The organism is Cytobacillus sp. FSL K6-0129, assembly GCF_038007625.1.
In the GTDB taxonomy this organism is placed as follows: domain Bacteria; phylum Bacillota; class Bacilli; order Bacillales; family Cytobacillaceae; genus Cytobacillus; species Cytobacillus kochii.
In genome coordinates, this window is the sequence record NZ_JBBOXM010000001.1 from 2,133,839 (window position 1) to 3,056,584 (window position 922,746).

The 922,746-nt window shown below is 37.8% G+C and carries 873 protein-coding genes, 32 tRNA genes, 9 rRNA genes, 2 other RNA genes, 11 pseudogenes, 6 riboswitches and 1 other annotated feature (2 of these 934 only partly in view); of the genes and pseudogenes, 245 read left to right on the forward strand and 682 right to left on the reverse strand.

Annotation, left to right across the window (positions count from 1 at the left end):
* A protein-coding gene (locus MHI57_RS10565) for an alanine/glycine:cation symporter family protein (protein ID WP_328197467.1) crosses the window boundary here: on the forward strand, positions 1-159 show its end. It extends 1,227 nt beyond the left edge of the window; the window shows 159 of its 1,386 coding nt (coding positions 1,228-1,386); the start codon falls outside the window, past its left edge; its stop codon occupies positions 157-159.
* 76 nt (positions 160-235) lie between these two features.
* Here the strand turns inward: MHI57_RS10565 and MHI57_RS10570 are convergent, their stop codons facing one another.
* The gene (locus tag MHI57_RS10570; protein ID WP_095372053.1) at positions 236-469 is read right to left on the reverse strand and encodes a hypothetical protein; all 234 of its coding nucleotides are present in this window, start codon (positions 467-469) and stop codon (positions 236-238) included.
* Positions 470-648: 179 nt separating this feature from the next.
* Between MHI57_RS10570 and MHI57_RS10575 the strand changes: the two genes are divergently transcribed.
* The gene (locus tag MHI57_RS10575) at positions 649-1,164 is read left to right on the forward strand and encodes a MerR family transcriptional regulator (protein WP_340976269.1); all 516 of its coding nucleotides are present in this window, start codon (positions 649-651) and stop codon (positions 1,162-1,164) included.
* A 430-nt stretch (positions 1,165-1,594) separates the two neighbouring features.
* On the opposite strand, the gene MHI57_RS10580 is transcribed toward MHI57_RS10575, so the two are convergent.
* The gene (locus tag MHI57_RS10580; protein WP_340976271.1) at positions 1,595-2,911 is read right to left on the reverse strand and encodes a Na+/H+ antiporter family protein; all 1,317 of its coding nucleotides are present in this window, start codon (positions 2,909-2,911) and stop codon (positions 1,595-1,597) included.
* A 239-nt stretch (positions 2,912-3,150) separates the two neighbouring features.
* Positions 3,151-4,653, reverse strand: coding sequence for a leucyl aminopeptidase (locus MHI57_RS10585; RefSeq protein WP_095372050.1), 1,503 nt, complete (start codon positions 4,651-4,653; stop codon positions 3,151-3,153).
* A 206-nt stretch (positions 4,654-4,859) separates the two neighbouring features.
* On the opposite strand from MHI57_RS10585, the gene MHI57_RS10590 reads away from it, so the two are divergent.
* Both MHI57_RS10590 and MHI57_RS10595 read left to right on the forward strand, forming a co-directional pair.
* Positions 4,860-5,336 carry a divergent PAP2 family protein gene (locus MHI57_RS10590; RefSeq protein WP_095372049.1) on the forward strand — a complete coding sequence of 159 codons (477 nt, stop codon included), beginning with the start codon at positions 4,860-4,862 and terminating at the stop codon, positions 5,334-5,336.
* A 19-nt stretch (positions 5,337-5,355) separates the two neighbouring features.
* Positions 5,356-6,150 (forward strand): cobalamin-binding protein, encoded by a 795-nt coding sequence (locus MHI57_RS10595; protein WP_307318173.1) that lies wholly within the window; start codon positions 5,356-5,358, stop codon positions 6,148-6,150.
* 34 nt (positions 6,151-6,184) lie between these two features.
* Here MHI57_RS10595 and MHI57_RS10600 read toward each other — a convergent pair whose 3' ends face one another.
* The 13 genes from MHI57_RS10600 to MHI57_RS10660 all read right to left on the reverse strand — a co-directional run bounded on the left by MHI57_RS10600 (position 6,185) and on the right by MHI57_RS10660 (position 18,744).
* On the reverse strand, positions 6,185-6,883 hold the full coding sequence (locus tag MHI57_RS10600) for a 3D domain-containing protein (protein ID WP_224938001.1): 699 nt from the start codon (positions 6,881-6,883) through the stop codon (positions 6,185-6,187).
* 424 nt (positions 6,884-7,307) lie between these two features.
* The gene (locus tag MHI57_RS10605; protein WP_340976273.1) at positions 7,308-8,213 is read right to left on the reverse strand and encodes a nuclease-related domain-containing protein; all 906 of its coding nucleotides are present in this window, start codon (positions 8,211-8,213) and stop codon (positions 7,308-7,310) included.
* A gap of 116 nt (positions 8,214-8,329) precedes the next feature.
* A complete protein-coding gene (locus MHI57_RS10610) occupies positions 8,330-8,653 on the reverse strand; it encodes a YuiB family protein (protein ID WP_224938003.1) in 324 nt (107 codons plus the stop codon).
* A gap of 200 nt (positions 8,654-8,853) precedes the next feature.
* Complete coding sequence (locus MHI57_RS10615) at positions 8,854-10,278, reverse strand: dihydrolipoyl dehydrogenase family protein (RefSeq protein WP_322910418.1); 1,425 nt, start codon at positions 10,276-10,278, stop codon at positions 8,854-8,856.
* Positions 10,279-11,487 carry a dihydrolipoamide acetyltransferase family protein gene (locus MHI57_RS10620; protein ID WP_340976275.1) on the reverse strand — a complete coding sequence of 403 codons (1,209 nt, stop codon included), beginning with the start codon at positions 11,485-11,487 and terminating at the stop codon, positions 10,279-10,281.
* Between the two features lie 18 nt (positions 11,488-11,505).
* A complete protein-coding gene (locus tag MHI57_RS10625; RefSeq protein WP_233435203.1) occupies positions 11,506-12,522 on the reverse strand; it encodes an alpha-ketoacid dehydrogenase subunit beta in 1,017 nt (338 codons plus the stop codon).
* Between the two features lie 2 nt (positions 12,523-12,524).
* Positions 12,525-13,586: a pyruvate dehydrogenase (acetyl-transferring) E1 component subunit alpha gene (pdhA, locus tag MHI57_RS10630; RefSeq protein WP_095372041.1), complete on the reverse strand. Its 1,062-nt coding sequence runs from the start codon at positions 13,584-13,586 to the stop codon at positions 12,525-12,527.
* A gap of 14 nt (positions 13,587-13,600) precedes the next feature.
* Positions 13,601-14,737 (reverse strand): Leu/Phe/Val dehydrogenase, encoded by a 1,137-nt coding sequence (locus MHI57_RS10635; RefSeq protein WP_322910420.1) that lies wholly within the window; start codon positions 14,735-14,737, stop codon positions 13,601-13,603.
* 12 nt (positions 14,738-14,749) lie between these two features.
* On the reverse strand, positions 14,750-15,145 hold the full coding sequence (locus tag MHI57_RS10640; protein WP_340976277.1) for a thioesterase family protein: 396 nt from the start codon (positions 15,143-15,145) through the stop codon (positions 14,750-14,752).
* 703 nt (positions 15,146-15,848) lie between these two features.
* Positions 15,849-16,505, reverse strand: coding sequence for a GntR family transcriptional regulator (locus tag MHI57_RS10645; RefSeq protein ID WP_095372037.1), 657 nt, complete (start codon positions 16,503-16,505; stop codon positions 15,849-15,851).
* Positions 16,506-16,679: 174 nt separating this feature from the next.
* Entirely contained in the window at positions 16,680-16,802 is a 123-nt protein-coding gene (locus MHI57_RS10650; RefSeq protein ID WP_233435202.1) for a YuiA family protein, read from the reverse strand.
* Between the two features lie 164 nt (positions 16,803-16,966).
* Positions 16,967-17,455 carry an NUDIX hydrolase gene (locus MHI57_RS10655; protein WP_340976280.1) on the reverse strand — a complete coding sequence of 163 codons (489 nt, stop codon included), beginning with the start codon at positions 17,453-17,455 and terminating at the stop codon, positions 16,967-16,969.
* A gap of 74 nt (positions 17,456-17,529) precedes the next feature.
* Positions 17,530-18,744, reverse strand: coding sequence for an NAD(P)/FAD-dependent oxidoreductase (locus MHI57_RS10660; RefSeq protein WP_095372035.1), 1,215 nt, complete (start codon positions 18,742-18,744; stop codon positions 17,530-17,532).
* 431 nt (positions 18,745-19,175) lie between these two features.
* Between MHI57_RS10660 and MHI57_RS10665 the strand changes: the two genes are divergently transcribed.
* Positions 19,176-20,165 carry an NAD(P)/FAD-dependent oxidoreductase gene (locus MHI57_RS10665; RefSeq protein WP_340976282.1) on the forward strand — a complete coding sequence of 330 codons (990 nt, stop codon included), beginning with the start codon at positions 19,176-19,178 and terminating at the stop codon, positions 20,163-20,165.
* Positions 20,166-20,350: 185 nt separating this feature from the next.
* On the opposite strand, the pseudogene MHI57_RS10670 reads toward MHI57_RS10665, so the two are convergent.
* The 22 genes and pseudogenes from MHI57_RS10670 to MHI57_RS10775 form a co-directional block, all read right to left on the reverse strand.
* Positions 20,351-20,443, reverse strand: a pseudogene (locus MHI57_RS10670) (iron-sulfur cluster assembly accessory protein); the annotation flags it as partial.
* A gap of 182 nt (positions 20,444-20,625) precedes the next feature.
* Complete coding sequence (locus MHI57_RS10675) at positions 20,626-21,159, reverse strand: hypothetical protein (protein ID WP_340976284.1); 534 nt, start codon at positions 21,157-21,159, stop codon at positions 20,626-20,628.
* A 384-nt stretch (positions 21,160-21,543) separates the two neighbouring features.
* A complete protein-coding gene (locus MHI57_RS10680) occupies positions 21,544-21,978 on the reverse strand; it encodes a phBC6A51 family helix-turn-helix protein (RefSeq protein WP_340976286.1) in 435 nt (144 codons plus the stop codon).
* Positions 21,979-22,527 carry a hypothetical protein gene (locus MHI57_RS10685; RefSeq protein ID WP_340976288.1) on the reverse strand — a complete coding sequence of 183 codons (549 nt, stop codon included), beginning with the start codon at positions 22,525-22,527 and terminating at the stop codon, positions 21,979-21,981.
* Between the two features lie 61 nt (positions 22,528-22,588).
* Positions 22,589-22,840, reverse strand: a complete 252-nt coding sequence (locus MHI57_RS10690) for a hypothetical protein (protein ID WP_340976290.1) — start codon at positions 22,838-22,840, stop codon at positions 22,589-22,591.
* A 33-nt stretch (positions 22,841-22,873) separates the two neighbouring features.
* Positions 22,874-23,317, reverse strand: a complete 444-nt coding sequence (locus MHI57_RS10695) for a hypothetical protein (protein WP_340976292.1) — start codon at positions 23,315-23,317, stop codon at positions 22,874-22,876.
* Positions 23,318-23,366: 49 nt separating this feature from the next.
* Positions 23,367-23,927 carry a hypothetical protein gene (locus MHI57_RS10700; protein WP_340976293.1) on the reverse strand — a complete coding sequence of 187 codons (561 nt, stop codon included), beginning with the start codon at positions 23,925-23,927 and terminating at the stop codon, positions 23,367-23,369.
* Positions 23,927-24,679 carry a hypothetical protein gene (locus MHI57_RS10705; protein WP_340976295.1) on the reverse strand — a complete coding sequence of 251 codons (753 nt, stop codon included), beginning with the start codon at positions 24,677-24,679 and terminating at the stop codon, positions 23,927-23,929. The genes MHI57_RS10700 and MHI57_RS10705 overlap by 1 nt, the downstream gene beginning before the upstream one ends.
* 48 nt (positions 24,680-24,727) lie before the next feature.
* Complete coding sequence (locus tag MHI57_RS10710) at positions 24,728-27,079, reverse strand: phage tail tape measure protein (protein ID WP_340976296.1); 2,352 nt, start codon at positions 27,077-27,079, stop codon at positions 24,728-24,730.
* Positions 27,076-27,369 (reverse strand): hypothetical protein, encoded by a 294-nt coding sequence (locus MHI57_RS10715; RefSeq protein ID WP_340976298.1) that lies wholly within the window; start codon positions 27,367-27,369, stop codon positions 27,076-27,078. The genes MHI57_RS10710 and MHI57_RS10715 overlap by 4 nt, the downstream gene beginning before the upstream one ends.
* A gap of 38 nt (positions 27,370-27,407) precedes the next feature.
* Entirely contained in the window at positions 27,408-28,160 is a 753-nt protein-coding gene (locus tag MHI57_RS10720; protein ID WP_340976299.1) for a hypothetical protein, read from the reverse strand.
* A gap of 60 nt (positions 28,161-28,220) precedes the next feature.
* Positions 28,221-28,406, reverse strand: a complete 186-nt coding sequence (locus MHI57_RS10725) for a hypothetical protein (RefSeq protein WP_340976301.1) — start codon at positions 28,404-28,406, stop codon at positions 28,221-28,223.
* A gap of 112 nt (positions 28,407-28,518) precedes the next feature.
* Positions 28,519-28,641 (reverse strand): hypothetical protein, encoded by a 123-nt coding sequence (locus tag MHI57_RS10730; protein WP_340976303.1) that lies wholly within the window; start codon positions 28,639-28,641, stop codon positions 28,519-28,521.
* A 122-nt stretch (positions 28,642-28,763) separates the two neighbouring features.
* On the reverse strand, positions 28,764-29,621 hold the full coding sequence (locus tag MHI57_RS10735) for a hypothetical protein (RefSeq protein WP_340976305.1): 858 nt from the start codon (positions 29,619-29,621) through the stop codon (positions 28,764-28,766).
* A gap of 345 nt (positions 29,622-29,966) precedes the next feature.
* The gene (locus MHI57_RS10740; RefSeq protein ID WP_340976307.1) at positions 29,967-30,194 is read right to left on the reverse strand and encodes a helix-turn-helix domain-containing protein; all 228 of its coding nucleotides are present in this window, start codon (positions 30,192-30,194) and stop codon (positions 29,967-29,969) included.
* A gap of 60 nt (positions 30,195-30,254) precedes the next feature.
* Entirely contained in the window at positions 30,255-30,983 is a 729-nt protein-coding gene (locus MHI57_RS10745) for a hypothetical protein (RefSeq protein ID WP_340976309.1), read from the reverse strand.
* Positions 30,984-30,995: 12 nt separating this feature from the next.
* Positions 30,996-31,160, reverse strand: coding sequence for a DUF5659 domain-containing protein (locus MHI57_RS10750; protein ID WP_340976310.1), 165 nt, complete (start codon positions 31,158-31,160; stop codon positions 30,996-30,998).
* Positions 31,161-31,382: 222 nt separating this feature from the next.
* Positions 31,383-31,601, reverse strand: coding sequence for a hypothetical protein (locus MHI57_RS10755; RefSeq protein ID WP_340976312.1), 219 nt, complete (start codon positions 31,599-31,601; stop codon positions 31,383-31,385).
* Positions 31,602-31,992: 391 nt separating this feature from the next.
* A complete protein-coding gene (locus tag MHI57_RS10760) occupies positions 31,993-32,226 on the reverse strand; it encodes a hypothetical protein (protein ID WP_340976315.1) in 234 nt (77 codons plus the stop codon).
* Positions 32,227-32,228: 2 nt separating this feature from the next.
* Positions 32,229-32,468, reverse strand: coding sequence for a hypothetical protein (locus MHI57_RS10765; RefSeq protein WP_340976316.1), 240 nt, complete (start codon positions 32,466-32,468; stop codon positions 32,229-32,231).
* Positions 32,465-32,755, reverse strand: a complete 291-nt coding sequence (locus tag MHI57_RS10770) for a hypothetical protein (RefSeq protein WP_340976317.1) — start codon at positions 32,753-32,755, stop codon at positions 32,465-32,467. Before MHI57_RS10770 ends, MHI57_RS10765 begins: the two co-directional genes overlap by 4 nt.
* The gene (locus tag MHI57_RS10775; protein WP_340976318.1) at positions 32,752-33,252 is read right to left on the reverse strand and encodes a hypothetical protein; all 501 of its coding nucleotides are present in this window, start codon (positions 33,250-33,252) and stop codon (positions 32,752-32,754) included. The genes MHI57_RS10770 and MHI57_RS10775 overlap by 4 nt, the downstream gene beginning before the upstream one ends.
* 210 nt (positions 33,253-33,462) lie before the next feature.
* Between MHI57_RS10775 and MHI57_RS10780 the strand changes: the two genes are divergently transcribed.
* Complete coding sequence (locus tag MHI57_RS10780; RefSeq protein WP_340976319.1) at positions 33,463-33,741, forward strand: helix-turn-helix domain-containing protein; 279 nt, start codon at positions 33,463-33,465, stop codon at positions 33,739-33,741.
* Positions 33,742-33,816: 75 nt separating this feature from the next.
* Here the strand turns inward: MHI57_RS10780 and MHI57_RS10785 are convergent, their stop codons facing one another.
* Together MHI57_RS10785 and MHI57_RS10790 are read right to left on the reverse strand one after the other, a co-directional pair.
* Positions 33,817-34,863, reverse strand: a complete 1,047-nt coding sequence (locus tag MHI57_RS10785) for a tyrosine-type recombinase/integrase (RefSeq protein WP_340976321.1) — start codon at positions 34,861-34,863, stop codon at positions 33,817-33,819.
* 187 nt (positions 34,864-35,050) lie between these two features.
* Positions 35,051-35,383: a YolD-like family protein gene (locus MHI57_RS10790; RefSeq protein ID WP_340976323.1), complete on the reverse strand. Its 333-nt coding sequence runs from the start codon at positions 35,381-35,383 to the stop codon at positions 35,051-35,053.
* Positions 35,384-35,565: 182 nt separating this feature from the next.
* Here MHI57_RS10790 and MHI57_RS10795 point away from each other — a divergent pair, with 182 nt between their 5' ends.
* The gene (locus MHI57_RS10795) at positions 35,566-35,868 is read left to right on the forward strand and encodes a hypothetical protein (RefSeq protein WP_340976324.1); all 303 of its coding nucleotides are present in this window, start codon (positions 35,566-35,568) and stop codon (positions 35,866-35,868) included.
* 7 nt (positions 35,869-35,875) lie between these two features.
* On the opposite strand, the gene MHI57_RS10800 is transcribed toward MHI57_RS10795, so the two are convergent.
* The 4 genes from MHI57_RS10800 to MHI57_RS10815 all read right to left on the reverse strand — a co-directional run bounded on the left by MHI57_RS10800 (position 35,876) and on the right by MHI57_RS10815 (position 38,159).
* A complete protein-coding gene (locus MHI57_RS10800; protein WP_340976325.1) occupies positions 35,876-36,505 on the reverse strand; it encodes a hypothetical protein in 630 nt (209 codons plus the stop codon).
* Positions 36,483-37,622 carry an FtsK/SpoIIIE domain-containing protein gene (locus MHI57_RS10805; protein ID WP_340976327.1) on the reverse strand — a complete coding sequence of 380 codons (1,140 nt, stop codon included), beginning with the start codon at positions 37,620-37,622 and terminating at the stop codon, positions 36,483-36,485. Before MHI57_RS10805 ends, MHI57_RS10800 begins: the two co-directional genes overlap by 23 nt.
* A complete protein-coding gene (locus tag MHI57_RS10810; RefSeq protein ID WP_340976329.1) occupies positions 37,619-37,807 on the reverse strand; it encodes a hypothetical protein in 189 nt (62 codons plus the stop codon). Before MHI57_RS10810 ends, MHI57_RS10805 begins: the two co-directional genes overlap by 4 nt.
* A gap of 136 nt (positions 37,808-37,943) precedes the next feature.
* Positions 37,944-38,159 (reverse strand): helix-turn-helix transcriptional regulator, encoded by a 216-nt coding sequence (locus tag MHI57_RS10815; protein ID WP_340976330.1) that lies wholly within the window; start codon positions 38,157-38,159, stop codon positions 37,944-37,946.
* 63 nt (positions 38,160-38,222) lie between these two features.
* On the opposite strand from MHI57_RS10815, the gene MHI57_RS10820 reads away from it, so the two are divergent.
* Positions 38,223-38,639: an endonuclease domain-containing protein gene (locus MHI57_RS10820; protein ID WP_340976331.1), complete on the forward strand. Its 417-nt coding sequence runs from the start codon at positions 38,223-38,225 to the stop codon at positions 38,637-38,639.
* Positions 38,640-38,648: 9 nt separating this feature from the next.
* Here MHI57_RS10820 and MHI57_RS10825 read toward each other — a convergent pair whose 3' ends face one another.
* From MHI57_RS10825 to MHI57_RS10850, 6 genes and pseudogenes are all read right to left on the reverse strand, one after another.
* The gene (locus MHI57_RS10825) at positions 38,649-39,191 is read right to left on the reverse strand and encodes a site-specific integrase (RefSeq protein WP_340976333.1); all 543 of its coding nucleotides are present in this window, start codon (positions 39,189-39,191) and stop codon (positions 38,649-38,651) included.
* Between the two features lie 498 nt (positions 39,192-39,689).
* Positions 39,690-40,040 (reverse strand): hypothetical protein, encoded by a 351-nt coding sequence (locus tag MHI57_RS10830; protein WP_340978700.1) that lies wholly within the window; start codon positions 40,038-40,040, stop codon positions 39,690-39,692.
* Positions 40,041-40,178: 138 nt separating this feature from the next.
* Positions 40,179-40,454, reverse strand: a pseudogene (locus MHI57_RS10835) (helix-turn-helix domain-containing protein); the annotation flags it as partial.
* Positions 40,455-40,559: 105 nt separating this feature from the next.
* Complete coding sequence (locus MHI57_RS10840; protein WP_340976334.1) at positions 40,560-41,585, reverse strand: tyrosine-type recombinase/integrase; 1,026 nt, start codon at positions 41,583-41,585, stop codon at positions 40,560-40,562.
* A 217-nt stretch (positions 41,586-41,802) separates the two neighbouring features.
* Complete coding sequence (locus MHI57_RS10845) at positions 41,803-42,165, reverse strand: HesB/IscA family protein (protein ID WP_191817221.1); 363 nt, start codon at positions 42,163-42,165, stop codon at positions 41,803-41,805.
* Between the two features lie 122 nt (positions 42,166-42,287).
* On the reverse strand, positions 42,288-42,518 hold the full coding sequence (locus MHI57_RS10850; RefSeq protein WP_095372032.1) for a DUF1450 domain-containing protein: 231 nt from the start codon (positions 42,516-42,518) through the stop codon (positions 42,288-42,290).
* A gap of 262 nt (positions 42,519-42,780) precedes the next feature.
* On the opposite strand from MHI57_RS10850, the gene MHI57_RS10855 reads away from it, so the two are divergent.
* The 3 genes from MHI57_RS10855 to MHI57_RS10865 all read left to right on the forward strand — a co-directional run bounded on the left by MHI57_RS10855 (position 42,781) and on the right by MHI57_RS10865 (position 46,563).
* The gene (locus tag MHI57_RS10855; protein WP_095372031.1) at positions 42,781-43,848 is read left to right on the forward strand and encodes an NAD(P)/FAD-dependent oxidoreductase; all 1,068 of its coding nucleotides are present in this window, start codon (positions 42,781-42,783) and stop codon (positions 43,846-43,848) included.
* Positions 43,849-44,376: 528 nt separating this feature from the next.
* Positions 44,377-45,120: a GNAT family N-acetyltransferase gene (locus MHI57_RS10860; RefSeq protein ID WP_307318353.1), complete on the forward strand. Its 744-nt coding sequence runs from the start codon at positions 44,377-44,379 to the stop codon at positions 45,118-45,120.
* 270 nt (positions 45,121-45,390) lie between these two features.
* On the forward strand, positions 45,391-46,563 hold the full coding sequence (locus MHI57_RS10865; protein WP_340976338.1) for a hypothetical protein: 1,173 nt from the start codon (positions 45,391-45,393) through the stop codon (positions 46,561-46,563).
* Between the two features lie 860 nt (positions 46,564-47,423).
* On the opposite strand, the gene MHI57_RS10870 is transcribed toward MHI57_RS10865, so the two are convergent.
* Complete coding sequence (locus MHI57_RS10870) at positions 47,424-48,032, reverse strand: hypothetical protein (protein WP_340976339.1); 609 nt, start codon at positions 48,030-48,032, stop codon at positions 47,424-47,426.
* 356 nt (positions 48,033-48,388) lie between these two features.
* On the opposite strand from MHI57_RS10870, the gene MHI57_RS10875 reads away from it, so the two are divergent.
* Entirely contained in the window at positions 48,389-49,915 is a 1,527-nt protein-coding gene (locus tag MHI57_RS10875) for an AbgT family transporter (protein ID WP_340976340.1), read from the forward strand.
* A gap of 70 nt (positions 49,916-49,985) precedes the next feature.
* Here the strand turns inward: MHI57_RS10875 and MHI57_RS10880 are convergent, their stop codons facing one another.
* A complete protein-coding gene (locus MHI57_RS10880; protein WP_095372025.1) occupies positions 49,986-50,309 on the reverse strand; it encodes a YuzD family protein in 324 nt (107 codons plus the stop codon).
* A gap of 154 nt (positions 50,310-50,463) precedes the next feature.
* Here MHI57_RS10880 and MHI57_RS10885 point away from each other — a divergent pair, with 154 nt between their 5' ends.
* The gene (locus tag MHI57_RS10885) at positions 50,464-50,703 is read left to right on the forward strand and encodes a NifU family protein (protein ID WP_095372024.1); all 240 of its coding nucleotides are present in this window, start codon (positions 50,464-50,466) and stop codon (positions 50,701-50,703) included.
* Between the two features lie 25 nt (positions 50,704-50,728).
* On the opposite strand, the gene thrB is transcribed toward MHI57_RS10885, so the two are convergent.
* From thrB to yutH, 7 genes are all read right to left on the reverse strand, one after another.
* Positions 50,729-51,661 carry a homoserine kinase gene (thrB, locus tag MHI57_RS10890; protein WP_095372023.1) on the reverse strand — a complete coding sequence of 311 codons (933 nt, stop codon included), beginning with the start codon at positions 51,659-51,661 and terminating at the stop codon, positions 50,729-50,731.
* A complete protein-coding gene (gene thrC, locus MHI57_RS10895) occupies positions 51,658-52,722 on the reverse strand; it encodes a threonine synthase (RefSeq protein ID WP_095372022.1) in 1,065 nt (354 codons plus the stop codon). The genes thrB and thrC overlap by 4 nt, the downstream gene beginning before the upstream one ends.
* Positions 52,719-54,017 carry a homoserine dehydrogenase gene (locus tag MHI57_RS10900; protein ID WP_340976342.1) on the reverse strand — a complete coding sequence of 433 codons (1,299 nt, stop codon included), beginning with the start codon at positions 54,015-54,017 and terminating at the stop codon, positions 52,719-52,721. The genes thrC and MHI57_RS10900 overlap by 4 nt, the downstream gene beginning before the upstream one ends.
* Positions 54,018-54,224: 207 nt before the next feature.
* Positions 54,225-55,556 (reverse strand): PepSY-associated TM helix domain-containing protein, encoded by a 1,332-nt coding sequence (locus tag MHI57_RS10905; RefSeq protein WP_340976345.1) that lies wholly within the window; start codon positions 55,554-55,556, stop codon positions 54,225-54,227.
* A gap of 30 nt (positions 55,557-55,586) precedes the next feature.
* Positions 55,587-56,156, reverse strand: coding sequence for a DeoR family transcriptional regulator (locus MHI57_RS10910; RefSeq protein ID WP_095372019.1), 570 nt, complete (start codon positions 56,154-56,156; stop codon positions 55,587-55,589).
* 294 nt (positions 56,157-56,450) lie between these two features.
* A complete protein-coding gene (locus MHI57_RS10915; protein ID WP_095373611.1) occupies positions 56,451-57,413 on the reverse strand; it encodes a 2-hydroxyacid dehydrogenase in 963 nt (320 codons plus the stop codon).
* A 228-nt stretch (positions 57,414-57,641) separates the two neighbouring features.
* Positions 57,642-58,661 carry a spore coat putative kinase YutH gene (gene yutH, locus MHI57_RS10920; protein ID WP_307318367.1) on the reverse strand — a complete coding sequence of 340 codons (1,020 nt, stop codon included), beginning with the start codon at positions 58,659-58,661 and terminating at the stop codon, positions 57,642-57,644.
* Positions 58,662-58,847: 186 nt separating this feature from the next.
* Here yutH and MHI57_RS10925 point away from each other — a divergent pair, with 186 nt between their 5' ends.
* The gene (locus tag MHI57_RS10925; protein WP_095373610.1) at positions 58,848-59,348 is read left to right on the forward strand and encodes a phosphatidylglycerophosphatase A family protein; all 501 of its coding nucleotides are present in this window, start codon (positions 58,848-58,850) and stop codon (positions 59,346-59,348) included.
* 214 nt (positions 59,349-59,562) lie between these two features.
* Here MHI57_RS10925 and MHI57_RS10930 read toward each other — a convergent pair whose 3' ends face one another.
* The gene (locus MHI57_RS10930; protein WP_340976348.1) at positions 59,563-60,330 is read right to left on the reverse strand and encodes a TIGR01457 family HAD-type hydrolase; all 768 of its coding nucleotides are present in this window, start codon (positions 60,328-60,330) and stop codon (positions 59,563-59,565) included.
* A gap of 11 nt (positions 60,331-60,341) precedes the next feature.
* Positions 60,342-60,779, reverse strand: coding sequence for a DUF86 domain-containing protein (locus MHI57_RS10935; RefSeq protein ID WP_095373609.1), 438 nt, complete (start codon positions 60,777-60,779; stop codon positions 60,342-60,344).
* 160 nt (positions 60,780-60,939) lie between these two features.
* Here MHI57_RS10935 and MHI57_RS10940 point away from each other — a divergent pair, with 160 nt between their 5' ends.
* The gene (locus MHI57_RS10940) at positions 60,940-61,206 is read left to right on the forward strand and encodes a DUF3055 domain-containing protein (RefSeq protein WP_095372016.1); all 267 of its coding nucleotides are present in this window, start codon (positions 60,940-60,942) and stop codon (positions 61,204-61,206) included.
* A gap of 92 nt (positions 61,207-61,298) precedes the next feature.
* Positions 61,299-61,556, forward strand: coding sequence for a hypothetical protein (locus tag MHI57_RS10945; protein WP_251163570.1), 258 nt, complete (start codon positions 61,299-61,301; stop codon positions 61,554-61,556).
* Positions 61,557-61,600: 44 nt separating this feature from the next.
* Here MHI57_RS10945 and MHI57_RS10950 read toward each other — a convergent pair whose 3' ends face one another.
* Entirely contained in the window at positions 61,601-61,876 is a 276-nt protein-coding gene (locus MHI57_RS10950; RefSeq protein ID WP_095372014.1) for a YutD family protein, read from the reverse strand.
* Between the two features lie 158 nt (positions 61,877-62,034).
* Here MHI57_RS10950 and MHI57_RS10955 point away from each other — a divergent pair, with 158 nt between their 5' ends.
* Positions 62,035-62,619, forward strand: a complete 585-nt coding sequence (locus tag MHI57_RS10955) for a YhcN/YlaJ family sporulation lipoprotein (protein ID WP_095372013.1) — start codon at positions 62,035-62,037, stop codon at positions 62,617-62,619.
* 55 nt (positions 62,620-62,674) lie between these two features.
* Here the strand turns inward: MHI57_RS10955 and lipA are convergent, their stop codons facing one another.
* A complete protein-coding gene (gene lipA / locus MHI57_RS10960) occupies positions 62,675-63,595 on the reverse strand; it encodes a lipoyl synthase (RefSeq protein WP_095372012.1) in 921 nt (306 codons plus the stop codon).
* Between the two features lie 251 nt (positions 63,596-63,846).
* On the opposite strand from lipA, the gene MHI57_RS10965 reads away from it, so the two are divergent.
* Positions 63,847-64,779 (forward strand): M23 family metallopeptidase, encoded by a 933-nt coding sequence (locus tag MHI57_RS10965; protein WP_095373608.1) that lies wholly within the window; start codon positions 63,847-63,849, stop codon positions 64,777-64,779.
* A gap of 107 nt (positions 64,780-64,886) precedes the next feature.
* Here the strand turns inward: MHI57_RS10965 and MHI57_RS10970 are convergent, their stop codons facing one another.
* The 11 genes from MHI57_RS10970 to MHI57_RS11020 form a co-directional block, all read right to left on the reverse strand.
* On the reverse strand, positions 64,887-65,591 hold the full coding sequence (locus MHI57_RS10970) for an ABC transporter ATP-binding protein (protein ID WP_095372011.1): 705 nt from the start codon (positions 65,589-65,591) through the stop codon (positions 64,887-64,889).
* Positions 65,578-66,369, reverse strand: coding sequence for an ABC transporter ATP-binding protein (locus MHI57_RS10975; protein ID WP_095372010.1), 792 nt, complete (start codon positions 66,367-66,369; stop codon positions 65,578-65,580). The genes MHI57_RS10970 and MHI57_RS10975 overlap by 14 nt, the downstream gene beginning before the upstream one ends.
* A gap of 1 nt (position 66,370) precedes the next feature.
* Entirely contained in the window at positions 66,371-67,312 is a 942-nt protein-coding gene (locus tag MHI57_RS10980) for a branched-chain amino acid ABC transporter permease (RefSeq protein ID WP_340976354.1), read from the reverse strand.
* 5 nt (positions 67,313-67,317) lie between these two features.
* The gene (locus MHI57_RS10985; RefSeq protein WP_095372008.1) at positions 67,318-68,193 is read right to left on the reverse strand and encodes a branched-chain amino acid ABC transporter permease; all 876 of its coding nucleotides are present in this window, start codon (positions 68,191-68,193) and stop codon (positions 67,318-67,320) included.
* 241 nt (positions 68,194-68,434) lie between these two features.
* On the reverse strand, positions 68,435-69,622 hold the full coding sequence (locus MHI57_RS10990) for an ABC transporter substrate-binding protein (RefSeq protein ID WP_340976356.1): 1,188 nt from the start codon (positions 69,620-69,622) through the stop codon (positions 68,435-68,437).
* A 479-nt stretch (positions 69,623-70,101) separates the two neighbouring features.
* Positions 70,102-71,673: a Na+/H+ antiporter NhaC family protein gene (locus MHI57_RS10995; RefSeq protein WP_095372007.1), complete on the reverse strand. Its 1,572-nt coding sequence runs from the start codon at positions 71,671-71,673 to the stop codon at positions 70,102-70,104.
* Positions 71,674-71,845: 172 nt separating this feature from the next.
* Positions 71,846-72,030: riboswitch (Lysine riboswitch) on the reverse strand.
* A gap of 124 nt (positions 72,031-72,154) precedes the next feature.
* A complete protein-coding gene (locus MHI57_RS11000; RefSeq protein ID WP_340976357.1) occupies positions 72,155-72,457 on the reverse strand; it encodes a YunC family protein in 303 nt (100 codons plus the stop codon).
* Positions 72,458-72,518: 61 nt separating this feature from the next.
* Positions 72,519-73,364 (reverse strand): DUF72 domain-containing protein, encoded by an 846-nt coding sequence (locus MHI57_RS11005; protein ID WP_095372005.1) that lies wholly within the window; start codon positions 73,362-73,364, stop codon positions 72,519-72,521.
* Positions 73,365-73,687: 323 nt separating this feature from the next.
* The gene (locus tag MHI57_RS11010) at positions 73,688-75,673 is read right to left on the reverse strand and encodes an iron ABC transporter permease (protein ID WP_340976360.1); all 1,986 of its coding nucleotides are present in this window, start codon (positions 75,671-75,673) and stop codon (positions 73,688-73,690) included.
* Between the two features lie 4 nt (positions 75,674-75,677).
* Positions 75,678-76,646, reverse strand: a complete 969-nt coding sequence (locus MHI57_RS11015) for an ABC transporter substrate-binding protein (RefSeq protein WP_095372003.1) — start codon at positions 76,644-76,646, stop codon at positions 75,678-75,680.
* Between the two features lie 355 nt (positions 76,647-77,001).
* Positions 77,002-77,148, reverse strand: a complete 147-nt coding sequence (locus MHI57_RS11020) for a lmo0937 family membrane protein (RefSeq protein WP_157733904.1) — start codon at positions 77,146-77,148, stop codon at positions 77,002-77,004.
* 159 nt (positions 77,149-77,307) lie between these two features.
* Here MHI57_RS11020 and MHI57_RS11025 point away from each other — a divergent pair.
* A pseudogene (locus tag MHI57_RS11025) lies at positions 77,308-78,612 on the forward strand (lysine N(6)-hydroxylase/L-ornithine N(5)-oxygenase family protein).
* Between the two features lie 64 nt (positions 78,613-78,676).
* On the opposite strand, the gene MHI57_RS11030 reads toward MHI57_RS11025, so the two are convergent.
* A complete protein-coding gene (locus MHI57_RS11030) occupies positions 78,677-79,474 on the reverse strand; it encodes an SDR family oxidoreductase (protein WP_095372001.1) in 798 nt (265 codons plus the stop codon).
* Between the two features lie 117 nt (positions 79,475-79,591).
* Here MHI57_RS11030 and MHI57_RS11035 point away from each other — a divergent pair, with 117 nt between their 5' ends.
* A complete protein-coding gene (locus MHI57_RS11035; protein ID WP_095372000.1) occupies positions 79,592-80,137 on the forward strand; it encodes a TetR/AcrR family transcriptional regulator in 546 nt (181 codons plus the stop codon).
* 134 nt (positions 80,138-80,271) lie between these two features.
* Here the strand turns inward: MHI57_RS11035 and MHI57_RS11040 are convergent, their stop codons facing one another.
* The 19 genes from MHI57_RS11040 to MHI57_RS11130 form a co-directional block, all read right to left on the reverse strand.
* On the reverse strand, positions 80,272-81,360 hold the full coding sequence (locus MHI57_RS11040) for an N-acetylmuramoyl-L-alanine amidase (protein ID WP_095371999.1): 1,089 nt from the start codon (positions 81,358-81,360) through the stop codon (positions 80,272-80,274).
* Between the two features lie 510 nt (positions 81,361-81,870).
* Positions 81,871-83,268, reverse strand: coding sequence for a Fe-S cluster assembly protein SufB (gene sufB, locus MHI57_RS11045; protein ID WP_095371998.1), 1,398 nt, complete (start codon positions 83,266-83,268; stop codon positions 81,871-81,873).
* Positions 83,269-83,339: 71 nt separating this feature from the next.
* Entirely contained in the window at positions 83,340-83,783 is a 444-nt protein-coding gene (gene sufU / locus MHI57_RS11050) for a Fe-S cluster assembly sulfur transfer protein SufU (RefSeq protein ID WP_095371997.1), read from the reverse strand.
* Positions 83,773-85,002 carry a cysteine desulfurase gene (locus MHI57_RS11055; RefSeq protein ID WP_095371996.1) on the reverse strand — a complete coding sequence of 410 codons (1,230 nt, stop codon included), beginning with the start codon at positions 85,000-85,002 and terminating at the stop codon, positions 83,773-83,775. The genes sufU and MHI57_RS11055 overlap by 11 nt, the downstream gene beginning before the upstream one ends.
* Positions 85,002-86,312 (reverse strand): Fe-S cluster assembly protein SufD, encoded by a 1,311-nt coding sequence (gene sufD / locus MHI57_RS11060; RefSeq protein WP_095371995.1) that lies wholly within the window; start codon positions 86,310-86,312, stop codon positions 85,002-85,004. Before sufD ends, MHI57_RS11055 begins: the two co-directional genes overlap by 1 nt.
* A 17-nt stretch (positions 86,313-86,329) precedes the next feature.
* On the reverse strand, positions 86,330-87,112 hold the full coding sequence (sufC, locus tag MHI57_RS11065) for a Fe-S cluster assembly ATPase SufC (protein WP_095371994.1): 783 nt from the start codon (positions 87,110-87,112) through the stop codon (positions 86,330-86,332).
* A gap of 434 nt (positions 87,113-87,546) precedes the next feature.
* Entirely contained in the window at positions 87,547-87,699 is a 153-nt protein-coding gene (locus MHI57_RS11070) for a hypothetical protein (RefSeq protein ID WP_157733903.1), read from the reverse strand.
* 720 nt (positions 87,700-88,419) lie between these two features.
* The gene (locus MHI57_RS11075; protein WP_328199008.1) at positions 88,420-89,253 is read right to left on the reverse strand and encodes a MetQ/NlpA family ABC transporter substrate-binding protein; all 834 of its coding nucleotides are present in this window, start codon (positions 89,251-89,253) and stop codon (positions 88,420-88,422) included.
* A 12-nt stretch (positions 89,254-89,265) separates the two neighbouring features.
* Positions 89,266-89,934, reverse strand: a complete 669-nt coding sequence (locus MHI57_RS11080) for a methionine ABC transporter permease (RefSeq protein WP_095371992.1) — start codon at positions 89,932-89,934, stop codon at positions 89,266-89,268.
* On the reverse strand, positions 89,927-90,952 hold the full coding sequence (locus MHI57_RS11085; RefSeq protein WP_095371991.1) for a methionine ABC transporter ATP-binding protein: 1,026 nt from the start codon (positions 90,950-90,952) through the stop codon (positions 89,927-89,929). The genes MHI57_RS11080 and MHI57_RS11085 overlap by 8 nt, the downstream gene beginning before the upstream one ends.
* 113 nt (positions 90,953-91,065) lie before the next feature.
* Positions 91,066-91,170: riboswitch (SAM riboswitch) on the reverse strand.
* A gap of 87 nt (positions 91,171-91,257) precedes the next feature.
* Positions 91,258-92,574 (reverse strand): O-acetylhomoserine aminocarboxypropyltransferase/cysteine synthase family protein, encoded by a 1,317-nt coding sequence (locus tag MHI57_RS11090; protein ID WP_095371990.1) that lies wholly within the window; start codon positions 92,572-92,574, stop codon positions 91,258-91,260.
* 80 nt (positions 92,575-92,654) lie between these two features.
* Positions 92,655-92,760, reverse strand: a riboswitch (SAM riboswitch).
* Between the two features lie 88 nt (positions 92,761-92,848).
* Positions 92,849-93,184: a hypothetical protein gene (locus MHI57_RS11095; RefSeq protein WP_340976369.1), complete on the reverse strand. Its 336-nt coding sequence runs from the start codon at positions 93,182-93,184 to the stop codon at positions 92,849-92,851.
* 271 nt (positions 93,185-93,455) lie between these two features.
* Positions 93,456-93,779, reverse strand: coding sequence for a thioredoxin family protein (locus MHI57_RS11100; protein ID WP_095371988.1), 324 nt, complete (start codon positions 93,777-93,779; stop codon positions 93,456-93,458).
* 4 nt (positions 93,780-93,783) lie between these two features.
* A complete protein-coding gene (locus tag MHI57_RS11105; protein ID WP_411675025.1) occupies positions 93,784-94,146 on the reverse strand; it encodes a toprim domain-containing protein in 363 nt (120 codons plus the stop codon).
* 145 nt (positions 94,147-94,291) lie between these two features.
* On the reverse strand, positions 94,292-94,675 hold the full coding sequence (gene gcvH / locus MHI57_RS11110) for a glycine cleavage system protein GcvH (protein WP_095371986.1): 384 nt from the start codon (positions 94,673-94,675) through the stop codon (positions 94,292-94,294).
* A gap of 86 nt (positions 94,676-94,761) precedes the next feature.
* Positions 94,762-95,118 carry an arsenate reductase family protein gene (locus MHI57_RS11115; protein ID WP_095371985.1) on the reverse strand — a complete coding sequence of 119 codons (357 nt, stop codon included), beginning with the start codon at positions 95,116-95,118 and terminating at the stop codon, positions 94,762-94,764.
* 216 nt (positions 95,119-95,334) lie between these two features.
* The gene (locus tag MHI57_RS11120) at positions 95,335-97,119 is read right to left on the reverse strand and encodes an acyl-CoA dehydrogenase family protein (protein WP_095371984.1); all 1,785 of its coding nucleotides are present in this window, start codon (positions 97,117-97,119) and stop codon (positions 95,335-95,337) included.
* Positions 97,120-97,332: 213 nt separating this feature from the next.
* Positions 97,333-98,508 (reverse strand): acetyl-CoA C-acetyltransferase, encoded by a 1,176-nt coding sequence (locus MHI57_RS11125; protein ID WP_095371983.1) that lies wholly within the window; start codon positions 98,506-98,508, stop codon positions 97,333-97,335.
* Between the two features lie 57 nt (positions 98,509-98,565).
* Positions 98,566-100,950: a 3-hydroxyacyl-CoA dehydrogenase/enoyl-CoA hydratase family protein gene (locus MHI57_RS11130; protein WP_095371982.1), complete on the reverse strand. Its 2,385-nt coding sequence runs from the start codon at positions 100,948-100,950 to the stop codon at positions 98,566-98,568.
* Positions 100,951-101,171: 221 nt separating this feature from the next.
* On the opposite strand from MHI57_RS11130, the gene MHI57_RS11135 reads away from it, so the two are divergent.
* Complete coding sequence (locus MHI57_RS11135) at positions 101,172-101,438, forward strand: hypothetical protein (protein WP_095371981.1); 267 nt, start codon at positions 101,172-101,174, stop codon at positions 101,436-101,438.
* A 70-nt stretch (positions 101,439-101,508) separates the two neighbouring features.
* A complete protein-coding gene (locus MHI57_RS11140; protein ID WP_095373606.1) occupies positions 101,509-101,793 on the forward strand; it encodes a spore coat protein in 285 nt (94 codons plus the stop codon).
* Between the two features lie 64 nt (positions 101,794-101,857).
* On the opposite strand, the gene MHI57_RS11145 is transcribed toward MHI57_RS11140, so the two are convergent.
* Positions 101,858-102,124, reverse strand: a complete 267-nt coding sequence (locus MHI57_RS11145) for a DUF2573 family protein (protein ID WP_095371980.1) — start codon at positions 102,122-102,124, stop codon at positions 101,858-101,860.
* A gap of 106 nt (positions 102,125-102,230) precedes the next feature.
* Here MHI57_RS11145 and MHI57_RS11150 point away from each other — a divergent pair, with 106 nt between their 5' ends.
* The 3 genes from MHI57_RS11150 to MHI57_RS11160 are packed head-to-tail and all read left to right on the forward strand — an operon-like array spanning position 102,231 to position 105,897.
* Positions 102,231-103,712, forward strand: coding sequence for a spore germination protein (locus MHI57_RS11150; protein WP_095371979.1), 1,482 nt, complete (start codon positions 102,231-102,233; stop codon positions 103,710-103,712).
* A 26-nt stretch (positions 103,713-103,738) separates the two neighbouring features.
* A complete protein-coding gene (locus MHI57_RS11155) occupies positions 103,739-104,830 on the forward strand; it encodes a GerAB/ArcD/ProY family transporter (protein ID WP_340976372.1) in 1,092 nt (363 codons plus the stop codon).
* Complete coding sequence (locus tag MHI57_RS11160; RefSeq protein ID WP_095371978.1) at positions 104,827-105,897, forward strand: Ger(x)C family spore germination protein; 1,071 nt, start codon at positions 104,827-104,829, stop codon at positions 105,895-105,897. The genes MHI57_RS11155 and MHI57_RS11160 overlap by 4 nt, the downstream gene beginning before the upstream one ends.
* A gap of 42 nt (positions 105,898-105,939) precedes the next feature.
* On the opposite strand, the gene rodA is transcribed toward MHI57_RS11160, so the two are convergent.
* The 34 genes from rodA to MHI57_RS11330 all read right to left on the reverse strand — a co-directional run bounded on the left by rodA (position 105,940) and on the right by MHI57_RS11330 (position 121,277).
* Entirely contained in the window at positions 105,940-107,112 is a 1,173-nt protein-coding gene (rodA, locus tag MHI57_RS11165; RefSeq protein WP_095371977.1) for a rod shape-determining protein RodA, read from the reverse strand.
* Positions 107,113-107,244: 132 nt separating this feature from the next.
* Positions 107,245-108,009, reverse strand: coding sequence for a DUF4931 domain-containing protein (locus tag MHI57_RS11170; protein ID WP_340976374.1), 765 nt, complete (start codon positions 108,007-108,009; stop codon positions 107,245-107,247).
* Between the two features lie 196 nt (positions 108,010-108,205).
* Positions 108,206-108,961: a FixH family protein gene (locus MHI57_RS11175; protein ID WP_322910436.1), complete on the reverse strand. Its 756-nt coding sequence runs from the start codon at positions 108,959-108,961 to the stop codon at positions 108,206-108,208.
* Between the two features lie 303 nt (positions 108,962-109,264).
* A tRNA-Arg gene (locus tag MHI57_RS11180) sits at positions 109,265-109,338 on the reverse strand.
* A gap of 15 nt (positions 109,339-109,353) precedes the next feature.
* Positions 109,354-109,428, reverse strand: a tRNA-Asn gene (locus MHI57_RS11185).
* A 10-nt stretch (positions 109,429-109,438) separates the two neighbouring features.
* Positions 109,439-109,515: transfer RNA gene (locus tag MHI57_RS11190), tRNA-Ile, on the reverse strand.
* 7 nt (positions 109,516-109,522) lie between these two features.
* A tRNA-Gly gene (locus MHI57_RS11195) sits at positions 109,523-109,593 on the reverse strand.
* Between the two features lie 17 nt (positions 109,594-109,610).
* Positions 109,611-109,692 (reverse strand) — tRNA-Leu (locus MHI57_RS11200).
* A gap of 4 nt (positions 109,693-109,696) precedes the next feature.
* Positions 109,697-109,767 (reverse strand) — tRNA-Cys (locus tag MHI57_RS11205).
* 4 nt (positions 109,768-109,771) lie between these two features.
* Positions 109,772-109,843: transfer RNA gene (locus MHI57_RS11210), tRNA-Gln, on the reverse strand.
* A gap of 16 nt (positions 109,844-109,859) precedes the next feature.
* A tRNA-His gene (locus MHI57_RS11215) sits at positions 109,860-109,935 on the reverse strand.
* A gap of 6 nt (positions 109,936-109,941) precedes the next feature.
* Positions 109,942-110,015 (reverse strand) — tRNA-Trp (locus MHI57_RS11220).
* A 3-nt stretch (positions 110,016-110,018) separates the two neighbouring features.
* Positions 110,019-110,102: transfer RNA gene (locus MHI57_RS11225), tRNA-Tyr, on the reverse strand.
* Between the two features lie 13 nt (positions 110,103-110,115).
* Positions 110,116-110,191 (reverse strand) — tRNA-Phe (locus MHI57_RS11230).
* A 19-nt stretch (positions 110,192-110,210) separates the two neighbouring features.
* Positions 110,211-110,287: transfer RNA gene (locus MHI57_RS11235), tRNA-Asp, on the reverse strand.
* Between the two features lie 3 nt (positions 110,288-110,290).
* Positions 110,291-110,364, reverse strand: a tRNA-Met gene (locus tag MHI57_RS11240).
* A gap of 14 nt (positions 110,365-110,378) precedes the next feature.
* Positions 110,379-110,471 (reverse strand) — tRNA-Ser (locus MHI57_RS11245).
* A gap of 16 nt (positions 110,472-110,487) precedes the next feature.
* A tRNA-Met gene (locus MHI57_RS11250) sits at positions 110,488-110,561 on the reverse strand.
* Between the two features lie 25 nt (positions 110,562-110,586).
* Positions 110,587-110,662, reverse strand: a tRNA-Ala gene (locus MHI57_RS11255).
* Between the two features lie 23 nt (positions 110,663-110,685).
* Positions 110,686-110,762 (reverse strand) — tRNA-Pro (locus tag MHI57_RS11260).
* Between the two features lie 8 nt (positions 110,763-110,770).
* A tRNA-Arg gene (locus MHI57_RS11265) sits at positions 110,771-110,844 on the reverse strand.
* A 3-nt stretch (positions 110,845-110,847) separates the two neighbouring features.
* Positions 110,848-110,922: transfer RNA gene (locus MHI57_RS11270), tRNA-Gly, on the reverse strand.
* A 23-nt stretch (positions 110,923-110,945) separates the two neighbouring features.
* Positions 110,946-111,027 (reverse strand) — tRNA-Leu (locus tag MHI57_RS11275).
* 9 nt (positions 111,028-111,036) lie between these two features.
* Positions 111,037-111,112 (reverse strand) — tRNA-Lys (locus MHI57_RS11280).
* Positions 111,113-111,126: 14 nt separating this feature from the next.
* A tRNA-Thr gene (locus tag MHI57_RS11285) sits at positions 111,127-111,202 on the reverse strand.
* A gap of 15 nt (positions 111,203-111,217) precedes the next feature.
* Positions 111,218-111,293 (reverse strand) — tRNA-Val (locus MHI57_RS11290).
* 4 nt (positions 111,294-111,297) lie between these two features.
* Positions 111,298-111,372 (reverse strand) — tRNA-Glu (locus MHI57_RS11295).
* A gap of 30 nt (positions 111,373-111,402) precedes the next feature.
* Positions 111,403-111,519: ribosomal RNA gene (gene rrf, locus MHI57_RS11300) — 5S ribosomal RNA — on the reverse strand.
* A 270-nt stretch (positions 111,520-111,789) separates the two neighbouring features.
* Positions 111,790-114,723 (reverse strand): 23S ribosomal RNA (locus MHI57_RS11305).
* A 326-nt stretch (positions 114,724-115,049) separates the two neighbouring features.
* Positions 115,050-116,598, reverse strand: a 16S ribosomal RNA gene (locus tag MHI57_RS11310).
* A gap of 323 nt (positions 116,599-116,921) precedes the next feature.
* Positions 116,922-117,701: an amino acid ABC transporter ATP-binding protein gene (locus tag MHI57_RS11315; protein WP_095371974.1), complete on the reverse strand. Its 780-nt coding sequence runs from the start codon at positions 117,699-117,701 to the stop codon at positions 116,922-116,924.
* 12 nt (positions 117,702-117,713) lie between these two features.
* Complete coding sequence (locus tag MHI57_RS11320; protein ID WP_095371973.1) at positions 117,714-118,919, reverse strand: amino acid ABC transporter permease; 1,206 nt, start codon at positions 118,917-118,919, stop codon at positions 117,714-117,716.
* An 8-nt stretch (positions 118,920-118,927) separates the two neighbouring features.
* A complete protein-coding gene (locus MHI57_RS11325) occupies positions 118,928-120,103 on the reverse strand; it encodes an amino acid ABC transporter permease (protein WP_416337114.1) in 1,176 nt (391 codons plus the stop codon).
* A gap of 100 nt (positions 120,104-120,203) precedes the next feature.
* Positions 120,204-121,277, reverse strand: coding sequence for an amino acid ABC transporter substrate-binding protein (locus tag MHI57_RS11330; RefSeq protein WP_095371971.1), 1,074 nt, complete (start codon positions 121,275-121,277; stop codon positions 120,204-120,206).
* Positions 121,278-121,791: 514 nt separating this feature from the next.
* On the opposite strand from MHI57_RS11330, the gene MHI57_RS11335 reads away from it, so the two are divergent.
* Both MHI57_RS11335 and MHI57_RS11340 read left to right on the forward strand, forming a co-directional pair.
* Entirely contained in the window at positions 121,792-122,358 is a 567-nt protein-coding gene (locus tag MHI57_RS11335; protein WP_340976383.1) for a TetR/AcrR family transcriptional regulator, read from the forward strand.
* 95 nt (positions 122,359-122,453) lie between these two features.
* The gene (locus MHI57_RS11340; RefSeq protein WP_095371969.1) at positions 122,454-124,586 is read left to right on the forward strand and encodes an MMPL family transporter; all 2,133 of its coding nucleotides are present in this window, start codon (positions 122,454-122,456) and stop codon (positions 124,584-124,586) included.
* A gap of 259 nt (positions 124,587-124,845) precedes the next feature.
* Here the strand turns inward: MHI57_RS11340 and MHI57_RS11345 are convergent, their stop codons facing one another.
* Positions 124,846-125,448 (reverse strand): pyroglutamyl-peptidase I, encoded by a 603-nt coding sequence (locus MHI57_RS11345; RefSeq protein ID WP_095371968.1) that lies wholly within the window; start codon positions 125,446-125,448, stop codon positions 124,846-124,848.
* A gap of 86 nt (positions 125,449-125,534) precedes the next feature.
* Positions 125,535-126,653 carry a mechanosensitive ion channel family protein gene (locus MHI57_RS11350; protein ID WP_328200268.1) on the reverse strand — a complete coding sequence of 373 codons (1,119 nt, stop codon included), beginning with the start codon at positions 126,651-126,653 and terminating at the stop codon, positions 125,535-125,537.
* 290 nt (positions 126,654-126,943) lie between these two features.
* On the opposite strand from MHI57_RS11350, the gene MHI57_RS11355 reads away from it, so the two are divergent.
* Both MHI57_RS11355 and MHI57_RS11360 read left to right on the forward strand, forming a co-directional pair.
* The gene (locus MHI57_RS11355; protein ID WP_095371966.1) at positions 126,944-127,291 is read left to right on the forward strand and encodes a PadR family transcriptional regulator; all 348 of its coding nucleotides are present in this window, start codon (positions 126,944-126,946) and stop codon (positions 127,289-127,291) included.
* Positions 127,278-128,300 carry an HAAS signaling domain-containing protein gene (locus tag MHI57_RS11360; RefSeq protein WP_307317709.1) on the forward strand — a complete coding sequence of 341 codons (1,023 nt, stop codon included), beginning with the start codon at positions 127,278-127,280 and terminating at the stop codon, positions 128,298-128,300. The genes MHI57_RS11355 and MHI57_RS11360 overlap by 14 nt, the downstream gene beginning before the upstream one ends.
* 40 nt (positions 128,301-128,340) lie before the next feature.
* Here MHI57_RS11360 and MHI57_RS11365 read toward each other — a convergent pair whose 3' ends face one another.
* The 4 genes and pseudogenes from MHI57_RS11365 to MHI57_RS11375 form a co-directional block, all read right to left on the reverse strand.
* Positions 128,341-129,858, reverse strand: coding sequence for a glycine betaine uptake BCCT transporter (locus MHI57_RS11365; RefSeq protein WP_095373605.1), 1,518 nt, complete (start codon positions 129,856-129,858; stop codon positions 128,341-128,343).
* Between the two features lie 259 nt (positions 129,859-130,117).
* Positions 130,118-131,533, reverse strand: coding sequence for a hypothetical protein (locus MHI57_RS11370; protein WP_340976389.1), 1,416 nt, complete (start codon positions 131,531-131,533; stop codon positions 130,118-130,120).
* 118 nt (positions 131,534-131,651) lie between these two features.
* Positions 131,652-132,023: pseudogene (locus tag MHI57_RS25050) on the reverse strand (GNAT family N-acetyltransferase); the annotation flags it as partial.
* Positions 132,024-132,038: 15 nt separating this feature from the next.
* Positions 132,039-132,191 carry a hypothetical protein gene (locus MHI57_RS11375; RefSeq protein ID WP_328200272.1) on the reverse strand — a complete coding sequence of 51 codons (153 nt, stop codon included), beginning with the start codon at positions 132,189-132,191 and terminating at the stop codon, positions 132,039-132,041.
* 215 nt (positions 132,192-132,406) lie between these two features.
* Between MHI57_RS11375 and MHI57_RS11380 the strand changes: the two genes are divergently transcribed.
* The 5 genes from MHI57_RS11380 to MHI57_RS11400 all read left to right on the forward strand — a co-directional run bounded on the left by MHI57_RS11380 (position 132,407) and on the right by MHI57_RS11400 (position 136,920).
* Positions 132,407-132,976, forward strand: a complete 570-nt coding sequence (locus MHI57_RS11380) for a hypothetical protein (RefSeq protein ID WP_340976390.1) — start codon at positions 132,407-132,409, stop codon at positions 132,974-132,976.
* Between the two features lie 79 nt (positions 132,977-133,055).
* A riboswitch (SAM riboswitch) is annotated at positions 133,056-133,171 on the forward strand.
* Between the two features lie 92 nt (positions 133,172-133,263).
* A complete protein-coding gene (locus MHI57_RS11385) occupies positions 133,264-134,379 on the forward strand; it encodes an iron-containing alcohol dehydrogenase family protein (RefSeq protein WP_307317716.1) in 1,116 nt (371 codons plus the stop codon).
* A complete protein-coding gene (locus MHI57_RS11390; protein WP_340976391.1) occupies positions 134,376-135,197 on the forward strand; it encodes a MetQ/NlpA family ABC transporter substrate-binding protein in 822 nt (273 codons plus the stop codon). The genes MHI57_RS11385 and MHI57_RS11390 overlap by 4 nt, the downstream gene beginning before the upstream one ends.
* Before the next feature lie 39 nt (positions 135,198-135,236).
* Positions 135,237-136,274 (forward strand): methionine ABC transporter ATP-binding protein, encoded by a 1,038-nt coding sequence (locus tag MHI57_RS11395; RefSeq protein ID WP_251162039.1) that lies wholly within the window; start codon positions 135,237-135,239, stop codon positions 136,272-136,274.
* Positions 136,249-136,920, forward strand: a complete 672-nt coding sequence (locus MHI57_RS11400; RefSeq protein ID WP_095371958.1) for a methionine ABC transporter permease — start codon at positions 136,249-136,251, stop codon at positions 136,918-136,920. The genes MHI57_RS11395 and MHI57_RS11400 overlap by 26 nt, the downstream gene beginning before the upstream one ends.
* A gap of 91 nt (positions 136,921-137,011) precedes the next feature.
* Here MHI57_RS11400 and MHI57_RS11405 read toward each other — a convergent pair whose 3' ends face one another.
* From MHI57_RS11405 to MHI57_RS11440, 8 genes are all read right to left on the reverse strand, one after another.
* Complete coding sequence (locus tag MHI57_RS11405) at positions 137,012-140,116, reverse strand: MMPL family transporter (RefSeq protein ID WP_340976395.1); 3,105 nt, start codon at positions 140,114-140,116, stop codon at positions 137,012-137,014.
* A gap of 89 nt (positions 140,117-140,205) precedes the next feature.
* Entirely contained in the window at positions 140,206-140,781 is a 576-nt protein-coding gene (locus MHI57_RS11410; RefSeq protein WP_095371956.1) for a TetR/AcrR family transcriptional regulator, read from the reverse strand.
* A gap of 207 nt (positions 140,782-140,988) precedes the next feature.
* On the reverse strand, positions 140,989-141,381 hold the full coding sequence (locus MHI57_RS11415) for a hypothetical protein (RefSeq protein WP_340976398.1): 393 nt from the start codon (positions 141,379-141,381) through the stop codon (positions 140,989-140,991).
* Between the two features lie 362 nt (positions 141,382-141,743).
* The gene (locus MHI57_RS11420; protein ID WP_095371955.1) at positions 141,744-142,385 is read right to left on the reverse strand and encodes a 3-oxoacid CoA-transferase subunit B; all 642 of its coding nucleotides are present in this window, start codon (positions 142,383-142,385) and stop codon (positions 141,744-141,746) included.
* Between the two features lie 15 nt (positions 142,386-142,400).
* Positions 142,401-143,099 (reverse strand): CoA transferase subunit A, encoded by a 699-nt coding sequence (locus MHI57_RS11425; RefSeq protein WP_224937040.1) that lies wholly within the window; start codon positions 143,097-143,099, stop codon positions 142,401-142,403.
* A 39-nt stretch (positions 143,100-143,138) separates the two neighbouring features.
* Positions 143,139-144,524 carry a GntP family permease gene (locus MHI57_RS11430; RefSeq protein ID WP_095371953.1) on the reverse strand — a complete coding sequence of 462 codons (1,386 nt, stop codon included), beginning with the start codon at positions 144,522-144,524 and terminating at the stop codon, positions 143,139-143,141.
* Between the two features lie 696 nt (positions 144,525-145,220).
* On the reverse strand, positions 145,221-146,906 hold the full coding sequence (locus MHI57_RS11435; RefSeq protein ID WP_322910473.1) for a sigma-54 interaction domain-containing protein: 1,686 nt from the start codon (positions 146,904-146,906) through the stop codon (positions 145,221-145,223).
* A 127-nt stretch (positions 146,907-147,033) separates the two neighbouring features.
* On the reverse strand, positions 147,034-147,963 hold the full coding sequence (locus MHI57_RS11440; RefSeq protein ID WP_322910472.1) for a 3-hydroxyacyl-CoA dehydrogenase family protein: 930 nt from the start codon (positions 147,961-147,963) through the stop codon (positions 147,034-147,036).
* 185 nt (positions 147,964-148,148) lie between these two features.
* Between MHI57_RS11440 and MHI57_RS11445 the strand changes: the two genes are divergently transcribed.
* Positions 148,149-148,925, forward strand: a complete 777-nt coding sequence (locus MHI57_RS11445) for a 3-hydroxybutyrate dehydrogenase (protein ID WP_095371951.1) — start codon at positions 148,149-148,151, stop codon at positions 148,923-148,925.
* A 381-nt stretch (positions 148,926-149,306) separates the two neighbouring features.
* Here MHI57_RS11445 and MHI57_RS11450 read toward each other — a convergent pair whose 3' ends face one another.
* The 4 genes from MHI57_RS11450 to MHI57_RS11465 all read right to left on the reverse strand — a co-directional run bounded on the left by MHI57_RS11450 (position 149,307) and on the right by MHI57_RS11465 (position 151,619).
* Positions 149,307-149,957 carry an alpha/beta fold hydrolase gene (locus tag MHI57_RS11450; protein ID WP_307317734.1) on the reverse strand — a complete coding sequence of 217 codons (651 nt, stop codon included), beginning with the start codon at positions 149,955-149,957 and terminating at the stop codon, positions 149,307-149,309.
* 94 nt (positions 149,958-150,051) lie between these two features.
* Entirely contained in the window at positions 150,052-150,345 is a 294-nt protein-coding gene (locus tag MHI57_RS11455) for a GNAT family N-acetyltransferase (RefSeq protein ID WP_322910486.1), read from the reverse strand.
* 20 nt (positions 150,346-150,365) lie between these two features.
* Complete coding sequence (locus tag MHI57_RS11460; RefSeq protein WP_322910471.1) at positions 150,366-150,560, reverse strand: hypothetical protein; 195 nt, start codon at positions 150,558-150,560, stop codon at positions 150,366-150,368.
* Positions 150,561-150,695: 135 nt separating this feature from the next.
* The gene (locus MHI57_RS11465) at positions 150,696-151,619 is read right to left on the reverse strand and encodes a helix-turn-helix transcriptional regulator (RefSeq protein WP_095371948.1); all 924 of its coding nucleotides are present in this window, start codon (positions 151,617-151,619) and stop codon (positions 150,696-150,698) included.
* Positions 151,620-151,719: 100 nt separating this feature from the next.
* Between MHI57_RS11465 and MHI57_RS11470 the strand changes: the two genes are divergently transcribed.
* From MHI57_RS11470 to MHI57_RS11485, 4 genes are all read left to right on the forward strand, one after another.
* Entirely contained in the window at positions 151,720-152,778 is a 1,059-nt protein-coding gene (locus MHI57_RS11470) for an ABC transporter ATP-binding protein (RefSeq protein ID WP_095371947.1), read from the forward strand.
* A gap of 86 nt (positions 152,779-152,864) precedes the next feature.
* Positions 152,865-153,671, forward strand: a complete 807-nt coding sequence (gene modA / locus MHI57_RS11475) for a molybdate ABC transporter substrate-binding protein (RefSeq protein WP_095371946.1) — start codon at positions 152,865-152,867, stop codon at positions 153,669-153,671.
* On the forward strand, positions 153,652-154,329 hold the full coding sequence (gene modB / locus MHI57_RS11480; RefSeq protein ID WP_095371945.1) for a molybdate ABC transporter permease subunit: 678 nt from the start codon (positions 153,652-153,654) through the stop codon (positions 154,327-154,329). Before modA ends, modB begins: the two co-directional genes overlap by 20 nt.
* Before the next feature lie 163 nt (positions 154,330-154,492).
* Positions 154,493-155,542 (forward strand): NAD(P)/FAD-dependent oxidoreductase, encoded by a 1,050-nt coding sequence (locus MHI57_RS11485; RefSeq protein WP_340976409.1) that lies wholly within the window; start codon positions 154,493-154,495, stop codon positions 155,540-155,542.
* A gap of 143 nt (positions 155,543-155,685) precedes the next feature.
* Here MHI57_RS11485 and MHI57_RS11490 read toward each other — a convergent pair whose 3' ends face one another.
* A complete protein-coding gene (locus MHI57_RS11490; protein WP_095371943.1) occupies positions 155,686-156,126 on the reverse strand; it encodes an NUDIX domain-containing protein in 441 nt (146 codons plus the stop codon).
* Positions 156,127-156,244: 118 nt separating this feature from the next.
* On the opposite strand from MHI57_RS11490, the gene MHI57_RS11495 reads away from it, so the two are divergent.
* Positions 156,245-156,439, forward strand: coding sequence for a helix-turn-helix transcriptional regulator (locus MHI57_RS11495; RefSeq protein ID WP_095371942.1), 195 nt, complete (start codon positions 156,245-156,247; stop codon positions 156,437-156,439).
* A 41-nt stretch (positions 156,440-156,480) separates the two neighbouring features.
* Here the strand turns inward: MHI57_RS11495 and MHI57_RS11500 are convergent, their stop codons facing one another.
* Positions 156,481-158,814 carry a heavy metal translocating P-type ATPase gene (locus MHI57_RS11500; RefSeq protein ID WP_340976411.1) on the reverse strand — a complete coding sequence of 778 codons (2,334 nt, stop codon included), beginning with the start codon at positions 158,812-158,814 and terminating at the stop codon, positions 156,481-156,483.
* Entirely contained in the window at positions 158,811-159,188 is a 378-nt protein-coding gene (locus MHI57_RS11505) for an ArsR/SmtB family transcription factor (protein ID WP_445293198.1), read from the reverse strand. The genes MHI57_RS11500 and MHI57_RS11505 overlap by 4 nt, the downstream gene beginning before the upstream one ends.
* A 236-nt stretch (positions 159,189-159,424) precedes the next feature.
* Between MHI57_RS11505 and MHI57_RS11510 the strand changes: the two genes are divergently transcribed.
* Positions 159,425-159,661 carry an indolepyruvate ferredoxin oxidoreductase subunit alpha gene (locus MHI57_RS11510; RefSeq protein WP_095371940.1) on the forward strand — a complete coding sequence of 79 codons (237 nt, stop codon included), beginning with the start codon at positions 159,425-159,427 and terminating at the stop codon, positions 159,659-159,661.
* Between the two features lie 336 nt (positions 159,662-159,997).
* Here the strand turns inward: MHI57_RS11510 and MHI57_RS11515 are convergent, their stop codons facing one another.
* The 3 genes from MHI57_RS11515 to MHI57_RS11525 all read right to left on the reverse strand — a co-directional run bounded on the left by MHI57_RS11515 (position 159,998) and on the right by MHI57_RS11525 (position 162,272).
* Complete coding sequence (locus MHI57_RS11515) at positions 159,998-160,744, reverse strand: amino acid ABC transporter ATP-binding protein (protein ID WP_340976412.1); 747 nt, start codon at positions 160,742-160,744, stop codon at positions 159,998-160,000.
* 15 nt (positions 160,745-160,759) lie between these two features.
* A complete protein-coding gene (locus tag MHI57_RS11520) occupies positions 160,760-161,419 on the reverse strand; it encodes an amino acid ABC transporter permease (protein WP_095371938.1) in 660 nt (219 codons plus the stop codon).
* Positions 161,420-161,480: 61 nt separating this feature from the next.
* Positions 161,481-162,272 (reverse strand): amino acid ABC transporter substrate-binding protein, encoded by a 792-nt coding sequence (locus tag MHI57_RS11525; RefSeq protein ID WP_095371937.1) that lies wholly within the window; start codon positions 162,270-162,272, stop codon positions 161,481-161,483.
* Between the two features lie 238 nt (positions 162,273-162,510).
* On the opposite strand from MHI57_RS11525, the gene MHI57_RS11530 reads away from it, so the two are divergent.
* Positions 162,511-163,023 carry a type 1 glutamine amidotransferase domain-containing protein gene (locus MHI57_RS11530; protein ID WP_095371936.1) on the forward strand — a complete coding sequence of 171 codons (513 nt, stop codon included), beginning with the start codon at positions 162,511-162,513 and terminating at the stop codon, positions 163,021-163,023.
* A 40-nt stretch (positions 163,024-163,063) separates the two neighbouring features.
* On the opposite strand, the gene MHI57_RS11535 is transcribed toward MHI57_RS11530, so the two are convergent.
* Positions 163,064-163,459 carry a winged helix-turn-helix transcriptional regulator gene (locus MHI57_RS11535; protein WP_340976417.1) on the reverse strand — a complete coding sequence of 132 codons (396 nt, stop codon included), beginning with the start codon at positions 163,457-163,459 and terminating at the stop codon, positions 163,064-163,066.
* A gap of 229 nt (positions 163,460-163,688) precedes the next feature.
* Between MHI57_RS11535 and MHI57_RS11540 the strand changes: the two genes are divergently transcribed.
* The 3 genes from MHI57_RS11540 to MHI57_RS11550 all read left to right on the forward strand — a co-directional run bounded on the left by MHI57_RS11540 (position 163,689) and on the right by MHI57_RS11550 (position 166,275).
* Complete coding sequence (locus MHI57_RS11540; RefSeq protein WP_307317755.1) at positions 163,689-164,270, forward strand: TetR/AcrR family transcriptional regulator; 582 nt, start codon at positions 163,689-163,691, stop codon at positions 164,268-164,270.
* Positions 164,271-164,290: 20 nt separating this feature from the next.
* On the forward strand, positions 164,291-165,496 hold the full coding sequence (locus MHI57_RS11545; RefSeq protein ID WP_307317756.1) for an MFS transporter: 1,206 nt from the start codon (positions 164,291-164,293) through the stop codon (positions 165,494-165,496).
* A gap of 143 nt (positions 165,497-165,639) precedes the next feature.
* Positions 165,640-166,275: a DedA family protein gene (locus MHI57_RS11550; RefSeq protein WP_340976422.1), complete on the forward strand. Its 636-nt coding sequence runs from the start codon at positions 165,640-165,642 to the stop codon at positions 166,273-166,275.
* A 143-nt stretch (positions 166,276-166,418) separates the two neighbouring features.
* Here MHI57_RS11550 and MHI57_RS11555 read toward each other — a convergent pair whose 3' ends face one another.
* From MHI57_RS11555 to MHI57_RS11615, 13 genes are all read right to left on the reverse strand, one after another.
* The gene (locus MHI57_RS11555; protein WP_340976424.1) at positions 166,419-167,819 is read right to left on the reverse strand and encodes an MFS transporter; all 1,401 of its coding nucleotides are present in this window, start codon (positions 167,817-167,819) and stop codon (positions 166,419-166,421) included.
* A 16-nt stretch (positions 167,820-167,835) separates the two neighbouring features.
* On the reverse strand, positions 167,836-169,308 hold the full coding sequence (locus MHI57_RS11560; RefSeq protein ID WP_095371930.1) for an aldehyde dehydrogenase family protein: 1,473 nt from the start codon (positions 169,306-169,308) through the stop codon (positions 167,836-167,838).
* Positions 169,309-169,331: 23 nt separating this feature from the next.
* A complete protein-coding gene (locus MHI57_RS11565; protein WP_095371929.1) occupies positions 169,332-170,465 on the reverse strand; it encodes an acyl-CoA dehydrogenase family protein in 1,134 nt (377 codons plus the stop codon).
* A 21-nt stretch (positions 170,466-170,486) separates the two neighbouring features.
* The gene (locus MHI57_RS11570; protein WP_095371928.1) at positions 170,487-171,683 is read right to left on the reverse strand and encodes an acyl-CoA dehydrogenase family protein; all 1,197 of its coding nucleotides are present in this window, start codon (positions 171,681-171,683) and stop codon (positions 170,487-170,489) included.
* Between the two features lie 18 nt (positions 171,684-171,701).
* Positions 171,702-172,112, reverse strand: a complete 411-nt coding sequence (locus MHI57_RS11575) for a Zn-ribbon domain-containing OB-fold protein (RefSeq protein WP_095371927.1) — start codon at positions 172,110-172,112, stop codon at positions 171,702-171,704.
* Positions 172,113-172,123: 11 nt separating this feature from the next.
* Positions 172,124-173,287 carry a thiolase C-terminal domain-containing protein gene (locus MHI57_RS11580; protein ID WP_095371926.1) on the reverse strand — a complete coding sequence of 388 codons (1,164 nt, stop codon included), beginning with the start codon at positions 173,285-173,287 and terminating at the stop codon, positions 172,124-172,126.
* A gap of 13 nt (positions 173,288-173,300) precedes the next feature.
* Positions 173,301-173,720 carry a MaoC/PaaZ C-terminal domain-containing protein gene (locus MHI57_RS11585; protein ID WP_307317766.1) on the reverse strand — a complete coding sequence of 140 codons (420 nt, stop codon included), beginning with the start codon at positions 173,718-173,720 and terminating at the stop codon, positions 173,301-173,303.
* Positions 173,721-173,740: 20 nt separating this feature from the next.
* Complete coding sequence (locus MHI57_RS11590) at positions 173,741-174,190, reverse strand: MaoC family dehydratase N-terminal domain-containing protein (protein ID WP_095371924.1); 450 nt, start codon at positions 174,188-174,190, stop codon at positions 173,741-173,743.
* Positions 174,191-174,198: 8 nt separating this feature from the next.
* Positions 174,199-176,370 carry an acetate--CoA ligase family protein gene (locus tag MHI57_RS11595; RefSeq protein ID WP_095371923.1) on the reverse strand — a complete coding sequence of 724 codons (2,172 nt, stop codon included), beginning with the start codon at positions 176,368-176,370 and terminating at the stop codon, positions 174,199-174,201.
* A gap of 268 nt (positions 176,371-176,638) precedes the next feature.
* On the reverse strand, positions 176,639-178,540 hold the full coding sequence (locus tag MHI57_RS11600) for a helix-turn-helix domain-containing protein (RefSeq protein ID WP_340976430.1): 1,902 nt from the start codon (positions 178,538-178,540) through the stop codon (positions 176,639-176,641).
* 161 nt (positions 178,541-178,701) lie between these two features.
* Complete coding sequence (arsC, locus tag MHI57_RS11605) at positions 178,702-179,124, reverse strand: arsenate reductase (thioredoxin) (protein WP_307317771.1); 423 nt, start codon at positions 179,122-179,124, stop codon at positions 178,702-178,704.
* A 12-nt stretch (positions 179,125-179,136) separates the two neighbouring features.
* Positions 179,137-180,438, reverse strand: a complete 1,302-nt coding sequence (locus MHI57_RS11610) for an arsenic transporter (RefSeq protein WP_322910458.1) — start codon at positions 180,436-180,438, stop codon at positions 179,137-179,139.
* Between the two features lie 12 nt (positions 180,439-180,450).
* Positions 180,451-180,786 (reverse strand): ArsR/SmtB family transcription factor, encoded by a 336-nt coding sequence (locus tag MHI57_RS11615; protein ID WP_322910457.1) that lies wholly within the window; start codon positions 180,784-180,786, stop codon positions 180,451-180,453.
* 186 nt (positions 180,787-180,972) lie between these two features.
* Here MHI57_RS11615 and MHI57_RS11620 point away from each other — a divergent pair, with 186 nt between their 5' ends.
* The 3 genes from MHI57_RS11620 (at position 180,973) to MHI57_RS11630 (ending at position 182,368) form a co-directional block, all read left to right on the forward strand.
* The gene (locus MHI57_RS11620; protein ID WP_095371917.1) at positions 180,973-181,275 is read left to right on the forward strand and encodes an ArsR/SmtB family transcription factor; all 303 of its coding nucleotides are present in this window, start codon (positions 180,973-180,975) and stop codon (positions 181,273-181,275) included.
* A 15-nt stretch (positions 181,276-181,290) separates the two neighbouring features.
* Complete coding sequence (locus MHI57_RS11625) at positions 181,291-181,692, forward strand: ArsI/CadI family heavy metal resistance metalloenzyme (RefSeq protein ID WP_340976437.1); 402 nt, start codon at positions 181,291-181,293, stop codon at positions 181,690-181,692.
* Positions 181,693-181,951: 259 nt separating this feature from the next.
* The gene (locus tag MHI57_RS11630; RefSeq protein ID WP_340976438.1) at positions 181,952-182,368 is read left to right on the forward strand and encodes a hypothetical protein; all 417 of its coding nucleotides are present in this window, start codon (positions 181,952-181,954) and stop codon (positions 182,366-182,368) included.
* Positions 182,369-182,436: 68 nt separating this feature from the next.
* Here MHI57_RS11630 and ssrA read toward each other — a convergent pair.
* From ssrA to MHI57_RS11720, 18 genes are all read right to left on the reverse strand, one after another.
* Positions 182,437-182,796, reverse strand: a transfer-messenger RNA (tmRNA) gene (gene ssrA, locus MHI57_RS11635).
* A gap of 173 nt (positions 182,797-182,969) precedes the next feature.
* Positions 182,970-183,437 (reverse strand): SsrA-binding protein SmpB, encoded by a 468-nt coding sequence (gene smpB, locus MHI57_RS11640; RefSeq protein WP_095371914.1) that lies wholly within the window; start codon positions 183,435-183,437, stop codon positions 182,970-182,972.
* Between the two features lie 103 nt (positions 183,438-183,540).
* Positions 183,541-185,820, reverse strand: coding sequence for a ribonuclease R (rnr, locus tag MHI57_RS11645; RefSeq protein ID WP_412728606.1), 2,280 nt, complete (start codon positions 185,818-185,820; stop codon positions 183,541-183,543).
* Between the two features lie 77 nt (positions 185,821-185,897).
* Entirely contained in the window at positions 185,898-186,644 is a 747-nt protein-coding gene (locus MHI57_RS11650) for an alpha/beta hydrolase (protein ID WP_095371912.1), read from the reverse strand.
* A gap of 115 nt (positions 186,645-186,759) precedes the next feature.
* On the reverse strand, positions 186,760-186,993 hold the full coding sequence (gene secG / locus MHI57_RS11655; protein ID WP_095371911.1) for a preprotein translocase subunit SecG: 234 nt from the start codon (positions 186,991-186,993) through the stop codon (positions 186,760-186,762).
* 745 nt (positions 186,994-187,738) lie between these two features.
* Positions 187,739-189,034, reverse strand: coding sequence for a phosphopyruvate hydratase (eno, locus tag MHI57_RS11660; RefSeq protein WP_095371910.1), 1,296 nt, complete (start codon positions 189,032-189,034; stop codon positions 187,739-187,741).
* Positions 189,035-189,124: 90 nt separating this feature from the next.
* Entirely contained in the window at positions 189,125-190,657 is a 1,533-nt protein-coding gene (gene gpmI, locus MHI57_RS11665; protein WP_322910454.1) for a 2,3-bisphosphoglycerate-independent phosphoglycerate mutase, read from the reverse strand.
* On the reverse strand, positions 190,650-191,411 hold the full coding sequence (tpiA, locus tag MHI57_RS11670) for a triose-phosphate isomerase (RefSeq protein WP_307317797.1): 762 nt from the start codon (positions 191,409-191,411) through the stop codon (positions 190,650-190,652). The genes gpmI and tpiA overlap by 8 nt, the downstream gene beginning before the upstream one ends.
* 27 nt (positions 191,412-191,438) lie before the next feature.
* Complete coding sequence (locus tag MHI57_RS11675; RefSeq protein ID WP_307317798.1) at positions 191,439-192,623, reverse strand: phosphoglycerate kinase; 1,185 nt, start codon at positions 192,621-192,623, stop codon at positions 191,439-191,441.
* A gap of 284 nt (positions 192,624-192,907) precedes the next feature.
* On the reverse strand, positions 192,908-193,915 hold the full coding sequence (gap, locus tag MHI57_RS11680; protein WP_224937085.1) for a type I glyceraldehyde-3-phosphate dehydrogenase: 1,008 nt from the start codon (positions 193,913-193,915) through the stop codon (positions 192,908-192,910).
* Positions 193,916-193,930: 15 nt separating this feature from the next.
* Positions 193,931-194,959, reverse strand: coding sequence for a sugar-binding transcriptional regulator (locus MHI57_RS11685; RefSeq protein WP_340976443.1), 1,029 nt, complete (start codon positions 194,957-194,959; stop codon positions 193,931-193,933).
* Between the two features lie 194 nt (positions 194,960-195,153).
* Complete coding sequence (locus MHI57_RS11690) at positions 195,154-195,402, reverse strand: glutaredoxin family protein (RefSeq protein ID WP_322910452.1); 249 nt, start codon at positions 195,400-195,402, stop codon at positions 195,154-195,156.
* A gap of 20 nt (positions 195,403-195,422) precedes the next feature.
* Entirely contained in the window at positions 195,423-196,757 is a 1,335-nt protein-coding gene (gene rpoN, locus MHI57_RS11695; protein ID WP_307317805.1) for an RNA polymerase factor sigma-54, read from the reverse strand.
* A gap of 226 nt (positions 196,758-196,983) precedes the next feature.
* Positions 196,984-197,069: riboswitch (cyclic di-GMP riboswitch) on the forward strand.
* A 367-nt stretch (positions 197,070-197,436) separates the two neighbouring features.
* On the reverse strand, positions 197,437-197,904 hold the full coding sequence (locus MHI57_RS11700) for a hypothetical protein (RefSeq protein ID WP_095371903.1): 468 nt from the start codon (positions 197,902-197,904) through the stop codon (positions 197,437-197,439).
* Positions 197,905-197,913: 9 nt separating this feature from the next.
* Positions 197,914-198,927 carry a DUF3231 family protein gene (locus MHI57_RS11705; protein ID WP_340976447.1) on the reverse strand — a complete coding sequence of 338 codons (1,014 nt, stop codon included), beginning with the start codon at positions 198,925-198,927 and terminating at the stop codon, positions 197,914-197,916.
* Positions 198,928-199,010: 83 nt separating this feature from the next.
* On the reverse strand, positions 199,011-200,243 hold the full coding sequence (locus MHI57_RS11710; protein ID WP_322910450.1) for a helix-turn-helix domain-containing protein: 1,233 nt from the start codon (positions 200,241-200,243) through the stop codon (positions 199,011-199,013).
* 353 nt (positions 200,244-200,596) lie between these two features.
* Positions 200,597-204,793: a S8 family serine peptidase gene (locus tag MHI57_RS11715; protein WP_307317811.1), complete on the reverse strand. Its 4,197-nt coding sequence runs from the start codon at positions 204,791-204,793 to the stop codon at positions 200,597-200,599.
* Positions 204,794-205,186: 393 nt separating this feature from the next.
* On the reverse strand, positions 205,187-205,411 hold the full coding sequence (locus MHI57_RS11720) for a hypothetical protein (RefSeq protein ID WP_340976450.1): 225 nt from the start codon (positions 205,409-205,411) through the stop codon (positions 205,187-205,189).
* Between the two features lie 241 nt (positions 205,412-205,652).
* On the opposite strand from MHI57_RS11720, the gene MHI57_RS11725 reads away from it, so the two are divergent.
* The 4 genes from MHI57_RS11725 (at position 205,653) to MHI57_RS11740 (ending at position 208,632) form a co-directional block, all read left to right on the forward strand.
* The gene (locus MHI57_RS11725) at positions 205,653-206,105 is read left to right on the forward strand and encodes a hypothetical protein (RefSeq protein WP_095371898.1); all 453 of its coding nucleotides are present in this window, start codon (positions 205,653-205,655) and stop codon (positions 206,103-206,105) included.
* Positions 206,106-206,306: 201 nt separating this feature from the next.
* On the forward strand, positions 206,307-206,561 hold the full coding sequence (locus tag MHI57_RS11730; RefSeq protein WP_095371897.1) for a YueH family protein: 255 nt from the start codon (positions 206,307-206,309) through the stop codon (positions 206,559-206,561).
* 643 nt (positions 206,562-207,204) lie between these two features.
* Entirely contained in the window at positions 207,205-208,062 is an 858-nt protein-coding gene (locus tag MHI57_RS11735) for a manganese catalase family protein (RefSeq protein WP_307317816.1), read from the forward strand.
* A 108-nt stretch (positions 208,063-208,170) separates the two neighbouring features.
* Positions 208,171-208,632 carry a hypothetical protein gene (locus tag MHI57_RS11740; protein WP_340976453.1) on the forward strand — a complete coding sequence of 154 codons (462 nt, stop codon included), beginning with the start codon at positions 208,171-208,173 and terminating at the stop codon, positions 208,630-208,632.
* A gap of 441 nt (positions 208,633-209,073) precedes the next feature.
* Here the strand turns inward: MHI57_RS11740 and MHI57_RS11745 are convergent.
* Positions 209,074-209,145, reverse strand: a tRNA-Arg gene (locus MHI57_RS11745).
* A gap of 288 nt (positions 209,146-209,433) precedes the next feature.
* Between MHI57_RS11745 and clpP the strand changes: the two genes are divergently transcribed.
* Complete coding sequence (gene clpP / locus MHI57_RS11750) at positions 209,434-210,033, forward strand: ATP-dependent Clp endopeptidase proteolytic subunit ClpP (RefSeq protein WP_095371895.1); 600 nt, start codon at positions 209,434-209,436, stop codon at positions 210,031-210,033.
* A 398-nt stretch (positions 210,034-210,431) separates the two neighbouring features.
* Here the strand turns inward: clpP and MHI57_RS11755 are convergent, their stop codons facing one another.
* The 22 genes from MHI57_RS11755 to hprK all read right to left on the reverse strand — a co-directional run bounded on the left by MHI57_RS11755 (position 210,432) and on the right by hprK (position 229,647).
* Positions 210,432-210,695, reverse strand: a complete 264-nt coding sequence (locus tag MHI57_RS11755) for an HPr family phosphocarrier protein (RefSeq protein ID WP_095371893.1) — start codon at positions 210,693-210,695, stop codon at positions 210,432-210,434.
* A gap of 20 nt (positions 210,696-210,715) precedes the next feature.
* Positions 210,716-211,663, reverse strand: coding sequence for a DNA-binding protein WhiA (gene whiA / locus MHI57_RS11760; RefSeq protein ID WP_095371892.1), 948 nt, complete (start codon positions 211,661-211,663; stop codon positions 210,716-210,718).
* Between the two features lie 27 nt (positions 211,664-211,690).
* The gene (locus MHI57_RS11765; RefSeq protein ID WP_095371891.1) at positions 211,691-212,659 is read right to left on the reverse strand and encodes a gluconeogenesis factor YvcK family protein; all 969 of its coding nucleotides are present in this window, start codon (positions 212,657-212,659) and stop codon (positions 211,691-211,693) included.
* Complete coding sequence (gene rapZ, locus MHI57_RS11770) at positions 212,656-213,546, reverse strand: RNase adapter RapZ (RefSeq protein WP_095371890.1); 891 nt, start codon at positions 213,544-213,546, stop codon at positions 212,656-212,658. The genes MHI57_RS11765 and rapZ overlap by 4 nt, the downstream gene beginning before the upstream one ends.
* A 25-nt stretch (positions 213,547-213,571) precedes the next feature.
* Positions 213,572-214,030 carry an NUDIX hydrolase gene (locus tag MHI57_RS11775; RefSeq protein ID WP_095371889.1) on the reverse strand — a complete coding sequence of 153 codons (459 nt, stop codon included), beginning with the start codon at positions 214,028-214,030 and terminating at the stop codon, positions 213,572-213,574.
* 252 nt (positions 214,031-214,282) lie between these two features.
* Positions 214,283-214,657, reverse strand: a complete 375-nt coding sequence (locus tag MHI57_RS11780) for a hypothetical protein (protein WP_340976457.1) — start codon at positions 214,655-214,657, stop codon at positions 214,283-214,285.
* The gene (locus tag MHI57_RS11785; protein WP_340976459.1) at positions 214,654-215,523 is read right to left on the reverse strand and encodes a hypothetical protein; all 870 of its coding nucleotides are present in this window, start codon (positions 215,521-215,523) and stop codon (positions 214,654-214,656) included. Before MHI57_RS11785 ends, MHI57_RS11780 begins: the two co-directional genes overlap by 4 nt.
* 207 nt (positions 215,524-215,730) lie before the next feature.
* Positions 215,731-216,684, reverse strand: a complete 954-nt coding sequence (gene trxB / locus MHI57_RS11790; RefSeq protein WP_095371887.1) for a thioredoxin-disulfide reductase — start codon at positions 216,682-216,684, stop codon at positions 215,731-215,733.
* Positions 216,685-216,777: 93 nt separating this feature from the next.
* The gene (locus tag MHI57_RS11795) at positions 216,778-218,274 is read right to left on the reverse strand and encodes a tetratricopeptide repeat protein (protein WP_095371886.1); all 1,497 of its coding nucleotides are present in this window, start codon (positions 218,272-218,274) and stop codon (positions 216,778-216,780) included.
* A 429-nt stretch (positions 218,275-218,703) separates the two neighbouring features.
* Positions 218,704-219,342, reverse strand: a complete 639-nt coding sequence (gene hisIE, locus MHI57_RS11800) for a bifunctional phosphoribosyl-AMP cyclohydrolase/phosphoribosyl-ATP diphosphatase HisIE (protein WP_095371885.1) — start codon at positions 219,340-219,342, stop codon at positions 218,704-218,706.
* Positions 219,339-220,097 carry an imidazole glycerol phosphate synthase subunit HisF gene (gene hisF / locus MHI57_RS11805; protein ID WP_095371884.1) on the reverse strand — a complete coding sequence of 253 codons (759 nt, stop codon included), beginning with the start codon at positions 220,095-220,097 and terminating at the stop codon, positions 219,339-219,341. The genes hisIE and hisF overlap by 4 nt, the downstream gene beginning before the upstream one ends.
* Complete coding sequence (gene hisA / locus MHI57_RS11810) at positions 220,087-220,818, reverse strand: 1-(5-phosphoribosyl)-5-[(5-phosphoribosylamino)methylideneamino]imidazole-4-carboxamide isomerase (RefSeq protein ID WP_307318843.1); 732 nt, start codon at positions 220,816-220,818, stop codon at positions 220,087-220,089. The genes hisF and hisA overlap by 11 nt, the downstream gene beginning before the upstream one ends.
* Positions 220,815-221,453 (reverse strand): imidazole glycerol phosphate synthase subunit HisH, encoded by a 639-nt coding sequence (gene hisH, locus MHI57_RS11815; protein WP_095371882.1) that lies wholly within the window; start codon positions 221,451-221,453, stop codon positions 220,815-220,817. Before hisH ends, hisA begins: the two co-directional genes overlap by 4 nt.
* Positions 221,454-222,041, reverse strand: coding sequence for an imidazoleglycerol-phosphate dehydratase HisB (gene hisB / locus MHI57_RS11820; RefSeq protein ID WP_095371881.1), 588 nt, complete (start codon positions 222,039-222,041; stop codon positions 221,454-221,456).
* Positions 222,038-223,327 carry a histidinol dehydrogenase gene (hisD, locus tag MHI57_RS11825; protein ID WP_340976468.1) on the reverse strand — a complete coding sequence of 430 codons (1,290 nt, stop codon included), beginning with the start codon at positions 223,325-223,327 and terminating at the stop codon, positions 222,038-222,040. The genes hisB and hisD overlap by 4 nt, the downstream gene beginning before the upstream one ends.
* Positions 223,328-223,329: 2 nt before the next feature.
* On the reverse strand, positions 223,330-223,974 hold the full coding sequence (hisG, locus tag MHI57_RS11830) for an ATP phosphoribosyltransferase (protein WP_095371879.1): 645 nt from the start codon (positions 223,972-223,974) through the stop codon (positions 223,330-223,332).
* On the reverse strand, positions 223,971-225,152 hold the full coding sequence (locus tag MHI57_RS11835) for an ATP phosphoribosyltransferase regulatory subunit (protein WP_095371878.1): 1,182 nt from the start codon (positions 225,150-225,152) through the stop codon (positions 223,971-223,973). Before MHI57_RS11835 ends, hisG begins: the two co-directional genes overlap by 4 nt.
* Before the next feature lie 579 nt (positions 225,153-225,731).
* Complete coding sequence (locus MHI57_RS11840) at positions 225,732-226,235, reverse strand: acyltransferase (RefSeq protein ID WP_095371877.1); 504 nt, start codon at positions 226,233-226,235, stop codon at positions 225,732-225,734.
* Entirely contained in the window at positions 226,232-226,882 is a 651-nt protein-coding gene (ppaX, locus tag MHI57_RS11845) for a pyrophosphatase PpaX (protein WP_445293199.1), read from the reverse strand. The genes MHI57_RS11840 and ppaX overlap by 4 nt, the downstream gene beginning before the upstream one ends.
* Entirely contained in the window at positions 226,875-227,813 is a 939-nt protein-coding gene (locus MHI57_RS11850) for a nucleoside recognition domain-containing protein (RefSeq protein ID WP_095373601.1), read from the reverse strand. The genes ppaX and MHI57_RS11850 overlap by 8 nt, the downstream gene beginning before the upstream one ends.
* A gap of 27 nt (positions 227,814-227,840) precedes the next feature.
* The gene (gene lgt, locus MHI57_RS11855; RefSeq protein WP_095371875.1) at positions 227,841-228,677 is read right to left on the reverse strand and encodes a prolipoprotein diacylglyceryl transferase; all 837 of its coding nucleotides are present in this window, start codon (positions 228,675-228,677) and stop codon (positions 227,841-227,843) included.
* Between the two features lie 34 nt (positions 228,678-228,711).
* The gene (gene hprK / locus MHI57_RS11860; RefSeq protein ID WP_095371874.1) at positions 228,712-229,647 is read right to left on the reverse strand and encodes an HPr(Ser) kinase/phosphatase; all 936 of its coding nucleotides are present in this window, start codon (positions 229,645-229,647) and stop codon (positions 228,712-228,714) included.
* Positions 229,648-229,885: 238 nt separating this feature from the next.
* On the opposite strand from hprK, the gene nagA reads away from it, so the two are divergent.
* Positions 229,886-231,043: an N-acetylglucosamine-6-phosphate deacetylase gene (gene nagA / locus MHI57_RS11865; RefSeq protein ID WP_340976472.1), complete on the forward strand. Its 1,158-nt coding sequence runs from the start codon at positions 229,886-229,888 to the stop codon at positions 231,041-231,043.
* Positions 231,044-231,205: 162 nt separating this feature from the next.
* Here nagA and MHI57_RS11870 read toward each other — a convergent pair whose 3' ends face one another.
* Positions 231,206-231,988, reverse strand: coding sequence for an SDR family oxidoreductase (locus MHI57_RS11870; RefSeq protein ID WP_095371872.1), 783 nt, complete (start codon positions 231,986-231,988; stop codon positions 231,206-231,208).
* Between the two features lie 157 nt (positions 231,989-232,145).
* Here MHI57_RS11870 and MHI57_RS11875 point away from each other — a divergent pair, with 157 nt between their 5' ends.
* Positions 232,146-232,769, forward strand: a complete 624-nt coding sequence (locus MHI57_RS11875) for a TetR/AcrR family transcriptional regulator (RefSeq protein WP_095371871.1) — start codon at positions 232,146-232,148, stop codon at positions 232,767-232,769.
* A 20-nt stretch (positions 232,770-232,789) separates the two neighbouring features.
* Here the strand turns inward: MHI57_RS11875 and MHI57_RS11880 are convergent, their stop codons facing one another.
* From MHI57_RS11880 to uvrB, 5 genes are all read right to left on the reverse strand, one after another.
* Positions 232,790-233,134, reverse strand: coding sequence for a phage holin family protein (locus tag MHI57_RS11880; protein ID WP_095371870.1), 345 nt, complete (start codon positions 233,132-233,134; stop codon positions 232,790-232,792).
* 18 nt (positions 233,135-233,152) lie between these two features.
* A complete protein-coding gene (locus MHI57_RS11885) occupies positions 233,153-234,265 on the reverse strand; it encodes a DUF4097 family beta strand repeat-containing protein (protein ID WP_307318869.1) in 1,113 nt (370 codons plus the stop codon).
* Between the two features lie 423 nt (positions 234,266-234,688).
* Positions 234,689-235,033 (reverse strand): hypothetical protein, encoded by a 345-nt coding sequence (locus tag MHI57_RS11890; RefSeq protein WP_095371868.1) that lies wholly within the window; start codon positions 235,031-235,033, stop codon positions 234,689-234,691.
* A 147-nt stretch (positions 235,034-235,180) separates the two neighbouring features.
* Positions 235,181-238,060: an excinuclease ABC subunit UvrA gene (uvrA, locus tag MHI57_RS11895; protein WP_340976476.1), complete on the reverse strand. Its 2,880-nt coding sequence runs from the start codon at positions 238,058-238,060 to the stop codon at positions 235,181-235,183.
* Between the two features lie 9 nt (positions 238,061-238,069).
* Entirely contained in the window at positions 238,070-240,049 is a 1,980-nt protein-coding gene (gene uvrB, locus MHI57_RS11900) for an excinuclease ABC subunit UvrB (RefSeq protein ID WP_095371866.1), read from the reverse strand.
* Between the two features lie 267 nt (positions 240,050-240,316).
* Here uvrB and MHI57_RS11905 point away from each other — a divergent pair, with 267 nt between their 5' ends.
* Entirely contained in the window at positions 240,317-240,721 is a 405-nt protein-coding gene (locus tag MHI57_RS11905; protein ID WP_340976477.1) for a hypothetical protein, read from the forward strand.
* Between the two features lie 294 nt (positions 240,722-241,015).
* On the opposite strand, the gene MHI57_RS11910 is transcribed toward MHI57_RS11905, so the two are convergent.
* The 22 genes and pseudogenes from MHI57_RS11910 to MHI57_RS12015 form a co-directional block, all read right to left on the reverse strand.
* Complete coding sequence (locus tag MHI57_RS11910; RefSeq protein WP_095373600.1) at positions 241,016-242,140, reverse strand: AI-2E family transporter; 1,125 nt, start codon at positions 242,138-242,140, stop codon at positions 241,016-241,018.
* A gap of 349 nt (positions 242,141-242,489) precedes the next feature.
* Complete coding sequence (wrbA, locus tag MHI57_RS11915; RefSeq protein ID WP_095371864.1) at positions 242,490-243,098, reverse strand: NAD(P)H:quinone oxidoreductase; 609 nt, start codon at positions 243,096-243,098, stop codon at positions 242,490-242,492.
* Positions 243,099-243,171: 73 nt separating this feature from the next.
* Positions 243,172-243,774, reverse strand: coding sequence for an NADPH-dependent FMN reductase (locus MHI57_RS11920; protein WP_095371863.1), 603 nt, complete (start codon positions 243,772-243,774; stop codon positions 243,172-243,174).
* An 18-nt stretch (positions 243,775-243,792) separates the two neighbouring features.
* Complete coding sequence (locus MHI57_RS11925) at positions 243,793-244,398, reverse strand: alpha/beta hydrolase (RefSeq protein ID WP_322909689.1); 606 nt, start codon at positions 244,396-244,398, stop codon at positions 243,793-243,795.
* A 14-nt stretch (positions 244,399-244,412) separates the two neighbouring features.
* Entirely contained in the window at positions 244,413-245,009 is a 597-nt protein-coding gene (locus tag MHI57_RS11930; RefSeq protein WP_340976482.1) for a flavin reductase family protein, read from the reverse strand.
* Positions 245,010-245,031: 22 nt separating this feature from the next.
* A complete protein-coding gene (locus MHI57_RS11935) occupies positions 245,032-245,973 on the reverse strand; it encodes a ring-cleaving dioxygenase (protein ID WP_340976483.1) in 942 nt (313 codons plus the stop codon).
* Positions 245,974-246,015: 42 nt separating this feature from the next.
* Positions 246,016-246,450 carry a MarR family winged helix-turn-helix transcriptional regulator gene (locus MHI57_RS11940; protein WP_322909691.1) on the reverse strand — a complete coding sequence of 145 codons (435 nt, stop codon included), beginning with the start codon at positions 246,448-246,450 and terminating at the stop codon, positions 246,016-246,018.
* A gap of 483 nt (positions 246,451-246,933) precedes the next feature.
* A complete protein-coding gene (locus MHI57_RS11945) occupies positions 246,934-247,938 on the reverse strand; it encodes an ATP-binding cassette domain-containing protein (RefSeq protein WP_445293218.1) in 1,005 nt (334 codons plus the stop codon).
* Between the two features lie 36 nt (positions 247,939-247,974).
* Positions 247,975-248,379 (reverse strand): annotated as a pseudogene (locus tag MHI57_RS25055) (ATP-binding cassette domain-containing protein); the annotation flags it as partial.
* 195 nt (positions 248,380-248,574) lie between these two features.
* The gene (locus tag MHI57_RS11955; RefSeq protein WP_445293200.1) at positions 248,575-249,777 is read right to left on the reverse strand and encodes a PDZ domain-containing protein; all 1,203 of its coding nucleotides are present in this window, start codon (positions 249,775-249,777) and stop codon (positions 248,575-248,577) included.
* 482 nt (positions 249,778-250,259) lie between these two features.
* Complete coding sequence (locus tag MHI57_RS11960) at positions 250,260-251,696, reverse strand: S41 family peptidase (RefSeq protein WP_340976489.1); 1,437 nt, start codon at positions 251,694-251,696, stop codon at positions 250,260-250,262.
* A gap of 290 nt (positions 251,697-251,986) precedes the next feature.
* A complete protein-coding gene (locus MHI57_RS11965) occupies positions 251,987-253,369 on the reverse strand; it encodes a murein hydrolase activator EnvC family protein (protein WP_307318912.1) in 1,383 nt (460 codons plus the stop codon).
* Positions 253,370-253,460: 91 nt separating this feature from the next.
* On the reverse strand, positions 253,461-254,354 hold the full coding sequence (gene ftsX, locus MHI57_RS11970) for a permease-like cell division protein FtsX (RefSeq protein ID WP_095371855.1): 894 nt from the start codon (positions 254,352-254,354) through the stop codon (positions 253,461-253,463).
* Entirely contained in the window at positions 254,344-255,030 is a 687-nt protein-coding gene (gene ftsE, locus MHI57_RS11975; RefSeq protein WP_095371854.1) for a cell division ATP-binding protein FtsE, read from the reverse strand. The genes ftsX and ftsE overlap by 11 nt, the downstream gene beginning before the upstream one ends.
* Positions 255,031-255,556: 526 nt before the next feature.
* Positions 255,557-255,910 carry a cytochrome c551 gene (cccB, locus tag MHI57_RS11980; RefSeq protein ID WP_095371853.1) on the reverse strand — a complete coding sequence of 118 codons (354 nt, stop codon included), beginning with the start codon at positions 255,908-255,910 and terminating at the stop codon, positions 255,557-255,559.
* 56 nt (positions 255,911-255,966) lie between these two features.
* The gene (locus MHI57_RS11985; protein WP_095371852.1) at positions 255,967-256,842 is read right to left on the reverse strand and encodes a YitT family protein; all 876 of its coding nucleotides are present in this window, start codon (positions 256,840-256,842) and stop codon (positions 255,967-255,969) included.
* A gap of 521 nt (positions 256,843-257,363) precedes the next feature.
* Complete coding sequence (locus MHI57_RS11990) at positions 257,364-258,068, reverse strand: hypothetical protein (RefSeq protein ID WP_340976492.1); 705 nt, start codon at positions 258,066-258,068, stop codon at positions 257,364-257,366.
* Positions 258,069-258,155: 87 nt separating this feature from the next.
* On the reverse strand, positions 258,156-258,323 hold the full coding sequence (locus MHI57_RS11995; protein WP_340976493.1) for a hypothetical protein: 168 nt from the start codon (positions 258,321-258,323) through the stop codon (positions 258,156-258,158).
* Positions 258,304-258,606 carry a hypothetical protein gene (locus MHI57_RS12000; RefSeq protein WP_340976495.1) on the reverse strand — a complete coding sequence of 101 codons (303 nt, stop codon included), beginning with the start codon at positions 258,604-258,606 and terminating at the stop codon, positions 258,304-258,306. The genes MHI57_RS11995 and MHI57_RS12000 overlap by 20 nt, the downstream gene beginning before the upstream one ends.
* A gap of 184 nt (positions 258,607-258,790) precedes the next feature.
* A protein-coding gene (gene prfB / locus MHI57_RS12005; protein ID WP_157733891.1) for a peptide chain release factor 2 occupies positions 258,791-259,901 on the reverse strand; the annotation gives its coding sequence in 2 pieces (ribosomal slippage) (positions 258,791-259,828 and positions 259,830-259,901; 1,110 coding nt in all).
* A gap of 130 nt (positions 259,902-260,031) precedes the next feature.
* Positions 260,032-262,557, reverse strand: coding sequence for a preprotein translocase subunit SecA (secA, locus tag MHI57_RS12010; protein WP_307319552.1), 2,526 nt, complete (start codon positions 262,555-262,557; stop codon positions 260,032-260,034).
* Positions 262,558-262,747: 190 nt separating this feature from the next.
* Positions 262,748-263,815, reverse strand: coding sequence for a YecA family protein (locus MHI57_RS12015; RefSeq protein ID WP_340976497.1), 1,068 nt, complete (start codon positions 263,813-263,815; stop codon positions 262,748-262,750).
* Positions 263,816-264,165: 350 nt separating this feature from the next.
* Between MHI57_RS12015 and MHI57_RS12020 the strand changes: the two genes are divergently transcribed.
* Positions 264,166-264,471: a YkvA family protein gene (locus tag MHI57_RS12020; protein ID WP_095371847.1), complete on the forward strand. Its 306-nt coding sequence runs from the start codon at positions 264,166-264,168 to the stop codon at positions 264,469-264,471.
* A gap of 420 nt (positions 264,472-264,891) precedes the next feature.
* Positions 264,892-265,317: a VOC family protein gene (locus MHI57_RS12025; protein WP_307319557.1), complete on the forward strand. Its 426-nt coding sequence runs from the start codon at positions 264,892-264,894 to the stop codon at positions 265,315-265,317.
* 244 nt (positions 265,318-265,561) lie between these two features.
* Here MHI57_RS12025 and MHI57_RS12030 read toward each other — a convergent pair whose 3' ends face one another.
* From MHI57_RS12030 to MHI57_RS12060, 7 genes are read right to left on the reverse strand one after another with little or no spacing between them, the layout of a single operon-like run.
* Complete coding sequence (locus MHI57_RS12030) at positions 265,562-266,629, reverse strand: ABC transporter ATP-binding protein (RefSeq protein WP_340976501.1); 1,068 nt, start codon at positions 266,627-266,629, stop codon at positions 265,562-265,564.
* A 20-nt stretch (positions 266,630-266,649) separates the two neighbouring features.
* Positions 266,650-267,465, reverse strand: coding sequence for a carbohydrate ABC transporter permease (locus tag MHI57_RS12035; protein ID WP_328198144.1), 816 nt, complete (start codon positions 267,463-267,465; stop codon positions 266,650-266,652).
* Between the two features lie 13 nt (positions 267,466-267,478).
* Positions 267,479-268,441 carry a carbohydrate ABC transporter permease gene (locus tag MHI57_RS12040; RefSeq protein ID WP_095373598.1) on the reverse strand — a complete coding sequence of 321 codons (963 nt, stop codon included), beginning with the start codon at positions 268,439-268,441 and terminating at the stop codon, positions 267,479-267,481.
* A 24-nt stretch (positions 268,442-268,465) separates the two neighbouring features.
* Positions 268,466-269,791, reverse strand: a complete 1,326-nt coding sequence (locus tag MHI57_RS12045) for an ABC transporter substrate-binding protein (protein WP_340976503.1) — start codon at positions 269,789-269,791, stop codon at positions 268,466-268,468.
* Between the two features lie 18 nt (positions 269,792-269,809).
* Positions 269,810-270,634: a metallophosphoesterase family protein gene (locus MHI57_RS12050; protein WP_307319379.1), complete on the reverse strand. Its 825-nt coding sequence runs from the start codon at positions 270,632-270,634 to the stop codon at positions 269,810-269,812.
* A gap of 22 nt (positions 270,635-270,656) precedes the next feature.
* Positions 270,657-271,442: a tyrosine-protein phosphatase gene (locus MHI57_RS12055; protein WP_095371841.1), complete on the reverse strand. Its 786-nt coding sequence runs from the start codon at positions 271,440-271,442 to the stop codon at positions 270,657-270,659.
* On the reverse strand, positions 271,439-272,413 hold the full coding sequence (locus MHI57_RS12060) for a metallophosphoesterase family protein (RefSeq protein WP_328198148.1): 975 nt from the start codon (positions 272,411-272,413) through the stop codon (positions 271,439-271,441). Before MHI57_RS12060 ends, MHI57_RS12055 begins: the two co-directional genes overlap by 4 nt.
* Before the next feature lie 214 nt (positions 272,414-272,627).
* Between MHI57_RS12060 and MHI57_RS12065 the strand changes: the two genes are divergently transcribed.
* Complete coding sequence (locus MHI57_RS12065; protein WP_095371839.1) at positions 272,628-273,275, forward strand: GntR family transcriptional regulator; 648 nt, start codon at positions 272,628-272,630, stop codon at positions 273,273-273,275.
* 128 nt (positions 273,276-273,403) lie between these two features.
* On the opposite strand, the gene hpf is transcribed toward MHI57_RS12065, so the two are convergent.
* From hpf to MHI57_RS12165, 20 genes are all read right to left on the reverse strand, one after another.
* Complete coding sequence (gene hpf, locus MHI57_RS12070) at positions 273,404-273,952, reverse strand: ribosome hibernation-promoting factor, HPF/YfiA family (protein ID WP_095371838.1); 549 nt, start codon at positions 273,950-273,952, stop codon at positions 273,404-273,406.
* 151 nt (positions 273,953-274,103) lie between these two features.
* Positions 274,104-274,439, reverse strand: coding sequence for a hypothetical protein (locus MHI57_RS12075; protein ID WP_095371837.1), 336 nt, complete (start codon positions 274,437-274,439; stop codon positions 274,104-274,106).
* Between the two features lie 51 nt (positions 274,440-274,490).
* Positions 274,491-274,841 carry a hypothetical protein gene (locus MHI57_RS12080; RefSeq protein WP_251162128.1) on the reverse strand — a complete coding sequence of 117 codons (351 nt, stop codon included), beginning with the start codon at positions 274,839-274,841 and terminating at the stop codon, positions 274,491-274,493.
* On the reverse strand, positions 274,838-275,236 hold the full coding sequence (fliS, locus tag MHI57_RS12085) for a flagellar export chaperone FliS (protein WP_340976507.1): 399 nt from the start codon (positions 275,234-275,236) through the stop codon (positions 274,838-274,840). Before fliS ends, MHI57_RS12080 begins: the two co-directional genes overlap by 4 nt.
* 11 nt (positions 275,237-275,247) lie before the next feature.
* Positions 275,248-277,347 carry a flagellar filament capping protein FliD gene (fliD, locus tag MHI57_RS12090; protein WP_340976508.1) on the reverse strand — a complete coding sequence of 700 codons (2,100 nt, stop codon included), beginning with the start codon at positions 277,345-277,347 and terminating at the stop codon, positions 275,248-275,250.
* Positions 277,348-277,472: 125 nt separating this feature from the next.
* On the reverse strand, positions 277,473-277,823 hold the full coding sequence (locus MHI57_RS12095) for a flagellar protein FlaG (RefSeq protein ID WP_307319398.1): 351 nt from the start codon (positions 277,821-277,823) through the stop codon (positions 277,473-277,475).
* Positions 277,824-278,028: 205 nt separating this feature from the next.
* Positions 278,029-279,252 carry a flagellin N-terminal helical domain-containing protein gene (locus tag MHI57_RS12100; RefSeq protein ID WP_340976509.1) on the reverse strand — a complete coding sequence of 408 codons (1,224 nt, stop codon included), beginning with the start codon at positions 279,250-279,252 and terminating at the stop codon, positions 278,029-278,031.
* Positions 279,253-279,488: 236 nt separating this feature from the next.
* Entirely contained in the window at positions 279,489-279,716 is a 228-nt protein-coding gene (gene csrA, locus MHI57_RS12105) for a carbon storage regulator CsrA (RefSeq protein ID WP_095371831.1), read from the reverse strand.
* The gene (gene fliW, locus MHI57_RS12110) at positions 279,704-280,156 is read right to left on the reverse strand and encodes a flagellar assembly protein FliW (RefSeq protein WP_322909704.1); all 453 of its coding nucleotides are present in this window, start codon (positions 280,154-280,156) and stop codon (positions 279,704-279,706) included. The genes csrA and fliW overlap by 13 nt, the downstream gene beginning before the upstream one ends.
* Before the next feature lie 12 nt (positions 280,157-280,168).
* Positions 280,169-280,747 carry a DUF6470 family protein gene (locus tag MHI57_RS12115; RefSeq protein ID WP_340976512.1) on the reverse strand — a complete coding sequence of 193 codons (579 nt, stop codon included), beginning with the start codon at positions 280,745-280,747 and terminating at the stop codon, positions 280,169-280,171.
* Between the two features lie 63 nt (positions 280,748-280,810).
* Positions 280,811-281,863, reverse strand: a complete 1,053-nt coding sequence (flgL, locus tag MHI57_RS12120; protein ID WP_322909706.1) for a flagellar hook-associated protein FlgL — start codon at positions 281,861-281,863, stop codon at positions 280,811-280,813.
* A gap of 14 nt (positions 281,864-281,877) precedes the next feature.
* Positions 281,878-283,737, reverse strand: a complete 1,860-nt coding sequence (gene flgK, locus MHI57_RS12125) for a flagellar hook-associated protein FlgK (RefSeq protein WP_322909707.1) — start codon at positions 283,735-283,737, stop codon at positions 281,878-281,880.
* A 24-nt stretch (positions 283,738-283,761) separates the two neighbouring features.
* A complete protein-coding gene (locus tag MHI57_RS12130) occupies positions 283,762-284,244 on the reverse strand; it encodes a flagellar protein FlgN (protein ID WP_095371826.1) in 483 nt (160 codons plus the stop codon).
* Between the two features lie 12 nt (positions 284,245-284,256).
* Positions 284,257-284,532: a flagellar biosynthesis anti-sigma factor FlgM gene (gene flgM, locus MHI57_RS12135; RefSeq protein ID WP_095371825.1), complete on the reverse strand. Its 276-nt coding sequence runs from the start codon at positions 284,530-284,532 to the stop codon at positions 284,257-284,259.
* Positions 284,533-284,678: 146 nt separating this feature from the next.
* A complete protein-coding gene (locus MHI57_RS12140; protein WP_095371824.1) occupies positions 284,679-285,086 on the reverse strand; it encodes a TIGR03826 family flagellar region protein in 408 nt (135 codons plus the stop codon).
* 58 nt (positions 285,087-285,144) lie between these two features.
* Positions 285,145-285,828: a ComF family protein gene (locus MHI57_RS12145; RefSeq protein ID WP_340976514.1), complete on the reverse strand. Its 684-nt coding sequence runs from the start codon at positions 285,826-285,828 to the stop codon at positions 285,145-285,147.
* Positions 285,821-287,308 carry a DEAD/DEAH box helicase gene (locus tag MHI57_RS12150; protein ID WP_340976515.1) on the reverse strand — a complete coding sequence of 496 codons (1,488 nt, stop codon included), beginning with the start codon at positions 287,306-287,308 and terminating at the stop codon, positions 285,821-285,823. The genes MHI57_RS12145 and MHI57_RS12150 overlap by 8 nt, the downstream gene beginning before the upstream one ends.
* Positions 287,309-287,391: 83 nt before the next feature.
* The gene (locus tag MHI57_RS12155; protein WP_095371821.1) at positions 287,392-288,231 is read right to left on the reverse strand and encodes a DegV family protein; all 840 of its coding nucleotides are present in this window, start codon (positions 288,229-288,231) and stop codon (positions 287,392-287,394) included.
* 1,482 nt (positions 288,232-289,713) lie between these two features.
* A complete protein-coding gene (locus tag MHI57_RS12160) occupies positions 289,714-290,397 on the reverse strand; it encodes a response regulator (protein WP_224937162.1) in 684 nt (227 codons plus the stop codon).
* Positions 290,398-290,470: 73 nt separating this feature from the next.
* A complete protein-coding gene (locus MHI57_RS12165; protein ID WP_095371820.1) occupies positions 290,471-291,613 on the reverse strand; it encodes a sensor histidine kinase in 1,143 nt (380 codons plus the stop codon).
* 337 nt (positions 291,614-291,950) lie between these two features.
* Between MHI57_RS12165 and MHI57_RS12170 the strand changes: the two genes are divergently transcribed.
* Both MHI57_RS12170 and MHI57_RS12175 read left to right on the forward strand, forming a co-directional pair.
* The gene (locus MHI57_RS12170) at positions 291,951-292,589 is read left to right on the forward strand and encodes a YigZ family protein (RefSeq protein ID WP_340976517.1); all 639 of its coding nucleotides are present in this window, start codon (positions 291,951-291,953) and stop codon (positions 292,587-292,589) included.
* Between the two features lie 88 nt (positions 292,590-292,677).
* Complete coding sequence (locus MHI57_RS12175; protein ID WP_251162144.1) at positions 292,678-293,784, forward strand: LCP family protein; 1,107 nt, start codon at positions 292,678-292,680, stop codon at positions 293,782-293,784.
* Positions 293,785-294,051: 267 nt separating this feature from the next.
* Here MHI57_RS12175 and MHI57_RS12180 read toward each other — a convergent pair whose 3' ends face one another.
* From MHI57_RS12180 to MHI57_RS12195, 4 genes are all read right to left on the reverse strand, one after another.
* Positions 294,052-295,356, reverse strand: a complete 1,305-nt coding sequence (locus MHI57_RS12180) for a hypothetical protein (protein ID WP_340976521.1) — start codon at positions 295,354-295,356, stop codon at positions 294,052-294,054.
* 116 nt (positions 295,357-295,472) lie between these two features.
* Positions 295,473-296,522 carry an MraY family glycosyltransferase gene (locus MHI57_RS12185; RefSeq protein ID WP_224937166.1) on the reverse strand — a complete coding sequence of 350 codons (1,050 nt, stop codon included), beginning with the start codon at positions 296,520-296,522 and terminating at the stop codon, positions 295,473-295,475.
* Between the two features lie 144 nt (positions 296,523-296,666).
* On the reverse strand, positions 296,667-297,773 hold the full coding sequence (locus tag MHI57_RS12190) for a glycosyltransferase (RefSeq protein ID WP_340976523.1): 1,107 nt from the start codon (positions 297,771-297,773) through the stop codon (positions 296,667-296,669).
* A 77-nt stretch (positions 297,774-297,850) separates the two neighbouring features.
* Positions 297,851-298,582: a WecB/TagA/CpsF family glycosyltransferase gene (locus MHI57_RS12195; RefSeq protein ID WP_340976525.1), complete on the reverse strand. Its 732-nt coding sequence runs from the start codon at positions 298,580-298,582 to the stop codon at positions 297,851-297,853.
* A gap of 99 nt (positions 298,583-298,681) precedes the next feature.
* On the opposite strand from MHI57_RS12195, the gene murJ reads away from it, so the two are divergent.
* Positions 298,682-300,217, forward strand: a complete 1,536-nt coding sequence (gene murJ / locus MHI57_RS12200) for a murein biosynthesis integral membrane protein MurJ (protein ID WP_340976526.1) — start codon at positions 298,682-298,684, stop codon at positions 300,215-300,217.
* Positions 300,218-300,278: 61 nt separating this feature from the next.
* Here murJ and MHI57_RS12205 read toward each other — a convergent pair whose 3' ends face one another.
* From MHI57_RS12205 to MHI57_RS12220, 4 genes and pseudogenes are all read right to left on the reverse strand, one after another.
* The gene (locus MHI57_RS12205) at positions 300,279-301,577 is read right to left on the reverse strand and encodes an O-antigen ligase family protein (RefSeq protein ID WP_340976528.1); all 1,299 of its coding nucleotides are present in this window, start codon (positions 301,575-301,577) and stop codon (positions 300,279-300,281) included.
* Positions 301,578-301,743: 166 nt separating this feature from the next.
* Entirely contained in the window at positions 301,744-304,521 is a 2,778-nt protein-coding gene (locus MHI57_RS12210) for a glucosaminidase domain-containing protein (protein WP_340976530.1), read from the reverse strand.
* Positions 304,522-304,869: 348 nt separating this feature from the next.
* Positions 304,870-306,066: pseudogene (locus tag MHI57_RS12215) on the reverse strand (CDP-glycerol glycerophosphotransferase family protein); the annotation flags it as partial.
* 101 nt (positions 306,067-306,167) lie between these two features.
* Positions 306,168-309,053: a CDP-glycerol glycerophosphotransferase family protein gene (locus MHI57_RS12220; protein WP_340976532.1), complete on the reverse strand. Its 2,886-nt coding sequence runs from the start codon at positions 309,051-309,053 to the stop codon at positions 306,168-306,170.
* Positions 309,054-309,302: 249 nt separating this feature from the next.
* On the opposite strand from MHI57_RS12220, the gene tagD reads away from it, so the two are divergent.
* Together tagD and MHI57_RS12230 are read left to right on the forward strand one after the other, a co-directional pair.
* The gene (tagD, locus tag MHI57_RS12225) at positions 309,303-309,695 is read left to right on the forward strand and encodes a glycerol-3-phosphate cytidylyltransferase (protein ID WP_340976534.1); all 393 of its coding nucleotides are present in this window, start codon (positions 309,303-309,305) and stop codon (positions 309,693-309,695) included.
* Positions 309,695-310,879 carry a CDP-glycerol glycerophosphotransferase family protein gene (locus tag MHI57_RS12230; RefSeq protein WP_340976536.1) on the forward strand — a complete coding sequence of 395 codons (1,185 nt, stop codon included), beginning with the start codon at positions 309,695-309,697 and terminating at the stop codon, positions 310,877-310,879. Before tagD ends, MHI57_RS12230 begins: the two co-directional genes overlap by 1 nt.
* 1,021 nt (positions 310,880-311,900) lie before the next feature.
* Here the strand turns inward: MHI57_RS12230 and MHI57_RS12235 are convergent.
* Positions 311,901-314,318: an N-acetylmuramoyl-L-alanine amidase gene (locus MHI57_RS12235; protein ID WP_340976538.1), complete on the reverse strand. Its 2,418-nt coding sequence runs from the start codon at positions 314,316-314,318 to the stop codon at positions 311,901-311,903.
* Positions 314,319-314,571: 253 nt separating this feature from the next.
* Between MHI57_RS12235 and tagU the strand changes: the two genes are divergently transcribed.
* The gene (gene tagU, locus MHI57_RS12240; RefSeq protein WP_251162155.1) at positions 314,572-315,495 is read left to right on the forward strand and encodes a polyisoprenyl-teichoic acid--peptidoglycan teichoic acid transferase TagU; all 924 of its coding nucleotides are present in this window, start codon (positions 314,572-314,574) and stop codon (positions 315,493-315,495) included.
* Positions 315,496-315,546: 51 nt separating this feature from the next.
* On the opposite strand, the gene tagH (MHI57_RS12245) is transcribed toward tagU, so the two are convergent.
* From tagH (MHI57_RS12245) to rfbA, 12 genes and pseudogenes are all read right to left on the reverse strand, one after another.
* On the reverse strand, positions 315,547-317,142 hold the full coding sequence (tagH, locus tag MHI57_RS12245) for a teichoic acids export ABC transporter ATP-binding subunit TagH (protein WP_251162156.1): 1,596 nt from the start codon (positions 317,140-317,142) through the stop codon (positions 315,547-315,549).
* 121 nt (positions 317,143-317,263) lie between these two features.
* Positions 317,264-318,049 (reverse strand): annotated as a pseudogene (tagH, locus tag MHI57_RS12250) (teichoic acids export ABC transporter ATP-binding subunit TagH); the annotation flags it as partial.
* Positions 318,050-318,063: 14 nt separating this feature from the next.
* The gene (locus MHI57_RS12255; RefSeq protein ID WP_289434674.1) at positions 318,064-318,897 is read right to left on the reverse strand and encodes an ABC transporter permease; all 834 of its coding nucleotides are present in this window, start codon (positions 318,895-318,897) and stop codon (positions 318,064-318,066) included.
* Between the two features lie 165 nt (positions 318,898-319,062).
* Positions 319,063-321,588 (reverse strand): glycosyltransferase, encoded by a 2,526-nt coding sequence (locus MHI57_RS12260; protein WP_340976544.1) that lies wholly within the window; start codon positions 321,586-321,588, stop codon positions 319,063-319,065.
* Positions 321,589-321,629: 41 nt separating this feature from the next.
* Entirely contained in the window at positions 321,630-322,523 is an 894-nt protein-coding gene (gene galU, locus MHI57_RS12265) for a UTP--glucose-1-phosphate uridylyltransferase GalU (RefSeq protein ID WP_340976546.1), read from the reverse strand.
* A 417-nt stretch (positions 322,524-322,940) separates the two neighbouring features.
* A pseudogene (locus MHI57_RS12270) lies at positions 322,941-323,279 on the reverse strand (transposase).
* 813 nt (positions 323,280-324,092) lie between these two features.
* The gene (locus MHI57_RS12275) at positions 324,093-325,946 is read right to left on the reverse strand and encodes a glycosyltransferase family 2 protein (RefSeq protein ID WP_340976548.1); all 1,854 of its coding nucleotides are present in this window, start codon (positions 325,944-325,946) and stop codon (positions 324,093-324,095) included.
* A complete protein-coding gene (locus MHI57_RS12280; protein ID WP_340976549.1) occupies positions 325,933-327,057 on the reverse strand; it encodes a DegT/DnrJ/EryC1/StrS family aminotransferase in 1,125 nt (374 codons plus the stop codon). The genes MHI57_RS12275 and MHI57_RS12280 overlap by 14 nt, the downstream gene beginning before the upstream one ends.
* Position 327,058: 1 nt before the next feature.
* Positions 327,059-328,345, reverse strand: a complete 1,287-nt coding sequence (locus MHI57_RS12285; RefSeq protein ID WP_340976550.1) for an ATP-grasp domain-containing protein — start codon at positions 328,343-328,345, stop codon at positions 327,059-327,061.
* A gap of 32 nt (positions 328,346-328,377) precedes the next feature.
* Positions 328,378-330,375: a CDP-glycerol glycerophosphotransferase family protein gene (locus MHI57_RS12290; protein WP_340976552.1), complete on the reverse strand. Its 1,998-nt coding sequence runs from the start codon at positions 330,373-330,375 to the stop codon at positions 328,378-328,380.
* Entirely contained in the window at positions 330,375-331,433 is a 1,059-nt protein-coding gene (gene rfbB, locus MHI57_RS12295; RefSeq protein ID WP_340976554.1) for a dTDP-glucose 4,6-dehydratase, read from the reverse strand. Before rfbB ends, MHI57_RS12290 begins: the two co-directional genes overlap by 1 nt.
* Before the next feature lie 36 nt (positions 331,434-331,469).
* Complete coding sequence (gene rfbA / locus MHI57_RS12300) at positions 331,470-332,357, reverse strand: glucose-1-phosphate thymidylyltransferase RfbA (protein WP_340976556.1); 888 nt, start codon at positions 332,355-332,357, stop codon at positions 331,470-331,472.
* Between the two features lie 372 nt (positions 332,358-332,729).
* Here rfbA and MHI57_RS12305 point away from each other — a divergent pair, with 372 nt between their 5' ends.
* Positions 332,730-333,236, forward strand: a complete 507-nt coding sequence (locus MHI57_RS12305) for a sigma-70 family RNA polymerase sigma factor (protein ID WP_340976558.1) — start codon at positions 332,730-332,732, stop codon at positions 333,234-333,236.
* Here MHI57_RS12305 and MHI57_RS12310 read toward each other — a convergent pair.
* The 16 genes from MHI57_RS12310 to pgsB all read right to left on the reverse strand — a co-directional run bounded on the left by MHI57_RS12310 (position 333,233) and on the right by pgsB (position 349,952).
* Positions 333,233-334,345: a capsular polysaccharide export protein, LipB/KpsS family gene (locus tag MHI57_RS12310; protein WP_340976559.1), complete on the reverse strand. Its 1,113-nt coding sequence runs from the start codon at positions 334,343-334,345 to the stop codon at positions 333,233-333,235. The two genes, MHI57_RS12305 and MHI57_RS12310, sit on opposite strands and share 4 nt — an antisense overlap.
* A complete protein-coding gene (locus tag MHI57_RS12315) occupies positions 334,342-336,546 on the reverse strand; it encodes a capsular polysaccharide export protein, LipB/KpsS family (RefSeq protein WP_340976560.1) in 2,205 nt (734 codons plus the stop codon). Before MHI57_RS12315 ends, MHI57_RS12310 begins: the two co-directional genes overlap by 4 nt.
* 20 nt (positions 336,547-336,566) lie before the next feature.
* Positions 336,567-336,986, reverse strand: a complete 420-nt coding sequence (locus tag MHI57_RS12320; RefSeq protein WP_340976561.1) for an HIT family protein — start codon at positions 336,984-336,986, stop codon at positions 336,567-336,569.
* A 12-nt stretch (positions 336,987-336,998) separates the two neighbouring features.
* Complete coding sequence (locus tag MHI57_RS12325; RefSeq protein ID WP_307315913.1) at positions 336,999-337,520, reverse strand: KdsC family phosphatase; 522 nt, start codon at positions 337,518-337,520, stop codon at positions 336,999-337,001.
* 11 nt (positions 337,521-337,531) lie between these two features.
* Positions 337,532-338,515, reverse strand: coding sequence for a KpsF/GutQ family sugar-phosphate isomerase (locus MHI57_RS12330; protein ID WP_340976563.1), 984 nt, complete (start codon positions 338,513-338,515; stop codon positions 337,532-337,534).
* Positions 338,478-339,359, reverse strand: coding sequence for a 3-deoxy-8-phosphooctulonate synthase (kdsA, locus tag MHI57_RS12335; RefSeq protein WP_340976564.1), 882 nt, complete (start codon positions 339,357-339,359; stop codon positions 338,478-338,480). The genes MHI57_RS12330 and kdsA overlap by 38 nt, the downstream gene beginning before the upstream one ends.
* On the reverse strand, positions 339,352-340,083 hold the full coding sequence (gene kdsB / locus MHI57_RS12340) for a 3-deoxy-manno-octulosonate cytidylyltransferase (RefSeq protein ID WP_340976566.1): 732 nt from the start codon (positions 340,081-340,083) through the stop codon (positions 339,352-339,354). The genes kdsA and kdsB overlap by 8 nt, the downstream gene beginning before the upstream one ends.
* Positions 340,040-341,410 carry a capsular polysaccharide export protein, LipB/KpsS family gene (locus MHI57_RS12345; RefSeq protein ID WP_340976567.1) on the reverse strand — a complete coding sequence of 457 codons (1,371 nt, stop codon included), beginning with the start codon at positions 341,408-341,410 and terminating at the stop codon, positions 340,040-340,042. Before MHI57_RS12345 ends, kdsB begins: the two co-directional genes overlap by 44 nt.
* A 361-nt stretch (positions 341,411-341,771) precedes the next feature.
* Positions 341,772-343,394 carry an amidohydrolase gene (locus MHI57_RS12350; RefSeq protein WP_340976569.1) on the reverse strand — a complete coding sequence of 541 codons (1,623 nt, stop codon included), beginning with the start codon at positions 343,392-343,394 and terminating at the stop codon, positions 341,772-341,774.
* A 16-nt stretch (positions 343,395-343,410) separates the two neighbouring features.
* Positions 343,411-344,877 carry a sodium:solute symporter family protein gene (locus tag MHI57_RS12355; protein ID WP_224937194.1) on the reverse strand — a complete coding sequence of 489 codons (1,467 nt, stop codon included), beginning with the start codon at positions 344,875-344,877 and terminating at the stop codon, positions 343,411-343,413.
* The gene (locus MHI57_RS12360; RefSeq protein WP_340976571.1) at positions 344,877-345,098 is read right to left on the reverse strand and encodes a DUF3311 domain-containing protein; all 222 of its coding nucleotides are present in this window, start codon (positions 345,096-345,098) and stop codon (positions 344,877-344,879) included. The genes MHI57_RS12355 and MHI57_RS12360 overlap by 1 nt, the downstream gene beginning before the upstream one ends.
* A gap of 249 nt (positions 345,099-345,347) precedes the next feature.
* Positions 345,348-346,967, reverse strand: coding sequence for a gamma-glutamyltransferase family protein (locus MHI57_RS12365; RefSeq protein ID WP_340976572.1), 1,620 nt, complete (start codon positions 346,965-346,967; stop codon positions 345,348-345,350).
* Between the two features lie 13 nt (positions 346,968-346,980).
* On the reverse strand, positions 346,981-347,139 hold the full coding sequence (locus MHI57_RS12370; protein ID WP_157733881.1) for a hypothetical protein: 159 nt from the start codon (positions 347,137-347,139) through the stop codon (positions 346,981-346,983).
* Positions 347,136-348,290, reverse strand: a complete 1,155-nt coding sequence (locus MHI57_RS12375; RefSeq protein ID WP_340976573.1) for a CapA family protein — start codon at positions 348,288-348,290, stop codon at positions 347,136-347,138. Before MHI57_RS12375 ends, MHI57_RS12370 begins: the two co-directional genes overlap by 4 nt.
* A gap of 18 nt (positions 348,291-348,308) precedes the next feature.
* Positions 348,309-348,758 carry a poly-gamma-glutamate biosynthesis protein PgsC gene (gene pgsC, locus MHI57_RS12380; protein ID WP_095371783.1) on the reverse strand — a complete coding sequence of 150 codons (450 nt, stop codon included), beginning with the start codon at positions 348,756-348,758 and terminating at the stop codon, positions 348,309-348,311.
* Positions 348,759-348,770: 12 nt separating this feature from the next.
* Positions 348,771-349,952, reverse strand: a complete 1,182-nt coding sequence (gene pgsB / locus MHI57_RS12385; protein ID WP_095371782.1) for a poly-gamma-glutamate synthase PgsB — start codon at positions 349,950-349,952, stop codon at positions 348,771-348,773.
* Positions 349,953-350,307: 355 nt separating this feature from the next.
* Between pgsB and MHI57_RS12390 the strand changes: the two genes are divergently transcribed.
* Entirely contained in the window at positions 350,308-351,102 is a 795-nt protein-coding gene (locus tag MHI57_RS12390; protein ID WP_340976576.1) for a GNAT family N-acetyltransferase, read from the forward strand.
* Between the two features lie 49 nt (positions 351,103-351,151).
* Here MHI57_RS12390 and MHI57_RS12395 read toward each other — a convergent pair whose 3' ends face one another.
* Positions 351,152-351,922 (reverse strand): SDR family NAD(P)-dependent oxidoreductase, encoded by a 771-nt coding sequence (locus tag MHI57_RS12395; protein WP_095371780.1) that lies wholly within the window; start codon positions 351,920-351,922, stop codon positions 351,152-351,154.
* Between the two features lie 170 nt (positions 351,923-352,092).
* Between MHI57_RS12395 and MHI57_RS12400 the strand changes: the two genes are divergently transcribed.
* Positions 352,093-352,704, forward strand: a complete 612-nt coding sequence (locus tag MHI57_RS12400; protein WP_340976577.1) for a TetR/AcrR family transcriptional regulator — start codon at positions 352,093-352,095, stop codon at positions 352,702-352,704.
* Complete coding sequence (locus tag MHI57_RS12405) at positions 352,697-353,158, forward strand: low molecular weight protein-tyrosine-phosphatase (RefSeq protein ID WP_307315938.1); 462 nt, start codon at positions 352,697-352,699, stop codon at positions 353,156-353,158. The genes MHI57_RS12400 and MHI57_RS12405 overlap by 8 nt, the downstream gene beginning before the upstream one ends.
* A gap of 4 nt (positions 353,159-353,162) precedes the next feature.
* Here MHI57_RS12405 and MHI57_RS12410 read toward each other — a convergent pair whose 3' ends face one another.
* Both MHI57_RS12410 and MHI57_RS12415 read right to left on the reverse strand, forming a co-directional pair.
* The gene (locus MHI57_RS12410; RefSeq protein ID WP_340976579.1) at positions 353,163-353,612 is read right to left on the reverse strand and encodes a DUF1569 domain-containing protein; all 450 of its coding nucleotides are present in this window, start codon (positions 353,610-353,612) and stop codon (positions 353,163-353,165) included.
* A gap of 155 nt (positions 353,613-353,767) precedes the next feature.
* Complete coding sequence (locus tag MHI57_RS12415) at positions 353,768-354,103, reverse strand: winged helix-turn-helix transcriptional regulator (RefSeq protein ID WP_095371776.1); 336 nt, start codon at positions 354,101-354,103, stop codon at positions 353,768-353,770.
* Positions 354,104-354,231: 128 nt separating this feature from the next.
* Between MHI57_RS12415 and MHI57_RS12420 the strand changes: the two genes are divergently transcribed.
* On the forward strand, positions 354,232-354,846 hold the full coding sequence (locus MHI57_RS12420) for a nitroreductase family protein (protein WP_095371775.1): 615 nt from the start codon (positions 354,232-354,234) through the stop codon (positions 354,844-354,846).
* 454 nt (positions 354,847-355,300) lie between these two features.
* Here the strand turns inward: MHI57_RS12420 and MHI57_RS12425 are convergent, their stop codons facing one another.
* The 4 genes from MHI57_RS12425 to MHI57_RS12440 all read right to left on the reverse strand — a co-directional run bounded on the left by MHI57_RS12425 (position 355,301) and on the right by MHI57_RS12440 (position 357,968).
* Positions 355,301-355,726: a hypothetical protein gene (locus tag MHI57_RS12425; protein ID WP_340976582.1), complete on the reverse strand. Its 426-nt coding sequence runs from the start codon at positions 355,724-355,726 to the stop codon at positions 355,301-355,303.
* 57 nt (positions 355,727-355,783) lie between these two features.
* Positions 355,784-356,548, reverse strand: coding sequence for a hypothetical protein (locus tag MHI57_RS12430; protein WP_095371773.1), 765 nt, complete (start codon positions 356,546-356,548; stop codon positions 355,784-355,786).
* 23 nt (positions 356,549-356,571) lie between these two features.
* Complete coding sequence (locus MHI57_RS12435) at positions 356,572-356,997, reverse strand: hypothetical protein (RefSeq protein ID WP_340976584.1); 426 nt, start codon at positions 356,995-356,997, stop codon at positions 356,572-356,574.
* A gap of 551 nt (positions 356,998-357,548) precedes the next feature.
* Entirely contained in the window at positions 357,549-357,968 is a 420-nt protein-coding gene (locus MHI57_RS12440) for a DUF4825 domain-containing protein (RefSeq protein ID WP_095371771.1), read from the reverse strand.
* Positions 357,969-358,113: 145 nt separating this feature from the next.
* On the opposite strand from MHI57_RS12440, the gene MHI57_RS12445 reads away from it, so the two are divergent.
* Positions 358,114-359,643 carry an amidase gene (locus tag MHI57_RS12445; protein WP_322909732.1) on the forward strand — a complete coding sequence of 510 codons (1,530 nt, stop codon included), beginning with the start codon at positions 358,114-358,116 and terminating at the stop codon, positions 359,641-359,643.
* Between the two features lie 28 nt (positions 359,644-359,671).
* On the opposite strand, the gene MHI57_RS12450 is transcribed toward MHI57_RS12445, so the two are convergent.
* Together MHI57_RS12450 and MHI57_RS12455 are read right to left on the reverse strand one after the other, a co-directional pair.
* Positions 359,672-359,857, reverse strand: a complete 186-nt coding sequence (locus MHI57_RS12450; protein WP_095371769.1) for a hypothetical protein — start codon at positions 359,855-359,857, stop codon at positions 359,672-359,674.
* Between the two features lie 225 nt (positions 359,858-360,082).
* Positions 360,083-360,313: a hypothetical protein gene (locus MHI57_RS12455; protein WP_340976590.1), complete on the reverse strand. Its 231-nt coding sequence runs from the start codon at positions 360,311-360,313 to the stop codon at positions 360,083-360,085.
* Between the two features lie 69 nt (positions 360,314-360,382).
* Between MHI57_RS12455 and MHI57_RS12460 the strand changes: the two genes are divergently transcribed.
* The gene (locus MHI57_RS12460) at positions 360,383-360,706 is read left to right on the forward strand and encodes a YnfA family protein (protein WP_340976591.1); all 324 of its coding nucleotides are present in this window, start codon (positions 360,383-360,385) and stop codon (positions 360,704-360,706) included.
* A 201-nt stretch (positions 360,707-360,907) separates the two neighbouring features.
* Here MHI57_RS12460 and MHI57_RS12465 read toward each other — a convergent pair whose 3' ends face one another.
* The 6 genes from MHI57_RS12465 to MHI57_RS12490 form a co-directional block, all read right to left on the reverse strand.
* Positions 360,908-361,354, reverse strand: coding sequence for a VanZ family protein (locus MHI57_RS12465; protein ID WP_224937213.1), 447 nt, complete (start codon positions 361,352-361,354; stop codon positions 360,908-360,910).
* 367 nt (positions 361,355-361,721) lie between these two features.
* Positions 361,722-362,381 (reverse strand): carboxymuconolactone decarboxylase family protein, encoded by a 660-nt coding sequence (locus MHI57_RS12470; RefSeq protein WP_445293201.1) that lies wholly within the window; start codon positions 362,379-362,381, stop codon positions 361,722-361,724.
* Positions 362,382-362,470: 89 nt separating this feature from the next.
* Positions 362,471-363,934 carry a CoA-acylating methylmalonate-semialdehyde dehydrogenase gene (locus MHI57_RS12475; protein WP_251162181.1) on the reverse strand — a complete coding sequence of 488 codons (1,464 nt, stop codon included), beginning with the start codon at positions 363,932-363,934 and terminating at the stop codon, positions 362,471-362,473.
* 21 nt (positions 363,935-363,955) lie between these two features.
* Positions 363,956-365,293: a GntP family permease gene (locus MHI57_RS12480; protein ID WP_340976596.1), complete on the reverse strand. Its 1,338-nt coding sequence runs from the start codon at positions 365,291-365,293 to the stop codon at positions 363,956-363,958.
* 22 nt (positions 365,294-365,315) lie between these two features.
* On the reverse strand, positions 365,316-366,509 hold the full coding sequence (locus MHI57_RS12485; protein WP_340976598.1) for an iron-containing alcohol dehydrogenase: 1,194 nt from the start codon (positions 366,507-366,509) through the stop codon (positions 365,316-365,318).
* A 141-nt stretch (positions 366,510-366,650) separates the two neighbouring features.
* Complete coding sequence (locus MHI57_RS12490; RefSeq protein WP_340976600.1) at positions 366,651-368,450, reverse strand: sigma 54-interacting transcriptional regulator; 1,800 nt, start codon at positions 368,448-368,450, stop codon at positions 366,651-366,653.
* A gap of 141 nt (positions 368,451-368,591) precedes the next feature.
* On the opposite strand from MHI57_RS12490, the gene MHI57_RS12495 reads away from it, so the two are divergent.
* Positions 368,592-369,800 carry a M20 family metallopeptidase gene (locus MHI57_RS12495; RefSeq protein WP_095371761.1) on the forward strand — a complete coding sequence of 403 codons (1,209 nt, stop codon included), beginning with the start codon at positions 368,592-368,594 and terminating at the stop codon, positions 369,798-369,800.
* A 254-nt stretch (positions 369,801-370,054) separates the two neighbouring features.
* On the opposite strand, the gene MHI57_RS12500 is transcribed toward MHI57_RS12495, so the two are convergent.
* The 8 genes from MHI57_RS12500 to MHI57_RS12535 form a co-directional block, all read right to left on the reverse strand.
* Positions 370,055-371,014 (reverse strand): hypothetical protein, encoded by a 960-nt coding sequence (locus MHI57_RS12500; protein ID WP_340976603.1) that lies wholly within the window; start codon positions 371,012-371,014, stop codon positions 370,055-370,057.
* 210 nt (positions 371,015-371,224) lie between these two features.
* Positions 371,225-372,022: a DUF4097 family beta strand repeat-containing protein gene (locus tag MHI57_RS12505; RefSeq protein ID WP_340976605.1), complete on the reverse strand. Its 798-nt coding sequence runs from the start codon at positions 372,020-372,022 to the stop codon at positions 371,225-371,227.
* On the reverse strand, positions 372,015-372,572 hold the full coding sequence (locus tag MHI57_RS12510; RefSeq protein WP_322909738.1) for an HAAS signaling domain-containing protein: 558 nt from the start codon (positions 372,570-372,572) through the stop codon (positions 372,015-372,017). The genes MHI57_RS12505 and MHI57_RS12510 overlap by 8 nt, the downstream gene beginning before the upstream one ends.
* On the reverse strand, positions 372,565-372,888 hold the full coding sequence (locus MHI57_RS12515; protein WP_095371757.1) for a PadR family transcriptional regulator: 324 nt from the start codon (positions 372,886-372,888) through the stop codon (positions 372,565-372,567). The genes MHI57_RS12510 and MHI57_RS12515 overlap by 8 nt, the downstream gene beginning before the upstream one ends.
* A 153-nt stretch (positions 372,889-373,041) precedes the next feature.
* Entirely contained in the window at positions 373,042-373,794 is a 753-nt protein-coding gene (locus MHI57_RS12520; protein WP_095371756.1) for an amino acid ABC transporter permease, read from the reverse strand.
* 18 nt (positions 373,795-373,812) lie between these two features.
* Positions 373,813-374,511 (reverse strand): amino acid ABC transporter permease, encoded by a 699-nt coding sequence (locus MHI57_RS12525; RefSeq protein ID WP_340976609.1) that lies wholly within the window; start codon positions 374,509-374,511, stop codon positions 373,813-373,815.
* 51 nt (positions 374,512-374,562) lie between these two features.
* Positions 374,563-375,408, reverse strand: a complete 846-nt coding sequence (locus tag MHI57_RS12530) for a transporter substrate-binding domain-containing protein (RefSeq protein ID WP_095371754.1) — start codon at positions 375,406-375,408, stop codon at positions 374,563-374,565.
* 17 nt (positions 375,409-375,425) lie between these two features.
* Entirely contained in the window at positions 375,426-376,178 is a 753-nt protein-coding gene (locus tag MHI57_RS12535; RefSeq protein WP_095371753.1) for an amino acid ABC transporter ATP-binding protein, read from the reverse strand.
* Between the two features lie 214 nt (positions 376,179-376,392).
* On the opposite strand from MHI57_RS12535, the gene MHI57_RS12540 reads away from it, so the two are divergent.
* Positions 376,393-377,547, forward strand: a complete 1,155-nt coding sequence (locus MHI57_RS12540) for an acyl-CoA dehydrogenase family protein (RefSeq protein ID WP_340976613.1) — start codon at positions 376,393-376,395, stop codon at positions 377,545-377,547.
* A 215-nt stretch (positions 377,548-377,762) separates the two neighbouring features.
* Here the strand turns inward: MHI57_RS12540 and MHI57_RS12545 are convergent, their stop codons facing one another.
* The 9 genes and pseudogenes from MHI57_RS12545 to MHI57_RS12580 all read right to left on the reverse strand — a co-directional run bounded on the left by MHI57_RS12545 (position 377,763) and on the right by MHI57_RS12580 (position 383,998).
* Positions 377,763-377,957, reverse strand: a complete 195-nt coding sequence (locus MHI57_RS12545; RefSeq protein WP_340976615.1) for a hypothetical protein — start codon at positions 377,955-377,957, stop codon at positions 377,763-377,765.
* A 494-nt stretch (positions 377,958-378,451) separates the two neighbouring features.
* On the reverse strand, positions 378,452-379,669 hold the full coding sequence (locus MHI57_RS12550) for an MFS transporter (RefSeq protein ID WP_340976617.1): 1,218 nt from the start codon (positions 379,667-379,669) through the stop codon (positions 378,452-378,454).
* 21 nt (positions 379,670-379,690) lie between these two features.
* Entirely contained in the window at positions 379,691-379,993 is a 303-nt protein-coding gene (locus tag MHI57_RS12555; protein WP_340976618.1) for a hypothetical protein, read from the reverse strand.
* Between the two features lie 16 nt (positions 379,994-380,009).
* Positions 380,010-381,041: a DUF2804 domain-containing protein gene (locus tag MHI57_RS12560; protein ID WP_340976620.1), complete on the reverse strand. Its 1,032-nt coding sequence runs from the start codon at positions 381,039-381,041 to the stop codon at positions 380,010-380,012.
* A 12-nt stretch (positions 381,042-381,053) separates the two neighbouring features.
* Positions 381,054-381,680, reverse strand: a complete 627-nt coding sequence (locus MHI57_RS12565) for a histidine phosphatase family protein (protein ID WP_322909744.1) — start codon at positions 381,678-381,680, stop codon at positions 381,054-381,056.
* Positions 381,681-381,706: 26 nt separating this feature from the next.
* Complete coding sequence (locus MHI57_RS12570; protein ID WP_322909745.1) at positions 381,707-382,507, reverse strand: MBL fold metallo-hydrolase; 801 nt, start codon at positions 382,505-382,507, stop codon at positions 381,707-381,709.
* A 623-nt stretch (positions 382,508-383,130) separates the two neighbouring features.
* A complete protein-coding gene (locus MHI57_RS12575) occupies positions 383,131-383,316 on the reverse strand; it encodes a hypothetical protein (protein WP_328198205.1) in 186 nt (61 codons plus the stop codon).
* Positions 383,228-383,499, reverse strand: a pseudogene (locus MHI57_RS25060) (RHS repeat-associated core domain-containing protein); the annotation flags it as partial. The pseudogene MHI57_RS25060 and the gene MHI57_RS12575, both read right to left, overlap by 89 nt.
* A gap of 79 nt (positions 383,500-383,578) precedes the next feature.
* A complete protein-coding gene (locus tag MHI57_RS12580) occupies positions 383,579-383,998 on the reverse strand; it encodes a MarR family winged helix-turn-helix transcriptional regulator (RefSeq protein WP_157733877.1) in 420 nt (139 codons plus the stop codon).
* 276 nt (positions 383,999-384,274) lie between these two features.
* On the opposite strand from MHI57_RS12580, the gene MHI57_RS12585 reads away from it, so the two are divergent.
* The gene (locus MHI57_RS12585; RefSeq protein ID WP_412728600.1) at positions 384,275-384,712 is read left to right on the forward strand and encodes a DMT family transporter; all 438 of its coding nucleotides are present in this window, start codon (positions 384,275-384,277) and stop codon (positions 384,710-384,712) included.
* A gap of 11 nt (positions 384,713-384,723) precedes the next feature.
* Complete coding sequence (locus tag MHI57_RS12590) at positions 384,724-385,188, forward strand: DMT family transporter (protein WP_095371744.1); 465 nt, start codon at positions 384,724-384,726, stop codon at positions 385,186-385,188.
* A gap of 284 nt (positions 385,189-385,472) precedes the next feature.
* Here MHI57_RS12590 and MHI57_RS12595 read toward each other — a convergent pair whose 3' ends face one another.
* Positions 385,473-386,096, reverse strand: a complete 624-nt coding sequence (locus MHI57_RS12595) for an acyltransferase (protein ID WP_095371743.1) — start codon at positions 386,094-386,096, stop codon at positions 385,473-385,475.
* A gap of 172 nt (positions 386,097-386,268) precedes the next feature.
* Here MHI57_RS12595 and MHI57_RS12600 point away from each other — a divergent pair, with 172 nt between their 5' ends.
* From MHI57_RS12600 to MHI57_RS12615, 4 genes are all read left to right on the forward strand, one after another.
* Positions 386,269-386,727 (forward strand): MarR family winged helix-turn-helix transcriptional regulator, encoded by a 459-nt coding sequence (locus MHI57_RS12600; protein WP_157733876.1) that lies wholly within the window; start codon positions 386,269-386,271, stop codon positions 386,725-386,727.
* A complete protein-coding gene (locus tag MHI57_RS12605) occupies positions 386,724-387,200 on the forward strand; it encodes a glutathione peroxidase (RefSeq protein ID WP_307316008.1) in 477 nt (158 codons plus the stop codon). Before MHI57_RS12600 ends, MHI57_RS12605 begins: the two co-directional genes overlap by 4 nt.
* A gap of 109 nt (positions 387,201-387,309) precedes the next feature.
* Complete coding sequence (locus MHI57_RS12610) at positions 387,310-388,023, forward strand: tryptophan-rich sensory protein (RefSeq protein WP_095371740.1); 714 nt, start codon at positions 387,310-387,312, stop codon at positions 388,021-388,023.
* Positions 388,024-388,044: 21 nt separating this feature from the next.
* Positions 388,045-388,773 carry an alpha/beta family hydrolase gene (locus MHI57_RS12615; protein ID WP_322909747.1) on the forward strand — a complete coding sequence of 243 codons (729 nt, stop codon included), beginning with the start codon at positions 388,045-388,047 and terminating at the stop codon, positions 388,771-388,773.
* Between the two features lie 35 nt (positions 388,774-388,808).
* Here the strand turns inward: MHI57_RS12615 and MHI57_RS12620 are convergent, their stop codons facing one another.
* The 3 genes from MHI57_RS12620 to MHI57_RS12630 all read right to left on the reverse strand — a co-directional run bounded on the left by MHI57_RS12620 (position 388,809) and on the right by MHI57_RS12630 (position 390,916).
* Complete coding sequence (locus tag MHI57_RS12620) at positions 388,809-389,462, reverse strand: spr1630 family ClpXP-sensitive toxin (RefSeq protein ID WP_445293219.1); 654 nt, start codon at positions 389,460-389,462, stop codon at positions 388,809-388,811.
* Between the two features lie 251 nt (positions 389,463-389,713).
* On the reverse strand, positions 389,714-390,130 hold the full coding sequence (locus MHI57_RS12625; RefSeq protein WP_307316017.1) for a hypothetical protein: 417 nt from the start codon (positions 390,128-390,130) through the stop codon (positions 389,714-389,716).
* A gap of 27 nt (positions 390,131-390,157) precedes the next feature.
* On the reverse strand, positions 390,158-390,916 hold the full coding sequence (locus MHI57_RS12630) for an SGNH/GDSL hydrolase family protein (protein ID WP_340976625.1): 759 nt from the start codon (positions 390,914-390,916) through the stop codon (positions 390,158-390,160).
* Positions 390,917-391,048: 132 nt separating this feature from the next.
* On the opposite strand from MHI57_RS12630, the gene MHI57_RS12635 reads away from it, so the two are divergent.
* From MHI57_RS12635 to MHI57_RS12650, 4 genes are all read left to right on the forward strand, one after another.
* Complete coding sequence (locus tag MHI57_RS12635; RefSeq protein WP_307316020.1) at positions 391,049-392,038, forward strand: LacI family DNA-binding transcriptional regulator; 990 nt, start codon at positions 391,049-391,051, stop codon at positions 392,036-392,038.
* Between the two features lie 173 nt (positions 392,039-392,211).
* Positions 392,212-393,609, forward strand: a complete 1,398-nt coding sequence (locus MHI57_RS12640; protein ID WP_307316023.1) for a hypothetical protein — start codon at positions 392,212-392,214, stop codon at positions 393,607-393,609.
* Between the two features lies 1 nt (position 393,610).
* Positions 393,611-395,032, forward strand: a complete 1,422-nt coding sequence (locus tag MHI57_RS12645; RefSeq protein WP_340976627.1) for an aldehyde dehydrogenase family protein — start codon at positions 393,611-393,613, stop codon at positions 395,030-395,032.
* A 17-nt stretch (positions 395,033-395,049) separates the two neighbouring features.
* Positions 395,050-396,240: an iron-containing alcohol dehydrogenase gene (locus tag MHI57_RS12650; protein ID WP_251162207.1), complete on the forward strand. Its 1,191-nt coding sequence runs from the start codon at positions 395,050-395,052 to the stop codon at positions 396,238-396,240.
* 113 nt (positions 396,241-396,353) lie between these two features.
* Here the strand turns inward: MHI57_RS12650 and MHI57_RS12655 are convergent, their stop codons facing one another.
* Positions 396,354-396,914, reverse strand: coding sequence for a hypothetical protein (locus MHI57_RS12655; RefSeq protein WP_340976630.1), 561 nt, complete (start codon positions 396,912-396,914; stop codon positions 396,354-396,356).
* 644 nt (positions 396,915-397,558) lie between these two features.
* Between MHI57_RS12655 and MHI57_RS12660 the strand changes: the two genes are divergently transcribed.
* The 8 genes from MHI57_RS12660 (at position 397,559) to MHI57_RS12695 (ending at position 404,076) form a co-directional block, all read left to right on the forward strand.
* Positions 397,559-398,623 carry an ABC transporter substrate-binding protein gene (locus tag MHI57_RS12660; protein ID WP_095371730.1) on the forward strand — a complete coding sequence of 355 codons (1,065 nt, stop codon included), beginning with the start codon at positions 397,559-397,561 and terminating at the stop codon, positions 398,621-398,623.
* A complete protein-coding gene (locus MHI57_RS12665) occupies positions 398,616-399,650 on the forward strand; it encodes a FecCD family ABC transporter permease (protein ID WP_095371729.1) in 1,035 nt (344 codons plus the stop codon). The genes MHI57_RS12660 and MHI57_RS12665 overlap by 8 nt, the downstream gene beginning before the upstream one ends.
* Positions 399,647-400,678: a FecCD family ABC transporter permease gene (locus tag MHI57_RS12670; protein WP_251162210.1), complete on the forward strand. Its 1,032-nt coding sequence runs from the start codon at positions 399,647-399,649 to the stop codon at positions 400,676-400,678. The genes MHI57_RS12665 and MHI57_RS12670 overlap by 4 nt, the downstream gene beginning before the upstream one ends.
* The gene (locus MHI57_RS12675) at positions 400,678-401,493 is read left to right on the forward strand and encodes an ABC transporter ATP-binding protein (protein WP_340976633.1); all 816 of its coding nucleotides are present in this window, start codon (positions 400,678-400,680) and stop codon (positions 401,491-401,493) included. The genes MHI57_RS12670 and MHI57_RS12675 overlap by 1 nt, the downstream gene beginning before the upstream one ends.
* Before the next feature lie 231 nt (positions 401,494-401,724).
* A complete protein-coding gene (locus MHI57_RS12680; RefSeq protein WP_095371726.1) occupies positions 401,725-401,925 on the forward strand; it encodes a cold-shock protein in 201 nt (66 codons plus the stop codon).
* An 89-nt stretch (positions 401,926-402,014) separates the two neighbouring features.
* Entirely contained in the window at positions 402,015-402,191 is a 177-nt protein-coding gene (locus MHI57_RS12685) for a hypothetical protein (RefSeq protein ID WP_180316921.1), read from the forward strand.
* A gap of 75 nt (positions 402,192-402,266) precedes the next feature.
* Positions 402,267-403,130: a GAF domain-containing protein gene (locus tag MHI57_RS12690; RefSeq protein ID WP_095371725.1), complete on the forward strand. Its 864-nt coding sequence runs from the start codon at positions 402,267-402,269 to the stop codon at positions 403,128-403,130.
* 259 nt (positions 403,131-403,389) lie between these two features.
* Positions 403,390-404,076 carry an N-acetylmuramoyl-L-alanine amidase gene (locus MHI57_RS12695; RefSeq protein ID WP_340976636.1) on the forward strand — a complete coding sequence of 229 codons (687 nt, stop codon included), beginning with the start codon at positions 403,390-403,392 and terminating at the stop codon, positions 404,074-404,076.
* A gap of 84 nt (positions 404,077-404,160) precedes the next feature.
* Here the strand turns inward: MHI57_RS12695 and MHI57_RS12700 are convergent, their stop codons facing one another.
* From MHI57_RS12700 to MHI57_RS12725, 6 genes are all read right to left on the reverse strand, one after another.
* Complete coding sequence (locus tag MHI57_RS12700) at positions 404,161-405,165, reverse strand: 2-hydroxyacid dehydrogenase (RefSeq protein ID WP_340976637.1); 1,005 nt, start codon at positions 405,163-405,165, stop codon at positions 404,161-404,163.
* A 14-nt stretch (positions 405,166-405,179) separates the two neighbouring features.
* Positions 405,180-405,941, reverse strand: a complete 762-nt coding sequence (locus MHI57_RS12705; protein WP_095371722.1) for an SDR family NAD(P)-dependent oxidoreductase — start codon at positions 405,939-405,941, stop codon at positions 405,180-405,182.
* 2 nt (positions 405,942-405,943) lie between these two features.
* Entirely contained in the window at positions 405,944-407,461 is a 1,518-nt protein-coding gene (locus tag MHI57_RS12710; protein WP_340976638.1) for an FGGY-family carbohydrate kinase, read from the reverse strand.
* Positions 407,462-407,472: 11 nt separating this feature from the next.
* A complete protein-coding gene (locus MHI57_RS12715) occupies positions 407,473-408,735 on the reverse strand; it encodes a PTS galactitol transporter subunit IIC (protein ID WP_340976639.1) in 1,263 nt (420 codons plus the stop codon).
* A gap of 120 nt (positions 408,736-408,855) precedes the next feature.
* A complete protein-coding gene (locus tag MHI57_RS12720) occupies positions 408,856-409,407 on the reverse strand; it encodes a glycerol-3-phosphate responsive antiterminator (protein WP_095371719.1) in 552 nt (183 codons plus the stop codon).
* 82 nt (positions 409,408-409,489) lie between these two features.
* A complete protein-coding gene (locus tag MHI57_RS12725) occupies positions 409,490-410,293 on the reverse strand; it encodes a class I fructose-bisphosphate aldolase (RefSeq protein ID WP_340976640.1) in 804 nt (267 codons plus the stop codon).
* A gap of 260 nt (positions 410,294-410,553) precedes the next feature.
* Between MHI57_RS12725 and MHI57_RS12730 the strand changes: the two genes are divergently transcribed.
* Positions 410,554-410,865: a PadR family transcriptional regulator gene (locus tag MHI57_RS12730; RefSeq protein WP_180316920.1), complete on the forward strand. Its 312-nt coding sequence runs from the start codon at positions 410,554-410,556 to the stop codon at positions 410,863-410,865.
* An 11-nt stretch (positions 410,866-410,876) separates the two neighbouring features.
* Positions 410,877-412,052 (forward strand): chromate efflux transporter, encoded by a 1,176-nt coding sequence (chrA, locus tag MHI57_RS12735; protein WP_340976641.1) that lies wholly within the window; start codon positions 410,877-410,879, stop codon positions 412,050-412,052.
* Positions 412,053-412,089: 37 nt separating this feature from the next.
* Here chrA and MHI57_RS12740 read toward each other — a convergent pair whose 3' ends face one another.
* From MHI57_RS12740 to MHI57_RS12770, 7 genes are all read right to left on the reverse strand, one after another.
* A complete protein-coding gene (locus MHI57_RS12740; RefSeq protein WP_095371716.1) occupies positions 412,090-412,323 on the reverse strand; it encodes a hypothetical protein in 234 nt (77 codons plus the stop codon).
* A gap of 171 nt (positions 412,324-412,494) precedes the next feature.
* Positions 412,495-412,827, reverse strand: a complete 333-nt coding sequence (locus MHI57_RS12745; protein ID WP_340976643.1) for a YxiJ family protein — start codon at positions 412,825-412,827, stop codon at positions 412,495-412,497.
* Positions 412,828-412,934: 107 nt separating this feature from the next.
* Positions 412,935-413,111, reverse strand: a complete 177-nt coding sequence (locus MHI57_RS12750; protein WP_307316069.1) for a DUF6366 family protein — start codon at positions 413,109-413,111, stop codon at positions 412,935-412,937.
* 79 nt (positions 413,112-413,190) lie between these two features.
* Complete coding sequence (gene yiaA / locus MHI57_RS12755) at positions 413,191-413,640, reverse strand: inner membrane protein YiaA (RefSeq protein ID WP_412728603.1); 450 nt, start codon at positions 413,638-413,640, stop codon at positions 413,191-413,193.
* A 38-nt stretch (positions 413,641-413,678) separates the two neighbouring features.
* Positions 413,679-413,966, reverse strand: coding sequence for a hypothetical protein (locus tag MHI57_RS12760; RefSeq protein WP_307316074.1), 288 nt, complete (start codon positions 413,964-413,966; stop codon positions 413,679-413,681).
* Between the two features lie 138 nt (positions 413,967-414,104).
* Positions 414,105-414,881 (reverse strand): VanZ family protein, encoded by a 777-nt coding sequence (locus MHI57_RS12765; RefSeq protein WP_322909758.1) that lies wholly within the window; start codon positions 414,879-414,881, stop codon positions 414,105-414,107.
* A complete protein-coding gene (locus MHI57_RS12770) occupies positions 414,842-415,204 on the reverse strand; it encodes a PadR family transcriptional regulator (RefSeq protein ID WP_307316080.1) in 363 nt (120 codons plus the stop codon). Before MHI57_RS12770 ends, MHI57_RS12765 begins: the two co-directional genes overlap by 40 nt.
* Positions 415,205-415,425: 221 nt before the next feature.
* On the opposite strand from MHI57_RS12770, the gene MHI57_RS12775 reads away from it, so the two are divergent.
* The 4 genes from MHI57_RS12775 to MHI57_RS12790 all read left to right on the forward strand — a co-directional run bounded on the left by MHI57_RS12775 (position 415,426) and on the right by MHI57_RS12790 (position 417,737).
* Positions 415,426-415,674 (forward strand): hypothetical protein, encoded by a 249-nt coding sequence (locus MHI57_RS12775; RefSeq protein ID WP_289434757.1) that lies wholly within the window; start codon positions 415,426-415,428, stop codon positions 415,672-415,674.
* On the forward strand, positions 415,665-415,820 hold the full coding sequence (locus MHI57_RS12780) for a hypothetical protein (RefSeq protein ID WP_180316918.1): 156 nt from the start codon (positions 415,665-415,667) through the stop codon (positions 415,818-415,820). Before MHI57_RS12775 ends, MHI57_RS12780 begins: the two co-directional genes overlap by 10 nt.
* Positions 415,821-415,847: 27 nt before the next feature.
* Positions 415,848-416,378 carry a ClbS/DfsB family four-helix bundle protein gene (locus tag MHI57_RS12785; RefSeq protein WP_340976652.1) on the forward strand — a complete coding sequence of 177 codons (531 nt, stop codon included), beginning with the start codon at positions 415,848-415,850 and terminating at the stop codon, positions 416,376-416,378.
* 693 nt (positions 416,379-417,071) lie between these two features.
* On the forward strand, positions 417,072-417,737 hold the full coding sequence (locus MHI57_RS12790) for a DNA alkylation repair protein (RefSeq protein WP_340976654.1): 666 nt from the start codon (positions 417,072-417,074) through the stop codon (positions 417,735-417,737).
* 252 nt (positions 417,738-417,989) lie between these two features.
* Here the strand turns inward: MHI57_RS12790 and MHI57_RS12795 are convergent, their stop codons facing one another.
* The 3 genes from MHI57_RS12795 to MHI57_RS12805 are packed head-to-tail and all read right to left on the reverse strand — an operon-like array spanning position 417,990 to position 422,793.
* On the reverse strand, positions 417,990-419,789 hold the full coding sequence (locus MHI57_RS12795) for an ABC transporter substrate-binding protein (RefSeq protein ID WP_340976655.1): 1,800 nt from the start codon (positions 419,787-419,789) through the stop codon (positions 417,990-417,992).
* Between the two features lie 30 nt (positions 419,790-419,819).
* Entirely contained in the window at positions 419,820-421,319 is a 1,500-nt protein-coding gene (locus MHI57_RS12800) for an ABC transporter permease (protein WP_095371708.1), read from the reverse strand.
* Between the two features lie 13 nt (positions 421,320-421,332).
* Complete coding sequence (locus MHI57_RS12805; RefSeq protein ID WP_340976659.1) at positions 421,333-422,793, reverse strand: ABC transporter permease subunit; 1,461 nt, start codon at positions 422,791-422,793, stop codon at positions 421,333-421,335.
* 120 nt (positions 422,794-422,913) lie between these two features.
* Here MHI57_RS12805 and MHI57_RS12810 point away from each other — a divergent pair, with 120 nt between their 5' ends.
* Positions 422,914-424,671: an ABC transporter ATP-binding protein gene (locus MHI57_RS12810; RefSeq protein ID WP_340976661.1), complete on the forward strand. Its 1,758-nt coding sequence runs from the start codon at positions 422,914-422,916 to the stop codon at positions 424,669-424,671.
* A 46-nt stretch (positions 424,672-424,717) separates the two neighbouring features.
* On the opposite strand, the gene MHI57_RS12815 is transcribed toward MHI57_RS12810, so the two are convergent.
* Positions 424,718-426,028 carry a short-chain fatty acid transporter gene (locus MHI57_RS12815; RefSeq protein WP_445293202.1) on the reverse strand — a complete coding sequence of 437 codons (1,311 nt, stop codon included), beginning with the start codon at positions 426,026-426,028 and terminating at the stop codon, positions 424,718-424,720.
* Between the two features lie 240 nt (positions 426,029-426,268).
* Here MHI57_RS12815 and MHI57_RS12820 point away from each other — a divergent pair, with 240 nt between their 5' ends.
* Positions 426,269-427,186, forward strand: coding sequence for a nuclease-related domain-containing protein (locus MHI57_RS12820; protein ID WP_340978608.1), 918 nt, complete (start codon positions 426,269-426,271; stop codon positions 427,184-427,186).
* A gap of 277 nt (positions 427,187-427,463) precedes the next feature.
* On the opposite strand, the gene MHI57_RS12825 is transcribed toward MHI57_RS12820, so the two are convergent.
* From MHI57_RS12825 to hpaI, 5 genes are all read right to left on the reverse strand, one after another.
* A complete protein-coding gene (locus tag MHI57_RS12825; protein ID WP_340976662.1) occupies positions 427,464-428,189 on the reverse strand; it encodes a hypothetical protein in 726 nt (241 codons plus the stop codon).
* Positions 428,190-428,316: 127 nt separating this feature from the next.
* Complete coding sequence (hpaD, locus tag MHI57_RS12830) at positions 428,317-429,306, reverse strand: 3,4-dihydroxyphenylacetate 2,3-dioxygenase (RefSeq protein WP_340976664.1); 990 nt, start codon at positions 429,304-429,306, stop codon at positions 428,317-428,319.
* A gap of 13 nt (positions 429,307-429,319) precedes the next feature.
* Positions 429,320-430,792 carry a 4-hydroxyphenylacetate 3-monooxygenase, oxygenase component gene (gene hpaB / locus MHI57_RS12835; protein WP_340976666.1) on the reverse strand — a complete coding sequence of 491 codons (1,473 nt, stop codon included), beginning with the start codon at positions 430,790-430,792 and terminating at the stop codon, positions 429,320-429,322.
* Positions 430,793-430,804: 12 nt separating this feature from the next.
* Positions 430,805-432,325, reverse strand: a complete 1,521-nt coding sequence (gene hpaE / locus MHI57_RS12840) for a 5-carboxymethyl-2-hydroxymuconate semialdehyde dehydrogenase (protein ID WP_340976668.1) — start codon at positions 432,323-432,325, stop codon at positions 430,805-430,807.
* Between the two features lie 27 nt (positions 432,326-432,352).
* Positions 432,353-433,282 carry a 2,4-dihydroxyhept-2-ene-1,7-dioic acid aldolase gene (gene hpaI / locus MHI57_RS12845; RefSeq protein WP_307316121.1) on the reverse strand — a complete coding sequence of 310 codons (930 nt, stop codon included), beginning with the start codon at positions 433,280-433,282 and terminating at the stop codon, positions 432,353-432,355.
* A gap of 156 nt (positions 433,283-433,438) precedes the next feature.
* Between hpaI and MHI57_RS12850 the strand changes: the two genes are divergently transcribed.
* The 4 genes from MHI57_RS12850 to MHI57_RS12865 all read left to right on the forward strand — a co-directional run bounded on the left by MHI57_RS12850 (position 433,439) and on the right by MHI57_RS12865 (position 436,520).
* Positions 433,439-434,326, forward strand: coding sequence for a LysR family transcriptional regulator (locus MHI57_RS12850; RefSeq protein ID WP_340976671.1), 888 nt, complete (start codon positions 433,439-433,441; stop codon positions 434,324-434,326).
* 244 nt (positions 434,327-434,570) lie between these two features.
* Positions 434,571-435,362, forward strand: a complete 792-nt coding sequence (locus MHI57_RS12855) for a fumarylacetoacetate hydrolase family protein (protein WP_370873344.1) — start codon at positions 434,571-434,573, stop codon at positions 435,360-435,362.
* A complete protein-coding gene (locus MHI57_RS12860; RefSeq protein ID WP_307316127.1) occupies positions 435,359-436,111 on the forward strand; it encodes a fumarylacetoacetate hydrolase family protein in 753 nt (250 codons plus the stop codon). The genes MHI57_RS12855 and MHI57_RS12860 overlap by 4 nt, the downstream gene beginning before the upstream one ends.
* A 13-nt stretch (positions 436,112-436,124) precedes the next feature.
* On the forward strand, positions 436,125-436,520 hold the full coding sequence (locus MHI57_RS12865; protein ID WP_322909769.1) for a 5-carboxymethyl-2-hydroxymuconate Delta-isomerase: 396 nt from the start codon (positions 436,125-436,127) through the stop codon (positions 436,518-436,520).
* A 142-nt stretch (positions 436,521-436,662) separates the two neighbouring features.
* Here the strand turns inward: MHI57_RS12865 and MHI57_RS12870 are convergent, their stop codons facing one another.
* Positions 436,663-437,112, reverse strand: coding sequence for a GNAT family N-acetyltransferase (locus MHI57_RS12870; protein ID WP_340976674.1), 450 nt, complete (start codon positions 437,110-437,112; stop codon positions 436,663-436,665).
* Between the two features lie 289 nt (positions 437,113-437,401).
* Between MHI57_RS12870 and MHI57_RS12875 the strand changes: the two genes are divergently transcribed.
* From MHI57_RS12875 to MHI57_RS12890, 4 genes are all read left to right on the forward strand, one after another.
* A complete protein-coding gene (locus tag MHI57_RS12875) occupies positions 437,402-438,757 on the forward strand; it encodes a sigma-54 interaction domain-containing protein (protein WP_328198238.1) in 1,356 nt (451 codons plus the stop codon).
* Positions 438,758-438,977: 220 nt separating this feature from the next.
* Positions 438,978-440,270: a CitMHS family transporter gene (locus tag MHI57_RS12880; RefSeq protein WP_095371693.1), complete on the forward strand. Its 1,293-nt coding sequence runs from the start codon at positions 438,978-438,980 to the stop codon at positions 440,268-440,270.
* 16 nt (positions 440,271-440,286) lie between these two features.
* A complete protein-coding gene (locus MHI57_RS12885; RefSeq protein WP_445293203.1) occupies positions 440,287-441,603 on the forward strand; it encodes an acyclic terpene utilization AtuA family protein in 1,317 nt (438 codons plus the stop codon).
* Between the two features lie 4 nt (positions 441,604-441,607).
* Positions 441,608-441,922: an AtuA-related protein gene (locus MHI57_RS12890; protein WP_095371691.1), complete on the forward strand. Its 315-nt coding sequence runs from the start codon at positions 441,608-441,610 to the stop codon at positions 441,920-441,922.
* A 48-nt stretch (positions 441,923-441,970) separates the two neighbouring features.
* Here MHI57_RS12890 and MHI57_RS12895 read toward each other — a convergent pair whose 3' ends face one another.
* The 4 genes from MHI57_RS12895 to MHI57_RS12910 form a co-directional block, all read right to left on the reverse strand.
* Positions 441,971-442,159, reverse strand: a complete 189-nt coding sequence (locus tag MHI57_RS12895) for a DUF6440 family protein (RefSeq protein ID WP_095371690.1) — start codon at positions 442,157-442,159, stop codon at positions 441,971-441,973.
* Between the two features lie 110 nt (positions 442,160-442,269).
* Positions 442,270-442,758: a small multi-drug export protein gene (locus MHI57_RS12900; RefSeq protein WP_233435191.1), complete on the reverse strand. Its 489-nt coding sequence runs from the start codon at positions 442,756-442,758 to the stop codon at positions 442,270-442,272.
* A 106-nt stretch (positions 442,759-442,864) separates the two neighbouring features.
* Positions 442,865-443,590: a hypothetical protein gene (locus MHI57_RS12905; RefSeq protein WP_340976681.1), complete on the reverse strand. Its 726-nt coding sequence runs from the start codon at positions 443,588-443,590 to the stop codon at positions 442,865-442,867.
* A gap of 14 nt (positions 443,591-443,604) precedes the next feature.
* On the reverse strand, positions 443,605-444,621 hold the full coding sequence (locus MHI57_RS12910) for a LytTR family transcriptional regulator DNA-binding domain-containing protein (RefSeq protein ID WP_340976683.1): 1,017 nt from the start codon (positions 444,619-444,621) through the stop codon (positions 443,605-443,607).
* A gap of 560 nt (positions 444,622-445,181) precedes the next feature.
* Between MHI57_RS12910 and MHI57_RS12915 the strand changes: the two genes are divergently transcribed.
* Positions 445,182-445,628 (forward strand): hypothetical protein, encoded by a 447-nt coding sequence (locus tag MHI57_RS12915; protein WP_095371685.1) that lies wholly within the window; start codon positions 445,182-445,184, stop codon positions 445,626-445,628.
* A 106-nt stretch (positions 445,629-445,734) separates the two neighbouring features.
* Here MHI57_RS12915 and menC read toward each other — a convergent pair whose 3' ends face one another.
* The 6 genes from menC to MHI57_RS12945 all read right to left on the reverse strand — a co-directional run bounded on the left by menC (position 445,735) and on the right by MHI57_RS12945 (position 452,420).
* Positions 445,735-446,859: an o-succinylbenzoate synthase gene (menC, locus tag MHI57_RS12920; protein WP_095371684.1), complete on the reverse strand. Its 1,125-nt coding sequence runs from the start codon at positions 446,857-446,859 to the stop codon at positions 445,735-445,737.
* A gap of 22 nt (positions 446,860-446,881) precedes the next feature.
* Positions 446,882-447,883: an ABC transporter ATP-binding protein gene (locus MHI57_RS12925; RefSeq protein ID WP_095371683.1), complete on the reverse strand. Its 1,002-nt coding sequence runs from the start codon at positions 447,881-447,883 to the stop codon at positions 446,882-446,884.
* The gene (locus MHI57_RS12930) at positions 447,861-448,874 is read right to left on the reverse strand and encodes an ABC transporter ATP-binding protein (protein WP_095371682.1); all 1,014 of its coding nucleotides are present in this window, start codon (positions 448,872-448,874) and stop codon (positions 447,861-447,863) included. Before MHI57_RS12930 ends, MHI57_RS12925 begins: the two co-directional genes overlap by 23 nt.
* Positions 448,875-448,935: 61 nt before the next feature.
* Entirely contained in the window at positions 448,936-449,844 is a 909-nt protein-coding gene (locus MHI57_RS12935) for an ABC transporter permease (protein WP_095371681.1), read from the reverse strand.
* 14 nt (positions 449,845-449,858) lie between these two features.
* Entirely contained in the window at positions 449,859-450,809 is a 951-nt protein-coding gene (locus MHI57_RS12940) for an ABC transporter permease (protein ID WP_095373590.1), read from the reverse strand.
* Between the two features lie 51 nt (positions 450,810-450,860).
* The gene (locus MHI57_RS12945; protein ID WP_095371680.1) at positions 450,861-452,420 is read right to left on the reverse strand and encodes an ABC transporter substrate-binding protein; all 1,560 of its coding nucleotides are present in this window, start codon (positions 452,418-452,420) and stop codon (positions 450,861-450,863) included.
* Positions 452,421-452,544: 124 nt separating this feature from the next.
* Here MHI57_RS12945 and MHI57_RS12950 point away from each other — a divergent pair, with 124 nt between their 5' ends.
* Positions 452,545-453,375 carry a MurR/RpiR family transcriptional regulator gene (locus tag MHI57_RS12950; protein WP_340976691.1) on the forward strand — a complete coding sequence of 277 codons (831 nt, stop codon included), beginning with the start codon at positions 452,545-452,547 and terminating at the stop codon, positions 453,373-453,375.
* A 13-nt stretch (positions 453,376-453,388) separates the two neighbouring features.
* The gene (locus tag MHI57_RS12955) at positions 453,389-454,516 is read left to right on the forward strand and encodes a M20 peptidase aminoacylase family protein (protein WP_095373588.1); all 1,128 of its coding nucleotides are present in this window, start codon (positions 453,389-453,391) and stop codon (positions 454,514-454,516) included.
* Between the two features lie 124 nt (positions 454,517-454,640).
* Here the strand turns inward: MHI57_RS12955 and MHI57_RS12960 are convergent, their stop codons facing one another.
* The 7 genes from MHI57_RS12960 to MHI57_RS12990 form a co-directional block, all read right to left on the reverse strand.
* Positions 454,641-455,804, reverse strand: coding sequence for an acyl-CoA dehydrogenase family protein (locus MHI57_RS12960; RefSeq protein WP_340976693.1), 1,164 nt, complete (start codon positions 455,802-455,804; stop codon positions 454,641-454,643).
* Entirely contained in the window at positions 455,805-456,797 is a 993-nt protein-coding gene (locus tag MHI57_RS12965) for an aldo/keto reductase (RefSeq protein ID WP_340976694.1), read from the reverse strand.
* Positions 456,798-456,809: 12 nt separating this feature from the next.
* The gene (locus MHI57_RS12970; protein ID WP_340976696.1) at positions 456,810-458,195 is read right to left on the reverse strand and encodes an LLM class flavin-dependent oxidoreductase; all 1,386 of its coding nucleotides are present in this window, start codon (positions 458,193-458,195) and stop codon (positions 456,810-456,812) included.
* 14 nt (positions 458,196-458,209) lie between these two features.
* Positions 458,210-459,088: a MetQ/NlpA family ABC transporter substrate-binding protein gene (locus MHI57_RS12975; protein WP_340978612.1), complete on the reverse strand. Its 879-nt coding sequence runs from the start codon at positions 459,086-459,088 to the stop codon at positions 458,210-458,212.
* Between the two features lie 14 nt (positions 459,089-459,102).
* A complete protein-coding gene (locus MHI57_RS12980; RefSeq protein WP_340976697.1) occupies positions 459,103-459,765 on the reverse strand; it encodes a methionine ABC transporter permease in 663 nt (220 codons plus the stop codon).
* Positions 459,755-460,777 carry a methionine ABC transporter ATP-binding protein gene (locus MHI57_RS12985; protein WP_340976698.1) on the reverse strand — a complete coding sequence of 341 codons (1,023 nt, stop codon included), beginning with the start codon at positions 460,775-460,777 and terminating at the stop codon, positions 459,755-459,757. The genes MHI57_RS12980 and MHI57_RS12985 overlap by 11 nt, the downstream gene beginning before the upstream one ends.
* Positions 460,778-460,883: 106 nt before the next feature.
* Positions 460,884-462,086, reverse strand: a complete 1,203-nt coding sequence (locus MHI57_RS12990) for an acyl-CoA dehydrogenase family protein (RefSeq protein WP_340976699.1) — start codon at positions 462,084-462,086, stop codon at positions 460,884-460,886.
* A 387-nt stretch (positions 462,087-462,473) separates the two neighbouring features.
* Here MHI57_RS12990 and MHI57_RS12995 point away from each other — a divergent pair, with 387 nt between their 5' ends.
* Positions 462,474-463,298: a hypothetical protein gene (locus tag MHI57_RS12995; RefSeq protein ID WP_340976700.1), complete on the forward strand. Its 825-nt coding sequence runs from the start codon at positions 462,474-462,476 to the stop codon at positions 463,296-463,298.
* A gap of 44 nt (positions 463,299-463,342) precedes the next feature.
* On the opposite strand, the gene MHI57_RS13000 is transcribed toward MHI57_RS12995, so the two are convergent.
* Entirely contained in the window at positions 463,343-464,248 is a 906-nt protein-coding gene (locus MHI57_RS13000) for a DMT family transporter (protein WP_322909786.1), read from the reverse strand.
* Positions 464,249-464,366: 118 nt separating this feature from the next.
* On the opposite strand from MHI57_RS13000, the gene MHI57_RS13005 reads away from it, so the two are divergent.
* The 3 genes and pseudogenes from MHI57_RS13005 to MHI57_RS25065 all read left to right on the forward strand — a co-directional run bounded on the left by MHI57_RS13005 (position 464,367) and on the right by MHI57_RS25065 (position 466,691).
* Positions 464,367-465,074, forward strand: coding sequence for an ArsR/SmtB family transcription factor (locus MHI57_RS13005; protein ID WP_340976701.1), 708 nt, complete (start codon positions 464,367-464,369; stop codon positions 465,072-465,074).
* Between the two features lie 468 nt (positions 465,075-465,542).
* The gene (locus MHI57_RS13010) at positions 465,543-466,103 is read left to right on the forward strand and encodes an acyltransferase (RefSeq protein WP_340976703.1); all 561 of its coding nucleotides are present in this window, start codon (positions 465,543-465,545) and stop codon (positions 466,101-466,103) included.
* Positions 466,104-466,277: 174 nt separating this feature from the next.
* Positions 466,278-466,691: pseudogene (locus MHI57_RS25065) on the forward strand (T7SS effector LXG polymorphic toxin).
* Positions 466,692-467,854: 1,163 nt separating this feature from the next.
* On the opposite strand, the gene galE reads toward MHI57_RS25065, so the two are convergent.
* From galE to MHI57_RS13100, 17 genes are all read right to left on the reverse strand, one after another.
* Positions 467,855-468,844, reverse strand: a complete 990-nt coding sequence (galE, locus tag MHI57_RS13020; protein WP_340976706.1) for a UDP-glucose 4-epimerase GalE — start codon at positions 468,842-468,844, stop codon at positions 467,855-467,857.
* A 140-nt stretch (positions 468,845-468,984) separates the two neighbouring features.
* Entirely contained in the window at positions 468,985-470,286 is a 1,302-nt protein-coding gene (locus MHI57_RS13025; RefSeq protein ID WP_340976708.1) for an oligosaccharide flippase family protein, read from the reverse strand.
* A 133-nt stretch (positions 470,287-470,419) separates the two neighbouring features.
* Entirely contained in the window at positions 470,420-471,685 is a 1,266-nt protein-coding gene (locus MHI57_RS13030) for an O-antigen ligase family protein (protein WP_340976710.1), read from the reverse strand.
* Positions 471,686-471,714: 29 nt separating this feature from the next.
* Positions 471,715-472,887 carry a glycosyltransferase gene (locus MHI57_RS13035; protein ID WP_340976711.1) on the reverse strand — a complete coding sequence of 391 codons (1,173 nt, stop codon included), beginning with the start codon at positions 472,885-472,887 and terminating at the stop codon, positions 471,715-471,717.
* A gap of 118 nt (positions 472,888-473,005) precedes the next feature.
* Complete coding sequence (locus MHI57_RS13040; protein ID WP_340976712.1) at positions 473,006-473,959, reverse strand: ATP-grasp fold amidoligase family protein; 954 nt, start codon at positions 473,957-473,959, stop codon at positions 473,006-473,008.
* 112 nt (positions 473,960-474,071) lie between these two features.
* Positions 474,072-475,052, reverse strand: coding sequence for an SDR family oxidoreductase (locus MHI57_RS13045; protein ID WP_340976714.1), 981 nt, complete (start codon positions 475,050-475,052; stop codon positions 474,072-474,074).
* Between the two features lie 2 nt (positions 475,053-475,054).
* Positions 475,055-476,437 (reverse strand): nucleotide sugar dehydrogenase, encoded by a 1,383-nt coding sequence (locus MHI57_RS13050; protein WP_340976716.1) that lies wholly within the window; start codon positions 476,435-476,437, stop codon positions 475,055-475,057.
* A 23-nt stretch (positions 476,438-476,460) separates the two neighbouring features.
* Positions 476,461-477,534, reverse strand: coding sequence for a glycosyltransferase family 4 protein (locus MHI57_RS13055; RefSeq protein WP_340976717.1), 1,074 nt, complete (start codon positions 477,532-477,534; stop codon positions 476,461-476,463).
* A gap of 20 nt (positions 477,535-477,554) precedes the next feature.
* Positions 477,555-478,658: a glycosyltransferase family 4 protein gene (locus MHI57_RS13060; RefSeq protein ID WP_340976719.1), complete on the reverse strand. Its 1,104-nt coding sequence runs from the start codon at positions 478,656-478,658 to the stop codon at positions 477,555-477,557.
* A gap of 32 nt (positions 478,659-478,690) precedes the next feature.
* Positions 478,691-479,416, reverse strand: coding sequence for a GNAT family N-acetyltransferase (locus MHI57_RS13065; RefSeq protein WP_340976721.1), 726 nt, complete (start codon positions 479,414-479,416; stop codon positions 478,691-478,693).
* 8 nt (positions 479,417-479,424) lie between these two features.
* Positions 479,425-480,054, reverse strand: coding sequence for a sugar transferase (locus tag MHI57_RS13070; protein WP_340976723.1), 630 nt, complete (start codon positions 480,052-480,054; stop codon positions 479,425-479,427).
* Positions 480,055-480,067: 13 nt separating this feature from the next.
* Positions 480,068-481,285 carry a DegT/DnrJ/EryC1/StrS family aminotransferase gene (locus MHI57_RS13075; protein WP_340976725.1) on the reverse strand — a complete coding sequence of 406 codons (1,218 nt, stop codon included), beginning with the start codon at positions 481,283-481,285 and terminating at the stop codon, positions 480,068-480,070.
* A 475-nt stretch (positions 481,286-481,760) separates the two neighbouring features.
* A complete protein-coding gene (gene galU / locus MHI57_RS13080; RefSeq protein ID WP_289434812.1) occupies positions 481,761-482,645 on the reverse strand; it encodes a UTP--glucose-1-phosphate uridylyltransferase GalU in 885 nt (294 codons plus the stop codon).
* Between the two features lie 16 nt (positions 482,646-482,661).
* Entirely contained in the window at positions 482,662-484,482 is a 1,821-nt protein-coding gene (locus MHI57_RS13085) for a polysaccharide biosynthesis protein (protein ID WP_340976727.1), read from the reverse strand.
* 196 nt (positions 484,483-484,678) lie between these two features.
* On the reverse strand, positions 484,679-485,440 hold the full coding sequence (locus MHI57_RS13090; protein WP_340976729.1) for a tyrosine-protein phosphatase: 762 nt from the start codon (positions 485,438-485,440) through the stop codon (positions 484,679-484,681).
* A 98-nt stretch (positions 485,441-485,538) separates the two neighbouring features.
* Positions 485,539-486,234 (reverse strand): CpsD/CapB family tyrosine-protein kinase, encoded by a 696-nt coding sequence (locus tag MHI57_RS13095; protein WP_340976731.1) that lies wholly within the window; start codon positions 486,232-486,234, stop codon positions 485,539-485,541.
* Complete coding sequence (locus MHI57_RS13100) at positions 486,209-486,961, reverse strand: YveK family protein (protein ID WP_340976733.1); 753 nt, start codon at positions 486,959-486,961, stop codon at positions 486,209-486,211. Before MHI57_RS13100 ends, MHI57_RS13095 begins: the two co-directional genes overlap by 26 nt.
* A gap of 222 nt (positions 486,962-487,183) precedes the next feature.
* Between MHI57_RS13100 and MHI57_RS13105 the strand changes: the two genes are divergently transcribed.
* The gene (locus tag MHI57_RS13105; protein ID WP_340976735.1) at positions 487,184-487,951 is read left to right on the forward strand and encodes an SGNH/GDSL hydrolase family protein; all 768 of its coding nucleotides are present in this window, start codon (positions 487,184-487,186) and stop codon (positions 487,949-487,951) included.
* 89 nt (positions 487,952-488,040) lie between these two features.
* Here MHI57_RS13105 and MHI57_RS13110 read toward each other — a convergent pair whose 3' ends face one another.
* The 6 genes from MHI57_RS13110 to MHI57_RS13135 form a co-directional block, all read right to left on the reverse strand.
* Positions 488,041-489,483, reverse strand: a complete 1,443-nt coding sequence (locus MHI57_RS13110; protein ID WP_340976736.1) for an SLC13 family permease — start codon at positions 489,481-489,483, stop codon at positions 488,041-488,043.
* Positions 489,480-490,658, reverse strand: coding sequence for a glycerate kinase family protein (locus tag MHI57_RS13115; RefSeq protein ID WP_340976737.1), 1,179 nt, complete (start codon positions 490,656-490,658; stop codon positions 489,480-489,482). The genes MHI57_RS13110 and MHI57_RS13115 overlap by 4 nt, the downstream gene beginning before the upstream one ends.
* A 232-nt stretch (positions 490,659-490,890) precedes the next feature.
* Positions 490,891-491,430, reverse strand: a complete 540-nt coding sequence (locus tag MHI57_RS13120; protein ID WP_322909805.1) for a PepSY domain-containing protein — start codon at positions 491,428-491,430, stop codon at positions 490,891-490,893.
* Positions 491,431-491,527: 97 nt separating this feature from the next.
* Complete coding sequence (locus MHI57_RS13125; RefSeq protein WP_224936699.1) at positions 491,528-492,268, reverse strand: PepSY domain-containing protein; 741 nt, start codon at positions 492,266-492,268, stop codon at positions 491,528-491,530.
* Between the two features lie 77 nt (positions 492,269-492,345).
* Positions 492,346-493,728: a sensor histidine kinase gene (locus MHI57_RS13130; RefSeq protein WP_224936700.1), complete on the reverse strand. Its 1,383-nt coding sequence runs from the start codon at positions 493,726-493,728 to the stop codon at positions 492,346-492,348.
* On the reverse strand, positions 493,725-494,420 hold the full coding sequence (locus MHI57_RS13135) for a response regulator transcription factor (protein ID WP_307316269.1): 696 nt from the start codon (positions 494,418-494,420) through the stop codon (positions 493,725-493,727). The genes MHI57_RS13130 and MHI57_RS13135 overlap by 4 nt, the downstream gene beginning before the upstream one ends.
* Positions 494,421-494,735: 315 nt before the next feature.
* Here MHI57_RS13135 and MHI57_RS13140 point away from each other — a divergent pair, with 315 nt between their 5' ends.
* Entirely contained in the window at positions 494,736-495,161 is a 426-nt protein-coding gene (locus tag MHI57_RS13140) for a hypothetical protein (RefSeq protein ID WP_307316272.1), read from the forward strand.
* Positions 495,162-495,525: 364 nt separating this feature from the next.
* On the opposite strand, the gene MHI57_RS13145 is transcribed toward MHI57_RS13140, so the two are convergent.
* The 6 genes from MHI57_RS13145 to MHI57_RS13170 all read right to left on the reverse strand — a co-directional run bounded on the left by MHI57_RS13145 (position 495,526) and on the right by MHI57_RS13170 (position 505,585).
* Entirely contained in the window at positions 495,526-498,720 is a 3,195-nt protein-coding gene (locus MHI57_RS13145; protein ID WP_340976743.1) for a fibronectin type III domain-containing protein, read from the reverse strand.
* A gap of 405 nt (positions 498,721-499,125) precedes the next feature.
* Positions 499,126-499,392, reverse strand: a complete 267-nt coding sequence (locus MHI57_RS13150; protein ID WP_340976744.1) for a hypothetical protein — start codon at positions 499,390-499,392, stop codon at positions 499,126-499,128.
* On the reverse strand, positions 499,386-499,799 hold the full coding sequence (locus tag MHI57_RS13155) for a hypothetical protein (RefSeq protein WP_340976746.1): 414 nt from the start codon (positions 499,797-499,799) through the stop codon (positions 499,386-499,388). Before MHI57_RS13155 ends, MHI57_RS13150 begins: the two co-directional genes overlap by 7 nt.
* 262 nt (positions 499,800-500,061) lie before the next feature.
* Positions 500,062-502,074 carry a penicillin-binding transpeptidase domain-containing protein gene (locus tag MHI57_RS13160; RefSeq protein WP_340976747.1) on the reverse strand — a complete coding sequence of 671 codons (2,013 nt, stop codon included), beginning with the start codon at positions 502,072-502,074 and terminating at the stop codon, positions 500,062-500,064.
* Positions 502,075-502,177: 103 nt separating this feature from the next.
* Complete coding sequence (locus tag MHI57_RS13165) at positions 502,178-503,554, reverse strand: MATE family efflux transporter (protein ID WP_340976748.1); 1,377 nt, start codon at positions 503,552-503,554, stop codon at positions 502,178-502,180.
* Positions 503,555-503,584: 30 nt separating this feature from the next.
* Positions 503,585-505,585 (reverse strand): hypothetical protein, encoded by a 2,001-nt coding sequence (locus MHI57_RS13170; RefSeq protein WP_340976749.1) that lies wholly within the window; start codon positions 505,583-505,585, stop codon positions 503,585-503,587.
* 58 nt (positions 505,586-505,643) lie between these two features.
* Here MHI57_RS13170 and MHI57_RS13175 point away from each other — a divergent pair, with 58 nt between their 5' ends.
* Complete coding sequence (locus MHI57_RS13175) at positions 505,644-506,627, forward strand: NERD domain-containing protein (protein ID WP_340976751.1); 984 nt, start codon at positions 505,644-505,646, stop codon at positions 506,625-506,627.
* Between the two features lie 48 nt (positions 506,628-506,675).
* Here the strand turns inward: MHI57_RS13175 and MHI57_RS13180 are convergent, their stop codons facing one another.
* Together MHI57_RS13180 and trhO are read right to left on the reverse strand one after the other, a co-directional pair.
* The gene (locus MHI57_RS13180) at positions 506,676-507,368 is read right to left on the reverse strand and encodes a hypothetical protein (protein ID WP_340976752.1); all 693 of its coding nucleotides are present in this window, start codon (positions 507,366-507,368) and stop codon (positions 506,676-506,678) included.
* 148 nt (positions 507,369-507,516) lie between these two features.
* Positions 507,517-508,467: an oxygen-dependent tRNA uridine(34) hydroxylase TrhO gene (gene trhO, locus MHI57_RS13185; protein ID WP_224936709.1), complete on the reverse strand. Its 951-nt coding sequence runs from the start codon at positions 508,465-508,467 to the stop codon at positions 507,517-507,519.
* 286 nt (positions 508,468-508,753) lie between these two features.
* Here trhO and MHI57_RS13190 point away from each other — a divergent pair, with 286 nt between their 5' ends.
* Positions 508,754-509,641 carry a helix-turn-helix domain-containing protein gene (locus MHI57_RS13190; RefSeq protein WP_095371653.1) on the forward strand — a complete coding sequence of 296 codons (888 nt, stop codon included), beginning with the start codon at positions 508,754-508,756 and terminating at the stop codon, positions 509,639-509,641.
* Positions 509,642-509,685: 44 nt separating this feature from the next.
* Positions 509,686-509,910 carry a hypothetical protein gene (locus MHI57_RS13195; protein ID WP_095371652.1) on the forward strand — a complete coding sequence of 75 codons (225 nt, stop codon included), beginning with the start codon at positions 509,686-509,688 and terminating at the stop codon, positions 509,908-509,910.
* Between the two features lie 47 nt (positions 509,911-509,957).
* Here MHI57_RS13195 and MHI57_RS13200 read toward each other — a convergent pair whose 3' ends face one another.
* A complete protein-coding gene (locus MHI57_RS13200; RefSeq protein ID WP_281203165.1) occupies positions 509,958-510,107 on the reverse strand; it encodes a hypothetical protein in 150 nt (49 codons plus the stop codon).
* Between the two features lie 382 nt (positions 510,108-510,489).
* On the opposite strand from MHI57_RS13200, the gene MHI57_RS13205 reads away from it, so the two are divergent.
* Together MHI57_RS13205 and MHI57_RS13210 are read left to right on the forward strand one after the other, a co-directional pair.
* The gene (locus MHI57_RS13205) at positions 510,490-511,536 is read left to right on the forward strand and encodes a C40 family peptidase (protein ID WP_095371651.1); all 1,047 of its coding nucleotides are present in this window, start codon (positions 510,490-510,492) and stop codon (positions 511,534-511,536) included.
* Positions 511,537-511,627: 91 nt separating this feature from the next.
* On the forward strand, positions 511,628-511,939 hold the full coding sequence (locus MHI57_RS13210; protein WP_095371650.1) for a hypothetical protein: 312 nt from the start codon (positions 511,628-511,630) through the stop codon (positions 511,937-511,939).
* Here the strand turns inward: MHI57_RS13210 and MHI57_RS13215 are convergent.
* The gene (locus MHI57_RS13215) at positions 511,936-512,766 is read right to left on the reverse strand and encodes an alpha/beta fold hydrolase (RefSeq protein WP_340976757.1); all 831 of its coding nucleotides are present in this window, start codon (positions 512,764-512,766) and stop codon (positions 511,936-511,938) included. The two genes, MHI57_RS13210 and MHI57_RS13215, sit on opposite strands and share 4 nt — an antisense overlap.
* A 20-nt stretch (positions 512,767-512,786) precedes the next feature.
* A complete protein-coding gene (locus tag MHI57_RS13220) occupies positions 512,787-512,993 on the reverse strand; it encodes a hypothetical protein (RefSeq protein WP_307318260.1) in 207 nt (68 codons plus the stop codon).
* Positions 512,994-513,076: 83 nt separating this feature from the next.
* Between MHI57_RS13220 and MHI57_RS13225 the strand changes: the two genes are divergently transcribed.
* Positions 513,077-513,421: a hypothetical protein gene (locus MHI57_RS13225; RefSeq protein WP_095371647.1), complete on the forward strand. Its 345-nt coding sequence runs from the start codon at positions 513,077-513,079 to the stop codon at positions 513,419-513,421.
* A gap of 10 nt (positions 513,422-513,431) precedes the next feature.
* Here MHI57_RS13225 and dnaN (MHI57_RS13230) read toward each other — a convergent pair whose 3' ends face one another.
* Both dnaN (MHI57_RS13230) and MHI57_RS13235 read right to left on the reverse strand, forming a co-directional pair.
* Positions 513,432-514,538 carry a DNA polymerase III subunit beta gene (gene dnaN, locus MHI57_RS13230; RefSeq protein ID WP_340976759.1) on the reverse strand — a complete coding sequence of 369 codons (1,107 nt, stop codon included), beginning with the start codon at positions 514,536-514,538 and terminating at the stop codon, positions 513,432-513,434.
* A 456-nt stretch (positions 514,539-514,994) separates the two neighbouring features.
* On the reverse strand, positions 514,995-515,627 hold the full coding sequence (locus MHI57_RS13235; RefSeq protein WP_340976760.1) for an NAD(P)-dependent oxidoreductase: 633 nt from the start codon (positions 515,625-515,627) through the stop codon (positions 514,995-514,997).
* A 154-nt stretch (positions 515,628-515,781) separates the two neighbouring features.
* Here MHI57_RS13235 and MHI57_RS13240 point away from each other — a divergent pair, with 154 nt between their 5' ends.
* The 4 genes from MHI57_RS13240 to MHI57_RS13255 all read left to right on the forward strand — a co-directional run bounded on the left by MHI57_RS13240 (position 515,782) and on the right by MHI57_RS13255 (position 520,074).
* Positions 515,782-516,201, forward strand: a complete 420-nt coding sequence (locus tag MHI57_RS13240) for an Rrf2 family transcriptional regulator (RefSeq protein WP_095371644.1) — start codon at positions 515,782-515,784, stop codon at positions 516,199-516,201.
* Between the two features lie 110 nt (positions 516,202-516,311).
* Positions 516,312-517,892 carry an ATP-binding protein gene (locus tag MHI57_RS13245; protein WP_095371643.1) on the forward strand — a complete coding sequence of 527 codons (1,581 nt, stop codon included), beginning with the start codon at positions 516,312-516,314 and terminating at the stop codon, positions 517,890-517,892.
* 2 nt (positions 517,893-517,894) lie between these two features.
* Positions 517,895-518,593: a response regulator gene (locus MHI57_RS13250; protein ID WP_322909824.1), complete on the forward strand. Its 699-nt coding sequence runs from the start codon at positions 517,895-517,897 to the stop codon at positions 518,591-518,593.
* Positions 518,594-518,748: 155 nt separating this feature from the next.
* Positions 518,749-520,074: a CitMHS family transporter gene (locus MHI57_RS13255; RefSeq protein WP_340976765.1), complete on the forward strand. Its 1,326-nt coding sequence runs from the start codon at positions 518,749-518,751 to the stop codon at positions 520,072-520,074.
* 193 nt (positions 520,075-520,267) lie between these two features.
* Here MHI57_RS13255 and MHI57_RS13260 read toward each other — a convergent pair whose 3' ends face one another.
* Complete coding sequence (locus tag MHI57_RS13260; RefSeq protein WP_340976766.1) at positions 520,268-520,498, reverse strand: hypothetical protein; 231 nt, start codon at positions 520,496-520,498, stop codon at positions 520,268-520,270.
* Positions 520,499-521,060: 562 nt separating this feature from the next.
* Here MHI57_RS13260 and MHI57_RS13265 point away from each other — a divergent pair.
* Entirely contained in the window at positions 521,061-521,474 is a 414-nt protein-coding gene (locus MHI57_RS13265) for a VOC family protein (protein WP_095371638.1), read from the forward strand.
* A 15-nt stretch (positions 521,475-521,489) separates the two neighbouring features.
* On the forward strand, positions 521,490-521,855 hold the full coding sequence (locus MHI57_RS13270) for a hypothetical protein (RefSeq protein WP_340976767.1): 366 nt from the start codon (positions 521,490-521,492) through the stop codon (positions 521,853-521,855).
* 11 nt (positions 521,856-521,866) lie between these two features.
* Here MHI57_RS13270 and MHI57_RS13275 read toward each other — a convergent pair whose 3' ends face one another.
* A complete protein-coding gene (locus MHI57_RS13275) occupies positions 521,867-522,217 on the reverse strand; it encodes a potassium channel family protein (RefSeq protein WP_095371636.1) in 351 nt (116 codons plus the stop codon).
* A gap of 93 nt (positions 522,218-522,310) precedes the next feature.
* Here MHI57_RS13275 and MHI57_RS13280 point away from each other — a divergent pair, with 93 nt between their 5' ends.
* A complete protein-coding gene (locus MHI57_RS13280; protein WP_095371635.1) occupies positions 522,311-522,511 on the forward strand; it encodes a hypothetical protein in 201 nt (66 codons plus the stop codon).
* A 2-nt stretch (positions 522,512-522,513) separates the two neighbouring features.
* On the opposite strand, the gene MHI57_RS13285 is transcribed toward MHI57_RS13280, so the two are convergent.
* The 3 genes from MHI57_RS13285 to MHI57_RS13295 form a co-directional block, all read right to left on the reverse strand.
* Entirely contained in the window at positions 522,514-523,449 is a 936-nt protein-coding gene (locus tag MHI57_RS13285; protein WP_095371634.1) for a hypothetical protein, read from the reverse strand.
* Positions 523,450-523,507: 58 nt separating this feature from the next.
* Complete coding sequence (locus MHI57_RS13290; protein WP_328198291.1) at positions 523,508-523,825, reverse strand: DUF3784 domain-containing protein; 318 nt, start codon at positions 523,823-523,825, stop codon at positions 523,508-523,510.
* 214 nt (positions 523,826-524,039) lie between these two features.
* Positions 524,040-524,834 (reverse strand): IclR family transcriptional regulator, encoded by a 795-nt coding sequence (locus MHI57_RS13295; protein ID WP_340976770.1) that lies wholly within the window; start codon positions 524,832-524,834, stop codon positions 524,040-524,042.
* Between the two features lie 177 nt (positions 524,835-525,011).
* On the opposite strand from MHI57_RS13295, the gene MHI57_RS13300 reads away from it, so the two are divergent.
* From MHI57_RS13300 to MHI57_RS13315, 4 genes are read left to right on the forward strand one after another with little or no spacing between them, the layout of a single operon-like run.
* Complete coding sequence (locus MHI57_RS13300) at positions 525,012-526,466, forward strand: aldehyde dehydrogenase (RefSeq protein ID WP_340976771.1); 1,455 nt, start codon at positions 525,012-525,014, stop codon at positions 526,464-526,466.
* Positions 526,467-526,477: 11 nt separating this feature from the next.
* Positions 526,478-527,272, forward strand: a complete 795-nt coding sequence (locus tag MHI57_RS13305) for a 2-keto-4-pentenoate hydratase (protein ID WP_340976773.1) — start codon at positions 526,478-526,480, stop codon at positions 527,270-527,272.
* A gap of 17 nt (positions 527,273-527,289) precedes the next feature.
* Complete coding sequence (locus MHI57_RS13310) at positions 527,290-528,078, forward strand: 2-keto-4-pentenoate hydratase (protein WP_340976775.1); 789 nt, start codon at positions 527,290-527,292, stop codon at positions 528,076-528,078.
* A gap of 17 nt (positions 528,079-528,095) precedes the next feature.
* A complete protein-coding gene (locus MHI57_RS13315) occupies positions 528,096-528,287 on the forward strand; it encodes a 4-oxalocrotonate tautomerase (protein WP_328198296.1) in 192 nt (63 codons plus the stop codon).
* A gap of 158 nt (positions 528,288-528,445) precedes the next feature.
* Here the strand turns inward: MHI57_RS13315 and MHI57_RS13320 are convergent, their stop codons facing one another.
* Entirely contained in the window at positions 528,446-529,327 is an 882-nt protein-coding gene (locus MHI57_RS13320; RefSeq protein WP_340976778.1) for a LysR family transcriptional regulator, read from the reverse strand.
* A gap of 253 nt (positions 529,328-529,580) precedes the next feature.
* Here MHI57_RS13320 and MHI57_RS13325 point away from each other — a divergent pair, with 253 nt between their 5' ends.
* From MHI57_RS13325 to MHI57_RS13345, 5 genes are read left to right on the forward strand one after another with little or no spacing between them, the layout of a single operon-like run.
* The gene (locus tag MHI57_RS13325; RefSeq protein WP_340976779.1) at positions 529,581-530,360 is read left to right on the forward strand and encodes an SDR family NAD(P)-dependent oxidoreductase; all 780 of its coding nucleotides are present in this window, start codon (positions 529,581-529,583) and stop codon (positions 530,358-530,360) included.
* 24 nt (positions 530,361-530,384) lie between these two features.
* Complete coding sequence (locus tag MHI57_RS13330; protein ID WP_328198299.1) at positions 530,385-531,662, forward strand: aromatic ring-hydroxylating oxygenase subunit alpha; 1,278 nt, start codon at positions 530,385-530,387, stop codon at positions 531,660-531,662.
* On the forward strand, positions 531,662-532,150 hold the full coding sequence (locus tag MHI57_RS13335; protein WP_340976784.1) for an aromatic-ring-hydroxylating dioxygenase subunit beta: 489 nt from the start codon (positions 531,662-531,664) through the stop codon (positions 532,148-532,150). The genes MHI57_RS13330 and MHI57_RS13335 overlap by 1 nt, the downstream gene beginning before the upstream one ends.
* 28 nt (positions 532,151-532,178) lie before the next feature.
* Complete coding sequence (locus MHI57_RS13340) at positions 532,179-533,189, forward strand: VOC family protein (protein WP_340976786.1); 1,011 nt, start codon at positions 532,179-532,181, stop codon at positions 533,187-533,189.
* Positions 533,190-533,225: 36 nt separating this feature from the next.
* Positions 533,226-534,269 carry an amidohydrolase family protein gene (locus MHI57_RS13345; RefSeq protein WP_340976788.1) on the forward strand — a complete coding sequence of 348 codons (1,044 nt, stop codon included), beginning with the start codon at positions 533,226-533,228 and terminating at the stop codon, positions 534,267-534,269.
* A 66-nt stretch (positions 534,270-534,335) separates the two neighbouring features.
* Here the strand turns inward: MHI57_RS13345 and MHI57_RS13350 are convergent, their stop codons facing one another.
* The gene (locus MHI57_RS13350; protein WP_340976790.1) at positions 534,336-534,728 is read right to left on the reverse strand and encodes a hypothetical protein; all 393 of its coding nucleotides are present in this window, start codon (positions 534,726-534,728) and stop codon (positions 534,336-534,338) included.
* A gap of 769 nt (positions 534,729-535,497) precedes the next feature.
* Here MHI57_RS13350 and MHI57_RS13355 point away from each other — a divergent pair.
* Entirely contained in the window at positions 535,498-536,325 is an 828-nt protein-coding gene (locus MHI57_RS13355) for a DUF817 domain-containing protein (protein ID WP_322909826.1), read from the forward strand.
* A 343-nt stretch (positions 536,326-536,668) separates the two neighbouring features.
* Here MHI57_RS13355 and MHI57_RS13360 read toward each other — a convergent pair whose 3' ends face one another.
* Positions 536,669-537,943, reverse strand: a complete 1,275-nt coding sequence (locus MHI57_RS13360) for an efflux RND transporter periplasmic adaptor subunit (protein WP_095371629.1) — start codon at positions 537,941-537,943, stop codon at positions 536,669-536,671.
* Positions 537,944-537,957: 14 nt separating this feature from the next.
* Positions 537,958-538,620: a hypothetical protein gene (locus MHI57_RS13365; RefSeq protein WP_095371628.1), complete on the reverse strand. Its 663-nt coding sequence runs from the start codon at positions 538,618-538,620 to the stop codon at positions 537,958-537,960.
* Positions 538,621-538,935: 315 nt separating this feature from the next.
* Between MHI57_RS13365 and MHI57_RS13370 the strand changes: the two genes are divergently transcribed.
* Positions 538,936-540,567 (forward strand): SWIM zinc finger family protein, encoded by a 1,632-nt coding sequence (locus tag MHI57_RS13370; protein ID WP_322909827.1) that lies wholly within the window; start codon positions 538,936-538,938, stop codon positions 540,565-540,567.
* Positions 540,560-543,388, forward strand: coding sequence for a DEAD/DEAH box helicase (locus tag MHI57_RS13375; protein WP_340976796.1), 2,829 nt, complete (start codon positions 540,560-540,562; stop codon positions 543,386-543,388). The genes MHI57_RS13370 and MHI57_RS13375 overlap by 8 nt, the downstream gene beginning before the upstream one ends.
* Positions 543,389-543,428: 40 nt before the next feature.
* On the opposite strand, the gene MHI57_RS13380 is transcribed toward MHI57_RS13375, so the two are convergent.
* The 5 genes from MHI57_RS13380 to MHI57_RS13400 all read right to left on the reverse strand — a co-directional run bounded on the left by MHI57_RS13380 (position 543,429) and on the right by MHI57_RS13400 (position 550,143).
* Positions 543,429-543,674, reverse strand: a complete 246-nt coding sequence (locus MHI57_RS13380; RefSeq protein ID WP_340976798.1) for a hypothetical protein — start codon at positions 543,672-543,674, stop codon at positions 543,429-543,431.
* A 148-nt stretch (positions 543,675-543,822) separates the two neighbouring features.
* A complete protein-coding gene (locus MHI57_RS13385) occupies positions 543,823-543,963 on the reverse strand; it encodes a hypothetical protein (protein WP_340976799.1) in 141 nt (46 codons plus the stop codon).
* 523 nt (positions 543,964-544,486) lie between these two features.
* Positions 544,487-548,416: a S8 family serine peptidase gene (locus MHI57_RS13390; protein WP_340976801.1), complete on the reverse strand. Its 3,930-nt coding sequence runs from the start codon at positions 548,414-548,416 to the stop codon at positions 544,487-544,489.
* 661 nt (positions 548,417-549,077) lie between these two features.
* Positions 549,078-549,488 carry a single-stranded DNA-binding protein gene (locus tag MHI57_RS13395; RefSeq protein WP_307318234.1) on the reverse strand — a complete coding sequence of 137 codons (411 nt, stop codon included), beginning with the start codon at positions 549,486-549,488 and terminating at the stop codon, positions 549,078-549,080.
* Positions 549,489-549,672: 184 nt separating this feature from the next.
* Positions 549,673-550,143, reverse strand: a complete 471-nt coding sequence (locus MHI57_RS13400; protein ID WP_340976804.1) for a DUF7878 domain-containing protein — start codon at positions 550,141-550,143, stop codon at positions 549,673-549,675.
* A gap of 180 nt (positions 550,144-550,323) precedes the next feature.
* Here MHI57_RS13400 and MHI57_RS13405 point away from each other — a divergent pair, with 180 nt between their 5' ends.
* Positions 550,324-550,755 carry a YwpF-like family protein gene (locus tag MHI57_RS13405; protein ID WP_095371620.1) on the forward strand — a complete coding sequence of 144 codons (432 nt, stop codon included), beginning with the start codon at positions 550,324-550,326 and terminating at the stop codon, positions 550,753-550,755.
* A 131-nt stretch (positions 550,756-550,886) separates the two neighbouring features.
* On the opposite strand, the gene MHI57_RS13410 is transcribed toward MHI57_RS13405, so the two are convergent.
* From MHI57_RS13410 to spoIIID, 7 genes are all read right to left on the reverse strand, one after another.
* Positions 550,887-551,159, reverse strand: a complete 273-nt coding sequence (locus MHI57_RS13410) for a hypothetical protein (RefSeq protein WP_095371619.1) — start codon at positions 551,157-551,159, stop codon at positions 550,887-550,889.
* Between the two features lie 187 nt (positions 551,160-551,346).
* On the reverse strand, positions 551,347-551,769 hold the full coding sequence (fabZ, locus tag MHI57_RS13415; RefSeq protein WP_095371618.1) for a 3-hydroxyacyl-ACP dehydratase FabZ: 423 nt from the start codon (positions 551,767-551,769) through the stop codon (positions 551,347-551,349).
* A 147-nt stretch (positions 551,770-551,916) separates the two neighbouring features.
* On the reverse strand, positions 551,917-552,198 hold the full coding sequence (locus MHI57_RS13420; RefSeq protein WP_095371617.1) for a DNA-directed RNA polymerase subunit beta: 282 nt from the start codon (positions 552,196-552,198) through the stop codon (positions 551,917-551,919).
* Positions 552,199-552,212: 14 nt separating this feature from the next.
* Positions 552,213-553,049, reverse strand: a complete 837-nt coding sequence (locus MHI57_RS13425; RefSeq protein WP_307318227.1) for a flagellar hook-basal body protein — start codon at positions 553,047-553,049, stop codon at positions 552,213-552,215.
* A gap of 29 nt (positions 553,050-553,078) precedes the next feature.
* Entirely contained in the window at positions 553,079-553,894 is an 816-nt protein-coding gene (locus tag MHI57_RS13430; protein ID WP_095371615.1) for a flagellar hook-basal body protein, read from the reverse strand.
* 147 nt (positions 553,895-554,041) lie between these two features.
* Positions 554,042-555,043 (reverse strand): rod shape-determining protein, encoded by a 1,002-nt coding sequence (locus tag MHI57_RS13435; RefSeq protein WP_095371614.1) that lies wholly within the window; start codon positions 555,041-555,043, stop codon positions 554,042-554,044.
* A 440-nt stretch (positions 555,044-555,483) separates the two neighbouring features.
* On the reverse strand, positions 555,484-555,756 hold the full coding sequence (gene spoIIID / locus MHI57_RS13440) for a sporulation transcriptional regulator SpoIIID (RefSeq protein WP_095371613.1): 273 nt from the start codon (positions 555,754-555,756) through the stop codon (positions 555,484-555,486).
* 652 nt (positions 555,757-556,408) lie between these two features.
* Between spoIIID and MHI57_RS13445 the strand changes: the two genes are divergently transcribed.
* Positions 556,409-557,065, forward strand: coding sequence for a LysM peptidoglycan-binding domain-containing protein (locus tag MHI57_RS13445; RefSeq protein ID WP_412728608.1), 657 nt, complete (start codon positions 556,409-556,411; stop codon positions 557,063-557,065).
* A gap of 78 nt (positions 557,066-557,143) precedes the next feature.
* Here MHI57_RS13445 and MHI57_RS13450 read toward each other — a convergent pair whose 3' ends face one another.
* From MHI57_RS13450 to prfA, 41 genes are all read right to left on the reverse strand, one after another.
* Positions 557,144-558,010 (reverse strand): M23 family metallopeptidase, encoded by an 867-nt coding sequence (locus MHI57_RS13450; RefSeq protein WP_095371611.1) that lies wholly within the window; start codon positions 558,008-558,010, stop codon positions 557,144-557,146.
* A gap of 201 nt (positions 558,011-558,211) precedes the next feature.
* Positions 558,212-559,243 carry a stage II sporulation protein D gene (gene spoIID / locus MHI57_RS13455; protein ID WP_095371610.1) on the reverse strand — a complete coding sequence of 344 codons (1,032 nt, stop codon included), beginning with the start codon at positions 559,241-559,243 and terminating at the stop codon, positions 558,212-558,214.
* A gap of 477 nt (positions 559,244-559,720) precedes the next feature.
* Positions 559,721-561,037: a UDP-N-acetylglucosamine 1-carboxyvinyltransferase gene (gene murA, locus MHI57_RS13460; protein ID WP_095371609.1), complete on the reverse strand. Its 1,317-nt coding sequence runs from the start codon at positions 561,035-561,037 to the stop codon at positions 559,721-559,723.
* A gap of 33 nt (positions 561,038-561,070) precedes the next feature.
* Positions 561,071-561,820 (reverse strand): YwmB family TATA-box binding protein, encoded by a 750-nt coding sequence (locus MHI57_RS13465; protein WP_095371608.1) that lies wholly within the window; start codon positions 561,818-561,820, stop codon positions 561,071-561,073.
* 219 nt (positions 561,821-562,039) lie between these two features.
* The gene (locus MHI57_RS13470) at positions 562,040-562,276 is read right to left on the reverse strand and encodes a DUF1146 family protein (protein WP_095371607.1); all 237 of its coding nucleotides are present in this window, start codon (positions 562,274-562,276) and stop codon (positions 562,040-562,042) included.
* 209 nt (positions 562,277-562,485) lie between these two features.
* Positions 562,486-563,985 carry an NADH-quinone oxidoreductase subunit NuoN gene (nuoN, locus tag MHI57_RS13475; RefSeq protein ID WP_340976815.1) on the reverse strand — a complete coding sequence of 500 codons (1,500 nt, stop codon included), beginning with the start codon at positions 563,983-563,985 and terminating at the stop codon, positions 562,486-562,488.
* 7 nt (positions 563,986-563,992) lie between these two features.
* Positions 563,993-565,486, reverse strand: a complete 1,494-nt coding sequence (locus tag MHI57_RS13480) for a complex I subunit 4 family protein (protein WP_307318218.1) — start codon at positions 565,484-565,486, stop codon at positions 563,993-563,995.
* Positions 565,486-567,351 carry an NADH-quinone oxidoreductase subunit L gene (gene nuoL, locus MHI57_RS13485; protein ID WP_340976817.1) on the reverse strand — a complete coding sequence of 622 codons (1,866 nt, stop codon included), beginning with the start codon at positions 567,349-567,351 and terminating at the stop codon, positions 565,486-565,488. The genes MHI57_RS13480 and nuoL overlap by 1 nt, the downstream gene beginning before the upstream one ends.
* 48 nt (positions 567,352-567,399) lie before the next feature.
* Positions 567,400-567,714 carry an NADH-quinone oxidoreductase subunit NuoK gene (nuoK, locus tag MHI57_RS13490; protein WP_095371603.1) on the reverse strand — a complete coding sequence of 105 codons (315 nt, stop codon included), beginning with the start codon at positions 567,712-567,714 and terminating at the stop codon, positions 567,400-567,402.
* The gene (locus MHI57_RS13495; protein ID WP_095371602.1) at positions 567,707-568,222 is read right to left on the reverse strand and encodes an NADH-quinone oxidoreductase subunit J; all 516 of its coding nucleotides are present in this window, start codon (positions 568,220-568,222) and stop codon (positions 567,707-567,709) included. Before MHI57_RS13495 ends, nuoK begins: the two co-directional genes overlap by 8 nt.
* A complete protein-coding gene (gene nuoI, locus MHI57_RS13500; protein WP_095371601.1) occupies positions 568,219-568,638 on the reverse strand; it encodes an NADH-quinone oxidoreductase subunit NuoI in 420 nt (139 codons plus the stop codon). Before nuoI ends, MHI57_RS13495 begins: the two co-directional genes overlap by 4 nt.
* A 16-nt stretch (positions 568,639-568,654) precedes the next feature.
* Positions 568,655-569,662 carry an NADH-quinone oxidoreductase subunit NuoH gene (gene nuoH / locus MHI57_RS13505; protein WP_095371600.1) on the reverse strand — a complete coding sequence of 336 codons (1,008 nt, stop codon included), beginning with the start codon at positions 569,660-569,662 and terminating at the stop codon, positions 568,655-568,657.
* Entirely contained in the window at positions 569,662-570,762 is a 1,101-nt protein-coding gene (locus tag MHI57_RS13510; protein ID WP_340976822.1) for an NADH-quinone oxidoreductase subunit D, read from the reverse strand. The genes nuoH and MHI57_RS13510 overlap by 1 nt, the downstream gene beginning before the upstream one ends.
* Positions 570,763-570,768: 6 nt before the next feature.
* Positions 570,769-571,947: an NADH-quinone oxidoreductase subunit C gene (locus MHI57_RS13515; protein ID WP_340976824.1), complete on the reverse strand. Its 1,179-nt coding sequence runs from the start codon at positions 571,945-571,947 to the stop codon at positions 570,769-570,771.
* A 1-nt stretch (position 571,948) separates the two neighbouring features.
* Positions 571,949-572,461: a NuoB/complex I 20 kDa subunit family protein gene (locus MHI57_RS13520; protein ID WP_157733862.1), complete on the reverse strand. Its 513-nt coding sequence runs from the start codon at positions 572,459-572,461 to the stop codon at positions 571,949-571,951.
* Positions 572,452-572,826, reverse strand: coding sequence for an NADH-quinone oxidoreductase subunit A (locus MHI57_RS13525; protein ID WP_095371596.1), 375 nt, complete (start codon positions 572,824-572,826; stop codon positions 572,452-572,454). The genes MHI57_RS13520 and MHI57_RS13525 overlap by 10 nt, the downstream gene beginning before the upstream one ends.
* A 786-nt stretch (positions 572,827-573,612) precedes the next feature.
* On the reverse strand, positions 573,613-574,020 hold the full coding sequence (locus MHI57_RS13530) for a F0F1 ATP synthase subunit epsilon (protein ID WP_095371595.1): 408 nt from the start codon (positions 574,018-574,020) through the stop codon (positions 573,613-573,615).
* 22 nt (positions 574,021-574,042) lie between these two features.
* Positions 574,043-575,464: a F0F1 ATP synthase subunit beta gene (atpD, locus tag MHI57_RS13535; RefSeq protein WP_095371594.1), complete on the reverse strand. Its 1,422-nt coding sequence runs from the start codon at positions 575,462-575,464 to the stop codon at positions 574,043-574,045.
* Positions 575,465-575,496: 32 nt separating this feature from the next.
* Positions 575,497-576,357, reverse strand: a complete 861-nt coding sequence (locus MHI57_RS13540; protein ID WP_095371593.1) for a F0F1 ATP synthase subunit gamma — start codon at positions 576,355-576,357, stop codon at positions 575,497-575,499.
* Positions 576,358-576,503: 146 nt separating this feature from the next.
* A complete protein-coding gene (atpA, locus tag MHI57_RS13545) occupies positions 576,504-578,012 on the reverse strand; it encodes a F0F1 ATP synthase subunit alpha (RefSeq protein ID WP_095371592.1) in 1,509 nt (502 codons plus the stop codon).
* A 24-nt stretch (positions 578,013-578,036) separates the two neighbouring features.
* On the reverse strand, positions 578,037-578,573 hold the full coding sequence (locus MHI57_RS13550; protein WP_095371591.1) for a F0F1 ATP synthase subunit delta: 537 nt from the start codon (positions 578,571-578,573) through the stop codon (positions 578,037-578,039).
* Positions 578,570-579,088, reverse strand: a complete 519-nt coding sequence (locus MHI57_RS13555) for a F0F1 ATP synthase subunit B (protein ID WP_224936757.1) — start codon at positions 579,086-579,088, stop codon at positions 578,570-578,572. Before MHI57_RS13555 ends, MHI57_RS13550 begins: the two co-directional genes overlap by 4 nt.
* Before the next feature lie 130 nt (positions 579,089-579,218).
* On the reverse strand, positions 579,219-579,431 hold the full coding sequence (atpE, locus tag MHI57_RS13560) for a F0F1 ATP synthase subunit C (protein WP_095371589.1): 213 nt from the start codon (positions 579,429-579,431) through the stop codon (positions 579,219-579,221).
* A gap of 79 nt (positions 579,432-579,510) precedes the next feature.
* Positions 579,511-580,221, reverse strand: coding sequence for a F0F1 ATP synthase subunit A (gene atpB / locus MHI57_RS13565; protein WP_224936758.1), 711 nt, complete (start codon positions 580,219-580,221; stop codon positions 579,511-579,513).
* Positions 580,222-580,228: 7 nt separating this feature from the next.
* Complete coding sequence (locus MHI57_RS13570; RefSeq protein ID WP_095371587.1) at positions 580,229-580,618, reverse strand: ATP synthase subunit I; 390 nt, start codon at positions 580,616-580,618, stop codon at positions 580,229-580,231.
* 6 nt (positions 580,619-580,624) lie between these two features.
* Positions 580,625-580,846, reverse strand: coding sequence for an AtpZ/AtpI family protein (locus MHI57_RS13575; RefSeq protein WP_095371586.1), 222 nt, complete (start codon positions 580,844-580,846; stop codon positions 580,625-580,627).
* 313 nt (positions 580,847-581,159) lie between these two features.
* Complete coding sequence (locus MHI57_RS13580; protein WP_340976831.1) at positions 581,160-583,406, reverse strand: S8 family serine peptidase; 2,247 nt, start codon at positions 583,404-583,406, stop codon at positions 581,160-581,162.
* A 298-nt stretch (positions 583,407-583,704) separates the two neighbouring features.
* Complete coding sequence (gene wecB, locus MHI57_RS13585) at positions 583,705-584,856, reverse strand: non-hydrolyzing UDP-N-acetylglucosamine 2-epimerase (protein ID WP_307318204.1); 1,152 nt, start codon at positions 584,854-584,856, stop codon at positions 583,705-583,707.
* Positions 584,857-585,014: 158 nt separating this feature from the next.
* The gene (upp, locus tag MHI57_RS13590; protein WP_095371583.1) at positions 585,015-585,644 is read right to left on the reverse strand and encodes a uracil phosphoribosyltransferase; all 630 of its coding nucleotides are present in this window, start codon (positions 585,642-585,644) and stop codon (positions 585,015-585,017) included.
* Between the two features lie 210 nt (positions 585,645-585,854).
* Entirely contained in the window at positions 585,855-587,096 is a 1,242-nt protein-coding gene (gene glyA / locus MHI57_RS13595) for a serine hydroxymethyltransferase (protein ID WP_340976834.1), read from the reverse strand.
* Between the two features lie 279 nt (positions 587,097-587,375).
* Positions 587,376-587,918 carry a TIGR01440 family protein gene (locus MHI57_RS13600; protein WP_095371581.1) on the reverse strand — a complete coding sequence of 181 codons (543 nt, stop codon included), beginning with the start codon at positions 587,916-587,918 and terminating at the stop codon, positions 587,376-587,378.
* Between the two features lie 78 nt (positions 587,919-587,996).
* Positions 587,997-588,443, reverse strand: a complete 447-nt coding sequence (gene rpiB / locus MHI57_RS13605; protein ID WP_095371580.1) for a ribose 5-phosphate isomerase B — start codon at positions 588,441-588,443, stop codon at positions 587,997-587,999.
* A 99-nt stretch (positions 588,444-588,542) separates the two neighbouring features.
* On the reverse strand, positions 588,543-589,832 hold the full coding sequence (locus MHI57_RS13610; protein ID WP_095371579.1) for a methyl-accepting chemotaxis protein: 1,290 nt from the start codon (positions 589,830-589,832) through the stop codon (positions 588,543-588,545).
* Between the two features lie 23 nt (positions 589,833-589,855).
* Positions 589,856-590,317, reverse strand: a complete 462-nt coding sequence (locus tag MHI57_RS13615; protein ID WP_095371578.1) for a low molecular weight protein arginine phosphatase — start codon at positions 590,315-590,317, stop codon at positions 589,856-589,858.
* Positions 590,318-590,480: 163 nt separating this feature from the next.
* A complete protein-coding gene (locus tag MHI57_RS13620; protein WP_095371577.1) occupies positions 590,481-591,032 on the reverse strand; it encodes a manganese efflux pump MntP in 552 nt (183 codons plus the stop codon).
* A 457-nt stretch (positions 591,033-591,489) separates the two neighbouring features.
* The gene (locus tag MHI57_RS13625; protein WP_340976841.1) at positions 591,490-591,924 is read right to left on the reverse strand and encodes a hypothetical protein; all 435 of its coding nucleotides are present in this window, start codon (positions 591,922-591,924) and stop codon (positions 591,490-591,492) included.
* Positions 591,925-592,148: 224 nt separating this feature from the next.
* Positions 592,149-593,192, reverse strand: a complete 1,044-nt coding sequence (locus MHI57_RS13630) for an L-threonylcarbamoyladenylate synthase (protein ID WP_340976843.1) — start codon at positions 593,190-593,192, stop codon at positions 592,149-592,151.
* Positions 593,193-593,357: 165 nt separating this feature from the next.
* A complete protein-coding gene (locus tag MHI57_RS13635; protein ID WP_095371574.1) occupies positions 593,358-593,810 on the reverse strand; it encodes a GNAT family N-acetyltransferase in 453 nt (150 codons plus the stop codon).
* An 86-nt stretch (positions 593,811-593,896) separates the two neighbouring features.
* Positions 593,897-594,580: a stage II sporulation protein R gene (gene spoIIR, locus MHI57_RS13640; RefSeq protein WP_322909839.1), complete on the reverse strand. Its 684-nt coding sequence runs from the start codon at positions 594,578-594,580 to the stop codon at positions 593,897-593,899.
* A gap of 406 nt (positions 594,581-594,986) precedes the next feature.
* The gene (prmC, locus tag MHI57_RS13645) at positions 594,987-595,853 is read right to left on the reverse strand and encodes a peptide chain release factor N(5)-glutamine methyltransferase (RefSeq protein WP_340976846.1); all 867 of its coding nucleotides are present in this window, start codon (positions 595,851-595,853) and stop codon (positions 594,987-594,989) included.
* Positions 595,846-596,919: a peptide chain release factor 1 gene (prfA, locus tag MHI57_RS13650; RefSeq protein ID WP_322909841.1), complete on the reverse strand. Its 1,074-nt coding sequence runs from the start codon at positions 596,917-596,919 to the stop codon at positions 595,846-595,848. The genes prmC and prfA overlap by 8 nt, the downstream gene beginning before the upstream one ends.
* A 216-nt stretch (positions 596,920-597,135) precedes the next feature.
* Here prfA and MHI57_RS13655 point away from each other — a divergent pair, with 216 nt between their 5' ends.
* Positions 597,136-598,110: a DMT family transporter gene (locus MHI57_RS13655; protein WP_095371570.1), complete on the forward strand. Its 975-nt coding sequence runs from the start codon at positions 597,136-597,138 to the stop codon at positions 598,108-598,110.
* Between the two features lie 12 nt (positions 598,111-598,122).
* Here the strand turns inward: MHI57_RS13655 and MHI57_RS13660 are convergent, their stop codons facing one another.
* From MHI57_RS13660 to MHI57_RS13695, 8 genes are all read right to left on the reverse strand, one after another.
* Positions 598,123-598,569 (reverse strand): hypothetical protein, encoded by a 447-nt coding sequence (locus MHI57_RS13660; protein ID WP_095371569.1) that lies wholly within the window; start codon positions 598,567-598,569, stop codon positions 598,123-598,125.
* A 145-nt stretch (positions 598,570-598,714) separates the two neighbouring features.
* Positions 598,715-599,329 carry a thymidine kinase gene (locus MHI57_RS13665; protein ID WP_095371568.1) on the reverse strand — a complete coding sequence of 205 codons (615 nt, stop codon included), beginning with the start codon at positions 599,327-599,329 and terminating at the stop codon, positions 598,715-598,717.
* Positions 599,330-599,521: 192 nt separating this feature from the next.
* Positions 599,522-599,728, reverse strand: a complete 207-nt coding sequence (gene rpmE / locus MHI57_RS13670) for a 50S ribosomal protein L31 (RefSeq protein ID WP_095371567.1) — start codon at positions 599,726-599,728, stop codon at positions 599,522-599,524.
* A gap of 155 nt (positions 599,729-599,883) precedes the next feature.
* Positions 599,884-601,152 carry a transcription termination factor Rho gene (rho, locus tag MHI57_RS13675; protein WP_095371566.1) on the reverse strand — a complete coding sequence of 423 codons (1,269 nt, stop codon included), beginning with the start codon at positions 601,150-601,152 and terminating at the stop codon, positions 599,884-599,886.
* A gap of 308 nt (positions 601,153-601,460) precedes the next feature.
* Complete coding sequence (gene glpX, locus MHI57_RS13680; RefSeq protein ID WP_095371565.1) at positions 601,461-602,423, reverse strand: class II fructose-bisphosphatase; 963 nt, start codon at positions 602,421-602,423, stop codon at positions 601,461-601,463.
* Between the two features lie 92 nt (positions 602,424-602,515).
* Entirely contained in the window at positions 602,516-603,802 is a 1,287-nt protein-coding gene (locus tag MHI57_RS13685; protein WP_095371564.1) for a UDP-N-acetylglucosamine 1-carboxyvinyltransferase, read from the reverse strand.
* A 458-nt stretch (positions 603,803-604,260) separates the two neighbouring features.
* Complete coding sequence (locus MHI57_RS13690; protein ID WP_095371563.1) at positions 604,261-605,118, reverse strand: class II fructose-bisphosphate aldolase; 858 nt, start codon at positions 605,116-605,118, stop codon at positions 604,261-604,263.
* A 228-nt stretch (positions 605,119-605,346) separates the two neighbouring features.
* On the reverse strand, positions 605,347-605,715 hold the full coding sequence (locus MHI57_RS13695; protein WP_095371562.1) for a response regulator: 369 nt from the start codon (positions 605,713-605,715) through the stop codon (positions 605,347-605,349).
* A 267-nt stretch (positions 605,716-605,982) separates the two neighbouring features.
* Here MHI57_RS13695 and MHI57_RS13700 point away from each other — a divergent pair, with 267 nt between their 5' ends.
* Positions 605,983-606,510 (forward strand): DUF2529 domain-containing protein, encoded by a 528-nt coding sequence (locus tag MHI57_RS13700; RefSeq protein ID WP_340976852.1) that lies wholly within the window; start codon positions 605,983-605,985, stop codon positions 606,508-606,510.
* 247 nt (positions 606,511-606,757) lie between these two features.
* Here MHI57_RS13700 and MHI57_RS13705 read toward each other — a convergent pair whose 3' ends face one another.
* The 10 genes from MHI57_RS13705 to MHI57_RS13750 all read right to left on the reverse strand — a co-directional run bounded on the left by MHI57_RS13705 (position 606,758) and on the right by MHI57_RS13750 (position 621,510).
* Positions 606,758-607,339 carry a hypothetical protein gene (locus tag MHI57_RS13705; RefSeq protein ID WP_340976853.1) on the reverse strand — a complete coding sequence of 194 codons (582 nt, stop codon included), beginning with the start codon at positions 607,337-607,339 and terminating at the stop codon, positions 606,758-606,760.
* A 160-nt stretch (positions 607,340-607,499) separates the two neighbouring features.
* Positions 607,500-609,101 carry a CTP synthase gene (locus MHI57_RS13710; protein WP_095371561.1) on the reverse strand — a complete coding sequence of 534 codons (1,602 nt, stop codon included), beginning with the start codon at positions 609,099-609,101 and terminating at the stop codon, positions 607,500-607,502.
* Positions 609,102-609,383: 282 nt separating this feature from the next.
* Positions 609,384-609,923 (reverse strand): DNA-directed RNA polymerase subunit delta, encoded by a 540-nt coding sequence (gene rpoE / locus MHI57_RS13715; protein WP_095371560.1) that lies wholly within the window; start codon positions 609,921-609,923, stop codon positions 609,384-609,386.
* A 631-nt stretch (positions 609,924-610,554) separates the two neighbouring features.
* Positions 610,555-613,818, reverse strand: a complete 3,264-nt coding sequence (gene icmF, locus MHI57_RS13720; protein ID WP_340976857.1) for a fused isobutyryl-CoA mutase/GTPase IcmF — start codon at positions 613,816-613,818, stop codon at positions 610,555-610,557.
* A gap of 110 nt (positions 613,819-613,928) precedes the next feature.
* Positions 613,929-614,558, reverse strand: a complete 630-nt coding sequence (locus MHI57_RS13725; protein WP_095371558.1) for a TetR/AcrR family transcriptional regulator — start codon at positions 614,556-614,558, stop codon at positions 613,929-613,931.
* Positions 614,559-614,708: 150 nt separating this feature from the next.
* A complete protein-coding gene (locus MHI57_RS13730; protein ID WP_095371557.1) occupies positions 614,709-615,848 on the reverse strand; it encodes an acyl-CoA dehydrogenase in 1,140 nt (379 codons plus the stop codon).
* Between the two features lie 23 nt (positions 615,849-615,871).
* Complete coding sequence (locus MHI57_RS13735; protein ID WP_095371556.1) at positions 615,872-617,002, reverse strand: acyl-CoA dehydrogenase; 1,131 nt, start codon at positions 617,000-617,002, stop codon at positions 615,872-615,874.
* 95 nt (positions 617,003-617,097) lie between these two features.
* Positions 617,098-617,949: a 3-hydroxybutyryl-CoA dehydrogenase gene (locus MHI57_RS13740; RefSeq protein ID WP_095371555.1), complete on the reverse strand. Its 852-nt coding sequence runs from the start codon at positions 617,947-617,949 to the stop codon at positions 617,098-617,100.
* Between the two features lie 21 nt (positions 617,950-617,970).
* On the reverse strand, positions 617,971-619,158 hold the full coding sequence (locus tag MHI57_RS13745; RefSeq protein WP_307316581.1) for an acetyl-CoA C-acetyltransferase: 1,188 nt from the start codon (positions 619,156-619,158) through the stop codon (positions 617,971-617,973).
* 243 nt (positions 619,159-619,401) lie between these two features.
* Positions 619,402-621,510 carry a heterodisulfide reductase-related iron-sulfur binding cluster gene (locus tag MHI57_RS13750; protein WP_307316578.1) on the reverse strand — a complete coding sequence of 703 codons (2,109 nt, stop codon included), beginning with the start codon at positions 621,508-621,510 and terminating at the stop codon, positions 619,402-619,404.
* Between the two features lie 241 nt (positions 621,511-621,751).
* Between MHI57_RS13750 and cls the strand changes: the two genes are divergently transcribed.
* A complete protein-coding gene (cls, locus tag MHI57_RS13755) occupies positions 621,752-622,969 on the forward strand; it encodes a cardiolipin synthase (protein ID WP_307316575.1) in 1,218 nt (405 codons plus the stop codon).
* Between the two features lie 17 nt (positions 622,970-622,986).
* The gene (uvsE, locus tag MHI57_RS13760; protein ID WP_095373585.1) at positions 622,987-623,943 is read left to right on the forward strand and encodes a UV DNA damage repair endonuclease UvsE; all 957 of its coding nucleotides are present in this window, start codon (positions 622,987-622,989) and stop codon (positions 623,941-623,943) included.
* A 217-nt stretch (positions 623,944-624,160) separates the two neighbouring features.
* On the opposite strand, the gene MHI57_RS13765 is transcribed toward uvsE, so the two are convergent.
* The 6 genes from MHI57_RS13765 to speE form a co-directional block, all read right to left on the reverse strand.
* Positions 624,161-624,586, reverse strand: coding sequence for a hypothetical protein (locus MHI57_RS13765; protein ID WP_340976862.1), 426 nt, complete (start codon positions 624,584-624,586; stop codon positions 624,161-624,163).
* Positions 624,570-624,740: a hypothetical protein gene (locus MHI57_RS13770; protein WP_340976865.1), complete on the reverse strand. Its 171-nt coding sequence runs from the start codon at positions 624,738-624,740 to the stop codon at positions 624,570-624,572. Before MHI57_RS13770 ends, MHI57_RS13765 begins: the two co-directional genes overlap by 17 nt.
* 356 nt (positions 624,741-625,096) lie before the next feature.
* Positions 625,097-626,767: an arginine--tRNA ligase gene (argS, locus tag MHI57_RS13775; protein ID WP_340976867.1), complete on the reverse strand. Its 1,671-nt coding sequence runs from the start codon at positions 626,765-626,767 to the stop codon at positions 625,097-625,099.
* Positions 626,768-627,208: a DUF1934 domain-containing protein gene (locus MHI57_RS13780; RefSeq protein WP_233435184.1), complete on the reverse strand. Its 441-nt coding sequence runs from the start codon at positions 627,206-627,208 to the stop codon at positions 626,768-626,770. It lies immediately after the preceding gene.
* 272 nt (positions 627,209-627,480) lie between these two features.
* Positions 627,481-628,353: an agmatinase gene (gene speB, locus MHI57_RS13785; protein WP_095371548.1), complete on the reverse strand. Its 873-nt coding sequence runs from the start codon at positions 628,351-628,353 to the stop codon at positions 627,481-627,483.
* A gap of 12 nt (positions 628,354-628,365) precedes the next feature.
* Positions 628,366-629,193: a spermidine synthase gene (speE, locus tag MHI57_RS13790; RefSeq protein WP_322909847.1), complete on the reverse strand. Its 828-nt coding sequence runs from the start codon at positions 629,191-629,193 to the stop codon at positions 628,366-628,368.
* Between the two features lie 397 nt (positions 629,194-629,590).
* Here speE and MHI57_RS13795 point away from each other — a divergent pair, with 397 nt between their 5' ends.
* On the forward strand, positions 629,591-631,669 hold the full coding sequence (locus MHI57_RS13795) for a transglycosylase domain-containing protein (RefSeq protein ID WP_340976870.1): 2,079 nt from the start codon (positions 629,591-629,593) through the stop codon (positions 631,667-631,669).
* A 195-nt stretch (positions 631,670-631,864) separates the two neighbouring features.
* Here the strand turns inward: MHI57_RS13795 and MHI57_RS13800 are convergent, their stop codons facing one another.
* The gene (locus MHI57_RS13800) at positions 631,865-632,371 is read right to left on the reverse strand and encodes a YwhD family protein (RefSeq protein WP_095371545.1); all 507 of its coding nucleotides are present in this window, start codon (positions 632,369-632,371) and stop codon (positions 631,865-631,867) included.
* 18 nt (positions 632,372-632,389) lie between these two features.
* Positions 632,390-633,046 (reverse strand): site-2 protease family protein, encoded by a 657-nt coding sequence (locus tag MHI57_RS13805; RefSeq protein WP_224936793.1) that lies wholly within the window; start codon positions 633,044-633,046, stop codon positions 632,390-632,392.
* Positions 633,047-633,268: 222 nt separating this feature from the next.
* On the opposite strand from MHI57_RS13805, the gene MHI57_RS13810 reads away from it, so the two are divergent.
* Positions 633,269-633,454, forward strand: coding sequence for a 2-hydroxymuconate tautomerase (locus MHI57_RS13810; protein ID WP_095371543.1), 186 nt, complete (start codon positions 633,269-633,271; stop codon positions 633,452-633,454).
* Positions 633,455-633,858: 404 nt separating this feature from the next.
* On the opposite strand, the gene MHI57_RS13815 is transcribed toward MHI57_RS13810, so the two are convergent.
* The 3 genes from MHI57_RS13815 to MHI57_RS13825 form a co-directional block, all read right to left on the reverse strand.
* Complete coding sequence (locus tag MHI57_RS13815) at positions 633,859-634,608, reverse strand: hypothetical protein (RefSeq protein ID WP_340976875.1); 750 nt, start codon at positions 634,606-634,608, stop codon at positions 633,859-633,861.
* A gap of 127 nt (positions 634,609-634,735) precedes the next feature.
* The gene (locus MHI57_RS13820) at positions 634,736-635,248 is read right to left on the reverse strand and encodes a YwgA family protein (RefSeq protein ID WP_095371540.1); all 513 of its coding nucleotides are present in this window, start codon (positions 635,246-635,248) and stop codon (positions 634,736-634,738) included.
* A 45-nt stretch (positions 635,249-635,293) separates the two neighbouring features.
* Positions 635,294-636,595 (reverse strand): HD domain-containing protein, encoded by a 1,302-nt coding sequence (locus MHI57_RS13825; RefSeq protein ID WP_095371539.1) that lies wholly within the window; start codon positions 636,593-636,595, stop codon positions 635,294-635,296.
* A gap of 356 nt (positions 636,596-636,951) precedes the next feature.
* On the opposite strand from MHI57_RS13825, the gene MHI57_RS13830 reads away from it, so the two are divergent.
* Positions 636,952-637,683: an RsfA family transcriptional regulator gene (locus MHI57_RS13830; RefSeq protein ID WP_095371537.1), complete on the forward strand. Its 732-nt coding sequence runs from the start codon at positions 636,952-636,954 to the stop codon at positions 637,681-637,683.
* A 212-nt stretch (positions 637,684-637,895) separates the two neighbouring features.
* Here MHI57_RS13830 and MHI57_RS13835 read toward each other — a convergent pair whose 3' ends face one another.
* Both MHI57_RS13835 and pta read right to left on the reverse strand, forming a co-directional pair.
* Positions 637,896-638,738, reverse strand: coding sequence for a lipoate--protein ligase family protein (locus tag MHI57_RS13835; RefSeq protein WP_307316546.1), 843 nt, complete (start codon positions 638,736-638,738; stop codon positions 637,896-637,898).
* Positions 638,739-638,765: 27 nt separating this feature from the next.
* Positions 638,766-639,743, reverse strand: coding sequence for a phosphate acetyltransferase (pta, locus tag MHI57_RS13840; RefSeq protein ID WP_095371535.1), 978 nt, complete (start codon positions 639,741-639,743; stop codon positions 638,766-638,768).
* Between the two features lie 289 nt (positions 639,744-640,032).
* Here pta and hemQ point away from each other — a divergent pair, with 289 nt between their 5' ends.
* The 3 genes from hemQ to gerQ all read left to right on the forward strand — a co-directional run bounded on the left by hemQ (position 640,033) and on the right by gerQ (position 641,804).
* Entirely contained in the window at positions 640,033-640,785 is a 753-nt protein-coding gene (gene hemQ, locus MHI57_RS13845; RefSeq protein WP_095371534.1) for a hydrogen peroxide-dependent heme synthase, read from the forward strand.
* 135 nt (positions 640,786-640,920) lie between these two features.
* Entirely contained in the window at positions 640,921-641,343 is a 423-nt protein-coding gene (locus tag MHI57_RS13850) for a cell wall hydrolase (protein WP_095371533.1), read from the forward strand.
* A gap of 20 nt (positions 641,344-641,363) precedes the next feature.
* On the forward strand, positions 641,364-641,804 hold the full coding sequence (gerQ, locus tag MHI57_RS13855; protein WP_322909852.1) for a spore coat protein GerQ: 441 nt from the start codon (positions 641,364-641,366) through the stop codon (positions 641,802-641,804).
* Between the two features lie 327 nt (positions 641,805-642,131).
* On the opposite strand, the gene MHI57_RS13860 is transcribed toward gerQ, so the two are convergent.
* The 3 genes from MHI57_RS13860 to MHI57_RS13870 all read right to left on the reverse strand — a co-directional run bounded on the left by MHI57_RS13860 (position 642,132) and on the right by MHI57_RS13870 (position 643,776).
* On the reverse strand, positions 642,132-642,503 hold the full coding sequence (locus MHI57_RS13860) for a DUF423 domain-containing protein (RefSeq protein WP_095371531.1): 372 nt from the start codon (positions 642,501-642,503) through the stop codon (positions 642,132-642,134).
* A gap of 62 nt (positions 642,504-642,565) precedes the next feature.
* Positions 642,566-642,850 carry a YwdI family protein gene (locus tag MHI57_RS13865; protein WP_157733858.1) on the reverse strand — a complete coding sequence of 95 codons (285 nt, stop codon included), beginning with the start codon at positions 642,848-642,850 and terminating at the stop codon, positions 642,566-642,568.
* A gap of 260 nt (positions 642,851-643,110) precedes the next feature.
* Complete coding sequence (locus MHI57_RS13870; RefSeq protein WP_340976884.1) at positions 643,111-643,776, reverse strand: uracil-DNA glycosylase; 666 nt, start codon at positions 643,774-643,776, stop codon at positions 643,111-643,113.
* A 122-nt stretch (positions 643,777-643,898) separates the two neighbouring features.
* On the opposite strand from MHI57_RS13870, the gene MHI57_RS13875 reads away from it, so the two are divergent.
* On the forward strand, positions 643,899-644,534 hold the full coding sequence (locus MHI57_RS13875; RefSeq protein ID WP_095371527.1) for an aspartate/glutamate racemase family protein: 636 nt from the start codon (positions 643,899-643,901) through the stop codon (positions 644,532-644,534).
* 168 nt (positions 644,535-644,702) lie between these two features.
* Here MHI57_RS13875 and MHI57_RS13880 read toward each other — a convergent pair whose 3' ends face one another.
* From MHI57_RS13880 to MHI57_RS13945, 14 genes are all read right to left on the reverse strand, one after another.
* Complete coding sequence (locus MHI57_RS13880; RefSeq protein WP_095371526.1) at positions 644,703-645,929, reverse strand: MFS transporter; 1,227 nt, start codon at positions 645,927-645,929, stop codon at positions 644,703-644,705.
* Positions 645,930-646,041: 112 nt separating this feature from the next.
* The gene (locus MHI57_RS13885; protein WP_340976889.1) at positions 646,042-649,122 is read right to left on the reverse strand and encodes an efflux RND transporter permease subunit; all 3,081 of its coding nucleotides are present in this window, start codon (positions 649,120-649,122) and stop codon (positions 646,042-646,044) included.
* A 146-nt stretch (positions 649,123-649,268) separates the two neighbouring features.
* Entirely contained in the window at positions 649,269-649,664 is a 396-nt protein-coding gene (locus MHI57_RS13890) for a 3-hydroxyacyl-ACP dehydratase FabZ family protein (protein WP_095371524.1), read from the reverse strand.
* A gap of 4 nt (positions 649,665-649,668) precedes the next feature.
* Complete coding sequence (locus tag MHI57_RS13895) at positions 649,669-649,923, reverse strand: acyl carrier protein (protein WP_095371523.1); 255 nt, start codon at positions 649,921-649,923, stop codon at positions 649,669-649,671.
* 4 nt (positions 649,924-649,927) lie between these two features.
* Positions 649,928-650,968, reverse strand: coding sequence for a 3-oxoacyl-ACP synthase III family protein (locus MHI57_RS13900; RefSeq protein ID WP_340976892.1), 1,041 nt, complete (start codon positions 650,966-650,968; stop codon positions 649,928-649,930).
* Positions 650,969-650,977: 9 nt separating this feature from the next.
* Positions 650,978-652,654 (reverse strand): thiamine pyrophosphate-binding protein, encoded by a 1,677-nt coding sequence (locus MHI57_RS13905; protein ID WP_340976894.1) that lies wholly within the window; start codon positions 652,652-652,654, stop codon positions 650,978-650,980.
* Positions 652,647-653,873, reverse strand: coding sequence for an aldehyde dehydrogenase family protein (locus tag MHI57_RS13910; protein WP_095373583.1), 1,227 nt, complete (start codon positions 653,871-653,873; stop codon positions 652,647-652,649). The genes MHI57_RS13905 and MHI57_RS13910 overlap by 8 nt, the downstream gene beginning before the upstream one ends.
* Positions 653,855-655,291 carry a class I adenylate-forming enzyme family protein gene (locus MHI57_RS13915; protein WP_322909856.1) on the reverse strand — a complete coding sequence of 479 codons (1,437 nt, stop codon included), beginning with the start codon at positions 655,289-655,291 and terminating at the stop codon, positions 653,855-653,857. Before MHI57_RS13915 ends, MHI57_RS13910 begins: the two co-directional genes overlap by 19 nt.
* A gap of 13 nt (positions 655,292-655,304) precedes the next feature.
* On the reverse strand, positions 655,305-656,213 hold the full coding sequence (locus tag MHI57_RS13920) for a hypothetical protein (protein WP_307316523.1): 909 nt from the start codon (positions 656,211-656,213) through the stop codon (positions 655,305-655,307).
* A 3-nt stretch (positions 656,214-656,216) separates the two neighbouring features.
* Positions 656,217-657,167 carry an ACP S-malonyltransferase gene (locus tag MHI57_RS13925; RefSeq protein WP_307316521.1) on the reverse strand — a complete coding sequence of 317 codons (951 nt, stop codon included), beginning with the start codon at positions 657,165-657,167 and terminating at the stop codon, positions 656,217-656,219.
* A 19-nt stretch (positions 657,168-657,186) separates the two neighbouring features.
* A complete protein-coding gene (locus tag MHI57_RS13930) occupies positions 657,187-657,936 on the reverse strand; it encodes an SDR family NAD(P)-dependent oxidoreductase (RefSeq protein WP_095371517.1) in 750 nt (249 codons plus the stop codon).
* A complete protein-coding gene (locus MHI57_RS13935) occupies positions 657,926-658,576 on the reverse strand; it encodes a GNAT family N-acetyltransferase (protein ID WP_095371516.1) in 651 nt (216 codons plus the stop codon). The genes MHI57_RS13930 and MHI57_RS13935 overlap by 11 nt, the downstream gene beginning before the upstream one ends.
* 230 nt (positions 658,577-658,806) lie before the next feature.
* Positions 658,807-659,478 (reverse strand): response regulator transcription factor, encoded by a 672-nt coding sequence (locus MHI57_RS13940; RefSeq protein WP_095371515.1) that lies wholly within the window; start codon positions 659,476-659,478, stop codon positions 658,807-658,809.
* 11 nt (positions 659,479-659,489) lie between these two features.
* Complete coding sequence (locus tag MHI57_RS13945; protein ID WP_157733857.1) at positions 659,490-659,639, reverse strand: hypothetical protein; 150 nt, start codon at positions 659,637-659,639, stop codon at positions 659,490-659,492.
* 112 nt (positions 659,640-659,751) lie between these two features.
* On the opposite strand from MHI57_RS13945, the gene MHI57_RS13950 reads away from it, so the two are divergent.
* On the forward strand, positions 659,752-660,762 hold the full coding sequence (locus MHI57_RS13950; protein WP_157733856.1) for a helix-turn-helix domain-containing protein: 1,011 nt from the start codon (positions 659,752-659,754) through the stop codon (positions 660,760-660,762).
* On the opposite strand, the gene MHI57_RS13955 is transcribed toward MHI57_RS13950, so the two are convergent.
* The 10 genes from MHI57_RS13955 to MHI57_RS14000 all read right to left on the reverse strand — a co-directional run bounded on the left by MHI57_RS13955 (position 660,749) and on the right by MHI57_RS14000 (position 682,722).
* Positions 660,749-661,804, reverse strand: coding sequence for a GntG family PLP-dependent aldolase (locus MHI57_RS13955; protein WP_322909858.1), 1,056 nt, complete (start codon positions 661,802-661,804; stop codon positions 660,749-660,751). The two genes, MHI57_RS13950 and MHI57_RS13955, sit on opposite strands and share 14 nt — an antisense overlap.
* Entirely contained in the window at positions 661,785-663,023 is a 1,239-nt protein-coding gene (locus tag MHI57_RS13960) for an ATP-grasp domain-containing protein (protein ID WP_095371512.1), read from the reverse strand. Before MHI57_RS13960 ends, MHI57_RS13955 begins: the two co-directional genes overlap by 20 nt.
* On the reverse strand, positions 663,001-664,056 hold the full coding sequence (locus tag MHI57_RS13965) for a PLP-dependent cysteine synthase family protein (RefSeq protein ID WP_340976903.1): 1,056 nt from the start codon (positions 664,054-664,056) through the stop codon (positions 663,001-663,003). The genes MHI57_RS13960 and MHI57_RS13965 overlap by 23 nt, the downstream gene beginning before the upstream one ends.
* Positions 664,050-664,973: a GHMP family kinase ATP-binding protein gene (locus tag MHI57_RS13970; protein WP_095371510.1), complete on the reverse strand. Its 924-nt coding sequence runs from the start codon at positions 664,971-664,973 to the stop codon at positions 664,050-664,052. Before MHI57_RS13970 ends, MHI57_RS13965 begins: the two co-directional genes overlap by 7 nt.
* Positions 664,966-666,459 carry an argininosuccinate lyase gene (locus MHI57_RS13975; protein WP_307316603.1) on the reverse strand — a complete coding sequence of 498 codons (1,494 nt, stop codon included), beginning with the start codon at positions 666,457-666,459 and terminating at the stop codon, positions 664,966-664,968. The genes MHI57_RS13970 and MHI57_RS13975 overlap by 8 nt, the downstream gene beginning before the upstream one ends.
* Entirely contained in the window at positions 666,428-670,411 is a 3,984-nt protein-coding gene (locus MHI57_RS13980; RefSeq protein WP_095371509.1) for a non-ribosomal peptide synthetase, read from the reverse strand. The genes MHI57_RS13975 and MHI57_RS13980 overlap by 32 nt, the downstream gene beginning before the upstream one ends.
* Before the next feature lie 4 nt (positions 670,412-670,415).
* Entirely contained in the window at positions 670,416-678,560 is an 8,145-nt protein-coding gene (locus MHI57_RS13985; protein WP_340976908.1) for a non-ribosomal peptide synthetase, read from the reverse strand.
* Between the two features lie 14 nt (positions 678,561-678,574).
* Positions 678,575-679,816: a beta-ketoacyl-ACP synthase II gene (fabF, locus tag MHI57_RS13990; protein ID WP_340976909.1), complete on the reverse strand. Its 1,242-nt coding sequence runs from the start codon at positions 679,814-679,816 to the stop codon at positions 678,575-678,577.
* 61 nt (positions 679,817-679,877) lie between these two features.
* Positions 679,878-681,440, reverse strand: a complete 1,563-nt coding sequence (locus MHI57_RS13995) for an NAD(P)-binding domain-containing protein (RefSeq protein ID WP_233435183.1) — start codon at positions 681,438-681,440, stop codon at positions 679,878-679,880.
* A gap of 16 nt (positions 681,441-681,456) precedes the next feature.
* The gene (locus MHI57_RS14000; RefSeq protein ID WP_095371506.1) at positions 681,457-682,722 is read right to left on the reverse strand and encodes a cation:proton antiporter; all 1,266 of its coding nucleotides are present in this window, start codon (positions 682,720-682,722) and stop codon (positions 681,457-681,459) included.
* A gap of 165 nt (positions 682,723-682,887) precedes the next feature.
* On the opposite strand from MHI57_RS14000, the gene MHI57_RS14005 reads away from it, so the two are divergent.
* From MHI57_RS14005 to MHI57_RS14025, 5 genes are all read left to right on the forward strand, one after another.
* Positions 682,888-683,586, forward strand: a complete 699-nt coding sequence (locus tag MHI57_RS14005) for a 4'-phosphopantetheinyl transferase family protein (protein ID WP_095371505.1) — start codon at positions 682,888-682,890, stop codon at positions 683,584-683,586.
* Between the two features lie 132 nt (positions 683,587-683,718).
* Positions 683,719-684,450: an ABC transporter ATP-binding protein gene (locus tag MHI57_RS14010; RefSeq protein ID WP_095371504.1), complete on the forward strand. Its 732-nt coding sequence runs from the start codon at positions 683,719-683,721 to the stop codon at positions 684,448-684,450.
* Positions 684,413-686,881, forward strand: a complete 2,469-nt coding sequence (locus tag MHI57_RS14015) for an ABC transporter permease (RefSeq protein ID WP_095371503.1) — start codon at positions 684,413-684,415, stop codon at positions 686,879-686,881. Before MHI57_RS14010 ends, MHI57_RS14015 begins: the two co-directional genes overlap by 38 nt.
* Positions 686,882-686,941: 60 nt before the next feature.
* On the forward strand, positions 686,942-687,442 hold the full coding sequence (locus MHI57_RS14020) for a PadR family transcriptional regulator (protein ID WP_095371502.1): 501 nt from the start codon (positions 686,942-686,944) through the stop codon (positions 687,440-687,442).
* Between the two features lie 13 nt (positions 687,443-687,455).
* Positions 687,456-688,106 carry a hypothetical protein gene (locus MHI57_RS14025; RefSeq protein WP_095371501.1) on the forward strand — a complete coding sequence of 217 codons (651 nt, stop codon included), beginning with the start codon at positions 687,456-687,458 and terminating at the stop codon, positions 688,104-688,106.
* 169 nt (positions 688,107-688,275) lie between these two features.
* Here MHI57_RS14025 and MHI57_RS14030 read toward each other — a convergent pair whose 3' ends face one another.
* Positions 688,276-688,773, reverse strand: coding sequence for a MerR family transcriptional regulator (locus MHI57_RS14030; RefSeq protein WP_233435182.1), 498 nt, complete (start codon positions 688,771-688,773; stop codon positions 688,276-688,278).
* 407 nt (positions 688,774-689,180) lie between these two features.
* On the opposite strand from MHI57_RS14030, the gene MHI57_RS14035 reads away from it, so the two are divergent.
* The gene (locus MHI57_RS14035; protein WP_340978619.1) at positions 689,181-689,621 is read left to right on the forward strand and encodes a DUF2798 domain-containing protein; all 441 of its coding nucleotides are present in this window, start codon (positions 689,181-689,183) and stop codon (positions 689,619-689,621) included.
* Between the two features lie 1,026 nt (positions 689,622-690,647).
* Here MHI57_RS14035 and MHI57_RS14040 read toward each other — a convergent pair.
* The 8 genes from MHI57_RS14040 to MHI57_RS14075 form a co-directional block, all read right to left on the reverse strand.
* On the reverse strand, positions 690,648-690,977 hold the full coding sequence (locus tag MHI57_RS14040) for a hypothetical protein (protein ID WP_095371499.1): 330 nt from the start codon (positions 690,975-690,977) through the stop codon (positions 690,648-690,650).
* A gap of 129 nt (positions 690,978-691,106) precedes the next feature.
* Positions 691,107-691,904 (reverse strand): ABC transporter permease, encoded by a 798-nt coding sequence (locus MHI57_RS14045; RefSeq protein ID WP_095371498.1) that lies wholly within the window; start codon positions 691,902-691,904, stop codon positions 691,107-691,109.
* Positions 691,904-692,845: an ABC transporter permease gene (locus MHI57_RS14050; RefSeq protein ID WP_095371497.1), complete on the reverse strand. Its 942-nt coding sequence runs from the start codon at positions 692,843-692,845 to the stop codon at positions 691,904-691,906. The genes MHI57_RS14045 and MHI57_RS14050 overlap by 1 nt, the downstream gene beginning before the upstream one ends.
* A complete protein-coding gene (locus MHI57_RS14055) occupies positions 692,806-693,906 on the reverse strand; it encodes an ABC transporter ATP-binding protein (protein WP_095371496.1) in 1,101 nt (366 codons plus the stop codon). The genes MHI57_RS14050 and MHI57_RS14055 overlap by 40 nt, the downstream gene beginning before the upstream one ends.
* A 21-nt stretch (positions 693,907-693,927) precedes the next feature.
* On the reverse strand, positions 693,928-695,028 hold the full coding sequence (locus MHI57_RS14060; RefSeq protein WP_095371495.1) for an ABC transporter substrate-binding protein: 1,101 nt from the start codon (positions 695,026-695,028) through the stop codon (positions 693,928-693,930).
* Position 695,029: 1 nt separating this feature from the next.
* Positions 695,030-695,998 (reverse strand): TAXI family TRAP transporter solute-binding subunit, encoded by a 969-nt coding sequence (locus tag MHI57_RS14065; RefSeq protein ID WP_157733854.1) that lies wholly within the window; start codon positions 695,996-695,998, stop codon positions 695,030-695,032.
* A gap of 142 nt (positions 695,999-696,140) precedes the next feature.
* Positions 696,141-697,484 (reverse strand): sigma-54-dependent transcriptional regulator, encoded by a 1,344-nt coding sequence (locus tag MHI57_RS14070; protein WP_095371493.1) that lies wholly within the window; start codon positions 697,482-697,484, stop codon positions 696,141-696,143.
* Positions 697,459-699,426: a transporter substrate-binding domain-containing protein gene (locus MHI57_RS14075; RefSeq protein ID WP_340976919.1), complete on the reverse strand. Its 1,968-nt coding sequence runs from the start codon at positions 699,424-699,426 to the stop codon at positions 697,459-697,461. Before MHI57_RS14075 ends, MHI57_RS14070 begins: the two co-directional genes overlap by 26 nt.
* 218 nt (positions 699,427-699,644) lie before the next feature.
* On the opposite strand from MHI57_RS14075, the gene MHI57_RS14080 reads away from it, so the two are divergent.
* Positions 699,645-699,971 (forward strand): general stress protein, encoded by a 327-nt coding sequence (locus MHI57_RS14080; protein WP_095371491.1) that lies wholly within the window; start codon positions 699,645-699,647, stop codon positions 699,969-699,971.
* Positions 699,972-700,248: 277 nt separating this feature from the next.
* On the opposite strand, the gene MHI57_RS14085 is transcribed toward MHI57_RS14080, so the two are convergent.
* The 13 genes from MHI57_RS14085 to mobA all read right to left on the reverse strand — a co-directional run bounded on the left by MHI57_RS14085 (position 700,249) and on the right by mobA (position 712,504).
* Positions 700,249-700,788 carry a chromate transporter gene (locus tag MHI57_RS14085; protein ID WP_095371490.1) on the reverse strand — a complete coding sequence of 180 codons (540 nt, stop codon included), beginning with the start codon at positions 700,786-700,788 and terminating at the stop codon, positions 700,249-700,251.
* Positions 700,785-701,315 (reverse strand): chromate transporter, encoded by a 531-nt coding sequence (locus MHI57_RS14090; protein WP_095373579.1) that lies wholly within the window; start codon positions 701,313-701,315, stop codon positions 700,785-700,787. Before MHI57_RS14090 ends, MHI57_RS14085 begins: the two co-directional genes overlap by 4 nt.
* Positions 701,316-701,389: 74 nt before the next feature.
* Positions 701,390-702,994 (reverse strand): gamma-glutamyltransferase family protein, encoded by a 1,605-nt coding sequence (locus MHI57_RS14095; RefSeq protein WP_307316474.1) that lies wholly within the window; start codon positions 702,992-702,994, stop codon positions 701,390-701,392.
* Positions 702,995-703,227: 233 nt separating this feature from the next.
* Complete coding sequence (locus MHI57_RS14100; RefSeq protein WP_095371488.1) at positions 703,228-704,244, reverse strand: ABC transporter ATP-binding protein; 1,017 nt, start codon at positions 704,242-704,244, stop codon at positions 703,228-703,230.
* The gene (locus MHI57_RS14105) at positions 704,241-705,224 is read right to left on the reverse strand and encodes an ABC transporter ATP-binding protein (protein WP_328198408.1); all 984 of its coding nucleotides are present in this window, start codon (positions 705,222-705,224) and stop codon (positions 704,241-704,243) included. The genes MHI57_RS14100 and MHI57_RS14105 overlap by 4 nt, the downstream gene beginning before the upstream one ends.
* An 8-nt stretch (positions 705,225-705,232) precedes the next feature.
* Entirely contained in the window at positions 705,233-706,771 is a 1,539-nt protein-coding gene (locus MHI57_RS14110) for an ABC transporter substrate-binding protein (protein WP_095373577.1), read from the reverse strand.
* Between the two features lie 19 nt (positions 706,772-706,790).
* Positions 706,791-707,684 carry an ABC transporter permease gene (locus tag MHI57_RS14115; protein ID WP_095371487.1) on the reverse strand — a complete coding sequence of 298 codons (894 nt, stop codon included), beginning with the start codon at positions 707,682-707,684 and terminating at the stop codon, positions 706,791-706,793.
* A 21-nt stretch (positions 707,685-707,705) separates the two neighbouring features.
* On the reverse strand, positions 707,706-708,647 hold the full coding sequence (gene nikB, locus MHI57_RS14120) for a nickel ABC transporter permease (RefSeq protein WP_095371486.1): 942 nt from the start codon (positions 708,645-708,647) through the stop codon (positions 707,706-707,708).
* Positions 708,648-709,208: 561 nt separating this feature from the next.
* Positions 709,209-709,652, reverse strand: coding sequence for an Lrp/AsnC family transcriptional regulator (locus MHI57_RS14125; protein ID WP_224936847.1), 444 nt, complete (start codon positions 709,650-709,652; stop codon positions 709,209-709,211).
* 471 nt (positions 709,653-710,123) lie between these two features.
* Positions 710,124-711,143, reverse strand: coding sequence for a thiazole biosynthesis adenylyltransferase ThiF (locus tag MHI57_RS14130; protein ID WP_095371485.1), 1,020 nt, complete (start codon positions 711,141-711,143; stop codon positions 710,124-710,126).
* 4 nt (positions 711,144-711,147) lie between these two features.
* Positions 711,148-711,381 (reverse strand): molybdopterin converting factor subunit 1, encoded by a 234-nt coding sequence (gene moaD / locus MHI57_RS14135; RefSeq protein WP_095371484.1) that lies wholly within the window; start codon positions 711,379-711,381, stop codon positions 711,148-711,150.
* Positions 711,374-711,838, reverse strand: a complete 465-nt coding sequence (locus tag MHI57_RS14140; RefSeq protein ID WP_095371483.1) for a molybdenum cofactor biosynthesis protein MoaE — start codon at positions 711,836-711,838, stop codon at positions 711,374-711,376. Before MHI57_RS14140 ends, moaD begins: the two co-directional genes overlap by 8 nt.
* A gap of 30 nt (positions 711,839-711,868) precedes the next feature.
* Positions 711,869-712,504, reverse strand: coding sequence for a molybdenum cofactor guanylyltransferase (gene mobA, locus MHI57_RS14145; RefSeq protein ID WP_095371482.1), 636 nt, complete (start codon positions 712,502-712,504; stop codon positions 711,869-711,871).
* A 116-nt stretch (positions 712,505-712,620) separates the two neighbouring features.
* Here mobA and MHI57_RS14150 point away from each other — a divergent pair, with 116 nt between their 5' ends.
* The 5 genes from MHI57_RS14150 (at position 712,621) to bshB2 (ending at position 715,534) form a co-directional block, all read left to right on the forward strand.
* Positions 712,621-712,821: a helix-turn-helix transcriptional regulator gene (locus MHI57_RS14150; RefSeq protein WP_095371481.1), complete on the forward strand. Its 201-nt coding sequence runs from the start codon at positions 712,621-712,623 to the stop codon at positions 712,819-712,821.
* The gene (gene def / locus MHI57_RS14155) at positions 712,805-713,362 is read left to right on the forward strand and encodes a peptide deformylase (protein WP_307316458.1); all 558 of its coding nucleotides are present in this window, start codon (positions 712,805-712,807) and stop codon (positions 713,360-713,362) included. The genes MHI57_RS14150 and def overlap by 17 nt, the downstream gene beginning before the upstream one ends.
* Positions 713,363-713,467: 105 nt before the next feature.
* Complete coding sequence (gene pdxK / locus MHI57_RS14160; RefSeq protein ID WP_095371479.1) at positions 713,468-714,295, forward strand: pyridoxine/pyridoxal/pyridoxamine kinase; 828 nt, start codon at positions 713,468-713,470, stop codon at positions 714,293-714,295.
* Between the two features lie 192 nt (positions 714,296-714,487).
* Positions 714,488-714,841 (forward strand): YojF family protein, encoded by a 354-nt coding sequence (locus MHI57_RS14165; protein ID WP_370873353.1) that lies wholly within the window; start codon positions 714,488-714,490, stop codon positions 714,839-714,841.
* Positions 714,842-714,862: 21 nt separating this feature from the next.
* Positions 714,863-715,534, forward strand: a complete 672-nt coding sequence (gene bshB2, locus MHI57_RS14170) for a bacillithiol biosynthesis deacetylase BshB2 (protein ID WP_095371477.1) — start codon at positions 714,863-714,865, stop codon at positions 715,532-715,534.
* Positions 715,535-715,595: 61 nt separating this feature from the next.
* Here the strand turns inward: bshB2 and MHI57_RS14175 are convergent, their stop codons facing one another.
* The gene (locus MHI57_RS14175; protein WP_095371476.1) at positions 715,596-716,108 is read right to left on the reverse strand and encodes an SRPBCC family protein; all 513 of its coding nucleotides are present in this window, start codon (positions 716,106-716,108) and stop codon (positions 715,596-715,598) included.
* Between the two features lie 117 nt (positions 716,109-716,225).
* Positions 716,226-717,290, reverse strand: a complete 1,065-nt coding sequence (locus MHI57_RS14180; protein ID WP_340976930.1) for a PQQ-dependent sugar dehydrogenase — start codon at positions 717,288-717,290, stop codon at positions 716,226-716,228.
* Positions 717,291-717,386: 96 nt separating this feature from the next.
* Here MHI57_RS14180 and MHI57_RS14185 point away from each other — a divergent pair, with 96 nt between their 5' ends.
* The 3 genes from MHI57_RS14185 (at position 717,387) to MHI57_RS14195 (ending at position 721,647) form a co-directional block, all read left to right on the forward strand.
* Positions 717,387-718,706, forward strand: a complete 1,320-nt coding sequence (locus tag MHI57_RS14185) for a short-chain fatty acid transporter (RefSeq protein ID WP_095371475.1) — start codon at positions 717,387-717,389, stop codon at positions 718,704-718,706.
* A gap of 438 nt (positions 718,707-719,144) precedes the next feature.
* Positions 719,145-719,939, forward strand: a complete 795-nt coding sequence (locus tag MHI57_RS14190; RefSeq protein WP_095371474.1) for a MerR family transcriptional regulator — start codon at positions 719,145-719,147, stop codon at positions 719,937-719,939.
* Positions 719,914-721,647: an ABC transporter ATP-binding protein gene (locus MHI57_RS14195; protein WP_095371473.1), complete on the forward strand. Its 1,734-nt coding sequence runs from the start codon at positions 719,914-719,916 to the stop codon at positions 721,645-721,647. Before MHI57_RS14190 ends, MHI57_RS14195 begins: the two co-directional genes overlap by 26 nt.
* Positions 721,648-721,683: 36 nt before the next feature.
* On the opposite strand, the gene MHI57_RS14200 is transcribed toward MHI57_RS14195, so the two are convergent.
* From MHI57_RS14200 to MHI57_RS14210, 3 genes are read right to left on the reverse strand one after another with little or no spacing between them, the layout of a single operon-like run.
* Positions 721,684-722,703 (reverse strand): ABC transporter ATP-binding protein, encoded by a 1,020-nt coding sequence (locus MHI57_RS14200; protein ID WP_340976931.1) that lies wholly within the window; start codon positions 722,701-722,703, stop codon positions 721,684-721,686.
* Between the two features lie 45 nt (positions 722,704-722,748).
* Positions 722,749-723,546, reverse strand: a complete 798-nt coding sequence (locus MHI57_RS14205) for an ABC transporter permease (protein ID WP_095371471.1) — start codon at positions 723,544-723,546, stop codon at positions 722,749-722,751.
* An 8-nt stretch (positions 723,547-723,554) separates the two neighbouring features.
* On the reverse strand, positions 723,555-724,358 hold the full coding sequence (locus MHI57_RS14210; RefSeq protein ID WP_095371470.1) for an ABC transporter permease: 804 nt from the start codon (positions 724,356-724,358) through the stop codon (positions 723,555-723,557).
* 206 nt (positions 724,359-724,564) lie between these two features.
* Here MHI57_RS14210 and MHI57_RS14215 point away from each other — a divergent pair, with 206 nt between their 5' ends.
* The gene (locus tag MHI57_RS14215; protein ID WP_095371469.1) at positions 724,565-725,905 is read left to right on the forward strand and encodes a YjiH family protein; all 1,341 of its coding nucleotides are present in this window, start codon (positions 724,565-724,567) and stop codon (positions 725,903-725,905) included.
* A 64-nt stretch (positions 725,906-725,969) separates the two neighbouring features.
* Here the strand turns inward: MHI57_RS14215 and MHI57_RS14220 are convergent, their stop codons facing one another.
* The 7 genes from MHI57_RS14220 to MHI57_RS14250 all read right to left on the reverse strand — a co-directional run bounded on the left by MHI57_RS14220 (position 725,970) and on the right by MHI57_RS14250 (position 732,191).
* On the reverse strand, positions 725,970-726,302 hold the full coding sequence (locus MHI57_RS14220; protein WP_095371468.1) for a hypothetical protein: 333 nt from the start codon (positions 726,300-726,302) through the stop codon (positions 725,970-725,972).
* Between the two features lie 130 nt (positions 726,303-726,432).
* The gene (gene ybaK / locus MHI57_RS14225; protein WP_095371467.1) at positions 726,433-726,909 is read right to left on the reverse strand and encodes a Cys-tRNA(Pro) deacylase; all 477 of its coding nucleotides are present in this window, start codon (positions 726,907-726,909) and stop codon (positions 726,433-726,435) included.
* 48 nt (positions 726,910-726,957) lie between these two features.
* Positions 726,958-728,619: a glycoside hydrolase family 13 protein gene (locus tag MHI57_RS14230; RefSeq protein WP_340976938.1), complete on the reverse strand. Its 1,662-nt coding sequence runs from the start codon at positions 728,617-728,619 to the stop codon at positions 726,958-726,960.
* Positions 728,620-728,639: 20 nt separating this feature from the next.
* Positions 728,640-729,536 carry an NAD(P)/FAD-dependent oxidoreductase gene (locus MHI57_RS14235; RefSeq protein ID WP_307316435.1) on the reverse strand — a complete coding sequence of 299 codons (897 nt, stop codon included), beginning with the start codon at positions 729,534-729,536 and terminating at the stop codon, positions 728,640-728,642.
* A 311-nt stretch (positions 729,537-729,847) separates the two neighbouring features.
* Entirely contained in the window at positions 729,848-730,240 is a 393-nt protein-coding gene (locus tag MHI57_RS14240) for a hypothetical protein (RefSeq protein ID WP_340976942.1), read from the reverse strand.
* A gap of 183 nt (positions 730,241-730,423) precedes the next feature.
* Positions 730,424-731,005 carry a hypothetical protein gene (locus MHI57_RS14245; protein ID WP_340976944.1) on the reverse strand — a complete coding sequence of 194 codons (582 nt, stop codon included), beginning with the start codon at positions 731,003-731,005 and terminating at the stop codon, positions 730,424-730,426.
* A gap of 10 nt (positions 731,006-731,015) precedes the next feature.
* Complete coding sequence (locus MHI57_RS14250) at positions 731,016-732,191, reverse strand: ParM/StbA family protein (RefSeq protein ID WP_095371462.1); 1,176 nt, start codon at positions 732,189-732,191, stop codon at positions 731,016-731,018.
* Between the two features lie 724 nt (positions 732,192-732,915).
* Between MHI57_RS14250 and MHI57_RS14255 the strand changes: the two genes are divergently transcribed.
* Positions 732,916-734,403 (forward strand): peptide MFS transporter, encoded by a 1,488-nt coding sequence (locus MHI57_RS14255; protein WP_095371461.1) that lies wholly within the window; start codon positions 732,916-732,918, stop codon positions 734,401-734,403.
* 49 nt (positions 734,404-734,452) lie between these two features.
* Here the strand turns inward: MHI57_RS14255 and MHI57_RS14260 are convergent, their stop codons facing one another.
* Positions 734,453-735,442, reverse strand: a complete 990-nt coding sequence (locus tag MHI57_RS14260) for an ornithine cyclodeaminase family protein (RefSeq protein WP_340976950.1) — start codon at positions 735,440-735,442, stop codon at positions 734,453-734,455.
* An 83-nt stretch (positions 735,443-735,525) separates the two neighbouring features.
* The gene (locus tag MHI57_RS14265; protein WP_095371459.1) at positions 735,526-736,815 is read right to left on the reverse strand and encodes an MFS transporter; all 1,290 of its coding nucleotides are present in this window, start codon (positions 736,813-736,815) and stop codon (positions 735,526-735,528) included.
* A 346-nt stretch (positions 736,816-737,161) separates the two neighbouring features.
* Between MHI57_RS14265 and MHI57_RS14270 the strand changes: the two genes are divergently transcribed.
* Entirely contained in the window at positions 737,162-738,331 is a 1,170-nt protein-coding gene (locus MHI57_RS14270) for an MFS transporter (RefSeq protein ID WP_095373575.1), read from the forward strand.
* A 27-nt stretch (positions 738,332-738,358) separates the two neighbouring features.
* On the opposite strand, the gene MHI57_RS14275 is transcribed toward MHI57_RS14270, so the two are convergent.
* The 12 genes from MHI57_RS14275 to phnG all read right to left on the reverse strand — a co-directional run bounded on the left by MHI57_RS14275 (position 738,359) and on the right by phnG (position 748,503).
* Positions 738,359-739,198 (reverse strand): ABC transporter permease subunit, encoded by an 840-nt coding sequence (locus MHI57_RS14275; protein ID WP_340976953.1) that lies wholly within the window; start codon positions 739,196-739,198, stop codon positions 738,359-738,361.
* On the reverse strand, positions 739,198-739,986 hold the full coding sequence (gene phnE, locus MHI57_RS14280; protein WP_340976954.1) for a phosphonate ABC transporter, permease protein PhnE: 789 nt from the start codon (positions 739,984-739,986) through the stop codon (positions 739,198-739,200). Before phnE ends, MHI57_RS14275 begins: the two co-directional genes overlap by 1 nt.
* Before the next feature lie 11 nt (positions 739,987-739,997).
* Entirely contained in the window at positions 739,998-740,759 is a 762-nt protein-coding gene (gene phnC / locus MHI57_RS14285; RefSeq protein WP_095371456.1) for a phosphonate ABC transporter ATP-binding protein, read from the reverse strand.
* A 21-nt stretch (positions 740,760-740,780) separates the two neighbouring features.
* Complete coding sequence (locus tag MHI57_RS14290; protein ID WP_095371455.1) at positions 740,781-741,806, reverse strand: PhnD/SsuA/transferrin family substrate-binding protein; 1,026 nt, start codon at positions 741,804-741,806, stop codon at positions 740,781-740,783.
* Between the two features lie 117 nt (positions 741,807-741,923).
* The gene (locus MHI57_RS14295; RefSeq protein ID WP_340976956.1) at positions 741,924-742,754 is read right to left on the reverse strand and encodes a PHP domain-containing protein; all 831 of its coding nucleotides are present in this window, start codon (positions 742,752-742,754) and stop codon (positions 741,924-741,926) included.
* Positions 742,754-743,464 carry a phosphonate C-P lyase system protein PhnL gene (locus MHI57_RS14300; RefSeq protein ID WP_095371454.1) on the reverse strand — a complete coding sequence of 237 codons (711 nt, stop codon included), beginning with the start codon at positions 743,462-743,464 and terminating at the stop codon, positions 742,754-742,756. The genes MHI57_RS14295 and MHI57_RS14300 overlap by 1 nt, the downstream gene beginning before the upstream one ends.
* Positions 743,461-744,666 (reverse strand): phosphonate metabolism protein PhnM, encoded by a 1,206-nt coding sequence (gene phnM, locus MHI57_RS14305; protein WP_340976960.1) that lies wholly within the window; start codon positions 744,664-744,666, stop codon positions 743,461-743,463. The genes MHI57_RS14300 and phnM overlap by 4 nt, the downstream gene beginning before the upstream one ends.
* A 15-nt stretch (positions 744,667-744,681) precedes the next feature.
* Complete coding sequence (locus tag MHI57_RS14310; protein WP_340976963.1) at positions 744,682-745,521, reverse strand: ATP-binding cassette domain-containing protein; 840 nt, start codon at positions 745,519-745,521, stop codon at positions 744,682-744,684.
* Positions 745,514-746,380, reverse strand: coding sequence for an alpha-D-ribose 1-methylphosphonate 5-phosphate C-P-lyase PhnJ (locus MHI57_RS14315; protein WP_307316401.1), 867 nt, complete (start codon positions 746,378-746,380; stop codon positions 745,514-745,516). The genes MHI57_RS14310 and MHI57_RS14315 overlap by 8 nt, the downstream gene beginning before the upstream one ends.
* A 5-nt stretch (positions 746,381-746,385) precedes the next feature.
* Entirely contained in the window at positions 746,386-747,477 is a 1,092-nt protein-coding gene (locus tag MHI57_RS14320; protein ID WP_340976965.1) for a carbon-phosphorus lyase complex subunit PhnI, read from the reverse strand.
* The gene (gene phnH / locus MHI57_RS14325; RefSeq protein WP_340976967.1) at positions 747,477-748,067 is read right to left on the reverse strand and encodes a phosphonate C-P lyase system protein PhnH; all 591 of its coding nucleotides are present in this window, start codon (positions 748,065-748,067) and stop codon (positions 747,477-747,479) included. Before phnH ends, MHI57_RS14320 begins: the two co-directional genes overlap by 1 nt.
* Positions 748,068-748,080: 13 nt before the next feature.
* Positions 748,081-748,503 (reverse strand): phosphonate C-P lyase system protein PhnG, encoded by a 423-nt coding sequence (gene phnG, locus MHI57_RS14330; protein WP_340976968.1) that lies wholly within the window; start codon positions 748,501-748,503, stop codon positions 748,081-748,083.
* Between the two features lie 422 nt (positions 748,504-748,925).
* Between phnG and MHI57_RS14335 the strand changes: the two genes are divergently transcribed.
* The gene (locus tag MHI57_RS14335; RefSeq protein WP_340976969.1) at positions 748,926-749,873 is read left to right on the forward strand and encodes a hypothetical protein; all 948 of its coding nucleotides are present in this window, start codon (positions 748,926-748,928) and stop codon (positions 749,871-749,873) included.
* 101 nt (positions 749,874-749,974) lie between these two features.
* Here the strand turns inward: MHI57_RS14335 and MHI57_RS14340 are convergent, their stop codons facing one another.
* A complete protein-coding gene (locus MHI57_RS14340) occupies positions 749,975-750,649 on the reverse strand; it encodes a GntR family transcriptional regulator (RefSeq protein WP_340976971.1) in 675 nt (224 codons plus the stop codon).
* 105 nt (positions 750,650-750,754) lie between these two features.
* On the opposite strand from MHI57_RS14340, the gene MHI57_RS14345 reads away from it, so the two are divergent.
* The 5 genes from MHI57_RS14345 to MHI57_RS14365 all read left to right on the forward strand — a co-directional run bounded on the left by MHI57_RS14345 (position 750,755) and on the right by MHI57_RS14365 (position 755,700).
* Positions 750,755-751,090 carry a heme oxygenase gene (locus MHI57_RS14345; RefSeq protein ID WP_095371445.1) on the forward strand — a complete coding sequence of 112 codons (336 nt, stop codon included), beginning with the start codon at positions 750,755-750,757 and terminating at the stop codon, positions 751,088-751,090.
* A 101-nt stretch (positions 751,091-751,191) separates the two neighbouring features.
* Positions 751,192-751,878: a response regulator transcription factor gene (locus MHI57_RS14350; RefSeq protein ID WP_095371444.1), complete on the forward strand. Its 687-nt coding sequence runs from the start codon at positions 751,192-751,194 to the stop codon at positions 751,876-751,878.
* A gap of 1 nt (position 751,879) precedes the next feature.
* Positions 751,880-752,890, forward strand: a complete 1,011-nt coding sequence (locus MHI57_RS14355; RefSeq protein WP_095371443.1) for a sensor histidine kinase — start codon at positions 751,880-751,882, stop codon at positions 752,888-752,890.
* Between the two features lie 100 nt (positions 752,891-752,990).
* Positions 752,991-753,752: an ABC transporter ATP-binding protein gene (locus MHI57_RS14360; RefSeq protein WP_307316384.1), complete on the forward strand. Its 762-nt coding sequence runs from the start codon at positions 752,991-752,993 to the stop codon at positions 753,750-753,752.
* Positions 753,742-755,700, forward strand: a complete 1,959-nt coding sequence (locus MHI57_RS14365; RefSeq protein WP_340976973.1) for an ABC transporter permease — start codon at positions 753,742-753,744, stop codon at positions 755,698-755,700. The genes MHI57_RS14360 and MHI57_RS14365 overlap by 11 nt, the downstream gene beginning before the upstream one ends.
* A gap of 51 nt (positions 755,701-755,751) precedes the next feature.
* Here MHI57_RS14365 and MHI57_RS14370 read toward each other — a convergent pair whose 3' ends face one another.
* The 4 genes from MHI57_RS14370 to MHI57_RS14385 all read right to left on the reverse strand — a co-directional run bounded on the left by MHI57_RS14370 (position 755,752) and on the right by MHI57_RS14385 (position 758,595).
* Positions 755,752-756,081 carry a thioredoxin family protein gene (locus MHI57_RS14370; RefSeq protein ID WP_322909876.1) on the reverse strand — a complete coding sequence of 110 codons (330 nt, stop codon included), beginning with the start codon at positions 756,079-756,081 and terminating at the stop codon, positions 755,752-755,754.
* A gap of 28 nt (positions 756,082-756,109) precedes the next feature.
* On the reverse strand, positions 756,110-757,333 hold the full coding sequence (locus tag MHI57_RS14375; RefSeq protein WP_307316378.1) for a hemolysin family protein: 1,224 nt from the start codon (positions 757,331-757,333) through the stop codon (positions 756,110-756,112).
* A gap of 181 nt (positions 757,334-757,514) precedes the next feature.
* Complete coding sequence (locus tag MHI57_RS14380) at positions 757,515-758,075, reverse strand: nitroreductase family protein (protein ID WP_281202835.1); 561 nt, start codon at positions 758,073-758,075, stop codon at positions 757,515-757,517.
* 43 nt (positions 758,076-758,118) lie between these two features.
* Positions 758,119-758,595 carry a methylated-DNA--[protein]-cysteine S-methyltransferase gene (locus tag MHI57_RS14385; RefSeq protein ID WP_095371437.1) on the reverse strand — a complete coding sequence of 159 codons (477 nt, stop codon included), beginning with the start codon at positions 758,593-758,595 and terminating at the stop codon, positions 758,119-758,121.
* A 134-nt stretch (positions 758,596-758,729) separates the two neighbouring features.
* Between MHI57_RS14385 and MHI57_RS14390 the strand changes: the two genes are divergently transcribed.
* Positions 758,730-759,938, forward strand: coding sequence for an iron-containing alcohol dehydrogenase family protein (locus MHI57_RS14390; protein WP_307316372.1), 1,209 nt, complete (start codon positions 758,730-758,732; stop codon positions 759,936-759,938).
* A gap of 239 nt (positions 759,939-760,177) precedes the next feature.
* On the opposite strand, the gene MHI57_RS14395 is transcribed toward MHI57_RS14390, so the two are convergent.
* From MHI57_RS14395 to MHI57_RS14410, 4 genes are all read right to left on the reverse strand, one after another.
* Positions 760,178-760,912 (reverse strand): amino acid ABC transporter ATP-binding protein, encoded by a 735-nt coding sequence (locus MHI57_RS14395; RefSeq protein ID WP_095373573.1) that lies wholly within the window; start codon positions 760,910-760,912, stop codon positions 760,178-760,180.
* A 24-nt stretch (positions 760,913-760,936) separates the two neighbouring features.
* Entirely contained in the window at positions 760,937-761,695 is a 759-nt protein-coding gene (locus MHI57_RS14400; protein WP_095371435.1) for an amino acid ABC transporter permease, read from the reverse strand.
* 182 nt (positions 761,696-761,877) lie between these two features.
* On the reverse strand, positions 761,878-762,723 hold the full coding sequence (locus MHI57_RS14405) for a transporter substrate-binding domain-containing protein (RefSeq protein WP_307316368.1): 846 nt from the start codon (positions 762,721-762,723) through the stop codon (positions 761,878-761,880).
* A gap of 129 nt (positions 762,724-762,852) precedes the next feature.
* A riboswitch (Lysine riboswitch) is annotated at positions 762,853-763,037 on the reverse strand.
* Positions 763,038-763,167: 130 nt separating this feature from the next.
* Positions 763,168-764,655 (reverse strand): methyl-accepting chemotaxis protein, encoded by a 1,488-nt coding sequence (locus tag MHI57_RS14410; RefSeq protein WP_233435338.1) that lies wholly within the window; start codon positions 764,653-764,655, stop codon positions 763,168-763,170.
* A 143-nt stretch (positions 764,656-764,798) separates the two neighbouring features.
* Here MHI57_RS14410 and MHI57_RS14415 point away from each other — a divergent pair, with 143 nt between their 5' ends.
* Positions 764,799-765,845 carry a ketopantoate reductase family protein gene (locus tag MHI57_RS14415; protein WP_340976981.1) on the forward strand — a complete coding sequence of 349 codons (1,047 nt, stop codon included), beginning with the start codon at positions 764,799-764,801 and terminating at the stop codon, positions 765,843-765,845.
* An 84-nt stretch (positions 765,846-765,929) separates the two neighbouring features.
* Here the strand turns inward: MHI57_RS14415 and MHI57_RS14420 are convergent, their stop codons facing one another.
* The 4 genes from MHI57_RS14420 to MHI57_RS14435 form a co-directional block, all read right to left on the reverse strand.
* Positions 765,930-766,646 carry a sulfite exporter TauE/SafE family protein gene (locus tag MHI57_RS14420; RefSeq protein WP_307316362.1) on the reverse strand — a complete coding sequence of 239 codons (717 nt, stop codon included), beginning with the start codon at positions 766,644-766,646 and terminating at the stop codon, positions 765,930-765,932.
* A 284-nt stretch (positions 766,647-766,930) separates the two neighbouring features.
* Positions 766,931-767,488, reverse strand: coding sequence for a class I SAM-dependent methyltransferase (locus tag MHI57_RS14425; protein WP_340976983.1), 558 nt, complete (start codon positions 767,486-767,488; stop codon positions 766,931-766,933).
* Positions 767,489-767,617: 129 nt separating this feature from the next.
* Positions 767,618-768,250, reverse strand: a complete 633-nt coding sequence (locus MHI57_RS14430) for a LysE family translocator (protein ID WP_224936897.1) — start codon at positions 768,248-768,250, stop codon at positions 767,618-767,620.
* A gap of 87 nt (positions 768,251-768,337) precedes the next feature.
* The gene (locus tag MHI57_RS14435; protein ID WP_095371430.1) at positions 768,338-769,162 is read right to left on the reverse strand and encodes a class I SAM-dependent methyltransferase; all 825 of its coding nucleotides are present in this window, start codon (positions 769,160-769,162) and stop codon (positions 768,338-768,340) included.
* Positions 769,163-769,299: 137 nt separating this feature from the next.
* Here MHI57_RS14435 and MHI57_RS14440 point away from each other — a divergent pair, with 137 nt between their 5' ends.
* The 3 genes from MHI57_RS14440 to MHI57_RS14450 all read left to right on the forward strand — a co-directional run bounded on the left by MHI57_RS14440 (position 769,300) and on the right by MHI57_RS14450 (position 772,071).
* The gene (locus tag MHI57_RS14440) at positions 769,300-769,989 is read left to right on the forward strand and encodes a response regulator transcription factor (protein ID WP_328198353.1); all 690 of its coding nucleotides are present in this window, start codon (positions 769,300-769,302) and stop codon (positions 769,987-769,989) included.
* On the forward strand, positions 769,982-771,091 hold the full coding sequence (locus MHI57_RS14445; protein WP_340978626.1) for a HAMP domain-containing sensor histidine kinase: 1,110 nt from the start codon (positions 769,982-769,984) through the stop codon (positions 771,089-771,091). Before MHI57_RS14440 ends, MHI57_RS14445 begins: the two co-directional genes overlap by 8 nt.
* 95 nt (positions 771,092-771,186) lie before the next feature.
* Entirely contained in the window at positions 771,187-772,071 is an 885-nt protein-coding gene (locus MHI57_RS14450; RefSeq protein ID WP_340976987.1) for a M15 family metallopeptidase, read from the forward strand.
* A gap of 119 nt (positions 772,072-772,190) precedes the next feature.
* Here MHI57_RS14450 and MHI57_RS14455 read toward each other — a convergent pair whose 3' ends face one another.
* From MHI57_RS14455 to MHI57_RS14485, 7 genes are all read right to left on the reverse strand, one after another.
* A complete protein-coding gene (locus MHI57_RS14455; protein WP_095371427.1) occupies positions 772,191-772,871 on the reverse strand; it encodes a DUF3885 domain-containing protein in 681 nt (226 codons plus the stop codon).
* A gap of 12 nt (positions 772,872-772,883) precedes the next feature.
* A complete protein-coding gene (locus MHI57_RS14460) occupies positions 772,884-773,672 on the reverse strand; it encodes a putative hydro-lyase (RefSeq protein ID WP_340976989.1) in 789 nt (262 codons plus the stop codon).
* Positions 773,673-773,695: 23 nt separating this feature from the next.
* The gene (locus MHI57_RS14465) at positions 773,696-774,886 is read right to left on the reverse strand and encodes an NRAMP family divalent metal transporter (protein WP_095371425.1); all 1,191 of its coding nucleotides are present in this window, start codon (positions 774,884-774,886) and stop codon (positions 773,696-773,698) included.
* Positions 774,886-775,650, reverse strand: a complete 765-nt coding sequence (locus MHI57_RS14470; protein ID WP_095371424.1) for a LamB/YcsF family protein — start codon at positions 775,648-775,650, stop codon at positions 774,886-774,888. The genes MHI57_RS14465 and MHI57_RS14470 overlap by 1 nt, the downstream gene beginning before the upstream one ends.
* A 10-nt stretch (positions 775,651-775,660) precedes the next feature.
* Positions 775,661-776,650: a 5-oxoprolinase subunit C family protein gene (locus tag MHI57_RS14475; RefSeq protein WP_095371423.1), complete on the reverse strand. Its 990-nt coding sequence runs from the start codon at positions 776,648-776,650 to the stop codon at positions 775,661-775,663.
* Positions 776,647-777,360, reverse strand: a complete 714-nt coding sequence (gene pxpB, locus MHI57_RS14480) for a 5-oxoprolinase subunit PxpB (protein ID WP_095371422.1) — start codon at positions 777,358-777,360, stop codon at positions 776,647-776,649. The genes MHI57_RS14475 and pxpB overlap by 4 nt, the downstream gene beginning before the upstream one ends.
* Before the next feature lie 188 nt (positions 777,361-777,548).
* Positions 777,549-778,094 carry a TetR/AcrR family transcriptional regulator gene (locus MHI57_RS14485; RefSeq protein ID WP_095371421.1) on the reverse strand — a complete coding sequence of 182 codons (546 nt, stop codon included), beginning with the start codon at positions 778,092-778,094 and terminating at the stop codon, positions 777,549-777,551.
* A 227-nt stretch (positions 778,095-778,321) separates the two neighbouring features.
* Between MHI57_RS14485 and MHI57_RS14490 the strand changes: the two genes are divergently transcribed.
* Positions 778,322-779,230, forward strand: coding sequence for a LysR family transcriptional regulator (locus MHI57_RS14490; RefSeq protein ID WP_095371420.1), 909 nt, complete (start codon positions 778,322-778,324; stop codon positions 779,228-779,230).
* 130 nt (positions 779,231-779,360) lie between these two features.
* Here MHI57_RS14490 and MHI57_RS14495 read toward each other — a convergent pair whose 3' ends face one another.
* Positions 779,361-780,707, reverse strand: a complete 1,347-nt coding sequence (locus MHI57_RS14495; protein ID WP_095371419.1) for a GntP family permease — start codon at positions 780,705-780,707, stop codon at positions 779,361-779,363.
* 23 nt (positions 780,708-780,730) lie between these two features.
* Positions 780,731-781,867, reverse strand: a complete 1,137-nt coding sequence (locus MHI57_RS14500) for a glycerate kinase (RefSeq protein ID WP_095371418.1) — start codon at positions 781,865-781,867, stop codon at positions 780,731-780,733.
* Positions 781,868-782,052: 185 nt separating this feature from the next.
* On the opposite strand from MHI57_RS14500, the gene MHI57_RS14505 reads away from it, so the two are divergent.
* From MHI57_RS14505 to MHI57_RS14510, 3 genes are all read left to right on the forward strand, one after another.
* Complete coding sequence (locus MHI57_RS14505) at positions 782,053-783,141, forward strand: CdaR family transcriptional regulator (protein ID WP_095371417.1); 1,089 nt, start codon at positions 782,053-782,055, stop codon at positions 783,139-783,141.
* 170 nt (positions 783,142-783,311) lie between these two features.
* Entirely contained in the window at positions 783,312-783,641 is a 330-nt protein-coding gene (locus MHI57_RS25070; protein WP_251161713.1) for a transposase, read from the forward strand.
* Positions 783,638-784,489: an IS3 family transposase gene (locus tag MHI57_RS14510; RefSeq protein ID WP_328200406.1), complete on the forward strand. Its 852-nt coding sequence runs from the start codon at positions 783,638-783,640 to the stop codon at positions 784,487-784,489. The genes MHI57_RS25070 and MHI57_RS14510 overlap by 4 nt, the downstream gene beginning before the upstream one ends.
* A gap of 112 nt (positions 784,490-784,601) precedes the next feature.
* On the opposite strand, the gene MHI57_RS14515 is transcribed toward MHI57_RS14510, so the two are convergent.
* Positions 784,602-785,426 (reverse strand): methyl-accepting chemotaxis protein, encoded by an 825-nt coding sequence (locus MHI57_RS14515; protein ID WP_340976997.1) that lies wholly within the window; start codon positions 785,424-785,426, stop codon positions 784,602-784,604.
* A gap of 183 nt (positions 785,427-785,609) precedes the next feature.
* Between MHI57_RS14515 and MHI57_RS14520 the strand changes: the two genes are divergently transcribed.
* On the forward strand, positions 785,610-786,371 hold the full coding sequence (locus MHI57_RS14520; RefSeq protein ID WP_340976998.1) for an STAS domain-containing protein: 762 nt from the start codon (positions 785,610-785,612) through the stop codon (positions 786,369-786,371).
* A 92-nt stretch (positions 786,372-786,463) separates the two neighbouring features.
* Here MHI57_RS14520 and MHI57_RS14525 read toward each other — a convergent pair whose 3' ends face one another.
* The 3 genes from MHI57_RS14525 to MHI57_RS14535 all read right to left on the reverse strand — a co-directional run bounded on the left by MHI57_RS14525 (position 786,464) and on the right by MHI57_RS14535 (position 789,305).
* Complete coding sequence (locus tag MHI57_RS14525) at positions 786,464-787,834, reverse strand: alanine/glycine:cation symporter family protein (RefSeq protein WP_095371414.1); 1,371 nt, start codon at positions 787,832-787,834, stop codon at positions 786,464-786,466.
* 533 nt (positions 787,835-788,367) lie between these two features.
* Positions 788,368-788,640, reverse strand: a complete 273-nt coding sequence (locus MHI57_RS14530) for a GNAT family N-acetyltransferase (RefSeq protein ID WP_095371413.1) — start codon at positions 788,638-788,640, stop codon at positions 788,368-788,370.
* 251 nt (positions 788,641-788,891) lie between these two features.
* Complete coding sequence (locus MHI57_RS14535; protein WP_340977001.1) at positions 788,892-789,305, reverse strand: cupin domain-containing protein; 414 nt, start codon at positions 789,303-789,305, stop codon at positions 788,892-788,894.
* 257 nt (positions 789,306-789,562) lie between these two features.
* Here MHI57_RS14535 and MHI57_RS14540 point away from each other — a divergent pair, with 257 nt between their 5' ends.
* The 3 genes from MHI57_RS14540 to MHI57_RS14550 are packed head-to-tail and all read left to right on the forward strand — an operon-like array spanning position 789,563 to position 793,194.
* Positions 789,563-790,288, forward strand: coding sequence for a GntR family transcriptional regulator (locus MHI57_RS14540; RefSeq protein ID WP_307316326.1), 726 nt, complete (start codon positions 789,563-789,565; stop codon positions 790,286-790,288).
* Positions 790,285-791,832, forward strand: a complete 1,548-nt coding sequence (gene gntK / locus MHI57_RS14545) for a gluconokinase (protein ID WP_340977003.1) — start codon at positions 790,285-790,287, stop codon at positions 791,830-791,832. Before MHI57_RS14540 ends, gntK begins: the two co-directional genes overlap by 4 nt.
* A 15-nt stretch (positions 791,833-791,847) precedes the next feature.
* Positions 791,848-793,194, forward strand: a complete 1,347-nt coding sequence (locus tag MHI57_RS14550) for a GntP family permease (protein ID WP_095371409.1) — start codon at positions 791,848-791,850, stop codon at positions 793,192-793,194.
* A gap of 355 nt (positions 793,195-793,549) precedes the next feature.
* Here MHI57_RS14550 and MHI57_RS14555 read toward each other — a convergent pair whose 3' ends face one another.
* Complete coding sequence (locus MHI57_RS14555) at positions 793,550-793,690, reverse strand: hypothetical protein (RefSeq protein ID WP_340977004.1); 141 nt, start codon at positions 793,688-793,690, stop codon at positions 793,550-793,552.
* Positions 793,691-793,731: 41 nt separating this feature from the next.
* Here MHI57_RS14555 and MHI57_RS14560 point away from each other — a divergent pair, with 41 nt between their 5' ends.
* Positions 793,732-794,268: a hypothetical protein gene (locus MHI57_RS14560; protein WP_340977006.1), complete on the forward strand. Its 537-nt coding sequence runs from the start codon at positions 793,732-793,734 to the stop codon at positions 794,266-794,268.
* A 230-nt stretch (positions 794,269-794,498) separates the two neighbouring features.
* Here the strand turns inward: MHI57_RS14560 and MHI57_RS14565 are convergent, their stop codons facing one another.
* The 8 genes from MHI57_RS14565 to MHI57_RS14600 all read right to left on the reverse strand — a co-directional run bounded on the left by MHI57_RS14565 (position 794,499) and on the right by MHI57_RS14600 (position 803,105).
* Positions 794,499-795,335, reverse strand: coding sequence for a MetQ/NlpA family ABC transporter substrate-binding protein (locus tag MHI57_RS14565; RefSeq protein WP_340977008.1), 837 nt, complete (start codon positions 795,333-795,335; stop codon positions 794,499-794,501).
* A gap of 22 nt (positions 795,336-795,357) precedes the next feature.
* Positions 795,358-796,020, reverse strand: coding sequence for a methionine ABC transporter permease (locus MHI57_RS14570; RefSeq protein WP_095371406.1), 663 nt, complete (start codon positions 796,018-796,020; stop codon positions 795,358-795,360).
* A complete protein-coding gene (locus tag MHI57_RS14575) occupies positions 796,013-796,759 on the reverse strand; it encodes a methionine ABC transporter ATP-binding protein (protein ID WP_095371405.1) in 747 nt (248 codons plus the stop codon). Before MHI57_RS14575 ends, MHI57_RS14570 begins: the two co-directional genes overlap by 8 nt.
* Positions 796,760-796,938: 179 nt before the next feature.
* Entirely contained in the window at positions 796,939-797,688 is a 750-nt protein-coding gene (locus MHI57_RS14580) for an SDR family NAD(P)-dependent oxidoreductase (RefSeq protein ID WP_340977010.1), read from the reverse strand.
* A gap of 474 nt (positions 797,689-798,162) precedes the next feature.
* Positions 798,163-799,662, reverse strand: a complete 1,500-nt coding sequence (locus tag MHI57_RS14585; protein ID WP_224936923.1) for a malate:quinone oxidoreductase — start codon at positions 799,660-799,662, stop codon at positions 798,163-798,165.
* Positions 799,663-800,134: 472 nt separating this feature from the next.
* Positions 800,135-800,497, reverse strand: a complete 363-nt coding sequence (locus MHI57_RS14590) for a YxeA family protein (protein WP_340977012.1) — start codon at positions 800,495-800,497, stop codon at positions 800,135-800,137.
* A complete protein-coding gene (locus tag MHI57_RS14595; protein ID WP_340977013.1) occupies positions 800,498-802,351 on the reverse strand; it encodes an ABC transporter permease in 1,854 nt (617 codons plus the stop codon).
* Entirely contained in the window at positions 802,338-803,105 is a 768-nt protein-coding gene (locus MHI57_RS14600) for an ABC transporter ATP-binding protein (RefSeq protein WP_322909885.1), read from the reverse strand. Before MHI57_RS14600 ends, MHI57_RS14595 begins: the two co-directional genes overlap by 14 nt.
* A 150-nt stretch (positions 803,106-803,255) precedes the next feature.
* Between MHI57_RS14600 and MHI57_RS14605 the strand changes: the two genes are divergently transcribed.
* The 4 genes from MHI57_RS14605 to MHI57_RS14620 all read left to right on the forward strand — a co-directional run bounded on the left by MHI57_RS14605 (position 803,256) and on the right by MHI57_RS14620 (position 806,352).
* Positions 803,256-803,969 (forward strand): response regulator transcription factor, encoded by a 714-nt coding sequence (locus tag MHI57_RS14605; protein ID WP_340977015.1) that lies wholly within the window; start codon positions 803,256-803,258, stop codon positions 803,967-803,969.
* Between the two features lie 10 nt (positions 803,970-803,979).
* Positions 803,980-805,362, forward strand: a complete 1,383-nt coding sequence (locus tag MHI57_RS14610) for a sensor histidine kinase (RefSeq protein ID WP_340977017.1) — start codon at positions 803,980-803,982, stop codon at positions 805,360-805,362.
* Between the two features lie 187 nt (positions 805,363-805,549).
* Entirely contained in the window at positions 805,550-805,960 is a 411-nt protein-coding gene (locus MHI57_RS14615) for a VOC family protein (RefSeq protein WP_307316299.1), read from the forward strand.
* 14 nt (positions 805,961-805,974) lie between these two features.
* Positions 805,975-806,352 (forward strand): VOC family protein, encoded by a 378-nt coding sequence (locus MHI57_RS14620; protein WP_289435015.1) that lies wholly within the window; start codon positions 805,975-805,977, stop codon positions 806,350-806,352.
* Positions 806,353-806,512: 160 nt separating this feature from the next.
* Here the strand turns inward: MHI57_RS14620 and MHI57_RS14625 are convergent, their stop codons facing one another.
* The 4 genes from MHI57_RS14625 to MHI57_RS14640 all read right to left on the reverse strand — a co-directional run bounded on the left by MHI57_RS14625 (position 806,513) and on the right by MHI57_RS14640 (position 809,571).
* Complete coding sequence (locus MHI57_RS14625; RefSeq protein ID WP_340977020.1) at positions 806,513-806,827, reverse strand: hypothetical protein; 315 nt, start codon at positions 806,825-806,827, stop codon at positions 806,513-806,515.
* Positions 806,828-807,097: 270 nt separating this feature from the next.
* The gene (locus tag MHI57_RS14630) at positions 807,098-807,286 is read right to left on the reverse strand and encodes a hypothetical protein (protein WP_340977022.1); all 189 of its coding nucleotides are present in this window, start codon (positions 807,284-807,286) and stop codon (positions 807,098-807,100) included.
* A gap of 265 nt (positions 807,287-807,551) precedes the next feature.
* Positions 807,552-808,997 carry a protein adenylyltransferase SelO gene (locus MHI57_RS14635; protein ID WP_322909890.1) on the reverse strand — a complete coding sequence of 482 codons (1,446 nt, stop codon included), beginning with the start codon at positions 808,995-808,997 and terminating at the stop codon, positions 807,552-807,554.
* Positions 808,998-809,091: 94 nt separating this feature from the next.
* Positions 809,092-809,571: a GNAT family N-acetyltransferase gene (locus tag MHI57_RS14640; protein ID WP_307319541.1), complete on the reverse strand. Its 480-nt coding sequence runs from the start codon at positions 809,569-809,571 to the stop codon at positions 809,092-809,094.
* Between the two features lie 127 nt (positions 809,572-809,698).
* Between MHI57_RS14640 and MHI57_RS14645 the strand changes: the two genes are divergently transcribed.
* The gene (locus MHI57_RS14645) at positions 809,699-810,235 is read left to right on the forward strand and encodes a hypothetical protein (RefSeq protein ID WP_340977024.1); all 537 of its coding nucleotides are present in this window, start codon (positions 809,699-809,701) and stop codon (positions 810,233-810,235) included.
* Between the two features lie 578 nt (positions 810,236-810,813).
* Positions 810,814-811,014: a YjzC family protein gene (locus tag MHI57_RS14650; RefSeq protein ID WP_095371392.1), complete on the forward strand. Its 201-nt coding sequence runs from the start codon at positions 810,814-810,816 to the stop codon at positions 811,012-811,014.
* Positions 811,015-811,051: 37 nt separating this feature from the next.
* On the opposite strand, the gene MHI57_RS14655 is transcribed toward MHI57_RS14650, so the two are convergent.
* Positions 811,052-812,017 (reverse strand): helix-turn-helix transcriptional regulator, encoded by a 966-nt coding sequence (locus MHI57_RS14655; RefSeq protein WP_340977026.1) that lies wholly within the window; start codon positions 812,015-812,017, stop codon positions 811,052-811,054.
* A 110-nt stretch (positions 812,018-812,127) separates the two neighbouring features.
* Between MHI57_RS14655 and MHI57_RS14660 the strand changes: the two genes are divergently transcribed.
* Complete coding sequence (locus MHI57_RS14660; protein ID WP_289435023.1) at positions 812,128-812,607, forward strand: GyrI-like domain-containing protein; 480 nt, start codon at positions 812,128-812,130, stop codon at positions 812,605-812,607.
* 41 nt (positions 812,608-812,648) lie between these two features.
* On the opposite strand, the gene pdxR is transcribed toward MHI57_RS14660, so the two are convergent.
* Complete coding sequence (pdxR, locus tag MHI57_RS14665) at positions 812,649-814,040, reverse strand: MocR-like pyridoxine biosynthesis transcription factor PdxR (RefSeq protein WP_340977029.1); 1,392 nt, start codon at positions 814,038-814,040, stop codon at positions 812,649-812,651.
* Positions 814,041-814,150: 110 nt separating this feature from the next.
* Here pdxR and MHI57_RS14670 point away from each other — a divergent pair, with 110 nt between their 5' ends.
* On the forward strand, positions 814,151-814,687 hold the full coding sequence (locus MHI57_RS14670; protein WP_281202976.1) for a pyridoxamine 5'-phosphate oxidase family protein: 537 nt from the start codon (positions 814,151-814,153) through the stop codon (positions 814,685-814,687).
* On the opposite strand, the gene MHI57_RS14675 is transcribed toward MHI57_RS14670, so the two are convergent.
* From MHI57_RS14675 to MHI57_RS14690, 4 genes are all read right to left on the reverse strand, one after another.
* A complete protein-coding gene (locus MHI57_RS14675; RefSeq protein ID WP_340977030.1) occupies positions 814,583-815,368 on the reverse strand; it encodes a hypothetical protein in 786 nt (261 codons plus the stop codon). The two genes, MHI57_RS14670 and MHI57_RS14675, sit on opposite strands and share 105 nt — an antisense overlap.
* Before the next feature lie 131 nt (positions 815,369-815,499).
* A complete protein-coding gene (locus tag MHI57_RS14680; protein WP_340977032.1) occupies positions 815,500-816,945 on the reverse strand; it encodes a DEAD/DEAH box helicase in 1,446 nt (481 codons plus the stop codon).
* 121 nt (positions 816,946-817,066) lie between these two features.
* Positions 817,067-818,317 (reverse strand): vWA domain-containing protein, encoded by a 1,251-nt coding sequence (locus MHI57_RS14685; protein ID WP_340977035.1) that lies wholly within the window; start codon positions 818,315-818,317, stop codon positions 817,067-817,069.
* An 83-nt stretch (positions 818,318-818,400) separates the two neighbouring features.
* Entirely contained in the window at positions 818,401-818,628 is a 228-nt protein-coding gene (locus tag MHI57_RS14690) for a DUF3953 domain-containing protein (RefSeq protein WP_340977037.1), read from the reverse strand.
* Positions 818,629-818,869: 241 nt separating this feature from the next.
* On the opposite strand from MHI57_RS14690, the gene rluF reads away from it, so the two are divergent.
* The gene (rluF, locus tag MHI57_RS14695; protein WP_095371384.1) at positions 818,870-819,577 is read left to right on the forward strand and encodes a 23S rRNA pseudouridine(2604) synthase RluF; all 708 of its coding nucleotides are present in this window, start codon (positions 818,870-818,872) and stop codon (positions 819,575-819,577) included.
* 33 nt (positions 819,578-819,610) lie between these two features.
* Here rluF and MHI57_RS14700 read toward each other — a convergent pair whose 3' ends face one another.
* Both MHI57_RS14700 and MHI57_RS14705 read right to left on the reverse strand, forming a co-directional pair.
* Complete coding sequence (locus MHI57_RS14700) at positions 819,611-820,489, reverse strand: radical SAM/SPASM domain-containing protein (protein WP_095371383.1); 879 nt, start codon at positions 820,487-820,489, stop codon at positions 819,611-819,613.
* 100 nt (positions 820,490-820,589) lie between these two features.
* Entirely contained in the window at positions 820,590-821,111 is a 522-nt protein-coding gene (locus MHI57_RS14705; protein WP_095371382.1) for a lysozyme inhibitor LprI family protein, read from the reverse strand.
* Positions 821,112-821,295: 184 nt separating this feature from the next.
* Between MHI57_RS14705 and MHI57_RS14710 the strand changes: the two genes are divergently transcribed.
* Together MHI57_RS14710 and MHI57_RS14715 are read left to right on the forward strand one after the other, a co-directional pair.
* Positions 821,296-822,156, forward strand: a complete 861-nt coding sequence (locus tag MHI57_RS14710) for a DUF1672 family protein (protein WP_322909898.1) — start codon at positions 821,296-821,298, stop codon at positions 822,154-822,156.
* 15 nt (positions 822,157-822,171) lie between these two features.
* Positions 822,172-822,990 carry an alpha/beta hydrolase gene (locus tag MHI57_RS14715; protein WP_322909899.1) on the forward strand — a complete coding sequence of 273 codons (819 nt, stop codon included), beginning with the start codon at positions 822,172-822,174 and terminating at the stop codon, positions 822,988-822,990.
* 82 nt (positions 822,991-823,072) lie between these two features.
* On the opposite strand, the gene MHI57_RS14720 is transcribed toward MHI57_RS14715, so the two are convergent.
* Both MHI57_RS14720 and MHI57_RS14725 read right to left on the reverse strand, forming a co-directional pair.
* Positions 823,073-823,960 carry an AbaSI family restriction endonuclease gene (locus MHI57_RS14720; protein WP_322909900.1) on the reverse strand — a complete coding sequence of 296 codons (888 nt, stop codon included), beginning with the start codon at positions 823,958-823,960 and terminating at the stop codon, positions 823,073-823,075.
* Positions 823,961-824,385: 425 nt separating this feature from the next.
* Complete coding sequence (locus MHI57_RS14725) at positions 824,386-827,493, reverse strand: DEAD/DEAH box helicase (protein ID WP_340977043.1); 3,108 nt, start codon at positions 827,491-827,493, stop codon at positions 824,386-824,388.
* A 261-nt stretch (positions 827,494-827,754) separates the two neighbouring features.
* Between MHI57_RS14725 and MHI57_RS14730 the strand changes: the two genes are divergently transcribed.
* Positions 827,755-829,395: a DUF2075 domain-containing protein gene (locus MHI57_RS14730; protein WP_322909902.1), complete on the forward strand. Its 1,641-nt coding sequence runs from the start codon at positions 827,755-827,757 to the stop codon at positions 829,393-829,395.
* A 3-nt stretch (positions 829,396-829,398) separates the two neighbouring features.
* Positions 829,399-829,704, forward strand: coding sequence for a nucleotide pyrophosphohydrolase (locus MHI57_RS14735; protein ID WP_322909903.1), 306 nt, complete (start codon positions 829,399-829,401; stop codon positions 829,702-829,704).
* A gap of 347 nt (positions 829,705-830,051) precedes the next feature.
* Here MHI57_RS14735 and MHI57_RS14740 read toward each other — a convergent pair whose 3' ends face one another.
* Complete coding sequence (locus tag MHI57_RS14740; RefSeq protein WP_095371373.1) at positions 830,052-830,411, reverse strand: MerR family transcriptional regulator; 360 nt, start codon at positions 830,409-830,411, stop codon at positions 830,052-830,054.
* A gap of 117 nt (positions 830,412-830,528) precedes the next feature.
* Here MHI57_RS14740 and MHI57_RS14745 point away from each other — a divergent pair, with 117 nt between their 5' ends.
* The gene (locus MHI57_RS14745; protein ID WP_307318977.1) at positions 830,529-831,167 is read left to right on the forward strand and encodes a nitroreductase family protein; all 639 of its coding nucleotides are present in this window, start codon (positions 830,529-830,531) and stop codon (positions 831,165-831,167) included.
* Positions 831,168-831,280: 113 nt separating this feature from the next.
* Here the strand turns inward: MHI57_RS14745 and MHI57_RS14750 are convergent, their stop codons facing one another.
* The 7 genes and pseudogenes from MHI57_RS14750 to rlmH form a co-directional block, all read right to left on the reverse strand.
* Positions 831,281-833,767, reverse strand: a complete 2,487-nt coding sequence (locus MHI57_RS14750) for a restriction endonuclease-like protein (protein ID WP_340977045.1) — start codon at positions 833,765-833,767, stop codon at positions 831,281-831,283.
* Positions 833,739-836,315, reverse strand: a pseudogene (locus MHI57_RS14755) (MrcB family domain-containing protein). Before MHI57_RS14755 ends, MHI57_RS14750 begins: the two are co-directional and overlap by 29 nt.
* Before the next feature lie 216 nt (positions 836,316-836,531).
* Positions 836,532-837,128 carry an ankyrin repeat domain-containing protein gene (locus MHI57_RS14760; RefSeq protein WP_340977046.1) on the reverse strand — a complete coding sequence of 199 codons (597 nt, stop codon included), beginning with the start codon at positions 837,126-837,128 and terminating at the stop codon, positions 836,532-836,534.
* Positions 837,129-837,204: 76 nt separating this feature from the next.
* Positions 837,205-837,930, reverse strand: coding sequence for a response regulator transcription factor (locus MHI57_RS14765; protein WP_340977047.1), 726 nt, complete (start codon positions 837,928-837,930; stop codon positions 837,205-837,207).
* A gap of 15 nt (positions 837,931-837,945) precedes the next feature.
* Positions 837,946-839,397 (reverse strand): sensor histidine kinase, encoded by a 1,452-nt coding sequence (locus tag MHI57_RS14770; protein ID WP_340977049.1) that lies wholly within the window; start codon positions 839,395-839,397, stop codon positions 837,946-837,948.
* A 57-nt stretch (positions 839,398-839,454) separates the two neighbouring features.
* Positions 839,455-840,423, reverse strand: coding sequence for a DUF4822 domain-containing protein (locus MHI57_RS14775; RefSeq protein WP_340977050.1), 969 nt, complete (start codon positions 840,421-840,423; stop codon positions 839,455-839,457).
* A 519-nt stretch (positions 840,424-840,942) separates the two neighbouring features.
* A complete protein-coding gene (gene rlmH / locus MHI57_RS14780; protein WP_340977052.1) occupies positions 840,943-841,422 on the reverse strand; it encodes a 23S rRNA (pseudouridine(1915)-N(3))-methyltransferase RlmH in 480 nt (159 codons plus the stop codon).
* Between the two features lie 174 nt (positions 841,423-841,596).
* Here rlmH and MHI57_RS14785 point away from each other — a divergent pair, with 174 nt between their 5' ends.
* Genes MHI57_RS14785 through MHI57_RS14795 form a run of 3 tightly spaced genes read left to right on the forward strand, consistent with a single transcriptional unit; the run spans position 841,597 to position 844,077 of the window.
* On the forward strand, positions 841,597-842,142 hold the full coding sequence (locus MHI57_RS14785) for an RNA polymerase sigma factor (protein WP_340977053.1): 546 nt from the start codon (positions 841,597-841,599) through the stop codon (positions 842,140-842,142).
* Positions 842,139-842,441, forward strand: coding sequence for a hypothetical protein (locus tag MHI57_RS14790; RefSeq protein ID WP_340977055.1), 303 nt, complete (start codon positions 842,139-842,141; stop codon positions 842,439-842,441). Before MHI57_RS14785 ends, MHI57_RS14790 begins: the two co-directional genes overlap by 4 nt.
* Positions 842,410-844,077: a carboxypeptidase-like regulatory domain-containing protein gene (locus tag MHI57_RS14795; RefSeq protein ID WP_340977057.1), complete on the forward strand. Its 1,668-nt coding sequence runs from the start codon at positions 842,410-842,412 to the stop codon at positions 844,075-844,077. Before MHI57_RS14790 ends, MHI57_RS14795 begins: the two co-directional genes overlap by 32 nt.
* 438 nt (positions 844,078-844,515) lie before the next feature.
* On the opposite strand, the gene MHI57_RS14800 is transcribed toward MHI57_RS14795, so the two are convergent.
* The 26 genes from MHI57_RS14800 to MHI57_RS14925 all read right to left on the reverse strand — a co-directional run bounded on the left by MHI57_RS14800 (position 844,516) and on the right by MHI57_RS14925 (position 870,016).
* The gene (locus tag MHI57_RS14800) at positions 844,516-844,677 is read right to left on the reverse strand and encodes a CxxH/CxxC protein (RefSeq protein WP_224936993.1); all 162 of its coding nucleotides are present in this window, start codon (positions 844,675-844,677) and stop codon (positions 844,516-844,518) included.
* Between the two features lie 103 nt (positions 844,678-844,780).
* Complete coding sequence (locus MHI57_RS14805; RefSeq protein ID WP_224936994.1) at positions 844,781-845,998, reverse strand: S1C family serine protease; 1,218 nt, start codon at positions 845,996-845,998, stop codon at positions 844,781-844,783.
* 330 nt (positions 845,999-846,328) lie between these two features.
* A complete protein-coding gene (locus MHI57_RS14810) occupies positions 846,329-847,123 on the reverse strand; it encodes an MBL fold metallo-hydrolase (RefSeq protein ID WP_095371360.1) in 795 nt (264 codons plus the stop codon).
* A gap of 9 nt (positions 847,124-847,132) precedes the next feature.
* Positions 847,133-847,939 carry a two-component system regulatory protein YycI gene (locus MHI57_RS14815; RefSeq protein ID WP_095371359.1) on the reverse strand — a complete coding sequence of 269 codons (807 nt, stop codon included), beginning with the start codon at positions 847,937-847,939 and terminating at the stop codon, positions 847,133-847,135.
* Positions 847,940-847,957: 18 nt separating this feature from the next.
* On the reverse strand, positions 847,958-849,289 hold the full coding sequence (locus MHI57_RS14820; RefSeq protein ID WP_095371358.1) for a YycH family regulatory protein: 1,332 nt from the start codon (positions 849,287-849,289) through the stop codon (positions 847,958-847,960).
* Positions 849,286-851,112, reverse strand: a complete 1,827-nt coding sequence (walK, locus tag MHI57_RS14825) for a cell wall metabolism sensor histidine kinase WalK (protein ID WP_095371357.1) — start codon at positions 851,110-851,112, stop codon at positions 849,286-849,288. The genes MHI57_RS14820 and walK overlap by 4 nt, the downstream gene beginning before the upstream one ends.
* A gap of 7 nt (positions 851,113-851,119) precedes the next feature.
* Positions 851,120-851,830 (reverse strand): response regulator YycF, encoded by a 711-nt coding sequence (yycF, locus tag MHI57_RS14830; RefSeq protein ID WP_095371356.1) that lies wholly within the window; start codon positions 851,828-851,830, stop codon positions 851,120-851,122.
* A 345-nt stretch (positions 851,831-852,175) separates the two neighbouring features.
* On the reverse strand, positions 852,176-853,645 hold the full coding sequence (locus MHI57_RS14835; protein WP_340977063.1) for a M23 family metallopeptidase: 1,470 nt from the start codon (positions 853,643-853,645) through the stop codon (positions 852,176-852,178).
* A gap of 270 nt (positions 853,646-853,915) precedes the next feature.
* Positions 853,916-853,988, reverse strand: a tRNA-Phe gene (locus tag MHI57_RS14840).
* A gap of 47 nt (positions 853,989-854,035) precedes the next feature.
* Positions 854,036-854,112 (reverse strand) — tRNA-Asp (locus MHI57_RS14845).
* 72 nt (positions 854,113-854,184) lie between these two features.
* Positions 854,185-854,256: transfer RNA gene (locus tag MHI57_RS14850), tRNA-Glu, on the reverse strand.
* A gap of 14 nt (positions 854,257-854,270) precedes the next feature.
* Positions 854,271-854,346, reverse strand: a tRNA-Lys gene (locus MHI57_RS14855).
* 166 nt (positions 854,347-854,512) lie between these two features.
* Positions 854,513-854,896, reverse strand: a complete 384-nt coding sequence (locus MHI57_RS14860) for a DoxX family protein (RefSeq protein WP_328199662.1) — start codon at positions 854,894-854,896, stop codon at positions 854,513-854,515.
* A 135-nt stretch (positions 854,897-855,031) separates the two neighbouring features.
* The gene (locus MHI57_RS14865) at positions 855,032-857,437 is read right to left on the reverse strand and encodes a peptidase G2 autoproteolytic cleavage domain-containing protein (RefSeq protein ID WP_340977064.1); all 2,406 of its coding nucleotides are present in this window, start codon (positions 857,435-857,437) and stop codon (positions 855,032-855,034) included.
* A gap of 154 nt (positions 857,438-857,591) precedes the next feature.
* A complete protein-coding gene (locus MHI57_RS14870; RefSeq protein ID WP_340977065.1) occupies positions 857,592-858,884 on the reverse strand; it encodes an adenylosuccinate synthase in 1,293 nt (430 codons plus the stop codon).
* 500 nt (positions 858,885-859,384) lie between these two features.
* Positions 859,385-860,749, reverse strand: coding sequence for a replicative DNA helicase (dnaB, locus tag MHI57_RS14875; RefSeq protein WP_224937000.1), 1,365 nt, complete (start codon positions 860,747-860,749; stop codon positions 859,385-859,387).
* A gap of 131 nt (positions 860,750-860,880) precedes the next feature.
* The gene (gene rplI / locus MHI57_RS14880; protein ID WP_095371350.1) at positions 860,881-861,330 is read right to left on the reverse strand and encodes a 50S ribosomal protein L9; all 450 of its coding nucleotides are present in this window, start codon (positions 861,328-861,330) and stop codon (positions 860,881-860,883) included.
* Positions 861,327-863,300 (reverse strand): DHH family phosphoesterase, encoded by a 1,974-nt coding sequence (locus MHI57_RS14885; RefSeq protein ID WP_095371349.1) that lies wholly within the window; start codon positions 863,298-863,300, stop codon positions 861,327-861,329. Before MHI57_RS14885 ends, rplI begins: the two co-directional genes overlap by 4 nt.
* 24 nt (positions 863,301-863,324) lie before the next feature.
* On the reverse strand, positions 863,325-864,269 hold the full coding sequence (locus tag MHI57_RS14890) for a YybS family protein (protein ID WP_340977066.1): 945 nt from the start codon (positions 864,267-864,269) through the stop codon (positions 863,325-863,327).
* A 213-nt stretch (positions 864,270-864,482) separates the two neighbouring features.
* Positions 864,483-865,754 (reverse strand): MFS transporter, encoded by a 1,272-nt coding sequence (locus MHI57_RS14895; RefSeq protein WP_340977067.1) that lies wholly within the window; start codon positions 865,752-865,754, stop codon positions 864,483-864,485.
* The gene (locus MHI57_RS14900; RefSeq protein WP_340977068.1) at positions 865,755-866,243 is read right to left on the reverse strand and encodes an ArsR/SmtB family transcription factor; all 489 of its coding nucleotides are present in this window, start codon (positions 866,241-866,243) and stop codon (positions 865,755-865,757) included.
* Positions 866,244-867,033: 790 nt separating this feature from the next.
* Positions 867,034-867,273, reverse strand: coding sequence for a 30S ribosomal protein S18 (rpsR, locus tag MHI57_RS14905; RefSeq protein ID WP_095371345.1), 240 nt, complete (start codon positions 867,271-867,273; stop codon positions 867,034-867,036).
* 45 nt (positions 867,274-867,318) lie between these two features.
* Positions 867,319-867,831: a single-stranded DNA-binding protein gene (gene ssb, locus MHI57_RS14910; RefSeq protein ID WP_095371344.1), complete on the reverse strand. Its 513-nt coding sequence runs from the start codon at positions 867,829-867,831 to the stop codon at positions 867,319-867,321.
* A 37-nt stretch (positions 867,832-867,868) separates the two neighbouring features.
* Positions 867,869-868,156, reverse strand: a complete 288-nt coding sequence (rpsF, locus tag MHI57_RS14915; protein ID WP_095371343.1) for a 30S ribosomal protein S6 — start codon at positions 868,154-868,156, stop codon at positions 867,869-867,871.
* A gap of 260 nt (positions 868,157-868,416) precedes the next feature.
* Complete coding sequence (gene ychF / locus MHI57_RS14920) at positions 868,417-869,517, reverse strand: redox-regulated ATPase YchF (protein WP_340977069.1); 1,101 nt, start codon at positions 869,515-869,517, stop codon at positions 868,417-868,419.
* A gap of 307 nt (positions 869,518-869,824) precedes the next feature.
* Positions 869,825-870,016: a DUF951 domain-containing protein gene (locus MHI57_RS14925; protein ID WP_180317033.1), complete on the reverse strand. Its 192-nt coding sequence runs from the start codon at positions 870,014-870,016 to the stop codon at positions 869,825-869,827.
* A gap of 206 nt (positions 870,017-870,222) precedes the next feature.
* Between MHI57_RS14925 and yyaC the strand changes: the two genes are divergently transcribed.
* On the forward strand, positions 870,223-870,840 hold the full coding sequence (gene yyaC, locus MHI57_RS14930) for a spore protease YyaC (protein WP_095371340.1): 618 nt from the start codon (positions 870,223-870,225) through the stop codon (positions 870,838-870,840).
* A 299-nt stretch (positions 870,841-871,139) separates the two neighbouring features.
* On the opposite strand, the gene MHI57_RS14935 is transcribed toward yyaC, so the two are convergent.
* The 11 genes from MHI57_RS14935 to rpmH form a co-directional block, all read right to left on the reverse strand.
* Complete coding sequence (locus tag MHI57_RS14935; RefSeq protein WP_340977070.1) at positions 871,140-871,841, reverse strand: DUF554 domain-containing protein; 702 nt, start codon at positions 871,839-871,841, stop codon at positions 871,140-871,142.
* Positions 871,842-871,903: 62 nt separating this feature from the next.
* The gene (locus MHI57_RS14940; RefSeq protein WP_095371338.1) at positions 871,904-872,758 is read right to left on the reverse strand and encodes a ParB/RepB/Spo0J family partition protein; all 855 of its coding nucleotides are present in this window, start codon (positions 872,756-872,758) and stop codon (positions 871,904-871,906) included.
* Positions 872,751-873,512, reverse strand: a complete 762-nt coding sequence (locus MHI57_RS14945) for a ParA family protein (protein ID WP_095371337.1) — start codon at positions 873,510-873,512, stop codon at positions 872,751-872,753. The genes MHI57_RS14940 and MHI57_RS14945 overlap by 8 nt, the downstream gene beginning before the upstream one ends.
* A gap of 244 nt (positions 873,513-873,756) precedes the next feature.
* A complete protein-coding gene (gene noc / locus MHI57_RS14950) occupies positions 873,757-874,656 on the reverse strand; it encodes a nucleoid occlusion protein (RefSeq protein WP_307319118.1) in 900 nt (299 codons plus the stop codon).
* A 111-nt stretch (positions 874,657-874,767) separates the two neighbouring features.
* Positions 874,768-875,487, reverse strand: coding sequence for a 16S rRNA (guanine(527)-N(7))-methyltransferase RsmG (gene rsmG, locus MHI57_RS14955; protein WP_307319120.1), 720 nt, complete (start codon positions 875,485-875,487; stop codon positions 874,768-874,770).
* Between the two features lie 15 nt (positions 875,488-875,502).
* Entirely contained in the window at positions 875,503-877,392 is a 1,890-nt protein-coding gene (gene mnmG / locus MHI57_RS14960) for a tRNA uridine-5-carboxymethylaminomethyl(34) synthesis enzyme MnmG (protein ID WP_095371334.1), read from the reverse strand.
* Positions 877,393-877,444: 52 nt separating this feature from the next.
* Positions 877,445-878,830 carry a tRNA uridine-5-carboxymethylaminomethyl(34) synthesis GTPase MnmE gene (gene mnmE, locus MHI57_RS14965; RefSeq protein WP_095371333.1) on the reverse strand — a complete coding sequence of 462 codons (1,386 nt, stop codon included), beginning with the start codon at positions 878,828-878,830 and terminating at the stop codon, positions 877,445-877,447.
* A gap of 412 nt (positions 878,831-879,242) precedes the next feature.
* On the reverse strand, positions 879,243-879,866 hold the full coding sequence (jag, locus tag MHI57_RS14970; RefSeq protein WP_095371332.1) for an RNA-binding cell elongation regulator Jag/EloR: 624 nt from the start codon (positions 879,864-879,866) through the stop codon (positions 879,243-879,245).
* Entirely contained in the window at positions 879,863-880,657 is a 795-nt protein-coding gene (gene spoIIIJ, locus MHI57_RS14975; protein WP_095371331.1) for a YidC family membrane integrase SpoIIIJ, read from the reverse strand. Before spoIIIJ ends, jag begins: the two co-directional genes overlap by 4 nt.
* Positions 880,658-880,841: 184 nt before the next feature.
* Positions 880,842-881,207: a ribonuclease P protein component gene (gene rnpA / locus MHI57_RS14980; protein ID WP_095371330.1), complete on the reverse strand. Its 366-nt coding sequence runs from the start codon at positions 881,205-881,207 to the stop codon at positions 880,842-880,844.
* A gap of 148 nt (positions 881,208-881,355) precedes the next feature.
* A complete protein-coding gene (gene rpmH, locus MHI57_RS14985; protein ID WP_016201470.1) occupies positions 881,356-881,490 on the reverse strand; it encodes a 50S ribosomal protein L34 in 135 nt (44 codons plus the stop codon).
* A 1,050-nt stretch (positions 881,491-882,540) separates the two neighbouring features.
* Here rpmH and dnaA point away from each other — a divergent pair.
* From dnaA to rrf (MHI57_RS15045), 12 genes are all read left to right on the forward strand, one after another.
* The gene (dnaA, locus tag MHI57_RS14990; protein ID WP_095371329.1) at positions 882,541-883,887 is read left to right on the forward strand and encodes a chromosomal replication initiator protein DnaA; all 1,347 of its coding nucleotides are present in this window, start codon (positions 882,541-882,543) and stop codon (positions 883,885-883,887) included.
* A 156-nt stretch (positions 883,888-884,043) separates the two neighbouring features.
* A complete protein-coding gene (dnaN, locus tag MHI57_RS14995) occupies positions 884,044-885,180 on the forward strand; it encodes a DNA polymerase III subunit beta (RefSeq protein ID WP_340977082.1) in 1,137 nt (378 codons plus the stop codon).
* A 224-nt stretch (positions 885,181-885,404) separates the two neighbouring features.
* Positions 885,405-885,623 (forward strand): S4 domain-containing protein YaaA, encoded by a 219-nt coding sequence (yaaA, locus tag MHI57_RS15000; RefSeq protein ID WP_095371327.1) that lies wholly within the window; start codon positions 885,405-885,407, stop codon positions 885,621-885,623.
* A 14-nt stretch (positions 885,624-885,637) separates the two neighbouring features.
* Complete coding sequence (gene recF, locus MHI57_RS15005) at positions 885,638-886,756, forward strand: DNA replication/repair protein RecF (RefSeq protein WP_095371326.1); 1,119 nt, start codon at positions 885,638-885,640, stop codon at positions 886,754-886,756.
* A gap of 9 nt (positions 886,757-886,765) precedes the next feature.
* Entirely contained in the window at positions 886,766-887,005 is a 240-nt protein-coding gene (gene remB, locus MHI57_RS15010; RefSeq protein ID WP_095371325.1) for an extracellular matrix regulator RemB, read from the forward strand.
* Positions 887,006-887,071: 66 nt separating this feature from the next.
* The gene (gene gyrB / locus MHI57_RS15015; protein ID WP_340978628.1) at positions 887,072-888,994 is read left to right on the forward strand and encodes a DNA topoisomerase (ATP-hydrolyzing) subunit B; all 1,923 of its coding nucleotides are present in this window, start codon (positions 887,072-887,074) and stop codon (positions 888,992-888,994) included.
* A gap of 102 nt (positions 888,995-889,096) precedes the next feature.
* Complete coding sequence (gene gyrA, locus MHI57_RS15020; RefSeq protein WP_095371323.1) at positions 889,097-891,622, forward strand: DNA gyrase subunit A; 2,526 nt, start codon at positions 889,097-889,099, stop codon at positions 891,620-891,622.
* Between the two features lie 481 nt (positions 891,623-892,103).
* A 16S ribosomal RNA gene (locus tag MHI57_RS15025) occupies positions 892,104-893,652 on the forward strand.
* Between the two features lie 99 nt (positions 893,653-893,751).
* Positions 893,752-893,828 (forward strand) — tRNA-Ile (locus tag MHI57_RS15030).
* Between the two features lie 15 nt (positions 893,829-893,843).
* Positions 893,844-893,919: transfer RNA gene (locus MHI57_RS15035), tRNA-Ala, on the forward strand.
* 259 nt (positions 893,920-894,178) lie between these two features.
* A 23S ribosomal RNA gene (locus tag MHI57_RS15040) occupies positions 894,179-897,111 on the forward strand.
* A 230-nt stretch (positions 897,112-897,341) separates the two neighbouring features.
* A 5S ribosomal RNA gene (gene rrf, locus MHI57_RS15045) occupies positions 897,342-897,458 on the forward strand.
* Positions 897,459-897,527: 69 nt separating this feature from the next.
* On the opposite strand, the gene MHI57_RS15050 is transcribed toward rrf (MHI57_RS15045), so the two are convergent.
* Complete coding sequence (locus MHI57_RS15050; RefSeq protein WP_340977085.1) at positions 897,528-898,502, reverse strand: YaaC family protein; 975 nt, start codon at positions 898,500-898,502, stop codon at positions 897,528-897,530.
* A gap of 113 nt (positions 898,503-898,615) precedes the next feature.
* On the opposite strand from MHI57_RS15050, the gene guaB reads away from it, so the two are divergent.
* From guaB to MHI57_RS15070, 4 genes are all read left to right on the forward strand, one after another.
* Positions 898,616-900,079, forward strand: coding sequence for an IMP dehydrogenase (guaB, locus tag MHI57_RS15055; RefSeq protein WP_095371321.1), 1,464 nt, complete (start codon positions 898,616-898,618; stop codon positions 900,077-900,079).
* A 289-nt stretch (positions 900,080-900,368) separates the two neighbouring features.
* A complete protein-coding gene (locus tag MHI57_RS15060; protein WP_307319499.1) occupies positions 900,369-901,670 on the forward strand; it encodes a D-alanyl-D-alanine carboxypeptidase family protein in 1,302 nt (433 codons plus the stop codon).
* A 62-nt stretch (positions 901,671-901,732) separates the two neighbouring features.
* Positions 901,733-901,958 (forward strand) — a binding site (T-box leader).
* A 51-nt stretch (positions 901,959-902,009) separates the two neighbouring features.
* Positions 902,010-903,296 (forward strand): serine--tRNA ligase, encoded by a 1,287-nt coding sequence (serS, locus tag MHI57_RS15065; RefSeq protein WP_307319491.1) that lies wholly within the window; start codon positions 902,010-902,012, stop codon positions 903,294-903,296.
* A 129-nt stretch (positions 903,297-903,425) separates the two neighbouring features.
* Positions 903,426-903,518: transfer RNA gene (locus tag MHI57_RS15070), tRNA-Ser, on the forward strand.
* A gap of 118 nt (positions 903,519-903,636) precedes the next feature.
* Here the strand turns inward: MHI57_RS15070 and MHI57_RS15075 are convergent.
* The 4 genes from MHI57_RS15075 to MHI57_RS15090 form a co-directional block, all read right to left on the reverse strand.
* On the reverse strand, positions 903,637-904,290 hold the full coding sequence (locus MHI57_RS15075) for a deoxynucleoside kinase (protein ID WP_095371318.1): 654 nt from the start codon (positions 904,288-904,290) through the stop codon (positions 903,637-903,639).
* Positions 904,287-904,928, reverse strand: a complete 642-nt coding sequence (locus MHI57_RS15080) for a deoxynucleoside kinase (RefSeq protein ID WP_307319487.1) — start codon at positions 904,926-904,928, stop codon at positions 904,287-904,289. Before MHI57_RS15080 ends, MHI57_RS15075 begins: the two co-directional genes overlap by 4 nt.
* A gap of 94 nt (positions 904,929-905,022) precedes the next feature.
* Positions 905,023-906,306, reverse strand: coding sequence for a glycoside hydrolase family 18 protein (locus tag MHI57_RS15085; RefSeq protein WP_307319485.1), 1,284 nt, complete (start codon positions 906,304-906,306; stop codon positions 905,023-905,025).
* A gap of 111 nt (positions 906,307-906,417) precedes the next feature.
* A complete protein-coding gene (locus tag MHI57_RS15090) occupies positions 906,418-906,948 on the reverse strand; it encodes an isochorismatase family cysteine hydrolase (RefSeq protein WP_095373566.1) in 531 nt (176 codons plus the stop codon).
* 161 nt (positions 906,949-907,109) lie between these two features.
* On the opposite strand from MHI57_RS15090, the gene tadA reads away from it, so the two are divergent.
* The 10 genes from tadA to rrf (MHI57_RS15140) all read left to right on the forward strand — a co-directional run bounded on the left by tadA (position 907,110) and on the right by rrf (MHI57_RS15140) (position 916,966).
* Entirely contained in the window at positions 907,110-907,616 is a 507-nt protein-coding gene (tadA, locus tag MHI57_RS15095; RefSeq protein WP_307319482.1) for a tRNA adenosine(34) deaminase TadA, read from the forward strand.
* 78 nt (positions 907,617-907,694) lie between these two features.
* An RNA gene (ffs, locus tag MHI57_RS15100) (signal recognition particle sRNA large type) lies at positions 907,695-907,960 on the forward strand.
* Between the two features lie 131 nt (positions 907,961-908,091).
* Positions 908,092-909,789, forward strand: a complete 1,698-nt coding sequence (gene dnaX, locus MHI57_RS15105) for a DNA polymerase III subunit gamma/tau (protein ID WP_307319479.1) — start codon at positions 908,092-908,094, stop codon at positions 909,787-909,789.
* Positions 909,790-909,813: 24 nt separating this feature from the next.
* A complete protein-coding gene (locus MHI57_RS15110; protein WP_095371313.1) occupies positions 909,814-910,134 on the forward strand; it encodes a YbaB/EbfC family nucleoid-associated protein in 321 nt (106 codons plus the stop codon).
* Between the two features lie 165 nt (positions 910,135-910,299).
* Complete coding sequence (gene recR / locus MHI57_RS15115; RefSeq protein ID WP_224939297.1) at positions 910,300-910,896, forward strand: recombination mediator RecR; 597 nt, start codon at positions 910,300-910,302, stop codon at positions 910,894-910,896.
* Positions 910,897-910,911: 15 nt separating this feature from the next.
* Positions 910,912-911,130, forward strand: coding sequence for a YaaL family protein (locus tag MHI57_RS15120; protein ID WP_095371311.1), 219 nt, complete (start codon positions 910,912-910,914; stop codon positions 911,128-911,130).
* An 85-nt stretch (positions 911,131-911,215) separates the two neighbouring features.
* Positions 911,216-911,479, forward strand: a complete 264-nt coding sequence (locus MHI57_RS15125; RefSeq protein ID WP_095371310.1) for a pro-sigmaK processing inhibitor BofA family protein — start codon at positions 911,216-911,218, stop codon at positions 911,477-911,479.
* A gap of 329 nt (positions 911,480-911,808) precedes the next feature.
* A 16S ribosomal RNA gene (locus MHI57_RS15130) occupies positions 911,809-913,357 on the forward strand.
* Positions 913,358-913,683: 326 nt separating this feature from the next.
* Positions 913,684-916,616, forward strand: a 23S ribosomal RNA gene (locus MHI57_RS15135).
* 233 nt (positions 916,617-916,849) lie between these two features.
* Positions 916,850-916,966 (forward strand): 5S ribosomal RNA (rrf, locus tag MHI57_RS15140).
* A gap of 611 nt (positions 916,967-917,577) precedes the next feature.
* On the opposite strand, the gene MHI57_RS15145 is transcribed toward rrf (MHI57_RS15140), so the two are convergent.
* Entirely contained in the window at positions 917,578-917,766 is a 189-nt protein-coding gene (locus MHI57_RS15145; protein ID WP_233435334.1) for a sigma factor G inhibitor Gin, read from the reverse strand.
* Between the two features lie 156 nt (positions 917,767-917,922).
* Between MHI57_RS15145 and MHI57_RS15150 the strand changes: the two genes are divergently transcribed.
* The 7 genes from MHI57_RS15150 to yabA all read left to right on the forward strand — a co-directional run.
* On the forward strand, positions 917,923-919,356 hold the full coding sequence (locus MHI57_RS15150; RefSeq protein ID WP_340977097.1) for an aminotransferase class I/II-fold pyridoxal phosphate-dependent enzyme: 1,434 nt from the start codon (positions 917,923-917,925) through the stop codon (positions 919,354-919,356).
* Positions 919,349-919,987, forward strand: a complete 639-nt coding sequence (tmk, locus tag MHI57_RS15155) for a dTMP kinase (RefSeq protein WP_340977099.1) — start codon at positions 919,349-919,351, stop codon at positions 919,985-919,987. Before MHI57_RS15150 ends, tmk begins: the two co-directional genes overlap by 8 nt.
* A 93-nt stretch (positions 919,988-920,080) precedes the next feature.
* On the forward strand, positions 920,081-920,410 hold the full coding sequence (locus tag MHI57_RS15160) for a cyclic-di-AMP receptor (RefSeq protein WP_095371306.1): 330 nt from the start codon (positions 920,081-920,083) through the stop codon (positions 920,408-920,410).
* A gap of 18 nt (positions 920,411-920,428) precedes the next feature.
* Positions 920,429-920,869 carry a YaaR family protein gene (locus MHI57_RS15165; protein WP_095371305.1) on the forward strand — a complete coding sequence of 147 codons (441 nt, stop codon included), beginning with the start codon at positions 920,429-920,431 and terminating at the stop codon, positions 920,867-920,869.
* 13 nt (positions 920,870-920,882) lie between these two features.
* Positions 920,883-921,890: a DNA polymerase III subunit delta' gene (gene holB, locus MHI57_RS15170; protein WP_095371304.1), complete on the forward strand. Its 1,008-nt coding sequence runs from the start codon at positions 920,883-920,885 to the stop codon at positions 921,888-921,890.
* Positions 921,883-922,707 carry a PSP1 domain-containing protein gene (locus MHI57_RS15175; protein WP_095371303.1) on the forward strand — a complete coding sequence of 275 codons (825 nt, stop codon included), beginning with the start codon at positions 921,883-921,885 and terminating at the stop codon, positions 922,705-922,707. Before holB ends, MHI57_RS15175 begins: the two co-directional genes overlap by 8 nt.
* Positions 922,708-922,720: 13 nt before the next feature.
* Positions 922,721-922,746, forward strand: the 5' end (the start) of a protein-coding gene (gene yabA, locus MHI57_RS15180; protein ID WP_095371302.1) for a DNA replication initiation control protein YabA. Its footprint extends 331 nt past the window's final position; 26 of the gene's 357 nt are visible here — the first part of the coding sequence; the start codon lies at positions 922,721-922,723; its stop codon lies beyond the right edge, outside the window.

Genomic DNA, 922,746 nt, shown 5'->3' on the forward strand with positions numbered 1-922,746 from the left:
GCAGCTGGTGCAATGGTTAACTTAGCTACCGTTTGGGCATTTGCTGATATGGCTAACGCATTAATGATGATTCCGAACTTAGTTGGTCTACTCCTGTTGAGGAAAGTTGTTGTACAAGAAACAGACGAATTCTTCACACAACATTATAAAATAAAATAATTGCCTTCATTACTCAAGAAATAAGAGCCTCACAAATTGAATGATTTGGGGGCTTTTTTATTATTTACTTGTTCATTTAATAAAAGGCATTCTTCTTCTTTATGTTTTTAAAGATCTTATAATGAAATAAGAATTCCTTACAATATAATTCTTCGTTGTGGTCAAAATCATAAATATTTAGAAACTCGGATAATATATTTCGATCTGCCTCTAGCCATTGATAAGCAATCCATAATTTATACTTTAATTGTTCATATAAGTGGTAATGCCCTGACTCATGGAAGATGTCTTCTAATTCGTATTCTGTCATTTTACCTGTCCTCCCATCTGTTTTCTTCATTGTCCCCACTAAGAACGATTATTACTCAAAAGGTTGTAAAATATTCACTATCTTTGACGAAGCAACACTTGTTTTGTCAAACGTAAAGGAAAATATATTTCTTTAAGCGAATGCTTCTTAATAAAGTAATGATAAGGAGGAGATTACTTTTGAATACAGGCGCTGTAGCGAAACTACTCGGTGTATCCCAAAGTACTATTCAGCGATGGATAAAACAGCTAAATTTAAATATGACAAAAAATGAGCATGGCCATTATGCTTACTCAGAAGAAGATATTCAATTATTAAAAAGAGTTCATGATCAATTAAATACAGGTGTCCTTCTTCAAGACGTAAAAGTAACTAGCAAAAAAATTCGGCACGCCACTATATCTAGTCCAAAGATATCCAATGATGAACTAAGCGCAAGAATGGATATGTTAGAACAACGCTTAAATGCAAAAGCAGATGATGTGACTACTTATCAGTTGCTACATCATCGGCAGGAGTTAGAAGAATTACACGCAGAAATTGAACGTTTACATGAACGTATACACATACTTGAAAAGAAGAATTTCATGCAAGTGTCTCCTATTCCCTCTGACAGCCCTACTGCTAGTATCTTACCAATAAAAAGAATAAAAAAGCGTAATATCCTTACAATGCTTTTCGGCATTAAATTTTAAACAAAATTGGTTCCTCCTCAGATTTGGTTGGAACCATCTTGTTATCCTTTATGCGGTTATGCTTAAAACGAATATCTGGTTCTAAAGATCGCGCTGGAAAACTAAAAGAAGATTGACTGAGGGTACTGATATTATGTCAATATCCTTTAATAGTTACTATTCATATCTTTTTGTTAAATCCTAGCTTCCTTTAGGTGTATATAGTGACATATGCAATGTTCGACTACATTTAGCTTTATGTGGCTTAGACTTTATTACTTTTTTATTTTTTACTTGATTCTGCTTTGACGGTCAGATTTACAAACATTCTTAGTGTTCATTCATGAATCAGAAAACTTGACCTATATCCATTGCCATTGCCTCAGGTCGAGTTCACAAAAATAAACCCAATCAAATATGATCGGGTTTAAATAATACTCGTTTATTCTTTTTATAATACCATTGCAGCAATCCAGCCAAATATAATGACAGGGATATTATAATGGATAAATGTTGGTACACATGTATCCCAAATATGATTATGATTACCATCCACATTCAAGCCCGATGTCGGTCCAAGTGTACTATCTGAAGCAGGAGAACCAGCATCACCTAAAGCAGCAGATGCACCAATTAACGCAATCGTAGCCATTGGACTAAATCCTAGCTCTAAACACAATGGCACAAAAATGGTCGTAATAATTGGGATGGTTGAAAAGGATGAACCAATACCAATCGTAACCAACAAGCCGACTAAAAGCATTAGTAATGCACCAAGAGCTTGATTATTACCTATCATCTCAGCTACATTCGACACAAGGACTTCAACATCCCCTGTTTCTTTCAGTACATCACCGAAACCAAATGCCGCGAGCATAACAAATCCGATAAATGCCATCATTTTCATTCCATCTGTTAATAAGCTATCTGCTTCAGCGCCCTTTATGGTCCCACTTAAATAGACAGTTATAATACCGGCCACTGCTCCCATAATCATTGAATCTAGTTGTATTTGTACAACTAACGCAATAATGATTGATAATACAGCAAATAAGACACCGCGCCTACTATAAGATACCGTTTCAGTTTCTATGATTTCTGATGATTGATGATAGTCTCGCGGTTTTCGATAAGATATAAATACGACTATTATTAATCCAACAACCATACCTAAAGCTGGCAGTAGCATAGCTAGTGGTATTTGTTGCATATCAACATTCAAACCACTACTTGTCATATTGTCTGCTAAGATTTGGTGAAATATTTGGCCAAACCCTGCAGGGATAAGCATATAAGGAGTAACTAAACCAAATGTAAGAACGGAAGCAATCAGTCTTCTGTCTATCTTCAATTCATTCATCACTTTTAATAATGGTGGGACTAAGATAGGGATAAATGCAATATGAATAGGAATTAGATTTTGTGAGAAACACGCCATAATTAACAATGATAAAATGACTAATGTTTTAGATAATCCTTTCTTCCTTGTCTCTCCTTCTTTCCCTACCTTTTGAATAATTTTATCAACAAGGAGATTAGGTAGACCTGTACGAGAAATAGCAATAGCAAAGCCTCCTAATAAAGCATAACTAAGCGCTACTTCTGCACTGCCACCTAAACCATTTGTAAAGACTTCAATTGTGTTTGTTATACCAAGTCCACCTGTTAATCCTCCCACCAATGCACCTATAATAAGGGATAACACGACATTTACACGTAATAGACTTAGTATTAACATGACTAATACAGCAAGTAAAACAGCATTCATGATTAAAACCTTTCTTTCTATTTATTATTTGCTTTATTTTAGTAAAGTGTTAGAGTAATAAATTAACATACTCATTCAAGTTCGTCAAATAATGGATTTTTAAGAAAAGTGTCATAATTCCCATTCTTATTCATCATGTTATCGAAGGTTTCACCTTTGCAAATGTGAGTTCTAAGGAGGAACAAAAAAGCATCTTAAGGAGCTTCTCATCCTTTAAGATGCTTTTAATGAATGGTTGATTACTTTACTTCAAATCTTTCTACAAGTAGAGCTAGTGTACGTGTCATTACACCTGTGGCACCAGCAGGACCTAATTCGTAAGGTTTATTTGTTGTAGATGTACCAGCTATATCCAAATGCACCCATGGTGTATCTTCCGCAAATTCTCCAATAAAGCCGCCTGCCATGATCGCATGGCCTTCTCTTCCTGGTGAATTGTTTAAATCTGCCACTGGGCTATTGCGAATTCTTTGTTTATCTTTTTCAAATAATGGGAGTCTCCACATCGCTTCACCTGCTTCGAATGAGGCTTCTAATACTTGTTCAAAGAAGGTTTCATGATTAGTAATCGCACCTGTTGTGTCTTCTCCTAAGGCAACAATAACACCTCCCGTTAAAGTAGCAACATCGACTAAATAATTGGCACCATGCTGTTTTGCGTACGTAATGGCATCAGCTAAAACGAGACGCCCTTCTGCATCTGTATTTAAGATCTCTATTGTTTTTCCACTTAATGAAGTAATAACATCATCTGGTTTAAAGGCAGATCCACTTATCATATTATCTGTTGATGGAATAACGGCTAATACATTCTGTTCTGGTCTTAACTCCCCGATGATTTCCATCGCACCCAGAACGGCTGCTGCTCCGCCCATATCTGTTTTCATTCCAACAATCCCTGTTTTCGGTTTTATCGAGTAACCACCAGTATCGAAGGTAATTCCTTTTCCAACTAAACTAATGACATCTTCCCACTGATCTTTCCCTTGATATTTTAGAACAATCATTTTCGGTGGCTCTGTCGAACCTTGATTGACAGCTAACAGCGCACCCATCCCAAGCTCTAACATTTCTTTCTTATCTAGTATTTCTATTTCAAAATCATATTTATTAGCTAACTCAATCGCATACTCTGCCATTGTTGTTGCTGTTAACATATTCCCAGGCATATTCACTAAAGTTCTTGCAGAGTTTGTTCCCTTACCATAGGCATAACCAACTGTTAAAGCAGATAAAACATCTTCTCTATTTTCAGTCGTATAGGCTGTGATTTTATCAATTGTCTTTTCAGGTTCATTTGACTTTTGTTTATATCCCTCAAAACGATAGGTAGCAAGGGTATATGCTTCACTAACTGCATGACCAACATCGAGGGCATCAAGCTGATCGGCAACCGTAAATGTGTCTAAAAAAACAGCTACTTCCGAAAGTTTACTTTTTTGAATTTCTTTAAAGGCTAATCCTATCGCTTCTTTTAATTGATTGAATTGTAATGTCTTTTTCTTACCTAGCCCCACAAATAATAATCTCTTTGCACCAATTTTATTGAAGGTATGTACTTTACTTACTGATTTTAACTTCCCTGATATATCACCTTGCTTAAGAAAATCATTCATTTGTCCTTCAAATTTTTCGTCCAGAGAAGATAATGCATCTTTTATTATATTCGGTTCATCGAACAAACCGATGATTAAAACTTCATGAGCTGAGTCATAAAGATTTTCTTTTTTAACTGTAAACATGTTAACACCTCCATAAGATATATAATCATTATATCTAATCTTTCACATTATTTCGACTAGCTAACTTTATCGTCTAAGAAGATCTGATTTTCAAATCAAAATGTTTTGTGCTAATCTGTTACTAATAGAAAATCCTTCCTTATAGTAATAATTAATTAAAATTAAACACGAACAAAGAATACAAACATCGATAAGGTGGTTAAATAATGGAATTATTTTTGAACTTTCCTCTTTGGTCAGCATTAGCTGCCATTCTCTTTGCACAATTTGTAAAAGTCCCTATTACCTTTTTTGCTACAAGAAAGCTAGATTGGTCACTGTTAACAAGTACAGGAGGGATGCCAAGCTCTCACTCTGCTGCCGTTACAGCTTTATCGACAGGGGTGGCCATCGAGGCAGGATTAGATTCAGTTCCCTTCGCAATATCAGCCATGTTTGCTATCATTACTATGTTTGATGCAACCGGAGTTCGAAGGCAAGCGGGTGAACAAGCCATTGTGCTTAATCAGCTTGTCAATGACTTTAACCGTTTTGTCGATGAAGCGAAATCATGGCCCAAAAAGCCAGACCAAGTAAAACGTAAAGAACTGAAAGAATTATTAGGCCATAAACCAGTAGAAGTGTTTTTTGGAGGATTAACAGGTATTTTATTAACATTACTCTTATATGCATTGATATTTTAAGATATTGGAGGTTTCAATCATGCGAGTCGCCTCTCTTTGCCCTAGTAATACAGAAATTCTCGCCTACTTAGGGTTAACCGATCAACTTGTTGCTGTTGATGATTACTCTGATTGGCCAGCAGCAGTAAATACTCTACCAAAGCTGGGGCCAGACCTCTCTATAGATATGAACGCTGTAGAAAAGGCTAAACCAGACCTTGTGCTGGCATCCTTAAGTGTACCGGGAATGGAAAAAAATATTCTAGCATTGGATGAACGAGGCATTCCCTACATAACATTAAATCCACAAAGCTTAACAGATATAGAAAATGACTTAATCACTGTAGCCACAGCCCTAGGTGAAAAAGAAGTCGGCATGCAGGCCGCAGCAAGCTTTCATGAAGAAGTAATGAACTTAAAAAAGTTAGCTAAACAGGTGAAAAACCCTCTCTCTATTTATTGGGAATGGTGGCCAAAGCCAGTTTTTACACCTGGAGGTACAAACTGGCTAACTGAAATTAGTGAACTTGTGGGCGGCAAAAACCTTTTCGCATTTAAAGAACAAGCAAATATCCAGACAGACTGGGACACCATCCGTTCGCAAAATCCTGATGTCATTTGTTTAGCCTGGGTAGGTGTAAGACAGGAAAAAGTGAATCCAGTCATTTTACAGAAACGTCCAGGTTGGTCAAATATGGATGCAATGAAAAACAATAACGTTTATGTCCTAGAGGAAGAATTGTTTTGCCGTCCTTCACCAAGATTAATCGAAGGGGCAATCAAATTGGGGCAGTTATTACATCCGAAAATATATTCTTCTCCACTAAAAAAGTAATGGGTACTCATCCCCCATTACTTTTTTAGTTTAGTTATTCTTTTGTATATTGCTGTCTAAATACTTGTAGTGATTCCGTTTCATTTAACTCTTGTAAATCTTCTTCAGTTAACGTACCATCACCGATTGATATTACATAAACATCCAAAGTTTTCTTCCCCCAAGAATTATATACATCATCTACTGTTTCATAATATAAGTCCAATTTATTTCCCTTAATGGCGCCACCTTTGTCAGCAACTACGCCAAACCCATAATCAGGAATCCACAGTATCGTACCAATGGGGAAAACAGTTAAATCTGCAGCAATCGTAGAATATAAATCCCTTTTCACCTTTACACCAGAATATGTAATACCAAATTCAGGATGACCAGGATTTTTACCTGTCGACTCATAATAGGCCGTATATCCGGTTGCGATAACTTCCTTAGTGTCGTATTGTGACCAATCCCAATCATTCAAAGAAGGTGGTTCCTCAGCAACTGTGCTTGCTGATAATTTCAAGTGATCTGCTTCCAAAGTCTTATTTAAATCTTTAAAGGCCAGTCCAATCGATTTTAAAGCATGTTTGAAAGATAGGGTAGATCCCTCTCCTTCATTAGCTTGTTCACTCATATAATCAATCACTTGCTTTGCTTCTACACCTGAAATCGTTTGGAATGTGGATAATAAAGCGAAAGAAAACGCTACAGCTATCACCATTCTTTTCGCCCATTTTTTTATATCATACATCAGTTAATCACTCCTCCCAACAATAGTCATTTCCCTTAATTCAAGGTAATATTCATTTTTTTTAGAAAGAAGCTAAACATACGGTCCTACAATCAAATAAAACCCTTATGAAAATTCAATATTCTTCATCATTTGATAGCTAACTAATAACCGCTTGGACTTTCATATCAAAAAAACCAAGAGATTCACTCTCTTGGTCCAATAGCTTTCTGCTCGAACCCTTCTACTTTTTCTTTGATCATTGGGGTTTTTGACGTGTTTATGCATGAATCCTACCACTTTTTTCTTCGATTACGGATTTCTGACGCGTTTTCGCCTGAATCCTACCATTTTTTTCTTCGGTCACAGATTTTTGACGCGTTTTCGCCTGAATCCTACCAAATTACTCATCAACCACGCATGTTGAAGCAATCCTTGCATTGTTCTATTTTCTTTCATAATAAATACCTCGGCCACTTCCTTTTAAGGAATAATTGTTTAGGAGGACTCTTCGAATAGTTGATTTGCTTATGATCCCATTACACCAATTAAATATGACTTGGTTCGTTACTTTCAAAGCAGGAAAAAGAATGGAAAAATCATGAATCAGATCTAACAATGCATTTTCTAAGGAACACTGACTTTTACACGTAGGGCAGATGACCCGATTAGCTTTCCTTTCCATCTTATTCCTACATTTGTTACAAAATAGCCCTTTGGCTAATTCCTGATATGTATACTTCGGGATGACGAACAATGAAGACTCGGTTTGATGGGTTAATAAAGTTTGAATAATCTTTGTATGATGGGTTGTGGGGGTGTGACGCATTTGGCTTAAATTTCTTATTAGATTTGGGATTTGTGGGGGAAGAATGAGATTCTTTCTTGGCTTAGAATCATACAGCATAAATTCAGGGTTTACAAAAACCAACAAATAATCAAAGGTTAGTTGTAAATGATGTTGATCTACAAATTGTCGAATCAGTGTTTGATTCCGTTCTATTTGAATCAATGGATTTTTTATTTCTTTATTTGAATGATACCAATGCCCATCTTTTATCGTAAAGTTACCGCTAAAATTTTTAGTCTCAAAAAAAGTAATATGATGCTGGTGAACCATGAGTGCATCTACCTGAAAAATCGTATGATTACTTTTTAGCGTGAGGTCAAATAGAATAGGAATCTCAGAAGGAAAGCCGTTTAAATATTCTCGCCACCTTTTTTCTCCTTCGTAACCTTTAAGCAATAAGTGAAAGTATTGTTTTTCATCGAGTGAAAATTCCTTTCGCACACTCAGTGCACGTAAAAATTGGAGCTGATGTGAGGGATTCAGGGGGTTAATAATGGCCATGATGTACCGCCTTTCTTTTTACATTATAAAAGATTCCATCACAATAAACGACATTATTTTAAAATACAAAAAACTCTACTTTAATATATAGTAGAGTTTCTTTCCCTATGTATAGATTAAAACATACGATATCCTCTTTTGCGGAGCATGTTAATGACTATGCCAGCAACAATGGCACCAACAAAGCCACTGCTCAAGATGAGAATATCAGCTAATTGGAGGCTCGTGATTTCCGTCCAAAGACTAGAAAAGGCAGCACGAGTGTCATTAAAGTATTCAATGAGTCGAACCTTATCAATAATCCTAATAACGACAATTGGATAAACAATTGCCATGATCCATGACATTCTTAAAAGCATATTTAATATAAAACCAATTCCGAAAAACAAAACAAAAAAGAGTAACATAGAAATCGGCAATACGAAAATGGTCATTTGCATTCAGCTTGTCCTCCCTTGCACATCAATATTAAGTTTACTGAAACTTCTCTCTATGCGTCAACATGTTCTTACAATAGAAATGACAAAAAATAAAGATTTTTCTACTTTAAAGTTAAATTTACCTTTAAATAGCATTGAAAATGTAAAAAAGCTAGAAGTGCCCATCAAGTACGCACGCCTAGCTTCATTATGATTACTGTTCACACCTTAACGGATTTTTTCTCATTCGGTTTCATATGAATCGCACGGTTATTCAAGCCCTCAATAGCTTCTAAAATGGTTTCGTTAAAACTCGGGTGAGGGTACAGTGGGAAATTTAAGTCTTCGTCACGACCAACGAGTTCCATGGCTGTGACTGCTGTACTAATTAATTCAATAGCTGAAGAACCAATGGCATGAAAGCCGAGTAGCACATCATTATCTGCATCTTTAATAATTTTCATGATGCCACTTTTTTCACTAGTCACCATCGCATAGCCATTGCCGCTATAATTGAATTGACTAACAGCAATGTTTAACCCTTTTTCTTTTGCTTCTTGTTCTGTCATCCCCACTGTTGCAAGAGGTGGTATTGTATGGGCAACTGATGGCATTAAGCTTAAATCCACTTCACTATTCAAGCCAGCTATCCTCTCAGCGACCACTTTTCCTTCTTTAATTGACTTAACAGCCGATTGCCCGCCACCCGTGACATCACCAATAGCGTATATTGTCGGTATATTTGTTTGTAATTGCTGGTTTACTTTAATAAAACCATCAGTTGTACATTCCACACCTATTCTTTGTAAATCGAGGGTCTTGATATTCCCATGATGCGTTCCTTCCATAAATACATGACTACCTTCACATGTGATCTCCTGGTCTGATTTAGATAACTTCAGCTGCAAGAGAGTATGACTTTCTTTTATATCTATTAATTGATAATCACGGTATACTTTGATTTTTTGCTTCTTTAATAATCGCTGTAACTCCCTATTAATACTTTCATCAAATGAGAAATTTTCTTTATTTAAAATGAGGGTCACATCTGCACCAAGTTGACGATAAGTAAAGGCCGCTTCTAATGCAATATAACTATGACCATAAATGATAAGATGAGGAGGAATCTCCGTTAACCGATAAAGTTCAGCTTCTGTTAGGATTTTGGCAGAGCGATACTCTGTTGGTATTTCAGCAGTGCTTCCGGTCGCTATAATGACTTTCTCAAAATCATATAAATCAAAATGATGAGACATTTCAATACCTAAACGCTTTTGATTTATAAATTGAGCCTTGCCACGAATTAACTCAATTTGGTTTGCTTTACAAAGTTCTTCTACCCCTTTACGCAACCGTTCAATTGTCATATTCTTATAATCATTTAACGATTCAATAGCAAAAGTAGGTTCATCAATAGCAATACCAAAAGAAGCATAATGCCCTAGCGCTTCTAACTTCTTTGCAGCTTGCGCGTAAACCTTTGAGGGTATACAACCTGAGTTCAGGCAAACACCGCCCAATTCATTCTGTTCAACTAAAGTTACCTTCAACCCTAATTGAGCTGCTCGAATCGCCGCGTTGTATCCTCCAGGACCGCCTCCAATAATGATTAAATCCCGCTTTTCAGCGAATTCGCCTACAACCATTTAAATCAGCTCCACTAATAGTTTTGTTGGTTGTTCAATTAGTTCAATGAAACGGTTAGTAAAAGCAATTGATTGCGCACCATCTATGACGCGATGATCAAAAGAGATAGAAATATTCATGATAGAACGAATAACGATTTCATTTTTAGCATTTACTACCGGTTTTTTCTTCACTGCATGGAAGGTAATAATACTTGTTTCAGGATGATTGATAATTGGCGTTGCCCCTGTCCCGCGGCCAAGGGGGCCAACATTATTAACTGTAAAAGTTCCACCCTTCATATCACCAGGAGTTAGCTTACCTTCTTGTGCTTTTTTCGTTAACGATTTCATCTCCTCATGGATCGCCCGGACTGACTTTTGATTAGCTTGGTGAATGACCGGTACCATTAAACCTTCTTTTCCTTGTGTCGCCACACCTATATGATAATCCTTTAACAACCGAATGACACCTGCTTCTTCATCTAATCTTGCATTAAATAATGGGTGTTCTTTTAAGCAGATAACAACTGCTTTCAAGAAAAATGCGGCTGGAGAGAGGCGATCACCTAAATCCTTTAATTCATTTCTTGCTTCTAATAATTGGGTGACATCGACCTCATCATAATGCGTAACATGAGGAATTGTTTGTAGAGAATGACTCATTCGTTGAGCGATGACTTTTCTAATTCCTGTAAAAGGAATAGTCTCCTCTAATTTTGTTGTTTCTACTTGTGGCTCTGTTCTCTCTTTTTTCGTTTCTTTCGCACGATATCCTTCCACAAATTGATACACATCATCATCCATTACTCTTCCCGCTGGTCCTGTACCAACAATTCTTTCTATATCTATATTTAGATCTCTTGCAATTTTTCTTGTATAAGGTGCTGCAAGTATACGTTGATAGCGATTCCCATTCGCTTCAGCAATAACTTCTTTTTCCTTACGCGGTGGAACGGTTTCAATCACTACTTCTTCTCTCTTTGCAAGGCTCTGTCCATTATCGATTGTCATAATCACCGTTCCAACCGTAACGACTTCTCCTGTTTGAAAAGGAATGGAGGTGATGACACCAGCTGAGGGAGCAGGGATTTCAGCCACCATTTTATCTGTTTGTAGTTCAACCAATGGCTGATCTATCTCTACTGTATCTCCTTCTTTGACAAAGTAATGGATAATCTCTCCTTCTGTCATTCCTTCACCTATATCGCTAAATTTCACATCAGTCATATCATCTCACCCTCCCCTCTAAAATGTGTAAGCTTTACGAATTGCTGTCTCTACTCGTTCTGTTGATGGTAAATAATCATTCTCCAAAGAAAATAATGGCACAGGTACATCGAAGCCAGTCACTTTCTCCACTGGTGCTTTCAAATATAGAAAAGAAGTATCATTTATTATAGAAATAATTTCGCTACCTAACCCGCCTGTCTCATGCCCTTCATGAACAATGACAACTCTCCCTGTTTTTTGCACAGAATCAGCAATCAAGTCACGGTCTAGTGGGTAAAGGCTTCTTAGATCAATCACATCACAGGAAATACCGTCTTTTTTCATTTTTTCACTAACTTTCATGACTAATGGAATCATTGCACCCCAAGCAAAAATGGTGACATCATTGCCTTCTTGCACACGAGTGCCTTTGCCTATTTCAATTCGATAATCACCCGTAGGTACTTCTTCTCTACTTCCACGGTATAGACGCATCGGTTCTAAAAAAAGGACGGGATCTGGGTCATCTACTGCTGCTAACAATAAACCTTTTGCATCATAAGCGTTAGATGGGCACACGACTTTTATTCCTGGTAAATGTGTAAATAATGCTTCGACACTTTCCGAATGGATTTCTGGTGAGCGGACTCCTGCACCGTATGGAGCGCGAATCACCATGGGAATATGATATTGACCGAGTGTACGCATACGCATTCTTGTCACATGAGTCGCAATTTGTTCAAATGCTGGATAGATAAAACCGAGAAATTGAATTTCGACGACTGGTTTTAGTCCCGCTAACGCCATCCCTACAGCTGTTCCGACGAACCCTGCTTCACTTAGTGGTGTATCGATGACTCTTTTTTCGCCAAAAGTCTCCTGTAAACCATCAGTTGCTCTAAACACACCCCCATTGCGTCCAACATCTTCACCCATAATAATCGTGTTTTGATCACTGTCTAGCATCGTCTTTAATCCATCCGTGATTGCTTGGATCATCGTCAACGACTGACTTGTTGCTTTCGTTTTTATTATTTCATTTGACATGACCATGATTATCGATTCCCCCCAATCAAGCCTAATTGTTCTTTTTGCCTTGATATCGTCCAAGTAGGTTCTCTAAAGACATGATCAAACATGTCGTCTGTGTTAGCAGCAGGTGCATTTTCCATTTTCTCTACAGCTGCCTCTATCTCCTTACGTATATCAGATTGAATACTCTCTACCCACTCTTCACTCCAAAATCCGCGAAATTGCAAATGCTTTTCCAGCCGAAGAAGAGGATCCTTCGCCTCTTTTTGACGATTGATTTCTTCCTGATCACGATATTTCGAAGGGTCATCTGCTGTTGTATGTGCCCCAAAACGAATAACAACTGCTTCAATAAGCGTTGGTCCCTCCCCTTTTCGCGCCCGTTCTAAAGCTTCTTTCACTGCATAATGTACAGCAAAAACATCCATACCATCTACCCGCACACCCGGTATCCCATAAGCAACAGCTTTCTGTGCAATCGTTTCTGAATTCATCTGTTTTTCAATAGGTAACGAAATAGCGTAACCATTATTTTGATTAAAGAAAACGACTGGTGCCTTAAATACACTTGCTATATTTAAACCCTCGTGAAAATCACCTTCAGAGGTAGCACCATCTCCAAAATAAGCAATGGCAGCGTTGTCAGTTCCTTTATACACCTCCGCTATTGCAGCGCCTGTAGCATGTGGTAAATGGGTAGCTATTGGTATGGAAGCTGGCATAATTCGCTTTTCTTTTGATGGTAAACAACCTTCAATTCTACCATTCCAATGAAGGAGCATCCGATCTAAATCTGCACCAAATGTGAGAGAGGCACCGTGATCACGATAAGTAGGAAACATCCAATCATTTTCTGATAGTGCCAGTGCGCTTCCTACTTGTGCTCCTTCGTGACCTGGAAAAGGCACATACGTACCAATCCTCCCTTGACGCTGCAATGCAACCCCCTTCTGGTCATAGGTGCGTATACGCAACATGTGATAATAAAATTCCTTTACTTTTTCCTCATTGAATTCTTCTTCATGTGACTTGTTAACCCATTCCCCGTTCTCATCGATCATTTGATATAGTGGATAACTTTCCATAGTAATGCCTCCCATCATTTAAAATCCCATTTAGGTCTTACATTCCGAGAGAAAAAGTTGCTTCTATGTTGCTGTTCTTTCATCTGTCTTTGTAGACGATCTTGGGCGGCTTCTACTGTGTTCTTTCCAGTTGTAGCAGATTCTCGATATAATTGTAGTAAGGTATGATAAATCGTTCTTGTTTTTTGCAATACTCGCTCTTTACTTGGTCCATATAATTCATCTGCTACTTGAATGAGCCCCCCAGCATTCACAATATAATCAGGAGCGTATAGGATACCCTTATCATGTAAAAGAGCGGCGTCAGAAGAATGTGCCAGTTGGTTATTAGCAGATCCGACAATGGCATGGACTCTTAATTCGCTGATGGTTCTTTCGTTTAACACTCCACCCATTGCACATGGAATGAAAATATCGGCCGATACGCGGTAAATCTCTAGATGATCAACTACTTGCACATTACCTCTTAACGTTTCTGCCTTTTCTACAAGTTCTGCTATTGCCTCTTGATTAATATCTGTAACAAACACATCACCACCAGCTTCAAGCAGTGATTCTGCAATCTTCATCCCAACTTTGCCTAATCCTTGAATACTGTATGTGCGCCCTTCCAAAAGGTCTGTACCATGTAAATAATGATTAGTTGCCTGTATAGCATAAACAACCCCTTGAGCAGTAGGGATGGACGAATCTCCTCCACCTCCATATGCTTCAGGTATCCCATTAATGAATCGCGTTTCTTTTGAAGCATGGACAAAGTCCTCCATCGTTGTTCCCATATCCGTTCCTGTATAAAATCTACCATTCAATGAATCTACAAATTGACCAAAAGCACGAAATAAGGCAGGTGATTTATCCTTTTTCGGATCACCAATAATGACTGCCTTACCTCCTCCAAAATCAACATCTGCTGCTGCACATTTTGCTGTCATGCCTTCAGCTAAACGTAAAGCGTCTTCTAAGGCGGCATCCATATTTTCATAAGGGTACATCCGCGTTCCACCAAGAGCTGGACCTAATGTGGTATTATGAATGGCTATAATTGCTCGTAAACCTGTACTCGGGTCATTACAAAAGACTACTTGTTCATGATTAGCCATCTTCTTAAAAATATCGTTTCCTACTTCTTGAGACTGATTAAGCTTCTCCATCCTTGCTCCCCCTTAATTGTTGGTAGCTAAAACTTTCTTCGCAATTACTTCTTTCGGAAGAACCGCTTGTTTGACTTCTCCTCTACCAATTAGTCCAAGTTCATTCATCACAATAACCTCCGTTACTAAAGAACGTTCCGTAATTGTCGTAACGGTCGCTGTTAAAGTCACTTTAGAATTTTCCCCAGATGGAGCAACATGTTGCATGTGGACAGCTGCCCCCATTCCCTCTTCATGATCCTCAAGAAACGGAAGAAGGATTTTTCTAGAAACCCACTCCATGTGATACACCATGGATGCAGTTGAATAGACGGGATGAACAACTTCTCCGTCGAACTGCGCAAACATATTCTTTGTGATTTTTATTGTCATTACTTCTGATAGACCAATATGTAATCCATCCTTCATTGCTACACACCACCCTTTTTGTATGCGCCTTCATTGTAGTAACAAAAGAAAATTACCCATGTTAAAATATTTACACCACACCACACTTCTGAATTTTCTTTATATTTCGGATATTACAACATTTTCTATTTTTAGTCAACGGAAAACAGTTAACCAACATACCTCTTAATTTAATATTCGCCTTGTTTGACTTGAAAGAGCGATATGAAATGAAGCTGTAATTGCTCTACCTCATACATAGTTTATGTAAAAAAAGAGTGAAAAAGACATACTCACTTTGTGCTTTTAAACAAGTAAGGATAACGCAACAACAGGAAGAAGAAGTAGTAGAAAACTTCATCACTTTCAGTTACAGAGGAGGTATATATGCGTTTGTTGCTAGAACAAATATTAGCCAGCTCGAATGCGGGATGAATTTAGCTATAGGCGGGATCATGTGTACACTATTTTTATGAATGAATAACCTAACTAAGTTAGTAAAAGGAATGGGAAATTACCATTGAATTCTCTATAATGACCTTCTCTCAAAAGAAATATATGGTCGTCACTACAAAGAAGAGCACACCATACGGGAGACTTTACAGATAAAATAAACAAGCTGACTTGTCTCACCAGTGTTACAATCAAACCTTTAAACTTAGAATCTGCCTTAATAATCAAACAAAGCTACTCTATGTAGGGCTCTACTTAGAGTAGCTGATCTTTATTTAGACACACTTTTATCAATATGCATAAGGACACCATCAAGCCCTTTTCTGATATGCTGTCTGATATATTCTTGTGCTCCTTTTTCATCACCGCTAAATAATAAGTCTATAATTCTTTCATGTTCTTCTACTAATGTAGGATAGAAGTTTTCCTTTACCATATTACTTCGCATATAATGAATCTTTGCCCGAATCATTTCTAATAACTCTGTTAACTGTTTATTCTTTGAGGCATAAATGATAATATCATGAAAGGCTTGGTCGAGCTTACCGAGTTCGATTATATCTTTCTTTTCATTTGCCTGATAACTAGCTATTAAATTCTCCTGTAACTTTTCTTTCTCATTCTCTGAAATATTATGAATAGCTAAGCTGATCGCAAGAGCTTCTAAACTTTCTCTACATTGGAAAAGATCTATTACATCTTGAACCGTCGGTGTATAAACCTTTACATAGCCATCATTATATACAAGGAGACCATCTTGAATGAGCATTCGAATCGCTTCTCTAACGGGTCCTCTACTTATGCCTAATTTACTTGCCGCTTTTGCTTCTACAATTCTCTCAGAAGGTTGATATACCCCTTCAAGAATTTCGCTCTTAATTATATGATATGCCTGTTGATGCAGAGACTCAGGTTTAACGATACGCATAAATTGCAACCTCCATTACAAACTTCGCCAATTACTAAACTTTATTATAGCAGAATTTTATTTAAAAATTTTGATATTTGATAGCATGATGAGATAATTCTACTGCATTTTAACAAAATTAAAAGCGCTCTAGAACTTAGAGCGCTATCATTACACCTTATTCAGTTGCTATATTTATTTTTCATGTTTACCAGAACCACCGCAACAAGCACATGTTTCCGATCCTCCAAGGATCAGTTGGAAATACCCTTGACCTGCACAATAGATACAAACTTTAGATTCATTTTTTACTGTCATGTTGTTCATCTCCCTTGGAATAATTGAATTTTCTGATAATAACTAAATAATACAGAAAAATATCAAAAATGGAAAGGTTCAAAAAACAGTAAAAACCCTTTATGTAAACGCATACAAGCATTATTATCTTTCTTATGCTTTAAATTATGCAATATATCACGAGGTTACAAAAATAATTTATAAGAAGTGTAACCAAATTGATCTCCAGGATTAATGCCATCAATTAATGTTTTGTTGTTATGATTGAGGCTCTCCCATATATACTGAATCATGACTGAAGTTGGTTGATGATGAATAAGTTCCAGTGGATCCATAAATTGGACATCATCTAATTCTTTGTCTTCTATTACAATTGCCTGATTTGTATCAGCTTCCAAAAGAAAAATGATCATATTATCGCTAATTTCACTTTTGATTACACCCGTACGAAGACCTATCATCTCTTTCACACGACAAGATAGCCCAGTTTCTTCCTTCACTTCTCTAATTATTGCCTCATCTGCTGTTTCATCTTGCTCTACAAAACCGGCAGGTAATGACCATTTCCCTTTTAAACCACCGTATTTCTTGTTTACAACTAACCATTCATTCTTTTCATTGATTAAAAGACCACTAACTCCAAGCCATACTTTACCTCTATCGACTTTTCCCATTTTATCCCTCCTTAGATGAATTAATCTATAAAAAAAAGAGCAAACATATCGTTTGCCCTCTTATATTTAACGCATTAAAGAACGTTGAATTTACCTTTTTTTGCAACTAATGAAGCGCCACCGATCATTAATAATGCACGGTTATCAACCATTTTCTTCATAAATGAAGCTTTTTTACCAACCACTTTTTTACCAAATACAACACCAATCGCATCATCTTCACCTAAAGAACATACTGTACCTTTGTTATCAAAAGTAAATGACCCTAGTTCTTTATTTTGAATAAGTGCAGCAATATTTTTTGCAACTAATTCACCTTGTTGCATAGCAATTTGTGCAGTTGGCGGATAAGGACGATTAATTTCTTCATTAATTACTAATGAACTATCACCAATAACAAAGATATTGTCATGTCCAGGTGCTCTTAAATTCTCATCCACTTTTATGCGTCCACGCATAGCTTCGAATCCTGATTTTTCAATAATGGCATTCCCACGAATACCGGCAGCCCAGATTACAGTACCAGCTTTAATTTCTTCTACATCATCTTCGCCTTTTGCTACGATAATACCATCTGGCGTACCTTCTTTAATCGCTGTGCCAATACGGAATTGAACACCTTTCTTCTCAAGATGAGCAACAGCATATTCAACTAATTCAGGATCAAATCCTGGTAATACCATTGGAGCTGCCTCAACACATACAATCTTCACCTTTTCAAAAGGTACATCATATTCTTTGCATAATTCAGGAATACGGTTACCTAATTCACCAAGGAACTCGATACCTGTGAAACCAGCACCACCAACAACGATTGATAGGCGCGTATCATCTTTTACTTCTTCTGTATTATAAGTAGCAAATTGATACTCGATATGCTCACGAATTTGGCGCGCAGAATTGATATTAGAGATAGAGAAAGCGTATTCTTTCAATCCTTTAATACCGAATGTTTCAGATTCTCCACCTAGTGCAACTACTAGATAGTCATATTCAAGCTCACCTTTTTCAAGTAGAACTTTCTTCTCATCTGTTTTAATTTCAACAGCAGTACCTTTTACAAATTCAACTTTACCGTTGTCAATTACTTTACTTATATCATAACGTACTCGGTCGTGATGTAATGTACCAGCAGATGCTTCATGTAACCAAGTTGTTTCATAATGGTAATCATTTTTATTCACAAGAATAATTTCAGCATCATTTGCTCCGATTTGTTTCTGCAAACGAGTTGCAGTCATTAATCCACCGTAACCTGCACCTAAAATAACGATTTTTGGCTTTTTCAAGTGTATCACTTCCACCTTTAATATATTTTATAGTACTTCTTATCTCCTATTTTTCATAAAATAAAAGATTGTGATATTCTTCACTAATACGGACAAAAAAATGTTCGAAAAATGTCACAAAAAATTAATAAATATATCTTCTATTACATAGTATTCCTTTTCTATCTTATTTTCAAGCTAAATTGACACTTTAAGAATTTTAAGATTTTTTAATTTGATAATGATTATCAATACTATAAAATCAACATTGGTACCGCTTTCACATTTTACCTTTCTAAAGGAAATTTAACCGTATTTTTCTAGTCAACGCTTATTCTTAAAAGATCATTTGATGGTACATCTTTTCCTCATGCAACACCTAATGATACAGAATAGTCTAATATTATGGTAAACTAATTAAAACACCATAAATATACTTAGGGGGAATCACTTTGACTGAACAGAAGATTTACGACATCACGATTATCGGCGGGGGTCCAACTGGGCTATTCACCGCTTTTTACGGTGGGATGAGACAAGCATCTGTTAACATTATTGAAAGCTTACCTCAACTAGGTGGACAGCTTTCTGCCCTTTATCCAGAGAAATATATCTACGATGTTGCTGGATTTCCGAAAATCCGCGCACAAGAGTTAATAGATAATCTTGTTGAACAGATGGACAAATTTGATCCGACTATATCTTTAGAACAATCTGTACAAACATTGGAAAAACTAGCAGATGGAACATTCAAAATTACGACAGATAAAGATGTCCACTTTTCAAAATCTGTCATTATTACTGCTGGTAACGGCGCATTCCAACCCCGTCGTTTAGAATTGGAAAGTGCGAAAGAATACGAAGGAAAAAACCTTCATTATTTTATTAACGACCTCAATCATTTTGCTGGAAAAAGAGTCGTTATATTTGGTGGAGGCGATTCAGCAGTGGACTGGGCTTTAATGCTTGAACCTATCGCAGAAAAAGTTACAATCGTTCACCGCAGAGATAAATTCCGTGCACATGAACATAGTGTAGAAAACCTTGAAAATTCTAAAGTTGATATCAAAACACCATATATTCCAGCTGAATTAGTTGGTGATGAAAGCGGTGTAAGCCAAGTAATCCTTGAAAAAGTAGGCGAAGAAGAAAAAGAAGTTATCGACGTCGATGCCGTTATTGTTAACTATGGTTTTGTCTCTTCATTAGGTCCAATTAAAGAATGGGGCTTTGACATTCAGAAGAACTCTATCGTTGTAAATCAAAAGATGGAATCTAACATTGAAGGTGTTTATGCTGCTGGAGATATTTGTACTTACGATGGAAAAGTAAAATTAATTGCATGTGGATTTGGTGAAGCACCAGTCGCAGTTAGTCACGCTAAAACATATATTGACCCTAAAGCAAGAGTACAGCCTAAACATAGTACTTCAATGTTTTAAAAGAAAGGCCCGGATGTGATTCCGGGTTTTTTTACACCCTTAAACTGGAGGAAGTTTTGACCATTTTCACATAATACCTACCAACCACACTTCTGGTGGATTAAACATTGACTTTCTGACTTCAAATTATTATGCAAAGTAAAAAAAGACCTTCCCTTTATAAAGGAAAGATCTCTTCACTAAGATTAGCACTCTTCTGGCGTACCAACCTTAGTTGCGGTTCTAAAAGAAGATCCACAGCCGCAATTGGCAATCGCATTTGGGTTGTCGATTGTGAATTAGTCGGTCAGTTAGACGGTAGATTAAACGCGATAATATCAACGTTTGTTTCGGTTATTGACGATTGTTATTGTTCGTTCGGATTAATAACACCGCTCAATCATAGCGATGGATTACGTTACCTCAATATTACCCAAAGTTTTCCGATAACACAAGACAAATAATCTTGCTAGAGTACAAGCTAAATTTTAACATAACTGATAAAATAGCCATTCTCATTCTTTTGTAGTAACTTAAAATCATTTTCTTCATAAAATTCAAATAGTTTAGGTTGATCTTCAAATTCGACCGACACAACTTTAGTAGCTACAAGAAGGTTGATTTTTTTACAATTTTCTAAAGCAAGATTAAGAATTATCTTACCAGCAACCTCTCCTTTATACTTATCTGACCGCCCTAGCTGACCTATAAGTATTGTTGAAAAGGAACTTGCGCTTTTATTGCCTGTAAGCTTTTTTCTAGTACTTCCAGAAGCATTTGTGAAGTCGAAATTTTTGTTAAGTAATGTAAAATATCCAATAATATCATAATTATTTCCCTCATCAACCACCAAACTCGTTCTAGCTAATGATCGATTTTCATGTTCTATTGCTTTATTATGTAAAAATGACTCCACATCAGTATTTTTACCACAAGTAAAAGAGGAGAGGTATTCACGTACTACACTCTCCTCTTCACTAGACTCTAATAATGAATTTAAACTAATTACTTCCATCTATTTCCTTGAATTTAGAATATTAGCTGCATGCTTTATTCTATCTGCTCTTGATAAATTTATGTCGTTGAAAACGTTAGTCTCAGTTATTGATTTTAGTGGAGTCTCAAGGATCTGGATGGCTTCTTGCTCATTTAAAGTATACTGTGTTTCTAACACTTGAGTAGCCAATTCGTCTTCCTCCTTATCGTCACACAACTTTTTCACCTCTTCCAAGGGATTAGCAAGTGACAAATATAGTAATTTACTCAAGTATACTATATTATAGTCACCCTAACAATAATAATAATAATTAAATTGTTTCTATTTTTCTTTATAAATATACGTTTAACGTTATAAATTAATTACCACCAATTTATTTAATTTAAACAAATAGATATTTTATTAATTAAGCAACTTATCTAAGTTCGCAAGGTCTTTGCTGATATCTTCGCGCGTCACACGCAACCTTGAGGTATTCTCTTCGGACTTTACGATTTCCTTCTTATCAACTAACCGCCCTGCCAGCTTAAAGTATAGTTCTAGTGCCTTCATCGACGGAATGCCGTTGCTGGATCGACCTTCTATGGATTCTTTTAGTTTTGCGATAGCCGTCGGCATGAAATCGTCTAGCGAATGGTCCGCTAGGTAAGACTGATAGAGCGTAAAGTATCTATCTTGGCGCCAATTATACAAGGTTCGCGTTGAGATTCCGAGCGAATCAGCCAAGTCCTCGTAGCTAAGTTTCTTTTTACCTAAAAACTCGTTCTCAACGATGCCCTGCGCAACTTTCATCTGTTCCGGCGTTAAATGTGCCTTAATTTCGTTCAGTGTAATCATTTATTCATCCTCCTTAATTTTCGCATAATGTTCGCGCCACTTGGCTACTTCCGCTAAATACAGCGCTTCATCATCGCGATACCTCTGACATTCCTTCTCGATTGTCGCGTCACTAGTTGGCGGTTTTCCTATCTTGGCAAGGCGAATGAGTTTATAAAGGGATTGTAGCGCCAACTCCGGCGATAACTCCTCTTGTCCCTCGTTAAACTTTGCGATTTCACTTAATGCCCCACGTATGCTCCTCGCCCATATAGACGTTTTGCTTGAATCAGCGCAATCCGTGTAGGCTAATAAATCAAAGTCGCCGTAATGACGCTCAAACTTCGCACAATCGACCCCCGTCGGTATTACGTTGGTTTCGTCGATGATTTGAGCATATTTCACTATAAAAGCAAAGTAGTCCGGCATTCTTTCGGCTGTCACAACCGCTAACGGAAGTGGAAAGAACGGCTTTGGCGGATTAGCTGGTTTGCCTGCAGCTACGCGCTCATGGCGCATCTGTTCGATTCTTGCTTTCAATTCTGCTATTGTTGCTTGATGATTACTCATGTTAATCCTCCTTTTTATTTGTCCAACAAAAAAAGACGCCTTATTTGGCGTCATGTTTTATTTATTTATTTGATTTTTCTTGCACTAATTCTTCGTCAGTCATAAAATGATATGTTGCTCCATTAATTGAATACGACTCACCTTCCCAAATACCACGGTTAATAGCTGACCAATTTTTCTTTTTCGCATTAGTCTCTTCCTTAAAGAAATGCGCAGCTTCTTGGATACTATTGCATTCTCGGATAAGCGCTTCTCCTTTGTAAATATTAACTGGAATTGCAACGTTATTTGTCTTTTTCGGTCTAATTCGCATTGTACACACTCCCTCAAAAGTTAAAGTAGCGCATTAATTAAAATCTCTCATAGCTTCTGCATTTTCCATTTTGCGGTTTGCTTCGTCAAACATACCGTTTTCAATATTTGTGCTTGCTTTAAGAATTAAATCAAAGTATTCCTTGTAATCAGGATTTTCGGGCTGTAATTTAGCCCCATATACATGCAGATATTTTCCCCAATCTTCCGTTAGCTCACCGGATTCGTATAGGTGAAAAAATTCATTTTCTATAGCTTCCGCATGTTCCAATTTAAATACTTGCTCGCCCTCTTTAACTAAATCGTAAATTTCCTGCGTATCGTACTTCTCCCACGGCAATTCCTCGTCCTCAACTTCTGCAGCTGATACGTTTGTTTCCGACACTTTAGTTACCTTCTGCGACTCTTCCTCTTTTACCTCGCTACTCGAACATGCAGATAATAATATAACTAACGCTAACGCAATATATTTTCGCATAAATTCTGCACCCTTTTTAGTAAAATTATACCACATTAGCGCTTAGATGTTAGCTATTTTTGTTAATTATTCCGACAATTGACGCGTTTTTACTTACGCGTATATCATCTTCCGATACCTTTGCAATTACTCCCCTTAACATCTGCGCCACTTCTTGTGGGCCGCATTCTGTTAGCTTCGCAAACTCTTCTTCTATCATAGCGTTAGGGTTCACGTAAGCATAGCTCGATAGCCAACGCACTTCGCCCTCGGGAATGTCCATTATATGCTGCGCGAAATTATCTCTATGCCCCATTTCTACGATCCTCATATTTCCGTTCTTATCAACACCGCTTAATATCATCGTTAGATATGCATCACTTGGCGTTAACTCTTTCAGTTTATCTGCAACTAACTCAATTGTAGCGTCCTGATCGACGTCGATAAAACTCTTAAACAACTCCTCCGTTACACTCAAATCGCCAGTAAAGCCCGCAACTACCTGATTATTTACGTTGAACACTTTAATTACTGTATCGTGGTAAATATTATCATCGGAAATGTGCGTGCAGCGATGGTCGCCAATCATTAATGCGAAATCCTGTGTCGCGATAGCTATAACAAGGCTCATTAAAAATTTCCTCCTCCGCGTGATTGAATAAAGAACTGAGTTGTTATTTGCGCGTTAATTCGACAGAGATCATTCGGCTTGATTTCTATTTCGTGCCAGCCTCGCGTAACCTTACCGCTTGAATCCGTTCCAAGATACGGAACAATGTCAATTCCGGTGCCGCTAGTTGCTGTGTATGGCACTATACTCCCATCAACTTTTATTTCTACACTAGTAGGAAGTCTATCCAATTTATATATACCGTGTTCTATATCATGATTATGATCTGGCAATTCAATCTCGTGAGAATGGTTCGGTATTGAAACATTATGCGTATGGTTAGGAATACTGACGTCATGGCTGTGATTAGGAACATTAAAATTGTGTGAATGTGTCGGAATTGAAACGGTATGAGTATGCGAAGGTACTGATACATCATGTGAATGATTAAACCTTTCTCCAGGTATCTGCACCTCATGTTTATGATAACCGTAATTAGGTCCTCCAATATCATTCTCAGGTGAGCCACTTACTAAGTTCAGTTGAACAAACGTTCGCGTACTAGTTGATGTCTGCGTTCCTCCGCCGGCGCTCGATGTTTGACTACTTCCTCCCCCATTAGCAGTCGACGTACTTACACCTCCACCACTTGAACTTGTCGCGGTGGTTCCTCCCCCTGCCGAACTTGTTGCCGTTGTTCCTCCGCCACTTTTAGTCGTTTTTACAAGTGCGCCTCCGCCTTTCGTTGCGCGACTATACATAAAATAAATCATTTAATCCCTCCTGAAAATTAGAAGAAGCGCCCGAAGGACGCCCCCTTATTATCTTCTTTGACCTTTTCTTCTTACTAAATCTGCATTTTCACGTGATATCTCACGGTTCACAGTCGGAGCCACTAAAGTACCAACCTTTTCGCCATCCATTACGACTTGCATGCCGTTCATCATTTGTAAAGCTTGCTCCATCATTCCCACTGCGCGATCCATTGTTCCAGTAGAATGAGACGATCTTCCATCAAAAGAAGCCACGATGCCCACGCCACTGACATTCGGTGTATTATGCGACATTTGAATAGATGGAACCGCTGCAACTGCAAGCTCTTTCGCAGACTTTTTGACATCTCTCACCATAGAGTCGATACCTATCGCCAAACCTTCACCTGTGTATTCGCCAAGTCTCATTAGAACTCGCGACGGTGATTTAATATTTAAGAAAGATTTGATACCGTCCGGAATCATTGAGGCTATTTCCTTTACCTTCGTGCCGACATCCTTCGCCATTGAACCAATACCACTAATCAACCCGCTGATGATGTCTTTTCCGATTTGCACTAGGTCTATATCTTCAAAATACCCTTCGATATTTTTCCAAATGGTTTTGCCAGTCTCTTTAATCTTTTCCCATGCACCCTCCCAATCGCCTTGCATTAATTTCATGGTTCCATTTATTATGCCAAGTACTGCCGTAATGGACGTTCCAATTACAGACTGAATGAGCGCCCAAGCTATTTGAACAATTCCGCTGATAATAGGCCAAACAGTTTGGAACAGAGTTTTAATTACTCCCATAACCGTTGTGATAATTAACTCGATTGTCTTGAAAGTTAATTCTGCGCGCTTCATTATTGCATCGCCGTTTTCTTCCCAAAACGCTTTAATCTCCGCTAACTTCTCACCAATAAACCCGGAAACTTCGCTCATAACGATTTGAACGATTTCTTTAATAAACTCTAACGCTGTACTAAACGCAATTTTAATGCCTTCCCACGCCTCATTGACACTCTCTTTAAACCAATCTACCTTGTTATATGCAAGAACTATTGCGGCGATAATTCCTGCGATAGCTGCGACAATCAACGCCATTGGGCCCGTCGCTAATGCAGTAAAAGCCGCTGCGATCGGAGAAATGATTGGCAGTAACGCTTGAAATCCCATTATCAGTGAAGGTAAGAATCCGATTGCGAGCAATAAACCGCCACCGAAAAGCGTGAATGCTGCGCTTAAAACACCAACGATAGCAACTATGGACTTTGTTTTGTCGCTGAACGAATTAAATATATCAACAACCTGTTGCACGCCTGACGTAATGAATTTGAGCGCGGGCAACAATGCCTCACCGATCGATATTGCCGCGGCCTCTAGCCCCGATTTCAATATAGTTAACTGTCCGTTTAAGTTTTCCAACTGTTTATTCGCTACTTCTTCCGCAGTTCCGCCGGACTTTTCCAAACTTGCCGTCATCTTTTCTAGATCGTCTGATCCCCGATTTATTAAGATTTGCCAATGCTTAAAAGCTTCTGCGCCAAATAATGTCGTCAATGCAGCCGACCGTTGTTGTGCTGTCATGCCTGCTAGGCTATCTTCTAATACGCCAACAACTTCCGGTAAAGACTTCATGTTGCCCTCTGTGTCAAAGAAATCGATGTTTAACTTTTCCATCAACTTTTGCATTTTTGCCGTTGGCTGAGCTAATCTACCAAGCGAGGTAGCGAATGCTTGACCCGCCATGGACCCTTTTACACCGGAATCAGCTAACGCCATTATTGCCGCAGACGATTCGTGAATATCCCAGCCTAACGCGCTCGCATTAGCTCCAAGATACTTAAGCGCTTCGCCGAGCTGTTGTACATCAGTATTTGCACTAGTTGAAGCTTTCGCGAACACATCTGCAACATGGCCAGCTTTATCAGCTTCGATTCCAAACATCGACATCATATCCGAAGTAATATCAGCTGCCGTCGCCAAGTCAAGAGCGCCAGCACTCGCAAGATTCAGCATTCCCGGCAATCCGGCAATCATTTCGTTAGTGTCCCACCCTGCAAGAGCAAGATATTGTAAAGCCTCGGCCGATTGGCTTGCACTCCATGCTGTTGTTTCTCCGGCTTCTTTAGCTGCTGCCGTTAACTTTTCCAACTCAGCACTACTAGCACCGGATAATGCACCAACACGGCTCATTGATGATTCAAAATCTGCCGCCGTTTTTACTGCTGCGCCGAAGCCTGCCACAGCTATCACGCCAAGCCCCGTTACAGCAGCGCCCATCGCACCTATAGACTGTAGTGCTTGTTGATTCTGTCTAGCAAATTGCGTAACATGGCTAGATGCTGCCCGTAAGCCACTTGTTAAAGATGAAATATCTGCGCCAATCTGAACAACTAGACTATGCGCACTCATGCCCTATTCACCTGTTCTGCAAGCTTGCTTATTTCTTTTGATAACTTCGTTGCTTTTTCGTATTGGCCACGCATTCCGAATTTGCAACATTTAGCAGCCTTCTTAAACAACTCGTGATAAATATCTGCATTATGTCCCTGGTATTTCTTTAACTTCTTTTCAGCTTTTTTAGCGCTTTTAAAACCGCGACTAAAGTATTCGCGTGGACTGAGTGCTCTTTCTTCTGGGGCGCGTTGCATCATTTTCCCTACTTCTAAAAATTCATTAATTGCTTTGTGTAAATCCTCCATTCTCCCACTCCCTTATAAAAATAAAAAAGACGCCCATTTTAGGACGTCTTTCTTAGTAACCTTTCCGCTACTTTATTAAATTGATTTGTTATATTACCTTGATATTTCTCCTTGGCTTCCAATTTTTGATAATCTAAATCGCTGCCTACTTGTTGCTCATCTTTAGAGAATTCCAGTATCTTTCTATAAATCTCATTGATTGACTGTCTTTTAATTTCAGGTTTTAGGTTGCTACCTACCTTTTCTAGTTCTGCTCTTATGTCATAGAATTGAGAAAGCAATGTTCTTATAACTGGTTTTTCCAACAATGGTAATTTATCGTTGATAATTGATATTACAGATATTAAATTAGGTTGCATCACAATCTGAGTTCGAATAATGCCCGCATCCTGTTTTATTTTATTCCAATCTACTTTTTCTTCTTCCTCATATGAAATAGCCCTCTTTTCCGCATCCTGCTTAAGTCTTTTTAATGTAGCTATATAATCACTTTGAACCTTATCCGCCTTGATTTTTGCTTCATTCACCAAGCTTAAAATATCAGACTTTCTAGCATCAATTGTCAACCGATTATTCTGTAAAACTTTCTCTACCGCTATAGTAAGATCGTCAGTTAACACGGCTACTGAATCTTCATATCGTTTAAGCTCATTAAACTCTACTCTAGAGGCCTTTCCCTCACTTATTAGCTGATTTGCTATGTGTTCCTCAACAGAATAAATAAAGCCCTGAGTACGCACGGCGCCACCCCTACTATCGCTGTGTACCATATATACATCTATATTTTTCATTTTGTACTCCCCTTTTCGTTTTGTTGTATATTTAAAACGTCTTTACTTTTCTGTAAAACTTTAAACCGCTTTTCTACGACTTGCCTTAGCGTCCATAACTAGGCGAGGCAACATTTCGGAAATCTTACTCTCGCTCAAATAATGGCCGAATAAATAGTCAACGCTGCAGCCGTCGTCAAAGGTTACTCTTGCAAGCTGCGGTTTTCGCGTATCTTCGCCGCGAATAATCTCATAAGTAAATGCCATCCAAACCCTCCTCGGAACTACGTGTAATTGACAGATTTTCAAGCCAAACAGCCGTTTTAAGACGCAATAAAACCGTTTGAATAGTACGCCTAGGGTAATTGCCTTAGACGCCTCAAACGGCTTGATTATCTTCATTATAAGTCACGTTAAACATGCGTTCTGCCGGGCGCCTTTGCTCAATTGGAATGCGAAATTGAACCGCTTCTAGTCGACCAGCGCGAAAGTAATCTGCCATGATCGTCCAATCCTTCTTGTGTCGCTTGATTCTTCGGATTAGGTCGCGGTCGGTGGTCCAACCCGCGAGCCAACCCGATTCTAACTTCCACAATTCGTTATTCATCTTTTATTCATCCTCTTTTATTTATTCGGTTTAGCGCTAAACATTGCAACAAGTGAGCTATCCGGTTCTCCCTGTTTGCGGTAGAAGATGTTATGATTTAATGTGATGTATTTGACTCGACCGTCTTGAACGTATTTCGTCGTTTCCGCAACAGCTCCGGCTTTTTTTAATTCTCGCAAAGTAGCGATTGCATTCTTTTCATTAAGTTGTAAAACCTCTGCAATCTGTTTCGTTGTTAGAAAACGAATATTAGCGGGCACTTCTTCGAAGGGATTGGCGCAAACCATGTTCGTATCATAGTGAACATACGGTAACAACTTGTATAGGGCACCCATTTCTGCATGTTTCAAGTTCAAGTCTTTCAAGGTTGTGAAGAACGTTTTGATTAGCATATCCTTGCCCTCCCTTACCTTTTTGCGAAAATGGTACCTTTCATTAATCTTGTAATACCCTTCTTGAGTTACCTCTATAATGTTCTGCAATTCTAGTTCTTGTAGGACAACTTTCGCGGTACGTGGCGTAACCTTTAGGGCGCTCGCTATTCCTTTTTGATTCAACGGAAACTCTTCTCTACCTGGCTTGATTAGCACGTTAGATTTATATTGGATGTACGGCTGTAGCATTAATACATATCCGCATGTCTTATTCGGCAGATTGTCAGTTATCTCTCGAATGTGGCGCATGTGTGTGAATGAGAATTGACGCTGATCTGACTTTTTGATAACAGCGAGCCTTCGTTGCTCTCGTTGCTCTAACGATTCCACTATGAACGTTCTGCCAGCTTCATCTTTTGCGTAGCCGTTATTGCCGATTAGTTTGACGTTTCCTATCGGTTTAGATGAAGATAGCGCCCTTACTTGCTCTTTTAAACTCATCTTTTTCCCCTCCTCGTCAAAAATAGGTAGTCTTTTTTTCCACTTTTCCGCTAGATAGGTAGTCTTTTTTTCCACTTTAAAAACGTCCAAAATCAGCCGAAAACCCTTCCATATCAACGTTTTACTCTTGTTTTCAGGCTTATGCGATTAAAATTCATTCTTATCTTCTCTATAGAACTTAACCCCTGCGCCTTCATTCGGGTAAAAGACAACCCTCATTCGGCGCCAATACTCTTTTAATTAATTACCTTTCGCGACCATATAATATAATTGCATGAGGGGGACGGTTTTCCCCCGATTGCCGGGCGATAGCCCGTTGACAAACCGATAGTTTTTGCGATATACTTACAATGGATAAATTTGCGAAACTCTTTCTAGAGACTCTAAAAAATATAAGAAATCTTCATCAACTCCGCCCTGCTCTGCTAAACTGACTCGAATATGATCGGATATTTGACGTCTCCCGTTCTCGATAGCAGCAACTGTAGACTCTGAAACTCCGAGCAGTTCAGCAAATTGTCTCTGTGTCATTTTCTTTTTTAATCGCAATAACTTAAATCTATGCGCACTCATTCATATCCCTCCTTTTCCGTACTCATTGCGCTAAAAAATACCAGGCTTTCGCCCTTCCCCTTATACTTTTTTGTCGCCACTTAAAACCGCTCTAAATCGCTCCATGCGTAATTGTTCTTCTGTGTACGTACTAGAAAAGTAGTTTTCTATTTCTCCCTTGCTCATATACGTAGTTACAACCTCGCCGGGCTTGGTTTTATCCTTAATCTTAGCATGTAGAATGGATATTTTAGGCTGTTCCGCTTCATCGCCATTATATGGAACAACCGCTTTAGGTTTTCGCTTGCCTCCGATTATTTCATCTCGCTGTTTAGCTGCGGAAATTTGACTTATTTTTGACGGAGAATGCGGAACTTCATTTTTCCACGTATTCTTAAGCATTTCATACTCGTTGAGCCAAAAAGGGTATTCCAGCCACCACACGTAATTATTTTCACGCCTTGTTTTCTTCTTTGGTTTTGGATTCAATAACTCTAAATCCGCTCTTTGTTGCCTGCGTTGCATTGTCTTAATATTTTTCTTACATTCCTTACTACAAGTCTGCTTCCTATTCCGAGAACTTTCATCACGCCACCAATAACCACAATAATCACAGCGTTTAACGCGCTTATCTGTCCCGTCCAGCAAATTGCCTTCGTTCAAATCCTTTATAGCTATTAGCGCAAATTCACGGTGCAAACCTTCGATAAACTGACGCGCAAATTCGATAGCACCATCGCCAACAGGTTCACGGTATACAATTTTCATAGTTTCAGCTGCTTGTTTTTTAGATGTTTTAGTCGTTATCATTCTATCCCTCCGTTATTTGTGTAGTTTAGATAATTCTTCTATTAGTGCCGGCGTTTCCTCGAAAATAAATACTACTTGCCCGTTAAACTTTCGCGACGGCTCTATATCAACTATCCTAAAGCCGTTCAACAGTAAATACTTAGCCACCCGAATGCTTAAAATACATTTATGCTTCATTCACTCACCCCCTCAAAATAATTTTTTGCTGAATCCGCTTGACATGTTTTAAACTAAGTAATATACTAATATCAAGAAATAAAATAGTATACCTATGTTTATTTATAGGTACACTCCTTTCTTTATTATCGGTTATTTCTATTAAACTTTCAATAGTTTTTTGATATTTTTTATTTTTTTTTTGGCGGCAGATCGTGCGGTCTTTTTTTATGCACACAACATCTATATATAGTTGAAAATCAACAGAAAAATACTACATGTTGACACAACGTGCTGATTCTCCGCCTCTTTCAACGCCTTCTTAACCTCGCGCAGCTCGCGGACGGTCATTTCATCTACCGTTTTTGTTTCGCCTGTTGACGGGACTGCGTGTGGTTGCTCAACGAATTGCTGACGGTCAATTTCTTTTGGTAGTTGTATCAACTCGAAAATAGCCGACATTTGTAACGACGTCGTACCGTTTGGAAATTGTTCATATGCTTGAATCATACGATTCGCTGTCTGCCGCTTTATTCCAAAGGATTCAACGCACCACTTCGACCACTCACCGTGCGCCAAGTCATTTTCTTAAACGTGCTTGAGCCGTTTACCAATTTCGAATATTGCTTCGCCAGCTACACGTTGGTAGGCGTAAGTTGTACTTTATATAACGTTTTACTGCTGCAAACTGGCCGTTCCAAACGAAAATAGGCATAGGGCGCTGATTCATTGCACAACGGTAGAGTTGCCGCTCTAAAATCCGCTCCACATTGAGCCAATGCCCTAAATTATGTCGTCAGCTCGGGCGCCCTTGCCATCGACGTCCGAACTAAACGATCACCTTTTCGCAAATTTAAACCGCCGACAATAAATTGATCAACATGTCAGGCTGTTTATGCAGATGTTGCACCGCGTTATTATCCAAGTCAATAATGACTACGCCTTCATCTTCCGTCAGTGTTACATCGTATAAGCCAATTTCCCCACCGCCAGTTACAAGGACCTTATTACCTAGTAAGATTCCAACCTCACTATCGCGTTCGTCAATTTTTCCGCCATAGATATATTTAACCGTTACCTTTTTCATTTTCATTTTCCTCCTAAAATTAGATTTATAAGTAAGTCTCGACCATAATCTATCGCTTTGCTTTCCTCAACAACTGCCAGATTGTCGCTTTTCATATACGCCAACTCATAGACTGATAACCCGCCAATGTCATCAATCGATATTACCTTGCCTGAATCAAACAGTACGCCCTTTTCGCGATAAGCTGCGTCAGAAGGCGCCCATTTATCAGAAATGATTTCGACATCAATTCGTTTTCTCATTTTGCAAACCTCCTTACTACATCAACGAATTTTGCTTCGCTCATAAAGTCCAGCTCTTCGTCGGTGAAATCGCGCTCGACATCGATGCGGAAGATTTTACAACGCGCTAAATCTAGTACGTTATCCTTCTCCGCAATTGGCTCGGGCATGACCCGGAAAGTGAGCGCGTCATACCCCTTAAACTGAGCGACGATCTCATCTGCAAAAATAACCGTTTCTTCTACGATAGGTTCGCCGAAGCCCTCATCGTGCGTGGCAAAAAACTTTATATTTTCTCTTCTAATCATTCGGAATCTCCTCCTATTGGTAATGCGTAGCGCTGAACAACATCCATAAAACTAGCTGTAGATAACCATTGCAGCTCATTATCGGTTAGTTCCTTGCCGATATAACAATCGAATAATCTTGAGCGAGCCATATCATTTACTTGCGTTATAGGTTCCGGCATGACCGTAAAGCTAACTGTTCCGCAGCCTTGATTCTCGGCAATAGCCCTCTTGCTTACTATCGCCTTACTTTTAACTTTTATTTCGCCGAAGCCTTCATCGTTTGTGTTGATAAGCGTCAAGTCTGTGCGATTGAACCGTATCGTTTTAACTAGTTCTCGCGCCCAATATACCTCGAGCAAAATCCACTTATGATCCTCTAAGTAATAACGACAGACCATTTCGCGATTATTTCGTTGTTCATCCGACATGAGTTCGTGTAGCTCGTGGTTTAATATGACGCGATCAACTGCGTCCAACATTTCTACTGCTACTGATTTAGATATTGGCGTAATCATTCGCTGACCACCCAAGCAACAAAGGCTGAAGCGACTAGACCAGCCCACGCAAACCACAAACAAGCGAATAAAACTCCCATTTGAAATCCCCCTTTATAACTCATTGAGTATTACTTGTTGAGTTAATAATATAACTCTTTGAGTCATACGTCAAGAGGTTTACTAATAAAATTTTATAAAGTATAATTATTCTTAAGAGGTGATGTTATCGTGGCTGGAAAATCTATGCTAGAAAATGACTTTGTATCATTGTTAGGTGATACCTTAGAAGAATTAAAGATTACTAAAAATGCACTTTCTGTTGAATCAAAAGTTCGTCCTGCTACAATAAACGATTTAGTAGTTGGTAATGCCAAACAAGTTAACTTCGAAACTCTTAAAGCAATTATAGAAGCTACTAATAAGATTGCTATCGAAAAAGGGAACTCGAAAGTATACGGTGTTGAAGATGTATTTGCATATAAACCAACGGTAAAAGCCCCCGAATAATCGGAGGCTATTTTTATAGGAGTTTACGCAAATCATTTGCTACTTCCTTTATCTAAATGTAATAATTCGTTGTAATTAAAATAGCTTTTTTCTAATATTTTTATTTACATTACTAGTTCTGAATATATTTTCAACCGGTGACGCTCTTTTGTGAATTTCATTTATTTCATTATCAGCGTATCTTACGTATCTATTAGTCATCGTCATGTCGGAGTGCCCAAGTATTCGCATTAAACTAAACGCATCGCCACCCGATCGCAAATATTTCACTGCAAAGTAATGCCGGAAAGTATGCGGACTACATCTTGCAACGGTAATACCTGCTTTCTTACCGTATTCTCTTAGTGTTTTCGCAAAGCTATCGGCATGGAACTGTTCTCCGTATTGATTAAGGAATAAGTAATCTTCTTCACTAATATTCATATAATCTAACAGGTTTTCTAACTCATTTTGCGTTTTCTTACCTATCGGCAATACTCTGAGAGATTGATTTTTTGTTATCCTCCCCGGTAAAACAATCTGGCTAAGCTTAAAATCCACGTCTTGAACCTTAATATTTACCAATTCGCTGATGCGGACACCTGTGTCAATCAGAACCAGCATCATCACATAGTTCCTAAAACCAGTAAACACGCGAGTATTCGGCTCTTTAAGTAACCTTTCTATATCGCTATCAGTGAAAACCTCAAATGTGTCATTTTCCTCTTTAAGATTCTTTACATTAGACATTGGATTGGAGCTTATTAATCTATTATTGTAAGCCCAGTTAAAAAACACCCTCATATTTCGAATAATATTATTAATAGTCCTGATTGATAACCCTTTCCCAATTCCCGTAGATGCTAAGTGTTCATGATCATCCCACTTTTCCTTTTTACTCTTCATAAAAATAAGATACTCCTTAATCACAGCCTCATCTACTCGCTGACTACCGTGTTCTTCAAACCACAGATAAAAGTGATGTAATGTTTGTTTATATGTTTTGATTGTCTTAATTGATCGATTTTCGAATTCTTTTGCTTCTATAAATTTAATTATTAATTCTTCCAGATTTACTTTTTCACTCACTCTCCTTTTCCTAAAATTCATTCTTCGATTATTAGCAAATTGACCTCTCGCCATAGTCAACACCCTTTTTCATTTTCCATAATCATAACACTTTGTTTCAATGAGTAAAAAGGTCATCAGCCCTACAGCCGCAAGGTGTTAAGCGTTTCTTTTTTTCGTCTTTAAATTGCGTTTTTATCGTTAATCTCACAAAAATATTCGTTTCCTAAATCGTCTCTGTTTACGTACTTGAACAACAAAATTAATCCATAATCTCAACGCCAACCACGTCCGATAAATTTACGCGTACAAAATCGTGCATCAGTGTTTCTATGCGCAATTGTTGCTTAACTACATCACAATAATGTACACGCCCAATCGTGTCTTTGAGATGACCGCCGATCCACAATGTAAGGCGGACCGGCATATTAAACTCCATCGCATAAGCTATTCTTTCGTCAAACTCTACCCGTTGATATTCGTCGATTAGTGGTTTTTCACATTTGTTCATTTCATCAGGAATTTTATTTAGTTCTGTTACATGCTCCGGCATAAAGAATCCGTGCCATTTTTGCAGGCCTCTATCGCGTATCATAAAGTTAGTCGCCTCCACTTAATTCACTTTAGGGTTTATTATACACGAACAAGTGTTCCTGTATAACTTTTTATTTTCCTCCAAATTATTCTAAATTTCGATAAATTATAAAAGGAATTTACGTAGAATGCCTCGAAATAGGTAAAACGAAATCACGATTTAGTAAAAGGGAGGAACTTCTATTGTTCAGTAGTAAAGAAAGCGAAAATAAAATTTTTAACCACGCTTTTCAAATACTTGATAGATTTGGAATTATACTTGACGAGAATACACTTTTTGGGAAACATACACTTGCGAAATACTCCGATGAGATTATACAAAAATTTTATAGTATGGGATACGAAGGGGAACTTGAGCTATTTGGTTATTATTTTAATTATCCTGGAGAAATAATAGCAATTTATGACACTGAATACTTTAAAAACTTTGATGAAGTAAAACATTATATGACAGATTATATTAAAGAAGAGTATAAAAATGAGTAATAACTGGTTAATTAATCTTTATTTTAATTCCATCAATTTCTTTCGGTAAATTCACCTCTTTAATAGGCTTAAGGGACTCTATAAAACCAGTAAAACTCTTCGCCTGGAACACACGGAAGGGAAACTCAGTAGTTAATTCGTATTTTACTTCAGAAATAATAAGTAAATGTGGGAATGGCTTCATTCGATGTAAATCGGCGTACCGTTGCAACTTGGCGGCCAAGACCTTCACAGAATATTGGGTACGTTGAACTTCAATATAAAAAGGCGTCTTTCGGAAGATTGCGTAAATATCTGGCTCTGCCGTCCCCTTTAATCCTAGCTTCGGTTCAACTGTAAATGATTGGATAGCATTATGCCTCCGCATTTGCTTATAGACATCAAGAATCGCTAACCAATGACCTATCTTAGCGCTGTTCTTTTTGACACGGTTATCTGCGCAAAAGTAGACGTAAGGACTAAATGAAGTGGAACGTTGAATATGACCATCGCGAAGCAATCGAAGCAAGACGGCATTAGCTGCTGTAATCGGCTTCTTTAAGCCAGAAAAATGGATTTCCGCTATACTGTTTCTGTCCATTACGCGGAATCGATTAAGGTCCGCTATAATCTCCTTATCTCTCTTCGTTAATGGCATCGTTAAACACATCCTCTTCCGTTAATTGTTCAATCGACCGGACATTTGAACTTTTATCCGTAAACCGATCGACCCACTCATCCGTTTTATACTTCGTTAATATCTTCTCCGCAGATTCTTCCGATAAATACGGCGCTTGCAGCTCTGTTAGGTCGTCGCGTTTGCATAAGAATCTTCCAGGCGTTACTTTGCTTATCTTCTCGCTGCCCGGTGTTCCAATAATTCGAGAATTAGATAAATCCGTTGTTCTAAAGCCCATCCTTACGGTCAGTAATCCGCGTATCTTTGTATCAAGGACGTCATGTGACGGGCGCTGTAACGATAAAATGACGTAGATACCTAGGGCACGACCTAACGCAACCAATTGAACAATTTGCTTGCTCATTTGTTTATCGTCCATTATCATCAAGAGTTCATCTATCGCGACAAGTATATACGGCGGTCGCTTTGGTAGCTTGTTAATATGCGTAACGCCTGCATCGTTAAGTAGTTCGCCACGACGTTTCATTTCTTTATGCAGATACGCCAGCATGCGCGCTAAATGTTCAGGGTAGACGCAGACTGACTTTACGTTTTCAACGCCTTTGAACAGAAAAAATTCGCTCATTTTTAGATCGCCTAGATAGATATGCAGTTCGTCGGGAGTTTTCGTTTGAATAAGAGTAGTTAAGATAGAACGTAACTGCGTTGACTTGCCCGCACCGGGTTCGCCAGCAATTAAACAGTTCGGCTCATTGACGGCATCATATGCCAACATACGTCCTGACTCATCCTGACCACAAAGTATGGGCACATCATATCGCGATAAATCCGGAAGGATATAATCAAGTTTCGATGGCAACTTGCGATGACTAATAGTTACAGTAAAACGCTTGTATTCACCGTCTAGCTTAACGTGTTCACCGAAATATTGATTAAAAACGTAGGAATGTTTTGTAAGCAATTTAGGATCAAGTCCGTTAGGAATCGTAAAAGTTGCGATAGTGGAATCAGTAGTAAGTTTAATGTCGTGGATTTTAGGAAGAATTGGACGATTGATTTCTCCGAGAAAGAAGCCGCCTGCCTTGAATGTTTTAACAAGCTTGTGGCGAACAGACAACTTTGCGCGCCAGCTCATCGCAACCATCCGATTAAAGCATTATGCTCGATAAAATAGACACCTGTAATCAAGCCAGCCACAGGTAATGCAATCCGCAAAAAGGTGCCAAGCCATCCATAGCCATATGACTCGAGCGCGCTGTCAGCTATCGCAACTAATAACGTCGTGCCGGCAGCTAGTAATAACCCTCCACTAAATAACATTGTTATCCTCTCCTTTTAACAAGTTGTTAATTTCGCATTAGATGAACAATTGAAAGGAATAAACTGAAGTAGCTTTGCTATGTTGAATCTTATGCAATAACTGCGGTAATATTGCGTGTCCCTACATAATTTATGACTAAGTAGCAGACGGCTTGTCTACAATTAGAAATATATCGTTCACAGCACAACCTAACTTTTTGCTTATTTTTAAGGCTACTTCTAACGAAGGTTGCGTACTGTTTCGTTCGTAACGATTATACTGACCGTGACTAATTTCGAGATACGCTGCAAATTCTGTTTGATTCATTCGATGATCGTGGCGTAATTCTTTTAATCTATTGTGTATCGGCATAGGACTCACCTCGCCTAATACATTCGCCAATACTTATTATGATACCTTTTTGGAGGACCTATAATGATTGAATACATTGTATTTTTCGGACTGCTTGCAATAGGATTATTAGCGTTTATCTTTTTTAAACCGCCAGCTCCGGTGTTAAATGAGATACAACAAGAAAGAATCAAATGCGAAAGCCACATAGAGGGTCGGCTATTTGAGGCACTAATTGATCACGGATTTATTGTAAATACTCAAGTGAAATGCGGAAGGTATAGAATCGATTTAACTCTACCTAATTATAAAATCGCAATTGAATGTGACGGAAAAGCGTACCATTCATCACCCGCACAAAAAGCACATGACCGTAAAAAGGACAAATTCTTACGTAATAATGGCTGGGTTGTATTGCGTTTCAGCGGGCGTCAAATTAATAGGGAATTATCTAAAGTTATAAAAAGAATTGATGAGGTAACAAGTAGAGAAATTTATTAAAACAGGCGTTCAAAGATTAATCGACTCAAACACGTCATTAACTTGCTCCTGCGTAATCCCTATATAACGCAACGTCTCGCGCTGGCTACTATGGCTCAACACATTCATTAACAATGCGATATCTACGCCTGCCTTATACGCGTGATAAGCCATCGTTTTGCGTAGCGTATGCGTACCAATCTCTACATCAACGCCAGCTCGCTCGGCTGCCCCGTTCAATATGCGCCAAGCTTGAACGCGACTAATCGCTTTCGTACCTCTCCGCGAGGGAAATAACGGCGCATTGTCGTCAGCTTCTGCCGGCACTAGCTCACGTATAGCCTTCTGTATCGCTGGATTTAACTTGAATCGCTTAGACTTGCGCGTTTTAGTTTCTTTAATTGCGAGCGTATCCCTGCCGCGCACATCGCCTACCGTTAGCGCAAGAATGTCCGATATACGTAACGCTGAATTAATGCCGAAGATAAAAAGTAGCTTGTCGCGTGGATTGCCTAGCGCTTTTTTCATGCGTTCAATGTCCGATTTCTTGCGGATTGGTTCGACCGTGTTCATATGTAACATACCTCCGATTATTCTCGTTTTGTTACGTAAATTATATTACGGAAGTATGCATAAATCAACCTTCGAAATTCAAAAATTTTCTAGCGTATTTTTTACCCCCGAGGTTAAAATTTGATGCGCGTAAGGTTAGTATGACTGGTGGGAGCGCTGATTCACGGAGTACCCCCCGCCTATTGATACGATGTATATATTATGCATTAAAACGAATATATTATGTAACACAAACGCATTTTGTTACGTTCATTCATTCGATTAAACGTCTTTATATCAACGTTTATAGACGTATCTCTTACGTATAATATTCGCGTTCGTTTATGCAGTCGTATAAACCGCGTTATAATAGTTTTTGTCAATTATATCCATCTCTATCACCTTGCATAGAAAGCTGCATAAACGATCAGCCTTGCACAGCTCAACCCCGATGATTTCGGGCCCCTCGTGCGCCAGCGCCTTTCGCCTGATAAATAGCACTATGCCCTACGGATATTCTTATTCTTCGGCAATGCTCGGCAAAACTGCGTACATCAGACCGTCTAGAACGCGGTCAAGCACACCATGATAATAGCCGGCAATGTTACGTATAGCCTTGCGTTTAGTCGCCTTAAAGGTAGTCATGACGGCTTCAATTCCGCAGTTTAATAGATCGATAGATTCGTGACAGTTCTTTATGTACGACGTTTGCGCAATATAGATGCCGTATAGCTTATTTGTTAGCTTCGCGTCTTTAACATAGTATTCAACGGATTGCTTGAACGCCCTATACGTATTATTTATAACAGTATTTTGTTTAAAAGAATTAAATGGTTCGTTTTCGATTTCGGTCGGCTGAACGCTTGGCACTACTGGCTCGACGCTATCCTCACGCTTGGACACTTCCGCCTGGTCATCGCGAATCACAAACGGCAACACTTGAATTATGTTCGCACCTTGGCCGCCTGTTATTTTGCGCGTCGTAACTAGCTTCCGAATGATTCGTAGGTCTTGCAGACGGTTGATTGCGCGTCGGACAGTCTTTTCGCTCTTTGCTATAGTATTCGCGATTGTCGCTACTTTAAGATGCGCAGCGCCTGCAAATTTGACCGCATAGCAAGCGATAGTGTTTAGGACAGCGCGATCCGTTTCGGACAACTCGTAATAGTGTTCCGAAAGGTGCTCGGCTATAGCTTCGTTTAATTGCTGCTTCGATTGGAACGTTTGGTAGTCGGATAGATAGTGCATCGGGTTTCCTTTCCGCGCCAACCCTGTTTTAAGCATAGTTAAATAAGCGTTGCAAAACGCTATTTTTTTCGATATACTTAATTTATCGTTTAATTCTCAGGGCGTTAGGTTGTTGGTAGCAACCTTGCGCTATTTTTTTGTTTAAAGACTTCTTCTCATGCGATTAATCGGCGAATAATCATCGTGACTACGACGCATTTCTTCTGTATCCATCTGTATATAACGTCGCATTGTACGTATATCAGCCCAGCCTCCAATTTTCTGTAAAGTAAACGCATCACATCCGTTCAGTATCATATTTTTCGCCCATGTATGGCGATAGACGTGTGCCGTTACCTTCTTATCAGTAATGCCTGCCTTCTCTGCGTAATATTTCAGCCTTTTATTAAATTGGTTCTGACCTAATGGCTCGCCGTAGCATGATAAGAATACGCGATCAGTCTTGAAATGGGCTACGTTCTCATTGATTAATTGCAATAGCATCTTTACGACATGCGTTGATATCGGTACTAAGCGAGGCTTACGGTTCTTATTTCTATCGCCTGCTAACGTAATGAATCGCGTTTTAAAGTCGATATCGCCAGCTCTTAGGCCTATCAATTCATTTGCGCGTAAACCCGAATCTAATAGCAAGTTTATCGCTACGGCGTCTCTATAACCCACATAGTCGCGCATATTAGGTTGACGCAATATTTCTTTCACTTCTTCATTCGTTAAACAGTTCGTCAAGTCAATGTCCTGTCGAATCAGCTTAATTCTTTCAATCGGATTTATTTCGATTAACTCCTCGCGTTGAAGATAGTTAAATATCGCCCGTAATGTACGCAAATTGATATTAATAGTCGTATCAGATAAGCCGATTTCTTGTTTATTTGCGTCAATGTACTTATGGCCGTCGTACTTCCGTTTATCGTATTTCATGAAGTTTATGTAGTTGCGGAATACCTCGGCATTTAGCTCATCGACATTTTTGACCTCATAATTGTCATTCAGCCAGTCGGTAAAATACCCCCACATTTTCGTATAATCTCGTACTGTCCTATCGCGCACACCTTCCGCACGCTTGCCAGAAACAACTATATCGATTGCTTGCTCGAAAGTTAATTGCGGAAAATTCTTCGTATCTTGCGAAAGTTTATTGATGCGATTTCGTTTCTTTAACGCCAAAACAAAAACGACCTCCCCTAACGATTTTTTTTCATCGCTAAGAAAGGTCGTTATTATTAATCCTAAATCGCCCAAACAAGGGTTGTTTCCACGTCGTCAACTAATGCATATGGCGCCGATTTACTAATGCAATCGGCAACCCTGCGCATCAGTTATCGTTTAGATTATCGAGATAATATCCCGGCATCAAAATCGACTCAAAACGTTGATATACCGCCTAGCACTCTTCTGGCGTACCAACCTTAGTTGCGGTTCTAAAAGAAGATCCACAGCCGCAATTGGCAATCGCATTTGGGTTGTCGATTGTGAAACCGCCACCCATCATGGATTCTTTATAGTCTATTTTTGTCCCTTGTAGAATCGGTGCATCTTCTTTACTTACAACGATTTCAAGGCCATGTAATTCAAAAGGAATGTCGTCTTCTTCTACTTCTTGAGCAAAGCCCATTCCGTAAGATAATCCGCTACAGCCACCGCCCTTTACTGCTACACGTAGCTTGGCGTTCTCTTCTTCATTTTGTTTCATCATTTCTTTAATGTGAAGGGCTGCCGCTTCTGTAATCTCAACAACTTGATTCATCATAATCCCTCCAAGTTTATATTATAGGCTTAGTATATACTTCTTTACAGTGTTTCACAAACTTACTGCCTTCATTAACGTACCTATACCTTATTATATGGCAACAAAAGAGTAAAGGAACATTATTCTTCATCTAAATGTTGATAAATGTTATAAACTAATTCCTCCGCATTTTCCCCATGAATGATGTCATTGTCAACTAAAGCGAATAATAAATGCCGGCACTTCCCACAATATCCTAAACAGCCATATTCAATGACATCTAAATCATAATCATTTTTTAACTTTGCAAAGGCATGGTGAGAACCATTGGCCATATTTGTTATACAAAATTCTACAACAATCTTCCTCATAATATTAACTCCTTATTCGCTTCCTTTTCCTTCTTTTCAAGAAACTATAAATATCAGAATATTTTTACTCCGTCCTTTCTACATAAGTTTCCTTTTGTTTTCTGTTGTGATTTAGAGATAATTTCGTTATACTTTTTATGGGATTATGCAATATGGATGGTTATATTTATTTTTTTAAGATAATTTGGACACTTGTGTTTTTTCCATTGTATCAGATTATCTTCTTGTATGAGAACGGACAAAATAAAGGGGATATCAGCAAATGAAAAATCTTGTTATTCTAGGGGGAGGATACGGAGGAATGCGAGTGCTTGCTCGCCTTTTACCGAATCAACTGCCGGATGATGTTTCGATTACTCTCGTCGACCGGGTACCTTATCATTGTTTAAAAACAGAATACTATGCACTTGCCGCTGGAACGATTTCCGATCAACATGTACGTGTTGCTTTTCCAGAACACCCTCGCTTGAACATTCAATATGGAGATATTACAAAAATTGACACAAAAGAAAAGATGGTTCATTTAAACGATCAACAACCAATTTCATATGACGATCTAATTGTTGGACTTGGTTGTGAAGATAAATACCATAATGTTCCTGGGGCAGATGTATATACTCACAGTATTCAATCTATTGCCAAGTCACGAAAAACATATGAAACGCTGAATAATTTGCCAGCCGGTGCCATTGTTTCGATTGTTGGTGCTGGTCTCAGTGGTATCGAGTTAGCATCTGAACTAAATGAAAGCAGACCTGATTTAACGGTCAAGTTGTTTGATCGGGGGAATCGCATCTTATCTGCCTTCCCAGAGAGACTAAGTAAATATGTACAAAACTGGTTTAACTCTCGAAGCGTACAAGTCATTAACAACTCTAATATCACTAAAGTCGAAGAAGGCGCTCTATACAACCATGATGAGCGGATTGAAAGTGATGTCGTTGTATGGACTGCAGGTATTCAGCCGACACATGTTGTACGTGCGATGGATGTTGAAAAAGACAAACAGGGTAGAGTCGTATTAACCAAGTATCACAATATCCCTGATGACGAGCATGTATATGTAGTAGGTGACTGCGCAAGCCTTCCTCACGCACCAAGTGCGCAACTAGCTGAAGGACAAGCAGAACAAATTGTACAAGTCCTTTTAAAACGTTGGAAAAATGAAGAACTACCCGAAACCCTTCCAGTAATAAAACTAAAAGGAATCATGGGTTCTTTAGGTAAAAAACACGGCTTTGGTTTAGTTGCCGAACGTCCAATTACAGGACGAGTAGCACGCCTTATTAAATCAGGCATTCTTTGGATGTACAAATATCATAACGGTTAATCATTCACTAGATTATCTGCAATTTTATCATTCATTGATTTAAAAGGGTTTTTCAATCCTTTTAAATACAGGAAGTACAATTTCTTTTAGAGATTGTACTTTTTTTGTTGGGTTTTTATATTGCTCTTTCAATTGCCTTCAAAACTTTCAACAACATTGGCATAATTTGATAATCCATATCCAAGTGCTCCATACTGAATTCCAGTTCATGCTCTATCACTTTTCTCTAACATGAAAAAACATGAACCAACAACAACAACAACGGATGAAAGAGGAAAACTCGCAACTATCAAATCAACTAACGGGTTTAATGCCTAGGCCAATACCTTAGGTGATTCATCTCCAAGATACTCAGTGGCTCCCAACTGGGATTGCTTCTGGTGAAACAGCAAGCATAATCCGTAATGCATTGTTGTACCTATTCTTCTAATTCCTCTTTTGTTGCTCTTCCCAAAAAGGATTGTTTTTAATCATTGAATGTTAATTCAAAATAATTTATTATTATTCAAAAGTTATCTGGAGGGAAAAATGAATTATAAAATTATTGAAGAACTATCTTTAAACAATTGGCAGCCATTATCTACGTTACTTTACGATGGGTGGGTACTACGATTTTCAAATGGTTATACGAAACGTGCTAATTCAATTAATCCTATCCATTATTCAACTTATGATTTAAATCAAAAAATTAGAGAATGCGAGAAAAACTACTCTAATAATGAACTAAGTACTACATTTAAAATTACGCCTTTTGTTAAACCAGAAAATTTAGATGAGATTTTGGAGGAAAAAGCTTATTCTTTAATTGATTGTACAAGTGTTCAAACCATGGCGCTAAATGGCATCATAGAACCAACCTACCATTCTGTAAAACTAGATAGAAATATTAATATTGAGTGGCTAGATAATTTTTGTAGACTGAATAATGTTGAAGAAAAAAACAAAGATACGATGGTACAAATGTTGTCCAATATTACAACTCAAAAGTGCTTTATATCACTATATTATAAAGCAGATGTGATTGCCTGTGGTCTTGGGGTTATAGAAAGGGACTACATAGGACTTTATGATATTGTCACTGACATTAAATTTAGGAATCAAGGGTTTGGCGAACAGTTGATATTGAATTTACTAAAATGGGGGAAAGAAAATGGAGCTAAATACAGTTACCTAGCTGTTCTTTTGAATAATAAACCTGCATTAAGGCTTTATTCTAAAATTGGTTATTCGGAAATTTACAAGTATTGGTACAGAGTTAAAAAAAATGTTTGACCCAATCCTAATTCAACTATATCAGATAATTATAGATCCTCAACTACTCCATTATAGAGCGCTTTTGTTGAGCGAAATTTAGTCGTGGCAATTGTATAAACCATTTAATTAGATTGCCTTGATAAGATGAGAAAACGGAATATGAGAAGAATCAGATTGGACATGATTAGTCGAGTTTCTCTATATGTTTAGTAAGTAATAGGTATAAATACAATCTCTTTCCTCTTAATTTTAATAATATATGTAAAAGCAAAAAAAGGGGGGAAGATAATGCTGTTAGGATTTAACTATCATTCACATGAAAATTGTAATGAATGCAATATATATAAGTGTAAACCTTATTATATTAGAGGAGATACTGGGCCCACCGGTGTAACTGGTCCCATTGGTTTGACGGGAGATACTGGGCCCACCGGTGTGGCCGGACCCATTGGTTTAACTGGAGTTACTGGGCCCACCGGTATAACTGGACCCATTGGTTTAACAGGAGTTACTGGGCCCACCGGTGTGACTGGACCTATTGGTTTGACAGGAGTTACCGGACCCACCGGTATAACTGGACCTATTGGTTTGACAGGAGTTACTGGGCCCACCGGTATAACTGGACCTATTGGTTTGACAGGAGTTACTGGGCCCACCGGTATAACTGGACCTATTGGTTTGACAGGGGTTACCGGTCCCACCGGTATAACTGGACCTATTGGTTTGACAGGAGCTACTGGCCCCACCGGTGTAACTGGACCCATTGGTTTGACAGGGGTTACCGGTCCCACCGGTATAACTGGACCCATTGGTTTGACAGGGGTTACCGGTCCCACCGGTATAACTGGACCTATTGGTTTGACAGGAGCTACTGGCCCCACCGGTGTAACTGGACCCATTGGTTTGACAGGGGTTACCGGACTCACCGGTGTGACTGGGCCTATTGGTTTAACGGGGGTTACTGGGTTAACTGGAATAACGGGAGTAACAGGTCCAACTGGTGAAGCCTTTGTACCGCAGTACTTTAATGCTGCAGGAATTGGAGGAAACCAAGTAGTTGCTACAAATGAAGATGTGATTTTCGATCTATCTAGTCCAGCGTCAACTTCTGGTTTCACATTCACACCAGTATCATCAAATATAGTAGTAAATGTATCTGGTGTTTATCGTATTGACTATGCCTTATCATTACGTTCTGAAACAGGGGGAGGCACAATTAATTCTGCGTTTGCAGTAACCATTAACGGTGCTGCCCAACCCCTTTCCTTCTTTGGTGAAGAATATGTCACTTTTCCAGATACTGATAGAAGTCAATTTAACGGTTTTACAATCGTTTCTATCCCTGCTGGAGGAATAGTAACCATTAGAAACTTTAGTGCAACTATCAATTTGCTAGCTGGAACAGGGGTAGACAATCAAGCCATAAATCGTTCAGCAATTATTATACAAAGGGTTGGATAGGGTTTCCACAGGAGTAAGTCAACAACGAACATTCCCACTTACTCGCCTTTTATAGAATCATTGATTTGGATTACAAATGAAAGTTTTCTGCTCCGATAAGGAGGGAAATAGTTAAACAGGGGTTCGGAATACATTTTTTTCACCCCCCTTGCCACTAGCTTTAAAGGTTAAGCATTAAAGCGACTCGTTTATTTTATAATACACAGTAGTTGTGATACACATCTTAATATTAAAAATATAGTAGTTAATTTTATTTATGAAAACACAAGAAGGTTAGGTGAAGAGGTTCGGCATAGAAGAAGTTTAATTTTCGTGAACTTTATTATGACTGGAGAAAGGTGAAACAATCAATTTGAAGCAAAATAAATAGGTATGAATAAATGCTTATTTGTTATGCTCGAAATTGATATTTTGCTCTCCGGATGGATTCTTCTTTTTAGGCCGTAGAGTAAAATCTCTACGGTTTTTTGTGTTTAAAATTAGAGAAGGAATTAATATATGATCGTAATGAAAATTACTTAAATATAACTGACGAAAATCAATATGACTTTGCGACACTTATATATACTGTGATTATGGCACTCTTGCACCTATTGACTGAAAAAAATTATTACAACATATTTTTAGAAAAAAAGGCGGAAGTTTCTTTTTAGATGTCTTTACTGAGCATAAATACAATGTTTTTACAGAAAGTAATAATTGGTACTTCAGAAATAATGGAGGTTTTTGGTCTCCAGAAGGATATATAGAATTGAACCAAAATTTAAACTACGATGGTTATACTTCGCTTGAACAAACGACTATCATAACTCTAAAACACCCTCGGGTATTACCTTATTTCACTTATGAAACAAACGTACTTAATTCAATTTTTCTATACAGGTAACCAATGCTTTTGGTGGATATGATTCAAGCATGCGACTATATCCGATAGCTACTTGATCACCACTAACAATCCCCTCTAAAAGAAGCGGTGACTCTATATGTAATAATACAATTTGGTATTTTGCTTGTAATTCATCCATATCTAAATGGATGTCTTTGGCATGGAAATTTCCATCTTCTATTAAGATTTTTTCTTCTATATAAATATGTCCTACCAGTACACTCTTTTTTTCACAAGATGATGTATACAGTTCCATAGCTTTTACAGCGATTTGAGGAATTTGTGTTTGAGATATCTTACTATAGCTTACTTTCACTTTATCGCCGTTCTTTATACCCTCTGGAAGCTGAGGTGCTTTATATGATAGATAGTAGATAGTGTCGTACTTTTCTTTTAAACGATTTACATCAAGATGAAGGTCTGCCTGTTGAAAATCTTCATCACCAATTAACATATGCTTATCTAATAGAAGAAACCCTATTTTTGATCTTTCTCGAGATTCAAAAGAAGGGGAGGATAAATGCATATAAACGAAATAATTCAATCCCATAAGCAACAAAAAAATGACAATAAAACCTTTCATTCCGTTTCTCCTTTTTTACTTTTTTTCTATCACTTTTAAAAATTAGACTCATTTAGCTTTCAAAAGTTTCAACTAATAAAGGGCATTTCATAAAATATCCTTTTATCAATACGTATTCTCTTCAGGACAAAATTAAGTATCACCACAGTATTCTCTTGCTATAATGGTTGTTTTTTTACATAAAAACCAAATTCCTTTATAATGATATGAATTTTTACAAAAATAACAGTTTTCTTACTTTCTCTCTTTCTATTTTCTTATAGAGACTTGCCCTTTATAATGGCAAAGAAGCGCTTACAAAATAGTTAGGTTATATTCAAAATATTTCCTAAATAGAAAGAAGGGAGAAAATATAAATGAAGAAAAAGAGAAAAGGTTACTTGCAGCGTTCATTAGATAGTGTTGAAACAATTGGTAACAAATTGCCTCATCCCGTCACTTTATTCGCAATATTGTCATTAATTGTTTTGCTATTATCTGCTGGTCTATCACAACTAGGAATTAGGGTAGAGCACCCGGGCGAAGAAGGCAAAATGGTTGAAATTACTAACCTTTTAAGTGCAGAAGGTATCCAATATATATTTTCTAGTATGACAGATAACTTTATTGGGTTTGCCCCTCTAGGTGTCGTTTTAGTGACGATGTTAGGGATAGGTATTGCTGAGCGCTCAGGACTTATTAGTGCCTTATTACGTGGGTTTGTCTTATCAGTACCTAAGCGATTTATTACACTAGGATTAGTGTTCGCAGGAATCATGTCTAGTGTCGCTTCCGATGCAGGATATGTTGTATTACCGCCACTTGGTGCACTTCTTTTTGCAGCAGTAGGTAGACATCCATTGGCAGGATTAGCTGCAGCCTTTGCCGGGGTATCAGGAGGATTTAGTGCAAACCTTTTACTTTCAGGTACAGATGCATTATTAGGGGAGCTAACCATTGCAGGTGCTGCAATTATAGATCCTGTTTATGCAGAAGGTATGAGCATTGCCATGAATTATTGGTTCATTATTGTTTCTGTGTTTTTATTGACAGTTATAGGAGCGTGGGTAACAGAAAAAATTGTTGAACCACGACTTGGGGAATATAAAGGCGACTACAGGGAAAAAGTTGAAAAGTTAACAGCTATCGAAAAGAAGGGGTTAATCTGGTCAAGTGTTTCAATTGTAGTAGGAGTTATTTTAGCAGCATTACTCGTTTTACCGGAAGGTGCTCCAATGCGTGGTACTGGTGATCAACCAATTATCTCCTCTCCATTCATGAGTTCTTTAGTACCAATTATTGCGATTCTTTTCTTTATTCCAGGTTTAGTCTATGGCATGGTTACTAGAGAGATTAAAAATGATAAAGATGTGGCAAATCAACTCTCTGATACAATGGCGTCAATGGGAATGTTTATTGTACTAGCTTTTACAGCGGGACAATTTGTCGCTTACTTTAATGAATCTAATATTGGATTAGTTCTAGGGGTTTATGGTGCTGAATTCTTACAAAACATTAACCTCACAGGCATTCCATTAATTATCGTCTTTATTCTTATTGCTGCATTTATTAACATATTTATCGGCAGTGCTTCTGCAAAGTGGGCAATGATGGCTCCGGTATTTGTTCCAATTATGATGCAATTAGGTTATTCACCTGAACTTACTCAGATGGCCTATCGAATTGCAGATTCATCAACAAATATCATTTCTCCGTTGATGACGTATTTTGCCATTATTATTGCTTTTGCACAGAAATATGATAAAAAGATGGGAATTGGTACGCTTGTATCAACAATGATTCCTTATTCAATGTTCTTCTTAGTCGGATGGACACTTATGTTGATTGTGTGGATGTTACTTGGTATAGAGCTTGGACCAGGTGCACCGATTATGTATGAATAAATGCTTTTTTAACAAAAAATGCAGCCTCTATCTCATTCATCTGAGGTCAGAGGTTGCATCTTTTTTTCATTCACACCGCTGTAAATCCGTATTTCTCCATCTCCGCATAAATCACTTTCAACCTAGGATTACCTTCTCCAACAATTTGATCTTTGATTTTAACTACGGGATAAAACATATCTTCTTCAATTACACGAGAGGCAAAAGCTTTTTTTTCTTCATCTAATGGTGGGTTGAATATATCGACATATGATACTTTAAATTTTTGGTTTTCAAACTTTCTTGCCAGTGCCGCTTCAAGCCATTCGTATGTCTCTTTAGATGACGGTAAATTCACACAGCTTGCACATAGAACATCTGCTCCATATACAATAATCTCTAATTGGTCAGCCATGAAATGCTTCCCCCTTTTTCAATAAAAAAAATAATTTCACTCTTCATTCTATTTTACAATATAGTATAATAACAGACATAAGTAAATGTTTCCTTATCATAGATTTTTATGGTTATCTTGATTATAATATAGATATGAAAGGAGTCGATTTTAAATGGCAGAACAAGCAGAAATGACAGGTCAAGTCCAAGAAGTACTAGATAAATTAAGACCGTTCCTTCTTCGTGATGGAGGAGATTGTGAATTAGTAGATGTAGAAGACGGGATTGTAAAATTACGTCTTTTAGGCGCATGTGGTAGTTGCCCAAGTTCTACAATTACTCTTAAAGCAGGTATTGAACGTGCTCTTTTAGAAGAAGTTCCTGGTGTTGTGGAAGTAGAACAAGTTTTCTAATGCCTACTTAATTAAAAAAGCGATGTCACATGACATCGCTTTTTATTTTTGAACTATTTTCTTTATAAATACGACTACCGATTAAATCCATTTGCAATGGAACTACTTTCATTCCATGTAAACCTGCACTCAAGAGCGTTGCCAGTTTTTGTCCTTCCCCATCACGAGCTAAGCATAATATAGTCGGTCCTGCGCCACTTAGTGCTACACCAAGTGCACCATTCGCCATTGCAACTTTTTCTACTCCTTCAAGCTCTGGTACAATTTCTTTACGATAAGGTTGATGATAAAGATCTTTCATCATCATTTTACCCGCTTGTTCATAATCCCCACTAATAAGTGAAGCAATAAATACATTGCCAATTGCCCCTGCGTGAACAGCCTGTTTATAAGAAAGTTCCGTTGGCAATACTTGGCGCGATTTCTTCGTTAATAATTCAGATGTTGGGATACAAACGACAAAATCAACTTGAAGGTGGTATAGTGATAAAGCGTCTACACCATCATCTGTTTGACTACCGATTAGCAATCCTCCAAGCAGGGAAGCACCGACATTATCGGGATGTCCTTCTATTTCAGTTGCCCATTCGAGCTTTTGTTGTTTTGTTAATCGTAAATCACATAATGTATCAGCAAGTTCGATTCCAGCAACAATCGCTGCCGCACTTGAACCTAACCCTCTAGCAATGGGGATATCACTGCTCACCGTTAATCGACAAGGTGGGCATTCCTGATTGTATTTCTTTGCTGTTTGCATAGCCACTTGAATAATGTAATTCCGCTCATCTGTTGGAAACGTCATCAATCCTTCCGAAAGAGGAATGACTTCCCATTGATCATGGGTTGTTACCTCAAGTCGCAAATACAAATTGAGAGCCAAACCAATGGAATCAAAGCCTGGCCCTAAATTTGCTGTACTAGCAGGTACTTCAATGACTAGCATTTCACCTGCCATCATACGTGGACAACTCCCTTTATATGCGCTGCCACAGCTTGCTCATCATTTGGCAATTTCACAGGTTGAACGGGACTCGCATCAATCGCCGTATTCGGATCTTTCAATCCATTTCCAGTTAAAACTGCTACTACTTTTGTTTGATGCTTAATTTCTCCATTACGTAATTGCTTATATACTCCTGCAAGAGAGGCACATGATGCCGGTTCAGCGAAAATCCCCTCTGATGAAGCTAATTTTCTATACATACAAAGAATCTCTTCGTCACTGACTTCATCAATTTTCCCTTGCGATTCTTTCGCTGCATTCACAGCTAAATCCCAGCTTGCTGGATTACCGATACGGATAGCTGTAGCAACTGTTTCAGGGTTTTCAAAAACACGATTATGAACAATAGCTGCTGCACCCTCTGCTTCAAATCCATGCATTTTTGGTAGGCCTGTTTGTTTAGCTTGATGATATTCTTTAAACCCTTTCCAGTAAGCGCTAATATTGCCCGCGTTTCCAACTGGTAAGGAGAGAATATCTGGCGCCTTCCCACCTAACTGATCACAAATTTCAAATGCTGCTGTTTTTTGCCCCTCAAGACGATAAGGGTTTACAGAGTTTACCAATGTAACAGCTTCTGTTTCACTAATTTTTCTAACCATTGATAAAGCTTGATCAAAATTCCCTTCAATTGAAACCACTTCTGCCCCGTACATGACTGCCTGTGCTAATTTTCCCATAGCGATTTTTCCTTCAGGAATCACGACAATACATCTTAGACCAGATCTCGCTGCATAGGCTGCTGCCGCTGCTGAAGTATTACCTGTAGATGCACAAATAATTGCTTCACTTCCAGCTTCTTTCGCTTTAGCTACAGCCATAACCATACCGCGGTCTTTAAATGAACCTGTTGGGTTTGCTCCTTCTGTTTTCACATATAAATCAATGCCCCAATCTCTTGAAAGGTTATCTAACCGAATTAAAGGAGTGTTGCCTTCATTTAGTGTTAGCATCGGAGTATTTTCAGTTATTGGTAAAAAATCTTTATATGATTGTAATAAGCCTTCCCATCTCATCGTTTGGCTCCTCCTTCTACACGATACGAACTTTTAATCTCTTTTACTGCCTCTAAGTCTCTTAAATGAAGCATAATATTTTCATAGTCTTCTAACGATGCTTGGTGTGTAACCACTACAATTTCAGCTAGTTCTTTCTCTTTGACAGGTACTTGTAGAATCTTCTCGAAACTCACACCTCTTTGCGAGAAGATATTTGTGATATTAGCGAAAACACCGACTTCATCACTTACATGTAAGCGCAGGAAGTATTTGGCGAGAATTTCATTATCGTCTTTTAATTTCTTCTCAAACTGTGGAACTGCCGCACTTCTTCCATTAACTCCTAATCTCATATTCTTCATGACTGCAACCAAGTCTGAAACAACAGCTGTTGCTGTAGGTAAGCTTCCCGCTCCTGGACCATAAAACATTGTTTCACCCACTGCCTCACCATACACATATACGGCGTTATATTCATCCTGTACACCCGCAAGTGGATGGGTTTCTGCTAACATCGTCGGTTGTACACTCACTTCTACTTTTTCGCCTTCTCGGTGAGCGATCCCAATTAATTTCATTGAATAGCCGAGTTGCTTCGCATATTGTAAATCTTCTTCCGTGATTTCCGTAATCCCGTTAACCTTCACATCATCTAAATCAATATTCATAGAGAAGCCTAATGTTGATAGAATGGCCATTTTTCTAGCTGCATCTAACCCTTCTACATCAGCAGTAGGGTCACTTTCTGCATAACCAAGTGCTTGTGCCTCTTTTAGAACCTCTTCGTAAGCACTGCCCTCTTTACTCATTTTTGTCAAAATAAAGTTTGTCGTGCCGTTAACAATGCCCATCATTTTCGTAATGCGGTCAGATGCTAAACCATCTACTAGCCCTCTTAAAATAGGAATACCACCAGCTACACTTGCTTCATAAAATAAGTCACATTGATTTTCCGAAGCAGATTGTAATAATTCCGGCCCATAAACCGCCATTAAATCCTTATTAGCTGTCACAATATGCTTATGGTGATTGATTGCTTCTTGGAGATAATCCTTCGTTTTCTCCAGTCCACCCATCACTTCGATGACTACATCTATATTATCGTTCTTTAAGATATCATCAGGGTTCGCTGTAAGTAGCTCTGGGTTTATTTCTACCTCTCGCTCTTTATCTAACTCTCTCACCAGAATTTTACTCACCTTTACCGGGCATCCAATTTGATGCATAAGCTTATCCTGGTTTCTTTCAATGATTTTTACTACACCTGAACCTACTGTGCCCAAACCTAATAAACCGATCGAGATTGCTTCCATTTCCGTTCCCCCTTAGATTGTTCTTATAGAAAGTACATTTGTATTTGTATAGTAGACATTATAGACCTGTTTCTTGTCTTTGACAATAGGAGAACGTAGTTTTTTCTATTTTTCTATTAACGCTTTATCTTATAAAAATTTATAGAATCCGACTCTTGAAAATAAAAAAAGACATTTTCATAAAAACTGAAAATGTCTTCATCCTGCTTATTCTTTATTTTTTTTCACAAAAATAACTATACATTCAATAAGTGCCACGATAATGAGGGATATACCAAATAAAGGCATCAGTATACCTAAAAGGACCATTAACACTATAAAACCAATGGATAGTCCTTTAAAATTTTTCGGTGGTGCAGAAAACTTGTCTTTTTTCTTCCGCGAAAGCCATGTTTTAAAACCCCAAAAAATAACAAAAAGAAAAGCAAGACAAACTACTAAGTTTAAAACCTTATTTGGCCAGCCAAATAAATGACCTTCATGTAATGGAATCCCCCATGTAAACCATTTTTGCAAAAGATTATAATCCTCATAATTAACAGCGGCGATGTATTCACCGGAATATTGGTCAAAGTAAGTAGTCATTTCTTCTGACGGACTCACATCCAAACCCGTCACACCGGAATTGCTTCCTTTAGAAACGATATAAACACCGTCATCAGCAGAAGGATAAACAATAGAATAAGGTTTACTAATATTTTCACTTTCCACTTCATCTATTAATTGCCCTACTGAAATCATAAACTCATTATGTTCACTCTGAGAGGATCCTCCGTGATGATGGGCATGAGGATCATCAGATGCTGGGGTTTCCTCTTGCCTTGTCGCCCACGGGATCTCATTAATATCAGATGTTGGTGGATTTAATTCCAGTTCAGGTGCATTATTACTGGCAGTTGTATAGATTATATTCCCCATAACCGCAGACCACGGTAAGCCCGTGAAAATAATAACTACCATTGGAATGGTAATGATTACACCTATAAGTGCATGTAATTTTTTATTACGAAAGTTCTTAGAACCATTTGCTTTTCTCGTTAAGATCTTCCCTTTAAAAGTCATATACAACCCACTGATTAGTAGAAAGATGGCCCAACAGGCCGCTAGTTCAACTAAATAATTGACCGGTGTTCCTCCTACAAATAGGGAGCTATGTATGCTACGCATCACATTTGAGTATGTATTGGCTGCATTCTGACTCCCAACAATTTGGTTTTGTTCATCAAGGAAAACATACTTTTGCTCCCCAGCCTCATCTGTTAAAGTTAAACGAGTATTATATGGCTCCTCAATGATACTAATCTTTGTAACAGCAAACCCATGAAAGTCTTTTTCAACTTTCTCAATTCCTTCTTCTATCGTTAATTGTTCATTGCTTTCACTATCTCCAAAGAATAAATCATCATATAATTGATTTTCGACTTCTGGAAAAAACAAATAACCAATTCCTGAAAGAGTTAATGTAATAAGTAAGGGAGCAATAAAAATCCCCGCAAAAAAATGCCATCTCCAAAAACGATTATAAAATCCCTTTTTCATCTTGTATGCTCCTACTCTATAATCATAAAATTAGTTCGAATGACAACAGCCACCAGACATTTGCTTCACAATTTCTTTTATCGCTTCTTCAAACGGTAAGATTTCTCCGCCAAACCCTTGTTGGAATTGTTTGGCATGTTTATAAGAATTGAAACAAATCACTTGAGGGTGGCAGCAATTTAAATCAAGGTCAGCATTAATTAAATACAATGCTGCTTTTGCGCTCATCGTCGTATCTTTTAAGAAGTCTCTACAAATAATTTGTGTCACATCTTCCTTAATATCTTCATAACGTAATAATCCACAATGAGGACAACATGTTTGCTCAATCACATCATTCTCTCTGATGATTTGCACTGATAATCTTGCTTGCAATGGTTTCAAACAATAAGTACATTGGTTCTCTTTCGTTATATTTCTTGGAATGAGTGCAATCCCGTTAGATGTTTTAATGATTTTATCCTGTTTCAATAATGGTTTTATATCTCGATAAACTGTCATTTCTGATACGCCTAGTCTCTTACTAATTGTCGAAACTTTTAATGATCCTTCTTTCTCTAGCCAATCTATCATTTTTTCTCTTCTTTCAATTGGCAACATGAAATCCCTCCTCAAAAATATTTATGTTAGTAAAAGTGAATTCATAACGAATAATAACATAAAATCACATATTTTCATTAGTTACTCTAAACAATTACTAAAAGGTTTGCTATCTATACACACTCTCTTCATATATATTGGTTTTTTTTCACATTTCAAAAAACACCATGATGAAAAAGAAATGTACTTGTGGATTATTTTTTAGGAGCATAAAGATAAATGAAATGTCAAAAACCCGTGTGCTATAACGCCCACGGGTTTTAACCTACTCGTTTAATTTACAAAGATGGTTTATTATTTTACTGGTGTAAGTGGAGTCCCATCTGAAAATACTCGGTCAATGTTCTGTACGCATAATTCCATCATTTTATATCTTGTTTCAGTTGTTGCACTTCCAATATGAGGTAATGCGACTACTTGTTTTAATTGCAATAGAGGATGCTCTCCTGAGATTGGTTCTTCTGAGAACACATCTAATCCAGCTCCGGCAATTTCACCCTCTACTAAGGCAGAGTAGAGATCATCTTCATTGACTACTGGTCCACGTGAGGCATTCACAAAAATAGCTGAAGGTTTCATTTGCTGAAAGACTTCTTTTGTAAAAAGATTTTTTGTTTCAGTTGTTAAAGGCGTTAAACAGACGATAAAATCAGATTGACTGACAAGTTCTTCAAATGAAACATACTGAGCATGAAGTTCTTCTTCCGCTCTCTTTTTCCTCGAACGATTATAATAAAGGATATGCATATCAAATCCTTTTGCACGTTTAGCAACAACCTCACCAATACTCCCCATTCCAACAATTCCAATGGTTTTTCTATGGACGTCATGTCCAGCTAATAGCAGTGGACTCCAGCTTTTCCACTGATTATTTTTCACATATTCTGCCGCTTCAATCATTCTCCTTGCCGTAGCTAATAATAATGAAAAGGTCAGATCAGCCGTTGATTCTGTCAGGACATCAGGTGTATTAGTGATTATTACATTCGCGCGCTCTGCCGCTTGTATATCTATGTTGTCATAACCAACTGCCATATTGGCCACAACCTTTAATTTCGGGGCATGTTGAAATAATTCCTCATCTACTTTTTCTGATAACATTGTCATTAAGCCTTCTGCATCTTTCACCTTTTCGAGCAACACATGACGAGGGATTACTACATCCTCCTTGTCCCACATCTCAACATCGTATTTTGCTTGTAATGGCTCAATGACCTCATTTGGAAGTTTCCTTGTAATAAACAATTTCTTACCCATTCTCTCACCACTTCCCATTTTCTTTTCATTATAGGCAAATTTTTCATTTGGTGGAAGTAATTTCGCTTGGTAAGAAAGCACGATCCAGCTTGAATTAGGCTCGTGCTTATAGAATGATTGCTCTTTAGCTTAAGGTGAAGACTCATCTTAATTGGGAATGATGTGCTTATTTCAGATTTCTCCACACTTTCCAACTTTGTTGACTGATGAAGTGGAAATAAATATATTTTATTTCGATACCAACCATTCAGGCATAGGAATATACCATTGTTTAGATACTTCCTGATGGTTTACGATTTCAAAAAAACGCGATATGAATTGTTCATATTCTGGCGATTGGTGCAAATACTTTTCTAATTTTTCCTTCAGAATATTTCGTTCTTGTTCTGTTTGTGCACCGTAATAGCTTTCGACGCATTCAAAATAATGAAGTGGGAACATCATTCTCGCATAATATAAACGCCATGAAAAACTTGACAATGGACTGATCGATTCATATTCTTCAACAAACTTTCTTACATCTGGTTGATAGGTTTTTATATTCTTGAAGTACTTCTCTCTCGTCCATTCGGCTAAATCTCTTGTGGCATGGTCAAATACCCAATCAAAAGGGTTTTTCACATAATATTGTTCTCCCCATGTACGATTAGAAAATCTCTCATGGCAGACAGTGCCAGTATCAGTCATCATCGGTTCATCATCAAATTCCGTATCAACAATATATTGAATCGCATTTTCAGCCATTCCCATGTAATAAGGAAATGATTCTAAAAATAGGCGGTCAAATTCACTTTCTCCATCAAATTGAAATACCATATCATTCCATACCTTTTCCATTTGATCGAGTCTTGTTTCCCACAGTGTTTTCCATTGACCGATTCGACTTGTTTGTTCCACTGCAAAATTAACCGTTCTCCCTCGAAAGTGGAATTTTGCCAACTTCCTGCCGAAATGTCCTTCTTTTCTTGGCTGTAAACGTTGATTACTTAAAACTGCATATCTCGCTTCCTCCCACTCAGTATAAGGCTTTCCTTCTGTTGTTTTTTTAAATCCAGCAATATTCTTATCCCCACTCATTCTTAAATGCTCTGCAATTTGATCCAGTTCAGTTAGCGCCTCTTCTTTTAAATGATTCGCAGGGACTAATATATACACTTCATTTTGTGATTTACAAGCATTATAATGATCAAATCGAAACTCTTCTTCCGCCTGAATATTATATTTTTCCTTGAGTAAACGTCTTAACATTCGTCATAACCCCCTTTTAATCAAGCTAAATAGATGCATTTTATTCAAATATATGAAAAAATAGCTAAAACTTGTTGATTTATTTTTAGGGGATATGATGGTTTGAAAGTTCGCAAGCTATCATTACTATCATATATTAGTAAAGAGCAGCATAAAGCGAATAAAATTATAGAAAAAGGTGAACTCATGAGTGAAGAAAAAGCAATTACTTTAACAGAGAAAACAGCAAGAAAATGGCTCAAAGAACGAGGAGTAGAGATTGTTGATATTGCTGAGTTAGTGTATTTTCTTCAAGAGAAATATCATCAAAACTTGAAAATAGAAACATGTATCGACAATGTAGAAAGAGTATTATCCAAACGTGAAGTGCAAAACGCCATTCTCACCGGTATCCAATTAGATATGCTTGCAGAAGAAAAGAAATTAATGGAACCACTGCAATCCATTATTGAAACAGATGAAGGATTATATGGTGTTGACGAAGTTTTAGCGCTATCAATTGTAAATGTGTATGGTTCAATCGGAATGACCAATTTTGGTTATGTAGATAAATTAAAACCCGGTATCTTAGGTCCATTAAATGATAAAAACTCTGAAAGATGCCATACTTTTTTAGATGATATTGTTGGTGCCATTGCTGCTGCGGCTTCTAGTCGCCTTGCCCACCGTGCGCATCATGTGGAATAGATAGAAGAAAAATAGTAGGACATCACTTTATAGTGAGCCTGCTATTTTTATTTTACTCGCCTTTATATTACTGCAGAGTTTTAGATAAATTTGTTGTTATAAAAAGCGTTCATGTTCACTCGCATGACTGTCTATAATCGTCTTCGCAGTCAACATCTATTCCAACAATATAAAAAACAGCAAGTACATCTTTCGTAATGCTGTTCTTCATTTCTTATAAGTATTCCCACTGATTTAGTGTATCCACAACAAAGGTTGGTTGCTTGTCGTAGCCTTTTAAAAGTTCCTTCGTTGTTACGCCTGTATGAACCAATAATGTGTCTAAACCAGCATTCATTCCTGCCTTGATATCTGTATCATAGTTATCTCCAACCATCAATGTATGAGCTTTATCTGTGCCTAATACTTTTAACGCTTGCTCCATAATAATCGCTTCTGGCTTGCCAATAAAAGTTGGAATAGTTTGCGTCGATACACTAATGACTGAGGTTAATGACCCATTTCCAGGTAAAAGTCCTCTTTCAGTTGGAATGGCTATATCACCGTTTGTAGAGATAAAGGTAGCTCCATTTCTTACAGCCAAACAAGCCGTTGCAAGTTTCTCGTAGTTGATGTCACGATCGATTCCTGAAACAACATAATCGGCGTGCTCACCTGCAAAGTGAAAGCCCTTTTCTTCTAATGCCTGTCTAATCCCTTCTTCTCCGATCACAAATATAGACGTTTCGGGACTTCTTTGAAAAATATAATTCGCCGTTGCCATACTAGTTGTAAATACTTTATCTTCAGTAGCCTCAATGCCAAAATTTTGAAGTTTTTCAGCAACTTGTTTCGGTGTTCTAGATGAATTGTTTGTGACAAAAAGGTAGGGAATGCCTCTTTCTTTTAACCCTTGAATAAAGGAAACGGCTTCATGAATTAATTGTTTTCCTTTGTACATCGTCCCATCTAAATCAATTAAATAACCTTTATATTTTGTCATTTACTTTCCCCCTAATTTCTAAAAGCTGATACAGGACCAAGTTCTTTCATTAAATAGTCTCTAACAGCTGTAGGGAATTTTTTTAATTGAGCTAATTCTAATTGGAAGCTCTTGTTTAATTCATCATGTTGAATGCCTGTATAACTTTGCACTAATGGCTTACGGTAAGCAATAACCTTTTTATAGCTGATAGCCATTTCATGGTCAATGACTTTTTCATCTTCCAGAATATCAATAATATCTTCATAACTACCTGGGTCTCTCATAATAAAGCCATCAATCATTGCATTACCTACATCTAAGACCGCCTCAATAACCATATGGCTCAGTCTTTCAAGCGCAAGTTTCTCTATATCCGAATGAAGTGCTGTATGTTTCCCTAATAGTGATAGTTGTTTTTCCAAATAAACGAGGATTTCCTCAATTTTTTCTCGATCAACAAAATACATGTCCCTCACCTTTCTCATCCCATACTTCCTATCTATTGTATCTCATTCATAACAATGAAGAAAGTTCTCCCTTATGTGAGTATAAAATCAATTTCCTGTCTGCTAAGATTTTGTTATGATAAATGTAGCATGGATAGTTAGAAAGGGGTCTATACGTTAAATGACCGAAAGATTCTTTTTATATGATGATTTAGAAGATACAAAAACACGCTTTGTTAGTTTTATGGGTGAAAATCAACGCTTTGATTTAGCGCTTGTTCGTTCAGATCGGTATTATGGAAAACAACTTGTTCTTGATATTCAAGGAAGTCGTTTTGCTATTATTGGTACCGATGACCTTGAAGAAGAGGGTTATTTAGAACATGCTTTTCAATTGGAGAGCGAAGATGCAGAAGAGTTAAGAGCCTTTTTATATGAGGTCATTTAACCGATTGGATAATATTGATTGCTCCTGCAAATAGTATAAATGGGAGCGTAGCAAGGCTCTCATTTTTTCTCATATTATTAGGAGTGATATCAATGGATCAAAAAAAGAATTACTCGGATTTTGACAATGTTGAATCACAAAAGGAAAACCTCGCAGTGGAAGATTTACCTGAGGGCCCGTATGGTGCACCAAGAGGGAAGCATACACCTGTTGAGAATAAAAGTTCAGAGTGGGAAGAAGGTCAACACCAATCTAGTGCATTTGTTTATGAAAATCGGGAACTTCATGCTGACATTCCTAGAGAAATGCCTGGAGCACACGATCCCCATTCAGAAGCTTCAGATGAGTAATTTTAACAGAAAAAAAGCTGGACGAATAATTCGTTCAGCTTTTTCTATTGCTTCACTCTTTTTACAACGAAATAAGGACAACCAAAATTACAATATTCGTATAAATACTCTGTCAAAGTGCTAATTTTCGTATCATACGTCGCTTTTTGATTCTGATCGTCAAAAAAACCTCTTAGTCTTAGTTGGCCGTATCCCCAGTCACCTACAATATAATCATAACGATTTAATATTTCACTATATCGACCCCGAAAAGCTTCTTCATTAAATCCGTCTCTAATATCTTCAATTACTTCATAACAAGCGTTTTGTATACAAACCAATTGATCTCACCTCTTTTTCATTGGCTCACTAATTAAATTATAAAGAAAGTTAACGTTTATGTACAATAGTCCTATTTTAAATTATAACTGATTCACCATCAATTACTAAGGAAAAAAACGAAAGAATCGGAAAAGATATTGTTAAGGGGGTGTTTCTGATGAAAAAAATGATAATGTTCATCGGGATATCCAGTATGGTTGCTCTCACTGGATGTCAAGCAGCCGATCATTCCGCTAAAGGAGATATTTATCCCGAAAGTGGCAATACGGTTAATGTGAATGATCAGCGAACAGATATTTACAATACTAGTCAGCAAAATAGTGAAGATTTCGGATACGTTCGTCATCAAAAAAGTCCTATTTATGGAGAAAAGGTATCCAATGAACATTATGCTGCCATTAATCGTGAAAAAGTGGCTGATATTATCGGAAAATATTGTACTGAACTTCCTAATGTGGATGATGTATCTACATTAGTGACTGACAATGAAGTGTTAATTGTTTACAATACGGATTCAGATAATCGTGAATCAACTGCTACACAAGTACAAAAAATGGCAGAATCAGTTGTTCCCGGATGGTTTGATATTTATACCACTGACAATACCAATCTCCGCAAAGAAATAGAAAGTTATTCTACGATGGATGCAGATAGTGAGCACACACATTATGGTATTGATCAATTAACGAGTCAAATGAAAAAAGCCGATATTAACAAGTCTGAAAAGATGTCAAATAAGTAACGCTGTGAAATATCAAAAGAGGATTAGCTCCTTTAGCTAATCCCCTTTCTTGTGTTTACGCTTCTTTCGCGTCTACTTCACCCATTTGTTGTCTTTGCTTAGCTGCTGCATTTACTTGTTCATCTGCATGATAGGAAGAACGAACCATTGGACCTGCTTCACAATGGCTAAACCCTTTGGACATTGCAATTTCCCTTAATTCATTAAACTCATCTGGGTGATAATATTTTACAACTTTTATATGTTTTTTAGATGGTTGTAGATATTGACCAATCGTCATAATATCTACGTCATGTGCTCGCAAATCATCCATCGTTTGAATGATTTCTTCTTTTGTTTCCCCTAACCCAACCATTAAACTTGATTTGGTTGGAATTTCAGGTTGCATTTCTTTAGAACGTTGTAAAAATTCAAGTGATCGTTTATATGTAGCACGCGCTCTTACTCTTGGCGTCAGTCTTTCTACTGTTTCAATATTATGGTTTAAGATATCTGGTTTTGCATCCATTACTGTTTTAAGATTATCATATACCCCGCCCATATCAGAAGGTAAAACCTCTACAGTTGTAAATGGACTTTTTCTTCTAATGGCACGAATCGTTTCCGCTAAAATAGCTGATCCACCATCTTTTAAATCATCTCGCGCAACCACTGTAATAACTGCATGTTTTAAATTCATTAAAGCAACTGAATCAGCTACGCGTTCCGGTTCTTCCCAATCTAGCTCAGTTGGTAGCCCTGTTTTGACCGCACAAAAACGACAGGCTCTTGTACAAACAGAACCTAAGATCATAAATGTTGCTGTCCTTCTTACCGCCCAACATTCATGAATATTTGGGCATTTTGCCTCTTCGCATACAGTATGAAGATTCTTTTCTCTCATCATTTTCTTTAATCCGGTGTAGTTTTTATTAGTGTTTAACTTTATTTTTAACCAATCCGGCTTACGTAAATGTTCATCTTTCTTAGTCGTCATTCTTCTTCACTCCATCCCAGAATTTCAAAAAGACGCTTTTTTTATCATCATTTTTATCTAGAGAGTCTTACAGAAGCAACTTTAACACATGGAAGTAGATAGAACAACCTCGTTCATCAAAAACCTTCCAATATTTTATATTTATCGTTTTTCTATTTTATCACAAACTATAACAGTAATTAGAAGAGAAGGGAGGTTTATTGGTGCGAGTTTTCACATTACTTATCACCTTAACAACGGTCTTATCCTTAATGCAACCAGAAACGGCAGTAGCCTCCGAAATAGATGATATTTACGCAAAAAGAATGGCGCTTTATGAAAGAATTGAAACAGTCACGACCATTCCTTGGTATTATCTTGCTGCCATCGATCAATATGAAAGAAATGTAAGACAATCAAGAAGAGACTTACCTAAAGCTGAAGGGATTACTGGCATTTACTTTAAACCGGAGGAATGGGTTGGTTTCACAAACCCAAACATAAATGACGAAGACCCAAAGACGATAGAGTTTTTTAATGGTATTGGCTTTGATGGTGATGGTGACGGAAAAGCAAGTTTAGATAGTGATGACGATGTATTGTACGCATTTGCTAACTTTCTACTTCGTTATGGTACGGATTATGAGAACATTAAAATTGGTATTTGGAACTATTATAAACGTGATAAATCGGTCAGAATTATTATGGGAAAAGCAAAGCTTTATCAAAACTATGGGAGACTTAATTTAGATGAACATGTTTTTCCTGTCCCAATTGGTACTCATTATAGCTATCGAAGTACATGGGGAAGTGCAAGAGGTTGGGGTGGTAGAAGAATACATGAAGGAACAGATATTTTTGCTGATTACGGCTTACCAGTTAGAGCTACCAGTTATGGTATTGTCGAAATGAAAGGCTGGAATAAATATGGTGGTTGGCGAATTGGTATTCGCGATATCAACAATAACTATCACTATTACGCTCACCTAAGTGGATTTTCTGATGATTTAAAAGTTGGTCAAATTGTTGAACCTGGAAAAGTCATTGGTGGTGTCGGTAGTTCTGGCTATGGACCAAAAGGGACTTCGGGAAAATTCCCTCCCCACCTCCATTATGGTATGTATAAGGATAATGGCTATACTGAATGGTCGTACGACCCATATCCTCATTTAAACCTTTGGGAAAGACAAGAAAGAGCAAAGTAAACGAGGAAGAGATGGCGCCTTCTTGTTAGAAGCGGCATCTAACTCCTCGTTTTTTGAATTTCGCTTGAGCAATGATCCATTACCCAATATTTTGTTAACGGTTCTTTTTATCCGCCCAAATAAGCCATACGGATTTCATCACTTTCTTGTAAATCTTTTGCTGATCCGGTGAGCACCACTTTTCCAGTTTCAAGGACATACCCTCTTTTCGCAATAGAGAGGGCCATATGCGCATTTTGTTCAACAAGTAAAATCGTTGTTCCATTTGTTTCATTAATTTCTTCTATAATACTGAAGATGGTCTTAACCATAATAGGGGCAAGGCCCATGGATGGTTCATCTAACAAAAGCAACTTAGGTCTAGCCATAATGGCTCTGCCCATCGCTAACATTTGTTGTTCTCCGCCTGATAAAGTTCCGGAAAGCTGTCCTTTTCTTTCGAATAATCGCGGGAAAAGTTCATAGACTTTCTGGATATCTTTTTGTACTTCTTTATCTTTTCTCACAAAAGCGCCTAGTTCTAAATTTTCTTCTACAGTCATATTCGAGAACACGCGTCTTCCCTCTGGTACATGCGATATCCCAGCCTTTACAATCGTTTGTGCTTGTTTACCAACAATCGATTGATTCTCATATTGAATCACGCCTTGCTTCGGCTTTAATAATCCTGATAACGTTTTTAATAGCGTGCTTTTCCCTGCTCCGTTTGCACCAATTAAAGTGACAATCTCTCCTTCTAATACCTCTAACGAGACGCCCTTTAATGCATGAATATTCCCATAGTAAACATCTATTCCATCAACCTTGAGCATCCGAAGAAACCTCCTCTCCGAGATAAGCCTCGATTACTTTTGGGTTACTTCTAATTTCTTCTGGCAACCCTTCAGCAATTAATTGCCCATGGTCAAGCACATAAATTCTTTCACATATCCCCATAACTAAATTCATATCGTGTTCAATTAAGAGTATCGTTAAATCAAACTTCTCTCTAATAAAGCGAATGAGCTCCATAAGGTCATGTGTTTCTTGTGGGTTCATACCGGCAGCCGGCTCATCTAACAGCAAAAGCTTTGGTCCAGCCGCTAATGCTCTTGCGATTTCTAATCGCCTTTGTTGTCCATATGGCAAGTTTTTAGCTAATTCATCCTTCACATGTTCGAGCTGAAAAATACGTAATAGTTCTATTGATTTGTCTTCCATTTCTTTTTCTCCGTTAAAATGAGAAGGCAACCGGAGAATCGAGCTTAACATCGAATGTTTCGCACGCGAATGATTCGCTACTTTTACATTATCTAACACAGAAAGATCATTGAATAAACGAATATTTTGAAACGTCCTACTGATTCCTTTCCTTGTCACCTGATAGGGAGGGAGTCCGTTTAAACGTACACCTTCTAAGAAAATATCTCCTTCAGTCGGCACGTAGACACCAGTTAATAGGTTGAAGCTGGTCGTTTTCCCTGCTCCGTTTGGACCAATCAAACCGATCAGTTCCCCTTGGTGAATTTCCAAATCGAATCCTGAAACAGCTTTTAAACCGCCAAAAGAAATACCAGCTTGATTGACTTTTAATAATGGTTGATTCTCCATTTTAGCTTCCTCCTTTCACGCTTTTACGTTTAAAGAGGTCCGTAATTTCCTTTGTCCCCAATAAACCTTGCGGACGGTAAAGCATAACTAGAATGAGCACGGCACTATAGATTATCATTCGTGTTTCAGGATAACTTTGTAAAAATGTGGAGATAATCGTTAACAAAATAGCCGAGATAACCGCCCCAGATAGACTGCCTAATCCCCCTAATACGACGAAAATGAGGATATCAAATGATTTCAAAAAACCAAATTGAACGGGTTGAATAATATAAAAATTATGAGCATATAACCCCCCTGCGATTCCTGCGAAAAAAGACCCAATGGCAAATGCCGCTACTTTATAATAGGTCGTATTAATACCCATCGCATCGGCAGCGATTTCATTTTCTCTAATCGATATACATGCGCGACCATGCCTTGAATTTGTAAAATTCACAATCACTAATACGGTAATAAATAAGCAGATGAAGGCTGAAGTCCAAGTTGTCATCTTTGTGATCTGCATACCTGCTGCTCCACCTACTGCATCAATATTTAAGAAAATGATGCGGATAATCTCTGCAAATCCTAATGTTGCAATCGCTAAATAATCACCACGTAACCTTAAAGAAGGTATCCCAACAATTAAGCCAGTTAAAGCGGCAACAATCCCACCAATAATAAGTGCAATAGGAAATGGGAGTGAAAGTTTCATCGTTACAATTGCTGAAATGTAAGCCCCAACAGCTAAAAAACCAGCATGTCCGATTGAAAATTGTCCTGTAATGCCAATAACTAAATGTAAACTGACGGCCAATATAATATTAATACAAATATAAACAAGTGTATTCACATGATAATTATTAATCATTCCAGTATTTGCAGCCATCTGAACTGCAAAATAAACAATAATGGAGAGAATAACAAACAACCAGAAACCTTTGATCTTCTTCGTATTCATCCTTTTTACACCTTCTCTCTTGCATTTTTACCAAAGATACCTGATGGCTTGAATAAAAGGATTAAAATGAGAATGACAAATGCTGCCGCGTCTCTCCATAAAGAGTAACCAAGGCCACTAACAACCGTTTCAACTACGCCTAACACAAGGCCACCAACCATCGCTCCAGGAATAATACCGATGCCACCTAGTACAGCTGCAACAAAAGCCTTTAATCCTGGAATCACGCCCATTAACGGTTCTATTTTTGTATAATACACACCAAAGAAAACACCTGCTGCCCCGGCCAAGGAAGAGCCAATAGCAAATGTGGCGGAAATGGTTGTGTTTACATTAATCCCCATCAACCTTGCAGCATCCATATCATGTGACACAGCCCGCATTGCTTTACCGATTTTGGTTTTATGAACAATAAATTGTAGAACAATCATTAGCACAATCGAAGTGCCTAAAATCATAAGTGATTGACTACTGATTTGTGCACCCAAAATATTAAAGGTTTGATTGCTAATGACTTCAGGATAAGCTTCTGGTTGTGCACCTCTAAAGTAAATAAATAAGTACTGTATAAATAAAGAAATCCCTATCGCTGTAATGAGGGCAGCAATTCGCGTAGAACCTCTCAACCTTCGATATGCTACTCGCTCAATTAACATACCCATCCCTGCACAGACAGCCATTGCAATAATTAAGGCAGGAAAGAATCCTAACCCCCAACCAGCAATCGCGTAAAAACCAACAAACGCCCCAATCATAAATACTTCACCATGGGCAAAGTTGATCAATTTGATAATTCCATAAACCATTGTATAGCCTAAAGCAATCAGTGCATAAATACTTCCTAACGATATCCCATTTACTAACTGTTGAATCCAATCCATGAATCCCCACTCCTCTTCAAATAACCCGAATAGCTTCAGATAGAGAGTGACAGCTAGCGAAAACGCTATGCTGAATATCTCCTCATAAGGTAATTTTTGACACGCTAATTTCAAAAAACTATTGCCCCTGAGCAATCTTGGACTATGAGATTATTAGCTATCACAACAGGAATTACCCTTTCATATCTGATAAAAAAAATGGAAGGCCCAATCGCTCCTCCCATTTTAATACAGCCTCATTTTAAGGATTTACTTTCGTTTTGAAGACTTGCTCCCCATCCTTATATTCCAATACAGTAGCTGATTTAATTGGGTTATGATCTTCATCAACTGAAATGATACCCGTTACAAGAGTTAAATCTTTCGTCTCAGATAAGGCATCTTTGATTTTCTTCGCATCACTTGTACTTTCAGCACGCTCCATGGCATCTTTCAACATATATACAGAGTCATAACCTAATGCATTAAAAGCATCCGGGGATGAGCCATTATATTTTTCACCAAACTTTGTTACAAAGGATTGAATTGTCTCGTCTGGATCACCCGAAGAATAATGGTTTGTTATAAATGTGTTATTTAAGGAATCCCCTCCGGCTAATTCAACTAGCTTTGGTGAATCCCAACCGTCAGCACCCATTAGCGGTACGTCAATACCCATTTCACGTCCTTGTTTGACAATAAGTCCTACTTCTTCATAATAACCAGGGATAAAAATAAATTCGGGTTTAGCTGATTTAATTCTTGTAAGTGTGGACCTGAAATCAGTATCCTTCGCCACATAAGATTCTTCGGCAACTATTTTCCCACCTGCTGCTTCGAAAGTTTCTTTAAAGGAAGCTGCTAAACCTTTTGCGTAATCACTTGCATTATCAGCATAGATAGCTACATTTTTAACTCCTAATTCATTGGCAGCAAAATTAGCTGCCACTGTTCCTTGGAAAGGATCAATAAACGATGTACGGAATACAAAATCATTTAAGCTTCCATCATCATTCACTGTTACATTCGGACTCGTACCTGAAGGAGAAAGCAATACCGTCTCTGAATTATTAGCCACTTGTGCTTGAGCAACTGTATTTCCACTTGTAGCAGACCCAATAATAGCTACGACATCATCATTTTCCGTTAATTTAATAGCTGCATTGGTTGCTTCTGCTGCATCCGATTTATTATCTACTTTTACAATTTCTATCTCTTTACCGTCGATTCCACCATCTTTATTAATTTCATCCACAGCCAATTCGATTCCTTCAGCAATTCCTTCACCATATGAGGCAACTGCACCAGAAAGTTCTAGGTTGGCACCTATCTTGACAGTATCACCAGACTCACCACCACCTGCACTATCACTACCACAGCCAGCAAGGAAACCTGCAGCTCCTATGGTAGAAGCTAAAAGAACAGCGGTCATTCTCTTTTTAAATAACATAATGATCCCCCTTTTTTTGATTATTCCAACAACTAAGAGCATGGTTCAAATCCCCCATATAAACCCCACAAGAAAAGATACCACACAAAAAAAGTAGACTAAAATAACCAAAATGTAATATTTTTCTGATAATTGCTATAAATCTAAAAATAGTATAGTATCATTTTATTCATCTGTCAAAACAATCTTTGTGAATAATATTAATATTTAGAAATCTATTAATAGTTTAGAGCGTTAAAGGGTTTCTCTTTACTATGTTTTGTTTGTAAAACTCTATCATTATATTCATAAAATAATTAATAGTAGATAGGTATAATGTAGTTCAGTTAATTGTTAATAATTAGCAATTAAAAATAACTAGCTACTTTTATATAAAGTAAAATAACTTTGCTTATGTAGTGATTTTAGACTTGTAGGATAGAAAAAGAGGAATGAACCGACGAGTTCATTCCTCCTTCCTATATTGTTCAAAAGAATTATTATATCATCTTCTCGGTTTTTGTACCGAACATTTTAACAACAAGGAAAATCCCCGCCATCATAACAATCAAAGCAGCTAATGCAATGATTACACTTCCACTTACACCCAAAATGATATAAGAGATGGCCGCAGCAACAGCTGCTGTAAAGGCATAAGGAAACTGTGTAATGACATGGTCAATCAAATTACTCCCTGCACCTGTGGCGGATAAAATAGAAGTATCAGAAATCGGTGAAGCATGATCTCCGAATACTGCACCTCCAAGTACAGCTGCCATTGCAGGAATCAGCAAGGATATATCTGTAGCTACAGCAATATCACCAGCTATTGGAAGAAGAATGCCAAATGATCCCCAAGATGTACCTGTACTAAATGCCATAAGTGCCGCAATAATAAATAGGATAACAGGGATAAAATCATGACTCAGATTCGATTGATTAATAACGCTAGCCAAGTACTCCCCTGTACCTAGTTGACTAATCAAATCTCCGAGTAACCAGGCAAAAATTAAGATCAATACTGATCCAAACATAGATTTCATCCCAACCCATGTAGCTTTCAAATAAAAATTACTCGTTAGTTTATCATCTTTCTTTAATACTTGAGCAAATTGTACGTAAGCAACAGCTAAACTCAATAATCCTCCGACAATTAATGATAAGGCCACATCTGTGTTTTCTAATAAGGATACTAACGACACATTCCCCTCTGCACCATTAATGCCTGTCCAAGCCATCATACTCACTGTTCCAATAAATAAAACAATGATTGGCCAAACAAGATGACCAACAGTCCCTTTCGTACTAATAGGTAATTCTTCTTGAACTTCGTCTTTCAACTGTTTCTTCTTATCAAATAGAATTCCTTGTTCAATAGCTTGTTTCTCATGTTTCTTCATCGGACCAAAGTCAATTTGCCCAACAACAATGATAAACACCATTATGATTGCCGCCCACACATAAAAATTTAACGGAATGATTTGCATGAAAGCAGAGAAAGCACTATAATCAGTTATTTTATGAGACACTAAAATCGAGCCAATTAAGGCGATAATTGATGCTCCCCAACTTGATATAGGCGAAATAACACATAAAGGTGCGGATGTTGAATCAATTAAATAAGCAAGCTTTACACGTGATACTTTTTGTCGATCGGTAACAGGTCGAGATACCTGTCCAACTGTTAGCGCATTAAAATAATCATCTATAAACAAAATCATACCTAAAACTACGGTTAATAACTGTGCACCCACTCTCGTTTTCACACGCTTCATTGCCCATTCACCAAAGGCACGACTACCACCCGATAGTGAAATAAATGCAGTAATGCTACCAAGAATAAGTAAGAATAATAGAATGAATATATTCCAAGTATTTAACCCTTCATCTGTTATAAAAAGTGCTATAAACGACGAGAAAAATATTTGTAGCGTATCTAGCGGTTGATATCCTCCAATTATGATAGCTGCTGTTAACGCCCCTAAACCAAGGGAGAGAATCACCCTTTTTGTTAGTATAACCAAAAGCATCGCTACCAAAGGTGGCAGCACAGAAATAAATGTACCTGTCATAAAAAGACCTCCTATTAGTATAGGAGCTATAGACATGAACGAATGCGTCTCATATCAATTAACGATCAGAGAAAGGTATCCTCCACTTTTCTTTGATCCTTAATTGATAATAAAAAAAGAGTAACGATAGAGATTCTATCATTACCCTTCAAGAAGTAACGTTATTCTCCATCACGACTGTAGCTCCCCATTATGGTTAATATACCTCCATAATGACAGTGTTACTCCTATTAAGAGCAACCCCAACAAATAAATATTGACGTACCTATTTGCTTCGGCAAATCTCCCTTTTATCAAAGTTCACTGTTGTCATCCTCACATTGATTACTAATGATGATTTGCGCCTCTACCCCATCGGATTGATAAGGCATTATTCAATTGTTATACATTATATCAAAATATAATTATTTATGCAAAACTCTATCAAAACCTAAAATATTCATAAATTTATTATTTTTAAGATATAGTAGGATACTATAACCTATACCATTCTTAATAGCGCTTCTCTACCGATCATCCCATTTTTAATGCCTAATTCCTCTGCAGCAAAAGTGACTGATTCAAGTGGTGCATCTATTAGCTGTTGAATCGTTTTTACCCCTACTGCTCTACCAGCAATGACATGGCGATCTTTTAATTTTTCATTTAATAACGCAACGTCTAATGCACCACACATGATATATCCTTTATCATTTGATACGACTAACAAATTAGTTTTTGGCAGCTCAACGGATACAGTCATAAACGTATGACCATCCAAAATAACAGGCTTTAATTCAACCATGACCGTCCCCCCTTCCCTTTAACAATTTATGTTATAGGTAGAGATTCGGTGTACTCATTAGTTAAAATAAACCGAGTTGTTTTGGAGCTAATCCCTCATATTCAATTCCTAATATTTCTAGAATTTCCTTCGCATTATCCGCTGCGTCACCACCAGAATTATTATTAAATAGTACATAGACCTCCTTCGCCTCTTTTTGTAATTGCTTTAATCGCTCTGCCCACTCCAATAATTCCTGGTGATTATAACGGTATAGATAGCGAACTTCACGCCAATTTGGTTGTTTTTTATTTTGCCATCCATGAACATTACGACCGTGCAAGCGGACTAGTACAATTGGATTACCGCAAGTATGCATCACAATTGGAACAGACCCCTCCCCTGCTTGTGGTTCATCACAAACGGTATGTATCCATTTCTCTTCCTTGATAAAATTTAAAGTACCTTCTATAAACGCATCTTGATACCAAGACTGATGACGAAATTCAACAGCACATGGTATTTCTCCCATTTGCTGTTTACACCAGCGTAAATATTGCACGTTTTCCTTTTTACAATTAAACCACGGTGGAAATTGAAATAGGACCATCGCTAACTTATTTTCTCTTATATAAGGGGCAAGCGACGCTTTAAAAGCAGCAAACATTTCTTCCTTTGTCTCAAAAGGAATCTCCCCCCTTTGATGCCCCGTCATCCCCTGATAAGCTTTCACAACAAATTTAAATGAAGCAGGCGTTTCCCTCACCCACTTTTCCCCGTTCCTTTCTGGCTGTACGGCATAAAAGGAAGCGTCTACCTCAACTGTTGGAAAATGAGCGCCATATTCTAATAGTTTATCTCGGTTAGATATACGCTCCGTATATAGGCTGTCATGATCTCCCCATCCAGTTAAACCAATCCTAATCATTCCATCACCTCATCTACCAATAATCTTCATACTGATTATTTTACCTAAAGGATATAACCATAAACAAGAAGGGCAATGAAATAAGTGAAAAAGAATCAGTCAAAACAGAAAAGAAGATTCTTAGAACATTTCATTGGCCCATTTTCTTATTTTGTGATTGTTCATCGGTATCGAAAAAGGAACCCTTACACAGTAATAAGGAAAAGCATATAGAAAAAGTAACTTATGGAAATGGTATAAATCAAATATTCGTTTTTTACTATGAGTTAAAAAGAAAAAAAAATAACCCGAACCATTGTTCAGATTATTTTTTATTAAACAGGTTAACTCGCTTTGATTTTGTTCGTTTTTTTCAATAAATAAAGTAAGTATGGTGCACCAATTAAAGAAACAATTATTCCAGCAGGTATTTCTTTCGGAGCTAAAACGACTCTTCCAAGAAAATCAGCTGAAATAAGTAAAATCCCGCCAATTACTATGGTTAATGGCAGTAATTGTAGTAGCTTCGGACCGACCAGTTGTCTAGCAATATGTGGAGCTAGTAAACCGATAAACCCAATTGCCCCAACCACTGATACACTGATGCTTGACAACATAACAGCTAGTATAATCATAAACATACGCATTTTACTTGTTTTCACACCTAAACCAATGGATAGTTCATCACTCAATGATAAGATCTCGAATGTATTGGCCATATAGAGAATAACCGGAAATAGTAGTAACGATGTTATCATCACAATTACTAGATCACTCCAGCTTGTCCCATAGGTGCTACCAGCAAGCCATGTTAAAGCTTGTGATGCATGAAGGTTCGCACGTACTAATAAAACCTGTATAATAGCAGAACCTACCGCGGATACAGCAACACCCATTAATAATAGAATCATCGGTTGATAACCGCTCCGCGCACTAATAAACAATACAATTCCCATTGTGATAAGTGCACCAATTAATGCACCAATTGGAATAAGGACAAAGGGGGCTTGTGGAAAAACAATGAGAACCAACATCGCCACTACACTTGCACCTGAAGTCACACCTAAAACAGAAGCGTCAGCAAGTGGGTTTCGTAAAACAGTCTGCATCATTAAACCGCTAGCCGCCATCATCATACCAATTCCGAAGCTGACAACCACTCGAGGCAAGCGAAAATCCCAAACGAAGGTATTATACATCAATTCTCTTGGCAATTCTAAAAGACTAGTGAAACTTGTTCCCCCAAACGAAAGGCTAAACCCTACTAATCCAAGAACGGCGAGAGATATGAGGACATAAAATCTTTTAACATGCTTAATTCGCACTTTCCCCTCTAATGCTCCTCCAGCAGTTCTCGTTTTCCTACTTATCTTTAAGGCTAAATAGACTAACCAAGGTGCTCCTATAATGGCCGTCATTGCTCCTACAGGTAACTCAGACATACTAGATATCATACGAACAAAGATGTCAGCACATATGAGTAAGCCTGCACCGACCACTATATTTCCTATTAGCATGGATCGATGCTTTCTAAATCCCATTAAACGAACAATATGTGGAGCCATAATACCAACAAAGCCAATTGGGCCTACTACTGTAACAGAGACAGCAGCTAATATAATTGCAATGCCCCAACCTATTAATTTACTTATCATCACATTTTGTCCTAATCCTACAGCTACATCTTCCCCCAACAGTAAAGCGTCAAAACGATGACCTATTATAAAGGCAAAAAGAAGAGTGAAGAGAACCCATGGCAAAGCAAATTGAACGCCACTCCAATCAAGCTGTAACAATGTTCCCGCTCCCCATAAAAATAACCCGGACACTTCATTTTCATATAAAAGCTGCAGGGCACTAGTAAATGAAGAAAACAACATTGTTACTATCAATCCAGTTAATGCGATTCTAATAGGATCCAATGCTCTACCTACTAAAAAACTAACAATTAAAGCTGCTATGATTCCTCCAAGCATCGTCACCAAAAATGGAAAGGCACCCTTTATAGAAGGAAAGAAAATGGAAAAAAGAACAACAAAGAAAAATGCTCCTGCATGAATACCTAGTGTACTTGCACTTGCGAGTGGGTTTCTTGTCATTGTTTGTAATAACATCCCTGCTACGGCAAGTGCAGCTCCAACTAAACAACCAATTAAAAACCTCGGCATTCTACTATAAAGGAGAAAATTCAGTTCCTGCTCATTATCCCATACTTCCATCCAAAAGCTGAGTAAGCCTGTTGAAGCTTGTCCTTGGCTCAAGTGGATGAGACCAAGAATAATAAACAAGAGCACACATACCGCAAATAATAGAAAGGGTTTAACTCTCATAACATTACTTCACTAATGTCTCTTCAACATGATCAACTAAAGTTTCCATAGAAAGAACACTACCAAACGTCCACACACCTGCGCCTACATCGTACATCAAATCATTTTCTACAAAGTATAAAGAATTCCAAGCTTTGTTTCCTTCTAAATTATTAAATAACGGATCATCTTTTTGTACAGTATGAAGAAATATAGCTTCTTCGTACTTAGATACACCCTCTACATTTGTTGTAATAAAACCACTCGGCTGAGGATCTTGGTCCTGTATTTTATTCGTCAATCCTATACCTTCAAGTGTATGGCTCACCGTTGAGTTTTCTGTAAATAATCGAAAGGTCGGGGCTTGATTCGCAGAATAAGCTTGTGTAAAAACAAATTCATTTGTCTTTAATTGAGCTGCAGATATATTCTCTTTCGCTTCTGCCATTTTTTCCTCTAAATGAGCAACTGCCTCGTCAGCCTCTTGTTCTTTACCTACTAGCTTACCTGTCTGCTTTAATGTATGTAACATGTAAGCATATAAGTCTTTTTGAGCTTCCTCTGTAGAACTATCAAAAATCACTACAGGAGCTATTTTTTCAAGGTCCGCTTTAAACTGTTCTTGATATTCCATACCAATAATCACATCGGGCTCTAACTTTGCTATTTCTTCAATATTTGGTTCTGTTCTTAAACCAATATCCACAACACTATCATCTAATTTAGCGTCAATTGTTACCCACTTATTAAACCCCTCTACATCAGCTACTGCAGCTGGTTGTACACCAACAGCTAATAACTCTTCAGCCACGCTCCATTCAAGAGCAACTACTTTCTCCTGAACTCCTTCAAAGCTGCGTTCACCTGACGCATCTTCAATGACAATCGTTTGATTGCTATTATTCTCTTCTCCACTATTACTCTCTTCTTCCTTTTGCATACAACCAGCTAAAATGAGTACAAATAAAAGCATAATAAAATATAATTTCTTCATTAATCAAAGCTCCATTTCCAAAAAAATTAATTATCATAGCAATCTCATTCAAAGTGAAGAAAATTCCGAAATATTAAAAGCTAATCATTTGAGAATTTAATTTGATTTTAACCTTTCAACAATGATAATCATTCTCATTTTAATGTAAAAAATAGCGTTTGGCAATACACTATTTTTATTGCTCACACTACTATTCATTCTTTAATCATTTTAAATGCTCTTATCTTTAATAAAATCGTATATAATCGATATCATATCTTGAATGAACATTTCTTCAATCAAACGACACAATGAAAACGCCCACCTTCATTAAGGTGGGCGTTCGTTCTTATATTATTTACCCTCAGATGTCCCGTTAAGGTCTACGTCTTCCAGTAATTAATTGGAATAATAAAACGACGAGTGCAATAACTAATAATAGGTGGACAAGTCCTCCTGCGACATCAAAGCTAAATCCCAAAATCCATAAAATAATTAAAATACCGATAATCGTCCAGAGCATTTTACATTGTCCTTTCTGTTGTGTATTTGTTCGATACTCTTACATACCCCAGAAAAAAAACACTTAAACCTACAGAACATTTCTCTATGTTTAGAATATATGAGAGGAAGGGAAAATACAGAATAGATATTTCACCTATTAACGGAAGAAGGGATACTATTGGGCACACCTGTCGTTTATGACTTTATTGGCATTGGCTTAGGGCCTTTTAATTTAAGTCTTGCAGCTTTAACTGATCAAGTCAAAGAGATAGATGGATTATTTTTTGAACAAGAAGAGGAGTTTGTATGGCATCCAGGTATGCTTATAGAGGGCACAGATTTACAGACACCCTTTTTAGCTGATTTAGTAACATTTGCCGACCCAACTAGTCCATATACATTTATCAATTATTTACATACTCATGAGCGCTTATATGCGTTCTACTTTTTCAACCAATTCAACATTCCGCGCAAAGAATATAGTGACTATTGTAGTTGGGTAGCCCATCAATTATCACATTGTTATTTCAGCCATCGTGTAACAAATGTGATAGAAACAAAAGATCATCTTTATCAAGTAACTGTAGAGAATCTACTAAAAAAAGAAGTATCCAACTATTTAACAAAGAATCTCATTATCGGAACTGGCAGTATACCAATGGTTCCAAAGGGATTAGATGGAGATTGGCCAAACAATGATATTAGTCACTCAAGTGAGTATTTGTTTCATGAGAAGCAATTGAAAAGTGCGCATTCAGTCACTGTAATCGGTTCTGGTCAAAGTGCATCTGAGATTTTTTACGACTTATTGTTAGATCAGAAAAACCACGATTATGAACTAACATGGTTTACAAGATCTTCAGGCCTTTTTCAAAAAGAAGATGCCAAATTAGGGAAAGAATTTTTCTCGCCTGAATATATTCATTATTTCCATCAACTTGATTTTGACCATCGTCTAGAAGCATTAGATTCTTTAAATCAACTACGGAATGGCATTGACCCCGAAACTTTAAAGAAAATTTATAATCTGCTTTACCATCGTTCTATTAGTGGAGAAAAACTCAATGTAACTATCCAACCCTTAACAGAAGCGAAGAAAATAGAGAAAATAGAGAAGACGTACCATCTACATTGTCAACAATGGCAGCAGGAGAAAAAATTTACTCATCAAACGGAAAAGGTCGTCTTAGCAACTGGTTATAAACCCGCCCTACCGAATTGGTTATCACAATTTGCCGATGAAATTATTTGAGAAGACAATAAACGATTCAAAGTAACGGAAAATTATCAAATTGACTTTAAGAAAAAGAAAACAAATCATATCTATACCTTAACCAATATCGAGCATTCTCACGGGGCTAGTGCAACAAATCTAGGCCTATCTGTTCTAAGAAATCAAAAAATCATCAATTCAATTGTTGGAAAAGAAATATACCCTGAACCAACAAAAACGGTTTTTCAGCAATTTTCACCGAAACACTAGTCAATGTTGAGACAGTCAATAAAGAAACCCTGCAGATGAAAGTCTATTCAGCAGGGTTTCTTTTTTATTTTAGGTTAGCGACAGTGCCACCATCGACTCTTAAATCAGTTCCAGTAATATAACTTGCAGCATCACTCACTAGAAACGCAACGGCTGAAGCAATTTCAGTTGATTCTCCTTCACGCTGCAAAGGTGTTTTTTCTAGTAACATCTTCATTTGCTCAGATTGACTAGCTTCCTGTCTACCCATTGGTGTATTTATCGTACCTGGAGAAACAGAAACAATTCGCGCCCCTTTCTGTCCCCACTTCCATGCTTGGTCTTCTACAATTAATAAAACACCTAATTTCGAAAAGCTATAGGCAGCACCAGAATTCGTTTGATAGAAAGGCTCCATCTTCTTGTGTAAATCTTCAGCTAACGGCGCCTTTAGTATTTCGCTATACGGCCCTTCCTTTGGCACCATATGTCCACTCATTGAGGAAATACAGACGGCAACTGTCCCTTTTTGTGCGATTTCATAGAAGGCATTTAAAATGATACTTGTTCCTTTTAAATTAACATCAACAATTCTTTTCGCATCAGCCATCGTCGGTGATAATCCAGCTGTATTGATGATGGACTTTAACTCACCTAATGAATCAGCCTTTTGCACCAATGCTCGAACATTTTCTTGATCTGTTATATCTACTGTTTGATAATGTACTTGAGCGATTCCTTTGTCATTTAACTCTTGTTGGGTCTGTTTTAATCTCTCTTCATTCACATCGGCGAGCAAATAGATATCTTCCTTGTTTAACGCTTCTGCAATCGCTTTTCCCATGCCACCTGTACCACCAGTTATTACATGAACATTTGTCACTTATGTTCCCCTCCGTTATACTTCAATTTACTATCACTTATAATTGTAAAAAAACAAGCCAATACAAACAAACGACATTTTCACACTAAATGTCCAATTTAAGGAGATGAGGAAGCAATGCTACAAAATACATCTGCAAAAGCTTATATCATCACAGCACTACTAGAGCTATTACATCAAAAGACATTCTCTTCTATAACAGTAAAAGAGATTGTAAAAAGAGCAGGCATTAGTCGCTCTACCTTCTATGTCTATTACTATGATAAATATGATTTGCTTGAGCAACTCTCAAAGGACATTATCAACGAATTTTTAGCCTTTTATCCTCAAGCTAAAAAAATGCACCATCCCCATTTAAAGGTTGAAGAAACAACCAAGGATATATGTAATCATGTCTTTTCTTATCAATCTTTTTATAAAGAACAGTTAAAAAACCCACAATTCATTCACCAATTATCACGAGAACTATCTGCAGCATTAATGCATGTCTATAACCATAAAAGTTACGCCTCCTTTTCTAGCTATGGCACAGTTGGCTTTCTGGCTGAATGGGTATATGACTCTTTTCAAATGACACCTGAGGAAGCTGCTATTGAATTAAGAAAGATAGGGACTACAGATTGGTCAAGCTTCACATACAAACATGAAAACGGCGAACTCTAAGGAAAAATGATTATTCCATTAAGGATCTTTATTCTTTGGATATACAAGTCAATTGAATTTCTCTATGCAATAATATAAAAAAAGCAAGGTGAATACTTCCATTAAAGTAACCTTGCTTTTTATTTTATCTTCATTTATTTAACAAAAGTTCCTGCATTTAGTCGTCGTTGCATTTCTTTTACAACGAGGGATGGACGACTTAGTACACCATCAACAACCGTCCCCAAATATATTTGTAACGCTCTTACTGTATGAGGACCCATAAAACCATCAGGATTTGCACCAATCATTCGTTGTAATGCTTTTACCATCGGACTTCCTTGTTTTCCACTAGCAAAGTGAATCGTTCCATCATAGAAGGCATTCGTTACACTATTTTTCGGCTGATTACTGATGATACCATCAACAGGAGTACCAAGTGCTTTTTGTAGTGCTCTCGTTGTTGATTTTCCCCATTTTCCGTCCACATTCAGATTCGCTTTCGGGGCTATTTGTGGCTTCTTCGGCACTCCTTTTTTGATTTTTTCTAATAAAGCAATGTTTTGCGCCGCCGTACCTTGATAATTATTCATCCCATATTGCTTTGCTAATATTGCTCGATTCTTGAAAGATGAGTCGATCCCTTGTGCGTTAAGATAGTCGACAATACTATTTCCATTCTCAACCGGTTTTGGTTTTGGTTTCGGCTGATTAGGACCGGGGGAAGGGGATCCGAAATTTTCCTCTTCCTGCACCCCATCTACTTTATTCAAAAAATCCTCCCATGTAATGCCCTTATAACCCGCGCGCAATTGTGCTGGGCAGTTTTTCCCTGACCAATCGTGATGTTGTTTAATTCTACTCCGATCCAACCCATACTTGTCCATCAACATTTTGACTAATGCTGCTCCATTATTGATTGTCTGTTCATAATCTCCATCGGCATTGATGCACATTTCAATATGAATCGACGCCGTATTCCCCGGACCTCGCCCATCTCCTGCTGCCCAGCACATCACATCATCTTCAAATGACTGAATTACCATGCGATCATCCACTTGGTAGTGCCAACTAGCTTGTCTTGAATTTAAGTTCGACTGTAAATTAGCGTGCATCTGTGCATTTGCTCCGATTCCCATATTTCCTGTTTGATGTGGTGTTATATATTGAATTTTGTTCCCTTTACCATAAGAGCGTTGATTAACCACTTCCTGAGATACCAGCTGCTTTATCACATTAACCATATAAAAACACTCTCCTTTCTATAATATATAAGTAAAAAGGACTGCCCGTGTGGACAGCCCTTCATAAAAATACATATAGAAAGCCTATTTTTTCTATAGAATGGAGGAGTAAAAATATAATGAGCAAATTACTGGTCTAGGTATATAAGACGCATTTGCTACTCTATTGTTTCAACCGTGTTGTTAATGCAAATGCATTTGGCTTCCCAAAATAGCGTAGTAACCTAAAAACATAATCGACATTCAAAAATTATGACAATAAACGAACGACTTGCTGTTTTTGGGTGGGGAAATTCCTTGCATGCATCTCACTCTGTAGACAATTATGAAAAAGTAGCATGACTGATTAAACTAAATAACCTCTGACTTAAACTCAAAAAAAGAAGACGAACTAAAAAAGTTCGCCTCATATACTAAAAATAAACGAGAAAATAATCTGAATCGGCACGAACGTATTTTCCCTCTATCACTCCAAACAAAAAACCCTTAAATAATAAGGGTTTTAAGCATTTATCCAATTGAACCTTCCATCTCGAACTTGATAAGACGGTTCATTTCAACAGCATATTCCATTGGAAGTTCTTTTGTAAATGGTTCGATGAAGCCCATAACAATCATTTCTGTTGCCTCTTCTTCAGAAATACCTCTGCTCATTAGATAAAATAGTTGTTCTTCAGATACTTTAGATACCTTTGCTTCGTGCTCTAATGAAATATTGTCATTCATGATTTCATTATAAGGAATCGTATCAGAAGTTGACTGATTATCCATAATTAATGTATCACATTCAATATTTGAACGTGCGCCAGTTGCTTTACGTCCAAATTGAACAATTCCACGGTAAGTTACTTTACCACCTTGTTTAGCAATTGATTTAGAGACAATTGTCGAAGATGTATTAGGTGCTAAGTGTAGCATTTTCGCACCTGCATCTTGGTGTTGTCCTTTACCTGCTAATGCGATGGACAATGTCATACCACGAGCGCCTTCACCTTTAAGAATAACGGCTGGATATTTCATCGTTAGTTTGGATCCGATGTTACCATCAATCCATTCCATTGTTGCATTTTCTTCACAAACTGCACGTTTTGTAACGAGGTTAAACACGTTATTTGCCCAGTTTTGAATTGTTGTATAACGGCAATACGCGCCTTTTTTGATGATAATTTCAACTACGGCACTATGCAGTGAATTTGTTGTATAAACAGGTGCTGTACAACCTTCAACATAGTGTACATGTGCGCCTTCATCTACAATGATTAACGTACGCTCGAACTGACCCATATTCTCAGAGTTAATACGGAAGTAAGCTTGTAATGGTGTGTCTACTTTAATTCCTTTAGGAACGTAGATGAATGAACCACCAGACCATACGGCTGAGTTTAATGCAGCGAATTTATTATCTGTCGGTGGGATTACCTTTGCCCAGTGCTCACGGAAAATATCTTCGTTTTCACGTAGGGCAGAATCTGTATCTTTAAAGACAATTCCTTTTGACTCAAGATCCTCTTGCATATTATGGTAAACAACCTCAGATTCGTATTGAGCTGAAACCCCAGCAAGATATTTTTGCTCCGCTTCTGGAATACCTAACTTATCAAAAGTTTGTTTGATTTCTTCAGGTACCTCATCCCAAGAACGCTCTGTTTTCTCAGATGGTTTTACATAATACGTAATCTCATCAAAGTTTAGTGCTGATAGATCGCCACCCCATTGAGGCATTGGCATATTGTAGAAGTGCTCTAAAGATTTTAATCGGAAGTCAAGCATCCATTGAGGCTCTTCCTTCATTTTAGAAATCTCTTGCACGATTTCTTTAGTTAAACCGCGTTTTGACCGGAAAATGGAAATGTCCTTATCGGCAAATCCATACTTGTAATCGCCGATTTCAGGTGCTTTTTTTGCCATTTCGTATTCCTCCATTCTTATGGTTAGAAAAATCCTTCACCATGATTTATTTTAACGTCACAACTCTATGACTACTTAGCTGTATCTTCCTCGTTCATTCCCTTTTCCATCGCCTTCCACGCTAGTGTCGCACACTTAATACGTGCCGGAAATTGGGAAACACCTTGAAGTGCTTCAATATCACCCAAATCGATATCGTCGTCATAATCTTTCCCAAGCATCATATCAGAAAAAATATGAGATAGCTTTACTGCTTCTTCCTTTGTTTTTCCCTTAATCGCCTGTGTCATCATAGATGCCGATGACATTGAGATAGAACAGCCTTCACCTTCAAATTTGGCATCAGCGACTTTCCCATCTTCGAGCTTTAAGGTTAACTGAATTCTATCTCCACAAGTCGGATTATTCATATTAACTGTTAAGCTATCATCTTCAAGCACGCCTTTGTTTCGAGGGTTCTTGTAGTGATCCATAATCACTTGGCGATAGAGGGTATCTAAGTTATTAAAAGACATCGCTGAAATACTCCTTCGTTTTAATAAGCCCTGCTGTAAGCTTATCAATATCTTCTTCTGTGTTATATAAATAGAAGCTTGCTCTAGCTGTTGCTGATTGCTTCAACCATTTCATTAACGGCTGTGCACAATGATGTCCCGCTCTAATAGCGATTCCTTCAGCGTCTAATACCGTTGCCACATCATGCGGGTGAACATCATCTAAATTAAATGTAACAATTCCTGCACGATTTGCTGCTGTTTTTGGACCGAAAATTTTCATGCCTTCTACTTCAGAAAGTCTCTCTAAAGCATAAGCAGCAAGCTTATGTTCATGAGCCTCAATTTGGTCTAAACCAATTTCTTCCAAGAAATCAATCGCTGCACCTAGTCCAATCGCTCCAGCAATGATTGGTGTGCCACCTTCAAACTTCCACGGAAGTTCTTTCCATGTAGACTCATATAAGCCGACAAAATCAATCATTTCGCCACCAAATTCAACTGGCTCCATATTTTCTAAAAGTTGTTTCTTTCCATAAAGAACACCAATACCAGTAGGTCCACACATTTTATGTCCTGAAAAAGCAAGAAAATCACAATCTAGATCTTGCACATCAATTTTTAAATGCGGTGCCCCTTGTGCAGCATCAACAACCATTACAGCTCCATGCTGATGAGCAATTTTGGCAATATCTTTAATAGGATTGATTACACCCAATACGTTAGATACAAGTGTAACAGAAACAATTTTCGTTTGGTCTGTAATTGTAGCGGAAACATCACTCAGAGCAATTGTTCCATCTTCTTGTAATGGTAAATATTTTAATGTTGCACCAGTTTCCTTAGCCACTTGTTGCCAAGGAATAATATTACTATGGTGCTCCATATAGGAGATAACAATCTCATCCCCTTCTGAAAGATTCGCTCTCGCATAGCTTGCAGCCACTTTATTTATACTAGTCGTTGTTCCTCTAGTAAAGATAATTTCTTCAGTGGATTTTGCCCTGATAAACTTGCGGACTTTTTCTCTGGCGCCTTCATAGCCGTCAGTAGCCCTTGTACCTAAAGTGTGTACACCTCTATGAACATTTGAATTATCGTTATGATAATATTTTTGTACCGCTTCAATCACTTGAATTGGTTTTTGTGATGTAGCACCGCTATCTAAATACACTAATGGATGGCCATTGACTTCTTGATTTAGTATTGGAAATAGCTCGCGAATCTCTTTTGCATTCATTATTGAACTTTCCCTTCGATCACAGCTGTTAATTGCTTTTTAACCCCTTCGATAGGAAGAGCATTAACTACTGGAGCAAGGAAGCCATGAATAACAAGGCGTTCTGCTTCTTTTTGTGAAATACCACGACTCATCAAATAATATAATTGTAACGGGTCGACACGACCAACAGAAGCTGCGTGACCAGCTGTTACATCATCTTCATCAATCAATAGAATTGGATTCGCATCTCCACGTGCTTTTTCGCTTAACATTAATACACGAGATTCTTGTTCTGCATTTGCCTTTGTCGCTCCGTGCTCAATTTTACCAATTCCATTAAAGATGGAAGTAGCTGCATCCTTCATTACACCATGTTTTAAGATGTAACCTTCAGATGCTTTACCAAAGTGTACGATGTTTGTTGTAAAGTTTTGCGTTTGTTTCCCGCGACCTACAACGACTGTTTTCATATCTCCATATGAACCATCGCCGATTAAATTCGTTTTATTATCAGATACTGTATCGCCATCATTCATTAAGCCTAATGCCCATTCAATACGTGCATCTCGGCCAGCAACTCCGCGACGATTCACATATACAGTAGTTCCAGCAGATAAAGTGTCTACCGCTCCATAAGTTACTTTTGCATTTGTATTAGCAACAACTTCGGAAATGATGTTAAAAATGCCTTTGCTTTCTTCCATTGTTGAAATGTAGTTTTCTACATAAGTAACAGAACTATTATCTTCAGCAACCAATAATACATGATTGAATAGGTTTGCTTCTTGATCGTCGTGAATAAATACAGAGTGTAGTGGCTCTTTGATTTCTACATTTTTAGGAATATAGACAAATACGCCACCATTCATCAGTGCAGCATGTAAAGCTGTTAACTTATGTTCGTCAACCTTTACCCCATCTGTCATATAATATTTTTGTAACAGATCTCCGTGCTCTCTAGCAGCAGTAAAGATGTCGGTGAAAATAACACCTTGATCTAGAACTGTCTTTGATAAAGAGATATATGCCGGACGATTATTACGCTGAATATATAAATTTTGGTCAGCTGATTCTAAATTGATTAAGCTTCTTACTTCTTCTGGCAAGTCAGTTAATGAAGAGTAATCTTCACTTCCCACGATATGCTTATCAAATTGAGTGAAATTCCATTTTGAAATATTTGTTTTATCAGGCTTAGGCATTGGAAGATCTTCAGCTTTCTCCAGTGCGTTTACACGGAGATCTGTCATCCATGCAGGCTCGCCCATATCTTTTGAAAAAGAATGTACGTATTCTTTATCAAATGGTAACTTTATTTCTGTTGACATAGTGATCCTCCTAACTCTTACGCTTCTTGCTCAACTGATTCGTCTTCAATACCTAATTCTTTTTTAATCCAGTCATAACCTTCAGCTTCTAGTCTTTGTGCTAATTCTGGTCCACCAGACTTAACGACACGACCTTGCATCATTACATGCACGTGATCAGGCGTGATGTAGTTTAATAGACGTTGATAGTGAGTAATAATTAAGCAACCAAATTCCTCACCGCGCATTTCATTAATCCCTTTAGAAACGACTTTCAATGCATCGATATCTAATCCAGAATCAATTTCATCAAGAATCGCAATTTTAGGCTCAATCATCATCATCTGTAGGATTTCATTACGTTTTTTCTCCCCACCAGAGAAGCCTTCGTTTAAGTAACGTTGGGCCATATCTGTATCCATTTCAAGATACTCCATGTTTTTATCCATTTTACGAATGAATTTCATTAGAGAAATCTCTTCGCCTTCTTCTCGACGGCTATTAATTGCGGAACGTAAAAAATCTGCATTTGTTACGCCACTGATTTCACTTGGGTACTGCATTGCTAGGAATAGACCTGCGCGCGCGCGCTCATCTACTTCCATTTCAAGTACATCTTCACCATCTAAAATAATACTTCCTTTTGTTACTTCATATTTCGGATGTCCCATAATTGCGGAAGATAATGTTGATTTACCTGTTCCGTTAGGACCCATAATTGCGTGGATTTCTCCACCCTTTATCTCAAGGTTAACACCTTTTAAAATCTCTTTTCCTTCAATTTCAACATGAAGGTCTTTAATTGTTAATGTAGATGCCATGTTTATACCTCCGTAATAAAAAAGATTTGCACTGTTAAGTCAAATCTCATTTCTAGTTTAATTCTCACTTTATTCTCATTACAATCTTATAACAAATTAAATGTGATATCAACTCTTTGCACATATTAGACGATATTTCCACTATGTATATGTTGTAAACCTATCACCATCCATTATTCTACACTAAATTTAGCGAAAATAACTCATTTTTCTTCTATTTATATATGACTTATTGTTAAGTTCTTTTCTACTTGCATTTATGTCCAAATTAAAATCGGCATAATCATCTTGTTCATAAGCAATTATATAAACAAAAGAAACCAGATTTTTACACAATATATGGTTTCACGCCAACTTAACATTGACGTAATTAAATCTCATTTTCATTTATTATATACAAAAAGAGCCGTCTAACTGACAGCTCTCCTCTTTATTTAAGCATGTGCTTTACGTTCGATATCGGCAACAATTCTTTGACTCTTTAAGTAATCTTTTTCACGCTGTTTTTCTACGCGCATCCTTACATCCTGTCTTTGGCAATACGTTTCATAACCTACTCCATATGCTCCGTGCATGGCCTTTTCCATTTCGCTTGTGTAATTCAGCTGTAGCTGACTAATAATGAATCAATCCTTTCAAATTTTCGCCGTTTAAAGCGTTATAATGATTACAATAAAAATACTACACTATAAACTTACCCGACTCAAACACGATAAAACACGAAAATACGCTTTTTTACTGAATTTATCGTGATTGGTTTTATCCACCTCTTTTATTCATAAATTCATGGGTCAATACTTACAAATATTCACCTTTACTCATACAAAAGTTAGGAATGACTATTTTGTCTGTGCAAAACACCTCTAATCAACAGTTAAGGTCACCTTTGTAAGATTAAGCAATATACAGAGAATTATTATTTGTTTTTTATTAAGATTTTTATTTTCAACTTCTGATATACGATCTAATCGGTTTTTGTTCTGCTATCTTTGCAATTTTCTCTCTCGTTCGCAAGCCGCTTTTATTAGCAATTTTTCGTATCCTTAACCTTGATGTACGCTGAAAACCGATCATGGGGAAAAGCTTGTAAATTATATTTATCATTTTCTTTCTTAATAATACAAATTTTCCTCACTTCTTGTTTCTATCAAATCAAATTCAGGGATTCTTCAAAAGCAATCTACCTTATCTCCATCAATTGTCCTAGTTAGTCCCAAAAGGTGATTGACTCAGTGGAATATATCTTTTACATCGCCTTACCAAAAAAAGAAGCCTACAACTAAGTAGACTTCTTTAATAAATTTCTATTATTCAGTAACAGGTACAACTGCACCTTCATATTGTTCTTCAATGAAATTTTGGATTTCTTCAGAGTGTAATACTTCTAGTAGTGCTTTTATTTCTTCTTTGTCTTCATCCCCAGCTCTAACTGCGATTACATTCACATATGGAGAATCACTTTCTTCAAGTGCAATTGCATCTTCCACTGGATTTAAGCCAGCATCAATTGCATAGTTAGAGTTAATTAGAACTGCGTCACCTTCTCCATTATTATATATTTGTGGAAGAAGTGCTGCTTCATACTCCGTATCAAACTTTAGATTTTTCGTATTTTCCTCAATATCATCAATTGTCGCTGTCGTTTTATCGACATCAGCTTTTAGTGTAATCAAACCTTCCTTTTCTAACATTGTCAAAATACGACCATGGTCAGGTACAGAGCTACTCATAATAACTGTTGCTCCTTCTGGAAGATCATCTAAGCTATCATATTCTTGTGAATAAACACCAATTGGCTCGATATGAACACCACCAGCATTAACAAAATCATAATCATTTTCAGCCATTTGAGATTCTAAATAAGGGATATGTTGGAAATAGTTCGCATCAATATCGCCACCCTCTAACGCTTGGTTCGGTACAATATAATCTTGGAACGTTGTGATATCCAGCTCAATTCCTTTTTCTTCTAATAAAGGTTTTGCTTCATTAAGGATTTCAGCATGCGGTACGTTAGATGCCCCAATTTTTAATGTTTTTGTTCCTTCATCAGATCCTTCGCTACCTTCATCTGAAGATCCACAGGCAGCAATAAATAATGCAACAGCTGCAATCATTAAAACAGATAACCATTTTTTCATTTTTTAGCTCTCCTATCGTTTGTCTAGTTTGGAAGTAATCAAATCACCAATCATTTGGATGATAAACACGATAATTAAGATAATAATCGTTGCAATCCATACAACGTCATATCTACTTCTTTGGAAACCTTCTAAGTAGGCAAGGTTACCTAATCCTCCTGCACCTATGACACCTGCCATTGCCGTATATCCGACTAGCGCAATCGCTGTAACGGTAATACCCGAAACAAGCGCTGGCATAGATTCAGGGATGAGTACTTTCCATATAATTGTACTTGTTTTTGCACCCATCGATTTAGAGGCTTCAATGACACCTTTATCAATTTCACGTAAGCCAATTTCCACCATTCTTGCATAGAAAGGTGCTGCACCAATAATGAGTGCTGGTAATGCTGCATTTTCACCAATCATTGTCCCTAAAATCATTTTTGTGAAAGGGATTAATAACACAATCAAGATTAAAAACGGAATGGATCGAAAGACATTGACGAATGCCGCAATGATCTTATTAACTAGCTGATTTTGCCATATATTACCTTTAGAGGTTAAGAACAAAAGTAATCCAAGAATAATTCCTAAAATAAACGTGGCTATAACAGAAATACTTGTCATATATAAAGTTTCTTTTGTTGCTTCCCACATTCTTTCCCAATCCACATTTGGTAGCCATTCATTAAGCATGGGAAATCACCTCCACGCCAACCTTCTGCGAATGAATATATTCAATCGCGCGGGTAACCTCATCCGACTCTCCATCTATATGAATAAATAAGGTACCGTAAGAGCCACTTTGTGTTTGGGATATCTTTCCTTGTAATACATTCACTGTTACATTGTAGTGGCGAATTAAGTTTGTGATTAATGGTTGTTCCGCTGAACCACCTACAAATCCAAGTTGAACAATTTGGCCATTTGGATAAGCACTCAGTAAATGTGTAATCGTTTCCTTCGTTTCTTCCGGTTCGGTCACTTGTTGAACAAATCGCTTCGTAATAGGTTCTTTTGGCTTTTGGAACACATCTAGCACTTCGCCAATTTCAACAATTCTTCCACCTTCCATGACAGCCACACGGTGGCAAATCTTGCGAATGACATGCATTTCATGCGTAATTAACACAATAGTTAACCCTAAACGTTCATTAATATCAACAAGTAAGTCGAGAATACTATCAGTTGTTTGCGGATCTAGAGCACTTGTCGCTTCATCACATAACAGTACTTTAGGATTATTGGCAAGTGCTCTAGCAATACCTACTCGCTGTTTTTGTCCACCGCTTAATTGCGAGGGATAGGCATCCTCTCGACCATCTAGTCCAACCAATTTAATTAATTCATTAACTCTCTCTAGTCGCGCTTTCTTAGGTACACCAGCAATTTCTAATGGAAACGCAATGTTTTCTCGTACTGTTCGAGACCACAATAAATTAAAATGTTGGAAAATCATGCTTATTTCTTGTCTAGCCTTTCTTAAGCTAGCACCTTTTATGCGAGAAACTTCATTCCCAGCTACAGATACAACGCCTTCCGTCGGGATTTCAAGTCCATTTAACATACGAATCAATGTACTTTTACCCGCACCACTGTATCCGATTACACCGAATATTTCACCCTCGTTAATTTCGAGGTTAACATTGTCTACTGCATTTACTTTCCCGTTTTTCGTTGAGAAAATCTTTTTTACATCTTTTATTGAAATCATTTTATACTTCACCTCTTCAATCCAGAAAAACCAACACATTTATAGCATATCCATTGTTTATAAAAAAAGCCTTCCTGCTTATGAGCAGAAAGGCTTGTTATGAAAATTCCTTTCTCTCATCTTTCAAAGCTAATGCTTTGAGTGAATTGGCACCATTTCAATTAAATGACGGTTGCCGGGCTTCAAAGGGCACTTCCCTCCACCTCTCTAAATAAGAGCAAACTATGAATATATTGAATTTTTTTGTGTACCTGTGTAATAGTATCATGTCATTGAAGTAGGTGTCAAATCTGAAATAATAGTTGTTAGACCCTTATATTTAATGAAGCAATACCGGTTGCCGCTTCAATAGCAGATTCAAGATCATCGATCAAATCTTCTACATTTTCAATTCCAATTGATAATCGGATTAAGTCTTCAGGTACACCTGCTTGTTTTAACCCATCTTGATTAAGTTGTTGATGCGTTGTGCTTGCTGGATGTATAATAAGACTTTTTGCATCACCTACATTCGCTACATGTGCGAACAGCTCAACCGAATTAATAACCTTCGCACCTGCTTCACGCCCACCAGATATGCCAAAAACGACAACTGCCCCTGCACCTTTAGATAAATATTTGTCTGCTAATTCTTTATTAGGATGGTTGTCATCGCCCGGATAAAGTACCCAATTAACAGCAGGATGATTATTTAAATATTGCACAATTTTTTTCGTATTAGCAATATGTTCTTTCATTCGAACCGTTAACGTTTCTAAACCTAACGTAAATTGGAAGGCGCTTTGTGCACTTAGTGCTGGACCTAAATCTCTTAGAAGCTGCACTCTCGCTTTAGTAATATATGCTACAGGGCCCAGTGCCTCACTATATACTATATCGTTATAGCTTGTATCCGGCTGACTTAATCCTGGATACTTCTCTGAGTTCCAATCAAATTTACCACCGTCAACAATGATCCCCCCCATTGTCGTCCCATTCCCAAGTAACCATTTCGTTGCAGAGTGAACAACAATGTCTGCGCCATGCTCAATTGGCCGACATAGATAAGGAGTTGCAAATGTGTTATCAACCACTAACGGCACACCATGTTCATGTGCGATATTTGAAACTGTTTCAATATCTAGTACTTGTAAACTCGGGTTACCAATGGTTTCGGCAAATACAGCTCGTGTCTTCTCATTGATTGCTGCTCGTAGTTCCTCTTCATTATTAATATCGATAAGCCTAACGTTGATGCCGTACTTTGGTAAAGTGACTGTAAATAAATTATATGTACCTCCATATAAATTAGAGGCAGCTACAATTTCATCACCCGCTTGAACAATATTAAGAAGAGCTAAGTAAATGGCTGCTTGCCCGCTTGCTAATGCTAATGCGCCTGTTCCCCCTTCTAACAATGCAACTCTTTCCTCAAACACAGTAACCGTTGGATTATGAATACGAGAATAAATATATCCTGTTTCTTTTAAGCCAAATAAGTCTTGCGCATGCTCTGTATTCTGGAATTGATAAGCATTATTTTGATAGATTGGGACCGCTCTTGCCCCTGTTACTGGATCAGGTTTTAGCCCACCATGAACACCAATTGTTTCAAATCGAAGTTGCTTTTCTTTTTCTGCCATTTTACATCTCTCCTCTTTTTTAAATTGGAAAGAAAAGACGACCAAAAACCCTCTTCACAAAGAAGAGGGTTTATCATCTCTTCTTATCTACCAGAGCTTTTATGCTCTGCTGGAATTAGCACCGTGTATCAAACAACCGGTTGCCGGGTTTCATAGGGCCAGTCCCTCCACCACTCTCGATAAGAATATTTAATTTTCTAATTATTCTAAGGATAGAATAACAACCTTTTTTTGGGAAGTCAATCTTTTTTTAGGACATTTGATGTATTTATGATTATTTTTGATTTAATACGAAAATGGCATCTAATTTTAATAATTGTCTAAAAGTCGACTTAAGGATGATATGCTTTTCATCCACTTGTTTCTTTAGACTCGTACGCCCTTGAAGCAAAGAATGAAAGTGGTCAGCAGTAGTTTGAATGTTTATATGATAATTTTTCAATGGGCGAGTATGTTTAATTAGCAGCCTTTTACGGTCTAATGTCAAATACATTAGATTTTGTTCTAATTCTACTCGAATCCTTATAGGTTCCTTTAACATCATTAAAATATGATCATTTACTCTTAAAGATTGATTGAAATGATAAATGAATTCCTCTATTGAAACCACCCCCAGCCCGCGTCTTATATTCTATAATTCTGTTCCAAGAAATGATTTCCTTCTCCTAACTATCGACTTTAACTGACAGAACATTTATTTCCAACAATGTTCACAACCTATTTCCCGAGAAATATGTCAAAAGCTAGACTTATCGACAGAAAAAAGAAATATCCCATCGATTCATCTGCCTAGAATGAGTGAGCGGTGTAATTAAACATTTACGCAACCCCCCTTGATTAAAAGCATAAGAAAACCACTTATTCCTAAACAATAAGTGGTTTTAAAATTGAGACTGTAATTCATATGATTGAATTTGTTCAAGTAAATAAGGTACTGAATGGAAAGCATAAAGCTTATCAACTAACTCTCCTTTTTTAAACACAAGTAAACACGGTACACTTTCAATTTCATACTTTTCTGCCACTGCTGGCAAAAAATTCAGGTCGGCTTTACCTATAGGAAGGTTCTGCAACAGTTGCTCAGTAATTGTTAGCATTTTCCCGGCGACTTGACATGTCCCACACATAGGAGTGAATAAATAAAATAAGCCGGATTGCTTCCTTGCGATCAAATCATTTAAGTCATTGTTTGACCAGTCAATCATGTTATCATCCTTTATCTAAATACTCGGTATATATATCTATATTTGCACTTATTAAGGCTGTAGCTAAATGATGCGCAGGTGCCGCCTCGACTTCACGATACATTTTATCAATATAGATATGCTCTGCCTCTGGTAACTCTCTCTTAAATTGTTTACGAAGTTTTTCTCCTGATGCGTCAGCATCGACTAATATATAGACTTCCTTCCCAATTAAATAATCAATTAATTCATCCAACTTCGAAGTGCCAATCGTTCCATTTGTACATAAGATCTCTACAGGTTCTCTGATTAGTCCTTTCACTTTTCGTTTGTCAGATTTACCTTCAACAATAATCACTTTATTGCCATGTTCTATATGCATGCTCATCACCTAATATATATCATTTATATATTTTATAATAGTAAGCCTTTTTACATTTGAAAACTTTTCAGCACTCATCTGGTATGTCTATATAGAAATTTAGAAAAAGGTCAAACCATTTAATGATTTGACCTTCTTTATTTAACTACAATTAATCTTCTTTTGTCATTTCTTCATATTGTTCAGCTGTCATTAGCTTGTCAATTTCACTTGCATCGGATGGCTCAACAACAATCATCCATGCTTTCTCGTAAGGAGATTCATTCACAAATTCTGGACTATCGCTAAGTTCTTCGTTAATCTCAACGATTTTACCACTAATTGGTGCATATAACTCAGAAACTGTTTTAACAGATTCTACGCTACCAAACGGTTCATCAGCAGTTACTTCATCTCCTACTTCTGGAAGCTCAACAAATACGATATCTCCAAGTTCTGATTGAGCAAAGTATGTAATACCAATACGAACTTTATCTCCTTCTGTTTTTACCCACTCGTGTTCTTCTGAATAACGTAATTCTTTAGGTGTGCTCATGTTTCATACCTCCATTAATTTAGGAAATTGTTTATTTTAATGACCGAATAAACGATCGTTTAAAACGTATAAAGCGCATCCACCATTTACAGCCAATTTTGTTCAAATTCTAGCTCTTTAAATCCGACTGTTACTTTCGTACCATCCGTTGTTAATGGACGTTTAATTAACATTCCATCCGATGCTAATAAATCTAACAGTTCCGACTCTGAGGCCGTTTTCACTCGGTCTTTTAATCCTAACTCACGATACTTTTGACCGCTTGTGTTGAAAAATTTTTTTAGCTCTAACCCACTCTTTTTGTAAAGATCTTCTAATTCCTTGCGGGATGGAGGATTTTCCACTATATGTATTGCATCATAGGCTATTTCATGTTCATCTAGCCATTTTTTCGCTTTTCGGCAAGTACCACATTTAGGATACCAATAGAAAGTAAGTGCCATGTTTTCACCACCTATTTTATCATACCTATATTCATGAATACTATCGTTTCATTAGCATAACATATTTCTTTTTATTTTCATAACGAAGAATTGTAATTATTATCATATTAAAAACAAAACAAAGAGGCCCAAATTTGTTCTTGAGCCTCAAGTCATAAACTTCGCAAATGGAGGAAGTAAATAGGTTACTTTCCTTCACTTTATTCAAGATAAATATTATACTACAAACCTTTCAGCTTCAATAATTTTCTCAGCCGCTTGACGTTTTTTCGCAATTACATTTGTTGGAGTATGTCTCGTAAACTTCTTAAGCGCTGAAAGCATCATTCGTAATGTATCGCCTTCTTCCACACCTACTAAAGTTTCTTTCGCAATCAACTCAATTTGATTAAATGCTTCTTGGCAGAAAATTTGTGTGTATAATAGCTTTTGCTCAGCTTTTGCTACTCCGTCTTTTACAATGGCTTTTTCAGTACGAAGAACAGTAGATTCCATAGAATAGGCGTAAGAAACCAGATCAGCAATATTCACAAGAACTTCTTGCTCTTTATCCAAAGCTTTTCCGTATTTTTGTGCACATAAACCTGCTGCAAGTAATGCGATTTTCTTAGCGTTCTTTACAAGATATTTCTCTTGCTCTAATGCTTCAGAACCTGGCTCTTCTGGCATCATCATCATCAATTCCTCTTGAAGTGCCATTGCTTTTTCGAATAAAGGCAGTTCACCTTTCATTGCTTTTCTAACATACGTTCCTGGTACTAAAAGACGGTTGATTTCGTTTGTTCCTTCAAAGATTCGATTGATTCTAGAATCACGGTAAGCTCTTTCTACTTCATATTCTGCCATAAAGCCATAACCACCATGTAATTGAACTGCCTCATCAACTACATAATCTAAAACTTCGGTAGAGAAGAACTTATTAAGTGAGCATTCTATTGCATATTCAGCAATAGACTTCGCTACTTCTTTACCGTCTTTGACTTCTTCATCACTCAGTTGACTCATTCTGTCATCAAATAGACCCACTGTACGGTAAACGGAGCTTTCAGCTGCATAAATTTTACTTGCCATTGTTCCGAATTTTTCCTTCGTTAAATTAAAAGAAGAAATAGGCGTACTGAATTGTTGACGTTGGTTAGCGTAAGTTACCCCTAATTTAAAGGCATGCTTAGAACCACCCACTGCACCTACACCAAGTTTGTAACGACCAATATTCAAAATGTTAAAGGCAATGACATGACCACGACCAATTTCACCTAGTACATTTTCAACTGGTACTTGTGCATCTTCTAAAATAAGTGTTCTTGTAGACGAGCTCTTAATACCCATTTTCTTTTCTTCAGCACCTGTTGATACACCCGGATATTCTCTTTCAACAATAAAAGCTGTGAATTGGTCACCGTTTATTTTGGCATAAACAACGAACACATCGGCAAACCCAGCATTCGTAATCCATTGTTTTTCCCCATTTAATAAATAATGTGTGCCTTCTGCGTTTAATTTAGCAGTTGTTTTTGCTCCTAATGCATCAGATCCTGAACTTGGTTCTGTTAGTGCATAGGCAGCTAATTTTTCGCCTGTCGCAAGCACCGGTAAGTATTTTTGCTTTTGCTCTTCATTCCCGAACAATACAATTGGAAGAGAACCAATACCTACATGGGCACCGTGTGAGATAGAGAAACCACCGACACGTGACATTTTTTCAGCGATAAGTGCTGAACTTACCTTATCTAAACCGAGTCCACCGTATTCCTCTGGCACATCTGTACCAAGTAAGCCCAAGTCACCAGCTTTTTTCAATAGTTTTACAGAGCGATCGAATTCATGCTGTTCTAAATAATCCACTTGAGGGACCACTTCATTTGTCACATAATCTTCTGTTGTTTTCGCAATCATGATTTGTTCTTCGCTAAAATCCTCTGGTGTGTACATATTTTCATAAGAAATATCTTCAATTAAAAAGCTTCCACCTTTAATAAATTTTTCAGTTTGATTTGACACGTTCATCATCCTCCATCTTCATTCTTTATGCTTTTTGCAGTTTTTGTTAACATTGTTTTTTCAAAGGTAGTTAAATAGAACTTTCACTTCGGTTCATTGCGCATCAGACACTCACTTTTTTCAGGGCTCAGATTTCTTTGATCTATTAACCGCAGGAGTCGAGTGTCTTCCACTCTATAACACTATTGGTTTAAAAAACGAACTTAGTCGTTTTTAAAGAAGTTCAAACACACCTGCGGCACCCATTCCGCCACCAATGCACATCGTTACAACACCAAATTGCTCGTTTCTACGCTTCATTTCATGAATTAATGATAGTGTTAGCTTAGCCCCAGTACACCCAAGTGGATGCCCTAAAGCAATAGCTCCCCCGTTAACATTCACTTTTTCTTCATCCAACCCTAATTCTCTAATGACTTGAATGGATTGAGAAGCAAAAGCTTCATTTAGTTCGAATAATCCGACATCTGATAGCTCTAACCCCGCTAGTTTTAAAGCTTTAGGAATTGCTACAATTGGCCCAATCCCCATAACCTCTGGCGGCACGCCTCCGACAGCAAAAGAACGAAACTTCACTAAAGGCTGCAGTCCTTGTGCATCTGCTTTCTCTCTGTCCATAATCATTACAGCTGCTGCACCATCACTTGTTTGTGATGAATTCCCCGCTGTGACTGAGCCTTTCACATTAAAAGCTGGTCTCAGTTTCCCTAAAGTTGCAACTGTTGAATCGCTCCGTACACCTTCATCTTGTAAAAACTGGAAGGTGCGTTCTTTCACTTTATTATCCGATCCAATTTGACGGAGTGTTACATCAACCGGAGTAATTTCATCAGCAAATTTACCTTCACTTATTGCTTTCGCTGCTTTTTGATGACTACGCACAGCGAATGCATCTTGTTCTTCTCTTGAAATGCCGTATTTCCCAGCAACTTGCTCTGCTGTATGCCCCATACTCATATAATATTCAGGAGCTGTCTCGGCTAAAGTTAAATTAGGACGGACAACATGACCCATCATAGGTACAAGACTCATGGATTCAGCTCCACCGGCGATCACTGTATCTGCGTGACCAAGCATGATTTTTTCGGCACCATAAGCGATTGATTGCAACCCTGATGAGCAATAGCGATTGACTGTGATTGCTGGTACCGAGTCTGGAAGCCCAGCTAATGCACCGATATTTCTGGCCATATTCAAACCTTGCTCTGCTTCTGGCATGGCACAACCAATAATTAAATCATCTATACTACCTTCATAATTTCCAGCTCGTTTCAACGTTTCTTTTACAACAAGTGCACCTAAATCATCTGGCCGTACAGTGGCAAGTGAGCCTTTTTTTGCTTTACCGACAGGTGTTCTAGCACCTGCAACAATTACAGCTTCTTTCATTGCTTTTTCCCTCTCCTTCTACTCTCGGTATCTTTTATTCTCTCTAGCAATCTATAATTAGTTACGGAGTGGTTTACCCTTTAAGAGCATGTGTTGCATTCGTTGTTGAGATTTTGGCTCTGCAATAAGTTTTAAAAATGCTTCTCTTTCAAGGTCTAACATATATTGCTCATCCACTTCTGTACCAAAAGGCACTTTGCCCCCAGCAATGACATATGCCAGTGCTTTGGCGATTTTCAAATCATGTTCTGAAATATAACCAGATAAATGCATAGAATTAGCACCTAAAAGTAATGCGGCATACCCTGTTTCACCAACTACTGGGAATTTCACTTTTGCTGGTGGAAGGTAACCTGCATTTGCCAATGCTAATACCGCTTGTTTAGCATCATAAATGAGGTGATCTCCATTCACACTAATTGCATCCGAAGCATTCAAAAAGTTATTTTCTCTCGCCTCTTCTCCTGATGTAGATACCTTTGCCATCGCAATTGTTTCAAAGACTTTATTGGCCACGTTCTGTAGATCAAACTGAACTCCTTTAGGCATGCTTGCTAAATGTTTCAAATATAGTGACTTGTTCCCTGCACCACCTGGAATTAATCCAACTCCTGCTTCCACCAAGCCCATATAAGTTTCACTTGATGCTTGAACATGTGCCGCACTTAAAGCTACTTCCGCTCCTCCGCCAAGTGTCATACCGAATGGGGCCACTACGACTGGTTTTGCACTATACTTGATTTTCGTCATCGCATTTTGGAATTGTTTGATAACCATATCTAATTCGAAGTAATTATCATCTTGAGCTTCCATTAACATCATTCCGATATTTGCACCGACACAGAAGTTCTTTCCTTGATTGGAGATAACAAGACCTTTATAATTTTTCTCTACTTCATCAATAGCGAAATTAATCATTTGAACAATGTCTAAACCAATCGCATTACTCTTTGAATGGAACTCTAAGATAGCGACGCCATCGCCTAAGTCGATTAAGCTTGCTCCAGTATTTTTCTTAATCACACCTTGTTTTTGTTTTAATTGCTTTAAGTTTATTACTTTTGCATTTAACTTAATCGGCTGATACTCACCATTTTCATACACATAAGTTGTCGCGTTCTCTTCCTTATAGAACTGTGTATGCCCATCAGCGATCATTTTCTCAACCCATTCTGGAATGTCTAATCCTTCCGCTTTCATTTTGTTAACTGATTGTTCCAAACCAATGGCATCCCATGTTTCAAATGGGCCCATATTCCAACCAAATCCCCATTTCATTGCATCATCAATGGATTGAATATCATCGGCAATTTCCCCTAGGAGTTGCGCAGAATAAACTAATGCTGGTGATAACACCTTCCATAATAATTCTCCAGCGCGATCATCTGCGTATACAAGCGCTTTCATTTTGTTTGCTGTCCCTTTTTGTTGTTTAGCTATTTCTACCGCTGCCGTTTTCAACTTTTTACGAGGACCGTATTCCAAGGTTTTAGGATTTAACTCTAAAATTTCTTTCCCCTGTTTTAAGAAAAAACCTTGTCCTGTCTTACTGCCTAACCAGCCTTTGTCTAACATCTTATTAATAAAATCTGGTACATCGAATACTTGTTTTTCTTCACCTTCTACTTGGTCATAAACATTTTTAGCTACATGGGCAAACGTATCTAAACCGACAACGTCCAATGTACGGAAAGTCGCACTTTTCGGTCTACCAATAAGTGGTCCCGTAATTGAATCTACTTCACCAACAGTAAATCCACCCTTTAACATTTCTTGTACTGTTACAAGGAGACCATATGTGCCGATTCTATTGGCAATAAAATTCGGCGTATCTTTTGCGATAACAACACCTTTTCCTAAAACATCCTCACCAAAAGTTTGCATAAAAGAAAGTACTTCAGGAGATGTTTCCTTAGTTGGAATCACTTCCAATAGTTTTAAGTAACGTGGTGGATTGAAGAAATGAGTGCCTAGGAAATGCTTCTTAAAGTCTTCAGAACGTCCTTCAGCCATTGCTTCGATGGAAATACCAGATGTATTAGAACTGACAATTGTTCCAGGACGACGATATTTGTCTACTTGGGCAAACACGTCTTTTTTCACACTGAGATTTTCTACCACCACCTCAATAATCCAATCCACTTCTTTCAAGCGCTCCATATCATCATCGAAGTTACCGGCCTCAATAAGATGAATATTTTTCTTCGCTGTTAACGGTGCAGGTTTTTGCTTTAATAGTTTTTGCTTACCACTTTCGGCAATTTTATTTTTGAACTGTTTATCCTTAAGGGTAATCCCCTTTACCTCTTCTTCTTTACTTAATTCGCGAGGAACAATATCTAATAAAAGTGTTGGTATACCAATATTCGCTAAATGTGCGGCTATTCCAGAGCCCATAACACCTGAGCCTAAAACAGCAGCCTTTCTAATCTGTTTGGTCAACTGTTCTTCCTCCTTCGATTTTGAATGAATGCTCATTCATTTTTTCTATAAAAAATTTTGGAAATTCCTTTGATACTTATAATAATAAAATATTTGCAAAATTTAATCAATCATTTTCCTTATAGATTTTTTATTTCTTTTTCACTTTTTTCTTTCTGCATAAATTTTTCAGCAATTGACAAACTATTTTAGAAGAAAATCATCAAAATGGAGGTATTGGGATGCAACAACAAAATACAAACTTCTCGAATCAACAAGGAATTATGCAACAACCCCCAGTTATGGTATCAACAAAAGATGCACTTTACTTTAATGACATTCTTTCTTGGAATTTATTAGCAATGAAAAAAGCTCATTTCTATGCGGAACATTGTCAAGACCCTGCTTTAAAAACTGTTTTTGAACAATGTGGACAAATGCATCAACGCCATTATGAGCAGGTTTTGAAACATCTTAATACGACACAACCGTTTAATAATATGCAATAAGGAGGAAACTCAGTTGACTAATTCAAAAAAAGTACAAAATCCTGAAAAACAGATAGCCAAAACACCACAAATGAATGATCGTGATTTTACAAACGACCTACTCGCAATGGAAAAGTACATGAGTGATTCTTATAGCATTTATTTAAATGAAGTTAGTAATCAAACACTTTATGAAGATTTTATGCGTATTTTTACTGAAACAAAGAATGAACAACGTCATCTTTATAACCTCATGTTTGAAAGAGGTTGGTACAGTCTTGATGCAGCAGATCAACAAAATCTGCAACAATCTTACCAACAATTCCAAGGTTACTCTACACAATTTCCCTATGGAACAAACGGTAACATCCAATAGCTAAGTTAAAAGGAATAAAACAGGAACAGATGTTGACCAACAATCATCATCTGTTCTTATTTTTTTATTTTTTTTTATTATCATCAGGCTTTTGTTGCCGCTGTTTTTCATTTAAATCTTTAATCTTTGTAATTAGCTCCATCATTTCTTGCTTCCCTTCAGGGTACAATTGATTCCAATGTTTTACTAAAGGTGGCATCTGTTTAGCAATGAATGAATAGATAATCCATGATTTTACTTCTCCTTTTAATGTTTCGTCACTTTCTCCTAATAACAATTCCGTGTATTTTTCTACCATTGCTTCTATCTTCTGATCCAAATCATGAGCCAACTTTTATCGCTCCTTTACCATTTTTTAATCCTCATTCATAACACAACCAAATTTGGTAACAATATTAATTAGATGCATTTAATACTTCTGATTGACGGTGATACCTTTGAGCATATGGGATAAGTTTAAAAAAATCAAAGATGATGGTTGGAAATCTTTATTAAAGCAGTCAACTGATTTTCAGTCTACCTATTATTTTAATGAAAAAACGAATGAACGGTTTGGTTTTCATTTTTATGCGACTTTAGTAGATGAACAAATTATTCAGGAAAGTGCTTTACCAGCGCTTTTAACAAAAAAATTTGAATCACTGGAAGATTTGCATAGAATAGTTCCCATAGCAGATATTCATATTTTAAAAAATCCAAGCGATATAGAACAAAAGTTATTAAATGGATATGTACTTGTCACACTAGATTCTGATAAAAATCGTTTTGGATTTATTGCCGCTCAGAAAGAAATTGTCCGTTCTCTCACTCAACCTGAAATTGAGTTTTCTGTAATTGGACCTAAGGAAGCGTTTGTTGAGGCTATTGGTCAAAACTTAAACTTGATTAGAAAAAGATTACCTATTAAAGAATTAATTTCACAAGAATATACTGTTGGAAAACTTTCGAAAACAAAAGTAGCTGTCTTACATATAGAAGGAATTACTAATAAAGACAATGTTGATACTGTGAAACAACGTATAAAAAATATTGAGATTGACACGATTTCTGATAGTTCAAATATTGTTGAATTATTAAGTGATAATTCCAATTCCCTATTTCCACAATTGCTGGACACTGAGAGGCCTGATCGAGTAGCAGCTATTCTTGCTGAAGGAAAAATCGCCATAATCGTTGATGGTTCACCACATGTGTTAATAGCGCCCACGACGTTAATTGAATTTTTTAGCGCTTTCGAAGACTATTTTCTCAATTGGATTGTCGCTACATTTTTTCGCTTAGTGCGATTTTTTGCTGTTGTCTTTTCAGTATTGGTTACACCGATTTACGTTGCAGCTATGACATATCAATACGAGCTCATACCACCAGACTTATTAGGGTTATTAGTAACATCAAGAAGAACCATTCCGCTCCCCCCGATTCTCGAAGCATTATTCCTTGAGCTAACGATTGAATTATTGCGTGAGGCGGGGGCACGGCTCCCTACTAAAGTCGGTCAAACTATTGGTATCGTAGGGGGTATTGTTATTGGTACAGCATCAGTTGAAGCCGGTCTTACTAGTAACGTACTGTTAATCTTTGTCGCATTAGGTGCATTAGGTTCCTTTACAACACCTGTTTATAAAATGGGTAATACCATTAGGGTTTTACGATTTCCCTTTCTTCTGTTTGCACAATTTTGGGGTGTATTAGGAATTCTTTTTTGTTTCTGTATTCTCATTGCCCACTTATTACGCCTGACCTCACTAGGAAGACCTTTTTTGGCGCCAATATACCCGCTTAGATTAGCAGATATGAAGGATACACTTATTCGCGCACCATTACAAAAAATGTACAGGCGTCCACATGTTTTAAGAACGCAAAAACCAAAACGATTCAATAAGAAGAAAGCTGAAAACCCAAAAGACATTGATGAATAACCCTAGCCTTAATAGAGGTGATGAATATGCAAAGCCAAACGATTCCCAATAACTTAAAAATATCTCCCTATCTCGTTTTTTATGTGATGATCGCTATGCAAATTGGCATTGGCATTCTAGGATATCAAAGAATTATTGCCGACTATGCTGGATATGATGCATGGATTTCCATTCTCATTTTAGGTGTTTATATTCATATTGTATTATGGATGATGTACAAATTATGTGAAATGGTTAATGGAGATATTATTACCGTTCATGAATTTCTTTTTGGGCGATTCATTAGTAAAGTGGCAAGCTTCGCCTTTGTTTTATTTTATATCACTTACCTTCTTTCCTTTATATTGAATTTTATCGAAGTTATTCAAATATGGATGTTTCCAGATATAAATAATTTTGCGTTTTCGGTATTGTTCTTACTTCTATCAATATATATTGTATACGGTGGACTTAGGACAGTTGTGGGTGTTTGTTTTTTTGGAACCATTTTACCAGCCTATTTAGTATTCACATTCACCTTTACGCTAAAGTACGCTGACTTCACCCACTTATTACCGATTTGGCAACATAAAATCACCGAATTATTACAAGCTTCCTATCATATGTCACTAACTTCTGTTGGATTTGAAGCAATTTTATTTATCTATCCTTTTATTAACCAACCGCAGAAGTCGAAAAAATGGGCACATATCGGAGTCGCCACCACGACAATTTTTTATACGATATTAGCGATAATTGCTTTTGCTTATTTCTCAAAAAAGCAATTAGAAAATACGATTTGGGCTACACTTTCTATGTGGCAAATGGTGCAATTTCCATTTGTTGAACGCTTTGAGTATATTGGGGTCGCCAATTGGTGTTTAATACTACTACCGAATATATGTCTCTCCCTTTGGATTGCTTCAAGGTTACTTAAAAGAGCCACTAAATTAAAACAAAGGAAAGGAGCCATACTGATTTCAACCATCTCTGTTATTATCGTTACTTTTTTTGAGAAGGGCTTAGATATTGAAAGGTTTAATCAAGTGGTTGAACTGGTGTCTGTTGCTTTTGTATTTGTTTATATTCCCTTTTTGTACTGTTTATCCCTCATTATAAAGAAGGTGAAGAAAACATGAAAAAATGGATATGTATCATTTGCTGCCTGTTTATACTTACTGGATGTGTACAAAAAAGAATAATAGATGAACTCAATATCGCAGTCGCAACTGGCTTTGACCCTGATACGAGTGATGAGCATTTGTTAAAGACAACCTTTCTTATGGAAGTATTCAACAAAGAAATGAGTGTAGAGAACAAAACTGTTACAACAACCGGTGATCTCAGGAGAGAGACACTGTATAAAGCAAACCGGCAATCACCCAATCCAATTGTAGTCGGAGGTTTAAGGCTTACATTATATAATATTGCCATTGCCGAACGTGGATTAACTGTATATGTAGACGCCTATCAACGAGATGCTTCAATTGGAAAACGAATCTACTTTGCAACCACTGATAGTAGTACGGAGGAAATTTTAACAGGTGAATATGGCCCTCAAGGGAATGGAACTTTTATTTCTGACTTAATTGAACACAATGTTGACTATGGAGATTTACCTAAAACGAACTTAACTTTATTTATGAGAGATTTTTATCAAGAAGGGAAGGATATCTTCTTACCACATATCAAAAAAATCAATGAGCAAGAAATAGAACTAGCCGGCATATCATTATTCAAAGATCATGCTGCATATAAAATTCTCCCTAGTGATAAATTATTTTATTTTAAATTACTCGTTGATCGTTATAGTAGAGGTGATTTCTCTATCGACTTGCCGGATGGTCAAAAAGTGGCTATTAAAAGTATACATTCCAACCATAAATATAAATTAGATAAAAAGGATCCAACAAACATCACCATTAAAATTAAGGTCCAAGGTAATATAAAAGAATATTCAGGAAATAATTTGGATGATAAAAAAATAAAAGAGATAACGAATTTCATCAATAAGAAAATAAAAAATGAATGTTCAGCGCTTATTCAGTCATTTCAAGAAGATAATGCCGATCCAATCGGAATAGGTAAGGTTTATAGCACAAAAATACGCAATTTTGATTATAAAGAATGGAAAAAGGGATATCCTGACTTAAACATTAAAGTTGATGCGAAGGTAATTATACTGGATACTGGTGCATCTATCTAACAGCATTAACCCGAGAATTTAAAATTCTCGGGTTTCTTTTTCCTACGAAGATCTGGAAAACATGTACCGTTTACTATGAAATCCAATTGAAAAAATTAGCCCCATAGCGAGCATATTGCCCATTAGTGAGCTTCCTCCATAACTAATGAACGGTAGTGGGATTCCTGTAATCGGTAAAACACCAATTGTCATTCCGATATTTTGAAAGACATGGAAAGTTATTAAACTAATTACCCCTACACAAACATATGTATAGAATGGCGTTCTCGTACTAATACCTATTTTAGTCAAATGATAAATCAATAAGAAAAATAAACTAACAACCACACTTGCCCCAATAAAACCGAACTCTTCTCCTATGATACTAAAAATAAAATCTGTGTGACTTTCTGGTAAGTAAACTTCTCTTGTGCCGTAGCCCTTTCCTGTTGTCTCACCAGAACCGATTGCAAGTAAGGAGCGCGTTAGTTGAAAACCTGTAGAACTTTGATAATTATAAGGATCGATCCAAGAATAAATTCGCCCCAATTGGTATTCCTTCACGCCCAAATATTTCTCCAACAACTCTGGATGCCACAATACAAAATAAAAAATACCAACAACTAAAGTTACACCTACACTTACAATAGGCGCAAGTATTTTCCAAGTGATACCTGAGATAAAAACCATTCCGAGCAAAATCGCTAAAATTACCAAGGAAGTCCCCAAATCTGGTTGTTGCATGATGAGTAACAAAGGGAACCCAGTAACAATTAGCATTTTAAATAATAGGAAAAAATCTGTTTTCACAGTTTTTAATTGTGTCTTTTGATGATGGTCATCGATGACCCTGGCTAAAGCTAATATGAGAAAAACCTTTACTAACTCAGCAGGCTGTATTTGTCCAAGACCAGGCAGCCGTATCCATGATTTCGCTCCATTAATTACAGGAGCAATACTTTCAGGTGCGACAACAAGAAACCCAAGTAGCAATAGTCCAAAACCGTAAGCATACCAAGAAATTTTCTTTAATTGTTCAGCATCTAATGTAATGACTGCTAGTATAATCCCTATTCCCACTACATACCATACAATTTGTTTTAGTAAAAAATTCTCACCGTATTGTTCAGTCGTTTGTGCACTATATATAGAAATACAGCTCACTAAAAACAATAAAAATAAAATAAGAACTAAAGTATAATCAATTCTCGATGTTGTCGTTCGTTTAGAAGTCATTAATCAATCTCCTTATGAAACAAAGGCTCTTCATTAAAAATAATCTGTGTACAATACTTCATTATATTTTTTTTAGATGAAAATCACAACAGCTACGTATATTTCTTTTTTGTAACAAAGAAAAAATGCATATTATAATTGTACATATTTACTTTGAATATCCTTCACCATCCACATGATGTTATTAGGTACTTGTGGCAAGAAATATCCGATAAAAAGAGGGCTTGTTACATATCGAGGGACAATTTTTGCAAATATTTCATTCTCGAAATGGTAAAAGAATAGATTATAGCTGTTACATGTAAAAGGAAAATACCTCAAAATATATTTGGTTGCCATTTGAATATATTTAGCAAACGCTGCGATATCCTTTTTCTGTCCTAATTTAACATTAAATTCATAAAAACCAATACGTGGTTTATTAGATAAAGAAAATTCAGTATCACCATGTTGATCAATTAACTCTCCTACAAAATCGTCAGCCTGCACCTTATTTTGATATACGACATCATATAAACCTACAATTTGCATATGAGGATGAGCAATGCTTCCACCTGAATGAGGACCATGATTCTTGAAAAAAATCACAGATTTATATTTATCACTTTTCTCCATACTTAACCAATTGTCTAAACCAAATGTAATCAATCTGACTAAATGGTTGTCATCATACTGTGAAAGTTCCGTGTCACACTGATCTGTCTCGATTAAGACCGTTTGATGAGCATTTTCTAATACGGGATATTTATTCTCCAACCAAATGATCGGACCATCCTCCGCTATAATCTTCGTCAATTGTTCTCTCTGACAGAACGGACACACTTGTTCTTTATTCCTTATACTATTAGGTTTCTGTTTACCAATGCTTGTATTAAAAAATAAATGAGTATTTGTCATTTGTTATTCTCTCCTGATTTCAATTACTTACTTCTATTATAAAGGGCTTCTTCTTTATAGTGTGAAAGTTTGATTATGATTAGTATAAAATTCATCAATATTAAAGGCAACTTCACTTGCGTAACATGAAAACAAAAGTACATTATTAAATAAGATAAAAAAGATATTTGCATATGCAAATATCTTTCTTCTACTGTTAATTTACTATGACCTCAAATTCACTATGTTCATGTAATCCTTCATCATTTTCTACATGAACGACAATCTTGTATGTTCCATTATCAGTAAATGCATGTGTTGCTGTATACATCCCACTAGTTTCCTCTACTGCATCTACCCATGCCACCTGATGATCATCAATTGACTGAACGATTTCTAACCTCACATTTGCCTCTTCAAGTCCTTGTTCTTCTTTAGTAATATGAATATCAAATGGAGTTTCCTCATTCGTCTTAATATCAGCAGTAGGACTTATATGTATCGCTACATTTCCATCATGCTCATGTGCGCTGTGGCCTTGATTTTCTTCTTCGTTATCTATTTCAGCACTGCCTACCGCCACTTTAACTTTAGGCATAGTGTGCATACTTCTTGCGGTGACATGTGACTGAATATGATAGATAGCATCTTTTTCAAATGTATAGGATGCAACGTACTTGCCATCATTCTCGTGTTCTGCTTCTATTAATTCACCATTATCCTTTTTCCCATCTTCCCACAATTCAAATTTTACTTCATCTGCATCTTCCACAGACTCGTCTCCCTGAGTAACAGTAACTTCCAAGCGTACTTCTTCGTTCCTTTTAATCTGACTTGGTATCGAGATACTGGCATCGATTGCAGCAGGAACTGATCCTTCCCCACCACTAGAGTTTGCATCATTCTCTGCATTTCCACAAGCAGCAAGAAAAATAATCATAATTACAGAAAAGGTTGATATCCACTTCTTCATAAAAAGCCCCTCTTTCTTAAACATCTAATCTTTCTCATCTATATTACTAATAATATGTGTTAGAAAAGTGAAATAATTTGTTAATGAGAGAAATATGTAAAATAAAGAAAATATAGGTATAAAAAAAGATTTATTTGGAGAAACTTCTATTACAAGTGTAAATCCCCCTTTTTAGCTTCCATTCATGGAAGCTTTTTTTTTGTACTTATCTACAAAGCTTTCAACTAGATGCCTAGAAGCTTAATTTAAAATTAATCATACAAAAAAAGCTCATAAACCTTATAGAAGATTTAAGAGCTTTGACGCGCCTTAGAGGATTCGAACCTCTGACCCACAGCTTAGAAGGCTGTTGCTCTATCCAGCTGAGCTAAAGGCGCAAACTAAAATATGTATGGCTCCGCAGGTAGGATTCGAACCTACGACCGTTCGGTTAACAGCCGAATGCTCTACCACTGAGCTACTGCGGAATAATATAAATGGTGGGCCTAAATGGACTCGAACCATCGACCTCACGCTTATCAGGCGTGCGCTCTAACCAGCTGAGCTATAGGCCCCTATTTAAGCGGGTGAAGGGAATCGAACCCTCATCATCAGCTTGGAAGGCTGAGGTTTTACCACTAAACTACACCCGCATTTAAGAACTTCAACATACCGGTGGTCGGGGTCGAACCGACACTCCCGAAGGAACACGATTTTGAGTCGTGCGCGTCTGCCAATTCCGCCACACCGGCATAAAGGCAACACCCGGATTTGAACCGGGGATAAAGGTTTTGCAGACCTCTGCCTTACCACTTGGCTATGCTGCCATAACTGGGCTAGTAGGGTTCGAACCTACGAATGACGGAATCAAAATCCGTTGCCTTACCACTTGGCTATAGCCCAATAAAATGTTTAAAAATGGGGCGGCTGATGGGAATCGAACCCACGAATGTCGGAACCACAATCCGATGCGTTAACCACTTCGCCACAACCGCCATAATTGGCAGGGGTAGTAGGAATCGAACCCACATCAAAGGTTTTGGAGACCTTCGTTTTACCATTAAACTATACCCCTAGATGGTGGAGGGGGGCAGATTCGAACTGCCGAACCCGAAGGAGCGGATTTACAGTCCGCCGCGTTTAGCCACTTCGCTACCCCTCCAAAAAAGACTAAATGGTGGCTCAGGACGGAATCGAACCGCCGACACAAGGATTTTCAGTCCTTTGCTCTACCGACTGAGCTACTGAGCCAAAATAATAAATATGTAAATGGCGGTCCGGACGGGACTCGAACCCGCGACCTCCTGCGTGACAGGCAGGCATTCTAACCAACTGAACTACCGGACCAGATTGCGGGGGCAGGATTTGAACCTGCGACCTTCGGGTTATGAGCCCGACGAGCTACCGGACTGCTCCACCCCGCGATAATAAATATTAATGGCGGAGGAAGAGGGATTCGAACCCCCGCGGGCTTTAACACCCCTGTCGGTTTTCAAGACCGATCCCTTCAGCCAGACTTGGGTATTCCTCCATTAATAAAAAAGCAATAGCGGCGGAGGGGATCGAACCCCCGACCTCACGGGTATGAACCGTACGCTCTAGCCAGCTGAGCTACACCGCCATAGAATATTTTGTATAAAATTAATTGGTGGAGCCTAGCGGGATCGAACCGCTGACCTCCTGCGTGCAAAGCAGGCGCTCTCCCAGCTGAGCTAAGGCCCCTAAAAATATATATGTATATCTAGTGGTCGGGAAGACAGGATTCGAACCTGCGACCCCTTGGTCCCAAACCAAGTGCTCTACCAAGCTGAGCTACTTCCCGATACAAAACGCGCCCGAGAGGAGTCGAACCCCTAACCTTTTGATCCGTAGTCAAACGCTCTATCCAATTGAGCTACGGGCGCATATGGAGCGGAAGACGGGATTCGAACCCGCGACCCTCACCTTGGCAAGGTGATGTTCTACCACTGAACTACTTCCGCAAATATTCATTATAAAATACTAATGCGGGTGAAGGGAGTCGAACCCCCACGCCTTGCGGCGCCAGATCCTAAGTCTGGTGCGTCTGCCAATTCCGCCACACCCGCAAATATAAATGGTGAGCCATGAAGGACTCGAACCTTCGACCCTCTGATTAAAAGTCAGATGCTCTACCAACTGAGCTAATGGCTCGTACAAAGGACGAGTGGTGCCGGCCAGAGGACTTGAACCCCCAACCTACTGATTACAAGTCAGTTGCTCTACCAATTGAGCTAGGCCGGCAAATAAACACAAAAATGGTGGAGGATGACGGGATCGAACCGCCGACCCTCTGCTTGTAAGGCAGATGCTCTCCCAGCTGAGCTAATCCTCCAAAATGGTGACCCCTACGGGATTCGAACCCGTGTTACCGCCGTGAAAGGGCGGTGTCTTAACCGCTTGACCAAGGGGCCAAAAAATAACCCCAAAAATTGGGGTAGTTTGCCCGGCAGCGTCCTACTCTCACAAGGGGACAGCCCCTAACTACCATCGGCGCTGAGAAGCTTAACTTCCGTGTTCGGTATGGGAACGGGTGTGACCTTCTCGCTATCGCCACCGGACTATGAAATTGTAAGGGAATCGTTCCCTCAAAACTAGGTAATGTTGAAGAAGATATTTATGAGTAATCGCCTATGCGTTGCTGATGCGACTACTTACGTAGTGCTGTCTAGCTGCGGCGGCTTGGAGCCGCCCGCATTTCGTATTGTCCAGCTACAGCGCCTAGGTGCTCGAGGTCATAAGTCAAATTTGTCATGAGGTTAAAGAACAACCTCCTGTCAAATCTGTCTTATGCTTGTCGCACCTGTGCAAGGCGCTTTCGCTTTTCGTTTTTGGTTAAGTCCTCGATCGATTAGTATTAGTCAGCTGCATGTGTCGCCACACTTCCACCTCTAACCTATCAACCTGATCATCTTTCAGGGATCTTACTAGCTTGCGCTATGGGAAATCTCATCTCGAGGGGGGCTTCATGCTTAGATGCTTTCAGCACTTATCCCTTCCGCACATAGCTACCCAGCGATGCCTTTGGCAAGACAACTGGTACACCAGCGGTGCGTCCATCCCGGTCCTCTCGTACTAAGGACAGCTCCTCTCAAATTTCCTGCGCCCACGACGGATAGGGACCGAACTGTCTCACGACGTTCTGAACCCAGCTCGCGTACCGCTTTAATGGGCGAACAGCCCAACCCTTGGGACCGACTACAGCCCCAGGATGCGATGAGCCGACATCGAGGTGCCAAACCTCCCCGTCGATGTGGACTCTTGGGGGAGATAAGCCTGTTATCCCCGGGGTAGCTTTTATCCGTTGAGCGATGGCCCTTCCATGCGGAACCACCGGATCACTAAGCCCGACTTTCGTCCCTGCTCGACTTGTAGGTCTCGCAGTCAAGCTCCCTTGTGCCTTTACACTCTACGAATGATTTCCAACCATTCTGAGGGAACCTTTGGGCGCCTCCGTTACTCTTTAGGAGGCGACCGCCCCAGTCAAACTGCCCACCTGACACTGTCTCCCATCCCGATAAGGGATGTGGGTTAGAATTTCAATACAGCCAGGGTAGTATCCCACCGACGCCTCCACCGAAGCTAGCGCTCCGGCTTCTAAGGCTCCTACCTATCCTGTACAAGCTGTACCAAAATTCAATATCAGGCTACAGTAAAGCTCCACGGGGTCTTTCCGTCCTGTCGCGGGTAACCTGCATCTTCACAGGTACTATAATTTCACCGAGTCTCTCGTTGAGACAGTGCCCAGATCGTTACGCCTTTCGTGCGGGTCGGAACTTACCCGACAAGGAATTTCGCTACCTTAGGACCGTTATAGTTACGGCCGCCGTTTACTGGGGCTTCGATTCAAAGCTTCGCGTGAGCTAACCTCTCCTCTTAACCTTCCAGCACCGGGCAGGCGTCAGCCCCTATACTTCGCCTTGCGGCTTCGCAGAGACCTGTGTTTTTGCTAAACAGTCGCCTGGGCCTATTCACTGCGGCTCATCAAGGCTTTAACACCCTAATGAGCACCCCTTCTCCCGAAGTTACGGGGTCATTTTGCCGAGTTCCTTAACGAGAGTTCTCTCGCTCACCTTAGGATTCTCTCCTCGCCTACCTGTGTCGGTTTGCGGTACGGGCACCTTATTCCTCGCTAGAGGCTTTTCTTGGCAGTGTGGAATCAAGAACTTCGGTACTAAATTTCCCTCGCTATCACAGCTCAAGGTATATGACCATGGGATTTGCCTCATGGTCCCTCTAACTGCTTAGACGCACATCCAATAGTGCGCTTACCCTATCCTCCTGCGTCCCCCCATCACTCAAACAGAATACGGTGGTACAGGAATATCAACCTGTTGTCCATCGCCTACGCTTTTCAGCCTCGGCTTAGGTCCCGACTAACCCTGAGCGGACGAGCCTTCCTCAGGAAACCTTAGGCATTCGGTGGATGGGATTCTCACCCATCTTTCGCTACTCATACCGGCATTCTCACTTCTAAGCGCTCCACCAGTCCTTACGGTCTAGCTTCAACGCCCTTAGAACGCTCTCCTACCACTGAACATCAACGATGTTCAATCCACAGCTTCGGTGATACGTTTAGCCCCGGTACATTTTCGGCGCGGAGTCACTCGACCAGTGAGCTATTACGCACTCTTTAAATGGTGGCTGCTTCTAAGCCAACATCCTGGTTGTCTAAGCAACTCCACATCCTTTTCCACTTAACGTATACTTTGGGACCTTAGCTGGTGGTCTGGGCTGTTTCCCTCTTGACTACGGATCTTATCACTCGCAGTCTGACTCCCATGGATAAATCTTTGGCATTCGGAGTTTGTCTGAATTCGGTAACCCGATGAGGGCCCCTAGTCCAAACAGTGCTCTACCTCCAAGATTCTTACGCATGAGGCTAGCCCTAAAGCTATTTCGGAGAGAACCAGCTATCTCCAAGTTCGATTGGAATTTCTCCGCTACCCACACCTCATCCCCGCACTTTTCAACGTACGTGGGTTCGGGCCTCCATCCAGTGTTACCTGGACTTCACCCTGGACATGGGTAGATCACCTGGTTTCGGGTCTACGACCACATACTAAATTCGCCCTATTCAGACTCGCTTTCGCTACGGCTCCGTCTGTCCAACTTAACCTCGCATGTAATCGTAACTCGCCGGTTCATTCTACAAAAGGCACGCTATCACCCATTAACGGGCTCTAACTACTTGTAGGCACACGGTTTCAGGATCTCTTTCACTCCCCTTCCGGGGTGCTTTTCACCTTTCCCTCACGGTACTGGTTCACTATCGGTCACTAGGGAGTATTTAGCCTTGGGAGATGGTCCTCCCTGCTTCCGACGGGATTTCTCGTGTCCCGCCGTACTCAGGATCCACTCTGGAGGGAACGAAGTTTCAACTACAGGGCTTTTACCTCCTATGGCGGGCCTTTCCAGACCTCTTCGTCTATCTCGTTCCTTTGTAACTCCGTATAGAATGTCCTACAACCCCAAGAGGCAAGCCTCTTGGTTTGGGCTAATCCCGTTTCGCTCGCCGCTACTCAGGGAATCGCGTTTGCTTTCTCTTCCTCCGGGTACTTAGATGTTTCAGTTCCCCGGGTCTGCCTTCCATACCCTATGTATTCAGGTATGGATCCTATCCCATAACGGATAGGGGGTTTCCCCATTCGGAAATCTCCGGATCAAAGCTTACTTACAGCTCCCCGAAGCATATCGGTGTTAGTCCCGTCCTTCATCGGCTCCTAGTGCCAAGGCATTCACCGTGCGCCCTTATTAACTTAACCATTGTTCGGCTTGCGATAAGCTACGCATTTCGGCGTCAGCTCACTCGTCAACATCCTCATGTGCACAAGACGCACACTCCGGTGTTTCCTCGCTCGCTTCCTTGAACTGCTTGCTTCTCACAACCCTCTCGGTTGTGTTTATTAAAAAAGTTTAGTATCTTAAATCAATCTATAATATATAGAGAGAAAAAATAACTAAGGTGGCGATTACTCGGTAATCTTCTTCATTACATTATCTAGTTTTCAAAGAACGATTGAATTGAGAGATTATACTCTCAAAACTGAACGAACAGTCTAACATCAAGTTAATTCCGTATATTCCTTAGAAAGGAGGTGATCCAGCCGCACCTTCCGATACGGCTACCTTGTTACGACTTCACCCCAATCATCTGTCCCACCTTAGGCGGCTGGCTCCAAAAGGTTACCCCACCGACTTCGGGTGTTACAAACTCTCGTGGTGTGACGGGCGGTGTGTACAAGGCCCGGGAACGTATTCACCGCGGCATGCTGATCCGCGATTACTAGCGATTCCGGCTTCATGTAGGCGAGTTGCAGCCTACAATCCGAACTGAGAATGGTTTTATGGGATTGGCTAAACCTCGCGGTCTTGCAGCCCTTTGTACCATCCATTGTAGCACGTGTGTAGCCCAGGTCATAAGGGGCATGATGATTTGACGTCATCCCCACCTTCCTCCGGTTTGTCACCGGCAGTCACCTTAGAGTGCCCAACTAAATGCTGGCAACTAAGATCAAGGGTTGCGCTCGTTGCGGGACTTAACCCAACATCTCACGACACGAGCTGACGACAACCATGCACCACCTGTCACTCTGTCCCCCGAAGGGGAAAGTCCTATCTCTAGGATTGTCAGAGGATGTCAAGACCTGGTAAGGTTCTTCGCGTTGCTTCGAATTAAACCACATGCTCCACCGCTTGTGCGGGCCCCCGTCAATTCCTTTGAGTTTCAACCTTGCGGTCGTACTCCCCAGGCGGAGTGCTTAATGCGTTTGCTGCAGCACTAAAGGGCGGAAACCCTCTAACACTTAGCACTCATCGTTTACGGCGTGGACTACCAGGGTATCTAATCCTGTTTGCTCCCCACGCTTTCGCGCCTCAGCGTCAGTTACAGACCAGAAAGTCGCCTTCGCCACTGGTGTTCCTCCAAATCTCTACGCATTTCACCGCTACACTTGGAATTCCACTTTCCTCTTCTGCACTCAAGTTCCCCAGTTTCCAATGACCCTCCACGGTTGAGCCGTGGGCTTTCACATCAGACTTAAGGAACCGCCTGCGCGCGCTTTACGCCCAATAATTCCGGACAACGCTTGCCACCTACGTATTACCGCGGCTGCTGGCACGTAGTTAGCCGTGGCTTTCTGGTTAGGTACCGTCAAGGTACCGGCAGTTACTCCGATACTTGTTCTTCCCTAACAACAGAGTTTTACGATCCGAAAACCTTCATCACTCACGCGGCGTTGCTCCGTCAGACTTTCGTCCATTGCGGAAGATTCCCTACTGCTGCCTCCCGTAGGAGTCTGGGCCGTGTCTCAGTCCCAGTGTGGCCGATCACCCTCTCAGGTCGGCTACGCATCGTCGCCTTGGTGAGCCGTTACCTCACCAACTAGCTAATGCGCCGCGGGCCCATCTGTAAGTGATAGCAGAACCATCTTTCAATCTAATTATATGTATAAATAGATATTATCCGGTATTAGCCCCGGTTTCCCGGAGTTATCCCAGTCTTACAGGCAGGTTGCCCACGTGTTACTCACCCGTCCGCCGCTAATCTTTGGGAGCAAGCTCCCTCAGATTCGCTCGACTTGCATGTATTAGGCACGCCGCCAGCGTTCGTCCTGAGCCAGGATCAAACTCTCCAATAAAGTGTTTGATTAGCTCATTTGCACCTATGGTGCTTTGTTGCTGATAAATCAGCTTTTTAAAATTACGCTTGACGTTTTATGTTCGTTCAGTTTTCAAAGAACAATCTCGTTCGCTTCAGAAGCGACCTTCTTAATATATCACCCAGTGTGTTTGATGTCAATAACTTTTTTATAAAATCTTATGTAAGTTACTGCGTCAGTAACGACTGCTTTAATATAATATCACCTGTTATTATTATTCGTCAATAACTTTTTTAAAAAAATTAATCTATTACATAAATAAAAAGGAGTCAGCACTTTCATGTTATGCTGACTCCTTTTTATTATAGTATTTGCGATAAGAACGCTTTCGTCCTTTCATGTTGTGGGTTATCAAATAATTCTACTGGTGTTCCCTCTTCCACAATTTCACCGTAATCAAATAGAACAATACGGTCAGCTACTTGGCGAGCGAATCCCATTTCATGTGTAACTACTACCATTGTCATTCCTGATTCAGCCAACGTCTTCATTACATCCAATACCTCTTTTACCATCTCAGGATCTAACGCTGAAGTCGGTTCATCAAATAACATGATTTTCGGTTGCATCGCCAGCGCTCTTGCAATAGCCACCCTTTGTTGTTGTCCACCTGAAAGTTGACCTGGATATTTATCAGCTTGTTCAGGGATACCCACCCTTTCAAGCAACTCTTTCGCGATTTGTTCAGCTTTTTGCTTCTTCCACCGCCTCACCCATATCGGTGCTAAAGAGATGTTTTTTAGAATCGTCATATGCGGAAAGAGATTAAAAGATTGAAAAACCATCCCTGTTTCTTTTCTTATTTCTTCTATATTCTTTAAATCATCAGTCAACTCAATACCATCTATCTTTATTTGTCCTTGTTGGAACTCTTCTAAAGCATTAAGGGTGCGAATAAAAGTAGATTTCCCTGAACCAGATGGCCCCAGAACAACAACAACCTCACCTTGTTTCACACTAATATTTACATCTTTTAAAACATGCAGTTGTCCAAACCATTTATTTAATCCCTTCACTTCTATTATATTTTCTCTTTTTTCAATAGGTATATCTATTTTCTCAACTCCAAATATACTTTCCATCTATATATCCCCCTAACGCTCTCCGGCACCTAAAGTATTTTCTAATCTTCTACTTACATACGACATAAGCGAACAGAATATAAAGTAAATAAACGCGATAAACAGAAATACTTCCATGTTCTTACCTAAAAAGGCAGGATTTGCAATCACCTTTTGCCCCATCCCTAATAATTCAGTTAATCCTACAATCGCTACAAGAGAAGTATCTTTGAAAATTGAGATAAATTGACCAACACAAGCTGGAATTACAGCTTTGATAGCTTGAGGAAGAACAACAAAACCCATGGTATATGTGGAATTTAAACCTAAAGCTTGCGCTGCCTCGAATTGTCCCCTCGGGATCGATTGCAATCCACCTCTTATATTTTCAGCTAAATACGCCGCACTAAATAATGTGAAACCAACCATTGCCCTGAGGACATTACTCACGTCAATACTATTACCTAAAAAAAGCGGCAACATCAACTGAAATACAAATAGTATTGTAATTAGAGGGATCCCTCTTATCAGTTCAATATAAATGATACAAAACCATTTCACTACAGGGAGTTTACTTCGTCTTCCTAGAGCTAATAAAACTCCCAAAGGAAAAGAACAAACAATTGCCACACTTGCAATAAGTAGCGTTAACAAGAAACCTCCCCAAATATTAGAATTCACTTTTGGTAAAATACCGAAACCATTGAATAGAGAAATAACAAGCGGAATGAACAATATCCATAATAATAAAACTGGGATTTTTAGCTTCTTCACTTTTCTTCCTATTATATAAAAGAGGAAAATGAAAATAATATTCCCTACAAGAATAAGCCTCGTATTTGTTTGGATAAATGGCAGGACAAGCGAAACGAGCATTAGCCCAGCAATAACCAATGCCACATGCCTCATCACTCCTCGCCATAGCCCCCATGAGCTTCCTAAAAGAGCAGAAATGAGAAAAATAGCTACCCAAACTCTCCAAGTCTCCTCTAATGGAAATTGCCCAACCATGAGTAAACGAAAGTTCGTTTCGATAACAGTCCAATCAGCTGTGAAAATAAATTCCCCTGTATGGAAGACAACATATGAAATAATGGCAACTGACACGATAGTTAATATAATATTTGGCCAAGTACCGAATAAGTTTGTCTTTAACCAACCACCTACACCGACTGTTTTTTTAGGCGGTCCCACAACCGAAGTATCAGTAGTAACGTTTATTTGAGGTTCATTGTTCATGCTTACACCTACCTTTCAACGAGTTGTGCTTTCTTATTAAAGTAGTTCATAAATAAAGAAGTAATTAAACTAAACGTTAAATAAACAGCAATCATTATCGCAATGGCCTCTATTGGGCGCCCTGCTTGATTCATTACTGTGTTTCCGATACTTACAATCTCTTGATAACCAACTGCAACAGCCAAACTTGAATTCTTAGTTAAGTTCAAATACTGACTGGTTAAAGGTGGGATAATAATTCTAATAGCCTGTGGGAAAATCACCAATCTTAGAGCTGTTGAATTTTTTAACCCTAATGCTTTCGCAGCTTCAGACTGCCCCTTATTGACTCCATTGACCCCAGCTCGTATGATCTCCGCAATAAATGTAGATGTATAAATGACCAACCCGAGTAATATAGCGGAAAATCCAGGTGATAGGACAAAACCACCATCAAACCCATTTCCTGCAACAGACGGAGCATGGAAGGTTACTGGTGTATTTCCAGTGACTACGTAAGATATAATAGCAACCACCACGATAACGCCCAACGCCCACAATGATGGAAAATTCTTTTTCCCAGACTCGATTTGTTTCTTTAACATCAAACGATATACAAAAAAAGCAATTACCAGTGACACAAGGAATAAAATGCCCCAGAGTAAAATCCCTTGATTTTCTTCGTACCAAGGAATAGCTGTACCGCGATTTGAGAAAAGCATTGGTCCAATCTGAAGGGCTTCTTGAATTTTTGGCATTGGTAAAAACACGGCATAAAACCAAATAAAAATTTGTACAAGCAATGGTGTATTTCGAAAAATCTCGATGTACGCTCCGGCAAGTTTACTTAATAACCAGTTATTCGACATTCTCGACAACCCTACAATCAATCCAAGAATAGTCGTCAAAATGATACCAAAGAATGCAACCCTCAATGTATTAAGCATGCCTATGAGTAAAGCTTTTCCATATGTATCAGTCGGTTGATAATCAATCATCGCCTCCGAAATAGAAAACCCCGCTGTATTGGCAAGGAAATCGAACCCTAACTGTAAACCTATTTGTCTTAGTCCACTTAACGCATTGTTAATTAAAAGATATCCGAATGCTAAAACGATAATAGCAAATACTACTTGTAATATAATTGGGATAATCTTTTTATTTCGCCAAAATGGTGGAGAAATCGACTTCTTCTGATTCGACAGTTCACTCACATCTTACACTCCCTTCTAGAGGTACCTATTTAACTAATAGTTTAAAATAGACCTGCTATAGAGAATTCTCATCAAGCAGGTCTATCTTTACTTAACGGAATGGAGGAGAGTAAAGAATTCCGCCATCAGTGTATAATGCGTTTAACCCTCTATCTAACTTGAAAATAGTATCTGCTCCAAGATTCTTCTCGAAAATTTCGCCATAATTCCCTACTTGTTTAATAATCTGGTAGGCAAAGTCATTAGGGAGCCCTAACTGTTCTCCAAGATTTCCTTCAGTTCCTAGCAATCTTCTAATTTCAGGATTTTCCGATTCTAAAAATTCATCAACATTTTTAGAATTGATGCCAAATTCTTCAGCTTGAATAGTAGCATTAACCATCCAGTTCACTGCATCAAACCACTTATCATCTCCACCTTTTACTGACGGTCCAAGTGGCTCTTTCGATAAGTTCTCTTCCAAAATCTTATGGTCATCAGGATTTTCCATAACTGCCTGCCTTGCAACTAATCCTGATTTATCTGTTGTCCATGCATCGATGCTTCCTGATTCATATGCCGCTACCACTGCATCTTGACCATCAAACACAACCGCCTCATGCTCAATACCAAGCGCCCTCATCTGATCTGCTAAGTTCAGCTCTGTTGTTGTTCCTGTATCTACACCAATACGCATACCTTTTAAATCCTCAAGAGACTCTACCCCACTGTCAGCTCTCACCATAATACCTTGCCCATCATAGAAAGTTGTTGGAGCAAAATTCAAACCAACTTCCGAATCCCGGTTTGTTGTCCATGTTGTGTTTCTAATTAACACATCAACTTCGCCTGTTTGCACAGCTGTAAATCTCTCTTGAGCAGATAAAGGTCTAAACTCAACGGCTTCGGCATCCCCTATCGCACCCGCTGCTAGTACTCGAGCGAAATCAACATCAAACCCAACGTTCTTACCACTCTCATCGATGTAGCCAAACCCCGGCAATTCATCATTCACCCCAGCAACTAGCTTCTTATTATCAATCACTTTACTAAGAATAGAACTTCCAGATGATCCATTATTTGAATCCCCGCTTTCCTTCCCCCCCGCCTCTTCATTTGAACAACCAGTTAAAGCAAGCAATACTACTAAAAATAAACTCATAAAACCAAAAGAAATTTTCTTCATAATTAACCCCCTTTATTCTGTTATTTAACAGAATTTTTAGATATTTAACAATAGTAATAGACTTACCATGTAAGATTGTCTATCACTATATGTTATATATTAACTTTATTGTTTTTTATAGTCAACATTTATATTTTAAATATTCTTAAAAATATAAATATTTAGAATTAATAAATCAACTTAAAATTTTACTAACATACTAATCTCTTCCTATACGATTGACGTCTAATCATGTTTACTTACAAATAAGAGTATTTCTTAATAATGTTTCTCGTTTAACTAACACTCATCCTAAATACCCATTCTACACATCGGATTAATAATCTTTTTTTACCAAAACGGACCACATTTCACCTTCCCCTTCTCTTCTTCCATTTTTCCGTAATTAATCCATAAAAGTAGTTTCTCAATATAACACTTTATCTTCTTTCTTTTTGCAGAAATAATGAATGAAAAAGATATAACTTTCGATTATAAATGACAAACGATTATAATATTGATGAGGTGAATAAATATGGGTAGAGATAGAAAGTTCTCCATTACAGAATTATACGAACATACACAAGCATTATTACTAGAAGTTGGATATGAAGGATTTACGTTTAGTTTACTAGCAGAAAGGCTACATGTAGCTAGAGGGACAATTTATAAGTATTTTAAAAATAAAGATGAACTTATTACAGCTTTTATGATTTATGAAATGAATCAGTTTATGAAAAAACTCGAGCAAATTGAGGAAAAAGGGGATTTTGAACGGCAATTTACTTACTTAATGGAGATTATCTTTGAAAGAACTGAGATTCAGGAATTAATCAATATTACAAAGCAAGTGAATACAACAAACGAAAAAACAGTTGCAAATCAAACTTATTTTAAGAGCATGAGTATAAATATGTATACATGCTTACAAAACTTTGTCCAATTAGGTAAGCAAGAAGGAAAGTTAAACCCCTCCTTGCCAGACACAATGATATTAGGCTTTATTTTTCAATCAGTAGCCATTCCAAATCATTTTCAGTTACCACGTGAGCAATGGGTTCAATCCATTATTGAAATGGTAAGTAACGGGATACGCACATAATAATTGACACATGTGTCACTTTGGAGCAAAATATGATAGAAGCATGGATTTTTATGATATTTACCCCAACCTAACTTGAAAGGATGTCCTATCAAATGAAAAACTTGCTCCATACTATTACTGATCGAGTAGCAACGAAAAAAGGGGCCTGGATTACCATCGTCTGTTGGCTAGTTATCGCGCTAGGGTTAGCATTTTTTGCTCCTAATGCGAAAGATTATCAAGTGGGAAGAATTGCTACTCTCCCTGAAGATAGCCAATCGATTATCGCCCAAAACAAATTAGAAAAATACTTTCCAAGCGCTGACGGTATTCCTGCCATCCTTGTCTTTCAGGATAAAAATGATGAGCAACTTGAAACCTCTGTTTTAGCAGAACAACTAAATAGCTTTAAGGATAATGACATTAAAGGAATAACTGAGGTCATTCCACTAGAACAATTACCACCTGAAGCACTCAAAGGCTTCTTTTCTGATGATCAATCCATAGCAGTTATTCCACTACAATTTGCATCTAGTATGGAAAGCGGAGATATTCAAACTTCCATTCATCAAATGCAAGATATTGTCGAAGATCAAACAGACCTAAACTTTTGGGTAACTGGACCTGCTGGCATTAGTGCAGACTCTCTTGACCTATTTTCAAGAGCTGATGTTGTCCTTATTTTATCTACTGTCGCTTTAATATTAGTCTTACTTATTGTTATTTATCGCTCACCACTGCTTGCTATCATTCCTTTATTGGCTGCTGGCTTTGTTTATGAAGTTGTTATGAAGTCATTAGGTATTTTCGGAAGCCTAGGATTAAATCTCAGTCAACAAACTATTTCGATTATGTTGATCTTGTTATTTGCAGCAGTAGTTGATTATTCACTTTTCGTATTTTCACGTTTTAGAGAAGCATTAAAAAACCATGAAAACTCTTTTGAAGCGATGAAAGTGGCCATGAGAAGCGTTGGCATGCCTGTTTTCTTCTCTGGAGGCACGGTTCTTGCCGCTATGCTTGTTCTGTTCTTTGCCGAGTTTGGTGATTATCGAAACTTCGCTCCAACTTTCGCAACAGCAATGGCGATTATCATGATCTCATCCATAACGCTCATCCCTGCGTTATTTGCGTTATTTGGCAGAAAAGCATTTTGGCCAAAAGTACCGCAAGTGGGAGACCATTCAGTGAAAGGAAGTTCTTTCTGGAGTAAGGTAGGACAATTCGTTGTCAAAAAACCGATTGTATCAGTTGTATCTGTCGGGGTTATCTTGGTCGTTTCTGCATTAAATATTTCAAACTTAGACTATGAATTTGATACGATAAAATCTTTCCCTGAAGATATGCCATCTCGTGTCGGTTATGAAGTATTAGAAGAAAACTTCTCTAGCGGCGATCTTGCACCAACAACTGTTTTAGTTGAATCATCACAAGCATTATCTGAAGAACAAATTTCTTCTATTGTCGAACAACTTTCATCAAGGTCAGAAGTAAATGAAGTTAGACCTTCTGGGACAGCTGAAAACAATCAAGTTCTTCAACTGAGCTTGACTTTCAATGACAGTCCTTATGCGATTGAAAGTATTAATGAACTAGAAAAAATAGTAAATGAGAAAGAAGAGTTATTAGATAACAGTAATATAGATGGTGACATTTATTTTTCAGGGGAAACAGCGTCATCATTAGATGATCGTAAAGTGAACAATAATGATATCCTTTTGATTGTTACCCTTGAAACGGTCCTAATCTTCTTGCTCCTTATTGCTTTGACAAAATCGATCAAAATGCCAATCTATATGATGGGAACTATTCTCATATCATTCTTAGCAGCATTAGGATTAGGAACATTTTTAACAGAGATATTTTTCGGAATCGATGCTGTAAGTAACCGCGTTCCTTTATATGCCTTTGTATTTCTTGTCGCACTTGGAATCGATTATAATATTATGCTCGTTTCTCGCTTTCAAGAAGAAAGAAAGCACCATAGTGTCAAAGAAGCTGTTCAATTAGCTGTTTCTCATACAGGTGGAGTCATTTCTTCAGCCGGCTTGATTCTAGCCGCAACATTCGCTGTTCTAATGACACAACCTATCGAGTTACTATTTGTATTCGGATTTATTGTAGCCGTTGGAATTCTATTAGATACATTCCTTATAAGAGGTGTACTTTTACCAGGATTAATTGTTTTATTAGAGAAAGATAAACAAGGAGATAAGCAAAAATCTAAATCTGCTAATAACGGATAGAATACAAAAATTAAATTATGTTTGTACTGCCACAGATGATGTTCTGTGGCAGTTTTTATACACTGAGAATATAACAGCCAAGGAGTTCTTACTGCAAACTTTCCTTTTGAACGGTCTTCAATTAGATAAACAGCGTTTAATACTCCTCTCCCAATATAAGATATATCTTTCACTTGCCAGGCCTCTTCAGACTCTAACGCTATTCGGATTTGTTGCTTTAAATGCTAATTCAACCTAAAATCACATTAGATTCCCCTAACTACTCTAACGTTTCTATACATATTTCGATCGCCCTTGTTAAATCCTCTTGACTCCAACTAGGTAGTTTACTATTGGTCAATGCTAATCGATGAGACGCAGGAATATGAATAAACCCTGCTGGGATATTAATGTTATGTTTTTTTATATAATACAGTACTTGATACATCACATGGTTACATAAATAAGCTCCTGCTGTATTAGAAATTTTTGCAGGGAAACCATGATGATGAAGCCTTTCGATCATTTGCCTATTAGGTAGCGTAGAGAAATAACCATCTTCGCCATCCATGTGAATAGGCTCATCCACTGGTTGAACTCCGTTATTATCAACAGGTCCATCATTTACATTAATCGCTATCCGCTCGGGCGTTATTTTATCTCTACCAGCTGCTAGCCCCATAAGTATCACGGCATCTGGATTCATTTCTTCCATTTTTGTTATAAGTGTTTGTTTTACATGTTTAAACGAGACGGGAAGCAAGGCCGTTTGCACATGATAATTCCCAATTTTTTTGCCATCTAATGCTTCCACAACTTCTGCGGTTGGATTAATTGGAAAATCTAAAAAAGGTTCAAAACCGGTTAATAATAATTTTTGCATTTATCTCACCCTTCATTATGTAGAATATTCAATTATTTTACCAAAAGAGAAATCGCTTCTTTTCTAAACAAGAAGCGATTTCGTTTTTAAGAATCTTTCCCCAACATTAATTGATCTTTGTTTTCCTTCTGATCTGCAAGGAGCTTGTCGGAATCAACATATACGCGAGTGCTTTCTAGCGCAATGATGACACCTTCTTGCTCAAGAATATCAATGATTTGAAAGTTAATATTCTCTTTAATTTTAAGGAATTCTCCCCAATTGGTTGTGTTCGTAAAGAAATACAAAAATAAGTCATATGAATTATCTTTAATTTCATCAAAAGTAACAAAGATGGTTTCTGGATGGATATCATCATTATTTACTAAAGTTGAATGAATTCTATCAACAATACGTTGTAGCTTATGTCTTGGTGTCTCATGTGAGATCGATAAATTAAAGGTAATTTGTCTTTTTCCCATTCGGCTCCAATTCGTAATGGGTTCATTCGCAATTGTCCCATTTGGTAATGTAACAATCGCCTGTGCGAATGTCCGGACTTTTGTACTTCTGAAGGAAATATCTTCTACGGTCCCTTCCACACTCGGCGTCATAATCCAATCACCGATTGTAAATGGTTTCTCTGTTATGATAATAAAACCTCCGAATAAATTACCAATAGCATCCTTCGCTGCAAAAGCAATTGCAGCACCACCGATACCAAGCCCTGCTACGAGACCACTGATATTGTATTCAAACACTTGTAAGACAATACTTGCAGTAATAACAATAATCACAACTCTTAACATCCTTGATAAAAACGGAATGAGTATATCATCGACTTCAAGTGTATATTTATCACGCATCTTGATGAAAACCGCAGATGATGCAGAAGCAATATTATAGAAGCCCCAACCAATCATTATCATGAACGCTGATCTTATTAAGCGAACAAACAGCGTATTATGTTGTTCTAAATATGGGAAAAACCCCATGGCAATATACAATCCGACAATGATGAATATCCATTTTACTGGTTTTTCAAATGAAAGGAAAATGTGAGATAAAAGCTGTGAATTTGCCTTATTACTCACCTTCATTAACAATTTAAAAACATATTTTGCAAAAATACCGCGAAAAATTAAAAAAAGTATTACGATTCCTATTGATATCCCTAGCTGTATCCAGGTGTTCTCAGAATCAAGGAATGAAAAAGCGCCTTCCATTTATCTGTCCCTCCTTATAATCTAGTGTTTATCATACCATAACACCGCTTGTTACCATTAGTAAAAAGATATTACTTTATGTAAATAACCGTTCCACACGTTAACAAACCTGATGGTTGAAAATAATGTCGAATGTATCTTGTCCTCTGCATTCTTATTCTTTCTCATTTTCAGCTATTCTACCTTGGAGATTTATGTTAAGAAATGCTGTCGAAAAATATTATGCACATTATTATTGATTTCATAATACTGTATGATATACACTATTGTTATTAACGAGGTGATTACAATTGAAAGACTTATTACATTCCCTTACAACAGAGCTAAAACGTGGAACACTTACATTAGCGGTTTTAAGTCAGTTAGACGAACCACAATATGGCTACTCTTTAGTACAAAACTTAGAACAATCAGGCATCGAAATAGAACAAAGTACTTTATACCCTCTACTTAGACGACTGGAAAAACAAGAACTTGTCACTAGTAGTTGGGACACAACCGAAAGCAGACCAAGAAAATATTATCAGCTTAGTGAATATGGGAAGAAAATATTCGCAGTATTAAAGGAGGAGTGGGCAAAAATGTCTACTGAAATGAATTTATTATTAGAGGGGGGAAATAACAATGGAATGGATTGATGTTTATATCCATGAGGTTACAAAGCGTCTACCAGAAAAACAACGGAATGACATTGCTTTAGAGCTAAAATCATCCATCTTAGATGCGCTACCAGAGAATTATTCGCTCGAAGATGTTAAAGCTGTATTGGAGGACTTAGGAGATCCTGCAGAAATCGCGAAGAATTATCGCGATGCGCCCTCCTATTTAATCGGTCCTGATTATTATGACTTATTCATGACCACTATGAAGATGATTTTACAACTTGCCATTGGGTTTGCTGTTGCTTTTATCGTTTTTGAAGGAGTAATTACTTACCTAAACAGCGATCAAGATTGGACTTATATATTTACTGTCTTTGGCAAAGGGATTTGGACGGTTATATCTACAGCTATCCAAGTCGTATTCTGGGTCGCTATTGTCTTCATCATTATGGAACGAACTGGCGTCGCGCCTTATGAAATCGCCGGTACAGGAGAAAAATGGACACCAGATGATTTGAAAAATATCACTGTTATTCCCAAGAAAAAAGGAATCACGAAGATCGATATTTTTGCTGCGTTCCTTTGGACAGCAATATGGGGTACCATTTACTTCATCGCACTTGATAGGGTCGGTATCTATACACAAAATAATCAAGAAACAGGGTTAACCCTACTGACGCCGATTTTCAACCAAGAGCTTCTTCTCTCATTCTGGCCACTTGTTTTGATTGTTCTTTTATGCGAGCTCACATTAACGGTATATAAATGGGTAAAGAGGCAGTGGACCAAATCTTTAGCAACCATTAACACTATCTATCAACTCTTGTATACAATTTTGTTCCTATTAATTATTCTGCAACCAAATCTCTTTCACAGTAATTTAATCAATGAACTTAGTCAGCTCTTTAACACAACAACAACAAGTATAAGCTCAATTCTTGACACAATTATTGGGGTATCTATTGCGATTACAATCATTTCAGCTGTTTATGCTTCGTATGATGGTTTTAAGAAAAGTAAAATAAAGAATGATACTTTACTGTAACTAAAAAGAAGCGCGAATAAAAGCCCCGCGCTTCTTTTATTTATTGCTCTTTTTTTCTTTTCTTCGGTTTAATATATAAACCCAATTCTTTCTTTTCTTGCATTAATGACCGATAAATTGAAATCATCATTAATATCATTATAAATGAGAAAGGGAAAGCGGAAATAATCAATGCATTTTGTAAACCTTGTAAGCCCCCACTATATAACAAAATTAAGGCTACTAATGATTGTGCCACTCCCCAAGTCAGCTTAACAGAATTATGAGGATTTAAAGAGCCATAAGTTGTTTGCATACCTAGCACAAATGTGGCCGAATCTGCTGAAGTAATGAAAAAAATGGCTACCAATAGAATAGCAATAATCGAAATCACCATAGACCCTGGAAACTCACTGAAAACACCAAATAGTACTTGTTCCGTTGGAAATTGACTTAAATCAACCGCTCCACTTCTTTGAACGTCCACGGCTGATGTACCAAATACCGCAAACCAGAAAAGACTAACTAACGCTGGAGCTAATAGTACACCTGAGATAAACTCTCTTATTGTTCTACCTTTTGAAACACGAGCGATAAAAATTCCGACAAATGGAGACCATGAAATCCACCATGCCCAGTAAAATATAGTCCAATCATTTATCCATGATCGATGGTCCTCATTCAGTGGTGAAATACTAAAACTCATTCGCATTATATTTTGTATGTAACCACCTATCGTATCTGTGAACATATTTAAAATAAGTACTGTTGGACCTAAAACAAAGACAAGCAGTACCAATATTACTGCTAAAACCATATTTACATTACTTAAATATTGAATGCCTTTACTCAAGCCTGACCACGCTGAAAGCATAAATAATACTGTGACAATCGCAACGATGATTACTTGTACTATAAAACTGTCAGGGATCCCGAATAAATACGTTAATCCTCCATTAATTTGTGCTGCACCAAACCCTAAGGTCGTTGCTACCCCTACAACTGTTGCAAATACAGCCAATACATCAATTAGTGTACCCCAAAAACCGTCCATCGCTTTTCCAAAAAGAGGCTTTAATGTGGCTGAGATTAAACCCGGTTCATCTTTTCTAAATTGAAAATAGGCTAATACTAAAGCGACAAGTCCATATATAGCCCATGCATGTATGCCCCAATGAAAGAAAGTATATCGTAAAGATTCTCTAAACGCTTCATCTGTCTCTCCGTTCGCCAGTGGAGGTGTGACATAATGAGATACCGGTTCTGCCGCTCCCCAGAATACAAGCCCGATGCCCATACCAGCACTAAACAACATCGCAAACCAAGAGATAGTAGAGAATTCCGGTTTAGAATCCTGTTTCCCTAATTTAATCGAGCCAATAGGACTAAAAATGAGAAATAGACAAAATACGACAATGATAGTTACCAAAATAAGGTAATACCATCCAAAACCATTTGTTAATAAATCTTGTAAATTAGCTGTTATCCTTTCGAACACACTAGGAATCGCTACACCTAAAGCGACAAAAATAAATACAATTACTACAGTTATCCAAAAAACATTCGATACTCTCTTCATAGATTGTTCCTTTCCCAAAAATCTTTTCTACTTCACTTTAATCTGCCTCTAAAAACCTTTGTTATAGTTTAAGACAAATTTTATTTATTATTCTTTGTCTGACAGAATACACAACCGTTCGACAAATCCCTTACACCTTTTACCCAATTAAAAATATATTAAACTCGATTTTCAAGACCTTTAGCCTTGTATCTTTGTATTAGCCACTTAATTAAAAAATGCCTTTATACATTATTCAGCATAAAAGGCAGTATTCGTTTTAATATTGATCCATACAACTCGTGTCAATAACCCACGGTTCCCCCGTATTCATATCAATCATTTTAATATGGCCAGTAGTAAGTGGATAGGTCGGTAAATAAGTTAATGTGTATTGATGCTTCTCTATATTCTTTCCCCAGCTTAATTCCATAAAAAGCTTTTCCTTAATCATTTCTGTTGCCGCTTTAAATGTAAGGCTTGCGACAAATGATACCTTTGAGAAGTCTTGGAGTACCTCACTATCTACATCTACATATTTCACCAAGCCTGTATCGTCTATTTGAATATGAACCAAAGCATCAGCTACTTGAACCCCTCTTTCTTGTCGAATAAACGTAAAATCGTATATGCCGTTTGCGAGTTTTTGACTTATTACATTATCGTCTAATTGTTGCAGTTTAAAATAATCATGAGGGTTATCACAAACTGCTTGTAACACTGATGTAGCAGTTAAAAGCGCCACTTTCGAATTAACATGTCCAGAAACAAACGTTTCAGAATCATCTAAGCCCATTAATTTAAGCAGTCTTCCATCCGCATTGAATACAAATTTTATCGCACCAGGGATATCTAATTCATCATCTAATAAATCTTCCTCACTCACCCGTAAAGATTTTTTAGGTAACTTACTCCATACCTCTAGTCTACCACTTTTCGTTTTTGCTTCAGCTACAAGCATATGGTCTTCCGTCATTCCCGCCAATGTATAAATATCTATAAATTCAGCCAAATCGGGTAAGGATGTCATCAGCGTTTTGCCAACACCAAACGAATCCGAGGTAAGTATTCCCCCATTTGTGTGTACACCAAGAATAAAATCCTCCAACTGATAAACATAGTGATACTCATCATCACCATTGACAAATATGTCATTATCATACTTTGCAATAACAGGTAGAATTCTTAAATGATTTAAATAAATCCGCTTCGCTTCTTCATTCGTAATCAGTGTTTTGGGATAGACAAGTTCAAAATCCATGCTTTCTCTTTCGACTGCACTTAATACCCCATTACTAAGCATTGTAAAACTAATTCCAGAATGAGGGAGTTCCTTATTCAACCGCTCATCTTTGCGATTATATAAAATCATATGATATTCACCTAAGTCAATGTATGCTGACAAATATAACCCATGCCTGAAAGTCGAATCATAGAACCTTTCTATAAACTGCTCTGCTTGCATGATCATATCAAACTTACTCATTTCCCCTGGAATTTCATCTAGTTCATCCGTATAAATGAAAAACTCTGCCACACCTAATTCATCCATACGAACCGAGCCAATTGACTCTCCCCAATCTTCCAACAGGATATCATACACATTTTCTTCAAATTCCATCTGCTCCATAACTAAATCATCTGGGTTGATTCCTTTAAAATAGGTTTTTAGTTGTTCCATTATTAAGTGATTCAAAGCAGCTGTTCTCCTTTAGTTATGATTTAATTAACGTGCAGGAAGTGAAATTTTAACATTAAATCGCTTCTATTTAAAGGTTCTCTTTAATTCTTCCCATAATAATAACATCTATAAATTAGAAAAGCGCAGGGCGCCTGCTTATCGGTGACAAGCATAAGACGAGCCGGCAGAAAGGTTGTTTTTTAACCTTTTTGACGGATTGGCTTATGACCTCGAGCCGATGGCGTCCGGAGCTAGACAAAGCCTCGTTAAACATTTCATATAATGCAATCGCCCTTATATTATCTGCACATACATCTAACTCTAATCTGATGAGTCCTAACTCTTCATCGGCAAGCTTTACTATTCGCTCAAGAAGCGTCTTGCCAATCCCTCTTCCTTGTACTTCTTCATTAATAGAGATGGACACATTCCCGCTATATCTTAACTTTCCACTTCTCTCTTCTAAGGAAGCTATCCCTCGAACATGACCGTTACATTCTGCAACAAATACATGGTCTTCTTATGTAAGTCCTTCAATATAATCTTCAATATCTTTTAATCTCCCCGATGATAAGGCCATTGTTTGTTGAATAATAGAATCTTGCCTATGCATTTCATGAATATCTCTTGCATCATTTATATGTATCGGTCTAATCTTTATTTCTTCCCCCATATAAAAACTCCTTTTTTTATAAAACTGTTCTGAATGAAAACTTATAAACCAAGACTACCACTTTTCTTAGTTTGAAAATATTGCTTTATTCATTTACGAATGAACAGTATAAAAAGTTTCTTATCATTGCACTGACATAATCACTACGATACAAAATATATATGAAAGGAGGCATCGAGATATTTTATGAGCATCCAAAGGAGGGTAATTTGAATATGCTTGCTTTGTTCAGTCTTTTTCTAGTTGTCGGCTACAGTTTCTTTTTCTTTTTTAGTGCCGTTAGAAAAAAGAAAGAAATAGCTACAAAATATTCTAAATGTATTCCCATGGTGGTTGGTATGACGAGTAGCTTAACAATCGGTTTGATTATATCTGTGTGGTTACCAGAAATGGCTAAAGCAACTGTATTATCAATTCTCATTAGCGCTGTCATTGCCATTTTTATAGGACTACCGTTTAAAACAAACGGACTCGTTGAAGCTCAAGCGTCAAGTCTCATGGGAAGTATGATGGGGGCAATGCTAGGCATTATGTTGGTACCCAGTGAAGTTACATTTATGATCATTAGCATGGATCTGATTTATTTAATTAGTATTTTTGCCATGATGCTTCTCATGCACAAAAAACATTCATTAAAGGAAGCATTGAAAAATCGACCTGTGCCCTTCTATCTAACATTCTTATTAAGCATCGCCATTATCTGTGCATCGGGAATTCATCAAGAAGCGAAGAACTCAATTCATCCGATTGAAGAAAACACCCCACAAGTAGAACACCATCACTAGTTTAATGATTAATTTCAATTATGTTATTGACTTTTCATGTAATAGATAATATTATGAATATAATTTAATAAAGCATTTTCTCTTATAAAGAGCGGCTGAGGGACTGGCCCTGCGACGCCCGGCAACCATTCATATACCCATATGAACAGGTGCTAAATCCTGCAAAATACTTTTTGGTATTTTGATATATGAGAGAGGTTTACTACTATTCTAGTATATTTATGCCTCTCATGATGAGAGGCATTTTTGTTTTTATCATCACATCAAAAGAGAAACGAGGAGAGGAAATGACTGTAACAATCGTAAAAGGGGCTCCAGGACATTATTTATTAGGTTCAGGCATTCTAACAGAACTCCCCGACCTACTTAAAGATATTTCTGTTTCCAAATACCATATAATAACCGGTAAAAAAGCTTGGCAAGCCGTGCAACCCTACTTGCCCAAGGAAGTAATAGATAACAACATTCACCTTCATTATATAGATGGTCACACTACCTTAAAAAAGGTCCATGACATCCAAGAAATAATAACAAATGATGGTGCTAATGGCGTAATAGGTATTGGTGGTGGGACAGCATTAGATATAACAAAAGCAGTTGCGATTGAAGCATCTGTTCAATCCATTCTTATACCGACAATCGCAGCTACCTGTGCCGCTTGGACACCATTAAGTGTTTTTTATAATGAAGAAGGCAGCTTTACTCATTATACCGAGTTCCCTATTGCGACAACCCTCGTATTGGTTGAACCTGAAATTATTGCTAAAGCGCCTATTACTTATTTAAAAGCAGGAATTGGGGATACATTAGCCAAGTTTTATGAAGCTGAAGCTCTAATTGAAAGTTTTTACCCTGAAGAAACACTTCCTGTACCTAAACAAGTTTCGCAATTTTCAGCTAAAATTTGCCGAGATACATTGCTTAATGATGGTGAAGCCGCACTACAATCAGTAGCCAAAAACGAAACCTCAAAAGCACTTATCCGTGTGATTGAAACGATTATCATGACTGGGGGTATGGTCGGTGGATTCGGCGAAAAAGCAGGACGAATCGCTGGTGCCCATTCGTTTCATAATGGACTAACCGTAGCGGATGCAGCCCAAGATTTTCTTCATGGGGAATTAGTCGCTTACGGGATTCTTGGTCAATTGGCCATTGAAGAAAAATGGACGGAAGTTGATTACCTTCTCCCGTTTTATGAGAGCTGGCAATTGCCAAGTAGTCTCTCTAGTCTAACTATTGATGTGAATGATGAGCAATTAATGAAGACAATTGTAAAAAAGGCGATACGCCCAACTGAATCTATTCACTTTATGAAAAACGAGATAAGTGAACATTCTGTTTTACAAGCACTTCGATTATTAGAAAAACAAAATGAACAAAAAGGAGTTCAAACATCATGAAAAAATGGTTACTAACTGGAACATTCTTATTATCTTTAACAGGCTTAGCTGCATGTGGTAGTGATGAAGCCAGCAACTCTACAGAAGGATTATATGACGATGAAGAATTAGTCATTGGTGTCACTGCAGGTCCACATGAGCAAATCTTAGAAAAAGTAATTGAATTAGCTAAAGAAGAAGATATCAACATTAAATCACAAGTATTTACTGATTATGTGATGCCAAATGTCGCATTAGCTGAAAAAGAGATTGACTTAAACATTTTTCAAACTGAGCCTTATTTTAATGCATTTAAAGAAGATAGAAATTTAGATTTAGTTAAATCTTTTGATACCGTTTCATTCCCGATGGGCATCTATGCACTCAATGTAAAAGATGTAGCTGAATTAAAAGATGGCGCAAAAATCGGTCTTCCGAGTGACCCAACAAATAGTGGCCGAGCTCTATTACTATTTGAAAAAGCGGGATTAATCGAATTAGATCCTGAAACAGGTATTAATTCAACAGTTCGTGATATTGAAAAAAACAATGGTAACTATGAATTTATTGAACTTGACTCTGCTCAAATCGCTCGTCAGCTAGAAGAGCTTGACGCTGCAGCTATTAACACGAACTTTGCAATTGAAGCTGGTTTTGTCCCTTCTAAAGACGCTATCTTTATCGAGCCTAAGGATTCACCTTACGTAAACCACGCTGCTGTCCGTACGGAGAATAAAGATGATGAAATTCTTGAAAAATTAGCTGATATCTACCGCAGTGAAGAAATTGAAAAGTTTGTTGAAGAGGAATTTGACGGATCAGTTATCGTCTCTTGGTAAAATGATTAAAAATGAGCGTTACGGAGGGAGCATCAAATCATGATAGAGCTTAAGAATATAACCAAAACCTTTACAGGAAAACAAGGAAGCATCCATGCATTAAAGGATGTCTCACTATCAGTGAATCAAGGAGAAATCTACGGGGTTATCGGATACAGCGGCGCTGGTAAAAGTACATTAATTCGCTGTGTGAACTTACTTGAAAAACCTGATAGTGGTTCTGTAAAAGTCAATGGGGTGGATTTAACCACGCTGACACCAGGAAAACTCCGTGAAGCAAGAAGTCATATCGGCATGATTTTTCAAGGGTTTAACTTATTAAAAACAGCAACAGTTTATGATAATATTGCTATCCCTCTTAAACTAACAGGATTAGATAAGAAAGAAGTAAAGAGCCGCGTTAATAAATATTTAGAGATTGTCGGTTTAAGTGAAAAACAAAATGCTTATCCAGCTGAGTTATCTGGTGGCCAAAAGCAAAGGGTTGCTATTGCACGTGCATTATCGCATGAACCAGAAGTATTACTCAGCGATGAAGCAACAAGCGCCTTAGATCCAGATACAACAGAGGCAATTCTTGATTTGCTATTAAAAATCAATAAAGAATTAGGAATTACGATTCTCCTTATTACACATGAGATGAATGTTATCCAAAGGATTTGCGATTGTGTGGCCGTTATGGAAAATGGGGAAATTATTGAAGAGGGACGAACGAAGGATATCTTTACCTCTCCTCAACACAGTACAACAAAAAGATTCGTTAATAGCTTATTTTCACATGATATCCCCGATGATCTATTAGAGGAATTAAGTGAAAGTGGCCAAGTGGCAACATTATCTTTCTTTGGTGAATCATCAGGTGATCCTGCACTTGCATTAGTAACGAAAAAATATGATATTTTCCCTAATATCTTATCTGGTAATATTACAAGATTAAAAGATGAAGCATTCGGACAGTTGCTTGTCCATTTTAAAGGCGATACAGCAGAAATTAACAAAGCCATACAATTTTTACAAGAGAAACAAGTCCATGTGGAAGGAGTGACACTCAATGAACGCCATCAACGAATTTCTTGATGCATGGGGTGCTGATTTATGGGAATCAACGATACAAACCTTCCAAATGGTTGGTATCTCTCTCGCTATTTCCATTCTGATCGGGCTACCATTAGGGATTCTCCTTGTTTTGACTAGACCAGGTAAAGCCCTAGATAATAAATTTGTATATAATGTGCTCAACGTAGTGATTAACGTCATTCGTTCCGTACCTTTTATTATCTTATTATTTTTCATTCTACCGTTTACCAAATTTATTGTCGGTACATCGATTGGTGTAAAAGGCGTAATTGTCCCACTTGTTATTTATACTGCTCCATATATTGCGCGCTTAATGGAATCAGCATTACTTGAGGTTGACCGTGGCGTAGTCGAAGCCTATGAAGCAATGGGAATTAAAACAAGACATATTATATGGAATGTACTTGTTAGAGAATCTCGCTCTTCAATCGTTCTTGGACTCACGATTGCAACAATTGGATTAATTGGTGCTACAGCAATGGCGGGACTCGTTGGCGGCGGAGGACTTGGTGACTTAGCCTACCGTTATGGACATTTAAGATATGAAGTTGATGTGATGTATGTCACAGTCATTTTACTGATTATTTTAGTACAAGGATTACAGTCATTAGGGAATTTCTGGGCTGCGAAGTTAAAGAAGGATTAAAGCAAAAGAGCCGAAGCGAATGTTCGGCTCTTTTCTTATTTCTGATAGAAGGGTCTTAAGAAAACCGGGGAAGAGATTGTTCTTCTTAACTTTAGGTCTCTTCTCTTCTTCTCTTTAATTTCTCCCCAATGGCTAAAAATGATGGGACTAAGATTGGTAGCATAAGTAAGCTCAGCATGATTAGCCCAATTATCACAACTAGCGCCACTTCAATCAGTGTAATAACACCTGAAGGGATTAATGCAGCAAAGGTCCCTCCTAAAATAATAGCAGCCGATATCACTACTCCACCTATATTTTTCGCTGCCGTTAAGATCGCATTTACTGGATTACCATCCACTTCATTAAAACGCATCATAAGAAAGATACTATAATCGACCCCAAGAGCGATAATCATAATAAAGCCAAAAAACGGCACATTCCAAGCGAGTTCACCCACGCCAAGAATAGATTGACTCATCCATTCACTAATACCTAATGAAGTATAGTAGGCTAATAGAAGTGCAGCAATAATATATAATGGCTGCATAACAGAACGGGTAATGACCATTAGAACGACGCCAATGCCAATTAACATTATTGTTGCCGTTCGAGCGAAATCTTCTGTAGCAATATTTTGTAAATCTAGATTTTGCTGTGTTTGCCCACCGATTGCATATTCAGCATCTTGTAAAATGGTTGCCTTCAAGCTTGCCGGCACTTGACGATTGACTTCCTCCATTACCTTCATGGCTTCATTTGTATAAGGATTTTCTTCTAACACAATCGTCAACGTCGTCATTTTTTGATTATCTGATACATACATATCAAGTGCTTGCTGGAATTCCTCTCCATTTAACACTTCCTCTGGAATAAAGAATTTCTCTGAAGCTTTCGAGTCACTTAACCCGCTAAGATACTTATTTGCATCCTGTAAACCTTCTCCTACTTGATTTAATCCATCTGTACTTTCTACTAATCCCTTTTGTAACTCCACCATTTTCTCACTTAAATCATTTAAACCCGTTTGGAGCATGGTTTGTCCCTCATTAATCTGGGCTAAACCAGACGCTAATTCACCCGATTTTGTTGCCATTTCGTCTGATGCATTTGCACCATTTGCTAGCCCTGTTTGCAATTCATTTGCACCTGACTCTAATGCAACTAAACCGTTATGCAGTTTTTCTAAACCAGCATCCACTTGCTCTAGTCCTGCATTCGCTTCTTCAAACTGGGACATCGCTCTTTCATATTGCGGATGAACAGCTTCTAATTGCGTATTTAACCCCTCAACTTGTTGCTTCGCCTCCCCTGCTGTTCCTAATGCGAATTGCATATGTTCATCTGAAGCAGCTTCGGGATTTTCTTCAATATAGTTTGTTAAAGATTGCTCAATTTGCGTAAATGCTAAAGTCATGCTTGTTACTGCAGTATTCATCTGTATAAATACATTGCCTGTATTCGAAAGACCTGTTTGCAGATCTGTATAGCCATTCAATAATGTGCCAGTTGCACCAGAAAGCTGTTCCACACTTGCCTTCACATCTGCAATCCCTTGATTTAACTCACTTGCCCCACTACTACCTGATTGAATTCCAGATGTTAATTCATTCAGTGCCTCAACTAAGGTCGACGCTCCGTTTTTAGCATTTGTTGTTCCATCAATGAGTGTTTGCACATCTTCTAATTGATTACTATTTTGATTGGCTGATAATTCTCCTTCAGCAGAAGATAAACCATCATGTATCGTTCCTACCCCTTTGTTAGCATCCCCAATCCCTTGATTTAATTGATCTGTTTGATCATTTAAATAGAGTTCTGCTATTTTTTCTCCAGCTGGTCTTGTTACAGATTGTACCTTGGATACGCCATCTACAGCTAATATTTTCTCTGTCAATTCATCTATCGCTTGCAATGACTCTTGTTGATTGAGTGATTGCTCATTTTTTATAACTAATGTTGCCGGTGCTGAGAACCCAGAAGGAAAATGGTCTTCTATCCGATTGATCCCCTGTTTTGATTCAAAAGAATCATCTACTTCAAGAAGGTCGTTATAGCTTAATTCTCCCGAGTATTTGAATACAAATGGTAAAGAGATAAGGAGGACAATAAATAATGAGAGAAAAGGACGCATTATTGAATGTCCTGATAGAAATCCCCAAAATTTACTGTCTGCATGACCATCAAATTTCTTAGATGGCCAAAACATTTTCTTCCCTAATACGTACATGAAAAATGGATTAAATGTATACAACACTCCGACAAGGACTGCTACACCAATAGCTACTGCCGAACTAGCTTGATACAAGCTAAATTGAGCAAACATTAATACAATAAAACCAATAAACACCGCTAAACCACTATATAAAACAGTAATTCCTGCCGTACGATAGGTAACTTTAAGTGCTTCTAAAATGGTTTCTTGCTTACTCAGCTCTTCTTTAAACCTCGTAAAAAGTAAAATATTATAGTCCGTACCTATTCCAAATAAAATCACTACTAAGAATACTTGCGTAAAATTTGAAAATGGGTAATTAAATGATTCTACTAAGTTGGCAATAATAGACATAGAGACGATATAGGATACACCCACAGATAATAATGAGATAAACGGTATAATCGGTGAACGGAAAACAAGAATTAATACGAGTAGGATGAATACGACGGCAATTGCCTCGGTTTTCTTAATCCCATCCTGCGTCGCCTGAACAAAGTCTTCCATGACAAGTTCGTTGCCAGTAATAGAAACTTGGAGTGTTTCTGTTATGAGCTCACTTCTAAGAGAATTAGCGACTTCCTGTAATTCTCCTTGCTCTCGGTCAATAGAAATCTGCGCTAGTATGGTCGAACCATCTTCAGCTGTTAGAACCGAAGCTGCTTCTTCACCATCTAAATGCGTTGTCATCTCTTCGATACCAAGTGTTGATTGTCTGGCTTTTAATTCTGCAAGAAGTTTATCTAATTCCTCTTTCTCCTGATTAGACATTTTCTTGCCATCTTTTGATCCTATTACTGCTATAAAATCATACGTATTTGCATTCTCATTCATTTCCTCTAACATGTGTGACGCTTCTCTACTTAAGGCATTATCTGGTATGGTTATTTGCCCCTTTTCTCTAACAAGGTCATCCATATTCGGCATCCAAAGGAAACTTAATATTGAGATGACAACCCACCCGAAAAATAATAGGGTTCTTACATTTTTAAACTTTGACACGTTCTGGCTCCTTTCTCTTTTTTAAATCACGGAATGAATATTCATTCCTATTTATGTTCAGCTTGAAATCAACTTTCAAGCTAGCTTAACTAGTTGGCTTTAATCGCATTCCAACAACATTCCTCTAAGTTATCCATTAAAGGAGAACTACCATCAATCGTTCCTGCCCGCACCATTTTTAAAATTTGTACAATGGCACCATAAACAACACCTATCAAAGCCTCTGTTTGTAGAACAATAATTTCTCCTCTTTCTTGACCAACCCTAACAACATTGGAGATATACTCTATAAACGAATCAAAAAGTTCCTGACTCTCTTCTGTTAAAAACATTTCATTACAATGAGAATCAATGAAATGTAGCGCATGTGTATCTCCCATCGCAAAGTGGTGAATACTCTCAAAGATATGATGAAATTGTTCACGGATACTTGCATCAGTCGGATAATCCTTTAATAATTGTTCAAATAACGCATTTAGTTTTTCCTGGAAGAGCACATTAACTAAGTTCTCTTTATGATCAAAATAACGATAAATCGTTCCTGCCCCAACCTTTGCAGCATCAGCAATCATTGGTACCGTCGTCCCGTTATACCCCCTCTCTGCAAACAAAACAATCGCGGCATCCAATATATCTTGCCGCTTCGACTTTTTTGCGTCCGTCATATACTCGCTCCTCACTTTAGTCAATATATGATTCGGAATGAACATTCATTCCTTTTGGGAATAGAATAATATATTTTTTTATATTTTACAAGGGAAAAGAGAGAGGTATTTGGACTTTAAGCAAAAATGGCAGACTTGCCATTGACTATAGGAAGATGTACACAAACAACTATTTAACACACCATCTGCGTTTTTGTGAGTTTGGGTTTATATATGGGTTGCGCGCAATTCTTTGTTTGCCACTCCTCGCTTTTGCACGTATTCATCATTTGCGCGCAATTCTTTGTTTGCCACTCCTCGCTTTTGCGCGTATTTATGGGTTGCGCGCAGTTCTTTGTTGGCTACTCCTCGCTTTTGCGCGTATTTATGATTTGCGCGCAGTTCTTTGTTTGTTACTCCTCGCTTTTGCGCGTATTCATGGGTTGCGCGCAATTCTTTGTTTGCCACTCCTCGCTTTTGCGCGTATTCATCATTTGCGCGCAGTTCTTTGTTTGTTACTCCTCGCTTTTGCGCGTATTCATCATTTGCGCGCAATTCTTTGTTTGCCACTTCTCGCTTTTGCGCATATTTATGTTTTGCGTGCAGTTCTTTGTTTGCCACTTCTCACTTTTGCGCGTATTCATGGGTTGCGCGCAGTTCTTTGTTGGCTACTCCTCGCTTTTGCGCGTATTCATCATTTGCGCGCAATTCTTTGTTTGTTACTCCTCGCTTTTGCGCGTATTCATCATTTGCGTGCAGTTCTTTGGCTTCTCCCTACCACCTTTGCCCGTATACTTGAACTACACGCATTTCCCTGCCTTTTCCTTCCCACTTTTGTGTGTATTCATTACTTAAAGAACAACTCACCTAACGATGCCTGACTTGTTCACAAACTCCCACTTTATTTTACTTATCTTCCTAACCCCTCTTACATATAGCAAAAAGACTGACTCAAGAATAAAGTCAGTCTTTTTGCTACAAATTTATTTCACCGATTCACGTACAATAAAAGAAGCGGCAGTTGCCTCTTTTAATTCTTCTAAAGTCACGCCCTCTTGTAATTCTACAAGTTCCATGCCCTTTTCAGTGAATTCGAAGACTGCCATGTCCGTAATAAGTACATGAACAACTCCTTCACCAGTTAGTGGCAATTCACAACTCTTTTTCACTTTAGACTCACCATATTTATTACGATGGTCCATGATGACAACGATGCGTTTTGCTCCTTGAACAAGGTCCATGGCGCCACCCATACCTTTAACCATTTTTCCTGGTATCATCCAATTGGCTAAATCACCTGTTTCAGATACTTCCATACCACCAAGGATAGCAAGATCGATATGACCGCCACGAATCATAGAGAAGGATTCTGCGCTATCAAAATACGAAGCATTGCGTTTAGCTGTCACTGTTTCTTTTCCAGCATTGATAAGATCAGCGTCTACTTCAGACTCTTTCGGGTAGCTACCAATGCCCAATAAACCATTTTCGGATTGAAGCATCACATCAAATTCTTCAGGGATGCGATCTGCAATTAAAGTAGGCATGCCAATACCAAGGTTTACACACATACCATCTTTAATTTCTTTTACTGCTCTATTGAGTATTTTTTCTCTTCCACTCATGATTATGTCCTCCTTTTAAGCTTCTTTTCTCGTTGTTAGTCTCTCTATTCTTTTCTCATAAGCTTTTCCTTCATATACATGTTGAACATATACGCCCGGTGTATGAATCTCATCTGCATCTAATTCCCCCGCACCAACTAACTCTTCTACTTCAACAATCGTTATTTTTCCTGCTGTCGCCACAGTTGGATTAAAGTTACGAGCTGTTTTTCTAAAGACTAAGTTGCCAAATGGATCTGCTTTCCATGCTTTTACAAAAGCGAAATCCGCTACAATGCCTCTTTCTAAAATATATGTTTTCCCATCAAATTCTTTATGTTCTTTCCCTTTAGCAACCTCTGTGCCTACACCAGTTGCTGTGTAAAATCCTGGAATTCCAGCGCCACCAGCTCTTAACCTTTCAGCTAATGTACCTTGAGGAACGAGTTCAACTTCAAGCTCACCGCTTAAAAATTGTTTTTCAAATGTTTTATTTTCTCCTACATAAGAGGCGACCATTTTTTTGATTTGTTTATTTTGTAGAAGTAAGCCTAATCCCCAGTCATCCACACCACAGTTATTACTGTATACCGTTAGTTCCTTCGTTCCTTTTTCTTGCAGGGCTATAATTAGTTTCTCTGGAATACCGCATAAACCAAAACCACCTACTGCTATAGAAGCACCGTCCTGAACTTGTTCTAACACTTCATCTAAAGATGTAATTATTTTACTCATGGTATGACTCTCCTTCCATCTTCCTTATAAACTATTAAATTAAATAAATAGTGAAATAGCAAAAGCTAATGCAAATACAGTAATCGTTTTTAATATTGTCAACACAAAGATATCTCCATATGATTGTCTATGTGTTAAGCCAGTAATCGCTAATAATGTAATAACAGCACCGTTATGAGGAAGGGTATCCATTCCACCTGAAGCCATAGAAGCAATACGATGAAGTAACTCTGGCGAAATACCTAATGTTTGTGCCATCTGTAAATATTGTGCACCCATTACCTCTAATGCGATTGATAACCCACCTGAGGCAGACCCAGTTACCCCTGAGAGTACGTTTACAGCAATAGCTTCAGAGACTAACGGATTATTGCTTGCATTAAATACCCAGTCTTGAATCGCTGTAAAACCCGGTAGCGTTTTCACAACATTACCGAAGCCAACTTCAGAAGCAGTATTAAAGATTGCTAGTAATGAACCCATAGCAGCTGTCGTTAACCCTGCTGCCAAACCTGTTTTTATTTTTCTCACATTCGTGAGCATTGCGACAATTATTCCGATGGTTAATGCTGCAACGAGTGCCCATGTTGAAGTGACTGTGCTTGGATCAGCAATATTGTATTGTTCAGAAAGCTGTGATGCATCATACCAGAATTTCGCAGACCAACTTGTGCGGCTAAAAATAAAGTTTAATGCAATCACGACAACAAGTGGTAAGATTGCTAACCAAAAACTTGGTAACGTATTCGGGTCGACTTTTTCAGGCTCGTTTTTATGCCCTGTACCATAACCTTCGCCATTCGCAAGCGCTTTCCTTCTACGACGTTCTAACCAAATCATCCCGCCAGTGAAGATAATAATTGCTCCAATGATACCTACAAGAGGGGCAGCATAAGCATCTGTTCCAAAATAATTCGTTGGTATAATATTTTGAATTTGTGGCGTACCAGGTAGTGCGTCCATTGTATACGTGAATGCTCCTAATGCAATAGCGCCTGGAATTAAACGTTTAGGAATATCAGCTTCTTTGAAGATAGCTGCAGCAAACGGATAAACAGCAAATGCGACGACAAATAGGGAAACGCCTCCATATGTTAACGCAGAACATGCAAGTACAACAGCTAAAATAGCATGTTTTGACCCTAGTGAGGATACAATTGTCCTTGCAATGGCTGCTGCTGCTCCTGTCATTTCCATCACTTTTCCGAAAATCGCACCTAGTAGGAAGATTGGGAAAAATGATTTGATATAATTAGCTGCATTCGACATATACGTCTCTGTGTAGCTTGGTAATAATAACCCTCCAGATATGACAACAGCTAATAACGTAACAATTGGGGCAATAATAATAACTGGATAACCACGATAAGCTAAGAAAATTAAAAGTCCTAATGCTAGTATAATAGCAAAAATCTCAATAAACAATGAAATCCCCCTTTATTTTCGCTAACAAGTCAAACTGACTTCTCCCCAGAGTCGTCCGATTGTTGCTTTTCTCCCCCTTTGTAACTCCCTCTTACTTTTACTTGTAGAAAACGTTTTCATTTCCATATACATCTCCCCAAAAATTTCTTTTGGAGTCATACTGACAATAAACCGTCTGTTAAAACTATGCAATGAACGTGCCAACTTAAAAATTCCCTCTATTCTTATTCTTTTTTATATTCATGCACATTTTTTTCGCAAAAACCGTTCAGAAAAACTGTCACTTTTAAAACACTGCGGTTATTCTGTATGGATTTACGCACACTCTAAGAATATCCACTCAGTTCTTGTACGGATTACTTAACAGATTTACGGAATATCGAATCATTTATCTTTTTTGTTTTTGTGAGAATAGGGGTTACAGATAATGTGGATAAACATTGATATCCACACTACTCTTGGGATTTCTACTCTTTTGTGTGGACAAATCGTAATTTATTACCCGCATTTCTTCTGGATTTTCCACTCTTTTGTGTGGGCAAACTCCAATTGCCCACACTCCTTCGAGTTTTTCCGTCTTTTTGTGTGGATAATTAACAATCATCATCTACAGTTGTACCGTTTTGGGTATCATACAAAAAAAATCCTACCAAACACTATAACAAGTATTTGGTAGAATCCCGTTCTAAACCTTGCTTACTCTTCTAGCAAATGATATTTGTTCATTTTTTCATACAATGTCGTACGGCTAATGCCGAGACGTTTGGCTGCTTCTGTTTTCTTGCCACCAACTGCTGTTAGACATTGAATAATGGTTTGTTTTTCTGTTTCTTCCATGACTTCTGCTAATGTACGTGTAGGTATTACTGTTTCTTGTAATTTAATATTTGTCGACAAGTGCTTCGGTTCAATAAAACAATTGAGATCAACCATATTCATCGCGCGCTCGATTACATTTTCAAGTTCTCGAATATTGCCTGGCCAATGGTAGTTTTTCAAGATATGGAGCGCCTTTTCGTCAATCCCCTTGACTGGTTTTGCCATCATTGTTGCGTATTTTTCTGTAAAATAATGAGACAGTCGTGAAACATCTTCTTTTCTATCTTTTAAAGAAGGAATGGTTATTTCCATCACCTTTAAGCGATAGTAAAGATCCAATCGGAATTCTCCTTTATTAACCATATCCTCTAGATTACGGTTAGTTGCTGCAATAATACGAACATCAATGGCTTTACTATTAGTTGAACCGACTCGTTCAACTTCTTTTTCTTGTAACACGCGTAATAACTTCACTTGCATATGAATGGGCAGCTCACCTATTTCATCTAAAAAAATTGTGCCTCCATCTGCTGTTTCAAACTTTCCTGCTTTGCCGCCTTTTCTTGCACCTGTAAACGCTCCCTCTTCATAGCCGAATAGTTCGGATTCAATTAATTCAGCTGGGATAGCAGCACAATTCACTTTTACAAACAGCCCCATTCCCCTACTGCTTGCCTGATGAATCGCATGTGCAAATAATTCCTTGCCTGTCCCGCTCTCACCTAAGAGCAACACATTAGAATCATTTTCGGCCACTTTGACTGCTTGCGCTTTTACTTGTTTAAAAGCAGGAGATTCACCAATTAAATGATGAAAAGAGTATGATGCTTTATTACTTTCTCTAAAATCACCCTTATATTTCTTCAACTCTTTTTCTAATGAGTGCAATCGTTTAAATAATGCGGAAAACTGACCAACATTTTTAAATAGGAGCTTTCCAACCGCACCTACTACTTTTCCATTTTTAAAAATAGGCGAACGAGTAGCAATCATATAGCCACCATTTACTTTCTGTAAAGAGGCTGCTTCTTGCTTACCTGTTTTTACAACGATATGCATTCTCGTATTTTCGATCACTTCTGTAACATGCTTACCTATTGAGCTTTTCTGATCGACCTTCAAAAATTCCGCATATGCTTGCGTCAACAGAACGACATAGCCTTTTGCATCAACAAGCACTAAGCCGTCATAAGCATATTCTAGAATGTCTTCTATTAGCATCTCATTCTCTTGCTGTCCTTGGCCGGTAGGTAGCAAATCTGCAATAGCTTCATTTGAAAGTGCACAAAGATACATATAGGCAGCGCCATTTATACCTTCTAACCGTTCACCCTTAATTAATAGCTCTTTTTTATTTATTTTCATCTTAACGATTGTACTGAGAAGGAAGTCTTGTTGGAGAAGATGAGTCATTTCATTTTCATCGTCATCCATCATCCACAACAATCTTTGATTACAAAACAGTATCTCCTTTTGATGATTAAGTATCATCACCCCTAACGGCAGCTCATCTATGATTTTGTTAAATAACTGTTCATTCTGGATGGCATGACTGTTTTGCATCTTAGATCTCTCCTTACAATCTACTTTTTACAATCTGATAATTTTCATTATTATATCATAGCCAGGCAAAAGAAATTTTTTAATCACATAAAAGGTGTAGAACTTTTTGTCGTTCTACACCTACGCATTATTTTTTCATTTTTGCTAAGCGAATAAAGGAACGGTCTCTTTCTAATAGTTTATTAGAGACCATCTCACCTTCATATTGGAAAATCCCTTCACCTGTCTTTACACCAAGCTTCTTCTCGGCTACTAAGTCAGAGATAATGGCTGGCGCTTCCTTTGTGTCATTTAATTCTGAAGCAACGTTATTAAATACTCTTTCCCAAGTATCTAATCCCCCGAAGTCAGCAATCTCAATCGGCCCTGTAAATGCCCAGCGGAAACCTGGCCCTGCGGTAATAGCCGTATCTATATCTTCAGCTGTTGCCACGCCTTCAGCCAATAATGAAAAAGCTTCTCTCATTAAGGCTGTTTGTAATCGATTAGCAATAAAGCCAGACTTTTCTTTTTGTAAAATAACAGGTGCTTTGCCGATTTCTTTCATAATGTTTCTCACTTCTTCAACAATTGCATCCGAAGTCTGTTCATGTTTAATAATTTCTACTAAGGGAACTAGATGTGCTGGGTTAAAGAAATGCATGATCACCATTTGATCAGCAAACGTGCACTTCTCCATTAATCTCGTAATAGGAAAAGTTGATGTATTTGAGGCAACGATCGCTGTTGGTTGCTTCATTTCTTCCAACTGTTTATATAAATCCCACTTCCATTCAATCACTTCTGGTATTGCTTCAATAATTAAATCTGCTTCTTGAACTGCTTGAGATAAGTTAGCAACATATCGAATAGCATTCAAGCTTGTATCCGCTTCCTTTTCTAATAACACTTCCTCTTCAACAAGTAATGCTACATCTGCAGCTACTCTTTTTTCTGCTTTATGTAATAATTCATCGTTTAAATCATTCAGTATTACGTCGTATCCTTTAGTTGCAAACGATATCGCAATACCAGTCCCCATTACACCTGAACCAATCACAGTAATATTTCTTATCATCGTTGTAACCTCCTTTAACTTTTCAAAAATTAAAAATGCAATTACTGTGCCAAAAATAAAATAATTGCGAAAACCGTGAATCTATGTTACGATTTTTCCAGTTTTAACTCCCCAACTCCCTATTACTGACTTTACACATCTTCATACTGGAATAAGCCACTAGATTGATATGGAGGAATGTCAAAATGGTATCTAATAAAGTGGCAATTATAACAGGTTCAGCACGAGGCATTGGTTATGAGATTGGCAAAATTTTTGCCGAAAACGGAGCCAAGGTCGTTCTTTCCGATATTAATGAAGAGGAAGTCAAAAATTCTGCGCAATCTCTTCAAGAAAAAGGGCTAGAAGTGTCTGGCCTGAAAGCTGATGTAACAAAAGAAGAAGACATTATCAGCTTGATTGAAGAAACAAAGAAAACACATGGAAGAATCGATATCTTTATTAATAATGCCGGTTTGCAACATGTGGCACCCATTGAAGATTTCCCTACTGAGAAATTTGAGCTGATGATTAAAATCATGCTTACAGCACCATTTATTTCACTCAAACACGTATTACCAATTATGAAAGAACAACAATTTGGTCGTATCTTAAATATTGCATCCATTAACGGATTAATTGGATTTGCCAACAAAGCAGCCTACAATAGTGCGAAACATGGTGTAATCGGCTTAACAAAAGTGGCCGCACTAGAGTCCGCAGCAGATGGCATTACAGTCAATGCCCTTTGCCCTGGTTATGTTGACACACCACTTGTGCAAAACCAATTACAAGACTTAGCAACAACAAGAAATGTGCCATTAGAAAATGTCCTTGAAGAAGTCATCTATCCACTCGTTCCACAAAAACGCTTACTACAAGTAAAAGAAATTGCTGACTATGCCATGTTCCTAGCCAGTGATTTAGCTGGAGGCGTAACAGGCCAGGCGATTGTGATGGATGGTGGGTATACGGCGCAATAAGTGACAAAAAGAGAAAACTAGAATCAAACTAAAAGAAGTGCTGTTCCTTAACAGTACTTCTTTTGATTATATTTACATCATTTTGAGTACTTTTTGTAAGCAACTTACTATCACGGCGATAAATAATACTATCCCACTATTAACAAGCAACATATAGCCTATTTGCAGACCATAAAAAACGGTAAACGGATCGCGGATTATAGAGATAGCTATTAAACTCCCCATACCACCAAATACAGGGGCAAATGCTAGAATAATGAGTGCTCCCTTGTATACACTTCTTTTTTTAAAAACTACAAATGCCCTGCTATATTGGCAATGGCAATAAAAACAATCATCAAAATTGAAAGAATCACCATTTATCCTCCTTAGTAAAATCGCTTATTTTAAATTCGTATTCACTAAGAAAGTTTCCACTTCCTCTGCAAACTGTTGCGGCATTTGTGTATTCAGTTCATGGCTACCATTATTTATGATTTGTAATTGCGCATGTGGGATCAAATTTGCCAATTCTTTTGCAGTAGGCATATTTATACGGTCTTTAGAACCAACCAATACTAAGGTCGGAATATTTATTTGATGCAATGAATGAGATAAATCATAACTTTCCATAGATTGATAAAGGGGAATAATTGTTGACTTTTCTATCCCTTGCTTCCTCCACACTTTTGTTGGTATGAGCTTAAATATATATTTTTGCAGCTGAAATATGCTTTTAATCTTCCATCCATTTACTAATGAGTATGGCGTTCCCGATAATACCATCCCTTTTAAATGAGGGTTCGTGATAAGGGATTGATGTAATGCAAAGCATCCTCCTAATGATAGTCCAATGATGATAAACGGACCATCTATTGTATGAAGCACATTAGTTAAAGATTTAGATAACTGATTGAAAGTAATAGATTCAGATGTTTTCACTAATTCATCTATAGAGATGAACCTAGCATCGTATCCGTCCCCCATAAACTTCTTAACCTTTATCCAACTATCATTGGTCTGGCCTAATCCATGCAAAAAAACTAGTTTCATCCGTTTCTCACCACCGATATTTAATTGTGCCCTGTAGCTTAGTTACTTTGTTTAGTGAATACAACGAGCTAAATTTCACCAACTCTTTTTCCTACTAAATATCCCGCGCATATCGCAAAGTTTTATATTCATCTTGCCCCTTGTTATACCAACCTTTCTGTTCATGTTGCAAAACGAAACCTTTTGCCTCATAAAAGGGAATGCCCATTCTATTTCCCTTTTGAACAGATACCCATTGTTCTTTTACACCGTAGATTTCTTTTTGTTGTTTCGTAATAGCATGTAATAGTTTTGTGCCGATACCTTCGTTTTTCCTAGCTGGATCAAGGTATAAAACAAATATTTCCCCGATTCCTTCACCAGTCAATCCACCGCCACCTGCACCAATAACACGCTCATTATCTACTGCTACAAAGTAACCTCCCCATTGTCGATTCTCGTTTCAACTTCTGCTGAAACTCTAGCAACATTGTAAAAATCACTGATCACACTCTCAATATATTCCTTCGTATATAAATCCTTATAGGTCGCCCGATATCCATTTGAACACACCTTAATAATCCCATTAATATGGGTTGAATTAGCTTGAATGATTTGTATCATATTTATCCCCTATTCATGGAAAAATCAGAATTTTATTACTCTAATTTTACCATAGAAAGAAGTGATGGATGGCAAGACTTGTTATCCTCAACAAAAAACCTACTGTCTTTTTCAGACAATAGGTTTTTCCTTCTCTTATGATTCATAAATAACTTCCCCACACTTACGTAAATCATAGCCGTATAGCTGTTCGATTTCCTTTTTATAACTTTGGGAATTAACCGTTTCTTTCAACAATTGTACAAGTTCTTCATTTTCTTTAAGAATGATAAGGTCATACTGCTCAGATATTAATGGAATAAAGTCAACATTGACCATTTTTGTTACATTTTCAATACCTATACCAATATCCGCCTGACCACTCGCGACAGCTGAAGCCACAGAGTAATGGCTTGTTAACACATGGTCATACCCATTAAGCTTGCTCGCATTGAATCCATGAACTCTAAGTTGTTCATCCAATAACACTCTTGCGCCAGAGCCAACTTCCCTATTCATGATGGTAACATCCGCACGCCCAAGATCTGCCCATCCTTGAATATGCAGAGGGTTTCCTTTTTGTACGTAGATACCTGCCGTACGGTAAACAAGATTCAGTTGGATAAACGGTTGACTGACAAGAATTTTCTTCACATAAGACGTATTATATTCTCCTGTATCACCATCAAACAAATGACAACTAACGACATTACATTCTCCACGATACATCGAAAATAAACTATTCAAGCTACCACTATACATTCTTAATGGCGGTTGTCCTTTTTCATTTTCTATATGTTTAGCTAGTATATCTAAAACAATATCTTGTCCACTTATAATCACATGACCATCATCAACTGAATGAACTTTCTCTTTTACTTCTTTCACAGCTTTATTCTTGGTGATACCTGTTTTACTCTTGGATTTGTATCGCTCCAAGTCGATGGCATCAATTCTCATTTGCCTCCCTACACGATAAGCAGGGAGTTGATCCTTTTTAATAAGATCATATACTGTTAACTTTGAAACCTTTAATAATTGTGAAACTTCTTCTATTGTATAAGATGCATCGTTCGTCAAAAGTATCACCTCCAGGATATTTCAAAAAGGATTCGTTTTTTGTTTATGTTTTTATTATAATTAATACTAACTAATTATAACTAATCAAAAGGTGGGCAAAATGGCACAATTAATCTTTGAACATATTTCTAAATCTTATCATTCAGGTGAACCGGTCATAAAAGATTTCCACTTTGAAACAAAAGAACAAGAGTTTATAGTCTTTGTTGGACCATCTGGTTGCGGAAAATCAACGATCCTAAAAATGATAGCCGGCTTAGAAAACATCACTTCCGGAAGATTAATAATTGATGGGAGAGAAATGAATAACGTCCCTACTAGAGAACGTAATCTATCAATGGTCTTTCAAAATTATGCGTTATATCCTCATATGACAGTATATCAAAATATCGCTTTCGGTTTAAAGATGAGGAAAGAAAAGAAAACTGATATTAAGAAAAAAGTGTTGAAAACCGCAGAGATTACTGGCTTAACAACTTTGTTAACAAGAAAACCGAAAGATCTATCGGGCGGACAAAGGCAGCGTGTAGCCCTTGCTAGGGCAATCGTTTGCGATAATCCCGTTTTTCTAATGGATGAACCACTCTCTAACCTTGATGCCAAGCTGCGTACACAAATGCGCAGAGAAATTACCCTTTTGCATAAAAGGCTAGCAACTACGACAATTTATGTCACTCATGATCAAACAGAGGCAATGACAATGGCTGATCGTATTATCGTATTAAAAGATGGAAGTATTCAACAAGTGGGTACACCACATGAAATTTATGAAACACCAGCAAATCTCTTTGTCGCCAGCTTTATTGGATCACCAGCTATCAATGTTTTAGAAGGAAAGGTCGAATCCAATGTCATTACAATTGACGGAATTCCGACTCATTTTTCACGTGAAAATTTAAAAAATACTAATGAGGCACTAATCGGTATTCGTCCGGAGCATTTAATCATTGATAAATATAATCCACTCTTGATTGCCACCGTTGAAGACTTAGAAACTCTTGGTGCAGATACAATTATTTATGCTAAATACAACCGCATTCATTTAACGATAAAAGCACCTGGATTGTTATCCTTCACTAAAGGTGACCGATTACCTTTGTCACTCGCTGGTAAGCATCTTCTCCTATTTGATAAAGAGTCAAAAAAAATAATCCTTTAGTATAAAAAAGTATTTTCTTTTATAATTAGTTATAATAAGATATAAAAAGATATAATTAATTAGAAGAAAGATGGAGATGATTCAACTTGTTAAAACATTTAAAGCTGATCTGTTTATTACTCTTAGTTACTTTATTTACCGTAGCATGTTCTTCAAATGAAGGAGAAACTGCCCTAAAAGAAACGAATAATAAAGAAAAAGAACCCGTAGAATTAACGATTTCTGCTGCTGCTAGTTTGCAAGATGCCATGTCAGAAATAGATGAAATGTATGCAGAACAACACCCTGAGACAAAACTCACATTCAATTTCGGTGGATCAGGTTCTCTCCAACAGCAAATATCCCAGGGGGCACCAGTTGACCTCTTCTTCTCAGCTGCAGAAGATAAATTCGATATTTTAGTAGAAGAAGGAAGTATTGCAAAAGAAGATGGTGTTGACCTATTAGGAAATAGCTTAGTGTTAATCACGCCAGCCGATGAAAAAAATCTAACAGGTTTTACAGATTTAACAAAAAAGGAAGTTGAACAAATTTCACTTGGCACACCTGAATCTGTCCCTGCTGGCGCTTACGGTGTCGAATCACTTAAAAATATGGGCTTATGGAACGAGCTAGAAGCTAAAACCGTTTACGCAAAAGATGTAAGACAAGTTCTTTCTTATGTAGAGACTGGCAACGTAAATGCAGGCATTGTTTATAAAACAGATGCACTCGTTTCTGATAAAGTTGAAATTATTGATACAGCAGATGCTGATACACATACACCTATTATTTACCCTGTTGGTATAGTAAAAGACACGAAAAATTACGATGCAGCGAAAGAATTCTATACCTTCTTACAATCTGATGAAGCATTAAAGGTCTTTGAGGAATATGGATTCACTGCTCAATAATATTACTAGTTCAACCTTTCTAAGTCCCATATGGATTTCATTAAAAATTGCCCTTCTCGCTGGAATAATCGTCGTTATAATTGGAACAATTGCTGGCTATTTTCTAGCAAGAAGGTCTTTTAAAGGCAAAGCAGTCGTCGAAACGATTTTAATGTTGCCAATGGTACTACCACCGACAGTCGTTGGCTTCTTATTAATTGTCATCTTTGGTAAAAATAGTTGGGCTGGTCAAGCTATAACTTGGCTATTCGACAGACCCATTATTTTCACTTGGTGGGCTGCAGTCCTTGCCGCCATCGTTGTCTCTTTCCCTTTAATGTATCAATCAGCTAAATCTGGCTTTCTCAGTATTGATCGTGATATCGAGGATGCAGCACGTGTGGATGGTGCAAGTGATTGGAAAGTATTTTGGCTAATATCTGTTCCATTAGCTTCTAAGGCGCTCATTTCTGGGGCTATTTTAAGCTTTGCCAGAGCACTAGGAGAATTTGGCGCAACATTGATGTTTGCAGGTAATATTCCTGGTGAAACACAAACGATTCCTATTGCTATCTATCTAGCCATCGATTCCGGACAAATGACCATGGCTTGGCTTTGGGTAGGGGCTATGATTATTATTTCATTTATCATCCTTTTAACGATTAGAGTAAAGGAATAAAAAATCGTAGAGATATCCACAAACTCTGCGATTTTTTTTGTTAAATCCATTGGCCTATTTATCTTATAATGAAAAAGTAGGAAGTTTCTCTTGCAGAAAAGGGAAAAAAGCGTTATCCTTTAATGAGAATGATAATCAATTGCGGAATTTAGGAGGGATCAAGATGGAACAGCATGAGTTATTTGATGTGACGGTTATTGGTGGAGGTCCAGCAGGCTTGTATTCTACTTTTTATAGTGGGTTACGTTCCATGAAGACCAAGATTATTGATTTTCAACCACAGCTTGGCGGAAAAATCCATGTGTACCCAGAGAAGATGATTTGGGACGTAGGTGGCCTAGCTCCTGTACCTGGTGAGAAACTAATCGAACAACTCGTTACTCAAGGCTTAACATTTGATCCCACTGTTGTATTAAATGAAAAAATTGTAAAAATCGACCAAGATGACAACCGTATTTTTCATCTACATACCGCATCAGGTCAAATACATTATTCCAAAACGGTCATTGTCGCTGTAGGTGGGGGTATTTTAAAACCACAGAAGCTTCAAATTGAAGGCGCGGAAAAATATGAGGTATCAAATCTTCACTATACAGTTAAATCCATTCAAAGCTTCCGTGATAAAACGGTTGTGATATCAGGCGGAGGAAACTCAGCTGTCGATTGGGCAAATGAACTTGTTCCTTATGCAAAAAAAGTTTATTTGACTTACCGTAAAGGTGAACTCAGTGGACATGAGGCACAAGTAGAACAACTTAAAAATAGCTCAGCTGAAGTCATTTTCCACTCTTCTATTACTAAGCTTGTTGCTGGTGATGGACAGGATCGTATTGAGCATGTGGAGTTAACTAATCATGAGTCGGATGAGGTATCAACCCTTGCGATAGATGATGTAATTATCAACCATGGATACGAAAGAGACTCAGCACTCCTCAATAATTGTGATATGCAAATTGACATGATTGATGATTTTTATATTGCTGGTAGTAGCAGAAGTGAATCATCTATCCCTGGGTTATATGCTGCAGGAGATATTCTGAAGCATGATGGTAAAGTTCATCTCATTGCCGGCGCCTTCCAAGACGCTGCCAATGCTGTTAACCATGCGAAGACATACATCGATCCAGAAGCCAATGGATTCGGAATGGTTTCTTCACATAACGAATTGTTTAGTGAGCGGAATAAAGAATTAAAGAAGAAAATCTATAAATAATTTCACGTTATAAATAGATCCTATATGGAGAAAGTGTAAAATATTTGCTTGCAGTAATGGTCAAAAGTATGGATACTTTTGACCATTTTTCTATATAGGCATGGCAGTTAGACAAATTGATTTAAGTACTACATTCTTTTATCTTAGTTCACATCCCCAAGATAGACAGGTGAATGATTATCGAGTATGTATTTTGTTAGCTCTTGCGGATAGATCCGAATTGTCTCAAGGCTTTTTATTGGTATCCACTCTATCCCCACTTGGTGATCATCTGCCAGAATAGCATCATTCTGATCTACCAGATGACAGGTGAAGAAGAATTCAACTTGATGTACATTCTTATGTTGCGATGAAAACTCATGATTTCTTCCTATGTATTCACGAATATAACGAAGGTTTCCTACTTTTATAATTGCTCCAGTTTCTTCTAAACACTCTCTTTTCACTGTTTCTTCAAGGGTTTCCCCGTGATTTTGCCCTCCTCCAGGAAAAACATAAAAAATGCCTAATTCATCAATACATTTAACTAATAACAAGCGGTCACCTTCTATCGTGATCGCTCTACTCGCATTTCTTATTTCCATCTATTCCCCACCTTTTTTTCTATTAGCACAGTGTAAATGCACAATAATACTGAAAACATTCATTTTTTATGGTACTATATAACCAGTTAATTATACCTATAAAATACAAGGAGCCTCTATGTCTAAACAATTAGGATTAAACTTAAAAGTAGAAAGATTAAAGAAGCATATGACGCAAAAGGAATTAAGTGAGCACATCGGCATTAGTGCACGTACGATTTCACGGTATGAATTGAATCAGGCAAATCCAAAGGAAAAAACATTAATGAAGTTTGCAGAATTTTTCGGTAAAACAATAGAACAACTGAAATAATATTCTCCTATTCAAGCAAAAAGGAGGCTTTACGCCTCCCCCTACTCTTTCACTTTCATTAAGCGCATACTATTTAAGGCTACAATTAAAGTAGCACCAATATCTGCTACAATTGCAATCCATAAAGTTAACCAACTTGGGACAACAAGTAGTAGAGCAATGAGTTTAATCGTAAGTGAGAAGGTAATATTTCCTTTTATAATTCTCATGGTTTTTCTACTTAACTTAATCGCAAATGGGAGCTTTGATAAATCGTCACCCATGAGAGCAATATCCGCCGTTTCTAAGGCAGCATCCGTACCTGCTCCTCCCATCGCAATTCCCACTTGTGCAGAAGCAAGAGCAGGGGCATCATTTACGCCATCACCGACCATTGCCACATGTCCTGACTCTTTTTGTAGTCTTTTTACCAGTGCCAATTTTTCTTCCGGTAATAATTCTGCATACACTTTCGATACCCCAGCTAATTCCCCGATTCTACTGGCTGCCTTATGATGGTCGCCGGTTAACATCACCGTTTGTTTCATCCCTAATTGGTGTAGCTTTTCTACTACTGCTTTGCTTATTTGACGGATTTCATCAGCAATGGCCATTGTCACGAGTATCCTTTTTGCTGTTCCAAAAACAATGACTGTTTTTCCTTCGCTTTGTTGTCTTCCAATCATTTCACCTATAGTATCAGGCATTACTTGTAATTGTGTAAAAAGTTGTGGGTTTCCAATATAATATTTTTCTCCATTTATCTTTGCCTGGACCCCTTTACCTGTTAATGAAGCAAAGTCTGTGACTTCGATGTCTTTATCTTTTAACCCTTTTTCATCTGCTAAATGAATAACAGCAGAAGCTAATGGATGTTGGGAAAGTTTTTCAATACTAGCAATCATTCGTAGCCATTCATCACTTTCTTTCTCATCATCATGGACATTAAAATCAGTAACTACCGGTTCTCCTCTTGTTAACGTCCCTGTTTTATCAAAAGCTACTGTTTGTATTTGCGACAACTCTTCTAAATAGATACCACCTTTAATGAGAACGCCGTGTCTAGCTGCATTACCGATTGCTGAAACGAGTGCAATTGGTGTCGAAATGACAAGGGCACAAGGACAACCTACAACCAAAACAGCTAATGCTTGGTAAACCCAAGATTCCCAGCTCCCATCTAAAAATAATGGCGGGATAATGGCAATGAGAACAGCTATTAACATAATAACTGGTGTGTAGTATCTCGCAAAACGATCGATGAAAGCTTGTGCAGGTGCTTTTTCACCCTGTGCTTCCTCTACTAAATGAATGATTTTGGCAATTGTCGTATCACCGACCAATTTCGTAATTTTCACTTCTAAATAACCGTCTTGATTCAATGTACCTGCAAATACTTCATCATCTATACCCTTTTCAACTGGAATGGACTCACCAGTAATCGATGCCTGATTGATGGATGATATACCTTTAACAATCATGCCATCCATGGCAATTTTTTGTCCTGGTTTTACTAACATAATATCGCCAACTAGAATTTCTTCAACAGACACAACCTGCTCTATACCGCTCCTTCTGATTATTGCCTTCTTCGGAGCAATTCTCATGAGCGAGCGAATAGACTGTCTGGCTTTTTCCATCGAATAACGCTCAAGTTCTTCACTTATAGCAAACAAAATGACAACAACAGCTACTTCTCCCCACTCGCCAATGATCGCCCCGCCAATGACGGCTACAGTCATTAATGTTTTCATATCAAAATCTAGCTTTATTAGATTCTTTACCCCTATTTTTAATAAATCTAAGCCACCAATAATTATTGAGAAGAGAAACATTGAAACCGTGAGATAATGGCTCTCTCCAAACCCAATCCAAGATAGATAGCCAAACAGAACAAACAAACTAGCAATAAGCACACGACTGTATTTTTTTATAAAAGAGGTGGGCTCCTTTTCATTTAATCCGATATGGGCATTCTCTTCGGCTACCTTTAGATTTTCAAAAGCGCCTGCTTGTTCTAACTCTGCAATCGATACCTCCCCCTGTACAGAGAGTTTACTTGCACCAAAATTCACATGGGCATCTTGTACACCAGACAAATTCTTTACATTTCTTTCAAACTTAGCAGCACAATTCGCACAGGAAAACCCTTCCACACGATAAGTCTTTTCATTTATTTTTTGTTCAGGAATGACTTTAAGTTTTTCAAACGCACCCGCTTTTTCAATGTCGCTAAGAGAGGCATTTCCTACAATTGAAAGTTTAGAAGCACCAAAATTCACATGGGCTTCTTTCACTCCAGATATGTTCTGTACGTTTTTCTCAAATTTCCCCGCACAATGAGCGCATGAAAATCCTTCAATCCGATAGTTCTGTTTAGCTTCACCTTCACTCATTGATTTGGCCACCCTTCTTGATGATGGATATAGGCAATCTGAATTAGTTGTTTGACATGATGATCATCTAAAGAATAATAAACAAGCTTTCCTTCTTTACGAAATTTCGCTAACCCAATATTTTTTAATAATCTTAAATGATGGGAGGCTGTTGCCATTGAACAATCAATGATTGTTGCAACATCACATACACAAAGTTCTTCTTCTATTGTGAGAGCATAAGCAATTTTTATACGTGTAGCATCAGATAAAGCTTTAAAGATTAGCTCAAGGCCTGTTATATCGCTCATTTCTTGTTTGACTCGACTAACCTTCTCTTCATCATTACAAATAACTTCACAAACCTCAGCATCTAGCTTAATCTTGGAAACCAAAATAAAAGCACCTCATTCAAACGAATATTTGATTATAACTTCAGTCTATGTAATGGAAGTGGTTATTGTCAAAGAAAAATGAAGAATATTTGAAAAATAATACTCCATACTAATTACCAAAAATAGGTTTAACCGCTAGAGAAAAGAGGAATACAGATAAAAATATTTAATTATACAATAGACACACATTTGTGAGGAAAACACTTCAGATATAAACGATGGGAGGGAAGAGAAAAATGGCTTATGTAATTACATCTCCTTGTATTGATGAACAGGCCGCTGATTGCCTTGACTCATGCCCAGTCGATTGCATTGAAAAAGGGGAAGATCAATATTTGATTGATCCTTCAATTTGTATTGATTGCGGAGCATGTGAAGCTGTTTGTCCAGTAGATGCTATCTTCTATGAAGAAGATGTACCTGAAGAGGAAGAGTCTTTTATTGCGAAGGCAAAAGCCTATTTTGATGCTTAATGAAATGAGAACGGAGTGTACAAACAATGGCACTCCGTTCTCATTTTTGTATTTAGACTATAGCTGGTGATAATCCGTTTGTTTTGGTAAAACAGGTTTCTTTTTTTGCGAAGCACTTGACTTTTTTTTATTCGTTTCCTAAAAATGGAAATTTCCTTAGTTTCTTAGTGGACCTGGTCTAATTAGTTTCAAATCGGGACAGCCTGCTAACTCTTTACTTATTCTGTCTCGTTTAACATTGGTTCGAAGGAAACTTCTTTTATTCTTGCTCCCCTTCTGAATCGTTTAAGGCCGCACAGTAACACCCTCTACCTATTAGATAGAGGGTGTTACACTTTATTTCAGATTTCTCTTTAGAAACGCTTTTGTTCTCTCATGTTGAGGTGAAGTAAATAATTGATCTGGCTTACCTTCTTCAACGACTTCACCTTGATCCATAAATATGGTTTTTGTTGAGACTTCTTTGGCGAAGCCCATTTCATGGGTAACGACGATCATCGTCATTTTTTCTTTCGCTAAATCTTTCATTACTTGTAATACTTCAACGGTTAGCTCAGGGTCCAATGCTGAGGTTGGTTCATCGAACAACAGAATTTCTGGTTCCATCATTAAAGCTCTTGCAATGGCCACCCGTTGCTTTTGCCCACCGGATAAATTACCAGGAAAGGCATCCATCCATTCGCTTAATCCTACCTTAGCTAATAAAGTCTCGCTTCGTTGTCTGATTTCCGCTTTTGTCCCCATTTTAGCCATTTTCGGTGCGATTTCTAAGTTCTCTCGGACGGTTAAATGTGGGAATAAATTAAAATGTTGAAACACCATCCCCATTTTCGCAATCATATTTTTCACATTTTGAGTTTTAGCATACTTTCCATTTTCGACTAATGCCTCCCCATCAATCATGATTGAACCGCTATTGATTTCTTCTAATTTAATCATACTGCGAAGTAGCGTACTTTTTCCTGAACCTGAAGGACCGATAATTGACACAACTTCATTTTTCTTAATATTAAGGTTGATTCCTTTTAATACTTCTGTTTTACCGAATGACTTTTTTAAATCAACCACAGAAATAACTGTCATACTAAGCGCTCCTTCCTATGCGTATCTAAATCTTCTTTCAATCCATTTAAAAATAAACGAGAGTACAAGTGTCATCAATAGATAAATGATGCCCGCTAAGAAGAATGGCATGATAGTAAAATCACGATTGACTGCCGTTTGAGCAAAGTGTAAAAGTTCCGGAACAGCGACTGCATATAATAACGCTGTATCCTTTACTAACGTAATTGATTCATTCGCAATCGCTGGTAATGCTACTCGGATCATTTGAGGAATGATGATACGTGTCATTGTTTGCCAACGATTTAACCCTAGTACATGCGCAGCTTCATATTGACCCTTATCTACTGAAATTAGGCCCCCGCGAAATATCTCAGCAAAATAAGCGGCATAATTCAAGATGAACCCTAAAGATGCGGCAACAAACCGATCAAGGACTAAATATTCACCTACGACTGGAAGCATTGGTAACCCGAAACAAATAAATAATAATTGTAGTAGTAATGGTGTTCCCCGCATCACATAAATATACGTATGGGCAAACCAAGATAAAGGCTTTATCTTACTACGAGCTGCTAGTGTTAATAAAAATCCAAGTGGAATTGAGGCAATAATGGCAATGATAAAGAGTAACACTGTAATTTGCGCGCCTTCTAGCATAGGCTTAAGTAACGTCATAATATAATCAAGTGACATCGTTCATCCTCCAAAAACAAAACAGGGTTTCCTCCAATTAGGAAAACCTGCTGTTATTCATTTACTTCAATAATAAATCTTCACCAAACCATTTCTCGGAAATATCTGCCGCTGTACCATCAGCAATCAATTCATCTAATGCTGTTTGTAAATCTGCTAGCAATTCATCGTTTCCTTTTTTTACACCAATACCATACTCTTCTGGCGCCAGTGATTCCTCAAGAACTTTAAAGTTTTCATTTTCTTTTGTCATATAATAATCAATGACGATTTCATCAATGACTACTGCTTCGACGCGACCATTTCTCAAGTCCGCTAATGCTAACACATTATCAGAGAACTCTGTAACCTCTTTTACTTTTTCACTAATTTCATTTCCACTTAAGGCATCAGCAGCCGATGATAATGATTGTAAACCTACTACTTTTCCTTCTAAATCATTAATCGTTTGAATATTAGAATCTGCCTGTGTCACAACCACTTGTGCATTACTTAAATATGGCTTAGTAAATAAGACCTTCTCTTTTCTTTCATCTGTAATCGTATAACCATTCCATATGAGGTCGATACGACCACTACTTAATTCAGACTCCTTTGTTTTCCAATCAATCGGTTGAAAGACAGGGGTTGCACCCATTTTTTCTACTGCCGCTTTTGCTAAATCAATGTCAAAACCGACAATCTCATTATTTTCATCTCTGAACCCCATTGGTGCAAACTTATCATCTATTCCGATAACGATTTCCTTTCCTTCTTCTGAACCGTTTTCCTCACTAGATGTTGTTGAGCCGCAAGCAGCTAAAAACCCGACTACTAAAAGTGATAAAACAAAAAGCGTCAATTTTTTTCCCATGATTAAGCCCCCAATTTATAATAAATACTTTAGTATGCTAATATATTAGAGTGATAAAATAAATCTATCATATGAGTCAAATCTATGTCAATCATTATTTTAATATATGCAAATCAAGTGTATATTCTGATATTTTATAGTTACTTTAATGTAACTATGTGTAACGAAAGTGCGTTCTTCACATTTGTTGTTTAACCATTTACGATAAGAATAGATGACAAAAAAGGAGTGATATGGAATGGGTAAAAAAATTGCCGCACTTGTAACAGATATGGTGGAAGAAATTGAATTCACTGATCCCGCTGAGAAAATGAGAGAAGCTGGCCACACGGTTTCCATTGTAAATGCTGAAGCAGGAAAAGAAATCAGAGGAAAAAATGGTCAAAATTTCACTGTGGATAAAGGGCTTGATGAAGTTAGTCCAGAAGACTTTGACGCTTTGCTTATTCCTGGAGGGTTTTCTCCGGATTTATTAAGAATTAATCCTGACCACGCCAGTTTTGCCAAACATTTTATCGCAGAAGGCAAACCGGTATTCGCTATTTGCCATGGACCTCAATTTTTAATTGATACAGATTTATTAGAAGGAAAAAGGGTGACGAGCTTCATTTCTGTACGTAAAGACTTAATTAATGCTGGGGCTCAATTTGTCGATGAAGAAGTAGTTGTTGATCAGCAACTTGTAACAAGTCGTACACCAGATGACTTACCCGCTTTTAATCGTGAAGCATTAAAATTATTAAATAACTAATAAGGCCAAAGCATAACTAACATTAAAAACCAGCTTAGGATTACTTCTCCTCAAAGCTGGTTTTTAATATGCCTTCTTCTTGTAGCTGTTGGATGCGGTTCGTACCCCATTCATACATCATTTCAATAATAGGTAATATCGAATAACCTAATTCCGTCATAGAATACTCCACTTTCGGCGGCATCTCTGGATACACTTTTCTACTGATTATCCCATCTTCTACTAACTCTTTTAATTGATTAGATAGCGTTTTATGCGATACACCATCAAAAAGCTTTTGTAGGCCATTAAAACGGTAAGGACCTTCTATACCTAAATGCCAAAGGATAACAACTTTGTACTTGCCACTTATCACTGATAAAGTGAACTCCTTCGCACAGTGGTAATAACCACTTTCTAGCTTTTCTTTTATATCTTCCCGAAGAGACTCACACATGCTTATCCACCTCCCTCGCACCTATCCATCCTTTAAGAGTTTATTTTAACATATCAAACCCCGTGTATATCTAATGGTTTCTATCACATCATCTACAGATTCTAAGTAATGTAATTTCACTTATTATAGCTACTGATATTGCTGAAATTTGCCAACTAATTTTTATTGCTTTTACTTAAACCCTCTGATAAGATAACTTACGAACGTTCGTTAATCAGGGGTGAGTGAAATGAAAAGTGATGATATAAAGGAAGCAGCTTTGAAATATTTTACGATTCATGGATATGAAGGTGCTTCCCTTTCCCAAATAGCAGAAGAAGTGGGCATGAAGAAACAGTCATTATATGCGCATTTTCGCGGTAAAGATGATTTATTTCTTCAAGTGTTACATGATGCCAAAGAAACTGAACTACTAAGCAAATTACAATATTTTAGCAACATACGAAGCTCGCAACCAGAAAAAGATTTATATGGATTTTTACAACTAATTGTAGATCTCTTTCAACAAAATGAGCAATTGAAGTTCTGGCTAAGAATGTCATTCTTCCCACCAGCTCATCTACAAAAAGAGGTTGACCTTGAAGTCATTGATATAGAAGAAAAAACGCAAGCCTTATTACAGGAAAAATTTCAGAAGTGGATAAATGAAGGGCTATTGCATGTAGAACATCCACGCATACCTACACTCGCATTCTTTGGTGTTGTCGATAGCATCATGCTTGAGCTTGTCTATATGAGTGATACAAAACGATTACAAGAAAAACTAGAAGCCTCATGGAAAGTATTCTGGAGAGGCATCTCGATACGTTGAGAAAAAAAGAGGTGTTTCAAATGGAACAAAAACCGTTAAAAGAACAAAAAGCTGTCTTACTCATTTTATTAAGTAATATTTTCATTGCCTTTTTAGGCATCGGACTAATTATTCCGGTCATGCCTTCTTTTATGAATATTATGCATTTATCTGGAAGTACAATGGGCTATTTAGTCGCTGTCTTCGCTTTCGCTCAATTGATTACTTCCCCATTTGCAGGTAGATTCGTTGACCGATTTGGCCGAAAAAGAATCATTACCATCGGGTTATTTCTATTCGCTATCAGTGAATTGGTTTTTGGATTAGGTACTCATATTTCTGCTTTATATCTATCAAGAATTTTAGGCGGAATCAGTGCAGCTTTCATTATGCCTGGGGTAACAGCCTATGTAGCCGACATCACTACATTAAAAGAGAGACCAAAGGCAATGGGTTACGTGTCAGCAGCTATTAGCACTGGATTCATCATAGGCCCAGGAATCGGTGGCTTTATCGCCGAGTATGGTATTCGTCTGCCTTTCTTCTTTGCAGCGGGTATTGCCTTCTTTGCCTGTATTTTATCTATCTTTATATTAAAAGAACCACTAACAAAAGAGCAGATGAAAGAGCTTTCTGAAAAAGCAACGAAAAGCAGTTTTATCGCAGATTTTAAACGCTCGTTCAATCCGTTATACTTTATTGCGTTTATCATCGTCTTTATCCTAGCGTTCGGTCTATCTGCCTATGAGACAGTATTTAGCTTATTCTCAGACCATAAATTTGGCTTTACACCGCAAGATATTGCGATCATTATAACCATCAGCTCGATATTCGGCGTCATCGTCCAAATTTTCTTATTCGGAAAAATGGTCGAGAAACTCGGAGAGAAAAAAGTGATCCAGGCCTGTTTAATCATGGGTGTTGTCTTAGCATTTGCCTCAACAGTCATATCTGGATTTTGGATGGTGTTATTAGTTACGGCCTTCATCTTCTTAGCATTTGATTTACTACGTCCGGCACTTACCACTTTCCTTTCCCGATCAGCTGGGAAAGAACAAGGCTTTGTCGCTGGAATGAACTCAACTTACACAAGTCTCGGTAACATTGCCGGACCAGCAGTTGCAGGCATTCTATTCGATGTAAATATCCATTATCCTTACCTATTTGCAGGTGTCGTCATGCTTCTAGGCTTAGGGATAACATATATATGGCGTGAGAAGGAGTTTGTTGAAAGCACGGCAGAATAATTGAAAGAGTCATTATGTGTCACCGTTAAGGAACACATATGACTCTTTTTTCTATAGAACAAAAAAGGGCGAATTCCTTATTTCTTTCTTCACCTTGGATGAATATGATGCCTCTAATGAGTCTACTATCAGGGGCGGGTATAATGGGAACATTCTTTTACACGATGAGTACGTTTGATAAACAACTGGGGGAGTTCCTTACTTCTTATGGATTATATATATATGCACTGTTATTTTTGCTTGTTTATTTAAAGACTGCCTTCGTGGTACTTACATTTATTCCAGGGGACTCACTTGTATTTGCTAGTGGCGCTCTTGCAGCAGTGGGTAGTTTGAATATCGAAACACTAGCCATTGTTTTCTTTCTTGCTACAATCTGTGGAGATAACCAAAACTTCTCTATTGGAAGATTAATCAAAGGCTGGAATAGTAAAAGATTAAAGCCATTTTTATTAAAAGAAACACAACTCCAACGGGCTGAGCAATTTATGAACCGTTACGGTAAAATATCTATTATTACCGCTAGATTTATTCCCCTTATGCGTACAACTGTTCCGGTAGCAAGTGCGATAATGAATTATTCCTATCGATCTTTCTTTAGACATAATGCCCTTGGCGGATTCCTCTGGGTGTTTTTTTGGTTACTAACAGGGCTTTTATTGGGGCAAATGCCCATTGTAGAACAACATCTTGTTGCCTCACTTTTGGTACTTTCGCTTATTCCTTTTAGTATTCCGGTTGTTTTGTTCCTCATGAAAAGAAAAATAAACAAGAAGTAAATTTAAGCATTGTACATGGTAGTAACCCAACCTTATTAATAATTTCATTTATTACTATTTAAAGGATGACTATTTCTTAACATCGTCCATAATATTAGACAAAAAAACACTCCCATTAGGAAGTGCAACAATGCTAAATCTATCTATTTTTCTATCGTTTGTTTTTGAGAAACAGATGCGGGGGCTTCTTTTTCTTCCCCTTTAGGCATGAGAAAGATGAAAAAAAGACTCAAAGTCGTAAAGATTGTCAGTAAAACTGCGGTTGATGATAATCCTTTCGCGCCATTTCCTCCAGCAGCAAAGATTGCGAAAGTAACTAAAGCAAACGATGCCCCTACACGAGAAGCGACATTTTCTATCGTTAAATAAGTAAAGGAGACCATGCCAACCCTTGTAACAGGTGCCCGAGAGACAACGAGTGCTTTTACGATTGGTCCTACTGTCCCAATTGCAGAACCTATAAGACTCATAGAGATAAATAAATAGACAAAAGAGGTATCCTCATTAGCAAAGATCAACATGCTAACCCCACCATTCAGCAAGAAAATACTGCAGAGAATTAAATGCACTGGTTGGATTTTACTCATTAAACGCCCACTAATAAGGTTGCATATAGCCATAGTTAGGAATAATGGAAATTGCAATAACCCTACCACCGTAGACGAATGGCCTTGAACACTTTGCACGAAGAACGTTAATAAATACATCACACTACTAAAAGACATGTACATGATAATAGCAATGATAGATGGCACCCAAAAATGACGTGTCTTTGCATAGTCAATATCCAGTAACGGTTGCTTAGTCCTCTTTTCAACGATAATTAAAAAGATGAATGAAACAACAGCAACTACTAATGCTGGTGACCACATCCATGATGTCACACCATACTGATTGATAAATGTTGGAATCGTAAGTAGACCTGCTAAAAGAAGAAAGACAAATATTACGCCTAACCAATCAATTGTGCTCTTCTTGCTTCTTTGTACAGAAGGTACGCCAAAAGTAAACAGCAGGAAAGCAATAATACCAAAGACTGAGCAGAGCCAAAAGATAGACGACCAACCGATGCGATCCACGAGAACCCCACTTAATATAGGACCAATGAGACCACCTACAACCGTATAAAATCCATACACACCCATCATTTTACCACGCATACTATCGGTATATACGGTACCGACAAAGTTCACTCCGGCAGGAATCACAGCCGCTCCGGCGAAGCCTTTTAAAAATAAACCGAACACCAACAACCAAAAAGATGGAGCAATGGCCACCATAATCGAACCGATTGTTAGTAATCCTGAACCGATCAATATGACTATTTTTTGGCCAAACGAATCAGACAACCAACCCATCATCGGTTGAAAGCCTGTTAATCCTAAAGCAAACCCTAGCTGCATATAGACAGAATAGCCTGCAGTTAAATCGAAATGTTCGAGCATTTTTGGATAAGCTGGGATGTGTGTTGCCTCTGCAAACACGACAAGTAAAATGCCGATGCAAAGAATATGAAACGAACGATTAACAGACTTTTCCTCCACTCCATTCCCTCCTTAATTACCCGATATGGATCACGCACGCCTTTTCACGGGTGTTCTCTAATAAGGAATCTTTACCAAATCCACTCTCCTTAAATCCACCAAACGGTAATTCTGGTCCTACTCTTCGATACGTGTTGACCCAAACATTTCCACTATCAATTTTCTTCATCATACGATGGGCTCTCCCTAAATTGTTTGTCCATATGCCCGCTCCGAGGCCAAAGCTTGTATCATTGGCAAGACGCAGGGCATCTTCTTCATTATCGAATGGCAAGACGACCGACACCGGACCAAAAACCTCTTCCTGACAGATTCGTAGAGAAGAATCCTTCACTAGTAGCAGCGTTGGTTCCACCCAGTATCCTTTTTGAAGATCTGCTTGATCGTCAAAGAAGCTCTCCCCACCGTAATTTCCTCCAAAGATGACTTCTCCCCCCTCCTGCTTTCCTAATTCAATAAAGTCGCAAACCTTTTTATATTGGACATTGTTCGCAATTGGTCCCATCGATGTCGCTAGATTCATAGGATCACCAAAATGAATTGACTCTTCAATGGACTTTTTCATTAAAGGAAGAAAATCGGGTAAGATGTCTTTTTGTACAAGAATGCGAGAGCCGCCGACACAAATTTGTCCAGCATTCCCCGTGAAAATACCATTTAATGTGACGCCTTCTGCCGCTTTCTTTACATCCGCATCAGCGAACACAATATTGGGGGATTTCCCTCCAAGTTCAAAAGTGACAGGCTTTGGCGATTGTGCCAGCTTCTTTGTAATCGCACGAGCAGTTTGACCTGATCCCGTTAACGTCACCCGATCAACATCTCTATGACCGACCAAGTACGAACCTGTAGAACCATCTCCTGAGATGACGTTTAATATTCCCGGAGGAAGAATTTGATTAAGCAGTTCTGTATATTTTAAGCTCGATACACTCGCATGCTCGGAAGGTTTGATAATCACGGCATTGCCTGCTGCAAGGGCATACGCCGCTTTAATCGTAAAGGTAAATAATGGGGCATTCCATGGAAGAATACCAACAACAATGCCTAACGGTTCCCTAAGCGTGTACCCGATTGTTTCCTCATCAAGTTGGACCGTTTCACCTTTATTGACATGTGACGCCGCTCCTGCTGCGTCTAACCAAATACTCACTAATGATGGAATGAGACCGTGCAATGTTTCCCGATAAACCCACCCATTATCCTTCGTTTCTAACATCGCTAACTCTTCGCCATACTTTTCAACCTGTAACGCAATTTCTCTTAAATATTTTGCACGTTCCATTGCTGATAATTGCGACCAAGCTGGGACGGCCTGTTTGGCATGCTTGATTGCTAAGTCAATATCTTCTTCTGTACTACAGGGGATTGTCGCCCATACCTTGCCATTTGCAGGGTTTATACTTGTTAATTGTTTTCCTTGAGTAGCTGGCAATTGCTTTCCATTGATTACATTTAAATAATGTTCGATTTCATTTATGGTCTGCATTACAATCACTCCCCTTTTTTCTTTTACCATCCTAAAGCTGCTGCTGCCTTTTCATAATAGCTCTCTCTACTACCTAGATAGTGTTCATAATAGCGCGCTCTTTTCACATATAAATGACAATCTAATTCTTCAGTAAATCCAATCCCGCCATGTATTTGTACATTGGCTGCTGCTGCTTTTTGCAGGGCGTTATGAATAAAAATACGCGCCGCAAATATGGATTCCTGACGATCTTCAGCTGCTGTATCGTAAGCCCAATTGGCATAATAGGATAGTGACCTTGACAGTTCTAAATCCACTTTCATATTGGCAATCGCATGTTTAATGGCTTGGAAACGGCCAATCGGTTGCCCGAATTGTTCCCGTATCTTTGCGTATTCTGCTGCCATATCCACAATCGCAGCCATACAACCCACCATAATGGCGCAAATTGATGCATTAAAAGATAGCAGTCCTTCTTCGAGAATGTTATCACCTTGGTTTAGCTCTCCTAGTAATTGCTCTTTATTAACGATTACATCTTCAAAGTGAATTTGCGATAGCTTCCGTGTTTCATCAATACTTTGCTGCTGTGTAACGTTTTTTATCATTGCCTTATCCACTAGAAAAAGTGAAATTCCCTCTTCATGGCTAGATGAAGTGGTTCGAATCGGAACGAGAAAAGTATCAGCTAGTTCGACATCTGCTACTAACGATTTTACGCCGTTAAGAACAAAATCATCACCTTTTTCTACCCCACTTACTTGGATCGACGACGCCTTGTAACTTCCTTTTGGCTCTATCCAAGCAACCGAAATCTGCAGGGAACCATCGGCAATTGCAGGTAGATACTTTTGCTTTTGTTTCTCTGTACCATATTTTTCGATAAGTGGTACAGAGAAACTATTCGTTTCCAAAAACAGCCCCGGCAGGACACTTCTCCCCATCTCCTCAAGTGGTAATACCATGTCTAATAAACCTAAGCCCATTCCCGCATAGTCTTCTGACACATTGATACTTGGATAGCCTAATTCAACTAATCCTTGAAATGCTTGATTAAATCTTTGTCCATCACCATCAATAAAAGCACGGGCAATATTGGTTGTACCTTGCTCAGTTAAATACTTCCTTACATAACTACCGAATAATTCCTGTTCTTTATTTAATGCGAAATCCATTCTTTTTCACCTCCAACAATGTTAACGTCCTAGATCCTTAGGTAGTCCTAGTATTCTTTCTGCAATAGTATTTCTTTGTACCTCACTTGTTCCCCCGCCAATTGTCATACCAAAGGAATAAAGATACTGTTTCTGCCAATACGAATCACCAATTGCCGCATCCTGCTTCCAAAGAATCCCGTGTGGACCTTGAATAGATACGGATAAGGCAAAGAGTTCTTGTGTCGCCTCACTTACTATCAGTTTATCTAAAGAGCCCTCAGAGCCCGGTTGACCATTCTTCAATGTTTTCGTTAAATTACGATAATAGTTCAACAAAGATCCCCTAGATTTTGCATATAAATCAACTAATGCATTTCTTACACTTTCCTTTTTTATGACAGGCTGCCCGTCCTCCGTCCATTCCTTAGCCATCGTTACTAAATCTTGAAATTGCTGCTCTAATGTAAATACTTGACCACCAATACCCGTACGTTCATGCATAAGTAAAGCAATCATTACTTGCCAGCCACAATCGATCTCACCAACAATATCACTATCATAAGCAATCGCATCATTTAAATAGACTTCATTAAAGTCATGTTCCCCATCCATCTGGATAATAGGCCTAGTCTCTACACCTTCTTGATGCATATCCAAAAGGAAAACGGTAATACCATGATGTTTCTTCTCCCCTTTTGAAGTACGCGCTAATAGGAAACAGCGATCTGCTAAATGACCAAAACTCGTCCAAACCTTCTGCCCATTAATCACCCAACGATCACCTTTTTTTACTGCAGTTGTCTGAATAGCTGTTAAGTCTGAGCCCGCATTTGGTTCAGAATATCCTTGGCACCAAACCTCTTCTCCAGAAATGATTTTAGTAATATAAGCTGATTTCTGTTCGTCACTTCCCATTTGCATAAGCAAAGGGGCAACCATATGGATGCCGACATAATTTACTAGAGGCGGTGCACTAACGCGAACCATTTCTTGTTGATAGATGATTTCTTCAATTAAACTAGCTTCTCTTCCTCCGTACGCTTTTGGCCAAGCAATTGCCCCCCAGCTACCTTCATAAAGCTTGCGCTGCCAATCTCTTAAGAAGCGAGAATACTCATTCATATCTTCTGGTAATTTTCTGTCTCCATGCAACCACCCTTCTGGCAAGTTTTCCTCGAGCCATGTACGTAATTCATGTCTAAACTTTTCTTCTTTTTTTGAAAATGAAAAGTCCATCTTTTCTCTCCTCCCATCCTATTCCCATTGTGGTAGGGCACGCTCATCATTGATCTTCTGCCACGTCATTTCTACTTCCATCCCGATATGGATGTCTTCTATCGCATGATCCAAAATGTTACCGATCATTTTCACTTCTGGATAGGCAGCCAATTCAATAACGGCAATGACAAGTGGCGTATCATTGTGAAATCCTGGCAAGAAAGGGCGGTGGGAAATGACGTAAGAATACACACGCCCTTTAATATTTGTGCCTAAGTTCTCCCATGTCAGATCACTGCTGCTACACTTTGCACATGCCGGTCCAGGTGGATGGGCGAACTGTTGGCATGTATGACATTTTTGCAAAAAAAGTTCATGGCGGTCAGCCGCATCCCAAAAGGGGGCATTATCTTCATTTTTTAACGGTATCGGTTTCTCATAGCTCATTCGTATTCCTCCTAATTCCTTAATATCATCGCACCAGCAATATCTGGACCTGCCCAGCCCGTACATAAACCAACTTCACAATCCTTCACTTGTCGGTCTGATCCCTCATAGTCGTGACGAATCTGTCGCACAATTTCAATCACATTATTCATTCCATGTGTGTATCCTTCTGAAAGCATGCCACCAGCTGTATTACTCGGCAGCTTCCCACCCATCTTGAGATGTCCATCGGCAACAAAGTCTCCCACTTCGCCTCTTTTCGCTATCTCATATGCCTCTAACTGCCGCAACACAACCCAACTATAGCAGTCATAAATAGATGCGACATCGAGGTCCTTTGCGGTAACCCCTGCCTTCTTGTATACATCCTTAGCAACATAGTCTGAAGCGACTTCATCTACATTGTTCCAATAATGTGCGTGTGAAACACATTGTCTAGCGGCGATTCCCATAATATAAGCGGGCTGCTTCGGTAATTGTTCAGCTCGTTTGGCGGATGTAACAATGATTGCATTTGCTTCGTCTGACTCTAAGCAGAAATCATGCTTATTAAATGGGAAGCTTAAATCAGGCGTATCATGATAAGCTTCCATTGTTAATGGCTTTCCATAAAAGAAGGCTTTCGGATTTCTTTGTGCATGCCCATAAAAACTCACACAAACATGACCTAGATGCTCCTTCGTTAACCCTGTTTCATGCATATGACGTGTGGCAAATAAGCCAAACCATTGCCCAGGACTACCTGCTCCATATGGGATGAGAAAGCTACCGCCATCCATCGCATTTTGCAGCATGTTCACATCCCAGCCACCACCGCCCATTCTTACGCCTGATCTGCCATTCATAGATCGATAAATAAGGACGGTATTTACTTGACCTGTTTCAATCAGACCAATCGCGTCAGCAATTAACATTTCTGTACTGCTTCCGCCACCCATAATATCTTTTACATATTTCGGTCTCACGCCTAAATAGGTAGATAATTGATGTGCCGTACATGAATCGTTTTCACTGTAACTCATAAATCCATCAATCTCTTTTGTCTCAAGTCCAGCATCAGCAATAGCTGCTCGCGCTGCATCTAACGCCAAATGTAACGGGGTTGTACCCGACTTTTTTGAACGTTCGCTTTCTCCAACTCCGACGATTGCATATTTGTTTTTAATGTTTTCCATCGTCAACTCCTCCTTATTCAAAGAATTCCAACAATGCAGAACCTGATCCAACGATTTCTTTTATTGATTTAGCCGCTTGCAACTCAAATTCCACATATTTCTTTCCTTCGTCCTCGTATACGCGTTTTACAGTAGCTGCGCAAGTAATCTCATCCCCCGGTTTAGTCATCGCTCCAAAACGCATGTTAAACTTCGCTACTCTCGCAGTCACACCAGCTAATTGTTGGATATATTCTCCTAAGAATCCCATGACTAACATGCCATGTGCGATGGCTCCTGGTAATCCCATACTTCTAGCAAAAGCATCGTCGGTATGCAATAAGTTGTAATCTCCTGATGCTCCCGCGTATTTGACGAGTTGAACCTTCGATACCGCAGGCTTCACTAATGGTTTTAACTCTTGACCGTCTACCAAATCGGCAAATCTTAGCATTGTCATTCCTCCTCGTATCGTTATACTGCCTGGACTGGAGGCTGGGTATAGATGATATTCATGCGACTTGTAACCACTAAATCCCCCTCTGTGTCTCTCATTTCGGTATCCAGAATAATAAATTGCATCTTTCCTTTTTTTCCTTCTTTTTCATAAAGGTCTGCTACTTTTATTTGGCAAGTAAGAGACTCGCCTACTTTTAGTGGGCGATGATAAATAAAGGACTGCTCACCATGAAGCATTCTCTTTTTATCTAAATCTAGCTCTATTCCTTCACCCTCTACCCCTGCTACCACCGGAAAAGTAGGTGGCGCAATCAGCCCATTATAGGGACTCTGATTAGCATAAGTTGGTTCCGTATATAATGGATTGTCATCACCTATAGCTTGAGCAAATTGTTTAACATGTCTTTTATCCACTTCAAACATGAACGTTGACCCAGTCTTACCGATAATTGTCTGATCGAGCATCGATACCACTACCTCCTAGCGAGCATATTTTCTGTTTGTGCAGCGCTTGTTACAATTAGTGCATCTACCGCTTTTGCGCACTTTTCAGTCACAATGATTGGATTTAAATCTAGCTCTTCAATGTCATAATCTTGTACAAGTGAGGATACACGCAGTAAGATGTCGACAATGCCCTCTACATCAAGCGCTTCTTCACCTCGTACACCGTCGAAAATGGCTTTTCCTTTAATCTCATTTATCATTTCAAGCGCATCTTGTCTTGTGATCGGTGCAACCCGGAAAGCAATATCTTTGAACACTTCAACAAAAATGCCGCCTAAACCAAACATAATCACCGGTCCAAAGCTGGCATCTCTCGTCACACCAACGATAACTTCCGTCCCCTTTGCCACCATTTCCTGCACCATCACCCCATTAATGTGGGCATCAGGATGATATTTGTGAGCGGACAGAAGAATGTCATCGAATGCTTGCTTTACTTGCTCTGCATTTTGCAAGGAAAGACGTATACCACCTGCTTCTGTTTTATGCAAAATGTCTTTTGAATCAATTTTTAATACAACAGGATAACCAATACTGTTCGCTTGCTGAACCGCTTCATCCACGGTAGTTGCTAAGCTCTTTTTTGTAGTGGGAATTTCGTAAGCCTGTAGCACTTTGCTTGCATCCCATTCGCTTAAAATTTGATTCTCTTGCAGTAAATACGCTACGTTCTCTTTCTTCTGAATAGATGCCCGTTCTCGAACACTCTCTTTTTGATACGCACGATATTTTTCGCTATATTCGACTAACTTTGCGAGCGCAGATATCGCTTGTAAGTTACCCGGTATCACTGGAACACCATGGTCGACCATATATTGTTGCCCTTTAGGTATACTCATTCCTTCTAACGGAAATGTACTTACAAACACAAATTTATTCGTGTTTTTACACATCTCAACAAATTCTTGTAATTCCTTCGTCTCTTCATCCCAAAATAAGGGGAACTCTGTAAGAATGATATTGTCTACATCCGGATCCTCCATTAAGGCTTTTAATGGCGCAGTAAATAGCTCTGGTGCCGATACAGAAGCCGCTGCAGTTAGATCAATTGGGTTGGCTGCACTAGCAAAGGAAGGAATCACTTGTTTGATTTTCCGTTGAGTTTCCTCATTTAATTTTGGAATCAACAAGCCATTAGCTTCACAACGATCGGCTTCGTTAATCCCTCTGCCACCCGAGCTTGTAATAATTACGGTATTTCTCCCTGTTGGCAGTTTGCCAGATAAGAATAATTTCGAGAATGAAATAATTTCATCATAATCATTGGCTCTAATCATGCCAGTTTGTTTAAAAAATGCGTCATAAATATCGTTCGAGCCGGCTAATGAACCCGTATGAGAAGCGGCTGCTCTTTTTCCTGCAGTTCCTCGCCCTGCCTTCATAACGATAATCGGTTTCCCTTTTTCAAGCGCCTCGTATGCCAATCCCCTTAATTTTTTAGGTTTTTTCGCACCTTCCAAATAACCGCTGATCACTTTCGTTTGCTTTTCATGAACCATATACTCAACTACATCTTCAAAACTGGTATCCATTTCATTTCCAACACTCACAAAATAATTGAACGTTAATCCATGTTGGGCAGCAGCCATATACGTAAGCACACCAAAGGCGCCGCTTTGCGATACATACCCAACTGCGCGTTGTTCACTAAGAGGATAGCTCATAACAGCAGGAGAAAATGTACCGACCAGACCATTCAGCGTATTAACAAGGCCGACACAATTTGGACCAAGTAAACGGAGACCATGCTTTTTTGCATAATCCGCTATTTGTTTTTGTTGTTTTTCTCCCGACTCTCCAGTTTCAGAAAATCCTGAAGCAAAAATAATCGCTGCCTTCACTTTCTTTTCTACACATTGCTCTAGCCCTTGCTGAATCTGGTGAGCACTTAAACAAAAGATGACTAAATCAACTGCATGTGAAACCGCTTGTAAGGATGAGTAGCACTTCACTCCATGAATTGCATTTGAAGTAGGATGAATAGGAAAAATATCTCCTTGAAAGCCCCCATCTAATAATGCCTTCACCTGGATATTGCCAAGCTTCTTCGGGTTTTCAGATGCACCTAACACGGCTACTGATTGCGGATAAAAAAAAGAATGTAGCTCATCCTTTGCGGAAACGTTTTCATTTATCATTACATTCACCTCACTAAATAAAAATCAATTTCTTTCTATCGATAGCTTACAAAATGAACGCTAATGGATCAGGCGTAAAGAAAACATTAAACATTTAATTATTAGGTAGTAAAAAAAAGTAAATATCAACTAAACCTTTACTTACCGTAGGCAGAAACTTTCACAATTATTTTTTTACGTACTATATCATCTCGACTATGACACAAGATCACCTCGACAATGGCAAGGGATTACCACGAAAAAAAGACAATGATCACACAACTTGTGCTCATTGCCTCTTTTCCATTATCTCTATCCAGCGTAATAACTTACCTTCCACCCGTTTAGATGGGACTTTAATTCCTCGTTCTATCGTACTGATATAAGCTTGTGACACCTCAACTTCTTGCGCTAATTGTGATAACGACAAGCCATTTGTCACTCTTACTTCTCTTACACGTTTACCTAAAAGGACGTGATCTGTTAACGATTGATGGTCTTTCACTTTCACTTCAAAAGTCGTTTTCTTCAATTGAGCATACCTTTCAACAACTTCCTCAGGTGGCTGAATAATAATCTTTGCTTGCTTCCAAGTATTCCCCCAGCCTTTACTATCCACAATGGATTCTTCCCATGCTTCGTAATACCATGCAGAGAGTAAACCATCCTCTTGTAGCGTATCAAGCGCGCTCTCAAATCGTTCTCTTGTCCTTGAAGGCAATCTTATATTTAATGATTCACCTATCGCTGCGAGTAATGTTGAAATATAATGTGGTTTTAAATAATCGCCCTTCTTTGCCTGGACTCTCCAACGCCAATGCATATATCTCCCTAACCTCTTCTCCCAAGACCTTCTGTAAGGATCATACTGCAATATTTTAAGTGGTAGATGTATAACCTGCCTACCGGATCCATATAGAAATGGGGAAAATATAGGACCCATTTTATATTTCAACACTTGCTGTGATTCATTTTGGTCATACACGTCAAAAGCATTACCCATTAACCTTTTCTCGACTGGTTTTCCTTTTTGATATACCACAGTCTCTATATCGATCCAAAGATTTTTTATAATTGTAAGCGATTTCATAATTCTTAGACGTTGACTCCGCTCATACCCTCCGCGTCTCCCTTCTCCACCGCGTTTAGGTAACAAGCCCCTCATCCGAAGCAGTTCATCCACCTCTATCGTAATAACATCTTCATGATGCTTGGCGATAGCAAGAAAGTTGGCACATAACATATCGAGTACATCAACATCCAAATCTGTTAACGTAAAGCGATCTATATTTTGATCTTCTACTATCTCGTTAATCATCAATAAGCCTTGCACATGACCTTTCTGGATTCTTCTACAATACCTTTCTTTCTCTTGATCCCAATGAAAAACTTGATATAGCGCCTCTCGTACCGCTTGATAAGGGGCATTATTCATTACACAAATATTCTCTCTCTGAGAAGGGACTAGAGATGAATTTCTCCAATCTACTCCATGAGCGATAGCCTTTTCTAATTCCTGTACAGTGCATTTACTATATTTAAAAAGTTGATTGATCCATTTATCAGCATAATCATTTACGATTATCGTGAACATAGAAAGAAATTCTTTACTGTTCAGCAAAAAATTAGACAGGTATTGATAGAAGAGCTGATTTAATTCAGCTTTCTTTAGTTGACTGAGGTGCTCCATCCCAAGTTCGTCAGCCATTACATCTAATACCCACTCTGCGATTCCCCGCTGAAACCACTGACAAAACTCTTCCCAAGCAGCTTCCTCATTTAAAAAGGTATCCGCCCTTAGCCTATTTTCAATTGCTGAAATGGCAAGTCCCCTTAGTTGATGATCTAAAAAAACCATTGTAAATAGGGAGGAATAATTTTTGTTTTTCTCGATAAGAAAATGCACGATATGATCTGCCAATTGATGAATAAAGCGATCTCTTGCGATTTGTCTTAACGAATTAAAAACAGCCGGATTTTCTTGATATGCCTTTTCCCAAATCATAAAAGATTTGACACCTGAGATATAATAAATAGGTGCCTTCTCTTTTTCAATCGACTCTTGTTTGGCAATTGCTTCTTTTTGCTGTTCATAAATACATAGAATTAAAAAATTATCAATTTCATTTGTCAATTGTCTAGCTTTGCCTTCATTACGCTTCCCATTCCTACGAACAACTTTTTTAGTCATAAACCGTCTATTCCCTCCTACCCTTATTTCATTGAGTGACTTAGACAATGTTGGTCGTTATTTATTACAAGTGTAGCATAACAAAAGTTTAATTAACTATATATTTTAACTATTCAGAATAAAAATACCCGCCATGGAGGTACTTCCATGACGGTGTATGACTACTTTTCACCAGCATCAGCAAACCGCTTCAACCGCTCGCCTATCTCATCTCTTACACGAGTAAACGTTTGCCACTTTTCCTCTTCCGTGCCAATTGCTTTGGCAGGATCATCAAATCCCCAATGTTCTCGTTTCACTTCTTTCGGTGTTATAGGACATTTATCAGCAGCATCGCCACATAAGGTGACAACCAAATCCGCTTGATTTAAGATGTCGGTATTTATCACATCCGAAGTTTGCTGTGAGATATCTATCCCTGCTTCTTTCATCGCTTCTACAGCTTTTGGATTGAGTCCATGTGCTTCAATGCCTGCACTATAGACTTGCCAATCTTCGTTTAAATAATGCTTTGCCCAACCTTCAGCCATTTGACTTCTGCAAGAATTCCCTGTGCAAAGAAAATAAATGATTTTTTTCGTCATATGAACACTCCTTTAATGAATAATTAATAACCATATATAAAGACCTAATAAGGTGATAAATAAGGTGGGAATCGTTAGAATGATACCTGTTTTAAAGTAGGTACCCCAAGAAATCTTCACCCCTTTACGCGATAACACATGTAACCATAATAAAGTAGCAAGTGAACCAATTGGCGTGATTTTTGGTCCAAGGTCAGATCCGATGACATTGGCATAAATCAAGGCATCTTTCATCATACCTGTTGCATTCGTATCTGCAATGGCTAACGCATCAATCATCACTGTCGGCATGTTATTCATGACCGAAGACAAAATGGCAGCAATAAAGCCCATGCCCATTGTTGCGGCAAACAATCCTTGATCAACGGTTAATTGAAGAACATCTGTTAATAAGCTCGTTAGCCCAACATTCCGCAAACCATACACAACAACATACATTCCGACTGAGAAGAAAACAATATTCCACGGAGCCCCCTTCATGACGGATTTCACATCAACTGCATCACTTCTTCTAGAGATCATAAGAAAAATAAAAGCAATGATACTAGCAATAATCGATACAGGCACACCAACAAACTCACTTGCAAAATAGCCAACTAGTAATATCGCCAAAATCCACCATGAGTACTTGAATAATCGTGGATCCTTTATCGCTACACGTGGCTCCCGTAATTGCGTACCATCATAACGACCGGGTATGCTTTTTCTAAAAAACAAATAGAGAACCAAAATACTTGCCGCAACAGAAAATAAATTCGGTACAATCATGACAGTGAAAAATTCCACAAATCCGATGCCAAAGAAATCGGCCGATACAATATTAACAAGATTACTTACCACAAGGGGTAATGACGCTGTATCAGCGATAAAACCACTTGCAATAATGAATGGAAAGACCATTTTCTCATTAAAATTCAAGTTCCTTACCATCGAAAGAACAATCGGTGTCAAAATCAAGGCAGCCCCGTCATTCGCAAACAGAGCAGATACAATCGCTCCAAGCAAAATCACGTAGACAAACATTTTTACACCATGCCCTTTTGCCGCTCTCGCCATATGCAAGGCAGACCATTCAAAGAAACCGATCTCATCTAAAATTAAAGAAATAATAATAATAGCGATAAATGTTAACGTTGCATTCCATACAATCGACGTTACATCCAAAACATCTTGGAAATCTACCACACCAACTAGTAAAGCCAATATCGCTCCACCACAGGCAGACCAACCAATAGACAACCCTTTAGGTTGCCAGATGACTAAAATAAGTGTGATTAAAAAAATCACTGATGCCAAAACCACTGACGTTGTCATACCCATTCCTCCTTAATCACACAATACGCGCAAACCTTGTTTTTCAAGACTTTCAAGTAGCCCCTCTTGACTTGGAAGCTGATTTAATAAAATACAAACGAAGGGAAAGTTCTCATATTGTTTATTTAAACCGTAATAAACCCATTGACCCCTTCTTGATTCAAAGATCAAACCAACATCACGTAACTTACGTAAATGCTGACTAATAGCTGGCTGGCTCATATCAAATAAATGAACAAGCTCACAAACACAGCATTCCCTTGATTCAAGAATCTTCACCATCTTTAGCCTTGTTTTATCGCCTAACAGCTTTAACACAAGCGCAACTTCCTCAATTGTACTTTTCATTAAGGTACTCCTTTATCGTATAAGTAAATGCTTATATCCTTATGCTATTTTATAGATAAATCTATAGTTAAGCAATCCCTGTTAGAAAAAAACGCATCAAATTTTTTTGATTTATTTCTTGATTTTCCAATTATAGTTAAAGTATACTGATAACACATCAAAAAAATTTGATAGGAAGTGCAAACCATGAAACCATTCATTGAATATGAAAAACAATTTAAAGCATTAGCCGACCAAAAAAGACTAGAAATTATGTATGAGCTATGCCAACGGGGACAGACATGCGTTTGTGATTTATCCGAGATTTTCTCTCTTCCGCAATCGAAATTATCCTATCATTTAAAGATTTTGCTCGATGCTGGTTTAATTACAAAAGAGACAAAAGGAAAATGGAATTACTATGAATTAAATGAGCAATCCGTTAACCATCTCTTATCAGAAGAACTTTGTTGTATCTTTAGAAAATCAAGTAATTCTTGTTGCAATTAAAAGGAGGCATTTCAAATGAAATATGTGCATATCGGCATTAACGTAACCAATTTAGAAGCATCTATCGCCTTTTATTCAAAAGTATTTGGTGTTTCTCCAATCAAGGTCGAACCCACTTACAGTAAGTTTTTATTAGAACAACCTGGACTCAACTTTACCCTTAATGTTAAAGACGAAGTAAACGGTAATCAAGTGAATCACTTTGGTTTCCAAGTAGAAACACAAGAAGAAATCGATCACCATAAACAACGATTAGAACAAGAAGGATTCTTCGCACGTGAAGAACGGGATACCACTTGCTGCTACGCTCTGCAAGACAAGTTTTGGATCAACGATCCAGATGGGAATGAGTGGGAGTTTTTTTATACGAAGGCGGATAGTGAGGTTCAGAGTGAGGGATGCTGTGTAGATATTTAAGGGATATTTCTTTCATTTCCTAAAATAACAAGTAATTTTAAAAAAATAGATACTAATCAGTGCCTTGTTTTTAACTTACTATAATCCTCCACATGGAGCATAAAGTGAAATATAACTACCTTTAGTATTAATATGTTTGCTTAACAACAATACTGTACTTCTTAATGCCTCTCAAATCCTGCTTATTAATGTACATAATATTCCTAATTTTCAATTATAATATGTTGTGTAGTAGGAGAAAAAGGAGGGGTAAACCCTAATGAAAAAAAGATACTATAAAATATTTGCCTTATTAATACTGCTAGGTGTCATTACTTTTTTGATTTATAACTATATAAACAATTATAGATTTGCTAGTGAAGTTTTTTCTTTTAGGGGTGAAGGACAAAACTGGGTTGTTACCTCTAAATATACATCTATTCATCAGGATAACTATAGGCATGAGATAAAAATAGAATATACTGGTGATGACAAAAATGTATTAGTTGACCATTGGTATTTTCATTCTTCACTATTTGGCACCGGCGGCGGTGGGGAAACGCTTGATGATAATAACCAGCTTAGTAAAAGAGAGGATGGGACATTCATGTTTACGCCAGATAAAATGCATACATTCGAAATAGAATGGAATGGCAATAAAGAGACGTTTGATGTTAACCTATTGGAGGATCATTAATTTTTGTGAATAGCTTGGTTTTATATGTTATTGGTTTTAACCAAATAAAAAACCACCAAATATGTATTTGGTGGAGACGGAGGGAGTCGAACCCTCGTCCAAAGATATTGGCACTTAAGCTTCTACGAGTGTAGTCGATATATTCGTGTTTCGCTGCTCCTTATGCCTATCGACGGGCGTCCGGGCAGCTAGTCTGGTTGTTCTCTTCCTTCATCCTCAGACGGTGGAATCCGGCGTAGCCCACTAAATTTGAGTCCCTTACCCTACCACATGGGCGATGGAGGGAGGAACCGCTAAAGGCCTATTAGGCAGCTAAAGCGAAGTTGTTTTGTTGTTTGCCAGTTATAGGCTTTGACGTTTTAACGAGGACGATCCCCTCGACTCGCAACCTAAGCTCAAACTATCCCTGTCGAATCCGTAGCGTCCCCATTGGATAGTAGCAGTTTTTTAAAGCTGCTAACTGTATTAGGTGCGCAACTGAGTCGTTGCAGCATACGGAATGCTCGATAAACTTTGAGCAAAGATTGTGCACCTCTATTTGAAGTGACAATTACTATTATAGCACAAACAAACGAAATATCAATTGTAAGCTTTTGGTATATTACATTTTTTGTCTTTCGCGGAAGGCACGCTCAACTTCTCGTTTCGCTTCTTTTCGTTTTAAGTCTTCGCGCTTATCATATTTCTTTTTACCCTTCGCTAATCCAACTAAAACCTTTGCGAAACCATTTTTTAAATATAGTTTTAATGGAACAAGGGCATAGCCGCTTTCTTTTGACTCACCTATTAGTTTGTTAATTTCTTTCCGGTGTAGTAAAAGCTTTCTCGTTCTTAATGGGTCGTGGTTATGAATATTCCCTTGCTCGTAAGGACTAATATGCATACCAATAATGAATAATTCATTATTAACAATTCGTGCATAGGCATCTTTTAGGTTCACACGTCCGTTACGAATAGATTTAATCTCTGTTCCTTGTAAAACAATACCCGCTTCATATGTTTCTTCGACAGTATAATCATGATAGGCTTTTTTATTTTGGGCGATTGTTTTCCCTGCACCTTTTGGCATCTCTTTCTCATCTCCCTTAAATCACAGCAGTTTTATTTATTTTAGCAAAAACAAAGGAAAGAAGGAAGAAAGCCTTACAAAAAAGGCTTCCTCCATTAGTCTATTAACGTTTCTTTTTTCGTTTTGCTTTCGGCGCATTTTCATAGAATTTGCGTTTTTTCTTTTTCTTACCCTCTGGCTTACCAGATTTTTCACCTCGTTCTGGCGCAGCAGATTTCCTTGGCTTTCTTTCTGAACTACCTGTTTTAAACACTTTTGTTTCTTGTCGGCGTTCTCTTCTAGGCGTGCCTTTCATTCCAACAATCTCAAAGTCGATCGCACGTTCATCTTTATTGACATTGATGACACGAACGGTAATTTCATCACCAATGCGGAATACATTCCCTGTACGTTCGCCGATCATTGCCATTTGTCGTTCTTCATAGCGATAATAATCATCGGTCATATAGCTGACATGGATTAAACCTTCTATCGTGTTTGGTAGTTCGACAAACATCCCAAAGTTCGTAACAGAGCTAATCATACCATCATATTCTTCACCAATTTTATCAAGCATGTATTCTGCTTTTTTCAATTCATCGGTTTCACGTTCGGCATCGACTGCTCTTCGCTCCATTTCAGAAGCATGATCCGCGATTTCAGGTAACATCGCATTCCATTTTTCTTGGGTGCGATCGTCTATCTTACCTTCGATCAAATACGTACGAATGAGACGGTGAACAATTGTATCTGGATATCGACGAATTGGCGAGGTGAAGTGTGTATAAAACTCTGTTGATAGTCCGAAGTGACCCAAGCTTTCTGGATCGTACTTCGCTTGTTGCATGGATCGAAGCATCATTGTTGAAATCACCATTTCCTCTGGTGTCCCCTGTACTTCTTCTATAATATCCTGCAATGCCCGCGGATGAACAGCGTTGGCTGTTCCTTTCACAATATAACCAAAGTTTGTAATAAACTCAAAGAATCTTCTGAGCTTATCTTCTTTCGGGTCTTCATGAATACGGTAAATAAACGGTACTTCCATCCAATGAAAATGCTCTGCAACCGTTTCATTCGCTGCTAGCATAAATTCCTCAATGAGTCTTTCTGCTACTGAGCGTTCGCGAATGACGACATCTTTTGGGTCACCCTCTTCATTCACTAACACTTTCGCTTCTTTAAAGTCAAAATCAATGGCGCCACGATGCATACGCTTTTTACGAAGAATCGCAGCTAATTCTTCCATTCGCTTAAACATTGGTACGAGTGGCTCATAGCGTTCAATTAATTGTTCATCGTTATCTTCCAAAATTTTATTCACATCCGAATAAGTCATTCTTTCGGTTGTTTTAATGACGCTTTGGAAAATCTCATGATTGACCACTTCACCATCAGGCGTAATTTCCATCTCACATGAAAGTGTGAGACGATCTACTTTTGGATTTAAAGAACAAATTCCATTCGATAGGCGATGGGGAATCATAGGTATTACACGATCGACTAAGTACACACTAGTTGCTCGTTCCTCTGCTTCTACATCAATTGGTGATCCTTCAGTTACGTAATAAGATACATCAGCAATATGCACACCTAATTTATAATGACCATTATCAAGTTGCGTCACAGTAACAGCATCATCTAAATCTTTCGCATCTGCACCATCAATCGTCACAATCGTTTCGCCTCTTAAATCTCGACGATTTTCAATTTCTTTTTCATCAATCTCATCAGGCGTTTCTTCTGCCTGCTTTAACACATCATCAGGGAATTCCATCGGTAACCCATGTTTATGAATAATGGAAAGAATATCAACGCCTGGATCGTTTTTATGACCCAGAATTTCCATTACTTCACCTTCCGCACTCTTTCTTCCTTCAGGATAAGTTGTGAGCTTAACAACAACTTTATGTCCTTCTACTGCCCCTTTAGAAGCAGCTTTTGGGATAAAGATATCACTGGCAAACTTTTTATCATCTGGAATAACAAAGCCAAAATGCTTACTCTCAGTGTATGTACCAACGATTTGTTGCACACCACGTTCCAAAATGCGGACGATGGTTCCTTCTTTTCTTTGACCAGCGCTTTCTGCTGCTACACGGGCTAAGACAATATCACCGTGCATGGCATTATTTGTTTCATTTGGTGGGATAAATAAATCATCGAGTCCTGGTTCATCTGGAATAACAAAGGCAAATCCTTTGGCATGACCAGATAATTTCCCGCGCACAAGATTCATTTTTTCAGGTAATCCATAGCGATTACTCCTTGTACGCACAACTAAGCCTTGTTCCTCCATAATGACTAAAGTCTTTACAAAATCCTTAAATTGGGTGGAGTCTTCTATCCCAAAGGCCTCCTCCATTTCTTGTACTGTTAGAGGCTTGTACGCCTCGTCCTTCATATAATTTAATAGTTTATCGACCAGCTCTTTTTTGTGGTTATCCACGATTGACAACACTCCTCAAACTTCGATCCAACTTACACTTGCCAATCAAGCTGCTCTAAGAATTGATACACATCTTCATGCAGCTGATCTCTTTCCTTATCAAGTGTAATGACATGACCGGATTCTTCATACCATTTAATCTGTTTTTGATCATTTTCTACTTCATTGTATATAATATTCGCGCTTTCAGTATTAATCATATGATCTTCTCTTGATTGCACAACAAAAGTCGGAGAATAAATCATATCCACATTATGACGAACATCTGCAATTAATGCTTGTAATGCCTTTAATGTGTTCATTGGTGTTTCTTTAAACTTAGCTACTTCTTCTTCGATTTGTTCGGGTGATTTTCCTTCTAGCTTCTTATATTGTCGGGCATAATCAACGACATTATCGTACATCACTTCTTCAGATTTAATATGCATAGGTGCACACATGGTTATAATACCCTTTACAGGTACAGTGTAACCTAATTTCAAGGAAAATACCCCACCAAGAGATAAGCCGGCAATCGCGATTTCTTCATGCCCCATTTCCTTTAGGTGTTGATAACCATTCATGACGTCTTGCCACCAATCTTCTGGTCCCGTATGGACAAGTTCTTCCGGCGGGACGCCATGGCCTTTATATAATGGCGCATGACAAGTATAACCTTTCCCTTCTAGGAATCTTGCCATCATGCGAACATCTGCTGTATTACCAGTAAACCCATGTAATAATAATACTGCTCGTTTACCATCTCCAAATGTGAATGGTTTTGGTTGAACTACTTTCATTATGTAAACTTCCTTTCAATCAAACGTTTGTTTAACATGATTAGTTTTCCCTGTAATAGGCAAAATAAAAACCCGACCTTTCGTTGAGGCCAGGCATTGCATTGTTCGTCTCTATTTATAGAGCAAAATAAGAAACTGCGATTGTTAAAATAAAGAATAAAACAGCTAAAACAATCGTCAAACGATGTAAAATCAAATCTAAGCCGCGTGCTTTTTGTTTACCAAAAAGCTGCTCCGCTCCACCAGAAATCGCACCTGAAAGACCTGCACTTTTTCCTGATTGAAGTAAAACAACGGCAATTAAACCGATAGACACAATGACTAGCAATGTAATTAAAAGTGTATGCATGTGGGCACCTCCATATCAACCATTTACGTACAATAATAATACTCAAATTTTAGCATATTTACTATGTACAGACAAGTTAATCTATCATGAAATGTCAAGTTCATGCCCGCATGCCTATTTGCGCATCTACAAATTATTAACAAAAATGGTAATCTCATTATTGTACGATGTGATTAGCCGCTTTTTAGGAAAGACTCTATTATATATATTTCTGTATTTTTGATTTTTCTTTTCAAAGTAGCATACAAAGAAGTGGTTTTAGAAATTTGACGTGATTCCGTGATAAATGAGTCAACATTCGTAGTGGGTACGAAAATTTGATGCGCTTCCATGATAAACGAGTCAGAATCCTTAGTGAATCCGAAAATTTGACGCGGTTCCTTGATAAACGAGTCAAAATCCGTAGTGGATACGAAAATTTGACGCGGTTCCTTGATAAATGAGTCAAAATCCGTAGTGAATCCGAAAATTTGATGCGTTTCCTTGATTAACGAGTCAGATTTCGTAGTGGGTACGAAAATTTGACACGATTCCATGATAAATGAGTCAGATTCCGTAGTGAATCTAAAAATTTGACGCGTTTCTATGATAAACGAGTCAGGGCTTTTGGTTTTGACATTTCTTTATTTATCTCGCCATGTATTTACGCGTATTTTCCACTACGGAGTTCGACATCCCTTAAAACCTAAAATAGCCAAAAAAAAACAAACACCATTTACAAAATGATGTTTGTTTTTTTAAGACATTATTTACTCAAGTTATAAAAAGATTTCAATCCGTCATACACAGCTAAATCACCAAGCTCATCTTCAATGCGAAGTAGTTGGTTGTATTTTGCAATACGATCTGTACGGCTCATTGAACCTGTTTTGATTTGACCAGCATTCGTAGCTACAGCGATATCAGCGATTGTTGCGTCTTCTGATTCGCCAGAACGGTGAGAAACGACTGCTGTGTAACCAGCACGTTTCGCCATTTCGATCGCTTCAAATGTTTCAGTTAATGTACCGATTTGGTTTACTTTAATAAGGATTGAGTTTCCTACACCTTGTTCAATTCCTTGTGCTAGCTTTTTCGTGTTTGTAACGAATAGGTCGTCCCCTACTAATTGAACTTTACCACCGATGCGTTCAGTTAATAATTTGTGGCCTTCCCAGTCGTTTTCATCTAATCCATCTTCAATCGAGATGATTGGGAATTCAGAAACAAGCTCCTCGTAGAAAGAAACCATTTCTTCTGAAGATAATCCAAGACGACCTTCTCCAGTTAAATCATATTTGCCGGTTTCTTTGTTAAAGAATTCAGATGAAGCAACGTCCATTGCAAGGTAAATATCTTTACCTGCTTCGTAACCTGCATTGCTAATCGCTTCAATGATGACTTCTAGCGCTTCACGGTTTGACCCAAGGTTTGGGGCGAAGCCACCCTCGTCACCTACTGCCGTGTTTAAGCTTTTAGATGAAAGAACTTTTTTCAATGAATGGAAAACTTCAGCACCCATACGGATCGCTTCTTTGAATGTAGGAGCGCCAACAGGCATAATCATGAATTCTTGGAAATCAACATTGTTATCCGCATGAGAACCACCATTAATGATATTCATCATTGGTGTTGGTAATTGTTTCGCATTGAAACCACCAAGATAGCGGTATAATGGTAAACCAACAGACTCTGCTGCTGCATGCGCACAAGCCATAGAAACACCAAGAATTGCGTTTGCACCTAATTTGCCCTTATTTTCTGTGCCATCAAGCGCGATCATTGTACGGTCAATACCTACTTGATCAGTTACGTCAAAACCAATAATTGCTTCAGAAATTAAGTTATTCACATTATCTACTGCTTTTTGAACACCTTTACCTAAGTAACGATCCTTGTCTCCGTCGCGAAGTTCAACGGCTTCATATTCACCAGTTGATGCACCAGATGGTACAATCGCACGGCCGAAGAAGCCAGACTCGGTTAATACTTCTACTTCTACTGTTGGATTTCCACGTGAATCTAATACTTCACGAGCATATACATGTTGGATAAATGGCATGATAATCTCTCCTTTTTCATTGGCTGTCATCTTGTCAAACTTCATTTATATGTAAGGCACGGATGTTCACAAAAAAGTGAACACCGGCACTTATTTAATTAATGTAGAACCAGTCATTTCTTCAGGTTGAGACACTTTTAATAAATCAAGTATAGTTGGAGCTAAATCTCCTAATATACCATCTTCACGTAATATTAGACCTTTTTCCGTTACAATAACAGGTACTGGATTAGTTGTATGAGCTGTCATTGGATGATCATCAAGAGTAATGACCTCATCCGCATTGCCGTGGTCAGCGGTGATAATCGCTTTTCCACCTTTAGCAATAATGGCGTCAATCACTTTTCCAAGACATTCATCAACCGTTTCAACAGCTTTAATTGTTGGTTCTAGCATTCCTGAGTGCCCCACCATATCAGGGTTAGCAAAATTTAATATAATGGCATCATGCTTATCTTGACTAATTTCATCAAGCAAAGCATCTGTTACTTCGTAGGCGCTCATTTCAGGCTTTAAATCATAAGTAGCAACTTTAGGTGAGTTAATCAAAATCCGTTCTTCACCAGGAAATTTTGCTTCTCTTCCTCCACTCATAAAGAATGTAACATGAGGATACTTCTCTGTTTCTGCAATTCTCAGTTGCGTTAAGTGATTTTGTGAAAGTACTTCTCCAAGAGTATTATCTAGGTTTGTCGGTTTAAATGCAACATACCCGTCAACTGTTTCACTAAAATGGGTTAAACAAACAAAGAATAAAGTCTTTGGATGGCCTATACCACGATCAAATGAACGGAAGTCTTTGTTTGTAAACGTATTTGAAATCTGAATCGCGCGGTCAGGTCTAAAGTTGTAAAAAATCATAGCATCATTATTACTAACTTTTCCAACAGGTGATCCATCTTCCTTCACAATAACAGAAGGAATAACAAATTCGTCATAAATACCGTTCGCATAACTATCTTCGACTAATTCATGGGCACTATGATAAGCAGGACCTTCGCCATACACCATCGAACGATAAGATTTCTCCACACGTTCCCAACGATTGTCACGATCCATTGAGTAATAACGACCTGAAATAGAGGCGAATTCACCTACACCAATTTCTTTCATTTTCGCTTCTGCCGCTTGAATATATCCTCTAGCTGTCTGCGGACCAACATCACGTCCATCAAGAAAACCATGGACATAGACCTTTTTTAATCCTTCATCACTAGCTAGCTGAAGGAGGGCATACAAGTGGTTAATGTGACTATGCACACCACCGTCTGACAATAATCCCATCAGATGAAGGCTTGTATTGTTTTTCTTCGCATGATTAATCGCTGCAAGGAATGTTTCATTCTGCTCAAAGTGCCCCTCACGAATAGCCACATTTACTCTTGTTAAGCTTTGATAAACAATGCGTCCGGCCCCGATATTCATATGACCGACTTCGGAGTTCCCCATTTGTCCTTGTGGTAAACCAACCGCTTCTCCACTTGCTGTTAAATAAGCGTGTGGATACTCATTCCATAACCGATCAAAATTCGGTTTTTTCGCTTGAGCAACAGCATTGCCTTTGACTTCTTCTCTATGGGCAAAGCCATCAAGAATAATCAAAGCAACAGGTGATTTACTCATACTTACCCGCCTCCAATAATTGCAGGAAGGAAGAGGGCTCAAGACTTGCGCCACCGACAAGTGCACCGTCAATATCCGCTTGACTCATATATTCTTTAATGTTTGCCGGTTTCACACTACCACCATATTGAATGCGAAGAGCTTCGGCGATTTCCTCAGAAAACTGTTTACTAACGACAGAACGAATATGGGCACATACTTCGTTTGCATCTTCTGCTGAAGATGACTTTCCTGTACCAATAGCCCATATCGGTTCATAAGCGATGACAGCCTGTTTTAATTGCTCATCAGATAATCCCGACAACGCTGCTTCAACTTGATGTCCAACAAAACTCATTGTTTCATTGTTTTCTCTTTGTTCAAGTGTTTCACCTACGCAAATGATGGGAGTGAGGTTATGTGCAAATGCTGACTTCGCTTTTTTATTCACAGTCTCATCAGTTTCATTGAACATTTCGCGACGTTCTGAATGACCAATGATGACATATGATACACCTAAGTCTTGAAGTGCAACAGGGCTGATTTCGCCAGTAAATGCGCCATTATCTTCAAAATGCATGTTTTGTGCACCAATGGCAACAGGTGAACCTTCCACACCATCTACAAGACGCTCTAAAAATAGGGCTGGAGCACACACGATTGTATCCATATCCATTTCATCTGGAACAAGACCATTAATCTCTTCAATAAAGGACTTCGCCTCATTCATTGTTTTATGCATTTTCCAGTTACCTGCAATAATCGGCTTACGCATACTATCTCGTCCTTTCCTTTTTATTACTTATTTATCATTTAAAGCGACAACACCTGGAAGGGCTTTTCCTTCCATAAATTCTAATGATGCACCGCCACCTGTTGAAATATGACTCATACGATCAGCAAAATGGAATTTCTCGACTGCTGCTGCAGAATCACCACCACCGATAACAGAGTATGTGTCATTTGCTTCCGCTAATGCTTCTGCTACTGCTTTTGTTCCACCAGCAAACTGATCCATTTCAAATACACCCATCGGTCCATTCCAAATGACTAGCTTACTATCTGCAATTACTTCACTATATAAATTAGCCGTTTCAGGACCAATATCTAATGCCATCCAATCTCCTGGAATCTCGTTAATAGCCACTATTTTACTATCTGCGTCTTCAGCAAAACGATCGGCAACGACAGCATCAATTGGCATTAGAAATTTCACGCCTTTTTCTTCCGCTTTTTTCATAAACGTTTTCGCTAATTCTAATTTATCTTCTTCTAATAGAGAATTGCCAATATCATGGCCTTGTGCTTTTACAAACGTAAAGGCTAGACCGCCACCGATAATTAAATTATCTACTTTATCTAATAGATTATCAATTACATCGATTTTATCTTTTACCTTTGCACCACCAATGATAGCTGTAAATGGTCTGTCAGGGTTTGACAATGCCTTGCCTAACACTTCTAATTCTTTTTCCATTAGTAAACCAGAAACCGCTGGGATATGGTGGGCAATTCCTTCTGTCGATGCATGTGCACGATGTGCTGCACCAAAAGCATCATTTACATAAACATCTGCTAATTGGGCAAAAGCTTTAGCAAGTTCAGGATCATTCTTCTCTTCACCTGGGTAAAAGCGAACATTCTCTAGTAATAGAACATCGCCCTCTTCTAAACCATCTACTGCCTGTTCTACTTTTTCTCCGTACGCCTCATCTGCATAGGCAACATTTTTTCCTAGCAAGGCAGATAATCTTTCTGCAACAGGAGTTAACCTTAACTCTTCTACTACTTGTCCTTTTGGACGCCCTAAATGAGAAGCTAAAATCACTTTCGCTCCTTGGTCAATTAGATAGTTAATTGTCGGAATTGCTGCGCGGATACGTGTTTCATCCGTGATTTGTCCCTCTTTCATTGGCACATTAAAGTCTACACGACAAAATACGCGTTTTCCTTTTAGTTCTACATCTTTTACGCTCTTTTTGTTCATAGTAAAAGGCCCTCCTAAACATAATAATAGACTATTTTCTAGTTAGCTGCTTGTACTACAAGAAAGGCGAATGTTCATTCATTTATATGTATAAAAATCACCGTTTTCTTTCTTACTCGCGCAAGAAAAGCGCGAAAACGTATAGAAAAAGTCAAAATAAAAGGGAGAGGTATGGTCCCTTTCTCCCTTCACCATTTATCATTATAGACGTTCATTCATCTAATATCCATAAAGATGTGAGTTTGTAAGCAAAATTTTATTTTTAATGTTTACCAAACCTACATTTATAATCCTTTTTCAGCCATATATTCCATTAAATCAATCACTCTGTGAGAATAACCACTTTCATTGTCATACCATGATATGACTTTGACCATATTGCCTTCCATAACCATTGTAGATAATCCATCAACGGTTGATGATGCAGGATTTCCATTGTAATCACCTGAAACTAATGGTTCCTCACTAAAGCTAAGAATATCCTTTAACTCTCCATTTGCGGCAGATTTCAATGCTTCATTCACTTCATCGACTGTGACATCTTTATCAAGCTCGGCAACTAAATCAACTAGAGAAACATTCGGTGTTGGAACACGAATGGCACCACCATTTAATTTCCCTTTTAATTCTGGTAGAACAAGAGAAACGGCTTTTGCTGCTCCAGTTGTTGTTGGAATAATATTTTCTGCAGCTGCTCTTGCTCGACGATAATCTTTATGAGGCAAATCAAGAATTTGCTGGTCATTTGTATAGGAGTGGACAGTTGTCATCATTCCTCGTTTAATTGTAAATGAATCATGTAAAACTTTCGCCAACGGTGCTAAGCAATTCGTCGTACAAGAAGCATTTGATACGATATGATGGTTGTCAGGATCATATGACTCATGATTCACACCCATTACAATCGTTAAATCTTCATCGGTTGCCGGAGCAGATATAACCACTTTCTTCGCACCTGCTTCTAAGTGCTTCGCTGCATCTGCTCGTTTTGTAAAGCGGCCTGTAGATTCAACAACTAACTCAACACCTAAATCACCCCAACCAATATCAGCTGGATTTCTTTCTGCTAACACTTTAACCTTTTTGCCACCTACGATTAAGTTATCGCCGTCTACCTTTACCTCGTGCGGAAATGCTCCATGAATGGAGTCGTATTTTAATAAATGAGCTAGCATATTCGCATCTGTTAAGTCATTTATCGCAACGATTTCTACATTTTCCTTTTCAAAGCTCGCACGAAATACGTTTCTGCCAATTCTTCCAAATCCGTTTATTCCCACTTTAATTGTCATATTATGAAACCTCCGTTAATTAATTGTTTTTAGTAATTCCTCTGCCACAATCTCATCTGTGACAAGTATTGTTTGTTTCGGTGCTTGTTTCATGTAGGCAGCAATCGCTTTAGCCTTTGTTGATCCACCTGCAACGGCAATCACATATTCTGCATGTTGCAAATCTTCTAGTTGTAGTCCTACTGTTTGCAAACGATGGACCACTTTACCCTCTTCATTAAAGTAATACCCGAATGCTTCAGCAATCGCACCTGATTCTGTTAATTCCTTTATATTTCCCTTATGGGTACCACGTCTTTCTGCCATCTCAAGTGCATTGCCAATACCGTGAATAACGATATTCGCCTTTTTTATCACTTTCAGCACTTGCTTTATTTCTGGTTCCTTGATGATGGATTGATACATTTCTTCACCGACGACATCTGGGACATACAATGTTTGGTATGTGCCGCCCGATTCTTCTGCCATTCGCGCCGCTAATGTATTGGCTTGGAATCTCATATCTGTGCCGACGCCTCCACGGGCTGGAACAAATAAGACATCCACCATATGTTGCTGTTTCCTTAGCGCTTCAGCTACAGTTGAAATTGTGGATCCACCCGTCACTGCAATGGTCATCCCTCCATTAGCTATCGCCTGAACAAGGCGGGCTACTTCTTTTCCTAACTCTGACTTTACTGTTTCATCCTTATCAGTATCCCCATAAGTAAGTAGCACCTTTTCTATTTGAAGCATTTTTGTCAAGTTTATTTCTTTATCATTTAATCCCGACCATTCTTTAATTACCTCGTGGAGATCTACAAGGAGATGCTTTCCAGCCTCCGATAGTTTCGTTCCTTGTGCATCTACAATAATTAAGCCTTGTTCTCTTAAAAAATCGAGTTCTCCGCGTAATACTCTTTCGGTCATCCCTACTTTTGTCGCTAAACTCCTTCTTCCTACAGGCTCCATTAAAGAGGTTTGTTGCAAAATTTCATATCGTCTTTTCATTATTTCCATCAAGTCTGGAATTACTTTTTGAGTAACATTCATCCACTTATTCAATTTTTTACTCCTTTATATGGACATTATATGTCCACGCAAGACATTTTGTGTCCCACGAGAATAAAAATATATAATGAAGTCAAAACTTCATTTTTTTCTTCTTTATTCTTATACCCTTTTTACAATAATTTAATCATCAATCTTTAAAAATAACCCTACAACTTTATATTAGCAGGGTTATTTTTATTTTTCAATCATTTATCACTTTCCCAACTTAACTTCTCAGAAAGAGTGACATAATCTACTTGTCCATATTGAAGGATCTCACCGTCTACCTCAATAACTGGAATCATTAAACCAAAGCGTTCTGTTAGATCATCACTTGTTTCAATATCAATGGCTTCATATTGAAATAGACTTTCTTCTTGGACCATCTCAATGACAAGCTCAGCTTGCTCACATAAAGGGCATCTTTTTCTTGTATACAGTTTAACAATCTGCAATAATCATCCACCCCACTCTTTTATTCGTATCTTTTTCTTTTTGAAGAAGATGGAATTTTTAATTGATCACGATATTTTGCAACTGTTCTTCTTGATATCACAATACCTTTTTCCTCTTCTAATCGCTTGACTATCACTTGATCTGAAAGAGGTTTTTTCTTATCTTCACTTTTGACCATGTCACTTATTGCGTTTTTCGCCTGCTCAGATGATGCATTCTCAAACGACGTCGTCTTAATCGTACTAGAAAAAAAGGATCGCAATTCAATCGTTCCAAATGGCGTTTGCGCATATTTTTCACGGACCGCACGACTGACAGTTGATTCATGTATCTCTAATTCATCGGCTATCTCTTTCATTGTCATCGGTTGCAAATAATTTGGGCCCTTCCAGAAGTATTCAGGCTGTTTTTCAACAATTTTTAATGCTACTTTTAATAATGTTTCTTTTCTTTGTTCTATACTTCTAGCAATCCAATGAAAGTCCGTTTTTTTCTCTTGCAAAAAACGATTCACTTCTTGATCTCCATCTGCTTGAAACTTACGAAAATAGCTCTCATTAAAGCGAATCTTTGGTAGCACATCATCATATATACTTACAGAAAAAGTCCCATCTTCCCACTGAATAACGACTTCTGGTGTAATATATGGTGCTAACTCATTTTGGAAGGATGCAGCTGGTCTTGGATTTAGTGTTTGCACAAGATCAAAAACTTCTTGGATTTCTTTTAGTTCTACTTTCAGGTTTTTCGCTATTTCTTTCCATTTCTTATCAGCAAAAAGAAGAAAATAATCACTAATGACTTTCTCAGCGATTTCATTATAAGGGTGAAGTCTCTCTAATTGTAACCATAGACACTCCTGTAAGTCTCTCGCCGCTACTCCTGCAGGTTCTAAACTTTGAATCTCTATCAACGCTTCATTCATATCCTCTTCACTTACGTTGAATTTTTCCGCAACAGTTTGTATGTCTGTCTGTAAGTAACCGTTTTCATCTAAACATCCAATGAGATAGGAAATGAGTTTATATTCCATATGATTTAATTCTGCGATCGCTAACTGCGAATGTAAGTATTCTTGTAATGTTGTATGGTTTTTTGAACCGATTTGTTCAATCCAGTCCTGTTTATTGTCATCTACTTTTTGTTTTGATGGTTTCATTCGGTCAAATCTCGAATCGGCTGCTTGTGCAGGACTCGCTTCAATTTGCATAAGGGGATTCTCTAACGCCTTACTTTCCAAAAAGGCAGACAATTCTTGTGTATTATATTGTAACAGCGCAATCGCTTGTGTAAGCTCTTGTGTCATGGTCAATTTTAATGTTTGCTGTTGCCACAACCCTGCTTTCAAGTTCATTCTAAAAACCCCCCTTATTCTCATTCTACAATAATCACCTGAAATAGTGTATAGAAATAAATTGGTAGCGCACTACATAACTATTCAGATTGTAGAGTAAATATCATCAAAAAAGAAAAAGGAAGATTTGTGGAAACTAAACAATTATTAGATTTTTCAGTTATTTTTCCCTTTAGTTACAAAAAGGACGTTTGTCGACCATACTCTATGAATATGTGATAGAATCTATCATATTGGGCAAATTTTACGAAAGTAAAAGACGCAAAGCCACGGGCCTAAAGCATATATTGTCATGGCAGCCGGGTTGCAGATGTGTGAGGTGATTATTTCCGCTTGAATCACCCTTACCTCTTATGGACTTTCTAAAGGTCTCCTATATAAAAACCTTTCTAATTTTGCCTAAATTTCCCACAAAAAAGAAAGGTGTGTCTTATGATCTATCCAACCGTTCAAAGCGATGAAACCCATTTAACCCACATTGTAAAAGACAAACACTCTTGTATATGCGGTTTCCGCTATAATGTTTTTGCTACATTTACGAGGAAAGATTTGAAGAAAATCCAATTTAGATCGAATGAAAAAATTACTTGTCCCGTATGCAAAGCAACAGTAAATGAGGATTAATTGTATACATACCAAATTTAAAAGCCAACCATATAATCATGCGAAGGGTTGGCTTTTATGATGAAGTTGAAAATTTAATGATGACAAATCGAATGAGCCAACCAATTATGACACCAGGAATGACAGCTATCATTGGTAACCATACAGGCCCAAAAAACACGCCAAATATTGATACCTCTGTTGAATACATAAGACCAACCGTTACAAAATAAGCACAAAATACAAATGGTAAGAATGAATATTTACTCCCTTCACCCCCAGCATCCTTATAAGCATCCCAAATAGCGAAGAAGTATAAACACGGATAGAACATTAACCATCCATAATTAGCTGCTTCAGCAGCTTGATGAACTTTCCCTTGAAAGCTTAACATAATAATTTCGTTAAAATTACCCATGACATTAAATAAAATTTCTAAAACTAAAAATACAGTACCTTTAAACAATTTACCATTTAAATATTGACCAAAACCGGGAAAAGCAATCGACCAAAACAATTTCTCAATCGGGTTATTTTTTCTCACAGAACATCCCTATTTCCTTTTCTTTTTAGAAATATTTCTATGGTCTACTGATTGAGGGGCTTGTTCAAGCCAACCGTATTTAATTAATAAACTTGCCGATTGATTGCCTAAGTCTAATGTTTCGGTCATTATCTTTGCATACATTACCGTTAAATCCCGTCTTGTAGTCGTACCTAATGCTGTCCCATAATAGCCGGATAACGTAGCAATAAATATTACTACTTGGTATAGCATTAGCTTTTCTGAAAAAGGTGGTGTGGTAGAATTAAGCACTTCTGAGTCCCAAGTCGGTGAAACAGAAATGCTATCCTTAATTAAAGTATTAGCAAATTCTTGGACATTTTCATCGAACAAATCAAGACCTTTCCGCAAAAATTTCTTGATATCATTGGAAGTAACAGTTTGACAAAGACCTAAAAACAGGGCCTTTCCTAAAGCATTTCTTTGCATATCGTTGTACACATTCATAATCTCAACGACTGATAATGCTCGCTGTTCACTTATAAAGCCGTTTAAATAACTATTTTTTTCAGCGATTTCAATTTTTTCTGGGATTGGAATAGACGGTGAGGGGTGAAAAACACCCTTTTCTTGCTGCAATTTAATTGCCCATCTATATAATTGTGAACCTTTTTCCAATGCTTTTGTGAAAACTTGATCCACATCTTCATGAATTGCAATAGCTAATGCAGTTCCATAACCAATAATGCCATAACGAGTCATATCATGCATATACGCAAGAATAAACACATCTGAGTAAAGCTTTGGAGCAGTTACATTGACATCTTCTTCTTCACTAAAGGCTTTCGGCAATGGATGGTTGTTCTTATTATAGATCGTCGTAATATCAAAAATAATTTCATCACACATCTCGATAGCCGTCTCAATAAATTCCTTAATCTCTCCTTTATCAGCTTTTTCATAAAAATATTGCAGGACGCATTTATACATTTTATTATTCATATAGGCATTCCATAGCTGTGCTAACTCAGATGCCGTTAACCTTTGATCTTTCTCCGCCATATTAACCCTCCCATTGAAAGATTATCTATAGCGTGTCCTTAACCTTAAGGAAACATTCCCAGTTTTTTTACATCCATATACAATTAAACTAATGTCGGTGAAGCAATTAAACTTTTTGCCAATTTAAACGCGCTTTCAACGTCACCAATCTTCCTATAATAAGCAAATAAACGTTGTTCGTATTTTTCTATCATAAGCGTATCACCCGACTGACGATAATAAGGTAATAATTTATTTTCTATTATGGCGTATGCTTCCTCTTCTCTGCCCTCAATTAAGAAGGAGTAAAACTCAAATGTAAAAAGCCCACTCCATTGGTAAGTCTTTGCTAATTCAATCCCTTTTCTTACTTCTTGTAACAATTCCTTTTTATGTACTAACCCACTAATAAAACCATTATGAATATAATTTTCTAAAAACATGGCGTATAATGGAGAGTTTTCGCAGGCAATTTCTAATGCTTTCAAATAGTAATAGTGTGCTTCAGTGTATTTTTTCCTTTTATGAAGGTCATAAGCGAAGTTGTTATATACCTTTGCTTTTCTCTCTACTTCGCCACACTCTTCACATAAACGAAAAAGAGCCTCATACCTATCTTTCGTCTCTTTAAAATCATGAGCACCTTTCGCATTTAACTGCACAAGTAATAATGTTTCCGAATCTATCATGCGATTAACATTCATCGTTGAATGAAAATAATCAGCAGCTTTTTTACCATAATAATAGGCTTGTACGTTCTGATTAGCAGCATAATAAGCGAGTGCTAGATGGTAATAATATTCATTTTGATGATAGCTATCATGGTCAATAGAACTTAATTCTCGAATACAGTCTTTATTTCTCCCCGTTAAAAAATAATATATCCCTAATTGATGCTTTAATGAATTCTCTTCAAAAGAGGTTAGCTCTATCACTTCCTTTTGAAGTTGGTTGATAAAGTAATAAGCTTCTGTCACTTTCATCTTATATAAGAAGTACCTCGCCATTGTTAGAAAGTAACTCGCTTGAAAATCTGGTACTTTTCTTAACGAGTTTGCTGTTAACTCTTTCTTTAATTGCTCAATTCTCTCATCATCTTGAATAATAATTTGCTTTTGGAGGTCAGTCATCTTTCGCTTAAATTGCTGAAATCGTTCAATTTCATCTTCCATGTTAATTTCCAACCGTTCACAAAGCATATAAATAATTTCACTGGAGTATTGAGTAGACTCTCTTTCAATTTTACTTAAATGGGTGATAGAGCAAATGCCTTGTACAATCTCCTTCTGTGTAAGCTTCTTTGCTTCTCGATAGTATTTGATGATTTTTCCTTCCATCCTTGAACCTCCCAATAAGTGAAAAGTTAATCATGTCTCTTTTTGGCTATTATAGCAGAGAAAAATGATGGAGAAAGGCAAGGAAATCCTATTTAACCGTCTTACACATGACGGAAAAGTAATAGACAAACTAGGAGGACCATGTTTTATACGGTAGAGTAAACCATGAAACTTTTTTCGAAAAAAATAACCTAATAAGGGGCAAAACAGAAACGATTAAGCGGCCTTAGCCCTAAAGAATATAGAGCTAAAGCCGCTTAGACTGTTTTTATTATTTCCACTGACTATTTAACAGGGGGCAGTTCAATTAGTTCGTATCGATAGGATTCGTATCTATCTGTCGAAAGCTATAACTATTCAATTGGTGTTAAACCAATTAATCGAAGGAAATATTCAAGGTCTTTGTTACCGATTTTTTCTTTTGGTTGTTTCGATTCAGCATCAGGACCTTTCGTTAAGAAATTCTTTTCTGTTATTCTTATGTCTAATTCATCGACAATTCCGTCTTGATTAATATCTTCTTTCTTCTTCGAGGTATCTTCATCTCCATATGCATCAACAATTTTTCGAATGTCTTTTATATCAATGACCTTATCGCCATTCACATCACCGGCTAATCCTAGTTTTGGACGGATGGTTTGATGTTGACCAAAGAGTTCGCCATCGATTTTCTTACCAGGCACAAAAGTTGTGGCGCTCTTTAGGTGGCCTGGTGCTTCAATAACTAACGTATAATCCTGACTGCTCGCTGGAATTCCTTTTACAGTGAATTGTCCATGATCATCCAGCGTACCTTTATAATTCTTACCTGAACGTGTTTGAGCATACACTTTAATACCTAAATCGTTTGCTTCTCCAACGCGGTTAAAATATCCTTCCTCACTATTAAAAGCTTCTAAGTTCACTGAGCCTGCAACAGTCGTATGTTTAGAAATCACATCAAATGAATCGACACTATAATAAGGAATATCAACTTGTTGCTCGTCTTTTGGTGTATACTTTCCATTTACTACTTCAAAGCTACTTGTTTTACCATAATAAGCATCATCTTTCAACTTAAATGTCACATCAATTAATGGCATATCCCCATCTAGCCCATCAAAAGCTTTTCCAGATAGAGCACTACTTAATGTAACCGTACTATTCCAAATATCACTTTTTTCTACTACCGGTTTAGCTAAATCCACTTTAATGCCCTTTTGTTTTGTGTATTGCTCTATCTCTTTCGTCAAATTTGCCTTTTTGAAATCATATAAGTCATGTTGGAAACTCACTTGCCATTCCCCTGACATCATATCTTGAACATTGTTTAGCGAAAGAGTCATTGTAATATTGTCTTTTTTCTTTATCGCTTCCTTATCATAACTAGCGGAAACATATGGAGTTCCTTCCTTCACAAAAATATAGTTCTCCATCTTAACAGCTGTCGCTAAATCGGAAGTGGCTAACCGTAAATATAACTCTTGATTTTCAATATCACTTTTTTCAATGCCAAATTTCACATTTCCTTCTGCATCAATCGGGAATGTCCTTGCAAAATAAGCGTATTTAGAAGTGTCAAAATACATCGTATTAGATGATTGATCGTACGGTAAACCTTTTTCATTTAATAGTCCGATTGTTTCATCTTCTACTTTACCATGAACATAAAATGCCTCTTCCCCATCCTCGACTGTAAACATCGAGTCATTCAGTTCATACACACCGGGCTCGTGATCCCACTCAATCTCAGGTGCGGTATTGTCAATGATTGCTGGTGCGTCAACTGTATACGTTTTTCCACTATCATCCTTCGCTAAAATGACTATTTCATAGTCTCCCTCTGGTAATTTTACGTATTCTTCAGCAATTGGCTGATTAGGGTCTTTCGTAAATGGCAACATTGCTCCTGTAAACATATACAGCAAGAAATATTCTCGATCTGGCATCATATTCTCAGCATTTAACGAACCAATATATCCGAGTGCCTCACCTGACTGACTATCTTTCACGATCACGTCGATGCTTTCCATTGGACTTTTCAAAGTAAATAATCCGTTAATAATTGGATAGTAGTTTTGCCAAAACCCAACATCATTCGCTAGTGTTGGTCGATCCGTTTCAAAAGAATCAATTCCTTTATCTGTAACAAAGATGGAAAAAGGAATTTGATATTTCTCTTGGGCATCCGCTTGATTATTTATACGAATATAGCCTTCATATGCACCCGGCTTCGCATTCGCTGGTACATTGATGGTGGCGTTTAGCGTTTTTTCTTTCCCTTTACCGACTGTAACAGACTTCTTCGTTTTTAAAGTGACCTTATTTTCTTTTGCATTTTCAACCCCATCAATCGATTGATTAAACTCTACTGTAAGGTCATAAGATTTTTTCTTACCGCTATTTTTGATTACTATATCTTTAGAGTGGTTAATCGCTTCACCATCATCACGTAAATAATCCCTACCAAATGCTATAGAAGCTGTCTCTTCATCTATAACAACGGTACCTTCTCCCTCCATCATTTCCGTTTCATCAAGTACTTTAATTGTCGTTTCAGCATGTACAGATGCATAGGCATTGATTCTTCCTGCTCCAACTTCATTCACTGAATAATCGCCATTCAGGTCGACTGAGTTATTCATCAATACTTCCTTCACTTCGAAAGGGTCATAAGCTTCATTTTCTTGAAGAATCAATGCTGCTACACCTGCTACATGAGGTGTTGCCATCGACGTTCCTTGCATTCTAGCATAGGCATTGTCATATGCGACTCCTTCTTCAGGACTATTGATATACTCTGGAATCGTCGAAAATATCGCTACCCCTGGCGCCACAACGTCTGGTTTAATATCATAGTTTCCATTCACCGGACCTCTTGAACTAAAGTCAGCTAAATGATCTCCCTCTGTTGTCGTTTCATCAAGATTTGTTAAAGTGATTTTATTGACTCCACTCGCTTTCAATTTCTCTCCATCTTCTTTTGACAGGCGGAAAGATGGGAGATATTCACTTCCTTCTCCCAAGTAGGATGGGATTTGCCCTTCTTCATTGTTATAGATAATAACAGCTATTGCTCCTGCATCTTTCGCATGTTTAATTTTCTCATCAAAGGTCAAAGTGCCTCTTTCAATTAATGCGATTTTCCCTTTCACATCTAACCCTTGGAAATCCGTCTCTTGGCCAATCCCAGCTTCAACAATCGGTAACTCTTTACCTTCTAATAATGCCAACTTATCAGAAAAATTCTTCGCTAGTAACATTAAGGATAGTTTTTGGCCTTTAACGGTTACATCTAAAGTCGGGATACTCATATCGGAGTCACTTGCCCCTACAGTAATACCTAAAGCAGCTGTACCAGGTGAACCGAGTGTTTTTTCATCTGGACCTGCATTTCCTGCAGCCACTACCGCAACAACCCCAGAAAGCATCGCTTGGTTTATCGCAATAGAGGTCGGGTCTAGTGGGTCATTGACAGAAGTTCCGAGTGATAAATTCATTACATCCATTTCATCTGCAACTGCTTTATCAATACCAGCCATAACATCTTCGTTACTTCCAGATCCGTATGGACCTAGCACTCTATAATTATATAAGTCAACTTCTGGTGCTACCCCAGTTACAGCATAATCTACAGTGTTATCAGGGTTTGCTGCTATCGTTCCTGATACGTGAGTGCCATGAGATGTATAATAAGTCGCTCCACCGTATTCTTCAGGATACCCTTCATCATTTCCAACCCAATCTTCATAGGTTGTTTCCATTGGGTCAGCATCATTATCAACAAAATCCCAGCCTTTAACTGAAGATGGCTCTACCTCAGCAGGATTCTCGCCATCGGTATAGCGATATCCTTTATAAGCATCCATTAAATCAGGATGGTTATAATCAATTCCTGTATCGATTACACCGACTTTAATGCCTTCTCCCTTAATCTTTTCATCATGCAATTGATCAACCCCAATTTGAGGTACACTATCAGCCATTTTCGGACTAACCTTCTCATCTTCACTAGGTAAATCTAATTTGATTTCTTTGTTACTCCATATTCTTTTTACTTCATCAGAGGCAAGTAATGATTGAACAGCCGTACCAGGTAAAGTCATTGATACCCCATTAAAAGCGTGTTTGTATTCATGAATGATCTCAAGCTTATTGGCATCAAACTTATCAATAGATTTTTTCTTTTTCATTGAGGATATAAATGTTGAAAAGGATTTATGAGAAGCCTCAACTTGCTGTTCTGCATTATTAACCGCTTTTTGCTTACCTAATAAAAGTTGCTGTTTAACAGCCACTTTTGCTGGAAGTGTTTTAAATTCAACAATAACAGAAACTAATTCTGCACTATCCTGCTTAATATCTGGAGAAATTGTAAATGTTGGTGACGCATTTAATTCATTCAAAGTCGCTCTTTCTTCTTTGGATAAACCACTGAGCATAGATTCAATCTGTTTCATATTGAACTTATCATTCTCAGCTGCCATTGAATGACTAGGTACACTGAACGAAAATATCATACCAGCAGCCATCGTCAACGTAAGTAACGGCTTTAGCTTTTTAAACTTCATAACTCCACCCCTATTTTTTGAAAATTTATTATTTTTATAATTTAATGATAGGTTGTGAAGTTATTACTTGTAAATTGGGGTAATATTTTTAGGTACTTCGGTACAAAAAAGCGAAGAATTTGTCGAAAAAAGAAAACAAACGGACCATTTTCGGTTTTTTTTTTGCGGCTCCTTGCGTTTTTTAGTGAGATGTTTGACGGAATTACCCCAACAAAAAAAACACATCTAACTTGAGATATGCTAGTTCTAGTTTTTATGAAGATGTATACATGAGAATTGCTAAAGACAGCTGAAAAGGAACAGTTTCAGCTTTACTATAACTTTCCGGCGCTAAATGGCTGTATGATTGTTTTTTGTTTTCTAGTACTTATCTTATTAAGATTATTTTGTGCTTTATATTGAGTTATATCTTTCAATCGCTTCTACAATCAATTTATTTCCTTTTTCCACTTCCTCCTTTGAAAGAGCATTGTCTTTTTTTGCTTCAATTAAATTAAATTTCATACTTTCAATTGCGACTAATGATGTCATTTTTTTGTATTGGTTTTTGGAGTATCCGAGGTTTAAGTAATCAATTAACTCTGGAACACCATCTAGTGTAGGAATATATTCAAACAAATTTTCTTCATATCTATCAGGAAGTTGAATACTTAATAATTTTTATCTCATACAATCACCTCTTTTTAAATTTTTTATTATAAAATTTAGAAACCTATTTTTATTGTTTGCAGAACAAATTATTCGAGAATTTTTCTCATCTCAACTCATTTAAGGGTTCCGGCGATTCCCGACTTTTTATGCATAGACTAAGGTGTTATCGGTAAGAGTATAATTATCTACTTATTGGAGGTATAGTTGAATGTTTACCCATATTTTCTTGTGGACTATGTTGATTCTACCTTGGTTCTTTCTCCTTTTTTTAGATACTAAAAGGGTAAAGTCCTTCATTCCCGGTGGATTAGTAAGTGCCCTGCTTTTAACAATAGTATTTCAACTATATCAAAGATATCATCTAGTTGAAGTTGTGCAAACCATTTTCCCATTAACTAATACAACTCCTTTTGTCTACGGCTTATACATAGTCTTACCTACTATATTTCTATACTTTACATTTGGTAACTTTTGGATTTATATAACAATTAATACAATTAGCGATGCAGTCTTTTCTTTTGGTATCATGAACCTTTATGAATATTTCGGGATTTATAAAATGGATGATTCTATCCATATCATCATTTTTATCACTTGTATTATTTGTGCTTCACTCATTTACTTATTTCAAAAGTGGCAGTATATTGATCCATACAAATGAGAAGTTAATCAAGGTTTATAGAGCCCATCGGCTCTTCTTTTATTAATTCATACTGAAGAAGTTAACGATTCCCATTATTGTAGACTTTTTCCCTAGAGCCTTTAGTCTCCTTTTCAGTGTTTCTAATAGATATTGCTTTCTTTGTCTCCTTTTCATTTATATAATACTTTTAATAAATGGAGAAGTTGAGGTGTAGAATAGATGAAATATCTTCAAGAAAAAATGCATTTATTAGGAGAAAGACACTCAAATGTATACATTATTAAAACTCCAGAAGAAAAATATATTGTCTCTATTCCTGATCTCCATTGGTCAGCACAAATAGGCTGTTTAGAGGAATTCCAACAAAAAGTGGAATACCTCAATGATTCACTCTCATTTCACCTTTATGAAGGCAATTCATACGAGCTAGCCTATAGACTGTCCAAGCTTACTGAATTAAACATATTTCGTTAACCTTCGTATAAAAATTTATCAATTAAATACACTAAGTAGAAAATTGTCTGTAGGTGATTATTTTCTTCTATTCAAATGAAATATTCGGCATGCTCATTTTCGGGGGATTACTAGCTCCAACTTCATTATTCCTTTTTAAAAAAATTCATTATGGCATAGTTATAGCAGCCATGTACATAAATATCTTTGTTGTAATGTTTCTCTTTAGCGTTCTTATAGATTTATAAATGAATTTTCAACCTTTTTGATGAAACATCATTATTTAACCCCAGCATTAAGATGATTGAACATAAAATACAATGGTTACATTGGTTTGCCAACCAATGATCCCTTCACAGAGTGCATACCTCACGCTCACTGTCCTTTTCTTTACTCACCCTTTCTCCATGATAAAATCGCATAAAAAGAGTAGTTTCATCGGAATTTCATTTAAAGAAGAGTCAAAGCATGACTCTTCTTTTTTGTTCACATTTTGTGTTTTGATTGTTAGTTTTTTTAAAAATGCGGGCTAAAGCCTTAATTTCACAAAGAAAGATTTCTCCCCAGATGCGCTTTTTAAATGGATAAATGGATAAAACGATTTTTTTAACACAAAATAGATTTATTATTAGAATTTACAACTCAAAAACGGAGGAATACATTCATGTATTTTTACAAAGAAGATTTAATTAATATGATTGTTCCTGATAAACCAGATCCACATGCAGCCAAGGTGCTTCAAGAAGCGCTAGGTGGACAATTTGGAGAAATACGTACAATGATGCAATATTCATTTCAAAGTGCCAACTTCAGAGGAAAAGCAAAAAAATATCGAGACCTATTAAGAGGGGTATTTATAGAAGAGCTTAGTCATATAGAATTAGTACAATCGACAATAAATCAACTTTTAAATGGTGCTGGTGGTTCTAGCCCAGGTAACCAAGCATTTGATAATGCTCCGTTAGATGATGTTATTCAAGATGGCGCAAATCCCCATCATTTCATTATAGGTGCTAAAGCATCCTTACCAGTTGATGCAGGAGGTAACCCTTGGAATGGTTCCTGGGTTTATGACCACGGTAACTTAGTAGCAAATTTAATCAATAATGTTTCTTTAGAATCAACTGGTGTACTTCAAAAATCAAGAATTTATGAGATGAGCAGTAATAAAACTCTAAGAGAAACAGTAGCTTTTCTTATGGTTAGAGATAATGCGCATCAAAATGCTTTTGCAAAGGCATTAGAAACATTAGGAGTTGATTGGGGAAAAGTCTTCCCTGTTCCTAACTACGACTTGAATAAATATCCTGAATGTAAGAAATATGTTGATATGGGCTTTCACAACGCTCAATTTAATTTCCGTTTAGATGATACACTTATTGGGGAAGTATTCACTGGAACAACACCTAGTAGAAATGGTGGGGACCTTTCAGTGACTGAACCACCTAAAGGGTTTCCCGTGCCAACAATGCCGGATATGCCAAATGAACATGCACCAGGTTTATATGATTTAGATAATTAGGGCCTTTTAGGCTCTATTTATTTGTTTTCGATAATTTCGTTCAAAACACTAAACCTGTATAAATTAGTTAACACCCACATAATCTAAAGGAAAATAGAGGTGAAGTGAATGCTTGCTAATTTTTTTAGAATATTTAATGCAATTGTATTATGGGCAATCGTTATTATTTTTCTACCTAAAAATTCGTTTAAAAGATTTTTACCAGTGACATTATTTTGCTCACTTCTTTTACTCATTGTCGAAATGTTAAGTCCAATATTTAATTGGTGGAAAGTAAAAGGTGGTTATAAATTTATGTTATTTGATGCATTAGCATTTATTTTAGGACCATTCTTCACGATAAATTTATGGGTGTTTCACTTTACTTATGGCAAATTCCCCTTATATGCTACTATTAATTTAATTATGGATGTTATTTTTGCCTATCTCTTAACTCCTCTTTTCGAAAAGATTGGGCACTTTAAACTCAAAAAATTCACACGAACTGGAATACTTGTCCTTTACTATTTCCTTGCTCTTTTGAATTATGGCTTCCAAAAATACATTGAGGTAGAACCAATGGAAAATTAAGGATTTAGTATAAGGCTATTGCACACTTTTTCATCGTAGCTTAAATAATTAGTTATTACATGATTGTATTTTATTTAGATAAACATGCCATGGGGCTCTTTCCCTTTTGACCATCTTTTTTCTGGTAGTTAGCTTATGTATAACTTCATTCTTTAACTTTGAGAATTGCTCCTGAGATTGGTGACTTCTAGAAAACATATTGTAATGACTCTTAAACTTTCCTTTCCTTCAATTATCTTTTTTTCACCTCAAATATTAAAACTAACCTTCTTTTAAGCATTAGCGATAATCTATATGTAGGAATATTAAGAATAATTAAGGGATAATCGATTTATGAACTTCCGATTAGGGTAAATAAAATAGGAGATTTTTAACTTCGTCGGACAAAAGTCGAACTAAAATTAAAAATCTCCCATCATTTCTTATATTTTAAGCATGTAGCGCCCTCGGAGGGAATCGAACCCCCATTTTAAGAACCGGAATCTTACGTGCTATCCGTTGCACCACGAGGGCATTTTTTATTATGTAGGAACACGTTTTTCTTGGTGTTACGAATATTAATTATATGGGAAAAACCCTTTATATGCAAGCATTCGTTGTTTAAAAGCAAAAATTTGTGGGTATCATGGATACGAGGAAATCAACTTAGAAAAAAATGTCGAATAATTCTCTTGAAATAATCAAGCGATTCGTTTGACCTTAATTGACCAACCATGTATGATGAAACTACATACATTTACCAATGGCGAGGTATAAAATACCTTTCCAAAACTTTTTTGACCTTTAAAGGAGGAATTGGAAATGAACTTAATCCCTACAGTAATCGAACAAACAAACCGAGGGGAACGCGCTTATGACATTTACTCTCGCCTATTAAAAGATCGCATTATCATGTTAGGCAGTGCGATTGACGATAATGTGGCAAACTCAATCGTGGCTCAGCTATTATTCTTAGAAGCAGATAATCCTGAAAAGGACATCACGCTTTATATTAATAGCCCAGGTGGAAGTATCACTGCTGGTATGGCTATCTATGATACGATGCAATACATCAAACCAAATGTTTCAACAATCTGTACTGGTATGGCTGCATCCATGGGTGCATTCTTACTAGCAGCTGGTGAAAAAGGGAAACGTTTTGCGCTTCCAAACAGTGAAGTCATGATTCACCAACCACTAGGTGGCGCTCAAGGGCAAGCAACTGAAATCGAGATTGCTGCTAAACGCATCCTATTCTTACGTGAAAAATTGAACCAAATTCTAGCTGAACGCACTGGTCAACCTTTAGATGTTATTTCTAAAGACACAGATCGTGATAACTTCATGACTGCAGAAAGAGCACTAGAATATGGTCTTATCGACAAAATCATTACAAACAATACACCAGAAGAGAAAAAATAAGCATCACAAATAACAAAAGCCATCAGCATTTCATTTGCTGATGGCTTTTTGTTTGCTATGAATTAATAGTTGTTAGATCGACTGGGAGGTGAACGAAAAACGGTGAGATAAAAAAAGTAGAAATAGGGTGATTTGTAGAGTGGCAATTTCGCATTAGTTTTGAGTGGCAATCGTAACCGATATGAGGAAAAATTGATCTGTTCGGTCTTCTTTTGTGATTTTCTATCTAGTTAGCTGCACAATTCCTCTTTGCTCCGGCTTCTTTGTGTTTTTCCATCTCAACCAAACCACTTGCCCCTATCATATCGATGCAAGTTGGTTGAGGACAATGAAACGCACCCCCATTGGTAGAAGCATCTAGCAATGGGGGTGCGCAGGTTATTCGTGTATTATACAGATTATGAAACAATGTCCTCTTGTAGGAGTGCAGTCAGTTTATTTAAGGCTTCGGTTTCATCGCTGCCTTCAGCGAGGAGGGTTACGGTGGAACCAGCACTTAGAGATAGGCTCATTAATCCCATGATACTTTTGGCATTTACTTTTTTTCCGCCTTTTTCGATAAAGAGATCTGCTGTGAAGCGATTGGCTTCCTGCACTAACTTTGCAGCAGGGCGCGCCTGTAAGCCTGATTTAATTTTGACTTCCACTTGTCTTTCTACCATGTCCTAACCTCCAAAAAACTTTAAGATTCCTTCCATTGCCCTGTTTTAATTTTTTCTGCAATTTCATCAATTTTTCTTAGGCGATGATTGATACCCGATTTGCTTATCGTGCCACCAGAGACCATTTCTCCAAGTTCCTTTAAAGTCACATCTTGATACGTAACACGCAATTCAGCAATTTCGCGTAATTTCTCTGGTAACACCTTTAGTCCAACGGTACTCTCAATATATCTTATGTTTTCAACTTGTCTTAAGGCAGCACCAATTGTTTTATTTAAATTGGCTGTTTCACAATTGACCAAGCGATTAACTGAATTTCGCATATCTCTAACAATGCGGATATCTTCAAATCGTAAAAGCGCGCTATGAGCCCCAATAATATTAAGGAATTCTGTAATTTTTTCCGCCTCTTTTAAGTAGGTAATAAAACCTTTCTTTCTTTCCAATGTTTTACTATTCAACCCAAAAGTATTCATTAATTTCGACAAGGCGTCATTATGCTCCTTATACATTGAAGCAATTTCTAAATGATAGGAAGAGGTTTCAGGGTTATTGACAGATCCCCCTGCTAAAAAAGCCCCTCTTAGATAAGCACGTTTGCAGCATTTCTTTTTAATTAAATCCATTGAGATATCATGGATAAATTGAAAGCCAGCACTAATAATATGCAGATCATCAAGAATCTTTTGTGCTTGCTCCATTAGTCTAACAATATACACGTTATTTTTCTTAAGTCTCATTTTCTTTCGAACAAGCAGCTCAACTTGCACATCATAATTCCTTTTGATCAGCGTATAGATTCTTCTGGCAATCGCTGCATTCTCCGTTTGAATATCTACAATTAACATTTTATTTGAAAAAGAGAGAGATCCGTTCATACGAATCAAAGCGGATAATTCTGCCTTTCCGCAACAATCCTTTGTCTCCAAGTTCGTTAATTCTTTTTTCGTTTCCGAAGCAAAAGACATACCTTCTCCCCCCTAACCAGACAAATACTAGTTTTTCATTATATCATTTACAATTAATTGATAAATCTTTTTAGCGACTTCATTCGTGTTATGACGAATTGCCCCTTTTTCAAGGCTAACAATCTCACCCTGTAGCACTTCCAAGCCTTGTTCGACTAATCGATCACGGTCATAATAGACAGGCTTCGCTCGTTCCTCTTCATAACGCTCTTGAATATCTTCTGGAATTTCTTCATGATTGACAAGAATCAAATCTAAACATGGCTCAGCCATATGATCAAATATTGCCTGTACGTGGTCACTCGCACGATAGTCCAAAGTTTCCCCTGCCTGCGTCATTAAATTACAGATATACAGTTTTTTTGCATGAGAACGGCACACTTCCTTACCTACAGACGGTACAAGTAGATTAGGAAGTATGCTTGTGTACAGGCTACCAGGACCAATGATAATGAGATCAGCCTCTCGAATAGCTTCAATCGTTTCCGAAAGCGGACTTACCTTCTCAGGAGTCAAAAATACTTTCTTAATCTTCTTGCCAGAGTAAGGGATTTTGGATTCTCCTGATACAATACTGCCATCTTCCATTTCTGCATGTAATACAACACTCTTTTCAGCTGCAGGTAAGACTCTCCCATTAACATTTAATACTTTACTCATCTCTTGAATCGCATGAACAAAGTCACCAGTAATAGAAGTCATCGCTGCTAGAATCAGATTACCTAAAGAATGACCCGATAATTCATTGGACGTTTTAAAACGATGCTGGAACATTTCTTCTACAAGGGGTTCCACATCTGATAACGCTGCCAAAACATTTCGAATATCTCCTGGAGGTGGGATATTTAATTCTTCTCTCAACCTACCAGAGCTACCACCATCATCAGCAACTGTGACAATGGCTGTTAAATCAAGGGGATATTTTTTTAATCCTCTTAATAAAACTGGCAACCCTGTTCCACCGCCAATGATGACGACCCTCGGCTTTCTATTCATGTTGTTTGCCTTCTCCTCTCAATGTCACGGTGAGTGATGCGAGTGTTGTAGTCTTCCTTAAAATGGTTAGCGATATACTCGGTTAGTGCTACTGATCGATGCTGTCCACCCGTACATCCAATCGCGATAACAAGTTGTGATTTTCCTTCACGCTTATAATGCGGGAGCATAAATGCTAGTAAATCCGTGACCTTTTCTAAAAATTTATTTGTTTCGTTCCATTTCAAAACATAGTTAGACACTTCTTCATCCAAGCCTGTTTTCGGACGCATATGCTCAATATAATGCGGATTTGGCAAGAAGCGAACATCAAATACAAGATCGGCATCAATTGGTAATCCATGTTTAAAACCAAATGACATCACATTTACAGTGAAAATGGATTGTTTATTAACAGAAAACTCGTGGAGTATCTTTTCTCTTAATTCACGCGGCTTCATATTAGATGTCTTATAGATAATCTGCGCTCGACCCTTTAGATCATCTAATAATTCTCTTTCCAACTTGATGCCTTCCATTGGCAAACCTGATGGCGCTAATGGATGAGAGCGACGCGTTTCTTTATATCTACTTACAAGGGTTGCATCATCCGCATCAAGAAAAAGAATTTCTGGTGTGACCCATGACGTATCTGCTAAATCATCTAACGCCTTGAAAAGATGCTCAAAAAACTCACGGCCACGTAAATCCATCACAAGCGCAACCTTATTCATCTTATTCCCTGAATCCTTCATCAGTTCAAGAAATTTCGGTAATAAGGTCGGTGGTAAATTATCTACACAAAAAAAGCCTAAATCTTCGAAGCTTTGAATCGCCACTGTTTTACCTGCGCCAGACATCCCTGTAATAATGACCATTTGTGTTTCTTTTGCTGCTACCGAACTCATTTCTCGCTTCCCCCTGTATTCATTTTTAGCTTGGATCTAAGCGGTAACTAATTAATTCAAAGTCAGGTGTATAAGTAAATGTACCGTAAATCATGCGATTGCCATTAATCATATATTCAAGAATATGATGATCTCCTGCAGCCATTGGTAAATCCTTCACTTTGTCCACTTCGACCCATCGCAATTTTCCTTCTTCTGACTCATCTACATTTAATCCGTCCGCATCTGTAGCAAAAAAGGTAAACATCATCCATTCAGAAAGTACTTGATCTCCATCCTTCATAATGAAAGTAAAAATCCCTTTTATGTTTGGATTCCTTAAGTAAATCCCCGTTTCTTCTCTATATTCTCTGATACAAGAGTCACGCACCGATTCACCTGGCTCCATCTTTCCGCCCGGTGCAACCCACCATCCACGGCGTGGCTTTTGTAGCAACAATACTTGATCATCTTTTAATAATACGCAGTTTGTGACCCGCTGCATCCTATTCACCTCTTACTTCGTGCCACTCATTATTAGAGAACAGATTAACCTAAATACTCTAATGAATGAAAGCATAGTATTTATCATTATATTATACTATTTTTGTCATAGCGCTACAACGATACAGGTTGAACATGATACTTCTCCCTAAGCAAATTGCCTAGACTTCTTTATAGTAAGTGTATATCCATTATTATAATATCCAACCGGTGTGCTACATCCGTCTTGTGAAAAAAAGAATTTTGCTTCGCTCTACTTTGGGCTTTTTCTTCTGAGTGATTCGCTAACCCACTTTGCTTCGCTCTCACTTCTTTTTCTCATTCTGAGTGATGCGCAAACCTCTTTTGCTTCGCTCTCACTTCTTTTTCTCATTCTGAGTGACGCGCAAACCTCTTTTGCTTTGCTCTCACTTCTATTTCTTATTCTGAGTGCCGTGCAAATCTCTTTTGCTTCGCTCTCACTTCTTTTTCTCATTCTGAGTGATGTGCAAATCTCTTTTGCTTCGCTCTCATTCGTGATTTTCATTCTGAGTGATGCGCAATTCTCTTTTACTCCGCTCTCATTCGTGATTTCCATTCTGAATGAAGCGCTAACCCACTTTGCTCCCCTCTCACTTCTTTTTCTCATTCTGAGTGACGCGCAATTTCTTTTGCTTCGCTCTCATTCGTGATTTTCATTCTGAGTGACTCGCTAACCCACTTTGCTTCGCTCTCACTTCTTTTTCTTATGTTGAGTGATGCGCAAATCTCTTTTGCTTCGCTCTCACTCGTGATTTTCATTCTGAGTGACTCGCAATTCACTTTTGCTTCGCTCTCATTCGTGATTTTCATTCTGAATGACTCGCTAACCCACTTTGCTTCGCTCTCACTTCTTTTTCTCATTCTGAGTGATGTGCAAATCTCTTTTGCTTCGCTCTCATTCGTGATTTTCATTCTGAGTGACGCACAAATCTCTTTTGCTTCGCTCTCACTCGTGATTTTCATTCTGAGTGATGAGCAATTCACTTTTGCTTCGCTCTCATTCGTAATTTTCATTCTGAGTGATGTGCAAATCTCTTTTGCTTCGCTCTCATTCGTGATTTTCATTCTGAGTGATGAGCAATTCACTTTTGCTTCGCTCTCATTCGTAATTTTCATTCTGAGTGATGTGCAAATCTCTTTTGCTTCGCTCTCATTCGTGATTTTCATTCTGAGTGACGCACAAATCTCTTTTGCTTCGCTCTCACTCGTGATTTTCATTCTGAGTGATGAGCAATTCACTTTTGCTTCGCTCTCATTCGTAATTTTCATTCTGAGTGATGCGCAATTCTCTTTTGCTTCGTTCTCACTCGTGATTTTCATTCTGAGTGACTCGCTAACCCACTTTGCTTCGCTCTCACTTCTTTTTCTTATGTTGAGTGATGCGCAATTCTCTTTTGCTTCGCTCTCATTCGTGATTTTCATTCTGAATGACTCGCTAACCCACTTTGCTTCGCTCTCACTTCTTTTTTTCATTCTGAATGAGCCTTTTCCTCATTTGCTCAAAAACCAAAAAAAAGAGCACAGGAGCTACCTGTGCTGTAAAAGGAATATATCTTTAAAAGGGGGTCAATTTCTATTATTATCATAACCGAAATTTGTTTCACCCAGGTTACAGTAGAGTTAAAACGAAATGACTTTTTGTAAATGATGAATAAAGTTGGATTATGATGCCCTTGTTCATTAATTTGTAGCTGTTTTTAGACTTTCTTCAAGCTCTTCAATATAATGCTGAGCAGCTTGAGCGGCAATGCTACCATCGCCTGTTGCGGTAACGATTTGACGCAATGTTTTTTCACGAATATCTCCAGCAGCGAAGATACCAGGGACATTCGTTTCCATTTGGTCATTGGTTACGATATAGCCTTCTTCATTCGTAATACCAAGGCTTGCAAATGGTTTCGATAGTGGATTCATTCCAATGTAAACGAACACGCCATCCGCTTTGAATTCTTTTTCTTCACCTGTTTCTGTAGATACAATCGTGACACTGCCTACTTTTCCGTCCTTATCGTTGACTTCTTTCACTGTATGGTTCCAAATGAAATCAATTTTATCATTATCAAAGGCACGTTGTTGTAAGATTTGTTGTGCACGTAATTTATCACGACGGTGAATGATGGTTACTTTACTTGCAAATCGTGTTAAGTAAACACCTTCTTCAACGGCAGAGTCGCCTCCACCAATAACTACTAGTTCTCTTTCTTTAAAGAACGCACCATCACAAACCGCACAATAAGAAACACCGCGGCCGCCTAGCTCTTTTTCACCAGGAATACCTAGTTTTTTATATTCTGCACCTGTTGTAATAATAACCGCACGTGCTTTGTATTCTTTAGATCCAGCAATGATTGTTTTATATTCCTTGCCATCGATGATTTCTTTAATATCTCCATATGCATATTCTGCACCAAATTTTTTCGCATGATCGAACATTTTTGTAGAAAGTTCAGGTCCAAGAATATGATCAAACCCTGGATAGTTTTCCACTTCTTCTGTATTCGCCATTTGTCCGCCTGGTACCCCGCGTTCAAGCATTAATGTTGATAAATTTGCACGAGATGTATATACTGCCGCGGTCATTCCTGCTGGACCTGCTCCTGCAATAATGACATCGTAAATTTTTTCTTCAGCCATCATTCCCACTCCTTTGTCTTGAAGCCTTCTGTTCTATTATGACCTTCTTGGTTTTATCCTATAAAATTTATAGGAAAACGTCCAAGTTTTTGCTCAACGAAGGTATTCATTCAATAATCGCAAATATTTTCTTAAAGTTGAGGTAGAGATTCCGAAATTTTTTGCAATTGTTGCTTGTGATACAGTCTCATTTCTTAGCTTATGCCAAGAGTAAGTGATTGCACCGGCATATGCATGAGGATTTTTAATCGTCACGCCAGCTTGGGTTAACTGTAAATACGCAGAAAACCACATTAAATACAAACTTGCTTCTTTTGCCCCAACAGGTGAGTAATTTTCATAAAGCAATCCAGCTATATCATGCGCTGTAGAGGTATCTTGAGATGCCTCACCAAATTTTAGATAAGCTAAATAATCCCTCTCTAACGCAGAGAACTTCCTATTTCCTTTTAAACGGTCAGATTCTAGTAATTGTTCTTTTTTACCTGAAACTGCTGTTAAAAACAAGGCAAACAGTCGTTCTTCTGGATAGTCACTTTCTAGCCTTTGTTGAATAGAAGAAACATGATCCTCGAATCCTTGAGCACTTTTTGAGGTATCGCTCCAAGGCTCCAATCCTTCTTTTTCCGGATTTAATTCAACAGCCCTTCTCCACGCCACTTGAGCCACTGACTCTTTACCAGTATGATAGGCAGCGTATGCGAGCCAGTAGTAAAAAGACGCGTCCCCATTAAACCCTAGTTTATAGAGACGACCGAGCCATGCATATGCTTTATCATATTCCCCTATAAGTGCTAACGTTGCCCCTAATTTAAATTGATGCTCAACAGAGATTGGATGTACTTTTAATAAAGCATCCTTTAGCGCTCGCACCTCTTTAAAGTCGTTTTCGTAAAAAGCAAAAACAAGCTTATTACAAAGGGCATGCAAATTCCCCGGATTGTCTTTAAATACTTGTTTCAACACATCCGAGGCTTTATCTGTTTCGCCTAGATAAAAATAAGCTAGGGCTAGATTATTATAAGCCGACCAATATTCTGGGTACTCTTCAATGACACCATTGAGCAGTTCCACAGCTTTTGGAAAATAACCGGTCTCAAGTAACTCCCTTGCTTGTTCTTGTTTGACCATTAAGTCGTCCTGCTCATATAGATGTTCGTTTAGATCGTCATCCTCTAACGTAAGGAGCTCCAACAACTCTTCTGTATCTTCAACAAACTCGCCTTCTGGATCTAGTTCTATATATAATGTAGCATGATGGTATGCGTCTTTGAAAAAGCCTAAATGTGCATAGTTATTAGCTAAAAAATAGTGGCATTCAATCATCTCTTCATCTAATTCCTCTAATATTAATCGGAGTAGCTGATTAGAATCTTGATATTCTCCCATTTCGGCATGCACCACTGCCAACTGACAAACAATCATCGGTTCGCCTGGCTCTAAATGCATCGCACGTTGGAGGTACTTCTTCGCTCTATGAAAATCCCTGCGGTGGTAAGCTTTAATGCCTTTTGAAAAATAATACTCACCCGTAGGGATAAATGATAAAATTTTTCCTTTATTGTCTCTTGCTTTAGAGTCTTTACGCATGGAATCCTCCATAAAATATATTAACTAATTGAGTATAACATACGACTAATCGCTCGAGAAGGGGGTGACAAGATAAGGAAAAAACTAATGATAGCATGATTATCTAACTCAGCTTAAAAAATCAACACTTTCAAAAATGTGACTATTTTATGATTTTTTTATTAAGAAAGTGTAACATGCTAGTAAAGCGCACGGATTTCTCGAACATCACTCTTTAATTAGCATTCATATAAATTGAACGAGAAGATAATACGAGACAGAATAAGTTTTGTATGTGCATATAATTGAGGTATATTTTGCTAATTTAAAAGTGGAGAAATACTATTTGACCGTCCTTCTTGCCCGATTAAACTCATCTTAAAAACCCCCAACACCAGGCGCACTCAAAAAAGACGATTTCTATTCACAGAAATCGTCCCATTCTATCATTTATGAAACTGGCTTCTTCTCTTCATGCCTTTTATTCAAGACGTTTAATACTTCGGCAAAAGGCAGTTCTTGTTCACGTAAAAGCACCATTAAATGGTAAAGTAAATCCGCAGATTCCCATTTAAGTTCTTCACGATCACGATTTTTAGCTGCAATGATTACTTCTGCAGATTCTTCACCGACTTTCTTCAATATTTTGTCGACACCACTCTCGAATAAATAGGTCGTATAAGCTCCTTCAGGACGTGCCTGCTCGCGCTCAGCAATAACTTCTTCCAACCGTTTTAGAATTTGATAATCTGCAATTTCAGCTTGCTCTTCCCCCGTATAAATCGTTTCATGAAAGCAGCTAACTTCTCCTTTATGGCAGGCAACACCATTTGGTAAGACCTGTACTAAAATGGCATCCTGATCACAATCCCACTTCATTTCTACGACCTTTTGCGTGTGACCACTGGTTTCACCTTTATGCCAAAGTTCTTTGCGTGAACGGCTGAAAAACCAAGTTTCCCCTGTTTCAATCGTCTTTGCTAAAGATTCTTTATTCATGTACGCAAGCGTTAAGACTTCTTTCGTTTCACTATCTTGGATAATTGCTGGCACAAGGCCTTGATCATTAAATTGCACTTGATCAATCATCTTACATACACTCCCTTATCTTTTATATATGCCTTCACTTCTGCGACGGAAGTTTCTTTATAATGAAAAATAGAAGCAGCGAGGGCTGCATCTGCCTTACCTTCAAGGAATATATCAGAAAAATGACTAGCTCCCCCTGCACCTCCTGAAGCAATGACAGGAACAGTTACTGCCGTACTTACAGCTTTTGTTAAGGCAATATCAAAGCCTTTCTTTTCACCATCACAGTCCATGCTTGTGAGAAGAATTTCACCAGCACCTCTTCGCACAGCTTCTTTAACCCAATCAAGCACTTTCCACTCTGTTTTTACTCTTCCACCATGTGTATAAACAACCCATGTACCGCAATCTTGATCGTACTTAGCATCGACAGCGACAACCATACATTGTGCCCCAAAAAAATCAGCACCTTCTGTAATTAACTCTGGCCGATTGACAGCTGCCGTATTTAATGAGACTTTATCTGCACCCGCTCGAAGAATCTTCTTCATATCATCAAGTGTATGAATACCACCACCAACTGTAAAAGGGATGGCTAGTTCTGCCGCTACTGCTTGAACAACATCAACCATTGTTTTTCTTCCCTCATGTGAAGCAGAGATATCAAGAAATACAAGTTCATCTGCTCCTTGCTCGTCATAAAAACGTGCTAATTCCACCGGGTCACCTGCATCTCTTAATTGAACAAATTGGATACCCTTTACGACCCTTCCTTCTTTTACATCGAGACAAGGAATAATTCGTTTAGTAAGCACGAAAAGTCCCCCCTTCCAATGCTTCCTTCACAGTAAAACGCCCCTCATAGATGGCTTTACCTACAATAGCTCCAGGAATACCTGCTTGGTTAATTAATTTTAAATCAGCAAGAGAACTGACTCCACCAGAAGCGATGACCTCTTTTCCTGTCGCTTGTGCTAATTGGACAGTTGCTATAATATTCGGCCCAGATAACGTACCATCTGTAGCAATATCTGTAAAAATAAACGTTTCGCAACCGACGTCAGCGAATTGTTTGCCTACCTCAACTGCGGTTGCTTGTGATGTATTCAACCAGCCATTTGTTGCAACAAAACCGTCTTTAGCATCTAAACCAATAACAATACGCTCTTTATACTTCTTAATCATTTCAATAGCAAATTTAGGGTTTGAAATGGCTACACTGCCGATAATTACTCTTGAGACCCCAGCATCTAGATAAAAATGTATATCTTCCTCGGTCCGAATACCGCCACCAATTTGGATATTTGCATTTAACTGCTTTGCTGCTTGAATGACATAACGATCGTTCTCCGGTTTACCGGCTTTTGCTCCGTCGAGGTCCACCATATGCACCCAGCTAGCCCCATCTTCTACAAAGGTTTTTGCCATATCAAAAGGAGAGTCCCCGTATACCGTTTCCTTATCGTAGTCGCCTTGTAATAAACGAACACATTTCCCGCCCCGCATATCAATCGCAGGATAGATGGTCAGACTCATTTTAAACTCACCCCTTCTGATACAAGCACTGTAAAGTTTTCTAAGATTTTCATGCCAGTCATACTGCTTTTTTCCGGATGAAATTGAGTACCAAAGACATTATTTTTTCCTACAACTGCTGGGACACAAACATCATATAAGCTATCGGCCAAAATAATTTCATCTGTCTTTGTTGTTACATAATAAGAATGAACAAAATATGCAAACCCCTCTTCGACATCCTTTAAAATCGGTGATTGTCGTCGTAACTGTAATAAGTTCCAGCCCATATGCGGGACTTTATACATTTCACCTTGATTTGTTACACCAGGTATTTTCACAACCGTTCCAGGAAGCAATCCCAATCCACGGCATCCACCGTTTTCTTCACTTGCTTCAAACAGTAATTGCATCCCTAGGCAAATGCCTAATATTGGTTTACCACTAGCTGCATAGTCTCTGAGAACATCTGCTATACCCGTCTCATTTAAAAGTCGCATGGCATCACTAATTGCTCCAACTCCAGGGACAATCACACCATCGGCTAAAAGAATCTCATCCTTTTTATTTGTAATAAGATAAGGTTCGCCTAACCTTTCCAGTGCTTTACTGACACTGAATAAATTTCCCATTCCATAATCAATGATCGCAATCATTTATAACATCCCTTTCGTGGAAGGAATGCCTTTTATTCTTGGATCAATCGTTGTTGCTTCATCTAAGGCTCGACCTAGTGCCTTAAAGACTGCTTCAATCATATGATGGGTATTCTGACCATAGTGAACGATCACATGAAGATTCATTCTCGCCTCAAGTGCGAATTTCCATAAGAATTCATGCACTAGTTCGGTATCAAATGTACCTACCTTTTGATTAGGAAAGATAGCACGCATTTCCAAATGTGGTCGATTACTTAAGTCGACAACCACTTGTGCTAGCGCTTCATCCATCGGAACAAAGGCATTGCCGTACCTTTTAATTCCTCTTTTTTCACCAAGACTCTCTCGCAATGCCTGCCCGAGACAAATCCCTATATCCTCTGTCGTGTGGTGATCATCAATTTCGACATCGCCTTTTGCATCAATCGTTAAATCGAATTGCCCATGCTTAGCAAATAAATCAAGCATATGTGTCATAAAAGGAACGCCTGTCTCCAAATCACTTGTTCCTTCTCCATCAATATTGAGTGATAGTTGAATTTCTGTTTCATTAGTCTTTCTTTGCAACTCAGCCGTTCTTGTCATTTCCCTTCTTTCCTTTCACTTTGGAGTCTTTTTTCAATCGATCTTGCATGAGCTTCTAAACCTTCTAGTCTTGCAAATGAAGCGATTTTTTCCGCATTTGCTGTAAATCTACTTTCACTGTAGTAAATAATGCTCGATTTTTTTCGAAAATCATCCACATTCAACGGGCTTGAAAATCTTGCTGTGCCGTTAGTTGGTAAGACATGATTAGGACCAGCAAAATAATCACCAACAGGCTCAGGGCTATATCTACCTAAGAATATTGCACCTGCATGGCGGATAGCTCCTAAAAGTGATAATGGATTGACTGTTAAAACCTCCAAATGTTCAGGAGCAATTGTATTAATCACTGCTATCGATTCTTCTATCGTCTCTGTCACATAAATACGACCAAATTGTTGAATCGAGTGGCTGGCAATATCGTATTTTGGTAGAGTAGCTAACTGTTCTTCCACCTCGATGGCAACTTCGTTAGCGAGTTGTTCGCTATTCGTAACAAGGATGCTACAAGCCATTTCATCATGTTCTGCTTGTGATAATAAGTCTGCTGCTACTTCAGTTGGAATTGCTGAGTCATCAGCAAGAATAGCAATTTCACTTGGTCCAGCAATCATATCGATATCGACCTCACCATACACTTCTCTCTTCGCCAATGCGACGTAAATATTACCTGGGCCTGTTATTTTATCCACTGGTGCGATTGTCTCTGTACCATAGGCAAGTGCAGCTACCGCTTGAGCTCCACCTACTTTATATATATCTGTTACCCCGGCAATATTCGCTGCAACAAGGACAGCAGCTGGTATTTTTCCTGTTTTACGCTCTACAGGAGAAACCATCACAATTCTTTCTACTCCTGCTACTTTTGCCGGCAAAACATTCATTAACACAGAAGATGGATAAGCAGCTTTCCCACCAGGCACGTATACACCAACAGAATCAAGCGGCGTTATTTTTTGTCCGAGCAAGGTGCCATCGACTTCAGTCGTCATCCATGAATTTTGCAATTGCTTCATATGATAGTTTCTTATATTTTCTGCTGCTTCTTTTATAATTGAAATGGTTTCTTTAGATAATTCTTTATAAGCTTGGTCTATTTCTGCTGCTTTCACTTGATAATCATCTAATAGAATCCCATCAAATTTTTCTGTATAACGAATGACCGCTTGATCACCTTCTTGACGTACAGCTGCTATGATTTCCTTTACTGTTTGCCTTTGTTCTTCTGTACCACCGTCTATGGAACGCTTAATAGAAAGGTCGTTTGTTACTTTTAATATGTCCACCTTTACTTAACCACCTTTTCCTGCTCGATCACTTCTGTCAGTCTCTCAACCACATCACTTATACGTGCGTCTTTCATGCGGTAACTAACCGGATTGACGATGAGCCTTGATGTAATATTGACGATGTCTTCATATTCTATTAATCCATTTTCTTTTAAGGTTCTTCCTGTAGAAACAATGTCAACAATCCGATCAGCTAAACCAATAAGCGGTGCCAATTCAATCGAACCGTTCAATTTAATAATCTCGACTTGCTCGCCTTGTTCACGGAAATACGCTGCTGCTACATTCGGGTATTTCGTAGCGATTTTCGGTGCGACATCATTCATTTGCGTATGAGGCAAGCCAGCAACTGCTAAATAGCAAGCACTAATCTGTAGATCAAGCAATTCATATACATCACGTTCTTCTTCAAGCATGACATCTTTCCCGGCTATTCCAAGATCGGCAACACCATATTCCACATATGTGGGCACATCCATCGGTTTAGCTAAAATAAAGCGGAAACACTCTTCAGGTACATCGATAATTAATTTCCGCGAATCATCGAATTCAGGAGGCAACTCGAAGCCAGCCATTCTCAACATCTCCACTGCCTCAGTAAAAATTCTTCCTTTTGGCATCGCAACTGTTAACCAATCCTTCATCGCGATCCCTCCTTCTGTTTACCAACTAAATAAGTGATATCTTCATAAAGTGCTGAACAAGCATCAATATCTTCTACGCCATTAATATCTTGCAAAACGACTTTCTTCCCTTCAAGTCGTTGCTGTTCAGCTAACATAAAAGCTTCTTTCCTTCTTTCTAAACTAAACACAATACAGGAAAGAGGTGGTTGTTCAAATGGTTTGTCTAACGATTCAAGTAAATGATCTAATCGAATGGCAAAGCCAGTTGCACTTTTGGCTTTCCCAAACTTTTCTAGTAATAAATCATACCGCCCACCGCTGCCAATTGGAAAACCAACATTACCTGCATACACTTCATAAACAATACCTGTGTAATAACTCATATGACTGACTAATGTTAGGTCTAATTTTATGAGGGCATCCTGTTGATAGTCAGCTATTATTCCCCATAAGGTTTTCAATTCATTTAACGCTTCAACGCCTGCGTTACACTCTAATAAGTCTTCTGCTTCCTTAATGACTTCTGGTCCGCCTCTTAATTTTAGAAACTGTTTTAACCTTTGTTTATCAATAGATGACAATGATAGCTGATCTACATGTACACGATAACCAACATAATTTTTCTCATAGAGGAATCGCATCAATTGCTCCACTCTTTCATCTGTACCGAGTATCTCTTGGAAAAAACTCCTTACAAAGGCAATATGACCAACGGAAATCTGGAACTGCTCCAATCCTGTTTTCATTAGAGCGGAGGATATTAATCCTAAGCACTCTCCATCCGCACTAACTGTTGGATCACCAATACATTCGACACCGATTTGCTCAAATTCTGCCGGCCGTCCACCTTCTCGCTGTTGTGCCCGAAACACATTAGCTGAATAAGCTAAACGCTGTGGCAACTTTTCCTTTAATAACTTAGACGCAGCCACACGAGCAATAGGGGCTGTCATATCTGGTCTTAGTACAAGTGTATGTCCCTCATGATCCAGCAGTTTAAACAATTGTGTATCGAGAATAGCTGAAGCTGTACCAACTGTCTCGTAATATTCCAACGTAGGAGTTTCAATAAATTGATAGCCCCAGCGTTTCATTTCATTGGCCATTGTCACCCGTACTTCTTCTTTCATCATATATAGATTAGGCAATGTATCCCTCATGCCTAAAGGCTTTTCAAACATAAATAACCGACTCAACCCGTTCACCTCATTTTTACTTTAGTTCGCTACCATGCTAATAAATTGAAGTTACTTAGTAGTGTACGCTTCTCACCTTTAAACGTCAACCCTAAACACTTAATTTTGAGAAAAATGAAAGAAATCCACAACAAAGGGATGTAATCTAAAATATTCTAATGGGGGATGTAATGATTCCGCCTGTTGGCATATCACAACTTCAGGGCGTTTACGATAATGGAGGGTTCTGGTTCTACTTTTGTTCGACGTCCTTATCTTTAGAGGGGCAGGTGTGAGAAAATAAAACAGGAGGAGTGCAAAAGCTCGTTTCATTGCTAAAAAGGGGGACGAGAGAATCAGGTCCTTATTTACGATAATCTAAACGGTCAGTAGGAATTTCTCTTTTGCGTTGCTCTCAGCTTCGAGCGACCTCACGAAACTGGTGAATCTTCATGTCATGTGATAGCATGGCACCTTGGTGCTGAATCTCTCCGTAAAAATCTTTTTACGTACTGTAGTCTTTTTTTCTTGTTACCATCATCCGTAACAAAAAAACATCCGCTATCCCACTTTCTTTTCGAAAGCGAAGTTAGCAGATGCTTATGACCGTTGTTCCATTTCTTCTTTTGTAAATATGATTTGCATTGGGTTACCACCGACGAAAGCACCAGCGGGTACGTCTTTATGTACAAGTGTACCAGCGGAAACAATCGCACCATCTCCGATTACTATTCCTGGAAGTATCGTGCAGTTGGCACCAATCATGACTTCGTTACCGATTTCTACAGTTCCCAGGCGATATTCTTTAATTAAATATTCATGGGCTAAAATAGTAGTATTGTATCCAATCACACTATTGCGCCCCACACTGATTTTCTCTGGGAACATGACATCGAGCATTACCATAAGCGCAAATGACGTCTGTTCACCGATTTTCATCCGTAAAAAGGTACGATAAAGCCAGCTTTTCATCCCTAAGAACGGGGTATAGCGTGCCAGCTGAATCACAACAAAGTTCTTTACTACTTTCAAAAAAGGGACCGTTTTATACACATGCCAAAGGGAGTTCGCTCCTTCAACAGGATAGCGTTCGGTTCTCCTCATCTGTTCAATTCCTCTAAGATTGTTAATAAATCCGGCATTGTCTCTAACATATAGTCAGGATCGAATTGAAGAAGATGATCCCTTCCTTTACTTGACCAAGCAACACCTGCTGTCACCGTCCCTGCATTTCTGCCACCTATAATATCATGATGATTATCACCAATCATGATGGCTTCATGTGGTTCTGATTCCAATAGTGATAATGCTTTTAAAACAGGCTCAGCATCCGGTTTCGGCTTTTCTACATGATCAAGGGCAACAATCACTTCAAAAAATTCATCCAGCTTTGTTAAGCGTAAACCCTTTTCAACAACGTCTAGCATCTTTGTTGTTACGATGCCCAATTTATAACCCGATTCCTTTAGTGTGCGGACCGTCTCATACACACCTGAAAACTCTTTCACTAATACATCATGGTTTTCTTTATTAAATGTACGATACATATGAACCATCTCATCCGCACGGTCACTATCAATTGATGTAAATGTCTCGACTAATGTTGGACCCATAAAAGGTAGTACATCCTGACGCTGATAGCTATCTGGATAATAATGATTTAATGTATGCAAAAATGAAGAGATAATTAGTTCATTCGTATCTATTAACGTTCCATCTAAATCGAATAATATTGTATCAATTTTAGCCATAATACGCTTCCTTTCTCGGTGTTGCTTCAAGCTTCCTCCAAATCATCCCGACAATCATTGTTAAAATCACAGCGACTACGACGCGAATAAGAAGAAGGGGTAACACAGGTATTCCTAAAGGTATAAAGATAAGAGTATCCTCAACAACCGCATGACAAGCTACTAAGAAAATAAACGCTAAAGTGACATCTTTTTGACTAACGCCATCCTCTTCTACTGCTTGAATCATCACACCGGCTCCAAATGCTAAGCCAAACAATAATCCTGATGCTAAAGTTGTCGATGTATTTTCTCTCATCCCTAGCTTTCTTGTTAATGGAGCCATCCATTTAGAAAATACTGCAAGCCATTTACGGTCTTTCATAATCTGTACGATTACCATTAATGGAATTACAATGATCGCTAATTGAAAAATACCAAGACCTGCTTTTTCTACTGCATTCCATACAATTGGCCATATGCCTTCAATCGTTTCTTCGCTTGCTCCAACAAAACCATACTCTGCCATCTCTGAACCGCCATTCCAAACGAGATTAATAATAATCCCCGATAGAAAGGCTAAACCGAGCCGAACAGCGAGCACAATCCATAGTTTAACGCCTACTTTCATGGCTACACTTGTTTCAATCAGTAAGTTATGAGAAAACGACAGCATGACTGCTAATATAAATACTTCTTTAACGGTTAAATCCAACGTGAGAATCGCACCAATACCAGCATAAACATTCAAGAAGTTTCCTAAAACTAAAGGAATGGCCGCATCCCCCGATAGACCAAATATTCCCATAATCGGTGCGATTAATTCAATCACCCATGGTAAAACTGGCGTATGTTGCAATAACGCCACAATTAACGTAACAGGAAAGATAATTTTCCCCAATGTCCAAGTCGTCTTAAAACCAACCTTTAATCCTGCTTTAACAGAATGTATCACCTGGTACTCCCCCTCTGCTGACCCTTACTTTGCTTTTGCTTGTTTCTGTGGCGGATCTAAATACCTCTCTTTTGCATTCCCACTTACTCTTCTATATATAATAATTACGATAGCCCCAACTATTAATATGATCGATAGCATTTGCGCTGCTCTTAACATTTCAGTCACCATTAAGCTATCGGTTCTCATTCCCTCAATAAAGTATCTACCGATAGAGTACCAAATCACGTAGCTAAGGAATAATTCCCCTCTTTTTAAATTAGCACGTCTTAGTAGTAGTAGCAGTGCAAATCCAGCGAAATTCCAAACTGACTCATATAAAAATGTCGGATGATAATAAGCCCCATTAATATACATCCCGTTAATAATGAATTCTGGTAGATGCATGTTTTCTAAGAATTGTCGACTTACTTCACTACCATGCGCCTCTTGGTTGACGAAATTCCCCCAACGTCCAATGGCTTGACCGAGAATAATACTAGGTGCAGCAATATCCGCTAATTGCCAAAAGGATACACCACGCTTCTTTGCAAAAATAATCGCAGTGACAACTGCTCCGATTAATGCACCGTGAATGGCGATGCCTCCGTTCCAAATTTTAATGATTTCACCTGGATACTGAGAATAGTAGTCCCATTCAAAGATTACATAATAAATCCTTGCACAAATAATCGAAATCGGAATAGCCCATAACAATAAATCAGCAAATAAATCCTTACCTAGTCCCCTTTTCTCTGACTCTCTCATCGCCAAAATAAGACCGAGTGCAATGCCGATACCGATGATTAAGCCATACCATCTAACAGACAATGGCCCTAAACTAAAGGCAACCGGATCAATTGGCGCCACTGTTAACAACATAGTCATATCTCCTTTAATTATGTATTAATAAATCTCAACGATCTTCATGATCGCCATCTTCAATTACATCCGTTAAACGATTTGTAAATTGCTCTGCTGCATTTACACCCATACGCTTTAATCTAAAATTCATTGCCGCTACCTCGATAATGACCGCTAAGTTTCGACCTGGGCGGACAGGAATGGTCATTTTAATTAACTCCGTATCAATAATTTTCATCTTTTCTTCTTCTAAACCTAAACGGTCATACTGTTTTTGAGCATCCCATATTTCTAAGTCCATCACAAGAGAAATCTTTTTAAATCGGCGAATGGCACCTGCACCAAATAAAGTCATGACATTAATAATACCGAGTCCCCGAATTTCTAATAAATGCTCAATGAGTTCTGGTGCACTACCGACTAATGTGTCCTCATCTTCTTGTCTAATTTCTACACAATCGTCCGCTACTAAGCGATGTCCTCTTTTGACAAGTTCTAATGCTGTCTCACTCTTACCGACACCACTCTTTCCTGTAATGAGGACTCCCACGCCATATATATCGACTAACACCCCATGAATGGCAGTCGTAGGGGCTAACTTACTTTCTAGGAAATTCGTCAAAAGGCTAGAAAAACGCGTCGTTTTTTGCTTTGTTCTTAAAATCGGTACGGCTTCTCTTTCAGCCGCTTCAAGTAATTCTTCTGGTACTTCTAGCTCTCTCGTAATAATGATTGCTGGAGTGATGTCAGAGCATAGCATCTCCAGTCTTGCTTCTCTCTCTTCGTCATTTAGTTTTTCAGCAAATGACAGTTCTGTTTTCCCTAATAATTGTATGCGTTCTGCCGGAAAATAATCAAAATAGCCAGCCAATTCAAGACCTGGTCGAGAAATATCACTCGTAACAATCGGACGGTTGATACCTTCTTCACCGCTTAGTAATTCTAACCCGAATTTTTCGATAACATCCTTTGTGCGAACCTTTGCCACTCTTACCCCTCCTTATCCTGTAGTTATCTATTCTTCTTTCATCCATTCTCATCTGATACGTTTTTTATTTTAGCACTTTTTACGCGAGAACCAAACGCTTTAAATTGAAACTGTCATTGTATACGAAAAAACCCGTTCCATATCATTGTCGACTCTCGTTGTTTATTATACACTGAAACGAAATAAATGGAGAGAATGACTAATCAATACATTGAACAAAAGGGAGGGATTTTAGTTAATGGATAAGAAGACCCTTTTTATTAATGCCGATATTATTTTTCAACATTATGTTTCACCAAACAGTTATCTGACATTAAATGGCCATCTGATTGAAGATTTCGGTGAAATGGCTTCATGTCCACAGACTACTCGCTACGATTACATATATGATTTAAAAAACAGTAGCTATATTAGTCCTGGCTTTATTGATCTCCATATACATGGTGTGGCTGGTGCCGATGCGATGGATGGTACAGCCACTGCCTTAAAGACCATTTCACAGATATTACCTAAAGAAGGAACAACAAGTTTCCTAGCAACAACCATTACTTCTCCAACAAAAAAAATAACTCAAGCCATTGAAAATATCGCCCGTTTTCATGCTTATAAAGGGGCAAAAGTACTTGGCATACATCTAGAGGGCCCTTTTATCAATCTACATCAGGCAGGTGCACAGCCAAAAGCAGATATACAAGAGTCCAATCCCCATTTATTTTCCTACTGGCAATCACTCGCTAAAGGTCAAATAAAACTGGTTACATATGCACCCGAAATGGATCCACACCAAAGGTTGTTACACCAAATAATTGCAGACGGAGCCATCCCATCAATTGGTCATTCAGAAGCTACTTACGAACAAGTCGAAACCGTTCATTCTTACGGCGTCTCTCATATGACTCACCTCTTCAATGGTATGCTTGGCATACATCATCGCGAAATTGGGACATCAGGTGCCGCACTTTTACTTGATTCCTTTACTGCCGAAATCATCGCTGATGGTCTACATATTAGCCCAGAAATGATTCAACTGCTGTTGAAGGTTAAAGGATATCAAAGCCTGATATTAATTACTGACAGTATAAGGGCAAAGCATATGGAAGATGGAGAATATGAGTTAGGTGGACAAACAGTTCATCTGCAATCAGGTGTAGCGACATTAGTCGATGGAACGCTTGCCGGAAGTATACTAAAGATGAATGATGCGATTAAAAATATGATACATTTTACTGGTATCGCTTTGCATGAAGCCGTCCATATGGCTACCGTCAACCCAGCAAAGAAAATCGGACAGTTTCATTGCATCGGTAGTATCGATTGTGGCAAGGAAGCTGATTTAGTGATTTTAAATAGGGAATTAAATGTAATAGATACCTTTTGTAAAGGTGAAAGGATGTAATTAAGGCATTCTGCCCGGGGATTCAAAGACTATTCTATATTGTACGGTGATTTATAGGCTCTTTGGTAGTCGACGTGGTTTTTGCTTGAAACGAAGGTGTTATTACATTTTAAACTCAAAAAAGCAGGAAGATGTCTCGTCTCCCTGCTTCATTCACCATTATTAATATTTATAAGATTGTCCACCATCGATCGGTACAACCGTTGCATTAATGAAGTCTGCTTGGTTTGATAATAAGAATGCTACTAGGTAGCCGACTTCTTCTGGTTTACCAAAGCGTTTCATTGGATTGACGCTAACAAACTCTTTTCCTGCTTCTTCCCAATTGTCTCCGCCCATTTGTTTCAATGATCCTTCAACCATTGGCGTCATAATCGCACCAGGAGCGATTGCTTTAATACTTACACCAAATTGGCCATATTCTATTCCAGAGTTTCTTGTTAATCCTACTACACCATGTTTACTTGCAGCATATCCTGATTGATTACCAACTCCACGGATTCCACCAACGGAAGCGGTATTAACAATTGAACCTTGACCTTGTTCTTTCATCACTTTTAACACATGCTTCATACCGTAAAATACACCGTTTAAGTTAATATCAACTACACGTTGGAATTCTTCGATACCGAAGTCTTCTGTTAAGTTTTGTTTCCCTTCGATGCCTGCATTATTAAAGAAGCCATCGATTTTACCAAATTTCTCAACAGCAAAAGCCACGTATTTTTTTACATCTTCTTCATTTGCTACGTTCGCTTCGATTGTTTCTATCTCTGCTTGAGGTGCTGCTGTAAGTATTTCTTGTTTACTTTCCTCTAAGCCTTTTGCATTTAAATCTACTAATACAAGTTTACCGCCTTCTACTGCTACTTGTTTTGCTGCCGCTCTACCAAGTCCAGATCCCCCACCTGTAATGATAACGACTTTATCTTCAAAACGATTCATATAAAACTACCCCTTTCATATGCGTTGTGGTACTATTTTCACAACTTCTCTTTTAGTGTAAACGGATTCATAATTAGCAACAATCAGTAATTCTTTTGAATTTGTCGATAGAATCTACACATTACTATAATGTGTTTATTTTAGGAGGAAAAATACATTGGTTGAGTATAAAAGTAGTATCTCTAAGCAAAGTGAGCGGACGAAATCCTCTTTCAAAAAAGCTTTCATTGACCTTATTCATGAAAAAGGCTATAGCCATGTAACAGTGACGGATATTATTAAACGAGCCGATTATAATCGCACGACTTTTTATCTTCATTTTCAAGATAAGCAAGGTCTAACGGATGAATTGCAAAGAGAAATGTTCGAACAAGTAAAAGAAAAAAGCATGAATAAATATGAAAAAGGCAAAGCCATCAGTATTACCGAGATGGATCCAAAATCATTCGAACTAACACACTTCATATACTCTGAGCAAGCTTATTTCAATCTTTTATTAAAAAACGATACCATCCCAGGATTGCATCGAGATCTACCTAAAGCGATTTATGAAGTATTGGAAGAGAGCTTTATCTTATCAGCGATTAATCAACTAGATATTAACTACTCGGTCCATAAACTCTATATGGCCCATGGGACAGCAGGACTACTCGTCAACTGGATTGAAAATGGTTATGATGTCAGCCCTGATAACATGAGTCTCCGCTTAATTCAAATATTACATTCATTTGCTAAGGAGTTTTCAATTGCAACTAAAAGCAAAAACACACCACCCATTTAAAAAAGGCGGTGTGTTTTTACTTAATCCCAGAGAACCTTTTGTATAATTAAATTTGCTACAGACATAATAATTGCCACCAGAATAGCTGTGCCAAAACCGGCAATCTCAAAAGTATCTCCCATTAATCCACTCGTAATCATTAAGGTTACTGCATTGATAACGAATAAAAATAACCCTAACGAAATGACCGTAATTGGTAATGTCAATAAAATCAATATCGGTCTAACAATTATATTAAGAATGGATAGGATAAAACTAGCTAACAAGGCAGACCCGAAGCCTGATAAATAAAAAGAATCTCCTATAAAGCCAGATAAAGCAATAAATAATATGGCATTAATAACAATACCAATTAACCATTTCATACATATGACACCTTTCCATTAGAAAACTGAGCTAGATTTTTTTACTGTGACAGACCCTGTTTTTGTATCTGCATTTAACCTTAAACCACCTTGAGGATCTTTAATAGAGCGGAAACGAAGCACCTTCTGAATAACATCACTCTTTTCCTCTAATATCTCAATTCCCTCAATATGAATATCAAAACTTCCTAAATTCGTTTTTAGTTCACCACTTACTTCTGCAAATGGGGGAAGCGTTACTTCTACATTGCCAGTTGTTGCTTTTGCTTCAATCGATTCACAACGGGAACCCCCAACAGCACAAGCTACATTCCCATTAAAAGAATGTGCATTCACTCTCTCATAATCTCCATCTACATGTACAGCACCGTTTATCGTTTCTGCTTCAAGTATATCAACCGTACCGTTTTCAACATGAATTTTTCCATGAACGGTTTCTAACTCTGCATGTTTACTTTGTAATTGCTTTGCTGTAATTTTACCGTTTGCCGTTTTTGCCTTAAAGGTTTTCGCTTTTAGCTTTTCACTTTCAATCGGTCCATTAAAGGTACGAAGTTTTAATTTATTATATTCCTTCTCAGGTACATATAGTACCGCATCTAACTTTATCCATTTTTGTTGAGTAGAGAACTTCAGTTTATCATCTACAACGGTAAATACAGCATCCTCCAAGAATTTTTTCCGAGCCTCATCTTGAGACTCCGCACGATACACTTTTACTTCACACTCTGCTCTTACATCAGTCTGTGACCAAGGTACAACTTTGATAGCTCCGTTTGCGACATCTACTTCAATTTCATTAAAGGTACCGTCAGATTGATGGAAGATATGGGATATACTATGTGACTGTCCGAAGTTAAAGTCTAAATCGACATCTTTAATCTTTTTAAATGCAGAGTCGACAAAATCAATGATCTTATCTTTTGCTGAATTAAATTTATAATTAAAAGGCTCTTCTTTTTTCTCTTCTTCAAATTTTACTGCTGTAGATAATTCTTTAATAATTTCTTCTTGCTTTTGCTCAGCCGTATCTTCGGCTTTTTCTAATTTCTCTAATAAAGTTAAAGCTTCTTCAACAGATAGTTTTCCATCCTCCACCATTTTTAAAATGCGTTTTCTTTCTTCCTTCATTCTATTCCCTCCATAAGGTTCATTTTGTCTATGCCCTATTATCCTTTTTATCTTAGGCTAAATAAGTATCAATATCTAATAAGTATGCTTAGGACAATCTCCAGCATGATTAGTATTGAAAAATGAAAGTTGGTTATATTTCATTTTTACCCTTAATCAGCGAAAATTAGGCTTATACTTCAATTTTTCTTTACTCAATTGTACGATAGTCAGGGGCAAAAGTTTCACTTAAATAAAAAAACCAGTCTCAAGTCTGACTGGGATTTATGTCATGAGGTCTAGATTTGAAGGTTCGTTTTCTGTGGTATAGGGAAAATGAAGAGTAAAGAAGGTAAATCGTTGCTAATTAAATTTTAGTAAAACCCAAACAGGTCCTGGATATTTATGACCTAGGACCTGCTTAAGCTATGTACCTTGAAAAATTTATTGATAGGCCGCCAAGTCAGTTGTGCGAGGAGATTCCTTACGCTTAACCTCATCAATCTTGTTAACGAACATTTGAAATACTTTTCTTTTTTCTTCCAAATCTTTTGCATGCTCTTTCAAATCATTATACTTCTCTTCAAACGGTCTGTGATAACGTTCTCTTATACTTTCAATAATCTCATCGTTGACAGTAGATTGAATGACTTGTTTAGTTATTCCATATTTATAGGAGTAAAGTTTTAGCTCAAGCTTAATTTGATCATATTCCTCATTAATTTGACTAAGCACTTCAGAGATATCTTCTTTCCATTCCTCTAATGATTTAGCTAAATAATCTTCCATAATCGTATAGTCACCCTCTCCCCTTATAATACTATGATTATAACGAAGGATAGTTACATCCCTTTTGCTATAGAGTTACAAATCTTTATCTTTTTTAATAGGAAATACCACGAGCCGATAGACCCGTGGTATTTTCTATTAAAACCATTAAGCATTCGTTACACTTGCTTCTTTATGCTCAATTTGCTCTTTCATTCTTTTGCGATCACGTTCAAGAATCGGTTTTAAATATTTTCCTGTATAAGACTCGGCTGTTTCTGCAATCACTTCAGGGGTACCTGTAGCTAGGATTGTACCCCCCTTAAGTCCACCTTCAGGACCTAAATCAATTAAATGGTCAGCAGCTTTAATTACATCTAGATTATGTTCTATCACGAGCACAGTATCCCCATTTTCAACAAGACGCTGCAAGACATTAAGTAAACGAGCGATATCATCCACATGCAAGCCCGTTGTTGGTTCATCTAATATATAAAATGATTTACCATTAGAACGACGATGTAGTTCAGAAGCCAGTTTTACCCTTTGTGCTTCTCCACCTGATAAGGTTGTCGCTGGTTGGCCCAATTTGACATAACTCAATCCAACATCATAGATGGTTTGCAACTTACGACGAATTTTAGGAATATTTTCAAAGAAGGTAAGTGCATCTTCCACTGTCATTTCTAAGATTTCAGCAATACTCTTCCCTTTATATTTTACTTCTAACGTCTCGCGATTATAACGTTTTCCCTGGCAGACTTCACATGGCACATATACATCAGGAAGAAAATGCATTTCGATTTTAATAATCCCATCTCCACGACAGGCCTCACAACGGCCACCTTTGACGTTAAAACTAAAGCGCCCCTTCTTATAGCCCCTAACTTTTGCTTCATTTGTAGAAGCATACACATCACGAATGTCATCGAATACTCCTGTATAGGTAGCCGGATTAGAACGTGGCGTTCTTCCGATAGGCGATTGATCAATATCTATGACTTTGTCTAATTGATCAATTCCTTTCACTTCCTTATGTGCACCCGGCTTACTTTTCGCTCGATGTAGTTTTTGCGCTAAGCTTTTATGGAGAATCTCATTGATTAACGTACTCTTCCCTGAGCCTGAGACACCAGTCACAGCCGTGAAAGTACCAAGAGGGAACTTGACGTTCACATTCTTCAAGTTATTCTCTTTAGCCCCTTTAATCTCAATAAAACGACCGTCACCTTTTCTTCTTTCTATCGGCAGTGGGATAAATCTTTTCCCTGATAAATATTGACCGGTTAAAGAGTAATCATCTTTCATTACTTCTTCTGGTGTACCTTTGGAAACAATTTCACCACCATGCACCCCTGCACCTGGACCCACATCAATTAAATAATCCGCTGCAAGCATCGTATCTTCATCATGCTCTACCACAATTAACGTATTACCGATATCACGCATGTTCTTTAACGTTTCGATTAATCGGTCATTATCCCTTTGATGCAATCCAATAGAAGGTTCATCAAGAATATACAACACTCCAGTCAACCGTGAACCAATTTGGGTGGCTAAACGAATTCGTTGGGCTTCCCCACCTGAGAGAGTTCCAGCAGCCCGGCTCAGCGTTAAATAATCCAAGCCAACATTAATAAGAAATCCAAGACGTTCTTTAATTTCTCTCATGATCAAATTAGCAATTTTCATTTCTTTTTCTGTTAAGTGTAATTGCCCAAAAAAGTCATAAGCTTCTTCAACAGATAAATCTGTAAGCTTCCCAACATGATGACCATCAATCAAGACTGCTAAGCTTTCTTTCTTAAGACGGTAGCCTTTACACGTAGGACATTTATGTTCCCCCATGTACTTCTCCATCTGTTCACGAATATAATCAGAGCTTGTCTCCTTATATCTTCTCTTGATATTATTCATCACACCTTCAAAGACAATATGTGATTCACGCACTTGGCCATAATCATTTTCATATTTAAAATATATTTTTTCCTTACCAGAACCATAAAGGATTTTATCTATTTGTTCATCTGGAATAGCTGATACGGGGATATCCATATCAATGCCATAGTGCGTACATACTGCTTCCAAAAGCTGCGGGTAGTATTGTGAGCTATTCGGTTCCCAAGGTGCAATCGCATGCTGCTTCAATGTGAGATCTTTATTAGGGATGACTAAATCCGGATCTACTTCTAACTTTACACCTAAGCCATCACAATCGGGACAGGCACCGAAAGGACTATTAAAAGAGAACATTCTCGGTTCAAGTTCTCCAATTGAAAAACCACAAATAGGACATGCATGATTTTCACTGAATAATAATTCCTCTTCTCCAATCACATCAACTATGACTTTTCCTTCTCCCATTTTCAGTGCTGTTTCGAGCGAGTCAGCTAATCTGGCCTCCACGCCTTCCTTCACAACAATTCTGTCAATAACCACTTCAATAGAATGTTTTTTATTTTTCTCAAGCTCGATTTCTTCTCCTAAATCGAGCATATCACCATCAACCCGAACACGAACAAACCCTTGTTTCTTTACCTCTTCTAATACCTTTACATGTGTTCCCTTTCTACCAGAAACAACAGGTCCCAGTACTTGCAATCTTGTTCTTTCCGGATATTCCATAATACGATCTACCATTTGTTCAACAGTTTGAGAAGAAATTTCTATATTATGATTAGGGCAGGTTGGGTGTCCTACTCTCGCAAATAATAGACGCAAATAATCATAGATTTCTGTTACAGTTCCTACCGTTGAACGAGGGTTTTTACTAGTTGTTTTCTGGTCTATAGAAATCGCAGGAGATAAACCTTCAATCGTATCCACATCCGGCTTATCCATTTGTCCTAAGAACTGTCTTGCATAGGCAGAGAGGGATTCAACATAACGGCGCTGTCCTTCTGCATAAATCGTATCAAACGCTAAGGACGATTTTCCCGATCCTGATAATCCCGTTAAGACAACAAGCTTATCCCTTGGGATTGTTACATCGACATTTTTTAAATTATGTGCCCTTGCACCTTTAACAATCAATTTCTCCATTGCCATTTCCGTTCATCATCCTTCCGCCTTCAGTTCAAGAATAAGATCACGAAGCTCTGCCGCTCGTTCGAAATTTAAATCCTTTGCTGCAGTCTTCATCTCTTTCTCCATATCTGCTATTAATTTTTGACGTTCTTTTTTATTTAATTGACTTAATTTATCAGCACTATTATACTCCTCTGGCGTTTCCGCTGCTTGTGTCGCTCTAATCACATCACGAATTTCTTTTTGTATCGTCTGTGGCGTGATACCGTGTTCTGTGTTGTAATCTTCTTGAATGCTACGGCGGCGTTTTGTTTCACTTATAGCTTTTGTCATGGAGTCTGTCATTCGGTCAGCATACATTATAACTTGACCATTTGCATTACGAGCAGCACGCCCAATCGTTTGGATAAGTGAACGTTCTGAACGTAAAAATCCTTCTTTGTCGGCATCAAGAATCGCTACGAGTGAAACTTCTGGAATATCAAGCCCTTCTCGCAACAAATTAATACCTATTAACACATCATAGGTACCCATACGAAGCTCCCTAATAATCTCGATTCTCTCAAGGGTTTTCACTTCGGAATGTAGGTATTGAACCTTCATACCAATTTCCTTTAAATAATCCGTTAAATCCTCAGACATTTTTTTCGTTAAAGTGGTAATGAGTACACGTTCATTTTTCTCAATTCTATCATTAATTTCACCAATTAAATCATCAATCTGTCCCTCTATCGGTCGGACATCAATAATAGGATCTAACAATCCAGTAGGTCTAATGATTTGTTCAATCATTTCAGGTGTTTGTTCTAATTCATACGGACCAGGAGTCGCAGAAACATAAACAATCTGGCTAATATGATCTTCAAACTCAGAAAAAGTAAGAGGACGGTTATCCATTGCAGAAGGAAGACGAAAACCATGTTCTACTAATACATTCTTACGGGCTTGGTCACCATTATACATCCCTCTTATTTGCGGCAATGTCACATGAGATTCATCAATAACAAGTAAGAAGTCCTTTGGGAAGTAATCAAGTAAAGTATAAGGAGTCGAACCAGCTGGACGAAGAGTTAAATGACGGGAGTAGTTTTCAATCCCTGAACAAAAACCCATCTCTCTCATCATTTCTAGATCATATCGCGTTCTTTGTTCTAGGCGTTGTGCCTGTAATAAATGGCCTTCTTCATGTAAGGTAGCCAGCCTTTCTTCTAATTCTTTTTCAATATTTTCGATGGCTACACGCATTTTCTCTTCTCTGGTAACGAAGTGAGATGCCGGGAAAATGGCTACATGATCACGATCACCTAAAATTTCACCGGTCAAAGCATCGACTTCACGAATCCGATCTATTTCATCTCCAAAAAACTCCACACGTAAACAATGCTCGTCTCTCGAAGCAGGGAATATCTCTACGACATCACCGCGTACACGAAATGTCCCACGTATAAAGTTCATATCATTGCGCTCATATTGTATGTCGACTAGCTTCCTTAATAATTGATTTCGCTCTATTTCCATTCCCGTCCTTAAACTTAAGACAAGCTCTCTATATTCCTCAGGAGATCCCAAACCATAGATGCAAGAAACACTGGCGATGATGATAACATCATTTCTTTCAAATAATGAGGAGGTAGCTGAATGGCGGAGCTTATCTATTTCATCATTAATACTCGCATCTTTCTCAATAAATGTGTCAGTGGATGGTACATATGCTTCTGGTTGATAGTAGTCATAGTAACTAACAAAATACTCTACCGCATTATTGGGAAAGAACTCTTTAAATTCACTATATAATTGACCTGCTAACGTCTTATTATGCGCAATTACTAACGTTGGTTTATTCACTTCTTTAATGACGTTAGAAACAGTGAACGTTTTCCCGGTTCCAGTTGCACCTAGTAATGTCTGATGCTTTTTCCCCTCTTGAATCCCATTTACAAGCTCTTTAATAGCTGCAGGTTGATCACCTTGTGGGGAATATTTTGAAACTAACTCAAATGTTTGATCCAAATCAGAAACCTCCTCTATGTAAAAAGTAAAGCGTGTCTAATCATTATTGCATTCCGATTTTCTATATCCTCATTCTACCACAAATCCTCTTATCTAAACCACAAAAAAGCGAACAAATATTCGATACCTATTCGACAAAGAGATGAAAAGAAGGTTAGGATTAAAATAAACGGGTATGAAGGTACAAATTAACTTTTCATTTATTTTGAAACTTTATTCTATATAAAATCGTCTTTTGTTATATGGCGAAATAGACGAGGTGATTTTTTGTTTGGTTTTATTTTTGCATTTGCGTGGCTAGCCGTTTTTATTTATGCCCTAAAAACCATTAAAGATTATATAAACAGTAATGACGAGGAAAAAGCATATGAAAAAGACTTCGTCATTAAAATTGTTGGTGCTGTATGCCTTTCGGGGCTTTTTGTTATAGCAGAAATACTTCGTGTCACAAACTTGGGCTTCGTTGATATGAAATGGCTCTTTCTCATTACATTTCTACTGCTTTTCGTTGTCAGTTACGTCTTTTTCACCTACAGGATACTCTTTTCTAAAAACACCTTTAACCGTAAAAAAGGAGATTATACTTTTAGTTATAAATATCGAAAATGGCTTATCCCTGTCTTTTTTCTATTCCCAATAGGTGTATTTAGTATTTGGATTTGGGTTAGCTAAATGAAATTTCCTTCTACATAAATGAGTTATAGAATTAGTCCATTGTTGGGGGCATCTAGTAAATTTGAATAGATAAACAGGTTTAATTGAACACATACAATGATTGAATCAAGGAGTTATACAAGTCAATTACACCTACCCACTAAAACCCTTCTTATTAATCAACAACACGCACGTCAGCTCATATTTCTCATTCTAATTAGTTAACCTTTCTTTTTATTAAAAACTTATAAACTAAACGCTTTTCCCTAAGAAAAGTAGAACCCCATCTCACTTTGATGGGGTTCTACTCATTTATATATCTGCTGGATGCGGACCTTTTTCTGCTTCCATCTCTTTTGCCATTTTCCTTGCTTTTATAAATTGAACACCGCTTAATACAATGGTTTTCCCAACGGCGTATGTTGGTACAGCAAGTAACATGCCTAATATACCAGCTAAGTTTCCTGCTACCAATAAGATAATAATGATTGTTGCTGGATGGGTATTTAATGTTTTCCCTAAAATTAATGGTGAAATTAAATTACCTTCTAATTGTTGTGCGGCGACGATGACTATTATTGCTAAAATCGCCATCGTAGGTGATTCAAATAGCCCAACTATAACCGCCGGTGCACCACCAATAAATGGTCCAACATAAGGAATAATATTCGTTACTGAAATAATTAATGCCAAAACAATTGCGTATGGTAGGTCAATAATTAAGAAACCGATAAAAGACGCTGTCCCGACGAATAATGCGACCGTAATCTGACCTTGAATATAGGAAGAAAGAGTTTTACCTGTTTCTTTTAATGTATCAATTGCTTCAGCACGATAACTTTTGGGAACAAATTTCCCTAGTGCAGGTGGGAACTTCTCCCCGTCTTTTAACATAAAGAATAAAAGGAATGGTACAGTAATAATCGTAATGGCTATATTTGCAACTAATCCAACTAAATCGCTGAGACCATTCGTAATCCTTTGTGGAAGTTGATTAGCATAATCAACTAAATAACCCATTATTTCTTCTTGTGTTACATAATCTTGATTCATTAACCAGCGATAACCCTCAGATTGCGAGAAGTTGTTAAAGAACTGTTCTGTTTGTTTAACATAGGTAGGTAGTTCATTTAATAACCCTGCCAATTGGGCTGAAATTTTTGGTACAAAAATACTAACGACAAGCACCAGCAATCCAGCAACAATTGCAAATAGTAATATGATCGATAATATCTTAGGAATTTTTGCTTTTTCAATTAAATGCACAAATGGATTTAAAATGAAGAATAAGAACCCCGAGATAATAATAGGGAAGAACAACGTGGAAAAAAAGATTCCAATCGGTTCAAATAAAAAAGAAATTTTTGAAGCTACAAAAATGACGGATACAATAATTAGAATTTGAAGAGACCAGTACTGGAATTTCTTCTTGTTCACATTCTCACCTTTTCCCAAAAAATAAATTTTTCTCTATAGACTACATTTTCATTCGTAGTTCCCTTTTTCCAAAAAAGTAAAACCACTAGGATTTATTTGTATGTATTATTGTAATGCATTCCACCACAAAATGTCGCCTCATAAGGATATTTTCCGTGAATTTTTTTCGACAAATATTTCCTTTTGGTTATTTTAACCAACAGATATTTATATAATCAGCCATGTGTTAAGGAAATCCTTTTATCCATTCACACAACGACATGGCAACTAGATAGAAAATTTCACTTATATCCCCAAGTTAAAAAAAGGTATCTTAGGAGTCTCCCTAAAATACCTTTTTAAAGCATGATTATTCTTGGCCTTTTTGAATCCATTCAGCAACAGTTGCCGTACGTTTGGCTTGATGTTTAACTGCTGCTTCATTATCTTCAACGATTTTACCATCTTGTCCTTGAGTTGAACTTGCGCCGTAAGGATTTCCGCCACCAGCAAATATGCTTGGGTCAGTGAAGCCCGGTGCGGCAACAATCGCGCCCCAATGGAACATAGTTGTATAAAATGAAAGAAGGGTTGCTTCTTGACCTCCGTGAGGATTAGAAGCAGAGCTCATTGCACTCACTACTTTGTTCGCAAGTTTGCCTTGTGCCCAAAGGCCCCCAGCAGTATCAATAAAAGCTTGCACTTGTGAAGCAATGTTACCAAAACGAGTTGGGAAACTAAAAACAATCGCGTCTGCCCATTCAAGGTCAGCAAGTGTAACTTCTGGTACATCTTTCGTAGCATCAGCATTGGCACGCCATGCAGGATTGGAATCGATGGCTGCTTCAGGTGCTGTTTCAGGAATCTTTAACAACTTCACTTCAGCGCCGGCTTCTTTTGCCCCTTGTTCTGCCCACTGTGCCATTTGGTAGTTGGTACCTGTTGAACTATAATAAATGACTGCTAATTTAATACTCATTTGAATAGAATCCTCCTTGATATCTCACATACATCTATATTGTTTCTATTCCTTTCAGCTCTATACATTAAACTTATCTTAATGTTTTTAATGCACCGCTCCATGCTAGCACTTGATCAAGCATCATTTTCATATTTGCTTGGTGCAAGTCCTGAGGCTTAAATTCATTACCATTTACGAAATCAGTAAAAAGTGAAAGTGTTGGATGTGTGCGTACATCTGCGACTTGTAGCTCGCCTAAAATGCCACGTAGATGTTCTGCCGCACGGGCACCACCAGTAGATCCATAACTGACAATACCTGCTGCTTTATTCGCCCATTGATCGCGAGCAAAGTCGATCGCATTTTTCAAAGCACCACTAATACTATGGTTGTATTCCTGTACGATAAACACAAACCCATCCATACTATCTAATTTATCTCCCCATGCTGCAATACCAGGCTCTGTGCCATCTGTTGTACCAAGGAACGGAAGATGAAAGTCAGCAATATCAATAATTTCATAATTTGCATCCCCACGTGCATCAGCTATTTCTTTCACCCATTGACCTACTTGTGGACTTACACGACCTTCTCTTGTACTTCCTAAAATAATACCGATATTTAATTTTTCCATTTTCATTTCCTCCTTAGGATGTGGATTATTTTTATTGAATAATTTATTTAAAAAGCCCATATTGTTTCTCCCCATTTCTTAGATGCTGGCTTTAAACCATTTTGCTGCTTCTTCAACTTCTTTGAATGAAAGCTGATGTCCCATATGTTCCCAATGAAGATGAACATCGGCTCCCGCTTTTTCTAATAATCTCTTTAACTCTTCAGATTCTTCGGGTGAACAAATCGGATCATTTGTCCCTGCTCCAATGAACACCTTTTGTCCTGTTAAATCAGGCAATTCTATACCTCTTCTTGGTACCATTGGATGGTGTAAGATTGCTGCTTTCACAGCATCTTTATAATGGAACATCATACTGGCCGCAATATTAGCACCATTTGAATATCCTAAAGCGACGATATTATGGCGGTCAAAACCATATTTGTCAGCTGCTTCATCTAAAAATTGATAAAGCTCTTTCGTACGAAAGATTAAATCCTCCTCATCAAAGACACCTTCTGCTAACCTTCTAAAAAAGCGCGGCATTCCATTTTCAAGCACATTACCTCGAACGCTTAGCACTGATGCACTTTCATCTATTTTGCCAGCTAACGGTAGAAGGTCTAGCTCATTTCCCCCTGTACCATGAAGTAATAATAGGGTTGGTTTTGATGTGTCACTACCCTTTTCAAAAATATGTTTCATGTAAATCCCCTCCATTATTTCGGTCGAACCATTGTAAATACTTCTCCTACTTTCGCATAATCATTTCCAGCCAAGCGACTGATTGCCCCTAAATTCTCAGCGTTGATTTTGCCCGCTTCATAAATTTCATTATCGAAATGGAAGTAGACAACTTTACCGATAAGAAGATCAGCATTCCCTTCAAGTTCAATATGATGAGCAAGCTGACATTCCATCCTCACTTTCGCTTTCACGATTCCTGGTACATTGACAACTGTACTTGAAATTGTCTCTAATCCACTGAGCTTTAATTCATCCACATTTGGTGAGACAGTAGCCGCTGTTTCATTAATTTGCGTAACATTTGACTCATCAACAATATGAACGACAAACTCCTTCGTATCACACACATTTTTAGCAGTATCTTTCATCTCACCCGCTCTTCTTGCTACTGAAACAGCAATCATTGGCGGATTAGAAGACACGATATTAAAGAAACTAAATGGTGCACCATTCAGCACACCAGTGTTTGATTGTGAAGTGACGAAGGCAATCGGCCTCGGGATAATACTTCCGATCAATAATTTGTAATTCTCCCTCTCGGTTTGCGCGTTCGGATCAATACTTACCATTGCGTAACTCCTCCTTTTGCAATTACACTTCCCTCACATCAATCGGAATTAACCTTCTCTGTAATTGTCCACGGTATTTTTCATATTGCTCAGGAAGCATTACTTCTGTTCCCATCGTTTCCTGACTTTCATCATGAGCAAAACCTGGCGGATCAGTAGCAATTTCAAAAAGAATGTCGCCGTATTCTCTGAAGTAAATCGCATTAAAATAATTTCTGTCTTGCACGGGTGTGACACCATAACCAAAGCTTTCAATATATTTCTTCCAATCTAATTGGTCAGCATCATCTGCTGCGCGCCATGCAATGTGGTGGACAGTTCCTACACCCATTCTTCCTTTTCCAGAGCTTGTTATCTTTACATCGACAATATTACCTATGTCGCTTTTTGATTGATATCTGACGAATACTCCTTCTTCAGCCACTTTGGTTAAACCCATTGTTTCAATTAGCTCACCTGTTTTTCCACCATTGCTAGAATAAAGAACAGCCCCGGCGAAACCTTTAATCGCCACATCCGGAGTTATCCCATTAAATGTCCAAGTATTCTCGTCCCCAGCTTCTCTTTCAACAAGCTCTAAATGTAAGCCATGTGGATCATCGAAGCTTAGTACTTGTTCGCCAAAACGTACTTGTTTTTCAAAAGAAATGCCTTTACTCGTTAAGCGTTCCTCCCAAAATGGTAGGGCGCCAGATGGAACAGCATATGCAGTAATTCCCACTTGCCCATCACCAATGATGCCAGGGTACGCATCTGCCCATGGGAAGAAAGTAATAATTGTACCTGGTTTACCTCCCTCATCACCGAAATAAAGATGATACGTTCCTGGGTCATCAAAGTTAACTGTTTTTTTTACAAGACGTAAACCTAAAATACCAGCATAAAAATCAACATTTTCCTGTGGATGGCCGACAATAGCTGTAATGTGATGAATTCCCATCGTTTGTTTTTCCATTTTGAACATCCTTCCATGTCCCTAACCTTCAAGTATCTCGAAATTGAGATATTAGGTGTGAGTTAGTTTATTTTGTGTTATTTTATGAAGAATATGAATTAATAATTGTTGTTCTTCTTCTGTTGTTTGTTGAAATAAGGTTGAAATCTGTTCTAATAAGTATGGACTGATTAGATCCATTAATTCCTTCCCCGCATTTGTTATAGTTACAAAAACAACCCGGCGATCCTCTTTGCAATCACTTCTAGATAAATAGCCCTTTTCTTGCAAGCGGTCAATCACATAAGTCATACTGCCGCTCGTTAACCAAACGCTTTTACTAATTTGCTGGACCGATTGTCTCCCCTTTTGATGCAGCACTTGGAGTACGGAATACTCTGTAAAGGTGAGCTTATATTTGTGTAACCAGTCTTTCATCTGATCTTGCATGTATCTGTTGGTTTGCATTAAGCAAGCGAATGAATCTAATGTCTTCTTATGAACCATTTTCATCGCCTCACTTTTTATCTTTAATTTAATTATCTTGAATATGAGATAATAATATCTCGAATTCAAACTAATGTCAATCCCATTTTCAACTTTTTTTAAATTTCTAACCATAGTTTTCATTCTAGTGCACTTGCTCTTCTAATATAGGTAGAAAAAACTAAATAACTAAGTCGTTTTACTGCTTTTAGAATAGGTAGCATCCTTATCTTCTAGCAAAGTTTTCAATAGGTAAAGGACGCCTACTCATATTGCTGGTGCATCATTTTCAAATGACTTTCTCGACATTTCAAAATCCAGTTTTCACCTTGTGAAAACAGAGACATATTCCGTTTGAATGAAAAAGAAATATTGCTAACTTCTATTAATACATACAATATAAACGATTCGCTGTCGATAGATAAATAGCAATAACTGCATTGTTTTTTTCCTATCCGCTTCTTCTCTTGATAATATATTGCCTATAACATGATGCAAGAACCTCTATTCGTAGGGAATTAATGATATCGTCTTTGTTGCAATTGCATTTATGTAAGATTCATTATGATCAACTGCAATCATCGTCGGCTGATACACCTTAATCGTCTCAACTAATTGCTGAATGACAAATATGTCTAAGTAATTGGTGACTTCATCCCATATAAGTAAATTATTTTCCCCTAATAAAGCATGAGCTAAAAATACCTTCTTCTGCTCGCCAGCACTCCAATGCTGACTAGATGTATCAGTGAAACTCTGTCTATCTATGCCTAACTGATACAGTAAATGCCAAAAAGCTTGTTTTTCTTCTTTTATAGTCAATTGTTGTATATAAGAAGCATAATCTACATCTTGCTCATTTTTTTGATTTAAAATGGATACCTTTCGCGGTAAATGAATGCGATACTCCCCTATTGTCTCTAAATACTTTACCCCTAATATAAATTGGAGTAGTGTTGACTTCCCGACACCATTACTCCCTTCAATAAATAAGCGATCATTAGGATACATATCGATGGAAATTGGTTGGAATAAGGGGGTTCCGTCTCTTAATATCGAAAAATCACGGAAGTATAAAACTTGCTTTTCAGGTTGTTTCACAAGCATTTTCAATTGTGAGACCCTCTCCCGATTATCGATAAGTCCTTCTTTTTCAGAAACCATCGCTTCTGTGCGTTTTTTTATTGCCTTCGCCCTTTTCATTTGTTTCGCGGCTAAAAGTCTTTCCGACGCATCCTTTGTGCTGTTTTCTCGCTTCATTCCCCATTGGTTTACCTTACCAGATACTTCATTTAACCGTTTGATTTCTGACTTTAACTTACTATTTCTAGATTCCGCAAGCTGATCCGCATTCTCTTTCTCTCTTCGCCACACATCCACATTTCCCTTAATTAAGGTGAGCGACTGCTTTTCAATTGCTAACACATGATCGACGAATTGGTTTAAAAAGGATTCATCATGACTAATTACAATAAACCCTTCTTTCATTCTCAAATAATTCCCAATCATGTTACGTCCCTCTTTATCAAGATTATTTGTCGGTTCATCAATTAAAGGAAAAGCATCCTCATTTAAGAATAGCTCTACAAGTAACACTCTCACTTGTTCCCCACCACTTAATTGATGAAACTTTCTTTGACTAATATGAGGTGGTAATCCGATGAGTGATAATTCATAATCAATTCTCCACCGGTCAACATTAGGGTTTTCTTTAAGCAATAACTCTAATACTGTTAAATTCTCCTCTTATAGTGGAAAGGCAGGGAAATATTTAAATGTCAGTGGCGTTTGAATCGTCCCTCTATATTGAAGTTTATTTGTTAAAATGTTCATAAATGTCGTTTTTCCGCGACCATTACGCCCTAGCAGCGCAAGCTTCCAGTGCTCATCAATACTTACATTCACATCACTAAAAATCCTTTTATCCATTGAATGATACTGAAAAGACATATTTTTAATTAAAATCGAATGGGTCAATGAAATACCTCCTTTTGATTAACTTAACACAAGTTATCTGAATTTTGTTATATTTTATATTAATTTCCTCAAATTAGGAATATAAATAGAATGAATCAAGGACATGTTCTTTTCACAATCTATTGAATAAAAAAACCGATTGCCCCATAGAGACAACCGGTAAAAATATTAAACTGCTTGGTGACTTTTCTTAAATTCCTCTTTAATAAAGAGAATACCTAATTCATGATGATCTGTTTTATAAAGTGCCCTTTGCACAAATCGGTTTTCATTATTGGTGTCAATGACTTCAAGTTTGCAATGAGCTGCATTTTTTTGCAATGCTTGATAAAATCCCTTTTCGTCATTCACTTGCAAACCATTCACTTTAAGAACAGTTTCTCCTACTTTTAATCCCATTTTGTCTGCTGGTGAATGAGGAACAACACCAATAATCATTAAACCATCATTCTTTTTAGCAAAGTAAAACGCCGCCTTTGCATCTACAGATCGTTGGCGATAATTTAACCACTCTCTCCCTACTATTGCTAGTACTGGTATCGCTAAGCTTACAATTGGATAAACAAATGCGCCACTGGCAATAATGAGCAGCAATGCACCAAAGAAGATTACTTTTTTTCCATAAGCTGCGACGGCTACAGCCGGAAATTTGCTTTGGATTTGTTGTTGAAAACCAATAGCGAAAGGAACAGCTACTAAAGCATAAGATTGATCTCCAATTGAAAATAATGGCCACCATGTTGAGTCCAAACTAATGGCGTCACCAGGTATTAGTAAAAACAGTGGTAAAAGCCACATTCTTTTTGCTTCATGCATACCCACAACCTGACCACGGCGACTCTTCATTAGTCTTGGAGACGTCCCTTTTGGACCATTGATGGTGATCATTATTCCTTCAGCAATCACAAGCAAGGCAATGATCATTGCGGCAGCTGGCAGTAGGTACTCTACGCCTTCCACTTGTGATGAGATGAAGGCAGGCAGTGGCCAGTTCTGTTCTAATGCAAAGAAAGTAAGAATAAAACCAATACTTACCGTATAAGCCGGTGTCGCCCATCTTGCTTTTGGAGTCAGCATCAAGATAATTGTTGCAACCGTTGCAAAAACAAGTAACTCAATAGGAACAGTTAAACCAGCTAGTACGGTAATAAGGGAAAGAGAAATACCGAGAATGAGCCCTAAAGGCAATAATTGCTTCAGCTCAAAATAGGCATTTTCAGCACGGACTAAGAAATGCTGTCTTTCCCTGTTGACTCTTTGTATACCGTAATAAGCAGCTGCTAGAAATACTAAATAAAAGACCGGGTTTAGAAATAACCTTCCTAACCCCTTCAATAACTCTATTGCCCAAGCCTCAGCCAAGCTTCCCACCAACCTCTACCATTAATCTAATCTACTAATCTGACTATATTCTACCAAATATCCCTTTAAAAACATAGCCAACCCATTGTCTTCTTCCTACTTGTAAATACATTTTCTTATAATAGAAGTGATGACAAGGAATAGGTGTCCGATATTCAAAATATAGACAAATAGTGAGAGAAAATCTCTTTCCGCTAGAATTTACTTTCGTATGGGAGAAGGGTTTCTTCTATCGCGCAGTTTCCGAGCTGTTTCTCGTTTCTGTTTTTTAACTTGAAGACACGTTAACGCTATTACCTTTTTATATTTGAGTAACTCGCAATTCCCAAAAAGCGATGATTTTCGCTTTCGTTCATCCACCATATACAGGCACTTCTATATTTGCTACATTTCTCCTATTTTCCCATTTATTCCGGAGCCTTTTCATCAACCTCACATTAAAAAGCCGAACAAACATTGAGTTTGTCCGGCTTTGATATATAGAGTAAACACTATTGGTTTGCCATAATACGCAAGCCTGTTTGTAATTGCATATCATTGTCCTGGTTATTTCTTTGCTTAATGACTTCTTTTTCAAGAGATTGGGCTGTTTTTTCATCAATTTGTCCGTTTGCTGTTAGTCCGGCCGCATGTTGAAACGCTCTAACTGCTGTTGCAGTTGCAGCACTATAATAGCCATCCTCTCGACCAGGTGCATAACCTAAGCTTTTTAATATGAATTGCGCATTCTTCACTTGATCATTATTCATGTCCGTTTTTAACGTTTTCTCCACTTGGATCGGGTGAGTCTCATACAGTTCAGATTGTTTTACTTCATAAGTAGGTGCGACACCTTTTTTATGAATCCAATTTCCGTCAGGTGTAAGCCATTTATATAAGGTCAATTTAATATTACTGCCATCCCCCATTGGAACAGGTTGTTGAACTGTTCCTTTACCAAATGTTTGTGTACCAATTAACGGATAATCACCTGCTTCCTTGAGGGCTGCTGCTAATATTTCTGAGGCAGATGCACTACCCTTATCAATAAGAACGCCGATAGGATACGATTTCTTCTCTTCTAAAGGAGAGAAATTCATCATTCTTTCACCGTTTCTTTGTTCTATCTGCACATATGGTTTATCCTTCGTAACCAACTCTTCCAATATTTCGTCAACTACTTTTAATAGTCCACCAGGGTTATTTCGTACATCAATTAACAAACTGTCCATTCCCTGTTCTTCTAGGCCCTTGAGAGCAATCTTAAATTCCTTAGCTGTATCTGTTGCAAAAGAAGTAATCTCAACATAGCCAACTTTTTCATTGTCGTGCATTATAACTTCAGAATTGACTGTAATATGAGGTATTTCTGCCCGAACAATTTCTATTTCTAACGGGTTTTGCAAACCTTCTCTCATAATGGTCAATTTGACTTTTGTCCCTTTTTTTCCTTTTATCTTTAAGGTCGCTTGCAATAAATTAAAGCCTTCAACACTTTCATCATCAATCTTGATGATTTGGTCATTTGGTTTCAAACCAGCTTGCTCTGCTGGTGAATTTTTTACTGGAGATACAATAATGATCTTACCATCTACTAAACTAACCTCGGCTCCAATTCCTTCAAATGAAGAATCGAGTGTTTCACTAAATTGTTTTGCTGTACTTTCATCCATATAAACGGAATAATCATCATTTAACGTGGTAAGCATCCCTTGAATCGCGCCTTCTGTTAACTTATGTGCATCAACTTCTTCAACATAATTTTTGTAAATGAGCTGATAAGCAGCGTTCATTTTCTCCAAATCAGATGCAAGCTGTTGACTACCTCCCATTTCTTCTAGCTGTTTTGTTTGCGATATATTTAACTTTAATTGAAAGCCTGCATAGGAACCTATCGCGCCCACAAGTAATGATATGACCATTAATATGACTACTTTCTTTTTGCCCACTTAACCGCCGTCCCTTCTTTAAGCAACTGTGGCTCTTTCATCAATATATGAATGAATAGGACGAGTTATGATTGTGAAATTGTTTAACCATAAAGTTAGCCAAGAAAGCTCGATGTCATATCCTACCTGTTCTTAAAAAAGGCAACACAAGTCTTTAAATATCCAAAAAAGTGAAAAATGACTCTTTTTCACCTCGATCGAGGTATCAAAAGAGCCATTTTTATGCTAAAATTGTTTTATATATCGTACGATGGGTAAAAGAAAAAAGAGAAGCTTTAAAAGCTCCTCTCTTACAATGGTACAATTCCAACTGGGTTAATTGCGTTGGATTTCGATTGGTTCCAACCACCTTTATGCAATTCAAAGTGTAAATGTTGTCCTGTCGATTGTCCTGTATTACCCATTAAACCAATTTGTTGACCTTGTGAAACCGTTTGGCCATTACTAACAGATCTTGAGCCACTTCTCATATGTGCATAAACCGTTGTATACGTTTGTCCATTAATAGAATGTGCAATAAACACGACTTCACCATAGCTAGATGAATGGTAAGATTGAATGACCACACCATCAGCTGCGGCATAAATAGGCACTGTTCCTGCAGCTGCTAGATCAATTCCAGCATGGTATGAGCCCCATCTTTGTCCTAAACCTGAAGTTAATACACCTGCTGAAGGACGAATCCAATCTCCACTTGACGGAGGTGGTGTTTGTACTTGTTCTTGTCCACCACTAGATTCTGAAGAACTATCGGAACCACTGTTGCCGGAACTGCTAGTTGTACCTGCATTTTGTTTTGCTGATTTGGCTGCTTCAGCTGCTTTTTTTGCTTCCGCCTGTCTTGCGAGTTCGGCTTGTCTCGCTTCTTCAGCTTTTCGTGCTGCTTCAGCTTGACGATCTTTTTCTGCCTGTATTGCTTTTGCAACAGCTTTCTCTTGTGCAGCTAATAATTCTTTTTCTTCTTCACCACTTATTTTTTCAGCGTGATGATGGTCCTCTTCTTCTTTTAAGATTGTAATAAGATTAGCCTTCTCTTTTTTCTGGTTATCAAGATTTGCTTTCATTTTTTCTAATTCTTTACGCATACCTTCAAGCGAAGCTAAATCTTCTTTTACTTTTGCTTGTTTTTGTTCTAGTGATTTCTTATCTTCTTCTTGCTGTCTTACAATCTCTTGGTCAGCTTCAACAATTGTTGCTACTGCACCAACTCGTCCAATAAAATCACTGAAACTTTGTGCGCCAAGTAATACGTCTATGTAATTAACTGTTCCACCTGATTCTTGCATCGAACGTGCTCGGTCTTTTAAAAGTTCATTTCTTTGTTTAATACGTTCTTTTAAATCTTCTATTTCTTGTTCAAGCTTTTTAATTTCTGCTTTCTTTGCTTCAATTTCTTTGTTTTTCTCATCTATTTGCGCTTCTGCATCTGAGATTTCTTTCGTTAGTCTTTCTACAGCAGTCTTAGCATCCTCTTGTTCGCCTACTAATCTTTCAATCTCTTTTTGAGACTTATCAATCTGCGAATCAATATTAGATTGCTCTTTCTTAAGTTCTTCACTTTGACTTTCTAAATCACCAAGCTTATCGGCAAAAGCATTCGTTGGCAATGTTGCCGTAACCGTTCCAACACTCATCATTGCGGCTAAAGATAATGTAACCATCTTTTTCTTCAATTTCATTTTCCCCTCTCGTATGTTTCTCCCCGTGGCAAATATGTATAAAGAGCTGAAGTCAGCATCTCATGCCAACTCAGCTCAAGCATCCTTATATTTTCAAAAACTTACGAACAGACATTAAACTTCCCCAAACGCCAATAATTGCGCCTAATAGTATGAGAATCGCACCTACTTGATAAACAAATGGTGTTACCTCTAACAGTTGAATAAAATGTCCTTGAAGTTTTGGCGATACGTAATCATAAAAGTAATAATAAGCTGTACCTACAGCGGCGACAGGAATAATCGAACCGAGTAACCCTAGCCATAACCCTTCTAAAAAGAATGGCCAGCGTATAAAGGAATTTGTTGCCCCAACTAATCTCATAATCTCAATTTCGTGACGTCTTGAAACGATAGTGATTTTAATCGTGTTTGAGATTAAGAACATAGCAGTAAATAATAAACCAACAATTAAAATAATGCCTATATTACGGCCAAAGTTAATGGTAGAAAATAAATTCTCAACCGTTCCTTGTCCATAATTCACGTTAGCAGTGAATTCCATTTCATCGATTTCCTCAGCTAATGGAATCGTATCACTTGGTGTTTTTGCTTGCACAACGTAAACATCATTTAATGGGTTGTCCTGTTGGAAAAGCTTAAACGCTTCTCCCTCTTCACCTAAGCTACTAATTAAACTATCTAGTTCTTCATCTTTCCCAGAGAATGTCACAGAATCAACTTTCGGCAGTGCAGCTATCTTCTCTTCTAATGCTGTGGCATCTTCTTCTGTTGCGGTTCGGTCAATATAAACTCGAATCTCAACATCACTTTCAATACTGCTAGCCATATGGTTAAGGTTCATCATAATGGCAAAGAATACACCAACAAGAATCAATGTAACCGTGACGGCACTTGCAGAAGCAAATGTCATCCAACCGTTACGACCTAAGCTTTTGAAACTTTCTCTTATATGCCTTAAAAAAGTATTAGATTTCATATCCGTAATCACCTCTTTGCTCATCACGGACAATTCTGCCACTCTCAATCGCTATGACACGATGCTTAATCGTATTAACGATCGTTTTGTTGTGGGTAGCCATGATAACCGTTGTACCTCTCGTGTTGATTTCCTCAAAGATATTCATGATTTCCCAAGATGTATCAGGGTCTAAGTTTCCTGTTGGTTCATCGGCAATAACCAACTTAGGCTGATTGACAATCGATCGTGCGATGGAAACACGCTGTTGCTCTCCACCTGAAAGCTCATCTGGAAACATGCGCACCTTATGCTTCAAACCAACTAAATCTAATGTATCCATTACTTTTTTCTTTATATTTTTCGGATTCTCTTCAATAACTTCAAGTGTATACGCTACATTTTCATATACATTCAACTTCGGTAGCAACTTAAAGTCCTGGAAGACAACTCCGATATTACGCCTAATGAGTGGAACTTTACTGTTCTTTAATGAACCCATATCTATTCCATTTAAAGTGATTGTACCGCTTGTTGGCTTTTCTTCTCGATACATCATTTTTATAAATGTAGATTTACCTGCACCACTTGGACCAACGATATAGACAAACTCACCTTGGTCGATCTTCACGTCAATGCCATTTGTTGCAGTAACACCATTTTTATATTTTTTATATACATTTTTCATTTCTAACATGTAGATCACCTTATATCCGGAGTTTATTTTTAGTAAAAATTGCGCAAGCCTAACCCAATTATTTTTTATAAAATAATCATCAGTTAAAGTGGGTTTCTTTTCCTTAGGCGGGGCAATTGCGGTGTGTGAATGATAAAGATGCATTTAATCGACATAAACTGACATCTTCTTCTAAAAACCATTGACTCGAGGGATCAAACAACATTTCTTACGTTTACTTCACCCATTATAACATCATATATTGTCAAAATAACGCATAAAATTATTACATTTTCTTTTCAACACAGTAATATTATAGGTAAATATGTCTACTTTTGAGGAATTATAATAGAATTATTTTCCAATATTAGATAATTAGACCTTTCTTTTGTCGCAATTTTCCGTTTAATATTATGTAAGCAGCTCTATTGTTGACTGGATATGCTAGTGACGTTTTTCACCCTAAGGTAATGACACATTTGTCGATTTTTCTTTATTTTTCCCAAAGAAAAAACGCGCTGTGAGTGAGCGCGATTTTTCTCTTTTATTACTTTTTAGCTGCAAGCCATTCAGCAACTGTATTTGCTTCTTCTTCATTCAAGAGTCCGCCAGGCATTGCACCTTTACCGTTGATAATAATATCGTGAATTTCATCAGCAGAGTAGTTAGCACCGATTTTATCTAGCGCAGGTCCAGCGCCCCCTGAAAGATCGCCACCATGACAACTCATACAGTTATTGTCATACAGTTTTTGTGCATCTCCCGCATCTGCTGTTGACTCTTCACCACTCGTATTATCATCTGTTGCAGTGTCTTCACCTGCCTCATCATTGCCACCACATGCAGCGAGTGAAAAAACAAGAGCTGAGCCGAAAAGAATTGATAAAAGCTTTTTCTTCATTACATTTACCTCCCTTTATAGGAAAATTTACAGATTACAGTGAAATTATACCAATATTACGCCCGTTTAAAACCCTCTCCAAGTACCTCTGAAGCATCGCTAACAATGATAAAAGCAGATGGGTCAATTGATTGAACCAGTTGTTTCAATTTCGTGAACTCTGTCTGATCAACCACACACATTAAAACAGGACGTTCATGATCTGTATATCCACCGTATGCTGATAGTTTTGTCACACCTCTATCAATTTTATTCAAAATTCCATCACGAACTTCATCTTGACGGTTAGTAATAATAAGCGCCATTTTTTTCCTACCAAGGCCAACCTGAACTATATCAATGGTTTTACTCGTTACATATAGGCCAATTAATGCATATAAACCTTTTTCAATATCAAACACTACAGCAGCTGCTATCACAATCAATCCATCAATAAGTGCCACACATACACCGAGAGATAATCCGGTATATTTATGAATAATCTGAGCTGCTAAGTCAGTCCCACCTGTAGATGCCTTCCCGCGGAAAGTAATACCTAGACCCAAACCGACACCAATACAACCGAACAAAGAGGCAAGTAACGGATCCATAGTCCAAGGCTCCAAGTCTTTTGTTAAGAAAACGACGAAAGGAAGGAATATGGTTCCTACTAATGTTTTAATACCGAATGATCCACCTAATAATATGACGCCAGCAATAAATAGGGGAATGTTTAGTGCCCACTGCACATAAGCTGGCTCCCATCCTGTAATTGCCTTCAATATTGTACTAATCCCGCTTACTCCCCCTGAGGCCACTTCATTTGGTAGTAAGAATAAGTTAAAACTGATAGCGACAAGTGCCGATCCAATCAATACGAATACGTATTCAACTAGCTTTGAGTTCCCTGATCCTGTCTTTCGTTTCTTTTTATTTACTTTTTGAGTATTCATTTACGTAAAATGCCTCCTTAGTGCCAAGTCTTATATGATGTTCATTTGCTAAAGGACACGAGGCAATAAGAAATCGTCTCAATTACGAGTAAATGCACACAATTCAATCTTTTCATCACCTTTGTCTTTTCAGAGAGTGAGTATAGCATGGCTTTTATCCTATGTAAATGACATTCAACTACTGTGTTAAAGGGGTAAATAAACAAAGATATAAATTTTATTATGAGTTGTGGTGGATGGGATTATGCGGGAAGACTATACGTTCTCTATTTAGATTTATTTTAGGGATACATGTGGTGGGTGTAAGGAGAGGCTTACTTTAAAGGGAGCTGCTTGGTTTCAGCTAGTTGTATTTTTTGATTTTTTGTAGCCATGAATAGCCGGATAATTCTAATTCGTATAGAAACTCAATCCTTTTTCCATTGTGGAATCTTCTTGACTGGATGCGCTAATTGTTCTTCCTCAACATAGATGTGAAAACCTTTCAAGGGATACGGTAGCTGTGCTTCCACTTCTGATTTTCATTTTGAGTGACTTGCTATTTCTGTTTGTGAAGCTCTCAGCTTCGGTTCTCTTTCTGAGTGACTTACTATTCCTGTTTGTGAAGCCCTCAGCTTCAGTTCTCTTTCTGAGTGACTTGCTATTCCTGTTTGTGAAGCTCTCAGCTTCGGTTCTCTTTCTGAGTGACTTGCTATTTCTGTTTGTGAAGCTCTCAGCTTCGGTTCTCTTTCTGAGTGACTCACAATTCCAGTTTGTGAAGCTCTCATTTCCAATTTTCCTGCTGAGTGACTTACTAATCCAGTTTGCGAAGCTCTCATTTTCAGTTCTCTTTCTGAGTGACTTGCTATTCCTGTTTGCGAAGCTCTCATTTTCGGTTCTCTTTCTGAGTGACTTACTAATCCAGTTTGTGAAGTCCTCATTTTCGGTTCTCTTTCTGAGTGACTCACAATTCCAGTTTGTGAAGCTCTCATTTCCAATTTTCCTGCTGAGTGACTAACTAATCCAGTTTGTGAAGCTCTCATTTTCGGTTCTCTTGCTGAGTGACTTGCTATTTCTGTTTGCGAACCTCTCATTTTCGGTTCTCTTTCTGAGTGACTTGCTATTCCAGTTTGCGAAGCTCTCATCTTCCTTTTTCTTTCTGAGTGACTCACAGTTCCAGTTTGTGAAGCTCTCATCTTCCTTTTTCTTTCTGAGTGACTCACAGTTCCAGTTTGTGAAGCTCTCATTTTCGGTTCTCTTGCTGAGTGACTTGCTATTCCTGTTTGTGAAGCTCTCAGCTTCGGTTTTATTTCTGAGTGACTCACAGTTCCAGGTTATGAAGCTCTCATTTTCGGTTTTCTTTCTGAGTGACTTACTAATCCAGTTTGTGAAGTCCTCATTTTCGGTTCTCTTTCTGAGTGACTCACAATTCCAGTTTGTGAAGCTCTCATTTCCAATTTTCCTGCTGAGTGACTTACTAATTCAGTTTGCAAAGCTCTCATTTTCAGTTCTCTTTCTGAGTGACTTGCTATTCCTGTTTGCGAAGCTCTCAGCTTCAGTTCTCTCTTCTGAGTGACTTGCTATTCCTGTTTGCGAAGCTCTCAGCTTCGGTTTTCTTTCTGAGTGACTCACAGTTCCAGGTTGTGAAGCTCTCATTTTCGGTTTTCTTTCTGAGCGACTCACAGTTCCAATTTGCGAAGCCCTCATTTCCATTTTTCCTGCTAAGTGACTCACAATTCCAATTTGCGAAGCTCTCTTTCCCAATTTTCCTGCTGAGCGGCTCACTAATCCACTTTACAAAGCTCTCATTCTCATTCCCCTTCTTCTTTCCAAGTGACTCACAAACCCCGCTTCACATAGCGTTCATCCCCCCTCACTTCTGCCCCACTTACCAAACCTCGTTTCCAACATAAAACTATCACCAATATAAGAAAAGCAACGTCCTCCATTGCGGACGCTGCTTTCCTTCTTATTCACCTAAGCTCAATTTAGAGCGTAGGTAAGCGTTGATGAAGATGTCTAGGTCTCCGTCCATGACGCCTTGTACATTGCCTGATTCGGTGTTCGTACGGTGGTCTTTGACCATAGAGTATGGGTGGAAGACGTAGGAACGAATTTGGCTTCCCCAACCAATTTCTTTTTGTTCTCCACGGATCTCTAGTAATTCTTGCTCTTGTTCTTCGATTTTCTTTTGGTAAAGTTTCGCTTTCAACATTTTCATTGCTTGTTCGCGGTTTTTAATTTGGGAACGTTCTGACTGGCATGTAACAACGACATTTGTCGGTAAGTGCGTAATCCTTACCGCTGAATCCGTTGTATTGATATGCTGTCCACCTGCTCCACTGGCACGGTACGTATCAATTTTCAAATCCTCTGTCCGGATATCAATTTCAATTTCATCGTTGAATTCTGGCATTACTTCACAAGATACGAAGGAAGTATGGCGACGGCCAGAAGAATCAAATGGCGAAATACGTACGAGTCGATGAACGCCTTTCTCCGCTTTTAAATAGCCGTATGCATTATGTCCTTTAATAGACAATGTTACGCTCTTAATTCCCGCTTCGTCACCTGGCAGGTAATCTAATGTTTCTACTTTAAATCCTTTTTTCTCTGCCCAACGAGTGTACATACGTAATAACATCGAACCCCAGTCCTGAGACTCTGTACCACCAGCACCTGGATGAAGTTCTAAAATCGCGTTATTTTTATCGTATTCTTCACTTAAAAGCAATTGCAGCTCAAAATCAGCTAAACGCTTAGATAAAGCGACGATCTCCGTTTCAAGCTCTTCTTGTAGCTCTGCATCTGCTTCTTCTTTTACTAATTCATATGTTAATTCGAGATTCTCGAACGTCTCATTTAAATCATTGAACTCATTGACTTGTTCTTTTAATGCATTGGACTCATTGATCACTACTTGTGCGGCTTGTTGATCATCCCAAAAACTAGGATGAAGCATCTCGTTATCAAGTTCTGCAATACGTGCCTCTTTGTTTTCTAAGTCAAAGAGACCCCCTAAAGTCCGCTAAAATTTTAGCTGTTTTCTCTAACTCATGACGAATCTCTGCTAATTCCATCTTGGTCACCTCTACACATATTTTTAACCTTTATATTATATAACTTCTCCCGGCAAAGTGAAACACTTCGTGTAAAAAGCCGGCAGCGACCCTTATAAACAGGTTTTTGCCGGCTCTTATTCAGATATTGTTAACCTTTTGCACCACAGCAGTTTTTATATTTTTTTCCACTGCCGCAAATACATGGATCATTACGACCAACATCCATTTGTTTGACAACAGGCTTTTTCTTCTTCTGTTTACCGTCTTCACTTTCTTTCGGGTTGACAGCTTGGCCTTTTGCTACTTCTTGACGTTGAAGATTGTCACGAATTTCTGCTTTCATCACATATTTCGCTACATCTTCTTCAATAGCAGCAATCATCATTTCAAACATGTGGAATCCTTCTTTTTGATATTCGCGCAGTGGATCAATTTGTCCATACGCACGCAGGTGAATCCCTTGACGAAGTTGATCCATGGCATCAATATGATCAATCCATTTTGTATCAACAGCACGAAGCATAATTACTTTTTCGAATTCGCGCATTTGTTCACTTTGCATTTTTTCTTCTTTTTCATTATAGAAGGCAATGATTTTATCCCAAATATGATCGATTACTTCATCCGCTTCTTTTCTGCGAATATCTTCCACCGTAACCGTTCCTTCTGGAAGAAGATTTCCTTTAACGTAATCAATTAATCCTTCATAGTTCCATTCATCGTCACCATCTTCTTCTGTTTGTGAAGCAAAAGCGTGGACGTTCCGTGTTAAGACGCTATGAACCATACGCTCGACAATTTCTCTTAAGTTCTCTGAATCAAGCACTTCATTTCTTTGTGTATAAATAATCTCACGTTGCTGACGCAAAACATCATCATATGAAAGCAATTGTTTACGTGCGTCGAAGTTATTTCCTTCTACACGTTTTTGGGCGGATTCAACTGCACGTGAAACCATTTTACTTTGAATCGGTTGCGAATCATCCATGCCGAGCTTCGACATCATGTTTTTCATATTATCCGAGCCAAAACGACGCATTAATTCATCTTCCATTGATAAATAGAACTGGGTGACACCAGGATCACCTTGACGACCAGAACGACCACGGAGCTGGTTATCAATTCGACGACTTTCATGTCGCTCTGTACCGATAACAGCTAAGCCGCCAACTTCTTTGACACCTTCACCAAGTTTGATATCAGTACCACGACCAGCCATATTTGTAGCAATCGTAACGGCGCCAGACTTACCAGCATCTAAAATAATATCTGCTTCACGACCATGGTTTTTCGCATTCAAGACATTATGCGGAATCCCTTTTTTCGTTAAGTATTTTGAGATAATTTCAGACGTTTCAATGGCAACTGTACCAACAAGGACTGGTTGCCCATTTTTATGGCGTTCTGCTATGTCTTCCACTAAAGCACGATATTTTCCATCCACCGTTGCATAAATTAAATCAGAACGATCATCACGTGCAACAGGACGGTTTGTCGGAATTGCAATGACATTCATATTGTAAATGTTACGGAATTCCTCTTCTTCTGTTTTTGCTGTACCTGTCATACCTGATAATTTCTCATACATACGGAAGTAGTTCTGGAATGTAATGGAAGCAAGGGTCATACTTTCATTCTGAATTTCTAAGCCTTCCTTCGCTTCAATTGATTGGTGAAGACCATCACTATAACGACGACCTTTCATGAGACGGCCAGTGAATTGGTCGACAATCACAATTTCGCCTTCTTGTACAACGTAGTCCACATCTTTATGCATACTTGTGTGTGCCTTTAGCGCTTGCGTAATATGGTGATTCAAAGAAACATGAGAAACATCAAACAAATTTTCAATGCCAAAAGCTTTCTCGGCCTTTGTCATCCCTTCTTCCGTTAATTGCACACCTTTTGTTTTTTCATCGTAAGTGAAGTCTTCCTCTACCTTTAAGCGGCTAACAAAGGCATTCGCTTGTAAATAAAGTTTCGTTGATTTTTGTGCGGATCCAGAAATAATTAATGGTGTACGCGCTTCATCAATTAAAATCGAGTCAACCTCATCAATAACTGCAAAATTTAACGGCCGTTGCACTTTTTGCTCTTTATAAAGCACCATATTGTCTCGTAAATAATCAAAACCTAATTCATTGTTTGTACTATAAGTAATATCAGCTGCATAGGCTGCTTGTTTTTCCTCTTTAGACATACCATTTAAGTTCAAACCAACAGTTAGTCCAAGGAAATCATATAGTTGTCCCATTTCAGTAGCATCACGAGTCACTAAGTATTCATTGACTGTTACAACATGTACACCTTTTCCTGAAATCGCATTTAAATAAACCGGCATCGTCGAAGTTAAAGTTTTACCTTCACCGGTTTTCATTTCAGATATATTGCCATCATGAAGTGCTGCCCCACCCATTAACTGTACGGGATAAGGGTATAAGCCAAACACACGTCTTGACGCTTCTCTTACCACAGCAAATGCTTCTACTAGTAAATCATCAAGCGATTCACCTTTTTGATGACGCTCTTTGAACTCACCCGTTTTCGCTTTTAAGTGTTCATCACTCAGCGCTTCCATCTTCGAAGCTAATGCTTCTATTTGTTCCGCCGTTTTCGTTAGGCGTTTTAATTCACGTTTATTCACATCAAAAACCTTATTTAAAATCCCAAGCATACAAACGCTCCTTTATCTATTGGAGATGTCTATTTAATGTGTCATCCTGAAACAATGATATATGGTATTAATGATACCACTTCGCATGGGTAGAGACAACTTTTGTCAGGTGTGAGGGTGTAATTTTTGTCATATAGGGCGGCGAAATAATAAAGAAAGAAGCTAGATTCATTACTAGCTTCTCTCCCATTTAAATATCTTGCTTTGTTTTATTAAAAATATCGTCAATAAATGCAGCTACTTGGCTCTGAATATCCCTATAGTAAGTGGATACGCGGCCAGCTGTTAGCCCGTATTTTTCCCCAAGCTCTTTTTGTGTCATACTTGATTCGACACCTGACTGTTCATAAACAAAATAACGTAGTGCAGCAATATAATTTTCTGCTTTTTGAATACGTTTATTCGTTTGTTTAATGTATTCTACCCACACACCTACACCGAAGTTAATGACCCATTGCGATTCTCCCGCTGTAGTCATATCTTTTTCAAATTGCTCTGCCACTTGTTTAGCCCCTTCGGTTGGCCATTCATAAGCATCCATATCTACACTTGCTGCTGCCTCTGGAAGGCGATGCATGAGCTCCAAGAAATGATCTTCGAGATATTGGATAGCATGATTATTTCCGATCGCTGCAAAATCATCTTTTAGATAACCTTCATAATCTGCTGCTTTTCCTTCTGATACTTCGAATAAGCAAGGGAAAGCGGTATATTTGTCCTCATATGGGAATAATACACCGAAAGCAAACCAACCTTCAGAAAAATCATTCATTGCTTCATCTAATACGACTGTATACGATTCATTTGTCAGTGTATCTACAAAATGTAGGTCTCTATCATCAAGTCCAATCACTTTCCCAGCTACCGGGATTGCCACTTTCCAAGATTGTAGAATTTCTTGTAATCTTGGTCTTAAGACAGCTGATTCTTTATGTTCAATAAACTTATGAAGAATCGTTTCACCGTCTTCAACCGTTTTAAACGGAATATACCAGAAAGGCATCATAAATTCGAAAAATTCCGCGTCATCTTTATCGGTATCTTCCAATTTTTCCATTAGTTGTTGATACTCACTTCTAATGGCGTTACCATATCTTTGATACGCAAAAATACGTAATTCTTTTTGTAACTCGCTCACTTCATTATCAATGAGTTCTGTAATAGTAATTGTTTCCTTTTTCGCACAGCATTTTTTGTATTTTTTTCCACTGCCACAAGGACAAGGGTCATTTCGATTAATTTTCACAGCTGTTTGCATATTTCATTCTCCTCTCATCACCTAGGAACAGCTTGTTCTATTATATATGATTAGTTATCTACTTTCGTTGATCGCGGATATACCAACTCAACTAAAAGCCGACTCACAATAAGTGCCCCCGGCTAACCTACAAAATTATCGCTATTCTATACTAACATTAATCTAGGGCTAAGGTCATTTAATAGAAAATTAGAAAAGATGGAATGATTCAGTATAATTCAACTGATAGAGTAAAGGATATCTTCTAAAGAGTAGGGGTAATGAACATAAACAGCATTTAGATTGTCAATAATCGTCTCAACAGGTATGATGAGGGAAATAACAGACAACACTCGGAAAGGAAGAGGAAGATGAAGAAATTCTTTAAACGTGTTGGGTTTGTCCTAACCTTCTGGAGATTCATTCCTTTTTTCTTTGAATACTTAGCAGCTAAAGATATTCCTTTATGGAAGAAACTACTTCCTGTAGGCGTATCGATTGCCTATATTCTCATTCCAATAGATCTCATTCCAGACTTTCTTTATATCATCGGTATCACAGATGATGTACTCTTCACAACCTTTATCCTCCAAAGCATGGTTAAATATGCACCGGACCGGTTGAAACTGAAGTACTCGAAGCTCTTGGATGACAACCAGAAACCCGTGAAGAAATAAATGCTTATATGTGGATTGCCCTCTGTTCTTGTTGAGGGCTTTTTTTGCGTTTAATTAAGACAATGAATCAATGTAAGCTATTGAAGCAAAAATCTTGTTTACTCAAGGCTGTCGGTAAGAAGTGAAGTCGAAGTGACTTTTGAAAGAATATTCCTTTCGTAATCTCCTATGAAGGGGAATCTAAAGAAACTTATGCCTGTTGATTTTCCCAGGCAGATAAAGGCTATGGTAGAGGGTACTTATTAACACTATTTTCGGATTATCTAAAGTATGAAGTTAAGAGAGAGCTTTAATGCTTCTCTTTTTTTTACGAAATAGAAGGTGTAAATCTGTTTTAGTAGAAATATAGAAATAAAGTTTGATACAAGGTATACAAATAAATATTCTGTGGTAAAAAAATGAGACGATGAGGTGCTAAAAATGATTGTAGCAGTAAACCCTTATGTAGTAACAAACGGAAATGGAAAAGAAGCAGTGCAATTTTATGTTGATGTCTTTAACGCAGAGCTTATTTCGTTGCAAACATTTGGAGAGATGCCAGAGGATCCGGATCACCCACTTCCAAGTGAAGCACAGGACCGTGTATTGAATGCTCAATTTAAAGTAGGCAATACCACTATGATGCTTTCCGATAATTTTCCTGGAACTCCTTATACGATTGGAAATCAAGTAACCATTGCCATTCAAATCGATTCAGTGGATTCATCAAAACAAATATTTGAGAAATTGTCTAAAGAGGGGAAAGTTACAATGCCTCTACAAGAAACGTTTTGGAGCCCATCATATGGACAAGTAACTGATAAATATGGAGTAGAGTGGCAAGTTTCAGCTCTTCCGCAAGACTAATGTAAATCAGCCCTTTCTTCTACTTTAGAAGGGGCTTTTGTTTATTCAGCTTTTTGATCATGTATCCTAAAATAAGCGATATTTAGCAAAGGTTGTGAGCTATACAACAAACGTCGAAATTTTACTATGGGGGCACAAATAAAAGAAGCACCAGAAAAAATCGATTCGTCAAATGAATAATTCCCGGTGGCCCCTACAAAACTTAAAAAAAGCGCAATCTCCTACCTGGAATTGCGCATACCTGTTATAAAACTACTGGTTCTCTTCTATTATTACTTACCTTCATATCTGCTAAAAGATTTTCTACCAAATTAACATCTCTCACTCTTTCCCCACTCTTATCAAATACCAAGACATCTTCTTTTGAAAATGCGATTAGGGATTCTTTAGTAGGTGTTTGCCAAGTGGACTCACCTTTTACAAAAACTTTCCCCCAATCCGTTGTAAGACAATAGATAGATTCTCCACCTAAATGTTCAGTAGAAACAACGGCACCTGTTAATACATAATCAGCATTCACATTAAGGTCATCTTCCTTCATACTCATATTTTCTGGTCGGATACCGATGGAATAATCACCATAAGACAATATATTTGTAGGGGGTGAGCCGATAAATTGTGCTACGAATAGATTGGCTGGATTTGTATAGATCTCCTTCGGTGTCCCTTTTTGCATGATATGACCATTGTTCATAATAATGATATATGACCCCATTGACATCGCTTCAATTTGGTCATGTGTGACATAAAGAAAGGTAGTTTGTAATTCTTTTTGTAATTCAATAAGTTCTTGTCTCATTTGATTCCTCAGTTTTGCATCCAAGTTGGACAAAGGCTCGTCCATTAGAAACGCGTGCGGCCTTTTAACAATAGCCCTCGCTAACGCCACCCTTTGCCTTTGCCCCCCTGATAACTCACCTGGACGCTTATTAGAGTGTTCTGTTAACTCCACCATCTCAATCACTTTATTTACCATGATCAGACGTTTGTTTTTCTCTATTTTTTTTATTTTTAATCCGTATTCAATGTTCTTAAATACTGTCATATGCGGATACAATGCATAATTTTGAAAAACCATGCCGATATCACGGTCTTTAGGCTCGCTATAGGTAATATTTTGGTCATTAATAAAAATAGACCCACTTGTCGGTTCTTCTAAACCAGCAATCATACGCAATAGCGTTGACTTACCGCATCCTGAAGGACCTAGTAAAATGGCAAAGGATCCATCTGGTATATCAACATCGATTCCTTTTAGTATTTCTTTTTGACCGAAAGATTTCTTCATTTGTTCAACTTTGATACTCCCCATAATTTACGCCTCCAGCTTATTTATTTGATGCCAAATCGAACAAAAGAGTCAACGATATGTTTTTGTAAAAATAAGTAGATAAGTAATATCGGTATACATGAGATAGTTGTAGCTGCCATCAGTGATCCCCACATATTCACATCCGAATTGACAAAAGACTTCAATCCAATTTGAATGGGTGCATTCTCCATTTCTTTCGTCACTAACATTGGCCATAAATACTCATTCCAAGCATTAATAAAAAGAATAATGCCCAATGAAATGACGGTCGAACGAATATTTGGAAGGATAATTCTTAATAAAATACCGAGGTCAGACTCTCCATCTAACCTTGCCGCATCAATTAGTGCAGTAGGAAATGACTTAAAACTTTGATAGATTGATAAAATAGCAAAGGTTGATGCAGCGAATGGTAAGACAATACCTAATGGATTTTCATTTAAGCCTATTTGATTAATCAACACATAGTTTGGAATCATTACCGCTTGAAAAGGAATCAGCCAAGTTAAGCTAAGTAATGTAAAAATTAAAAGTTTCCCTTTAAAACTCCATCGGACTAATGCATACCCCGCTAATAAACTGGTTGACAACTGCAAAATCGTCATTAAAGTAGCAACTACAAATGAGTTAAATAACATTTGTATGATAGGCATTTCTGCGAATGCATATAGATAATTTTGCCATGTTGGTGCCTGTGGTATAAAAGAACTTGTGAAAATTTCAGATTCATTTTTAAATGAAGAGATAATCATCCAATATAGTGGGAAAATAGCGATGATACTCATCATTATTAATAGAAAATGCTGAAGTACCGTTACTGATTTTATCCGTTTCATCACTTTTACTCCCTTAATTATCATAGAATGCAAATTTTTTCGTTAACACATTTAAACCGATAGCAATGATCGCAAATACAATAAAAAATAACGTCGCGGCTGCTGAACTTAATCCTGCATTTAAGTTACTGAATCCATATTTATACATCTCATAATAAATATTCGTTGACGTACCGAACGGACCGCCTGCTGTTAAAATATCAATATAAGCGAAGGTAAATTGACTAGAAAATAGAATACTCATTGTGAGCATAAACAATATTGTTGGTGACAATAAAGGAATAGTGATCGTCATTAATTGCTTCCATTTCGTCGCACCATCTAAAGCTGCTGCTTCGAAATAATCTCTGTTAATATTGGTCAATGCTGCAGAGAAAATAATCGTACTAAATCCAATCAAGCCCCATCCTGTCATCAAAAGAATGAGCCATTTCGCATAGACTGGATCAGTAAAGAAAGAGATGTTTGCATCGGTGATTCCAAGTTTTTGTAATGTAATATTGACTAATCCATTGGCAGGATGAAAGAGCCATCTCCAGATTGCCCCTACAGTTACTGGTGCCAATATCATTGGGATGAAAAACATTGCCCGATACACATTTTTCACTCTGCCATTTAACCCATTTGTTGCTACAGCTAAAAGCATTGGAATGATGATAGAGAAAGGTAGTATACCCACTGTATAAAAAACTGTATTTTCAATAGATTGAACGAAGTCCTTAGTTTGGAACAAGCGAATAAAATTATCTAACCCTACTGCAATAGGTTCTGTGCCTGGGACCATACTCCACTTTTGAAAGGCTAAAACAAAAGTAGATAGTAACGGTTTATACATCCAAACCCCTAATAAAAGAATTGCAGGTAGTAAAAATAAATAAGGTTTCCATTTTATAAGTGAACGAGCAACACGTCTGTTTTTCTGCCCGTTCACTTTTTTTCCTTGCTCTGATACGATTATGCTTTTTACCTCACTCATAAGATTCCCTTCTCTCATGAACACCTATTGTATTAATTGGTTAATTTCTTCTTCTGCTGCTTTTAAAGTTTTTTCTACATCTGCATCCGTTGAAACCGATTGAACAATCGCATCTCTAAATATATTGGACATTTCAGTTGCATATTCCGCTGGCCAAATTACTGCTGGTTGGATGTTTTTCAATTGCTCCAAGTTGATTTTATATAATGGATTTTCGTCAATAAATCCTTTTAAATAATTGGGATCATCAGCTAACTCTGTTCTGAGCGGTAAATAGCCTACCTCAGAAGTTATAATTGTATAGCCTTCATTACCAGTAACATATTTAATAAACTCCCACACCGCTGCCTTTTTCACATCATTATCTGGTCTAACAGCTAAAACACTTCCAGAGTTCACTGGTACAGACGGATTGTTTCCGAATGATGGTAAACCAGCGCCGTAAAGTTCCCAGCCACCTGCTTCGGAAGCATTTTTAAATCCGCTATGCAATGCAGTAGAAGTAATGTACATTCCTAGATTACCAGCCATAAATTGCTCGGGTAACTCCGTATCACTCCCAACTGCATGGGCACCGTTTTGATAGAGATCCTTCCACATTTCAATCGCTTCAATACTTTCTTGATTTGCGAATTGCGCTTCCTTACGATCATCAGAAAGTACTTTGCCTCCATTACTTAATATCACACCTTCAGTTGTCCAACCATTATCCGGTGCTAACGCAAAGCCATCTTTGCCTGTCGCTTCATTTATTTTAAGTGAATATTCCTTAACCTCTTCCCACGTTTGTGGTGGCTTTGTTGGATCTAAGCCTGCTTCTTCGAATAATTTTCCATTCATAAAAACAATCGGTGTGCTAAATGTAAATGCCAACCCATATGTCTTTCCATCAATTTTCCCTAAACTCAATGCATTATCTGAAATGCCATTGAAATGATTGTTTAATTCTTCTGCTGGAAACACATCTTCATAAGCTTGGAATCCGAGAGTTTCTCTTGAATTATCTAATGTTGAAAAAGTATGTTGAACAATATCAACCGCTTTTCCAGCCGCAATATCTGCCTTAAACTGTTGATAAGAGGCATCAGCAACCCCTTCAACAATGACACCCTTTTCTTTTCCAATTGTGTCATTGAACTCATTAATTAGATGTTCCATACCCTCTTTCATTGTTGGAGCAGCTAAACTATAAGAATAAAAAGTTATCTTTGTAGGATTCTCTGGGTCTAATTCTCCCATTTCCTGTGAGACGGTTGAAGCGTCAGAAGAGCTACAAGCACTTAACACTGAAGCGATACCTAACAATAGAATGAGCATAATAAAGAGCCTCTTACTTTTTAATTTAACCATTTACCTCTCCCCCTTCACTTAAGAATGCTGAAGCATCTGCTTCAATTCTACTGATAAAAATGTATCAAACTTATCTGGGTACCTAACTTGTTCTACACTTGCACCATTTTCGCCTAATGTACATATGCTATAGCCCGTACGATTATTAAACGAAGCTAATTCTTGACCAATTTCCATACTAAAAGAAGTTCCTCCCGCAGTAGATAATAGAATATTTTCATAGGTAGTTACTTTATTCTGATGAGTATGACCACTAAGAACTAGTTTGACATCGGTATTTTTTATAATAGCCAATACCTCTGCTGAATTCGATAAGCTATGGCCATCGACCACATGTCCAGCTTCCAATGGATGATGGACAACAACAATCGAACCATTAGGGGCAGGCTGAGCTAATGTCTCCTTTAACCATTGTAGTTGTTCCTCACTCACTACACCTTTTCCACTATGATCATAGCTAGAATCTAGTACGATTAGGCGATAGCCTTGAATAATTGCTTCGTAAAATAAGTCCCGCTTCTCTCCTTTTACGTTGCCTATACCTTCCCAGTAAGCTTCTGTCACATCATGATTCCCTAAAGCTAAATAATAAGGAATATCTATGATATGATCTTCTAGTAATTTAGCTAAGAAAGCATAATCTTCAACTGTCCCTTCGTGAACAAGGTCCCCACTAATTAAAATGAAATCTGGCGCTTTTTCATCTTGTGTGATTGCTTGTAATATTCCTTTCAACGTTTCAGTTGGATTATTGTCAACACCTGTTAATGTTTCAATTAAACTGCCTTTATATTCTCTTAGAATATGTGTATCCGATAAATGAGCAAACCTTAATTTATCCATGTTCATTTCCCCCTTTAGAAAATTACTCTTGCAAGCAGAAATCTTTTATTTTTTTCCTTATTTCATTTGTTATTCCAAACTCTAGGTACAAATAAGTGTCAAAATCGCCGTATATTTCTTCTATAGCAGATTTAGTTGCAAGTAAATATTCTTCTTGCAATAAAAAGGCTGCTTTTAATTGCAAGAACTCCTCTTCCACAAGTGCTGCTTCTGCCTGCAGAAACATTTGCTCATGAAAGGTGGCTAAAGCAACATTAGAATAAAGGTAATCTTCCATCACAGTTGAAAATGGCACACCGAGTGTAAGTAAAATAATCATAGCGCCTATACCTGTTCGATCCCTTCCTCCAGCACAATGATGGATTAGCGGCAAGTTTTTCTCTGGTTCTTTTAATAAATTCATCAAAGCTTGGTAAGAAGCATTTCGAACCGGAAAAGTAGAATAGAGTGTTAAAAATGTTTCTTTAGTATAGTGTTTGAATACATCTTCTTTTTTCTTTACTTTCGATACTTGCTCGGCGATATTATCCTCAGCGATTACCGGTACTCGTAAAAGCTTGGCACTACCAATTTCCGGATCAGGTTTTTCATTTGCTTCATCTTCTCTACGATAGTCAAATATATATTTAATCTTTTGTTTAGACAGTTGAGCAATATCATCTGTCGTTAATCCACTTAAATCTCCCGCTCTATATATGATGCCGCTTCGTACTTTTCGACCATCTACGGTAACGAGCCCTCCCATATCACGAAAATTCAGAGCCCCTTTTAGGGGAACAGTTTGTGAATAAAGTCCAGTTGTTGTCATTGATTCACCTCATACTTTTCCAAATCACTGACACCATCTAGTTCGATAACTTGAAAACCAACTTCGCCATTTTTTACTGTTACAAAAAGAATATGATCGATCGATCCAACACTATCACCGTGCCAACATGCACCCGTACGACCCATTTGAATATAATTTCTGTTATTTTTTTTCGTTACTTCCAATTGATGAAGGTGTCCTGCAAACATCGTATACATTCTTGATTCAAGCATATTCTCAAATTGGCTGAACTTAGGATCCTTCGTTTTCCAAGCTGGCTTATGCATAAATACAAAAGTATGTTTCACATCATTATTTTCATGTAACACTTCAGCAAAAAACTGTAATTGCTCATCTGAAATATGAGGTAAGTTACCCTTCTCAATATCTTCCTCCGAAGCCCCTTCAGTCATTTGTCCGAAGAATTCTTCAATGTACCCTCTAGCTTTTGCTGGATTTTCAACTACTTGATTGGTAATATCCCTAAAACTCTTTACAAAAGATTCAGGCATACCTAAAGGATTTTCCTCTGTATTCAGCACTAAAAATAAATAATCATTTAATCGAAAAGCGTAATACTCAAAACCTTTTCGCTCACGCCAAACTTTAACCATAGTGTCATTTCCATAGTCATGGTTACCAACTGTTAAATAAAATGGGATGTCTACCTCTTTAATTAACTGATCAATATAGTCCCACTCTCCATGGGCCGCTTCCTCTTGATCCCAATAACCTTCAATGAAATCACCTACTGAAAGGACAAAATCAGGATTAAGGCCTTTTACCACCTGCAAACCTTTCTCAAAAATGCCTGGTGTTGTAATCCCACAGCGATCACCAACAACTGCAAACGAAAAATCATTTTCAAGGTGAGTGGACATGTCTCCAAACCAAGGTCTCTTACCATTCTTAGAAAAATCTTCTTTAAAATAATGTTGCGTCCCAAGCTTTTTTTGATCTATAACATGCATCCAGTTGTCCTCCTTTATTTAAATACAACTGAAGTATACAACTAGCATGTTAATAAGATGTTAATCTAACATGAATCATTTTATGAGTTTGGTGAATTTTTTAAATTTAGTGTAAATTCAAAGGTTACATGATGTATTCTTAGGAAATCATCGCTATAATTGTATAATCATAGGATGTTCAATTAATGGATTTAGACAGAGAGGAATTAGGACAATGACAAAATCTTTAATAGATACCGCTTATCACACCATTCGAACGAAAATTCTTACTTGCGAATACCTACCGGGAAGCCTACTATCCATATATAAATTATCAGAGGAATTAGCTATGAGTCGAACACCCATCTCTAATGCGATTGCTAAACTTGAACTAGAAGGGTTAGTGATCTCCTTAAAAAATAGAGGTGTGATGGTGAAGGAAGTATCATCTAAAGAGATACTAGATATGTTCGAAGTCATTTTCACCCATCAAATGTATGCGCTTGAAAAGGTAGAAACAAATCCGCTTTATTCATTTAATTTATCACTTTTAAATGAACATTTAGAGCAACAACTACTAGATAAAGAGAACGATCGTTATTTCTCTTATGCGACTCACTCATTACAATTCATAAGACAAATCATAGCTGCTGGACAAAACCAAATCATGCTTCAAATTATGGATCAGCATATGGACAAAATCATCATTGGTTCTATGGCCAGTTACTTGCTTTACCCAGAAAAACGGATTTTTTCTGGTGCTCATTATAATGAAGCACTTTACCTATCCATTGAAGCAAAGGAATACGAACAAACAAAAGAACTACTAAAAGAATGGCGAGCTCAAATTAGAGAACGTATCTTAATAATGGGAGCTATATGAATACTTGCATGACTTACGAAGGGAAGACATATTAATGTTCTGCTAGTATTTATCTTCTGTGGCATCAACTTCTCTTCGCACATGAAAAAAGCAGGCAGTGCCATAGCACCTACCTGCTTCCTTTTATATTATTGCGCTTCGATGAGTCCGTAGCGCCCATCTTTTCGTTTGTATACAACGTTTGTTAAGCTTGTGGCTGCGTTGGTGAAGACGAAGAAGCTATGGCCGAGCATGTTCATTTGTAAAATGGCCTCTTCACTGTCCATTGGCTTAAGGTCAAAGTGCTTTTGGCGAACGACCTCTAAGTCATTGTCTTCTTCTGGGTGTTCTTCAGGCTCCTCAAAAGTAGCGAATAATTCGTTAATTCCGCCTTTTTCGCGGAATTTTCGATTGACTTTCGTTTTATGTTTACGAATCTGTCTCTCCAACTTGTCGTTGATTAAGTCGATGGCTGCATACATATCAGCATGAGCCTCTTCTGCTCGAAGTACAAGATTCGTCATCGGAATCGTTACTTCAACTTTTGACGTTTTATCATTATTGGTTTTCAGGTTTACGTTTACATTTACATTAGGAGTTTCAGTAAAATATCTTTCCAACTTCATAATTTTCTTCTCGACGTAGTCTCTGATTGCTGGAGTTACCTCAATGTTTTCACCCCGAATGTTAAAATTCATAAGTGAACTCCTCCTTCTCTTTATAAGAGTCATAAGGATGATTTAGCCTGTCCTTCTTCAGCTAATCCTTATCAGCTAGTCTTTAAATAAGACTATACTCTATATTTCTATGTTACCCGTAAAAAGTCCTGCTAAAACCTTTTTAACGTAATTAAGAAAATAAATAAGGTTGCAATTCATAGTCTATCATTCGGTGCCAAGCTGCAAACAAAGGGAAAAATTGCTCACGTAATATTTCTTGTTTTTCTGGCGCGTTACCGATGGTTTGCTCCAGTCGATCAGCTTGTTCCTGCACCTTTTCAAACACATGCATAATATGAACCATTTCACTGTTTTCCTTAAACAAATGCAGTAATTGCTCGTTCACTGCTTTGATTTGTGGAAAAGAATCAATAACCTCAAAAAGAAGCGCATCACCATCATCTTTATCTAAATCTGTGAAGCTATCTACAATATAGGTAAAGCTTTCTTCTAGTGTATTTAACACAGAACAATACTCTCTTAGGAGAATATACTGCTCCTCCTTCAACTTCATCACCTAATTTCGTTTATCATAAAAAACACCGTCGCTCATCCCAACAGCTTCATACGGATTCGCATATTGCTTACTCTTTACTTTCTGCACCTTCAATCTTTTGATATCATCCTTAATGATTTGCTGGTGCTGATCTAATAATTGTTTAATGGCGCGATCCTGCTTCAATAGCACGTCTTTCATCTTCTGAGCTTCTGTTGACTGAAAATCAACTTGTCTCATTAAAATAAATCGTTGATCAAGCAAATCATCCGTCTTCTTTATGTAAGCTTCTCGTTCATGTTCAGGTAAGCCTTGGTTTAAATGAAGCAATAACTCACGCGTACAAACGATCAAATCAGTTGTCGCTGTCATGATTGTTCACTGCTTACCATTTTGGGTTTTTTCTGCGCTAACATCATTTCTTTCCATGTATTACGAAGATCCATAATCATTGATTCCGCTTCTTTTAAGGCTGTTAGATCATTGCGTGTATTGGCGTCAACTAAGGTTCTCAACACATAATCATAGATTCGTAGCAGATCACTAGATATTTCAACCTCTTGATTGAGTGTCACCATAAATTCTTGTATGATGTTTTGCGCCTTCTGCATATTTTCATTGCGCTTTGCAACTTCACCTTGCTCCATTGCTTGCTTGGCAATGCTAATAAACTTCAAACAACCGTTGTAAAGCATCATCGTTAGTTCTGCCGGTGTGGCTGTATTAATAGAAGTTTGTTGATATTTTTGGTACGGGTTGGTTGTCATCTTTTCACTCCTTATTGCGAGCTATAACCGAATTGTGTGAGCATATAATTCATTTGCTCATTCATTTTTTGCATTTGGGTCTCCATCGCTGCAAATTGTGACCAATACCTTTGCTCTTTATCTGCTAATTTCGATTCTAGTTCAGTTATACGATTATTGATATCATCTAAATTTTTTCCAATAGTAAATTGACTATTTGTCTTCATGCCATTACCCGCTTTTAAGGTAAGCGCATCGATTGATTGTGTAACGGTATCTCGCAATCGTCTAGAAATCCCTTGTTCACCAAGTGTATCCCCATCTGCTGCAAACAAATTAAATACACCTTCTGCATCATTTTCCAATGCTTCCTTCAGCTTATCTTCATTGATTTCAAGCTTACCACCTTCTAAATAATTTTTCGTTGTGGTAATACCAATAGCTGACAGCTGGTTATATTCACTCGTAGCACCTTCTAGCGGTGTATAAAAGTTCATCCGCATATTACTTAGTAAACTACTTAATTGTTGATCTGAACGAAGTAAACCGCTTTTCGCTTTTTCTTCCCAAAGCTCAATATCCTTCTCAGACATCGCCTCACGTTGCTCACTTGTTAACGGTGCATAATCACGATATTTTTCTTCAGATAACTGTCCTTGTATATTATCTATTAATTCATTGTATTTTTCTACGAATTCTTTGATTTTTTCTACGGCTTTATCGGTGTCGTTATTGATTGAGATTGTAACAGGCGAATCGCCATTAACAGCATCAAATGTATCCTTCAAAGTAAAAGAAACACCGTTTACTGTAAACGTATTAGAGGTTCTCTCCGTTTCTAAACCATTTAAAGTAAACTTCGCATTTTCTCCACCTTTTTCATTATTGCTATCAAGTTTTAGAACATTATTTAAAAACGGACTACCATTAAAAGAGATCTCTTTCCCATCGCCACTTTGATTAAAATCACCTGTTGACGTTCGGGCAATCGTTACTTTATCAGAATGTTGGTCATAAAACATATTGACACCTAAGGACGATTTATTCACTTTATCGATCACTGTCGTTAAAGAATCACGGGCATCGAAAGTAAATGTTTGGCTCACTTCACCTGTTTCATTGTATGTAGACATACTGAATTCAAAGTATTGGTGGTCATAACTCACTTCCGCTTTTGCACCTGCTTGTAGGTCAGAGCCGAAAGTGATTTTGCCTGTTTCTTTATCTAAATAAAATTGATCTTCTGCTAGATTATTCACATCCGTACCAGCAGTAAATGTTTTCGTTTCTTTTATTGGGTCACCATTCGTGTCTTTAATGATGTTACCAGCTGCATCTTTTTTGTCCCATGTAAAAGTAATGCTATCCTCAAATTCTGTGATCCCTATTTGTGATAGTTGCACTTCTTTTGTTGCAGAGCCAACAGAAATTGTATCTTTTTGAACCATACTGTATTCCACTTCAATTTTACTGTCGGCGGGAATTTGTTGGCTGAAAGTCATTTTGCCTGTTTTCTCATCTACAAACACTTGCTTTTGACTAGCATCTAAGTCATCTAGGCTCGTCACCACTTGGTAGTTGTCTGTACCAACTGTAACACTATCCATTTGTTCTATATTATGCTTACCAAGCTTTTGTAATGAAAATTCGGTTCCTGCTTTCTTTACTGTGATTTCTTCGTTTATACTTTGTTCGGTACTCTTCCAATCAAATGAACTATTTTCAAAAATGTCCTTTTGGCTATATAGACTTTTCGTTGTATCTAGTTTTTCATCTGTACTAGTTATTCTTCCCGCACTCGCATTCGTAGCAGAAGTCGCCAATCTACTCACGGCAGACAATGTATAAGATCCGTTCCCTGCTGTCGAATCTGCCGTTGCTGTGACTTTGTTGCTATTAGAAGAAGTCGTAATTTTTGATAAAAATGAAGATTGCAAGCGCATATTTAAAGTCATATCGCGGAATGATGCTAGTTTTAAGTTAATATCTCTATATGAATCGCGCTGCCATTCGAGCGTTTGTTTCTTTTGTGACAATTTATCAATCGGCACTCTCTGTACTCTCATTAAATCATTAATTAAGGATTCTGTATCTAAACCAGATGCTAAACCACCTATTCGAAAATTCGCCATGACCATCCGTCCCCTTTTCTCTCTATCTATTTATTATATCGACTATAGTCCTATCGTTTACAGTAAAAATATGACTAATTGCCACTGTTCACGAATAAAAAGCCACTAGCATCAGCCAGTAGCTTCTAGACTTTTTGATCCACCATAAGCCCTTGAAATTCTGTCATTTCTGCAATCATATCAAGGAAATCCTTCGGTGGTATTTCACGAACGACTTCTTTAGTATCCGCATCAACAACTTCTACATAATAGCGATCGAGCTTTTCATGTAACTGGAACTGTACCGAAGTATAATGCGTCTGCAAATGACTATTTGCCTGCTCCACCTTTGATTGCAAGAAGTCTTTTTGTACGTCAGGAGCAGACACCTTTGCTTTATCTTTTATTGTAAAATTTCTTTCAGGTTGACTTTTTTCTTTCTGCTGAATAACAAAAGGCGAGTCCACCATCATTCTCATATTCGACTCTACTCTCATCCCTATTCGCCCCTTACCGAAATCACCTATTTTCTCTTTATATCGGAAACAACCATAAGGCTCTCTATCAATCTAAAGTTCGGTTTTTATTAGAGAAAAAACAGCGACCTTTTTCTTATACATAAGGTCTTTTTACCTAAAAAGACAAAAAGAAGCCCCAGACAAAGCTGAGACTTCTTAGATGAAAATACCAATAAGCGACGAATTAACCTAATAATTGAAGAACCGCTTGTGGTTTTTGATTTGCTTGCGCAAGCATCGCTTGAGAAGCTTGAGAAAGAATGTTCGTACGAGTCATCTCCATTACTTCTTGCGCCATATCAACGTCACGGATACGTGATTCAGCTGCTTGAAGGTTTTCAGATGAGTTGTTTAAGTTAGAGATTGTGTGCTCTAGGCGGTTTTGACTAGCACCTAGTTTAGAACGCTCTGCAGATACTTTATCAATTGCTTCTTGGAATTTAGTAACCGCTGCAGCTGCATCTTCGTGAGTTAATACACTTAGTGCAGATTCTTGAATTGTTGAGCTTGTCCCGTCAGTTACACCTAATTTAGAATCAGTTGTATCAGCAGTAGTGATTCCTAAAGCAGATGCTCTCATATCAGAAATATTGATGCTCATGCTTTGGTTTTCGTTTGCACCAATTTGGAAAGTAATGCTAGAACCTGCTCCAGCAGCTTTTCCTTCTACTCCAGCTGTTACTTCTGTTAAAGTCGCACCTGAGATAGTTGGAGCAACTGATGATTCTTGACCAGCTTCTTGTTCAAGAGAGATCGTTCCTGTTGTATTTGTAGCAGCATATTTATCTTTTAATTTATCATTAGCTTCGATAGCAGCAACTAACTCATCTGCATCACTAAATGTTCCATCAGCAGCCGTACCGCCACCAGCAACATAAGTAAATACCTCATCATCAATTGTGATAGTACTTACTCCATCAACACTTCCGATATCACCAAATGAAAAAGTATGTTCACCTGCAACAGCAGTTACTGCTTCTGATCCATCTTTCCCACCATCGATTAATTTTTGTGTATTGAATTCTGTTGTATTACCGATACGGTTGATTTCTGAAGTTAATTGGTTGATTTCTTTTTGGATTTCTTCACGGTCAGATCCAACGTTTGAGTCATTGGCTGCTTGTGTAGCAAGTTCACGCATACGTTGAAGAATGTTTTGTGATTCTTGTAGCGCTCCTTCAGCAGTTTGGATCATTGAGATACCATCTTGAGAGTTACGGCTAGCTTGGTCTAAACCGCGGATTTGCGCGCGCATTTTTTCAGAGATTGCAAGACCTGCTGCGTCATCTCCTGCACGGTTAATACGAAGACCTGAAGATAATTTCTCCATCGCTTTAGCGTTAGCATTGTTGTTTACGCCTAATTGACGATACGTGTTTAATGCTGAAATATTATTGTTGATAATCATTTGAATTCCTCCATGAGTTGTATTTTTCCACGTCCTTGTGGATTGAAGTAAAGCTTGTCGCTTTATTCTTATTTATTATCGGAGTGCTATAAAGTTTGTTTAATACTTTTTATAAAAAATTAATAATTTAAAAAATACTTGTCTCTATTGCCTTCTCATTACTCCAACATGAATTCTTGTTTCCTTTGTTTATCTTCAGACAAATATAAAAAAATAAACCGATATCTCCAACCGGTTTATTTCTCAGTATTATTTTTCAATAGTGCCATTAAATCAACAGGGTTTTGTGCGGCTTCGTTGTTTTCTGTCTGGATCTGTAGGTATACTTCTTTTCTGTAGATGTCGATGTCTTTTGGTGCTTGGATGCCAAGTTTGATTTGGTCTCCTTCGACGGCGACGATCGTGATTTCGATGTTTTCATTAATGATAATCGATTCGTTTTTGCGACGGGTTAATACGAGCATGAGGCATCCTCCTCCATAAGCTGGAATAACGGATGCTTCGTCTTGTAGCGCGCATCATTCAATACAAGCTGTTTCCCCATTCGTTTTTTCATATTAATCACCAATGGACCTTGCAAATTCGCCGTTGATGACTTAAACGGTTCCTTTAACGTGAGAATGACAAAAGTAGCTACATCTTCCGGTTGTTCAATTTGCAGCGCATGTTGCGATGCTTCATTGAGCTGAAATTCGTAATCAGCAAAAAAGGCATACGGGTCGACAACGACAAACGCTAACTCAGCCGTATTGATTGATTGTAAAATAAAATAAGGGAGTTCTTCTAAAAAGGGAAGAAGCACATATTGCTGTTCTTCTGGAAACCCTGGCAAGCCTACCGGAAAATGAAGGTGTTGCTCTGCTGACACTTCAACTGTCCCTTGATATTTTGTCTCAATTTTCATCGTAACACTTCCTTAAATAAGCTGATCCACTTGAAAATCTCTTAGTTCAAAGTTAATCGCTTCTTTTTGCTGTAAATAAATTTGCGCTTGCCAGTTTTCATGAGCGATTTGTGGTCGATTGATACTTACATCAATGGCTGGCGTTTGCGGGGTTACGTTCACATCGACGCTCCCTGGATCATAATCGATTTGTACCCGGAAATGGTTTTTCGGTAAATAGCCGATCCCTGGTGTCTTTTGGTTGGGCTCACTATTTTGTTTCGCAATTTGTGGAATGGCACCTGCTCCGTTTTCAATTTTCATCATCGCATCACCTTCACGAACCCGCCTAGAGATCCCTGTAATTGCCGTCATCTTTGCCTGTTCAGCCGCTTCTGCGACTCGCCTGCCTGCCCCTTTATTATCCAGATCAGCTCGCGCCTCTGATTGATCAATAAAAAGCCGGGATGCTTCATGACTAATTGTAAGCTTTGCTGGTGGCTGATGCATCGAAACGTCTGCTTGCGACTGTTTGATTTTCATCACAGGTTGATAATAATTGATACCAAGTTGCGCCTGTTTTGTCGTTATTTCTAAATAAGGTGTATGCATAGATTCACCGCTCTTTACATGACGAGCGGCCCATCTCTAGAGATGAACCGTCGTCAGCGTTTTTTATCGTAAAAAGTCCATTAATGTTGGTTGAATAATGCTTGCTCCTACTGCTAAAGAAGCACGGTGGAGGGCTTCTTGGGATGTTAATTCAATAATGACCTTCTCTGCATCGATATCTTCGTTATTAGACATCATGGTTTTGGCAAGTATCTCTTGATTCCCTAAACGACTTTCCACCATCTCTACTCGATTAGATTTAGCACCGATATCTGCCATTTCAGAGATTACATTATTATGGTGATGATCAATCATATCCAGCTCCCCAGATAAATCATCCGCTGTTGTATCAGGTGAATTCAACTTATCAATTAAGTTGCCAATATCTTTAAATAAATCTAATGAAAAGACATTTTGCGGCTTACTATTCACATCGAGATGAATGCCTGCAGAAACTTCAATTTTTACGCCTTCAGCATTGCTAGCAACCGCCCCTTTTTCTTTCGCTACAAAAGAATCTGGTATCGGGAATCCGATTTCAGTGCCATCTTGAGCTTTAAATGCATTCGAAGATTCATTCCAAACAAGCTGACTACCCTTCTCATCGAAAAGTACATAATCCTTGGCATTATTCGCATCAATTGTGCTGATATCAACATTTTGATCAATTTTCTTTAAATCCACTGGCTTATTCGTTGTATCTGAGCCGTTAAAAATATACTTATTATTCACTTTAGTATTGGCGATCGTCTCTAATTGATTTCGCAGCTGTTCAATTTCACTAGCCACGTTCTTACGTTGACCCGCATCATATGAATCACTGGAAGCCTGTACCGTAAGATCACGGATACGCTGGATAATTTTATTCGTTTCATCCAGTGCCGATTCCGTATTATCCATCCAGTTATATACTTCACCTAAATTGCGTTGATATTGGGATACAGCCGTTACTTGGGAACGGTAATTGACCCCTTTCATCGCTGCTACAGGATCATCAGACGGGCGATTCACTTTTTTGCCGGTATATAGCTGCTCTTCTAACTTACCAAGCTTTTGATAGTTGTTTTGAATATGTTTTAGTGAATTTTGTGAAAGCATGGATTGTGTTACGCGCATCAGTCATTACCTCCTTATCTTCCAACTCTGCCCATACCATTAATGATGGTATCAAGCATTTCGTCTATTGCAGTGATTTGTCTAGCCGCTGCACTATAAGCATGTTGAAACATGATCATATTGGACATTTCTTCATCAAGAGAAACCGAACTTACAGAAGAACGGTTAAATTGGACCGTGTCGGCTAGCGTAGCAGCATTTTCCGTCATTCGATTTGCCTCTTGTGTAGTTACTCCTAACTCCCCAATCATCCCTTGGTAGAAGCTCATCATATTTGTATCTGATCCATTAAAATCGAGCATCATGTCTTTTACATTTGCCAGAGCAACTGCATTAGAACCGTCACCAACAAAACTTTCGCTCGAAGGGTTTTGTCCAATACCTGTTAACTCAAATGACCAAGTAGAACCAGATTGTAAGTTAGAGATTGTACTAGTATCGATTTTAAGGCCAAAGAGATTCATATTTTCTTTCACTGCTTGATTTTGATGGTCAGCTATTGGATTGCCGTCTAAATCATAAGCGGAGTACTTCCATGAGCCATTATCATAAGTCAGCTCAATTTTTGCCTCACTAATCGTGATCGGCGGGGTGTCATATGTTTGAATACCACTGAACGCACCCAGAATCGTTGGGTTACCAGTCGATGGGTTGTCCGCATGTTTCGTAATAGAACCTGTAAATAACTCACTACTTGAGGAAGCGGCAATATGATTTAAATTATTCATGATTGAATCAGACACTTTTATACTGGCTGCGGCCCCTGCTGCATTATCGCCAATTTCAAAGAAGTCCACACCGTTCTTAACGCCGCTCTCAATTTCAGATAAACTCCAGCCACTTTGATGGACAGCATTAAAGGCCGTGGCAAAGCGGAAAGCCATTAAGTCCAGATTCGCAAGCATATCAGAATAAACACCTGTTTCCTTCCCAGTGGCATCTATTTTGCCGTACATATCTATATTCGCAAGTAAGCTCCCTTTCGAAGTAAAATCTGATGCCGCCATCGATTTATTACCGATTTGCAAACTAGCAATAGCTTGTGTTTCAGGGTCTTTTTTGACACTCAATGATTGGACGATATCATTTTTCCCATCGAGTAAAGTACCGACACTTTTACCATTCCCATCGACTAATTCAATCGAATATTTCCCGGCAGCTTGACTACTTGCATTCCCACCACTTGGTGTAGCACTCACTTTAATGTTGACTAAGCCTGAGAGTTGATCAACAAGTACATCCCTTTTATCATATAAATCATTCGGCAAATAGCCATGTGGTTCTACGCTAGCAATTTGCTCATTGATCTGGTTAATTTGTGTGAGGATTGAATTAATTGTTTTCACATTCATATCAATTTGCTCACCGACATCTGCTTTCTGAGCGCTCAGTTGTCCTGCCAAATAATTAAAAGTATCACTCACGGCAATCCCACGCTGACGAACAACCGAACGAGCACCTGAATCTTCAGGGTTAGTTGATAAGTCTTGCAAAGCATTCCAAAATTGATCTAATGTATTCGCAAGGCCAGTATCTGACGGCTCATTCATGACACTTTCAATTCGGGAAAGCTCACTGCTTCTCGTATTCCAATAACCGAATTTATTGTGCTCATTACGGTACTGTACATCCAAATAGTCTTCGCGTATGCGTTGAACCGATCCTGCCTGAACACCCGTTCCAATTTGTCCTGGCATGTATGGCGCATTCATTCCAACAGACGGAAAAGCATTTGTTTGAGTAAAGTTCACCCGTTGTCTCGTATATCCTACAGTATTCGCATTGGCAATATTATGCCCGGTTGTATAGAGTGCACTTTGTTGTGTATGTATGGCTCTCTTCGCCGTTTCTAACCCCATAAAAGTAGATTTCATAACGTTTCCTCTCTTTTCTCTATCCTACACTTTAGACTGGAACATTCCTGTTGCAGCTTGAGATTTCGCTTTTTGCGGATGAATATAATTCATATTTTGCGCAGCTGCTTTCGGATTGACGAGATTCATAGATAAATTCACATATTGTAAGGAGTGATAAATCAGTTGTTGATTCAATTGATTTTTCTCTTTTAATTTGTCAATAACGGATGATAACTGCTCTCTTTTTTCAAGTAAAGCTTGTTGTTCATGTTGTTCCAGTACTAATATACAGTCTGCTATTGTTGGCTTATCGATACTAGGTACAAGACTTGCTGCAATCTGGATACGCGCTTGTTCAAGCTTCTTTATTGTTGCGACATGGGTTTGTTCATCTTTTAGCATCTGATCTAATGCAGCCATATCACCCTTTTTAATCATATCTGTCTTCTGTCCTGCAAGCTCATAAAGGCTTTGATGATAAGATATTAAGCGTTCCATCGCAGTTAGAAGTGCTTCTGCAGACATACCACACCCTCCTTAAGAGCGTTTTTGTTGAAAATGTTGAACTAGGCTTTTCGCCAATTCATTCGCATCAACATGATACGTACCATTTTCCACTTGCATTTTTAATTGCTCCACCTTCGCTTGGCGAGCAGGATCTGATTGTGATGTTTTTTGCATTTCTAATGCTTTTGAAGAAATTTCGAGTTTATCTGCTTGATTCGTTTTCGCTTGTTCTACTTGCTTTGTCATATTCGCTTGGCGTTGGTAGGGATTGACCTGGTTTGCCGCGTTAAAATGATTAACCTTCATTATAAATCCCCCGCTTTCTTCGTCCCTTTTATTACTCCTATTATCGGTATAAATAGAATGAGTTTAAAGTGATATTACACTTTTAGTAAATTTTACATACATACTATCGTTCCGAAAGTAAACATTAGTTCTTTAGACTTCCTTCTTTAAGACTGTTTACCTCTATAAGAATAGTAGGTTCTCTCTCTTTCTTTTATCCGATCCTGCTCTCGTTCAAATTGCTCTAATTCTTTTTGTAATGCTTTGCGACAAGACTCACAAATTCTTCCTTCTTGAATTAATGTACCACACTGATCGCAAGGATAGCCTAGCTGGGGAAATTGCGCCACCTTTAATCGACCTGATCGAACAAACTTCTGCAGGAGCCACTCCTCTACTCCTGTTGCTTCTGTTATTCTTTGCATAGTAGCAGCACGATTTTCTCTTTTCCTTAGAAAGGCATATACGACTTCGTATGCTTCTTCTTCTTTTTTAAAACACGCTTGGCAAATGGTGCTGACTTGATTTTTCATAAATAAGGCATTACATCTAGGGCAGTTTGCGATCTCCGCCATTCTTTTCACCTCTACTGATAGCTTCTATTCTATATATCGTCAGCATCGGCTAACTTTTTTAACTTCTTGCCATCGTCAATGATCGAACCTCACTTGCTCCTGCCTCTTTTAGCAATTTAGCTGCATGATAAAGAGTCGTACCTGTTGTATAAATATCGTCGACGATTAACACTTTCTTCCCGCTTATTTCTTGTTGACCCGTGAATCGAAAAACTTGTGGTGTCTCTAATCTTTCCTTTCTTGTTTTCTTCGATTGTTTTTCTGTATGCATACGGGTGAGGAGAATGGTGGGCTTTTTGCCTAATGCGGTGATCAGTGCTTCTGATTGATTGAACCCTCTTTCATAGCGTCTTTCTTCACTCAGCGGAATCGGTGTAATAAGATCAAAGCTTATTTGTTTTAATTTGGATTTTAGCAAATCAGCAATTGCAACTGCGAGGATATAATCGCCACGATACTTATATTGAGCAAGCACTTGCTGACAAAAAGAGTTGTATGCTAATACAGAAATATTCTCGTCCAGACAACCGCTATATATTGGATCCGCCTGCCACTTCTTACAGTCGAGACAGATTTCAGCCGTTTCCATCCACCGGTGGCAAGTTGGGCAAGTGGGACCTTTGATAAATGTCCATTTTGCTATACAGTCTTCACACCAAAATGACTGCGCAGCTTTTTGAAACAATGCTTGAAATCCACCAGGAAGTTGCATTTCTTTTTGACAATAGAGACAGCTATTCATGAAGTAAGCCCCTTTGTTTTGCTTCTTTATTCATTTGCAGTATTTGCTTTTTAGCCCGTACCATTGCAGTTGTTTTACCATAATGAAAAAAAACAACATCTCCTGTTGGTGCCTCAACACTTCTCCCAACCCTTCCAGCTATTTGAACAAGCGCACTTTCTGTGAAAATACGCTCTTCTGCTCCTAATACAGCAACATCTATATGAGGAAAAGTCACTCCTCTTTCTAAAATCGTCGTTGTGAGTAAAATAAGCGTCTCTTGCTTTCTCATTTTCTGGACTTTTTCTTTTCGTAAAGGATCTTCCGCATGCACTGCCTCCACTTTAGGATGAAGTTTTTGTATGAGAGGTAGCATATCATCTATTAGCTTAATTTTAGGAATAAACAGCAAAACCTGTTTCTCTTTTTCAATGCGTTGCTGTAACCATTTTTTTAACACAAAAGGGAGACGGGCGTTTTTTAGGGGGATTGTCCATTGTCCAATCCATTTAAATTGAGGAATCGGTAAAGGAAAGCGATGGAAACGAGCAGGGATGGTCATATATGCTCTTTTATTTTGCCGACATTCTTTTTGCCACTTCCTTGAAGGAGTAGCTGTTAAATAAATCGTGGCAGCTGCAGACTTTTTCGCTTGCTGAACAGCATACTGGAGTGTGGCATCCATTGTGTAAGGAAAGGCATCCACTTCATCAACAATGACTGTATCAAAAGCACGATAAAAGCGGAATAACTGATGTGTTGTACTGATGACTAGATTGGCAAAAAGGTGCCGGTCTTCACTTCCACCATACAGTGCGGCAACCGTGGTGTGGGGAAACACTTTTTTCAGACGGGGTGCGAGTTCTAAGACGACATCTGTTCTTGGAGTAGCAAGGCACACGCGCTGACCTTGCTTTAGTGCATGAGCGATTCCTGCAAAAAGCACTTCGGTTTTACCTGCGCCACATACCGCCCAAACCAGGTACTCTTTTTTGTTATCAATGGCTGCGACAACTGCTGTAGATGCTTGTTGCTGTCCTGTAGAAAGCGTCCCATCCCATTTTAACGGTTGGTCGACTATTAGGGTGCTCGGGCTTGGTCCATTCCAACTAAAAAGTGGAGTACAAGCCGACACTCTCCCCATCATCAAGCAATTGCGACAATAATGGCATTGCTCATTTCCACAACGAGCACAAGGATATGTCGCTAAATGATGACTACTGCCACAGCGAGCACATTTGATTTTTCTACCTTCTTTTATGAAGGGTCGACGAAGCGTGATATAACCTTCGTTCACATGGGTGAATAATTCTTCTACAGGGTGAGAAATTTCATCTAGCAGTAATTGTTTACCAAATAGGAATGTCTGAATTTGTGGATTGAAGCGGTATGTAGGGCTGTGATTATGGTGAGGGATGTTCGGAAGTTCTGTAATAGTGTAAGAAGCTGAGTCGTGGTGAAATACGGGGATGAGTAGGTGATCTTTCATGAGTATTCGCATATAGACTCCTTTCGTGGCTAAAAAAAGGAGTTATTTCAGCAGTGGTTCGTTTTGTCTGCGATAATAACTCCTTAGTAGATGTATTATTTTTTTACCCAGCCAAGACCCATTGAGCCTTCGCCAAGATGTGTACCAATAACGGCACCAAAATAGCTTATACCAAAAGTGACATTCGGTAATTGTGCTTCTAGCTCTTCCTTCCATTTCTGCGCTTCCTCTAAACGGTTTGCATGAATAATAGAGGCTTCATAAGCTTCTCCACTCGCTGCATCTTCCGCTAACAAATCAACGATTCGTTTCATTGCTTTTTTACGCGTACGGATTTTTTCGAATGGCACGATGAGCTTATTTTCAAAATGAAGCAATGGTTTCACTTGGAGAAGACTTCCTAAGATTGCTTGCGCACTTGATAAGCGGCCACCTCTTTGTAGATGTGACAGATCATCAACCATAAAATAAGCACGAATGGATTGTTTCATTTCATTCAGTTTGTCCATAATTTCTGCTGGCGACTTCCCGTCAGCTGCCATTTCGGCTGCTTTGACGACATAGAAACCTTGTACACGTGCGCTAATTTCTGAGTCAAAAGGATAGACGGTAATGCCTTCAACCATATTACCGGCAGAGACTGCCCCTTGATAGGTGCCACTAATACCGCTTGATAAGTGGATGGAGATGATGGCATCATAGTCTTGCTTCAACGTTTCAAACAATGTGACAAAATCACCTACGGATGGCTGTGATGTTTTCGGCAAATCCTTATGTTTGACTTCCTCATAAAAACTTTCTGCAGTGATTTCTATTTCTTCTTTATATGATTCATTGCCAAATATCACACTCAGCGGGATCATGTGAATATTCAGCTTTTCTCTCAATTCTTGTGTGATATAAGATGTACTATCCGTTACTACGGCCGTTTTCATAAATAGAGTGACTCCTTCACTTTTTTCTCTACTATATGTTCTGTTACCATTCTATATGAAAGTTAATAAAAATGCATTAAGTTTAGAGAGGTTTAAGGGGAAATCTTTTACTTTTTGGTGGGCTTTTGGGGTGGTTGGTTTGATTCATACTCGAAGGCTGGGGTTTAACTTTTGCGATAGTGTAAGAGCGCAGGCTTTGATTGTATATTGTATGGTAGCTCCTTCTCCGGTCATGAGTCTACTCTTCCTCCATGATCCAGTTATGAAACACCTAGAGTAAATTAGGATTTAGACATTTTATTTGATAATCCCCCTTTTATGTGTGTCGCAACTCTCAGCTCAGGTTCCTTTTCTTGGGGACTTGGCGATATTTATATCGAATATCTTAGACTCGAGAGGGATCGGAGAAATTAATGCGGTTCCTTCTTTTAAGCTACTTATCTTCTCCTTTCTTCTTTTATTAGTCGGGATTCTCGCTTTTACGCTACTTATCTTTCACTCTCTTTTTTATTAGTCGCGATTCTCATCTTTGCGCTACTTATCTTCTACTCTCTTCTTTTTTTAGTCGCGATTCTCACTTTTTCCCTACTTATCTTTCACTTTCTTCTTTTTTTAGTCGCGATTCTTGCCTTTGCCCTACTTATCTTCTCCTCTCTTCTTTTTTTAGTCGCGATTCTCACTTTTTCCCTACTTATCTTTCACTTTCTTCTTTTATTAGTCGGGATTCTTGCCTTTGCCCTACTTATCTTTCACTTTCTTCTTTTATTAGTCGCGATTCTCGCATTTGCCCTACTTATCTTCTCCTCTCTTCTTTTTTCAGTCGCGATTCTTGCCTTTGCCCTACTTATCTTTCAATTTCTTCTTTTATTAGTCGCAATTCTCATCTTTGCCCTACTTATCTTCTTCTCTCTTCTTTTTTTAGTCGCGATTCTCGCATTTGCCCTACTTATCTTTCAATTTCTTCTTTTATTAGTCGCAATTCTCATCTTTGCCCTACTTATCTTCTCCTCTCTTCTTTTTTTAGTCGCGATTCTCACTTTTTCCCTACTTATCTTTCACTTTCTTCTTTTATTAGTCGCGATTCTTGCCTTTGCCCTACTTATCTTTCAATTTCTTCTTTTATTAGTCGCGATTCTCACTTTTTCCCTACTTATCTTTCACTTTCTTCTTTTATTAGTCGCGATTCTCATCTTTGCCCTACTTATCTTTCACTCTCTTCTTTTACTAGTCGCGAACCTTTTGCGCTCTCGTCCTCTTTTTTAATCGCAATTTCTTCTTTCACGCGACTCATATGTTCTACTCCTCCCCTATTATCTACGAAACTTCTACATTGCTCATTTTTCTTATAATTATGTCTCTCCCTTCATGAAATGGACTTCTTCCCTTCCCTTGACCCACCTTTTTATCTTCGAACCGATCCGCATTTACAACAAAAAAACACCCCAATGCGGAGTGTTTCTTCATATGTATGAAAGGCTGGGATTAGCGAACTTCTACCCAACCGTTTTTGATGGCTACGACAACCGCTTGTGTACGGTCATTGACGTTCATTTTTTGCAGGATGTTACTTACATGGTTTTTGACTGTTTTTTCACTAATATATAATGCTTCACCGATGCCGCGGTTACTTTTTCCGTCTGCAAGAAGTTGGAGCACTTCACACTCGCGTCGAGTAAGTAAATGTAGCGGACGACGGATTTCGATTTGTCCATAAGCGCCTGTTGTGCCAGTTCCTTCTGAAGCAAGGCGACGGTATTCATTGACAAGATTGTGCGTTACTTTCGGATGAAGGTAAGAACCACCCTCTGCAACTACTTTTACTGCCTCAACTAATGCATCTGCATCCATTTCTTTAAGTAGGTAACCACTTGCTCCGGTTTTTAAAGCGTGCGTTACATAGTTTTCATCATCATGGATTGAAAGAATGATTACTTTAGAATCTGGATATTTCTCTACTAATTGACGCGTTGCTTCCACGCCATTAATATTCGGCATGTTAATATCCATGATAACTACGTCTGGTTGATTTTCTTCAACGAGTCTGATCGCTTCGTCGCCATCGTCACCTTCTGCTACCACGTTAAATGTTTTTTCAAAATCAAGAATACGTTTTACGCCCTCTCGGAAAAGTTGATGGTCGTCAATAATTACTATTTTAGTATTCAAGTTCTTCCCCTCCCAATCTTCAACTGTTTTATATCTATCATGATGTTTGACCAGTTTCAACATCAATTAAATATTATTTCATATAAGGTACTTGAATAATAATAATTGTGCCTTTACCAATATTGGAATCTATCGAAAGCTGGCCCTCCAGAAGTTCAACTCTTTCTCTCATGCCGATAATACCAAAGGATTGTGCTTTTTTCTTATTAATATCAAACCCTTTACCATTATCTCTAATTACGACTGCTATTCTTTCATTATTAATTTCAGTTTTAACAATAATCTCTTCTGCATCAGCATGCTTCATCGCATTCTGCACAGCTTCTTGAATGAGTCGGAATAGCGCCACTTCATATTGACTTGGTAAACGAACTTCTTTACCAACATTCATGAAAGTGATTTTGGTCGAATTATGATATTCTTCGATTGTTTGTAGATACTTCTTTAATGTAGGAACAAGACCTAAGTCATCTAAAGCCATTGGTCTCAGGTCATAAATAATTCTTCGGACCTCATATAAAGCACTTCTGACCATTTTCTTTAAATTCCTTATTTCCTCCATGGCTTCATCTGTGCCACGCTCTTTATAAACACGTTCAATCAAATCAGAGCGCATCATCACATTCGCCATCATTTGCGCCGGGCCGTCATGTATTTCACGTGAGAGCCTTTTACGCTCTTCTTCTTGCGCCTCAATAATTTGTAGGCCAAACTCTTGTTTCATCTTCGCATCTTCAAGCATCTCACCCATTTGTTTGATGTCACTCATCAAGTAGTTCATGACAACAGTAATTTGGGAAATTAAATGCTCGGCACGCTCAATCGTATCACTAACGCCCACTAATCTTCTTTCAATGTCGTCTCTCCGGTCACGAAGCTGCTTTTCCATTTGCCGATTCATCGATAGATCCATTTGTAATTGATGGGCTTTTTCATATGCATCACGTACTTGCGCTTCCGTGTAATCTTTGAAATGCATACTGACTTCAGATAATCGTTTACGCGCAAAACGTGTTTGACTTTCTAAACGGTCGCCTTCATCAATGACTTTAATAACCATTACCTTTACATCTTTCAGTTCTTCGGTTAAGGTCTCATAATCTTTTCGACATTGCTCACCAATCCGGAAAATTTCATTCTTACTCGTACCGACCGTTTCTATCATTTTTTCTAAAATTAAATCGAGCGACTTCGTATCAAATTTTTTTATACTCATTCGCGATTCCTCCAAGGGTATACCCTGTTGTTGCTATTCCTTATTTTACCTTGAAAAGCGGTATTCGACCATGTGTAGCGGCAGAAAATAATACCATTTGACACAAAATTCGATAAATAGTCGCACGCTTGAAAATTATTTATATGTCATATATCCTAATTTTATGTTAAAAAAAGAGGATTATTGGCAATATCTATAGTTATCCTCAGATACATACTTATTATATCACTTCAACGATTCGACAATATTAAAGTTTGTTTACAATCTATTAATATTTATGTTTTCCGAAGATTGTCGAATTATAATAGGAAGAGACTTGCAGGAAGGAGCGATATTTTTGCTTCCACAATATCATACCGTTAAAGGGTACGGGGAACATGAAATTATTATACAAAAATCTAGATTTATTGCATATATTGACCGAGCAGAAACAGAAGAAGAAGCGCAAGAATTTATTCAGAAAATAAAGAAGCAAAACTGGAATGCCACTCATAATTGTTCTGCCTATTTAATTGGTGAGCATGATTTAATTCAGAAAGCTAACGATGATGGTGAACCGAGTGGTACAGCTGGTGTACCGATGCTTGAAGTGTTAAAGAAGAGACAATTAAAGGATACTGTTGTGGTAGTCACCCGCTATTTTGGTGGCACTAAACTTGGTGCCGGCGGTTTAATTCGCGCTTACGGCAAAGCTACATCCGAAGGTTTACTTGCTACAGGTATAGTTGAAAGAAAGCTAATGCGCATCATGCATACAAAAGTTGATTATACTTTTCTTGGAAAACTAGAAAATGAATTACGCGCTTCCATTTATGCAATAAAAGAAATCCATTATGCCGATCTTGTTGAAATTGAAACTTATGTAAAAGATGAAGAAACAGCTAACTTCAATGCCTGGATGATCGAATTAACAAATGGACAAGCAGAAATAACTGAAGGTGACGTGTTATATTTAGAATCGACAATTTCTGAGTAAATATTTTACGTATATGCAAATCCATTGTAAAATAAACATTAACTATGTAAAGAATCGATTAAATTTTTACTAATAAAGGAGCAATCATATGTCTTATGATGGTCGTAATGCCCAAAAGGTGAGGAGACGTAAAGTGAAGCGCAGAAGACGTGTTTTCGCATTTATCCTTCTTCCTCTACTAGTCCTTGCCCTAAGTGCCACTGCCTACGGTGCCTATCTCTATAATAAAGCAGAGACAGCGATGAACAGCACATATAATCCACTAGAAAGAGAAACCAAGCGAGATGTAGCTGTACAACCTGATGTTGATAACTTTTCACTACTCATTATCGGAGTTGATGATAGTAGTAAACGGGGTTTTAGTAATTCAGCGCGTTCAGATGCATTAATGGTCGCAACATTTAATAAGGAATCAAAATCTATTAAACTATTAAGCATCCCTCGTGATTCTTATGTTCAGATTCCTAAGCTTGGTTATCAAGACAAAATCACCCATGCTCACGCTCACGGCGGACCACTCACTTCTATTGAAACGGTTGAGCAGCTACTCGATATTCCCATTGATTTTTACTTAAAGTTAAATTTTGATGCATTCATTGAGATTATTGATGCCCTAGGTGGAGTAGAAGTAGAAGTACCTTATGCCTTATCTGAGCAAGACTCAAATGACAACGCAGGGGCTATTCAATTAGAAGAAGGCTTGCAAACATTAAATGGAGAAGAAGCATTAGCGCTAGCACGTACGAGAAAGCAAGATAATGATATTATGCGCGGGCAAAGACAACAAGAAATCGTTAAAGCGATGATGAAAAAAGCCGTATCAGTAGATGCTATTTCGAAATACGGGGATGTCATCGAAGCAGTCGGAAACAATATGGAAACAGACCTTTCCTTCGACCAAATGAAATCACTTATTAGTTATGCGACTTCTAGTGGCATGACTCCAGATATTGAAATGCTCAATCTCAAAGGTCAAGATATGTACTTACCAAACTCTAATGGTAATCGTGTGTATTATTATCAAATAGATGATACTGGATTACAGGAAGTTATTTCAGAACTACAAAGCCATCTTGATTTAGGGACTACGAACCTCGGACAAAACGAATCTACTGATCCGACAAATGGCGAGAGTTCAACAGACGGCGAAATTTCTACTGAATCAAGTGAAGCTGGTTATAATAACGGATATTAATAGAATGATTCTTTATAGAAACCCCCAAACAAAAAATTGTTTGGGGGTTTTTATTCAGACACACCTTACTCATACTGTTGTGGTTCTCTTTTAGGTGGGCTCATTCTCTCTAGTTTTCTAGCTACTGGTATGGGCATTTCTCGTTTGTCCAGACTTCTTTCTATTTTTTTCTTTTCAATTAAAGGGGCACCTTATAAAGCTTGATAGCCTTTTGATAAGAATGTACGGGAATTTATACATGCATCTCCGTTTCTTGTTACTTTACACTTATACATGGCTTTCTTTCCCGCACTTCTCTGCCTTCTCCTTTTGGCTTTTGCACTTATACACGGCTTGTGCGCAGTTCCCTGGCTTTTTCTCTCTCTGTTTTGCGCATATACTCGGCTTCCGCGCAATTTCGTGATCTTTCTCTCTTACTTTTGCGTGTATATGCCACTTGTGCGCAGTTCTCCGGCTTTTCCCTCTTGCTTTTGCGCGTATACTCGGCTTGCGCGCAATTCCGTGATTTTTCTCCCTTACTTCTGCGCGTATATGCCATTTGTGCGCAGTTCCCTGGCTTTTTCCTCTCATTTTTGCGCGTATACACCGCTTGCGCGCAATTCTGTGATCTTTCTCTCTTACTTTTGCGCGTATATGCCATTTGCGCGCAGTTCCCTGGCTTTTCCCTCTTGCTTTTGCGCGTATACACGGCTTGCGCGCAATTCCGTGATTTTTCTCCCTTATTTTTGCGCGTATATGCCATTTGTGCGCAGTTCCCTGGCTTTTTCCTCTCATTTTTGCGCGTATACACGGTTTGCGCGCAATTCCGTAATCTTTCTCTCTTACTTTTGCGCGTATATGCCATTTGTGCGCAGTTCCCTCGCTTTTCCCTCTTGCTTTTGCACGTATACACGGCTTGCGCGCAATTCCGTGATTTTTCTCCCTTACTTTTGCGCGTGTATGCCATTTGTGCGCAGTTCCCTCGCTTTTTCCTCTCATTTTTGCGCGTATACACCGCTTGCGCGCAATTCTTTGATCTTTCTCTCTTACTTTTGCGCGTATATGCCATTTGTGCGCAGTTCCCTGGCTTTTTCCTCTAGCTTTTGCGCGTATACACCGCTTGCGCGCAATTCTTTGATCTTTCTCTCTTACTTTTGCGCGTATATGCCATTTGCGCGCAGTTCTCCGACTTTTCCCTCTTGCTTTTGCGCGTATATGCCATTTGTGCGCAGTTCCCTCGCTTTTTCCTCTCATTTTTGCGCGTATACACCGCTTGCGCGCAATTTCGTGATTTTTCTCCCTTACTTTTGCGCGTATATGCCATTTGTGCGCAGTTCCCTGGCTTTTCCCTCTCATTTTTGCGCGTATACACCGCTTGCGCGCAATTCCGTAATCTTTCTCTCTTACTTTTGCGCGTATACTCGATTTACGCGCAGTACTCAGGTCTCTTCCTTCTTCTTTTTGCGCGCATATACCATTTACGCGCAGTTCTTTCCTATTCTCTTTCACTTTTACACAAATAGGATCCACGGCTTGTGCGCAGTTCCCATTATACCTTCTATTCGGCATCATCCTTCTAACAGCTCTCGCCAATTTTGTAGTTAACCAATGGCTCTAGATAAAGCATTACTCTACCAATTTTTCCTTATCAACCTTATCAACCTCTTAATCTACAAAAAAAAAGCTAACCAATTTGGTTAGCTTTTGTATCAGTTGCCTTTTCCTTTGAGTCTTTTCAATAGGGGCTGGTAGTCTTTGCCGAGTAGACCGATCAGTTCGGCAAATAATTCGAGCATGACAAGGACAACGGCTATTAGTAAGATGGCTCCCCATACTTTTGCTTGAGAGAAGATAATGGCAATCATGCCAAAAGTAGCTGCCATCGCATAAATTAATAAGACTGTTTGGCGATGGGTAAAGCCTGCATTCAATAAGCAATGATGGAGATGTGATTTATCTGGTGCTGATATCGGTTGCTTGTTTAAAATCCTTCTAAATATCGCAAAAATCGTATCGGATAATGGGACACCTAAAATTAAAATAGGGATAATAAACGAAATCACTGTTACATTTTTAAAGCCGAGCAATGACAAGACAGCAATCATATATCCTAAAAAGAGAGCCCCTGTATCGCCCATAAATATTTTCGCTGGATGAAAGTTAAAGACAAGAAACCCGAGTGTAGCTACCATTAACAAAGAAGCCATGGCAATTACATACGTATTACCCATGAATACAGCCATCCCAGCAATCGTAAATAGCGCAATCGATGATACTCCAGCTGCTAATCCGTCAAGACCATCAATTAGGTTAATTGCATTCGTCACACCAACAATCCATAAGATTGTAATAGGGATAGCAAAATAACCAAAGTCGATCCGATTATCGCCAAAGAATGGGTTGTTAATAAACTCAACTTCCACATTTCCCCAAAAGACTACGATTAATGCGGCAGCAATTTGCCCTATCAATTTATACTTAGCAGGTAATTGATATTTATCATCTAACATACCGATTATAACGATGATAAATGCACCGACCATGATCGGGATATGCACTTCTTTATTTGGTGAGAAGATTAGCACACCGAGCATGAAGCTTAAATAAATCGCTAAACCACCTAAACGAGGCATCACTTTTTCATGGACTTTTCGATTATTTGGTTTGTCTGTTGCTCCTATCTTAAAGGCCAGTCGTTTTACCAGCGGTGTTAAAAGAACGGAGCATATAAAACATAATATTAAGGTCAAATAAATCATAAAGACCCTCCTTATGGATAGCATGCCCCTCTTTCACACTTGGAACCAGGCATAATTTACAAATTCGTACAATTGTATATCGAACCTATTATATCATAGTTGTACCATTTAAAAAGGTACTTTTTTTGACAAAATCCGCAATATTTATGTCCAATTTTTGTAGGCGTCCATCACATTTTCCCGAAAATGCTCCACACTAAACCACCTTGATGCATGTTTATAGAGATTTTCTCCAATTTTTTTCAAGGAACCTACATAATGGGCATTGATCGCCTCTTCAATTGCTAGCGCTAATGCGTCGACATCTTTCACTGGAACAAGCCAGCCATAATCTTTCGATGGAATCAATTCACAGACCCCACCAACATCGGTCGAAATCACCGGCTTTTTCGCTCTTGCTGCCTCTAATAAGACAATTGGAAAATTCTCACTTAATGATGATAATAGATGAAGATCTGAAATTTGTAATAAGGCATCAATATCCTGTCTATATCCTAAAAATTTAATTTGTTTAGCTAATCCTTTGTTGTTCACAAAAGCTTTTAATTCTTGTTCTAAAAAGCCATCTCCTATTAAAAGGAGTTTGACCTGAGGTGCTTTAGCCATGACACGGCTGATGGCTTCTAAGGCAATCCGATGGCCCTTTACAGGTGTGAGTCTCGCCACCATAGCAATTACAAAATCATTCGCCTCAAGGCCTAACCCTTTACGTTCAAGCGTACAAGACTGCATCTGTCTATTAAAATCTATGCCATTGAAAATAGTCTTCACTTTACTCCCATCCACACCATGTGAGAGCAAGAGCTCTTTGGAACGATTAGAAATGGCGAAATAATAATCAGGGTGCTTCAAAAGCCATAAATGCAACTTAGTAAAGGCTTTTCCTTTCAAGCCCCGATTAAGAAAATCATCATAGGGATTGCTATGTAATGTTGTCACCCACTTACATTCTCGGTAGGTTTTTTTTAGCAAATAACCATAAAGATTTGCTCGCGCACCATGTGTATGAATCATCGTCATTTGTTCTAATTCAATATATTTCTTTAAACGTTGGATGACTGATAGATCATATCTTTTTTTCGTAGCGAAAAGCTTTACGCGAATCCCTCGCTGTAATGCCTTCTGATAAATCGGTCCAGGTTCAAAAATCCCTAGCGTAAAAACAGAAGGGTCACTATTCTCTAATAAATCAAGAATATGTGTCATGCCCCCACCTGTATCATTCCCTGCATTTAAATGGAGTACTTTCATCGTTGATATTCCATCCTTCTTCATAGTATCAGACGGAACAGCTTAGAAAATAGTTGCAGATTCTAGGGATTTTTACTTCAATCTCGCTTTCTGGATTGCCGTACTTGCTTCACAAATTGAGGTAAAACGAGCACCCTTCTCCAACGAGAGGGCTGCTTCAATAGGCGATAAAACCACTCTAACTTAAGGTTTTGCCAAAATTCAGGCGCTCGTTTCATTTCACCAGATATAATGTCAATCGTGCCACCGACCCCCATGAATAACCCTTTAGAGAAGCGATGATAATTAGTGGTGATCCATTCTTCCTGACGTGGAAAGCCTAAAGCAACCAAGACAATATCTGGCGCTAAAGCTGCTACCTCTTCAGCCACTTGCCCATCTTCCCAATCAAAATAACCATTATGTCTACCGACAAGGTTAATTCCCGGATAATCTTTTTCTATATTTTCAGCTGCTCTTTTATTTACTTGTTCCCTTCCTCCGAGAAGATATACATGCCAGCCTTTTTTATTTCCTTCTTCTAATAAGGACATTGTTAAATCAAAGCCTGTTACACGCTCTTTTATCGGCTTTTGAAGCATATTAGCAGCAAGTAGAATCCCATTACCATCAGGCACCACGTAATGAGCTGATTGAATAATCTTTTGATAATCTTTATTCTCTTTGGCATACATAACGATTTCCGGATTCGCTGTCACGACAAATGTTTTTTCTTGTTTATCTATATGGTTGGTTAAAATGGATTCCATTTCTGCAAAGCTTGTATTAATAAAGGGAACCCCAAGTATATTTACGTAATCATGACTCATTTTATAACCTCAATCTTTATCTTAATAGTCGGTGTTTTAGTTTACACCGTTCTGATTATACTAATAATAAAAAGCACTTTTCCTTAAAGGAGATTCATGATGAAAAAACAGCTTATCCAAGCTGCGGGACTCATAACAGGTATTGCAATCATTAGTAAGGTTCTAGGTTTTGTAAGAGAATTGCTTATGGCCTCTTATTTCGGTACTTCAACAGTGGCTGATGCTTACTTTGTAGCATCCATTATCCCTGTTTTATTATTCTCAGCAGTTGGCATGTCCATTACAACTGGTATCATCCCTCTATATGCTGAATTAAAAAAACAGCATTCACTCGAAGCACGAAACGTAGTAGGGGTACTTACGACTTTATTCCTCATTCTTGCATTAGCGATTACTGTCATCGCAATTCTATTCACCCCTATCATTACCCAATGGATGGCACCAGGGTTTACCGAAGAACAGTGGTATGTAACAAATGTATTAACGATTATCATGCTACCAAGCTTCTGCTTCTACGTTTTATCTGCCGTTTCAACTGGCATTTTAGAATACGAAAAGGAATTCGCACCACCCGCAATGGGAGCCATCCCGCAAAATATCCTGATTATCATTAGTATTGTCGTACTCTCACAGTTCTATGGGATATACGGTGTAGCCATTGCCACTTTGTTAGGAGCCATTAGTCAATTTCTTGTACAATACCCGTTTATAAAGAAGTATAAAGTAATTCGACTTAATTTTCATTTTAAAACCTATTCTCTATTCATTAAAAGAACCTTTTTTTCTTTTATGCCATTAATTATTACGTCCATTGCTTTTCAGTTTAATACAGTCATTGATCGCTTTTTTGCATCTGGACTGATAGATGGTAGCGTTTCAGCCTTAAACTATGCAAACAAGCTGATGTTTCTGCCGTTAAGTATCATTCTCCTATCCTTTATCACCGTGTTGTTTCCATCCATTATTGATACGGCGGCAGAGAATAAGAATGAGCTTACTCCACTAATCATTAGCGGTATGACGATTATTAGCTTAGTCGGCATACCTATTAGTGCGGTCATGTTAATAGAAAGCCGGACATTGATTGAAGTAGCTTATGAGAGAGGCGCATTCAATACGAACGCTACTACTATAACGAGCATTGCCTTTTTCTTTTATACAATCGGTATGATCGCCATCGCATTAAAGGAATTTTTAAATCGTTCGTTTATTGCCTTACAAAATGAGAAAATGACCATGATAGCTGCAATCGTCTCTATTATCGTCAATATCATTTTTAGTTTGATTTTAACACCTTTAATGGGTATTGGTGGTGTAGCCTTGGCTACTTCTATCAGCATGGTCTCACAGACGGTTGTTTTGCTATATTTTTTACGGAAGGAATTAGACATACCGAGACAAGAGATGAAGGATTTATTATTTTCTCAAGGAAAAGTATTCACGATGTTCTTACTCGTAACTGGCGGTCTTTTCGGCTTACATAAGCTCTATCATTCCTACTTACCAGCACTGCTGTCGATATCAGTGACAACCTTCACCGCCGTCATTTTCACTATACTAGTGGCTACATTATTGAGAATATCCGAAATGGAAAAGTTCGCTGAATGGGCTAGGACACTCAAGAGAAAGCCCTAACAGAATCAATCAAACGTTTGTTTAAAAAATGCGTTCATTCGAAATTTGCAGCTGAGAATTCTTAGTTCATAGAATTCTCAAGCCGCACGGATTGGATTCCACAGGCTAGCCAAGCCATTAATACAGCTAAATAAATACTCACACCAGGTGCTGTTAATACATGACCAGCGATAAAAGCGACCCCAAGACCTAGAGCTACTCCAGTGAGTACTAAAATGACCTCTAAGTCCATCAATCGTTTCATATTTTGAAATGCTTGTTTAATCAATTGCCAAAGCATATAGACAAAGGGCAGCAAATATAAACTAAACCCTATCATTCCTAAGGAATAAAATAAATCTAAAAAATCCATCTCAATCGTTTTGGCTTCATCCGTAAAGTTGCCACCATAACCCATGCCAAATAGTTTTTGCATCCATGGCGCCTCTTGAAAATAAGCTTGATACTCTTCCCAGTAAGTTTCCCTGCCGCTATAGACGATGTTATCCTTCTGTTCACTTGTCATCACTTGCGTATTCCCTTCTTCTTTTGAAACACCAAGCCAATCAAGCTGTAGCTCCATGTTATGGGCAACTGGGGTATATGGTGTCATAAGAATAAAAACAACAAACAAAATGCCAAGTGTAACTAATTTAGTTCTTTGTATGTATTCTCTTTTTACCAAACGAAGAACAATAGAGGTACCAATGCTGATAAGCAATGTAATCAAAATCGCCCCATAACCCACTTTCGTCCCTAAAGCCAGCAACCCATACATAACCGTGAGTAATCCTACCATTAACCACCACGAACCTTTTAAGGCAAAATACAATACAACCGGTAACCCCATAGCCAAAATGGCACCAATCTCATTGCCAGCATAAAACCAGCCAACATGACCACTCTTCCAATAATCATAACTAGGAAACGCAGTATCAGAAAGCCCCGCCACCGTCATCATCGCCCCAGTCAAAATCACAGCTATCATCAAATAATAGAGGGGAGAAATCCTAAACCCTCTGCGAAAAGCCACTAGAAAGAATAGAAAACAGACAACAAAATAAACATTTTTCATTAACCATTTCAGCTCAGGTCCCCACATAAAAACAGGTTTCATCGTAAACTGAACCCCAATCGAAATCACAATAAACAAGCCAAATAACAACAGATAGCCTAAAATCACGGGTTTTCTTACATATGATGTAAATAATAAGTAAGCACATATAAATACTAAAAAACAAAAACGCATCGCTAAACCAAGCGTAAATGCTTGATCATTCAAACGAATAGACAAAGATGTAAGCACATCAATAATTGGCTGTAATAACAAAAAAAGCATACTCAGCCACAACACCTTATTTCTCTTTTCAGTCTTCAGCATAAATAAACAACCTCACTGGTGGAATTTGTATGGTTTTAGTATGTGAGGAAATTGGGAATTTACTATAAGAGGTGCAAAATATGTTCATCAGATTTTCCCGTACTCTTTTAGAAAAGAGAAACATGTAAACACAAAAAAACCGAGGGTATTCCCCTCGGTATAGTCATTATTTGAATTGCTGCAGTAAATCATAAGAAGAAGTATAAACTTTAGCTTGTTTTGCATTTGTAAAGTTTAAATAGTCACCGTAAATCCAACCTTGTTTACCATTAACTGAAATGCGATACCAAGTTGTATCATATGGATAACTACCATTAGATTTTACATCCGTGTTGTATCCTAATACAATCACTTCAGTTGAAACTTTTAATGTGCCAATGACATTACTATTATTATTCACATAAGGGAACGATCTCCAATTCGCATTGGTGTTGATTGTTGCCTTCGTACCAGCCGGCATGTTTTTAACAACATCTGATGGATATGGCTTGCCTGCTGGAATATCCCTACTCCAATTACCTGATGGTGCAGGACCATTGCTCGTTACAACATTTGTAGACGAGTAGTACTTAGCATCATACGGCTGTAAATCTTCCATTAATCGAGCAATTTTATTTTGCCAATCTTTATCCGTTGCATATTTTACATTCATGCCAATTAAGTCTGGTCCATTGTACCATTTACCATTAGGAGTTAAATAATCGGATTTCACTTGGTACGCTACATTACTAATACTATCTTCTACACTATCAAAATAGTAACCGCAAGTGAATGGACAAACATCATACGCCCCGTATCCATATAAGTTATTTTTATAATCGAACAAGTTGGATTGCTTTCCCCAACCAGTCTCTAAAATTGTATGCGCTACTAAGTAAGTTGCGTTTACCCCATATTTATTTTGAACATTAATAAATTCTTGGGCATAATCCTTTAACTTACTATCCCCATGACCTTTGCGATCAAATAAAGCTTTGATTTCCTGTACAGTCAGCTTTGCTGGTTTTCTTAAGTCAAGATTGAGATAACCTGGTTTTTCTGTACTGAGGTCATCTTTGTGGATATAGCCTGTATATTTCTTCCCATTTACATATACAGTTGCTCTGTACCAGTTTGAAGTAAAGTTATTGACTTTTAATAAATCACCCTGTTTATATTTCTTAATTACATTAGATGATTTAGAAGCAATTGTATATACATTTAAAGTGTCTGGCACTGCGTATAATTGTACTTCCTTAGACGTTTGTGTTGTATTTTCAACATGACTAGCTGCGATATAACCTGTTTGCTTTTTCCCATTCACATAGACCGTTGCCTTATACCATCCATTAATAAATGACTCATATTCCAGGATACTACCTACCTTATATGATTTCCATTTACCTGTAGATAAATTAGGTTTTTTATATACAGCAGTAGGTGATTTTAATGCAACCCCTTGGTAACGAGCAGGATTTTTCACGGGAATTTCCACATCTGATGCATTGATATAACCTATTTGCGGTTTACCACTAATATAAACGGTAGCCTTATACCACCCTGTAATAAAAGTCTCAAACTGTAATAATGTTCCTTTAGTATACGACTTAAGAGTGCTAGTTACACTTGATGCACTTTTATATACACTCACCGAGTCTTTCAATGCTATGCCATATAATGTTTCAGGATTATTTGTAGCTAATGAAACATCCGATGCTTTTATATAGCCACTTGTGGCCTTACCATTGATGTAAACAGTAGCGGAATACCAGCCAGAAGAAAAACTTTGAAACTTCAAGATACTTCCTCTTGGATAAGTTTTTAAAGTTTTAGAGTTTGTAGTTGCTTGTTGATAAACTCTAGTAGGTGATTGTATACCTACACCCTGATGCTCTACAGAATTAGAATTAATATTTTCTACATCACCTTTAAAAATATAACCAGTTTCCCTTTTACCATTCACATATACTGTAGCTTCATACCAATTAGATGTTAAAGTGTTATACTGCAAAATGCTACCAGAGCTATATGACTTTAGCACATTTGCATTTTGTGATGCTTTAGAGTAAACCTTTGTTGTTGTAGTTGCTATACCTTGAAGTGCTTTTTTCTCTTGAATGTTTTCTACATCTGTCTTTTTAATGAAACCGTCACGCCACTTTCCATTTACTGATACAATCGCACTGTACCAATTGTTATTATACGTTTCATACTTTAAGATTGACCCTTGTGAATAACTTTTTAAAGACTTGGCACCTTGATTAGTACTCTCATAAACTACTGTCGGGCTTTTTAGTGCAATACCATAAAGTGGCTTACTGACAGTCGCAGCAAATGTAGACATTCTTGCTTTCGGTTCTACAACCTCTTCTTTTTCTTCTTGGCTAACTTCCAATTCTCCATCGATATCTTCACTTGGTGTACTTTCTTCCATCTCAATAGAGTCAGTTTCTTCTAAAGAGGAAGCGTTGTCCTCAGGTTCCTCTACTGTTGAATCCTCACTTTTATCTAAGTTTTCTTGTGAGTTGTTTTGAGGAACCTCATGGTCTTCAGCCCCATCGATTTCTTCCGTTTCGCCCGGCTCATTCTTTGCCTCTTCATCATGATTGTTTAAAACAAATAGCCTTGCTTCGCGGAATTCACTCGCTTCCGCTTTTTCTACAATTCTACTATTCTCTATATAACCTTGTTTTGTTTCTGTTTCATCCTCAAAAGAATATTCTACAAAGGAAAAATATTGTCCCCAGTTTAATACCAATACTTCAGAATCATCTTTTATAGTAAATAAAACTTCTGATTCACTATTTTCTTCTTCGTAGACAGAAATATCACCATCAATTTCTTCAGCAAATACCATTGCCTCATATGTTTCAGGTAGAGATTCCGCTTTAACAAACGAAATATTCTGTGGTATACTCTGTAAAATTAATAGCAAGACTAAAAAACTAACAAATATTTTTTTCACTACTTTTCCCCCATGTAAATCTATACTTTATCTTAGGGATACATGTAGCGGTCCTTACATAACTATCAGATTTACACTTGAAGCAAATATTTAGTTTTTCAAAAAACCGGTAGCTATCATAAGAGATTTCCTCTACACGCCCACCTAATACTAAATAAAACTCTACACCTCCTAAACTCACAAAATTCACTTTACCAAAGCCATTGACTAGTAACCAGCATTACTTTTAATATCGACAATTAGTCTTATGGTTTTACAATTTATTATAGTTTATAGCCCTTTTGATACAAAAAATATTATAATTCTTTAGTCTTGATTATAAAAAAAGAAACCCCAAATCGAGGTTTCTTAACTTTCATTATTTTTTAATACCTTCTTAACTACCTGCATACTTGAATCCCCATTCTCTAAATAACAAAATCGATTAAAGAAGGGTTCAAAACTTTCATCTAGCTTCTTACCATCTTCTATTAATTTAATTTCTTTTAACACTTCTGAAGTTGTTTTAACTAATGGGCCTGGTGCTTCTTTTTCGAAATCAAAATAGAATCCTCTTAACTGATCCCTGTAGTTATCTATATCATAGGTAAAGAAAATCATTGGGCGTTTCAAGTTTCCATAATCAAAAAACACTGATGAATAATCCGTAATCAAGATGTCTGATATGAGATATAATTCTCTTATATCTTCATAACTTGATACATCTTTTGCAAATTCCTCATACATAGATAAATCCATATTTTCCGCAATTAAATAATGCATTCGCATAAGTATAATATACTGATTACCTAATTCTTTTTTCATTTTTTCTAAATCTAATTTTAGGTTAAATTTATATTTACCCACACTATAATATTCATTATCTCTCCAAGTTGGAGCATATAAAATAACCTTCTTATTAGAGGGTATTTTTAATTTTTCTTTTATTCCATTAATAACTGCTTCTTTTCCATTATTTAATAGTAAAAAATCATTTCTTGGATACCCAGACTCGATCATATCTTTATCAAAGCCAAATGCTCTTCTAAAAATATCTGTTGAATATCGATTTGGAGAAATTAAATAATCCCACTTCCCAGATTCATTTAAGAAATTTCGCTTATAACGATCCGTATCGGTTCCAGGCATATGCACTTCTTCCATATCAGCAGCAAGTTTTTTTAACGGTGTACCATGCCATGTCTGCAAATATATTGTATTCTTAGGTTTCGGAATCCAAGAAGGCGTTCTACTATTAAATACCCAATATTTAGCTCTGGCCATCTTTAAAAGCCACGGTATAGAAAAACGGTTTATTGTTTTAACCCCTTTTACTTGAAAAGAAGCTGAGTATCTTGGATCTACACTCCAATACATTTCATAATCAGGGTAATTTACTTCGATATACTCATAAATCGCACGAGGATTACAACTAAACTGTTTACCCAAAAAACTTTCAAAAATGATTAGGTTATTCTTTTTTGGTAATAAACCTACTATTTTAAAAGCTATTTGATAAGCTTTTTTTATAATACGGTGCCTTTTCACCTTTGTAATCAACTTCCTAATCACCAAAATTTCCTCCCAAAAAACTAGATGGGGAATAAGTTATTTAGCTTTTTGCCAAATAAATTCTCTTATACCTATTAATTCCCCATCTTCTTTTACTATTTGCTCAAATGGTTAATACAATTATAGATTCTATCATTATTATTATTATCTAACACAGAAAATATATCAGATTTTCGTGACAAAATATCTGGTCTCTCTTTAAAATTCCTTAAAACTGCTTCTTCAATTTTTTCGACTAATTCTTCATGTGAAGTAACGATATCTCCGAGAAAAGTTTCTTCTATTGGTCTTAATATGCCGTTTGCAAAAAACAAATCGGAATCAAAATGAAAATATATCACAGGTTTACCTAAGAAAGTAAAATCAAATGAAACCGAAGAATAATCTGTTACCATAATTGAATTTTCCTTCAAAAGCTCCTGAACACTTTTTTCTCCAAATTCAACAAGTTTAATTCTGTCATTATTCATTGGAACATGATCTTTAATATATTGTTGCATTCTATAATGAGGATAAAAATTCAATTTCAAATTATATTTTTCTAGCATCAAAGATAATTCTTGAGATTGAATAAATCCAATGTATTTTTCAAAATAACTAGACTGGATTAAATTTTCCTCACTATTTATCCACTCTCTCCATGTAGGTATGAGTAGTATTTCTCTTTTTGGATGATGATTTTCTTGGAGCTTATCAAACCTAGCTAAACCAGTAACTACCACTTCGTCTTCATTATATCCAAATTGCTCTACGACCATATCTTTTTCTGCCTGGGATGAAACAATGAATAAATCAAAAGGGTATTCATAGTAAACCTTATGATATGGAACATTTTTCCTACCTAAAACCCCATGCTGCAAAAAGATTTTTTTTGCTTTTCTATAGTTCTCATATTTTATTCCTTTAAAAGGAAGTATATAATCCAAATCATGAGTACCAATAAATGCACTTGCCTGTAAGCTTTTTTTAATATGTTCCATACTGCCTATTTCCAGCACGTTTCCTAATGCTAGAACTTTCTCAATATCAGGTGATTTTCCATCAATAACATAATAAATCTTTAACTCAGGAAAATGATTACGACAGTACTCAAAAAATCTATACCCATTATCTTGAGCTGTATCAGGCCTTTCACCAACAAGCCATACTTCTTTACTTTGAGATGCATCAGAAATAGATTTCATTTCTTTATAAAGCTTAGTCTCAAAGATAAAGCTTTCGAATTTGATATTCCCTTTCGGTGTGGTTGTTAGATTATACTCATAAGTTTGATTATCTTTCTTTGAAGTGAAATCAAGGAATACCTTATCTTTGAAATACGTATAATCTCTTAATCCTAACTTTACTTTTCTAAAGAGTGACTCTCCTTCTAATATTAAATAAAAGTCAATTATCTCTTTAAATTCATCAACAATTAAACTTAGTTCATTTGTCGGAATCGCAACCTTGAAGTCTTTTCCATTTTTAACTTCCACTTCATATCTAACACTTTCCATATTCCTTCTATTAATTAATTCTACAAAAGGCTGATACTTTAAATCTTCTCTTACGAATTTCGAATCAAAATATATTTGTCCTTCTAAGTTAAAATGATGATTTTGAATATAGAATTTGTTAACAAACTTGTTCAAACTTGCACGAGAATATACTAGTGAAAGTTTATTGTATCGAGTACCATAAAATTCATAGAAATAACAATCCATGTGATTCTCGAATACATATGTTGTTTCATCTTTTACTTTATTTATATTCTGATCCACAATTCTAAAATCGATATATTGAGATTCATTTATTTTAATACCAATAAATAAATCCCACCTTCTCGGCCTATCAAGTGCATCAAAACCTAATATAGCATAGTCTAATTCTGTGTATATCAAGACTGTATCTTCTTTTACTTCTCTAAACATCTTGATGCTAGTAAATTCATTTGTATCCCTTTGTCTAAGGCGTAAAAATACATCTGTTGCTTTTTCATCAAGAATGCTTAATTTATCCTTCGAACTTTCAATTGTTAATGTGATTTTTTTCTCTTTTCTTATAAAATTAATTGTATTAGGTCGAATAGATAAATATCTTGTATATGAAAATATCTTTCCATTTATGACTTTAGTCCGAAAATGCATCGTCTCACGATGTGTAGGAATAAAAAATTCAATAGTATTTTCTTTCATTTTTTCGTTTCTTACATACATAGGGAAACGGAAACTTTGGGTGTCATAATCAACGGTAATAAAAAACTTCCATTTCCCTTTAACAGCAAAGGTACTGTTTTCCAATGCAATATTTGCTTTGAATTGCTTTCCATTTATATACATAGGTGCTTTAACACTATAACCATTAGGCCTTCTGATTTCCAAGAAGAATTGCTCTTTTAATATTTCCTTGTCTAAAATGCTATTATCAATAAAGCCACTTAATTTAATTGAATTTTCTTCATGTTGAATAGATTCAATTGTATTGGGGATATCATAAACAGATTTCATTTCTCCATTTAGATAACTTGTTTTAAAGAACACTCGATTATGTCTATCCCATCTAAGTAAAAATAAATGAGTATTACTTAGAAAGTATTGAAAGTCTTTATAAATAAATTCATCTCCGAACCGAACTCTTACCCTTTTCTTACCAACAAGTATGGAAACATGGTATGTCCGTTTATTGGATGGTAAATCAAAATCATTTTTGGGTATAATAAATTCGTATATATTTGAAGACTTTTCCTTTATAATACTCTCTGCTTTGTGAAATACCTCACCGTTTTTAGTATGAAAGAGAAGTTTTACATTTTTCTGATTTGATACCTTACTTGAATATTTAATTTTAAACATAATATTCAAGCCATCTTCAATTATATCGATTAATTCGCCGTAATGAAGTAAATTATTGATAATATACTCTTTAGCCTTTTGCTTTTCAGTTTTTAATTTACGATTAACTTTTCTTTTAACTTTTTTTGTGAAGTCAAACATACTATTCATATTTATTGTAAAAACCTTCTTTCAGTTAAACATATATATAATCCACATTTTATCTAATAGCAATTTTAGACGAATATTAATTGCTATTCAACATTTACTTTATTAATTAATATTTGCCACTTCTATGTAATAATTACTAATACTTGATAAAAAAAAATATATATCATAAAATAAAATAATGAGTATAATCCATAGGAAATATTATCAAATCTTATAAAGCTGATGTCAAATACTCGGAGGTAACCTCTTATGAAAAAGATAATAACATACGGTACATTCGACCTACTTCACTGGGGTCACATTAATCTTTTAAAAAGAGCCAAGAGCCTTGGTGACCATCTAACAGTTGCTATTTCTTCTGATGAATTTAATAAATTGAAAAGTAAAGAATCCTACCACTCTTATGAAAACAGAAAAATGATTCTAGAATCAATTCGATATGTCGATAAAGTAATTCCAGAAAACACCTGGGAACAAAAAGTAGAAGATGTAATCAAACACAATATTGATATTTTTGTAATGGGCGATGATTGGGAAGGGAAATTCGATTATCTCAATGAATATTGTGATGTAATCTATTTACCAAGAACTGTTGGTATTTCTACTTCACAAATCAAGAAGGATCTTTTTAAAGTGAAGTAATGATTAGAGAACTCTTTATATTCGTTTATTTATTTACTTTCCGTCTAATTTTCCAATTGTTTAAACTTTTCCCTATGGAAAATAAAGTTGTTTATGTTGCTTCTTTTTTAGAAAATACTATCAATGTATATAATGAACAAAAGCGACAAGATTATACTTGTCGCACTATTTTTTTAACCCGGAGAGACTTCGTAGAGTTTTTCAAACAACATACGGCTGATAACGCTGATATTTTATTATTTGATTTTCGCTCACCTTATCAATTTATTAAAGGCATATATCACTTAGCTACTTCTAAAGTTATTTTAGTAGATAATTACTTTGGGTTTTTATCAACGATTAAGTTTAAAAAGGAAGTAACTTGCGTCCAACTATGGCATGCGAATGGAGCTATAAAAAAGTTTGGTTTATTAGATCCTGGGAATGATACACGAACCACCGCTGCGAAGAATCGTTTTCATAAAGTTTATAATCAATTTCACAAGATAATCGTTGGTTCAGATAAGATGCAGGAAATTTTCAAACAAGCTTTTGGCTTAGATAATTCGAGATTTATCAAATCTGGTATCCCACGAACAGATATCTTCTATGATAAAGTGCTTATAGAAGAAAAGAAGGAATATATATTTACTAAATACCCTCAATTAGATGGTAAGAAGATTATTCTATATGCACCTACTTATCGAAATGAAGATTTCGAAAACTTCAAGTTACATCTTGATCTACATCTAATGAACAGAGAGCTTTATGAAAAAGGATATATTTTAATACTTAAGTTACATCCCACAATTAGAAAAGGGTTAGAAATACCTTATAATCTCACTGATTTTGTCTATGATTTTTCGAAAACATATAATACCAATGATTTACTCTTTATTACTGATATGTTGATTACCGATTACTCTTCCGTACCATTCGAGTATTCCATATTGGAAAAACCTATGATTTTTTATCCCTATGATTTTGAAGAATATAAAAGAGAAAGAGGTTTTTGGGAAGAGTATAATGAATTAGTTCCTGGACCAATAGTTTTCTCAACCGAAGAAATTATATCAACAATTGCTGAAAATAACTTTAATATACATGAAATAAAAAAGTTTAATCAAAAGTGGAATCAATATTCAAAGGGAAATTCTAGTAAAATACTAGCCAAATATATATTATCAATTATAAATAGCAATTAATTTAATACTTTGCTGTTATTAACATCTCTCTAGTTTACTAAAAAACTTCTCAGATTGTAAATGTCCCCTTTAAGTAGACATTCAAAAAGGCCTTCATGTTACCATGAAGGAAAGAATGCTACTTGGAGGGGATTTTTCTATGGCAAAAAAAAGGGAAAACTTTTAATAGCTATTCGGAAGAGTTAAAACATAATGCCTTCATGAAATATGTGAGTGGGTCTGGAAGTTATAAGGAATCCGTAACTGCAGCCAGCTTAAAGTGTGGGTTAAGAAATGGAAAGAAGTAGTCCATGAGCGTAAAGGAGTTTCTTATCCTATAAAAGGCAGGCCTAGGACCTAATCAAAAAATGGTAACGGATATCACATTTATGTCTGTTGGCGAAGAATAATTTTTATTTATCGGTCATACAGGATCTCTTCAAAAACGAAATAGTAAGTTGGGATCTAGCCCGAAGAAATGATTTGGAACTTGTGTTAAAAACAGTAGAGAAATGGACAAAGAAAAAAGACGTGGCTGGAGCCGTTCTCCATTCGGATCAGGCTTCCAGTACACGTCAAAAATATACAGCAACCGATTAAAGGATTATGACATCAAAAGCAGCCACTTTCGCAATGGAAACTGCCTGGTCAATGCCTGTATAGAATCATTCTTTTCACACCTCAAAACCGAGAAGCTGTACATAAGTAAAGTGTATGGGAGAAGAACTAGAGCAAGCTCTTTAGAATTACATTTACCATTACAATTACAAAAGAAACTAAAGAAACGCGCGCCGATTGAATATCGAAACGCGCTCACTGCTTAGCTTTTATTATGGTCTACTTGACAGCGACAAGACCAGATTAATTAAAACTGAGAAGTTTTTCTTACAATAATTATACAATTTATTAAAATATTAAGAAAATAACCAAATTATTATTTTTTATTTAGCTAAGAAATTGATCATTAAAACATAATAAATAACCTCTTGCATCAATCAAAAGGTGATCCTTTTATAAGAACCACCTCTTTAAAATTTAAATCTCAATTAAAATATTGATTCAAACCGTTATAAATCCCCTTAGCTGCTTTTTTCTGATAAGCTGCTTTCGTAACAACATCATATTCTGCTGGGTTTGAAAGAAATCCTAACTCTACTAAGACTGCCACATTTTGATTCTCACGAATGACATGGAAGTTCCCATTATTTTTAACCCCACGATCTCGTAACCCTGTTTCAGCGACAACGCCATCTTGAATCAATTGGGCTAGCTCTCGTTCATTCTCATTAGAAGGTAAATAATAGGTTTCAATTCCATTAGGACTAGGGTCTGGATTTGAATTATAGTGAATGCTAATGAAAGCATCTGCACTATATTGATGGCTAATTTCTACACGTTCAGCTAATGTCAAATATACATCAGTAGACCGAGTCATGATTACCTCAGCTCCTGCGGCATTCAAATAAGAACGCAGATAATTAGCGGTGTTAAGATTCAAGTCTTTTTCTATGCCCATTGCCCCTGGGTCATGACCACCATGTCCAGGATCAAGCACAATAACTTTTCCTTGTAATCCTTTTTCCATCGTATTCGTTTTAATATAACCAGTTTGAGCTTTTCCATTTACAAACACAGTCACTTCATACCAATTCGATGTAAAGGTTTTATATTTAATTTTGGAACCTTTACTATAAGTTTTCAAGACACTAGACGTATTAGAGGCCTTTGTATAAACTGTCACTTTTGATTGTGCTGTACCTGTTAATGTTTGTTGTGGGTTCTTACTATTTTCAACATCTTTTTTATTGATATAACCTGTTGTTGCTTTTCCATTTACATAAACAGTTGCTTCGTACCAGTTGTCAGTATACGAACGATACTTAAGGATGGATCCAGAGCCATAGCTTTTCAGCACATTAGCTGAAGTTGATTCGTTTGCATACACCTTTGTTGGCGAGGCCAAAGCCACTCCTCTATAATCAGTTCTAGCTGCATCCTCGTCAATAGTTGCGCTTTTTTGAATATAGCCTGTTGTTGCTTTTCCATTTACATAGACAGTTGCTTCATACCAATTCTTCGTGAAAGTTTTATATTTAAGGGTACTACCTTCATTATAGCTTTTTAGGATACTTGAGCTTGTTGAAGTACTGCTATATACATTGACACGTTTTTTTGCAATGCCACTGAGTGTCTCTTGCTTCGCATCATCATTGATTACATCACTTTTATGAATATAACCTGTAGTCGCTTTTCCATTTACATAGACAGTCGCTTCATACCAATTCGCAGTATGTGTTCTGTATTTAACACTTGTACCTTCATTATAGCTTTTCAGCACATTAGATGATTTTGATAATCCGCTATACACATTGAGTTTTTCATTTTCCACCACACCATTTAACGTAGATTGTGGTGTGTTTTCTGGAATCACATCATCTTCATGAATGAAGCCATATTGCCATTTACCATTAGCATAAACTTTCGCTTCATTCCATTGAGAAGAATATGTTTGATACACGACCGTATGTCCTTCATTATAACTCTTTAAGACATTCGAGTTTTTAGACGGTGTAGCATAAACATGTAGATTCTCGTTATAAACGATTCCTCTCGAACTCTCTTGCTTTTCAACAAGTAAGTCAACATCATCACTATTGATGTAACCTGCTACTGCCTTACCCTTTACATAAACAGTTGCTTGTAGCCATTGATTATTCGACTTTTCAAATTTAAGAATTTTACCTTGAGAGTAGCTCTTTAACACTGTAGAATTTCGACTGGATTCTGTGTAAACATTTGTGGGGTTTTTAAGTGCGACACCTTGTACAGTAACTAAAGCTTTACTCATAAGCATTCTTGATTTTACAGGTTGCTCATCACTTACTTCCTGTTCATCTGGTAGCGCTTGTTGTGCTTCATCTTCTTTTAATTCATCTGTTTGACTTTCTTCTTCAGTGAGTTCATCCTCTTCAGTAAGATTATCTTGTCCTTCTGTTGAGTCGATAGGAGTATTCTCCTCACTTACCGCCTCTTCCTCATTAGGAGCATTCTCTTGCGCTTCTTCTGTCAAAGGGGTCTCAATCGTTTCTTCCTGTTTCTCACCGCTTAACTCTTCTTCATCAGGTTTATCTTGAACAATCGCATATTGATCAATTTCTTCATTAAGGACGTAACCTAGTACTTCATTATCTTCTTCGTCCTTTGTTTGAATATAAGAGTACTCGTCCCCTAGTTCTACGATATCAAATACTGAATCTTTAATTAAATGAAATAAAATCTCGCTTTCTTGTGAATCTTCAAGATATACAGCAACTTGTTGCTCTTCATTTACAACATATGTAATTGGTTCTTGTTCAACACTTTTATTATTTATCTCATTCGCATATCCTATATTCGAAGTTAAACCGAATACTAATAAAGCAATAAGAAACATGGAAATATGTTTCTTTAGTTTAGTCATTTTCTCCTCCTCTTCTAAAGTTATGATACTTTATAACTAATTTTCCAGTAGTGCTAAATTCTACATACCCCACATTCATATTAACATATTAAAATATGACAGTATTTATTATTTTTTTTACATTCACTTTACGAATAAGAAGAACTTTTGTCTAATATTGTCTATTTTACATTTATTTTATATCCACCGAACTAATAATTTGGTATTCTATAACATATATCAATCAAATTAACATTCGTATGGGGGAAAAGAAATGCGTAGCCAACCTAAGAAAAAGAAGCCGTTATGGTTAAAAATAACTGGTTCTATTGTTCTGTTAATGGTCATTGCAGTTGGCATCTATGGGTTTATGGTCTATCGTTCTGTTTCAGGGGCTGTAGAAACGATGCATCAACCAATCAAGTATAAAACAGAGAAAAGAGAGCAGGAGCTTACACTGACTAAACAAGAGCCATTTTCTGTTTTAATGCTCGGAGTAGATGAAAGAAGCGGAGACAAAGGGCGTTCAGATACAATCATTGTTATCACTGTTAATCCAAATGACCAATCAATGAAAATGTTAAGCATCCCAAGAGATACACGTACAGAAATTGTCGGTAAGGGTTTTGATGATAAGATTAATCATGCTTATGCGTTCGGCAATGAGGAAATGGCGATGGCCACGGTGGAAAACTTCCTTGATATCCCAATTGATTATTATATCAAGGTAAATATGGAAGGATTTAAAGATATTGTTGATGCGGTTGGAGGCATTACAGTTAACAGTTCCCTCTCATTTGAACAAGGGAATTCTTCCTTTACAGAAGGGGCAAACACCTTAAATGGCGACGAAGCATTATCCTATGTCAGGATGAGAAAAGAAGATCCAAACGGTGACTTCGGTCGTCAAGACCGTCAGCGTCAAGTGATTCAAGGAGTCATTAAAAAAGGGATGAGCCTTAACACACTCACAAACTATGATGACATCTTAGATGCGTTAGGCAAGAATGTTAGAACGAACTTGTCTTTCAATGAAATGCGTGATATCCAAAAAAATTATAAAAATGCAGTCGGAAAAATTGACCAGCTAACCATATCCGGCAATGGTCAGCGTATCAATGATGTTTGGTATTTAATCGTTTCAAATGAAGAGCAATTAAAAGTACAAGAAGAATTGAAATCACACCTAGATATATAAGAAAAAAGGTCTTATTCTATCAACCTATGAGGTGAAGAATAAGACCTTTTTTTAACTTCTTTTAATCAACTGAAGTGAGCTTATTGTTCCATCTTCTACTCCTTGAAATAAGTAATCAAATTCTTCTCCATGATATAAGAAAGATTTCGTCTCCTCTAACTCCATATCTGGTTCTCCCAATTGATTAAATAAGGTATCTGTAGATGGACCATTCATATCAATAATCACACCATTGATTACTTCATCTTTGTAAATATATTCTGCATGTTCAAAAGGTTCCTCCATCACTTGCCCTTTCCCTAAAGTGTTCATAACAGTTTCTAGAGGGAAATTAGGACCGACAATGCCATTTAATTTGGTCTCAATCTCTTGGTCAACAACTGTATTATTTAATCTTGCCAAAACCGTTGTACTAACCCAGCCTTCTTCATTATCATTTAGTTGGATTTTAGCCCATCCTTCTTCTTCTTCTAATACTTCATATGGAAAACCAAAAACAGCAAAGTCTATAGCTTCACTCTCCATTGTTGGTTCTTGTCTTATATTAGCACTTGAGACCGTTACATACCTAATATCTAATGATTCATCCTTTAAACCTTCTTCTACAGCTTTTGGTTCTTCTGATGCTACAGGTGATTCATTTTGGTTGGTCTTCACAGTCGAGTTCGATGAGTGATAGTTATTTATAAGAAATAGAGTGCTAACGGATAGGAGTATTAAGAGTGTACTTAATCCTAAAATAAATTTCCATTTTTTACGACTAGGTTTTGTACGTTTTTTTACTCTTGAACTTCGCTGAATATCACTAGAAACAACGTTAGCATTATTGGTTTCAATGTTGTCAGTATAATTATTCAACTGACTGCGCCTATCTAAAATATCCTGTCTGAATTTCTTCTGTTCCTCTTTGGTTAGTGATTTAAAATCCTTTAGGAACTTTTCATATTTTGGAATAATTTCACCGATAGTGCCGTAATCTCTCACTTCTCCCGCCTCTAGCCATAATGCTTTATCACAGAATTTCTTTACCTGTGCAATACTATGACTAATAAAGAAGATGGTTTTACCTTTTTGTTTAAATTCATTCATCTTATCTAAACATTTATCAGTAAAGGTTTGGTCACCAACCGAGAGGGCTTCATCAATGACAATAATATCAGGATCAATATTTACAGAAATGGCAAAGCCTAATCGTGACTTCATACCACTAGAATAGTTTTTAACTGGTTGGTCAATAAACTTACCTATATCAGCAAAGTCAATAATCTCAGGCATCAATTGCTGAATTTCTCTCTTATTAAACCCTAGCATGAGACATTTTAATTCAATATTCTCTCGACCTGTTAATTGATTGTTAAGACCTGATGCAATAGCAATAAGCGATGCACTACCATTAATCGTTATATCACCAGTGGTAGGAGGTACTACTCCTGTAATAAGATTGGACAGTGTAGATTTTCCAGCACCATTAATACCAATCACACCAATGACATCGCCTTGATAAGCAGTGAAGTTGATATGCTGCAATCCGTAGAAATCTTCACCGTATCCTTTAGGTACGAATATATCTAATAGTTTTTCTTTATTGTTTTGATACATTTTAAAACGCTTCGTTACATTCTCAAAATGAACTGATTCAATGGCCATATCTTTTTCCCCATTATTTATTAAATTAGTCCTTTTTACTATACCAAATTTTGCAAAGAAAAAAAGGCTAAAAATCAATTTAGCCTCACTCTTCATAAACATTTATTTAATTTGTAACAAGTCCTGCTTGCTTCTTCATTGCCTTTTCTTTAAAGGCACGCTTCTCAGAAGCACTCATCGCTTTATATTCCTTTAAGAAAGCCTGATATTTTGGCATGACTTCTTTAATCGGACCAAACTCTCTCACTTCACCATACTCCAGCCAAAGTGCTTTCTCACAGAAACGATTCATTTGACCAATCGAGTGACTAATAAAGAAAATTGTTTTCCCTTTTGCTTTAAACTCATTCATCTTATCTAAACATTTATCGGCAAATGTCTGATCACCGACTGAAAGTGCTTCATCAATCACTAATATATCTGGATCAATATTTACAGAAATAGCAAAGCCTAAACGTGATTTCATCCCACTGGAATAGCTTTTGACCGGTTGATCAATAAATTTACCTATATCAGCAAAATCAATAATTTCCGGTTCTAACTCTTTAATCTGCGCTTTACTAAAACCGAGCATCAGACATTTTAATTCGATATTTTCGCGCCCGGTCAATTGATTATTCAAACCTGAATTGACCGCAATTAATGCCGTCTTCCCATTGATGGTTACCTCCCCTGTAGTAGGTGGGATAATGCCGGCAAGGATATTGGACAGAGTGGATTTACCCGAACCATTCACTCCAATAAATCCAACAACGTCACCTTTTTCAGCTGTAAAACTAACATTTTGCAACGCGTAAAAATCTTCACCATAACTTTTCGGTAATAAAATATCTAATAACTTTTCCTTATTACCATCATACATTTTATATTTTTTCGTTATATTGTTTAAAACAACTGAATGTTCCATAATTCACATCCATCTTATAGAAAGTCTACGAAGCGATCTCTAAATTTCACATGTAAAATCGAACCAACGACAAATAATAGTATAGTAATTCCCCAGAAATAAAGGCTATATTCCCAATTCACAAATGGATACCAATTTAGACCTAAGATTGTCGCACGATATCCTTCTGCTAAGTAATAAATCGGGTTCAGCTGCATTAATGTTGGCACAATCTCAGGCTCAAGTTCATATGGTGGCCATAAGAATGGTGATACATAGATGAGAATCCTCACTACTGATTGAATAGCCATTTGAAAATCACGTACAATTGTTGAAATAGTAGAGGTGATCAGTGATAGCGAAACCAAGAATATTAAGGTCGCTAACATCATATAAGGTAATTGTATATAATATACAGAAATTGGATAACCCATAAATTGGAACATAATGAGTACAATAACTAGTAACATTAAATGTTGATAAAGCTTTGCAAAAATCACATAGGTAGGTATGACACTCATTGGGAAACTCATTTTGGATACCATCTTAATTCTCGAATAAACCGATTTCGAGCCCATTGTGATCGATTGATTAATAAAGAACCAAACGACTATGCCTGATAACATCCATGAAAAATAAGGAATAGCATCCCCATCACCCATTTTTACATCAGGTCTACCAACAGCTTTAAATATCCCATAGCCAAACACAAACCAATAAATCGCAATTTGAATCATAGGGTTTATAATTTCCCATAGAATCCCTAAATAGTTGTTTCTGTTCGCACTTTTCATTTCATAAACAGAAAGGCGTCTAACTAAATAAAAACTTTTGATTTGTTCTTTTAAAACTGTCACTACAGAACGCATGCGTTTTTCCTTTCCGTGCCTTTAATTTTCTTTTAACAATGAATTACTCTCCCCGAGAAAATATTTTATCATTGAATGATGAAATTGTCATTTTCTGTTGCGACAGAGCAAAAATAAAAAGGGAATTAAAAGATGAATAATTCCCTTACATTGCCGATAACAATATTATAATGATTTCCCTAGTACTTTACCATAAAATTGGTTTAAGGCTTCTTGATTATATTGTTCATCATGAAATGAACTTCTCTTAGGTAAACATTTTTGTCGGTAACGCTCAACAAATTGAATTAACTTTTCAGCCAATGCTTCTTGATTGTTCTCTACTAACTCACCATAGCCTTCTTTAAGGACACTTCTAACACCTGTTACATCTGTTGCTATAATCGGTTTACCTATAATCAATGTTTCGAGTAGCACGAGTCCTTGACCCTCATAATTTGAAGAAAGAACAAAACAATCACACTGATTAATAAGAGCAAAGGGATTAGATAATTGTCCCACCAATATAATGCGATCATTCATTTTTAGCTTCTTAATAAGAGATTGCAATGATTCTTTTAGTGGTCCTTCCCCAACGATATAAAGCTTAATATGCTGATCATATTGGTATAAAGCCCAAAATGCATGAATTAATTTTTCATGACCCTTTTCAGGTGAAAGTCTACCAACAGTGACAAAGTTTACATCTACCTCTTCAGGAGCTATGACTCCTTGAATAGTTAACTTAACAGACTCTGCTAATTGGTCCGTAACAAGATAATTATTCCCGTTCACTTCGATATAATCATACTGATTCATCAGTGTCTTCACACGGTTACTATCAACAAGATTATTTACATATGTCATTTTTTTGTGACTATCTGGTACTAACTGCTCTAAGTTTTTCATATTCGTTTCGTGTGTCGATTCTGCTACTGAGATGATTCTATCATAATATTTATAAATAGAAAAAATCACTTTTAGATTCTTTTTATGTTTAAATTTGCCTTTGATTTTCTTATTAAATTCTTCCATCATATCATTATGAAGATAAATAGATTTATTCTTTATTCGCGAAAAGGCAAATAGGAGACTCCAAAAATCATTATAACCACCAAAATTTATGGCATGATCAAATTTCACGTCCCCAACTAACCGGCGAAACTCATTATAATATAAATGTGCCGGTAGTACCTTTTCTACAATTTGTCCACTGACACCACGATTCAAGATCCATTGATGTTTATAGCTATCAAGAACTGTTCTACCGAGAACCCCCGGTCGGTAAATAAAATGAACATTAGGATTAGCTCTTTTAATATTTACCCATTTTTCTTCAGAACCTTTCGGATTCTCTATGACAACCACTTCGTATTTATCATAATCAATCGCATCTAATAAGGTTAAAGCAGACATCGTTATACCATTATTATAGAAAGCTCCGCAATACATAATAATTTTCTCTTTTTTTGTATCCGTTTTGATTAAATGCTTTTGTTCATTGTCTACTAAGATTGATAACAGTCTTGAAGCAGCCTGGCCATCATCATTATAACAAAACTGTTCTTGATATTCTTTGTACTTCTCATTATATTTCTCTTGCTCTAAGTCGATATTTTTAATATGCACAATCACTTCTTCTAGCTTTTGAGTGAGTAGTCCAGGTAATTGATCAATCGGGAGGTAGAATCCTCTTTCATGACTATATTGTTCAATATCATCTCCATAGAAAATGACTGAACGCCCTGTCGGTAAGAAGTCAAAAAAGATGCTAGAATAATCAGTTATTAAAATATCGACTGCTGAAAGCAATAAATTTGTGTCCATGCCATTTGGTACACATAGCTTTTGTTTTTGGTTTTCCTCAAAGTACTTAAAGGTAAAATAATGAGACTTCAATAATACAGTATAGTCACTGCCTAATTCCCTCTTTAAATGGAGGACATCCTGAAGTAGTTGCTCACTCATATCTGCCTCATTCCCTACCGTCCCCCGCCACGTTGGGGCATATAAGATCACCTTAGTTCCACTCGTTACCCCTAACTGAGATAATAGATCCTTACTTGAAGCAGCTAACGTTCGATCGACACGAGGATAACCAATATCAGCAACCCATCCTGGAAAAATTTCGTAAATATCATGTGAAGACAATAGTTTTTCATATGTAAATTGATTAGGACTAACCAATATATCCGTTTGTAATAAATTCCGCTGGATATTCATATGATCAGTCATGCCCGCTTGTTTAATATCTCTTCCTAACGTCTTAAGGGGTGTCCCATGCCATGTATTCACATATACCTGACCTTCTCGTTTAATGAAATAATAAGGAAAGGACGTATTATTAATTAGATATTTAGCAGTAGCTAAGTATCTTAAATAAAGATCATTATCTACTGCCACAAATTTTATATTTTTTCTTTTTGGTAATGCGTCTACAAAAGAATCTTTTTCATTCACCACTATAATATGAAGAAACTGATCGAAATCAGTTCTTTTTTCAAACGCTAAAAAAATAGCTAATGGATTACACGTAAAACTCTTACCATGATATGCCTCATACAAAATCACTCGATCTTCCACTTTTAAATGATTCACATAATAATTATACTTCGCGCGAATCTTAAACCGTTCATTCTTAATATAATCACGTATAGGTTGTTTAATAAAAGGAACTTTGCGACTGAAGTATTTCATTAGATTACCTGCCAAATTGATCTGCTCCTCTTTCATTGAAAATATGCCAATTAAAATTATTTTGAGTATTCTTTATTTTTATTTGATTCTACTATATTTTCTAATATTTTCATAATATCATCTTTTAGTTCCTCATTCTGGAGTGAGAACTCTATAGTAGTTTTAATAAACCCTAATTTTTCTCCTACGTCATGTCTTGTTCCCTCAAAATCATAGCAAAATACCGACTTATATTTATTCAATGCTTGAATAGCATCAGTCAATTGAATTTCCCCACCAGCACCAATTTCTTGATTTTCTAGATAACTAAAAATATCTGGAGTTAATATATATCTTCCCATAATCGCTAAATTAGAAGGGGCAGTTCCTTTTAAGGGCTTTTCAACAAATTGATTAACCTCATACAATCTTCCATTATTATTGGAAGGATCGATAATACCATAACGATCTGTTTCATCATCATCTACAGTCTGGACACCTACAATTGAAGCTTCGAGTAAATCATATTGATTAATTAATTGCTTAATACACGGCACATCACTTTGTACGATATCATCACCTAATAGCACAGCAAAAGGATCATCACCTATAAAATTCCTCGCACACCAAATCGCATGCCCAAGCCCTTTCGGTTCTTGTTGCCTTATATAATGAATATTCGCAATTTTAGAGGGGTATCTTACCCTTTCTAAAATATCTAACTTTCCTTTATCTAAGAGGTTCTTCTCTAACTCTGGAGCATAATCAAAATGATCTTCGATTGCTCTCTTTCCTTTACCGGTAACAATAATAATGTCTTCAATACCTGAGGCTACAGCCTCCTCAATTATGTACTGAATGGTCGGCTTATCAACAATAGGGAGCATTTCCTTTGGCATAGCTTTGGTAGCCGGTAAGAACCTTGTTCCTAATCCGGCTGCTGGGATAATAGCTTTTTTTATACTAGACATTGAACGACCCCTTTGCGATGGTTTTAATTTTCTGAAAAATAGTATATAGAAGATAATTTACCATGTTTTTTATAATAAATATACCTAAAATTTATGGTTCAACGTCAAATGGGGTGAAGTAATTTTACCCCATTATCCAATATGCCAACCCAATTTTTTGTACTTGTGAGTTAATAAAATCTTTGCTTTGAAGCGATCAAAGCTTCTACAGCCAAATGCCTTTCGCTTCATTATTTTTGTTTAGTTATTTATACTTCTAAGAATCGGTTTCTATAGTTATAACTATGGTATTTAATAGTTTCCACTTGCCAGTTCTTTAAGGTTTGAATCGCTTTTTTGAACTCTGTTATCGATGAGTTTTCTACTTTTTTTGTAAAAGGTGTAGAGATCTAGTTTGTTTGGAGAATCTTCGTTTTTCTATTCTGCTCTGCTTGATTGATCCCACCAACGACACAATGGTTCCTTTAATTCATACGGTAATCTTAATTCTCCTGACATCTCTAAATATCGATTTAGGTACCAATGATCATCATCTGTTAACTTCTCAGATCTCTTGTAATACACATAGCGCCTCTTCTTACATTTCTTACGATCGTAATCATGCCATTCGGTTTGTATTCTTCTTCTAGCTTTTTCTAATACTCAATAAATATATCTAACGAAATGAAAACAATCTGCGACAATAATGGGTTTTCCAAGGGATTGTTGAATGGCTGCCTGAAACGAATGACTAATATCCATAATGACAATATGCACCCATTGTCCTTACTTTCTTAAATAATTCCGTATTATATTATATCGGTTAGAGACAATATCAATAGGCTCTTTTGTCACACCATTCACAATAATGAGTTGGTATTTTCCTTACTTGCTATCTTCCTTATACTCATCAATTGCGATGACTTTTGGAAGCTCTTTGACGTCTTGTTGAACCGTCTTATGTGCAAAAAAATCAAATCTTCTTACTACTGTGGATGCAAAATTTCAATAAACTTCTGCTGTTTCCTTAAAGATTTTCCCTTTGATACTTCGAATTTTTATGGCTTGATTTCATAAATAGATTGCCGTTGAAATCTAACTGCAATAGGGTTTTTCTCTTCGATTCTTTCCACATTGTGATAAATATCGTCGTTTTCGATAGTAAGGAATCGTATGACGTTCAAATATTTTAAGGTGTTTAATCTCTTAAACACGATAATTATGGATGGAATGAGTGAAGGTTTGACAGGCTGGATATCGATGAATCTAATCAGCATCTCCACACGAATGCATAGTTTTCCTCAAACTCCCTCCATTCTTATCATGTTTACTTTTTCTAAACCGGATAAGATTCGTTAAAATACATGTGCACGTCCAATCTATACTTATTTTTCACCAACTCAAGAATAGATTGGAGATACGTGCATTTTTTCAGTTCTCAAATTGTTTTAGAACACGAACAATTAGTATAGAACCAAATTAACTAAAAACTGGGCTTAAAAATTAAAAGGAGACTTTTGAATAATTATATCCAAAGTCTCCTTTTTATAATTTTCTACTGTTCATATACAAAAATAATTTTTGATTAGTTTACTTTTTACTTTTCAAGACCAACTTAACCCTATTTATAATATTACTTAATTTTGAATAAGATTTTAGTGATATATTACCACTTTTAGTGTTATATATATCAATATGTGTATTTCTATATTTCACTTTACTTTCTCTTAAATTAGGGACTGAGTTCATTTTAACTCTATACTCGTATCCAAAAAACTCAAACATCAAGTCATAAAAACAATGAGTATTTAAGAAGTTTTTCCATTGAAGAATGAAATCACCATCTTTTAAATATTTAAACTTAATCTTTTCTTTTGTTATACGATCCTTTAAAATAAAATTTATATTTTGCCCAGTATCTATATCGGTCTTTAATAAAATAGCATCTGAATTTAATATAACCTGCTGAAAATTAAAGTTTTGCACCTGAAGAGACAATTTATTACCTTCTGTGTAAAATAAATTTAAGCTATTATTCCTTATCATACTTAAATTCTCTTGTTCTAGCATATTTTTTGATACTCTAAATTTTTTTTCTGTTTTATCTTGATAAAATACCAAGTAGATATCATATAAATTCACCTTATGTAATTCATCCAAATTTATATTTAAAGAATAATTATTTGACCCATTATTTACGAATTCATAATTAATAGTGTCTCCAATATTAATCCTAGATTGTAATTGCAAATAAACTTTAATTATTTTAAATGAATCTGGTATAACTAGTTTTGTGAAATTAAGTATACTATTAGTTATTTTTATTTCTTCTATTTTAATTGCACTTTCAAATAGTTCTTTTACTTCAAAAAAACTATCTGGAATTCCTATTCTTTCATCCCTAAAATAAGGTAAAGCCCAATAAAATTTATCTTTATCTTGAATAATCGGCCCTTTATTATCCATTTGAACAAATTCTATAAGTTCTTTAACTTTTTTATTTATAATTAGGAAAACATAAATATTCTTAGTAATTCCTAGATCATTGTTATAGATGTCCTTAATTCTACTGAATAATTTACTCAGTTCAGATAAATAATATTCTCTAAATTCAATGCTATTTAAAATCCCCTTAATAGGAAAAAATAATCTATCAATATTACTTTTCAAGAATGTTGTCAATAGATCATCATTACTATATTCTTCAAAATAATCTATCTGGTAGTTTAGAGATTCAATTCTATCTTTTAAATTGTTTATATCGTACTTTTGTTGTGTAATAGATTGGTTTGAAGTATTCGCTTCCCTTTTTCTCCATAAATAAACCACATCAGTAATTATAGAAATTTTATCTGCGAATAAGAATGCCTTATGTACCATTGGCCTATCTGCATATAACATCCCCGGAGGCATAAAGCAGTCGTTTCTAAAGATTAAATCCTTTTTATAAATTTTATTCCAATAGAAACCATCGTAAAATATCTCAGGATAATCACTTAAATCTGTTATGATTCTTTCCTTTTCCCATACATGACGCTCTCTCTTATATATGATTTCCTTTTGAGATCCATTTACAATTATGTTGGGTTTACCTATCACTATATCTGCATTTGTTTCAATTGCATTGGTATACATTTTCTCATATGCATTCATTGGAACAATATCATCAGAATCCATAATAGTGACATACTCACCAGTAGCTACTTTTAACCCATTGTTACCTGCAACAGCACCGCCACTATTCACTTGGTTAATAACCTTTATATTGGAGTACTTATTTTTATATTCTTCTATTATTACGTGACTATCATCAGGACTACTATCATTTACAATAATTATTTCAATATCATTTAAAGATTGATATACTAACGAATCCAAACATTCTCTTAAATATTCTTCCGTATTATAAACAAGAACAACAATACTCAACTTATATCTTGGCATTGTATACACCTAACTCTAAATTAACAATTTCCGAGACCTTCTTAACATCACTTATATTTAAATCCGTAAACATTGGGAGAACCAATATTCTATCACTAATATTACCTGCAATTGGAGTATTTTCAGAACTATAGTCATAACACTCTATATCATTACATAATGGATAAAAATATTTTCTTGTTGTTACGTTATATTCTTTTAATCTATTATGAAGCCAATCTCTTGTGATCTTATCTTTTAATAGAATTGGAAAATATGCATAATTATTCTCAGCATTATTTTTAAATCTTATAGTTTCTACACATTCACACAGTATTTCAATATATTTTTCATGTATCTCTTTTCTTTGAGAGATATCCTTATCAATATCTTCTATATTCAGAATACCCATAGCGGCTTGAAATTCATTCATTTTTGCATTTGTTCCAATATATTTTATTGATTCTTGCGAGACTATGCCGAAATTTTTTAGAGCTTTTAGTTTCTCTTTTAAGTTAATATCTTTATATACTAAAATTCCCCCTTCTATAGAATTCATAACCTTTGTAGCATGCAAACTAAACATTGTTATATCTCCATAGTTTGCTATACTATTTCCATCTACTCTAACACCGAACGCATGAGCAGCATCGTAAATCACTCTAAGATTATATTTTTTTGCAATTCGATCTATTTCTTCAACATTACATGGTATACCAAAAACATGTACTGCCAAAATAGCGCTAGTTTTTTCAGTTATTAGTTCTTCAATCTTACTAGAATCTATATTAAAATCCTCTGGGTTAATATCACAGAATACTGGTTTCAAACCACAATTAGTAAGGGCATGAATAGTGGAAACAAACGTAAAAGGAGTGGTTATAACCTCTCCTTTTAAACTCAAGGATTTTATAGCCAGCTCTAAGGACATATGCCCATTAGAAAACAATTCTACTTGATTTACGTTCAAATACGTTTTTATTTTCTCCTTAAATTCCTCATGAAATAATCCGTCATTCGTAACCCAACGACTGTCCCATAATTCACTAATCTTGTTTGTATAATTTTTGAAATCAGGTAGTTTCGGACGTGTGACAGGTATATTGCTTTTAAAAATAAGATTATTATCCAATTTATACTCTCCAATCTATTAAACTCTCTATAGCATCAATATCAAACACAGGAATATTATGCTCTCTATAAACTTCCTTTCTCTCACTAAATGAATCATCTATGAAAATAGATTTAATATCCTTATCTATATATAAATGTTTCTGACTTTCTTTGGTTAAATGTATAATATTTTTAAATAATTGTTTATCTATTTTTAATTCATTTAATGTATCATTAATGTCTTTCTCATGTTTTGTAATTAGTATTACCTCTATTCCTTTCGCATTGCATTGATAAATATACATCATTACATAAGGATTAACCTTACCATTTAGTGTTATTGAATCATCAAAATCTAAATATACCCTTTGATATTCAAAATCCATTGAAAACCTATTAATAAAAGCCCTATCAATCTCAATATTATAACCATTTTCGACAATATCAATATCCAAATTCATACGATCAAAAAGACTTAATAATGGTAAATTAACGCCCTTATTTCTATATAATCCCATGGTACCTGCTATTCTAGGAGAAATTTCCAATAATTTCAGACTCCCTTGGTTGTCTTCTTTTAATTGAAAAAACCAGACACCTCTAAAATTTAGTTTGTTGTTAATTTTTTCTGCAATATCTCTGACTCTTGTATCAACTAATAAGTTTACAGAATTTACGCTTATACCACTTTTTATTCGTCTTCTTTCTCTCATACCTACAAACCGTAACTCACCCAATCGGTCTGTAAAGCAATCGATAGTAAACTCTTTACCTGGCAAGTACTCTAAAATAAGCATATTGTCATTGTTGGTATATATATAATTCAGTTGGTTCTGGTTACCCGCCAACGCAATTCCCTTAGAGCCTTGCCCAACATCTGGTTTTAAAAATACTGGGAAATCATTTACTTCATCCACATTTTTATATACAAATGGTATAAAATCCTCTTCTTTAAAAAAATCATATGTTTTACCCTTAGATCTGCAAATATCGGTTGTTTTAGAGTCGGAAGTGATAATCTGGGCATTAATTTTTTTCGCTTGCAAGGACATTAGTAACACAACGCTATCATGTGCTGGAAAAATATAATCTATCGAAAATTTTTTTATAACTTCATTAAGCGAAGATATAAAATCATCATCATTGATACTAGGTATACTAACATAGTTTGAATATACAAATCTTCCATGATCAGAAACAGTTGACCCACCATAAATATTAATATTCTTGGAATATTTCAAAGCATTATTTATTTCAAGCCCGATTTCAGAACCGCAAGGGAAAATTAAAACATTCTTTGTTTCCATAATAAAAACACCTTCTATTCTTTATTTATATTTCATTGAAATACTTTATTAACAATATCATAAGAGGCAGTTCCTTGATCAAGAGTACAGAAACGATCATAAAAAGCTTGATATTCTTTTTGATATTCTTTTTGGATATTTTTTATATTTAAAATAGCATTTAATAACTCAGATTCATCATTTAGTATTGGTCCAGGTAATTCTGTAGAAAGATCGAGGTAAAAACCACGAACATTATTTTTATAATTTTCAAGATCATATGCGAAGAAAAGAATTGGTTTTCTTGAGTTTGCAAAATCAAAAAATACAGAAGAGTAGTCAGTTACAAGGATATCAGCCAATAAGTATATCTCCTGTATATCGTCATATTGCGACAAATCATACACAAATGAATTAAATTTACTGTCAATTTGGAGGTTATCAGAAATTAAATGATGCATTCTTAAAATAATTACGTATTCATCTTTCAACTCTCGATAAAAGTTTTCTAAATTGAACTTTAATTCAAATGTATGTTCCCACGAATTCAGAGCCTCATTATCTCTCCACGTTGGGGCATATAGAATGACTTTTTTTCCATTCGGAATTCCTAATTTTCCTCTTAGACTTTCACTGGTTAACATTTGTTTGTTCTCATCATAAAAAATATCATTTGCTGGATATCCATACTCTAGTAGTTCTTTATCGAATTTAAATGCTCTTTTAAATATTTTACTAGAATAACTATTTGATGATATTAAATAATCCCAATTTCTCGACTCGATATAAAAATTTTCTCGGGCTAATACTTCTGGTCCATCGATATCAATATCGAACCCCAATTTTTTCAATGGAGTTCCATGCCAAGTTTGAATGTATACATTCCCATCTCTTTTATGATGAACTGGAAAAAGTATATTATTCACCCAATAACCAGACTTAGCCAAGTACTTAAAATAATTCATCTCTTCCCTTTTCACTATAATTGGGTTTCCTGGTATTTCTTGGGGCTCATCTCCTGAATATGACCATATAAACGTATAATTATTAAACTTTGGATTTTTCAACATCTCTTCATAAATATATTTAGGATTACCCGAATAATTTTTCCCAAGAAAGCTCTCAAAAAAAACCATCTTATCGTCTATTTTAAAATTACTAGATACTTCATTATATATACTCTTCCCTTTAGCAATATTATATGTTCTTAAAAACTGCTTCTCATCAGTGTACCAGAGTGCTAAACTATTCTTCCCCATGGTGACATAAAGCGAGGTTATACTTTCATATTTTAAGGAATTTAACAAGTATCTGTCTTCTTCTCTATCAAACCTTCCATCACTATTATCTAACATAATTAAATCTCTATGAAGAACTTTATTTTCTTTATTTCTAAGTTGTATAATAATATCCCAACGGGAATTAACTTCAAGTTTCTCTTGTAATTTATCTAACAGTAATACTACATCGAAAACATCATTATTTTTGTCTAGTTCGCATGTAAAACCGACTGCACTTCCATTATCTCGCCTCACTAGAATTAACTCTGCCTTGGAATAAGACATACTATTTTTTGAAGTAATTTTACCTTTAAGAAAAATGTTATTACCAATATTTTTCCAATCTAATAATTTTATATCATAATCAACCTGCTTTAACGTCAGTAATAACCTTTGATTCTTACTTTTGATAAATCGAGCTTTAATACCACCTACTTCATCGATGTGCTCTATCAATGACACTCCAGGATAAATTGTGATCTTTTTCGAAAGTTTACTCTTATAAAAAGTAATTCTAATGGAAATATCAAAAACACCATTAGAGTTGATATTATATATTTCAGATAAAGGTACTTTACACTTTTTATTTACCAATCTACTTCGTACTTCTCTATTAGTATCCCGATCTTTTATTATTATCCATCTACTTATAATTGATGGATAATAATTTTTGAAATATAAAGTTAAAAACTCACCATTTTCTACTTTAATTGAAGACAATTTAAGCTGGTATAAGTAACCTATTAAAAGCTGTTTTACTATTTTTAGCATTAAGAACAAACCTCTTTTTCCGCTAACTTACGATATTTTCCATTTTTAATTTCATCGAGCCAATCTGTATTATCTAAATACCAATTAATCGTCTGAATAATGCCCTTTGAATATTGGGTTAAAGGACTCCATCCTAGATCTGCTTTTATTTTTGATGCATCAATACCGTACCTTCTATCATGTCCTTTACGATCTGACACATATCTAATTAAATTTTCATCAACATTCTCATCAACATTTTTATTAATATAGTTAATTATTGACTTTACCATTTCAATATTTGTCGTCTCATTATTTCCACCAATATTATATACTTCCCCTAACTTACCATTATCTATCACCAAATCAATAGCACTACAGTGATCTTCTACAAATAACCAATCTCGAATATTCATACCATCTCCATAGATTGGTATATTTTCGTGATTTAGGCAGTTACTGATTACTAATGGAATGAGTTTTTCTGGAAATTGATATGGCCCATAATTATTTGAGCACCTTGTAATATTAATTGGCATTTTAAATGTGTCGTAGAAAGATTTTACGATTAAGTCTGCTGAGGCCTTACTTGCAGAATAGGGACTATGTGGATCAAGTGGGGTATTTTCTGTAAATAAGCCCTCTTTTCCTAAAGAACCGTATACTTCATCAGTTGATATTTGTATGTATTTTTTACCTTCAAGATATTGATCAGAATTATTTATCATCCAATTCTTTTTTGCTATGTTTAACAAATTGGTTGTTCCAAGGACATTTGTTTTTATAAAAGTTTCAGGGTCTACAATGCTTCTATCAACATGTGACTCTGCTGCAAAATTCACTAGAAAGTCTATATTATATTTCTCAAAAATAACTTCAATAGCCGATTTATCCGCAATATCTGCACGCACAAAAACATAGTTTTTATTATTATCAAATTCCTGTAAATTAGAATAGTTACCAGCATATGTTAAATTATCCACATTAATGACAAAGACATTTTCCTGTTTACTAAATAAATATTTGATAAAATTTGATCCTATAAAGCCACAACCACCTGTTATTAAATAAGTCTTCATAAAATTATTCAATCCTTTATGTGTTATTTTCTATTATTACTTACTGTATTGAAGTATTCTCTCTTGCGCTAATAATTTCAAGTAATCCCCATATTCTGTTTTCGATAGCGGCAAAGCTAATTCATATAATTGTTCAGCACTAATATATCCTTTTCTATAAGAAATCTCCTCAATACAAGCAATAAATAAACCTTGTCTTGTTTGGATTGCCTCAACATAGTTTGAAGCTTTTAGAAGGCTACTATGTGTTCCGGTATCAAGCCAAGCAACACCTCTACCTAGCTTTTCCACCTTTAGTTTGCCTTGTTTAAGATATTCCAAATTCACTGATGTTATTTCTAGTTCATTTCTATATGAAGGTTTAATATTTTTAGCTATTTCAACCACTTCATTATCATAAAAGTAAAGACCTGGTATAGCATAATTAGATTTTGGTAATTGAGGCTTTTCCTCCAAAGAAACTACTCTTTCATACTCATCAAACTCCACGACACCATATCTTTGAGGATTTTTAACATAATAACCAAATACTGTCGCACCTTCTTTTAATTTTGATGCTCTTTCTACTGATTCACTTAAGCCTTGACCATAGAATATATTATCACCTAATACCAGAGCCACGTTATCATTACCAATAAATGCTTCACCTAAAATAAATGCTTCAGCCAGACCATTGGGTTCTAGTTGAACCTTGTACTGTATCAATAGTCCTAGTTTACTACCATCACCTAATAATCTCTGGAATATTGGGAGATCATTTGGTGTAGAAATTATTAATATTTCTCTTATCCCTGCTAACATCAACACAGATAAAGGATAATAAATCATTGGTTTATCATATACCGGTATCGCTTGTTTCGAAATAGCTTGTGTAATTGGGTATAATCGAGTACCTGATCCACCCGCTAAAATAATACCTTTCATCATTAACACCTCATCTAATTCCGAAATACAAAAACTATCAATCGTTTCTGTATTTCCAATAATTATATAAAAACAGTATAATAGTATCATAATGTCTTAAGGAATTAAAGGTACATTTTCACTACGATTTTAGGACTTCATTTCTAATGAAATTATTTTAATCAATTAAACCTTAACAAGATTTATGTTTTCTATTAAAGAATCTCTTTTTTCTTAAAAAACAATTAAATATATACCATAATTAACTAATTTTTCATTGAAAACATAAAAAAAAGGGAAAATAACTATTTTGCCTTCCCCCACCCCTTCCACTTAAACTACCCCTACCTAGGAAAAAACCGGTAAGCGCGCTTCCTTTAAGGATGAGAGAGAGTGCAGGAGTTTGAGGTTGTGCTTAAGTCGTATGAGCCAATGATTTTTAAGATTATGAGGAGTTTGGGGATTTATCGGGAGAAAGAGGAATATTATCAGGTGGGTGTGATTGCTTTGTGGGAGGCTTGGGAGCGATATGATGAAGGGTTGGGAAAGCCTTTTATTAGTTATGCTTATGCTTGTGTGAGGGGGAAATTGTTGAATGAGTTGAAGCGGTCGATTAACTACGCAGAGCGGTGGGTAGTGACTGAGGAAGAGTTTTGGTTATTGGTGGCTGGTGATGAAACGAATGATGATTCTTCTGTTGAGTTTGAGTTTTTGCGGGTTTGTCGAGGATGTTTGACGGAGAAGCAGTTTAAGTGGGTATGGTATACACTCATGTATGATCACTCGATTCGAGAGATTGCCATTAAAGAGGGGGTGTCTATTTCTGCTGTGAAGCAGTGGCGGGAAGGGGCACGGAGATCCTTAAGGAAGAAGATGGGGCGAGAAGGAACGCGCCATTAAGTGTGAACGGGAGCATTCCTCTCTTCATTAATTAATTGGATTGTCTCTTCTAGAGTGATAGGTTCTTTGGTATTCGGGTTCATATATTTGGGATAAAGTAAATAGGCGGCAGCGAATACTTCTACAAGTGTGCGTTGCCTTCTTCTTCTGGCTACCATTTGACGATCATCTGTTAAGCCCCAGTTGGAGTAAAAAGGGGCTCCGACTGTTGTAACGGGAATGCCTCGCATGAGTGCTTCGAAACCGGATAAAGAAGTAATAGTATAAACATGGTCAACGGTTTTTAGTGAATCATGCAAGCTAATTGGTTCGCTGACAATCTGTGCTAGATGTGTGACGTCTTTTGGATTGGATTGCAGCGGTCTTTTACCGGATAATACGTCAGGATGCGGCTTATATATAATTTGTGCATGAGGATTTTCCTCCCGAGCTAAGCGGACCAAGTCATTGTTCGTCCAACGTGTAGCTGCTCCCATCAAAATCGAAGCGTCATCTTCTACTTGTCCAATGACTAATATCCGCTTGTTCATTTTCCTGCCGTAGACTACATTCACATCTTTAGTTGAAAGATGGTTATATTTACTTAAGCCGTTTTCTTTTATTTCTTCTATGATGCGCGCTGCCCGATCTAAGATATCTTGGTCAAAATGATGATGATTCAGTAAGTGCTCTAAGTCACTTGGTTGTGTACTATCATAATAAATACCTGTCTTGTCTATGCATAAGGAGTATGGCAATGTATGCAGCGCCCCTAAACCAACTGAACGGACAAAGCCATCCTCCACACGATATATGGGAACTTGATAGACTTCAGCTATATCTTCTAGCTGTACATGTTGTTTAGATCCCCATAATAAAAACACTTTTTCCCTGTTTACACGGAGCAACCTGTGTAAAAAAACAGTAGTAAAAGTATGGGGGATAAAAATAATCTCATATTCACGAAAAAATCCCTTCACACACTCTTGTTTCCAATGGGAAAAGTAAAATGCTAGCGCAATAGGTTTTGTTCCACTATTCCTTTTCACTTGGCGAACACTTTGTGAATATTTTCGTAGCTCTTTTACTTTCCTAACACCCTTCTTTGCTAATACTCTCCATTTTTTCACTGTAGGACACCTACTACGATGTATGAATTGAGCATATCCTTGTCTTCACTGTTGCCTGAGTATAGGATTTGTTCCTCGGCTATTTTTTCCCCTGTTTGTTGAACGATCCAGAAGAGTAATAATTCACGATCGCTTGGTTTTCTGCCAAGTTGATTGACTAACTCACGATACAAACCTTGTGGGTAAGACTCTAGCTTCACACCTCGTTCTATCAATGTACGCATATAATCTGAGCCATGGGGATAGCGATGAATAAGGCCCGGCTCATTACATAATAATAATTCCACCTGTGATAAGTTCACCTGCTCATGCAATTCGGGATGAATGGCACTAAATATAACGAATGAACGGTTCCGATCAACCAATGGAAAGGTTGGTTTTGTGACAAAGATGAGGGTATCAAATTTTTGGCAGAAATGATGAAGTGCCTCTTGTGATGTCGCTTCTAGTACAATACCTATCTTTTTTTGAGTGGTCAGCAGTTGTTGAAACTGACCTTCTGATTGGATCAATTGATTGACAACCACTTTTTCACTATAAGTAGAGGCGTTTAGTTGATCGAAATCAAAATTGACTGCCAAAGAAAGATAAGGTACCTCTATTGGTTCTATTTGCTTCTCCCGTAAAAGCCGTTTCGCCTTATAGGGATGACCGCAATGATTAAGGATAGCTGCAAACTGCATGATATCTTCTTTAGAAAAATCTACATCCAACATTTTTAATGTCTCTTCTGTTGCTTGTAATAACCTATCTGATGGGCCTTCAATTTTCCATAGTAATCTGATTAAAGCAAGCATTTGTCGCTTAGATTTTTTTTCTACTTTTAATAAGGAGGAAAGTGCTGCTTGATAATGCCCAAGACCGGCATAAGCAATGCCCTTTTCACAATATAGAGAGTCAGGTAAGCTGTTCTGTCGCTGCTTTTCTTCTATTAGCCGCAAGGATTTTTCGTATTGTCTCGCATCATTTAGGAGTTCAATATACACTTGCTCTCTTCCAGGTTGATAAACTAAATTTAATGCTTGTTTATATAATTGTTCAGCTTCAGAAAAGGCAAGTGCTTGTCTTTTCTTATCACCCTCTAGCTCCATACTTTCTGCACGTTGTCTAATTAAGATTTTCATTGCTTCTTCAAGTTGAATATGTTCACCGGTATCTGGGTTCATATACCGCGGATACACAAGATAGCTAATCGCAAATAACTCGTCAATCGTACGTTTCCTTTGCCTTCTAGCGTTGGGCTGCCTATCTGTTGTTAAGCCCCAGCCTGCATAAAATGGCGATCCGTAACAAGTAACTGGTATACCGCGAATAAGGGCCTCGAAGCCAACGAGAGAAGTCATCGTGTATACATGATCAATCGTCTGGAGCGCATCAACGATACCAAGCGGTTCAGTTACAACTTTCGCCACATCGGTCACATCCATTGGATTAGAAAATGCTTTACGATATCCGCCGAGAACATCAGGATGTGGCTTATAAATGATTTCACATTCTGGATGCTCTTTTGCAGCTGCACGAACGAGATCATTATTGGTCATTTTCGCTTCTAGTCCATATTGGATCGATGCGTCATCTTCTACTTGCCCTATGACTAAAATTCTCTTTGACTTTTTCTCACCATAAATCTTATTGATATCAGTTTGCGCCGTATGGTTATATTTTGATACGCCCTGCTGAATAAGCTGTAGCCGACATTCTCTTGCACGCTGCAACATTTCTGCCGATACCTCGTAAGTATTTAATAATTCTTCTAAATCTGATGGCTGCCGAGCATTGAAATAAAGGGTCTTCGAATCAACAGCGATGGATAGAGGAAACGTATGGGCTGCACCTAAGCCTACTGAGCGGACAAAACCATCTTCCACACGAAGGACTTTAATACCTTTCTTAGCTGCATAAGCTGTTAGTCCTTCAGGTTCTTTGAATCCCCAGACGATAAACACTACCTGAGAAGCCTTATTGATGAAAGGTTGCAATCTTTTTAAATCCCCTTGACCAAAAACAAACGCGGTGCGATATTCTGAGAAAAATTTGCTGCTATGTTCCCTTTTCCAAGGATTAAAGCCAAACATAAAGGCGACAGGCACTGCCTCACTTTTGCTCCAATTCTCTCCCATTTCAATAAATGGCTTTTGTTCGTTCCCTTTTTTCAGTGAAAGTTGTTTTAAACCTTTTTTTATTGTTTTTTTCCAACCCATACGTACAATACCTCCTTCCTTTATACTTGTACGAAATGTGTTTTCAGCCCTTTGACCCAATCCATTTCCTTTAGGGATACGGATGGGGCTCCTTCAATGACTTCAGAAATAAATGGCAGCCCCCGCTTAGCACTACCTTTTAGTCGTGGGATAAGATGAAAATGAAGATGCCGTACAAGCTCATTCATTGAAGTCATATATAAACGTTCACTGCCAATTACTTCTTTCAATGCGATCTCAACCACTTTGACGATATGAAAAAAATCATGCTGTTCTGCCTCGTTTAAATCGTGCCAATGTTCAATATGTCTCTTCGTTTCCAAGTGTAAATAGCCTAATGCAGTTCTTGATTCAACCGCAACAAGCATCCACCGATCATTACTGTAAATTACTTCACGCTTATGAGTGAACTGTTTTTCACAAATTGCACAGCTATTCAAGAGAAACACTCCTTACTGTCTGACCGCCTGTTGGTTAAGAAAATCCTTTACAAGTGCCGTGTAATCAAAACTTTGACGAAGAATGGATTCTATAATCTCCCGCACTGCGCCATTACCGCCCATCCGTTCCGCAACGATTTCCGCTTCTTGCTTCACTTCCTCAATCGCGTTTGCTGGACATGCAGCTAACCCGACCATATTCATTGCTTCTATATCATTGAGATCATCACCGATATAACACATTTGATTCACATCAATATCTATTTCTCCCGCTAATTGTAAAAGGGCGGATACTTTATCTTTCACACCTTGCTGCACATAGTTGATGTTCAGTTCCGCTGCTCGTTTCTCAACTGCCGCAGATCGTCTGCCTGTAATAATCGCAACCTCTATCCCAACAAACTTCGCTAGGCTAATTCCCATGCCATCATGTACATGAAATGCCTTTACTTCTTCACCACTGCTTGATAACAAGAGTTTGCCATCGGTTAACACACCATCAACATCTAACACGATTAAGCGAATATTTTTCATCAGTGTGCCTCCTACAACCCAAGATGCATAAGGTCATGAATATGAATCATACCAGTGGGCTCATGTTTTTCATTGACTATCGGCAGCACATTTACTTTATGCTGCTCCATTAATGTCTTCGCTTCAGAAGCAAGGTGATTTTCTGATAGGAAATATGGTTGTGGATTACAATATTGAAGGACTTGTTCTTCAAGTATTGTATTTGTCATCGCAAATGCTCTTCGAATATCACCATCTGTTAAAATCCCGAATAATTCATTTTTCTCTGTGACTACACTAATCGCGCCCATTCCTTGTAAAGTCATAGAGAATAGTGCTTCTTGAACAGTTGCATGTGTTGCAATAATCGGGTTTTTGCGGGTATTAGCGACCACATCAGCTGTTTTAAGTAATAATCTTCTACCTAATGAGCCTGCCGGATGAAAGACTGCAAAATCTTCTGGCTGAAAGTTTCTTGCTTCTAGTAAGGCAATAGCTAAGGCGTCTCCTAAAGCTAAAGTAACCGTCGTGCTTGTTGTAGGAGCTAAACCATGTGGGCAGGCTTCTACTACATTACCTATACAAAGGACGATCTCTGACTTTCTAGCCAATGTTGATAATGGGTTTTTCACAATACTAATCATTTTTGCACCGATTCTTTTTATGGACGGGATGAGCTGTAATACTTCTTCCGATTCCCCACTATTTGATATCGCTATCACTACATCCTTTGCCGTAACCATCCCTAAATCTCCATGCAACCCTTCCGATGGATGAAGGAAAATAGAAGGTGTACCTGTACTCGCCATAGTAGCATTGATTTTTCTGGCAATTATGCCTGATTTGCCTATGCCTGTAATAACCACTCTTCCTTCACATTGGAGAATCATGGCAATCGCTTCATTGATATGTGGACCGACTTGATCTTTTAACTGCATAATAGCTGTTGCTTCTTTTTCCAAGACAGAAATTACGTGATTAGTATAATCTAGCTGGTTCGTTTTCATATTCATCATGCTCATTCCCTCCTGCATAGGATGACGCTTTTAATAAACAATCCATAGCTACAATCGGTTTTAATATTTGTTCTACATCACTTAATTTCACCATATTCGGTCCATCAGATAACGCTTTTTCAGGGTTAGGGTGAACCTCCATAAAAATAGCGTCGACACCAACTGCTGCTGCGGCACGAGATAAGTAAGGAACAAATTCACGCTTCCCTCCTGTACTTGTACCATTGCCTCCTGGGATTTGCACACTATGTGTGGCATCAAATACAACTGGTGCCATTTCTCTCATCATTGGTAATGAACGCATATCAACAACTAAATTGTTATAGCCAAATGTTGAGCCTCTTTCTGTAAGTAATATTCGCTCATTGCCTGCTTCCTTTAACTTTGTCACAACATTGTTCATGTCATTAGGAGAGAGGAATTGACCTTTTTTTACATTGATAACTTTTCCTGTTTTCGCTGCAGCAGTAAGCAAGTCTGTTTGTCTACAAAGAAAGGCTGGGATTTGGATAATATCCAGTACTTGACTAGCTAAAGCCGCTTGGCTAGGCTCATGAATATCTGATAACACAGGAATGCGAAAGGCATCCTTCACATTTGCTAACATGTTTAATCCCGCTTGAAGTCCAGGCCCTCTTTCGGAAAAAATAGAAGATCGATTCGCTTTATCAAATGACCCTTTGAAGATAAATGGAATGCCTAAATGAGAGGTAATTTCTTTTAATCTTGCCGCTGTCTCCATCACTACTTCTTTGCTTTCTAACATACATGGTCCGGCAATTAATACAAAAGGACGCTCACCGCCAAATACGATTTCATCATTTAATCTGACTGTTTTAGACATACTGTTTTCCCCCTAGAATCTCTTCTATTTTTTGAATATCTTCCTTTGTGTCTACACCGTGGAACGGGTCATCTGTTGCAATCATTTTAATCAGGATATTATTTTCTATCAGTCTTAGTTGCTCAAGCATTTCTGCTTGTTCAAGCGGTGTTTGTGGGAGCATAACGAATCTCATTAATATTTCACGTGGATAACCATAGACACCAATATGTTTAAAATAATCGGTTTTCTCGCCTCTTTGAAAAGGAATCGGTGCTCTCGAAAAGTAGAGTGCCTCATTTTGCTCATTTGTAACGACTTTTACCACATTTGGGTCCGTGATATCTTCAGGGCGATTAATTTTTTTCATAGCGGTGATTACAGCCCTATTTTGCTGTTTTCGAGAGGTACGAACCATCTCATTAATTAGTGTAGGCTGGATGAGGGGCTCATCTCCTTGAATATTAATGAAAAAGTCACCTTCTATATTGGATGCTACTTCAGCCATACGGTCAGAGCCCGTTTCATGGGCGGCGCTTGTTAATATCGCCTCACCCCCGATTGATTCTACTACTCCCTTAATTTCTTCATGATCAGTAGCGACAATGACGCGTTCTAATTCTTCCGATTGGCACACTTGGCGATATACCCGTTCAATCATTGGTACACCAGCAATAAGTGCAAGTGGTTTACCTGGGAATCTAGTCGATGCGTACCTTGCGGGAATGATTCCAATCGCTTTCATCCAATACACCTCTCTCATAATCTTCTAATCTATTTGCTAAATTCTTTGCTGTTTGTTTATTAGGTCGATTGAGTACACCTTCTGTTTGGTAATGAAATCGTAAATAATAGAGAAATTTTTCAATTTTATCTATAGATAAAGGGGTCGATAATGACTTTTGCAAACTTTGATATAAAAGATCTGGATGCGGACATCTTTCCACTAGCGGATCAATATTGTATAAGGCATCTCCTAATGTAATCACCTTTTTGTAATGAGCAAGCGCTTCTATTCCGACTGTTGAATTGACCGTCACCACAGCTAAGCTAGCCTTCAAAAGCTTGTCCATCCGATATTTTTGAACAAATTGTACATTTGTATATTTGTTCTTTAATGATTGATAGTTTTGTCTTGATAAGTCTTCAGGATGTTCCTTTACAATGACTTTGATTTGCCTGTGATACGTCTGGTTATATTGTTCCACCGCTTTTAAAGTAATTTCTAGTAATTGCTCCATTGATTGAATATGTGGTGAATGATAAAAAATTTGCGTATCACGAGACACTTGAAACGGGAGAAAGATATATTCACCCCGCAAGTCAACCTCATCTTCCTTTCTTCGGCTATACCATTTCTTATGAACGAAATATTTGAGTCCTTGCCAGAAATTAATATGAGCAAAATAGTTTGGGTGGATACGCAAAAGTGACCCTGCCATTGATAATAGTTTTGCTGAAGCAACCTTCACTAGATTTTCCCTCTTTAGGTGCTTAAGTGATTCTTCCTCCGGGCGAAATATAAATTTCATTAGACGCGGACGGTCGACCTCCATATCCTGATAGAAGGAGAAGTCTCTCGGGACGCTCGAACAGGCATTAATCCCATTCGGATCACACGTAATCGTATACGGCCTGAACAGCCCATCTTCAAAGAAATACGTCCGCAAACCCTTCTTCTTTGCTAAATAACGGCATATTTGGTCAATCCAGTGATAGCCATTAAACAAGCAAATTACTTCTATGTTGTACTTATCAAGCAGGTGATCTAGTGCTGCCATGTACCGCTTATACATCCTAAGCTCACTTAGCGGGATTTCCTTTTGCAGTACCCTTTTTGTAAAAGTAATATTATATATCTGTAGATCCATTAACTCCTTGTCACTAATCGGGTATTCCTCTTTCGCCACATGATTAGGTAAAAAAACGGTTGGAATGGTCGTTTTCATTAGTAACTCATTTAATTCAAGCTGTATTAAATGAACTTGATGACCTTTTCGCTCCAACTCAGCCCCAATATCATGAAAAAGCCTCTTATTGCGGTTGCCTCGAATAAACATGAAATGAGCCATTAGCATCCTCCAAATTCATCGGCTGTATTTAACGCTTTATTTGCCTAGAGTGTATCATGACAATCGCCGGAAAATGATGGATTTACCGATTATTTACAAACCATTTAATAGACATTTACATTTGTTAGAAAATTTTCATAATAGTTAATAGAGGGTTTACAATTAAACTAAAAACGAAAGAGGTTCGTTTGTTATTGGAAATATAATGTGCTTTCCCCACACGACTCGCTATTGGCGATATCATTTAAAAAATATTCAATATAATAAGTTTCACATAATAAAAAAAGCCCAAAATGTATTTTAAATACACTTCTGGCTTTTATCGCATTAAAGATATTTTTACTATTCTTCTAATTTTTTCCTAAAGCACCTTTTGCGGGCAAGAATAAACAAACTCACCATTTATCATCGTTTTTTCAACAAACATATCTTTGATTTGATTAATAGGTTTGTTTAGTATACTTTCATTTAGAATCGTTAGGTCAGCCAATTTTCCAGTCTCTATACTTCCTTTTATATTTTCTTCAAAACTAGCATAAGCACCGTTCCATGTATAAGCTCTAATTGCATCCAATACTCCTATAGACTGCTCATCACCGATAGGATTACCACTGCTAGATTTTCGATTAACTGCTGAATGAATTCCCAGTAATGGATCCAAATCAATGACTGGAGCGTCAGAACCAAAAGCTATAATAATACCTTTATCCAAATAGTCTTTGGCAGGATACATGACATTTACACGATCTCCATAATATTCCTTGTAATGATCACCGTTCACGTAAATAAATCCTGGGTTAGGGATAGGAATAACTCCTAGATTCTTTATTCGTTCCTGTAAATCAGGTGCAGCAATACCCGCATGTTCAATTCGATGGCGATGATTCTCTCGCGGATTCTTTTTTAGTGCCTCTTCAATACAATTTAATACCATCTCAATTGCTTTATCACCTTGAGCATGAGCAGTTATTTGAAAACCGTTATCATGTGCTTCACCTAATATACGGTTTAACTCCTCTTGCTCATAATATATCACACCGAAATCTTTAGGGTTATGCGTGTAACCTTCTCTTGTGGCAATAGTTGGACCAGTACTGCTACCGTCAGTAAACAGCTTTGCAGGTCCGATTCTAAATCGATGATCCCCTTGACCACTAAACTTACCTTCATTAATCATATTCCTCACGAAATCATGTGAATTTGTTAATGACCCTACTATGGCATAAACCCTAACCTTTACCTTATTTTCATTGACGGCTTCCTGCATCATTCGCATCGTTTCGCCGCCATCTCCATAAGCTCCAGCATCATGTACACTTGTTATGCCATATTTAACAAAATCATCAGATGCCAAAGCCATTCCTTCTTTTAGTTCTTCACTAGAGTACGCTGCATGTTCAAATAATTGCATATGGGCATTTTCAATTAACTTACCTGTCAACAATCCTAAACAATCTCTTTCTAGGATTCCTCCATCAGGGTTCTTTGTATGTTCATTAATCCCTGCAATCTCTAAAGCTTTACTATTTGCAATTGAAGTATGATTACAGGTTCTAATAATAACAATAGGATGTTCAGTCGATATTTGATCTAATTCTTGCTTTGTTGGAAAACGCTTCTCTAATAAAGCGTCTTCCTTAAACCCCCATGCACGTACCCACTCACCTTTTGGAGTCTCTTGACATTTCTTTTTCAAATCTTTAAATATATCATTTAGGGATTTTATATGAGAAGCTTTACAACTAACACTAAGCAAATTCGTCCCGTAGATTGTTAGATGAAGATGAGCATCAATAAACCCTGGCAAAAGTGTTCTTCCTTCAAGGTTTATTAATTTCGTTTGATCAGATATGAAAGAACTCATTTCAGAATTCTTGCCAACTGCAATTATTTTATTACTTTTAATCGCTACCGCTTCATCAATTCTATTGTTCTCATCCATTGTCAGTACTTCACCATTTGTCATTACGATATCTGCTATCATATTTACCTTCCTTTCTTTAAGCTACATCTACATATTTACTTACTTGTTCAGCTTCTTGAGGTTTAGTTAGCAAACTAACTGTAATCATCACAAATACATTAGCTAGTAAGCCAATAATACCAGCATGGATATCAAACGGAACTGAATCAGCAACAAGCTGATAATAGAAATTTAAAATAGTGCCAATAATTAACCCACTTAATACTCCTTTTGATGTCGCTCTTCTCCAATATAAAGCACTATAAACACCTGGAGCGAATTGTACAATAGCACCATATGCTCCTAAAAGGAGAGCTACTAAACCTTGTCCACCAAAAACAGTAATATAGTAAGCTAGTCCACCAATAACAAATACACCAAGCCGCATAATTAATAGTGTTTGCTTATCTGTTAAGTTCTTTTTTACATTCTTAACAACACCATCAGTCACTTCCAAAGAAGCACTATGAGTGATGGCATCTGCTGAAGACATCGCTGCTGCTAAAGCACCCGCTCCTACTAACCCATAAACCCATCCTGGAAGGTTCATTACTGTCGTAATTAAATACGGCAGCACCTGATCAGGGCTACTCAACTCCCCTGAATCGACCACCCCTACAGCTGCATAACCAACTAAAAGGAGAGGGACGAGGAATAGGGCAAAAATTGGATATGCAAGTACTGTTTTTTTTATTATTTTGGCATTTGATGCATATGATTTAGAAAAAAGATGTGGCCACATGAGAAAACCTATAACAGAGACAAGAATTATCGTAGTAAAAGCCATAGGACTCATAGTGGAACCGTCTTTTCCAATTTGAAGAAATTCAGGTGTTTCGCGGGCGATTGTTGTGAACATATCAGATGTACCACCATGTAATTGATAAACAATAGAGAGGCCTACAACCCAAGAAACAATAATCATCAATAATCCTTGAAAAACATCAGACCATGCTGCTGCTCGAAGCCCACCAGTAGCCACATATACAACCACTATTCCGTAAGAAATTAGCGCACCTAACCAGATAGGCATACGCCCTTCTGTCATAATATTGAAAATAATTGCCATACCTGACATCTGAGTAGCCAAATATTGAATGGAAGCAAGTAATGCAATCATACCTACTACAATAGCCAGCCATGGACTATTAAATCTCCCTTTCAAAAAGGCTGATACAGTATATAAATTATTCTTTTTACCTATCTTCCCAATTTTAGGCCCAATAATATACCACGGTAGTATAGCAAATGCGGTATATGTAATAATATATAAAGCAGGGGCACCACGCGAATATGCCCAGCCTGGAGCGCCTAAAAATGAAAAAGCACTAAAAACCGCACCTCCCATAAGGAACCACATGACAAGTAAACCCAGCCCTCTTCCTGCAACCGCAAATTCATCTAACGAACTACTATCCCTCCCTCTACCCGCAAAAATACCAACTAGTAAGCATACAACTAAATATACAATCATTATGACCAATGCAATTTGCCAGTGAGGCATTAAAAATCCCCCTCTTCATTTTTATCCGGATCAATTAAATAAAGTACAATTAATGCAACAAATGTAATGAATATCCACAAAATCACCCAAAAAAATGAAAAGGGTAGCCCCAAAATAATAGGTGTTGGACGGTTCACTAATTCAAATAGCGGAAAAATAAGTAATAAAAACGGAATCATGGTAACAACCACATACAAAGAAATAAATTTGCGCTTTTTCATTTTTTCTCCTTTCCATAAATGATAATTCAGATATTTCATAATTATCTATTATTAATAGAATGATATCATTAGACAAAATGTAAAAATATTTAACCACCCATTATGACAACAAGTTTTTCCATCTATATTCAAATGATTAATATGGCGGTATTCTAAAGAAAGTATATGAGGTACCTTTTGCTTAACCACAGATTAAATTCCCAAAAAAAAAAGCATTCAATCAAACGTTTGATTGAATGCCTTTTTCATTTATTCAGCTTTCTTCCATTCTCCTATTCTACGGGGATCTGCAGCTCCGTCTAATGTACGGTCATTTAGTTGTAGGGATAAGGCATTGACACTGCCGAAGTAAGTGGCGTTGTCATTGATTTTCACTTTATAGCCTTTACTTTGTAGTTCGTTATAGGTTTCCCGTTTGAAGCCTGGTTCAATCTCAATTTTATCGTCTTCTAAATAAAAGCGTGGTCGCTCCACAGCTTGTTGTAAACTATAACCATACACAAGATGATAGAGAATGGATTCGGTGACCACTGCAGGAATTCTTCTTCCTCCAGGTGAGCCTATGCCGATAACTTCTTTATCATTTGCTAGAATCGTTGGCGAGATAAAGCTTCTTGGCCGTTTACCTGGTTCAAACACATTCGGACTTTTTTCATTTTCACTGTAATTGGTGAGTGCGTTATTCAGGAAGAATCCTTCCTTCATATACTCTCCTGTTCCAAAGAAGTTCCCTAATGAATTCGTTGTGGATACCATCATCCCGCTATCATCTACGACAACAAAATGAGTGGTATGCCCATAATCTTTACGTTCTGCCTCTGAATCATTTAATCGGGCACTTTTGAAAATGTCCTTACGCTCCTCCACCAACTCATCAGTAAACTCTTTACTCATTGATTTTTCCAAATCAAGATTGGTATAATCCATATCCCCTATTTGCGATAATCTCTGCTCGTAGGCAATTTTACTAATTTCTCCGAAAGAGGCGACAAATGAAGGTTCATCTTCCCATTTTTGTTCTTCTAATACTTTCTCTGCCATCTGTAATGATTGAATGACGGTCAGCCCTGAGTATGGTGGGGCAGATGAAAAAACATCGTATCCCATAAACTCTCCCTGCACTGCTTTCATTTTTTGTGAAGTATACTTACTAAAATCACTGCGGTCAAACGATTCATGTTGCTCAGCGAATGATTCTGCCATCTCACCTCGGTAAAATGCTGCCGCACCGCCATCACGGATGTTTTTAAGCGTCTGAGCAAGAGCTGGTTGTACGAGACGATCACCTGGTTCTATCGGCTCCCCATCAATAATAAAAGGTGAATTTTCATCCTCGTCTATCCGATTTTTTAGCGCTACCTTAAAGCGATACGATAAATCCTCATCTACCTCGAAGCCGTCTGCAGCTAGTGGGATCACTTTATCCATAATCTTCTTAAACGACATACTTCCTTCAGCCTCATGAATATCTTCCATTCCCTTTACAAATCCAGGAATGCCTGAATCTGATTCTACTTCCTCCGAAGAGAGCGGAGCCATTTCTCTATATTGCTGAACGAATGGCTTTGCGCCTTCTTGATATACAAGTGTCTCCCCGCCACCGCCAAGGCCTGAGCCATATGGTTCGACAACGGCTAATGCATAAGACACAGCAACAGCTGCATCAACTGCATTACCCCCTTCGTTTAATACTTCCATTCCTACCTTTACAGCTAACGGGTGGCTTGCACTTACCCCGTATTCACCGCTCTCTGTTCCTATCATCGGGAGGCTCACCTCTTCTTCACCCTTTCCATCAAATACCCGCAGAAGAACAATCACAATGAGAATAACGACCAGCAATCCTAGCAGTATAAGTTTTTTCTTCATTGTTCCTCCTTCTTTAATCTTGGTTTTCTTGCACCTTCACCTTCAATAACTCGATTTGTATTTCTTGTTCCTCTTTTTCTGTTAGCGTATCTGTTTGACTGAAGCCAACGATAAAAAGGAATAAACTGGCTACAAATAAATAAGGCAATAAACGTGTGAAGAACTTCTTCATTCTTCTCCCTCCCTTTGTTTAACCGTAAACGTTAATTTATCATCAACTGTCGCGTGATCCACATCCAAGTCTCTCGTTAATTGTCGGATAATTGACTGCTGTGAGAGCTTGTCCCAGTTTGATAGAGGGGCCGGTGTAGCTTCTCGTATTTTCATAGGGGTAATTTCGAAATTCGTTTCCCCTGTAGGCATGAGATGAAATTGTACGAGTGCTGTTTCTCTCGTTCTTGACCAGCCTTGGTCGAAAATAAAGTTACCCAAGCTATAAAAAATAACTGTGTCATCATAGACCTCAATCGACTCTAATACATGGGGGTGGTGTCCAATAACTAAATCGGCTCCAGCATCTGCTAACGCTCTTCCCAACTCTTTTTGTCGATCACTCGCTCGACTATTATATTCACGTCCCCAATGGGCATGGACAATCACGTAATCTGCTTTTTTCTTTGCCTCTGCGGTTAATGGGATAAAAGTGGCTGGATCAAAATCTAATATGCCGGCTTGTTTTTCTCCTGCCTTCGTTTCTTCAGAACTTATGTCGGAAAAACTAAGTGTGGCAATCGTTAATCCATTGATTTCCTGATAAGAAATACGATTACTAGCATCGGTACTATTTGTCCCAGCGCCAACGGCATCGATTCCTTGTTCATGAAAGGTATCAAGGGTATCAATCATTCCCTGTTCTCCGTAATCCATCATATGGTTATTCGCCATGGCCATCGTTTTAAATCCAGCATCCTTCATCGCCGCAACCGATTCACGATTGGCTTGCAATGTAATCTCTTTGTTTTCCATCGGTTCGAGCTCTCTGTCGCTTGCTACATTTTCAAAATTCCCTGTCGCATAATCCGCTTGATTAAACAAAGGCTCTACATAACGGAATAAATAGTCATAGCCATAACGGTTTGTTACTTCTTCCACATGTCTCCCTACCATCACATCTCCAACAGCCACGCCCGTTACTTGCGCATTCTCTTCTGGCTCAGCATCTGCATCCGTACGAATATCAAAACTATAGATAATAGCAAATGCGACTATTAACACCGGAAAAAGAATCATGATATGCACAGGAATACGCCTTTTCTGCTTCTTTAAGAAACGAAGAAGTTGTTCATGAAAATTAAGCTTCCTAGGTTTCTTTTTATGTTCCATTGTGGTCTTCTCTCTCCTTTAAAATAGGTAATACACGTACATAATGCCAAATGTGGCAGCGGATAAAAGCAGTGTGCTACCTAATGTAATGGTAACTCCTTGTTTTTGAATCGTATTTGCAATCAATCCTGGTACAATAACCCCCAGCCCTCTAAATTCATTAATCTCAAACGGTAATATCGGGTAAAAATAATCTAATATCAATTTGAGACATATCCCGGTAATCAGCATCGCAGCAAACTTGCGACGTCCGTATAAAATAACGACCTTTGATACACCGTATTTTACAATCACATAAGTTAATAAACTGACGAGCAAAATAATTAAAACAAAGATTGGCTGGTCTAATACAAGAGCCAGATAACCTGGCACGACTAACCCAGCAGGCATAATCCCAAATTTCTCAGCAAATAAGAGACTGAGTAGGACGCCTAGAATAAGAGATATGTATAAATCATCACCAAACATGGAAAACGCTCCTTAACTGACTAATTGTTTTATTTTCAAATGTTGAATTTCTTCTATTAACGGTTCTGCAGCACCATGTATATTGCCGACTCCATAAATGGTAGAACCTTTCATTTCTCCTTTTAAATGCTCGAGAATTTCTCCCGTATCCGACCCTTCTAAGTTTTCTAATGAATGGGCAGGTATAAGTCCTAGTTCGTATGCTTTCACAATCGGTTCCGCCGATTCCCCAATCACAACAAGTGTTTTCATTGGGATAAATGGTAAAACATCTCTTGCAAATTGTTCCGTACGATCAACGCGGTCTGCACGGCAATTCATGATAACAATGGGTTCCTTTGTCGGATATCCAACTTCTTCTACGCGCTTCCAAATATTCAAAGTTGAAGACGCATCATTTGCCGCAAAACCATTAACAAAATAGGATGGTTCTTTCGAATGTCCAATTGGCGAAATTCTCATCGCTCCTGGATCTGGTGGCGCATTGAGCATCCCTTGTCTTGCCGTTTTTTCATCAATACCAATCGCTTCTGCTACAGCCAGTGCTAAAGAGGCATTATCAGGGAAAACCATGTAATCGAACTGTTTTAGAAATGTTTCTGAAATCTTACTATTATCTGCAACAATCACGGTCGTGTTACGTTCCGCAGCTACTTTTTCATAATAATCACGATATGCATCATCGGTAATAATTAGATAACCATTATGTGGGATAGTCGCTGTAAAAGCCTCCGCAACTTCATCTAATGTTGGTCCCATGACATCCATATGATCCTCTAATACATTAACGATAACGCCGATGTTCGCTTGTAGTAATTCTTCTTGGAAAGTGATTTGGTAATCGGGGTTAACCGCCATACATTCACTGACCAATGCTTCCGCCCCACGCTCAACCGTCTCTTTAATCACTTCCTTCTGTTCACCAATGTTAGGCCCTTGAGGCTTTCTTACGATTGGTTTCTCTTCTGGATCATTCCAATAAATCATCCTCGCATCCGTTCCGGTTGTTTTTCCTACTGTCTTATAACCAGCTTCGAATAATATCCCGGTAATAAGCCTTGTGACTGTTGATTTCCCGCGGATTCCATTAATATTTACTCGTATCTTTAACGCATCTAGCCTCTTACGATGTTTTCTCTTCTCCATAATTCCTGCCGTTAATAAAATGAGACAGCAAACAACAATAATCCACATATGCCCGCCTCCTCTTTTCCTTTTTTTTCATTGTCAAATTGGCACGATTAATATATTAATATATAAATATTTCATAGCCATCACATGGAAATAAACTTTTTTTACCGATAGATGACAACCAGATTTGACTTAAAACAACAATTTCGGAGGGATAAATCACTATTAATAAACAATTTTTTCTAGTTGTTCAAACCGTTTTTCTTATAAAACATTTTTTATGTCCGTAGGTAGGTATTTCATTTATAAAAATTAGATGACAGGTGAAATCAATGCTGACATAAGATAGAAAAAAACTTCTCAAAGAGGAAATATCCAGAAGGGTGTCGAAAAAAAGTTGAACAAGGATGTGAAATGTATGAATGAAAAATTATGGGAACAAATCGAAATGGATACACTAACTTCACGCCTTCTTGCTATTGGAAACCTACAAAATAATCCAATGGGCGTATCCATTCAATCATTCGGACAAACGATGGCTTACACTGTTAAAAGTATTCCGGGGCCAGCTTTTAATGTGATCAAAGGGCTTTGTGGAGAAGACGAGTTATTGCTTGATGAAATAATTGATTTTTATGATGAAAAACATATTCCTGCTCGCTTCGAAATTGCACCGAGTCATCATTCCCAATCATTATTAAAGGCATTGCATAAACGTGGTTTTTATCAGATAGACTTTCATACCACTTTATATAAGCAGTTACCAGATACCATAAAACCTGTTAATAACGCAATAGAAATTCGCGCCTTACATCAAGATGAATTCCAAACTTTTGCTGACATATACACACAAGGCTTTCAAATGCCTTCTTTCTTACTTGAAGGCGTAGCACAAAACAATGCTGTCCTTTATTCGTTACCAGAATGGACTTTTTACTTAGCGTTAGTGGATCATGAACCGGCTGGTGTCGGCGTACTTTTTTGTAATGAAAAAGGGGGGAACCTCGCCGCTGCCTCTACCTTACCTACTTTTCGTCAAAAAGGTGTGCAGTCTGCACTTATTCAACAAAGATTTCAACATGCGCAGGAAATCGGCTGCAAATGGATAGTTGGGCAGGCCTCCTATGGTTCAGGTAGTCAGAGGAATATGGAGCGAGCAGGAATGAGGGTTGCCTATACAAAGGCGATATGGGTGAGGGATGAATCGTTATGAGGAGTAAAAAAATAGAGCCCCTTTTAAAAAGAGCTCTAATAATTGTACCTTATCTAGATGTATATCCAGCGTCCGCATGAATAGTGGTACCTGTAATATAAGATGATGCATCTGATGCTAACCATAGACTTGCTTGAGCAATCTCTCTTGGTTGACCAAAGCGATTCAACAAGCTTAGTTGTGGAGCATATTCTTCTTCCGTAAATCCAAACTGATCAAGCGCACCTCTAAGCATTGGTGTATCAATTGCACCAGGAGCTACTGAATTCACACGTATATTTTTTGGACCATATTCCATTGCAGCTACTTTAGTCATTCCAACTACTCCGTGCTTGGCTGCTACATAAGCAATATTTTGCGGTTGTGGACGGAAGCCGCTTACAGATGAGATATTAACAATCGAACCACCGTTTCCTTGTTTTTCTAATTGTTGGAGCTCATATTTCATACAAAGAGCCGTACCTGTTAAGTCTACAGACATTAAACGGTGCCAATAATCTTCATCGAACTCAGCGGCTAATTTATCATCTGGTGTTAGCGCAGCATTATTTACAGCTACATCTAATTTACCATATGTGTCTACAGCAAATTGCACCATGTTTTGTACTTCCTTTGATTTCGAGATATCTACTTTTACAAAAGCGGCCTCTCCGCCACTAGCTTTGATTTCTTCTACTACTGCTTGGCCTTTTTCCTCATTAAAATCAGCTACGACTACTTTCGCTTTTGCCTCTGCAAAAAGTTTAGCCGTCGCTTCCCCCATACCCATTGCTGCGCCTGTAATGATAGCGACTTTACCTTCTAATACTGGAAATGTCATTGTTCTTTCCTCCCTTTCCTTTGTTCAGTTTCTATTAAATCTCATCATTTTTAGTGTCTCAATATACAAACTGGGTCATTTTGTTTAGTAATGTGCAACCGATTTTATTTTGTTCAGTAAAATTGCAAAATATGTAGGAATTCAACATAATAAGAGAAGAGGTGATTCTCTTGGAGCATGATTTTTTAGATAAACGCGTACAACGGTCACGCGCAGCTATTAAAACAAAATTTATTGAATTATTATACAAAAAGCCTTTCGCCCAAATAACTATATCTGAGATTGCAAGAGAGACAAATTATAATCGTGGAACATTTTACGCCAATTTTCATTCGATGGACGAGTTACTAAAAGAGGTCATTGATGAGACATTACATGAGATGATTAAACAAATTGGTATTCCTTATCAAGCTTATGAACAAGTTTATTTACGAGAACTTCCGATTGAGGAGATTACTTTATTCAATTATTTCAAAGAACATGCATCTCTATATCAATTATTATTAAGTGACCATATTCGTGTCGATTTCCGCTATCAAATGGCACAAGCAATTGAACAACTCTTTTTAGATGAATACGACTATGTGTTGCCTAAGGATAGTTCAGTTGACGCTAAATGGTTATATATTTATCGAGCCAATGGCATTGCTGGTCTCATTATTCGCTGGATTGAAGAGGACTTCCCACATACACCCACATATATGGCTGAACAAATTGTTGAACTTATGGTCGTTTCGACTGAATCATTTTTTGTAAAAGGAAAGGGGCATCCTCATGATTAAAGTGTTATTCGTTTGTTTAGGTAATATTTGTCGTTCACCAATGGCAGAGGCGATATTTAGACATAAGGTGGAACAAGTTGGACTAGAGAAGGAAATATTCGTAGATTCAGCAGCGACGAGCTCTTGGCACATTGACGCGCCTCCACATAAAGGGACACTCGCGATTTTAAAAGACTATCGTATTTCCTCTAAAGGATTAAAAGGACGTCAATTACAGAAAGAAGACTTCGAAGCATTTGATTATATTGTGGCAATGGATGAATCGAATATAAAAGATATATACCGTATACTTGGTCAACCTCAGCATCCAAAAATATTCCGTTTATTAGATTTAACTGAAGATGCAAAAGATGTGCCGGACCCTTACTATACCGGGAATTTCCAGGAAACATATGATTTAGTGAGCGCTGGTTGTGAAGCCTTGATGAAGAAAATAAAGGAAGAACGAAGATGATGAGTTATAGACCAAACTGTTTGAGATGATGGTCTAGATGCTTGTATATACCCTTTCCCCATTGCTCAGCGGTTAGCTTACCAAAAAAAGAATGGGGATGGGTTGTACACTTTTCTGGTCCATCAGCATGGAATTGCAACAATTTTTGTTTCAACTTTTCCTTCTCTTTGCTAAAGTCCCTATCATCGACAATTAAAATGGTCGGAATCGTAGACATATTTTTAGGTAAAGTCTTTTCGTTATAAAAAATCGGTTTGGCGAAGTTTCCTACAAAGATTCCCAACCAACTCCTCTTTGGAGAAGATTCCCCCATCGCAATATCTTGAAAGGCTGAGCAATGAGCCAGCATTTGGGCGACATTCATCTTCCCCCATTGCCGTTTTGAATTGGAGCTCAAATGATCTATACGTGTTATGATTTCCTCTAAATATACCTGATCATAGATACTTTTCAATTCCCCTCCACCCCTCTTCAAGCTCAATTTATTATTCAATCTATAGCTTTCAACAAAAGAATTATTAACTCCTTCTAATATAAAAAAGAGCCAAAAAAAAGAACAAATCCTCTATAGATCTGTTCGTTCTTCAGCTACAATATTTGTCTTGGTTATTACTTCTCGTTTTCGGCAATCCAAGCAAGAATGGCTTCAATAACTTTCTTCAAGCTCATTCCTCTTTCTGTTAAGGCATATTCAACTTTTTTCGAAGAATCTTCTAAAAATGTTTTACTAACAAGTTCTTCCTTAATGAGTTCATTCAACCGTTCTGTAAGTAATCGGTCAGAAATACCATTAATTTCATCTGCTAATTCAGAAAATCTCTTCGGTCCGTCCATTAAGGAATAGATGACCATGCCCATCCATCTACGACCTATAAATTCAATCGCTTCATGGTAGTTGCTACAGATATGCTTAGAATCCGTTTTCAATTTATGGTTACAATCCATTCTTTATAGCTCCTTTACCTGTCCTCATTAAATAGTACCATATATTCATTAGTTGACAACATAACTTACGAATGGTAAGTTTATAAACGAAATAAACTTACTAAACATAAGTAAAGGTGGAGAAATAAATGTCAGAATTAGTTACTCTTATGAATGAACGCAAGTCTGTGAGGGTATTCGACCCTTCTTTTAAAATAAATCAAGAAAGTTTAGAAGAACTATTAGCACATGCTATTTCAGCTCCTTCTTCTAGTAATTTACAATCATGGAGATTTATCGCTATCCAAGATGAAGCAATGAAAAAGGCATTACCTGTATTTGGCAACAACCAAAAGATTGTAGAAAATGCTTCTGCTGTTATTGCCGTACTTGGTGATACGGAGGCTTATAAAAATGTTGAGGAAATCTATACTCAAAATGTCGAAGCTGGTTACATGGATCAATCCATTGCTGACCGTACCATCAGCAATACACACCAATTTTATCCTGGCCAACCGAAAGAAGGACTTATGAACATCGCAAGCTATGATGCTGGTCTGATTTCAATGCAATTGCTTCTGCTCGCAAAAGAACGTGAGCTAGATACAATCGTAATGGGAGGCTTCGATAAAGCTGCCTTCGCCAAACAATTTGAGCTAGAAGAAAACATATTCCCCATTACATTAATCGCTATCGGCAAAAGCGCTGCACCTGCCTTTAATACAACTAGACTACCTCTTGAGCGCGTAGTGAAGTTTTATTAATCGTATGGAAATGACACCGACTATCAATGAGAACCATTGAAAAGTAAGTTATGTGTGAACAAAGACTTTTTGGTCTTTGTTCTTTTTTATGGTGCGGTATATGACCTTTATGGATTGAAATTGGAATCGATAAGAGTTCAGATTGGAGTTTGATTTTGTTTAGATGAGGACAGATGATGTTTTAAATTTTAATAATCTTGGATTTGATTAAAATGAAAAAGCAGCAATATAGGGAAGGGTTTGGATTATTTTTTTGTTAGATTAGGTTGGAAACACGTTAATTAACTGGAGACACCGGTAAATTTGATTCGTTTAACCCGGTATCGCGTCAAGCTTTCAAATGCGGATTTCAGTTTGAACGGTTTCAACCCACATCGATTCAAAGTTTAACAATAAAAGACAGGCCCCTGTTAGTGATGAAGTAGTGGAATCAGTTAAGAATGGATCAACTCAGCTATTCCTCAGCTACTGCCGTCATATCAGCCTTTGCTGCTTCCATTATGGCTTCTAACTCAGCGATTTTTTTCTGATTCTCCTCAATGGTTGGATCGTAATTTTGGATCAGTTCATTTGTGTACGCTTCTAATTCAGCTACACGTTTTGCCACTTCTGACTGCGTTTTCTGTTTTATTTGTTGATCTGCTGCCGCTAGTTTTTGTGGGATTTCTTCTTTTAATTTAGCAATTTGTTTATTTTTTTCTTCGTTTACAGCCGTTTCTATCTCGGCAATGGACGCTGCTTTTTTTGCAGAGAACCAATTCGTTAGCATTGATTCCATATCTTCACCTGCAGAAACAAATCGAAAACTAACAGAAAGAAGGAAACCTGCGAAAAGGCAACTAAACAATATTTTGATATATTTCCTTTTTTTATGACTCATTTTGTTTTCCTCCCTTTACGAGATTTCCAGGGCCAAGCAAGCTGGCCCTGAAACGAATTAATCATTGACAATATTGTTGACAACGTCATCTAAACTCATCTTTGCATCTGCCTCTAATTCAGCAGCTTTCGCTGTTATAGCAGCCTCTTGTTCTGCGACTAAATTAGCTAGGATGGCATCTAATGCCTCTCGAATTTCTTCAGCCTTCCAATTCGCCTGATTACGAAGATTTCGGCTACTAATTTCAACTTGAGATTCCACTTTTGTAACAATTTCCTGTTTCGCTGCTACAATCTCTTGCTCAAGTTCTGTTACTGCATCAGCTTTCGCTTGATTTAATTCCGCTGTGACTTGCTCTAAAGCCGACTGGCCCTTCTCACTAGCAAAAGCTTGGAAACCAGCCGTTGCTTCCTCCTGCATTAAATCGCCTTTTGCCTTAATATGAAAATAGCCTTCTAAAAATAGTTGATAGAATTGATAATCCATATTTTCCAAGATCAACAATTTCTCACCATCTAGGGATGCAATATGTTCATATTTGGCCTGGTCAATAGCTAAAGTAGAACCTTCAATTTCACGCAATGTTTTCTCGTCAATTTGACTGGCTGCTAATTCCTTTAATGTTTCATTTTCTGCTCTGAGCTCTGTTAATAACTGTTCAAAATTGGCATCCGATTCACTCAGAACCTCAGCACTTGTTTGGTTAAATAAGTTATCATACCAAGTTTTCAAAGCCTGTCCCGCATCTGTATTCGCTAACGAAAAGCCTGCTCCGGTTAGCAATCCGACTGTAACTGCACCAGCTATGATTTTCTTTTTCATCTTCCCGACCCCTTTGTCGAAATTTATTTTTCTAACGTTTCTTCTAAAAATAATAGTATTTCTTGATCCATCTCAGATTTAAGTTCATCCTTCTTTTCACCTTCATACGTATCAAATGAGTCGCTTAGTTCTTTTTTTATGTTTTGAATATCTACTTTGTATAAAGTTAAGTATTGGTTAATCTCTTTTTTCGCTTCTTCACTTGAAACTACTACGTTTTTTTCCATTGCTTTTTCATAGGTTAGTTGTGCATCTAGCTTTTGCTGTTTCATTTGTTCAGACCAAGATTCATAGGCGGTTGCCAGCTCATTGTTGGTCTGTTCCTCACTTATCTCGAATAATGCATTACTCCACTTTCCTAGAGATTCGCTCGAAAATGCTTGAACGAAGACACCTGTTAGACCAATCATGAGACAAATAATGATTGTGATGGTCGTTACCTTTTTCACTCTCATACTGTCCTTTCTTGCTCACATTTATTTTTCATAGGGGAATCAACCATAGATGTGTGTTCATTTTTAGGACAAAGTAAAGCTAGTATTCAACTGCTGTGACTTTTATCCTAGAATCATCACTTTCCCCCTTTCATTTGTCATTTGTTCTTTCATATGTTCTATATTGTTCTTGATAAAAAACACTACACGTAGTATAAATGAGACGCATCATAATGAAAAACGTAATAGTTTACCAAAAATTCAGAATATATTATTGATATCTATGTTTTTCTCATTCTTCCTATTATTTACACTCATTCACACTTGAATAATAGAGAAGAAGTGCTTCCACTCCTTTTCTAGCAAGACTTTTAAATCCAATTACCTATATGTACAACAAGAAAAATAAGGAAAAATATTCAAACTTCCACATCCATTTAATAGGTCACTTGTTCTACCAAATACTTATCTCTCATTCCAATTTACTAGGTAGTTTTAGTATCAAAAAAAGACCTGCAAAAGTGACGATGCAGGCCTGTAGTTCAGCAGTCATAGGTAGAATAGATCTAGTTCCAACTGTTTATTAATTGCTCTAGCTCCTTTTGGCTCCCTACACCTGCTATATCTTTTTCATACCAATTGTTTACTTCATCTCTCGTTACTTTCGTTTCACTTCCATTTACATGAAAACTTATCCATTCCACGTTTCGCACTAAGGAAAAAAGAACAGTCGCTTGTTTTTTCATTAATGCCTCTCCATCATTGACTTCATGATAAAATACTTCTAAACCATACGGTTCTTGCTCTGTCTTTAATTCAAAATAATCTATTGAGTCCGCTGTCTCATTCAGTATATTTCCAACGGCACTATTGTCACCAATATAGGCACCCTTATATCGGAATAATTCTTCTTCTTCTGCACCTTGGCAACCAAAGAGAAGAAAGAATGGCAAGAGTAAAATAAAAAAGTTCTTTCTCGATAACATTTAACCACCTCCTGGCCGATTTGAATCAACCCATCTCACAAACACAATAACATATTTTGTTAAATTTTCTAACAATAATCATGCAAATTCTCCTCAATTGTAATAGTATAGATTAAATACACAAATGTTGAAGGGAGATGATGTGATGAAAACGCACTCGTTACGATCAGAAAATCAGCATTTATTTTTATTTGAGGAAATAACAATTGAACAGCTTCACAAATTGTATGATACAGGTGAGTATACAGTTGAAGAAGTCATTCGATCTTTTCTTGAGCGCATTGAACAATATGAATCGACATATAATGCTTTTACATTTATGAACGAACAGGCGCTTACTGATGCGAAAACCATCGATGCGAAACGAATGCGTGGGGAAAAGGTGGGCCCATTAGCAGGTATCCCCGTAGTTGTGAAAGAAGCTGTCGATATGGTTGGTTTTCCATCTACATTTGGCTGGGCTCCACTCGCTAAACATACAGGTGGAATAGAATTATTACCACAGAAAGATGCCACCATTATCTCTAGATTAAAAGCAGCTGATGCCATCATACTCGGCAAAACAAATATCCCTGCCTTTAGTTGTGCATACCATGCTAATACTAGTTGGAAAGGTCCTACATACAACGCGGTAAATAGAAAACTCACACCTGGTGGTAGTAGTAGTGGCACGGCTACTGCCGTATCTGGTAACTTTACCGTTCTTGGAGTAGCAGAAGAAACAGCGGGTTCCATACAAGTACCAGCAGCAGCGCAAGGAATTGTTGGTATTAAACCTTCATTCGGACTCATTCCTACTACAGGTGTGACTCCGCTTGCTGGCAGTACAAGAGATGTACTAGGGCCACATGCCAGAACGGTGCGGGATGCAGCGATTATGCTTGATGTTATCGCAGGCTATTCACCTGATGATGCTAAAACCATTTCTAGTACGATTCCAGAGAAGGGCTATACATCTTTCCTTTCATCACATGCTCTGAAAGGGAAAAAGATTGGTTTATACGGCCCTAGTTGGAGAGAAACGAAAATGACGGCAGAAACGGAAGCACTTTATAAAAAAAGTATTTCAATATTGCAATCACTGGGTGCAGAGGTGATTGAGGATCCTTTTCATGTAAAGCCACTGGCTCCATATATGAAAACTATTGATACAATGATTGGAAGAGAATCCTTTTTTTACGACCTTAATCAATACTTCAAAAACCTTGATCCTTCGTTAAATATGGAGAAAGTTTTCTTAAAAGCGGGAGCAATACCTTGGGAAGAAGACCAGCCCTTAGCTTCCTTTGTCCGACCACTTGAAGCCGACAAAGCTTTCGAAAATGCTGAACGCTTACCTGATTTAACACGCTTTAAAGAAACGAAGAACGAACTGTTACGCACCATTACCTACATTATGGCTGAGCAACAATTAGATGCTTTTGTTTACCCAACCATGCTAGAAGATGTACCAACTTTAGATCGTGAGGATGTTGCGACTTCTACCATATCCGAAATTAATATTAGTGGATTGCCACTCATAACAATACCAGCAGGGTTTTATAGTAACGGCTCCCCCTTTAACCTCGCTTTTTTTAGTACAATGTGGAGCGAAGGTGACATACTTGGTATGGCCTATGCCTATGAAAAAGCTGCCGGTGGCCGTATAGCTCCGCAATTAGTGAAAAAGGAGTAGCCCTTCAATCGAATGGGCTCTTTTTTTGTTAAATAGCTATTAGCATCATCGTAATCGTATAAACGATTAAGCTAAACGATACTGTCAGCCAAAAAGTATTCTTCTCTGTTTCTTTTTCATCACGGATTTTCTTCAAAAGGGAAACCAAATTTAAGCAAAAAACAATACATAGGACTGGCATCAAATAGAAGCCGATGAAACTGAAAGTTAGCATTGAATCACTCCTTATATTCATGCTCCATAAAAAAAGATGCTCTTAAAGAACATCATCTTGATTGTACTAACTCATTAACACTTGATAAATGATATACCCTATGATGGCAAGAACAATAGCCATTCCCCCAACAGTTGATGCACCGTAAAAAGTTCTTCCAATCATCATCTGTCTCTATTTTGCTCCCTTCATCTTTTTTCTTTTTCAATGACCATGACCTCAAGTTTACTTCGCATGATATAATCGTTGAGATAGAAAATAAGCGATACAGCCGGCGAGTAATGCAAATAAATAAGGGAACGGGTTAGCAATGGCCCCAAATTCTACTGTTTGACTTTGCGTTGTAGCAAATGTAATCTCGGGTGTATATAAAAGTGTCAAGATTAGACCGGATCCGATTTCAAATACATAACTAAGAACGATGAAACTTAGTAAGAATATTATAAATTTTTTCATCAGCTGACCTCTTCCTTGTTATCTTTACCTATATTTTACCATAAATAGAAAATAGGAGTTGAGTAGTTCTTGAGTGCGATTATACTATTTTTATTAGCCGGAATTGCAGAAATTGGCGGCGGTTATTTCATTTGGCTATGGCTAAGAGAGGGGAAACCTTTTTATTGGGGAATTGGCGGTGGTGTTGCCTTAGCCTTATATGGCGTGATTGCTACCTTTCAAGCCTTCCCATCTTTCGGACGCGTGTATGCTGCCTATGGTGGTGTATTCATTATTTTGTCTGTCCTATGGGGCTGGGGCATTGATAAAAAAGCACCTGATATGTATGACTGGATTGGAGCTACCATCTGCCTGGTTGGTGTTGGTGTGATGTTACTTGCGCCTCGTCATTAAGCATGTGATTAATGCTTTATTGGTGTTTAGTTTAATTGTAATGTAAAAGTCTTTCTAGGTAAAAGCGAATGATGTCTGCATAATGGGTGATTGGAGCAAGTGCGGACTTTATAAATTTGCCCACACTTCTTGTGGTTTTCGATCTCATGTTGATTTTGAACCGTCTTGTGTGGGGGTTTCTCGTTTGAAACCTTCTTGTAACTATACGGACCCACGATTTTTACTTTTCCGCCAATAATAAACGATAGAAAATAAAATAAGCCCTGTTGCTGCGCCGACACTATCAATTAGTACATCCCTTACTTCACCCGAACGCCCTGGAATAAAAAGTTGATGAAATTCATCAGACGCCGCATAAACTGTTGTGAGAATCCAGGATATAAGCAGCTTTTGACGAGTAAGTATATTCCCTTGTCTTATGGCAAAAAGAATAAATATCCCTAAAATAAAATAAGCAAAAAAATGCGCGTTTTTGCGAATAAAAGTCTCTAAAGTATGTAAGTTTTCAATTGAAAATGGAACCCAAGCAGCGATAACTTCTGTAATCCCACCACTTAATTGACTTGATTGTGTCCCCGGTTGATGAGATAAAATAAAGATCATTGCCATCCACAAAATACTAGGGAGCCAATATAATTGTTTTTTCATAAGCATGTCGTCCTTTATATGTCATAACTCTATTATACCTTAGTAGATGACATCCTTCACGGTTATTACGCACAGATATGGCAAGTGACGGTTTTCTAAAAAGAGCATTTGTTCACATTTGTGATTTGTCAGTACAACTGGTATTTTTCTATTCTTTTGTGTACATTGCTCATTCTGCTAACACTTCTAACAGCTCCCCCCCCTCTTGTGCTCGTGAACCCCATACGCTAACAGCTACGCCAATCCCCTTAGTTGTAACCCTAATCTCTCCCACTTTATTCAGGAGAGGCTAAACTATTAGACTCCCCATTTAACCTATCAAAAAAACCCCACGGGCAATGATGTCCGTGGAGTGATCTAATTTCACCTATTCGTCATAGGCATTTAATGCATTGATACCGTGTGCTAGCGCGGAACCTGCTTTTAAAGCAGTTGCGACAAAGATGCTTTCGACAAGTTCTTCTTTTGTAATCCCTAGTCTTTTCGCATTCTTTGTGTGTATGTCAATACAGTAGGCGCAACCTGTAATATGAGCAACGGCGACAGCAATAAGCTCTTTATCTTTTTTATTGATGGCCCCGTCTTCCATAGCTGCTTCATCAAAGCCAAAGAAGCCTTTAACCGCATCTGGAGCATAGTCTTTCAACTCAGTCATTCTCTTCATATTAGCCGCTTGGTAGAGGTTATCTGCTTCTACTTCCTCATAAGCATTTAACGCATGAGTGCCATGTGCGAAGGCAGAGCCTGCTTTAAGAGCGGTCGCTACTAAGACTGCTTCTGTAATTTCCTCTTTTGAAACCCCCAATTTCTTTGCATTACCTACATGGATTTCAATGCAATACGGACACCCCGTAACATGAGCACAGGCGACAGCAATAATTTCTTTCGTTCTTTCCGTAATGGCGCCATCCGCTAATGCTGCCTTATCAAAGGCAAAAAAGGTTTTATTGGCTTCCGCTGCTGACTTTCCTAATTCTCCAATTCTTCTAATCTTTGATTTTTGATACAAACTGTCATTTGCCAACATATTCCCCTCCGATTCATTTTATTTCCCCAGAAATATTCTTGAAAAAAGGAAGAGAATCCTTTATTTTCGACAAATTCCTTTTAAATCGATCAAAACTCCCAGCGTTGAGTGAGCATTTTTCTACGTGTGTAAAATTCCACACCATCACTACCATTTGCGTGAAGATCACCATAGAATGAATTTTTCCAACCTGAGAATGGGAAGAAGGCCATTGGTGCTGGTACCCCGATATTTACCCCTAGCATACCCACTTGGATACGTTCTCTGAACTGACGGACATCGCTGCCGCTTTTTGTAAACAAGCAAGCACCGTTTCCGAATTCTGATTGGTTCGTTAGATCAATTGCTTCTTGGAGAGATGATACACGGATAATTGATAAAACGGGTGCGAAGATTTCATCCTTCCAAATCTTCATTTCCGGTGTTACTTTATCAAAAATGGTTGGCCCGATAAAATAACCATCTTCATGGTAAGCTTCATCCTTACGTCCATCACGTACCAAAACGGCACCTTCTTCTTCCCCTGATTCAATATAATTAGCTGTACGTGCTTTATGCTCTGGGCGAATCACTGGACCTAAGAATACATTTTCGTCCATACCATTACCAATTGTAATTTGATCAGCAGCGGTATTTAATTTTTGTAATAAGGGCTCAATCACATCATCTACTGCCACGACAACTGAACATGCCATGCAACGCTCTCCTGCAGAGCCATATGCTGCACCAATAATTTCTTTAACTGCAGCGTCTAAATCAGCTGTTGGCATAACGATAGAATGGTTTTTCGCTCCCGCCAACGCCTGTACTCGCTTGCCGTGAGAGGAAGCTGTTTTGTATACATATTCAGCAACAGGTTGGGATCCAACGAATGAAATAGCTGGAACGTCCTTATGTTCCAATAGACCATTCACGACATCATGTGCACCGTGAACGATATTCAATACGCCATCTGGCAATCCTGCTTCTTTAAATAATTCTGCTAAGCGATTAGCAAGTAAAGGTGTTCTTTCTGATGGCTTCAATACAAATGAGTTACCACAAGCGATGGCTAATGGGAACATCCAGCATGGGACCATCATCGGGAAATTAAAAGGTGTAATACCACCCACTACCCCCACAGGATAGCGATACATACCCGATTCGATATTTGTGGCAATATCAGGTAATTGTTTACCCATCATTAACGACGGTGCACCCGCAGCAAATTCTACACACTCAATCCCACGTTGTACTTCACCATATGCTTCTTTAAAGCTTTTTCCATTTTCTTCCGTTACAAGCTGTGCCAACTCATCCCAGTGGTCGACCAGTAGTTGTTGATATTTAAAAAGTACACGTGCCCTTTTTGGTACTGGCGTTTGACTCCAAGTTTTGAATGCCTCGCTTGCTGCTTTTACTGCTTCGTTGACATCATCAATAGTTGAGATCGGTACTTGCGCTAACTCTTCACCAGTTGCTGGATTAGGAACCGGTTGATAGTTTTCTGTTTTTGCCTCTACCCATTGTCCGTTAATAAAATTCTTTAATGTAGATGTTGTAGTTGTTGTCATTTGTCATACTCCTCTCAAATTTTAAAATATAGAATACAAGACTACTGCTAGTAACATAGCAATGGTTGGAATAACTACACTGAGCCAGAATATTGGCCAGTACGCTCGTTTATGTGTTTCTCCACAAATCGCTCGCACTGTTGTAACAACATAACCGTTATGCGGCATAGAATCTAGACCACCTGAAGCCAATGTCGCTACACGGTGCATGGCTCCTGGATCGACACCTTGAGCTAAATAGATCGGCGCTAAAATAGGTAGGGCAATACCTAGACCACCTGAGGCTGATCCTGTAATTCCACAAATTAATGTGACGGCCACCGCCAAACCTAATATAGGTGGACCTGGCAAACTTACAAGTCCATCGACTACAGAATCGAATGCAGACACTTGAGCAGCTACACTACCAAAGCCAACGACTGCACAAGTATTCGCAACGGCGACAAGTGCATCTTGTGCTCCTTTTGCTAAAGCATTCCAAAATTGTGCTAAAAACTTGTACATCGTCAGACATGCAAGGACAATACCAGCCGTTAATGAAATAAGGGCTGCTGCAGTAGAAGAAGCAAACTGTGCAATAATATTTAGCATAACAATAACACAGATTAATGGCAAAATTGAGAAAATAATATGAGGTAATGTTTTTTCCTCTACCAAGATTTCTCCTTCTGTTTTCTCCGCCAAACCTGCAGATACTTCTTCTTTTGCCCTATTTCCTGGTAATGAGAAAGTTTCCCCTCTTTTAACAGCATTTTGAACGAATTTGCTTAATAACAGTCCTCCCGTAATCATTACAAGAAGTGCCATGAGTACCCCGACCCAACCGCCAGCCGTGGGAGTTGTACCGAAAAACTCAGTTGGAATTAAGTTTTGAATTTCTGGACTACCTGGTGCGGTCATCGTAAAAGAAATCGATCCAAACACAAGGGCAGCAGGGATAAATCGATGTGGAAGATTCGCCGCTCTAAATAATGAAACAGCAATAGGATAAACAGCAAAACCGACCACAAATAAACTTACTCCACCATAAGTCATGATTGCGGCTGCAGCCACTACGGCAAATACAGCTCTTTTCGCGCCTAATGTTCTCTTAATCCATTGGGCAATGCTCTCAGCGGCACCTGTCTCATGCATTATCTTCCCAAAAATCGCTCCTAGTAAGAAAATTAAGAACCAAGAGGCAAAATAATTTGTGAAGCCGTCCATATAATAACCTGCCAGTGCCGTCTCTAAATTTAGGCCACCTGTTATGGCAACAACAATCGAGCTTAGAATGGCAGCAATAATGATATTAATGCCTCTTAATGTTAAAAACATCAGTAGGACTAAACCTAATATTAACCCTAGCATTCCTAACATTTAAACGCCCTCCCCCGGACTATTACTTCACTTGTTCCTTTTGAGCAAATTGATAATGATAGCAAGCAAGATATAAATCTTCTAACTCAGAAACTGTTGGCACTCTCGGGTTATTCCCAGGACTACCGCTTGCAATGGCATCATGCGTCATTTTACTAATCGATTGTTTAAATAGACTCTCATCTATTCCCCATCCAGACAGATTAGGAATATTTAAGTTCACACATAACGTTTTAACGGATTCCACTGCCAAATCGGCTGCTTGTTCATTTGTGAGAGGCTCACTTCCTTTATTAAAGATTCTTCCTAAATCCGCTAGCCGATCGACACAAGCTTCTCTACTAAACTCTAGAACAGCCGGCAATAGCATAGCATTGGAGTAGCCATGGGGCACATGGAAAAGGGCACCTATCGGTCTTGACATCCCGTGCACAAGACACACACTTGCGTTAGAAAATGCCATCCCTGCTTGCATTGAACCTAATGCCATTGCCTCTCTTGCCTCTAAATTCTCACCATCTGTAAATGCTGTCTCGATATTCTCGACAATTAATTTCATAGCTGATAAAGCCATCATATCTGTCATTGGGTGTGCTTTTCTCGATATGTACGCTTCTATCGCGTGACTGAGCGCATCGACCCCGGTAGCTGCAGTGACATGTTGGGGAGATGACATCGAAAGCACTGGATCCACAATAGCTACAGTTGGCATAAAGACTGGTTGTTTAATCATCATTTTGACATCATTAGTCGTATTCGTAATGATGGTTGCATCTGTTGCTTCAGATCCAGTTCCAGCAGTTGTTGGAATAGAAATATGATCGATAGCCGCACTACTTGCTAATTTATCCGCGCCCATGTAGTCACCAATATATACACTGTTAGTAGCTAATACAGCTACCGCTTTGGCTGTGTCAATGCAACTTCCACCTCCAAGTGAAATAATTAAATCACAGGCTTCCTTTTGAAAAAGAGATAATGCCTCTGCCACAAACTTATCAGTTGGTTCAGTAGATACACCTAAATAAAGAATAGTTTCAACATTAGATTTTGTTAAGATGGCTTCCGCTTTTTTCGTCCACCCTAGGCCATCAATAATTTGGTCACTAATAATAAGGGCTTTCTTTCCTCTTAAACTGGCTTCCTCGCCAAGCTTTTCAAAAGAACCTTTCCCATATAAGACCGTTTGTGGTGTTCTAAAAATCTGCGTACTCATTTTTCTCCCTCCTCTTTACATTTATTTATATGCAATTGATGTGCCAAAAAGAAAACCCTTACATTCAAAAGATTGTAAGGGTTGTAGTGTAGTAGAATCACTACATGTGTAGATTTTATGTAGTGAAATATCTACACTCATTCATAATTGAAACTTTTTCAACTTTTGATATAATGTGGTTCGATGAATACCTAAACGTTCCGCTGCCTTTTTCTTATTGCCACCAACCTGACGCAGAGTATCTATAATGAGGTCTCTTTCCCGTTTTCTCCCCATATCTTTCGCTTCTTCTATTAAAGAAGGTTCCTTTGTGATAGATTTTGGTTGTTCTTCTAAATAAGTATGTATATGGGTAATGTCAATCACGGATTGTTCGACGAGGGTAACTAACCTTTCTATGACATTAACAAGTTCACGAATATTACCCGGCCAATCCCGTTGTACAAGCATTCCAATTGCTTCAGGTGTGTAGATCTTCTCTTCGATTTGGTATTGCTTGCAGATTTTTTTCGTATATTCATTTAATAATAACGGAATGTCTGTTTTCCTTTCTTTTAAGGAAGGAAGGGGAATTTCGATGATATTTAGACGATAATATAAATCCTCACGGAAGCTCCCCTCTTGAATACATTTTTTCAAGTTACGATTAGTTGCGGCAATGATCCGCGCACGAATCGGGTATTTCTTGTTACCACCAATTCTCTCCGCTTCTTTTTCTTGCAAGACTCGTAATAGTTTCGTTTGCATGACTAAAGGTAATTCGCCAATCTCATCTAAAAAGAGCGTTCCATACTGCGCCAATTCAAATTTACCTAATTTCCCACCTTTCTTTGCTCCAGTAAAAGCACCTTCTTCATAGCCAAATAGCTCTGATTCAAACAGACTTTCTGGGATTGCCCCGCAATTCACACTAATAAAAGGACCTTCGGCAAACGGACTCAATACATGCATGCTTTTCGCAACCATTTCTTTCCCTGTTCCGCTTTCTCCCGTAATCAGTGTGGTAGCCATTGTACGCGCAGCACGCCTTGTTAATCGCTTAATCTCTTTAATTTCCCTACTTTCACCAACAATATCGTCTAATGTAACATGGCGATCGTTTTTAAGTTGTTCGACAAAGGGCGGACGATTATTACTGTTTTCATGTTGATTCTTTTGTAATGATTGATAGATTTTGTATACTTCTGTCACACCCTCAAAAATAAGCATGCCAATGGCACCAATCACTTTCCCATCTTGCCATAGTGGAATACGGTGAACGATCATATCTTGGCCATTTATTCTTTGGACTACCCCACGTTCTGGTGTAGCTGTTTTAACCGTTTGATGAAGATTCGTATTTTCAATCACTTCAGTCACATGACGGCCAATCGCATCCTCTCTCTTCACACCAACAAACTGACTATAAGCTTCATTAAATTCCTGCACGACCCCATACTGATCAACAACAGCGATCCCTTCGTAGGCTCGTTCTAAAATAACCTTCAATACTTCTGTGGCATTCTCTTGCTGTTCAAGGCGATGAATCCATTTTTTATATCCATCCATCATCTCTCTTGTATGAATCATTCCGACAACACAATCATTTTCATCTACTACTGGCAGTTCCTCATAAGGAAAGGAAGCTGCATAGAGGATGGAATCATCCAACCGGACATAGGCAAAATTCCTCGTTGGCACCGGATGAATGTTGATATCTCTATCTTGACCTTTAAGTAGATAAGAAAATAATTTTTTCATAGATACGATGCCAACTAGCTTCTTATGATCATCAATGACTGGTAAGCTACTTACTTGATATCGATTCATCTTTTCACCAGCTTGTCCTAATGTTTCTCCTAAAGAAATACAAGGTGGATCAGGCGACATCCAATACCTTACTTTCAAGAATTCCTCTCTTTCTAGCTTTTCCCTTGTCTTTGAACGGTCTTCAATAAACATGAAAGGCACCTCCTGCAAGAAATGAAACGAAATATTCAAAAAATATATTGGAATTTATTCTCCTCTTCAACTATTATAAACTTATTCACTCAAACGTGATGAAGGATTCACCATATTTTTTTACATAGAAGGAGGATGTATATGTTAGAAAAGCTTTATTCATTACTACAAGAACATTATAACGAGATGGTTGAAATCAGAAGACATTTGCACCAGCACCCTGAACTTTCTTTTCAAGAAGTAGAAACACCCAAGTTCATTGCTAACTATCACCAAAAGCTTGGACATGAAGTCCGAACTGGTGTAGGAGAGCGTGGTGTTGTCGCTAAATTACATGGAGCAAAGCCCGGAAAAACCATCGCTTTAAGAGCGGATTTCGATGCATTACCCATTCATGAGGAAAATGATTTTCCTTATAAGTCTAAAAAACCCGGTGTCATGCATGCTTGCGGTCACGATACACACACAGCGACATTACTTGTTTTAGCAAAAGTACTCAATAAACTTCAAAATGAAATTGAGGGCACAATTGTCTTCATTCATCAACATGCGGAAGAATATATGCCGGGTGGTGCGATTGCGATGATTGAAGATGGTTGCTTGGAAGGGGTCGATGTTATTTTCGGTCAACATATTTCATCCGGTGAACCATTAGGTGAAATCGGCTATCGTTCTGGACCACTCATGGCAGCAGCTGACCGCTTCCATATTAAACTCCAGGGAAGAGGTGGACATGGCGCCCATCCTCACGAAGCCAATGACAGTATCGTTCTCGGCGCTCAACTCATTGTTAATCTCCAACAAATCGTTAGCCGCCGTATTGATCCACTCGAATCTGCTGTTCTTTCTATTGGTGAATTCGATGCCAAAAATGCATTCAATGTCATAGCTGATTCTGTCACACTTACAGGAACGGTTCGAACCTTTAACGAAAACATAAGGAATAAGATGGAAAGAGAAATCGAGCGAGTAATTGAAGGAACCTGCTTAACTGCAGCTGCAAGTTATGATTATAACTATGTTCATGGCTACCCAGCTCTTGTCAACCATGCAGCTGAAACAAAGTTTGTTGCTCAATTAGCTAGTGAGGTTCCTGGTGTAACTGCGGCTGTTGAAATTGCCCCTCGTATGGGTGGTGAAGACTTCGCTTACTATTTACAAAAAGTACCTGGCACCTTCTTCAATACCGGTGCAGCTATTGTTGGAAGAACACCATACCCTCATCATCACCCTAAATTTGATATTGATGAAAGAGGCATGCTCATTGCAGCAAATATGCTCGCCACAGCAACAGTAAAGTATATGGAACAGCAAGGTGTAGTGGATACCACAGTTATTGAGACGCTTTAATCTGTTCTGAGGCACTTTGTTTTAGAATCATGATTGATGTGATCCACTCTAAGAGGGTGTAGGGTTTACTGAGGGCGGCGAAGGCTTCTTTTTATATACTTGTGGCAGCAATCTCTTACCACTTTATGTGCGTTGTCATAAGTCGCCTTCTACAAAACGAGGAATACCCATATGCAATAAGATCGTATTACGCGCAGTTAGCTCTATGTTTTCCTTTGCTTTTGCGCGTATTTCCCTTTTACGCGCAGTTGACTCTATGTTTTCTTTGCTTTTGCGCGTATTACCCTTTTATGCGCAGTTGGCTCTGCGTTTTCCTTTGCTTTTGCGCGTATTACCCTTTTACACGCAGTTAGCTCTGCGTTTTCCTTTGCTTTTGCGCGTATTACCCTTTTACACGCAGTTAGCTCTGCGTTTTCCTTTGTTTTTGCGCGTATCTCCCTTTTGCGCGCAGTTGACTCTATGTTTTCCTTTGCTTTTGCGCGTATTCCCCTTTTACGCGCAGTTGGCTCTGGGTTTTTCTTTGCTTTTGCGCGTATTCCCTTTTTACACGCAGTTAGCTCTGCGTTTTCCTTTTTTTTTGCGCGTATCTCTCTTTTACGCGCACTTGGCTCTAAGTTTTCCTTTGCTTTTGCGCGTATTTCCTTTTTACGCGCAGTTGCCACTGGGTTTTCCTTTGCTTTTGCGCGTATTCCCCTTTTACGCGCAGTTAGCTCTGGGTTTTCCTTTGCTTTTGCGCGTATTTCCCTTTTACGCGCAGTTGACTCTATGTTTTCCTTTGTTTTTGCGCGTATCTCCCTTTTACGCGCAGTTGGCTCTAAGTTTTCCTTTGCTTTTGCGCGTATTTCTCTTTTACGCGCAGTTGGCTCTAAGTTTTCCTTTGCTTTTGCGCGTATCTCCTTTTTACGCGCAGTTGGCTCTAAGTTTTCCTTTGTTTTTGCGCGTATTTCCCTTTTACGCGCAGTTGCCACTGGGTTTTCCTTTGCTTTTGCGCGTATTTCCCTTTTACGCGCAGTTGACTCTAAGTTTTTCTTTGCTTTTGCGCGTATTTCCCTTTTACGCGCAGTTGGCTCTAAGTTTTCTTTTGTTTTTGCGCGTATCTCCCTTGCGCGCAGTTGCCACTGGGTCTTTCTTTGCTTTTGCGCGTATCTCCCTTTTACGCGCAGTTTGCATTGAGTTTTGTTTAGTTTTTGCGCGTATTTCCCTTTTGCGCACACCGCATTCGTTTTTCCCTCCTGTCTGAGTGCCGTGATTACTTATTTTTCTATACTAACCCTCGATTCCAAGCCGAGTACAACGTTCCTTCCTTTTAGCAACTCTTAATCACCCGGACAGCCTCCCCTAACATACTAAATTACAACATTTACCATAAATGGGGTTCTGCCGAGAAAAAAGAGACAGCCTCAAGGGACTGCCTCCTACCTTCCTTATTTTTCCGTTAATTCAATTCTCCCATTACTTGTCTTCAACTTCACTTCTACCGACCCGTCACCAATGGTTCGATTTCCTTCATTCGATCCAAGGATATGCACCGAACCATTGCTCGTGTTAGCTGTGATGGTTGTATTGTTAACTGCTTCTTCTACCTCAACAATAATCGCTCCATTGGAAGTAGCCAAGTCTAACGGAGAGTGAATAGTTGGTAGTGACATCTGGATAGCGCCATTACTCGTTTGAGCTTTTATTTCACCTTGTATATCATTTGCAATGATTGCACCATTACTCGTTTTTGCATGAATATAATCACTATCAAGTTGCTTTAATCGTAGCTTTCCATTCTTCGTATCTAATATGACTTGATTGGCATTCAACTCCGATACATCTATGACACCATTGCTGCTTTCGACACTTATTTCTTCATATGCTTCTCTTGGTAAATAAACTTCTATTTGTTTATTAAACTCTTCTAAATCAAAACTAAATAAGCGAAACGTTCTTTTATCCTTTTGATGCTCTACTTTCAAAGTATCTCCTGCAACGGATACTTTGAAATCCTCATGTTCTTTTCCTTTCATTTCACCACTTAATCTCACCTCTGCCTCGCCATCGGTTGGAGCGAGGATAACTTGGGCATTATCTGTTTTAACCTCTACATTGTTAAAGGCTTCTTCAATTGTTTTCGTCTCCGAAACATTTTCTGCTTGCAATTGCCCATAGGTAAACGCAAACCCTACTCCACCAACGCAAACGAGCAATCCACCAATTAATAATAACTTCTTAATCACCCTTCATACCTCCTTTAACAATCGAGACGTTATAAGAAAGATAACGAATAAAAATTTTCTTCATGAATTTAGTAACATACATCATAGCGACCAATAATAATAACCCCAACCCACAAAAAAGAATAGCAGCAAATAAGTTCACTAATTCAAATGATGAGGTTATAAAAATGTCGATGAGCACTAATAAGGGTGAAATAATACCTGCAAAACTTACAATCCAACCGGAAAAGATTATACTAACGATGGCAAGGAAGGGACCGAGGACAATGATTAGATTAAATAGACCTAATCCAATGACAGCCAATGTCGCCTGCAAAATATTTTGGATGCCACCATCACCTTTTGCTTGCTCGATATGGTAACTCGCCTTAACCTCCTTAGCAATACCTCTCGGTGAACCGAGATCTTTAGCAATTTCCTCCTCTGTTTTCCCCTCTTCTAAACCAAATTCAAAATGGGCTTCATAATCTTGAAGTAATTCCATTCTTTCTTGTTTATCAATATCTTTTAATTCCGCTTCTAAGGTGATGAGAAATTCCTGTTTATTCATCTTTAACACCTTCTTTTATTAAATGATTAACCCCGTTTGTAAATTCGTACCACTCTGCTAACAACGCCTGTAAATAGATGCGTCCTTTATCTGTTAACTGATAATATTTTCTTGGGGGACCTTCTTTAGATTCCTGTAAATAAGTTGTAAAATACTCTTCCTTCGTTAACCTGCGCAATAATGGATAAACCGTACCTTCAGATATTTGAATTTGGTCAGATATCTTCTGTACTAGCTCATATCCATAATGATCCTGCTTATCAAGCAAAACTAAGACGCATAACTCGAGCACACCCTTCTTAAACTGGACGTTCATTTTCTTCCTCCTTCCACTACTATATATTATATAGTACTAAACAATATGTGTTATTAATTTCTGTAATCATACTATAGCAGGTAGTATTATACATTGCAAGGTACTGAATGAAATTTTCCAAAAAAAAGAAGCCCGTAGACTTCATTTTTAGCTTTAGACTCTTAAAGGAACATCTTTACTAATCGTTGTGTTCATTTTCTTTTGCTTTATCTCTTTATTCCTCATTTTTGCTTCTATATAGGTAAAAAGCACTTCCAATAACCAACAAATCAACCAATAGATCAGAGCAGCGACTAAGTACATTTCCAAAAAGTGATAACCATCATTAGCAATGATTTTTGCCAGTGCCATCACTTCTACAACTTTTACCGCAAATGCTAGTGAGGTCGCCTTTATTAAACCAATAAATGTATTTCCCAAGTTTGGTAAGGCCACTAAGAAAGCTTGCGGTAGGACAATTCTTTTTAATGCTTGAAAAGTAGTCATTCCCACAGAATGGGCCGCTTCCATTTGCCCGATTTGTACAGCATTTAAGGATGCCCGCATAATTTCTGCTTGATAAGCTGATACATTAATTGTGAATGCAATAAAAGCATAAAGCAGTGGTGAAATATGATCAGCATTATAGGCTGTACCGAAAGATTGATTCATTTTTTCTAATAGAACAGGCACACCGTAGAAGAATACATATAATTGTACCAATAATGGCGTACCCCTAATAAATGATATATAAATAATGAAAAGGCGATTAAGGATAGGGACGCGATAAATTCGGCAAAGAGCAATTAGCAGACCGAATATCAATCCAAACACCATTGCAACAACAGCAATTGCTAAGGTGATTGGCACCCCTTTTAAAACCTCGGGAATCTGCTCAATAGCAAATTCAAAATTGATGATAGGCATTAAGTGTTCATTCCTTCATTATGATTTGGATAAACTGACCTTTCCTTTCTTTAAAACCTTTTCTAATGTACTAATGACCATTTCTATTAAAATACAAGTGCCCCAGTATATAAGAGAAATGACGACATAAATCTCAAACATACCTATACCATGGTTATTACCTAATATAATCCTTACTTGACCCATAATATCGATAATACCAATCGTGAATGCTAAGGAAGTATCTTTTAATAGTTCGATAATGTTATTACCTAAATTCGGTAAAGATAAAACGAAGGCTTGAGGCAACACCACTCTCCATAATGCTTGTGTATAGGTCATCCCTACACTATATGCTGCTTCAAATTGATCCTCACCAACTGCCAAATAGGCAGAACGCACAACTTCTGAAAGATAAGCAGCATTATGCAGGGAGAGACTAATTAAAACAAAAATCATCCGATCCATACTATTAATATCAATATGAAAAGCTAATAACAGCTGTGGTAACCCAAAATAAACAAGAAATAATTGCACTAATAAAGGTGTCGATCGGCAGAATGAGAGATAAAATGTTGCGATTTGATAAATTACTTTGAATCTCTTAATACGGATAATCGCTATAGCTACGCCTAAGACTAATGAACAAACTAAGGAAATGAGTAACATAAATAAGGTGATTGGTAGCTTATCTAATACTTGTATAAACAAACTAAACCAATCATTCACCACCGACATCCAACCTTCTCCCCTTTCTAATAACAAAGAATAATCCGTAATTCGACGTGATTACGGATTAAATTTATAGTTTTCCTCATTGATATAATCTAAGTTCTCAAAGAAATTGACTTCAAACCATTTTTCAGCCAAATCTGGTAAGGTACCATCCTCAATCAGCTCTTTCGTCACATCATCGAACTCTTTAGCTAATTCTGTGTGTTCTTTATTAAAAACGGTATATACAGGCTCTTTTGACACAATCCCGGCCACTTTCAAATTTAAATCCAACTCTTTTTGGACAGCATTGAATGTTGTTACATTAATAAACATGGCATCATCCTTACCATCATTAACCCGCTCTAGATTATCTGCATTAGAAGGAAATTCAATACTCTCAATATCAATTTGCTCATCAGGATTGTTTTTGTTATAACTATTTAATATTGTTCTTAAACCACCACTAGGAGACATCGGTGCTAATTTTTTACCTACCATATCTTCTAATGTTTTGATATCATCACGATTTGGTTGTGTTACGAGAGAAGTGAGTGAATAACCAAATTCCTGTTCAGGATAAAGGAACTTTTCTTCTCTTTCAGGGTTTTTAAAAAACCAATTAATCGCAAAATCATATTTGCCTGTATCCACGCCAACTAAATTTGCTTCCTCTTCTCCCCAAACATATTCAAAATGGTAGTCTTCTAATTTCTTTTCTACTTCTTTCAAATAATCCATATCGTAACCAATTGGCTCATTATTATCATCCGCATATAGGAATGGTGGATTCACCTCGTCACTTATGGCGACAGTAATAACTTTCTTACCATCTTCAGTTGTCCCATTACTTGAAGACGAGCACCCAGCAATGAATAAAACGCTTATTATAAGTAAAAATGTAATTTTTAACCCTTTCATATTAGTCCTCCATTCTCTTAGATAGTAAAGTCTGGTTCCTTCATTATTCTTTTTAAAAACTTTCTTGTTCTCTCTTGTTTCGGGTGAATAAGAATGTCGTCAGGTGGCCCTTGTTCAATAATCTGACCATCATCCATAAATACCACTCTATTCGAAACCTCACGAGCAAAATCTATCTCATGGGTGACAATCATCATCGTAACCCCGCCACTAGCAATTTCTCGAATAATTTCTAGCACTTCTCCTACCATTTCCGGGTCAAGTGCTGAAGTTGGTTCGTCAAACAATATAACGTCCGGATTTAGTGCTAACGCCCGGGCAATCCCCACTCTTTGTTTTTGACCTCCAGATAGTTGTTGCGGATACGCATTGATTTTATCTGCTAAACCTACCTTAGTTAGAATGTCTATCCCGATTTCTCTCGCCATTTTTTTCGATTTCTTTTGTGCAACGATTAAACCTTCTGTGACGTTTTCTAGAACCGTTTTATTCTCAAAAAGATTATAGTGTTGAAAAACCATCGCCGTCCTTCTTCTTAATTGGAGAATGTCTTTCTTTACTGGTTTTTTTGTTTGTATCGTTAAATCATGGATTGATATTGTTCCTTCGTCTGGTTTTTCCAAATAGTTCACACATCTAAGGAGCGTTGTTTTTCCTGAACCGCTCGGACCAATAATTGTAACAACATCCCCTTTTGATACTTCTAAATCAATACCTTTTAATACATGGTTATTTTTAAACTTTTTATGAATATGCTTCAGTAAGATCATTTAAACCTCACTTTCCTGCATTACTGCATTGGTGTTAGAATTTTATAAAAAAAGATTAACAAAACAATTTCTATATGTAAAGTCGGAATTTTATTATTTTTTAAATATTTCAACAAACCAGTATCCTCTCCTTGACGAACATGAACCACTTGTTTAACATTTAAACCAACAAAGGAAGTAGGGATTAGATAGTTCATTAGAGGAGGAAGAGACATTGGTTTCACAATTATTCGTGAAGACGGAAGAGCAGAGAAAATGGTTACATGCATTACAAACAAAAAAAGCGACGTTTCTTAGTCGTTCACAAGAGATAGATGAAGAGGCGAAATTCCCTCATGAGAATATTCGTGAATTAGTGGAATTAGGTTATACAAAAGTGACATTACCTAAAAGATATGGCGGTGAGGGGCTTGGTGTGTATGACATGGTTCTTTTCCAAGAAACCCTTGCTTCCTACGATAGTGCCACTGCCTTAAGTATCGGATGGCATGTTGGTGGATTAGGTGAAATCTATGAAAAGCAATTATGGACAGAGAAACAACTTGCCTCTTTTGCAAATGATGTACAAAAAGGCGCACTTGTGAATCGGTCTGTGAGCGAAGCACAAACGGGTAGCCCGACAAGAGGTGGCAGACCCGGAACTACCGCTGTGCGCAAAAATGGATCGTGGGTTATTAATGGTCGTAAAAATTTTACAACAATGTCGCCTGCTTTAACCTATTTTCTCACTTCTGCCTGGATAGAGGAGAAACAAACGATTGGCTTTTTCTTAATTCATAAAGATACGCCAGGCTTATCTATTGACGAAACATGGGACGTCGTGGCTATGAGAGGAACAGGAAGTCATGATCTCGTATTAGATCAAGTAGTCATTCCTGAAGAGGCACTCGTTGAAACAATTGTTGACAGGGGAAAATCTTTAAACGGATGGGTACTACATATCCCCGCCTGCTATCTCGGAATTGCTCAAGCAGCTAGAGATTATGCCGTACAATTTGCCTTAGAGCATAAACCAAATAGTATAAAAGGGTCTATTAGTGAATTACCGAATGTACAAACACTTCTTGGTGAAATCGATGCCGCTTTGCTTGCTGCAAAACATCTACTCTATCACGTGGCCGAAGTATACGATGATATAAATAGAAGAAAATATATTGAAAACGAACTAGCTGTTGCTAAATACCAAGTAACACATGCAGCACTTAACGTTGTCGATAAAGCGATGCGTGTCGCAGGAGCAAAAAGCTTACAACGTAATAATCCACTTCAAAGATATTACCGAGACGTCCGTGCTGGTCTTCATAATCCGCCAATGGACAATATCACCATTCAAAAACTTGCTGAATCAGCGATTGCTCAGTATAAATAAGGGCAAGCTAAAATCAGACACGCGGGAATTCCAAAATGAAATTTCTCCGTGTCTTTTATTGTGGCGTTAGGGGAGAGCTTTGTAAGGAGTTGAGTATTTTAAAACTGTGGGATTTGTAGGGAAATTGAGGACTTCGACTCAGCGCATCTTTGTCACTTGTAATGTTTGTCATCACGAATTTGGCAATCTATCTTACCGCTTGCTTTTACTAATGACTATTTTAGGTCCGTCCCCACATCTTTTTGCTTTTTATTTGGGATGTGTTCGGATTTCGTTTTTGGCAACACACCTACTTGCTTTTCATCCCAGTTATGTTCGTATTCCCATTTTGGCAACACACCTACTTGCTTTTCATACAAGTTGTGTTCGTATTCCCAATTTGACAACTCATCTATCTGCTTTTCATACAAGTTGTGTTCGTATTCCCAATTTGACAACTCATCTATCTGCTTTTCATCCTAGTTGTGTTCATATTCCTAATTTGGCAACTCATCTACCTGCTTTCCATCCTAGTTGTGTTCGTATCTCCAATTTGACAACTCATCTCACTGCTTTTCATCCTAGTTGTGTTCGTATCTCCCATTTGACAACTCATCTACCTGCTTTTCATCCTAGTTGTGTTCGTATCCCCCATTTGACAACTCATCTACCTGCTTTTCATCCTAGTTGTGTTCGTATCCCCCATTTGACAACTCATCTACCTGCTTTTCATCCGAGTTATGTTCGTATTCCTAATTTGGCAACTCATCTACCTGCTTTCCATCCGAGTTGTGTTCGTATCTCCAATTTGACAACTCATCTCACTGCTTTTCATCCTAGTTGTGTTCTTATTGAACCTTTCACATTTCCCAAGGCTTCTTTTTATCTTTTTTTACCTAATTACCTCCACTATCCCTATTTCCCTTCAATCCAGTGGTCTCATTTCACTTAGCCTCACACCATTGTGTCTATATTTGAATAGAAACAGAGATAATAAGCTTAATATTGTGGTCCCGATTACGAAGGGGAAATAAGTGTTCCATTCAGTTATCACACCTGCTAAGAAAGTAGCGAGCATTCCGGTAAGACTTGTCAGAACATATACTGCGCTTCTGACGCGAGCGATTAAATGATCGGGTGTAATTCCTTGTTGGACAGAGATTTGGACAACAAATCCCATTGAAAGCGCACCATCGAATAGAACCATCCCCAAACACATCAAATAAAAATGACTAGTGGTCAAAAGTATAATCCCAACCCCTGAGATAGCCATGAGGAGACCTAGGAAAGGTAGCCAATTCATTTGATTAAACCGCGGCATGAGAAAAACACCTAGCAGATTACCAATACCGGCGCATGACAGTAACAGTCCAATTTGTGTTTCTGAGAAAGCTAGTGTTAAATCTGCATGCATGATGACACTGAGAATGATAAAAGTGGTACTAAAGGAGAGCACAATCGCCGTTAGAGTGATTAACTTTTGTGAAGCATTAATAAAAAGGTGGCCCATTCCTGCTTTCGATTCTTCGATAAAAGCCCTTACACTTTTTACTAAAGTTTGTTGTTTTTTCACCGTTGGTTGATGATTGTATTTTGTGAAAATTAGCAGAAGCATGGCTGCGAGATAGAGCGTGCCACAAATGATGAGGGTAGTCGAGCCACCATATGTTGCAAAGAGATAGCCACCTAAGGCTGGGCCAATGAATGTAACAATGGCATCCGCTGCCTCAAGTAAATTATTCGCACTTAAAAGCCTTTCCCTCGAAACAATGCGGGGAATCATTGCTTGTTGGGCAATTTGAATAACAAGACCAACAAAACCGAGTAAAAATATAATGATAGTAATCAACCATAGATCCCCTATATCTCTAGCGAAAATATAAGAAAGAAAAAATAACAAACAGCCGTATACGAAATTGGCAACCCAAGCTACAGTCACCACATTGATTCTTTCAATAAACGTTCCTACTGGAATGGCAAAGAGAATCGATGCCGCCTTTTGCACCATTAATACAGCCGTCGTTACAATAGGAGACCCAGACATACCGAGAACAATGAGGGGAAGGATAAGTTCATAAAAACGATCACTTAATAGACGCGATAAGTAATGACTCCACACTTTGATAAATTCTCCGTTTATCATCGACCCTACCTCATTCCCCTTCTATATCGTTTTCGTATATTTTACCCATGCCAATACATTCAATAGAATTGTCACGATTAAAAGCACACTTGAAGCAAGGACAACCGAACTTGTTATATCCATCAAGGCATTAAAATCTTCTATTTCTATAAGAAATTTTTGCACCATTAATTGAAATAAAATAGCCGTACTACAACAGATGAAACTTAAAAATGAATACGTCATCCACCGTTTGGCATTTTCTTGTTCTCGACCAAGATTAAGCAACGGTAAGATCCAAGCAACTATGCCTAAAACCAGACTCCCTATATTTAACCAACCCATAATAACCACCTTTTGCTCACCATTTATTCTCCACCCTCTCAGCAAAACCAAGAAAGTCTTTCAGTACAATGGTTGTTCCATCATCCAATACCGCTTTCCCAGTGAAATGACCAAATACTTGATGCTGATCACTAGAAATAACTATGACCGAGGTGTAATCTTTACGATCTAAAATGGGGATGAAGTCCATTTCGAACCTTCCATCGCTTGAAGTGAATCGCCAAGGTGAGAGATAGTCAAAGATTCCATTATTCTGTGGGATATGGAAAGTAACCTCTTCCAGTTTATGGGCCACTCCATCATAGAAGAGCATATTTTCACTGGCAAGTGAAGTATCGCCAAAACCATAGCCGATATTAAAGCCGAATGTTTTCCCCTCGACAACGCCAGATGCTGATCCCCAATACCACGTATTTTTATATGTCCATACCCCCCTGCCCCAGTCTAATGTAGCAAAGCTATTCTTTTCCTGAAATTGATATTCTGTTTGCCCATAGTGGACACTGCCCTTTGCACGCATCCCATTGATCTTTTGATTATAGTAAAACGCTTGTCGATCTTCCTTAAATGGAATAGCCATTACAATAGAATCTTTAGCCACATTAACTAAATCAATGTCACAGGCAAAGTCAGTTTTACCATCGAAATTTTTCATATGACAACATAATTTCCTACCATTCTTTATATGCGAAAAAGACATCTTAATTCGCTTATCTTCGTAAACAATATCGCCTTCCTTTGAAGTCGACGGTAAGTTCAACTTCCCAAATGTAAGAGGCTTCATAATGCTTGTCGTTCGATAGGAAGCACGCTTAAAATCAAGAAAAGACACACTCAATAAAGCCATGTAGGAATTGTCGGCAATGGTCAGAGCCACACCAAAATCATCATTACAAACTAAATAATAATCCCATTCCTTTATTCTCCACGCTTGAGCCTTGATGGCCTTTCGATCATATGTAAGCAGGAGTTGTTTTGCATACCCTGATTGAACAAGTTCCCCTTTATCATTTAATAGATGGCCCGCTTCCGTCATTTCTCTCTGCACAACATAACCTCCCTAAGTGAATTCATATTGGTCAGGTTGAAGATGAGACATATCTGCTTCCAATAGGATGTTTTTCTGACCATTTACAATTTCAATTACTGAAAGACAAGTATCATGAATGTACGGGGCATCCCAAAGTTTTTCCATAGGTATTTGTTTCAAGTAGGCAAGAAGCGTTTTGATTACGACCGTATGTGTAACAAGCAAAACATTTCCATTCTTATGGTTTGTCATCACTCTTTTTAGCACTTTTACTGCTCGATCCTGTACTTGCTGAAAACTTTCTCGTTCTGTTGGATGATAGAGATGAGGCGCACACCAAAAGGCATGGAATTCATCTGCGTATTGTTTTTGGACATCTGATTGTTGCTGCCCTTCCCAACTTCCCATATAAATCTCTTGTAAATCCTCATCAGTAAAAACCTTAATTGGGCGATTGCCTTTAATCAGGCTCGCCGTCATCATCGTTCTTCCACTTGGACTGGCATAAATCGCATCAAACGGGACTTTGCTTAAATGTTCTCCTAATAATTTGGCGTTCTCACTCCCAATTGTTGTTAGGTCAGAATCTAATCTTCCCTGTAGCCTTCTTTCTCTATTCCATTCTGTCTGACCATGTCTTGTCATGTATATTTTCACCATTCACCCTTCTTTCTGTACAAAAACTAAAATCGAAAGCTTATCTGTTGAAAGGAATGTATACCTGTCCCAAATTGATCCAATTGATGGCTCTTTAAATACTGAACTGCATCATAAGCTTCCTGCAAAACAGTCGGTGCTAATCCTAATGTATGATGTGATCCGAACACTTTTGCTACATTGGGAATCATCGCTATTTTCTCAATTGATCGCACGAGATCAGATGGACTCGTAGAAGGATAAAAAGCGAATATAGGCTCGGTATCATACAATAAATCGCCTGTAAATAGGTAGTTATGTGTTTCATCATAAATAGTAATATGCCCCGGTGAGTGTCCTGGCGTATGATAGATTTTAAGTTTTCGATTCCCTAATTGCAGCACATCACCATCCGCTAGTAAAGCGGTCGGCTCTCCTGTAAAAGGCTGATATGTTTCAGGATTAAATGTTTTCGGTTTGGGGATTGTAATATCTCTTTGTATATCAGTGCGGATTTGTTGGAGCGTAAGACCACTAATACCATTAACTAACCAGTCTTTATCTAGCTCATGAACGTAAATCGTATCGTACAATCCATGTCCACCAATATGATCGACATGAACATGCGTTGTTATGACCTCAATAGGTAAGGAAGTTAATTGATCGGTTATACGTTTAATGTTATCTATTCCAAGACCTGTATCAATGAGTACCGCTTTTTCTTCACCAATGAGCAAAAACGAATGTACTTTTTCCCAGTGGCCATATTCACTAATCGCATACGTTTTACTATCAATTAATTGCACAGTAAACCAAGAATCTTTAATTAACACAAGCTTCACCTGCATTTCGAAAATTGAATTAGAAGAGCATTGGGAGTAGTCGATTGATTATAATGTTCTTTATTAAGTATAGCAATTGCCAATGTATGTGAATAGGTAGCATTTTCAAAAAGAGATAAGTGTTAGCCATAATTGTTGTATGGCGTATGCCATTCAATTATTGAGGCATAGGTCCTCTTACCGTTTTTTTCTTTTTAGAATAAATTAGATTACTCATAATAAATACTCCCCCATAAGAGCCAGATTTTTACTTTTTAATCTGTCTTCCTAAAGGGGAGCATATTAACTTAACGTGAAGGAGGGGGTTTACAGTCAGCTTCTTATGCTATCAATTTTTCTATATCAATTGGGAAATCTCTTAGGAGTTACACAATATTTGTTACTTAGATGGATATCCTGATACTAGAGATGTTATCAGAAAAATTTATTCTGTTCTGTATATGTCCAGTGTTTTCTAGAATTATCCACTTTATAAGAAATGCACAAGCGGTATTTTTTGCGAGAGGGATAAACTATATAATGTTTATTTTTTTATACTTCTAATGAAAGTGAACAACTTTTGTCTTTGTCTTTTTCTTTTTTTCCGTAATTTATGATAATCAAGTGCGAATAACCTGGAGTCAGTATGTTTATTTGTCGTCTACTTTCTGTTTATCGATAGCAAAAATTCTTCCACTTCGTTTGTCAGGTTCTTTTATAGCCCACTTTCGATTTTTCCAAGCTTTTTTACCTACCTTTATTCCTGATTCCACACTTTCTTCCGTTCTTCCAAACCAATTTACCAGCTCCGCTAACGAGCTTTGCTCTGTGACCATCTGGGTCAACTAATTTAGCAGATTGTTATTTGCGTATATATATCCATTTGGCGTAAGAATATCATCATCATCACCAGCGCATCTGGATCAAGGGAGAAAAAACACCATGAGTTGGATGATAATCTTGCTATTAAATAATAGTGATCCGTTTTCCTCATCAAACTGATATCCAGCATATCGGTAAAGTAAGGAAATCTCATTAGATTGCTAAAAAAAGGGACCAAAAAAGCTCACATAACGGCTTTTTTTGGTCCCTCGATATTTATCCTTTTACCATTCTTATAATATGGTCAAGGTCTGGTTTCGTCAGCGATGCATCTAAAGTTTGGTTTAATACATTAGAAATCGATTCAAACAACTGACTTCCTTCTTTGGTAAGAGTAATATAACTAGCTCTTTTATCGTCTTCACAAATTGATCTCCATACAAGTTGTTTGTTTTGGTAATTCTCCATGCGTGTAACTAATCGAGACAAAGCGCTATGACTAAGTCCGATTTTGGGTTGTAAATCCGTTAACCTTAATTTAAATTTATCTGCTTGTGATAAATGATACAAGAGATAAAATTCATTAAGGTTTAAATGGTATTGCTGTTGTATAACGTTATCTATCGCGTTATATAAACGGTTATAAAATTTTGAGTAGTTTACCCAAAAGTCGACTAATCGTTCAGGCGTTTCCAATGCAATCCCCTACCTCGAAAAACTATATTACGCATCTAATAAGCATATTATATCGTTAAACACACTACAATCAAAGTTCTATGCTCATTAAGCCAATTAAGTTGACAGGAAACAAAGATTGAATTATTATTTGCATGCGCAAACAAATAAAATGCGAGGTGATTCATCATGCTCTTCAATCATCAAAGTTCCTATCAAGATAATTAATTAACTTTCGAGTTCTATATTCCATGGGAAACTCATTCATTTTGGACATAAAAATTAAAATTTAGGGGGATGTTTTTCGTGCGTTACTTAGCATATATTTTAGCCGTATTGGCAGGAACAGCACTTAGCTTCGAAAGCGCAATATACGGTCAACTTGGAGAAGCAATAGGAAAGCTAGAGACCAGTTTTTATAACTTCTTTATGGGCACTCTTATCATGGGAATAATATGGTTATTTTTTGGTAAGGGGAAACTTTCCTATACGATGGAAGCACCAAAATGGTCACTTTCTGGAGGAATTTTAGGAGTCATATATTTAACAGCTATCGTTATAAGTGTTCCTTTTGTTGGTGTTGGGATAACGATGGTTACAGTAATTATTGGTCAACTGATTATGAGTATGATCATTGAACACTTTGGTTGGCTTGGTATTAAACAAACTAAAATCAATAAAGAAAAAGTATTTGCAGTAATTTCTATGATTATTGCCCTTATATTAATTAACTAGGAGGTCTCCTTATGGATAGTTTAATGATTCTATTTACCTTATTAGGTGGTATCGCATTAAGTGCACAGTCATCCGTCCACGCAACCTTCAGCCGGAAAGCTGGAACTATCGAAACAACTTTTTTAACCATGTTAACTGGTTTAGTCTTTCTGACAATTATTATTATATTTTTCGGTCAAGGCAATGTACTTGGAATCCTTTCAGCACCTGTATGGCAGTTAAGCGCTGCACTTTTAGGTACGGCGTTCTTACTTCTCTCTGTCATAGCTGTTCCAAAAATCGGGGTTATAGCAGCCAATGTTGCCATTATCAGCGGACAACTGGCAAGTAGTATGATTATTGATCACTTTGGTTGGTTTGATAGTTTAATCATACCTTTAGACTGGAAACGACTTGTTGCACTAATATTTATGATTATTGCTGTTTATTTCATCTACAAAGGAAATAAACGCTCTAACGCTGAAACCATTTCTTGAAGTTACCATAAACATAGAAACGCTACAAACCCAAAAAGAGTTTGTGGCGTTTTTATAATGGATATTCCATTAATTAAATTCCCCAATATTTATACATATATTATAAGGATAATTGTTAGCTCTAACCAAAATCAGGAAGATAAATCATCGCTTCTTCCCCTAAACGCTTTAGTCAAGCCAAATAAATGGAATGATAAGTCAATTAAATTTTAAAGCCTTATTACATTTAAGATATCATCATGTTCTTTTTAAACTAGTGAAATCTAGCATTTTATCTCATCCTACTATAACCGCTCTCGACTCCAAGTTGTTCCTGTTTTGATTATCTTAGCTGGAGAGCCCGCAATGGTTGTATGTGCTTCGGAGAAAGGTTTAGTAACAACTGATCTTGCTCCGATGATCGTATCGTCCGGAATCACCGCGCCTTTGGAAATCAAGCAACTAGCAGCAACCCAAACATGATTACCAATGACCACATCCTTTGCACCGTTCAATCTTTCATTTGTTTCAAGGTCAAGAACGGAATGAGCATCTGTTGTTCTCACGGCTATATCATAAGAAAACATACAGTCCGCTCCAATGGTAATATTCTTTCCTTCTTGTGATAGTAGATAGACATTCTTAAAGGTCGTTCGGTCACCAACTTTAATCGATTGTTTTTTGCCTTTTAATAAAATATGACCAATCAAGTCGGTATCTTCCCCTATCATAATTTCATTATTTGAACCTCGTATGTGAATTAATATATTGGATAGTTTTGTCCCTTTTCCAATATGGATTTTATTATTTGAACCAGTGATTTTTAATTCAGCATTTTTAAAAATAAACGATTCTTCATCGTATATTAGTTGATTGTTTTTTCCAAATACTTTCGTCGTTAGTCCTTTAATTTCTTCTTGAAGTATCATGAAAATGGACCTCCTTACAATTATTGCTCGTATTATAACATCACTGAGGTATTGTAAAGGAGGAATTTACAGAAACTGAAAGCAACTGTTACATATGATTTAATTGTTATCTTATTTTTGCATTTACATCGTACCCGATATATAATGTATCGTGTACGATGTAAATGAGGAGGTGGTCAAAGTAAAAGCACAGACATTAGAAAATCAATTATGTTTCGCTATTTATAAAGCAACAAATCAATATACTAAGTTATACCGGAAAGCACTGGAACCGTTTGACCTCACTTACCCTCAATATATTGTCTTACTGGCTCTGTGGGAAAATGATCATATGATTATTAAACAATTAAGTGAAAAGTTATCGTTAGGGATTGGTACTTTAAACCCCATTATTTCTAAACTAGTAGAAAAAGATTATGTAATGAAAACACCCTCACCTATGGACAAAAGATCTGTAGTCATTTCATTGACCACAAAAGGTAGAAACTCCGAAAGTACGATATCAGAAATGATTTCAACTAAAGCTACAAAATGGGATTCATTCGCTATATTTGATGATCAATTCAAATTAAAATTACAAGAATTGAATACACTGTTATCTCAATTAAATGAAGGGGAGGAGAAAAAATGAATTTATATGATATAAACGTAAAACTCGAAAACGGTACCAATTATCAATTGGAGCAATATGAAGGCAAGGTATTACTAATTGTCAATACCGCAACAAAATGTGGCTTGGCCCCACAATTTGCAGAACTTGAGAACCTATATCAAAAATATAAAGATGCGGGACTGGTTATATTAGGATTTCCTTCGGATCAATTTAAACAAGAGCTCGACTCTGCTGAGGAAGCGAGTGAAGCTTGTCGGATGACCTATGGTGTTTCATTCCCTATGCATGAAATCATTAAAGTGAATGGAAAAGAAGCACACCCTTTATTCAATTATTTAACGACAGAAGCAAAAGGTTTTCTAAGCAAAAGCATTAAATGGAACTTTACTAAGTTTCTCATTAATCAAAATGGAAATGTGGTAGAGCGCTTCGGTCCTACAGATAAACCAAGTGATTTTGAGGAAAAAATAAAACAACTACTATCAAATTAAGAAATATGTCACTTCGCCTTCCCCATGGTAGATAACTATGATTATTACCGTTCACTTTAGGGTATTACAATTAATACCATCATTTTATTTATCAAGGGGAGGCTCATTCATGAATCAGTCAAAGAAACTAGGTATCGTCTACCTTATTACTTTCGCTATAATGATTTTCTTAAATTATTGGTCAGCTACAAATGTTGGCAATGTTGCTGATGCTAACCAACCTTTAATACAACCTGCTGGTTTTGCATTTTCCATTTGGGGGTTCATTTATTTACTTTTATTTATTTGGATTATCAGAGCTTTTTTTGTGAGAGGTGATGCTGTTTATGTAAAAACTAGCTACCTACCAGCTCTTAACTTTTTATTAAATGGCTGTTGGATTCTAGCTTTTACTGCTCAAGCACTACTAACATCAGTAATCATCATTTTTGCTTTACTTGTCACCTTAATTCTAATCTACGGTAGAATAAACGATACAACTCATACTTTCTTTGAAAAACTGCCATTTTCCATTTATATTGGTTGGGTTTCTGTAGCAAGTATTTTAAATGTATTTGTTTGGTTTGTAGGGATGGAACAAACTGTTTTTCTCGGATTGAATGAAGTGACTTGGACCTTTATTATGTTAGCAGTTGCTACAATATTAGCGATTGTTTTCTCTATTCGATTTAAAGACTTTATTTATACACTTGTTTTCATCTGGGCATACATTGGTATATATGCTAAAACACCTAATGATGCTGTGAAAAGCTTTGTGATGATCCTCATCCTTTTATTAATCGTTATTTTTATCTATACGCTCTACAAATTTTTCAAAAAGTAAATACAACTTAAGAGGCAAATTATGAAGAAGATAATCAAATCAAAAGTATTCCTTATCCTATCAGCTCTAGTAGTTACAGCAATCGGTGGATTTTTCATCTGGACTCAGCTCACTTATCATTCAGTGGGTGAGCCAACGATCCCCGTAGACAACCAAATAAGCGTTGAAGATGATTGGCTTTTATTCGGTGACCCTAATAGTCAAATAGGTATTATTCTTTATCCGGGTGCAAAAGTAGAACCCGATGCTTATGCTTATATCGGTCAAGAATTAGCTAAAGAAAATCTATTCATCGCTATACCACATGTAACACTAAACATCGCCATACTTGATGTTTCTAAAGCTAACGAAATCATTAGTACGTATAAAGATGTAAATTGGTTTGTTGGAGGCCATTCAATGGGCGGTGCAGCAGCAGCCATGTACGCCGATAAAAACATAGATCAAGTACATGGTTTAATACTACTGGGTGCCTATGCCTCTGATAATGATACACTGACAAATTCGAAACTACCTGTCTTATCCATAAGTGGCTCAAATGATGGCCTAAGTACGCCCGCTAAAGTTGAAGAGAAGAAGGTTTTTCTTCCAGATGAAGCAGACTTCGTAGAAATCGAAGGAGGAAACCATGCCTATTTTGGTGTATACGGAGAACAATCTGGTGACAACCCAGCCGACATTTCTATTAAGAAACAACAAGAAACGATCATCGATACCATTACTCATTGGATAAAAGAACAAAAACAATAATTAAGAAGGGCTATCTACTATAGATAGCCCTCCTGTTATTCTCCTCTAATTCCTTCTACTTCAATCTCTGTAATATGATAAGATGAATGAAATGCCAGAGGTAACCAGTCTTCAACTAAATGAATTTTCTTCATGCCTGGAGTTGGCATAAGCAGTTGAATTTTTGATAATAGTTTTGTTTCATCCATTTCATAGGAGACAATATAAAATTGATCAAACGTTTGTTTAAGAGAATCGAATTCACCGAAGCTTAATTGTTCAAAATTCTGAGAAGTGACGTCTTCTAACATTAACTGTTCTCCTACTTCATTCATTTGTTCTAATTGCTGCCAATCACTATGACGATTAATCTTGGAGAGTTCAACTAAATAGTGCTCCTCTTTTCGACTCGGTGATGATTGTGGTGAAGGTCCTCCACTTTTAATGATAAATAAAGAGTTTGTTGCCTTATTTTCGAATTTAAGATAACCCCATGCATAACCGGCTTTAGAAAATTCAAATTGAATCCCAAGCTTGCGACATTCTTGTGCTACGGCATCTTCAATATGATTGCCTTTTACCCATGCATAACCTGTACTAATAAGCATTTCACGTTTCTTCTGTTCACGCTCATGAATGTAATGCCTATATCCTTTTAATATACCATCAACAATCGCCTGACTTAATTCAGGTGAAAATTTATAATTCATCAAGTGATTATTTCCTCCTAAGTTTTCTTTTTCACATATTCAACCTTTTTTGGAAAGGAAGATCATTGCTTGTTTTGGAAAAAAACCATTTTTATTACCATGCCCTTTTGTCTATTAATTCTTTTTCGTTCTCCCATACCATACGCAATAGGAGCTTCTTTATTCTTTTCTATATTCTATTATTTATGGTCTTCTAGTAAAGAGAAATGATAAAAGCATTCGCCTAATGAAGAAACGAATGCTATCTTTCTTTAGCCATTTTGAATAGAAACCGAAGTTTTTTCTCTCTTTATTTTCCAGTTGAGTGATAAAACTTTTTCTATCTCGTTTAATTGCTCCTCACTTACCTTTATATTAGTTACTCCGTTTTCTACGAGCGTGTAATCTTGGTCTTTCTCTAATCCGAACTTCATACTTAACATGCGTTGCAAGCCAGGGAAGGTAAGGAATTTGATGCGGTAACCATTGTTAATCATTGAAACAAAGTTTGCCTCATCTTTTTGAGCCAGATGAGCTAATTGTTCAAATTCGAACTGCTCGTTGTACTTTCTCCACTCTGTCGCTTCGTTTGACAAAGATTTTCTTATAATTTCTTCGTCCGTTACACCTTTATTACGTAACAGCTCAATCATATATGCTTCCATTAAAGTTAATTGTTGTTTCAACATTCATCAGCTCCGAGGTTTTCTTTCATTTTACCACGGGATTGGCTTATTAAAGTACTCATTCATTACTTGAAACCAAATATAGTAACCAATATTATTCGGATGCACCCCATCTGCCAATGTGTCTTTTAACTCAAATGAACCGTCCGCCATTCTTTTTGCCATCGGTCGATAAATATCTATATATGGCCACTCGTTTTCTTTAATATACTGTTCTGTTGCTTTTAAATAGTCTTGATAAGAATGATTGCGCTTATTATCAATTTTTCCGTTATAAAGAACAGTTGTCGGATTGGGAGAAAGAAATAGAATTTTCGTATCAGGAGAGGCCTTTTTAATTTTATCAACGGTTTTATTAATCGCTTGCTCTGTTTCTTTTATGCTTTGATGATATTGATAACTATTAACGACACCTGTTTCAATCATTACCAAATCAGGCTCTGATTTTACCAACTTTTCAACCGTTCCATCCTTAAGTAGCATATTTAAGGTGTAACCGCTTTTAGCAAAGTTATGAAATGACAGCTTTTTTTTATGTGGCAAATGGCGTTCTCGCACTTCCTTTTCTAATAAACGAAACCAAGAAAACATCGGATGAGATGCCCCTTTCCCACGAGCAACACTACTGCCAATAACGGCTACCTTTGCACCGTTCTTACTGTAGCTTTCAGAGACAATATAATCATAAATTGTTGTCTGGTCGCTAAATGAATGGATAGTTTTAGCCGACACAGCAGAGCCAGAAAACAATAAAATACTCGTAAACACTAAAATCATCGTTTTTTTCATTTTATTCGCTTCCTTTCATACTCTCTGCTTACCCTTTTCACTGGTACTTAATCTAGGTCATTTTGACTTCTCTCTCCCATGGGAATCTGATAAAATAAGGAAGCACAGTTTTTCTTGAAAGGAGGAAACTAGATGGTCTCTTCTAAGGATGTTGCCAAACATGCTGGCGTTTCTCAAACGACCGTATCACGTGTACTTAATACTCCAAACCTAGTCAAAAAACCAACAGTAGATAAAGTGATGGCTGCGATTGAAGAACTTCATTACATTCCTAATGCCCATGCCCGTTCTCTTGTACAAAATAAAACAAACACGATTGCGTTACTTTCTGGACCCCTTCATAATCCTTTTTTTGTCGATACAACAGCTGCAATTGTTAATTACGCTAATAGCAAAGGTTATCGTGTGCATGTTCAATTTGTGAATGATGAGAAATTAAATGAGGCATATACTTCAGTAGTTGAAAATAAGGTAGATGGAGTCGTGATGTCCTGTATCTTACTTGATGATCCTATTTTCGAGAAGTTTGAGAAAATGGATATACCATTTATTACATATAATCGAAAACATATTAATAATAAACATTTTGTTGAAATCGATAATTTTCAGGCTGGCATACTTTCAGCTCGTCATATGCTAGAGTTAGGTCATAAACAAATTGCTTGGATTGGAGGTCCCTCTACCGTTAGTACATTTAAAAATAGATACGATGGCTTCGTTGAAGGGATGAACACTCAATACCTTGCATCGCAATATGTGATTCAAACGAATACATCAAAACAAGCGGTAAAAGAAGCATTTGAAAAACTGATGCAATTACCGACTCCACCGACAGCTATTTGTGCTGCAACAGATGCAATCGCTCTACAAACAATTGATGAAGCAACAAAGGCCGGTTTTCGTGTCCCAGGCGATATTAGCGTAGTCGGTATCGATAATGTTGACTTAAGTAAACACGGTAGTATCGAGTTAACAACCGTCGGAAGTATCTCTGAGCAAAATTTAGGTTTTCTAGCCATCAATGAACTGATTGAAATGATTGAAAATAAAAAAAACAGTTGCGTAAAAATCACTGAATCTGTTAAAGTATTTAATAGGAAAACAACAAAGGCATATCAATAGTTTTTATTTATGCAAAAATGAATACGTAACCATTTTGGAAGCATAATCCCTTACCCTCTTCCATATGAGCTTGAACGACTCATGTGGAATCGCTTTACACAAAAATGGTTACGTATTCATAATTTAATATTCTAACTTGTAAGGGTTTACAATTAAGGAGGAGAAAAACCGTCATGAAATGGAAAAACAGAAAATACGGCGAAGAATCACCGTATATCCCAGCAGGACCTTTTAAGGTTCGCTTACCTTTTATCCATTACCGTTTTGAATGGCCCGATTATGTGCAAGGACTATTAATGTGTGCTGTTGATTTATCAGCCATCCCACTTTTAATGGAATTACTCGGTATGCCTTTTGAAGTAGCACTCGCTATTGTTGTTTTAAATGGACTTTTTTACTTATTACATCATTTACTAGGTGATCCGGCTGTACCTGGTTGGATTACACCAGCCATTCCTTTAATCATGCTGTACTGTCAGCAATTCCCTGAAGGACCTGAACGTGTTCACTCACTGATCGCCTTCCAATTAACACTCGGTATTCTATCATTATTACTCGGTGCTACTGGGTTGGCATCAAAGGTTGTTCGCTTTATTCCGCCCGCATTAAAAGCTGGTGTTATCCTAGGAGCTGGTTTAGCAGCTGTCATCTCTGTTTTCCAAGTTGGTGGCCGTTTTGAATTGTTCCCTTGGACCATCTCGATTGCTATTGGAATTGGGTTTTATCTTTTATTTTCAAAACATTTTATTCAATTCCAAAACCGCAATGCCTTTTGGAAAACCATTGCTAAACTAGGTATTTTCCCTGTGATACTAGTAGCCGTATTTATTGCCCCATTATTTGGGGAAGCAAAGTGGCCAACAATTGAATGGGGATTCTCATCTCCAGATTTTATTACATTGTGGAATGAGTACACGGTATTCGGATTAGGCTTACCCCCATTCATGATGTTTATTACAGCCATCCCTACTGTTCTCGCTGCTTATATTGTTCTTTTCGGTGATGTATTACAAGTAAAAGCATTAGTGGAAGATGGTCAATCTATCCGCCCTGATGAAAAGGTTGATTACAACCCTAACCGATCTCACTGGATTTTCGGTATTCGTAATGGTGCCATGAGTATTATTGGACCTGATGTCACGATGGCAGGACCCGTATGGAGTGCGATGCAGGTGGTAATGGTTGAGCGTTTCAAAAAAGGAAGAAAAGCTATGGACTCGATTTTCGGTGGTATGGGTTCATTCCGCTGGGGAACGAATACCGGCTTATGGTTACTGCCAATCGTAAGTTTCGTTGAGCCTATACTAGGTGTTGCGATGGCATTAACTCTTCTCATTCAAGGATATGTAAGTGTGAAAGTTGGTATTTTAGAAGCACGAAGTCAAAAAGATCTTGGTGTAGCTGGGATTGTCGCAGCTGTTCTATGTATTAAAGGCGCTGCTTGGGCGTTTGCGGTAGGTATTATTCTTTGTCTATTATTATACGGAAAAGATTTCTTTAAAGGAGAAATAGACAAAACGTTTAATAAAGATAGTGAAGATCTCAAAAATCAAGAAAAGCAGGTGAGTTAATATGAAGAAACAATTATATATCAATGGTGAATGGAGAGACTCAGCAAACTATGCTGAACTCCTTTCCCCCTATACAAATAAAGTGATTGCGCAAATTCCACAAGCTTCAAAGGAGGAAGTGGAAGAAACCATTGAGATGGCGCATCAAAAAAGAACAGCGATGGCTCGTTTGACTGCCTACGAGCGTGCAGAAATATTAGAAGAGCTTGTTCTATTATTTAAGGAAAATCGACAAAAAGCTGCTGAAATCATTTCTTTAGAATCAGCGAAACCATTGAAATTCTCACTAGGTGAAATTGACCGTACGATTGAGACATATAAATTCGCGGCTGAGGAAGCAAAACGCTTAACAGGAGAAATGATCCCGATGGACGCAGCCAAAAACGGGGCTAATCGATTCGGTTATACAATCGAGGAACCGATTGGCGTAATTGGTGCCATTACACCATTTAATTTTCCACAAAATTTAGTAGCACATAAAGTGGGACCAGCGATTGCCTCTGGAAACCCGATTGTATTAAAACCAGCATCGCAAACACCATTATCTGCTCTATTTCTTGCTGAACTCCTTGACCAAACTTCTTTACCTAAGGGTGCATTTAACGTAGTTACTGGCAGTGGTCGTATTGTCGGAGATGCCCTTGTCGAGAATCCGCTTGTGAAAATGATTACTTTCACTGGTAGCCCAGCCGTTGGTATTGGTATTCGCAATAAAGCAGGACTAAAGAAAGTTGCTTTAGAACTCGGCTCTAATGCAGGACTGATTATTGATAGAAACGTAGACTTAGAAGAAATCGTAGCTAAATGTGTAACAGGTGCCTTTTCTAACCAAGGGCAAGTCTGTATTTCTCTGCAACGCACTTACGTACTAGAAGAGATTTTTCCTGCGTTCGTTGAAAAGTTTGCCGAAGCTACTCAGGCGTTAACAATCGGAGATCCAATGCATGCAACAACTGACCTATCAGCGATGATTCATCCAGCTGAACAGGAGCGAGCATTGAGTTGGGTTGATGAAGCAGTCTCCTTAGGAGCAGAGATTATTACAGGCGGAAAAATTGAAAATGGCGTATTTTTACCAACCATCTTAACGAATGTCGATGCGACTGCAAAGGTTTCTTGCCAAGAAGTGTTTGCCCCTATTGTTATTGTTAACCGTATCTCTTCAATTGAAGATGGTATTATTGCAATCAATGATTCTGACTATGGTTTGCAGGCTGGTATTTTCACTAATGATATTCAAACTGCCTTCCATGCTTCTAAAGCACTTGAAGTGGGCGGCGTGATGATTAATGATATTCCGACCTATCGTGTAGACCAAATGCCATATGGCGGAGTGAAAGAAAGCGGTACGGGCAAAGAAGGTTTGAAATACGCGATTCACGAAATGACTGAAACTAAATTAATTGTTTGGAACCAAAATTAATTAGAGGAGTGACCATCATGTCTGAGAAAATCACCTTTACACCTATAAGCTACACAGGCTGGGATGCTCTTTCCCACCTCGTTGAAGAAGTAGAAAAGTTTAACGTCAAAAAAATCCTTGTGATTACTGACCCTTTTTTAAAAGAAATTGGCTTAACGGATAAAGTGACGCATCCACTTAATGAGGCAGGATATATCACTGATGTTTACACTGATGTTGTTCCTGAACCACCACTTGCCGTTGGGGAAAAACTGGTCTCCTATACGCGCGAACACGCTTTTGATATGGTCATCGGCATCGGTGGCGGAAGTGCACTTGACTTAACAAAATTAGCTGGCGTTATCGCTGTTCATGAAGGTGATGTAGCTGATTATTTAAATCTAACCGGCACAAAATCGATTACAAAAAAAGGATTACCGAGTATCTTAATTCCAACTACATCTGGAACAGGATCAGAAGTAACAAATATCTCCGTCCTTTCATTGGAAACAACAAAAGATGTCGTCACGCATGATTATTTACTTGCAGATGTAGCTATTGTTGACCCAGCACTCACAATGTCTCTTCCTGCAAAGGTAACAGCTGCTACTGGGATCGATGCCCTTACACATGCGATTGAAGCATATGTGTCTAAAAATGCTAGCCCAGTCACGGACGCTTTAGCACTACAGGCCATTCGCCTAATCAGTCAATCCATCCGCACAGCTGTTCATCATGGCGACAATAAACAAGCACGCATTGACTTGAGCTATGGTAGTTATTTAGCTGGTATTGCTTTCTTTAACGCAGGTGTAGCTGGGGTTCATGCACTTGCTTATCCATTAGGCGGGCAATTCCATATTGCCCATGGTGATTCAAACGCTGTTCTTCTGCCATATGTGATGGGCTATATTCGTTCTGCATGTGAAAAAAGGATGAAGGATATTCTCGATACAATGGGCTTTAGCTCTACCCATCTTTCACAAGAAGAAGCTTCCCACCGTTGTGTAGAAGAATTAAAACGCTTAGTCGAAGATGTTGGCATCCCGTCTTCTTTAAAAGGCTTTAACATTGGCCATGATGCACTTGATTCGTTAACAGAAGATGCGACAAAACAAACTCGTTTACTCGCGCGAAGTCCAATGGAATTGTGTAAAGAGGATATATATACAATTTATGAAGCCGCCTTTGAGGGTAAAGTAGTTGATCAAACGCTAGTAAAAGCATGATGATAAAAAGGGGTGCAATTAAATTACTTGCATCCCTTTTTTATTAGATAAGAAAGTATAAAATTTTTCAATGAGTTTTCATGTCTAGCTCCAGGCGCCTTGCGCTTTTCTTATTAATCTGTTTTCAATTCATAATTAGCTACTCGATTCTCTTTAAATGTAATGATTAGCCATTCACTATCAATACTAATGATACTCCTTTCATTACCCAAATAATAAACGATGTTATTGTCACTCTTAAAATACGTGTTTTCTGTTGGTGTTCCTAGTTTTTCAATTACTTCGTTATAATGTCTATTTTTTAAATCATACGTATTTAACAAATCGTCTATCATTCCCACTCGTTTGTGTGGATTATTTCTCCAATCCATTTCATTAAATTTGGCATGAACGCCATTAAAAACTAGTAGGCTAATCAATGCGATTGGCAATACCAATGCTAAAGAAAACAACCAAAGTTGCTTGGGCTTCTCCCTCCTATTTGGACGTAAGCGTTTTATCGCAAACCACACACATAAAAAATACAATACACTTGGTAAAATGGCATATAGCACCGTATGAAGATTCATATTAACATCAGCCAGCGAAAACAAAATGAACAGTAGAAGATTAACCATCAAGTACAATATCGTTACGATAACTAGAAGAGGTAAAACTGCTTGAGTGAACTTCATAAATTAGAATAAGCTCCTTTTATTCATTTGGTATTATTATACATTCATTTAAGTTGATATTGGTAGTTATCTAGAGTGATTGTTTTCACACGGTCAGGGGAGGCGAACATGCATTCTGGTGGCTATTAAAATTATTCTCCTAGAAGGCAGTGACTGCTCCTTTGCGGCGCTCTTTAATTACATTCAACTGTCAGTGTCAAGCTAGCGATGTACATATTTGATTATTTCAGTAAGTACAAAATGAAATATATGATGTGGGGTTTTATGGGAGTTGCCAACACATCTTGGCGGGTTTTCATCTTTTGTGTACGCATTTTCCTTTTGCCTATACATCTTGGCAGTTATCTCATGAAAGTGTACCATTCCTTGATTATGTCAGGTGATTCTCGTTTCTATGCTCCCCCCCCATCCCCCATTCATGGATTTTCCTTTAAACAATGATTTCTTCTTTTGTAAATTTTCCACATGACAGGATCCTTTCAAAAATAGCTTGATTGCCTTAATCATTCACTTATAAAGTTATTATAAATTTCCGAAAATCATTGACTTCTACTCTAGGTAATTATACACTGAATGAGAATGATTATCGTTATTAAATTACTACATACGATTGTCACAGTTTAATAGAAGAGAAGGGGAAAAAAATGAAAGCAAAGAAGTCGTTCTTATTACTACTATTACTTGTATCTACCGCCATGTTTGCCTTAATTGGTTGCTCAAATAATGAATCAACCGCTTCTGAAGATGAAAAAGATAAAGAGGCGGAAACAACTACAGATCAATCATCCGAAACAGAATATCCAATTACGATTGAACATGCTTTTGGTGAAACAGTTATTGAAGAAAAACCTGAAAGAGTAGCAACAATTCAATGGGCGAACCATGATGTTGTACTAGCCCTTGGCGTTGAGCCTGTCGGTTTTTCTGCAGCAAACTATGGTGTAGAAGATGGTAGTGGCTTACTTCCATGGACTACGAAAAAACTTGAAGAACTTGATATTAAAGATCCTAATATTTATCAAGATACAGATGGTCTTGATTTTGAAGCGATTGCAGACTCCAACCCTGATGTTATTCTTGCTGGTTACTCTGGAATTACACAAGAAGATTACGATTTATTAACACAAATTGCACCAGTTGTCGCATATCCAACTACTCCTTGGACAACAACATGGCGTGAACAAGTGCTTCTTAATGCCAAAGGAATGGGCATGGAGAAAGAAGGAGAACAACTCATTAAAGATACAGAGGATTTAGTTGCTGAAAAAGTTGCGGAATATCCTGAATTAAAGGGGAAAAAAGTAGTTTGGGCTAACTTCTCAGCAAACGATTTGTCTCAGTTCCACCTCTATACACCTGCTGATCCACGTGTGGCATTCCTAAAGGAAATGGGATTAGAAACACCTGAGAGTATTACCAATCTAATCCAAGATGAAAATGCATTCTCTTTATCTCTAAGTGCTGAAAATGCTGATATACTTAATGATGCTGATATTATCATCGGTTACAATGATGAAAGCACATATGATGCAGTAAAAGCAGACGCTCGTCTTGGCAAAATTAAAGCTATAGAAAGAGGATCGGTTGTCTTTATTGGTAACAACACACCACTTGCAGCTTCCGGGAACCCTAACCCGCTTTCTATCGAATATACAATCGATGAATACCTAGAATTAATCGCAGATGCGGTTGAGAAAGTTGATGAATAATTTAATTGAAAAGCAAGTCCCAAAAAGGCATCTACCAAAGCATTTGATAATTGTGCTCGCTGCATCTATCATTCTACTATGCTTATGTGTTGTTGCCTCTTTGGCATTTGGCGCAAGGTTTGTATCATGGAATGAGTTAATGACCGGTCTATTTCACCCAGAAATAGAATCATTTAGTTCAAGTGTTGTGCAAGAACGCATCCCTCGTACGATTTTTAGTTTATTATGCGGTGCTGCTCTTGGTGTTTCCGGCGCACTCATGCAATCTGTAACAAGAAATCCAATTGCTGACCCTAGTATTCTTGGCGTAAATACAGGGGCAGCGCTTTTTGTCGTCTGTGGGATAGCTTTTTTTCAAATTAGCAGTGCAGCTGAATATATTTGGTTTGCGATTGTTGGAGCTATGCTAACAGCGATTTTTGTATATGGAATTGGTTCAATGGGTAGTTCAGGTGCGACCCCACTTAAGCTCGTCTTAGCTGGGGCAGCAACAAGTGCCGCTCTCTCTTCCCTCGTTAGTGCCATTATGCTATCTCGTACATATGTCATGGATCAATTTAGATTTTGGCAAGTAGGTAGTGTAGGGTCTGCTAACTGGAACTTAATCTTCACTTTTTTACCTTTTTTAGTTGCAGGGATTTTGCTTGCGATCATGACTGCTTCTGCTTTGAATGCATTAGCACTTGGTGACGAAGTGGCTACCGGACAAGGTGTCAGAACCGGTATGATTCGTTTAATCGCTGCATTTGCAGGGGTTATTTTATGTGGTGCCGCTACTGCGCTAGCCGGTCCAATTGGCTTTGTCGGTTTATTAGCGATGCATTTGATGCGACTCATTCTAGGTGCTGATCTTAGATTCACCATTCCCATGTCGGCAATATCAGGTGCAGTCATTTTAACAATCGCAGATATCGCTGGTCGTATCATCGGTAGCCCAGGGGAGTTAGAAGCTGGAGTTGTTACAGCCTTTATTGGAGCGCCTTTATTAATATTTTTAGCGATTAGAATGAAGGTGCGTTCACTATGAGACATCCATTATTAACCGTTATTAAACAGGGACGAATAAAAAGAAGACAGCGCTGGTTACTGATTAATAGCATACTCTTTGCTACAGCCTTAGCATTATGCTGTGCCATGCTTATGTTTGGTAACTCCTATTATCCGCCACAAGAGATTTGGAGTGCACTAACAGGGAATGCTGCTGGCGGTGCTTCCTTTGCCGTCAATACAATCCGTTTCCCGAGAATGTTAGCTGGTTTTTTTGCTGGTATTGCTTTCGGCATAGCAGGGAATACATTTCAAACGATGCTAAGGAACCCGCTTGCTAACCCCGATATTCTGGGTATTACTGCTGGTTCAAGTGTGGCAGCTTTAATTTGTATTCTTATTTTCCATACAAGTAACACGGTCGTATCTATTGCATCTGTCATTGCCGGATTATTAACGGTATTCCTTATTTTTATTTTATCTAAAGGAAAATCTTTTTCCATCGGACGATTAATACTAGTCGGTATTGGTATTCAAGCTATGTTGAGTGCAGCCATTTCTTTTCTATTAATGCGAGGGGCGCAAGAAGATATACCTACTGCCTTACGATGGTTAAACGGCAGCTTGAATGGTGCTCAGCTAGATTCAACGATTCCATTAATGATTACTGTCATCCTATGCGCGCCTATTGTTGCCATTTTGGGTAGACAGCTCGGCATTCTTGAATTAGGTGAAGAATCGGCGACATCGCTCGGACTCAATACGAATCAAACAAGAATACTCCTTGTACTAACTTCGGTTGCCATGCTAGCCATTGCCACCGCAACGACCGGACCGATTGCTTTCGTTGCCTTTTTAGCTGGACCGATTGCCAAAAGACTAGTTGGTGTCGGGTATTCTAATGTCATTCCTGCAGGTCTCGTTGGTGTGAATCTTGTTTTAGCAGCTGACTTGATTGGTCAGTTTGCTTTTACAACTAGATATCCTGTTGGTATTATTACTGGATTACTCGGGGCACCATATCTAATTTACTTACTTATCCGTATGAATCGAAAGGGTAGTTTATAATGAAAACAATACACCAATTTGAAACGAAGGAAGTCATAGCCGGTTATGATCAGAAAACGATTCTTCATGGGTTGGATGTGGAGATTCCAAGCAATAAAATAAATGTCATTATCGGGGCAAATGCTTGTGGAAAATCGACTTTGTTAAAAACGATGGCGAGGCTAATCAAACCACAGTCCGGTCAGGTTATTCTTGATGGGAAATCAATTGATCAAATTCCACCGAAGCAACTCGCTCGGGTACTCGGTATTTTACCACAGTCCCCTATTGTTCCAGAGGGAATTACAGTAACTGATCTCGTTGGTAGAGGGCGTTATCCTCACCAGAAAATGTTCAGTGGTTGGTCTAAGAAGGATTATGAAGCGGTAGCTGAAGCAATGGAAATTATGAATATCGCAGAACTTGCCGATCGTAATATTGACGAACTATCTGGTGGTCAGAGACAACGAGTATGGATCGCCATGGCACTGACACAACAAACAGATATTTTATTTTTAGACGAGCCGACTACGTTTTTGGACATTGCCTATCAAGTAGAAATTTTAGATTTATTAACCGATCTCAATCGTAAATACGGGACAACTATCGTCATGGTTTTGCATGACATTAACTTATCTGCACGTTACGCAGATTACATTTTCGCATTAGAAAAAGGGCAGCTCATCGCAGAAGGTGAACCTTCTCAAGTCATCACAACTGAGCTTGTGAAACAAGTCTTTGGTCTAGATTGCACTGTCATCAATGACCCTGTCTCCCTCTCACCTATGGTTGTACCTAGGGGCAGATACCATGTACAAGTAAATGAATCGTTATAAAAACAAGAAACTCGCTTCTGTAAAATGAGCGAGTTTCTTTTTTTACATTAAATAACACCTTCCTGTATTTGCTAATATCATTGAAAAATGGTATGATGAATATAATTATTTTTGTTCGGTGTAAAATTGAGAGAGAGGAAATCTCTTCTAAGGAATTTTTTGTCTTAAAATCGTATGTTTGAACAAGGGTAGTAATACATTTGTGGTAACCCCACAACAGGAGACGATAACATGGAAACAGGTACAGTAAAATGGTTTAACGCAGAAAAAGGTTTTGGATTTATCGAGCAAGAAGGCGGAGAAGATGTATTCGTACATTTCAGCGCAATTCAAAGCGAAGGCTTCAAATCTTTAGACGAAGGTCAAAAAGTAACATTTGACATCGAACAAGGTCAACGTGGTCTTCAAGCAGCTAACGTTAACAAAGCATAATTACTATAGAAAAAAAGACTCCATCTAGGAGTCTTTTTTTCATTAACGGTAAGGACACATTATCTTCACTAATGAAAGGGATTGAGATTATGAGCGTAGAAATGTTTCGTATCGGGGAAATGGTAAATATAAAAAGGACGAAAGAGCAAGTGATTATATCAAAAAGCCAGTATGTAAAAAATATGAAAAGATACTCTTATGTCGTTAATAAATATCCTGGTACATTTTTCTTTGAAGAAGAATTGATGAAGTGCGAAAAGAATTAAGTTCTTGCATCTGTAATCAGTGATTCTATTTTTATGCTAAAATTATAGTATCAATCAATTTTGGAGAGATGTTCGATGATCAGTAAAGTAAAGGATAAAACAGTTTACCAATCTCTAGTGGATACGTCTACTAAATTATTTGAGTTGTTAACTAAAAACTTAGATGTCAATTCTGCATATATAGCCAAAAAAGTAGGCAATAAAATGACTGTTATTAATTCCTATAATAAAGTGGAATTTATCATACCAGACGATATTGCTGTTGATTATCAAGAATCGAATTGCAAACTTGTATTAGAAAATAATGAACCTGCGAAAACCGTGATGAATTTAATGGCTGATGAAGAAACAAAAAAGCGAAAAATCACCGATGAGCTTGGTGTGAAAGCCTTTATTGGGGTTCCGTTAAATCGCCCAGATGGATCAAACTTCGGCACGCTCTGTTTAATGGATAAAGATGAAAAAACCTTTACCAATGAACAAGTGGAAATGGTCCAATCCATTGCCGATGTCCTCTCCTATATTATTGAACTCGATGACCTTTATGAAGATATTGATTTACTCAGCGTACCCATTATTCCGATATCAAAAGGGATTGCTATCTTGGCACTACAAGGCAACGTCAACGATAAAAGGGAAAGAAAAATTCTTGAAGATACATTAAATTATACATTAAGCCATAAAATTTCTTCTTTTCTCATTGACTTATCTGAAATGCAAATCTCTAATTATGAATTTTCCGATGCACTTAATCGATTAGTCTCGGCTCTTAAACTTATGGGCGTGAAGGTAATGCTTTCTGGTATTCCAACAGCACTTGCTAGCTCAACAAGAATGAGAGACCAATTCCAAGATTTAGAAGTAACATTTGTCAGAAGTATTGAAGATGGACTAAAAAAATTAGGTTATCAAATTGTGGAACGTGAAGAAGAGCAGTAACTCCTACTGCTCTTCTTCACGTTCCCATGTCTTAACCTTCCTATTAGACGAAAGTCTCCTCTTCTCTCTTTGACAGCATAGTCATTCCCGCTTTTATAAGCTAAATATCTCCATACCTCTTTAATGGCCTTGTTTAGAATCTACCTCTTCCTACCAACCTTCCTTGTGCGAATCAATCAAATGGTTAAAAAGTAGTTTAAGTGTACAAGCACTAAATGCATCCTTTGCATAAAACTATTAGAAAAGGAGGTATTTTCATATGGTAAAAATATATATCGATCCTGGTCATGGTGGTACTGACCCTGGAGCAGTAGGTAATGGTTTACAGGAAAAGAACCTTACACTACAAATAGCTACAAAGGTAAGAGATTTATTATTAGGATATAGTAATGCTGAGGTACGAATGAGTCGAACAGGTGACCAAACCGTTTCTCTTGCCCAAAGGACAAACGATGCCAACGCTTGGGGGGCCAATTACTTCTTATCCATTCATATTAATGCCGGTGGCGGTACTGGCTATGAGGATTATATCTATCCTGGATCCGGCACACCTACAACAACCTATCAAAATATCATCCATGAAGAAATAATGAAAGTCGTTAACTACGCCGATCGTGGGAGAAAGCAAGCCAATTTTCACGTATTAAGAGAAAGCAATATGCCTGCTATTTTAACAGAGAACGGTTTTATTGACACAGTTGCTGATGCCAACAAATTAAAACAAGCGTCATTTATTCAAGCCATTGCCCAGGGACATGTAAATGGACTCGTACGTGCCTTCAACCTGGTTCCATCAGGAGGAGCTATCTATCATACAGTTGTCAGCGGAGATACTGTCTACGCCTTATCTCAAAGGTATGGAAGCACAATTGCACAAATTCGAAGCTGGAATGGATTAGACGCTAATTATACGATTTATCCTGGGCAAGTTTTGCGGGTGAAATAAAGCAACTATTTTATATTAAAAGTTAAAGTCGGGCTGCCCCTTAAACATAACAAGCCCGACTTCCTCTTTCGAATATAAACTTTCTTATGCTTTCTGACTTTCTTTCCATTGTACAATCGATTTAGCTAACTTTTTTGGCGTATTTTTAAAAGCGTCTATTGTGCTCCCAGCTAAATGTGCAGTAATTGTTACATTATCAAGATCTAAAAACGGACTTGCCTCTCCTAAAGGTTCATGGTCAAAAGTATCAATCGCTGCACCAGCAATTTGTTTCTCATTTAATGCTCGAATAAGATCTTCTTCACATACTAGTCCTGATCTAGCTGTATTGATAAGAACAGCAGTACTTTTCATCATCGCTAACTGTTCATACCCGATAAGATGCTTCGTTTCCTCCGTTAATCTCCCATGTAGAGTCACAACATCTGAATCTGACAATATAGTTTCTAAATCTACTTGTTCAAAAGCCGTTTCCCCCTGAAAATAGGGATCATAGAAAATAATTCTAGTATCAAACCCACTTAGAAATTTGCCAACAAGTTGCCCAATATGACCATAGCCAATGATTCCTATTGTTCTATCTTCTAATTCTGGTACGAAATCAGCATTACTAAAATCTTTGCGCCAATCTCCTTGTTTTAAGGCAGCATGTGAACGGGCAATATTTCGAATTTCAGATAGAATCATCCCCACCGTAAATTCAGCTACACTTCTTGCATTTCTACCGGGTGTATTAATCACTTCTACCCCTCTTGCTTTAGCCTCATTAATGTGAATATTTTCTACACCTCCACGTAAAACCCCTATCAATTTAAGATTTGTGGCTTTCTCGATCACTTTTTGACCAATTGGTGCAAATTGTGTAATAATCACCTCATACTGATCGATATCGTCATATAAGTTTTCTGGTAAACATACTGCTTCACTACCTTGTTGCTCAATAGCAAGATTATCCTTCTGCAACGCTTCTAAACTCTCATGCCGCCATTCTCGAATCGCCAGCTCGATACCGTTATCTATTAAAGTTTTTAATCCTTGTTCCATCATTTCCTTCGTAATAAATAAATCCGCAATTGCTAAGCATTTCATCTGTGCTTCTCTCCTTATCTCATTAACATTCCACCAGTAGCATCAACTGTCGCCCCGGTCATATACTTAGATTTTTCTGATACTAAAAAAGCTGCAATATCTGCCATTTCTTCTGGTTTTGCTACTCTCCCAACTGGAATTCGATTGACATAATAATCACCTTTTTGCTGCAAGGAATCTTTAATCATATCGGTTTCTACAATACCGAGTGCCAAGTTATTAACTGTAATATCATCCTTTGCATGTTCTCTAGCAAGTGAAATCGCAAACGCAATCATCCCAGACTTACTAGCTGCATAGTGTGAATGACCTGTTGTTGAGCCATAAAACGCTGCCTGTGACGTAATATTGAGGATACGACCACTTTTCTTATGAAATAAACAGTGTTTTATAAACCCTTGTGAAGTTAGAAACACACTATCAAGATTAATTCCGATTGTCTTCTGCCATTCTTGTAAGGACATATCTTTAATATAATTGGTTGGCCATACCGCAGCATTATTCACTAAAATATCAATCGATTCCTCTATCCGTTCACTTGCCTTTTCCATTAACTCTGCTACTGCTTTCTCATTCGAAAGGTCGAGTTGAATGGCCACTGATTTTTGTCCATATCCTTGTATCTCTTTAACTACTGCCTCTGCTTGTTCTCTGTTCCCTTGGTAAGTAAGGACCACATTCGCCCCCTCTTTACCGATGGTTCTAGCAATCTCTTTGCCTACGCCACGAGAGGCGCCGGTCACAACAGCTGTTTTTCCTCTTAAACCTAAATCCATTCTTATATCCCTACCTTCCATACCTCTTCCATTTTCGCTAGTGTCTGTTTATATTGTTGATATTTTTTTTCATAGATTGCCTTGTTCTCAGGGCGAGGTTGAATAATACGATTCACTTTCACCATTGCTTCAGCCGCTTCTTTAATTGATTCGTAGTCCCCGTTCATAACGGCTGCACACATCGCAGTTCCCAGCGTTCCATGTTCTTTTACTTCAACAATTTCTAATGGTATTTGCAAGCTATCAGCAAATATCTGTAACCACACATCAGATTTTGTCACACCGCCAGCTATTCTAGAGGCTTCAGGTTTTTCAATATATTTTAATAATCTTTCAATATGATAGATATGTCCAAAAACAATCCCCTCATAAACAGCTTGAATAAAATGTTTCTTTTCATGCCAACTATTCATTCCAATAAAGCATGATGTCGCATGTGGCACTGTATTCGAACCGAATAAAAACGGAAAGAATACAAGCTGACTCTCCTCTGGTGTCGTTTCTTCCACCAACTCATTGCAAATATCATAAATCGATTGTCCTGTCAGTGCACATTGTTGTTTTTCCTCTATCATAAAATGATCAATAAACCACTCCAGGTTACTTGCTGAGGTTGGGCTTGCTTCCGTGGTTAGCCAATAGTCATCCAAGCAGTAAATCGATGTCATAAATAGTTCACAATCAATAACTGGTTTTTTCGTAATATATTCATTTATACTCCATGTACCTGCAACAATCGCTAATCGGTCTTCTTTTACCAAACCAGAGGCAACTGCCGAAGCTGCAATATCAAAAATCCCACCTGCTACAGGCGTCCCTTCCTGTAACCCTGTCATTTCAGCAATCTCTTTAGTAATGGCCCCACAATAATCTGTTGACTGTTTAAGTGGTGGCAATTTATCAATGAGATCGTCGATACCAAAAAAGGATAATAATTGTTGATCATAACAGCGGTCACGGACATTTAACAAATTTGTTCCTGAGACATCTGTTAGTTCTAAAAAAGCTTCGCCCGTTAATTTAAAACGTACATAATCTTTCACTGTAAATATATAATCTGCTTCTTCTATAACAGATGGTTGGTAATCCTTTAACCATCGCAGTAATGCTACAGGCTGACCCGCCCAAACAGATTGCATTGTCTTTGGTAGCACCTTTTCTTCAAAATTACTATCGCCGTACCATTCTTCTATATATTTCTTGGCACGATTATCTGTTGAGATAATCCCGTTATATACTGGCTCTCCTTTTTTATCTGAAAGATATAAACCATTCCCATGTCCAGTAATCGCAAGACCAACAATTTTACTTGTATCAATTGAACAATGATTAATTAACTCTCGAATGACTGCTAGATTCGCTTCCCATAACTCATACATATCACGCTCTGTATGATAGGGTTTTGGCATAATCATTTTTGTCTTCTTAGATGCTATGCCAACTTCTTTGCCACCCAAAGTATATAATGCTGCTTTTGTGATCGTACCTCCATTATCGATTCCCATAATATACTTCTCCATTGTTCTACCCCCTAAGATAATAATCCAACAATCTTAATAATTATCCACCCTAACGGTGTGGTCGCTCCCCCAACAAGATTAGCAAGCTCGGTCTCTTTATGAAAACTACTAGGTAAAGCGACATTAGATAGGTTAGCAGCTTCTGTAAATCCAGCAGCAATATCGGTCCCTATATAGAGCACTAATGTCATAATCGCTATTCCGGTTATATATAATCTCACCATATTTTGTTTAAGGTAGGGCGCACACATGGCAAACAGAAATGAAAGCGATGCCAAATCAGTGAATGGCAATAAACGATTACCTGGTAAAATAACAGCAAGTAATAATGTCGTTGGTATCATTAGTAAACCCGTAGCTAACACCGACGGTCTTGCAATCAATAATGCCGTGTCCATCGCAATATAAAACTCTCGATCTGGGAACCTTCTTTTTAAAAACGCCTCGGCAGCTTCTCTAATAATATTTAATCCTTCCACAAGCACATCGACCATTTTAGGTAGTAGAACCATTACTGCCGCAACCGTTATACCAAGAGTCAGGACAGCAGCTACATCGAAACCAGCTAAAATCCCCAATAATGTTCCAATTAATGCGCCCAATGTCATGGGCTCTCCAAATATCCCAAACTTCTTTGTAACCGTTTCAGGATCTGCCTTTACATCCCTTAAACCTGGAATTCTTTCTATGATCCAATTAATCGCTATACCTACAGGAACAAAAATGGCTGTGGTCCCATGCGGAAATGAAATCCCTTTTAATTGATAATCTTCTTGTATACGTGAAGCCGTCTTATCAGCGATATAGAGTGTTACCAGAAAATGGACAATCGATGCTATAACTCCTAACCAAATATTCCCTGATAGCGTGTAAACAATTGCACCAACAATCATAAAAATCCAAAAATTAAAGATATCAATATTCACTGTTTTTGTTGCCTTCAAGAAAAGCAAAATTATATTTACTAGTATAAGCCCAAAAACAGCGAATGGCACTATTGGTGACCCCCAACCAATTGCTGCAGCTACTGGCCAGCCTGGGTCTATAATCGTTAAGTTCAAATTAAAACGCTCAACCATAGATTCTGCTGCTGGTCCAATGCTTTCAAGCAATAAGGTAATAATGAGATTAATACCCACAAAACCAATCCCAACTAGCATGGCTGCTTTAAACGCTTTACCAATAGGTACCCTAAAGCATAATGCCAATAGAAAGAAAATAATCGGCATCATGACAGATGGACCTAAATCAATAATCCAATTTATAAGCTCCATAACGCTCCCCCTAAACTTTTTTTAAATAAAAAATCCCCCACAAAGAAACGGTACTAGACATACCAATTCCTTATGGGGGTTATTTCTCATGGACACTGAACCCTCAAATCTATTTTGTTGTCAAAATAACCATAAAGAAGATTGACTAGTTGTTACAGCCAAAAAGCCAGCTTTAAAAACAGAATCAAGTTGTTCTTTTTGATCAATAAATCCACCTGCCAACAAAGGTGTATGTGGTAAAACCTCTCTAATACGTTTAATATACTGTGTTGCAAATGGACCTGGTAAGACTTCTACTGCATCGAATTGCGATCCATTTAAAGCACTGAGAGATTGTTCAAAAGAACGTGAATCCAATAGAAAAATTCGATAGATTGCTATTAATCCTATCTTCCTCGCTTGTTGAAGTACACGCTGATTAGGTGAAATGACCCCATCCACTTTAAATAAATCCTTCAACCACTTTACTCCTTTTGCATCCTTTGTTAACCCTTCGACTAAATCAATATGAACAAGTACCTTTTTATTATGTTCATGGCATCTTTTTGTTAATTGACCTAAGTTCCCAATATGAACATCAGATAACAATATAAATGGTGACTGACTCTTTAAAGCATCATCTAAATATTTTAACTGTCGAATGGATGGGATAACTGTTTTTTCATTAAACATATGACACCTTCTATTTTTTGATAATTTTATCGTAAAACGCTTACATAATAGTGTCAATCTGTTTTACTTCAAGTCTATGATCCTATCTTTGGCTTAATGCCTTATAATCCTGATAGGCATCGGCAACAGTGCCACCTTTATGAATAATCGTATGGAGTGCCGCTATAGCAGCAACAGGATGATCATTTTGCGTTACGTTTCTCCCTACCGCAACTCCTTTCGCTCCCACACTCATACAATGATGAACAAATTCAAGATATTCTTGAAAATCATTTGTTTTAGGCCCGCCTAATGCTAATACAGGCCGTTTAGCAGCTTGAATAATTAACTGATCATCTTTTGTACCAGTAAATCTAGTTTTTATAATATCTGCACCTAGTTCCGTTCCTAGTCTAGCAGCAGTAGCAATAACGTCAGGACTTTTGGAAGCCTCATTTGTTACAGCATAACCATAAGGTAATGTTTCACACATATAAGGCATCTGCCAGTGATCTGCTTCTTTCGCTAATTTCAAAGCAATATCATGAGCTACTTCCTCATTTTCAGCACCAGGGAAAGTCATAGAAATGACCCCATCTGCTCCTAAGCGCACTGCATCTTCAACTGAAAAAGCAGCTTGTGTATACGGTACACTTGGATCATAAATTTTACTCGACATATCCACTCGCAAAAGCATCCCTACATCTGGAAACTCTTCCTCATAGATATTGGCCATTCCGTAAGTAACTAATATGGCATCTAAACCTTGGTTTACCATTTGAGGTAACACATGAATGGCCCTATCAATCCCCTCTGTTTTGTTAGAAAAGTAATAGCCATCTAGGGCAAGCACTAATGCTTTACCGTCTTCAGCAAATATTCGACGCATTCTTCTCTTCTTAGACATCCAATCTCTCCTTTTCAAATAAAAAAGACCTCATAAATACCCATTAACTAAACATTAGCTAATGTATTTATGAGGTCTCACGTCAACACATGACCGTAATTTTATATATATTTTGTTTTAACATATTTATATTATCAGAAAAAACAATAAGTAGTCAAAGTTAATTTTCATTTATTAATTATTTACATCTAAAGTCTTTTATATTAATATTGTTATCGAAAACCGATATCGTTATTAGAAAACAAAGGGAGTCCTTATGGTTGGAAAACAATAAGATATTAAGAAAGTTATTTTTAGGCTTTATCCATATTCATATTTTACATCATGCCAAAGAGCATCCCATATATGGAAGCTGGATGTTAGACGAATTAAGAGAACATGGTTATACCATTAGTGCAGGTACACTATACCCTATATTCCACGGAATGGAAGCTGATGGTTTGTTGCTAAAAGAAGACCAATTGGTAGATGGGAAAATAAGAAAATATTATCGCATTACTGAAAAAGGTGAAGCTATTTTAATTGAAGCAAGAGCAAAGGCCTATGAATTATTCAAAGAAATTAAAGAGTAAAGGAGTCCTGCATGCAATACTTTAAAAAACTACTTGAGATTTTCATTGTATCAACAAGACTTGGTTTCACTTCTTTTGGAGGACCAGTCGCACATTTAGGTTATTTTCATCAGGAATATGTTCGAAAAAGAAAATGGATGGACGAAAAAAGTTATGCTGATCTCGTAGCATTAAGTCAATTTCTACCTGGCCCTGCAAGCAGTCAAGTCGGAATTGGCATTGGTGTCATGAGAGGTGGCGTTTTAGGTGGGATTGTATCTTTTATTGGCTTTACAATGCCCTCAGTCATTGCTCTTATTTTATTCGCTTACTTTGCTCAACAGCTTGGTCTAGTGGAATTTGGCATCATCCAAGGGTTGAAAATAGTTGCTGTAGTCATTGTTGCTCATGCCATTTTAGGGATGGCTAAGAGTTTAACCCCTGACTTGACTAGAAAATCAATCGCTTTATTCGCGCTTTTAATCACCTTACTTATTCCACATAACCTATCGCAGATTGGGGTCATTCTGGTAGCTGGATTGCTTGGTTATTTTATGTTTAGTAAAAAAGAGGAGCATGACGGTTTATCATTACAAGTACCATTATCAAAGAAAGTAGGATTGGTTTGTTTAAGTTTATTTTTCGGGCTTTTAACCATCCTTCCGATTTTAAACAGTATAATTTCAAGTACTTGGCTAAGTATGGTTGACAGTTTCTACCGGGCTGGGGCATTGGTATTTGGAGGAGGACATGTAGTTCTTCCCTTATTAGAAAGAGAATTTGTTCCTACTGGATTCATTAGTGAGGAAGCCTTTTTATCTGGTTATGCCGCTGCGCAGGCTGTGCCTGGTCCACTATTTACCTTCGCAGCATTTATTGGCGCTGATATGAATGGTTGGTTAGGAGGCATGATTGCAACATTTTCTATCTTTTTACCTGCCATACTACTTATCTTTGGTGTCTTACCTTTTTGGCATGCATTAAGGAAGAATCATCACATAAGAGGAGCATTTATTGCCATTAACGCTGCTGTTGTTGGAATACTAATATCAGCCTTTTATATGCCCATATGGACGAGTGCTATTATTACGCCATTAGATTTTTCCTTAGCAGCTATATTATTCTTTATGTTGGTTTATTGGAAACTCCCCCCGTGGCTCATTGTTTTAGCTGGCGCAATAGGGGGAGTATTGATAGAAATGACTTGAACACCTTTAAGCCGTTATTATAAAATAACGGTTTACTTTATTTTTGCTTCATCTTCAATTGATTTTCTAGCTCCGTTACACGATGCTCTAGTTTCTGCCTTTCATCAAGCTCCATTCTTAATTTCTCCTCCATCAATTCTCCGTTTTTTAAATACCTTTTTATGACCTTACTCGCTGCTACAAATACAATGATCAGTAAGGTAGGAATGATAAGAACAAATGTCAATATTATGATTCCATTCACCAATGAAAACATATCCCCAAACCCCATGGCTTCTACTCCCAACTAAATGAAAATCTTATTGCTTAATTAGTATATAGGACACATTTTCCTATAGCCACTCTTTATTTTCCACAAATATGTTATTAATATATAAGAAACAACTAATAGCATAAACTGAAACTTCAGCTAATAAAAATTTGTTACCATATTCATTAACTTCTATTCCACCAAATACGTTAACAGTAACACACGTACCTCATCGTACAGCATATATTCATCTAAAAAATGAGGATAATCTCTCATTACCCGTTTTAAAAACTCATATGTAGGGAACTGCTCAAAAAAGTCGGATGTCAATAATGATACTTGCCTTTGTGAAAGCTGATCTTGGCGGTTATTGGCAACGTAACTTAGACTACCTGCTATATTCATCCAGTATGTATGTAAATCTACAGATAAATCCTCTAATGGATACGAATCACTAAAATCATGATAGATCTTTGTTAAGTCTTCAAATGGCATGGGATGATATAGATTTTCCCTTTTTTCCATTAACTGTTCGAATATTGTTTGTTTATTGATATACCCACCACCGATTAGACGCTATTTGTTAAAACAGGGATAATAAAGGTTTCTATCGAGAGCTACTTTTCCCAGTATCAAAAGAACCACTGATAAAAGAAAAAACCCCCAATAACAATGATTATGAGTAACAATACATCTTTCCAACCCATCCCACTTACATCAGGGGACGGACTCTGACTTTTATTGATGCTATCATTTAGCGTAACTGTGGGTTGGTTCTCTTCCTTTTTCTTTCTATCTTCTGATGGCATTCATACACCCCTTTTTGTTTCGGACTGTAGGGAAAAGCAATAGATAGCTATATTTACTGCATTTTCCCTTTTTCCTCTATTATTCTCGATCCCTTGCAGCTTGTGTATCACGAATATTCTTTTGCACTGCGACACTTGCAAATAAGCTAAGGACAAAAGCCATCGCATAAAATCCCTTTTCACTTAGAATAATACTACCAGCGTTATATAACCCAATGGCCATTAATGAAACGGCGACAATTAAAGCGAACCAACTGATCCCGTAATAAATACCCGTCACAGAAATACCATCTTCCTTGTCTCTTACCGCCTTTTGTAAAGAAACAGCGGCATACAATCCAAATATTAGAACAGCAAAATAATAGCCCTTCTCATTGAGTTCCATTGCAGCATTAAATAGACCAATTATATAAGCAGTCACACCTACTAATAGGGCTGCCCATGAAGCACCTTTAAAAGCTGCTGATGGTTCCCCTTCTTTTCTTTCTTCTTTCCCTTTATTACTAGTCTTTTTCGCCTTTTCTACCATCAACTCTTCATCACTCGACAATATAACCTCCACCTTTCTTAACTCCACCACATGGCTAACACAAAAGTTGACCAGCTTGACATGATGAAGCTTATAATAACTACCACTCCAAGAATCTCCAAGTATTTTACCTTCATTTTATGTTTAATTACTCTGTAAAATGTTATCGCAATCGCTAGCATATAAAATAAATAACTGCTTATCGTTACGATTGCTAAAAAAGTGAGTGGATAAACATTAGGCAAAATGGCATGAAGGGAATAAGCAAAATCTTGACCAAAAATGGCCAATACCGAGCCAAGAAGTAAACAAATGATCACAATCATCTTATACCTCATTTTGTTTAATTTAGTGTAATTATACACTTTTCAAGCTCGTTTAGAAACGTTTATTTATGAAAAATCTAATTTTTGAGAATAAATACCTAAAAAGAGTTGGTTCGTAAACTCGAACCAACTCTTCTTTTATCCTTTATTCAGTTTTAAATTAGCTTCCTTTATGAACAAATTCACCTTAAAGATCGTTTTAAACATCAAGTAACCTACCATTGCACCCATCGTATTGAGGATAATATCATCAATATCAAACTGGCCGACCTGCAAGAAAAACTGTAGAAGCTCAATAGAAAAACTCGCAGTAATGGCCGTGATGGTTACGACTGAAAAAAGACGACAATGTTTAAAAAGCACCGGGAGCAATAATCCTAATGGCAGAAAAATAAGGATATTTCCAATTGTGTTAGTGATAATAATATCCAAATTAAAGCGATCAGCACCTAAAAGATAGGTGATTGTCGTTTTAAAAGGAATAATATTTACATTCATGCCCCATTCAGATAAATTAAAGTTAAAAAAGCTCATTTGTGCTTCTCTTGAGAAAAAATAAAAATTATCTACATAACCATTAGCGTAATTCATTACTCTCTCCAAGAGCCGACCGATAATTAACTGCCATAAGACGACTAGCGTAAACAATGAAAACAGCAACCAGCTACTCACTTTATAGAGCCGATAGAATGGGAAGATAGATTGATTATAACCATGTGCAATACTTTTCTGATTGCCAAAATCAGCTAGAGCCAACTGTACGGCCTCTTTTTCACTCTTGCCATTTTGCCTATGTTCTTGTTTCAGTAAAAAAATATGGTCTTTCATTTCATCAATGATCTCTTGTTTTTCAACATGATCACAATCAATTGTATTTACAATTTGGTTGATATAGGATTCAATCTCTTTGTCCACTTGAGCCCCTCCGTTGTTACGTTAATCAAATCATTTACTTTTTGCCACTCGCCTAGTTTCCTACTTAATTCTGTTTTTCCCCCGTTTGTTAATTGATAATACTTCCTTCGACCACCAAGCTGTGAATCTTCCCAATACGCTTCAATCCAGCCATTCTTCTCCAGCCTCTTTAAAGCCGGATACAATGTCCCTTCACTCATGTTATACAACTCATGACTGTTTTCCTTTAAGCTCTTCACCATCTCATATCCGTACATATTTTTTTTAGATAATAATGAAAGCAATAAAATATCAATACTACCCTTCATGATTTCTTTGTCCATTCTGTTTCTCCTTTATTTGGAAAGTCGCTAAATATATTGTAATACGATGTACATCGTATTACAAGGTAATTTGTACAATTATTGACTTCATGGACTGAACATACACATTTTTTCAAACTTTAAAAACATTATCATGTAAAACAAGGAAATATTTGTTATTATTTTTGTAGTAGAAGAATCTTTTTTCTGCCTTAATAAGAATTTAAGAATGGAGAGAAAGTATGCTTAAAATTCTACAAATGATCTTATCTATTCTCGCTTTAATTACCATTACATATATTTTCATAACGGAAGATTTCACATTGCAGCCATTGTCGTTACTGCTATTAGGGTTGATGTTACTTATTATGACTATTACTCTATTTCAACAAGGTCATAAAGGGATCGCTTTATTTTGCGCCATTGTGATGTTCATATATATGATTGTTTTCATACAAAATATCGTTTATAGGGGTATACTATGGAATTAATATACGTTTTTATTATTTTTCTTATTCTATTTCTCATTAGTGCTGTGCTTAATATTCTGTTGAAAATGACAAGAAAAAGAGACTGGCTGATTACTTTATTTATTAGTGTTTTTTTAAGCATTATTATTTACGGGGTGCAACAATAGATTTGAAAATGGAGGGATATGGCCGAAATGGATGATACAAAGGAACGCCTCATACAGGAAAGTGAACAACATTTCCACTCATTAATGAAACTGATTGAATCTGTTCCTGTAAGAAAAAGAAGCCTTTCTATCGAGACAGCTGAGCGGGATAAAAATTTTCGTGATATTCTTATGCACCTATATGAATGGCATGCGATGTTGGAACGCTGGTATAGAGAAGGCATGGCCGGAGATACACCATCCATGCCGGCACCCGGGTATAAGTGGCGAGATATTCAACCGCTTAATCAACAAATTTGGGAAAACTACCAAGATATGAAACTCAACCAAGCAATCATGAAATGTAAATTAAGCCATGAGCGAATCATGAACATTATCAGGACCCATACCACTGAAGAAATCATAACCAAAAAGCATTACAAATGGACAAAAACAAGCAATCTATATAGCTATTTTGCTGCGAATACATCCAAGCACTACTTGTGGGCAATGGGGAAATGCGAAAAGATTATTGTTGAAATCAATGCAATGAATTTGGTTAGTGATAGGAACAAATAGTTTTGGAGGCGGATAACTCTGAGTATCCCCGCTTGCGGTTCTTGTTTCTTTCTCGGATTCAGGGATTGCTTGTGAATTGCTCTCATCTCCACTTTTTGATAGACAATGTTGATTTCCTAAGTTAGAAGTACTGTTCTTCTTCTCCATCAACGAGACCATAACTTCAAAAAAAGTACCCTATAGGTAGACTTTTACCTATAGGGGGGTACATTCTTAGCCGTAAACGGTTTTTATTTAATTAGCTATTGTTTCTGTTATGACCCACTATTACTGTTGATTAAGGTCCTCTAAGGATGTGAAATAATATTATTTTATACAATTAGTTTATTTCAAAATTCCTTTACACTCATAAAAGGGACGCCTTCTCAATGTCAGGGGATTGAAATGATGAGTATGGCGGCAAACTAAATAAAAGTGAGCTTACTTAATAAATTATTTTGTGAATAGATGTTCTTAAACAAACGAGGCATTTCTTTAAAAAGAGATGCTCTTTTCGTATCCAATTAAAAGGAATTGATTGTTTGTATTATATTAGAGATGGTTTTTCTTCTATTATATGTAGAGAAAGCTTTAATACGATATATGCTACACTATAAATACGAGGAACTTTGGAGGCACACCACCACGGATTAAAATTATATAGACCATCAAGGACATATTGTGAAACAGTGCTTTTAAAAGGAGTTGGATAGTATGGATAAAAACAAAGATACAGAAATAAAGCAATCTTCAAAAGCAGAACACATTCTACTTCAGATCAATAGTAAAACGAAACTAGGCGACTTACGAAAGATCGCGAAGGATATTAAAAAAGATCACGAACTAGCTATGGAACTTTGGTCAACTGAAGAGTTTTTGCCTAGACTATTAGCAATCTTAATTATGGACAAAAAACTTCTTTCTCAAGATGTGCTAAATAAGCTTGATAAGGATATGCAGACTCACACTTTTGATGAGCGAAATAACTTAATGGATTGGTTAATGGCTAATCAGCTCACCAAAGACAAGAAGAAAATTGCATTGATGGAGTCATGGAAAAATAGTCCTTTTGCTCTTCAAAGGCGAGCTTTCTGGTATTATCAAGGGCGATTGAGATGGACTGGACAAACACCGCCTGATAACACCGCAGACTTGCTATCTGCATTAGAAGCTAATATTATGCAGGAGGAACCGGAAGTTCAATGGGCTATGAATTTCACCGCAGGCTGGATAGGCGTTTATGATGAAAAGAATCGTACACGTTGTATGAACCTTGGTGAGAAAACCGGTCTTTACAAAGATGAAAAGGTAGCAAAAGGTTGTACTCCCAGCTATTTGCCACTGTTCATTGCGATTGAAGTTGACAAACGAAAAAAATAATTAGTTACCACAGGGTTCATGCATTTGTGAACGTTGGAATACGAATTTGTTGCTTCAATATTAAATTACTTTATTATCAAGTAACCAATCAGTATTTTATATCGAAAGCAATGATTACTCTTGCTAGCGCGATATGTCACACTGAAATTTGTTCTCCTCCTTTTACTGACCCCATCACACATCTAGAACGATAGCTCCATACAAAAAAACCCCCCACAAATTCCTGTGAGGGGTATCTTTCATTTCTATCCATTATTCAGCTTGATACTTACCTAAGAATTCCTTCACTTTATCAGCATCGGCTTTTAGCTCATTGCCAGTATCTACTAGTGGACTTACTGTAGATGAGGCTTTGATTTTATTACCTTGGTAGTAGTCAATGATTTCCTCTTGGTTGATAGAGTAAAGTACGGCTCTTCTTAGATCGGCACTTTCAGAAACGGCACGACCTTCTGTATTGAATAGAAGGTATGATACAGCATTACTTGGAATGCTTTGTAATTGTAGTTTGCTATCGCCTTCTACTGTCTCATATTTATTTTCTGGTACGCTGTATTGGATATGTGTTTCTCCGTTACGTAAGGCAGAAAGTGAGCTATCAATATCGGCAATGAAACGAACATTTACTTGATTAATATTTGGTTCATTTTCAGTATCCGTCATATAACCTGGGTTTTTGTAGAATACAGCTTCATAATCATTTTTATGAGATAAGACGTATGGTCCACTTGCATATAACGTATTGTCATAGCTATCACCTTCAGTTACTGTGTTTTGGTCACCATAAGCGATGTCCTTGTTCACATCAAAGTCTTCCACTTTATATGTGTTGATTGATTCGACTTGTTCTTTTGATACAATACCTGCAGATTGGTGCGCAAGGTAGTTTAATACTTGTGGGAATGGTTCTGTAGTTGTTACTTTCACCACTTGGTATTTACCTGCTGCGTTATCTGCTGCATCATCTTCAGCAACTAACTCGGCAATCTTTGTATCTAATCCTTCTTCAAGTGCTGCTTTAACCGTTCCCTCGCCACCTGAAGTTTGTACTTTCTCTAATTCTGAAACATCTGTCACAACTTCAGCTGTCTCAATATGCTCATGTAAGCTATATGTGCGGTGATCTGGTACAGAATTTTTATCCTTCGCACGTTCTAGTGAGAAGACAACATCCTCTGCACCAACAAGGTCATCTGTTTCTTCTGCTTTTTTATCAGTAACTTTGGCAAAATTAACGTCATCTCTTAATAAGAAATAATACTCAGAATTGCCATCTGCAATACTAAAATTACGAGATAGGGAACCATCAGCCGTCACAACATCATCATCTGTTAAGTTTACAAGGCGAATATACATATTCGAATTCAACATATTAATAGAACCATCGTTCCCTTTAATTGGGTCAAGGGAAGTCAGTGTTGAAAGTGTTTGCGATAATACGAGTGGATCTGATTCTCTCTTCGCTTCATCTTGGAAATCAATCGTTTCCCATGCTAAAGAGCGCGATTTAGAAAGGCGAACAGAATCTGGTACTAACACATCTTTATTCAATGCTTGTGTTTTGTAAGAGCTATATAATGGTGCAATATAAGCTTTATCAAATACAAGTTTTTCCTCAAATTCCTTATATGTTTTTGCGTATTCTTCTGGTGTTTCAGTACTTGCTTTATCTATTAACTCATCAATCTCTTTATCAGCCATAATGCTGTAATCTCCACCGCTAATAAACAATGAACGCACAGCGTAATCTGGGTTTCCTGTTACAGTCGTCCAACTTGATAAAGCAACATCATAGTTTCCTGCATCTTGTTGTGCTTTAAAGCTACCATAGTCAGGTTGGATGTTTAATTTTACATCAAAACCGTTTTTCGTTAATTGGTCACGAACAATGTTCATGTCCTCTTCACTACTGCTCATGCCCAGAATCTCTATTGTTGGCTTAGAGCCATCACCACTACCTGAACCTTCATTCTCAACATCAGATTTTGTATTCACACATCCTGTTAGAATCAATGTAAATATTAACAAGAATGATAGTACCGCCTTTTTCATCTGCTTTCCCCCCTGAAAGTCTTTTATTTATTAATCAAGCTTAGGGTCAAGCGCATCACGCAACCCGTCCCCAAGAAAGTTAAACGATAAAACTAATGCAATAATAGCAATACCAGGATAAATCGCTAAGTAGGAATGTGATTCTAGATAAGCACTACCTACTTTTAAGATATTACCCCACTCCGGTATATGCGGCTCAATTCCTAATCCTAAGTAACTTAAACTACTTGTAGCAATTACTGCTCCTCCAATTGTTAACGTTGCCTTTACAATCATTGGTGCCATACTATTTGGGACAATTTGTTTAAAAATAATCGATAGATTACTTGCTCCGAGCGCACGAGCCGACATAACATATTCCATATTGGAAATCATCAGCACATTTGCTCGCATCGTTCTTGCATACGTTGGAATTGAACCAACACTTAAGGCAATCACTAGTGTCGTTGTGCTTGCCCCGAAAGCTGCGATGATGACGATCGCAAGTAAAATACCTGGAATAGCATATAATACATCTAATAATCGCATTAAAATATTATCCGTGCGTTTCCCATAATAACCAGAAATAGCACCTAGAATCCCACCAACCACAAACGGAATGAAGGTCGATAAAACCCCTACAATCAGAGAGATTCTGGCCCCAAAGACAATGCGTGAGAACACATCGCGACCAAAATTATCTGTACCTAAAGGATAGGCAAGACTTGGCATTTGTAATGTAGCACCATAATTATTATCAACAGCCATACCATAATCGAAGGTCCAATAACTGCAAATCGATAAAGAAAAAATAAACAGAATGAAAAATAATCCTAGCATCGCTGTCATATTACTCGCAATTTTCTCCCACATCGCATACCATTTAGCAACAGTAGATGGCGTTTTGCTGAGCACTTCCAATAGCATAAATAAACCTAAGGCAAGGGCAAATAAATTACCGGTTAAAGAAGTAAGTATTAATAGGATTCCTACATACAACTTCCATTTCGATAATTGTCCGTTATCTTTTATTACTAAAAGGAGTACAACCAACTGAAAAACGAAAATGGCCAGTAACAAAAACATACCCATGAGGAATGTATTCGCTACGTAAGGTTTAAACAAGTTTAATGAAGATACCGCAATCACGTAGAATTGCGTCATCAACATAAACATAGTAAATAAGTATTGTGGGGTTTTTTTCTTTTTAATAAGACCAAATGCAAAAGCGGTTGTGAAAATATTACCGACCAATACACTTAATAGTTGGATATAACCCCACATTCTTGTCGACGAGCGTATAACGCCATCTCTTTTCAAATCCCGCTTCACTTGATAAGCAATAAAAGCTTGAATGATAGAGAAAACGGCATAAGCAATAAATAATGAAAAGAAAACTGGCTTGATTGCCCCTGTTGAAAAGTCAATACCTGCAAGCAAAAAGATCAGCGTTAAGGCAATAGAGACAACAAGGGCAAAGTTGGCCTGCGCATATTCAGATGTCGCCTTTAAGGCGAATTTTTTTAACAAGCTATCTTTATGAGTAGACATGCTGCACCTACTTTTAATATTGTTTCATTTTTGAACGAATTCTTGGATCGATAAATGCATATAAAATATCAATCAATAAGTTCACTAATGAGATTGTAATGGCAATGTATACAACACCGCCCATAATAGCGGGAATATCAGGGATAAATTGTTTATCAACAATATAACTTCCAATTCCACTAATATTAAAAACTTTTTCTGTAACAGCAGCTCCACCGAGCATACCGCCAAACATTAAACCAATTACAGTAATAATTGGTATCAAAGCATTTCCAAAAGCATGGCGCCAAAGTATTCGGCGTTCATTAAGACCTTTTGCTCTTGCTGTAATAATATAATCTTCATGGATGACTTCTAGCGTAGATGAGCGAGTCATCCGAGCAATGGAAGCCATTAAACCGGTTCCCAGGACAACCGCTGGCATGATAATCGAAAGCAAATTACCCGGTGTAAAAGTAGCCGGCAGCCACTGTAACTCAATCGAAAATGTTAAAATAAAGATTAAACCTTGCCAAAAATTCGGAATCGATAACCCAATTAAAGCTACGAACATAAGCGTATAATCTAAAAAAGTATTTGACCTTGTAGCGGAAATGATTCCAATAGGAATGGCAATAACAATCGCTAAAATTAAGGCAATAAACGTTAGTAATAATGTAATTGGAATTTTTCTAGCGATGGCATCCACTACATTTTCATTTCCGGCAAAAGAAGCACCTAAATCAAATGTGAAAATACCTTGAATTGCTTGCCATAATTGAATCCAATACGGTTGATCTAAACCGTAAATTTGGTTAAATGTCGCGATCTGTTCCTTTGTAGCCGTTACTCCCAAAATATTGGCAGCTGGATCAAACGGTGAAATATACAAAATCGTAAACACAAAAAAAGCGACCCCAACAATAACAAATAGGGTGGAAACAAGCCTTTCAAAGATATACTTGATATACGGATTCATATACAAGAAAAGGAGGATATAGAACAATAATCCAGGTATGAACGTTAGAACAACAAATATTGGATGTTCTAATAATGATCGCATGATACTTGCAAAAGTTAATTGATCTTCTCCTCGCTGTGCTAATTCCTCCTGAACTTTATCCTCTACTACCTGAAGAAACTCATCTTCTGCTCTCTTTTCAGCCACTTGTTTCATTTTCAACTCATCTATCTTTTGCTGAAAGAACGTTTGCTTTCGCCTTTGCTGTTCTATATGCTTCGTAATTAATTTTTCCTTTAAACCGGCTTCTGTGCATGCTTGATGGAGCTCACGCCATAACCGCTGATAAGCGTCATCTTTTCTCTTTATTAGGTAAATAATGAAGCTAATCACATAAACTGGTAATCCTATAATCAACATCACCCATTTTAAAAATGGGTATTGGTTCATTTTCCCAAAGGTTTGACTGAGTGTCGAAAGCACATTAGGAACGCTAGATGAATGTCTCTGTGGCGCATTATTGACTGTATTCATTCATCCGTTCACCCCCTTTAGTCCCGATAATTCCTAGTTGTATACTATATTTTAATTCTAGTATAATATGACTGTCAATATTGTTCGAGAGTAAACATCAAAGTTTGGTAGGTGGAGAATGTGGAACCGTTATTAAAAATAGAAAATTTACAAGTATCCTTTATGTCTCGAGAGAAGGAATTTGAAGCTGTCAAAGGTGTCAGCTTTACTGTCAATAAAGGAGAAACATTAGGCATTGTCGGTGAATCAGGCAGTGGCAAGAGTGTCACTGCCCGCTCGATTATGAGACTGCTCCCGTCTCCTCCTTCCCTTTTAAAAGACGGCGAGATTATGTTTCTCGGTAAAGATCTGGTCAATGCAAGTGATCAAGAAATGGAAGCAATTAGAGGGAAAGATATTAGCATGATCTTCCAAGATCCAATGACCTCGTTGAATCCGACGATGCGTATTGGTCAACAATTAACTGAAACGATGCTAAAACATACAAAAGGACTAGGTAAAACACAAGCAAAGGCTGAAGCCATTGAGCTTTTAAGATTAGTAGGGATTCCAAAGCCAGAAGTTCGTTTTGCCCAATACCCACATGAGTTTTCTGGCGGGATGCGGCAACGGGCAATGATTGCTATCGCTCTTGCTTGTCGTCCTAAGCTACTCATCGCTGACGAACCAACAACAGCACTTGATGTAACCATACAAGCGCAAATACTGAACCTAATGAAGCATATGCAAGAAAAATTTGGTACTGCGATTATTTTAATCACCCATGACCTTGGCGTTGTTGCTGGCATGTGTGACCGTGTTGTCGTAATGAAGGACGGGGAAATCGTTGAAAAAGGCACAACCGAAGAAATCTTTGAGCATGCCACTCACCCTTATACATTACGATTACTCAACGCTTTACCAAAGCTTCATGAGAAAAAGAAAGCAAAACCAGCACCGCGTATTAGTGAAGAGATCAATGCAAAAGAACCCCTTCTCGAAGTAAAAGCATTGAAACAACACTTCGATTTAGGCAAAGGCCAAGTGTTGAAGGCTGTTGATGATATTAGCTTCTATATTAAACCTGGTGAAACACTTGGTCTTGTCGGAGAGTCTGGTTCAGGAAAGTCCACCACCGGGCGTGCGATTTTAAGATTAAATGAACCAACTGCTGGTGAAGTGTTGTACCAGGGTATTCCTGTGAATCAACTAACAGCAAAGGAAATGAAGATGATGCGCAGACATATGCAAATGATTTTTCAAGATCCTTATGCTTCATTAAATCCGCGCTTTAAAGTAATTGATATCATCGGTCAAGCACTAGATATTCATAAGCTCGTAAAAAATAAGCAAGAACGCCGGAAACGCGTAGAAGAGTTACTAGAAATGGTGGGTTTGGAGAAGGAACATGCAATGCGTTATCCCCATGAATTTTCAGGGGGACAAAGGCAGCGAATTGGGATTGCCCGCGCACTTGCCGTCGAACCAAAATTCATCGTCTGTGATGAACCACTCTCTGCACTAGACGTATCCATCCAAGCGCAAATCGTTAAATTACTTGAAGACTTACAGCAAAAGCTTGGATTGACTTACCTATTTATTGCCCACGACCTCTCCATGGTTAAACATATTAGTGACCTTGTAGCCGTCATGTTCGGGGGAAAAATCGTCGAACTCGCAGAAAGTGAAGAACTCTATGCTAACCCGCAACACCCATATACAAAATCGCTACTCGCTGCCATCCCAATCCCTGACCCAGCGATTGAACGGCAGAAAAAACGCGAAACTTTGTCCGCACAAGAAGAGCGACGTGAGGAATATCAACTCGATAATGCTGAACTTGTGGAAGTAACGCCTGGGCATTGGGTTGCTCAGCCGAAGGTAACAGTGGGTATATAAATGAAAAGCCGGCCATTTTCGGTCGGCTTTTCTTATAGGGGATTCTCTAGTAGACAAAATAGATAAGAATAGTAGTAATCACGCCCACCCAAACACTCAACAAAATACAATAACCCATTATATGGCGAATATGCAGACCAACAACACTTAATATAGGTAGAGCCCAAAAGGGTTGAATGAGATTCGTCCAACCATCTCCCCAACCGACAGCCATTGCAGTGATGGCATGATTTACTCCTAGTTGTGCTCCTGCCGCTACTTGTAATGGACCTTGTAATGCCCATTGTCCCCCACCAGACGGGGCGAGTAGGTTCACCGCGCCTGCAGTCCAATAAGTAAAAACACCAAAAGTATCTGATGTGGCCACATTGGTTATCCAATTGATAATAGACTCGGCTATCCCTGAGCTACCGAGTACCGCAATAATGCCAGCATAGAACGGAAATTGCAAAATAATCGGTGATATCGATGAGGCCGCATCCTTAAACGCTTCTGCATATTGAGTAAGCGACTGATGAAATAATAAACCTAAAGATAGAAACGCAAGATTAATAATATTTAAATCTAAATCTCTACCATTCCAAAATGAAACTAGTAAATAAATGAGTCCAATCAAACCTGTTACCGTCCCCCAAACCTTCGATCGCTCTAACTTCATAGCCGGACTATCTATTTTCTGTTCCTTTTGTCGAGAAGTTACCTTTTTTTCTTTTTCTACAAAAGGAATAATGTCTTTTTTTGGTCCCATTAATATGATGAATAGTGGCATCGTTATCACTAAGGCAATAAGAATCGTCATTGTACCTGGATGAAATATTGTCTCGGAAGTTGGAATGACACCAATAACACTTTGAAGAAAATGACCTTCTGTTGCCACTGATAATCCAATTGAACTCGATAAACCAGCTGTGTACAATACCGTGGGTGCATATGCAGCTGCTACCAGTAATGGAAAATGCGCCTGCTGATTTCTTTTACCAACCTCTCGGGCGATGATTGCACCGACAATGACCGCCAATCCCCAGTTAATATAATAGGCAAATGAGGATACGAGAAAGGTGAGAATATAAGCTTGATTTGCACTTTTGGCTAATGATGCTACACGGCTGAGAAAACGTTGGATAAAAGGGACTTTAGCTAATGCCATTCCCGTCATTAATAATAAAACCATTTGCATAGTAAAGGTTAAATAAGTCCAAAAACCATCACCGAAAGACTCCACAATCACCAATGGCTCACTTGGATTCATGATTAAAGCAAGACCCATCATGAGTAACATCAGAATAACAGCAATGACAAAGGCATCCGGTAAAAATCTCTCAACCATTTTTGAAAAACGGTGTGCTAATCGATTCATTCCCTACCCCCCCTAACATGCTCGTCAGCACTAGGCTGTAGTACATGGTATGAACGAGAGAAAAGGGATATACGCTTTATTTTCCCAAAAAGTTTGTCCAAACTCTATTTGGTTACAAAACTTTAATTATGTAACACACTTAAGAATCTTTTCACATGCTCTAATGTAATAGTTAACATGGCGAACTTTCTCCTTTATAATATAAGAAAAAGTAGGAAAGGATGATTTTGATTGCCCATTATGAAACCTCTATACCCTCCCCAACAACTCCGTTTTCTTCTTGCACTCCATGCTCGAAAGGAATTATCGTCAGACCACCTTCAACACCTACAAGCAATGAAAAAAGGAGCAGATGGTGAAATACGTTGGACAACCCTCTTAAGCGAACTGCCAGATGACATTCCCATTCTTTATGATCTCATTTTAGAGATTAACCAATCCATTATTCAATTGGATGCTCTTTGTATTCTGCAGAATAAAATAGTTATTTTCGAAATTAAAAATTTCAGTGGAAATTATACACTGGTTGGTGACCAATGGCTTAGTCCTTCAAAAAAAGAAATGAAAAGTCCACTCATCCAAATCAAACGAAATGAACCACTCATTCACCAGTTTCTTAAGAGGTACCAGCTCCCCATTCCCTTTGAATACCACCTCATATTCGTTAATCCCAAATTTATTTTATATGGTGCAAAACCAAATGAAAGTATCATTTTTCCTGGACAAATTCCTCCATACCTTGACTCATTAAAAAAACAAACTGTCTCTCCAACATTACTTCACACTAAAATCATCGAGACATTATTAAACAACCACAAAAACAAACTAAACATGCTTGTTAAACCAGAATATCATTATGAAGAATTAGCGAAGGGTGTGTTTTGTAATAAGTGTTGTGGGAGGATGGAGCGAGTGAGTAAAAAAACTTTTTTATGCAAGAAATGCTCCCATTCGGGATTCGTAAATGACATCATCTTAAACAATATTAAAGACTATTCAATCCTATTTCCTGAAAGGAAAATTAAAACATTAGATATATACGATTGGATTGGGAAGCAAGTAAGCACTGCCATAATTCATAGAATTTTGCAGAAAAACTCTAAAAGATTCGGAAATGGCCGAGCAACCTATTACGAACTCATAAATAGCTATTTTTAACCGTACCTCAGGTCATGAAATTCCTTGATTAAACAAGAGACTAAACACTTTTTTGACGATTTGGGGCAAAGCCATAACTAATGACCGAAGAAAGAAAAGTCGTGGCTTTACCTTTTTTTCCCGGCTTATCTTTTCTTTCTCAACTAGATTAGGCGCGATTCTACCTTTGCACTACTTATCTTTTCTTTTCCAACTAGATTAGGCGCAATTTCTCCTTTTGCCCTACTTATCTTTTCTTTCTCAACCAGATTAGGCGCGATTTCTCCCTTTACCCTACTTATTTTTCTTTCTCAACCAGATTAGGCGCGATTTCTCCTTTTTCCCTACTTATCTTTTCTTTTCCTAACAGATTAGGCGCGATTTCACCCTTTCCACTAATTATCTTTTCTTTCTCAACCAGATTAGTCGCGATTTTACTCTTTTCCCTACTTATCTTTTCTTTCACAACGAGATTAATCGCGATTCTTCCCTTTGCCCTACTTATCTTTTCTTTCCCAACGAGATTAGTCGCGATTCTTCCTTTTTCCCTACTTATCTTTTCTTTCACTGCCAGATTAGTCACGATTCTTCCTTTTACTCTACTTATCTTTTCTTTCACAACGAGATTAGTCGCGATTCTTCCTTTTTCCCTACTTATCTTTTCTTTCACTGCCAGATTAGGCGCGATTCTTCCTTTTACCTTACTTATCTTTTCTTTCACAACGAGATTAGTCGCGATTCTTCCTTTTTCCCTACTTATCTTTTCTTTCACAGCCAGATTAGTCGCGATTCTTCCCTTTACCCTACTTATCTTTTCTTTCACAACGAGATTAGTCGCGATTCTTTCTTTTACCCTACTTATCTTTTCTTTCTCATCCAGATTAGTCGCGATTCTTTCTTTTAACCTACTTATCTTTTCCTTCACAACTAGATTAGTCGCGATTCTTCCCTTTACCCTACTTATCTTTTCCTTCCCAACGAGATTAGTCGCGACTCTCTCTTTTCCTCTACTTTTCTTTCCCATCCAGATCAGTCGCGACTATTCCTTTTTTAGATGAAACGACTCGCAGTCATTCTATTTTCAAAAAAATTAGCTTTCTTACTAGAAATAGAGGGAGTGCTTCCAATGAAGACTCACTCCCTCTCTCCCATTACACAATAAATATCGGTTTAGCCTGCTTCAATTTCCCTGCCACAGTTTCAAGTGGTTTGCCAGTGTGTACATCTAGAACGGTTGATGCTTCATTAAACCAACAGTCCGGTGCTGCTGCACCCCAGAATGTTTGGCGGCGTTTGTCGTTGAGCTCCCAACGTATTGGTTTGAAGTCGGGATCGCTCGTTAAATAATCGCCATTATATAGCTCGATACGGTGGCCATCTGGGTCTCTTAAATAGAGGAAAAAGGCATTGGATAAGCCGTGTCTTGCTGGGCCACGTTCAATATTTTCTGCATAACCTAGTGCTGCTAGCACATCACAACCATGAATTAGGCTCATCGGATCACTGAGCCAATAGGCGACGTGATGTACACGAGGGCCTTCCCCATTCATAAAGGCGACATCATGGACGGATGGTTTTCGATGAATCCAGGCTGCCCAGATTTTATCCTCTTCAGTTGCCGTGTATTCTGAACAAGAGAAACCGAGTTCTTTTGTATAAAAATCATAAGCGGCTTCCACATCAGAGACCATATTATTGAAATGGTCAATCCGTTGGGCCTTTGCGCCTTGATATAAATCGTAGCGTTGTAATAGGCGCTCAACTGTATCCATTTTCGCAAAAAATTCTAACGGGATTCCTGAGACATCTTGTACCCGTAAAGCCCTGCCAATGGCATGCTGGCTCCCCTCTTTTAACCACTTTGTCTTCATACCGTGCTTTTCAAACATAGCTGCCAATGCATCTAAATCGGCATCTGACCTTACTTTATAGCTTGTGACTTCAACATGTGGTGCGTCTGCTTTCTTCAACACTAGACTATGATGAACATGTTCCTCTAAGCCTCTTAAATAAATCGTATTTTCATCCGATTCGGTTTCTACTAAACCAAGTCCTTTGATATAAAAATCACGAGATCGTTCTAAATCGGTCACATGTAAAATCGCTCTAGCCGTGCGAATAATATCAAAATCTACACTCATCACGCGCTCCCCCTTAAACGTTTAAAAACTTTGAATTGGACGCTTTGCCTAAAAAGTCTTGTACTCTGGCCTTTAGCTCATCCTTCGCTTGATAATGATCAAAGTAGGTCATCCCCATACGGATAGGATCGCCGAAGAAGTAGTATTCATAATGCATTTGCCTACTGCCAAATGCACTCATCGTGATATCCCAAGCCAACCTAAATAGTTGAACTCTCTCGTAACCTTCTAGATTCTTCCCTTGTAATCCACGGTGAATAATATTACCAATTTCTTCATTTTGAAAATCAGCTTGTGTTGGAATTCCCATTAATCCTGATGCACCTAGTACACGCAGAATTTCTATGAGACGAGGATAAACTCTTGGGTACCAGTTACGTGCAGCATCGAGTGCCTCGTAATCAGGTGTCATGGTCCCCCACTTATCGAGCTTTGCATTATGTTCAGCACGGTACATATGAGATTTCATCGTTTCAAGTGCCAACATGATTTCTGTTCCTTTGTCTTTCACATGTTGGAAACTATCAATACCAATGGCATCCATCATCGACAAAGCTACTCCAAGTAAAAATTCTGTTTTAATGATATTTTTTGAAACGACTTGGTGCGACATATGCACGACCGCATTTGTTTCACGGAAGGTGCGGTTACAAATTGATGAATTCCCGCACACAAATACACGCTCCCACGGAACAAATACATTTTCAAATGAAACAATCGCATCTCCTTCTTCAAAACGGGAGCTAAGTGGATGGTCATAACCATTTCTCCCATAATCGAATGATTCCCTACTAATAAACTTCAATCCTGGGGTATTATTCGGAATGGCGAACGCTAAAGAATACGGATCATCCAATTCACCTGCTTTTTTCACAGTCGATGGAAATACAAGAATTTCATCAGTGATACCGCCTTGCGTTGCTAATAAACGGATACCATCCACATATATCCCTTCATCTGTTTTCTTCACTAAATGGAGGGCGACATTGGCATCCTTCTGTTCATGTTGTGCCTTAGCCCTGTTCACTTGTGGATGAATCAATGTATGTGTCAAACTAATATCATTTTCACTAGCAAATTCGTAATACTTACGTGCGTTTTCTGCGAACATCGGATCTGCTTCAGCAAATAATTCATTTGATACACCCATGGCCATCACTTCTGCATTCAAGTAATCGGGGGAGCGCCCCATCATACCGCCTGATGTAAGGGCCCACTCTTGAATGGCTTCTCGTCTTTTTATTACATCTTCAATCGTTTTTGGTTGCAACCAAGTCATTCCTACTTGTTCACCTGTTGTCGGTGATGTGTAAAGCATTTTTGCCGGTTTCTCAAACTGCAAATCATATAGATCTGCCATTGATTTCACGACACCTTTTAAACCGGGATGTGTTGTTACATCTTGCACTCTTTCGCCGTGCAAATAAATATTATTGCTCGCCTTTTTTAGTCGCTCGATATATTGCTTTCCATTCTTTGCCCCCATCTATTCCCCTCCTTATTTTTTCTTACCGAATTGTGGAATATGGTGATCACTGATGGCGACATGAATGACCTTAGGTTCTGTGTAAAATTCGAAAATGGCATAATGTCCACCTTCTCGTCCGATACCACTCGCCTTCGTTCCACCAAACGGAATTCGTAAATCCCGTGTGTTTTGCGAATTTATCCAAATCATGCCTGCCTCTACAGCTTGGGCCACACGATGACCACGCTTAATATCATTCGTCCAAACGAAGCCAGCTAAGCCATATTTCACGTCGTTTGCCACTTTGATGACCTCTTCTTCTGTTTCAAATTCAATCACAGCCATCACTGGTCCGAAGATTTCTTCCTGGCAAACTTTCATATCATTCGTCGCGTTTAATAATAAAGTTGGTGGAACATAATTACCGGCAGAGAATGCTGCTGGCACATCCCCTTGGAAAACGTCACAGCCTTCTTCTCCCGCGATTTCAATATATTTTTTCACTTTATTATAATGGGCTGTTTCAATCAGCGGGCCAAGTTCAGTGGCCTTATCCATGGGATCACCAACGACGATATTCTTCACCCGCTCTTTAAGTGCTGCAACGAACTTTTCTTTAATATTTTTGTGCAAAAACACGCGGGAGTTCGATGTACAGCGTTCACCGTTAAAGGAGAATATCCCCCAAACAGCTGCATCAAGGGCGCGATCTAAATCGGCATCCTCAAAAACAATCAACGGTGATTTCCCGCCTAATTCCATTGAGGTTTTCTTCAACGTATCGGCAGCATTTTTAATAATGGTCGAGCCAGTCGTTGTTTCACCCGTAAATGAAATCGCTTCCACATCAGGATGACGAACAAGTGCATCTCCGGCTGTTTCCCCGAAACCATGGACAATATTGAATACCCCTTTCGGCAAACCTGCTTTTTGTATCACTTCAGCCAGTTTATTTGCCGTTAAAGGAGATAGCTCCGCAGGTTTAAGGACGACCGTATTCCCTGTCGCTAAAGCAGGGGCCACCTTCCATGTTTCTAACATAAACGGCGCATTCCACGGAGTAATTAACCCCACCACCCCAAGCGGTTTATAGATTGTGTAATTGATAAATTCATCGTCCACTTGATAAGCTTCACCATGCAAGGTCGATTCAACCATTTTCGCGTAAAATCGGAAGTTCATCGCTGCACGTGCCGCTTGTTTTTTCGTTTGACTGATTGGTAACCCTGTATCAATCGCTTCTAATCTCGCAATCTCTTCCGCTTCTTCATCAATAAGGTCAGCGATGCGGTTAATATAAACCATCCGCTCTGAGATTTTCATCGTTTTCCAAATTGTCTCGAAAGCTGTCTTCGCACTCTCAACTGCAACATTAATATCTTCCTTATCGCCTTCAGCTACAAGATTAATTGTTTCATTTGTAAAGGGACTTAGATTGGCAAATGTTTTCTTTGAAACACTATCAACAAATTCACCATTGATAAATAAGGATACATCCTCAACTGCAAAATTTTGCTTTGATTGATTCGTCTCAGTCACATGATTAGTCATATTGTTTCACTCCTTGTTTAAATCACTTTACTTCTGCACGACACTACCAGGAAGGTCCACATAATGTTTTAAGACTTCTGCAATTTCATCTTGTAAGCTCTGCGTAGGTAAATCCATCGGCAGTCTAAGTACCGGCTTAATTTTGCCCATTTGACCAAGTGCTGCTTTTAATGGTGCAGGATTCGTATCTTTGAACAAAACATCATTCAACTGCATGAGTTCGTAATGCAAGTTTTGCGATCGTTCTACATCGCCAGCTTTCCATGCATCATAAATCGCTGCCACCTTATCTGGGACAATATTTGCTGTTGCGCTAATATGCCCTGCGCCACCAATGGCCAGCATCGGATAACATAACAGTTCAATTCCTGAATAGAGTAGGAAGTCACGACCGCAATTTAATAACACACGATTCACATGTTCGAAATCTTTATTTGATTCTTTTACACCAATAATATTTGGACAATCTTTACTTAACTTCGCAAGTGTTTCCACATGCATATTTGTGCCTGTTCGACCTGGGATGTTATAAACGATGAGGGGGAGATCTGGTACAGATTCAGCGACAAGTTTAAAGTGCTTATATAGCGCATGTTGCGAAGGTTTATTATAATAAGGAACGATGATAAGGGCAGCATCTGCACCCATCTCCGCTGCTTTTTTCGTTAAGTACAATGTTTCCTGATGGTTTGTTGAGCCTGTACCTGGTACAAATGGTACTCTTCCGTTAATTGTTTCTTTCGCCACTTCCATCACTTTCAATCGTTCATCGATTGTTAATGAACTTGGTTCTCCAGTTGTTCCTGTAACAGAAATACCATGACTTCCGCTTTCAATATGCCAATGGATGAGCTTTTTAAATGATTCAAAGTCTATCGATTCATCTTCATGAAATGGTGTAATAATCGGTGCGATCGAACCTCTTAATCTTTGTTTTACTTCAGCAAACTTCGTCATTTACAAACACTCCTTCTTTAAAGTTATTTCTGAAATTTTTGAATATTTTTATTGTAAGCTCTTTCATTTGCAGTTTAACATGTGTTAGATTATATAAAAAATATTGTTTTTGTTTGTTTTGGATATAAAAAAAGTATCGTTTCAAGGAGGGACAATATGGACATAAAGCAGCTGCAATACTTTTGTACAATTGTTCAAGAAGGGCAAATCACACGCGCAGCAAAGAAGTTACATATGGCACAACCCCCACTTAGCCACCAACTAAAACAACTAGAAGAAGAACTCGACGTTAAATTATTCGATCGCATTGGTAGGAAGATGGAACTGACCAAATCAGGTAGCGTCCTTTATGATCGTGCCTTGCAAATATTATCTGAGTTAGATGAAGCTAAAAACGAAGTCAAAGAAACAAATGAAGGCGTGAAAGGAAAGCTTTCTATTGGTGCGAGCAAATCTTGTTTCGCCTTTTTACCAGACCGCTTACGGGCGTTTCGTGAAAAATATCCTCTTGTTACCTTTCAGTTAAGAGAAGGCGATACTTACTACATTGGCGAGCTGTTGAAAAATCGCGAAATCGAACTAGCTGTCACTCGCCTTCCGCTAGAGATGGATGATATTGAGATGATTCGCTTTCCGACAGAACCTTACGTACTAGTCATTCCAGAATCATGGCAACAACATATCCACAACAAGACCTCCATCAAAATGATAGATATCAAAAACTTCCCATTACTCTTACTCCATCGCATCAATGGCAAAGGTCAATTCGAAATCGTCACAAGTGAATGCCGTCGTCACGGCTTTGAACCGAAAGTGATTTTGGAATGTCCCGATGCCTCTATGCTTTTATCTCTTGTTACTGCTGGGGTTGGTGCAACAATAGTACCTAAGTCTACATTGCAATCCTATTATGCAGATAAAGCGATTGTCATAGAGCTAGAAGATGCAACCATCCAATCGGAATCGGCCATTATTTGGTTGAAAAATCGTTACCTCTCCAAAAGTGCGAGTCGGATGATAGAGACCTTTCAAACAAACGTTTGATTGAATATTTTCTAACAGCAATTAGAAGAGAACACCTTCTAAAGTGAAGTTTGGTATATTATGTTTTTTTGTATGTCTGACTCGATTCCCTCTCTTACCACTAGATTTGAAGTAATCAAAAGACAAATTTCAGAGATTTCAAATATAAAAGGATAGATTTTACATTTTATTTTACATTATTTGAAATATTTAAAATAATAAATTATGATTTAATCATTATTTTGTTAAAGGAGTGTTGATCACATTGATGAAAGCAATGATGAGATATAATGGACAATTCTTTTTACAAGAGGTTTATGTCGATTCTACTAAACAAGTAATAACCCGAGGAGAAGAGACAACCCCAATTGAACAGCTTGTCGTCCATCCTCCAGTATCTGGAACGATTTACGGAACATTACTTAATTACAAAGGTGAGTTAGAAGCAATTGGTTCAGCTGTTTATGAAAGCCCTTACCAACAACCACCGAAAGCACCCATTCTTTATATCAAACCAGTCAATACAATCAATTACCATCAAGCGAGCATTCCTATGCCAAAAGAAGAAGATACCTTACAAATAGGCGCTGCCCTTGCAGTAGTCATCGGTAAAAAAGCAAGCAAAGTATCAAAAGATGAAGTACAAAATTACATTTTAGGCTACACAATTGCTAATGATGTCAGTATTCCACATAGCAGTGTTTACCGTCCTGCCATCAAAGAAAAAGCGCAAGATGGATTCTGCCCAATCGGTCCATGGATTGTTGATCAAAAAGAGGTGGCGAACCCTGACGACTTAGACATTACCGTCCATATCAACGGAGAGTTAAAGCAACAGCAAACAACTAGAAACTTAATCCGCCCCGTCGCTGAGCTGATCGCAGAGGTTACTTCCTTTATGACCTTATTTGAAGGCGATACATTACTAGTCGGTGTACCAGAAAACCCTCCACTTGCTCGTAATGGGGATATTGTCAGAATAACGATTGCTGGCATCGGCTCACTTGAAAACCAAGTTGTTATCACAAAACAACAAGTAAAGGAGAATACGATATGAAAACCGCACGTGTCGCCTATAAAGGGAATATCCATGAGGCAATAGAATGGTACAGTAAGCTACAATTAGATACGGGCGCCATCGTTTCAGAGGATGATGTTGTTTGGCTCCCTCCAATTGTGCCACAAACGATTTTTGCATTAGGACTCAATTACGCCGATCATGCGGCAGAGCTTTCTTTTAACGCACCGAAAGAGCCCCTCGTTTTTTTAAAAGGACCTAATACACTTATCGGTCACAACGGGGAAACTTTCCGCCCTGCCGATGTTACCTATATGCATTATGAATGTGAATTAGCAGTTGTCATTGGTCAATCTGGTAAAAATATTCAAGAAAAGGATGCTTATAACTATGTCGCTGGATATACTGTGGCCAATGATTACGCCATCCGCGATTATTTGGAAAACTACTATCGCCCGAACCTACGTGTGAAAAATCGTGATACATTGACACCCATCGGCCCCTGGTTTGTCAGTGCAGATGAGATAAAAAATCCAATGAATCTCACTTTACGCACCTATGTAAATGACAGTGTCGTCCAAGAAGGAACAACGAAAGATATGATTTTTAGTATTCCAAAGCTCATCGCCTATTTAAGCAGTTTCATGACACTCAATAAAAACGATATCATTCTCACTGGAACACCAAAAGGTTCAGTCGATACGAAAGTGGGCGACACGGTCATCACTGAAATCGAAGGCATCGGCCGACTCAAGAACACCATTATAAGCGAACCTGTCTATCAGTAAAAGGAGGATTTTCATGCCACATTTCATTATTGAATATACGAGCAACATCAAAAGCGCTGCACATATTCCCGCCTTATTAGAGAAAGCGAACAAAATCCTCATCAGTAAATCGCCTACTTTTCCAATAGGTGGGATCCGTTCAAGGGCCATTGAACTAGAAGACTATTATATTGCAGATGGTCAGGCAGACGATGCCTTCGTTCATGCAACACTCAAAATCGGCTCCGGACGAAGTGAGCAGGTAAAGGCATCTGTATGTGACGAACTCTTTACTATGATGAAGGATCACTTCAAGGAACTATATAATCAACGCTATTTTGCTTTATCAATGGAACTGTATGAATTTAGCGAAGCTGGTACGTATAAGTGGAATAATATTCATGGTCGGTTTAAACAGCAACCGAGATAGGCATTATTATGAGGACAAAGAAAAAATATCAATTAAAACAACAAAATATTTAGTACACCAAAAAGCTTGGATTTCATAGCTTTTTGGTGTCTTTAATAAGTTGTTCTACATTTAAAGCAAAGGGTTTAGATTTTATTTACTCTCATTTAATTGTGTACTTAAATAAGAGTTCCCCATTATTAGGGTCCCTTTCATTCATACATTCGAACCCAATACTTTCGTATAAGCGATAGGCCGCTTTATTTTCATCAATGATACTTAAATATATCACGTTTACCCCATATTCTTTTGACACGATATCAATAAGTTTCTTCATCGCAGTTTTCCCATAGCCTTTGCCTTGATAGTTTTCATCGATCATTATTCTATCAATCCAAGTCTCTTTATTAGGACCAAAAGAACCGTACATAGCAAATCCGATCATTTCTTCATCCAAATATATAGCTACTGGATGCCACTCTCGATGGGCATTCGCTTCATTTAAACATTCATCTACGGTTTCAATGAACTTTTCTTGTCCAGACTTTAATTTTATATTTCTAACGTTGTATTCATTTGTAACATCTATATCTTTAAAATGCAGTTTACTCATGTATAAATTAATCCTCCAACACTTAAATCTAATTTTTAAAATTTACTTCCGTATGTTGAAATCTTACCATAAGTATCACAAACCTTTGTATTTTCTCATCTGACATCCCCATCACTATTCAAATAGTACCCTCATTTACAGGTTGCTATTTTAAGTCTGCAAATATCACTTCATCTCATTCTCAGGGAATTTACTATGGTGTTTTAAACAACTAGATTCGTAGGTAGTACAAACTCTTCAATTGCCATATAATTTAAATATTCCGTATTTTTTTAAGGAGTTGAGAATTATGCAATTACAAAATAATAAAATTGGCTGGCTTGAAGGGATTATTGAGGCCATTCATGATGGGATTCTGGTAATCGATCACGTTGGTGTGGTGCAATTAATAAATGAGGAGTATACACATATTACAGGTGTCAGTGCAGAACAGATAGTAGGAAAGCTATTACAAGAGGTACGACCAGGAGCACTTCTGCCCACTGTTTTAAAAGACGGATTGGCACGAGAAGGTGTATTCCGAAAAGAAATGACAATGGAATATGTTGTTGATATGGCTCCCATTTGGGATCAAGGGAAAATCATTGGTGCCGTTTCTGTTTGTAAAAGTATTCCTGAAGTTTATCGGTTAAATAAAGAGCTGAAAAAAAGTCGTAAACGAGTCACTATGCTTGAGAGAGCCGTTGGTAGAATTCATCAGGCAAAATACACCTTTGTAAATATTATCGGTAGTGATGTGCAATTAAAGCAGACGATAGAACAAGCCAAAAGAACCGCACAAACAGATATGAATATTTTATTATCCGGTGAATCTGGTACTGGCAAAGAGCTTTTCGCACAGGCCATCCATAATGAAAGTAAAAGACGTGTAGCACCCTTTGTTCCAGTTAATTGCGCTGCTATCCCAAGCTCCTTATTAGAAAGCGAGCTTTTTGGCTATGAGGAGGGAGCTTTTACTGACTCTAACCGCGACGGAAAGATTGGGTTATTTGAGCTTGCCAATCACGGCACGCTATTTCTCGATGAAATCGGTGATATGTCATTTGAGCTTCAGGCCAAGCTTTTGCGGGTCTTACAAGAGGGCTCTTTTAGAAAAATTGGTGGTCTCGAGGAACAAACGGTTGATGTTCGAGTAATTGCAGCAACGAATAAAGAATTACAAAGCATGGTAGAAAAAGAACGATTCCGCGAAGATCTTTTTTATCGAATTAATACGGTTCATTTAACCATACCTCCTCTTAGGGAAAGAAAAAATGATATTACAGAAATCATCGCCTTTTTATTAAAAAATGAAGCAGACATTACTTTTGATCCAGAAACCATATTTATCCTCCAACACTACCATTGGCCAGGGAATATCAGAGAACTGAAGAACGCGATTCAATACGCCATTAGTATGTGTGATCATCAAGTCATTCGCCAGGAACATCTACCTGATACAATAAAGAAAGCGTTTAATGCAACTCAACAACAATCAATAACGCTCCAGCCACTAGAAAAGATACTGAATGACACAGAGAGAACAGCCATACAAAGTGTACTTAATCAAACAGGAACGACAGTGAAAGGAAAAAAGAAAGCGGCAAAAATCTTAGGTATATCACTTGCTTCCTTATATAACAAATTAACTAAATATCATATTTAAGCCTGCTTTCTAAGGAATTAGAAATCATCATCCCATTTCTAATTTTCTAGAAACAACGCCATCACCTGTATAGAAGGACTTCTTAGACCTTCATGTTTCTAATTCTTTAGAAATGACAATTTATCATTTTAAAAAATCTCTTTCCTATCAAGGCTTATTTTTTGGCATAAATCATGCATAACGAAATGTAAGCGCTTAATACAGTTAAGGAGGTTTTTATTTGTTATCCATCATGGGGTTCTTAACCATCGCAATTTTTCTTTATTTAATTTTATCGAAAAAAGTGTCTGTGATTGTCGCTTTAATATTAGTCCCCGTTTTCTTTGGGCTTTTCACAACTGACTTGAACAGTCTCGGCGCGATGATTCTTGAAGGGGTCACTTCAGTTGCACCAACAGGGATTATGCTTGCTTTTGCCATTCTTTTCTTTGGTCTCATGAGTAAAGCGGGCCTTTTCGATCCCATTATTTCTAGAATATTAAAGCTTGTAAAAGGGGATCCGTTAAAAATTGTCATCGGTACAGCCATTATTGGAATGGTCACACATTTAGATGGCTCGGGTGCTTCTACATTCCTTATCACGATTCCTGCTTTACTTCCTTTATACGAACGTTTAGGAATGAGCCGACTTGTGCTCGCAGGTGTGGTGGCCCTTAGTGCTGGGACAATGAATATCGTTCCATGGGGTGGTCCAACTGCACGCGCATCAAGCGCACTTGGTATAGATACGGCAACATTATTCAATCCCCTGATTCCCGCTATGATCGCTGGGCTTATTTGGGTGCTATTTGTTAGTTATTACTTTGGTAAGAAGGAAAGGAATCGCATCGGTATTCAGAACTTTCAATATGATTTTAATCAGGAATTAAGCGAAGAGGAAAAAAAGGCAAGAAGACCTAAACTTCTTTGGCTCAACTTACTTCTTACTATTTTAACCATTGTTGCATTAGTAAAGGTATGGCTCCCTCTCCCAGTTGTTTTCATGGTCGCCTTCGCCCTTGCATTAGTTATGAATTATCCGAACCCAAAAGAACAGCAAGAACGAATTACCGAACAGGCTACAGGGATGGTTACAGTAGTTTCAATTATTTTTGCAGCAGGTATCTTCACTGGTGTTCTTTCAGGCACAGGTATGATTGAAGCAATGGCCAATACACTTGTATCTATTATTCCTGAGAGCACGGGTTCCTTTATGGGCCTAATAGTTGCGGTTACAAGCATGCCTCTCAGTCTCGTCTTTACACCAGATGCTTATTATTTCGGAGTTTTGCCAGTTCTGAGTGAAACAGCCGCCAACTACGGGGTAGCCGCTGAAAATATTGGTCGTGCAGCTATATTAGGGCAGATGACAACTGGATTCCCTCTCAGTCCATTAACTGCCGCTACCTTTTTACTTTTAGGATTAGCCAGAGTAGAGTTAGCTGATCATCAACGATTTATTTTCATCTGGGCTTTTGGCACAACCATTGTAATGACAATTGTTGCTCTTATTACCGGTGCAATTGCCATCTAATTATATATAAAAAGGAGTGTTCAACTTGCTTCGAATTGGATCAGGAGCAGGATTTGCGGGTGACCGTATTGATCCTGCCATCTCTTTAATAGAAAATGCACAACTTGACTACCTAGTATTAGAAGGATTAGCAGAGCGAACCATTGCGCTATCTCAAAAACAGAAACAGAAGGATGCCAACAAAGGGTATAACGAATATCTCGAAGACAGAGTTCGCCCACTACTCCCTTCTCTTTTAAAAAATAGAGTCAAACTTATCACAAATATGGGGGCGGCTAATCCAATTGCCGCAGCAAAAACTATTTTACAAATGGCTCGAGATTTAAACCTTACATGTAAAGTTGCAGCGGTTTCAGGCGACGATGTCTTAAACGATTTAAACTTTCATCAATTCGAAACAGAAAATGGAGAAAATTTAATGACATTTGAACCCATTGTTTCGGCTAATGCCTACCTTGGCATTGAAGCGATCTTACCTGCTTTAGAAGCAGATGTAGATGTGATTATTACAGGTAGAGTGGCTGACCCTTCGCTTTTTTTAGCGCCACTCGTCCATCACTTTCAATGGAATCAAAATGACTTTGACTTGATGGGGAAAGGGACTTTAATTGGACATTTACTTGAATGTGCAGGGCAAGTGACAGGTGGATATTTTGCTGACCCTGGCCTGAAAGAAGTAAATAACCTAGCAGATCTTGGATTCCCCTTCGCCATCGTAGCTGAAGATGGCAAGGCGATAATTACAAAACTCCCTAATAGTGGTGGTGTCGTCAATACTCAAACAGTAAAAGAGCAATTACTTTATGAGGTGCATGACCCAAGTCAGTACTATACCCCTGATTGTATTGCGAATTTTAGTACAACACAAATGGAAGAAATAAAACCAAACGAAGTGCTTGTTTGGGGAGCTACAGGTAAAAGAAAACCAGATACACTGAAAGTATCTATCGGTTACCATGCAGGTTACCTTGGAGAAGGTATGATTTCTTATGCCGGATCAACTGCCGTCAATCGCGCCAAACTGGCAGAATGGGTGATAAACGAGAGATTACGTGCCAATGTACCTCAATTACGAACAGACCTAATCGGCTTAACGGCTCTTCATCATACAACTTATACTCACACAACACCTTACGAAGTCACTGTGAGAGCTGCCGCTTTATGTAAAGAAGAGCAGACAGCCAAAATGATTGGACATGAAGTTGAAGCACTCTATACAAACGGACCTGCTGGAGGGGGCGGGGCACGGAAAAAAACAGAAGAAGTGATAGGAATCGTTTCTACCTTTATTGATCGCTCAGCAATTACAATTCATACTGAAATAATGGAGTGATAAGATGGCAACAGTTAAATTATTGCACATTGCACATAGTCGAACAGGGGATAAAGGGGATACACTGAACTTCTCCCTCATCCCCTATAACGAAAAAGATTACGCTTCTATCGCCGAACAGGTGACAAGTGAGAAAGTGAAAGACCATTTACAAGCAATCATCAAGGGCGAAGTAATCAGATATGACCTCCCCAACTTACATGCTTTTAATTTCGTTTGCACAAATGCTCTTCTCGGTGGTGTGACGACTTCCATCGCATGGGATGCTCACGGAAAAAGCATCAGTAGTGCCCTATTAGAAATGGAAATAAATATTTAAATGAAAGAGTTAGAAACGACTGTTTCTAACTCTTTTTCGCATAAGAGATTACTCTGGTTTCTTTACAACAACCTTCCCATTTTCATCTAACAACGGTGTAAGTCCACTTCCGCCTGTACTTGCCCATGTATGAACATAATGGACCCCGGTTTCACGATCAACGAGGATAGAAAGCAGCCCTGATGAGTAACTTTCTTTCAATATTTCTACAAAACGGGTCTCTCTTTTTTTAAACACATCAACACTCCTTACAAAAATTCATTATCATCGTATTTAGTAAGATGATTGACCATAATACAAAGCATACTGATAAAAGTATTTGTAATAGTAAGTGGAAGTATTTCATTTTAGGAGAACAAATTTATACCAGACATGATTAAAATTCCAATAACAAGTGCCTGTGCTATGATAGCAATGGTTGCCCATAAACTGACATAGCTTTTCTTTGCTCCTCCTGCTAAGCCGATTGCTGCCGAAATATGAAATCCCCATAGAAGACCTGCTAAAGAAACGCCAGGTACACCATATTTTTCAAAATATTTCTTTGCTTTCATCATGCGTTTACTTGGTTCTTTCTCCTTTTTCTTTCCTTTCATCAACTTTGACCTCAGCGCATTGATCACCCAGATAAAAGCCATGACTGAAACCCAGTTCCCTAGTATCGCTACTAAAATAACAGGGATTCCAGGAAACCCTAAAAGAAACCCAAATGGAATGGCACCGTATGATTCAAAAAATGGGATGAGCGATAAAACAAAAATACTTAGTAACTGTAGAAATAAATTATCTTCTAGTGCCGGCATTAAATTCAAATAGAATTCTTGTATGTCTTGCATCATTTCTCCCCTCTCATGTTTGCCTACCTTTAGTATGAAGGATAATCCCTTCTATATCAGCAACTTCTGCATGAAAGGAGGGAAATTCATTCCGAGTGGAGACGATTTATGCCTCAATGGAGACCATTTTTTTCCTTTTCTTTATGAGGAATAGCAAAGCAATGCCACCCCAAATGAATGGCACAATCATAAACTTCAATCCAGAGGTAAAGTCATCATTTTCAATCAGAGTAAGACCACGTTCGATATGATAATTGGGAAAAAGAATCGTTAACTTATTCAGAAGCGAAGAATAAACCAATCCTTCTATTAAGAAATAAACAATCATAATTGGCCATCCATATAAACTTACATCAATTGTATTTTTTGCATATTCAGCGATAGCAGTCCCAATTAAAAGCCACATACAGAAAAATGGGATGGTAAATATACTGGCCATCAGTATTTGCGCTAAACTATAACCATAAATAATCATACCAATAGTGAACAAAAGATAAGAAATACTATAGGTAACGATGGATTTAGCTAAGAAAATATTTATTCGCCTTATCTTCATCAAACGATATAATATGCCTGTCCCCTGCTCTTTTTCTTCAACCATTAAGTTCCCTTGTGTATACATTGTCACCAAAATACTAATAAAACTAAGTAGTGAGGTCATGCCTTTGAAAAAGGTAATCTGTTCATTTGAAAAGGTGATGGTCAAATTATTTAATACATAAATGAAAAAAATCATCGCGAAGGCAGTGAAAAAGAGTAATAATACTTGCCCATTAAAGCGCAAATCTTTTAGTTCCCTTATCATTAAGACCTTAATTTGCTGTACATTCATGCGAATCACCCCTTTTACCAGTTCAACAGTTCTTTTAACTCCCCATATCGTGATTTGGATAAAGGAACCGTCTTTTCATTTTCCAATGTGAGGCTATAACTATTCTTACTCCATACCACAACTTCCCTAACACGCTGCAAATTAACTAAGTAAGAGCGATGACAGCGAAAAAAACCGTAAATATGTAATCTCGTTTCAATGTCCTTCATTGAAACAGTTGATATAAACTCTTCATTATTCACATGGAGAATCGTTTGTCTATCTCTCGTTTCCACAAAATCAATCTCTAATGGATCAAATAGAATAAATTTATCGTCTGATTTAGCTGATATTTTCTCGAATCTTTGTTGGTATATCGTTTCGTCTTCTGTGTCACTAGCCTCTTTTTCCTCTACTTCTTCTTCGGCTTCCTCGTTATATTCAAGCCGCTGTAGTCCTCTATCTGTCAAACGGAATACTTTTGTCCCTATACGAATGCTCTCTTCTAAAGAAGAGGTAAGAATAATAATAAAACTATCCTTTTTCAACAATTCATTAAGAATACGATTCAATACCTGCTTCGATTGGAGATCAAGGTGATAAGTAGGTTCTTGAAAAATATAAATAGTCGTAGGTTGAATCAAACTGCGCGCAAATTGCAACCTTTTTTTCTCTGAGAATGTTAGTCCTTTGTTTTTCTTATTACGGACTTCATTTAATTCAGCAAGCGCTAAAATCCTCTCTATATCTACTCTTACACCATACAAGTCACACCAAAAACGAATCGTTTGCTCGGGGGTTAACCGTTTATATTCGCCCATATTCGTCCGGTAAAAGAATAAACCCTCCGCCCCACGGAGAACACTGTCTGAGAGACGGATTTCATTTGTCATATAACTTCTATCTTCCTCCATTAAGGATAAAAATGCATGCATATACTCCATGTCTGCTTGAATCGCAACCACATCTTTTTTTTCAATGGTCAAATGTATAGAAGGCAGGACAACTGTATTGCCAACGACCTTTCCAAAACCTTCAAAGATTAATGACATTTACACTCTTCTCCTTCTGAACCTATTTATTATGACGGATTTCTATAAGTGGTACCTTCATAATGAACGAAAAAGAGGAAAAAGCAAACGAAAAGGGAACAAATCTTGGTTAAACTCATCCTTTTATTATTTACGCCTCAACACGTGGCCATTCATTTTATCCCGGTGTATAAAACTGAATTACCTACTTATCACACTTAAATGGAAGGGGAATACAATTTTGTTCTAACTTCCTACTTTCAACAAAGTTCTACATATCCAATCATTTTCCGGGAAATAAGATAAGGTTTCGACTAAATATTTACATATTAAACTACTTTATAAATAGCAAACATTCTTGTACAGGAAATACTTAATCCTCAAACAAGAAAATGAAAAAATAACATATCACCTGAATAAATTCTTATTATCTTCGTCTGTTTTTTGTATTGTCTGACCGCTAAATTTTTTGCGATGATCTCTTATCAACATAACAATGGTGTGATGCTTTAAGACTCTTCACCATACTAGCTATCTAGGCATACACTATGCTGATGAAAAATGGAATGGAGAGATTAGGTATGTATCCATATAATTATTATCATGTGTATAGAACACAACCCACTCTTTGGTCACCAGGTGAAGCCACTCAGAATCTTAATCAATTTCAAAATCAATATATTCGAGTGCACATCACCGGGCTTGGATGGGTTGTTGCTCAATTATTAGGTTTTGATGTTGCTACAGGAGTGGTGACGCTCAATGTTTATCGCCCTGGTAGTCATGTGCCAGAATTTATGAGGATTAATCGCGCAGAACTAACTGGATTAACACCACTCGGATTTACCCCACCACCTGAAGTAACTGGTGGTGCAGGCGGCGGTGGCGGAACACCTGGTGGACCAACCGGACAACCGGGAGGCGGTGCACCTGGCGGCGGTGGCGGGATGCCTAATCCAGGTGGCGGAACACCTGGTGGAAAACCACCTTGGTGTGCATATATGCCGTGGCACCCTTATTGTCAATAGAAAGCAATGATTATATTGTCGTGTAATATGATACAAATGGATTTGCAAAAAATAAACGCGAACACCTCCTCTCATAGGGATTTGTTCGCGTTTTTGTAACGTAAGACTATTTCACGTAATAACCACATCCAACATTTATGACTTCCTCTGTGTACTTATCGAGTAATTCTTTTTGAGGAGCATATCCAATACCAGGTGTTTCTGGAATCTGAATCACACCTTCAACTGCAGTTACCTCTGGATAAACAATATCTTCGTCCCAATAACGGGAGGAACTAGCAGTGTCGCCTGGCAAAGTAAAGTTTGATAAGCTAGTAATGGCAATATTATGTGCGCGGCCAATACCAGATTCTAGCATACCACCACACCATAGAGGAATCCCCTTTTCGCTGCAATAATCATGTATCTTCTTAGATTCAGTAAGCCCTCCTACTCTTCCAATCTTAAGGTTGATAATTCGGCAGCTACCTAATTCAATTGCCTTTTTGGCATCCTCTAAGGAATGAATACTTTCATCAAGGCAAATAGGGGTTTTGATTTGAGACTGTAGCTTTGCATGATCGATGATATCATCATGTGCTAAAGGTTGCTCAATCATCATTAAATTTAGCTGGTCTAGTTCTTTAAAGATTTCAATATCATCCAGAGTATATGCGGAATTGGCATCTGCCATCATTTGAATAGTAGGAAATTGCTTCCTTACCGCTTTTAGAGCATCTACATCTATGCCTGGTTTAATCTTAATTTTTATCCGTTTATAACCTTCATTTACATATTTACCAACAACTCGAACTAGTTCATCTACAGAAGGCTGTATGCCTATACTAATTCCTACATCAATCGATTTTTTACTACCACCAAGAGCTTCAGACAATGTTATTTTATTTTCTTTAGCATATAAATCCCATATTGCACCTTCTAGTGCTGCTTTAGCCATGTTATTTCTTCTGAAAGGTTTGAATAACTTACTCACCTCATCTGGATGATTAATTTCTGATTGACTATATATTCTTGGTATAAGGAAATCCTCCATTATATGCCAAGCTGTTTTAACTGTTTCTTCATTATAGAAGGGGGCAGAGTTAACAACACATTCACCATACCCGACATGATTTTCCCCCTGCACTTCAACAATAATAAACTCTCTTTCCGTTTGTGTACCAAAGCTTGTTTGAAAAGGATCTTTTAATTTCAACTTCATTCTTCTTAAACTTATATTTTTAATATTCATATCTTCTTTTCCTCCTTATCAATTAGTTGTAGAGGTGACAGGCAATTTTATGTTTATTGTCTTTCTCTATTAAATCTGGTTTAACCATTTTACAATCATCCATTACATAAGGACATCTTGTATGAAAGACACATCCAGTAGGTGGATTAATTGGAGATGGTATATCTCCTTTAATAATGATTCTCTCTCTTTTCTTTGTTGTATCTGGGATAGGTATCGCTGACAACAATGCTTTCGTATATGGATGGAGTGGATTATTAAAAAGTTCGTCCGTTGAAGTTATTTCTACTAAATTACCTAAATACATCACTCCAACTTCATCAGCAATATGACGCACTACACTTAAATCATGTGAAATGAATAAATAAGCCAAATTAAATTCATCTTGCACGTCTTCTAACAGATTAATCACTTGTGATTGGATGGAAACATCTAAAGCCGAAACAGGTTCATCAAGAACGACAATGGTCGGATTTACTGCTAATGCCCTTGCAATACCGATTCGCTGCCTTTGTCCCCCTGAAAACTCATGAGGGAAACGATAATATTGATCTTCACGTATACCGGTTTTTTTTAGTAAATCCATTGCTCGCTCTATACGATCAGCTTTAGATCCCATTTTATGAATTTCCATTGGTTCCTCTATAATGGAACCAATTCTTTTTTTAGGATCTAACGAAGAATGAGGATCTTGAAAAACCATTTGAATATCCTTACGAACATCTAGTAATTCTTTTCCTTTTAATTTAAATATATCCTTTCCCCTGTAGATGGCCTCACCTTTTGTTGGTTCAATTAGACGTAGTAAGGTTCTACCTGTAGTTGACTTTCCACAACCAGACTCTCCTACAATGCCAAGCGTTTTTCTTTCATACAATGTAAAGTTTATTTCTTCCACAGCCTGTACATAACCTTTTGTTCTACCAAACGGACTCTGAATGGGAAAATACTTTTGCATGCCTTTTACTTCTAAAACTGGAGAAGAGGTATTTGAACGATCTTTAACGAGTACTGATTGGGACATAGTTCTCCTCCTCTACTAAAATATCTCGATAATTCCAACATCTGATTTTATGATTTTCATTATAATCTTCTATCAATGGTGCCTCACCTAAACATCTTTCCGTTGCAAATTCGCATCTTGGTGCGAACCTACAGCCTTTAGGTACTTCACTTAAAGATGGCACTACACCTTGTATCGTGTGCAATCTTTCATTTCTATCTCCATCAATTTTAGGGATAGACTTTAATAACCCTTTAGTGTAGGGGTGAAGGGGTTTAGTAAATAATTCATTTACTTCTGCTTCCTCGATGATTTGCCCTAAATACATAACCACTACACGCGTACAAACCTCTGCGACAACACCTAAATCGTGAGTAATCATAATCACACCCATATTTAACTCTTCTTTTAAATCATTAATTACATCTAGTATTTGGGCTTGAATGGTAACATCTAAGGCTGTCGTCGGTTCGTCGGCAATTAATAAATTGGGCTTACAAGATAAAGCCATCGCAATCATTACTCTCTGTCTCATCCCCCCAGATATTTCATGAGGATATTCATATATCCTCTTTTCTGGGGAAGGAATACCAGTGAGTCTTAACATTTCTATCGCCTTCTCATTAGCCTCATTCTTATTTAAATTTTGGTGGATCATGATAGCTTCCACTATTTGATTTCCAATTGTATATACTGGATTTAATGATGTCATCGCATCCTGAAAGATCATTGAGATTTTATTCCCTCTGATATCTAACATATCGTTCATAGTTAACTTTAAGAGATCCTTTTTATTGAAGAGGATTTCCCCTTCATATTTCGTATGCTTTTCATTAAGTAATCGCATAATAGATTCAGCTGTCACGCTTTTACCACAACCAGATTCTCCTACCAAACCTAAAACCTCTCCATGTTTCACTTTAAAGGTGACCCCGTCTACTGCCGTAACTGGACCCCTCTCTGAAGAAAAGACCGTTTTTAGATTCTCTACTTCTAATAGATAATCATCCACTTCTATTCCCCCTTGTTTATTGATTAATATCCTTTCATTCACTTGTTACAATAAAGGGAATCTACTTCAATGATTTATTAGAATGTGGGTCTAATAAATCTCGTAACCCATCTCCAAATAGGTTCAACCCTAACACAGCAAGAATGATAAATACTCCTGGAAAAATCGTCATCCATGAAGCATTAAATATAACAATTTTCCCGTCAAGTAAAATGTTCCCCCAGCTTGGATCTGGTGCAGGAATACCGGCTCCTAAAAAGCTCAAAGATGCCTCTAAAATAATCGCAATAGCAAAAACATAAGTAACTTGTACAACCAAAGGTGACAAAATATTCGGTAAAATATGCTTCCAAATAATTCTATAGGCACTAGCCCCTTGTGACCTCAGCGCCTCTATATATGTTTGTTCTTTAATAACTAAAGAGGATGATCGTACAACCCTAGCAACAACTGGAATCTTGGCTAAAGAAACAGCTATAACTACATTCATCGGTTGTGGCCCAAGGACTGCCATAATAGCTACTGCTAACAGAATATCTGGAAATGCCATCAATGCATCACATATTCGCATCAAAATATGATCTAAGATAGAATAATAAGATGAATATAAACCGATTATTAAGCCAATAACTGCTGTTACAACTGCCACAGATAATCCAACCGTTAAAGATACTTGTGCACCATTAGCTACTCTACTAAATAAATCCCTACCAAAGTTATCTGTTCCAAACCAATGTTCAGCACTAGGAGGCTGTAATCTATTTGCATTCTCCATCTCTAGTGGGGAATGTGGAGTGATAATGGGGCCAATTAATGTAAAAAGCAATAACACAATTAAAACACCACTACCAATCACAATTGACTTATTCGAAAAGAACCTCCTGATTAAAAGCCTTCTTCTTTCTGATTGGGTACTACTTTTTAAATCAGCAATATTGCTAATATCAACTGAACTTGTTTTTAATTCCATTACCTATCCCCCCATCACTTCCGATTTAACCTCACTCTTGGATCAACTACTCCATACAATAAATCAATAAACAAGTTCAAAAACAAATAAGTCAAAGCTATAATCAATATCGTGCCTTGTATCACAGCGTAATCTCTTCTTGTTATTGCATTAACAACCAATTGTCCTATTCCAGGTAAATTAAAAACGGTCTCCGTGACAACTGCACCTGTAATTAACGACCCAAACGTTTCTCCCAAAATCGTTAAAATAGGAATAAAAGCATTTCTAAAAGCATGTTTATATATAACCATTCTCTCTTTTACACCTTTAGCTCTCGCTGTTTTAATATAATTGGTTGAAAGTATGTCGACCATAGAAGATCTAGTCATTCTTGTAATGACTGCGGCTTGAATAGCTCCTAAAGAGATTGCAGGTAAAATCAAATACTTCAAATGATTCCACAACCCGTTTGCTAGAGATTCATATCCAGCTACAGGTAGAATTTGCATCTTCACACCAAATACCAACATAAGCATTAACCCTAATAAGAAACTAGGTATAGACATGCCTATCATTGCAATCAGCATAAATGTACTATCTATACCCGTGCCCCTTTTTCTTGCAGCTAGTACGCCTATAGGAATGGCTATCATTATCGATACACCCTGAGCCAGAAGAGCTAGAGAAAGCGTCGGGCCAATATGGCTGAAAAAAGCAGATACTACAGACGTATTCATATATAAAGATGTACCTAAGTCACCTTGTAATACATTTCCAAACCAATGTACAAATTGTTGATAGATTGGTAGATTAAGACCTAATTCCTGCCTTAATGCCTCTATTTCTCCAGGTGAGGCATCAGGTCCTAGCATGACCGAAGCCGGGTCTCCCGGAATAAAGTGAATAAGAAAAAATACGAAAATGGCAACTAAAAATAGTACAGGTATCATAGATAATAACCTTTTCAATATATATGCTTTCAATTCAACCACCTCCAATAAAGTACTTCCTAGTTATAGGAAGTACTTTATCAATTAATTACCTTTGCTTACGTTCCAAAAATTCGGTCCTAAGAAATTAGTATAACCACTGATTTTTTCTGAATAACCAGATACACGAGAGTTTTTACCGAGATTGACAACAGGAAGGTACTCCCATAATTCTTCATGTAATTGATCATTTAATCCTTGAATATCCTCTTCATTTGCTACTCTGATTTCTTCTAACAATTGATCAATCTCAGGACTATTTGTCCAACCAGCCCACTCAGTTTCAGAGTTTAAGAAAACATATTGATTAGGCGTAGTCGTAGTCGAAAAACCTGTAAAGAAAATATCATATGCGGATGGATTATCTCTCCGCTCTAATAATGTTGGCCAATCATAAACATCCAACTTGACGTTCATACCGATTTTCTCTAACTCTTGTTGTGTTGCCACGGCTGCATTATAATGATGCTCGTAGTCGCGACTAGTTAAAATGACAATTTCTTCACCGTTATATCCCGCTTCTTTCAACATCTCCTTTGCTTTCTCAGGATCTTTTTGATTATATTTGTCTTTTCCAGCTTCACTATACCAATTGGTTTGGCTTGGTAAAAATAATGCTGAATCAAGTTCATAGTAATCTTCCCCGACAAAGGCTGCGCCCATAATCTCATCCATATCTAAAGCATAGTTTACTGCTTGGCGAGCCTTAATATCAGAGAATAGCCCTTCTTTCTTATTAAAGATAAGCGCCTCAATACCATATGACCAAATGTCCACCTCTACACCATTTGTACTTTCAACTTGTGGAATTGAATCGTAATTTAGCATATGGGCAAAGTCATATTGTCCACTCATAAGACCATTTACTCTAGTTGATGAATCTGGAACAAAATTCCAATTAAGAGCATCAACTATCGCTTCTTTCTTACCACCTAAGCCACTTGCTTTCGTTGATACACTTTGATAATCAGCGAATTTTTCAAATTTAATCACTTCGTCCTGTTTCCATTCAACAAACTTAAATGGCCCTGTGCCAATATATTCTGTTGCACCTGTTGGCCCCGCACTATCAGCAATTTCCATCGGCATAATAGCTGCAATTCTACTTACATCAGCTAAGAAGTACATCGTCAATGAGGAAGGTTCCTTAAGATGTAATTCTACTGTTTGTTTGTCTACTTCCTTCCATTCATGTTCCCCTAGTTCAGGTGTTTTCGCACCCCATTTTTTCATTGAAGCAATAACATCATTTGCTTCCATTAACTCACCATTGTGAAACTTAACATTTTCACGTAATTTAAAGGTGATAACTGTACCATCTTCATTTATTTCATAGGAATCTGCTAATTGAGGTATGACTTGATAATTATTATCTAAAGTTACCAATGACTCATAAATCACTTTGGCTGCGTCACGCGTAGCCTCAGCTGTTGTTTCATGAGGGTCAATTGTTTGAGGTTGAGTCGGGTAAGCAATATTTAGAGTCCCACCAGTTTGAACTCCTTCTCCTTTTTCACCTGATGAATTAGTCTCATTAGAACATCCACTAATGATTAACGCGATCATCAATACACAAAATATTACTATCCTCATTCTAAGATTCATTACATAAATCCCCCCATTTAAAATTATTTGAATTTTCTTTATTTCAGAAAATTATAACTTGTTTCTTTTCTATAGTAAAGTGTATAATTCAAATAAATATAAAATATTGTATAGACTTCAAAAGGTGGGTGGGACTATCTCAACTTATATAGAAAAAACAGAAAATCATTATTCCTCTTTAACGAAAGGTCTAAAGAAAGTAGCAAATCACTTATTACAAGATCCTACTATTTTTGCCATTCATCCGGCTAAAAAGATTGGAGAATTAATAGGTGTCAGTGAAACAATGATTATACGATTTTGCTATTCTATTGGTTTTGAGGGTTTTAGTGCTCTTCAAAAAGAGATAAGGAAGAGCTTAATGACGATTACAAGTAGCACAAATATAAAAAGCACACATTCTAACCATTTCACTAATGAGCTCATAATAGATAGGGAACTCATTAATAAAAATGTGAATAATATTGATATAGAGGACATTCATAAAGCTATTGATATTATTTTAGAGAGTCAGAAAATTATTGTATCTGGATACTATCAATCTTATAGCTTTGCACATTGGTTATATTTCAATTTAAATTACATTTTAGGAAACACCTCATTATACAGGCCTGAATCAGATGCACGCCTCCTAGAATTACTCCCAAAAGAATCCTGTATTATTGTGTTCTCATTCTATAGATATGCATTAGATACAATTAAATTTGCAAAAGATGCGAAAGAACAAGGATTAAAAGTACTTGCCTTTACAGACTCCAAGGTTTCACCTATAGCCGAATACGCAGATACTATTATTCCTATTCAAGTAGATAATCACTCTATATTCCGTAAAGGTCCCATAACATTATCTGTTATTAACGCCTTATTACATGAATTACTTATAAAAGTGGATCATGTCGAAGAAACCACTTCGACTTTTAAATACTTTATAAAGGAGAATTCTATTGAAAATTAGAAAGGGGAACATGATGTTGCGTTCTATTCAGGAACAAGTACTAGAATCTTTCCATTACTTACATTGTCATCCGGAAATTAGTTGGGAAGAAGCAAATACAACTAACTATATCGGCCAATTATTAGAAAAAAACGGATGTAAAGTAGTGAAATTCGATGATTGTACTGGCGTTATTGGAGAATATGGAAAGTTTGATTCCGACCTACCTATAGTGGGAATCAGAGCTGATATGGATGCTTTATGGCAGGAAGTAGACGGAACTTTCCAACCTAACCATTCATGCGGGCATGACGCTCATATGTCCATTGTTTTAGGGGTTCTTTGGAAGCTACAAAAAACAGATTCAATAAAAGATAAAGTCGCTATTAAGTTCATTTTTCAACCTGCCGAAGAGAATGGCACAGGTGCTCTTAAAATGGTAGAAAAAAATGTAATTCATAATGTTGACTACTTATATGGCATTCATTTAAGGCCTGTTCAAGAAACAGCACCAGGTCGAGCAACACCGGTGATTGTTCATGGGGCCACAAAAATGTATGATGTTGAAATTCTAGGAGAAGATGCCCACGGTGCGAGACCACATCTCAATCATAATGCGATAGAAGTGGCTGCTCAAATTTTGAATATGATTAGTCAAATACATTTGGATCCGCGGATTCCTCACTCAGTGAAAATGACAAAAATACAAGCAGGTGGCAAAAATACAAATATTATCCCTGGGAACGGCTCCTTTTCATTAGATTTAAGAGCACAAAACAATGAACTGATGGATAAATTAGAGGTCAAGGTAAATGATATTTTCCAATCCATGCGGCATTTGTATGATTTAGATATCAATGTTACCCATATAGATGGAATCGTGGCAGCAGTAACAAACGAAGAGGCTACTGATATCATGAGAAAATCTATAATAGAAACATTAGGAGAAGAAAATCTAGATAAACCATTGGTCACACCAGGAGGAGATGATTTTCACTTTTACACCGTAAAAAAACCAACACTTAAAGCTAGTATGCTCGGTTTAGGTTGTAATTTAAGTCCAGGATTACACCATCCTAATATGACATTTGATAAGGAGTATTTGATGAATGGGGTAGATATTCTTTATCGGGCAATTTTGAATACTTATGAGAAAAAGTAATATATATATTGAATTTAGAGGAATCCTTCATAACATTCCTCTAAATTCAATTTTATTTATACTAACAAGTCCATTTAAAATATGACCAAAATTTCACATTACACTATCGACAGCAAACATAGTGTTAATCCGAATACAAAGCAGATCTCGCCAACCCCTGCACAATCATATCATCAGCCGGATGCATGGACAGGCCACATTGCACATCTCTGAAAAGGCGTTCTAATTTAAAGTCTTTAGACAATCCTCTTCCTCCTGCGACTCTCATGGCTAGTTCTACGATGTGGATTGCTTGGTGACAGATGGTGTATTTCGCTGCTTGAAAGTCATTGAGTAAGTCATCTCTTAGATGGGGGTAGCGATCCCACTTGTCGGCTAGTGAAAAGAGTAGTGTGCGAGATGTAGTTAAGGCTATCTCGATTTCGCCGATTTTTTGTTGAATATGCGGAACTTCGGCGATTGGCTTTTGTAAACTACCTGCTTGTTGATGTTTGGCGAAATCGATAATAAAGTCTCTGGCCGCATGGGCGACACCAAGAAAGACTGAAGCGATGAATAAAAAGGTCGAGCGGTTTTTTAATCCACCATCCTTGCCAGTAGCTTTTGCCAGCAGTGCCTTCTCTGGTACGAACACTTCATTTAACATAATCGTATCACTACCTGTAGAACGCATACCAATTGTGTTCCACGTTTCTTTCACTACTACCTTATCCGATTTACGAATGAGGAACTCCCCAAGTACACCTTCATCCTCCACCCATGCCATCACAATCAATGGATCAGCAATCGGTGCTAATGTCGCAAACGTCTTTTCCCCTGAAATAATGTATCCGCCTGCAGTTCTTCTCGCAACCGTCTCCGGTTGGCTTCCTCTAAAAATATTTCCGCCTTTCTTTTCAGTGGCAAAGATATTAAGGGTGTCTCCGTTTTGCACAACACCTTGACAGACTGTTGCGAAGATCTCTTCCTTCCAACGGTTTCCTTCACGATAATTCAGGAATAAACAAGATTGCCAACCTGCCGCAAGAGCAACCGCACCATCACCTTTAGCTAAGGCAATTGTCATTTCATATAAAGACGCCTCGTACCCTCCATATTTCTGCGGGACGGTTAAGGAAAAGAAGCCTGCTTCTCTTAAAATGTCAAAAGAAGCGTAAGGAAACGTACCTTGTTCATCATTTTCGGCTGCGTAACCCTCCAGTCGCTCTGCAATTTCGTCGTATTTTTCCGCTAAAGCAGCTTCTCGTTCATTACGAATTTGCACATCCTTTATTTTAGTTTGTAGCATTTATCGTCTCACCCCTTTGAATAAATCCTCTTCACGACTATGGTCCGTTGAAAGAGGTGGCGTGTCTGATATATTAGTAATAGCATCATATAATTCATCACTTAACTCAATCTCTCTTGCACGGATAGCATCTTGTAATTGTCCCACATTCCGTGCGCCGATGATTGGAGCTGTAATCACAGGATTCTTCAGTACCCAAGCTATGGCTAATGAAGCTGGGTGATAACCATAATCTTGTGCCAATTTTATAAATTGTTCGGTCGTCGTATAATATTGCTTCGTTCCATACCGTCTTGCATAGTTTTTTAGTTCAATCAATCTGCCTTGAGTTGGTAAGTTTTTATGATTATACTTTCCAGTTAATAATCCACCACCTAAAGGGCTGTATGAAATAACCCCTAACTGCTCCTCCTTAGCTAACGGTAAGAGTTCCACTTCCGCTTGGCGCTTCACTAAATTGTACATCGGTTGAATGAGTTCAAACCGAGCAAGCCCTTTTCTAGCAGAAATGCCAAGTGCCTTCATAATTTGCCATGCTGACCAGTTACTCACTGCCGGGTAAAGAATTTTTCCTTGCCTTTGTAAATCATCTAGCGCAAGTATCGTTTCTTCTATATCTGTATGAGGATCAAACAAATGGATGAAATAAAATTCAATTCGGTCCGTCTTTAATCTCCTCAGACTATCTTCAACTGCTTGAAAAATATGGCGCCTTGATGTCCCTCTACTATTCATATCCTTACCAACAGGAAAACCTACTTTAGAAGAAATAATTACGTCGTTGCGACAATTGCTGATGCATTCACCTAAAATTTCTTCAGACCTGCCCTGACTATATACATTTGCGGTATCAAAAAAGTTAATACCAGCCTCTCTCGTTAAATGAAACATCTCTTTAGATGTCTGTTCATCTGCATTTCCACCAAATGACATTGTGCCAAAACAAAGATTCGACACCTTTATACCCGTCTTCCCTACTAATCTATCAGTCACTATTCTCGCTCCTTACAGTTTTGTCGTGTGCGTTTGTCTATATCGACTTCCTGGATGTCCGCTAGGTAACAAACTCTGCCCTTTACCAAATATTTTTTCGCGAAAAGTCCCTTCTGCATAATCCTTTTTATACAACCCTCTATCTTGTAATTCAGGAATGACTAAATCAATAAACTCCTGTAAATTTTGTGGGGTGACAAAATGCGCTAAATTAAAGCCATCAATGCCTGTATCCTCAAAGAAAAACTGAATGGCATCTGCAACTTCCTTAGGATTACCGACAATCACATGATCACGATTGATTGTTTCAAAACGGTTTAACACTTCCCGCACCGTCAATTTTTTCGGCGCATCCTTTGTTAGTGAGGCTGCTCGTGATTGGCCATGCTCCGTATGCTTGTATTCAAAATAACTATCTAAATCGGTATACTTTGATAAATCATAGCCACTCGAACCACCATACTGTGCCTTTGCGGCCTCTGCACTCCACAGTTTTTGATACGTTTCAAACTTTGCTTCAGCCTCCTCCGTCGTTTCCGCTACAATCACATTTAAAAATGTATACAACTTCACATGTTCAGGGTTTCTGCCATACTTTTCTGCACGTGCCTTAATATCTTTAATATGCTCACGTATTTTCTCATTTGTTGGACCTCCAATGAAGACACACTCTGCATGCTTGGCGGCAAATTCTTTTCCTCTCTCAGAAGTGCCCGCTTGATAAATCACAGGCGTTCTTTGTAAAGAAGGGTCTGTCAGATGTGGCCCTTCCACTTGATAATAATGACCTTCATGATTAATAGGATGCACTTTTTCAGGATCGACTAAAATGCCGCGTTCGACATCTGCTATCATCGCTCCATCCTCCCAGCTACCTTCCCATAATTGATAAACAACATCTAAAAATTCATCTGCCCGCTCGTAGCGTTCATCATGCTTAATCATATTTGTTAAGCCATAATTTCGCGCAGCATTCGGTAAATAGGATGTGACAATATTCCAAGCGATTCTCCCTTTTGTTAAATGATCTAATGTTGAAAACCGGCGGGCATGACTAAAGGGATGTTCATATGTTGTACTCACTGTCACAGCAAATGATAAATCTGTTGTCACACTTGCCATCGCCGAAATCATCATCGCTGGATCATTTAAGGGAAATTGCAAACCGTCTCTTATAGCTGGTTCTTTACTATCTTGATACACATCATATACACCGGCCACATCAGCAAAGAAAAGGGCGTCAAACTTGCCCCTTTCTAATAGCTTTGCTAAATCTGTCCAATAAGACAAATCATTGTAATGGAGATGCCGTTTGCTTTGCGGGTGCTTCCATAACCCATGTGAATTATGCATCGCACCTGCCATTTCAAATGCATTCAATTGGATTTGCTTACTCATCGACTATCTCCTTTCTACTGTTTACCAGATTTGATATCTTCTAATAATTGATCAAGCGTATCCTGTAATTCAGGAATAGGAATATCAACGACAACATTCCCGCCATTGGAATCTTCCTTTACAGCCTCAACTACTTTTTCTTCTTGATAAATTCTGGCAATCGTTTGATATGTCTTATCCTCCGCATCCTCCCCACGAACCGCAAAAACATTTAAGTATGGCCGTGTTTCTTCACTATGTGGGTCATCGTGATAAATCGCATCCTCTAGTAGATAGCCTGCTTGACCAGCAATTCCACTATTAATAATCGAAGCGGCAACATCAGGTAAGACTCTTGGCGTTTGTTGTGCAACAACGGTCAAGATTTCTATGTTTCGCGGATTTTCTACAATATCATCAGGTGTTGGATATAAGCCAACATCCTCCTTCAATGTTATCAAGCCAGCTTCTTCTAATACTTTTAATCCTCTGCCTGTGTTAGCAGGGTCATTCGGAATGGCAATTGTCGCACCATCAGGTATATCTTCTGGGCTATCATATTTTTCTGAGTATAATCCCATCGGTGCAACGACCGTTGAACCAATCGGTTTAATATCTGCATCGTCATTTTCAACAATAAACTGACTTAAGAACGCTAAATGTTGGAAAGAGTTCACGTCAATTTCCTCATTTATTAAGGCATTATTCGGTAATGTATAATCGGAAAACTCGACCAACTCCACTTCAATACCTTCTTCCTTCGCTCTCTCCTGAATAATTTGCCAATATTGACCGTCTGATCCTGTAACACCGATTTTGACATGCTTCGTATCACCCGAAGCTGAATCGGAACCACACCCACTTAAAAATGCTACAAGCAATAGTACTAATATGAAAACAAATTTTCTTTTCACCATTTGAACACCCCTTATCTTCTTAAAAAGAATCTTGAAAGTATATTTCCTAAGAACTGTGCAATTTGTACAAGTAAAATAAGAATCACCACTGTGACGATCATGACTGATGTATCAAATCGTTGATAACCATACGTCATGGCCAAATCACCCAATCCACCACCACCTACAGTACCTGCCATCGCGGAGAAGTCGATCAAACCGACAGTGATAAAGGTAATACCAAGAATCAACGGACCAAGCGCTTCCGGTATAAGTACCGTAAAGATAATTCTTAATGGGCTAGCACCCATCGCCTGTGCTGCTTCAATAATTCCAGGGTCGATTGATACAAGATTATTTTCTACAATTCTAGCAACGGCAAAAGCTGCGGCAATCGTCATCGGCAATACCGCCGCTGCCGTCCCTATCGTTGTTCCCATAACCATTCTCGTAAATGGACTAATGGCAACGAGAAAAATGATAAATGGAATCGGTCTGATAATATTAATCAATAAGTTCAATGAATAGAAAATCCAGCGATTCTCTAAAATATTGCCTTTTCGCGAGACAAAGAGTAACAAACCAATTACGAGGCCGAGAATGGTAGCAAAGATTAAAGTCAGAATCACCATCAAAATCGTTTCTCCAGTGGCTTCGATAATTCTTGGCCAAAATGTCGCCCAATCAACTTGCATAATGTACCTCCTTCAACTCAACTATTTTTTCTAATTCCTCAATCACCTGATTTACTTCTGCTTCCTCACCAATGAACTCGACTATTAAACTACCAAACAATCTTTCTTGCAGTTCACTAATATTGCCATAGAGGATATTGAATTCCACCTGATATTTCTTACTAATTTTTGATAGGATGGGCTGATTACTGACCCCCTCTTTATAAATAATGCGATAAAGTTTCCCACGCTTGCTCTCTTGTAATTTTTCTAATAGATGTGAGGAAAGTTGGTCATTCTGGACGGAGCGAATAAAATTCTTGGTCGTCTCGTGCTGTGGTTTCGTAAACACATTAAATACTTGACCTTCTTCTATCACTCTGCCATCCTCCATGACAGCCACACGATTACAAACTCTCTTAATCACATGCATCTCATGGGTAATCAACATAATCGTAATGTTATACTCTTTATTCACCTTCAATAGTAGCTGGAGAATTTCCTCAGTTGTTTCTGGATCAAGAGCAGATGTGGCTTCATCACAAATGAGAATGTCTGGTGATGTTGCTAAAGCACGTGCGATGCCTACCCTTTGCTTTTGCCCCCCTGATAGGCTTTCCGGATATTTATTTGCCTTATCCTCTAAACCAACGAACTTCAGCATTTCCTTTACTCTTTGATCTAGTTTTCCTTTTGGCCAACCGGCAAGCTTAAGTGGGTATGCAATATTGCCATACACCGTTCTCGAACTAAAAAGATTAAAAGATTGAAAGATCATCCCAATGCGGCTTCTTAGTTGGCGCAGCTCCTTCTGGGAGAGTGCATCTATTCTCTTTTCATTGACTACTATTTCCCCTGAAGTTGGCCGCTCAAGCAGATTAACTAAACGCAATAACGTGCTTTTCCCTGCGCCACTGAAGCCAATCACCCCAAAAATTTCCCCTTTTTCTACCTCTAAACTCACATCTTGAACGGCTTTTACGACGTGCTCCTTTGTACCAAATGTTTTACTTACATTTGTAAATCGAATCAAACCATTTCCCCCTCTTACAAACTCAATTCGTTATATAACAAAAAAGACAGCCCTCTATAGAAGAAGTCTGCCTTTAGTTAGTCTAGTCGGCTTACTTTAGTTGTAATTAAAAATAAACAACCCCTACTGGGAGTTTTTCATCGTTAATGATGTACCTACCAATCGCTTGGGCTTTATAAACAGTTGGATTATGGGAAGAAATTGTACGGATATTGCGCCAATGGCGGTCTAAATAGGCTGACTGTTTCGTTGCTGATGCACCTCCTACCTCAAAAAGAAGGGTCGCTGCCTTTAAGGCTAATTCATCCACAACTACTTTTGCCTGTGCTGCCCGTAAAGACGCATCATGGTCAAGCTCGTAATCACCTGTTCTATTCGTCGCCAGTTCTAACGACTCCGCAGCCGCTAGCACCGTTGCTTCTACAGCAAAGGCAATACTCGCAATCTCACCGATTTTATGTTGCAACAATGGATCGTCCTTCGGTTGTTCTGCCGGTGCATAACTAAATGTTCGTTTTCGTTTATGTACCAATTCCTTTGCATCTGTCACCACATTACGGACAATACCAGCAATCACGGCTTGTAAAATCAGTTGCAGAAAAGCATTAAATGATTTTTTATCTTCTTGAAATTCCTTAATTTCTTCAGGATAGACCGTGACATCTTTGAAGATGGTCGTTCCACTTCCTGTGCCTTTTTGACCAAATCCATCCCAATCATCCTTGATGATGACGCCCTCTCTATCTGTCGGTACAAAAGCAGAGACAACTTTACCTGCCGACGTTTCTGCCATGACGCTAACCCAATCAGCGTACATCGTTCCAGTGCAAAAATACTTTGTACCGTTTAATCGAAAATTCTCTCCGTTTTCGGATAAGGTGGTTTCGAATTTTGAGCTGCCTGCCGCATTTTTTGAGATTTCCGTATAAGCATTACCGATGATCTCGCCATTGACAATTTTCTCTAACGCTTGTTCGCGTTTCGTTTTGTCCCCTAGCTGGATCAACCGTTCCACGTGTGAGAAATGAGACCTTAATAAATGAGCAACATCTGGATCCGCTTCGGCCAAGCGGATGACAAATTGCATTAATTCCTTCAATTGAATGCCGCCTCCGCCAAGCGCTTTAGGTACCCTCAATGCCCCTATTTTGTTCTCTTTAATTAATCTCATCGCATAAAAAGGTCTGGCATCACTATCATCATTTCTTCTCTTTTTCGCATCTTGCGCAATAGCTGTTAACAGGTCCTCCATATCACAGGAATCTATTGCAATTGCTACATCTGATGTTACTAGCTCTTTTTCTGTCATCATCACGACTCCTCTTTAATGTTTTAATCCATTTATTCTTATGTATTTAGTAGGAATTATAAAAAATAAAAAGACTCCCCATACAGCTTTTAACACGCTGTGTAGAGAGCCTCTAGTGTCCCAGTCGGCAACCGATCTTTTTAATAAATTAATCATATCTTATACGGTTACAGTAAAGATGTCAACATCATTTTTAGATAATATTGAATTATTCATTATTTCAAACCATTCAACCCCTTATACAAATAGCCCTCCATACTATAGAAAGTACAGGGAAATAGTAATATCATTAAAATACCTCATACAGATGCAAAATCATTCACAAATAGGTAATTTCATCATAAATTATCTAGACACTATACGGAGATTTGCATGAGGAGGCACAACATGTATTATTATTACGGTCCGTTCGGGCCACAACCTTATTATCAACCTCAGAGCTATAACAACCATAACGTTCGCGGCTTACCGGGAGGATTTCCTGGAGCTGGCGGCTTTTCAGGAGGAGATGGGCCCCCATCAGGCGGTGCCCCACACTTAGATAATTTCATGCCTGGCCAAGGCTCACCAAATAACGGCGGCGGCATGCCAAACTTAGGTAACTTTATGCCAGGACAAAATAATGGTGGCGGTATACCCAATCCAGCTGACTTCCTACCAGGGCAAAATGGGAATGGAGGGGGCATGCCAAACCTCCAAGAATTATTACCAGGACAAAACGGATCCAACAGTAATGGTGGAGGTTTACCAAACTTACAAGACATCCTTCCTGGACAGGGAGGGTCTGGATCAAATGGCGGCATGCCAAGCTTAGAGGACCTAACCGAACTCATCCCACAACCGAACGAGTCAAACGGACAAAACGGGCAATCAGAAGGCAATAGTGGGACAAATGGCAACGGACAATCGGGTGAAAACGCTGGTGAGGAAGGATCAACAGCACCTGCCTTACCCGCACCACCATCACACTATACCGTCAACAAATATCACTCTCTACTAAAAAATCCACAAACCGCCAAAAACATTCTACAAAGCAAAGGTTCCGCCTGTGTAAACAAATGGAGCATCATCCAATTAACAGACGGGCAAATACTATTAATGCATATTACAGGGCACGACGCAAACGGGCAAACACAAGGCGTATTTTGGCCATCTGGCCGGTATGGTGCATTTGGTAGTAGTGATATTTCAGGGTATAGTTGCAGAGAATGAGTGAATAAAGGTCGCCTCAGGATGGCGACCTCTTTGTTTATCTATTATCCACTTTTTGTTTTATTTTGTACGAAAGGAGTCTCGCCTACAACTTCTTTTTTGAAGCTATTATTTACCAGATAGATGCCTAATAAAATAAATGAACCCCCAACTAAAAGTGAAAAAGAAATAGGTTCATCAAGCAAGACGTATCCAGTCAAAACACCAAAGAATGGAGCTAAAAATAAATAGGAACTCGTCCTCCCTGGATTGCCTTTTTGTAAAAGGAAATACCAAACCGCAAATTGCACAATAGAGGACATGATACTTAGCCATAACAAAATAAGCACTGAATGCTTCGTCACATGAAAGAATGGTTCTTCAAATACGCTACTAAAAAATAAGAGAATGCCACCACCAAACAACATCTGATAAGCAGAAAGCACCCATGTATCGAAACGCTCACTCCAGCGATTAACTAATAAAGTAGAAATAGCCCAAAAAACAGCAGAAAAAGCGCCAAACACTAGACCAATCCTAAAATCATTAATGCCCCCTAATGTAATTCCTACACCTACGAAACCTAAGACAACACCACTCCACTGATACCATTTATAACGGTGACCCAATAATATAGTGCCAAAAATGATGACTAATAGCGGGTTCATAAAAGTTAAAATAGAAGATTCACTTGCTGTTATCGTTCTTAAACTGATAAATATGCATCCCATGACCCCAGCTGTTTGAAAAGAACCTATTAATAGCACTCTCCCCCAATTTTTCATGCTACTAGGGTGCTCCCTCTTCTGTATCAACACAATCACCATCATGATTAAACCAGCTAGAAAAAAACGTAAACCTGCCAATAACAAAGGGGATGAGTAACCTAGCCCTATTTTCCCTATCGCAAAAGACGAACCCATTAGTGCTGTAGTCAACATAATTAAAGTAAAAAAGTTGAATTTCTTCATGTATACTATCCTCCCAATAAATACTCCCACCTACCTTGTAAATAGGTTTTCTTCGTATTATTATAAAACCTATATCATACGATAATTATCGAAGTATGGATTACAGAGGTGTGAAAAAATGAGTATACATCCGAATATTACGGCACTAACAGCGCTACTTGCTGAAAAATCTAGAGCCACTATACTGGCAGCTTTAATGGATGGAAAATTCCATACAGCAAGCGAACTAGCTTATATGGCCACCATTAAACCCCAGACAGCCAGCTTTCATCTTGCCAAACTAGTAGAAAACAATCTCGTAATCAGTGAAAAAAATGGCCGATTTCGCTATTTCCGCTTAGCAAACGAGGAAGTGGCCAACACACTAGAAATATTTATGTCCATCTCCCCTCCACCTGAAGTTCGCTCTTTAAAACAATCAAGCCAACTAAAAAGATTAGAAAACGCCCGAACTTGTTACGACCATTTAGCCGGACGTCTGAGTGTGAATTTAACCAATATCATGCAAGAAGAAGGATATATTGAGAAATCCAATAAGAGGTTCATCATAACAACAAAAGGCGAGCACTTTTTCAAAGAATTAGGAATAGATTTAATTGCTCTATCTAGAAAACGCCGCTCCTTCTGCCATGCTTGTCTTGACTGGAGTGAACGTACACACCATTTAGGCGGCGCTTTAGGGAATGGTCTATTTGAAAGATATATCGAATTGGGGTGGTTAGAATCTAGAGAAAACTCGAGGGAGATTATTATAACTACCAAAGGGATATCCGGTTTTAGGGACTTTTTTGGATTGGACCATGATTTACTGGTAAAAACAAATTAAGCGAATATATTTTAGAATACATTTGATCATATGAATGTTGCGAGGAATGAGTTGAAGAAGGTATGCTATTTGTTAACTGCCTTCTTCTTTTCTCAATCTCATTTAAGCCACATCTTTTATTAACACCCTACCACTTAGCATACGATATGGTTCCCTATAAATCGAACTATCCATTCCTTTGCATTTTCTAGACGAACCGCCCGTCCCCACCGATTCCTTCTTGGGATATTGTCCTTATTTTTCTTCTTACCCAAACAATCTATCTCCAATCAAACTTCGACATAACCAAACATTTCTCGGGAAATATGGTAGAGGTTTGTCAAAAAAGATACCTAAAGTGAAGAATTATTCTATTAAGAATGTACTCTATTTATTCATCTAATAAGCAATAGTAATTGTTAATTATATGTAAAAATACTATAATTAACTCAATAAACATTCTTTAAAAAGAACGAATAGAGGTGCATAATGTGGAGAAAACCCATCCATTTTATTAGAGCGAGATTGAAAAAGTATTTATTAGAGGAGATTTGGTTAGAAGACTACATAAAACTAGGAATGAAAATAGGAGAGCATTGTTCCATTCAACCTGGCGTCACCTTTGACTATTCCCACGCATGGCTTATTAACATCGGCCATCATGTCACCATTGCACCGGAAGCCTATATCCTCGCACACGATGCTAGCACCAAACCACTACTCGGTTATACGAAAATAGGCAAAGTCACAATAAAAGATCATGTCTTTATTGGCGCAAGAGCCATTGTGATGCCAAACGTCACCATAGGAGAACATAGTATCATCGCAGCAGGAAGTGTAGTTACAAAAGACATCCCTCCCTATTCCTTAGCAGCTGGCAACCCTGCAAAAATCATTCGTTCCATTACAGAGTACGAAAGCAAAAACAAACAATTACTAGATAAAATTACACCATTCGATAGTAGCTATACATTAACAGGTCGAATTACGGCAGAGAAAAAGCGAGAAATGATCACATCACTTAAATCAGGATTTGGATTCGTTGAATAAAAAACTTTACTGCACATAACAATTGGACAATTGGGCGTTTATCTCGCCCAATTGTTCTGTTCTAAAAATTGATTCATTTCTAGTAAAAATACACCGCTACTATCCTCACGTTTCCCCTACAAATAGGTACTCACCCAATCATCACTACGTTCGCTAGATTCATCCAGCCGAGCGATGATACGACAAAGCTTCCAACAACAAGACCAAACTCAAGGCATCGGAAGAACAGAAATCATCACAAGCGACTTAACGGCCCAGGGCAACCGCACCATCCAATCGGTCGATGATATCGTCTCCTTTCCGAGGTTGGATAATCATCTGGTACATCAACATGCCCAATCTGCCAATAATCAAATGATATAAACAATTGAGAGATTACATCACTTCGACCAACAACAAACAAGTAAACTAGAAGCAACTGCTCAAGACCTATCAAGGCTCAAAAGCACCATAAGTGAAATCCAAACAATATTCCAAAATGGGACACTAAGTCTATCAGCCTACCAGCCTAATCAGCTCGCTAGCCTAATGGATAACCCAATCATTGGCGGCGTGGCCTATCCCAAGCATATGGTCCGATGGCCCTAGGCTTGATGCCATCCTATGCCCCGCTCTTATCCAGGAACTTCGCCGTCAACGGTCAATCTGTCAAGGATATCGGAAAAAACAATCAACCTTAGGCACCCTAGACTTTGTACCCTGCATCTCCAATATCAAAGCCGGTATCAAAGCGGCTACAGGAACCGACTTCAGAAAGAGCTGCCCTCGTCGCTGCGATCTTCGGTGGGACCGCTTGTCAAAGGCGGCATCATAGTCGTGAAATAGGGCGGTAAAAGAATAAAGAAGAAACAAACTTCAATAAATATTCAACTACTACTGATGATAAAGTTGAAGTTATTGAAAAAGTAAAATTACCCGATTGGGTAAGCCAATCTTTTATTAACAGTTACTATAGAAAGTTATTACAAAGGAGACAGTTACACTGTATAGAACCTATGGAATCGGAGCAAAAATAGGTGGGTCATTTCCAACTACTAGCCCAGCTGTCAATAGAGTTAATGCTAAAATTAGGACTGTATTAGTTCCCGATTGGAAAAACTCAAGAAAATTTGAAGCAGTAATAGAAGTTCCAAGTTGATAGGAGAGAAGAAATGGATACGAGGCAAAAGTTAATTGACCAAATAAAAAATTGTAGTCCACAGGCTCGAAACAGGCTACAAAAAGCATATAAAAAGTGGTGTATTAAACCTTATATACACGAGATATAATGATGCATTAAGAACATTAGAAAGTCACAAAGATTTAAAGGGGATAAATATTTTAGGTGGAGTATGTGCATACAGGGACAGTTACAGTGATTATCAAAACATAATTTTACAATAAATGCAAAAAATCAACCAAAGATTTATACATAAGTTAAATAACACTTTATCTTAGATAAACGTCAAAGGTAGTGTTAGGGCTTCTTGATGTAGGCATTCCAAATCATTCATGAAGAACGAAGGAAAGGATGAAACTCATAATATTATTACAAACTAATTTAACAATGGGTTTCCGAGGTGGCCTTATTCATTAGCTGTTTCATTCACATTTTAGTTTTTAATACGCCACCTCTCCATTTAAATTCTAATTCTTTAAGGTATGCATAAAGTATTGAGAAAAATTTTTCTAATCAGAGGGAAGGTTGTGTAATACTATGAAACCATCGAAAACTGCTTGGTTCTTGAAGCATCGGTATAACAAGAAGTGAACTATTTCTTTGAATAACCATGCGGGTTATTCCTGTGCCAATTCCATGCATCAGAAATAATTTTCTCTAAAGAATTAAATTGAGGTTTCCAGCCCAGAATATCTTTTGCTTTCTCTAATGAAGCAATTAAGACAGCTGGATCTCCTGCTCTTCTCCCTTTTACTTCCGCTGGTATTGAGTGTTTAGTAACTTGTCTAGCCATATCAATCACTTCTTTAACTGAGTATCCATTTCCGTTACCTAGATTAAATACTTCACTGGGATTATCTTTTCTTAAATACTCTAAAGCTTGATAGTGAGCTGCTGCTAAATCCATGACGTGAATATAATCTCTAATACAAGTACCATCTTCTGTTGGATAATCATCACCAAACATATAAATTTTGTCTCTTTGTCCAAGTGGTACTTGTAAGATCAGTGGAATCAGGTGAGTTTCGGGATGATGGTCTTCTCCAATATTGCCACTTTCATGGGCTCCTGCAGCATTAAAATATCTTAAAGAAACGTATTTAATACCATAGCCTTGATCAAACCACTGCATCATTTTTTCCATAGCAAGCTTAGTCTCACCATAAGTATTCGTTGGATTGGTTTGATTATCTTCAAGAATAGGAATGTTCTTAGGTTCTCCATAGGTAGCTGCTGTTGATGAGAATACTATTTTTCTAACATTATTATCCTTCATAACATCTAATAGACACATCATGCCATATACATTGTTATGGTAGTATTCATATGGTTTTTCCATACTCTCTCCAACTAGAGAGTTTGCAGCAAAGTGAATAACCGATTCTATATTATGAGTCTTAAAGACTTTATCTAAAAATTCTTTACTTCTAAGATCAATCTCATAAAAACGTTCTACCTCTACCGAATTTCTATGACCACTCTGTAGATTATCGACAACAACTACATTCTCAAGTTGCTCAACAAAATAACGAACTGTATGTGAACCAATATAACCTGCCCCACCAGTTATCAATATGGACATTCCTCTTTTCACCTCTACCCGGAAAATTATAAATTAAATATATTTAAAATTGCCATACAAATTAGCTCCTTATATATGCATTCATATTCATATTTCTTATTTTAATTTTACGTTTAATAAACTTAATCTTGAGTTTATCTTTATTTACTAGATTTTATAACCCAGACAATTAAGTATATATATGTAAAAACACCAGCTATGGAATACAATGCAACAGCAAGGATATCATTGCTCTCAAAAAGGTAAAAACCCAAAATTAATGCAAGTATTTTTAATAAAATACTAGATACTTCATAAATCAAGTACTTTCCTTGTAAATTTAAACCTGGAATCGCTACCACGCTTGGTCGATTTATAAACATAAAATATAACCATAAGGATAACCACCTTGCATATTCTCCTGCTAGTACCCAATCAGCTCCAAATACAAAACCAAATAGCCAGGGGCCAAAAACCACAACAATCCCAAATGGTACCAAACCAACTGCTGCAAGAGCTAATGTCGACTTGATTAATAAGCTTTTAATATTTTCTCCAGCGTGGATAGCTTCAGTCAGACGAGGATATAGTACATCACCTACTGATTTACCAATAAGTCCAATTGGTATATTAAGTACATTTCTAGCAATGGAGTAAAATCCCGCCGCTGCAGGACCAAAAAAAGACGACAACAATAATACAGGCAGACTTTGAGAAATAGCATTAATAAAAACTTGTGGAGCCCTAAAAAGTGGGAAATCTATATGTTTTTTTGCTAATTCCTTTAATGCTTTAAAATTGTATAATTCTTTGGGCTTTTTATCTGTCTTTTTATCTAATGTACTATTGACCCCTAAAAATAGCATAAAAGCATGTAGGGCATTTCCCATTGTTGATAAAAATACAAGAATCCATGCAATTGGAGTAATAAACCCGAAACCTACCTTTGTAGCATTTATAATTAACGCATTTAATAAGGCAGCTTTTGCAATAACTCTAAATTGTTTTGTCCTTATTAACCATTGTTGTGCAATTTGCAGTAAAGCTGAAAACAAAATCACTAATGGAATCAAAAATAAAAATGGTGATATTAATTCAATATGAAATAAGCTAACAATCTGCTTATTAAAAAAAACCAAAACTAAGGCTGAAAACAATGCAATTATTCCTGAAACATATAAGGAAATACGAACTAATAATGTTGCATCTCTATCATCTTTTGGTAGAACTATTGCAACTGGATAAGTGAGTGCAGCTATTGGCGAAATAATTCCAACCATAGCCATAAACACACCTAAAATCCCATATATCTCCGGCCCATAAATGCGGGTAATAATGGGTGAAAATGCCATAGTAATTACTTGAGCCGCTGCTGTACCTGAAACTGCAATCATTACATTGCGAATAAATGGCTTGTTACTAAACTTCATAAACTTACTTTTCAATACTCCTAATGAGTCCATTTTAGTCACTTCCGTCATTAATCACAAACTTAAAACTATGTTAATTGTTACTTTCTACTAAGTTATCATTCAACTTTTTTTCATTCCTATATATTTATATGAATTAGTAATATTTTTTGTATCACTTAATAAATTAGGTTTTAGAAAGGTCTTTTTGCTTAGTTAGATTTACACCATGGGTAGAAATGGAGATCAAATATATCCAGAAAAACATAACAAAATCGTATACTAAAAGTTTATTTTCTACCATTTGGTGAGCTACAAATGAGAAAAGTATTGAAAACAATAATGCAAAAGTGCTTCTTTCAATCTTATTCTTACTCTTATTGATAGCTCCTAAGAATGAATATACTATTCCGAGAGCCCAAATTAAAACAAAAAATATTACTCCAATCAATCCTATTTCAGAAAGACTATTTAAAAACACATTGTGTGCTTTTATTCCTAGTTCATTTAGATATGCTTCACCAGAAACCCCAAAACCTGCTCCAATAAATGGGTTTTCCAAGATTTTATTTATAATAATTCCCCATGCCTCATCCCTATCACTCAGTCCGTTTTGAAACCTAGAAAAAATACCGACAGGCTGTATTATCATAATAAAATACATTGATATTAACAATATAAAAAATACGCCCAGTGTTCTTAGTCTTTTAATAAAATTGTCGCTTACTAATATACTAAAAATAATAATCATTATTAAACTTGTAATAATTGCACTTCTTGATTGCGCAAGTAGTAACCCTGCTATTTGTATTACATAAAAAATAGTGAATTTCCATCGAGTTAATAATTTTAATCTCATTAAATATAATGTTGCTATTTGACTCATCATTAAAATAATCCCTAACGTATTGGGGTTCGATGTTAATGAAGCTACTCTATAAAATGGAGGCATTCCCATAATCACTTGATAAAGTCTGAAAGGTCCTAAATTAAGGGCTTGCACAGTATCACCATTAACATAAGTAACATTTCCAAAAAGGAATAGTATAACAGCTATAGTAGAAAAAACTACTCCAATATAAACAAAAAACTTCATACATTTCATTAGTGTATTTATAGGATGACTGTCAGAGTAACTTAATAATAGTATAAAAATACTGGTAACAAACACAAGAAAGCTTATTTTTAAAGACTGTAACTGAAATTCAGAAAACAAACTAGAAATAGCAGATATCATAAATAAAATAAAAATCAAAAATAAAGTTAATACTTGCCTATTCTTATATCTCACTTTTATTTTATTTAGTGAGAAAAAGATAGCAGCAATCTGTATAGCAAACACAAGATAAGCAAAGTTAATACCTATTTTGTCAATAAAATAAATGTTTAGTATTAATGGTATAAAAATTACTATCAAAATACTTTTACTTATAATGGAACTTGTATTTTCCAATTTCACGGCCCCCACTAAACCTCAGTAGTTCAATTCAACAATTGTTTCCATTCTTTTATCACTTTATCAATGATAAAAGACTCTGCTCTTTGTTCACCCTTGATAGAGTAAGACTTTCTTAGATCTTTATTTTTATACATCTCTATAATACTCTCCCCTAATATCAACTCTTCTTCTGTTAATGGGTCGCTATGATTATAATAATTGCCATCGCAAACGGGTACTAGTACACCGAATTCACAATATTCAATTTTATTAGTTTCTAATTCTATACCTGTTTTGGGGGCAATTATTTCCCTTGGACCTGATTTACAATCAGTTGAAATAACAGGAACACCGCAAGCCATGGCTTCAATTATTACATTCCCAAATCCCTCATAAATAGATGAAAATACAAATAAATCAGATTTGCTTATATATTTGAACGGATTATTATCGAACCCTATAAATTCTACATTCTCTTGTAAATTCAGATCTTCAACTAGCTTTTTTAAATAGCTTGCAAGCTCTCCTTGTCCCAATATTACAAGTTTAATATTTTTAACAATTTTTTTCACATGAACTAAAGAACGGATTAGATGCCATTGTCCCTTTGCATTTGAAAGCCTTCCTACATTTACAATCGTAAAATAATTAGCATAATCCCCAAACAATGGTTCTCGAGACTGCTCTCTTACTTTCTTTGTTTCAATTGGATTATAAATATAGTTGACAATCTCTCCATTCAAACCAAAATTATCAATAAGGTCTTGAGCAACACCCTTAGAAATACCGACTATTTGATCTGCTTTATTGTAAAAGATTTTTGTAGTGAACTTGTTTATCTTAGTTAATAAGCTATCCTTCCCTTTAGACAAATGACTTCTCTCTGAAATTATTACTTTATCGGCTCTCTTAGATAATATGTTTACGATATTCGCGCTGTTAAGGAAACTGATAGTTGCTTTAATCCTTAATTCTTTCTTGATTCTTCTAATATAAATAACTCTTCTCAAAACATTTATTATTTTTAATAATAGGTTGTTATTCGGTTTGATCCCAATATTAATTAAAGAACCACCATAAGAATACTTAATATCCTCTTCATCGAAAATAATTAAATACAAATTATATGAATTTGATAATTCTTTGCTTAATAAGGCTACTACCCTCTCTGCTCCTCCTCCTTTTAGACTCGGAACTATTATTGCAATATTATCCATAGGTTGACTCTCCTAATCTAATAACAACTTTTAAAAATTGGTATGCCCTTACCCCCTAATGAATACAATACAAATATTCAAATGGACTAAATGGAAATATTTCCACTTACATACGTTTCTATTTCTCCTTAAATATATCTATCCAATCTCCTAGCTTCTTTTCCCATTCTTCTGGTTCAATTATTTGAGTAGCACCACCTGGATAAAAGGTAATCTCTCCAAAATAAATCTGCCCGTCTAAATTGTATAAATCTACTCTACAGAAAGGGAATGGTTCAGACAATTTTTGTGCATACTCAATCATCTTGTCAAAGTTTTCAGGTTTAGTAATTGTAGATTTGTCAAATTGTTCCCTACCTACTTTTATATCTAAATAATTAAAATCCTTATCATAAACATTTCTTTTTGCATAAGGATTATGAGTACCATCCACTGCAGCTGTCTCAATATCTATAAAAATCAATTTAACAACACCGTCAAAGCATAAAAATCTATAATCAATCAATGAATTATTTTCACCATCTTCAAGAACTTTTTCTACAATAATCTTTGGTTCAATATTCTTATAGTTCCATTCTCTAGATTGCAAATAATAATTTTGCTTCAGTGCAACGTTGAATTTTTTGGTAAACTTCTTAATATCAAACGGTTTATTTCTATCAAATAGTACGTTTATAGCTGAGCCATGGTTAGTTTTAATAAATGCCTTTTCCGGTAACTTATTGAAATCAATTTCATCAGCTTTGTCATAAACTCCATACATAGTATTTAAAATATGACCCAAACCACATTCCCTTACATAATCTCTAACTTTATACTTATCCGAGCAAATAGTAAGTAATGGATCTCTATTATTAATTTTTAACCACCATAACTTTTCATTAAAAGTTAATGGATTTTCCAACCTTAATCTTCGACCTGTATTTTCTCTGTATTTCATTTTTGCAAAGATTCCATCACTTAGAAAGGAAAGTGAAACTATCTTTACTCTATTTGCAAATAGGTAAAAATGATTTATTATTTTATTTTCATGAGACAAGTTCCTGACTTTATTTTTAATACTATAAATCATACTTAACCCCCGTACTGACGTTTTACTAAAACCCTGCAGAGACCATCAAGAATTATTTTTAGTTCCATATAAAATTACACATTAAGAACTTATTATTACAAATAAATTTTTACTATTCCATCAAATTTTCTTTATACCATTCAATAGCCGCCTCAATCCCCTGCTCAAAGCTCCAATCTGGATCATAACCAAGTAATTCTTTCGCTTTACTGATATCGGCATTACTATGCTTAATATCACCTTTACGATCAGGTCCAAAAATCGGTTGAATATCTTTTCCTAATGACTTCAATAACTGCATATATATATCAATTAAAAACTCTCTGCCACCATAGGCAATATTATATGCCTGTCCTGCTGACTCACGGGAGGCATTACAAGCTTTCAAGTTAGCTTCAATCACATTTTCAATATAAGTAAAATCTCTGCTCTGCTTTCCATCACCATTGATGGTTGGGGGTTCATCATTTAGTAATTGTTTTATAAATTTTGGAATAACTGCTGCATAGGCTCCATTAGGATTTTGCCTTCTACCAAATACATTAAAATAGCGTAAACCATAGGTATCAAGGCCATATAACTTGGTGTATAGCTTTCCATATTCTTCATCCACTTTTTTAGTTAAGGCATAAGGTGACAACAGATTCCCCTCTGTACCTTCTTTTTTAGGAAGATTGGGCTCATCCCCATAAACAGATGAACTTGATGCATAGACAAATTTCTTTACATCATTTTGTCTAGCTGCTTCCATCATATTTAAAGTACCTTTTATATTAATCTCTTCGTATAACAAAGGCATCTCTATACTTCTTGGAACGTTTCCCCATGCTGCTTGATTCAAAACAAAATCGATACCTTCACAAGCCTTCATACATGTATCTAGACTACGAATATCTCCTTCGATAAATTCATAATTCGGATGGTTTGAAAATTCTTCCACGTTTTCTTTTTTACCGGTTGAAAGATTATCAAGCCCTCTCACTTTATAACCTAACTCAAGAATAGCTTCTACTAAATTGGAACCGATAAAACCAGCTGAGCCAGTAACTAAAAATTTGCTCCCGTCTGGAAACTTTATATCTTTATATCCCAATTTTATAACCTCCAATATAAAAAGCCCATGTCTTCTGCTTCTCTTCGGTCAAACATTCCTTTAATATCCATTAATACACAATCGTTTCTTTCAATACCTAAATCAAATTCGTATGTTGCTGCTACTTCATTCATAATTTCTTGATTGGCATGCCCCTTTGTTCCAAACATCGTTTTTACATTTTCTAATTGAATATCTTTAAACTCATCATGTGGAACAGCAAAGATTACTGCATCCATTTCTTTTATATCTTCTATATCACAAAGATTAATTTTATATTCACGCCATAAATCTTCCTTATCTGCTTGAGGATCTACAACTTTAACTTCTACCCCATACTCCACTAATTCTTTGATTACATCGACTACTTTTGTATTTCGGACATCTGGACAGTTCTCTTTAAACGTTACACCAAAGATAGCTACTTTTGCGCCATTTATTTGCTTATTCGCTTTAATCATTTTCTTGACTGTACTTTCAGCCACATACTTACCCATATCATCATTTATTTTTCTACCTGAAAGAATGATTTGAGAATGGTATCCCATTTGTTCTGCTTTGTAAGTCAAGTAGTACGGGTCAACCCCAATGCAGTGACCACCTACTAGACCTGGAGAGAAATTAAGGAAATTCCATTTTGTCCCAGCTGCTTCAAGGACTGCTTTTGTATCAATTCCCATTTTATTAAATATGATAGAAAGTTCATTCATAAAGGCAATATTTATATCACGTTGTGAATTCTCAATGACCTTAGCGGCTTCAGCAACTTTTATACTTGCGGCTTTATGAACACCAGCTTCAACGACTAATTCATAAACTTTTGCTATTATATCTAAAGTTTCCTCATCTTGGCCCGCAACAACTTTAATAATTGTCTCTAGCCTATGAACTTTATCGCCAGGATTAATTCTTTCTGGTGAATAGCCAACTTTAAAGTCCACACCACATTTCAATCCTGATTCTTTTTCTAGTATTGGAACACAAATATCTTTTGTCACACCAGGGTAGACAGTAGATTCAAATACAACTATCGATCCTCTTATTAAGTTTCTACCCAAAGTTCGACTTGCTGACTCTATGGGAGTCAAATCAGGTGTATGATCTTCTTTTACGGGTGTTGGGACTGCAACAATATGAAACTTCGCTTCTCTAAGTCTTGATTCGTCCGAAGTAAATTCTACAGTCGTACTTTTAATCACTTCACTTCCTACTTCTTTTGTAGGATCAATTCCATTATTGTATAGTTCAACCTTTTCTTTATTCACATCATATCCAATAACATTAACTTTTTTTGCAAATGCTACTGCAATAGGCATACCAACATAGCCAAGTCCAATTAACGAAATTTTCTCTTGTTTATCTTTAATAGAATCATATAGGCTCATTTTTATACTCCTAACAAAAAATTTTATATTTCAATTTCTAAGTGCTTTTTCCAAGTTTCTATAATATTTTTTTCCTTCATTTTTAGAACTGTTTCTTTACCATTTTCCCCAAGTGTATTTCGTTTTTTCGGATCATTTATTAGTTCACATATTGTCCTACTAATCTGTTGCTCATTATCTCTCTCAACGATTATTCCATTAAAATCATCATTTATTACTTCATCAGCCCCTGGGTAATCAGTAGATATACATGGCAGGCCCATCATCATTGCTTCTAAAAGTGCATTGGACATCCCTTCATAATTAGAAGGCAGCACAAATATTTCAGCATCGGAAATCTTTTCATGAATATCTATCACATTACCAGGCAAAAATACGGAATTTAATAGTTCTAGTTCATGAATTTGTCTTTCTAAGTCCTCTCTTAATGTTCCTTCGCCATAAATATATAACTCGTACTCTGGATATTTAAAATGGACTTCTTTGAATGCCCTTATTAGCATTTCGTGATTTTTCTCTTTGTTTAATCGTCCTACGGCTACTATTTTCTTGCTTTTTTCTTTTTTTGCTTCAACCTTTATGTTAATAGGATTATAGATAATAGCACTATTCTGCTGTATTAATTGCGGGAAATTAGACTTAGCCCATTTCGTTTGAAAAACTATAAGATTCGCAGAGGGATATAAAAAATACGTTGCCAATTTTACAAATATAGACCTGCCATCCGCTTTAGGATCACTGCGTTCTGAAACTACGATGCGTTTCTTAAGTCCGATACAAGATAACAAAGTAACTATGTTAACACGAGCAATAAAAGAAACTATTATATTTGGATTAGTTTCCTTCACATGTTTTCTAACGTCATACAACCATTTAGGCATTTGACGGAGTCTTGAATTAGATTTTCCACAAATAGGATTTACTACTATTTTACTGTTCAATTCATAATCATTACTATCATCTAGAAGTGTTAGAATATCGACTTCCCAGCCGCTTTCTGCATAGTTATTTGCTAAAATAGATATTACTCTTTCAGCTCCACCCCTTCTCATACTTCCTATTATGAACACTATCCTCTTTTTATTAATTATCTCCATTCCACAACACCTTTTAATAATTAGTATTGATTGTATAATTCCAACATCTTTTCTTTTACAACTTTTTTATCATAGTTCCTTACCATCTCAATGTTTCTTCTACCCATTTTTATTCGTAAATCTCTATTACTAATTATTTGTTCTATACTGCTTGCAAACCCGTCAACATCTTCGGGATTAATTGTATAGCCTCCCACACCGTTTTCTATAAGGTCATTATTACCTCTTATTGAAGAGCAAATTATAGGTAATCCGGCGGACATTGCCTCCATTACAGAGACGGGCAAGCCTTCTTGAAATGAGGGGAATACAAAAATATCAGATGCCAAACATATTTCATTTATATCATCCCTAAAACCTAAAAATTTCACCTTATTTTCAATCCCGAGATTTTCCGCTATGACCTTCAAATATCCTAACAATTCACCCCTACCACAAATAAGGTAAACATAGTCTTGGGAATTCATCTTTGCAAGTGCCCTTAAGGCTGTCTCATGGTTTTTTCTTTTTATCATTTCTCCAATAGAAAGTAATACTACAGTATCTTTAGATATACCTAATTCTTGACGTTTCCTATCTCTATCAAAACCAATATTATTAAATTTATTTGTATCAATTCCTATCCCAGGTACATAAATAACTTTATTTGCATTGAATCCTTTAGCCCTATCATAATCCTCTTGATTAATTGTTATAAGAACATCAGTGCATTTTGATAGGAACTTTTCAATTGGATAGTAAAGTAACCAATTAATAAAGGGAGCACCTTTATAAAAATGAAATCCATGCGCAGTGTAAATTACAGGAGAAAGCCCTACAGATTTTGCTGCTAGTCTCGTCAATACTCCACCCATTGGTGAATGGCAATGTACTATATCAAAATTCCCTACTTTCAGTATCCTTTGAAGTTGCTTATAGGCTTTAATGTTTTTAAGAGAGAATGGTGATCTCTGTATATCAAATGGATGTTTAATAATATCTAATGCATTTAATCTCTCATTTTCATCGCTGAAATTTGCAGCAGCATGGACCTCAAACCCTAGTGATTTAAGAACTTCTATATTACCCTGTTCAAATAAATAAAATTGCCTGCTTACTGTAGAGACAATAAGTATTTTCTTCATTTAAATCCCCCGAACTAAATACCTCACATATTTTATGAATTCCACAAATGATAAACTTGATGACACTCTATCTGTTTACAGCCAACTTTATGATAAAAATTAATTGCACCAAAGTTTCGTACTTGGGTACCAACTTTAATTTCTTTCATACCTTGTTGATGAGCTTCATATTCTACTGCCTTAAATAGGCTAGTGCCAATGCCACCTTTAGTCTCCTTTTGAGACACAGCAATTAGCTCAATTACACATGCATTATCTGATTTTGAAAATAATAGAAATCCATTTACACATCCAACTTCATCCTTAGATAATGCATAAAACTTTTCAGTCTTTCCAAAAGAGTTGATAAGCCATTGTTGATAGACTAGACTCCCATTTCGTTTAGCCAATTCAGGGTCTTCTGTAAATTTCGAGAATTGAAAATCAGCTATTTCAATGATTTGGTCATTTCTTTCCATCGCTTGGTAAATTGATACGTTTTCTGGTATTTCATTTATACCTACTATCCTTTTCGCAAACTGTATATTTACATCTGCCAAAAAGGCTGATGTTTCTTTTCCAATTAACTGCGCATTAATAGGTTCAGAGTTTTTATTAATGATTGAAATAAACTGATAATCTTTAAACCTTATTTTTAATTCTTCCCATTCTTTCAATTTAAGAGGTCTATGCATAGTAACTTTAGCACTAGTGACACCAAAAAACTCTGTGTCCCACTTTAATTCATGAAAGGTCACTGCATCTTCTATATTTTCCATAAGATCCCCTACATCCCTACACCTGTATTTTTGTTTGAATTAGTATTTTTTTCGGTAACAAAAACATCTTCACGCTTCAAAACCGATATAGATGTCTTGAAAAATATCTTAATATCTAGCCACCAAGAGAGATTATCAATATAGTAAATATCATTTTGGATTCTTTCTTTCCAAGGAACCGTGTTTCTAAAGTAAGCTTGATTATATCCTGTAACACCAGGTCTAATTTCAAGCTTCCTTTCCTCGTTACCCTCATATAATTCACGATGTTCTGGTAAATCTGGTCTGGGACCAATAATACTCATATCACCCTTAATAATATTTAACAGCTGTGGTGTTTCATCAAGGCTTGTTTTGCGTATAAACTTTCCAATCTTCGTTAACCTAGGGTCATCTTCTGCATTAAAAGTTGAACCATCTTCATTTCTAAGGTCAGGAGCATTCATTTTCATAGAACGAAACTTATACATTTTAAATACTTTTCCATCCTTACCAAGACGAGGGGCATTATAAAAAATTGAACCTTTATCTTGAAAGTAAATAATTGGGCCTATAATTAATAGAATAATTAACCAAAATGGTAAGGCTACTAAAGCTAATAATAAATCAATGATTCTTTTGAATAATTTCTTATACATCTAGTAACCCACCTTAAAGTTCATTTAATACTTCTCTTAGATTCTCTACAACATACTCCACATCTCCACCACTCAATAAAGTATGAAGTGGAAGCGTAATTTCATTTACATATTGCTTATAAGCATTCGAATAATCCTTAATATCAAATCCTAAATTCCTATAAGCCGTAAACAAAGGCAATGGCTTATAGTGAACATTACAGGAAATACCCAAATCAGCCATCTTAATAATAACTTCATTTCTCTTTTTTTCACTGATTTCAGGAATTCTTATTAAATAAAGATGACCTGAAGAAGTAAAGTCATCCCCGTAATGCTCTAAGCTTTTAATACCTAGTGGACGAAGTACTCTATCATACATCCCAATAATCTCTCTACGTCTTTCCAACAATCCTTCATATCTATCTAACTGTATTAAACCAATACTAGCCATAATATCAGTCATATTACATTTATAAGCAGGATAAACAATATCATATTCCCATGAACCTTTTTGAGTTTTGGCAAGTGCATCTTTTGATTGACCATGAAGACTATACAGCATGAACTGCTTATAAAGCCATTCATCATCTAAACCACGATTATTACTCCATACAACAGCTCCACCCTCAGCCGTTGTGAAATTCTTGACGGCATGGAAAGAGAAGCAAGTAAAATCAGCAACCTGCCCACATTTCATCCCTTTTCTCTCCGCACCAAAAGCATGAGCAGCATCCGTCATAACAATTACTCTATTAAAAAGCCACTGTAGTTCATTATTAGGTTTGAATAATTGCTTCTTGCTTTCTACTATTTCAAAGATAGTATCGTAATCACACATCTTGCCTGCGATATCTACAGGAATTATCGCTTTAGTCTTTTCTGTTATTGCTTCTGCTAATTTAGAGTAATCCATTTCAAAAGAATCTGGCGCAGTATCAACTAATACTATTTTAGCCCCAACATGCTCTATTACAGATGCAGATGCTGTATATGTATAAGCTGAGGTGATTACTTCATCTCCCGGCCCTATTCCTAAGATACGAAGTGTAAGCTCCATAGAAGCTGTTGCAGAATTTAAGCAGACAGCTTTATTAACGCCTACATATTCAGCTATTCTTTTTTCAAGCTCTTTAGTTCTTGGTCCAGTTGTAATCCAACCAGACTTCATTGCTTTTATAACTTCTTCAATCTCCGCATCCGTGATATCCGGTGGAGAAAATGGTATATTTCTTAATTGGGTATCAAGCATTTTAATAGCCTCGCTTTATTCAAATTTTTATCAAAGCTTATTATTTAGTATGTTAGGACTTAATAGAAATCTATGAATCTCCCTTTTCAATCAACTACTAACGTACTAAAGTTTGTTATCTATTATCTGATAGCCACCTCGTATTTTATTTTCATCCTAAATACAAAGAAGCAGTTACAGCGAAATTGCCCTAAGTGCTCGTATTTCTAACATCACAAATAACTAGTAAACCATAATGTAACTCCCAAACGCTTTAAACTCTATCAGTAATAACAATTCATTTCATATAATTCGTTACTTCATATAAATAACAGGGCATCCAACCCCACCTCACACCACACTACCGACAACCAAGTGTCTAAGGTCTATCCAAAACCCACAGCATAACCGAGTGCCTTCATTGATAAAGGTTAGAAGACATCACCTTTTTCGTTTCTTTAATCGATTTTTTGTGAAAAAATCCGAGAATCTACTATTATATAGTGCTGTTTTTGTGTTCGTTTATTATTTCGTCTAGGAAGGTTAGTAGTTCTGGTTGTAGTGCTTTGTTTTTGAGTGCCATTTCGATGGTTGTTTTGATGAATCCGAGTTTTTCGCCGACGTCATGGCGCCTGCCTTCGAAGTCGTAGGCGAAGACGCGTTGGATTTGATTTAATTCCTGGATGGCGTCGGTTAGTTGGATTTCACCGCCTGCTCCTCGTTGTTGTTTTTCAAGGAACAGGAAGATTTCTGGCGTGAGCACGTATCTTCCCATGATTGCTAGATTAGAAGGAGCCGTTCCTTCTGCTGGTTTTTCAACAAAGTGATTAACTTGGTAGCGACGATTGCTTTGTATCGCTGGGTCAATAATGCCATAACGATGCGTTTCTTCCATTGGGACAGTTTGCACACCGATGATGGAGGAAAGGGTTTGATCGTATTCATTGATGAGCTGTTTCAGACATGGTGTTTCTGCTTCAACAATATCGTCACCAAGAAGGACGGCAAATGGTTCGTCGCCGATGAATTTGCGGGCACACCAAACAGCATGTCCTAGCCCTTTCGGTTCTTTTTGGCGAATATAGTGAATATCGACTTTCGAAGGCTCTTTCACTTTTTCGAGCAAGTCGAATTTTTGCTTCTGTAACAAGTTTTCTTCTAGTTCATAGGAATGGTCGAAGTGATCCTCGATTGCTCTTTTTCCTTTTCCTGTGACAATAATGATATCTTCAATACCTGATGCTACCGCTTCTTCGACGATGTATTGAATCGTTGGTTTATCAACAATTGGTAGCATTTCTTTTGGCATCGCTTTTGTGACAGGTAGAAATCTTGTTCCTAAGCCTGCTGCAGGGATAATCGCTTTTTTTACTTTTTTCATTTCTACCACTCCTCATTTATTCGACTAGAGATAACATTTTATTCTTTCTACGATTAGCTAGATTCACGACAAACTCGCTGATTTCTTGCTGGTTCATTTTTGTAAATTCACTGATTAGATATTGAATTTCGTTCTCTTGTTCTAAGATGGCTTTGCCAATGAAAATTTTTGGGAAAACGGCCTCATCATGCACTTCTTTCTCGCCTAGTAGTTCTTCATACATTTTTTCACCAGGGCGGATTCCTGTATAACGGATCCCTATATCCTCAATATTATATCCGGATAGTTGGATTAAATTTTTGGCAAGGTCTACAATTTTTACCGGTTGTCCCATATCAAGAACGAAGATTTCTCCGCCCTTCGCTAACGAACCTGCTTGCAAAACCAATCTTGATGCTTCAGGAATCGTCATAAAGTAACGAGTCATATCAGGGTGTGTCACTGTTACGGGACCACCTTGTTGAATTTGCTTCTTAAATAATGGAATGACACTGCCTCGGCTACCAAGAACATTACCAAATCGTACAGCAACAAATTTCGTATCACTTTGTCGGTCGAGTTGCTGGACAATCATCTCGGCAATTCGTTTAGTTGAGCCCATGACATTTGTTGGATTCACTGCCTTATCGGAAGAAATCATAACAAATGTGCCTACGGAAAAAGTATCGGCTGCTTCAGCTACATTTCTCGTCCCTAGAATATTATTTTTTACTGCCTCTTTTGGATTGAATTCCATTAGTGGCACATGTTTATGTGCAGCTGCATGATAAACGACGTCAGGTTGATATATATCCATGATTTCAAATATGCGATCACGGTCTTGAATATCAGCAATGATCGGTACGATTTCGATTGTTTGTTCATACATTTTTCTTAGCTCGATATCAATCTGGTAAATCGAGTTTTCCCCGTGACCGAGGAGAAGAATTTTACTTGGTGAAAATTTACATATTTGCCTTGATACTTCAGAGCCAATGGAACCACCTGCACCCGTAACGAGCACGACTTTATTGGTTATTTTTTTTGAAATGCTCTCCATATCTAATTGCACTGGATCTCTGCCAAGTAAATCCTCCACTTGTACATCACGGAATTGATTAACGGATAGATTACCTACCATAATGTCTTCAATTCTTGGCATAATAACGGTTTTGGCACTCGTTTGTGCACACGCATCAAAGATTATTTGCATTTCTTCTTTTTTTAAAGAAGGGATTGCGATTATGATCTTATCAATCAGCAAGGTGTCTACCTTTTCGATGATTTGATGAGACTGACCAACGACAGGCACATTATGTATTTGCAGCTTATATTTCGTTCGATTGTCATCGATAAAGGCAACCGGCAATATTCCGGTTTCTGGGTGATTCTTTAATTGTTTAACAAGCATTGTACCAGCAGCACCTGCGCCAATAATTAGTGCTCGTTCCATTTGGTTTTGTGGCTTAATGTATCGATCACGATAAATACGCCAAGAAAATCTTGATCCACCAATCAGGAGGACATGTAACATCCAAGTCATAATCATGGCACGATAGCCCACATGACCTACTAGCAGTTGTTGAAGAATAATCGTAACGACGATGGAGAAGGTTACTGCTCTGACAATAGCAAGTAGCTCTCCGATACTAGCGTACTCCCAAGCTTTATCATATAACTTATAAATAAAAGCAAATACGTGATGACTCACGAGCAGGCTAATAGACGTTACGAGTAATAATTTAGAACTTAATAACTGCAAACTAGGATGCAAAGTAAAATAACTTATATATATAGCTGATAGCACAATAATGGAATCAAGTGCCACCCAAAAAGTCATCCTTTTTTGATAAGTCATTAGCCATCTCCCTCTTACCTAAATGATTTCTTCCTTTAGGATCGGGCCTACTTATTATGTAAATCATTTATCAGTGAACACCGTTCTTAATAAGGTAAAAGTTTTAGTATTATATACCTATATAAAAACCAAACAGCTTCACCGATAATAGACATAGCAAAACACGATAAGAAGATAGGTCCGTCCTATTTTCAATTTAAAACAACCCAAATACCCTCTTACGCTTGATTTTTTCGGGCATTTCCTTCATAACGTTTTCCCCGTTAAGGAGTAGCTCGGCATTTTCTGTGAAGAGGTAGACAATATCCGTTCCGTAAAGCTTGTCGAGGGTGTCGATTGCTTTATTGAAATGGAAAGGTCTGGTTGTTGTATTGTGTGCATCAGAAGCGATGAAATGGGTGAGATTCGCTTCGATGATTTGCTGCGTAAACTTTTTTACATTTTTGCCGAAGTGGCCGACGAGACTTCCGGCGGTCACTTGGGTGAGTGCTCCCTTTTTAACTAGGAAATATAATAGTTCCGGTTGTTCAATCAGCTGCTGGTTTCGTTCTGGGTGGACGATTATGGGTATAAGCCCTTCCAGCTGCATGTCATAAAACAATTTTTCTGTGTATTTTGGTACATGATTCGACGGAAATTCAATAAACATATAGTTGGTGTCTGCTAATGTTTGAATTTTCCCTTCTTGCCATTCCTGTAATACTTCCCCAAATATCCGCACCTCTTGTCCTGGATGAATAGACAGCGGGAAATCTTCTGCTTGCAATCTTTCGTTTAAATTATATGTCTCTCTAACAATCTTTTGTTTGTTATTTCTATACTTCTCTTGATAGTGAGGTGTGGCAATGATTGCAGTGATTCCTTCATTTATTGCCTGCTTTGCCATGTTGTATGATTCTTCAAATGTTTGTGCGCCATCATCTAAATGGGGTAGGATGTGGCAATGGATATCAATCATTACTTTCCTCCTTTTTATAATTCAAATATTATAAATTGACTGATTATTAAAAATGACAAAATGATAGTTTATATAGTCTCGTAAAAAGGGTGTGGTTTTTACGACCCATAGTAATAATAGTAATTTGATTTTTTCATATTCATCTTATTTAGAACAACCCCGAGGATTTTCCCCTTTGCAGACTGCAATAGTTCCTTCGCTTTTAATAGTTGTTCTCTCTCAGTCTTTTTACTCTGGGCAACGAGCACAGTGCCATCACATTTATTCGAAAGAATTTGTGCATCCGTTACAGCTAATAATGGTGGTGTATCAAATATCACGATGTCGAATAGCGTTGTCGCTTCTGCGATCACGCGATCCATCGCCCGTGAGCCAAGCATCTCCGATGGGTTCGGTGGAATGGGCCCGCTTGTTAGAATAAAGAGATTCTCTACTTCTGATTCTTGGACAGCATCTGCAAGGACCGTCTGTTGAGAGATAACATTAGCTAAACCTCTTGTATTCAGGACATTAAAGGTGTATTGCACAGTTGGTTTTCTTAAATCAGCATCAATAAGAAGTACTCTTTTACCTTGTTGAGCAAAAACAACAGCAAGATTAGCAGTAGTTGTCGACTTTCCTTCCCCTGGTCCTGCTGAGGTGATCATCATTGTACGAACATCTTCGTCGAGCGAGGAGAATTCAATATTTGTTCGAATCGTACGGTATTGCTCTGATATCGGTGACTTTGGTTGATGTTTCGTAATGATATTTCGTTTCAGCTGATTATTAAGCTTGTTCCGTTTTAGAGCCAACGTTACTCCTCCTCGTCTTTGGATTTTTTTGAATGTCTTTACCTTTCTCATTTCCTTCTTCAATGTTTGCCACTAATCCAAGGACCGGTAAACCAACGGCTTTTTCAATATCTTCTTCATTCTTTATTGTGTTATCCATATATTCAAGTAAAAACGCTAGACCCACACCAGCCATTAAACCAACTACAAATGCAATGGCAATATTCAATAATGGGTTGGGTTTGATTGGTGATTGATTCTCTGTTACCTCAGCATTGGCTAAAATCGAGACATTATCTATATTCATAATGTCTGGTATCTCACTTCTGAACACTTCAGCTGTTTTATTTGCAATGAGCGCCGCTTGTTCAGCACTTTCATCCTCCACTGAGATCTTTACAACTTGAGAGTTTTGTTCACTTTGGACGGATATTTTTTCATTTAATGCACTTGTTGAAACATTTAAGTTTAGCTCTTCCTTAACGATATCTAGTATCGCTGGGCTCTTGATGATGACGTTATATGTATTAATTAATTGTAAATTACCATCCAAATCACTTTTTGTTATTTCTTGATTATCTTTTGCTTGGTTCACTAAAATTTGTGTAGACGATTGATAGACCGGAGTTAATACAAAGTAACTGACCACCCCACTAATAAGGGCCGCCGCGATAGTAATTGACAGGATTAAGACGATTCTCTTTTTTAATGTATCATACAGTTCTTTTAGACTAATAGTTTCTTCCATTTGACCCTCCCAGTTAAGAACTAAGCAAAATTGATTATATCATATAAAATGCAACATTTGTTACATTATGTTATTTTTAAGGAAAAAATTTATAATTTTTTGGTACTATTGACTATATAATCTAGTATCCCACAATAAAAATGTAGGTTTTTAGGTATATTATTTCGAAATTGTGATGTTTTGTTGATTTTTCTGACTAAATAGGTTGAAAGGAGTGATTATATGAAAATAATATCCATCATATTAGCTGGATTACTCAGTCTAGTAATTATCGTGGTGAGCCACGTTACTTGGGTGGAAAGAACAAGCGTCAATGGAAATACGAATGTAAGTATGGGAGAAAAAGAGAGACAAAACGAGGATAAAGCAAACCAGTCACACTATTTAGGAATGGCTGCTAATTGGCCAGAAGGTGCCATCCAATCTTATGCAAATACATTAGAAAACAACGTCCCATATAACGTTGTGCTCGTTGGTTCTACTTCTACCACTGGTGAAGAAGACAGTTGGGCTGCGCAGTTATCAGCTAAATTACACGAACATTATCAAGAAACAATGAAGGTAGAAACCGTTCATTTTGATCGTTTTTCAGGTGACTTTAATATTGATGAAGTAGTCCGGTTATCACCTGATCTAGTATTAATTGAACCGTTCTTAATGAAAGATAATGATTGGTATGAGGACGTGACTGCACCGCTTGAGAATATCGACAACTGGAGAGAAACACTTTCAGAAATGAATCCAGAAGTAACCGTGATGTTGCAGCCTGCCAATCCATTTTATTTACCGCAAAAATATATGCAGCAAGTGGATGCGTTAGAAACGTATGCTTCTGTAAAAGGATTAACTTATATTAACCATTGGGAAGCATGGCCAAATACTAATGATCCATTCATACGAGAGTACTTGGAGGAAGATTACTACCCGAATGAACAAGGTCATCATCTATGGGTAGAATATTTACGAGAATATTTTATAGCAGAAGAGTGATTAAAACTGTATATACATCTCACGCTCAATGATTATAGCTTTACTAATATAATGCAAAAGGAGCCGAATGAAGGCTCCTTTTTTTACACTTATAACCCTGTCCAGTTCCAATAAGTAAAGTAAAACAAAATCATCAATATAAAATAAATCGGCATTAAGAACATATTTAACTTTAATAAAATATTGGCACGATAACTCATCGTGTCATGCTCATAGTATACTAATAGTGCCTTCGAACTGACCGGGAAAGTTAAGCAATAGTTCATCCCTACTAAGCTTAAAAAGAGCATGGAGGATGGCTCTAAATTAAGTGTCATACTAAGCATTAATATACCTGGCACCATCACTACAGCCCTTGTCGTATGAGAGGTAATATAAATGTGACTGGTAATAGCGATAAGGATGATAAGACTCACAAGACCCCATGCAGGGATAGGTGGAAAAGCACCAATTAGCTTGAATACTTCCTGCTCTATCCAGCTTACCGCACCTGTTTCCACCAGGTTCTTACCTAATGCTGTTGCAGCAGCGACAAATAAAATCAAATTCCACGATACAGCCTGTAAACCCTTCTTCCAGGTAATGACGCCATACTTAGGCAGCATAAAAATAAAGGCACCTACAATTGTAATCAAACCTATTTCATATCCATGAAGTGCTTCTGTTAGCCACAACAAAATCAAGACAGTTAAAAGAATAAGGGTTTGCTTCTCCTTTTTGGAAACAGGCTTTACTTCATATATATTGTTGATATTGTTCGCGTCAAATGGGGCTGCAGTTAATTCCTTTGAAAAAAATAATTTAAAAACAAAATATGTGATGAAACTGATGATCAAGGCAAAAGGGAGCCCCCATATCAACCAATTTATATAAGAGATACTATCTCCTGTCGTCTTCTCTAATATTTCTATCCCGATTAAATGTGAACCTGCTCCTAATAATGTCGAAGAGGTCGTCATTAAAATGATGACTGGTACGAACAATGCGATGATTTCTCTTTGTTGCTTATTCTTAACAAGATTCGCTATTTCTCTTACAATTGGCAACATGAGTACCGCCCTGCCGGAAGTGGAAGGAATAAAGATAGCCAATGGAAACAGAGACAACATCAAATACAATAATAGTTGGTTTGTGTTTTTTGCTTTATGAATGATCACTCGCGTCATTCGAAGAGATAGACCAGAAGAACTAAATGCTTCTCCAATAATAAAAGCGCCAATCATCAACCAAATGATTTCCGAAGAAAGAGATGAATAGAGCACATCTGTATTTGCCCCATTTAATAAAATGAGTAATAGTAATGCACCTAAAGCAACATAGGCGGCAGGAAGTTTTGTACATACCCATAAAGCTAGTGTAATAATGAAAACAATCATAGAAACCTTTGCATCATAAGCTATATTCTCTGTGAAAACAATGAATGAACACACAAATGAGAGAAGAATGACGATGATTTGTGTTACATTTGGCAGCTTAGTTAAGTATGTTTTAGTAGATTGTTGCTTGTTTTCTAGTAAACGATTAGATTTCATATGATACCTTTGCCCAATTTCCTTTCAGCAATACGATAGCCAACCTGAATTTGACGTACAGCTGCCTCTGCACAATCAGCAATTAAATTTGCTGCGTCTTCCATCGCCTTTTCTAATGAAGTTGGCTTCTGAATAATGCTCATATAAGCATCAATCCCACTTGTATAGTTTACCCATGCATCCTTTCCAATGGACCCAGTAATTGCAATCACCGGTATGCCCAATTGTTTTGCTAATCTAGCAACTTCCGCAGGAATCTTTCCGTTTGGTGTCTGTCTATCTATACACCCTTCCGCAGTTAATACAAGGTCAGCACCTTCTAGATGTTCTTCAATTTGAATATATTTCATAATAATTTCATAACGTGGAAATAGTTTTGCACCTGCAAATGCCACTAAACCTGCCCCTAATCCCCCAGATGCGCCACTACCTGGTAGCGTTTTCACATTATGCCCCGTAGCCTTCTCTATTAAATTAGCAAAGTGCGATAAACCATTAGCCAATATCTCTACTTCTAGTAAGGAAGCTCCTTTTTGGGGTGCAAATACGTGCGCCACTCCCTTTGGACCACAAAGTACATTATGCCAATTACACGCGACATTTATTTGTACTTGAGATAATCTAGGATCTATATTGGTTAAATCCATATATGCAATATCACTTAAGCAGCCCCCTCCCGTAATTTCTATTGGTTGATGATTTTGATTAAAAAATTTAGCGCCCAACGCTTGTGCCATACCCGCCCCACCATCGGATGTACCCGAATCACCACAGCCAAATAAAATATGAGTCGCTCCTGATTCTAAGGCAGCTAAAATTAATTCTCCTACACCATAAGTATGAGTATTTAAAGGGTTACGTTTGTGAAGAGGAACCATTCTAAGCCCAGCAATAGCGGCCATTTCAATTACGGCTGTTTTTACGTTGTTTTCCTCATACACCCCAAAGTATGTCTGTACTTTTTCACCTACAGGATTTGTGGCGTCAATAAATTTAAGTTCACCTTTCTTAATTTTAATAATTGTTTTGACAAAACCTTCTCCACCATCAACCATTGGAATAACATGCGTATCCACAGCGGAATCAAAACGCCTGATCCCTTTATCAATCGCACTCGCTACTTCCTCAGCTTCCAAACACTCCTTAAAACCAGATGGGATAATCACTATTTTCATTTTACTGCCTCCAAGTCATTTTTTTATTAGGAAAATGAGCCATTTCCATTTAAATCCGTCACTTCTAAGCTTTTTCACTTTCCTTGTTATCTTCTATACTAGTTTTTGAAGATGAGAACTCTATGTAAGAACTATGATAGTTAGATTAGAAATCAATAAGAATGAACCCAAATAATCAACCGTAATAAAAAAGGCATGTAAATGGTTCTCACCAAATACATGCCAGGCCTCATTAATCCAACTCTTTTTTTATTATCTCTCCAGTTTTTGCATTCATCTCTATTTCCACTTCGCCTTTTTTGGAATCAGCTTCAATTTCATAAACAATGAGACCATCTTCTTCATCCAGTTCAATTTCATTCACTTTACCGTTAGACGCCTTTTCTGCAATTGCTATCGCATCTTTTTCTTGTATGATCCGTTGCTTGATTAATTGCTTATCATCATCGTTAGCGTCGTCTCTATCTCTTTCGATATCATCATCTTCATTACCTTGATCCCTTTGGATAGAATCACCTGAAGAGGCATCTACTTTTACGTCCTGTACATCATCGTTATCGTCATCGTATCCCCTATCGTCAGATTGATTCTCCCCATCATCTTGTTTACTGATGGCAATGACATCCGCCTCTCCGGCCTGAGATACTTTTTCATCTAATTCTGTATTGATAGAAGTAGCATTTGTTTCATCATTATTTGTAGCCCCAACAGCAACCGCTCCACCCATAATTACACCAGTTATGATTAAACCAACAAAAATTTTATTTTTCATGATTAATATCCTCCTTTAATCTTCTGATTACTTATAATATAATCGCGTAAGATTAAGGAATGAGGTGAGTAACATTAGAATTTGCTAAAAAGTAAGATTAATCATCAAATGAAATAGTAGCTTTCCCTGTTAAAGTATGAACTTGTACGGTTGCCTCATTATCATCATCGGTTTCAATTTCAATGAGATAATAAGTTTGGCCTCCAATATTTTCAATTTCGATATCATCATCGACTGCCCCTTTTACATGTTCCAACGCGATTTTAATTGCTTCATCTTTAGAAATAGCCACTGGACGATCTTCTTCTTTTTGTTTGCCTTCTTCCGGGTTTTCTTCTTTAGGTTTTTCAGCTTTATCTTTTGAAACAATTGAACCTGTTACTGCATCTACTTTAACAATATACTCCTCTTTATTCTCCAGAACTTTAGCTACATAAACATCTTTCTGATTTTCGGTTTTTTTACTAATAGATAAAATATCATCGCTTGACAGTAATAAGATACTTTCTATTTCCTTTTCATTCTTTATCGTTTTATTACGATCATCACCGCCACTTGAGTTATCTCCAAGTTTCTTTAAAGATATTATATCTCCATTTTCTGCATTTAAAGAAACTTCATATATTCCGCTTTCTCTCGTCATTTTTATGTGATAAGCACTTTGTTGTAATTCGATATTTGTTACTTTGCTGCCTTTATACCTTTCCTCAATTAAGGAAAGGGCGTCATCTTTAGTAATTGTTTTCGCAGAAGTAGTTACTCCTTGCCATGTAACAATAATAATAAAGGTTGCGATGACAACTAACCCAAGAGTAATCCATAACCCTTTTCTTCTCATTATTATCCTCCATTCTATATCCCTTTCCTTTATTATCTAATAAAAAAATTAAAAGAAAATGAGAAAGCACTGATCGATTAATTAATTTTTGTTTTCCTATGTTCGTTATTAAACACCATGGTAACCGTTGTTCCTAGATTTTCAACACTTTGTAATTTTATCTCAATGGCTAAAGCGTCGGCAATTTCCTTCGCTAAAGAAAGTCCAAGTCCGACTCCTCCTGTTTTTCTGGACCTTGCTTTATCAATACGGTAAAAACGTTCAAATATTTTGGGAAGCTCATTCTCATCTATACCTATTCCACGGTCAGAAACATGAATAAGTATTTCTTCGTTACTATTCTCACTCAAAGTGATTGTAATTTCATCATTACTATACTTTCTTGCGTTATCAAGGAATATAAAAAGTAATTGCTTTAACTTTTGTTCATCTGAGTAAATGGACGCATTGCCATCAATTTCACTTTCAAAAATAATCCTTCGATTGTAGCCGTTCTGGAAAGCTTTTGCTGAATCTACCAAAAAGTCGCTTAGGCTAATTTTGGTTGTTTCTATATTCCATTGTTGATTATGTTGTGCTAGGAGTAATAGTTGTTCTGTCAAATTTTTCATTCTAATGGCTTCAGAATGAATCGCTTCAATTGATTCTTTAAAAAGTTCCTCATCATGCAATCCTCGTCTTTTTAAAAGACTGGTATAGCTTTCAATTACAGTTAGTGGTGTTTTTAGTTCATGGGAAGCACTTGAAGCAAATTGTTTTTGCTTATCAAAGTTGACCTCGAGTAAATCAATCATATGATTAAAAGTCGTACCCATTTCATGCAATTCGTCATTGGAATCTTTATTTAATGGCAGCCGTTTAAATTTCCCACTTTCTCTAATTTCACTCATCGTCTTAATCATTGAAGTAATCGGCGCAATAATAAGGTTGCCTAATAACCTACTAGAAATAATAACTGGAATCATCGCAACTAAGGTTACAATGATTAAAACCAACCGTAATACTTTTAAATTTTCTGTCGTTCTTACAATGCTTTTGGCGATTTGCAGGTTAGCTATTTCACCATTGCTCAAAATAATCGGAATCGAACCAAAAGTATATGAGGTTTCACCCTCTTTAATCTCGACATTTAATGAGGAACTAAATGATTTCTCTATGTTATGAGCCTCTTTATTAAAAGAAGGATCCACAAATGTACTAGCTGCTTTTTGGCTATCCTCATAAACGATACGAACCATACCGTCGATAGGAATATAAGCCCGAAGTAACGTGTCCATTGGTACCGTGGCAAGTGACTGATCGATTTCAGCAGCATTTCTTTCCAATTCCAGTTTCCCACGGTCAAGTTCACTATTCATCATCATATTGCTAAACAGCAAATAAATAGAGATATTCATGACGATTAGTAATATGATGAACAAGATAGAAGTATATAGATTGATTTTGTTTTTTAACTTCATTTCATCTCCCTTATTACATAACCTACACCTCGTACCGTATGGATAAGCGCAGGGAGATTTTCAACGTCAATTTTCTTCCTTATATATCGAATATAAACATCAACAACATTTGTATCACCAATAAAATCATATCCCCAGACTGCTTCAACAATTTGATCACGATTCAGTACTTGTCGTTTATTTACCAATAAATAAACAAGCAAATCAAACTCCCTCGGTGTCAATTCAATAGATGTATCCCCACGAAAAACTTCTCTTGTTTTCTCATTCACTTTTAAATTAGCAATCGTAAGCACATCTTCTTCATTTTCTACTTCCTCAGTGACTTTATTTCGGAATGCCACACGGACTCTGGCCAGCAACTCTTCTATTTGAAAAGGCTTTGTTATATAATCATTCGCACCTAAATCTAATCCAGAGACTTTGTCTTCAACTGAGCTTTTCGCAGTTAAAAGTATGACCGGTGTATGGTTATCATTAGCCCTAATTCTTCTTAACAACTCTATTCCGCTAATCCCCGGAAGCATAATATCTAATAATACGAGATCCCATATTTTGCTTTTATAAGTATGGAATCCTTCTAACCCATCAAGCGCTTTTGTCACTTCATATCCTTCATATTCCAGCTCTAATTCTAATAACCGTGCAATTTTTTCTTCATCTTCAATGACGAGAATTGATTTTTTGTCCATTAAATACCCACCCTTTACAATCCACTTTATGATTGATTGTAGATTCTTTTTATTAAGATTCTATTACTTTATGAATATATTTATATTAATACCTTTCAACCCCAGTTTCTGTTAAAATCCGTGTTTATTAAACGGCCAAATGGCTCATTTCTCATCATTTTTTAAAAGAGGCAATTAAATATGAGCTTTCTTTTTTTGAAAGGACTTATCTAGTACAATCGTTTGTTTTTGAATTGAGACTTTTATTGGATGAATTTAACCGGAGCATTTGTTATGGTTAATTAAAATTATATTTACAGGAGATGAAATTGCATCATGTATAAATGGCAACTTGCACTAATTACTGGGATACTGCTCCTCTCTGCTTGTAACAGTAATTCCGGTGAGGAATCGGACATGAATAAAGAGAAGACCCATGAAGTGTCTCAATCATCTGATGAAAAAGAGGCAAACTCAAAATCAGGTAACCATTCAGTCCCTGTACAAAACATAGCAAATGATAAGATTTCTAACGAAAAGGATTTGTCTTCATTACCAGAATACGGCAAAATCATAGAACTAATCGGTGATCAAGATTATCTCTTCACAAAAGAATCAGATACTGGAAGTAAACGCGTGTTTATTATTGAGCAAAATGGTGAAAAACAATATAAAACTATCTTCATCAAGAAAACAAATCGACTTAAAGTGATAAAAATTCACGGTAATGGCGGAGAAGTTTTCAACCAAATATTACCATAAAAAGAATGACAGAAAAGACACTAATAGCAGGTGGAAGTAATGAAAGTCGACCGGACCCTTTGAGGTTATTCTTTAAGTATTTATACATTTCTATGGCATGAAAGAAGTTTAAGGAAATTCGCGCCATGATTTCCTATCCGATTCAAACCAATTGTTTCTAGGTAACTTGCACATCTTCATACCTGTTGTTCGCATTTTGGCTTTGCCCATACCTTTTCCCCAAAGGTATAGGTATAACTTATGCTCATGTGTTTGGTTGTAAAGAGGCTAGAGCAAAACAAACACAATAGAAACTAATTTTCCTCACATTGTTCGCCGGAACTTAATAAAGAGTGACACCATTTTAGGGTCACTCTTTGTTTCATCATTTCACTGACGGGTGTTTTTTCCTTGCAAGGAATAACATGATGGTACCTGCTAGTAAGATCGTCATACCCATTGCTAAATAGTTATAGCTGTTGGTTGACGTATTTGGTAGAGACTTACCTGTTTTCTCCTCTGGTTTGGCGCCAGATTTCATTTGTTCTTTTTTCCCTTTGATGACATCTGATGGTGTTTTACCATCAGTTGGTTTTTTATTACCATTGCCTGGGTCTGGTTTTTTCGTTGGTGGAGGAGGGGTGTTGCCCTCGCCCGTTCCGTCTTCATCTATTGTTGTTGTTGCTTCTGCATAAGTATAACCAAGGATTTCATATTCTTCGTCATAGGCCATCAATTCAATAGTGTATGTTGTGTCTTTCTCAAGTTCTGTCCAAATATGCGAGAGTGTATCTGCATCCACGATTTCATACTCTTCTCCATTTAGAGAGATTTCATATTCATAGACTGCTCCTTCACCATCGTATATCCATTCTGTTTCAATAGAGTCCTCTGTTGCTTCTACTTTTGTGAAGTAAAGATCTTCACTAATCGTGAATACATAATCGAAATAAATTTCAATTTCTTCTCCATCCGCATTTAGTGCTGCAATAGCAACTTCATACGGCGTTCCCGGAGATAGTCCAGTAAATACATAACTAGATTCTGTTCCAGGTACTGTATCTACTAATTCACCATCTATATACAATTCATAATCTGCTACTTCTTCTTCCCCAATATATTCCCATTCTGCATAGATTGAATCATGCGTCGCTGTTAAAGAGGTAAAGCTTAAGTTCCCCATTTCTTCTTCATAGAAAACTTCCACACCGCGCATTCTTAATTCTTTAATCACTTCCATCGCTTTCGATCCTTCCGAAATGTCAAGCGTTGGGACCGAGATGAAAGAGACAATAGCTAAGTAAGGTAAATCTAGTAATGGCGAAATATCCGTAATAGCTGTTTCATCCATTGCTAAGAATAATAGATTATTACCATTCTTAAGTGGCGTAATGTCAGTAATAGCATTACCCGAAATAATAAGACCTTGTAAAACATGAGCATTCTCAGAATTTAACCAATCAAGATTCGTCATATTTGTATAATCTGCAAGTAAGAATAGTAACTGTAATTTCGCTAGTGATTTGAAATCACTAATTGGATTATCCGATACGATTAAGTATTGCAGATTGGCTGCTTTTTCGATTCCTTTAAGACTTGTTAGTTCATTATCATATAGTGATAATTCGATTAAGCTACTTGGCAAAACAGGGAGCTTCTTATATCCATTGCTATCTGCTGAAAGCGATTGTAAGTTAGGTAAACCTTGTATTGGTGATAAATCGAGTCCAGGATTGTAGGAAGCAACAAGCATATTCAAGTTTGTTAAGCCCGACAATGGTTTTAAATCTTTCACTTTCGTGTCATCAATAAATAATACCGATAACTTACTCAAGCCTTTAATCGCTGTTAGATCACTGACTGGGTTCCCTGTTATCGATAGCTCTCCAAGGTTTGTAGCCAGCTCTAGTCCAGCTAAATTCCGAACACCTTCATAATCAACATACAGTGAAGTTAAATTTTTCATATCACTTTCATATATGTCACGGCTAATGCCAAGAGTCATCTTAATCATGTCTCTTAACCCTTTATCCTTAATCGACACTTTTTTTCCTTCAGGTAATTTTGCCGTTTTCACATCCATTGTTGCCCGACCAATTAATTGTTTACCGTCGTAAGCCTTAATAACGATATTATAGGTTGTATCTGCCTTTAAGTTCTTAAATACATGTTCTTCTAAACCAGATACTTTCGTTTCTTTCCCGTCAATAGAAACAATATAATGATCTGGGTACAAATTGAAATTGGCTTCAGGCCAGTAACTCCAATACACTTGGATACTTGATTCATTGACAAATCCACGCTCTACCATCATATTTACATCATCTGCTTCATTGCTGTACACGGTTACGCCTTTTGCAGTTAAATCTTTCAGTACAGCTTGTGCCCCAGCATTTTCACCAATCCAAGGCAGACCATAAGCATAAACTGTTTGAAGATTCGTTAATTTTTTTAGGAAATCCAGGTTGGCTAGTGAAGTATGAGAGATATTTAATTCCACTAAACTTTTACTAAAAATACTTGTATCTTTAATAGCTAATCCTGTGACATCAAGGTCTTTTAACTTTGTTAATGCTTTGATTGGTGTTAAATCAGCAATGTCATTATAACCGAGATGCAATGTTTCTAAATTTGTCGCAAATTGTAATCCTTCAATAGATGTTACCCATAAATTCGAGATTGATAGACTGGTTAAACGGTCTAAGTCAGCTTGATAAATAGCGCGCTTTAACCCTAATTCATCTTTAATTGCTTGCTCAAGGGTACTGTCTTCGAATGGAATAACTTCTCCTGTAGGTACTGCCGATGTTGTTACTTCTACCTCTGCTGAAGATACTACACTACCCTTTTGAACACCTTCTACTTTCACTTTATATGTAGTAGCAGGGGCTAATTTCGTTAATGCATAGGTTGTTTTATTTGGTGAAACGACTTCTTTTAAATTGCCATCAACGTATAATCTAAATTCATCAACATCCACTAAACTCCACGAAATGTCAGCTGTTGTATCAGTTATCTTATGAGCAACAATATTTAAGGAAGGGACAGTTTCATCTTTTACTGCTGCTTCTTCATCCGCAACTTGTTCTTCTTCCTCAACAACTGTTTCATCTTCTTTTGGTGACTCTTCGCTAGCTTCCTCTTCTACAACCGGCATTTCAACCGTTAACGTTGTTTCGTTACTTTGCGCCTTACCTTGCGCAATCGCATAAGTCACTGTATCTCCAGGTTTCACCTCAGAATCAATCAATTCATATATACGATAAACGCCATCTTCCCCAGTTTGTTCTTGACTCATTTCTGGTTGGCTGGCAAGAACCGAACGTTCTCCGTTTTTAACGAGGGTGAACAATTCTGCATTCTCATTTGCAGATTCTTCATATTTCACTCGCCATTTCAATTTCACTTGCCCATCAATATATTCTGGATTTTGCAATTGAATATCTAATGGTTTTTCCACATCAGTTGTTCCTGGTGAAGTCGGTGTTTCCTCCGTACTCTCTGTCTCCGCTAGAACGGATGCAGGGATGAAAGAAAAAACGAGCATCATGGATAAAAGTAGATGGATAGCTTTTTTCATTTCCAATTCCCCTATTCTCTCTATTTTTAGAAATATATTCCTTTCAATACAGATGTATCATATAACGAATAGATGGGCTTGTATAGATACTTACGATAAAATATTTTTCGACATCATCCCTTGAGGAAAATAAAGGTTTTTGTCGAAACTTGACTAGGCTTGGTTGCTATCCCAATCACCGGAGTACTTGTTTGATAAGCGATTGCGCGGGATACGTCAGAGGATGTTTTGATCGTTGATTTACGATGTAGTCACGGCATGTGCTGCTTATCTCTCCCGAAGATTTGATCGGTTGGGGGGTTATAGGAGTGATAAATTTTTTTGAAAGGTAACTCCTCGAGAAAGGAGAATCGTGGATCGGGTTGGTAGCCATTGGGATAAGCTCTGTTGAGGCGATTCTGTCCGTTATCCTACCATTTTTTTTGGCTTACTTTGATTTTTGGTATGTTTCTCGGCTTTTCCTACCATTTTTTCTTGCTCACTCTGGTTTTTGGTTCGCTTCTCGTCGTACCCTACCATTTCTTCTTGCTTGCTCCGGTTTTTGGTATGCTTCTCGCTGTTTCCTTCCATCTTTTCTTGCTCACTCTGATTTTTGGTACGCTTCTCGGCTTTTCCTTCCATATTTTTTGGCTCGCTCTGGTTTTTGGTTCGCTTCTCGTCTTTCCCTACCATCTTTTCTTGCTCACCCCAGTTTTGGTACGCTTCTCGCTGTTTCCTACCAACTTTTCATGCTCTCTCTGGTTTTTGGTTCGCTTCTCGTCTTTCCCTACGATATTTTCTTGCTCACTCTGATTTTTGGCACATTTCTCGGCGTTTCCTACCATATTTTTCGGATCACTCTGATTTTTGGTACGCTTCTCGACGTTTCCTACCATCTTTTCTTGCTCTCTCCGGTTTTTGGTACGCTTTCCGCCGTACCCTACCATCTTTTCTTGCTCACCCCGGTTTTTGGTTCGTTTCTCGACGAATCCTACCATATTTTTCTGCTCACTCCGATTTTTGGTTCGCTTCTCACCGTTCCCTACCATCTTTTCTTGCTCACCCCGGTTTTTGGTTCGTTTCTCGACGAATCCTACCATATTGTTCGGCTCTCTCCGTTTTTTGGTACATTTCTCGCCGTTCCCTACCATTCTTTTCTTGCTCACTCCGATTTTTGGTTCGCTTCCCGCCGTACCCTACCATATTTTCTTGCTCTCTCCGGTTTTTAGTACATTTCCACAAAACCCCCCCTCAACGCAGCACCCCTCTCTTTTCCACTACACCCCCATGTTATTACATCAAGCATCTAAAAATAATAAAAGGCTGGAACCACCGAGTCCCAACCTTCAACTTTGTTCTTTTTTAGAAACGATCTTTGTTTTTCTCAAATGTATCTTTCACTTTTTCGATGACGATTTTACTGCCACCTTGTTCTTCGACACCTTCAACCATCATTGAGATAAGGAGATGAGGGTCATCCGGGTTATAGGCAACAAACCAGCCGTTTTCTTTACCCTCTTCATCAGCGGTTTGTTTCAGTTCCGCTGTCCCCGTTTTCCCTGCTAGCGGGTAGCCTTCAATACGTGCCGTACGTGCTGTACCGCCTGGTTCGTTCACTACTTTATTCATCGATTCAGCTACAGTTTTAACGGTAGTTTCATCAATTATATTTTCCTTCCATACTTGGCTCTTTTCTTCATCATTCAGGAGCAAGATCGGTTTAATCATTGACCCATTATTGATAAAAGGTGTATAAGAAGTAGCCAAGTGAAGGATGCTCATTTCAACATGTCCTTGTCCATAACCGGAGTCGGCAATTAATGTTTCTTTATCCAGCTCGCCGATTGTAGAAGATTCGAGTGGATAGGCAAAGGGAATATCCTCTGTAAAGCCAAATTCTTTTAACCCAGCAGTTAATTTGTCTTTTCCTAGCTCTAATGCTGCCCTTGCAAAGTAAATATTATCCGAATACATCATCGCCAAATCGAAATTGACTGGCTTTCCAGGATCGCTTACCCTTGTGATTCGGTAATCACCCCAGCGATTATCATCCGGCCACTGCAAGCCCTTCACTTCTATTGTATCTTCAGGTTTAATGGCTCCTTCTTTTAATGCAAGCGCACCTGTTATTGGTTTAATCACGGAACCTGGTGCATACGTGTGTTGAAAACGATTCAAGAATGGATTATCACCACTCTCTTCTAGCTCTTCTAATTGAGAGGCAGAGTATCCAAGTGTTGCTTGATTCGGATCGAACCCTGGACTAGAGACAAGGGCCAATGTTTCACCAGTAACAGGGTCAATGGCGGCCGCAGTGCCTGGCTTATGATCCAGTTCTTTATACAAGTCCTCTTGTAATGTGAGGTCAATGGTTAACTGAACGTTGCTACCATTTTCTACTGGTGTTTCGGCCACTACTACCTCTGAACCGTCCTCTTTCTTAATCCCTATTAAGACACCATTTGAACCACGCAGCTTTTCCTCATATACTTTCTCTAAGCCGCGGCGTCCGATGACATCATTACTGCCATATCCTTTTCCTTCGTGTTCCTCCAAGTCGTCAGCCGTCACTTGAGCGACATTACCAATTAAGTGTGAGGCCGCCTCGCCGCCAGGGTATACTCGACCTTCAATATCCTTTTTTAATACACCTGGTATGCTCATCAAGTTATTTAATAGTTCTTCTTGATTCGTCGCAATTTTCTTGATTGGCACAAATTGATTTGCCTGTACCCAACTCGCACCTAGTTTATCCTTAACAGAGTTCTCTGAGATCTCAAGTAATTTTGCCACTTGCTTAACCGTTTCATCTTCAGAGTCCATTTGTTCTGGGACAATGCCGATTTCTAAAATCGTCCCATTGAAAGCAAGTGGATCGCCTGAACGATCGACAATTTCTCCCCGTTTTGCCTTCACTGTGTTGTATGTAATTTCATCATTCGGGCCAAGTTCAGGGAAAATATAAGTCGTATCCCATTCAATATACCAATTTTCCTCATCGTCTCTCTCTTCTTTAACTAATGTTGCTTGATGTTCAAAGGCAATCTCTCCTGCTAAACTATCCATTTTTGCCGAAAAGGGTAGTTGTAATGATTGCTGATCTGTATCTTGTTCTTTCTCTGATTTTTTATGTGAAATGTCTAAGTTAGCAATGCCTAAATCTGTATATACTTTTTCATAGCGACTGACAAAGTCTTCTTCACTAACTGATTCCTTTGCCTCTTTTGAGAGCATGCCATACATTTTTGCGAACTCTTCTTTATTCCAATATTCTATATATTGAGATAACCGTTGTTCTGGATCAACCTCTTTATTGCATGCGCTAAGAATGGCTAAAACCGTAATGGCCACAAATAAATAGACTATCTTTTTCATGTCTCTCCCCCTCATCAACCATTTTAACACTACGGTCACTTTCATACCATATATAGAACAACGGTTTCATGAGAACATTTTATGAACAAAAAAATCCGAGCCTTTATGACAGCTCGGATATTCCTACTTGTTTTTCCTTTTCCTTATGATGAATGGTTTTCAAACGAATGTAGAAACCGATTGCCGCTGCAGTTAGCCCTACGGAAATACCAATCCAAAAACCGTATGCCTCAAGCTCTGTAAAGGCAGCTAAACCATAGCCAACTGGAATACCAATCACCCAATAGGATATAAAAGCAATGATAAATGGTATTTTCACATCTTTATAGCCTCGTAAGACACCTTGTAATCCCGCTTGAGCCGCATCTGAAATCTGATAAAAAATAGCAATCACAAAAAAGTTAGCCGCAAGTAAAATCACTTGTGGATCATTCGAATAGATGGCGGCAATTTGTTCTTTGAAGAACAACAAGAAAATAGAAGCAAAGCCCATAAATGCCATTCCACCTATAACACCAAGCAAACTGTATTTTTTTGCGTTGTCTAAACGTCTGCCCCCAACAGAGTACCCGATCATAATTGTCATCGCCATTGATAGACTAAGAGGAATCATAAATAATAAGGAAGTGAAACTAAACGCCACTTGGTTGGCTGCTACTGTAATCGTTGAAAACATCATACCAACTAAAAGGGTCACAACCGCAAAAATACTAGATTCAAAGAAAATTGTTAATCCTATTGGAATTCCAATGGATAATTGTTCTCTCCATGCTTTTATTGATGGCTTAAACCAAACTTTCCCAATTTTGTAGTTTCTTATTTTACCGATTTTAAAACTGATCAATATACTAATGATTAGAATGAACCAATACGTAAAACCCGTTGTATAACCTGCACCAACTCCGCCGAGCCTTGGAAAACCAAAATGACCAAACACTAAGCAGTAGTTCAAGAATATATTTACTGGTACCGCTAATATGGTAATGATCATCGTGATTTGTGTGAATCCTTGTGCATCAAAGAAGTTCCTTAGCACATTGTATAAAAATAACGGCACAATCCCGATTGATAAGCCAAGTAAATAATGAAAAGCAATATATTCAACATTTGGAGCCAAGCCCATTAAACTTAAAATCGGCTCCAGGAAAAAAATACCGATTAAAAGTATAATAACAGCAATAATAGCAGCTAAGTATAACGCTTGTGTCACACTATAGGATATTTTCTCCTTTTTACCTTGTCCTAGTAAATGCGACACAATAGGAGTTATAGCAAGCATAATCCCATTGATCCCTGTAAATACCGGCATCCATATATTGGACCCAATTGCCACTCCAGCCAAATCATCCGTTCCAACGCGGCCAGACATCATCGTATCCGTTAAATTCATTGCATATAGCCCTATTTGCGTCACCATAATCGGCCATAGCACTTGCAAAAATAGCTTAATTTTCTCATTCCACGTTTCTGCATGATACATCTTGTATTCTATCTCCTGTTTCGTCTGATTTTAACGATTATTTATTTTAGCACTGGAATGATGTTGTTTCAATCGAACATCAGAAGTGGATGATAACATATCACTAGCTGGAGCCCACCTTGCATAAAGAATAAGATCCCCTGTTGTCCCTGCTGGAATAACCGTTACCACCTGCCCCGCAGTATTATACCAATTCACAAATCGGTAACCACGTACTGGTCCTGGTGGATTTAATATAATTGGCAGTTCTGAGGCTGTGTACGTTTGTGGGTTTGGACTCACCGTTCTAAATATATTTTGATAAGTAATTGTATCATTAGGTAATCTGACCAACAGGACTTGCGTATTGTCATCACTTAAACGAATCACCCAATCCTCAAACTCGGTTGTCGGCTTAAAAAATTTATCCGCATCTGATTGTACTAAGATCGGATAAGTTGCGGTCGATTCAGCAACTACGATTGGTGTACCAGCATCATTTGGTGTGACATAATTGGTTAAATCTAATTGCACAACAGTCCCTTGGATAAGCGGTGCGGTAATGTAGGCTACGTTACTTCGACCAACAATATAAAGCCCGTTCGCATCCCCAAGCTGATCTTGCATGAGTAGAATACCACCATTATATATACCTGGTGCAGTTTCAGCCATATTCACACCAATATCCCCAACACTATTACTACCTACAAAAGAAATTTCACCTGTATTAAAAATACCTCCGCCAACTAGGGCAGCTTCATTACGTTCAACTAGAGATTCTGTTATCCTTGTTTGGCTATTTGTATTCGTAAATATGCCTCCACCTGTTTCACCAGCATAGTTATCAGTTACTTGAATATTAGTGAGAACGACTTCTGTAATATCATTAACAAACACACCGCCGCCACTTTCAGTTACCCGATTATTTCTTATGATACTCTCCATGATTTGAAGCCCCGCATTTAAATTGACAAACACACCTCCACCATTAGCAGCAATATTTTCGAATATCGTGCATTGGTCGAATATCGTACTTGTTTCATTATTAAAGTATACCCCACCACCATTAAGGTTGGCTTGATTAGAGAAAATACGGCAAAGAGATAGAGTAACCGTTGCATTTGAATTGATAAATAAACCAGCTCCATTACTGGCAATATTGTCCGCCACTTCACAGTTAACGATATTTATCACACTATTAATGTTAGCAAAGAAAGCTCCACCATTACTTGATGTCGAATTTCCAGTTAGCAAAACATCGTTAAAGGCGATTTGAGATCGCTGGTTAATATACAAGCCGCCTCCATTTTTTAACGCAGTATTGTTTGCGATGCTACCTCTCATGAAGCTCCCAATAACGTCCGGGTTGATTAAGACCCCACCTGCCCCCCTCGTATCAGTTGGTTCTGTTGATTGATTCCCGATAATATCCGTATCAGCAATAGTAAAACTTGTACCTGTATTAAAGTAAATGCCCCCACCAACGGTTGCGATATTATTGGAGATAACTGACCCATTAATAGTGGCACTTCCTTGGTTCACAAAAATAGCTCCACCAAAGCTAGCACAAACATTCTGCACTAACATTGAATCGGTGATATTCGCATGTGCACTTGAAGCAATATATATACCTCCACCAAACTCTGAGGCATCACAATTATAAATGGTTGAATTGTTTACATTACAAATAGCAGATCCAGTTAGATAGAAGGCACCTCCCCTTGGCACAGAAGAATTTTGCAAGGATGAATCGTTAAGCGTTACAATACCCGTACCTGTACAAAAAACAATCGAAGAGGCGACAGTATTTTGTTTATTACCATCTATAGTTAAACCTTGCAAAAGTAGGTTCCCATTTGTAGCAACATTAAAAAGGTATCCTGTAAACCCCGTAAGTCTGGTCAAGATAATAGATGTATTTTCCCCACTTATCTCCACTGTGTAGTTAATTGATAGAGTTGTTTCAAGATCAAAACTATCCGTAACCGTAATAACATCCTCTTGATTACTAATTGCCGTTTGCAGTTCTGCAAATGTTGAAACCGAAACCATCATGTTCACTCCTATCTGAGCATGTCCTTTTATAACATATGAAGGACTGGACTTACTGGTGAAAAAGAATGACAGTGGCACTTTTATCGGTTATAATTTTGGAAAAGAAAGGATGATGTTTTTGACTGTTTATAAACCACTCGAAGCTTCGACTACTCTCCGTTTTTATCGAGCAATCCACAGTCGCACCGAATTACCTCCAGAATCTGCGTACTATCTTCAATCTTTACAAAAAGGCTATAATGGTGAGAAGAATTGGGCCACCTATCTGAATGAACTCCCGAAGAACATCCCGATTCTATATGATCTTCAATTTGAAGTGAACCAATCTACGATTCAAATTGATGCCCTCTGTATTCTCCAAAACAAACTAGTACTTTTTGAAGTAAAAAACTTCCAAGGAAATTTTTCAGTAGATGGAGATAAGTGGTATAGCCCCTCTCACAAAGAAATGAAGAATCCCCTCAACCAGATCAAACGTGCCGAACCCTTATTCCATCAATTCTTAAAAAAGTACCAACTTAACATGCCGTTTGACTATTACCTTATTTTCGTCCACCCTACTTTTATCCTCTACGGTGCCTCTCATCAAGAACAACTCATTCTTCCAGGACAAATCCCTGAATTCTTGGATGGTCTCAAACAACAAACCTTTTCACCCCAACGGTTGCACACAAAAATTATTGATACCTTATTAACAAATCACATAAACGATATCCACTTGCTCCATAAACCTGAATATCACTTTGATCAGATGGCGAAAGGGCTATTTTGCGGGGTTTGTGGAGGGAAGATGAAAAGAAAACATAAAAAGACATTTTCCTGCATGAAATGTCATCACTCTGCTACAGTCAACGATACTGTCTTATACAATATTCAAGATTATATGGCACTTTTTCCAGAACGTAAGGTAACTACGGCTAATATTTTTGACTGGATTGATGAAGAGGTTAGTAAGAGATTCATTAACTATTTCATGCTTAACAAATTTGAAAGTCATGGCTTAGGAAAATCTACTTATTATAAACAAAACAAATATTGACTGTAACTTAGGATCTAAGAGGAAAAACCATTTGTTACGATTACGCATCTACCTTTTTGATATCTTACACGCGCGCAATTCCCGTTTTCTTTCCTTTCCCTTTTGCGCGTATCCACCATTTACGCGCATTTCCTGCTTTCTTTCTTTTCTCTTTTGCGCGTATCCGCCTGTTGCGCGCAATTCCGGTTTTCTTTCCTTTCCCTTTTGCGCGTATCCACCATTTACGCGCATTTCTCGGCTTCTTTTCTTTCTCTTTTGCGCGTATCTGCCTATCGCGCGCAATTCCGGTTTTCTTTCCTTTCCCTTTTGCGCGTATCCGCCTGTTGCGCGCATTTCCTGCTTTCTCCCCTTTCCCTTTTGCGCGTCTCCACCATTTACGCGCATTTCTCGGCTTCTTTTCTTTCTCTTTTGCGCGTATCCACCATTTACACGCATTTCTCGGCTTCTTTTCTTTCTCTTTTGCGCGTATCCGCCTTTTACGCGCATTTCCTGCTTTCTTTCCTTTCCCTTTTGCGCGTATCTGCCTGTTACGCGCATTTCTCGGCTTCCTTCCTTTCTCTTTTGCGCGTATCTGCCTGTTGCGCGCAATTCCTGCTTTCCCCCCTTTCCCTTTTGCGCGTATCCGCCTTTTACGCGCATTTCTCGGCTTCTTTTCTTTCTCTTTTGCGCGTATCTGCCTGTTGCGCGCAATTCTCGTTTTCTTTCCTTTCCCTTTTGCGCGTATCCACCATTTACGAACAATTCCTGCTTTCTTTCCTTTCTCTTTCGCGCGCAGTATTTACCCCAAATCAACTTTCATTTATATATCAATCAATTACGCACCTACACAAATACCTTTTCCAAAAACACAAAAACCCCCACAGACCAAAGCCTGCGGGGGTTCCATTAATTATGATAATACTGCTAATCTTTCTTTAACTTCTTCTTCAGTTAACCCGTGCTCTGCAATGTAGCGGTTGCGTGGATGTGAGCGGCATTCTTCGGAACAGCTACGTAAATGTTTGTGTTCATTTTCCTCAGAACAAAGGATTTTTTTGTTACATTCTGGGTTGGCACAGTTGACGTAACGTTCACATGGCTCACCAGAATAGTAATCCTTACCTACAACTACATGTTCTTTGCGGTTGACGGGTACTGCGATTCTTTCATCGAATACATATAATTGGCCATCCCATAGATCGCCTTGAACTTCGGGATCTTTTCCGTAAGTGACGATACCACCATTCAGTTGACCGACATCTTTAAAGCCTTCTTGAAGTAACCAGCCAGAGAATTTTTCACAACGAATACCACCAGTACAATAAGTGACAATTTTCTTCTCGCCTAACAATTCTTTATTATCTCTTACCCATTGAGGGAGGTCGCGGAAGTTTGTAATATCTGGGCGAATGGCACCACGGAAGTGACCTAAGTCATATTCATAATCATTTCTTGCGTCTAAAACAACTGTATTTTCATCATTTAAGCTCTCGTAGAATTCCTTCGCACTTAAATGTTTACCTGTTAATTGATTTGGATTGATATCGTCTTCTAATCGAAGAGTAACTAGCTCTGGACGATAACGTACTTTCATTTTTGGAAACGCATGTTCATCTACTTCATCGATTTTGAAAATCATATCAGCAAATCGTGGGTCTGCTTTCATATGCTCGATGTAGCGGTCTGTTTGTTCTACAGTACCTGAACAAGTCCCATTAATTCCTTCATCTGCAATCAAAATACGGCCTTTTAATCCTAGTTCGTTACAAAATGCTTTGTGTTCAATCGCGAACTCTTCTCCGTTTTCAATTGGTACGTACATGTAGTATAACAATACGCGATAGTTATTCTTTTCTTCCATTTTCTTCACCTATTCTTTTTATATTTGCAAGATATAATGGTTCAATAGGTTTTTTACACCATTTTCTTACTGACAGTATTATAACAAAAAAACGCTAGGAAATAATGTCGATTTATTGACCTTTTTTTGGTATTCTTACCCGACTAACAGTTTATCCACCGCAATATAATTTCATACTTAATATAAAAAATCGAAAAAATACTTAATTTTACCTATATCTGAACATTTAAAATTATTGATAAATATACAAAATTTACTTATTATAAAAGGAAAAGGAGGTATGTTTATGAGCCTTGCACCAGTAAGTTTTGGAGAAATTCTCAGCGATCTTCGTCAATTTAAAAAACTATCAATTGAGGATTTAGCACAAGGAATTTGTTCGTCAGAAGAAATCATCGAATATGAAAAAGGCAAGAAGTATCCAACATTAGATCAGTTATATGAATTGGCTGAACGGTTGAATGTAGAAGTCAGCCATTTCATTGACTATGCATCATCAAGTACCTTCAATTATGTTACGGCTGTTTTTTTATTAATTAAGAAGTATAAGCGTGAACGTGATTATCAAGCGATTTATGGGATTATTGAACAAGAGAGGGATAACCCTTTATTTAAGCAGCGAATTTCTATGCAATTTATGCTTTGGCATGAGGGGATTTGTGAGTATTATTTACACCAGAATGAGGATGATGCGGTAAAACTCCTTTATCAAGCAATCGATTTAACGAACCCTGATAGAAGTAGACTGACTGAGAACGAAATTGAAATTCTTACGAGCTTAGCGATTATTAAACTTGAAGAAAAGGACTTCATATTTGCTTCTAATATGTTTGAGGATGCGTTAGATAATTTGGATTCGCTTCCGCATATACTAGATCCGAAAGTAAAATTGCGGATTTTGTATGGGTTGTCACAAACATTAGCAGCAATGAATAATTATGAGGACTCGTTGAAATATAGTAATTTAGGGATTAATTATTGCATTAATAATGAGATTCTCTATTTATTTGGGGAATTTTACTTCCAATCGGGCGAAAGTTACATCAAAATTGGTGAGATAGATATAGGTACGGAGTATATTAATCGGGCAAAATCTATCTTTTTACTACAAAATGATGAAAAATTTGCCAAATTAGTAGGGATAGAGCTAGATAAATTATTAGAAAAGTGTTAATATTTGTATTGTAAGATATTTCTATATTGAAAGGAGAAAGGAAAATGAAAAAATTCGTTTCTGCATCAGTTGTTGCACTTTCAATGGTTGCTTTCGGAGGATTTGTTGGAGCTGAACCGCTACCGACCCAACATGGCGCTGAACCACTTCCTACTCAGCACGGTGCTGAGCCGCTTCCAACTCAACACGGATCTTCACCACTACCAACTCAACATGGCGCTGAACCGCTGCCGACTCAACATGGTGCACCACTACCTACCCAACATTAATAAGGTTTGAGCAAAAGCACTTTCCCGCCAGAAGGTGCTTTTTCTTGTTAAAAGGAACGCCGTGGGCTTAGTAAGTGTTTAAGGTCCACTGCCAATTGTTCGACATATTTCTCTACATCTACATCCCCTTGACTCATTCCATTTTCGTGCGCCTTCAATAATAATTCTAGTAGATTAATAGGGTTTTCTGCATCCAAACCAAACTATCCTCCTAGTATTTCTTAGGAATATTATACTAAAATTCCCAATATGAATCAATATTAAATTGTCAAAAAATTTCCGTTTTTGTAAATATACTTATATGGAAGCATTTAAATATATCCTTCCACCTAATTCACCCCCATTTTTCAACATCATTTGACATATGTCTGCTCATTCGATGATAGTCGACATTTTTCTTCGACAAGAACTTTATCATAAGCTGTCACATTATGTCGTATGTTTCAAGAACCAAGTCGAAAGTCCTCGAAAATAATGTTTTTTCATCTTATTTTGTAAAAGGTTGTAAAAAATATAATTCTATAGACGATATTATGATAGAATTGACGAAATCTTGGAGTAAAGGAGAGATTACTAGACGTGAAAAAACATATGGTGTCGATGGCCACGATTGCTGTCGTTTCCTCTGCTTTTGCCGCTCAAGCGTCCGCTGACTCAACTCATACTGTAAAACAAGGAGATACATTATGGGATATAGCTAAGAAATACAATACATCTGTTTCTCAGCTAAAAAAATGGAATGATTTAAACTCAGACTTCTTACAAATTAACCAAAAGCTCATTGTCTCTAGTGAAAACTCAGCACCTGCAAAAGAGAATAATTCTTCTAATCAGTCTAGTTCAGGTACATATAAAGTGGTGTCAGGAGATACTTTATCTAAGATTGCACGCCAACATAATATGACTGTCAAAGCTTTAGTAGATCTCAATAATTTAAAAGGCGATCTCATTTTCCCAGGACAAGCACTTAAAGTGAATGGTTCATCCTCAAGTAATTCTGGAAATGCTTCTTCCAAACCATCAAGCGGTTCAAATGGAAGTAGCGGGAATTCCAATTCCAAGAAGGATACATATGTTATTCAGCCTGGAGACACACTAAGTGGCATCGCTAAAAAGACAAACACGACTGTTAGCAATTTAAAAAAGTGGAATCAGTTAAGTTCTGATTTAATTTTTGCCGGAAAAAAATTATATGTAACCAGTAATAATGCTGGTAAGGATACAGAGACGAAGCCGTCTAATCCAACAAATGACAATATCTCAGGAAATGCCGCTGCCATAATTAATGAGGCTAAGAAGCACTTAAATACGCGCTATGTTTGGGGCGGATCAACGCCAAGTGGGTTTGATTGTAGTGGATTTATCTATTACGTACTGAAGCAAACAGGAACAAACATTGCGAGAACAAACGCCGAGGGTTATTTTAGCCGTTCGTATTATGTAAACGACCCTGTACCCGGTGATATTGTTTTCTTTGAGGGTACTTATAAAAAAGGAATCTCTCACTTAGGGTTTTATATCGGAAATAATCAATTCATCCATGCTTCATCAAGTGGTGTTATGATCACCAGCTTAGACAACCCTTATTGGAGCAAACATTTTGATAGTTTCAAGCGACTTTATTAAACAAGTTTATCTTTACAGTCAATGGTAAATAAATAAAAGGGGGGTCCATGTCAATTCACCCCCTTTCAATTTCTAAAAGAGGTGAATCGAATTGAGTATCTTTATGTTTATTAGCATCATGACATTGATATTGCTTTTAATTAGTTTTCTACTGATCTTTTCAAAGCTCTATCGAAAAACAGCTACACGATTAAGTCTATTGATTTTACTTTTCGGTGCCGTCTCTTTTCCTCTGTTTTCTGTGATGTACCAAGTGCGAACAACGAATTATCTAATTGATTTTTCAACAATCGGAACCGTCTTTTTTCTTACTTGGACTTTAGTTGTCATTACACTTCTTGGAGGTATTTTCTTTCGTTTTCGAGTGAATATTTCCGAAGAAAGTGAGATGTACCGTCATTAATTCAAGGCTTGAACGATTACTTTCTGGAATAAGTCTTTCTCCTCCAAAAATGGATAATGATTGCTATTTTCAAAAATAAATAGCTGTGATTGGGGTATTTCTTGGTGGATTTCCTTCGAATACTCAACCGGGCACTGGACATCATAACGTCCACAACAAATGTTCGTCGGTATGTTGATTTGCTTTAATTTCCTTGTTATATCAAAAAGAACGGCTTCTCTACTGAAAAAATCCAACCTCACCCCTGACATATCCTTACATATGTTGCCCGTAAAATATTGGGTGTATTTTTCGGGTTCAAATAGAGAAAGCTGGATACGTTTCTTTTTTAACTGTTCTTTATCTATTGCAGTTACATTTGGCTGAGTTAATGCAAATTGATACTGTTGCATTTCAGCAAATTTGGGATGTTTTTCATTATAGATGCATGCTGAGGACTCTGTGTAGTCTCTTGCTGCTGAACCCACAATAACAAGTGATTCTAACGAAGACTGATGAAGCAGTGCATAAAGAAGGCCAATCATTCCACCTGTTGAATGACCGGCATAAATCCATCTTTCATACCCTAATGCTACTCTTATTGCCTCTATATCTAATACGCTATCTACCATACTATATTCATATGGCTCATGAGCTTGCTCTGATTCTCCCACCCCGCGTAAATTTATTAACGTTACGCAAAAACGCTTAGAGAACGTATCAGCAAAATAGTCTCCTGTTTCATTAAAGACGGCATAAAGATGCGCAACGCATAAAGGCTTTCCAACTCCCTTTTGAAAGATTTCAAACACACCTCTTTGGGTTTGGAGCATTTTTCTTTTCCACATCCTTCTCCACCATCCCTACTTTAATGATACTTGCAAGATACTTCTGAAAATACACCGTTTTTCTCAATCGTTAATGATCGGTCACCTGACTCCTCATAACAGCGCTCAATAATCTGTTCATTTTCGACATGTTGGTTATATATTTTGAGCATAATAACCATCGCAGCACCCAGGATAAACACACTTCCTAATAATAGTATAAGTAATTTCACCTTATCTTTTTGCATTTTCATCCCTCCTTACTCAAACACATAATTAAATAACAAACTGAGCAAACTAAAGTATTCTTTTTATATAGGGAGCTCAACATATGATATTCTTAGCGATTCTATTGATGGTTTGTGGATTATTTATTATCAACGGCATTTATGCCTATCAAACGAAGCACATTGATACCTTTTTTCTTTCTACACTTTGGTACTATATTAAACTTGTTCCTTTATTTATTGCTGCCAGTTTAATGATTGGCTATGGTGTAAAGTTTTTAAGCAAACATGTCGATAACCTTTCTTTTTCCCTCATCGCCTCTAAAGGGATTGAGATTCTTGTTAGTCTAATCATTGGCTACCTCTTTTTTAAAGAAACACCTACTCTTCGGACAGGGTTCGGAATTGTAGTGATATTGGTTGGTTTTTGGTTATTAAAAGGTAAATGAACATGATTTCTTAAAAAGATCGCACTTGCGATATCAGATGTTGGAAAAGAGAACCCTTCACTGGTTCAAATAAAACGGGCTTCATCGTTCCACTGTATGTACAGCAAATATATTCATCATCTATTACGCGCAAATAATCTAATAAAAAGTGATTATCAAGAAATACTTCTACATCACCTTTCCCTGATAACTCTTCAATTGGTTGCCATTCTTCAATCCTGCCTATTTGTTTGGCATTGGAAGATATCCGCAGTCTCCCATTTTGTATTTGTAATTTAATATGATGATTCTTCTTAGCATCCGAAAAGAGTGCTGCTCGCTCAATTCCATGTAAAAAGGTTTCAGTATGGATATGAAAAGAACTGACCTTTTGCTTTGGAATAAAATCACTTGTGGCCGGATATCGTCCTTCTATCAGTCTTATATAAAAATGACAATGTTTACTTTTCAAAGCTAGATGGTTTTTAGAAAGTGATAATGTAACCTCTTCCTCTGTATGTAAGCTAAGTTTCGACCATTCAAGTAGACTTTCACTTGGAACAATCATTTCTGTTTCTAACTGTGAAGGTATCGTCAATGAACTAATAGAATAACGATGAGCATCTGTACTTATGAAAGTGAGCTCGCCATGACGAGCAACGATTTTAACACCCGTTAAGACCGGACGATTGTCATGAACAGCAGCAGCAAACACTGTTTGCCGGATGAGCGTATGAAGTTCTGCTGCATTCAATGAAAGAACCCCTTCTGCTGGCACATCAGGAATATTTAGTGTCTTTACGTTTGTTAAAGAGAAAATTCTTGTATGAATTTCTTCTGATTGAATGTTAATCGTACTATGCTCACTCAAGTAAATATGTATATTAGCTGGTAACTTCTTAATAATATCAGAAAAGTATTTGGCAGAAATAATAACAGAGCCTGTGCGTTTAATGATGAGCCCCTCGTCCATTTCGGAGGGTATATTTATTTCCATAAGCACATCTTCATTTCCAGCAATGAACGTGACTTGATGATTGCTTACAATTATTTTCATAGGAGATTGACTATTTTTTAACACCTTACCAATATTTTTTAGTATGCCCTGCAATGTAGACTTATAAATGGTTAATTCCATGTTATTCTTTCCTCACTTTATCGCTATGTCTAGGCTATACATTCGGTAGAAACATGTCGAATCCTGCCAGTAAGTACTAATTTTTATCGCCAGAACAGGGAAATCATAATGAAAGATACTTGTTCACTTACAATAAAAATAACAGGGTTTTAAGCAGCGGGATTATGATTATGTGATGAGTTTTCGCTATTGAGATGAGCTGGATTTATTTATTATACGTCCAACTAGTGATTTGCGCCCAAGCACCTCTACTTTCACGTCCGTATGTTGGAAAATCAAATTAAACACCTAGGAAAAGAGGATAAGCTCCATACACACCCTACAACTTGAATTCACTTATCTCAGGACTAACCTGGGCTATTTTGTTTTTTCTCCTCTCTTGTGTTCGCATCTTCATTTGCTCATAAAAAATACCCCATCTATATAGAAGGAGTAAGTTCATTTTTCTAGATTCCTTTATGCTCTGTCGCCAACAACAGCAATGCGTTCATTTACATGTTTGCCTTGTTCAGCTTCATCAAGGACAGCGATAGCAAAGTCTGCATAGCTTATATAACTATCTCCTTGATTGTTGAAGAATAGTTTATCTTTTCCTTTTTGATAGCTTCCGCTTCGTTTACCTTCTGCGTCGAAGAAAGCACCTGGGCTGATATATGTCCAGTTGACGTTTTGGCTGTTTTGAAGTAGCGCTAAATCTTTCCCCATTTGTGTAGCAGTTGGCAGGTAAGCTTTAGGAAAATCTGCTGTTTCATATAAACGAGTTTCTTCGTCTACATATAAACTACCTGCACCACCAACAACGATTAGCCTAGATTGCTGACCTTTTAGCGCATCAATTAGTACTTTGCCTGCTTCCACATGTTGTTCCTCTTGGCCTTGAGGTGATTTAAAAGCATTCACAATGATATCGTATTTTTTTACGTCCTTAGCTTGTATATCGAAAATGTTTTTTTCTATCACTTCTACTTGGCTATTATTTATTCTTCCTGCATTTCTTACGATTGCCGTTACTTCATGCTCTCTGGCTACTGCTTCATCCAAAATGAATTGACCTGCTTTTCCACTAGCCCCGATAATAGCTATTTTCATAATAAAAATACCTCCTTGTTGTAATTAAGTTGATTACATGTAATCATTATAGTTACAGGTATCTTTTTTGTCAATTCTCACCTTTTTCCTTTTCTTGTGATTGCGGTATAATAATATTCACTATGATTCTTCCTTTTAAAGAAAGGTGATAAACATGACCATAAGCAGTCGATTTGCTGTGGGAATTCATATATTAACATTACTTGAATTAAATAAAGAGATTAATACCTCTGAAACGATAGCAGGCAGTGTTAATACAAATCCAGCCGTCATTCGCAAAATTATCGGGATGCTGAAAAAAGCCGATCTCGTTGAAGTCCACCCTGGGAAAGCTGGGGCTAAACTTAAAAAAGGCTTAGCAGACATTACTCTACTTGACGTCTATCAAGCCGTTGAAGTCGTTTCGGAAAATGAGTTATTCAGTCTCCATGACCAACCGAACCCTGATTGTTTTGTAGGGAGAAATATTCAACAAACGATAGAACCTATTTTTATCTCAGCACAGCTTGCCATGGAAAAGGTTCTTTTAAATGTGACGCTTGAAGATGTTGTAAGGGAAATTGATAATAAATAGAAGGCGCCCCGAGGTCCATTTTCGGGCGCTTTCTATTTGTTAAAGTAACGACTATCTCGTGTTATAATATCATTATTTTCACTATTACAAATTCAGTAGGGGCGGAGCAGATGAAGTGGAAAAACTTTGGCTTAAAAGGAAAAATGATTGCTTTAATTAGCTTACTCATTTTGCTTGTATTTTTGATTTTTACTATTTATTTATTTCGCTACCTATCCGATATGGTTGAAGAACAAACAGGACAAAAAGCGTTAAGCTTAGCACATACAGTTGCCAATATACCTGAAATTCAGGATGCCTTTGAGCTAAGTAATCCCGCTTCTACCATTCAGAAAATCATTACACCTATTCAAGAGGCATCAGGAGCTGAGTTTATTGTTGTTGGCAATAGAGATGGCATTAGATATTCTCACCCTAACCCTGATTTTATTGGGAAGAAAATGGTTGGCGGCGATAATAAACGGGCGATTTTGAACGGTGAATCTTATCAATCTAAAAAAGAGGGAACATTGGGATTATCTATTCGGGGGAAAGTACCGATTAAAAAGGATGGGGAAATCATTGGTGTCGTTTCCGTTGGTTTTCTCAACGGGAATATTCAAGAAATTATTCAAGATAAGAGCAAACCACTATTCGTTGCACTCGTATTAGCGATTTTATTAGGTATGGCTGGGGCCGTTTTAATTACTAACTATATAAAAAGAATATTATTTCATATGGAGCCGGAGCAGATCTCTCAATTATATTATCAAAATAAAGCGATTCTACAGTCCACACATGAAGGAATGATCGCTGTTGATCATTTAGGACACATCACTGCCGTTAATAAGAACGCGAGAGAGATTATCGGGACAGATGCCGAAGAAAGCGAATTTATAGGGCGCGAGATTCGCGCATTACTGCCAGTTCCTCAGCAGATAACAGGACTTATTCGTGATCAAGAATTAATATTAGGTGAGACGATTATTCTCCTAAACGGAGTCTCCCTTCAAGGAGAACAGCCTGGGGCCGTTTATACCTTTAGGAAAAAAACAGAGTTAGCAGGCGTAGTCAAAGAATTGAGTCGAATTAAACAATATGCTCATGCACAAAGGGCATTTACCCATGAATTTTCTAACAAAATGCATATCATTCTTGGACTATTACAAAATAATGAAACGCAAAAAGCGATGTCCTTTATTCGTAAAGAAAATCATTCGCAAATGACCCGTTTAAATTTTTTAACGAAAAGGATTGCTGATCCCCTATTGCAAGCATTATTACAAGGTAAGTACAATCAGGCAAATGAGTGGGGCATCGAGATGACGATCCATGAAGAGAGTAGAATGATGATATCATTTTCGCTAGAAAGACAGAATGCTATTTTAACAGCACTAGGGAATATTATTGAAAATGCCTTAGAAGCTGTAAGAGGCCAAAAAAATGGCGTGCGCGAAGTAAGTATTTATTTTACAGATATCGGAAATGATTGTGTTTTCGAGGTTCAAGATTCAGGTACTGGCATTGAAGACAAGTTGCTGGAGAAAATCTTTGATCAAGGATTTACGATGAAAGAAGGCGACTATCGTGGGGTAGGCTTAGCTATTTCTAAAAAAATGATTAACGACGTAGACGGCGAGATTCTTGTAGAAAGTGGGGAAAATAGTGGAACGAGTTTTATCATTATTTTACCAAAGAAGGGAGAAGAGTAAGGATGGAAAAATACCACGTATTCATCATTGAAGATGATTTCCGAGTAGCAGATATTAACAAAAGTTATATTGAGCAAAATCATCAATTCTCCGTTAAAGAGGTTGCTCGAAGCGCTGCGGATGCACTACTTTATTTAGAAAAGAATGCTCATGAAATTGATGTTATTTTTCTAGATATATATATTCCTGATGTGGAGGGTATGTCATTACTTTGGAAAATACGTTCGCTTTATCCATCCATTGATATCATTATTATTAGTGCTGAAAAACAAGCCCACTCTGTTAGAATCGCATTAAGAGCAGGGGTATTTGATTATGTAGTGAAACCCGTTAGTATGGATCGACTCCTCCAAAGTTTAAATCGCTATGAACGTTTTAGACAACTATGGTCAGATGAGCAATTAGATCAAGAACAAGTGGATGAACTAACAAACGTATTTCATATTCATCCTACCCATGTGGAAGAAGAGCAATTACTCCCAAAGGGCATTGATGCGATTACGCTAGAAAAGATCCTACACTTGTTTGAAGGGTTAGTAGAAGAAGGTTTAACAGCAGTTGAATTAAGTGAGCAAACTGGTATAAGTCGCTCAACCTCTCGTAGATATTTAGAATATCTCGTATCTATGAATCGGGTAGAGACGCGACTCATTTACGGTAGTGTCGGTCGACCACAAAGAAAATACGTGATCTGTTCATGAAACTTATGAACAAAATAGATAAGAAAGAATAATATTCAGATTATGAACAAAATATTCTTTCTTTTTTCTCCTCGTGTTATTTTCATACTAATCTTATTTTTATGATATTTGAAAACGCATTCATCAATGAATGAACGAAGAGGGGAAGGAAAAAATTGAGTTTGAGTTTAATAGGTATTATTACAATTATAATTATTGTCGCTTTACTGATTAGTGGAAAAGTCAGTCCGATTGTTGCGATGGTGATTCCACCAATTATCGGCGCTATGCTTGCAGGATATAGTTTTGCTGAGGTTGGGGGATTTTTTGAAAGCGGTATAAGTTCTGTTATTAACGTCGCAGTCATGTTTATGTTTGCTATTATTTTCTTTGGTATATTACAAGATGTTGGCCTATTTGATCCGTTAATTAATAAGCTTGTTTCCTTTTCAAATGGAAATATTATCGCTGTAACGGTCGGTACTGTATTGGTCGCAACAGTTGCTCACTTAGATGGCTCAGGTGCATCAACATTTTTATTAACCATTCCTGCACTATTACCTCTGTACAAACGATTAAAAATGAATCCTTACCTATTACTTCTGTTAATTGCGGGAAGTGCAGGGATTGTCAATATGATTCCTTGGGCCGGCCCATTAGGAAGAACAGCGTCGGTATTAGAAATGGATGTAACGGAGCTTTGGAAGCCGCTTATTCCTATCCAATTAATTGGGTTATTATTAATACTCTCATTGGCTGTTTATATGGGTATAAGGGAGCAGAAACGTATTACAAAAATGTATGGTTCCTTAGAAGCAGCTGCTGCGATTGAAGTTGCTGAAGACTTCCATGATCAAGAAGCAGAAAAGGCAGCGGCAAATCACCTCGCTAGACCCAAGCTAATTTGGGTCAATGCAATCTTAGCCCTGCTCGTCTTAGGGGTTCTCGTATCAGGTATTATCCCTGCAGGACTGGCCTTTTTAATTGGTGTTAGTATCATCTTACCTATTAACTTTAGAACAGTCGATGAGCAAATGGCGAGAGTTAAAGCTCATGCACCAGGAGCAATGACAATGGCATCCATTATCATCGCAGCAGGTCTATTTTTAGGTGTCCTCAATGGAACCGGTATGTTAACAGCTATTGCTGAGGATGCAGCTAGTATTCTACCTGCCTTTATTGGCCCATTTGTCCATATTATCGTTGGAATATTTGGTGTTCCTTTTGATCTAGTCTTGAGTACTGATGCATATTACTTTGCTTTATTACCAGTAGTTGATCAAATTGCAGCCACATACGGAGTCGCCTCTTTATCAACGGCTTATGCTATGATTATTGGTAATATTGTTGGTACCTTTGTCAGTCCACTTGCTCCAGCTGTTTGGCTTGCCCTAGGTCTTGCTGGCCTTGAGATGGGCAAACATTTACGCTATTCGCTCTTCTGGCTTTGGGGACTAAGTATTGTGCTCGTTCTGACTGCTGTAGTCATTGGTGTGATATAAATATGATTCGTTCGCTACTAATCTGCAAGTTCTGCTTGTTTGTTAGTAGCGATTTTCTAATTAAATGACTAACCTTTGATCTGTTTTCAATGCATCCAACCATTTTATCGTCAACAGTTTTGGCAATGCGGACATATCATGATGAAACTGGACAAATTTATCGCATTTATAACGAATCTGAGCTAGTTGAATCTCATATATTCGCTGTGGTCAATTCTCCATAAACCTCTTTTCTTTTATTAGTCGCGGTTCTCGCTTTTACGCTACTTATCTTTTCCTTACTCCTTTTTTTAGTCGTGATTCTCGCTACTGCGCTACTTATCTTCTCCTCTCTTCTTTTATTAGTCGCGGTTCTCGCTTTTGCGCTACTTATCTTTTCCTTTCTTCTTTTTTTAGTCGTGATTCTCGCTTTTGCGCTACTCATCTTCTCCTCTCTTCTTTTTTTAGTCGCGGTTCTCGCTTTTGCGCTACTTATCTTTTCCTTTCTTCTTTTTTTAGTCTGGATTTCTGCTTTTGCGCTACTTATCTTTTCCTTTCTCCTTTTATTAGTCGCGGTTCTCGCTTTTACGCTACTTATCTTTTCCTTTCTCCTTTTTTTAGTCGTGATTCTCGCTTTTGCGCTACTTATCTTCTCCTCTCTTCTTTTTTTAGTCGCGGTTCTCGCTTTTGCGCTACTTATCTTCTCCTCTCTTCTTTTTTTAGTCGCGATTCTTACTTTTACGCTACTTATCTTTTCCTCTCTTCTTTTTTTAGTCGTGATTCTCGCTTTTGCGCTACTTATCTTAGAAAAAAACGGTGTTTAGACGACATTATATTATTTTCTATTTGAAAGAGTCCGAGGGTGAAATGATAGTAAAAATCACTTTCACATCTAATAATTCTTTTTTTCAATTCCATTTATCATCTATCTTTTATTGTTTCCTTTATCCATTTTTAGTACAATTAAGAAAAATCTTACTATTAATCTAGTAGAGGACGTGATGTGCATGAAACCTCAGATCACTGTGATTACACTAGGAGTCGATGATTTAGAGAAGGCTGTTTATTTTTATCATCATGGTCTTGGATTTCCGACAGACGGAATTGCTGGTACAGAATATGAACATGGTGCTGTCGCTTTCTTTGACTTACAACCAGGTTTGAAAATGGCATTATGGAAACGGGAGGATTTGGCTCATGATGCTCATATTCAGCAGGGGCCAGCTAGTGCCACGGAGTGTTCACTTGGTCACAATGTGAGTAGTAAGGAAGAAGTAAATACAATCATGCAGCGTGCAAAAGAAGCAGGTGCGACGATTACAAAGGATGCGCATGAGACTTTTTGGGGCGGATATGCTGGATATTTTCAAGATCCGGATGGACATCTTTGGGAAGTTGTATGGAATCCAGCTTGGTCTTAATTGAGGGATGATGAAATGAAATGGATAACTGTATTAAATAGTCTGACTCTCATATTATTCACCGTTCTTTTTTTTGCTGATTATTTTCCTAAAAGTATCGTAGCAGAGACAATACCACAAGGCATCTTACTTCTTTTGTTAATTGGCACCCTAATTGGGAAGGGGTATCTGGACAAACATGCCTACAGTTTGAAAGATCAAATCATTTCCTTTCTTTATATGATCTTTTTAATGAGTCTATTCACTTTTCTAGGGGGGAAATCTCAAATCGGCTTTTCTTTTGATGGTTATCTCTTCTGGTTTTCAAGCATCATTCCCTCCATCAATATATATAAAGAGTGGAAAGAGATGAAACAGGAGAAGATTATAACAGCTAACTAGAAACGCCATGCTTATTTGTGACGTTTTTGATCTTCCTTCTTTTCGAATTTGATGACAGCTTGCCCAATTGTTACTAATAGCATCAGCATTACTCCTACACCTACGACTAAATAAAGTATCGTAAACCATTTACTTATTGTTGTATCTGGCACTAGACCTGTATTTACACTGGAAGGAATAAGACTGACAAATGCATAATAAAAAGAATCAATCCAATTCCACCCCTCTTGATTGTGATAAAACATCGTACCAGAAAAAAGAATAAATAGCAGAGTTGTTAATAACGATTTAAATACAGGTTCCTTCATTGCTCTATACACTGCCGACAGCAGTCGGCCTATTGTGATAACTAAGGAAATCATCCACTCTTGTCCTTTCTATTGATTTCCTTATTAGTTTGTATCAACATTCATTTTTATACTCTTTACCTATTAGTCATAAGGAGTGAAATACAGATGAAAGAAAAATTCAAAATTGCTATCATCTTAATTTTGATCGCCTCACTTGTTTCCTCTTTTGTACTCTTCTTTATCGGATATTATCTTGTCGGTTTTTTTGTTGGAGGGTTATTCATATGCATCGCTAGTATTATTGGCCAATATGCGAATCAAACAAGTGCAATGTATGTGCAAAAACACAATAGAAGAGACCTATAACGTTACCTTTCAAATATTTGCATACGCTTTTTCTCTATTTCCTGTAGTTTATTCTGCATGACATCTTTTTCACCCCTAATTTGATGAAGCACTGCCTGCACTTTTCTTTTTGTTTTCTCTGTCTCGTCGTAACTATCATTAATCTTTCCATGAACTACCCAATCAACAATGATACCATCGAAGAAATAATCAGCAAAGGTTAACAGATTACCGATCTCATGTTGAGAGGAAAAATGGTTGTCTATATCCAAAAGCTCTTCTTGGAACTGTCTTAACAACCGTTGTGCAATATGGATCGCTGATTTCGCCTGATCTAAATGGCTATGCTTCATCGCAGTAGAAAGGGCTCCGCCACCGAACATATCAAAAGTGGACCAACTTTTTGACGAAGAGAGTGAATCTAAAGCTTGATCAAATGCTCTTACTGTCCTGCTACCAACTTCAATCGCTTCTTCAAATTCCTTTAAATTCGCGTGCACTTCCGCTTCTTCATTTGCCAAATCAAATAATCGCTTACTTCCCATCTCATCATGAGAGTGAATCATTCGCTCTTTTTCTTTTAATAATGACTTATATTGCACATCTGCATCGGCAACTTCTTGCCACTTCCCTTTATATTCAATAAGCTCTGCATTCATATCATCAATCGCTTCAATCGCTTCTGTATATTTCAATTTGGCCGCTAACACCTCTTGTTGTTCTTTATCTAACTTCTCAAGTTTTTGGCCTGTAATCGTATAGAAAATGTTTGTTAAACTAAATCCTTCTAGCTTTTTCACATCTTCTTTTTCTTTTTCTAACTGAATTTGTAATTGTTCCTTCTTCAGGCCCTCTTCTCGAATATGGTCCGTCAGACGTTCTATATGCATTTCGTATTTTTGTTTTTTTCTTTGATTATCCTTCGTTTTAGCCAAACGCTCATTAATATTCTGAAACATTGCCATCCCCCTTGGAAAGGTTCTAATGATATCTTTACGTTTTAAATGGAATAAAGTTTCATTTCTTAAAACGATCTCCTGTGTTTGCATAAATGATGGTAAAAAGAAGAAGGGCTACAAATAGAACCATACCTAGTATATAGAGCCAAGTTAATTTCAATAGATCACTTAATGCCCATAATAGGAGGCTTAAACATATACCATAGATTACCTTGCTCATGAATTTACACAAAGCGACCCGATTGTATTTAGCTTTCTCACTATCCGACATTGTATTAAAACCCGCAATTAACCATGCACCTTTTCCTTTTGATAGAACAATAGCGAATATAAGGAATGGGATAAGGATGATGAAGTTAATAATTGCACTTGTCATGTTTGACTCCCCTTTTTGTTGCTACTATAAAAATGAGATTACCAATCATTTTATGGACGTTATCAAAAAATTGCGTATCTAAATTACGGAAGTGTTCGAGGCCAGCTTCTTCTGCTCTGACTCGATTTGGCGCTATCAACTCAGACTACCTTAGCTTATCTACCGACTGGATCTCGATTTAACAGTCTTAGCCTGCAAACTTAAAGAATTACCATTAAAATCGGAACCTTTTAAAATAGCGTTCATCATATCCAAGTCGTTTGGATGCTTCATTACCAGCTTCAATCACTCGTTTCGCCATTTCAGGAATATGATAGTCGTTCATTCTTTGAATCGGACCCACAATATTGATTGCACAAACAACTTTTCCTGTATGATCCCGGATGGGGGCCGCAATTGATTTTGTTCCTTCAGTTAATTCTTCTGTACTGACAGCATAGTTCTGTTTCCTCACTTGCTCTAGTTCATTTTCCAATAGATAAGGATCTGTAATGGTATTAACTGTATAGTTAAGCAAACCCTTACTAATGATTTCTTGCAACAGAAACTCTTCATTAAATGCAAGTAGAACCTTCCCTGTACTCGTACAATAGGATGGGTTTTTACGACCGATATGTGTAAGAATTCTTACTGGATGATGACACTCCTCTTTATGAATGTAAATTGTATCTAATCCATCCAAAATCGCTAAATGTGCAGTTTCACCTGTTATATTGACCAATTTACTTAATACAGGTGCCGCTTCCTTATAAATTTCTAAATTGTTTGTTACTATTCCACCTAACGTTAACACGGATAAACCTAAGCGATAGCCTCTCGAGTCATCATCTTTAATTAAAAAACCTTCATTAACGAGCGTTGACACTAATCGACTAACTGTACTTTTCGCAAGATCTAATTCTTTTGCCAACTCACTCACTGTTCTAACAGGTTCATAAGTAGAAAAACTTTTTAAGATCCTTAAAGCATTTCGAACAGAAGAAAGCAGTGTTTTCTCCTTTGTTTTCAATTCTGTACCCCTCCATTGTTTAATATAAAAGAACAATATTTATCTCTATAATAATATTTTTTTCTAAAAAAATGAAAAAATCAATCTATTTGTTCCACATAGAAGAACTAAAAGGTTTGCTGTTGTTCTTCCATTTTTTATAATGAACACAAATTGAGGAAATGGAGGGAATATTCAATGTCTACTTTAACAAAAGCTTCAATTGATTGTGCACATTTTATCAATGGGGAATATATACAATCTGCAAGTCGAGAGACATTTGCTAATGTAAACCCTGCTACAGAAGAAATCCTTGGGTCAGTAGCTCTTGGTAGTCAAGAGGAGATTAATCAAGCAGTACTGTCTGCTCGCAAAGCACTAAAAGGGGAATGGGCGAAGATGTCACTAAAGGAACGATCTCAAACGATTCGCAAAATCGGTGACATTATTCTAGAACGAAAAGATGAACTAGCCACACTTGAAACACTCGATACAGGGAAGCCCCTATGGTTATCTAAAAAAGTTGATATTGATCGCGCAGCCAATAATTTTCATTTCTTCGCAGATTATATGACGTCCATAGGAACTGAAGCGTACCAGCAAGATGATGTCGCCATTCATTACGCTATACGTCGCCCTGTTGGAGTAATCGGCCTTATCAACCCTTGGAATTTGCCACTATTTTTAATGACATGGAAACTAGCCCCTGCTTTAGCTGCTGGCAATACGGTCGTGATGAAACCGTCTGAAATTACACCGATGACAGCGACCATTTTAGTTGAGATCTGTCAACAAGCAGGTGTACCTGATGGTGTCGTTAACCTTGTACACGGAATGGGGGAAACTGGTGCTGCACTCACCTCTCATCCCGAAGTTGATGCGATTGCCTTTACAGGAGAGACAATTACTGGAAGCACAATCATGCAGGCAGCTGCCCCAACACTGAAAAAATTATCATTCGAACTCGGAGGTAAAAATCCAAATATTATTTTTGCTGACGCAGACTTAGATGATGTAATAGAAACAACGATTCGCTCAAGCTTCATTAATCAAGGCGAGGTTTGTTTATGCGGTTCAAGAATTTACGTAGAAAGACCGATTTATGAAGAGTTTATCGGTCGTTTCGTTGAAAAAACAAAAACACTTAGCGTGGGTGATCCCTTTGATGACAACACATTTGTAGGCGCATTAGTAAGTAAGGAACATTATGAAAAAGTATTAAGCTATCTTGCAATTGCTAAACAAGAAGGTGGACAATTCGAAACAGGCGGTTCTTCAACCGAGGGACTCAATAAAGGTTATTTTGTAAACCCAACCATTATTACTGGTTTAGGTAAAGACTCACGTTGTGTTCGTGAAGAAATTTTTGGACCTGTTGTAACTGTCATCCCCTTTGATTCCGAAGAAGAAGTTTTAGCACAAGTGAATGATACTCATTATGGTTTAAGCGCCAGTCTGTGGACTACAAACATTAAACGAGCAACAAGAGTAAGCGCGCAAATTGAGGCCGGAATTGTCTGGGTAAATACTTGGTTTTTAAGAGATTTGCGTACGCCGTTTGGTGGTATGAAGCATAGTGGCATTGGTCGTGAAGGTGGCGCGCATAGTTTTGACTTTTACTCTGAACTCACCAATATCACATTAAAAATGTAGGAGGAACTAATATGCCAATCGATACAGTCTTTGATATTAAAAAAGGGTTTCATCACCTGCAAAATGCCTATATCCAGAAAAAAGCTGTGGCACCCTTGTCTGAGATGTCACCAAGCCTCTCGATTGATGATGCTTATCAAGTGCAATTATTACATGTCGAAAACGAACTCAAACAAGGCAAGGTCATTTCAGGTAAAAAAATTGGTTTAACCTCTAAGGCTATGCAAACACAGTTAGGCGTTGACGAACCTGATTATGGTCATCTTTTTCATACAATGTCTGTACAAAATGGGGCCACTATTAAGAAGGGGCAAGTTCTGCAACCGAAAGTAGAAGCAGAAATTGCCTTTAAATTAGCACATGACTTAAAAGGCCCTGGTGTAACAACATTTGATGTGATTCAAGCAACAGAATACATTCTCCCTGCTTTAGAAATTATTGATAGCCGCATAAAAGATTGGCAGATCACACTCGCTGATACGATTGCCGATAATGCTTCATCAGGACTTTATGTATTAGGCAATCAGCCCACCAATTTGGCTGGTATCGATCTCCGGCAAGTTGGGGTTACTTTGTACCAAAATAATGAAATAGCCAATACAGGTGTCGGCATCGCCGTCTTAAACCATCCAGCCAAATGTGTTGCTTGGCTTGCAAATAAACTGGCGCAGTATAACCGATCACTAAAGGCTGGTGAAATCATTTTATCTGGTGCACTTTCGGGTGCTATCGCCGTACAACTTGGTGATTCGTATATAGCAAAATTTTCCGAGCTCGGGGAAGTAAGCATTCATTTTGAAAATTAGAAAGTAGGTGCATAATAATGGAAAGTGTACAAGTGAAAAAACTAGCTAATTATGTTCATCAAGCGGAGAAAGAAAAACGCGTAATCACAAAAATCACATCTGACCTCTATCCCACACTCTCTATCGAAGAAGCTTACCTCATCCAAGAACAATTGGTCACTAATAAAGAAAATGAAGGCTTAAAAATTATTGGTCCAAAAATGGGTATCACGAGTAAAGCAAAAATGAAGCAAATGAACGTCGATAACCCTATATATGGCTTTGTATTCGATAGTATGGTCATTGAAGAAGAGGAACAAATTTCTCTTTCTGATTATATTCATCCGAAAATTGAACCTGAAATCGGTTTTATCTTAAAGGAAGATTTGTATGGGAAGGATATCTCCATTGAAGAAGTATTAAGGAAAACGAAATATGTTTTCCCTGCCATTGAGGTGATTGATAGCCGTTATGAAAACTTCAACTTCACGCTACCAGATGTCATTGCAGATAACACTTCAGCAGCCGGCGCGCTATTCGGTTATAAAATGAGTGATCCAACAAGCCTTTCTCTCAATGTGCTTGGCGTTTCTATTAAAATTAACGGTGAAACAAAAGCATTTGGAACGGGTGCAGCCGTCCTTGGTCATCCAGCTGAATCGGTAGCCAGACTGGCGCAAATGTTATATAAAAAAGGGAAAGCTGTCAAAGCAAACCAACCGATCTTAACAGGTGGGATGACCGAAGCGATTAGAATAAATGCCGGTGACTTTGTTCACGTTGATTATGGTCAACTTGGTCATCTCTCTTTTTCTGTCACACCTTAATAAGAAGGAGGAGCATTATGCCGATTGTAACCATTCAGCTTTTAGAAGGACGAGAAGTGAGTGATATCGAACAGTTAATGACCGATGTCACCAATACTATCAGTCAATCCATCTCTGCCCCAAGGGAAAATATCCGCGTCATCATTCAAGAAACACCGAAAACACATTGGTCCATTGGTGGTGAAAGTGTGCAGAAGTTAAGAGGATAACTATATCTTGCACTGCTCTTTCATCATGGTTTTAAGCCAGGTAGCTACTGAAATTCTATAGAAAATAGGATTTCAGTAGCTTTTCCCCTCCATCTATAAGGCTAGTTCCCTTTAAAAAATCTCCATGAAGTTCTTTCATTCTATTTTTTGAAAAAAATTCACAACTGTGCATATTTATGAGCAATAACCGCATAGGTGATTTTTTTTGCTATTTTGGTAATATGTGGATTTTTTCGATATTGGGCATAAACTGAATTTGGAATAGACAAGAATGCATCAACTTTGCGAATAGTAATATCTACACTGTCAACATGGTTGAAACCTAATTTAGGAATAATCCCAATGCCAATATTGTTAGCAACTGCCTTTAAAAGCATCTCGTTATTATCCACATCGATGCGTGTGAGCCCTTTAACTGATAATAACTTCTCATCGATTATTTTCCACAATTGCGAGTTTCGGCGGAAACTAATAACCGTTTCTTGGTTTAGATGTTGAAGCTGTAATGATTCATATTGATTCAATGGATGATTGCTCGGTAGTAACAGCACTAGCTCATTATGAAACAGAAACTCAGACTCTATATCTGCATTTTCAGTAATTAAATCACGTGAAAAAATAAGATCGACCCCACCCGCTAACAAGCGTTCATTTAAATCAACGGAATCATAACCTTCAATTACCTGAATATCAATATTCCCCATCGATTTAATTGTTTTCAAAAGCTCTACAATAAAGGAGTAGCAATATCCTGGAGAAAAACCAACTCTTATAACAGGTGCTTTCGTCATATTGCTTATCTCTTTTGCTTGAGTCATATAAAGAAGTATTTTTTGTGCATAAGCTTTAAATAATTCCCCTTCACTTGTCAGTACCACCTCATGCCCGATACGTTGAAAAAGCTCGCAGTCTACTATCTCCTCTAGCACTTTCATCCTTGAAGTAACAGTGGGCTGAGTTACATTTAAATAGTTTGCCGCTTTAGAGAAACTTTGCAGTTCAGCAATTGTAAGAAAGGTTAAAAGTTGATACTCATTCAACACGAACGTCTCCTTTTTTCCATTTCATTTTTGTGATGATTTAAAAATGTAAGGGTCTTCATTTCCATTTTATTAATTATATATTAATTTTTTACAAATAAATAATCGTTTGTTCCTTTATATGCAACAAACTAGCATTATATAAAATTAATTTTTTAAATACATAGAAAAGTAAGAAAAAATCAATTGGAGTCTCAGAAAAACGCTATTTATACTAAAGATATAGTAAAAATGGATGGGGGGATGAATACAGGTGGCAGATGATAAACGATTGAGCGAAACCTTACATGACAATGTAGCAATCGTTACAGGGTCTGCTAGAGGGATAGGAAGAGAAATTGCTTACAAACTCTTATCTTCTGGAGCAAAAGTTCTTATATGCGGGACAGAAGATGATAATGCTGATCAAACTGCAAAAGAATTGAAAGCGTTAACAAATAGTGAGGTACGATCGTTCACAGGAGATTTAAGTAAAGAGGCAAATGTAGATGAACTTGTGCATTACACAATAGATACCTGGGGAAAAATTGATATTCTTGTCAATAATGCTGGGGGTGGTGTCATTCTCCCATTTTTAGAGCAAACGCCAACAACATTAACAGCAACAATCGATAGAAACTTATGGACCACTCTCTGGTGTTGCTATAAAGTTTTACCTCATATGGTGCATGAAAAGTACGGGAGAATTATTAATATTGGGGCCGATTCCGTAAGAAATGGATTATGGGATCATGCCGCCTACAATGCAGCAAAAGGTGGCGTTCATGCCTTAACCACTGGACTTGCCAGAGAATTTGCCCTATATGATATTACCGTCAATACCATTGCTCCTCCTGCAGTTGAATGTGAGGGATTAGATCGTATCCGTAAAAGGGATTCAGCATTGGTAGATAAGTATATTGAGATTATCCCTAAAGGAAGAGCTGCCTACAAGGAGGAAGTAGCTGATGCCGTGTGGTATCTCGGCACAAAAGGTGCCTCCTTTGTTACTGGTCAAGTCATCAGTGTTAATGGTGGTAGTAATATGCTCTAAATAAACGAGAAGGAGGTCACGGCTATGAAAGAGATTGTTAGAGATGATATAGAAAAAAATGAGTTTCTAGTACATCGCAGTGTTTTCACAGATAAAGAGATTCTCGCACATGAACGCGCAGAAATTTTTAATAAATGTTGGTTGTTCATTGGACATGAAACAGAAGTTGCGAAACCGGGTGATTATAAAAGAAAAAAAGTTGGTGGCCGGAATTTACTATTGGTCCATAGCCATGATGGGGAAATCCGGGCTTTATATAACACTTGTCCACACCGAGGGGCCCTTGTTTGCCGAGAGAATGAAGGAAATTCTCGTGTATTTCGCTGTTTTTATCATGCTTGGAGCTTTAAAAATGATGGCAAGTTGAATGGCATGCCTGGAAAAGATGGTTTTCCTGAAGATTTCAATGATTGCGGGTCGAAAGATATGAAAGCTGTTCAACGTATTGAAAGCTATCGCGGTTTTATCTTTGTGAATTTTGATTTAAATGCGGTGTCATTAGATGAGTATTTAGCTGGTGCAAAGGAGTATATCGATTTAGCCGTCGATCAATCAGAGTTCGGTCTAGAAGTAATGGGTGGTGTCCAGCAATATAGTGTGAGAGCAAACTGGAAGTTATTAGCCGAAAACAGTGTGGATCTTTATCATGGAATGCCTACACATAAGACTTATTTCGATATTAAGCATGCACAAGATCCTGAGATTCGAAAGGTCAAACTTGAGGGAAAAGGAAAAGATTTAGGCAATGGGCACGCCGTCATGGAATATGTTGCTCCTTGGGGAAGACCGGTTGCACAATGGACGGCTATTTGGAGCAAAGAATTAAAGGGAGATATGGAGAAGATGAAAGAGCGATTAGTTGAACGGTTCGGTGAAGAACGAGCAGAACGAATCGCTAGCTACAACCGAAATATTATTATCTTTCCTAATCTTGTGATTAACGACATTATGGCAATTACCGCAAGAACCTTTTACCCTATCTCACCTGGTTATCTTGAAGTCTCTGGTTATTCTTTGGCCCCAGTAGGAGAAAAAGATACGCATCGCCTTGCGAGGAATAATAATTTCCTAGAATTTCTTGGCCCGGGTGGTTTTGCCACACCAGACGATAATGAAGCATTAGAACTTTGCCAGGAAGCGTATACAAACAACTTTGAAGTAGAATGGAACGATATTTCCAAAGGGATGGTTCGTGGCGAAGACAATGCATTAGCAACAGATGAATTGCAGATGAGAAGTTTTTGGCGACAATATAACAAAATCATTTCTTCAGCCTTAAGGGAAAAGGAGGCTACCTTTTAATGATTATGCAAAGTGATTTGAAGCATGAAGTGATTGACTTTTTATATCATGAGGCGAAATTGCTTGATCAATGGAAGCTAGTCGAATGGGCTAATCTCTTTGCAGAAAACGGTACCTATATCATCCCTCCTATCGGGGAACCGGAGGCAAACCCATTAACGTCCTTATTCTATATACACGATGATCGCGCCAGACTAGAAGAACGTGCGAAAAGACTCCTAAAAAAAGAAGCACATGTTGAATACCCACATTCTACTACTTTAAGAAACTACCACAATATTATCGTAAAGATTGCCAACAACAACACAATTCATGCAGATTGTAACTTCACAACTTACCGTACAAAAAGGGAAGTTCTTGATATTTTTCTTGGCACAGCAAGTTTTGTCTTAAAAGAAAGCAAAAAAGGTTTTATGATCGAGCATAAAAAAGTCGTTCTCCAATTAGACAGTCTAAGACCTCAAGGAAAAATCAGCCTTATTTTATAAAATTTTTTTCATACAAGGAGGAAGTAAAATGGCAAAAACAATCGAAGAAATAATTAATAAGGACGTAGCACAAGAAAGGTTAGAGGCTTATCTTAAAACCGTTGCTCATCTGGGCCATGTTGAAATCACTGTAAACCGCTTTGAAGAATCTCTATGGTTCTTCACTGAGATTATGGGGTTAGTTGTAACGGAACAAACTGAAGAACGAGCCTATTTAAGGGCATGGCAAGATTATGATCACCATACTCTCATCCTACATGAAGGAAAGACATCAGAAGTGAACAGAGTCGGCTGGCGTGTAAGTGCCAAAGAATCGCTTTACCTTTTTGAAAAAGTATTAAAAGAAATGAGTATCGCATTTCAATGGGTTGAGGGAGGAGCAAAAAAAGCATTAGGTGATGCCCTTCATTTTCATTCTCCAGCAGGTGTACCGATTGAGTTGTACTGGGAAAAAGAATTATTTGTTACAGAAGATCCAAAAATTCAATCGCAATTACCTAGTCACCCAAGTAAATATCGTTCATACGGTGTATCTCCACGCAGATTCGATCATGTGAATATCATGGTAGACGATGTTAAGAAAGAACAAGAATGGTGGACGGAGCTTTTAGGTATTCACCACCGTTATTATATTGAAAATGCAGCTGATGTCCGCCTCGGATCATGGTTAAGCCGTACGAACATCGCTCATGAAGTTGCTTTTATGAGGAATGCCAACCAAGATGGAGCTAAATTTCATCATCTTGCCTATTATTTAGACTCTCCCGATGAACTCATTCGTGCAGCAAACATTATGGCAGAAAACGGTTTAAAAATTGAATGGGGTCCTGGGAAACACGGGACGAGTGGTGCACAATTCATCTACGTATTTGAACCATCCGGTCACCGAGTAGAAATCTGGACTGGCGGAATGCTCATCTTCTCTCCTGACTGGGAACCGATTCAATGGACCTCTGAGGTCGGTGAGTTAGGACTTGAAATGTGGGGAAGTAAACCACCTGAAACGTATTTTACTTATGGTACAAAACTTGGGAAATAAGAAAATGTTACCAATTAGTAGAGGAGCCACAAACTAATGGAAAATCTATTCAAGGTTGACTTTCATACACATGTTATTTCTGAAGACTTCCTAAACTTAGCGGAAAAATATGAGGATGAACGCTGGCCGATTGTGAGCAAAACTTGCAGTTGTGGAGCAAACATATTAGTCAACGGGAAGAACTTTAGAGAAATTACCGACCAAGCATGGGACCCCAAAAAGCGGATTGAAGATATGGAGCGAGAGGGCATTGATCTGCAAGTACTTTCTCCCATTCCTGTCACCTTCAGTTATTGGTCCGACCCTGAAAAAGGTCTTGAGCTTGCACAGTTCCAAAACAATTTTATCGCTTCCCTTGTCAATCAACACCCTAGAAAATTCGTCGGGCTAGGTACTGTCCCCCTTCAAGATACAGTCCTTGCTATTAACGAAATGAAACGACTCCATCAGGAATTGAATCTTAAGGGCATTGAAATTGGCAGTAATGTGAATGGCAGGAATTTAGATGACCCTACCTTAGAGCCTTTTTTTGCCGCTGCCCATGAGCTAGGTGTACCTTTATTTGTTCATCCTTGGGATACTTTAGGGAAAGAACGCCTCCAAAAGCAGCAATTTATGTATATGGTTGGCATGCCTTCTGAAACCGCACTTGCTGCTGGCAGTATTATTATGAGTGGGCTGCTTGACCGCTATCCGAATTTAAAAATCTGCTTTGCCCATGGGGGTGGCTCACTTCCTTATCTCATCCCGAGATTAGACCAAGGATATCAAGTATGGCCACATATAAGGCAAACAACAAAACCACCGAGTGCCTATATTCAGAAGCTTTATTACGACGCCCTAGTTTATGACAAAGACAATTTAGCATTGATGATTGAGCGACTTGGAGCTGATCAAATCATCGCAGGCTCTGATTATCCCTTTTTATTACGTGAAACACCCTCAGGGAAAACGATTGATCAAGTGGTAAATCTCAAAGATGAAGATAGAAGAAAAATGCATGGATTGAATGCGATGAAATTTTTAGGTTTAAACATCAATGACTACAAAGCGACTAAGGAATCAGTGATAGAAAGATAAATTTGTTTACATGGTAACACCCCACAGAACAAAGTATTTCTACAGCTCTGTGGGGTGCTTTGTTGTTCATATCAATCTCGTAAAAACAACCATTGTCCCAGGAATCGCGATAATCATTATACTGAAAAGGATAATTAATACTTGGTTCGCGCTCAATTGCCACATTCCTAAAGACCCTTGTCCAGTAATTAAGAATAATATCAAAATAACAACAAACAAAATAAAATAATTCGCAGTCATTGCCTTACCAATAATTGCTTTTGCTCGTTCATCCCTAGGAAAAATATGCGGAGATAAATATGCAAAGAAAAGTTGACTCACACCCAATGCCAAGATCATGACAGAATCAACAAACTCCCCTCGAGCAAAATCTTCATAAGAAAAATAAATTCCTAAAATAGTTAGTAACACACCTAAACTTAAGTACAGATAACGATTTTCTTTCGCTTTACCTACCATCTTCCCCACTTCCTTTCAAAACAATCTAGATAATCATGCATTTGTTTATCCATATTAAATGTTAAGTTTACTTTACAATAACTGATTATGCAGAGCAAGGTACATTTGATCGTTCCGTGTACTTGATACACCGTTTTAATGAAATCTCTGTGAGCACAGAACCCCTATTTTTGCGGGAATGGATTGAATTAAATGGATGAAGATATTGTGAGTAGTTTTATCATGTCGGTCGCTTCACCTCAGTGAATCTGTACTTGCTTTAGGCTAGGTGTTTTGGCAGATAACTTTCCTTTTGTAATGTGATTTACTGCTTTCATGCAAAAGAACGAATGTATCTATTGATGTATTGCGCTTATTTTGGCTTTCCACGCAATTGTGCTCGGACTTCCTTTCGCTTTTGCGTACATTTTGGATTTACGCGCAATTGCGCTCGGGCTTCCTTCGGCTTCTGCGTGTATTTTGGCTTTGCGCGCAATTCTGCTTGACTTCCTTTCGCTTTTGCGCGTATTTTGGTTTTGCGCGCAATTCTTCTCAGACTTCCTTTCGCTTTTGCGCGTATTTTGGTTTTACGCGCAAGTCGGATTCATGCTCAATAAATTTTGTCTTTCTTGATGTGATTCAGTAGAATCTTCCATTATCAGATACGCTGTTGAACCTAGTTAAGTACGCAGCAAAAGAATAATTATTTTTCTTATTTCATTATTTTTTTATTGAAAAACAATAAATAACCTGTTAAAGTAACATTAATAAAATTCGGAGGTATCCATTCATGTTTTTTTCCATACAACAGCTCGTACGATTTGGTTGGTCACAGGCGTTATCTTGTATTTTTCCAGTTGTTATTTTTGCATCATTGGCGATTACGCAGATCATCCCCCTCCCTCTATTACCAAGATACGATTGGCTCCTGCTCATTTGTATAGTGACTCAGTGGTTAATGATTCGCTCTGGACTTGAAACAAAAGATGAGTTGAAAGTCATCACTCTTTTTCATATCATTGGGTTGGCATTGGAGATCTTCAAAGTACATATGGGGTCATGGGCTTATCCAGAGGAAGCTTACTCGAAGGTTTTCGGGGTTCCCTTGTATAGTGGCTTTATGTATGCAAGTGTGGCGAGTTATTTATGTCAGGCTTGGCGAAGACTAGATGTTAAATTGATCAAATGGCCACCTTTTATATTGTCAGTGCCACTCGCTACAGCTATCTATTTAAACTTTTTCACTCATCATTTCTGGATTGATATACGTTGGTGGTTGGGCGCGGCTGTAATAGTTGTATTCTTCAGGACTGCGGTAGCGTATAAAGTTGGTCACAAGTTTTACCATATGCCACTGGCCCTCTCGTTTGTACTCATCGGCTTCTTTATTTGGATTGCTGAAAATATTGCCACCTACTTTGGGGCGTGGCAATATCCAAACCAAACAGAAGCATGGAGTTTAGTTCATTTAGGAAAAGTAAGTTCATGGCTCTTACTTGTTATCGTGAGTTTTCTGATTGTCGCGACTTTGAAAAGAGTGAAGGAAAAGCAACCTACCCTCCGATTAAAAGTGGATGATTATGAATCACTTCACTCTAACAGATTAGGAGAAAACTAAACATATTTGCTCACACTTCTTAATCATTTTGTTTCCACTTGTGTGGGCATTCCCTGTTTGCCCACACTTCCTGCTCATTTGGTACCCTCTTGTGTGGGCATTCCTAATTTGCCATACTTCTTACTCATTTTGTACCCGCTCGTGTGAGTATTACCTATTCACTCATACTTCCTGCTAATTTCGACTCATATTATGTGCTCATTCCCATTCCACTTGATCAGTCTACCCGCTTGGCTTTATCTTTCTTTACCTCTTGACTTATTTTATTTTGCCAACCTCCCTTTTTAGAACCCGCTGGTACCACGAAAAAGCACGAACAAAAAAATTTGCTCGTGCCTCCAATTTATCTAGATAAAAATCCTTTAGAGATTGTTTTAAAGATCTCCATACCTGACATAGCCCCGTAGCTGGCCTTTGTGTTTTTGGTTGGCGAGAGTGGTGTAATGAACGGGTGGTTAGATTTGATTAGTAGTGGACGGTCGAGTACAATTAGTTCTCCTGCTTCTACTCCCTTTTGTACCTCTACTGTATGGTCGAGTTTCATCCCTGTATCCAACTGTCTTCGTTCGACATAACCTCCAGCACCAAGGATATAACTCACTTGTTTTTTATCTGTGTGTTTAATCGTTTTTACGGGAACAGTCGTTGCTCCCTGTACTTCATTGGTAACGATTTTTACGTTGACATGCTGGCCAAAAACGCTTGTTCCATCTTCTGGCTCGGTTAATTGTACCGTATACAAGTAGCTATTCTCCTTGCCAATCTCTGGTGTTTCTTCTGGATATACGGAAACGGTATCAATAGTCCCTTCTAATTGTTTATTACTATTTTCATAAGTAATCAGGACCTTCATGCCCGGTAAGATTTGTTGCACTTCATCCTCTGTTAATTCCCCTTCGATTTTTTGCTCGTTAGAGATGATTGTGAGAATCGGATTTTCAAGCGTATGCTTTAGTTCCTTTACCGTTCCTGAAATCATGCTTTCTGCAGTGAGTTCTATCATGCTTGAATCAGCTGCGGTTAGCATTTCTTCGTATTTCTCGACTTCACTTTCCAACTTACTTTTATCCAATTCTTTATTCTCTATATCGCGAGCGATCGATTGTTGTATATACGCTGTGCTATCAAAGGGCTCTACTTGTACAATAATTGAATCATCATTTGGGGTCTGCAATTGCTGACTCGTACCTGTTGACGAAGCTGGCATTGTGTTTGATGTGGCAAGTAACTGTTCCATCTGAGAAATATGCTGATCTAAACTCGCCACTTCCTGATTGAGACGATCGATTTCCATTTGAAAAGCACTCTTTGTTTCATTAATATTTTGTGGGGAATATTCAAGTACGGCTGTTCCTGGTTCTACTGCCTGACCTTTTTCCACAAGAAAGCCCTGAAAACTCCCTTTATCTTGATCGTGGTAGAAAAACTGCTCTTCCTTTGGCATAAACATACCAGCAACAGGTAGCGTTTCTATTAAATCCTGTTCGTTGGCAACGGTCCATTTTGAAATATAGTTTACGCGGTTAATCTCTTTTTCACTTGTAAATATAAGTGTGATATTCAAAGCAATGAATAACGTAATCACTGCTGCTATCAAAAGCTTCCATTTCAGCTTCATGAGAGAACCCCTTCTTAAATAATATTTTCGAATTTAATGTATGAAAGTAAGGATGATATAACTGCAACAAATAAATAAAAACCTATTAAAGTCCAAATAATAAAACGTGGGGATCGCTCAGATAAGTGGCGATAATACTTATATGTAAGAATGATAGCCCATACTTTGAATAACGTAATATTGGCTAGAAAGAATATAATGAGCTCAATCGAAGTAAACGTTTGGGCGATAATTCCTAGTGAAAATATATTCGATTCAGCACTGATTCCTAAAAACAAATGTACTGGAATGAAAACTAATTTTTCTATTAAAAATATCATCGTAATAATCAGTTGTACAAATAATAATTTACGATAATCTACTTCTAATATGGTCCAAAAAAAGAGTGAAGGAATAAAGATAGCTAATAATATCCAGATGAGTCCCCATGTTACCTGTCCCACAGCAAAAAAAGTTTGATAGGCTTCATATCCACTCCTCGTTAAATCCGGCAATGATCTTGAAACATACTCACTACCTATACCGAAAAAAGCTGAAATGCCTGCAATAATGATACTCGCTAAAGTAAGCCAAACAACCGGTTTCCATAAACCGACAACTTCCTCCTCTTTTCCCAATTGATAAGCGACAAATTGCGGCTGTTTCAATCCACGGAAAAGAGGTACTCGTTCACTCATACTATGTCCCCCAAGCCAAAAATTTCTAGTCTATTTATATTGTAACTGAAAAATCATATATTTGAATAGTTTAAAGGTACCATTAAGGCACGAAAAACCCTTTTATGTCAAGGTTCGACACGATTCGTCATCTATCGTTCTTTTTACATAAATAGACCGATTAAGAAATGGATATTTTCGTTTGATTAAAGAGTATATTTTTACGAAAGCCGTTCTTTCCATAATCCTGCGGGCGGCTTCAACCTTTGCCTAGAAAATGGTATAATGGAGGAATGCTAAAAAGGTACAATAATTGATGTGAATGGAGTGAAGGCTATGGATAATGGGATTCCTGAGCGTTTTTTAGAGCCGTTAGAGGATATGGCACGCAAAGTGAAGGAAGAGCTAGACGCACACGCAGCTACTGATCAAGCACTTGTGCAAAAAGGATTAATTCTATACCGTCAAGGGCTCGTGAAGCAGATTCGCTATGAGTCACACTCCATCACAGCAGCTGTATTAGATGTAAACCGAGTCCAAGTGTCCCTTAATATAGAAGATTATCATATAAGTCGTTGTTCTTGTCCTGCGGAAGATACTTGTAGACATATGATGGCGGTATTCTTTTATCTGTTAGCGAAAAATAACAGTGTTTCTAATTGGATAGAGAGTTGGCGTGCCCCCATTAAGGAACGGAAGACCTTAGCAGACCTTGGCTTGAAGCGCGCACGTGACCTTATGCAAACGAACCCAACAAAACAACCTGATTATGATAATTGGATTCGTACCTTTACAGAGAATTTCCAGCAAATTATGTATCAATCTGGACAATATCCAAAGCCATACGTCGTTTCTGATTTATTTTATATTTATTTACGAAAAATAAATGCCTATGCTCCTATAAAAAAAGAATGGAAATTGCTATACCAATTAATTGGTAGCATGCATACATTTATGCTACTCGAACAATTTGCCACTGAATGTAAACATAGTGAAAAGGAGATAGAACGCCATTATCTCCACCTTTTTCAAGACTTAATGGAAGAGTCCTCTGTCATGATGGAAAGACTTTCCCAGCAAACAGTCCCATTTGCCTTTGATCCATTTATCGAACGGTTAAGAAATGAAGCAACAGCCTTAATAGACCACCGTTCTGAGATAGTTCAATTTGAAAGAATTCAACTATACCGTAGACTTTGGACACAATTTTTCAAACAAAAGAGTTGGCGTGAAGAAGAGTTAGAGAAACTACGTACACTATATGAAACTGATGCCTCGCTATCATGTACTATCGGCATGGCCCATTTACATTTTTTACTACATGATGATCAAAAAGTGTTTCAATTGATCGATGAGGGCGATTATGATTATACACCTTATTTCTTTTATTGGATATATCAACTAAATGCTCAAAAAGAATGGAAACGTGCAGAACAATATATCGAAACACTCCTTCCTTATGCAATTAAATACTTAGAGGAAGAAGATGACTTTCATAAATGCTCAGACCTCGTAAAAATGGTTTTAGAGGTCATTACACCTTATTGCCAACAAACAAAACGGAATGACTTATACGAAAAAGTTTTAACTGAAACATTACCTTATAGCTTTTATTATTACGATGATTTCTTATATGAATATGAACAATGGGAGAAATGGGTTGATCTCCAAGCACTGCTCAGCATCCGACTCACTGACATTTCACAAGAGCGGCTAGAGCGTCTTGAAAAAGCAGAGCCCACATTGCTACTTCCCTTATACCATCAAGCAATCCAACACGATATCCATTTAAAAAGTCGTGAGCAATACCGTCAAGCAGTGAAGAAAATGCAAAAACTTCGTTCACTTTATGAAGAATTATCATTGGCTAGTGAATGGGAACAATTCCTAGAGGAGCTGTTAGAAAGCACAAAACGACTACGTGCTTTTCAGGAAGAATGTAAAAGAGGGAAACTAATTCATGCTTAAAACGAGGATGATCTCCATACAAATAAATATGATTAAAGCGGATGCCTTTTTCATTTTTGCTAAAGATGATAAGGAAAGAACGATACCTCCTGTTGACTGGAAGCCCATGCTTTTTTACTCTCATAGCGAAAGCTTCTTTGGCACGATGATTAATGAAAAAACTATCGATGGTATCAGTGGTTTTCTTTTAGATAGTTGGGAGATTGTTACATTATTTTCCAACGAGCAGTTTAATCGTTTTATTCATTGGAAATGGGATGAAACAGCTGAGATTCTACTAGCTGCTGCTCCAATCCTCAAAGATTGCATCGATGAGCGTCAATGGATGCCCGATTTTGACGCTTGGGAAAGTGACCACTTTCGCTGGGCATTGCCAGCTGATGTCATTAATGAATTTCACCCTGATTTTTGGGAACAGTCATTGTTAGATGAACCAATCAAACCGATGATTCAGCAACTCTTCCATCATGCCCTTGACCATTATTTACAAAAAAACAAGCAGGCGAAAGCGGCGTTCGGAGAGAAGCTACTTGCTTTACGCAACGAATATCTCTCTGCACGAGCATTAGCTGCGTATTTTGATGAAGAAAAGTGGCAGGAATGGATAGGGATAAAAGAAATTCCTACACCATTTTCACTCGGGATTAAACTTGAGGAGCCAGCAGAAGATGACCTCACATGGTCCCTTTCCGTATTTTTAAGAGGAAGAGAAAATCCAGATCTCTTTGTTGATTACAAAGATGAAGGGAATTATCCTCCTGGTTGGCTCGATTACGAGGGGGAAGTAGACAAGGAAATGATTCGTATTCTCGAGATGTTTCCATGGTTAGAAGGAAAGAAACAACAATTGACCACTCAACTTACAGAAGAAGAAGCATGGTTATTCTTAACTGAAGCGAGTGAGACCTTACTTGCTCTTGACGTTGAAATCCTTCTCCCTTCTTGGTGGCAAGCAATGAAAAAGGCAAGCATGAATGTAAAGGCAAAGGTTAAAGCATCAAGCAGTCACAGGCCATCCTTTGTTGGATTGCAGGCTATGCTTGATTATGATTGGCGCTTCTCGATGAATGGTGTCGAACTATCTGAAGAAGAATTTCGGCAAATGGTTGAAGAGAAACGTCGCCTTGTATATATTCGCGGCCGATGGATTAAGCTTGATCCCCATTTTGTAAAGCATATTCAAAGTTTAATGAAGAAAGCCGAGCAAGAAGGACTTCATGTCCGGGATTTAATCGAACAAGAATTGCTTGGTGGGGAAAAAGATGAAGATCAAGCACAAAGCCAACGGGCATTCGCAAAAGTACAAATAGAATTAAATCGTCAATGGAGGAAAATGGTTAATCAACTACGGAATATTCATGATATCCCCATTGAGCCTATTCCAGCTGGATTGGCAGGCGACTTACGACCATATCAAAAACTCGGCATGAGCTGGTTATTATTTTTACGTTCGTTTAAATTTGGTGCCATCCTTGCTGATGATATGGGACTTGGAAAAACGATCCAATTGATTTCATATATACTGGCAGTAAAAGAGCAAGAGGACGGAAACCATACACAACCTGCCCTAATTGTCTGTCCTACTTCTGTTTTAGGAAATTGGCAAAAGGAATTTGAAAAGTTTGCCCCTGATTTAAATGTTTATCTTCATTACGGTTCTTATCGTGCCAAAGGAAAAGTATTAGAAAAAGCAGTGAAGGAAGCAGATGTTGTGCTTACCTCGTATGGACTAACTCACTTAGATATTGATAGCCTAAAGGAAATCGAATGGAGTTCTGTAAGTATTGATGAGGCACAGAATATTAAAAATGCACAAACAAAGCAATCGCAAGCCGTCAGGCAATTACAGGGAACGCATCATATCGCCTTGACAGGAACACCCATGGAGAACCGTCTCTCTGAGCTTTGGTCCATTTTTGACTTTACCAACCATGGTTACCTTGGTAGTCTAGGTGCTTTTCATAAACGCTTTGTTCTTCCGATTGAAAAAGACCAGGATGAGGAAAAAGTTAAACAACTGCAAGCATATATTCGTCCCTTCCTTTTACGCAGAACGAAGAAAGATGAAGAAGTGGCGTTAAATCTGCCCGACAAGCTCGAACAGAAGGAATACTGTCCACTCACTTCAGAACAGGCTGCTCTTTATGAGCAATTGGTGCAAGATACATTTGCGCAGATTGAAAAGCTAACTGGTTTTGAAAGAAAGGGTCTTATCTTACAGTTACTTAGTCGCCTAAAGCAATTATGTAATCACCCAGCTCTCTATTTAAAGGAAAAAGTCGAAAATCATGCATTAATTTCCCGCTCTTCAAAATTAGAGAAACTTGATGAATTAATTGCTGCTGTCCACGAGCAAGGAGAAAGCTGCTTAGTGTTTACGCAATACATCGAGATGGGTCATATGATTCAGCAACTGCTTGAGAAGAAATATGGCTTTGAAGTCCCTTTTTTAAATGGCAGTGTGCCTAAAGGGAATCGTGATATCATGATTGAACGTTTCCAAAACAAGGAGTTCCCGGTCTTTCTTTTATCATTAAAAGCTGGTGGAACGGGGCTAAACCTTACCGCTGCAAACCACGTCATTCATTATGACCGCTGGTGGAATCCTGCTGTTGAAAATCAAGCGACTGACCGCGCTTATCGAATTGGGCAGAAACGATTTGTCCATGTCCATAAGTTAATATGCACAGGAACATTAGAAGAAAAAATTGACCGCATGCTTGATCAGAAGCAATCACTTAATGAACAAATTATTCAAAGCGAAGCCTGGCTAACAGAATTATCTACGGATGAGTTACGCGATTTGATCTTGCTGTCATAGTGTGTTGAAAAAGCTGCCTTATTCGGGCAGCTTCTTCTTTTTAAACCTTTAATTCCTGCTTACCTTTCTTATGATTACTTAAGAAGATAACCGCTTCGTTACACATAAATAGCGTTTGCTTCAATAACGGATCATTGATGGGAGTAGTTCTTTGGATGGGTGTGCGTTGTTGGAAGGAAACACGGTGGAAATCTTTAGAAGTTGGATTTGAGATTAATTGGAGGGCATCGTAAAAACTAATCGGACATAGAACTTCTTTTCTTTGGTAGACAAGAGGTTCATTCATAACTTCACCTCCTCTCTATAGGTATTTATGACCATTTCGACAAAGTTTGCTGAATATCCTTTTGGAAAATGGTTGTTTTTACTTTTTTAATTAGATGGCAGTTCGGATGGCAGTTCGCAAATGTGATGGCATGTCTGTATGGGTTGTGTTACGCTCTCATTTTTGTTTTTGCTTCTGAGGGACTTGCTAAACCTATTTGCGTGGCGCTCTGCTCTGGGTTTTCTTCTGAATGACTCACAAACTCTATTTGCAGGGCGCTCAGCTCTGGGTTTTCTTCTGAATGACTCACAAACTCTATTTGCAGGGCGCTCAGCTCTGGGTTTTCTTCTGAGTGACTCTCAAATCCTATTTGCTACGCGCTCAGCTCTTGGTTTTCTTCTGAGTGACTCTCAAACTCTATTTGCTACGCGCTCAGCTCTGGGTTTTCTTCTGAGTGACTCTCAAATCCTATTTGCTACGCGCTCAGCTCTTGGTTTCCTTCTGAATGACTCTCAAACTCTATTTGCAAGGCGCTCAGCTCTGGGTTTTCTTCTGAATGACTCACAAACACTATTTGCTACGCGCTCAGCTCTTGGTTTCCTTCTGAATGACTCACAAACACTATTTGCAAGGCGCTCAGCTCTTGGTTTTCTTCTGAATGACTCACAACTCCTATTTGCTACGCGCTCAGCTCTAGTTTCCCTTCTAAGAGACTTGCTAATACCACTAACCCTTATTTTCATTTAACTACTGTATTGCCCCCTCACCCATTTCTAGTCTTTTCTATACGTAATAAATAAGAGCCTAGCAATCTGCTAGACTCTTACGCTTATTTAGAACCCTATTTTACCACCAATCACAGGTTTTCCTGGTGCAATTGGGTTTGTTGGTAGTGGATTCGGTGCTTTAATGCCACCTCCGCTACCTGGTAGTGTTGGTTTCACAACATTTCCAGGCTTTTCTGGAGAAATCGGGAATTGGTTGTTTGGTCCGTCTCCATTAGGTGCTTCTTCTCCTTCACCTAATTTGTATAATTCCACTGTTTGTACCGTTTTGTTGCCTGCAATGTCAATTGCCTCGAACGTAAATTCATTTGCTCCGTCTTGTAATTCAAGCTCAATATCTGCCACAACATGTTCAAAGCTTCTCATTTCATAAGGTTCTTGGAATTCTTTGAAATAAACCTCATCGCCATCTAAATAAAGACGAATTTGATCAAAATTATCGGCTACTCTTACATCCACAACTGGATTTTCAGCATCATGTTCAATATATTCACTTTCAGGTAATCCAAGTACCTCAACCTCTGGTGCGGTTGCATCTACTAAAATTGTTCGTTTGAACTGGGCCACATTCCCTGCTGCATCGACTGCCTTAATGGCAAAGGAAGGTGCACCGTCTTCAGAATGAAGAATTGTATCAAAAGTATATTGTTTCTTCTCTTGATCATAAGTCAGTTCTACTTCCTCACCTGCAATAGTAAATTCACTAATCTCAGATTCATCAGTAATGGTACCAGTAAATTGAATATCATTTGTATTCACTGTGCTTAAAGCTTCGGGAGTCGTTAAACGAACGGTTGGTGCCTTTTGATCGGCAGGTTTCACTTCTAGCTCCTTCGTTGTTACATTGCCCGCATAGTCAAATGCTTGTACAGTTACAGTCGAACCAACCTCTAATGGTTCTGAGAATGTATATTCCTCTGTATCCCCTGCAAGCGGTGTTTCTAATACAGACTCACCATCTACTAAAATATCAAGATAAGATACGCCAGAACCTTTTTCATGATCTGATGCATTAATCGTTAACTTTTTATTACCTTCAGTCACTTTGAAAGCCAATTCCGGTGCCTTTGTATCAATGATAACCGGAATTTTTACTGACTGCCATTCGGCATCAGGGAAGTCAATGACAGATTTAATTTCAAAATAATACTTACCATCTGCAGCAAGTTTATTTTTTACTTTCCCATCCCATTTCCATGCTGAGTTAATTTTGTAATAACTACCTTGACCAGCGTCATAATAGTCTTTTCTCAGATCATTGTCTGTTCTCAACTTGCGCAATTGCTTACCATCTTCATCTAATACATTAAATACCACTTGATGGGCATTTCTCAAGAATGATAGAGCAGGAATGATGGCATCTTGTACACCATCTCCGTTTGGAGAAATTGCTACTTTATCCGCTTTATATGCATCAGCTATCGGGTCATAACCAAGATAATAGTAACTGTCGCCAGATTCATAAACAGCACCACCCATACCATAGAAGGATGATTCATCATACTTTAATCCATCTAATATCGGGGATTGATCCCATTCACCTTTGAATCCTACATATGGTACAGAAAGTTCTGGGTGAGTATCTGCTGAATCAGTTAATGTCACATACCCCTCCACAAAATAACCGTTCGGAAATACTTCATCAACATCAACTGGTGTTGTCCAATTACCCGTTTGGCTCGGTTCAACTACTTGTGCATCACTTACATCGGCTTGAACGGTAAACGTAACTGTTTCTCCTGCAGGAACAGTAATTTCAGCCGATTCTTGACCATCAACAGTGACCTCAACATTCAATAATTCTTGTGCTTCAAGTTCATTTGGATTCCAGCCTAATTCTCCATATGCAGCAAAATCTGTTTGGATATTCGCAGCTGCGTCATAAGTGACGTCTTCATCACTAAAGTTTTCTGCTTGCAATGTGAACTCAAAAGTATCCCCAACTTCTTTTAAGGCCACCTTTGCCTCATCCGTTTCTACCTCTGTTACAACGACTGGTGTAGAAAGAGCTGAGTGCAATTGCATGATGCCCGATCCTTGTCTACGAGGTGAATAAGGAACATCCCACTCAAGTGACTCATTAACAAGGCCTTGATCATCGATTGGTTGAGATGTGTTCATCATAATATTTTTCGCTGTATATACACGATCATAACCAGTTAAATCAAAGTCAGCATCTACTCTTTGTAGAACGAGTGCTGCACCACCAGACACATGTGGAGCTGCCATGGATGTACCACTCATCATGCCGTATTGGCCATTTTCTAATGTCGAGTAAATTTGCCCACCAGGCGCCGTAATTTCAGGCTTAAAGTCTAAGTTCGGTGTCACACCCCATGAAGTGAAGGCACTCATCTTGCCTGCTTCAGGGTTTGGTGCTGTTGTTTTTTCACCAGTAAAAGTAAATGTTACTTCTTCTCCAGCACGAAGCGCTTCAACAATTGGATCACCATTCACTTTTGGCATAAATAATTGTGGAATTGTAATAGCTGGATCTGACTGCATATTGACGAAACCATCTGTATTATTATAGATAATTACGCCAACAGCACCTGCCGCTTGTGCATTTATCGCCTTATCAACGAATGACAATTCTCCACGTTGAATCATTGCATATTTCCCTGCAACTTCTGTTAATTGATCAGGGTAGCCAAGTCCTCCATCTGCAACATCGAACGTTTTTGTGTCGACATCGTTAGGGTGCTTGTCACCAGCTGAAAGAAATGGAGCATCCACCTCTTCGCCATTTATATTCACCTTAATGGCATCGAGATCCATAAATGAATTCTCAGAAGATGCCACTTGTAATGAATCTGTGTATACTCCTGGCGAACCAACTACACCAAAGTCCGGATTTTCTGGCGTTGGGTTGGCAAAGCCATTACCAAAATGAGCAGAGTTACCAGCTGAAATAGACATAAGGACGCCATTATCAACTGCTCGCTCAATCGCTTTATATTCGGCAGATTCTGGCGAGACAAATCCTGCTGTTGACCCAAGACTCATATTTAATACGTCCGCTCCTAAAATAATCGCATCATCAATGGCTTTTACATAGATATCTCCATATGTAGAACCGAATTCAGGATCGTTACCAAATACTTTCAAACCGAGAATTTGCGCTTCCGGTGCAATACCTTTAATTCCACCATCTTCTTCATCTCCATTTGCGCCTACTGTCCCTGATACGTGCATACCATGCATACTTGCTCCTTCAGCCACATCACCGATTACTTCGTCTTCATCCATATAATTGTAAGCATATGGTACTTTTTCAGTATAATAGCTTCCCGGTAGCTCGTTATCTGCTTTTATTCTATTAACCTTAGATTCTGTTAAATCGACTTCCGTCTCATCTGATAAAATCATATCTTGATGATCTGGATCAATACCTGTATCAATAACCCCGACAACCATACCGTTGCCTTTGTAGCCATATTCTCTCCAAGCCTCTTGAGCTTGTACCAATTCTTTACTGTAAACCATGTCAGGTTTTTCCTCTGGGCGTTCATATTCATTCACTATTTCAACAGAGGATACATTTTTTACTTCTTTAATTTTCTCAATATCCCCATACATTACATCTGCACTAAATCCATTCACAACTGTTGTGAAACTTTCATGTTCGACGAGCTTCACTTTGTTGTCTTTAACTTTTTGCTTAACCGATTTTTGTTCTGCTAGTTTCTCGTTTGTCAGTTTCTTTTTCGTTGCTGCGGGTAGTTCTTTAAATGTTTTTTTTGTTTTCTGTGCGTATGCAATGGTCGGCTCACTATCCATTTCGACAATTACACGAACAATATCAGACTTCTTATATTGTTCCTCGGCATCCGTTTTTTCTATTTTTTGTAGATTGAGCTGATTTTCTTTCCCTTTAGTATTTTCTACCTTCTTCTCAGGTACTGCTGCTGACACTGACCCAGAGAAAATAAGTAAAAAGGCCATTAATACGACAAGAATCCTGCTTTTTTTCAACATTCAACTCCCCCTCTGTAAATAAAATTCAGAATTTTTCGTTTCTCTATTAAATTAACATAAGGAAAAATTTAGTTTTAGAGTACTAAAGTACCAATTTATGCTAATTTGCCTAGTAAAATATAATTATTTTATAATTCGAAATATTTTTTATTAATAAACCATTCACATATACCCACTTTTTCCTCTCTCAAAATAAAAACAAACGGGAAATCATAAATGGTATAGTGGAGAAATGTAACTATAACAAGCGCACTTGTTTTCAGCATAAAAAGGTAAAGGAAACGAAAAATGATATATTGTCATGGTCCTATTCTGCTAAGTCTGTTATTGCACCCTTTTGCTACAATGCTTTTAGCCTTCCTATTTGAGTGTGGGGTTTCTCCATTCTCCACTTGCTTCCTTATTTTGTTGACTTCAAAATTTACTTTTAAATATCCTATACGTCCTAATACTTACAAGAAAAAAACAGTGCGATAGGCACTGCTTCAAGTTGGGGATATTATGAGGATGTTCATTGATTCTTTCTAATAGAAGGTAATAAGGGGATAAAAGTAAATTGAGGTTCCTTTAAGCTCTTTTTCTTCCTCTATCATACGATTCTTTCAATATACATTCTAATTGTGCCAGTCTACTCTCCATCTCACTCATTCGATAGTTTGCATTACCAAGCATTTTGATAAGACTCTCTATGAGTGTTTCCATCACTTTTTGTTCTTGAGTCATCTGGATTCATCTCCTCCCTTTGTTGTTTTTCTTTCTTTCGATTATCGAGGAAACGTACTTGCTCGACAATCACTTCCATCACATACTTCCTTTTTCCATCCTTTTCATATGATCTTGATTGTAATCTGCCAACAACACTTATAAGTGACCCTTTCGTACAATACTGAACGAGATTTTCCGCAGATTTATGCCAAAGTGTACATTGAATAAAATCAGTTTCTATCTCTCCATTTTGATTGCGAAATTGACGATTGACCGCAACCGTTATATTTGCCACCGACCTTCCATCTGATACAAGTCTTAAATCCGGCTCTTTCGTTAACCTTCCAACAATGCCAACTTGATTCATCATCCTCCTCCTTTCTGACACTAGGTTAATATAGCTTGTATAACTTGTAAAAAAACGGAAAAATAATTTTCACTTACGATAGGCTTTCAAAACTGCGGATAGACGGTCAGAATTTAAATTTTCCCATAAAAATATGGCAAAAAATTAACTTTTGCAATAAAGGTAAGATAAATTTCGACAAATTTCAACATTCTTCTCTATAAGGAATATGAGGCATAAATGAACTGATTTTAATATCAAAATAACGTTCTATATCGTTTTTTAAATTTCCTTCTAGTAAGCTTAGCTCGTTTACAAGATATTGGTGGGCAAAAACATTATAAACCTCAGCTTCTGGCCAGCTAGTGTTCAATCGTGCTAACTGATGAAAAGGAATCATTTCCAAAATAGCTCCTTCATCATACTCAATTGAAAAATAATAAAATGCCGCTTGTTGATTTTTCAACCATTTTTTTTGCCATTTCGCCAATGCTTTATAAAATTCAAAGGCAGGTAAATCTGCTTGGAAATATAATTGATTGTTAATCTTTATTGTAAAAAAAATATCTATCGACAGAATTTTTGCAGTGTCACGTTTATCGCTTGCTGTTATTTCATTGGGAGAGCATGTGAAATGGTATGTAAAATGTAAGGTATTGGTCCAATATTTTTCCAATATTTATCTCCTTCAAACTGTTTTCCTTAAGCATATCCTATTTCTTTTTATATGTGTAAAGGGGACCTAAAAAGGGGTAAATAAACTATAACTTACCTTTTGTAAGATATTTTCGTTTTGTATATCTTCTATGATATAATTTAGACAACTCAGTTAACTTTTGAGAAAGGGAGGGGTCGCATGAAGACATTTAAGCTAGTTTCCATGCAGGTTTGGGATGAGGATGAGTTAGTAGATGTCGAATTGGAGGACGGACTCATTATTAATAAAGAGGATGAGAATAGTCGGTGGCTACTCGAGGCCTTTATTGATAAAAAGCACCTTTCCTTCTTTTCCAATCTCCGCAAAAAAGAAATCGATGTACCGCTACAAGTAGTAATTACGAAAAAAGATAATGATCCAGCACATTTCATTACTAAAATTGCATCCATTAATGAATTTGAAGAACATATGAGTGTCCTTTTCTTAGGGAGCATTCGTCATAAAAGAAATGAATTCGCAGAGATATTACTTAGTGACCTCGTTTCTAAAGGGTTAAGTGGCGAAAAACTTCTTGCTGAATTTAAAGGCCAAATGAAAAGAGCACAAAGATTGACGAGTAATAAAAAATAAGGAAAAGCTAATATATGCTTTCTCCGAGGATCTCCACCCGATTTTTCGAGATGTTCATACTCGTAATATTCGCGTGGATATCTTTAAACTTTAATGAGGCTCCGATTGTTTAATCGGAACCTCTTTTTTATTTACATATTATCTTTGTTTTCTTCGTCCGCAGGTGCATCTTCATTTAAATTTTCATCTGTATTATTGTCATCTTCAAGCATACCATCATCATCATTGTTTAGATCGTCTTGATCATTATTATTAATGTCATTTCCATCCTCTAATTCTGCTGGCTCTTCAATATTATCATTATCTTCTGGCGGTGGCTCTTGCTCATTGTTTGCTCCACAACCAACAAGCATTGTCGCCGCTAAAGCAGATGCAGACAGTAATTTTAACAGCTTTGTATTCATGGGTAAAACTCCCTTCCAATTTCAAAAATTTTTGACCTCTATTGTGGTCTTTTGTTATCGTTCCCGAAAACCTGAACAAAATTTCAAATTGATTGATTGTAAAATTTTCCGCCTGTGATAGTGCCTTGCAGAGAAAAAAAGAAGTAATGCCCTATATAAAGCGGGCATTACTTCTTTTGATGTTATGTTATTTCAATGCAAACATCATTTCTGTTTCACAAACTAGTTCGCCGTCGACGGTTGCAACACCTTTTCCTTTACCAATCGGGCCCTTCACACGAGTCATTTCGACCTCTAATCGCAGCTGATCGCCCGGCTTCACTTGTTTTTTAAATCGACATTTATCAATCCCAGTGAAAAAAGCGAGCTTTCCTTTATTTTCTTCTTTTTTCAGCATCGCCACTCCGCCTACTTGTGCTAATGCTTCCACAATTAAAACACCAGGCATGACGGGGTAATCAGGAAAATGGCCATTAAAGAATTCTTCATTAGCCGTAACATTTTTAATGCCAATAGCTCTTTGACCTTCTTCCACTTCAAGGATTTTATCTACTAATAAAAAGGGATAACGATGAGGAATAATTTCTTTTATTTCATTAATATCAAGCATTTTTAGTACCTCCTACTAATAATAGGTATAATATTAATTATTATTGTACTAAAAAAAAGCCCAAATGCAAAGATAAAACAATTTCATTTTCAAATTCTTAAAATAAGTCAAAACAAAAAGGAGGCATATACATGCGCTCCCCATTCTTCAGTTCTCTTTATTAACCAAATCAATCATATGCATCCACGTTTCTTTTTTAAAAATATCTGTTGCCTGGCCATCACCAAGCACACTATATCCGAACGCTGCACCCGCGATGATACAAATGGCAAGTAAAACTAGCACAATAATAATTCGTAGCCAGATCGGTATAAGTCGCACTCTAATTCGGTTCACTGTGGTTTTATCTTCACGTGTAGTAGTTGAATTATGTTGCGCTTTTTGTTTAGTTATTCTTGTTGACGAATCTTGCTCGTTATTAAGTGACATCGTTTTCTTCCCCTTTAACGAATTCCATTAATGAGGCCCATCATTTGATCAGCCATCGTTATTGAACGTGATTGAAATTGGTATGAACGTTGTGTGTTCATTAGGTCGGTCATTTCCTTTGAAAGGTCGACATTTGATTGTTCTAGGACACCTTGTGATAGTGAAATATCGCCACTGAACTGCCCAGCTAAATCAGTATAAATATCAATGCCATCCATTTCAGCCTCTGCAGGCAAGCTTAACATATTTTCACCGATTTGTGTTAAATATTGTGGTTTATGTACGACCGTAATCCCAAGATTTACCGTTTCAATGCCTCCATTAGCAGTATGAGCTTGGAGTCTGCCTTGCTCCAATAATGTAAACTGGTTTACATCTGAAGAAAAAGTAATGGGTTCATTATTCTGTCCTAAAACGGCATCACCATTCCCAGTTACAAGCATCACTTCATTATTCCCTGACGGCGTAAGATGGAAAGAGCCGTCTCTGGTATAACGGATTTCAGCACCGTTTTCGGTTTGTTGAAGAATGCGGAAGTATTGACCTTCTCCTGTTAAAGCGAAGTCTAATGCCCGATCAGTTGATTTTAGACTGCCTTGTGTGCTCACTAGCTTAGCTTGGGCAAGTTTAGCCCCTACACCTTGTCTAACGCCTTCTGGAGTCATTCTCTGTACGCCCATTAGTTCTTCAGCAGGTTGATTATTAAATTGTTGAACGAGAAGTTCACCAAAAGACGCTTCTCTTCTTTTAAAACCTGTAGTATCGACATTCGCCATATTATTGGCGTGTATATCCATTTGCTTTTGTAATTGTGATAAGGTGTTTGTTGCTGTAATCATTACACGGTTCATTTCATCGCCTCCTTATAACTTCCTGGTTGTTATCCAAGACGGCCAACTTCGTTTACTGCTTTCTCCATACTGCGGTCGTATGCTTGTAACACTTTTTGGTTGGCTTCAAACGTACGATAGCTTGCCATCATATCTGTCATCGTTCTTGAGGTATCAACATTGGAACGTTCTAAGAAACCTTGGTGGATACGAAAGGCTACATTACCGTAACCATTTTGCAAAGCAGTATTATCTTCCGTAGCGAAGAGTCCATCTCCTTGTTTTAGAAGATTCTCTGTTGTTTCCGCATAAGCTACGCCAATTCGTGTGGTATTTCCAGCTGCATTTGTTAAATACCCTTCATCATTAACGGTAAATGATTCACTACCTGGTTGGATTCTGTTCCCGTTTGTATCTAAGACGTATAAACCACTTGCTGAAGTCAAATACCCTTGGCTATCTAATGTAAAATTACCATTGCGTGTATATTTTGTATTCCCATCTTCACCAGCAACAGTAAAGAACAATGCACTACCGTCCGGAAGATTACCATTTTCAAGCGATAAGTCTGTAGCCAGACCTGTTTCATTCAAATCACCCTGGGTATATAAAGGCATTGCTTCTTGTAAATATACACCTGTACTAATACTTCCAACTGTTTCGTTAACTGGTATACGAAATCCGTTTTCAGTAGGGATATTTTGACTATCTATTCTTTGCAGTAACATATCAGAGAAACTGCTAATTGCTGTTTGATCTGCTTTAAAACCAGGTGTATTTGCATTGGCCATATTGTTAGCTAACATTTCCGTTCTTCTTTGCTGCGTTAACATACCTGATGCTGCAGTGTAAAACCCTCTAAACATATCGGTCACTCCCGTATATTATCGTCTCCCTTTTATATCGGAAAGGCTGCATAATTAATTAACATTATTTACTTAGAGGTAAATGCATTCCTCTTCAACGAAAAGGCTGGCCTATAGGAGAATCATTAGGTCAGCCTTAATCATTTGTTAACTTAATTTTTTCCGTGGTAAACGATCAATGTTATCAAGCATAATTCCAGTTCCAATTGCGACACAGTCCATCGGATTTTCAGCAATGAGAACAGGTACTTTTAATTCTTCAGCAAGAAGCATATCGATACCATGAAGCAATGCTCCTCCACCAGTCAGAATAACGCCACGATCAATAATATCTGCTGATAGTTCAGGTGGTGTCCGCTCTAAAACGCTTTTTGCAGCTTGAACAATCACGTCTACAGGCTCTTTTAAAGCTTGTTCGATTTCTTTTGAATGAACAGTAATTGTGCGAGGTAATCCAGAAACCATATCACGTCCACGAATTTCCATGCTCTCATTTCTAGAGTCAGGGAATACTGTTGCAATAGAAGTTTTAATATCTTCAGCCGTACGCTCACCAATTAAAAGCTTATACTCCTTTTTAATGTATTGGAGAATTTCATTGTCAAATTTATCACCGGCCATTTTAATTGAAGAAGATGTAACAATATCACCCATAGATAGAACAGCCACATCCGTTGTTCCTCCACCAATATCTACGACCATATTACCACTTGGTTGGAAAATATCCATTCCCGCACCAATTGCAGCAACTTTCGGTTCTTCTTCAAGATAGACTTTCTTACCGCCACTTTTTTCTGCGGCTTCTCTAATCGCTTTTTGCTCGACGCTCGTTACATTTGTAGGGCAACAAATAAGAATACGTGGTTTAGATAGAAAGCCCTTTACATTTAATTTGTTAATAAAGTGCTTAAGCATCGCTTCAGTTACATCAAAGTCAGCAATAACACCATCTTTTAGCGGGCGAATAGCAATAATATTTCCAGGCGTTCTCCCCACCATACGGCGTGCTTCTTCACCAACAGCTAGTACTCTATTCGTGTTTTTATCAATGGCTACAACAGAAGGTTCGTTTAATACGATCCCTCTTCCTTTTACGTGTATCAGTACATTTGCCGTACCTAAGTCAATTCCAATATCTCTTGCAAACATTGTTCCTAACTTCCTCCTCGCAACTAAATCTTCTTCTCATTTTTACAGTTCAAATGGCTTAATAGGCATGTAAAATGCCTTTTGTGTTTTTTGCTTATGTAAGCAATCTATCATTGATTTTTCGTTTCCGCACGAATATTTCCCCATACAAAAGCCTTTCTCAAGCAACCTGAGAAAAGAGTTGTTTTATGTATATTCTAGGGCTTCCACGTTAACAAAAGCACATATCAAGTTCATTATATCCTAGTTAATTATTTTAGCACATCTCTAGGAGAATAAATAACTATTTGTCAAAATATATTGTGACTTTTTAAGGAGAAATTGTCGAATTGGTTGATTCTTGGGATAAAAGCTGGTGAGAAACTTTGAAGTAATAAAGGAGTGATGGATAAACGGGCAGATGGTGGTTGTATCTTACCTCCCTCTGCCCGCTTCATACATTATTTGATGGGTTCTTCTTCAAGCTCTTCTTTTTTATACTTTAACTTTGTTGCTTCTCCCCCTCGCAAATGACGAATGGACTTATGATAATCTAATATTTCTTTTACTTCATTAGCAAGGTCAGGATTTATTTCAGGCAATCTTTCTGTAAGATCTTTATGGACTGTACTTTTGGATACGCCAAACTCCTTCGCAATTACGCGAACCGTTTTTCTCGTCTCCACGATATACTTCCCAATCTTGATGGTTCTCTCTTTGATGTAATCGTGCACACTACTCGCCCTCCCTAAATTGGATGTGAGAAGTGTGAAATGAGACTCGTTTTTACTTTGTCTTATAGTGTGTTTTTTACTAGTTGTTAAAAGAGTAGCAGGTAAACCTGCCGAGCAGTAGCTAAACATATCCTAGAGATTATACAGCTATTACTAAACAAACGACCCCTCACCTCAAACATTCTCTTTGTAAGGTTTGTAACAGTTTATTAGCTTGGATTAAAATATATGCACAAAAAACACAAGTAGGACAAGTAGCTGTATGTTTTTTTCATTTTAAGCAATCTTTTTCAAGAAGACATTCTCTATAAAACATGGTTGTTATTTATTACCTGCGACTTATGACTTAAAAAAGGGTGATTAGACCTGATTATAAATTCTTATTTTTCGACAAGTTTCGCAAACCCTTTTTCTTACTCTATATTACAAAAGAGCATTTTTAGTTCTAATCACTCAATTAAATGTATTTAAGCAACCAATGAAAAGTGATAAAAGTCCATACATAAATTCCAAATACCCAATTCTTTATAATGAACAAGAGATTCTTTATTCCTATTGTTGTTTAATCCATCCCTGACTTACACTAAAAATCGAGCCAATAGATAAAACATGGTTATATAACAATTATTTTCCAATTGAAGGGTGATTTATTTTGACAGTGTTAAAGCCACGGAAAGAGAGAATCTTTGAAGCGAGACAAAGAAGGATGAAAATAAGAAGAATGAAATTAACAGGCATCTTGGCTGCTACAGTCATTATTCTTGCTGTCATTTTCAGCTTGAATGAGCAATCATCAGAAGCCGCTACTTATAAAGTTAAAAAAAATGATACACTCTATCGTATTGCCAAAAAACATAATCTTTCTGTCGAAGAATTAAAAATACATAACCAACTTGTAGACAATTATATTACTGTAGGGCAAACGCTAGACATTCCATATCCTACAAACTATCAAGGTTTATCAGGTGAACCATTTATACATATTGTCGCTCCTGGGGAAACATTATGGAGAATTGCCGGTAGATACGGACTAAGCGTTGAAGAATTAAAAACACTCAACAACCTTAAGGATAATCATATTAACGCTTTTCAGCCATTAACCATCATTGATGAAATGTATACATCGCAAGCTAAACTTATTGGAGCTGCAGATGATCGTGTGCTCGAATTCCAAGCCGATGAAGAGTTCTTCACTTTACTGGCACCTCTACAGTCTGCTTCTAGACTTCAAGCATTTACTGGTCAAGATTTATTCATTACATATAAAAAAAATTCATTACTATCAATACATTCTACTCAAACACCATAAGAAATAAAAAGGGAAATATTCACGAATGAATATTTCCCGAGAAATGTCGAAACTTTTCCATTTTTGTCTCAACATTATTTATGATTCTTGTGAATCCGAAGAAGTATCAGCGTCTGTTTCATCTTCATTGCTTGCACCATCATCTTCTGATTGGCCTTCATCACTTGGCGCAGCATCTGATTCATCATCAGCACTTTCCGTTGAACCTTCTTGGGCTGCATCTTCAGCAGGTGTACTCTCTTCAGCTATTTCAGCTTTTTCCAATTGACTTAACGTTTTACCAACAAACTCTTCTGGGTTTACAGCTACACCATCTTTACGGATTTCAAAATGTACGTGCTCTCCAGCTTCTTGGTTAATTTGGCTTTGACCAGATTGAGCAATTGTATCTCCTTGCTCCACTACACTACCTTCTTTTACTTTCATATCAGTAATGGATTGGTAGCGTGTCACAATTCCTTCAGCATGCTGAATTTCAACGACATTACCTAGTGTTGCATCTTCTTCCACCTTAGTAACTGTTCCACTTAATGCTGCACGAACTTCAAATGTTTTCCCATCTTCCATAACAATGTCAATACCTGCATTTGGTTGGTATGTGTTATTGTAGAATACCAAAGCTTCTTCTTGAGCCGCTTCCTCACCATGTACATCATAGAATTTAGTTTGGATTACTGCTCCGTCCGCTTTTTCTACCGGTAGCACAAAGTTCTCCATTGCATTATTTACTTCAACTGCATCCTCATTACCTTTGCCAGTAAGATCTGTCTCACCGTAATCGAATCCATCTGTGTCTGAAGCATTTTCATTGCTGTTTTGGAACCATAGAACGCCACTAAGTATGAGTGCTGCACTCGCGATGTAAATTGCTGGATAAGCCCAACGTTTCTTCATAAACTTTTTAAAACTAGAATCTTGAGAAGTCTTTTTTTCTTCCTCTCTCATTTTTCATCACCTCTGGCATCAGTTTGAACAGATTCCAGAAGATATATACATCATCTAAAAATTTTTTTGGATTTATTTTTTACTAACTCGATTTTTATATACATGTTTTATCAAAATAATTATTTTCTGAATACTTAAGTACTAAGAGATCTACATTCAAACAGAAAACAAACAGCCCCGATTGAAGCTGTTTGTTTAAACTTACTTTTGTGCAGTTAATTTTGCCACCATCGTATCAGATTCACTTATTTCGATTCCTTTATAATAATAAGAAACGATTTCTTTATATGATTTACCTTCTTTCGCCATACCGTTTGCACCATACTGACTCATGCCAACCCCATGTCCATATCCTTTTGTTTGTATATTAATCTGATCGCCATTTCTCTTCAGGGTAAAGTCAGTTGATTGCAATCCTAATTTCATTCTAACATCTGTTCCTTTAATCATGGTTCCATTAATATTTACTTTCCCTATTCGATTACCATCTGTTTTCTCAACAATTTTAGCAACAGTTTGACCCGAAGGTACTTTCACATCTAATTTTTTTTCAAATTCGGACACAGGGATAGAGATTTGATCAGCAAATTTTGGTGTATCAATGTCCCAGGGGCTTTTGACACTTTTTAAATACGGGGTCGCATTAGCCCAAACATTTTCTGCATTTTCCGTATAGCCATTACTTGTTGAAAAGAACGCTGCTGTTATAGGATTACCATCATAGGTAAGAATTTGCCCACTTGTTTCTTGAACTGCTTGCGTAATTTTCTCGATTTTCCAATCATAATCGGACTTCCATATTTTCTTGAGCTCTTCTTTGTTTTTAAAAACTTGATCATCAGTGGAATCAGTAATCATTGCACCATCTGGTAATGAACCCTCATCTGCCAGTAGATGCTGCATTGTATACGTTCGCGCTGCTAATGCTTGTGCCTTCAACGCCTCTAGCTCAAACTCAGCAGGCATCTCAGAAGCAACAACCCCAATAAGATAGTCTTCAAAAGCAAAGGTTTCCACTTTGTTGGCATCGGTACGGTAAACAGCCACATCAACTGCAGGTTCCATCGAGGTGAAAGGTGTTGCCTCCCCCTTCTTCTTCTCCGCAGTTACAGTCTCTCGATTCTCTTGCTTCTCATCATTTCCCAAAGGAAGAACTACTAGTAAGGCTGGAATAATTAATACAAGTGTAAAGAGTAATGCTGATAGTACGATGAATGGTTTGAATTTTGTCATATGCTAGCCTCCATCAAGATTCACGTCTCATTCAATCATATGGTCGAAATAGAGCCATTATGACAAAATCCCACTATTGAATTTCTCTAGTAAAGTAGCTATTTCTTGTGTAATGGCAGAGATAGAGAACCGAGTGAAAATGGAGTTAGGGCTAATTGCGAGAGCTAAATGTTCACCTTCACTATGGTAATGAATAGTTTTGAGTCCACAACCAAATCATAGATAGAGTCCTACAACACCTAAAAAAAATTGTGGATGAACCTTTGTCCTTTTTGCCCTCAATCACATCTCGATGGTTATGTGACTTCATTTGTGCGCATTTCCTGTTTGCCCAACATCTCATCAGTTTTATATACTCTGTGCACCCATTCCCTAATATAACTTGGCTTTTTTGATCTCACATATATGTACATCTACATTTTCATCCTTAGCTAAAAAAAACCACCAATCTCTAAAAAGATTAGTGGTTCGCCATTTTTATGCATTCAAATCAGTAATGATGGTTTGTTCAGTTGTAGACATATCTTCGTCTGCTTCAGTCACACGTTCAATGTCTGCACCTAAGCTCGCTAGTTTCTTATGGAAATCGACATAGCCACGGTCAAGATGTTTTAATTCTGTTACACGTGTTATGCCGTCTGCTACAAGTCCTGTTAAGATGAGAGCAGCTGCAGCACGTAAATCGGTTGCGGCAACTTCTGCACCTTGTAGGTTGGATGGTCCTTCCATAATAACAGAGCGACCTTCGATTTTCACATCTGCATTCATGCGACGGAATTCTTCCACATGCATGAAGCGGTTTTCAAATACAGTCTCCGTAATAACACTTGTGCCTTTGGCATGAAGCAATAGTGCCATCATTTGAGATTGCATATCTGTTGGAAAACCTGGGTGAGGCATCGTTTTAATATCGACAGCTTTAAGTTCTGACGGGCCGATGACGCGAACCCCTTCTTCCTCTTCGATAAACTGAACGCCCATTTCTTCCATTTTTGCTATTAAAGATGTTGCATGTTCTGGTACAGCGCCTTTGACAAGAACATCGCCGCCTGTAATGGCTGCTGCTACCATAAATGTACCTGCTTCAATTCGGTCTGGAATAATATGATGCTCAGCACCAAATAATACATCCACACCTTCAATACGAATCGTTCCTGTTCCAGCACCACGAACTTTTGCACCCATTTTATTAAGGAAGTTCGCAAGGTCCACAATTTCTGGCTCTTTTGCTACATTTTCTAGAATCGTTGTACCCTTTGCTAATGTAGCAGCCATCATAATATTTTCTGTTGCGCCTACGCTAGGAAAATCAAGATATATTTTCGCACCATGCAGTTTTCCTTCTGGAGCTTCTGCTTCAATAAAACCGTTGCCAACCTTAACTGTTGCACCCATTGCTTCAAAACCCTTTAAATGTTGATCTATCGGGCGTGAACCAATCGCACAGCCGCCTGGCAATGCTACTCTTGCTCTTCCATTTCTCGCTAATAGTGAACCCATGACTAAAACAGATGCACGCATTTTTCGAACATATTCAAATGGTGCTTCTACTTTTAACTCTCTAGATGCATCAACAGTTACTGTATTGTTATCAAACCCCACTTCGGCGTTTAAAAAACGTAATACTTCATTAATTGTATATACATCGGAGAGAGTTGGGACATCACGAATTACGCTTTTTCCATCACTTGCTAACAATGTTGCAGCGATTACCGGTAAAACAGCATTTTTTGCGCCTTCTACTTTAACTGTGCCACTTAACCGATTTCCGCCGCGGACGATGATTTTTTCCAAAGTGTATTCCCCTCCGCGTCCATTTTCTCTATATTAATATTCAATCGTTATGATGGGTGTGCCGATAACAATAGTTGTCTTAGCGCCCAACCCTTCTTTTCTTAAGCCAATTTGTAAATTCATATCTTTGCCATCCGTTGTAACAGACTCTTTGAACATAGGTGAATATGCCGATGTCGAAATAAATTGCTCTTCTTCTAACGCTTCTATTTCTTTCGCATTAAATGTGGACAATAATCCGTTCATTTGTTCAAGCATAGACTCCCTCATATTACCATCATAATGACCAATGATACAAGAGAAAATATTGGGTTTTTTAGTAAAAATGTCAGACATCTGACTTTTCATATAGTTCCCCATATTTTCCTGGATACTGCCTTCGTAGCCAGCACCTTTCGCCTCATAAATGACATACGTTTGTACATTGTTTTTTGTGTCGGTTGAAAGTATTTTTATCGTTTCAGTCAGATCATTTTTTTTAAGCGTTCCTATGACTTCATATCTTTCTTGAGATTCCTTTTGGACAGACCATTTCCAGTCCGTAAAACTCTTTTTCATCTCTTTAGTATATGCTTTTACTTCTGCAAAGGTTTGTAGTGTTTCCAAGTTTTCCCTTGCATGAACTGACCATTCTTGAATCAAAATATTCTCGTCCTGTACAGTTTGAGCGATTTGTATTAGTGAAAGCTCTTCTACAGATGCTGCATCCGAATGATTGCCGAAAATAATCCAAACTAACCCGACAATTCCCATTATAGAAAATATAAATGAATACTTCTTCATTAAACTCCCTCCCTTACTACCATTGTTACCAAAGGAGAGATCGGCATACTTGGGAATTATCGTCACATTTTGACATCCACTAGTTGAGTGAATATTAAGTCAGATTATATGTATAGTTTTAAGAAAATTTATAGCAACATCATGCATTGTACTCAAACTTTGAGCAAATGAAAACATGTACGAAGACCTATATTTAAGGTCTATTTTTTGACAAATGGATTATTGCAAAATAAATGGAAGTTGTTGAGACCAAAGAAGATAATCAAGCACAAAGTTACCGACAATCGATCCAAGTGCGATCGATAACAATACATATAATACCCTTGCTTGCAAAACATGGTTCGCCTTGATCCACGTATCAATTTTAATCGCTTGCAAAGCATACCAAGCTACAGCAATAAATATTAAATGTACAATAATACTAACCAATGCCTGTTGGCCAAATCCAGAGATCACATGACCCACTCCTTCAATCAAAAACTACACCATTTATTTTAACTCAAATCACCTTCAGAAAGATAGCACACACCCTCTTAACAATTGACGTTTTTGTTTCAGTTTTCGTTTCACCTAAATTTATTTTTCCATAATTTACTTTACTTTAAGCTCTTTGCTTTCCATAAATAAAAAAGAAGAAGGAGCTCTCCCTTCTTCTATACCCGTTTCTACTGTAAGAAATCATAAAATGATAAAAAATTTTGATGGAGGAAATCATAAGCTAATTGTGGAAAAACGCCTAGTAATACTGTCATCATCACGCAAATACTTATGATAATGCCATTCAACTTCTTCCCACTCATTTGAAAATTATGATTCGCTTCTCGGAAAAAAGCGTAAATAATCAACTTAAAATAATATATATAAGATATCACCGTAGTGGCGATTAGGATAACAGCTAATAGATAATGCGTTGGTTCTGTGCTTAATGCGCCTAGAAAAATATTCAGTTTGCCAATAAACCCTGATGTTCCTGGTATCCCCGCTAACCCTAGCATAGTAAGTGCGAGTGCAACAGCTAAAAGGGGAGCACGTTTGGAAAGCCCAGACAATTGCTTTAGCTCTTCAATATTCATTAATTGTAACAAGGAAAAAACAGCGATTGTCATAAATAAATAGGCCGTTAAATAAAACCAAATCGTCTCTACCATAAAGGCGGAGAAAGCCGTTACCGCAACTAATAAATATCCCGCATGTGCAATGCTTGAATAGGCAAGCATCCGCTTAACCTTCGTTTGCCTTAGTGCCACTAAATTCCCCCATATCATCGTCACGGCAGCAAGAACGGCTAAAAAGTTTTGCAGCGCCATTAATAAAGAAGAATTGTTACTCATATCCGGAATATGATAAAAAACCGTGATGAACATTCGAATGATTAAAATAAACCCTGCTGCTTTTGAAATAATACTCAAAAAAGCGGTAACTGGTATCGGCGCTCCTTCATAAACATCTGGTGTCCACATATGAAAAGGTGCTGCAGCGATTTTAAATGCTAAACCAACTAAAATCATCAGAAAAGCTAGTGCTAATAAAAATAGATGTTGAGTATTCGTTAACTCTTGAAGCCTACCCGCCATTTCTAAAATATTGGTTGTCCCAGCAACCCCATATAAATAACTCATACCGAACAAGGTAATAGCTGTGGCAATTCCACCATTAATGACATATTTCATTGCTGACTCGTTTGAAGGGAGATGCTTCTTTCTTATTCCTACTAATATATAGGATGATAAGGTCATTAGCTCTAAACCTACAAAAAGAGTAATTAAATCAGCGCTTGAGGACATAATCATCGCACCAAGTAATGCCACTAAAAATAAATAGAAAAACTCTCCCCTGAACTCCGTTAATTCTTCTTTCGGTTCATATGAAATAGCTAACAACAACACAAAGCCGGCAGCAACTAATAACACTAATTTAAAAGCAATCGCAAAGGAATCTAATCGGAAGGTGTCATAGAGAATCGCAAAAGGTGTGTCCCCTATGAGTGTAAGTAAAAAGATTAAAGCTGCAACGATACTTCCTACACCAAGCCAACCGAGCCATTTCCGATGAAACGACCTCGGTAGAAATAAATCTAGGAGGGATAGTAGAGTAGCTGTACCAAGAATAATGAATTCTGGAACCATCGCATGCCAACTAAATGATAATAATGTATCAAGATCCATTTTTATTTCACCCCCCTAATCCAATGATGATTGATTTTAAAGTTGAACCGATAATATCTGGATAAACACCAATACCAACAATACATAAAAGCAAAATAATTGCTGGCCAAATCTCTAATGACGTCATATCTCTTACCCTTTTCGCCTTCTCTTGTTGGCCAAAAGTAATCCCTAGCACTGCTCGTAATATATATACAGCCGTCAATATAATGCCTAAACATGCGATAACTGCAAGCACTGGCCATTCTTGAAATAGACCCAGGAACACGAGAAATTCCGCGACAAACCCTGACATACCGGGTAAACCTAATGAGGCGAGACCTGCTACTAACAAAAAACCTGAAGCGATTGGCATTGTTTTCGCTAGCCCATTTAAATCATCCATGGAACTAGATTGATATCTCTCGTAAAAGATACCGATAAGATAGAAGAACAAGGCGGCAATTAACCCATGTGAGACCACTTGAAACATCGCTCCTTGTATCCCCGCTTCATTTAATGCAGCCAATCCGATAAGTACGATACCCATATGCGAAATCGATGAGTAAGCTAAAATTTTTCTCAGTTCTTGTTGGGATAATGCTAAAAACGCACCATAAAGCAAGTTGATTACACCAAGTATCGCCAGCCATAAAGTGAGCGATTGAAACTGGTTAGGAAAGAAGCCTAAACCAAAATGGATGAGACCATAGGCGCCAATTTTCAACAGTACACCCGCATGAAGCATGACAATTGCTGCTGGCGCTTCAGCATGAACCTTAACCATCCAGCTGTGAAACGGCCAAATAGGAAGCTTAATCCCAAAGGCAATGAATAAGGCAAGCAGCAAGCCCGTTTTCTCTTTTGATGAAAAAACCGTTCCATCATCTGCACTTAAAATAGACATTAAGGCCTCGATATTCGCCGTACCTGTTTTAGCAAACAATACCATGATGACAACTAAAAGGATTGCTGACCCAATCCCGTTATAAATGAGCAAAGAGAAGGCTGTTCGTTCTTTTTCATATAGCCCCCATTTGCCTATTAAAAAGAAGGTTGCCACTAAAGTCACTTCAAAAAAGATAAAGAATAATACTAAGTTCTCAGCAGCAAACACCCCGAGCATGCCAACTTCTAATAATAGAAATAGCATGTAATAACCTTTCCACCCTGCTTTGATCTGAAATGAAGCAAAGGCGGCTAACGTAGAGAGTAAGGCAGTTAATAACAATAGAATAAGAGAAAAACCGTCTACTCCTAATTCATAATCAATACTGTATAATTTGCCAAAGACTTCGGGATTACCAAATTGCATCCAACTTAATTTCCCAGAAAAACTAACTAACTCTACACCCATCTTAGATGAGATAATTAAGTAGATTGATAGAAAAAGAGAAGGAAGGGTACTAAGTGTAGCGACTGTTTTAATCGTTTTCTCCTTCGTTTTTGCAACCAGTGTTAATAATAAGACACCGAGAAGGGGCGCAAATACAATAATGCTCAATATAAACGGGAATCCCACTATAAGCCACCTCCTGTCACTGCAAACACTACGATCAGAATGGCTAACCCAACAAAAGCAACCGTTCCATACAATTGAGTCTGCCCATTTTGAAACTTTGAACCAATCATGCTCAACTGTTTAATGGTGATGGTTACAAGAGAAATGAGACCTTCAATTAAATAAACCTCCACGAAATGTAGAACTTGACTTACAAAGCGGCTACCTTTAACAAAGATATACTGATACACTTCATCGATATAATATTTATTTACTACAAGCTGATACGTATAAGGAGCTCTTGATGTAAACCAATCTCTGGAAATAACTTTCTTACTATACATCAACCAAGCAAGCAAGATACCTAAGAATGCTACAATCGTGGCTACAATCATCACCCAAAGCGGACCATCGAGATGACCATGCACATTTGCAACTATCCCCGTTGTTAACCAATCTCCTAAAAATGTTCCGAACCAAGGGGTTTGTATATAACCAGCAACAATCGCTAACAACGCAAGAACCAGCATGGGAACGGTCATCCAATTGGATGAATCTTTTACCATTGAATGCTCTTTCTTTTCTTCTCCACCAAATACTAAGAAAAATAAGCGGAACATGTAAAATGCAGTGAAGAAAGCAGCAATGATTGCAAGTGTGAATAATAAGTAATGACCACTCACCCAGGCAGACACTAATATTTCTTCTTTACTAAAAAAGCCTGATAATAAAGGTACTCCGCTAATCGCCATTGTCCCAATTAGAAAAAACGGTGCAGTCCATTTCATCTTCTTCCATAAGCCACCCATTTTCTCAATATCTTGGGTATGAACAGCATGAATGACACTACCAGCTGCTAAAAACAATAGTGCCTTAAAAAAGGCGTGTGTTGTTAAATGGAATACACCGGCCACGTAACCTCCCACCCCTAATGCAAGCATCATATAACCTAGCTGACTTACAGTAGAATACGCTAAAGCTCTTTTAATATCTTTTTGGGTCATCCCAATCGTTGCAGCAAAAATGGCGGTAAATCCACCAACAATAGCTATGGTAAGCATGGCCACCTCACTGAAGGCGAATAACGGATAAAGTGCTGCTACAAGGTAAACACCAGCTGCTACCATTGTGGCAGCATGAATTAATGCCGATACAGGCGTGGGTCCTTCCATCGCATCAGGTAACCACGAATGCAACGGGAACTGACCAGACTTCCCAACGGCTCCGATAAAGATAAGAATAGCTGTTAAGGTAGCCATCGTTTCTGATAGACCACCCGCTGAGATAGCAGCAAAAATCTCATCATACTCAAAGCTCCCTACTTGCCAAAAGAGAAGAATCATACCAATGAGAAGGCCGATATCACCAATTCTCGTCATGATAAATGCTTTCTTGGCAGCTACTTTTGCCTCTTCTTTATAAAAATAAAAACCAATCAATAGAAATGAGCCAACGCCCACAAGCTCCCAGAATATATATGTTTGTAATAGATTAGGAGAAAGAACAAGTCCAAGCATCGCAAAGGTGAATAATCCTAAGTATGAGAAAAATACTGTTATGCGCTCATCTCCCTCCATGTATGCCTTTGAATACATATGTACGAGGAAGCTAACAAGCGAGACAATAACAAGCATAAGGGCATTTAATTGATTGACCTCAAAACCTGCAGTCAATTGAGTCTCCCCTATGGTTAGCCATATGAACTCTACCTTTACATTTTCCTGCGTGAAACGCGCAAATAAAACCAGTAAAGCACATATAAAACTAACTAAGGAAAGAATTACTGCGAAATCAATTTGCCCTCTCCGCCACTTCCTTCCAAAAATAAGTAGCACTAAGAAGGAGAAAAGCGGAAAAAGCGGTATGATCCATGCAATCTCCATCATTTCTTCATGTCCCCTTTTATTCATACGAATGACGTATGTTCATTCAAGTTAATTTTTCAAAGAGTTGTAATCATCTACATTGACGGATTTACGATTTCGATAGATAGCTATGAGGATAGCGAGCCCGACTGCCGCCTCAGCCGCAGCAACTGCAATGGCAAAAAGGGCAAATATTTGGCCATCTATTGAAGGCATCATGCCATACTTACTAAAAGCAACGAGGTTAATATTAACCGCATTTAACATTAATTCAATGGCAATAAGTACAATGACAGTATTCTTCTTCGTTAATGCCCCGTATAATCCGATACAAAAGAGGATAATGGCTAGTGTTAAATAGGCAGATAACGGCACACTACTCACGTTCTTCCCCCTCCTCATCATCCCGTTTCGCTAACACTATCGCACCAATAAGGGCGACGAGTAAAATAACCGAAGTTAATTCAAAAGGAATAATATATTTCGAATAAAGGGCAATCCCTATTTGCTCTGTATTATTTTCATGCAATGAAGTGGATGGTTCCCCTAGTTCAAGTTGGTATATACCTAAGTAAAAGACGAGCCCGAACCCAAGGATGGCTAGAAAGATGAGAAATTTTCTAAAGCCTCCTCCACTCGTCTCGCTCTTGTCATTATGACGCGTTAACATAATGCCAAAAAGCATCATAATTGTGATCGCACCTGAATAGATAAGGATTTGGACTACTGCAATAAATTCTGCAGAAAGCATGACGTAAATGCCAGCAATACTAATGAAAGTAAAGACGAGAGCGACGACCATATGAACAACCTTTGTTAAGTTGATCATCATGATCCCACCGCCTATAGCGATGAGTGATAAAACAATAAATATGAAAAACTCGCCGCTCATGCCTTATTCTCCTTTCGTAATTGGGTATCATTTTCATCCAACCACACAAGATCTTTAAATAATTCATCACGACTATATTCTGCGAGTTCAAAATGATTTGTCATAATGATTGCCTCAGTAGGACAAACTTCCGTACATAAGTCACATAGTATACAAATTTCGAAATTTATATCATACGTATCAATAATTTTCCCCCGCTTACTTGAATCGGGATGCTTTTTCCCCGTGAGTGTAATGCAATCTGTCGGACATATATTGGCACATTGATTACAGACGATGCATTTTTCTGGATAAAATTTTTGAATTCCCCTAAAGCGATCGGGAAGTGGTAAGGGTTCATTAGGATAATCATAGGTTAGTTTCTTGCGCGTCATATTTTTCAACGTGTATTTCAATCCTTTTGCTAATCCAAACATACCTTTGTCACCCCTTTTAAAATAGATTGATCCATTCTTTTAATAATGCAGTGAGGAAGATATTCGCGATTGCTACTGGCAATAATACCTTCCAGCCGAACTCCATTAGTTGGTCGGCACGTATCCTTGGGAAAGTAACACGGAACCAAATAAGCAGAAAGATAACAACCATAAATTTAAGTGCAAACCAAACGGCTCCCGGTATAAACCCTAAATAGGGTAATGGTAGCCAACCACCTAAAAAGACGACAGTTATTAACGCTGACATTGCGAACATATACACATACTCAGCTAACATAAAGAACGCCCAACGAAAACCGGTATACTCAACAAAATAACCTGCAACAAGTTCCGACTCCGCTTCAGCCAAATCAAACGGCACCCGATTCAATTCAGCTACTGCTGCAATAAAGAAGACGATAAAGGCAATCGGTTGCCAAAGAATATACCAGCCATTTTCTTGCGCTAACACAATATCATTTAAGTTCATACTTCCTGTCAGAAGAATGACACCAATGACCGACATAACTAGTGGAATTTCATATGATATCATCTGTGCGGCTGCCCTCATTGCCCCCATTAATGCATATTTATTATTAGAAGCCCACCCTGCGGTCACAACTCCGACAGTCGTAATACCCGAGACAGCAATATAATAAAGCAAACCAACACCGATATCAGCGAATTGAAATCGATCAGTGAATGGAATGATTGCTAAAACCATAAAAGCAGGTGTAAAAGCAATTAACGGTGCAAGAATAAATAATGGTTTGTCTGCTGCCCGCGGAATGGCATCTTCCTTAATCAGTAGCTTCAAGACATCCGCAACTGTTTGTAATAGTCCCCATCTTCCTCCTACTTGGTTAGGCCCATGCCGCAATTGCATAAAGCCCATAACCTTTCTTTCTGCTAAAATGGCATAAGTGACAAACCCTAGAACAATAAATAACAGCAGAACCGTTAATGCAAAATAAATGAAGAAATGGAGCCATGTCGCTTCAGAAGTTAATAATCCCTCAATCATTATCCGTCCACCTCCCCAAGCACGATATCAATTGCGCCAAGGATCGCGATTAAATTAGCCATATTCTGACCAACTAGTAACTTCGGTAAGATTTGCAGATTATAAAAAGACGGCCGCCTAAATTTCAGACGATATGGCTCTTTCTTACCTTCACTGGCAATATAACAACCGATTTCTCCTCGAGGAGACTCGATGCGTACAAACGTTTCTCCTTTAGGCGGTTTAATGACCTTAGGAACCTTACCCATGACCTCACCTGTTTCAGGGAATTGCTCCACCGCTTGCTCAAGTATCCGTAAACTTTGTTCTATTTCCTGGATACGCACTTGGTACCTTCCCCATGCATCACCTGTATCAGCTGTACATATTTCAAAAGAAAACCGGTCGTAAATGGAATAAGGTTCACTTTTCCGTAAATCCCAAGCAAGCCCAGTACAACGTAAATTGGCTCCGCTTAAGGAATAGTCCATTGCCTCTTCTTTTGTGTATTGACCGATACCCTTTACACGATTAAGGAAAATTTCATTGCCGCTTACGAGATCTCCGTAACCCGCTAACTGCTCTCTCATGTAAGGAATAAACGCCTTCACTTTTTCTATCCAACCGTCTGGTGCATCCCATTTCACTCCGCCTACTCTCATATAATTAAATGTTAGGCGGCCACCTGAGATTTCATTTAACAAATTGATGATCATTTCTCTTTCTCTAAAAGCGTATAAAAATGGACTTGTCGCCCCTAAATCAAGCAAATATGTACCCCACCAAACAAGATGACTAGCAATTCTACCGAGTTCCATCGTGATGATGCGAAGGTATTCCGCTCGTTCAGGAATGTCTAGCTCCATCATCGTTTCAACTGCGTGGCAAAGCACATAATTATTTGTCATCGCGGCCAAGTAATCTAAGCGATCTGTATAGGGAATGATTTGTGTATATTGCAGATTTTCAGCTATTTTTTCTGTTCCTCTATGGAGATAACCGATGACTGGTTTGGCATCAATAATCATTTCTCCATCTATTTTGATAACAAGACGAAAAACGCCATGTGTACTGGGATGCTGTGGTCCTACATTCAATAGCATCTCTTCTGTTCTGATCATTGCCTTTTACACCTCCACATCATAAGGTTCATAATCCTTGCGGAGAGGATGACCAACCCAATCTTCCCCAAGCATAATGCGATGTAGGTCAGGGTGGTTGGTAAATTGAATACCAAGGAGGTCATATGCTTCACACTCTGGCCAGTTCGCACCTGGCCATATAGTTGCAATAGAATCAACTCTTGGATTTTCACGATCCATTTTCACTTTCAAAGCGACAGACTGCTTATTTTTAAAGGAGTATAAATGAACATAAATCTCCATATATGTTTCAAAATCAGTTCCATGTAATTCTGATAAAAATTCAAAATGAAGACCGCTATGTTGTTTGAATAACAAGGCAAGGGAATAGTAATGTTCTAGCTTAACAACAATAGTGGGCACATGCTTGCTCATACGATTAATATAGGAATCTTCTAAAATATCTTCTTTGTAGTGTTCTTTTACAATGTTGAGGTAACGATCTAAGATTGGTTGTTGAGGTGATGGTGTGATAGGTTCTGGCTCTTCTGTTTCTTTTGCTTGAGTTGTTTTCCCTCTTGCCTTTGCTGCTGCAGCTGCCTTTGCTTTGGCGGCTGCGATGGCTTTAGCCTTCTCTGAATCGCCACTTTCATTCGCGTTCTTTGCCTTTCGTTTCGCTGCAGCGGCTGCTTTGGCTTTGGCAATAGCGATTGCCTTTTGTTTTTCTAAGTCTTGGTTAGATGTTGGCTCTGTTTCTGTTCCTTTTGTCTCTTTTGCTTTTTTCTTTGCTATTGCGGCTGCTTTTGCCTTGGCGGCGGCCGCTGCTTTTTGTTTTTCTAGATCTTGATTGGAGGTTAGCTCTGTTTCTGTTCCTTTTGTCTCTTTTGCTTTTTTCTTTGCTATTGCGGCTGCTTTTGCCTTGGCGGCGGCCGCTGCTTTTTGTTTTTCTAGATCTTGATTGGAGGTTGGCTCTGTTTCTTTTCCTTCTGTCTCTTTTGCTTTTTTCTTTGCTATTGCGGCTGCTTTTGCCTTGGCGGCGGCCGCTGCTTTTTGTTTTTCTAGATCTTGATTGGAGGTAACATCATCTTTTGTTTGGTTCACTTCGGATACTGAGTCATGCGATTCTTCTTTTTTCTTTTCCCTCTCTTCCCGTTTTCTTTGTGCAGCTGCTCTTGCTTTTTCCGCTGCTTCCTTTTTTAACTGCTCTTTATCTTTTTCATCCAAGTCAGATCACCCGCTTTCCTGTTTTCGCCTCATAACGGATTTTTGCCTTTAACTTATTGACACCGTATATGAGTGCTGCAGGATTAGGTGGACAACCTGGTATGTACACATCAACTGGGACCACTTGGTCTACCCCTTTTACAACAGAATAAGAATAAACATATGGACCACCTGCAGTTGCACAAGAGCCCATAGCAATCACCCACTTCGGTTCAGGCATTTGATCGTAAAGCCGTCTAATTACTGGAGCCATTTTTTTCGTGACGGTACCAGATACAATCATGACATCAGATTGTCGTGGAGAAGTGCGGAAAAAAGAGCCAAAACGATCGAGATCATAGTGAGAAGAACCCACACCCATCATTTCAATGGCACAACAGGCGAGGCCAAACGTCATCGGCCATAATGAATTACTTCTAGCCCATCCTTTTAACTGCTCTAATGTAGACATGAATATATTACGCTGAATTTCAGCCATTTCTTTTTCACTCATTTGATCTAATTTTAAATCCATTTCAGCACCTTCTTTTTCCAAGCATATATTAAACCTATCACTAACATAAACACGAAAATCAGCATCTCTATTAAAGCAAATATGCCTAATTTTTCATATGCTACGGCCCATGGATATAAAAACACTGTCTCCACATCAAAAATGACGAAAAGAAGAGCAAACATGTAATAACGAACCGTGAATTGTACCCTTGAGTCTTGAAAGGGATCAATTCCACTTTCATAAGTAGTATACTTATTCTCATTAGGTTGATATGGCCGCAACAATTTCCCGAAAAATAGAGCAACTAATGGTAATAGCACACCGATAATTATAAAAGAAAGGACTATCAAATAATTATTTTGATACAGATGCCATAATTCCAATATCATCCCCTCCATAATATAGAAACTATTCAAAATTTTTAAAATGTAATCGGATACATTATAACACCCTTGCCATATTCTGTCGATAAGCCACTAGTCATTTCCATCTATCCCATACTTCATTTATATGACAAGTTGTATAGGATATATCTTTTTTACTGAATCTTATCCGAAAAAAATAAGAACTGTTGGTAGGATAAAGAGAAGGTTTATATTATTGTGAGGAAATAGATAGATCTATATAGCTTTTGCTCACAAGGGGTCAGAAATCTTATCAGCAGGATGAGTGAAATTCAATTCACTATGAGCATGTTTGCTTGCAATTACAAAAAGATGAAGGCTGAGAAACTGAGCGTAATTGACTTATTTAACACTGGATACACTCATATTTTTCCTCTACCCCATTTTCTTGACTCGTTTAGCACCGAATCCAATCATATCTTTCTGCTACCTCATTTTTTTGACTCGTTTATCACTGAATCCAATCATATTTTTCCGCTACCTCATTTTTTTGACTCGTTTATCATCGAATCAAATCATATTTTTCCAACCACACATTATTTGCCTCGTTTTGGTTTATCAGCTGAACTCATCCAATCAATTTAATTCACTCACGGGATTTCTGAAACGTATTGGTATTATAGAGGCATCACAGCACAAATTTATGTCATCGATTCATTCCACGGTTCGTTTACCACCCGAAAGACACGCTTAAATAGACCCACGCAAAACAAAAAAAGAACCAATCCTGATGATAAAAACAGGATTGATTCGTTTTCATGATGATTATATATTTCTCTCCGAAACATTGATACGATTCATCGCACGTTTTAGTGCAAGTTCTGCACGTTTGAAGTCGACGTTTTCACGCTTTGTTTCATTCAAACGTTGTTCTGCACGATCTTTTGCACTTTTGGCACGATCAAGATCGATATCAGTCGCTTGTTCCGCAGATTGCGCTAAAATCGTTACTTGGTCCGGACGTACTTCGAGGAAACCACCGCTAACAGCAACCAAATCAGATTGATTTTCTTTCTTTAGACGGACAGCTCCAATTTGTAACGGTGCAACCATAGGGACGTGACCTGCTAAAATACCTAGCTCTCCACTTTCAGCTTTGGTACTTACCATTTCCACATCGGATTCATACACCGGGCCATCGGGAGTAACAACACTGACTTTAATCGTCTTCATTTTTTACCCTCCTGGTCCTAAATTATACCTCTACGCCCATTTTTTTAGCAGCTTCAATTACTTCTTCAATACGACCAACTAGACGGAAAGCATCTTCTGGTAGGTGATCATATTTACCTTCAAGGATTTCTTTAAATCCTTTAACAGTTTCTTTTACAGGAACATAAGAACCTGGTTGGCCTGTAAATTGCTCTGCTACGTGGAAGTTTTGAGATAAGAAGAATTGGATACGACGCGCACGTTCAACGATAAGCTTATCTTCGTCTCCAAGCTCGTCCATACCTAGGATCGCGATAATATCTTGAAGCTCTCTGTAACGTTGTAACGTTTGTTGTACAGTACGAGCTACTTCATAATGCTCTTCACCAACTGTTTCAGGTGAAAGTGCACGTGATGTAGATGCTAATGGATCCACGGCAGGGTAAATACCCATTTCAGATAATTTACGCTCTAAGTTTGTTGTTGCATCTAAGTGAGCGAAAGTTGTTGCTGGAGCCGGGTCAGTATAGTCATCGGCAGGTACATAAATCGCTTGGATTGATGTAACAGATCCAACATTCGTTGAAGTAATACGTTCTTGTAATTTACCCATTTCAGTTGCAAGTGTTGGTTGGTAACCAACGGCAGATGGCATACGACCAAGTAGGGCAGATACCTCAGAACCTGCTTGCGTGAAACGGAAGATGTTATCCATGAAGAAAAGAACGTCTTGTCCTTGCTCATCACGGAAATATTCAGCCATTGTTAAACCAGTTAGGGCAACACGCATACGTGCTCCAGGTGGCTCATTCATTTGTCCGAATACCATCGCAGTTTTCTTAATAACGCCTGAGTCAGTCATTTCATAGTAAAGGTCATTACCTTCACGTGTACGCTCACCAACACCAGCGAATACAGAAATACCACCGTGCTCTTGAGCGATGTTATTGATTAACTCTTGAATTAAAACGGTTTTACCAACACCGGCACCACCGAATAGACCGATTTTACCACCTTTGATGTAAGGAGCAAGTAAGTCTACTACTTTAATTCCTGTTTCAAGAATTTCTACTTCTGTAGAAAGTTTTTCGAATGTAGGTGCTTCTCTATGAATAGAGTCACGACGAGCATCACCAGTAATGGCTGGATCCAGATCAATTGTATCACCTAGTACGTTAAATACACGGCCAAGAGTGATATCACCTACTGGTACAGAGATGGCTGCACCTGTATCTATTACTTCAGTTCCACGTTGTAAACCATCTGTTGAAGACATAGCAATTGTACGTACAGTGTCATCACCTAAATGAAGGGCAACTTCAAGGGTTAAGTTGATTCCAACTTCAGATTCGTTACGCGAAGTGTTATCAATTTGCAATGCGTTATAGATTGCTGGTAATTGACCGTTTTCGAACTTTACGTCAACAACCGGACCCATAACTTGAAGAACGCGTCCTTTGTTCATCTTTTTCCCTCCTAATAAGAAATGCTATTTAATTATTCTAGAGCAGCTGCTCCACCGACAATTTCAGTAATCTCTTGAGTAATTGCAGCCTGACGCGCACGGTTATAGCTTAAGTCTAATGCATTGATTAGATCCTTCGCATTATCCGTAGCATTCTTCATCGCTGTCATACGCGCGGCATGCTCACTAGCTTTACTATCTAATAATGCACCATAGATTAAGCTTTCAGCATACTGAGGTAGCAATACTTTCAAAATTTCTTCAGCGGAAGGCTCAAATTCATACGAAGTTAACTGGTCTGACCCACTAGAAATATCTGTTAGTGGTAAGATTTTTTTCGATGTTACTTCTTGAGTAATTGCGCTGACATAGTGATTGTAATAAATGTATAGCTCATCATATGTTTCATCAGAGAACATACCAACCGTTTTAGTTGTTAAGTCTTTGATTTCAGCAAATGATGGCTGGTCTGCTACGCCGACGATATCGACGATTACATTCATCCCTTTTCCTTTGAAGAAATCAACAGCCATTCTACCAATCGCTATTATCGCAAACTCATCATTAGACTTATGTCTTTGTTGAATTGTTTGGTTAACGGCTTTTAGAACTCTACTGTTAAATGCCCCAGCTAGTCCACGGTCAGATGTAATGACGACATAACCCGTTTTCTTAACCGGACGGCTCACTAACATTGGATGTGATGCATCTGCACTACCAATTGCGATAGACGCTGTTACCTCTTGGATTTTTTCCATATAAGGTACAAATGCTTTTGCATTCATTTCCGCACGAGTCATCTTTGAAGCTGATACCATTTGCATAGCTTTTGTAATTTGACTTGTTTTCTTCGTAGAATTGATTCGGTTCTTTATATCACGTAATGATGCCACAGGTTCTCACCACCCTTATACTTAAGTGTGTTTGATTGGTTAGCGCGTAGGCTGTCCCAATCCTTATATATCATTAGATCCTGTAAAAACAATGCATGAAAAGGCAGGAAGGGACAACGATCCCATCCTGTCTAACTCTGCAATGATTATTCAGAAACCACAAACGTTTTCTTGAATTCGTTAATTGCAGCTGCCATATCTTCATCAGCCGGAAGGCCTTGAGTTGTAGCGATATGGTCAAGCAATTCTTTATGATTTTGATCTAACCAAGTAAGATATTCTTCTTCAAAACGACGGATATCTTCAACTGGAATATCATCAAGGAAACCACGAGTTAACGCATAAAGAATCGCAACTTGCTTTTCTACTTTAAGTGGTTTATTAAGGTCTTGTTTAAGAACCTCAACTGTACGAGCACCACGGTTTAACTTCGCTTGTGTTGCTGCATCTAAATCTGAACCAAATTGAGAGAATGATTCAAGTTCACGGAATGAAGCAAGGTCTAGACGTAATGTACCAGCTACTTTTTTCATTGCCTTGATTTGTGCAGAACCACCAACACGTGATACAGAAAGACCTGCGTTAATCGCTGGACGAACACCAGAGAAGAATAGGTCAGACTGAAGGAAGATTTGTCCGTCAGTGATAGAAATAACGTTTGTTGGAATATAGGCAGAAACGTCACCTGCTTGTGTTTCAATGAAAGGTAGCGCGGTGATTGAACCGGCACCTTTTGCGTCACTTAGTTTAGCTGCACGCTCTAAAAGACGGCTGTGCAAGTAGAATACATCCCCTGGATATGCTTCACGACCTGGAGGACGACGTAATAATAATGAAAGTTCACGGTAAGCAGATGCTTGTTTTGTTAAGTCATCATAAACAACTAGTACATGTTTACCGTTATACATGAACTCTTCACCCATTGCTACCCCAGCGTATGGTGCTAAGTAAAGTAATGGAGCTGGTTGAGATGCAGATGCAGTTACAACAATCGTGTAATCTAGTGCACCTGTTTTACGTAATGTTTCAACAGCATTACGTACAGTTGATTCTTTTTGACCAATTGCAACATAAATACAAATCATATCTTGGTCAGCTTGGTTTAAAATTGTGTCGATTGCAACAGATGTTTTACCTGTTTGACGGTCCCCGATGATTAACTCACGTTGACCACGACCGATTGGCACTAATGCGTCAATCGCTTTAATACCTGTTTGTAATGGCTCATGTACAGATTTACGATCCATAACACCTGGAGCCGGTCCTTCAATCGGACGAGTTTTTGTTGTATTGATTGGTCCCATTCCATCAACAGGGTGTCCAAGAGGGTTTACAACACGGCCAATAAGTTCTTCACCTACTGGTACCTCCATGATACGTCCTGTGCGGCGTACTTCATCGCCTTCTTTGATCTCTGTGAATGGTCCTAAAATAACAATACCGACGTTACTTTCTTCAAGGTTTTGCGCCATACCCATAACGCCATTCGAAAATTCAACAAGTTCGCCAGCCATGGCGTTATCTAAACCATGAACACGCGCGATACCATCACCTACTGAGATAACTGTACCGACATCACTCACTTGAATTTCCGACTGATAACCTTCAATTTGCTTTTTTATCAGCGCACTGATTTCTTCAGCTTTGATGCTCATGAGTTTCACCCCTATCTACGAATCTTAGCCTAACAATTGTCGCTCAAGTCTATCTAGCTTGCCACGTAAGCTGCCATCGAAAATCTTGTTTCCTATGCGAAGCTTGACACCGCCCAATAAATTTGAATCAACGATATTTTCTATACGAAGGGATTGCTTGCCCACTTTAGCTGCAAATGTTGCAGATAAAGCGTTTCTCTCTTCATCAGTTAAAGGACGAACAGAGTAAACTTTCGCTTCAGCAATTCCTTTTTGCTCATCTGATAGGTCTAAGAAATGCTCGACCATACCTGTGATTTCATCTTCACGATGACGCTCCACCATGATGAGTAAAGTGTTTATCACATATGTGTTAACAGATGCAAAAGCTTCTTTTACGATCTCTTTCTTTTTTTGAATAGAGAGCTTAGGAGTCTTTAGCACTGCTTTAAATTCAGAGTCATGATTCACTACGTCTTTCACTGCACGAAGCTCATCTTCCATTTGGTCAAGAAGCTGATGTTCATTCGCAAGCTGGAATAGAGCTAACGCGTAACGTTTTGCCACTATTGAGCTCGTCATTGCTTCTCGCCTGCCTCTTGAATATATTCGTTAATTAGTTTTTCTTGATCGGCTGCACTTAATTCCTTCTCAATAACTTTCGAAGCAACTAGGACAGATAATGAAGCAACTTGTTCACGAATAGCTGATACAGCTTGTTCTTTTTGCTGCTCGATTTCAAGTTTTGCAGAATTTTTCAAACGATCGCCTTCAGCACGTGCCGCAACAATTATCTCTTCGCGTTGCGCTTCACCTTGCTTTTTCGCGCTTTCAATTAACGTTTGCGCTTCTGTACGCGCTTCTTTTAATAGAAGCTTTTGCTCTTCTAGTAATTTCTTCGCCTCTACACGACTTGCTTCTGCTGCTTCAATTTCACCAGCGATATGTTCTTCACGTTGGTTCATGATTCCCATAAGTGGGCCCCATGCAAACTTTTTAATTAAAGCTAACAAAATGATGAACATAATCAATTGGAATACGATGTCGCCACCATTAAAGCCGCCAGATGCACCTAATACATAACTATCTAATAACACCCTCGATTCACTCCCTTCAAGAGACGTTCACTTAAGGTCAAACTATTTTAAAGTCATTCGATTGAATTTACATAAAGGAAAGGCGAAGGTCCACTTGTGATGATCTTCGCCATTTTACAAATACAAAAAATTAGCCACCGATAACCATGAATGCGATAACTACGCCGATGATCGGAATCGCCTCAACTAACGCTACCCCGATGAACATAGTAGTTTGAAGCATACCACGAGCTTCTGGTTGACGTGCCATACCTTCAACTGTTTTTGAAACGATTAATCCGTTACCAATACCTGCACCAAGTGCTGCTAAACCGATTGCGATTGCTGCTGCTATAAGACCCATTATTTGTTTCCTCCTTAAAATTTTGGAATAAAATTATTTTTAACAAACATGTTTTGTTCATGTAATGAACAGGTATATATTAATGGTCGTGACTCACTTTGTGAGACATATAAACCATTGTTAACATACAGAAAATAAATGCTTGGATAGCACCGATAAATACGGAGAATCCCATCCATAATAATGTTGGTAATACTGCTACAGCATGTCCTAAGAACCCTGTTGCAAGTGAGCCTGCTAGTAATGTCAGTAGGATTTCCCCTGCATAAATATTACCGTAAAGACGCAAACCAAGTGTTAATGTGTTGGCAAACTCTTCAATGATTTTCAATGGGAACATAAACCACATTGGCTTGAAGAAATCTTTCCCATATTCTTTCAGACCCTTCACTCTCACACCATAATAATGTGAAAGACCTACCACCATCGCTGCTAGTGTAAGCGTTACGACCGGATCAGCTGTTGGTGATTTCCACCATAGCTCGTGGTTATAGGTGACTGCAAATGGAAGTCCTAGCATGTTCGATACAAATACGTACATGATGAGTGTGATTCCAAGCACGTGGAATCTACCACCATCTTTCCATGCCATGTTGCTGTTGATGATGTTCTTAACGAAGTCCATCACCCATTCAAAAAAGTTTTGCATGCCTGTCGGCTTCATTGCTAAACGACGAGTTGAAATGACAGCAATTAAGAAAACTATCGCACTTGCTACTGTTATCATCAAAATATTAGATAAGTTGAAGGTTAACCCCATAAATTCTCTCAATGGAGCTCCATGATCCATAAATTATTCACCTCTCTTCCCGCTTTTTACGTAAATGAAAAGATTGAAGAAAAAAATCTATCATAATGACTAAATAGGACGTCATTAATCCCAACACTACACTTATAAGGTGAAAATACGCTGGATACTCCAGTGCGATGATAACTGCCAAAGCGGCAGATGCCATTCGCGACATCGTTCCTAGTGAACGCACCTTTTGCTCTTTCTCTACTGCTTCTCGGAACTGAATCATCTTCCTTACAATTAACCAAAGATTAAAGAAGCTGAGAACGGTTCCCAAAATCAGGCCAAGAAAGATAGATTGATAAGACGTAAAGCCCCAGCCGAGTACAAAGAACGACAACAAGAAAAGCATGTATTTACGTTGTCTACTAAATCTTTCTTGTATTTCCGGCATATTTGTTTATTCTCCTGAAAAAAATTGTTGGATTAAACGAAGCATGGCATAAATGCCCACTGTCAAACCTAGTAATAAACCGATTATTAGAAACAGTGGTTCGGTCTCTAGTAACCGATCGAACCATCTTCCAGCAAAAACACCTAGAAGGATGGCGCCTACTAATTGGGAAAGAATGGCGGACATGAGTGCCATCGCTTTAAAAGGGCGACGGTCATTATGACGCATTAAAACGCATCCTCTCAATCGAGAATGGTAAGAGGTTTTCTGAGGAAAGCAGTATGATAAATCGTCTATTTCATATGATATAAAACTATAAAATCTGCTCATGAAAACCTTATCAATAATACCCTTTGTAAGCATACAATAGGGGCATGTCAATGTCAATGCGTTTAATGGGAATTTCGCCAGTTCTCTTTTGGGCAAAATATGGATGTTCACACTTTTTTCATAAAATCTTCACTAGATTTTTCTTGCAAATTCTGAAAATTTATGCGTTCTTTTTGGCTATTGTTTTTCAATTATAATATTTTTATACCGCTTAATTTCCTATCATTTCTAATTCCCCATTAGCCCCAATGAATAAACGGGTCTCTATCCAATCTTCTTGTCCAGATTTGCGAGCAAATACTTTTGCAATATACAAACCAGGCTGTGGTAAATCGCTTATGAATAAATCCTCTTCTACCTGGCCTTTCTTTACATCTTTCTTCCAATCAAGCATGCCTATAAAAGTTAATGAAGTTGAATCGAATAAAGCAATCCCAAACTCTTCCGCTCCACCTGGTAAATACACTTCATAGCGATACGTTTTCTTACTATCACCTTTACCAAAACTAAAGCCCATGACACGTGGATAATCCGGTTCTTCCAATACGTATAAATAAGGAAGCTGAATTGTTTGCTTATTACTATTCAACCGAATCGTACCGTCTGCCAGTTTTTCAGTGAGTTCCTTTGGATTAACGATCATATGTAAACTAATAGTTTTCTTCTCGTTAGGCTCAAGCATAAATGATAATGGTAGACGCCATTCAATCCCCTTTTGTTTTTTTGGAATTTCAAAAGCATAGGACTGCTTTTCATCAGTTGTATTTTCCACCGTAATTTTTGCTACATGGTCATGATGTTGTTCAGATAACTTAAACTTACCAAACTGTATGGACGATGGATAGATTAATGTAGATGTCATTAATGCTTCCTTCAATTGAATCCGGCCCGCACCTTGTTCAAAGGTCCGGTATGGCGTACCATCTTCATTCACCATAGATAAGGCCGTATTCATTAGTGCTGCTTTTACTTGCTCAGGGCGCCATTCAGGATGAGCCTGTATTAACAAAGCGGCTGCCCCTGCCACATGAGGCGCTGCCATACTTGTTCCTTGTAATGGTGTGTACCCACCAGGTACCGTACTATTAATGGCTACTCCTGGTGCAACCACATCAGGTTTTATTTCCCAAGTAGAAGTCACAGGACCCCTTGAGCTAAATTCAGCTAAGATGTCTTTTTCTTCCTTTATCACTGTTTGTCCATATAATCTTTTAGCTTGTGAAAGCTCTTGATTAATCTCTTCCCCATCTTCCTTCGTTAATGACACAACCGGGATATCTAACACCCCTTCTAAATTGCCCATGAAGGAGCCCGGTGTATTATTGTAAATGAGCAAAGCAAGTGCTCCTGCTTCCTTGGCATTCTTACTTTTTTCCGTAAAAGTTAATTCCCCTCTCTCCACAATAACTACTTTTCCATTAGCTCCTTTTAATTGCTCCTCTTTCCCAATGCCACCGTTATATAACTCAAATGATTTGTTTAAATCCCACGGAATCGTTCCTTGCAGTGGATACAACTTCATTTCTTTTTTACCAATATGTAAATAAGGTACTTTTAATGTAGGGGTAGAAGCTCCTACAGATATCGCTTTGGCAGCCGTACCCGGTGAGCCAACACTCCAAATGCCAGGCCCTGAATTACCCGATGATGTAACAGCAACAATTCCACTATCGACTGCCTTATTTAAAGCAAGACTAATAGGGAGATCAGGTCCGTTCACATTATTTCCCAATGAAAGATTAATGACATCCACTTTATCTTTCATCGCTTGTTCTATTGCTTGTAACACTTGCTCTGTCGTCCCGCTTCCTCCTGGGCCTAAAGCACGATATGCAATAACCTCTGCTTTTGGTGCCACACCTTTAACTTTTCCGTTGGCTGCAATGATACCTGCCACATGGGTGCCGTGCAATGTATCCAACCGTCCCATATTCACTGTTTCCATCGGATCGTCATCTTGGTCCACGAGGTCTTTCCCACCACCATAACTAATGCGTAAATCTGGATGACGATAATCAATCCCCGTATCAATGACGCCAACCTTAACACCTTCTCCAGTAAGGCGGTGATTATCATCATCAAAATATCCTCTAATAGCCTCTCCACCAATAAGCTGAATATTGTCATTCTCTGCTTGCACAGTATAATTTTTTACGGTCGTAAGGTGATGAATTGTTTGATTCCTTTCTATTTGTGCTAACTTATCATTTGTTGCTTCAACAGAAAACCCTTTTAGGGCATAGTTAAATATGTATCTTATTGCGACACCTTGTGCTTTGAGCTTCTCCTTTTCTACTTGTAAGTCAGCGTCATCACTATAAACGATGATAGCTACTTGTTCTTCTGTTTTAATTTCATCCAAGGAAGGCACAATTAGTTGAGATGAAGACGCACTCATACCTAACGTACAAGGAAAAAGAAAAAGAATAATAACGAGAATAAATAGATTTTTCTTCATTACGACGCCCCCTTTTTTTGTTAGCGTCTTCGATTTCTAGCTTCCCTATACTACGGAATTTAATGGGAAGCGCAAATAAAAAAGGTGAATACCCTTTTTAAACTTAGGTAATCACCTTTTTTATTATAGGCCGTTTAAAACCAATGTGTAATGCTGCAGAAATCCTCGAGTTGCCGTGCAGGAAAAATCCGAGGAGGCTTATAGGATCTTCGCGAAAAAGCGAGTGCCTAGTGCACAATAAAAAGAATCTAGTATCGTAAGTGAGTTAAAAGCTACAACCATTACGAAAATAGCGTTCTTATATTAAGGGCTTAAATGGAGCTGGCTTCTTTAAACCTTCACGAAAATAATACTTAATGGCCTCTGCAATTCTTTCAGAAGCGTGACCATCCCCGTATGGATTAGAAGCTTTCGACATCGCATTGTACGCCTGTTTACTAGTTAACAGTTCATTAGCGTTTGCATAGATAACTTCCTCATCTGTACCAACGAGTTTCAATGTGCCTGCTTGAATACCTTCAGGGCGTTCTGTTGTATCACGCAACACTAACACAGGGACTCCTAGCGATGGTGCTTCTTCTTGTACACCACCTGAATCAGTTAAAATTAAATGGGCACGCGAGGAAAAGTTATGAAAGTCGATCATCCCTAGTGGCTCAATCAAATGAATCCGTGGATGCCCTTGTAAAATTTCATTCGCAACTTCTCTTACAGCAGGGTTTAGGTGAACAGGATATACTAATTGTACATCTTCATGCGTTTCGACAATTTTTTTGATCGCTTTAAACATATGTCTCATCGGCTCGCCAAGATTTTCCCTGCGATGGGCTGTCATTAAGATTAAGCGATCGTCACCAATTTTCTCTAAAATCTCATGCTGATATTCCGGTCGTACTGTTGTTTTTAACGCATCAATCGCCGTATTACCCGTAATGAATATTTGCTCTGCAGATTTATTTTCCCGCAATAGATTATCGGCCGATTTCTCTGTTGGCGAGAAATGAAGATCACTGATTACACCTGTCAGCTGACGATTCATTTCTTCTGGGTAAGGAGAAAATTTGTTCCAAGTGCGTAAGCCTGCCTCCACGTGGCCGACAGTAATCCCGTTATAAAAAGCTGCTAAACTGGCCGCAAATGATGTTGTTGTATCCCCATGAACAAGAACAATGTCTGGTTCAACCTCTTTCATTACTTCATCTAAACCAGACAATACACGGTTTGTCACTTCTACTAACGTTTGTCTTGCTCTCATAATATTTAAATCAAAATCCGGTTCTATTTGAAAAATTTTAAGCACCTGATCAAGCATTTCTCGATGTTGAGCAGTCACTGTAACGATAGAATGAAAGTCTTGTGGGTGCTTGTTGAGCTCAAGAATAAGCGGTGCCATCTTTATCGCTTCAGGTCTTGTTCCAAATATACTCATTACCTTAATCGGTCTTTGCATAAAACACTCGTCCACCTTTCTAAAAGAAGTGCTGGTTGCACTCACCTTCCGACAAACATTTGTCGAACAGATCTTTATCAGATCCACTTAAAGGGAAGCATTCTTGTAAAAAAGCCCGTCCTAGGACGGGCTCATTTTCTATAATTAACTTTATTTTTTTATTTTGTACCGAATAAACGATCTCCCGCATCCCCAAGACCAGGAACGATGTAGCCTTTTTCGTTTAACATTTCATCTAATGCAGCGATATATATATCTACATCTGGATGTGCTTCTTTTAATGCTTCTACCCCTTCAGGTGCAGCAATTAGACACATAAATTTAATGCTTTTTCCACCGCGTTTTTTCAAAGAATTGATTGCTTCAATTGCAGATCCGCCTGTTGCAAGCATTGGATCAACTACAATGAAATCACGCTCTTCAATATCACCAGGGAATTTTGCATAGTACTCAACTGGTTTTAAAGTCTCTGGATCACGATATAAGCCAACATGACCTACTTTAGCTGCAGGGATTAATTTCAAAATACCGTCTACCATCCCAATACCTGCACGTAAAATCGGCACAATTCCCATTTTCTTTCCAGAAAGAACTTTTGAATTTGTTTTTTGAACAGGTGTATCTATTTCAATTTCTTCTAAAGGCATATCTCTCGTGATTTCGAAAGCCATCAAAGTTGATACTTCATCAACGAGTTCACGGAATTCTTTCGTACCTGTATTTTTTTCACGAATGTATGTAAGCTTATGTTGGATTAATGGATGATCGAAAACATATACTTTTGCCATAAATATCTCTCCTTTTACTGATTGTACAAATCACACTTCGTACTATTTTACAGAAAAAATGTTTGTGGGGCAACTACGATTCTTGACATAGAAACATTTATTGCCATTGGAAGAAAAGAAAATGTAGAAGATGCTTTTAGAACATTCGTTATAGTTGGCATAACTTAACAAAAATCCAGCCCTCAAGCGAAGGCTGGATAAACTAGATGATTATCTTTCTGGATATAAAATAAATTTGCTTGTTAATGCTTCTACTCGTTGTGAAGCTTCAGTTAACTTTTCTTCGTCTTCCGCATTTTTCAACGTGAACGCGATAATAGAAGCAATCTCTTCCATATCGTTCTTTGCAAATCCACGAGAAGTAACTGCTGCTGTACCAATACGTATACCACTTGTCACAAATGGGCTTTCTGGATCAAATGGAATTGTATTTTTATTAACCGTAATACCTACTTCATCAAGTACTTTTTCTGCTACTTTACCCGTTAAACCTAATGAACGAACATCTACAAGTAAAAGATGGTTATCTGTTCCACCAGATACTAAGTCGATGCCTTCTTTTTTAAGTGACTCTGCTAAATGCTTAGCATTTGTGATAATGCTTTCCGCATATTCTTTAAAGCTATCTTCTAATGCTTCTCCGAAAGCTACAGCTTTAGCGGCAATGACATGCATTAATGGACCACCTTGAATACCTGGGAAAATCGATTTATCGATTTTTTTCGCAAATTCTTCTTTACAAAGAATCATACCACCACGTGGACCTCTTAATGTTTTATGAGTTGTTGTTGTCACGAAATCAGCGTATGGTACTGGATTAGGGTGTAGACCAGCTGCCACTAAGCCCGCAATATGAGCCATATCGACCATTAAATAAGCGCCAACCTCATCTGCAATTTCACGGAAACGCTTGAAGTCAATCACACGAGGATACGCACTTGCACCTGCTACAATTAGCTTCGGTTTATGCTCTTTCGCTTTTGCTAATACATCATCGTAATTGATGGTATGAGATGTTTCGTCTACACCATATTCAACGAAATTATATTGGACACCACTAAAGTTTACAGGACTCCCGTGCGTTAAGTGGCCACCGTGGGATAGATTCATACCAAGGACAGTATCTCCTTGTTCTAAAATCGTGAAGTACACTGCCATGTTTGCTTGCGCACCTGAATGAGGCTGAACATTCGCATGCTCGGCTCCAAAGATTTGCTTCGCGCGATCTCTAGCTAAATCTTCCACTACATCAACATGCTCACAGCCACCATAGTAACGACGACCAGGATACCCTTCAGCATATTTATTCGTGAGAACAGATCCTTGTGCCTCCATTACCGCCTCTGACACAAAGTTCTCTGAAGCGATTAATTCAATCTTACTTCTTTGACGTCCTAATTCATCTTGAATTGATTTGAAAACTTGCTCGTCCTGCTGCGCTAAATGCTTCATACAATAATCCTCCCTTATCTCTACCACACTATCAATAATGAATAGCTATTATGAAAATTCTCCTTTATTCTATCATGTTTTTTCGGGAGGATACAGGCAAGCTTACTGTTTATTAAGAGAAAAAAATTATCCATATTAACGGAAAACGGTTACATGTAAATGATTATGAAATGAAGGGTAAAGTTGGTATTTCCGAATAAAAGTTATGCAGAAATAATTAGTTACATACGTCATTTATCTACTTATCGCTAGCGGCGCATTATCAGACAATGACTATTTCTATTGGTAGACCGCTCTTTCTCCCCCAATCAACTTCGGCCTAGTCGTTGCTAATGTGACGTGTGCACCACCTACTTCTTTTAATGAAAGACGAATAGGTACAACCACATGCTTCAAGTGCATGCCAATGAAGGTATCACCGATATCTATCCCTGCATCAGCTTTTATATGCTCGACTACAACAGGGGCATCGAAATGTTGAAACGCATAAGTCGCCATCGCACCACCCGCTTTTCGGATTGGCACAACACTCACCTCTTCTAAGTTATACTTCTTAGCGGATGCTCGTTCGAGAACAATGGCGCGATTTAAATGCTCACAGCATTGAAAAGCGATTTGAACATTTGTTTGTTTTTGTAAGTTCATTAGTTCTGAAAAGATGAATTCAGCCACATCCTCTGAACCAGCCGTGCCGATATGATTACTCATCACTTCACTCGTACTACAGCCAATAACAATTAATTTGTCTTCGTTTAGTGATACTTTTTGTGTAAACTCTGTTAAAATATCCCGCCATTGTTGTATTAACTCTTCCATCATCATATGCTCCCTCTCTTCTCAAGATAAAAAAGATGCATATGTCTTCCTTCCTTTCATGAAGTCAACATATGCAACAAAGTTTTATAGATTTTCTTTTTCGTATTGATCTATCTTCCCAATACGGTTTTGATGGCGACCGCCTTCATAATCCGTGCCAAGCCATACTTGGGCAATCTCTCTTGCAAGCCCTGGGCCAATGACTCTTTCTCCCATCGCTAACATATTACTATCATTATGCTGTCTTGTTGCTTTCGCACTGAAAGTATCATGAACAAGCGCACAGCGAATGCCTTTCACTTTATTGGCTGCTATAGACATCCCAATCCCTGTCCCACAAACGAGAATACCTTTATCAAATTCACCGCTCGCTACTTTTTCAGCAACCGGTAAAGCATAATCAGGGTAATCTACAGAAGTACTACACTCACAACCAAAATCTTCATATTCAATATTGAGTTCTTCTAATAATGACTTTATTTCCGCACGAATGTTTAATCCACCGTGATCTGATGCAATTGCAACTTTCATTTTTTATGCCTCCAATCAAACTTGATTGTATGATTATCACTTTATTCTGACACAAAATTTAAAAATTATAAAGATGCAATTACTTTTCAGTTGGGTAGGCTACACTTTAAATTTATTCATATCTGTTTTTAACTGGTTGGCTTGCTCTTGTAATTCTTTTACTAGTATGTCGACTGTATCAATCACAGATGTTTGAGCCTCAGTTGAAGCAGCAACTTGTTGTGCACCGGCAGACGTTTCCTCCGCAATCGCTGCTACTTGTTGCGATTGGGCTGAAGTTTCCTGCATAGCATGCATTTGTTTATCTACTAAATCTTTAATCATGGTCACTGCAGCATTCATTTGATCTACAGTTTGCGTCATCTCTTCAATGACGGCATGTGTCTCGGTCCCTTTTTGTGCTTCTTGATTGGCAGACTCCACTTGATTGGAAATTTGACTGACCACATTACGCACTTCTTCTTGAATATTTTTAATTAATTCCGATATTCCTTGCACAGCTTTCGCACTTTCATCAGCCAACTTGCGCACTTCTTCGGCTACCACAGCAAAGCCCTTACCATGCTCTCCTGCTCTCGCCGCTTCAATAGAAGCATTTAATGCTAATAAGTTTGTTTGCGTGGCAATATCGCCAACAAGTTGGATAATTTGTTCTACTTTGACTGCATTTTCTTCTAAAATTTTTACAGTCTCTAACGATTTCTGATTACCTACTGCTAGTTTTTCTATTCCAGAAATAAGTGAATGCATGGCATGTTTGGATTTATTCAGATCACCGAAAAGCTCTTCAGATACTTGCTCAGATTGCTTTGCCTGCACCTGAACTTCTTCAGCAATTCGAATGACTTCATCAACAAGTTCGGCAACAGACTGAGTTGCGACCGCTGAGTTTTCTGCTCCTTGAGATATTTCTGAGATAGTTGTAGCAATTGCTTCAGCTTGCTCATTAGCAACCGAAGACTCCGCGGAAATTTCGTGCACTTTTTTATTTGTCATAGCAAAGTTCTCATCAATTCGTTCAATCATTTCTCTTAAACTCGTTAGCATTTGATTAAAGGCTAATCCTAAAGAACGTATTTCATCATCCGAACGCGAAACCTGTGCCTTTTCTTGTAAATTACCATTCGCTGCTTTTATAGCAGAATGCTCTAAGTCTTTAAGTGGTTTTGTAATAAGCCCTGCTGCAATAAATGCTAAGATCGCAGACCAAATCGCTCCAAGCAAAAGAACAATAATCGTAAAAAATTCTTTACTTATCGGCATATTTCCCATTAAAGGATATACGAACTGAATACATATCGCACTTATTGAGTATGTAATAACGGCTAATACTGAGATGAGAAGAACCAATTTTTTCCTTAAACTAAATTTCATCTTACGCGTCTCCATGATTGCCCCCTACTTCAACCTGTTCATCTTTGTTTATCTTGATTACTATCTTTTAATACTTCTGCTATTTTTTTTATGCTTCCATGTAGTTCATTATAGGTTTCTTTATATTGTTGCAACGTCCCACCGAATGGATCAATTATATCTTCTTGTTTACCATCATAAGCAAACTCTTTTATTAGAAAAACTTTTCCCATAGCATTAGGAAAATGTGATAAAATCGCATGTTTATGTCCATTTGTCATCACTAATATATGTGTCGCCCATTGAATAAGCTCTTCATTCAATTGAGCTGATTGATGATTGATGCTTATGCCTTCTTCTTTTAAAACTTGAGATGTATAAGCAGATGCAGGTCCACCTTGACTTGCAAAAATGCCCGCAGATTTCACCTTTACATCTGGAATGTCTATATGACGTAATATCGCTTCAGCCATGGGGCTTCGACATGTGTTACCTGTACAAATAAATAAAACGTGAGCCATAAAGCTCGCCTCCTTCTCTTACATTATAATCCAAAACTCCTATTTGATATAGACAAAATAAGGTGTCTATCACCGACATATTTCGACAATTTTAAGAATTTTTTGTCGAAACACATCAATAATACGCACCTTAACTGATTTTTATTAGGAAATTTTAACCATATTACATGAATAACATTTTGACGCCAAAAGCAAAAAGAATCGCCCCTCCAAGTGTCTCACTATATTTACCGAACCACCCTTGCATTCTTCTTCCTATCATTAATCCTGCCCAAGTAAGAACCATGGCAATTACACCAAATAATGTAAGAACAAGAGCCGTTTTTGCCCCCAACACACCTAATGTAAGCCCAACTGAAAAGCTGTCTAAACTTACACTTAAAGCAAAAATTAATAAGCCAAAACCAACAGGGGTCAACAGACTTTCTTTTTCAGCCTTTAAGCTTGACCAGAACATTTGCAGGCCTAAAAGCATCAACAAACCGGCACCAATATAGGCAGCAATCTCACTAAAATAAACTGATAAAAACTTCCCTGCCATCATTCCTAACAATGGCATGATGACATGAAATACTCCAATCGTAAAGCCTATATATAATATTTGCCGATACCTTAATTTGTACATCCCCATACCTAATCCAACTGAAAATGCATCCATACCTAAGGCAAACGCCATTAAACTTAAAGTTAAGACTTCACCTACTAACAACGTCATCTCTTTAGCCTCCTCGGGTCTTGCTCTTTTGAAGATATGCATGTCCAAGGAGAATTAGAATTGTTTTTTTAGGCGAAAACAAAACTGCTTCGATAGAGCGAAATATGATGGTTGCAAAAATCTCAGCGCATCTCTATAGGCTAGGGATGTAGTTACGCGGCAGGATAATGCAAAGTGCATCCATACAGGGATTTTTTGTATGCTTGTTTTGCCATAAGAGGACTCACAATTAAGGCAGGTTTTTTCTTTTTTCATAGTAGTGATTTTCACTAGCGAAGATGCATCAATAGAGTTGATTGCCGGCGGATATCGTGTAGTGTAGAAGGAAACCAACGTTGTTTATGGATGCTGAAATGTACATTATTTGCAGGGTAAATCATTTTTAGTAGGGCTTTCCGCGAGTGATTTGGGATGAGATTTCTTTTTTAGTCGCGGATTTGCCTCTTTTCGCGACTTATCATTGACGGGTCTCTTTTTTTAGTCGCGATTCTTGCTTTTTGCGACTTATAAAGAGTGTCTCTACTTTTTTAGTCGCGGATTTGACCTTTTCACGACTGATCATAGTTGGTTCTCCTTTTTTAGTCGCGATTCTTGCCTTTTTGCGACTTATAAAGAGTGTCACCGCTTTTTTAGTCGCGGATTTGACCTTTTCACGACTGATCATTGGCGGGTCTCCTTTTTTAGTCGCGATTCTTGCCTTTCTGCGACTTATAAAGAGTGTCACCGCTTTTTTAGTCGCGGATTTGACCTTTTCACGACTGATCATAGACCGGTCTCTTTTTTTAGTCGCGATTCTTGCCCTTTTGCGACTTATTAAGAGTTTCACCGCTTTTTTAGTCGCGGATTTGACCTTTTTATGAGCTATCAAGGACAGATTTGCTTTTTTACGCACAAAATAAAAAAGCTCCGCTCATAAGTAATACAATCGGAATATGATCATTTTACCCACATAACTTACCGGATTTCTAATGACATAGCACGCTATAGGAATCATTGAAAAAATCTTATTAACCAACATTTGAGCTTCTGTTTTAGTTTTTAAGGTAACAAGGGATAACAAATCAGAACCTGAACAATTTTTTGTTCAGATTCTGAAACACTCATTCCCAAGTCTACTTATAATTGAATGCGCCTATGGCCTGCAGCTTTCTCTAAGCGATTCATAATCGCCACACCGACACCTTCATATGGGAAAACCTCACCTAAAATGATATCGACATTCTCATGATTAAATGCTCTCAATGCATAGTATAAACCTGCAGCCACGGTATCTAGCGTTTCCCGCGCTCCCATAGAAAGAACAACATCCGTTTCATAGAAATCTTTATTTTCATCTGTTGTCAGTACACCTACTCGCAGTCCTTCTGCCCTTTTTTCATTGATCAATTGTTGCAACTGTATCGGAGTTGAATCGACTAATGTTAATGGTGCATCTGGTGCGTAATGTGTATATTTCATACCAGGCGATTTTGGTTTGGCTTGTTGATTATGTAGCGCGGGATCTAATTTTACCTCACCTATCACCGCAATTATCTGTTCCTTGGTCACACCACCCGGCCGTAAAATAACAGGTATCTCTTCTGTGCAATCAATTACGGTTGACTCCACACCAACACCAGTGGCTCCTCCGTCTACCAGACCAGCAATTTTTCCTTCTAAATCTTCCCACACGTGATCCGCTGTTGTTGGACTCGGTCTTCCTGAGCTATTTGCACTTGGAGCAGCTATTGGTAAATCCGTTTGGGCAAGAATGGCTAATGCTACAGGATGATCAGGCATACGGAAGCCAACAGTTTTTAATCCTGCTGTTGCTAAATCAGAAAGGCTACCCTTTTTTTTCTTAAGAATTATCGTTAATGGCCCTGGCCAAAAGGCATTCATCAATTGTTCTGCCTTTAATGGTATCTCTTCAGCCAGTTCCTGCAGTTGCATTCTCTTTGCTATATGAATAATTAAGGGATTATCTGCCGGTCTTCCTTTGGCAGCAAAGATCTTCTCTACGGCACCGTCACTCTTTGCATTCCCACCTAACCCATATACGGTTTCAGTTGGAAAAGCAACAACCTCATTTTCTTTAAGTAAATCAGAGGCTTGGACAATTTGTGGGTAACTATTCAAATTATCCACATTATTATCCACTGACCATCTAATTGTTTTCATTGTTATCCACCTTCAATATCTTTCATTCTAAATAGGAGAAATCCCCCTATTTTCAGTCTATCATCTAAGACAGTATAAAAGAAGCAAGGTGATAACTCAAGGTATTATCCACAAATTGTGAATAAACACATCGTTTTTGTGTATAACTTTGTGGATATATCCACATTATTCGAGTGAATATTTTAAAAAGAAAGAGTTATCCACAGATTGGACATTTTTAATATGTTCTTTTTCTACTAAAAATGTTGGCAATTCCGATTTATCCACTTGTTGAAAACCCATTAATAAAAATAATTGTAGTGTACTTTTGCGATTTGATCCTAAATATACTGTGGATAACCCTTTTTCTTTTGCTAATAGAAAAATTTGTTGCAATAAATACAATAAATCTGTCTGCACCGTTGTTTCTGACTTCATAACAAGCGAGCGTAACAAACCAACCGTATCATAAGGTTCGATGCCAATTGTCGCTTTTATTTCTCCCTCTTCATCTTCCATAATTAAAAAGTAATCAATTAAGTCCGCTACACCTTCCGATCGAACTGACGCTTCTGTTAAAAATTTCATGAGCTCGTTTTCATCTTGCTTCTGTGCAACTCTTACAATACTTGTTTTCATTCACTTCACCCTCTACCTCATTTTATAGTCTATGAATATGAGTTAATTGAAATTGATAGAACTAAAAATTTGCTAGAGTTAAAATATTATCCGAATAGCTTATCCCATATCTCTGCTAAAAAGAATTTTACTTCCACTTCTTCTTCATCTTGTTCACCTGCATAAACAGGATCTTCTTCTTTTTCGGTCATTTCTTCTTCTACGTTCTCTTCTTCCACTACTAATTCTTCCTCTTGCTGTTCTTCATCACTAAACCCTTCGCTCACAGCCACACCATTTGAAAAATCAAGAAAGCATAATGGTGGAAATAAAACACACCACCAGTTCGCACCGTCTCCTTCACCAAGCGTAATTAGAATCGCTTCATACTCACCAGCAGGGTATAAAAACTGGCCATAAAGTTTCGTCGGAAAATCTACTTTATCAAACTCCGTCTTAACTGTTTGTTGAGAGCCTGCTTCAGCTACAACTCGTTCGGCTATTTTTTGAATTTCTGGTAATTTTGATTGAATCAATGCTCTTGCTTCTTCTAAAGAGGTTAAATCGGATACCCACTCTGTTATATTTGCATTTACTTCGTCTCTCACCGCACGTTTAATCTTTTGATCTTTCTCCATATCGCTATTCGCTAGAATTCTTAAACGGATCGCTTCGTTAGGAATGACTAGTGATTCATCAGCCACTACCTCTGTTTGCGGTATATATAAACTAAATAAAGTACCTAATGATAAAATTAAGATGTATAAGTTCACAATCGATTTCGTTTTCATCTTCCTGCACCATCCCTTCACTATCCACAGTGTGGTCAGAAAGAGAACATCTTAAACTATTAAAATTAAAAAGTTATAAAAATAAGAAGGAAAGATAGACTAAATTTAGATGGTGAACGGATTAAGTTAACATGTACAAAGCGTTACTTTGTTTATAATCCATACATATGTCCATAACGAGTCTTTTTTCTTTTATAATGGGAGAAGCTTGCAGAAAGTATTCTTTGGGGGATTTTTAAATTTTTACGACTGTTAGCTTTTTTTACCGAGGACAGTTCACTTTACAACGCTCTCACTCTTGGACGTTTCACCAAGTGCCGTCATTTTTCTTTTTCCACCGCTCTTGGTTCCTATTTCCTTACCGAGAGCGGTGGTTTCAATCAGTTCCTAATGCTATAAATCCTCATTAGCTACTTATTTCAGCGAAAACCATTCGATCTTTCCCGTTAATGTCAAAGACGACTTCGACCTGTGCTTGTGGGAGGGCACCTTTTAATAAGTTTGCGACCAATTCCCCTTGACCTGCACCTACTTCAAATCCAACAAGTGCTTGTTCGGTTAGTACATATGGTAATTCATTTACTAAACGGCGATAGATGTCTAAACCATCCTCTCCAGCAAACAAGGCACGATTAGGCTCATGTTCAGTTACAATCTCTGACATCCACGAACGATCTGCAGTTGGAATATAAGGGGGATTGGAGATAACTATATCTAATTTTACTCCAGAGTTGATAAAAGGCTGCAGCAAGTCCCCTACTATCCAATTTATGTCTGCGTCTAAATAAGCCCCATTACCCTTAGCTACTTCTAAACTTGCAGGATATAGATCAGTTCCAAAACAATCAAGCTGAGGGTTTTCCCGTTTCAGAGTAATAGCAATTGCACCGCTACCTGTGCCAACATCGGCCACTTTTAACCCTGTATCATCTTGCCAACGTGCACGAATACGCTCAAGCGTAGCAAGGACTAACTCTTCTGTTTCTGGCCTAGGAATAAGAACTTCCTTATTCACCTTAAATTTTCTACCATAAAACTCCTCATAGCCCATAATATACTGAATAGGCTCACCAGTAATATGAGTGAGTATCGCCTTTGAAAAAAGTTGATCGATCTCCTCAGGAAGTTCTTCACGTAATCTTGTTAAGAATTCAGCTCGACTCATCTTCATATAATGTCTTAGTAAAATTTCAGCAGCATATGCTTCCCGTTGATTTTCTTCTAAAAAAGAAGAAGCCCAGTTAAGGGCTTCGAATACTCTGCGATTACTCATTAGTCGCACTCTCTAGTTTAGCCGATTGCTCTTCTAAAATAAGAGCATCAATAATTTCATCAATCTTACCGTGTAGGATCTGGTCTAACTTTTGGATAGTTAAACCAATTCGGTGATCAGTTACACGGTTTTGTGGGAAATTATACGTACGGATACGTTCAGAACGATCCCCTGTCCCTACAGCTGATTTACGCTGCTGATCGTATTCAGCTTGTGCCTCTCGTTGGAATTTATCGTATACACGTGCACGCAAAACTTTCATCGCTTTTTCTTTGTTCTTAATTTGCGACTTTTCATCCTGACAAGAAACGACAGTTCCCGTAGGAAGGTGGGTAAGTCTTACTGCGGACATAGTCGTATTAACACTTTGTCCACCCGGTCCACTAGATGCAAAAGTATCGACACGGATATCTTTATCATGAAGCTCAATTTCCACTTCTTCTGCTTCAGGTAACACCGCTACTGTTGCCGTAGACGTATGAATGCGACCGCCTGATTCTGTTTCCGGTACACGTTGCACGCGATGCGCACCATTCTCATATTTTAATTTAGAGTAAGCACCGTTTCCGTTTACCATGAAGATAATTTCTTTATAGCCACCGACTCCTGTACTACTTGCTTCAATGACGTCAATTTTCCAACCTTGGACCTCTGCATAGCGACTATACATACGGTACAAATCACCCGCAAACAGTGCAGCTTCATCTCCACCAGCTGCGCCACGAACTTCTACGATAACGTTTTTGTCATCATTAGGGTCCTTTGGAATGAGAAGGATTTTTAATTTTTCTTCTAATTGCTCCACTTTTCCCTCTAATTCAGAAATCTCTTCTTTCACCATATCACGCATTTCAGCATCTAATTTCTCTTCCAACATGGCCTTTGCGTCTGTATATTGTTCATGTATTTCTTTATATTCACGATATGTATCCACTGTTTCTTGGATATCAGACTGTTCTTTTGAATACTCACGTAATTTTTTTGGGTCATTTACTATTTCTGGATCACTAAGCAATTCATTAAGACGTTCATAGCGTTCCTCTACAGATTGAAGACGATCAAACACGGTTATTCACCTCTAATTCATTATTAACAAGCATCTATCTTATCACTGCTATCAGTATGCAGTTTTATTTCCAACGTATAACATTCTAATTATAGTATAGCCGCCTTGTTCAGTCAAAACCACTTTAGATTATTTTAGAAATTTCTGTTATTCGATTGATGAATCTTTCATCGTTTACTATAGTAAAGTTATCTAATTAAAAATGAGGTGCAGCACATGAAAGCCATTATGATTGGAATACTCTCCGCATTCTTTTTTGCTTTTACATTTGTTTTAAATGCAGCTATGGAAATGAATGGAGGAAGCTGGTATTGGAGTGCATCGCTCCGTTACTTCTTTATGATTCCACTTCTACTTATCATTGTTTTATACCGTAAGAGCTTACGTGCACTTATGATTGAATTGAAAAAAGCTCCTGGAAAATGGATGCTATGGAGCACAATTGGCTTTGGGCTATTTTATGCCCCTATATGTTTTGCTGCTGCCTATGGTCCCGGCTGGCTAATTGCTGCCACCTGGCAAATCACGATTATTTCTGGCAGTCTACTTGCCCCATTATTTTATGAAATGCGCCACACTTCTCAAGGAGTCATTCGCATAAAAGGGCAAATTCCTTTTAGAGGACTACTCATGAGTCTCATTATTTTAGTTGGCGTATTTGTTATCCAATGGGACCATGCCTCTGTTGTATCGGTGAAAGATACTTTTATTTGCACCTTAGCCATTCTTATTGCATCGTTTGCTTACCCTCTAGGGAATCGAAAAATGATGGCCTTAACAAACAAGCGCTTAGATCCTTATCAAAGAGTGCTTGGTATGACAATAGCTAGCCTTCCCTTTTGGCTCTTACTTGCATTTATTGGTTTACAAACAGCTGGCATGCCATCGATGAGTCAAGTTTATCAATCGGGGTTAGTAGCCTTATTTTCAGGTGTTTTTGCAACGGTACTATTCTTTGCTGCCACCGATCTCGTTCAAGGCAACATGCAAAAACTTGGAGCTGTGGAGGCAACACAGTCCTTTGAAGTGCTGTTCGCAATGATTGGTGAAGTGATCATTTTATCTGCTCCTCTTCCTTCTGCCACTGCTACGGTTGGAATCAGTTTAGTAATACTCGGAATGGCACTTCATAGTTATGTATCCAATTTACCTCAAAAGGGATTTAAAAAGGAAAAGGAAGAGACGGTTTAATTCACCGTCTCTTTAGTCTGTATGGTCTTCTCTAATTTTCACATTTATATAATAGGTCGGCACCGCACCAACTAATTTTTTTTGCAAACTTTCCTCAGCTTTTTCACGTTCCGCTTTTGATGAAAAGTCTTTATTCGTATACACAGTTACATGCATATATTCCCCGTCAATCCATATACCACCTGGTTCATAATCAGTAAGCTTATTAATCGTTGATCTTGCTTGATTAATATCACTACGGTCTGATTTTTTATCGCCATTGGTATTTAATAAGTTGGGATTTTGTTCATACATCGACCATTCCTGAACATCTTCGGAACGATGACCAGAAGGGCTGCTTATTCTAACGGTATCGGTATGTTTGTTGATATCATAAGTTTTATCAGCGTTTGCACCGTAATTATAAGAACAACCAGTTAGTAGACTGATTAACAAAACACCTGTAATGGTTTTTTTCATGAATGAATGGCACCCCCTACTAAATAAAATGCCCATTCATTTTAAAATTTCAGCAAGCAATATTTCCTATGTAAAAAAATGTATGCCAGGGAGTTTTTTCGTTCCAAAAAAGACGCCAAAGTTAGCGTCTCCAATCAAAAATGTGTTATTTCATCATTTCCGTGTGATTTTTAATACTTTTTGGTTTGCCAATCACTTCATGATGTTCACGGCACCGAGGTTCATACGATTCCGATGCGCCAACAAGAATGGTGGGATCTGTATATGATGCTGGTTTACCATCAATTAAACGCTGCGTTCGACTAGCAGGTGAACCACAAACAGCACATACGGCTTGTAGTTTTGTCACTAACTCAGCAGTAGCCATTAAATCCGGCATCGGACCAAAAGGCTCACCACGAAAATCAACGTCTAACCCAGCCACAATGACACGATGACCGTTCCCCGCAAGCATCTCCACAACTTCAATGATTTGATTATCAAAAAACTGAACTTCATCAATAGCTACGACTTCTGTATCAGACGTAACAAATGACAAAATATCCTCTGAACAGGCTACAGGTTGAGCAATAAACGATGCCCCATTATGAGAAACAACTGATTCTTCACTATAACGTTTATCGATTTGAGGCTTGAATACAGCAATTTGCTGTTTGGCAAATTGCGCTCTCCTTACTCTGCGAATAAGCTCCTCTGACTTACCAGAGAACATACTCCCGCAAATTACCTCAACCCATCCATGATGATTGATAACATACATGAAAGGTCTCTCCTTCCGCAACAATCTAATCTATCTATAAACACCTATTACAGTCCTTACTGTTAAGGTCTCACAAAAGAAACATTCTTATGTTAAATGCCGAAAAATAGTGGTGGTGTGCACCACTATTTTTCGACATTCATGAAAAAACAGGCAAGTATCATGACTTGCCTGCTTTGATTGTTATTTAAATTACTTCTGTTTGATGCCGTATTTTTTATTGAAACGGTCAACACGTCCGCCAGCTTCAGCGAATTTTTGACGTCCAGTATAGAATGGGTGGCATTCTGAGCAAGTTTCTACACGGATTTCTTCTTGTACAGAACCCGTTTCGAATTCGTTACCGCATGCACATTTCACCATTGCTGTTTTATAGTTAGGATGAATTCCTGCTTTCATTCTTTTCATCTCCTTCCGCCCTGAATCATTCTGAAACAGAGTTATATAGTTACGGATTCACCGTAATCTTAGAAACGCACTGGAATCATTATAACAAGGTCGAGCTTAATTTGCAATCATCGATTACGAATCAGCTTTACCATTTGATTCCAAACCTAATGTGAGCGTTTTGCTTTCATCTCTTCACTCAATAAGGCAAAGAAATCCTCATTTGATTTCGTTTGCTTTAATTTTCTCATGAGTTTTTCCGCAAAATCAGGAGAATCAGTCATTGATTTACGGATTGCCCATAGTTTATCAAGATGATCCTTAGGAATCAACAATTCTTCCTTACGTGTACCAGATCGTCTAATATCAATTGCAGGGAAAATTCTTCTTTCCGCAAGCGAACGATCAAGATGCAATTCCATATTCCCCGTTCCTTTAAACTCTTCATAAATCACATCATCCATACGTGATCCCGTATCAACTAGAGCAGTAGCTAAAATGGTTAAGCTTCCGCCTTCCTCAATATTTCTTGCGGCACCGAAAAACCTTTTCGGACGGTGGAATGCGGCTGGGTCAATACCGCCTGATAACGTACGACCACTTGGAGGAATGACCAAGTTATAAGCTCTAGCTAAACGTGTAATACTATCCATTAAGATGACAACATCGCGCTTATGCTCAACTAGACGCATCGCTCTCTCTAATACGAGCTCGGCCACTTTAATATGATTTTCCGGCACTTCGTCAAATGTTGAACTAACAACATCACCAGCAACAGAGCGTTCAATATCGGTTACTTCTTCCGGTCTTTCATCAATAAGTAATACGATAAGCTCTGCTTCAGGATGATTCGTTGTAATACTGTTGGCAATTTCTTTTAACAACATCGTTTTTCCTGCTTTTGGAGGAGCGACGATTAAGCCACGTTGTCCAAAACCAACTGGTGAAATTAAGTCCATAATTCTAGTTGAAATATGTCTTGTTTTTGTCTCTAAATTCATATGACGATCAGGATATAGAGGCGTTAAACCTGGGAAATGAACACGTTCCTTTGATGTCTCTGGATCATCTCCGTTAACCGCTTCCACTTGTAACAAACCAAAATAACGTTCATTTTCCTTCGGCGGACGAACTTTACCAGAAACTTTGTCACCATTTCTTAAATCAAAGCGACGAATTTGCGATGCAGAGATATAAATATCCTCTGAACTAGGCGAATAGTTAATCGGTCTTAAGAAACCGAAACCTTCTGATTGAATGATTTCTAGAACACCTTCCATAAAGAAGTATCCTTCTTGTTCCGCTCTCGCTTTTAATATCGCAAAAATAAGTTCTTTCTTTGATAATTTACTATAATAAGAAACTTTATATTCTCTTGCATGTTCATAAAGTTCTTTCAATTTCATATTCTCTAGACTTGAAATATTTAGTCCCATTTCTACACCACTCTTTAGATTTTTCGATTATTTCCCCCATATGCTAAAGAAATAAGATTCATTATACATTCGAATATGGTTGGAAAGGAAAGTATGTTTGAGGCTTCCTGAAGTAAACGAAGAGTTTGATTTAATCAACTCTACTTTGTAATAGAGGAATGATTGGTCTTCCTTTGAAAATATCTTTTATTTTACCCCTAACCTCTATGTTAGGCAACTACATTTTATAGTAGGATATTTGGAAGGATTCTTTCTATTTTAATTTAACCTAAGAAATGCAAGGATGCACTTCTTAGGTCTATCATCAATTATTTAATTACAAGATTAGGTTTTTTCTTCAAGCTATGACGACCATCAATAAACCTTACTGTGCCCGATTTAGCACGCATAACGACAGAAGACGTCGAACCGTAAGATCCTTTAAATTGAACGCCTTTCAAAAGTTCTCCATCCGTAATACCTGTCGCAGCAAAGATTGCGTCATCGCCTTTAACTAGGTCTTCCATCAATAATACTTTGTTAACATCTAATCCCATTTTAATACATCTTTCTAGTTCCGCATCGTTTTGGGGAAGCAGTTTACCTTGCAATTCACCACCAAGACATTTCAATGCTACAGCTGCAACAACACCTTCAGGGGCACCACCTGCTCCAAATAAAATATCTACGCCTGTATGATCGAATGCCGTATTAATGGCTCCTGCTACATCACCTTCATTAATTAGCTTAATTCTAGCGCCAGCGTCACGCAATTGCTCTATAATATGTTGGTGGCGATCACGATTAAGTACAGTTGCAACAACGTCCTCAATATCTTTGTTTTTTGCTTTCGCAACAGCTCTCAAGTTATCAATCACTGGAGCATTGATATCGATTTGCCCAACCGCCTCAGGTCCAACGGCAATTTTATCCATATACATATCTGGTGCATATAGTAAGTTACCTCTATCTGCCACTGCCAGAACCGCAAGCGCATTCCAACCACCAGAGGCAACAATACTTGTACCTTCTACAGGATCGACTGCAATATCAACTTGAGGGCCAGAACCTGTTCCAAGCTCTTCGCCAATATATAGCATTGGTGCTTCATCCATTTCACCTTCACCAATCACTACTCTGCCCTGCATAGGAACTGTATTAAAGATATCTCTCATTGCTTCAGTTGCTGCACCATCAGCTTCATCTTTTAATCCACGGCCCATCCAACGAGCAGATGCTAGTGCTGCACCTTCTGTAACACGAACCAACTCCATTGATAAACTTCTTTCCATTTTTACTTCCTCCCCAATATTCACTTCGTCTCAGTATGTACTGAAATCGATGCGGAATCTAGATGTACATTTTTAACATTGTCAATTCATCATTAAGCATTATTCATTTGTTCAATTTCTTGATCAGTTAGCTTTTCTCTCCAAATCGTTGCCCCTAAACCATTGAGTTTTTCAACTAAATGACTATAACCTCTATCAATGTGATCAACGCCTGTAACCTCTGTTACACCTTCAGCCATAAGGCCTGCGATGACTAGCGCCGCTCCAGCACGTAAATCACTTGCCTTTACTTTGGCACCTTGTAACTTCATAGGGCCGTTAATAATAGCCGAACGACCTTCTACTTTAATATTGGCGTTCATTCTTCTCAATTCATCAATATGCTTAAATCTAGCCCCATATATCGTATCAGTTACCATGCTTGTTCCTTCTGCATTCGTTAACAATGCCGTTAATGGTTGCTGAAGATCGGTTGGAAAACCAGGATATACAAGTGTCTTAATATCTACTGCCTTCATTTTTTCAGCGGGACCGACAAAAATTTGATCATCACCCGCTTCAATTTGTACACCCATTTCTCTTAGCTTTGCCGTTAATGATTCAAGATGATGGGGAATAACATTATCAATTAAAACGCCCTCTCCAGAAGCTGCAGCAAGCACCATATAAGTCCCTGCTTCAATACGATCAGGAATAATTGTATGTTGGCATCCATGGAGCTGATCTACACCGTCAATACGGATGACATCAGTACCTGCGCCTTTTATTTTTGCACCCATATTATTCAGCAATGTAGCAACATCAATAATTTCAGGTTCTTTAGCCGCATTTTCTATAACCGTACGACCCTTTGCCTTTACAGCAGCGAGCATAATATTAATGGTTGCACCAACACTGACGACATCTAAATAAATACGTGCACCTCTTAGTTCATCTGCACGTAAATAAATCGCGCCTTGTTCATTTGTTACACTTGCGCCGAGTGCCTCAAAACCCTTAATATGCTGATCAATCGGTCTCGGTCCTAAATGACAACCACCCGGAAGTCCAATGACCGCTTTATTAAATCGTCCAAGCATGGCCCCCATTAAATAATAAGAAGCACGAAGCTTTTTCACCTTGCCATTAGGCATAGGCATGGAGATCATTGCAGAAGGATCAACCTGCATATCTCCATCAGCGAATGTTACTTCACCACCGATTTCCTCTAGTAAACCTTTTAAGATTTGCACATCCGAAATATCTGGTAAACCTTCTATTGTTACAGGCGAATCTGCTAGTATTGTTGCCGGTATTAAGGCAACTGCACTATTCTTCGCGCCGCTAATTCTCACTGTTCCTTTTAATGGGTACCCGCCTGCAATCATAAGCTTTTCCATTTTGAACTCCCTTCTAAGCCGTTAACGCAACCCCTTTATAGAGGATGCTCTATAAGAATAAGCTTGTCCTATGTGGAATCTTTTGCTCTATCAGTCATAAAACAAACCCGCATTTTTAAAAAACACAGGTGTAATCTACATTACCATTGTTGTCTATCTATTGAAAAAATAAGCATCTTTATGTTAACATGTCTAACAATTTTTAAAAAGCTCACATATGATAGGCATTTAGATGCATCTTCCTTCTCCTATTTTACACCATAACAATTGGAAATGTAGTTGTTGTTTCGAATTGTTATGAATATGTAAATTTTTAAGGAAACATTTGCATCATGGATTCATTCACCGATGGAAATTGTTGACTAATGAGTTTTCCGAGAGTCAAGAGGGATTGAATTGAGAAGTTGCTTTAAATAAGCTTAAGAAACCGTTGAATGAACAACGGCTTCTTTTCTATTTTATGCCTTGTTAGCAGAACCAAACTCGCGCATTTTCCCAATTACTGTTGCTTTAATTGCTTCACGAGCAGGCCCTAAATATTTACGTGGATCGTACATTTTTTCATCTGCTGCAAGGACTTCACGTACTTTTTTCGCAGATGCAATTTGGTTCTCTGTATTTACGTTAATCTTTGCTGTTCCTAGAGAAATTGCTCTTTGAATATCTTTCGTTGGGATACCTGTCCCACCATGCAATACAAGTGGTACACCTGTTAAGCCACGAATTTCTTCCATTTCTGTAAACCCTAAGTTAGGCTCACCTTTGTATGGTCCATGAACAGACCCAAGAGCAGGCGCTAAGCAGTCAATCCCTGTTCTCTGAACTAATTCTTCACATTCTTTTGCATCTGCATAAATAACGCCATCTGCAACAACGTCATCTTCTTGTCCACCAACAGTGCCAAGCTCAGCCTCAACAGATACTCCTTTTGAATGCGCATATTCTACTACTTTAGAAGTGATTTCGATATTTTGCTCAAATGGATCATGAGAAGCATCAATCATAACAGAAGTAAATCCTGCATCGATTGCTTCTTTACATTTATCATAACTTGAACCATGATCAAGATGAATGGCCACTGGAACAGTAATATTATAGTCTTCCATTAGACCTTCTACCATTTTAACAACCGTTTTAAATCCACCCATATAACGACCTGCACCCTCAGAAACACCAAGAATTACAGGTGATTTTTCTTCCTCAGCTGCTTGTAAAATTGCTTGTGTAAACTCTAAATTATTTAAGTTGAATTGACCAACTGCATAGCCCTCTGCATTTGCTTTTTTCAACATTTCAGTCATAGAAACTAAAGGCATATGTAAAAATCCTCCTTGTCTTATTCACTTCAGTCATTCCTTTTAAAGGATTTCCTTCCAGCTACATGTTTATGTACCCTAATAGCTCTCCATCAAACGGAAAAAATGAAATGAACATATAAATTCCATTTGTATCATACCAAAATGTGCAGAGAAAATCTATGATTAGGTTATAACTTTTCATAAATAAGATGTACTATTAATTAAAAAAGGCATAATTGTATAACCTTATTTAGGTACTGGTAAATATTTCTTAACTGCCGCCCGAATGTCATCTATGTCGAATGGTTTAGCAAAATGTGTTAAAGCACCTAAATCTTTTGCCTCTTGAATCATATCTAATTCTCCATAAGCAGTCATAATGATGACTCTTATATCATGATGCCCTTCTCTCATTCTCTTTAGAATTTCAATCCCATCCATACCTGGGATTTTCATATCTAATAATACTAAGTCTGGGTCATGCTTCGCTACAATATCAAGAGCTTGAATTCCGTTTGCTGCTTGGTACGTTTCATAGCCCTCCTTCTGTAAAACTTCATTTAATAGAATCCTTATACCAAACTGATCATCGACAATCAATATTTTCCCTTTCATAATACACCCCATTCTCGTTTAATCAAGAATACTTAATGTTTTTAAATTCGACCCTAAGTGTTTTTTTCCTGCATTTGTTAGGAAAATAACTAGAATGAGTCATCGCCGTTAATTGCTATATTTCGACAAGTTGATGGTTCTCTTTTCGTTGTGTATCAATCAATTACTGTAGCACCAAAAAACCAAAGTGAGCAGCCTGATTATTTTGTGATTTCGTCTTATTTCAATATAATGATAATATTGGGAGAAGTACAGGAGGAATTATTAATGTTAAAGATTTTTTCTACACAATTATTCGGTTTATTTAAAAAATGGCAAGACAATCATGAAGAATCAATAGAAGATGCTGCTCGAATTTTAGCTCAAGCGAGTGTCGGTGAGGGCCATATATATATTTACGGAAAACAGGAGATGCAAGCTGTCGGTATCGAAGCAACTGAGGGAGTAGATGCACTGGCAAACGCAAAAGTCTGGGACTCTTCTGCATCATTTGACGATATCTCAGCTAGTGACCGTTTTCTCATTATCACCAGAGAGAGTGATGACAAGGAAGCACTCCTATTAGCACAACATTTGAGTAATCAATTCATACCTTTTGCAACAATAAGTGCCCTTCCATCTGATAACACGGAGCAATTAGCCTCCTATTCCGATGTACATTTCGACTTACAACTGAAGCAAGGACTTGTTCCAAATGAAAACGGGGAACGAGTTGGTTATCCATCTGCGATAGGAGCATTATTTATCTATCATGGAATTAAATTTACGTTAGACGAGATATTAGCAGATTATTAATATGTGTATTTATATGAGGCAAGGGATTCCATTTTGACGGGGTTCCTTTCTTTTTTTTATATGTTATAGAAGGGCTCATTTCTCGGGCGCATATATTCTTAACTACACAACGGCTTTGAAATAAATGATTAGTGTTTGTTTCATTGTCTCTTTAAACCAATATTACTTTTCTTTGCAAGTGTGAAGCGATTCTAAATTATTTACTGTGAACTTTTTTGTTTCGTTCATACATTTTTCAGTGACAAATTTACGATATACACTGATACATGTTTCTTTCTCTTTCTGAATGACATGCGGGCCTCTTTTGTAAAGCGCTCACCTTTAGTGTTCCTTCTGAGTGACTTGCAAATCCCTTTTGCGAAGCGCTCACCTTTGGTTTTCTCTCTGAGTGACTTGCAAACCCCTTTTGCGAAGCGCTCACCTTTGCTTTTCTCTCTGAGTGACTTGCAAACCCCTTTTGCGAAGCGCTCACCTTTGCTTTTCTCTCTGAGTGACTTGCAAACCCCTTTTGCGAAGCGCTCACCTTTGCTTTTCTCTCTGAGTGACTTGCAAACCCCTTTTGCGAAGCGCTCACCTTTGCTTTTCTCTCTGAGTGACTTGCAAACCCCTTTTGCGAAGCGCTCACCTTTGCTTTTCTCTCCGAGTGACTTGCAAATCCCTTTTGCGAAGCGCTCACCTTTGCTTTTCTCTCTGAGTGACTTGCAAACCCCTTTTGTAAAGCGCTCACCTTTGGTTTTCTCTCCGAGTGACTTGCAAACCCCTTTTGCGAAGCGCTCACCTTTGGTTTTCTCTCCGAGTGACTTGCAAATCCCTTTTGCGAAGCGCTCACCTTTGGTTTTTCCTTCTGAGTAACGTCATACCACTTACAGAAGCTAGCTTCATGAAGATTGATTGTAATAAAAATACCAAATTTTATTTTTGTACCCTTTTGAATTCTTGATTTTACACAAAAAAAGGAAGAGATCCGGAAATCTCCTCCTTATAACAATTTATTCATTGATATTGATTGTAGCACCGACAAAGTCACGGAAAAGTGGTTGTGGACGTGTTGGTCTAGATGTGAATTCTGGATGGAATTGAGATGCCACGAACCATGGGTGATCTTTCAATTCAATGATTTCTACTAGTCGACCATCTGGGCTTGTACCAGAGAAGACAAGACCCTTTTCTTCCATTTCTTGACGGTAGTGATTATTAAATTCATAACGGTGACGATGACGTTCGTAAACGACTTCATCTTGGTATGCTTCATAAGCAGCTGTACCTTCTTCTAGTTTGCATGCTTGTAAGCCTAAACGTAGTGTACCACCTAAATCTTCAACATCTTTTTGTTCAGGTAAAAGGTCAATGATTGGGTGGTTCGTTTCAGGATTGATTTCCGCTGAGTGTGCACCATCTAATCCAAGAACGTTACGAGCAAATTCAACAGTAGCCAGTTGCATACCCAGACAAATGCCTAAGAATGGTTTATTGTTTTCACGGGCATATTGTGTTGCTAGGATTTTTCCTTCAATCCCACGATCCCCAAATCCACCTGGTACAAGAACACCGTCAACATCCCCTAAAAGTTCAGCAACATTTTCTTTAGTGACATGCTCTGCATTGATCCATTTTACATCAATATCTGCATCATGTGCATAACCTGCATGTTTTAATGCTTCAACAACAGAAATATAAGCATCTTGAAGAGCAACGTATTTCCCTACAAGTGCAATTTTTGTTTTCTTCGTTAAGTGAAGCACTTTGTCTACAAGTTGTTTCCACTCAGTCATATCTGCTTCTGCACAATCTAATTTCATCTCTTTGCATACACGTTTATCTAAGCCTTGTTCTTGTAAAGCTAATGGAATAGTGTAAAGTGTTTCAGCGTCTCTACATTCAATAACGGCTTCTTTATCAATATCACAGAAGAGTGCAAGCTTGTCTTTCATTTCTTGAGAGATAGGCATTTCTGTACGGACAACGACAACATTTGGTTGAATACCTAAGCTTCTTAATTCTTTTACACTGTGTTGTGTCGGCTTTGTTTTCATTTCTCCAGCCGCTTTAATATACGGCACCAATGTACAATGAATATACATAACATTATCTCGGCCGATATCACTCTTAATTTGGCGAATCGCCTCTAGGAATGGTAATGATTCGATATCACCGACAGTTCCACCGATTTCAGTAATAACGACATCTGCATTCGTTTCATGTCCCGCACGGAAAACTTTATCTTTAATTTCATTTGTAACATGAGGGATTACTTGAACCGTTCCTCCGTTATAATCTCCACGACGCTCTTTACGTAGAACCGTTGAGTAGATCTTCCCAGTTGTTACACTGCTGTATTTAGTTAAGTTTATGTCTACGAAACGCTCATAGTGACCTAAGTCTAAATCCGTTTCTGCGCCATCTCCTGTTACATAAACTTCACCGTGTTGATAAGGACTCATTGTACCTGGGTCCACATTGATATACGGGTCAAACTTTTGTATCGTTACGCTAAGCCCTCTATTTTTTAACAAACGTCCTAAAGATGCTGCAACGATTCCTTTACCTAATGACGAAACAACGCCGCCTGTAACAAAAATATATTTTGTCATAAATGATTCCCCCTTAACTATTCATAGCTTGTGCATTTATCCTTTGTTTAAAAAGATGAATCTTATCTTTCATAAAAAATTGTCCCATGCACGACCTTTTATTTGAAAAACTTGGTAGAAGCAGCACATGCTCAACTATCAAGCCTTACTCAAAAAAATAAAAAGCGCCCCGCTTACTTTAATTAAGTAAGGGAGCGCTTTTAGCGTATCAATTTATGATCGTTCCTTTTTAAAGGAGCCCAAAAATGATTCTACAAGGCTACAAGAAAAAAGTCAAGGCTATTATTTTCTGTCCTCATCGTCTTCATCTTCATCTAAATCATCATCTTCTAAATCATCGATGAGATCATCGTCTTCATCGAAATCTTCTTCGATATCTTCATCGTCATCGTCTTCATCATCAAGAAGATCATCCACATCATCGTCTTCATCTAGATCATCGTAATCCTCTAAATCATCGTAATCGATGTCTTCTTCTTCAAAATCTTCCTCTTCCTCATCTATTACAGATTTTTTCGCCTTTTTCTTCTTCGGCTTAATAACTGTAACAACTTCCTCTTCATACTGTTCTACAGGGTACCAAGCACGCAGTCCCCAACGATTGTCTCCAAGACCAATGAAATGCCCTTCGATATTTAAATCTGTATAGAACTGGGCAATCTTCTCTTGGAATTCTTTTTCACTAAGATCCAAAAGGTTTTTTAATTCACTCACAATGTCAGCAAACGCCAAAGGCTCTTTTCTTTCATTTAATAATTCATGAGCCACTTCAATTAATGCCATTTCTTTTAATTGCTCTTTTGAGTATCCTTTTAAACTCAAGACCAGCACTTCCTTTCCCTATATCAAGCTATGTATTAGCAACATGTAATCAAATATTTCGTGCCTAATAGTATAACGCTAAAAATAAAAAAGACAACCTAAACATACTCGTCCAATCTCTAGGTTACAAGCAGCGGTGCCTTCTTAAAAGAAAAAAACGCATATTCTTCATTATAAACAAATTATTAGTGTTTATGCTACCTTTAACGATAAGTTTTCCTACTTTTTACATTGACCTTCGAGTTGTCTCTCCTTTTGATACAATCTTATTGCTAAAAGAGTAAAAAAGACAGACAACAAAAAGAAGGGGATGGCCCCTAGTTGTATTGAATAAAGATATCGTGCACATATGATAAACACTATGAATGCAAAAACAATCATAATTTGCTTCACACTCGCACCCACCTTAAAAAACAAAATCCATACCGATACTATTATATGATGATGGTTAGCAATTGTATATCTTATTTACTCAAGAAATTTTGTTGAATACGATCACTTTACTCCATTGTACCCAATTTATTCATTCCGGAAAAGTCAATGAATAAAATATCCTCTCTAGACGTTTAAAAACCCGAACTCACCTTTTAACATTTTTAGATGGTCCGGGTTATTATTCAATTATGACAATTTACATATTCCGTCTGTATTGTCCGCCCACTTCATATAATGCATTTGTTATCTGTCCTAAACTTGCTACGTTGACCGTTTCCATTAGTTCGTCAAAAATATTCCCACCGCTTACTGCAACCTCTTTTAATCGTTGCAGTGCTTCTTGAGCAACTGCTTGATTTCTTTCTTGGAAAAGTTGCAGATTACGTATTTGTGTTTCTTTTTCTTCTTTAGATGCCCTGGCAATCTCCATACTGTCAACTGCATCATCTGCTGGTGGATTTGGATTGATATACGTATTGACACCAATAATCGGCAGCTCTCCTGTATGTTTTTTCATTTCATAATACATCGATTCATCTTGAATTTTACCGCGTTGATATTGTGTCTCCATCGCACCTAGTACGCCACCGCGATCATTCATTCGCTCAAATTCAACCAATACTTGCTCTTCGACTAAATCTGTTAATTCATCAATAATGAATGCACCTTGTAAAGGATTTTCATTTTTAGACAATCCATGTTCCTTAGTAATTATCATTTGGATAGCCATCGCTCGCCTAACTGATTCTTCTGTCGGTGTTGTAATCGCCTCGTCATATGCATTAGTATGAAGAGAATTACAATTATCTTGGAGTGCCATTAATGCTTGCAGCGTTGTACGAATATCATTAAAGTCTATTTCTTGTGCATGTAAAGAACGACCAGACGTTTGAATGTGGTATTTTAATTTTTGACTTCTCTCAATTGCACCATATTTGTCGCGCATAACCGTCGCCCATATACGTCTCGCGACTCGACCGAGAACAGTGTATTCTGGGTCTAAACCGTTCGAGAAGAAAAATGAAAGGTTTGGCGCAAAGTCATTGATATTCATCCCTCTGCTTAAATAATATTCCACATAAGTAAAACCGTTGGCTAAGGTAAACGCCAATTGAGAGATAGGGTTCGCTCCCGCCTCGGCAATATGATAGCCTGAAATGGAAACAGAATAATAATTTCGAACCTTTTGATCAATAAAATATTGTTGAATATCTCCCATCATTCTTAAGGCAAACTCAGTGGAGAATATGCAAGTATTCTGGCCTTGGTCTTCTTTTAAAATATCAGCCTGAACGGTTCCGCGTACAGTTTGTAAAGTGAAAGCTCTGACTTCTGCAAACTCTTCTACTGTGAGATTCCTACCTAATTCTTTTTCTTTCTTTTCAACTTGCTGAGAAATGGCTGTGTTCATAAACATCGCTAGGATGATAGGGGCCGGACCATTTATTGTCATAGAGACAGAAGTCGTTGGGTGACAAAGATCAAAGCCCGCATAGAGCTTCCTCATATCATCAAGTGTACAAATACTAACGCCACTCTCTCCTACTTTTCCATATATATCTGGGCGATAGTCCGGGTCTTCTCCATATAAAGTAACTGAATCAAAAGCTGTACTTAATCGCTTCGCATCGTCATCTTTAGATAAATAATGAAAACGACGGTTGGTTCTTTCAGGTGTACCTTCACCTGCAAATTGTCTCTTCGGATCTTCTCCTTCTCGTTTAAAAGGGAAAACACCAGCTGTATAAGGGAAAGAGCCTGGTACATTTTCTTTATAAACCCACTTGATAATTTCCCCGTAATCTTTATAACTCGGTAGAGCCACTTTCGGGATCTCTAAGCCAGATAAGCTCTTCGTCCGCAGAATAGTTACTATCTCTTTATCTCTTATTTTTGTGACAAACTTATCACCTTTGTATTGCTCTCTTAACTGCTCCCAACCTTCTAATATCTTCTTAGATTCAATTGTTAATTGTTCATATGTCTTATCTTTTAACATTTGCAGGGCACTGTGCGCACTTGTATCTTTTTCTTCAGATAACATGGTCATTGCACCCTCTAGCTGAAAAAGCTTTCTTGCTAAATCCGCTTGTTCTTCGGCTTTTTTATGATAGGTGCGTACCGTATCAGAAACTTCTCTTAAATAGTAACGTTGATCATTCGGAATGATGACATTTTGTTTTTCTACATCAGCCGTTTTCTCATAAGTGGTTACCCAATTTAAACCCGCTTGTTTATTTATGATTTCAACAAGATTAGCAAATACGGCATTCGTGCCCGGGTCATTAAATTGACTGGCAATCGTACCGAAGACAGGCATGTCATCAAGTTCTTTTTCAAATAGCATGTGACTGCGCTGATATTGCTTTTGCACTTGTCTTTTCGCATCTTCCGACCCTTTACGTTCAAATTTATTGATAACAATTAAATCAGCATAATCAATCATATCAATCTTTTCTAACTGTGAAGGAGCGCCAAATTCACTAGTCATCACATACATAGAGACATCACAAATATCCGTAATACCTGCATCCCCTTGACCGATACCACTTGTTTCGACAATGACTAAATCAAAACCAGCAGCTTTTACTACTGAAATCGCATCCTTAATAGCCAGTGACAATTCACTTCTCGCTTTTCTTGTTGCCAGGCTTCGCATATAGACTCTCGGATGAAAAATCGCATTCATTCTTATCCGATCTCCGAGTAATGCCCCACCTGTTTTTTGTTTTGTCGGATCAACTGAAAGAATAGCTACTTTCTTATCAGGGATATCATGGATAAACCTTCTAATTAGTTCATCCGTTAATGAACTTTTACCCGCTCCCCCTGTTCCAGTGATACCAACGACTGGGACTTGTTTCTCTAGTTTCTTCACTTTATCCATTACGGGATCCAGACTGGCCGCAAGTTCTTTCTCTAAACTAATGTGATGTTCGGCGATTGTAATTAACCTTGCTATCGAGTTCACATTGCCTTCTGGAAGCTTCTTAACTAGGTTATCATCTTGTTGAGTAAACGTAGGAAAATCACATTCTTCTAGCATTTCATTGATCATTCCTTGCAAGCCATTCTTTCTGCCGTCTTCAGGTGAAAAAATTCTTGCTATCCCATATTCGTGCAATTCTCTAATTTCACGTGGAATAATAACGCCTCCACCGCCACCATAGATGCGAATGTGAGGTGCTCCCTTTTCTTGTAAGAGGTCATACATGTACTTGAAATATTCAACATGACCTCCTTGATAGGAAGACATGGCAATTCCTTGGACATCCTCTTGTATGGCAGCATTCACTACTTCTTCAACTGACCGATTATGCCCAAGATGAATGACCTCTGCCCCGCTCGCTTGAATAATACGCCTCATGATATTAATAGATGCATCATGACCATCAAATAAACTTGAAGCTGTTACAAATCGGACATGATTCTTTGGTTTATAAACCTCTATCGTACTCATGGATAAATCCTCCTCTTCATCCAGCATTAATCATCACTGTTCTTTCTTTCGGTGAAGGTAATCTTAGTTGTGAAAATATTTTATTTTCAGTTATTTTTACAGTTAATCTATTATCGTTTCTCTGCATGAATTGCTTGAAAAAGTAAATCTGTTTGTAGTTCAATGTATTCCTCAATCGTAAACATTCTTTGTAATGACCAACGCCTAAACGCCCACATTTGTCCTTGGACAAAAATATTATGAGCGATCATCTTGACCTTTGTCTCAGGTAATGAAAGCTCTCCATTTTCTATGCAAAGAACGATTACTTTCTCAAACATTGCCACCATTTCAATTTCTTTTTCTAAAACATAAGGTAACGCGTCTTTCGATAAAGACTTTACTTCCTGATACATCACTAGCACTTCATCCTGCATACCATCAACGACTCGGAAATAATCTGCTATCCCTTGTCTCAGGCTATCAATCGTTCCCTTTTTTGTGTCTAGCCCCTTTTGTAGATGCTCTCGAACCTTATCATAAATACTGTCACAGACAAGATATAGTACGTCTTCTTTTGTTCCGATATATTCATATAATGTACCAATACTAAATCCAGAAGCTTTCGCAATCTCTCTTGTCGTCGTTCGGTGGAACCCCTTTTCGATGAATAGGTTCACCGCGCCTTTGATCATTTGATCTCTTCTTTTTTTTACAAGCTTTTCATCTTTGACAGAGGCCTGTACTTCTCTCTTTGACATGATTATCTACCGTCCTTTTATACCCTCCATCCATGTTGATGACTGTATAAACCTCTCTTTACTTAATGGATCTATGAGAAGAATCATTTAATGCGGGGCAACGATCTAATTGCGTACCTAAACATAATCGGCGCCCCATTTCTTTATTTGTTATTTCGTAACCATTCTTGAAATGACTAATCTTTGAATTTCTTGAGTACCCTCATAAATTTGTGTAATCTTTGCGTCTCTCATGTAACGCTCGACAGGATAATCCTTTGTATAACCATAGCCACCAAATACTTGCACAGCATCCGTTGTCACCTTCATCGCCGCATCGCCAGCAAAAAGTTTAGACATAGCTGATTCTTTTCCATAAGGCAGTCCGGCAGATTCCAACCAAGCTGCTTGATAGGTCAATAGTCTAGCTGCTTCTACACTTGTTGCCATATCTGCTAATTTAAAACCAATTCCTTGCTGGGCCGCAATCGGTTTTCCAAATTGAACACGCTCTTTTGCATAAGCAGTTGCCGCATCTAACGCACCTTGAGCAATTCCGACAGCTTGTGCAGCAATACCATTACGACCACCATCTAACGTCATCATCGCAATCTTAAAGCCCTCACCGACTTCGCCGAGCACATTTTCAACTGGTACTTTACACTCTTCGAAAATGATTTCAGTTGTAGGAGAAGAACGAATACCTAACTTTTTCTCTTTTTTACCGACAGAGAATCCTTCATAATTAGACTCGACTATAAAGGCCGTTGTTCCTTTATGTTTATTTGAAGGATCAGTTAAAGCAAATACAACATAGATTTCTGCTTCACCACCATTTGTGATGAAAATTTTTGAGCCATTAAGAATGTAATGACTGCCCTCTAATCTCGCCGTTGTTTTCATACCGCCAGCATCAGATCCGCTACCTGGTTCCGTTAGACCATAAGCACCTATTTTTTCACCTTGTGCCATCGGCTTTAAATATTTTTGTTTTTGTTCCTCTGAACCAAATTTATAAATTGGCCATCCGGCTAGGGATGTATGTGCAGATAAAGTTACACCGGTAGATGCACATACACGTGACAGTTCTTCCACCGCTATACAGTATGCTAAATAATCACTCCCAATACCACCGTATTCCTCTGGCCAAGGAATACCTGTTAAACCTAGTTCAGCCATTTTATTAAATATATTGCGATCAAAGCGTTCCTCTTCATCACGACTAGCAGCGGTCGGCGCCACTTCGTTTTCAGCAAAATCTCTTACCATTTTTCTAATCATTTCATGTTCTTCACTTAATTGAAAATTCATGATTACTCCTCCAAGATAAGTTGTTAAAGTTGTTTACTGATTACTAGCTTTTGAATTTCACTTGTACCTTCGTATATTTCCGTTATTTTTGCATCACGGAAATATCTTTCTACTGGATAATCTTCTGTATAGCCATAGCCACCAAATACTTGAATCGCATCCGTTGTGACTTCAACAGCTGTTTTAGAAGCGAATAATTTAGCCATTGATGCTTCTTTCCCACATTTTTGACCGTTTTGTCTCATATGAGCAGCACGATAGATTAGTAGTCTTGCTCCTTCAACTGCCGTTGCCATATCCGCTAACTTAAAGCCAATACCTTGCTGGGCTGCAATCGGCTTACCAAATTGGACTCTTTCTTTAGCATAACGAGTGGATGCCTCAAGGGCAGCTTCAGAAATCCCCAGGGCTTGGGCAGCAATGCCAATCCTCCCCACATCTAAATTAGACATGGCAATCTTAAAGCCTTCACCTTCTTCACCTAAAAGGTTTTCCGAAGGTACCTCCATATCTTCAAAGCTAAGCTGTAAAGTTCTTGAACCATGAAGTCCCATTTTATGTTCATCTTTTCCGATGACTAGTCCAGGGGTATCCTTGTCAACAATAAAAGCCGATATTCCTTTTGTTCCTAATGCTGTGTTTGTGGAAGCAAAGACAATATAGACATCCGCTTCTCCACCGTTTGTAATAAATACTTTGGAGCCATTGATAATATATTGATCTCCTTTTTTTACCGCTTTTGACTTTAAGCTTCCTGCATCAGAACCTGCACTTGGTTCAGTCAAGCAAAACGCACCCAAATATTCTCCACTAGCTAACTTGGGAACATACTTTTGTTTTTGTGTTTCTGTACCAAAATAAACAATTGGATTCGTACCTACAGATGTATGGACAGATAAAATCACACCAATTGTTGCACTTACTTTAGAGATTTCATTAATAGCAATGATATAGGACATAAAATCCATTTCAGAGCCACCGTATTTTTCTGGAATGGGAATCCCCATTAATCCAAGCTCTCCCATTTTCCTCAAGACTTCCCTTGGAAACTCGCCAGCTTCCATCCTATCCACATATGGAGCTATCTCGGCTTGAGCAAAATCCCTCACCATTTTTCTCATCATCTCTTGCTCTTCAGTAAACTTTAAATGCATATACTTAACCCCCGATGTCGTCAATTGTATGTGTCTTAGCAAGGTTCAAAAAAGATTTTTATCCACTTCGACTAATTATTTAACTTACTTAATCATTAAGCGTATTCGTAAAAACCTTTACCAGTTTTCTTACCTAGCCATCCAGCCTTTACATACTTTCTTAATAAAGGACATGGACGATACTTATCATCACCGAAGCCTTCGTGTAAAATTTCCATAATATAGAGACACGTATCTAAACCGATGAAATCTGCTAAAGTCAACGGTCCCATCGGATGGTTCATACCCAGTTTCATAACGTCATCGATTGCTTCTTTCGTTGCAACTCCCTCATATAATGTATAGACAGCCTCATTAATCATCGGCATGAGAATGCGGTTAGACACAAAACCTGGAAAGTCCTCCACTTCTACTGGCACCTTGTTTAATTGTTTCGTCATGTCCTCAATTGCTTGATACACTTCATCTGTTGTTGCTAAACCACGTATAATTTCGACTAATTTCATGACTGGTACAGGGTTCATAAAATGCATACCAATCACTTTTTCGGGACGTTTAGTCGCTGCGGCAATTTCCGTAATCGGTAAAGAAGATGTATTTGATGCTAATATCGTATGTGCTGGCGTAATTTCATCTAGTTGGTTAAATATCTTTGTCTTCACTTCCATATTTTCAACAGCTGCTTCTATCACTAAATCAACCTGTTTTGCATCTTCTAATGAAGTAGAGGGAATCAGATTAGCAAGAACTTTTTCCATTTCTTCTGCTTGCATTCTGCCCTTATCTACTTGTCTAGTTAAATTCTTTTTAATCACACTTAATCCACGGTCTAAAAACTCCTGCTTTAAATCATTTAAATAAACACTAAATCCCGCTTGCGCACAAACTTGCGCGATCCCTGAACCCATTTGTCCTGCACCGATAACCATTACTGTATTGATACTCATTTATTTATCCCCTCCAGGAATTTATTGTTTGGCCACTTCTATCATTACTGCGTCACCCTGACCTCCACCTGAACAAATAGCAGCAATGCCAATACCGCCACCTCTACGCTTTAATTCATGCATGAGTGTTAAAATAATCCTTGCACCACTTGCACCAATCGGGTGACCGAGGGCAACCGCACCGCCATTCACATTTACCTTCTCTTCATCTAAATTAGCAATTCTTCCACTTGTTAAGGCAACTGCTGCAAAGGCTTCGTTTATTTCAAATAAATCAATATCATCTAAGCTTTTACCTGTCTTTTTTAATAACTCATTAATGACTAAGCCAGGTGTTTGCGGAAAGTCCTTTGCTTCTACCGCAATTGCTGTATGACCGAGAATTACTGCCCCTATCTCTTTTCCTTCACGCTCTGCCTTTTCTGCACTCATCAGTACAAGGGCAGCCGCACCGTCATTTACACCAGGAGCATTCCCTGCAGTAATACTTCCACCTGGACCAAACGCGGAACCTAGTTTAGCTAACTTTTCTAAAGATGTATCTTTCCTAGGCGCTTCATCTTCTGAAACGACGATGCTCTCACCTTTTCTTTGCGGTACTTCAACTGGCACAATTTCTTCAGCTAATTTACCTGATTTAATTGCTTCTGCTGCTCGCTGATGACTTCTCAATGCCCATCTATCTTGTTCTTCTCTACTAATGTTGAATGCTTCTGCTGTTTCATTCCCATAAGTGCCCATATGCACACCAGAAAAGCTGCAAGTTAAACCATCATATGTCATTAAATCCTGCACTTTGCCATCGCCCATTCTTAATCCCCATCTAGCCTTTGGCAGAAGATAAGGAGCATTACTCATCGATTCCATTCCACCGGCAACAATGATCTCTTCTTCACCTAGTCTTAAAATTTGATCTGCTAAGGTCACACTCCTCATTCCTGAAGCACATACCTTATTGATTGTTTCCGTTTTCACTTCCCAAGGTAAGTCAGCTTTTCGCGCTGCTTGCCTTGACGGGAGCTGTCCTTGTCCTCCTTGTAAGACTGAGCCTAAAATTACTTCGCCTACATCTTGCCCAGCAACATTCGCTCGTTTTAGAGCTTCTTTAACAACGATTCCACCTAAATCTGAAGCGGTGAAAGAGCTTAACCCACCAGCAAACTTACCAAAAGGTGTTCTCGCACCTGCAACAATGACTGTTTTACTCAAAACTTTCACTCCATTCCTATTTATCTCTTATTCACTAAATTTTCTTTTAACTAAGAGGCTATTGACTGAACGCTCGCTCAAAGGATGTCCATAGAAAAAAGTAAAATTTCTACAAATATCATGAAAGCGCTTTATTTACTTTATTTTACACGAAAAAAGAGAAGAATTAAAACAATATCCTAAAAATTCATAAAATTTATTTTTACTGAATTTTTATACGTTTCAATTCCTCTCTCCTTATTTCTATGAAGCGAGTGTTTGTTCACCGATAACAGCTTTTTCTAAAAGCTCAGCTACATCATATGTTTGTACATTTTCTTCTACTTCTTTTGCTTTTGTTCCATCTGATAACATCGTTAAGCAATATGGACACCCTGAACTAATAACCGTTGGATTGACCGCTAATGCTTGTTCTGTACGTGAAACATTGACACGATTACCTGTTTCTTCTTCCATCCACATTAATCCACCACCAGCACCGCAGCACATTCCTTTTTCGCGATTTCTCTCCATTTCAATTAGTTTCACACCTGAAATCGATTTTAAAATTTCACGAGGTGGATCATATACTTCGTTATAGCGCCCTAGATAACAAGAATCATGGAAGGTAATCGTTTCTTCAACGGCATATTGTGGTTTTAACACACCGTCCTTCACCAATTTCGCTAATACTTCCGTATGGTGGTATACCTCGGCTTTAAGCCCAAAGTCTGGATATTCATTTTTAAAGATATTATAAGCATGTGGATCGATTGTTACGATTTTCTTCACTTCATTTTTCTCAAACTCTTCGATATTCTTTGTTGCTAACTCTTGGAATAAGAACTCATTCCCTAGACGTCTTGGTGTATCACCTGAGTTCTTTTCTTTATTGCCAAGGATAGCAAATTTAACTCCTGCCTCATTCAAAAGACGAGCAAAGGAAAGGGCAATCTTTTGGCTACGGTTATCATAAGAACCCATTGCTCCTACCCAGAACAGATACTCATAAGATTCATCTGCTTTCTTCATTTCTTTCACTGTAGGAACATGTACATCTTCACGAAGACTTCTCCAATCTTCTCGCTCTTTCCTGTTTAGTCCCCAAGGATTTCCTTGACGTTCGATATTCGTCATCGCACGTTGTGCATCGGCATCCATTTTACCTTCTGTTAAAACAAGATATCGGCGTAGGTCAATAATTTTATCTACATGTTCGTTCATAACTGGGCATTGGTCTTCACAATTACGGCAAGTTGTACATGCCCATATTTCTTCTTCTGTAATGACTTCCCCAATCAAACTCGGACTATAAGCGAGGCCCGCTGCCGCCTCTTCAGCACCCTCTGCCCCAGCTGCTAAAGCAATTTGATTTCCCTTCGTATTCGAAAAGGCAAATGTCGGTACCCATGGTTGTTTTCTAGTCACCGCTGCCCCGTGGAATGTTAAATGGTCACGCAACTTAATGATAAGATCCATCGGAGAAAGCATTTTACCTGTTCCAGTCGCCGGACACATATTTGTACAACGACCACACTCAACACAAGCATAAAAGTCGATCATTTGTAATTGCGAAAACTCCTCAATATGTCCAACACCAAATGTCTCTTGTGATTCATCTTCGAAATCGATTGGTTTTAACTTTCCTGGGTTATCTAATCTATTGAAATATACATTTACTGGTCCTGCAATCAAATGAGCATGCTTCGATTGCGGAATATAGACTAGGAAAGCGAGTAGGAATAATAAGTGAATCCACCAAGAAACATAAAAGACTACAATAGAAGCTGTTTCACCAATCCATGATAAGGCGATGGCGAAAAGCGAAGCGACCGGTTCCGTCCATACAGGATCATGTCCGTGCCAAATCATCGACATGCCATTTCCTAATAAAACAGATAACATCAAGCCGCCAATAAAAATTAAAACAATCCCTGATTTAAAACCTCTTTTTAGACGAACAAGCTTTTCAACATATCTTCTGTGAAATGCCCAGATGACGGCAACCAAAATCATTAAAGTGACGATTTCTTGGAAAAAAGTGAATCCTGGATACAACGGACCTAATGGAAGATGTGATCCAGGCGAAATTCCTTTGATAATAAAATCGATTGCACCAAACTGGACTAAAATAAAGCCATAGAAGAACATGACGTGGATAGCGCCACTTTTTTTATCCTTTAAAAGCTTCTTTTGCCCAAATACATTGACCCAAATTTTGTTCATACGCTCTTTAACATTATTGTCAAATGCCGTTTTCTTTCCAAGCTTAATGTACTCATATCTGGTCTTGAGCAAATAAGCAAACAAACTAAGTGCGTAAGCGATTACAAGAACGGTCGCAATAAGGTTAACCCATAATAATCCATTCACGTGTGTTCTACTCCTTTCTCGACTAATCCATGTGTATAAGAAGATTATTCAATGTAAAAAGAAAATTTTATCGTATTAAAATTTTCTGAATTTAAATCTTAGTTCCATTATATAATGAATGAGCATTCAGTCAACTACTTTTTATTTATTTTATCCTTTTTTCTTCAGGCAATAAAAGCGATAATAGAATAGGTCTCTATGGAGATACTATTTAAACATACTGTTTTGGGAGATGATCAACTTGACAATCCTTCTTTCTGTTGCGGTCATCTTGCTGATTGCTATCGTATTTATTTTTCTTCTATGGGTCGATTATGCCCTTGGTCGTAAAAAACATTTAAAAACAGTCAGCCGAATGAACCCCTCCCCCGCTTTCGCTAACTTTGTCCTTTTTGCGGACGGACCTTCATTATTTGATGATTATTTTACGGAATTAAAAAAAGCAAAACACCATATCCATATTCTCTTTTATATTGTTAAAGACGAAGGAATAGGACAGGAATTTTTAACTATCTTAAAACAAAAAGCAAATGAAGGTGTAGAGGTACGTCTGCTATTAGATTGGGCTGGTAGTTTACCGATTATTCTGAATTTTAAACTCAAAAAAGAGCTACGTTCTCATGGTATTCAATTAGCCTTTGCCCATACACCTACGTTTCCCTTTCTATTCTACAACGTACAAGCAAGAAATCATAGGAAAATTTCTGTAATTGATGGAAAAGTAGGATATTTAGGTGGATTTAACGTAGGCCCTGAGTATATCAACCTTGACCGTAAACTTACACCATGGCGAGACTACCATTTAAAAGTAAGTGGAGAAGGTGCACATACTTTACAAAGTGTTTTCCTACAAGATTGGGCAGATGCTAGCAACCAACTAATAAGTAAAACTGAAAAGTATTTTCCAGAAGATATAACAAAAGGCAGTGTAGAACATCAGTTTAAAGTGAATGATGGTGCATTCTTGAAAGAGGAATATATCGCACTGATTGAAAATGCTGAACAATTCATTGAAATTGGTACACCCTATTTTATTCCCGATGTAGAAGTAATGCAGCATCTATTGTCCGCATTAACAAGAGGGGTAAAAGTAACGATTATGATTCCCTATACGAGTGACCACTTTCTTGTCAAAGAAGCTTCCCATCGTTACTTACGTCCATTACTGAAGGCAGGAGCAGAAGTGTATGAGTATAAAAAAGGTTTCTATCATGCAAAAGCAATGATCGTCGATGAAGTTGCTGTCGTCGGAACAGCTAATTTTGATAAAAGAAGCTTCTTTCTTAATGATGAAATAAATTGTTATAGTGAGGATCTTCATTTTCATAAAGAACTAAGCGAAGTATTTCATAAGGATTTAGCGAATGCAGAAAAACTGCAATATCAAGATATTTCTGGTTTCAACCTGAAGAGACAAGGGAAAGAATTATTAGCACGATGTGTAGATCTCTTTTTATAAGGAGCCGATAACTATTGATTTCAATACGTTTCGGGTATGTATCTCATGCGATTACATTATGGGATGCCTCCCCTGCAAAAACACTTACTTACGCTCGCTATCAACAATTAAATGCTCATGAAAGATTAGATAAACTGAGGGAAATTACTGCACTTAATCTTGCTCACACAAAGCGAATGCTTCATTATAATATTGCTCATGAAATCCCATTATACCGATTATCAAGTTCGATAGTGCCACTTGCTACTCACCCCGATGTGAAATGGGATTTCCAATCGCCCTTTAAGAATGAATGGTATGAATTGGGTAAATTGATTAAAGACCATCATTTACGTGTAAGCTTCCACCCTAATCAGTTTACTTTATTTACTTCTCCTAGACAGGAAGTAACCGAAAATGCCGTAATCGACATGCAATATCATTTTGACATGCTCGAAGCAATGGGTTTAAGCCAGACCGCTATTATCAATATACATATAGGCGGTGCTTATGGTGATAAGATGACATCCTTAAAACGTTTCGAGGAAAATCTTAAAACTTTACCCTCACATATTAAAGCGAGAATGACGTTAGAAAACGATGATAAAACCTATAATGCCGAGGAAACACTTGCTGTATGTGAAGAGGAAAAGGTGCCAATGATTTTTGATTATCATCACCATATGGCTAATCTCGTGGACATTCCTTTAAGAGAATTATTACCACGCCTATTTCAAACATGGAGCCATAAGGGTTTGCGACCTAAAATCCATGTGTCTTCGCCTAAATCAGATAAAGCCTATCGGTCGCATGCTGATTATGTGGATTTCCAGTTTGTACAACCCCTCCTAACGGCCATTCGCGAAGTAGGTCAAGATGTGGATTTAATGATTGAAGCGAAAGCAAAGAACTTAGCATGTTTACAACTTGTTGAAGATGTCGCTAGCATTCGCGGAGTCAAGCGTGTTGGTGGCGGAACGGTTGAATGGAAGTAGTGGATAAGTCAATATATGCTCTGATTCATACCTATAAAAATAAATAGAACCTAAAGTAGACTAATGATCTTTTTATCTGCTTTAGGTTCTTTCTATGTGTAATGTTAGAAGTGCCATGTAAAACTTAATAACACCAATCCCCTTTCTTCTGTCTTTTACTGCGGAGACATAACTTACACACAATTCTTCTCCTTCTCCCTTCGTCTTTTGCGCGCAATCATGACTTTCGCGCAATTCTTCTCCTTCTCCCTTCGTCTTTTGCGCGTAAACATGGATTTCGCACAATTCTTCTCCTTCTCCCTTTGCCTTTTGCGCGTAAACATGGATTTCGCGCAATTCTCCTCCTTCTCCCTTCGTCTTTTGCGCGCAAACATGGATTTCGCGCAATTCTTCTCCTTCTCCCTTTACCTTTTTGCGTGCAAACACGACTTTCACGCAATTCTTCTTCTTCTCCCTTCGTCTTTTGCGCGTAAACATGACTTTCGCGCAATTCTCCTCCTTCTCCCTTCGTCTTTTGCGCGTAAACATGGATTTCGCGCAATTCTTCTCCTTCTCCCTTCGTCTTTTGCGCGTAAACATGGATTTCGCGCAATTCTTCTCCTTCTCCCTTCGTCTTTTTCGCGCAATCATAACTTTCGCGCAATTCTTCTCCTTCTCCCTTTACCTTTTTGCGTGCAAACACGACTTTCACGCAATTCTTCTTCTTCTCCCTTCGTCTTTTGCGCGCTAACACGACTTTCGCGCAATTCTCCACCTTCTCCCTTCGTCTTTTGCGCGCTAACACGACTTTCGCGCAATTCTTCTCCTTCTCCCTTTGCCTTTTGCGTACAAACACAACTTAGTTACTCTACTGATTGGAATGAATTTTTCAATATTTTGAAGGGTACGGACCTTAAATTTTATAAAGAGAGGTGGGCATGATAGCGTTATTTAGTCTACCAGCATCTATTTACTTTTTCGGTTAAGGAAATCTACCTGTAGTTTCCCCATCCTAATATAAAATAAGGTCATGGTAGATAATCCTCTACCGTGCAATTCGTACCTTTTTATATGAAACGTTTTAATTCTCCTCCATTACTACTCTTTGTGAATTTAATTCTATTTCAAGAAAAAAAGCGCCCACTACACGAGTGGGGCGCTTGCTGTACGTCTCTTACATTTTTTCAGGAGCTGACACACCGATTAACGCTAATGCATTTTTCAATGTTGTTTGTACCGCTTTAATTAGTGCTAGTCTTGCTTTTGACTTTTCAGGCTGTTCGCTATCTAAAACTTTTTCGGCATTATAGAAGCTATGGAAAGTAGATGCTAAGTCAAAGATATAATTGGTAATTCGATGAGGCATGCGCTTTTCAGCAGCTTCACCTACTGCTTGTGGAAATTCGCCAATTTTCTTCAATACATCTAGTTCTTTTTCTGCTCCGATTAATGATAAGTCAGCTTGGGCGTCAAGAACTAACCCTTGTTCTTCACCTTGTCTTAAGATGCTTGAAATACGCGCATGTGCGTATTGTGCATAATATACTGGGTTCTCGTTAGACTGTGATACAGCTAAATCTAAATCAAAATCTAAATGAGTGTCCGCACTTCTCATCGCGAAGAAATAACGAGTCGCATCTAAACCGACTTCCTCTACAAGATCACGCATGGTTACTGCTTTACCTGTACGTTTACTCATTTTCATTTTCTCGCCATTTTTATATAAATGAACGAGCTGAATAATTTCAACTTCAAGGGCTTCTTTACTATAGCCAAGTGCTTGAATGGCAGCTTTCATACGCGGTATATAACCATGATGGTCTGCACCCCAAACGTTAATAATTTTCTCAAAGCCACGCTCTAATTTATCTTTATGATAAGCAATATCTGGCGTTAAATACGTATAGGAGCCGTCATTTTTAATCAAAACACGATCTTTATCATCACCAAAAGTAGTAGAGCGGAACCATGTCGCACCATCTTCTTCGTATATATGACCATTTTCTTTTAATGCTTCCAATGCACGGTCGATTTTTCCATTATGATAAAGTGAAGTCTCTGAATACCATACATCATAAGGAACACGGAAATCTTCCAAGTCATTTTTTAATTTTTCCATTTCATATTTCAAACCATACTCACGGAAAGTGTCAAAACGCTCTTGGGCATCGTAATCGACATACTCATTACCATGTTCTTTAGCAAGTGTTTTACCGATATTAATAATATCTTCCCCATGATAACCGTCTTGCGGCATCTCCTTTTCCATACCTAATGCTTGGAAATAACGGGCTTCTACAGAATAAGCGAGATTATTAATTTGGTTGCCGGCATCGTTAATATAGTATTCACGCGTAACATCATAGCCTGCCTTCGCTAGAATGTTGGATAATGAATCACCAACAGCTGCCCCGCGCGCATGGCCTAGGTGTAAATCACCTGTTGGATTAGCAGATACGAACTCTACTTGAACTTTTGTGCCATTACCTACATTTGTTTGACCGTAGGCTTCATCTGCTTCTAACACGGTAGGAATTAAGTTCGTTAAATAACGATTATCCATGTAAAAATTCAGAAATCCTGGCCCAGCGATTTCCATCTTTTCAATCGAAGCTTTTGATTGATCAAAGTGAGTAATGATATCTTCAGCAATCATTTTTGGCGCTTTTTTTGCCACTCTTGCAAGTTGCATCGCCATATTTGTAGAATAATCACCATGCGTTTTGTCTTTTGGTATTTCTAGAATAACATCAGGAATTTGTCCCTCTTCAGCTAAGCCAGCTTTTATGACCGCTTGTTTAATTTCTTGTTTCAGATTTTGTTGCACCTGTTCAACGATATTCACTCAGTTTTCCTCCTCAAATGCAATGGTTAGATGATAGGTTCCTGCTTTAGATCCTTGCATGTTTAAATCATACATCAAATCAATAGAGCCAATGTTTGTCTCTTCTTTAAACTCATGCACCATTCTCTTCGTTAAAGTTTTTAAATTAAATACACCATATGGGGTCGTATAATTACCTCTTAAAGACTGATGCATTTTAAATGGCAAGCGCATTTTTATCGAACCACTTCGTAAGATTAAACCGTCATCCTCAGTCATTTTTACAATGGTTTTCACCATGCCTACATCCATCTCTTCTTCATATTGAAGATATCTGGCATTTCCTTTTTTATAGTATCGACCAGCCGCCGTTAATTCAAAAGTATCCTTACTATTCCCATCATGGATGGTCGTTTTCACATTTATTTTTACAGGAATTTGATCATCTAAAACTTTCGACAATCCCTCCACATCCTTTTATACCGTTTCAAACGAAATTTCTATAACCTTATTAGTATAAAACAAATTAATGTTATCTTCCAGTCATGAATAATTATACAACAACAACTTTGACCACTAGTATACCACGGGCATCCACAGAACTTTTCTGATGAAAAGCGTATGATAAAGCTTTTCACGTAGTTAGTATTTTTGAACTAAACACCAGATATCACACAAAACCAAATAAAAAACGAACAAATTCTCCTATAATAGAATTTGTTCGCATCATCAATTTATTTCACCCAACCTAAAATCATTTCACGAATAAGCTTACTAGCTGTATTCGCAGTTTGTTCTGAAGGGTCATAAATGGGTGCCACTTCAACTAGGTCACAGCCAACCACATTCACATTGGCACGAGCAATTTCATGAATAGAGGCTAAAAGCTCCTTAGAAGTAATGCCTCCAGCATCAACAGTACCTGTACCCGGCGCATGTGCAGGATCAAGGACATCGATGTCAATTGTCACATAGACAGGACGACCAGCTAATTGTGGCAAAACTTCCTTCAAAGGTGCTAATACTTCAAATTTAGAAATATGCATCCCTACTTCTTTAGCCCATTGAAACTCTTCTTTCATCCCAGAACGAATCCCAAATGAATAGACGTTTGTTGGACCAATGAGATTAGCCGCTTTCTTGATTGGTGTGCTATGAGAAAGTGGTTCGCCTTCGTAATCGTCTCGTAAATCTGTATGTGCATCCATATGGATAATCGCTAAGTCAGGGTATTTCTTATACATCGCCTTTATGACTGGCCAGCTAACTAAATGCTCCCCACCCATACCAATAGGGAATTTATTATCTGCAAGTAGTCCGTCAATGTATTCCTCTATCATATCGATACTTTTTTGCGGGTTTCCAAATGGTAATGGAATATCTCCTGCATCGAAAAATTTCACTTCTTCTAGATCTCGATCTAAATAAGGACTATACTCTTCAAGGCCGATGGACACTTCTCTTATTCTGGTTGGGCCGAATCTTGAACCCGGACGATAACTAACTGTCCAGTCCATTGGCATCCCATAAATTACAGCACTGCTGTCTTCATAATGCGGATGACTTTTAATAAACACATTTCCTGAATAAGCTTCATCAAAACGCATAGTGAGCCCTCCTTATTCCACTAAATCTTTAACAAATTTCGGTAGTACAAATGCAGCCTGATGTAGTTCTTTTGTATAATATTTCGTCTCAATTTCGTGGAAACGCTCTTCTTCTACTTTTAGTGGATCGTGCTTTTTCGAACCGATAGTGAATGCCCATAATCCACTAGGATAAGTAGGGATATTCGCCACATACAGACGTGTAATTGGGAAAATTTCTTTTACATCCTTTTGAACATTGCGGATTAAGTCTGCTTTAAACCACGGATTATCTGACTGCGCTACGAATAAACCATCTTCCTTCAATGCTTTAGCAATACCTGCATAGAAACCTTTAGTAAATAAGTTAACTGCCGGACCCACTGGTTCTGTTGAATCGACCATAATAACGTCATATTCGTTTTCACTTTCAGCAATATGCATGAAGCCGTCGCCCACTTTTACTTCTACACGCGGGTCTTCAAGCTTTCCTGCAATTTCTGGCAAGTATTTTTTCGAGAATTCAATAACCTTCCCATCAATATCTACAAGTGTCGCCTTTTTCACGCTAGGGTGCTTTAACACTTCACGAATAACGCCTCCGTCTCCACCACCGACAACGAGGATATTCTCAGGGTTTGGGTGAGTAAATAAAGGCACATGAGCGACCATTTCATGATAAACAAACTCATCCTTCACAGAAGTCATGACCATATCATCAAGAAGAAGCATATTGCCCCACTCTTCTGTTTCTACCATGTCTAGCTTTTGAAAATCTGTCTGTTCCGTATGTAAAGTTCGATTCACCTTCATCGTGATACCGAAGTTCTCTGTTTGTTTTTCAGTAAACCAAATGCTCATTATTCTTCAATCCTTTCTATTAAAAAAGTGCCTCATTTAACCTTATCGTTCCCGAAAAGCAAAATGACAAACATGAGAAAAGTATAGAGGATTCTAGCAAAATTGCAAGTGAAAATTTTGTTAAAAAGCAGATACCCGCTAAAAAGAGGAATGGGCTAATAGAATCTTCGCACTCATTCATTGTGAAATCGGAACAGTCTTTGGCGTTTCAGCTATATGATTGAACCGATGTAGATGTTTGCTGACCTGGCTCTCTCTACTATTCATGTTTGACCCAATCGGGGGGTTTTCATGCAGACTTTAGATATTCGTGTAATCACAAATATGCATGTTTAAAATACCCTATAGTTTTCAATACTATATGTAAACGAAGCACATTAAAATGGGGGTGGTATATGTGGAAATCATGACAAATCAGCGCTTTAGAAATGCAGGTAAATATTTGCGAGCACTCGTCATTTGTAGCTTAATAGGTTTAGCGTTAATGGTCTGCCTGCTCATCGGTATTTTCATTTATGCCAAAATTTTAGGTCCACCACCACTTGCCGTACCACAATCCACTTTATATATGGCAAGTGACGAGTCTATTATTGGTGAAAGTCACACAGGGGAGAAAAGGTATTGGGCAGATATTACTGATATTTCCCCAGACTTAATTCATGCGACGATCGCGATTGAGGATCAGAGTTTTTATGAACATCATGGCTTTGATTATAAAAGAATTGCTGGCGCCTTGCTGGCAGACCTCAAAGCAATGGCAAAGGTACAAGGTGCGAGTACTATTAGTCAGCAATACGCTAAAAACCTCTTTCTCGATCAAGATAAAACGTGGACAAGGAAAATAAAAGAAGCGTTTTATACCCTAAGAATAGAAATGAGTTACACAAAAGAGCAAATACTAGAAGGCTATTTAAATACAATCTATTACGGTAACAGGGCTTACGGTGCACAAGCAGCTAGTCAGTTTTATTTTGGAAAAGATGCAGCTGATTTAACTTTAGCCGAATCCGCTATGCTCGCAGGTATTCCAAAAGGACCAAGTGCCTATTCACCTCTTGCCTCATTTGAGAAAGCGAAACAAAGGCAAAAGTTAATCTTAACTTCTATGGTAGGGAATCAATATATTACGAAAAAGGAAATGGCAAATGCTTTCAATGAAGAGCTTACTTTCGTTGGTGAGCATCAATATTACGTGAACACTGTTGCCCCCTACTTTCAAGATGCAGTCAAAGCCGTACTAAAATCCCAATTAGACCTTGATGAAAGAATGATTGAACTTGGTGGATTACGAGTTTACACAACACTAGATCGCCAAAAACAAGAGATAGCAGAGAAAACAATTGAAGAAGTGATGACAGAAGATACTTCAATGCAAGTCGGGCTTGTATCAATGAATCCTAAAAATGGACATGTAGAAGCCATGGTTGGAGGAACAGATTATGAAGAGAGCTCATTTAATAGAGCTTTACAAGCGATTAGACAGCCTGGATCTACGATGAAGCCCCTTTTATATTACGCGGCCATTAAACAAGGATTTACACCAGCATCAACAGTAATGAGCAAACCTACTACTTTTCGGTTTGACGATGGACAATCAACATATGCACCTCATAATTATAATAATAAGTATGCAGATGGGGATATAACAATGGCGCAGGCACTAGCGCTCTCGGATAATATATATGCTGTGAAAACCCACCTTTTTTTAGGTGAAGAAACACTCGTTAAGACCGCTAAAGATTTTGGTATTCAGTCTAAGATGGCCAAAGTCCCTTCACTCGCCCTGGGTACATCCGGATTAAGAGTAACAGAGCTTGCCAATGCATACAGCATGTTAGCTAATGGTGGGAAGCGTACTGACCCTGTTTTTATAACAAGAGTTGAGGATTATAAGGGCGATGTCCTTTACGAGGCTAAGGGGTCACATGAGCAAGTATTAGATGAGGATACAGCTTTTGTCGTAACAGAGATGATGACGGGCATTTTTGATCAGACATTAAATGGATATGCTAGTGTGACTGGATCTACTATTAGCAATCAACTCACAAGACCATACGCAGCAAAATCTGGTTCGACGGAGACTGATAGCTGGATGGCTGGATTCTCTCCCCAGCTCGTTACTGCTGTATGGACAGGTTACGATGATAATCAAACGATCGACCTTGTGAAGGAAAAGGCGTTTGCAAAGGAAATTTGGGGGAATTATATGGAAGATGCGCACCAGGGCCTACCAATCCGCCAGTTCACACCAACAAAAAATACAGTAGGCGTTTATGTTGAACCTTCCACTGGCAAACTAGCAACAGAAAATTGCCCTGTCAAACGTTTTACCTACTTTATTAAGGGAACCGAACCAACTGAATACTGTTCGCTTCACCTGCCTGAATACCAAGCAGAGGAAAAACAAAAAGAGAAAGAGCCAGCCCCTAAGGAAAAAAAGCCTTGGTACAAGAAGATATTACCATGGACTTCATAATTCGCACACAAACATGACAATAGTAGAAATAATGAAAAACCTCGACAGTAGCTGTCGAGGTTTTTCGTGTCCTAGTTCTATACAGTGCTTTGCACTAATATTAAGTTTACTTTTTTTATCCACTTGAAGCAATACTTTGTAAATTCCTTCAATAAACTGTCACAAATACGCCACAATTATGGCTGAATTTGTCTCTTATGCTTGCAAATCTGTTTTTAGTTGTTCTGATGATCTCTCCCACATACCTGCATCATAATCTTGTAGGAATTTAGCTAATACTTCTTTAGAAGAAACATCCATATGATCCACGATCACTTGACCTTTAATTGATTTATCCATTCGATTCACATGTTCAGGAAGTGACTTATACCCTCTTCTAATTGATCGATCAACTGTAAACTCACAAGCTGTTACACCCGCATAATACGTACCTTCTGCTCCACGTTCTACCGTTACCCAGATTAACCAGTATGGCTTACCATTAGGGACTTCTTCTTTTGTTTTTAAAAACTTAATGCCTTTTTCTTGTGGGCTGCGGGCATGCATTGCCCCAACCTCGATTGAAGCCTCTTTTTCATTGACATCTATAATAACCGGCGAAACATTATCTAAACTAAAAGCACCGGCCCCGAATCCACCATGCCCCTCAGTTGGGTCACTTTTAATAATATTAAACTCCATTTTTTTCTTATTCTCTGCCATTTGAAACTCCTCCTTCATCTATGATCTCACAAATAATGTATAAAAGAATGCGCTTAGGTTTTCCATAATCGCTGGAAGTAATGTATTCAGGATAGGGCTAATCGTATATTGACTGAGCGGTGTAATCACAAGGATGAGAAAAATAAGACCTCCATAATTCTCAATTGACGTCATCTTCGCTCGCCAATCATTTGGTACTAAATCTGCAATCACCCGATAGCCATCTAAAGGCGGCAAAGGGATTAAATTAAATATGAAAAGAAGCATATTTAGACCAATAAAAATATTGAGAAACGCGAGCAACGACTCCGGCACTGTATAACCATTTCCAATTAACCAATACCATAAACCTAAAGCAAATGTAGCCAAAACAAAATTACTCAATGGACCAGCTAAAGAAACGCATACACCAGCAAGCCTCGGATTTTTAAAAAAGAAGCGGTTAACAGGGACTGGTCTCGCCCACCCAAAACCCGCTATAAAAATTAAGAGTGTCCCAATCGGATCTAAATGACTAATGGGATTCAACGTCAATCTGCCTTGATTTTTTGCCGTGGGATCACCAAATTTATAGGCGACCCACGCATGGGCAAGCTCATGAAGAGTGAAGGCAATAATTAACGTGATAGCTACATAGGGAATATCCCTAAGTGGATAGGCTAAGAATTGTTCCACACTTTAATCCCCTTTTTTAACTCATGAATGAGTGTTTTATACCTTTTCATTAACCATATGTAAACCTTATCTTTGTCATACATATTAAAGTATAACGCATCATTCCTGCAATAAGGAAATCATGCGCTACTATAAATTTGCTTGTCTAAATGAAGAAAATATGGAAAACTTAAAATAATCGTTGTTCAGAAACAGCGCGAATTCATTTAGGAGGAAGAACTTATGCCATACGTAACTGTTAAAATGCTTGAAGGACGTACAGAAGATCAAAAGAAAGCACTCGTAGAAAAAGTCACAGTAGCCGTGAGCGAAACAACAGGTGCTCCAAATGAAAAAATCACTGTATTTATCGAAGAAATGAGCAAGAACCATTACGCTGTTGGTGGCAAGCGTCTGAGCGACCAATAAAATACAAGATTAAAATATATCGGCACTGACAATGTTAGTTATTCATTGGTGCCGGTTATTTTTTTTGGTGAATCCCTTAATGTAGGATTCTCTATTGTTCTTGTACACTATTATTGATTTTGCCTAGGTTCTCCATATCAAAATTCCATCTCGCTTCCTCTTTTTGACTCATTTTCGACCGAATCCAATCAAACTTTGGCTCTGCCACCTTTTTTTGTAACGTTCCTTTCCGGATCCCATTAGATTTAAGAGAACTACCCAATTCTGAGGGAAATACAACGTTTTCTTTTCAGACAAGAAAAGAAACTTCCCAGGGTGAGGAGAAGCCGGAACAAATTAAATTTTATGCGTGTATAACTATAAATCGTAAGAGCGTAAAAATACAGCATGAGATATGTGTATATTTACGGTTTAGTTGTGCTCTCATCTCCATTTTTCTTTCTGAGTGACTCGCGAACTTCATTTGTGAAGCACTCATTCTCTTTGCTCAACCTGAGTGACTCACAAACTTCATTTACAAAGCGCTCATTCTCTTTGCTCAACTTGAGTGACTCGCAAGCTTCATTTGTGAAGCGCTCATTCTCTTTGCTCAACTTGAGTGACTCGCGAACTTCATTTGTGAAGCACTCATTCTCTTTTCTCAACTTGAGGGACTCACAAACTTCTTTTGCGAAGCGCTCAGTTCCTTTTCTTACCTTGAGTGACTCACAAACTTCTTTTGCGAAGCGCTCAGTTCCTTTTCTCTTACTGAGGGACTCGCGAACTTCATTTGTGAAGCACTCATTCTCTTTTCTCAACTTGAGGGACTCGCGAACTTCTTTTGCGAAGCGCTCAGTCTCTTTTCTCAACTTGAGGGACTCGCGAGCTTCATTTGTGAAGCACTCATTCTCTTTTCTCAACTTGAGGGACTCGCGAACTTCATTTGTGAAGCACTCATTCTCTTTGCTCAACTTGAGTGACTCACAAACTTCTTTTGCGAATCGCTCATTCTCTTTGCTCAACTTGAGTGACTCACAAACTTCATTTGCGAAGCGCTCATTCTCTTTGCTCACCTTGAGTGACTCGCAAACTTCATTTGCGAAGCGCTCATTCTCTTTGCTCAACTTGAGTGACTCACAAACTTCATTTACGAAGCGCTCATTCTCTTTGCTCAACTTGAGTGACTCACAAACTCTAATCCATCAAAACAGAAGCACTCAGTTCATATTACCGATTAAGGCACGCAATATCATTTTCACACGAGCATATATATGAACAACCTCAATATTAAAAAGACCGCTCCTATGATAGGATAGCGGCTTTTGTATTTAAGGCATCGATATAGTGATAAGCTTGGTTAATCTCTTCTTCTGTATATCGTTGTTTGCTTTTGAGCGTGAAGATCTTTTCCTTTACTTCTTCTTTAGGCAGTTCCTCGAAGTATAAGACAGTGGATACTAGCTCTAGAAATCTTGCTGATTGGCCATTCATATCAACGAGACAGTCTTTTAAATGAGGCATACTTACTTCATTTAATTCTAGAAATTCTGTTCCCGATTCGGTTAGTGTATAACGATATTGATAGTATCCACCTTTTTTTTCTTTAATTTCATTCAAGAATCCCATATTGCATAGCTCTTCAATACGAAGAGTGAGTTCTTCTGAATAAGGTCCATAAAAGTGAAAGGCAAATTTCTCATGAAAAGGGTAATTGATTTTTTTTGCAATGTAAATCATTTTTTGTAGCTTTTTACGGCCGACAATTTCATCCGAGGCAGCAATGGCATGAATGATTTTTGCATGGTCTTTCAGCACATTGATTCATCTCCTAATTATTTATTACGTTCCATTCGAACTTTTTTATTCTAAGTCTAGTAATTTTCGTATTTGTTTCTTAATCTCTTTATGTGGCCCTTCATCATGAAGGAGATTGGCAGGATAGTATAATTTATGATCGGTCCTTCTTTTACCTGAGATAGCATCAACAATCGATGATTCCCGAGATAATTCCCTTACCTCTCCATTTTTCGATAATAAATGAATCGGTAAACGCTCCTCTTCTTCACCCGGTCGATAAAAATCATAAGGTAAATCAGAGGAAGAATCGACAACTAAGTAATATTCAGGGTCAATTCCCGCTTTTAAAAATAAGATAGACAGCTCTGACAGTTTCTTATATTCCTTGGCTGGGTCAAATTCAACATACTTAAAGAGATGACGGTCTAAGAAACGTTGCGCTAAATCACTTAAAATCTCATCTTCTTCCCACTGCCACATTTGGAAATAGTATAGAACAATTGATTCATCCAGATGAATGTAATCATCCACCGTTATTTCGCCTTTAAATAAAGAATAAAAATGAGCAGGGGCTTGTTTGAACTGATAAGATTCTTCATATAGAGCCTTTGCCCTATGGAGTATTTTTGTTAAGATCACCTCTGCACTTCTCGTTACAGGGTGAAAATACACTTGCCAATACATTTGGTATCGACTCATTATGTAATCCTCAACAGCATGCATGCCACTTTGTTTAATCACAACCTGGTCTTCCCTTGGCCTCATCACTCGTAAAATACGTTCCATATCAAAATGACCATAACTCACGCCTGTAAAATAGGCATCTCTTTGTAAGTAATCCATCCGGTCGGCATCAATTTGACTAGAGATTAAACTGATAACTAATTTGTTTTTAGACGTTTTCGCAATTATTTCTTCTACTTTTTTTGGAAAATCATCACTTACTCTTCTTAACACATTGTTGACTTCTGTGTTACTGAGAATAATTTTCTTTGTAAAATTTTCATGATCTAAGCCAAATACCTTTTCAAAAGAATGCGAGAACGGCCCATGACCTAAATCATGTAACAATGCTGCACAAAGGGTTAATAAACGATCGTCATCATTCCACTCTGGACGTCCTTTGAAGACATCATCGACAATTCGCCTAACAATTTCATAGACACCAAGCGAATGATTAAATCGGCTATGTTCCGCTCCGTGAAAGGTAAGAAAGGTTGTTCCTAATTGTTTAATCCTTCTTAGACGTTGGAATTCTTTAGTACCAATCAAATCCCAGATAAGACGATCTTTCACGTGAATATAACGGTGAACAGGATCTTTAAATACCTTTTCTTCAGTTAATTTTTCTGTCGCATATGACATCATGACACCTCCCTTTTTATATAGACATAACCAATATATTAACTTCTTTTTTTACCTTTAAACATTTGATTGCTCTTCATCAGTTTTTTTTTACTTCCCCTATTATATCTTTCTCTTTCTCTTGTTTCACCCCCCGAATGTAATAGACCAACCTCTCCTGCACATACGAACCCCTGTCCTAGTTGTTTTTTGGCGAAATGAGAATTTTTTTCGACATTTTTAACATGATTTACCATACGTATCTATTAGAAACCATCTTCTACTATCCTTTCAAACATAGAATGTATAAAACCTTGTATTCTTGACAATCCTATTGCTAAAGCTTAACTATTATAAAAATTTAGGGAGTTGAGATCATGAAAGTACGTCAAGATGCATGGTCAGAGGAAAATGATTTATTATTAGCAGAAACGGTTTTAAGGCATGTCCGTGAAGGTAGTACGCAATTAAATGCATTTGAAGAAGTTGGAGATAAGTTGAATCGCACATCAGCAGCTTGCGGGTTTCGCTGGAATGCAGTTGTACGGCACCAATATGAAAAAGCCCTTCAACTAGCAAAAAAACAACGAAAGCAACGACAAAGAATGCTTGGCAAAGAGCAAGGTGGAAAGAAAAAACTATTATATTCACCACCAGTTCCTACATTAGATGACGTAGAAACAGCGATGGAGCCGATGAATGATTTGCTATTTGAAGAACCTGAAGTAACAACACCTAATGCGGCTCCTACTGAAGAAGTGAAGACACCTGTATTCAAAACGGAGGAAACTTCATCATCTAATATGACGATGGCAAGTGTCATTCAATACCTTGAATCATTAAGTCACTCAAGTATTAAACTGGATATCTTAAAAAATGAGAATGAAAGACTTAAGCGCGAGAATGCTTCTTTAAAGGCTAGAAACCAAGAATTAGCGGCAAGAGTAAGCAAGCTAGAGCAGAATAGTGTCACTATCCAAGAAGATTACGAGACATTAATGAATATTATGAACCGTGCTCGAAAATTAGCGATTTTAGATGATGAGGAAAGAACCGCCACTAAATTCAAAATGGATCGTAATGGCAATTTAGAAAAACTAGCAGAATAAATGATTAGACTGTGGTTTACCACAAACACATACAAAAATAACTGAGTAAAAGGCTGAACCAGCTTACTCAGTTATTTTCTATTTAGCGTGACTTACTAGATTAAGATTTATTCGTACATTTGATAGGCCCTCCACCAGTGGTAAAACGAGCAAAAGAGCACCTGTTTTCATTCTAAAATCTGCAAATTATTCGGGAGTTGCCTGGACCCATATTATTTCTTGTTCATGATTTTTTCGTTTCTATCGACTACACGGTCGAAATAGTTTTCAAACATTGGAGCTTCAGTGACGGTTAACTGACCTGAATGAAGCGTGCCACTATGTTTCTTTAATGTTTGTAGGAAGCGGAGCATCACATCTTCTATGGTGAATTCCGTTTGGAGTAGTTCAGCTAGCGAAGCCATCACTGTTGGATCAATGTCAGGATAAGTAAACTTAGTCTTCTCATCCTCTTTACTAATGCGGTAAAATTCTTGAATGATCTGCGCTCGTTCACTGCCGCTGCCATTTACACAAAGGTAGATTTGCACAGCGACACCCTTTCTCAATCTGCGTTGTGAAATGCCTGCAAATTTCTGGTCGCCAATGCTTAGATCATAACTCCCCGGACAGTAGGACTTGGTGATCTCTTTCGCTTCAATTTCTACGGGAAAATCGGCGAACATTTCTTTCACTAAAAACCACATCGCATCATATCCACGGTTAATATCAATACCTTTTTCCGTTTCCTGCAGCACTAAAGTAATATTCAAGACACCTTCATCGAGAACAACCGCAAGCCCACCTGAATTCCGCACAATACAGTCATAACCTTGTTGCTGTAAAAATTGAACCCCTGCGTTAATAAAAGGCAGTTTTGTATCTTGAATACCAAGTACGATTGTGCGGTCATGCACCCAGCTTCTCGCAGTAGCAGGAGAGAGTCCCGCCCCAACCGAAGCGCATAAAGTATCATCCATACCGAAAGAGTGAAGTGCACTGACAAATCGCCCTGATTGCGACTGATCAATTATACGCCATTCTTTTTGTTCTAATAAATTTAAAGCCTCTTCCATTCCTTCTGCTCCTTTACCATTTAAGAACTATTCGACTAAAGCTTGGCTAGCCGTAATAATCGCAAGCTTATAGACATCTTCCTCATTACAACCGCGGGAAAGATCATTAACCGGTTGATTCAAACCTTGTAAAATCGGACCTACCGCTTCAAATCCACCTAATCTTTGCGCTAACTTATAGCCAATATTTCCTGCTTCGAGGCTTGGGAATACAAAGACATTTGCTTGTCCATTGATTGGTGAACCCGGCGCTTTTTTCTCTGCGACAGAAGGTACGAACGCTGCGTCAAACTGAAGCTCTCCATCAATGACAAGCTCTGAATTTTTTTCTTTTGCCATAGTTACTGCCTCAATGACCTTATCAGTTTCTGGAGAATTTGCAGATCCTTTTGTCGAAAAGCTCAACATAGCCACACGAGGATCAATATCCATCATTTTTGCTGTTTTTGCACTCTCTACAGCGATTTCTGCTAATCCTTCTGCATCAGGGGAAATATTGATCGCACAGTCAGCAAAAACATATTGTTCTTCCCCACGAACCATAATAAATACACCAGAGGTCCTTTTCACCCCTGCTTTTGTTTTAATGATTTGTAATGCCGGTCTGACAGTGTCTGCTGTTGAATGTGCCGCTCCACTTACCAAGCCGTCCGCTTTGTTTGCATAAACAAGCATCGTTCCAAAATAGTTTTCATCCAAAAGAATTTCCTTTGCTGCTTCCGCTGTTACTTTCCCTTTTCTCCGGTCGACGAATACAGGAAGCAATTCATCCATATACTCACTATTTTTTGGGTCAATGATTGTACAATTTTCTAAAGAAACCCCTAATTTAGTGGCCTGATTAGTAATTCCCTCTTCATCTCCAAGTAAAATAGGTACAAGAATGCCTTCCTCAGCTAAGCGACTGGCAGCAATAAGAATTCTATCGTCTGTACCTTCAGGAAAAACGATTTTCAAGCTCTTCCCGTTTATTTTTGCTTTCATTATTTCAAATAAGTTGCTCATATTAAGCCCCTCCAATTAATCATTTAAATGCAATTATTTCTTCTCTTCTTCCATTACAATAGACCGCTCGTTAAATAGCAATAGAAAAGGCAAATGTCGGTTAATTCTAAAAAATGAATTCTCTTAAATAAAACAGTGCACTGAAGCTCTTCATTCATATCATACTTATAACCTATCCATTAAGCAAAATAACTAATCAACACTAGCTAGTTTTAATCGTGTGGTTTGCTGGCTAAACTATGGTATAGTAAACATGAAGTAAATAGTACATATATGAGGAGCGATGACAATGAACGAAGCAGCAAAAACTCTTGACGGCTGGTATTGTCTCCATGACTTCCGTGCCATCGATTGGACTACATGGAAAATGATTTCTAGCGATGAGCGTGAAGCCGCTATTCACGAATTTCTATCACTGGTTGATAAATGGAACACCACGCAAGCTGCCGAGCAAGGTAGCCATGCACTATATACAATTGTCGGTCAAAAAGCAGACTTTATGATGATGCTTTTACGCCCAACAATGGAAGAATTAAATGAGCTAGAAAACGAATTCAATAAAACAAAATTAGCAGAATATACGATTCCGACTTTCTCTTATGTTTCTGTCGTAGAATTAAGTAACTATATGGCAGGAGATTCTAATGAAGACCCTTATCAGAATCCTCATGTGAGAAGTCGACTATATCCAACACTTCCACAAGCGAAATATGTTTGTTTCTATCCAATGGATAAGCGTAGACAAGGTGAGGATAACTGGTATATGCTCCCAATGGATCAACGTCGTGAATTAATGCGCAGCCATGGTCTCATCGGGCGCTCTTATGCTGGCAAAGTTAAACAAATCATCACTGGCTCAGTTGGATTTGACGATTATGAGTGGGGCGTCACTTTATTTGCCGACGATGTGCTACAATTCAAAAAGCTCGTATACGAAATGCGTTTTGATGAAGTAAGTGCTCGTTACGGAGAGTTCGGTGCCTTCTATGTAGGCAACCTATTACCAGAAAGTGGCTTAAGTAAGTTTTTACATGTTAATTAATCGATATTGTTCCCGTCAATTTATTGGCGGGAGTTTTTTTGTCATAAAAGAAAAGGCTTATACATAGTTATAAATAGTGAGTTTATGAATAAGCCTCTATCTAGCAACATGGCAAAACTTTTAAGAGGTGATTGTATGGGCGTGATAGCCTACACAGAAGCAGATGTAAAGCTACTAGCAAGACTTTTGCGTGCAGAAGCAGAAGGTGAAGGAAATCTTGGTATGTTAATGGTTGGCAATGTCGGCGTCAATCGCGTCCTTGGTAATTGCTTGGATTTTAAAGACATTACATCCATTAGGCAAATGGTTTTTCAAAATCCTGGTGGGTTTGAAGCAACGCAGAAAGGCTATTTTTATCAAGCGGCACGATCGAATGAATTGAACTTAGCAAGAAGAGTTTTAAAAGGCGAAAGGCAACACCCTGCTAGTAATGCTTTATGGTTTTTTAGACCAGGTGGCGATTGTCCAGCACAATGGTATAACCAATGGAATTCAGGTAGGTTCAAATCACACTGTTTCTATATCCCTACCGAATCAGATTGCCCATCTGTTTATTAATTTATTTGGAGGGAAGTGCAATGACTCAACAAGGTTATCCTTATTATGGTGGGTATCCCCAACAACAACAGCAATACAGCAACCAATATCAGCAGCAGCCTCAACAGAATTACAACACTCAACCACCTCAAGTAAACATACCAACACAAGGGATGCCAACAAACGTTCAAGGTCAAACAACAGGTCAACTGCCAATGGAACAATCCTTTATTGAAAATATTCTCAGATTAAATCGCGGCAAGCTTGCATCCATTTATACAACATTTGAAAATAATTCACAATGGAATGCCAAAGTGTTTAAAGGAATCATTGAAGCAGCTGGACGTGATCATGTCATTATTAGTGACCCCGAAACGGGTGAGCGCTACTTAATCCCAATGATTTATTTAGATTATGTTGTTTTTCCTGAGGAGATTGAATACTATTATCCAGCACAATTAACACAATACAACCCAAGGTAAGCAGAAAAGCGGAAGGCGCCCGCCTTTCGGCGACAAGCATAAGACGAGACGGCGGAAAGGTTGTTCTTTAACTTTTTTGACAGCTTTGACTTATGACCTCGAGCTCCATGACGCTGGAGCTAGACATGATGAAAAGCGGAAGCGGCTCGCTCTGGAGCGACAAGCATAAGACGAAGATGGCTGTGAGGTTGTCCTTTACCTCATAGACAGCTTTGACTTATGACCTCGAGCTCCATGACGCTGGAGCTAGACATGATAACTCATTGAACAATTTTATACTTTCTTTTGAAAAAGGGCTGAACATCATAAATGTTCAGCCCTTCATTATTATAGGTGTTTTACAGCAAATACAAGAATAAGTACCCAACCTACAAGGAATGCTACACCACCAATAGGTGTAATGGCGCCTAATATGGATATTTTCGTTAATGCTAAGATATATAAACTTCCAGAGAAAAATAAGATACCAAATGCCATTAACCAGCCCGACCAAGTTAATAAGGAAGAGTCTGGCATTTTCGATAATAATAAAGCAACAATAAAAATTCCAATAGCATGGAACATTTGATATTGTACAGCCGTTTGCCAATTATCCATATACTTGCCTACTACTTTACCTTCTAAAGCATGGGCACCAAATGCACCAAATGCAACTGCTAGAAAGGCAAAAATCGCCCCAATAATGATGAAAAGCTTCATTTATTTTCAGCCTCTTTCTTTTAAGTATATATTTAGTATAACAGGTAAAGCAAAGCCACTCCTTAAAAGTCAAAAATTGACTCACCGTTTGCCTCATCACCCATTTTCATTGGTTTTTCATTCAGGCTTACCTGTTGAGGACTGGGGATATTCGTCTGGGTAGTTACCATCGGTTGTTGCTGCGTTTGCGCCGCCCGGACTGCTCCCGTTGATTGTTGATCAAGAATCACTTCACACAACGTTTTAATAGCATGGACTCTTTCTCTTACTGCCGATTCATTTAACCCCTTCGCCTCACTAATCTCAGCTTCCATTTTACTTAGCATTTTCTCGATTGAAATACTCATGTATTCACCTACTTCATCTACCATCTTTTTCTTCTTATAGTGTATCAGTTCTTCTTTTCAAAACGCAAACACGATTGCCCTGACGCAGTATGAACCTCCATCGATGGCCATTTTTTTGTTTTAAAACCAAATGCCTTGCAGCCTCTGGGAAATCTTTGATCCCATGTAACATAGAAAAATTTACATTTGACACAGCTTACCTTTTTCTCCGGCATTTCGACAGCACCCCTCTCGTTTCACGTGAAACATGACGAAAAGTCTTATAAATTGTCTATTTTCCAATCTATCGGTTTCTCTCCCCATTCTAACAATTTTTGATTAATTTTTGAGAATGGATTGCTACCAAAGAAGCCTCTATGAGCAGATAACGGACTCGGATGGGGCGCGAGGATAGTGGCATGTTTTTCTGTATTAATTAACTTTAACTTCGCTTGCGCGGGCTTCCCCCACAACACAAAAATAATAGGCTTCTCTCTATGATTTAAAGAAGTAATAATATGATTCGTAAACTCTTCCCACCCTTGTCCACGATGAGCATTGGCCTCTCCTTCTCTTACTGTTAATACCGTATTTAATAATAATACCCCCTGCTTCGCCCAAGAAATGAGGCAACCATGGTTAGGTATGGGACAACCAATATCTGCTTCTAATTCTTTATATATATTTCGTAGAGAGGGCGGAATTTTCACACCAGGTTGTACCGAAAAGCTTAAGCCATGCGCCTGATTGGCACCATGATATGGGTCTTGACCAAGGATAACCACCTTTGTCTCTTCAAAGCTCGTATATTCCAATGCATTAAAGATATTTCCCTTTACAGGATAAATCGTATGATGCCGATATTCCTGTTCTAAAAAGCTCATCAACTTTTGGAAGTAAGGCTTTTCTTTCTCCGGAGAAAGTCTATTCTGCCAATCCGAATTCATCTCTTTCTCTCCTTCATTAGTTTTTATACTATTTTCATTGATTATTAGATATACTATAGAGAATACAATTAACTGCTCGGAAATGAAAGCACGAAAGCGGAAAGGATGAGGTGATAGATAAAATGAAGGTTGCCTTAATACACGCAACAACGACTGCTTTAAAGCCTATAGAAGAAGCGTTTAGAAAAGTGGCGCCTGAGGTTGAATTATTACATTTCATGGATACTCACTTACTGACGATGATTGAAGAAAGCGGCTCATTGACACCAGAAATTGCTCGACGCTTTTCAAAATCTGTCTCTTTAGCAGCGGAAGCTCGCCCTGATTGTATTCAGCTAACTTGTTCGGCATTCAATCCTTTAACAGCTATCCTTCAACCACTTTGTCGAGTAAAAATGTTCCGTTCAGACGAAGCGATGCTAGATGAGGCTTTAGAATATAATCGTATCGGTTTAATCTCTACCGTCAGAGAAACACCCGAAGCGCTAATTAATTACCTACAAGCACGTCAACCGAACTGTGCCATTGAATCTGTTGTTGATCCTGGCATCATCCATCTACTTTTTGAAGGGAAAAAAGAAGAGCATGACGAAAGAGTCAGGAGAATGGTGGCGGAAATGGATGGAAAGGTAGATGTCATCGTCCTCTCGCAATACAGCATGGCACATGTAGCTAACCAAGTAACACCCAACACCCCTATTCTTGTTGCACCGGAAGCAACTGCGAAACGGTGTTTTCAATATATACTGCAAAAATGATTTAAGAAACAAGCATAACCACTGCTTGTTTCTTTTATTCACTAAATTGCTCTACTGTTCATTTTTATTAAGAAATGTTTGTATCGATACGGATTCAAATGAAGCCACCTATTCACAAGGAATGATAAATTCATATAGTAGTTGCTCACTATTTAGTAGCTTCACACATTAAACATTTCTAGCTTGTCCTGGTTCATTCAATGACTGCTGCTTTGTGTTTCGTAAAATAATCGCCAAAGCAACAAGGAATAAACAAGCAGACACTTGAAAGATAAAAGTTACTGATACCACACTTTTTAATATGCCTACTAATGTTATACTCATTACCATAGACCCACTAAACAGAGGCACTAAAATACCGTTGACCCTCCCTATAAGATGATCATTCGTATTTTTTAATACCATTGTATGAATGCCAATTTGAATAACCGGAAGAAATACCCCATATAAAAATTGTCCTAATAGTGTTAGCATAAGTACTGTTGAATAGCCAATTATACTTATAGATATCGCGGTCATTGCCACTCCTATTGCTAAAAACTTCATCGGTTGTATCTTACTAGATAAAGTAAATGATATTACTCCACCAATCACCATTCCTAAGCCATTTATCATGAGAAGCCACTGTAAATACTCTGTTCCTAATGACAATTTTTCCATGACAATAAAAATGTTCATTGGTTGAATGAGCCCTACTGCTAGTCCTGCAAATAAGAAACATGCTCCCAGCGCTTTTAATTGATTATTTTTAAGTACGTATTTTATTCCACCCCTCATATCATCCAAAATATTGGCTATATGTATGGACGACTCCCTTTCAATATTTTTACTCTCTGTAATGAAAAACAACGAAAAAGCAGATAATAGAAAGGCACTTCCAGTTATTAAAATGGAAGGGAGAAGGCCTAAGTTTTCATAAACAATGGTACCAATGACCGGCCCCATTATCATAAAAACAGCAGATAAGGTTTGATAAAGAGACATCGCAGGCTGTAATAGTTTGTCTGGGAGATTTTGCTTAAATAACTTCATACCCGCTGGTTGTGAAAGCTGGGAAAGTACTGCAGAAATTAAAGTAATAAAAAAGACAACTTTCCAAGTACTAAAAAGTAGCGCAGCAAAAATAGCAAAAATTGATATTGCCGTAAGAATATCACACCATACCATCGTCTTCTTTGGTCGCCAACGGTCTGCAAATGTTCCTCCTAGGAAAGAAAACAAGAAAATGGGGGCATACTCCGCAAGCATAATAAAAGAAATGGCTATAGCGTTCCCATTCGTTTGTTCAGTAACAAATAGTAATATCGAAAAGTTCCTAATCCAAATACCCATTTGAAGAAATAAGGCAGAGAAAAGGATACAATAAATAAAGCGGTTATTAAAAATTGAACTCACCTTTCATTCTCCTTTTTGAATACTTTCACACAAATTTAAAAGCATAAACAGATCTTATTCTCGTCCAAAATACCCACAGAATTGAGAAAAAGAAAGCCTAGTGAAAACACCACTAAGCCTCAATGTTTACTTCTTCTTTTTGAGCTCTTTTCTTTTTAAACTTCTTTTTCATCTTCATTAAAGCTTCATAAACAACTGGAACTACAATCAAAGTGAGTATTGTTGAAGTTGTAAGACCACCAATGACTGTTATCCCTAACCCCCTCGAAATTAAGCCACTTCCATCCGTCTCACCAGTAAACACAAGTGGAACCAATGCCCCTACAGTTGCAAAAGCGGTCATTAATATCGGTCTCAAACGTGTTGTACCCGCTTCTAATATTGCCTCCCTTAAATCAATACCTTCTTTTTCATTCTGAATAATTCTCGCCACTAAAACGATCGCATTTGTTACAACTATTCCGATTAACATTAAGGCACCAATCATTACTGAAATACTAATTGGTTCTCTAGTTAACAAGAGTCCAACCAAACTCCCAATAATTGCATATGGCAAGGAGAATAGGATAGCAAATGGTGCTAGACCACCTCCAAATGTGACAATTAAAACGAAAAATACAACGAAGATAGCAAGACCTGAAGCAATAATTAATTGATTAAAAGAGTCTTCAATTTGATCTGAAACACCGCCAAATTCGAGGTTGACTCCATTCCCAAATGAAATCCCTTTTAATTCACTTTCTAAACCTTTGATTGTCTTATTGATATCATTGCTTTGAACATTAATCGTTACTTCACCATATTGCTTGCCATTACGATTGTATATAGCTGAGGGAGCTTCTTGCTCAATAAGTTCTGTCACCTCTGATAGTTCTATCTCTTCACCAGACAAAGTGGAAATAGGCAACTTAAGATAATCCTCCTGTTTTTCAATCGCTTTTGCTGTATTCAAGTAAACAGGTAAGTCGTCTCCTTCCTCATTTATAGTGGTGAGTCTCATGTCAACCCCTCCACCTAGTGCTGAATAAACCTGTTCTGGGTGCACACCATTATCAATTAATTCATCCAGTTTCAGCTGAAAACCAAGCTTATCATGCAACTCAGAGACATTAGTTTTTATGCTCTTTACTTCTTCTCTATTTGATAGTTTATCTTCAATCTGACCTATTGACTGATTAATCTCTTCAAAATTATTACCGTAAACATAAATATTCATTTGACTATTGCCTGAACCAGAATCCTGAAAACTCCATTCTCCCTCGGTTTGCTTCCGAATTTCAGCAGAGATTACTTCCTGCTCTTTTCCAAAGTCTTCAACGCTTCCTTTATATTTAATGAAGAATAAAACTTGTCGCGTATCCGCTGGGTTAAGTGGATTTCCTCCACCTTGTGATGATTGAACGAGCTCAATATGTTCCCTGCCAAGCAAATAATCTTCTACAGTCTCCACTTGCTCATTAATTTCTTCTCTTGTATCACCTGTTTTTGGATCATAAGTGATAATAAGTAAATTATTTTCATCTTCTTGTATGAAGGTGACGCCAATAAATGGAATCAAAAACAAACTACCAATTAAAAGAATATTGATACATGTGAAAGATACGATTTTATGATTAAGACTCCATCTTAGTATCTTTCTATACGTTTCTCCTTTATGTTTCTTATCTCTAGAAGCACGCTTTTCAACTTTTCTACTCATCATAAAATGAGCCATCATTGGCACAATTGTTATAGAAACTAACAGTGAGGCTAAAAGGGCAAATACGATTGTTAATCCAAAAGGATAAAATAGTTCTCCTACTGGACCATCAACAAGCCCTAATGGAAGGAACACTGCAATTGTTACAATCGTAGAGGACATAATTGGTGAAAACATTTCCTTTGTAGCTGCTACAATTAATGCATTTCCACTCAATGGTTCTTTAGATAACTTTATTTTTCTATGAATGTTCTCAATAACAACAATTGAGTCATCAACTACTCTTCCAATGGCAACTGTCATCGCTCCAATTGTCATTAAGTTCAAGCTAATTCCAATTCGATGAAGTAACAATAATGCAATGAGTAATGATAGTGGAATTGAAATAACCGATATAAGGGTAGATTTTATATCTCTCAGAAACAGTAATATAATCAATACTGCAAAGGCGGCTCCTATTAGAGCCTTTTTGAACATCATACTGATGGAATCTTTTATTGGATCGCCACTATTCAATACTGTTTCAAATGTTAAACCCTCATACTGTTTTTCTAATTCATCCATTTTATTGGTTATTGCGTCAATAATTTCAACCGTATTCCCGTTTACTCCTTGTACTACTTGGATACCAATTGACTCTTCCCCATTAAATCTAGAGATGGACGAAGAGCTTTGCTCTAACTCAATTTCGGCAATATCATTAAGGGTAGGTGTTGCTTCTGCTGTTTGATCTACTCCTTCTATTACAGATTGCGGATTAATTGGCACACTAATATCCTTTAGTTTTTCTATATCCAATTCGCTTTGAATCGCAACGACCTTTTCTTGATTATCAACCTCTTTCACGCCTAATGAAAATTCATTTAACACGCTATTCAAATATTCTGCTACGTCTTGATCACGCAGTTGATATTCTTGTAGTCTTTCCGGTAAAAGATTGATTCTGACCTCTTTCGTCTCATTCCCAACGATATTTACTGTAGAGATTCCCTGAATTTCTTCAAAAGCCGGCTGTATTTCATTTTTTACGAGATTGCTTACTTCCGAAAGGTTACTATTCTGATTTAATACGGATACTACTAAAATTGGTAAATCATTAAAGCTAAGTCTCGCAACCTTTGGTGTCTGGGCATCCTCCGGAAGATTCAGGTTTTTTATCGTTTCTTCAATTTCCTGCTCTGCTTCCTTAAGATCCTTGTCAAATCCATATTCTACTTGGATCGATGACGCGTCTTGCATGGAAGTTGATACCACATTTTTTACCCCATCTAAATTCCGCACACCATTTTCTATCTGATTGGTAATTTTATCCGAAACTTCTTCAGACGATGCACCGGGATAAATAGTTGTAATATCAACGATTGGCTCATTAATATTTGGGAGTTGCTCCATTTTCATTTGAAAGGCAGAAAACATACCAAAGACTATAATAAAGATTGTGACGATCCAAATTGCGAGCTTGTTCTTAATTGAAAAATTAATGATTGACTTCATTCTTCGACTCCTTCTATTTTTTACTTATTATCACCTACAAACACCTCTCTATTGTATTCAGTTTGAACAACAAAAAGATTAGAGTATCACGCAAATTTCGCCTGTTATTAAAAAATGCTAAAAACCTCCTAAAAAAGGAGGTTTTTTCATAGGTAAACAGTTGTAATTTCATCTATAGAAACAATTACAGAACCATTAACTGAAGCAATACCCTTCCCTTTCATTAATCCATTTCTTATCCTTGTAACCTCAAAGTACAAATCTAACTTATCCCCTGGATAGGCTGAACCATGTATTTGAGCGCCATTAATCCCAGCTAATATTTCATATTTTTCTGATTTTTCAATACGGACAAAAGCGCCTATTTGACCAATTGCTTCAATAATAAGTGTAGAGGGCATACTTTTTTGACTTTCACTGATAAACCATTCGTTATTGCTTATATTTTTATAACCCTTTACCCACTTCATCGGGTCTCTTTCAACTACTCGATCTACGTATAGGAAAGGGTATTTGTGCGGTAAATACGATAAGCTTTCCATAACCTTAAACAGATTCAGATTTTTTTTGTTTCTCAATAAAACTAATAATATTATTGATAGTCATAAAGGAATCAGTATCTAGTGTGCTATATTCTAAGCCAAATTCTTTTTTTAATTCATTAATGAAAACCAAAACATCCATAGAATCTAAACCATATACTGAATCTGGCCCAAATAAATAGCTATCATCCAATAATTCCTCCGGTTTAATGTCCATTTTGTAGACCTCAATAAATTTTTCTTTTATTTTTTCTTTCATTTTCCTAACCCCTTTTCTCATTTTTAGTATATTTTAAGCAGATAGAACCCCATAAGAAACCCGCACCAATAGCTGAAAGAACAATCGTATCATCCTCTTTCACTTTTCCATCTTTCAAGGCTTTATATAAAACTGAATATAATGTCGCTGAACCAGTATTGGCATATTCTTGTACAGTTATGGTCGTTTTTTCGAGTGGGACATTTAAATCATGCATAACTTCTTTTACTATATTAAGATTTGCCTGATGGACTAAGAAATGATCAATATCACCTATTGTTAATCCTGCAGATAATATGGCTTCCCTTATAGAGGTTGGAACTACTCTTGTTGCAGTATTCCAGACTTCACGACCATTCATCTTAACAAATTGGCTTGTTCTATAATCTTCATTTTCACCCAATGGTTCTGTCCCGCCTCCAGGGATTTGAACTGCATAATTAAGCTCTGAATCTAAATGGAAGGAAAGAATGCCTTCACCCTCTCTTGTTTTTTGCAACACCATTGCTCCAGCTGCATCACCAAAAAACACACGTGTAGTGCGATCCTTTGGATCACTAATCCTCGAAAGGATTTCACAACCGATCACTAATACATTTTTCACATTGCTATTTTGGAGTAGATGAGTCCCGACATACATAGCATATATCCCACCTGCACAGCCACTTTGCGTAAGATCAATCGGAATCGCTTTTTCTGCACCTATTTTTTCTTTGATAATCATTGCAGTTGAAGGTAATGCTTGATCAGGTGATGTAGTGGTTACAATAATGGCATCAATCTCTTCTGCTTGAATATCGGCATCCAAGAGTGCCTCCGCCGCTGCACTTGCACAGAGGTCAGAAGTCACATACTCATCTTCTAGGTACCTCCTTTCCTTTATTCCGGTTTTGTCCTGTATCCATTGATCACTTGTATCTAGTTCTTTCACCAGATCTTCATTTTTTACAATTTTGCCTGGTACACGAAATCCTATCCCTTGAATATTAACTGGGATTTCTAAACCCGTTTGATTCAATATTTTTTCAGTGAGTAATGCTTCCATTTACCTTATTCACCTCTCCTTTATTGGAAAATCCCCATATATATCTTTTAAAGCAGATGCTACATCATTTACTTGTACAAAGCATTCTAGTATAACTGATTTACCTACTCTATACGCAGCCATAGCTTCTTTAATTGAATCTACGAGTTCATGACAGGATTTTACTTGTAGGTGATGCAGATTTGAATGTACACCTATAAGCGCCGATTCCTCTTCATGAATAAAAACGGAAGATGCCCCATTATTTTTATTTTGATAAGCTAACCATCCATATCCACCATTATTTAAAACAACATATATGATGGGAATTTTATTTTGTACTACAGTTGAAAGATCGCTTTGGAAAAGATTAAATGCACCGTCTCCTACTATAGCCACAACCATTTTGTCTTTTTGAGCTTGGGCAACCCCTACTGCTGCTGCTGCTCCAAATCCTAAGGGCGTTTGTTCGCTAGGAGTAATAGCATCCTGACCCGCTTTTAGAGCATGATAAGGATAAAAATAACTCCACATGTCTTGCAAACCATTTTCATGAACAAAAACAACCTCTTTAGGTAAATAACTATTTAACACGTTAAGAATGTCAGCAACCCTTAATTGATTATAATGATAAGTTACTGCATCCTTTTCTCTAAAAAGATGATTCTTTAAATTTTCCGCAAATTCTATCCACTGATATGAATCTTCTCTTGGAATACTAGTCTCCATTAATTTACTTAAAATTTCTTCTGCATCCCCCTGGAGATTGAAACTATCATACAAAAGATTGAAACCTTGCTCACTGATATTAATTTGAATTATTTTATTTGCTTTTAGTGAGGCTTCCCAACCGAAAGTAGCTGTTTCTTCGAGTCTACTACCCACTGATATAAATAAATCTGATTGTGTGATAAGTTCCATCATATGAGCTGGACAATATAATCCTGCTAAACCACAAAAAAGAGGATCCTCTTCAGAAATCGCACCACGTCCTGAAGCTGTTACAAAGATAGGTGCCCTAAGCCATTCCGCAAATGCCTTTAATATATGTCTATCTCTTCCCCATTTCGTTCCGCCCCCGTAAATGATGATCGGCTTTGTTGATTCTTTAATCATCCTTCTTGCTTTGTTTATATTTTCTACATCTGCAGAAAGCTTTGAATGAATGGTAGGTATATATGAGGAAAATTCATTTTTCTGCACCTGTTGAAAACCAATGTCCTCTGGTATTTCTATATAAACAGGTCCAGGTGATCCTGATGTGGCAAGAAATATTGCTTTCTTCATTACCCAATGAATTGAATCAGCGCTCTCCACACGGTGGGCCCACTTTGCTAGAGGAGACACAACTTCGTATTGATTAGCTTCCTGGAAGGACCTATTAAAGCCATATTTTTCTGTTTTAGTGCTAGTTGCAATGATTAAAACCGGTGCACATTGTGCATCTGCCTCAAGGACACCCGTCATACAATTCATCATTGCTGGTCCTTTTCCAACAACACATACACCTAATTGATTCATGGCCAAACTATAACCAGTTGCCATGAACATCGCATTTCTTTGATCCTTTGTTATTAAAAAATTAATGTTATTCTTTTTTATTTCTATCATTAGTGCAAGATCATCACTAGGTAAACCAAAAACTTGAGTTACTCCATTGCATTTTAGGGCTTGTGTAATTGCATACCACACTGTATTACTAGTCATGCTTCGACTCCCAATAATCATGGAGGATTTTCGAAAGTAAAATAGGCTTAATGATTAATTGACCTTTATAAGAAACATAATTAGCCATCGGACCATAACCTCCGAACGGGGCATTTCCATTTTCTATATCTAATAAGGTTTCATTTATTGATACCGTATGCCTCTTATGTAATGCATCGATTAAATTTTTATTGCAATCTCCATACACCGTTGCCCCCATCGCTCTCTCAAGAAAATAACCTGTATTAAAAACCTCCAAGATTTCGTCAACATTCTTATACGTAACCACATTAAAGATAGGAGAAAAGAATTCAGCCATTGGCAAATCATCCTCTATTTTGCTTAACAAGATCGTTGGTTCTATTCTTCTTTCACGATAATGAATATTACCTCCTGAGTAGATATAGTTACTAAATTGATTTAAATGTACGGCCACAACGTCTATTGCAGATAGGTAGTGAATAGGGCCATAATCCATTACTTCGTCCTTATTGCTACCGAATTTGAGTATCTCTAATCTTTGTTTTAACATTGAAACGAATGGTTCTTTCAAATGTTCTGGCACATAAATAACATCTGGACCTAAGCAGTCTTGCCCGGAATTATATGTCCGTATAGAAACAAGGTCATTGATGGATTTTTCTACATCCGCTGATTCAGTTAAGATAAATGGATTGACTCCGTGACCAAAGAAAACAAAGAATTGATCTTCTGAAAGTTGGAATTTAATTTCCTCAGCATTTTTATAGGCACCAGTAAAAATGACTAGTTCCGCCTGTAGAGCTGATTCTTTAATGTACTTTCGATGAGACAATTCTAATAAGTGAATAGGCAACTGATGTATTTCTTTTAACAAATTGTGTAGCTTTCTAACTTGTTCAATAACAAGCCCTGATCCCCTAAATTCAATTTTTTCTACATAAAGCGAAGGGATTAACAAGTAGAGGACATATGAGTATAACAAAACGTTTGATGGCATAAATACTGACATACTATTCAATGTTGGTGGCCTATTTTCATTGACCTCTGCAATCGCGCGGGTGAGAGCTTGAATAGATATATTTATTTCATCTTTAGCTGTATGATAAGGTGAAACCTCTGTCAATATTTCCATCATACATTCTCTGTTTTTTTCGAGATATTCAATTGTACGCTCAATCGCTTCCTTTCTCTCCAGAACTAAAGATGGGAAAGAATCAACTATGATAGTGCTATGCAATTTGAATCCTCCTCTCTATTTTGATTCCATTGTGATGCAAGTTTTTGTAATCCAACCTGATCAACCTTTCCATTTAACAAGTATGGAAATTCCTTTAACACTAAGATTTTATTTGGCTGATAGAAAGGATCTATATGTGTATAAATATTTCGTTTAATTTCAGCTATTTTTGCAGGATCTTCCTCTATAAAGATAAGTACATATGAATCTTTCTTTTCGTCTCTAAAGGAAAAGACCTTCCCTCTATACCCCAAAGAATCAAATATTTCTTTTTCAATTGTTGCTGGGTATATGAGATAACCTTTCCTTAGGAACCCCTCCCCTTTTCGCCCAACTACGTAAAGATGCTGATCTTGTGTCATATATCCCAAATCACTTGTACGATACCATCCATCTAGAAAGGCTCTTTCTGTTTCTTTCTTTAAACCAAGGTATCCTTCCATTAATCCGGGGCTTTTTATTAACACTTCACCAATGTTTCCAGTTGGAGCTTCTTTTCCATATTCATCCATTATCATTATTGTTACACCCTCTAAAGGTTTACCGCAGCCTTTCTCGTTACCTGTATTTAAAGCTATATTTCCTGCTTCAGATAGACCATAGCCGTCAAGCAAGGGCCTGCCTACATAACCTTCAAAATCAGCAGCTAATTTAGCCGATAATGGAGAACCTCCAATACACCACAATCTAACACTTGATCTTTTTAAATCATTTCTAACCTCTTGCCTTTTTTCCATTAGCTGTATTAAAACATGATACGTAGAAGGAATAGCATCAACAACCGTTACTTTGTAATCAGAAATAGCCTTTAGAATTTTCCTTACTTTCTTGTAATCACATAAGACCAAATGACAATCCATCATCCACCAAATGAACACTAAAGATAATCCGTAAAAATGCGAAAAAGGAATAACCGGTAATAATATGTCGTTTCGAAGGTAGCACATGCTTTTCATCGTACTTTCTAAATTGATAAACATGGACTGTCCAGACTTTATTATTGCTTTTGATTGTCCCGTTGAGCCTGATGTATATAGTATTAGTGCATCCTTTCTTGATTTCCATTTTTCGATATTTAATTTAAATTCTATATACGATATTTCATCTGATGATGCCAATGACTTTATACTTATTGAATTCACGATAGGCAAATCACGATCTATTAAGCAAATCTTTGCATTGGTTTCTTCCATAACTCTCTTAATTTTTTGTTCACCTACCTGTCCATCTAGAAGTATAATGGAGCAGTCTAAATGGATTAGTGAAAATAGGGTAACAATAAACTCATAAGAATTTTCTGCGGAAATTACAACTCGATCTCCACTGGAGATACTGTGAAAAGATAAACTTTCGATAGATTGTCTTATATCGTGGAAGAGTATTTGTTTTGTATAGGATCCACTCTCTGTAAATATCATTTTATTCCGTCCTTTAATGGGTCACTGCCTGTTTAATTATCGAATCAGGATCAACCTTAATGGTCTTAATTTTATTTTTCAGAAGTTGGTAAAATAAATTTTTAGGACCTACAACATACACCTCTTTGATTCCGAGAGATTCCATCTGTTCAGTTACTAAGTCCCAACGTACAGGGAGGTCATATCCTTCCGACATCATCACTTTTAATTGCTCTGACTGATTAATTAATCTCCCATCTACATCCGAGATGATGGGTAGAGTAGGGGGCTTAAATTGAACATTAGCAAAAACTTCCCTTTCTACATCTAGTCGTAAAGGAGTTAATACCTCACTATGGATTGGATGTCCCATAGTATGAAGAGAAAAACACTTTGGCCTATTATTTAAGGTTCTTTTTAATAGATCAATTGTAGAAGCGCTACCGCAAAAACACATTACACTCTCCATATTTCCAACCAATTCTAAAAAATGCCCTTTCGACTTGAAATCCTCAATGATTTTATTGGACTCATTCAATGAAAGATTATAAACAAAGTGGGTTTTGAAATCCCCCAGCCGTTCATACCATTCACCTGATAATTTATTGGATTCTTTTGTTATCCATACAGCTTCTTTATAAGAAATGCTTTTCACGTAAATCGCTGCAACAATTCCACCAAAACTCGGACCAATTACCACTTGAGGAGAAAGGCTATATTCCTCATAGAAATGGTCTAACACAGCCATTGTATTGGCAAGGAAAGCACATTCCATCACTACGTAATCTTTATCTCCTACATTTTTGAAAGCCTCAATCAATGAAAAACCTAAAACTTCACTCGCCTCTTCAAATCTTCTTTTTGAAAATGGACTATTTTGCATAAAAGTTTTAATATCTTCATAGTATGATGGTGCTAAACCGGGAAACACTAGACCTATCATCTTTTAACCTCCAATAGACGAACTACTACTTCTTGTACATATTTTATTGATCTCCTCCGCCACAAGATATGATTCCACTTCAAAATCAATATCTGTAAATTGTAGTGATTTGGCTACAAAATTCCCAGGCCCTACCACAATCAACTTTTGCACATTATTTTCTGCTAAAAACTTTAGCGATTGATACCATTGAACAGGTTTGGTGTACTGATTAACTAGCTCATTCGCTATCTCTTTCCCGGTATATAAGGGTGTGGCAGTTACGTTACTAACCAAAGGTTTAATGGGATTCACCGGCTTGATCATGGGCATGAATTCATTCTCAAATCTCTCTTTAACAGATTGAAGAAGAGAACAATGACCTGGTGGTCCATAAGGAATTGTGATTCCAAGGCCCCCAAGAGGTGATATTTTGCTACTTAGCTCCTCAAGACTTTTTGTATCTCCATTAACAATCATTTGATTGGAAGTTCCGTACATACATGGTTCTAGCGTACAGCCTTTATTACGTAATTCAGTAATATGATCATCCAGTACCTCGGTATCAATGTTGTAGAAGAAATAAACTCCATTGCCCTTATTTCTCTTCTCCTCAGCCTCCATTAAGCACATAGCTTGAATCATTTTAACAGTATCTGTAAAATCAAGACTTCCACTACAATGGATAGCATTTACTTGGCCTAGACTTGGACCTAAATAAAAATCTGGCTGACTAATTTCATTTCTAATCAGCTTATATAAAGCTGAACTGATTGTTACAATGCTCGTTCGGGCAATATCTCCACGATTTGTCATGGCCTCATTTTCTAAAAAAAAACTTTTTGCTAAGTCTTTACCGATAATGTCACTTGCTTGTTCAAACTGTTCTCTTACTAAAGGGAAACGATCATATAAATTTTTGAAATCTCCCTTTTTAAGTTTCATTAAAGGTGGAAACAATATGGCTGTTCTCAATTTTTCTACCTCCATCCATTCACATTAGTCCTCCATCAACGACTAACGTTTGCCCCGTGATATAACTTGATTTATCTGAAGCAAGAAATGATACAGCTTCAGCAACTTCTTTTGCAGTCCCTAATCTGCCCATGGCGATTTTCTTTCGAAACTCAGTCATCTGCTTTTCTGGAATTCGATCTACCATTCCAGTTTCTTCAATATATCCTGGAGCAACTGCATTCACCCTGACATTATAAGGGGCATACTCCTTTCCAAGTGAGCGTGTTAAACCAATTACTCCCGCTTTACTTGCGCTATACGCACTTAGTCGTTCTATTCCTACCAACCCTGAAAGGGATGATATATTAATAATTGAACCGCTTTGTGCTAACAACATGTGAAAAGAAACAGCATGAATGCAATTAATTGTTCCCATAATGTTGGTGTCCACAATCTCTTTCCACTTCTCTACCGGATTACTTGGAATTAATGCACCACCAAAACTGATACCCGCATTATTAACAAGTACATCAATTCGCTTATGCGTGGATATTATATTTTGAAAAACATTTTTGACCATTTCAATATCATTGACATCCAGTTTTTCAAAAAACACGCGCTCATGACCCGTTTCTTTTTTTATCTCCTCAACTACTTGTTTGATTTCTGATAACGAAGATCGATAAAGCATGATTACAGTTGCACCTAATTCAGTAAAATGCTTTGACATACTTTTTCCTATTCCTTTTGAAGCTCCTGTTATGACTACTACCTTTTCACTCCACATTAACGCCAACACCTTTTACCAAACTTGGAAAGCACTCATCCTTCCATTGATGATTGAGATATTCATATAATTCTTTTCTAGTTTTCTCTTTTTCACTTTTGGGGATCATATCCTCTGGCAGATTCCCCTCATCCTGAGAGTAATATTCCTCCCTCAAAATAGAAGAAACCACAGCATCATGATACTCTCCATCTAAGAAGAAATAATCACGTAGAACCCCTTCTATTGTGACTTTATTCTTTATTAGAAAACGAATAGTCCTCAAATTGTATAAACCATTAATGAATTGAACTTTGTGAGCATTTTTAAAATGAAATAAATAATCTAAAATCAATAATGAGGCTTCTGCCCCGTAACCCATATCCCATAAATCGGGATTTCCTATTACACCACCAAGTAAATAACTTCCTTCATACTTCTGAGGCTGCCAGGAGATAAATCCTATCTTTTCATTGTCATGTGTAAGCACTGTGGCATAATTTGTATTCCCTGTTCTAATATCAGCCTTAATGTCCTCCAATGTGGCAAAGTCTTGGGCCCCTCTCGCCAATGCACTTACTTTTGATGGACAAACCCATTTTGAGAACAACTTAAAATCTTCTTCTTCAAGAGCCTGTAGTTTAACAAAATTACCTTTCATAATTTCCTCCTATTTGTATTTATTAAGCTCATCATAAAATAGGAGTGGGTCAAAAGAACCCGTAAATCACGCAAATGTAAGTCGTCTTCTTACATTCTCCTATCTTAGTTCTGTGTTACTAGTTGAGATGTGTATACTGTATAAATAAATTGGATGCCAATCTCACTTTTGAACTACTTCCCTCTATTTTTTCTTTTTCCATAAAAAAAAGTCTGACATTTGGTCAGACTCTAGGCATATACCGTTTGAACTTTTCTTATACTTATTGATTGATTCTGCAATAGTATGGCCTTCGTCATCTTAACCGCCAGACCTACTCTTGAGTTTACTTTTAATTTTTGCATACTAGATGTAATATAGTATTCAACTGTCCGCTTACTTAAATACAAGGTATCTGCGATTTGTTGATTGGTTTTATCATTTATTAACTCTTCTACGACTTTTAACTCCATTTCAGTTAAAATCGTAGGTATATACTTCAACTCTTCGTCAAGATCAAACGGAATTTTATTACCCATTAAAGGAAAGATATATTGCTTTAAAGCTGTCGAAAAGTAAAAGCCGCCCTTTTCTATCATTTCAATGGCAAAATGTATCTCTTCTGGTTTTTCCTTTGAAACGATTCCTTGGACATTACTTACAACAGAGATTAAATGCTGCTCCCTTTTTCCAATTAATACAATGCTAGGAACTTTATTTTCTAGAAGACTGTCTATATAAATGCTTTTAACTTTATTAATAATTGCCAAGGAGAATCCCTTTAAAAATAGTGGATCTTGTAAAAGATTTTCATTGTTTAAGTAATGAAGCTGATATTTTTCCTTATTCAATAATACGGAATGTATCGAGCCTTTTTTGAACGCCTTCTCTTTCCCCACAATCAAAACTTTTTTAGGCTTCATAACTTTTTCTCCTAGTGATGGCCTGGGATAGGTTTATCTTCGAATATACCTATACCGATGTTATCAGCACCATTACTTTGTACTACTTCAGATTTAATCACTCCATTAAATACGCCTATAGTAAGTAGTAAACCAATAATAAATTTATTTAGGACTTTCATCCTCTTTTTCCCCTCCTTTTGATTATCTAATACCATTATCACCCAAAAATTTGTTAAAATGTATATGTATTTACGCAATATTTAGACATATTTTATTAGGAGGATTGGTCTTTTGGAGAAAACAGGTGAAAAAATTGCCTATTATCGAAAGAAAAACGGGTTTTCTAGGCAATATTTAGCTGATAATATATGTGATGAATCCACTTTATATCGTATCGAAAAAGGACAGCAACTGCCTAGATTGGATATACTGAAAGAGATCTGCATGAAACTTAATATCCCTATTGAATACATTTTATCAGATAATGATGAAGCAGAACTTATATCCTACGTACAAAAATTTAAGAGGCTTTGCCGAGAGAGTCTCTATCAATTAGATTTTATCACTTTACAATACCACTATGAAGAGGCAAAAAATTTCTCTAATAACAACCCTTTATTAAACAACCGACAATTCCTCAGATTTCTAAGTTGGATTGAGGCAGTTCTTTATCATAAACGAGACCAAAACCCTGAAAAAGCTGAAATACTGCTGCGGAAACTCATCCAAAACGGAAAAATAATTAACGAAATAGATATTAATATTACGAATTCTCTTGGATTATTACTCTTAGAACAAAATAAACTAAAAGAGGCTCTTCGTCTTTTTATTTCATCATACAAAGCTTTAGAAAATAGTCCCTATATTGAGGATAAGTCCCTCTTCCCTAGAGTAGCCTATAATCTGGCCTGTCTTTACTATGAAAATCATAGAGATAGTGAATGCTTTGATATTTGTTATCGCCTAGAGTACTACTTACAATCTAATCACTTATTTTATTGTGCAGGAGAAGTAAGATATCTATTGGGCATTCTACATAAGCGAAAAAACGATTTAGATATCGCCCAACAATACTTCGATGAAGCAGTAAATATATTTTCTTTTGAAAGGAAATATGCTTTCTGTAGCCAATCACTACACTCCCTTGCTGAAATTCACTATTTAAAAGGGGATTCCAGAAATGGTGAGTTACATGTTAACAAAGCATTAAGCATAGCAGATTCAATTAATGATCAAGAAATATCTAACGCCATCAAAGAAGAAATAAAGCATACTATAAAACAGTATGCTAGTAGGCTTTAATAATATTAGAATGTAGTATCTCTTTTATGATCTTAATTGTTGAAGTGATATCGTCATCTGTAATATGTCTATGAATAACCGCTCGTATTCTACCATATCCCATCTCAGAAAATATTACATTATTTTTTTCTGCAGCCTCAAGAAATGACTTCCAAGTGAAATTTTCATTAATGATTTTGAACATGATTATATTTGAATGTACATCCTTTGTTTCAACCTCAATCCCATCAATCGCTTCTAATTCTTTCGCAAGTCTTTTCGCTTTCTGATGATCTTCTGTCAGTCTATCTATCATGGTTTGAAGGGCCACCAAGGCGGGAGCTGCTAAAATTCCCGTCTGGCGCATTCCTCCACCCAACATTTTTCTAATTCTTCGTACTTCGTTAATGTGTTGTTTTGTACCTGATACAATCGAGCCTACAGGTGCCGATAACCCTTTTGATAAACAAAATTGTAAAGAGTCCACATGCTGTGTAATCTCTTTTATATCGACACCTAATGAGAGAGCTGCATTAAAGACACGGGCCCCGTCCATATAGATAGGGATATGATTTTCATCCCCAAAACGCTTTATCTCACTTAAGTAATCTAAGCTTAACGCTTTCCCTCCACACCTGTTATGTGTATTCTCAAGACAGATTAACGCCGGCAGAGCAAATTGTGGATCGTTCTTATCGATTGGAATAGCGTTGGTTAAATCTTCTATAGAGAGACTTCCATCAGACTGTGTACGAATAGGTTCGTACATAATCCCCCCGCAAACTGAAGCTCCTCCAGCTTCAAAAATATAGATATCAGATTCATCACCAACGAGTGCTTTTGTTCCTCTTGGACAGTAAGCCATGATAGAAGCTAAATTCGCCATTGTACCACTCGGCATAAAGCAGGCCGCTTCTTTCCCTGTTAACTTTGCAGCAAATTCTTCAAGATGATTTACTGTTTCATCCTGCCCATAAACATCATCACCTAGCTTTGCTTCTTGTATTGATTGCATCATGGCATCTGTTGGCAACGTAATTGTATCACTTAAATAATTGATCATGTACACACTCCTCAATTAGCATTGATTGTTCAAAACCATCCAATAAACATTTCATTTCACTATAAGTTCGTGAGGCTACCACCATATAACCTATTCGGCCATACGCATTTTCCGCTTTCTTTACATAGTCACCAGGTACTTTAGAATAACGAACCTCTTTTATATCACTATGAGATTTAACATTATGCAATTCTTTTATTTCCCCTGACACACTAGGCACTAAAAATTTGATACCTGCAGTTAATGACTTTTTTTCCTCAATTAACGGTTCAATTCCTGATGCATTCTTTAATTGTTCTTTAAGCAGATCCACTCCAGTTGCATATTTTATAAGTTCAGGTATCATACCTCCTGCAAGTCTCCCATTAAACTCCACTAAAAATACTTTATTATCTTTTATCTTTATCTCTAAATGAGCAGGTCCTGATTTCCAAAGTAAACTTTCAAGAATAAGTAAAACCCCTTTTTCAATTATTCCTTTAAGATTTTCATCTATCCTAGCTGGAAATACATGACCACTTTCTATAAAAAAATCTCCCTTATTTAATTGTTTTTCGGTCACTCCTATCAGATGATGTTTACCTTTAACGGAAAAAACTTCTACGCTGTATTCTTGCCCTTCTATATACTCTTCGATCAAAGCTCCTTGTTTTTTCGTTTGACCTCTGACATTATGAGTAATTCTCATTATCTCTTTTGCATATGCAGATAATGATGGATAGTCCATACATTTACGTACGAAATTGGACCCACTATCATCAATTGGCTTTACAATGACTGGATAATTAAGTTCACCTTTTAATAATTCTAAGTCTTGCTCTGATTCTACTAATCTAAAATATGGCTGATAGAGTTCTGAGCATTCTCTTAATACCTGTCTAACAGCAGACTTATTTCTTACAATTTTGATTGTATCTGGCGAATTACCAGAAAAATGAAAAAGGCGATTCAAACATGCGACAGTATAAATATAAAATTCACTTGTTGTTGTAATACCTGCAATCTCTTCTAATGTAAAGTGATTCAAAATTGTATTTTTCAAGCCTTCTAAATCATTCGTTTCTGCTATAACAACCTCACAATCAATTAATGTCAATTGCTCATAACGGCTAGAATTATTTGTTATGAACACTGGCCTTAACCCTAGTTCCACCGTTTTTTCCAGTGCCAGCATTCCTGTACCAGTCGTATTAGATTCAATAAACAGCAACTTTTTCATTCACTTTCTCCCCTCGATTGATATGGGTATATGACCAATTACACACATCCTTAATATCCTTTTCCTCGACAGGATTCATGTTTAAACAATTGCTTATGATACCGTGTTTCCTTAAATACTTCTCATCATATATTGAATGAAAATATCGATCTCCTCTGTCTGGAAAAATGCCAACAATCACATTGTCTTTGTTGACTTGTGTACTTAGCCATCTGCTTACAGCATAAACACTCCCCGAACTGTTTCCAGCAAATATCTTCTCATGTCTAGCAAGTTCTAAAGTCCATGAAAAAGCTTCCTGATCATTCAGCCAATGCACACTATCTATTATGGAGTAATCAACATTTTGCGGCTTCAAGCTATTCCCCAATCCTCCTTGGAGTCTGTGAGGCTGATCTTTTTGTTGGAAAATCGCACTTCCTACTGCATCTACTGCAATTACCTTTAATGAGGGATTCTCCTTTTTTAAAGCTTTAGCCGTTCCACATAAGGACCCTCCACTTCCCACTGCCGCTACCAAATAATCAACTCTACCGATATCAATGATTAAGTCATTGGCCAAATCCTCATAAGCAAGGGGGTTATTAGGATTTTCATATTGTCTTGGCCAAAAGGCATTGGGGTGGCTTTCCATAAAACGATGAAGGTAATTAAGTCTCGCCCTTTGCCACCCTCCCTCCTCTTCCATTTCTTTTACAATATGAACATTGGCTCCCAAAGCCTTCATTTTCGCCAACGTTAACTGATCAATACGTGGATCCGTAATAATATGCACATCATAGCCAAGATACGTTCCTACTAATGTGACTCCCATAGCCAATGTACCTGAAGAACTTTCTACAATGACGCCTCCAGGTTTTAAAATTCCCGCATTGATTGCTTCATAAATTGCCTTTTTTGCTACGCGATCCTTCATACCGAAAGGATTATTCATCTCTAACTTTGCATAAACCGGTGCGACACTATTTGCTTCCAGCCGTAGCCTGACTGCTGGTGTCCTACCTATCAGATTGATCATACTATCATTCACCAAAGCCACCCCCCGCCTTCTCTTGTAGAGGGTAGGGAGTGAAAGACTTCAGCACTTAGTCCAAAGGATTTAAACTTTTCAATACCCTTTTTCAATTTATCTATATAATTGGGATCCGTATCCGATAGTAAAACTCCAATATAAGTACCACTATGAGCTGTAACTATACCAACCCCTCCTATTTCTTGATTAATTCTTTTCATTTTATCTATTAACAATTTCGGTCTAACCTTTTGATTCATCTCTGTACTTCTTGTCGCTACCTGCCCCAATAAGTTCACATCGCCTACTACAATAGCACCTTCTGCCTGTTGTAAAAGACGTTCATATTCTACCTTTTCTTTTTGATCAAATGGTTTAATTTGGTGGTTGAACTCAATTGTATCTACTACCCCACCTTCATCAATTGCAAGAACGGTTAATGGTGGACAACTACCAAAGTTGCCTCTAATCTTAACTTCGCGATGGTAATAAGACACAACGCCTTCATACATAATGCCATCGGAGGGCTCAATTCTTCTCATCATCTCTTCTAAAAGATAAATAGGAATCTTAATTGGGTAACAGTCTTCTATTGCCCTTATAGCTGCCACCATATCAGCAGTCGAGCTCGCCAACCCTTTCCCCTCAACAAGCTCACTATCTATTTCCAGTCTTCCTCCTGTAGGTAAGTTAAAATAAGACAAAATATTAATAGCTAATTGTCTAGTTTTTTTCTTATGGGGAGGAAAAACTTCTAACTCTTGAGCAGATGGGGATGAGTTAAAATAGCAAGTCGAAAACCGATTAATTGGAAAAGTGACTAAAAATTCCTGATTATCTGGTAGGATCCCTTGTAGGAATTCTCCAAAGGTACCACATGCTCTACCAACACCGGTAATCACTTCGTTATCACATACCATTTTGGCTTCCTTAATCATTTACATTTTCCTTTCCGGGCACCCATTTATTCAATCTCTGCTTTGCCTCGGTCACCTTTTCTGTTATCCGATTAAAACGACGAATAAACTCTGCGTTTTGCCTTTTCTGACACTCTATGATTTCATTTACTTCTTCAGGGTGAACAGAGCCGGCTGTAATTTTTACAAACAAGGCTTTTTCTGGGTCAAATATATCAACTAAAGTAGCTTGATTTATCTGAAGCTGTTTATAGCCATACCGCTCGCAGACTTGTGATAATAATAAAATGGGTAGTTTTTTTGGCGCAATTCCCTCATTGATTGCTAAGGTGATGAATTCACCTGAAATGACTTGGGCCTTACGATAAGGAATGCCTTCTTTAGCTGATAAATAATTGGCTAACGTAAATCCACCAAGGTAATCCTCTTCACACCTTTTTTTCATCTTATTTATATTGAAATCAATATTCTCAAAAATAAGTAGCAGAAGATCGGCAATGTCATTTGCTGTTTGGAAAAGCCGTGGAAGGTTGCTCGATGATTCCTTTGAAACCTCCACTAGATTACTAAAGGGTGTATTCCGTTGACCCAACATAAAATCCTGATAATAACTAATTAGATGACTTGTTTTTCCTCTAATTCTCTCTAGTATAGGAAGATTTCTTTTTTGTGGCATGGAGGAAGAGATACCTACTAGTTCATCAGGAAAATGAAGGAATTGATATTCACTACTCCCCCAGTTCATCATATCTGTCATGAAACGGCTCATATTAACACCAAAGAATGCCAGACTCTCTCCTATTTCTAAAATCCAATCCCGTGATGCCACACATACTAAAGCATGTCCACCAAATGAATCGAAACCTAGATCATTTGCCATCATTTCCAAATCCCATGGATACTCCTGACCTGACATTGCCCCAGAGCCTAATGGACAACTTTCATTTATAGACTCCAAACAAAGAACCATTTTCTCCAATGTCTTCTGTATATGACGGCTTATGGCAGTCAGATAGAATCCGACACTCATCACCTGCGCCGTTTGAAAGTGTGTATAGCCTGGCATAATCGTCCTTTTATACTTAGAAGCCAGTGCCCATAACTCTATCAAGAGCTTTTGAAATTTTTGAATTAGACTGATCCATGAATCCCTTGCATACATTAACTGTCCGCATGCCTGTAAATCATTTCTGCTTCTGTCTAAATGCCAATTTAATACTGGCTTACCCAAGTTCTCATCAATTGCCTTTTCAATAGAAAAGGCAATATCATTCATATTAGAATAGGCGCTTTTAATAATATTTTCTTTTTGTACAGATTTTACACTTTCTAAGAGTTTTACAGCATCTGTTGTATTAATTAAATTCATTTCCTCATAAGATTTTATGAGCACTTTTTCAATAGATAGATAATGTTCTAGATAGTTATCTGACTCAAACAATAGCTGCGGATATAATATAAGCTTATTCATGATTTCATGCGGGGGACTCTTGACTCTTCCTGTCATTCTCAATTTGCTTCATCTCCTTTAACGATAATAATTGATCCATCATTGTTCCTATTACTACAGAATGTGGAGATTCCAGTAAATTATTATGATTACCATCAACTGGTATGACCGTTACCTTGCCTAACGTCCTATTCCGCCAAATATTTTCATCAACAAGTGCATGAGGCTGAGTCTCATCAATTTTTTTACATTTAAAAAGAACTAAATCTGAAGTAATTTCTTGAACAAACTTATACGACTCACATGCAATGTTATTCTTCCCCATTACTTCAATGATTCTTTTTACATCCTCTTGTTCTGAGCCTTTAGGTAGTACACCTTTTCTAATCGCTCTCTCTAAGACTTCTGTATATTTATCCTTATTTGAAAGTTGACTAAATGCCTCTAAGTCCATCCCTAAACTATGTGCCCATACGATTAATGGATCCCTATTAGCTACTGACTGCAAGTTATGAAAAGGGTGAGCATCAAAAAGTATAACTGATGACACATGATAGTTTCGCTCTTCTAATATTCTTGCCATTTCTACCGCAATTGTCCCACCCATGGACCAACCAGCTATTCTGTATGGACCTTCCGTTTGAATTTGTAATACTTCCTCCACATATTTAACTGCCATCTCTTGTATAGTATTTAATGGCTGCTGATTATCTCCATATCCAATGGATTCTATTCCATATATAGTAAGATTTATAGACATATCTTTCACGAGTGGCATATAACAGAGTGCCCCCCCACCTCCCGGATGAATCAAAAATAATGGAGGGTGAGTTGTATCTGATTGCTTTAAAACAACTACATTATTATCAACTTTCACTTTGTTCCCATCTTCAATAAATTCACTCAATTGCTCAATCGTTCTATACTTAAATAAGTCAGAAATCGTCATACTGACATTAAACTCTTTTCGAACGGCGGCAACTACTTCAATGGCTTTAATACTGTAACCACCGAGATCAAAGAAATCCTCTTTAACCCCCAATTCTTTAATACCTAATACCTCTTGCCAAATGTGACAAAGTTTGACTTCCACATTGCTCTTTGGCATTAACTTCACTTTGCTCACAAGGTCATTTCGCTCAAAAGGCAATTCGTTGACGAGAAGTTTACCATTTGAGGAGAGGGGAATTTCATCCACCCAAACAAAGGATGCTGGTACCATATAATGCGGAAGCACTTGTTGCAGTCTCCGTTTTATGTTTGCAGCTATTATTTGACTATCTTTATTTTTAACAAGAAAAGCATAGATTTGATTTTCTCCATTATTTATATGTGTAACGACTGCAGCATCTGTTATCTCAGGGTAATCTAGAATGGTACTTTTTATCTCGTTTAATTCTATTCGAAAACCTCTAATCTTTACTTGGGAATCCTTCCTTGATATAAACAAAAACTCATTGCTTGCCAGTTGCTTCACAATGTCCCCTGTTTTGTAAAACATTTGATTTTGTCCAATTACATCTAAAGTAATAAATGTGTTTTTTGTTAACTCTTCATTGTTAATATACCCCTGTGATACACTTGGACCACCAATAAACAATTCTCCTTCAACGCCTTTAGGAACGAGTTGAAGATTCTCATCTAATACTATTAGTTGGTAACCTTCAAAGTTTTTCCCTATTGGCATCGTAACGTTAGGATATGTTTTACTACATATATGATAACTTGCCGCAACAGTCGCTTCTGTTGGTCCATATAAGTTGACTAGTGTTGCATCGATATTAATCGATTCATAGAATTTTTCCACTATTTTCCTATTAAGTGCTTCACCTCCTGTGAAAACCATTCGAAGCGAGTCATTATTATTAAATAGAGGTTGATCATTCAATTTATCTATTAAACTATGAAACAGCTGTGCTCTCGTGACTCTTTCTTGATACATTAAATTCGCTAAATAAGCGATATCAAATTGATTCTCTTGTTTCGTGAGAACCAGTGTACCTCCTCCTATCAGCGAACCAAATATTTCGGTTATTGACGCATCAAATGTAAAATTTATGTTTTGTAAGACCCTTTCACTTTCTTGATAAGGAAACACTTCTAAGTAATCATCAATATGATTGAGCAATGATGCATGTGTAACTTTAACTCCTTTTGGTTTGCCGGATGAACCCGATGTATATATTACATATGCTAGCATCTCATCTGGAGGCAATTCCTTTAAACACAGGAGTGGTTTATCCAGCTCTGATTGCATTGCCTCTTTTATGTTGATAATCTGATAAGGAACCCCATGTTGATTCACTACTTTATCAGTCAACAAAAGCGGAGCATTTGCATCACTAAGCATAAAATTCATCCTGTTTACAGGAAGCGACGGATCAATTGGTAAATACGCACACCCACTTTTGATAATTCCCAATATTGCCGCTATTTGCTCTAAAGTCCGACTCATGGAAAGACCTATTATGCTCCCTTGTTTACTACCGCTTCTTCTTATTATGGCTGCAATTTGATTACTCTTTCTCTCCAATTCTGCAAAAGTATAACTGCCTGAATCTGTTTTGACAGCGCAGGCATTTGGCTTATGAAGAGAGTGATAGGCAATCCTATCATGGATATAAGATGGCGGCCTTCCCTTCATATTAAAGCTTGTTAATTCGGCAATTTCATGCTTACTCATAAAGCTCAATTTAGATATTGGCTTATTAGGATCCGCCATAATATCTTGAACTAATTGAATATAATGGTTAATGAACCTTTCCATTGATTGCTTGCTTAAAATATCAGGGTTGTACTCAATTTCTGCATATGCTTGATTTCCTTCAGCATTTATATACAGGACCTTATCAAACTTTGATGTACCTGTATTAATTTTTTCATACTCGACTTTTAAACATTGTTCAACTTCTGTTCTTTGCTCATGGTAAGTAAATAGAACCTGAAATATAGGATGATAAGAGTTTTCCCTTTTGGGATTAACCTCTTGGACAATTCTCTCAAATGGAACCGTACTGTTTTCGTATACATTTAGAAAAGATTTGATTGTCTTTTTCAATACGGATGAAAATTTACTATAGGGTTTTAAAGACATACGAATAGGAAGTGTATTAACAATAAATCCAATCATATCTTCGGTAAATGCTGCTTTTCTATTAGATATTGGACTACCTATGACAATATCTTTTTGACCGGTATATCTATAAAGCAAAATAAAATAGGCTGCCATAAAAAAGGCGTTCATTGTGGATCCACTCTTTTGAGTATACTCCCTTACCTTTCCTACCAACTCGTTAGGAAAAGATAGCCTAATATTGTTGCCGCTGTAGGTCTGTTCTCTTGGTCTTGGGAAATCAGCTTGTAATTGTAAAAAGGGAGAAGCATCTTTCAAGTATTCCTTCCAGAAGCCAATACTCTGTTCTAGTTTCCCATCAAGAAGTGACTCACTTTCCCAATTAGCAAAATCCGCATAGTGATATTCAGGATCGCTAATTTGAAGCTCATCCCCTTTTTCTAAGTGTGTATATATATTTAAAAGTTCTTTTTTGAATATATCTAAGGACCACGCATCATAAATAATATGGTGTACATTAAAAAGAAAGTAATGAAAATGCTCATCGATTTTAATTAATTCAAAATTAATGAGAGGACCCTTTTCGATATCAAATGCTTTTTTGGCAAAGCTCTGTATATACTCTTCTAACTTTACTTCCTCTTCAATTTCTTGCTTATTTTTCATTATCAATTTAAAAGTTGGAGAAGAGACAGAAACTTTTTGTACTGGCTCTCCATCCACTTCAAGAAATGTCGTTCGAAATATTTCATGCCTTTCAATCATTTTCATAATTGAATGTTCTAGTATTTTTTCATTTAATCTACCACTAAGCTTAAAGATAAAAGGAATATTATAAGTTGGACTCTTTTGAAATAACTTTTCAAAATACCATATTCTCTTTTGTCCAAAAGAAGCCGGGAGAAGGTACACATTTTCTTCTAATGACTCGTCCATTTTTTCACTCCTTTCCACTATAAGTAACTGTTCTTTTTATTCGCTCAACTTTTCTCACAGCTACGGTCTTATTACCACTTTGACCTGATTTTAGAGAAAGATAGGCCGTTAAGCTTCGTATCGTAGGGTATTTAAAAATATCAATTAAGGATAAATCCTTGCCAATTTCATCTTTTACAGCGGCAATCATACGTACAATTAGCAAAGAATAGCCACCCAATTCAAAGAAATTGTCATCGGGACGTATCACTTTTCCTGGTAGAAGATGATTCCATATTCTTTTCATATCCTTTTCCATTTTTGTTTGAAAAGAATAAGAGCCAGTGATGTGTTCCTGTTGACTAGACCAAGCCATTAACTTCGATACATCTACTTTTCCATTTTTCGTAACAGGAATTTCTGGTATGGATATAAATTTATTAGGTATCATCGACAATGTCAGTACTTCTCTCAACCGAATCCGTAGTTCATTCGGATTAAACATTTCCTTGTTTACTACAACAAAAGCAATTAAGTGAACATCGTCATCTGTATTTACATCTATTACTGCACAATCAGTGATTTGAGTTTCATTAACGATAGCAGCTGCTACTTCATTCTTATCTACTCTTACACCTCTTATTTTTATTTGATGATCTTTCCTACCCAAAATCTCAATTAATCCATCTGGACGATATCTCCCCAAATCACCTGTCCTATATAACACATCATCTGAAGAACCTGACCATTTATGTTGTTCAAATATCTTGTCTCGGGAATTAATATAGCCCATAGACATATAAGGTGTTCTTATTGTAATTTCACCCATTTCACCAACTCCACATTGATCACCACTTTTATTCACAATAAGAAGTTGAGCATCAGAAATAGGGCTACCAATAGGCATTACTGTATTACTTTGTAATGCTGAATCGATGGGACAACTGCTCTTGGCTAAAGTTGTTTCCGTTTGACCGTAAAAATTATTGACCTGGGCACATGTTACCTCTCTCCACTTCTCTACCAAATAATCAGGTAACGGTTCACCAGCAAAAAATATGTGCCTTAATGAAGGCAATTTTATCTTCAAACCGCTTCTAAACCAGTGCATGGTAATAGACGGGACAGCGTGAAGGAGCGTGATTTTTTTCTCATTGAGCCAATGAAAAATATCTTCCTCCTCATCCTCTACAGGTACACAAACTGTAGATCCACTTGTTAACGGTAAAAATATATCACGTAAGTATACATCAAACGTTGTATGAGTCAGCTGGGCACTTCTATCTTCATTACTGACACTAAAATGGTTTCTTTGCCAATTGAGAAAATGTGAAAGGCTATTATGCGATCCTAATATTCCTTTCGGTTGACCTGTAGTACCTGAAGTAAAGAATATATAAGCATTGTCATGATTGATAGGTTTCATACTTCTTGAATTCTCCAACCTATTAACAAACTCATCTACATGGTATGTAGCGAGAGTACTAATTGAAAAAACGCTCTGATGAATGCCTAAATTGTCAGTAAGAATAATAGCCTTAGCTTTTGACTGCTCAATCATTTGAGTAACCCGTTGTGCAGGTAGATCATTATCAATATTTAAAAATGTTGCGCCTGCCTTTAATACACCTACGATTGTGCCTATCATCGAATAACTTCTTTTGCCTTGAATAGCAATAACATCCCCTGGTTTAATGCCACATCTTCGTAAACCAACGCTCACTTTATTAGAATAATTAGATAATTGCGTATACGAGTAAAATTTATTACCTTCTTCCACGGCGATTTTCTCGGGCGTGTTCTTTGCCCAATATTCAACCTGTTCGGTAACAGAAGGATAGCTTTTTTTGTACAGTGGTTTCTCTGGGTTAGGTAATATTTTTTTTGATTTTCCCGTCATTAAACTCGGTTGTAGGATCGATTGTTCTTTGTTAGCGATAAAAGTATTTAATAGACTCAAGTATTGTTCAAAAAAGTCTTCCATTCGCTCAACTGAAAATAAATGATTTTGATAAGCTATACTGAATTTAAATTGATCTGCTGTCTCTTCAATATATAAAGTCATCAGGAATTTAGACGTTATATCCGCTACTTCTAGTTCAGCTATTTCCTCACCATGAACGCTGAACGTTTTTTGCTCTTCAAACTTCCGATAATTTATTAATATGTCAAATAACGGATTCCGGTCTATATTTCTTTCAGGTTGAACAGCCTCAACAATTTGTTCAAAAGGAATATCTTGATTTTCGAATGCGCCCAAGACAATTGCTTTTGTCTTCATTAAAAACTCGGTAAAACTCAAATGCTCATTGATATCCGCTTTAAGTGGTAGCGTATTTAAATATAACCCTACTGCCTTTTCTAATTCGGTATTACTTCTATTAATAATCGGTGTACCTAGAGTAATTTCCTTTTGCCCACTTAAGCGGGATAAAAGAACATAAAATGCACTCAAGAAAAACATAAATGGGGTTACTTTATTGCTTCTAACAAAAGCCCTAATTTCATTGGCTTTATTCAAATCAATTTTTTTGTGAATCGTATGATTATATCTTGTGTTATTTTCTAAATGATCCATTGGAAGCTGAATAATTGGAATATCTTCATTAAATATCTTTTTCCAATATTCTAGTTGATGTTGGATTTTACTCTGCTTATTAGACAACCAATAAGTATAATCTAAATACTGAATTGGCTCTTCTGCAAAACAATCCTCATTCCCCATATAAACTTGAATAAGCTCATTTTTTAGTACATTTATAGACCAACCGTCACAAATAATATGGTGAAGTATTAGTACGAAGATATCTCGTTCCTCACATCGCAAAACACTTCCTCTAATTAACGGAGGGTCTTCTAGGTTAAATTTCATTTTCATCTCAAGATTAATGCACTCTTGTAAAGTATCCTCACTTGCCTCTATAACCTTCACACACTGTTCATATCCAGGAATGACCTTCTGAAAAGGAAAACCATTGATTTCTAAAAATTGAGTCCTCAATGATTCATGCCGAATAATAAGTTTGTTTATTGCATCATTTAAACGATTTATATCAAACCTGCCAGTTGATTTTAAGATAAGCGGAAGGTTATAACTCGTATTATCTGTATTTAATTTTTCTAAAAACCAAATTCTTTGCTGTGCATCAGTCAAAGGATGCCAATCTTGTCTATCTGCTACCTTAACAATCGGTGACAATTCTGAAATAGAAGTAGAAGCTTGAATCAAATTGGATAATTGTTTAACTGTAGGATTTTCAAATAATGATCGTACGGTTAAAGAGATTTGAAAGGCTTTGTTTATTTGCGAGATAATCTGTACGCCTAATAAGGAATGGCCGCCTAATTCAAAAAAATGATCATTCAGTCCAACAGAATCAATGCCTAATCTTTCACTCCAAATATCTGCTACTTTTTTCTCTATCTCACTTTCAGGGATTGCGTAATCCTGATTAATCATAAGATGTTCCGCATTGGGTTGAGGAAGAACTTTTCTATCTACTTTTCCATTTGCATTCAGCGGAAAACTCTCTAACTTCATATAATAGGCAGGTATCATATAAGAAGGTAAGTGTTCTGTTAGATGTTCTCTTATATCAACAGCCTGCTTATCTTCACCTACATTTAAAATGTAATAACAACTTAATTGCTGTCCATTTGCAGTGACAATGGCTTCTTTTATAAAATCTAAAGCTGCAATACTACTTTCTATCTCTCCAAGTTCTACTCTCATTCCTCGAATTTTAATTTGATTATCATCTCTTCCAAGGAACATAATCTCGCCATGTTCATTTAAATATCCTCTGTCCCCTGTTCTATACATCTTCTCCCCTTCAAAAAAAGGATCAGCAACAAAGGACTCATTTGTTTTTTTAGGGTCATACAAATAGTCTCTGGCAAGACCAATGCCAGCTATATAAAGATCTCCTGGGACCCCATATGGAAGTGGATTTAATTGATGATCAAGCACGTATACCCGATTATTATCAATAGGGCGTCCAACTGATACAATATCTGTTTCAAATTCGTCATCAGGCGTGCAATCATAGCACGTTGAATCAATAGATACCTCTGTTGCTCCCCAGGTATTAAATAATTTACCAGGCATTTTTTCGTAGAATTTTTTGACCAATGAAGCCTTTAATGCTTCGCCACTAGAAACAACAACCCTTAAATTAGATAATTTCTCTTTCTGCAAAGGTGTGATTTCTTCAATAACCATCTTGAGCATACTTGGCACAAATTGTAGCAGAGCCACCTTGTATCGTATTGCATATTCGATAATACTTGTCGGTTCACGATGTGCACCTGCAGGAATGAATGCGACTGCTCCTCCTATCATCAATGGCCAGAAAAACTCTACTGCTGAATCATCGAAAGTTAAAGTTGTCTTCTGCAAGGCTACTTCATTTTCTTGTAGTTTATGTTTATTTTGCATCCAACACATACGATTAACCCAACCCCTATGTGTACTACTCACTCCTTTAGGGGCCCCAGTTGATCCCGAAGTATAATATACAGATACCAAATGATCTGGAGATATTTTCACCGTTGGCTTTTCACTCTTGTAGGTACTGAAAGAATCTATTAATTCATATTCTATAAATGTAGTATTTTTAGTTGCTAATCCCTTTTCATCTGTGATACAAACAATTGATTTAGCACTTTTTAATAAACTATACACACGTTGTACAGGTGCTTCCTTATCGATTGGCAAATAGGCGCCTCCTGCCTTTAAAATACCAAGCATAGCAACCACAAGCCCCAACGACCTATCCATCCTTAACCCTACCGGTTGATCAGGTTGCACACCTCTTTCTATCAAAACATGTGCTAATTGATTGGCGCGCTTATCTAGTTCTTCATAAGTTAAAATCTCATTTTCGAAAATTGCTGCAGTAGCAGAAGGTGTTCTTTTGACCTGTTCTTCAAAAAGCTCATGTAGGCAACAGTTAGGAAAATCCACCTTCGTATTATTTAAATCTACTATTAACTCCCTTTTACTCTCTTCCTTAATGATAGAAATATCTTTAATTTTAATCTGCGTGTTTTCCATCACCGATTGAAGGATTTGAAGAAAAATATTATTATATTGCTTCATAATCTTTTCACTAAATAGATCACTTCTATATTCCCACTTGCCTAGATATTCTGCCCCTTCTTTTTTAATAAATAATGTTAAATCGAATTTCGATAAACCATTAAAAACAGATTTAATGGGACTGAGGTTTAAATCTTCAACTGTAACATCTGTATTTGGCATTTCTTCAAAAGCAAACATATATTGAAAGAAAGGACTTCCAAACAACTTCCTATTAGGCCTAACCTCTTCAACAACCTTTTCAAAAGGAACATCATCATTTGAAAACACATTCATCGCTTTATTTTTTATTTGCTTTAAGAATTGTTCAAAGCTGTGATCATTATCTATTTCATTTCGTATAACAACCGTATTAACAAATAAGCCGATAATGTCTTCAAAATTTGCTTGCTTTCTTCCGGCCACAGGGGACCCTACAGAAATATCATGTTCACCTGAAAGTCTATGTAGAAATATAATATAAATAGCCAAAAATACAGTGTACACCGTTACATCTTTATGCTTGCAATAGTTTTTTAGCTCCTTTATTATTCCTTCTGGTAATGAAAAGGTAATCTCTTCACCTTGCATTGAATTGGATTGCTTTTGCTTACCAGCTGATAAGTTTACTATCGGTTGCTCTTTTTCTAGTTCCTTTTTCCAAAAGGCAAGTTGCTCATCCATATATGGCTGATTCCAATGGGCAGATTGCATTGAAATATAATCTTGGTATGTTACCTTCGTTTTTTCTTTCAATTCTTTTTCTTGAATATATGATTGATAATGTCTAAAGAGCGCTTGAATAAAAACATGATCAGACCAACCATCTGAAATGATATGATGGAAATTAAAATAAAAAATATGCGTATTTTCTGCTAATTTATAAAGCTTGAATCGAAAAACCCTTTCTTTTTGTATATAGAAAGGAATTTTTGCATCGATTTTCATAAAATTAACTGCCTGTTCTCTTGCCAATTCTAATGGATAGTCTGACAGATCAACTTCCGATACAGTTATACCTTCAATGACTTCTTTATATTGGTAAGGTTCTCCATCCTTGTCACCAAACCGGTATGAAAAAATATCATTTTCTATACATGTTTGATGGAGACTCGCCTTTAAACCAGCAGTATCCAAGAACCCATTGATTTCTATATAATGAGGTAAATTATATAGAGGACTGTCACCATCCAATTTATTTAAAAACCATAAACGTTTTTGTGCATCAGATAGGCAAGATGCTTCGCCTTTCTGTACTTCTTTGCATACCAACTCCTCATTTTTACCATCCTGATACTTTTCATTTATGAGAATAGATAATTGTCTTATAGTCTTTGCTTCGAAAACATCTTTAATAGTAAGGAAAAGGTTAAATGTTCCATTAATTCTTCCTACTAATCTTGCTACGAAAAGAGAGTTACCACCTAATTTGATAAAAGGCGTATCCATATCAACAGCCTCTAAGTATAGAAGTTGTTTCCAAATCCCAGCCACCTTTTGCTCCGTTACATTGGTAGGGACACTTTCTATATTGCTTCTATAAGGAGTTGGCAGCTTTTTCCTATCGACTTTTCCATTTAATGATAATGGAATAGATTCCACTTCTATAAATACGGAAGGAATCATATGTTCAGGCAACTTAGTATTAAGATAATCTCTCAATTCAGACTCCTCGAGCACAAAACCTTTACTAAATTGCACATATGCTACTATACTCATTTCACCAGATTGGTCCCACGGTGTTGCTATGCACTTTTTTATTTCTTTTCTTTTTTCTAGAGAAGCTTCAATTTCTCCAAGTTCAACTCGAAAACCACGAACCTTTACTTGAAAATCTTTTCTTCCTATATATTCTATTGCTCCGTCTGACCTTTCCTTACACCAGTCCCCTGTTTTATATAAACGACCCCTCTCTTTATTTGGATGATGTATAAAGGAATGTCTAGTTAATTCCTCTCTGTTGTAATAGCCTCTTGCAAGGCCAATCCCTCCGATATATAATTCGCCACTCTCACCAGGAACAACTGGTGCCAGATTTTCATTTAAAATATATAATTGAGTATTACTTATCGGATAACCAATAGGTACAACTCTTTCACTTTCATCACCCGTACATTTCCAAAATGAAACATCTATTGCAGCTTCTGTTGGACCATAGTAGTTATATAAATTGGTATTTTCATATTTAGAAAAAAAATCTAATTCAATTTTCTTTGTTAGGGCTTCACCACTGCAAATCACCCTTTTCAATGATGTTATCTGTTTAGCTGGAATTACTTCAAGAAAGACAGATAACATGGACGGGACAAAATGTATGGTTGTTACGTTCTGTTCTTTAATTAAATTCAACAAGTAAGTGGGATCTTTATGTCCTCCTGGCTTAGCCAGTACGATAGCTGCACCGGTCATTAATGGCAAAAAGATTTCCCATACTGAAACATCAAAACTGTACGGGGTTTTCTGGAGTACTCTATCGGCAGTTCCTAAGACATGTTCATTCTGCATCCACTGTAAGCGGTTGTTTAATGCTTGATGTGTATTTGCCACTCCTTTAGGTTCTCCTGTTGAGCCCGAAGTGTAAATAATATACATTAAACGATTATTATCTCCTTGTACCAAAGGGGATTCTCCAGAGTGAACTTTCCATTTCTCCTCATCTACTAGAATTTTTTTATTTATTAATTGATTCATTGCTATAAATAAGTTTTCTTTTTCTTTTGAGGTAATTAAAAATGGAGAATGAATATCCTCCACCATATATGAGAGCCTATCTGATGGGTAATCTGAATCTAACGGCACATAAGCGCCTCCTGCTTTTAAAATACCTAAAAGCGTAATCACCATATTAAAGGAACGATCTAAACATACAAGCACAGGTTCTTCAGGCTGAAGACCTTCACTGAGTAGATAATTTGCCAACTGATTTGCTTTTTGATTTAAATCAGCATATGACATAGCTTTGTTTTCAAAAATAATTGCAGGAAGGTTAGGTGTTTGAATCGCTTGCATTTCAATTAATTCATGAATACTTTTCTCACTGTTTGGAAAATTTATTTCAGCTGATGATGAACCCATCTTCGTTATATCCATAATCCACCCTCCCTTTACTCATTCCATTCTTTCGCTACTATACTTGCGTTATGACCACCAAACCCAAATGAGTTACTCAAAGCCACTTTTACCTGTTTCGCTAATGCCTCATGTGGGACAAAGTTAAGATTTAATTCAGGATCAATATGATCACAATTGATTGTAGGATGTATAAGATTTTCCCTTATAGAGCAGATACTTGCTACTAGTTCAACCGCTCCTGCTCCCCCCAATAAATGGCCTGTCATTGATTTTGTTGCACTTATAGGAATATTTGTTGCTGCTTCTCCCCACAGTTTTTTAATGGCCATGGTTTCATAATAATCATTGTATTTTGTACTCGTACCATGAGCATTGATATAATCAATTTCAGAGAGTTCTACGCCAGCATCCTCAATAGCTTTCTTCATTGACATCAACATTCCCTCAGCATTTGGGTCAGGAGCAGTCTGATGATAGGCATCTGAAGTAGAGCCATATCCAGCGATTTCAGCAAGAATAGTAGCCCCTCTGTTTCTTGCAAAATCTTCAGACTCAAGAATAAGAACTCCCCCACCACTTCCTAGTACAAATCCATCCCTATCTTTATCAAATGGTCTACTTGCACCTTGTGGGTCGTCATTTCTAGTTGATAACGCTTTAATATTAGAAAATCCCGCAAGATCTAATGGGGTCAAATCTCCTTCTGCTCCGCCAACAATCATTACATCCGCTTCACCCCACTGGATTGCTCTTAAACCTTCACCTATACAATTTGTACCCGTGGCACAAGCAGTAACAAAGGCTCCACTCTTCCCTTTAGCCCCGGTTAATAAAGTGATTTCACTAGAGGCTGCATCTACTACCATAGATGAAACAAGATAGGGGCTGACCCTTTTAGCCCCTCGTTCAATCAGCCTTTTATCATTTTCTAATACTGTCTTGAGCCCACCAGAACCCGAACCAACGATTACACCTATCCGATAGGGGTCAATATTTTGTAAGGGCAAACGCGATTGTTTGAGTGCCTCTTTTGTCGCAATTAATGCATATTGAGTATATGCATCCATACGTTTAATTTCCTTACTATTAAAATAGTCTTCGGCTTGGTAATCTTTGATTTGTGCTGCAAACTTAGTAGTAAAATGCTCGGTATCAAAATTAGAAATGGGCTCTACCCCACTTTTACCACGAATTAAATTTGCCCAAAATTGCTCTACCCCAATTCCAATAGGAGTTACAACGCCCATTCCGGTTACAACTGCTTTTTGTTTCAATTTTTATCCTCCCTAATTACTGCAAAAATAGATTTTTAAACTTGTAAAAAAAGTCAATAGTCTAGTAGGATAATGACGACTCTTTTTCCACTGCATTTGTCACTATCTCTTTTATTACTGGAACATAAAGATCAGCATCAAATTTTGATTCCAAATGTTCTTCCAAGTCATATTTAATTATTTCGTCACCTTGTTTCACTCTAATAACTGGATGAATATGCACACTTTGTGTAGCATCCCCTGGTACTCTTGGAATACTAAATGTTTCTTCAAATTTACTAATGTCCCCATATTCCAGCGAAATAAAGATGGTTAATTCATTAGTGTTCAATGTTGAATCTTTGAATTCATTAATTGTCCGATGACCATTTTCATACCAATGCTGCCCATCAAATTTTAATTGATAGCCAACATATCCAGGCTGAAGCCATAATTCTGGCGATTCATTCAACTCATCTAGTATTCTCTTTGATGGATCTTGTTCTAATGATTTTTCCATTTTGCTGATATTAAATTTTTCAGCTAGATGGTTCGCAAGTATTTGTGAGTTATAACGGAATCCGTGAATAAATCCACTTGTAGAATATCCTCTATAATCTAGACCATGTGTTTGTGCTCCTGCAAAATACAAATTGGATACCTCTGTCGATTCAAATACCCCATTAATCGATGGGAATTTTTTATGCAACAACTGGATGTTAAAATCCTTTATCAGTTGATCTATATTTGACTTAAAGCCTGTTGCTGCAATTACTTCATTGAAGAAAAGTGTTTCAACTTCACCGTCTGCATGAATATATTCAACGGTTACATTAAAACCTGTTGCTACTTTCTCTATACTCTTTATATGGCAATCAAGCAGTGCTGCTTGATGTTTAAGTTGATAGTTTTCTGCAAAAATCGAATTAACCGCTCGGATATTTCCAACATAGTGGGTTTTGTAAGCCATTTTTGCTGAGGAAGGGCTTGCTACCATAATCACATTCGCTTCATTTAATATCTCCTGTGCACATTCAAGTCCACTATTGCCTTTCCCTAAGATTAGAACACGCTTGTCCCTGTATGATTCTTTTGTTTTCATATTTTCATACATGGTTATATGCTCTATTCCCTCTATTTTTGGGATAACAGGTTTTAGACCTGTTGCTACAACAACTGCTTTGCTTGTAAAAGTTCCTTTAGTAGTAATGACCTCAAATAACCCTTGTTCTGTTTTATTCGTTTGAATCCACTGAGTATCATAACTAATCGGGATATTACATTCGTCAATAAGATCATTTAACATATCAACAATTGCTTTCCTATTTGGATAAAAATCCTGGCTATAATTTCTCATTAATATATTCTTCTCTTTTGTAATTAAGCTATTCCAATCGAACCTTTCTGCATATCGGCTTTTAAATGGTTTACCAGTATACAATTTATTATTACTAATAAGTTTTTCGTGAACGGGATACTTTGTGAAGCTATATCCAGCTCTGTTAAAAGCCTCTAGAACAACCATATTAGGTTCAGCCCCATTTTCTCTACATATCTCTGAATAAGTAAGTGCCGTTTGTATTCCACCAGGTCCTCCACCAATAATTAATACATCATAGATATGATTGTCCATTTTTACTTCCATATATAAATCTCTCCTTTTATTTTATTGTGATAGTATTTGAAGGTAGCGCCTTCTTGAATTTGAATTTTTCCGAAAAATGATAAGCAGGTAACGCCATCGCAGTCGTGATAATTGCCATCCAAACCATTAAACTAAATAAGTCTTGAGAAATAATGTTATATGTTAAGCCAACATTAAGTACGATTAATTCCATTAATCCTCTGGCATTCATTAATGAACCTACCCCTGATGACTCCCTCCATCCAAATCCAGCTGCCCTCATAGTAATCAAACAGCTAGCATATTTACTGATAGATGAAAAAATAAGAATGATTAAAAACATGATGAGCAGCGAGACGTTCAGTGTAGTAAATTGCGTGTTGATCCCAGAGTACGTAAAGAAAATGGGGACAAGGAAGACCACTACAATGTCTTCTAATTTTGAGCGAACCTGCTGTTCAAACACTTTATTCTTAGGCATAATGAGCCCCATCATAAAACCACCAAATACTGAATACACCCCTATATAATCAGTAAATGCTGCTGCACTTAAAACGAGGACAAGTATCAGCGCTAAAAGCCCCTGATGCATCTTTCCTGTTTCTACTACGCTTACAAATATTCTCTCTAGTAATGGTTTACATACTTTAAATAAAACAATGACAAAGATTATAGTTCCGAGAAATGTCACTCCTCCACCTTTGAGGGAATTTGTCTCTACTAAAGCAATAACTGCAGCTAGCGACAACCAACCTAAGACATCTATCACACTCGCAGATAAAAGTGTAATCCCACCTATTTTTGTCTTCATCATGTTTTTTTCTTGGAGAATACGTGCCAACATAGGAAAAGCTGTCATGGAAACTGCAATGGCAATAAACAATGCAAAATGGAGGAAATTATCTCCTTGAAAGAAAGCATCCTTCAAAATAAAAGCCAAAGCGATTCCTGCTACAAAGGGTACCAAAAAACCTGATAGCGATAATTTTGCTGAGTTTCGATAAAACTTTTTATCATACTTTTTAAAATTAACCTCTATTCCAACTAGAAACATATAAAGTGCCAGTCCTAAATGACTAAACATGTACAGGATATTTTTAATATCAGCATCAAACAAATTTGCATACAGGCCCGGAAATACTGCTCCAAATAATGTTGGTCCTAATATTACCCCTGCTAACATTTCCCCTAATACACGTGGTTGTCCGACATAAGTGCATAGCCTTCCAACACTTCTGGAGGCAATCAATATTAGGATAAAAACTACTAACATTTTTATAAATATATGCATCTCATTTCCCATATCACGGCTCCTTTTCTTGTACTATTTCTCCTAAAGTTTAATAGTCTAAAGGGTTTCAAAAATCCGTATTTTACGCAAAATTAAATTGATTCTATTGCGTTATAGCCATATTTTAGTAAGTTATTAGTATGAGAATGTAAAATAAAAAAACGAGAAGGTGGGAAAATGGTTGTTTTTAAAGAGAAGATGCATCACATCATCGACGGGGAATGTGCCATATGGTTAATTGACCTGAGTAAAACATACACGGAACAATACAGTATACTTTCAGCAGTCGAAATCACTAAAGCCAATCAATTTATACATAAGACGGAAAGACATCGCTATTTAACCTGTAGATATGCACTTAGAAATCTGCTCGGGTATTATTTGCATACTCCTCCTGCTTCAATCCATATCCAATACTCTAAATACGGCAAACCGTACATATCTAACAAGCATAAACATCCTTATACTTTTAATATAAGCCACTCAAATAATTGGGCCAGTATTGCAATTAGTTTAAGCCATTCAGTTGGAATTGATATCGAGGAACTCAAACCTTACCAACTAGATATGAATGATACTGCTAAGCTATTCATGACCAATACAGAATTGGACCAGTTGAAGAAAATAGAATCAGATGGCGAACGAGCTTTCATCCACTGCTGGACACAAAAGGAATCCATACTAAAACATTTAGGTGTTGGTTTTTATACTGACCCTAAATTAATTCATACCATCATTTCAAAGGATGTTTGTTTAAGAAACTATCCTACCGATTCATTATTTTTAAATACTTACACTCTTTCTAGTTATATATTGTCGCTTTGTACATCACAGCCTGTCTCCCCCTTCTTTTATAAGTATGATTCATTCTTTTAGTGAAATGTTTTAACAGGGAGATTGAACTATTTTTATTAAAAATTGGCATTTAGTGTATACTCAGTATATATTAGTGGTATATACTGAGTATACAATATATATACTGAGTATATACTGAATAGGAGGCTTTATATGATTCAAATAGAAGGTATAAAGAAAACTTATGAAATTGGAAAGGAATCATACGAAGTATTAAAGGGCATTGATTTAACAATAAATGAAGGGGAATTTATTGCAATTATGGGACCCTCAGGTTCAGGAAAAAGTACGCTATTGAACCTTCTTGGTGGCCTTGACCAAGCGGATATTGGAAACATCCAAGTTAATCATGCAAAACTTCAAGACATGTCAGAAAAGGAAAGAACACTTTTCCGCAGAAAGAATATTGGATTTGTATTTCAGAATTATCAGCTTCTACCTAACATGACAGTTGAAGAAAATATTGCTTTTCCTATGCACGCCGATCGTTTGCCAAAAGCAAGTATTCAAACAACTGTTACTAATCTCATCCAATCCACAAAACTGGAAGGCAAAGAAAAAAATTATCCTTCGCAATTAAGTGGTGGTCAACAACAACGTGTTTCCATAGCAAGAGCATTATCAATGGAACCAAAATTAGTACTCGCAGACGAACCGACTGGCAATCTTGACAGAAAAATGGGAACAGAAATATTAAGACTACTCTCTTCTCTTCACCAAGACCAGAAACTCACGATTATCATGGTTACTCATGATATGTATGCAGCAAGCTTTGCGAATCGTATTATTTTGTTAAAAGACGGAATGATTGAATCGGATATTAAGCAAGCAGAAGGCGGGGATCAAAATGCTATGGCTAGCATCATTACGAAACTTAATTCGTAAAAAATCACGTTCCTTCTTTACTTTATTGGCCATTCTCATTGGGATTACCACGATGTTCGCAGTTATCAGCACTGTCGAAACGGCAAAATATCTTACAACGGAGCAACTAAAGGAGTTCACAGGGAACGCTGATTATACTATCCATTCAACATCCAATACTTTTTCAGAAGAAATATTGGATGAAGTTGAAACAAACTCAGATATTAGTAGCATAACAGGGCTAGTCCATAGACAAACAAAAATTAATTTAGATAGTGCACATCATTCCGCTGAAAGCAATCTGAGATTAACCGGGCTTTCTTCCTTTGATAACGAGTTATTATCATTAGATGTCATTGCTGGTAACCTCGATCAAAAGGGCATTATTATATCAGAGACTACCGCCGAATTGTGGAATCTACGCGCAGGAGAAATATTGAATATACAACTTCCTAAAGGTAATAAAGATGTAGCCATATCAGCAATTGTAGCTGATACAGCTTTGTTGGAAGGTCCAGCAAGCTGGAATGAGGCAAGTAATAAAAATTGGCGAGCTCTTACAACTTTAGATAATATTCAAGAATTGTATAATGCACCAAACCAAATTGGTGAAATAAGAATAAAGTTTAAAGAGAATGTGGAACAAATAAGCAGTATAACAGCAATAAAGGACAGCTTACAAAATGAAGAACTCATATTTCAAAAGGTCGTTTTAGATGAAAGACAAACCAATCAATTAGAAGAGTTGTATTTCATGCTTTATGCCATTGGTGGACTCGCCATGCTTATTGGGGCTTTCATTTTATACAACACCCTTTATGTTAGTGTATCGGAACGAAAGAATGAAATAGCCATCATGAAGACTGTCGGCTATACACCTAATCAAGTCAAAATCCTATTTCTTATGGAAGTCTTATATCTCGTAATTATTGGACTTATTCTTGGCATTCCAGCAGGGTTTATGCTAGCAAACTTGCTCCAAGATGGGTTATTCGGTTCTTTCCAAACAAACATTGAAGTCAAAATGCAATTCATGTATGCACTTCCCCTTTCCATTTTATTAGGTATTATCATACCTATGCTCGCATCTTTAATTCCAGTTACTTATGCTAGCAAAGTAGATGTAATTAGTAGTTTAAAGTCCATACCTACTGAAAAGGTCAGCGGTCAAAAAAAGAGAACGATCATTGGGTGTATTGTATTATTAGGTGTGTTTATTCCTCATGCCATATCCATCGTTTTTCTTTTAGTAGCTGTTATACTTCTATATCCTATAATGATGAAGGCTTTGACGATTCTCTTTTCTAAAACTTCATTTTTGGGATACGAGGGAAGTATTGCCGGAAAGAGCACATTGCTTACATTAAATCGTTCTTCAAATATGTCATTAATTCTTGCAATTGCTATTTGTCTTGGCTTACTCGTTTCATCTATCTTTACTTCTTTAGAACAAAACATAAGCCGAGATGTCATCCGTTCCTTTGGTGGTAATATTCAGTTTAGCAGCGAGACTCCGATCTCTAATGAAAAACTAGAACAGATTAGTCAGATGGATGGTGTAAAAGATGTTATGGCTTATAGCGAAAGCCAAGCCACTTGGAGCATAGGCGATGAGAATCGCCAATTTACAATGATAGAAGTGAAGAATGATTGGTATAGTAATAATCCTTTATTTTACGCTCATGAATCTGAGCAAAAGCAAATATTGGATGCCCTTGAAGAAAAAGATACCATTTTACTAGGAGAATATGCGTTTCGTGAGTGGGGCGGAAAAATAGGCGATACTATGACTATTTATCAAAACGGAAAAGAAAACAGCTTAAGAGTTGTTGGGAAAGTCAATACAACACAATATGGTGGCTATACTGCGTTTATTTCAGAAGAGAATATCAACCAACTGCATCCCAATGTGTCTCCTTCTAAGGGATTAATACTCTTAGATGAATATACAGATGAAAGCTCTGTAAAAAATGAACTTCTTAACACTTTTCCTTTTGATTTAAGCTCTGTACAGACTTTAAATGAAGAAATATCTAAACAAGAGCGTGCCCTTCCAGGCGTAAAATCACTCTTTAGTGGATTATTAATGATTGCTATCATCATAACGGGAATTGGTATATTAAACACATTAACAATGAATGTAATGGACCGAGTTAGGGAAATTGGCGTGATGAGAGCTATTGCTTTTACAAGATGGCAAATCTATAAAACCATCATAAGTGAAGGGCTTATTATTGGGTTAAACGGTATTTTGATTGGCATATCTCTTGGAATTGCCACAATCTATTTAAACGCCAAAACCTCAGAGGATATACTGATAGAATTTATTGTACCATTAGAGACAATACTTATTTCTATCATTTGTGGCTTAATTGTCAGCATAGCAGCTTCAGTATTACCTTCATATACAGTCAATAAAATAACGATATCAAAATCACTTAAACAAGATTAGATGGGTAGCATTTCTACAACTACCCATTCATATTATTAAAAAGAGGAAAGAGGAATTTATATGTCAGTAAAGCATGCCATATTGACGCTTTTATCCCAGTCTCCTCGCCATCGTTATGATTTAAAAGTCTCTTTCGAATCTATGGTTTATAAACAGTGGGATTTAAACGCTGGACAAATATATACAACGATTGATCGATTAATTAGAGATGAATTTGTACAAGAAGCACAAGAAAAAGAGTCAGAACTGAAAATTTATCGCATTACACCAAAGGGGAAAGCTGAGCTTCAAAAATGGCTATTGCTACCGGTTGAAAGCTCCCTCCTTCAAGATGAGTTTTACTTTAAATTACTTTGTGCAAAACAACTATCATTTAAAAATCTTGGCGAGATGATTAAACAACATAAGGAACTCATCATTAAAAACATCTTTCAATTACAACAACTAAGAAATAGTCACGTATTTTCTGAAGAAAATGAGGCCATTCATTATTTAATTGATGGTAAGATACTGCATCTTGAAGCTGACATGAAATGGATAGAAATGCTAACAGAAAATTAGGAGGGTTTACTAAATGGATTTTATTTTAGACCATAAATGGGAGTTTTTTATTGCTGCTGAAGTTATTTTCTGGATTTCAATACTATCTTTTCTCATTTTAAGATATTGGTTCAAGTTAAATAAGCTCAGTTTTCTTTTCTTCGGCATTTTTATAGTGAACGACCTATGGATTGCCACAATGGGCTTTATGGATTATATGAGAACTGGTGAATTTACAAGCTACCAGGTTGTTATATTAATTGTGATTGTATACGCATTTACCTATGGGAAATCAGATTTCAGAAAGCTTGATCGATTTATACAGAAAAAAGTAGCAAACTGGAGAGGCGAAACAATTAATATAGAAGATCAAGTAAAAGAGTTGGATGGAAAGGAATTTGCTGCTGTAGAAAGAAAACACTTTTTTATGCATCTTCTCATATTTTTAGGTGTGCATATTCTTTTAGCCCTTTTTCTTGGATTATCAAACCAATTCTCCACGATTAGTTCTATAGGGGACTTCTTTCAACAATGGTTTGCATCAAGTAACGCTGCGTTCCCTTTTGATCATTCAGCAACAAATAACTTAAGTAGGATTTGGACAATTATTTTAGTTATTGATGGATTAATTTCTTTTTCCTACACAATTTTTCCAAAAGAATCGAAAAAACACGCATCGTCATAATTAGAAATGATTTTCCATCACTTTATAAAACAAAAGTCCGTTTACCAGTTTTTTGAGGGTAATCGGGCTTTTTACTTACTTTTTTGAACCTATGATTCAAGCCATGCAAATATCAAAGTAATAATACATATGTTGAAAAATGGGCTCCTTCTTCCTAACAAATATCATACTATGTGATTTCTTTAAAGGTTAATGCTTTACTTCTTCTCTGGGTAGGGGTTGCATTCTTTTTCATCATTAAGACCTGGGCTAAATCATCAAACGTTATATGTTGTTCTAGTTGCATAAGAGAAGATAAATTTTGTAATTCTTTTAAAAGACCTTCCTGATTTTTTATCGCAATTTTCAACCGCTCTATATGAAGGTTAATGACTTTCTTAGGTGTGTAATCTTCATCTTTCAAAGTAGATTTAATCTCTTCGAGTGATAACCCCAAATCTTTCAGAGTAAGAATTTGAAATAAAATTAAAATGTCTTCCTCATCATATAACCTATGTCCAGATTCGGAATATTCAGATGGAGATAATAAACTAATTTGATCATAATATCGTAAAGTTCGAAACGTAAGCCCCGTTAGTTTTGATAAGTCTCCAACTGTCCAATATTTAGTCTTTTTAATGGTCATCCTCTCATTTCGCAATATTTTTTCATTGTGTAACTTTACCATAACATATTCCTCAACATTCAATATAGTAGTTATTTATAAATTTTAAATATTTAGTTAAAAAGCAAATTCGTAATGGAAAGCTTCCATCGCTATTTATTAAACAATTTCTCAACTTCAATTTTCTCTCCTTCTATGGACAAATGAAAAATGCCCTCAAAAGAACGGTTTTAACGAGAGCCCTATTAGTTAAACTTATATGTTTTATTTTTAAACTAGCAAAACTAATTTCATAACCTTTAAAAACCCCCAAAAGATATATAAGGAAATGAAATCTCTTAGTAAAATTCACAAATATGTCACTTATGAAGAAAAATTTGAACCGATATAATTACATTTATTCTCTTAAAAGAAAGGTTGTTTTTCATTTGCCTAGTAATAAAAAAGAAGGCCTTATTTTTGGCCTATTCATGTGTTTTGGGATGGTTTTAATCATGTCCGTTTACAACTCTGCTTTACACGGCTTTTCATCGTATAGCTTAGGTAGTGCATTGATTCAATTTGCAATAACGTTTATTGTTGCTTTTATCGCAGAGTCTTTCGTTGAGCCAGTCGCACACAAACTTGCAAGATCTCTACCTTATGACCAATCAAAAGAATTCAACTTTATTATTGTTTTTGCTTTTTGTATGGTTCCTATAATGGTTGCCATCATGTCAGCATACGGAATCATCTTGACCTTGATAACAATCGGGATTGAAGGTTCTATCTTTACCGCTTATCTAAAGACATTAGCCTTAAATATTATTGTTGCCCTTCCTTCACAGTTATTAATCGTTGGCCCTATCTCGAGGAAAATACTATGTAAATATATAAAACCGGCGATACAAAAACCAGAACTAAATGGATAAAAACGGGGTAGGACAAAACTAAATGACCTAACTTCAAAACGAACAAAAACAAATCATAATCTATAAAAAATCAGTTGCCAAAAAGCCCGTTCCATTGCACTACAGACATTTGCTTTCCACGGGGAGGGAACGCTTGAGCCTTCTCTGCATTACCTGTGAGGTCTCAAATTTCCCTCTATTTCCCTGAGGGAGTCGAGTGTCTTTTGCTCTATTCCTCTATTTTTTTCATATAAGGATATAAATCACAAAAAAACCGAATGATTAGACACTTCATACCCCTAATCATCCGGATCAATCCTTATAGAGATAGAATGCCATCTTCAGATCTATTTTATAAACACCCCTAGGATAATGATTAATGTGATAAGGCCTAGTAAGATTAAAAATGGGTACATCAATGCAAATACATCTTCAAAAATAAGTTGTATAGGTTCATATCCAAAGAGAAAAGCAAAAAATACTATGGCAAGTATAATACTAATAATCCTATTCAAATTCATTCTCCTACCTTTAGATCTATCATTGCCCATTCTCTAAGTTGATAGATTGTTACTTTAATAAACAGTACTTTTATTTATTCATATGACCACAGCGCATCACGAAGCTTTTCTCTAGTTGTTTTGGATCACCTTTTTCAATCACTCACCTATCAAATTCAAAGTATTAAAACGAGGAGTACTACTTGTTCTTCGTTTTAATAGGATAAAATATTTCTTTTTATTAATAATGAAAAGCACTGCTTTATGACCGACTGTAGTAATACCTGTTCTTTTAATTGCTGTTAAGGGGAACTTGAAACTTCCAGTCTGCACTTCTTCAATCACATGGTAAGGAATTTTGATTGTTTTCCTAAAAGAGGTAATCGTCGTAAGACCTGATAGGTCAATATTAAAGCTGTGTTACTATATTCTATTTAAATGCTCATCTTATTACCTCCATCCTTCCAGGTTCCTATCGATTATATTCCATTATCTTATTATACAATTATTTCCACTCTCCCGCTTTACTCTAGACCTCCTGAGGAGATTACTCATTTGGGCATTTATCTTCAAGCAAAAATTTAGCTTCTTCTTCAATCATTTCTATATAGTTGTGCTTTTTAAAAGGTTTCGTAAATTTATGGATTCTTCTAAGGCTTCCTTTTACGGAAGTTTTTTCGTTCAGAACATCTACAACAACGGTCAAGTAAACCTTCTCATCATACATGACTAACCCAGTCACTTGGCCATTTTCCGTATCAACTATATATTCAGGGAATATCTTTAATGGAGCAAATAATGCCCATCCTACTTTTCTAGACTTTCTCCCAAACAGCCGAAATAACATATATCTATAAATCTCTTTTAATCTTCTCATTTATATTCACCCTTACTATTGATTAGTCTAACTTTCAAGACACGCTTTGTTTATTCCTGCTATTGTTGTTATGAACGAGCAAAAGCACGCACATATCAATGTGCGCGCTAATCCTGACTAAAGAAATAATTAATGATGGCCCCCACCAAAAACTTTTCCGACACCGTGGATTTTTTCTAAGATGACGATGAGAATCACGGAGATGAATATGACAACACTGGATACAGAGGCAACAATTGGATTATAAGCATCTTGCATGGTAGAGAATATTTCAATTGGTAAAGTGCGTGTTTCAGGAGAGATCATAAAGAGTGAGACCGTTACATTATCAAAGGAGGTTAAGAAAGCGAAAAGGCCACCGGAGATAATTGCAGGTCGGATTAATGGGAGCGTGATTTTCCAGAAGACCGTCCATGGATTGGCGCCTAAAATTGCCCCCGCTTTTTCTAAATTATAATCAAAACCGCTTAAGCCAGTTAACACTAAACGAATCACGTATGGAATACAAATGATAATATGTGAAATCAGGAATCCTATTGACGTACCCGCAAGCATTAATGGTGTGAAGTAAATTAATAATGCTATCCCTAATACAAGCTGAGGTACACTAAGTGGCGCCGTTAAAAAGGATGTAATCGCTGACTTTCCGGGAATATCATACTTGGCAATAGCTAGCGCACCTAGTGTGCCGAATATAACGGCAAATAGTGCTGCAAGCACTGCAAATTGCAAACTATTCATAAAGGCGTCAATAAATTCAGGCCTTTCCAAGATTTTCGTATACCATTGAAACGAAAACCCTTCTGGCGGAAAGCTTGGATAGCTTGCTTTTGTGAACGATGCAGGGATGACAGCGATTAGTGGTATCAAGATGTAGATAATCCCAATAACAGCCAATGCTCCGCGTAATTTCCCAATGGCATTCATTAACGGAACACCTCCTTGAATTTACTCTTCTCAAACCCTCGAGTAAATAAAAAGACTGATAGAAGCGTTGTCCCAAGCAAAACGTATGATAATGCCGATCCAAATGTCCATTGCAGGAGATTATTAATTTGGTCGTATACAACAACTGGCATCACAGGCACATTCGCTCCACCCATAAGTGCCGGTGTTACGTAGGCACTCATCGATAAGCTAAAGACTAAAACGCAACCAGAGACAATACCTGGTAAGCTCAGTGGTAATGTAATCGAAAGGAAGTTCCTTAATGGACTTGCACCTAAGATGGCCGATGCCTTCTCTAATGATGGGTCAATATTGTATAAGCTTGTGACTATAGCTAGTACCATAAATGGTAAATAGGCATTTGAAAGACCTATAATGACACCAACCTCTGAAAACAATAGATTCATAGGCTTGCTAATTAGACCCATATCCATTAATAGTGTATTAACGGTCCCATTAGGTAGAAGTAATAAATACCAGCCAAAGTTACGAACAACAATACTAACCAAAAGAGGTGAAGCAATCAGTAGTGTAATAAGTGCGCGCATTTTTGCAGAAGCCTTTGCCATCGTTAAAGCGATCGGATAACCCAATACGAGCGCAACCAGACTAGATAATAAGCTAATCTTAACCGTAATCCATAAAGAGTTTAAATAATAGCTATCCGTAAAGAGCGTGATATAATTTGATAAACTGTAACTAGCTCCTTCACCACTTAAGCTATCAGTTGAAATAAAGCTTAAGTACAAAATATATAACATCGGTACAACAAAAAATCCGAATAAGAACAAGAGAATCGGTGTTAATAACAACAAGCCAGGTGCCCATGGCTTCCGTTTTTTCACGCGCCTCTCTTGTTGCGGCGGTTGTCCCTCAGGTGCTACTCTTTTCTGATGATTTTGAGCTCTTGCGGCTTCCATCCTACAAACACCTCGCTTCCCTCTTTCCATGATGAACGGTACTCATTTGTTAATATTTGCAGAGATTTCCCCATAAATGCGACATCTATTTCCCAAGAAGTCCCTAAGTAATTCAGTTGTGTGATTTTCGCAGGATGTAGTTCATATCCATCAACAGCCTCTTGTGACTCAGAAATATGAATGTTTTCTGGGCGAATGTATAATTTTACTTCATCCCCTTTTTGGAACGTGCGATTCTCTCCAATCACATTATCCCAACTTACTGATGTGACTTCTTGACCCGCTTGAACCATAATCCGCTTTTGATCTGTTGATGTAACAATACCTTCAAATGAGTTAGATTTACCGATAAATTGAAAAACAAATTCTGTTTTTGGATGTTTGTAGATGGATGTCGGTGTACTAATTTGTTCAATCTTACCTGCATTCATTACTACGACACGATCGGAAAGCGATAGTGCTTCTTCCTGATCATGGGTAACAAAGATAGTCGTTACACCGATTTCTTTTTGTAACCTTTTGATTTCTAAGCGAAGCTCATGCCTTAACTTCGCATCAAGGTTCGATAATGGCTCATCTAATAATAATAATTCCGGTTCAACAACCAACGCTCTGGCGATGGCTACTCTCTGTCTTTGTCCGCCTGAAAGTTCCCGGGGATAGCGATGTTCTAACCCTGATAACTTTACAAGTTCAAGAACACGATCGATTTTCTTTTTTTGTTCTGACTTGGAAATTTTTCTTAATTTTAAACCAAAGCTTAAGTTGTCATAAACCGTCATATGTGGAAAAAGAGAATACGTTTGGAAAACCATACCCAAATCTCTTTTATATGGAGGCACCTTTGTCACCTTTTTTCCTTTAATAAACACATCTCCTTGGTCTGCCTCAAGAAAACCCGCAATTAAATTTAAAGTGGTCGATTTTCCGCATCCAGAAGGGCCAAGCAAGGTGAGAAGCTCACCCTGCCTTACTTCTAAATCGATGGAATTAAGAACAATATTTGATCCGAATTTTTTTATAGCTCCCTTAATTTCTACGTCGCTTATCGCTGTCGTCATCTCATTATGCCTCCTCTTCTATTATTCTAGTAGTTTGCCAATTTCAGGAACGACTTCTTTATTCCAACGATCTGACCATTCCGCTCTAATTTCCGCGAATTGAGGGACATCTGGCTTAAATGTTGGATCATCCTCTGCTATCCCAATAGATTCTTGATATTTTTCAGGTAGTTCTACTCCTTCAGCAATTGGATAGAACCCTTCCTCTGCAATTAACGATTGTGCTTCCTCACTCACAAGATAATCAATAAATTGGAGAGCTTGCTCTTCTTTTGGTGTGTTCTTCACTAAAGTTGCACTAAAGGCTTGTAGTGGAACACCTTCTTTTGGTATCGCCATTTTAATTGGTATACCTGATTCAGCTAAATCACTAATTACATAAGAACCTAAAACAGATAGGTCAGCAGCACCTTGTTGAATCGCTGGCATCACCTGTGTTGAGTTTTTATAGAAAGTGGTTGAGTAACCTGCCAATTCCTTCGCTTTTTCTATACCAGGATTAACGTTATCTGTACTCCCACCATTTGCTATTGCTAACGCGTTTAATGTATTAAATCCCCAGTCATTTGTGATATCAACAAATGCGGTTTTTCCTTCATAATCTCCGGATACAAGGTCATTCCAAGATTCAATTGGTCCCCAACCATTTTTTTCGAATGATTCCGTATTATATGCTGGGGCAATAGCTAAGCCAAAAACTGGTGCCCCCGCACCCTCAACAGATACGAAATCATCAATGACATTGGAGAAGTTCGGTACATTCTCTTCACTTAATGTCTCAGTTAAATCTTTTTCATTCGCCCGATAAACATCAGTTGGTACAAAGAAAGCGATATCAATATGTGGCGCATTCTTTTGTAACTCTACTTTAGAAAGAATCTCTCCTGATAATCCTGGGATATAATTCACTTTAATACCGGTTTCTTCTTCAAATTTCGGTGCGATTACATCTCTTATCGTTTGTTCAATAACGCCACCATTACCCGCTACCGTAATTGACTTACTATCTGAGCCTCCGCCTTCTGAACTTGCTTGTTCACCGGATTTTTGTGGTGTTGGCGCCCCACAAGCAGCTAGACATAGCAACATAAAAATAGATAATGCCGTAATGATTTTTTTCATTTTACTTTCCCCCTACTTCGTTTATATATTGTTTGGCACCTGGATGAAGCGGAATCGCGATATTAGTTGCTGCTTCTTCAACCGTCATATTTGCTACGGCTGGATGATAGACGGCCCATTCATCTAAGTGCTCATAGATACCTTTTAAAATGTGATAAGCCAGCTCATTAGATAATTCTTCATTCGCATACAGCACGTTTTGTACTGTAACTGTCGGTGTCGGCTCCGTTATTCCCTCATATGTATAGCTCGGAATTTCTTGCCACTCATAACCCTCGTATTGCTGATTTAAGCGCTTACTTGTTTCCTCATCTACCTTAACTAACGTAAGATTCTCCTCCTCTAGCAATTGTTCGATAACTGGATTAGGTAATCCGGAAGAGAGGAAGGCAACGTCAATGGTACCATTGTTCATACCCGCAGCCGATTGGGTAAAGGATAAATACGAAATGTCCATTGTCTCTTGACTAAGCCCTGCTGCGTCTAATAGCCTTTCTGCCGTAAATCTTGTGCCACTTCCTTCTGCACCTAAACTGACTCGCTTACCTTTTAAGTCAGATAAGGATTCAATGGATGGATCTGATGTTACGATTTGCATATAGTTGCGATAGAGATTGGTTAATACATTTAAATGTTTTTGTGATAGTTCATCAGAATACAATACATCAGCCATCGATATCCCAAGCTCTACCTCATTACTACTTACGAGCTTCGCATTTTGAATCGAAGCATTTGTCACTCTTGTACCAAAAGCAGCCTTATTATATTCTTCTAAAATCGTCATTAACCCCGTACCTAGCGGATAATACACACCTGATACATCACCTGTTGCCAGCACGATTGACTTTTTCCCAACCGCTAGTTCTTCTGATGGAGCCTTATATGGATCATAAGAAGACCGGATCTCGGAATGAGTATTCGAACAACCGCTTAACAGAAAAATAATTGCCACCCACAAAAATGACTTCATCCCTACTAACATCCTCCTTAGTTTTATTAATGCAAATGTTGTGCCAAAATTCATAATATTGTTTTATGTATACGCTTACAATTTTATCGAAAGGAAAACCGGCAATTATTTCCGTATGAGGCAGAAAATATTGCCGGTTCTTTTATTTCTTATAATTCTTCAACTTATCCCGCAAACTCCTCTCCGAAATCTGCAAGGAATGAGCGGTTTTTTGCCTATGATCTTTATAGTGCTTAAGGGTAGCAGTAATAACTCGCTTCTCTACCTCCTTCATCGGGATACCAAGTGGTAATTGAATCATTTCATCCTCATTCATCGGATGTTCGGCATGACCTTGGACGAAATGGGGCAAATCTAACACGTCGATTAATCGGTCCATTGATAACGCCACAGCATACTCGATTATATTGCCAAGTTCTCTGACATTCCCTGCATACGGATAATGGAGAAGCACTTCCATCGCTTTCGGTGTCAGACCCTCTTTTTGTTTGTTCATTGATTGATTAAATTTTTGAATCAAATGATTGATGAGTAGCGGGATATCTTCCTTTCTTTGTCTAAGCGGTGGCATATGAATAGGAATCACATTTAAGCGAAAGTATAAATCTTCGCGGAACTCACCGTTTTTGACCATTTGCGCGATATTTTTGTTGGCTGCACTAATAATACGGATGTCGAGTTGCTTTTTCTTATTAGATCCAAGTGGTGTGACTTCACGCTCTTGGATGACTCGTAAAAGCTTTGCTTGTAGAGACAAAGGCAATTCACTCATTTCATCTAGAAATAATGTCCCGCCGTTAGCTGCAACACATTTGCCATCCTTCGATTGAGTGGCTCCTGTAAAGGCTCCTTTTTCGTAACCAAACAGCTCTGATTCTAGTAAATTATCAGGAATAGCCGCACAATTGACAATCTCTAATGGACCTTGATACCTTCTACCAGAAAAATGAATTTCCCTCGCAACTAATTCTTTGCCTGTTCCACTTTCTCCCGTAATAAGTACGCTTGAATCGATGTCCTTAATGCGATCAATCATTGAGAATACTTGTTGCATCGCCTTGCTTGTCCCTAAAAACGCACGTGCTTCCAGTTGTTTATCTTTTGACTCCAGGCGATTTGAGACTTGTTTATATTGCAGTGCGCGCATGATTAATACAGATAATTTATCCATATCAATCGGCTTTTCAATATAATAATAGGCACCTTGTTTAATTGCCTCAATCGATGTCTCAATGCTAGCAAAAGCTGTCATCATAATGGCCGTGAGCTCCGAACGTATTTCCCTCACTTTCTTTAAAATATCTAGACCGCTAACAGCCCCCATTCTTAAGTCTAATAAGACGATATCGATTCGTTTACTCTTCACCCACTCTATCCCTTCCTTTGGGTCTATGGTTGTATATACTTGATAATCATCTTCTAAGGCAAACTTTATTGACATACAAATCGCAGCTTCATCATCAATGACGAGTAGACCTGGCTTCATTGAGCGAATCCTCCTCTCGATAAATAGGTAAAGTAATAACGAACCGTGTCCCTTCTTCTTTCGTACTTGTTACGCTAATGTCCCCATTGTTTTCTTGTACTAAATGATAAGAAAGTGTAAGCCCTAGACCGACTCCTTTTGCTTTTGTCGTATAAAACGGATCAAAAATATGATGTTGTTGCTCCACACTCATCCCTTCACCATTATCTTTAATTGAAATTTCCCCGCATTCTCCATCTAGATGATACATTTCTAACTCTATACGCTTCCCAGTAACATTCTTTACTGCATCCACCCCATTCAGTAAAATGTTCAAAAGTACTTGTCTAATTTGCTGCGGATCAATATAAAAAACTAACCCATCTGGTACTTTTAATTGAAAGTCAATGTGCTCATCCTTCATCGTTACATGTAAGAATGTCAGCATAGTAGTTAACTCAGATGCAGAACATGGCTGAATACGTGGGGTACTTGGTCTCGCATAATCAATAAGATCGGTGACAATCTGATTTAGCCGGTCAACTTCTCTTGGTAAATGTTTGACTAACATCTCTTGAAAGTCTTTTTGTGCTATTTTTCTTGGAATTAAATTGATAAATGTTTTAATGGATGTTAATGGGTTTCTTATTTCGTGAGCAACACCGGCTACTAACTGTCCAAGCGCATGAAGCTTTTCCTGTGTGAGTAACTTCTGCTCTAATTGGACCTTTTCCGTTTCATCTCTGATAGTAAGCAAATACCCTGCTTGATTTTCCAAAGAATTATACATTTCGTTCAATGAATAATAGATAATTTTCCGTTGACCGTTTCGATGAAGCACAAATTGTTTGGCACTATCATGATAGAATTGCGTTCGTACTTCTTTAAAAATGGGTGACTGCTCAATCCCCTCTTGTTGGGGCCACTCTAAAATATCAAGTGCCCTTGAATTGCAACTCGTCATCATAAAGTTCAAATCAAAAGTAATAATGCCAGCATCTATATTATTGATTATTTGATCTTTAAAAGCATTGCTATCAGCGGTACGTTGCCGTTGGTAATGCAAATCCTCATTCAAAAGAGTCAGTTCTTTCGTATGTTCATTGACAGCTAATTTCAACCGATAATTCCATATATAGATGAGAATAAGAATAAAACCACCTATGGCCATAAATATTGATAAAATGGTAATGAAATCCTTTAACCTTGTGATTTCCTCTTCATTTTCACCTTTCGTCCAAAAATCAACCAGCTGGTTCATTTCCCCTGTTGCCTTTAAATCAATGATGGCTTTATCTAAGAACTGTCGAAATTCCTCGTCCCCTTCTTGTACAGCTACAGCATAATCTGCAGGATCCAAAATGATATCTAACACAACATATTGTTTCTCTAACTCATACCGATCTAAAAAAAAATATGAGGTCCATTTGTTGCCAATAAAAACATCCGCGCGGCCATTCCAAAGCATAAATAAACCGTTGTATTGGTTAGTCGTCACAGTAAAGTTATTATTTCGCAAGTTTATTAATGTATTTAATCCAGCCGTATCTTCTTTTAATACTATATGCGTATCCCGCAAATCTTCTATATTCTCTACTTCGTCTTTCAAGCGTCTAGGTATCACTAATGAATCCGACATCGTAAAATAAGGGGTGGAAAAGTCCATATACTTCTCCTTGTCTATACTATAGGTGACCCCGGCAACACCATCTATTTCTCCCCTTCTTAACGCTTCCTCAGCTTGCTTTCCATCCATAGGGATAAACTCAAACTTCACATCATTTTTGTCGGCTATCCTTTCTAAGACGGCAATGCTTAAGCCTTGTAGCTCCCCGTTTTGATTAAGATAAGAAAATGGTGGAAACGCTTTTTCTGTTCCTATTCGATACACTTGTTCTTCTGCTAGGACATGAGTGAATGGGAAGAGAGTGAAAAACATGAAAACGAGCAATACTTTGCGCAAAATGATCTCCTTATTATGTTAGAAAATTATAAATATTTTATATTTAAATAATAAATAAATCACTTTCATAACACAAGGCTCCAAAGAACATTTTTATCTATCAATTAATGATTCTATTTTTTACCAATAAACATTAAGGTTTAATCTATTGTAGAACGGATATATATACACTAAGAAGAGACACAAGATACTCTTCAAAAAAGAGGAGGATGTAAACTATGTATAAAATCGAAGTTGTAGAAAACGGAGTACAGGCGGTTAGCATCATTAACTCTCTTGAAAACGAAGGTTATACTAAGAAGGATATATACTTATTCGCACATGACAGAGACCGCTCAGAAAATTTAACAGATGCAACAGATACAAATGATATTGGTATGAAAGAACAAGGTGTTTTTGACTCCATCGGAAACGTCTTCAAAAGCCGAGGCGATGAATTACGTTCTAAAATGAGATCAGTTGGTATGACTGATGTTGAAGCTGAGAGGTATGAAGAAGTACTTGATCAAGGTAAACTTGTTGTTGTCGGCTCTACTAAAAACTAATCTTTATGTCTAATATAATTCCCCCCATTTCACTATATATGACCGGTAGCGAATCGCTACCGGTTTTTATAATTAAAGAGAAGGATGAAAGATTAATAGATTTTTCTCATATTCCCTTCTATTGATGAATTCATTTCAGCATGAGCATCTTGCAAACAGGGCAATCGTCCTTCTCAGATTAAAGAACGAAGCTGCGAATCCATTTGCAGATATCCCTCTGTGATAACTTGTTGAACCAAAGCAGTTTTTCATTCGGTCTTACGTTCTTTCACCTAGACTAATAGATAATCAATCCCGAAATGGCCCCTACGGCTAAAGCGATACTAATAACAATGGCGGGGTGCATTTTCATTTTTTCTAATAAAAAATAACTACCAATGACCATCAAAAGAGAATAAACCATCCCTAATGAAGAGAAGGAATCCTTCAGAAATTGGAAGGTCATGACGGCTAGCAACACAGCGATCACTGGACGGACAATTTTAGAAATATTTTTGACTTGAGGGGTGTCTTTATATTTCATTAAAATCGCCATCAGTACGAGCATTAAGATAATCGAAGGAGCTATTGTAGCAAAGAGGGCAACGAAACTACCTAAAATTCCCCCTTCTGCGTAGCCGATATAACCGGCCATTTTCGTCGCAATCGGCCCTGGCAAGGAATTCCCAATCGCTAGGACTTCACTAAATTCTTGAGTGGACATCCAGCCATATTTACCGACGACTTCATTTTCAATTAAGGGAATGGTCGCAGGTCCACCACCGTAACCAAGAATACCTGGAATAAAGAAAGCTAAAAAGATTTCCCAATAAATCATGATGGATTCTCCTTCCTCTTAAAAGGAATAAAGACGGAAATAATTAATATCATGATGAGAATACCTGGATGCAAGTGCGTCACTTCTGTAAGTAAGAAAGACGCTAATATGAGAATAATAGCTTTCTTCCACCCAAGCGTCGTGCCCGATTTCTTTACAAATTCCCAAGTCATTTGCGCCAGCATCACAGCTACAACCGGGACAATCGATGCTGACATATGCTTTACCCATGGAATATCTTTATAAGCTTGTAAAACTTGCAGAAGACTTATAAGGATAATAACAGTAGGGAGAACGGAAGAAACAAGGGCATTAATCATTCCTACGATTCCTCCGACACGGTAGCCAATGTAACCGGCCATCTTTGTCGCAATGGGGCCTGGCATCGTGTTAGCCAATGCCAAAGTATCGGCAAACTCTTCTTCTGTCATCCATTTGTATTTCTTTACTGCTTCTTGCTGGAATAGTGGTATAGAGGATGGTCCACCGCCAAACCCTAACATTCCAGTACGGAAGTTCCCAATCATTAATTCTTTTTGTAAACGTAAGCCTTGGCGTGTTTGAGGCTTAGCTTCTTCTCGTTGTTTTTCTTTCGCTGATGCTACCAAGCGGCAATCGTACCATCCGTACGGGATTCAGTTCCACCCATTAATACACCAGTCTCAGGATTACGCCAAATGATTTGCCCACGCCCAAAGCTTCCTCCATCCGGTGTAATTGTAACTTGATGACCCCTTCTTTCTAACTCTTGCACTATATAATTAGGAAACTCTGGTTCTACGAAAATAGATTTTTCTTTCATCCATTGCCATCTTGGCATATCTAGTGCAGCTTGCGGATTTAAGGCATAGTCGACCGTATTGGTTACTACTTGGAAATGACCTTGTGGTTGCATATAGCCGCCCATTACACCAAAAGGACCAACTGCCTTACCATCTTTTGTTAAGAAGCCAGGGATGATTGTATGATAAGTCCGTTTGCCACCTTTTAAATAATTCGGATGATTGTCATCCAATGAGAAATCATGACCTCTATTTTGTAAACTAATGCCCGTACCTGGGATCACAATTCCTGAGCCAAAGCCCATGTAATTACTCTGAATATAAGAAATCATATTTCCTTCTTCATCTGCAGCAGCTAAATATACTGTACCGCCTTTCGGCAACTCATAAGGTTCCGGATTGGAAGCGATATCCGAAATTGTTTGACTGCGTTTATCCGCATACTCCTTAGAAAGTAACTCTTCTGTTTCAATAGGCATATCTGCTGCCTCTGTAATAAATGCTTTTCCATCGGTAAAGGCAAGTTTCATCGATTCAATTTGTTCATGAAGCGTTTGGGCTGATTGCCATTGTGGCTTTGACAATCTCTCAAAATTATTAAGTGCCATCAACGCAACCATTCCTTGACCATTCGGAGGAATCTCCCATACATCGTAACCTCTGTACTGAGTAGAGATAGGATTTACCCATTCAGGCTCATATTTACACAGATCTTCTTTTGTTAAAAAACCTTCATGTTTCTTCATAAAAGCATCCATTTGTTCCGCTAATTCACCCTCATAAAAGGAGCGACCTTCCGACTCTCCAATTGCTTGAAGGGTTTTAGCGTGCCCTTCTGAACGCCATAATTCACCGATTTCTGGTGCTCTTCCCCCCGGTGCGAACGTTTCGAACCATCCTTCGAAAGCCTCATCCGTAAATTCTTCTTTAAACTTCGTATATGCCCTTTTCCAATACTTCCCTAGAATCGGTGTCAGCGGATAGCCCTCTTCTGCATATCTAATCGCTGGCTTTAATGATTCAAGTAAAGATAGTTTACCGAACCGTTTCGATAACGTTGCCCATGCGGCTGGTACCCCAGGTACAGTAACAGGGATGGTACCGTATGTTGGCATTTTTGTGAATCCACGCTTTTTAACCTCATCAGCAGAAATGGATTGAGGTGCAGGGCCAGAAGCATTTAATCCATGAAGTTGATCTTTTACCCAAACGAGAGCAAAGGCATCTCCACCGATTCCATTTGAAGTTGGCTCAACGACTGTTAATGCTGCAGCTGTTGCAATCGCTGCATCAATCGCATTCCCCCCTTTTTGCAATATCTCAATACCTGCTTGTGCTGCTAAAGGCTGTGAAGTCGCTACCATTCCTTTTTTAGCGAACACTGTATGTCTTTTTGCCGAGAATGGGTGATGTAAGTAATCCAAATTAACCTCTCCTTTTACATTTGTAAATATAAAATCAATTTTAACTTACGTAATGTATATTACACATTACAGATTATAGAATAAAATTAATGATAATAACAGGATTTAAATCTAATATATTTTAAATTCTCCAAAATCAATATGTTAATTATCTTGATTATTCTTACACAAATGTTAACCTACAATAAAAACACGAGATGCTAGCTAACAGCACCTCGCTCTTCAAAGGAATTTCACTTCGCTTCTTTAAAAATAGATTCCCCAGCAAAATGACAAGCTGCATAATGTTCCTCACCGTACTCTCTCCATTGAGGCTTCTCTTCCATACATTGTGTCCTCGCTATTGGGCAACGTGTATGAAAGGGACAACCAGAAGGAGGATCTGCCGGATTCGGTAAATCACCTTGTAATCTTATTCTATTTCGTTTCTTTTCAATAGAGGGTCTAGGAATAGCAGAAAGTAATGCTTGTGTATAGGGATGTAGAGGAGCATTATATAAATCCTCTACCTTTCCCTCCTCAACCGTATTCCCTAAATACATCACTAGTACTCTATCGCAAAAATAACGAACAACACCTAAGTCATGAGAAATAAACATATAAGATAGTTGATACTTTTGCTGTAAGGTTTTCAATAACTTTAACACCTGTGCTTGGACAGATACGTCGAGAGCAGATACTGCCTCGTCACAAATGATAAAGGATGGATTTAAACAGATGGCACGTGCAATCCCAATTCTCTGCCTTTGTCCACCACTGAATTCATGAGGAAAACGATCATAATGCTCTTCTTTTAAGCCTACTTCTTTTAATAAATCTAAAACCGCTAACTTTTTTTCTTTACTGGACATAGATGTATGTATGGAAAAAACCTCTGCTATAGCTGGACCTATTTTTTGTCTAGGATTTAAAGAAGCAAAGGGATCTTGGAAGATCATTTGCATTTCTTTCACAAATTTAAGCTTTTCTTTTTTTCTTAATGATTGTATTTCGGTCTCTTTGAATTTAACTGTCCCGGCCGTTAATTCTTCTAATCCTAGAATGGCTTTTCCTAACGTCGATTTTCCACACCCTGACTCTCCTACAACACCTAAACTTTCACCTTCATATAATTTAAAAGAAACATTTTCTACTGCTTTCACATGAGATTGTACCCTTTGCAACAAACCACCCTTGATTGGGTAGTACTTCTTTAACTGGTTAATTTCAAGAAGGGTCTTTTTTCTCCCATTATCATTTGCGACACTCATGGATTTGTTACCTCCTCTGCTTCAAGCCAACAACTCACCGAATGAGAGTGAGACAAATCAAAGGCAGGTGGCTCTTGTTGTTTACATGTTTCCATGGCAAATTTACAACGGTCGTGGAATCGGCAACCTTGAATTTGTTGATTTAAACTAGGTAAAGAACCAGGAATAGCTTCAAGTTCAAAGTCAGGTTTGTCTACATCTGGTACAGAATTTAACAGTCCAACGGTATAAGGATGTTTTGGATGATTAAAAATCTCCTCTACTGTCCCTTCTTCTACCTTTTTCCCTGCATACATAACCATTACTCTGTCAGCTACTTCTGCAACAACACCCATATCATGGGTCACCATGATTACGCCCATATGATATTCTTGCTTTAAATCATTAATCAAATCTAGAATTTGCGCTTGAATCGTCACATCTAACGCAGTCGTCGGTTCATCTGCAATCAGTAATCCGGGGTTACATGACAACGCAATCGCGATCATTACCCTTTGACGCATGCCTCCACTTAATTCATGTGGATATTGACTCATTCTTTTCTCAGGATAAGGAATACCCACACTTTTCAGAAGTTCAATACCCTTTTTATGGGCTTCTTTTTTAGATAATTTCTCATGAATTATTAGAGGTTCTCTTAACTGATAGCCTATCGTTAATACAGGATTCAGCGCTGTCATCGGTTCTTGAAATATCATCGAGATTTGGTTGCCACGAATCTGTCTCATTTGTTCAGCTGTATGACTTTGAATAGCCTCTCCCTCATACTTAATTTCTCCACTTGCAATTCTACCGTTACTAGGTAACAATCCAATAATTGAGAGAGAAGTTATACTTTTACCACAGCCCGATTCGCCAACAATACATAATGTCTCACCCTTATTTAGCGAGAATGAAACATCGCGGACAGCAGGTAAATACCCGTCTGCTGTCCGAAACTCTGTAATCATATTTTTCACTTCTAGTAAAGCCTCTCCCATTGTTGCACCTACTTTCTTGTTACTTCTGATAGATTCCATTTACCAGTTGCTTCTAAAAGTAGACCTTCATAAGATTGATCCATTGCAGCTGTTACGATGGAGTGATACATAATAACGACTGCATCGTCATCTAACATTAAGCGATTAGCTTGATCTAATAGTTCTAACCGTTTATCTTGGTCTGTTGTTGTTCTCGATTCATCTACTAATTGATCAAATGCTTCGTTACTATATTGTGCTCTATTTGATGCACCTACATTATCAGTGTGGAAATTAGGATAAAATAATTCTGAGCCATCAGCCGTTAAGTTAGACCAGCTTAAGAAGGTTAAATCAAAGTTCCCTTGTCTTGCCGTATCTAGGAATGAAGCCCATTCCATTGACTCAATTTCGATGTTAAACCCGGCCTCTGACAATTGCGCTTGAACGATTTCAGCCATCAGTAAGAAATTACTTCTATTTGGTGTTAATAACTTATACGTTTTCTCTCCAAATCCATTTTCCTCTACTAAACTTTTAGCCTTTTCTAAATCATAAGGTGTACCTGCTTCAGCAGCAGATTCTACGTACCCAAATACTTTTGGCCCTATGACACTATCACTGCGAATGCCTAACCCGTTCATTTTTGAAACAACAGCATCCCGGTCAATCGCGCTAGCAAAAGCTTCACGTAATTTTGCATCTTGGTATTCTTCTTTTCCATGATTCACAGTGAAATAGTATTCTGGTGTCCCATCCACCTTTTCAACTGTTACATTCTTAAGACTTTCAATTCTTTCAATCTGTTCCATAGGAAGGTTATCAATAAATTGTACTTCTCCTGTTTGTAACATCGAGATTGCTGTTGATATTTCTGGAACAACTTTAAAAATTAATTGTTGAATCGCAGGTGCGCCATCACGATAGTCTTCATTTGCTTCTAATACGACTTGATCCCCTGGTACCCATTTCGCAAATTTGAATGGCCCTGTACCGACAGGCTCTTTATTTAAATCTCCCTCTTTATCAGCTGTTGGGCTTACAATGGCTGCGTTAGAATGTGACAGTGCCGCTAGAAAAGGACCGTATGGATATTTAGTTTTGATTTCAACTGTGTAATCGTCAATCACATTAATAGATTCAACCGGCTCCATTAGTGAAGCTCGTGGGGCTGCTGTCTCTGGATCTCTTAATTTATCAAAAGTATATTTAACAGCTTCTGCATTAAAGTCTGTTCCATCATGGAACTTAACTCCTTCTTTTAATTTAATCAGCCAAGTGTTCTCATCTGGATTTTCATAAGATTCAGCTAATTTAGGTTCTATTTCCATTGTTTCTGTATTTCTATCAAACAACTTTTCATACACATGGTCAGTCACATTAGCTGATGCACTATCATTTGTCATAATAGGTGATAGCCCTACTGCATCTGATAGTGAAGCATATGTAAATGTATCGATTTTACCGTTCCCTTCACCCTCCCCACTTGCCGGTTCATTACCGCTTGAACAAGCAGATACAATCATTAATGTGAATATCGCTAGTATTGCTAATAACTTTTTCCTCATTCTTAATTCCCCCCAATTTTTATACATTCATATTAGGATCAATGGCATCTCGTAATCCATCCCCTAATACATTAAAAGCAAATACAGTTAACATGATGGCAATCCCAGGTACAATCGTTAGATGTGGAGATGACCACATAAAAGCCTGTCCTTGCGAAATCATTGATCCCCATTCAGGGGTAGGTGGTTGTGCACCTAAGCCTAAATAGCTTAATGCAGCTGTTGAAAGAATAGCCGTAGCCATTCGCATTGTGGCAAAAACTATAATAGGTGCAAAACAATTTGGTAATATATGTTTAATCATAATACGAAGATCTGAAGCACCTACCGATTTCATGGCCATAATATATTCTTTTTCCTTTATCGATAAAACGGACCCTCGCACAATTCGTGCACAGGAAGGTATCGACCAAATACTTATAGCGATAGCTACATTTACTAAACTTGTACCGAGTACAGCAATAATGAGCATAGCAAGTAAAATCCCTGGGAATGAAAATAATAAATCGACAAATCTCATAATAATGCCATCTAATTTTTTGTAATATCCACCAAGTAAACCTAGCGTAACGCCACCAAGAAGGCCGAGCACTACAGCTACGATCCCTACTAATAGAGAAATTTGTGAGCCATAAACAATTCGGCTCCAAACATCTCTTCCATAATTGTCTGTGCCTAACCAATGACCCTCACTAAATACAGGTAATTCACTAGCTGATAGGTCCTGCTTCACGGGATCGTGGGTTGCAATAATAGGTGCCAACAACGCCATGGCGATTTGAAGAATGATAATGATTAACCCAAGAACCGCTAACTTATTTCGTAGCAACCTTTTTATAATTAACAACCACTCATTATCCTTTTTCGGTGTTACTGCTACTGGACTATTCGTTGCCTGAACAACCTCTGGCATCAGTTTTTCCTCCCTTCGTCATTACTGATATTTAATCCTTGGATCAATATATGTATAAACCACATCAACGACTAAATTCACAACAACAAAGAGTGTAGCTACTAAAAGAACAGAGCCTTGTACCATCGGAAAATCTCTAGCTGCTATGGCGTCAATCATTAGCCTACCTACACCATTAATCGCAAATACTTTTTCAGTGATAATGGTCCCTCCTAATAGCGAACCAAAGTTCACACCAATCACTGTCAAAACAGGAATCATCGCATTTTTTAATGTATGAATCCATATAACTTCGCGTTCTTTTACACCTTTTGCTCTTGCTGTTCTTACATAATCTGCCCTTACTACTTCAAGCATAGATGATCTCGTCATTCTAGCAATCATCGCAGCTGCCCCTGTCCCTAAAGTGATTGCAGGTAAGATTAATTCCTTCACCCCTTCAATGGTATACCATGGTGAAGATAACCCACCGACCGGGAGTAGTTGTAAGTTAACGGAAAATATAAGGATAAGGACAGCACCCATCCAAAAGTTCGGTATAGAGATACCCGCAAGAGCAAAGGTTGTTGACCCTACATCTAGCCAAGAATTTTGTTTAAGAGCTGATATCAACCCTGTTAAAATACCAATAACAATGGCGACAATCATACTGGCAATTGCTAACTTTAGCGTATTTGGCAGTCTTACCCCAATCGCCTCAGCTACAGACTGTTGGTTTTGATATGAATATCCTAAATCACCTTGTACAAGATCTACTACATAGCGACCATATTGTGTAAGAAAAGGGTCATCTAAACCAAGATTATCTCTTATCGCCTCCACATCTTCTTTTGATGCTGTTGGCCCTCCAATCATTGATGCCGGGTCACCAGGCGCCAAATACATGGATGAGAATACAAGAAAGGAAATACCAAATAGTAGAATCACAAGTTGAAAAAATCTTCTGAATATAAATCCGACCAATTTCACCCCTCCTTCGAAATCATTTGTTAATCATTTTCCTTTTTTTAATTACTAAATGTTTAAAATAATTTAAAAATGATTATAAAACATAAATATACAAAATTCTATATATTTTTTCATTTTTTTAAATTATTTTTTATTTCAATTTCCTTTTGTTTTCATTATTTTACAAATATGTTCATTATGTAACTTAAGTATAATTATTTATTATCTTTTAGTTATCGATAGGTAAAGCGTTTTCAAAAACAAAAGGTAATTTACCAATTTCTTGTCCCACACAAAAAAAAGACCCGCCAGTGGCGAGTACCTGTTTTTCAAAAAATATTTAAGTTTAATAGGGTATCAAATCTCGTTGATCAGGAATCTAGCAAAGTTAGGAGGTTTTCTTTTCAGAAGACGGACAAATTGGTTGGTGCTGTTCAGCTATCTTTTCGGTTGTTCCGAAGTTGGACGTGCTACTTGGGATTACCTCCGCTATCTATCAGAATGTCTAATCAGAAGTTCCAATTGGCTTAATTGTTATTATCGCAGCTTGCATTCGATACAAAATAAGCAATGTTACTACAATTTTAACCCGCGACGACTTTTAAATCTTCTTAGCAATATGTTACTTTCCACACGCGTAATGCCATCTAGGGCATATAATTCTTCGTTAATAAACCTCTCAAGTGCATCAAAGTTATCTACTAACACATGTGTATGTAAAGTAGAGGGGCCGGTCATTTGGTAACAACTAGCAACACTTGCATTCTCCGCCAACGCCTCGGCTACTTTCACTAACGAACTCGGTTCACAATCAATCTCAAAAAAAGCGGAAACTTCTTTCCCTGCCTTGCCACTATTAATCACAACTGTAAACTGTTCAATCACACCATCTTCAACAAGTTTAGACACTCTTTCCCTTACGGCTACTCGGGAAAGACCTAATTGTTTACCAATATCAACATAAGACATTCTACCATTTTCAATTAATAAATCTAATATCTTCTTATCGACCTGATCCAAAAAAACACCACCTTCTCTTTTGACTATGTAAAAAATGAAATTAACCTGTATATTTAATTATCATATCAAACAGAAATTATCAAATACTATTTACGCTGTTGTCTCATTTAATGATTTTTTTATGAAAACAGCGTTACACAGTTAGCGATATGAGAGACAATGATTCAATCTTTTTTATACCACCTCCGACGGTATACACGGAATTGTAATAATATACGGTGTACAGATTCGTTTTGTTTCCTTTCTGTGTTTGCTTCTGACCGAACTTCAAATCGCTTTAACTCGACACTCAATTCAGTTTTCGATCTAAAATAACCTGCGTTGGTTGAGATTTCCCGTTTCCCCACTCTACTTATTGGACTTCTTATATGTTATGTTCATATCGGCAATAACACCCACCATGTTGTTTGTTTTTGGCTCCTTAAAAGCAAACAAGAAAAACCGCTCTTCAAACAGAAGATGCGGTTCTTATTAACCTAATAATTTTTGGTAGATGGAGCGTGCTTGTGCCAGGTCTTTTGTTCCGTGGATGAGTGCCCGACCATCTTGGAAGATTACAACTCTTTCTGGTTTCAGATCAATTGACAAAAGGTACGGGTTCCCTTTCGTGTCATAGCCCGACACCTTCATTTGTTGAGATAGCCTTTGCAAGTCTAATTGCTGGACAGTCGATGGCCTCACTTGCACCGTATCTCTTCCACAAAGTACAGTCGTCTTTGTTAAGTTTTCTTGTTGGAGAAACGGATAGGTCGGTGCCTCCCCACATGATAAGCAACCTGTATCCTTTATTTTAGCAACCTTTATATTCGAATATTGATTTCGCCACATGTCAAAGCTTGTAAAAGTCGTGCGAATGGCATCTAAGTCACCTACCAATATCTTGAGTGCTTCTGCGGTTTGATGAGCGATAACCATTTGCACAGCAGGAGCTATAATTCCACCTGTATCACAGGTCATACCTTGAATAGGAATCTTCTTCAACAAGCAATGCAGACAGGGTGTCACACCAGGAATAATGGTTAAACTCATTCCAAAGCTGCCGACACATGCACCATAAATCCATGGAATGTGATGTTTTTGTGATATATCATTTAAGAGCATTCGCGTTTCAAAATTATCTGTCGCATCAAGAATTAAATCAACTTCACTAACGAGATCTTCTAACAAAGACGGCACAGCATCAGCTACCATCGCCACCACTTCAACTTCTGAATTAATCGCCATTAGTCTCTTCTTAGCAGCAATAGCTTTAGGCAACTTCTCTTTTACATCCTCTTCCGTATAAAGCTGTTGTCTTTGGAGATTACTTGCTTCTACGTAGTCGCGGTCAATGATGGTTAACTTGCCTACACCCGAGCGAACTAACACTTCAGCATTGCCAGAACCAAGTGCCCCCGCCCCTATCATTAAGACATGCTTACGCCCAATGAGTGATTGCCCTTTTTCACCAATGGGAGAAAATAATAATTGCCTTGAGTATCTATCATTCATTACATTAGCCTCCACTAACTGGCGGAATAAAGGCAATCGTATCCCCTTCTTGAATCACATCATCATCTTCAGCAAACTCTTCGTTGATCGCTGTCATGACACTATCAATTGATGATAAACCATACGTTTCATGTACTTCTTGTTTTAACGCTAATACGCTCTTACCTTTCGCCTCTATTTGTAAACTTTCCACACCAACTTCATCCTTTAAATGAGCAAAAAACAATACATTATTCATCTAGATGTTTCGCCTCCGGTTTCCCTTCAGGATAAGATACTTTTTCCAATTGGTCGCCAATCCATTCTTGTCCATCTTCCCAATGTTCTTTTTTCCAAATGGGTACGATTTCTTTAATACGTTCAATGGCATATCGGTTTGCTTCATAAGCATCAGCACGATGAGGTGTCGAGACAGCAATCACAACAGCAACGTCCGTTATATCTAATTTACCTACTCTATGCACTATTGCTACTTCGGCTCCTTGCCATCGCTCCCTAATTTCCGTGCCAATTTGCTCAAGCTTTTTTATAGCCATACTTTCATATGCCTCATATATTAAAAACAAAGTCTTCTTACCTTTAGTTAATTCTCTTACTGTTCCAATAAACGTCGTAATAGCGCCTGCGTTTCTTTGTACGACATGATCAATTACTTCTTGTATATTGATTGGCTCTTTTGAAATTCCAAACTTCATTTTAACACCTCGCATCTAAGTTCTATTTTATCAATTCTTACTAGAAATTTGTATTGCTTTCCTCCAATCACTCGGGTCATTCATATTGAAGAAGCTTTGTTCAAAATTAACTAGACGATGCCGAGTTACATCTTCTTCTGTTACTTTTTTTACCTTTAACTGATTTAAGAATAACTGTAGCTTCAAATCATTTGCCTCTAAACATTTCTCTACTATTTCCCTTACTCTCTTATGGTAGACAGCAAGAAGTGGATGAATTTGACCATTCACTTCAGGAATAACTGCTGAATAGCCTTCGAGATGGTTTAAAAGCCATTTCATTGTTTCAGCCGTAACAAAGGGCATATCACAAGCAACAATAATATTTTCATCATTTGTAGAATGATATAGGCCAGACTCAATTCCAGCTAACGGACCTTTATTAGGGTAGCGATCACTTACCTTTTTAACAGGGAGGAAATGATAATCTTCTGGTGTATTTGTTACAATAAGAATATCATTCGTTACGGATTGCAACTCCCTTACTAGGCGTTCGATTACTGTTTCCCCATTCACCGCTAACAAAGCTTTATTTTCCCCCATCCTACTCGACTTACCACCCGCTAAAATAATTCCGGTACTCTGCATACTACCACCTTTTTCACCATTCACGTCTATATATACCATTAAAGCGATTTTCCGGCGGCTATGCAATGGATAAAACTGAAAGATAGACAAACGGGAAAATGTTTGTTAATTTAAACAATGTCCAAAACCTTTGACAGGAGAGGCAGGACTACGATTTGAAAAACCGGATAAAACCGCTAAGAATACAGCTACGCTTAACACAAGAGGCATTAGCAAAGGAATGCAACGTTAGTAGGCAGACCATTAATTGTATTGAAAACGATAAATATGACCCAACTTTAGCGCTCGCCTTCAAAATTGCAAGGTCATTACAGACAAATGTAGAAGAGGTTTTTAACTATGAGGAAAATTTCTAAAGATACGATAATTACCATGAAAGATTTTGTCGATGAAAAGCATGAGATTCTTCATCAACCAATAGAGGATTTAAGGTTACCGGCAACTGAGGAAGATTTAGCGGAGCTACAAGCGATGCTCGTATACTTACGAAATAGTCAGGATGAGAAATTAGCTAAGAAATACAAATTACGCCCTGGCACTGGCTTATCAGCCAATCAAATCGGCATTGCTAAACGAATGTTCGCTGCTAAATATGAAGATGAAAAAGGGCAATCATATGAATATCAATTGATTAACCCGAAGATTATCAGTCATTCAACAAATATTATTTGTATTCCAGAAGGAGAAGGCTGCTTATCAGTTAATCGTGAAGTATTCGGCCAAGTGCCACGTTATGAAAAAATTAAAGTTAGAGCGTATAATGAAAAAGGTGAGGAAGTCACACTCTCTTTTAAAGGATTTGCCTCTATTCTTATGCAACATGAGATCGATCATCTAAACGGTATTATGTTTTACGAGCGAATTGATAAAAATCAACCAATTATAAATAAAATATAACCAGATTCACTATATTAAAATAGAGACCATATACATTTTTAAAATAATTGTTATAATGATGATAAAATGCATGTCTAATCTATCACTCCAGGGAGGAAACGTCAGATGACTATGAAAAAAGTCTTAACTATAGCTGGATCAGATTCTAGTGGTGGTGCGGGGATTCAAGCTGATTTGAAAACTTTTCAAGAGCTTGGTGTGTACGGAATGTCAGCACTTACTACTATTGTAACAATGGACCCTAAAAACGACTGGCATCATAATGTTTTTCCAATTGAAATTAGTACATTAGAGGCTCAAATTGAAACCATCCTTTCTGTTGGCATAGATGCAATGAAAACAGGTATGCTTGGTTCAGTGGAAATTATTGAAACAGCTGCCAAAACAATTAAAGAGAGTGGCGTTCCTGCCGTTATTGATCCAGTAATGGTATGTAAAGGCGAAGATGAAGTACTACATCCTGAAACAGCAGATGCCCTTCGTGAGGTACTCGTTCCTTTAGCAACCGTTGTGACACCAAATCTTTTTGAAGCATCACAACTTGCACAAGTGAAACCGATCAAAACAATTGAAGAAATGAAAAAAGCGGCGGAAAAGATTCATGCACTTGGTCCAAAATATGTCATCATTAAAGGTGGCAGTAAGCTGCAATCTGAAAAAGCCATTGACCTTTTATTTGATGGAGAAAATTTCACAATCTTACAGGCTGAACTGATTAATACGCCTTACATCCATGGGGCAGGGTGCACTTTCTCAAGTGCCATCACTGCTGAACTGGCAAAGGGCAAATCGGTAACAGAAGCAATCGATGTAGCCAAAGATTTTATCACTGCAGCCATTACACATGGATTCAAACTAAATGAATATGTTGGACCAACAATGCACGGTGCTTACCGTACTTTTGGTGCGGATCGTACGAAGGTTGAACAATAATAACATTTTAAGGAGAATGTCTCTCGAGTGAGCATTCTCCTTTTTGTTTCTTGATCAATTCTTCTAATCATGCTGCTCCCTGAGTCACACATTATGCAAAACCACTTTTTTTTTAGTAAAATAAAAGAATCAAATGGATAGCTTAATTCTCATTTTGACAAATTATATAGAAATGCTTTTCGAAAGGGGGAAATGAATTTGGATATCGTCATGAAAGAACAAGTACAGCTGGCTTTGGATGAACGTGCAAATAAGGACGTTTATATCCACCTTGAAACAACAAACGGTGCTTACGCTTCACACTTTGATGAGACTTTCTTTTCATCAGGTGCCTATATTCGTAATGCCAAACTAAAATATATTCATAGTAAAATCGCCGGAAACGGACCTTACAGAATCGGGTTAAAAACTGACATCGGTTGGGTGTATGCGGAAGGCATTACCCATTATGAAATAGATGAACATGATCGCTTATTAATGGCTGGTCATGATTTTAAAGGTAAACTAGCGGTTTCTCTAGAAATTAGCGAAACACCCTTTGAATAAATAGCGGAAGGAGGAAGAATGATGGAAAAAGAAAGACAAGTACTTGTTATTTTTCCTCATCCAGATGATGAGGCATTTGGCGTTTCTGGTACGATTGCCAAGCATATTCAAAATGGCACACCTGTAACTTACGCATGCTTAACACTGGGTGAAATGGGTAGAAATATGGGCGATCCCCCTTTTGCGACAAGAGAATCATTGCCACATATTCGAAAACAAGAGCTTCAAAATGCCGCTAAAGCGATGGGCATAACTGACTTGAGAATGCTTGGTTATCGCGATAAAACGGTTGAATTTGAACCAGAAGATAAACTAGCACAACATATGGGTGAAATCATAGAAGAATTAAACCCCTCTTTGGTCATAACATTCTACCCGGGTTATGCAGTGCATCCAGATCATGATGCAACAGGAGCGGCAGTTATTCATGCCGTTAAAAACCTTCCAAAAGAAAAACGTCCAAAGGTATATTGCGTCGCTTTTTCTAACAATTGTGAGGAAGAAATTGGTGCGGCAGATGTTGTTCATGATGTAACAGAAGTTGCTGACATTAAATTGAATACATTAAAAGCCCATGTCTCACAAACACAGTTAATGATTAAGGAAATGGAAGAAAACCTTAAGAAACAGGACCCTGCTGTGATGGCTAGAATTAACCAAGAACGCTTTTGGACCTATCAATTTGATGAATAAATACTTTTTAAAAAAACAGAACCTCCATATACCGTTGGAAGTTCTGTTTTCTATTAAAAGCTTATTTTGTTTGATTTTCTTCAGGTCTTTCTTCTATCTGTTCGCCTTCTTTGGAGACATCTTCATCAGATATTTCTTTCGTACCTTCAAGCATATTTTTTAAATTCGTTAATTGATAGCCATCTTCACGATGTACCATGTTCACTAAAAATTTACGCAAAAGCTTCATTTTAAATCCTGTTGTTTTAATATTAGCTTCTAAATCAACCTGTGTACCTTCATCCACTTCATCAAAACGATAATAGTATTCTGCGATTAAACCGTTGGAATTGGAACGCGTTGCAAATACTTTATTTGTTTCATATGCTAATACTTCGATTTCAGATGTGATATCGGAAGCACGAACTCTTCTTGTTTCTCTCAGTTTTGTACCAACAGCTAATGGCCCATCATTGATCTTTTCTCTCTTTACTACAAGTGGCATGATCTCATGAATATTATCTATATCGACCATATAGGAAAAAACTTCTTCAACTGGTTTATGAATAATTACGGTTGTGCGAAAGTCAGACATTATGTTTTCTACAACTCCATTCGTTAACTATCTACATTCATTCTTACCATAAAGTTGGGGTCGCTGTCATCTTAGACGAATAGAAGATTAACTGCTGTTCACTTATCGTTTTGCTACTTATCTGATTTTTAATCGATATAACCGATCATCCTGTTCTGCCGGATTGCCGCGGCCGTCTGTATTATTACTGATAAAATACAGATGATCCCCATCGACATAAACATCTCTTACTCTACCTACGTCACTTACTAAAATAGACATTTCATTTGTCTCTAAATTTAACTGCATGACTGCGGTACCTCTTAAACTTGCTATATAAAGATTATTATCTGCATAAGCAATACCTGATGGTGCCCAGGTTGTGTCATCTCCTGAGGTGACGAGTGGGGTAATCATCCCTTCTTTTTCCTCTGTACCCGTAATTTCAGGCCAACCATAATTCCCATGTGCGGTTATTTTATTAATTTCATCATTTGCTGTTGGACCATGTTCACTTGCGTACATTTCTCCTTCATCTGTCCATGCCAAACCTTGAGGATTACGATGACCATAGCTATAAAGATAAGATTCTTTTGAAGGATTATCTTCTGGAATACTGCCATCTTTATTCATCCTTAAAATCTTTCCTGCTAACGAATTTTGATCTTGTGCAAGTTCAGGTTCTGTCGCATCTCCTGTAGTGACATATAATTTATCATCTGGACCAATCGCTAGCCTACCCCCATGATGAAAAGCACCACTCGGAATTTCATCTAAAAGTAAATCCGTTTCCACCCACACCTGTTTTTGATCATCCAATGATAATGTGACAACACGATTTAACGGTTGACCATCGAGCTCGTATGTATAATATGCAATCCCTTTTGTACCATCATCAATTAAAACAAACCCAAGAAATCCTGCTTCTTGTGCCGTTGATAATGATTTCTCTAATTCTACGGGTTGACGAGTTAATTCTCCCCCTTCAATTTTAGCAATTGTACCTGTTCTTTCGGATAAATAGAATACATCATCGCGCTTATTAATTGACCAAGGGATATCAAGGTCTTCTGCCACCACTTCTACCTTTTGCTGATTCGATACATCTACCGATTCTGGTTCTTCATCCATTTCATTGTTAGAATTACAACCCATAAGAATAAGTAGGAAACTTGCAACAAATAAAATAGTCAGTTTCTTCACTAAATCTACATCCTTTCTTTTTTTAAAATCTTGTTATATTAAAGTAATAATTTTCAGAATCATATGATAAAATTCTATCAAAAGGGGGAATGATAGATGAAAATAATTGTTAGCTTTTTTAATCGTTTAATGCAAAGATACTTACCAGACCCATTTCTATTTGTTATCATTTTAACATTTTTAGTGTTTGCACTTGGACTCATATTTACTGATAGTGGTCCATATCAAATGGTCCAATTCTGGGGTGAAGGATTCTGGGGATTATTATCTTTTGCTATGCAAATGGTGCTAGTATTAATTACCGGTCATGTATTAGCAAGCAGCGCTATATTCAAAGCTGGACTGAGTGCATTAGCTTCAAAAGCAAAAACACCTGGGCAAGCTGTTATTATTGTAACAATCATTTCATTACTTGCTAGTTGGATTAACTGGGGATTTGGATTAGTCATTGGTGCTTTATTTGCCAAAGAGTTAGCGCGCCATGTAAAAGGAGTCGACTACAGGCTATTAATTGCAAGCGCTTACTCAGGCTTTGTTATATGGCATGGTGGTATTTCAGGATCAACACCGCTAACAATTGCCACTCCAGGTCATTTTTCCGAAGATTTGATTGGGATTATTCCAACAAGCGAAACCATCTTTTCATCATTTAACTTGATTATCACTATCGCACTTTTTATTGTTTTACCTATTGTCAATCGTATCATGCTTCCAGCTAAAGATGATACTGTTACGGTTGATCCAGCGTTATTAAAAGAAGATTTACCTGCAGCGACATTAGAAAGAGATTCCATGACACCAGCAGAGAAATTAGAGAATAGCCAAATACTCTCGTTACTTATTGGCGTGATGGGATTAATCTTCTTATTTTATTATTTTGTTACTAATGGTTTTGCCCTAAATTTAGATATTGTAAACTTTCTTTTTTTATTTCTTGGTATTCTCTTTCATCGTACCCCTCGTCACTTTTTGCAGGCAGTTACGAATGCTGTTAAAGGTGGCAGTGGCATTATTATTCAATTTCCGTTCTATGCAGGAATTATTGGTATGATGACAGCTTCCGGCCTAGCGGCTGTTATATCCAATGGATTTGTTTCCATTGCTAATGAACATACTTTACCATTATTTACTTTCCTGAGTGCAGGTCTTGTCAATATTTTTGTACCATCTGGTGGAGGTCAATGGGCTGTGCAAGCTCCTGTTATGTTAGACGCAGCGATCGCATTGGATGTTTCCATTCCTAAAATCGCAATGGCTGTAGCATGGGGAGATGCTTGGACGAACTTAATACAGCCTTTTTGGGCTTTACCCGCTCTTGCCATCGCAGGTCTAAAAGCAAAAGATATTATGGGCTTTTGTGTACTTACATTAATTGCTAGTGGAATCATTATTTCGTTAGGTTTCTTACTATTATAAACGAACAAATTTACGAAAAGTACTAAGTAGGATTTATGCACCAGTCTGAAGTAATTCGTGATGTAAATCGCTTCAGACTGTGTGATAATTAGATTGGTTAATCCCCATAGTAAAATTATCATTTGTCTAAAGTCTATTTCACCTATTGGTGCATTCCCTTTTACGCTCAACATCGCCTCTTTTTGCTGCCACTTGCATCTACATAACTTCTGCACACTTATCCTCTGCTAGTCATCACCTATAGGATATTTATTAGACCAAAAGATGTGTTTAACAACTCATCTACCGTTTCTTACATTTAATTCTCCAATAAGTGAGGAGAAAGGACCCAATAAATTCGACCGTTTATTGTGTTGAGCAACATCGAATAAGTTTTTTATTTTACCATTGTATTTAACGTAACGTGAGGTTTTATAATACTACATAAGGAGGGCTCTTATGACAAATGATTATTACCGTATTGGAGAGTTTGCTAAGAAAACAAATACGACCATTCGTACATTGCATTATTATGATGAGATTGGCTTATTAAAGCCCGCACGCACTAGCAAAACAGGTGATAGATATTATTCTACAAATGAAATATTAACAGTTCAAAAGATTGTTACTTTAAAATATTTAGGTTATCCATTAAATAAAATACAGAAGCTTCTCAACAACAATGAGTGGGATCTGCAACAATCTCTTTCGTTTCAACGAGAAGAGCTCGTTATCAAAAGACAGCAAATAAATCACATGATTAAAACATTAGACCATGCTCTTTCTATTTTAGAAGAAAATCAAACAGTTGATCCTAATATTTTCATTATGCTCATTAACTCCATTCAAATGGAAGCGGAGCATAAAGAATGGATGAGGAATTTTATCCCTGAGCATATGATTCAAGATATCTACAATATTTCTGATGAAAAACAACAACAATTAAACAAACGAGTCGCTAAAGAATTTGCAAACATAAAAAAGTTGGTGGGCACCGATCATAATGATGAGCATGTCCAATCAGTGGTTGCAGCCATTTGGGATATCCTCTATGACCTTTATCCCAACATAGAGGAAATCATTCTCCGCATAACAGAAATAAATGACGATATTGATCGCCATCTCGCCGAAGCTCCTGTTCTTTTCCCCTCTCCATTTACAGTGGAAGAAGAAGAATGGCTTGCCCAAGCTATCTCCATTTATCTAGAAAAGAAAGGAATGGAAAAAATTGAAGACAAAAAAGAAAACGACTAGTCTGTGGTCATTATTAAAAGGCGCAAATGTACCAAAGTGGATCATAATTGTTGCTTTGCTACTCAGCCTACTTGAAACCGCAGCAGGATTGGTCGTTCCGTTATTCACAGCTAATATGGTCGACCAGTTAGCTACATCTCGCCTTGAACTTTCGCTCATTGCATTATTAGGAGGCGCGTTCATTATCCAAACAATTGCCTCAGGTTTTTCCTTTTATTTAATGACTTATATTGGAGAGAGAATGGTTGCCTCTTTACGAAGGAAACTATGGGAACATTCCATCCATCTCCCAATTCCTTTCTTTGATAAGCATCAATCAGGAGAAACAATGAGCCGAATCACACAAGATACAAATATAGTAAAAACTTTGATTACACAACATATTATTACGTTTATAACGGGAATGATTTCAATCATTGGGGCAATTATTATTCTACTAATGATTGACTGGCGAATGACACTCATCATGCTTATTGCTGTTCCATTAGCCGTTCTTATAATCATGCCGCTCGGGCAAAAAATATATAAAGTCTCTTTATCTACCCAAGATCAAATGGCTGACTTTTCAAGCAACCTTGGTCGGGTCTTATCAGATATTCGACTTGTGAAGGCTTATCAAGCTGAAAAAACGGAGATTGAAAAAGGGAATAAAAACATTCAGCGCTTATTCCAATTTGGTTTAAAGGAAGCAAAAATCCAAGCTGTCGTCTCACCATTTATGACCTTTATTATGATGTTTGTTCTTGTGGTCCTAATTGGATATGGCGGCGTACGAGTCGCTTCAGGGGAATTATCTGCTGGTTCATTAGTAGCTATTATTATTTATATGTTCCAGATTGTTGTTCCATTTACCCAAATGGCTTCCTTCTTTACTGCTTATCAAAAAGCAATGGGTGCAACAGAAAGAATTCAGGATATGTTGAATACACCTACCGAGAATATGAATGAAGGAACAAAAGGGATAATCCATCCAGAGGAGATTACTTTTAACCAACTCCAATTCTCATATAAAGATGACCAGATTATTAAAGATATCAATTTACACATTCCAGCTGGAAAAACAACGGCATTTGTCGGTCCAAGCGGTAGCGGTAAAACGACCCTATTCGCTCTGCTCGAACGCTTTTATGGACCTAATGGCGGCCTTATTCTATTAAATGGTAAGCCAGCAGAGGAGTATGCTCTTGAAAATTGGCGGGAACAAATTGGTTATGTTTCTCAAGAGAGCCCGCTGATGTCTGGCACGATTCGAGAAAACTTAACATATGGCACGAAAAGAGAAATTAGTGAAGAGGAATTACTGCAAGCAACTACACAAGCTCATGCAGCAGAGTTTATAGAGAGATTGCCAAATGGTTTAAACACTGATGTAGGTGAGCGAGGAATTAAACTCTCTGGTGGACAACGCCAACGCATTGCCATTGCTAGAGCCATTATTCGTGATCCAAAAATCCTTTTATTAGATGAAGCCACATCGAATCTTGATAGTTCATCCGAACAACTCGTACAATCAGCTCTCCAAAATTTAATGAAAGGCCGAACAACACTCGTCATTGCACACAGACTGTCAACTATCATTGATGCCGACCAAATTATTGTTCTTGAAAATGGAAAAATCACAGGAAAAGGGACACACGATGAATTGATGCAATCTCACCCTTTATACGTACAACTCGCTACAAAGCAATTAAATATCAGTCAAACTTAAGCTGAGAGAGAGGCATATACCTCTACTCAGCTTCTTTTATGACCTACTTTTAACAGGAATAGGTTGCTCAACACCGTCAAAGCCTTCTTGATAAATACGACTAATAATTGATTCAATTTCAGGCTCTTCGACAGTTAAATCTTTTATATTATGTGTTTGTGTAATTTGTGTGATAACACCCGAAGCAGATATATCTTCTCGATTAAAGCGTATCCAATACTTACCTGCTTCTACTTTAAACACTTCTGCTTTTTCAAGCGTCAATGGCTTAGAATGTTCTTCTAGATCTACTACAAGAGTACGGATTTTCCCAAATCGATTTTTCACTACTGCCATTTCTCCATCATACACTTTCTGCCCGTGATCAATTAATACCATCCTCTTACAAAGTTGCTCGATATCTTCCATATCATGGGTAGTTAAAATAACTGTAATATCGCGTTCTTTATTGATTTCCTTTATAAATGTCCGCATCCGTTCTTTCGCCACTACGTCTAACCCAATCGTTGGTTCATCTAAGAATAAAATGGGAGGATCATGCAGTAAGGAAGCGGCAATGTCAGCACGCATTCTTTGACCTAAAGAGAGTTGCCTGACTGGCGTATTGATGAACTCATCTAACCCAAGAATTTCCGTAAATGTATCCATATTTTCTTTATAGCGGCTATGTGAAACTTGATAAATTTCCTTTAATAATTCGAATGATTCAATCGTTGGTAAATCCCACCATAATTGCGTTCTTTGCCCAAAGACAACACCAATATTTTTTGCATTTGCTTGGCGGTTTTCATAAGGAACAATGCCATTTACTTTAACCGTGCCCGCACTAGGTACAAGAATTCCAGTTAACATTTTAATCGTTGTTGATTTCCCTGCACCGTTAGGTCCGATATAGCCGACCATTTCTCCTTTATCCACAGTGAAACTTACATCCTTTACCGCATGCTTCGTATAAAATTCACGTTTTACAAGACTTTTCATGGCACCAAGAAAGCCGGTCTCACGTTTCGCAACTTTAAATTCTTTCATCAACTGATTTACTTCTATGATAGCCATTCTTTACCCTCCACTCTGTTTATGACTGCCAACCTTCACTACGCTTTATGAGCCCGTACTCTTATAACGGCTGAGTCCTAGCATCCAAATGTAATAGGCAATAATGAAGAAAACAATACCAACCAATGGTGAAAAATAACCAATATTTTCTGGAAAGTATGGCGTTTCTTTACCCAAGATAACGCTTGCAGGAAAATAATTCACAAAACCAAAAGGAACAACAAACGCCGTAAACCATTGCACCATTTTTGGATAAATGACTAATGGGTAATTCGTTAAGTTTCTTGCCGGATACATCACTACCCAATAAAATTGCTCCGATTTCGTTGTCCAAAAAGCAAAAGCTGAGATAATCACGAGCAAGCCACCTTGTATAAGGACTCCACCAATCACTGCAGCTAATAAAAATAGGACATTAGCAATGGTCCAATGAATGTGCAATTCTACACTTACCCAAATAAAAATAAAGATACTAAAAATAAACTGTCCAAAGGAAGCCACATCAAATTTCATCGCCATAAAGTGAAAAAAAGGATTAATCGGCCGCACTAAGAAACGATCAAATGTACCGTTCAAAATGTATGTATCAAGACTACGAAAATGGAAAAATAAAATAATGCAAAACCCCCAAGAAAGCACAGCTATCGCAAATAAAAATAACATCTCATAAAAATTCCATGTACCTAACTCCTGAAACTGATAGAGCATTACCCACATTGTTATCGCCGTTCCTGCATACGAGGTCAGCATCCCTACAATCCTCATAAAGAAGGCAAATCGGTATTGCAGCTGGGCCCTTATACCAGCAGCAACAAGTTTAAAATATAAATCAATATATCTCATGAATGTACTTATCCCCCTTGAACAACAACCTTCTGCGATGCTTTATTCCATACTAATCTTAAAAAGATATATGTAACGACCACCCAAAACAACTGAACCCCAATAGAAGTAAGGATTTGATATCCTGCAATCTCACCTATAAAGATTGCATTTGGAATGTAATAAATACCTTGAAAGGGCAAGTATGAGGCAAAGCTCGCGAGCCAACCTGGGAAAAACCACAATGGAATAACCGAACCAGATAGTAATGACATCGCAAAATAAAAGATATCCTCAACTCCGCCGGTTTCTACTAGAAAGAAAGTTAATAATCCAAAGGCCATTTCAATACAATAACGAATTAAAAACCCAATAAAAGCGGCAAATGAAAAAGCTAACCAGATAAGTGGATCGTTAGGTAATGAAAGGTCCATGAAGAAAAATAATATAATATACAAAGGTAATAGTGCAGTAATCATATAGAAAAACACACTGCCAAAGTCTGCGAATAAATAACGTAAAGGCACATCAAAAGGACGCATTAATTCCAATGAAATATCACCCGTACGCACTTTCTCTTGTATTTCCCAGAGAGGAGTCCCAGCCCCGTTTACACCTGAGAGAAATTGACTTACTACAATATATGTAAGCATTGCTTGAAAACTGACGCCACCAGCCTCTTCTCTACCCGCATATAACGCTGTCCAGATAGAACCCCACATTAAAAGAAAGATCACATTAGAACCGAGTCTAGACCAGACATCAAATCGGTACACAGCCGAACGTAGAAAAGACTTTTTGGCAAACGTCCAATACAATCGATAATTGAACATCTACTTCCCACCTGCTTCTTTAAAAATCACGTCATCTGCAAACATTTTAACATAATTTTACTAAGACTCACCCCTTTTAGTTTGACAATTATTAAAATTGACAATAGAATAACATCTCTACCATTTTTAAGTATAAGGTTGGCAATTAATATAGAATGAATTAAAATGTAGTCTGACTTATTTTTATTAGAAGGAGACATCAACTGATGCGTAAATATAAATTATCGGATATGTTGACCTTCCTCATTCCGTCAATTTTAGGTATCTTATTCTTTATGATTCCTATTAGTATTGATGGGGAGGTAACAATTCCTATCGCTATATTATCCGGCTGGATACAGGATTTATTAAATGGATCTATTCCACTTATTATGGTCGTTATTATTGTCCTTACTTTAGTAGGAACTTTGATTGCCAAGATTTCTCCTGCTATATTCAAAAACTCACCCTTTTTAAATAACCTATTCAATGTCACATATGGATGGGTAATTGTCCGCTTCATCGGGGCTGTATTTGCTGTTCTAACATATCTTCAATGGGGAGTTGAGGCAGTTTGGTCTACAGCTACTGGTGGACTTTTATTATTTGATCTATTGCCCGTTTTATTTAGTGTATTTTTATTTGCCGGCTTACTTTTGCCGTTATTAGTCAATTTCGGTCTACTAGAGTTATTTGGTTCTTTACTTACCAAGGTAATGAGACCACTTTTCAAACTACCAGGTCGTTCAGCAGTCGACTGTGTTGCCTCTTGGATTGGAGATGGTACAATCGGAGTACTTTTAACAAGCAAGCAATACGAAGAAGGCTTTTATACAAAAAAAGAAGCGGCTATTATTGGAACTACTTTTTCTGTTGTGTCTATCACTTTCAGTCTTGTTGTTATTTCTCAAGTTGGCTTAGGGGATTACTTTATTCCTTTCTACTTAACCATACTAGCAACAGGGATCATTGCAGCATTCATTATGCCTCGTATCCCACCACTTTCAAGAAAAGCGGATACTTATTATAAAGAGAAAGCAAAAGAAGCAGATGAGGACATTCCTAAAGGCTATAATTCTTTTACTTGGGGTATTGATTCTGCGATTAATAGAGCAAAGAAAAATAAAGATGTTAAGGCTTTCTTCACCGATGGCTTTAAAAATATTTTAGATATGTGGATGGGTGTTGCACCAATTGTTATGGCCCTCGGCACACTCGCGTTAATTTTAGCTGAATATACGCCTATCTTCACTTGGATAGGAATGCCATTTATTCCTATTTTAGAGCTTTTAGGACTACCTGAAGCTGCTGCCGCATCTGAAACATTATTCGTTGGGTTTGCAGATATGTTTTTACCTTCTGTCATGGGGGCAGGAATAGAAAGTGAAATGACACGGTTTGTCATCGCTGCTCTATCCGTATCACAGCTCATTTATATGTCTGAAGTTGGTGGATTACTACTAGGTTCTAAAATTCCTGTATCTTTCTTTGACTTAGTATTAATTTTTATTCTTAGAACAGTTATTGCTTTACCAGTTATTACATTGGTTGCTCATTTTATTTTTTAACCCCGTTATTCTTTCTCGGGAAATAATCTTATTCGCCACCTGTCATTCCTAACAGGTGGCGTTTTTATATACATTGAATAGATTGAACTTTTGATAGATGTATAACTAAAAAGATCCATCGGTTATGATAAAACCTCCAACCATACAACGTTTGCCCCTTTACGAAGGTTGGACAAAACCAAAGTTGTTCTCCATTTTTAAGCGCCATACAGTGAATACGATATAATCCTTTCACACAAATTTGTTTCAAAATGAATTCAGGTTGTTCTTCAGGTAGATTGGGCATTTTTTTTGGCGGTTTATAAGAAGGGGGCGTTTGCTGGAATGTACCTATATCCATATTTTTTAACAGTTTCCCTTTAATACCTTTTGGTTCATGTACGTTAAAATGACTCATATTAATCACCTCATGCACATCTTATGTGAAAAGTGACTATTTGGACTCACACCTCTTTAGAAATTACTATAATCCCTATCCAGAAAACAAAAAAATGCCTGCAGTAACATCTTCTGAGGCATTTGGTATTTTATTGAGCGATCTCGTATAATTCTGCACTTGTCATTTTAATGAGGTCTTGCAACGTTAATTCTATCTGAGTACCTAATTTACCCCCACTAACAATCATACTTTTCAAATCCTTTGCTGATGCATCGATAATAGTAGGATATTGTTTTTTCATACCAATTGGTGAACAACCTCCACGAATATAGCCGGTAATCTTCTGAATATCTTTCACATGGATCATTTCAATTTTCTTCTCACCTGACGCCTTAGCAGCCTTTTTCATATCCAGTTCCTTATCGACTGGAATAACAAAGACATAGTTTTGTTTACTTGCACCGACTGTCACTAATGTTTTAAAAACCGTTTGACCTGATTTCCCCGTTTTTTCTGCCACCGAAAGACCATCTATTTTTCCATCCGCGACATCATAAGTCATGATCTCATAGCTTACTTTCGACTGATCTAATAACCGCATCGCATTTGTTTTTCCTTTTGCCATTCATCTACATCTCCTAGAAATAACGAAAAAATATATATTTATATTTGCTTATGTTCGATAAACTCTAGCTTCATATGGACGGAGTTCCATTTTCTTAGATAGCGATATATCGCCTTGTGCTTGATAGTTCCATAATAATAGTTTTGAACTATCCCTGACAAGTTGGTGATTTAAATTTAAAGTTACGTTACACTCAGACAGGTTTACTATAACCAGAAACCTCTGTTCTTCATCTTCTCTTGTATAAGCAAAAATCTGTTTATGATTTGGAAAAAGAAGATTATATTCACCCTCAATAAAAGTAGCGTGAGTTTTCCTTAAAGTAATCATCTCTTTGTAAAATTGCAATACAGAATGATTTGAATTTTTTTGGAGAGTAACATTGATTTTAGTATAATTTTCATTTGTCTCCATCCATGGTTTGCCCTCTGTAAAGCCTGCGTTTGAATCAGAACTCCACTGCATAGGTGTACGGCTATTATCACGAGAAGAAGCCCAGATGAGTTTCATAATCTCTTTGTGTGGCCAGCCTTTCTGTTGTTTGTCCTTATATAGATGATGAGTGAGGATATCATAATAGGAGGACATCCCTTCGAAGTGCACATTCGTCATGCCTATTTCTTGGCCTTGATAAATAAAAGGTGTACCTTTCATAAAGAAGTACATACATGCTAAGGCTGTGGCGCTTTCATACCAATAATCTTTATCATTTCCCCAAGTTGAAACAATTCTCGGCTTATCATGATTTTCGAGAAATAGAGCATTCCAACCGTCTGAAGCTAGCGCGACTTGCCATTTTGTTAATACTTTTTTCAGAGCAATGATATCCAGGATTGGGTTTTCTTCTGCATCCCATAAACCAAGATGCTCAAATTGAAAGACCATATCCATTTTTCCTTGATCTTTACCAACCCAAAGAAGAGACTCCTCTGCACTAACCCCATTTGCCTCCCCAACCGTAACGACTGGGTACTTCCCATACGTTTCTTTTTTTAATTCTAAAAGCCAATCATGTATTCCAGGTTGATTCATATGCTTCGAGAAAGAAGGAACATATGTCTCTTGATTAGTTGGAGGGATGTCTGGTAATCCTGGGCTTTTCTTGATATGACTAATCGCATCAATTCTAAAGCCGTCTACTCCTTTTTCTAGCCACCAATTGACTGTATCGTATAGTGCATGACGCACCGCTTGATTTTCCCAGTTTAAATCTGGTTGTTTTTTAGAGAATATATGCAAATAATATTCATCCGTTTCTTCATCAAATGTCCATGCAGAACCACCAAATATACTGGCCCAGTTATTCGGCTCTTGCCCATCTTTTCCTTTTCTCCAAATATACCAATCTCGCTTTTTCGATTCCTTGCTAACTTTCGACTCTATAAACCATGCATGCTCATCACTTGTATGGTTTAAAACAAGATCAATAATTAGTCGCATACCTCTTTGATGCACTTCTTCTAATAATTGATCAAAGTCATTCATTGTCCCGTATTCAGCTAGAATTGCTTGATAATTTGAAATGTCATAGCCGTTATCATCGTTAGGAGACTGATATATCGGACAAATCCAAATCAAATCAATCCCAAGTTCTTTTAAATATGATAGGCGTTGAATAATGCCTTGTATATCCCCAATGCCGTCCCCATTTGAATCTTGAAAGCTTCGCGGATAGATTTGATAGGCAATTGCGTTTTTCCACCAAGTCACATCCCATTCCTCACCTTCTACTAACGATTAATTAATGATTTATGAATCCATATGGCCGCCTGAGAGCCTTCACCCATAGCAATTGTCACTTGTTCTGAATGAGCCACAACATCACCAGCAGCCCAAACATGAGGGACATTCGTCATTTTCGAGCGCCCATCCGTTATAATATGCTGATTACCTAAACGTTCTACTCCTAATTTTGCTGCTAAGTCTGATTTTACATGATTCCCTCCATAAGCAATAAAACCCCTCTCACCTTCTACAATCTGCCCAGATTCCAATCGAACTCCCCGAAACGATGAGCCATCTGCCAATACTTCGGCTATTTTCTCTTCAATCACTTCGATTCCTAATTTCTCTAACTGTTGATAAGTTTGTGGATAAACTTCTTTTTTCTCATCATTAACGAATATTATTGAATTCGTCCAATAAGCAAGCGTCAATGCCATATTAGCACCCGTGTTTCCAGAACCCATCACAACCGTTGTTTTATCCTTCACCTCATACCCATCACAGTCTGGACACACGTACACAGTCAAACCTAGACATGGGCCGAGCGATTCATAAGGGGGAATATGGTCCATGATTCCTGTGGCAAGTAATAACCGCATGCCTCTATATTGCTTATTACTTCTTGTGTAAATAATGAACTCCTCTTCCTCGTATACAATGTCTACCACTCGTTCATCTTGATAATGAACACCATATTTCTCTCCATGCGCTCTTCCGATTTCCCTAAGATAAGGGCCGCTTACGCCATTAGGATAACCTAATATATTATGATAACTTTGACAAATTGACGATCGACCTTGATTATCATCAAGCACTAACACTCGGTGTTTATAACGACCTAATTGAATCGCTGCCTGTAACCCTGCGATTCCACCACCAATAATGATGCATTCGTATTTCATACTCCTCATCCCTCCTCATTTTCATCTTCGTATTGTTTCCAAACGGATGAAAAAAAATGAAAAAGGGCAACAAAAACTTATTATCCACAACAAATAAATTAACTTGTGGATAAATTATATATATTCACAGGGTTATACACATACGAACAAACGCTTGGTTTAATAGCTTTTCTCCGTGATATAAATAACTTCTTCCTTTGAATCCATTTCACCTTTTTAAGTTATCCACTTTTTGTTGTGGACAACTGTTGATAAGTGCTAATATTCTTTAAATTCTTTTCAAGTGACTTGATTATTAACTTTTTAGTTACTCAGACTTGCGGCACACTCCTTTTTACTTTGTTTATTTCTGGAGGAGCTCTTCTTTTAGTCGCGGTTCTTCCTTTTTCGCTACTCATTTCTTGGGGTACTCTCTTTTTAGTCGCGATTTCCCCTTTTTCGCTACTCATTTCTTGAGGGGCTCTTCTTTTAGTCGCGATTCTCCCTGTTTCCCTACTTATTTTTTGAGGAGCTCTCTTTTTAGTCGCGATTCTCCCTGTTTCCCTACTTATTTCTTGGAAAACTCTCTTTTTAGTCGCGATTCTCCCCTTTTCGCTACTTATTTCTTGGAAAACTCTCTTTTTAGTCGCGATTCTCCCCTTTTCGCTACTTATTTCTTGGAAAGCTCTCTTTTTAGTCGCGATTCTCCCTGTTTCCCTACTCATTTCTTGAGGAGCTCTTCTTTTAGTCGCGATTCTCTCCTTTTCGCTACTTATTTCTTGGAAAGCTCTCTTTTTAGTCGCGATTCTCTCTCTTGTTCCCTAATTAAAGACATATCTTCACAGGCCCGCCCAACATAGGTTCAAAAATAACAAAAAGGTTGCCCACCCACGTCGGCAACCTTCCTGCTATTTATTCATATGTGACAAAAAACCACCTAATAAATCATCAATATCTTCTTCTTCGGCTTCTTCCTTATGTGTTTCTGGTTCGTTTTTCTTCGCTTGATTCCAATCGAAACTATCTAGTTCATCTTCAAACGTCGCATCGTCAGCAGGTTCTTCCGCCGCAGCAGTTTCCTGCCATTCATCAACAGGGGTAACACCTGATTCTTCTTGCAAATATAATGCTTCATCGATATTAGATGAGCCACTATTTAAAGAGGCTAATAATGCTGTGGCTCTGAGTGGGTCGGAAATAAGCTGATACACAATACTTCCGAGTAGTGCCTCAGAATGCTCATGTTTTAGCCAATCCTTTTGAACCTTTGTTAAGTGTTTCGGAAGTGGAATCGTAATAGCTTCTCTCTCATTACTCTTATTTTGATTGACTCCCGCAAGGACAATTTCTGCAACCTTACTAGAAAAATTTCTTCTCTCTGTTGTTTTTAATCTTTGTAGCTCTTTTAGTAAATAATCTGGTGTATCGGATGGTATTCGGAATGAAATTGACTGACCCCTTTTCAATTCCGAAGAAGCTGGTTTTTTCATCAAAACTCACCTAGTTTGATTTAACAGGTTTCTTATCCTGCTTATCTTTGTTTGTTCTTCTTGCATAATCTGCAACCAATTTATAATAGGCATTCGCCATCATCCAAATGCTTTCTTTTTCATCTTCAAAAAAGTCGATGTTAAAGCCATCTAAATTATTATTCAATGTCTTGAGGTAATCTTTTAGGACGATGGAACCACCACCAACAAAATAGCATATCTCAGTTTGCGAATTTTTTTGCCATACGTTTCTTAATAAACGATATTGCTTCTTCGCTAAGTCTAAAAGAATGCGATCTGTAATGTCATGAACGCTTGTGCGGCTACCTTTAACCATAATATGGTTGCGATTGTTTTTTCTTGTAATAATCTCCACGACATCGCGGCGACTATCAAGCTCTATACCATGTTTTGATCTTATTTCTTCTCTAATCGCTTCTAAAGATTCAGACACACCTAAATTAAAGCCCTGAGCTTTATCATCATCCACATTTCGATCTTTAATGACAGCGATATCTGTTGATAAACCACCAATATCTTGAATAAGTATGCGTTTATCTATTAAGTCTTTATTAATAATATTTAATTGATTGTCCATCACCAAATTAATGAATGCAGCAAAGCCTTCAGGATATACTTTAACATCATCAAATTTAATATTAACCTTTATCCCTTGGTATTTAGGTGTAATTAAAAATTCAACTTGATGAACAGAACCCATTAATTTAGAACGATAACCCGAATCCTTACCTTCTTTTGCTTCTCTCAATGGAAGTCCTGTACCTAATAAATAATTCGCATCAACCACATTACCAGATCTCTTAAATGTAGCTCCTTTTTCTTCGTTAACTGCATCCAATGCCAATGCTGTAAATAACATGACCAATGTTTGATCTTCTTCAGATTTACTACTGCCTGGATCAAGCTCTGACGCGTTATCACTTTTGGTTGCTAAATGTCCCACACGATAGATTGCATTATTCTCTTTCAAAGCAGGGGAGTGGACACGAATATGTATGCCATCTAGCGGATCCTTACTATTTAGCTCTTCAATTCCAATGACTGGTCTATCCTCAATATCTCTTGCTACGACATTCGGTAAATTAAGCTCGTTCTCTACCTTACCAAAAATAGCTTTAAGCGAATCATTACCAACATCGACAGCCGCAATTCTTGCATTCGTCATCTCTTATCCAACCCTTTCATTCTCATAAATTTGAGTTAATAGTTTAAGAGTAATAGAGAATGGAGTAATAAGCAATGAAACAGGGAGAAAAGTTACCAAATCGTAAAAACGTAAACAAACAGCAAAATTACGCATACTTGTATACTTTAATGTTTACAAGAAAACAAAACTCGCACACACCTTGATATATCAACATGTATACATTTTTGCATACTTGTATACATAAGAACCATCATACGTAAACAATAACGTAAACTTGCATACTTATTTCGTTTACATGTATTCAATTACAGACTACATGTAAACATAAACCTCCCTACCTCTTAATTTGTTTATAAAAAATATTAAAGGGAACGATACTATCATGCCCTTAGGGAGGTCTATTCGAAGTGTATAAAAGATAGTATCAGAATCATTTAAGTAGAAAATACTATCAATGGTTTATAGTTCCCGCTAGTGGGTCTTCGGAATTCACATATAATTATCAAAATTTCCTGAAATGTAATCAACATGATTAGAATTTTTGATAAAGTTCACCTATTATAATTGTACCTAAAAACATATTATTTCATTATCCGAATAATCTTAATATAATTTTTAAAAAAAGGAGCATTCCCATTAAATCAATATTTATACGTTTATATTGCTAAAATATACTTATCTTTGATTTGACAAAAATCTGAAAAACATTATTATAGTATAAGTAAAAAAAGGAGGAAGTTATATGTCTGACGACAAACAACGTATTGTCGATAGTGTGCCTCAGAAGGGATTTTTTGGACATCCTAAAGGTTTATTCACACTATTTTTCACTGAATTTTGGGAGCGCTTTTCCTACTATGGAATGAGAGCCATCCTTGTTTTCTACATGTATTATGAAGTTTCACAAGGCGGTTTAGGTCTTAGTCAAACAACGGCTTTATCTATAATGTCTATATATGGTTCACTTGTTTACATGTCTGGAATCATTGGCGGTTGGTTCGCTGACAGAATATTTGGTACTTCTAAAGCTATTTTCTATGGCGGAATCCTTATTATGCTTGGACATATCGCATTGGCTATTCCTGGAAGCGTTGCCATGTTCTTTGTATCCATGGTATTAATTGTATTGGGAACTGGTTTATTAAAGCCTAATGTATCAAGTGTTGTAGGCGATATATATAGCGAAAATGATAGTCGCCGTGATGCAGGGTTCAGTATTTTCTATATGGGAATTAACCTTGGTGGTTTCCTTTCTCCTCTAATCGTTGGTTCACTAATGGATACAAGTTTCCATCTTGGATTTGGTGTGGCTGCGGTTGGTATGTTTGTTGGATTAGTCACTTTCCAAGTAACTAAGAAAAAATATTTAGGTCTAGCAGGTACTCAGGTACCTAACCCATTAGCACCAAATGAAAAGAAACGAGTATTTACACAAATAGGATTAGGTATTCTTATTGTTGCTATTCTAGTTGCTGTAGGTATTCCTACTGGATATTTAACATTTGAAAGTCTTGTCTTTATTGTCGGAATTTTAGGAGTAGGAATTCCAATTATATACTTTACTGTTATGTACAGAAGTAAGAAAACGACAGATGTGGAACGCTCAAGATTAATTGCCTATATACCTTTGTTCATTGCAGCAGTTATGTTTTGGGCAATTCAAGAGCAAGGTTCAACAATCTTAGCCAGCTATGCAGACAATCGTACGGATTTAGAATTTATGGGAATTACTATTTCCCCAGCATGGTTCCAATCTCTTAATCCTTTATTCATTATTGTATTGGCACCAATGTTTGCTTGGTTATGGGTAAAGCTTGGAGATCGTCAACCTACGATTCCACAAAAGTTCTCTCTCGGATTACTATTTGCAGGTCTTTCTTTTATCGTTATTCTTGTACCTGGATATTTCGCTTCAGAAGGTGCATTAGTAAGTCCACTTTGGTTAGTATTAAGTTATTTTATTGTTGTACTTGGTGAACTTTGTTTATCACCAGTTGGTTTATCAGCAACGACAAAACTAGCTCCAACTGCATTCTCTGCACAAACAATGAGCCTTTGGTTCTTAGCAAGTGCAGCAGCTCAAGCCATCAATGCACAAGTGGTTAGATTTTATTCAGCTGAAACAGAAGTACTTTACTTCGGTATTATTGGTGGTTTATCCATTGTCCTTTCAATCGTCCTTTTCTTGGTTGCACCAAAAATCCAGAAAAAAATGCGAGGAATTAAATAAATTCATAAAAAAGATGAACCTATACGACGGTTCATCTTTTTTCTTTTGCTTAAACCTCTACTTCTGTACCTATTCCCTGTTTTTTTGCTTTATCATATACAGCTGCTGCAGCTGCTAAGTCAAAATAAGCAGCTCCAACAGATTTGAAGAAAGTAATTTCTTCGTCTGATTCTCTTCCCTTAATGGTATGTGCTGCTAATTCTGTAAGCTCTCCATGTAGCTCATTAAAATGCCAATCACCTTTATTATTAGGAATAATAAAGTCACCAGCTTCTTCTTTTACACCTTCTATCGTATCAGCAACCACTTTACTCGCTCGTTTTAATGTTTCAACGTCCACTTCTTGCATATTAGGTAAATAAGATCCAATGCCATTGATATGTGTGCCTTGCTGCAAACTAGACCCTTTGAATATTGGCTCCACTGCTCGTGTACTACAATTGACAATATCAGACCGTTTCACAGCATCATCAGGATCTGCTACCACTTCCACTTTCCCTTTATAATTTGGCAGGATCTCTCTCATTCGGTTATAAAAGTTCTCCGCTCTTTCCCTTGTACGGTTATATAAATATATATGATCAATATTTCTGACTTCGCATACAGCTTGTAGTTGCTCCTCTGCCATTGCACCACAACCAAGCACGGCAACAGATTTTGCGTCTTTTTTTGCTAAGTATTTTGTTGCGACGCCACTAAGCGCTCCCGTTCTTAATCTAGTTAAATAAGATGCATTCAGACAAGCCACGTGTGTACCGTTTTCTGTATCTGATAACAAGATGACACCTTGGGTTGTTTTTAACCCTTCTTTAGGGTTCTCAGGAAAGATTGTGACTATTTTTACTGCAGCTTTCTTCATTGTCTCCATTGCACTAGGCATATATAATGCCGATGCTTTTTTTGAAGGAATATCTAAAACAGTTCTTTGTGGACTCGCGATTTTACCTTGATGATGAGCAACAAGTGCTGCTTCCATATCCTCAATCGCATCTTTCATTACATATAATGTTTTAATTTCTTTCTCTGATAAAACAAGCATAAAAACATCTCCCTTACAACTATTGACCACATCTCATAAAGCCCGATACGATGACGTATCGAGCTTTTTAAATTAACAATCTACTACATGGCTACATCTTGATCTAATTCTTGTTTACTTTTTTCACGTACAGCAATCATGGCAATAAGAGAAATCGCAGCACATAATATAATATATAATGCCACCGGTACATAGGAACCATTAAAGTAGGCCAGTAATGCAGTAGCGATTAATGGCGCGGTTCCACCTGCTACCGCAGCACCAATTTGATAACCTAATGTAATACCCGTATAACGAACATTTGATTTAAAAATTTCTGAGAACATTGTGCCTAAGACGGCTGTAATCGGTGCCCAGACAATCCCTAATCCTAATACAGTTGCAATGACAAGCCAAGTAACCGTTCCTTGCTGTAACATCCAAAAATAAGGGAAAGCAAAAACAGCCATTGCTATTGTACCACCAATATAGAGTTTCTTCCTACCGATCTTATCAGAAAGACTCCCCATGATAGGAATAAGAATAGTTGTAACAATGGTTCCTACTGTCACAGCATTTAGGGTCGCTGTTCTTGAAAAGCCCAATTCGCTCGTTGCATATGAAACAATAAACGTACCGAAAATATAAAACGGCGCGGTTTCTACTACTTTTGCTCCTACTGAAATGAGTACTTCTCTCCAAGACGTTTTAAATGTTTCAACAATTGGTATTTTAGCAATCTCTCCACTTTCTTGTGCCTTTTTAAACGATGGTGTTTCATCGATTCCTTTACGAATCCAAAGACCAAAGAAGACGAGTAATGCACTCATGATAAACGGAACACGCCAACCCCATGAAAGAAACTGCTCTTCGGGTAATAATGTCATAATAGACAGCGCAATAGTTCCAAGAAGCATACCGATAGTTACCCCCATTTGTGGGACACTACCGAATAATCCACGTTTTTCCTTTGGGGCATATTCTACAGCTAATAAAACAGCTCCACCCCACTCTCCTCCGAGTCCAATTCCTTGGATAAGACGAAGAATAATCAGCAGAATAGGTGCCATGACACCAATGGTTTCATACGTTGGTAAGAAGCCCATTAATACAGTAGATCCACCCATAATGGTTAATGTTAATACTAATGTTTTCTTTCTTCCTACCCTATCACCAATATGACTGAAGATTACTCCACCTAGTGGTCGAATAAAGAATGCTAACGCAAATGAAGCATATGCCAACATTAAGCCGACTGTTGGGTCATCACTATGGAAGAAATATTCATTAAATACAAGAGCAGCAACCGTACCATAGAGAAAATAATCAAACCATTCAATCGAGCTTCCAACAAGGCTAGCAATTAATACTTTTCTATTCTGAGCTTTACTCATTCTAGCACCTCCCTATAATTATAAGAAATATCAAAATATTGTATTTTCAATATAATAGTATATTTATACAAAAAAATCTATAGTTTTCTAAAAAAAGTTCTTTTAACTTAATTAATTGGTTCATAATAGAATGAGTGCCCAAGAAGCTATGCTAGTAAAAGATTATCTCACCAAATCACTTTTTAAGAATAATAATTAATAGATACTTCTTATTATCTGCACTAAATCCTTCATTACTGGACATAATAGAGGTATATAACTTTGATTTCCTACAGCACTTTCTTTTTCTCTGCCCTTATGATATTTATGTTATAGAGCTGTTATCAGTATTGGAGTGACTTTTGTGATCGAAAAGAAAAAAGCTTTACCTATCTTGTTTGCTGTTATGTTTCTCGTTATGTCCGGATTTGGTGTCATTATTCCGGTTATACCATTCTATGCAGAAGAAATTGGGGCAACCCCCTCGCAATTAGGTTTATTAATGGCCGTTTATTCACTTATGCAATTTATCTTCGCACCATTATGGGGACGTGTATCTGACCGTTATGGCAGGAAACCAGTCATGCTCATCGGCATATTAGGCCTCTCACTTTCGTTCTTCCTAATGGCTTTATCTAGTGAATTATGGATGTTATTTGTCGCACGCATCATCGGAGGAACGCTGTCTGCAGCAAATATGCCAACAGCGATGGCTTATGTTGCTGATATCACGACAGAGGAAGACCGTGCAAAGGGCATGGGGATGATTGGCGCTGCAACAGGTTTAGGCTTTATATTTGGCCCAGCAATAGGTGGGGTATTTTCCCAAGCAAGTTTAAGTACACCCTTTTATGTAGCAGGAACTCTCTCGCTCATTACGAGTCTTTTCGTCCTTTTTGTTTTAAAAGAATCGTTACCTGCAACAGGTACAGGCGAAGGTAGAGAGCGTCCTTCATTTTGGGAGGCGTTTAAAGGTACGACCTCCATTTTATTTATCTTGAATCTGTGCGTATCCCTGTCTCTTGCAGGATTAGAGGCTACCTTTGCTTATTTTGCTTTTCAAAAAGCAGGACTACAGCCAACAGAACTAGGTATCATTTTTATGATAATGGGCTTCGGTTCTGCTCTTGTTCAAGGCGGGTTAGTCGGTAGGCTATCTAAGAAATATGGAGAAGGAGCAGTCATTCAAGGGGGCATAATCGTCAGTGTGATTGGTATGGGGCTTATTTTAACATTAGATAACTTCTTAACCGCTGCAATCTTCCTTACGATTTTCGGAATGGGCAATGGCGCGATAAGACCTGCAGTGTCAAGTCTATTAACAAAATCAGCAAAAGGAGCGCATGGCAATATAACAGGGCTTTTATCCTCTTTTGATTCCTTAGGACGAATACTCGGTCCTCCTCTCGGCGGGTTATTATTTACTGTTTCGATTGGATTTCCTTATATTTCAGGAATGATTCTTTCCGTTTGTGCATTATTATTATTTCAAGTTTACCGTATGAAAGCACCAGGTAAAAAAAGCTTTGAAGCTTAAAAAAGGCTGTCTATGTAAGGCAGCCTTTTAATGTTGACTTGGAAAATAGCGTTTTTTGAGCTGTGTCGACGCAAGCTCTAATAGTATCGCAACAAGGAGAATACAATAGGTGATGAAACCAACTTCTCTTAAATCAAAGTAGAATCCCGATGCCATAAAGAGTTCAAAGCCAATGCCACCTGCCCCTGCGGCCGCCCCCATTGCAACAGCAACTGAAAAATTGATTTCAAAACGAAGAAATGTCCATGATAAAAGATAAGTCATTGTAGATGGTAAAACTGCATGAACGATAGTTTGCCACCAGCCAGCACCTGTCGACCGTAACGCTTCAAGCACCCCTTTATCAACTTCCTCAAATGATTCGGAGAAAGCTTTTACCAAATAGGCTACGGAATGGAACAGCATGCCTAAAACTGCAGCCGTACTCCCTAATCCAGCTGCAATCGCAAAAATCAAAACCCATAAAACCGTTGGAACCGCTCGTATGAACGCGACATACGTTTTAATAACTTTAGCTACACCTTGATTTGATAAGTTTTCCGCTGATAATAATGCAAAGAAAAAGGCAATTACGGCTCCAATTACTGTCGATAGAACGGCTAATGCTAATGTAACACCGACTTGATAAAACGCTTCACCCCAAGAAAAGTGAGTCAAAGCTGGCGTAAGGAACATTGTCTGTAAATTGGTCATTGTCTCCTTTAATGCGGAAGTTAACTGAAAGCCGGTATAGTCAAAAAAAAGGAAGGCAACAACAGTTACAATGCCGAGGCTCCATAGAACCGCTTTTAATGTATAGTCAACCTTATTGCCTATTTTTATATTAATTCGACCCGTTTTACTGCGCTTTATATAGGCTATACCCATTATAAGATCACCTTTCTGATACGGTTCGATGTGAGTTCTATGGCGATGACTGTAAGGATAATTAATAATGTCACCAGCGCAACCGCTTCATAATTTAATGTCTTATAATACAGGTCAAACGTATAGCCGATGCCTGTACCTGTCAAAATACCAACCAAAGTTGCACTTCTTATATTCGTTTCGATCATAAACAACATCCAACTCAACATTTGTGGTAATGCCTGTGGAATAACAGCTTTGGAGATTACTTGAAAATATGTGGCCCCCGTCGCCGTTAAGGCTTCAAAAGACTTTAAGCCCACTTCATCAATCGTTTCCATAAACGCTCTCGTCAAAAAGCCAACTGTACCAACAAATAGGGCAAGAAATCCGGTTAGTGAGTTTTGTCCAAATGAGAGTAGAAGAATTAACGCCCATGCTACGACAGGGATATTTCTCGCAACAGAAGCTATTCCTCTAGATAAACCCGCCATTAAACCATTACACCTCGTCGTTGTTGAACCCGATATTCCGAGGAAAAAAGAAATGAATGCCGCTATCGTTGTCGCAGCTACTGACATGAGAATGGTTTCAACCAATTTCAACATAATGTCAGGAAACTCACGCCAAGTATCCCCCGTAATCCATAAATTTTCAACCATCCATAGACCAGCTGTTGGAATAGCTAACAAGCTTTGATAAAAGTCAAATTGGACCATCTCAATCGATAACCATGTGAAGCAACAAACAATAATCAGTAAGAAGAGATGTTGCCATTTCCTACTTAATCGTTTTTGATCTGTTAACATATTCGCCTTCCTCATACCGTTATAAGCTCTCTTGTATCCATCCCATAGACTTCTCCAATGTGATGAGAGTCTAATTGTCTATTTGGCCCATTGAAAACTAAATGTCCTTTATTTAAACCGATAATTCTATTCGAATAGGATTGGGCTACTTCGACTTGATGGAGGTTAACGATACAAGTGATACCCATTTCTTCGGTAATAGACTTCAAATAATCCATAATGACCTTGGAAGAATGAGGATCTAATGACGCAATCGGTTCGTCACATAAGATGAGCTTCGGATCTTGGATAAGTGCGCGGCAAATTCCTACTCTTTGCTGTTGTCCTCCACTTAGTTGGTCACAGCGTTTATAAGCATGTTCAGCGATTCCCAGCTTCTCTAGGAGATAGAAAGCTCTTTCTTTTTCTTCTTCACTAAAAATACCGAACATTCCTTGTAAAGTCGACTTATATCCGAAGCGCCCATGAAGTACATTTTCGATAACTGTTAAACGTGGGACAAGATTATAATGTTGAAAGATCATCCCGATATTGGCTCTTTCTTTTCTCAATGACTTTCTGCCAAGTTTAAGAATGTTTTCCCCATTAAAAAGGATTTCGCCACTATCCGCTTCCACTAAGCGATTGATGCATCGCAGTAATGTTGATTTTCCAGCTCCTGATGGACCAATAACCGATAAAAATTCGCCTGTTTCAACAGTAAAATCGATATTTGTTAGTACACGGTGACCTTGATAGGATTTATTTAGTGCCCTAATTTCTAATAATGCCAAAGGATTTCGCCTCCTCATAGATTACTTAGATAGCTCTCTTATCGGGTTAAACCATTCATCATCTACTGGCGCCAATCTTTCTTCTCCAGACTTAAAGAATAAAGCCGATTGATCTGAGCCCTCAGGAACGAAGATTTTCTCATTATTTGCTACTTCGTCACTTGATAAGTAGTCTTGTAGCTTTTTGAAGCCTTCCTCCCCTAAAAGGTCGATATTGCCAACAAAAGGTGCATTTAAAACCGGCGTGACACTAATGAGCACAAATTCCTTACCCTTAACAAGACTAAATGGCTCAGCTGCATTATCTTTTACGCGATAAATCGAACCCGGACGATTCGCTTCGCCTTCCACAAGCTCAACATAATTTTCTACACATGTATCACAAAAAGCTGCTACATCAGCACTTCCCTTTAACAAATTAACCGCAGACCCTTGATGTGAATTGCCGAACAATACCTGAGAGAATAATGGGCCACCTTCCATTAAATCTTCTTCTGTTAAACTTTTATCGCTAAAATGGGCAATCAAATCAGAGGCAGGTACTTTAAATCCTGATGTGGAACTATTTGATACAAATGACATTTTTTTATCGGCAATTGTATCTAAAGAAAATTCCCCATTTTCTTTATAGTTATTTACATCATCAACATTGACAGCTAACCAGCTATGATAAACGGCATCGTCTAACGTGCCTGATTCTCCTGTTGAAACAACTAATGGTTGAATAGCGTCATTACGCTCTTTCGCTTCTATATAACCTTGTGCACCCATAAAAGCGAGCTCCGCATTGTTATTTACCATTGTCTCAATAGAGATCGCATAATCCGTTGTTAAATGGTGCTTCACTTCACGACCTGTTGCATCAGCAATTACCTCACCAATGTCATCTCTTGATGATTTCATATCTGATCCTGATTCACTTGGATACCAAACAATATCAACAACATCATCACTTGAAGAAGCCTCGCTATTTCCTTCTTCTGAGCAAGCACCAAGCAACAAAGTCAATAATACAAGCAGCAACCAACCATATGATTTTTTACCCATTTTCATTCACTCCCTTTATAAACGATTTAACTTATTTCACTTTTATTTAAGCATAATAATCTACACAAAAGACTGAATTTACTGTCTTTTTACACGAAATATACCGGCTTTCACTAATCATTTACAAACCAAATAATCAGTTAACAATCGGTTTATAGGCGACTCATAGTCCCCCATACGGACTGATGAACCAAATGCACCGTGATAATCTGAACCACCTGTCTTAAGAAGACCATACCTTGCCATAAGGACATCAATTCTTTGGTGATCCGCTTCACTATGATCAGGATGATTACGCTCAACACCATCCAATCCAATCTGACTATCTACAAGCTCTTCAATCAGATCATAGGAATCAAGTTGACCAGGATGGGCAATTACAGCAAATCCACCATCTGCTTTAATCGCTCGAATGGCATCATATACGTCCACATAAGCAATATCCCCAGCAGCTACTCCCCCTCCTTTAAACAGTGAACGATACAGCTTTTTATATGCTTCTGAGTCGTAAGGTTCTGACGTAATGGCCGCCATAATATGTTGCTTATAAATCGTCTCACTTGGTGAGGCGATTTGCGATATTGCTTTTATAGACACATGGATCCCTTGCTGTTGAATTTGCCCAATTTGCCAAATGGAATGGGCTTGTCTCCGCTTAAGCACTTCATTACATAATGCTAAAATATGCCCTTTGTTAGCATCATAATCGTAGCCTAGTACGTGTACTTTTCGGTTTCTTTTGAAATCAAATGCGGAAATTTCAATCCCAGGAATGAGCTGAATCTGATATGTTTCTGCCCATTTGAAGGCTTCCCCTTGCCCTTTTACCGTATCATGGTCAACGATGCTAATATGTGTGATACCGATCGCTGCAGCTTTTTCCATAACCACTTGAATGGAATCTGCGCCATCTGAAAAACTGCTATGAACATGTAAATCCGCCTTCATCATAAGGCCGCTCCTGCCCTTTTGAACGATTGCTGGCTCATTTCAAAAATATGATCACATAATTCATCCATAAATTCGATATCATGGAAAACCCCTAGCAATGTTGTCCCACTTTCCTTTAACTTTTGAATCACTTCTTTCACCTTTTGCTTGGACTGTTGATCAAGACTTGCTGTTGGCTCATCTAAAAGGAGTAACCTTGGCTTTTTAACGGCTGCGATGGCAATGTTTAACCTTAACTTTTCCCCACCTGAAAATGTATTAGGGTACGTATCCCATAGTTTGCGATCAAGTTCAAAATGAGAAAGCACTTCCTCTGCTTCTTTTTGTGCTTCTAATAATGACCGCCCCGTCTCCAAAACAGATTGCTCTACTAATTCGCGGGCGGTTGTTCGTGGCATGACATTTAAAAATTGTGACACATACCCAATTTCATATTTTCGTAAATAGATGATCTCCCTTTCTGACGCTTTTTGCAGATCAATCCATCCATATTTCTCTGAGTCAAAATAAATCCGCCCCGCTTCAGGTAAATATGTGCGATAAATACTTTTTAAGATCGTTGATTTCCCACTGCCACTTTTGCCCGTGATCCCGATAAATTCACCTTGGTTCATTGAGAAGTTCAACTGTTGCACAGCATGAATCGTCTGACCTAAATGCACAATTTGAAAGTTCTTCTCCAGACCTTCAATTTTTAAGAATGTCATCGTGTTACCTCCTCCATCGCCAGGTTTTTTCGGTAATTTGTTGTCGTTATCACAACACCATTAACCATTGTTAATGTTACTGTTGGAAAACCATCATCCAATTTCTCAATGATGAGTAAATCAGCTTTATAGCCCGGTTTGATAGAACCAATTTCATGATCAAGATTTACTGCCTTCGCTGGCTTTGAAGTGACCATTTGGAACATATCTAGGAGGTTCTGGTCATACTTTTCATGGAGCGTAAAGATAGAATGGAGTAAGGCCGATGGATAATAATCACTACATAAAATATCTGCGCATTGATGGCGAATCGCTTCTGCTGCAGATAAATTGCCTGAGTGCGAGCCACCTAAAAGGATATTGGGCGCCCCAACGATTGTATATAGACCGCTCTGCTTCGCCTTTTTAGCAACCTCTAATGTAATTGGAAATTCACTGATTGTTGTCCCAATGGATTGGACGAGGTCAATCTTACCTTTATGGTCATCATCATGTGAAGCAATGCTAACCCCTTGCCTTATCGCTATTTCAGCAATCTCTTTCATCATATCAATCGTCATCACTTTTGAAGATAGGCGGTCTTGGATAATACGATTTAACTCCTGTTCAGTTAAATCACGATAACCACGCATCGTTTCACGAAAAACTTCTAAATTACGATACTGACCTTGACCTGGTGTATGATCCATAAAAGATAGCAGGTGAATTTTACCTGAACGGAGGTTCTCTATTAAACGGTCGACACCTTCCAGATTATCTATTTCAAAACGAGCATGTAGGCGATGGCGAATAAGATGTTGCTGCTCGGATGTCTCCGTAATCGCTTCAACTAATTTCTGTACATTTTCTGGTAAGCGCATGGGCTTATGGGTGAAAATATCCTCCCGGTAGAAAGAAAGTGAATGAAACATCGTTGTAATCCCGTGTCCAATGAGAATCCTTTCTGCTTCACGCAGGCCCATTTGGACATTCATCATACTTGTCGGGCGCGGCGAGATGATAGATTCAATATAATCAGAGTGAATATCTATAAATCCTGGAGAAATATAACCCCCATTTGCATCTATTCTTTCAACATTGGTAAATGAAGTGAGTTCATCTTCTCTTACAATTGCCTTGATCCGTTCTTCTTCTACTAATACTGCATGTTTTTCTAGCATTCTATCTTCAAGTACAATCACACCGTTATGAATAATATACATATGCACCCTCCTCTTTTATAGCAACGAATAAACAAGCTGTTGTGTGTAAGCGTCTTGAGGATCTTCAAGGATTTGATCTGTTAGCCCTTTTTCAATTACTTCTCCATTTAACATCACCATTGTGCGGTCAGCTAGCATACGAATAACGGCTAAGTCATGTGATACGACAATCATGCTGATACCCATCTCACGTTGAATCGTTTTAATTAAATCAAGGACACTGGCTTGCACAGATAAGTCTAACCCGGTCGTTACTTCATCTAAGAAAAGAATGGGGGGATAGTTAGAAAGGGCTTTTGCAATTTGCACACGCTGCTGCATTCCCCCTGAGAACCGCTTGGGTTCTTCTTTCATTCTAAAAAGGGGAAGATGGACCTTGTCGAGCAATTCCGTTCCGACACGCTCCATTTCACCGACATGGCGATTGCCTGCTGCAATGAGTTTCTCAGCGATATTACCAATAGAGGAAAAGTCCATCTTCAACCCTTTTGCTGGATTTTGATAAACCATTCCGAGGATATGGTTGCGCACATATCTTTTTTGCTGATTAGAAAGAGCAAAAATGTTTTTCGCCTTAAAATCTTCATAGTTGATAAACATTTCCCCACCTGTCGCAGTCTCATCAAAATATAAACATTGCATAAGCGTAGATTTCCCACTCCCACTTTCACCAACAATCCCTAATATTTCCCCGGGAAATAATTCAAACGAGATATTTCGACAGGCATACACTGTCCCACAATAAGGGCAAAAATTCTTTTCTAACTGTCTCGTATCTTGATGCTGACAATGACTACAACTTCTCCCAAACACTTTTTCTAATCGCTGGACTTGTAAGATAGGTTCATCATGCATAGCTTATATCCCCTTTTCCTTGAATCGCCCCATTTACTTGTGCTAAACAATGGTGAGAATCATTACATTGGTAATACACTTTATCTTTATCTGCATCTATGATCTCATCCAAAAACGTATCTGTTGCCCCGCATAAATGACAAGCTTGTTCTACGAAAGATTCGACAGTAAATGGGTAATCCTCAAATGCTAATGAACGGACATCTGTATAAGGTGGAACCGCATAGATTTTCTTTTCTCGTCCCGCCCCTAATAAAATAAGTGCTTCCGAATGATTCATTTTATGATTATCAAATCGGGGGATAGGACTCGGTGCCATCACATAACGGTCAGCTACATAGACGGGGTGGTCCGCTCCTGTTTTGGTCTGACCATATTTCATAATTTGTTCAAATAACTGTAGCCAAGCACCGCTGTATTCTTCTTCCGCATGGAGAATTTTCGTTTGTCTTTCACTTTTTTCTACTGACCGCAATGGTTCTGGAGCAGGGACCTGCAAGACGAGCACTTGACCTTCTGTTAAAGGCTGCTCAGGGATGCGATGTCTTGACTGAATAATCGTTGCTTCTGCTGTTCCTTCCGTAATGGCAATGCCTGTCGTTTTTTCAACTAGTTTTTTAATATTGACTGCATTAACTGATTCATCTGATCCTTGATCAATCACCTTTAATACATCGTCTTTGCCAATGATGGATAGCGTCACCTGTAATCCACCTGTACCCCAACCTCTAGCGATAGGCATTTCCCTCGAAGAAAAGGGCACTTGATATCCTGGAATACTAATCGCTTTTAAGATTGTTCTTCTAATCTCTTTTTTTGAGCCTTCATCGAAGAAAGCAAAATGATGGAGTCTTGTCATAATTATTACTCTCCTTTCTGTCCTTTTCTTGCACGATCGAGCTTAGATTGGAAAGTCACATAATGAGGAAGTTTCAAATGCGAAATGAACCCTGTCGATTCAACGGAATCAATATGCAATAAAACAAACTCCTCATCATGTGTAGGAAAATCAGATGATGGGTGCTGCAAGCATTGATCTAAAATACTCATCGCTATCGCCTTTGTCTCATTTTGTCCGTAGCACATCCCATAGCCGATTTCAAAGTCGAGGGCTTCTTCACTTTCCTCACTTGCGCCCTTTACCGGCACAAATGATTCCACTTCTGTCACTTCAATAGCACCTATATAATATTGCTCTTCCTCACATTCATGTGGAGATGAGATGTGAATAGGCATCATACCCACCCTCAACTCCCCTACATTGGGATGAACTTGACCGTATCCCCGCATAGAAGCATAACCAAGAGAAGTAACTGCACCTGTCTGTCCCCTTGTTAATGTCTGCAACCTTGCACTTCGATTGGCAGGAAATTGGAGGCTCTTCTTTGTGACATCAAAAGGCTCGCGATTATCATCTACATAAGTTTGCACAAGACCGTTTTCCCTTAAATATTCCACAACTTTAGGGAAAATTTGTGATGATGGCTGCTCTCTCAGCTGATCGATTCTTTCTTTATAATGCTGCAACCATTGTTTCTCTTTTTGTTGATCCTCTATTAATAAATCAAAATCTAACAACCTATGTGTATAATCCGTTGTTGCTCCTAATATTTGTCCACCAGGAATATCTTTAAAACTAGAAGAAATTCGCCTAGAAATGCGCATATCTTCTGTCTGGATTGCTTCGCTATAATACAATCGTGGTAATGTCGAACGATGGGCACGCAAGGTAAAAACGGCCTCCTCCATATTCCCTTCTGATTGTTTAATAGCCAACGCAGCTAACATAGGCGCATACAGACTAGCTTCAGACATCACCTGATCTACTAAGCCCTTCATCGTGGCAAGAATTGTTTCAATCTCTATATGCCTTTCACCTTTCAGCCGGTTATAACGAAGGCGTTCAATGGAGGCTTCGATAGCCTCTGTCCCTCCTTTAACGGCAACATATCCCATTACTTACTCACCTCACTGATTACTGTTGTCCTTGGTAAACAAACAAGCTTACCTACTTGGTCCGTTATCACGATATCGATTCCTAACGGAAATTCTTGATTTTTCTCTTCACGCGCTTGGTTGATTGTCTGAGAATAAGCGAGCTTTATACGCTTAGCCTTCTTGATCCCTGGTCCTGATAATAGCCATTCTTGCCCTGATGACAACTTCGGGGTCTCAATAATGATAGTGGCAGAAAGTTGGGGATCGATTAAACTACCATTTTTCGCCGATTGGATAGCGCTTATTAGACCAGCTTGTGGTAAATCAGCTGTAATGATAATAAAATCGGCTTCACTTTCCTTCACATGCTTGGCTAATGTCAGTTGAGAGATTCTTTGGACGAGTGGCGTATGGTTCCCTTTAATATGGAAAGTTGCCTCGCTATCGAGTAAAGTTACCATCGTTAAAAAAGTAGAATGATAGCAATCGATTGGATGGTCAATTTGAATCATTTGCTTAGCTAAACTATTTGTTTTACCAGGCTGCGCCATGCAATCCATTACCTTGCGAAACATAGCTTGTGTGTCATGGACATAATCAAGTGGCATTACTTTCACTCCCTTAAATTGACATCGTTTCAAAGGACACTTTTGTTTCCATTAATTGTGCCTGCTCTTTATCTTCCTTATTGATGATTGCTTCTTCTTTCGCTTGGAGAAGTTGATTCCATCTCGCAATAATCGGCAATTTTGCGCCATAAGCGGCATCAATGATGGCAAGGTCACGAGACCACTCTTCTTCTAGACCGATGACCATTCCCTTACCTAGGCTGCCCTCTATTTCTACCATCGTCTCCGTCATTAATACTTCCCCTAGATAAAATAGGGATTGCTTAGCTGTTTCTCTTACCTTCAGCATTGTTAAACCGTTTCTCGGTGCAACTATTTCTTTTACGTCGTAATGTTCGGTCACCTCTCTCGCCATCTCCTTAGCCAACGAGGCTCCCGCCTTCACTAAAATCGTTGTTCTTCTTTTTCGATTCATCTCCCTACCTCCTCTCGCAAGTTCATCGTAACTTGGCGCCAAGCTGTTGTGTTTTAATTTATTTTTAATATTGTGTAAATAAGGATTTACATGGCGGACACCTTTATAGAATCAACCCTTGCAAAAAACCCCTCTCCTTGTTTTGTGGTGAGGGGTCTTTGAAAATGAATATAGCTATATTGGTTTCGGGCTTGAGCTGCTTTTTTTGAGGTTATTAATGTGGTTGTCAGTTAGTAGGGTGAGTAAATCGGTGGTCGGTGGTTGCTCTCGCTTATCAAGCGATTATTTACCATATTCCGTTTTGGTTTCGAAATAAATTTCATGATACCCTTTGACATGGAGCCTCTAAGGGTATAATTAATTACTCGCCGGAAAAAGCCAGAAGTATCAGAGGCTGGTACGCCCTACGATACAAGGTGATTATGCCCGCATCTCCATATAAATGTGGCGACAGTATCCTTCAAACTGTTGTCAGACTCATCCAATCAAAATGTATATTCTTAAATGAGCGTTTCAGACTGAGACTGTGTGTAAATCATGGTTTTGCGCAAGAGCATGATGGACTTGGCTTTGTATTGCGCGCAAATCTTAGTTTCGCGCACCATTCTTTTGAATTTGGCTATGATCTGCGCGCAAACCTTAATTACGCGCACCATTCTTTTGGATTTGGCTATGATCTGCGCGCAAACTTTAGTTTCGCGCACCATTCTTTTGAATTTGACTATGATCTGCGCGCAAACCTTAGTTTCGCGCACCATTCTTTTGGATTTGGCTATGATCTGCGCGCAAACCTTAGTTTCGCGCACCATTCTTTTGAATTTGGCTATGATCTGCGCGCAAACCTTAGTTTCGCGCACCATTCTTTTGAATTTGGCTATGATCTGCGCGCAAATCTTAGTTTCGCGCACCATTCTTTTGGATTTGGCTATAATCTGCGCGCAAACCTTAATTACGCGCACCATTCTTTTGGGTTTGACTATGTATTGCGCGCAAACCTTAGTTTCGCGCACCATCCTTTTGGATTTGGCTGTGATCTGCGCGCAAACCTTAGTTTCGCGCACCATTCTTTTGGATTTGGCTATGATCTGCGCGCAAACCTTAGTTTCGCGCACCATTCTTTTGAATTTGGCTATGATCTGCGCGCAAATCTTAGTTTCGCACACCATTCTTTTGGATTTGACTATGTATTGCGCGCAAACCTTAGTTTCGCACACCATCCTTTTGGATTTGGCTATGATCTGCGCGCAAATCTTAATTACGCGCACCATTCTTTTGGATTTGACTATGTACTGCGCGCAAATCTTAGCTACACGCACCATTCTTTTAGATTTGGCTTTGTATTACGCGCAATTCATGGAATCGCGCAATAAGGTGTATATTTTTCTATAACCTGCGCGCAAATCATGTTTTCTCCCTCTCTCACCGTTCTCTCTAGCAATATATATCTAAACACCAGGCAATCGGCCCCATTTTAACGGAGCCGATACTTAAATTTATCACTTCTATAAAGAATGCACGTTCGTTCTAGTATTTTTTCAGTGTCTTCGCATACGGTATGACTTTCAAGACAAATAAGCGGGAGGATATTATTGCACTTGAGCAACTCTTGCTCATAGGCGGAGGGGAATTGTACGCTTAATACTGCTCCATTATTGGTGAAGTGATGAAAACCATGAGCTCGGTAATAGGCGAACATGGATGTAATTCTCGGCGCATCTTTTTTAATCGTAGGGAAAACCTCTGTATTGACATACGATTGATGAATAGCAATTGGCTCCCCATTAATATAGCGAAGTCTCGACAACATATAGGTTTGGTTCTCTTTATTTATCTCATTATCTGGGGAAAATAGATTTATAGTTTTCAAATCATAACCGGAGGCTAGCATTTTATCTGTAAAACTTTCGCCCCCCGATAAGTGTAAATGAATCGCTTCTGATTCAGGCTTTAAATACCGCCCTTTTCCGCGTACTGAATAAAGGTGGCCTCGACCTTCTAAGTGTTGTAACGCTTTTCTCACAGTCATTCTTGGCAACTGAAACTCTTCTGCTAATTGATTTTCAGATGGGAACTTTTCATTCGATAGATACTCACCTGCAATGATTCTTTTCACTAATTCATCAATTAATAATGCTTCACTATACATCCCTCTCACCTCTCACCTTTATTTTACCAAATGAAGGGCTTTAATTTCAGAATTGATGAAAGTAAGTTTATAATAAAAGCATGATCACTAAAAGGAGGAATCATGATGTATATCGTAACGAATCGCATTAAAATGAAAAAAGGTTTTGCTGAAAGATTAGCACCTAACTTCACCAAGCCAGGTCCTCTACAAGAAATGAAAGGTTTCATTAAAGTGGAAACCGTTATTACACAAAACTTAGAAGAACATGATGAATTGAATGTGAATATGTATTGGGAAGACCTTGATAGCTTCCAAGCTTGGAAGGAAAGTGACATATTCAAACAAGCACATAAACGCCCCGAACCAAAACAAGGGGAAGAGCCTAAAGAATCTCCAATGCTTGGTAGCGAACTCGTTATCGGAAAAGTAGCAACGACAGTTGAAGCTATCGGAAAATAAAGGATAAGAAGATCGTCGCTGTACGGTCTTCTTTTTTTCCAGAAGGTTGTCCTCCCTTTCGTTTTTAATATAATATATGGAAAAACAAGTGTGGTGAAAAGATGTTTACTCTCTTACTTATAGAAGACGATGAAAGCTTATATCGAGAAATCAGAGAAAGATTAGAACAATGGTCATTTAGCGTGCATGGAATTGATGATTTCTCAAAAGTAATTGAACGATTTTCAGAGGTTAAGCCTGACCTCGTAATCATAGATATTCAATTGCCTAAATATGACGGCTTCCATTGGTGTCGTATGATTCGTAACCATTCTACCGTTCCGATTATCTTCTTATCTTCTCGTGATCATCCGACAGATATGGTCATGTCTATGCAACTTGGAGCAGATGATTTTGTGCAAAAGCCTTTTCATTTCGATGTACTTGTGGCAAAAATCCAAGCTTTACTAAGAAGAGCCTATAACTATACGGCTGATTCTCAGACACTACAAACATGGTATGGAGCTAAAATCGATTATGAAAAATATACGGTTTCTAACGAACACGGTGAGATTACCTTAACGAAGAACGAAATGTTTATTCTTAAACAATTGCTTCAACATAAAAATAAAACACTAAGCCGTGATGAACTTATTAAAGCTCTATGGGATGATGAGCGATTTATTAGTGACAATACTTTAACCGTTAATGTGAACAGGCTAAGAAAACGACTGGAGGAAATTGATTTAGGCAAACATATACATACAAAGGTAGGACAAGGTTATATGGCAATGGAAGAGGTCTATTAATATGGTGATTACTTTTTTAAAAGAACGAATAAGTTGGATACTCCTCTTCCTCTTCTCTCTCATGCTTATCATTGTATTTGCTTATATTGATCCTGGATTATCAATGTATTCGACCCTCTATATGGTTGCGATCCTGCTGGTTATTTTCATTATCTTTCTATTCTTGCGTTTTATAAAAGAGGTCTCCTACTACCGCCGATTAGAAAATTGGGCGCCTGGACTTGATCTCCACTATTTAGAAGAGGCCCGCTCACCTTTTGAAAAAATCATTGAATCTAGTCTTCAGAAACAAACGCAGCAATTAGAGATGGAAAATCAACAGATCAAATTGGAGATTGAACAAGAGAAAGATGAATTATTGCGGTGGATTCATGAGGTAAAGACCCCTTTAACAGCAATGAAACTCATCATTGATCGCCTAGAGCATCCAAGCTCGAAATCTGCTTTAGCTAACGAGTGGCTTCGCATTCATTTACTGCTTGATCAACAGCTTCACCATAAACGTATGCCAACTTTAGAAAATGATCTTTATATTGATAAGGTCTCACTTGAGGAAATATTATTTAGGGAAATACGAGACTTGCAATCTTGGTGCATGCAAAAAGGAATTGGTTTTGAACTCGATCTCGCAGTAAAAGAAGTGACAAGTGATGGTAAATGGCTTGGGTTTGTGATTAGGCAGATTTTATCTAATGCAGTAAAATATAGTCACTCATCCGAAATTACCATTGAATCGGAGGCACTTGGTGACATTAACGTTCTCACCATTTCAGATAGAGGGAAAGGTATTTCACAAAAAGATTTACCGCGTATATATGACAAGGGTTTCACTTCAACCGCTGACCATGCAGGACATGCAGCTACAGGAATGGGTCTTTATTTAGCCAAAAAAGCAGCTGATACATTAAAAATAAACATTCAAGTTAGCTCAATCATAAATGAAGGGACGACAGTAACACTTGTATTCCCTAAAATGAATGATTTCGTTGATATAAGAATGACAACGAAGTGACAATAATGTCACACGCAATGATATTTTGTTCGCTGAATCGAAGGAGAAAGTCTCTCTATCCCTTTACAATGTAGGTAAGCTTAGAAAAAGGAGCATTCACATGAATATATTAGAAGCACATAAAATTCATAAAACCTACGGTAGTAGAGGGAATAAACAAGAAGTTTTAAAAGGCTTGGACCTGCATATAAAGCAAGGTGAATTTGTCAGTATTATGGGGGCATCGGGGTCAGGGAAGACAACCTTGCTCAATATCCTTTCGACGATCGATCACTTAAGCTCTGGTTCAATTAGTATTGAAGGCAAAGAAATGACGAAAATGAAAGAAAGACAACTTGCCGAGTTTCGTAAACATTATCTCGGCTTCATTTTTCAAGATTATAACTTACTTGATACATTGACAGTAAAAGAAAACATCTTACTGCCATTATCAATCAAAAAAGTATCACGGACTGAAGCCAATAAACGCTTTTCTGACATCGCCTCTGAATTAGGGATTGAAGATTTAGCTAACAAGTACCCAAGTGAAATTTCAGGTGGTCAAAAGCAAAGAACATCAGCAGCTCGTGCTTTTATACATGATCCTAGTATCATTTTTGCTGACGAACCGACTGGTGCTCTTGATTCGAAGTCCGCTTCGGATTTACTCAATAAATTAACGCGACTGAATGAAACAAGGAAGTCAACGATTGTTATGGTCACGCATGACCCCGTTGCGGCTAGTTACTGTAGTCGTGTGATTTTTATTAAAGATGGCCATATTTACACGCAATTGAACAAAGGTGATGAGAAGAGGCAAGATTTCTTTAAAGATATTATGAAGACACAAGCCATTCTGGGCGGTGTACAAAATGAACATTAATTTGCTCATTTGGCGTAATTTAAAGAAGAATTTGAAGAATTATTACCTTTATGTTTTTGCACTTGCTTTTAGCTCTAGTCTTTATTTTGCCTTTGTTACATTACAATATGACCCTGCATTAGATGAGGCGAGCGGTACTATAAAAGGTGCAGCAGCTATACGGGCAGCATCTGTCCTTCTCATCGTAATTGTTGCTGTATTTCTCTTATTTGCTAACAATCTTTTTATAAAAAGACGTGGGCAAGAAATCGGGCTCTTCCAACTTATCGGTATGACGAAAGGGCAAATCTTCCGTCTACTTACAGCTGAAAATTTCTTATTATATTTCAGTTCTTTAATGATTGGTATTTTTCTTGGTTTTCTCAGCTCGAGGTTTGTGCTAATGATTCTGTTTAAATTAATATCGATCGATGAATTAGCGGAATTACAGTTTTCATCCCAGGCGTTAGTACAGACGCTAATTGTTTTTGCTGTGATTTATTTACTCATTATGGCAAATAACCTTTTCTTTATTCACCGTCAGAGCATACTATCACTGTTCAAAGTAAAAGCAACTACAGAAGGAACTGTAAAACGGGTCACGGTTGTAGAAATTGTAATTGGAATATTAGGACTTTGCTTTATTACAACAGGTTATTATGTATCATCCAAACTTTTCAGTGGTAATTTTACATCAATAAATGAATTATTTCTCGCCATGATTTTCATCCTTGGGAGTGTCATTATCGGTACTTACCTTTTCTTCCGTGGGTCGATTACTTTCATTGGTAATGTCATTCGCAATGGTAAAGGCGGCTATCTTAACATAACAGATGTCCTCTCTTTGTCATCAATTATGTTTCGCATGAAATCCAATGCCTTATTATTAACGGTAATAACAACCGTATCGGCATTAGCTATCGGTTTACTCTCTTTATCCTATATTCAGTTCTATTCAGCAGAAAAAAGCGCATTTGAACGTGTACTAGCAGATTTTTCTACGAATAGTGAAAAAGAAGCAAACATGCTAACAGAGGCATTCACTGATCATAATATAGCTTTTACAGAAGAAACAACGGAAATCGTAGTTACTACCTTTAATATGGCAGACATGATTCAACTATCTGTGGATCCTGAATCAGCAGGTATGGATGTACAGAAGATGGAATCGACCGTAGTTAGTGATAAAGATGTAGACGGTTTAGACGTTAAGCCAAATGAAGTATTCTTTACTGGTTGGCCTGCCATGTTTGATTCTATCATGGATGTAAACGAAAACAGCTCTATTGTGATGCATACAACAGCAAATGAATATAAATTAGATCTTATTGGTTTAAATGATGAACCTGTCATTCCATTTTATTTCACATTTGGCGGCTCTCCTACTGCTGTCGTCGATGACACAGTATATAAGCAATTGCAAAAAGCATTGAATCCAGATTTACAAACCATTTTTAAAGACCAAGGCAACGTTTTTTATAAAATCAACCTGGAAAATCAGGACGATGTAGTAAAAGCAAATGATCTATACGAAACGCTGGACATCGAACGAAATACCTGGTCCCTGCAATTAGAATTTCAAGGTGTGAAAGAATTTATCGGTTTGACATTATTTATTACCGGCTTCTTAGGGCTTACATTCTTAATCACTTCAGGCTGTATCATTTATTTTAAGCAAATGGATGAGGGGGAAGAAGAAAAGAATGGCTATACGATTTTACGTAAGCTTGGCTATACTCAGAACGATCTCTTAAAAGGAATTTGCGTGAAACAGTTTTTCACTTTCGGTATCCCACTTGTTCTCAGTCTGTCTCATAGTTACTTCGCTGTTAAATCGGGCTGGTTCTTGTTCGGAACAGAAATGATGACACCAACTATTATTATCATGATTATCTATACTGTGCTTTATTCCATCTTTGGATTATTAGCAATTTTACATTATAAGAAAGTGATTAAAGATGCATTATAATTAAGAAGGGCACCGTTCATTTAAGAACGGTGCCCTTTTTAATGCATTTTTTCACATCATAAAGTTTAAATGCTTTAATTGTTTGTTAAACTCCTGTACTCTCATAAATCTTCCTTCTCTTAAGTACTCTTTCCCTTCTTTAAAGAGGATGATTGTCGGTACAGAAAATACCAAAAACTCACCGGCAATTTCGCTTACAACCTGATAGTTAACTTTTCCTAGTTTTATCTTTTGGTAATCCTTTACACTCTCAAATAATTTGGGATACAATGCATGACATACACTACATTGATCACTCCAAATATAAAGGAGGGCAAAGTTATTTTCTTGAATAAATGCTCTCACTTCTTTAATAGATTTCAATTCTGAATGCTTATTCACTTTTTCAAACCCCTTTAAAAGCACAGCATCATTTTTTAGTAATTTTTATTTTAGTCAGTGCTCTCCCTTTTACTTCTAATATTTCAAAAGTAAGATTGTTTTGTACAATGACTTCACCTACCGCCGGAAAATGGTCTATTTGCTTTTGTATGTAACCTGCAAGTACATCATCTTCCTCTGGTATATCTGTCTTAAATACAGAATTGAGTTGATATAATGTAATTTTCCCATTACAGATGATTTCTGTGTCAGTCAGCTTATGAATATGCCTTTCAGTATCCAGATCCATTTCATCTTCAATTTCTAACCCGATCATGGCTTCAATAATGTCTTCATGAGTAACAATTCCTTCTGTTCCACCATATTCGTCCAAGACAATTGCTAGATGTTTTTTCTCCATCGTCATTTGGCGAAAAACACGCTCAAGAGAAGCAAATTCATAAATAACCAAAGGATCTGTATCACAATAATCCTCTAGTGTTTTATGTGGTTCCGCAGCCCAAGATAATAAGTACTTTGAATGAAAAACTGCGACAATACGATCAATATCCTCCCGATAGACAGGATACCTTGTATACGGATGTTGAATCACAGTATCCCTTACTTCTTCAAATGTAGTTGTAATAGGAAACGCAACAAGATCTATTCTTGGGGTTTTTAGCACGTCTTTTACATTTAAATTATGAAAATTAAGTACACCTTTAATACGATGAGACTCTTCTTTTTTAAAGATCCCTTCCGTGTCAGCGATTTCCACTATTGCCCGTAACTCTTCCTTAGAAATTGATGATTCTTGCTTCTGCCCTTTTGATAATATGCGGGTAATAAAACCCGTTAATCCATTTAAAATGACTGTCACTGGTTTTAGAATAAAAATAACAGACCGAATCACAGGATATACAAGATACGATATACGATCAGGGAAAGCTGCTGCAATGGATTTCGGAATTACTTCCGAAAATATAATAATAACCACTGTTAATATGGCCGAAGCGAGCGCAACATTAAAGCCATATTGAATAGCAAGGGTTGTTACAAGTGTCGGTAGCAAGATATTAGCAATGTTATTACCAATGAGAATAGAAGTAATAAACTCACTTGGCTTTGAGACGATATTAAGTAGCTTTTCAGCCTTTTTATCATGGTTTTTCGCTTTCGTTCGCAGCCTCATCTTATTTGTTGCAGTTAATGCCGTTTCACTCCCTGAAAAAAAGAATGAAACAAATAAGAGAAAAATAATAGCAATAATCAACTCTAGTCCCCCTCACAATGGAACAGCAATTAAACGTTATTTTATATACCAATAGTATACCTAACTACTCCTCCTACAAACATATTTGATTGACTTTAAAAAAGGTTTATATATTCTAGCAGCTAAAAAAAGGCTAGGAACCGCTTTTCGCACCTGCCCTAGCCTTTATTATCACCTTATTTTACTCTTTAATAATTTGCAGCTTTTCTTTCATACTTGTTCGCGGCTTTGCTTCAGGAATATGATCGGCATAACCAATCATTAAAGTAGCTACTACTTTCTCCCCTGGTTTTACACCAATCGCTTCTCGGAAGACAGGATTATAGATCCAATCATTGGTTCGCCAAATCATGCCAATGCCTCTTTCCCATGCAGCTAATTGGAAATTTTGAATCATCGCACTCACTGCACCATAATCCTCATCCCATGTCTTTTGACGAGGGTCCTCAGGCATCACAACAACTAAGTGCAAAGGTATAGAGCGAAAATAAGCGGATTTATTTTGTGCTTTTTCAGGTATGGTCCCATCCTTTAATTTTTGCGTTTGGCAAAATGCATCAATAAACTTCTCTTTCCCTTTTTCAGCGAATAGTAATAAACGCCATGGTTCCGTCATTTTATGATTTGGTGCCCATTTTGCCACCTCTAGTAATTCTACAATTTCATCTATGCTTACAGGATCTTGTTTGAACTTTTTAATCGAACGGCGATCCTTGATGATTTCATCGATCTTTCTCTCCATTTCCAGTCACCTCTTCTAACATTCTGCTACCAGAACTATTATACTATTTTCTGAACTTTCTTTCATGCTCAAGCAACCAGCCTTTTCTTTCCATCCCACCTGCATAACCAGTTAACTTTCCGTTTGTGCCAATAATACGATGGCAAGGTACAATGATACTCATTTTATTTTTACCATTAGCGCTCCCGACTGCACGGACAGCTTTTTCATTTCCGACAATGACGGCAATGTCTTTATATGAGGCAGTCTCGCCGAAAGGAATTGTTGTTAACGCTTGCCATACATTCGTTTGAAAGGTTGTCCCATTGAGCTCATAAGTAATTTCAAATGCTTCTCTCTTCCCTTGAAAATATTCCTCTAATTGCTGTACACATTCCTTTATTACATCTGGCGAGTCATTTCTCAATGGTTCTGCGATTTCCGTTCTATCAAGAAATTGAACAGCTGTGATGGCTTTTTCTGTTCCTTCGATTGCTAGCACACCTACAGGGGAATTTATTTGTACAATCGATTTTTGCATAACAAGCTCACTTCCTCATTTTTTACTTGTATTCTAACACTCTTTCTAAAATTTAGTTAGAGAAAGAAGGAAATCACCTTGTAAGCGCTTAACTATTTATAAGTAAAAAAATATTAGAGGGAGAGGATCAGCGAATGAGTTTATTGAACGCATCATTTCACTTAAATCTACAAACGGATTTAAAATTTGGTTATGAGGTCGTTCAACAAGAGCTTTCAGACAAAATTAAAGCGACAGGAAAGAAGAAGGTCTTCGTTTGTACAGATAAAGGACTGATTTCATCAGGTGTCGTAGAAAAAATTACCCAAGTATTAGAAGATGCATCCATTGAATATGCTGTTTATGCAGAAATCGAGCCCAACCCGTCTGCTCATTCGGTTATGGAAGGCATGAAGAGCTTTCAATTAGAAGGCGCAGACTTAATTATTGCCCTTGGAGGCGGTAGCTCTATGGACTTTGCCAAAGCGCTGGCTGTTGCAGTCACACACACCGGACATGTACTGGAATATTCTCTTGGCGGTAAGCCAATAGAAGATAAACTACCATTACTTTTTGCGATTCCAACAACAGTTGGTACTGGGTCTGAAGTAACGATTGCAAGTGTCATTACAGATAGCGATGGTGGTAGAAAACTTGTTCTAGGATCTCCTTATCTTGTACCAAAAGTTGTGTTTGTGGACCCGGCACTCACACTTGGATTGCCACGAAAGCATGTTGCTGCTACAGGGGCTGATGCACTTGTCCATGCCATTGAATCTTATGTATCATTACCAGCTAATCCTTTTACAGATGCTCTTGCTCTTCAAGCGATTCGCATGCTCTGGACCTATTTACCACAAACCTATGCTCATGCAGACAATTTAGAAGCAAGGGGGCAAGTCCATCTTGCTAGTACATTGGCTGGCATGTCATTTAGCCTCGGTGGATTAGGGATTGTTCATTCCTTATCACATCCAATGTCTGCACGCTACGGTGTCCCCCATGGACTTGCGAATGCTGTGATACTACCAAAAGTGATTGCCTACAATCTTCCAGCATCAACAGAAAAATATGCAACAATTGCACGCATGATTGATCCATCCTTACATTCCGTTAGTATGCAACAAGCAGGCAAAACTCTTATTCCATTAGTAGAAGAATTAATGCATTCTATTGATATTCCACAAAATTTTGCGCATCTCGACCACCACTTTACAGATGAAGATATCGCCCAACTAGCAGAAGATGCAATGAACGATCATGGAACCGTACATTATAATCCAAGAAAAGCAGTGAAAGAAGATATTGAAGCCATTTATAAAAAGGTCTTACCTGTGAATATAGACGAGAAAATTTATCATTAACTAAGAAAAAAGAGCAGTCCTTCCGAGCTAGACATGAATAAGCTTAATTCTGGAGCGGAAATACGACAGCATAAGTTGATCTTACGAATGTAGTTCATTCATCTTTGTCGCGGCTCAACTTCTACCAAAGGACCGACAAACTTCTGATCCAATTCCAAAGCTTTTAACAACGTTCCGTACGAGAGGCTAAAACTAAAAGAAGCCAACCCAATTTAATTATTAAATCGGGCAAGCTTCTTTTAGTTACGTGTACGTTGTAGGAAAGCTTTGGTTCTTTCCATTTTGGGGTTATTGAATAGTTGCTCTGGTGTCCCTTCTTCAGCAATGACGCCTTTATCCATGAAGACAACGCGATCCGACACTTCACGGGCGAATTCCATTTCATGGGTGACAATAAGCATGGTCAGGCCTGTGCCAGCCAGTTCCTTCATCACCTTTAACACTTCGCCAACCATTTCAGGATCGAGTGCTGAGGTTGGTTCATCAAACAACATCACATCTGGCTCCATTGAAAGTGCTCTTGCAATCGCCACACGCTGTTTTTGACCTCCGGAAAGCTGTCTTGGTTTAGCTTCTACATAAGCCTCCATCCCGACCACACGCAAATATTTCTTCGCGATTTTTTCTGCTTCCTCTTTTGAACGCTTTAATACTTTTATTTGCCCAACAACACAATTTCCCAATACATTATGGTTATTAAATAGATTAAAAGATTGAAAAACCATGCCGAGATTTTTACGATATTGATGGACATTATGTTTATCGTCGAGGATATTTTCACCGTTATAGATAATTTGTCCACCACTTGGTTTTTCTAATAGATTGACACATCTTAATAGGGTCGATTTCCCAGACCCTGATGAGCCGATGATTGTAACTACTTCTCCTTTATTCACTGAGAAGTTAATATCTTTTAATACTTCATGACTACCAAAAGACTTACTTAACCCTTGAATATCAACAACTGTATTCACTTTTCCAACTCTCCTTTCCGCCACCTATGCTCCTGTTGTTTTTCTTTTGATATCTTCTGCCGTATCCATTTCACCTGCAACGACGTAATTTTCCGGTCCATCCATTCTTCTTTCAATATAGCGTAGAATTAATGTAACGGTATAAGTCATAACGAAATAAATAATACAAACAACAAAGAATGACTCAAAGTAGCGGAAATTATTCCCTGCAATTGAATTCGTTTGGAAAAATAATTCAGATATAGAAATCACGCTTAACACGGCAGTATCTTTTATATTAATGATAAATTGATTACCTGTAGCTGGAAGAATGTTTCGAATGACCTGAGGTAAAACAACATTCATCATTGTTTGCAAATGGTTCATCCCAATGGCTTGGGCTGCCTCATATTGACCTGGGTCGACAGAAATAATCCCTCCACGAACAATCTCAGCCATATAAGCACCCGTGTTAATGGAAACAATAACGATACCAGCAATGAGCGGATCCATTTGATAGCCAAAGGCCATTGCTGCCCCGTAAAAAATAACCATTGCCTGTACAATCATTGGTGTGCCTCTAAAGAATTCAATATAAGCAGATAACAAGAAATTCACTATTTTTAATAACAACCGTTTAGGACCATTCTCAGGTATTGGTATTGTTCGAAGAATGCCTGACAACAAACCAATTAGGGCACCGAAAACGGTACCAATTAAGGCAATGACTAATGTCACACCGGCGCCTCGTAAAAACATTGGCCAATATTCGACAACGATGCGAATAATCCATTCTATACTCATAACAATGATCTCCTTTTCTCTCATCATGATTGGCCATTACCAATCAATCTGCTAAGGATTTGCGCTTCAAAGGTTTAATACGACGGAGAGGATGCGCTACCCTAGTTGTTTATTTCTCATGTCTCTCCTAACCTTCTTCTCGATATAAAACCGGCTACATCTCATGCAGCCGGCTCATTTAGTTATTCTGCCGCTGGCTGATTCTCAATAGCAGCATCCATTAATTCTTTTTGCTCTTCTTCAGAAATATCTGCAAGGATTTCATTGATTTTATCTGTTAATTCGCTACCTTTTTTCACCCCTACTGCAATGGCAGTATCTTCTTCACTTGTCTCAAATCCTTCAGTAAATTCAACCATCGCAAAGTTATCATTAGCAGCTGAAGCACTTACACCTTCCGGACGTTCAGAAACATAGCCGTCAATAATTCCAGACTCTAATGCAACACGCATAGCAGGGAAGCTCTCCATAGCTGTTTGCTGTTGTACGCCGTCAATTTGATCAATTACTGAATAATGAAATGTATTTAATTGGGCAGTAACCTTTGCCCCACTGAAGTCTTGAATGGATGTGGCATTTTCGTAATCGCCACCTTTTTTCACTACCATGACTAAATCAGATTCGTAATAGTTATCGGAAAAATCAATCGTTTCTTTTCGTTCTGCTGTTGGTGACATACCAGCAATAATAGCGTCAATTTTATCTGAACTTAATGATGGTACTAATCCATCCCATTTTGTTTTCACAATTACTAACTCTTTTCCTAAACCTTCTGCTATCTTCTTCGCAATCTCAACATCGTAACCGCCTGCAAACTCTGAATTACCTTCAATTGCTACTGCGCCATTGCTATCATCCATTTGCGTCCAGTTAAATGGCGCATAACCCGCCTCTAGTCCTACGCGAAAAACGTCTTTATCTTCTCCACCTGAACCTGTGCTTCCTTCAGCCTCATCATTTGAACCACAAGCAGCTAGAAACATACTCAGTACTAAAGCCATAGCTAGTAAAGCAAATCTCTTTTTCATCTCTATTCCCCCTAATATATTTTTCTACTAATTAAACTATTCCGAATTAAGAAAAAGAATAACAAAAAAAGACCTGAGATGAACTCAGGTCCTTGTTATTCTTCCGCCTAAATCCTCTACTTTTCCCATTTTAGAGATAGTGCACCTTAATAAATCGGGTAAATTTATTAAGACAGTCCTGCAATTATTCACTGCAGACCCAACATGCTATACAAACGGGTATAGCACATTTCGGCGATATTTCCTTCTCTTTAGTCTCATCATGCCTTATCACTCTACTAAAGACTGTTAAATACCGCGCCTCTACCCCACCAGAAAAAGTGAGGTTTATTCAATTTGATATCTATTAGGCTACAATAGTTTAATAGCGTCTGTCAATATAAACTCTATGGAAAATTGGTCCTTTTTTCGCACAACCTTTTGATTAGAGCATAATTACCAATGTTAAGCTTGTTGGCTTGAAGCTAACTCTTTTAACTGTATGCTCAAACGATTAATATCCGCTACCGAATGATTTACGTTTGACACCATCTCATGTTCATCTTCTATGATAGCAACGATTTCCTCTGTAGCTGCGGCGTTCTCCTCTGATATATTTGCCATATTTTCAATCTGCTCTTGAATTTGTTCAAATTTTTCTGTGGCAGCGGAAACTTCATTGACACCTCTCACTAACTCTAAGTTGTTTTCTTGTAATGATGTTTGTATCTCGTTGAAAAAGGCAGATATCTCTGTTAGAAGTGCTTGTCCCTGCTTTACAGCACCTTCCCCTTCAAGAGAGCTTTTACGTGCTTCAAGAGACTGAGTGAAAAGAGTATTCGTCACTTCAGAGATCGCCACCGTGATTTCAGCACTTTGCTCAGCTAACTTCCTTACTTCATCTGCAACGACCGCAAACCCTCGCCCATGCTCTCCGGCTCTTGCTGATTCAATTGCTGCATTTAATGCGAGTAAATTAGTTTGATCGGCAATTTGTTTAATGCCTGCTAATAATTTATTCACTTGTTCCATACTTGAATGAACATCTGATACCGTCGATGCTGTCACACTAATCGTTGTATTTACAGTATTCATATGCGATGTAACATCGACTATCTTATTTAAACCATCTTGTACTTTCTCATTCATATTCTCCGACTTTTCTACGACACCTTCTGAAATGGCAACAGATTCTTTTGTATTTTGTAAAGACTGACTCATAGAATCATTGACAATATTTAAGCTGTTCGCTTCTTCTTGAATACTTGTAGCCATCTGTTGAGCAGCTTCTAATACTTGTTGACTTGACTCATGTATCGTTTCAATATTTTGCTTAAAAAGTCCAATATGATTTTCTAGAGTCACTGTACCTTTATCTATTGAACCAAAGGTGTCTTGCAACTGTATGAGGAGGTCCTTTGACTCCGTTTCTTTTTGCTCTGCTTGGTCAATTAATTCCCTACCCCAACTAGCTAATAAATAAAATAAGTACAAAATCCCGTTGGCGACAAGAATAATAGTAAAAATACTCCGGACACTATTACTTTCTCCTAATAACTGATGGCCAATTATAAAGTAGGTAGCAATAAAACTAACATTATAGAATACAGAAAAAGCAACAATCATTTCTTTCTTAAAATATAGCACCACCATTGCAATCGTTAAGAATAAAATATAATGCTTATTCAATGCATATCCGTCCACAAAAAAGAGCATCATCACAATGAGGTTTGGTATAGCAGCATATAAAAAGCCCTTTACGTAATCATTGATACGCAAAAAATACAGAACAATAGCCATGACAATGACAGAAATCCCAGCACACATAATGACAATTGTATCGCTCAAACCCCGGTCAATAACAATAGGTAAGACTAATAAAACAGCTAATGTCATCAATCCCCACATATTCACTTTATGAACTCTTAATAATTCATTCTTTTGCGTACCCAATTATTTTTCCTCCTAATTTAATCCAAAAACAAGGACTTTAAGCCTATTATTTGGGTTTTTTTTCTTTTATTTCTATTATTTATTTCGGTATGATTAACTTTTATGTTAGTGCTTTACAACTAAATATTTTAGGAGGATGCATAATGAGAATTGCTATCATGGGAACAGGATCTTTAGGGACGATTATTGGGGCACACTTATCAAAAGGGGCACATCATGTGGAATGCATCGATGTAAATACTGACCATATTAATGCCTTAAACAGTAACGGCGCAACAGTTGTGGGGACTGTAAACTTGCAGGCTTCTGTGAAAGCCATCACGCCACATGAAATGACTGGCATTTATGACCTTGTCTTACTTTTAACAAAGCAAGTATACAATAAATCAGTGCTCCTACAACTTCAAGCGCATATGAACGAAGCAAGTATATTACTCTCTTTACAAAATGGTGTTCCAGAAGAAAGTTTAGTAGAATCACTTGGTTCATCCATCATTATTTGTGGTTCTGTAGAGTTTGGTGCTACTTGGGTAAAACCAGGTGTATCACAATTAACATCAGACAAAGAGGCATTCTCTGCTCACGCTTTTCAAATTGGTGAGTTAGACGGACAGATTACTGACCGCGTGAACCTAGTAAAAACCGTTCTTGAAGATGTCGGTGGCACAATCGTTTCAAATAATCTAATCGGTACAAAATGGTCCAAACTTCTTGTTAATGTAGCGATGAGTGGTATGTCGGCAGCACTAGGTTGTACATATGGAGATATTTTGAATAACGAGGCAGCTGTCACAAGTGCAGTGATGTTAGCTGATGAAACGTTAAAAGTTGGTTACGCGAATAACATTCAATTTAGCGAACTAGCTGGTGTAAATGTTGGAATCTTCTCTATTAACGAAGACAAGAGCAATCTACCTATGGTCATCCAAGTTGCTAAACAAGCATTTGGTCCTCAAGCACTGCTCAAAGCTAGTATGCTACAAGATTTAGAAAAAGGATTACAAACAGAAGTCGACTATATTAATGGTTACATTTCAACAAAAGGGAACGCCCTACAAGTATCTACTCCAGTAAATGACCTTGTCACAAGCATGATCAAACAAGCAGAAGAAACAAAACAACTGCCGGACTTTAATGAAAATATTAAAGCATTCGAGTCCCTATTAAACAAAGAATTTGCTATTCATTAATCCATACTTGAAAGACAGGCTGAGTGAGACGTGCGAAATCAAACCCCTCACCAGCCTTTTTTCCTTCCTCATTCCCATGCAGAATTAGAGAATTAATTGGTTAATACATAAGTATAATCCAGTAAATAAAAGGATGAAGTAGGAAATAATTGAGAAAAACTTTTGGCTCATGACTTTAAATAGTAATTGTCCTAAAAATATACCAATTAGTGCCACAGGAGCTCCAACCAAACTAGCGAGCCAAACTGTTTGTGTAGTACCGGCGACAACCATTTGGATAGCCAGACTGATTACATAGATATATAAATAAAAAGCAATTGTCGTTCCTCTGAGAATTTCCATATTCGTTTTGGTTCCCGAGAAATACAATAATAACGGCGGACCAGGCATACCAATACTTGTCGTTAATGTTCCAGATAGCCCACCAGCGCCATAATCTCTATTTCTCGTTTGCTTCATCTTTAATTGAGCAATCATCAACACAGTCAAAACCAAGATTAGAATACCTATCCCTAGTTTTAGCCAGTTAAGCGGTAACCAAAGAAAAATGACCATCCCTATAGGTAAACCAAAAATACTGCCGATGATGAGTCGTTTTAACACTTTTTGATCAACATCGACCTTGACTTTCCCTATCATGACAATCGAAATAAACAAAGATAAGATTAAGTTGATTTGAATGGCCTCCATCGGCTCAAAAAACAGCAGTAAAAATGGCGTCGCTAGAATAGAAAAGCCATATCCCGTACTCGCCTGTAATATAGAAGCAACTAAAATAAGAAGTATATATAAAATGAGCAATTGAGCAAACCACCTTCACTATTACAGAAACTTTCTCCCCTGTCTCTATTTTACCATTTCAGCTAACAAAAACCGTCATAAGATGGACCGTTTGTTTCACGTGGAACGAGAAATTAGTGTGGGGACTTATCAAATTAAGATAAGAAAGTGCCTCTTAGTTATAGGGGTGCAGGATTCGTTCAAAAAGCTTTGTTGGATACGAATATATCTATTTTCACGTTGCAATCATTTTTATTTTATTACGACTCTTTATAATTTACTGTTGCTTTAAATTAAAGCATTCATTACTTCTTTACTGCCCTAATGATATAAACTGGCTCACTTCCTAATTTCCGCGGAGAAACGGTCATTTTCATATCGCTAAAACCGGCTTTTTCCATTGCCTTCATCATATCCCCAGATGATACTCTCGGTCCTCTGGCATCTGCGGTTTTTTCAATATCAATGCATAAGAATGTACCTCGAGCTTTTAAGGTACGCTTGATTTCTTCTAGTACAGCGGATAATGGTTTTACTTCATGTAGCGAGATTGAAGCGATCGCAATATCTACTTGTTCATCTGCTAATGGTATGTCTTTAAAATTAGCTATTACGGGCTGAATATTTGTGATCCCTCTCTTCTCTGCTGTTAGCTGCAAATAGTTTAAAATTTCCTCATCCAAATCAAGTGCATAAACCAAATCTACCCTTTCTGCTATAGGTAGTGCTACGTATCCTGCACCAGCTCCTATATCTAATACGACGTCACTATGATTGAGGGGGAGGTATTGAAATAATTCCTCAGCTGAAAAACGGTCAATATTTTCTAGATTACTAATCTTTCTTTTTACTTTTTCATTCATAAGTATTAACCCCTTTTTAATTATAGATATAAACACTCTTTAATAACTATAATTTATTTAAACTTCTTTGTAAATGGGTAATATTGTAATGGATGAAAAAACGGAGCAGAGTTTGTTCTGCTCCTTTCTTTATGAGGATGCCTTTGTTTGGAGAAGCTTAATACCTAAGCCGACAAAGATCATGCCAGTTACCTTATTAATAATAAATTCTGCTTTAGGATTATTTCTAAGTTTCTTCGTTGTTGTAGAGGCAAAAAGCGCGACTATCGAACACCAAATGGTTCCTGTTACAACATAGGTCATACCAAGGATGATAAAAGGAAGTGGGCCATATCCATTGTCTACAGATATAAATTGGGGTAGAAATGAAATATAGAAAAGCGCCACTTTTGGATTGGTTAGATTGGTTAGTAAACCTTGAGCAAACACTTTCCTTGCAGTTAAAGGTTTCGTCTTTTTAACTTCAAATTGAGAGGATTTTTGAATGACCATACGTACGCCAAGATAAATTAAATACGCCGCACCAATCATCTTTACAATAGTAAATAAAATGACTGACGTTGTAAGAATAAGAGATAATCCGATAGCAGCTAAAAATGTATGCACCATTGCTCCTGTAGATATACCAAGAACAGAGTATAACCCTGCCTTCTTACCTTGTGAGACACTCCGTGATACGATATACATCGTATCTGTCCCAGGGGTAATATTCATAATAATCGCGGCGGCTAAAAACACCGTAAAACTTGTGATGCCAAACATCTAATTCGCCCCCTCAACCAATACAAGTATTAAAATTACTTCTATTGTACTCCTCTCGCAAGAAAAGAAATAGAATATTTTTAAAGATTATTTCTGAACAAGGATAGCCATTGTCTCGCTTCTATCAGTGTAAGGTTCTCCAGCCACATTACTATACTCATTAATCACTTTAAATCCAGCATCCCGGAGCTCTCTTATCAACCGCTCCTTAGTAAAGTATTGATACCAAATGTGATACACATCAGCCGATTCTTCAGTCAGTACCAAAGTTTGTTCAAGAGAAATTTCATCATCATATTTTTTGTTATGAGAGATTTCCAAATGAGGATGGGCAGACCAAAACCCCCCATGATTATTCATTGACCATTGTTTTCCCTCTACAAAAGAATGATACTTATTAACGGTAAATACATCTAAAAATAGGCGTCCAGATTCAGTTAAGCAGCGATAAATATTCTTTAACAGCTGCTTGCGATTATTTGGTGATAATGCACCATAATCACAATAGATAAGCGTCGCAAAATCAAACGTATTTACGTCATCCATGTTCAGATAATCCTCAAAGCGGTACTGTATCGGTAAATGCCTTTCACTAGCCTGGGATTTGGCGTAATCAATAGAGTTCTCGGAGAAATCAATCCCGGTAACCGCATAGCCTCTCATTGCCAGCTGTTCACAATAAAGACCTGGACCACAACCGAGATCAACTACTCTGTCTCCACTGTTCATAAGCTGTGAAATAAATCTTACCGAAGCATCTATAAATTTCGGTTCTCTACTCGCTCCTTCATGGTTTGGATTAAGATGTGCTTTTAAAAGCTGTTTTGCAATATACTCATCTTGCCAAAACATTTTTTCAGATGGTTGAAAAGCTTCTGGCTGTTCAATTTTGCTTAAAATCTCCTTATACATAAAAAGTCCTCCTGATCGAAAGTTATTGCATATTATAACAGAATTCAAGGAAGGTAACGATTATTCTCTTGCTGGATGAATACATGGTTAACGGCTATACTATAAGAGATTCTTACTGAAAATTAGAGGTGTACAACGTGAAGCACGTAAATATTTTGATTGCCGATGATGAGGCGGAAATTGCTGACCTTGTTGGGCTCCATTTGGAAAAAGAAGGCTTTCATATTTTCAAAGTAAATGATGGAGAAGAAGCATTAAAAATTGTACAATCACAGCCAATTGATTTGGCTGTCTTAGATATTATGATGCCCCGTTTAGACGGACATGAAGTCACTAGAATGATTCGCAAACAAAACTATCTTTTTCCGATTATCTTTTTGAGCGCTAAAACATCTGATTTTGACCGTATCACCGGGCTTGTCATTGGAGCTGATGATTATATGACCAAACCGTTTAATCCTATGGAATTAGTGGCACGCGTCAAATCACAATTACGACGGACAATGCTGTATAATCAATCAGTTTCAAAAGAGAATATTTTAGAGTTTCGAGGACTTACGATTGATCCTGATCAACATAAAGTAACAAAATATGATACGGTCCTCTCTCTCACCCCGAAGGAATTTGATATTCTCCTCTTACTCGCTAACCATCCGAATAAGGTTTTTAGTGCAGAGCATATTTTTCAAACTGTGTGGGGAGATGCTTATTATGACAACCAAAATACAGTGATGGTTCATATTCGCACATTAAGAAAGAAACTTGGGGAAGACAAGAACGAGTTTATTAAAACCGTCTGGGGAGTAGGTTATGCCTTTCATGGTTAATTATAAAATTAATTTTCAAACGAAACTATTACTACTCGTCTTCGTTAGCATGATATTAGCTGGCGTAATCACATATTCACTTTTTGCATATATGCAATATTATTATCATCAGTTTGTGTTCATCGATGATCCTTTAGCTCGAATCAGATGGGCATTAGGAAATAAGGGTCTATTTATTATTTTTGCGATTCTATATATTCTATTTACACTCGTCATTTTCAAATTACTTACAAGACGAATTTCATCGTATTTCAGTCATATTTCACATGGTTTAAAGCAATTAGCTAACAGTGATTTTCAATATGAAACAAAAATTTCTACTAATGATGAATTTGGCCAGATAGCGATAGATTTAAATACAGCTAGTCTCAAGCTAAAAGAGGCGATTGAGCGTGGAGATTTTGCTGAGTCAAGCCGTGATCAGTTAATTGTCAATCTCGCCCATGACTTACGAACACCACTCACATCAGTCATCGGCTATTTAGATATTATCAAAAAAGACACTAGCTTAACCGAGGAACAAAAAAAGCATTATACAAACATTGTCTATAAAAAAGCTGGGCGGTTAGAAGAATTAATTGATCATCTTTTTGATATAACGAAATTAAATTATGGTAAGATCTCTATTATCAAAAGTGAAATTAATTTAAGTGAGTTATTATTACAACTCTGTGAGGAAATGTATCCTGCCCTTAAGAAGAATCATTTAGAGGCAAGGTTACATTTACAGCCCTCCTTAATGATTGAAGCAGACGGGAGACAATTAGCACGGGTATTTGAAAATCTCCTAAATAACGCAATACGCTATGGGGCAGATGGACAATTTATCGATATTCACACTTCATTAGACGATGAAGGAGCGATTGTGCAGATTATTAACTACGGTGATGATATCAGAGAAAAGGACCTACCTTATATTTTCGATTCCTTTTACACATCCGACCCTTCTCGCGCCCATCAAGAAGGTGGAACAGGGCTGGGGTTATTTATTGCCAAGAATATTGTTGAACAGCATGGCGGTCGTATCACTGTCAATAGTACAGTCATACAAACAAGCTTTGAGATTAGACTCCCCATTCATCCATCTACTTTGGATAATTAAAGGGATGATTTAAGAAAAACTTTATATTTACCCCTACTTTTTTTTAAGCTTTATTCTTTATCTTTAATTTTATGAATTGAAGGAGGAATAAACGTATGAAGAAGTGGGGATTTTTTTTAGCCATCATTTTATTTTTATTAATAGCCATCAATCAATATCTTACTTCGAATAAAGCCAATTTATTAAAGGATGATATTGAATACGCCAATGAGGAGAACGAAAACAATGATTTCAAGCCCATACCTTCTAATCGAAATTTATCTGTAGAAGAAGATATGATAAACGATGGTCAGCTATTACTTGTTAATGAAGAACATCCATTGAAGGAAAATACAATACTAGACGATGTAGTCAACGTATTTGACTATGATGAATTAGAGAAAGAGTTTGGTCTTATCGATGATGATATACAATTGTCGATAGATTTATTAAATCGATTTAATGATATGATCCATGAAGCTAACAAAGAAGGAGATTTTCAATTTTTACTAACAAGTGGCTATAGAAGCTGGGACGCACAACAAACGCTGTATCAGGAAAAAGGGGCGGATTACGCTCTACCTGCTGGTTATAGTGAACATAATTTTGGACTTGCCCTTGATGTCGGTTCTCAAGCAACAACTATGTATAGAGCAAAGGAAGCCCAATGGTTAGAAGAGAAAGCTTGGATGTACGGCTTTATTTTACGATACCCTGAAAACAAAAGTGATATTACTGGCATTTCATATGAACCATGGCATATTCGCTATGTTGGTTTACCACATAGTGCAGTAATGCATAAGAAAAATCTTGTATTAGAGGAATATTTAAAACTGCTAGAAACAGAAAAGACAATTGACTTTACATTAGGTGATGTAACTTATCATGTTCGATATTACCCGGTCCATGATAGCAAAACTATTACCTTACCGGATGACGATTACTATCAAATTTCTGGTGATAATAAAGAAGGTGTGATAGTCACTACTTACTCTCTTTAAAAAAATAACAGAGCTTTGACCATACTAATACATGAGAAACAAGAAAATTACCCGAGTGGTGTGCACAATTCAGCATGCACACCACTCGAGTATAATTAAGCAGGACTTCATAACCGTTGTTATAATACATCTTTCTCCATACCCAATCTTTGAACCACATCTGCTCGATCGACTTCATCAATCCAGTTACCATACTTTTCATATAGCTGCCTCAGTATCTGAACATTGCGGGCAATTACTTCACAACCACGATCATCGTATATGAAAAAGATGACATCTCTCGTTAAATTAATAAAGAAAACATCTGGATAATTGACATGATAACCACCAAAACGTGGTTTTAAAGGAAAGTCTTCATGAGCAGCTGCTTTTATAAGTGATTCTATTTGTATGTCTCGGCACTGACATAATAAAGAGAATTGTTGTAATTGGTATGCGTCTGCATCCTCCGCTTCAAAAGGGTAAGGCATGGTTTCCACCTGAAGTTGATACAACTTTTTACGTTGCTTCAAATGAGATTGGTAAACCTTTAATTTTCTCGTTCTCTTTTCTTTTTCAACCATTTTATACATATTAGTCACTAGCATCACTTCATCCTCGCTAGCAAATAACTCATTAAAAAGAGTTGTTGCCTGTTCATAAACAAGCTCAAATCTATCCATATTTAACTGACCTTGTTCGTTAAATTGGTAGATTTCTTCAGCGAACGTGAAAGGAATACCGATATTCCATTGCTGATAAATACTTGGCATTAGTTTTAATCCTGGAAAATGAGACTGCAAATAGTTTGGTAACTCCATAGAAGCCCTTTCTTACATGATTGCATATTGTTCATTTAACACATCTGTAATAAACATATGACCAGGTGCATGCGTAATCATAATCTCTGGTTTTGCCCGCATCGCCACTGCTTGTGGGGTTACGCCACATGCCCAAAATACAGGAACTTCTCCATCTTTAATGGTAACCGCATCTCCGAACTCAGGCTTGTTAATATTTTTAATCCCTATTTTTTCAGGATTTCCTAAATGTACCGGGGCACCGTGGACTGAAGGAAAGCGACTCGTTACTTGAATAGCCCTTATCGCATCCGCTTCTTTCATTGGTCTCATACTTACCACCATCGGGCCTTCAAACATACCAGATTTTACACATTCAATATTAGTTTCATACATAGGCACATTGCAGTTTTCTTCAATATGTCTGATTGGAATATGATTATTTAAAAGCGCTTCTTCAAAAGTAAAGCTACATCCAATTAGGAAGCCAACCATATCTGTACGCCAATAACCGGTTGCATCCTGCACCTCATCCACAAGTTCTCCATGCTTATATATACGGTACTTAGGAATATCTGTCATAATATTGCCGTTTGGTGCGGCTAACTTTGGTATAACTGATCCGACCTCTGTTACATCTATAATCGGACAAGGCTTTTGGTTTCTTTGACAAAATAATAAAAAGTCAAAGGCAAGTTCTTTTGGTAATACAGCTAAATTCGCTTGGATAAAGCCATTAGCAATGCCAGCAGTAGGCTGCTTCCAATGACCGTCCCTAATCTGCTTACGTGCTTCTTCAGGACTTACTGTTGTTAAATTCAAACTTATTCACACCTTTCAAGCTATTATTCAAACAATTGTGGAATCCCATTAATTAAAGAGTAACCGCCCATTAATGCCATAACAATGACAATTAGTAGTCCAAACAAGGTTAACCATAAAGGATGTTTATAATCGCCAACAATCTTCGCCTTATGTGCAGCAATTAACATCACACCTAGAGCGATAGGCAAAATTAGTCCATTTAATGAACCAACTAATACGAGAATTTTCACTGGTTGTCCAATAATAACAAATACAAGGGTAGATATTGCGATAAAACCTACTGTAAACCATTTCGCATTTTTATCAATGAAATGGGTGAATGTCCGAATAAATGAAACGGATGTATAGGCCGCACCAACGACAGATGTAACCGCTGCTGCCCACATAATCACACCAAATATTTTATAGCCAACATTACCGGCAGCATGCTGAAACACGGATGCTGCTGGATTATCAGGGTTTAAAGTTAACCCTTGAGAAACAATCCCTAAAGCAGCTAAGAAAAGGAAAATTCTCATTAATGAAGCAATTCCAATAGCACTCACTGCACTTCTTGTTACTTGTGGTAAAGCTTCTTTCCCTTTAATACCAGCATCTAATAAACGATGCCCACCGGCAAAGGTAATGTAACCACCGACTGTTCCTCCTACTAGTGTAACAATAGCTAAAATATCAATCGTTTCAGGTACAAATGTACGTGTCACAGCTTCACCAACTGGAGGAGAGGCAGTAAACATGACATAAACCATCAATCCAATCATGACAAACCCTAGCACTTGTGTGAAACGGTCCATTAGCTTTCCTGCTTCTCTGACAACAAAAATACCAATAGCAACTAATCCACTTAATAAAGCGCCTAATTCTGGAGAAACACCAAATAATACATTCGTTCCAAGTCCAGCTCCAGCAATATTACCGATATTAAAAGCCAGCCCCCCCATCACTATGAGTAAGGCCAAGAAATAACCTAATCCAGGTAAAACCTGATTAGCGATATCTTGGGCTTTCTTTTCTGAGACGGCTAAAATTCGCCAAATATTTAATTGTGCTCCGATATCTATGATAATTGATACTAAAATAACAAACCCAAAGCTTGCTGCTAGTTTTTCTGTAAAAACAGTTGTTTGTGTTAAAAAGCCCGGCCCTATTGCTGAAGTAGCCATTAGGAAGGCTGCACCTAAAATAATACTTCTAGTTGATTGTGTTTTCATTAAGCTTCTCCTATTCGTCTCACTTGTATATTTTCTTTTTGTAGAGTCGCATGAATGAGTTTAGCAAATGCCAATGCATGTTTGCCGTCACCATGAATACAAACAGTATCTGCTAAGATGTCAACATCCTTTCCACTTACAGACGCTACTTTCCCTTCCTTTACCATACGAACGACCTGTGCGACCGCTACCTCTTGCTCGGTAATTAATGCATTTGATTCTCTCCTTGAAGTCAAGGAACCGTCATCTTGATACGTACGGTCAGAGAATACTTCACTTGCCGTTTTTAAACCTATCTTCGCACCCGCTTTTACTAGCTCGCTACCAGCTAAGCCAAACAAAATTAATTCTGGATCGACTTTGTACACCGCTTCTGCAATAGCTTCAGACAACTGAGCGTCTTTTGCTGCCATATTGAAAAGGGCTCCGTGTGGTTTAACATGTTGCAACTTTCCTCCCTCAGAATGAACAAAAGCGGACAATGCGCCAATTTGGTAGACAACAATATCATACGCTTCTTGAGGGGAGATATTCATTTCTCTTCTACCAAAGCCAACTAAGTCTTGTGTTCCTGGATGAGCACCAATCCCCACTTTTTTCTCTAATGCCAGTTTCACTGTCTTACGCATCGTTGTTGCATCACCTGCATGAAAGCCACAAGCAATATTTGCACTGGTCACATAATTTAATATTTCTTCATCATTACCAATTGAATAGTTTCCAAAACTCTCACCTAAATCACAGTTTAAATCAATCTTTATCATCGTTATCCCCCTATTGATATTTTATTTGGATACTCCTTTTATACTCATAGAGCCTTTGCTCCTTTTGAATAAAGAGCTTTTGAGCTTCTGTAAAAGATATTTTTTCAAAATATACCTCTTCTCCAGGCTTTGTTTGAGCCAATACATGTAAATCGATGGATGCCACCTGCCCAATCTTCGGGTATCCCCCAGTCGTTTGCCTATCAGCCATTAAGATGATTGGTTGCCCATCGGGAGGTACTTGAATGGTCCCCATAGCAACAGCCTCTGAGATCATTTCTTTCTCTTCTGATAATGCGAGTGCACTACCATTCAGGCGATATCCCATTCGATCCGATTGTGAAGCTACCTTATAAGGGTTATTGAATAATGCTATTTTGCTTTCTTTATTAAAAAGAGAAAATTGCTTCCCTTCAATGACTCTAATTCTTTGATTAGAGGGTCTTCTCATCTGAATCGGTATATGCCATTTTGCTTCAACAAATGGCTTGTCAGATTGTTTTAATGAAGCGATCATTTTTTTCGATAAGCTACTCTTCTCTTTTACAGTTAATCGATCGCCTTTTTGAAGCGCGCGCCCATTATGTCCACCAATATGTGCACGTAAATAAGTAGCATAACTATCCATGACCAACTCGACATCAAAACCACCAGCAATGGCTAAATAAGTACGACAGCCCTCTTTATACGAGGCGAATGTTAGCTCACTTCCGGCATTTACCCAAATAGGTTTCCACAGACTTACTTGCTGTCCATTAATTTGCGGACCGATATCTCCACCACAAAGACTAATCAAACAATCTTCGTGAAAAACAATTCGTGGGCCGATTAATGTCATTTCTAATGTAGGTTGTTCTTCGGAGTTCCCGACAAGCATATTCGCAATCTTATGAGCATCTTGATCCATGACACCACTGGCGATTACACCATATTTCTGGTATCCTGTTCGGCCAAGATCTTGTAGGGTCGATAATAAACCTGGTTTCTTAATCTCTATCATGACTGTTCAGCCTCCAATTGCTTATACTCATCAAAGCTAATTGGCTTAAATTGAATGCGATCGCCAGCCCTTAACAAAGTTGGCATTTCTTCCTGTGGTGTAAATAATTCGATTGGCGTCCTTCCAATCAATTGCCAACCTCCAGGTGTTTCAATAGGATATACACCTGTTTGCATCCCTGCAATCCCAACAGTCCGAGCTGGAATTTGTAGCCTTGGTGATTTCCTCCTAGGTGCAGCAATCTTATCAGACATCCCTCCAATGAATGGAAACCCCGGGGCAAAACCAATCATATGGACCAAATAATCACCAGCTGAGTGAATTTCGATTACTTCATCTGGTGTTAGGTGATTTAACCGGGCAACCTCATGTAAATCGGGACCAAATTCTCCACCATAACAGACAGGAATGTCAATTTTCCTGGAAGATAGGCGATTTTGTGTATCCACAGATTTTAATAATTCATTCAGTTCTGCGCATACAAATTCATAAGGTAGTTGTTCTTTATCGCATAATTGACTAACCTTCCAAATGTCATAAAATACCGCAATATTCGTGTAAGCTGGAATGCATTCCTTCATCCACGGTAAGCGTTGATCCTCGAGAAAATTCGAGAACATTTGAATTTTTTGTTGGGTTTCAGATGAAATCTGATCCCCTAATTCTATAAGAAGAGCTTGGTCTCCCAACGGACAAAAATGCCATTTCAATTTACACCCCTCCTTATTTAAGCTGTTCAGTTTATTTGTAAAAAATTCAATTATACTAATAATCTATCTATACAGATTATTTTATTTAAATAATACAATAAAGTATTAAAAATAAAAAGCAACCCTAACGATATTTACTATCTTTCAATAATAAAGATTGTTAGAGTTGCTTTATTGATGAATGCTTATTAGTTTTTTGTATTTAATTGATAATGATTCATCAAGTTCGTGATTTGATTACAAAAATGAGTAGCATTTTTCTCGCAATCCTCTTTTACCCAGTTTAGTATAATTTTGGTGAACCCGCCAATTTGAAATTGAATTAAGTATTCTGCAATATCAACGTCAGTGAAAACTTCCGCTAGCCCCTCTTCGATCATTTCAATGAATTCTTCCATAACTAAGTATTCCAAATCATGTGCAAATAGCTTTCTCAATACTGGTTTTTGTAGTTCTGTGATCATAAACATCATATGGATCATTTGCGCTATAGTTAGATTATCTTGTTTCTTCCTCATATTGAATAAATCTCTATACAATTGACGTAAATAGATGCGTATAATATCTTCTTTTGTGCCAAAGTTTCTATAAAAAGTTATTCGTGCAATCCCTGCTTGTTTCGTAATTGCTGATATTTTTATTTCACGAAATTGAAATTGATTCATCAAATCCATTAAAGCACTACACACAATCTCACGTGTTTTGGTTACTTGCTTATTCGTTGCTTCATTCAATTGTCTACTCCTTTTTAAGGATATTATTTACTTTTAACTCTATAAACACAATTGCTCTAATCTAGTTCTAAATTCTCAATTAATTACAACGAAACACATTCTTTTTACCTATAACATATTTATTTTAACACAAAACGCTCTATAAAAACCTGCTCAAAAATATATAGATAGAATCGTCGAATTAACAGTATACTAATTTTGAATCCATAAAAACTAGGTGATAGTAAATGACCTTTGATCAACTAAAACATTTTTCAACTGTGGCAAAAACACAATCATTCACTGTGGCAGCTCATGAACTTTTCCTTTCTATATCAGCATTAAGTCAATCTATCAGTAGTTTAGAGACCGAGCTAGGGTTGATGTTGTTTAAACGCTCCCGTTCTGGTGCCCATTTAACTGCTGAAGGCGCTCTATTAATTGAAAAGGCCGAAGAAATCATGAAGATGACGAAAGAGTTTCAAACATTCGCGCAAGCGCAAACAGAAAAACTCCAAGGACATCTTCGTATTTCTACAATACCAGGTCCTTCAAACGCTTTACTTGCCGCTGTATTTTCATTTAAGAAAGAACATCCAAATGTCTCCATAGAGCTTCAAGAGTTAGGACCAAAGGAGATAACAGAAAAACTAATCAACGAAGAAATGGACGTGGGTATGCTTGTTGTTGGACCATCTTCTGAAGTAAATGAAGATAAATTCCACTTTGAACCACTGCTAGAAGGCTATATGGTTGCTGGCGTACAAGCCCATTCCACACTTGCTGAAAAGCCTTTTATTTCAAAAAAGGATTTATCAAGATATCCCATTATTTTATATCAAGATGCTTACCTTAATCAGACGATCAAACAGCTTCTTGATAACAATAGCCAAAGAAATCTAGTTGTAAAAACCAATCATACAAATGCAATTACCCAATGGGTATCTAGTGGTAATGCAATAACGATTGGACTTGATTATTCATTTCAGCATATTGATGGGATTACCGGGGTGAAAATACAAGAATTAAAAGAAGAAAGAGTTCACTACGGCTGGGTTCATTTAAAGAAAAAACATATAAACCGACTGACAGATATTTTCCTTGAAACATTAAATCAGGAAATTAATAAGCTTATTGCGCAATCAAACGAGATGTGACATTTATGAAAAGGAACGTCCTCTGCATAAGAAAATGAAAATTGACTAAGAACATCCGTTTAAAGGTGTAAAAATCCGAACGCACACGAACCCTAAAAAAGGCATTCGAGTGACTGTTCGGATTTTCTTCTTATACTAAAATAACCCACAAAATCATTGCTACGATGATAGAAACAAGTCCTTGTAATAATGTCGCCATCGTTTGAGCTTTGTAAGCATCTGTTACCTTCATACCAGTAAATTGTGTAACAACCCAGAAGTAACTATCGTTCACATGACTAACGGTCATTGCACCCGCTCCAATAGCCATTACAACTAATGCTAGCGGTACTGCTCCTTCAATACCGACAACCGGAAGCATTGGGGCAATTAATGAAGATGTTAGTACTAATGCTGTAGTTGATGAACCTTGTGCTGACTTTAATGCTGCGGCAATCAAGAAAGGGATAATCAAGAAAAGCGCACCCGTAAACATATCGGAAATGTCCCAACCTTGAATAATATCCGCAACACCAGAGTTTTTGATTACTGTTCCAAAAACCCCGCCTGCTCCGGTAATTAAAAGTACTGGCGCGGCATCTAATAATCCTTTACCAACCCAATTAGTTAATGTTTCCTCATTAAATTGAGGTAATAATGGTAGAGCAGCGAGAATACCTATGAACAATGCTATAACTGGTGTACCTAAGAAACCAATAAATTGTGCAAACCAACCTTCGTATCCCAGAACGGCAACAATTGAACCTAAACCGATTAATAGAATGGGTAAAATAATTGGGAAGAACGCTTGAAAAGTCGAAGGCATCTTACCAAATGAAGCGACAACCTTATCATAATCGAATTCTTCTGTGTTACGATCCTCTGGAACTTCAATTTTTGTTGCTACTTTAACTGACCAAAGATAACCAATGGCAGCAGCAGGAATGGCCACAATAAAACCAATTAAAATCACTGTTCCTAAATAGGCTTCTGCACCAATATTTCCCGCAGCGGCAATTGGGCCTGGTGTTGGTGGTACAAGTGTATGAGTGGCATATAATCCTGTAGCTAGTGCTACAGACATTGAAGCCATCGTTACTTTAGCTCTCTTAGCTAATGCCTGGCGTAAACTATTAAGAATAATAAAACCAGAATCACAGAACACTGGAATAGAAACGATGAAACCAATAATACTCATGGCAAGCTGTGGTCTCTTTGGACCCACGATACGTAACACAACCTCTGCCATTCGATAAGCCGCACCTGCTTTTTCTAAGATCACTCCAATAATTGTTCCAAACACAATGACAAGACCGATACTTGTCATAACACCGCCAAATCCACTATTAATGCTCTCAACTATTAAATCAAATGGCATTCCTGATGCAAATCCAACGAATAGAGCACCTATTAGTAAAGACATAAATGGATGAATCTTAAACTTTGTTGTCGCTAATACGATAATTAAAACCCCAATAGCAATGATGAAGAATAACATTCTTTTCCCTCCTAAAAATGGATTTATCTTTGAAACGCAATAAATGTTCTCATTACTCGTTCAGCAGCATCCGCTAGCAATTCTGCTGAACGCTCCATCGCCTCGTCTAACTCCATAGGACTTGTCACTAAACTGTGGACACTAGTAATGCCATATTCATATAACTCTTCAATACCTTTACCAATAGAACCCGCTAGAACAAAGACAGGAATATGATTTATTCTCGCTGCCTCTGCCACACCCATAGGTGTCTTACCAGAGGCTGTTTGAAAATCACACTGGCCTTCACCAGTAAATACACAATCGGCATTCACCATTTTTTCCTTTAGTCCAGTGTACTCAATAACAAGATCAATCCCTCTTTTCATATCTGCATTGAAAAAGGCTTGGAAAGCACCACCAATTCCTCCTGCTGCACCTGCACCCGGCCGATCATGTAAGCGAACTTTAGTCGCATGCTCAATCACATCTGCCCAGTTACCCATATAGTGATCTAACGTCTCAACCACTTCAGGACTTGCCCCTTTTTGAGGACCAAAAACATGGGAAGCACCATTAGGACCAATAAACGGATTCTGTACATCAGAAGCGATTAGAAATTGACAATCCTTAATCCGCGAATCAAGAGAGTCTAATTGAACAGACGTAACTTCACCTAGCGCTTCACCACCAAGACCAATTTCATCTCCGGCATCGTTCATTATTTTTAGCCCTAGAGCTTGTAACATACCAGCTCCGCCATCATTGGTAGCGCTTCCACCAACTGCTAAAATAAAATGGCGATAACCATCATCTAACGCTTTCTTAATTAATTCTCCTGTGCCAAAAGTTGTAGCAATCAGTGGATTGCGTTCACTTTTATCTATAAGCTCTAGACCAGAGGCACTCGCCATCTCAATAACACATGTCTTTTCATCGCCGAGTACACCATACTCCGCCGCGACCTTTTTGTGTAATGGACCCATCACACTAACTTTTACCTTTTTCCCCCCCGTTGCGGAAACAAGACTATCCATTGTTCCTTCTCCACCATCCGCTACAGGAACAGAAATAACTTCGCACGAAGGAAGCGCTTTCTTAACACCTTTAGCAATTGCTTCTGCAGCAGAAACACTCGATAAGCTACCCTTATATGAATCAGGTGCAATAACTACTTTCATAAACTCGCCACCTAACATCTATTGTGTTATCCTTATTATAATTATGTGTCATACTATTTGTCATCGTTATGATTGAACAAAAAAACAGATTATTTTGGTTAAATTTTTATCTATTATAAACAGATTGTGATATTATTTTACTGATATATAACAAACGAAATGAAGAGAATAAGGATGGGCCATATATGTTAACTCGTGAAATTGCCGCAGAAATTGTTAAGCAAACCATGGTTAGACTGGATAGAAATATAAACATTATGGATGATAGAGGCAAAATAATTGCATCTGGTAACCCCGATCGAATCAATATGATTCATGAGGGAGCAACAGAAGTTTTACGTACTGGTAGAGCTGTCACCATTAGTGATAAGGATATACAGTGGAAAAACTCATATCCCGGTGTTAACCTACCTATTCATTTTCAAAAAAAAATCATCGGTGTGATTGGCATTACTGGTGACCCAGATGAAATTTTTGAATTTGGTGAGTTAGTAAAAATGATTACAGAGATGATGATTCAACAATCCTTTAGTTTAGATCAGTTAGAGTGGCAACAAAAAGCGAAGGATCATTTATTCGATGATTTATTGCAGGACTCAATTGAAGATTCATCGATTGAACAACGATTTAAACTATTTGAGATTCATCTTTTGCCCCCCTTTCAAGTGTCAGTCATTAAAACAGATATGCCCAAATTGAAAAAAAATGACTTCATCCAATGGGTGGAAAGATTTTTTCCCAAAGAGAATACATTGATTGGTTTCCTAGGAATCAATCAACAATTTATACTTCATACCGGGTTAACAGAGGAGCAAATCATTCATCGGTATCAAAGTTTCATTTCATTTATAGAAGAAAATCAACTTACTGCAAGAATTGGGTTGGGTTCCAATGTGAAGACTGTCAATAACATTCAACATTCCTATCAGCAATCCATTTCGGCTTTAACATTAAGTGCAGAGTCTTCTATTTTTGCTACTTTTAAAGATATTGAAGCACAAGCATTACTGAATGAACTGAGTGAAGCATCTAAAACTTACTATTATACAAGAGTACTGAATGGACTTTCTGAGAAGCTAATTGAGACACTTGAAAGCTTGTTTGCAAATAATTTAAACCTTGGAGAATGTGCGAAAAGTTTATTTATCCATAGAAACTCACTCATTTATCGGCTAAAGAAAATCAAAGAAATAACCGGATATAACCCACAGCATACTCTCGATGCGATTACACTGCAACTTGCGATTTGGCTTAGACAAATGCATAAAGAGTAACTGGTTAAATACCTTCCTCACTTGTTGGTTCTCTGACTCTTGTAAAAATACCATTTGTGATTTCAAGTAAAAAAAGCTCGCCATCTGTTAATGTCCCCTTTAAGTAGACATTCAAAAAAACCTTCATGTTACCATGAAGGAAAGAATGCTACCTTGGAGGGGATTTTTCTATGGCAAAGAAAGGACAAACTTTTAATAGTTATTCGGAAGAGTTTAAACATAATGCCGTCATGAAATATGTGAATGGGTCTAAAAGTTATAAAGCATTGGCAGAGGAACTGGGAATCCGTCACTGCAGCCAGCTTAAAGTGTGGGTTAAGAAATGGAAAGAAGGAGCCCCGTTTGATGAGCGTAAAGGAGTTTCTAATCCTTTAAAAGGCAGGCCTAGGACTAAATTTAAGTCGGTTGAAGAGGAAAGGGATTATTTGAAAGCACAAGTTGAATTTCTAAAAAAGCAGTATCCAAATCTGGTAAAGGAGGAGAAAACCCCAGACGAATGAAATATGAATTGGTGGATGAGTTAAGGGTTACCTATCCGGTCTCCTGGCTGTTGGAGATTGCCTATATCAAACCGGCTAGCTACTACAAATGGAGAAAAAACAATCATAAACGCGAAGCAAAAGTTAGGGATGAACAAAAGATTCGAGAGCACATTTTGGGCATACATTTTATGCATCCCGAATATGGACGACCCCGTATTACAGACGAATTAAATGAAAACGGGTATTTAATTAATCACAAAAAGGTCTACCGATTGATGACGGCAATGAACATACAATCAGTCATCCGAAAAAAGAGAAAACGACATGGTCATAGTCCTTCTAACCTCTTTCCTAACCGTCTGAAAAGGAAGTTCAAGGCGGTAGGACCTAATCAAAAAATGGTAACGGATATCACATTTGTGTCTGTTGGCGAAGAATATTATTATTTATCGGTCATACAGGATCTCTTTAATAACGAAATAGTAAGTTGGGAGCTAGCCCAAAGAAATGATTTGGAACTTGTGTTAAAAACGGTAGAGAAATGGACAAAGAAAAAAGACGTGGCTGGAGCCGTTCTCCATTCGGATCAAGGCTTCCAGTACACGTCAAAAATATACGGCAACCGATTAAAGGATTATGGCATCAAAGGCAGCCACTCTCGCAAAGGAAACTGCCTGGACAATGCCTGTATAGAATCATTCTTTTCACACCTCAAAACCGAGAAGCTGTATATAAGTAAGTGTAAGGGAGAAGAAGAACTAGAGCAAGCTCTTGAGGATTACATTTACCATTACAATTACAAACGAAGACAAAAGAAACTAAAGAAACGCGCGCCGATTGAATATCGACACGCGCTCACTGCTTAGCTTTTTATGTTGTCTACTTGACAGGGGCAAGACCAATCTGGTGAGCTTTTCTAATCTATCTACTAATTAATGAAATAAAATACTTTGAAAAACCCAAATCTGGTGGACCATACTAATTAGACAATCGCGCAAACGACTGTAAAGTTTCATCTATATCATCTTTTGTCCGTGAAACAATATCTTTTAGCTCATCAGTTATCTCATACACATTCACGACTTGCTCTGTAATATTCTCAATATTTATATTTACTTCTTTCATCGCATTATCAGCTGAGACAGATAGCTTTTTAACTTCTTTGGCAACAACTGCAAACCCTCTTCCTTTTTCACCAGCATGAGCTGCCTCAATAGCAGCATTAATTGCCAATAAATTCGTCTGAGATGCAATATTTCGAATAAGTTTAGATGTTTCTTCAATTAGCTTCATTTGTTGTTTCAACGTTTCTAAAGCTAATACCTTTTCATTAGAGTTAGATAATACCAGTTCAACCAGATGTGTGGGCGCCATTTTTAATTTTGAGATCATCTCATTTGTATGCTGCTCCCTTTCAGTAATGTCCGTGGCAATTTTTAAAACTCCCTTTACCTCTCCTTTCGTTCCTATAACAGGAATATATGTCGCTTCTAACCACAATAATTGGCCAAACTTACCCACTCTTTTGATTTTCTCTTGAAACTTTCTTCCCCTTCTCAAATTACGCCATAGCTCAAGATAGGTTGAACCATTCACCTCTTCAATAGTACAGAAATTCTGATGATCCATTCCTACCATTTCTCCTGACTGATACCCCAGTACTCTGGCAAAATTATCGTTAACCCATATCACTTCTCTATCCAAATTAAACTCAATCATGGCTAAATTTCTCTCAAGTGATGCTAACACTTCATTATTATCTAACACTTGCTGATTTTCCTGAAAACCAATTGTTGTATTCATACATGCTCCCTTTCATACACTAGTAGTTCTTTTTACCCACATCAAACATAAACGAAACCTACAACAGAATATAGTTTTATTTCATCTACTTAAACAAAAAGGTCTTTCCTTTGTTTTTTGCCAAAAAGGAAGAGATAATAAATAGATGGAAATTTGCCAAAGGTGGGGTTAGCACTGAATAAAATGAATATGGAACTCATATTAAAGACACTTGATTATACACGCGTTGGTATTTTAATTACCGATCCGAGTAAGCATGATAACCCTATTATCTATTCTTCTAAAGGTTTTACTGATATGACAGGTTACACCAAAGAGGAGGTAATCGGTAATAATTGTCGTTTTCTACAAGGCGAGCAAACAAGTAATGAAACCATTGCTCGTATTAGAGAAGCAGTAACAAGAAAAGAATCCATACAATGTGAAGTTCTAAATTATAAGAAGAACGGCGATATTTTCTGGAATCACTTAACAATTGATTCGGTTTATATGGAAGAGGAGGAAGCCCATTTTTTTATCGGTGTTCAACATGATATAACTGAACAGAAAAAGGCCGAGCAAAAGTATTTACAGTCCTTACAGAGAATCGAAGAACTTGAAACACCTATTATTCCACTCACAGATAAGGTATCTGTTCTCCCTTTAGTTGGAGAGATGAATGAAAGTCGTTACCATAAGATGACAACGCAATTATTGCAATCATTAGAGAATACATTTGCTGAAACCCTATTAATCGATGTAAATGGATTAACTACTTATAATGAAGAAATTATGCAAAGATTTATTGAACTAGCAAATGTATTATCATTAATGGGTACGTCTATGATATTATGTGGAATCAAACCGGCAATGGCACAGAAATCAATTACATTTGCCGATCGACCTACAAGTAAGCTTAGAACCGCTAGTACAATTAGAGCTGCTCTTGATATTGCTTCTAAATAAAGGAAAAATGCAACTCTAATTGATAGCAGTTGCATTTTTTTCAAATGATTATTTTTGTGTCAGGCTAAACTTTCAATGAATAAACCAACAACTTATCCTGCCATCGATTGTTTCTTCTCTTCTTGTTTCTCTTTTTTTCTAATCTCAGTGAATTTCCGGGATTCAGCCACAATGACTGGAGATAGAAGCAAGAGAGCAATTAAGTTTGGTAAGGCCATTAGTGCATTAAAGATATCAGCAATTCCCCAAACCATTTCTAACTCTAAAGCCGAGCCAATGAGTACTGTTATGACAAACAGCACCTTGTATATCACTGCATTTTGATCACCAAATAAATAACCAAAACATTTCTCGCCATAATAAGACCAACCAATAATAGTCGAATAAGCAAAGAACATAATACCAATAACTACAAGCATATTACCTACACCAGGTAAGAAGAATTCAAATGCTTCTCCCGTTAAACTAGAAGCATTTTCATGCCCGACATAAAGACCACTTAATACAATCGTTAAACCAGTAATCGAACAAACAATAATTGTATCAATAAATGTTCCTGTCATTGAAACTAACGCTTGTCTACCAGGATAATCTGTTTTAGCCGCTGCGGCTGCGATGGGTGCTGAACCAAGCCCCGCTTCATTAGAGAATACCCCACGAGCGATACCATAACGAATGGCCATCCCGACTGCACCACCAGTTGCTGCGGATGGGTTAAAGGCCTCAGAGATAATAAAACCTAATGCTTGAGGTACTTCAGTAATATTCATAAAGATAATAATAAGTCCACCAGCTAAATAAAATAATGCCATGAAAGGAACGAATATACCCGTAACTCGACCAATTCCTTTAATTCCACCTAACAGTACTAATCCTGTTAATACCATTAGAACAACACCCGTAATCCATGGGTTCACCCCGAAATTGGCTTCAAATGAGCCAGCAACAGTATTTGCTTGTGTCATATTACCAATTCCAAATGATGCCAAAAATCCAAAGAGAGCAAATAATACAGCTAACCATTTCCAGCCGAGACCTTTTTCAATATAATACATCGGTCCCCCGGAGATTTCACCTTTACTATTCGTCACGCGGTATTTAACTGCTAAAATGGCTTCACCGTATTTTGTCGCCATTCCAAAAAATGCAGCTAACCACATCCAGAATAAAGCACCGACCCCACCAAGCATCACTGCTGTCGCTACACCGGTAATATTTCCTATCCCAAGTGTGGCTGCCATTGCTGTCATCAAAGATTGAAAGTGGGATATATCCCCTTTATCTTTATTGTTTTTATCACTTTTACTAAAAGTAAGCTTTAAGGCATACGGAAGTTCCCTTATTTGGATAAACCCTAACCTAAAAGTAAGGAAGATCCCCGTTCCCACTATCAATACTAGGGTTACTGGCCCCCATACAAAATTACCTACTACGCTTATTAAGTTCTGTAGCCATTCCATCATTTTCCCTCCTCTTTCATTTTCTGTTATACAACAATAAACAATTAGATTGAATTATTATATTATAATAGATTCTTTACAAAAAATAAATACGAATTAAAGCATTACCACGTTATTTTGTTGAACATTTTCTAAATTTTTATCATAGTAAGAAAATTAACTTAACTTATAAAGTCTAAAAATTCTAAACTATTAGCCTATAATTCTCTTCTTATATAAGAATCACCTCTTTTTTTCTTCAAAATAATGATGAATTCTGTCGAACAAATAACCAATACTTTTGTTTTAAGAATATATTACTGTAAAATTAAATCTTTTGAAGCGGGAACAATGCCTTAAGGGAGAGGAGATTTACCCCATAAGAGGACCTTTATAGAACCTAGAATGGGTTGTATGTATTCAAACACATCTTAAAAAATTTAAGTGGTAGACCATCCTATCATATCTAACGATAGTGTTTTAAATTTGAACATTACATGGGAGGAATCACTTGATTGAAGCAAATAAAAAAAGTAGGGGTCGCCTACTTTTTTGGTTTAAGCTTGCACTTCCCGATATTCTGCTTTCTTCTTAAATAGGGCAGCGACAAAGGGACAAGCTGGGACAATTTTTTTATTTTGACTTTTCACCTCTTGCACAACCGAATCCACTAGTTGTTCAGCAAGTCCAGTCCCTCTTGCTTCTTCCTCTACATATGTATGATCAATAACAATGGTGTGATCGTTTCTTTCCGAAAAAGTAACTTCTCCTTGTTCCTTCCCACTATCATCGATACCATAATGTCGATTGCTTGCTTTTTTAATTTCCACGCCTCACACCTCCTTCTTTTGAATGATGGTCTTCATGATGCTTTTCTCAAAAACACGAACCGTACACGTTATAAGAGCAGCGTACCTTTTTAATTATAGTATGTGCTAATGTTTACTGGGATATGTACTATTTTCGCTTTGGTTTATCCATCTGAATGACGGGCAACTCCTACTTGCTCGGCCTTCATCTTTGCTTTTTATGGAGGAATCCTATACGGTCCCTCCTTGTTTACCCTGGTAGAACTATGGCTCTATTTTTTTGGGAACGATAAGTTACCATGATGATAATAGTAGGGTTCACTTTCAATTGCCATTACGGTATGTTGACGAAGTGCTTTTGACGTGAGTATTCTAGGCTCATTTAACTCTTGTACCTGCGATGCAAAAATGGTTTGAGGCAGAGGACAATCAAAAGCATTTAACCATTGACTATCTTTTTTAGCTTGTATAAGGTGCCAACATCCTTTGGGGATATTAACTACTTGGTTGGGGGAAATAGTGAACAACTTGATTTGATGTACATCTGGTAACACAAATGATACTTCTATTCTCCCCTGTACACAATATAAGAGTGAAGAAGCATTCAGGTGACATTGAATGGGTGTCACTTCACCCTTCTCTAAGGAGACAATCAATAAGGTAATATTCTCATCATTACAAAACACCCTTCCCACTCCTTCAACATCAAATTGCTTCATTATATGTAACCTAAATGGAATAGTGACGAATGATTTATCTTAAATAGTGAATAATAATTAAATCTTTATTTGAGCTAAGAATACCTTTCTAAGAGGATTCGTCCGCCACCCTTCCCCCCATTTCCTCCATACTGAAAAAAACAATTCTTATTAACTCCTTGAATAATCGAAAATTCGAGATATAATACTTGTATACAAGTATACTAAAATGAGAAGGTGTTATGATGAACGAACCAATAGAATTTCTCTACCCTTCCAAATGGCTTACGAAAGCTTCGACAGGTGAGCGCGTTGTAAGTGAATTAAGGATGCAAATTCTCTCAGGACGTATTGAAAGCGGTACCATTCTTTCTGAAAATAAATTAGCTGCTGACTTTTCAGTAAGTCGATCACCAATAAGAGAAGCATTAAAAATTCTTTCTGCTGAAAATATTATTCGCCAAGAACGAATGGGTGCAGTCGTCATTGGCTTATCCGAGAAAGAAATAGAAGAAATATATGATGTGCGTATTCTTATTGAAACGTTTATCTATCAACGACTTGTACGTTCAGATATTACAGACCTTGTAAAAGAACTCAATAAGATTTTAGAAATGATGAAAGTCTCTATTAAATATAATGATGCGGATGAATTCTCACTTCAGGATTTACAATTTCATGAGACAATTATTCGAGCCGCTAATCACTCATATATATTAATGATCTGGAATAATTTAAAACCAGTCATGGAAGGATTGATTCTATTATCCATGCGTAAGCGTTTTAAAGAAAACCAGCACGATTTCGAACGCATATTCACAAACCACGCACTCTATATTGAAGCGATTGAGAAAAAAGATAAAACATTAATGATTCAATCTCTCCATCAAAATTTTGATGATGTGCAAGGAAGAGTTGAAGATATGTGGAAATCCCAAGAAATTCTTGCAGAAGGGGGCGGAACAAAATGACAACCTATATGTTAGGTGTAGATATTGGAACAACCAGCACAAAGGCTGTTCTTTTTACAAAAGACGGGAAAGTCATTCAAAAAGAAAACATCGGCTACCCATTGCATACACCAGATATGTCTACAGCTGAGCAGGACCCTGAAGAAATCTATCAAGCGGTCAAGCAGGCGATAACGAACATTATGAAAAAAAATAGAGAAATGATGCCAGCATTTATTTCCTTTAGTAGTGCCATGCATAGCCTAATTGCTATCGATGAGAATGATCAACCATTGACTCCATGTATTACATGGGCCGATAACCGCAGTGAATCATGGGCACATAAAATTAAGGATGAATGGGGTGGCCATGAGATTTATAAACGTACAGGGACCCCTATTCATCCAATGTCCCCATTGAGTAAAATAACATGGATCACAAATGAACGCCCAGAAATAGCCCAAAGAGCGAAAAAATACATTGGCATAAAAGAGTATATTTTCAAGAAGTTCTTTAACCAATATGTTGTTGATTATTCTATCGCATCAGCAATGGGAATGATGAATCTTACTGAATTAACATGGGACAAAGAAGCATTAAAGATAGCGGGCATTCGCGAGGACCAGCTATCCACCCTTGTTCCCACAACACAGATATTCACGCACTGTGACAGTGAGCTTGCCTTACAAATGGGACTTGATCCTCATACCCTTTTTGTTATCGGTGCAAGTGATGGTGTCCTCTCTAATCTTGGTGTCAATGCAATTGGCAAAGGGGAAATCGCCGTCACCATCGGAACTAGTGGAGCCATTCGTACGATTATTGACCGTCCGCAAACAGATGAAAAAGGCCGGATTTTCTGTTATGCACTAACGGAAGATCATTGGGTCATTGGTGGCCCTGTTAATAATGGTGGGATTGTCCTTCGTTGGATTCGTGACGAATTTGCCTCATCCGAGGTAGAGACTGCCAAACGTTTAGGACTCGATCCATATGAAGTGTTAACAAAAATTGCTGAACGTGTGAGACCGGGTGCAAATGGACTTATTTTCCATCCTTTCCTTGCGGGTGAAAGAGCACCTGTATGGAATCCAGATGTTCGAGGCTCATTCTTTGGTTTAACCCTTTCACATAAAAAAGAACATATGATTCGCGCCGCATTAGAGGGTGTCATTTTCAACTTATACACTGTTTTCCTCGCACTTATGGAGTGTATGGACGAACCTGTTACGCGTATTCAAGCGACAGGCGGATTTGCCCGCTCTGCTGTTTGGCGCCAAATGATGGCGGATATTTTTGATTCTGAAGTGGTCGTACCTGAAAGCTATGAAAGTTCCTGCTTAGGGGCATGTATCCTTGGGTTATACGCTACAGGAGAGATTGAAAATTTTGCAGTAGCTTCTGACATGATCGGTAGCACACATAAACATACACCAGATGAAGATGCAGCAAATGCGTATCGTCAACTAATGCCTAGCTTTATCAACCTGACAAGAGTATTAACAGAGGAATATACAAAAATCGCTAACTACCAAAGAGGCTTGATTGGAAAAGATAGCGAATAAAAAGGAGAGAAAACTATGCCATTATTTATTGTTGCTTTAGGTATCATTGCCCTATTGCTCCTTATTATGGGGCTCAAACTCAACACATTTGTCTCACTTATTATCGTTTCATTTGGTGTTGCCCTAGCTCTTGGCATGCCTGCATCAGAAATTGTTGGCACGATTGAAAGCGGTCTTGGTGGAACACTTGGACATATCGCCCTAATCTTTGGTCTAGGTGCTATGCTTGGTAAATTAATCGCTGATGCTGGCGGTGCACAAAGAATTGCAATGACCCTTGTCAATAAGTTTGGTGAGAAAAATATCCAATGGGCAGTTGTCGTATCATCCTTTATTATCGGGATTGCCCTATTCTTTGAAGTAGGTCTTGTATTACTTATTCCCATCGTATTTGCGATTTCAAGAGAATTAAAAGTATCGATTCTTTATCTCGGTATCCCAATGGCAGCAGCATTATCTGTTACACATGGTTTCTTACCGCCTCACCCTGGTCCAACCGTCATTGCTGGTGAGTACGGTGCAAATATCGGTGAAGTTCTATTATATGGGATGATTATTGCTATCCCAACAGTGATTATTGCTGGTCCAGTTTTCACTAAAATTGCGAAGAAAATCGTACCAAACTCATTCACAAAGAGCGGAAATATTGCTTCTTTAGGTGAGCAAAAACAATTTAAACTTGAAGACACACCAGGGTTTGGTATCAGTGTATTTACAGCGATGTTACCAGTTATCCTTATGTCGATTGCAACAATCGTTACTTTACTTCAAGAAACGATGGGCTTTAGCGATAGCATAATCGTTATCGTGATTAAGTTCATTGGTGATGCTTCAATCGCGATTTTGATCTCTCTACTTGTGGCCATTTACACAATGGGCATTGGCCGCAATATTCCAATTAAACAAGTAATGGACTCTTGCACAACAGCCATCACACAAATTGGAATGATGCTACTGATCATCGGTGGCGGTGGTGCTTTCAAGCAAGTATTGATTGACGGTGGGGTTGGTGATTATGTTGCCCAATTATTCGAAGGCACGACCCTTTCACCTATCTTATTAGCCTGGACCATCGCAGCCATCTTGAGAATTTCTTTAGGTTCTGCGACAGTTGCAGCATTAACAACAGCTGGACTTGTTATCCCTTTACTCGGTCAAACAGACGTTAACCTAGCTCTCGTTGTACTCGCAACAGGTGCAGGTAGCTTAATCGCATCCCACGTCAATGATGCAGGTTTCTGGATGTTTAAAGAGTATTTTGGTTTATCAATGAAAGAAACGTTTGCTACATGGACATTATTAGAAACAATCATTGCCATTTCAGGCCTAGTATTTACTTTATTATTAAGCTTGATTGTTTAAGTGACAAAAAGCAAAAAGCCGAGAGAGTTACGATCCACTCACTCGGCTTTTTGCTTTGTTACTAGCTAATTCGGAGAGAACCGTTATCGTATCAAAAAGCCGATCTGAAATTATAAAAGCTTGAATGGGATGGAAAATATCGTTAAAGGTTTAAGAAAATTAAAGGCACGCACAATGAGTCATACATAAACCTCGGATCTAAACGTTCTTGCTGTAAGCTACTGTGACTTTGCGTGTACAACTTTGGTTTTTTATTCGATTTTTTGCGTGTATTCCCTGTTTGCGCGCACTTCTTTCCTTTTCTTTACTCACTTTTGCGCGTATTCCCTGTTTGCGCGCACTTCTTTCCCTTTCTTCACTCGCTTTTGCGCGTATTTCCTATTTGCGCGCACTTCTTTCCTTTTCTCCACTCACTTTTGCGCGTATTCCCTGTTTGCGCGCACTTCTTTCCTTTTCTCCACACTCGCTTTTGCGCGTATTCCCTATTTGCGCGCACTTCTTTCCTTTTCTCCACTCACTTTTGCGCGTATTCCCTGTTTGCGCGCACTTCTTTCCTTTTCTTTACTCACTTTTGCGCGTATTTCCTATTTGCGCGCACTTCTTTCCTTTTCTCCACTCACTTTTGCGCGTATTCCCTATTTGCGCGCACTTCTTTCCTTTTCTTCACTCACTTTTGCGCGTATTCCCTATTTACGCGTACTTCTTTCCTTTTCTCCACTCACTTTTGCGCGTATTCCCTATTTGCGCGCACTTCTTTTCCTTTCTTCACTCGCTTTTGCGCGTATTCCCTATTTGCGCGCACTTCTTTCCTTTTCTTCACTCACTTTTGCGCGTATTCCCTATTTACGCGTACTTCTTTCCTTTTCTCCACTCACTTTTGCGCGTATTCCCTATTTGCGCGCACTTCTTTTCCTTTCTTCACTCGCTTTTGCGCGTATTCCCTATTTGCGCGCACTTCTTTCCTTTTCTTCACTCACTTTTGCGCGTATTCCCTATTTACGCGTACTTCTTTCCTTTTCTCCCTCGACTTTTGCGCGATCATCCCGCTTCATTTCCCACCAACCAATTCATTAAGAAGGTACTGATTCAATACATCAGACTCACATAGACAGACACATTCATAAAATGCAACAAGAGGCTGGGACAAAAGGTTTTCCGCAAATGAAAAAAACGAACTAATATTTGAAGCTCTATTTTAGAGCTTCAGATTAGTTCGTTTTTTATTTTTTTTCACATGTTTAGTTAAGAATTAGAAGTGAATAATTTAGTTTTGTTCCAGCTTCTAGATCATAGACATTTCTATGTTATTCGAATGCCGGAATCGCCGTTTCATCATAATTTTCTTCTAAGAATTTTTTCACTTCAGGACTTGTCATTGCTTCTGCAAGTTTTTGAATCGCTTCTGAATCTTTGTTATCTTCGCGAGCGACAAGTGTAATGGCAAAGTCATTATCAATACCTTCTGTTAGTAGTGCATCACTTTTTGGTGTTAAGCCCAGTGGTGCAGCATAAGCAGGAGTCATTACGACTGCATCAGCATCATCATACATTCTCGCTAGCATTAATAAATCTACCTCTTCGAACTGATAATTCCTTGGATTAGATGTGATGTCTGATTTCGTATAATATGGACCTGTTTTTTCTTTTAATTCAATCACATCATGTTGTGCTAGTAATGCTAATGAACGGTCAATATTGGATACATCATTGGCAATGGCAATCGTTGCTCCTTCAGGTAAATCAGCTATTTCTTCAAAGTTCTTTGCATAAACACCATAATTGGCAAAATAAATCTCTTGTATTGCCACTAAATTCGCATCATTACTACGATTGTACTCTTCCATATAAGGCACATGTTGAAAAAAGTTTGCATCTACTTCTTTTGCCGCTAAAGCTGTGTTGGGTTGCACATTATCACTTAGCACAACCATCTCTAGATGAATGCCCTCTTCTTTCAGTTGTGGCGCTACTAACTCAAGAATCTCTGTCATCGGTGGAATAAGTGAAGCGACTTTTAGTGTTACCTCTTCTTTACTGTCACCACCATTTGTTTGTTTATCGTCTGCTTGATCTTCTGTTTCTTGACCACAAGCAGCAAGCATCAAAATACTTAGTATCATTAAAGCAAATAGTCTTTTCATATTGTCCTCCTTCAGTATGTAATCATCTCTTATCAATCACTCTCGCAACTGTTGTCCCAATAAACTGGATGCACTGTACGAGAATGACCATAATAATGATCATATATATCATTAAATCCGTCATAAATTGTTGATATCCATAGCGAATGGCGAAATCACCAATTCCTCCACCACCTACTACCCCCATAATAGTGGAATAAGATATAAAACTAATAATTGAAGTCGTTAAGCCAAGGACTAGCCCTGAACGTGCTTCGACAAACAAAAATTTGAAGACAACTTCGACAACCGATGCCCCCATTGCCTTTGCTGCCTCTATTACGCCTCTAGGGACATCTAATAAAGACTGCTCTACAAGGCGAGAATAATGTGCGATAGCGATAATAGAAAGCGGTACAGTTGCTGCCGCTGTGCCTATCGCTGTCCCAATAATGAACCTTGTAAAAGGAATCAAGAAGACGACTAATAATAAAAATGGAAAAGAACGAATCGTATTAACCAATAAATTTAAAATCGAAAAAACAGCTCGGCTTTCTAGTAAATTCCCTTTTCGACAAAGAAAAAGTAGTGTTCCAACAGGGAGTCCCACGATGACAGCGGCAAGAATAGACATCCCCACCATCGCAAAAGTCTCGCCAATCGCTTGCCATATTTCCGCCTCATACCTTTGCAATACTTCAGGCATCCCCGCTCACCTCACCTGTTAATTTTTCAATAAAATATTCAGGGGTGTGGTCAACATCAGGGATGCCTTTTGGCTCTAGCTCGATTGTCTTATAGACAGAACCATCTGCCATGACCGATACGCGGTGACAAATACTTTGTATAACCTCCATCTCATGGCTAACAATGACAATCGTGACCCCTAATGTACGATTAATCTCCTCTAGCACAGCGAGAATTTCTGCTGTTGTATGAGGATCAAGCGAAGAAGTTGGTTCATCGCATAATAACACCTTAGGCTCGTTCGCAAGGGCTCTAGCAATCGCCACTCTTTGTTTTTGACCGCCACTTAAACTTTGTGGGTACTGCTTTTCCAAATGAGCAAGACCGACGAACCTCAAGCATTCCATCACTCTTTCTCTTCGTCGATGCTTCGGATAGTTTGCTAGCTGAAGACAAACCTCGACATTATCATAAATGGTTAAATTCGCCACAAGATTAAAATGCTGAAAAATCATCCCCATTGATTTTCTCGCTTCTCTTAACTGTTTTGGTTTCATCGTCATCAAGTTTTTTCCATCAACAACGACTTCACCGCAATCGGGTACTTCAAGCAAGTTCATTAACCGTAGTAATGTCGATTTCCCCGCTCCACTTGCACCAATGATGCCGTAGATCTCGCCTTCATTTACTTCGATATCAACCGCTTTAATCGCTTCATAATCAGCGAAGCGTTTACTTATATCATGCATTTGAATCAAATGAAATAAACCCCCTTTCCATTTATGAAAGGTAATCAATAACGGATATATTATAGCTCAATCCCTCTATAATGTCATTTTGACGGGCATTTACAAACATTCTGTCTACTTATAATGATGGAATCTGAATTAGAGACAAAAAAATCCCCCGCCATTTATTTTGGTAGGAGATTTTTGAATTAATGTAATTTTATTGATCCACCATCAACAAGAATAGTTTGTCCAGTAATGTAGTTTGAATCTTCACTTGCTAAGAATACAGCTACTTTTCCGATATCATTTTCAGGATCACCTAAACGGCGTAATGGAATCTTATTTACCATCGCATCATATGCTTCTGGCGCATGTTGCTTCCATTGTTCAACACCTGGTGTTAAAGCAATTGGAGAAATCAAGTTAATATTAATATGATCAGGTCCCCATTCATTTGCTGTTACACGTGTGATGGCACGTATCGCTTCTTTCGCAGCAGCATAAGCTGTTTGTGTCACTTGTCCATCAATTCCCGCTCCTGAAGCAAAATTAATGACTTTTCCTTTATTTTTCTTTAACTCAGGATACGCCGCTTGCATAAAGCGAACCGTTGGATAAAAACCAGTGTTAAAAGAAAGGTCAAAATGTTCTTGAGTTGTTTCATTAAAGAGCACCTGTTTAGATACATGTGCATTATTTACGAGAATATCAAGTTTACCAAACTTCCTAACAACTTCTTCAACAATTTGCGTAATGTTTTCTTGTACTGTGATATCTTTGATAAACAGTATACCTTCTGTGTGAACACGAATCTCTGCTAATGTCTCTTTCCCTTTTTCTTCATTCACATCAACAATGGCAACATGCGCGCCTTCTTTCGCCATCGCAAGCGCCATTCCTCTTCCGATTCCAGAAGCACTCCCAGTAATAATCGCAACCTTACCATTCAATTTCATGAGAAAGACCCCTTTATTAAAATAATATATTTAGACGTCTAAATACTTTACGAATAAATCATATCAGATTATATTAGGATCTGACAATAGATAATACTTACACACTAAGGGAAATATAGGGTTTAGAATAGCAACATTACGGACGGAATTCATAAATGATTTATTGTTAACTGGAGAGGGAAAAGGGTTTGTATGGAAAAACGCCAGGGGACTAAAGGGCTGTGTTCACAAAAGTTACATTTATTCTGTCAGATTATGTGGGTAATTCGCCTGTGCACAATCATAAATACGCTACTCTGGAACTCGTATCTAATCACAATCATTTTCCAAAATTCCTCTGATTTTCAACTATTTATCATGCGGCTGTTCGGACAGGCTTACAATATTCCCCACCAATCAATAACCATTCATAAACACAAAAAAACCTGAACATTCCACACTTCAGCTGTGATGTTCAGGTTTCTCTCTCATATATTAATTATGAATCGCTTTATTTTGATCTAAACCGAGCGCTCGGTCAGTCGTTTGATTTACTTTTTGGAGTAACTCCGGATTTTCTGATAAAGAAAGACCGTAAGATGGTACCATCTCTTTAATTTTTGGCTCCCAATCTTTTATGTTTTCTGGGAAGCAGCGCTCAATGATATCCAGCATTACTGGAACAGCTGTTGATGCCCCTGGTGATGCGCCTAATAAAGCAGCTATTGAACCGTCGCCTGCCGTTACCACTTCAGTACCAAATTGGAGCGTCCCTTTTCCGCCTTCTTCTGTATCTTTAATCACTTGCACACGTTGACCAGCAATGACTAATTCCCAGTCTTCACTTTTTGCATTTGGAACGAATTCACGTAATTGCTCCATACGCTTTTCTTTTGACTGTAGCACTTGCTCAATTAGATATTTTGTTAAGCCCATTTCCTTCACACCAGCTGATAACATGGTTAACACATTGCTTGGCTTAACAGAAGTGATTAAATCAAACATGGATCCATTTTTTAAAAACTTTGGTGAGAAGCCGGCGAATGGACCGAATAATAATGATTTTTTGTTATTAATGTATCTTGTATCCAAATGCGGCACAGACATTGGTGGTGCACCCACAGGCGCTTTACCATAAACTTTCGCATGGTGCTGTTCAACGATCTCTTGGTTTGTACAAGACATAAATATTCCACTTACAGGGAACCCGCCAATGCCTTTCCCTTCAGGAATACCTGACTTTTGTAGTAAGTGTAAGCTACCGCCTCCACAACCGATAAAGACAAAGTCTGCTTTATGGTTTTCCAGGTTTCCACCTGCATGGTCACGTACTTTCACTTCCCAGCCGCCATCTCTTGTGCGTTTTAAATCATCTACACTATGTTGATAGTGCATTTCCACACCTTGAGACTCTAGTTGTTGGAATAATAAACGTGTAAGAGCACCGAAGTTTACATCTGTCCCTGAATCGATTTTTGTTGCGGCAATCGCATCAGTAGTTGCACGGTTTTCCATAATTAATGGAATCCATTTTTTTAATGTTTCATGATCTGTCGCATACTCCATACTAGCAAATAGTGGATTGCTAGACATTGCTTCATGACGTCTTTTCAAAAACTCTACATTTTTTTGTCCTTGCACTAAACTCATATGTGGCAAAGGCATAATGAACTCTTGTGGTCTTCTAATTAATTGACTATCAACTAGATAAGCCCAAAATTGTTTAGAAACTTGGAACTGCTCGTTAATATTGATGGCTTTCTTAATATCAACAGAACCATCTGGATTTTCTTTCGTATAGTTAAGCTCACATAATGCAGCATGACCTGTACCTGCATTGTTCCACTCATTTGAACTTTCTTCCCCTGTTTTATCCAATTTCTCAAACACTTTGATTTTCCAGTCTGGAACTAATTCTTTTAAGAGCGAACCTAAAGTCGCGCTCATAATCCCAGCACCAATTAAAATCACTTCTTTGGTTTCCCCGTTGCTCATTTTTTACCATCCTTATACCGTGAAATTTGCAGAGAAAATAAGACAATAGTCTAACCTACACCAAAAACGCTTCTCTACCCTTCCAGTTGTTGGTCGATGTAGGCAAACGTTTACATTGTGCAGGCACCTTCTCTTTAAAATGCGCTAATTAAATGTCATCAATCTTTGCAAAATATATATTTCTCAATACTAATTATACTATAAAATTGGCAATTATCCATCATAGAAGAAATTCTTCTCCCTCTATAATAGTATAAATCCTATTTATATTATATAAAATTTTTTGATATTTGACTGAAAAAAATAATGGAAAACAGATAAAAGTTGGAAAGTTCCGCGCATTTTTTCTTAGTGGGTATTCTTTTATTTGCTTTTAACGGATATTTTGCTGTTTTATTCAACTTTACCATTCTAATTATTTATTATTCCAAAATACTTAAAAGCCCCCGAAAAAAATTTCAGGGACCTATCTTTACGATTTTATTTTTTCTATTACTTCTGAAGGAATATCACTTTCTTTTACTTCATCGTAAGACGTGACTTCATTACTATCATCAAGATAAAGCATTAAGTAGGCATCCTCACGCAAAGCTCTAGAAGCAGAGAATTCTACTGCGATTACTTTGCCCTTTTTATTATAAGCTGGCAGCTCATACCAATACCTTTTCATCACTTCTCCTGATTCTAATGTTTCTTCTTCTACTCTCGGCTCTTCATTTAATTGAACATACGCATTCTCTTTGCCTAAACGATTAAAATCTATATTTATTAATAGAATAACTGCCACAATAAAAACGATGACAATTCCTCCAATAACCCCAGTTGTCTTCTTCATTTATCTCTCCCCTAACATTGAAAATATCGTCTTTTGAAAGCTTCTTATCGTTAAGAAATAATAGATGAAATAGATCATTGTATATGCTAGCATCCATATTACTACTGGTATAAGCAGATTCATCATTAGCAAATTAGAAAATGCAACTAAGGCGATCGCTCCATGCATTAATCCAAGTAGTAGTGGTGCCGTAAAGATCATTCCCACCTGATGTCTAATCGTTCGTTTCATTTCTTTTTGTGACACACCAATTTTGTATAACACTTGATATTTCCCTTTATCTTCTTCTGCTTCAGTCATCATCTTAAAGAAAATGATGCTTCCCGTAGCGACTAAGAATACGAGTCCAAGAAAGCTTCCAACAAATAGCATAGAGCCTGAAGCTTCAATGGAATCTTTATATTGTTGTGTTGCACTTGAAAATTGTTCTGTAGAAGCAGCTAAATCATCTGATAGTGCTTGCTGCTTTTTATAATCTTCCACTTGAACCGCTTGGTAGGTCACCTGCGGGCTGTCTATTTGTTCAAACAAAGCATTTGTTACAACTAATAATTTACCTCCCATTGTGAAGGTATTAACAACGGATCGATCCTCGTAAGCGATCACATTTAATGTCTGCTTATTAAGCTTAACCTCATCTACTTTCGTCGACCAACGCTCATCATAATACGTATCCAGGATGAATGCCTCTTCCTGATTAATGGTAGGGAGGTCCTCCCACCCTTGTCGTGTAGCCAATTGCTTGAAGGTTGAATAATCCATTACTTGGTAGTCAATTTCCATGTCACCTTCAGCTATACGGACAGTTTTACTTTTGATTTCCTCTTCATACACAACAATGTCTTGTGTAATTTTCTGTGGCTCGCCCTCCCACATAAATGTAATAGGCGTATAGGTCTCTATTTCTTTGTCCGCATTATAATAAAGCCCAAATACCGCACCACCAGCAGTAATTGTTGTTGCACTTAAGGTTGCAATCACTGTTAGTGTTCGTGCATTCCCACGAATGCGGTGCAATAGCTGTGACGTTGTCCATAGATTTAAGCCTTTCCAAGCCCAGTTCTTTTGATTTTTTAATTTCGATAAAATATAGACAAGTACACTATTAAAAATCAGATACGTTCCTAACACAGTTAATCCAATAATCACTAATGGCATAGCTACACTCAGTAAGCGCCATACTTCTGAAGTCATCAAATCTTGCAACGCCAACCAATAAGCACCTGCTAATGATGCCACACCTAATACAGCTGAGATAAGACGTGCTTTCGGCAATTCCTCGCCTTTCTTTTCTGCGTGAAATAAATCAATTAACTTAAAACGATAAATAACACGATAACCTTGTAATGACGTAAATAAAAACAGAATCATAAAGACGATGACTGTATTAACAACTGCACTTGGTGAAAATGCTAGACTGCTCATTACTTCTAGTCCCATTAATTTTAATAAAACCATTAAGAGGAGTTGTGATAATAAGAAGCCCAAGCCAACACCAATAATTAAGGCAATTACGCCAATAACGATATTCTCGAAAAAAAGCATAAAACCGATGGAGCGTTTACGTACCCCAAGTAAGGAATAAAGCGCTACTTCCTGCTTCCTTTTTTTCATAAAAAAAGAGTTCGAATAAAGGATAAATACAGCAACAAAAATAATCAGGACAAATGCAGATGCACTCATAATACTACTGACTTGCTTTGAGACTGCTGCCAAGGCAGTGATGTCTTCACTATATTTCAACGTGACAAAAGTAAAATAAATGATAATAGAGAAAATCATCGAGCCGATGTACAGCCCATAACTCTTCACATTTCGACGAATATTCTTGATCGCTAAATCAAATAGCGTCATTATCGTCACCGCCTAGCTGTGCCAATTCCGCTAAGATCATTTGGAAAAACTCTTTCCTCGTATGTGAACCACGATAGATTTCCTTTGATAATTGGCCATCTTTAATAAAAAGAATTCTTCGGCAAAAACTAGCAGCATAAGCATCATGCGTAACCATCATAATTGTTGTTTCATGCTTTTCATTTAATTGGCTCATGCTTTCTAGTAAGTCTGTTGCTGACTTTGAATCCAAAGCACCAGTCGGTTCATCAGCAAAAATCAATTTAGGATTCGAAATCAGTGCACGACAAGCTGCCGTTCTTTGTTTCTGACCTCCAGATATTTGATAAGGATATTTATCCAATAAAGAAGCAATCCCGAAAGTATGCGCTAATGTCTCTACTTTTTCAGCCATTTCCTTTGCTGATTTTTTAGCAATCGCCAGTGGCAAGACAATATTTTCGCGAACAGTTAATGAATCGAGTAGATTGTAGTCTTGAAAAATAAAACCTAAATGATCACGGCGAAAATCCGCTAACTTCTCTTCTTTCATTTTGGCAATATTGTCTTCTTCAATATAAATATCACCGTTTGTCGGAGAGTCAATTGTTGCCAATACATTTAGTAAGGTAGACTTCCCAGCTCCTGATGGCCCCATAACGCCTACAAATTCCCCATGGTTAATGTCAAATGATATATTCTGAAGCGCATGAAATGTGTTTGCACCTTTTCCGTATATTTTTTCTACCTTTTTTACAACTAATAATGATTCCATATATTAAGCACCTCTTTCTTATGTCTCTACTTTACCTCCCCATCCTTACACTAAATTCACTTCTACCTTACAAAATCCTTAAATTGTATATAATAATCGTTAAACACTGTTAAGATAAGGCTAATAGATAGATGAAAGGAAGGAATTATTGTGGAACAGCCTCGTATTCTAATCGTTGATGATGAACAAGATTTATGTCAGCTCATGCAAACTTCTCTAAAAAAAGAAGGATTTCAATCGATACAAACAGCAGGTACAGTTAAGAGTGGTTGGGAACAATTCCAGGCTTTCTCCCCAGATTTAGCGATTCTCGATGTGATGCTTCCTGACGGTGAGGGCTACGATTTATGTAAAAAAATCCGTGAAGTCTCGAGAATTCCAATTTTATTCCTATCCGCCAAAACAGATGAAATCGATAAGATATTAGGATTGGCAATTGGCGGAGATGACTATATTACAAAACCATTCAGCCCAAAAGAAGTTGCTTATCGTGTGAAAGCGCAACTCCGACGTGCTGGCAGCTATTCACAACAGATATCTGAACAAACAATGATAGAAACAACGATGATGACTGCCGGTCCTTTTGCCTTAAATAAAGAACAAACAGAAGTGTACAAGCAGGATCAACGCATAGAACTAACTGCTAAGGAAGTTGGGTTAATGGCTTGTTTTATCCGAAACCCAAATCGAATACTTAGTAAGGAAACATTGTTTCAAACCGTGTGGGGTGAAGACTTCTACGGAGCAGATAATACTTTAATGGTTCATATCCGCAGATTACGTGAGAAAATAGAAGATACCCCCTCCAAACCGACCTTCATTACGACGGTTAAAGGGCTCGGGTATCGACTGAATGTAAAATAGGTGAGGACAAATGAAATGGAAATTAACTGGTAGGTATTTATTCTCAATTTTAAGCATCGTTTTCATCGTCATCATTGTTAATACAATGGTTTTAATTGGTTTGCTTATTTATCAGCAACAACAAGGCATTGATCAAGTAGAAAGTGGTTCAGCCGAACGATTCACCCGTTCTTTTTCTAACTATTTAACATTAGAAAATGAACAACCAACTCTTTCAGCTGAAGGAGTAGAAGCGCTAGAATCATTCGGTGCGTGGCTGCAAATTTTAAATCAAAATGGAGAGGTGATTTCCTCTAAATTTGCACCTGATGGAGTTGCAAATCATTATAGCCCTGTAGAACTTGTACATAAATATAAGTATATGGACGATCATTTTAATACGTATTTCCTCGGGGAATTCGAAGAATATAGTTACATCATTGGTGTCCCCCAAAGTAAAGAGGAGCGCGTTACTTTTATGATGGATACCACTTCAGTCATTACGTATGTCTTCAAAGCAATCATTGCCATAACGATTGTTGATTTGATTATCGCAGCTATTGTTGGGCTACTCTTTAGCACAATACTGACCAAGCCTGTTCATTATATGATTGAACGCATTTCTCAACTTAAAGCACGAAATTTCACTGTTCAAAAGACGAAACGAGCAGGTATTTATAAACCTGTGTTTGCCAATCTGAATGAAGTTTCCACTACCCTTCAAGCGCATGAGGAAGAACGTAAAAAACTCGAAAATATGCGTAACGAATGGATAAGTAATGTTTCCCATGATTTAAAAACACCGCTTGCCTCCATTCGCGGCTATGCCGAGTTATTAAATGAGGAGCAAGTTTCCCACGCGGAGAGACAGGAGTACGCAGAAGTCATTGAGCGGCAATCTCTTTATATGAAAGAACTACTAGATGACTTTAACCTAACACTGCGATTACGCAACCAAGAATTACCTTTGCACATACAAGAAATAAAGGCAGAACGATTTACGCGGGAAATTGTTATAGACATCCTGAATGATCCTCGTTATGACGGCTATCATATCAATTTTGAAAGTGATGATCCGGCACTCATTTGGTCCATCGACCAGCATTTAATGAAACGAGCTCTATTGAATTTTATTCACAATGCCCTTCTGCATAATGCATCAGACGTTGAAGTAGATATTCGTCTAGAAGCTGGAAAACTAATCATTGAGGATAATGGAAACGGCATCGCTCCCGACGACCTAGAGCAAATTTTTGACCGATACTACCGTGGCACTAATACAAAAGCACAAGGTACTGGGCTTGGAATGGCGATTGCGAGAGATATCATTACAGCCCACGGTGGCACCGTTTATCTGACAAGTGAACAGCATCAAGGTACAAAGGTTGTTATTGCATTAAAAAAGCAAATGTAACGAGTTAATACACCCCTCCTAGACTTATAAAAAGGGGTGTATCTCTGTTATGAAGAATGATAAAAAGGAATGAAGTATGTTCTTTTTACAGAATATTCTAAATTAAAATTGACTACCTCATAGCATGTCTCTATAATTAACGTGAAATCAGTCTTACCATTAACTACGAAAGAGAAGGTGACAAGAAATGTCTTTTCAACCTAAAATGACATTTATTAATTTACCTGTGAAAGACCTAAAGAAGTCAATGGACTTTTTTAAACAAATTGGGTTTACTTTCAACGACGATTTCACGAACGATGACGCCGCATGTATGGTCATCAATGAACATACTTTTTCCATGCTGATGACAGAGGGACAGTTTAAAAACTTTACCGCCAAAAACATCATTGATTCCAATGACCAAATTGAGGTCATTACATCCTTTGCTGCTGAAAGTAGAAACCAAGTCAATGAAATCATTAAAAAAGCGCTAGATGCTGGTGGTAGATTGGCATCTGAAGCAAAAGACTTTGGATTTATGTATCAAATGGGCTTTCAAGATCTTGATGGACATACGTGGGAAGTCATATATATGGATAGTCAAGCGACAAGATAAAGGAGGCAATTATTTTGACCCTATCTCTAGGACAAATCATGTTATACGTCAACGACCAACAAACAAGCTTGCAATTTTGGATAGAAAAGATCGGCTTCAAACTGATCGCGGAAAATGACGAAGGGGATTTTAAATGGTATGAGGTTGCTTCGTCCGAACAAACAGAAACAACGATTGTCCTTCAAGATAAACAAACCGTGGCAAAGATGAGCCCTGAATTAAACCTTGGGACACCCTCTCTTATGTTTTATACAAATGACATTGAAAAGCTCTACCAAACATACAAGAATAAAGAAATCACAGTAGGAGAGCTCGTTGAAATGCCTTTTGGTAAAGTATTCAACTTTGCCGATAACGAAGAGAATTATTTTGCGGTGATGGAGAAGAACTAGGTTAGCAAACACACGGGCTGTAGGTTCGTGTGTTTTTTTGTGGTAGGTGATTGACTGCAATTGCCTATGGCTGTTACTTCTGTTTCACTGCTGATTCAGGCAATTTTTGCTACTGACGCGGGTTTTTGACGCGTTTCTTGCTTAATCCTATCAGGTTTTCCTACTGGCTCCGTTTTTTGACGCGTTTCCTGCTTAATCCTATCAGTTTTTCTACTGACTCCGTTTTTTGATGCGTTTCTTGCTTAATCCAACCAATTTTTCCTACTGTCACCGTTTTTTGACGCGTTTCCTGCTTAATCCAACCAGGTTTTTCTACTGACTCCGTTTTTTGACGCGTTTCCTGCTTAATCCAACCAGGTTTTTCTACTGACTCCGTTTTTTGACGCGTTTCTTGCTTAATCCAACCAATTTTTCCTACTGACTCCGTTTTTTGACGCGTTTCCTGCTTAATCCAACCAGGTTTTCCTACTGACACCGTTTTTTGACGCGTTTCCTGCTTAATCCTATCAGGTTTTTCTACTGACTCCGTTTTTTGACGCGTTTCCTGCTTAATCCTATCAGGTTTTCCTACTGCTTCTGTTTTTTGACACGTTTCCTGCTTAATCCTATCAGGTTTTTCTACTGACTCCGTTTTTTGATGCGTTTCCTGCTTAATCCTATCAGGTTTTCCTACTGACTCCGTTTTTTGACACGTTTCTTGCTTAATCCAATCAGGTTTTCCTACTGTCTCCGTTTTTTGACGCGTTTACTGCTTAATCCTATCAGGTTTTCCTACTGTCTCCGTTTTTTGACGCGTTTCCTGCTTAATCCTATCAGGTTTTCCTACTGCTTCCGTTTTTTGACGCGTTTCCTGCCTAATCCTATCAGGTTTTTCTACTGACTCCGTTTTTTGATGCGTTTCTTGCTTAATCCAATCAATTTTTTCTACTGACACCGTTTTTTGACGCGTTTCCTGCCTAATCCTATCAGGTTTTTCTTCTGCTACGGGTTTTTGACGCGTTTCCTGCTTAAGCCATTCAATTTTTCCTACTGACTTCGTTTTTTGACGCGTTTCCTGCTTAATCCAACCAGTTTTCCCTACTTCTACAGGTTTTTGACCCGTTCGGTTTCTCGCCGTATCCGATCAATTTTGCAATCGCCACAAAAATCCCCATAAACATGCGTAAAAAAAAAAAGCAAGGGTCACGCCCCCGCTTCTTTTACGTCCCGCAATATGTTTGATAATTATCATCCTGTACCGGCACCTCTTTATACTTCTCCTGCTCTGCCGTATGCGCATATGGATGAGCGAGCACCGCTAATAGCTCCTCAAATAAATGATAATCCCCTTTGTTCACCGCTGCAGTTAATGCTTTTTCAACATAATAATTTCGTGGAATAACAGCTGGGTTATGATTTTTCATTAACTGTTCCACTTCCGCTTCTGAAGCTTCCTGTCTCTTTAACCGCTCTTGCCAACGAACTATCCACTCTTTGAACGCTGGCTGATCTAATGTTCGATCGGTCAGGGCGATGAATGTGTTCGTATAATCCGCGCCTTGCTCCTTCATGATTTCGAGTAAATCATGAATAAGAGCCTTATCTGATTCTTCTGCTGTAAACAGACCGAGTTTGGCCCTCATTTCTCCGGTCCACTTATGAATATAGATACGATTGTATTCGCCGATTTTCTCTTGCGCAATTTTCACCGCTTCCTCGGTTTCATCATGTAATAAGGGAATCAGTGACTCTGCGAAGCGCGCCAAGTTCCAACCAGCCATATATGGTTGGTTCCCATATGCATAACGACCTTGAACATCAATGGAGCTGAATACCGTTGCTGGGTCATACGTATCCATAAAGGCACATGGTCCATAATCAATCGTTTCCCCAGAGATCGTCATATTATCCGTGTTCATGACACCGTGAATAAAACCGACCGCTTGCCATTTAGCAATCAACCCTGCCTGAACTTCGATCACTTTGCGCAACAAGGCCACGTATGGATGGTCTTCTTTTAAAAGCTCAGGATAATGACGCTCAATGGTATAATCAGCTAACGCCTGCAATTCTTCCGGTTTCGTGAAGGTAGCTGCAAATTGAAAAGTGCCTACACGAATGTGACTCGCCGCCACTCGTGTCAAAATGGCCCCTGGTAATAAAGTTTCGCGTGCAATATCATCACCCGTTTCGACTACAGCTAAGCTTCTCGTTGTTGGAATGCCCAAACCATGCATCGCTTCACTGATGAGATACTCCCTCAACATCGGTCCAAGCGCCGCACGCCCATCCCCACCTCGAGAATACGGTGTTCTGCCGGCACCTTTCAACTGAATATCAACGCGATCACCGTTTACCGCCAACTGTTCCCCTAAAAGTATGGCGCGCCCATCACCTAGCCGATTAAAATGACCAAACTGATGTCCTGCATAGCTTTGTGCAATCGGCTCACTGCCCTCTGGCAATTGGTTTCCGGCTAACACCTTAATGCCCTCTTCACTCTGTAACCACTCTTTATTAATCCCTAAACTTTCAGCTACTTCTTTATTCCATTGCACCATCTCTGGACCACTTGCTCGCTGTGGTTTTGTTTCTGTAAAAAGACCGGGAGACAGCTTCTTATAACTATTTTGCAAATTCCAGCCTGACACATGTCTTTCTGGCATTCTTATCGCCTCTCCTTTTGTATCATATTTGTTTTATTATATCTCTTCTTTTATGAAAATAAAAAACAGCTAACCTCTTTTATTTCCTGTAACTTTAACTACTCAGAATATAAAGATCTTCGTTATCCCTTTTTGCAAATGAAAATTTCTTTAACAAATGGATAGACGAAGCGTTCTCAGGATGAACACTCGCATAAATAGTAGAAATATTTAATTTTTTATTTGCAAATGCTAGAAGTAAGGTGATTGCGTCTGTCGCATAACCTTTTCCCCAATATTGCCTGTCTAATCCATACATGAGGTAGTATCTTTTATTGACATCGTCAAAAGTAAAACCTGCATAGCCCATATAATCATTGTTTTCCTTAGAATAAATAGAAAACTCCCAATTTCCGTTTTCACCAAAGGTCTGACATTGCTCAGCATATAATAACTCTCTTTCCGCATAACTTATTTGAGGAATGCCTCCCGTATACTTTCGTGCATCCTTATCATTAAGCATATTCCAAACATAAGGAAATTCTTTCAATTGGGGACTTGCTAAATAAATATGACTACCTATGAGTTTCATCATTCACATCTCCTCTTCCTCAGTCAAATTTACCATACGAGGAACTTGAGTATATCGATAAATTTTTATTGTTTTTCAATAAATTACATTGTATCCTATATATGAAATAATTTTATTATGGAGGGTTATAATGTCTTTAATATTATTTGTTGGTTCACTCATCATGTTAGTTATTATATTCTTTAAAAACCCCATCCTCTCTCAACTTGGCAAGGGGAATCCATTCGTGCACCTTTTAAAAAAGACGCCATGGTTCCAATCATATTGGGGAGCTGGAATTCTCCTATTCTTCATGAATACAGCCCTATTTTCTACTACCATTCTTGCTCTTTATATTGTGGGCTATTTTGTCATTCCCTATGTTCACTTAATTTTTATGGTTTTAGCCGTATGCACAAGCATCTATTTATGGGTGGCAGTAAATAAAGCCTGGCAGGGCTCAAAAGGGGATAGATTAAAGTTAGCCACTATTGGAAGTAGTTTCTACATGGGATTAACCGTTTTATTTACTTTTTTGTACATCACTCTTGAGCCATCCTATCAAGGAGAGGATATTTTCATGCAGGCTATGGGGTTATTTCTAGCTATAATCGTTACAACAACTGCATGGATTACATGTTTTTTCATTACGGGGTTCTACCAACAAAACATGGAAAAGATACGTTAAGAAATTTTCACATAAATATAGCAGCAAAATGGATGAGGACCTTGGACAAGCAATATTTTTAAACATAAAATCAATAAATAGTAGCTTGAGTGATACTCCCGTTTTGACATAATCGGAGTTAGATGTTTATTATGCTAAGGCAAAGTCCTTAAATCTATGTCTACGTTAAGGAGTGTAGAATATGAACAAGAAGTTAAAGCTGTATTTTATGGGATATTATATATTTTTCCCTTTAGTATTTATAATTAGTTTCTTTATTTGGATGTATCTGGTTAAACAAAATCATTTATGGACTGTATTATCAGATGGTACATCTATCATCGGATTGTATTATATGATTACAAGTATCGTTTTTGTATTTTACTTTAAGAATAAAATTTGAAACGAAATGGTCAAAAAATCATACTGTGTGGTTAAGAATAAGTCAGAAGCATTGCGTTTACTAGCTTGTTCTTTTGAAGTTTTCTTCGAAAAAAATTCCTCAACAGCCACAATGAAATAAAGTTGAACTTGCTTCTGGTTTAGCCTGTATAAACGCGGGTAAATAGAGACAAACACCCCTAAAGGAGGTAAGATTTATGGCAATTGGAGAGAGATTTAAAACAGGTCAACGTTCCACTGCTCATGCTTACTACGAATGGGATGGTTATACAGATGGGACGCGTACACCTAGTCCAACCGGCGAGGAAAAGAAAATCCAACTAGAAACCGAAGAAGTTTTCCCACCGATTAGCTCTTGTGACAAAGGGGCTTTTTGGCGAAAAACATCATACGCATAACGCAACGCCAATCTAGCTTATTGCTGGGTTGGCGTTTTTATTGGCTTTTCTTTCTCTTCTGAAATTTATAGAGCCTCTCTTCTAAAGCTGTATAAACCTCTCTCGGCACCTCCACCAATTCTACATCCTCACCAAGAAAGAGCAACCAACTGGCTATTTCCTCTAGTTGATCTCGTTTCTCCATGGTGACATATATTTTTGCTATAGCTGTTGTTTGATAGGGGTCTGTATAGGTAAGGGCCACATTGAAAGGATGATACTTTTTATATTGAGCAATGGCTTTTGGTCCAAGTTTCATGACGATATTGTCTTTCACATGATGTTCAGCCATCTTTTTTAGCATGCTGTTTCTGCTTAATCTTTTTTTCGTATGAAAGACGTTCACTTCGGTCAAATGATCGACTGCTATCAGCCTTTTCTTTTCTTCGCTTATATCAAAGCCTTCCACCCACCAGATGTTTTTCTCACGGTAAAGGTGCATAAGATAAATAGGATAGTCCACATCGTTAATAGAAAGGGTCATATAACGGTCTGTTAGTACCAATTGAATCAGTTTTTCTAACATCGGGTGAGGTAAATCGGATAGTTCTAAGAGTTCAGGATTATAAGGGTTCGTTCCTTCAAATAAGAGAATCTTATTTAAAAGCACGAGATCATCTTGTTGGGCTTCTGAAATCAGACCGAGTAATTTTTCAGCTAACGATTGGCGACTCTTTAAATAAGGTAATTGCAAGTTTCTCGTTGCCATAAAGGCTATAAATAGTGCTTTTAACTCGTTATCAGTGAAGCGAACAGAGGGAAGTACAGCGTTTTTCATGACAGCATAACCACCGTCTCTTCCCACTTCCGCAACAAGAGGGACACCCATACTTTCGATCTCGCGTATATCTCGTATCGCTGTTGACCGAGAGATTTGAAATTCCTGCATGATTTCTGAAATCGTAAAATGGGCACGATTATTAATGTATCGCATCATGACATTAATTCTTTCAACCTTTTTCATCTCAGTCTCCTAAACAGTATCATTTTTTGACATGATTTAAAGTTATTATAAACTCATCAAATGAAAACACCAATCATTTGGTCAAATTTCAAGAAAGAAGGACGATAAAAATGGCTAATTATTCATTACAAGAAAAAGAAGGTTTCGTCGTATTAGGCTTTGGAATTGAAATTGTAGCGGACTATAGAGACCAAGAAAGCATCAATCAACAGAAAAGCGATTTCTGGGAAACTGTGAAAAAGGATGGCACACTTGAGCAGCTTCAATCCGTGGCAGACAATAATTATATTTTCGCAGTCAACGAAGCGGTCAATAACAAAATGATGCATTATGCAGGCGTGATGACTGAAAAGACATTACCTGATGCAACGAGAATTATCCAATTTCCTAAAGGACCCTACCTCGTTGTCGAAGGGAAAGCTGACTCCGCTCAAGAATTAAGTAATCAACTAACAGCTGTGGCCTTTGGTCAAGCATTAGTAGAAATGACTGACTATGCCTATGTTGGCGGACCAAACACAACAGTGGAAATGAGTGAGGACAACGGTACAGTATACGGTGAAATGTGGATTCCTGTTGTTAAAAAATAATAGGAATGGTGATCCCACTTTTAAAGTGGGATCACTTTCGTTTATATGCAACTAGCTAAAAGCGCAATTCCCTCTTCAATTTCCTCAATGGATAGTCCACCAAACCCAAGCATGATATACCTTTGGCTGTCGCTAATTGGATATAGCCAAAAACGTGAAGGGGTGTAAACTTTTACACCTTTTTTTAACCCTTTTTCAATCACTTGTGGTGCTGCATGCCCTTGTAATTCTAGGAGGATATGTAAGCCCGATTTTTCCCCAATAATTTTTACTTTATTGCCTAAATGTTGCTCAATACTATTTAATAGTGTTTGATGTTTTCTCTGATATGTTTTTCTCATTCTCCGAATATGCCGTTCAAAATCACCTGCATGCATAAACTTAGCCATAGCTACTTGTATCATTGGTGAAACTGGCTGATTATAATCAGGAAACATCTGTCCGTACTGCTTCATTAATGAAGGTGGAAAAACGATAAAGCTCATGCGCATGGAAGGGAGAAATGATTTTGAAAAAGTTCCTAAGTAGATGACTTTTTCTTCTTCATCTAGCGATTTGAGCGAGGGGATAGGCTGACCTTGATAACGAAACTCCCCGTCATAATCATCCTCGATAATATAACCAGCTGATTGATAAGCCCAGTTAAGCATTTGCGTTCTTTTACCGACTGGAAGAATCATCCCAAACGGAAATTGGTGAGAAGGGGTCACATAAACGGCTTTTGCCTTACTTTTCTGTAGATGATAGATAGATAAACCATCTTTCTCGAGCGGCACAGGGACCATCTCACAGCCTTGATCAACAAAGACGGTACGCACCCCACTATAGCCCGGCTCTTCTATCGCCACCTCTTTTCCCTGCAGTTTCAAAAGTCGGCAAATAATCTCTACTGCTGATTGTGTGCCACTCGTAATCAAAATCTGCTCTGGTCTCGTATGAACTCCTCTTGATTGCAATAAATAGGTGGCAATCTCTTGCCGTAATAACCATTCTCCTTGCTTATCGCTATACTGAGATAACGTCTGTCCTTCCTCTTCGATGGCATGAGAGAGAGATTTTTTCCAACTTTTAAAAGGGAATTTTTCTACATCGATGTTTCCATATTCAAAGTCAATCATCGTCTTAGATGATGACTTCCTTTCAATTATTGCTGGTGATGCCTCTTCTGAAGATTGCGAGAGTCGTTCCTCTATTTCTGCCACCCAAATCCCACTGCGAGGTATACTCTCAAGATATCCTTCTGCTTGTAACTGCTGATACGCTGCGTCCACAGTATTTCTACTAATCTGCAAGTGATGGGTCAGTTGCCTAATCGATGGCACCTTTGTCCCCGGCAATAGCCGTCCCTCTTCAATTTCTGTCTTCATCCAATGATAAAGCTGACTATAAAGTGGTATCGTTTTTTCCCTGTGAATAAATGGTGTGATTTCCATCCCACATAACCCCCAACTGTCCCTAAGAAACTTTCCCTTTCTGGCACTTTTCTTAAATACAGATTTTTCTTACGATTATTTTAACATTTACAAAGAAGGATGGGATGGAAATGTCATATGAAATTCGCAATCAAAAATTAGCGTGCACAGATCAGGCCCTAATTGAACAACTAATAAGTAATACACGTACAGGCTATCTGGGATTAACTGATGGTGATCATCCTTACGTCGTTCCGTTAAACTATACCTGGATGAACGGATCGCTCTATTTTCACGGTGCTGCTGCCGGCAGAAAAATTGAAATAATCCGCGAGAACCCTCATTGCTGTTTCACCATCGCAGAAGATTACGGTACAATGGTTAGCCCGATTCCGGCGAAAACGGACACTGCCTATATGAGCGTTATGCTTTTCGGGCAACTCCAAGCCGTAACCGACATAACAGAAGCCACCGCCGCTATGCAAGGCATGCTCGATAAATACGTCCCCGGATACTACGATAAAAAACTGGCTCAAACTCATGTGGAAAAATACCAATCTTCTTTAGGGAGTTATACGATGGTTTTTAAATTGACACCATCTGAGGTGACGGCGAAGGAGAATAAAATGGTGGAGGAGGCTCGGTTTTATCCTGGGAGAAGGGTATGAAGCTACGGTACTTCTTAAATCGATCAGAAGGAGAGGGGAAGTTTTTGCTCTACTTAATGCACCTATAAAAGCACCTTCGTTTGCGAACGAGGCGAAGACATGTATGGCTAACGCACGTAAATCTTGTTCCTTTTCTCTCGGCTTTTGCACGCATCTCTTGTTTTCGCGCAATTCCCCTTCCTCTTTTCTCGGGTTTTGCTCGTATCTCTTGTTTTCGCGCAATTCTCCTTTCTCTTTTCTCGGGTTTTGCGCGCATCTCTTGTTTTCGCACAATTCTTCTTCCTCTTTTCTCGGGTTTTGCGCGTATCTCTTGTTTTCGCGCAATTCTTCTTCCCCTTTTCTCAAGTCTTGCGCGTATCTCTTGTTTTCGCGCAATTCTCCTTTCTCTTTTCTCGGGTTTTGCGCGCATCTCTTGTTTTCGCGCAATTCCCCTTCCTCTTTTCTCGGGTTTTGCTCGCATCTCTTGTTTTCGCGCAATTCTTCTTCTTCTTTTCTGAGCTTTTGCGTGCATCCCAGCTTTTCGCGCAATTCTTCTTCTTCTTTTCTAAGCTTTTGCGCACATATCCGTTTTACGCGCAATTCTTCTTCTTCTTTTCTAAGCTTTTGCGCGAATCCCCGCTTTTCGCGCAATTCTCCTTCCTCTTTTCTCGGGTTTTGCGCACATCCCCGCTTTTCGCGCAATTCTCCTTCCTTCTTTTCGGGGTTTTGCGCGCACCTCCTCTTTTACGCCCAAAGCCCTTTTATTCATCCTTCTTCTTATAGATCATAAAAAAAAGTGAAGATTCCCAAAGATTCTTCACTTCTCTACCCGTTTATTTCCTCGCCACATGGACTTTCAATTGCTTTCCTTTGACAGTTGTATGCTTCATTGTTTCCAACACAAGCGGACCTTTATCATTTAGAATTTCTACATAGGATGCCGTATCTTGGATAGTAATAATCCCTATGTCATCGGCGGTGACACCGTCTATTTTAGCGATGGTTCCAACGAAGTCGACTGCTCTAAGTTTCTTTTTCTTACCGCCATTGAAATAGAGTTTCATGATCTGTTTATTTAACTTTTCGCTTTTCGCCTCTTTTAATGGTGGTTCGCTGTTCAGCTTTTCTAAAAATGCCGGCCTCGCCGCTGACACTGCCGCTTTCGAAGGCGCTTCAGATGCTGGGATTTGGAAGCCAATATATGCTTCTATTTCTTTAAGAAATTTATCTTCACGCGGTGTCACAAAGGTAATCGCCTTACCGTGATGTCCTGCTCGCCCTGTTCTTCCTGTCCGGTGCACATAGCTTTCCTTCTCTAACGGAATATCATAATTAAAAACGTGCGTGATTCGATCAATATCAATTCCTCTTGCCGCGACATCCGTTGCAACTAAGTAACGGAATTCACCTCTGCGGAAGTCTTCCATTACTTCTAAGCGATCGTATTGTTCCATACCTCCATGAATCATATCACAGTCGTACCCTTTATCGGTCAACTCGTCACAAAGTGTATCAACGCGCTCCTTCGTTCGACAGAAAATAATCGCACTATCTGGATTTTCAATAGTTGTCACATCCGTTAACAATGACAACTTCTCGTTTTCTGATACCGTATAAAGACTATGTTCAATTTGCTTTGTGGTCAGCCCGCTAGCTTTGACCTCAATATCTATAGGAGTTTCCATATAATCAAGTGATAACGTTCTTACGCGGTCAGGTAGCGTAGCTGAGAAAAGATACGTATTCCGCTGTTTCGGCATCTCCTCAATAATCGCTTCAACTTGTTCGATAAAGCCCATATTAAGCATTTCGTCGGCTTCATCAATGACTAAATATTTCACTTCATCGAGCGCGAGCGTACCCTTTTCAATATGATCAAGCACACGTCCAGGCGTACCAACGACAACATGCACTTTCTGCTTTAACTCATTCTTTTGGATATGAAACGGTTGTTTACCAACGACTGCTGCTGCCTTAATCCGTTTAAAACGGCCAACATTGATGATATCTTCTTTCACCTGTACCGCCAGTTCCCTTGTTGGTGTCAAGACAATCGCCTGCGGCTTATTTTCCTGCCAATCGACTAACTCACAAATCGGAATAGCGTAAGAAGCCGTTTTCCCGCTCCCTGTTTGTGATTTCACCACAAGGTCAATCTTCTCAAGTATTAACGGTATCACCTTTGCTTGTACTTCTGTTGGTGTATGATAATCTAAACTATCCAACGCTTTTATCATCTCATTGCTTAATGGATAATCTGAAAAACTCTTTTTGGTCATGTGAAAACCTCATTTTTTTCTTATTATTCTCGTTCATAAACTTCTATTATACAGTATCCAAATACGAAAGAGAAAAAAGGTCTGTTCATACACCTAATCCAATCCTCGAAACGCGATCACTTTATTGAATCATGCCATGTTGTTTAGCTGATGTCAGCCATGATGGGAACTCATCTAATAACCGATTATATAATTCATCATCTGTAACCTTATCTAAATCATCCAATGCAAAGAAACCGGCATTATCAATGACTCTTCCAGGTAATTGATCCAGTTTTTGTAGTACACCATAATTGGCATTGCCAATGCCGACGAATTGCCAAAATAAGTTTTCCTTGGAACAATCAATAAGGATTTTTGATATCTTATGATCCAAATAAATGCCGCCATCACTAAAAAAGATAATGTATGTAGGTAAATCACTGCGAGGGTCTTCCTTTACATATTTCTTAATGACATCTTTCATCACCACAGGCTCGTTATTTCCTACTCCTAGCCCACTAAATATTTTGGGACGAGGATAAGTTCTCTCAATATAACCCTCATAATCCTTTTCTGTTACGCTGTTTGCCCGCATAGACTTAGAACCGAAAAACCACACATCTAATTCACCATCATCGTCCATACATGCAGCAACCGCTAGAACACGTTCGAATGCGCGCTGTACCACGCCTTTTTCATATAAAAGTGACATCGACCCAGAAGCATCAAATACAACCGCTACCCGTGCTCTCACTTGCTGTATTTTCTTCTTTTCTAAAGAAATGGTTACTTTCTTCTTTAACAAATCAATTTTGGATAGATGAATGGTTGCATTTGATGGTGTGGGCTTTTGTTCCTGAACAGAAGGCGCCACTTCTTCCGCTACCTTTACACCAAACGATTCAGCTAAAGGCTTTAACCCACCATTAAACCCTCTTCCTATTGCGCGGAATTTAAAGTAAGACTGATAGCGATAGACCTCCGCAAGTACTAGCGCCCGCTCTTCTGTCGCATCATCTACCTCATAATGAACCATTCCTTGAGGACTATTAACAGTAATGGCTAGTCCTTGAACCGTACGAAATGTTTCCTGCCCATCAAGCGTAGCGGTAAACGAACAGCTTTGAATTACTGAAGATAGTTTGTCTAAATTTATGGTAAACACAACTAGCTTCTCTTTATTTTGTTGCAGAAAGACACTCTCTTCCGGATCTTTCTTTTGGTTATAAAAAACCATGTAATCATCCGAAGGTACATGACTGTCCCCTGTAACTAGGAAAGCGCTAATGTCTAATTCAACCTCTCCTTGCCATTTAACCTCGATTGTAACTAATCCCTCTTTTGGAAGTTGGATATTTGCTCCTTTTCTAAGGGAAACCGTGTTCGGCATAACCATCATCTCCAACCTTTTTCTTTCCATTATAAGCTTAAAATGGTTGGGAAATGGAAAAAAATATTTTATAGGCTCTAACTTCATAAGAGTCTTTCAATGGATACATAAAAGGAAAATAAAAATACAACAATGAGAAATACGCCCATTCCCTTCTCTTCTTTCTTAAATGCTTCGATCCCCAAAGCCAGCATAGTAAGACTTAAGAATAAAATCATGATACCCACAAACGTAAAATCTTCCGTCACTACTCCATATGTAGCAAATAAGAGAGTAACTACAGATAAGACATAACGAATTATTTTTAACAAAATCAACCCACCTTTCTTACATAAACAAATTGGGTCCTTTAGTTTCCTTGTTTTGTGACACTCTTAATCTATCATACTTCTCTTTTGCGTTTATGTTAGTATCAGATGAAATAAATACCCTATGTAGAACGATATAAGAAAAACGACGAATTTAATAAAAAAATGACAGAAACGTTTGTGATTATTCCTTAAAATAAGTATAGTTAGTACTTAACGAATCATTTAAAAAGGATGTGGCAATATGCGCCTTAATAAATATATTAGTGAATCAGGAAAGGCTTCTAGAAGAGGAGCGGATAAATTAATTGCTGACGGGAGAGTCACCATTAATGGGAAACGTGCTGCGATTGGTACTCAAGTCGAACCAGGCGATGACGTTCGTGTAGACGGTAATCAAATCCGTGTAGCCAGAAATAATGTTTATATTGCGCTCAATAAACCTGTAGGGATTACGAGCACAACCGAAAAGGGTGTCAAAGGGAATATCGTTGACCTCGTGAATCACCCATTACGCATATTTAATATCGGCCGTTTAGATAAAGACTCAGAGGGCTTAATCTTAATGACCAATGACGGTGATATCGTGAATGAGATCTTACGTGCGGAAAACCAGCATGAAAAAGAATATATCGTTTCTGTCGATAAACCAATCACGCCTGAATTCGTGAAGCAGATGTCAGAAGGTGTGAAAATCTTAGGGACCACTACCCTACCTTGTAAAATCGTCCCCTTATCCAAATTTGATTTTCAAATTACTTTAACACAAGGTCTCAACCGCCAAATTCGCCGCATGTGTGCTGAATTCGGCTACGATGTATTACGTTTACAAAGGATCCGCATCATGAATATCAACTTAGGTTCCCTCCCGCCTGGACAATGGCGCGATTTGTCTAAGAAAGAGAAGAATCAATTGTTTAGAGAGTTGAATTATGAGCCTAAGGAATGGTAAAAAAGGGAATCTAGGCTGACCTAGATTCCCTTTTTATTTCCCAAACCGCTTACGATACCCACATTTCCTACATAATTCCTCGACAGCCTCTCTTCGCGAAAAACCATCAACGAGATTCTTTGCTCGATCCATTTCAATAATCTCCGAAAAAGAATTTTCATTAATATTGCCGAGATTGATGATACCCTCCCCATCTAAACAGCATGGAATCACGGTACCATTGGCTAAGATGCCCGCTTGATTACGCATGCCGTAACAGAAGCCTTTGCCATCATCCTCTTCTTCATGAAGAGCGGGCCACTGAAATTCATAATCTTGATTAATATAAATACGATCAGCAATTTTCACACCGCTACCAGGTACGACCTTTTCTTCAATGCGATAATCCAAGTTAAATTCTTTTTCAATGATTTCTAGTACTTCTCTATTTCGTTTTTTCTCCAAATTCGTCGCATTATCCTGCGTTAAATTCCATAGCCTTAGTGACACAATCAGCTCCGATTGACTCGTCGCTTCCTTAATAAACGAAAGAATGCTCTTTACATATCCTTCTTTATCCTCCGAACCAATATGGCCATCAAAACTGTGAAGTGAGAAATTCATCTGCCTTAGAGCCGGCTTGTTCAATAACTTCTCCCTCTTCTTATTAATGAGCGTCCCATTGGTTGTAATATTGACCTTAAAGCCTTTTTCGTGACTGATATCAAGCAACTGCCCAATTTTCGGATGAAGCAGCGGCTCACCCTTTACATGCAAATAAATATAATCCGTATGCGGCTTAATCTGATCCAACCGCTTCGCAAAATCTTCCAAAGAAATAAACTGCTTCGCCCGTTCTGTCGGCGGACAAAAACTACAAGCCAAATTACAAACACTCGTAATCTCCAAATAAAACTTCTTGAACTTTTTCAACTTCTCTTCCTCGATTCTTTACCTACTTCACAATTTGCACTACTATACTAATTAAAGCAGATATATCGGGGAATGGATATAGGGAGTTCTTGGCCCACTACTACAAATAGGTATTGATTAGCTCGTAACACCTTTCTTTAGTAAGATTGGCTAGCACCGATACATATTCTAGCTGTTCCTGTGTTCCACCTTCAAACTTTAATGACGCATTTTTTGCCGTATCATCTCTTTCATTGAGCCAATTTCGTTGTTCTTCTCTTAGATGAGCCATCTTTTCTGTTGAAAGTTCCTCCTCTAACACCTGATAAACTTCATTCAACAACGCATCCCAAGCATCATATCGATCACCCTCTACTTTTTTCATTGCATAAGTGGATGCATCCGCTGGTTTTACTTCTTCCAACTCTTTTTGCGTACGATTGAATTCTTTTATATACGTCTCTTTTAAAGAATTCTCATTATGAGTGATTGGAGGCTGTTCCTTTTCGCTTTGGGTAGGGACTTGTTTTGTTTGTTCCGTATCCAACTGTTTATGTGTCTCATTACCAGTAGTTCCACAAGCCGAAATCATAAGCACTAATAAAAGCCATACAGTGGTAATAAAAATCCCCTTATTCTTCATACAATCTCCCCTCGTTCCCCTATTCCATATCTCCTATTTTTGCATAAAAAGGGTAATTTTTCACCTACGAATCTGTAAATATCTAACTTTCTTCGCTACAATAAAAGGAAGATCTTTTTGGAGGGAGTAAACAAAAATGGTTCCTATCTTTAAGATTTCTCTTTTTTGTCTGGGAATAATCATCATGTTGGGTGGATGTTCTAATCCAACTGACACGAGTGAGACAAATGCTTCTGATGACGCCTTAGTAAGTGTGGCGGAATACAACGGTGAAGGCTATGCCTTACCATACGGAAAAGAAACCGATCAGATTGCCGAAGATCATCGAGAACAAATTGAAAAGGCCGCAGTCGCACTTTTTCAAGAAAACTACCAAACCGAAGTCGTAGTGCACAATGTAGTCGGAGCATTAGATGCCGCCACGGTCTTTGTGGAATCGGTGGGTGAACCTCATTTTTATACATACGCTGTTGTACCAATTGATGAAAAAGAAAAGAAAGTAATGACCGAGCATATTTCAGCCGAAGCCTTTCAAGTAGAAAACGCTATGAAGGGCGGGTTATATCATATGATTTTTAGCAATGAGTTCAAGAAGCTTGATGATTACTTTGAGTCATTGGTTGCAGAAGGAGAAGTGGTTGGTAAAACAGAAGCAGCGCTTGAAAATGTTGGTGGACATGGCTTTATGACGCCTTATTATTTTATTTCTACTGACCCTGATGATGCCGCCATCAAACCCGTGTATGACCTTTATTTACAAAACCCTGATTCGAATATTGAAACGCTAAGAGATGCGTATGAGGAAAGCTTATTTGATAAAGAAAACTTCCAAATTAATATCCAATTGTTTATGAAAGAGCAACAAGCAGAACCTAGTGAAGAGATTTTTACACAAGTGATAAGTGACCTCGAGGAAATGAACAATATTCCTAAAGGAACTTACAGCCTTTATTTAAATGATCATTTCATACATGTGGAATCTAGTGAAGGTGCGAAGGAGAATTCTTTGAAGCGGGCGTTTCCGGATTATATTGTTAAAGAGTGAGGAGTGCGAGCTTTCATGACTACTGTACTTATTGAAGATATTGAATACGGTAAAGTAAATGGGGTACCGTTGATGTTAGATATTATTCGCCCTACCAAACTTCCAGATGAACCAATGCCGGTAATCATTTATATTCATGGTGGAGGTTGGTCCAGTGGAGATAAAGCTGGAGTAGGTGGTCGAGAATGGAATTCATATTTTGCTAAGAATGGTTATTTTGTCATCAACATCAATTATAGATTGAGTGGTGAAGCAATTTTCCCCGCGCAAATTCATGACTGTAAAGCAGCCGTCCGCTGGTTAAGAGCTAATCATGTAAACTACCATATTCATCCTGAAAAAATAGGGGTTTGGGGACACTCCGCAGGCGGACACCTCTCAGCTCTTTTAGCGACATCTATTGGAAATGATGAATTAGAAGGAGGATCAGGGCATCCTCATTACCCGACTCATATAAATTGTGTAGTTACAGTTTCAGCCCCTATTGATATACTCAAAATGGGCGGATGGCATGATCTAGAAAATTCTCATGAAGCCAAACTTATTGGAGAAATAACCGTTCAAAAAAATGCGGAACTTGCCAAAAAAACAAACCCTATCCCATACATCAACGACAAAAGCAAGAACATACCTTTTTTAATCATACATGGTGAAGACGATAAAATCGTTCCGGTCTCTCAAGCCCGATTAATATATGAAAACCTCCCTAATGCTGCGCTTCTAACTGTTAAAGGCGCTGACCATGGGATGGAGGGTGGAAATATAACAATCACAACGTTATTAGAGATGATTTTGGCTTTTTTTGATCAGTCGTTGGTGAATAGAAAACTATAATAAACGATTATAAGGATTGGGATTAAATGGGGGAATATACAATTATACTCCTTCCCCCACCTGACCACTTCTATAAATACAATTAAACAATTCTAACCCGTTCACTTATACGATCATACCTAAGAAACTCGTCATTATCAGGTGAAACCCCTGAAATTTTGAAGACACCTACAAATCGATAACTATTAAAGCCGAGATTATTTTTGTATTTTGCAAATACTGCTCTTTCTCGGCCAACATTCATTTCTTCCATATAATTTTTTGTTCTTTCTTTGGCGATGGCAACGTCCTGGTGAGATTCATCTATGTAAGTCCAATCTTCTGCCAATAGATTTAACCAACCGCTGGCAACTGATTTTGTATCCCCGTTTTCTACGATGGAGAGTTTCGGACACCATAACCAGGTTTTATCTATCACTCGAAAATAGCTCAATTGATACCTCTTAGCATTCTTACCGAATACAGTATTGGCGATATCTTTTATGTCCTTGAATTGCACATTATCGTGAATAGAGAGATATTCTTTTTGTTTTAATTCGCTTAATTCTTCTTCATATGTCATCCAATTCAATGTTGTTTTCACTACCGCCGCTTTATTTTTAATAATAGATACGACCTCGTGGATTCTAGCATTTATCTCATCTATAGATTTCGTCGCATCCATTCTATACACTTGAAAATCCTCAATGGATTCCTCATAAACCGCCGAAATAATATCATCCATACGTAAATTGTCTTCTGTATGATGATTTAGATGATAGGCTTCGTCTACTTCTATCCCTATCTTTAATTGGGGAAAATAAAGGTCCATCAAAGCATATCGGCCATTTTGCCGCTTCACATACTGTTGGCTTACCGGCTTAATATTCATATTGTCTAACTTATGCCAAATCGCCGTTAAAATATAGTTTTCATAGTCTTTTCTTTTTGTTCTTGAGAAAGTCTTTATTAGGTAGTCGCGTTTGTTCATGTCGGTACCCCTCTTTTCTGTCTTTAACTACTATTCCAAAAATATCTTTTAAGAACATCATCAACTAATCCTGAGTATAGAAATTGTTAGTTATAGGTGTTCCTCAAAAAATGATACTAATTCTATCCATCTATTTCATTGAATTTAAAACTTTAATACCCTGCACTTTCACCCCTAAGTAGAATGCGTAGTTTTATAACAAAAGGGCTATTCATTTTCCATATATCAATAACCAAACATCCACACTTCTGTTTTAGGGGGAAAGATTGAATCATAATATGATTATTCCAAAGAGGTGGGACATAACTACATGACACAACTATAAAACCGAAAGGTGATTTGATAAACAATTAAAACAAAGAAAATCAGAGCTAACTCGAAATCCGAATGAAGATTCTCGATTAAGAATTCGGTTTTTTCTCTGGTCAAAAAACTTTTGTTCTAGTTTCATTATAATCATCAATAATAGAAATTGTTTTATTTGCCACTTCACTACCAAGGGATGCATATAATTTTTTATCTCCAATAATATAAAATTCCTCTTTTGCTCGTGTAGCTGCAACATTCATCATATTTGGATCAGAAACAGCCCACCTTGCTGCCCCACTGCTATTTGAGTCAGCTCCAAGAACAAAATAGACAATTTTTGCTTCTTTACCTTGAAAAGTATGAACAGTCCCGATATTGGCTATTTTTCCATTTTCCCGTTTCGTGAAGTTAATCTCATCTAATACACGTGCAAGTTTATATGCCACATTTCTAAAAGGAGTTATAACATAGATATCGTCTGCTAATGCTGGACTTTCTTGCAAACCTTCTATAATTAAATTTTTCAATAAATCAGCTTGTTCTTTAACAAATTTATCATTTGCTTTCCCAGTTGAGTGATACCACTTTGATTTACCATTTGACTTTTCTTCAGGTTTCCCTTGTACCATTAACCCATCATAAGATATTTCATTTGAAATCGTAAACATTGGATAGTTTGAACGCCTGTGTACCCAAAGTGGTATGCCTATCCATTCATCATCATTTTTTTTGAATCCATACTGACTTGTGTCATCCACAATAGTTTGAGTAGAAACATCAGCAGCAACAAATTTCTCGTCAACTTTGTAATGTCTTCCAAAGGTCAATACATTTGAATCTAAACTCACTACTGGTTTTATCTGTGACGGATCCCCAACAACCATAATTTTTTTACTTCTTAATATTGCACCAACACTCGCTTGTGGTAAAGCTTGACCAGCTTCATCGATAAATAAATTACCAATTGAGTTTTCATTCATATTTTTAAACATTCTTCCAAAACTAGCAAATGTAGTACTAACAACAGGGATAGCGAAATTCAACCATTGCCATGATTCTGAAATTAACTGATACCCATTCTGTTTCCCTATGTATTCAGACTGCTTATTCCAAATAATCCTAGCAGCTTTTAAGTTTTTTCTGTTTTCATACAAGAATTGCTTTCTAACTTTCAAGGCAGAAATAAATAATTCTGATTGTAAAACTCGAAATTGCCTTGTAAACCACGGATTAGACTTTTGTAGTTCATCATACGGGAGTGAAAAATCCAGTTCACTTATTCCACTTTGAAACTTAAGTTCTTCCAATAGCTTAATTTCATTTTCGATTTTTTTAATATTATTTTGTTGAGTAGTCATCCATTTTTTGAAGTCATCTTGAATGATCCGAATTTTTCTTTCAATCTTCTCAGCTTTTATCTCATTATCCTTTTTCCTATTTTCTAGTAGTTTGCGATCGTTCAAAATTTTTGTTTTCTGTTGAGAAAGATCATTTAAAAGATCATTCGCATTATTGAGTTCTCTTGAATATTGTTCAACTTTTGACTTTTTAAATATCTTTTGAACCCATAAAAAACTTGGCTTTTGTGAAATAACAACATCATAATTCCGTTCTGCTTGAGTATACATATTAGCAATGTTATCAAGTTCAATGACAATATCCGATAAATCTTTTTGCAGATTTACACTTTCATGGTTATTTCTTTCTAGTTCAAGCCTAGCTTCTTTATCTTGTGATTCCAAAATCGATTCTCTTTTTTGTTTCTCCTGTTCAAAAGCGATGGATTGCTCTTTATGTTTATTTTTTAATTTTTTGAGAGAATATATTTTCTCACTATACTCTTGTATTTTCTCTCTTACAATTTTTATCTTTTCATATTTTTGTAAGAACTCTTGATATACACTTACACTTGTATTTGCTTGATAATTTTCTTCCAGATCTTTTTCAATTACTTCAATATTTAAAAGTAACTTATTAATATTTTTTGACGTACCACCTTCTAATGAAAATGCACCCCAATTTTCATCATTTAAAAGTTCACTTTCAATTTCGCGATTCTTCCCGAAACCTTTACCGTCCAATTTAGAATTAGAGACATCTTTGAAATAATTCGCTTCCTCTAGTTGTTTTTGAAATGCAATATCAATTTCCTCTTTCTTTGGTAACTCCATCACAATATTTTGGACTGCCCCATTGTTTGAACTTGCAACAATCATGTTTTTATCTGAAATCGATTGGGGTAATGTTCCAAGTCTTGCATTTTTCCAATAAACTAGATTTCCTTGAATAGTTTTATCAGGAAACTTGATAATTTCCGCTGCCTGTTGTACTACTAAATCAGCAAATATGTCTTTTAAGAGCGTAGTTTTCCCTGTCCCTGGTGGCCCATTAACACTTCGAATATCATTTTTATCATTTAAAGCAAGGTTTACAGCAACTTGTTGCATAAATGAAAGCGAAAAATCAGGATTACTGGGGAAACGCCCTAATGGATAAAATTTAGGTTGTAAGATTGTCTCAAAAATATTTGAGTTAAAGTGAATTGATTTTTTATTCCCGTCTAAATTTTTCCTATATCCAGAAAAACCATTAAAAAATCGATTCAAGTTTTCATTAGTTATTGTCTTTGCTTTGGTTAGATCTTCAATAAAGAATGAATGTAAATTGACATCTCCATTATCTAAGTTTTTCACAAATGCATAGCGGAAGTTCTCTTCGGATACATGATACTTTTGTAAAAGTTCGGAAATCGCGACATTAAAATCTTCGTGAAATTTCCTAACCAAGTTTTCTCTAAATGAGGTTTCAACTTTTAAAATATCTTCAGGCAAAACACCATGCTGATGAATATAGCCACTCATAGTAAAAAACAATTTGTCTGCTATGAAATTTAATTGATTATCAAAAAATAATGAGAAAGTAAATTTATCTGAGTTACTTACCTCTTCATATGTATTAGCAATCTTGTATTTTTCCCTTAAAATATCAACAACTTCTTGAAAATTAAAAATATCAAAATAAAATACTAATCCTGACTTTTTAAATTGCTTTTCTGAGACATTTTGCTGTTCTTTTTGTTTAATTAAAAAGGCTGAGAAAAAATAATGCCAGTCATCTTCCTTTTTATGTAACAGCTTTAGCGATTTGTCTTTTTTATTAATATCACCTTCAGAAAGCTGCTCTATTGTAATCCAGGCATTTATGATATCTTCCCTTTTATTCAACTTCTCACTCCCATTATCAAATATTTGTTAAAAACTTATTAAACCCTTTTAGCAGGATATAACGATCCAGTATTTGGAATAACCTATCTATCAAAATTATCGGCATTTCATCCATAATTTTCATGGTTTTTTAATGTGTCGTATATATAGTTAATCATCATTTAACCTAACATACCTTCACAAATACTGTACCCCCAATATATAACAATTGATTTGTAATATATGATACTATATAAAAAAAGACATACTGAGGATAAAAACATGAATGGATTAGTATTTGAAAAGATAAGTTTTACTCGTGATCATGTAAATGCTGTAAAGACACTGCACCTAAATAACTATCCTATTTTATATATACTATATAACGAGAAAAAGAGACCGTCCGCCTATATTGGACAGACGGTTCAAGCTTCACGACGTTTGAAAAAGCATCGAGAAGATAAAAAACGGAAAAATTTGAGCCATTCTATATTAATTGGACATGAAAAATTCAATCAGTCTGCGACCTACAATATTGAGTCGAACTTAATTAACTATTTCATTGCTGATAACCACTATCAATTGCAAAATGTTAGTCAAACACGTTCTAGGGTCATGCATAATTATTATCAGAAATCCTTCTATAATGAAGAACTCTTCCAAATGATTTGGGAGAAGCTTAGAGAAGAAAAAATCGTAAGTGATACTGTTGAAAACCTAAGGAATAAAGATATTTATAAACTTTCTCCATATAAAGAGCTTAACCCTCAACAACTCGATATTAAAAATGAAATTCTCAAATTTTGTAATGAAAATATTAAGAAGAACGGGAATCATGTTTTTGCTATTGAAGGTGACGCGGGGACTGGTAAAAGTGTTCTTTTAAGCTCTCTGTTTAATACCATTCAGGATCTAGCCAAAGATGATAGCTCTTTATTATATGGAACAGACAATTATTTGCTGGTGAATCACACTGAGATGTTGAAGACATATAAAAGCATTGCCAACAGTCTACCCAACTTGAAGAAAAAGAATCTGATGAAACCGACACCGTTTATTAACGAAAAGACAAGGGCGCAAGAAATAGCAGATATCGTTTTAATAGACGAAGCGCATTTGCTTCTTACAAAGGAAGATTCTTATAACAATTTTCGCTACCAAAACCAATTAGATGAAATCATAAAACGTAGTAAAATCACCATTGTTATCTTTGACCCAAACCAAGTTTTGAAGATTAAGAGTTATTGGAATGATCGATTACTAGCAGAAATCACTAGACAATATAACGCTAAGACGTTAGTACTTAAAGATCAAATGAGAATGAATGCTAATCCAGAAACAATTAAGTGGATTGACAATTTTGTTGCAAAAAAGATTCTACCGTTACCAATAGAAAATGACTCAACCTTCGAGCTTAAATTTTTCGAAGATCCAGGTACGTTCAAAACAGCTATTAAAAAGAAAAACAAAGAACTCGGTCTTTCTCGTATTGTCTCAACCTTTGATTATTTACATAAAAAAGACGGTAATACTTATATAGTTGATGAAAATGGAATCAATATGCCTTGGAATAGCACCCAAGATAGTACAACATGGGCAGAAAACCCAAATTCTATTAAGGAAGTTGGCTCCATTTATACTGTACAAGGATTTGACTTAAATTACGTTGGCGTTGTCCTTGGTCCATCGGTGAGCTACGATGTCGAACAAAGGAAATTAGTCATTGATCCTTTGAAATATAAAGATACCGGAGCATTTATTTCACGAACGGATTTACTGCCTGAAAAAAATCAAGAAATTAAAGAAGAAATTATCTTAAATTCTATTAATGTACTAATGAAGCGAGGCATCCATGGATTATATATTTACGCCACAGATCCTAAATTAAGACAGAGACTACTTGACTTAAAAAGGGGAAATTAATTTATGAGCGATATTAGGAACTTAATCAACACCATTAACGATTTTAGAGATGAAAGGAACTGGAGACAATATCACAACCCAAAGGACCTTGCCATCTCAATTTCTATCGAAGCAGCTGAACTACTAGAAGATTTCCAATGGATCAGCAGCGAAAAAGCACTCAAAGAAAATGGAGAAAATATTCGCGAGGAAATCGCAGATGTTCTAATTTACTCCTTAATGTTATGTTCTGACTTAAACTTAGATGTAAAAGAGATTATAGAGGATAAGATTGTGAAGAACGGGAAGAAGTATCCTGTGAATAAGTGATGACATCTACTGTTATCCCCTTCTCCCTCATATTCTTATTAAGATGAAGGGGGATCTTTAAATAAACTGATGAAGTATTATATTAAAAGACCCTCTTCTTATTTATAATGTTTGCAGTGATTCGTCATCACCAACTAGCCTTTCTCCTCAAATTCTTCGCTTATGCATAATAAAACAACTCAATTTTCTAAAAACAAAAGACAGATATCTTTAAAGGTAATTAGTTATTACATACCAATTATAATGCAATCTATCTACTAAATTTATCATCAGTATTTTTTAACTGTAACAGTTTATCTTGGTCTTCCATTTTGGTGCCTATTAATTGTTGAGAAAAAACAATTTTCTCAACATTTCGTCTGAAACGCTGCTTTCCCTTCCAAAATGTCCTGCAAAAACTTTTTTGATTTGGTTAATTGTTTCCTGATATCATCTATTTCTTTGATTTTTTGTTCAACGATTGTTTTCTTTTCATCGTATGATAAGTTCATTTGTTGATTGACCATCATACTTATCTCTTCTATTGAAAAATCTGCGCATAGAAGTGCTTTTACATCCTCAAGGTACTCCACAATTTCTTCAGCATATACGCGATAATTATTTACATCTCGCTCAATATAACAGTCAGGAATTAGATTTTTGCGTTCATAGAATCTTAATGTGGATATGGGCAAATCCGTTAATTTCGAAACTTCATTTATTTTCATCATATGACCTCTTTTTTTATTGCTATAAACCTAGGTTCATAGTTCATAATGTGCTTATGATAACCAATGGCATATAAAATGTCAAAATAATCTAAAGTTATCAAAAGGAGCGATTTTATGTTCAACCATATTCTGAATAACGATTTCGTCGATATAGTCAAAGGAAGGCGTTCTGTTCGTCATTATGATGAAGATTTTAAAATATCGCAAGAAGAGTTAAGCGAGATTATTGCGGAAGCTAGTTTGGCGCCATCCTCTGCAAATATGCAATCTTGGCGTGTAGTTGTTGTAGATACTCCCGAAGGAAAAGAAAAACTTAAACCTCTTGTACGTTTCAATACATTACAAAATGATACTTCTTCTGCCATGTTATTAATTTTTGGTGATACAAAAAGCTATTTGTATGCAGAAGAAATATTTAATACAGCTGTAGAACAAGGGAAAATGCCGCCTGAAGTGAGAAATAGCCAACTCGAGACCATTCTATCAATCTACCCAACACTATCAAAAGAAATGAAAGTTGAAATTGCAAAAATCGATAGTAGTCTCTTTGCAATGCAATTAATGTTAGTAGCTCGTGCGCACGGATATGATACAAATCCAATGGCGGGATTTGAAGCAGATCAGCTAGCAAAAACTTTTGAATTGGATGAAGAACGATATACTCCCGTCATGATCCTTTCAATTGGTAAAGCCAAAGTAGCTGGATACGAATCCATTCGATTAAGTACTGACAAAATTTCATTTTGGAGATAAACCTGACAATCCATTAGAAGTGCAAAAAAAGAGAAGAAGTTTCCTACTAATAGTGGTAATGCTTCTTCTCACTTCCCTTCCAATTCACGTTGAAACAGAGTTGATTGGTGTGTTTATGATTCCCTCCCTAACAAACCAACCAACTCCCTAAAAACAAAAGAAGGATTCCTTTGTAAAGTATCTAGACTAACTGTTTTCTGATCATCTTTCCCTATCAGAGACACTTCCCTTTTGTCTTTATTGATTTTGATTAAAACATTCTTAATCCTGTATTCTTCTACCTTAGTAGCTATATCGATTTCTACTGAGTCCAGTTCAATAGATATTTTATCGGAGACCCTTCTTAGGATTCTCCAGAGCGTTTTTTCTTCTTTCGATCTCATAAATAGTTCTGGGAGCTCTGTCGACTCTTTCAAATGATTTAATGTGGTCTGCATATAGGCAGCCACACCGTAGCCTACAGGTTTAATGATTGGGTTGCAGTTGATCCAATGGTCCACTTCAAATTGCATGTATTCTTCGCTGCCTACTTTTTCAGGTCTTATTTCTTTGGCCCTGCCATAGCAGATGACTCCATTTTGTTCTAAAACACCTTTTTTTACGTAAAGAGCGATATACTTTGTCTCTTGCCAGCCTGATTTAAGCTTAGTGATAGGAATACGATAGCTGCCTGTCTGTTTAAATTGAATATACTCTTCTCTATCTTTCACAAGGCCAACAAGCACTTTCTCTTCCAAATTGGAATGCCATTCTTCTAATGACCCTCTTGGTAAGATGCCTTCATGTTGGATTTCTTCAGGGCTTTTTTCGATCAGTCTCTCTACAAATTTTTCGACTAAGCCTGTTGCATTAGGGAGAAATGGCAAGCCACCAATATTGACCTTATCAATGCTCTTATAGAAGTGATGATTTTGGTACAACTCTTCAAAGGACCACGGAAAAAGGACGTAGGCGCCAAAGGCTGTTCGTTCATACGGCCCCTCATTATAGGCTACAATCGAATCTCGATAACGGTGCATTGTGTTTATATCATCCTCAAGTGGCCCGGGGTGCTTATATCGATTTTGATAATAACTGCCTTCTTGGGCGTAATCGATACGATATTTGGCATCGAATACATAGTTATAGGTAAAATCCTTGCCTTTCTTCGCAATGCTAAGCATCGTATCTGGCTTTTGAGGGATGGTAGGCAAACCGCTTTCGTACTTTTGGTATGTTAGAATAATCTCCTCTTTCGTATAAGGGTGTTTGTATTTTCGCATAGCCGACCGATTCGTTTGCAGGTTTACAAACAACCCGTCCCTGTTGACCTGGATGATATCTTGACTGATCAGTTGATACTTCTTATCAAGGATTTGCCCAAGCTTCAAAAATGTCCAATATTCATAGAGTGTAGCTACATCTTTCACCGACATTTGATACAGCTTTCCTTGTAACATCAACCCTTTCGACACTGTCAAATAAATTTGAAATGCTTCTCGATAGCCTGGTGCCATCTGCAGCACTAAACTATGAATAGAGCGATCTAGTTTTTTGATGCCTTTCCAAAAGGGGCTTTTTTGCTTCGCTTCTAATTGCTTAATCATCTCAATCAACTTGTCTAAAAGGTCCGTATCCACTTCGACTTCCCATCTCATGCCTTTATGTCTTAATGTCTCCAGTAAATCATAGAGCTTATGAGATACCCGTTGCATCATCCATTTCACATATCGATTTTCCAACGTATCATAGGTAAGTTCTTTTTTCATCCGGAGACCTTCGATAGGCATAAATGTTTTATGGTTGTTCTGAATTGAGATGCCCTTGTTAACCTCCGTAAACAAATGCGGCCTTTTCTGCAAATAGGTTCGACTTCTCGTGTCTAATTTATTTAATTGATCTCCTCTTACCTTTTCATAGGTCTTATGTAAAAGATGATGTGGCTGCCGTTCAATTTGGTTAACGGCTTGAATGAACTGATCAAAATGCTTACTAATGAGACGGTAAAATTCACTTCTTGAAGGCTTGCCTTCGAGTTTCAATCTAGCCCCTAAATAGGTTTTGCGAATAAAATGGAAGGCGAGATTATAAATTTCATCGTTCACCTCTTCCAGAAGCTTTTTATAATCATTTCGATAATCAAGCTTTGCTGGAAACACTTCTAACGTCACATCTAACAGTTTTTGACTACCGTCCCTAATTTCAAAAGTGGTTAACCCGACTTCATTCTGGAATCGTAAGTTACCCATCAACATATATGTATTGGCTATCTCTACCTTAGCGACGGCTTGTCTTAAGCCCGGATGTTCATGGTAAAAAGATAATTCTCTATTTGTCTTCGGCACGACAATGACTTGATACACACCATTCTCGAAAAAAATTGGCCGTAATTGAGAGGATTCCTTAAGCAATTGTGTTTCAATATTATAAATCAATACCTGACTTACTTTTTCTCCATGAACAGAAAACTGCATGACATCATGCCGATCCATTGCCCGGTATTGTTTCAATCCTTCATATCGCTCGTGATACGGCTTACCTTTCACCACAAGAGACATATCCTCCGTTTCGATCTTCACTAATTCAACATCATCATGATACCCAGAAGGATGTAAAGCCATCTTCTTGTAACCTCCTCAGCATCTCAACCACTTTCCTGACGCTCCTAGGGTACAGCACACTCTCTACATCGAACGACGCATTCTCATCGTCCTGATACGCCGTATTCGTGAATAGTTGATACAATTCCCTTAGGAGTTGATCAATTCTAGCGTCACTTCCGGATAAACGAGGCAGGATCTTCTGAAGGATACAATGATCAAATGCTTCCTCAAAGGTCAATAATCCTCCTTCCTTGTTATAGGCAAGATAGAAAGAAATTTCATCCCTCACCCGGTAACCTATATGGGCATTAATTAGCTGGAGAGACTGATTAATTCTCACGAGCTCAGCTGTTGCCTTTTCGATCATTTCCGTATCTTCCTTATAAAGATCCTTCAGATGTAAATACTCTGAAGCCAGTTGATTCTGCCCTATCACCACAGGCTCAGCTTCTTCAAGGTCTTGAAGAAAAGATAAATGATCCAACTCCACACGATTAAACTCGATTGTATTTGCACGGTCCAACACCTTTTTACTAAACGGATGTGTCGTTTCATCCATATTAACTGTGCCAATCACAAATAGATTATTAGGCAGTGTAATCACCTCATTCGCAACCTCTTCCGATAATAAAGCAGATGTAACCACCTTCCCATCCTCCAACCGACGACTCTCCATGACACTGAGAATATCACTGAAATAATATTCAACCCGTGCCAAATTCATTTCATCTAAAAGAACAAAATAAGGCAGATCTGGATGCTTATGTGCTGCTTTAATGGCTTTTGTTAAAGGACCTTCTTTAAAATCTCCCTTAATATCTACATAACCTAATAAATCCGAACCATCGCTCCAATCAGGCCGCACAGGAATCAATGTAAACTGGCCATTTTTCTCATTGGCACCAACACTCTCGGCAAACCATTGCACCATCTTGGTTTTCCCCGTTCCAGAAATACCGGAAAGGATCACAAACGGCTTGGTTTTCAAAGAAAGATATAAGTTGATGACTTCCTCTTTTGGATAATAAAACCCTTTGCTTTGTATGTAAGAATAGACGTGATTAATTAAATCCTTTGTGGGCAAAAACTCATAGCTTTTCTCCCTGATTATCTCCTCATCACTATTGTTTAAAGAGTTATCATAAATAGTACGATCATTCAGCGAGATATAATTCTCATATATTTTGATCATGCTTCTTAAATCATCCAAAATCACATTTTCTCCTGGCATCTGATCCACATCATAACGAATATATGCCGCAGTAGATAGCGCATAGCCCTTTGCCTTCTTACTCTCTCCCAGATTAATATGATCATCTATCTTAACCTTGCTATTTGCGGGAATAGACCCCCTCATCTCAGCTTTAATTCTCAGCATCTCATCCTTAGAAGTTTCCGTTATCCCCTGGGCCAATGTAAGATAGATACTTTCCATATCCTCACTGAACAAATAGACAATATAATAACCCCTCTGCGTCGAAACAGTAATTTTGCGATTCATGATCGCAATCCAAGGAACAGACGCCCAGTTCCCTTGCCCCACCGATCCAGTCACAACATATTCGGAAGGGTCAATAAAAGGAAGGTTATGTATAGCCGCGGTCACCTCACTTCGAACAAAGGGTCCCAATTGGTGCCCCCCGAAAGCTTCCCTCTTTGCAGCTAAATATTGATTCGCAATCCTGATTAATTTCTCTCGTATATTTTGAGACATGATCTGCTCCTTTTTATTTAAAGTGTCAAAATAAGGCTCTGTTGGATTCCACTCTTTATCAATTAAAGTTGTACTTTGTAACCATATTAATAAATTGTGCGTTCTCTCTTTAGCTACCGACTCTACCATTAGGTTTTCACCCCTAGAATTCCGCACAATTAGCATACCAAGTTCTTCAAGAGCCAGCCTTTTGTCCCTTTTAGGTAGATGTCTTAATAAATCAAGGCAAATAAGGGCTGCTCTAAAATACCCTTGATTCATAATGATCTTCTTTACAAAATCACCTTTATTTTCAGCTGCCTTATAAGCATCGAACTGACTTTGATTGATCTCATTAAATTCATTCACCAAACCTAATAATTTTGCATCCTGCCTGGCTCTTGACTTAACCCTTTATAGATTACCTTCGACTTGCTTACTGAGCTGCTCAGTGTCGTATTTTCCAATTTTCACTTCATCTAAGAAGGTGATTACCTTTTCATACTGCTCATTCGGCAACTCATCTGTCTTGAATTCCTTTAACTTGATGGTTGCTTTATCACCTTGGGTCAATAATTCAACAAAAGGTAGTTGGGCGAAGTAAGATAGAATGAACGTACTTTTTTCACTTTCTGTCATTAACTTATCGACAGTGGTTGTTCTTTCTTTAGTAAATGATTTCCATTCATTCAATATAAAATTAAAATCAATATCTACATACGGAGAATGCCTTTTACCTCTATTGTATTCATCCCTAGATGATTCTGTTTCTATATGTATTCCTTGATTGTCCACCTTTGTAATTTTCTGTATATTTGGGGGTTTGATGTATTTTATTCGTTTTGATAGTTCAATAATAAGTTGCTCAATCATTTCTTCACTCCGTTTACAGATCAATCCAATTATTTGTATATATTATACTATAATAAAAAAGCCATTCAATTGGGAGGGAATGGCTTCTAAAGTAACAAATAAGTATAGTGTGCTATTGTTTTATAGTATAAGAATAGGGTGGTCTTGATACTTATCATACGATTTTCCGTTAATAACCTAAGTGTGGTCTTTATTTTCAACTGATATAGTAATAATCTATTTCTCCAACAACTCAATCATCTCTGTGTATCCTCTATCTTTAGCATAATCCAATGCCGTCATACCATTGTCATCACGAAGCTCTTTGTTAGCATTGTAAACTAACAATTCCTGTACAATTTGCTGATATACTTCTGAACCATCTGTTAATGCGACTGCTTCAATTAAGGCTGTATAACCAAAGTTATTTTGATGATTTATATCCACATTCCCATCTGCTAAAAGTAACTTTACATTAGGTAAATGTCCTTTCTCAGCAGCTGGAATTAATGCATTGCCACCATAGCGATTGTACACTTGATGATCAGGTTTTGCGTTTTCAATTATATAAGCTAAAATCTCCGTTTTTCCTTGTGCGCCTGCATATAAATAAGCACTATCTTGGAGCACATCTTGTTTGTTAACATCTGCCCCTTCATTAATAAGAGCTTTTGCGATTTCAATATAATTTTTATGAGTAGCAATTAACAACGGGGTTTCGCCTTTTTCATTGGTTTCATTAATTAGATAAGAAGTATCTTTTAAAATATCCTGTACTTTTTCAAGATTATTAGCTTCAACAGCTTGAAGTAATTCACCAGATTGATGTGTCATTTCCCTTTCCTCCTCATTATTACAGCCTGTAACTAGGAATAAAAATCCAAGCAAAAGCCCTATAATAAATTTCAAATTAAAACCTCTCTTCCCAAGGAGTGATTGTATGATTAAAACGATAACCGCTGCCCCAAATGGTTTCAATCGGTAGATCTGATAGTTTCCCCTTTTTTAATTTGTCGCGAATGCGCCCGATATGTACAACAACAGTGAATACATCACCATCCAAATCATCCATATACCATAATTGGCGAAAAAGCTGTTCCTTCGTCCATACACGATTCGGGTGTTCCATAAAAAATACGAGTAAATCAAACTCCTTGGTTGTAAAAGTAATCTCGTTGCCGAGTACAAAAACTTTACGTGCAGCTTTATCTACAACAATATTACCCATTTCGATAAACTCCACCCGTTGTCCCACGTTTGTTAATTGTTTGTAGCGTTTCATATGTGCTTGAACACGTGCAACCAACTCACTAGGACTAAATGGTTTTGTTAAATAATCATCCGCACCTAAACCGAACCCTCGAATTTTATCGATATCTTCCTTTTTTGCTGAAACAATCATAAGCGATATATTTTTCACTTCGCGAATACGACGACAAATTTCATAGCCATTCATCGAAGGTAGCATTAAATCAATAATGACTAAGTCATACTCTTCTTTCAATGCACGGGTCATCCCTTCAAAACCATCTGTTACAATATCTGCTTCAATTGAATGAATTTCTAAATAATCTCGTTGCAATTCCGCAATACTTATATCATCTTCAATAATTAAAATTCTTGATGCTGCTGCCATTTCTCAACACTTCCTTTAAGACTTTTCCAACACAATGGTTACAGTTGTACCTACATTTAACGTACTTTGAACTTTCACCTGACCTTTATGTTTTTCAACGATTTGCTTCACAATCGCTAGTCCTAATCCACTGCCGCCCGTTGTCGATGTTCGCGCTTCCTCCCCGCGATAAAAATGATCGAATACATATGGCAATTTCTCCTCTGAGATTCCTTGCCCGTTATCTTTGACATTTAATTGCACAAAACGATGCAAAACAATCACTTCCACAACAATAGCTAATGGCACCTTCTCCTTTTGAAACTTTATACTATTTTCAATTAAATTCGTAATCGCCCGGTTCATATGCATTCGGTCAACCTGCGCATACACTTCCTCAGAAACTTGCAAGTTAATGTGAACCTGTCGATTCGATAATTGAAACTCCTCTACTACATGTGCTAGAAAATCTGGCAATGAAGTGCGTTCAAAACGAAATGGTACTGACTCTGCATCAAGCTTTGAATAGAGAAAAAGCTCCTCTATTAAATGATTTAGGGCAAGTGATTTGGAATGGATTGTTTTTAAATACTTTTCTTGCCTTTCCGGTGTTTCAGCAACACCCTCTTGCAAACCCTCCACATAACCAATAATAGAGGTAATCGGAGTTTTCAAATCATGTGAAATACTCGCTACTAAATCTTTCCGGTTATTTTCTAGATTTTGCTTCTCCTCAATAGAAGCAAGTAATGCCTCTCGCATTCGTTCAAAATTTGCAGTCAGCTGCTGGACTTCTTTTGCAGTATTTTCCGGCAAAGTAGGTGCCTGCATCATCATGTCACTGTCCCGAATGCTGGACATTATTTGCCCTAATCTTTCAATAGGCTTGATAATTGATTTGCGAATTTGATGATTTAAAAACAGCATAACTGCAACCGAAACTATCATAATGATCAAAATAATGAGCATTCCCCATCTAGTCAGAAACTCTAAAAAACTATTTTCTTTCTTCAACACGAGTATACTACCTTTAGTCTGATCACTGTAATAAAAATCAAATTTAATGTAACGGTACATTCTACCTGCGTTATCAACTGTACCCTTTGTTTCAATATTATTTGTATCAAAATCAGGAAAATGGACAATAAGGGACCTTTCAACTAGCTCCTCCGAATAATATAAAATATCCTCTTCCTTACGAATTACAAGGCCGAGAGATTGATGCTCTAATTGCTGTAATTTATTTCGCATATCCTCTTCTAATAGTTGGTCCGGCGTACTTTTTGCTATATCTCGTAATTCTACGTAAGCAAGCTCTTCTTCTGGACTCAGGGAACGTTGCTTCGTAAAGGATTCATATAATGTTTTCGGAGTTGGTACAAATCCTGTCGTTACGTAAAAAGCAATACATAAAATCATGAGAATGGAGACACTCGCAATAAAAATACCACCAATATATGAAATGAGAAATCGATTTTTTATTGTCATAGTGACCACCTTCCCCGATTTCCAAAAGAGAAATCAAGCATATTCAAATATTACCTGTTAAAAACTAAAATTCAAATTAAATTCTCCGTTATATGGCTCATGTTCCACAAAAATAGTTACGTCATTGCCTGCTGCATCTTTGCCCATGCGCTTATACGTGAACTTGTTATCGTTTAATTCTGTCAGTTCTAAAGCAGCCCCATATTTATTTTCACCTAGTGATACATGTGCTCGCATTTTGTTACTATTAATCACATCAAAGTAACCAAAATCATCCCGACTCTCTCCTGATTCAACATTGAAAAATTCATATTGATTTGTTGCTGAGCTATATTTGGCAATGCTAATAAAGTTGGCATTTTGCTCTGTCAAATCATTCCCCTGCTCATCTATCACCCTTGTCCCTTGCCATAATGTTTCGCCTAAAACTTCATCACCATCAACGTCTGTCAATATCGTCCCTGTCTTGGTGGTTAAAGTTTGCGCTGGATTTGTAAAGGCTAACTCTGTTTCTTCGTATGGAATATGTTCAACAAAAATTTCTACATCATTGCCTGCTGCATCTTTCCCCATGCGCTTATATGTGAAAATATCTTCGCTAAGTTCCGTCATCTCCACAACAGCTTGATATTGCATCGTATTAGAAATTAAAATTCGCTTCTCTCCATCGTTAGTCACGAAGAATGTACCTTCATCTCCACGTGTCTCCTTTGTTGCTGAATCAAAAAACTCATAGTGCCCTGTTTCTGAATCATATTTAGCCAAGCCAATAAAGTTTGCATTTTCCTTTGTTAAATCATTGTTATCTTGATCATAAACTTTTGTTCCTTGCCAATTTGTACTACTTAATAGATTCATCATTTCCTGACCTTTTGTAAACTGGCTTTTCTCCTCAACTTGTGCTGTTTGCTCAACCTCATCCGTCGAATTAGTTGTCTCCATCTCCGTTGCTGTCTCGTCGCTGCATGCCACCAAAATGGTTAAGCTAAAAATCGCCAATGATGTAAATTTAAATTTTTTATTCATATTTATCCTCTCCCTTTCAATTTCTCATACTTCATTATGAAAGGCAGTTCTAAACTCCTTATATCGCAAATATAAACAAATTATAAATTCGAACCTGACCACATTACTCATTACCACCCGTGTATTTTTCAACTCAGCGCTTTTTCAATAGACCTACCAAATAGATGCTTTTTCATCCAAAATGTAGAATTGAATAATTTTACAAATTCATTAGTTATTAAAACAGAGCAACATTTTCTACATTCATTACGGGAAGCAATTAATTTATACAGGATGGGAGCTGAATAAACTGACGAAGATCTTGTGCACTTATATATGTTGAAGCCATTCTATTAATACTTTGGATTTACAATAGATTAAATCGGTTTCAATCCAGTTGAGTACCAGCTGATATTCTTTATTGCAGGAATTTTAATTTTTCCTACTTTTAAATAAAAGTAATAAATCCACTTAGTCTATTCTTAGTTTCGACTTTTTTATACTTATTAGTTTGTAAATTAAAATCTTTATAAACTGCACTTACTTGTGATAAGGTTCCCCCCGATTAATCCGAAACCCCCGATAAATCTGCTCCAACAACAACAATCTCATCACCTGATGCGGAAACGTCATCTTCGAAAAAGACAATGCCAGATCACTCCTACTCTCCACTTCCTTACTAGTCCCAAGCGATCCTCCAATAACAAAAGCAATCTTACTCTTACCATAGGTGGCGAGGTCGTCTAGTTTCTTTGCGAGTTGTTCGGAGGTGAGCATTTTGCCTTGGATTTCTAGGGTGATGACGAAGGTGTCTGGGGCGATGTGGGCGAGTATGCGGTCGCCTTCTTTGCGTTTGACTTCTTCCATTTCGGCTGCGCTCATGGATTCTGGGGCTTTTTCGTCTGGTACTTCGATTAGGGTTAGTTTGGCGTAGGCGCTTAGGCGTTTTTTATATTCGTCGATGCCTTGTTTTAAGTATTTTTCTTTTAGTTTGCCAACGGATACGATTGTGATGTTCATACTGGCCTTCCTTCCGTGCTGTTTTTTCTTCCCCTAGTTTACCATAAAGTGTGCTGACTTATTGATGGTCCTCTTTGTTGTCTGAAAAATTTTTCCTTCTTTTTGCAACTTTTCCATGCCTTTTAGCATCTATGTATTATACTCGATTTTACCAGGAGAGGAGGGGCGGTATTTTTGCATCTTGTAGAGCGTTTGAAACAGAAAGAAGATGAGGCGTATTTAGAAGTGATGGCTGCGTATGGGGATTATCTGCTACGGACCGCTTTCTTGCTTTTGAAGGATTATCAGTTGGCAGAAGAGGCGGTTCAGGATACGTTTGTGATCACTTTTCAAAAGATAGATCAGCTTGAGGATGAGGAGAAGTTGAAAAGTTGGTTAACGACCATTCTTCTTAATCGCTGCCGCTCCCAAATGAGGAAATCGCGTTGGAAAGTGCTGCTTGCCCCTCTTGATTTGATTGAGAGAACAAAAGCAGACAGTCAGACATTGAATCCTGAAAATGCTCTGCTATTTTCTGAGTGGCATGAGAGCATCAGCACTAGCATTCAACAATTAGACTATAAATATCGTGAAGTCATTACATTATTTTACTTTAACGAAATGAAGATTAAAGACATCGCCTTATTTACGAAAACCAATGAGAACACAGTCAAGTCCAAGTTAAAGCGGGCACGACTGCTTTTAAAAGAAATTCTTCCTGAAGGGAGTATCGGCATATGAAAAAACAACTCGAAAAGGAGTTAGAACACCTTCGTTTCACCAAGCAACGAAATGTAATGGACCGAATGGGCAAACCAACGTGGAAACAAAGATTGAACTCCCTTTGGCATAAGGAGATTGAGATTCCCCTCCTTCCGGTTGCAGCTTTTGGGATGATGATTGTATTGCTGTCCGGTTTAACTTTTGCCGGCAACGAGATCAGTTACACGACGAGGGAAAACAATGAGACGATTAAAATCGGCGGCAACGTGTATTGGAAAGAAGATTTTGAAAAGCTGGTTAAGAAATATGAAAATTAAACTACAAGTGAAGCAGCTCGTCTATCTGGTTGTTGCCTTTCTTTTGCTTATTGCTACGATGATTTTTTTGATTATCCCACAATGGAATATTTATAATGCGAAAAAACAAGCTGACCAAGGACATTCTGAGGCTAAGGTTGCCTTACTGCAAACACTTGAAGATGATACAGTTTTTGAGACGCAAAAATGGAACATCATTCAAGAATATATGCTCATACAACCAGTTGAGCGGTTTAATGTCTTTGCTGGGCCATCTTACTCAGAGGTGCAATTAGATCATTCAAAAATCATAAACTTTACTTGGAAAGAAAAATTACCTTATCTTAAGCAATATGTAAAAGAAGGACCTCTTGATGATTACTTCGTTCTAGCAGTCAAACAGCTTACGTCCTATTATGAAGAGATGAATCAGTCCGATCTTGCTAAACAGACTTTGGATCAAGCGTCAGAACGTGCCGCTAGCTCCTATAGTCTCTATTATAATGATCTACAACTAGAACGGGTCGACTTTGCCATTAACCACAAAGAATATACAGAAGCAAACCAACTGTTAGAGACATTTGATGAAAAACTGGAGAAAGGCGATTATTATTGGCACGCTAAAATCGGGCAAAGACAAGTAGAAATCGCGATGAAACAGGGGAAGTTGCAAGAAGCTCGTGAACAAGTGAATGTCATTTTAAATGAATATAAACAAGCTGAAGAGAATGATGACACAATAGAATCGGAGTATACTACTGACGTATACGAGTCATTGGTATCACTTAAGGATCGAATAGAAAGTAGCATCAATAACCCGACTACTAGTACCGTAAAAGGTAGAATTATGTATAGTGACGGCAAACCTGCGGCCAATGTTGGGGTTATTTTGCGAGATGAATCAGACATTCATTATGGCGCTCTTGGGGATGAACGTTATTTTACGACGACAGATAAAGATGGCTTTTATGAATGGAACTTTGTTGAATCAGGACGTTATCAAGTGATTCTTGGGTTTTCTTTCGATCAGATTAATGGATGGACTTATCCATCAACGATGGATGATTGGCTAACAGTTGGCGATCAGCTTGAAGTCACGAAGGATATCACGCTTCGTCCGTTAATTGAGATTGATTCACCGGTTAATCAGGCAAAAATCACAACGGACACGGTGCATTTTTCTTGGGAACCGGTAAAGGGGGCTGCCTATTATCAACTACATCTCGCTGTCGATATAGATGATGGATCTGGTTCGATGAGTAGCCCCTTTCGCTCACATATTGCAACAAACGAAATAGATGTGCCAGTGGAGGACTTATATGACTATACCGTGGGACTCTCTATGTCAGGGGATGAGCCAGGTTCTGTTGATCCTATTACATTACTCGCTTTCACCAACCCAAACAACCGCTTTTCTTGGTCTGTTGACGCTTTCGATGAACATGATGAATTACTGACAAGAAGCAACGGCTACCGCTTAGGTAATGATACGATCGGTCATCTTCCCTTCTTTTACTTAAAAATGAGAACACTAACTGAAGCCGATCAACTATTATTAGATAAGAAATTTACTGAGGCATTAAAAGCGTACAAGACAAATCCCGAGGATAAACATAGTCAACGAATGATCAAACGACTAGAGGAATTAGATGAATAAAATGATGAAAGAGGTTGGGACATAAGTATTCTAGCTAATGATTTATCCGAATGATAATGATTAGGAGTTCTAGCATCTAATCATTCGGTTTTTTGTGTGATTTGAACCCTTATATGAAAAGAATAGTGAAATGGAGCGGAAGACACTCGACTCCTGCGGGAAATAGAGGGAAAGCTGAGACCCCACAGGCAATGCCGAGGAGGCTCAGCCCCTCCCCGCGGAAAGCGAGTGACTGTAGCGCAATGGAACGGACTTTTTTTGCAAATGATGTTTTAAAATCAATTTGCTATTGTTCTTTTTTGAGGTTAGCTCATTTAGTTATGTCCCAGTCTCATTTCATCCCTCAAAAGATATACACAGCTCATCCTCACACCATAAACAGAATATCCACAGAAGTTATCCACATATCCACATTTTCTATCCACATCTTGTATGGGATTATTTGTTCGCCACCATATATATGGCTGGGTTGGGGCAGAATTCACAGGTTGTTGATAAGTTTTCTTCTGGTGCACATTTTGTTAACACTGGGAAGGTTTCGTGTTCGTCTACAATGGTATCGATGGCGATATCAATATGTTCTTCACAGCTATAAATCATCTTCGGTGCCTCCTCATTTATCTATTTATAATTTATCCACATCTCATCTTATCAAAACTAAAAAAAACAGGAAAGTGATGCCTTCACTTTCCTGTGGATGAATTTAGAATGTATTCTCGGTTTTTAAGGCCATTGTTGTTTCTGCTAATTTACCTTCGCGATAATACTTCACCTTCATCTCATCTCCTACGTCCTGACCATATAAATGGTGGCGTAAATCTAAGACATCGGTAATTTCTTCGCCATCTAGCTCAACAATGACATCCATTTCTTTCAGTCCTGCTTCTGCAGCTGGACCATTTGGCTCGACTCCGCTCACAACTACACCGTTTTCTACATCTTTCGGAAGTTTTAACGCTTCTTCTTGATAATAGGCAGGGATATCACTTACTGAAGCGATTTGTACGCCCATATATGGTCTTCTCACTTCACCATGCTGTTCTAAGTCACTGATGACCGTTTGGGCAAAATTAATCGGAATGGCAAGCCCAATGCCTTCCACAGAGGATTCAGCAATTTTCATCGAGTTAATGCCGATGACTTGTCCGCTAATATTGACGAGTGCCCCACCGCTATTTCCTGGGTTAATGGCTGCATCTGTTTGTAGGACTTCAGCATTCCAATCGACTGTACCGTTTTGATCAATATCGACTGGTACGGTCCGATTTAAGCCGGAAATAATCCCTTTTGTGACTGAGCCTTCAAATTGACCGAGTGGATTTCCGATAGCAATCGCAGGCTCACCAATTGATAGAGCGTCGGAATCACCAAATTCTGCGACATCCTCTACAATCGAGCCATCTATTTCAAGTACAGCTAAGTCTGTCCATACGTCGGATCCTACGAGCTCAGCAGCAATTTTCTCACCATTGAAGAGATTGACTTCAAGCCTCTCCGCACCGTCGACGACATGGTGATTCGTCACGATAAAGGCATGGTCCCCCTCTTTCTTATAAATGACACCAGAGCCAGAGCCTGCTTCTACTCCTTGTGTGCTTTCACCATTTTGACCATTCGACCACATGCCTGCCGATTGGATGTTGGAGATGCTAACAACCGCTCCTCTTGCCTTTTCGACTGCTGATGTGATTTCTGTTTCCACATCTACCGATACTTTTTTCGTTTCTACTTGGCTGTTTTCATCTGTGTTTGATAAGCCTAATGTTTCTCCACCATTAGAGCCCCCATTCATTTGGGGAACAACGAATAAAACGAGCAATGCACCGATAATGACACCGACAAGACTAGAGAATATGTATCCTGCTTTACTTCCCTTTTTGGTGCGTCCCTCTCGATTATAATGATCATCATAATAGCCCATTACACAACCAACCCTTTCATTCCATTTTCTTTTTTTAAGATATATCCTTCTATTTTTATAAAAAATGAGGTCTCTTTTTTCCCTAGTGTTATCATAACTCTTCTTCATTAGAAACATACTAGGAATGAGAAAGATTACCTGATGAAACGTATAGAGGCTTACTCCGCTACTATTATTATACGCATAGATGAAAAAAGACAAATACTAAAATGCATAAGACAAGAAAATCTTACGAATTTGTTCATACTTTCTTTCTGATTTGGTAAAAAGCGCAAAAAAGGAAGGGGTAGCATCTAAGCCTCCCCTTCCTTCTACCCATTATTTCTTGCCTTAAACAGCTGTTAAAGCTGTAGGTTTTTTCGGATCTGTATCAAAGAGCTGGAATCGCTCTCCGACGCGTATGCCTTTTGTTTCAAGTGTTTGTGCGACAGCCATGCGTGCCAAGTCCTTCATATTATTATCTTGACTTAGGTGGGCAAGATAAAAGCCTTTCGTGCGATCACCGGCCACTTCGCTCATCGCAATCGCCGCGTCTTCATTGGAGACATGGCCGACATCGCTTAAAATCCGACGTTTAATATTCCATGGGTAACGTCCCATTCTTAACATTTGCACGTCATGATTACTTTCAAATACATAGGCATCGGCGTTTGAAATAAGTCCCTTCATGCGATCACTTACATACCCCGTATCTGTGATGAGCACAAGTTTCTTCTCGCCTTGATGAAAAACGTAAAACATCGGTTCGGCTGCATCATGTGAGACGCCGAATGATTGAATATCGAGGTCGCCGAAGGTTTTTACGGTTTCCATATCAAAGGTGAATTTCTGCTCTGTTGGGACTTGTCCAATTAACGGAGACATCGCCTGCCATGTTTTTTCATTGGCATAGATCGGGAGCCCATATTTCCTTGCAACAATACCGACACCTTTTATATGGTCACTATGCTCGTGTGTCACAAGTATCCCGTCTAAACGACTCATATCACGATCAATTTCTTTAAATAATGCTTCCATTTGCTTGCCACTGAGGCCAGCATCCACTAAAAAGGAGTGGGTGTTGGTCTCTACAAAAATGGCATTCCCCGTACTGCCGCTCGCGAGAACGCTAAATTGAAAAGACATAGGTTTCTCTCACTCCATTGTTTTATTCTCATTTTTATTTAGTTCGAGTACATTTAGCTCGAATCCGTGTACATATAGACTGTATTCACCATCAATGACGAAGCGCCAAGCTGGTGTTAATACTTGAAGATTACTCATATCGACATACGTATGAAGCCCAAGCTCTGGTTCTGATACTTTACTGCCAGACGGGATCTTGCCACTATTGTATAAAGAAGATAATGCTTCAGATGGCGGCTTGATCAATTTTTGATCATCCTCAATTGGTTCAATTGTTTCCAAGTATGTTTGTGTATAAGAGACAATTTCATTATTTTCATTTAAGAAGAAGGTTAATTCAGCATTTTTATTTTGGTAGATGATTTTCTCTTGGTATGTTTGATAATACGTAATGGTATTGCCTTTCTTCTCCCAAAAACGATACTCATTACCGTATAAGACTTGACTCTGAATAAAGGACTCTAATTCCTTTGGATCAAAGTCTTCACTTACTTTCATCAATGGCTTATTGACATCAAATATATACTCGACACCGCCATCAACCTTAATGTCTTCTCCATTCAGGCTCTTCAATTCATCTTTTTCAAACTCTTTAGGAGTTGCCCGTAACAACTGGCCACTGACTTCTTCTGTCGTAAAAATATTTGCGTCATACGAAATGTCATCATCCTTTAACTTTTCTTCTAACGTGCTTGATAAAGGAAATTCCGTTTCTTGTTCTTTTGCTTGGACGACAGTAAAGTACTCATACAATAAATAGACATTGAGCACAAGAAAGGTCAGTATAAAAATGGTTTTTATTTTGCTCCAATCCATCTACTTTCCCCTCCTGCCTCAATTTGGTATAAACTCATCCTTGGTAAACTTCTTCCACTCATTATTATAACGATAATACCAAGCTGGCTGCAAATTGATGATTTCCGAATTAGTTGTAGCCACATTCTTTTCTACCTTCATCTCGTAAGCCACCGTTACATCTTGCAGCAAGTTACGCTCAAAATTAGGCAGCTGCTCAATCTCTTCGATGACTTCCTTACCGGATAGTAAACGGCTTTCCTCCCCACCACTCACAATCGTTCCGAGTGCGAAGTTGCTACGCGTATATTCATTAATGTCTGTATCGCCAAGCTCTACTTCTATCTTCGCTCGATGATAATCACTAAAGATGGGAATTCCTTGTTGGTTATGAAATAATCGGAAGACAACCTTATTACTCTCTGGTACCTCTTCAAAGTAACGATAATTGCCTGTCCAGCCCTTATGTGCATTCATAAAATCAATGCTTCGTCGCAGTAGATTCATCCCAACAAACTCATCACCAACAACAGAAGAGATATTTTTATAAGAAATCATATTGCGATCTTCATAGACACGCATAATACTCGTACTATCGGTATATTCAATCATGGATGGTTGAGTTGTACTCTCTTGTACAACAGATGGATCACTAAATAATGACTCCATCAATGTACGTGGTTTGATTTTATCCATTAAATAGATGCGTTGTGTCGATACAGGAATATGCTCATCCGGTACATAAATCACGCGATCATTCTGGCCCTTATAACCAAGAAGCGAATAGAAATCTTCATCTTCACTGGCCGTCTCGTAATACTTCGTACGGAAATCAGCCATCGATGGACCTTGTACTTCTCCACGGTAGACCGTACCTTGATCTCTCGATATAAAATAGGCTAAACCGACATCATCCTCTATAGAAGTCGTGTCAATCATCATTGTGTCAAATGAAAAATCGGTAGCGTTCTTATCTATATTGGGCATGACTTCGCGAAAAGCATTAAGTGAAACGTCATCTGGGTAGACCATTATAGAATGTCCTGACTCTTCTATCCATTCATGTAATGAACCGATATCGTTGGAGACATTAGCTAGATTTAATAGTTCCCATTTGTTCATATCATTAGTGATTTGGTCGATTTCCGCAGATAAGGTTGTTCCAATTTTCTTATCATCGTAGAAATGAATAAGCTGACTAGGTCTAATGACTTCACTATACTCCTTGTCATCTCCTATCGGTTCAATCGCTTGTCCTGGGTTCTCGACAGGCGTTAAATTAGGTCGATACGTCCATAAATTAAACGTCAATAAGATACTACAACCTACTAAGATAATTAATAGGATATTCTTTATCTTCTCATAGGTCATTCCCAATCATCCTCTTCGGAACGGATATACGGCAAGCTAAAGGAGATCGTTGTTCCTTTTCCTTCAATACTTTCCGCCCAAATTTCACCACCGTGCGCTTCTACCATTTCCTTGGCAATCGCTAGTCCTAATCCCGTTCCTCCTAATTTTCTTGTTCTTGCTTTATCTACACGATAAAAACGATTAAAGATTTTTGATACATTTTCTTTCGGTATACCCATACCTTCATCAGCCACGCTTATGATTAAATACCCCTCTTGTTCTTCAATACTGAAGGTAATCTTTCCTCCTTCAGGTGAGTATTTCATCGCATTGGAGATGATATTATCAAGCACCTGAGTGAGTTTATCTGTATCAATCTCAACAAAATCAGCCGTTGTTGGCACCCTACGTTCGAAAGTGACATTTTGTTGTTTCGTGAACTCAAAGCGATCAATAATTCGGTTATAGAATTGTGTGAAATCAACCCACTCTTTATTTAATTGATAGTCGCTACTGTCCATTTTCGATAGCTGCAATAAATCATTGACCAAACGAATCATACGCTCCGTCTCATTTTGAGTGACATCAAGGAAATTCGGAGCAATCTCTTTATCCTGCCACGCTCCATCTGTTAATGCTTCTAAATAACTGCGCATGGTCGTTAGTGGTGTTCTTAGCTCATGTGAAACGTTAGCCACAAATTCGCGGCGCTCTTCTTCAATTTTTTCTTGCTCGGTAATATCATGTAAAACGGTTATAAGTCCATTAATAAAGCCTGTTTCCTTTTGAATAACTGAAAAATTGGCCCTTAAAATAAGATTGCTCTTTTCATCACTATAATCTAAGATAACCGATTCTCTTTCTTCAAGTAGCTCTTCAAATGTGTAGTCTTCTTCCAACCCTAATAATGAAACAATTGAATTAGATAAGACTGTTTCACGTGAAACATGCAACATTTCTGCAGCAGGTTCGTTGATGAGAATGACACGCCCTTTGCGGTCAGTGGCAATAACGCCATCTGTCATAAAGGTGAGGACAGATGATAGTTTCCTTCTTTCCCCTTCAGTGGTAGCTTGTGCTTCCTGCAGCTTTCTAGTCAAACTATTAAAGGTCATAGCTAATTGACCAATTTCATCTTGGCCATAGATTTTTACTTTTCTAGAATAATTCCCTTTTGCCATTGCTAACGCTTGTTTTCTCATATCGGTGATAGGTCTTGTAATGGTTTGCGCAAGTAACACACTGAGCACAGCGGTTAAAATAAGAGCAATTGCTGTACCTGTTGAGAAGATTTTGATAATCTCCCTCATCTGTGTATAGACATTCTCAATTTTAGACGTGACATAAATCACACCTTTTACGTCATTATCAATAATAATTGGTTTAATGTAGATCCATACTCGTTTGCCATTAATGACACTATCCTGTTCATTCGGTTGACCATTTTTAATTGACGTACGAATAAGCGCATTAGACATCTTCTGACCAACCTTTGATTGATCAGAAACATTCGATGTCCCTAGCACTCTCATAGACGTGCCCTCAATAACGGCGACTTCACTAATATCATCAGTGTTGTAGTCCTGCAATAACCTGCGCAGGTCCACCTCCAATGTGGCATCACCGTCTTCCGGCACTCGTTCTTTCACAAATTGTTCTTCTAAATAATAAGATAGCAGCTTCATCTGGTTTTCAATCGTTGTTTTAAAGTTAGCATTTAACGTATCCTCTAATTGCCTGACGAAATAAGCACTGACAATTTGCATGGCAATGAGGATGAGCAACACATATATAATGACGAATTTCAGATGAATTGATCGAAAAAATCCTACCTTGTTCATGTTCTACTTACTCCTGTTCTGGATTTCGCAAGTAGTATCCGACACCTCTTCTTGTAACGATCCATGTCGGATGACTTGGATTGTCTTCGATTTTTTCACGCAAACGTCTAACGGTTACGTCAACTGTTCTAACATCTCCGTAATAATCGTAGCCCCAAACAGTTTGAAGTAAATGTTCACGCGTCATTACTTGTCCAATATGCTTAGCTAAATAATGAAGTAATTCGAATTCTCTATGCGTTAGTTCGATCGTTTCACCGCGTTTAGAAACGATGTATGCGTCCGGGTGAATCGTGAGTGAGCCAACCTCAATTTCATTACTTTCATCTTCTTCATCCACTTTTGATGCAATTTGTTGATGACGACGAAGATTGGCTTTTACTCTGGCAATTAATTCCCTTGTGCTGAATGGTTTTGTTACATAGTCATCTGCTCCTAGCTCTAGCCCTAATACTTTATCAATTTCAGAGTCCTTTGCTGTGAGCATAATAATCGGCATATCATATTTCTTTCTTACTTCTCGGCAAACCTCAATGCCGTCTTTCTGTGGAAGCATAATATCTAATAGAATCATATCAGGCTTTACTTCTTCTACTTTTTCCAATGCGGAGACACCGTCATATACACAAGTTACATCGAAGCCTTCTTTATTTAAGTTAAACTGTAATATATCTGCAATTGGTTTTTCATCATCTACTACAAGAATTTTCTTATCCATCGTTGTTCTCCTTTATCCAATTATTATCTACTATCGTCACAATCATGTATCTTTTTCAAGATTATCATATCTAAGCTTATTGGGCTTGTAAAAGCATTTTGTAAAATTTCGTCAGCATGTATCCTACTCTACTTTATCACGTTACATACAAGTACGCATCATTTGTAATGTATCATATATGTACAAGTTATGGAAAAGCAAGATGGAAGGGGCTTTTTGTTTTGCGAGCGCTCTTAGATGGAACCTTGCCATACACACAAAAAAGCACGATAACTTCTGTTTATCAAAGCAGAGTTATTCGTGCTTAATGTTAGCTAAAACACTCATGTCCCAGCGCTTTTTTGATCATTGACTAATATAGTCTAATGGGTTTTTCAACTGACCATCTTTGTATAATTCAAAATGAAGGTGAACACCTGTTGAGTTACCAGTAGAGCCCATCACACCTAACTTAGAACCTTTCGTTACTGTCTCTCCTGCACTCACTGAGAGAGAATCTAAATGAGCATACAAGGTACGGTAGCCATTTTGATGGTCTATTTCTACTTTATAGCCATAACTGCTACTAAAGCCAGCTGAAATGACCTTTCCATTATCGGCTGCTTTAATGGTTCGATTACTTGGTCTGGCAATATCAATCCCTTTGTGGAGCTTACCCCAACGATGGCCAAGCTCGCTTGACACATATCCACCAACTGCTGGCCAAGCAAAGTCACCATCGCCAACATCAGGATTTTTTGTTCCTTTAATAATGATTTCCTCTACAGGCTCATCAATGATTTCCTCTTTTAGTTCACTTTTATCGACTTCTTCACCATTTGATTCTTTCAAATGGTATAACACGTTACGTTTTCCTTTTTTCCCTTCTTGCTTTACTTTCTCTTCCCCTTTCAACCTATCATCATCTTCTATTACTTTTGTGTTAAAGGGAATGTCTTCTTCTATATATTCTGATCTATTCGTAATCACATTAACGTACGGTTCGATTGTTTCAACAACAAGTTCTTGACCAACCTTTAGTACATCTTCTTGACCTATATCATTCAGGTCTTCAAGTTCTTCTGTAGATAAATGAAATTCGTCAGCAATCGTACTAATAGAGTCGCCTTCTTCAACTCTATATTTCTCTTGTTCTACTGTTCCTTTATTTAGGAAATTGATGACCTCATCAACAGACTGCACCTTGTTCGGATCTACTTTTTCTTTCTTCCATTCTATTTCCTCGGAAAATTTCGCATTCAACAGGCGGGTATCACCAATTGCTAATTCTGGTAGTGGCTCTTCTTCTTCTGAGCGCTCTTTTAACTCTTTATAGTCTTTTTCAGAAATGTACTGTAACTGTAGTTGCTGAAGCACTTCATTCGCTTCTTCTTGGTTCTTTACATAAGCAACTGTTTCACCATCAATTTCTAGCGCGACAGCATCTGCTTTAATAGAGATCCCTCTCAGCCCGTTTTCTGACGTTAACTCTTTGTCGCTTGCTTCATTAAAGGCTTTCCCTTCATCTTCAGGTAGATAGGAGAGCTCATGGTCTAACGCCTTTTGTATGCCCTCATAGGACTTCCCTTGGTTTTCAAGTTCATCCTCTACTATATTTTCAATCACTTGGGGATTATCAACTGTCCCCACATATTGATCACCTATATATACATAATACAAATCCGACTCTTCTGCTTCTGCTAATACTGATGTGGATCCACTCCACGCTAAACAACCACCAATCATAACGATTGCGGCCGCTTTCTTCCATTTATGTGTAACACGCTTAGATGTATGTTCTGTATATGTAGTCAGTCTTTGCTTCCATTGCTTCATGGTTCTTCCCCCTATACTACTTTACACCTTCTGGTTCTTATTAGTGCTATCAGACTAATCACTATTGCACCTAACTAATGTACCATATCGTCATTTTTACGCGTTTGATGTCTCGGTAATGTAATTAAACTGTATTTATGGTGACATAGTTTGACGTAATATAGGAAAAAACTACATAGAAAAGGGGGAATTTTGTCATATGATTGTAATAGAGGAAGGAGAAAAACATAAAAAAAGAGAGCACGAATTAAATTCATACTCCCTTTTTGATGGCTCAGGACGGAATCGAACCGCCGACACAAGGATTTTCAGTCCTTTGCTCTACCGACTGAGCTACTGAGCCATAAAAACAGCTTATCCAATTTTCATGATCACTATACAAGTGAATCATGGCGGTCCGGACGGGACTCGAACCCGCGACCTCCTGCGTGACAGGCAGGCATTCTAACCAACTGAACTACCGGACCAAATCTATATAAAATTCGTAATCAATGAAAGAATGAGCGCTTGCATCCTATGATTACTACTATTAAAAAAGATGACCCCTACGGGATTCGAACCCGTGTTACCGCCGTGAAAGGGCGGTGTCTTAACCGCTTGACCAAGGGGCCATACGAATATAAAATGGTGAGCCATGAAGGACTCGAACCTTCGACCCTCTGATTAAAAGTCAGATGCTCTACCAACTGAGCTAATGGCTCGCTTTTTAATTTGAAGCGTTTTCTTTTCTTGACGACGCTTTTTATATTATCATAGGGTGATAGCTTTGTACACTCCTTTTTTTAATATTTTTTCAGAAAAACTTTTTCTAGTTAAAATCCTCTCATAACTTGTCTTATAAAAAAGAAAAAAACTAAATAACATGGGTCATTTAGTCTTTTTTTCAGTAGATGGATGTGTGAGTTTAATTGCCCCTAAAATAAGTGGGATTTGTAGTGGTAAACGCATCCATAAAAATAACGGATGAATCTTTTTACCTTTATAAAAAGTATTATTTTTTACTGCCATGTTGATATTAGCTGGGAAAACAAGCACCATGAAGAATGAAAGCAGCTTACCTACTAGACTTTGACCTCTCTTCGCCCAAAGTAACATCGCAAATGCGACCTCCAGCACACCTGTAATGAGGACAATCCCTTTTTTAAACGGTAAAGATTCCGGCACTATCTTACGAAAATTTCGTTCCCGAACGAAATGAAGGACTCCTGCTACAAACAAAATCAATGAATACATGCCTTTTAATATTTTCAAATTCTTCCACCACCTTAGTGTGTTCAATGCCCTAATTTTTTGCTTTCTAAACCATTCTACTATTTTCAACATCACTCTATGTAAAAGTGACGACTCCACCTTTCATCTTCATAGTGCAGTCGTTTATTTAAATTTTTAAAGATGATCATTTCCATCCAATCTACTCATAAGAGAAGCTAATTGATTTTTTAAATCTTTTATTTCACGACTAATTATTGCATTTACCAGCTGTAAAGCCTGCATCTTTACGTCACTCTCTTCTTTTTGCGTACGATATTCCTGCATCGTCACAACGCTTTGCTTTTGCAGCTCTTCTATCACTGCTATGTCTCTTTTTAACTTTCGGTTTTCATCATCATTCGGCTTGATCAAAACTAATACTTGGTTCTCTCCTGTCCGTTTAATGACGCGGAACCCATCCGTTGCCTTCGTAGCAATTCCATCATCATTAGACTGACAATACCCATCGACTTCACATGTGCCATCATCTCTTACAAGAATTTGGCCCACTAGTCCAACTGGTACCCATTCTGGACGTTTTTCTCTTGGAATGTACGACTTTTGTGTGTCCCATTCTGGATTCATAACTGGTTGTGTCTCTGTTGAAGCAGGAATTATGACGTTTCCTTCTTTATCTTTCTTTTCAAGGATCTCCACTTCATGATACGTTCTTCTTCCCCATTCATCCAATTGGTAGCGCCCATGCCAGCTAAGGCCTGCACTATTGCCAATGATGCTCGGAGTCGCGCTAGTAATCCCAAGTATATAGTTATCTAATGATGTAGCCTTTTTGATTTTGTCACCCTCTAAGGTAACAAAGTAGCCTACTTCTATTTCTTCTCCATTGATGGATTCGAACATTTCAGCGAAGTCGGCTCCACCTGTGTTGTAGGACGCACCGTCGATGTACATTTCTCCATTGCTGGCGAGCCATTTGGCGCCAATTGCTCTAGCATTAGTCCCTGTGCCATTACCAATAAACCATGAATTGGCTTCTTCTGCATTGCCAAACACACCCATAATATGTGAGGCAGCAAAACCTTCCGTGGAGGTATAGAATCCTTCGGCATGAGAATAAATTCCACTTGCTACAGTTTGCCGACCTTGAGCATGGGAATAGTTACCGCTAGCTAACGTTTCATAGCCTTCTGCATGAGCCGCTTCACCACTAGCAGTGTTAAAAATCCCTTCTGTATGAGATGCCTCGCCAGTTGCATTTGTTCTCGATCCTTCCGCATGTGCTGAAGCAGCACTTGCAGTTGTATAAATACCTTCTGCATGCGAACCACTCGCACTTGCAGTTGAAAAACCACCTTCTGCATGCGAATACCAACCACTTGCCTCTGTTTGATATCCTTCCGCATGAGAACGATCAGCCCTTGCGATTGTTTTATCTCCTTCTGCATGCGAATACCATCCATATGTCTCTGTTTGATACCCCTCAGCGTGGGAATACCATCCATATGTTTTTGATTGATATCCTTCTGCGTGTGAGTATGGGGTATTAGCTTCTGTTTGATACCCCTCAGCATGTGTGCATATACTATTAGCCATTGTCATCTGCCCCTCTGCGTGGGAATTTTCCCCTGCAGCTGTCGTTTGGTTACCTTCAGCATGCGCATTTAATCCACTTGCTTCTGTATTATATCCTTCTGCATGGGTTCCGGAGTTACTGGCTGTTGTCGATATACCTTCTGCGTGGGATCCATCTCCACTTGCTGTGACCTCGACACCTTCTGCATGGGCATTCGCACCACTTGCTGTTGTTTGGGAACCCTCGGCATGGGCATTCTCTCCACTTGCTGCTGTATATGAACCTTCCGCGTGAGATGACGCGCCACTTGCTTCTGAATGATCTCCTTCTGCATGAGCAGAGTTTCCAGCAGCAACCGTTCCATCCCCTTCTGCGTGAGAAGTCGCACCGATTGTTCTTGTTTGGTAACCTTCAGTATGAGAACCAATGCCAATGGCTTCTGTTTGTGAACCTTCCGCATGCGCAGCAACCCCTGAAGCAACACTTTGATACCCTTCTGCATGAGTAACATTTCCGATTGCCTGTGTTTCAAAACCTTCTGCATGCGCACCAAGTCCAATCGCTTGTGTTGCTTGCCCCTCTGTATGTGAAGCAATTCCTTGTGCGGTTGATTGGTATCCTTCTGCGTGAGAAACATCCCCAGTTGCTTGAGATCCATTCCCCTCCGCATGGGCTGTTACTCCAGATGCAAGGGTGTTCACTCCCTCCGCATGGGCGCTATCTCCGACTGCCTGTGTTGCAAAGCCCTCCGCATGCGCAGCTATACCAATTGCTTGTGTTTGACTTCCTTCTGCATGCGAGGCACTAGCTGTTGTTTCCGTCATATAGCCTTCTGCATGTGAGGCATCCCCTGCCGCAAGTGTATGCGATCCTTCTGCATGTGAAGCCTCCCCGTTTGCAACAGTTTCAAAACCTTCCGCATGCGCAGCAGCGGCGTTCGCTATTGTATTTAACCCTTCAGCCGTTGAACAATCTCCTAATGCTTGTTGGTTACATGGATTATCCATCAATTTATCTCCTTCCAACATCGTTTTATATTAATGTATGAAAATAGATAAAGTCGGCTTGTACAAACACCTATACAATGTAGAAGGTATATCATATGGAACATAGAAAAAAAGACCGTACCCTCTACAGATACGATCTTAAAAAGCTTATTTTTTAGTTTTGTCTCCAAGGGCTTAAGACCACATTTGTTTGCGTACGGTCAGGGCCAACAGAGAATACTGACAATGGAATGCCTGTTAATTGAGAGACACGCTCTAAGTAGTGACGTGCATTTGCTGGCAACTCATCTAAAGATTTGCAAGCTGTAATATCTTCTGTCCAGCCTGGCAGCTCTTCATATACTGGTTCGCAATCAGCAAGGACTTTTAAGCTCGCTGGGAATTCTTCAATGATTTCGCCTTTGTAGCTATAAGCCGTACAGATTTTCAAAGTATCAATGCCTGTAAGAACATCAATAGAATTGAGTGAAAGATCTGTGATTCCGCTCACACGACGCGCATGTCGCACAACGACACTATCAAACCAACCAACACGACGAGGACGACCTGTTGTTGTACCATATTCACGACCAACTTCGCGGATTTGATCACCAATCTCATTATTTAATTCAGTTGGGAAAGGTCCATCTCCTACACGAGTTGTATAGGCTTTGGAAACCCCAACAACATGTTTAATTTTTGTTGGTCCAACACCAGAACCGATTGCGACACCGCCCGCTACTGGGTTAGAAGAGGTAACGAATGGATATGTTCCTTGATCAATATCAAGCATAACCCCTTGTGCACCTTCAAATAATACTCTACGGCCATCATCAAGTGAATCATTCAATACAACGGATGTATCACATACATATTTCTTCACTTGTTGACCGTACTCATAATATTCGTCCAGAATGTCTTCGATTTTGAAGCCTTCTGTTTCATAAATTCTTTCAAATAAACGGTTTTTATCCGCTAAGTTACGAGCAAGCTTCTCTTCAAATACTTCTTTATCTAATAAATCTGCGATACGGATTCCAACACGAGCGGCTTTATCCATATAAGCAGGTCCGATTCCTTTTTTCGTTGTACCAATTTTGTTATCGCCTTTGCTGTTCTCTTCTACCTCATCTAATTTTAAGTGGTAAGGTAAAATGACATGGGCGCGGTTACTAATACGTAAATTATCTGTTGTCACGCCTTTTTCATGTAAGTAAGCCAATTCTTGTACCAATGCTTTAGGATCAACGACCATTCCGTTACCAATGACACAAATTTTATCACTATAAAAAATACCTGATGGAATTAAATGCAATTTATACGTTTCACCGTTAAATTTAATTGTATGTCCAGCGTTATTACCGCCTTGATATCTTGCGATCACTTCCGCATTCTCTGATAGAAAATCCGTGATTTTCCCTTTACCTTCGTCTCCCCATTGTGTTCCTACAACAACTACTGATGACATTACGAATGCACCTCCGAGGTTTCTTTTTCCCTTATCAAACAAACTAATTTTACAATTTTATTATGATAAAGTCAATAAAACACGAACATTTTATTCATATACCGAAAAATACGTTCGTGAAACAATTGAGTAATTCTTGCATCAAGGGTTGGGTGACACCTGTTTTTACTGCTTCTCAGTTATTAAACTCTGTTAGTAAATATACGAAAATAAAACGACGGTTAGGTGGTTTTTGTACTGTTGATCTTATATGACATTGATTTTTTTAAATATATGGGGGATTATTTTTGCTCGGCTATGTTTGTGTTTTTCCTTTTGATGTACGAGCAATTCACTTCTGCCCCGTTATCTTTATAATTTCCCCCCAAACCACTTCCACTCCACCATTTTCACCAATATCTATCTCAAAACATGTGCAATCTCACCGCTCCTTTTATATTTACCCATTTGCCACGACTTCCATTAAAAAAGAGGGAACCAGCCAAATGCTGTTTCCCTCTTTATGCCCCAGGCGGAGCAAATGAATCGTCAAATCTTTTTTCTAGGTTGACGAATTTATTATATTCTTTGACGAAGGCGAGCTGGACGGTACCAACCGGGCCGTTACGTTGTTTAGCGATGATGATTTCGATGATGTTTTTGTCTTCGGACTCTTTGTCATAATAATCATCACGATATAAGAAGGCAACGATATCAGCATCCTGCTCAATACTTCCTGATTCACGTATATCAGACATCATTGGACGTTTATCTTGTCGTTGCTCAACGCCACGTGATAGCTGAGATAAGGCAATAACAGGTACTTGTAGCTCCCTCGCAAGTGCTTTTAGGGAACGAGAGATTTCAGAGACTTCCTGCTGACGGTTTTCACCAGAACGGCCGCTACCTAAAATAAGCTGCAAATAGTCGATGAGAATCATGCCTAAGCCATGTTCCTGCTTCAAGCGGCGACATTTTGAACGAATTTCAGTGATTCTAACACCAGGCGTATCATCAATAAAAATGCCAGCATTCGATAGGCTCCCCATCGCCATCGTCAGCTTGCCCCAATCATCATCGGTTAAAGAACCTGTTCTGAGACGTTGTGCATCGATATTTCCTTCCGCACAAAGCATACGCATAACGAGCTGTTCAGCACCCATCTCCAAACTAAATATCGCAACATTTTCTTGTGTTTTTACGGCAACATTTTGCGCGATATTTAAGGCAAAAGCTGTTTTACCAACGGAAGGTCTAGCGCCAACGATAATTAAATCATTGCGTTGAAAGCCTGCTGTCATATGATCAAGCTCAGCAAACCCAGTCGCTATTCCAGTGATATCACCTTTACGGTTATGCATGACCTCGATATTATCATACGTACGCACAAGCACATCTTTAATATTGTGGAAAGCTCCTGCATTTTTACGTTGCGATACTTCTAATATATTTTTTTCTGCTTCGCCAAGTAGTGATTCAACTTCATCTTCTCTCGCATATCCATCTTGGGCAATGTCTGTTGCCGTACGGATGAGTCTACGTAAGATCGATTTTTCTTCTACTATCTTAGCATAATATTCTATATTTGCTGCTGTTGGAACAGATGCAGCTAATTCACTTAAATAAGTTACTCCGCCTGTATCCTCTAACATTTTGGCTGCGTTTAATTCTTCTGTTACTGTTACTAAATCAACGGCTTCTCCCTTGTCATTTAGTTTCAGCATGACATTAAAGATTCTTTGATGAGCCGCTCTATAGAAATCTTCAGGAATTAATAGTTCTGAAGCCATTGTTAACGAGGAAGGCTCCAGAAAGATTGCGCCTAGAACAGCTTGTTCAGCCTCTATGTTTTGCGGAGGGAGACGATCAGCAAATAATTCACTCAAAACAAATAGAACCCCCTCATACTGACACATTTTAAACACGTTAGATGACAAAAATGTGATCAGCCTTCACCGATCACATTTTTTCACTCTATTATTTTACCATGAATTCTTTTGATGCGTTGTTAAATTCTTTAATTGGCTTCTTTTACATGTACATTTAACGTAGCTGATACTTCTGTGTGCAGTTTAACCGGTACTTTTGTGTATCCTAAAGTACGAATGGCGTCACTTAATTCGATTTTGCGCTTGTCGATTTTAATATCATGCGCCTTCTTTAATTCTTCAGCAATTTGCTTGCTTGTAATCGAACCGAATAGACGACCGCCCTCTCCAGCTTTTGTTGAAAATTCGAGTGTCAACTTCTCCAATGTTTCTTTTAATTGCTTCGCTTCTTCTAACTCAGCTGCTGCTTCTTTTTCTTCTTTCTTTTTTTGTGCATTCAATGAACTCACATTTGAGTTATTTGCTTCTACAGCGAGTCCTTGTTTAATTAAAAAGTTATGTGCATAGCCGTCTGCTACGTTCTTCACTTCACCTTTTTTCCCTTTTCCTTTAACATCTTTTAAGAAAATGACTTTCATTCTTCTTTTCTCCCTTCTAAATACTCATCAATTGCTTCTTTTAATTTACCTTCCACATCATTGATTGAGACATCATCTAATTGAGTAGCAGCATTTGTCAAATGGCCGCCCCCTTCTAGCGCCTCCATAATGACCTGTACGTTAATATCACCTAATGAGCGAGCACTCACACCAATCATTTCATCAGCACGATAAGAAATGACGAATGAAGCTGTCACACCATCCATTGCCAGTAATGTATCAGCTGCTTGTGCAATTAACACTTGGTCGTATATATCGTCCTCAGCACCTTTAGCAATGGCGAGGCCATTTCGGTAAAATTCTACCGTTTCAATGATTTTCGCCCGTTTAATATACGTGTCGACATCTTCTTTCAAGAATCGTTGCACAAGGACTGTATCCGCTCCTTGTCCTCTTAAATAAGATGCTGCATCAAAGGTTCTGGCGCCTGTTCTTAACGTAAAGCTCTTCGTATCAACGATGATTCCAGCGAGTAGTGCAGTCGCCTCAAGCATATCAATTTTACGATTCTTCGGTTGATATTCTAGCAATTCCGTCACTAATTCTGCTGTCGAAGAGGCATAAGGCTCCATATAAACAAGCAGCGGATTTTTAATAAAATCTTCGCCGCGACGATGATGATCAATCACAACTACATCTTCTATTTTAGCAAGCAATCGCTCTTCTATCACCATAGAAGGCTTATGGGTATCAACAACAACAAGTAAAGTATCGTCAGTTGCCATCTCTAACGCTTGATCTGGCGTGATGAATTTCGCATAAAGCTCTTCTTTTTTCTCTATCTCACCCATTAAACGATTTACGCTTTGATCAAATTCGTCTTTATTAACGACAATATAGCCATCACGATGGTTCATCTCTGCTACCTTCTGAATACCAATGGCAGCACCAATTGCGTCCATATCCGGTCGTTTATGACCCATGACGATGACTTTATCACTTTCAGAGACTAATTCCTTTAAAGCGTGAGAAATAACGCGTGCCCGCACCCTCGTTCGTTTCTCGACGGGGTTCGTCTTCCCTCCGAAAAATTTCACTTTACCATTTGGCTGTTTAATTGCTACCTGGTCACCACCTCTACCGAGAGCAAGGTCTAAACTAGACTGAGCTAAGACACCTAGTTCTGGCAAATCGGAAACCCCTGCTCCGACACCTATACTTAATGTGAGTGGCACATTTTGTTTTGCCGTCGTTTCTCTGACAAAATCAAGAATGGTGAATTTACTTTTCTCGAATTGGTCCAAAATACTTTCGTTAAAGACGGCGATAAACCGCTCTGAAGATACACGCTTAAAGAAAACGCCATTTTCCATGGCCCATTTATTCAGAATAGAGGTGACAAGATTATTCAAACTACTTCTTGTCTGGTCATCCATTCCTTGTGTTAAATCATCATAATTATCTAAAAAGATAATAGCAATAACGGTACGTTCATCTTCGTATAATTTTTCAATCTGTGTTTGCTCTGTTACATCAAAGAAATAAAGCAGACGTTCATCAGGCTTATGTACCACACGAAATTTGCGATCTGTTAGCGTAATGGTTTCTGATTCAATCTCTTTCTTAATGATAGGGATTAAGGCATCTGCCACATCATAAAGTGATCTCCCTACCAATGTATCTTCCCCAAAGCATGATGCCATATAAGGATTCGTCCAATCGATATAATACTCATCATTAATCAGCATAATTCCAATTGGCATCTCCATTAATGCTTCTTCCCCTACCTTTTTCACACGGTAAGATAAGGTCGATATGTACTCCTCTGTTTCCTTCCTCTGCTCATAATCAAACTTAAATAATAGGTAGAAAGGAATGCCGAAAAGGAGGAGCGCAACGAGACTCAATATCCAATTGTACAACGCCATAATCGCTAGAAGAACGACGGTTACACCAATTAAAGCAAACAGGCAATAACGCATCGTTTTCTTTTCTAAATACGAGGGCATGTTTTCAACTCCTGTACAGTAGTGTTATGCATCCCTATTATCTAATCGTTTTCTTAAATCAAATCCTATATCAATTATACCTAATATCCTCACAATATAAAGGAAGATTGGCATTAAAAAGGTAAATATGAGGATGGCAATGGGCACAATCTTTGGCCAATTCTTTAATCTGCTATAGAAGAAGATAAAGGCGAGCCCTTGAATCACCATAATTAGCTGTAAAACGAAAAGGAGATTCATAATGGCCATCGTTGTAAAAGAACCTTCCTCTGGTCTCATGACAAATTGGGCAAGGATGGTTAATAAATAATACCATAAAATACTTTTCGGGAAACTGATATCGGCAAATGAGCGCCATTTTTTCACTTCAATACCAAATCTCCTGACAATGGGTACACCAATCAGCTGAATAATAAATACATACATTGCAGAAGAAAGCACAAGGAGACTTGGAAGTAATGTCTCTAATGCAGTAATTGTCGCTTCTAACTGCTCGATAATTTGTTCTGCTTCATTATTATCTATCGTAGATAACATGTTTTTTGTCATATCCATTGATTGCTCAAGAACTACTTTTAGTTCCTCAACAAAATTGATATTCAATAGCACGTTCATGCCAGCAAAAACGAGTAAAAACATCGCTAAAAACGCTAAAGAACCACCGAGCAACATCGCTGTCCGTTCTTTCTTCAGCTTAATTAACTCTCCAATCACTAACCCTGTTAAGCCAAAGATAAGGGTTAATGGAATGGCTGTAATGGTTCCAACAATGAATGAAATCAAAATAGCCGCAACAAAAAAGATAGCCGCATCACTTCGCTTATTTTTAGCGGCAAATAACATAAAAGGAACCGGTAAGCCGAAAGTGACAATTGTTCCGATAATCGGCAAATAAAGGGACATCAATAGTAACACAGCAAAAGCAGCTAATAAAACTACCCCTTCAGTAAGTTTATGTACATTTTTCAAATAGATTCACCTCTCAAATTGGGCACAAGCCCGCATCTATTATTGTATACACTCATGGATAGGTATTCAACTGAATGAATGCTTCATTTCGTGTAAATATATTCTTTCATAACCAAATCATCCTTATCTATCAAGAAAACAGGCAATCATGCAAAAAACCTCCAAGAATGAAGGTTCAATCATTCTAGAAGGTTCTCATTACGATTTTCCCTTTTATGCTTCGGTTGAAACGACCTTGGTTTGATCAGTTTGTTTTAATAGGTTAAAAAACTGTTTATTTCTTGTATGATAAAGAATCATACAAATAATACTGCCTCCTGAAACGAGCATGATCACCCATATCGGCCACCATTCAAGAAATAAACCAAATAGGATATACCCTAAAGGTGTTGCTGCACTCGCACCTGTTTCGAGTATGGCCATCACTCTACCACGATATTCATCTTTTGTACTTTTTTGAATGAGTACCATCACTGGAATATTAATAATCATGATTGCTGCCGCTAGGAGTAGCACGATCCCTATTAAATAAACGAAGACCACTTGATTAGAAATCTCTATCAGTTGTGGCATCCCTATTAACATTAACAATATTCCTAAGCACACCATACCAATTCCAATACTGAATGATTTATTTTTCATCTCTGCTTTTAACGAGAGAATCGTACTCATGACTAACATGCCCATAGCAAAGCTACCCTCAATAAGACCAAATTGATAAGTTGGCATTTGGCGAATCGTAAGAACGAGATAAGGTAGTGCTACGGGAAAAACTGCAAACCAAAAATTCACCCATACAGACATAAAGATTAATTGGCGAAGCAAGGTTTGTTTTTTTACATAGGATAGACCTGCTCTCAACTCGGTCTGAATCGTTCCTACTTGTTGTTTTTCTGTTTTTTCGACAAATAAGTAATAGTTAATAAAAAGACTGGCTATACCGGAAAGGAAAAATCCACATATGTTGATTATCATGAAGCTTGAGAGAGGTAATAGTCCGAAAAGGATGCCTCCAAGTATTGGCCCTAATATAACTGAGAAGGAGGCCACAGCTTGGTTGAGAGACATTGCTTTTTGTAAGAAATCTGGACCGACCATATTGTATATGGAGGACATCACTGCTGAAGAATAGAAGGTATTGATGATACTGAGTACGCATGTCGCTAAATAAAGTAGCCAAATGTCTTGTGTGACAAAAATAAACAAACCACAAATAACGGCAATCCAAAGGGCACAAGCAAAATTGGTTGTAATAATGATTCTTTTACGGTTCCATCGGTCGCTCAATGTCCCAGCAAGTGGAGCGAGTATAATACGAGGTAGAATAGTAAGTAAGAGGGTAATTGAAAAGTTGACGGCCGAACCCGTAACCGCAAGAACATATAATCCTATCGCGAAACTATAGATAGATGACCCAAACACAATCACTACTTTCGCTAAGAGAAACAGCACCAAATTCTTTTTTATGGCTGCTGATGATGGCATTTAACTTTCCCCCTCTTTCGGCAGTTTCTTAAACGAACAATTCACTTCATAAGTATCACGATTCTTTGTCTGTTCATCAGGCTTAACCGTCTTTTTAAAATACTTCAAAAACAGCTCATCTACCTCATCTCGGAATAATTGCAGCTCTTCTTTGGTTAAAGATAAAGTTGTTCCTCTTGTACTTTTTCCTTTATCCTCAACATTCGCACCTGTTTGATTAAGATGAAATTGATTCGCCTTCGCTCGGTAATACTTTTCGATAATTCCTTTGTACTCCTTCGTTGATTCAATCTCTAAAATGTTTCCCTTATAAAGTTGCTGAATATGGTAATGGATACTACCTGCTGATTTCCCCAACTCATCTGCTACTTGCTTCGCTGTGAGCGCGCGTTCCGACAGTAAAAAGATAATTTTCATTCGCAACGGATTAGAGATCAGTTTTTGTTGATGTATATCAATATTCATTGACTTCCATTCAAAAGATGTCATTTTCATCTCTCCTATCTAATTGTATTGTATGTTCTAGATTAATAATACGTTCTAACTTTTTAGAATGCAGGGTATATTTTAAATATTCTAATTATTTAGAGTGTGGATAACCTCGACTCAGGGAGTGTCGACCATCGGATTGATTCTTAGGAGACTCTATATGGGCACAAGGAGCGGAAATAAAAGGGGGTGTGATTCTAACCGTTGCAAATAATGAGGGCTAACTGTGTTTACACAGCTATCTTCCAATTGTTTTCGCTCTAATCCAATCAGATTTTTTACTTTGGGGCAATTTTTGACACGTTTCTGACCGAATCCTATCAAATTTTTAACCTTGGTCAGGTTTTTGACGCGTTTCCACCTGAATCCTATCAAATTTCTGCTCTTGGTCTTGTGTTTAACTCACTTCCTCCTGAATCCTATCATATTTCTACGCTTCGCCCATTTTTTGACTCGCTTCCGACCGAATCGTATCAAATTTCTACCCTTGGCCAGGTTTTTGACTCGCTTCCGACCGAATCACATCAAATTTCTACCTTTGCCCAGGTTTTTGACGCGCTTCTACCTAAATCCTATCAAATTTCTACCCTGCTCCCATTTTTTGACGCGTTTCCACCTAAATCCTATCAAATTTCTACCCCGCGCCCATTTTTTGACTCTTTTCCACCGAATCCCATCAAATTTCTACGCTTCGCCAGGTTTCCGACTCGTTTGAAACATGTGTTCAAACTAAATTAAACCTAAAAAAACACAGTAGGCGCGAAGCCTACTGTGTTCGAACATTTACTTATTATTCACCTGAAACGAATGGAAGTAATGCCATTTGGCGAGAACGCTTAATAGCAATCGTTAATTTACGTTGGTATTTAGCGTTTGTGCCTGTTACACGACGAGGTAAAATTTTACCACGTTCAGAGATGAATTTTTTTAGAAGATCTACATCTTTATAATCGATGTGAGTGATTCCGTTTGCAGTAAAATAGCAAACTTTACGACGTTTCGCACGTCCTCCTCTGCGTCCACCAGCCATGTTTTGTCACTCCTTTTCCTATTATTTTTTCAAAGCCTTATTGGTTTAGAACGGAAGATCGTCATCGGAAATATCGATTTGACCGTTATTAGCGAATGGATCTTGATCTACACGAGTTTGGCCTTGGTTGCTGCGGTTATTATCATATGGTCGTTGATTCTGATTATTGTTGCCACCATAAGAATAATCATCTCTCTGGCCACCATATTGATTCGAGCCACCTTGTGAGCCTGCAGCATTTCTTGGTTCAAGAAACTGTACGCTTTCTGCCTGAACTTCAGTCACATATACACGTTTGCCATCTTGTCCTTCGTAATTACGTGTTTGCAAGCGTCCATCGACACCAGCTAGGCTTCCTTTTTTAAGGAAGTTCGCTACGTTTTCAGCAGGCTTTCTCCAAACAACGCAATTAATGAAATCCGCTTCTCTGTCTCCATTTTGATTCGTAAATGTACGATTCACAGCAAGAGTAAAAGTAGCCACTGCTACTCCATTCGGTGTATAACGTAATTCTGGGTCTTTCGTTAAACGCCCCACTAGAACTACACGATTCATCATCAGAATCAACTCCTTTCGATAAAATTAAGCATATTTATTATTTCTCGTCTTTAACAACGATGTATCTGATAATATCTTCACTGATTTTTGCAAGACGAGTGAACTCATCAACTGCTTTAGAATCAGCATTAATGTTTACTAATTGGTAGTATCCATCACGGAAATCATTGATTTCGTAAGCTAAACGACGCTTACCCCAGTCTTTTGACTCGTTGATTTCAGCACCGTTATCAGTAAGGATTGCGTCGAAACGCTCAACTACAGATTTCTTTGCCTCATCTTCAATGTTTGGACGGATGATGTACATAACTTCGTACTTTTTCATCACTTTCACCTCCTTTTGGTCTAAACGGCCCGTGTGAGGGCAAGGAGCAATTATTCATTACTCACAAGGTAAAAGTATATCATACGTTTGATCAATATGCAATTGCCTCAAAAGGAAAAACAGAGAGACGAAACATAAAAAGAAAAAAACGAATAGGATGAAATATTTTTTGCGGTTAAAGCATTATGACGATCCGCCTCTGTAACTCTATAGAAAAACCCCAATAAATCCTTTGTTACAAGAATTCATTGGGGATTTTATCAAACGTTAAATCGGAAGTGCATAACATCTCCGTCTTTAACGATGTATTCTTTTCCTTCTAAGCGAACTTTTCCAGCTTCTTTCGCTGCATTCATATTGCCAGCAACGACTAGGTCGTCGTAGGAAACTGTTTCAGCACGTATGAAGCCTTTTTCGAAGTCGCTATGGATGACACCGGCACATTGTGGTGCTTTCATTCCTTTACGGAAAGTCCAAGCACGTACTTCTTGTACGCCAGCTGTAAAGTAAGTAGCTAAGCCAAGTAAGCTGTACGATGCTTTAATCAATTGATCTAAACCTGATTCTTCAATACCAAGCTCTTCAAGGAACATTTCCTTCTCTTCTCCTTCAAGCTCAGCAATTTCTGATTCGATTTTTGCACAAATGACAATCACTTCTGCATTATCTGCGGATGCAAATTCTTTTACTTTTTGAACGTATTCATTAGTAGAAGGATCAGCCACATCATCTTCACCAACATTCGCTACATAAAGCATTGGTTTAATCGTTAGTAAGTGTAACCCTTTAACCAATTTCATTTGTTCTTCTGTAAATTCTACTGTTCTTGCAGGTTGATCTGCTTCGAAAGCTTCTTTTAATTTTTCAAGAATTTCTAATTCAAAAACAGATTCCTTATCTTTTTGTTTCGCAAGCTTACTTACACGTACAATGCGTTTTTCAACGGATTCTAAGTCAGCTAAAATCAGTTCCAAGTTGATTGTTTCGATATCATCAATCGGATTCACTTTTCCTGATACGTGGGTAATATTATCGTCAGCAAAACAACGAACCACTTGGCAAATCGCGTCAACTTCACGGATATGTGAAAGAAACTTATTACCAAGTCCTTCACCTTTACTTGCCCCTTTAACAATTCCAGCAATGTCTGTAAATTCAAAAGCGGTAGGTACCGTTTTCTTTGGTTGAACAAGTTCGGTTAACTTCGCTAATCTTTCATCCGGTACTTCAACAATACCGACATTAGGATCTATCGTACAAAACGGGTAGTTCGCTGATTCAGCACCCGCTTGAGTTATTGCATTAAATAAGGTGGATTTACCAACGTTCGGCAAACCGACAATTCCAGCTGTTAATGCCATTTAGGTCACTCCTAATCATTTAATCTATCTAAGAAAAATTATTAATCGATTTTTATACAGGCCTTTAACAATTATAGAGATTTGTATAAAAATAAGCAAGTTCACTAAGCGTTTTAAGAAAAGCGCAAGGCGCCCGTCTATCGGCTACAAGCATAAGATGAGCCGGTGGAAAGATTGTTCTTTAACCTGTTTGACGGATTGGCCTAGACCATAGAGCCGGATGGCACCTGGAGCTAGACATGAAAACTCATTGAAAAAATCACATTTTCTTATCGAAAAAAATGGTAAAGATAACCTTTACCATTGATTACGCCAATACTTTTTTTAGTTTTCTTGTAAATTCTCTTCTTGGAATCATTACACTATGACCGCAACCTTCACATTTAATGCGAATATCCGCGCCCATACGTATAATTTTCCATCGATTTGCTCCACATGGGTGAGCCTTTTTCATCTCAACAATATTATTAAGATCAAATTGTTTTTCTTCCAATTTCATCACCCTTTTCTTCACTTCTATTTCACTATTATACCTTGTCCTACTAATATATTTCCAATAAACATCAGAGGAAAATATATTTCGTGTCCTAATCACGTATAGAATGAGTGAATATTCCGTATACTATTACTACTATTCAATTCAATCGCTAAAAAAGAAAGTAAAGCGCTCTTTTCTATAGAGTGACATTGAAGGAGTGACGCTTGATGAATTTTTATCCACGTATTTTTGATAAGAAACCTAAATTAACCTCTCGGATTCCACACGATGAACAAAGTGCTACTAATAAACTTGCTCATGAAATCAAGCAGTTTCTCCCGAGTAATATACAAGAAAGACCATTCGTCCTTATTTGTATCGGTACGGACCGCTCTACCGGTGATTCGCTCGGTCCATTAGTTGGAACCTTATTAAAAGAACGATCTATTCCTAACCTTCATGTATTCGGCACATTAGAAGACCCTATTCATGCAGTAAATCTATCTGAAAAACTGTCATATATTGAAGAACAATTTCCTAATGCTTTTATTATCGGCATTGATGCCTGCTTAGGGCGTGTAAAAAGTGTGGGGATTATTCAAATTGCTGATGGTCCTGTTAAACCAGGTGCTGGAGTAAATAAGGATTTACCTGAAGTTGGTGATATACATATCGCTGGCATCGTCAATGTGAGCGGGTTTATGGAGTTTATGGTATTACAAAATACAAGACTGAGCTTAGTCATGAATATGGCCAAAACCATTGCCAATGGCATCCATGAAGTAACGATGATGGAAAAAGCAAAATTTATCCCTATCGACTGGGGTAAAGAACAGACTTTATAATGTGACACAAGAGTTTCCGACTGACAATGAATACGAGCTACCGATACGTGACGATTTTCGTTTTTCCAGACGCAAATCGCCGCGTATTTTCTTTGGAATCGACATAAATAAAGACATTTTGGAAATCTGATTTGATGAGGCTGAAATGCATTAAACCATGATGAAGAAAGGAAGGTTGTGTAGTCTAACTGCTTTTGCCCATGAATCTCTCGAATATCTCATTCAACCCCTGTATGAAGACTTGAAACCAAAGAAAAAACGAACAATCCATGCCTATCAAGGATTGTTCGTTACCTAAATTAAAAGAAGTAATAGAAAGAAACGACAAGGGCGGTGACAAAAATACCCGGTAAGAGATTTGCTACCCTGATTTTTGTTAAGCCCATTAAGTTTAAGCCGATAGCAAAAATCATTAAGCCGCCTGTAGCTGTCATTTCTAGAATAAAGCTGTCCATCCACGCTTGGGGAATCCATTTATCAATTTGTGTCGCAAATAACGCAATCAATCCTTGATAGATAAAGACTGGGATGGCTGAGAATATGACACCGATACCTAAAGTGGTCGTTAAGATTAGAGCCGTGAAGCCATCTATAATTGATTTTGTATATAAGACCGAATGATCTCCACGGATCCCACTATCTAACGCACCGATGACACCCATTGCACCAATAACAAAAATTAATGTTGCTGTGACAAATCCCTGAGAGATGCTACCTTGATGATTGGATCCAATTTTATTTTCTAATAGAATACCGACTTGATTGAGTCTATCTTCTAATTTTAACCTTTCTCCAAGCATCGCCCCAAAAACGAGGCTAAGAATGACCACTAAGAAGTTTTCACTCTTAAGCCCCATCTGTAAACCAAGTACCATTACTGCCAAGCCAATAGCTTGCATCACTGTATCTTTCATTTTTTCAGGGATACGATTAAGGAACTTACCGATTAATGTACCGACAATAATTAATAGTGAATTGACTACTGTACCTAATAAAAACATTAGAGCTACCCAAATATACTTTCTATCTTTTCATGATGTCTATCTAGCAAACGACTAAGCGGCTAGATGGATTCTTTTTGCTGATCTAAAAGATCCAGTATTCGCTCCAAATCGTCGTTAGAAAAGAATTCGATTTCTATTTTCCCTTTCTTTTTTCCTTTTTTAATATGAACGTTCGTGCCGAACCTTTCTCTAAGCGAAGATTCATGTGATTGAATAAACACATCTTTATTTTCCTTCTTCTTTGTTTCACGTGGAACTTTTTCGTTTAATTGCCCGATCCATTGTTCTAACTGCCTTACATTTAAAGAGTCTTTTAACACTTTTTCTACTACCGTATCCATAAGGGATTTTTTCTTTAACCCTAACAGCGTCCTACCATGACCCATCGTTAATTTTCCATCAGCAATCATCTCTTGTACTTTAGCTGGCAGTGAAAGCAAGCGAATATGATTAGCAATATGCGGTCGGCTTTTTCCTAATCTCTTAGCCAATTCCTCTTGTGTGATTTTTAGTTTTTCAATTAATAATTGATAAGCTGCGCCTTCTTCAATCGGCGTTAAATCTTCCCTTTGAAGGTTTTCTAATATAGCTAATTCCATCATTTGTTGTTCTGATAGGTCGCGAATAATGACTGGCATCGTCTGCATATTTGCCTCTTTTGCTGCCCGATACCTTCTTTCACCAACAACAATTTCATAACCTTTAATACTTTTACGAACAATAATTGGTTGGAGGATTCCGTGTGTGAGAATCGATTGTTTTAGCTCTTCTATACTCTCTTTTGTGAAGATTTTTCGCGGTTGATACGGATTAGGACGTATTTCCTTAAGTTTGATTTCTTCAATTATTTCTTCACTTTCTTTGTCCACATTCGTAAAGAAGGCATTAAGCCCTTTACCTAACCCCTTAGCCATTTGTTAACACTTCCTTTGCTAAGTCTAAGTATACTTCTGCTCCGCGAGACTTTGGATCGTATGTGATAATTGGCTCCCCATGACTTGGTGCTTCACTTAAACGTACATTTCTAGGAATCACCGTGCGATACACTTTATCTTGAAAGTACTTTTTCACTTCTTCAATGACTTGAATACCTAAATTCGTTCTTGCATCCAACATTGTTAACAAAACGCCCTCAATACGAAGATCTTGATTTAAATGTTTTTGCACAAGTCTCACCGTATTTAACAGTTGACTTAATCCTTCAAGCGCATAATATTCACATTGTACAGGAATTAATACGGCGTCAGATGCTGTTAAAGAATTGAGCGTTAGTAATCCTAGTGATGGAGGACAATCGATAATAATATAATCATAGTTTTCCTTCACGTCTTCTAAAGCTCTTTTTAACCGAACTTCTCTTGATATTGTTGGTACAAGTTCAATTTCCGCTCCTGCTAGTTGAATCGTAGCAGGTATTATATGCAGTTTCTCTACAATTGTTGGTTTGATGGCTTTACTTGCTTCTAAATCGTCTACTAATACATCATAAATGCAATAATCCACTTCTGCCTTCTCAATACCAATACCGCTCGTTGCATTACCTTGTGGGTCTATATCTACAAGCAACACCTTTTTGCCCATAGAAGCTAGACATGCACCTAAGTTCACTGCTGTTGTTGTTTTTCCTACGCCACCCTTTTGGTTAGCTAAAGCAATCGTTTTCCCCACCTGAACTCACCTGCTTTCTTCACATGTTTGTTTTTCTACGTATGTAATCTATTAAAAACCCCTATTAAAGACATCATTGTTTTAGTACGCATTCACTTTTTTCGAACGCACGAATCTATTTTATCATGAACGTGAGGGGAAGAATAATTATTTTAAGAAAAATAAGAAAATCTTCCAGATGCTATTTTCTGGATAAAAAAAGAGCCATATCTCGCAAAAGTTGATTTGAGATTGGCTAGGTCATTTATTTTTTCTTTTTTGGAATTTTGATTGTTATTTGATAGAATTCATCAAATTCTTCTTCTTGTGAATCTAAGTTTATGCCACTATCAGAAACCATTGAAAGCGATTGGCGAATCGTGTTGACAGCAATACGCATATCTTTACTAAATGCTTTTCTTCTTGGTTTTGCCTTTGGTTGATCTTTTTCTAATAGCTTTACCACTCGGTCCTCTGTTTGCTTTACATTTAGCTGTTTTTCAACAACTTCAGCTAATAAGCTAACTTGCTTCTCGTGGCTTTTTAAAGGAATAAGTGCCCTTGCATGTCGTTCTGTTATTTCTTTTCTTAAAAGGGCTTCTTGTACTTCTTCTGGTAATTTCAACAACCTTAATTTATTGGCTACTGTTGATTGCCCTTTTCCTAGACGTTGTGCCAATGCTTCCTGTGTTAAGTTATGTAACTCTAGTAGCTTTCCATAAGCAACGGCTTCTTCAATAGGCGAAAGCTCTTCACGCTGCAAGTTTTCAATAAGCGCAATTGAGGCCGTTTCTGTATCACTCATATTCTTGACAATGGCGGGAACTTCTTCCCAACCCAATTTATTCATTGCACGCCAGCGACGCTCACCTGCAATAATTTCAAATTGATTGTCACCGTATTCTCTAACGACAATTGGCTGAATAATACCGTGAATATGAATTGTACGAGAAAGCTCTTCTATTTTCTCATCATCAAATATTGTCCGAGGCTGAAAACGGTTAGGAACGATTTGATCGATAGGGATCTTCTTTACCTCTTCCTGGCTTGCTAATGTCTCTGTCTCTGCCTCTTCCATTTCTATATCTGCTTGTTCGTCTAGCTTGTCTTCATTTGTTTTTTCCTTTTCGCCTAGGCCAAAAAGGCGTGAGAAAGAATGCTTCATCACCCTGCACCACCTTTACGAAACTCCCTATAACCTATTCTCTACAAAGTAGACAATTCCTGCGATTGTCTATCAATTTATAGTGATATAAAAAACCATATACGCTCAAATTCACGATTCAATCGGTGATTTATTAGGCGTTCCCGGCTTTCTTGGATATTTATTAGGGGTAGATTTTTCTTTCTTAATTACTAGAATGTTTCTTTCACTTTCTTCTTCTGGTAATGTGAAAGTGTGTGAATCTATCAGTTTACCACCAAAGGTTGTTATCGCTTTGTTTGCTTTATCTAGTTCTTGTTCAGCCCCTGCACCTTTCATAGCTAAAAAGGTACCACCGACTTTGACTAAGGGCAAGCATAATTCACTCAGTACTGACAATCTTGCTACCGCCCTAGCTGTGACAAGATCAAAGCTTTCGCGGTATTTTTTGTTTTTGCCAAACGTCTCCGCGCGATCATGTACAAATTCGACATGATCTAATCCAAGTTTTTCAGCTAAATGATTTAAAAAACCAATCCGTTTGTTTAATGAATCAACGATGGTCACTTGTATTTGAGGAAAGGCAATTTTTAAAGGGATACTTGGAAAACCAGCTCCAGCTCCAACATCACATACCTTTAACGGCTGGTTGAAATCGTAATAAAAGGCAGCTGAGATGCTGTCATAAAAATGCTTTAAATATACTTCATCTTTTTCTGTAATGGCCGTTAGGTTCATTTTTTCATTCCATTCAACAAGCGTCGAATAGTACAATTCATACTGTTCCATTTGCTGCTTGGAGAGGGAAATTCCCTTCTCCTCAAGCAAATGAACAAATTGTTCTGTATTCATGCGTTCAATCCTCTCTTATTCATTAGCCACTTTCGCAATTCTTCCTTGTTCTAAATAAACGAGTAGAATAGAAATATCTGCTGGGTTTACACCAGAAATACGAGATGCTTGTGCTAAAGATAGAGGACGCACTGATTTCAATTTTTGGCGTGCTTCAGACGCAAGCCCATTGATATCATCATAATCGATTTGATCTGGAATTTTTTTGTTTTCCATTTTTTTCAGTCTGTCTACTTGTTGTAATGATTTTTCAATATAGCCCTCATACTTAATCTGTATTTCTACTTGTTCTTTTACATCATCATCTAACTCACTCGTTGCTTTAGCGAGCTGTTCAATATGAGCGTAAGACATTTCTGGTCTTTTTAATAAATCACTTGCACGTATCCCATCTTTTAATTCACTTCCACCTAGGGATTGAATTAAACCTTGAACCTCAGCATTCGGTTTTAAAATAATCTTCTTTAAACGCATTTTTTCTTCTTCAATTTGCTGTTTTTTAGACAAGAATTTTTGATAACGTTCCTCACTAATCATGCCTACTTTATAACCTACTTCTGTTAAACGAAGATCCGCATTGTCATGGCGTAATAATAGACGGTACTCCGCTCTAGAAGTTAATAAACGATAAGGTTCGTTCGTCCCCTTTGTTACTAAATCATCAATTAGTACCCCGATATAGCCATCGGAGCGACTTAAGATCACTTGCTCTCTACCAAGTGAATGAAGCGCTGCATTCATCCCTGCCATTAGACCTTGACCGGCTGCTTCTTCATAACCGGATGTCCCATTTATCTGGCCGGCAGTATAAAGGTTTTTCACTTTTTTCGTTTCCAATGTTGGCCATAATTGCGTCGGTACAATGGAATCATATTCAATTGCATAACCAGCTCTCATCATTTGCACATTTTCTAAACCTGGAATCGTCCGCAAAATGTCTTGTTGTACATCTTCAGGTAAACTAGTTGATAACCCCTGTACATAAACTTCTTGCGTGTTTCTCCCCTCTGGTTCAAGGAAGATTTGATGTCTTGGTTTGTCATTAAAACGAACCACCTTATCCTCAATTGACGGACAATAACGAGGACCTGTCCCTTTGATCATACCAGAATACATCGGAGAACGATGTAGGTTATTGTCGATGAGCGTATGCGTTTTTTCGTTCGTGTATGTTAACCAACATGGCAGTTGTTCTGTAATATATTTAGTCGTTTCATATGAGAATGCTCTCGGTACATCATCACCTGGTTGTATTTCTGTTTTACTATAATCAATTGAATGACTATTTACGCGCGGTGGCGTTCCCGTTTTAAAACGAACCATATCAAAACCTAAAGCCTCTAGATGTTCGGACAACTTAATCGATGGTTGTTGATTATTCGGTCCACTTGAATACTTTAATTCTCCTAAGATAATTTCTCCACGGAGGAATGTACCGGTAGTAATAACAACAGATTTCGCATAATAAGTTGCGCCCGTTTGCGTAATAATACCTCTACATTCACCATCTTCAACAATTAAACTTTCCACCATACCTTGTAATAATGTTAAATTCTCTTGGTTTTCCAATGTTTTTTTCATTTCATGCTGATACGTAAATTTATCCGCTTGTGCTCTTAATGCTCTTACTGCGGGGCCTTTACCTGTATTAAGCATACGCATTTGGATATAGGTTTTATCAATATTTTTCCCCATTTCGCCGCCTAATGCGTCAATTTCCCGTACGACAATTCCTTTCGCCGGTCCACCAATTGAAGGGTTACATGGCATAAAGGCAACCATATCAAGATTGATTGTGACCATTAAAGTTTTTGCCCCAATTCGAGCTGAGGCAAGACCTGCTTCAACTCCTGCATGACCGGCACCGATAACAATAACGTCATATGAACCTGCTTCATAAGCCATTTCATTTTACCTCCCTTTTCTTTTTTTATATTTATATCAACGGTTTTTTTTCTTATTTTCCAAGACAGAACTGAGAGAATAACTGGTCAATTAAACTATCTTGTACACTATCTCCAATAATCTCACCTAGAATTTCCCATGTTCTTGTCAAATCTATTTGTACGATGTCAATCGGTGTGCCCAGATCAACACCCTCTATTGCGTCATTAATTGAATTTATCGCTTGGTGTAAAAGAGCAATATGTCTTGAGTTAGAGACATATGTCATATCTTCTGCTTCAATGGAGCCAGTAAAGAATAATTCAGAAATCGCCTCTTCAAGCTCGTTAATTCCTTGTTCTTCTAATAAAGAGGTTGTCACTAGCTTCTGATTAGCTGCGAGCTGTCTCACTTTTTCCATATCAATCTTTTGTTCTAAATCGGTTTTATTCACGATGACAATAACATCCATGCCTTCGACCGCTTTAAATAAATTCATATCCTCATCCGTAAGCTCATCCGAATAGTTCACAACCAGTAAAATAAGATCCGCTTCTTTTAATACTTGTCGTGATCTCTCTACCCCTATTCTTTCAACAATATCTTCTGTTTCCCGAATACCAGCTGTATCTACTAATTTTAATGGCACGCCTCTTACGTTCACATATTCTTCTATTACATCTCTTGTCGTACCTGGGATATCTGTCACGATCGCTTTATTCTCATGGACTAGGCTATTTAATAACGAAGATTTACCAACATTCGGGCGTCCAACGATTACCGTTGATAAACCTTCACGTAAAATTTTCCCTTGTTGGGATGTACGTAGTAACTGCTCGATTTCCTTTTTAACGAAGCTTGCCTTCTCTAATAGTAACTGATGGGTCATTTCCTCGACATCATCATATTCGGGATAGTCAATATTCACTTCCACATGGGCAAGTACTTCTAGAATTTCCTGTCGTAACCTTTGAATTAAGTTTGACAATCTGCCTTCCATTTGACCTAAGGCGACATTCATTGCCTTATCCGTTTTCGCTCGGATTAAATCCATCACTGCCTCCGCCTGCGATAAATCAATGCGCCCATTTAAAAAAGCACGCTTTGTAAATTCACCTGGTTCAGCTAAGCGAGCACCATTTGTCAACATCAATTGCAGGACGCGATTGACAGAAACGAGTCCACCGTGACAGTTAATCTCAATCACATCTTCTTTTGTAAACGTCTTTGGACCCTTCATGACCGAAACCATTACTTCTTCAGCAACTTGGTCAGTCTTCGGATCAATAATATGGCCATAATGAATTGTGTGAGATGGGACTTCTTTCAAACGTTTATCTCCCACACTTTTAAATAAATGATCCGCTATATCAAAAGCTTCAGGTCCGCTTAGCCGTACAATTGCAATTGCGCCTTCACCCATAGGAGTAGATATAGCAGCTATTGTATCAAGTTCCAAGCGGCTTCACCTCATTTCATTTTTATCTATAATTACTCATCCTTCAATCTATGAAAAAAATTATTTCCCAAAAAAACAGAATATCATATGCAAACAATTATTAAAAGCAAGATCATCCTCGTCAAAAATCCCCGAACTAAGGAAAATACCTGTTATCAACAGTATAGACAAATTTTTTTCTTCTAAAAATTATCCACAGAAACCAAGTCGGTATTATGCTCTATTTTAACTTATCCACATGTGAATAACAATCATACAATGCTGAATTCATTATTTTCCTCTTTGACCAATTCTTTGTGAAAAAAGCTGCGAATGTTTTCTAAGCTCTTTCGGAAGTTCCGAAATGGTTCTGAAGTAATTGCGCGTTTATCCATAAAAAAAGAGCGTCCGCTTGGACACTCTCTATAAAAAATTAATTTTTAACTGGTGAAATGACAATATGTCGATGAGGATCATTGCCATCCGAATACGTTTCTACTTTCTTATCATGAGACAAAGCAGAGTGGATCACTTTTCTCTCATAGGAAGGCATAGGCTCAAGCGAGACCTTTTTACCAGTTTTAATTGCCTGGCTTGCTAATCTTTCAGCAAGCTGCACCAACGTATCAATTCTTCTTTGGCGATAGTTTTCTGCATCTAATATAATATTAAAATATTGATCAGAATATCTGTTGACGACAAGCTGTGTAAGATACTGCAAAGAGTTTAATGTTTGACCTCGTTTACCTATTAATAAAGCAATTTTATTACCAGATAGAATAAATTCAACATTTTTACCGTCTCTAACAGTTTCAATTTCAACCGGCGCGCCCATTTTCTCACTGACCTCTAATAAAAATTTCTCCGCTTCTGCAATCGGATCCATTTTCATCGTTGCTTTTATCACTGCAGGACGGGATCCGAATATACCAAGGATCCCTTTCCTTCCTTCATCGAGAATCTCTATTTCTACACGATCCTCTGTTGTTTGTAATTGAGCTAAAGCCGAATGTACTGCTTCATTGACGGTTTGTCCTGTAGCAGTTATTTCTTTCACTTTTTCGCTCCTCCCGCAGGTTGTGTTTCTTTAGATTTTTTTAAATCTGGACCTTTAATGAAATAAGTTTGTACAATCATAAATAAGTTACCAACTACCCAATATAGAGAAAGAGCCGCTGGGAAATTAATAGCAAAAATAACGATCATGATTGGCATTAACCATAACATCATTTTCATTTGCGTTGCCATCATTTCATTCGCACTAAAGTCTTGTCCAGCCATCATCATCTTCTGTTGAATGAACGTTGTAATACCTGCTACAACTGGCAAGATATAATATGGATCGGCATCGCCAAGATCAAACCATAAGAAGTTATGATTAGCAATTTCTCGCGTTCTTGAAATCGCATGATAGAATCCAATAAGAATCGGCATTTGTACTAACAATGGTAAACAGCCCGCCAATGGGTTTACACCATGTTTTTGCATTAATTCCATGGTTTCTTGTTGAAGCTTTTGTTGTGTCTTTTGATCTTTAGAACTATATTTTTCACGTAGCTTTTGCATCTCAGGCTGTACTGCCTGCATTGCTTTAGAACTCTTAGTTTGTTTAATCATCAATGGTAGAATTACTAGACGAATCAGAATTGTTACGACAATAATCGACAAACCATAGCTTCCGCCCATAAGGCCTGCAATTTTAATAATAAGCCATGATAGCGGATAAACGATGTATGAGTTCCAAAAGCCTTCACTCTCGGAAGTAATTGGCTCATTAAATTCAGTACACCCTGCTAAAAGTACGGTGACTAGAATTAGACCAACCAATAAAGGTATTCGCTTTTTCAACCGTTATTTCCTCCTTAATGCCTAGATAATATTGTTACAGTTTTTCTATCATCTCTTCATTTTTACTGAGAATCGAATAAACTGATTTTACTCATGGTATGTATTTTATCATCTTTTCCTCATATGTCATATGAATAAAAGATGTCTTTCCCAAATTTCATAAAAAAAAGCTCTTTTTATGAAATTATGACTTATTATTTCCATGTTTATGTGTTTTAACAACCCGAGAAAGCTTCAAAACATGCATTAAGCTTTTCTTAATTTCAAAAAAGCTCATTTCAGCAGTTGGCTTTCGTGCGATAATAATAAAGTCATAATTTGGTTTTAACTCTTGATCCAGCTCATGAAAGGCCTGTCTAATATAACGCTTGATTTGGTTCCTTTTGACAGCGTTACCAAGCTTCTTACTAACAGATAATCCTATTCTAAAATGAGACTGGTCATTTCTTTGTAAAGAATAAACAACAAATTGCCGGTTAGCAAATGACTTACCTTGTTTAAAGGCTTCTTGAAATTCTTTATTCTTCTTTACTCTAAATTCTTTCTTCATGTCATTTACACCTTCTTTTTCATACACGGTTCGTAACAGCTCATGTATAAATAAGTCTTATATTCTCTATTTGGGCAATCGATCAATCATGCGTTTACTCACTATTTTTACACTATTACGTGAAAAAAGACCACTGATTTTCAGTGGCCTAAGCAGATAATACTTTTCTTCCTTTACGACGGCGGCGTGCTAGAACGTTACGTCCGTTCGAGCTGCTCATACGGCTGCGGAATCCATGAACTTTACTTCTTTTACGTTTATTTGGTTGATAAGTTCTTTTCATTATATGACACCTCCCTGAGGAATAGCTGTTAAAGACAGTCTTATTAATTATATAGATGCTACCTAAAGATTGTCAACTATCCATCGGATGATTAACCTTTACGCGCAACTTTTTTCAAAAAACATCACTGTACTGAATTTTACTTTGTTTCGTCTCCAATGTCACCCTCATTTCAATAGTATTTTTTGGTTATTGGGGAAATCCATTGATTGCGAGCCTGTATAGCAATGATTGAAGGGCTATTTTCTTATAAATTTTTTTAATAGCTGATTTTAAATTAGCCGTTTTGTTTTAACCTGTTTTACAAGTTTTTTGGACTTAGACTTTAGACCTCTTTTCATTCTCACGTTTTTGGATCAGACTTCACTTCTCGTTCCATGTCTAATTATGAGCATTGGCGACTTTCTCCATGCGAACAAGTTATACAAATTACCTTCATAATCATTCAACAGGTCCCATGGTCACAATTAAATTTATGTGTCATTATGATTGATTCCATTTTTGTTGTACTCATGATTCCTTTTGCACATCCGCTATAATCTAGTTCCATATTGTTTGTAAGTCCATTAATTTAAATGTCCTGTTTTTATAAGAAGACTGTCTTCCATCTATTTATCCACGTATTTATCATTCAGCATATATTTTTACTTGTGGATACTTTTTTCGACAAATTTATTTTATCCACACTACATATAGACAAGTTTTTCACAAAAACACTACCTGTGGACAATTGTTATAAACAGGTTGTTTCACTTGTGGATAAGCATTGAAAAAACGTTGCATGCTCTTGTTATTTCTGTTATCATATTTGTGTTTTCACACTTAATAACTGAACGGTATATATTTTATTATCCACAGATTGTGGATATCATGTGGACAGGTTATACAACCCCTATGTAAAAGGTTGTCCACAGGTGGTGGATATTGTCGAAATGTCGCCTTTTTTCCTTATTATATATTTTTCCACATCTTATTTTATTCATTTTTTCTATATAAACATTTTTGTGGGCATTTTCAGCCGTTATTTTCAAAGAAAAGGAGGGATCATCATTGGAAAATATATCTGACCTATGGCAGCAGGCTTTAGCAAAAATAGAAAAGAAAATTAGTAAACCAAGCTTTGAAACCTGGATGAAGTCAACTAAAGCACATAATCTTCAAGGAGACACTTTAGTGATCAAAGCACCTAATGAATTTGCTCGAGATTGGCTAGAAGAGCGCTATTCTCCATTAATTTCCGAAACAATAAAAGAAGTTACTGGTGAACGACTCGAAGTTAAATTCATTATTCCGCAAAACCAGAACGAAGAAGAGCTTGAAGCCATCAGCCCGGCTAAAAAGAAGCCAGTCGAAGAGGAATCCCAAGACATTACCTTCAATATGTTAAATACGAAAAATACTTTTGATACATTTGTTATTGGTTCTGGGAATCGATTTGCCCATGCTGCTTCACTCGCAGTAGCAGAAGCACCTGCTAAGGCCTATAATCCACTGTTTATTTATGGTGGTGTTGGTTTAGGGAAAACACATTTAATGCATGCAATTGGTCACTATGTATTGGATCATAATCCAAATGCGAAAGTTGTCTATTTATCTTCTGAGAAATTTACCAATGAATTTATTAACTCTATTAGAGATAATAAAACCATTGATTTCCGCAATAAATATAGAAAAGTAGACGTGCTATTAATAGATGATATTCAATTCCTTGCCGGAAAAGAATCAACCCAAGAGGAATTTTTCCATACGTTTAACACATTACATGAAGAATCAAAGCAGATTGTCATCTCGAGTGACCGACCTCCAAAAGAGATTCCGACACTTGAGGATCGCCTGCGTTCTCGTTTCGAATGGGGACTGATTACAGATATTACCCCACCAGATTTAGAAACAAGAATTGCGATTTTACGTAAAAAGGCAAAAGCTGAAGGGTTAGACATTCCTAATGAAGTCATGTTATATATTGCCAATCAAATTGATTCTAATATTCGTGAATTAGAAGGAGCACTTATTCGTGTTGTTGCCTACTCATCACTTATAAATAAAGATATTAATGCAGATTTAGCTGCAGAAGCATTAAAAGATATTATTCCGAGTTCAAAACCTAAAGTTATTACTATTCATGAGATTCAAAAGGTTGTCGGAGGCTATTATAACGTTAAATTAGAAGATTTTAGTGCGAAAAAACGGACAAAGTCTATTGCTTTTCCTAGGCAAATTGCTATGTACCTATCTAGAGAATTAACCGATTTCTCTCTACCGAAAATCGGTGAGGAATTCGGGGGCCGAGATCACACAACAGTGATTCATGCCCACGAAAAAATCTCTAAATTACTTCATGCAGACACACAATTTCAACAGCAATTAAAAGAAATTAATGAATTACTTAAAGTATAATTGTGAATAACTACCGAATGATTATGCACAGTCTGTCCACATGTGGATAGGCTGTGTTTCCATTCATTTTTCTAGTTATCCACATGTTAACAAGCCCTACTAATACTTCTATTATTTTAAAATAAAAAATATATGTATATACATTGGAGGTTAATCATGCGATTTACGATTCAGAGAGATCGCTTAGTTCAAAGCGTTCAAGATGTTATGAAGGCCGTTACTAGTAGAACAACCATTCCCATTTTAACTGGAATTAAAATTGTTGCATCTGACGAAGGTGTAGCTTTAACAGGTAGTGACTCTGATATTTCTATTGAGTCATTTATTCCTAAAACAGAAGAAAATGAGGTCATAGTTAACATTGAACAACCAGGTTCAATTGTATTACAAGCAAAGTTCTTTAGTGAAATCGTAAAGAAATTGCCAACAGACCAAGTAGAAATTCATGTAGAAAATCATTTACAAACAGTTATTACTTCTGGTAAATCTCAATTCAATCTAAACGGTATTGATGCGGATGAATATCCTCATTTACCGCAAATTGAAGAAGATAATGTTTTTTCTATTCCGACTGACCTTCTAAAAGCAATGGTTAGGCAGACAGTTTTCGCAGTGTCCACCTCAGAAACACGCCCAATCTTGACAGGTGTAAACTGGCAGATTGAAGGAAGTGCTTTAACCTGTATTGCAACAGATAGCCACCGCTTAGCATTGAGAAAAGCAACGATCGAAACAGCATCAGAAGCATCTTATAATGTGGTTATTCCTGGGAAAAGTTTGAGTGAACTTAGCAAAATTCTCGACGATCACAACGATACAATTCAAATTGTTATTACAGAGAACCAAGTTTTATTTAAAGCGAAAAATTTATTATTCTTCTCTAGATTACTAGAAGGAAATTACCCAGATACATCACGATTGATTCCAAATGAAAGTAAGACGGATGTCGTTGTTACTACGAAAGCATTTTTACAAGCCATTGATCGTGCTTCTTTACTTGCACGAGAAGGTAAAAATAATGTCGTTAAACTTTCTACTGTTGATGATCAAGTCATTGAGATCTCATCTAATTCTCCAGAAATCGGTAAAGTTATCGAGGAGCTTCCGAGCATTTCGAAAGAAGGAGAAGACCTTAAAATTTCGTTTAGTGCGAAATTTATGATGGATGCTTTAAAAACATTAGAGGGTACAGAAATAAAAATTAGCTTTACGGGTGCAATGAGACCATTTATTATCACACCACTTAATGATGATTCAATCTTGCAATTGATTTTGCCAGTTAGAACATACTAAAGCTTTAGGTAAATAGAAATCCGAACAATCATTCAAGGAAGAGTGTGTTCGGATTTTTTTATTTAACTCATTCTGTTTTGAATTTACTTCCAGAATTTTCGCAATAAATGACTTCAATACTTAATAAAAGATTTACTTTGTGTATCACACAATAATTTAGTAAAATAAACTATTAGATACTAAAAAATAGAGAAGTACGATGTCAAATAACTAGAAAGAGTGCAATGATGAACAAAATACAAATTGAAACGGAATATATTACTTTAGGGCAATTTCTCAAAGTAGCTGATTTAATTCAGTCAGGGGGAATGGCGAAATGGTTTTTAGGTGAATATGTTGTATTTGTTAATGGGGAACAAGATCAGCGTCGTGGGAGAAAGCTAAGAGCAGGCGATGTAATCGAAATACCTGATCATGGCACATTTACAATTTCGAACAATTAAGGATGTAACCGCCTATGTATATAGAGCAATTACAAATAAAGGATTATCGCAATTACAATGAACTGTCGGTACAGTTTGATAATAAGGTCAATGTCATATTAGGTGAGAATGCACAAGGTAAGACAAACGTGATGGAATCTATTTATGTTTTAGCCATGGCTAAGTCTCATCGCACCTCAAATGATAAAGATCTTATTCGTTGGGATCAGGAGTATGCTAAAATAGAAGGTAGAGTAGTAAATAAACATGGTTCTCTACCTATGCAGCTTGTGATATCTAAAAAGGGTAAAAAAGCAAAGTGTAACCATATTGAACAACAAAAGCTTAGCCAATATGTCGGTAATATGAATGTTGTGATGTTCGCGCCTGAAGATCTCCATTTAGTAAAAGGGAGCCCTCAAGTAAGGCGTCGTTTTATTGATATGGAAATTGGACAAGTATCCGCCGTTTATCTTCATGACATTAATCAGTTTCAGAAAATACTCCAACAACGAAATCATTATTTAAAGTTGCTACAGTCACGTAAACAGACTGATCAGGCTATGCTTGATATTTTAACTGAACAATTTATTGAGATGGCTGTTAAAATAATCGCTAAGAGATTCGAGTTCATCTATTTGCTAGAAAAGTGGGCAATGCCAATCCATGAAGGTATTTCTAGGGGACTTGAAACGTTAAAAATTCAGTATAAGCCTTCTGTTGATGTATCAGAAGAACAAGATTTGTCGAAAATGAAGAATATATACCTAGAAAAGTATGAAAAAACAAAAACAAGAGAAATTGAAAGAGGCGTTACATTGTTCGGCCCTCATAGAGATGATTTGTTATTTCAAGTGAATGGGCGAGATGTGCAAACTTTTGGTTCTCAAGGTCAACAAAGAACCACAGCATTATCAGTGAAACTTGCTGAGATCGAACTGATTCACGCTGAAATTGGAGAATACCCTATTCTTTTATTAGATGATGTACTATCGGAATTGGATGATTACCGGCAATCGCATTTGCTTAATACGATACAAGGAAAAGTACAAACATTTGTAACGACCACTAGTGTCGATGGAATAGATCATCAGACTTTAAAAGAAGCAGCTGCGTATGAAGTGAAGGCGGGCAGCCTTAAAAAAATTCAATGAGGTGAGGCCTTGTATATTCATATTGGCGAGGATGTATTAATACGTGCAAAAGATTTGGTAGCCATTATTGATAAAGAAAGTGTCGGCTCTTCTATAAATGCAGAAGAGTTTTTGCAGCGTGATGACGCTTCTTATACCAATTTGGCTAAAGGTGTGTACAAATCAGTTGTGATTACAACCGATCATATATATTACTCTCCTCTTGCTTCGTCTACTTTAAAAAAGAGGACGAGGAAATTGATTGTTTAATGTCGATGATGAGCAAATGAAAAAGAATGATATGCAAAATGGAAAGTGTAGGTGATCGATGTGTCAATGGATCAGGAAGCAATGGGGCAACAATCCTATGATGAGAACCAGATACAAGTATTAGAAGGTCTTGAAGCAGTTAGAAAACGTCCAGGTATGTATATCGGATCAACGAGTGGAAAAGGATTACATCATTTAGTATGGGAAATTGTCGATAATAGTATTGACGAGGCACTTGCTGGATATTGTGATGAAATTAATATAAGTATTCTCGAGGATAATAGTATTAAGGTCGTTGATAATGGACGGGGGATTCCTGTTGGGATACAAGAAAAAATGGGAAGACCTGCTGTAGAAGTCATTATGACTGTTTTACATGCCGGAGGAAAATTTGGTGGCGGAGGCTACAAAGTTTCTGGTGGTCTTCATGGTGTTGGTGCATCTGTTGTTAATGCTCTTTCTACTCAGTTAGAAGTCTATGTTCATCGTGACGGGCAAATCTACTATCAGAAATATCAACGTGGTGTACCGAGCGCAGACTTAAAAGTAATCGGTGAATCAGAAGTAACTGGCACAACCACAATTTTTAAGCCGGATGGTGAGATTTTCACTGAAACATTAGAATATGATTTTGATACATTAGCAACGAGGGTCCGCGAATTAGCTTTTTTAAATAAAGGATTAAAGCTTACTCTTTCAGATGAACGTGAAGAGAATAAGACCAAAGAATTCCACTATGAAGGTGGTATTAGGTCTTATGTAGAGCATTTAAATAAAAATAAAGAAGTACTTCATGAAGAGCCGATTTATATTGAAGGCGAAAAAGATGGTATTTCTGTTGAAATATCAATGCAGTACAACGATAGCTATACAAGTAATATCTATTCTTTCGCCAATAATATTCATACGTATGAAGGTGGAACACATGAATCTGGATTTAAAACAGCGCTGACGAGGGTGATTAATGATTATGCTCGTAAGAATGGCGTGTTTAAAGATAATGATGCCAACCTTACAGGTGAAGACGTCAGGGAAGGTTTAACAGCGATTGTTTCAATTAAACATCCTGACCCTCAGTTTGAAGGACAAACGAAGACGAAATTAGGCAATTCAGAAGCAAGAGCGGCAACAGATACGGCTTTTTCGGAAGCCTTTGAAAAATTCTTATTGGAAAATCCATCTGTTGCAAGGAGAATCGTCGATAAAGGTATGATGGCTTCAAGAGCTCGAGCAGCAGCTAAAAAGGCGAGAGAGCTAACAAGAAGAAAGAGTGCTTTAGAAGTTTCTAGTCTTCCAGGTAAGCTTGCTGATTGTTCTTCAAAAGATGCGTCTATTTCGGAACTATATATCGTTGAGGGTGATTCAGCGGGTGGTTCAGCTAAGCAAGGACGAGACAGGCATTTCCAAGCAATTCTACCACTTCGAGGAAAAATCCTAAACGTAGAAAAAGCACGGTTAGATCGAATATTATCTAATAATGAAGTACGAGCAATGATTACTGCGTCTGGAACAGGAATCGGTGAAGACTTTGATATTACGAAAGCAAGATATCATAAAATCGTTATTATGACAGATGCCGATGTAGATGGGGCGCATATTCGAACACTATTACTCACATTCTTTTATCGTTATATGAGACAAATCTTAGATGCGGGCTATATATATATTGCGCAGCCACCTTTGTATAAAGTTCAACAAGGGAAGAAAATCTCATATGCTTATAACGATCGCCAATTAGACGAGATTATGAAAGAGCTTCCGGCTACGCCGAAACCAAATGTCCAACGTTACAAAGGTTTAGGTGAGATGAACCCAGATCAATTATGGGAAACGACAATGAATCCGGAAACGCGTACGCTCTTACAAGTAAGCTTAGAAGATGCGATTGAAGCAGATGAAACGTTTGAAATCCTTATGGGAGATAAAGTAGAACCACGCCGTAACTTTATCGAAGAAAATGCGCAGTATGTGAAGAATTTAGATATTTAATGAAAGTCAGGATAGAGTTGGTTCTATCCTGCTTTTACATAGATATTGTCAATAAAATGTAGCCTAAGCAATAAGCTTTGTGCGATAGGGAGGTACCTATAGATGGCTGATACGCCTAAGTCCCAAATTAAAGAAATTAATATAAGTGAGGAAATGAGAACGTCATTCTTGGATTATGCAATGAGTGTTATCGTTTCCCGAGCCCTACCTGATGTACGTGACGGGCTAAAGCCTGTGCACAGAAGAATACTTTATGCAATGCATGATCTTGGCATGCACTCAGATAAACCGTTTAAAAAGTCTGCCCGTATTGTTGGAGATGTTATCGGGAAATACCACCCACATGGTGATTCAGCAGTATATGAAACAATGGTAAGAATGGCACAAGACTTTAACTATAGATATATGCTTGTTGATGGACACGGTAACTTTGGATCAATTGATGGCGACTCTGCTGCTGCCATGCGTTATACAGAGGCCCGTATGTCAAAAATATCAATGGAATTGTTAAGAGATATTAATAAAGATACCATCGATTATCAAGACAACTATGATGGAGAGGAAAAGGAACCGGTCGTGCTTCCTGCTCGGTTCCCTAATCTGCTTGTAAATGGTACATCAGGTATTGCTGTAGGAATGGCTACCAATATCCCTCCTCATCAATTAGGCGAAGTCATTGATGGTGTACTTACATTAAGTAGAAATCCGGAAATTACGATTCCAGAGTTAATGGAAATCATTCCTGGACCAGACTTTCCGACTGCAGGACTTATTTTAGGCCGTAGTGGAATTAGGAAAGCTTATGAAACAGGAAGAGGCTCTATTACTCTTAGAGCAAAGGTTGAAATCGAACAGAAATCAAATGGGAAAGAAGTTATCATTGTTAATGAAATCCCATACCAAGTGAATAAAGCAAGATTGATTGAGAAAATTGCTGACCTTGTACGTGATAAGAAGATTGATGGTATTACAGATTTACGTGACGAATCTGACAGAGATGGTTTACGAATTGTTATTGAAGTCCGTAAAGATGCCAATGCAAATGTGCTTTTAAATAATTTATATAAACATACGGCATTACAGACAAGCTTCGGTATTAATTTACTTGCTTTAGTGGATGGACAACCTAAAGTATTGAATTTAAAACAATGCTTAGAATATTATTTAGCCCATCAAGTTGTCGTTATAAGAAGAAGAACAGAATTCGAATTGCGGAAAGCGGAAGCAAGAGCGCATATTTTAGAAGGTTTACGAATTGCCTTAGATCATTTAGATGAAGTCATTAAATTAATCAGAGCGTCAAGAACTACAGATATTGCCAAAGAAGGTTTAATGACACAATTTGACCTTTCGGAGAAGCAAGCGCAAGCGATTTTGGATATGCGTCTACAGCGTTTAACTGGTTTAGAGCGTGAGAAAATCGAAGAAGAATATGCTAGTCTTATTCAATTAATTGCAGATTTAAAAGCAATCTTAGCAAGTGATGAAAAAGTATTAGACATTATTCGCGAAGAACTTACAGAATTAAAAGACCGTTTTAATGATGAACGCCGTACAGAAATTGTTTCCGGTGGTCTTGAGCATCTAGAAGATGAAGATTTGATTCCTCAAGAGAACATTGTTATTACACTTACACATAAAGGCTATATTAAGCGATTACCGGTATCTACTTATCGTGCCCAAAAACGAGGTGGAAAAGGGATACAAGGAATGGGAACAAATGAAGATGATTTTGTTGAACACCTATTGACTACCTCAACGCATGATCATCTCCTTTTCTTTACGAATAAAGGAAAAGTGTATCAAGCTAAAGGGTATGAAATTCCTGAATTTAGTAGAACAGCGAAGGGGATTCCTATCATTAACTTGTTAGGTATTGAAAAGGATGAATGGATTAATGCTGTTATTCCGATAGAGGATTTTGTGGATGATTGGTTCTTGTTCTTCACAACAAAACGAGGCATTTCTAAACGTTCACCGTTATCTTCATTTGCTCATATCCGTACAAACGGTTTAATTGCTTTAGGTTTAAAAGAAGAAGATGAATTAATCTCTGTACGTCTTACAAATGGAGATAAAGAAATTATCATCGGTACAAAAAATGGTCTCCTTATTCGTTTCCCTGAAGATGCGGTCCGTTCTATGGGACGTACAGCTACTGGTGTAAAAGGGATCACTCTGAGTGAAGAAGATGAAGTGGTTGGAATGGAAGTTCTAGAAGAAGGGGACAACATTCTAGTAGTTACGAAAAAAGGTTATGGTAAACAAACACCAGCTGATGATTATCGTATTCAGGGTCGTGGTGGTAAAGGAATTAAAACGGCCAATATTACTGAAAAAACTGGTGATCTCGTTACGATGAAAGCTGTACGTGGTGAGGAAGACATCATGTTGATTACTACTGGCGGTGTCATTATCCGTATGGGAGTAGAAGATATTTCAACTATGGGAAGAAACACGCAAGGTGTAAGACTTATTCGAATCGATGAAAGTGTGAATGAATTCGTCTCTACTGTAGCAAAGGTTGAAAAGGAAGAAGAAAAAGATGGAGAAGAGCGAGCAAAGCCACTTGAAACTGCAGAGGAATTGCCTGAAGGATCTATCGACAGTGAAGATGAAAGAGAATAAACAAATCGTTTAAATCAAATGAGTGCCGACACAATTCAAATTTCAAAATTGAATTGTGTTCGGCTTTTTTATTAGGATGAGATAATTTTAATGACTACCTTTAGCACACTACTACAGACTATACTAATAGGGGTTTATAGATTCTTTTAAGAGTATCAATGGAAGTATTTTTTGGTGTTAACTATGAATGAAATGGTCAATAAATTATTTTATAAAAATAATTGATGAATAATGCTTGCAAATAGTGGTTACTGCTGATATACTTATTCAAGTCAGCAAGAGGAAGACATGAAAGATTGATTGACATCAAAAAAAGATGTTGACTCAGATGACACGATATGTTATATTAACAAAGTCGCTTCTGAAGCGAACGAGATTGTTCTTTGAAAACTGAACGAACATAAAACGTCAAGCGTAATTCTAAAAAAGCTGATTTATCAGCAAGAAAGCACCATAGGTGCAAATGAGCTAATCAAACACTTTATTGGAGAGTTTGATCCTGGCTCAGGACGAACGCTGGCGGCGTGCCTAATACATGCAAGTCGAGCGAATCTGAGGGAGCTTGCTCCCAAAGATTAGCGGCGGACGGGTGAGTAACACGTGGGCAACCTGCCTGTAAGACTGGGATAACTCCGGGAAACCGGGGCTAATACCGGATAATATCTATTTATACATATAATTAGATTGAAAGATGGTTCTGCTATCACTTACAGATGGGCCCGCGGCGCATTAGCTAGTTGGTGAGGTAACGGCTCACCAAGGCGACGATGCGTAGCCGACCTGAGAGGGTGATCGGCCACACTGGGACTGAGACACGGCCCAGACTCCTACGGGAGGCAGCAGTAGGGAATCTTCCGCAATGGACGAAAGTCTGACGGAGCAACGCCGCGTGAGTGATGAAGGTTTTCGGATCGTAAAACTCTGTTGTTAGGGAAGAACAAGTATCGGAGTAACTGCCGGTACCTTGACGGTACCTAACCAGAAAGCCACGGCTAACTACGTGCCAGCAGCCGCGGTAATACGTAGGTGGCAAGCGTTGTCCGGAATTATTGGGCGTAAAGCGCGCGCAGGCGGTTCCTTAAGTCTGATGTGAAAGCCCACGGCTCAACCGTGGAGGGTCATTGGAAACTGGGGAACTTGAGTGCAGAAGAGGAAAGTGGAATTCCAAGTGTAGCGGTGAAATGCGTAGAGATTTGGAGGAACACCAGTGGCGAAGGCGACTTTCTGGTCTGTAACTGACGCTGAGGCGCGAAAGCGTGGGGAGCAAACAGGATTAGATACCCTGGTAGTCCACGCCGTAAACGATGAGTGCTAAGTGTTAGAGGGTTTCCGCCCTTTAGTGCTGCAGCAAACGCATTAAGCACTCCGCCTGGGGAGTACGACCGCAAGGTTGAAACTCAAAGGAATTGACGGGGGCCCGCACAAGCGGTGGAGCATGTGGTTTAATTCGAAGCAACGCGAAGAACCTTACCAGGTCTTGACATCCTCTGACAATCCTAGAGATAGGACTTTCCCCTTCGGGGGACAGAGTGACAGGTGGTGCATGGTTGTCGTCAGCTCGTGTCGTGAGATGTTGGGTTAAGTCCCGCAACGAGCGCAACCCTTGATCTTAGTTGCCAGCATTTAGTTGGGCACTCTAAGGTGACTGCCGGTGACAAACCGGAGGAAGGTGGGGATGACGTCAAATCATCATGCCCCTTATGACCTGGGCTACACACGTGCTACAATGGATGGTACAAAGGGCTGCAAGACCGCGAGGTTTAGCCAATCCCATAAAACCATTCTCAGTTCGGATTGTAGGCTGCAACTCGCCTACATGAAGCCGGAATCGCTAGTAATCGCGGATCAGCATGCCGCGGTGAATACGTTCCCGGGCCTTGTACACACCGCCCGTCACACCACGAGAGTTTGTAACACCCGAAGTCGGTGGGGTAACCTTTTGGAGCCAGCCGCCTAAGGTGGGACAGATGATTGGGGTGAAGTCGTAACAAGGTAGCCGTATCGGAAGGTGCGGCTGGATCACCTCCTTTCTAAGGAATATACGGAATTAACTTGATGTTAGACTGTTCGTTCAGTTTTGAGAGTGCAATCTCTTTGATATGATTAAATACTTTACCGTGAAGTTATGTGGGCCTATAGCTCAGCTGGTTAGAGCGCACGCCTGATAAGCGTGAGGTCGATGGTTCGAGTCCATTTAGGCCCACCATTTTAACTTTAATACGGGGCCTTAGCTCAGCTGGGAGAGCGCCTGCTTTGCACGCAGGAGGTCAGCGGTTCGATCCCGCTAGGCTCCACCAACAATTCGTTCTTTGAAAACTAGATAATGTAATGAAGAAGATTACCGAGTAATCGCCACCTTAGTTATTTTTTCTCTCTATATATTATAGATTGATTTAAGATACTAAACTTTTTTAATAAACACAACCGAGAGGGTTGTGAGAAGCAAGCAGTTCAAGGAAGCGAGCGAGGAAACACCGGAGTGTGCGTCTTGTGCACATGAGGATGTTGACGAGTGAGCTGACGCCGAAATGCGTAGCTTATCGCAAGCCGAACAATGGTTAAGTTAATAAGGGCGCACGGTGAATGCCTTGGCACTAGGAGCCGATGAAGGACGGGACTAACACCGATATGCTTCGGGGAGCTGTAAGTAAGCTTTGATCCGGAGATTTCCGAATGGGGAAACCCCCTATCCGTTATGGGATAGGATCCATACCTGAATACATAGGGTATGGAAGGCAGACCCGGGGAACTGAAACATCTAAGTACCCGGAGGAAGAGAAAGCAAACGCGATTCCCTGAGTAGCGGCGAGCGAAACGGGATTAGCCCAAACCAAGAGGCTTGCCTCTTGGGGTTGTAGGACATTCTATACGGAGTTACAAAGGAACGAGATAGACGAAGAGGTCTGGAAAGGCCCGCCATAGGAGGTAAAAGCCCTGTAGTTGAAACTTCGTTCCCTCCAGAGTGGATCCTGAGTACGGCGGGACACGAGAAATCCCGTCGGAAGCAGGGAGGACCATCTCCCAAGGCTAAATACTCCCTAGTGACCGATAGTGAACCAGTACCGTGAGGGAAAGGTGAAAAGCACCCCGGAAGGGGAGTGAAAGAGATCCTGAAACCGTGTGCCTACAAGTAGTTAGAGCCCGTTAATGGGTGATAGCGTGCCTTTTGTAGAATGAACCGGCGAGTTACGATTACATGCGAGGTTAAGTTGGACAGACGGAGCCGTAGCGAAAGCGAGTCTGAATAGGGCGAATGAGTATGTGGTCGTAGACCCGAAACCAGGTGATCTACCCATGTCCAGGGTGAAGTCCAGGTAACACTGGATGGAGGCCCGAACCCACGTACGTTGAAAAGTGCGGGGATGAGGTGTGGGTAGCGGAGAAATTCCAATCGAACTTGGAGATAGCTGGTTCTCTCCGAAATAGCTTTAGGGCTAGCCTCATGCGTAAGAATCTTGGAGGTAGAGCACTGTTTGGACTAGGGGCCCTCATCGGGTTACCGAATTCAGACAAACTCCGAATGCCAAAGATTTATCCATGGGAGTCAGACTGCGAGTGATAAGATCCGTAGTCAAGAGGGAAACAGCCCAGACCACCAGCTAAGGTCCCAAAGTATACGTTAAGTGGAAAAGGATGTGGAGTTGCTTAGACAACCAGGATGTTGGCTTAGAAGCAGCCACCATTTAAAGAGTGCGTAATAGCTCACTGGTCGAGTGACTCCGCGCCGAAAATGTACCGGGGCTAAACGTATCACCGAAGCTGTGGATTGAACATCGTTGATGTTCAGTGGTAGGAGAGCGTTCTAAGGGCGTTGAAGCTAGACCGTAAGGACTGGTGGAGCGCTTAGAAGTGAGAATGCCGGTATGAGTAGCGAAAGATGGGTGAGAATCCCATCCACCGAATGCCTAAGGTTTCCTGAGGAAGGCTCGTCCGCTCAGGGTTAGTCGGGACCTAAGCCGAGGCTGAAAAGCGTAGGCGATGGACAACAGGTTGATATTCCTGTACCACCGTATTCTGTTTGAGTGATGGGGGGACGCAGGAGGATAGGGTAAGCGCACTATTGGATGTGCGTCTAAGCAGTTAGAGGGACCATGAGGCAAATCCCATGGTCATATACCTTGAGCTGTGATAGCGAGGGAAATTTAGTACCGAAGTTCTTGATTCCACACTGCCAAGAAAAGCCTCTAGCGAGGAATAAGGTGCCCGTACCGCAAACCGACACAGGTAGGCGAGGAGAGAATCCTAAGGTGAGCGAGAGAACTCTCGTTAAGGAACTCGGCAAAATGACCCCGTAACTTCGGGAGAAGGGGTGCTCATTAGGGTGTTAAAGCCTTGATGAGCCGCAGTGAATAGGCCCAGGCGACTGTTTAGCAAAAACACAGGTCTCTGCGAAGCCGCAAGGCGAAGTATAGGGGCTGACGCCTGCCCGGTGCTGGAAGGTTAAGAGGAGAGGTTAGCTCACGCGAAGCTTTGAATCGAAGCCCCAGTAAACGGCGGCCGTAACTATAACGGTCCTAAGGTAGCGAAATTCCTTGTCGGGTAAGTTCCGACCCGCACGAAAGGCGTAACGATCTGGGCACTGTCTCAACGAGAGACTCGGTGAAATTATAGTACCTGTGAAGATGCAGGTTACCCGCGACAGGACGGAAAGACCCCGTGGAGCTTTACTGTAGCCTGATATTGAATTTTGGTACAGCTTGTACAGGATAGGTAGGAGCCTTAGAAGCCGGAGCGCTAGCTTCGGTGGAGGCGTCGGTGGGATACTACCCTGGCTGTATTGAAATTCTAACCCACATCCCTTATCGGGATGGGAGACAGTGTCAGGTGGGCAGTTTGACTGGGGCGGTCGCCTCCTAAAGAGTAACGGAGGCGCCCAAAGGTTCCCTCAGAATGGTTGGAAATCATTCGTAGAGTGTAAAGGCACAAGGGAGCTTGACTGCGAGACCTACAAGTCGAGCAGGGACGAAAGTCGGGCTTAGTGATCCGGTGGTTCCGCATGGAAGGGCCATCGCTCAACGGATAAAAGCTACCCCGGGGATAACAGGCTTATCTCCCCCAAGAGTCCACATCGACGGGGAGGTTTGGCACCTCGATGTCGGCTCATCGCATCCTGGGGCTGTAGTCGGTCCCAAGGGTTGGGCTGTTCGCCCATTAAAGCGGTACGCGAGCTGGGTTCAGAACGTCGTGAGACAGTTCGGTCCCTATCCGTCGTGGGCGCAGGAAATTTGAGAGGAGCTGTCCTTAGTACGAGAGGACCGGGATGGACGCACCGCTGGTGTACCAGTTGTCTTGCCAAAGGCATCGCTGGGTAGCTATGTGCGGAAGGGATAAGTGCTGAAAGCATCTAAGCATGAAGCCCCCCTCGAGATGAGATTTCCCATAGCGCAAGCTAGTAAGATCCCTGAAAGATGATCAGGTTGATAGGTTAGAGGTGGAAGTGTGGCGACACATGTAGCTGACTAATACTAATCGATCGAGGACTTAACCAATTCGAAATGCGGAGGCGCCTTGCCCAGGTGCGACAAGCATAAGACGAATTTGACAGGAGGTTGTTCTTTAACCTCATGACAAATTTGGCTTATGACCTCGAGCACCTAGGCGCCGCAGCTAGACAGCACTACGTAAGTAGTCGCGTCAGCAACGCATAGGCGATTACTCAATAAATATCTTCTTCAACATTACCTAGTTTTGAGGGAACGATTCCCTTACAATTTCATAGTCCGGTGGCGATAGCGAGAAGGTCACACCCGTTCCCATACCGAACACGGAAGTTAAGCTTCTCAGCGCCGATGGTAGTTAGGGGCTGTCCCCTTGTGAGAGTAGGACGTTGCCGGGCAAGATAAAAGAGCACATCATTTGTATGTGCTCTTTTTTGTGATTTTTTATTTCCAATGTGAATCTTCTATCATCTCTTTTTATTTCCTTGGCAATGAAATTTTCTTGATTCAAGAAAATTATAAATGAGAAATGGGCTTTTCTGTTCCGTCAAATCGAGGAACTGGTGAATAAATGGATAATCATTATTTGTCATTAACTTAATGCATTCATTCCACCATTCTGTTTCATATCTTGCAATCATGCTTAAATTATAGAGTAATAAGTAATGGGAAAATAATTCTGGATAATCATTTAATGGACTTCTTTCGATAGGTAATGAATAATTTTTATTTACAATATTATATTTGAAATATCGATTGATCTCTTTGTTTTGAGGAAATTCTATATGTTCCTTCGTATAGAGAATATCCTTTTTATCCACTTGTAGTTTTTCGGAAAGAAAAGTAGAAAATCTCGATTCAGTCATATGATAATGATTAAGAATGGTTATTGGGACAAAGAAGTTATCTTTTTCTTTTTTTATATCAATAAATGTTTGTTCTTTTTGGATAGACTGAAACATTATTTCCATCTCTGGGATTTGTCTCAATAAATCAACCATATAAAATTTATCACCTTCTAGATGTTTCATATGGAACATTTTTTCTGCCATATATGGAAATAAGCCACTCTTTTGTAATTTCACTTCATCTTTTAAAAAGAGGTATTGCTGCTTTTTCTTTTTTCTTGTCGAAACACCATGAGCCAGTACGGAGGTCGTATCTGGATAAAGAGGGTCAATAGTTAAAATACAAGCTTTTATTAGATGAACTAGGCCGTAGAAATAAAGAATAGGTTTAATGATTAACGGGGCAGCGGCGGCTTGTTCATAGTAAACCTTACCGTGTTCAATGTAATATATAAACGGATAAGTATTTTCAAAACTCTTTTGTGATGCTTGTTCAATTCCTTCGTTTTGATAACTTTTTTCTAAAAATGCTTTGGTTGTTTCTGTTGAAAAAAAGGGTAAATATGATTGCCAATTGTTGTAAGAATGCTTCAAAATATACAACCTCCAAATAATCTGAAAAATCCAACTTATAGCAGTGTCCTTGACAGTATTTTGTCCAATTGATAACCTACTAATAATATTTTCATGTTCAGGAGGTCAAAAAAATGTGGGAAACTAAATTTGAAAAAGAAGGTTTAACTTTTGATGATGTACTACTTGTCCCTGCTAAATCTGAGGTATTGCCGAAAGATGTCGATTTGTCGGTGAGACTGTCTGAAAAGGTAAAATTGAATGTTCCAATTATCAGTGCTGGTATGGATACAGTAACTGAAGCTGAAATGGCTATTGCAATGGCACGCCAGGGTGGATTAGGTATTATTCACAAAAACATGTCCATTGAGCAACAGGCAGATTTAGTTGATAAAGTAAAACGCTCTGAGAGTGGCGTTATTTCTGATCCGTTTTTCCTTACTCCCGAACAACAAGTGTATGATGCTGAACATTTAATGGGCAAATATCGTATATCAGGTGTTCCAATTGTAAATAATCTTGACGAACAAAAACTTGTTGGTATTATTACAAACCGAGACCTTCGTTTCATTCAAGATTTCTCTATTAAGATCTCTGATGTAATGACGAAAGAAAACTTAGTAACTGCTTCAGTAGGTACAACGCTACAAGAAGCAGAAAAAATTCTGCAAAAGTATAAAATTGAGAAATTACCTCTTGTTGATGATAATGGTGTTTTAAAAGGACTTATTACTATTAAAGATATTGAAAAAGTCATTGAGTTCCCTAACTCAGCGAAAGATGCACAAGGTCGTTTACTTGCTGGTGCAGCAATCGGTATAACAAAAGATACAATGAAAAGATTAGAGTTACTTGTTAAAGCTCAAGTTGATGTAGTAGTAGTCGATACGGCTCACGGCCACTCAGCGGGCGTTATTAATACAGTAAAAGAAATTAAAGACAAATACCCTGACCTGACAGTTGTAGCAGGTAATGTAGCTACTGCTGAAGGTACACGTGCATTGTTTGAAGCTGGAGCTGATGTTGTAAAGGTAGGTATTGGACCAGGATCTATTTGTACAACTCGTGTGGTAGCAGGTGTTGGCGTGCCACAAATTACAGCGGTATATGATTGTGCAACAGAAGCACGTAAACATGGTAAAGCGATTATCGCTGATGGTGGGATTAAGTATTCAGGAGATATCGTGAAAGCATTAGCTTCTGGTGGACATGCAGTTATGCTAGGAAGTATGTTAGCTGGTGTATCTGAAAGTCCAGGTGAAACTGAAATTTTCCAAGGACGTCAATTTAAAGTTTATCGTGGAATGGGATCCGTTACTTCTATGGAAAAAGGATCAAAGGATCGTTACTTCCAAGAAGATAATAAGAAATTCGTTCCAGAAGGCATTGAAGGACGTATTCCATTTAAAGGTTCATTAGCAGATACGATTTATCAGTTAGTTGGTGGTGTTCGCTCTGGTATGGGTTACTGCGGGGCAGCAAATTTAGAATTCTTAAGAGAAAATGCACAGTTTATCCGTATGACAGGTGCTGGTCTTAAAGAAAGTCACCCACATGATATCCAAATTACGAAAGAAGCACCAAATTATTCATTATAATTTTTTTTAAAAAGTAAGAGGGCTGGTCCTCTTACTTTTTTTTGCCTGGAAAGATATCAGACTTTCGTCATTGTTAGCAAAACGCACAATGTTTTCTCAGGCGGATTGACCTAAGGAATAGAGAAAGAAAAGGGATGTTCATGAAAACGCCAAGATTAGGAAAAGGTTGTTTGTATCCATGAAGGACATCTTATGATAAAATAACAAAAGCTGAAAAAAAAGTTGGAGGGCTTTGGAATTGAGAAGAAAAGGATATCGTAAAGTTGTTGCAAGTTTCTTGGTGTTGATTATGGTGTTAGGCATTCTTCCAAATGTACATAAAGCAAGTGCAAAAGAAGATATACTTAATATTAATGCAGATGCAGCTATTCTAGTAGATGCAGAAACAGGTAGAGTTTTATACGGGAAAAACATTGATAAGGTGCTTGGTATTGCAAGTATGTCAAAAATGATGACCGAGTATCTTTTATTAGAAGCTATTGATGAAGGTCGAGTATCATGGGATCAAGAGTATGCTGTAAGTGAGTACGTTTGGAAAGTGTCTCATGACACAGCGCTTTCGAATGTTCCTCTTAGAAGAGATGGGACATACAGCATTAAGGAATTATTTGAAGCAATGACTATTTATTCCGCAAATGGAGCAACAATTGCCATTGCTGAGACAATTGCTGGATCTGAAAAGAACTTTGTGCAAATGATGAATGAAAAAGCAGAGGAATTAGGGTTAGAAGATTATAAATTCGTCAATTCTTCTGGTTTAAATAACAAGGATTTAAAAGGTTACCATTCGACAGGTAATGAAGATGAAGAAAATGTGATGTCTGCTAGAGCAACAGCTAAACTAGCGACAACGCTCCTCACGGATTTTCCTCAAGTTTTAGAAACAGCAAGCATTCCTAGAAAAACATTTAGAGAAGGCACTGAAGATAAAATTGATATGGAAAATTGGAACTGGATGTTACCTGAACTGGTCTACGGCTATGAAGGTGTAGATGGGTTAAAGACAGGGACAACTGATTTTGCAGGTTCTTCTTTTACAGGAACAGCTGAACGTGATGGAAAAAGATATGTAACAGTTGTTATGAATGCTAAAGGTGGCGGCGATTCTGGTTATAATCAAGCTAGATTCGACGAAACAAAGAAAATGTTTGATTACGCGTTCTCTAATTTTGATAAAAAAGAGATCGTTCCTGCTGGCTATCAAGTGAAAGATAAAGAAAAACTTGCCGTTGAAAAAGGGAAAGAAAATGCAGTAGCGATTGAATCAAAAGAGGCCATTACATTAACTGTTAAAAATGGTGAAGAAGAGAATTATCAACCAAAGCTTGTGATTAATGAAGATTTATTAAATGATCAAGGTCAATTAACAGCTCCTGTAAAAAAAGGTGATGTTGTTGGTTATTTAACGGTTGAAGATAAAGATGGTAATGCGATTGAATTTTTAAATGCTAACCAAACAAGAGTTGATGTCATCGCTTCTGAATCGGTTGAAAAAGCGAACTGGTTCGTTTTATCTATGCGTGGTGTTGGTGGATTCTTTGGAGATGTTTGGGACAGTGTTGCATCTACTGTTAAAGGTTGGTTTTCTTGAATAATGTAGTTGCATTTGGCTTATAATTATAGTAAATTATGTATTACTAATAAGTTGAATAAAAGAAAGCATAAAGAAGGAAGTAGTATCAAGTACACTTTTGCCATAGAGAGCTGGTGGTTGGTGCAAACCAGACAAAAGCACTTGAGAATCCATCCTTTGCGTAGAGCTTGGAACACATTTTTTGTAAGTAAAAGCTCTCGGGTAAACCTCGTTAAAGATTTAAAGTGAAAAGTATGGACTATACTTTTAACTAGGGTGGCAACGCGGGTAACTCTCGTCCCTTTATAGGGGACGGGAGTTTTTTGTTTTCACAAATTGAATATGGAGGGAAAGGCTATGTTAGATATCAAATATTTAAGAGCTAATTTTGCTGAAGTAAAAGAAAAACTAGAAAAACACCGTGGGGAAGATATTTCTGATCTTGAGAAGTTTGAGGATTTGGATGTAAAACGCCGAGAATTACTTGTAAAAACGGAAGAGCTTAAAAGCAAAAGAAATGAAGTATCACAGCAAGTGGCTGTTTTAAAACGAGAGAAAAAAGATGCGGACCAATTAATTGCTGAAATGAGGCAAGTTGGCGACCAAATTAAGGATTTAGACCATGAGTTACGTGAAGTAGAAGCTGAATTAGAGCTTATCTTACTCAGTATTCCAAACATCCCACATGAAAGTGTACCCGTTGGGGAGACAGAGGATGACAATGTCTTAGCTTGGCAATGGGGAGAAGTAAAGGGATTTGATTTTGAATTTAAACCGCATTGGGATATAGCGACTGAGCTTGGAATATTAGATTTTGAACGAGCAGGAAAAGTAACTGGCAGTCGTTTTGTATTTTATAAAGGGTTAGGTGCTAGATTAGAGCGCGCATTGTATAACTTTATGTTGGACCTCCATACAGAAGAACATGGATACGAAGAAGTGCTACCACCATATATGGTTAATCGTGCAAGTATGACAGGTACAGGACAATTACCAAAATTTGAAGAGGATGCATTTTTAATTGAGAGTGAGGATTATTTCCTTATTCCAACGGCAGAGGTACCAATCACGAATATGCATCGCGATGAAATTTTAAGTGCTGATCAATTACCAATTAATTACGCCGCATTTAGTGCGTGCTTCCGTTCTGAAGCTGGCTCAGCTGGCCGTGATACGAGAGGTCTTATTCGTCAGCATCAGTTTAATAAGGTTGAGCTTGTGAAGTTTGTTAAACCAGAAGACTCTTATAACGAGTTGGAGAAATTAACAAAAAATGCAGAGAAGGTATTACAACTGCTTGGTTTACCTTATCGCGTCATGAGTATGTGCACTGCTGATTTAGGATTCACAGCTGCGAAGAAGTACGATATAGAAGTATGGATGCCTAGCTACGATAATTATCGAGAAATTTCTTCTTGTAGTAACTTTGAAGCTTTCCAAGCGAGACGTGCAAATATCCGCTTCCGTCGTGATGCTAAAGGTAAGCCGGAGAATGTTCATACATTAAATGGCTCTGGGTTAGCAGTGGGACGTACAGTCGCTGCGATATTAGAAAATTATCAACAAGCTGATGGTAGTGTGGTTATTCCAGAAGTACTTCGCCCTTATATGGGGAATAAAGAAGTGATAAATCCAGCAAAATAAGTAAGATGATAGGGTCTGTTTCTTAGGACAGATCCTATTTTTAAAGTTCTAACATGCATGTTTGTGAATTTATGCAAAAAATCTATTGACTTCTATTTCAATAGATGATATATTATTTCTTGTCGAAACGGAGGAATACCCAAGTCCGGCTGAAGGGATCGGTCTTGAAAACCGACAGGGGTGTTAAAGCCCGCGGGGGTTCGAATCCCTCTTCCTCCGCCATTATAACTTTTAACATGCGCATAATTAATTGGAGATATGGAGTCGCTACTTTATAGTAGCGGCTTTTTTTATTTTTAAGCAAAAATCAGCCTGTACCATTTAAGTACAGGCAAATATTTTATATTGTTTGTTTTAATGTGTGGCCGACTTTTTCGAGTACTTGATCGATGTCTGATGGATTAGAGACAAGGTCATATTCATTAATATTTAATCGTAAAATAGGACATGCACTAAATTGATCAATCCAGGTTTCGTAACGCTCGTGCATCTCTTTCCAATAATCAATGGAGGTTTGTTGTTCCATTGGACGCCCACGTTCTTTAATGCGTGCCAGTATATCTTCTAGGGAGCCCTCTAAATAAATTAAAATATCAGGGTGTGGGAAATAGGGTGTCATAACCATTGCCTCGAAAAGGCTTGTATATGTTTCATAATCAACTGGTGACATTGTTCCTTTTTCATAATGCATCTTAGCAAAAATGCCGGTATCTTCATAAATAGATCGATCTTGAATGAATCCTCCACCATATTCGAACATCCGTTTTTGTTCTTTAAATCTTTCAGCAAGAAAATAAATCTGTAAATGAAAGCTCCATCTTTCAAAGTCGGCATAAAACTTGTCTAAATAAGGATTTGTGTCCACTTTTTCAAAAGAAGTACGGAAGTTAAGTGCTTCTGCTAAATAATTGGTCATTGTTGATTTTCCGACACCAACCGTTCCTGCTACAGTGATGATTGCGTTATTTGGTATGCCGTAGTTATTTCTATTCATGCTTTTGTACTCCTTGTTTGTATACTCGTTGTTAACGTATCAATAATGTATTGCAGGTCATTCTTATTATGAACAAAATCCAATTGATCACCATCAAGGTGAAGAATAGGGATATCTGGATGTTGTTTTTCAAATGCCTGCATTTTAAGATCGTAATCAATGGATAATTGTTCAAGATAGAGAGGACTTATATTTTTTTCTATTTCGCGTCCACGCTTTTCAATTCTTTTTAGTAAAGTATCTAAGCTTGCCCGCAAATAAATAATGATATTTGGTCTCGGCATATCATCCGTTAAAATATGATAGATTTGCTCATATTTTTCATATTCAGGTGCTTCAAGAGATTTACTAGCAAAAATCAAGTTTTTAAAAATATGATAATCAGCTACGACAGGCATATCATTCAAAATATAACGGTCTTTTATATCCTTCAGCTGTTTATATCGATTACATAAGAAAAACATTTCAGTTTGAAAACTCCACTCATCGATATTCTCATAAAACTTTCCGAGAAATGGATTTTCATCGACGATTTCCTTTAATAGATGGTAGTTAAAATGGGTGGAAAGGGCTGTAGCTAGCGTGGTCTTGCCTACGCCAATCGGCCCTTCCACTGTAATAAAAGGTACTTGATTCATCTATTTGTCTCCCCCTAAGCTAACATAACTTCCATTTTAACACAGGTCAGACCTCTATGAAGAATGAAAAAATAGACAGGAGATTAAAATAGATTTACCGTTTTACGACATTAAAATTTTCATCAATGAGGAGCCAGTTTTGTGGAAAGTCTAGACCGAGTTTCCAGTAGCTTACTCCTCTTAGCTTTAACTCTTTCAATAAATCAAATTTCGCTTGAATGGAACGGGCATCTTCAAACCAAACCTCATGTCTTTTTCCTTCGTTGTCTGTGTATAAAAAGAAGGGTGCTTGTGCTTCTTGGTCGTATTGAATGGCCACATTATTTTCTAGGGCAATCTGTATAGCTTGTTGTGGACTAATAGCACGTGCGATCGTTCCTTGAACAAAAGGAAGCGTCCAATCATAGCCGTATAAATTTTGCCCCATCATAATTTTTTCAGGCGGGATTTCTGTTATTGCATATTCAAGGACATCTCTCACAGGTCCAATAGGTGAAACGGCCATAGCAGGTCCTCCACTATATCCCCATTCATATGTCATGATGATGACAAAGTCGACAATTTCGCCATGTGCTTTATAATCGTGGCCTTCATACCATTTCCCTTTTTGATCTGCGCTAGTTTTAGGGGCAAGGGCAGTTGATATGAGCCAGCCTTCTTGGTGGAAGCGATCGCGTGCTTTTATTAGGAATTGGTTATAAGCTTCTTTATCTTCAGGTCGAATGAATTCAAAATCAAAATGGATATCTTTAAAGTTGTATTTTTTTGCTGTTGCAACAATATTGTCGAGGAATGTGTTTTGAATGTCTTGATCGTTGAGAAGTATGCTTGCTAGCTCATCACTAAATTGTGCGTTTTCTTGATTAGATATGACCATCATGAGGACATTTTGATTTTGTTCAGCGATAGCAGGTAATTCATCTAAAGGCGGCTCTTGCAATGAACCATCTCTAAGCGCTTGAAAGTTAAATGGTGCTAAATAAGTAAGATGGGGTGCTGCACCTCTTGAAGCTTCTATTAAGTTTTCCGAGACGGTGTCCCCTCTAGGCTCAACATAGGCATTTATTTCGGCAGATGTTTTTGGACGCTCGGGAATGTATAAACGTAGACCAACCCTTAATGGGTTTGTTTGCGAGATTTGATTGATATTTACAAGCTCTTCCACCGTGAGGCCGTATCGTTGTGCAATTAAATAGAGTGTATCGCCAGGCTGTACCCAATAAAAGCTACCAATGATTGGTATAACAAGCGTTTGACCGACCACAAGTTGATTAGGATTCTGTAATTCATTCGCATCGATTAAATCTTGTATGGTTGTGCTATAGGCCATCGCTATACCACTTAACGAATCATTCTGTCTTACCACATGTATTTGCAAGTAAAACCCTCCCTAAATGTTTCAGTATAGATCAAATACAGACATTCATAATTTAATGATTTAATTACACTATAAATAACTTATGAAGGGAGTGGCCAATACATGATACATTCATGGCAAAGGGTCAATATTTGCTTTCAACACATCTTTCATCATAATCAAGGCGTTCTCGTTATCGTGGTCATCATTAGAAGCAATGCAGTTAGCGGGTATATGTAGTTTATACTCTCTCATATAAGCATCGTTTGCAGAGAAAAGCACACAAATGTTTCCTGCCAAACCAACCATTATTAATTTATCGATGGCTAATTGATTTAAGAGTGTATTAAGTGCAGTACCGTAGAATGCAGAATGTTTCGGTTTGATTAGAAAGTAATCGTCACTTGATGGTCTTATTGTTTGGATAATTGGTGAACTTATAGGATTGTTGCAGTAGGCCATTATCTTTTCAATATCAGCTTTCCAGAGCTGATAATGGTCATTGATATAAATTACCGGTAACTTGTGTTGGTGAAATTGGTTTCTGATAAGATTAATGCTTGTGGTCATTTTTAAAGCTTTTTTAGCCAGTACTTCGCCATGTTTAAATTGAAAATCATTAATCATGTCAATAATAATTAATGCCGTTTGCTTCTCGGTTATTAAATTCAATCAAAATCAACCCCTTTTAATTAGAAAAGATATAAGGATTTCAAACGTTACCTGCTGAGATAAAAGGTGAGCTTTTACGTTTTTTTATTGTTTGTAAAAGCAAAGAGAATTACACTGAAAGAAACGCTATGGTATTTAAAGGAATGAAGTAAATGAGTATAGATGAACAATTTATGTTAGAAGCGATAAAAGAGGCAGAAAAAGCAAGAGAGATTAATGAAGTCCCAATTGGTGCTGTCATTGTATTAGATGGACAAATAATTGCTCGTGGGTATAATTTACGGGAGACGGCACAAAAAGCGACTGCGCATGCAGAATTACTTGCGATAGAAGAAGCATGTGGGAAGCTCGGTACATGGCGATTAGAGGACACAACCCTTTATGTTACACTCGAGCCTTGTCCGATGTGCGCGGGTTCTATTGTTCTTTCACGAGTGAAACGGGTGGTTTACGGAGCGACTGATCCAAAAGGTGGATGTTGCGGGACATTAATGAATTTGTTAGATGACTCAAGGTTTAATCATCAATGTGAGGTGGTTGCTGGAGTAATGGGTGATGCATGTGGGGAACTGTTATCCACGTTTTTTTCACAATTACGAGCTAGAAAAAAGGCTGAAAAGAAGCTTTTAAAAGAACAAAAGAAGCAAGAGGAATGTTAGGCATTGCAATTTTAATTTAAAAACAGTATACTGAATATGCGTCGAAATGACGCAACTTAAATATTGGTATCAATTTTGCCGTGCTAGGTGGGAAGGTAGCGGTGTCCTGTACTCGCAATCCGCTCTAGCGAGACTGAATTCCTATTCTGAGGCTGATGTCCTGTAGGGTCTGCCTTTAGTAAGTGGTGTTGACGCTTGGGTCCTGCGCAATGGGAACCCATGAACCATGTCAGGTCCGGAAGGAAGCAGCATTAAGTGGACTCTCTCATGTGCCGCAGGGTTGCCTGAGCTGAGCTAACTGCTAAAGTAACGCTTATGGGCGTCAGTCGAAGATAGGTGCACGGCAGTTATATACATATAATTATAAAACTCATTCTTCATGAATGAGTTTTTTGTTTTTTTCCTATCCTTTTTTGTAAAATAGAAAATAGATACGTTATAATAAATACGACACTAAAAGAAGGGGGCGTGCCAATTGAGTTATCAAGCATTGTATCGTGTATGGCGCCCACAAACATTTCTTGATGTAGTAGGGCAAGAGCATGTAACAAAAACATTGCAAAACGCCCTGCTTCAGGAAAAAATTTCGCATGCTTATCTTTTTACTGGACCAAGAGGAACCGGTAAAACGAGTGCGGCGAAAATTTTAGCAAAGGCCGTAAACTGTGAAAGAGCACCAATTAATGAACCATGTAATGAATGTGATGCGTGCAAAGGGATTACTGATGGGTCCATACCTGATGTCATTGAGATTGATGCCGCATCTAATAATGGTGTAGAAGAGATTAGAGATATAAGAGATAAAGTGAAATATGCACCAAGTGCGGTTAAGTATAAAGTTTATATTGTTGATGAGGTGCATATGTTGTCAATGGGAGCATTCAATGCGCTCCTAAAAACATTAGAAGAACCACCCCAGCATGTTATTTTTATATTAGCAACAACAGAGCCGCATAAGATTCCACTGACAATCATTTCTAGATGTCAACGCTTTGATTTTAAAAGAATTACTGCGACTTCGATTGTGAATCGTATGCAAATGATTATAGATGAAAGTAGTGTTCATTGTGATACCCAAGCACTACAAATTATTGCCAGAGCTGCTGAAGGTGGTATGCGTGATGCCTTGAGTTTATTGGATCAAGCAATTTCATTTAGTGATGAGAGTGTAACAGTTGATGATGCTCTAGCTGTTACAGGTGCTGTTTCCCAAGGTTTCCTTAATCAGTTAGCAACAGCTATCGTTGATCATGATGCAGCTAACGGCTTAGAAATATTAGGCGAACTTCTTTTTCAAGGGAAAGATCCTACACGATTTGTAGAAGATTTTATTCTTTATTATAGAGATATGCTATTATATAAAGCAGCACCTAATCTTGAAGAATCGATGGAAAGAGTTCTTTTAGAAGAAACATTCATTGAGTTAGCAGAAAAGGTGTCACAAGAACAAATTTATCACTTGATCGAACAATTAAATAAAACACAGCAAGAGATGCGCTGGACGAATCATCCAAGAATTTTTTTAGAAGTAGCAATTGTGAAACTTTGTCAGCAAGAACAAATTAAAGGGCAAAGTGCTGAAGATGTTCAACCATTAATTACACGGATTGATCAATTAGAAAAAGAGTTATCACAAATAAAAGCGCAAGGTGTTAAAGTATCAGAAGAATCAGTAGCACCTCAAGCGAAAAAGCCACAGCGTGTATCTAAAAAAGGATATCAAGCGCCTGTAGGTCGAATAAATGAGGTGTTGAAGCAGGCAACAAAACAGGACTTAATGATGGTCAAAAGTCATTGGGGTGAAATGTTAGAACGCCTCGTACACAATCAAATGCGCTCACAAGCAGCATTACTAAACGAAGCAGAGCCTGTTGCTGCATCTGATCAAGTTTTTATTATAAAATTCAAATATGAAATTCATTGTCAAATGGCGATGGAGAATCATAAATTTATTGAAACCCTAACGCAATCTTTGTTTGAACTAAGCGGAAAGAGGTTTCAGGTCTTAGGTTTACCAGATGAACAATGGCAGTCCATTCGCCAATCATTTCTTCAGTATCAAAAGGCGAATGGAGATGATACAGCAGAGGATATGGGAAATGAGGAAGAAGATCCTGTTGTATCTGAGGCAATGAAATTATTTGGTGAAGATCTTATTGAAATTAAAGATTAAATAAATATTAGGAGGTAAGGAACTATGCGTGGTATGGGTAATATGCAAAATATGATGAAGCAAATGCAAAAAATGCAAAAGAAAATGGCGCAAGCGCAAGAAGAATTAGGAGAAGAAAGAATTGAAGGAACAGCTGGCGGTGGCATGGTAACTGTCATTGTTTCTGGTCATAAAGAAGTTTTAGAAGTAAATATTAAAGAGGAAGTTGTTGATCCTGAAGATATCGAAATGCTTCAAGATTTAGTGTTAGCAGCAACAAATGACGCGATTAAAAAATGTGATGAATTAACAAATAATACAATGGGGCAATTCACAAAAGGTATGAACTTGCCAGGGATGTTTTAATACGGATAAACGAAAAGAAGCGCCGCTGGTTTTCCTGAGCGGCGTTTTTTAAAGCATTCACTATCAGACTAGGAGTCAAAGAGAAGAGTTATATGAGAAAGAGTTTGTTGTTAAACGTCTCTCGGTCAAATGCTCTCGTCTTTGATGAAAGAGGGGGAGACAGATATGCATTATCCTGAACCGATATCAAAACTGATTGATAGTTTTATGAAGCTTCCAGGAATCGGACCGAAAACAGCCGCTCGGTTGGCCTTTTTTGTATTAAGTATGAAAGAAGACACTGTACTAGATTTTGCTAAGGCATTAGTGAATGCGAAGAGAAATCTATCTTATTGTTCTGTGTGTGGCCATATAACAGATCAGGATCCTTGTTATATATGTGAAGACCAAAGGAGAGATCGATCAGTCATATGTGTTGTGCAAGACCCTAAAGACGTTATCGCCATGGAAAAAATGAAGGAGTTTAATGGTTTGTACCATGTTTTGCATGGTGCTATTTCGCCAATGGATGGTATCGGCCCAGAAGATATTAATATTCCCGATTTGTTAAAACGATTACAGGATGAAACCGTCCAAGAAGTCATCTTGGCTACCAATCCTAATATTGAGGGCGAGGCAACAGCAATGTATATTTCTCGTCTCATTAAACCTTCTGGTATTAAGGCGAGCCGCATAGCTCACGGATTACCAGTAGGAGGAGACCTTGAATATGCTGATGAAGTAACACTTTCAAAAGCTTTAGAGGGAAGAAGAGAAGTATAGTGAGAGGTGTATGCGATGTTCTTTCGTAAAAAAGGATGGCTTCGTAAGGAATATGATGAGAAGTTATTAGATCAGTTAAAAGAATTAAAGGATGAATGGAAGAATCAAAAATCTCTAATTGAAAAAAGTTTTGATCCTTCAGCAGAAGCAATTAGTGAAGCTAAGCTTGCTGAGGCAAAATATTTTTATCTGTTCAAGGAAGCAAAAAAAAGAAACGTTAGTGTTCGATATTAATTTTTATACCTCCTCAAGGTCTTTTTTTAGGTGCTTGTTCATACATTGGTTGTACAAGTTTCCATAAATAGAGGGGGTTTTTTATTTGGAGCCAGTTTGGATTATCTCAGGGTTAGGTATTCTCATTCTCTTTCTATTAGTAGCAGGTGCCTCGTTTCGACCAATTAAGTGGATTGGACAAGGCCTTATAAAAGTAATCATTGGTGCACTCTTATTATTTGTACTAAATACAGTAGGAAATCAATTTGGTATTCATTTGCCTATTAATATAGCTACTGTAGCCATTAGTGGGATATTAGGTGTGCCGGGTATATGCGCGCTAGTGGCAATAGAAATGTATGTCATATAAGTGTCAAAGTATAATGGAATAGGTAATCAGTTACGTATTTCTAGTAACTGATTTTTTCTTTTTAAATATTGTTGACATATTAATATAATGCTGATAATATATTAAGAGTCGTCACAACGACACAACATCCTTTAAAACTTTAAAGAAAAAACTTTTTTAAAAAAGCATTGACATATAATGCGTAGGATGATATATTAGTAAAGTCGCTTCTGAAGCGAATGAGATTGTTCTTTGAAAACTGAACGAACGTAAAACGTCAAGCGTAATTCTAAAAAAGCTGATTTATCAGCAACAAAGCACCATAGGTGCAAATGAGCTAATCAAACACTTTATTGGAGAGTTTGATCCTGGCTCAGGACGAACGCTGGCGGCGTGCCTAATACATGCAAGTCGAGCGAATCTGAGGGAGCTTGCTCCCAAAGATTAGCGGCGGACGGGTGAGTAACACGTGGGCAACCTGCCTGTAAGACTGGGATAACTCCGGGAAACCGGGGCTAATACCGGATAATATCTATTTATACATATAATTAGATTGAAAGATGGTTCTGCTATCACTTACAGATGGGCCCGCGGCGCATTAGCTAGTTGGTGAGGTAACGGCTCACCAAGGCGACGATGCGTAGCCGACCTGAGAGGGTGATCGGCCACACTGGGACTGAGACACGGCCCAGACTCCTACGGGAGGCAGCAGTAGGGAATCTTCCGCAATGGACGAAAGTCTGACGGAGCAACGCCGCGTGAGTGATGAAGGTTTTCGGATCGTAAAACTCTGTTGTTAGGGAAGAACAAGTATCGGAGTAACTGCCGGTACCTTGACGGTACCTAACCAGAAAGCCACGGCTAACTACGTGCCAGCAGCCGCGGTAATACGTAGGTGGCAAGCGTTGTCCGGAATTATTGGGCGTAAAGCGCGCGCAGGCGGTTCCTTAAGTCTGATGTGAAAGCCCACGGCTCAACCGTGGAGGGTCATTGGAAACTGGGGAACTTGAGTGCAGAAGAGGAAAGTGGAATTCCAAGTGTAGCGGTGAAATGCGTAGAGATTTGGAGGAACACCAGTGGCGAAGGCGACTTTCTGGTCTGTAACTGACGCTGAGGCGCGAAAGCGTGGGGAGCAAACAGGATTAGATACCCTGGTAGTCCACGCCGTAAACGATGAGTGCTAAGTGTTAGAGGGTTTCCGCCCTTTAGTGCTGCAGCAAACGCATTAAGCACTCCGCCTGGGGAGTACGACCGCAAGGTTGAAACTCAAAGGAATTGACGGGGGCCCGCACAAGCGGTGGAGCATGTGGTTTAATTCGAAGCAACGCGAAGAACCTTACCAGGTCTTGACATCCTCTGACAATCCTAGAGATAGGACTTTCCCCTTCGGGGGACAGAGTGACAGGTGGTGCATGGTTGTCGTCAGCTCGTGTCGTGAGATGTTGGGTTAAGTCCCGCAACGAGCGCAACCCTTGATCTTAGTTGCCAGCATTTAGTTGGGCACTCTAAGGTGACTGCCGGTGACAAACCGGAGGAAGGTGGGGATGACGTCAAATCATCATGCCCCTTATGACCTGGGCTACACACGTGCTACAATGGATGGTACAAAGGGCTGCAAGACCGCGAGGTTTAGCCAATCCCATAAAACCATTCTCAGTTCGGATTGTAGGCTGCAACTCGCCTACATGAAGCCGGAATCGCTAGTAATCGCGGATCAGCATGCCGCGGTGAATACGTTCCCGGGCCTTGTACACACCGCCCGTCACACCACGAGAGTTTGTAACACCCGAAGTCGGTGGGGTAACCTTTTGGAGCCAGCCGCCTAAGGTGGGACAGATGATTGGGGTGAAGTCGTAACAAGGTAGCCGTATCGGAAGGTGCGGCTGGATCACCTCCTTTCTAAGGAATATACGGAATTAACTTGATGTTAGACTGTTCGTTCAGTTTTGAGAGTATAATCTCTCAATTCAATCGTTCTTTGAAAACTAGATAATGTAATGAAGAAGATTACCGAGTAATCGCCACCTTAGTTATTTTTTCTCTCTATATATTATAGATTGATTTAAGATACTAAACTTTTTTAATAAACACAACCGAGAGGGTTGTGAGAAGCAAGCAGTTCAAGGAAGCGAGCGAGGAAACACCGGAGTGTGCGTCTTGTGCACATGAGGATGTTGACGAGTGAGCTGACGCCGAAATGCGTAGCTTATCGCAAGCCGAACAATGGTTAAGTTAATAAGGGCGCACGGTGAATGCCTTGGCACTAGGAGCCGATGAAGGACGGGACTAACACCGATATGCTTCGGGGAGCTGTAAGTAAGCTTTGATCCGGAGATTTCCGAATGGGGAAACCCCCTATCCGTTATGGGATAGGATCCATACCTGAATACATAGGGTATGGAAGGCAGACCCGGGGAACTGAAACATCTAAGTACCCGGAGGAAGAGAAAGCAAACGCGATTCCCTGAGTAGCGGCGAGCGAAACGGGATTAGCCCAAACCAAGAGGCTTGCCTCTTGGGGTTGTAGGACATTCTATACGGAGTTACAAAGGAACGAGATAGACGAAGAGGTCTGGAAAGGCCCGCCATAGGAGGTAAAAGCCCTGTAGTTGAAACTTCGTTCCCTCCAGAGTGGATCCTGAGTACGGCGGGACACGAGAAATCCCGTCGGAAGCAGGGAGGACCATCTCCCAAGGCTAAATACTCCCTAGTGACCGATAGTGAACCAGTACCGTGAGGGAAAGGTGAAAAGCACCCCGGAAGGGGAGTGAAAGAGATCCTGAAACCGTGTGCCTACAAGTAGTTAGAGCCCGTTAATGGGTGATAGCGTGCCTTTTGTAGAATGAACCGGCGAGTTACGATTACATGCGAGGTTAAGTTGGACAGACGGAGCCGTAGCGAAAGCGAGTCTGAATAGGGCGAATGAGTATGTGGTCGTAGACCCGAAACCAGGTGATCTACCCATGTCCAGGGTGAAGTCCAGGTAACACTGGATGGAGGCCCGAACCCACGTACGTTGAAAAGTGCGGGGATGAGGTGTGGGTAGCGGAGAAATTCCAATCGAACTTGGAGATAGCTGGTTCTCTCCGAAATAGCTTTAGGGCTAGCCTCATGCGTAAGAATCTTGGAGGTAGAGCACTGTTTGGACTAGGGGCCCTCATCGGGTTACCGAATTCAGACAAACTCCGAATGCCAAAGATTTATCCATGGGAGTCAGACTGCGAGTGATAAGATCCGTAGTCAAGAGGGAAACAGCCCAGACCACCAGCTAAGGTCCCAAAGTATACGTTAAGTGGAAAAGGATGTGGAGTTGCTTAGACAACCAGGATGTTGGCTTAGAAGCAGCCACCATTTAAAGAGTGCGTAATAGCTCACTGGTCGAGTGACTCCGCGCCGAAAATGTACCGGGGCTAAACGTATCACCGAAGCTGTGGATTGAACATCGTTGATGTTCAGTGGTAGGAGAGCGTTCTAAGGGCGTTGAAGCTAGACCGTAAGGACTGGTGGAGCGCTTAGAAGTGAGAATGCCGGTATGAGTAGCGAAAGATGGGTGAGAATCCCATCCACCGAATGCCTAAGGTTTCCTGAGGAAGGCTCGTCCGCTCAGGGTTAGTCGGGACCTAAGCCGAGGCTGAAAAGCGTAGGCGATGGACAACAGGTTGATATTCCTGTACCACCGTATTCTGTTTGAGTGATGGGGGGACGCAGGAGGATAGGGTAAGCGCACTATTGGATGTGCGTCTAAGCAGTTAGAGGGACCATGAGGCAAATCCCATGGTCATATACCTTGAGCTGTGATAGCGAGGGAAATTTAGTACCGAAGTTCTTGATTCCACACTGCCAAGAAAAGCCTCTAGCGAGGAATAAGGTGCCCGTACCGCAAACCGACACAGGTAGGCGAGGAGAGAATCCTAAGGTGAGCGAGAGAACTCTCGTTAAGGAACTCGGCAAAATGACCCCGTAACTTCGGGAGAAGGGGTGCTCATTAGGGTGTTAAAGCCTTGATGAGCCGCAGTGAATAGGCCCAGGCGACTGTTTAGCAAAAACACAGGTCTCTGCGAAGCCGCAAGGCGAAGTATAGGGGCTGACGCCTGCCCGGTGCTGGAAGGTTAAGAGGAGAGGTTAGCTCACGCGAAGCTTTGAATCGAAGCCCCAGTAAACGGCGGCCGTAACTATAACGGTCCTAAGGTAGCGAAATTCCTTGTCGGGTAAGTTCCGACCCGCACGAAAGGCGTAACGATCTGGGCACTGTCTCAACGAGAGACTCGGTGAAATTATAGTACCTGTGAAGATGCAGGTTACCCGCGACAGGACGGAAAGACCCCGTGGAGCTTTACTGTAGCCTGATATTGAATTTTGGTACAGCTTGTACAGGATAGGTAGGAGCCTTAGAAGCCGGAGCGCTAGCTTCGGTGGAGGCGTCGGTGGGATACTACCCTGGCTGTATTGAAATTCTAACCCACATCCCTTATCGGGATGGGAGACAGTGTCAGGTGGGCAGTTTGACTGGGGCGGTCGCCTCCTAAAGAGTAACGGAGGCGCCCAAAGGTTCCCTCAGAATGGTTGGAAATCATTCGTAGAGTGTAAAGGCACAAGGGAGCTTGACTGCGAGACCTACAAGTCGAGCAGGGACGAAAGTCGGGCTTAGTGATCCGGTGGTTCCGCATGGAAGGGCCATCGCTCAACGGATAAAAGCTACCCCGGGGATAACAGGCTTATCTCCCCCAAGAGTCCACATCGACGGGGAGGTTTGGCACCTCGATGTCGGCTCATCGCATCCTGGGGCTGTAGTCGGTCCCAAGGGTTGGGCTGTTCGCCCATTAAAGCGGTACGCGAGCTGGGTTCAGAACGTCGTGAGACAGTTCGGTCCCTATCCGTCGTGGGCGCAGGAAATTTGAGAGGAGCTGTCCTTAGTACGAGAGGACCGGGATGGACGCACCGCTGGTGTACCAGTTGTCTTGCCAAAGGCATCGCTGGGTAGCTATGTGCGGAAGGGATAAGTGCTGAAAGCATCTAAGCATGAAGCCCCCCTCGAGATGAGATTTCCCATAGCGCAAGCTAGTAAGATCCCTGAAAGATGATCAGGTTGATAGGTTAGAGGTGGAAGTGTGGCGACACATGTAGCTGACTAATACTAATCGATCGAGGACTTAACCAAAAACGAAATGCGAAGGCGGCTCGTCCAGGAGCGACAAGCATAAGACAGATTTGACAGGAGGTTGTTCTTTAACCTCATGACAAATTTGACTTATGACCTCGAGCTCCTAGCCGCCGCAGCTAGACAGCACTACGTAAGTAGTAGTCTACAGCACGCATTCAGGCGATTACTCAATAAATATCTTCTTCAACATTACCTAGTTTTGAGGGAACGATTCCCTTACAATTTCATAGTCCGGTGGCGATAGCGAGAAGGTCACACCCGTTCCCATACCGAACACGGAAGTTAAGCTTCTCAGCGCCGATGGTAGTTAGGGGCTGTCCCCTTGTGAGAGTAGGACGTTGCCGGGCAAGATAAAAGAGCACATCATTTGTATGTGCTCTTTTTTGTGTATATGAGTTAGTAAATATATGCTCCCCAAAAAAATAACATTGAGAAAATCATAACATTAAGTATAAATTATTGAGTTTGAGGGTTTAATAGAAGATCAAAAAATGAATGATTGAATGGAACCTCATTTGGTTATAACCCAATGAGGTAATGTTTTAGATACTAATAGTGGTCAATATGGCTTTCAAGTGATACGCAAATGACTATGGTGGTTTGATTCAATACTGCCACGATAAATTGTTCCTTGTAGTAAGGCAAATTGATATAAAGGATTTGGAAATCAGCATTATCTTAGTCAGAAAACTGTTGGCTCGTTTAGAAAGGCATTAAATTAACTTTCGTTAGCTCATCACATGTGAGTAAAGAAAGAGCAAGAATGTAATTCGGACTTTTACGATCTCTTTATCTTTCAACAATTAAACCTACAGATTCCTTGAAGAAGTTGATTTATGCATAGTGCTCCGTATGACGAAAGCAACACTGTAGATAGTTTCCCAAAATAAAAAAACTCCCTAATATTTGTTAAAATAATAGAGAAGATCATAAGATAAGTATAGAAGCAAAAGGGAATTTAAGATAAAATTTCAGGTGTAGTGACTCTTTTTAATTGTTGGACATAATAATTATAATGAGGATCATCTGTTTCGGTATTCACGATTTGTTCCTCACACTGCATACAAATAAAAGAAGTATATAAATGGATACCAGTAGATTGTGATTGTTCACAGATTACACATGTTTTTTCATTAAACGTTTTCACAATGTCACCTCCGTACATTCAATCATAGCCAATGATGATAAAATATATACAATATTTAGAATTTTACTCTCATAAGTGAGTTGTTAACAGTTTATGTTTGTAATCACCAATAGGTGTATGTCTATACAGTAAATTTATAAAAAGGATTTGCGTTCAATGGATCAGAAACAAATGCCGTTAGTTGAAAAATTAATACAGCATATAAAAAGAAAGCCTGAGAATTATCATGTACCTGGTCATAAAGGGGGGAGTCTGCTCACCGGAGTGAATGAGGTTGATGATTATTTTCGACAACTTTTACAATTGGATTTGACAGAAATCAGCGGGCTTGATGATCTTCATTCCGCTGAAGAAGTAATCAAAGAAGCTCAATCCTTGCTTGCCGCTTTATACGGGGCTAAAAGAAGTTTTTTTCTTATAAATGGTTCTACTGTAGGTAATTTAGCGATGATTTGTGGCACATTAAAAAGGGGAGACCGTGTGCTTGTTCAACGGAATAGTCATAAGTCTATTTTAAATGGCCTGAGACTTATTGGAGCTGAACCCATTTTTATCCTGCCTGAATTTAACCAGGAATGGGGCATTAATGAAGGTGTCTCCTATACTCATATTGAAGAGGCATTAAGTAAGTATGAAGATATTAAAGCTGTTATTCTTACTTACCCGAGTTATTATGGTACAGTGTATCCATTAGAAGATATTATTGCACTATGCCGTGAAAAAAAAGTATTAGTTTTAGTTGATGAAGCACACGGTGCTCATTTTATAGCGAGTACAAGATTTTTCCCACCCTCAAGTTTACAATTAGGAGCAGATGTCGTTATACAATCTGCCCATAAAACATTGCCAGCATTGACAATGGGGGCCTTTCTTCATATTCAAGGTGATCGGGTGGATGAAGACAGCATACAGGAATATTTAAGTATGTTGCAATCCAGTAGCCCATCTTATGTTATTATGGCTTCATTAGATATGGCTAGATTCTTTGTCAGTCAATATACAGAAGAAGATGGTAAACATTTAGTCCAACGGATAAAAGAATTGAAGGAGAAATTAAGTAATATTGCTGGACTAGCTATTATGCCAACAGATGATCCATTGAAACTGGGATTACAGTTTAAACATATCAGTGGTTATCAACTACAAGAGCTGCTAGAGAAACGAGGTATTTATACAGAGTTAGCTGATCCGTTAAATGTTTTATTTGTACTTCCATTATTAAGGTGTGCCGATGAGGATCGTTTTAGTAAAATTATCGATGCATTGCAAGAAGTTAGTACTGACATTCCCAATGAAGAAAAAGAGGAAAAGGTGAATCCAATTCCATCGCATTCAGAATTAGTAGAGGTACCAGAGGGAGCAATGATTGTTACAGTTCCTTTTGCAAGTGCGATTGGTGAAATTAGCGCACGAATGGTGACACCATACCCGCCTGGTATTCCTTTAATATATAAAGGTGAAAGAATTACAAAAGAGCATATCACTAGTTTGGAAGGTTATTTAAATAAAGGTGCACGAATTCAAAACAGGAAAAACTTAAATCAATCATACATAGAAATATATAAGACAGCGAGGGACAAGGATGACTAAAGGTTACTTTATATCAATTGAAGGTCCAGACGGGGCAGGAAAAACGACGATTACAGAAATGGTTAAGGAACAATTAGAAACAGAAGGATATAATGTAGTACATACGAGAGAGCCTGGTGGAATTGCTATTGCTGAACAGATCCGGGCTGTTATACTGGATCCGAAGAATACAAAAATGGATGCAAGAACAGAGGCGTTACTTTATGCCGCGGCAAGAAGACAACATTTAGTTGAAAAGGTCTTACCAGTCCTTGAAATGGGTAAGATTGTACTATGTGATCGATTTGTTGATAGCTCTATTGCATATCAAGGATTTGCAAGAGGGATTGGTATTGAGGAAGTTTGGTCCATCAATCAGTTTGCCATTGAAAATGCCATGCCTCAATTGACTTTGTACTTCGATATCGCACCAGAACGAGGGTTACAGAGAATTAATCAAAATAAGGGCAGGGAAGTAAACCGTTTAGATTTAGAAGATTTACAGTTTCATCAAAAGGTATATGAAGGGTATGAAATTGTTCGGAAGCAATCTTCTAATCGCATTCAAACTGTAAATGCCGATGCCTCTGTTGAAAAAGTATTTGAACAAACGATGGACATTGTTAGAAAAGCACTTCAAAATAAGGATTAAGCTACTTGGCGAAAAATTCGGTCAGTATATCTCTGTTTGTGCATAGAATAACTGATATAATAGAAGAAAGTAAAGATATAGGAGGGTGGTATGATGAAGCTCGTATTAGCAGTCATACAAGATCAAGATAGTAATAAGTTATCTAAAGCATTAGTAGATCATAATTTTCGTGCAACCAAATTAGCCAGTACAGGGGGATTTTTAAAGTCGGGTAATACAACCTTTTTAATTGGTACGGAAGATATTCGAGTAGACAAATGCTTACAGGTCATTAAGGATAATTGCCAATCGAGAGAGCAACTTGTTGCGCCGGTTTCACCAATGGGTGGTAATGCCGATTCATATATTCCTTACCCTGTTGAAGTAGAAGTAGGTGGAGCAACTGTATTTGTTCTTCCAGTAGAACAATTCCATCACTTCTAAACCTATTTGGAGGCATAAATGAAGATCAATCAAGATTTACGTCTTAATATAGATAATAGAAGGCAAGACAGTAAGCATCCTATTGGATCGCAAGTGCGTTTTAATGATCTTGTGCAAAAAAGTGGTCAAAAAATGCAGATGACACAAATGCAAATGCTTTTAGGTGATATAGAATCAGCTGGACAGAGGGTAGCTAAGTCCAGGAGCTTTAAAGATTTAGCAAAATACAAAATGCTGGTTAAGCGTTTTGTGAAAGAGACTGTTGAGTATGGGTTGGATATTAAGCAATCCCATAGTTGGAATCAACTAGGACAAAGTAGGTCATTGAAAATTGTAGAAACGATTGATGAAAAGCTTGCTCAACTAGCCGATGACCTACTTTTACAAGAGAAAAGTGCCATTGATATTCTTAGTAAAATCGGAGAAATCAAAGGATTATTAATAAATTTATATACGTAAGTGAGTGATCAGCATGACAAAAACATGGGATCAAATAGAAGAATTACAGCCAGTCGTGTTGAAGATGCTTAAAAATAGTTTAAGTAAGGAACGCCTTGCCCACGCTTACCTTTTTGAAGGACTGAAAGGAACAGGAAAAAAAGATACGGGTATGCTTCTAGCAAAGAGTCTTTTTTGCACTGCTCCAATAAATAACTATGTTCCATGTGAAACATGTAATAATTGCAAAAGGATTAATCACTTTAATCATCCGGATGTACATCTTGTTGAGCCGGATGGTCAATCAATAAAGAAGCAGCAGATTCGGTCATTACAGGAAGAGTTTTCAAAACGGGGCGTCGAATCCAGTAGAAAAGTATATATTATCGTTCATGCTGATCGAATGACAACAAACGCAGCTAATAGTTTGCTGAAATTTCTCGAAGAACCGCATATGGATACAACAGCAATTCTATTGACTGAACAATCTCAACGAATGTTACCTACCATATTATCAAGATGTCAAACGATCTCATTTCAGCCAATAGCTGCAAAATTTTTAGTACAACAATTCGTAGATTATGGTGTGAAAGAAAAGTATGCACCATTACTTGCGCAAATTACCCATAATTTGGACGATGCTTTAGCATATAGTAATGATGATTGGTTTGTACAAGCGCAAAAAATAGTGTTAAAATTATACGAAGTACTTAAAAAAAATCCGTTACAAGCGATGGTCACTCTCCAAGAAGAGTGGTTTCCACATTTTAAGGAGAAAGAACATCTGGATTTAGGTTTAGACTTATTACTTCTTTTATTAAAAGATTTGTTATATATACAGCTTGATAAGAGTGATAGGCTCGCCTATACGCATGAGCTAAGCTGGCTAGAACAACACGCGCTTCATACATCTAATAGAAAGTTAACAGAGCAAATGGCTGCAGTTTTAGATGCAAAAAGGAAGCTGCAAGCAAACATGAATGCGCAGCTGTTAATGGAACAGTTAGTGTTAAAGATGCAGGAGGGATCTTCATTTGTATGATGTAGTAGGTGTTCGCTTTAAAAAAGCGGGCAAAATATATTATTTTGATCCCGGTGATCTTCAAATACAAAAGGATGACTTTGTCATTGTCGAGACTGTAAGAGGAGTAGAATACGGTAAAGTTGTCATTGCTCCTAAAAAGGTTGGAGAACATGATGTAGTCCTACCTTTAAAAAAAGTTCTACGTATTGCTGATCAAAAGGATCGTATGATTGTAGAAGAGAATAGACAAGCGGCTAAAGAAGCTTATCAAGTTTGTTTAGAAAAAGTAACTACGCATCAATTAGATATGAAATTGGTGGATGTTGAATATACTTTTGACCGCAATAAGGTCATCTTTTACTTTACTGCTGATGGTAGAGTGGATTTCCGTGAACTAGTAAAGGATTTAGCGGCCATTTTTCGGACAAGAATTGAACTTCGTCAAATTGGCGTTCGTGATGAGGCAAAGATGCTTGGTGGCATAGGTCCATGTGGCAGAATGCTTTGTTGTTCCACTTTTTTAGGTGATTTTGACCCAGTTTCGATTAAAATGGCAAAGGATCAAAATTTATCTTTGAACCCAACGAAGATATCTGGACTATGTGGTCGTTTAATGTGCTGTTTGAAATATGAAAATGACGAGTATGAAGCAGCTAAAAAAGAGCTCCCAGATGTAGGGGAATGGGTGAAGACACCGGAGGGTTCTGGAAGGGTAGTAGGGTTAAATATACTTGAAAGAATTCTACAAGTTAACCTAAAGGAACAGGAAAGAGTGCTAGAATTTACGTTAGACGAAATTAATGAGAATGCCGTGTCAGTTCAATCCACAGATTAATGAGGTGGAATGCTTGGATAAAAAAGAAATCTTTGACTC

Coding starts and splice junctions, on each gene's coding strand:
- MHI57_RS14210 (WP_095371470.1), bottom strand. CDS start 724,358: ATGTTCAATTATCGATTGTATTGGACGTTTGCCAAAAAGTCTTTTCTA.
- MHI57_RS11015 (WP_095372003.1), bottom strand. CDS start 76,646: ATGAAGAAATTATATTTTATTATGCTTTTATTTGTACTCATTTTAGCT.
- MHI57_RS12195 (WP_340976525.1), bottom strand. CDS start 298,582: ATGAGTCATGATTACGTAAATATACTTGGGGTTCCCTTTATTAATACA.
- noc (WP_307319118.1), bottom strand. CDS start 874,656: ATGAAGCATTCTTTCTCACGCCTTTTTGGCCTAGGCGAAAAGGAAAAA.
- MHI57_RS12485 (WP_340976598.1), bottom strand. CDS start 366,509: ATGAGTACGCAGATTTTTAGAACACCACAAACGGTCTTATATGGGAAA.
- MHI57_RS10600 (WP_224938001.1), bottom strand. CDS start 6,883: ATGTATGATATAAAAAAATGGGCGAAAAGAATGGTGATAGCTGTAGCG.
- MHI57_RS14110 (WP_095373577.1), bottom strand. CDS start 706,771: ATGAGGAAAAAGTTATTAGCAATACTAGCGATATTCACATTAATGATT.
- MHI57_RS12450 (WP_095371769.1), bottom strand. CDS start 359,857: ATGCTAACTTTCAGTTTCATCGGCTTCTATTTGATGCCAGTCCTATGT.
- MHI57_RS12100 (WP_340976509.1), bottom strand. CDS start 279,252: ATGATTATCAACAATAATATTTCAGCATTAAACACGTATCGTCAATTA.
- MHI57_RS14000 (WP_095371506.1), bottom strand. CDS start 682,722: ATGGGAAATGAGATGCATATATTTATAAAAATGTTAGTAGTTTTTATC.
- MHI57_RS10730 (WP_340976303.1), bottom strand. CDS start 28,641: ATGGCAGATTACTTTCGCGCTGGTCGACTAGAAGCGGTTCAATTTCGC.
- MHI57_RS12405 (WP_307315938.1), top strand. CDS start 352,697: ATGATTAAAGTGTTATTCGTTTGTTTAGGTAATATTTGTCGTTCACCA.
- gpmI (WP_322910454.1), bottom strand. CDS start 190,657: ATGAGTAAATCACCTGTTGCTTTGATTATTCTTGATGGCTTTGCCCAT.
- MHI57_RS13165 (WP_340976748.1), bottom strand. CDS start 503,554: ATGTATCATGCAGAAACGTGGAATGAGAAAATTAAGCTATTTTTGCAA.
- MHI57_RS12370 (WP_157733881.1), bottom strand. CDS start 347,139: ATGAAGAAGTTCTTCACACGTTTATTGCCTTATTTATTTGTAGCCAGT.
- MHI57_RS12290 (WP_340976552.1), bottom strand. CDS start 330,375: ATGCTAAAAATAGTAAAACAGCTTTTAATAGGTTACTTATACCAGCTT.
- MHI57_RS13875 (WP_095371527.1), top strand. CDS start 643,899: ATGAAGGTTGCCTTAATACACGCAACAACGACTGCTTTAAAGCCTATA.
- MHI57_RS10995 (WP_095372007.1), bottom strand. CDS start 71,673: ATGACAGGTACATTTATTTCTGTGCTGCCACCTTTGGTAGCGATGCTT.
- MHI57_RS14735 (WP_322909903.1), top strand. CDS start 829,399: ATGAGCGATATTAGGAACTTAATCAACACCATTAACGATTTTAGAGAT.
- MHI57_RS11380 (WP_340976390.1), top strand. CDS start 132,407: ATGCTTGCTTTGTTCAGTCTTTTTCTAGTTGTCGGCTACAGTTTCTTT.
- MHI57_RS13835 (WP_307316546.1), bottom strand. CDS start 638,738: ATGGAAGAGGCTTTAAATTTATTAGAACAAAAAGAATGGCGTATAATT.
- MHI57_RS12630 (WP_340976625.1), bottom strand. CDS start 390,916: ATGAAAAAAACGATGATTTTAGTGTTTACGAGTATTTTATTGTTTTCT.
- MHI57_RS12710 (WP_340976638.1), bottom strand. CDS start 407,461: ATGGAGAAGTATATTATGGGAATCGATAATGGAGGTACGATCACAAAA.
- MHI57_RS12480 (WP_340976596.1), bottom strand. CDS start 365,293: ATGTTAGGAATGCTAGGGTTAATATTAGGTTTAGTCCTACTGATGTTT.
- MHI57_RS13130 (WP_224936700.1), bottom strand. CDS start 493,728: ATGAAGTTAAAAAACAAAATCAATCTATATACTTCTATCTTGTTCATC.
- MHI57_RS13225 (WP_095371647.1), top strand. CDS start 513,077: ATGATATTCTTAGCGATTCTATTGATGGTTTGTGGATTATTTATTATC.
- MHI57_RS12390 (WP_340976576.1), top strand. CDS start 350,308: ATGAATGAAAAATTATGGGAACAAATCGAAATGGATACACTAACTTCA.
- MHI57_RS11940 (WP_322909691.1), bottom strand. CDS start 246,450: ATGGTTCATAAGAAGACATTAGATTCATTCGCTTGCTTAATGCAAACC.
- MHI57_RS11795 (WP_095371886.1), bottom strand. CDS start 218,274: ATGCGTAAAGACTCTAAAGCAAGAGACAATAAAGGAAAAATTTTATCA.
- MHI57_RS14770 (WP_340977049.1), bottom strand. CDS start 839,397: ATGACAATAAAAAATCGATTTCTCATTTCATATATTGGTGGTATTTTT.
- MHI57_RS11580 (WP_095371926.1), bottom strand. CDS start 173,287: ATGGAAAACATTAAAAACAAATATGCAATCGTCGGAGTTGGAGAAAGC.
- MHI57_RS13300 (WP_340976771.1), top strand. CDS start 525,012: ATGTCTACTTTAACAAAAGCTTCAATTGATTGTGCACATTTTATCAAT.
- MHI57_RS11400 (WP_095371958.1), top strand. CDS start 136,249: ATGAACGCCATCAACGAATTTCTTGATGCATGGGGTGCTGATTTATGG.
- MHI57_RS11435 (WP_322910473.1), bottom strand. CDS start 146,906: ATGCAAAACAGTCATGCCATCCAGAATGAACAGTTATTTAACAAAATC.
- MHI57_RS10650 (WP_233435202.1), bottom strand. CDS start 16,802: ATGACAGTAAAAAATGAATCTAAAGTTTGTATCTATTGTGCAGGTCAA.
- MHI57_RS14660 (WP_289435023.1), top strand. CDS start 812,128: ATGGCTAATTATTCATTACAAGAAAAAGAAGGTTTCGTCGTATTAGGC.
- MHI57_RS14215 (WP_095371469.1), top strand. CDS start 724,565: ATGCGTAAATATAAATTATCGGATATGTTGACCTTCCTCATTCCGTCA.
- MHI57_RS11630 (WP_340976438.1), top strand. CDS start 181,952: ATGAAAAAAAGATACTATAAAATATTTGCCTTATTAATACTGCTAGGT.
- MHI57_RS10615 (WP_322910418.1), bottom strand. CDS start 10,278: ATGGTTGTAGGCGAATTCGCTGAAAAGCGGGATTTAATCATTATTGGA.
- MHI57_RS14385 (WP_095371437.1), bottom strand. CDS start 758,595: ATGCAAAAATCGATTGTACAAATAAATTCCCCTGTAGGTGTGCTAGCA.
- MHI57_RS14680 (WP_340977032.1), bottom strand. CDS start 816,945: ATGACCAAAAAGAGTTTTTCAGATTATCCATTAAGCAATGAGATGATA.
- MHI57_RS14745 (WP_307318977.1), top strand. CDS start 830,529: ATGTTCAACCATATTCTGAATAACGATTTCGTCGATATAGTCAAAGGA.
- hpaB (WP_340976666.1), bottom strand. CDS start 430,792: ATGGGGGCAAAGAATGGAAAGCAATATATCGAGCGACTAAAAAAGGCG.
- MHI57_RS13405 (WP_095371620.1), top strand. CDS start 550,324: ATGAAGACATTTAAGCTAGTTTCCATGCAGGTTTGGGATGAGGATGAG.
- arsC (WP_307317771.1), bottom strand. CDS start 179,124: ATGACGAAAAAAATCATTTATTTTCTTTGCACAGGGAATTCTTGCAGA.
- MHI57_RS14740 (WP_095371373.1), bottom strand. CDS start 830,411: ATGAAAATAAATGAAGTTTCGAAATTAACGGATTTGCCCATATCCACA.
- MHI57_RS10755 (WP_340976312.1), bottom strand. CDS start 31,601: ATGTCGGCTATTTTCGAGTTGATACAACTACCAAAAGAAATTGACCGT.
- galU (WP_340976546.1), bottom strand. CDS start 322,523: ATGTCTAGTATAAAAAAAGCTATTATCCCAGCAGCCGGATTAGGAACA.
- MHI57_RS13235 (WP_340976760.1), bottom strand. CDS start 515,627: ATGAAAATAGCTATTATCGGGGCTAGTGGAAAAGCAGGTCAATTCATT.
- MHI57_RS13110 (WP_340976736.1), bottom strand. CDS start 489,483: ATGAAATCTAATCGTTTACTAGAAAACAAGCAACAATCTACTAAAACA.
- MHI57_RS13450 (WP_095371611.1), bottom strand. CDS start 558,010: ATGAGAGAGGAAGAAAAAAAGACTTCTCAAGATTCTAGTTTTAAAAAG.
- MHI57_RS11740 (WP_340976453.1), top strand. CDS start 208,171: ATGCTTGCTAATTTTTTTAGAATATTTAATGCAATTGTATTATGGGCA.
- MHI57_RS14720 (WP_322909900.1), bottom strand. CDS start 823,960: ATGAACAAACGCGACTACCTAATAAAGACTTTCTCAAGAACAAAAAGA.
- MHI57_RS12740 (WP_095371716.1), bottom strand. CDS start 412,323: ATGGGGTTTGGGGATATGTTTTCATTGGTGAATGGAATCATAATATTG.
- MHI57_RS13860 (WP_095371531.1), bottom strand. CDS start 642,503: ATGAAGCTTTTCATCATTATTGGGGCGATTTTTGCCTTTCTAGCAGTT.
- MHI57_RS10680 (WP_340976286.1), bottom strand. CDS start 21,978: ATGATTACACTGAACGAAATTAAGGCACATTTAACGCCGGAACAGATG.
- trxB (WP_095371887.1), bottom strand. CDS start 216,684: ATGGCTGAAGAAAAAATTTACGATGTCATTATTGCAGGAGCAGGTCCA.
- hisG (WP_095371879.1), bottom strand. CDS start 223,974: ATGAAGGATTGGTTAACAGTTGCGATGCCAAAAGGAAGAATTTTTACT.
- MHI57_RS13655 (WP_095371570.1), top strand. CDS start 597,136: ATGAAAGCCATTATGATTGGAATACTCTCCGCATTCTTTTTTGCTTTT.
- fliS (WP_340976507.1), bottom strand. CDS start 275,236: ATGACAACCAACCCGTACCAAAAATATCAACAAACTTCTATTAATACA.
- MHI57_RS13970 (WP_095371510.1), bottom strand. CDS start 664,973: ATGATTAAGGAAGCCAAAATGGTATGTGATAACGAAGTGATTACCGGT.
- menC (WP_095371684.1), bottom strand. CDS start 446,859: ATGAATATTAAAAATATAAGTTTAAGAAGAATGAAGTTGAAATTAAAA.
- rfbA (WP_340976556.1), bottom strand. CDS start 332,357: ATGAAAGGTATTATTTTAGCGGGTGGATCAGGTACTCGATTATACCCA.
- MHI57_RS14455 (WP_095371427.1), bottom strand. CDS start 772,871: ATGGAGTTACCAAACTATTTGCAGTCTCATTTTCCAGGATTAAAACTA.
- MHI57_RS11545 (WP_307317756.1), top strand. CDS start 164,291: ATGGAACAAAAACCGTTAAAAGAACAAAAAGCTGTCTTACTCATTTTA.
- nuoI (WP_095371601.1), bottom strand. CDS start 568,638: ATGTTTGGATTAGCAAAAGGATTGAAATACACGTTGAAAAATATGACG.
- MHI57_RS15110 (WP_095371313.1), top strand. CDS start 909,814: ATGCGTGGTATGGGTAATATGCAAAATATGATGAAGCAAATGCAAAAA.
- MHI57_RS12205 (WP_340976528.1), bottom strand. CDS start 301,577: ATGCTGAAGACTGAAAAGAGAAATAAGGTGTTGTGGCTGAGTATGCTT.
- MHI57_RS14810 (WP_095371360.1), bottom strand. CDS start 847,123: ATGTCTTTTCAATTTAGCGTTCTCGCGAGCGGCAGTACGGGGAATGCC.
- MHI57_RS12635 (WP_307316020.1), top strand. CDS start 391,049: ATGGTCTCTTCTAAGGATGTTGCCAAACATGCTGGCGTTTCTCAAACG.
- MHI57_RS12535 (WP_095371753.1), bottom strand. CDS start 376,178: ATGATCTTACTGAAGCATATTCATAAAAAGTTTAAAAATAACCATGTA.
- MHI57_RS11440 (WP_322910472.1), bottom strand. CDS start 147,963: ATGATAAGAAATATTACTGTGATTGGTTCAGGTGTAATGGGGACTGGT.
- MHI57_RS11565 (WP_095371929.1), bottom strand. CDS start 170,465: ATGGATTTCGCATTAAATAAAGAACAGGAATTATTCGGTAGTTATGTA.
- mnmG (WP_095371334.1), bottom strand. CDS start 877,392: ATGGCTTATGAAGCAGGTTCATATGACGTTATTGTTATCGGTGCCGGT.
- MHI57_RS13315 (WP_328198296.1), top strand. CDS start 528,096: ATGCCGATTGTAACCATTCAGCTTTTAGAAGGACGAGAAGTGAGTGAT.
- MHI57_RS12750 (WP_307316069.1), bottom strand. CDS start 413,111: ATGCCATCAGAAGATAGAAAGAAAAAGGAAGAGAACCAACCCACAGTT.
- MHI57_RS25070 (WP_251161713.1), top strand. CDS start 783,312: ATGGCAAAGAAAGGACAAACTTTTAATAGTTATTCGGAAGAGTTTAAA.
- prmC (WP_340976846.1), bottom strand. CDS start 595,853: ATGAGTAATCGCAGAGTATTCGAAGCCCTTAACTGGGCTTCTTCTTTT.
- MHI57_RS11495 (WP_095371942.1), top strand. CDS start 156,245: ATGTCTAAACAATTAGGATTAAACTTAAAAGTAGAAAGATTAAAGAAG.
- nagA (WP_340976472.1), top strand. CDS start 229,886: ATGGATAAGAAGACCCTTTTTATTAATGCCGATATTATTTTTCAACAT.
- ftsX (WP_095371855.1), bottom strand. CDS start 254,354: ATGAAATCTAATACTTTTTTAAGGCATATAAGAGAAAGTTTCAAAAGC.
- MHI57_RS14900 (WP_340977068.1), bottom strand. CDS start 866,243: ATGACATCTTTTGAATGGAAGTCAATGAATATTGATATACATCAACAA.
- murJ (WP_340976526.1), top strand. CDS start 298,682: ATGAAAAAACAGCTTATCCAAGCTGCGGGACTCATAACAGGTATTGCA.
- lipA (WP_095372012.1), bottom strand. CDS start 63,595: ATGACGACTAAGAAAGATGAACATTTACGTAAGCCGGATTGGTTAAAA.
- MHI57_RS12475 (WP_251162181.1), bottom strand. CDS start 363,934: ATGACAACAACTACAACATCTACATTAAAGAATTTTATTAACGGACAA.
- hisB (WP_095371881.1), bottom strand. CDS start 222,041: ATGACAAGAACGGCTGAGTTGCAAAGAAAGACTAATGAAACAGAAATT.
- MHI57_RS13275 (WP_095371636.1), bottom strand. CDS start 522,217: ATGATTTCCTTAGTTATCACAATAGGCCGACTGCTGTCGGCAGTGTAT.
- MHI57_RS13270 (WP_340976767.1), top strand. CDS start 521,490: ATGAAATGGATAACTGTATTAAATAGTCTGACTCTCATATTATTCACC.
- MHI57_RS10605 (WP_340976273.1), bottom strand. CDS start 8,213: ATGGCCATTATTAACCCCCTGAATCCCTCACATCAGCTCCAATTTTTA.
- MHI57_RS12510 (WP_322909738.1), bottom strand. CDS start 372,572: ATGAATAAACAGGAATTTCTCATCACCTTAGAAGCGGAATTAAAAGAT.
- MHI57_RS14320 (WP_340976965.1), bottom strand. CDS start 747,477: ATGGGATATGTTGCCGTTAAAGGAGGGACAGAGGCTATCGAAGCCTCC.
- MHI57_RS10815 (WP_340976330.1), bottom strand. CDS start 38,159: ATGCCGATACACAATAGATTAAAAGAATTACGCCACGATCATCGAATG.
- MHI57_RS14035 (WP_340978619.1), top strand. CDS start 689,181: ATGTGTTTTGGGATGGTTTTAATCATGTCCGTTTACAACTCTGCTTTA.
- hisIE (WP_095371885.1), bottom strand. CDS start 219,342: ATGATTGATCAAGTGCAATTTAATGATCAAGGCCTTGTGCCAGCAATT.
- MHI57_RS13420 (WP_095371617.1), bottom strand. CDS start 552,198: ATGTCACTTAATAACGAGCAAGATTCGTCAACAAGAATAACTAAACAA.
- walK (WP_095371357.1), bottom strand. CDS start 851,112: ATGAACAAGGTAGGATTTTTTCGATCAATTCATCTGAAATTCGTCATT.
- MHI57_RS14090 (WP_095373579.1), bottom strand. CDS start 701,315: ATGATTGGGAACTTCCGTACTGGAATGTTAGGGTTTGGCGGTGGACCA.
- MHI57_RS11410 (WP_095371956.1), bottom strand. CDS start 140,781: ATGACGGACGCAAAAAAGTCGAAGCGGCAAGATATATTGGATGCCGCG.
- MHI57_RS14165 (WP_370873353.1), top strand. CDS start 714,488: ATGAATTTGGATATCGTCATGAAAGAACAAGTACAGCTGGCTTTGGAT.
- nuoH (WP_095371600.1), bottom strand. CDS start 569,662: ATGATTGAGGGATTATTAACTTCTGAAGCGACATGGCTCCATTTCTTC.
- MHI57_RS14520 (WP_340976998.1), top strand. CDS start 785,610: ATGAATATGGAACTCATATTAAAGACACTTGATTATACACGCGTTGGT.
- MHI57_RS11990 (WP_340976492.1), bottom strand. CDS start 258,068: ATGAGAGCTTCACAAACTGGAACTGTGAGTCACTCAGAAAGAAAAAGG.
- phnM (WP_340976960.1), bottom strand. CDS start 744,666: ATGTATATTATTCATAACGGTGTGATTGTACTTGAAGATAGAATGCTA.
- ftsE (WP_095371854.1), bottom strand. CDS start 255,030: ATGTTAGAAATGAAAAATGTATATAAAAAATATAAAAATGGTGTTACT.
- MHI57_RS12020 (WP_095371847.1), top strand. CDS start 264,166: ATGAAGAAATTCTTTAAACGTGTTGGGTTTGTCCTAACCTTCTGGAGA.
- MHI57_RS11335 (WP_340976383.1), top strand. CDS start 121,792: ATGGGTAGAGATAGAAAGTTCTCCATTACAGAATTATACGAACATACA.
- MHI57_RS13365 (WP_095371628.1), bottom strand. CDS start 538,620: ATGAGTGAACGAGTACCTCTTTTCCGTGGATTGAAACAGCCGCAATTT.
- MHI57_RS10625 (WP_233435203.1), bottom strand. CDS start 12,522: ATGGTCATGTCAAATGAAATAATAAAAACGAAAGCAACAAGTCAGTCG.
- MHI57_RS11785 (WP_340976459.1), bottom strand. CDS start 215,523: ATGAAAAAAAGAAGTGAGAGCGAAGCAAAGTGGGTTAGCGAGTCATTC.
- MHI57_RS13135 (WP_307316269.1), bottom strand. CDS start 494,420: ATGGACAAAAAATCAATTCTCGTCATTGAAGATGAAGAAAAAATTGCA.
- phnG (WP_340976968.1), bottom strand. CDS start 748,503: ATGAATCGAAAAAGAAGAACAACGATTTTAGTGAAGGCGGGAGCCTCG.
- MHI57_RS12595 (WP_095371743.1), bottom strand. CDS start 386,096: ATGATACTTCAAGAAGAAATTAAAGGACTAACGACGAAAGTATTTGGA.
- rapZ (WP_095371890.1), bottom strand. CDS start 213,546: ATGAGTTCGGTAGCAGCAAAAGAAACACAAATGGTCATTATTACAGGG.
- gerQ (WP_322909852.1), top strand. CDS start 641,364: ATGACTCAACAAGGTTATCCTTATTATGGTGGGTATCCCCAACAACAA.
- rpmH (WP_016201470.1), bottom strand. CDS start 881,490: ATGAAAAGAACTTATCAACCAAATAAACGTAAAAGAAGTAAAGTTCAT.
- MHI57_RS13115 (WP_340976737.1), bottom strand. CDS start 490,658: ATGAAAATAGTGATTATCCCATCTGGTTTTAAGGAGTGTTTGGAAGCT.
- galU (WP_289434812.1), bottom strand. CDS start 482,645: ATGAAAAAAGTAAAAAAAGCGATTATCCCTGCAGCAGGCTTAGGAACA.
- MHI57_RS13425 (WP_307318227.1), bottom strand. CDS start 553,049: ATGAACCGTGTAATGATTACAGCAACAAACACCTTATCACAATTACAA.
- MHI57_RS12590 (WP_095371744.1), top strand. CDS start 384,724: ATGGATAGTTTAATGATTCTATTTACCTTATTAGGTGGTATCGCATTA.
- MHI57_RS10620 (WP_340976275.1), bottom strand. CDS start 11,487: ATGACTGATGTGAAATTTAGCGATATAGGTGAAGGAATGACAGAAGGA.
- MHI57_RS14610 (WP_340977017.1), top strand. CDS start 803,980: ATGAAATGGAAATTAACTGGTAGGTATTTATTCTCAATTTTAAGCATC.
- pgsC (WP_095371783.1), bottom strand. CDS start 348,758: ATGTTTGGTGATGATTTATACATATCTCTTATTCTAGGCGTCCTACTC.
- MHI57_RS12055 (WP_095371841.1), bottom strand. CDS start 271,442: ATGACAACAACTGGACTTTATTCACAAACTGTTCCCCTAAAAGGGGCT.
- MHI57_RS14260 (WP_340976950.1), bottom strand. CDS start 735,442: ATGCTTGTTTTATCAGAGAAAGAAATTAAAACATTATATGTAATGAAA.
- pgsB (WP_095371782.1), bottom strand. CDS start 349,952: ATGTGGATTATTGTTGTTTGCTGTCTCATTTTATTAACGGCAGGAATT.
- MHI57_RS10925 (WP_095373610.1), top strand. CDS start 58,848: ATGAGTGAAGAAAAAGCAATTACTTTAACAGAGAAAACAGCAAGAAAA.
- MHI57_RS11140 (WP_095373606.1), top strand. CDS start 101,509: ATGAATGATCGTGATTTTACAAACGACCTACTCGCAATGGAAAAGTAC.
- tagU (WP_251162155.1), top strand. CDS start 314,572: ATGCGTAGCCAACCTAAGAAAAAGAAGCCGTTATGGTTAAAAATAACT.
- MHI57_RS11085 (WP_095371991.1), bottom strand. CDS start 90,952: ATGATTTCAATAAAAGATGTAAAAAAGATTTTCTCAACGAAAAACGGG.
- MHI57_RS14430 (WP_224936897.1), bottom strand. CDS start 768,250: ATGTTTGGCATCACAAGTTTTACGGTGTTTTTAGCCGCCGCGATTATT.
- MHI57_RS14050 (WP_095371497.1), bottom strand. CDS start 692,845: ATGGAAGCCGCAAGAGCTCAAAATCATCAGAAAAGAGTAGCACCTGAG.
- atpA (WP_095371592.1), bottom strand. CDS start 578,012: ATGAGCATCAAAGCTGAAGAAATCAGTGCGCTGATAAAAAAGCAAATT.
- MHI57_RS11840 (WP_095371877.1), bottom strand. CDS start 226,235: ATGAGGAGAACCGAACGCTATCCTGTTGAAGGAGCGAACTCCCTTTGG.
- eno (WP_095371910.1), bottom strand. CDS start 189,034: ATGCCATTTATCCAACATGTATATGCTCGTGAAGTATTAGATTCACGT.
- MHI57_RS13635 (WP_095371574.1), bottom strand. CDS start 593,810: ATGAAAACAAGTATTGTAAGAGTTGCACAGAAGCAAGATGAAAACGAG.
- MHI57_RS12375 (WP_340976573.1), bottom strand. CDS start 348,290: ATGGAACATAAAAAGAAACCTAGGAAGCTTAATTTTCATGAACAACTT.
- MHI57_RS14105 (WP_328198408.1), bottom strand. CDS start 705,224: ATGGGAGAGGCTTTACTAGAAGTGAAAAATATGATTACAGAGTTTCGG.
- MHI57_RS13850 (WP_095371533.1), top strand. CDS start 640,921: ATGGGCGTGATAGCCTACACAGAAGCAGATGTAAAGCTACTAGCAAGA.
- MHI57_RS13435 (WP_095371614.1), bottom strand. CDS start 555,043: ATGTTTGCAAGAGATATTGGAATTGACTTAGGTACGGCAAATGTACTG.
- mobA (WP_095371482.1), bottom strand. CDS start 712,504: ATGGTATATATAGACGTGAATGGTGAAAAAGGTGGTAGTATGCAGAGT.
- thrC (WP_095372022.1), bottom strand. CDS start 52,722: ATGAGATGGGAAGGCTTATTACAATCATATAAAGATTTTTTACCAATA.
- MHI57_RS10735 (WP_340976305.1), bottom strand. CDS start 29,621: ATGAGTTTAAAAGAGCAAGTAAGGGCGCTATCTTCATCTAAACCGATA.
- MHI57_RS13465 (WP_095371608.1), bottom strand. CDS start 561,820: ATGAAGAAGTATTCATTTATATTTTCTATAATGGGAATTGTCGGGTTA.
- atpE (WP_095371589.1), bottom strand. CDS start 579,431: ATGGGTCTTATAGCAGCAGCAATCGCAATCGGTTTAGCAGCACTTGGT.
- MHI57_RS11175 (WP_322910436.1), bottom strand. CDS start 108,961: ATGAAGAAGTGGATATCAACCTTTTCTGTAATTATGATTATTTTTCTT.
- MHI57_RS14470 (WP_095371424.1), bottom strand. CDS start 775,650: ATGATAAAGATTGATTTAAACTGTGATTTAGGTGAGAGTTTTGGAAAC.
- MHI57_RS12825 (WP_340976662.1), bottom strand. CDS start 428,189: ATGGGAAAGAAAAGTAGAGGAAAAGAGAGAGTCGCGACTAATCTCGTT.
- hpaI (WP_307316121.1), bottom strand. CDS start 433,282: ATGACGAAGTTTGCTGAAGTAAAACAAAGATTAAGAGGTTCGATCGCA.
- MHI57_RS12165 (WP_095371820.1), bottom strand. CDS start 291,613: ATGAGTATAAAAAAATTTGATACGAAGTCGCTCGATTTAATTTTAGAA.
- MHI57_RS10825 (WP_340976333.1), bottom strand. CDS start 39,191: ATGAACACGGTCGAACCAATCCGCAAGAAATCGGACATTGAACGCATG.
- MHI57_RS12415 (WP_095371776.1), bottom strand. CDS start 354,103: ATGGATTGTAACCATAAATTGAAAACGGATTCTAAGCATATCTGTAGC.
- csrA (WP_095371831.1), bottom strand. CDS start 279,716: ATGCTCGTATTAACCCGTCGCAAAAACGAATCGATTATCATTAATGAA.
- MHI57_RS14835 (WP_340977063.1), bottom strand. CDS start 853,645: ATGAAGCAATGGAAGCAAAGACTGACTACATATACAGAACATACATCT.
- MHI57_RS12960 (WP_340976693.1), bottom strand. CDS start 455,804: ATGCTACAAACTAAAATAAAGGATGTGCAAATTCGTAATGAACGAGAA.
- MHI57_RS12875 (WP_328198238.1), top strand. CDS start 437,402: ATGCAATTACAAAATAATAAAATTGGCTGGCTTGAAGGGATTATTGAG.
- MHI57_RS14345 (WP_095371445.1), top strand. CDS start 750,755: ATGTATATCGTAACGAATCGCATTAAAATGAAAAAAGGTTTTGCTGAA.
- MHI57_RS14130 (WP_095371485.1), bottom strand. CDS start 711,143: ATGAATGATAGATACTCAAGGCAATTATTATTTTCTCCCATTGGTGAA.
- MHI57_RS14465 (WP_095371425.1), bottom strand. CDS start 774,886: ATGAAAACACAATCAACTAGAAGTATTATTTTAGGTGCAGCCTTCCTA.
- hpf (WP_095371838.1), bottom strand. CDS start 273,952: ATGAATTTTAACATTCGGGGTGAAAACATTGAGGTAACTCCAGCAATC.
- MHI57_RS13610 (WP_095371579.1), bottom strand. CDS start 589,832: ATGGAGACGCGTAAGATGAAATTTAGTTTAAGGAAAAAATTGGTTCTT.
- MHI57_RS14600 (WP_322909885.1), bottom strand. CDS start 803,105: ATGGAATCATTATTAGTTGTAAAAAAGGTAGAAAAAATATACGGAAAA.
- MHI57_RS12190 (WP_340976523.1), bottom strand. CDS start 297,773: ATGAAAGTACTCCATTTAAATGCAGGGAATGATACAGGTGGGGGCATG.
- MHI57_RS13570 (WP_095371587.1), bottom strand. CDS start 580,618: ATGCCGGAAATACAAGAAAGATTTAGTAGACAACGTAAATACATGCTT.
- MHI57_RS12060 (WP_328198148.1), bottom strand. CDS start 272,413: ATGCATGTTATAGATCAAAAAAAGCTTGGGACGCAACATTATTTTAAA.
- flgL (WP_322909706.1), bottom strand. CDS start 281,863: ATGCGCGTAACACAATCCATGCTTTCACAAAATTCACTAAAACATATT.
- MHI57_RS11170 (WP_340976374.1), bottom strand. CDS start 108,009: ATGACAAATACTCATTTATTTTTTAATACAAGCATTGGTAAACAGAAA.
- MHI57_RS15060 (WP_307319499.1), top strand. CDS start 900,369: ATGGTGTTAGGCATTCTTCCAAATGTACATAAAGCAAGTGCAAAAGAA.
- recR (WP_224939297.1), top strand. CDS start 910,300: ATGCATTATCCTGAACCGATATCAAAACTGATTGATAGTTTTATGAAG.
- yiaA (WP_412728603.1), bottom strand. CDS start 413,640: ATGGTAGAAAAGGCGAAAAAGACTAGTAATAAAGGGAAAGAAGAAAGA.
- MHI57_RS10720 (WP_340976299.1), bottom strand. CDS start 28,160: ATGAAAAATATAGATGTATATATGGTACACAGCGATAGTAGGGGTGGC.
- MHI57_RS14340 (WP_340976971.1), bottom strand. CDS start 750,649: ATGTATAGTGAAGCATTATTAATTGATGAATTAGTGAAAAGAATCATT.
- MHI57_RS11000 (WP_340976357.1), bottom strand. CDS start 72,457: ATGGTTGAATTAAAGCCTGTTATTTTGGATGGTCATACGTTTATGACT.
- MHI57_RS13220 (WP_307318260.1), bottom strand. CDS start 512,993: ATGCAAAAAGATAAGGTGAAATTACTTATACTATTATTAGGAAGTGTG.
- MHI57_RS14710 (WP_322909898.1), top strand. CDS start 821,296: ATGTTGGGTGGATGTTCTAATCCAACTGACACGAGTGAGACAAATGCT.
- MHI57_RS14895 (WP_340977067.1), bottom strand. CDS start 865,754: ATGCCATCATCAGCAGCCATAAAAAAGAATTTGGTGCTGTTTCTCTTA.
- hemQ (WP_095371534.1), top strand. CDS start 640,033: ATGAACGAAGCAGCAAAAACTCTTGACGGCTGGTATTGTCTCCATGAC.
- MHI57_RS14065 (WP_157733854.1), bottom strand. CDS start 695,998: ATGAAGTCATTTTTGTGGGTGGCAATTATTTTTCTGTTAAGCGGTTGT.
- MHI57_RS11020 (WP_157733904.1), bottom strand. CDS start 77,148: ATGCTCTGGACGATTATCGGTATTTTAATTATTTTATGGATTTTGGGA.
- MHI57_RS11090 (WP_095371990.1), bottom strand. CDS start 92,574: ATGGCAGAAAAAGAAAAGCAACTTCGATTTGAAACAATTGGTGTTCAT.
- MHI57_RS14885 (WP_095371349.1), bottom strand. CDS start 863,300: ATGCCCTCGTATTTAGAAAAGAAAACGATGCGTTATTGCCTGTTTGCT.
- MHI57_RS15080 (WP_307319487.1), bottom strand. CDS start 904,928: ATGAATCAAGTACCTTTTATTACAGTGGAAGGGCCGATTGGCGTAGGC.
- smpB (WP_095371914.1), bottom strand. CDS start 183,437: ATGCCAAAAGGTGCAGGGAAAACAATCGCCCAAAATAAAAAAGCCTAT.
- MHI57_RS13740 (WP_095371555.1), bottom strand. CDS start 617,949: ATGAGTATCAATACAGTAATGGTTATCGGTGCAGGACAAATGGGTTCA.
- speE (WP_322909847.1), bottom strand. CDS start 629,193: ATGAGCATTTGGTTTACTGAAAAACAAACAGAGAACTTCGGTATCACG.
- MHI57_RS12040 (WP_095373598.1), bottom strand. CDS start 268,441: ATGAGTGAGGTAAAAAGCATAATCGTATCAGAGCAAGGAAAAAAAGTG.
- MHI57_RS13945 (WP_157733857.1), bottom strand. CDS start 659,639: ATGAAAGTCCTAAATAAATTTATTATTGGTTTACTACTTACTATAGGC.
- MHI57_RS12670 (WP_251162210.1), top strand. CDS start 399,647: ATGAGACATCCATTATTAACCGTTATTAAACAGGGACGAATAAAAAGA.
- ybaK (WP_095371467.1), bottom strand. CDS start 726,909: ATGGCAAAAGGAAAAACAAATGCGATGCGGTTATTAGATCAGTCGAAA.
- MHI57_RS10865 (WP_340976338.1), top strand. CDS start 45,391: ATGCTGTTAGGATTTAACTATCATTCACATGAAAATTGTAATGAATGC.
- secA (WP_307319552.1), bottom strand. CDS start 262,557: ATGCTTGGGATTTTAAATAAGGTTTTTGATGTGAATAAACGTGAATTA.
- MHI57_RS11550 (WP_340976422.1), top strand. CDS start 165,640: ATGGGAACATTCTTTTACACGATGAGTACGTTTGATAAACAACTGGGG.
- MHI57_RS11075 (WP_328199008.1), bottom strand. CDS start 89,253: ATGAAAAAATGGTTATCTGTTTTAATGATTGCAGCTGTTGCATTATTT.
- MHI57_RS13665 (WP_095371568.1), bottom strand. CDS start 599,329: ATGTATGTTATCAATCATCATGGATGGGTTGAGGTAATTTGCGGGAGT.
- MHI57_RS13870 (WP_340976884.1), bottom strand. CDS start 643,776: ATGAATTCGGATTGGCAGAATAGACTTTCTCCGGAGAAAGAAAAGCCT.
- MHI57_RS13620 (WP_095371577.1), bottom strand. CDS start 591,032: ATGACGTTGTTAGTAGGTGAAGTCTTAACTTTAAGTTTAATGGCGTTT.
- MHI57_RS10695 (WP_340976292.1), bottom strand. CDS start 23,317: ATGCGAAAATATATTGCGTTAGCGTTAGTTATATTATTATCTGCATGT.
- MHI57_RS10750 (WP_340976310.1), bottom strand. CDS start 31,160: ATGAAGCATAAATGTATTTTAAGCATTCGGGTGGCTAAGTATTTACTG.
- atpB (WP_224936758.1), bottom strand. CDS start 580,221: ATGGATCATGGAGCTCCATTGAGAGAATTTATGGGGTTAACCTTCAAC.
- MHI57_RS11880 (WP_095371870.1), bottom strand. CDS start 233,134: ATGAAATGGTTAATTGGTATTGTTATTAATGCCATATTATTTATTGCT.
- MHI57_RS13900 (WP_340976892.1), bottom strand. CDS start 650,968: ATGGAAGCATTACTCACTGAAAAAATATTGAATCAAACGGGTTTAGAA.
- MHI57_RS12925 (WP_095371683.1), bottom strand. CDS start 447,883: ATGTCCCAATCAGTACTCGTTAAAGATCGTTCAAATACCTCTTCTCCA.
- MHI57_RS12995 (WP_340976700.1), top strand. CDS start 462,474: ATGTATTATTATTACGGTCCGTTCGGGCCACAACCTTATTATCAACCT.
- MHI57_RS12700 (WP_340976637.1), bottom strand. CDS start 405,165: ATGAAATGCTTAGCAATTGCGGATTTATTTATTACGAAGGAAATGATG.
- def (WP_307316458.1), top strand. CDS start 712,805: ATGAGGAAAATTTCTAAAGATACGATAATTACCATGAAAGATTTTGTC.
- MHI57_RS11500 (WP_340976411.1), bottom strand. CDS start 158,814: ATGAGTGAAGGTGAAGCTAAACAGAACTATCGGATTGAAGGATTTTCA.
- MHI57_RS14235 (WP_307316435.1), bottom strand. CDS start 729,536: ATGAAATACGAATGCATCATTATTGGTGGTGGAATCGCAGGGTTACAG.
- MHI57_RS10690 (WP_340976290.1), bottom strand. CDS start 22,840: ATGCGAATTAGACCGAAAAAGACAAATAACGTTGCAATTCCAGTTAAT.
- thrB (WP_095372023.1), bottom strand. CDS start 51,661: ATGATGGCAGGTGAAATGCTAGTCATTGAAGTACCTGCTAGTACAGCA.
- MHI57_RS15165 (WP_095371305.1), top strand. CDS start 920,429: ATGAAGATCAATCAAGATTTACGTCTTAATATAGATAATAGAAGGCAA.
- MHI57_RS10970 (WP_095372011.1), bottom strand. CDS start 65,591: ATGCTCAAGGTTGATGGAATAGATGTTTACTATGGGAATATTCATGCA.
- MHI57_RS11570 (WP_095371928.1), bottom strand. CDS start 171,683: ATGGACTTTTCATTTTCAAAAAAAGAAGAAAAGTTTAGACATGAATTA.
- MHI57_RS10675 (WP_340976284.1), bottom strand. CDS start 21,159: ATGGAAGTAATTAGTTTAAATTCATTATTAGAGTCTAGTGAAGAGGAG.
- MHI57_RS11620 (WP_095371917.1), top strand. CDS start 180,973: ATGAAACCATTCATTGAATATGAAAAACAATTTAAAGCATTAGCCGAC.
- MHI57_RS13280 (WP_095371635.1), top strand. CDS start 522,311: ATGAAAGAAAAATTCAAAATTGCTATCATCTTAATTTTGATCGCCTCA.
- MHI57_RS14015 (WP_095371503.1), top strand. CDS start 684,413: ATGCTATGGCTAGCATCATTACGAAACTTAATTCGTAAAAAATCACGT.
- MHI57_RS15160 (WP_095371306.1), top strand. CDS start 920,081: ATGAAGCTCGTATTAGCAGTCATACAAGATCAAGATAGTAATAAGTTA.
- MHI57_RS13410 (WP_095371619.1), bottom strand. CDS start 551,159: ATGAATACAAAGCTGTTAAAATTACTGTCTGCATCTGCTTTAGCGGCG.
- MHI57_RS12900 (WP_233435191.1), bottom strand. CDS start 442,758: ATGCAAGACATACAAGAATTCTATTTGAATTTAATGCCGGCACTAGAA.
- MHI57_RS12955 (WP_095373588.1), top strand. CDS start 453,389: ATGTTGCGTTCTATTCAGGAACAAGTACTAGAATCTTTCCATTACTTA.
- atpD (WP_095371594.1), bottom strand. CDS start 575,464: ATGAACAAAGGACGCGTTCTTCAAGTTATGGGTCCGGTTGTTGACGTA.
- MHI57_RS10940 (WP_095372016.1), top strand. CDS start 60,940: ATGACCGAAAGATTCTTTTTATATGATGATTTAGAAGATACAAAAACA.
- MHI57_RS11650 (WP_095371912.1), bottom strand. CDS start 186,644: ATGAAAGTAGTTCAACCAAAACCATTCACATTTGGAGATGGTAAACGA.
- gap (WP_224937085.1), bottom strand. CDS start 193,915: ATGACAATTAAAGTGGGAATAAACGGATTTGGAAGAATTGGCAGAAAC.
- MHI57_RS10585 (WP_095372050.1), bottom strand. CDS start 4,653: ATGTTTACAGTTAAAAAAGAAAATCTTTATGACTCAGCTCATGAAGTT.
- MHI57_RS14335 (WP_340976969.1), top strand. CDS start 748,926: ATGCCCGCATCTCCATATAAATGTGGCGACAGTATCCTTCAAACTGTT.
- MHI57_RS12515 (WP_095371757.1), bottom strand. CDS start 372,888: ATGAACGTCCAGTTTAAGAAGGGTGTGCTCGAGTTATGCGTCTTAGTT.
- MHI57_RS14940 (WP_095371338.1), bottom strand. CDS start 872,758: ATGGCTAAGGGGTTAGGTAAAGGGCTTAATGCCTTCTTTACGAATGTG.
- MHI57_RS14790 (WP_340977055.1), top strand. CDS start 842,139: ATGAAAAAACAACTCGAAAAGGAGTTAGAACACCTTCGTTTCACCAAG.
- MHI57_RS13615 (WP_095371578.1), bottom strand. CDS start 590,317: ATGGCTCACGTTTTATTTATTTGTACAGGTAACACATGTCGAAGCCCC.
- rpmE (WP_095371567.1), bottom strand. CDS start 599,728: ATGAAAGCAGGAATTCATCCTAACTATAAAACAGCAATGGTGAAATGT.
- MHI57_RS14245 (WP_340976944.1), bottom strand. CDS start 731,005: ATGAAAAAACCAGCTTCTTCGGAATTGAAAAGGGGTCAGTCAATTTCA.
- MHI57_RS10965 (WP_095373608.1), top strand. CDS start 63,847: ATGCAACCAGAAACGGCAGTAGCCTCCGAAATAGATGATATTTACGCA.
- spoIIR (WP_322909839.1), bottom strand. CDS start 594,580: ATGAAAACGAAATCGATTGTGAACTTATACATCTTAATTTTATCATTA.
- MHI57_RS14220 (WP_095371468.1), bottom strand. CDS start 726,302: ATGAGTCATTTTAACGTACATGAACCAAAAGGTATTAAAGGGAAACTG.
- MHI57_RS13865 (WP_157733858.1), bottom strand. CDS start 642,850: ATGAGTATTTCAATCGAGAAAATGCTAAGTAAAATGGAAGCTGAGATT.
- MHI57_RS10770 (WP_340976317.1), bottom strand. CDS start 32,755: ATGATTAGAAGAGAAAATATAAAGTTTTTTGCCACGCACGATGAGGGC.
- MHI57_RS11100 (WP_095371988.1), bottom strand. CDS start 93,779: ATGATTGACTGGTCAAACAATGACTTAAATGATTTGATCGCAAGGAAG.
- MHI57_RS11535 (WP_340976417.1), bottom strand. CDS start 163,459: ATGTGTGAGTCTCTTCGGGAAGATATAAAAGAAAAGCTAGAAAGTGGT.
- MHI57_RS14100 (WP_095371488.1), bottom strand. CDS start 704,244: ATGAGTGTCGCAAATGATAATGGGAGAAAAAAGACCCTTCTTGAAATT.
- MHI57_RS13600 (WP_095371581.1), bottom strand. CDS start 587,918: ATGATGATGGAAGAGTTAATACAACAATGGCGGGATATTTTAACAGAG.
- MHI57_RS13825 (WP_095371539.1), bottom strand. CDS start 636,595: ATGTCATATGCGACAGAAAAATTAACTGAAGAAAAGGTATTTAAAGAT.
- MHI57_RS10860 (WP_307318353.1), top strand. CDS start 44,377: ATGAATTATAAAATTATTGAAGAACTATCTTTAAACAATTGGCAGCCA.
- MHI57_RS13145 (WP_340976743.1), bottom strand. CDS start 498,720: ATGAAAAAAGCTATCCATCTACTTTTATCCATGATGCTCGTTTTTTCT.
- MHI57_RS12045 (WP_340976503.1), bottom strand. CDS start 269,791: ATGGTTAAATTAAAAAGTAAGAGGCTCTTTATTATGCTCATTCTATTG.
- MHI57_RS13065 (WP_340976721.1), bottom strand. CDS start 479,416: ATGGAAAATATAGAAGATGCAGTGACCTTTCATGAATTAAAGTGGGAC.
- MHI57_RS11765 (WP_095371891.1), bottom strand. CDS start 212,659: ATGAATAGAAAGCCGAGGGTCGTCATCATTGGCGGTGGAACAGGGTTG.
- MHI57_RS12645 (WP_340976627.1), top strand. CDS start 393,611: ATGAAGAAACAATTATATATCAATGGTGAATGGAGAGACTCAGCAAAC.
- MHI57_RS11610 (WP_322910458.1), bottom strand. CDS start 180,438: ATGACAACGTCAGTGGTTTTGGCATCAGTGATTTTTTTAATCACACTT.
- MHI57_RS11115 (WP_095371985.1), bottom strand. CDS start 95,118: ATGGCACTTACTTTCTATTGGTATCCTAAATGTGGTACTTGCCGAAAA.
- MHI57_RS12790 (WP_340976654.1), top strand. CDS start 417,072: ATGGATAAAAACAAAGATACAGAAATAAAGCAATCTTCAAAAGCAGAA.
- MHI57_RS11340 (WP_095371969.1), top strand. CDS start 122,454: ATGAAAAACTTGCTCCATACTATTACTGATCGAGTAGCAACGAAAAAA.
- MHI57_RS13580 (WP_340976831.1), bottom strand. CDS start 583,406: ATGAAGAAAAATCTATTTATTCTCGTTATTATTCTTTTTCTTTTTCCT.
- MHI57_RS14820 (WP_095371358.1), bottom strand. CDS start 849,289: ATGACCTATGAGAAGATAAAGAATATCCTATTAATTATCTTAGTAGGT.
- MHI57_RS13340 (WP_340976786.1), top strand. CDS start 532,179: ATGGCAAAAACAATCGAAGAAATAATTAATAAGGACGTAGCACAAGAA.
- hisH (WP_095371882.1), bottom strand. CDS start 221,453: ATGATTGCGATCATTGATTATGGAATGGGAAATTTATTCAGTGTCAGT.
- MHI57_RS12655 (WP_340976630.1), bottom strand. CDS start 396,914: ATGAAGTTCACTCAAGCAGTTTTACCTCTTCTAGTTATCGTAACGATA.
- MHI57_RS11385 (WP_307317716.1), top strand. CDS start 133,264: ATGACTGTAACAATCGTAAAAGGGGCTCCAGGACATTATTTATTAGGT.
- MHI57_RS11460 (WP_322910471.1), bottom strand. CDS start 150,560: ATGATACAAATCATTCAAGCTAATTCAACCCATATTAATGGGATTATT.
- MHI57_RS10710 (WP_340976296.1), bottom strand. CDS start 27,079: ATGAGTGCGCATAGTCTAGTTGTTCAGATTGGCGCAGATATTTCATCT.
- MHI57_RS14425 (WP_340976983.1), bottom strand. CDS start 767,488: ATGAATGAAAAAGTAAAAAGAAAGATTAGTAATCTAGAAAATATTGAC.
- MHI57_RS12255 (WP_289434674.1), bottom strand. CDS start 318,897: ATGCGTTCTGTAGTGACAGTTTTAAAAGAACAAATCAAAAGTTTTTAT.
- MHI57_RS13000 (WP_322909786.1), bottom strand. CDS start 464,248: ATGAAGAAATTCAACTTTTTTACTTTAATTATGTTGACTACAGCACTA.
- MHI57_RS14310 (WP_340976963.1), bottom strand. CDS start 745,521: ATGCATGATGAACCTATCTTACAAGTCCAGCGATTAGAAAAAGTGTTT.
- MHI57_RS12185 (WP_224937166.1), bottom strand. CDS start 296,522: ATGATTTATTTGACCTTAATATTATGTTTTATATGCTCCGTTCTTTTA.
- MHI57_RS13380 (WP_340976798.1), bottom strand. CDS start 543,674: ATGAATGAACCTCTTGTCTACCAAAGAAAAGAAGTTCTATGTCCGATT.
- MHI57_RS11160 (WP_095371978.1), top strand. CDS start 104,827: ATGAAAAAATGGATATGTATCATTTGCTGCCTGTTTATACTTACTGGA.
- MHI57_RS12140 (WP_095371824.1), bottom strand. CDS start 285,086: ATGGCGGAGATCGCAAACTGCCCTAGATGTAATGCCTTATTTATGAAA.
- MHI57_RS14715 (WP_322909899.1), top strand. CDS start 822,172: ATGACTACTGTACTTATTGAAGATATTGAATACGGTAAAGTAAATGGG.
- MHI57_RS13960 (WP_095371512.1), bottom strand. CDS start 663,023: ATGAAAAAGTTGCTGTTTATTGAATCTAATACGACTGGTACAGGAATG.
- gyrB (WP_340978628.1), top strand. CDS start 887,072: ATGGATCAGGAAGCAATGGGGCAACAATCCTATGATGAGAACCAGATA.
- MHI57_RS10850 (WP_095372032.1), bottom strand. CDS start 42,518: ATGAGGAAGATTGTTGTAGAATTTTGTATAACAAATATGGCCAATGGT.
- MHI57_RS11055 (WP_095371996.1), bottom strand. CDS start 85,002: ATGAATGCAAAAGAGATTCGCGAGCTATTTCCAATACTAAATCAAGAA.
- MHI57_RS12945 (WP_095371680.1), bottom strand. CDS start 452,420: ATGAATCTTAGAATGAGGATAGTAATATTTTGTGTATTGATGATCGCG.
- MHI57_RS10910 (WP_095372019.1), bottom strand. CDS start 56,156: ATGTTGCCAATTGAAAGAAGAGAAAAAATGATAGATTGGCTAGAGAAA.
- MHI57_RS11005 (WP_095372005.1), bottom strand. CDS start 73,364: ATGATTAGGATTGGTTTAACTGGATGGGGAGATCATGACAGCCTATAT.
- rfbB (WP_340976554.1), bottom strand. CDS start 331,433: ATGAAGACTTATTTAATAACAGGTGGTTGTGGCTTTATAGGATCAAAT.
- MHI57_RS12625 (WP_307316017.1), bottom strand. CDS start 390,130: ATGTTGAAACAACAATTAACTTTAATGGAAGCATATATGATTGAGCTG.
- dnaN (WP_340976759.1), bottom strand. CDS start 514,538: ATGGAATTAACCATTTATAAGTCTACATTGCAGGGCATACTAAAAAAT.
- MHI57_RS14200 (WP_340976931.1), bottom strand. CDS start 722,703: ATGGCTATCATAGAAGTAAATCAGTTGATGAAAGAATTTAAAGTTGCG.
- MHI57_RS13025 (WP_340976708.1), bottom strand. CDS start 470,286: ATGGACTCATTAGGAGTATTGAAAAGTAAGTTTATGAAGTTTAGTAAC.
- rnr (WP_412728606.1), bottom strand. CDS start 185,820: ATGAAGGACGAGGCGTACAAGCCTCTAACAGTACAAGAAATGGAGGAG.
- MHI57_RS14140 (WP_095371483.1), bottom strand. CDS start 711,838: ATGAAGTTTGGAATTTCAAAAGAGCCAATCAATATACAAGAAGTAATT.
- pta (WP_095371535.1), bottom strand. CDS start 639,743: ATGAGCAACTTATTTGAAATAATGAAAGCAAAAATAAACGGGAAGAGC.
- MHI57_RS14730 (WP_322909902.1), top strand. CDS start 827,755: ATGAATGGATTAGTATTTGAAAAGATAAGTTTTACTCGTGATCATGTA.
- MHI57_RS14595 (WP_340977013.1), bottom strand. CDS start 802,351: ATGACGCTATTTGATTTAGCGATCAAGAATATTCGTCGAAATGTGAAG.
- MHI57_RS14805 (WP_224936994.1), bottom strand. CDS start 845,998: ATGGGCTATTATGATGATCATTATAATCGAGAGGGACGCACCAAAAAG.
- MHI57_RS11070 (WP_157733903.1), bottom strand. CDS start 87,699: ATGGAAAAGGCCATGCACGGAGCATATGGAGTAGGTTATGAAACGTAT.
- MHI57_RS12455 (WP_340976590.1), bottom strand. CDS start 360,313: ATGAAAAAATTTATAATATTCTTACTAAGTTTCATCGTTCTTAGTTAT.
- icmF (WP_340976857.1), bottom strand. CDS start 613,818: ATGAGTACGATAGAGGTTTATAAACCAAAGAATCATGTCCGATTTGTA.
- MHI57_RS14705 (WP_095371382.1), bottom strand. CDS start 821,111: ATGAAGAATAAGGGGATTTTTATTACCACTGTATGGCTTTTATTAGTG.
- ssb (WP_095371344.1), bottom strand. CDS start 867,831: ATGATGAATCGTGTAGTTCTAGTGGGGCGTTTAACGAAAGACCCAGAA.
- lgt (WP_095371875.1), bottom strand. CDS start 228,677: ATGTTGTTAACAGTGGCGCCAATTGATCCGGTTGCCTTTAGTTTAGGG.
- MHI57_RS11375 (WP_328200272.1), bottom strand. CDS start 132,191: ATGGGGGAAGAAATAAAGATTAGACCGATACATATAAATGATGCAAGA.
- recF (WP_095371326.1), top strand. CDS start 885,638: ATGTATATAGAGCAATTACAAATAAAGGATTATCGCAATTACAATGAA.
- hpaD (WP_340976664.1), bottom strand. CDS start 429,306: ATGAGTGTAGATTTTGATATTATTCGCACGGCTAGAGCGATTTTACAT.
- gyrA (WP_095371323.1), top strand. CDS start 889,097: ATGGCTGATACGCCTAAGTCCCAAATTAAAGAAATTAATATAAGTGAG.
- MHI57_RS12935 (WP_095371681.1), bottom strand. CDS start 449,844: ATGGAATTAAAAACAAGTTCAGTTGATATTAGCAATATTGCTGATTTA.
- MHI57_RS11715 (WP_307317811.1), bottom strand. CDS start 204,793: ATGAAGTTTAAAAAGCTAAAGCCGTTACTTACGTTGACGATGGCTGCT.
- MHI57_RS12050 (WP_307319379.1), bottom strand. CDS start 270,634: ATGGATAAATTAAGGTTTGCTCATTTATCGGATACACATATTCTAAGA.
- MHI57_RS13370 (WP_322909827.1), top strand. CDS start 538,936: ATGGATAATGGGATTCCTGAGCGTTTTTTAGAGCCGTTAGAGGATATG.
- MHI57_RS11730 (WP_095371897.1), top strand. CDS start 206,307: ATGAAATATCTTCAAGAAAAAATGCATTTATTAGGAGAAAGACACTCA.
- MHI57_RS13885 (WP_340976889.1), bottom strand. CDS start 649,122: ATGAAGTCAATCATTAATTTTTCAATTAAGAACAAGCTCGCAATTTGG.
- MHI57_RS10985 (WP_095372008.1), bottom strand. CDS start 68,193: ATGGATTGGATTCAACAGTTAGTAAATGGGATATCGTTAGGAAGTATT.
- MHI57_RS12605 (WP_307316008.1), top strand. CDS start 386,724: ATGAATTTATATGATATAAACGTAAAACTCGAAAACGGTACCAATTAT.
- rpiB (WP_095371580.1), bottom strand. CDS start 588,443: ATGAAAGTTGCAATTGCATCAGATCACGGTGGATTAAACATTCGTGCG.
- MHI57_RS13155 (WP_340976746.1), bottom strand. CDS start 499,799: ATGGTAGGATTCGTCGAGAAACGAACCAAAAACCGGGGTGAGCAAGAA.
- MHI57_RS11600 (WP_340976430.1), bottom strand. CDS start 178,540: ATGACTAAAAAAGTTGTTCGTAGGAATGGGAAGCGTAATGAAGGCAAA.
- MHI57_RS13735 (WP_095371556.1), bottom strand. CDS start 617,002: ATGCATTTAAAGTTTACTGAAGAGCAAGAGATGATGAGAAAAATGGTG.
- MHI57_RS12850 (WP_340976671.1), top strand. CDS start 433,439: ATGGACATAAAGCAGCTGCAATACTTTTGTACAATTGTTCAAGAAGGG.
- MHI57_RS12495 (WP_095371761.1), top strand. CDS start 368,592: ATGTTAGAAAAGCTTTATTCATTACTACAAGAACATTATAACGAGATG.
- MHI57_RS12980 (WP_340976697.1), bottom strand. CDS start 459,765: ATGCAAGTTGATTGGGCGACATTTTGGCCAAGAATTATCGAAGCCACT.
- MHI57_RS10800 (WP_340976325.1), bottom strand. CDS start 36,505: ATGCCATTAACGAAGAGAGATAAGGAGATTATAGCGGACCTTAATCGA.
- MHI57_RS12640 (WP_307316023.1), top strand. CDS start 392,212: ATGAAATGGAAAAACAGAAAATACGGCGAAGAATCACCGTATATCCCA.
- MHI57_RS12445 (WP_322909732.1), top strand. CDS start 358,114: ATGAAAACGCACTCGTTACGATCAGAAAATCAGCATTTATTTTTATTT.
- ychF (WP_340977069.1), bottom strand. CDS start 869,517: ATGGCATTAACAGCTGGAATTGTCGGTTTGCCGAACGTTGGTAAATCC.
- MHI57_RS12650 (WP_251162207.1), top strand. CDS start 395,050: ATGTCTGAGAAAATCACCTTTACACCTATAAGCTACACAGGCTGGGAT.
- MHI57_RS11755 (WP_095371893.1), bottom strand. CDS start 210,695: ATGGTAGAAAGACAAGTGGAAGTCAAAATTAAATCAGGCTTACAGGCG.
- MHI57_RS13140 (WP_307316272.1), top strand. CDS start 494,736: ATGTATAAATGGCAACTTGCACTAATTACTGGGATACTGCTCCTCTCT.
- MHI57_RS14445 (WP_340978626.1), top strand. CDS start 769,982: ATGGTTAATTATAAAATTAATTTTCAAACGAAACTATTACTACTCGTC.
- MHI57_RS14315 (WP_307316401.1), bottom strand. CDS start 746,380: ATGACAAGACTCCATCATTTTGCTTTCTTCGATGAAGGCTCAAAAAAA.
- MHI57_RS13520 (WP_157733862.1), bottom strand. CDS start 572,461: ATGGATTTAAAATTAGATCAAATGAGTGAAAAAGAAATGGCTGAAATT.
- sufD (WP_095371995.1), bottom strand. CDS start 86,312: ATGTCAACAGAAATAAAGTTACCATTTGATAAAGAATACGTACATTCT.
- MHI57_RS13985 (WP_340976908.1), bottom strand. CDS start 678,560: ATGGATATAACGAAGATGGGTTCATCATCAGCTGAAATAAATTTTCCA.
- MHI57_RS11590 (WP_095371924.1), bottom strand. CDS start 174,190: ATGCTCGATCAGACAATTATCGGTAAGACTGGGTCAACGTTCATGTTT.
- MHI57_RS12345 (WP_340976567.1), bottom strand. CDS start 341,410: ATGGCTCATTTCATGTTTATTCGAGGCAACCGCAATAAGAGGCTTTTT.
- MHI57_RS15120 (WP_095371311.1), top strand. CDS start 910,912: ATGTTCTTTCGTAAAAAAGGATGGCTTCGTAAGGAATATGATGAGAAG.
- MHI57_RS11445 (WP_095371951.1), top strand. CDS start 148,149: ATGGTATCTAATAAAGTGGCAATTATAACAGGTTCAGCACGAGGCATT.
- MHI57_RS14400 (WP_095371435.1), bottom strand. CDS start 761,695: ATGAGTATAGAATGGATTATTCGCATCGTTGTCGAATATTGGCCAATG.
- MHI57_RS13245 (WP_095371643.1), top strand. CDS start 516,312: ATGAAGTGGAAAAACTTTGGCTTAAAAGGAAAAATGATTGCTTTAATT.
- MHI57_RS10955 (WP_095372013.1), top strand. CDS start 62,035: ATGAAAAAAATGATAATGTTCATCGGGATATCCAGTATGGTTGCTCTC.
- MHI57_RS11040 (WP_095371999.1), bottom strand. CDS start 81,360: ATGGTTAATGTGATAAAGCAGCTGGTATCTCAGGAAGTGGTTAATCAA.
- MHI57_RS14490 (WP_095371420.1), top strand. CDS start 778,322: ATGACCTTTGATCAACTAAAACATTTTTCAACTGTGGCAAAAACACAA.
- uvrA (WP_340976476.1), bottom strand. CDS start 238,060: ATGGCAATGGAGAAATTGATTGTTAAAGGTGCAAGGGCACATAATTTA.
- MHI57_RS13075 (WP_340976725.1), bottom strand. CDS start 481,285: ATGCTTGATACCCAATTAAGAAATATACCATTTTCTCCACCGGATATC.
- MHI57_RS11925 (WP_322909689.1), bottom strand. CDS start 244,398: ATGAAACATATTTTTGAAAAGGGTAGTGACACATCAAAACCAACCCTA.
- pdxK (WP_095371479.1), top strand. CDS start 713,468: ATGACTATGAAAAAAGTCTTAACTATAGCTGGATCAGATTCTAGTGGT.
- MHI57_RS13050 (WP_340976716.1), bottom strand. CDS start 476,437: ATGAGCCTATATGATTCTATTAAAGATAAACAAGAGAAAATTTCGTTA.
- MHI57_RS11350 (WP_328200268.1), bottom strand. CDS start 126,653: ATGGAAGGCGCTTTTTCATTCCTTGATTCTGAGAACACCTGGATACAG.
- MHI57_RS11515 (WP_340976412.1), bottom strand. CDS start 160,744: ATGACAGTTATTTCTGTGGTTGATTTAAAAAAGTCATTCGGTAAAACA.
- MHI57_RS14360 (WP_307316384.1), top strand. CDS start 752,991: ATGAATATATTAGAAGCACATAAAATTCATAAAACCTACGGTAGTAGA.
- MHI57_RS13995 (WP_233435183.1), bottom strand. CDS start 681,440: ATGGAAGTAAAAATGGACAATCATATCTATGATGTATTAATTATTGGT.
- MHI57_RS10820 (WP_340976331.1), top strand. CDS start 38,223: ATGATTGAATACATTGTATTTTTCGGACTGCTTGCAATAGGATTATTA.
- MHI57_RS12325 (WP_307315913.1), bottom strand. CDS start 337,520: ATGAAAAATATTCGCTTAATCGTGTTAGATGTTGATGGTGTGTTAACC.
- MHI57_RS11330 (WP_095371971.1), bottom strand. CDS start 121,277: ATGAAGAAAATTTCTTTTGGTTTTATGAGTTTATTTTTAGTAGTATTG.
- MHI57_RS14295 (WP_340976956.1), bottom strand. CDS start 742,754: ATGAAGGCGGATTTACATGTTCATAGCAGTTTTTCAGATGGCGCAGAT.
- MHI57_RS12690 (WP_095371725.1), top strand. CDS start 402,267: ATGATCAGTAAAGTAAAGGATAAAACAGTTTACCAATCTCTAGTGGAT.
- MHI57_RS10980 (WP_340976354.1), bottom strand. CDS start 67,312: ATGAATACGAAGAAGATCAAAGGTTTCTGGTTGTTTGTTATTCTCTCC.
- MHI57_RS14650 (WP_095371392.1), top strand. CDS start 810,814: ATGGCAATTGGAGAGAGATTTAAAACAGGTCAACGTTCCACTGCTCAT.
- MHI57_RS12795 (WP_340976655.1), bottom strand. CDS start 419,789: ATGAAAAAGGCGGTACTATCATTCTTGTTAATATTTACATTGATTCTA.
- MHI57_RS12360 (WP_340976571.1), bottom strand. CDS start 345,098: ATGAAAAAGCGCAAATTTATTTCTTTGTATGTGGTTGTTACCATGATT.
- MHI57_RS12745 (WP_340976643.1), bottom strand. CDS start 412,827: ATGGAAAAAAGGGAAAATCTATATCATCCCATGCCATTTGAAGACTTA.
- glyA (WP_340976834.1), bottom strand. CDS start 587,096: ATGAAGCATTTAGCGCAGCAGGACGAGCAAGTTTTCAAATCAATTCAA.
- MHI57_RS12035 (WP_328198144.1), bottom strand. CDS start 267,465: ATGAAACGGATAAAATCAGTAACGGTACTTCAGCATTTTCTATTAATA.
- guaB (WP_095371321.1), top strand. CDS start 898,616: ATGTGGGAAACTAAATTTGAAAAAGAAGGTTTAACTTTTGATGATGTA.
- MHI57_RS10975 (WP_095372010.1), bottom strand. CDS start 66,369: ATGGAGAATCAACCATTATTAAAAGTCAATCAAGCTGGTATTTCTTTT.
- fliD (WP_340976508.1), bottom strand. CDS start 277,347: ATGGCGAATTTTCGAATAGGTGGTTTAGCATCTGGTTTAGATACAGAA.
- MHI57_RS14760 (WP_340977046.1), bottom strand. CDS start 837,128: ATGACACATCAATCTGGTGAATTACTTCAAGCTGTTGAAGCTAATAAT.
- MHI57_RS14005 (WP_095371505.1), top strand. CDS start 682,888: ATGGTTGTTTTTAAAGAGAAGATGCATCACATCATCGACGGGGAATGT.
- MHI57_RS13290 (WP_328198291.1), bottom strand. CDS start 523,825: ATGACAAGTGCAATTATTAACTTCATCATCCTTATCCCATTCCTTATA.
- MHI57_RS12780 (WP_180316918.1), top strand. CDS start 415,665: ATGGAATTAATATACGTTTTTATTATTTTTCTTATTCTATTTCTCATT.
- MHI57_RS12910 (WP_340976683.1), bottom strand. CDS start 444,621: ATGTCATTAATCTTTGAAGGTTTTGGAAAGGTCGTTGGCAATACAGTT.
- MHI57_RS14030 (WP_233435182.1), bottom strand. CDS start 688,773: ATGGTAAAGTTACACAATGAAAAAATATTGCGAAATGAGAGGATGACC.
- MHI57_RS11920 (WP_095371863.1), bottom strand. CDS start 243,774: ATGGGCTTTTTAAATAAATTATTCAATAAAAATAATCCACATCCTAAG.
- MHI57_RS14685 (WP_340977035.1), bottom strand. CDS start 818,317: ATGCCGAACACGGTTTCCCTTAGAAAAGGAGCAAATATCCAACTTCCA.
- MHI57_RS11485 (WP_340976409.1), top strand. CDS start 154,493: ATGGAACAGCATGAGTTATTTGATGTGACGGTTATTGGTGGAGGTCCA.
- clpP (WP_095371895.1), top strand. CDS start 209,434: ATGAACTTAATCCCTACAGTAATCGAACAAACAAACCGAGGGGAACGC.
- yaaA (WP_095371327.1), top strand. CDS start 885,405: ATGATGAACAAAATACAAATTGAAACGGAATATATTACTTTAGGGCAA.
- MHI57_RS14240 (WP_340976942.1), bottom strand. CDS start 730,240: ATGAGTAGGGAAACAGGGAGAATCGCGACTAAAAAGAGAGCTTTCCAA.
- pdhA (WP_095372041.1), bottom strand. CDS start 13,586: ATGGAAAGTTATCCACTATATCAAATGATCGATGAGAACGGGGAATGG.
- MHI57_RS11360 (WP_307317709.1), top strand. CDS start 127,278: ATGGAATGGATTGATGTTTATATCCATGAGGTTACAAAGCGTCTACCA.
- fabZ (WP_095371618.1), bottom strand. CDS start 551,769: ATGCTTGATATTAATGAAATAAAAGAAATTATTCCTCATCGTTATCCC.
- MHI57_RS14870 (WP_340977065.1), bottom strand. CDS start 858,884: ATGTCATCAGTAGTTGTTGTAGGAACACAATGGGGAGACGAAGGTAAA.
- MHI57_RS10645 (WP_095372037.1), bottom strand. CDS start 16,505: ATGCGTATCGTTAAACCTGAGTCTCTGCATCAACAGGCATATCATATA.
- hpaE (WP_340976668.1), bottom strand. CDS start 432,325: ATGACTAATCATGTGACTGAGACGAATCAATCAAAGCAAAATTTTGCA.
- MHI57_RS13920 (WP_307316523.1), bottom strand. CDS start 656,213: ATGATAGGTCTAGTGTTTCCCGGTTTAGCACCATCATACTATGAAGAT.
- MHI57_RS14540 (WP_307316326.1), top strand. CDS start 789,563: ATGAACGAACCAATAGAATTTCTCTACCCTTCCAAATGGCTTACGAAA.
- MHI57_RS13830 (WP_095371537.1), top strand. CDS start 636,952: ATGAAAGTACGTCAAGATGCATGGTCAGAGGAAAATGATTTATTATTA.
- MHI57_RS13060 (WP_340976719.1), bottom strand. CDS start 478,658: ATGAAGAAAATACTTATTGTCTCTACAGTAAGCAGGCAATTTTATTTA.
- MHI57_RS12695 (WP_340976636.1), top strand. CDS start 403,390: ATGGTAAAAATATATATCGATCCTGGTCATGGTGGTACTGACCCTGGA.
- MHI57_RS13395 (WP_307318234.1), bottom strand. CDS start 549,488: ATGAATCAAGTTGGCATTGTTGGAAGGTTAACGAAAGAGCCGGATTTA.
- MHI57_RS14290 (WP_095371455.1), bottom strand. CDS start 741,806: ATGGGTAAAAAATCATATGGTTGGTTGCTGCTTGTATTATTGACTTTG.
- pdxR (WP_340977029.1), bottom strand. CDS start 814,040: ATGGAAATCACACCATTTATTCACAGGGAAAAAACGATACCACTTTAT.
- gcvH (WP_095371986.1), bottom strand. CDS start 94,675: ATGAGCACACCTAAAGAATTACGTTATTCAGAAGAACACGAGTGGGTA.
- MHI57_RS13215 (WP_340976757.1), bottom strand. CDS start 512,766: ATGTGGAAAAGAAAAATGCTCCAAACCCAAAGAGGTGTGTTTGAAATC.
- MHI57_RS11155 (WP_340976372.1), top strand. CDS start 103,739: ATGCAAAGCCAAACGATTCCCAATAACTTAAAAATATCTCCCTATCTC.
- MHI57_RS13975 (WP_307316603.1), bottom strand. CDS start 666,459: ATGACAGGAAGAGTCAAGAGTCCCCCGCATGAAATCATGAATAAGCTT.
- MHI57_RS12800 (WP_095371708.1), bottom strand. CDS start 421,319: ATGTCTACTCATAAAGATAGCTTGTTAAAAAAATTCGCCTTAAAGGCG.
- MHI57_RS12025 (WP_307319557.1), top strand. CDS start 264,892: ATGATTGTAGCAGTAAACCCTTATGTAGTAACAAACGGAAATGGAAAA.
- MHI57_RS10685 (WP_340976288.1), bottom strand. CDS start 22,527: ATGAGTAATCATCAAGCAACAATAGCAGAATTGAAAGCAAGAATCGAA.
- MHI57_RS12615 (WP_322909747.1), top strand. CDS start 388,045: ATGAAGAAGATAATCAAATCAAAAGTATTCCTTATCCTATCAGCTCTA.
- MHI57_RS14175 (WP_095371476.1), bottom strand. CDS start 716,108: ATGTCTGACTTTCGCACAACCGTAATTATTCATAAACCAGTTGAAGAA.
- MHI57_RS13350 (WP_340976790.1), bottom strand. CDS start 534,728: ATGGTAGGTAAAGCGAAAGAAAATCGTTATCTGTACTTAAGTTTAGGT.
- MHI57_RS13550 (WP_095371591.1), bottom strand. CDS start 578,573: ATGACGAGCTCAATAGTGGCAAAACGTTACGCGTTAGCTCTATTCCAG.
- MHI57_RS11470 (WP_095371947.1), top strand. CDS start 151,720: ATGGCACAATTAATCTTTGAACATATTTCTAAATCTTATCATTCAGGT.
- MHI57_RS14115 (WP_095371487.1), bottom strand. CDS start 707,684: ATGCCAGAGGTTGTTCAGGCAACGAATAGTCCAGTAGCAGTAACACCG.
- MHI57_RS11135 (WP_095371981.1), top strand. CDS start 101,172: ATGCAACAACAAAATACAAACTTCTCGAATCAACAAGGAATTATGCAA.
- nuoN (WP_340976815.1), bottom strand. CDS start 563,985: ATGGATCTTGATACATTATTATCATTTAGTTGGCATGCGATGGTTCCA.
- MHI57_RS14040 (WP_095371499.1), bottom strand. CDS start 690,977: ATGAGAAGATTAAAAGAGATTTATAGATATATGTTATTTCGGCTGTTT.
- MHI57_RS12330 (WP_340976563.1), bottom strand. CDS start 338,515: ATGATGAATATGAAAACGAACCAGCTAGATTATACTAATCACGTAATT.
- kdsB (WP_340976566.1), bottom strand. CDS start 340,083: ATGAAAGCGATTGGAATCATTCCCGCAAGGTACGCATCGACTAGATTC.
- nuoL (WP_340976817.1), bottom strand. CDS start 567,351: ATGATGGAGATTGCATGGATCATACCGCTTTTTCCGCTTTTCTCCTTC.
- MHI57_RS14570 (WP_095371406.1), bottom strand. CDS start 796,020: ATGCCTGAAGTATTGCAAAGGTATGAGGCGGAAATATGGCAAGCGATT.
- MHI57_RS14585 (WP_224936923.1), bottom strand. CDS start 799,662: ATGAGCAACGGGGAAACCAAAGAAGTGATTTTAATTGGTGCTGGGATT.
- MHI57_RS13010 (WP_340976703.1), top strand. CDS start 465,543: ATGTGGAGAAAACCCATCCATTTTATTAGAGCGAGATTGAAAAAGTAT.
- MHI57_RS14275 (WP_340976953.1), bottom strand. CDS start 739,198: ATGGGTATAGCCTATATAAAGCGCAGTAAAACGGGTCGAATTAATATA.
- MHI57_RS14580 (WP_340977010.1), bottom strand. CDS start 797,688: ATGAAATTGAATGGTAAGGTTGCGATTATTACTGGGAGTGCTTCTGGA.
- MHI57_RS14510 (WP_328200406.1), top strand. CDS start 783,638: ATGAAATATGAATTGGTGGATGAGTTAAGGGTTACCTATCCGGTCTCC.
- MHI57_RS12365 (WP_340976572.1), bottom strand. CDS start 346,967: ATGAAGAAAAAACTTATACTGCTAGGATTGCTGGTCGTTATTCTCATT.
- MHI57_RS13250 (WP_322909824.1), top strand. CDS start 517,895: ATGGAAAAATACCACGTATTCATCATTGAAGATGATTTCCGAGTAGCA.
- fliW (WP_322909704.1), bottom strand. CDS start 280,156: ATGAAAATTGAGACAAAATATCAAGGGACAGTTGAAGTGTCAGCAGAG.
- MHI57_RS11395 (WP_251162039.1), top strand. CDS start 135,237: ATGATAGAGCTTAAGAATATAACCAAAACCTTTACAGGAAAACAAGGA.
- MHI57_RS13260 (WP_340976766.1), bottom strand. CDS start 520,498: ATGAGTAGCGCAAAAGCGAGAATCACGACTAAAAAAAGAAGAAAGGAA.
- MHI57_RS13150 (WP_340976744.1), bottom strand. CDS start 499,392: ATGGTAGGGAAAGACGAGAAGCGAACCAAAAACCAGAGCGAGCCAAAA.
- MHI57_RS12525 (WP_340976609.1), bottom strand. CDS start 374,511: ATGTCGGTGGTGAATGATTGGTTTAGTTTGTTTATACAAGTATTAGAT.
- MHI57_RS11530 (WP_095371936.1), top strand. CDS start 162,511: ATGGGTAAAAAAATTGCCGCACTTGTAACAGATATGGTGGAAGAAATT.
- MHI57_RS11315 (WP_095371974.1), bottom strand. CDS start 117,701: ATGGAAAGTATATTTGGAGTTGAGAAAATAGATATACCTATTGAAAAA.
- rplI (WP_095371350.1), bottom strand. CDS start 861,330: ATGAAAGTCATTTTCTTAAAAGATGTTAAAGGAAAAGGGAAAAAAGGT.
- MHI57_RS10715 (WP_340976298.1), bottom strand. CDS start 27,369: ATGGAGGATTTACACAAAGCAATTAATGAATTTTTAGAAGTAGGGAAA.
- MHI57_RS12395 (WP_095371780.1), bottom strand. CDS start 351,922: ATGACATTTCCAGTATTAGAAGGTAAAGTCGCTATCATTACAGGCGCA.
- MHI57_RS13700 (WP_340976852.1), top strand. CDS start 605,983: ATGTTAAAGATTTTTTCTACACAATTATTCGGTTTATTTAAAAAATGG.
- MHI57_RS12130 (WP_095371826.1), bottom strand. CDS start 284,244: ATGTCTGCAGAAGCACTTCTAACTGCGATGGAACGCTTAATATCTTAT.
- MHI57_RS14935 (WP_340977070.1), bottom strand. CDS start 871,841: ATGTTTTTATTAGGTACAGTAGTCAATTCACTATTAATTATTGTCGGT.
- MHI57_RS12760 (WP_307316074.1), bottom strand. CDS start 413,966: ATGATTGTGATCATTTGTTTACTTCTTGGCTCGGTATTGGCCATTTTT.
- MHI57_RS12860 (WP_307316127.1), top strand. CDS start 435,359: ATGAAAACCGCACGTGTCGCCTATAAAGGGAATATCCATGAGGCAATA.
- MHI57_RS12490 (WP_340976600.1), bottom strand. CDS start 368,450: ATGTTTATTGAAGACCGTTCAAAGACAAGGGAAAAGCTAGAAAGAGAG.
- MHI57_RS10990 (WP_340976356.1), bottom strand. CDS start 69,622: ATGTTATTTAAAAAGAGAATGACCGCTGTTCTTTTAGCTTCTACCATA.
- MHI57_RS13170 (WP_340976749.1), bottom strand. CDS start 505,585: ATGGTTTCGGTTTCAACATTTGCAGAACTGCAAACGGCAATTAGTAAT.
- MHI57_RS13390 (WP_340976801.1), bottom strand. CDS start 548,416: ATGTTGAAAAAAAGCAGGATTCTTGTCGTATTAATGGCCTTTTTACTT.
- MHI57_RS11625 (WP_340976437.1), top strand. CDS start 181,291: ATGAAATATGTGCATATCGGCATTAACGTAACCAATTTAGAAGCATCT.
- rnpA (WP_095371330.1), bottom strand. CDS start 881,207: ATGAAGAAAGAATTTAGAGTAAAGAAGAATAAAGAATTTCAAGAAGCC.
- MHI57_RS13890 (WP_095371524.1), bottom strand. CDS start 649,664: ATGGAAAGCTTATCGTATTTACCGCACAAATACCCTTTCCTATACGTA.
- MHI57_RS11520 (WP_095371938.1), bottom strand. CDS start 161,419: ATGTCACTTGATTATATTATGACGTTACTTAAGCCTATGCTAGAAGGC.
- MHI57_RS14020 (WP_095371502.1), top strand. CDS start 686,942: ATGTCAGTAAAGCATGCCATATTGACGCTTTTATCCCAGTCTCCTCGC.
- kdsA (WP_340976564.1), bottom strand. CDS start 339,359: ATGTCTAAAACAGTCAGATTAAATGATGAAATCGTATTTGGCGGTGAG.
- MHI57_RS12095 (WP_307319398.1), bottom strand. CDS start 277,823: ATGAGAGTAGAGTCGAATATGAGAATGATGGTGGACTCGCCTTTTGTT.
- glpX (WP_095371565.1), bottom strand. CDS start 602,423: ATGGAAAGAAGTTTATCAATGGAGTTGGTTCGTGTTACAGAAGGTGCA.
- MHI57_RS10725 (WP_340976301.1), bottom strand. CDS start 28,406: ATGGCATTTACTTATGAGATTATTCGCGGCGAAGATACGCGAAAACCG.
- hisA (WP_307318843.1), bottom strand. CDS start 220,818: ATGAGTCTGACCATCTATCCTGCGATTGATATGCGGGGCGGGAAATGT.
- MHI57_RS13070 (WP_340976723.1), bottom strand. CDS start 480,054: ATGTATAAGAAATTATTCAAAAGAATCATTGATTTATTATTAGCTTTA.
- MHI57_RS11125 (WP_095371983.1), bottom strand. CDS start 98,508: ATGAAAGAAGCTGTAATTGTTGCAGGTGCTAGAACACCTGTCGGTAAA.
- MHI57_RS12725 (WP_340976640.1), bottom strand. CDS start 410,293: ATGTCTAAGAAGAGAAGAATGCGTCGAATATTTGCTGAAGACGGTAAA.
- MHI57_RS11890 (WP_095371868.1), bottom strand. CDS start 235,033: ATGGAAGATTATTTAGCTAAATCATTAGAGGAATGGAAAGAAGATATC.
- MHI57_RS14060 (WP_095371495.1), bottom strand. CDS start 695,028: ATGAAAAAAATCATTACGGCATTATCTATTTTTATGTTGCTATGTCTA.
- MHI57_RS12530 (WP_095371754.1), bottom strand. CDS start 375,408: ATGAAAGGGTTAAAAATTACATTTTTACTTATAATAAGCGTTTTATTC.
- MHI57_RS14615 (WP_307316299.1), top strand. CDS start 805,550: ATGTCTTTTCAACCTAAAATGACATTTATTAATTTACCTGTGAAAGAC.
- MHI57_RS14250 (WP_095371462.1), bottom strand. CDS start 732,191: ATGACGAATGCAAGAATTGCGGCTGTCGATGTTGGTAATGATTCGCTT.
- MHI57_RS13915 (WP_322909856.1), bottom strand. CDS start 655,291: ATGATATTTACAGAGAGTGGATCCTATACAAAACAAATACTCTTCCAC.
- MHI57_RS13575 (WP_095371586.1), bottom strand. CDS start 580,846: ATGCGTCATAATGACCGTCGCCCTTTTAAAGCGATGGCACTCATGTCC.
- MHI57_RS10700 (WP_340976293.1), bottom strand. CDS start 23,927: ATGAGCCTTGTTATAGCTATCGCGACACAGGATTTCGCATTAATGATT.
- MHI57_RS10935 (WP_095373609.1), bottom strand. CDS start 60,779: ATGTATTTTGTTGATCGAGAAAAAATTGAGGAAATCCTCGTTTATTTG.
- MHI57_RS13360 (WP_095371629.1), bottom strand. CDS start 537,943: ATGAAGCTGAAATGGAAGCTTTTGATAGCAGCAGTGATTACGTTATTC.
- MHI57_RS12970 (WP_340976696.1), bottom strand. CDS start 458,195: ATGAGTAAGCAAATCCAATTGAATGCATTTGAAATGGCAGGTGCGATG.
- MHI57_RS14085 (WP_095371490.1), bottom strand. CDS start 700,788: ATGATTTATTGGGAAATCTTTTTAGCTTTCTTTATTCCAGGTATTCTT.
- yyaC (WP_095371340.1), top strand. CDS start 870,223: ATGAATTTTTATCCACGTATTTTTGATAAGAAACCTAAATTAACCTCT.
- flgK (WP_322909707.1), bottom strand. CDS start 283,737: ATGAAATCTACTTTTATGGGGTTAGAAACGGCGAAGAGAGCCATACAT.
- MHI57_RS14550 (WP_095371409.1), top strand. CDS start 791,848: ATGCCATTATTTATTGTTGCTTTAGGTATCATTGCCCTATTGCTCCTT.
- MHI57_RS12675 (WP_340976633.1), top strand. CDS start 400,678: ATGAAAACAATACACCAATTTGAAACGAAGGAAGTCATAGCCGGTTAT.
- MHI57_RS11935 (WP_340976483.1), bottom strand. CDS start 245,973: ATGTTCAAAATGGAAAAACAAACGATGGGAATTCATCACATTACAGCT.
- MHI57_RS11540 (WP_307317755.1), top strand. CDS start 163,689: ATGAAAAGTGATGATATAAAGGAAGCAGCTTTGAAATATTTTACGATT.
- MHI57_RS11735 (WP_307317816.1), top strand. CDS start 207,205: ATGTATTTTTACAAAGAAGATTTAATTAATATGATTGTTCCTGATAAA.
- MHI57_RS12555 (WP_340976618.1), bottom strand. CDS start 379,993: ATGGGTTGGTTAAATATAGGGAGTCTGGTTTTAGGCATAGTTGCTTGG.
- MHI57_RS13660 (WP_095371569.1), bottom strand. CDS start 598,569: ATGAAAAAAACCATTACAGGTGTTTTGTTAATCAGTCTACTAACTGGT.
- MHI57_RS13265 (WP_095371638.1), top strand. CDS start 521,061: ATGAAACCTCAGATCACTGTGATTACACTAGGAGTCGATGATTTAGAG.
- speB (WP_095371548.1), bottom strand. CDS start 628,353: ATGCGTTTTGATGAAGCTTATTCAGGAAATGTGTTTATTAAAAGTCAT.
- tagD (WP_340976534.1), top strand. CDS start 309,303: ATGAAAAAGATAATAACATACGGTACATTCGACCTACTTCACTGGGGT.
- MHI57_RS13190 (WP_095371653.1), top strand. CDS start 508,754: ATGAGCCTTGCACCAGTAAGTTTTGGAGAAATTCTCAGCGATCTTCGT.
- MHI57_RS13005 (WP_340976701.1), top strand. CDS start 464,367: ATGAGTATACATCCGAATATTACGGCACTAACAGCGCTACTTGCTGAA.
- MHI57_RS14045 (WP_095371498.1), bottom strand. CDS start 691,904: ATGAATGCCATTGGGAAATTACGCGGAGCATTGGCTGTTATTGGGATT.
- MHI57_RS13630 (WP_340976843.1), bottom strand. CDS start 593,192: ATGAAAACAATTAGATGGTCAGTGGATAATAATGTGGATAATTTGAAT.
- MHI57_RS13105 (WP_340976735.1), top strand. CDS start 487,184: ATGAAAATAATATCCATCATATTAGCTGGATTACTCAGTCTAGTAATT.
- MHI57_RS13240 (WP_095371644.1), top strand. CDS start 515,782: ATGACCATAAGCAGTCGATTTGCTGTGGGAATTCATATATTAACATTA.
- MHI57_RS11345 (WP_095371968.1), bottom strand. CDS start 125,448: ATGCAAAAATTATTATTAACCGGTTTTGAACCTTTTTTAGATTTTCCA.
- MHI57_RS11420 (WP_095371955.1), bottom strand. CDS start 142,385: ATGAGTGGAAGAGAAAAAATACTCAATAGAGCAGTAAAAGAAATTAAA.
- MHI57_RS13495 (WP_095371602.1), bottom strand. CDS start 568,222: ATGAGCGGCGAGTTTTTCATATTTATTGTTTTATCACTCATCGCTATA.
- MHI57_RS12150 (WP_340976515.1), bottom strand. CDS start 287,308: ATGCGAATACTCATGAAAGATCACCTACTCATCCCCGTATTTCACCAC.
- MHI57_RS13725 (WP_095371558.1), bottom strand. CDS start 614,558: ATGTCAAAGAGAGAAGTACAGGCCTCTGTCAAAGATGAAAAGCTTGTA.
- MHI57_RS11725 (WP_095371898.1), top strand. CDS start 205,653: ATGTTTACCCATATTTTCTTGTGGACTATGTTGATTCTACCTTGGTTC.
- MHI57_RS13430 (WP_095371615.1), bottom strand. CDS start 553,894: ATGTTTAGAGGGTTTTACACTGCAGCATCAGGTATGTTAACGCAGCAA.
- MHI57_RS11560 (WP_095371930.1), bottom strand. CDS start 169,308: ATGCAGACCATAAATGAAATCGAACATTATTTAAATGTAATCAATGGA.
- MHI57_RS11525 (WP_095371937.1), bottom strand. CDS start 162,272: ATGGGAAAAAAATTGACGCTTTTTGTTTTATCACTTTTAGTAGTCGGG.
- MHI57_RS12660 (WP_095371730.1), top strand. CDS start 397,559: ATGAAAGCAAAGAAGTCGTTCTTATTACTACTATTACTTGTATCTACC.
- MHI57_RS12870 (WP_340976674.1), bottom strand. CDS start 437,112: ATGAGTAAACTGCATTTTAAAGATATAGATGTTACAAATGAATACAAC.
- rpoN (WP_307317805.1), bottom strand. CDS start 196,757: ATGAACTTGAAAGCAGGGTTGTGGCAACAGCAAACATTAAAATTGACC.
- moaD (WP_095371484.1), bottom strand. CDS start 711,381: ATGAATAATGTATTGTTTTTTGCTCATTTAAAGGATGAAGTTGGTGTG.
- phnH (WP_340976967.1), bottom strand. CDS start 748,067: ATGCCACTTGATTATGTCCATGACACACAAGCTATGTTTCGCAAGGTA.
- MHI57_RS14670 (WP_281202976.1), top strand. CDS start 814,151: ATGTCATATGAAATTCGCAATCAAAAATTAGCGTGCACAGATCAGGCC.
- MHI57_RS11365 (WP_095373605.1), bottom strand. CDS start 129,858: ATGAAGAGAGTATCGAATGTTTTTTGGATAACTGTAGTAATTGTATTT.
- MHI57_RS13940 (WP_095371515.1), bottom strand. CDS start 659,478: ATGAAGCCTAAAAAAGTTTTGATTGTGGGGAAAGAGAAGGCGTTCAAA.
- MHI57_RS14505 (WP_095371417.1), top strand. CDS start 782,053: ATGTTAACTCGTGAAATTGCCGCAGAAATTGTTAAGCAAACCATGGTT.
- MHI57_RS14645 (WP_340977024.1), top strand. CDS start 809,699: ATGTCTTTAATATTATTTGTTGGTTCACTCATCATGTTAGTTATTATA.
- MHI57_RS12775 (WP_289434757.1), top strand. CDS start 415,426: ATGCTTAAAATTCTACAAATGATCTTATCTATTCTCGCTTTAATTACC.
- MHI57_RS10870 (WP_340976339.1), bottom strand. CDS start 48,032: ATGAAAGGTTTTATTGTCATTTTTTTGTTGCTTATGGGATTGAATTAT.
- MHI57_RS12890 (WP_095371691.1), top strand. CDS start 441,608: ATGGCAACAGTTAAATTATTGCACATTGCACATAGTCGAACAGGGGAT.
- MHI57_RS14415 (WP_340976981.1), top strand. CDS start 764,799: ATGAGAATTGCTATCATGGGAACAGGATCTTTAGGGACGATTATTGGG.
- MHI57_RS12520 (WP_095371756.1), bottom strand. CDS start 373,794: ATGCCTATCATCAATTTTGAATTTGCTATTGAGCAGATTCCCGAGGTT.
- MHI57_RS14765 (WP_340977047.1), bottom strand. CDS start 837,930: ATGGCAGCAGCATCAAGAATTTTAATTATTGAAGATGATATAAGTATT.
- MHI57_RS13100 (WP_340976733.1), bottom strand. CDS start 486,961: ATGGAAGAAACTATTAGTCTAAAAGAACTGTATGATACATTAAAAAAG.
- MHI57_RS13980 (WP_095371509.1), bottom strand. CDS start 670,411: ATGGACGAGTCATTAGAAGAAAATGTGTACCTTCTCCCGGCTTCTTTT.
- MHI57_RS12715 (WP_340976639.1), bottom strand. CDS start 408,735: ATGGAGCTTATAAATTGGATTATTGATTTAGGTCCATCTGTCATGATG.
- MHI57_RS10740 (WP_340976307.1), bottom strand. CDS start 30,194: ATGAGTGCGCATAGATTTAAGTTATTGCGATTAAAAAAGAAAATGACA.
- MHI57_RS11390 (WP_340976391.1), top strand. CDS start 134,376: ATGAAAAAATGGTTACTAACTGGAACATTCTTATTATCTTTAACAGGC.
- MHI57_RS13730 (WP_095371557.1), bottom strand. CDS start 615,848: ATGAATTTTCAATTAAGTGAAGAACATGAAATGATTAGAAAAATGGTA.
- ppaX (WP_445293199.1), bottom strand. CDS start 226,882: ATGGCTAAAATTGATACAATATTATTCGATTTAGATGGAACGTTAATA.
- MHI57_RS12705 (WP_095371722.1), bottom strand. CDS start 405,941: ATGGATTTAGGTTTAAGAGGAAAAACAGCTGTTGTGACCGGCGCCTCT.
- MHI57_RS11705 (WP_340976447.1), bottom strand. CDS start 198,927: ATGGCGGAGAAAGATCAAAGGTTAACGGCATCTGAGTTAGCACAGCTA.
- MHI57_RS10885 (WP_095372024.1), top strand. CDS start 50,464: ATGGCAGAACAAGCAGAAATGACAGGTCAAGTCCAAGAAGTACTAGAT.
- secG (WP_095371911.1), bottom strand. CDS start 186,993: ATGCATACACTTTTAATTACATTGCTAGTCATTGTGTCTATCGGTTTA.
- MHI57_RS10810 (WP_340976329.1), bottom strand. CDS start 37,807: ATGTTATTTAGTGGAGGGTTATTACTAGCTGCCGGCACGACGTTATTA.
- MHI57_RS11320 (WP_095371973.1), bottom strand. CDS start 118,919: ATGAACAATGAACCTCAAATAAACGTTACTACTGATACTTCGGTTGTG.
- MHI57_RS11930 (WP_340976482.1), bottom strand. CDS start 245,009: ATGGTAAGTATTGATCCGAACGCGCAAACCGAGAGGGAGAATTACAAA.
- holB (WP_095371304.1), top strand. CDS start 920,883: ATGACAAAAACATGGGATCAAATAGAAGAATTACAGCCAGTCGTGTTG.
- chrA (WP_340976641.1), top strand. CDS start 410,877: ATGCAATACTTTAAAAAACTACTTGAGATTTTCATTGTATCAACAAGA.
- MHI57_RS12015 (WP_340976497.1), bottom strand. CDS start 263,815: ATGCAAACAGCTGTGAAAATTAATCGAAATGACCCTTGTCCTTGTGGC.
- modB (WP_095371945.1), top strand. CDS start 153,652: ATGGATTCACTGCTCAATAATATTACTAGTTCAACCTTTCTAAGTCCC.
- MHI57_RS12770 (WP_307316080.1), bottom strand. CDS start 415,204: ATGGACAAAGAAATCATGAAGGGTAGTATTGATATTTTATTGCTTTCA.
- MHI57_RS13120 (WP_322909805.1), bottom strand. CDS start 491,430: ATGAAAAATAAAATTTTTGTTGGTTTAATCATAACTGGTGTAATTATG.
- MHI57_RS14800 (WP_224936993.1), bottom strand. CDS start 844,677: ATGATTTATAGCTGTGAAGAACATATTGATATCGCCATCGATACCATT.
- MHI57_RS15075 (WP_095371318.1), bottom strand. CDS start 904,290: ATGAATAGAAATAACTACGGCATACCAAATAACGCAATCATCACTGTA.
- MHI57_RS12440 (WP_095371771.1), bottom strand. CDS start 357,968: ATGTTATCGAGAAAGAACTTTTTTATTTTACTCTTGCCATTCTTTCTT.
- MHI57_RS13035 (WP_340976711.1), bottom strand. CDS start 472,887: ATGGATAATATTGCAATAATAGTTCCGAGTCTAAAAGGAGGAGGAGCA.
- MHI57_RS11595 (WP_095371923.1), bottom strand. CDS start 176,370: ATGATAAATGAAAACGTTTCCGCAAAGGATGAGCTACATTCTTTTTTT.
- MHI57_RS13285 (WP_095371634.1), bottom strand. CDS start 523,449: ATGTTTCAGAATATTAATGAGCGTTTGGCTAAAACGAAGGATAATCAA.
- MHI57_RS10640 (WP_340976277.1), bottom strand. CDS start 15,145: ATGAAGGATGGATTACATATTGGTCTATCAGAAGTAATGACAATAAAA.
- rodA (WP_095371977.1), bottom strand. CDS start 107,112: ATGACTTCTAAACGAACGACAACATCGAGAATTGATTATACTTTAGTT.
- MHI57_RS13530 (WP_095371595.1), bottom strand. CDS start 574,020: ATGAAGACGATTAAAGTCAGTGTTGTTACTCCCGATGGCCCGGTGTAT.
- MHI57_RS10790 (WP_340976323.1), bottom strand. CDS start 35,383: ATGATACGCGATAGAGGCCTGCAAAAATGGCACGGATTCTTTATGCCG.
- MHI57_RS10635 (WP_322910420.1), bottom strand. CDS start 14,737: ATGGAGAAGCTTAATCAGTCTCAAGAAGTAGGAAACGATATTTTTAAG.
- MHI57_RS12080 (WP_251162128.1), bottom strand. CDS start 274,841: ATGACAGCGACAACTGATTTGATCGTTTGTACGCGTGAGTTATTGCTT.
- MHI57_RS11945 (WP_445293218.1), bottom strand. CDS start 247,938: ATGATTGGGAATTATTTGAGAATGAAAGAAGGGTTTATTGTAATTAGT.
- MHI57_RS12285 (WP_340976550.1), bottom strand. CDS start 328,345: ATGGAAACAAAGAATGTTTTAATTTTCCCTTGCGGTTCTGAAATCGGG.
- MHI57_RS14010 (WP_095371504.1), top strand. CDS start 683,719: ATGATTCAAATAGAAGGTATAAAGAAAACTTATGAAATTGGAAAGGAA.
- MHI57_RS13055 (WP_340976717.1), bottom strand. CDS start 477,534: ATGGAGATAATTAATAAAAAGAGGATAGTGTTCATAATAGGAAGTATG.
- MHI57_RS11035 (WP_095372000.1), top strand. CDS start 79,592: ATGCTACAAAATACATCTGCAAAAGCTTATATCATCACAGCACTACTA.
- MHI57_RS14025 (WP_095371501.1), top strand. CDS start 687,456: ATGGATTTTATTTTAGACCATAAATGGGAGTTTTTTATTGCTGCTGAA.
- rlmH (WP_340977052.1), bottom strand. CDS start 841,422: ATGAACATCACAATCGTATCCGTTGGCAAACTAAAAGAAAAATACTTA.
- dnaN (WP_340977082.1), top strand. CDS start 884,044: ATGCGATTTACGATTCAGAGAGATCGCTTAGTTCAAAGCGTTCAAGAT.
- tmk (WP_340977099.1), top strand. CDS start 919,349: ATGACTAAAGGTTACTTTATATCAATTGAAGGTCCAGACGGGGCAGGA.
- MHI57_RS14450 (WP_340976987.1), top strand. CDS start 771,187: ATGAAGAAGTGGGGATTTTTTTTAGCCATCATTTTATTTTTATTAATA.
- MHI57_RS12570 (WP_322909745.1), bottom strand. CDS start 382,507: ATGCAGGTGAAGCTTGTGTTAATTAAAGATTCTTGGTTTACTGTGCAA.
- MHI57_RS14265 (WP_095371459.1), bottom strand. CDS start 736,815: ATGAGTAAAGCTCAGAATAGAAAAGTATTAATTGCTAGCCTTGTTGGA.
- MHI57_RS14525 (WP_095371414.1), bottom strand. CDS start 787,834: ATGATGGAATGGCTACAGAACTTAATAAGCGTAGTAGGTAATTTTGTA.
- MHI57_RS12820 (WP_340978608.1), top strand. CDS start 426,269: ATGAAACCTCTATACCCTCCCCAACAACTCCGTTTTCTTCTTGCACTC.
- MHI57_RS12610 (WP_095371740.1), top strand. CDS start 387,310: ATGAATCAGTCAAAGAAACTAGGTATCGTCTACCTTATTACTTTCGCT.
- MHI57_RS12355 (WP_224937194.1), bottom strand. CDS start 344,877: ATGCCTCACTGGCAAATTGCATTGGTCATAATGATTGTATATTTAGTT.
- MHI57_RS10760 (WP_340976315.1), bottom strand. CDS start 32,226: ATGAAAAAGGTAACGGTTAAATATATCTATGGCGGAAAAATTGACGAA.
- MHI57_RS13305 (WP_340976773.1), top strand. CDS start 526,478: ATGCCAATCGATACAGTCTTTGATATTAAAAAAGGGTTTCATCACCTG.
- yycF (WP_095371356.1), bottom strand. CDS start 851,830: ATGGATAAGAAAATTCTTGTAGTAGATGATGAAAAACCAATTGCAGAT.
- MHI57_RS12815 (WP_445293202.1), bottom strand. CDS start 426,028: ATGAATCGATTAGCACACCGTTTTTCAAAAATGGTTGAGAGATTTTTA.
- MHI57_RS10855 (WP_095372031.1), top strand. CDS start 42,781: ATGAAAAATCTTGTTATTCTAGGGGGAGGATACGGAGGAATGCGAGTG.
- flgM (WP_095371825.1), bottom strand. CDS start 284,532: ATGAAGGTTAATCATTTTAACGCGGCAAACCAGGTCAATCCCTACCAA.
- MHI57_RS11010 (WP_340976360.1), bottom strand. CDS start 75,673: ATGAGAGTTAAACCCTTTCTATTATTTGCGGTATGTGTGCTCTTGTTT.
- MHI57_RS10915 (WP_095373611.1), bottom strand. CDS start 57,413: ATGGGTAAGAAATTGTTTATTACAAGGAAACTTCCAAATGAGGTCATT.
- MHI57_RS12420 (WP_095371775.1), top strand. CDS start 354,232: ATGTCAGAATTAGTTACTCTTATGAATGAACGCAAGTCTGTGAGGGTA.
- MHI57_RS10570 (WP_095372053.1), bottom strand. CDS start 469: ATGACAGAATACGAATTAGAAGACATCTTCCATGAGTCAGGGCATTAC.
- MHI57_RS13905 (WP_340976894.1), bottom strand. CDS start 652,654: ATGACTAGTAATACAGTGTGGTATGCAATTACACAAGCCCTAAAATGC.
- MHI57_RS11885 (WP_307318869.1), bottom strand. CDS start 234,265: ATGAAGGAAGAAAGAAAACGCATTTTAAAAATGGTGGAGGATGGAAAA.
- MHI57_RS14055 (WP_095371496.1), bottom strand. CDS start 693,906: ATGACGACAGCGATAAGCGACGTAGAAATTAAGGGAGCTATAAAAAAA.
- wrbA (WP_095371864.1), bottom strand. CDS start 243,098: ATGAGTATTAAATTAGCAGTCATTTATTATAGTTCAACAGGTACCAAC.
- yutH (WP_307318367.1), bottom strand. CDS start 58,661: ATGTTAAGACGTTTACTCAAGGAAAAATATAATATTCAGGCGGAAGAA.
- MHI57_RS14640 (WP_307319541.1), bottom strand. CDS start 809,571: ATGATGAAACTCATAGGTAGTCATATTTATTTAGCAAGTCCCCAATTG.
- MHI57_RS12230 (WP_340976536.1), top strand. CDS start 309,695: ATGATTAGAGAACTCTTTATATTCGTTTATTTATTTACTTTCCGTCTA.
- MHI57_RS10785 (WP_340976321.1), bottom strand. CDS start 34,863: ATGGCGAGAGGTCAATTTGCTAATAATCGAAGAATGAATTTTAGGAAA.
- MHI57_RS13345 (WP_340976788.1), top strand. CDS start 533,226: ATGGAAAATCTATTCAAGGTTGACTTTCATACACATGTTATTTCTGAA.
- MHI57_RS11080 (WP_095371992.1), bottom strand. CDS start 89,934: ATGCTTAATGAATGGCTACCAAATGTGGATTGGGAAAGAATGTGGGAA.
- MHI57_RS13510 (WP_340976822.1), bottom strand. CDS start 570,762: ATGATCAGAACAGAAGAGATGCTATTGAATGTAGGACCACAGCATCCC.
- upp (WP_095371583.1), bottom strand. CDS start 585,644: ATGGCAAAAGTATATGTTTTCGATCATCCATTAATCCAACATAAGCTT.
- MHI57_RS11615 (WP_322910457.1), bottom strand. CDS start 180,786: ATGAAAAGTACAATTGAGGAAGTTGCGCTTGTGTTAAAGCTGTTAGGC.
- rsmG (WP_307319120.1), bottom strand. CDS start 875,487: ATGAATACAGAACAATTTGTTCATTTGCTTGAGGAGAAGGGAATTTCC.
- MHI57_RS12865 (WP_322909769.1), top strand. CDS start 436,125: ATGCCACATTTCATTATTGAATATACGAGCAACATCAAAAGCGCTGCA.
- MHI57_RS12350 (WP_340976569.1), bottom strand. CDS start 343,394: ATGATAGCAGATATCGTAATGACAAATGGTGAAGTACTGACAATGGAT.
- MHI57_RS14365 (WP_340976973.1), top strand. CDS start 753,742: ATGAACATTAATTTGCTCATTTGGCGTAATTTAAAGAAGAATTTGAAG.
- phnE (WP_340976954.1), bottom strand. CDS start 739,986: ATGTTAACAGATCAAAAACGATTAAGTAGGAAATGGCAACATCTCTTC.
- MHI57_RS13685 (WP_095371564.1), bottom strand. CDS start 603,802: ATGGAAAAGCTTATGATTGCAGGCGGGTACCCATTAAAAGGAACAGTG.
- MHI57_RS13125 (WP_224936699.1), bottom strand. CDS start 492,268: ATGAGAAGAAAAGGGTTATGGATTACTCTTGGGTTAGTTGTCATCGCA.
- sufU (WP_095371997.1), bottom strand. CDS start 83,783: ATGTCTTTTAATAACTTAGATACCCTCTATCGCCAAGTGATTATGGAT.
- sufB (WP_095371998.1), bottom strand. CDS start 83,268: ATGGCAAAAAAAGCACCTGAAATCGGCGATTACAAGTATGGATTTGCC.
- MHI57_RS12685 (WP_180316921.1), top strand. CDS start 402,015: ATGAGCGTAGAAATGTTTCGTATCGGGGAAATGGTAAATATAAAAAGG.
- MHI57_RS13690 (WP_095371563.1), bottom strand. CDS start 605,118: ATGCCTTTAGTTTCTATGACTGAAATGTTGAAAAAAGCAAATGCAGAG.
- MHI57_RS10905 (WP_340976345.1), bottom strand. CDS start 55,556: ATGAAAAAGGGATTTTATAATCGTTTTTGGAGATGGCATTTTTTTGCG.
- MHI57_RS10595 (WP_307318173.1), top strand. CDS start 5,356: ATGCGAGTCGCCTCTCTTTGCCCTAGTAATACAGAAATTCTCGCCTAC.
- spoIID (WP_095371610.1), bottom strand. CDS start 559,243: ATGACAAAATTCAAACCATTCATCGTACTATCAGCATTACTCTTTACA.
- MHI57_RS10705 (WP_340976295.1), bottom strand. CDS start 24,679: ATGATTTATTTTATGTATAGTCGCGCAACGAAAGGCGGAGGCGCACTT.
- MHI57_RS12585 (WP_412728600.1), top strand. CDS start 384,275: ATGTTTTTCGTGCGTTACTTAGCATATATTTTAGCCGTATTGGCAGGA.
- MHI57_RS11585 (WP_307317766.1), bottom strand. CDS start 173,720: ATGCTAAGATTTGCCGATTTGGTAGACGGTCAAGAGTTAAAACCATTA.
- MHI57_RS12315 (WP_340976560.1), bottom strand. CDS start 336,546: ATGGGTTGGAAAAAAACAATAAAAAAAGGTTTAAAACAACTTTCACTG.
- MHI57_RS12065 (WP_095371839.1), top strand. CDS start 272,628: ATGACAAAATCTTTAATAGATACCGCTTATCACACCATTCGAACGAAA.
- MHI57_RS12115 (WP_340976512.1), bottom strand. CDS start 280,747: ATGCATACACCTTATTTAGAAATAACGACAAAACAGGCGCAACTTGGT.
- MHI57_RS10805 (WP_340976327.1), bottom strand. CDS start 37,622: ATGAGCTGGCGCGCAAAGTTGTCTGTTCGCCACAAGCTTGTTAAAACA.
- MHI57_RS12030 (WP_340976501.1), bottom strand. CDS start 266,629: ATGGGGAGTATCAAAGTTGAACAAATGAAGAAATCTTTCGGTCAAAAA.
- rho (WP_095371566.1), bottom strand. CDS start 601,152: ATGGGACTAAATATTTCAAGTCTAGAGAATATGAAATTGAAAGAACTT.
- whiA (WP_095371892.1), bottom strand. CDS start 211,663: ATGTCTTTTGCTTCGGAAACGAAAAAAGAATTAACGAACTTGGAGACA.
- MHI57_RS14775 (WP_340977050.1), bottom strand. CDS start 840,423: ATGAATAAAAAATTTAAATTTACATCATTGGCGATTTTTAGCTTAACC.
- MHI57_RS12425 (WP_340976582.1), bottom strand. CDS start 355,726: ATGAGTCATAAAAAAAGGAAATATATCAAAATATTGTTTAGTTGCCTT.
- trhO (WP_224936709.1), bottom strand. CDS start 508,467: ATGGAAGAAAAGAATAACTATCGCGTATTGTTATACTACATGTACGTA.
- MHI57_RS14590 (WP_340977012.1), bottom strand. CDS start 800,497: ATGAAGAAGACAACTGGGGTTATTGGAGGAATTGTCATCGTTTTTATT.
- MHI57_RS11995 (WP_340976493.1), bottom strand. CDS start 258,323: ATGAGAGCTTTGCAAACTGAATTAGTAAGTCACTCAGCAGGAAAATTG.
- galE (WP_340976706.1), bottom strand. CDS start 468,844: ATGTCCATATTGATAACTGGTGGGGCAGGTTATATTGGTTCACATACA.
- MHI57_RS11425 (WP_224937040.1), bottom strand. CDS start 143,099: ATGAGTAAAATAATTACATCTTTAGATGAAGTGTTAGAACAAGTTCAG.
- MHI57_RS14070 (WP_095371493.1), bottom strand. CDS start 697,484: ATGAAGCCAGGTCTACTCGTCATTGATGATGAAGCTGCGATTTGTATG.
- MHI57_RS14350 (WP_095371444.1), top strand. CDS start 751,192: ATGTTTACTCTCTTACTTATAGAAGACGATGAAAGCTTATATCGAGAA.
- MHI57_RS13710 (WP_095371561.1), bottom strand. CDS start 609,101: ATGACAAAATATATTTTTGTTACAGGCGGCGTTGTTTCGTCATTAGGT.
- MHI57_RS13310 (WP_340976775.1), top strand. CDS start 527,290: ATGGAAAGTGTACAAGTGAAAAAACTAGCTAATTATGTTCATCAAGCG.
- MHI57_RS14925 (WP_180317033.1), bottom strand. CDS start 870,016: ATGAAATTGGAAGAAAAACAATTTGATCTTAATAATATTGTTGAGATG.
- MHI57_RS13090 (WP_340976729.1), bottom strand. CDS start 485,440: ATGATTGATATCCATTGCCACATCCTACCCCATTTAGATGATGGCGCA.
- MHI57_RS11510 (WP_095371940.1), top strand. CDS start 159,425: ATGGCTTATGTAATTACATCTCCTTGTATTGATGAACAGGCCGCTGAT.
- MHI57_RS14565 (WP_340977008.1), bottom strand. CDS start 795,335: ATGAAAAGACTATTTGCTTTAATGATACTAAGTATTTTGATGCTTGCT.
- MHI57_RS14750 (WP_340977045.1), bottom strand. CDS start 833,767: ATGGCTTTACATCCTTCTGGGTATCATGATGATGTTGAATTAGTGAAG.
- MHI57_RS14355 (WP_095371443.1), top strand. CDS start 751,880: ATGGTGATTACTTTTTTAAAAGAACGAATAAGTTGGATACTCCTCTTC.
- MHI57_RS10900 (WP_340976342.1), bottom strand. CDS start 54,017: ATGGAAGCAATCTCGATCGGTTTATTAGGTTTGGGCACAGTAGGTTCA.
- tagH (WP_251162156.1), bottom strand. CDS start 317,142: ATGGCCATTGAATCAGTTCATTTTGAGAATGTAACGAAGCGTTTTAAA.
- MHI57_RS11575 (WP_095371927.1), bottom strand. CDS start 172,112: ATGAGCTATGAGAAACCGATACCGTTAAAAAATGAAGATAATGCCCCC.
- MHI57_RS10745 (WP_340976309.1), bottom strand. CDS start 30,983: ATGATAACGACTAAAACATCTAAAAAACAAGCAGCTGAAACTATGAAA.
- MHI57_RS13800 (WP_095371545.1), bottom strand. CDS start 632,371: ATGGCAGAGAATAAGAAAAAAATGGAGTTTAATATTATTAAAAGTGAC.
- MHI57_RS10610 (WP_224938003.1), bottom strand. CDS start 8,653: ATGCAAATGACCATTTTCGTATTGCCGATTTCTATGTTACTCTTTTTT.
- MHI57_RS14635 (WP_322909890.1), bottom strand. CDS start 808,997: ATGCCAGAAAGACATGTGTCAGGCTGGAATTTGCAAAATAGTTATAAG.
- MHI57_RS11870 (WP_095371872.1), bottom strand. CDS start 231,988: ATGAATCGTTTTGAAGATAAAGTCGTTATCATTACAGGTGGGGGATCT.
- MHI57_RS12665 (WP_095371729.1), top strand. CDS start 398,616: ATGAATAATTTAATTGAAAAGCAAGTCCCAAAAAGGCATCTACCAAAG.
- MHI57_RS12155 (WP_095371821.1), bottom strand. CDS start 288,231: ATGAAAACGGCCGTAGTAACGGATAGTACATCTTATATCACACAAGAA.
- MHI57_RS10765 (WP_340976316.1), bottom strand. CDS start 32,468: ATGAGAAAACGAATTGATGTCGAAATCATTTCTGATAAATGGGCGCCT.
- MHI57_RS14495 (WP_095371419.1), bottom strand. CDS start 780,707: ATGTTATTCTTCATCATTGCTATTGGGGTTTTAATTATCGTATTAGCG.
- gntK (WP_340977003.1), top strand. CDS start 790,285: ATGACAACCTATATGTTAGGTGTAGATATTGGAACAACCAGCACAAAG.
- MHI57_RS14435 (WP_095371430.1), bottom strand. CDS start 769,162: ATGTATAAGGAGATTTTAAGCAAAATTGAACAGCCAGAAGCTTTTCAA.
- MHI57_RS13895 (WP_095371523.1), bottom strand. CDS start 649,923: ATGAAAGAAAAAATAAAAGAAAAATTTATTGAGGTCTACAAAATGGAC.
- MHI57_RS11105 (WP_411675025.1), bottom strand. CDS start 94,146: ATGAGCATGCATATAGAACATGGCAATAAAGTGATTATTGTTGAAGGT.
- MHI57_RS12175 (WP_251162144.1), top strand. CDS start 292,678: ATGTCTTATGATGGTCGTAATGCCCAAAAGGTGAGGAGACGTAAAGTG.
- MHI57_RS10775 (WP_340976318.1), bottom strand. CDS start 33,252: ATGATTACGCCAATATCTAAATCAGTAGCAGTAGAAATGTTGGACGCA.
- MHI57_RS12430 (WP_095371773.1), bottom strand. CDS start 356,548: ATGAAAAAGAAAATCATAGCTGGTGCAGTTACAGTCGGATTGCTAACC.
- MHI57_RS13375 (WP_340976796.1), top strand. CDS start 540,560: ATGCTTAAAACGAGGATGATCTCCATACAAATAAATATGATTAAAGCG.
- MHI57_RS12805 (WP_340976659.1), bottom strand. CDS start 422,793: ATGAATACAGTCAATAATGCGCCACAGAGACATTCATCTAGCGTTCCT.
- MHI57_RS10590 (WP_095372049.1), top strand. CDS start 4,860: ATGGAATTATTTTTGAACTTTCCTCTTTGGTCAGCATTAGCTGCCATT.
- MHI57_RS13695 (WP_095371562.1), bottom strand. CDS start 605,715: ATGAAAGGGAAAATATTGATTGTCGATGATCAGTTTGGTATAAGGATT.
- MHI57_RS13810 (WP_095371543.1), top strand. CDS start 633,269: ATGCCATACGTAACTGTTAAAATGCTTGAAGGACGTACAGAAGATCAA.
- MHI57_RS12915 (WP_095371685.1), top strand. CDS start 445,182: ATGTATCCATATAATTATTATCATGTGTATAGAACACAACCCACTCTT.
- MHI57_RS10845 (WP_191817221.1), bottom strand. CDS start 42,165: ATGAATCAAGTTGTTGAGATTACAGAAGCGGCAGCCCTTCACATTAAA.
- MHI57_RS13195 (WP_095371652.1), top strand. CDS start 509,686: ATGAAAAAATTCGTTTCTGCATCAGTTGTTGCACTTTCAATGGTTGCT.
- MHI57_RS10880 (WP_095372025.1), bottom strand. CDS start 50,309: ATGGCTGACCAATTAGAGATTATTGTATATGGAGCAGATGTTCTATGT.
- MHI57_RS14190 (WP_095371474.1), top strand. CDS start 719,145: ATGACAAATGATTATTACCGTATTGGAGAGTTTGCTAAGAAAACAAAT.
- MHI57_RS13935 (WP_095371516.1), bottom strand. CDS start 658,576: ATGAAAGGTAATTTTGTTAAACTACAGGCTCTTGAAGAAGAAGATTTT.
- tadA (WP_307319482.1), top strand. CDS start 907,110: ATGAGTATAGATGAACAATTTATGTTAGAAGCGATAAAAGAGGCAGAA.
- MHI57_RS12720 (WP_095371719.1), bottom strand. CDS start 409,407: ATGTTTAATGAAAAAACAGTTATCCCATCCATTCGACAGTTAAAATAT.
- MHI57_RS12550 (WP_340976617.1), bottom strand. CDS start 379,669: ATGATAAACGGAGAATTTATCAAAGTGTGGAGTCATTACTTATCGCGT.
- MHI57_RS13085 (WP_340976727.1), bottom strand. CDS start 484,482: ATGACTTATCAAAAAAGGATGACTTTTTGGGTGGCACTTGATTCCATT.
- MHI57_RS14255 (WP_095371461.1), top strand. CDS start 732,916: ATGTCTGACGACAAACAACGTATTGTCGATAGTGTGCCTCAGAAGGGA.
- MHI57_RS14380 (WP_281202835.1), bottom strand. CDS start 758,075: ATGGAGAGAAAGATCGATGAAATCATCAAGGATCGCCGTTCGATTAAA.
- MHI57_RS13930 (WP_095371517.1), bottom strand. CDS start 657,936: ATGTGGAGTGAAAAGGTAGTAGTCATAACAGGAGCTTCAAAAGGAATA.
- MHI57_RS10875 (WP_340976340.1), top strand. CDS start 48,389: ATGAAGAAAAAGAGAAAAGGTTACTTGCAGCGTTCATTAGATAGTGTT.
- MHI57_RS14475 (WP_095371423.1), bottom strand. CDS start 776,650: ATGATAGAGATTAAGAAACCAGGTTTATTATCGACCCTACAAGATCTT.
- MHI57_RS14500 (WP_095371418.1), bottom strand. CDS start 781,867: ATGAAAGTAGTTATTGCACCTGATTCATATAAGGGTAGCTTATCGAGT.
- MHI57_RS12990 (WP_340976699.1), bottom strand. CDS start 462,086: ATGACAGAAAAAGAGCTAGTAACATCAGATGTAGCAATTGCAATAGAT.
- MHI57_RS13355 (WP_322909826.1), top strand. CDS start 535,498: ATGTTTTTTTCCATACAACAGCTCGTACGATTTGGTTGGTCACAGGCG.
- MHI57_RS11675 (WP_307317798.1), bottom strand. CDS start 192,623: ATGAACAAAAAGAGCGTAAAAGATGTAGAACTAAAAGGAAAACGCGTA.
- serS (WP_307319491.1), top strand. CDS start 902,010: ATGTTAGATATCAAATATTTAAGAGCTAATTTTGCTGAAGTAAAAGAA.
- MHI57_RS14300 (WP_095371454.1), bottom strand. CDS start 743,464: ATGACATTCTTAAAAATTGAAGGTCTGGAGAAGAACTTTCAAATTGTG.
- MHI57_RS13335 (WP_340976784.1), top strand. CDS start 531,662: ATGATTATGCAAAGTGATTTGAAGCATGAAGTGATTGACTTTTTATAT.
- MHI57_RS10655 (WP_340976280.1), bottom strand. CDS start 17,455: ATGGGAAAAGTCGATAGAGGTAAAGTATGGCTTGGAGTTAGTGGTCTT.
- MHI57_RS12220 (WP_340976532.1), bottom strand. CDS start 309,053: ATGAATAGTATGTTTGACTTCACAAAAAAAGTTAAAAGAAAAGTTAAT.
- MHI57_RS14205 (WP_095371471.1), bottom strand. CDS start 723,546: ATGAGATATATTGATTTATATTTTAAACTTGTTGCTGCTGGTATAAGG.
- MHI57_RS14515 (WP_340976997.1), bottom strand. CDS start 785,426: ATGAATACAACAATTGGTTTTCAGGAAAATCAGCAAGTGTTAGATAAT.
- MHI57_RS12145 (WP_340976514.1), bottom strand. CDS start 285,828: ATGAATAGCTGTCTCTATTGTCAAAAAGAAATGCAACTTCCTGGTGGA.
- MHI57_RS12785 (WP_340976652.1), top strand. CDS start 415,848: ATGGATGATACAAAGGAACGCCTCATACAGGAAAGTGAACAACATTTC.
- MHI57_RS12680 (WP_095371726.1), top strand. CDS start 401,725: ATGGAAACAGGTACAGTAAAATGGTTTAACGCAGAAAAAGGTTTTGGA.
- MHI57_RS13040 (WP_340976712.1), bottom strand. CDS start 473,959: ATGATTTATAGTATTAAAAATAAAGTCAGGAACTTGTCTCATGAAAAT.
- MHI57_RS14655 (WP_340977026.1), bottom strand. CDS start 812,017: ATGAAAAAGGTTGAAAGAATTAATGTCATGATGCGATACATTAATAAT.
- MHI57_RS11710 (WP_322910450.1), bottom strand. CDS start 200,243: ATGGAAGGAAAAATCATCAAATACTATCGAGAAGCAAAGAAGCTTACA.
- MHI57_RS11985 (WP_095371852.1), bottom strand. CDS start 256,842: ATGAATACTCAAAAAGTAAATAAAAAGAAACGAAAGACAGGATCAGGG.
- rluF (WP_095371384.1), top strand. CDS start 818,870: ATGCGCCTTAATAAATATATTAGTGAATCAGGAAAGGCTTCTAGAAGA.
- MHI57_RS11490 (WP_095371943.1), bottom strand. CDS start 156,126: ATGGAAATAAGAAATGCGAGTAGAGCGATCACGATAGAAGGTGACCGC.
- MHI57_RS12575 (WP_328198205.1), bottom strand. CDS start 383,316: ATGGTCACAGAGCAAAGCTCGTTAGCGGAGCTGGTAAATTGGTTTGGA.
- MHI57_RS13160 (WP_340976747.1), bottom strand. CDS start 502,074: ATGAAAAAGATAGTCTATTTATTTGTGGCCATTACGGTTTTAGCCATT.
- MHI57_RS12470 (WP_445293201.1), bottom strand. CDS start 362,381: ATGTTGGCAAATGACAGTTTGTATCAAAAATCAAAGATTAGAAGAATT.
- MHI57_RS12465 (WP_224937213.1), bottom strand. CDS start 361,354: ATGAAAAAACAATTATATTGGCTCCCTAGTATTTTGTGGATGGCAATG.
- MHI57_RS15150 (WP_340977097.1), top strand. CDS start 917,923: ATGGATCAGAAACAAATGCCGTTAGTTGAAAAATTAATACAGCATATA.
- MHI57_RS13330 (WP_328198299.1), top strand. CDS start 530,385: ATGAAAGAGATTGTTAGAGATGATATAGAAAAAAATGAGTTTCTAGTA.
- MHI57_RS13955 (WP_322909858.1), bottom strand. CDS start 661,804: ATGATCAATTATTTAAGTGATACAATTACGTTGCCAACAGATGCCATG.
- rpsR (WP_095371345.1), bottom strand. CDS start 867,273: ATGGCTGGTGGACGCAGAGGAGGACGTGCGAAACGTCGTAAAGTTTGC.
- MHI57_RS10930 (WP_340976348.1), bottom strand. CDS start 60,330: ATGACAAAATATAAAGGTTATTTAATTGATTTAGATGGGACGATGTAC.
- bshB2 (WP_095371477.1), top strand. CDS start 714,863: ATGGAAAAAGAAAGACAAGTACTTGTTATTTTTCCTCATCCAGATGAT.
- MHI57_RS12620 (WP_445293219.1), bottom strand. CDS start 389,462: ATGAATTATAAATTTTCACCTGAATTAAGTCAGGCGATTGTTGATGGT.
- rpsF (WP_095371343.1), bottom strand. CDS start 868,156: ATGAAAAAGTACGAAGTTATGTACATCATCCGTCCAAACATTGAAGAT.
- MHI57_RS11780 (WP_340976457.1), bottom strand. CDS start 214,657: ATGAGAAAAAGAAGTGAGAGGGGAGCAAAGTGGGTTAGCGCTTCATTC.
- tpiA (WP_307317797.1), bottom strand. CDS start 191,411: ATGCGTAAGCCGATTATTGCAGGTAACTGGAAAATGCATAAAACAATG.
- MHI57_RS12905 (WP_340976681.1), bottom strand. CDS start 443,590: ATGAATGTACAGCAAATTAAGGTCTTAATGATAAGGGAACTAAAAGAT.
- wecB (WP_307318204.1), bottom strand. CDS start 584,856: ATGCAAAGACCGATTAAGGTAATGAGTATATTTGGAACAAGACCTGAA.
- MHI57_RS14185 (WP_095371475.1), top strand. CDS start 717,387: ATGAAAATAATTGTTAGCTTTTTTAATCGTTTAATGCAAAGATACTTA.
- MHI57_RS12275 (WP_340976548.1), bottom strand. CDS start 325,946: ATGCCAAGATATAAGTTGAGTATTGTTGTTCTTGTTTATAATACGGAA.
- MHI57_RS10945 (WP_251163570.1), top strand. CDS start 61,299: ATGGATCAAAAAAAGAATTACTCGGATTTTGACAATGTTGAATCACAA.
- MHI57_RS14815 (WP_095371359.1), bottom strand. CDS start 847,939: ATGGATTGGAGCAAAATAAAAACCATTTTTATACTGACCTTTCTTGTG.
- MHI57_RS14390 (WP_307316372.1), top strand. CDS start 758,730: ATGAGTTTATTGAACGCATCATTTCACTTAAATCTACAAACGGATTTA.
- MHI57_RS14865 (WP_340977064.1), bottom strand. CDS start 857,437: ATGGATAATCCATGTAACCAACAAGCATTAGGAGATTGTTCAACGGCT.
- MHI57_RS14405 (WP_307316368.1), bottom strand. CDS start 762,723: ATGAAAAAGAGATTTGCTTTACTAGCTATGGCTTTAGTACTGAGTATG.
- MHI57_RS10580 (WP_340976271.1), bottom strand. CDS start 2,911: ATGAATGCTGTTTTACTTGCTGTATTAGTCATGTTAATACTAAGTCTA.
- MHI57_RS12235 (WP_340976538.1), bottom strand. CDS start 314,318: ATGACTAAACTAAAGAAACATATTTCCATGTTTCTTATTGCTTTATTA.
- sufC (WP_095371994.1), bottom strand. CDS start 87,112: ATGGCATCTACATTAACAATTAAAGACCTTCATGTTGAAATTGAAGGA.
- cccB (WP_095371853.1), bottom strand. CDS start 255,910: ATGAAGAAAAAGCTTTTATCAATTCTTTTCGGCTCAGCTCTTGTTTTT.
- MHI57_RS11775 (WP_095371889.1), bottom strand. CDS start 214,030: ATGCAGCGGGTCACAAACTGCGTATTATTAAAAGATGATCAAGTATTG.
- MHI57_RS11450 (WP_307317734.1), bottom strand. CDS start 149,957: ATGAAACTAGTTTTTTTGCATGGATTAGGCCAGACCAATGATAGTTGG.
- MHI57_RS14080 (WP_095371491.1), top strand. CDS start 699,645: ATGTATAAAATCGAAGTTGTAGAAAACGGAGTACAGGCGGTTAGCATC.